This window comes from Lentzea sp. JNUCC 0626, from assembly GCF_043632865.1.
Lineage (GTDB): Bacteria > Actinomycetota > Actinomycetes > Mycobacteriales > Pseudonocardiaceae > Lentzea.
Genome location: NZ_CP171635.1, coordinates 6,644,411 through 7,545,559 on the forward strand (window position 1 = coordinate 6,644,411; position 901,149 = coordinate 7,545,559).

Consider the following 901,149-nt stretch of genomic DNA (forward strand, 5'->3'; position numbering starts at 1 on the left):
CTGGGCGCCCGCGATGCGCAACGCGAGCGGCAGGTGCGCGCACAGCCTGACCAGCTCGGCGCGGTCGTCCGGGGAGCCGCCGATCTTCATCCGGTCGAGCAGCACGTCCGCCTCGCCGTCGGTCAGCACACCGAGGCCGGTCTGGCCCGGCAGCTCGTTCCTGCTGGTCACGATGGCCGCGCAGCCCTCGACGTCGGGCACGAGCGGGCTGAGCCCGGTGGCGTTGTCCAGCAGCACCAGCACTTTCCGGCCGCGCAGCTTCGAGCGGTACAGCTCGACCTGCTCGTCGAGACCGGGAGGGACCTCCGGGGGCGGCACGCCGAGCGCGCGCAGGAACCGGCCGACCGCCTGCGTGGTCGTGACCGTCGGTCCGGTCGCGAAGCCGCGCAGGTCGACGTGCAGCTGACCGTCGGGGAAGCGGTCGCGGATCCGGTGCGCGAGGCGGACGGCGAGCGCGGTCTTGCCGATGCCGGGCGGGCCGGTGATCGCCAGCACCCGTTCGTCCGAAGAGGACAGTGCGGCGAGTTCTTCTCGGCGCCCCACGAAGTCCGGGAGATCGGCGGGCAATTGCGACGGACCCGGCAGGCGCACGACCAGGCGGTAGCCGGAGGCGTCGGTGACGATCTCGTCGTCGACCGACTGCCGGAGCCTGCGCACGAGCGTCCGCAACGCCGGCAACGGACTCGACGGTGGCGTGTCACCCCAGACCGCGCGGACGAGATCTCCGAACAGCACGGGCTGGCCCGCCTTCTCGGTCAACGCGCGGTGCAACGCCTCGAGCCGGGTCTCCTTCGCCATCCGCCCATTCTCGCGGAGATGTCGATCATCCGGCGGCGGCGGCGTGCCTGCGGTCCTTCCTCCAGCGCTTGAGCTGCCGGTAGTACTCGTTCGACGGGATCTGGAAGACCAGCACCACGCCCACGCCGAACAGCACCGAGGCGATCACGGCGTAACTCGCGGCCTGGGAGACGTCCGGGTCGCCGATGAACCTGATGCCGCCGGGCAGCCACTGGACGGTCTGGAACGCCAGCAGCACCACGGTCGTGACGCGGGCCCAGTTGAACCAGATCGTCAGCAGGCTGATCAGGAAGATCACCGACGGCAGCCCGTTGTTGTTCAGGCCGTTGCGGCCGCCGAGGTTCGAGACCGTCATCGCGAAGAAGGCGGCCGCGAGCGGCAGCAGCACGAGGGCGACGACCAGAACCTTGGGACGCTTCGGGCGAGGGGCCGGCTGGGTCATGAAACCGAGTCTGAAGTCTTCCCGAGGGGACCGGTCCCGCTTGCCCGCGCGCACATCCCACGACCGTGAACAGGGCTCTCAAACGGCCCAACACGCGTGAGCCACGCCTCACTTTCCGTAATAGATCTCGGCCGATCTCAGGATGGAAACGAACCGATAACGACACCGCTGACCTGCACTTTTGTAGGCTCCCAACAACGCTCCAAGTTGTTACTGTGACGCGCGTCACAGCTCGAAACATTTGGTGAGGGCCCCGGCGGTTACGTACGGTCGCTCCTCGGCTGGCCCGAACCAGCCGCAAGCACGATCCGGAGGACCGAGCACCGAACCCAGTCCGAGGGTTCTCCGGCACTTACCCCGAGCGAGAGAAACCGCCGGACTGGGACGCAGGAACGCACCGGGCCCCGAACCCGAGTTCCTGTCCGGAGGCGCGGTGGACCGAGAGGCACATGGCTTTCAACCGTGGCAACGAGGGCAAGCAGGGTTCGTTCGCTCGCACCATCGCCAAGGTCGCGGCAGTCGGCATCATCGCCGGCGCCCCTCTGGGTCTGGCCGTTGGCACCGCCAACGCGGCCCCCGGAATGGACTGGGACGCACTCGCGCAGTGCGAGGCAAGTGGCAACTGGGGCGCCAACACCGGCAACGGCTACTACGGCGGCCTCCAGTTCACGCAGGGCACCTGGAACGCCAACGGCGGCTCCGGCAACCCGGCCAACGCCTCCCGCGAGGAGCAGATCCGAGTCGCGGAGAACGTCCTGCGCACGCAGGGCTCGAACGCGTGGCCGTCCTGCAGCAAGCGCATCGGCGCCTACGTGGGCAAGACCGCCCCGGCCCCGAAGCAGCAGCAGCCGACCCAGCGCAAGGCGCAGCCGCAGCCGCAGCAGCGCAAGGCCGCCCCGGTCCAGCAGGCGCCGGTCCAGCAGCTCGCGGGCTCGAAGTCGAACCCGAACGGCAACTACGAGATCAAGGCAGGCGACACCCTGTCGAAGATCGCGGAGGCCAACAAGGTCGAAGGCGGCTACCAGGCCATCGTGGAGAAGAACAAGGAATTCCTCACGAACCCGGACCTGATCTTCACGGGCGACAAGATCCTGATCTGAGCCGAGAGCTCGATCAGCGCACCTTGGCCGGTCGCATGATGGCCAGTCCGCGTGATGCGGGCTGACGCAGAACCAGGGACCTCACCGTTATCCCCCCGACGGTGAGGTCCCTGCCTGCGTATGTGGGCTTGGTGGAGGAGTGCGGGCCAGCGGACTGCGGGACGGATGGTGTCGGTGCCAACCGCAGTCGTCAACGCAGGCCAACCACCTACGCAAACCAGGCGCGCGCTCTCAACCGGCGGCCACCAACGCAAACTCCACCACCTACGAGTCCTGGCGTGGCGAAGCGAGCCCGAAAGGGCTGATTCAAACCGGTGAGCCGGTTGCGCCGTTCTTGGCGATTGGGGCTTGACCTTGAGGGGCTGGATGCCAACCTGTCTCGGTCCGGCCGGGGCGTACTTCACCCCGGCCTTTGAGGCCGCGAATGCATCCAGCTAGAGGCTCAAGCTCAAGCCCCAATCGCAACCCCGCTCTTCGTCACGACCTGATGGACCACCCTCGCAACCGCAGCCCACCCAACAAACGCGACCAACCCCGCTGGAACGCAACCACCAACGGAACGCGACCACCCTCAGGGGCAGTTGACCCACTCGTCGGACCCATCCGAAAACACCTGCCGCTTCCACACCGGCAACCGAGCCTTGACCTCATCCACCAGGTCGGCGCACAACGAAAACGCCTCCCCCCGATGCTCAGCCGCAACAGCACAGGCCAGCGCGACATCCCCGATCTTCAACGGCCCAACCCGGTGCGAAACAGCAATCCCGTGCACCCCGGAGTACTTCGAGGCCAAGGACTCGACAACCTCAGCCACCACATCAGAAGCAGACGGATGCGAGTGGTACTCCAACTCCAGCACCGACCGCCCCCCGTCGTGATCCCGAACCACGCCGGAAAACGTGACCACCGCACCAGCCCGATCAGACTCGACCAGCGAGGCGTGCTCCGAAACCGACAAGGGCGATTCGGTGACAACAGCCCGGAACACCACGCTCACTTGTGATCCCCTCCACGCAACTGGTCCAGCGCATGCTCCAGCACCGAGTCCAACACGGACAACCCGTCCCGAACCCCGCCGGTGGACCCGGGCAGGTTCACGATCAACGTCCGCGCGGCGACCCCGGCCACCCCACGCGACAACACGGACCCAGGCACACGTGGCCACCCGGCAAGACGGATCACGTCAGCCAGCCCGGGCACCTCGAAGTCGAGCACCGCACGGGTCGCCTCAGGAGTCCGGTCAGTGGGGTTGATCCCGGTACCACCGGTGGTCAGCACCAGATCAACACCCGAAGACACCGCATCCGAAAGAGCTGACCGAACAGGGTCCCCGTCCGGCACCACCACGGGCGCCTCAACCGAGAACCCCCGATCGGCCAGCCACGACACGATCAGTGGCCCGCTCCGGTCCTCGTAGACACCAGCCGAGGCACGGTTCGAGGCCACCACGACGACAGCGGAGAAGTCGGTCACGGGCGCTCCCAGAGACCGGACTTGCCGCCCTCCTTGCGCTCCACCCGAACCGCGTCCAGAGAAGCGGCGGGGTCGACCGACTTCACCATGTCGTGCAGGGTCAGCCCGGCCACCGACACGGCGGTCAGGGCTTCCATCTCCACCCCGGTGCGGTCGGTGGTGCGGACGGTGGCGGTGATCAGCACGGCCGAGTCGGCCAGGGCCAGGTCCACGACGACCGACGACAGCGCGATCGGGTGGCACAAAGGCACCAGTTCCCAGGTGCGCTTCGCCGCCATGATGCCTGCGATGCGGGCGGTGGCGAGGGCGTCGCCCTTGGGCAGGCCGTCGGCGCCCAGCAACTCCACCACTTCTGCGGTCGTGTGCAGGACTCCGGTGGCGACGGCGGTCCGGGTGGTCTGCTCCTTGCCGGAGACGTCGACCATCCGGGCCGCGCCGGCGGAGTCCAGGTGGGTGAACTGCTTGGTCATACAGCGATCGTATGCCTGCACGCGACAACCGACCGGTGCGCAAAGCCCCTAAGAAGTAGCGGCCTTGCGCACTGCCTCGGCGACGGCCGGGGCGACGGTGTTGTCGAAGACCGACGGCACGATGAACGAGGCGTTCAGGCGGTCGCCGTCCACCACGTCGGCGATGGCCGCGGCGGCGGCCAGGAGCATCGCGTCGGTGATGGTGCGGGCGTGCGCGTCCAGCAGGCCGCGGAACACGCCGGGGAACGCCAGCACGTTGTTGATCTGGTTCGGGAAGTCCGAACGGCCGGTGGCGACGACGGCGGCGTGCTGCTGGGCCTCCATCGGGTCGATCTCCGGGTCCGGGTTGGCCAGGGCGAACACGATGGCGTCCTTGGCCATCGTGGCGACCTGTGCGGCGCCGAACAGGTTCGGGGCCGACACGCCGATGAACACGTCGGAGCCGACCAGCGCGTCGTGCAGGCGGCCCGCCTGGTTGTCCTTGTTGGTGGACGACGCGATCGACTTCAGGTTCGCGTCGAGGCCCGGGCGGTCGCGGTGCACGATGCCGTCGACGTCCACGGCGATGATGTCGCCCGGAGTCTGCGCCTGCAGCAGACGGATGATCGCGGAACCGGCGGCACCGACACCGCACACGGTGATGCGGCAGTCCTTGATGTCCTTGCCGACCACGCGCAGAGCGTTGCGCAGAGCGGCGACGACGACGATCGCCGTGCCGTGCTGGTCGTCGTGGAAGACCGGGATGTCGAGCTTTTCGCGCAGGCGGGCCTCGATCTCGAAGCAGCGCGGCGCGGAGATGTCCTCGAGGTTGATGCCGCCGTACACGGGAGCGATGAGCTCGACCGCGCGGATGATCTCCTCGGTGTCCTGGGTGTCCAGGCAGACCGGCCAGGCGTCGACGCCGGCGAACTTCTTGAACAGCGCGGCCTTGCCCTCCATGACGGGGAGAGCGGCGGCGGGGCCGAGGTTGCCGAGACCCAGCACGGCCGAGCCGTCGGTCACGACGGCGACGGTGTTGCGCTTGATGGTCAGGCGGCGCGCGTCGTCCGGGTTCTTGGCGATGGCCTCACACACACGAGCCACGCCGGGCGTGTACGCGCGGGAGAGGTCGTCACGGTTGCGCAGCGGCACCTTCGACGCGATCTCGATCTTGCCGCCGAGGTGCACGAGGAACGTGCGGTCCGACACCTTGCGGACGACGATGCCGGGCAACGTCTCCAGCGTGTCGGTGATGTCCTTGGCGTGGTTCGCGGAGAGCGCGTTGCACGTGAGGTCGATGACGACGCGGTCGTTGTGCGACTCCACGACGTCGAACGCCGTGATCACACCGCCGGCGCGGCCGACGGCCGAGGTGAGGTCACCCGCGGCGCTCGCTGACGGCGGCGCCTCCAGACGAACGGTGATCGAGTAACCAGGGCCGGGGACCGGCATCGTCGTCCTCCCACGAAGTACAAGCGGGAAACGAGCCTATCCCCGGGCCCTTTGCGGTACGCACGCGACTCGGCCAGTTTTAAGACCGGCCTGACAATCCACTCAGGACTTGTTGATCTCGGTCACCGGGTGCCGGTACGGGAGGTCCTCCGACGGCAGCGGGAACGTCACCGTGCCGAACGGGGAGAGCGCACCCTGCAGGTCACTGGTCAGTTCGGTGACGGGGTGACCGCCTTCCGGACCTTCCGGCCAGTGCGGGTCGACCCGTCCAGGGCGTCCTTTCGCCACGTTCTCCTCCTCGGTGGTGTCAGATGACGCGACAAGTGTGACAGAGCACGTCGGGAACGGAAGCGGCCCATATACCGTGGTGAGAATGTCCGGCATCACACTCGCCGACTGGCTGCGCGCCCAGGACGACGCTGCTCTCGTCGCACTGCTGCGCGCGCGTCCTGACCTGGCAACGCCCCCACCTGCCGATATGTCCGTCCTCGCGACGCGGATCGGCACCAGGGCGTCGATCGCGCGCGCCTGCGAGGACCTCGACACGTTCACGCTGGCCGTCCTCGAGGCCCTGGTGGTCGAGGGTGCGGACGCCGAGCCCGTGGCGTTGCCCACACAACTGCTCGGGCCGGACGTGAAGCCCAGGCCGCTGAAGCAGGCGGTCGCACGGCTCAAGTCCCTCGCACTGGCGTGGGGCGACGACGACGCGCTGTCGGTCCCGCCCCTCACCAGGGAAGCCTTCGGCGCCTACCCCGCCGGCCTCGGCCGCAGGACCGGGCAGACCTACGACCTCACCGGCATCACCGAGGGCGAGCAGCGGGTCCTGCAGAAGCTCGCCGCCGGACCGCCCATCGGCGACACCAAGGACGCCTCCAGGGTCGTTCCGCTGGAGAAGGCCGAGACCCCGGTGCAACGGCTGCTCGCGCGCGGCCTGCTGCTGCGCCGCGACCCCGGCACCGTCGAACTCCCCCGCGAGATCGGTCTCGAACTGCGCGGCGCACGGCCGATGGGCCCGATCCAGGTCACCGAGCCGAAGCCCAAGACCAGCACGCTGACCCAGGCGAGCATCGACGCGACGGGCGGCGGTGAGGCGCTCGAACTCGTCCGGCACGTCGAGAACCTGATCGCGAGCTGGTCCGCCGAACCCGCGCCGGTGCTGCGGACGGGCGGCCTGGGCGTGCGGGAGCTGCGCAAGGTCGCCAAGGACCTCGACGTCGACGAACGCCGGGCCGCGCTGCTGATCGAACTCGTCGTCGGCGCCGACCTCGCCGCGAACACCGAGGCCACCGAGCCCGAGTGGGTGCCGACGACCAAGGCCGACGTCTGGCTCGCCGCGACCGCCGAGGTCCGCTGGGCCACCGTCGCGAACGCCTGGCTGGAGCTGCCCCGGCTGCCCGCGCTGATCGGCCGCCGCGACGAGAAGGACAAGCTCTTCAACCCGCTGGCGGACGAGATCCGGCGCGCCCAGGCCCCGCGCGACCGGCGCTGGGTCCTCGAGACGCTGGCCGCGTTCCCCCAGGGCACCGCGATCGCGAACCCCGCCGACCTGGCGGCGCTGCTCGGCTGGCGCGCGCCTCGGCGGGGCGGCAGGCAGCGCGACGAGCTCGTGCGCTGGACCGTCGAGGAGGGCACCGCCGTCGGCGTGCTGGCCCTGGGCGCGATCACCGCCGCCGGCCGCGTGCTGCTCGACGAAGGGCCCGGCCACGCTGCGAAAACCCTCGGCGACGCCCTGCCGGAACCGCTCGACCACGTGCTGGTGCAGGCCGACCTCACCGTCGTCGCCCCCGGCCGGCTCGAACCCGACCTCGCGGACGAGCTGGCGCTGGTCGCGAACGTCGAGTCGGCGGGCAGCGCCACGGTCTACCGGATCAGCGAGGCGACCGTCCGCCGTGCCCTCGACGCCGGACGCACCGCCGACGAGCTGCGTGAACTCTTCGCGCAACGCTCGCGCACCCCGGTCCCGCAGTCGCTGAGCTACCTGATCGACGACGCCGCCCGCCGCCACGGCAGGCTGCGCGGAGGCGCCGCGGGGTCGTTCCTGCGCTGCGACGACTCGGTGCTGATCACCGAGGTCCTCGCCCACCCCGAGGCCGCCCGGCTGGAGCTGCGCCGGATCGCCCCGACCGTGATCGTCAGCCCGTTGCCGCTGGCCGACGTGCTGGACGGGCTGCGCTCGGCCGGGTTCGCCCCGGCCGCGGAGGGCCCCGACGGCCAGGTGCTGGATCTGCGGCCGGGTGGCCGCCGGACCACGCCGAGGCAGCGAACGGCCCGGAAACCGGTGTCACCCGCAGTGCAGGCCGACGAGCGGTTGGGTGAACTCGTCCGGCTGGTCCGGGCCGGTGATCGCGCCGCCGCGACACCACGGGGTGAACGCGTGGCGGTTCCCGGCCATCTCGGCGCGGGTCCGTCGGCGACGTTGTCGTTGCTCCAGCAGGCTGCGCGGGCACGCCGCAGGGTGCTCGTGGGGTTCGTCGACTCGCACGGCACGGCGGCACAGCGCGTGATCGAGCCGCACGTCGTCGGGGGTGGAGTGCTCGAGGGATACGACCACAGCTACGGAGAGGTGCTGAGGTTCCCCCTTCATCGCGTCACGTCCGCCGCATTGGTGGACGAGGACTGACGGTCTGTCATCCCCCGGTCGGTTCACCCGACCACCCTTGCGTGGCCGAAGCGCGACCTAGCGTCGATTGACGTGGACGTACCCGAGACACGTCCACAGACCTAGGAGGTCACTCGCACATGGTCAGCTCCCGGTGGGCTTTGAGAGCCGCCGCCACCGTCACGACCCTGGCGTTCGCCCTGCCGTTCGGAATGGGCACCGCGAACGCCGACCCGATCATCCAGATCCTGGGTGACAACAACGTCAACGCGACGGTGGGGGTGAGCGGCAACCTGAACTCGATCCCCGTGGCCGCCGCCGCCCACGTCGCGATCGACACCGGACCAGGCATCAGCGTGATGGACAACGGCGGCATCCAGGTCGCATTGGGTCTCGCGGCCCAGGTGGACGCGGGTGTCGGCGCGGACGTGGAAGTCGACGCCTACGAGTCCGAACTCGAGATCGAGCTCGACTCGGTGGTCGAGGCGGAAGTGGAAGTGGAACCGGCCGTGAACGCCGCGGTGGTAGCTGACGCAGAAGTCGCTGCCGACGTGAGCGAAACGGACGAGGACCGCGCACCCGCTGCCGCCCAGCCCGCGATCGCGCCGGTCGTGCCGACCGTCGAACCGGTGCCCGCCGCACCCGCCGAGGCTCCTCTGGCCACGGCAGCCGCGGTCACCGCGGACGCGGTGGCGGACGTCGGTGTCGATGCCGAGCTGGCGGTCGACGCGGACGTCGACGCGGATGTCGACGCCGGCATCGGAGTCGGCATCGGGTCGTACGGGCACCACGACTGCCACCACCACCACGGCCTGCTGGGTGGTCTGCTGAACATCGGGATCGGCGCCGGGGTCGGCGCGGGAGCCGATGTGGACCTCGGCAGTGGTGACGTGTCGGTCGGTGCGTTCGTCGGGGTCGGCCTGACCATCGGGTAGCAGTCACCCACGGCGAAGGGACCACCGTTTGAGCGATCAGCGAGCGAACTGAATCAGACCGCAACGACGAGGCGAGCGCCGTCCCCGAAGGTGGCGCTCGCCTCGTTCAGTTGTGTGTGCGGTTGTACTCCGGCGGAAGGAGTTCAGCCCGCGCGGACGGACATCCACTGGCGCATCGCGTGCTCCACCAGCGTGATGAGCGTCTGCTTCGTCGACTGCCGGTTGCGCGCGTCGCACGTCACGATCGGCACCGACTCGTCGATCGTCAACGCTTCGCGCACGTCCTCCAGTCTGTGGTGCAGGAGGCCGTCGAAGCAGTTGACGCCGACGACGTACGGCAGCTGCCGGTCGTCGAAGAAGTCGATCGAGGCGAACGCGTCGGCCAGGCGGCGGGTGTCGACCAGGACGATGGCGCCGATGGCACCACGGACCAGGTCGTCCCACATGAACCAGAACCGGTGCTGACCCGGTGTACCGAAGAGGTACAGGATCAGGTCGCTGTCGAGCGACACGCGGCCGAAGTCCATCGCGACGGTCGTGGTGACCTTGTTGGGCGTGGCGGAGAGGTCGTCCACCCCCGCGCTGGCCTCGGTCATCACCGCCTCGGTGGTCAACGGGACGATCTCGGACACCGAGCCGACGAACGTCGTTTTGCCCACACCGAAGCCACCCGCCACCACGATCTTGGCAGACGTCGTCGGCTTCCGTGCGCCCTCGGCGCCCTGGGGACTAGAGCTTGCGAAGCCCACTGAGCACCCTCTCCAGGAATTCCATGGAAGGCCGGTCCCCCACGACCAGACCGCCCTGGTGAATCAAAACCAAACCCATGCTTGCCATGTCGCCGATCAACACCCGCACGACGCCAAGTGGCAAGCGTAGGAGTGCCGCGACCTCGGCCACCGACCGCGTGTCGACACACAGCCCGCAGATCGACCTGTGCTCGGGAAGAACTGCGGCATCCCGTTCGAGGCCCTTTTCGCTGGTGGAGATCAGCGCCTCGATAGCAAGGTCGTAGTCAGGTCGTGTGCGTCCACCGGTGCGTGTGTAAGGCCGCACCAGTGAACCCGAGTCCGCAGAAGCATTCTCCTCCGGACGTACCGAAGGCTGCGCACCGGTGCTGTACGACGGTTGCCCGCCGGTGTTGTAGGCCGGTTGCGCACCGGTGCTGTACACCGGGTGCGAACCGGTGGTGTACGGCAACTGCTCCGGTACGGCGTCCGGCATCTCGTGCTGGCCGAAGAGGTCCGCACCGGGTCCACCGAACAGCCCGGTGCCGTACCCGTCTATGTCGAACCTGTTCGGCACGTCGTCGTACGGATACGACGACGAGTCATCCACCTCACGCTGAGACATATCGCCTAGCCCTTGCCCTGTAACCCGCTCATCGTGGGGGGTGTCCTCGGCTTCCTCTGGTTCTTGGGGTATCGCATCAGGCTCTTCGAACTGGAACCCACCAGAAGCCCACTCCTGGTAGTTGAAGTTCCTACCGAAGCCCCGGCCTCTAGCGCCAGATCTACCAGCCATTTGTTCTCACCCCTGAACTTCAGATGAGGTCTAGCGACGGACCACGCCCTGAAGCTGCGCGCGCAGCTCAGGGGTGAGTTGTTGACCGACTCTTTCCACCAACAGCGTCATCTCGTAGGCCACGAGGCCGATGTCGCAGTTGGGTGCCGCCAGAACGGCAAGACAAGAGCCGTCACTGATCGACATGAGGAACAGGTAACCCCGCTCCATCTCGACGACCGTCTGGTTGACCCCGCCTGCTTCGAAGCAGCGGGCAGCACCCTGGGTGAGGCTGACCAGTCCGGACGCGACCGCGGAAAGCTGTTCTGCGCGGTCCCGGGGCAAGCCCTGGGAACCGGCGAGCAACAGCCCGTCCGCGGACACCACAACGGAATGTGCCACGCCGGGCACCCTCCGCACGAAGTCGGTGATAAGCCAACCAAAGCTGCCTGGCTGCGCTGCGGTCGTCACTCCTGCTCCTCGTTCTGCCGGCTCGACTGGTCACCAGCGTATGCCTCGATCAATGCGTGCCGGCCTCGCTTGACACCACTCTGCAGGCTCGACATCCGTCCGCGCACCGCATCAGCGGTACGGGGCGGCAGCGGCGGGCGCTGCGCTGTCGATGTCAGGGACTGCGGCTTGGGTGCAGCAGATCCTGGCACGAGCTGAGCCTTCGGTGTCCGTTTCGGCAATCCTGCCGTGGTCTTCGTCTCCGGCGTCTTGTTCAACAACGCCTGAGCCGCGTGCCATCCCTCATCGGCTGGCGATTGCCAGGCCGACTCGGAAGTGGATGCCGCCGCTGGAGTCTCCTCCACAACGGGCTCCGGTTCCACAACTCGCTCCTGCTCGGCGGGTGCGGGTACTTCTTCGGCCGCCGGCTGGACCTTCGAGCGCGGCGTGCGCACCGGAAGACCAGCGGCCGACGTGGTGGTGGGTGCCACCGCCGGTACAGGCTTGCGGGATCGGGTCGGGAGCTCCGGTTCCGGCCCGTCCGAGAGCGGCGGGACGGTCGGCGGCTCGTCGATGTACTCGACCGAACCCTTGTCGGTACCGCCGAGCCTCGACTCGACGTGTCCGTTGGTGGTGGCAGGCGTGTCGCCCTCCGCGTTCGCGGGGACCGGCGCGGCGGCCGATGCGGACGTCTCGCTGCCCACTGCCTGGAACCACTGCGACAGGACGGCCTCGTAGATCGGGAGGCGTTCGGTCGGGGCGTCCAGGTCGTGTTCGACCTTCTTGCTCGACGAGCCGTTGCGGTGACCCATCCCGATGTCGAGGCGGCCCTCGTCGGCCGAGGCGTGCGACACGCCGTTGGCCGAGGAGCGGTCGTCGTCGATCGGCGGGATCGGGACGAACTGCGTGGTCTCGTAGCCGGGCTCGAAGGAGATCTCGCCGGCCTCTTCGTTGCGGTCCTCGTAGGCCGTGAAGAGCGTGGGCTCTCCGAACGCACCCTCGGGTTCCACCGCGGAGAGCTGGTCGCGGCGCCACCGCTCGGACGGCGTCACGTCCTCGACGGGCGGCGGGTCCTGGTAGACCGGGATCGCCGTGGCGCCCGCACCGGTGTCGGTGATGCCGCTCGGGACGAAGCTGACCGGGATGCCGGGGTTGCTCGGGCTCGACTCGTCGATGCGCGGTTGCATGCCGGTCGAACCGCCGAACGCGCCGGCGATGCCGCTGGCCCTCGTCGCCGTGGTGCCGATTTCCGTCGTGTGCTCGGCCGGTGCCAACGGCATCGGCACGGGCTGCATCGCGGGCGACGAGGCGTTCGGCGACATGCCGAACGCGGACGCCAGCCCACCGGAACCGGACGGCGGCGTCGAGGTCGGTGCCTGGCCGGGGATCGCGATGAGCGTCTCCGGCACGATCACCAGTGCCGTCGTGCCGCCCTCGATGTCCTCGTTGCCGCGCAGGCGGACCTTGATGTCGTGGCGCTTGGCGAGCCGCGCGACCACGTACAGGCCCATTCGGCGGGAGACGGCGACGTCGACGTCCGGCGGGTCGGCCAGACGCTCGTTGGCGTCGATGATCTCCTGGTCGCCCATGCCCACGCCGCGGTCCTGGATCTCGATCGCCAGCTCGCCCTTGCGGGTCTTGGCCGTGCGAACGGTGACCTTGGTGACCGGGTCGGAGAACGCCGTGGCGTTGTCCAGCAGCTCGGCGATGAGGTGCACGAGGTCGTTGACCGCGCGACCCTGGACGGTGAGGTCCGGGGTCTGGCCGACCTGCACGCGGGCGTACTGCTCGACCTCGGAGACCGCGGCGCCGAGGACTTCGGCGGCCGGGACGGGCCGGGTCAGGCGCCGCGAGAGGTCCGTACCCGAGAGGACCAGGAGGTTCTCCGAGTTGCGGCGCATGCGGGTCGCGAGGTGGTCGAGCTCGAACAGCGACGCCAGCTGGTCCGGGTCCTGCTCGTCCTGCTCCAGCCGGTCGATCAGGTTCAGCTGGCGCTCGACCAGGGCCTGAGAGCGACGGGACAGGTTGACGAACATCGCGTTGACGTTGTCACGCAGGAGGGCCTGCTGGGCGGCCAGTCGCACCGCTTCACCGTGCACCGCGTCGAACGCGCGCGCCACTTGGCCGACCTCTTCACGCGTGTGCACCGGCACCGGCTCGACGGCGGTCTTGGCCGCGTCCTCCGGGTTCGGGTCCGCGAGGATCCGCTCGACCGCGTCGGGGAGACCGTGGTCGGCGACGTCGAGGGCGGTGCGGCGCAGCGTGCGCAGCGGGTTCAGGATCGAGCGGGCGACGAACAGCGCCATCAGCAACGCGAGCGCGAGGATCGCGAGGACCAGGCCGGACTCGACGTACGCCCTGGTGCGGGTGTCCGCGGCCAGTTGGTCGGTCTTGGTCTGGAGCTGCTCGACGAGCAGGTTCTCGACGTCGCGCGTCAGGTTGACCGTCAGCGTGGCGGCGATGTCCCACTTCTCGGGCGTGACCTGCGTGAAGGCCTTCTGGCTGGCCTGCGCGTTGATCGCCGATTCCTGCATGTCGTTCGCGTTGTCGACGATCAGGCCGGTGACGGTGTCGTCGTAGATCTTGGCCTGCTCGGGCGTCGCGGACTTGCGGAAGTCGTTGCGGGCCGCGCCGAGCTCGGCGTCCGCCGCCTGCAGGGAGCGCAGCTGGGACGGCGTGAACGCCTTGCGCTGGAAGACGTCCAGGAGGATCGCCCGCTTGAGCGACTCCTGCTCCTTGATGCGCGCGATGGCGTTCGTGGTCAGGTGCAGTCGCACCAGTTCCGGGTCGCTGATCTCGGCAATCGTCTGCTCACCGAGGTTGATGAGCGTCTCGATGGACTCCGAGTAGGTCCGCTGGACGGCCTCGGCGGGGTACTGCGTGTCCCGCACCGAGTTGCGGAGGCTGTTCAGGCGGTCGAGCTGCTTGGCGGCGACCTCGAAGCGGCCGACGGCCGTCGAGCTCAGGTCCGAGCTGAGCTCGGAGATGCGGTTGCTGAACGCCTCGGTGGTGTCGTTCACGCGGCGCAGCTGGCGTTCGAGGACGACCCTGTCGACCCTCTTGTTCGACGCGACGTAGCTGACCGACAGGTCGCGTTCGCGCTGCAGCTGCTGCACCAGGTCCGCGACGGCGGTCTCGAGGCGGATCTGGTTCGCGAGGTTGTTGAACTCCGTCGCGGCCTGGAGGTCGGTGCGCACGCGCAGACCACCCAGGGCGAGCGCACAGACCGTCGGGATGAGCAGAACGGCGAGCAGCTTCGTGCGCAACCGCCAGTTGCGCAGGCGCCATCCCGCGGATCGGGCAGATCCTGAACCAGGTGCGGCACCGTTGTCGTGCTTCACCGGCTCCGGTGTCACGTCCATCGGTCCGTTACCCAGCGCAGCCAGTCCGTCACCCGATTCGGGCCTTTCGGAGCGTGTGGTGTCACCCACGCCAAACTGGCTGGGACCTCTCTCACGTCGGGCCACTCTGGGCTTCCTCTTCCAGCAGCAGTGTCCCGGTCTCTCCCCAGGACCGAGCATGGACTCGTCAAACGGGCCGAATTGCAGCACAGAGGTCGTTCGCCCGGTGAGGCGCCCTACCCCGTCTGAAGACACGTCGGTCTACTACAACCTGTGCCACCCGAGCCGGAAGGGTAATGGGCACCCCCTGTGTTGGGGAAGTCTCCAGAAGCACTCACCGTATCGAGACGGGGTGTCGTTTCATACGTTCAGGTGGTTAACATCCCCGGTTGTCGGCACACCCCAAGTCCGTCCGAACCCGCAGTTCGGACTGCGGACACCCTGGTCTGTGGCGACACTCACTGATCAATTCGAAGCTACCCAAGCCCTACCGGCGAGAGGTGCCATGGCTACCCGAGCCAAAGCTCTGCGGCTGGTCGCAGTGCTCATCACGTGTGTTCTGACCGCGAGCTGCAGCCTGTTCGGAGGTTCGTCGGACGGCGCGAACGCGGACATCGAGCGCAACGTCCTGCGCATCGGCGTGCTGCCGGTCGTCGACGTGGCCCCGTTGCGGATCGCGCTGACCGAGAAGCTGTTCGAGAAGGCCGGACTCCAGGTCAACCTGGTCACGCAGCCCAGCGAGCAAGAGGCCATCAAGCAGCTGGGCACGACCCTCGACCTCACGTGGGCGACGCACGTCAGCATCTTCCGCGCGGTCGCCGAGGGCACCGAACTCCAGCTGCAGGGCGAGGCCTACCAGGCCGGCCCGAACTCGATGGCGCTGGTGGCGAAGGCCGACTCGGACTACGACGACCCGGGCAAGAAGGAATCTCCGCGCATCGCCGTGAACAGCGAGACCGACATCGGCGCACTCACCACGCGTGCCGTGCTGGACACCGCCGCGGTCGAGAAGCAGAAGATCAAGTTCACCAACATGCCGTTCGCGGACATGGAAGCCGCGCTGGTCGGCGGCAGTGTGGACGCAGCCTTCATGATCGAACCGTTCATCACGAAGGCGCAGCGCAAGATCGGCGCGAAGATCGTCACGGACACCGCGCGCGGCCCGACACTCGACTTCCCGATGTCCGGGTACGCCTCGTCGAAGAAGTTCGCCGAGGAGAACCCGAAGACGATGAAGCTGTTCCGGGACGTGCTGCGCCAGGCGCAACAGCGCGCGCAGAGCAACAAGCTCGCCGTGCAGGACTCGCTGACCAGCTACGCCGACGTGGACGCGCCGACCGCGGCCCTCGTGTCCGTGGGCACGTTCCCGCTGTCGCTGAACCCGATCCGGCTCCAGCGCGTCGCCGACATGATGGACACCGAGGACGTGCTGTCCGGGCGTCTGGACGTGCAGCAGCTGCTACCGCCAGGCACGACGAATTAGTTGCTTTCGGGCATGAGAATTGGCGGGCCGGAAAACCGGCCCGCCATTTCGCGTTCAGTCAGTTTCGCCGAGTAGGCGTTCGATCACTGTCCGCTGAGCGCCGTTACGCAGTAAGTGATGCCTGGTGCGGGTTCCGCGTACGAAATCGGGTTGCCCGTGGCGCACTGGGCGTTGCCCTCACGCACGACCTTCTCGATCTTGAAGATCTTCTGGACGGCGAACTCGTTACCGCCCTTCGAGCAGTCGACGGGCTTCATGCCCTCCATGTTCATCTTCACGAGCTCTTCCTCGTAGCACTTGCCCTCTTCGAGCTTCTCGACGAGGCAGAGCTTGAGCGACGAGCTGCGCCGGCCGGACTCGGTGTACTCGGCGTAGTCCTCGCTCGGGCACGCCTCCGACGTGGAGTTCATGGCCTTGGCGATGAAGTAGTTCGCCTCGGGCGAGGAGCAGTCGACCTTCTTGTACTTCGGGCTGAAGGTCGTGCCGGTGACGCTCGCGCAGTCGCCGGGCTTCGCCGACGGCTCGGTCAGCGCACCCAGACCGCCGCTGATCAGCACCTTCACCAGGATGCCGACGCCGACGAGCACGAGGATGCTGACGATCGAGCCGATGACCTTGCCGGCCTTGCTCTTCTTCGGCGGCATGGGCGCGCCCATGTAGGGCTGGCCGGGCATACCGGGCGGCGGCGGTCCGTACGGGCCGGGCTGGCCCGGCTGTCCCGGGTAGGGCTGCTGGGCGTACGGGTCACCCGGCTGACCGGGCTGTCCCGGCTGCGCGGGGTAGCCCTGCGGCGGCGTTCCGTACGGGTTCGGCTGGCCGTAGGGGCCCGGCTGACCGGGCTGCTGGCCGTACGGCTGCTGCGGCTGTCCACCGGGAGGCGGCCCGTAGGGCCCTGGCTGCTGGGGGTGGTTGGGGTCGGTCACTGGATTCCTCTCGGATGAGTCGCGCGAAAGACAGCGAAACCGGAGCCGTGGGGACACGACTCCGGTTTCGCTGGGTTCAAGCCTTTAGACGGGCGCGCCAACGCAGTACTGGAGCTTCGCGGCGGCGTAGGAACGCGCCTCCTCGCCCTCGGCGCACTGCGGTGCGGCGGAGTCCTTGACGACCTTCGTCACCTTGAAGGCGGCCGTCTCGGTGCACTCGACGACCTTCGCGCCGACACCGCCGACGTTGTCGCCGTAGCACTTGCCCTCGGCGTAGATCGGCGCGAGGCAGAGCTTCGTCTTCGGGCCCCGGCGCTGCGTCTGCGTGTACTCGTCGTACCCGGTTTCGCAGACCTCGCTGGTGCTGCCGGCCTTGCCGATGGTGTAGTTCGCCTCGGCCGAGGCGCAGTCGACCGGCTTGTACTCCGGGCTGGCCGACGTGCCGGAGACGACAGCGCAGTCCCCGACCTTCGCCTGCGCGACGTCGCTGGAGAAGTAGTTGAACGCGTAGAACGCGCCGCCAACGACGATCAAGCCGACGATGTAGGTCAGGATCCGCTTGCCGATGCTCGACTTCTTCGGCGCGGACTCCTTGGCGGGCTCCGGCGCGGACGCGGGCGAAGCGGATTCAGTCGTGCTCATCGTGGTTCCTTCATTTCCCAATACCCCAGACGGCCCATGCCCCCCGACACAGCCGGAGCAGAGAGTGCCATGCAGCGGCAGAAAGCGCTCAGGCTTTACGGAAACGTTACGACCGATTGGATCAGCTGGAGGGCTGATCTCAGTGGACGAGCACGGAGAGTCCGTAGATGACGACCGCCGCTACGAGCAGCGTGAGGACGTAGGGCAGCGCTCGCCTGCGAAGGCTCTTCCTGGGCGTGGGCGGCTCGTCGAGGATCACGCCGCGCAGGGTCCCACGTGGACAGTCCACGGCGGAGTGGAATGCGGCAAGATCACTGCCGCTGGTCGCCGCGCTCCAGGCAGAACGTGACGGCGGGCTCCGGGAAGACGGCCGCACGCTGGTCACCGCAGGCGGCGCCGTCGGCCTTGCCGGAGACGACCCTGGCCACCTTCACCGAGTCCTTGGTGGTGCAGTCGACCTTGGCGATGCCGGTCTCGGGGCTCTGGCCGTAGCAGGCGCCCTCGACGAAGTTCGGCATCAGGCACAGCGTGGCGTCACCGGTGTACGTCGAGTAGTCCATGCCGCCGGACGGGCAGGTCTTCTCGTTCCACTGCAGGACCTTGGCGATCTTGACGTTGGCCTGTTCGGACCCGCAGTCGAGCGCCTCGTAGGTCGGGTTGTCGAGCGCGCCGGAGATCCGCGCGCAGTCGCCCGCGCGCGCCGTCTTCGCCACGTCGCCGAGCTGGCTCACCACGAACCCGCCGAGGAGGACGAGCGCGACGACGACAGCGATACCCAGGCCGACCTTCTTCATGGCCTGGGTATCGGCGTCATACGGGGTCGAACTCAACCGAGTTCACCCGATCAGGAGCCTTCGTGGACACCCATGCAGTAGACCGACGCGGGCTCGCTGAACCGCAGCTCGCTCGACCCCTCGGGGCACACGGTGCCCTCCTCGGGCAGGCCGTCGACCTTCTTCACGATCTTGACCGGGGACTCCGTGGTGCAGGCTTCCTTCTTGAAGGCGCCGTCGTCACCCGAGGTGTAGCAGTTGCCCTCGGCGAGGTTCGGCATCAGGCACATCATCTCGCTGCCCGACTTCACCGGCTCGTAGATGCCCTCGGCCGGGCAGGGGTCCTCGGCGTTGGCGAGCACGGCGGCGACGCGGTGCGTGGCCGAGGTGCTGTCGCAGCCCTCCGAGGAGATGTTCCAGTCACCGTCCGGCTTGTCCACGTCCTTCGGCGACGCGCTCACGCAGTCGCCGACGCCGGTGGTGTTGAGCGAGGTCACACCCCACACACCCGCGCCGATCAGCACGACGGCCAGCACGCCGACGATGACGAACTTCAGCCAGCTGTTCTTGGGCGACTCGTCGTGCTCTGCCTCCGGCTCCGCGGGGGTCACCACGGCGGGCGGCTCGACGGGATCAGTCGACTCGGTGCTCATGGGCGAGAACGTACGACACAGCGTGTTGGCTTCGTGTGTCGCCTCACAGTTGTTGTCGCCAATTGACGCAGGTCGAACGCATTTGGCGTCGTCAGGGAGACTTGTGGGCGTGACCGATGGCCCTTTGATCGTCCAGTCGGACAAGACGCTGCTGCTCGAGGTCGACCACCCGCTCGCCGACGACGCGCGCACGTCCATCGCGCCGTTCGCCGAACTGGAGCGGGCACCCGAGCACGTCCACACGTACCGCGTGACGCCGCTGGCGTTGTGGAACGCGCGCGCGGCCGGGCACGACGCCGAGCAGGTGGTGGACGCGCTGGTGCGGTTCAGCCGCTACCCGGTGCCGCAGCCGCTGCTGGTGGACGTGGTCGACACGATGAGCCGGTTCGGCCGGCTCGTGCTCACCAACCACCCGGCGCACGGCCTGACGCTGCACTCCACCGACCGCGCGGTCCTCGAAGAGGTCCTGCGCAACAAGAAGGTCGCGCCGATGTTCGGCGCCCGCATCGACGACGACACCGTCGTCGTGCACCCGAGCGAGCGCGGGCGGCTCAAGCAGCTGCTGCTCAAGGTCGGCTGGCCGGCCGAGGACCACGCCGGGTACGTCGACGGCGAGGCGCACCCGATCGAGCTCGAGGAGAACGGCTGGAAGCTGCGCGACTACCAGCGCCTCGCCGCCCAGACGTTCTGGGCGGGCGGCTCCGGCGTCGTCGTGCTGCCGTGCGGCGCGGGCAAGACGCTGGTCGGCGCGGCGGCGATGGCCGAGGCCCAGGCGACCACGCTGATCCTCGTCACCAACACCGTGGCGGGACGGCAGTGGAAGCGCGAGCTGATCGCCCGCACGTCGCTCACCGAGGAGGAGATCGGTGAGTACTCGGGTGAGCGCAAGGAGATCCGGCCGGTCACGATCGCGACCTACCAGGTGATCACCCGCAAGTCGAAGGGCGAGTACAAGCACCTGGAGCTGTTCGACTCGCGCGACTGGGGCCTGATCGTCTACGACGAGGTCCACCTGCTGCCCGCGCCGGTGTTCCGGATGACCGCCGACCTGCAGTCACGTCGCCGGTTGGGGCTCACGGCGACCTTGGTGCGCGAGGACGGCCAGGAAGGCGACGTCTTCTCGTTGATCGGGCCGAAGCGGTACGACGTGCCGTGGCGCGACATCGAGGCGCAGGGCTGGATCGCGCCCGCCGAGTGCACCGAGGTCCGCGTGACGCTCACCGACAACGAGCGCCTGCAGTACGCGACGGCCGAACCCGAGGAGCGCTACAAGCTCTGCTCGACCGCCCGGACCAAGATCCCGGTGGTCCGCCGGATCATCGAACGGCATCCCGACGAGCCGACTCTCGTGATCGGTGCTTACCTGGACCAGCTCGACGAGCTGGGCGAGGAACTGGGGGCACCGGTGATCAAGGGGTCTACTCGCAACAAGGAACGCGAGGAGCTGTTCGACCAGTTCCGCCGCGGTGAGATCCGCACGCTGGTGGTCTCGAAGGTCGCGAACTTCTCGATCGACCTGCCCGAGGCGTCCGTCGCGATCCAGGTGTCCGGCACGTTCGGCTCGCGCCAGGAGGAGGCCCAGCGCCTCGGCCGCATCCTGCGACCCAAGGGCGACGGCCGGCAGGCGCACTTCTACTCGGTCGTCGCGCGGGACACCCTCGACACCGACTACGCGGCGCACCGCCAGCGCTTCCTGGCCGAGCAGGGCTACGCGTACAAGATCGTCGACGCGGACGACCTGGTCGGCTGATGACCTGGTGGATGTGGGACCCGGCCGGAACGGTGCCGTCGCGCCGTTTCCGGTCGGAGGAGTCACTGGCTTCGTCCGCGCCTGCGTCCCAGGTCGTCCGGTCCGCGGACTTCACCTGCCCGGTCCAGCGCCGCCGGGCCACGGCCGTCCGCTCGGACTTCCTCCAGGTGTCCGGCGACCCGGTGCAGGTGGCGCTGGTCGAGCAGCGGCTGTGGACGTTGCTCGTGGCGCTGCGCCGCTCCCAACCGGTGCGCGACGCCCTGGCCGTTTCTCCGCCGCGGGCCGGGCGAGCGGCGCTGGTCGCCGAGCCCTCGCGTGAACTGGCCGAGTTCGACCGGCGTTTCGACCAGTTCGCCGACGCCCTGCGCGTGCTCGTCACCTCGCCGTCGCCGTCGCAGCTGCGCCACACCGCCGCCCTGGACTAGCTGCTTCGGACTAGTTGCTTCGGACCAGTTCCGGGATCTCGGCGACGCTGCCGAGCAGGTGGGTGTGTGGTTCCGCTTCGAGTTGCTCGGCGGTCTGGCTGCCGCTCAGCACGCCCACGACGAACTTCGCGCCCGCGTTCATGCCGGCCTCCAGGTCGCGGACCGTGTCGCCGGCCGTCAGCACGCGCCGGACGTTCCTGACCCTGGTCAGCTCCATCGCGCGATGGATCATGTACGGCGCCGGGCGGCCCGCCCTGACGTCGTCGACCGTGACGACGGCGTCGAACTCGTTGTGCCAGTTGAGGACTTTGAGCAGGCCGTCGACGATCGGACGGTCGAAGCCGGTGGTGAGCGCTACCTTGATTCCTTCGGTTTTGAGCTGTGCCAACGCTTCCGGGACTCCCGGGATGGGCGTCGGCGGTGTTTCTTCGTAGTACCTGGTGAGTCGCTCGTGGAAGTCCTCGAACTCGGCTTGCACGTCCTGCTTGTCCAGCATGCTGGAGATCGCCTCGTACTTGTCGGCGCCCATCCAGTTGCCGACGTCCGCGGCGTCGCCACCCGCTGCCTTCACGGTGTCCGCCAACGCTTTGTAGACCAGGCCGTGCTCTTCGACCGTCGTGCCCGCGATGTCCAGCACCACGAGATCCACCTTGCTCACGAAGCCCTCCAGTCCCGCAGCAGGGCCGGGTGCGCCTGCTGGGAGTTCTCGATCGAGAAGCTGACCATGTCCGGCCGGTACCGGTCGTCGGAGTACTCGACGGGCCGTCCGTCCACACCGGACGCTCGGCGGCGTTCCCGCAGAAGTGGGGAGTTGATGGGGATTTCCAGCAGTTCGGCGTCCGTCGCGTCGGCGGCCACGGCGTCGATCTGGTGCCGGGCAACGGTCATGTCGACGCCGTGCTGTGCGAGGTGGGCGTAGAGCGAGCCGCTGTCGCAGTCGAAGTCGAACAGCAACCTGCCGACCGGCTCCACGAAGGTGGTGCGTTCCAGCATGGTCGGCCTGCCGTCGATCAGCCGCTGCCGGAGCAGCTGCACGACCGGCGTGCCCTCGTCGAGTTGGAGGGCGTCGGCGATGTCCTGGTCGGCCGGCCTTCTGGCGATCTCGAGCGTCTTCTGGCCCGGTGTGTGGCCGAGGCCCGCGGCCCAGCTGGAGAACGACAGGAACGTCTCGAACGGCTGCGACAACGTGTGCCGGCGCACGATCGCGGGCTTGCCGCGGCCGCCGCCGATCATGCCCTCGGCCCTGAGCGTGGTGAGCGCCTGCCGGACCGGCGCGCGGGAGGCGTTCCACTGCGCGCACAGCTGCGACTCGGACGGGACCGCTTCTCCGACCGCCAGCTCACCGGAGGAGATTCGTCGGCGCAGGTCGGCGGCGATCCGTTCGTGCAGGGGCGTCTCCATGGTGCTCACGATACATGTCATAACAAGTCTGAACTGCCGGTGAACAGGTTGGTACTTGTCGGCTGGGGCGTTGCTTTTGCCTTGCAGTGCGGTTCATCGTTCTTGTCATGACAAGTGTGGACCTGGTGGTCGTCGGCGCGGGGATCGTGGGGCTCGCGCACGCCTGGCACGCGGTGGAGCGCGGACTTTCCGTCGTTGTGATGGAGCGGGACGAGCACTGCGTCGGGGCTTCCGTGCGCAACTTCGGGCACGGGTGTTTCACCGCTCAGTCCGGGGTGGCCTTCTCCTATGCGATGGCCGCTCGGGAGGCCTGGCTTCGACTTGGTGCGGAGGCCGGGTTCTGGGTTCGGGAGTCGGGGACGCTCGTCCTGGCTCGCCACGAGGACGAGGTGGCGGTGCTCCGGGAGTTCGCGCAGGTCCGCGATGTCGAGTTGTTAAACAATTCCCCGAAGGGATTGTTCAACAATCCGACGATTCGATCGTTCAACAATCCCACAGGCAGCGGTGGCAGCGGCAGCGGCAGCGGCAGCGGCAGCGGCAGCGGCAGCGGCAGCGGATCGTTGAACAATCCAGCGATCCAACGATCCAACACCCTCAACGTCGGATTGTTGAACAATCCTTCGATCCTCGCCGCCGCCCTCCTCCCCCTAGACATCCGCGTCAACCCCCGCGAGGCCGTCCACACGATCGCCGCCCACCTGGCCGAGCGAGGCGTGCGGTTCCAGTGGTCCACCAACGTCCTCACCGTCGAACCAGGCCGGGTCCGCACCTCACGGGGCGAGATCGACTGCCGCGCCACCGTCGTCGCGGTCGGCCACGACGTCGACAGGTTCTTCCCCGACCTGGCCGAGAAGCACGAAGTCCAGCGCTGCCAGCTCCGCATGCTCCGCGTCGCCCACGACGGCGTGATCGACCCGGCCGTCCTGACGGGCTTCTCGATGCTGCGCTACGACGCGTTCGCCGGGTGCCCGAGCACCGAGCACGTCCGCGCACGCCTCACCCGAGACCACCCCGAGCTCGTCGCGGCCGGCCTCAACCTGATGTTCACCCAGCTCCCCGACGGCTCGCTCACGATCGGCGACACCCACCACTACAGCCGCACGGTCGACCCGTACCGGCCGGAGGACCTGGACGACCTGGTCCTCGCCGAGACGGCCCGGCTGCTCGGCGTCGGAAACCTGAAAGTCCTCGAACGCTGGCGCGGGATCTACGCGTCGGCCCCCGAACCCTTCCTGACCGCGACGCCCGTGCCCCTCACCAGGGTCGTCTCGGTCACCTCCGGCATCGGCATGACCACCGCGCTCGGCCTCGCCCCGGCCGTGCTCGACGACCTCCTCCAGGAGATGTGATGAGAGCCCTCAACGTCGTCCTCGCCGCGACGCTGGTGTTGACAGGTGCTTGCGGCACAACCGACACCACCAGTGGATCCGACTGTCCGAACGGGAAGGTGCGGTTCGGCGTCGAGCCGTACGAGGACCCCGAGAAGCTCAAGCCCGCGTACGAGGTGCTCGCCAGGGCGTTGGGCGGCAAGCTCGGGTGCGAGGTGGAGCTGCAGGTCGTGGACGACTACGCGGCCGAGGTGCTGGCGATGCGCAACGCCAAGTTGGAGATCGCGCAGTTCGGGCCTCTCGGGTACGTGTTCGCGTCGCAGAAGGCCAAGGCGGAGCCCATGGTCAGCTTCGCGGACGGGTCCGGGAAGCTCACGAGTTACTCCGCCGGGATCTGGGTCGCCAAGGACTCGCAGATCCAGAAGATCGAGGACCTCAACGGCAAGTCGCTCGCGCTGAGCAGCGTCGGCAGTGCGTCCGGCGACGCGCTGCCCCGCTACGGGCTGAAGAAGCACGACGTCGCCGACGTGAAGCTCGACTACGCGGGTGGGCATCCCGAGGCGATGTTGTCGCTGCTCAACGGCAAGGTGGACGCGGCCGAGATCAACAGTCAGACGCTCGCCACGGCCAAGGCCGCCGGGACGTTCGACGAGGCGAAGTTCCGGCAGGTCTGGAAGTCCGAGCCGATCCCCAACGACCCGATCACCGTGCGCGGGGACCTCGACCCGGCGTTCAAGGACCGGGTGCGCAAGGCGTTGCTGGAGCTCGGGCCGCAGGACGTCGCGAAGGTCGGCGCGTTCCTCGACGTCACGCCGCCCGGACCGCTCGTCGAGGTCACCAACGACACCTACAAGGTGCTCTTCGACCTCGCGACCACGTTGGGGCTCAAGGAAGAGGACGTCTGATGCTCGCCATCCGCGGGCTGCGCAAGTCGTTCGGCGGGCGCACCGTGCTGGACGGCTTCGACCTGACGGTCGAGGGCGGGGAGTTCGTGGCGCTGCTCGGGCCGAACGGGTCGGGCAAGTCCACGGCGCTGCGGTGCGTCGTCGGGCTGGAGACGCGGGACGGCGGCGAGATCGAGGTCGGCGGGAACGCCGCGATGGTGTTCCAGAAGATCCACCTCGTCGGGCGGCGCACCGCGTTGGACAACGTCTGTTCCGGCGCGCTCGGCCGGTTGTCGTTGCGGCGGTCGCTGGTCTTTCCGCACGACGTCAGGGAAGAAGCGATGGCGTGTCTGGAACGGGTCGGGCTCGCGGACCGCGCGCTCGACCGGACGGCGCGGCTGTCCGGTGGGCAGCAACAACGGGTGGCGATCGCGCGGGCGTTGTGCCAGCGCGCCAACGTGATCCTCGCGGACGAGCCGGTGTCGGCGCTCGACCCGCAGGCGGCGGTGCAGGTCATGGAGCTGCTCCAAGCGTTGGCGAACGAGGGAATGGCGGTGGTGGCGGTGCTGCACCAGCCGGAGCTCGCGCACACCTACGCGCACCGGATCGTGGAGATGCGCGCGGGGGTGGCGGCATGACCGTCGAAACGCCTTCGCAGGGCGCGAAGCTCGCGGTGCCGCAGCGGCGGTGGCCCTCCCCCGTCGTGTGGGTGGTGGTGGCGGTGCTGCTCGCCGTCCACGTGCTCGCCTGGCAGGCGACGGAGTTCTCGCCCGCCGCGTTGATCGCGGGCTGGGACGGCATGGCCGACTTCCTCGCCGAGTCGTTGCCGCCGGACTTCTCGGTGCTCGGGAAGTCGTTGGAAGCAGCCGTGATCACGCTCTACATCGGACTGCTGGGCACCACGTTCTCCATCCCGTTCGCTCTCGCGCTGGCACTTCTCGCTTCCAGGGCAACGACTTCCGCCGCGTGGGCGCAGCAGGCGGCGCGCGCGGTGCTGTCGTTCCTGCGGTCGGTGCCGGACGTGGTGTTCGCGTTGATCTTCGTGACGGCGGTGGGGCTCGGGCCGTTCGCGGGCGTGCTGGCGCTGGTGTTCCACAACACCGGCGTCATGGGCAAGCTCTGGGCCGAAGCGATGGACGAGAGCGACCGCGGGCCGCGCGAGGCGTTGAAGGTGACCGGTGCGTCCGGTCCGCAGATCGCGCTGCACGCGGTGCTCCCGACCGTGTTGCCGTCACTGGCGGGGCTGCTGCTCTACCGGCTGGACGTGAACGTGCGGTCGTCACTCGTCCTCGGCCTGGTCGGCGCGGGCGGCATCGGGTTCCTCATCAACCAGTCGATCAAGCTGTTCCGGTTCGACGAGATGGTCACGCACATCCTCGTGGTGCTGCTGCTGGTGATCGTGGTCGATCAGGCGTCCGCACTGGTGCGCAAGCGGCTAGGTGCTTGACCTGCTGGCCGTAGCGGGCGCCTTGGCGCACGGTCACCGAGCCGTCCGCTGCGACCTCGCAGGGGTTGTTGGCCGTGCACTGCTCACCGCTGTCGTTGCCGGTGCTGTGCACTCCGACGACGGTGACACCGTCCTGCAGCACGATCGGTGAGCCCGAACCGCCGTGCGACGGCTGGCACTCGGGGTTGTAGCGATAGGCGTTGTCCTGCGTGTAGCCCTCTTCGCGCAGACGCGGGACGACGGCCTCGATGGTGCACTTGAAACGGTTGCCGTTGCCCGCCGAGACGATGTCGACGCGCTCGCCGGGCCGCGCGGAACGGTTCGCCAGCTTGAAGATCTTCACGCCCTTGGCCCTGAGCTGGGCGTAGGTCTGGTCGAGTTGGAAGAGCGCGGTGTCGGTGCCGGACATGGACGCGCGCACCAGGTGCGTCGTCTTCGCCTTGGCCTGCTGGTAGCCCTGCCGGTCGCCGATGGTCACCGGGACGTCGATCGGGACGTTGCGCAGCGTCTCACCGGGCGCGGGGCGTTCGGGGACGCAGTGGCCGTTGGTGAGCAGCAGCGCGGGGTCGTTCTCCCTGGTCCGCGAGGTCCTGACGACCGCACCCGAGCAGACGCCGGCGAGCGACGCGGCGCCTTCGAGGTTCGGCACCGGGGTGTCCGGCGGGTTCAGGCGGCCGGTGACGACGTCGTCGAACCAGCCCTTGAAGTGGTGGACATCGGTGTACATGACGGGCCGGTCGTCGCCGCCCGCGCCGCTGACCAGGCCTGCCATCACCCAGCGGTCGCCGTCGCGGACCAGCGCGGGACCGCCGGAGTCCATGTTGGTGGCGGCGACGCTGCCGTCCAACGCGCCGATGCACAGCTCTCGGTCGGCGTAGATGCCGTCGCAGGCGGTCGCGGGCTGGACGACGGTGTCGGCCTCGCGCAGCTTCTGCGGGTAGCACTCGGGCGCGCGGCGGTCGCACGTCATGCCCCAGCCGAGGATGCGCGCCTGCGTGCCGTCGGCCGGGCGTTGCGCGGGCAACGCCACGGGCTTGGTCTTCGCGGGCCGCTTCAGTTCGAGCAGGCCGATGTCGCCGTCGTGGACGGGGTTCGGCGCGTAGGTGATGAAACGTTCGACGGCGATCACCTCGCCGCCGCTGCCCGCGTCGAGCGTGCCGAGCCGCACCGACCAGTCCTTGGGCCTGCCGACCTGGGCGAGGCTCGGGTTGTTGCGGGTGCAGTGGCCCGCCGTGACCGCCCACTGCGGCGCGACGAGCGTGACGCCGCACGTGTGGCCGTCCGCGCGGGGCGAGTCGGGGCGTTGCAGGGAGCCGGAGAAGCTGTAGGCCGCCGGGGCTTCGACGCCGCCGCGGATGGCGTGCGCCGGGGTGACGGCGGTGATCATCGCAGCGGTCGCGAAGATCGTCGTCAACAGGGATTTTCGCATGTCGCAGAGGCTGTCGGACGCGTGTCCGCACGGCGTGATGGCCGTGCAACAACTGCGCACGGGAGGTCGTTACGCAACGATGACGTCGCAAGAACGTCCCCATGAGACCCGTCGGGAAAGCTGGAGGGCATGCCGCGCGTACTGCTGATCGAGGACGACGAGGCGGTCCGCGAGGGACTGTCGCTCGCCCTGACCTACCAGGGCCACACCGTGGACGCGGTGCCCACCGGCGAGGAGGGCCTCGACCTGCTGAGCAGCGTCACGCCCGACGTCGTGGTGCTGGACCTGATGCTGCCGGGCGTGGACGGCTTCGAGGTGTGCCGCCGCATCCGCGCCACCGGCGACCTGCCGATCATCATGCTGACGGCCCGCAACGACGACATCGACGTGGTCGCGGGCCTGGAGGCGGGCGCCGACGACTACGTGGTCAAGCCGGCCCAGGCCCGCGTGCTGGAGGCCCGTATCCGCGCGGTGCTGCGCCGCTCGTCCGCCACCCCGGTCGCCGAGGTCGTGGCCGAACGCCACGGCGACCTCACGATCGACCGCGACGGCCTCGTGGTGACGCGCTTCGGCCGGCCGGTCTCGCTCGCGCCCACAGAACTGCGCCTGCTGCTGGAACTCTCGTCGTCGCCGGGCCGCGTGATGTCACGCCAGCAACTGCTGGGTTCGGTGTGGGACCAGGGTTACCTCGGCGACTCGCGGCTGGTGGACGCGTGCGTGCAGCGCCTGCGTTCGAAGATCGAGGACGACCCGGCGGCGCCCGTGTACGTCCAGACCGTGCGGGGCTTCGGCTACCGCTTCGGACCGCTGTGACGCTCCGCCTGCGCCTGCTGCTGGCGATGGGCCTGCTGACCATCGTGACCGCCGCGGCCGTCGCCGGTGCCGGTTACGTGCGGGCCCGCGACGCGATCGTGCAACGCGCCCAGGACAACGCCGTCATCGAGACCACGAACCGCGTCGAACAGCTCTACCCCTTGCCTGCCCGGGCTTTCGACCACGCCGCGCTGGAACGCATCGCGGGCCGCGTGTCGGGCCGCGAGGGTTCCGCGATCGCTTACGGCGACGGCATCTCCGCCGGCGGCATGGACCCGTCGGTGATCACTGGAGAGCTGCGTTCGCTCGTGTCGGCCGGACGCGTCGGCTGGCAGCGCGTGTCGTACGCCGGCGCCGTGTGGCTCGTGGTGGGCATGCAGCTGCGGGTTTCCGCCGACGGCTCGTCGCGTTCGTCCGGGGTCGAGGTGTACGTGCTGAGGCCGTTCACGTCGGAGATCGAGGTGGTCGACGAACTGGCGCGCAACGCGTGGCTGATCGGGTCGGCGGTGCTTCTTCTGGCTCTGGGGCTGGGTTTTCTGGCCGCGCGGGGTGTGTTGCGGCCGGTGCGGGAGTTGCAGCTGGCGGCGTGGAAGCTCGGCCAGGGCGACCTGACGGCGCGGGTGCCGGTGCGCGGGCGGGACGAGCTGGCGTCCGTCGCGTCGACGTTCAACACCACGGCTTCTTCTCTTGAGCACCACGTCGGCGAGCTGACCCGGATGGAGGCGGACGCACGGCGGTTCGTGGCGGACGTGTCGCACGAACTGCGCACCCCGCTGGCCGCCATGACGGCCGTGACCGACGTCCTGGACGCCGAAACCGCGTCGCTGCCGGGCGTCGCGGGCCAGGCCGCCCGTCTGGTGAACCGCGAGACGCTGAACCTGACGCGCCTGGTCAACGACCTGATCGAGGTCACCCGCTTCGACTCGGGCACCGCGGCGCTGGCGCTGGACGACGTCGACGTGGCCGAGGTGGTGCGGACGTGCCTGCGGATGCGCGGATTCTCCGACGTCACCGCGACCCTGCCGGACGGCGTGCGGGCGCGACTGGACCCGCGGCGGTTGGACGTGATCGTGGCGAACCTGGTCGGCAACGCCCTCCGGCACGGCGCGCCGCCGGTGTCGCTGGTGCTGTCGGTGGCGGGGTCGTCGCTGGTGATCCACGTCGCCGACTCCGGGCCGGGGTTGTCGGAGGAGGTGCTGCCGCACGTGTTCGCGCGGTTCTACAAGGCGGACTCGGCTCGGGGGCGCTCGGAGGGGTCCGGGTTGGGGCTGGCGATCGCGTGGGAGAACGCGCGGCTGCACGGGGGGACGCTGACGGCGGCGAACCGGCCTGGGGGCGGGGCGTTGTTCACGCTGCGGCTGCCGCTGGGTGGTGAGGAGTGAAGCCGAAAACTGTCGGTGGTGGCTGGGAGAATGGATTCAAGGGGACCCCCTGGAGGGGACCCCTGCGTGAGCTTGGGCGGGGGCAGGCGGCTCGGGTTGAGCGCGTCGTGTGGCTTGGGCGGACCGTTGGCGTCGTGGCGCTCGTGCTCGCGGTGCTCACGGCGTGCGGCATCCGTCCCACCGACCCGATCCCCGGCCTCGAAGCCCCGAGCGGGCCGGTCGAGAACACCTCGCCCTCGCTCTTCTGGCTCCTCGGCGGCAAGGTCGTGCCGGTGCCGCGGCCCGAGGGCAGCCTGAGCGGGCGGGACGTCGTCGCGTTGCTCGCGCAGGGGCCTAGCCTCGACGAGCAGGCTCGTGGGCTCACCAGTGAGGTGCCGTTCGACGCCGCGCCTGCCACGGTCGATCGGGTCAGCAACGGGCTGGACGTCACCATTTCCGGCGATGTGTCTCAGCTCAGCGGGGCTGCGGTGCAGCAGATCGTGTGCACGTTGTTGGCCCTGCAGCCGGTGGGGACGGTCAACGTGCGCGGGGGTGGGCATTCGCTGGAGTTCCAGCGGTGCGCTTGAATCGGGGCGTGCACGTCTACTCCATTCCGATGCGCGCCCGGTTTCGCGGCATCACCGCGCGGACCGGGCTGTTGTTCGAAGGTCCGGCCGGGTGGGGCGAGTTCTGCCCGTTCGAGGAGTACGGCGACGAGGAGGCGCAGGCCTGGCTGGCCTGTGCGCTGGAAGCCGCGAACGACGGGTGGCCGGAGCCGGTCAGAGACCGCATTCCGGTCAACTGCACGGTGCCCGTGGTCGATCCCGAACGGGCGCACGAGATCGTGGCCCGGTCCGGGTGTTCCACGGCCAAGGTGAAGGTGGCCGAGTCGACGCTCGCGGAGGACTGCGCGAGGCTTGAGGCTGTGCGGGATGCGTTGGGGCCCAACGGGTTCGTCCGGGTCGACGCGAACATGATGTGGGACGTCGACACGGCGATCACCGCGATCAAGGCCATGGACAAGGCGGTCGGCGGGCTTCAGTACGTGGAACAGCCGTGCCATACGTTGGACGAGCTGGCCGCAGTGCGCCGGAAGGTGAACGTCCCGATCGCCGCGGACGAGTCGATCCGGAAAGCGGACGACCCGATGAAGGTCGCCGTGTCGGGGGCCGCGGACATCGCGGTGATCAAGGTGGCGCCGCTCGGCGGGGTGCGGAAGGCCCTCGAAGTTGCTGAGGCGTGCGGGTTGCCCTGTGTGGTGTCGTCGGCGTTGGAGACCTCCGTCGGGATGGCGGCCGGGGTCGCGCTCGCCGCCGCGTTGCCGGAGCTCGACTACGCGTGCGGGCTGGCTACGTTGCAGTTGTTGGACGGGGACGTCACCAGTGATCCGTTGCTCCCCCGACAAGGCTTCCTGCCCGTGCTCGGGAAGGCACCGGTGCCTGACCGGATCGCGGAGTTCGAGACCGGCGACCAGGCCTGGGTGGAACGGTTCCAGCGCGTGCTCAGCCGCTGAGCTGGTCCAGCGCAAGCCGTAGCGGGAACGGATCGCGCGTTTCGAACACCTCGACGGCCGGGGGTGCCTCCTCGTACGAACGGTCCGGGGTGAGGCGCAACGCGGTCAGCGACACCGGCGCGGTCAGGTCGATCAGCCAGTAGAACGGGATGCCCGCCTCGGCGTAGTCGAGGCGTTTGCAACGCAGGTCCGTGTAGCGCGAATGCGGCGATAACACCTCGACCGCGAGGACCACCCGCGAGGCCGGGACCAGGTCCGGACCGGGGTGGCACACCACCAGGTCGGGGCGCCGGACGAAACCGGGCGCGTCGGCGGGCGCGAGTTCCAGGTCGACCTCCAGGGCGTACGCGACCTGGAGAGCGGGCGGGAGCTGGGTGGAGAGCTGCGAGATCAGGTTGCCGCAGGCGTAGTTGTGGTCGGCCGACGCGGTCGGTGACTGGACCAGGCGGCCTTCCACGAGCTCGCGGTACCCGGACTCGACAGTTCCCAGAGCGGCGTATTGAGAGACGGTGAGCACTTCTCGACCGTCGCACATGGAGGAGCTCCAATCAGGAGCTCGAAGGCACACATTCGGGCGGTCTACGGCTTGCCGCGGGTCAGGCCCTGTTCGGCCGCTCCCAGGCTGAACACGATGCCCTCGGTCCGGTTGATCGCCTCGGTCCGGCGCTCGGACGGGGACACGCGGGTCAGGTCCACCAGCCGGATCGGCGGGCCCAGCTCGACCAGGGTCGGCGTGTAGGAGGCGTCGACGACGGACCAGCCGGTCGGGCCCTGTTCGAACTTGAAGCGCGCGACCACGCCCTCCTCGGTCACGCCGCGGGGTTCGGCGTGCCGGGCGACCTCGTTGCCCAGCCCGTACGCGACCCACTTGCCGCCGATCTTCTCGAACGGCTGCACGACGTGCACGTGCGTCCCGATGATCAGGTCCAGCGCGGGGTCGGCCAGCAGCTCACGGGCCAGCGCCTTCTGCTCGGCCGTGGCCTCGTGCTGGTACTCGTTGCCCCACTGCACGGACAGCACGACGACCTCGGCACCGGCGGCACGGGCGGCCCGCGCGTCGGCCAGGATCTTCGCGGCGTTGATCTGGTTCGCCCGCCACGGCTGCGGCAGCGGAATCCCGTTGAAGCCGTAGGTGAACGACAGCTGGGCGACTTTCACCCCGCCCGCGTCCAGGATCAACGGCGCCGCGGACTCCTCCTGCGTGCGGTACGAACCGGTGTGCTTCAGCCCGACGGCGTCCATCGCGTCCAACGTCGTGGTGATCGCCGAGACTCCCCGGTCCAGCGTGTGGTTCGAGGCCGTCGAGCACGAGTCGTAGCCCACGTCGACCAGGCCCTTCGCCACCTCGGGCGGGGCCAGGAACGCCGGGTACCCGAAGAACGGCCCCTCCTTGGCACCCAACGGCACCTCGAGGTGGCACAGCGACAGATCGGCCTTCAGCGTTTCCTTGATCCCCGAGAACAACGGCAGGTAGTCGCGCCCGGCCGCACCCCCGTCGGCGACTGCCTGATCGGTCAGCGCCGGGTGGATCAGGACGTCGCCACCGGCCGTGAGCGTGAACGACCGCGGCGGAGGCGGCCCCTCGGACGTGGTCGAAGCAGGCGCGGGCGCTGAGGTGATGACGGTCGGCGAACCGGTGCACCCGGACAGCAAAAGGCCGGTGACCAGCACGGATGCCAGCCACCGGACCACTCGCTTCAGCGCTGCCGCCGGCGTCGCAGAACCACGAACAGCACGACGGCCAACGCCGCGGCCGCGATGGGCAGCACGCGCTTCAACACCGGAACGCCTGCCGTGTCGATCAGATCGATCGGCTCGTCGGGGACCACTCGGAGATGCTGCTGTTGCGCCACCTCGTCAGGATCCACGGAACTCAGCGTGCCCGCCAGGCATTCCGCGAACTGGTCGACGAGCTTGCCGCTGACCTCGGCGATCAGGCCGCGGCCCAGTTGCGCGGGGCGCCCGGTGATCGCCAGCTCGGTCTCGACGTCGACGGTGTCGCCGACGACGAAGGTCACCAGCGCGGACGCCGTGCCGTTGCCGCGGGTGTCCTTGCCGGACGCCCGCATGACCGCCCGCCGCAGCACCGGATCGACCTCGACGAACTCGCCGCTGCCCCGGTACAGCAGCTGCACCGGGCCGAGCTTCACCTTCACCTCCCCGCTGAACGTCTTGCCGTCCACCGAGGTCAGCGTGGCACCGGGCAGGCACGGCGCCACCCGTTCCGGGTCGAGCAGCGCCTCCCACACCTCCTCGGCCAGCCCCGGCGCGGTGAACGAGTGCGTCAACTTCATCCGACCGCCGCCGTCAACGCACGACCGGTCAGCACGCGGGCCAGGTTGTCCTTGTAACCGTCGCCCGAAGACGCACGCAGAGCTGCCTCCGAGATCGCGGACGTGGGCTGCCCGACGAGGGCCTCCTCGACCTCGACCGCCCGCACCGGCCCGGACCCGACGTTCGTGAGGCCCACCCGAGCAGCGGTGATGGTGTCGCCACGCACCTGGACGGCCGCCGCCACCGCGACGATCGACCACGCCTGCGCGACCCGGTTGAGCTTCTCGTAGTGCGCGCGCCAGCCCGTGTACTTCGGCACGCGCACGTCGATGAGGATCTCGTCCGGAGCCAACGCCGTCGTGAAGTAGTCGACGAAGAACTCCGAGGCGGGCACCTCACGCCGTCCACCGGGACCGGCGATGATCATCACGGCGTCCAGCGCGAGTGCCGGAGCGAGCAGGTCACCGGCCGGGTCCGCGTGGCACAGCGAGCCGCCGAACGTGCCGCGGTGCCGGATCTGCGGATCGGCGATGGTGTCCGTGACCAGCCTCAACAACAACGCGTGGTCCTGCACCAGGTGATCGCGCTGCACTTCGTAGTGCGTGGTCATCGCACCGATGAGCAACGAGTCGCCGTCGTCGCGCACACCAGTCAGCTCGGTCAGGCCGCCGATGTCGATCAACGCCGTGGGGGCGGCGAGCCGCATCCGCAGCACCGGCACCAGCGACTGCCCGCCCGCGATGATCTTGGCGTCCTCGCCCTCCTCGGCGAGCATCCGCACCGCTTCGTCCACAGAGGACGGGAACAGGTACTTGAAGTCCGCGGGGATCATGCCTGGCCTCCCTGCGCGTCGATGGAACCGAGCCCGCCCGCGGCGACCTCGCCGGCACCCGCGTCCTCACGACCCTGCAACGCGGTCCACACGCGTTCCGGCGACATCGGCATCTCGATGTCGCGAACGCCCAGGTGCCGCAGGGCGTCCAGCACCGCGTTCACCACGGCGGGTGTCGACGCGATCGTCCCGGCCTCGCCGACTCCCTTGGCGCCCAACGGGTTCGAGGTCGCGGGCGTCGTGGTGCGGTCCGTCAGGAACGCCGGCAGGTCGGCCGCCGACGGCACGAGGTAGTCGGCGAACGTCGCCGTCGTCAACGTGCCCATCTCGTCGTGCGTGGCCTCTTCGTACAACGCCTGGGCGATGCCCTGCGCGAGTCCGCCGTGCACCTGGCCGTCGACGATCAGCGGGTTCACGACCGTGCCCACGTCGTCCACGGCCACGTACCGGGAGATCTTCACCATGCCCGTCTCGGTGTCGACTTCCGTTGCGCACAAATGGGTTCCGTGCGGGTAGGAGAAGTTCTCCGGGTCGAACGTGGCGTCGGCGTCCATGCCCGGTTCCATGCCCTCGGGCAGGTCGTGCGCGACGTGCGCGGCCAGCACCACGTCACCCAGGGAACGAACGGTCGACGTGCCGCGGACCGAGAACGAGCCGGAAGCGAACTCCACGTCCGCCTCGTCGCACTCCATCATGTGCGCGGCCAGGGTCCGAGCCTTGGCCAGCACCTTGTCGGCCGCGTGCACCAGGGCCGTGCCGCCGACCGCGAGCGACCGCGAGCCGTAGCTGTCCATGCCCTTGTGCGACGTCGCCGTGTCTCCGTGCAGCACCTCGACGTCCTCGAACGGCACGCCGAGCCGGTCCGCGACGATCTGCGACCAGACCGTCTCGTGGCCCTGCCCGTGCGGCGAGGTTCCGGTGATCACCTCGACCTTGCCGGTGGGCAGCATGCGGATCGACGCGGTCTCCCAACCGCCTGCGCCGTAACGCAAAGCGCCCAGCACGCGGGACGGCGCGAGGCCGCACATCTCGGTGTAGGTGGAGATTCCGATGCCGAGTTGCACGACGTCAGCGGAGGCACGCCGGCGTTCCTGCTCCTCGCGCAGTTCGTCGTAGCCGAACAGTTCCATCGCACGGGCCGTCGCGGCCTCGTAGTTGCCGGAGTCGTAGGTGAGCCCGGCGACCGTGGTGAACGGGAACTCCTCGTGCTTGATCCAGTTCTTCTCGCGGAGCTTCATCGGCTCCATGCCGAGTTCGACCGCGAGTTCGTCCATCATGCGTTCGATCGCGAACGTCGCCTCGGGCCGTCCGGCACCGCGATACGCGTCCGTGGGCACCTTGTTCGTGAAGACGTTCGTGCACACGAACCGGTAGCCCGCGAACTTGTAGATCGAGTTGAACATGAACGCACCGAGGATCGGCACGCCCGGCGTGACGAGCCGCAGGTAGGCGCCCATGTCGGCGAGCAGTTCGACCTTCAGGCCGGTGACCGTGCCGTCGCGGCGGGCGGCCATGGTGATCTTCTGGATCTGGTCGCGGCCGTGGTGCGCCGACAGCATGGACTCGGTGCGCGACTCGGTCCACTTGACCGGGCGGCCCATCCGGCGCGCGATCAGCAGGCACAGCAGCTCTTCGGGCGTGACCTGGAGCTTGCCGCCGAAGCCGCCGCCGACGTCCGGGGCGATCACCCGGAGCTTGTGCTCGGAGATGCCCGTGATGGCCGAGAGCATCCACCGCAGGATGTGCGGGATCTGCGTCGCGGACCAGACGGTGTACATGCCGGCGGTGACGTCCACGACGACCGACCGCGGTTCCATGAACGCCGGGATCAGCCGCTGCTGCTTGAACGTCCGCTCGATCACGACCTCGGCGGCGGCGATCTCGTCCTCGACGTTCGTGCCCGACCCCGCCTCGGCGGAGTCGAAGATCCACGTCGCGCACTTGTTCGTGCCGAGATCGGGATGGACGAGGTCGTTGTCCTGCAACGCTTCTTCCATGTCGAGCACGACGGGGAGGTCCTCGTAGTCGACGTCGATCGCTTCCAGCGCGTCCGCGGCGTGATAGGCGCTGTCGGCGATCACCACGGCGACGATCTCACCGGCGAAGTTGACCCTGTCCACGGCGATCGCGGGTGCGGCGGGCGACTTCATGTCCTCGGTGATCGGCCACGCGCAGGGCAGCGAACCCTGCTCGGCGGCGAAGTCCTCGCCGGTCAGCACCACCGCCACGCCGGGCATCGAGGTCGCGCGGCTGACGTCGATGTTCGTGATGCGGCCGTGGGCGACGGGACTGCGCAGCGCGGCCATGTGCAGCATGCCGGTGAGCTGCAGGTTGTCGGTCCACCTGGTCTGCCCGGTGATCAGCCGGGCGTCTTCCTTGCGGAGCCGGGCCTTGCCGACCTCCGGCTCGGCCGTGGCGGTCATTCGCCACCTACCGGCTGCTTCGCGGTGATGTGCTCATCGCTGTGCTGTTCCTGTTCGGGACCGGCACCGGGTTTCATCCGCTGGGCGGCGTCCTGCACCGCACGCACGATGTTCTGGTAGCCCGTGCAGCGGCAGAGGTTGCCCTCCAGGCCCTTGCGCACGGTCTCGTCGTCGGGATCGGACTCGTCGGCGAGCAGGTCGATCGCCTGCATGATCATGCCGGGCGTGCAGAAACCGCACTGCAACGCGTGGTTGGAGTGGAACGCCTCCTGCACCGGATGCAGCTTGCCGTCGCGAGCGAGGCCTTCGATGGTCGTGACGTCGTGTCCGTTGGCCTGCACGGCCAGCATCTGACACGACTTCACGCTGTGGCCATCGAGGTGGACGGTGCAGGCGCCGCAGTTTCCGGTGTCGCAGCCGACCACGGTGCCGGTCTTGCCCAAACGCTCCCTCAGGTAGTGCACGAGCAGGAGGCGTGGTTCGACCTCGTCGGCGTACGTGACTCCGTCGACGTTGACCGAGATGTGCATTCGAACCCTCCCAGGGTGGTGGGCCTTTAGTGACGAGGGTCACCCCAGCTTGCTCCCTGTTTGCGGGTTCAACAACCCGATCACCGATGAATCGGGACTTCCAGCCCGGTGAGTCGCTGACCGGTTCCCTTCCACCGCAAGGAAATGATCTCGGCGGCAATCGCAACTGCGGTCTCTTCAGGCGTTCGGGCGCCGAGATCGAGCCCGATCGGCGACGACAACGCCGCAAGTTCGGATTCGCTCATTCCGGTGTCCCGCAACCGATTCAGTCGATCTTCGTGCGTCCGGCGGGATCCCATCGCGCCGACGTAGCCCACTTTCAGTCGCAATGCGACTTCGAGGAGTGGCACGTCGAACTTCGGATCATGGGTCAGCACCGCGATGACGGTGCGTTCGTCGAGCTTGGACGCTTCGGCCTGGAGGTACTTGTGCGGCCAGGCGACGACGACCTCGTCGGCCTCCGGGAAACGGCTGCGGGTCGCGAACACGGGCCGTGCGTCGCACACCGTCACGCGGTAACCGAGGAACGCGCCGAGCCGTGCCATCGCGGCGGCAAAGTCGATCGCTCCGAACACGAGCATGCGCGGCGGCGGTTCGAAGGAGTTCACGAAGACGCTCATGCCCTCGCCGCGGCGCTGACCGTCCGGTCCGTACTGGAGCACGCCGCTGCGCCCGGACGCGAGCATGCCGCGCGCGTCGTCGGTGACGGCGTCGTCGATGCGCTCGCTGCCGAGGCTGCCGTCCCTGCGGTGCGGCCAGATGACCATGCGGCGGCCGATGCCGTCGGGGTGCTCGATCACCGTGGCCACCGCCACCGGTTCCTCGGCCCTGACCGTCTCCACCACCTCGGCCAGCTGCGGGAACGTCTCCGCGTTGATCTTCTCGACGTAGATGTCGATGATCCCGCCGCAGGTCAGCCCCACCGCAAACGCGTCGTCGTCGCTCACGCCGTACCGCTGCAGGACCGAGGTGTCCGTCTCCTGCGCGAGGTCGTAGACGGCCCCCTCGACGCAGCCGCCGGACACACTGCCGACCGCCTCGCCGTCCTGCGTCACGAGCATCGCGGCGCCGGGTGGCCGCGGTGCGGAGCTGAAGGTCGCGACCACCGTGCCGACGCCGACCGTCTCGCCGTTCGCCACCCGCCCGGCCAGGTCGTAGAGGACATCACGCACGGCGCACCTCCTTCAGCAGTTCTTCGAGCGCGTGCACGCTGTGGCCCGCGATCATGGTGTCGACGTGCGGGAGGGCCGCCACCACCCCGGATTGCACCGGACGGTAGCCCGCTTTGCCCGCATGCGGGTTGGCCCAGATGACCTTGTGGCTCACCCGTTTCAGCCGAGCCATCTCGGTGGCGAGGGTGCTCGGGTCGCCGCGTTCCCAGCCGTCGGTGAACAGCACGACGACCGCGCCGCGTTGCCGCCACTGCTGGTTGAACCTGCGCAGCGAGTCGCCGAGCCGGGTGCCGCCCTCGTAGTCCGGGATGGCCCTGCTCGCCGCCTTCAACGCCCGTTCCGGATCTCGTTCGCGCAACTGACGGGTCACGCGGGTGAGCCGGGTGCCGATCGTGCGGACCTCCACCGGCATGGCGTGCGCGACGACGTGCGCGAACCGCAGCAGGGCGTCGGAGTAGGCGGCCATCGAGCCGGAGACGTCGATCAACAGCACCAGCCTGCGGGCCTTGGTGCCGCGTTTGCGGTGGCGTGGCAGGGCGATCTCGCCGCCGGTCTCGATCATCGCGCGCACGGTCCTGGCCAGGTCGAGCCGTCCACGCCGGGCCTTGCGAAGGCGGCGAGACCTTCTGCGCGGCGGCAACGGGTGCAGGCGGGCGATCAGCGGCGCGGCGTTGAACTCGGAGATGTCCTTGTGCTTCAACACTTCCACGTCGGACGCGGCCACGCCGACGGTCACCGCGTCGAGTTCGATCGTCGTGCGGGGACGGGGTGGGGTGCCGCCGAAGTACGCGCGGTAGGCGGCGTCGTAGCGGGGCAGGTCGTCGGGGTCGGCGCAGAGCGTGAGGCGTCCAGCCCAGTAGAGGTCGACGTGCTCGGTGGCCTTCAGGAACGCCTGGACGCGGTCGGGGCCGCACGGCAGTCCGGCGCCCTTGAGGACGCTCGTGAACCCGACGCAGGCTTCCGTCACCCCACGATTGTGCTCCCGGTCACGCGTTCCGCGTCTTCCCGGTACTTCAGCACCGCGCCGAGCGTGTCGGCGTCCGGCTCAGTGCGGCCCAACGCCCGCAACGCGCGCGCCCAGTCCAACGACTCCGCCACGCCCGGTGGTTTGAGCAGGTCGAGGCCCCGCATCCGGTGGACGGCCTCGGCGACCTTGCGCGCCAGCCGTTCGTCCAGGCCGGGCAGGGTGCGGCGCAGGATCGCGACTTCACGTTCGAGAGCCGGGTGCTCCAGCCAGTGGTAGAGGCAGCGGCGCTTCAACGCGTCGTGCACCTCGCGGGTGCGGTTCGAGGTCAGCACGGTCAGCGGGGGCGTGGTCGCCCGGATCTCGCCGAACTCGGGGATGCTGACGGCGTTCTCGGACAGGACCTCCAGCAGGAACGCCTCGAACTCGTCGTCCGCCCGGTCGATCTCGTCCACGAGCAGCACGCACGGGGCGCTCTCCAACGCCTGGAGCAACGGCCGGGCCAGCAGGAACCGTCGCGTGTAGAGGGACGCCTCGTCGACCTCGCCGCGGGTTTCGAGCACGCGCAGGTGCATGAGCTGGCGCGGGTAGTCCCAGTCGTACAACGCCTGGGTGGCGTCGATGCCCTCGTGGCACTGCAGCCGGATCAACGGGACGTCCATGGCCTTGGCGAGAGCCAGCGCGAGCGAGGTCTTGCCGGTGCCGGGCTCGCCTTCGAGGAACAGCGGGCGTCCCATCGCGACCGCCAGGAACGCCGCCGTGGCGATGCCGCCGTCCGGCAGGTACCCCGCGCGGTCGAGGGCTGCGCTGAGTTCCTCTGGGGACTCCATCGGCTCAGAGTACGACTACGGTGGGCAAATGGCGTCGATCAAGAAAGTCCAGATCACGTTCGACTGCGCGGAACCCGTGCGGGTGGCGGAGTTCTGGAGCCAGGTGCTCGGGTACGACGCGCCGCCGGAGAGCGACGGGTCGTGGTCGGCGTGCGCCGATCCGGCCGGGGTGGGGCCGCGGCTCTACTTCCAGCGCGTTCCCGAGGGCAAGGTCGTGAAGAACCGGGTGCACGTCGACGTGAAGGCCGGGATCGGGCTCGTCGGTGCGGAGCGGCTGGCCGTGCTGCAGGCCGAGCGGGTGCGGCTGGAGGCCATCGGCGCCAGGTGCGTGCTCGTGATGGAGGCCGACGAGGAGAACGAGTCGTGCATCGTCATGCAGGACGTCGAGGGCAACGAGTTCTGCCTGGACTGAGCGCGACCCCGGGGTCGCGAATCAGGGTCGGGTTCGGGGTGGTTCCCGATGTGCGGTGCGCGTGAAAACGCGATTCTTGGTACATGACGAACAACGTTCTCAACGACGCAACGGCCCAGGTCAAGAAGCTCCGCAGGAGTCGCAACGACAAGATGCTCGCCGGCGTCTGCGGCGGTGTCGCCAAGATGGTCGGCGTGGACGCGGCGATCCTGCGGATCATCCTCGTGGCGGCGACGCTGCTCGGGTTCGGCACCGGAGCGGTCCTCTACGTCGCCGCCTGGCTCCTCATGCCCGAGGAAGACGCTGCGATGTGATCACCGTGGAAAACCAGGAACACCAGGTAGTCGCTGCCAGGGGTGGGGACCGGTGAGGGGTCGGTACTCCACCCCCAGGGCGTCGAGCCTGGGCAGGTGGTGTTCGTGCAGCCGTGCGACGAACGCCGGATCCTTCTCCGCCGGGGACCACACGACCTCGGCGAACGCGGCCAGCCTCGGGAACGCCGCGTAGTCCAGCCGCCGGGGCGAGTCGAGGTGCTCGCTCCAGATGTTCGCCTGCGCGCCCAGCAGCCGTCCGGGTTCCTCACCCGTCAGACCTGCGGGCACCGGATCCCACGCGTAGACGTCCTCCAGCGTCGTCACCGTGCCGACCGGGATCGGTTCGTCCGGTGATTCCGACTGGCGGTAGTCCAGGTAGACGTGCTGCTCGGGGCACATGACGACGTCGTGGCCCGCGCCGAGCGCCGTGACTCCGCCCTCGATCCCGCGCCACGACGCGACGACCGTGCCGTGCGGCAGCGGACGCGCGTCCAGGACCTCGTCCCACCCGTACGGCCTGCGCCCCTTGCTCACGATGTGCTCGGCGATCGCGCGGACCAGGGTGCCGTCCTCGTGACCGGGTGCCTCGTCCCCGCCGAGTCCGATGATCTCCGCCGGGAAGACGTCCATCAGCTCGTCGAACACGTTCCGATAGAAGTCCACTGTGGACTCGTCGGTGGTGAGCACGCGCGGGTTGACACCCCAGTCCGTCCAGACACCGCCACCTTGCGAACCCAGTTCGGGGTAAGCCGCGATGGCCGCCTGCGAGTGGCCCGGGATGTCGATCTCCGGAATCACCGTGATGTACCGGGACTGGGCGAACGCGACGATCTCGCGCAGGTCGTCCTGGGTGTAGAAACCGCCGTGCGGACGGCCTTTCAGCCCGCCGGAGCGCCGGTCGCCGAACCGCGAGTCCTCGCGCCACGACCCGACCTCGGTGAGCTTCGGGTAGCGCTTGACCTCGAAGCGCCAGCCCTGGTCGTCGGTGAGGTGCAGGTGCAGGACGTTGAGCTTGTGCGCGGACAGCAGTTCGACGTACCGCAGCACCTCCCGCTTGGGCAGGAAGTGCCGTGCGACGTCGAGCATCACGCCACGCCACTCGAACCGCGGGTAGTCCACGACCTCGCACGCCGGGATGACCGACGGCTTGTCGCCCGCCGCCCGGAACGCCTGCACACCAAGCAGTTGACGCAAGGTCTGCAACGCGTTCATCTCGCCGGCCGAGTCGCTCACCTCGATCAGCACGCCCTCGTCGGACGAGACGAGCCGGTAACCGCCGGGTGGTGTCTCGGCCTGGACGGTCCGCCAGCCCTGGTACTCGCAGAGCTTCCCACCGTCCACATAAGACACCGGGCGGGGCAGCAGGTTCATCCCTTCACCGCCCCCGCGAGGCCGGACACGAGACGGCGCTGCACGAGCACGAAGAAGATGAGCACAGGGATGGTCATCAGGGTGGAGCCCGCCATGATCGCGCCCCAATCGTTCTGGTCGGGTTTGACGAACACCTGAAGAGCCAGCGGCAGGGTCTGGTTCTCCACGGCCGAGATGATGAACGTCTTGGCGAACAGGAAGTCGTTCCAGGCGTGGATGAACGACAGCACGCTCGTGGCCACCAGGCCGGGCGCCACGAGCGGGAACAGCACCTGCCACAGGAACCGGAAGCGCGAGGCGCCGTCCAGGGTGGCGGCCTCCTCCAGTTCCACCGGCACCGCGGCGACGAAGCCCCGCAGCATCCAGATCGCGAACGGCAGGCTGAAAGCCAGGTGCACCAGGACGAGCGAGCCGAGGTGGTTCAGGCCGAACACCGGCACGGAGTCACCCACGGACCGCATCAGGAAGAACAGCGGCACGGTCAACGCCTCGACCGGCACCATCTGCACGACCAGCAGCATGATCAGCAACGTCGTGCGGCTGCGGAACCGGAAGCGGGTCAGCGCGGTCGCGGCGAGGAACGAGATCACGATGCTCAGCGCCACGACGATGAGTGCCACGATGATGCTGTTCATGAAGTAGCGCCCGAAGTTCGCGACGGTCAGCGCCCGCGTGAAGCTGTCGAGCGTCGGCCGCGTCGTCCACGGCACCGGGTCGGCCGAGATGATCTCGTCCTCCGGTTTGAAAGCTGACAGCACCATCCAGAACAGCGGGAACGCCACCACAGCGGCGACGATGAGGACGAAGCCCTCGGTCAGCCAGCGCCTCACAGGACCTCCCCCGACTTCTTGAGCGCACGCAGGTAGAACATCGTGATTCCCAGCAGCAGCACGGTCATCACGACACCGATGGCCGCGCCCAGGCCGTACTCCGACGCCGCGAACGCCTGCTGGTAGGCGTAGACGTTGAGCACGAGGTTGCGCCCGGCGATGCCGCCGCCGTTCGTCATGACGTAGATCTGCGTGAAGACCTTGAAGTCCCAGATGATCGACTGGATCGTCACCACGAGGATGATCGGCTTCAGCAACGGGAGCGTGACGCTCCACGCCGTGCGGAACGCCGACGCTCCGTCCAGTGCGGCGGCCTCCAGCACCTCGCCCGGGATCGCCTTGATGCCCGCGAAGAGCGTCACCATGACGAACGGGAACGAGCACCAGATCACCTGCGCGGCAACGAGTCCGAACGCCGTCCACTTGTCGAACGTCCAGGAGAAGCCCTGGATGCCCAGGACCTCGTTGACGAACCCGAAGTTCGCGTCGAACAGGAAGAGCCAGATCGTCGAGCCGGCGACCGCGGGCGTGGACCACGCACCGAGAGCCGCCAGGAACAACGTCATGCGCACCCAGGTCCTCACCCGAGTCGCCAAGATCGCGAGAAACGCGCCCACAAGCAACGTGCCGACCACGCAGACCGCCGCGAACGCGACGGTCTGCCCGAACACCGTCCAGAACTGCTGGTCCCCCAACAGCTTCTGGTAGTTGCCGAGACCGAGGAACTCCAGTGGCGCGCCGCCGCTGACCTGCTCCTGGCCGTAGTCGTAGAGCGAGATGAGCACCAGCTGATAGATCGGGTAGGCCAGCAGGCCCCCGAGGATCAGCAGCGCTGGAGCCAGGTAGGCGAACGCGGTCCGCCCCTGGCCTTTGGCGGTCATGCTCACGACGTGAAGGCCGCGTTCATCGTCTTGGCGGCGTCCGCGGTGGCCGTGTCGACGTTCTTCGCGCCGGTGACGATCTCCTGGATCATCGTCGGCACCACGGTCTGCGCCTCGATCTTCGCCCACGCCGGCGTGACGGGGACGAACTTCGTGCCGGACTGCAGGGTCTTCGTGAACGGCTCCAGGAACTTGTCCGCGTCCGAGACCTGCTTCTGCACGTCGGCGAACGTCGGCAGGTTGCCCATCGCCGTGTACATCTTCTGCTGGTACTTCTTCGACGCCAGCAGCTGCGTGAACTCGTTGGCGAGCGTCTTGCGCTGCGTGCCCTTCATGACGCCGAGCAGGTTGCCGCCGGCGAACGCGGGCGCGACCGAACCCTTGTCCTTGCCGGGCAGCGGCACGACCGCGTACTTGCCCGCAGCTGACGACGCGTCGACCGACTTGCGGTTGAAGTCGCCGCCGATGGTCATCGCGGCCTTGCCGGCCCGGAACGCCTCGACGCTCGCGTCACCACCGTTGCCCGCGCAGGCGGCCGGCGGGCAGATGTCGTCCTTGATCAGCTCGGTGTACTTGGCGACACCGGCCTTCGCCTCGGGGCTGTCGATCGTGGCGGTGAACTTGCCGCCGTCGGACTTGGCGAGGTCACCGCCCTGCGCCCAGATGTAGGGCAGCGCGGCGAAGAGGTACTTGCCGCCGGCCGAGATGCCGATCATGTCCGGCTTCTTCTGCCTGATCTCGCGGGCCGTCGTCGCGATCTCGTCCAACGTCGTCGGCGGCTTGAGGCCGAGCTCGTTGAACACGTCCGTGCGGTAGTACAACGCGCGCACGCCGACGAACCACGGCACGCCGTACGTCTTGCCGTCGACCTTGGCCGTGTCGAGGATCGTCGGGACCAGGTCCTTGGACTCGTCCCACTTGCCCAGGTCCAGCTCGGAGAAGCCGCCGGCGGAGACGTAGCCCGCGAGGTCGGTGTTGCCGAACTCCGCGACGTCCGGGGCGCTCTTCGGGTCGCTGAACGCGGCCTTGAAGCGTTCCGCCCGGCTGGACACCTGGATGTACTGCACGTCGACGGTCACGCCGCTGTGCTTGCCCTGGAACTCGGAGATCGCCTCCTTGACCACGGACTCCTTGGGTCCGCGGTTGACCTCGTCGAACAGCCACACCCGCAGCTGTCCCGTCTGCTCGTCCACACCCGTGCTGGTCGGTCCCGACTGCACCGGTGCGCAGGCGACCACCGCGCCCACGCCCAGCACCGCCGCAAGTGTCTTCAGCCGCATCGTCGCGCCCTTCACGTTGCGTATGTTGCAACAGCTATTTCACAGGAAGCAACGTGACTGTAGAACGCGATTAGGCAAGGGTCTAGACCAGACGATTGACCCATTCCCCAACTGATGCGGAATCGACGGCGGACTCCCACCCACCAGGCCTGACGGCGCTGCCAACGTGAAAACCGTTCACGCCCGCTGCCAGCAGTTCCGGGAGGTGGTGCTGCTGCAGACCGCCGCCGACGAGCAACGCGGGCGGGCCCTGACTGACGAGTTTCTTCAGGTTCTCGATTCCGTCCTTCACACCGGTCTTGGCGCCCGCGGCGAGCACGGTGTCGCAACCGAGGGTCTGCACGGTCGCCCACGAGCGGAAGACGTCGTTGGAGTTGTCGAGCGCACGGTGGAACGTCCAGGCACACCCTTCCAACTCCGCGAGGAGGTTGAGGGTGACGCCCTCGTCGATCTCGTTTTCGGCGTCGAGGAAGCCGAGGACGAACTCCGTCGCGCCCGCCTCCCGCAGCTCCCAGGCCTGGCGGCGGAGTTGCTTGAGGTTGCCGGGCGCGAAGCCCGGGGCGTCGCGGAGCATCACGCGGATGGGGAGGTCGACCGCTTTGCGCACTTCTTTGAAGGTGGCCGTTGACGGCGTGAGGCCGTCGCTCGCCATGTCGGCGACCAGTTCGAGCCGGTCAGCGCCCCCGACCTGGGCGGCCTCGGCGTCCTTCGCGGTCAGTGCGATCACTTCGAGAATCGGCATGGTCTAGACCATAACGTGTGCTTTCGTGAATCGGGAGCCTCGGCGGTCGTTGTCGCGTCAGAGGTTCTGTATCTGATCGCCTGAGTTCCGCTCTTGTTGGGTAGAGCGCTTTGTTCAGGCGTGGAGCGAGCGCCGGCCGGTTCGAGGGGTGCCGGCCGGCGTGAGCTCCCACCACTGGCGGCCCGTGACTCGGAGGGGGAATCACGGGCCGCTGGCGTACCCGGAGGAAGATGAGGGTCACCTTGGCGGTGATACTGCTCCAATCGAGTGAATTTTGTATCTACCGCCCAGTTAGCCCTTCATGAGTTGGCGGACGGCGCTGACAGGGCGGCCGATCGGAGGTGCCACATGGACGAGCTGCACACGGCGGATGACCGTCCGCCGTGGGACGGGCTTGAAGGCACCGAACGACACGCGATGTGCGTGGCGGCCGCACGCGAGGGCAACCGCAACGCGCTGGACGTGCTCGTGACGGAGCTGACCCCGCTGCTGTGGCACGTGGCGCGCGGCCAGGGCCTGGACCGCGCCGCCGCCGAGGACGTCGTGCAGACGGTCTGGCTCGCGTTCCTCAAGAACATCGAGAACATCAACGAGCCCAAAGCCCTGGTCGGCTACCTGGTCGTCACGACGAGGCGTGAAGCACGCCGAACTTGGACACCTAACAAGCGTGAAACGCACCTCTCAGACGAGTACGCCGAACAGCTGGAGTCCGACACCGGCCTGCCGGAGGACGTCACGCTGCTGGACGACCGCGACCGCCGCCTGTGGCTCGCGTTCGGCCGCCTGACCACGAGGTGCCAGGAACTGCTCCGACTCACCGTGCTCGCGGGCCGCGCGGAGTACCGAGCAGTGGCCGAAGCACTCGCCATGCCCCACGGCAGCATCGGTCCGACCAGGGGACGGTGTTTGACACTGCTGCGCAACTACCTGGAGACGGAAGGAGGATCGCGGTGAACGAGATCGACCCGCGCGACGACCGCAGGGGCCCCGAGGACACCGCAGTCCTCTCCGAACTGAACAGGCTCGTCGACGAACTGGACCCGCCACCCGCCGACCTGGTGGACCGCGTGAAGTTCGCGATCGCCCTGGAGTCGCTGGACGTCGAGGTGGCGCGGTGGGAGCGGGCCGGGTCCTTCGCCGGGGTGCGGGGTGGGCAGACCGGGACCATCACGTTCACCGTGGACAACCTGACCTTGATGGTCAACTTCACTTCGACCGGGTCGCGGCATCGGATTGACGGGTGGTTGGTGCCGGCCGGGGAGCACGAGGTGGAGGTTCGGGTGGCCGATCATCAGTCTTCCTGTACTCGGGCTGATGATGGTGGGCGGTTTGTTCTGCCCGATGTTCCTACTGGGACCACGCAGATTTTGGTGCATTTGGTTAATTCTCGTGGGGAGCCTGGGCGGACTGTTGTCACGCCTACGATCATGCTTTGAGTTTTGTCCTGGGGGTTTCTGGGGTGGTCACCTTTGTGCTGGTGGCTTGGGTTGCGTGGGGAGACTTCGGACGGGACGGGTCATTTCATCGCCGCTTCGCGACGATAGAGATTGGGGCTTGACTTCGGGGCCCTTGCGAGGCGCTGGTCGGACCGGAAAGGCCGGGCTGAAAAGCGCCCGGCCGAGCCACTAGTGGTAGCACCTCGCACCCAAAGTCAAGCCCCAATCTCGTTGGTGCGTGGCTGGGTTTGGATTGATACGTCACCGTCACACGCTGCACGTGTGGCCTTCGAAGGACGGCTCGGCTTCGCCATTGCGTTTGGTGGGCGTTGTCTTTTGGCCGAGAGCTAAGGACGCCTCGCCTTCGGCTTCGTTCTCCTCAAGCCATTGGTCACTTAGTTCTTGGCTGGCCTGGCTCTCGGCTACCTGGAGCCGCGCTACCTCGCGCTCGGCGGCCTAGAGGTCTGCTACCCCACCCCGGACCGCTGCGCTCCGCGCAGCTCGCCGGGCACGTAGCGCCCAGGCACCTCGCAGCCCGCCTTCCGTACCCGCTCCCGCAACCATCCGCCCCACCTTCGGCACGTCTTGCGCTGCCGCCGGTGTGTGCTGCCGTCCTCGGCGGCTGTCGGGCCCAACTCGGCGGCCGCCGCAGGCCCTTGCCGGGCCTGGAACGCCGGAAGGCCCGGCTCGCGGTGCGAGTCGGGCCTTCCGTGGTGGTGCGGTGGTGCTGGTGCTGCGGGTGGACTCAGAAGTCCATGCCGCCGGCGTCCGGCGCGGCCGGGGCCGCGTTCTTCTCCGGCTTGTCCGCGACGACGGCTTCCGTCGTCAGGAACAGCGCGGCGATGGACGCGGCGTTCTGCAGCGCGGAGCGCGTGACCTTGGCCGGGTCGATGATGCCCGCCTTGATCAGGTCCTTGTACTCGCCGGTGGCGGCGTCCAGGCCTTCGCCCGAGGGGAGGGACTTGACCTTCTCCACCACGACGCCGCCTTCGAGGCCGGCGTTGACCGCGATCTGCTTGAGGGGCGCCTCGACGGCGACCTTCACGATGTTCGCGCCAGTGGCCTCGTCGCCGACGAGCTTCAGGCCCGCGAAGGCGGCCTCGGCGGCCTGCAGCAGCGCGACGCCACCACCCGCGACGATGCCCTCTTCGACGGCGGCCTTCGCGTTGCGAACGGCGTCCTCGATGCGGTGCTTGCGCTCCTTGAGCTCGACCTCGGTGGCCGCGCCCGCCTTGATGACGGCGACGCCGCCGGCGAGCTTGGCGAGGCGCTCCTGGAGCTTCTCGCGGTCGTAGTCGGAGTCCGACTTGTCGATCTCGGCGCGGATCTGGTTGACGCGACCCTGGATCTGGTCGGCGTCGCCCGAGCCCTCGACGATGGTCGTCTCGTCCTTGGTGACGACGACCTTGCGGGCCTTGCCCAGCAGCGAGATGTCGGCGTTCTCCAGCTTCAGGCCGACGTCCTCGGTGATGACCTGGCCACCGGTGAGGGTGGCGATGTCCTGGAGGATGGCCTTGCGACGGTCACCGAAGCCCGGGGCCTTGACGGCGACGGACTTGAAGGTGCCGCGGATCTTGTTCACGACCAGGGTCGCGAGAGCCTCGCCCTCGACGTCCTCGGAGATGATCAGGAGGGGCTTGCCGCCCTGCATGACCTTCTCGAGGAGCGGGAGCAGGTCCTTGACCGTGGAGATCTTGGAGCCGAACAGCAGGATGTACGGGTCCTCGAGGACCGCTTCCTGACGCTCGGGGTCGGTCACGAAGTAACCGGAGATGTAGCCCTTGTCGAAGCGCATGCCTTCGGTGAGCTCGAGCTCGAGACCGAGGGTGTTGCTCTCCTCGACGGTGATGACGCCTTCCTTGCCGACCTTGTCCATCGCCTCGGCGATGAGCTCGCCGATCGTGGCGTCAGCAGCGGAGATGGACGCGGTAGCAGCGATCTGCTCCTTCGTCTCGATCTCCTTGGCGTTCTTCAGCAGCTGCTCGGCGATGGCCTCGACGGCCTGCTCGATGCCGCGCTTGAGGCCGAGCGGGTTGGCACCCGCGGCGACGTTGCGCAGACCCTCGCGGACGAGCGCCTGGGCGAGCACGGTGGCGGTGGTGGTGCCGTCACCCGCGACGTCGTCGGTCTTCTTCGCAACTTCCTTGACGAGCTCGGCCCCGATCTTCTCCCACGGGTCCTCGAGCTCGATCTCCTTCGCGATGGAGACGCCGTCGTTCGTGATCGTCGGCGCACCCCACTTCTTCTCAAGAACGACGTTGCGACCCTTCGGGCCGAGCGTCACCTTGACGGCGTCGGCGAGGGTGTTCATACCCCGCTCGAGACCGCGGCGGGCGTCCTCGTCGAACGCGATCATCTTGGCCATTGCGGTGTGTTCCTCCGCCTTTGTGGATTCTGGGCCACTGCGGGCCGGCAGAGCCCACAGCGGAACACGATGCGAGTGGCAAGGTTCGGTGCCCGCGACGGACGACCCCGGAGGGCCTCACCTTCCTAGCCTCACTTCTTTGGCACTCGATGGAGCCGAGTGCTAGTTCGTGTTTAGCACTCGGACACGACGAGTGCAAGCGAACTCAGCGTGAGGTGCGGACCGGCACAGAGGTCGGCAGGGGCTTGTTCGAGGTCGGGTCGTCCCCGATGTTCAGCGACGGAGCGGAGCTCGTCTTGGGCTGCCGGGCGGGCTCGTCACCAGGCGAGAGGATCACCACCACGATGATGATCACCACGATCGCCACCGCGGCCGCGATGACCGGCGCGAACCAGGCCGGGCGCTCCTTCTTGGACGAGGACGTGAACGCGCTCACGCCCACCTGGTTCGGCGGGCGCAGCCGGACCGGGTCCTGCAACGGCTGCTGGTAGCCGCCGCCACCCTGGTACGGCCCCTGCTGCTGCACGGGCATCGGCCCGGACACCGGTGAGCCCTGAGCGGGGAACGAGCCGGACTGCGGCCCGACCTGAGCGGGAGCCGAGCCCTGCGCGACCCCGACGAGAGCGACGCGCGCGGCGGCGATCAGCTCGGCGCAGTTCGCGTACCGCTGCGCCGGGTCCTTCGAGGTGCCCTTGCGGATCACGTCGTCGATGGCCGGCGGCAACGCCACGAGCTGCGACAACGCCGGCACGACGCTGCCGAGGTGACCGGCGATGACCTCCTGCACGCCGCCCTGGAACGGCGGGCGCCCGGTCAGGCAGGCGAAGAGCATGCACGCGAGCGCGTACTGGTCGGTGCGGCCGTCGACGGGCTCGCCGCGCAGGTGTTCCGGCGCCGCATAGGTCGGCGAGCCGAGGAAATCACCCGTTCGGGTGCGGTGGCCGGTGGCGCCGCGGCGGGTCAGGCCGAAGTCGGCGACGTAGACGTGCTCGCGCACGCCCTCCTTCTCGGTCACCAGCACGTTCGCCGGCTTCACGTCGAGGTGCACGAGGCCCTTGCCGTGCAGCATGTCGAGCGCTTCGGCCACCTGGGCGAGCAGCGTCAACGTGCGCGCGGGCGTGAGCGGTCCCGACTTGATGTGCCCGGCCAGGTCCTGGCCGTCCACCAGCCGCATCGCGATGTAGAGCAGGCCGTCGACCTCGTCGAAGTCGTACAGCGGCACGATGTTGGCGTGGTCGATCGCGGAGGTGTTGCGCGCCTCGTCGACGAACCGCTCGCGGAACTCCGCGTCGGGCGCGAGATGCTCACCGATGACCTTGAGCGCGACTTTCCGGCCCAGCCTCACGTCCGTGGCCCGGTACGTCACGCTCATGCCACCGCGGCCGAGCACTCCGTCGATCCGGTAATGCGCGATTCGCCGTCCGCTCAGGTCCTCCGACACGCGAGGCAGCCTAACGTCCGCCGAGATCGGCTTGCTCCGGGTTCGCCGAAGCCGTGATCAGAGCGACGTCCAACCGGCGCCTAACCGGCTCGGCGCACGTCCGACGCCTGGCTGCGCCCGTCCCGCCCGGCCTGCACCTCGAACTCCACCCGGTCGCCTTCAGAGAGCGTCCGGAAGCCTTCCATCTGGATCGCCGAGTAGTGCACGAACACGTCGGGCCCGCCATCGGTTGCGATGAAGCCGTATCCCTTTTCGGAGTTGAACCACTTGACGGTACCGAGAGCCAAGACGTCCTCCTTCAGATCACGCATCTCACGCAAAGCGCAGAACGCAACGCTAAAAGAAGAAAACTCACTCGGATACCTCCTTACGGAGTCATGAACGGGGGCTGACTCCGTTGGCGCGCAACCAGGTGGTGAGTCTGCGGGGACCGCGCGTCTGGGTGAGCACGGCACCGGGACCTGCGAAGTCGAACACCAGGCCCTCGCCCGTCTGAATGGATTGCACGCCATCGGGTACCGACGGCCGCAGCCGGCATTGCAGCGTGTCGGCGAACGCGACGACGTGATCGCTGCTGATGGTCACCGCTTCGCCGGCCTCCAACGTCACGAGGTCGAGCGCGCCGCAACAGGCGAGGACGACGACGCCCTGGCCGTGCGCGTAGTTCATGAACCCCTCGGCACCGCCGAAGATGGCCTGCATGGGCGGCGCGTCCGGGTTCATCGCGACCGTGCTGCTCTGCGCGATCCAGCTGTGCCGGGCGAGGCACCAGCCGTGCGCGCCGTCGAGCTCGACCTGGTGCAGGTCACCGGGCAGCACGGGGGCCGCGTCGAGCCAGCCGCCCTCCGCACCGGCGGTGGCCAGCGCGACGGCGACGGCGCCCGCGCCCTTCACCTCGACCGCGAGCCCGTAGCTCGTGGCCGCGATGGTCAACGGGTCGACCAGCACCGCCTCGCCGGGTGCGAGGACGAGTCTCGCCACGCCGAACGTCGGTGTGTGCCTGGTCCGGACCTGCACGAACAACACCTCCGGTGGGGATTGCGGGCAATGCGGCGCTCGCGAACGGCGCGACGTTGGCAGTATGCAGTCGTGTCCCCCACCTCTGTCGCCGAACACCGTCAGCGCGTCGCCGGCCTCGTCGGCCTGATGCCCGAGTCGCTGCTCCCGCTCGAGGAGTGCCTCGGGCTGGTGCTCGCCGCCGACGTGATCGCGCCGCTCGCCCTGCCGCCGTTCGACAACTCCGCGATGGACGGGTACGCGGTCCGGGCCGCCGATCTGAACCGGGACGAACCGACCCGGCTCGCCGTCACCGACGACATTCCCGCAGGCCGCACCGAGCTGACGCCGCTGATCCCCGGCACCGTGCAGCGGATCATGACCGGCGCACCGGTCCCGCCCGGCGCCGACGCCGTCGTGCAGGTCGAGTGGACCGACGGCGGCACCGAGACCGTCACGATCAACCGCCCCGTCGAGCCCGGCCAGAACATCCGGGTCGGCGGCGACGACGTGCAGAAGGGCGACCCGGTGCTGGTCGCGGGCACCGTGCTGCGCCCGTCCACGCTCGGTCTCGCCTCGGCGCTGGGCCTGCCCGAACTGCCCGTCCGCCGCCGCCCGCGCGTGCTGGTCCTGTCGACGGGCTCCGAGCTGGTCGCGCCGGGACAGCCGCTGCTGCCGGGCCAGATCTACGAGTCGAACGGCATGATGCTCGCCTCCTCGGTGCGCGACGCGGGCTGCGAGGCGATCCAGCTGCGGTTCGTGCCGGACGACGTGGAGGCGTTCCACGCCGCGCTGAAGCCGTACGTCGGCGCGGTGGACGCGATCATCACGTCCGGCGGGGTCAGCGCGGGCGCGTACGAGGTGGTCAAGGACGCCCTCGCAAGCCACGACGTGCAGTTCACCAAGGTCGCCATGCAGCCGGGCGGGCCGCAGGGTTCCGGCCGCTACGAGGGCGTGCCGGTGCTGTCGCTGCCGGGCAACCCGGTGAGCGCGCAGGTGTCGTTCGAGGTGTTCGTGCGTCCGGCGCTGATGGCGTCCATGGGGCACCGGGATCCGGAACGCCGCACGGCGCGTGCGCGCATCACGACCGGGCTGACGTCGCCCGCGGGCAAGACGCAGTTCCGGCGCGGGCTGCACGACCCGTCGTCCGGGGAGGTCGTGACGCCCGTCGGCGGGCCCGGCTCGCACCTGCTGTCGGCGCTCGCGCTGTCGAACTGCCTGATCGAGGTGCCGCAGGACGTCACCGAGCTGGCGGCGGGCGCCGAGGTCACCGTGCGATACCTGCAGTAGTTCCGGACGTTCTGGGGGAAGCAAGTCATGAGAGCGGCACTCGCGCTGGCACTGCTGGCGGGGTTCTTCGTGCTCGCGCTGGGGTTGCTGGCCACCCTGGGCGCGCTGTCGTACACCCAGTTCGAGCAGGGCGAGATCGTCACCGGCGGCGCGCTGGCCCTGATGGCGCTCGCGCTGGGCGGTCCGCCGCTGGTGGCGATGGGGATCGCGATCTTCGTGACCCCGCGGCCCAGCGGCGTCCCGCTGACCCGTGAGGCGCACCCCGAGCTGTGGTGGCACGTCGACGAGCTGGCGCGGATCGCGGGCACCCCCGGTCCGGACGACATCCGGTTGATCAGCGAGCCGAACGCGAGCGTGTGGGAGCACGGCGGAGCGCGGTACATGTCGCTCGGGCTGCCGTTCGTGGCCGGGATGAGCATCGGTGAGCTGCGGTCGGTGCTGGCGCACGAACTCGGCCACTACAGCGGCGGGCACACCAAGCTCTCCGCCCTCACCTACCGCGCGACGCTCACGCTCCGGCTCACGACCGAGCGGTTCGACACGACCGGCGTCCTCTACGCGTGGGCCCGCCTGTACGCGCTGGTGGCCGCGCCGGAGAGCCGCAAGCACGAGCTGTTCGCCGACGAGGTCGCGGTCGCGGCGGCCGGGCGGGAGGCGGCGGCGCGGGCGATGCTGCGGATCGGGCCGGTCACCGAGGCCTGGAGCGACTACCTGACCTGGTACGTCTCGCTCGCGGCGCACGCGGACCGCACCCCACCGCTGGTCGAGGGCTTCCGCTCGTACCTCGACCACCCGCGGCGCGTGCACCAGTTGCGCGAGCTGGAGCCGTTGATGGCGGAGCTGGAGCCGACTTCGGTCTTCGACAGCCACCCGCCGGTCCGCGAACGGGTCGCCGCCATGCGAACGACGGGGGCGTTGTCGCTGGTGGCGGAGGCCGTCGACGAACGGCCCGCGCACACGTTGCTGGCCGGGACACCGGTCGCGGACCTCGTCGGGGTGTCCGGACCGCCGATCACCTGGGCCGAGCTCGCCCCGCTGGCCGGGCCCGCGCTGGTGCGCTGGAAGGCGGACGCCCTGCGGCACGCCGGACGGGTCAGCAAGATCGGCGACACCCTGCCGGACGTGCTGCGGGGGCTGGAGCAGGCCCGGTTGCACGACATCACCGGACGGCCCGTGGACGGCTCGCTGACGTCCGAACAGGCGCACGAGGCGGCCGTCGAGGCCGTGACGGAACTCCTCGGCTGCATGGTGGCTGACCAGCTCGTCACCGCTAACCGCGCGACACTGGAACTCAACTGGGGCGGACTGTTCCTGCTGCGAACGGCCGACGGAGCTGCGGTCTATCCGGACGACCTCGTCGAACCCGCCGTGCGTGACGCTAATCGGGTCGCCGAGCTGCGGGTGAGATTGCGGTCTCTCGGAGTGGACGGACTGTGACGGAACGCTCACCCAACGACATTGTTAACGCCATGTGACGGGGATTACACTGCCCGCAGGTGCCGGTCGGCCCGTGCATTCGTCGGGGGATGCACGGGCCTACCGGCCACTTGTCTTTCCGGACAGTCCCGATGGGCGGTTTGGGCCGTTGCCGTAGCGTGATGACGCCCGACACCCCCCCGAACCTACGGAACCCACAGACACGATGAGCAGCGAGAAGCCCGTCTCCCACTTCCTCGAACTCGCGCGCGGCATGGTGCCGCCGATGCACCCGGCGGGGCGCCCGTTCGTCGCCGCCGCGGCGATCGCGACCCTCCTCGTCCGGCTGCGCTTCAAGCGCCTGGGCGTCGTCCTCGCGCTGGTCACGGCGTGGGTGGCGTGGTTCTTCCGCGAGCCGAAGCGCGTGACGCCGACCCGTCCGAACCTCGCCGTGGCCCCGGCCGACGGCACGGTCTCGCACGTCGTCGACGCCGTCCCGCCCGCCGAGCTCGGCCTCGGCTCGCAGCCGATGACGCGCATCAGCGTGTTCCTCTCCGTCTTCGACGTGCACGTGCAGCGCGTGCCCGCCGACGGCGAGGTCGTCCAGGTCTCGTACCACCCCGGCAAGTTCCTCTCGGCCGACCTCGACAAGGCGTCCGAGGAGAACGAGCGCAACACCGTGTGGCTGCGCACCGTCGACGGCCACGACCTCGTCGTCGTGCAGATCGCCGGCCTGGTCGCGCGCCGCATCGTGTGCGAGGTCGCCGAGGGCGAGAAGGTCACCGCGGGCCAGACCTACGGCCTGATCCGCTTCGGCTCGCGCGTCGACCTCTACGTGCCGCGCGGCAGCCGCGTCCTGGTCGAGGCCGGCCAGCGCACCATCGGCGGCGAGACCGTTCTCGCCGAACTCCCGGAGGCGTAAGTGGCACCCAGCGGGCCCGGCGTTCGCCTGCTGCCGAACGCGATCACGGTCCTGGCCATGTGCTCGGGCCTGTCCGCAGTGCACTTCGCGAACGTCGGCATGTGGGGCGCGGCCATCACCGCGATCGCGGCGGCAGCCGTGTTCGACGGCCTCGACGGCCGCATCGCCCGCCTGCTGGACGCGACGTCGAAGATGGGCGCGGAGCTCGACTCGCTGGCCGACGCGATCTCGTTCGGCGTCGCGCCCGCCCTCGCGATCTACCTCTGGAAGTTCGAGGGCAACCGCGCCGGCTGGGTCATCGCGCTGATCTTCGCGGTCTGCATGGTCGTCCGCCTCGCCCGCTTCAACACGTTGCTGGAGAAGGAACAGCCGCCGTTCGCGAAGGAGTTCTTCGTGGGCGTGCCGGCGCCCGCCGGTGGCTTGTTGCTGCTGCTGCCTCTGATCATCGAGGAGCAGGTCCGTTCCGACGGGTGGTGGAACAACTCCTACGTCGTGGCGGCGTGGACCGTGCTGGTGGCGATGCTGCTGGTGTCGCGGATTCCCACGCTGTCGGTGAAGACGGTGAAGGTGCCGCCGCGCGCGGTCGCGCCGTTGCTGGTCGCCGTGGGTCTGCTGGCCGCTGCCGTGATCACGTACCCGTTGGTGGCGTTGATCGTCGCGATGGTCGTGTACCTGGCGCACCTGCCGTACTCGGTGCGGCGCTACATGTGGCTGTCGAAGCACCCGGAGGCGTGGACCGTCACCGGGGCGGACCGGCGTGCGATCAAGCGGGCGCACGGGGTGGCGGCGCGGAGGCTCGGGCTGCGGCAGCCGTTGAGCGGTCGTGTCGCTGGTGCGGCCATGCGTGCCGTGCGTCGGCCACGGCGTGACGCTTCCACTGCTGCCGCGGCTGAAGGCGCAACGCCTTCGGCGAACGGGCGGCGGCGGTCGTGGCGCCAGCTGGGGTTGCGGCGTCAGCCGAAGCGCTGATCCAGTTCTGAAGCCGAAGGGCCGGACATGTCGACCATGTCCGGCCCTTCGGCGTTTGCGGTCAATCCCGCACAGGTAGCCGAAGTCCTCGTCCACTTCGCGGATGTCCGGGTCGGACGGCAGCGCATCTGCGCACCTCCCCGATCAGGCCGTGCCCGGCGTTGGCGAGCTCCAACAGCTCAGGCACGTCGGCCGTCCTCATCACCAGGAGAGCAGGCCTTCTCCGCATGAACGAATTCGAGCCAGATGCCTTTGTCCCGCGCGTTCATCGCCATCAGATGCGCACGGCCTGCGCCAGGATCTGCTCCTGCGTGAGCACGCCGGTGTAGGCGCGCACGTCGTCGAGCCCGCCCTTCCAGAACGAGCCCGCCGGGGTGGTGGCCGAGCGGCCGAGTTCCAGACCTGCACCCGTCTCCGCCGAGCCGCCGGTGAACGGCGCGCTCGTGACGTAGAGGCCGTTGAAGTACAGCCGGAGCTGGGCGTTGTTCTTGTCGTGGACGGCCGTCAGGTACGTCCACTCCTGGAGTTCCGCGCGGTACTGGGTCGTCACGACGACGCCGTCGACCACGAACTCCCACTGCTTCGAGGCGCCGCCGTACCGGAGTTCGAGGAGCGAGGTGCCGTTGTGCACCAGGCTCGCGACCGTGCGGTCCTTGCCGTCGCGCGCGTCGAGATCCAGCCTCGCCCAGGCGGAGAGCGAGAAGGAGCGGTCAGTGCGGATCCCCGGTGCCGGAGCGGAGACGTACGCCTCGCCGTCCTGGTCAGGTCCGTTGAGCAGCAACGAGGTGTTGTCGCCGTCGGACTCCCACGCCGTGTTGCCGTTCAGCGTCGCGACCGCGCCGGTGGCGTCGTCCTGACTCGCGGCACCGGTGCCTTCGGCGAACCTGTAGTGGGCGCGCAGACCGACCTGCTTGGCCAGCGCCCCGACCTCGGCCGCGTTCGCCGTCCGGGGGTAGACCCTGATCTCGTCGACCGCGCCGGGGGCGCCGCCGACGTCCACGCCGTTCCACCGGTGCCGGCCCACCAGCAGCTGCGACGCCGCCCGGCCCTCGACCCCGGTGAGCTCGCCCTGCACGACGCCGTCGACGTAGAAGGTGAGCGTCCCGGTGGTGACCTCGTAGGTGCCGGCCAGGTGCGTCCAGGTGTCGGCCTGCGCGTCGGCACGGGAGTGAGCCACCCGGAGGCCGGTTCCGTCCGGGGTCGCCATGCCGAACGCCCAGCGCCGGACCGCGGCGTCGTAGTACAGACCGGCGCTGAGACCGGTGCTGTCCGCTGCGGCGAGGACGGCGCGGCTGATGTCGCCGGCACCTGCCTTCGTCCACGCCGACAGCGTGAAGTTGCCCGAGGTGTCCACCGGCGACGGGCCGCTGAGGTGGTCCTGCGCGTCGTTCAGCACGAGACCCCCGCCCGAGTAGCCGGCCGTGACGAGGCCCGGGTTCCCGTTCGGCGTGAGGACGTGGGCCCCGGTGGAGTCCGTCAGCGTGCCGTCCAACGACCAGTGCGCGGCGGGACGCCCGCCGGGGAGCACCTGGAACTCGTACTGCGACACCTGCGAGTAGCCCTCACCGGTCTTCGCGCTGACCGTCAACCGGTGCTGACCGGCGACGCGCGGCGTCCACCGGATCGTCGCCCTGCCCTCGGCGTCGGCGAGGACCTCCTTGTCGAGGAACCCGCTGTCGCTGGAGAAGGAGTAGACGTAGCTCAGCACGTCGTAGTCCGCGTCCAGCTCGAACGAGCCCGCGACCCCGACACCGCCAGTGGGATGCGTCGGCGGGTACTGCTGCGACGTCACCCGAGGCGCGGGTGGCGAGGCTTCGGCGTGCGCGACGGGTGCCGCGAACCCGGCCGTGACGGCCAGCGAGAGAACGAACGCGGCCATGCGAAAGCCGCGCGCCGGTTTGTGGCGCATGAACATCGACCCCCAGGTCTTGTGGCGCCGAGCCCCCAGGCCCGGTCCTGCTCCACAGTAATCGGGGGGTCTGACAAATCCGGAAGCCTTTGTTCAGGCCGGCCGCTGCCGGGCGTGGGCGATCATCGCCATCAGATGCCACCGAAGGACTGCACCCGCGCGGGCCGGTTCACGCCGGCCGGCCGCGGTGCAGGGCCGAGATCGCGCCCTCCTCGAACTCGACGACCCCGGCCTGCGCCGACAGCCACGCACGCAGCTCCCCGTAGTCGGCGGTGGGCGGGACGTTGACGGCGATCAGGTTCGGGAACTGGCTCAGCGTGCCGATGTCGCACCCGGCGTCGCGCAACCTGCTCTCGACAGCCTCCCTGCCGTCGTCACCGCGGACGAATACGATGCGGACGGTCGAGTGGTCGGACTCGGCCACCACGCCGTCGAACAGGAACTCACGGCGCTCGTGGTCCGGCCTGATCCTGATCCGATCGCCGAACGCGATGCCGCGCACGAAGAACGGCGTGTTCAGCAGCCGCAGCTCTGCCTTGCCCGTCTTCTCGCCCCACAGGCGTTCCGACCCGACCGGCGGCCAGCCCTCGTCGTCCTGGTCGAGATCGAAGACGACCTTGGTCATCGGGTTGCCGTCCGGCGAAACAGGAATCTCCCCAGGATCACTCACGTCCGCATCCTAGGGACGCGAACGAACTAGAGTCGGCGGCGTGATCACGCTGACGGCTCGCCTGTCCCCGTCCGCACTGGACACCCGGCGCGGTGTCGTCCGCCTCCACCCCGAGGTGCTCGACGCCTTGGGGTTGCGTGCGTGGGACGCCGTGAAGCTGACCGGCGCCCGCGTGAGTGCCGCGCTGGCCGCTGCCGGTGAGCAGCCGCCGGGGGTGGTGCTGGTGGACGACGTCACGCTCACGAACCTCGGTGTGGTCGAGGGGTCGGAGATCGTGGTGGCGCCGGTGCAGGTGGCGGGTGCGCGGTCGATCACCGTGGCCGGGTCTCGGCTGGCGACCACGGCGTTGACGCCCGAGCACGTGCGGATGGCGTTGACCGGCAAGGTCATCACCGTGGGCGACAACGTGTCGTTGTTGCCGCAGGACCTCGCGCCGCCGCCCGGTGCGAACGTGTCCGAGACGCGGCGGAAGTTGTCCAACGCCATCGGGATGACGTGGACGAACGAGCTGATCACCATCACCTCGACCGATCCGGCGGGGCCGGTGGCGGTGCAGCCGTCGAGCGTCGTGGGGTGGCGGTCGGCTTCGGCTCCCGCCGCCGAGGTGACGCCGGTGGTGGTGCAGGAGAAGCACGAGGCGTTGCCGGTGGCGGACCTGGTGGGGCAGCGCGAGCAGGCGCGGCGGTTGACGGAGTGGCTGGAGCTGATGTTCCGGCAGCCCGAGCTGTTGACGAAGCTGGGTGCGTCGGCTCGCCTCGCGGCCATGGTCAGCGGGCCGGAGGGCGTGGGCAAGGCGACGCTGGTGCGGGCGGTGGCCCGCTCGGTGGACGCCGCGGTGGTGGAGCTGGCCGCGCCGAGCATCGCGGTGCTGGAGCCCGGCGCGATGGCCAAGCAGCTCGCGGACACGATCGCCGGCGTTCCGGAGAAGCCGACGGTTCTGCTGCTCACGGACATCGACGCACTGCTGCCCACGGCGCCTCCGCCGGTGGCGACGGTGGTGCTGGACATCCTGCGCACCGCGATCTCGCGGCCCAACCTGGCTCTGGTGGTCACGTCGGCGCGGGCCGAGTCGGTGGACGCCCGGTTGCGGGCGCCTGACCTGGTGGACCGCGAGTTGGCGCTGCCGTTGCCGGACGCGGCCGGGCGCACCGAGCTGCTGCGCGTGCTGCTCAGGGACGTGCCGCTGGAGTCCGATGTGGACTTCGGCGAGGTGGCGGCGCGCACGCCTGGCTTCGTGGCGGCGGACCTGTGTGCGTTGCGGCGGGAAGCCGCGGTCCGGGCGGCGTTGCGGCAGCGTGACGTGGCCGAACCCCGGGTCGGGCAGGAAGATCTGCTGGCCGCTTTGGGCACGGTGCGGCCGATTTCCATGTCGGCGTCGGACACCGTCCAAACTGGAGGGTTGACGCTCGAGGACGTCGGGGACATGACCGAGGTCAAGCAGGCGTTGACCGAGGCCGCGCTGTGGCCGTTGCGGTACCCGGACTCCTTCGCCCGGCTGGGCGTGGAACCCCCGCGCGGGCTGCTCCTCTACGGGCCGCCGGGGTGCGGCAAGACGTTCCTCGTGCGGGCGCTGGCGGGTTCCGGGCAGCTCAACGTGCTGACCGTCAAGGGTGCCGAGCTGATGGACAAGTTCGTCGGCGAGTCGGAACGGGCCGTGCGCGAGCTCTTCCGGCGGGCCGCGGACGCCGCGCCCGCGCTGGTGTTCCTGGACGAGGTGGACGCGCTGGCACCGCGACGCGGGCAGTCGTCGGACTCCGGGGTGGCCGACCGGGTCGTGGCCGCGCTGCTCACCGAACTCGACGGCGTGGAACCGTTGCGGGACGTCGTGGTGATCGCGGCGACCAACCGGCCCGAGCTGATCGACCCGGCGTTGCTGCGACCTGGACGGCTGGAGCGGATCATCTACGTGCCGCCGCCCGACGCCGAGGCGCGCACGGAGATCCTGAAGGCCTCGTCGCGGAACACGCCGCTGGCCGGGGACGTCGATCTGGCGACGCTCGCCGGCGAGTTGGACATGTACTCGGCGGCGGACTGCGCGGCGCTCATCCGCGAGGCGGCGCTGACGGCCATGCGCGAGTCGCTGGACGCGGCCGAGGTGACGCAGGCGCACCTGGCGAAGGCACGGGACGTGGTGCGGCCGTCGCTGGACCCGGTGCAGCTGGCCGGGCTGGCGGCCTACGCGCAGAACCGCTGAGCGTGGGGGTGGCGCCGCCACCCCCACCCGCTACTTGTTCTTGGCCGGGCCCTGGTAGTCGTTCGTGACGATCAGGATGATCCCGGCCGCCGCCGACTGGATGCCGTCGAACCGGGGCTCGACGCGCGCCCGCAACGCCGCGGCGAGCTCCTTGGCGGAGGCTTCTTCCTCGGTGCCGGGGCGGTAGTAGACCGTGGTGGTCGGGATCGTGCCGGCCGAGTAGTTGCCGGTCTCCGCGACCGTCCAGCCGTTGCCGCGGACCTCGTCGGAGGCCTTGGACGCGAGGCCGGTGATCGTCGAGTTGTTGTAGACCCGGACCGGGGCCTTGGTCGCCCCCGGCTGCGTCACCGGCGGAGGCGGTGTCGTGGTCGCCGGGACGGTCGGCGAGCCCGTCGTGGTTCCGGGCGGGGCGGACGACGGTGTCGAGGCGGGCGGCTGCTCGGAGGCGACGCTGGTCGTCTGCGCGGGCGGCGCGGTGGACGTGCCCTCGGCGGCCGGCGGGGTGTCCTCGGAGCCCCCGCCGAACAGCGAGATGACGCCGATCACCAGCGCGACGGCTGCGACTCCGAGCAGGGCGAAGCCTGCTGCCTTGGCGGGACGGGACGGGCTTGCGGACTCGGGGGAGGTCATCAGTCCTCGGTGCTCCTGGCGCGTGCGCGAACCCTCTGACGGCCTGTCCGGACGCCTCGCAACCGCTTGATCAGCATCGGATCGGCGGCCAGGGCGGCTTCGGATTCCACGAGCGCGTTGAGCAGCTGGTAGTAGCGGGTCGCTGACATGTCGAACAGTTCCCTGATGGCCTGTTCCTTGGATCCCGAGTACTTCCACCACTGGCGCTCGAACGCGAGCATGGTGCGTTCGCGGCTGGTCAGGCCGTCAGCGGAGGTGAGCGTCTCGGTGTGATCCATCTGGCTCCCCACGGTCGCCACACCATCTCAGGTGCGGGCAATTCAATCACGTGATCGTTCCAACCTACCGCGCGACACCGACAGTTTTGGACCGCTTATGGTCTGACCATGGCCGTCCATCGCATCCGCATCGCAGGCGACCCCGTGCTCCACCACCCGACGCGCGAGGTCACCGAGTTCGACACCGAGCTGAAGACCCTCGCCGACGCCATGTTCGAGACGATGGCAGCCGCTCGCGGAGTCGGGCTCGCGGCCAACCAGATCGGCATCGACCTGCGGGTTTTCGTCTACGACTGCCCCGACGACGAGGGCGTCCAGCACCGCGGAGCCATCTGCAACCCCGTGCTGGAGACCGACGGCATCCCGGAGACCATGCCGGATCCGGACGACGACTTCGAGGGCTGCCTGAGCGTGCCCGGCGAGGCGTACCCGACCGGACGCGCCCACTGGGCGAAGGTGACCGGCCAGGACCTCGACGGGCAGCCGTTCGAGGTCGAGGGCACCGGCTTCTTCGCGCGCTGCCTCCAGCACGAGACGGACCACCTCAACGGCTTCCTGTACATCGACCGCCTCGTCGGCCGGTACAAGAAGGAGTCGAAGCGGATGCTGCGCGACAACGAGTGGGGCGGGCCGGGCAACTCCTGGGACCCGGCCGACCCCGCGAACTTCGAGGACGAGGACTAGGGCCTGTGTTGAAGTCCGGGCCGATGAGAGTCGGGCCTGAGGTGGTTCGTGGCGGTCTCAGGCCCGGCTATCGCGGCTCGGACTTCGACACAGGCCCTAAGGGCGGAGCACCGACTCCACCTGCGCCAATTCCTCCTCGCTCAACGCACCGAACGCCAGCGCGCCCGCGTTCTCCTCGACCTGAGCCACCGTCCGGACGCCCGGAATCGGCACCAGGCGGGGAGAACGCGCCCAGAACCACGCCAGCGCGCCCTGCACCAGCGTCCGCCCGCCCGACGTCAGCACGTCGCGCACGGCCTCCCGCGCCTTGAAGTAGTGCGGCGTCGGCCTGCCGTTCTCGAAGAAGAGCAGCCACGCCGGATCTGACGCGCGCACGTCGTCGGCAGGCAGCTCCGCGAACTCGTCCCGCGCCAGCAGCCCCATCGCGAGCGGCCGGCGGCACAGCACCGCGTACTCCCCCGCGTACATCTCGGGGTTGTCGAACAGCACGTTGACGTCCGCCTGCGCGGCGATCCCGTGCTCTCCCTCGCAGAAGAACCGCGCCCGCTCCGGGTCGTCGGTGCTCCACCCGTACGCCCGGATCTTGCCCGCCGCGACCAGCGCCTCGCACTCGTCGCGCAGCACCGCCGCCTCGTCGAACCCGAGGTCGCCGAGGTGCAACTGGTACAGGTCGACGTAGTCGGTGCCCAGCCGCCGCAACGACCCCTCGACGGCGCGGCGCAGGTACTCGACGGTTCCGTTGTACCCGGTCAGCTCACGCTTCGCCGGGTCGAACTCGTCGCCCCACTTGGTCGCGATCACGACCTCGTCGCGCACGCCCGCAAACGCTTGCCCCACCAGCGTCTCCGAGTGCCCGCAGCCGTAGACGTCCGCGGTGTCGATCAACCGGACGCCCAGGTCGTGGGCCCGCCGCAACGCCTTCAGCGACTCCTCGTCGTCCGCAGGCCCCCAGCCGACCGGCTGCCCCTGGAACGTCATCGGGCCGCCCATGGCCCACGTGCCGAACCCCAACTTCCCCAGTTCCACTGTCATGCGCTCACCGAACATCCTGGAGCGCGCTCCAGGTCAAGGCCGACCGCTTTCAACAAAAAATGAATTGCGGCGACCAGCGACCATCAGAGGCATGCCACTCGAAAACATCGTCGCGTTCGTCGCGGCCTCGTTCCTCATCGCACTGTCGCCCGGACCTGGCACGGCCATGGTCCTGCGACAGTCGGTGCACGGGCGGAAGGCCGCGCTGGCGACGGTGTTCGGCATGGAGGTCGGCGTCGCGTGCTGGGCGATCGCGGCCGCTCTCGGGCTCAGCGTCCTGCTCACGGCGTCCGAGATCGCCTACCACGGCCTGCGGATCATCGGCGCGGTCTTCCTGATCTACCTGGGCGTGAAGGCCCTGATCGGCAAGACGATGCCGCTGGCCGAACCGCCGCCCGCGAGCCACGCGTTCCGCAGCGGCCTGATCGTGAACCTCGCCAACCCGAAGCTCGGCGTGTTCGCGATCTCGTTCCTACCGCAGTTCGTGCCTGCCGGGGAGGCCGGCCAGGGGGTTCTGCTCTTCCTCGCCGTCGGCTGGGTCCTGATCGACACCGTCTGGTACCTGATCATCGTGTCGATCCTGCACACCATCCGCGGCTGGCTGAGCAGGCCGCGCGTCCGTCCCGCGCTGGAGAAGCTGTCGGGCGGCGTGCTGCTGGCGCTCGGAATCCGGCTGGTACTCGACCCGCGTTGAGATCGCGTCGCCTCCCCGCCGCCAGAACAGCTCGGGGAGGCCCTCCAGCTCGGCGAACGTGTGGCAGGCGGCCATCGACGCGTAGCCACCTGCGAGCACGTGCGCGCGGATCCGGTCCAACCGGCCGAACTCGATCACCTCACCGGCGATCAGGAACGGCAGCACCAGCTGCCAGGCCTGCACGACGGCCGGACGCCGCCGGTGGGGTGCCCTGAGCGCGGCACGGGCCACGCGCAGCAGGTGTTCGTTGGCGCTCATCGTGTACGGGTGGGCCGAGTGGTCCCAGCTCCAGCGGCGTTCCTCGGTGACGGCGCAGCGCACGCACTCGACGGGCCCGGTGCCGAGTTCGGCACCGCAGCGCGAGCACGCCAGCAACGTCATCGCCCAGTCCACGCACGTCCACGGGTGCTGCCCGACGTCGGCCGAGGTCACCAGCTCGGCGAGTTCCCGGTCGGCGAGCTGCGACGACGTCCGCAGCGCTTCCCAGTCAGCGAGCCAGAACTGGTCGAGCAGCTCCGCGCAGAAGCCGCAGTCGGGGTAACCGCGACCGGCGAGCTCACCGCAGGACGGGCATGCCGAGACCACGGCGGGACGCTGGCCGCGTCGCGCGCCGGGCGGGAACGGCTGGTGATCAGCCACGTGAAGAGATTAGGGGCAAAACGCGGCCTTGGCAGTAGCGGCGCGCGCTGACTATGGTCGGTTCTCGACAACTCAACACAACGCGGGAGCTCGCGCCAGAAGCGGGCTGAGAGGGTGACTGGCCGTAGTGCCGGTGTCACCGACCGCCTGAACCTGACCGGGTAATGCCGGCGTAGGGAGGAATGTCGTGACGGCACTTGAGGACCGTTCGGTCAAGCCCAGTGTGACCACGGGCCCGATCTCGGGCTCGCGCAAGGTGTACCGCGATGGTGTGCCTTTCCGCAGGGTGGAACTGACCAACGGCGACCATGTCGATCTGTACGACACTTCCGGTCCGTATACCGACGAGAACGCGACCATCGACGTCCACAGTGGACTGCCCGACCTGAGGTCGGAGTGGATCGCCGCACGGGAACCGATCAACGGAGCTGTCAGCCAGCTCGCGTACGCGAAGGCCGGGATCATCACCCCGGAGATGCGCTACATCGCGGTGCGCGAGAACCTCGACGCGGAGTTCGTGCGCAACGAGGTGGCCATCGGGCGTGCGGTCATTCCGTTGAACCGCAAGCACCCCGAGGCCGAGCCGATGATCATCGGCAAGAAGTTCCTCGTGAAGATCAACGCCAACATCGGCAACTCCGCGGTGTCGTCGTCGATCGAGGACGAGGTCGACAAGATGGTGTGGGCCTCCCGCTGGGGTGCCGACACGATCATGGATCTCTCCACCGGCAAGCGGATCCACGAGACGCGCGAGTGGATCCTGCGCAACTCGCCCGTGCCGATCGGCACCGTGCCGATCTACCAGGCGCTGGAGAAGGTCAACGGCGATCCGGCCGCGCTGTCGTGGGAGATCTACCGCGACACCGTGATCGAGCAGGCCGAGCAGGGCGTCGACTACATGACCGTGCACGCGGGCGTGCTGCTGCGGTACGTGCCGATGACGGCCAAGCGCGTCACCGGCATCGTCTCGCGCGGCGGGGCGATCATGGCCGGATGGTGCCTCGCGCACCACAAGGAGAGCTTCCTCTACACGCACTTCGAGGAGCTCTGCGACATCCTGCGCACCTACGACATCACGTTCTCGCTCGGTGACGGGCTGCGGCCGGGTTCCATCGCGGACGCCAACGACGAGGCCCAGTTCGCCGAACTGCGGACGCTGGGCGAACTCACGCACATCGCCCGCGCTCGCGACGTCCAGGTCATGATCGAGGGCCCCGGCCACGTGCCGATGCACAAGATCGCCGAGAACGTCCGGCTAGAAGAGGAGTGGTGCGGCGAGGCGCCGTTCTACACCCTCGGCCCACTGGCCACGGACATCGCGCCGGCGTACGACCACATCACGTCCGCGATCGGCGCGGCGCAGATCGGCTGGCTCGGCACCGCGATGCTCTGCTACGTCACGCCGAAGGAACACCTCGGCCTGCCGAACCGGGACGACGTGAAGACCGGCGTGATCACGTACAAGATCGCGGCGCACTCCGCGGACCTCGCCAAGGGCCATCCCGGCGTCCAGGACTGGGACGACGCGTTGTCCAAGGCGCGCTTCGAGTTCCGCTGGGAGGACCAGTTCAACCTGTCGCTCGACCCGGACACCGCGCGCTCGTTCCACGACGAGACGCTCCCCGCGGAACCGGCGAAGACGGCGCACTTCTGCTCGATGTGCGGGCCGAAGTTCTGCTCCATGAAGATCACGCAGGACGTGCGGCGCTACGCCGAGGAACGCGGACTGTCCACTGTGGAGGCCATCGAGGCCGGCATGGCGGAGAAGTCCGGCGAGTTCGCCGACACGGGCAACAAGGTCTACCTCCCGGTCGTGGAGACCTCGTGACCGTCGCACCTCCCAGGGTCCTCACCATCGCCGGAAGCGATTCCGGCGGTGGTGCGGGCATCCAGGCCGACCTCCGCACGCTCTTCGCGTGCGGAGTGCACGGCTGCGTCGCTCTGACGGCCGTGACGGTCCAGAACTCCTTGGGCGTCACGGGAGTCTCCGAAATTCCTGCTGACGTCGTCGCCGCCCAGATCGAGTCCGTGGTGCTGGACATCGGCGTGCAGGCTGCGAAGACCGGCATGCTCGCGTCGGCGGCGATCATCGAGGCGATCGTCCCCGTTCTCGACCGCGTGGGCATCGGTTCCGGTGGTGTGCCGTTCGTCGTCGACCCGGTGTCGGCGTCCATGCACGGCAACCCACTGCTGGCCGACAACGCCCTCGATGCGTTGCGGGGCCTGCTCCTCCCGCGCGCCACGCTGGTGACGCCGAACCTCGACGAGGTGCGGCTGATCACCGGCATCGCGGTGAAGGATCGGGCGGACCAGCGGGTGGCGGCGGAGGCGTTGCACGCCTTGGGGCCTCAGTGGGTGCTGGTGAAGGGCGGCCACATGTGGGACGACCCGGAGTGCCTCGACCTGCTCTACGACGGTCGCTCGTTCATCGAGTTGCCCGGTCCTCGTTACGACACCGAGAACACGCATGGCAGCGGTGACACGCTGGCTTCTTCGATCAGCGCGGCGTTGTCTCGCGGTGCTTCGGTGCCGGAAGCCGTGCGGTTCGGCAAGGAGTTCATCGTGCAGTCGGTGGCCGCGGCTTATCCGCTGGGTGGCGGGGTCGGGCCGGTGTCGCCGTTCTGGCGGTTGGAGAGCTGAAAAATCGGTGGACCAGCTCGTCATGCTTGCCATCGTGCAGATGAACGAGGTCAGGACAGAGCTGGTCATCCCCGCGCCCATCGACGTCGTGTGGCGGGTGCTGACGGACTTCGCCGGGTACGCGCGGTGGAATCCCGTCATGGAGTACACGCAGGTGGATGGCGTGCACACCAAGGTGAAGGCGGCCAAGGGCACGCCGTTCGAACGCGACTTCGACGGCGAGATCACGTCGATGGAGCCGTACGCGCTGGCGTCCCAGGGCGGCGACCCCTCGACGTTCTTCGGGCGGCACCGCTGGGAACTGAGCGAAGTCGACGGCGGGACGCGGCTGGTGAACGTCGAGACGTTCAGCGGCACGATGGTCGAGGGCGTGCTGGCGCAGACCCGCGAGGTGCTGGTCGCGGAGTTCGACGCCTTCAACCAGGCGCTACTACTCCAGGCACAGGCGACCTGACCGTCATCGCGTGCGCTCGTGGACCTCGTGGGCCGCGAACGCCCAGTCCTCGCGGCCTTCGCTCTCGCCGGAGGGGTCGCCTTCGTCGGTGAGGAGCAACGTGTCGGCGACCTCGGCCAGTCCGGCCCAGCGATCGACGCCCTGCTCGCGCACCACCGCCACGAGTTCGGCGAACGCCTTGCCGCCCTGGCCCCGGTCCATCAACTCGTGGAAGCGGACCAGGGCGTCAGTGGGCAGGCCTGCCGCCAGGTCCCGCAACTGGATGCCGGCGCGCTGCCTGCGTTCCGCGCACTCGATCACCCACTCCTCTGGCTCGCCGACGTCGGCCTCCCCGAGCACGGCGAGGACGAAAATGCTGTGCCAGAGCCATTCCTGGAACGCCTCGTCGCTCGCCCTGCGGTCGTCCCACACCGGGCTCTGGTGCACGACCAGCTTGGCCTTGCCGAGCCCCATGCCTGTCGCTTCGGCGATGACCCGCATGGACTGGATCTTGTGAGCCCCCTGTTGCCGGAGCAGGGCGAGCACCTCGTCGTGCCCGGCGCCGTCCGCGTGCCGCGAACGGGCCAGGTCCAGCAACCGGTCGTACTCCATCGGACCAGGAGAGCACGAACGACGTGCACGGGCACCGGATTTACTTCGGTTCCTCGCCCACCAACGTCTCCAGCGCGTCCAGCGCGCCGACCAACGCCGAGATGTGTTCCGGGGTCAGCTGTTCGATGCGGCGCTGCAGCTCGCGCACCCGCGCGGACCGCACGCCGGACACCATCGTCTCGCCCTCGGGGGTCGGGGTGGCGAGCCAGGCGCGGCCGTCCTGCGGGTCGGGCTCGCGCTTCACGTACCCGGCTTCCACCAGGGCGGCGACGATGCGGGACAGCGTCGGGGGCGCCACGCCCTCCTTGTTCGCGAGGTCGCCGAGGCGCATGGGGCCGCAGCGCGCGAGGGTGGCGAGCGCGGAGACCGCGCCGGGGCCGAGTCCCGGGGAACCGGTGCGTCGCAGCAACCGGGCCAGCCGGCCGATCGCCAGGTACAGACGCGCGGTCGCGTCCTCGACCTCGGCGTCAATGGGGGCCGTCACGGCTTGTCGTCCTCCTCGGCGGGATTCAGGTAGTTCTCAATCATCCCACTGTGCTGGATGGCCCCGCCTCCGGCGGTGCGGCGAGTTCGCCTTCGAGCCGGCCGTCCGGCCGAATCGTTTCGTCCGGATTGGGCTTCGCCGAATCTGGACGAAACGGTTGACCGGACGACCGACGCGAACTCGCACGTGTGCACCCACGGTAGCGACCTCAGCGACTCGGCGAAGACGCTTGGGCCCAAAAGCGTTGCGGAATGCGTCCGGCCAGCCTCGCCAGCCGTCCGCCCTCGACCGCACAACGCATGGCGGCGCCCATCCGTTCCGGGTCCTGAGCTCGTGTGACGGCGGTCGCGAGCAGCACGGCCGAGCAGCCGAGCTCCATCGCGAGGGCGGCGTCGGACGCCGTGCCGATGCCCGCGTCCAGAACTACTGGAACAGAAGCACGAGAAGTGATCAGCTCGATGTTGTGCGGGTTGCGGATGCCGAGGCCCGTACCGATGGGAGAACCCAACGGCATGACCGTCGCGCAACCGATGTCCTCCAGCTTCCGGGCCAGCACCGGGTCGTCGTTGGTGTAGGGCAGGACGACGAAGCCGTCGTTCACGAGTCGCTCGGCCGCGTCGAGCAGCTCGAGAGGATCAGGCAGCAGGGTCTCCTCGTCGTGCACGACCTCGAGCTTGACCCAGTTCGTCTCCAACGCCTCGCGCGCGAGTTGGGCGGTCAGCACGGCCTCGGCGGACGTGCGGCAGCCCGCCGTGTTGGGAAGCACCTCGATTCCAAGGCGCCGCAACAACTCCAGCACCCCGGTCTGGCCCGCCGCGTCCACCCGGCGCATCGCCACGGTGGTGAGTTCGGTGCCGGACGCGACCAGCGCGCGTTCCAGCACCGAGAGGTTCGCGGCACCGCCGGTGCCGGTGATGAGCCTGGACCGGAACTCCCGGCCCGCGATGATCAACGGATCGTCCACGTCAGCCTCCCTGGACCGCGGTCAGCACCTCGACCACGCCGCCGTCCGGCACGATCGTCCTGTCCCACAACGCCCTCGGCACCACGGCGCCGTCCAGCGCCACGGCCACGCCCCTGTCCGGCGCGCCCACCAGCGTCACGACCGCGGCCACCGACGTGCCCTCGGCCAAGTCGTGGGAAGTCCCGTTCACCTGTGCCTTCACGAACCTTCTCCCAACAACTCGACGACCTGGCGGGCGGTGTGCGGGGCGAGCAGCAGCCCGTTGCGGTGGTGGCCGGTCGCGGCGATCACGCCGGGTTCGAGCCAGCGCACCACCGGCACGTTGTCCGGGCTGCCCGCGCGGAACCCCACGGCGGCCTCGGTCAGCGCGTACTCGGCGATGCCCGGCAGCACGGTTTCCGCGTCCCGCAGCAGGTCCCGCACTCCCGCGACGGACACGTCGGTGTCGAACCCGGCCTCGTACTGGGTGGCGCCGACGACCAGTCCGTCGTCGCGCGGCACGAGGTAGACCGGCCGGCCGGAGACCAGCGCGCGGATCGTGTGGCGCGGCGGCGGCAACGCTCCGGGCCGGTGCGTGAGTCGCAGGATCTCACCCTTGACCGGCCGGATGACGTCGCGCAACGCGGGATGCAACGACCCGCTCCACGCCCCGGCGGCGATCACCTGGACCCGTCCGTCCACATCAGACCGCACACCCGCGTCCGCACAAGCCTTCCACAGTGCGGAAAGCAGCAGCCTGTTGTCGACGGCGAGGTCGCCCGCCGCGTACACACCGCCGCGCACCGCCGGTCCCAGCGAGGGCTCCAGAGCGCGGATCTCCCGTGACGTCAGCAACTCCCCCGCGTGCCGCAGATCGGCGAGGTCACCGGGTTGCGTGCCGACCGCCAGCGTCCCGGCCTCGAACAACGGCACGCCGATCGACGCGGCGAACGCGGGCCACAGAGAAAGAGCCTCAACCCCCTGCGCCACCACGTCTTCCTCGCCGGGCCACGCCTCCGTCAACGGCGCCAGCATCCCGCCCGCGACCCGCGAACCGGCATGCGGCGACCCGTGATCCGAAAGAGAAACCGAGAAACCGGCCCGTGCCGCGAACAACGCGACGGACAGGCCGATGACGCCGCCACCCCGGACGGCTACTTCCACACTGCTCAAGGCATTCACGCTCCCTGCGCCGGCATGACCCGGATCAGGTTCGACGGTCGGAGCGAACCACGCTCCCTCTCAGCCCGGTGTTCTCCAGGCTCCCGTGCGGACCAATGCCAACATAACGGTTAACGTGCTTGCGTGCCAGGACTCGACGGAAACCTGATCAGGCAACGACTCGCCGACGCGACGCTCTACCTCTGCACGCCGAACCGGCCTGATCTGGCCGAGTTCGCGGACGCGGCCCTCGCGGGCGGCGTCGACATCATCCAACTGCGGGACAAGTCACTCGAGGCCAAGCAGGAGATCGAGGCCATCGAGATCCTCGCGGAAGCCACCGAACGCCACGGCAAGCTGCTCGCCGTCAACGACCGCGCGGACATCGCCCACGCCGTCGGGGCCGACGTGCTGCACCTCGGCCAGGACGACCTGCCGGTACCGCTGGCCCGCAGGATCATCGGCGACGAAGTCGTCATCGGCCGCTCCACGCACGACGTCGACCAGATGACGGCAGCGGCCGAGGAACCCGGCGTCGACTACTTCTGCACGGGCCCCTGCTGGCCGACTCCGACCAAGCCGGGCCGTCCGGCGCCGGGACTCGACCTCGTCCGCGCCACGAAGACCGACCGCGTGTGGTTCGCCATCGGCGGCATCGACCTCACGAACCTGCACGAGGTCAAGGAAGCAGGCGCCACCCGAGTCGTCGTCGTGCGGGCCATCACCGACGCCGAGGACCCGCGCAAGGCCGCCGAGTTGTTCAAAACCGAACTTGATCGTTGAAATTTGAACTATCAGGCGTACTCTCGATGACGTGAGCGCACCTGTGCTGTACCTGAGCCACGGGGCTCCCCCGCTGGCTGACGACGAGACGTGGACCAGAGAGCTGAAGGACTGGTCCGCCACCCTCCCACGCCCGGAGGCCGTGCTCATGGTCTCCGCGCACTGGGAGGAGGCGCCGACCACCATCGGCGCGACCACCACCGTGCCGCTGGTCTACGACTTCTGGGGCTTCCCGCAGCGCTACTACGAGGTCACCTACGAGGCCCCGGGCGCACCGGAACTCGCGAACGACGTGCGCAAACTCGTCGGCGGCCACGTCGAGCAGGACCCAGCCAGAGGCCTCGACCACGGCGCTTACGTGCCGCTCAAGGAGATGTTCCCGGACGCCGACGTCCCGGTGCTCCAGATGTCGATGCCCACGCTCGACCCGCGCGAACTGCACGAGATCGGCCGCAAGCTCGCGCCGTTGCGGGACCAGAACGTGCTGATCGTCGGCAGCGGCTTCATGACGCACAACCTGAGCTGCGTGCACTTCAACCAAGGACCGAACTACGAGCCGCCGTCGTGGTCGAAGGAGTTCGACGACTGGGCGGGCCGGCAACTGGCGGCCGGTGACGTGGACTCGTTGCTGGACTTCCAGACCAAGGCTCCGGCCGCCGGGATCGCCCACCCGCGGACCGAGCACTTCGCACCGCTGTTCGTGGCGTTGGGCGCGGCGAGCGACGAGAAGGCCGCGAGCACCGTCGACGGCTTCTGGTACGGCCTGTCGAAGCGGTCAGTGCAGTTCAGCTGACCCGTCCAGGAACAGGGTGGCCAGCCGGCGCGCGATGGCGGGCGTCCCGTTGCGGACGCCCCCGCTGGCCATCAGCAGCAACACCACGTCGTCGACCGAGAAGTCGGCGCGCAGTCGTCCGGTCGCCTTCGCCCGGCGGATGAGCTCGGCGAGCGACCGGAACGCCTTCTCGCGCATCGCGGCGAAGTCGATCGCGCGCGGGTAGGCCGTCGTGAACGCGGCCGAGAACCCGCGGTCGAGCACGTGCAGCCGGCAGACCTCCTCGACGGTGTGCCGGAACCCCTCCCACGGATCGGGGTGCGCGAGCCCCTCCTCGACCGCGACCGAACAGGCCGCCATCTGCTCCGAGAAGGCCTCCACCACCAGCGCCTCCTTGGTCGGGAAGCGGCGGTAGAGGGTCGCCGGACCGACCTCCGCACGACGCGCGATCTCGCGCATCGGCACGTCCAGGCCCTCCGTCGCGAACGCCTCGCGCGCGACGGCCATGATCCGGTCGCGGTTGTCCTGGGCGTCCGAACGCAGGTGAGTCAGATTTCCGGTCACCGTCTCAGTTTCGGCTAAGTGGACGCCCTGTTCCACTAATTTCGCCGCCATGCGAGCTCTCCAGTTCTCCGAGTACGGCCCTGCTGACCTGCTGCGCGTGGCCGAGGTGCCCGAACCGCACGCCGGTGCCGGGCAGATCCGGATCGCCGTCCGCGCCTCCGGGGTCACGCCGGGCGACACCTACCTGCGCTCCGGGATGTTCGGCGAGCGGTTGCCGTTGCCGCACGTGCCCGGCGTGGACGCGGCCGGGGTCGTCGACGAGGTCGGCGCGGGCGTGACCGGCGTGAACGTGGGCGACGAGGTGTTCGGGATGGTCGACATCGCCCTGCTCGGCGGGGCCAACGCCGAGTTCGCGGTGCTGGCCGCGTGGGCACCGAAGCCGGCGGCGCTGAGCTGGGAGCAGGCGGGCGGGGCGGCGGCCAACGTGGAGACGGCGACGAGGGCGCTGGATCTGCTCGGGGTGGGCGACGGAACGACGGTGCTCATCGCCGGTGCGGCGGGCGGGGTCGGATCTGTCGCGATCCAGTTGGCGGTCGCGCGGGGTGCGGAGGTGATCGGCACGGCAGGACCGGCGACGCAGGACTTCGTCGCGGAACTGGGCGCGACGCCGGTGGTCTACGGAGAAGGCCTCGTCGATCGCGTTGGCTCCGTTGACGCCGTCCTGCACTGCGCGGGCGAGGTGCCCGACCTGATCAAGATCGCGGGCTCGCCGGACCGCGTCGTGACGATCGCGGACCTGTCCGGCGACCACGGCGTCCGGCTGACTCACACCGCAGGCGGACCCGGCGCCGACCCGCAGGCGTTCCACGGTCTTGCCATCGCCGCGGACCTCGCCGAGCGCGGTGCGTTCACCGTGCCGCTGGCCGGGGTCTTCCCGCTCGACCGGGCCGCCGACGCGCACAGGCTGAGCGAGACCGGCCACGCCCACGGCAAGATCGTCCTCGTCTGAAACGCGAAAACGCCGCGACACCCGTGAAGGTGCCGCGGCGTTTCAGCGAGGAGAACTAGCCGCGGGTCAGCGTGAGGCCGTAGCGCGACAGGATCGGGTTGAGCGGCTGGAAGAACGTGGTGCCGCCGGACGAGCAGTTGCCCGAACCGCCGGACGTCACGCCCTGGGCCTGGCCGAAGCCGGAGCCCGCCACCCACGAACCACCCGAGTCGCCACCCTCCGCGCAGGCGTTGGTGCGGGTGAGGCCCCGGACCTGGCCCTGCGGGTAGTTCACGGTCTGGTTCTTGGCCTGGACGGTGCCGCAGCGCCAGCCGGTCGTGGAACCCGAACGGCAGATCTGGGCGCCGACGGCGGCCTCGGTGTTGCCGCGGACGATGACGTTCGCGCCGCCGTAGCGGTTGACCCACGGGCGCGAGGTCCAGTTCGCGTTGGTGCGGACGTGCGCGTAGTCGTTGCCCGGGAAGACCGACGCGGCGAAGGTGCCCTGGGCGACCCGGTTGAAGCCGGAGACCGCGGTGCCGGCGCGGCCGCAGTGGCCCGCGGTGACGTAGCCGCCGGTCACGGAGAAGCCGAGCGAGCAACGGCCGCCGCCCATGTAGATGGCGTCACCGCCGCGCGAGTCGTAGAGCGGCGTGGGGCTCTCGGTGACCTCGTCGACCTTGACCGAACCGCTGATGGACTTCGCGGTCGCGATCCACTGGTCGGCGGCGGCGTCGCGGACGTTCTTGTTGACCTCGACGACGACGCTGTTCGACTTCTCGTCGACGCGCCAGCTCGTGATGGCCGCGGGGGCCGTCATGAGGTCGAGGACCGACTTGGTCCCGTTGAGCTGGGTGAGCGAGTTCGCGACGACCTTGGTGTCCGCGCCGGTCACGGAGAGTCCCGATTCGGTCACCGCGACGGTCAGTCTGCCGCTGGCCTGGTCGATCCAGGCTCCGCCGAACGCGTCCCCGAGAGACGCCTTGGCGGACTCGGCAACTTGGCCTGACTGGGCGTCATTGGCCAATCGGACGCGGGCCTGGTCAGCGTTCAGGCCCAAATCACGCTGGACCGCTTGGAGCAATTCGGCCGGGTAGCTCTCCGTATCGGAACCGGTTGGGGCGACTGGTGCGGCAGGGGCGCCAAACGCCGGTACGCTGAGAGCAGTCACGACTCCGGTGGCGAGCAACACGGCACCGGTTACACGGGCCGCACTCGTGCGGTTCATCAGACGTCTCCCTCACTTTCGGGTGCAGGGGAACCCGAGAGATCGGTTGCAGGGACCTCTCTCGGGGGCTCTAGGGGGACGGGTGGTGGGGCGGCGGCAGGGGTCGCCCCACCCCTCCCATCCCTATTTGCCTCTCGGCTTTCCAGCAGGCGCCGGGCTCAAGCGGACGTGCCACGAGCCTCATTGCGCCTCCTCCCGGTCTCTTTCGGACCGAATCCTTACGCCCGTTCGAGTGAAGTTGCGGGACTGTCGGCTATGACGCCCCGCCTCGAACGTGAACGAAGTGTGTCACAGCTCACGACAGATCAACTGCGGTGCGTAGCAATTGACAGTTAACTGTCGCTCAACGTAGTGACGTGATCACCGAATGGGGTCGCTGCTCGGCGGCGCTGTCGAGCTGTCGGGAATCTGTTGGGATCCTGTCGTCGACGAGGGTGGTCCGGTCGGCGTCGTGCTCTCGGTCGGCGGCTGAACGGACGTGGTCGGACTAGGCGAAACGGTGATCGTCTCGGTCTTCGTGGTCTCGGTGTGCGTCTCGGTATGAGTGCTTGTGGACGGTTTGCCCGGATCTGCCGTGACGGGTTTGCCGGTGACGAGCTGAACGCTCGTGGCTGTGAGCACGGTCACCACAAATACGAGCACCGCGCCGACGGCGATGACCTGCCAGCGCTTCTCGCGTTCCATCGACCGTTGGTAGAACACGGCACCCAACGTGGTCACCAGGCTCGCGAGGATCGCGCCGATGACGGTGCCGACGAGGTTCAGGCGAAGGCTCAGCACAGCCGCCGTGGCGGCGGCGAGCACACTCGCGACGAGCTTGACGGGGGTGATCTTCTCCTTCTCAGACATGACACACGTAGGACGTTGGGCACAGTTCACCGGTTGTGGCCCGGTGACGTGCATCATCAACGCCATGCGCCTGGTGACTCTCGAAGACGTCCACGCGGCCGCCGCCGCGATCGCCCCGCATGTCGTCCACACCCCGTTGCTGTCGTTCGACTCCGGCCTGTGGATCAAGCCCGAATCGCTCCAGCCGATCGGTGCCTTCAAGCAGCGCGGCGCGGTGAACGCGTTGTCCCGCATACCTTCCGAGGATCGCGCGCGCGGTGTCGTGGCGTACTCGAGCGGTAACCACGCGCAAGCGGTGGCCTACGCCGCCAAGACCCTCGGCATGCCGGCCGCGATCGTCGTGCCGGAGAACACGCCGCAGCTCAAGATCGACGCGACGCGCGCGCACGGCGCCGAGGTGTTCGTCGTCGGCATCACCGAACGCGAGTCGCGCGCCTACGAACTCGTCGAGGAGCGCAAGGCCACGCTGATCCCGCCGTTCGACCACCCGGACGTGATCGCGGGCCAGGGCACGGTCGGCCTGGAGATCTGCGCGGATCTGCCCGACGTGGCAACGGTTCTGGTGCCGGTCAGCGGCGGCGGCCTGATCTCCGGCGTCGCGGTGGCCGTGAAGGCGTTGCGCCCCAACGTCCGCGTCATCGGCGTCGAGCCCGAACTGGCCGGGGACACCGCCGCGTCGTTCGCCGCCGGCAAGCAGGTGCACTGGGACGCGCACGATCGCGCCCGGACCGTCGCGGACGGACTGCGCGCCGAACCGTCCGAACTGACCTGGGCGCACATCCAGGAGCACGTGGACGACGTGATCACGGTGTCGGAGGACGAGATCCGCGACGCCGTGAAGCAGATCGCCCGCCGCACGCGGGTCGTGTCCGAGACGAGCGGTGCCGTCGCCGTGGCCGCGTACCTGAACCGCTCGCTGCCCGCCGGTCCTGCCGTCGCCGTCGTTTCCGGCGGCAACATCGAGCCGACGCAGCTCGCGTCGATCCTCGGATGATCACGCTCTCACAGGTTCGTTCGGCAGCGGCGGTGATCGCACCTCACGTGGTGCGCACGCCGTTGCTGTCTTACGGCGAGGGCTGGCTCAAGCCGGAAAATCTTCAGCCGATCGGCGCGTTCAAGCTGCGCGGCGCGCTGAACGCCTTGGCGTGCTTGGAGAACCGCGCGAACGGCGTCGTCGCGTACTCCAGCGGCAACCACGCGCAGGCCGTGGCGTTCGCGGCCAGGCTGCACGGCGTCCCGGCCGCGATCGTGATGCCGGACAACACCCCGGCCGTGAAGATCGAGGCCACAAAAGCCCTGGGTGCCGAGGTCTTCATCGTCGGCATCACCGAACGCGTCGAACGCGCCGAGGCCTTGGTCGCCGAACGCGGCGCGGCGCTGATCCCACCGTTCGACCACCCGGACGTCATCGCGGGCCAGGGCACCATCGGCCTGGAGATCCTGGCCGACCAGCCGGACGTGTCCCAGGTCGTCGTGCCGATGTCGGGCGGCGGGCTGATCTCCGGCGTGGCCACGGTGATCAAGGCGCTGCGCCCGGACGTCCGCGTGCTCGGCGCCGAACCCGAACTGGCCGCGGACATCGCGGAATCGCTCAAAACGGGCGAACTGGTGCGCTGGGACCCGCTGAAACGGGCTCAGACGGCCGCTGACGCGTTGCGGGACGAGCCCTCGGCACTCACCTGGGAACACATCCGCGCACACGTGGACGACGTGATCACGGTGTCGGAGGACGAGATCCTGACGGCGGTGGCCGACCTGGCCCGCCGGGCACGGCTGATCGCCGAGCCGAGCGGTGCCGTCGCGGTGGCCGCGCTCGAGAAGATCGGCGGGGCCGGGGTGGCCGTCGTGTCGGGCGGGAACGTGGACCCGGCCCTACTGGTGAGCCTTCTCCCCGCCTGAGCGGATGTGCGTGGGCGGTCCCTCCACCCCGCAGTGCAGGCACTCCCCCGGATGCGGCGCTTCCTGCTGCTCCGGGGCCGCCGACAGCACGCCGTTGTCCACCCCGATCGCCAGCAGACCGCCGATGATCGCGGCGACCGCGCACAGCACGAGCGCCATCTCCCACCCGGCCGTCATGACCGCGGGGTTCGCGTAGTCCTCGCCCATCAACCCGACGGCCGCGGGCAGCACGGCCATCGCCAGCAGGCTGCCGGTGCGCGCCACCGCGTTGTTCACGCCGGACGCGACCCCCGCGTGGTGATCAGGCGCGGACGCCAGCACCGTGGCCGTCACCGGAGCCACCACGATCGCGAGCCCGATGCCGAACACCAGCACGCCCGGCAGCACGCCGAACACGTACGAGGCGCCCGGCGTGGCGTTGCGGAGCAGCAGCATGCCGACGCCGACCAGGATCGGGCCGACGATCAGCTGCAACCGGGGCCCGTAGCGCTGGGCGATCTTGCCGGACGTCGAGGACGCCAGCAGCATGATGATCGTGATCGGCACGCTGGCGAGCCCGGAGGCCGTCGGCGAATATCCGAGGGAGATCTGGAGCTGCAACACCAGCAGCACCATCACACCGCCCAGAGCCGCGTAGACCAGGAACGTCAGCACGTTCGACACGAGGAACGTCCGGTTGCGGAAGAGCTCGGGTGGCACCAGCGGGTCGGCCGACCGCTTCTGCACGACCCCGAACGCCACCATCGCGGCCACGCCGAGGATCGCGAGCACGTACGACTGCTCGACCAGTCCACCGGTCAGCAGCGCCAGTCCCACGGCCCCGACCAGCGCGGACAGGTAGTTCGGGTGCCCGGCCGACTCGTCCTTCGACTCCGGCACGTACTTCAGCGCCAGGTACACGCACAAAGCCGCGACCGGCAGGTTGACCAGGAAGGCCAACCGCCACGACCAGGCCTGCACGAGCAGCCCGCCGACCAGCGGCCCGACCGCCGTCGCGACGCCCGAAAGCCCCGACCAGGCGCCGATGGCCCGCGAACGATCTTCCCTGTTGAAGGCCGACTGCAGGATCGCCAACGCTCCGGGCGTCAGCAACGCCGCGCCCACGCCCTGCAACACGCGGGCGGCGACCAGCACCGGGACGTTCCAGGCGGCACCGCACAGCAACGAGGCCACGCCGAACCAGATCACGCCGATCACGTACACCCGGCGCCGCCCGAACCGGTCGCCCAGCGAGCCGGCGATCAGGATCAGCGAGGCCAGGGCCAGCAGGTATCCGTTCAGGATCCACTGCAGATCGGTGACCGACGCGGAGAACTCCGCGCCGATCCGGGGCAGCGCCACGTTGACGATCGTCCCGTCGAGCATCGCCATGCCCGAGCCGAGGATCGTCGTGGCCAGCACCCAGCGGGCGCGCGGCGTGCCCCAGGCGATCAAGACGGCCTGTTCAGCGTGGCGACGAACTTGTACCGGTCACCGCGGTACACCGAACGCACCCACTCGATCGGGTTGCCGTCGGTGTCGTACGAGTGCCGCGACAGCAGCAGCATCGGCAGGCCGATGTCGGCGCCGAGCAGCTCTGCCTCTTCGGGCGAGGCCAGCGCGGTCTCGATCGTCTCCTCGGCGTGTCCCATCTCGACACCGAACCGCTCCGAGAGCACCTGGTACAGCGACGCTCCGGGCGCCAGGTACCGGCGCAGCCCGCGGAAGCGGCCGAGTGCCAGGTGGGTCGTCTCGATGGCCATCGGCTCGTTGTCGGCGAGGCGCAGGCGGTGCAGACGCAGCACCTTCGCACCGGGACGCACGCCGAGGAGCCGGGCGAGCTCGGCCTCCGCGGGCATCTCGGAAGCCTCGATCAGCTTCGACGACGGCACGCGGCCCTGGGCGCGCATGTCCTCTGTGTACGAAGACAGCTGCAACCTCTGGGCGACTTTCGGTTCCGCCGCAAAGGTGCCCTTGCCCTGCACTCGGAGCAGGCGCCCTTCGACCGTCAGCTCGGCAAGCGCCTGGCGAACGGTCGTCCTGGAGACGTCGAACTCCGCCGCGAGCGACCGTTCCGTGGGGATCGGTGAACCCGGCGGCAGCGCCCTCAACAGGTCGAGCAGGTGCCGCTTGAGACCCCAGTACTTCGGTTCGCGTTGCGCACGCGTCCTGGCGTCCACGCCTGATGCAGGCGTCGTCTCCAGCATGGCCTCCTCCTCGCACTCCATGTCACGCATCACAAGGATGCCTTGTCCGTGCCGATTCGTGCGTCCGAACCCCCGACATGAGCCGCGAAATTCGTCCGATGACTTCGCAACGTCTTGGTCACGCGCTTGACAGACGCGGTGACGCAGCACACGCTGTTCCGCATTGGTCTACACCACTTGGACCGCCCGGCCGAGAGCCGGGCATGGTGAAAGGGCGCGAACTGTGAAGGGCTGGAGAGGACTCGCTGTCGGTGCCGCCGCGCTGGCAGTGGCCGTGTCAGGTTGTGGCACGAGCACGAACAGCGGTAGCACCACGGAGACCAAAGAGATCACCGTGTGGCTCATGGACGGCTCCGCGCCGACGACCCTGACCGACGCCTTGAACAAGGAGTTCGAGTCGGCGAACGGCATCAAGGTCAAGTACGAGGTCCAGAAGTGGACCGGCATCCAGGAGAAGCTGACCACCGCGCTGGCGAGCAGCACGCCGCCGGACGTCATCGAGCTCGGCAACACCCAGACCGCGAGCTTCGCCGACCAGGGCACCCTCGCCGACCTGACCGCGGACGCGGGCCAGTTCAACGGTGGCGAGTGGCTGGGCGGCCTCAAGGACTCGCTGACGCTGAACGGCAAGCAGTACGGCGTGCCGTTCTACGCCGCGAACCGCACCGTGATCTACCGCACCGACCTGCTCAAGGCCGCCGGCGTGGAGAAGGCTCCGACGTCGCGTGCCGAGTGGCTCGACGCGATCAACAAGCTCAAGGCCGCGAACGCGTCCAACCCGGACTTCCAGGCCCTGTACCTGCCGGGTCAGTCCTGGTACTTCCTGCTGTCCCTGATCTGGGACGAGGGCGGCGACATCGCCAAGCAGGACGGCGGCAAGTGGACCGGCACGCTGGACACCCCGCAGGCGAAGGCCGGTTTCCAGGCGTACAAGGAGCTCTACGACGCGTCGGCCACCAAGAAGGTCCCGGCTGACATCGACGAGGCGAAGCCCCAGCAGATGGAGGTCTTCGGCACGGGCAACGTCGGCATGATGGTCGGCCTCCCGTGGGAGCTCGGCGGCGCCGTGAAGGCGAAGCCGGACCTGGCCGACAAGACCTCGGCGTTCCCGATCCCGTCCAAGAAGGCCGGTTCGGCCGCGCCGGTGTTCCTCGGCGGCTCGAACCTCGCCATCCCGGCGTCCAGCAAGAACGCCGACGCCGCGAAGAAGTACCTCGCGCTGCTGTCGTCCAAGAACTACCAGGACCAGCTCGCCACGGGCGGCGCTGTCCCCGGTACCTCGAAGGACACCTCGAAGCTCGCCAGCAACGCGATCGGCAAGGCCATGGCGGACTCGTCCCCCAACGGCAAGGTCACCCCGGTGACGCCGAAGTGGGCGGCCGTCGAGGCGGGCCAGAACCCGCTGAAGGACGCGCTCACCGCGTACCTGACCGGCGCGAAGACGCTGGACCAGGCGACGAAGGACGCGAGCGACGCCATCACCAAGGCGATGGCCTAGCCACGCTGAGATGACGGCCGTCAACACGACCGAAGCGGCAGCGCCGGCGGGGAACATCCCCCCGGCGCTGCCGCCTGCCACGACCCGGGGGGCGCCCAAGCGGCGCCGCCGGGGCAGTGCCTTCGACCGGGCACTGCCCTACCTGCTGCTCGCACCCGCCCTGATCGCAATCCTCTGGCTGATCGGCTGGCCGGTCGTCTCCGTCTTCGTGACGAGCTTCCGTCAGCTGAACCTCGGCGAGCTGGTGCGCGGCGAGGTCGTGTGGACGGGCCTCGGCAACTACGCCGCCGTCCTGCAGGACGAGCGGTTCTGGACCGCCTCGCTGCGGACCGTCGTGTTCACCGTCGCCGTCGTCGGCGCCTCGGTGGGCATGGGTCTCGGCATCGCGTTGCTGATGCGCGTGCTCACGCCGTGGGTGCGGATCGCGTTGCAGATCGCGATGCTCTGCGCGTGGGCCATGCCGATCCTGGCGTCCACCACGGTCTACCAGTGGATGTTCGACCAGAACTACGGCATCTTGAACAAGACGCTGGTGCAGCTGGGTTTCGACTCCTACGCCGGCTACTCGTGGTTCTCCTCGGGCACGTCGACGCTGTCCGTCGTCGGTCTGCTGATCATCTGGCAGGCGATCCCCTTCCTCGCCTTCTCGCTCTACGCCGGGCTCGTCGGCATTCCGCGCGACCTCTACGAGGCGGCGGGCATCGACGGCGCCTCGCCGTGGCAGACGTTCCGCGCGGTCACGTGGCCGGAGATCCGGTCGCTGCTGATGATGGTGACGTTCCTGTCGACCCTGTGGGACTTCAAGGTCTTCGCCCAGATCTGGGTGTTCCGCGAGGGCGGTCCCAGCGGTGAGTCCACGACGCTGCCGGTGTTGCAGTACCTGGAAGGCATCGCGAAGAGCCACTTCGGCGTCGCGGCCGCGATCTCCGTGCTGATGATGCTGATCCTCGGCCTGATCACGTTCCAGTACCTGCGCAAGCTGCTGCAGACCGAGGAGGGCAAGCTCTGATGCTCAAGAAGTCTGCTGCGAACATCACGGGCATCTTGCTCGCGTTGTTCTTCATCTTCCCGACGTACTGGATGATCACGTCGGCGCTGAAGCCCAAGGGCACGACGATCACGTCGGACTACGACCTGATCCCGTTCTCGGTGACGCTTACGAACTTCGTGACGGCGTGGACCAAGCCGGGCTTCCTGTCGTCGCTCGGCAACAGCCTCCTCGTGACGCTCACCGCCGTGCTCGCCGCGGTGGTCATCGGCATCACGGCGGCGGTCGCCATGTCGCGCTTCGCGTTCCGCGGCCGCAAGAGCTTCGTGCTGCTGATGCTGATCGCGCAGATGGCGCCGTTCGAGGCGTTGCTGATCCCGATGTTCCTGATGATGCGGGACCTCCAGCTCTACGAACACCTCTCGTCGCTGATCCTCGTGTACTTCGCGGTGACGCTGCCGTTCTGCGCGTGGACGTTGCGCGGGTTCGTCAACGGCATCCCGGCCGAACTCGAAGAGGCCGCGATGGTCGACGGCTGCGGGCGGTGGAAGGCGTTCCAGAAGGTGACGCTGCCGCTGCTGGGCCCCGGTCTCGTGGCCACGTCGGTGTTCGCGTTCATCACGGCGTGGAACGAGTTCCTCTTCGCCAAGGTGCTGATCCGCAGCCAGGACAGCGAGACGCTGCCCGTGTGGCTGTCGGGGTTCCAGACCGCGTTCGGCACCGACTGGGGTGGCGCGATGGCCGCGTCCGTCCTGTTCACCGTGCCCGCGCTGGTGTTCTTCCTCATCGTGCAACGCAAGATGGTCGCCGGCGTCACCGCTGGTGCTGTGAAGGGATGACGCGTGGATCAGTTGGCCGCAGCCGTTCTGCTTCCCGGCTTCACCGGAACGACCGCCCCCGACTGGTTGTTGCGGCGCGTCGCTGACGGGTTGGGCGGCGTTGTGCTCTTCGGGCGCAACGTCGTCGACGACGCCCAGGTGACGGCGCTGTGCACCGAACTCCGCGCGGTGCGCCCGGACGTGGTGATCGGCATCGACGAGGAGGGCGGCGACGTCACGCGTCTCGACGCGGGTCGCGGCTCCGAGGTGCCGGGCAACCACGCGCTGGGCGCGGTGGACGACCTGGACCTCACCCGCACGGTGGCCGCGTCGATCGGTGGCCGCCTGGCGAAGTGCGGCATCTCGTTGAACCTCGCGCCGTCCGCCGACCTCGTGCTGACGCTGGACGACCCGATCATCGGCGTCCGCGCGTTCGGTTCGGACCCGGTGCTGGCGGCTCGCCACGTCGCCGCGTGGGTCGAGGGTCTGCAGGCCGTGGGCGTTGCCGCCTGCGCCAAGCACTTCCCCGGCCACGGAGCGTCCACTGAGGACTCCCACGAGCAGCTGCCGGTGCTCCCCCGCACCGAGGAACAGCTGCGCGCCGTGGAGCTCGTGCCGTTCCAGGCGGCCGTGCACGCGGGCGTCCGCTCGATCATGACCGGCCACCTGGTCGTCCCCGAGTGGGGCCCCGCGCCGGTGACGCTGAACAAGCACGCGATCGACCTGCTCCGCACCGAACTGGGCTTCACCGGCGCGGTGATCACCGACGGCCTGGACATGAAGGCGGTCGGCGGCGACCTCGCCCAGGGCGCCGTGCGCGCGTTGGCGGCAGGCGTCGACGCGATGTGCCTCGGCGGCATGTCGCTGGACGACAACGACATCCAGTGGCTGATCGACTCGATCGTCGCGGCCGTGAAGTCCGGCGAACTCGCCGAGGAACGCCTGACCCAGGCAGCCGCCCGCTCGCTGGCCCTCGGCCTTCCGCCGTCCACAGTGGACTCCCACGACGCGCAGATCGGCCTCACCGCCGCCCGCCGCGCCCTGGAGGTCCGCGGCAGGGTCGACGTCGGCTCCGCCCCGGTGGTCGTGGACCTCGTGGTCGACCCGTCCATCGCCGTGGGCGACGTCCCGTGGGGCCTCGGCCCGTACCTGCGCGAGGTCCTCCCCGACACCGAGGTGATCGCGGCCCGCGACATCTCGGCCGACGAAGTGGCGGCTTCGGCGGGTACCCGCACAATCGTGGTCGTGACCAGAGACGCTCACCGCCACACGAGCGCTCGACAACTGGTAACAAACTTAACTAATCTGGGCCTGGACGTGGTGCACGTGGAAACCGGCGTGCCGGGTCCGGACCTGGGCAGCGTCGCCCGCATCGACACCCACGGCGGTTCTCGGGTGAGCCTCCGAGCCGCGGCCGAGCTGATCCTGAAAGGCACCACATGACCACGCCCCAGCCAGGCCGGCACATGGCAGCGGAGATCGCGGCCCAGCCGGAGATCTTCTCGTCGCTCTACGCGGCTCGGTCCGCGATCGCCGAGGTGGCGGCCGTGATCCGCGAACGCGCCCCGCGCTTCGTGCTGTTCGCGGCCCGCGGCTCCAGCGACCACGCCGCCATCTACGCCAAGTACCTGACCGAGATCCTGCTCCAGCTCCCGGCAGGCCTGGTCTCCGCCTCGACGACCACGCTGTACGGCGCCGAGCCGGACCTGCGCGACGTCCTGCTGGTCACCGTCTCCCAGTCGGGCGGCTCCCCGGACCTGCTGGAGGTCACCGCCTCCTACCGTCGCCGGGGCGCCCTCACCGTCGCGGTCACCAACACGGCCTCCTCGCCGTTGAACGCGGCGGCGGAACTCTCGGTGGACGTCTCCGCGGGCGTCGAACACGCCGTGGCCGCCACCAAGACCTACTCGGCCACCCTGCTCGCCCTGTACCTGCTGATCGACGCGATCCGCGGCGGCAACGGCGAGGCGGCCGCCTCGCTCGGCGAGCTGGCCCAGGTCACCCTGGACGCCTCGGCGCCGACCGTCGACGAGGCCGTCCGCCGCTACCGCTTCGTGGACCGCGTGCTGACGACCGGGCGTGGCTACTCCTACGCCACGGCGTTGGAAGCGTCGTTGAAGCTCGCCGAGACCTCGTACCTGGCGGCCCGCGCGTACAGCGGCGCCGACCTGCTGCACGGCCCGGTGGCCGCGGTGGACGGCGAGACGGCGGTCCTGGCCGTCACGTCGCTGGGCAAGGGCGGCGACTCGCTGCGCGACGCCCTCGACGTGGTGCACCAGCGCGGCGCGGACGTCGTGGCCGTCGGCTCGGCCTCGGAGAAGGTGGGCGCGACGCTGTCGATCCCGATCCCCGAGACCGCCGAGGAAGTCGCACCCGTCCTGGAGATCCTCCCGGTGCAGCGCCTGGCTTACGGCCTGGCCCTGGCCCGCGGCGGCGACCCGGACAGCCCGCGTGGCCTGAACAAGGTCACCCGGACCCTCTGAGCCGCACCACCGAGAAGCCCCGCCCAGTCCCCCTGGGCGGGGCTCTTTTACTTTCAGCAGAACGTTTCGTCGACGAGCTTCTTCGTCATCTCCTGGAACGCCGGGGCGAGCGACAGGCCGGCGTCGTCGACGTAGTTCAGCGCGGCGGTCAGCACCTTGCCGCCGTCGGCCGTCGCGTACATCAACGCGGCGTGGCCCATCGCGCCGCCGTTGTGCGAGATCACCTTGCCGCCGGCCGTGTCCTGGACGAACACGCCCAGGCCGTAGCCGACCTTCGGGTGCGGGTCGAACATCTCGGCGAGCAGCGGGGCCGGTAGCAGCTCACCCCGCACCAGCGCGCCGATGAACGTGGCGAGGTCCGCGGTCGTCGAGATCATGTCGCCACCACTCGAGATCCACGACGGGTCGAGGCGGGTGAGGTCGATCGTCTCGTCCTCGTGCCGGTAGTAGGCGTGGGCGTGCGGTTCGGCGATCTCCGGCCCGGTCGGCACCGAGGTGTCGTTCAGACCGAGCGGGGCGAGCACGAGTTGGTGCATCGCCTCGGCGAACGGGATGCCGGCGACCTTCTCGACGAGGAGCCTGGCGATCACGTAGTTGGTGTTGGAGTAGCTCCAATCCGCACCCGGTTCGAACCGCACGGGCTTGGCCAGCGCGAACCGCACCAGGTCCTCCGGGCGGTGTGCCTGGAACCGGTGGTCCAGCCATTCCCTTCCCTGCCAGGGGATTCCGGGCGCGAACGTGCCGTCCTCGTAGTACTCGCCGGTGTGGTTGAAGATCCCGCTGGTGTGCTGGAGCAGCATCCGGACCGTGATCCGGTTGTCGACGCCGAACTCGGGCAGGTGCGCGTCCACCGCGTCGTCCAGCCCGATCCGGCCGTCCGCCACGAGCCGGAGGACCGCCGCCGCGACGAACGTCTTGGTGTTGCTGCCGATCCGGACGTACCCGTTCGGCGGTGGCTGCGCGCTTCCGGCCAGTTCGCTCGACCCGGCACACGTGACCTGGTCGCCGTGTTCGTCACGCACTCGGATCGTCACACCGAGGAGACCGGCGTCGACCATGTCCTGCGCAAGTTCGTTTCTCATGAGCGAAACGCTACGTCGAGTTTCCTGATTGCAACAACGGCCCCGTTGCCTCGAAGTCGAGTATCAGCAGCTTAAAGACTCAAGATCGTTGCACCGAGAGTGCGCTCAACGCAACGATCCCGTTGCAATGAGAATGCACTGAACGCTGCGCACGACAAAGGGCGCTCCCCTCCCCGTGCGACGGGGGACGGAAGCGCCCTCTGAGCGTTACTGCTACTGGCCCGCGGTCGCGTATCCGGCCGCGACCGGTGCGGCCACCACCGGAGACTCGGCGTCGAACACGACCTGACCGTCGACCCAGACCTTCTTGGGCCGCAGGTCGTCGTCCCACCACACCAGGTCCGCGACGGCACCCGGCGCGAGGCGACCGAGACCGGACTCGCCGATGACCTCGGCGGGCACGATCGTGGCCGAAGCCAGCGCGTCGGCGACCGGCACGCCCACGGACACGATGTTCCGCACGGCGCGGTCCAGCGTGAGCGCGGAACCGGCGATCGTGCCCTCCGGCGACCGCGGCACGCCGTCCTCGGTGAGCAGCACGTCCGCCCCACCGAGGTGGTAGCGGCCGGGCGGCATCCCCGCGGCGGCGACGGCGTCCGTGACCAGTGCGACTCGTGCTCCGGCGGCGTTGAACACGAGGCGGCACACGTCCGGGCCCACGTGGGCGAGGTCCGCGATGAGGCCGAGCGTGAAGCGCTCGTCGACCAGGGCGACGCCGGGCACGCCGGGTTCGCGGTGGCCGAGCGGCCGCTGGGCGTTGAACAGGTGCGTCACCATGCGGGCACCCGCATCGGCGGCGGCGCGGGTCTGCTCACCCGTGGCGTCGGAGTGGCCCACCGCGACGAGCACGCCGGCCTCGACGAGACGGCGGACCGCCTCCAGACCACCGGGCTGTTCGGGAGCCATGGTCACCATCCGCAGCGCACGGCGGATGAGTTCGTCGTCCAGCAACGCCGAGATCTGGTCAGGACCAGGCTCGACCATGAACGACGGGTCGTGCACCCCTGCCCGCTTCGGCGACAGGAAGGGGCCTTCGAGATGTACGCCCAACGGCCGGGCTCCCACGCCGTAGGGCAGAGCGGCGGAAGCGGCCAGGACCGCCCGCGCCTGCCTGAGCACCACGTCAACCGGTGCGGTGATCAGCGTGGGCAGGAACCGGGTTACTCCGGTGGACGGCAAAGCCTCGGCCACGGAACGCATTCCGGCGGCGTCCACCTCGGCGAAGTCGACGCCCACGGCGCCGTTCACCTGCACGTCGACCAGGCCCGGTGTCAGCAGGCCGTCGGACAGGACCTCCGCGCCGGGTGGTGCTTCACCGGTGGTCACCTCGACGATGCGGCCGTCCCTGATCCGCACCGAGGCAGGACCGACGATCGTGCGACCGAGCAAAGCGCGCGGTGCTGCGACAACGGCGTCCAAGATCCCTCCTTGAATGGTCCAGACCATTATGGCGACAACAGAGGTCCACGTCACGTGTCGTTAAGAGATAACCATCTTACATGTGACTTTGTTAATCAGTGCCGGAAATGCCGGGATGCGCCGAAGATGACCATCTGTGGCGCATACTGGTCCCCAGACATCCGAGGTCTACGACGAGTTGAGGGTGCCGTGGCAGTCACTGACGATGCGATCCTGCGCGTCAAGGAGATGATCGTTTCGGGCGAGCTGAAGCCCGGCGACCGTCTCCCGCGAGAGGCTGACCTGGCAGAACGCCTCGGCCTGTCCCGCAACTCGCTGCGCGAGGCGGTCAAGGCGCTGTCCCTCGTCCGCGTCCTGGACGTCCGCCAGGGCGACGGCACGTACGTCTCGTCGCTGAGGGCTGACGACCTGCTGGGCGCGCTTTCGTTCGTGCTGGACCTGCACCGAGGCGAAGATTCGGTCCTGGAAGTCCTCCAAGTTCGCCGAATCCTGGAGCCCGCGGCCGCCGCGATGGCTGCCCAAAGGGTCGATCCGGACGAGATCGTGAAGCTGCGGGCCCTCTGCGACGCGGCCGAGCACGCCAAATCTGTCGAGGAACTGGTCGAGCACGACCTCGACTTCCACCGCGCCATCGCCCAGTGCTCCGGCAACGCCTACCTGGCGCAGCTGCTCGACACGCTGGCCGGCCCGACGGTCCGGGTGCGGATCTGGCGCGGCATCACGCAGTCCAACGCCGTCGACCGCACGGTGGCCGAGCACCGGGCCATCGTCGACGCGCTGGCGGCGCACCAGCCGGAACTCGCGCGCAGCTGGTCCACGGTGCACGTGGCCGGCGTCGAACAGTGGCTCTCAGACCTGGCGTAGCTGCTCCAGCACCGCCCGCACGGCAGGCTGCCCGTCGGCACGGTTGCGCACCACCGCCGACACCGTCCGGAACACCTGCTGCTTCAACGGCCGCAACGCCACCCCGGGCCGTCGCGCCACCGACGGCACCAGCGCCACCCCGAGTCCGGCCTCGACCAGCCCGCAGATCACCCCGAAGTCGTCGCAGTAGGCCTGCGCCCGAGGCACGAACCCGGCGGCGCCGCACGCCCGCTGGGTCAGCTCGTGGCACGAGGCGTCCGTCCGAGGCATGATCCACGGCCGGTCGGCCAGCCCGGCCAGGTCCACGGAGTCCTGCTGCACCAACGGGTCCGACAACGGCAGCGCCACGTTCACCGGCTCCACGAACAGCTCGAACGACTCGCAGGACGTGGGCAACGAGCGCGGCATGATGTTGTACGAGTGGATCACCGCGATGTCGATGTCCCCACGCCGCAACGCGGGCAGCGAAGCCTCGGGTTCCATCTCGTGCACGAAGAGGTCCACATCGGACCCGTGCGCCGACCGCAGCACCTGGATCACCCGAGGCAACAACGCAGCCACCGAAACAAAAGCCCCCACCCGCACCACACCGGACACGGACGTCCGCAACGAAGCCAGATCGGCCTCGGCCGCAGCCAACTGGTCCAGCACCAGCTGCGTGTGAGCAGCCAGCACGTGCCCGGCACGCGTCAAAGCCAGCCGTCGGCCATCCCGTTCGACCAGCGCGACACCGGCCTCGCGTTCCAGCGCGGCCAACTGCTGGGAGACGGCCGGAGAGGTCACGTGGAGTGCCTCGGCAGCGGCCGTGACCGTGCCGTGCACCGACAGAGCGTGGAGCAACCGGAGACGCCGCACATCCAACACAAAGCTCAGCTTAACGTTCCGAGCAGAACTTCTAACTGGAACTTCGCGAAGACTAGAGCCACGCTGGAGTCATGTTCGGACGAGTGCTGGTAGCGATGGTCACCCCGTTCACCCCCGACGGTGACCTGGACCTCAAGGGTGCGCAGGAGCTGGCGGCGCACCTCGTCGACAAGGGCGGCGCGGACGGGCTGGTCGTCAACGGCACGACCGGCGAGGCGCCCACGACCACCGACGCCGAGAAGGCGCAGATCATCAGGGCCGTGAAGGAGGCCGTCGGCGACCGCACGCAGATCCTCGCGGGCGTCGGCACCAACTCCACGCGGCACACCATCGAGCTCGCCCACCAGGCGGAGCAGAGCGGCGCCGACGGCCTGCTCGTCGTCACGCCGTACTACAGCAAGCCCACGCAGGAAGGCGTCGAGAACCACTTCCGCAACGTCGCCAACGCGAGTGGCCTGCCCGCGTTGCTCTACGACATCCCCGGCCGCACCGGCACCGCGATCGACACCGAGACGCTGCTGCGGCTCGCGGAGCACCCGCGGATCGTCGGCGTGAAGGACTGCAAGGTCGACCTGCTCGCGACGGCCCGGGTCATCGCCGAGACCGGCCTCGACTACTACTCCGGCAACGACGAGCTGATCCTGCCGCTGTACTCGATCGGTGGCGTCGGCACGGTCAGCACCGTCGGTCACGTCGTCGGCAACGAGATCAAGGCGATGCTCGACGCCTACGACGAGGGCGACAACAAGGAAGCCCTGCGCCGCCACCAGGCGTTGCTGCCGGTCATCACCGCGATCATGACCCGCGAGCCGGGTGCCGTCGCCGTCAAGGCCGCGCTCAACATCCTCGGCCTGCCGTCCGGCCCGGTCCGCGAACCGCTGGTCGGCGCGACGCCGCAGCTCATCAACGAGCTGAAGGCGCTCTTCTAAAGCCCGTAGACCCGGCGAGCAGTGCCCGCGAAGATCGCGTCCTGCTCGCCGGACGACAGCTCGGACACCAACTCCTGAGCCGCACCAAGCCACTCCTCGTAAGAGGCGGCCAGCAGCACAACGGGCCAGTCCGAGCCGAACATCAGCCGCTCCGGCCCGAACGCGTCCAGCACGACCTCGAAGTACGGCCGCAGATCCGAGACGCTCCACGACTTCCAGTCGGCCTCGGTGACCAGCCCGGACAGCTTGCACGTCACGTTCTCGTGCGCCGCCAGCGACCGGATCAGCTCGGCCCACTCCCCCGGATCCGAACCGACAGCGGGCTTCGAGCAGTGGTCCACCACGAACTCGACCTGCGGCAGCGCCGCCACGGTCCGCCGCGCCGCAGGCATCTGATGAGGCAAGGTCAGCAGCTCGTAGATCAGCCCGGCAGAACCCACGGCCGCGAGCCCGTTCCAGACGTCCTTGCGGCACAACCACTCCGGATCGGCCTCGCCCTGCACCTGGTGCCGGATCCCGCGCAGCCAGGAGCCGTCCGGCGAGTCGACCAACGCAGCCAACGAGTCAGCCACACCGGCCGACGTCAGATCAACCCAGCCCACCACCGCGGACACCACGTCCGAAGACGCCGCCACCGCGAGGAACTCCGGCGTCTCCTCCGGCACGCACACCGTCTGCACCAGCACCGAAGCCGAAACATCAGGCGCCGCAGCAACGAAGTCAGGCTCCAGGAACGACCGCCGGATCACGCCCATCGGCGGATCGGTGATCCAGTCCTGGTCGCGCACCGACAGGTCCCACAGGTGGTGGTGAGCGTCGACGATCACGGCGTCGGCACCTCCACACCCAGCAGCCCCAACGACTTCAGCTCGTCCCACAACCCGGCAGGGATCACCGCTTCAAAATACGCAGCGTTGGAGGTCATCTGCGACGCGTTGCGCGCCCCGATCACCACCGACTCCACCGCCGGGTGGCCGAGAGCGAACTGGATCGCCACCTCGGGCAACGTCACCCCGTGTCGCGCGCACACCTCGGCGATCGCCCGGGCCCGCGCCACCAACGCGGCAGGCGCGTCCTCGTAGTTGTACTTCGAATCAGCGGCCACGACGGGCTTCGACAGCAGCCCGGAGTTGAACACCCCGCACGCCACCACAGCCACCCCGCGCTCGACGCAGGCAGGCAGGAACGAAGGCAGCGAAGGCTGTTCCAGCAACGTGTACCGCCCGGCCAGCATCACCACGTCGATGTCGGTCTCGCGGACGAACCGCTCCGGCATCTCCCACTGGTTCATGCCGACGCCGATCGCACCCACAACCCCCTGCGACCGCAACGACTCCAGCGCGGGATAGGCCTCGCCGAAGGCCGAGTCCCAGAAGTCGTCCGGATCGTGGATGTAGACGATCTCCACGTGATCGGTCCCGAGACGCTCCAAAGAGGACTCAAGAGACCGTTTCACCCCGTCCGCCGAGTAGTCCCGAACCCGACGGAACGTCCGCGGCACCGCGAAACCCTCGTCATCGAGACCAACCCCGTCAGACGGCTCCAGCACCCGCCCGACCTTCGTGGAGATCACGAACTCCTCGCGCGGCTTGTCCGCCAGCACCGCCCCGAGACGGCGTTCGGACAGCCCGAGCCCGTAGTGCGGCGCGGTGTCGAAGTACCGGACCCCAGAAGCCCAAGCCGCCTCCACCGCGCCGAAGGCGTCGGCGTCCGAGGTCTCCCGGTACAGGTTGCCGATCGGCGCGGCACCAAAGCCCAGACGAGAAACAGCAACCTTCACGGCAGCTCCCACACGAGTCGCACATCGGGATCAGCGCCAGAGTAGTCATCGGAGACCTCCAGCAACAAAGCCATCCGAGCCTGCCACGGAACGTTGGCCGGGTGCTCCGCCAAACACGCCCGCATCGCCCGGTAGTCCTCCACCTCGACCAGGTGGAACAACTCCCGCCCGGACCGCCAGATCCGCCACGAGCGCACCCCGGCCTCGCGCAACGCCCCGTCCAGCTCCACCGGGATCGTGGCGTGAATCCGGTCGTAGTCGGCTTCGCAGCCTTCCCGGAGCCGGGTGTGCAACGCGACGGTCTCCACAGCCCTACTCCTGCTTCTGCCCGGTGGCGAACCGCGTCACGATCAACGCGAGGATGATCACCGCACCGTACGAGGCCTTGATGTAGAAGCCGGACACGCCCTGCAACCGCAGGATCTGCTCCACCAGCCCCAGCATCAGCACACCCGACAACGCACCGAACAGCGTGCCCTTGCCGCCGTTCAACGAGATGCCGCCGATCACCGCAGCCGCGAAGACCTGGAAGATCATGCCCTCGCCCTGAGTGGCGGCAACGGATCCCAGCCGACCCGTCATCAGGATGCCCGCGATCACGGCGAGCACGGACCCGATGATCAGCACCATCCACACCACGCGGTCGACCCGGATACCGGCCGCGCGGGCCGCCTCCGAGTTGCCGCCGATCGCGTACAACGACCGACCGGCCCTCAGGTACTTCAGGACGAAAATGCCCACGGCGTAACAGACAACGCAGATCCACACCGCCGCCGGCAACCCGAGCCACGTCGTGGAACCCAGGTACAGGAACGACTCCGGCACGTCGATCAGCGACTTGCCCTCGGTGATCGCGAGCTGCAACCCGCGCAGCATCGTCAGCATGCCCAGGGTCACCATGAACCCGGACAGCCCGACCTTCAGGATCAGGAACCCGTTCAGGCCACCGATCGCGACACCGATCAGGATGCACAACGGCAACGCGAGCCAGGCCGCGAGTCCGATGTCGAGCCCACCGGCCGACGACGGGATGATCAACGCGACGGCCAGAGCAGGCGCCAGACCGACGGTCGACTCGAGCGACAGGTCCATCTTGCCGACGATCAGGATCATCGCCTGCCCGAGCACCAGCAACGACAGCTCGCTCTGCTGGGTCAGCACCGCGATGAGGTTGTTGGGCGTCAGGAAGATCGGCGAGAGGATCGCCCCGATGATCAGCAACAGGATGATCACCGGGACCAGTGCGAGGTCCTGGTAGCGCGCCAGCCGGAACTTCTGCTTCTCCGAAGGCGCAGCGGTCGCCGCGACCGGCGGTGTCATGGCCTTGGTCATTCCGAGCTCATTCCCTCAATCGCAGAGATCAGTTCCTGGTCACGCCAGCCGCGGCCGAACTCCTGCACGACCTGGCCGTGGAACAGCACCAGCACCCGGTCGCAGACCCGCAGGTCGTCGAGCTCGTCCGAGACGACGATCGCCGCCTTGCCCCGCCGCGCCTGCGCGTCGACGACCCCGAGCAGCGACTCCTTCGACTTCACGTCGACACCCGCGGTCGGGTTGATCAGCACCAGCACCGACGGGTCACCGGCCAGCGCGCGTGCCATCACGACCTTCTGCTGGTTGCCACCGGACAGGTCCGACACGGGCTGGTCCGGACCGGCGGCCTTCACGTCGTACGAGGCGATCGCGGTGCTGCCGGCGGCCCGTTGCGCCGACGGCCACACGAACCCACCGGCCGTGCTCATCGTCGCGTTCTCCGCGATCGACAGGTCCAGCACCAATCCCTGGTGGTGCCGATCCCGTGGCACACAGCCGATTCCCGCGCGAAGAGCAGCCGGAACGTCACCGCCGCGCACCACGGACCCGTCCACGGCAACAGAACCGGCCGAAGGCTTGCGCAGCCCGTAGATGGTCTCGGCGAACTCGTGCTTGCCGGACGACGCGCTGCCCGCGAGCCCGATGACCTCACCACGGGTCGCCGACAGCGAGATGTCCGAGAAGTGGTCGCCGCTCAGGGACGCCACCTCCAGCACCTTCTCCTCGGACGACGGCCGGTCGTCGCCGGACGGCACGTTCAGCCCGCCGACCTCGCCGGTCATCGCCTCGATCAGGTCGGGCTTCGACATCTCGGCCACCGGCGCGGTGACGATGTGCCGCGCGTCGCGGTAGACCGTCACCGTCTGGCAGACCTCGTAGACCTCCTGCAGGTGGTGCGAGATGAACAGGAACGTCACCCCGCGCTCCTGCAACGACCTCATCCGGTCGAACAGCCGCTCGATCGCCGGGCCGTCGAGCTGCGCCGTCGGTTCGTCCAGGATCACGAACCGCGAGCCGATCGACAACGCCCGCGCGATCTCCACCAACTGCCGCTGCTCGACGGTCAGCGAAGACACCAGAGCGTCCGGGTTCACCGCGACGTCGTAGGTCTCCAGCAACGCCGAGGCCTCGGCCCGCAGTTTCTTCCACCTGATCAGCCCGCCGCCGAGGTCCTGCCGGTTGATGAACAGGTTCTCGGCGACGGACAGGTCAGGTACGACCGTCGACTTCTGGTACACGCACGCGACGTGCCGGCGCCAGGCCGAACTGTCGCTGACGGGCGGCGCGGGTTCGCCGAAGAAGCTGACCTCGCCCGCGTCCGGCGCACGCATGCCGGTCAGGACGGAGACCAACGTCGACTTGCCCGCGCCGTTGCGGCCGACGAGCGCGTGTGACTCACCGGCGCGAATCTCGATGCTCACGTCGTCCAACGCGAGCGTGCGCCCGAACCGTTTCGTCACGCCACGCGCGACAGCCGCAAAATCGTTCATCAGATCTGGTTACCCCAGAACGCCTTGTCGTCGACGTTCTCCTTGGTGATCAGCGGCGCCGGGAGCTGGTCCTCCAGGCGGCCACCGCCGACGTCGACGATCGTGGAGTCGTGGTCCGTCGGGCCGGGCTGGAACGTCTTGCCCTCGACGGCGGCCTTCGCGTAGAAGAGCGCCCACTGCGCGTAGAGGTCGGCCGGCTGCGAGACGGTCGCGTCGATCTCGCCCTTGCGGATGGCTTCGAGCTCCGACGGGATGCCGTCGTTGGAGACGATCCACACGTGCTTGGGGTCGGTCGGCGGGACCAGCAGGTTCTTCTGGCGCAACACCTGCAGCGTCGGCGCGAGGAACACGCCACCGGCCTGCATGTAGATGCCGTTGATGTCCGGGTGCTGGTTCAGGCGCGTCTGCAACGCGGCGGACGCCTTGGCGCCCTCCCAGTCCGTCGGCTCCTCGAACACCGTGATGCCGGGGTAGTTCGACTTCATGCAGGCGGCGAACGCCTCGGAGCGGTCGCGGCCGTTGACCGACGACAGCGCGCCCTGGAACTCGACGACCTTGCCCTTGCCGCCCAGCTTGTCGCCGAGGAACTTGCAGGCCTTCTCGCCGTACGCCTTGTTGTCCGCGCGCACGACCATGTAGGTCTTGCCCTTGTCCGGACGGGTGTCGACGGTGACGACCGGGATGCCGGCCTTGTCGAGCCTGTCCAAAGTGGACGCGATGGCGCCGGTGTCCTGCGGGGCCATCACGATCGCCTTGGCGCCCTGCGACTGCAGCGACTGCGCGTTGGCGACCAGGTTCTCGACCTTGTTCTGCGAGTTCGTCGGGTTCAGCAGGTTGATCCCGAGTTCCTTGGCCTTGTCCGGGAAGTACTTGATGTAGGAGTTCCAGAAGTCGGAGTCGGCCCGCGGGTGGTCGGCGCCGATCGGGCCGACACCACTGGCTCCGGTGCCGGCGGATCCGCCGCCGCCACAGGCGGACAGTGTCAGTGCGCCGGCGAGCGCGAGGCACACCGCGGCGGTGAGGTTGCGACGCTTCATCGTTGTGTTGCCTTTCATGACTGCTTGGGACGCAAGCGCAAGCCATACATGCCACCGTCGACGGCGAGGATCGTGCCGGCGGTGGAACCCGAAAGCGGGCTCGCCAGATAGGCGATGGCTCCCGCGACCTCATCAGCGGAGACGAGCCTGCCGTGCGGCTGGCGCGCCTCCAACGCGGCCCGCTCGGCGGCTGGGTCCGGCGCCGAGTCGAGCAGACGGCCCACCCACGGGGTGTCCGCCGTGCCGGGGGCGACCGCGTTGACGCGAATGCCTTCGCGGACGTGGTCGGCGGCCATCGCGAGCGTCAGCGAGTACACCGCGCCCTTGCTGGCCGAGTAGAGCGCTCGCTGCGGGAGCCCGGCCCAGGCAGCGATGGAGCAGGTGTTGACGATCGCCGCGGCGGGCGACTTCCGCAGGTGCGGCAGGGCGGCACGCGAGACGCGGACCATGCCGAGGACGTTGACGTCCAGCACCTTCGACCACTGGGCGTCGTCGTTGGCCGCGACGTCGCCCTGCGCGCCGATGCCGGCGTTGTTGACCACGACGTCGAGCCGTCCGAACCGTGCGACGACCTCGTCGATCGCGGCCCGGACGCTCTCGTCGTCCGAGACGTCCGCGCGGATGCCGACCAGCGGGTCCTTGACGTCCGGGGTCAGGTCGAGCGCGACGGCCGTGGCACCGCGAGAAGCGAGCAACTCAGCGGTGGCGAGGCCGATGCCGGACGCTCCGCCCGTGACGACGGCGACGAGTCCTTCGAAGTCGGTCATTCCGAACCCTCCAGCTCAGTCCACACAGGACCCTCTGGGTAGACGTAGTCGGCCAGCGTCTCGTCCTTGAGCTGGGCGGAGAAGCCCGGCTGCGACGGTGCGAGGTAGCGGCCGTTCTCGACGACGGCAGGGTCGAGGAAGTGCTCGTGCAGGTGGTCGACCCACTCGATCACGCGCTCGCCGACCTCGCCGGACACGGCGACATAGTCGAAGAACGACAGGTGCCGGACCAGCTCGCACAGGCCCACCCCGCCGGCGTGCGGGCACACCGGGATGTCGAACTTCTTGGCCAGCAACAGGATCGCGACGTTCTCGTTGACACCCGCGACCCGGCACGCGTCGAGCTGCAGGAAGTCGATCGCCCCGGCCTGCAGCAGCTGCTTGAAGATCACCCGGTTCTGCACGTGCTCGCCGGTGGCGACCCGGATCGGGGCCAGCGCGTCGGCGATCGCGCGGTGCGCCAGGACGTCGTCCGGCGAGGTCGGCTCCTCGATCCAGTACGGGTTGTACGGCGCGAGTTCCTTCATCCACCGCACGGCCGTGTCGACGTCCCAGCGCTGGTTCGCGTCCACCGCGACGCGCACCTCGTCACCGACGACCTCGCGGGCGAGCTTCATCCGGCGGACGTCGTCGTCGAGGCTGCCGCCGACCTTGAGCTTGATCATGTCGAAGCCGTCGGCCAACGCCTGCCGCGCGAGCCCGGCGAGCTTCTCGTCGGAGTAGCCGAGCCAGCCCGGTGACGTCGTGTAGGCCGGATATCCTTCGCGGGCAACGGTTTCGATGCGCTCGGTCTTGCCGTGCTCGACCTTGCGCAGGATCTGCAACGCCTCGTCGGGCGTCAGCGCGTCGCTCAAGTACCGGAAGTCGACCAGGCTGACGATCTCCTCGGGCGTCATCTGCGCGAGGAACTTCCAGACCGGCAGTCCGGCGCGGCGGGCGGCGAGGTCCCACGCGGCGTTGACGACGGCGCCGATCGCCATGTGCGCGACGCCCTTCTCGGGCCCGAGCCAGCGGATCTGCGAGTCGCCGATGAGCTCGAAGTACAGCTCCGCCAGCGCCTTCGCGTTCTCCGGCACGTCCTTGCCGACGACGTGCGACGCCAGCGCCTTGATCGCGGCGGCCTGCACGTCGTTGCCGCGGCCGATGGTGAACGCGAGCCCGTGCCCCTCCGGCCCCTCGTCGGTCCGCAGCACCACGTAGGCGGCGGAGTAGTCGGGGTCGGGGTTCATCGCGTCGGAGCCGTCCAGCTCGCGCGACGTCGGGAACCGGATGTCCAGGACGTCCAGTGCGGTGATCTTCGGCATCGTCAGGCCTGCCCGAGGGTCTGGCGTTGCTTGCCGAGGCCTTCGATCTCCAGCTCGACCACGTCTCCGGCGCGCAGGTACGGCTTCGGCTCCGGCTGGCCGAGCGCGACACCAGCGGGTGTACCGGTGTTGATGACGTCACCCGGACGAAGGACAAGGAACTGGCTGAGGTAGCGCACGATCTCCGCGACCGAGAAGATCATGTTCTTGGTGGAGGAGTTCTGCTTGATCTCGCCGTTCACCCAGAGGCGCATCTCGAGGCTCTGCGGGTCGGCGATCTCGTCGGCGGGCACGAGGAAGGGGCCGAGTGGGTTGAACGTCTCGCAGTTCTTGCCCTTGTCCCACGTTCCGCCGCGCTCGATCTGGAACTCGCGCTCGGAGACGTCGTGCGAGAGCACGTACGCGCCGACGCACGCCAGAGCCTCCTCTTCGGACTCCAGGTAACGAGCGGTGCTCCCGATGACGACGCCGAGCTCGACCTCCCAGTCGGTCTTCACGGACCGGCGGGGCACGAGCACCTGGTCGTACGGGCCGACGATGGTGTCGGGCGTCTTGAGGAACATCACCGGCTCACCGGGGATGTCCGCGCCGGTCTCCTCCGCGTGGTCGCGGTAGTTGAGGCCGATGCAGATGACCTTGCCCGGATGCGCGAGCGGCGGCCCGACCCGCAGGTCCTCGTGGTCGAGGACCTTCAGCTCGTTCGCTTCGAGTGCGGCGCGCACGCGGTTCACGCCGTCGTTCGCGAGGAACGCCCCGTCGATGTCCGGGGTGATCGGCAGGAGGTCGTACGTGATCCCGTCGTCGGCCCTGACTGCGGGACGTTCATCGCCGACCGGCCCCAGGCGCAAGAACTGCACGGCCGTTCCTCCTCTGCTCACACCCTACGAAATACATCGGATGTATAGCCCCGCGAGGCCGCCCTCGTCTAGGGCTCGGCATGAAGTCGTCCGATGAATAAGAGGAGTTGATCATGAATCTGGCCGCCGCATCGCTCCTGACAGGGGCACTGCTGGCACCCGCCGCACCGGTCGAGCCTGTAACCGTTTTCGTGGAGCTGACCTCGACCGCAGCGGTCGACGCGGGCACGGTTTCTCAGGCCCGTTCAGCGCGGGACAGGACATCGGACCACGTATCCCGGATCGTGTCCCGGTCCGGTGGCCGGGAAGTCGCCCGAACGACCAACGCCGTGCCCGGCGTGGTGCTCTCGACCGACAGGTCCCGGTTGTCCTCGTTGTCGCGCATGCCCGAGGTCCGCGCGGTGCACCGAATGGTCCCCAAGAAGCTCTCGAACGCGCACGCCGTTCGGCTCACCCGGACGTCCGACGTCTGGAAGTCGCTCGGCCGCTTCGGCGACGGCGTGCGGATCGGGGTGATCGACACCGGCATCGACTACCGGCACGCGGACTTCGGCGGCGGCACGTTCCCGACCGCCAAGGTGGTCGGCGGCTACGACTTCGCCGGTGACGCCTACACGGCGAAGCCGGGGTCGATCCCGGAGCCGGACGCCGACCCGCTCGACTGCGAGGGCCACGGCACGCACGTGGCCGGCACCGCGGCCGGGTACGGGGTGAACACCGACGGCACGACCTATCGGGGTTCGTACGCTTCCGTCGACCTCGACTCGATGAAGATCGGCCCTGGTACCGCCCCCAAGGCCTCGCTCTACGCGTTGAAGGTGTTCGGCTGCGAAGGCGGCACGAACCTCACCGCGCAGGCCCTGGACTGGGCGCTCGACCCCAACGGCGACGGCGACTTCTCCGACAGGCTCGACGTGGTGAACCTGTCGCTGGGCAGCGACTACGGCGCTCCGGACGACCCCGACGCGTTGTTCGTGCGCAAGCTCGTCGAGAACGGGGTCGTCGTGGTCGCGGCGGCCGGCAACGGCGGCGACTTCTACGACGTCTCGGGTTCGCCGGGCAACTCGGCCGAGGCGATCTCGGTGGCGAACAGCCGCGACTCGTTCTCGATGCTGGACGGGCTGGAGGTGGCCGGGAAGCAGTACGCCGGTCAGTACAGCCAGAACTACAAGGAGTCGTTCGACCTTTCGAAACCCGTCGTGAAGCTCTCGTCCAACGTGGACGGTTGCCAGCCGATCTCGGAGTCGTTGGCCGGGAAGATCGTCTGGCTGGAGTGGGACGACAGCGACGCGACCCGCGCCTGCGGTTCGGGTGGCCGCACCGACAACGCCTGGAAGGCCGGAGCGGCGGGCGTCCTGCTGCCGACGACCCTGCCGGTGTTCGCGGCCGGAATCGCCGGAAACGCCCACATCCCGGCGTTCCAGCTGACTGCGGAGGCGGCGAAGGCACTGCGCCCGGCCCTGGACGCCGGAACGCTCACGGTGCGCCTGACCTCGTCGTTGAAGGTCGCGGTGCCGTCCGTGTCGCCCTCGATCCAGGACACGATCACGCCGTCGTCCTCGCGGTCGCGCTCGTCGATCGCGGTGGCCGCGCCGGGGGACACGATCTTCTCCGCCGCGTCCGGCACCGCCTCGGACGGCGTGTCGATGGGCGGCACGTCGATGGCGTCGCCGCACGTCGCGGGCATCGCCGCGCTGCTCCGTCAAGTCCATCCCGAGTGGACGGTCGCGGAGGTCAAGGCCGCGCTGATGAACACGGCCTCCGGGGTCATCAAGGACTCCGAGGGCGTGCGCGAGGCACCGATGCGCGTCGGCGCGGGCCGGGTGGACGGGCTCGCCGCGTTGAAGTCCGACGTCCTGGTGCTCGGCGACGCGTCGTTCGGCACGGTCGAGGCCGCCGGACCGGTGTCGCTCAGCCGGACGTTGAGGCTGGTCAACAAGGGCACGCAGACCGTGTCGCTGAACGCCCGCTACGAGCCGATCACCACCGTGCCCGGGGTGTCGTTCCGCGTGGTGGTGCCTCAGGTGACTTTGCGGCCAGGTGCCTCGGCGTCGGTGCCCGTGCAGGTGCGGATCACCGACCCGGCCGCGTTGCGCAAGGCGGCCGACCCGACGGTGTCTCTGGAAGAGGGCCGTCAGTTCCTCGCCGAGGCGTCCGGCCTGGTGACGTTCACGGGTGATCGTTCCCTGCGCGTGCCGGTCTACGCGGCGCCGAAGCCGGTGTCGCGCCTGACCCTGGCCGGCGGCCGGGTCGCCGGGCGCGGCCTCGACCAGCCCGGCTACCAGTCGCGGATGACCGTGCTGAACCTCGGCGCGCGCTCGGACCGGCTGCCGTCGTGCGGTGAGGGCGTGCAGAACGACTGCGCCGTCAACCGCACGGCCCGCGGCGGCGACCTGCGGTACGTCGGCGCCACGGCGACGAAGGACCTGCTGGCGTTCGGCGTCGCGACCTGGGACACCTGGGCGAACATCGGCAGCGTCACCAAGCCGGAGGTGAAGTTCTCGGTGGGCGGCAAGGACTTCGTGACCACCGCCGAGAAGCAGACCAACCCCGACGGCGACGTGACGGCGGACATCTGGTTCGCCCGCACGGTCGTGGCCGGGACGGAGGACGTCGTCGACGAGCAGCCGCTCAACGGGTTCGACGGTTCGACCGACACGAACCTGTTCGACAGCGACGTGGTCGTGTTGCCCGTTTCGCGCGCTTCGCTGCCTGCCGGACCGGTCACCTACACCGTCGGCGTGCAGAGCCGTTACACCGCGCCCGCCGACACCGACGACCTGGTCGACGTGACCCCCGCGGCGACGTTCGACTACAGCTTGATCGTCCCCGAACTGTCCACTGTGGTCCGTCCGGGTGACCGAGTTCCTTCTGGATCGTTGGTGTTGTTCCACCACAACGCGAGCGGTAACCGCGCGTTCGTGCGGTGACACCCGGTTGGGCGTGCCTCCCGCCCGAGTCTCTCGGCATACTCAGGCTTTATGGATCTGGTCGTGGGACTCGACGCGGGCGGCACGTCAACCAGGGCCCTGGTGCTCGATCTGGACGGCGCCCGCCTGGGCCAGGGCCTCGCCGGTGGTGCCAACCCCAACTCGCACCCGCCGTCGGTCGCCGCCGCGCACATCGGTGAGGCGCTGACGGAGGCGTTGGACGGCCTCGACTCCCGCAAGGTCCGCTCGGGCGTGCTCGGCATGGCGGGCGCCTCGAAACTCGCGGACCAGGCGATCTTCGACCTGTTCCACGACGCCTGGACGCACGCGGGCCTGCACTGCCCGATGCGGGTGATCACCGACATCGAGGCGGCCTTCGCCACCGGCACGTCGTCCCCCGACGGCACCGCCCTCGTGGCGGGCACCGGGTCCATCGCGGGCCGCATCGCCGGACACCGGATGGTCGCCCAGTCCGGCGGCTACGGGTGGCTGATCGGCGACGACGGGTCGGCGTTCTGGCTGGGCCGCGAGGCCGTCCGGGCCACGTTGAAGCTCCTCGACCTGGGCGCTCCGCTGGAAGGCCTCGCCACCGCCGTGCTGACGGCGGCGGGGGCCAAGAACCGCGGGCAGCTCATCAACGCCGTCAACGACCGGCCGCCGATCGCGCTGGCGAAGTTCGCGCCGCTGGTCAGTTCGGCCTACCACCACGGGGATCCCGAGGCGCTGTCGATCGTGGCGAACGCGGCCCGGCTGCTCGCCGACACGGCCACGGCCGTCCGCGAACCCGCCGACACCTCACCGATCGTGCTGGTGGGCAGCCTGATCAAGACGCCGGTCGGCACGCATCTCAAGCAAGAGTTGCTCGCCCGGTGCAACGCTCAGGTGATCATGGCGACGGAGGGGGCGGCGGGGGCGGCGTGGCTCGCGGCGGTGGACGTCCTGGGGCCGGACGCGCCGCGGCCCAACCGTTCATGACGCCAGTCGGCGGCCCGAGTGCGGCATCCGTTCGTGGTACGCCCTGAGCAGTCCGGCGTGCACGTCGTCCACGTGTTCGGCGGCGTCGTCGTTCCACACCAACGTGATCCTGCGGTGCAACGGGTTGCCGATGATCGGCTTGAGCAGCACGCCCGGCACCTCGTCGCCGGTGAAGAACCCCGCCACCGCACCGGTCGAGCGCACCAGATCCGCTGCCACGGCGGGATCGACGCCGAAGTGCGCGCAGCGGGGCGTGAACCCGACGGCCTCGCACGCCAGGTCGAGGTTGAGCCGTCCGCCGTGGTGTTCGTCCGGCACCACCCACTCCTCGCCGGCGAGTTCGGACAGCAACACCTCGCTGCGCCCAGAGAGCCGATGCCCCACTGGAACGCCGATGAGCATGCGTTCGGTGACCACCCCGCGCAGGCCGACCGCCTCGGGATAGCGCAACGGGCTGCGCGGGAACTCCACCACCAGCGCCAGGTCCAGCTCCCCCGTGCGCACCAGTTCCAGCACGGTGTCGCCGCCGCGTTCGATGTGCGTGGTCTGCGGCAGGCCAGGCAACATCTCGCGGACGACCCCGACCAGCAACGCCGTCGGCGACCCCACCACGCCCCCGAGGCGGATGCCGGAGTCGGTGCGACGCGCGAGCTTGTGCGAGGTGACGATCAGGTCGTCGAAGCGCTCGACCAGGTCCTGGGCCCGCAGCACGACGTGGCGGCCCAGTTCGGTCAGCTCGACACCGTCCGTGCGGCGCACGAACAACGGCCCGCCGAGACCCGCCTCGATCCTGCGCACCTGGGCGGTCAGCCCTGCCTGCGCGATCTTCAGCTGGGAGGCGGCCCTGCTGATGCTTCCCGCCCGCGCCACGGCCAGCACCACGTGCAGATGTCTCAGCTCCATTCGCACTGACGAAGCCTAAAGCAGTTGAGGAACCACAAACACGGCCACGCGGGTGTCACCAGATAACGCACAGTGGTCGTCGTAAACGAGACTGCTCTATCAGGGCGATAACTCGTGAGTTATCGGCATCTCACACCTGCCGCCGCACGCGCGGGCTCCCTCAGGCTGTTGGCCACCAAACGACTGCCGGAGGGGTGAGCGCCCATGAGGAAAGCGTTGCGGCTGCGACGGCTTTCCCGTCCGAATGATGACAGGTATCTCTTCGTGCCGTTGGACCACAGCGTTTCCGACGGCCCGGTGGTGCCGCGCGACCGGTGGCACGAACTGGTCCGCTCGGTCGTGCTGGGCGGCGCCGACGCCGTCATCGTCCACAAAGGACGGGTGCGCACCGTCGATCCCGCTGTGCTGGGTGATTGCGCGTTGATCGTGCATCTGAGCGCGGGCACGGCGCACATGGCCGACGCCAACGCCAAGGTGCTCGTCGGCGAGGTCGACGAGGCGTTGCGGCTCGGCGCGGACGCGGTGAGCGTGCACGTCAACATCGGCTCCGACACCGAACCGCGCCAGCTCACCGACCTCGGCAGGGTGGCGGCGGCGTGCGACTCGTGGAACGTCCCGCTGGTCGTGATGGCCTACGCTCGCGGCCCTCGCGTGAGCGATCCTCGCGACCCGGCGTTGCTCGCGCACGTCGTCAACATCGCCGCCGACCTGGGCGCGGACATCGTCAAGACCAACCTCGCGCATTCGGTCGAAGACATGGCCGACGTCGTCGCGAACTCCCCGATTCCCGTTGTCGTGGCTGGTGGTCCCGCTTCCACGACCAGTCTCGCGGGCCATGCCCGTGCCGCGATGGCGGCCGGGTGCGCGGGTCTCGCGGTGGGACGCCGTGTGTTCACCTCGCCGGCACCGATGCCGCTGGTCGCCGAACTCGCGGCGATCGTGCACGCACCGGCCGACGCGGGCCTCATCCACGCACTGACAGCCTTGGAGAACCGGTGAAGTTCGCCTGGATCGACCTCAGAACCGTCGCCACCGAGCACCGGACCGCGGTGATCGACGCGGCCGTGCACAGCCGCGTCGCCGGAGTCGTCGCCGACGATCCCGCACTGCTCGACGACCTCCCGCCCACGATCACCCGCGTGCTGGTCGGCTCGGAGGTCGAGAGCCCGCACGTCGTGGTCGTTCCGGTGGACGACCAGGACGCGCTCGACCGGCTGCCGTCGCGGTCGGCGTTCGTGACGGTCAGCGACGACCGCACGCTCAAACTCGCCTGTGCCGCAGCGGAACGCCTCGACCACACCGTCGTCGCGTTCACCGACCCGACCAAGATCCCGCTGGAGATCGTGATCGCGGCCGCGCACGGCGCTCCGGGCAAGCTGATCACCGTCGTGACCGACCTGGTCGAGGCCGCGATCGTGCTGGAGTGCCTGGAACACGGCTCCGACGGCGTGCTGATGGCCCCCACCGACGCGACCGACGTGTTCCGGCTCGCCCGGCTGCTGGAGGTCAAGTCCGAGCCTTTGACGTTGACCACGCTGACCGTGGAAGCGTTGACCCACAACGGTTTGGGCGACCGCGTCTGCGTCGACACCGCCTCGCACTTCGCCGAGGACGAAGGCATCCTCGTCGGCTCGTTCTCGTCCGGCTTCGTCTTGTGTTGCAGCGAAACGCATCCGTTGCCGTACATGCCGACGCGACCGTTCCGGGTGAACGCGGGCGCGCTGCACTCGTACGTCCTCGGCCCTGCCAACCGCACGAACTACCTCTCGGAACTTCGCTCCGGCAGCAAGGTTCTCGCCGTCAACGCCGACGGCCGCACCCGCGAACTCACCGTCGGCCGCGCCAAACTGGAATCCCGCCCGATGCTCACGATCACCGCCCGCTCCCCGGAAGGCGTCGTGGTCGACCTGATGGTCCAGGACGACTGGCACGTCCGCGTCCTCGGCCCTGGAGGCAAGGTCCGCAACGTCACCGAACTCCGCCCCGGCGACGAACTCCTCGGCCACATCGCCACCGAGCAACGTCACGTGGGCCTGCCGATCGGCGAGTTCTGCAAGGAGTCCTGATTGGACGCGCTTTCGTACTCCTACCGGGAAGATCACCTGAATTATGGAGCTGCTCCATGCGTCCTACCTTCAGGCACATTTGGCCGGAAACAATGGCAGGGATCGACTTTCCGGCCCTAGCTTTCCGACATGCCCAAAAGATCCTCCAGCGTGGTGGGGCGTGAGTTCGGCGGCATGATGCGCGCCATCATCGCCAGAACCGGTTACACCCACCGCGAACTAGCGGAACGACTCGGCTGGCAGGAAGCCAAGATCTCGGACATGACGCTCGGCAAGGGCGGCGTGTCCGAGGCCGACGTCATTCTGCTGCTCGGCTACTGCCACGCCACCGTCGAGGAACGCGAACACCTCCTGGAGCTGTTCAGGGAGTGCGGCAGCGCCTGGCTCCAGATGCCCCCGAACGGCGTGCCCGACCAGGTGCGCACCCTCATCGAGCACGAGCAGATCGCCAACGAGGTCATCACGTGGTCGATGATTCTCGTGCCAGGCCTCCTGCAGACGCTGGACTACGGCTATGTCGTCACCGAGTGCTCGCCGGTGATCGAGGCTGCGGACGTCCCCAAGGTCGCCGCCGCCAGAGCGGCTCGCGCCGACGTGCTGGAACCCGGCCGGAAGTTCGTGTTCCTCATCCACGAACAAGCACTGGAGATCCCGGTCGGCAGCATCGAGGTGTGGCGCGAACAATTGGCGCACCTGCTCAGGATCTCGGTGCGGAAATACGTCAGCATCCGGATCGTCCCGCGGTCCGCAGGCGTGCACGCGGGAACCTGCGGCGACTTCTGCCTGATGAAGTTCCCGAAATACCCGCCCGTTGTCTACGCCGACAGCGTCAACTACTGCCTCTTCTTCGACGACCCCGAGACCATCAAGGTCCACGAGAACATCCTGACGGCGCTCGCGAACGTCGCGCTGAGCGAGGAAGAATCGAGGGCGGTGATCGACAACGTCTTGGAGGGCCTGCAATGACCGCCTGGCGGAAGAGCAGCTACAGCGGTAGCAGCAACAACTGCATTGAGATCGGCCAAGGCGTGGGCATCCGCGACAGCAAGGCCCCGGCGACCCACCTCCCGGTGTCCGCAGAGGCCTGGTCGGCGTTCCTCCGCCTGACGTTGTCCTAAGGGGCAGTCTCCGGCACCCTCGGGTGCCGGAACCCCGGGTGGTCGTCCGGCAGCGCCCGCTTCAGCATCCACCCCGACACCAGGATGCAGACGATCTGCAACGGCCAGGACAGCGCGAGCCTCACCGCCGTGAGCCAGTAGACCTGCGCGTCCAGCCACAACGGCGTGAACACGGCCACCCGCAGCACGTACTGCCCGACCCACGGCCACGACGCCACGGAGTACGCGCGCAGCAGGTCAGGGTCCCGCCGCCACCGCGTCTTCTGCCCCAGCAGCGTGCCCACGACCACGCCGAGCAACGGCCAGCGGATGGCGATCGAGCCCGCCCAAGCCAGCGCGGACGCCACGTTGGACAGCAGTTGGATCAGGAAGAAGTCCTCGGCGCGGCCCGTGTACAGGGCGACCAGCGACGCGGCCACGACGGCCAGGACCGAGAAGACGACGGCGCGGGGTTTGCCGCCGCGCACGAACCGCACCACCGCGATCACGACGCCGCACAGGACGGCCGCGATGGCCCCTGCGCCGATCGAGTGACCCCAGATCAGCCACCCCGCCACGAACGCCAGGGGTGGCAGGGAGGCGTCGAGGGCGCCGCCTCGGCCTCCTAGCAGTGATGCGAGCGACTCCTGGCGCACGTCCGTCATGGTTCCAGGGTGCCTTAGGTGAACCTAAGTCAGGTAACGGACCCGTATCGGGGATTGACCCGAGTGAACGGCGTCACTACCGTTGCCCGAAATCGTCTGGAAAGTTAACAGACAGGAGCGGACCTAATGCGTGCCGGAAGCCCACGACTGCTGCGGGAGATCAACGACCGCGCAGCCATCGAGGCTCTGCTGCGCAACGGGCCGCTGACCAGGTCGGAGTTGGAAGGCCTGATCGGTCTTTCGAAGCCGGCGACCGCACAGCTGCTCACGCGTCTCGAAGACGCCGACACGGTGGTCCGCAACGGACTTCGTGGTGGTGGACGCGGGCCGAGGGCTCAACTGTGGTCGGTCAACGGGGCGCTTGCGCACATCGCCGCTGTCGATCTCACCCCCGAGACGGTCGACATCGCCATCGCGGACATCTCCGGGGCCGTGCTCACCGAGCACAAGGCCCCGATGCCCGCGAAGCACGGCGTGCTGGAGGCGTTCGTGAGCGCGGTCGGCAAGGCTTGCGGTCAAGCGGGCCTGAGCGCCGACCAGCTGCTGCACGTCGTGGTGGGCTGTCCGGGAGCGGTGAACCCCGCGAACGGTGAGCTCGCCTACGCACCACATCTGCCCGGCTGGAGCAATTTCGACATGCCCGGCCAGTTGCGGGAGCAGCTCGCGACCTCGGTGAGCGTCGAGAACGACGTCAACCTGGTCGCGCTGGAAGAAATGGTCGCCGGACGGGCCACCGAGGTGCGCGACTTCGTCGTCATCTGGCCCGCGGACCTCGTCGGTGCCGCCGTCGTCGTCAACGGAACGCTGCTGCGCGGTGCTTCCGGTGGCGCGGGCGAGATCGACGGGCTCATGATCCCGGACCGCGCGGCGGCCGACACCGACACGGACCGCTCCGGCGGCACGTTCGGAGAGCTGCTCAGCAGTACAGCGATCTGCAAGCTCGCACGCGCCCACGGGCTCGCCGCGCGCAACGGCCACGGGGCCGTGCGCAAGGCGTTGGCTGCGGGTCCTGCGGGCCGTGAGTTCATGGCCGATCTCGCCAAGCGCATAGCCACGGGCGTGGCTAGCGTCGTCGCGGTGCTCGACCCGGAACTCATCCTCCTGTCCGGCGACATCGCCCAGGCAGGCGGAATCACGCTGAACGACCTCGTTGCCGCGGAACTGCGGCAACTGGTGGTGCCGCGAACACCTATTCAGCTGGCCTTGGTGACCGGGAAACCGGTGCGCAGCGGCGCACTGCACTCGGCCCTGGCCGTGGCACGCGAACAGGTTTTCGGCCTCCCGGCCGCCACCACGGCTCCATTCCGCGGCCCTGTGGTCGCCGGGTCCCCACGTTGATCGAGAAGGAGTGCACATGCGCAAGCACACCCGTGCTGCCTTGCTCTGTGTCGCCGCAGCGCTGACCCTCACCGCATGTGCGGCGGGCAAGGGTGGTGGCGCCAACTCTGACGCCGCAGCTGCTCCTGGCAAGGACGACAAGCTCACCCTCACGGTCTGGAGCAACTACTCCGACCGCGAGTACGAAGAAGTCACGAAGGCCCTCAAGACGTTCAACCAGAAGTTCCCGAACATCGAGATCAAGCACGAGGGCTCGCAGGACGACGACAAGATCACCGCGGGTATCCGGTCGGGCAACACGCCGGACGTCGCGCTGTCGTTCACCACGGACAACATCGGCCAGTTCTGCTCCTCCGGGGCGTTCCAGCCGCTGAAGTCCTACATCGACCGCGACAAGGTCGACCTGAACCAGCTCACCCCGGCGGTTCAGCAGTACACCGAGTACAAGGGCAACCGCTGTGCGATGCCCATGCTCACCGACGTGTACGCCATGTACTACAACAAGGACAAGCTCGCCGAGGCCGGCATCACGGCCCCGCCGAAGACGCTCGACGAGCTGTACGACGCGGCCGTGAAGGCGACCAAGAAGGCGCCGAACGGTGACATCGAGGTCGCGGGTTACCTGCCCACGATGGGCTTCTACGCGAACCGCCCGACCATCCTCGCGCCGACGTTCGGTGCGGAGTGGGAGAAGGACGGCAAGTCCTCGCTCGCGAGCTCGGCCGGCTTCACCGAGATGATGACCTTCCAGAAGAAGCTCGTCGACTTCTACGGCTACGACGCCCTCGAGCGGTTCCGCGCCGGTCTCGGCCAGGAGTACTCGGCCGACCACGCGTTCCACCAGGGCAAGATCGCGATCATGATCGACGGTGAGTACCGCACCGCGTTCCTCAAGGCCCAGGCGCCGCAGATCAAGTTCGGCACCGCGCCGTTCCCGACCAGCAAGGACGCCGCGTACGGCACCGCGTTCACCACGGGCACGATCATGGGCATCCCCAAGGGCGCCAAGAACCCCGGCGCCGCGTGGGAGCTGATCAAGCACCTGACGTTCGACACCGACACGATCGTCAACCTGTCGAACGCCATCAAGAACGTCCCGAGCACCAAGGCCGCCATGGAGAGCCCCAAGCTCGAGGTGGACGAGCAGTTCAAGACGTTCATCGACCTGGCCAAGAGCGACAAGCTCAAGGGCAACCCGGTCACCCCGATCGGTGACGCGCACATCAAGGCCGTCACGGACTTCTCGATCTCCTACCAGGCAGGCAAGGTTCCCGACCTGAAGGCGGGCCTCGCCGAGGTCGACAAGAACATCGACGACCTGATCGCCAAGAGCGGTAAGTAAGGGATTCGCCAGATGACCGCCACGCTCGGCGCCCGACCCGCCCCCGGCAGGGGGCGGGCTCGTGCCCGCCACCGTCTCGCCGTGCTCGGGTTCATGGCCCCGGCAATCATCGGCTTCGCCATCTTCTTCGTGTACCCGTTGATCGCCACGGTCATCTTCAGCTTCACGAAGTACGACCTGATCAACGCGCCGGAGTTCAACGGCCTGGCGAACTACGAGTTCATGTTCAAGGATCCCCTGCTGATCAAGGCGATCTCGAACACGCTCTGGTTCGTCGTGGTGCTCACGATCGCGCGGACGGTGTTCGCGCTGGGCGTGGCATCGGTCATCGCTCGTCTGAAGTCGGGCGTCGGCTTGATCCGGACGCTCTGCTACCTGCCTTCGCTGGCACCGCCGGTGGCCGCCACCCTCGTGTTCTTCATGGTGATGCGTCCCAACGGCGGCCCGCTCGACAGCGTCCTCGGCTGGTTCGGCATCGACTCGCCGCTGTGGTTCGCGGACCCGGCGTGGTCCCGCCCCGGCATCACGGCGATCATGCTGTGGATCTCCGGCGACCTGATGATCATCATCCTCGCGGCGATCCTCGACGTGCCGCAGGAGCAGTACGAGGCGGCCGAACTCGACGGCGCCGGCCCGATCCGGCGCTGGTGGCACGTCACGCTGCCGACCATCTCCCCGGTGCTGCTCTTCGGCATCGTGAACTCGGTGATCCTCGCCCTGCAGCTGTTCACACAGGCTGTCGTAGCGGGTTCAGCGGCCTCGGGAGCGGCGGACGCGACGGGATCGACCAAATATCTCGGTTTCCCGGACAACTCCACGCTGACGTTCCCGGTTTACCTGTACACGCAAGGCTTCCGCTACTTCGACATGGGCTACGCGGCCGCCATGGCCACGGTCCTGTTCATCATCTCGTTCGCCGTCACCATCGTGCTGGTGCAGCGGATGCGGAAGAACTCCACCGCTGAGGAAGGGGGTCCGGGAGCATGACCGCCACGCTGACCAAACCACCGGTCGACGTCCCCGCGGAGCCCGAGCAGCCGCGCCGCAAGATGAACGTCGGCGCGATGCTGAACTGGGTCGCGACCCACGCACTCGGCCTCGCTCTCGGCCTGATGTTCGCCACCCCCGTGGTGTTCGTCTTCCTCACCGCGGTGATGTCGGACGACCAGGCGTTCACCGCCGACCTGTGGCCGCGCGAGTGGCACTGGGGCAACTTCGTCGAGGTCTTCGACAAGGCGCCGCTCTTCCAGTACCTGATCAACAGCCTCACGTACTCGCTGCTGGCGACCGCGGGCATGCTGATCTCGTCGATCCCGGCGGCCTACGCGCTGGCGAAGCTGAAGTGGCGCGGCCGGAACATCGCGTTCATCCTCGTCATCGGCGCCATGATGCTGCCCCCGCAGGTCGTCGCCGTGCCGCTGTACGACACGTGGTCGTCGCTGGGCCTGACCGGCTCGCTCGTGCCGTTGATCGCGCCGTACTTCCTGTTCGACGCGTTCAGCATCTTCCTGCTGCGCCAGTTCATGCTGACCATCCCGCAGTCCTATGTGGACGCGGCGCGGGTGGACGGCTGCTCGGAGTTCCAGGCGCTGGTGCGGATCATCGTGCCGATGGCCAAGCCGGGCATCGCGGCGACCGCGCTGTTCTGCTTCCTCTTCACCTGGAACGACTACTTCGGGCCGTTGCTCTACACCGGTGAGGTGAAGGAGCAGTGGACGTTGTCGCTGGCGCTGGCGACGTTCAAGGGCATGCACATCGTGCAGTGGAACTCCTCGATGGCCGTCACGTTCCTGACGATGATCCCGGCCGTCATCCTCTTCGTCTTCGCCCAGAAGTCGTTCGTCAAGGGCATCACGTTCACGGGAGTAAAAGGATGAAACTCACCGTCGTCGGTGGCGGGTCCACCTACACACCGGAGCTGATCGACGGCATCGCCGGCCGTCGCACCAGCCTGGCGGTGGACGAGATCGTCCTCGTCGACCCGGACCAGCACCGCCTCGGCATCGTCGGCCCGTTCAGCCAGCGCCTGCTGGAGCACGCGGGTCACCCGGCGAAGGTGCGCACCACCTCGTCGCTCGAAGAAGGCATCGAGGGCGCGTCCGCTGTTCTCCTCCAACTGCGGGTGGGCGGACAGAAGGCGCGTGCCTCGGACGAGACGTTCCCGCTCACCTGCGGGTGCGTCGGCCAGGAGACCACCGGCGCGGGAGGCCTCGCCAAGGCCCTGCGGACCGTGCCGGTGGTCCTGGACATCGCCGACAAGGTGCGGCGGCTGGCCGGGCCCGACACGTGGATCGTGAACTTCACGAACCCGGTCGGCATCGTGACGCGCGCGTTGCTCCAGGAGGGGCACAAGGCGATCGGCCTGTGCAACGTCGCGATCACGTTCCAACGTTGGACTTCCGCGCTGCTCGGCGTGGACCCGTCCTCGGTGGAGCTGGAGCACGTGGGTCTCAACCACCTCACGTGGGAACGCGGCGTGTACGTCGACGGCGTCGACCGGTTGCCCGAGCTGCTCGAGAAGCACGTCGAGGGGCTGGCCGAGCACATCGGCATCGACGGCGAGCTGATGCGGCGCCTGAACATGGTGCCGTCGTACTACCTGAACTACTTCTACAACCACGACGCCGTCGTGAAGAAGCAGCTGGAATCTCCGCCTCGTGCGGAAGTTGTCGCTGCCGTTGAGAAGGAACTGCTCGACATCTACGGCGACCCGTCGGTCGTGACGAAGCCGGAGCAGCTGTCGCAGCGCGGCGGCGCGTACTACTCCGAGGCGGCCGTGCAGCTCGTGCACGCGCTGACCGGTGGCGAGGGCGCGGAGAAGCACGTGGTCAACGTGCAGAACAACGGCTCGCTGCCCTTCCTGCCCGACGACGCCGTGATCGAGGTTTCGTCCACTGTGGACGCGAACGGCGGCAAGGCGCTGCCCGTGCGTCCCGTGGAACCGTCCATCTCCGGCCTGATCTCGCACGTCACCGCGTACGAGTACCTGGCTCTGGAAGCCGCAAAGCACGGCGGCCGGGACCGAGTGGCGAACGCGCTGCTCGCGCACCCGCTGATCGGCCAGCACGCCATCGCGGACCAGCTGGCCGACGAGCTGATCGCGCAGAACCGCGATCTGCTGCCGTGGGTGAAGGGAAACTGACAACGATGACCGACCGGGTGCTCGCCATCGACGGCGGGAACAGCAAGACCGCGGTGCTCCTGGTGGACGCGGACGGCAAGGTGCTCGCGCAGGTGCGCGGGCCCGGTGCCCCGCCCCAGACAGTGGGCATGAAGCGCGGACTCGACGTGTTCGAGGGACTGGCACGCGAGGCCGCAGCTCAGGCGGGACTGTCCCCCGACGAGCCGATCGCCACGCACACGTCCGCCTACCTCGCCGGGGCCGATCTGCCCCGCGAGGAGAAGGACCTGACGCGGGCGATCATCGAGCGTGGTTGGTCCAAGACGACGTTCGTCGGCAACGACACGTTCGCGTTGTTGCGCGCGGGGACCGCCGCCGCTGGGGGTGTGGCGGTCGTCTGCGGTGCAGGCATCAACGCCGTGGGTGTCGCACGCGACGGACGGACGCACCGCTTCCCCGCCCTGGGCGCGATCTCGGGTGACTGGGGTGGCGGTGGCCAGCTCGGCAACGACGCGTTGTGGCACGCCGTGCGCGCCGAGGACGGCCGCGGCAAGCCCACGTTGCTGCTGGACGCGTTGCTCGCGCACTACGGCGAGTCGTCGATCTTCAACGTCGTGGAGAAGATCCACTTCGAGGAGATCGAACTCGACCCGCACGCCTTGTGCCCGTTGGTCTTCGAGGTCGCGGCGCAGGGTGACGAGGTCGCGCTGGCCCAGGTCGACCGCCTCATCGAGGAGATCGTCCTGCTGTCCACCGTCTCGATGCGCAAGCTCGACCTGATGAACGAGCCCGTCGACGTCGTGCTCGGCGGTGGCGTGCTGACGCACACCGGAGACGTCGTCGTGGGCCCGGTTCGTCAGCAGATCCTGGAAGTCGCACCGCTCGCCCAGGTCCGCCTGGTCGACGTCCCGCCCGTGGTGGGTGCGGCACTCCTCGGCCTCGACCACATCGGGGCCTCGCCGAGCGCAGAGCTGAGGCTGCGCTCGGCCTACAACGACCACGAGCCGGCGCCCGCGCCGGCCGTGGCGGTGAGCGGCTAGCGCCGTTCACGGAACCCGTCTCAGGGGGTAGATCGGCGGCGGCGCCCCCTGAGACGGTCCCCACAAGCACTGAGACGGTCCCCAAGAGCACCTTTCCGGGTGGACAAGACCGGCGGCGGCGTCCATCCGGAAAGGCCCGACAACCCCCGCAGCGACCTCACGCGCCGAGGTCGCTGCGGGGGTTTTCCACTTGCGGCGGAACGGGCACGCCCGTCCGGGGTGTCACGACGGGATTGGAATGCGGAGGCGGGGTGATCCCACCTCCCGGCGGGTCGCTCAGGACCGCGGTGGCCAGTGCGGCGGCTGTGAGAAGCGCGACACCGAGGGAAAGGTACGGAAGGGGCAAACCAGAACGCACCCGGCAGAAGGTAGCGACCCAACCCGGCGAACCTCGCGGAACGCCCTCCAGCTTCCCTCAATCGAGTGGTAAAAGAATCGTCACCTACTGCGACGAAACTTACGATGAAATAACCGACGGTGGCGTAACCACGGGTTCGTTGTGCATGCTAACTAGTCGCCTTCGGACGGGAGCCCGGGGGCGGTCGTCAGGCAGGCACGTCGCACGGAGATAGGGGGATGTTGTGCTGCTGCGATGGAACAGTCTCGTGTCCCTGGGGGACAGCTTCACCGAGGGCATGGACGACCCGGGCCCGGGGGACACCTACATGGGCTGGGCCGACCGGTTGGCCGGCATGATCGCCCAGCAGGCGCCGGAGTTCCGGTACGCGAACCTCGCCGTCCGGGGCAAGATGCTGCAGGAGATCATCGACGACCAGGTGTCGCTCGCGATCTCGCTCAAGCCGGACCTGGTGACGTTCTGCGGTGGTGGCAACGACATCATGCTGCCCAACAGCGACCCGGACGCGCTGGCCGAGGTGTACGAGGTGGCCGTGGCCGACCTGCGCGCCACCGGTGCCGACGTCGTGATCTTCACCGGCTTCGACACCCGGTCGACCCCGTTGCTGCGCAGCATCCGCGGCAAGGTCGCCATCTACAACACGCACCTGTGGTCGATCGCCGAGCGCTACCACTGCCGGATGGTCGACCTGTGGGCCATGCACCCGTTGCACGACCGTCGCGCGTGGAGCGCCGACCGGCTGCACCTCTCGCCGGAGGGGCACCAGCGGGTCGCGTTGAAGGCCGCCGAGGTGCTCGGACTCGTCGACGACCACTCGTGGAACGAGCCGTGGCCCGCGCTCGAAGAGGCCGACTGGGTCACCCAGCGCAAGGCCGACCTGAAGTGGGCGCGCGAGCACGTGGTGCCGTGGATCGGCCGCACGTTGCGGGGCGAGTCGATGGGGGACGGCCTGGCGCCCAAGCGTCCCGAACTGCTGCCCGTCGCGCGCCGCGGTGACGAGACCTGCGTCAGCAAGTGACGAGCTGAGAAAGCGGAAAGCCCGACCGGCACTCTCCCCCGAATGCCGGTCGGGCCCTCCAGAAGCAGGTCGCCTTACCCCCTCGGTAATCCCCCACTCGGCAACCTGCTGGTCCAACATCCCATGCTTTGGGACCAGACGACTAAACGCTGACTAAACCTCGGACGAGAGAGTGTCCAAAGCGGCCCGCACCTCGACCGCGCGCGCCGAGTTGACCTGCGCGTACAGGCGCAGCGCCTCCGTCAATTCCGCTTGTGCAGCAACCCGTTCCGCCCGCCGGAGCAGCACCCCGCCGAGCACGTGCCGACCGAAGCCCTCCAGGTACGTCACCTCGGCGACGGCGGCCTGGTCGACGACCTGACGGGCCAGCGTCTCGGCCCGGTCGAGCGCCCCGGCTTCGAGGTGGAGCTCGGCCAGGTTGGCGAGGCCGCGGATCAACGCCACGTTGTCGCCGGAACGCCGGTACACCTCGACCGCGTGGGCCTGGTGCCGCAACGCCACGTCGACGTGCCCGCGAGCCTGCTCGACCTGCGCCACGTTGTTCAGCCCGTGCGCCTCGCCGACGACGTCACCGGACTGCTGCGCGAGCTGCACGGACTCCCAGAAGTGCAGCAACGCCTCGTCGTGCAGTTGCAGGCGGAACAGCACGTCGGCGAGTTGGGCGAGGGTCAGCACGAGGTACTGGCGTTCGCCGAGTTCGACCGCGATCCGGTGCGCACGACGAGCGTCCGGCAGCAGGACGGGCCTGCCGAGCCGGGCGTTCGTCGTGTAGGTCGTGTCCAGCATGAGGACCTGGCCGAGGCGGCTCCCCGTCACCTCGGCCGCGGCCAGACCGAACCCGACCAGCGCCACCCACTCCCCCGTGAGCGCGCGCACCGTCGCGTAGTGGTGCAACAGCCGTACGAGCTGCCACACCTGGTCGTGCAGGCCTCGTTCGGCGGACGCGTGCACGACCGCGACGATGTTGGGCCACTCCTGGTCGAACCAGTCGACCGGGTCCTCGAAGGCGGGCAACGCCGTGGAACCGTTGTCCCCCAACGCGAAGTCCAGCCCGTCCCGCGCCGGTCGGATCGCCCGGCGGACGTGGTCGCACGCGACGAGGTAGTAGTTCACCAGGCGCCGCAACGAATCCAGGTCCGGCCGTCCGGCGCCGCGCACGTACAGGCGCACCAGCTCGTGCATCGTGAAGCCGTCCGGCCACGGTTCGACCAGCAGGTTCACCCCGACGAGCTGCGCGAGCCGCGACCGCGCCGCCTCGACCTGCGTGCGGGTCAGCGCGGCGACGGCGTGCGACGACATCCAGCGACCGGGCGCCATGCCGACGGACTGGAAGACCTCGCCGAGCTCCTCCGGCAGGTCGCGGGTCGACAGGTCGAGCGCCCGCGACACCCCGACGCCTGCTTCGGGCAGGTCGAGGCCGCGCAACCGCTGCCCGTCGTCGGCGAGCTCCCCCACCAGTTCGTCGACGGTCCACTCGGGACTGATCACGAGCTTCGCGGCCGCGACCCGCAGCGCGAGCGGCAGTCCGCCGCACAGTTCGGCGAGCTTCTTGGACGCGACCGGGTCCTCCTCGGACAACGGCCTGCCCAGCACGTCGTCGACCAGCGCGCGGGCCGGTTCGTCCTCCAACGGCCCGAGTTTGCGCACGCGGGCGCTGTTGGTGACGACGAGGCGTTCCATCTGCGAGCGCGACGTCACGACCACCACCGAGCCCGAACCCGGCGGCAGCAGCGGCTGGACCTGCTCGAACGACGTCGCGTCGTCCAGCACGACCAGCACGCGGCGGCGGTTGAGCAGCGAGCGGTACAGCCCGACGCGGTCCTCGACGCCGACCGGCACGCCGTCCGCGGGCACGCCCAGCGCCACCAGGAACCGGGTCAGCACCTCGCCGGGTTCCTGGTCGCCGAGCGACGCGAACAGCACGCCGTGCGGGAACATCTCGGAGTTCTCGTGCCCCCACGTGATCGCGAGGGCGCTCTTGCCGACCCCGGGCGGACCGGTCAGCACCATCACGGTCGTGGCCAGCAGGTTCCGCGCGGTCACGATGGTGTCGAGCCACATCAGGTCGTCGTCGCGACCGAACAGCCTCGACGCGGACGCCGGCAGCAACGCGGGCGCCACGATCCCGGCGCGGGGTGCGACGGGCCGCGACTCGACCGGTCCGATCACGCTCAACGACGGGTCGTCGCGCAGCACCTGCTCGTGCAACGCCCGCAGCTGCGGACCGGGGTCGATGCCCACCTCGTCGACGGCCCGGCGCTGGAACCGCTGGTAGGCCTCCAGCGCGTCGGCCCGCTGCCCGGACCGGTAGAGCGCGCGCATGCTGTGCGCGACCAGGCGTTCGCGGTACGGGTACTCGGTGCAGAGGCCGCGCAACTCGCCCACCAGTTCCAGGTGGCGGCCGAGCTCGAGCTCGGCGTCGATGCGCTCCTCCAGCGCCGACAGCCGCAGCTCTTCGAGGTCGGAGGTCATCGGGTCACCCGGTACGTCGGAGAGCACCGGTCCGCGCCACAGACCCAACGCCTCGCGCAGCAAGCCCGCCCTGATGGCGGCGGGCTTGCCGCGAGAAGACGCCACGAGCTGCCTGGCGCGGTGCAGGTCGAGACGCCACGGATCGACGGTCAGCTGGTACCCGGTCGGCGTGGTGCGGATCGTCGCGGAGCCCGCGGGATCGGACTCCTCCAGCACCTTGCGCAGCCGCGACACGTACCCGTGCACGATCGTCCGCGCCGTGGCCGGAGGCGTGTCCGTCCACAGCGCGTCCACGATCTGGTCGATGGAGACGGGTCGGTTCGCCTCCACCACCAGCATGGCGAGCAGTCCGCGCATGCCGCGACGGCCGAGCTGCACGAGCCGTCCGTCCGCGAGCACCTGGAGTGGACCGAGCACGCCGAACTCGAGTCCGGTTTTGCTCCGCATGCCCCTCCTCAAGTGCGCTGACCTCGTCACTTCAGAAGGTGTGCAAGCCGGTGTCTCAGATACAAGTTCGGCCCGACTTCGCGGGACGCTACTGTTCACACGTGCCGCGAGACAGGAATTCCGTGGTGGACCGCGGCGCCGGGTGCCTTCTCGGCGGCGCTCTCGGTGATGCGCTCGGAGCCCCCGTGCAGTACCTCGGCTGGGCCGACATCCAGCGCGAACACGGACCCGAGGGCGTGCTGGGCCCACCCAAGCCAGCGTTGTTCACCGACGACACCCAGTTGACCTTGTTCACCGCCGACGGCTATCTGCGCGCCTGGGTGCGCGGCAAGCGGACCGGCGAGTGGGAACCGTCCGAGATGGTCTGGCACAGCTACCGCCGCTGGCTCGTCACCCAACAGCAGCCCGCGCCGGAACGCGGTTCCGTCGGTCTGCTGGCCGACGAACGGCTGTACGAGAGCCGCTCTCCCGGGCTGACGTGCCTGCGCGCGCTGGCCGCCGAGACACCGTCCACTCCGGAGAACCCGCACAACGAGTCGTCCGGCTGCAACGGGGTCACGCGCACCGCGCCGGCCGGGTTCGCTCCTTCCGCGGCGATCGCCTACGACCTCGGGTGCCGGTTCGCCGCTCTGACGCACGGTGGCACCGGCGGGTGGGTGTCGGGTGGCGCTCTGGCGTTGCTGGTCCACCTGCTGGCCGTGAAGGCTCGGCCGTTGCGTGAGGCGATCGACCAGGTCATCGGGCGGGTTTTGCGCGATGACACCTATACGGCGACTGTTTTGACGCGTGCTGTGGTGTTGGCCGAGGAGCACGACGGGTCGGCGCCGGTGCGGGTTGATCGGCTCGGGAGCGGGTGGACCGGGCCTGAGGCTCTGGCCATCGCGGTCTACACGGTGCTGACGCATCCGAAGCCCTCGCAGTTCGTGGACGCGATGCGGGCCTCGGCCAACCACTCCGGTGGCAGCGATGCGACGGCGGCGTTGACCGGGAATGTTCTCGGTGCGTTGCACGGGACCGAGGCGTTGCCGCGGGACTGGCTGATGGGGCTGGAGATGGTGGACGTGCTGGACGCGATGGGTCGCGACCTGGGCATGTCCGCGGTGAACCTGGACTTCAACGAAGACCGCTACGCCTAGAAAACAGGAAGAGCCCGCCGGAGAGCGCTCCCGAATTCGCTCAACGGCGGGCTGTTCCGCACGAGTTGTTGGTCAACAGCAGGCCGGGTCTCGCCCCGAGCGCGAGTTCCGATCCAGCTCTTGATCAACGAGAAACGTGCCCCGGAGTCAAAGCTCCGTTGGGCGGGCATGTTAACAGATGTGTACGGGAAGTCCAGGGCTCGAGTACACCTGACGATCTTCGTCGACGATGAAGACCTCGCAGCCTTCCTGCTCGGCCGCCCACTCGATTCCGTCCCTGCCCAGCGCAAACGCTGCTGTGGCAGTGGTATCCGCGATCGCGAGGTCGTCGGAGAAAACAGTGACCGAAAGAATTCCCGTGACCGGCCGACCGGTACGGCCGTCCAGGATGTGCTGGCCGCGTTCGTACAACGCTGACGTGGCAACAGCTCCGTCGCGCACACCGAGCACGACTGATAGCTGATCGGCGAGGTCCGGGTGGCGAACGCCTACGCGCCAAGGCTTTCCGGGTTCCGGCTCGCCCGACACGACGACGTCGCCGCCCGCGTTGACGCAGAACGACGTGGCACCACCGTCACGCAGCATGTCCGCCGCGCGTTGCACGGCCCAGCCCTTCACCACCGCGCACGGGTCGAGGCCGCGGCCCGGGACCCGTGCGGTGAAGGCGCCGCCGGTGGACTGCTCGTACCAGTCGCACAGCGAGAGGACCTCGACCAGGTCCGGGGTGAGCTCATCCCTGGTGAGCTCACCCCGGTCCAGCCGGGACACCTCGCTGTCCGGTTTGAAGGGCGAGAACTGGGCGTCCGCCTGGCGAAGCCACGCGAACGCCCGCTCGGCCAGTGCGGCGTCCCCGTCACGCAGGTCCACCGAGATCGGCAGGCCCATGATGTGCTCGACGCGCCGCACGGACACGGTTACTTCGCCCCGTCGAGGGCCGCCTGCAGCGACTGCTTGTAGCCCTCGGAGGTCGCGGTCGCGCCGGACACCGTGTCGATGTCCGCGCTCTGGGCCTTCAGCGCCGACTGCTTGAGCAGGGGCAGCGCCATCCTGGTCGGGTCGGAGTTGGGGGCCCGCAACGCCTTCACGTCGACGATCTTCTTGCCCTGCAACGTCACCTGCACCTGGACGGTGCCTTCCGAGGTGTTCACGGCGGGGCCGGACACCGTGCGGTTCTGCTGCTGTTGCTGGGTTTGCTGCTGGGTCTGCGGTGCGGAACCGGTCGTCTTCGGCGCGGAGCCGGTGGTCTTGGGCGCGGTGGTGGTGGCCGGTGGAACGGTCTGCTGCTGTTCCTGCGCCGGCGGGGCCGCGACCTCGTTGATCTCACCCTCGTGCGCCGCGCCGGGCGAGTAGAGCCAGACCGGAACGAGACCGGCCACGCTGAGCACCGCTACGGGAATTGCCCACTTCACGTCGTCGAACCCCTTCAGTTGGCCAGCGCGAAGCGCTCGGCGTGGATCTGGTTGGCGGGCACGCCCAGCTCGTCCAGGCTCTTGATCACCGCGCCGGTCATGCCGCCGGGGCCGCAGATGAACACGTCGCGGTCCTGCACGTCCGGGACCAGCGCGATGATGTTCTCCGGGCCGAGCAACGGGCCGTTGGCGGTGATGGTCTTCGACGAGCCGGTGACCAGGCGCAGCACCGCGCCCTTGGCCCTGGCGAGGCCTTCGAGTTCGCGCAGCAGCACGGCCTCGCGCGGGTCGCTGACCCGGTAGAGCACCACGACGTGGCCGCGGATCTCCTCCAGCAGCGCGCGCACCGGCGTGACGCCGACGCCACCCGCGACGAGCAGTGCGTTGGGCTTGGTCTGGTGCATGGTCGTGAAGGCGCCGTACGGGCCCTCGGCGAACACGCGGGTGCCGACCTTGATGTTGCGGATGTCCGCGCTGCCGGTGCCCAGGGCCTTCGCGGTCAGGCGCAGGTACTTGCCGTTCGGCGCCGCGGACAGCGAGAACGGGTTGGCCTGCCACCAGCGGTCCTTGGTCACGAAGCGCCACAGGAAGAACTGGCCCGCGCGGGCGCCGAGCTGGTCCAGGTCCTTGCCCTCGATGTAGACCGAGACGACGTTCGGCGACTCCGGCACGACAGCGGCGACGCGGAACTGGTGCTTCCAGTTGCGGTAGAGCGGCAGGATCACGCGTCCGACGAGGACGGACCCGAGCGCGAACGCCCACAGGCCCCACCAGTAGCCGGTCGCGAGCGCCGACTTGCGGAACGTGCTGCCCACCGCGACCTGGTGCGAGAACGCCAGGAAGATCGCCACGTACGTGTACAGGTGGATGAAGTGCCAGGTCTCGTAGGCGAGCTTGCGACGCGCGAACCGGGCCGAGACGATGCCGACGGTCATGATGATCGCCCACGCGACCAGCGCGCGGAGGATGCCTTCGAGCTCGGTCGCCTGCCGGACGACCTCGGCGATCGGGCCCTCGTCACCGGCGTTGCCGAACGCGATGAAGACCAGGTGGCCGATCAGCAGCCAGAAGATCGAGAAGCCGACCCAGCGGTGCCAGCCGGTGAGCTTGTCCATGCCCAGGCGGCGGTCGAGCCACGGCAGCCGCGCCACCAGGAGCAGCTGGAACGCCATGGCGAGCGCGCCGTAGAGCCCGGCTAGTCTGCCGAAGTTGATCAGCTTGTTGGACCCCACGCCGGCCGCGTTGAACAGGTACGTCACGAAGGCCGCGTTGGCGAGGAGGAACACGTACAGGCCGGCTTTGGCCAGCACCTTGTGCGGCGTCGCGCGGCCGGCCGGAGCCGATCGCACGGGGTGCTGCAGGGTGGTCGTCACGGCGGGCTCCTCGGTCGGGCGGTCTCGGTCGGTCGGTGTCGATCCTCAGCTGTCGAGCTGTGGCTCCCCTTTGCACGCGCTGTCGAGTTCCTGTCGATCGAGCGCGAGGGCCACCAGGTGACGCACCATGAGCACGTGGACAAGGGGAACTCGGTTCGATTGCTCGTCGTAGATGACGAGCCGCACATCGCTGACCTGGTCGCGACGGTCGCCCGGTACGAGGGCTGGCAGGCCGCGACCGCACTCAACGGCGAGGACGCGTTGAGAGAGGCGGCCGAGTTCCAACCCGACATCGTCGTGCTTGACCTCATGCTGCCTGACCTGGACGGATTCACCGTTCTAGATCGAATGCGGGCGGCCGGGGCGATGGTCCCCGTGGTCTTCTTGACGGCCCGTGACGGCACCGCGGACCGGGTGGCGGGACTCACTCGGGGCGGCGACGACTACCTCGTGAAACCTTTTTCGGTCGAAGAACTGATGGCGCGTCTTCGGGCCGTGTTGCGCCGCTCGACCGGTCCGTCGTGGAAGCGGTCGGTGCTGAAGGTGTCCGATCTGGTGATGGACGAGGACACCCGCGAGGTCCGTCGTGGCGGCAAGCTCGTGACGTTGACGCCGACCGAGTACGAGCTGCTGCGGTACCTGATGCGCCGCTCCCCGGCGGTGCTGACCAAGGCGCAGATCCTCGACCACGTGTGGGAGTACGACTTCGGCGGACGGTCGAACGTCGTCGAACTCGTCATCTCGCACCTGCGCCGCAAGCTCGACGACGGCCGCGAGCCGTTGATCCACACCGTGCGCGGTGTGGGGTACGTGCTCCGCCGAGCAGCAGAGTGAGTCCACGATGAAGTTCCGCTTGAAGCCCGTCCGCGACTGGCGGCTGGGCACGCGCCTCGCCCTGGGCCTCGGCGCGCTGGCGCTGACGGTGTTCGTGATCGTCGGCTGGGTCATGGTCACGTCGATGAAGGACTTCCTCGACCGCCGCCTGGACGACCAGATGATCATCAGCCAGCAGGGCTCGGTCAAGGAGCTGGAGTACAACGGCACGATCACCAAGATCCCGCCGGACTGGTTCGCGGTCGTCTACAAGATCGAGAACGGCGACGTCCAGCCGCAGCCGGGCGACCAGCTGCCGCCCGAGCGCGAGGACTTCGACGCCCTCGCCCGCCAGGCCCTGAACGCCGACAAGTTCGAGACCGAGTACCTGCGCGACGAGGGCAAGTTCCGGCTGCGCGCGTGCCAGGTGATCAAGGACGAGTACATCGTGGTCAGCGCGGCCCCGATGCACGACCGCGACGGCACGATCTCGCAGCTCATCACGGTCGGCGTGATCGCGTTCCTGGCCGCCCTGGTCGCGTTGGTCGTCGGCGGGCAGGCGTTGATCCGCAAGGGCATGCAGCCGTTGTCCGACATGGCCGACACCGCGCACGACATCTCGTCGCACGACCTGACCGACTCCGGTGATCTCGCCGTGCGCGTCGACGGCCGGGGCGGCGGCGTGGAGGTCGAGGAGCTGCGCGAGGCGTTCAACAAGATGCTCGCGCACATCGACTCTTCTTTGGCCGCACGCACGGCCGCAGAACAACGTCTGCGCCGTTTCATCGCCGACGCCTCACACGAGCTACGGACGCCGCTCACGTCGTTGCGCGGCTACGCGGACCTCTTCAAGTACGCGGCGGCCAACGAGCCGGGCGAACGCGAGAAGCACCTGGAGAAGCTGCGGTCCGAGGCGTCGCGGATGAGCGTGCTGCTCGACGACCTCCTGCTGCTGGCCCGCCTGGACTCCGCCGAGTCCGAACCGCCGTTGCGCCCGGAGGAGATGGACCTGTCCGTGGTCGCCGAGGCCGCCGCCGACGCGTTCCACGCGGCCCGCTCGACGCACCCGCTGACGGTGGACGCCGACACCGTGCGGATGACGGCCGACCCCACGCGGTTGCGGCAGGTGCTCGACAACCTGCTGACCAACGCGGCCGTGCACACGCCCGCGGGCACGGCGGTCACGGTGAAGGTGACGGCCGAAAACGGCTGGGCGGTGATCAGGGTGAGCGACAGCGGCCCCGGCATCCCGGAGGCCGACCAGGCGCGGATCTTCGACAGGTTCTACCGCGTCGACGACTCGCGGACCCGGCAGCGCGGCGGCAGCGGGCTGGGGCTCGCCGTGGTCCAGTCGCTGGTGGAGGCGCACGGCGGCACGATCGACCTGGCCAGCAGGCCGGGGTCGACGGTCTTCACGATCCGCCTCCCCCGGCACGCGGCCTGACTACTCGGCCTGGGAGCTCGTGGCCCACAGGTCGATGCCGGACTCGACGGCGTACTTGTCGATCTCGGCGAGTTCGTCGTCGGTCAGCGGCGGCGCCTGCAGGGCCGCGAGGTTCTGCTCCAGCTGCCCCACCGACGAGGCGCCGATCAACGCAGACGTGACGCGCGGGTCCCGGATCGTCCAGGACAGCGCGAGCTGGGCCAGCGACTGCCCGCGCGACTTCGCGATCTCGTTGAGCGACCGGATGCGCCCGAGGTTCTGCTCGGTCAGCAGGTCCGTCGACAGCGACTTGCCCTGCGACGCCCGCGACCCCTCCGGCACGCCGTCGAGGTACCGGTCGGTCAGCATGCCCTGGGCGAGCGGCGAGAACGCGATGCAGCCCGCGCCCACCTCTTCGAGGGTGTCGAGCAGCTCCGGCTCGATCCACCGGTTCAACATCGAGTACGACGGCTGGTGGATCAGCAACGGCACGCCCGCGCTCTTGAGCAGCTGCGCCGCCTCGCGAGTCTTGGCCGGCGAGTACGACGAGATGCCGACGTAGAGCGCCTTGCCCTGCTGCACCGCGGAGACGAGCGCGCCCATGGTCTCCTCGAGCGGCGTCTCGGGGTCGAACCGGTGCGAGTAGAAGATGTCGACGTAGTCGAGGCCCATCCGCGTCAGCGACTGGTCGAGGGAGCTGAGCAGGTACTTGCGGCTGCCCCACTCCCCGTACGGCCCGGGCCACATGTCGTAGCCCGCCTTCGTGGAAATCACGAGCTCGTCGCGGTACGGGCTGAGATCATCCTTGAGGATCTGTCCGAACGTGATCTCCGCCGAGCCGTAGGGCGGACCGTAGTTGTTGGCGAGGTCGAAGTGCGTGACACCGAGGTCGAACGCCCGCCGCGCGATCCCGCGACCCCACTCGTACGGCCGGTCGCCGCCGAAGTTGTGCCACAGGCCGAGCGAGATGGCGGGCAGCTTGAGGCCGCTGCGTCCCGTCCGCCGGTAAGTCATCTGGTCGTAGCGCGCGCTATCCGCGAGGTAGGACATGGGTCCCACAATGTCACGTCCTAACGAGACAGAGCAGGACGAGAAACACGTTTTCACGCGGGCAGAGGACGTGCGCGCGTTGGTGCTCGAAGCACGCGACTCACCGGAGGGCGTGACGATCTACCGGACGTGGATCGACGGCACGCTCGACCTCGACTTCCTGACGATGGCGGGACCGCTCACGCTCGTCGGCTGCCACCTCCCCGAAGAGCTGACCCTGCGGCACGCGCAGATCGGCACGATCAACTTCAGCGGCACGAACATCTGGGGCCTGCGGGCAGAAGGCCTGCGCACGCGCGAACTCGACCTGGGCGGCGGGCGCTTCTCCGACATCCTCGAACTCGACCACGCTCAGGTCGACGGCACCTGCTGCCTCGCAGGAGCGAGCGTCGGCACGTTGAGTGCGTACGGCCTGAAAGTCGGCGGTTCCCTGATGGCGACCGACCTGTACGCGTGGCCCGGCTATCGCGGCGGCTGCGCGGTGTTCCTCGACAGGGCCGAGATCGGCGGCGACCTGGTCTTCGACGGCGGCACGATCAGCGGTCTCGACGGTCCCGCGATCACCGCGAACGGCGCCAGGGTCGGCGGGGTGGTCTCCGCCGAGAACGCGGTCGTCCGCGGCAACGCCGACGCGTTCTTCCTCCTCGACGCCGACATCGGCGGCCTCGACCTGCGCGACACCGTGCTGCGGGGGTCGTTGTGCACCGACGGCTCGCGGATCCGGTCCGAGGTGAAGATGGGCGGGATCAACGCGGTCACGCAGGAGGGCGCCGCCACGATCCGCATGGTCGACACGAAGATCGGCGCGGGGCTGCTGCTGACCGGTCTCGTGCGCAACCGCGCCGGCCAGGCCGTGTCGCTGCACATGGCGACGGTCGGGGCGAGCCTGACCGTGCGCGACGCCGAAATCGACGCGGACAGCGCCGAGGCGGCGTTGGAGATCAGCAACTGCGACGTCGGCAGCGAGCTCACGATCCGCCCGGCGAGCCTGCGCAACCGCGGCGACGGCCTGGAGCTCGACCTCTTCACCACCAGGGCGGGCCGGGCGTTCGCGCTCGAACCCGAGCACCTGACCGAGGCGGACGTGTTCACCGTCAGCCTGAACGGACTGTCCTATCCGGACACCCCGAACGACACCGACGCGTGGCTGACGATGCTGCGCGACCACACGTTCTCGTACGAGGCCCAGCCGTACCAGCAACTCGCCGCCGTCCACCGCAGCGCCGGCCACGAGCACACCGCCCGGCGCGTGCTGATCGCGCAGCAACGCGACCTCCGCCGCCGCGGCGACCCCGGCACCAGGCTGTGGCACTGGTTCCTCGGCGTCACTCTCGGCTACGGCTACCGGCCGTCCCGGGCGGTGATTGGCCTACTCGTCACGTTCCTGCTCGCACTCTGTCTCGTGTGGACAACAAACGCCTATAACGGCCTGACACCGGCCAAGGACAGACCGGCGGACTCGTGTTCACCGGTGAACAGAATCAGTCTTGCGGCGGATCTGGCGATCCCATTGGTGAAGCTCGGTGGCACACCGAGATGCGAACTGGCGAACGGACCAGCGGGACAGTGGGCGACCGGAGCAGGCTGGATCGTGCAGATCCTCGGATGGTCGTTCGCCACGCTGAGCGTCGCGGGGTTCACCGGACTCGTCCGCAAAAGCTGAATGCCGTCTGCGAAACGAGACGAGGGCCCGCCCACCTGGGCGGACCCTCGTCCGTTGAAGAGCCGGCGAGGGGAATCGAACCCCTAACCTTTCGCTTACAAGGCGAGTGCTCTGCCAATTGAGCTACGCCGGCCGGCTCGTGTTCGCGAACATCGTAAGCGCCCGTTGCGGGTGCTACCTGCGGCGAACGGTCTGCTCTCAGTGTGATCGGATTGCTCCGACCGGAGTCGGACCAACCAACTGAGTGGATCAATGCGTGGGACCTACCGCCTTGACCAGGTCAGGAGGGTAACCAACGGACAGTGATCATGTCCTCCTTTTCGGGTCGCCCGATCGGAGGTGGCAGACGACACAGCAACAGTCGAAGTGTCCGTCACGATCACACGACGGAGGTGCACGAGATTTCCACGAACAGCCTGCACGGCCCCGCTCTGCCCGATGACACCACGGTTCACCTGGTACTCGATCTCGCCCTGAAGATCGGTGAGGTCCAAATGGCCAGTGGGGCCGGTGCGGCCGATGTGACAGCCACGATTCTCTCGGTCACCGAGAGCTATGGACTTCCGCACACGGAAGTCGACGTGATCTACACCTCTATCAGCGTGTCGTGTCATCGCGGCACAGAGGCGTTGCCCATCACGTCCATTCGCGTCGTTCGCCAACGCGGACTCGACTACACGCGACTCGCGGACGTCGAACAGCTCGTGCGCAATCTGCCGCCGATCGAAGAAGCCCACGCACGACTCGAAGACATCACGAACGCGGCGCATCCATATCCGCGTTGGGTTGCCACGGTGGCATGGGGTGGCATGGCGGCCGCCGTCGCGTTCCTCGTCGGTGGTGGTGTGGTGCTCGCGGTGACCGCCGCCGTCATCAGCGCCGTGGTCGACCGGGTCGGACGACTCCTCAACCGGCGAAACCTGCCGTTCTTCTTTCAGCAGCTCGTCGGCGGTGCGCTCGGCACGGGTGCCGCGCTCGCCATCTACTCGACGGGGTTGCTGCCCGTCCGGCCGAGCCTGCTGGTCGCGGTCGGGATCGTCGTGCTGCTGTCCGGGCTCGCCCTGGTCAGCACGGTGCAGGACGCGATCTCCGGCTACAACGTCACCGCCGCCGGCCGCACCGTGGAGACCGTGCTGCTCAGCGCCGGGCTCATCGTGGGCGTCGCGCTGGCGATCCGCGCGGCCGTCCACTTCGGACTGGAGATCAAGCTCAGCGAGCCGTTGCCCGCCCTGATCTCCGCCGTGCCGATGCAGTTCGCGGCCGGCGCGGCGACGAGTGCGTTCTTCGCGCTCGCCTGTTACGCCCGGCCCCGCGCGCTCGTCGCCGCCGCCATCTCCGGCGCGATCGGCACCGCCGCGTACGGCCTCATGACGAGCCTCGGGCTGGACGCGTTGCTGGCGTCGGCCGTGGCCGCCGCGATCACCGGGTTCGGCGGCGCCACGATGACCCGCCGGTTGCGCATCCCGACGCTCGTCGTCGTGCAGGCGGGCGTCGTCCCGCTACTGCCCGGCTGGACGACGTACCGGGGCCTGTTCCAGCTCACCGCCGAGGGCGACACGGCCGGTTTGAGCACGCTGGTGTTCGCGAGTGGCATTGCTCTCGCCCTGGCCGGAGGTGTCGTGTTCGGCGAGTACCTGGCCCAGCCGGTGCGCACGGGACTGGGTCGATTGGAGCGGAAGTTCGCAGGTCCGCGCCTGTCCGGGCCGCTCAAACCCAGCAAGCGTCGTTTGGAGTGAAACTCGCTGTGACGGGGGTTACACGACACGCCGAGGACACGCACAGCGGCTAGCGTCTTTCGCGTGAGCATGGACATTGGCGAGAACGGGGCAGAGTTCGTAGTCGTGGCCAACCGGCTGCCGGTTGACCTGGAGCGGCTCCCTGACGGGACCGAGCGATGGAAGCACAGCCCGGGAGGGCTGGTGAGCGCGCTCGAGCCGTTCCTCCGCTCACACAGCGGCGCCTGGGTCGGCTGGCCCGGCGTCGCGGACACCGAGGTGCCGCCGTTCGAGGACGACGGCCTGCTGCTGCACCCCGTCGAGCTCTCGGCCAAGGAGGTCGAGGACTACTACGAGGGCTTCTCCAACGGCACGCTCTGGCCGCTCTACCACGACGTCGTGGCGCAGCCGGCGTTCCACCGGCACTGGTGGAACTCGTACGTGAAGGTCAACCAGCGGTTCGCCGACGCGACCGCGAAGGTGGCCGCCCAGGGCGCGACGGTGTGGGTGCAGGACTACCAGCTGCAGCTCGTGCCGGCGATGCTGCGCGAGCAGCGGCCCGACCTCAAGATCGGCTTCTTCCTGCACATCCCGTTCCCGCCGGTCGAGCTGTTCATGCAGCTGCCGTGGCGCACGGAGATCATCCGAGGCCTGCTCGGCGCCGATCTGGTGGGCTTCCACCGTCCCGGCGGCGCGCAGAACTTCCTCTGGCTGGCCCGCCGGCTCGTGGGCCTCGAACCCTCGCGCGGCACCGTTGGTGTCAGGACCCGGCCAGGTGTCGTGCAGGTCGGCGACCGCACGGTGCGGGTCGGCGCGTTCCCCATCTCGATCGACAGCGCGGGCCTCGACGCGGTGGCCCGGCGCAAGGAGACGCAGGCCCGCGCGAAGCAGATTCGAGCGGACCTCGGCAACCCCAAGCGCATCCTGCTCGGCGTGGACCGTCTCGACTACACGAAGGGCATCGACGTCCGGATCCGCGCGCTCTACGAGCTCATCGCGGACGGACGCGTGGACCCGGAGGACGTCGCGATGGTGCAGCTCGCCACGCCCAGCCGGGAGCGCGTCGACCACTACGTGACGATGCGCAAGGACATCGAGCAGTCCGTCGGCCGGATCAACGGCGAGTTCGGCCGGGTCGGCAAACCCGTCGTCCACTACCTGCACCAGTCGGTGAACCGCGAGGAGCTCGTCGCGTTCATGAGCGCGGCGGACGTCATGGTCGTCACGCCCGTTCGGGACGGAATGAACCTCGTGTGCAAGGAGTACGTGGCCTGCCGATATGATCTTGGTGGAGCTCTGGTGCTCAGCGAGTTCGCCGGCGCTGCCGCAGAACTGACCAGCGCGTTCCTGGTGAACCCCCATGATCTGGACGGTGTCAAGAACGCTCTGCAGGCCGCCCTCGACATCGATCCCGCCGAAGGCCGCCGTAGGATGCGCGCGCTGCGCCGTCAGGTCCTCACCCACGACGTTGATCGCTGGGCAAGGTCGTTCCTGGAGGCGTTGGGCACGCAGACCTCGGTCTGAATCCTTTCAGATCCACCTGACCCATCTAGTGCTCCTGGAGGGGCGTTGACCGCCGAGGCCCTCCCCGCCGAACTGCGCAGAGCGATCGTTCAGCTCGCGCGGACCCCACGACTGCTCGTCGCGAGCGACTACGACGGCACGCTGGCGCCGATCGTCGCCGACCCCGAGGCGGCCCGTCCGCTGCCGGAGTCGGTGAACGCGCTGCGCTCGCTGGCTTCGCTGCACGAGACCACATCCGCGGTGATCTCGGGACGCGCGCTGCGCGACCTGGCCACCCTGTCCCGGCTGCCCGGCGAGGTCCACCTCGTCGGGTCGCACGGCTCCGAGTTCGACGTCGGCTTCGTACACGCCCTCAACGCGGACGCCAAGGCGTTGCTGCGCCGCCTCGAATCCGAGCTGGAGCAGATCGCCGAGGGCCAGGAAGGCGTCCAACTCGAGGTCAAGCCCGCCTCGATCGCCGTGCACGTGCGGCGCGCGGCCACCCCGGAGATCGGCGAGACGGTGCTGTCGGCCGTCCGCTCCGGCCCGTGCACCTGGGACGGTGTGCAGGTCACCGAGGGCAAGGCCGTGATCGAGTTGGCCGTCGTCGAGACCAACAAGGGCCACGCCCTCGACATCCTGCGCCACCAGGTCGGTGCCACCGCGGCGATCTTCCTGGGCGACGACGTGACGGACGAGAAGGCGTTCGCGCGCCTGTCCGGCCCGGACGTCGGCATCCGCGTGGGTGCCGGTGAGTCGCTGGCGTCGTACGTGGTCGCGGACCCCGCCGACGTGGCGACCGTGCTCGCGTTCCTGCTGGAGGAACGCCGGGCGTGGCTGCACGGCGACCAGGCCGTGCCGATCGAGCGCCTGACGATGCTCGCCAACGAGCGTTCGGTGGCCCTCGTGACGCCGGACGCCAAGGTCAACTGGCTGTGCCACCCCGAACCGGACTCCGCGGCGATCTTCGCGGACCTGCTGGGCGGGCCGGCGGCCGGTCACTTCTCGATCAAGCCGGAGCACGGTTCGCTGCCCCTGGGCCAGCGCTACCTGCCGGGCACGATGATCGTGGAGACCCGCTGGTCGCGGCTTCTGGTCACCGACTACCTGGAGCACGACCTCGCGTCGCACCGCACCGACCTGGTGCGCCGCATCTCGGGTTCGACCAACGCGGTGATCACGTTCGCGCCGCGCCCGGAGTTCGGCCAGGTGCCCGTGCGGTTGCTGCGCGAGCGCGACGGCCTGCGCGTGGTCGGCACCTCCGACCCGATGGTGCTGCGGTCTCCCGGCGTCGACTGGGAGATCACCTCGGACGGCCTGCAGGAGACGGCCCGCGCCGTCGTCCGGCCGCGCGAGGGCGCACCGGTGCTGCTGGAGCTCCGTTGCGGCACCGACGACCTGTCCGAGCACGTGTCGCCCGAGTCGGTCCGCCGTGACCGCGCGGCCGGCTACTGGTCGGACTGGGCCGCCGGCCTGCACCTGCCGAAGGTGCAGACGGACCTGGTGCTGCGCTCCGCGCTGACGTTGCGCGGCCTGGTGCACAAGGACTCCGGCTCGATCATGGCCGCGGCCACCACGTCGTTGCCCGAGGAGCTCGGCGGCGTCCGCAACTGGGACTACCGCTACTGCTGGCTGCGCGACGGCGCGATGACCGCCGCCGCGCTGGTGTCGGTGGGGTCGTTCGCCGAGGCCGACGGCTTCCTGGCGTGGCTGCACGGCGTGCTGGAGACCATCCCCGGTCCCGAGCGCCTGCACCCGCTGTACACGTTGCACGGCACCCAGCTCGGTGCCGAGGCCGTCATCGAGTCGCTGCCCGGTTACGCGGGTTCCCGGCCGGTGCGCGTGGGCAACCTCGCGAACCAGCAGGTGCAGCTCGACGTCTTCGGCCCGGTCGTGGACCTGGTGGTGCAGCTGGCCACCGCGCGCGGTTCGTTGTCGGACGCCGACTGGACGATGGTCCAGGCGATGGCCGAGGCCGTCTCGCGGCGCTGGCACGAGCCGGACCACGGCATCTGGGAGGAACGGCACGCGCCGCGCCACCACGTGTACTCGAAGGTCATGTGCTGGCTGACCATCGACCGCGCGATCAAGCTCGGCGAGCAGTTCGGCCGCTCGCTTGATCCTTCGTGGGTGCCGTTGCGCGACACGATCGCCACCGACGTGCTGAAGAACGGCTGGAACGACGACGTCCAGTCGTTCACCACGGCCTACGACGGTGACGACCTCGACGCGGCCTCGCTGTTCGTCGGCCTGTCGGGTCTGATCGACCCGACCGACGAGCGGTTCCAGTCCACCGTCACCGCGATCGAGGCGGAGCTGCGGTCCGGTTCGACCGTGTACCGCTACCACCGCGATGACGGCCTGCCTGGCGACGAGGGCGGCTTCCACCTGTGCGCGGCGTGGATGATCGAGTCCTACCTGCTGACCGGTCGGCGCACCGAGGCCGAGGAGCTGTTCGGCCAGATCGTGGCGGCTGCGGGCCCGACCGGCCTGCTGCCCGAGGAGTACGACCCGGTGGCCGAGCGCTCGCTGGGCAACCACCCGCAGGCGTACTCGCACCTGGGCCTGATCCGCTGCGCCCAGCTGCTCTCGCAGTAGAACGCTTTTCGTGATGCCGCCGCGGTCCCGTTCTTGGGGCCGCGGCGGTTTTCGTTTCAGAGCCTGGGCGGGACCTTCTCGATGATCCTGGCGGTGCCCGGCGAGCTGCCGAGCAGCGTGATCATGTCGCCGCGGATGAGGTGCGCCCACGCCGGCGGCACGAACGGCCTCAGCCGGGCTTTGGCTCGTTCGCCCGGCCCCAGGACCGGCTTGGACTCGATCCACAGCGCGGCCACCCGCTGCGTCTTGCCGGTGACGTCCCACAGCGGACGTTCTCCCCTGGCCTGCAACGGTTCCGCGTCCACCGCGAGGGTGAGTTCGATTCTGATGAGGCCTTGGATCGACTCCACGCAACGCCACTGGAACCACGCCTCGTCCTGGTCCATCTGCGTGGCCGCCTCGGCCAGCAGGGCCCAGTAGCGCGGTGTCTGCCAGGTGTGGCCGTCGAAGTCGCCCAGCAGCTGGAGGACCAGGTCCCACTCTTCGAGGTCGAGGTAGTCGGGCAGCTCGTCGCCCCGCACCTCGGGCGGCACCAAGGACACGGCGTACCGCAACAACTCACCGATCTCGCTGTCGTGTCTCCCCAACACCCGCGTATTCGATCACAGTCGCCGTGCCCGCCACCGGCTGTCCCTCGTGCATGGTCGGGTCGCGGCGTAGTTAGGAGCGCGCAGCACGGTGCGGGCCGGCTCGCATGGCGCGGGGCGGGTCGCGGCGCAGCGCAGGTTGGCGCGGAGCAGCGCGGCACAGGTCGGGTCGCGGCATGGTCAGGAGAGCGCAGCACGGGGGCGGCCGCGCGGCACGGCATGGCGCGGTCGGGTCGCAGCATGGCTCGGGTCGCGGCGCAGCACGGGTCAGCGCAGCGCAGGCCGCAGCATCGGTCGGCGCGGAGCGGCGCGGGTCAGAGCGCGGCGCGGCTGGTTGTGGTCGGCAGCGTGGGTGCGTAGGTCAGAGCGCGGCATGGCCGGTTGTGGTCGGCAGCGTGAGTGCGCGGCTCAGTCGTCTTCCCTCTCGTCCTTCTCCTCCTTCTTGCCCGCACGCCTCCGGTTCAGGCCCAGCACGTCCAGCGCCGACACCAGGTCGTTCGCCACCAGGGCGCGCACGCCGTCCGGCAACGGGCCGTGGTCCGGGGGCACCAGGGCCTTCTTGAAGCCGAGCCGCGCGGCCTCCTGCAGGCGCTTGCCCACGCCGTTGACCCGCCGGATCTCGCCCGCCAGGCCCACCTCGCCCAGCACCACCAGGTCGGCGGGGAGGGCGATCTCGCGTTCTGCCGAGGCGACCGCGAGCACGACGGCGAGGTCTGCGGCCGGTTCGGTCAGGCGCATGCCGCCGACTGTCGCGGTGAAGACGTCCTTCTGGAACAGGTTGACCTTGCCGCGCTTCTCCAGCACTGCCAAGGCCATCGAGATGCGCGCCGAGTCGAGACCGCTCACCGCGCGCCGGGGGGCGGGCAGGTTCGTCTTGGCCACCAACGCCTGCACCTCGCCCAGCATCGGACGCTTGCCCTCGACGATCACCGTCACGCAGGTGCCCTCGACGGCCTTCTCGCGGCGCGTCAGGAAGAGCCCGGACGGGTCCGGCACGCCCACGATGCCGTCGTCGCGCAGCTCGAAGCAGCCCACCTCGTCGGCGGCGCCGTAGCGGTTCTTGATGCCGCGCAGCAGCCTCAGGCTGGAGTGCCGGTCGCCCTCGAACTGGAGGACGACGTCGACCAGGTGCTCCAGAACCCTGGGCCCCGCAACGGATCCGTCCTTCGTGACGTGTCCAACCAGGACTACCGGGAGGCCGCGTTCCTTGGCCATCGCGATCAGTCCTGATGCGACGGTCCGCACCTGCGTCACGCCGCCGGGCACGCCCTCCACGCTCACCGTCGACATGGTCTGCACCGAGTCGACGATCAACATCGACGGCTTCACCTGGTCGACCTGACCGAGCAACGCGCTGAGTTCGCTCTCGGCCGCCAGGTACATCTCGGCGTGCAGGTTGCCGGTGCGTTCGGCGCGCAACCGCACCTGCCCCGCCGACTCCTCACCGGTGACGTAGAGACAACGCCCGTGCGACTCCGCCCACCGGTGCGCCGTCTCCAACAACAACGTCGACTTGCCCACGCCCGGCTCGCCGGCGAGCAGCACCACGGCACCGGGCACCAGGCCGCCACCCAGCACGCGGTCGAACTCGCTGACACCGGTCGACAACGCCCGTGCCGACTCGATGTCGACCTCGCCGATCGGGCGCGCGGCCGACGTCGGCGCACCCGCCACCACGCGCGTCACGGACGCGGTGCCCCGCTCCTCGATGCTGCCCCACGCCTGGCATTCGGGGCAGCGGCCGAACCACTTCGCCACCTCGTGCCCGCACTCGGCACAACGGAAGATCGGCCGCGCTGTCTTCGCCACGAAACGAACGTTAGAGCACAACCCTGACAGTTCTGGACGGACTCGCTCCACCGCAGGTCAGCAACGCCGCGAAGAAACTTCCAAGATTTTTCGGGCGTCGTGTCGATCCACCGCCGCCCCCGTTCGACGCATCAGTGGAAGGACACGACACAGCCTGGAGGACACCGTGAGCACCGCCACCGCGACGCAGACGCAGACCCGCAAGTTCGCCCTCGGCCGCTACGCCACCGTCGTCACCCGCGTGCTGACCGGCCTGCTGTTCGCCACCACCGGCCTGAACGGCTTCCTGATGTTCATGCCCGCCCCCGATCCCAGCACGATGGCGCCGGGCGGGGTCGCCTTCAACGTCGCGCTCTACGAGACCGGCTACATGCTTCAGCTCACCTGCGGTGTGCAGCTCGTCGCGGGCCTGCTGCTGGTCGCCGGGCGGTTCGTGCCGCTGGCGCTGGCGCTGCTCGCCCCGGTGATCGTGAACATCTTCCTGTTCCACGTCTTCCTGGAGCCGAGCGGCACGGCCATGGCGCTGGTCGTGGTGGCCGCCGAGATCGGCCTCGCGTGGGCGTACCGCGACAAGTTCCGCCCGATGCTCAAGGCCTGAGAACGAAGAACGCCGCCTCCCCAGCGTGGGGAGGCGGCGTTTTCGTGCATCAAGAGGTCAGTGACCGCCGGACTCGTGGTCGCTCGTGCGCTTGTGCTCGGACGGCGCCACGGGCACCTCCAGCGTCAGCGAACCGGCCTTCTCGAAGAGGAACGTGACCTTGATGGTCTGCGCGGCCACCACGTCGCGGTTCAGCTTCTTGACGGTGCAGCGGATCTCCAGCACCTCGAGGTCCGGGTCGACGGCCGCGGACGAGCTCGGCGCGGCGGACGAGGAGCCCGACGGACGGCCGGAGGACGGCGCACCCGAGGACGGGGCGGACGACTCCGCGCCGGACGACGGCGTCACGTTCGAGGACGAGTTCGAGGACGGGGCGCCGGACGACGGAACGCCGGAAGACGGCGTCACGTTCGACGAGGGCGCGCCCGAGGTGGGCACGACCGACGACGGCGCGGACGTCTTCACCGGCGCCTTGGAGGCGTCGTACTCGGCCCGCAGCGCGTACTGCGCCGGGATCTCCTTCGTACCGACGACCTCGGCCTCGGACTCGGCGGCCTCCGTCTTGACGGAGAGCAGCTTGTCCGCGGCGGACCCCGTGTTCGCGATGACGAAGGTCAGCGGCGCGTCGTCGCCCTCGTGGTACCGGTTGCCGTCCGGCGGGAAGGCGAGCATGACGTTGCGCACCGCGATCGGGCCCGCGTTGCCGCTCGCACCGTCGACGGCGGCGACCTGGGTGTCGGTCTGGGTGACCTGACCGGCGCTGCAGCCGACCGCGACGAGGCCGAGGCCCGCGGCCAGCGCTGCCGTCACGATCATCCGGCGAGACACTCCTGAGTTCACGGCTCCAGCGCCCTTCCTAGGCAACAACCACCAGGCAAGGAGCCTAACCGGGGCCCGAATCGAGGGCGCGACTGGCTGCCAGTCGATCTTCAATGAGACGTACCTTGCACGCGAACAGGTGGTTTGTCAACCCCCCGCACGGCCCTGACCAGCACTTACGGATCATCGAGCAGCGATCGAAGGGTTGCCGGACGTGATAGGATGGAGCCATCGAAAGGGGCAGAGGACACATGGTTTTCAAGGTCGGAGAGACCGTCGTCTACCCGCACCACGGTGCCGCTCTCATCGAAGCAATCGAGACCCGCGTGATCAAGGGCGAGGAGAAGAAGTACCTCGTTCTCAAGGTAGCGCAGGGCGACCTCACCGTTCGGGTTCCCGCTGACAACGCCGAAATCGTAGGCGTGCGTGACGTTGTCGGCCAGGAAGGGCTCGACAAGGTTTTCGAGGTCTTGCGTGCTCCCCACACCGAGGAGCCGACCAACTGGTCTCGGCGGTACAAGGCCAACCTTGAGAAGCTCGCTTCCGGCGATGTGAACAAGGTTGCGGAAGTGGTGCGCGACCTCTGGCGGCGCGAAAAGGATCGCGGGCTTTCCGCCGGCGAGAAGCGGATGCTGGCGAAGGCGCGGCAGATACTGGTCAGCGAGCTGGCGCTGGCCGAGGGCACCGACGAGGACAAGGCCGAGGTTCTCCTCGACGAAGTTCTCGCCACTGCTTCTTAACTAATCACATAGAGCATCGGATTCAGTCGCGAACATGAGTGTTGTCGCGCTCGTGCCCGCGGCAGGGCGGGGTGAGCGTCTGGGCTACGGGATGCCCAAGGCGCTTGTGCCGGTCAACGGAGTTCCGCTGTTGACGCGTGCCGTGCGTGGCCTGTTCGAGTCAGGCCAGGTTCATCACGTCGTCATCGCCGCTCCACCGTCCGATGTGGACCAAGTGCACACCGCAACCGCCTCGCTGGCCCCGGCCGGCGGGGCGGTGCACGTGCTTTCAGGGGGCGCCGAACGCACCGACTCGGTGCGCCTCGCCCTCGACCACGCGCTCAGCGTGATTCCGGACACCTCGATCGTGCTGGTCCACGACGCCGCTCGTGCCTTCACCCCTCCCGAAGTCATCGCCGCCGTCGTAGCCGCTGTGCGAAGCGGGCACGACGCCGTCATCCCGGTGCTGCCGGTCGCCGACACGATCAAGCAGGTGGACGAGGTCGGAGTGGTCGTCTCCACACCTGATCGGGCCGCACTGCGAGTCGTGCAGACCCCGCAGGGTTTCCGCGCCGAGACTCTCAAAGCCGCCTATTGCTCCGGTATTGCCGCAACTGACGACGCTGGTCTCGTAGAGAAGAACGGCGTCGCGGTGCACACGGTTCCCGGACACGCACACGCCATGAAGATCACCACCCCGTTCGACCTAGCGGTCGCGGAAGCACTGTTCAGCGGAGGCCAGGAGTGAGGATCGGCCAGGGCGTCGACGTCCACCCGATCGAGTCAGGTCGTGAGTGCTGGATCGCCGGCCTCCTCTGGGAAGGCGTGGACGGCTGCGCCGGCCACTCGGACGGCGACGTCGCCTCCCACGCCCTGTGCGACGCCCTGCTCTCCGCAGCGGGCCTGGGTGACCTCGGCGCCGTCTTCGGCACCTCGGATCCCCGCTGGTCAGGCGCCCACGGCGTGGTCCTGCTCACAGAGGTCCGCCGCCTGATCGAGGAGGCCGGCTACCGAGTGGGAAATGCCACAGTGCAGGTCATCGGCAACGAGCCCCGCATCGGCAAGCGCCGCGAAGAGGCCCAGAAGACCCTCTCCGAAGCCGTGGGCGGCCCCGTCTCGGTCGCCGGAACCACCACGGACGGCCTGGGTCTCACAGGGCGGAACGAGGGCATCGCCGCGATCGCGACAGCCCTGCTCTTCCCCGTAGCCTGACGAACCATGGCCACGCTTTCAGATGCACAGCGCGAACTCCTGGACAGCCCCAACTACGGCACGGTCGCCACGCTGACCAAGGACGGCAGCCCGCAGACCTCCGTCGTGTGGGTCAAGCGCGACGGCGACGACGTCCTGTTCTCCACCGTCGTGGGCCGCGCCAAGGAGCGCCACCTGCAGAACGACGCACGGGTGAGCATCACCGTCATCAACAAGGACAACCCGTACCAGTACACGGAGTTCCGCGGCGACGCGCAGCTCACCACCGAGGGCGGCCGCGAGCTCATCGACGAGCTGTCGCACAAGTACCTGGGCAAGGACTACCCGGGCGACGAGGGCACTGACAACGTGCGCGTCATCGTCCGGGTGAAGGTCGCGAAGACCACCGGCAACGCCTGACGAACACCGTCTCGGCCAGGCGCGGTACGCACGCAACCGCAGTCGCCAACGCAAGGTGACCACCGTCTTGGCTCGGCGCGCGCACGCAACCGGCAGCCACCAACGCACGCCAACCACCTACGAAACCTGGCGTGGCGAAGCGAAGCGAGCCCGAACGGGCTGCTACCAGGTTGGGTAGCGGTAAACCCCGCTCATGGCGATTGGGGCTTGACCTTGAGGGGCGGGATGCCAACCTGTCTCGGTCCGGCCGGGGCGCTTTCACCCCGGCTTTGAGGCCGCGAACGCATCCCGCCAGAGGCTCAAGGTCAAGCCCCAATCGCAACCCCGCTCTTCGTCACGACCTGATGGACCACCCTCGCAAGGCGACCGAACCCCAGGAACGCGACCAACCCCGCTGGAACAGGAACCGGCCAACGCAAGCCGACCCGCAGCGAACCCGCCTACCCGGCCTGCCGCTGCGAAGGCACCTTCACCACCGCGGTCCCAGCTTCGAGATCCACCGAAGAACGCGGCGGCGCCCCGTCCCCCTCCTCGTCCCGCAACTGCCGCTCCTCCTTGCGGAACTCCAGCTCGTGCCGCTTCCCCTGCTCGAACGTCGCCCCGAGCTCCCCGATCCCGGCGGTCGACAGCGGCATCCCCTTCTTCTTGCCCCGCACGAATCTCTCGAACATGGCCAAGAAGAACAGCGCGGCCACCAACGCGGGCAACGACATCGCGAACAGGAACCCCAGGCTCATACCTGGACAACTCCCCCGCCAACGCTGTGGTTCCCGCCACTACCATTCGCCTGGTGCCCAAGTACGACGTGTGCCTCTCCTTCGCCGGCGAAGACCGCCCCTACGTCGACCAGGTGGCTCGCCACCTCACCGAACTGGGTGTTTCCCGCTTCTACGACACCGACGAGCAAGCCGATCTCTGGGGCAAGAACCTCGTCGAGCACCTCCACCAGATCTACAGCAAGGACTCGCGGTTCTGCGTGATGTTCATTTCGGAGCATTACGCCCGCAAGATGTGGACGAAGCACGAGCGGCAGTCCGCGTTCGACCGCGCGCTGGTCTCGGACACCGAGTACGTGCTGCCCGTGCGGTTCGACGACACGGAGATCCCCGCTCTGCGCGTCGGCACCGGCTACCTGGACATCAGCAACCGCACGCCGCGCGAGCTCGCCGAGATGATCGCGCAGAAGGTCGGCAAGGCCGTCACCACGCCGCCGCCGCCCGCCGGCTGGGAGTACCAGCTGTTCTCCGACACGGTCGCGATGCTCATGCGCAACCTCAAGGACAAGCGCGTCAGCCACGAGATGGGCACGGCGAAGCCGAAGCGCATGATCACCGAGGACGTGGACGCGCTGGACACGTTCCGGGCGCGCAGCCGGTCGTTCGACGGCATCCTCAACACCGTCGAGGACCTGCTGGCGCCTGGCCGGGTGCAGATGGCGTTCGGCCCGCCCGGACGGCCCGGTGACCGCGACAAGATCAAGCACCTGGCGAACAAGTTCGTGGAGCAGTACGAAGGTCTGCTCGACTGGTCGGCCGAGTTGCGCGGCACCACGCCGCCGGACCGCTACGCCGCGCTCTACCAGGCCGCCGCCCGGCTCGCGGACCAGCCGCTCCAGCAGATCGAGCGGTTCGTCGAGGAGTTCGCGGCCGCCACCGACCGCGGCGCGGGCGACCTGCGGCTGCACCTGGAGTACGACGTGCGGCCCGTCGAGGCCGAGCTCCAAAAGGTCCAGACCACCTGACGGAGAGCACGTAGAGTCGGGGGCGTGACGATCCGCGCCGCGCTCTTCGACTTCTCCGGCACGCTGTTCCGGCTCGAACACCCCGAGCTGGAGTCCAACGGCGACCTGATGCGTGCTCTCACCGCCCCGGTCGGCATCGCCGACGGCATGGACCCCGAGCTGGTCGACGCCTGGCACCGCCGCGACCTCGACGCCGACGTGCACCGCTGGGTGCACGTGAAGGTCCTCAAGGACGCGCTGGTGCCTGACGCCGAAGCGTTCTACGACCAGCTGCTGCACCCCGAGTCGTGGGTGCCGTACCCGGACACCAAGGCGACGCTGGAACACCTCAAGGACATCCCGGTCGCGGTAGTCAGCAACATCGGCTGGGACATCCGCACGGTGTTCGAACGGCACGGCCTGACGCACCTCGTCGACGAGTTCGTGCTGTCGTACGAGGAAGGCGTCATCAAGCCGGATCCGAAGATCTTCACCACGGCCTGCGAACGGCTGGGCGTCGATCCCCGCAATGCCGTGATGGTCGGCGACAGCGAGGAGGCGGACGGCGGAGCGGAGGCCATCGGTTGCTCCTTCCGGCTCGTCAACCCGGTTCCGACGAGTGACCGCCCGGACGCTCTTTTGGATGTGGCCCGTACCATTCCCGTGTGAGCCTCCACATCTACGACACGGCGAGCCGGTCCATGCGGGAGTTCCACCCGCAGGTCAACGGAACGGCGTCGATCTACGTGTGTGGGGCGACCGTGCAGGGCGTGCCGCACATCGGGCACGTCCGCAGCGGCCTCAACTTCGACGTCCTCCGTCGCTGGCTCGCGCGCGACGGGGCCGACGTCACGCTGGTCCGCAACGTCACCGACATCGACGACAAGATCCTCACCAAGGCCGCCGACCACGGCAGGCCCTGGTGGGAGTGGGCGTACACGCACGAGCGGGCGTTCGAGGACGCCTACGACGCGCTGGGCTGCCTGCCGCCGTCGTACGCGCCGCGCGCCACCGGCCACATCACGCAGATGGTCGAGCTGATGCAGCGCCTGATCGACAAGGGCCACGCCTACGACGTCGACGGTGACGTCTACTTCGACGTGCGTTCGTTCCCCGAGTACGGCGCGCTCTCCGGCCAGAAGCTCGACGCGGTGGAGCAGGGCGAGACGGCGGTGCGCGGCAAGCGCGACCCGCGTGACTTCACGCTCTGGAAGGCCGCGAAGCCCGGCGAGCCGTCCTGGCCGACCCCGTGGGGCGACGGCAGGCCCGGCTGGCACCTGGAGTGCTCGGCGATGGCCACGGAGTACCTCGGTGGCACGTTCGACATCCACGGCGGCGGCCTCGACCTGATCTTCCCGCACCACGAGAACGAGCAGGCGCAGTCGCGGGCGGCCGGTGACGGCTTCGCGAACTACTGGATGCACAACTACTGGGTGACGCTGTCCGGCGAGAAGATGGCCAAGTCGCTCGGCAACACCGTGTCCATCCCGGCGATGCTCGAGAAGGTCCGCGCGCAGGAGCTGCGGTACTACCTCGTGTCGCCGCACTACCGCTCGCACATCGAGTACTCCGAGGAAGCGCTGAACGAGGCGGTGACGGCGTACGGCCGCATCGAGTCGTTCCTGCGCCGCGCCACGGAGAAGCTCGGCCCGATCGAGCTCCGGGGCGACATGTGCCCGGACTTCGTGACCGCGATGGACAACGACCTGAACACGCCGCAGGCCGTGGCCGCACTCCACAACAAGGTGCGCCAGGGCAACACGGCTCTTGCCGACGGCGACGACGACACGGCCCGTTCCGCGGCCGAGTGCGTCCGCCGGATGGCTGACATCCTCGGCGTCGACCCGTTGTCGCCGAAGTGGATCGACGCGTCGTCTGCCGACACCGGCATGCGGCAGGCGTTGACCGCCCTGGTGGAACGACTCCTCGTCGAACGCCAGGAAGCCCGCAAGAGCAGGGACTTCGCGCGTTCCGACGCGCTGAGGGACCAGCTTTCCGACGCGGGCATCGCCGTCGAGGACACCCCCGGCGGTCCGCAGTGGACTTTGAAGGACGACTGACTTCCGTGGCTGGCAACTCCAAGCGCAAGGGCGCGATGCGCAATCCGGGCTCCAAGAAGGGCGCGGTCGCCGGCTCCGGCGGGCAGAAGTCGAAGGGGCTCGAAGGCAGGGGTCCGACGCCGAAGGCGACGGACCGGCCGAACCACCCGGCATACCGCAACGCCAAGATGGCGGCGAAGTCCAGTGCCGCCAGGACCCAGCGCAGGCAGACGAAGGAGAAGGCCTCCGCGGAGACCGTGGCGGGCCGCAACCCCGTCGTCGAGTGCCTGCGCGCGGGCACGCCGGCGACGGCGCTCTACGTGGCGCTCGGCATCGACGCGGACGACCGCGTGCAGGAAGCCGTGCGCCTGGCGGCCGAGCGGGGAATCTCCGTGCTGGAGGTGTCCCGCAGCGAGCTCGACCGGATCACCGCCGGCGCGATGCACCAGGGCCTCGGCCTGCAGGTGCCGCCGTTCGAGTACTCGACCCCGGACGAGTTGCTGGAAATCGCCCAGCACTCCACCCGGCCGCCGTTGCTGGTGGCGCTGGACGGCGTGACGGACCCCCGCAACCTGGGTGCCGTCATCCGGTCCGCCGCGGCGTTCGGCGCGCAGGGCGTCGTGGTGCCGCAGCGGCGCAGCGCGTCGATGACGGCCGTCGCCTGGCGCACCAGCGCGGGCACCGCGGCCAAGCTGCCGATCGCGATGGCCACCAACCTCACGCGCACGCTGCGTGACTGGGCCGAGGCCGGACTCATGATCGTCGGCCTCGACGCGGACGGCGACGTGGACGTCGACGGCCTCGAACTCGCCACCGGACCGCTCGTCGTGGTGGTCGGTTCCGAGGGCCGCGGGCTCGGTCGTCTGGTCAAGGAGACGTGCGACCAGACCGTGTCGATCCCGATGACGCCGGGCGTCGAATCGCTCAACGCGTCGGTCGCCGCGGGTGTCGTGCTGGCCGAGGTGGCGCGTCGCCGCCGGATCGACGCCAAAGGCTGAGTTGCCTGACGTTATCGGCTGGTTCGTGACGCCAATGGCGTCCTTTGGCCGACGTTAGTGATCGTTTTCCTGCCCGCGAAACCGGTTTAGGTTCGCGGGCGGGAAAGTCGACATTTCACGCTTGCCAGAACCTTCGCTGCCGTTCGCATGACAAACCGCGTGGCCTATTACGCGCCACTCCCGGGCGCGGGTACCGTCGTCTCGATCGCCATTAACGTCTTCTGCCGGTCAGGAGTCGGAGCCGGTTGCACCGGTTGGGCGAGCGCGTGGCACCCGTTTGGCACCGGCTGACACATTGCGTGACCATTTGGGGTCCAATCAGGCGTACCCGAGGTCAACTGTGAAGAAGATCAGCTCTACGTTTCGCTATTGTAACTACTTTAGGTAACTGCCCTGCTCCGTTTAGGTACACACTGTGGTAGGACAGACGTTGAACGGTCAGGCAGCTTCTACCGTGATTGTCGATAGGAATTGATTACCACCGGCGGGGGCGACGTGACTCGGCGTAGAGCGAATCGGGACGTGCCGATTCGCCGCGCGCGGGCAGCGACCCCGCGAGGCACCGCATGACGACCCGCGGGGCCCTCCGCGAGCTCGTGGGTTTGCGCGAGTTCCGCGCGATGTGGATCGGCTCGACCGCGTCCACCGCCGGCGACCAACTCGCGGCGGTCGCATTGTCACTGCTCGTATTCGAGCGAACACAATCCGCTGCCTGGACCGCGCTCACGTGGTCGTTGACGCTCTTCCCGCCGCTGATTTCGGGCCCGTTGCTGGGCTGGGTCGCGGACCGGTTCCCGCGCCGCACGGTAATGGTGACGACGGCCTGGATGCAGGCCGTGCTGATGGGCGCGATGGCCATTCCCGGCATGCCGCTGTGGGCCATGATCGTGCTGCTCGTGGTGGTGCTGGCGATCTCCTCGCCGTACCTCGCGGCGCAGGAGGCGAGCCTGCCGCACGTGCTGCCGCAGAAGCGCTACGACGACGGTGTCGCGTTGTTCGGCACGTCCGTCGACATCGCGCAGATGGCCGGTCTGGCGGCGGCCGGTTTCCTGGTCGCCCACACGAGCCCGGGCCTCGCGCTCGCGATCAACGCGGGCACGTTCGTGTTGCTCGCGATCCTCGTGCAGACGTCGGTGCAGCACCGGCCGGCCGCGGATCCGCTGGGCCGCAAGAAGAAGGACGACGAAGAGTCCCGCGGCGTGCTGACCCTGATGGTGTCGGAACCACGCCTGAGGACGTTGCTGGGCGTCCGCCTGCTCGCGGGCCTCGCGATGGTCCCGGAAGGACTCGCGGTCCCCCTGGCGGCGAGCCTGAACGCGGTCTGGGCGGTCGGCCTGATCCTCGCCATCGAGCCCGCGGCGAACGTGCTGGGCGTGGCGTTGCTCTTCCGTCTGGTCAGGGACCCGGCGAAGCGGGAACGGCTGATCGGCCCGCTGGCGATCCTGTCGCTGGCGCCGTTGATCATGTTCGCATTCAACCCGAACCTGACCTGGACGATCGTTTTGCTGGTGATTGCCGGTATAGGCGGGGCTTATCACACACCCGCTCGTTCGGCGTGGATGCGCCTGCTACCGGATCAGTACCGCGGCAGGGCTTATGGCATTGGGCGCGCGGCGTTGCGCTCGAGCCAGGGCGGCGGAATGGCGCTGGCGGGTGTGGTCGCCCATTCGGTCGGATCGGTCACGGCCACGATCGCCGGAGCGGGCGGTATCGGACTGCTGCTGGCGACGCAGGCAACCTTCGCCTGGCGACGGGCGAGGGGTCGCGCCGACACGAAGGCGGTGGCAATCTGAAACAGAACGGTCACCAATAGCGATATCCGTCGTAGAGGCACCAGGATGATCCGGATGCGGCATTGAAGTCGAGTGGAGGATGGGCAGCGCTAGAAGTCTCGGTTGCACATGGAAGGACACCTCCTCGTTGCGACGAGCAGCAGCGTGGTGGTCTACGACCTGGTCAGCGGCGGCTTAGCTCATGAAGTGCCATGAGCGTAGGGGGTCGTGGTGAAGAACAGTTTGACTGATCGCAGGCGATCGCGGGCACTCGGCTTGACTCCGATTCGCAACTGGGACCTTTGGACCGTTGCGCCTAGTGCGATCGCATACTTTTTCGTGCTCGAAGCGGCCGTAGCCGTTGCCTCCATCTGGCTCCTGACGAAGCTCACGTCCGTTTCGTCCGCAGACTGGCTCCGCTTCGGCGCGCTGATCGCCGCGATCACCATCCACCTGACGATCGTCCGCAGAGCGGAAGAGGCCCGCCGCAACGAGGCCTCCGGCCCCCACATAGACCTGACCTCGGTCTGGACGTTCGCAGCAGCCGTCGCCCTCCCCGGTGGCCTGGCCATCATCGCGACGATCTGGATGCGCATCCTGATCCAGCCGATAGCCCGCCGCCAGCCGTACCGCTTCGTCTTCGGCACCGCCTCGATGCTCGCCTCAACGCTCCTCTCCTGGGCGTTGGTGCACCTTTCGGGCGTTTCGCTAGCTGCGACCGGAAACGTCCCGACTGACCTGAGTTTGGTCCTGATTCTCGCGATTGCCGCAGTCGTCTACTGGTTCGTTCAGGTGATGACAGTCGCCGTGGCATTCAAAATCGTGACCCCGAACTCGAAGGTCCTCGACTTCCTGGGCTCCAAAGTCGACAACATGCTCGAAATGAGCACCCTCGGCGCGGGCGCGATGCTCGGCATGCTCATGACCACCCACTGGGTGGGACCCCTGCTGCTGGCCGTGCCGGTGATCCTCGTCAACGCCCTCCTCTCGAAGGCAGGCGAACGCCGAGCACACCTGGAACGCCTGCTGCGCGAGCAGGAGCAACTCCACCAACGCCTGGCAGCCGACGCCCACACCGACTACCGAACGGGCCTCCTCAACACCAACGGCCTGGCCGAGTACGCGGGCCGCCTGGCAGAACGCTGCCGCCTGGACGGCGAACCGATGACCGTCCTGGTGATCGACCTGGACCACTTCAAGCGCATCAACGACACCTGGGGCCACCCCGCGGGCAACGCGGTATTGGCCGAGGTGGGTCGAATCCTGCGCGAGAAGCTCCGCCCCGGCGACGTGGCGGGCCGCGACGGCGGCGAGGAATTCGTGGTGGCCCTGAAGGACACCCCGGTAGCCCAAGGCGTCACGATCGCCGAACGCATCCGCGAGGCCATCGGCTCCCTGGCCGTCCCGACCACCGACAAGCACCGCAACGTGGTCACCCTGTACGGCCGCGAAACCCAGCCCGACGAGCCAGAAGGCGAGTCGCTGCGCGCGATCTCGGCCTCCATCGGCGTGGCGGTCATCCCGGACAACGGCCCGGACATGGCCACGGCCCAGCACTCGGCGGACGCGGCGCTCTACAAGGCCAAGGAGAACGGCCGCAACCAGGTCCGGGTCGCGGGCTTGGACATCCCGCCGCGTCTCATGCCGGCGCCGCGCCAGGACGACGTCACAAAGCCGATCAGCTCACGCAGCGCCTGACCAAACGCGAAGCCGAAGGCGAGCCGACCCAACGGCGAAGCCGAGGTGCTCTTGGCTCGACTTGTGACGGGACCCCACCGCCAACGCAACCACCAACGCAACACGCAGCCGCCCAACACAAACAGGCGTGCCACCAGCCTGCTCATGGCGCGGTGCCCCCCGATCAGATTGCCGGGGGTCTGGGGGCAGAGCCCCCAGGGGGAAGCACGCAACAGCAACCCGCCAACGCACCAGGGGAACGCTACGAAACCCGCGCACCCCGCCGAGAAGACACCAGCCGACAAACCAGGTAAATCACGAAGCTGATCGCCGTGACCAGCGCGCTCACGGGCAGCGCGGGCACGAGCGACAGCAGGATCCCTCCGACCGCCGCCACCTCGGCGAACACCACCGACAACACGGTCGCCCGCACCGGCGAGGCGGTCAGCCGCATGGCCGCGGCAGCAGGCGTGATCATCAACGCCAGCACCAGCAGAGCCCCGACGACCTGCACGGACAGCGCCGTGGCCACCCCGACCAGCACCGCGAACACGATCGACAGCGTCCGCACCGGAACCCCGCGCGACACCGCCACGTCAGGGTCCACCGAGGCGAAGAACAACGGCCGGTAGATGAAGGCCAGCACCACCAGCACGACGACGGACGACACGACCAGCAACTGGAGGTCGGTCGAGTCCACGCCGACGATCTGCCCGGTCAGCAGCCCGAACTTGTTGGACGTGCGCCCCTTGTAGAGCGCGAGCATGAGGATCCCCATGCCGAGCCCGAATGCCAGGATCGCGCCGATAACCGAATCGCGATCGCTCTCCCGCCGGGACAGCACCCCCAGCAGCACTGCGGCGATGATCGACCCGGCCAGCGCGCCGTACCCGACACCAACCCCGATGAGCAACGCCGCCGCGCCGCCGGTGAACGCGAGCTCGCTGGTGCCGTGCACGGCGAACGCCATCTTGCGCGTGACGACCAGGGGACCGAGGACGCCCGCCACCACGCCGAGGACGGCAGCGGTGATCAGGGCGGTCTGCACGAAGTCGAGTTCGAGCAGCTCGAAGAACAACGTCACGACGCGGCCTCCGCCGACAGGTGGTGCGTCTGCTCCTCGCAGGCGCCGGCGCCGACCACCAGGATCTGGTCGCGCACCCGCACGACCTCGACCGGCGTCCGGTACAGCTCGGACAACGTCCGGGAGTTCATGACCTCTTCGGGCGTGCCGATCCGGAACCGCCCGCCCACCAGGTACAAAACCCGGTCCACCAACGGCAGCACCGGGTTCAACTCATGCGTCACGAACAGAACAGCGGTGTCCGACTCACGCCGCCGCTTGTCGATCAGTTCGGAGACCACCCGCTGGTTGGCGAGGTCCAACGACAACAGCGGCTCGTCGCAGAGCATCACAGTCGGATCCCCGACCAACGCCTGAGCGACGCGCAGCCGTTGCTGCTCGCCACCCGACAAAAGCCCGACAGGCGAGTCGGCGTAGCGGGTACCACCCACCGACTCGATGGCCGCGTCAACGCGGATCCTCCGCTCACGGCGCCCCCGCCAGCCGAAGCCCCAGGAGTGGCCGTCCAACCCCAGCCCGACCAGGTCGCGGCCGCGCAGGGTCATGGACTGGTCGAGCGCTCGCTGCTGCGGGATGTACCCGATCGCGTGACTGCCGCCGGCCACGGAGACCGTGCCGGACGACAGCGGCTGGAGACCCAGCAGCACGCGCATCAGGCTGGTCTTGCCGGAGCCGTTCGGGCCGAGGACGGCCAGGAACTCTCCCGGCTCGACGTCCAGGTCGAGGCCGTCCCACAGGACTCTGTCGCCGTAGGACAGCCTGGCCCCGCGCAGCGAGATCGCGCTCATGCCTTGAGCGCCTGCACGAGCGCGTCCACCTGCTTGGTCATCCAGTCAAGGTAGCCGGTCACGCCTTCGGGCAGCGTCTCGGTCACGGCGACGACCGGGACGCCTGCCGTGCGCGCCTTCTCGACCACGCTCTTCGTCACCTGGTTCTCGGTCTGGGTGTTCTCGACGAGCACGTTGACCTGCTTGCCCTCGACGAGCTGGTTCATCGACGCGAGCGCGGCGGCGGGCACGTCCGACTCCTCCTCGATGGCCTTGCTGAACGCCTCGGGGGTCGCGTCCTCCGCGCCGGATTCCTCGATCAGGTAGTGCGCGATCGGCTCCGTGACGGCGACCTTCTTGCCCTGGCCGGCGCCGGCGACCTTCTTCTCCAGCTCCTCCAGCGAGGCCTTGAAGTCGGCCGCGTTCTTCTCGAACGTCGCCTTCTTGTCCGGCGCGAGGCCGCTGAGCTCGGTCGACGCCGCCTCGGCCACGGCCGCGACGGTGTGCAGGTCGTACCAGACGTGCTCGTTGGTGCTGTGGTCGTGACCGTCGGCGTCGGGCGTGCCGGTGGACGGCTCGGCGTGGTTGTCGGCGAGCGGGAACGCCTCGATCTTCTTGGTGGCGTCGCTGGTGATCAGCTTCGCGAAGAAGTCGTCGTAGCCGCCGCCGTTGAAGATGACGAGCTTGGCGTCCTTGACCAGCGCGGCGTCCGCGGGCTTGCTCTCGTAGGAGTGCGGGTCGGCGGCCGCGTCGGCCAGCAGGGCCTTCACCTCGACGGCGTCGCCACCGACGGCCTGGACGACGCTGCCCCAGACGTTCGTCGAGGCCACGACCTGGATCTTGCCGTTGTCAGCGGACGGCGTGGACGTGCCACACGCGGCCAGGCTCACGACGGCGAGAGTGCCGACCAGAGCGTTGCGGAGAGTCATCACGCCGTCCCTCGATCAGGTAATGGAAACCGTTGTCGAGTTCATATTACGACACGAAAAAGCCCCCGGCGGTCACGCCGGGGGCTCGAACGTGTGACTCAGGACTCCAGGCGCTCGCCCGACTCGGGGTGGAACAGGTGGATCTCGCTGTGGTCGCGGACGGCGACCTTGACGTGCTGGCCCAGGGTCGGCGGCGTGCGGCCGTCGACGCGGACGACGAAGCGCTGCGACGACTCACCGATCTTCACGGCGCCGTGCACGAGCGCGTCGGCACCGAGCTCCTCGACGAGCTCGACGGTCATCTCCATGCCCTCCTCGCCCGACGGCACGATGCCGAGCGCCTCGGGGCGGATGCCGAAGGTGACCTCGTCCAGACCACCGGCGGCGTCGAGCGCGGCACGGGACAGCGGCACGATGATGCCGTCGAGCTTGGCACCCTCCGCGCTGATCGGGACGGTCTTGAGGTTCATGGCCGGCGAGCCGATGAAGCCCGCGACGAACGCGTTGGCCGGGCGGTCGTACAGCGCGCGAGGCGTGTCGCACTGCTGGAGCAGACCGTCCTTGAGCACGGCGACCCGGTGGCCCATCGTCATGGCCTCGACCTGGTCGTGCGTGACGTAGATCGTGGTGGTGCCGAGGCGCTGCTGGAGGGCGGCGATGTTCGCACGCGTCTCGACGCGCAGCTTGGCGTCCAGGTTGGACAGCGGCTCGTCCATGAGGAACACGGAGGGCTCACGCACGATGGCGCGACCCATCGCGACACGCTGACGCTGACCACCGGAGAGCGCCTTCGGCTTGCGCTCCAGGTACTTCTGCAGGTCGAGCATCTTGGCGGCCTCTTCGACCTTCGCCTTGATCTCGGCCTTCGACACACCGCGCAGCTTGAGCGCGAAGCCCATGTTCTCCGCGACGGTCATGTGCGGGTAGAGCGCGTACGACTGGAACACCATGGCGATGTCGCGGCCCTTGGGCGGCACGTTCGTGACGTCCTTGCCACCGATGTGGATGGCACCTTCGTCGATGTCCTCGAGGCCGGCGAGCATGCGCAGCGCCGTCGACTTACCGGAACCGGACGGCCCGACCAGCACCAGGAACTCGCCGTCGGCGACTTCCAGGGAGAGCTCGTCGACCGCGCGGACCGGCGGGTTGCCGGAGAACACGCGTGACGCCTTGACGTAGGACACCTCTGCCATGTGACGCACCTTTCACCCTTGTCTGGACGCGACGTTAGGTGTTGCAAGCGCTTACGTGAACAGACGAAAGCGCTTACGTTTCGGTGCGAAGCAACGTAAGCGCTTACGTTCAGAGGCATGAACGAAACACCGCTCTCCGGCGGCTTCATCAACGAGGTCGTCCGGATCGGCGACACGGTCCGACGGCCGCTCGGCGCTCGCTCGGCGTTCGTCCACCGGCTGCTGCTGGAGTTCGAACGGCACGGGTGGCGGGGCGCGCCGCGGTACCTCGGGGTGGACGGGAAGGAGCGCGAGGTGCTGGCGTTCGTCGACGGCCACGTGCCCGAGCGGTCGACCGACGGCCTGGCGCAGGTGGCCCGGCTCGTGCGGGAGTTCCACGACCTGACCGCCGGGACCGAGTTGGCCGGGGACCAGGAGGTCGTGTGCCACAACGACCTGTCGCCCAAGAACACGGTCTACCGCGACGACGTGCCGTTCGCGTTCATCGACTGGGATCTCGCCGCACCCGGCGAACGCGTCCACGACGTGGCGCACGTGTGCTGGCAGTACCTGGACCTCGAAGATCCAACGGTGGTGGCGGAACAACTCCGCACGATCTGCGACGCGTACGGGTTGGAGGACCGCAGTCGGCTCGTGGCGACGATCCTGTGGTGGCAGGACCGATCCGCGCACGGCATCGAGACCGATCCGGCGCTGGCCGGGCTGCGGGAGTCAGGTGCGGCACGGTCCGTGCGCGCCGCACACGCCTGGTTCACGGAACACAGAACAGAACTGGAGGCGGCCCTCGAGCCGCCTCCAGCCTGACCGAACTCAGCCCTTCACGGCACCGGACGCGAGGCCCGTCACCAGGAACCGCTGCACCAGGTAGAACACGACGATCGCGGGGATCGCGACCAGAATGGACGCGGCGGCGAGGTGCCCCCACTCGGTCCTGTTCTGCTGCACGAACACCTGCAACCCGACGGCCAGCGTCTTCGACTCGTCCGCCGCGGAGAGGAAGGCCGACGCGAACGCCACCTCACCCCAGGCCGTCAGGAACGCGTAGAACGACGTGACCGCGAGACCGGGCTTGGCCAGCGGCATGATCAGCCGCCAGAACACGCCGAACGGCGACAACCCGTCCACGCGCCCGGCCTCGTCGATGTCCGACGGCACGGTGTCGAAGTAGCCCTTGAGCATGTACGTGCAGAACGGCACCGCGGTCGTGCAGTACACGAGCACCAGACCGAACGTGGAACCGTTGAGCCCCAACGCGATCAGGATGTTGTACAGCGGCACGATCAGCACCGCGAACGGGAACATCTGCACCAGCAGGAACGACATCATCAGCGATCGCTTGCCGGGGAACCGGAAGCGCGAGGCCGCGTAGCCGGTGGTGGCCGACAGGAACACCGCGAGGACCGTGGTGAGCAACGCGATCACGACCGAGTTGCCGAACCACGCGAGGAAGTTCCCCTTGTCCCCGGCGAGAATCCGCGTGTAGTTGTCCACAGAGGACTCGTTGAACAACTTCGGCGACGGCTCGACCGCGCGGGCGTCCGGCTTCAGCGAGGTGATGAACACCCAGAAGACCGGGAACACCGAGATGATCGAGGCGATCACCAGGGCGCCGTGCAGACCGATGGACGCCAACGGAGAACGGTCGGTGCGCTTGCGGACCGGACCGGCGGCCTGGACGACCTTCAGGGACGAAGCGTCGAGCGTCATCACCACACCTCGCCCTGATTGCGCAGCGCCCGCCGGTAGATCGCGGCGAACACCAACAACACCGAAAGGATCAGCACGCCGTACGTCGACGCGATGGCGTAGTCGCGGGACGCGCCGGAGAAGAAGCGCTCGAACGCGTAGGTCACCAGGATCCGCGTGTTCGGGTTCGGGCCCGCGATCAGGTAGATGACCGGGAACATGTTGAACGTCCAGATGATGCCGAGCAGCACCACCGTCGACGACACCGAACGCAGACCCGGCAGCGTCACGTGGCGGAAGCGCTGCCACGGCGTGGCGCCGTCCATCTCGGCGGCCTCGTAGAGGTCACCGGGGATCGACTGCAGGCCACCGAGCAGAGCCACCATCATGAACGGCGTGCCCAGCCAGACGTTCACGATGATCACCGAGACCAGCGCCCAGTTCGACTGACCGAGCCACACGGGGTCCGGCAGGCCGACGGAACGCAGCAGCTGGTTGATGATCCCGTACTGCGCGTTGAACATGTACTTCCACGCGAACGCGCTGATGAACGCGGGCACGGCCCACGGCAGGATCAGCAGCACGCGGTACAACGTGCGGCCCTTCACCTGGCGGTTCAGCAGCAACGCCAAGCCGAGACCGATGGTGTAGTGGAAGAACACGCACGCGAACGTCCAGATCAGCGTGCGCACCAACGTGGTCCAGAACGCACCGAACGACTCGCCGCCCGACAGGACGTTGAGGTAGTTCTTGAAGCCCACGACGTCGTAGGTCGCGGGGCGTTCGAGGATCGGGTTGGCGATGTTGCCTTCGTTGATGTTCGTGAAGGTGAAGAACACGCCCTGTGCGAGCGGGTAGAGCACCAACACCGCGATGACCACCACGACCGGCAGCACCATCGCATACGCGTACCAGTACCTGTCCAGGAACCGACGCACCGAGACTCCCCTTCCGGCGAACGGCCGGGGTCCGAAAACCCCGGCCGCTCAACACGATCAGCCGATCGAGTACTCGGTGACGACCTTCTCCTTGTACGCCTTCGCGACGTCGTCAAGGGCGGTCTTGGCGTCCTTCTTGCCGGCCAGGAAGTCCGCGTAGCCGATCTTCAGCGGGTCGAAGAGCTCGCCGCCCTCGGGGATCCACGGACGCTCGTGCGCGACCTTGGTGACCGGCTCGAACGCGGCCACGACGGCGTTCGCCTTGACGTCGGCGTTCTGGTAGGCCGACTTGCGGGTCGGCAGCAGGCCGAGCTCCTTGGCGATGGTCGCCTGCGACTCGACCGACGCCATGCAGGTGATGAACTTGATCGACGACTGCTTCGCCTTGGTGCCCTGGCGGATCACGTAGTCGTGGCCACCGACCGGCGCGCTGCCCTTGCCCGCGGACGGGCCGGGGACGGCGGCGATGCCGAGGTTCGCCGGGTCGCTGAACGCGGCGCCCTTGAGGTAGTCGGCGACGGCCCACGGACCGTTGATGACCATGGCGGCCTCACCGGACGAGAACGCGGCCTGCATGTTCGAGTACGAGTTCGTCGCGTCCAGCGCCGTGGTGGCGGCCTTGCCGTCCAGCAGGCTCTTGGCGGTCTCCAGCGCCTTCACGTTCTGCGCGGAGTTCACGACGATCTTCTTGGCGGAGGCGTCGACCAGGTCGCCGCCCTCGCCGTAGATGAACGGCAGCGCGTAGTACGCGTCGTTGTTGAGGAAGAACGCCTTCTCGCCGCCCAGCTTGGCGGCCGCGGCCTTCAGCTCGTCCCACGTCTTCGGCGCCTCGACACCGGCGTCCGCGAGCTTCTTCTTGTTGTACAGCAACGCGAGCGAGTCGGTCACCTGCGGCACGGCGTAGGTCTTGCCCTCGTACTTCGTGGAGCCGAGCGGGGCCTCCAGGAAGTCCGACGTGTCCTTCGCCAGGTCGGTGTCGGACAGGTCGGCGACGTAGCTGAGCTTCGCGAGCTGCGGCACCCACGCGACCTCGGAGCGGAAGACGTCGGGGCCCTGGCCACCCTGGGCGGCGGTCTTGTAGTTGTTGAGCGCGCCGTCGAAGGCCTGCGTCTCAACCTTGACCTTGTAGCCGTCCTTGGTGGCACAGCCTTCCGCGATCTTCTTGAACACGGGGCTCTCGTTGGGGCCACTGGTGTCCCAGAAGGTCACCTCGCCCGAGTCGGATCCGCTGTTGCTGCTCGATCCGCCGCTTCCACAGGCGGTGAGCACGAGGGCGACACCCGTCGCCATGGCGGTCACGAGGGTTGTCCGTCGCATCGTTGCTGCCGTTCCCTCCAGCTGGGGCCTCGTCTCCGAGTGAGACAAGGGTCTTGCAAGGTTTTGCGAGAATGTTGCGGGCGATTTCACTACCAGAACCATGGTCAGGTCAAGACGTGGACCGTAACCAAGCCGTAACGGCCCTGTCTTGCAAACGCTCATTGCAAAATTTTTCCGAACGCGGCAGGCTTGCCCCGAACCTGATCTGAGCTGGGAGGCAACGTGTCCGGACTGTCCGAGATCGCCAGGGCAGCCGGGGTGTCCATCTCGACCGTGAGCCGTGTTCTCAACAGGCGCGCAGGTGTGAACGAGGAGACCCGGCAGCGCGTGCTGTCGGTCCTCGCGGAGATGCCGTACACCCCGCGCGGACTCGGGGCGCTGCAACGCACCGGCGTGATCGGCCTGCTCGTGCCGGAGCTCTCGAACCCGGTGTTCCCCGCGTTCGCCGAGGCGCTGGAGACGCGGGCCGCCCGCCTGGGCTACTCGTCGCTGCTGTGCAACACCCGCAGCGGCGCGCCGATGGGCGAGGAGGAGTACGTCCGGATGCTGCTGGCCCGCGGCGTCGAGGGCATGGTGTTCGTGTCACCGGAGATCACCAACGTCGAGGTGCCGCTCGGGCAGGCGCCCCGGCCGAGCTACTACGCGAAGCTCGTCGCGGACGGCGTCCACATGGTGTTCCTGAACGGCGCCACGCCCGCGCTGGACGTGCCGGACGTGACGGTGGACGAGCAGCTCGCGGGCTACATGGCGACGAAGCACCTGATCGAACTGGGCCACGAGCGGATCGGCTTCGTGTCGGGCCCGGCGCGCTCGCTGCCGTCCCGGCTCAAGCGCGCGGGCTGGGCGGCGGCGCTGGAGGAGAACCACCTGCCGGCCGGGTCCGAGTACGTCTCGCACGCGCCGTTCAGCGCGGAGGGCGGCGGCCAGGCCGTGGCGCAGCTGCTCGACACGGTGACGCCGACGGCGGTGATCTGCTCGTCCGACCACATGGCGCTCGGCGTGATGCGCGAGGCGCACCAACGCGGGATCTCGGTACCGGAACAACTCTCGGTCGTCGGGTTCGACGACATTCCGTTGGCTGCCTATTCATCGCCCGCTTTGACGACGCTCGCGCAGCCGATCGAGGAGATGGCGGCGGCCGCGATCGACGAGCTCGTGCTCCGCCTGGATCCGGATCGTCGCAGGCAGGGGACCGACAACTACACCCGCGTGTTCCGCCCGAGGCTCGTCGCGAGGGAATCGTCTGCGCCGCCGAAGTGAGATGACCGATTGACCTAATTGGTCTGGACCAACTTCTTGACAAGGCAGATGGGTCAACCAGGGCCGATGCGTCATTTGAGGGACGCGGGTCACCCTGACTTCACGAATTGGTTCTGAACCGTTACGGTCCTTTCATGGCGCGGTCGATGCATGTGCGACGTCCGGCAACGTTGGCCTCTCTGGCCGCTGAGCTGGGCGTTTCCCGGACAACGGTGTCCAACGCGTACAACCGGCCCGACCAGCTCTCTCCGGAGCTGCGTCGGCGGGTGTTGGACACGGCCCGAAGGCTGGGTTATCCCGGCCCGGATCCTGTGGCGCGTTCGTTGCGCACGCGCAAGGCCGGGGCGGTGGGCCTGCTGCTCACCGAGAACCTCTCCTACGCGTTCCGCGACCCGGCCGCGATCGGGTTCCTGGAGGGCCTCGCGCTCGCGTGCGAGGACGCCGGGACCGGTCTGCTGCTGGTGCCCGCGAACCCCGAACGCGAGGACGTCGCGTCCGTGCACCGCGCCGGCGTGGACGGCTTCGTCGTCTACTCCGTGCCGGACGACGACCCGCACCTCGCCGCCGTGCTGGAACGGCCGGTGCCGACCGTCGTCTGCGACCAGCCGGACCTCGGCACCGTGGACCGCGTCGGCATCGACGACCGCGCCGCCATGTACGAACTCGCCAGGCACCTCATCGGTCTGGGCCACCGCCGCATCGGCGTCGTGTGCATGCGTCTCGCGCGTGACCGCAACGACGGCTTCGTGACGCCGGACCGTCAGCACGCCGCGCACTTCCACGTGCAGCGCAACCGCCTGTCCGGCCTCGCCGAGGCGTTCAGCGAGGCGGGCGTCGACTGGTCGCAGGTGCCGGTCGTCGAGCGCTTCGACCACAACATGGCCTCCGGTGCGTCCGGCGCGGCCCAGGTGCTCGACCGCGACCCGCAGGTCACCGCCCTGATCTGCACCTCGGACGTGCTGGCGCTCGGCGCCATGACCGAGGCCGCGCGCCGCGGTCTGCGGGTGCCGCACGACATCACCGTGACGGGCTTCGACGGCATCCGCGCCGGCGAGGAGGCCGGGCTCACGACCGTGCGTCAGCCGGTGCTGGAGAAGGGCCGGGCGGCGGGCAAGCTGCTGCTCGACACCAACGAGCGGTCGCGGCCGCGGTCGGTGAACCTGTCGACCGAGCTGATCATCGGCAAGACGTCGGCGGCGCCGCGCGGTGGTGTCGAGGAGCGTTGGTTCGGGCCGTGAGCTAGTGCTCGAGCCTGAAGACCGTGGGTGAGCTGGCCTTTCCGGCCAGCTTCGCCACCAGCAGGTAGTCCCCCGGCCCGACTCGGGTGTGCGCGCCGCAGCCGGGCTGCGAGGTCGAGCCCGCCCAGTTCGTGCCGTAGTTGAAGACCTCCTTCGGCTGCATCACGCGCGTCTCGCTGCCGGTGGCCGCGAGGCAGTGGTTGCTCGACCACAGCACCGTCGCGCCGTCCGCCGTCAGGATCGTGAGCTCGCGGTGCTGGCGGCCGATGTCCTTGATGCACGGCACCGGCCCGTTGTTGGCGATGTCCATGGACAGTTCGGGCTGGTCACCGATGGTGTAGAAGGGCTTGTTGGCCTTCGCCACGACCCCGATCACGTCGTCCGGGCACGCCTGCGGCGGTCCGGGAGGCGGAGGCGGCGGGGTGGTCTCCGTCGGCGACGGCGGCGGGGTCGTCGAGGAGGACGACGCGGCCGCCGGGCTCTCGGAGCCGCTCGGTGGCGGGTTCGAGGCCGAGGTCGAGGCCGCGTTGGTCGGCTGCGAGGTCTCGGCGTCGGAGCCGAACATCCCGACGATCCAGATCACCAGCAGGAGTGTGACCAGGGCGGCGGCGATCGCGGCGATGCGGCGGCGCCAGTACACCGTGGGCGACAGCGGACCTGTGGGCTCGATCACGGCCCGAACGTAACCGGGTCGTGCGGAATCCAGGCGTAGGCGAGCATCGCTCGATCGGTTGAACGTGACATAGAGCGGAAACCCCTTGTGAACGCGTGCTAACTCCGGTTCCAATCGACGCGGGGTCCGCCGGTAGGCCATGGAGGTGTGTCACATGACCGCGATCGACGAGCTGCTCAAGCGGAACTACGAACTCGGGAACGTGGTTCCCGGAGACCGTTCGTCCGCGAAGCCGTCCCTGCAGGTAGCCATCCTGACCTGCATGGACTCGCGCATCCGGGTGTTCGAGATCTTCGGCTTGAAGCAGGGCGAGGCGCACGTGCTGCGCAACGCGGGCGGTGTCGTCACGGACGACGCGATCCGCTCGCTGGCGCTGAGCCAGCGCAAGCTCGGCACGCGTGAGGTGCTGCTCGTGCACCACACGAACTGCGGCCTGGAGATGGTCACCGAGGACGACTTCAAGGACGAGCTGGAGGCCGACACCGGTCTGCGCCCGACCTGGGCCGTCGAGGCGTTCAAGGTGGTCGAGCAGAGCGTGCGCGGGTCGATGGCGCGGCTGCGGCGCAGCCCGTTCATCCCGCACACCGACAAGATCCGCGGCTTCGTCTACGACGTGCACACCGGTGAGCTGCGCGAGGTCGACGCGGCCGAGACCGCGGCGGCCTGACGAGAACTGCTGGAAGGGCCCCGCTCGCACGTGCGACGGGGCCCTTTCGCTTGCCTGGGCATCGGGCCCGCTTTCCCTTGGGCGACAATGGCGGGCGATGAATCACGAGTTGCTGTTGGGCTGGTGGGACACCGCCGCCCGCGACCTGCCGTGGCGCCGTCCCGACTGCACCGCCTGGGGCGTGCTGGTCAGCGAGATCATGCTCCAGCAGACGCCGGTCTCCCGCGTCGAACCGATCTGGCACGAGTGGCTGGCGCGCTGGCCCGTGCCGTCCGCGATGGCCGCCTCATCGCAGGGCGAGGTGCTGCGGATGTGGGGCAAGCTCGGCTATCCGAGGCGTGCCATGCGGCTGCACGAGGCCGCGACCGCGATCGCCCGCGACCACGGTGACGTGGTGCCGTCGGACATCGAGACGCTGGAGTCGTTGCCGGGCATCGGCAGCTACACGGCGCGTGCGGTGGCCACGTTCGCGTACGGGCAGAAGTGCGCCGTCGTCGACACGAACGTCCGACGCGTCGTCGCGCGCGCTGTGCACGGGGCCGGGGATGCCGGACCGCCGTCGACCAAGCGCGACCTGCGGGACGTCGAGGCGATCCTGCCCGAGGACCAGCACGACGCCGCCGTGTTCTCGGCCGCGTTGATGGAGCTCGGGGCGTTGATCTGCACGGCCAAGAACCAGAAGTGCGCCGACTGCCCGTTGTTCGACGTCTGCGCGTGGCAGCGGGCCGGACGACCTGCGTACGCGGGTCCGGAGAAGAAGGTGCAGAAGTTCGCCGGCACCGATCGGCAGGTGCGCGGCAAGCTGCTGGACGTGCTGCGCGGCGCACCCGGTCCGGTGCCGAAGTTCCAGCTCGACATCGTCTGGAACGACATCACGCAGCGGGAGAAGTGCCTGGTCTCGTTGCTGGACGACGGCCTGGTGGAGCAGACGCAGGACGGCCTGTTCGCACTTCCCGGGGAGCACTGAGATGCACGCGCTGGTGGCGTTCTTCGACGACGAGGCGGAGCGCAAGGTCCGTGCGTTGCAGACGCGCGTGGGCGCGAAGCACAAGTACGCGCCGCACCTGACATACGCCGTCGCGGGCACCATCGGCCCGAAGGTCCGCAAGGAGCTGCGCGAGGACCTCGAACGGCTGTGGATGCCGGACCTCTACCTGCACACGCTCAGCACGTTCTCCACGTCCGAGAACGTGCTGATGCTCGCCGCCGTGGTCGACACCGAACTGCTGGCGGTCCACAGCGCCATCCACGACGTGCTGGCGAGCAAGGTGAAGAACCCGAGCGCCTACTACCTGCCGGGCAACTGGGTGCCGCACTGCACGCTCGTGCACGATGTCGACGACGAGGCGATGAAGGCCGCGTTCGCCGCCGTCTTCCCGGTGGAACCGATCCGCGCGAAGGTGCGCGAGGTGTCGGTCGTCGACACTCAGACCGGCGAGATCGACGTGCTCAAGAAGGCCTCCACAGCCCCTCGGTAGACCCACGGCGCGCTGTCGTGCACGACGTGCCCGGCCTCCTCGACGTAGAGGTACTGGCCGCCGGAACGTCGTGCCGCCTCTGCCATCTGCCCTGGCAGCTGGCCGCCCTTGCCCGCCTCGATGACGAGCGACGGGCACTGCACGGCGTCGATGAAGTCCCAGTACGCGCGAGTGCCCCAGTGCCCGGCGATCTCGTACAGGTCGTCCATCTCGGCGATCAGGTGCCAGCCGTCCTCGCGTTCCTCGAAGTACTCGCAGAACAGCGGCGCGCCGAAGTACTGCCGGATGTGCCCGAGCGACTGGAAGGGCACCGGCCACGCGTCGAAGAGCCACTTCCACTCGTCGACCGTGCGGCCGCGGTTGTCCGGGGCGAAGTCCTCGACCACAATCGCGCGCACCAGGTCCGGACGGGTCGCCGCGAGACACCACGCGTGCAGCCCGCCCATGGAGTGCCCGATCACGACGGCGGGCCCGAGGCCGAGGTCCTCGATCGCCCGCGCGGCGTCGGCGACGAAGTCCTCGGTGCGAAACGGTCCCCGCTGCTGGTTGCGGCCGTGTCCGCGCTGGTCGATCGCGACCACCCGACCGAAGGGCTCGAGCCACTGCGCGACCGGCCACCAGGCGGTGGCCCTGCTCATCAGACCGTGCAGGAGCAGCACGCTTTGACCCGTTCCGCCGAACTCCACCACCGACACAGGGATGATTAACGCATGAAGGCCCGTCCGTACCTGATCGCCCTGGTGTTGATCGTGCTAGTCGCCGGTCTGCTCGTCGTGTTCAGAACGCCGAGCAACGACCCGGCGCAGCAGGCCTCGGAGACCTCGCCGCAGGCCGCGGTGGAGGCCGGGGCGGGCGCGGGCGACGCGTACTACCCGACGGACGGCAACAGCGGCTACGACGTCACCCTCTACGACCTCGCCATCAGCTACGACCCGGAGTCGAAGAAGCTCGACGGCGTCGCGACGATCACCGCGACGGCCTCGCAGGACCTCTCGCGCTTCAACCTCGACCTGGAGGGCCTGGAGGTCAGCGACGTGAAGGTCGGCGGCCAGGCGGCGAAGTTCGCGCACCAGGGCGACCACGAGCTCGTGATCACGCCCTCGTCGCCGCTCGCCAACGGCAAGCCGTTCACGACCGTCGTCACCTACGGCGGCGAGCCCACCACGATCAACGACGCTTCACTGGGCCGCAGCGGCTGGCAGATCTCCTCCACCGGCGGTGCTTTCGCCGCAGGTCAGCCGCACTCCGCGACGACGTGGTTCCCGGCCAACGACACCCCGCGCGACAAGGCGGCGCTGAAGGTCGCGGCCCGCGTGCCGGACGGCTGGACGGCCATCTCCAACGGCCTGGAAGGACCGGTCACGCGCGACGGCGGCTGGACGACGTTCACCTGGTCCGAGGAGACCCCGCTCGCGACCTACCTGGCCACCGTGGCGATCGACAAGTTCGAGATCGTCCGCTCGACCCTGCCGAACGGCACGCCGGTGGTCGACGCCTACGCGCCCGGCACGTCCGCGGCGAAGAAGCCGATCCAGGCGCAGGGCCCGGAGGTCCTCGCCTACCTGGAGACGAAGTTCGGCCCGTACCCGCAGCGCGCCGCCGGCAGCATCTGGGTGGCGGACCAGATCGGGTTCTCGCTGGAGACCCAGACGCGCCCGATCTACGCGGCCTGGGCCGACCTGGAGACCGTCGTGCACGAGAACGCCCACCAGTGGTTCGGCGACTCGGTGTCGATCAAGAACTGGGCGGACATCTGCCTGAACGAGTGCCTGGCGTCCTACGCGCAGTGGCTGTGGCTGGAGCACGAGGGCACCGACCTCGACGAGCGCTACCGCGACCAGATCGAGCAACGGCGCGACCGGTCCGCGTTCTGGGCGCCGAAGCTCTACGACATGGGCAAGGGCAACGAGTTCCGCGGCGTCTACGACAAGGGCCTGCTCGGCATGCACGCGCTGCGCAAGCAGGTCGGGGACGACGTGTTCTTCAAGGCGTTGCAGGCGTGGGCAACGCAACACCGCGACGGCAACGCCTCGTGGCCGGAGTTCGAAGAGCACTTCAAGAAGGCTTCCGGCCAGGACCTGACCGCGTTCTTCAAGGCGTGGTTCCGGGACTCGGGCATTCCCGACGATCAGTACCTGCTGCCTGTCGGGGTGCGCCGCTAGGCTGGTTCGCATGGCAGTCGTGAAGATCAACGCGATCAAGGTTCCCGAGGGCAACGGCCCCGAGCTCGAGAAGCGGTTCGCCGCCCGCCTGGGCGCGGTGGACGAGCAGCCCGGCTTCCTGGGCTTCGAGCTCCTGCGCCCGGTGTCCGGCGATGACCGCTACTTCGTCGTGACGCACTGGGAGACGCACGAGGACTTCGTGGCGTGGCGCGGCAGCCAGGCCAGCGCGGAGGCCCACTCGGGCGAGCGCGCGAGGCCCGTGTCGTCCGGCGCGGACCTGCTGGAGTTCGAGGTCGTGCTGGGCAGCAAGCCCAAGCAGTGATCGAAGAGGCTTACGACAGAGCCGCCGAGCTGATCGCCGGCGCGGACGCCGTTCTCGTCTGCGCCGGTGCCGGCATCGGCGTCGACTCCGGCCTGCCGGACTTCCGCGGCACCGAGGGCTTCTGGCGGGCGTACCCGCCGTACGAGCGGCTGGGGCTGAAGTTCGAGGAGATCGCCGACCCGGTGCACTTCGCCGACGACCCCGCGCTGGCGTGGGGTTTCTACGGCCACCGGCTGCGGCTGTACCGCGACACCGTGCCGCACGAGGGCTTCGCCGTGCTGCGGACCTGGGACGCGCGGGTCTTCACGTCCAACGTGGACGGTCAGTTCCAGAAGGCGGGCTTCACCGACGTCGCCGAGGTCCACGGCTCGATCCACCACGCCCAGTGCGTGGAACCGTGCACGGACGAGATCTGGGAATGCGCCTTCGACGTCGAGGTCGACCCCGAGACGATGCGCGCGGTGGGCCCGTTGCCGTCGTGCCCGTCGTGCGGCGGCCTGGCAAGACCCAACATCCTGATGTTCGGCGACTGGGGCTGGGTCCCGCACCGCAGCCAACGACAACTCGACGAACTCAACGAGTGGCGCCGTGCGCAACGTCAGTTGGCAGTGATCGAGATCGGCGCCGGCACAGCCGTCCCGACCGTCCGCCGCCAGGCCGAACTCGCCAGCGCGGCTTCCGGGGCTCTCATCCGCATCAACACGCGCGAACCGGCCGTCCGCCACGGCAGAGGCGTCAGCCTCCCCACGGGCGCTCTAGAAGCCCTCACAGCCTTGGCACGACGAACTGCGTGACGACGGCCCGGTGATCACTACCGGGCACGTCGAACACGTCGACCGTGTCAACGATGATCTTCGAGTCGACCAGCACGTGGTCGATGGTGACCGGCGGCGGCCAGAACCCGCTGTTGCTCGGCCACGTGTGGATGAGCCCCTTGCCGACCTGGTCGGCCGCGTCCACGTACCCCTTGTTCAACAACCGCGTCAGCCCGACGTGGTCGAGCGTGGCGTTGAAGTCGCCCGCCAGCACCCGCAACGCCCCGGTCGAGTCCGGTGAGGGCAACCCGGCCATCTCGCGCTGCCAGGCCTCCGGCCCGTCCGTCACCACGGGCGGCAACGGGTGCACCGACACCACCTCGATGTCGTTGCCCGGCAGCTCCACCAACGCCCCGGCCTGCTGCAACGAGCCGGGTGGCGTCAAATTCCGCTGCCGCAACGGATACCGCGACGCGAGCCCACTGCCGGACCCACCCGGCTCGTCGAGGAACACCCGATTGGGCAACACCTGGTTCAACCCGGCCCGCTCGAGGTCGCGCACCATCTCCGGCGTCAACTCCTGCATCGCCAGGACGTCGACGTTCCGCCGCTTCACCTCCTGCACGATGAACTCGGCATCGGCGATCCCGGTGAGCAGGTTCGAGGTCATCAACCGAACCTGCTGCCCCACCCCGTTGGGCCGCGCGTCGGAAAAGGCCCGCGGCGCCACGTTCGCGACCAGCACGATCCCGACGAGCGTCATCGTCAACCCGATGACCCACCTGCGCCGCATGAGGGCGAACAAGCCGATCAGCAGACCCACGACGGTGTAGTAGGGCGTCAACGAGGTGGCGGCGATCATGTACCGCGTCCCGTCGATGCCGAGCAGCCTGACCAGCGCCGCCGTGACGAACGCCAGCGCGCACAGGAACAGCAAGAACGTGGCGAACCCGCTCCTCGGCGCCTTCACCTCGGTGGTGACCACGCCGTGCAGTGTCGCCGACCGCTCGTCAGTCTCCGGTGTGGTCCCCATGCACCAAAAGACGGCCGACGGCCCCCGCCCGTTGCCCGCCGAAACTGTCAGACCCCTCCGCCATGCTGAACCCAACCACTGGCAAGGAGACCGATGGACACCAGGCCAGGGAACCAACCGCAGTCGCCAACGCAAGGTGACCACCGCCCAAGCCAGGCGCGCGCACCCAACCGGACACCCACTTCATTCGTCACGACCTGCGCAAGCACCCTCGCAACCGCAGCCCGCCCAACAAAACGCAACCAACCCCGCTGCGAACAGGACCCAGCCAACACAAGCCGACCCGCAGGACTCGCAGCTCGAAGAAGTCCATGATCAAAGCGCCGCAGCGGGATGCCGGGGCCGCGCACCGGGCATCCGGTCGAGCAGCCCGCAGATCGTGTCGACCACGACCATCAGGTCGTCGGGGTAGATGTGGTCGTACCCCACCAGGTAGACGAAGCCGGCCTCGAAGGTCAGCGTCATCTCCTTGGCCCAGGCGGGCAACGACTCCTCCTGGTCGATGAGCCAGTGCAGCGCGTCGAAGTTCAGCTCACGGCCCGCTGCCACCGGATCGCAACCGTACGCAGAGAACTCCTGGTCCATCGGCGGCGCCAACGGCACCGGCACCCACTCGGCACCGGCCTGCTCGGCGGTCTCCGGCTCGGTGCCGACAACCAGCTTCCACTCGGACGCCAACTGGCCGGGCGACAGCGCTTGCCCGTTGTTGACGCTGTACTTGCTGGGCCGCCTGACCTTCAACGGCGCCAACCGCGCGGTCGCGATCTCCACGCGGTGCTCCTGCAGCCAGCGCACGCCGAAGCCGCGGCTGTCGTACCGGATGGACGCCTCGGTGACCCGCACGTGCCACGGCCCGCGCTGAAAGTCGACCGACAGGTCGTACTGCCGCTGCGACCGGAACGCGATCGAGAACTCGTTCACGAACGGCTTGCGGAGCTCGGCCGTCCACATCGCCGCCTCACCGGGACCGAGCACCTTGCCGCCGAGCCGCTGCACGAGTGGCGCGAGGGCGGCGATCTGCTCCTCGCGCCTCTTGGCATGGCCGCGGAACTGCAGCCATCGGCGCACGACGAGAAAGACGATCACAGCGGCCGTCCACGCCAGGAAGTAGGGCGTGAGGACGACGTCGTTCCAGATCTTCAGGAGGATGTCCACGATCAGCTGTCCAGATGCCCTTCGATGTTCTGCTGGGTGTGATCAGTTCCGGCGATTCACACGGCTGCCGGATGCCGCGGCCGCACGTTCGGCATGCGATCGAGCGCACCGACGATCGCGTCGACGACGGGCAGCAACGTCTGCTCGTCGATCGGCCCGCGCATCGTGGTGTAGACGATCCCGTTCTCGAACGTGAGGGACAGGAAGCGCCCGATGACGACGGGCAACGCGTCGACCTGGTCCAGCAGCCACTCCAGCGCCTCGGGGTTGAAGGCCCGAGACGCGACAGCGAGGTCGTTGGCGAACACAGCGAACTCGTGGTCGGTCTCAGGCGGCAGGCGCAGCGGCAACCACTCGGCGTTCGCGCGCGCCACGGTGAGCGGCTGCGCGGCGAGCCACCCGCTCAGGTAGCCCGGTGCGACCGAGCGGCCGAGGAAGTCGACGTGCTGACGTCGCGTGAGCCGCATGGGAGCCACGCGCGCCGTGGCCACCTCGAACCGGTGCTCCTGCAGCCTGATCACCCCGCGCGACCCCTGCTGCCTCATCGAGGCCTGCGCCACCCGCACGTGCCAAGGTCCGCGCCGAAAGTCCAACGCCAGGTCGTACCTGGGCTTGGAGCGCTGAAGGAGTTTGTCGACGAACCCGGTGACGTGACTCGCGAGCGGTCCCCGCAGATCATCCGACCACGCGGCCGCCCGGTCGGCGCCGACCACCTCGCCACCGAGCTCGGCGGCCAGCGGCGCCATCGCGACCGCCTGGTCAGCGTCGGCCTTGCGGTTGCGGCGAAGCTGCCACCAACGCCGCACGGCTACTGCGCTGAGCGAGAACGCCACCACGGCGGCGATCGGCCACACCAGTGACAAGAACTCCATCAAAGGTCCAGGTCCCCTTCGATCCGCTGCTTCTGCCCGTCTGTGCCGGTGTCGTCGTACTCGGTGCTCTTCCGGTAGTTGCCGATGTTCCGCAAGGGCTTGTCGATTCCCGCGTTCGTTCCCGTGCCGACGCCCAGCTGGCCGCGCGCCGCGTCGAACACCGCGGTGCCCATCGCCTTCGGGAATCCGCTCGCGACCCGCTCGCCGATCATGCCCCCGTCGCTGCCCCACAACTTGGCGACCGCCGGCACCGGGACGCCGGGGAAGCCTCGCTCCACGTCCTTCTTGCTGACTTCCTTGACGAGGTCGGCAAGGTCGACGTTCGACCTCTTGTCGGCCATGGACTTCTGGAACGCGGTCCGCACGTTCTTGATCCTGCCCACGAGCCCGCGCAGGAAAGCCATGATCTTGTCGAGGAACTGGCGCAACCTGGCGACGATGCGCGCGACTCGACTGCCGGTCGTCGCGACGCGGACGCCGGTGGCCGCGCCAGCGGCGGCCGTCGACGCGCCGAAACTCGGCACCGCGGCCGCCAACGCGGGAATCCAGATCATGACCAGCCAGGTGATCAACTCGGTGAGGATCGCCTTGATGAAGTCCTCGACGATGGTCATGATCATGCTCGACACCTGCAGCATGCTCGCGAGCTCGCCCGCCTGACCCGCGACGCCGTCGATGCCGTTGGCGAACTCGCCGAGCTTCGTGCCGGCCACCTCGGACGCCTGGCCACCCCAGGTCTGCACGGCGCTCTGCAGATCGGCGTCGAACTTCGCCCTCATGTCGGCGACGCCCTTGGCGATGTTGCTGAAGTTCTCCGCCGCCTGCTGCAACGCGGGACCGTCGCCGCTCACGAAGTGGATCGCGTCCTCCAGCGGCTGCACCACGCTGATCAGGAAATTCAGACCCTGCCCGACCAACCAGCCGATCGGGTCGGTCGCGATGCCGTAAACCGAGGTCCCCAGGGATCCGAGGACCGCCGCTCCCTCGGAAGCGAGTCCGATCACCTCGGAGCCGTCCGCACCGTCGCTGAACTTGCCGGCGGCCTCGGCGGTCTTGAGGTAGTTCCCGTAGAACGGGGCGGCCTCCGCCATCTTCCTGCCGGTGGTCTTCTCCCCGACCGTGATCTCGACGCCGCCGGCGCTGGTCTTCTGTTCCGCCACGACGCCCCTACTTCCGGTCGATCTCGACCTGGATGCCGTTGAAGATCTTCTTCAACGCCTCTTCCTGGTCCGCGTAGCCCTGCGCGGTGCCCCGGAACTTGCCGGCGCCGGACTGAAGCCCTTCCTGCATGTCGGTGAACAGGTCTTTCAGGTCACCGAGCATCCGGGTGTAGTTGTCCTTGGTGACGAGGCCGACGACACCCCACGACTTGTCGCCGACATCCGCCATGTCGACGAGCCCGGCGATCTGCACGGCCCGGCTCTGGTGAGCGTCGAGCTTGCCTGCGAACTGCCTGAGTTCCTCCGGATTGACGTCGAACCCGCTCATCGGCCGCCGTCCTCGTCGTCGTAGAGGTTGAGGAATCGATCGTCCTTCTTGGACGGTTGCGGTGCTTGAGGCGATCCGGTGGCCCAGGAGTCACCACGAAGGACGTTCTGATCGGAGAAGTCCTCTGCCGGTTCGGGTGCCGGACGGCGGGGTGGTGCCGGCGGCCGTGCCTGCCCTGCGGGAGGGGCTTGCGGAGCCGGTGGTGGCGGTGGAGCAGGCGGCGCCTGCTGAGGAGCCGCAGGGACCGCGCCCTCGTCCGCAGTCAACGCGCGCAGGTCGGCCGGGCTCATGCCGAAGAGCTGGGCCTGCGTTTCCAGCACCTGGTCCTTGAGGTGCATGTCGTCGCCCAACGCGCCCTCGACGATTCCCGCCTGGCGGCGTGCTGCTTCCGCGACCGCCTTCTGCAGCGTCGACATCAGTTCCGCGGCCAACGCGTGCGGTGGGCGGCGCATCGCCTGGTCGGTGAGCCTGATGTCCTTGATGGACCCCGAGGGGCCCGCCACCACCGTCACCGCGCGGTCGGCCGACGTGGCCACCGCCTCCAGCTCGGTCAGCTGTTGTTGCATCTCACCGAGGTTGGCGAACTGCTGATCGACCCGGTGCATCTGGGCCTGGAACCGCTCGAACTGGGCAACCAACTGGTCGAACTCCGCCGACACGACCGTCCCCCGAATCCCCTGTCAGCGCGCGACCCCAGTTGATCGTGCGAGCGGGACCATGCTGGCAGTGAAACGGCTGTCCGGCAGCAAAACGGGCGAATCCACTCTGCTGAGTGAGGCGCGTGACAGAACGAGACCGGCCCCCGGGCTCGGTGAGCCTGGGGGCCGGTCTGCGGGTACTGCGTCAGATCACTTGCTGGGTCACTCGGTTTCGGTCGCCGGGGCGTCCTGCGACTCGATGGCCGCCGTGGCGGTCAGGTCGACCGGCGGGGCGTCCGGCACGCGGTTCGGCTTGGCCTCGCCGCGGAACACGAACTTCGCCTTGTCGTGGTCGTCCGAGACGCCGTCCCAGCCCTCGATGTCGGTGATGATGATCTGGCCCGGCTGGATCTCACCGAACAGGATCTTCTCCGACAGCTGGTCCTCGATCTCGCGCTGGATCGTGCGGCGCAGCGGGCGAGCGCCCAGCACCGGGTCGAACCCGCGCTTCGCGAGCAGGGACTTGGCCCTGTCGGTCAGCTCGAGAGCCATGTCCTTGTTCTTCAACTGCGTCTCGACGCGGGCGATCATCAGGTCCACCATCTTGATGATCTCGTCCTGAGTCAGCTGGTGGAAGACGATGATGTCGTCGATGCGGTTGAGGAACTCGGGGCGGAAGTGCTTCTTCAGCTCGTCGTTGACCTTGTTCTTCATGCGCTCGTAGTTGGACGCGGTGTCCTGACCCGAGGTGAAGCCGAGGCCGACGGCCTTGCTGATGTCGGACGTGCCCAGGTTCGACGTGAAGATGATGACGGTGTTCTTGAAGTCCACCGTCCGGCCCTGACCGTCGGTCAGGCGACCGTCTTCCAGCACCTGGAGCAGCGTGTTGTAGACCTCGTTGTGCGCCTTCTCGATCTCGTCGAAGAGCACGACGGAGAACGGCTTGCGGCGCACCTTCTCGGTGAGCTGGCCGCCCTCTTCGTAGCCGACGTAACCGGGAGGGGCACCGAAGAGCCGCGACGCCGTGTAGCGGTCGTGGAACTCGCCCATGTCGATCTGGATGAGCGCGTCGTCCTCGCCGAACAGGAAGTTCGCGAGCGCCTTCGAGAGCTCGGTCTTACCGACACCGGACGGGCCGGCGAAGATGAACGAGCCGGAGGGGCGCTTCGGGTCCTTCAGGCCGGCGCGGGTGCGGCGGATCGCCTGCGACACGGCCTTGACCGCGTCCTGCTGGCCGATGATCCGCTTGTGCAGCTCGTCCTCCATGCGGAGCAGACGCGAGGTCTCCTCCTCGGTGAGCTTGAACACCGGGATGCCGGTCCAGTTGGCGAGGACCTCGGCGATCTGCTCCTCGTCGACCTCCGCGACGACGTCCAGATCACCGTCCTTCCACTGCTTCTCCCGCTCGGCCTTCTGGCCCAGCAGCTGCTTCTCCGCGTCGCGGAGCTTGGCGGCGCGCTCGAAGTCCTGCGCGTCGATCGCGGACTCCTTGTCGCGACGCACGTCCGCGATCTTCTCGTCGAACTCGCGCAGGTCCGGCGGCGCGGTCATCCGGCGGATGCGCATGCGAGCGCCCGCCTCGTCGATGAGGTCGATCGCCTTGTCCGGCAGGAACCGGTCGTTGATGTACCGGTCGGCCAGCGTGGCGGCGGCGACCAGCGCGGAGTCGGTAATCGAGACGCGGTGGTGCGCCTCGTACCGGTCGCGCAGGCCCTTCAGGATCTCGATGGTGTGCTCGAGCGACGGCTCGCCCACCTGGATCGGCTGGAAGCGGCGCTCCAGCGCGGGGTCCTTCTCGACGTGCTTGCGGTACTCGTCGAGCGTGGTGGCACCGATCGTCTGCAGCTCACCGCGAGCCAGCATCGGCTTGAGGATCGACGCGGCGTCGATCGCACCCTCGGCGGCACCCGCGCCGACGAGCGTGTGGATCTCGTCGATGAACAGGATGATGTCGCCGCGCGTGCGGATCTCCTTGAGCACCTTCTTCAGGCGCTCTTCGAAGTCACCGCGGTAGCGCGAGCCCGCGACCAGCGAGCCGAGGTCGAGCGTGTAGAGCTGCTTGTCCTTCAGCGTCTCGGGCACCTCGCCCTTGACGACCATCTGCGCCAGACCCTCGACGACGGCGGTCTTGCCGACGCCGGGCTCGCCGATGAGGACCGGGTTGTTCTTGGTGCGGCGGGACAGCACCTGCATGACCCGCTCGATCTCCTTGGCGCGCCCGATGACCGGGTCGAGCTTGCCCTCACGCGCCGAGGCAGTGAGGTTGCGCCCGAACTGGTCCAGCACCAGGGACGAGGACGGCGTGCCCTCGCCGCGACCGGTCGACTCCGCCGCACCCTTCTCGGTGGAGTAACCGGACAGCAGCTGGAGCACCTGCTGCCGCACCCTGTTGAGGTCGGCGCCGAGCTTCACCAGGACCTGGGCGGCGACGCCCTCGCCCTCGCGGATCAGGCCGAGCAGGATGTGCTCGGTGCCGATGTAGTTGTGGCCGAGCTGAAGCGCCTCACGCAGTGAGAGCTCCAGGACCTTCTTCGCACGTGGGGTGAAGGGGATGTGGCCGCTGGGGGCCTGCTGGCCCTGGCCGATGATCTCCTCGACCTGTTGGCGGACGCCTTCCAGCGCAATCCCCAACGACTCGAGCGCCTTGGCGGCGACACCTTCACCCTCGTGGATCAGACCCAGGAGGATGTGCTCGGTGCCGATGTAGTTGTGGTTGAGCATCCGTGCCTCTTCTTGGGCAAGGACAACCACCCGCCTCGCGCGGTCGGTGAACCTTTCGAACATTCGCACTCCCTGACTGCTGCGTCGGCGGTCCTCGGCTCCACCGATCTACCCTGGTGAGCGCGGCACCGTGGCTCCACTGTAGTGGGCGGTACCGAGGCCTGTGGTTCCCATCAGCGGCAAGCCGCGTCCGGTGAACGTTGACGTCTGCATCAACGCAGGTCGGGAGCAACGGATTCCACGTATCGGGCGATGTCCGCTGAACGCGAACAAGCCACCGTTGAGCGATACTCCTGTGACCGGAGCCACCTCGGGAGGCATAAGACGCGCGATCTTGGGTAAGGTTAGGCAAGCCTCATAGATGAGATTGGACTTGCGCGTTGACCGTACCTGCGAGGGTCTCACAGCAGAACCCGCGCGCGTTCACGCCTCTGGCCGAATCCATCGCCCGCCTGCAGACCGGTGCCGAGATCAGGTTCGGCACGCCCGTGCCCGCGCAGGAGTGGACGATCTGTTCGGACCTGCTGGCCGAACCGTCGCGGTTCGACCTGTGGCGCAAGGACCTCGCCGAGTGGATGGTCGAGCAGTACGGCGAGTCCGACGACCGCGCCACCGCCGGCTACATCATGGGCTGGTACCTGCACCAACCCGCCTACCTCGCGGGACTGCTCTTCCACACCGCCCGCCGGGTGCCGACGCTCAAGCCGTCCGACATGGCGTTCCGGATCAACACCGCGGGCCGCCCGCACCCCAACGGCATCGCGCTGATGTGCGACGAGTTCGCCTGCCTGCCCGACGACCCGGCCTCGAACCACCCGGCCGCCACGGTCGTCGCGAACGAGGCGGCGCTGGCCGCGATCCTGCGCGCCCGCTACGCCGGCCACGCGGCCCAGTTCGTCGCTTCCTTCGGTCAGGTGGTCCGCTTCGGCCGGCGCACGCTCTGGGCGGCCGCGACCGACATGCTGGAGTACGGCCCGTGGGCCGCCGGGCGCCTCTTCGGCGACGAGAACGCGGGCGTCACGGACGCCGCGATGATCCTGCCGGAGAAGCTGGAGCCGTTCGTCTCGGCCTCGACGCTGCACTTCACCGAAGAGGGCTGGAAGCGCAAGCGGAACAGCTGCTGCTTCCACTACGTGCTGCCGAACGCCGAGCCCTGCACGGCCTGCCCGCGCACCTGCGGCTGACCGGGACCCCTCCCGAACGTCCACCCCTAGCGTGCCGTTTCGTGAACGTGCTGCTGTGGGTTCTCCAAGGCGTGATGGCGTTCCTGACCGTTCCCTCGGGCCTGATGACGCTCTTCCGGCCGGACGAGGTCTACCTGCACGGCCGATGGGTCGGCCACGGCGACCGCGCGCTCGCCATCGCACGCGGCCTCGCGTCGGTGGCGTGCGGAACGGCGTTGATCGTCCCCGGCCTGATCGGGACGGCGACGATCCTGACCCCGGTCGCCGCCCTCCTCCTCGTCGCCCCCGCGTGCTACTTCCCGGCGCGGCAGTACGGAGCCGGTGAGATCGGACCGGGCATGGCGGTCCTCGGCACGCTCTGGCTCGCGTTCCCGCCGGTGTTCGTCGCGTGGGCCCGCTTCGGTCCCTACCCGCTCTGAGCCTCGGGTTCCGGCAGCCGGTGCCGCGACCCGACCGGGACGACCAGCGGCGTGCCGGACACCGGGTCCTCGACGACGCGGGCGTCCAGGCCGAAGACCTCCAGCAGCATCTCCTCGGTGAGCACCTCGGCGGGCGTCCCCTGCGACACGATCTTGCCCGCGCGCATCGCGACGATGTTGTCCGCGTAGCGTGCCGCGAGGTTCAGGTCGTGCAGCACCATCACGATCGTGCGGCCCATCGACGCGTGCAGCTCCTGCACCAGGTCCAGCACGTCGATCTGGTGCGCGAGGTCCAGGTACGTCGTCGGCTCGTCGAGCAGCAGCAGGTCGGTGCCCTGGGCCAGCGCCATCGAGATCCAGGCCCGTTGCCGCTGCCCGCCGGACAGCTCGTCGACGGTCCGTTCGGCCAGGTCCAGGATGCCGGTCATCTCCAACGCGGCGTCGACGGCAGCTGCGTCGTCCGAGGACCACTGCTTGTACCAGGACTGGTGCGGGTGACGGCCGCGCGCGACGAGGTCCGCGACCGTCAGGCCCTCGGGCGCGGACGGCGACTGGGGCAGCATCCCCAGCACGCGGGCCACGTCCCTGGTGGACATCGACTCGATCTTCTTGCCGTCCAGCAGCACCGCGCCGGACCGGGCGGGGAGCAGGCGCCCCAACGCCTTCAGCAGAGTCGACTTGCCGCAGCCGTTGGGACCGATCACCGCGGTGACCGTCCCGCCCATGATCGACAAGTCCAACTCGTCGACGATCAGCCGCTCGCCGTAGCCGATCGACAGCGACGAAGCCTCAAGACGCACACTCATACCCGCGCCTCCCGGCGGCTTCGGATCAGCAGGAACATCAGGTAGGGCGCACCGAGCACCGCGGTGATCACCCCGACGGGCAGCTCGGTCGTGTAGATCGTCCGAGCGATCAGGTCCGACAGCATGACCAGCGCGCCGCCGATCACCGCCGAGCCGAACAACGGCGGCTGCGCGGTGCCGCAGAGCCTCAGCGCGATCTGCGGCGAGGCCAGCGCGACGAACGTGATCGGGCCCGCCGCGGCCGTCGCCACCGACGCCAGCACGATCGCCACGATGATCAGGAACGACCGGGCGACGTTGACCCGGATGCCCAGGCCGCGCGACGTCTGGTCGTCGAACTGCAGCGCGCCCAGCACGTGACCGCCGATCAGGGCGACCGGGATCAGCACCACCAGGGCGATGGCCACCGGGACGACGTGCTCCCAGCCGCGGCCGTTGAGCGACCCGGTGATCCACACCATCGCGCGGCCGGCGTCCAGCACGTCGCCGACGGTCAGCAGGTAGTGCGTGAAGTTGCCGGCGACGGCCGTGATCCCGATGCCGACCAGCACCATCCGGAAGCCCTCGATGCCCTGCCGCCACGCCAGCGCGTAGACGAGCAGACCGGCGAACAGGCCGCCGAGCAACCCGGCCAGCGGCACGCCGACCGACGCCGCGCTGCCCGTGACGACGCCGAGCGACCCGGCGAAGGTGATCACCGAGACGGCCCCGGCGCCCGCACCCCAGGTGACGCCGAGGATGTCCGGCGACGCCAGTGGGTTGCGCACGATGGCCTGGAAGATCGCGCCCGACAGGCCCAGCGCGGCACCGACCAGCAGGCCCGTGAGCGCGCGCGGCATCCGCAGTTCCATGACCACGAACTGGTCCCGGCGCGAGCCTCCGCCGAACAGCGTGTTGACGACCTGCGAGACGGACAACGGGAAGTCGCCGATCATGATGTCGGCGACCAGCACGCAGGCCAGCACGACCAGTGCGATCGCCACCACCAGCATCGGGCGGCGGCGCAGCCGGAACGAGGCGGCGCCCAGCCTCAGCGCGGGCTTGGCGGCCGCGGGGGTCCTCTTCACCTCTGTCGTCGTCAAATCTTCACCAGCTTCTTGCGCCGCACGAGGTAGATGAAGAACGGCGCGCCGATCAGCGCCAGCATCACGCCGACCTCCACCTCGGACGGGCGGGCGACCACCCGGCCGACGATGTCGGCGAACAGGATCAGGATCGCCCCGAGCAACGCCGAGTACGGCAGGATCCAGCGGTAGTCGGGGCCGGTGAACGCGCGCGCGACGTGCGGCACCACGAGCCCGAGGAACCCGATCGGCCCACACGCGGCGACGGCCCCGCCCACCAGCAGCGTGATGGCGAAGATGCCCAGCCCGCGGGTCCGCTTGACGTCGACGCCCAGCGACTTCGCCACGTCCTCGCCGAGCGACATGGCGTTCAGGCCGGGCGCGTTGAACGCGGCGATGAACAGGCCGATCGCGAGGAACGGCGCCACCTGCGTCAGCACCGTCAGGTCGCGGCCCGCGATGGCACCGACCTGCCAGAACCGGAACGCGTCGAGCGACTGCTGGTCCAGCAGCACGATGGCCGACACCAGGCCGTTCATCAGCGCGGACACGGCAGCACCCGCGAGCGCGAGTGTCACCGGCGACGGCCCTCCCCGCCCGGCAGAGCCGAGCAGGAACACCAGGACGCTCGCGATCATCGCGCCGGCGAACGCGAACCAGATGTACCCGACCAGCGAGTTCACACCCAGCAGGAAGATCGACAGCACCACCGCGAGCGCCGCGCCGTGCGTGACGCCGAGGATGCCGGGATCGGCGAGCGGATTGCGCGTGTGGCCCTGCATCAGAGCGCCACCCACACCGAGTGCGATGCCGACCGTGATGCCGAGCAACGTGCGCGGGATCCGCAACTCGCGGATCACCACGTCGTCCTCGACGCCGGTCGGCGTGAAGAGACCGTGCCAGACCCCGGACAGCGGGATCTCCTTCGAGCCGATCGCGATGCTCGCCAGACAGACGGCGACCAGCACGACCAACAGGAAGAGCAGGCCCAGCGACCTTCTACCCAAGGCCTACCCTCCTAGCTCCAGTTAGGACAGGTAACCCTAACTGACCTGGGCCGGAGGAGCTGCACTCAGGGACGAAGTTCTAGTCACATCCTCACCTCTGGCCACTCTTGCAGCCGACGAGGTTGGGAAGCGGGCAGAGAAATACCAACCCGTTGTCAGATCAACTAAATGATCAGAAGCAAAACGTTTCACGACCTCGTTTGGATCGCATCGTTCTGCCCGCAGGTAGTTGATCAGTCACTCAAATAACACGAAGGGGTTCCGAGGAATCATCCCCGGAACCCCTTCGTGCTTTACCGAATTTCAGCCCTGCTGGTGGTAGGCGTCGAGCACCTCGGCCGGGATGCGGCCGCGGTCCGACACCTTCATGCCCTGCTTGCGAGCCCACTCGCGAATGGCCTGGTTCTGCTCACGATCCGCCGATGCGGGACGCGCCTTCACACCCGCCGGGCGACCCGGTCCGATGCGCTTGCGGCCACCGGCACGACGTGCGCCTCCGACGAAGTCCGCAAGAGCGTCCCTCAGTTTGCCCGCATTGCCCGAGGAAAGGTCGATCGTGTAGCTGACACCATCCAGCCCGAACTCGACGGTCTCCTCCGCAGTGGAACCGTCCAGATCGTCGACGAGGGTCACCGTGACCTTCTGCGCCATGCGTTCCTCCAGGACCCCGAATGCGCGGTCACCCGCGTCGCCAACTAAAGCCTTCTGCGAGGCAGGTTAGCGCACGGGTGCCGCATTGCACCTATCGACATCCGGAAAGTTACTCATTCAGGGCGAACGAGCGGGAACAAGATGGTCTCGCGGATACCCAGACCCGTGAGGGCCATCAGGAGGCGATCGATACCCATTCCGACGCCACCACTCGGTGGCATTCCGTACTCCAGTGATCGCAGAAAGTCTTCGTCGACCGGCATCGCCTCGTTGTCACCTGCGGCGGCAAGACGTGCCTGTGCTTCCAGGCGTTCCCGCTCGATGACCGGGTCCACCAGTTCGGAGTAACCGGTGCCGAGTTCGAATCCGCGGACGTACAGATCCCACTTTTCGGCGACACCAGGCTTGGTGCGGTGCTGCCTGGTCAGCGGGGACGTGTCGACCGGGTAGTCGCGCACGAACGTCGGTGCGTGGAGCGTGTCGCACACCAGGTGCTCCCACAGCTCCTCGACCAGCTTGCCGTGCCCGAACTTGGGGTTCACCTCGAGTTCGTGGCGGTCACAAAGCTTGCGCAGCGCCTCGGGCGTCGTGTCGGGGGTGATTTCCTCACCAACAGCATCCGACAACGACTCGTAGATGCTGAGCGTCGTCCATTCACCCGAGAGGTCGTACTCGCTGCCGTCCGCCAACGTGACGATCTGAGAACCCGTCACGGCTTCCGCCGCTTCCTGGATGAGCTCGCGCGTCAGTACCGCGTTCGTGTCGTACGTGGCGTACGCCTCGTAGTACTCCAGCATCGAAAACTCGGGCGAATGCGACGAGTCCACACCCTCGTTGCGGAAGTTGCGGTTGATCTCGAAGACCTTCTCGATGCCACCGACGACGCAGCGCTTCAAGTACAGCTCCGGCGCGATGCGCAGGAACAGGTCGATGTCGAGCGCGTTCGAGTGCGTGATGAACGGACGCGCGGACGCACCACCCTGCAACGACTGCAACATCGGCGTCTCGACTTCGAGGAATCCGCGCCGGTGGAACGAGTCGCGCAGAGAACGAACCACGTTCGCTCGGGTCCGAACAGTGTCGCGCGCCATCGGCCTCACGATGAGGTCGACGTATCGCTGACGAATGCGGGTTTCCTCACCGAGTTCCTGGTGCAGGGTCGGCAACGGGCGCAGCGACTTCGACGTCAGCTGCCACTCGTCGGCCATCACGGAAAGCTCACCGCGACGCGAGCTGATGACCTCGCCGTGGATGAAAACGTGGTCGCCGAGGTCGACGTCGGTCTTCCAGTCGGAAAGCGCTTCTTCACCGACACCGGCGAGGCTCAGCATCGCCTGCAGTTCGGTGCCGTCGCCTTCGCGCAACGTCGCGAAGCACAGCTTTCCGGTGTTGCGCAGGAACATCACGCGGCCGGTGACGCCGACGACCTGACCGGTCTGGGTGTCGGGTTCGAGTTCGGGATGCGCTTCGCGAATCTCGCGCAACGTGTGCGTGCGCGCGACTTCGACGGGATACGGCTCCTTACCGGAAGCGAGCAGCCGCGCACGCTTCTCCCGGCGCACGCGCATCTGCTCTGGCAGGTCTTCTTCGCTGGTCACGAGGTTTTGCTTCGGCTGCTCACTCACGTCGAGAAGGGTACGGACACCCGCTGTGGCATAGCGAACCGGATACCGCTAATTCGTTGGAAGATCGGCAGGTCGGTCCGACCAGACCAACATGTGCGCCGGTTCTCTCACTAAGTTGGACGGATGGATCTACACGCGAGACGAGCGGACTCGTTCGGCGCGCAGGCCGAGGCCTACGCCGAACACCGCCCTGACTATCCCGTGGCGGCGATCCGGTGGGCACTGGAGCCACTGGGCACGACCGAGCGCCTCGACGTGCTCGACCTGGCCGCCGGCACCGGCAAGCTGACCTCGGTGCTGTGCGCGGAGGGCCACCGCGTCACGGCCGTGGAGCCCAACGAGCAGATGCTGTCCGAGCTGGTGCGCCGGGTGCACGGCGTGCGCGCGCTGCCGGGCCACGCGGAACACATCCCGGTGCCGGACCACACGGTCGACGCGGTGTTCGTCGGCACGGCGTTCCACTGGTTCGACCAGGAGAAGGCGCTGCCGGAGATCGCACGCGTGCTGAAGCCCGGCGGCGTGCTGGCGGCGATGTGGGTGGAGCCCGACACGGACGTCGAGTGGCTGCGCGAGCTCGAACAGGCGTCGCTGAGCAGCGTCGAGTCTCAGCGGCACGACCCAGTCGACATCATGCGGCACCCGTCGTTCTCACCGGAGGAGCGCGCGAAGTTCCCGCACGTGCACCCCCGGGAGTCGCCGGAGGCGGTCGTGGCGTGGATCAACACGCACTCGCGGATCCTCGTCATCGACGAGGTCGAGCGCGCGGCCATCACCGACAAGATGCTCGCGCTGCTGCGCGGGCGGCAGGGGACGCCGGACGCGTCGTTCGACATCCCCCTGCACGCGGAGGTCTTCCGAATGGTGCGCGTCAGCGACTAGCCGGCATGTTGCGCTCGAAGACCATGCGCAACCCCAGCAGGGTCAGGTCGGGCACGTGGTGCGCGATCGTCGAGGACTCCGCGACCACCAACGGCGCCAGCCCACCCGTGGCGATCACCGTCACGGGGCCGGCGTCGATCTGCCGGAGCTCCTCGGTGATCTTGCGCACCAGCCCGTCCACCTGGCCGACGAACCCGTAGACGATGCCCGACTGGAGGCACTCCACGGTGTTCTTGCCGATCACGTTGCGGGGCTTGACGAGTTCGACCTTGCGCAGCTGGGCCGCACGGGACGCGAGCGCGTCGACCGAGATCTCGATGCCCGGCGCCAGCGCCCCGCCGAGGAACTCGCCGCGCGACGAGATCACGTCGAGGTTCGTGGACGTGCCGAAGTCGACCACGATGCACGAGGTCGCGTAGAGGTGGTGCGCGGCCAGCGTGTTGATCACGCGGTCCGAGCCCACCTCCTTCGGGTTGTCGACGAGCAGCGGGACGCCGGTCTTCACGCCCGGTTCGACGAGGATCTTCGGCACGGCGTCGTAGTAGCGGCCGAGCATGACCCGCAGCTCGCGCAGCACCGCCGGAACGGTGGACAGCGCGGAGATGCCGGTGATCTTGTCGGCGTACTCGCCGAGCAGGCCGCGCATGGTCAGCGCGAGCTCGTCGGCGGTCATCCTGGCGTCGGTGCGCATCCGCCAGTCGCGCACGAGCGGGGCCGAGTCACCGACCCCGTCGTACAGACCGAGCACGATGTTGGTGTTGCCGACGTCGATGGCGAGCAGCACGTGTGATTCCTCAGTTCTCGGCCTGGATCAGCGCGTCCAGCGCGGTCGCTTCCACGGTCTCAGAAGAAGGCGCGCTCGTGGAGCCGTTCACCAGACCGGACCCCTCCGGCGCGTGCGCGGGGTCGGTGCCGAGGTCGACGACCTTGTTGTCGGCGTCCACGAACACGACGCGCGGCTCGTACGACCGCGCCTCGGTGTTGTCCATCTGCCCGTAGGCGATCAGGATCACGATGTCGCCGGGGTGCACGAGGTGCGCCGCGGCGCCGTTGATGCCCAGCACGCCGGAGCCGCGCTCGCCCGCGATGACGTAGGTCTCCAGGCGGGCGCCGTTGGTGACGTCGACGATGGAGACCCGTTCGCCCGCCAGCAGGTCGGCGGCGTCCATCAGGTCCTCGTCCACCGTCACCGAGCCGACGTAGTGCAGGTCCGCCTGCGTCACGGTGGCCCGGTGGATCTTGGACTTCAGCATCGTGCGGAACATGTCATTCCCCCTACTCGTCGCCTGCGCCGAGCAACACCGCGATGTTGTCGATCAGGCGGGTCGAACCGACGCGGGCCGCCACGAGCAGCCGCGCGTCGCCGTTCTCCGGCGCGGGACCGAGGTCCGGCCCGCGCAGTTCCAGGTAGTCCAGTTCGACCTCGGGCGTCTGCGCCAGCACGTCGTGCGCGGCCTTGAGCACCGCGTCGCCGCCCTGCGCGCTCACGTGCGCGCCGGCGGTGAGGGCCGCCGACAGCGTGACGGCGCTGTGCCGCTGCTCCGGGGTCAGGTAGGCGTTGCGGGACGACAGCGCGAGGCCGTCGTGCTCGCGGACCGTCGGCACGCCGACGACGTCGAGCGGGAAGTTGAGGTCGCTCGCCATCTTGTGGATCAGCTGGAGCTGCTGGTAGTCCTTCTGCCCGAACACCGCGTACGTGGGCTGCACGATGTTGAACAGCTTCGACACGACCGTGAGCACGCCCCCGAAGTGGCCGGGGCGGACCGCGCCCTCCAGCTCGTCGCCGAGCGGGCCGGGGTTGATCGTGACCAGGCCACCCGGAGCGTTGGATCCTTCTGGGTACATGTCCTCGACGGACGGCGCGAACACGATGCCGACGCGCTCGTCGCGGCAGATGTCCACATCGGACTCGAACTGGCGCGGGTACTTGTCCAGGTCCTCGTTCGGCCCGAACTGCAGGGGATTCACGAAGATCGACACGACGATCACCGTGTTCTGCATGACCTTGGCCTCGCGGATCAGCTGCCGGTGACCCGCGTGCAGGGCGCCCATCGTGGGCACCAGGGCCACGTTGCGACCGGCCCCGCGCAGGGCCTTGATCACCCTGTTCAGCCGCTCGGGATCGCGGTGCACCGTGACGTCGTCCGGGCGGTAGTCGTCCTTGGTCAGTGGCTTCGTCACGTCAGTCCTCAAGAGTGGTGCGAACGTCTTCTGCCGCGTCGGGCTTGAGCAGCCCTGACCGCTCGGCCCGGTCGGCGGTGCGACGGGCGAGCACGCGGTAGCTGGGCAGGGTCTCGGGTGCCTGCTCGGCGAGCACGCCGAGGTGCTTGCGCAAGGTACCCGTGTCGCCGCGGGCGACCGGACCAGTGAGGGCCCTGTCGCCGTGGCGCAGCGAGTTGTCGAGGGCGGCGGAGAGCAACGGGCCGAGCAGGCGTTCGGCGTTGGCGACGCCCGCGTTCGTCAGCAGGTCGGCGGCGTCGCGCACGAGCGTGATCAGGTGGTTCGCGCCGTGGGCCAGTGCCGCGTGGTAGAGCGGGCGGACGGATTCGGGGACCCGCACGGGTTCCGCGTCCATCTCGACGACCAGGGCCTCGCCGACGCTCCACGCCACCTCGTCGCCGTCCGCGGCCGTGACGCCGACGCACGCCGAGTTCATCCGCTGCAGGTCCTCCGACCTGCCGGTGAACGTCATGACGGGGTGCAGCGCGAGCGTGAGCGCGCCCAGTTCGGCGGCGGGTTCGAGGACCTTCACACCCTGGGCGCCGCTGGTGTGCACGACGATCTGGCCCGCCCGCAGCGACTCGGTGGCGACGAGACCCCTGACGAGGCCTTCGAGTTCGTCGTCCGGCACGGCCAGCAGCACCAGGTCGGCTCTCTGAGCGACTTCGGTGGGGTCGGCGATGGGAACGCCGGGCAGCAGTTCCTCGGCGCGGTTGCGGGAGGCCTGGGAGACGGCGGCAACGCCGGTCACCACGTGGCCCGTCCTGGCCAGCGCGGCGCCCAGCACGGAACCGACGCGACCCGCCGAGATGACACCTACGGCAAGCCTCGCCGGACGTGGGGTCGCGTCCATGCGACTCACTCCTTCTGACGTTCCAGTCCCTGGCGCGGGTACCGGACGACGTCGCCGAGGGTAGCCCCGCTGGTGGTGGCATTTCGCCTGGCGGTGACCGGATTCACCGGCGGGCGGCGGCCCTGGCGGCGTGCAGGGTGTCGAGCAGCACGCCGTGCCGTTGCTCGGCGCTCTGACCGGCCGTTCCCTGCTCGATCCGGTGCCGCAGGAAGGCGAGTTCGGTGACCGCGATCTGGTAGCTCTTCACGGCCTTGACCGACTGCTCGCCGGACTTGCGCTTGACCGCCCGCAGCCAGTTGCGGCGGCCGTTGAGACTCGCCAGCAGGGCCACCTCGCTGTTGGCGATCCACCGGTTCTGCGCCATCGCGGCGAGCTGCCCCGCGACGATGCGCTGCTCCCGTCTGCGTTGCCACACCACGATCGTCACGGCCCCGGCGAACACCGGCACCATGATCAGGAAGTAGAGGTTGATGAACTCGGCGCCGGTGCCGACCGTCGTGCTGAAGTTCCACAGCGAGTGCAGCCCGACCGCGAGCACGTAGCCGCCGATCGGCGCGAAGATGCGCACCTTGGCGTTGCTCGTCATCGCCGCGATGCCGACGCCGATGCCCGTCATGGCCGTGAAGAGCGGGTGCGCGAACGGCGACAGCACCCCGCGCAGGATGAACAGCGCGACCACGCCGCCGCCCATGTTGCCGAGGCCGTCGGTGACGAAGACCCGGCCGAAGTACCAGATGTTCTCGGTGAACGCGAAGCCCGCGGCCGTGATGCCCGCGTAGACCATGCCGTCCACGACGCCGTCGAACTCGTGCCTCCTGCGGAGGAACACGGCGAGCAGGAACATCGCCTTGGTGGCCTCTTCGACGATCGGCGCGCCGACCACCGCCGTGAACGTCGCGCCGTCGTTGGTCAGCAGGTCACCGAGGACCCGGCTGGTCTGGTTGAACGCCAGCGAGCTGATCGTGGCGCCGCACGAGCCCCAGATGAACGCGAAGAGCAGCATCTTCGCCGGTTCCGGCTCCCACCGGTCGATCCACAGGAACGCGGTCACGACGAACGCGACGGGGATCAGCGCGGCGGCGGCACCGACCAGCAGCGGCTCGATGCCGATGCTCGACGTGCCCAGCGCGAACAGCACGAGCCCGGCGGCGGCCAGCGCGATGAGTGCCACGACCGGGAACAGGACGGTCCAGCGGCGCTGCTCGATGCGCTTCTTGGTGGGCGCGGCCGTGGCACCACCCGGCGTGGCCTGCGGGGTCGCCGGCGGCTGCGGCGAGGGAGGCCTGTTCGGCGTCGGCGTGAGGTCGGCGTCGTTCACGAGAAATGACCTTAGATGCACACTTGTCCGATGTTCGACTGGGAAGCCGCTTGGCACGCCGCGTTGTACGGCCCCGGTGGCTTCTTCGCCCGCGGCGAGAAGCCGGTTTCGCACTTCCGCACGTCTCCCCTGGTCGGCCCGGAACTGGCCGAGGCCCTGCTGGAGCTGCTGTCGCGGGTGGACTCCGCACTCGGATTTCCCCCGGTCGTGGACTTCGTCGACGTCGGTGCCGGTGGCGGTGAGCTCGCCTACTCCGTCCGTTCGCTGGCTTCCGGGTCGTTGGCCGCCCGGCTTCGGGTCACCGCCGTCGAGGTCGGTCCCTTCGTTTCGCTGCCAGGGGTTTCGTGGACCTCGACCGTGCCTTCGTGCGTCGGGTTGCTGGTCGCGCACGAGTGGTTGGACGCGATTCCGTGCCCCGTGGTGACCGGGCCGTCCGACGACCCGTGGATCACTCGGTGGTGGCCCTCGCTCGAGGAGGGTGCGCGGGCGGAGGTGGGGACGCCTCGGGACCTGGCCTGGGCGGCGGCCGTCGGTTCGGTGCGCGGGGCGGCGTTGGCGATCGACTACGGACATCTGGTGTCGTCGCGGCACTTCTCGTTGACCGGGTATCGGAACGGGCGGCAGGTTCCGGTGGTGTTCGACGGGTCCTGCGACATCACCGCGCACGTCGCTCTGGACGCTTGTGCCGCGGCTGCCGGTGGGGACTTCGTGTTGGTGTCGCAGCGGGATGCGTTGGGGGCCTTGGGGTTGAGTTCCGCTGTTGCCGGCTCCGGGTGGGAGTGGTTGGAGTCGGCGGCTCGGGCCGGGCGGGTTGCCGAGTTGCGTTCTGCTTCCGGGCTGGGAGCTTTCGGGTGGCTGCTGCACGGGCGCGGGGTGGGTGTGGCGGACCTGTTGCCGGCGCTGCCTGCTTGGCGTCCGAATCCCGCCAGCTTTCAGGTCGGCTGACCGCGATCGTTGGGTGCATGTTGATTCACACCGTGTCGCCCGATGCTTCCTTCGCCGATCCCGGGCGGGAGTACCGCGCGTCCGAGCCCGGGGTGCCGTTGCGGTGTTGTCTGCGGAAGTCCCTTGATGGTGAGCCCGTCTGGCTGTTCCGGTACTCGGCGCCGTTCGGGGCCGGGCCGTACGCCGAGGTCGGGCCGGTGTTCACGCACGTGGAGTGCGCCGGTGGGGCTTCGTTGGATCGTCTCCCTGTTGAGTTGTTGAACAATCCCCGGATCCTGCGGTCGTACAACGCCGCTGGTCAGATCTGTGACGGCACGGTGGTGGAGCCGGGATCGTTCGATCGTGCGATCGAAGGATTGTTCAACGATCCTTCGATCGAGGCGGTGCAGGTGCGGAGCGTGTCGCACGGCTGCTTCTTCTTCGGGGTGACGAGGGACTGAGGCCTGCCCGTGAAACCATGCTCGGGTGAGCGAGCAGATCACCGTCGGCGTGGGCGCGGGCGCCCAGTACCTGGGCGTCGACCGCGTGATCGACCTCGGCCCCCTGCACCCCTCGGCCCACGGCGCCTACCGCCTGCGCCTGACCGTCACCCCCGAGTTGGTGATCACCAAGGCCGAGCCGCTGGTCGGGCACCTGCATCGCGGGGCCGAGAAGTTGTTCGAGGTGCGGGACTACCGGCAGGTGCTGACGCTCGCCAACCGCCACGACTGGCTGTCGGCGTTCTGCAACGAGCTCGCGGTGGCGCTGGCCGTGGAACGCATGACGGGCATGGACGTGCCGGCGAGGGCGCAGTGGTTGCGCGCCTTGCTGTGTGAGCTCAACCGGCTGATGGCGCACATGGTGTTCCTGACTCCGTTGGCGCCCAACGCCGCCGTGCACCGCGAAGGTGTGCAGGCGCTCATGGAGGAGGCGTCCGGCGGGCGCATCCACTTCATGTTCAACCGGATCGGCGGGCTGCGCGAGGACGTTCCGGCGGGCTGGACGGCGAAGGTCGCCGCATTTCTGTCCACTGTGGACACGCAAGAACTGGACATCGACTTCGGCAGGCTCGAAGGCCTTGGCGTGCTTGCCAAGGAGGACGCGGAGGCGTTCGGCGTCACCGGTCCGATCGGCCGGGCCAGCGGGGTCGACTTCGACCTCCGGCGCGACGATCCGTTGCCTGCCTACAAGACGATGGGCTTCACGCCGATCGTCCGCCGCGAAGGGGACGCGGCGGCACGGGTGCGGTGCCTGCTCGACGAGGTGAACCGGTCGGTCGAGCTGGCGAAGCAGTGCCTGGAGAACCTGCCGGCAGGAGCGGTGAACCTGAGGCTGCCCAAGGCCATCAAGGCGCCGGAGGGCTCGGTTTACACGCGGGTCGAGGCGCCGCTCGGCACGTCCGGGGTGCACCTGTCGTCCCGGGGCGAGAAGACGCCGTGGCGGCTCAAGTTGCGGACGCCGTCGTTCAACAACGTGCAGGCGTTGTCGGCGCTCCTGCCCGGCACGAAGGTCGATGATCTGCCGGGCGTGCTGAGCTCGTTCGCCGTCATCGTCGGCGACATCGACAAGTGACTAGTCGTCGCGGCGACGGCGGCGGCGCGGGGCGTCCCCGCCGCCCAGGGACGCCAGGAGTTCGCTGACGGACTTGCCGTCCGCGTGCGCGCCTGACGGGTCCTCCGGGGCCGCGCGACGGCCCGTCGAGACGGCCGGCAGGCGGGTCGAGGAGTCCTCGGCGACTCGGCGGCCGGAGACCGCGGGCTCGTCCGGGGTGGCACGGCGGCTCGGGGTCACGGCCGGGAGCCTCGTCGAGGACTGCTCGGAGGCCGAACGACGGCCCACCGGCGGGAGCGAGACCAGCGAGTCCTCGGAGGCGGTGCGGCGGGGCGACGGTTCGTCGGCGCGGCGGCGGCTCGTGGGCGCGTCCGGCTTCAAGGTCTCCCACGAACCGCTGTCCTGCACCGGAGCCGGGGTCGCAGCCTGAGCCGCAGCGGAACGGTCGTCGGCGCGGCGACGGCCTCCGCCGGTCTGCTGCAACGCCTTCGGGTCGATCATCTCGGTGCGCTCGGCCACCCGCGGCTTGCGGGACTCGGCGGGCTTCGGGGTCGGCTTCGGCGCCGCGGGGGCCTCGACGCGGGCGACGGGCTGCGGGCGCTGGACGCGTTCGGTGCGGTGGACCTGGGCCTGGACGGGCTGCGCCTGCACGGTCGGCGGCGGCGGCTTCACGGCCGGGGACGGCGTGGCCAGGCGGGCGGAGACAGAGGCCGCGGCGGCACCCGGACGCTGTTGCGGGCGCGGGGGTTCCTGCTTCACGGCGGCCTTCACGGGCTCGCGGCGGGTCACGGCCGGCTGCGGGCGCGGCGACGACGGCACCCGCTCCGGGCGCACCGGCTCCGGTCGCGCGGGTTCACGGCGCGGCGGCTGCACCTTCGCGACCTCGTGGGCGACGCGCTCGATCAGTTCGGTGCGTTCGGACGGCTTCTCGGCGGGGACCGGGGACGCGGTGATCGCGGGCTTCGCGTTGATGATGCGCTGCTCGGCACCGGCGGTCAGGCGGGAGGCTTCCGAGGCGAGCGAACGCAGGCGGGTCGACTCGGCGCGCAGCGCCACGCGTTCGACCAGGACGTCACCGCCCAGCAGGCCCTGCAGGTTGTCGCGCAGGGCGTGCAGATCGGCGCGCAGGGCCTCGATGTCGGCCCGCGACTCCTCCTCGATCCGCTTGCGGGTCTCGGACTCGATCTCGAGTTCGTACTCGCGCCGGGCGGCTACTTCACGCTCCAGTTCGAGCTCGTAGACCGACTGGAGATCGGCCACCTCGTCATCACGCTCGGTGACCTGTTTGCGGTACTTGGCGGCGAGGAAAGCACCCACCAGAGCCGCCCACAACGCGGCCACCACGGCCAGACGCAGCATGCGGGCGCTGTCACTCAGCACGAGCACCGCCGCGGCCACGAGAGCGAGCGCCAATGCCGCTACTAAGAGCAAGCGCCCGGAGCCACGACCGTGATCTTCTTGCTCGTCGTCTACCGACGCGCCTCGCCCGGTCATGCGCACTACGGTACCGCGTAGTTATGCGACTGAGACCTACGGCCGGGTATCTAATCCGTCCCGGAACTCTCGTTGGGCGTCTTGCAGCAGTGCTCCAGCCACAGCGCTGCGGCGGTCAGCGCAACCGCCGAGATCATCCCGATCACCGCCGCCACCAGGTCGTTCGAGGCCGCCGGGAACGAGTCGCGGACGGGGATCACGTAGACCAGGACCCCGGTCCAGGCACCGAGCATCAAAGCGCCCAAAACAGACGAAGCCTTTGCCAAAGCGACTGCCCGCGCGGCCGTCAGCGGCTGCACCGGACGCGCCCCCGGCCGCCGCTGGATCCGCGCCCTCAGCGAGAACGCGAGAACGACCTCCACGACGGCGATGACGAACAACGTCGACCCGGCCAGCACCGGCAACGGCGGCAACGTGTCGTACGCGAGTCGCAGCAGCAGATGAGCCAGCAACGCGGCGATGAGCGCGACAGCGGTCAGGTCGCGGGGACGGGTGAACCTCACGAGTCCATCCAACCGGAAAGCACGAGATCGTCACGCCGCCGCACGCCGTCAGCGGAAAACTCCAGCCCCGCAACGGGTCCGCGCCCCGGCAGCACCGCGTCGGGCTCGACGTCGAGCCACGGGATGAGGACTGTTGCGCGCTCAAACGCCCCAGGATGCGGCAGAAGCAGCTCCGGGTGGTCCGAGGTCACCCCGTCCACCGAAACCACGTCCACGTCCAACGTGCGCGGTCCCCAGCGCTGCTCCCGCACGCGCCCGGCGGCGTTCTCCAACGCCTGCCCGCGCCGCAGCCAGCCCCACTCGTCCACGTCGTCCGCCGTCACGATCACGACGGCGTTGAGGAAGTCCGGCTGGTCCTCGACACCCCACGCCGCCGTCTCGTACACCGGCGACACGGCCACGACGAACGGCCGCAGCCCGTCCACCACGGACTGCAGGAAGGCGAAGCGGTCACCGAGGTTCGAGCCGATCGAGAGAACGGCGCGGCTCAAGGCTTTTCCTTCGGCAGCGGGGCGGCGAGACGACGCGAGCGGCGGATCGTCACCGACACGTCGTCGAACGTCAGCGGGATCGGCGCGGACGGCTTGTGCACCGTCACCTCGACCGCGTGCAGCCTCGTGTCCGTCATCGCGGCGTCGGCGATCTTGCCCGCCACCGTCTCGATGAGGTCGTACGGCTCGCCGCCGATGATCTTCGCGGCCATCTCGGCGAGTTCGCCGTAGTGGTAGGTCTCCTTGAGATCGTCCGTGCGGGACGCCGACGAGAGATCCAGCCACAGCGTGACGTCGACGACGAACTCCTGCCCGTCGCGCTTCTCGTGCTCGAAGACCCCGTGGTGGCCGCGCACCCGCAGCCCCGTCAACGCGATCCGGTCAGCCATGTCCCCGCCTCCACGCACCGGCGACGGCGACCGCGTCCAAGGTCCGGTCGACGTCGTGCACCCGCACACCCCATGCCCCGTTGAACGCGGCCAGCGCCGAAATCGCCGCCGTCGCGTCCTCCCTGCCGTCCGGCGGACGGTTGCCGAGCAACGTGCCGAGGAAGCGTTTGCGCGACGCCCCCACCAGCACCGGGAAGCCCAGCTCGACCAGTTCGTCGAGGCGCTGCAACAGTTCCCAGTTGTGGTCGCCGAGCTTCGCGAACCCCAGCCCGGGGTCGAGCACGATCGACGACTCCGCGACACCGGCGGCCAGCGCGGCCTCGACCCGTTCCAGCAGTTCGGAACGAACGTCCGTCACCACGTCGTCGTACGTCGCCAGCTCGTCCATCTCCGTGCTGTGCCCACGCCAGTGCATCAGCACGTACGGCACACCGGCGGCGGCGACGACCTTCGCCATCTCCGGATCGGCGAGGCCGCCGGACACGTCGTTCACGATCGACGCACCGGCCTCCAACGCCGCCGCCGCAACGGAAGCACGCATCGTGTCCACGCTGACCGGGACCTGTTCGGACACCAGCGCGCTGATCACCGGCACGATCCGGGCGATCTCCTCGGCGGGTTCGACCCGGCGGGCGCCGGGCCGCGTCGACTCGCCGCCCACGTCGATCAGATCCGCGCCGCGCTTGAACATCTCGACGCCGTGCGCGACCGCGTCCCGCCGGTCGATGTAGCGCCCGCCGTCGGAGAACGAATCCGGCGTCACGTTCAGCACGCCCATCACGACGCACCGGCCGGGACGGGGCAGAGCGCTCATCGCGTCCGGCCCCTGATCAGTTCGATGGCCTCCGCCCGCGTCGTCGAGGACGTGCGCAGCAGGCCCCGCACCGCGGACGTCGTCGTGCGGGAACCGGGCTTGCGCACGCCGCGCATGCCCATGCACAGGTGCTCGGCCTCCATCACGACGATCACGCCGCGCGGTTCGAGCTTGCGCACCAACGCGTCCGCGACCTGCGACGTCAACCGCTCCTGCACCTGCGGCCGCTTCGAGTAGAGGTCGACCAGGCGGGCGATCTTCGACAGGCCCGTCACGCGGCCCTGTTCGTTCGGGATGTACCCGACGTGTGCGACGCCGTGGAACGGCAGCAGGTGGTGCTCGCAGAAGCTGAACATCGGGATGTCCGTGACGAGCACGAGTTCCTCGTGGCTCTCCCCGAACGTCTTCTCCAGCACGCTGTCCGGCTCGGTGTAGAGCCCCGCGAACAACTCCTTGTAGGCACGCGCCACCCGTGCGGGTGTCTCGTGCAGACCCTCTCGGTCCGGGTCCTCACCGCACGCGATCAGCAGTTCGCGCACCGCAGCCTCTGCCCGCGCCTGGTCGAAGACCCGCCGCGCGGAGACGCCGGCCTCCCCGTGGTGGGTGAGGCCGGCGTCTCCGTCGAGCTGGTGTTGCTCTGTCACTGCCGCTCGTCCTGGTCGGACTGGGGCTTCTTCGGCTCCCACACGTTGTGCGGTTTGCTGCCGGGCACCGTCGCCGGGGTCCAGCCGGGAGGCGCGCCGTAGTTCGGCGGGACCGCCTGGTTCGGCTGGCCGGGCTGGTGCACGCCGTTCGAGCCGTTGGCCGAGGGCAGCTGCTCGGTGACGGGTTCCGCCGCGGCGGCCTCGTCGTCCTTGCGCAGCTCTTCCTCGATCGCGTCCTCGACGACCGGCGGCCACGGCTCGCCGCGTTCCCTGGCGAGCTCGCCGGGGGTCTTGACCGGCGGGACGTCGGACGGCGTGCGGTCACCGAAGTCGTTGAACTGGGTGATCCGCGGGCGCTTCTCGACGCGGGCGAAGATCCGCTCCAGGTCCTTCTGGTGCAGGGTCTCCTTGTCGATCAGCTCGAGCGTGAGGTCGTCGAGGACGTCGCGGTAGGTGTTGAGCACCTCGTACGCCTCGGTGTGCGCGGCCTCGATGAGCTTGCGCACCTCCTCGTCGATCTCGTGCGCGACCTCCAGCGAGTAGTCCGCCTGGCGACCGGCCGAGCGACCGAGGAACGGCTCGCCCTGCTCCTGCCCGTACTTCACCGCACCGAGCTTCGCGCTCATGCCGTACTCGGTGACCATCGCGCGGGCGATCTTGGTCGCCTGCTCGATGTCGTTGGACGCACCCGTCGTGGGCTCGTGGAAGACGAGCTCCTCGGCGGAACGGCCACCCAGTGCGAACACCAGTCGCGCGATCATCTCGGACCTGGTCATCAGGTCCTTGTCCTCTTCCGGCACCGAGAGGGTGTGACCACCCGTGCGGCCGCGGGCGAGGATCGTGACCTTGTAGACCGGGTCGATGTCCGGCATGGCCCACGCGGCCAGGGCGTGCCCGGCCTCGTGGTACGCGGTGATCTTCTTCTCCTTCTCGGAGATGATCCGGCTCTTGCGGGCCGGACCGCCGATCACGCGGTCGACGGACTCCTCCAGCGCGGCACCCGTGATGGTGTGGCCGTTCTGGCGGGCCGTGAGCAGCGCGGCCTCGTTGATGACGTTCGCGAGGTCGGCGCCGGAGAACCCGACGGTGCGCTTCGCGAGGCCGTCGAGGTCGGCGTCCGAGGCGAGCGGCTTGCCCTTCGAGTGCACGCGCAGGATCTGCTTGCGGCCCTTCAGGTCCGGTGCGGACACCGGGATCTGACGGTCGAAGCGGCCGGGGCGCAGCAGGGCCGGGTCGAGGATGTCGGGACGGTTCGTCGCGGCGATCAGGATGATCCCGCCGCGCGAGTCGAAGCCGTCCATCTCGACGAGCAGCTGGTTGAGGGTCTGCTCGCGCTCGTCGTGCCCGCCGCCGAGACCGGCACCGCGGTGGCGGCCCACCGCGTCGATCTCGTCGACGAAGATGATGCACGGCGCGTTCTGCTTGGCCTGCTCGAACAGGTCGCGCACACGCGAGGCACCGACACCGACGAACATCTCGACGAAGTCCGAACCGGAGATCGAGTAGAACGGCACGCCCGCCTCACCGGCGACGGCCCTGGCGAGCAGCGTCTTACCGGTTCCCGGCGGGCCGTACAGCAGCACGCCCTTCGGGATCTTCGCGCCGAGAGCCTGGTAGCGGCCGGGGTTCTGGAGGAAGTCCTTGATCTCCTCGAGTTCCTCGACGGCCTCCTCGGCGCCGGCGACGTCGGCGAACGTCGTCTTGGGCATGTCCTTGGAGAGCTGCTTGGCCTTGGACTTGCCGAAGTTCAGAACGCGGTTTCCACCGCCCTGGGCGTTGTTCATCATCCACATGAGCAGCAGCAACAGCAGGCCGAGCGGCACGAGGTAGATCAAGATCTGCATCAGGATGGACTCCTGGCTGACCTTGGTCTCGACGGTCGGCTTGTTGCCGGCCTGGTCGAGGACGTTGAAGATCTCGTCCGTCGAGCTGGCCGGGAACTGCGTGATCAGGCGGTTGCTGCCCTCGAAGGTGGTGCCGTCGGTGAGGGTGAGACGGAGACGCTGCTCCTTGTCCTCGATCGTGGCTTCCTTGACCTTGCCGTCCCTGACCTGTTGCAGCGCCTGGGACGTCTTCACGGGGTGGTAGCCCCGCGAGTCGTCAAAAAGAACGGTGAAGACGAAGTACAGCAGCAACACCGCAGCGATCCACAGCAGCGGGTTGCGAAGCAGGCGCTTGCGGTCCATGCACTTACGGCCGGCGGGCGGCCTCGACCCTCCCTGACTTGCGCGTCGGGCAGTGGAAGACCCACATACCGCGTCCGACCAGCCTACCGCTCGCTGGCCGGGTACTGGACAACCAACGGGCGGGGGCGGTCCGGGGTTCCCACGGGTGACCCCCACCACGCATGTTCACGCACTTTGGTTCAGCCGGAACAAATACGTCCGCCCAGACGAGTGACGCAGGTCACGCCGTCTCAGTACGTTTGGCGGTCACATGTCATCCTCATTCATCCCCCGAGTGTTCCCCCGCCACTCGAAAGAGTGAACACATGACCGAAGGTAAGTAACTGTATGTCAGCACGTCATACGTCCCCCGGATTGTTCCGGCGGGTGGCCCTCCCCGTGGCCGCCCTGCTGGGAGTGGTCGCGGCGGCGGGCGTCACGGTCGTGGCACTGCGTGTCACCAGCGGCGCCGACTGCTCCGGCGCACTGCCGTTGAAGGTCGCCGTCACCCCCGCAGCCCTGGATGTCGTGAACGCCGCGGCGCAGGACTACCAGCGGTCACAGCCGGTCGTGAACGGCCGCTGCGTCCAGGTCCAGGTCGAGTCGCGCAACGCCGCAGACGTCGCGAACGAACTGCCGACCGCCCAGATCAACCCCCACTCGCTCTGGATCCCCGACTCGTCGATGTGGGCCGCCGAGGCCCAGCGCCTGTCCGCCGAGACGGGCCCGGAAGCCCCGAAACTGGACATCAAGCCGTCCCTGGCCACCAGCCCGCTCGTGATGGCCGGTTCGGAACAGGCGATGTCCAAGATCGGCTTCCCGGTCACCCCGGTCTCGTGGGCAAAGGTCGTCGACCCGCGCGTCCAGATCTCGATGAGCGACCCGACGATGACCTCTGAAGGCCTCGCCTCGCTCTTCGTGATTCGTACTTTGCTGGGCAATGCGGACGGAACTCCCAAACCGGAATTGGTCGGCACTCTCCTCCGCGTGGGCCGCAGCGCCGTTCCTTCCGTCCGAGACGCTTTCGGCAAAGTCACCACCGACGCCGAAAAGGCCCCGCTCTTCGCCGCGACCGAACAGTCCGTCGTGGCGAACAACAGGGCCGTGAAGGACAACGCGGTCCTGGGCGCCCCGCCCAAGGAAGGCACGCTCTCCTTCGACTACCCGCTGGTCCGCGTCTCCCGCCAGAACGAGCCGGAAGGCATCGGCGAGGCCGCGGCGGAGTTCGAGAAGACCCTCCGCTCCGCCGAAACCTCGAAGCGCTTCGGCGAAGCCGGCTTCCGCACCGTCCAGGGCGCCGCCCCGGCGAAGTGGTCGACGGACGTCGAGGGCGTCCAGGCGGGCGACGTCAAACTGATCGAGACCCCGACCGCGGACCAGGTCTCCGAACTCCTCCGCACCTGGGGCGCCATCAGCCTCGACATGCGCATGCTCACGGTCATCGACGTCTCCGGCTCGATGATCGAGAAGAGCGGCAACGGCAAAACCCGAGTGGAAGCGGCCACCGAGGCCTCGATGACCGCTCTCTCGATGCTCCCGGACACCACGGCCATCGGCCTCTGGGCGTTCTCGACCGACAAGAAGCCGCCGAACGACTGGATCGAACTGGTCCCGATCGGCCCGCTCGGCGAACCCCTGGCAGGCGTCACCCGCCGCAAGCGCCTGGAAGCCGGCGCCTCCCAACTCCCGGGCCTCGTCGGCGGCGGCACGGCCCTCAACGACACCACCCTGGCGGCCTACCGCCACGTCAAACAGGGCTACGACGCCTCGAAGGTCAACTCGGTCGTCCTGATGACCGACGGCCGCAACGACGACATCTCTTCGATCGACAACGCGGCCCTGATCGAGACCCTGAAGCGCGAGTCCGACCCCGCGAAGCCCGTCCCGATCATCATGGTGGGCCTGGGCGACGAGGTGGACATGGACGCACTCCGCGCGATCTCCGCAGCCACCGGCGGCAAGGCCTACCAGGCCCCGAACCCGGAGGACATCCGCGCAGTTCTCCTCGACGCCGTCTCGCAGCGCCGCTGCCGCCCGAACTGCTAGTCACCCCAGGCACGACAAAGCCGGGCTTCCCGAAAGGGAGGCCCGGCTTTCTTCATGGCCAAGCAGTCGAGCGTGAGGTAGCTGAGCGCAGGGCAGCGATGCGTTCGGCCACTGTGGCTTGAGGAGATGCGAAGCCGAAGGCGAGCCCGTCAGAGCGCAAGCATCGCGATGGCGCAGCCGAGCTTCTAAGCCCAACCGCAGTCGCGAACGCAAGGTGACCACCGTCTTGGCTTCGGCGCGCGGTGCCAACCGCCACCCACCAACACAAACCCCACCACCTACGAAACCCGGCGTGGCGAAGCGAAGCGAGCCCGAACGGGCTGATTCAAACCAGTGAGCCGGTTCCACCGCTCATGGCGATTGGGGCTTGACCTTGAGGGGCTGGATGCCAACATCTCAGACCGGCCGGGGCGCTTTTCACCCCGGCTTTTGAGGCCGATCAGCATCCAGCTAGAGGCTCAAGGTCAAGCCCCAATCGCAACCCACTTCATCCGTCTCGACCCAACTGGACCCCCCTCGCAAGGTGAGACGAACTGTGGGACGCAACTCCGCAGGGAATTCAGCTCGAATAAACCTTGGGATCCAACGTCCCGATGTAAGGCAGGTCCCGGTACCGCTCCGCATAATCAAGCCCATACCCGACAACGAACTCGTTGGGGATGTCGAACCCGACGTACTTCACCGGCACCTCCACCTTCACCGCATCAGGCTTGCGCAGCAAAGTGCACACCTGCAACGACCGAGGCTTCCGCGACTGCAGATTCTTCAACAGCCACGACAACGTCAACCCAGAATCGATGATGTCCTCGACGATCACCACGTTCCGGTCCGCGATGTCGCGATCCAGGTCCTTCAGAATCCGCACCACGCCCGAGGACGAAGTCGAGGACCCATAAGACGAAACGGCCATGAACTCGAGCTGCACCGGAACGGGCAGCGCGCGGGCAAGGTCGGCCATGAACATCACGGCGCCCTTGAGCACCGTGATCAGCACGAGGTCGGAGTCACCTTCTGGGTGATCAGCCGCGACCTGCTTGGCGAGTTCGGTGACCTTGTCGCTGATCTCCTGCTCGGTGATGAGCACGGATGCGATGTCTCCGTCGTACACGGACAGGTCCCCTCTGCTTAAGAACGTGGTTCCACAACGAGCCTGCCATGCGCGCGCCGCACGACAAAGCCGCCAGGTAGCCAGACACCGCCCTGACCGCGCCATTCACTCACCAGTGCGTCAACACGTCGCAGGTGCGAATCGGACAGTTCAGGCACTCCCTCACCCTGCAGCCACGTTCGGAGCACTCTCCGTCGCAGTGCCACGGGCAACTCGGAGATGTCGTCAACGGCACAGCAGTCGCCGGCGAACGCGGAAGCCAGCGAGTCGAGTGCGTCACAGTCCTCGCGCAACTGGGCGGCGGTCCGCGCCAACGAGGCGGCCACCCCTCCCTGCAGCACCGACTCCAGCAACGGCAGCACCTCGGCACGCAGCCGCACGCGCGTGAACGACGGATCGACGTTGTGCGGGTCCTCCCACACCGAAATCCCCTGCTCCGCACAAGCGGCCCGAGTGACGGCACGCGGCACCCCCAGCAACGGCCGCCCCCACGGCGCGTCGAACACCCTCATCCCGGCGATCGAACGGGGCCCGGACCCGCGCCCCAGGCCCAGCAGCACCGTCTCGGCCTGGTCGTCCAGCGTGTGCCCGAGCAGCACCACCCCGGCAGCGGGCCGCAGAGCCGCGTAGCGGGCAGCACGTGCGGCGCCCTCGGGTCCACCAACGGCACCCACCACCACGGGCTCCACACGCGACACGAGCCCGAAATCGGCGCACTGCTGAGCGGCCCGCAACGCCACGTCGGCAGACCCCGGTTGCAGCTGATGATCAACGACCACGGCCGAGGCACCGGGCACCAGCCGTCCGACGCACGCCGCCAGCGCCAGCGAATCAGCGCCACCCGACACGGCCACGGTCACCGCTGACGGTTGCACCGAATCCAGGAACCGGCGGACCGCCGAGCGGATCTCGGCGACCGGGCCGTTCACGGTGACACGCGGCGCAGCCAGCTCATCGGCTCGGCGATCTCCGCCCGGGTCGGCAGGGTGTCGGCGGACGTCCAGATCGCGTTGAAGCCGTCCATGCCCACTCGCTCGACCACGTACGAGGTGAACTCGGCGCCTTCCTCGTACTGCCGGACCTTGGCCTCGACGCCCATCACCGTTCGCAGGATCCGGTCCATCAGGCCGCCGCCCTTGCGCCGGGCGCTGAACCGGGTGCGGATGGTCGACACGGACGGCACGACCGACGGACCGACGGCGTCCATCACGTGGTCGGCGTGGCCTTCGAGCAAAGTGGACAGTGCGATCAGGCGGTCCAGCACGGCCTTCTGCTGCGGCGACTGGATGAGCTCGATCAGGCCCATCGGGCCGTCGCCCTCGCGCAGCTTGGCCCGGAAGTCGCGAATGATCTCGACCAGCGGCGCGCGCTCTTCGTCCATTGAGGACAGCAACGCCGTGACCTGGTCGGCGAAGTACTGCCGCAGCCACGGCACGCCGGTGAACTGCAACCGGTGCGTGCACTCGTGCAGGCAGACCCACATCCGGAAGTCGTCGTCCGGCACGTCGAGAGCCTGTTGCGCCCCAACGATGTTCGGCGCGACCAGCAGCAACCGGCCCGCGAGCTGGTCGGTCGGGCTGAACGGGTCGTACTGCCCGAGCACCCGCGACGACAGGAACGCCATCACGACACCGGCCTGGACGCCTGCCGTGCCGGCGAGCAGGCCCGCCATCGGACCGGTCTGCCGGGGCATCGCGGGCCCTGTCAACGCCGCGAGCCCCTGGGCGGCGGCAGCCACCCAGGCGGGCCGGTCCACGACCTCGCCCGGCAGCAGCGGCAGTCCCTGGCCGAGCCCTGTCAGCTCGCGGACGTGCACCTCCGCCTGCGGCGCGAGCGCGCGAAGCCTGCCGACGACGTGGTCGGCCTCGTCCTTGCCGATCACCGGTCCTGGCCTGACGAGCCTTGTCGCGGTCGAAACCGCCAGCTCCCAGTCCACCGGGCCGAGCTCTGCCTCCGTCGCGCCGTTCACGCTTCCGACGCTACCTGCGCACGGCCCGCTACGAACAGCCACAACCCCGCAACGCGGCGGCGAGCACGTCGAGCGCCGGGCGCACCTCGGTCTCCGGGTTGCGGTTGCTGGCGGACATGAACGAGAACACGAGCACCCGTCCGTCCACGTCGACCACGACGCCCGCGAGCGCGTTGACGCCGGTGAGCGTGCCGGTCTTGGCCCGCACCCAGCCCCTGCCCGATGCCGCGTCACCGCCGTATCGACCGGCCAGGGTGCCGCTGCCGCCCGCGACGGGCAGCGCCGTCAGCAACGGCCGCAACTTCCCGGTGCGCGCGTCGTCGAGCGTGGGCTTGGCCGCCGCCGTGAGCACGTCGGTGAGCAGCTTGGCCGGGATCTTGTTCGAGGCGGACAGTCCGCTGCCGTCGACGAAGTTCGCGCCGGTGAGGTCGAAGCCCGCCTTGGTCAGCACGTCCCGGACGGCCTTCACGCCGCCCGCGAACGACGCCTCGTTGCCGGTCTTCAGCGCGACCTCGCGGGCGATCGCCTCGGTCAGCACGTTGTCGGAGATCTGCATCATGTTGTCGACGAGCTGCTCGATCGGCGCCGACTTGATCTCGCCGAGCAACGCCGCGCCGGCCGGGGCGGCACCGGCGGTGGCACCGGGAGCGCCGATCCGCTGCGCGAACGCGTCCGCCGCCGCCTGGCCGGGGCTCGCCGTGCGCACGCCGTTGACGTTGGCCTGGTCGACCCGCCCGCCGTCGAGCATGAACGGCACGATCGGCGCGACCGACCCGCCCGCGATGTCGGCGGTCTCCCACTGCGGCCCGAGCGCCTCGCCCGCGTACCGGCTGAGGTCGAACTGGACCTTGGTGACCGGCCCCTTGGCCTTGACCTGGTTGACGAGGTCGTCGAGCGTCGCGGCGCCGGGGTAGACCGACTTGCCGGGCACGCCGGAGATCGTCGGGTCACCTCCGCCGACGATCACGACGGTGCCGGGTTCCGCGCCCGCCACGACCTTGGTCGAGAGCTGGTCGGTCTTCTCCAGGCTGAGCAACGCGGCCGCGGCCGTGAGGATCTTCAGGCTCGACGCAGGGGTCGCCGGCGTGGTGTCGCCCTGCTGCCACAGCGCCGTGCCGCTGGCGGGGTCGATGACGCTGCCCGTCAACGTGCCGAGCGCGCTGTTGCCCGCCGGTCCGGTCAACACGCCCTTCACGCCCGCCGCCGACGGCGCCGGGCCACCCGCGGTGACGGCCTTGACCAGCGTCTGGACGTTCGCCGGGGCGGCCGGGGGCTTGGTCTCGACCGCCTTGGTGCCGCCGAACTCCTGGACGGCGTAGATCGTGGCGCCGGCCAGGGCCGCGACGACGACCAGGCTGAGCACGACGACGAGGCCCTTGCGGCCCTTGCGCGGCTCCTCGGTCGCGAGCCGGTCCTCCGGCTCCTCCTCGTAGCCCGTGACGGGCAGGTCGCGCGATTCCTGCCGCGGCGGCGCGGGTGCGGGAGGCGGGGGCGGCGCCACGGGCCGGGTCTGCTCAGGACGCGACCGCTCGGGACGCTGCTGCTCAGGACGCTGCGACGGCGACGGCGGCGGTGGCGTGGGCGGCGCGGACGGGGCGCTCTGCAGCTGGTCGACCCGCTTCGTGGGCTCGGGCCGCTGCGGCGAGCCGTCCGGTCTCACCGGCTGGTCGAACCACGACTGGTCGAGGTGCGGCAGCTGGTCGACGCGCGCCGTCTTGGCGTTCGGCACCGCCATCTCGGTCGTCCGCTGGTCGGGCTTTGGTTCGATGCGCATCGGGACGGCCCGAGGTTGGCCGACTTCCGGACCAATCGCTCCGTGAGACTTCCCACCGGCGTTTTCCGCGGAGGGCGCCGGAGGACCCCCGAAACCGGGCACTGGCACACCCGAGGGCCTCGAACCGGCACCCGCACCGTTCGGGACGGAACGGATCGGCGAGGACCGCGGCGGCTCCGGTGTGGACGGCGGCGACAGCACGGCGGCGAGCGGGAAACGCATCGTCGGCTGATCCACCGAAGGGCGGTTGACCTGCACCGTTGGCTGTTGCGCGGCGGCGACCGACCCGGCGTCGTCGTCCTCGGTCGGCCACTGGGGCTCGTCCGGCAAGTGGGCCTCCGCTAGCTCGGTACGGGCAATCTCACACCCACCAACCACGGCTCCGATGAGGGTTGACAAGGCGTTGTGGTCCACACTAGTGGGCATCACGAATGGGCTACATGAGCGAGGACCAGTGGAATTCGACGTCCTGATCGAGATCCCCAAGGGCGTGCGCAACAAGTACGAGGTGGACCACAAGAGTGGCCGCATCCGCCTCGACCGGACGTTGTTCACGTCGACGCAGTACCCCGCCGACTACGGGTTCATCGAGAACACCCTGGGTGAGGACGGCGACCCGCTGGACGCCCTCGTGCTCGTCCAGGAACCGACGTTCCCCGGCTGCCTGATCGCCGCTCGTGCGATCGGCATGTTCCGCATGACGGACGAGAAGGGCGGCGACGACAAGGTTCTGTGCGTCCCGGCCAACGACCCGCGCCACGAGCACCTGCGCGACATCCACCACCTGGCGGAGTTCGACCGCCTGGAGATCCAGCACTTCTTCGAGGTCTACAAGGACCTCGAGCCGGGCAAGAGCGTCGAGGGCGCGTCCTGGGTGGGACGCACCGAGGCCGAGGCCGAGATCAAGCGCTCCTACCAGCGCTTGAAGGACGCCGAGGCACGCGGCGAGTCGTTCCACTAGGAACACGCGAAAAGAGGGGGACTGCTCGGAGCAGTCCCCCTCTTTTGTTGCCCTGCGACCCCTAGACCGCGATGGACTCCGCGTCCGCGACCCGCTCCAGACCCGACTTGGTCGACAGCGGCTTCTCGCGCAGGAACCACACGAGGACGAACGCGGCGATCATCACGATGCCGCCGGTCAGGAAGACCGTGTCGATCGCACTGGAGAACCCGTCGAGGAACGGCTTGGCCAGCACCGGGTCGAGCCCGTTGAGGAACTCGGTGTTGTTGATGTCCACCCCGGAACCGCCACCGCCCTGCAGCATCTTCGCGAACTCCGGGTTCTGGCCCAGAGCGGCGCGGAAGGCGTCGGTCTGCGCGGCGGCCTTCAGGCCCTCCGCGATCTTGTCGCCGACCGTGCTGAACAGGATCGACAGGAACACCGCGGTGCCGACGGTGCCACCGATCTGGCGGAAGAACGTCGCCGAAGCGGTCGCCACGCCCATGTCACGCGGCTCGGCGTCGTTCTGGATCGCCAGCAGCAGCGTCTGCATGCACTGGCCGAGGCCCGCGCCCATCAGGAACATGTAGCCCATGACGAGCCAGCTCGGCGTGTCCGTGCCGATGGTGCTGAGCAGGAACAACGCGATCGCCATCAGCCCGGCACCGATGATCGGGAACACCTTGTAGCGGCCGGTCTTCGAGGTCACCTTTCCGGCGATCGCGGTGGCCGACATGATGCCGAACGTCATCGGCAGCAGCATCAGACCCGACGTGGTCGGCGTGACGCCCTTGACGATCTGCAGGTACAGCGGGATGGAGACCATGCCGCCGAACATGCCGATGCCGAGCACGAAGTTGATCGTGTTGCCGAGCGAGAACGTGTGGTTGCGGAACATCCGGATCGGCAGCAACGCCTCGTCGCCCATGCGGTTCTCGACCCACACGAACGCCACCAGGCCGAGCACACCGATCACGTACATGGCGATCGACAGACCCGACGCCCAGCCCCACTCGCGGCCCTGTTCGGCCACGATCAGCAGCGGCACCAGGCCGACGGTCAGCGCGATGGCGCCACCGAAGTCGATGCGGTGGTTCACCCGCTGGTGCGGGATGTTCAGCACGCGGGCCACGACGAACAGGGCGAGCAGCGCGATCGGGACGTTCACCAGGAACACCCAGCGCCACCCCGTCACGCCGAGGAACGAGCTGAGACCGGCGAACACGCCGCCGATGACCGGGCCGAGCACGCTGGCCGAACCGAAGACGGCCATGAAGTACGCGGAGTACTTGCTGCGCTCACGCGGCGAGATGATGTCCGCCATGATCGCGAAGGCGAGCGACATCAGACCGCCGGCGCCGAGGCCCTGCACCGCGCGGAACGCGGCCAGCTCGTACATCGAGGTCGCGATGCCCGAGAGCAGCGAACCGACGAGGAACAGCGAGATCGCCGCGAGGTACATCGGCTTGCGCCCGTAGATGTCGGACAGCTTGCCGTACAACGGGGTCGTGATGGTCGCGGTGATCAGGTAGGCGGTCGTCGCCCACGCCTGCAACGTCTGTCCGTGCAGCTGGTCCGCGATGGTCTTCATGGCGCTGGCGACGATCATCTGGTCCAGCGCCGCGAGGAACATCCCCAGCAGCAGACCGGACAGGATCGTCATGATCTGGCGATGCGACAGGGAAACCCCTGGCGTGGGTGTCGCCTCGGTCGTCGATGACATTTCTAGTCTTCCCCTCCGTCGCGGGGCCCCGTCCCGCGGTTGGTCAAAAGCGGCGGAATGATCCGCTCGTAGTCCTGGACGAAGCGTTCGAACAGGTCCGCGAAGCCTTTGAAGTCGTCGTCGGCCCAGTCCGCGAACACCTGCTCGATGGCTTCGTTGCGCTGACGCCGTCGCGTCAGGATCAGCTCGCGGCCCGCCTCCGTGACCGCGAGAACGCTGGCCCGGCCGTCCGCCGGATCAGCGCGCCTCTCGACGAGCCCGTCCTTCACCAGGCCGGCGACCTGCCGGCTGATCGTGGACGGGTCCGAGAGAACCGCCTCCGCGAGCGCGCTCGAACGGCATTCCCCGAGACCGGAGAGCGTCGCGAGAAGCACGAAGGCGGACTTGTCCATGCCCTGCTTGGCCATCTGATGTGTGACCTGTGCGTGCATCTTGTTGAGCCGAACCATCGCCATGCCGACCCGGTCCGCGAGCGCGTGCTCCGGATCGACGTCGAAGGCGACGCCTGTGCACCTGCCCGGATCGACCATCTGACACCTCGTTGCTTGTATCACCCAACTAGTTGCTCGGTACAAGCATCCATCCCGGTCCACCGTTTCGCAAGTGAGTTTCAGGTCTCACTCCACAGTGGAGTGGTACGTACGCTCCGGGTAGCCGCTACCGACGGGTAGCCCACGGGGTTACTCGCCGGTAGCATCCGTCTCATGAGCCAAGACGTGTCGTTCATCGCCGACGCCATGAAGCAGGCAGTGCCGTACGTGAATACGACCGGCATCGAGTTCGAGGAGGTGTCGGCGAGCCGCATCGTGGCGTCCCTGCCCGACACCCCTGAGCTGCACAACCACATCGGCGGCCCGCACGCCGCGATGATGTTCGGCCTCGGCGAGTCCGCGTCCGGCGCCGTCGTGATGGCCGCGTTCGCCGCCCACCTCGCGAAGGCCACGCCGCTCGCCGTCAGCGCGGAGATCTCCTACAAGAAGATCGCCATGGGCCCGCTGCGCGCGGAGGCCGTGCTCGGGCGTTCCGCGGACGAGGTCCTGGCCGAACTGGAGGCCGGCACGCGGCCCGAGTTCCCCGTCACGATCACGATCAGCAACGCCGAGGGCGTCACCACCGGCGAGATGACCGTCGTCTGGACGCTCAAGCCCGCACGCTGAACTGGGCATCTCCGTATTTCGGTTGGAAATCGCAATGAACCGATCCGCTCGAAATACGTAACCTTGGCGGCTCTCCTCCCCGCGTGCACCATCGAGGTCATGTCGGGGTGGAGAACTGTGGGCGGGGTCGTACTGGTCCTGCTCACCGCGGGATGCGCCGCGCAGGTACAGCAGTCGAGGCCGGTGGCCGTCGAGAAGCCGGCCGAGGACGCGCCGGTGACGGCGTCGTCGCCGACCTCGGCGTCGATTCCGCCCGCCCAACTCGGCATCAGCGTGGCCTCGATCGTCGACGGCCGGGCCGTGATGCTCTCCGACGGCTCGAAAGCCGAGGTCAGTGGCCTCGCTCAGCCCGGCGCGTGCTGGGCGGACGCCGCCACGAGTTTCGCCAAGAGCATGCTGCTGAACCAGCAGGTGCGCTACGACCGCACCACCGGAGTCCTCTCCCTCACCGACGGCACCGACTACGCGTTGCTCGCGCTGGGCAACGGCGCCGGTCGCACCGCGGGCACTCCCACGCCGGGCCAGAAGGAGGCCGAGGTGGCCGCCCAACGCGTGCCGATGGGCCTGTGGGGCACGCCGTGCGGTGGCAAGGACGTCCTGGAGACCTCCACTCCCCCGCCTCCGCCACCTCCTCCGGTGACGACGACCACGACCAAGAAGCCGCCGCCGACGACGCAGCCGCCGAAGCCCACGTTCTTCGCGACCTGCGACGACGCCCGCCGCGCCGGTGCCGCCCCGCTCTACTGGGGCCAGCCGGGTTACCGGGTCGAACTCGACGACAACCGCAACGGCATCGCCTGCGAATCCCGGTACCGCTAATAACCTCAGCGGTATGAAGCTGGACAAGGCCGCCGTCGACTACAGCCCCGCGAGCGCCGGGGACATCGCGAAACGGGCGGAAGACCGTGGCTACGACGGGTTCTGGCTCGCCGAGACCAAGCACGACCCGTTCCTCGCGCTGGCCGGAGCCGCCGCCGCGACCGAACGGATCGAGCTCGGCACGGCGATCGCGGTGGCGTTCGCGCGCAACCCGATGACCGTCGCGACCACGGCGAACGACCTGCAACTGCTGTCGGGAGGCCGGTTCAACCTCGGTCTCGGCTCGCAGATCGAAACCCACATCACCAAGCGCTTCGCCATGCCGTGGAGCAAGCCCGCCGCGCGCATGCGCGAGTTCGTGCTGGCCCTGCGCGCGATCTGGCACGCCTGGGAGACCGGCGAGCGGCTGGCGTTCCGCGGCGAGTTCTACAAGCACACGCTGATGACGCCGTTCTTCGATCCGGGCCCGAACCCGCACGGCCAGGCGCTGATCTACCTCGCGGGCGTCGGCGAGCGGATGACCGAGGTGGCGGGCGAGGTCGCGGACGGCTTCCTGTGCCACAACTTCACGACCGAGCGGTACCTGCGCGAGGTGACGCTGCCGGCGTTGGCGCGCGGTCGCGAGAAGGCGGGAAAGTCGTTGGAGGGCTTCGAGATCAGCGGTCCCGTGTTCACCGCGACGAACGACGAGGAGATCGCCGACGTCAAGCGGCAGATCGCGTTCTACGGGTCGACGCCCGCGTACAAGCCGGTGCTGGACCTGCACGGCTGGGGCGCGCTGCACGAGGAGCTGCACCGCATGTCCCGGCGGCAGCAGTGGGCGGAGATGAGCGAACTGATCACGGACGAGGTGCTGGCCGAGTTCTGCGTCCTCGGCACTCCTGACACCGTCACGGCCTCGCTTCTGGACCGCTACGGCGACGTCGTCACCCGGATCTCACCGTCGCAGAACGTGCTTCAGCGACCGGAGAAGTGACTGAGCCCCTGCCGGGCCAGCTCGGCGTGGAACCCGACGAGCTCGGCGCGCACCCTGGCGACGCCCTTCTTGCGGATCCACCGGCGTCTGCCGACGTTGGCCGCGGTCAGGGCGAAAGGTAGAGCCAGCACGGTCAGGACTAGAGCGATGGTCACGTCGTCTCCTCAGGGGGTTGCGAACAAGCAACGACCAATCGAGACATCGCTTACGGTACCGGCTCGAACGCCACCCAGGTGGAGCAAAGTCACCGACAGACGATGAGTTCTTGACTAATTTTGTTTTCGGTGTGACGCTTGCGCCATGTTCGAAGTGGCGGTGATCGAGGACCCGTCCGCGGCCGAGGTGTCGCTGGACCCCGTGCGGGCGAGACTGCTCGCGGAACTGGTGGAGCCGGGATCGGCGACGATGCTCGCCGCGAAGGTCGGGCTGCCGCGGCAGAAGGTGAACTACCACCTGCGCACGCTGGAGCAGCACGGCCTGGTGGAGCTCGTCGAGGAACGACGCAAGGGCAACGTGAACGAACGCCTGCTCCAGGCGACCGCCGCGTCCTACGTCATCTCCCCGACGGCGCTCGCGGCCGTGCAGCCCGACCCGGCACGCTCCCCCGACCGGTTGTCCGCGCGGTGGCTGCTCGCCGTCTCGGCCCGGCTGGTGCGCGACGTCGGCACGTTGATCACGGGCGCGACCAGGGCGAAGAAGCGGCTGGCGACGTTCGCGCTGGACGGCGAGGTCAGGTTCGCCACCGCGGCGGACCGCGCGGCGTTCGCCGAGGAACTCGCCGGGTTCATGACGCAGCTGGTCGCGAAGTACCACGACGAACAGGCCGAAGGAGGGCGTCCGCACCGCGTCGTCGTCGCCCTGCATCCGAGCGTTGCCCCCAAGGAGGAAGAGTCGTGACGCACGAGTTCGAGATCACGAAGGAAGTCGAGGTCGAGGGGACCCCGGAGCAGGTCTGGGAGGCCATCGCGACCGGACCTGGCATCGACTCGTGGTTCATGGGCCCGCACACCGTCGACGGGCGTCTCGGTGGCCGGATGACGCTCGACATGGGCTTCTTCCAGGAGTCCTCGACGATCACCACCTGGGAGCCGGGCAAGCACCTCGCGTACTCGAGCGCCAAGGGCGAGGACGGCACGTTCCACGCCATGGAGTACCTGATCGAGGCCCGCGAGCAGGGCACGACCGTGCTGCGGTTCGTGCACAGCGGCATCCTCGCCGACGGCTGGGGCGACGAGTTCGTCGACCAGCAGTCGAAGGGCTGGGACATGTACCTGTTCACGATGGCCGAGTACGTCAAGCACTTCAGCGGACGGCCCGGCACGTACGTCTTCGCGCAGTGGCCTGAACAGCCGGAGGGCGCGGACAACTGGCCGGTGCTGTTGGGGGCGCTCGGTGTTTCGGTGGATGCCGAGGTCGGTGACGAGGTGACGTTGCAGCCGTTCGGCATCCCCGGTGTCGTCGACTACGTGGTCCGCCACGACCTGCACAACTTCCTCGGCGTGCGCGGCCCCGACGGCCTCTACCGCTTCCACGGCACGAGCGCGTTCGGCCACCACGTCTTCGGCGACGCCACCGGTGAAGCCGAGCGCTGGCAGGCGTTCCTGACTCAGACCGTCGGCGAGCAGACCTCGTAGACGTAGTCCTCGTGCCCGTACGGCACCACGTTCCGGTCGCGCCGGATGATCGACACCTTTCCGGCGCGATCGGCACAGGACTTGTTGAAGCCCGCCTCGGTGTACTCGATCTGGAAGAAGTCCCTGCCGAACGCGTTGGCGAACGTCCCGCACTCGTTGCGGGCCTGGCAGTCCTCGGTGATCGCGAAGTCGAAGCCGATCTCCTTCTTGCCCGCGTCACCCAGCTCGGCGGCGTTCTTCTGCGCCACCGCGAGCCCCTGCTCGTGCGCGTACCGCACGAACGACTTCATGTACTCCTTGGTGGCGTTGAGGTCGAACGCGCCCTGCGAGCGTTGGTAGGAGTCGAGGTTGTCCGGCTCGACGCCCTTGAAGTACGACGTCTTGCAGTCCTTGATCCACTTCTTCTGGATCTCCAGGATCCGCGCCCGCTTCTCGCCGGTGGAGATGTCGAGGATCCCCTCCTGCCACTCGGGATCGATCGCCGGTTCGCCGTTCTTCTTGACCAGCAGGTCGTCGTGGTTCTTGCGCCACCAGTCGAGCCCGCCCTCGGCCTTGTTCGGCTGCGTCTGCAGGGCGTTGAGGTAGCAGATGTTGTAGCGCCGGCCGTCGATGATCTTGCTGCGGTCCCTGACGACGATCTTCACCGGCACGTCGGGCTGGTAGGCACCCCCGAGCTGGTAGTCGAGCTGACCACCGGCGGGCGGTTTCTCCCGCGGCGGCAGCTCGGGCTCGCTCGCGCAGGACGCGAGCACCAGGAGCAGCGCGGCCACCGCCGCGGCGGTCTTCATGCGCGGCAGTCTGGCACTCATGACATAGCGCAGGCGTAACACCAGGAAGGTCACCTCTTCCGTTCTTGGGTGATGGACGTCCGCGACCCGCGTGGCGTTGCCCCGCGCGAGGGCAGCGAGTTAGGCCGTTGAGCGGCCATCAGTTCTTGGTACGACGGGTATTTCCCGTTCATGCGGTGGTTGCTGCTGATCCTCTTGCTGACCGGCTGTTCGGCGATTCCCCTTTCCTCGGCCCCTGGTCCTCAGGTGGACCGCGTGCCCCAGGGCACCCTGGACGCCGTCGCCGCCCGCACGTCGCTGGCCGCGCTGCCCGTCGCGACGCCAGGCCGGATGGACGGCTACGTCCGGGACTGCGACGACGGCAAGGCGTGCGTCTTCGGCCAGCCCTGGTTCGACACCGACGGCGACGGCTGCGACCAGCGCAGCCAGGTCCTGGCCCGCGACCTCGCCGAGGTGACCCGCAAACCGGGCCGCTGCGGCGTGCAGTCCGGCGTCCTCGACGACCCGTACACCGGCACGCAGGTGACCACCGTGTCGAAGATCCAGATCGACCACGTGGTGCCGCTGGCGGCGATGTGGCGCAGCGGGGCCAGCTCCTGGGCGCCGGAACAGCGGCTGGCGGCGGCGAACGACCTGCGGAACCTGGTGGCGGTGTCGGGGAAGGTCAACCAGTCCAAGGGCGACAAGACGCCGGACGAGTGGATGCCGCCTTCCGCCGGCTATGCGTGCTCGTACGGGCGGATCTACGTGACGGTGAAGGCGGCCTACAGCCTGTCGGTGACGGCGGCGGAGCGTTCGACGCTGGAGCAGGCGCTCACCACGTGCGGGTGAAAGAACCCGGCCACACCCGGCTCACCTGAAAAGCTGCGCCGTGGCCCCTTTCGCGCACGACGAGAACATCCGCCGCTTCCACTGGGCCGGCTACGTCATCCCGGCCGTGCTGGTCGTGTCGTCCATCGCCGCGGCCATGCGCTACCCGAGTTGGCTGTGGGTGGTGCCCGTCGTGTGCTCGCTGGGGGCGGCGTTCGCGACCTTCCGCATTCGCAGCCGGGACACCTACGGGCAGGTGTTGGCGTGGGCGATCGCGGCGGGCGCGTTGATCGTGCTGGCGATCGTGGCCGTGGGCGTCGCGATGAAGTCCACGATGTCCTGACGCAACCCGGAAACAGCGGAAGGGCCAGGTCACGAATGACCTGGCCCTTCCGTCTCACCGAGCCGCCTATCGGAATCGAACCGATGACCTGCTCATTACGAGTGAGCCGCTCTGGCCGACTGAGCTAAGGCGGCGAGACGCGATAACTATAACCGACCCGCAAGCGCGTTACTCACAGGGGTCCCCCTCGTTGTACGGACAGTGACCGAGGTCACCACCTCCCCACCGCCGAGGAGTGCTCCGATGCGCCGTTCGTTGTCCGTGCCGCTGGCCGGGTTGCTGCTCGCGCTCGTCGCGATGCCCGCGCTCGCGCAGCCCCCGACCACTCCGGTGCCGGGGCCGCGCGATCCGAACCAGCCGCCGGCGTCGGCGCCGAACGGACCTCAGCCGCTCGGGCACGCGGTCGGGGACGCGGGGACCGGGCTGAGCGTGCTGCGGCTTGGACCGCAGGGTGTTCCCACGAACACGATTCTTCCTGGGTTCGGGGATCAGTTGCCGAAGCAGTCGGTGACGGAGTTCGGGTTGGGGCTGGCGAGTGCGCAGGTCAACACCGAGGCGTTCCTCGCGACCGAGCGGGTGGTGACGCAGGCCAATCCGTTCGGGTTCGCGGTGGCCGGGCGGGCGCCGCAGACGCCGGGGACGTTGGTGCAGACGGCGATTCCGGACAACCCGCAGCCGACCAGCGGTGGGTTGCCGATTCCGGAGACGCCGCTGGCGAAGCTCAAGGCGTTGAACGGCAGCGTGCAGGCTCGGTGGGACGAGAAGGTCGGGCCGTGTGTGAGCCCGCTGGCCACGGCCAGGACGTCGCTGGCCGGGCTGGAGGTGCTCAGCGCGTTGCCCGCCGAGGTGCCGTTGCCGGTGAAGACGAGCCTGATCAGCATCCCGGACACGTTCGAGGCGAACTCCGTGGTGAAGCTCGTCGATCTGCCCGGCAGCAAGAACAAGGCGGTCGAGTCGACGTCGACGATGCGGGCGGTCAGCGTCGAGCTGGCCGGGGGCATCAAGATCGACGTGGTCACGCCGCCAACGCTCACGGCCACGGCGACCGGGGACGAGAAGACGTCGACGATCACGTACTCCGCGCCGGTGCTCAAGGTCAGTCAGAACGGCAAGGAGCTCGGCACGCTCGACGCCGCGCACCCGATGTTGGACATCCCGTTGTTGTTGGACCTCGTGGTCGTGAAGTTGCAGATCGCCGGGCTCAACGAGAAGAAGGCCGCGTTCTCGGGCAACGGGTTCAGCGGGTTTCAGCTCGGGGCCACGGCGCGGATGCTCGACGTGCAGCTGCTGCCGACGGACAAGCTGAAGCTGCCGAACCTGCCGACGGCGCTCGCGCAGATCTCGCTGGGCGAGCAGATCGTGCGGGCCGCGGCGCCGCAGGGTGGCGTCATCTGCGGGACCTCGCAGCCGCCGCAGACCACCGTTCCGCAGCAGCCCGGTGCTCCGGCCGCACCGCCCAAGGGTGCGCCGCCGCTGGCCTACACCAACGCCGCGTACAACTCGATCCCGTTGTTCTGGACGGGAACGGCGTTGCTGCTGGCGGGTGTCGTGATCTTCGCCGCGCTGCCGTCGCGGCGGCCGTCCAAGGCAGACCGTCCCAGCTGACGGACTGAGGGTTGTTCCGACTGGCGGAACGTAGTTCCATGCGGGTAGCCATTCCGCCGCCAGATCGGAAGGCACGCACGCAATGCAGGTCAGGCACTCGACCCACCCGGCCCAGCTGCCGGGCTTCGACACGGACGGACTGCGGCAGCACTACCTCGTCGACGACCTCTTCGCGCCGGGTGAGATCCGGACCGTCTACACGCACGAGGACCGCATCGTGCTGGGCGGAGCGACCCCGGAACCAGGCGAGCCGCTGAAGTTGGAAAGCGCTTCTCCCTTGCGGTCGCAGTACTTCCTCGAACGACGTGAGCTCGCCGTCGTGGCCGTCCGGGGCAGCGGGACCGTCACCGTGGACGGCACCGCGCACGAACTCGGCACGCGCGACTGCCTCTACATCGGACAGGGCTCGAAGGACGTCGAGTTCAGCGCGTCCATCGAGAACACCCGCTTCTACCTGTTCTCCACGCCCTCGCACGCCCCGCATCCCACGTCCGTCGCCCGGTACGACGAGGTCGAGGTGATGGAAGCGGGCGACCAGAGCACCGCGAACCGGCGCGAGATCCGCAAGTTCGTGCACGCCGACGGCATCCGCTCGTCGCAGCTGGTGCTCGGCGTGACGTCGCTCCAGCCGGGCAACGTCTGGAACACCATGCCGCCGCACACCCACGACCGGCGCACCGAGTGCTACCTCTACTTCGACCTGCCGGAGGAACACCGCGTCGTCCACCTGTGCGGTGAACCGCAGAACACGCGGAACATCGTGGTGCGCAACGAAGAAGCGGTGATCTCCCCGTCCTGGTCCGTCCACAGTGGAGCAGGAACGCACTCGTACACGTTCGTCTGGGCGATGGGTGGCGAGAACCAGGCCTACGACGACATGGACCAAGTCGCCGTGACGGAGCTGCGATGAGCTTCTCGTTGGCAGGCAAGACAGCGCTCGTCACGGGCGCGCGCACGGGCATCGGCCGTGCCATCGCGAAAGGTCTGCACGAGGCGGGCGCGCAACTGGTCCTCGTCGGCCGCGGCGACCTGTCCGACGTGGCCCCGGCCGTCGCCACGGTGTCGATCGACCTCTCCGCACCGCAGGACGTCGAACCGGCCCTCGCCCCGATCCTCGCCGAGCACCGCGTCGACGTGCTGGTCAACAACGCCGGCACGATCCACCGGGGTGCCGCCGTCGACGTCGCGCTGTCCGACTGGCAGCGGATCATGGCGGTCAACCTCGACTCGGCGTTCGAGATCTCGAAGCTCTGCGGCCGGCAGATGATCGCGAACGGCGGCGGCAAGGTCGTCAACATCGCGTCGATGCTGTCGTTCCAGGGCGGCATCCTCGTCTCGGCCTACACCGCGTCGAAGCACGCCCTGGTCGGCATGACGAAGCTGCTCGCCAACGAGTGGGCGGAATCGAACGTGCAGGTCAACGCCATCGCACCGGGCTACATCGCCACCGACAACACGGCACCGCTGCGGGCCGACCCCAACCGCGAACCGGCGATCCGCGGCCGCATCCCGGCAGGCCGCTGGGGCACACCCGAAGATCTGGTGGGCCCGGCGGTGTTCCTTTCCAGCGCCGCATCCGATTATGTGACCGGACACGTTCTGGTCGTGGACGGAGGCTGGCTGGCGAGATGACCGACACCACCGACGGGCATCTCACCGGTCCGCGCGTCCTCGCCCTCGCGGGCAAGGTGCTGCGGCCGATGGACGCGGTGGAGCGGGCACGACCGGCACTGCGCGCGTTGCAGCGGTCAACGCGCTGCACCGTGCACCTGGCCGTGCTGTTCGGCGACGAACTGGTCTACGTGGACAAGATCGAGGCCGACAAGCCGTACCGGATGGCGTCACGGCTGGGCACGTCCCTGCCCGCCCACGGCACCGCCATCGGCAAGGCCGTGCTGGCCTCGTTCTCCCCCACCGAACTGGACGCCTACCTCAGCCGCACCGGCCTGCCCGGCCGCACCCCGCACACGATCACCTCCACACCTCGACTGAAGGCGCAGCTCACGAGGGTGCGCCGGTCCCGCTTCGCGCTGGACGACGAGGAGAACGAGGTGGGCGTGCGCTGCGTCGGCGCCGCCGTCCGCGACCACGCGGGCGCGGTGATCGGCGGGCTGTCGGCGTCCTCGCTGGCGCTGGAGCACTCGCTGCCCGAACTGATCGCGCTCGGGCCGCGGGTGCTGCGGGCGGCGGACGAGGTGTCAGCCGCGCTGGGGTGGCCTTAGGAGGTCCGGTGAGAGGTCGAACAGGCGGGCCATGTCGTGGAACGCCGCCGGGCACGCCTCGAGCACGGCCTCGTGTCCCTCGACGGACCGCGCGTACAGCAGCAGGAACCACGGATCGAGCAGGTCCGGGTCGTAGATGTGCGCCTCGACGGTCACGCCCGCCTCGTCCTCGCAGAGGTAGTGCGGGTCGTGCCAGTGGATCCACCACGTCCGCCCGCCGGCGACAACGGAGTCCGGGATGTCGTCGGACTCGTCGGGGTTCGGCAGCGCCCCGACCAGCAGGTGCGCCAGCGCGCGGAACTCCGCGACCAACCGCTCCAGGTCAGGCCGCAGCCGCGCCGCCGTCTCCGCGGTGACGGTCACGCCGAAGTCAGCCACGGTGCAGGGTGGTGACCATCGCCTCGACGGCGATGCGCGGCTTCACGTTGACCCCGATCGCCTCGCGGCAGGCGAGCACGGCTTCCAACCGCCGCAGGATCGACTCCGGCGTCCACTGGGCCGCGGCCGTGCGAGAGTCGCTGGAACGGTCCGGGTGCATCAGCGCCGCCTCGGACCCGGTCCTCGTGACCAGGGCGTCGCGGTAGAAGCCGGCCAGGTCGACCAGCGCCATGTCGAGCGAGTCGCGCTGGGTTCGGGTGGCGCGGGACTTCTGGCGCTTCTCCAGGTCCTTCAGCGCTCCCTTCGCGCCGCGGGTGGCGGCGGCGGTGCCCTTGCCGGTGCCGCCCGCGCCCATCGCGGTCTCCAGGGCCTCGCGTTCGGCCTCGTTGCGGGACTCGTTGGCGGTCGAGGCGTCGTCCTCCGCCGCCTTGATCAGCTCGTCGGCGCAGGTGAAGACGTCGGCGGGCCTGCGCAGTGCCAGCGGGATGCGCAGGACGGCCTCGCGGCGGGCGCGGGACTGCTCGTCCGAGGCCAACCTGCGCGCACGGCCCACGTGTCCGCCGCAGATCGAGGCCGCCCACTTCGCCATCTCGGGCGAGACGCCGTCGACGGTCTCCAGGGCGGAGGCGATGGCGGCGGGCCGGGGTGAGCCGAGGGACACCAGACGGCAGCGCGAGCGGATGGTCACCGACACGTCGTCCGGGTGGTCGGACGGGGCGCAGAGCAGGAAGACGGTGCGCTCCGGCGGTTCCTCGACGGCCTTGAGCAGGGCGTTCGCGGCGCCTTCCGTCAACCGGTCGGCGTCCTCGATGATCACGACCTGCCAGCGGCCCGAGGTGGGGCGGCGGGCCGAGATCTGCACCAAGGAGCGCATCTCGGCGACGGAGATCGAGAGGCCCTCGGGGGCGACCACGCGCACGTCGGCGTGGGTGCCGTGCAACGTCGTGCGGCAGCCGGTGCACTCGCCGCAGCCCGGACGGTCGTCGGTCACCACGCACTGCAACGCGGCGGCGAACGCGCGGGCGGTGGACGAACGGCCGGAGCCGGGCGGGCCGGTGAAGAGCCACGCGTGCGTCATCACGCCTGGTGCCGGGGTGCCGCCGGCGACGATCGTGGCCGCTGCCTCCGCGGACGCCGACAGGGTCGCCACCGCGTCGGGCTGGCCGACGACCTCGTGCCACACGCTCATGAGTGCAGTCTTCCAGCGGCGGGTCAGACCGCGGCTTCGGGGACCGCACGTCGGCGGCCGGCGAGCAACGGCACCACGGCGGCGCGCACCCGGTCGGCCACCTCGTCGGTGTCGCCCTCCGCCTCGACCACCAGGTACCGGTCGGGATCGGAGGCGGCCATCTCGCTCAGCAGCCGCTGCACCCGCCAGTGGTGCTCCGGCCCGATGCCCTTGCCGTCCACCACCGGACGGTCCAGCAGGATCGTCAGGTCGGGACGCAGGCGGCCGGTGGCCCAGTCGACCAGGCCTTCGAGCTCCTGGTGTTCCAACGAGCTGGTGGCGGTGAAGTGCGCCAACGGCGAGTCGACGTACCGCTCCATCACCACGACGGCACCCGAGTCCAGTGCGGGACGCACCTGCCGTTCGACGACATCGGCGCGCACAGCAGCAGCAACGAGGGCCTGCGCGCGCACGCCCGCGAGTTCGGCCGACGACAGCATCGTGCGCAACCGGCGTTCGTCGTGCTCGGGATCGGCGGCCAGCAGGACCTCGAGCCCTTCGGCGCGCAACGCGGCGGCCAGGCGCCTGGCCTGCACCGACGTGTCCTCACGGGTGTCGCCCTCGACCGCGATCAGCATGCCCTTGGTGTGCCGCCGGCCCCGGATCGCCGCGAACAACGACGACAACACCGGCTCCTCGCGACGGTCGTCCATCTGCCGGTACGCGACGAGGCCCAGCACGATCGCGATCACCGCGCCGCCGAGCATCACCGGACGGCTCGCGTCGACCTCCATCGGGTGGCCGAACACGCTGATCTGCCGCTTCTGCAGCAACGTCAGCAGCAGCGGCGCGCCACCGGACGCACCGAACAGCACGACCTTCAGCAACGTCTGGATCAACGCGACCGTGCGGCCGCGCATGTCGTCCTGGACCTGCGAACCCACGATCGTGAGGCCCGTCAGGAACGCCACGCCCGCGCACGCGCCGACCAGCGCCACCGTCAGCAGCGCGAGCCACAGGTGCGGAGCCAGCGCGACCAGCGCGAGCGAGATGCCGGCGAGCACGATCGTGACGCCGAAGAGGCGGTTGTAGGCGAGGCGCTGGGCCAGCCGCGGTGCCGTCGCCATGCCGACCGCGAGCCCGAGGAACACGGCCACGAACAGCAGGCCGAACGTCGAGGCGCCGCCGAGCAGCGACGACGCGTAGGTCTTCGCCGTGCCGATCACGACACCGGCCGCGGCGAACGCGCCGACCATGCCGATGAGCAGGCCGCGGACCAGCGGCGTCTTGCCGGCGAACCGCAGGCCCTCGCGCAGCATGGCGCCGAAGCCGGCCTTGTCCTCGTCGTCCTTCCTGCGGGCCGACGAGACGCGGCCGGACAGCTCCGGCAGGCGGGTCGCGACCAGGATCGCCGAGGTGAAGTAGAGCAGGCCGTTGATCACCACCGCGATCGTCGCGATGTTGAACTCCAGGTTCCCGCCCTGCAGGTTCAGGTAAGCGGGGATGCCCGAGATCAGCGAGTAAAGGCCGAAACCGCTGATCGTGGAGATGCCGTAGGTCATCACCAGACCGAGCTGGTTCGCCGACTCCACCTGGTCCGGGCGGCGCAGCAGGTTCGGGACCGCCGACTCCTTGGCCGGGATCCACAGCATCGCGCAGCAGCCGACCAGGAAGTTCGCGATGAAGAGCCAGATCGGCGAGCCGACCAGCGCGATCGAGATGAACAACGACCCGCGCAGGATGTCGCAGACGACCATGACCTTGCGGCGGTCGAACTTGTCCGCGAGCACGCCGCCGATGGGCGCGAAGAGGATGCCGGGCAGCAGCTGCGTGAGCACGACGAGCGGCAGCGCGAACGACTGCCACTCGTAGCTCTTCATCATCGTGGAGACCAGACCGGTCAACGCGAGCAGTGACAGCCAGTCACCAACGCTGCACAGGTAGGTGACGAGCCAGAGCCGTCGGAACGGCCGGATGGCGAGTACCGATCGAAGCCGGTGAACCGTGGACACGCTGGACTGGGCCTGCCCTGCCTGGCCTGCCTCGGTCGCCGGTGTGTCCGCGTCCTGAATTTCCGTCACCCCTAAATCGCCACTCCCGTGCGATCAGCGTAACCGGATGTGGTGAGCCAGGAGGACGGACTCGGGACACGGCTAGCTGAAGATCGCTCCGAGGATGCTGACCAGGACCAGCACGAAGAACCCGATGACGACCAGGCAGCCGATGAACGCGGCCACGCCACTCGTCTGCTGCGCGGGCTGTTGTTGTTGCTGCGCAGGGGTTTGCGCGGGTGTCTGGTAGGCGGGAGCGAACTCCTGCGGAGCGTACTGGTGCTGCGGGCGCGGCGCCCGGCCACGCGGACGCCGTTGCTCGCGCTGCATCTGCGCGTAGACCGCCTGCCGCGCCTCTTCGGTCGGCGCGGGAGGTGTCGGCACGGACACACGTGAGCTGAGAGACGTCCATTGAGGAGTGACGTAACTGTCCGCCGTCACCAACCCGGCCAACGGGTCCGGGTACAGCCGAGGAGGCGGCGGGGCCTGAGTCCCGTCGGGTCCGAACTCGTTCGCCGGCACCGCCACCCCCTACGACATCAGCTCTTGGACTTGGCCGGAGCCTTCTTCGGCGCGGCGGGCTTCTTCGCCGCCGGCTTCTTCGCGGGGGCCTTCTTCTTGACCGGCCCCTTGGCGCGCTTCTCGGCCAGCAGTTCGGCCGCGCGCTCGTCGGTGATCGACTCGACGCTGTCGGTCTTGCGCAGCGACGCGTTCGCCTCGCCGTCGGTGACGTACGGGCCGAAGCGGCCCTCCTTGATCACCATCGGCTTGCCGGACACCGGGTCGTTGCCCATCTCGCGCAACGGCGGCGCGGCGGCCGCGCGACCCCGCTTCTTCGGCTCGGAGTAGATCTTCAGGGCCTCGTCGAGCGTGACCGTGAAGATCTGCGCCTCGTCGGTCAGCGACCGCGAGTCCGTGCCCTTCTTCAGGTACGGGCCGTAACGGCCGTTCTGCGCGGTGATCTCGGCACCCGTCTCCGGGTCCTTGCCCACCACGCGCGGCAGCGACAGCAGCTTGAGCGCGTCGTCGATCGTGATCGTGTCGAGCGACATCGACTTGAACAACGACCCGGTGCGCGGCTTCGGGGCCTTCGCCTTGGACTTCGCGGCCGTGCCGTTCTCGGCCGGTTCCGGCAGCACCTCGGTCACGTACGGACCGAAGCGGCCTTCCTTGGCCACGATCTCGTTGCCCGAGACCGGGTCGGTGCCGAGCGATCGGCCCTCCTGCGGCGTCGAGAAGAGCTTCTCGGCGATCTCGCTGGTCAGCTCGTCCGGCGCCAGGTCCTCCGGCAGGTTCGCGCGCTGCGCGGCCTCGTCGACCTCGCGCTCCAGGTACGGCCCGAAGCGGCCGACGCGGACGACGACCGTGCGGCCCTCGTCGTCGCTGAACAGCGGGATCGAGTTGACCTCGCGCGGGTCGATGTCCTCGACGCCCGTGCCGACCAGCTTCTTCAGCCCGCCGGAACGGCCGATCGAACCGTCCGGGCCGACGTCGCCGCCGAAGTAGAACCCGGACAGCCAGTTCGTGCGGCCCTGGCGACCTGCGGCGATGCCGTCCAGCTCGTCTTCCAGGGCGGCGGTGAAGTCGTAGTCGACCAGGCGGCCGAAGTGCTGCTCCAGCAGCCCGACCACGGCGAACGCGACCCAGGACGGGACCAGTGCCGCGCCCTTCTTCCACACGTAGCCGCGGTCCTGCACGGTGCTGATGATCGACGAGTAGGTGGAGGGACGGCCGATGCCGAGCTCCTCCATCGTCTTGATCAGCGACGGCTCGGTGTAGCGCGACGGCGGCGAGGTGGTGTGCCCGTCCGCGGACAGCTCCGCGATCGTCAGGTCCTGGTCCTTGACCAGCAGCGGCAGGCGCGACTCCGCGTCGTCCGACTCGCCGCCGGCCTCGGCGTCGACGGTCTCGACGTAGGCCTTGAGGAAGCCGGGGAACGTGATCGTGCGACCGGACGCGGCGAACGTGACCTCCTGGCCCGTCGCGGCACGGCCCTGGATGCGGATGCTGGTCGTGTTGCCCCGCGCGTCGGCCATCTGGGAGGCGATCGTGCGCTGCCAGATCATCTCGTAGAGCTTGAACTCGTCCGAGTCGAGCTCCGCCGCGACCTGGCCGGGCGTGCGGAAGACCTCTCCCGCCGGCCTGATGGCCTCGTGGGCCTCCTGCGCGTTCTTGACCTTGCGGGTGTACTGGCGCGGCTTGTCCGAGACGTACTGCGCGCCGTACAGGTCCGTGGCCTGCGTGCGGGCCGCGTTGATCGCGGTCTCCGACAGCGTCGTGCTGTCGGTACGCATGTAGGTGATGTAGCCGTTCTCGTACAGCTTCTGGGCCGTGCGCATCGTCCGGTCCGCGGAGAAGCGCAGCTTGCGGCCCGCCTCCTGCTGGAGCGTCGAGGTCATGAACGGCGCGTACGGCTTGCGCGTGTACGGCTTCTCCTCGACCGAGGAGACCTTGACCGGCGCGTTCTCCAGCCCGGCGGCGATGGCGCGGGCCTGCTGCTCGTCCAGCACGACCACCTCGGCCTTGCCGGTGAGCTTGCCGTCCGAACCGAAGTCACGGCCCGTGGCGAGCCTCGTGCCGTCGACGGCCACGAGACGCGCGCCGAACTGACGCGGCGTGGCGTCCGCACCGGCGTCCATCTGCGCGGAGATGTCCCAGTAGCTCGCGGAGACGAACTTCATCCGCTCGCGTTCGCGCTCCACGACCAGACGCGTCGCCACGGACTGCACGCGGCCAGCCGAGAGCTTCGGCATGACCTTCTTCCACAGGACCGGGCTGACCTCGTAGCCGTAGAGGCGGTCGAGGATGCGGCGGGTCTCCTGCGCGTCGACCAGGTCCTGGTCGAGGTCGCGGGGGTTCGCGGCGGCGGCCTGGATCGCGGACTCGGTGATCTCGTGGAACACCATCCGGCGGACCGGGACCTTCGGCTTCAGGGTCTCGAGGAGGTGCCACGCGATGGCCTCACCCTCGCGGTCACCGTCTGTCGCGAGGTAGAGCTCGTCGACGTCCTTCAACGCTTCCTTGAGCTCGGTGACCAGCGACTTCTTGTCGGCGGAGACCACGTAGAGGGGTTCGAAGTCGTGGTCGACGTCCACGCCGAGCCTGGCCCAGGACTGGCCCTTGAACTTCGTCGGAACGTCGGCGGCACCGCGCGGCAGGTCCCGGATGTGTCCCCTGGAGGACTCCACGACGAAGTTGGCGCCGAGGTACGAGGCGATCTTGCGCGCCTTCGTGGGCGACTCGACGATCACCAGTCGTCGGGTGCTGCCCCCGCCTCCGCTGCTCTTTCTCGTCCGTGTCGATCCAGCCACTCGCCGTCCCGCTCTCTTCCAAACCCGGTTCCCAGGCCCGCCAGTGTTGCCCAGCGTCGGCCGAAAAGCACACCTGTCCGTCATGTCTCCGCGACGCCTGTACGACGAGACAGAGTGACACAACCATGCCGGACCGCCCGCTCAGGCCGCCGGCCAGGTGCTCATCGCCACTCCCTGAGGAGGGCTTCCGACCAGCTCAGCGAGCCTTGCCAGCCGTCGCCGGCCGGTCACCCGCAACGCCGGTGCCCCTACCAGGGTGCACGGAAGTCCGGACGCGAGCAGGGCATTTTGCAACGGTAGGTGTGTCTGCGGCGCGTTGGGGTCCAAACCGAGCAGGTACGCGGACTCCATCCAGCTGCCCGCGGCCAGCGCCCAGACGCGCAGCACTGCTCCGTTCAGCTCAAAGTCCGGAGGGACGGTCTTCGCCGAACCAGTCAGCCAGCGGGCGGCCAGAGGGGTGAGATCCGTGCGGAACGGCGTGCGGACGAAGTGCGTGCCCTCCTCGTTGACGCACAGCTCCGTGGTCACGCCGCGCTCGGTGCAGGCCTGCTTGAGGGGCTGGTGACGCCACTGATCACGCAGTTCGACGTAGACGCGGGCGGCCGTACCGCGCGCGAAGCTGACGGCCTGCCCCGGCCCGCAGAGGAAGCCGGCGAGGTCCGCCTTGGCCGGCGTGCGCGCCTCGGCCGAGAAGAAGGACAGCTGCCCAACCACGGCCGACAGCGTAGAACAGACGTTCGACTGTGACCAGTGGTGCGCCTGTGACTACGCCGGTCGAGCTACCCCGCCTTGAGCTCGTCGCAGGCCGACGCCTTGCCGATCGCTCCGGCGTACTTGGGCGACTTCTCGAGCGCGTCGAACGTCGCTCGCAGCTGTTCGGGATTGCTCACCTGCGAGGTGTCGGCCAGCACCTTCTCGGCGGCGTCCCAGAAGGCCGCGTCCGGCGCGAGGGCCGTGACCGGCGCTTTCGCCGCCTCGTAGGACCTGGCCGATTCGCCGACGTAGGCGAGGAGCCGCTCGTGCGTGCTCTTCAGGTCGTCGGACGGCGGCCCGAGTTCCTTCAGCTTCGTCTCGGCGCTCTTGAACGCCGTCGCGTTGTCGTTCACGAGCTTCAGGTAGGCCGCCTTGACCGCCGCCGGATCGGCCGCGTTCTGCGCCTGGAGCGCCTTGCCCGCCTTCAGACCGGGCACGAACGCGCCGCAGAAGGCGTCCACCCAGCCGCCCTGCGCGTCGGTGAGCGGCTTCTCCTCGTCCGACGCGCATCCGCTGGTCAGGACGGTCGTAGCGGCCAGCAGGGCGGCGATCAGGCGTGTCCTCACCCGGCTAGTTTCCCCTGGCCGTCGCCTGCCAGTCCGAGCAGACCTTGTTAGCGCGGAACGCCGAGTTGTACGCCGGCACGTCCAAGATCTGCTTGAAGAAGGCCTTCACGTTCTCGTCCTCGCCCATGAAGCCCGTGGCCATGACCTGCTCGTACCGCTCCGGGAACTTCTCGTCCGCCGCCAGCGCGTCCAGCCGCACGGCCGCGTCGTCGAAGCCCTTGGCCTCCCCACGCAACGACTTGACCAGCCGTTCGTGCGGGTTCTGGACGTCGGAACCCAGCGGGCCGAGCTTCTCCAAGGTGTCTGCCATCAGGCGGTCCGAAGTCGCGGCGAGCTTCACCCAGCTCAGCAGGGCCGTCTTCATCTCCTGCGGGCCCTGCGCGGCCTTGGCCGGGATGTCGCGGCGCGCGATGGCGAGGACGCCCAGCGGGCCGCAGTAGGCGTCGAACCAGGCCGCCGGATCGGCGCCCGGCACGTTCGCCGTGGTGGTGGTCGTGGGTGCCGCCTGCTGCACCGGAGCGGCAGGCGGCGGCGGTGTGCTGCAAGCGGTGAGCGCGGCCGTGCCCAGCACGGCCGCCACCAGCCTGAACGAGATCACTGGCCGATCAGCGAGCCGAGCTTGGTGCGCATCTCGGTGCACTCGGGCGCCTTGGTGATGGCGTCCTTGAGCTTCGGGTCGGCGTCGAGCTTCTTGATCTGGTCGGACAGCTTCGACGGGTCGGCGGAGTCGCCACCGATCTTCTCGACCTGGTCCATGAAGTCCGGCGCGGTCGCGTCGATCTTGCTGATCTGCTCGTGGACCGACTTGTACTCCTTGGCGCCCTCGCCGAACATCTTGACGAGCTCGTCGTGGACCGCCTGGTGCTCGGGGCCGGGCGCGCCGACCGCCTTGAGCTTCGTCTCGGTGTCGGCCATCGCCTTGCCGCCGGTGTCGAGCAGCTTGAGCATGCCCTCCTTGATGGCGGCCGGGTTGTCGGCGTTCTGCGCGACGACGGTGATGAGCTCGACCGCACCCGTGAGGACCGGGGTGGTGCCGGCGCAGAACGCACCCGCCCACTTGATCGGGTCGGCGGCGGGCGCCGTCGTGGTGGTGGTCGTGGGCGCAGAGGACTGCGTGGACGGCGCGGCGCTGTTGCCACAGCCGGTGAGGACCAGAGCCGCGCCTGCGCAGGCAGCAGCGATCGACAAACGTGCGTTCACGGTGATTTCCCCCAGAAACGTCTAACCGGACCGCCGAACAGTACACGTTCGAGCGATCCGGTCAGACGTGATTTCTGCCTGTCAGGTGGTGGGCGGCGAGGTCTGCAACTCCTTGCAGTTGGCCGCTTTCGCAGCGGCACCGCCGAGGCCCGTCTCGTCGAACTTCTTCTGCACGTCGGCGCCCGCCTTCTCCAGTTCGCTCGCCTTGCCCACCATCTCGGTGAAGGCGGCGACGACCTGGTTGACGTCGGTCGAGGAGTCGAGCTTCGACTTGGTGTCGGCGAGCAGCGTCCGGATCTGGCCCATGCCCTCACCCGCGGCGGTGGCCAGCTCCTTCGACTTCGGGTGCGGGCCGTCCTCGAGGCCCTTGAGGTCCGCGATCGACTTGTCGACGGCGGTGACCTTCGTGCCGAGCCACTCGGACATGCCGGCCTTGAGCGTCGACGGGTCGTTCATGTCGATCGGGGGCTCGTCGGACATGGCCTTCACGGTGCCGCCGACGGCCCCGCAGACCTTGTCCATCCACGCCACGACGTCGGCCTCGTTCGGGGTGGCCTGCGTGGACGTGGACGAACCTCCACTGCTGCACGCGGAGACCACGAGCAGACAGCTCGTCACAACTGCGATGACTGTGCGGCGCATGGGGCGGAAGTTACTCCGGACGGCCCCGGTCAGCTCGTCGGCGTGACGTTGAGGCGTTGCATCTCCTGGCACTTCTCCGCGGTCTGCGTGGCCTTCTGCAGCTCGGGAACGCCCTGGAGGTCGCGCAGCGGGTCAGCGAGTTCGGAGAGCTTCCCGATGGCCTCACCGGCGGCCTGGATGCCGCCCGTGGCGTCGTTGCCGTCCGCCTGCTCGATCTTGGTCTTGGCCTCGGTGAACACCGTGCCGAGGGAGGTGAACGTCTCGGCCATCTTGGTCACGGCCTCCTCACCACCCGCGACAGGTGACGGGCCGACGTTCTTGAGGCCCTCCGCCGACTTGGCGAAGGCGTCGGCGAGCTGGCCCATGTAGGCGGCCATCTCGGCCTTGAGCTTCGAGGTGTCCGCGGGATCGACCTTCGGGGCGGTCTTCTCGATCTTGGCGAACTCGGACGCGGCGGAGCACACCTTGTCCATGTACGCGACGGCTGCCGCGTTGTTGACGCCGCTCGAGGGCGTCGGGGAAGTGCCGGAGTTGCCGCCGTTGGTGCACCCGGCCAGCGCAAGGGCGGCAACAGCGGCAGTGGCGACGAGGCTGCGCCTCATGTCGGAACTCCTCGGTCGGGGTACGTCGGGGGAAACCCGAACGTACCCCGACCGGAGGTGGATCTACGCGGCGCCGTTGCTGACGGCCTCCGCGGGCGAGTCCGCGATCGCGGTGCCACGACGCTTGGACACGACCACCGCGGCGACGATGATCAGTGCCGCGACGACGGCGATGGCGATGCGGATCGGGTCGGACGCGCTGTCACCGATGGAGAAGGTGACGATGGCGGGCGCGATCAGCACCGAGACCAGGTTCATGACCTTGATCAGCGGGTTGATGGCCGGGCCTGCCGTGTCCTTGAACGGGTCGCCGACGGTGTCGCCGATGACCGTCGCGGCGTGGGCGTCGGAGCCCTTGCCACCGTGGTTGCCGTCCTCGACCAGCTTCTTGGCGTTGTCCCAGGCACCACCGGAGTTGGCCAGGAAGACCGCCATGAGCGTGCCGGTCGCGATCGCACCGGCGAGGTAGCCCGCCAGCGGGCCGACGCCGAGGCCGAAGCCGACGGCGATCGGGGCGAGCACGGCCATCAGACCGGGGGTCGCCAGCTCGCGCAGCGAGTCCTTGGTGCAGATGTCGACGACGCGGCCGTACTCCGGCTTCACCGAGTAGTCCATGATGCCGGGGTTGTCGCGGAACTGACGGCGCACCTCGAACACGATGGCACCGGCGGCGCGCGTCACGGCGTTGACCGCGAGGCCCGAGAACATGAAGACGACAGCGGCACCGATCGCGACGCCGACGAGCACGTTCGGGCTGAACACCAGGTTGCTGAACGACACCGGCAGGTCACCGGTGAGGTTGCCCACCTTGGCGATGGCCTGGGTGATCGCGTCCTGGTACGAGCCGAACAGCGCCGTCGCGGCGAGCACGGCCGTGGCGATCGCGATGCCCTTGGTGATGGCCTTGGTGGTGTTGCCCACAGCGTCGAGCTCGGTGAGGATCTGCGCGCCCTCGCCGTGCACGTCACCGGACATCTCGGCGATGCCCTGCGCGTTGTCGGAGACCGGGCCGAACGTGTCCATGGCCACGATGACGCCGACGGTCGTGAGCAGACCACAACCGGCGAGCGCGATCGCGAACAGCGCGACGACGACCGAACCGGACAGCAGGAACGCGCCGTAGACGGCGGCACCGATGACCAGGGCGGTGTAGACGGCGGACTCGAAACCGACCGAGATGCCGGACAGGATGACCGTGGCCGCACCGGTCAGCGAGGTCTGGCCGACCTCCTTGACCGGCTTGTGGTCGGTGCCGGTGTAGTAGCCGGTCAGCCAGAGGATGACGCCGGCCAGCACGATGCCGATGATCACCGCGACGGCCGCGATCAGCTGCGGGTTGCCGGTGGTGGCCTTGACCGCGTCGCTGACGCCGCGCAGGTCCGCGAAGGAGCTCGGCAGGTACGAGAAGGCGGCGATCGTGCACAGCACCGCGGAGATGACCGCGGAGATGTAGAAGGAGCGGTTGATCGCGGTGAGGCCGCTCTCGCCCACCTTCGCCTTCGTCGTGTACACGCCGATGATCGCGGTGATCACGCCGATCGCGGGAACGATCAGCGGGAACAGCAGGCCCTGCACACCGAACGCGACGGTGCCGAGGATCAGCGACGCCACCAGGGTGACGGCGTAGGACTCGAAGAGGTCCGCGGCCATGCCGGCGCAGTCACCGACGTTGTCGCCCACGTTGTCCGCGATGGTGGCGGCGTTGCGGGGGTCGTCCTCGGGGATGCCCTGCTCGACCTTGCCGACCAGGTCGGCGCCGACGTCGGCGGCCTTGGTGAAGATGCCGCCACCGACGCGCATGAACATCGCGAGCAGCGCGGCACCGAAACCGAAGCCCTCCAGGACCTTCGGGGCCTGGCCCGTGTAGACGAACACGACCAGCGCGGCACCGAAGAGACCGAGACCGACCGTGGTCATGCCGACCACACCGCCGGTGCGGAACGCGATGCGCGTCGCCTTTTCGCGACCGCCTTCCTCGTTCGCGGCGGCCGCGACACGCACGTTGGCGCGCGTGGACAACCACATGCCCAGGTAGCCGATAGTCGCCGAGAACGCGGCACCGACGATGAAGAACAAAGATCGACCGATTCGCTCGGCCAAATCATCTGCCGGAAGCGCGAACAGCAGTACGAACACGATCACGACAAAAATGCCGAGCGTGCGGAACTGCCGGTTGAGGTAGGCCGCTGCGCCCTCCTGAACCGCCTTGGCGATGTCCTGCATCTTGTCGGTGCCCTGGCCGGCGGCCAGCACCTCCTTGAGCAGCACGTACCCGACGGCGAGAGCAGCCAGGGCGACCACGGCGACCACGGCTACGACGCCGCGATCACCCCCGGAGAGCTCTAGGCCCTCCGCGAGGAATTGCCGGGACATCCGTCCTCCTGGTGAGTTGCCATGTGCAGCGCCAAGGCAGTCCAGCCGCCCAGCGCGACGTGACGCATCCCTCATTGGATGCGATGAGCGGGGAGTCTAGGGGCTGGTTGCAAGGAGGCAACGAAACGTCCCGATCCGTGCACACACCGTTATCTGCGCAGGAAGTCGAGTGCGGCCCGGTCGGGACTGTCGGTGGTGTATGCGAAGCTCGATCCCGTGGTGGATCAGGGACGCCGGCTGCTGGACCGCGTGCTGGCGGGAGTTCCCGCCGGGGAGTCACCCCTCACGCATGCGCGTGATCTGCCGTTGCGGCAGGCAGATCACGTGGACTGGCCTGCGTGGACGGCTCCCGCGGTCGTCGAGGCGTTCGTCGAGACGGGCGTGCGCGAGCCGTGGCGGCACCAGGCGGAGGCGGCTTCGCTGGCGTGGTCCGGGCAGCACGTGGTCCTCGCGACGGGCACGGCGTCGGGCAAGTCACTTGCCTACCAGTTGCCCGTGCTTTCCACTCTTTTGGCGGACACGAAGGCCACCGCGCTGTACCTGTCACCGACCAAAGCCCTTGGGGCGGACCAGCTCCGGTCACTCGAGGAGCTGGGGATCAAGGGGGTGCGCGCGTCGGCCTACGACGGTGACACCCCGATGGCCGAACGCGACTGGGTCAAGGCCCACGCCAACTGGGTCTTCACCAATCCGGACATGCTGCACCGCGGAATCCTTCCGCAGCACCCGAAATGGCTGCGCTTCTTCCGCCGGCTGAAGTACGTGGTGATCGACGAGTGCCATTCCTACCGAGGCGTTTTCGGGTCGCACGTCGCGTTGTTGATGCGGCGTCTCCGCCGGGTTGCCCGGAAATACGGCGCGGATCCGATCTTCGTTTTGGCATCGGCCACAGTGGCTGATCCTTCCGGGTCCGCGCAGCGATTGCTCGGCGTGCCCGTTTCCGCTGTCGTGGACGACTTTTCGCCGCGTGCGTCGCGCACGGTCGCGTTGTGGGAGCCCCCACTGACCTCTCTGGAGGGTGAGAACGGCGCGCCCGTCCGGCGGTCGGCCGGTGCCGAGACGTCGCGCATCCTCGCCGACCTGGTCGTCGAAGGCGCACGTTCGCTCGCCTTCGTGCGCTCCCGTCGTGGCGCCGAGCTCACCGCCCTGGGCACGCAACGCATTCTGTCCGAAGTGGACAGTGAGCTGCCGCCGCGGGTCGCCGCCTACCGGGGAGGCTTCCTGCCGGAGGAGCGCCGGGCGTTGGAGAAGGCGTTGTCCACCGGTGACCTGCTCGGCGTCGCGACCACCAACGCCCTCGAACTCGGCGTCGACATCGCGGGCCTCGACGCCGTGGTGGTGGCCGGTTTCCCCGGCACGCTGGCGTCGTTCTGGCAGCAGGCGGGCCGCGCCGGCCGTTCCGGGGACAGCGCTCTGGTGGTGTTCGTCGCGCGCGACGACCCGTTGGACACCTACCTCGTGCACAACCCGGCCGCCGTCCTGGACCGCCCGGTCGAGGCGACCGTGTTAGACCCCCTCAACCCGTACGTGCTGGGCCCGCAACTGGCCTGCGCGGCCTCGGAGATGCCGCTGACCCCGGCGTGCCTGGACGACTTCGGCGGCCCGCTGGCCGAGGCCGTCCTTGAGGACCTGGTGGCCGAGAAGCTCCTGCGCCGCCGCCCGGCGGGCTGGTACTGGGCCTCACACGACCGCCCGCACGCCGGCGTCGACATCCGCGGCTCCGGCGGCGACCAGGTGGCCGTCGTCGAGGCCGACTCGGGCCGCATGCTCGGCACCGTCGACCCCGGCTCCGCCAGCTGGCAGGTGCACCCCGGCGCCGTCTACCTGCACCAGGGCCGCGCCTACGTGGTCGACGAACTGGACCTGGAGAGCGGCCTCGCGATGGTGCACCGCGAGGACCCGGAGTGGACCACCCAGCCCCGCGACTGCGTCGACATCACGGTGATCAGCGAGGCCGAGAGTTCGTCGTTCGACGGCGTCACGGTGTCGCTGGGCGAGGTCGAGGTGACCACCCAGGTCATCGGCTACCTGCGCCGCCTGCCGTCCGGCGTGGTGCTCGACCAGATCCCCCTCGACCTGCCGGAGCAGACGCTCCAGACCCGTGCCGTCTGGTACACCGTCGACGAATCGCTGCTGCTCGCGGCGGGCCTCGACCCGAAGCGCATCCCGGGCGCCCTGCACGCCGCCGAACACGCCGCGATCGGCCTGCTGCCGCTCTTCGCGACGTGCGACCGCTGGGACATCGGCGGCGTCTCCACGGCCGTGCACCCGGACACCGGCATGCCGACGGTCTTCGTGCACGACGGCCACCCCGGCGGCGCTGGCTTCGCGGACCGGGGCCACAGCGCGTTGCGGGCCTGGCTGACGGCGACCCGTGCGGCGATCAGCGCGTGCGCGTGCCCGATGGGCTGCCCGTCGTGCGTGCAGTCGCCCAAGTGCGGCAACGGCAACGAACCGTTGGACAAGGCGGGCGCCGTGCTGGTGCTGGACGTGGTGCTGGGCAAAATCGCCTGACCAGCGCTGCTCCGCCCGGTTATGTTGGTGGCGTGAACGCATGCAGCTGCAACGCCACCAACCGGACCCGTCGCCTCTAAGCGCGGCTGAGTCCGCTCCGCCGCGCCCGTCCCCTTCCGGCCACGGGTTCATTGGAGTCTGCCTTGTTCACGCCCTTTTCCGACCTGAACGCCCTTCTCGCCGACCTGGTCTCCGCCCAGCGCGAGATCCTCGGCCCCACCTACGTCGGCACCTACCTCCAGGGTTCGTTCGCCCTGGGCGCCGGCGACGTCCACAGCGACTGCGACTTCATCGTCGCCTGCACCGAACTCCCGTCCGGCGACCGCGAAGCGGGCCTGCGCGCGCTGCACGCCGAGATCCCCACCCGTCCCGGCCGCTGGTCGACGGAGATCGAGGGTTCCTACGCCGACGTCGGCTCCCTGCGCTCAGTCGCGGGTCTCGGCGTGCCGTGGCTGTTCAACGACCACGGCACCCGCACCCTGGAGTGGGACCTGCACTGCAACAGCCCGCACGCCCGCTGGATCCTGCGCCACCACGGCATCGTGCTGGCCGGGCCGCCGATCACGTCGCTGGTCGACGAGGTGCCGGCGTCCGTGCTGCGCGAGTCGATGCGAGCGGAGTTGCCGCACGTGCTGTCCGGCATCGAGGAGTGGGCGCCGATGGGCAACGCCTGGGCGCAGCGCTACATCGTCTCGGCCTACTGCCGCACGCTCTACACCATCCACACCGGAGAGGTGGAGTCCAAGCGCGGCGCCCTGTTGTGGGCAAAGAAAATGCTCGATCAGCGGTGGCACCCGCTGATCGAGCAGGTCTTGCAGGACCGGGACCTCGGCTGGGACGCCGACGCGGTTCCGCGGCCCGGAACCATGGAGCAGACCTTCGCCTTCGCCGCTTACGCGGAAGGGCTCGGGTTCTAACTGTTTTCGTGGGCGCGGCGGGGGCTCACGGGTACCCCCGCCGCGCTCTCCACGTGCCGAACACTGTTTTCCCGCCTGCTACCGCTTCGTGACCGGATCCCTTGGAACATCGGTGGAATCAGGTTCGTTCGTCTGGACAGGACACGCGGGAGGCGACGGTGTCCACTGTCTTCTGACGAACTCCGGGGAGGAGCCGGCTTCACCGACCGCGGCGGAGCTGGTGCTCCGCCACTAACGTCCTCGGTCCGGTCACTACTACGGGAGGCTGTCCTTCGGGGTGCGTGTTCGGCTTTTCACCCGATCCTCTGCGGCCCCCGACGTGCGGGGTGCGGAGGCCGATCATCGGATCGGGCTTGGTGGAACGGCCGCGCAGGGCATCGTCTTCGGGGTTGTCGGGGAGAGTCCACGACGACACCCAGCGCGGCCGGGCTTGTTCTTTTAGTTGTGGGTCAGACGGTTTCGAGCTGGAAGCGCGACGGGGCGTGCACGGCCTCGACGAGCGCTTCCTGCACGACGTGCGCGTCCGGCAGGTTCCAGCCGCAGACCTGCGGCTTGACCCGCCAGTGCACAACACCGTGCGCCATCGTGGTGGGCGGCAGCGGGATGTACTCACCCTTGCCGTAAAGGTGGACGTCCGCGTTGTTCGCGAGTGCGGCGTTGAGCTTCGAGCCGGACTTCACGAGGAACATCCACCGGCCGGACGGGGTCGCGGCGATCGGCACGGGAACACCGATCTGCCGCAGTGCGACGGCCGCGCGACGACCCAGGTCGGTACCGACCTCGATCGCGTCCACCACGTGGCCGGTGGCGACGAGAAGGCTGTAGGACGCGCCGGTCCACCACGTGGCGACCTGCTCGGGACGGGTCCCGATCCGGTCGACCCAGTCGCGGTGCACGGGGATGGGACCGTGCTGCTCAAGGCCGCTGCGGCCCGCCCACTGCGTCACACCGTTCTCGGAACCGGCCGGGAAAGTGCCGGGCAGTACGGGCCAACCGCGGTACGCGAGGCTGATGGCCTCGGCACGCAGTTCGATGCGGAAGGCCCCGCGCCAGCTGTCCGACCAATCCATCTTCCGTCGCCTTCTTCCTAGGCTCTGACTCGACATCGACGTGGTGCCGGTTTCCGTAGGGACACCGCGTCGGTGCCGCCACTACAACTAACGACACCGGCACCGGCCTCCGTAACCCCCGCTCGACAACTGGTAGCTACGGCACGGCGAACGTCCTTTGCCAGAACGGGCAGCTGAACTCCGCGCGTTTGGTTCGATCACCGTTCAGCATGTCCCGGCGCGGGTGTGAGTCCGCTCACCGCTGTGAGCCGACCGCTCGTCGTGCTCCAAACGCTTCGATCTTCGGCCGGACCTGCCCTGGCACGGGCGTTCACCGGGCCGAACGGCGTAATCGCCGACGCCTCGACAACCACCTCCCATCCGCTCACCGTGCAGCTCGTCAGCTCGGCCCCGTTCGCCAGAGCCACGCGTTTCGCCTGCTCACAAGCACTTTCGTCGCCGTCGGCCAGCCGAGCGGCAGCGGCGAGCGCCGCCAGATCGGCCGCGCCGGTCACCCGATGCCGCGCGACGACCGCCGACCCGACCTGAGCACCGGCCACCACGACGATGATCAGCAACAACATCGCCGTCACGCCGCTCACCGCGGCCGAACCCCGATCGCAACCCGACCGTTCACCGTTCATCGCGGCTCCGGCACGGCGAACGCCCGCGCGCTGAGCGGTAAGCCCAACGGCCCCCGCTTGCTGACCACGACCTCGACGGCATCACCTTGGACCTCGACCAAGACCTGGGCGCCACCCACGATCCGCCGGGCCGCCTCCTCACCGCGCTGCCGTTCGCCGCGGGCCGTGAGCCGGGCGGCCTCCCGGGCAGCGTCCGCGCACCGCATCTGCTCGGTGACGGCCGCCAGCCCGTTCGCCCCCAGCCACACGGCCACCAGCAACGCGCTGACCGCGACCGCCGCCTCGACCGTGACCATCCCCCGATCGTCAGACGACCGACAGCGCACGCTGTATCAGCCCCTGCAGCAGATTTCGCACGGCGTCACTGGTCACCAACACGTAGAACAGCCCAGCCAACGCGGCTGCGGCCAACGTCCCGATCGCGTACTCGACAGTGCTCATCCCGCTGTCGTCCTTGAGCAGTTCCATCTCTCGTCTCCTATCTGAGGAATTGACCGGCCAGCCCCAGCACCACCGGCGCGACGCCGAGGCACAGGAACGCCGGCAGGAAACACAGTGCGAGCGGCGCGGCCACCGCCACAGCGGCCCGCTGCGCCTGGGCCTCGGCCTCGTCGGCCGCTTCTTGCCTGGTCCGCGCGGCGAGCTCAGCGGTCTGCCGCGCCAACGCCGCCCCGGACCGCGCGGTCCGTCGCGCCGCCCTGGCCAGCACCGCCGTCCCGGGCTCGTCCAGCGCGGACGCCCACGCCGTGACCGGATCGGCTCCCAGCCGCAGCAGCTCCGCCACCCGCGCGAGCTCCTCGAGCTCCACCGCCTGGATCGCCGTGGGCACCGGCAACCCGGCCTTCAGACACGCGGCCAGCAGATCCCACGCCGCGGCCCGTTCGAACGGCCCGTGCGGCTTCTTCTTCTGTGACGGCGGATCGTGGAAGCGCGGCCTGAGTCGTTCGATGGCTTTCGGCATCTGTGGGAGCGCGAGCACGGCCAGCGCCAACAGCAGGAACGTCACGTCCGCACCTCCGTGATCCGCTGCGTCCACCACACCCCGGCCGCCACGAACACCGCCCCTGTCACCAACAGCGCCTGCCCGGCGGACGTCGCCGTCAGCACGTGGAACGTCCCGGCACCACTCACCTCGCCCAGCACCACCCCGATGACCGGCAACACCGCCAGCACCGCCGCACTGGCCCGAGGCCCAGCCATCCGCGCGTGCACCTGCCGCGCGAACGCGGCCCTCTGATCGAGGTCCCGCCTGGTGGCGTCCAGCACGTCCGCCAACGCCACCCCGTGCTTCGCCGACACCCGCCAAGCCCTGGCCAACTGCTCCACCGCAGTACCCAGCAGGGGCTGCTTCAGCTCGCGCAACGTCCGTTCGACGTCACCCCCGAGCCTCTCCGCGACCGCCGCCGCCCTGAGCACCTCCTTGGCCGGCGCCGGCGTGTCCTCAGCGGCACCTTCCGCCGCGTGCGCCGGATGCGCCCCGGCCCGCAACTCGTCGATCACCCCGCCGAGCCCACTGCTCAACGCCTCGGTCGCTTCTCTTCGCTGCTTGTTCCGCTTGCGCTGCTTGAGAATTCTCCGCGCGGTGATGGCGAGTGCAACGGCAGCGACAAGTCCGCCGATGCCTGCTGTCAGGTAGACGGTTGTAGCTGCTGCGGCGAGCCAGATGTACGGCGGCACAACGATTTCTCGCTTGTTCGCCGGCCTCAGCCGCCTGATCGACTTGACATGCGGCCACACGAGCAATGCGGTGGCCACCAGCAGAAGGCTCACCACAGCAACTCCTCGGCCACCCACCCGCGCTCGCGCGTCCAGACAGGACTCACCTTGAGTCCTTCGTGGCTCTCGATGACTCCGATTTCGTTGAGGTGTCTCGCATTCCCGTCGCGACGCATGTGCAACACGACCTTCACCGCCGCCACAACCTGACTGCGCAACGCCCGCGGCTCCAGCCCACCCAACGCTCCGAGCGCCTCCAACCGCGCCGGCACCTCACTCGCCGAGTTGGCGTGCAACGTCCCCGCCCCACCCTCGTGCCCGGTGTTCAACGAGGTCAGCAACTCCATGACCTCGGCCCCGCGCACCTCCCCGACCACGATCCGGTCGGGCCGCATCCGCAACGCCTCCCGCACCAACTGCCGGGTGGTGACCTCGCCGGCCCCCTCGACGTTGGCAGGACGCGCCGTGAGCCTCACGAACTGCGGATGGTCAGGATTCAGCTCGCTGGCGTCCTCAACACACACGATGCGTTCGTGCTTCGGCACGCACCCCAGCAACGCCGACAACAACGACGTCTTGCCCGACCCGGTGCCGCCGATGACGAGGAACGCCATGCGGCGCTTGACGATCGCACGCAAGGTGTCAGCCGTCTCCGCGTCGAACGTGCCCAGCCGCTGGAGGGCGTCGAGGTCGTGGGTCGCCGGCCTGAGCACGCGGAGGGACAGACAGGTCTGGTCGGCGATCGGGGGCAGGACGGCGTGCAGCCGGACGCCGCTGCCGGGGAGCCAGCCGTCGACGCAGGGTGAGGCGTCGTCGAGTCTTCGGCCCGCCGCCACGGCCAGGCGTTGGGCGAGGCGGCGAACGGCGTCCTCGTCGGGGAACGTGACGGGTGTGCGGTGGAGGCCGTTCGTGCCGTCGGCCCAGACCTGGTCGGGGGCGGTGACCAGGACGTCGGTGGTGCCCGGGTCGGCCAGGAGCGGGTCCAGCGGGCCGGTGCCGCTGAACTCCTGGCGGAGCACCTGGAGGGCGTCGAGGACGTCGGAGTCGGCCAGGACGCCGCCTGCTTCGGAGCGGACCGCGTGGGCGACCACGGCGGCGGTCATCTCGATGTCGGTTCCGGTGCCGGCGAGGCGGTGCCGGACTCGGTCGATGAGGGTGGAGGTCATGGCGGACACCTCGCGGAAGTCGTTGCTGTGGTTGGGGATTGGAGGCAGGCGGGGCGGTGCGGATGGAGGGCGCGCAGAAGGCGGTTCAGGCGCGAGGAGGGGGGCGGACCCGGACACCGGTGAGAGCGCGGCAGGTGAAAGCGCGCGGCCTGGTCCGGGTCAGATGGGTGTGGGTGGCGCGGGGGTTGGGCGGCGGGCGTGGCGGCCGTGGGTGGGCTCTTGGCCGCGCAGGCGGAGCCAGGTTTCTTGGCACCAGGCGAGGAAGCGGGTCATTGCGGCTTCTCCTTCTTGAAGACGTACTGGGGTGGGAAGGGGCGGCCGTAGCGCCACAGGTTGCGAGCCATCCCCCACAGGATCTGGAGGACGATCACGGCTGGAGTTCCTTTCGCGCCAACGGGATCTCGGGGAAGACCGGGACGCAGCCGCAGGCTTGCCACGTGAGTGGCTCGGGGGCTGGTGGGGCGGTCAGGATTGCCAGGTAGTCGGTTTCGTCGGCCAGGTCGGGGTGAGTCACGGGCGCAGCTCCTTCAGGACCGCTCTGGCCGCTGTTGCCAAGGGGCCCTTGGGGTTGCGGGGGAAGCGGCCCCGTTCGAGGACCTCGGCCAGGCCCGGTTCTGCTCGCATCGAGGTGAGGAGGGGGACGCCGATCACGTCTGCCATCTCGGACGGGCGGAGGTTGCCCGGGGACGGGCCTCGGACCACCAGGCGGAGGGTTCTGCCGTTGGTCAGGAGGTGGGTGGCCACTCGGCTGGCTGCTGCGGTGGCTCGGACTTCTGCTGGGACCACGAGCACTGTCAGGTCTGTTCGGTCCAGGGCTGCCGAGGCTGCGGAGGTCGGGAACCGCGGGAGGTCGCAGAGCACCGTGCAGCCCGCTCGGCGGCCCGCGTCCAGGACGGCCGCCACCGCTGCCGGGTCCGGGTCCGGGGCCTCGCGGTCGCAGGCGAGGACGGTCAGGTTGCCTGCGGTGGGGAGGGCTGCTCGCAGGGCCGACATCGGGACTCTGCCGCCGGTGGCGTGGACGCCTGGCCAGCGGGCGCCCTTGTCCGACTCGGTGCCCAGGGCCAGGTCTATGCCGCCGCCCAGCGGGTCGCAGTCGACCAGCATGGCTTCGCCGCCGGTCAGGACTGCTTCGCGGCCGCAGGCTATGGCCAGGGTCGAGGCACCTGCTCCGCCTCGGCCGCCGATGAAGGAGACGACCCTGCCTCGGTCCGAGGGTGGGCCCTCGGAGACGTCGGTCAGGGCGGTCACCAGGGCTCGGGCTTCCACCGGGAGTTCCAGGACGCCGTCTGCTCCCAGGGCGACCGCTGGGGACCACGGGGGATCGCCGCCGTGCACCACCAGGACTCCTGGGCGGCGTGGGAGGCCCGCGTCCAGGCAGGCGACCACCGCTGCCGGATCGAGGACCAGCAGCGGGGCCGTGTGCCAGGCGGCGCGGAGGGCGGTGACGTCCGGGGCGCAGGTGAGGTGGCAGTCGGCTGCGGCGGCCACGCGGAGGACCTCGTCGAGGAGGTCCTGGTCGGTGAGCAGGGCGGTGGGGTGGGTCATGGGATCGACGGTGGTCGGTCGTGATGAACGACACAACGGGGTGAAGATCCACATGTGGACAAACCAGCGGCTGTGGACAAGTCGCGATCTTGAAAGCCTTGCCAGGGCGGAAGTGTCGGGGGTGTGTGCGACTCTGGAGGGTTCGGCACACGGCGGGGCGGACGAGGCCCGGCAGAGCGGCAGAGGTCCAGTCCCGGCCAAGAGGAAACGGGGTCTGGATATGGGACGACCCCCGCCAGGGGGGAGGGACGGGGGTCGTCAATGGTTCAGTCCCGGGGGGTCGGACTGAACCCGTCCGTCGAACCGGACTCTCCTACTGTATCCCCATGCGCCAGTGCCGCGCGCAACTTCCGCAACAGCTGAGGGCCAAGTTTCGGTAACCGTGCAGCGCAACGGTTTCGTACACGAACGAAATGCCGCCCGAACGGCCTACTGGCGAGTACACCTAAGCTGAGCCACATGAGCCGGATCGCCGCCTTCTTCGACCTCGACAAGACCGTGATCGCGAAGTCGAGCACGCTGGCGTTCAGCCGCCCCTTCTTCCAGGAGGGACTGATCAACCGCCGTGCGGTGCTGAAGAGCGCATATGCGCAGTTCGTCTTCATGCTCGCGGGCGCGGACGCGGATCAGATGGACCGGATGCGGGCGCACATCACGGCGCTGGCCGCCGGCTGGGACGTCGAGCAGATCCGCAGCATCGTCAACGAGACGCTGCACGACATCGTCGACCCGCTCGTCTACAAAGAAGCGACACAGTTGATCGCCGACCACAAGGCGGAGGGCCACGACGTGGTCATCGTCAGCGCGTCGGGCGAGGAACTGGTCGCCCCCATTGCCCAGATGATCGGCGCGGACTACAGCGTCGGCACGAAGATGGTCATCCAAGACGGCCGCTACACCGGCGACGTCGCGTTCTACTGCGCCGCCGACAACAAGGCCGTCGCGATCAAGCAGCTCGCCGCCGAGCACGGTTACGACCTCGCGAAGAGCTATGCCTATTCGGACAGCGTCACGGACCTCCCGATGCTGGAGGTCGTCGGCCACCCGACGGTCGTGAACCCGGACCGGGGCCTGCGCCGCGTCGCGCTCGAGAAGGACTGGCCGGTCCAGCAGTTCGTCGACCCGGTCAGCCTGCGCGCCCGCATCCCCACCCCGTCGGGCAAGGCGGTCGCGGTCACGGCCATCAGCCTCGGTGCCGTCGCCGCCGCGGGGGCCGCCTGGTACGGCCTGCGCCGCCGCCGCAACAGCTGAAAGTCAAGCCCCCGCAAGCACATGCACCGGGAAGTGGCGGGTACTGACGAGTAGCGGCAACGCGCCGCACACGTGGTGCCCGCGTGAGTGGCCCAAGCCGCCCGCCCAGCGGTACCCGAACACGAACACGGGCTCACAAATCCAGAAACGCCAGTACTTTCCTTACTGAACGTGGCTTGAACGGTGCACCCGTCCGAGCCCTTGCTGTGACCCGGCCCACGCACTTAAATAGGTGGTGCGGAACTCGGGTCGGCCAGGGACCTGGCGAAGAGAAGCCAGAATCCACCCCGGCAGGGCTCCGTGCGCGGACTTCGAGTACCCACGCGCAGCACGCCGCGGGAGGCTTGTCGTCTAGGGCCTGCGTACCGGGACGCCGGACGCCGAGGCCAGGGTTGTACGACTGGAGTTGCACGCTTGGTAACTCGCAAGCCCGCGCTGAAGACGGGGCACCCTTTCGAGGGTGCCCCGTCTGCTTGTTACGGCCAGAAAACCCTCCGAACGGCAGAATGTCCGCCCGTTGACCCACCACGCAGCCGTGAGTAACTTGCGAAATGCGCCAGTTACCTGTGGGAACATCACCGGGAGGCACGGACAAGTGCGGAAGTTTGCCGCGTTGACGCTGGTCACAGCCATGGTCGCCCTCACGCCGGTGGCGAGAGCGGACGCCGCCGTGACCACACTGCGCGGGATGTCGCTGGAACAGAAGGTCGGCCAGCTCTTCGTCACGTACGTCAACGGCCAGGCCGCCGACGTCCCGCACCCCAAGAACCAGACGGACTTCGGAGTGGCGACGCCCGCGGAGATGGTGCGCAAGTACCAGCCCGGCGGCGTCATCTACTTCAACAACTCGAGCCGCGACAACATCGACACCCCCAAGCAGATCGCGCAGCTCTCCAACGGCCTGCAGAAGGCCAGCAAGATCCCTCTCCTCATCTCGACCGACCAGGAGATGGGCCTCGTCACGCGCATCGGCCCGCCGGCCACCCAGCTGCCGGGCAACATGGCCCTCGGCGCGGGCCGCAACCTGCAGGACGCCGAGGAGGCCGCCCGCATCACGGGCCAGGAACTCCGCGCGATGGGCATCAACCAGAACTTCGCGCCGGACGCCGACGTCAACTCCAACCCGGCGAACCCGATCATCGGCGTGCGCAGCTTCTCCAGCGACCCCAAGCTCGCCGCCGACATGGTGAAGGCGCAGGTCCAGGGCTACGAGGGCCGCCGCTGGTTCGACATGGACTCGGTGACCTCGACCGCCAAGCACTTCCCCGGCCACGGCGACACCTCCGAGGACAGCCACACGGCGCTGCCGGTCTCGAACCGCAGCCTGGAGCAGTGGCGCACCATCGACGCACCGCCGTTCCAGGCCGCCATCGCCGCCAAGATCGACTCGATCATGACCGCGCACATCCAGGTGCCGCAGATCGACCCGTCGGGCAACCCGGCCACGCTCAGCCCGAAGATCATCACGGGCCTGCTGCGCGACGAGCTGAAGTACGACGGCGTCGTCGTCACGGACTCGCTGGAGATGGCGGGCGTCCGCAAGCTGCACTCCGACGCCGAGATCCCGGTGCTGGCCATCAAGGCGGGCGTCGACCAGCTGCTGATGCCGCCGAACCTCGGCCTCGCGATCGACAGCGTCGTCAAGGCGGTCAAGGCCGGTGAGATCACCGAGCAGCGCATCGACCAGAGCGTCCTGCGCATCCTCAAGATGAAGCTGCTGCGCGGCGTCATGCTCACCGCCGAGGTCGACGAGAACAAGGTCGACCAGGTCGTCGGCTCCAACACCGAGCAGGCGCAAAAGATCGCCGACCGCACCATCACGGTCGTCCGCAACGACGGCCAGGCGCTCCCCCTCAACGCCACCGCGCCGCTGGTCATCGGCACCAGCGACGCCCAGACGACCGCACTGGCCACGCGCCTCAAGGGCACCAAGGTCGTCACCGCGACCAGCCCCACCCCGGCGCAGATCCAGCAGGCGCTCACGGCGGCGGCCAACGCCGACAAGATCGTCGTGCTGACCAACAACGCGAGCACCAGGCCGGCCCAGGTCGACCTGATCAACCAGCTCGTCGCCACCGGCAAGCCCGTCGTCGCGGCCGCCACCGGCAACCCCTACGACGTCGCCCACAGCAACGCCAAGACGTGGCTCGCCACCTACTCGACCACCACGGTGTCGATGGAGGCGCTGGCACGGATCCTGCTCGGCGAGGCGAAGCCGCAGGGCAAGCTGCCGGTCGACGTCCCCGGTCCGACCCCCTACCCGTTCGGCCACGGGGTGACGTGGTGAGGCGGCGCAGCTTCCTCGCAGCAGGCGCCCTGTCCGTTCCCCTCCTCAACACCACCCCGGCCAACGCGGCCCCGAAACTCGCCACCGCCTCCGAACAACTCGCGCAGCAGGGTTGGCGCAAGTTCAAGGGCCGCAAGGTAGGCGTGCTCACGAACCCGACAGGCATCCTCAACGACCAGACGCACATCGTCGACTCGATGGTCGCGCACGGCGAGAAACCCACGGCCGTCTTCGGCCCGGAACACGGCTTCCGCGGCACCGCGCAGGCAGGCGGTTCCGAGGGCGACTACGCCGACCCGCGCACCGGCATCCCGGTCTACGACACGTATCAGGCCACCCCGGCGAAGATCCAGGCGATGTTCGAGAAGGCGGGCATCGACACGGTCGTCTTCGACATCGCGGACGTCGGCGCGCGCTTCTACACCTACATCTGGTCGCTCTACCAGGCGATGGAAGCCGCGCAGAACCTCGACTTCGTCGTCCTCGACCGCCCGAACCCCATCGGCGGCACCGCGAACGGCCCGCAGCTCGACCCGGCCTACGCGACGTTCGTGGGCCTCAAACCGATCGTGCAGCAACACGGCATGACGGTCGGCGAACTGGCGAGGCTCTTCAAGGGCGAGTTCGACCTCAAGACGAAGCTCGAGGTCGTCAACGTCCGCAACTGGCGCCGGAACCAGCTCGACACGGGCCTGCCGTGGGTCCCGCCGAGCCCGAACATGCCCACCCAGGACACCGCGCTGGTCTACCCCGGCACGTGCCTGTTCGAGGGCACGGTCCTGTCCGAGGGCCGCGGCACCACCAGGCCGTTCGAAACGGTCGGCGCCCCCGGCATCGACTGGCGCTGGGCCGAGGCGCTGAACGCCCTGGGCCTCAAGGGAATCCAGTTCCGCGAGACCTACTTCAGCCCCACGTTCAACAAGTTCCAGGGCAAGACCTGCGGCGGTGTCACCCTGCACGTCACCGACGCGGCGAAGTTCGACGCCATCCAGGCCGCCGTGGCCATGCTGATCACCGCGAAGTCCTTGTACCCCAGCGTGTTCGCGTGGCGGCCCGACAACTGGATCGACAAGCTCAGCGGCTCCGACCGGCTGCGCAAGATGATCGACGCCCAGGCCCCTCTGGCGGAGATCACCGGCGCGTGGCAGCAAGAGCTCCAGCAGTTCCGCCGCACCCGCCTGCCCTACCTGCGCTACCGGTGAGGACGCCATGCTCATCCCTGCCCTGGCCGTCGCACTCGTGACGACCGCGCTCCCCGGCCACTTCGACCAGCCCCAGGACGGTTTCGCCCCCGCGTGGACGACCCTGCGCGAGTCGAACCCGTACTGGGCGAACCTCGACCCAGAGCCGATCAACACCGCCCTGCGTCAGCTCCGCGACTTCCAGAAACCCCAGGCCAACGGCAAGCCGCTGTTCGCCGGCGCCGTCACGATGTACGTGCACGACGGCAAGATCGTCACGCACGACCGCACGGGTTATGCGGTGCTCTACAAGGACCAGCAAACCCAGCTGCCAGAAGAAGAACGCGTCCCCATGAAGAAGGACACGATCTTCGACTTCGCGTCCATCTCCAAGCTCTTCACGTCGATCGCGGTGATCCAGCAGGTCGAGCAGGGCCGGGTGAGCATCGACGAACGCGTCGCCACCTATCTGCCCGAGTTCGGCGTGAACGGCAAGGAGAACATCACCGTCAAGCAGCTGCTCACACACACGAGCGGCCTCGAACCGTTCATCCCGTTGTGGCAGAAGTACCCCGACGTCCCGTCACGCATCAAGGCCGTCATGGACGTGACGCCGAAGTCGACGCCCGGCACCACCTACGTCTACTCGGACCTGAACCTGATCACGCTCGGCGAACTGGTCTTCAAGGTGAGCGGGAAACGCCTCGACCAGGCGGTCAGGGACGGCATCACCAGGCCGTTGAACATGAAGGACACCGGCTACAACCCGAAGGCCAAGGACCGCACGGCCGCCACGGAGTTCCAGGCCGCACCACCACGCGGCATCGTCCGCGGTGAGGTGCACGACGAGAACGCGTGGTCCCTCGGAGGAGTAGCCGGACACGCCGGTGTGTTCGGCACGGCCAAGGACCTCGCCGTCCTCGGTCAGGCGATCCTCAACGGCGGCACCTACAACGGCCGCCGGATCCTCAGCGAGCACTCCGTCGAGCTGATGCTCACGAACTTCAACCAGCAGTTCCCCGACAACGCCCACGGCCTCGGCTTCGAGCTCGACCAACGCTGGTACATGGGTGCGTTGAGCGGCCCCGGAACCGCCGGTCACACCGGGTACACCGGCACGTCGTTCGTGATCGACAAGGCCTCGCGCTCGATCGCGATCCTGCTGACCAACCGCGTCCACCCGAGCCGTGACTGGGGCAGCGTCAACCCGGCGCGCAGGGCGGTCGCGGACGGCCTGGCGAACGCTCTCGCCGTGCAGTCACGCGGAAAGCAGTGGCGGGCAACGACTTCCGGCGCGACCCTGACCGCCGAACGCCCGGTCGAGGTCTTCGTCGACGTCGACAAGGGCGACAAGCTCACGATCCAGCACTGGACCGGCACGGACTGGCAGGACGCCCGCACCATCACCACGACCGGACGTCGTTGGGTGCCAACGGAATCCGTGAAGTCCAGGTTCGTCTACACCAAGGCCGGCCAGTACAACGGCCGCGGCGTCTACGTGCACGCCCGTGGCGACGTCACGGCCGATGGCTGGTCAATGGCACGCCGCTAGCGCCTCCACAAAGCCCTGGAGCGCCCGTGGAAACGCGGGCGCTCCAAAACTCACCACGATCCCGGACCGGTCGTCGTCGCTCTTCTCGTGCCGGAACCACGAGAGCGGATTGACCTCGATGCCACGCTCACGAGCCGTGCGCACGACCTCTTCTTCGTGAGGCGTTTCCAGCACAGCGTGCATCCCGGCCGCGATGCCCGACACCGAGACGTACGGCGACACGGCCTCCACGAGCTGGTCACGCCGCCGTTGGTACTTCAACCTCATCCGACGGACATGGCTGTCGTAGGCCCCGGACTCCAGGAAGTCGGCCAGCGTCAACTGGTCGAGCATGCTGACGTGCTGCTCACGGTCGGTCTTGAGCTCCAGGATCGGGTCGACGAACCGGTCCGGCAGCACCATCCACGCGATCCGCAACGCCGGGGACAACGCCTTGCTCGACGTCCCGAGGTACACGACGTGCTCGGGGTCCAGGCCCTGCACGGCCCCGACGGGCTGCCGGTCGTAGCGGAACTCCCCGTCGTAGTCATCTTCCAGCACAAGACCGCCCACGCGCCGTGCCCACTCCACGGCCGCAGCACGCCTACGAGGGTGCAACGGGCCGCCCAACGGGAACTGGTGTGCGGGCGTCAACACACACGCGCGCAGGTCATCGGGCAGTTGTTCCGTGTGGGCGCCATGGTCGTCCACGGCCAACGGCACGGTCGCCTTCCAGAACGACCGGTGGAAGCCGAGCCCGTACTCCTCGACGACGACCGGTGGCCGCAACAGCCGGTTGAACATCTGCACAGCGCCACCGAACCCCGAGCACACCACGATCCGTTCGGGATCGGCCCGCACGCCCCGCGCCCGCGCCAGGTACTCGGCCAACGCCGTCCGCAGCTCGATGCGCCCCTGCGGGTCGCCCGGCCCGAAGGCCTCCGAAGGCGCCGCCGTCACCGCCCGCCGCGTCGACCGGATCCACTCGGCGCGCGGGAACTCGGTGACGTCCGGGGTGCTCACCTGGAGGTCGAACCTCACCGCCGGTCCGGTCGCCGCGCGCGTCACCGGCTGCGGCGGCGCGACCCGTTGCGCGACAACGGTTCCGGACCCCTGACGAGCGGTAAGCCACCCCTCCGCCACCAGCTCCGCGTACGCGTCGGCGACGGTGTTGCGCGCGATCCCGAGGTCGGCGGCGAGCGACCGCGAGGCGGGCAACCGGGTACCGGCCGGCAACCGCGCCGAACGGACCGCCTCCCGCAGTGCCGCCGTCAACCGCTGCCGCAGCCCACCCGGACCGGACAGGTCCAGGTGGAAGTCAAGATTGGCCCACGATTCCACGTGAAGATTGCACCATGCCCAGGGACAATCCGGGTCCTAAATTTCTACCCATGACGAACCGCATCGACTTCCCCAAGAAGGCCCCGAAGGTCTACCGCGCGATGATCGCGCTGGACGCCGCCGCACGCGAGGGCCTCGACGAGGGCCTCGCGGAACTGGTCAGGATCCGCGCGTCGCAGCTCAACCACTGCGCCCACTGCATCGCCATGCACACCGCCGACGCCCGCAAGCTCGGCGAGTCCGAGGCCCGCATCTACCTCCTCAACGCGTGGGAGGAGGCCGGTGACATCTACACGGAGAAGGAGCAGGCCGCGCTGCGCCTCACCGAGGCCATCACGGTCATGAGCAGCCACGAGTACGTCAACGACGACGTGTACGCGCACGCCGCGAAGCACTTCGAAGAAGAAGAGCTCGCGCAGCTCATCGCACTGATCTTCACCATCAACGCGTGGAACCGGATCGCCGTGTCCACCCGGATGACCCCGATCGTCCACTGACCACCTGCCGAGAGAGTGACTTTCGGACACAGTCCGTTGACCGTTGGTGTGGCGGTTAGTAAGTTTCCCACGTGTCCACTGAGAGCAGTGCCGAGTCCAGCCCTCTGGTGAGGATCCGGTCGTTGTTGCCGGGTCTCGCGCGCGCCGAGCAGCGCGTCGCGAAGGTGGTGCTGGAGAACCCGGGGACGGTCGCGCACCGCAGCATCACCGAGGTCGCCGAGCAGGCGGGCACCAGCGAGACGACGGTGACGCGGTTCTGCAAGGCGATCGGCGTCGGTGGATATCCCGAACTGCGCATCGCCCTGGCCGCCGACACCGCGCGCAGCCAGGCACGTGCCAACCACGACATGGGTGGCGACATCGGCCCCGGCGACGACCTCAAGCAGGTCGTCGGCAAGGTCGCGTTCGCCGACGCCCGCGCCGTCGAGGAGACCGCCGAGCAGCTCGACGTCGAGTCGCTCGACAAGGTCGTCCAGGCCGTCGCGGGCGCCCGTCGCGTGGACGTCTACGGCTTCGGCGCCAGCGCGTTCGTGGCGTTCGACCTCCAGCAGAAGCTGCACCGCATAGGGCTCACCTGCTTCGCGTGGAACGACACGCACATCGCGCTGACCTCGGCCGCCGTGCTGACCGAGGCGGACGTCGCCGTCGGCATCTCGCACACCGGCTCGACCGCGGAGACCGTCGAGGCGCTGCGGGTGGCCCGTGAATCCGGCGCCACCACGGTCGCGCTGACGAACTTCCCGCGCTCGCCGATCACCGAGGTCGCCGACCACGTGCTGACCACGGCGGCGCGCGAGACCACGTTCCGCTCCGGCGCGATGGCGAGCCGGATCGCCCAGCTCACGGTGATCGACTGCCTGTTCATCGGCGTCGCCCAGCACCACGTGGACACGGCGAAGACGGCACTCGAAGCGACCTACGAAGCGGTCTCCGGCCACCGGCTGGGCGCGAGACCAGACGGCCGGCGACGGCCGCGGGAGACGTCTAAATGACCTCCCCCCGGAACGGTGTGGTGGTGCGCGTGGAATCTCCGACCGAGCAACGGAACCCGCGCACCGCGGACATCGACCGGGTCCCCACGATCGACGTGCTCCGCATGATCAACGAAGAGGACCGCACGGTCCCGGCCGCGGTGGCGCAGGCCCTCCCGGACCTGGCCCGCGCGGTGGACCTGGGCGTCGCGGCGATCATGTCCGGCGGCCGAGTGCACTACGTCGGCGCGGGCACCTCAGGCCGCCTCGCCACCCTCGACGCCGCCGAGCTCGTGCCGACGTTCAACGTCCCGGCGGACTGGTTCCTCGCCCACCACGCAGGCGGTCCGGAAGCCCTCGTCCGCGCCGTCGAAGAGGTGGAGGACCACTCCGGCGCCGCCCAGATCCGACGCCACGCCACGGCGAAAGACCTGGTCGTGGGCGTGACGGCATCCGGGCGCACGCCGTTCGTGATCGGCGCGCTGCAAGAGGCGCAAGCGCTTGGCGCCCACACCGTCCTGGTCTCGAACAACACCTCGGTGCCGTTCACGCCGGACGTCCTGGTCGTCCTCGACACCGGCCCGGAAGCCATCGCGGGCTCCACCCGGATGAAGGCGGGCTCGGCCCAGAAACTGGTCCTGACATCGTTTTCCACGGCGGTGATGGTCAAACTCGGCCGCACCTACTCGAACCTGATGGTCAGCATGCGCGCCACCAACGCCAAACTGCGCGGCCGCACCATCCGCATCCTGCACGAGGCCACCGGCCAACCGGAGAACGCCTGCGAACAGGCCCTCGCGGACGCCGCCGGCGACCTCAAGGTGGCCCTGGTCCACCTGCTGGCGGGCGTGACGGCCGAACGCGCCGCCGCCGCGTTGGAGGACACGAAGGGCCACGTCCGCAACGCGCTGGACCGCCTAGCGGGTTAGGTCGGGCCCAAAGACCTCGTAGTGGATGTCCGTGACACCCGCGCCGAGCAACTGAGCCCGCATGGCCTTGAGGAACGGCGTGGGCCCGCACAGGTAGGCCGTGGTGTCCTGCGGCAGGTCGATCCCCGCGAGGTCGACGTACCCGGTCCGTTCGGCGGGCCACTCGCCGACCGGCCGCTCGTAGAACACGTGGGCCAGCCCGTTGTCGAGCTTCCCCACGAGCTGGGCGAGGTCGGCGCGGAACGGGTGCGTGAACTGGTCGCGGTCCCCGTGCACCGCAATCACCTCGCGCGGCGACCCGACGGCGGCGAGTTCAGCCAGCATCGCCACCATCGGCGTGCACCCGATCCCGGCCGACGCCAGCAACACCGGCCCGTCCCCCGGCTCCAGCGTCACGTCCCCGGACGGCTGACTGACGTTGATCACGCTCCCCGCCACGACCTCGTCGTGCAGGTGGTTCGACACCTCACCGTCCCGCTTGACCGAGAACTGCAACGCGTCGTCGGTCCGCCCCGACAGGCTGTACTGCCGAATCTGCCGAGCCCCGTCCTCCAACTCGACCTGCACCGACACGTACTGCCCAGCCTGGCTCGGCGGCACCGGCCCGTTCAGCGGCCGCACCACGAACGTCACCACGTCGTCGGTCTCCTGGAACCGCGCGATCACCCGGTGCTCCTCCCACCCGCGCGGCAGGAACCTCTCCAACCCGATCAACGTGTCGGCCATCAACCAATAAACCTCGCTCCACGCCGCGCCGATCTCCTCCGACACCTGGAGAACCTCGGCGACAGCTCCGAGCAAGTGCTTGTGCACCACCGCGTACTGCCCCGGCGTGACACCGACCGACACGTGCTTGTGCGCGATCCGCCGCAACATCGCGTCCGGCGTCTGCCCGGCGAGCAACCCGGCCGCAAAGGCCGCGACCGACCCGGCCAACGCCTGCGGCTGCGTCCCGTTCGCCTGGTTTCCCCGGTTGAACAGATCCCGCTGCAACACCGGGTGTTCCTCGAACATGCGCGCGTAGAACAACTCGCTGATCTCGCCGATCGCGGCGGCAACCGCGGGCAGGCTGGCCTCGACCAGCTCCGTCGACTTCGGGGACAGCATCGTCTTCCTCACTTCAGCTGCAGGGTGAGCAGCACAGGTCCGGTGGGATCAGCGACGAGGTCCTCGACGCTCAGTGGATCGAGCGAGGCGTAAAAGGCTTCCTGCGCCTGGCGCAACGCCCGCCGCAACCGGCAGGCAGCAGCCAACGGACACGGCACGTCGCCCTCGCAGTCGACGACATCGCCAACACCTTCGAGCTTCCGCACCAACTGCCCGATCGAGGCGGCCCGGCCGGTGCCGGTGAGCGTCAGCCCACCGCCTCGGCCGCGCCGCGCCTCGACCACACCCAGGTGCTGGAGCTGGGCAACGACCTTCGCGGCGTGGGTGTACTGCACGCCCATGACCTCGGCGACTTCGCGGGTGGTCGGGTTCGCCTCTTCGGCGACGGCCAGCCGCATCACGATGCGCAGCGCGATGTCGGTGCTCTTGGTCAGCCTCACAAGATCGAGGCTAGCTTAATTGGCATCTAAGATGCATGTTATCTGGACCACGGATCCCATCGGCGGACTTGAGGCTCCCCCGCGACCCAACGTACCGACGAGGTCTGACACTCCGGCCGAACCGAACCAACCGCACTCGCCAACGCAAGGTGACCACCGCCCAAGCCCGGCGCGAGGCGCCAACCGGATAGCCACAGACGTAAGCCACCCACCTACGAGTCCTGGCGTGGCGATGCGAAGCGAGCCCGAACGGGCTGATCAGCTCTGGGAACCGGTTCCACCGTTCTTGGCGATTGGGGCTTGACCTTGAGGGGCTGGATGCCAACCTGTCCGGTCCGGCCGGGGAGCTTCTATCCCCGGCTTTTGAGGCCGCGAATGCATCCAGCTAGAGGCTCAAGGTCAAGCCCCAATCGCAACCCCGCTCACTTCGTCACTGCCTGATGGACCACCCTCGCAACCGCAGCCCAACCAACAGAACGCAACCAACCCCGCTGGAACGCAACAGAACACGCAAACGTCACCCAGGCAGAACTGGCCGCCACGGAATCGGCGTCGACAGCACCATCGCGCTGGACGTCTCCCCATGAGCCGCCAACCGCACCAACAACCGCTCCAACTCCACAATCGACGTAGTCACAACCTTGACCACGGAACAAATGTCCCCGGTCAACCGAACCACCTCGACAACCTCAGGCAGGTCATCCAGCAACTCCGGATGCACGGTGATGCACCGAGGCCCGTAACACTTCATCCGCACCAAAGCCACCACCGGACGCCCGACCACAGTCGGATCGACCACCGCCCGATACCCGGTGATCGCTCCCATGTTCTCGAGCCGCCGCACCCGCTGAGCCACAGTGGGCGGCGACACGTGGACCCGGCGTGCCAGTTCGTTGTACGACAGCCGCGCGTCCTCTTGGAGCGCCTCCAACAGGGCCTTGTCCACCTCGTCCAACATGAACGCAAAGCTACGCGCCACATCACCTCACGATCGAAAGAAGTTCGGGCCGAACGCCTTAAGACGCCCATTCAGGTGACGGGCCACCCCGGGCGACGATTAGCGCTATGAGCTGCCCCGTGTCCCCCAAGCTGGATTTCGGCGGCACCACGCCGTACGAGGACTACGTGCACGCGTCGGTGTTGCACACCCTTCAACAGCAGTGGTCCAAAGATCCCCGCGAGATGTCGTTCCTGGTCATCACGCAGGTGATGGAGCTGTACTTCGGCCTGCTCTGCTTCGAGTGGCGGCAGGCCCAGTCCGAACTGCGCAAGGACGACATCCGCGCCGCCGTCCAGACCCTGCGGCGGTCCGACCTGCACCTGCAGGCCCTGTCAGCGGCCTGGCGGCCGATCGCCCGGATGACGCCGACCGAGTTCAACTCGTTCCGCGACGCCCTGGGCGAGGGCTCCGGGTTCCAGTCCGGCATGTACCGCGAGATGGAGTTCCTGCTCGGCGAGAAGTCCGCGTCGATGCTCGTGCCGCACCGCGCGGTGCCGGCGATGCACGACCAGCTGGAGAAGTCGCTGAGTCTGCCGTCGCTCTACGACGACGTGCTGGCATCGTTGAAGCGCAAGGGTTTCGACATCCCCCAAAGTGTCCTCGACCGCGACCTGACCAAGGCCTACGAGCCGTCGGCCGAGGTCGAGCAGGTGTGGGCGAGCATCTACCGCGGCAACGACAGGGACCTGCTGGAGCTCGGTGAGGCGTTGACCGACATCGCCGAGGAGTTCGCGCGGTGGCGGTACGACCACCTGCTGGCCACGCGCCGGTCCATGGGGTCGAAGGTGGGCACGGGTGGGTCGGCTGGTGTTGCATGGCTGGAGAAGCGCACCCAGCGTGCGGTGTTCCCCGAGCTGTGGACCGCGAGGAGTTACGTGTGAGGCGCGAGCTGTTCGACATCCCCGAAGGCGTCATCTACCTCGACGGCAATTCTCTTGGCGCGCCACCGAAGCACGTCGCCGAGCGCATGCAGGAAGTCATCAGGCACCAGTGGGGCACGCGGCTCATCCGGTCGTGGAGCGAGGGCTGGTGGGAGACGCCGCAACGGGTCGGCGACCGGATCGGCAGGCTGATCGGCGCGGCCGAGGGACAGGTCGTCGTCGGCGACTCGACGTCGGTCAACATCTTCAAGGCGTTGATGGGCGCGGTAAAGGGCAGCGAACGCACCGAGATCGTCGTCGACGAGGCGACGTTCCCGACCGACGGCTACATCGCGCAGTCGGTGGCCTCCCTGACGCAGAAGCGGATTCGCGCGGCGCATCCGTCCTCTTTGGACCTCACCGAGGACGCGGCCGTGGTGCTCCTCAACCAGGTCGACTACCGGACCGGCGCGCTCAACGACATGCGGGCGCTCACCGAGCAGGCGCACGCCGTCGGGGCGCAGGTGGTCTGGGACCTCTGCCACAGCGCGGGCGTGCTGCCGATCGAACTGGACGCGCTCGGCGTCGACTACGCGGTCGGCTGCACCTACAAGTTCCTCAACGGCGGGCCAGGTTCGCCGGCGTTCATCTACGTCCCGAAGCACAAGCAGGACACCTTCGAGAACCCGCTGTCGGGCTGGAACGGCCACCGCGAGCCATTCGGCATGAAGCCGGGCTACGAACCGGATCCCGGCATCGCCCGGGCCCGTGTCGGCACCCCGGACATCCTGTCGATGCTCGCCCTCGACGCGGCGCTGGACGTCTGGGACGACGTCGACCTCGTCGAACTGCGCGAACGGGGCCTCGCGCTCACCGCGCTGTTCCGCGAGCACGTCGAGAAGCTCACCGGCCTCGAGGTGATCACGCCGGAGCACCGCGGCAACCAGATCTCCGTCCGCTCGCCACGAGCCAAAGCGGTGATGGACGAGCTGATCAACCGGGGAGTCATCGGCGACCACCGGCCGCCGGACATCCTCCGGTTCGGCTTCGCCCCGCTCTACGTCACCGACGACGACGCGATCAGGGCGGCCGAAACGCTCGCGGAGATCGTCAACTAGCGAGAGCGGCGTCCGCGATGCTGCGCGCCTCGCGGGCGCCCGCCTCCATCGACGAGCACACGAACAGGATCCACTGCGCCAGGCCTTCGAGGGACCCGGACGCGAACGCCACCGAGGCCGCCTCGTACTCCGCCGAACGGCGCAGGCACGCCACCTCGGGCACACCGAGGCCCTTGGGGTCGAGGCCGGTCGAGATCGACGTCATCCGCGCGGCCGCCCGCGCGACCACCCCGTTGGCGACGTCGAAAGGGGCAAGCCCGAGCAGCTCCCCGTGCACCACCGCGACCACGACGGGCGCGGGCACGGACGTTCCGCCGGTGACCAGCGAGCCCAGCATGTCCAGCCGGGCCGACACGTCCTCGGACACGCGCGGACGACCGACGTCGGTGGTGAGGTCCGCGGCGGCCAGGACGTGCAACCGCGCCAAAGCCTGCAACGGCGCGCGCTGCCAGGTCGCCACCAGTCCGCCCAGCGCTTCTGCCACCCGCAACGACCCGGCGAGCACCGGGTCGGAGACCTCGCCGGACTCCGGAATCTCGGTAGGACCACCCTCCAGAGCCGCCGACGCACGGGCCGCGCGGACGGACGCTTCCGCCGCCGTCGTGGCCCAGCCGCGCAGGTTCACCCGATGGCGGTGCACCTGGAAGACGGCGTCCTTGGCTGCGTTCGCGGCGTCTGCCACGCCAGGCAAGGAAAGCAGCGGAGCGAGAGGATCGGTCACGGTCGCGCAGAGTACCTGACCAGGTGAAACCGGTGACCCAGCTCACTAGGTGGACCGTTGAGCGCGCAACTTCGCCCGTTCAACGCGCCACACGTGCCTGGACCAGACAAAACGGGTTACAACGTGACAGCCGTGTAACCGACCTCCCCAGATTGGTCTGAACCTTTTTGGGGAGGAACCTGTTGGAAGTGAACTGGCTCGCACTACGGTCAGTACCCGCATCCCCAACCGGTCTGGACTTTCCAGGAGGTCTCGCACCATGACGCAGTCGCCAGGCCAGGGCAACGCTCTGGACAACCTGCTCACGGAGAGCAGGACGTTCCCGCCTTCCGACGAGTTCGCGGCACAGGCGAACGCACAGCCCGCGCTGTACGAGGAGGCGAAGGCCGACCGCGAGGCGTTCTGGGCGAAGCAGGCGGAAAGGCTGCACTGGGACACCAAGTGGGACCAGGTGCTCGACTGGTCCAACGCGCCCTTCGCGAAGTGGTTCGTCGGCGGCAAGCTCAACGTCGCCTACAACTGCGTCGACCGCCACGTCGAGTCCGGCCACGGCGACCAGGTCGCGATCCACTGGGAGGGCGAACCCGGCGACTCCCGCGCGATCACCTACGCCGAGCTGCAGCGCGAGGTCTCCAAGGCCGCGAACGCGTTGACGTCGCTGGGAATCGGCGCCGAGGACCGCGTCGCGATCTACATGCCGATGGTCCCCGAGGCGATCTTCGCGATGCTGGCCTGCGCCCGCGTCGGCGCGATGCACAGCGTCGTCTTCGGCGGTTTCTCCGCCGAGGCGCTGCGCACCCGCATCGAGGACTCCTCGTGCCGCCTCGTGATCACGACCGACGGCCAGTACCGCCGCGGCAACCCGGCGGCGCTCAAGCCCGCCGTGGACGAGGCCGTCGCCGGTGCCCCTTCCGTCGAGAAGGTCATCGTCGTCAAGCGCACGAACACCGAGGTCGCGTGGACCGACAAGGACGTGTGGTGGCACGAGCTGGTGGACGGCCAGTCCGACCAGCACACCCCCGAGGCGTTCGACTCGGAGCACCCGCTCTTCATCCTCTACACCTCGGGCACCACGGGTAAGCCGAAGGGCATCCTGCACACGTCCGGCGGTTACCTGACGCAGGCGTCGTACACGCACAACTACGTGTTCGACCTCAAGCCGGACACCGACGTCTACTGGTGCACCGCGGACATCGGCTGGGTCACCGGCCACAGCTACATCGTCTACGGCCCGCTGTCGAACCGCGTGACGCAGGTCGTCTACGAAGGCACGCCGAACACCCCGCACGAGGGCCGCCACTGGGAGATCGTGCAGAAGTACGGCGTCTCGATCTACTACACGGCGCCGACGCTGATCCGCACCTTCATGAAGTGGGGCGCGGACATCCCGGCCAAGTACGACCTGAGCAGCCTGCGCGTGCTGGGTTCGGTCGGCGAGCCGATCAACCCCGAGGCGTGGATCTGGTACCGCGAGAACGTCGGTGGCGGCAAGGCCCCGATCGTCGACACGTGGTGGCAGACCGAGACCGGCGCGATCATGATCTCGCCGCTGCCCGGCGTCATCTCGACCAAGCCCGGTTCGGCGCAGCAGCCGCTGCCCGGCATCGGCGCGAAGGTCGTCAACGACGAGGGCGTCGAGGTTCCGCACGGTGGCGGTGGCTACCTGGTGCTGGACGAGCCGTGGCCGTCGATGCTGCGCGGCATCTGGGGCGACGAGGAGCGCTACCGCGACACGTACTGGTCGCGGTTCGGCGAGCAGGGCTTCTACTTCGCCGGTGACGGCGCCAAGTACGACGCCGACGGCGACATCTGGCTGCTCGGCCGCGTCGACGACGTGATGAACGTGTCCGGTCACCGCATCTCGACCACCGAGGTCGAGTCGGCGCTCGTGTCGCACCCGACCGTGGCCGAGGCCGCCGTCGTGGGCGCGTCCGACGACACGACGGGCCAGGGCATCGTGGCGTTCGTGATCCTGCGCGGTGGCGCGGGTGCGGACGCCGGTGGCGCGGACGCGATCAAGGCGTTGCGCGACCACGTGGCCAAGGAGATCGGCCCGATCGCGAAGCCGCGGCAGATCATGGTCGTGCCGGAGCTGCCGAAGACGCGCTCGGGCAAGATCATGCGCCGCCTGCTGCGCGACGTCGCCGAGAACCGCACCGTCGGTGACGTGACGACGCTGGCCGACTCGTCGGTCATGGACCTGATCTCGGCGGGTCTGCAGTCGGGCAAGTCCGAAGACTGATTTTGCTTCAAACGTGACGGGCGTCCTCACTGGAGGGCGCCCGTTCGCGTTAAGATCGCATCTAGGTGAGCCGGGAAGTCTGGTCGGCACGAGTATTCGTGTACCTCGACCGCCCCGGGAGCGCTGTGTCCAGCAAGATCGCCGACTTCGCCCGTTACCTCCGCACCGAGACCGTCGGTGGCACCGTTCTGCTCGGCGCCACGGCCGTCGCGTTGCTGTGGGCCAACTCCCCGCTCGCGTCCGCCTACTTCGGACTGCGCGACCTCCACTTGGGACCGTTGAGCGTCGGTGACTGGGCCAAGGACGGTCTGCTGGCCATCTTCTTCTTCGTCGCCGGTCTCGAACTCAAACGTGAACTCGTCGTCGGCGAGCTGTCGAACTTCAAGGCCGCGGTGCTGCCGATCATCGCGGCGATCGGCGGCATGATCGTGCCCGCGCTGATCGCCCTCGGCATCGGCTGGGGGCAGCCCGGGATCGAGAAGGCCTGGGCGATTCCGGTCGCGACGGACATCGCGTTCGCGCTCGGGGTGCTGGCGCTGACGGCGTCCGGCCTGCCGTCGAGCCTGCGGGTGTTCCTGCTCAGCCTCGCCGTCGTGGACGACCTGGGGGCGATCGTCGTGATCGCGATCCTGTTCACGGCGAAGTTCAACCTGCTCGCGGCAGGCGCGGTCGTGCTGCTGCTGGCGCTGTACTGGTTCCTCCAGCACAAGAGGATCACCACTCCGTGGCTCTACGTGCCGATCGCACTCGCCACCTGGTGGTTCATGCACGAGTCGGGCATCCACGCCACGATCGCCGGGGTCGCGCTGGCGTTGCTGACGCGGGTGCGGCGCGACCCGTACGAGGCCGAGGCGCCCGCCGTGCGGCTGGAGCACCGGTTGCAGCCGTTCTCCGCCGGGGTGGCGGTGCCGGTGTTCGCGCTGTTCGCGGCGGGGGTGCCGGTGGGCGCGGAGGCGTTCGGGAAGCTCTTCTCGGACAAGATCGCGCTCGGCGTGATGGCCGGGTTGATCGTCGGCAAGGTGATCGGGATCGTCGGTGCTTCGGCGCTCGCCGTGTGGTTCAAGGCGGCCGTGTGGCCGTCCGGGGCGGGGCCGCGCGACATCGTGGCGGTGGCGACGCTCGGCGGCGTCGGGTTCACCGTCAGCCTGCTGATCGCGGACCTCTCACTCGAAACCCCGGAGACCGCGAAAGCCGCTGTGTTGCTCGCCTCGATGATCGCGTCGCTGCTCGCCGCGGTGTTGCTCATTCGTCGCAGCCGGGCACATGGCACCATGTCCGAGTGACCACCAGGGAGCACATCGCGTCGATTCCGCTGACCGCTGACGACCCCACCGCCGAGGCGTCGATCGGCGGCCTCGTCCGCGACGCGACGGCGCACGTGTCGACCTTGGTCAGAGCGGAGGTCGAGCTCGCCAAAGGTGAGCTCGTCGGCGAGCTCAAGAAGGGCGCCAAGGGCAGCGCGTTCCTCGTCGTCGCCCTCGCGGTCGTCTCGTTCAGCATGTTCTTCCTCTTCATGGCGCTCGGCTTCGGCTTCTCCGAGTGGTGGGGCTGGCCGCGGTGGGCGGGCTTCGGCCTCGTCTTCCTGGTCATGCTGCTGAGCGCGGGCGTCATGGTGTGGCTGGGCATCCGGAAGCTGAAGAAGATCAAGGCGCCGGAGAAGTCGATCGCGGCCGCGAAGGACACCGTCGCGGCCCTCACGCGCAGGGGCGACGACAACTGAGCCGCAAACCCGACCCGTCCGTCGTGCGGGTCGCGGGTCCGTGGACGCACCGCGACGTCTCGGCGAACGGCATCCGCCTGCACGTCGCCGAACTCGGCGAGGGCCCGCTCGTGCTGCTCCTGCACGGGTTCCCCGAGTTCTGGTGGTCCTGGCGGCACCAGCTCACCGCGCTCGCCGAGGCCGGCTACCGCGCGGTGGCGGTCGACCTGCGCGGCTACGGCGACTCGGACAAACCCCCGCGCGGCTACGACGGCTTCACCCTCGCGGGTGATGTCGCGGGCCTGATCAAGGCGCTCGGCGCCCAACGCGCACACCTGGTGGGACACGCGTGGGGCGGCGCCACGGCGTGGACGGTCGGCGCCCTGCACCCGCGGCTGGTCTCGTCGGTCTCGGTGCTGTCCGCACCGCACCCGCTGGTGACGCGCCGGGCGTTCCGCAGGCATCCGCGCCGCAACGCGCACGTGCTGCGGTTCCAGCTGCCGATCCACCCCGAACGCTGGCTTACCGGCGAGAACGGCCTGCAGGTCGCGAAGCTGATCTCGGCCTGGTCGGGGCCGAAGTGGCGGTCGGCGCCGGAGTTCGACGAGGTCATCCGCCGCTGCCGGCAGGCCATGACGGTGCCGGGCGTCGCGCACAGCTCCTTGGAGTACTACCGCTGGGCGGTGCGTTCTCAGCTGCGCAGCGACGGCCGCCGGTTCGCGGAGGCCGTCGACAAGCCGATGCAGGTGCCGGTGTTGCAGCTGCACGGCTCGGTGGACCCGATCGTGCCCGAGTCGGCGGCGCGCGACTCGCTGCCGTGGCTCGGGCCGTCCTCGGAGTTCCGCTACCTGCCCGAGGTGGGGCACTTCCCCAACCAGGAGGCGCCCCACACCACGAGCAGGCTGATCACCGAGTTCCTGCAGAAGCTGAGCTGAACGCGGCCTTCAGCGCACCGGCCGGGTCGTCGGGCAGGTCCGTGGACCGCCAGGCGACGTAGCCGTCGGGCCTGATCAGCGAGGCGCCCTTCGCGGACAGTCCGAACGGGTCGAGTTGCTCGATCCGTTCGTACCGCACGGCCAGGCTCGCCGTCGCCTCCTCCCACTGCGGGTGGTCGGCGACGAGGACCCAGTCGCGCCCGAAGAGGTCCACAGTGGACCTGCCGGGCTCGAGCCACGCGTGCGGGGCGCGCGTGCCGGGCTGGCCGTGCCACTGCTCGGGCAGCGCGGCGGGCGGGAGTTCCGGGCCCGCGCCGAGGACGGCCGCCGAGCGGTAGAGCACGCCGTAGTGCATGGCGTTGTTGTCGTAGAGCGTGGCGTCCTCGGGTTCGCCGTCGCGGTTGTGGCCGTCGTTGCGGGCGAAGATCTGCTGGTGGCAGAGGGTGGCGACGGGGCGTCGTTCCTCGTCGTAGGTGTCCAGGAGGGACGGACCCGACTCGCCGTCGATCACCGCCGCGAGCTTCCAGGCGAGGTTGTGGGCGTCCTCGATGCCGACGTTCGCGCCGAACCCACCGCGACTCGGCGGCAACGTGTGCGCGGCGTCGCCCGCGAGGAAGATCCGGCCCGCGGAGAACCGGTCGGCGACCGAGGCGCTGATCGTCCAGCGGCCCGTCGTGATGATCTCGATCTCCAGGTCGTCGCGGCCGATGGCCTGGGTGATCTTGTCGAGCAACTCGGGTTCGGTGTACTCGCGGTCGTCGAGCATCAGGACCCAGCGGCCGTCGCCGTAGGTGGTCAGGAAGCCGACGCCCTCCACGGCGAACTGGCCGACGCCGTCCTTGAGGTACTCCTCCAGCGGCGCGCGGAACAGCACGCTGCGGGACGTGTGCATGTAGCCGCGGCCGGTGCGGGTGATGCCGAGTTGTTCACGGATCGGGCTGCGGTGGCCGTCCGCCGCGACCAGGTAGTCGGCGCGGATCTCGTACGGTTCGCCGTCGCCCTGCACGAGCGCCGTGACGCCCTCGTCGTCCTGCGTGAACTCCAGCAGCCGGGTGCTCATCCGGATGTCCGCGCCGAGTTCGCGGGCCTTGTCGCGCAGCAGCGGTTCCATCCGGTCCTGCGCCACGCCGACGCCCGCCGTCGGCGAGTACTCGACGTCCGAGAGCTGCGCCGGAGGCGTCCAGAACGTCTCCTCGAAGCGCTCGCCGACCAGGCTCGCGCACCGCACCCGCCGCACGCCGAAGCCCTTCGCCATCCGGCTCGGCGGCAGTGCGCCCTCCAGGCCTACCGCTCGCAGCAACTCGCCCACGCGGCCGTTGAACCCGACCGCCCGCGGGTGCGGTGAGCTGCCCGGATGCTTCTCCACCAAGATCACGTCCACCCCGCGCCACGCCAGGAACAGCGCGGCCGACGTGCCCGCCAGGCCTCCCCCGACCACCAGCACCGAAGTCCTCATCGCATCCTCCCAATACGCTGTATCACTCGATACACTGTATCGCGTCGAGACGCTGTACTGTCCAGCCCGATGCCGAACGAAGCCGTGTGGGACCGCCCAGAGCCGCCCAGCAAGCCGTCGCCGACCCCGTTGAGCAGGGAGTCGATCGTGAGCGCCGCGATCAGGCTCGCCGACGAGGGCGGACTCGACGAGGTGTCGTTCCGCAAGGTCGCCGGGGCCTTGGGCGCCGGTCCGATGCGCCTGTACGGCTACGTCGAGACCAAGGACGAACTGCTCGACCTGATGGTCGACGAGGTCTACGGCGAGATCACGCCGCCACCGGAGTCGGACTGGCGCGAGGGCCTGCGGCACGTCGCGCACGGACTGCGTTCGGCGGCGTTGCGGCACGAGTGGTTCATCGAGCTGCTCAGCGGCCGCCCGCACCAGGGTCCGAACTCACTTGCCCACATGGAGTCGACGCTCGCGGCCGTCGGGTTCGACGACATCGACCAGGTGCTGAGCGCGACCGGGGCCGTGATGGCGTACGTCTTCGGAGCGGTGCGCGGGGAGATCACCGAACGGCGTGCCGAACGGTCCACCGGCATGACCGAGGAGCAGTGGCAACGCGCGTCCGGGCCGTACATGGAACGGATGCTCGCCACCGGCCGCTTCCCGATGCTGGGCAGGGTCATGCACGAGTCCAGCGATCGCGACCACGCCGTGGTGTTCGACGACGGCCTGGACTACGTGCTCGACGGGATCGCTACGAGGCACAACCCTGGGTAGAGGCGCGCTTCGTCAGCGTCGGCGCCTTCTGCACCATCGACTGCACCTGCTGCGCCGTCAGCACGAAGCCCGTCTCCGGATCGTCGACCGCGGCACCGAAGACCACGCCCATGACGCGCCCGTTCGGGTCGACCAGCGGGCCGCCGGAGTTGCCCGAGCGGACCTCCGCGCGCACCGTGTAGACGTCACGGGTGACGGTCTGGGCGTCGTAGATGTCCGGACCGCGCAGCAGCGGGATGCGCTCGCGGACGCGGGCCGGCGAGGCCTTGTACGGGCCGTCGAGCGGGTAGCCGAGCACGATGCCGTCCTCGCCCGGCTGCACCTCGTCGGAACGGAACTGCAGCGGCGTGGCCTCGAGGTCCGGCACCGCGAGCACCGCGATGTCGGTGCGCGGGTCGTAGGAGACGACCGTCGCGTCGAACTGGCCGCGGCCGACCTCGACCGTCACCTCGTTGGTGCCGGCGACGACGTGCGCGTTCGTCATGACCCGTTCGGGCGCGATGACGAAACCGGTGCCTTCGAGAGCACGGGAGCAAGACGGCGCACGGCCGCGGACCTTGAGCACGGAGGCCTTCAGTCGTTGCGCGACCGGGGAGTCCGCGAGCTGGTTGTTCGGGGGCTCGACTTCCTTGAGCGGCGTGCGGTTGAACGGGTCCATCGCCTGCGGGAAGCCGGAGACGTCGAAGAGCTTCTGCAGGTCGCCGGACAGCACGCGGGCGGCCTGCGGCATGGTCTGGTCGACCTTGCCGAGGATCACCGACTGCTTGAGCGACGAGGTGAGGTCCGGCAGGCCGACGACCGAGGTCAGCGGCAGCGCGATCATCCAGGCGACGATGAAGACGACGAAGCCCTGCACGATCGCGCCCAGGGCGTTGTCCGCGCCCCGCAACGGCGACGCGTTGACCCGTGCCTTGATCGTCCGCCCGATGTAGACGCCGATGGTCTCGCCGAGTGCCACGAGCAGCACGACGATGCCGACCGCGAACACGACCTTGGTGACGACGTTCTCGAACTGGGACACCAGCAACGGCGCGATCTGCGTGCCCAGGATCAGGCCGACGAGCACACCGACGAACGCGGGCAGCGCGACGACCATGCCTTGCCTGGCCCCTGACACCGCGGCGATCGCGGCAAGGCCCAGCACCAGCAGGTCAACCCAGTTCAACCCGAAACCTCCGCCTCACTGTGTAGCGCGCAACGCTAGTTCAAGGTCACGCACATCGGTCGCATCCCACGGCTGTTCCCAGCCGCCGAGTGCGATCAGGCCGTTGATCAACCCCGCGGTGAAACCCCACACCAGCATGCCCGGCGCGGAGAAGGCCGCCGCGACGTAGCCCGAGGGGTGACGCACGCGGAACCGGTTGGCGGGGTCCGCGAGATGCGCCACGGGCACACGCGCGACAGCGGCGGTCTCCGCCGGATCGACCGGTGCGACGGGGCTCGGCTGTTCCCAGTAGGCGAGCACGGGCGTGACCACGAACCCCGACACCGGCACGTACAGCTCCGGCAGCAAAGCCAGTGGTCTCACTCCTGACTCAAGTACACCGGTCTCCTCGTAAGCCTCGCGTAATGCCGTGCCCACCGGGCCGTCGTCCGTGTCGTCCTGCGCTCCTCCGGGGAACGCCACCTGACCCGGATGCGAGCCCAACGTGTCCGCCCTGCGCAGCAGCAGCACGTCCGGCCCGTGGGCCTCGGACTCGCCGAACAACATCAGCACGGCCGCCTTGCGGTAGGCCCGCTCCGAGGTGCGCGGGTCCCGCATGAACGTTCGTGCGTCGATCTGCTCGGTCGCTTTGGCCAGGCGCTGCATCCAGTCGGGTGGCTGTGCCGCCTCCGTCATCGAACCGCCTTCTCCACCTGGTCCGGAGCGGTGAAGACCGGTGGATCGGTGATCCGCCGGACTTGACCGTCCGCTGATACGTAATACGTGGCGGGGAGCGACTTCGGCGCCTTGACTTGCTTGCGCAGCTCGTCGGCCTCGTCGTGGACGGACGGCAGCCGCACGCCGATCCGGGCGAGCAGCTCCAGGCCGTCCGCCTCCCTGCTCTCCACAAGAACTGGGACGACCGGCACGGCACCTGGTTGCTTCGCGTACGAATCGAGCACGGGCAGCTCCTCCTGGCACGGCTGGCACCAGGTCGCCCAGAAGTTGATCAGGAGCGGGCCTTTCAGCGCGAGGGCCGTCCGGGTGCCGTCACCGAGGCACGTCACACCAATGCCTTCTTGCGCACCGGGCACGCACGGCCGTAGCTGGGCCTGCACGCGCAACGCGGCGATGTCCTGCGACGGACGGGAGGGCGTGGGCGGCGCCGGTGACTCGTCACGAGGCCACAGCGCGACCACGCCCGCCACGCCGAGGACGAGGACGACGACGAGCCAGCGCGTGCGGTTGTTCACGCTCCCAGCTTCTCACCCGCCCGAACCCGCTCGGCGAGCTCGATCAGGTGTGGTTTCTCGTCGCCCTTGACGAGCTTCGCGGCCTTGTCCGGATCTTCCGGGCCGAGGCCGTACGACGGGCAGTCCTTCATCAGCAGGCAGGCCCCGCAAGCAGGGGTTTTGGCGTGGCAGACGCGGCGGCCGTGGAAGACGATCCAGTGCGAGGCCATGGTCCAGTCGCGCTTCTCGATCAGCTCGCCGACGGCGTGCTCGACCTTGACCGCGTCCTCGAGATCGGTCCAGCCCCAGCGGCGCACGAGTCGGCCGAAGTGGGTGTCGACTGTGAGCCCGGGCACATCGAACGCGTTGCCGAGAACCACGTTGGCCGTCTTGCGTCCTACACCAGGGAGCTTGACCAGCTCCTCCATGTTTCCCGGCACCACCCCGTCGTGCTGCTCCACAAGGGCGGCACCGAGACCCAGCAGAGACGTCGCCTTGTTCCGGAAGAAACCGGTGGGGCGGAGCATCTCTTCGAGTTCAGTCCGGTCGGCACCGGCGTAGTCGGCGGCCGTCGGGTACTTCTGGAAGAGCGCGGGAGTGACCTCGTTGACCTTCTTGTCGGTGCACTGCGCGGACAGAATGACCGCCACGACCAGCTCGAGCGGCGTGGTGAAGTCCAGCTCGCAGTGCGCGTCGGGGTAGCCCTCGGCCAGCACGCGCACCATCCGGCGGGCCCTGCGCGTCAGGCCTAGCTTGGTTTCCGGCTTCTTGGTAGCGGGCACTGATCCAGAGTAGTCAACACGCCGGAACCGACCCCTAGATCCGCACTCGAATCCCTCATGCGCCACACTTCGGAGCATCATGACTGCCTGGCTTGTGATCGTCGTTCCGATCGTGATCATGTTCTTCGCGCTCTTCATGGAGCGCGTCGAAGCGAAGCTCCGGCACGTTGCCGTGCAGGAGAACGAGGTCGAGGAGTTCCTGGAGTCCGCCAGGCCTGAAGAGGTCAAGGCGCTCTACGGACACGGCATCGGTCGCGCGCTCGACATGTTCCGCCTGCGTCGCCGTGGCCGCGGAGGTGCGCGCAAGCGCGTCCGCTAGGCCTCAGCACGGTCGTGGCCGCCGCGGATCCGGACATATGCCCCGGTCGCCGTGGCCCCGTGCTGACCACCACCCGAATGGCGTAGACTGATTCGTTGGGCTCTGGATCGAGTCAGACGCGTTGTTCCTACTAAGACGGCGAGCCGAGCGGCGATCCACAAGAGAGCCCTTAGACTGCAACGCAGTGATCGGCGGCACGGCGCTGACTCCACCAAAGATGGTGGTAGGCGTGCCGTCGCGTCGATTAGGAGGGACGAGGTGGACGAGACCCTGGCGCGAGCGGGCATCTTCCAAGGGGTGGACCCGGCAGCTGCAGAGGCGCTGGCGACGACCCTGGAGACGGTGGAGTTCCCGCGTGGCCATGTCATCTTCGCGGAGGGTGAGCCGGGCGATCGCCTGTACATCATCCAGTCCGGCAAGGTGAAGATCGGCCGCAAGTCGCCGGACGGCCGCGAGAACCTGTTGGGGATCTTCGGGCCCTCCGACATGTTCGGCGAACTGTCCATTTTCGATCCCGGCCCCCGCACGTCGACCGCGACGACGGTGACCGAGGTGCGCGCGGTGTCCATGGACCGCCCCGCGCTCCGTCAGTGGATCACCAACCGGCCGGAGATCGCCGAGCAGCTGCTTCGGGCCCTGGCCCGCAGGCTGCGCCGGACGAACTCGATGCTGGCCGACCTGATCTTCACGGACGTGCCCGGCCGCGTCGCCAAGGCGTTGTTGCAGCTCGCACAGCGTTTCGGCTCGCAGGAGGCCGGCCTGCTCCGCGTCACGCACGACCTGACGCAGGAGGAGATCGCCCAGTTCGTGGGCGCGTCCCGCGAGACCGTGAACAAGGCTCTGGCCGACTTCGCTCACCGCGGCTGGCTGCGGCTCGAGGGCAAGAGCGTGCTGATCCTGGACCCGGAGCGCCTCGCGCGCCGCGCCCGCTAGTCAGCTCACGAAGCACTGAACGCAAGCGAGGCCCCGGCAGTCGCCGGGGCCTCGCTGCTTTGGGAGGTAGGGCTCAAGTCGCGAGTTCGCGCTGGTCATCCGCCCGCCTCTTCGTCTTGATTCGACGAAGTCCAATCGAGGCGAAGCGGCGGGCAGATGACCAGCTCCTCGGCGAACGAGCCGGAGTCTGCGGAGCAGCGACCAACAAAAAGGACCGGGCGCCACCCCCGACGTGGCGCACCGGTCCTTTGTGTTGCACGGCCCATCCCCCGACGAACCGTGCCTTCCATCCCTCTGGCGCGTAGGCCCCGACCCTCAAGCCAGAGGTTGGTCTCGGTGGATGAGTCAACTTTCGCATGTCTCCACCCCGACCGCTCAAGCCCTTTCACCCTCAAGGACCTAGTCCGAGGCTGATTCGTTGCATGTTTCACCCGGTCATCCCATTCCCGTGACCCAATCGCAACCATCGTGACCCTGCGCACCCGATCTGGTACATCCGTACCAGGTTTGGCATACTGGTACACATGTCCCATTCTGCTCGCCTGTCCGACTACCGTGCTGCCCTGACGACTCCCGGCATGCGCGGCCCTGTGGTCGCGTCTCTGCTCGCCCGCCTCCCCATCGCGATGGTCGGGCTTTCGCTGCTGCTCTACGTGGAGCGCGTGACGGGTTCGTTCGCGGTCGCCGGCATGGTCTCGGCAGCGGCACTGGTGGGCGTGGCACTCGGCTCCGTGATCCAGGGCCGCCTGATGGACCGCTTCGGTCCTACCCGCCCCCTCCTGTGGGTGACGGGCCTGTTCGCCTTCTTCGTGACGGTCTCAGTCCTGGCCGTCGAAGCACACGCGTCGGTGTTCGCGCTGGTCCCGCTCGCCCTGGGCGTGGGCGCCACCGAACCGATGGTGGGCTCGGCCTCCCGTGCGCTGTGGGAGCGCATGGTGCCGGCGGGCCCGACGCGCATGGCGGGCTACGCCTACGAGGCGATCAGCATGGAGGTCTTCTTCATCCTCGGCCCCGGTCTCGCCGGCCTGCTGCTCGCCGCCCCGTGGGCAGGCACCGGCGTCGTCGTGGGCGCCGTCCTGATGGTCATCGGCGCTCTCTGGTTCGCCTTCAACCCGGTCGTCCGCGCCTGGGGTCCCGTCGAGCAGGCACCCCGGCCGTTGCTCGGCGCGTTCGCCTACCCCGGCATGCGCACGGTGGCCCTCGCCGCCCTCGGCTTCGGCGTGACGATCGGCTTCGTCGAGGTGGCCGTCCCGGCCTTCGCCAAGGCCGCGGGCCACGCCTCGATGGGCGGCCTGATGCTCTCGCTGTGGTCGATCAGCTCGGTGATCTTCGGCGTCCTTTACGGCATGCGCCCGTGGCCGCGCCCGATGCACCTGCGCCTGCCGGTCCTGCTCGGCGGCTTCGCCCTGCTCGCGTTCCTGCTGGCCATCCCGGCCACGCTCGTGGGCCTCGCCGTCGCGCTGTTCCTGGTCGGCACCCTGATCACGCCTCAGTCGACCGCGCACTCCGCGGCGATCGAGCAGGTCACGCCCAACGGCATGGCCGCGGAGGCGTTCGGCTGGGTGATCACCTCGGTGACCGTCGGCCTCGCCATCGGGCAGGGCCTGTCCGGGCAGTTGATCGAGCACTTCGGGACGCGTCCGGCGTTCATCGCGTCCGGCGTGGCCGGACTGCTGATCGCGCTGGCGGTGTGGCTGCTGCGCGGGACGGTGCGGCGCGGGGTGCCGGCCGAGGTGCCGGCGCGCTCCGAGATGGAACTCGCCTCGCGCTAGGTCCTGTCCTGCGAGTTCGTCAGGTGAGAGACGCGGGCGAGAGTCCCGGAGGCGGTGCCGCCGCGACGTCCCTCATACCGGGCGTATTCGGGCGTTGCGGCGGTATCGCCTCCGGGGCCCTCGGCCGCCGCTCTCGCCCGGCGAGACTTGCAGGACAGGACCTAGACGTTTCTGCTGAAGGGCCGGCCTCGTGCCGGCCCTTCGGTGTTTCAGGCCACGGACCGCATCGGCACGACGAGGTACGTGAGTTCGACGCCGTCCTCGCCGGGCTCCGACGTCAGCACCGTCGAGCGCAGACCGTCCTGGATCTTCAGCTCGATCCGGCGGCCGGCGAACGCCTTCAGCGCGTCCGCGAGGTAGCGGGCCTGGAACGTCTTGGTCAGGTGGTCGCCCTCGACCGTGGCCTTGACGAACTCCTCCGACTCGCCCTGCTGCGGGTCGTTGCCCTTGACCCTGACCTCCGAGTCCTCGACCTGGATGGTCACGGCCTGGTGAGGTCCGCCGTAGGGCGTGGCTCGGCGAACGGCGCGCGCCAGCGCGTCGGCGTCCACGAGCACCGTGCTGTCGATGACTGCCTCCAGGAGTCGGCGCGCGCGGTCGTCCGGGAACGGAGCGGCCAGGAGCGCGGTGGAGATCGAGTTGTGTCCCCAGGCAAGACCGATTCGGTCCTCGTTCGCGTGCAGGGCGACACGGCCTCGGGCCTGCCGGGCTGCTTCGACGATCGCCTTCGCAGGGACCAACAGGTCGAGCGGACCTTCTTGTTCCCACGGCACGGTGCCGTGGGCCATCCGGTAACGATCTGTGGCCAGGAAGTGCAACCTGTCCGCGTCCGACCAGATCCGGATGCCGGTGAAGATCGGCAACGCGTCGTCCCGGCTGGCCGCACCGGCCACCGCCGCGATGATCTTCAGCTTATCGGCGTCGACGTGACCGCGGACCACCGGTAGTTCCGGCACGCCGGGATGGTGATCAAGATCAAGCAGCGGGATGGCGAACCGCGACGTGGGCGTGCGGACGGCCAGGCGCTGGCCCTCCACCTTCAGGCGCACCTGCGGCTCGTCCAGGGCCTGCAGGGTCGCGGCCAGCGGCTTCGCCGGCACGAGGACCTCGCCCTCGGTGTGCACCGTCGCGGCGACGGTCAGGCGCACGCCGTGCTCCTGGTCACTGCCCGCCACCTCCACGTCGGTGCCCGCGCGCAGGCGCAGACCGGCGAGCACCGGGTCGAGCACGCGGGTCGGCAGGAGGCGCGTCACCTCGGCGGCGGCTGCGGCCAGGTCGGCCGTGGTGGCGGTGAGGTCCATGCTTCGGACGTTAGCGGGCACCCCTGACAATTTTGAGCGGTCAGGCTCGGTCAGCGGGCGGAGCGGGTCGGCTTGCGTGCGTTCTGTTGCGTTCCAGCGGGGTTGGTCGCGTTCCTGGGGTTGGGCTGCGGTTGCGAGGGTGCTCGCGCGGGTCGTGACGAATGAAGTGGGTTGCGATTGGGGCTTGACCTTGAGCCTCTGGCTGGATGCATTCGCGGCCTCAAAAGCCGGGGTGAAAGCGCCCCGGCCGGACCGGACAGGTTGGCATCCAGCCCCTCAAGGTCAAGCCCCAATCGCCAAGAACGGCGTAACCGGTACCAGATGAGGCATCAGCCCGTTCGGGCTCGCTTCGCGTCGCCACGCCAGGTTTCGTAAGTGCTTGGCGTGCGTTGGTGGCCGCCGGTTGCGTGCGCGCGCCGGGCCAAGACGGTGGTCGGCTTGCGTTCGCGACTGCGGTTGCGTGCGTTGGCGAGTGCGGTTGCTCAGGCTGCGCTTTCCGCCTTGCGGCGAGCCAGATCGATGATGCGTTGCAGGTGCAGGCCGCGGCGCGCGTCGCATTCGTGCGTGACGGTGCCGCTGTGCACCATCGCCACGAAGTCGTCGAGCAGGTTCGTGAAGCACTCGGCGGCCGGGGTGTCGCGGTTGGTCAGGGTGCGGTGGCCGTTCTCGCCGAACACGGTGAAGTCCGCGAACGGTGGCTGCACCGGCAGGGACAAGCAGAGAGACACGGTGCTGGTGGCGCCGCCAGCGTGCTGCAGGATGACCTGCCACAGGCCCTTGTCGGTGACGTTCGCCGCCAGCACGTCGGTGATCTCGCCGAGGGCCGCGTCGAGCAGGTCGAACGCGTGCGGGCCCACGTCGTCGAGTGCGCCCTTGTCGTGGCGCCACGGGGAGTCGGAGAACGGGCCGGACAGCAGGGCGCCGGAGATCCAGCGGCTGTCGGCTCCGGTCCAGCCGCCCGTGCGGTGCAGTTGGGCGAGCATCTCCTTGGTCTCCGGGGCGTAGCGGCGGGTCAGGACGACCAGGGACGCGACGCCCGCCTCCTCCACTGCCGCCACGAGGGCCTCGGCTTCGGCGACCGAAGAGGCGATGGGCTTCTCCAACACCACGTGCTTGCCGGCGCGGGCGGCTTCCAGTGCCATGGGGCCCTGCACGCCCGGCGGCACGGAGAACGCCACGGCGTCCACAGTGGACAGGAGCTCGGCGTAGTCGGAGAAGGGCTCGGCGCCGAACGACGAGGCCAGCGAGGAAGCGGCCTCAGGGCGGCGGGCCCAGACGCCGGTCAGGGTCGTGCCCGGGTGGTTCGCGATGCCGGGGGCGTGGATCATCTGAGCCCACGGTCCGGCGCCGACAAGTCCTACGCGCAACTGTTCGTCCACTCGCCCATCCTGCCTCAGGAGTAACTGGCCTTGGGGACGAAGATCTCCCCGCCGTTGCCGAACTTCAGGCGCATGCCGTCGGGTGAGGACTCGCGCCGCGGGTCGTGGTCCCACCCGTTGGGCACCGTCACCACGTGGCCGTGGTCCGGCGACGAGCCGAGCCAGATCTCGTAGTAGGTGCCGCCCACGAGCCGTGAGACCTCTTTGACGTACACGCCGGGTGCTTCGGAGGTCGGATCGACGCTGATCACGGTCGTGCGGTCGGGTACGAACATCACCACGCCCGCCACCGCGGTCAGGCCGGTGGCCAGCACCGCTCCCAGCAGGAACAGCAGCACCTGCACCAGACAACCGGAGACCTTCGTCGCCATCACACCATCCTCGGGTTAGCGCGGTCGTACGCTCGGAGGATGCCCGACGACATGACCTTGCCGGGAAACCTGGTACCCACAACGCCCGCCGCCGAACCCGCCACGCCCAGGGACGCGGTCACCGTGGTGCTGCTGCGCGACGGCGACGAGGGCCTGGAGGCCTTCCTGTTGCGCCGCGTGAAGGGCATGGCGTTCGCGGGCGGCATGAGCGTCTTCCCCGGTGGCGGGGTCGATCGGCGCGACGCCGACACGTCCGTCGCGTGGGCGGGCCCGGAACCGAAGTGGTGGGCCGAGGTCTTCAACGTCGACGAGGGCACGGCCAGGGCGTTCGTGTGCGCGGCCGTGCGCGAGACGTTCGAGGAGTCGGGTGTGCTGCTCGCGGGCCCGGACGCCACCTCGGTCGTCGCCGACACGAGCCAGTACTCGGCGGCACGGCAGCAGCTGGTCGACCGCGAACTCTCGCTCGCCCAGTTCCTCGCGAACAACAACCTCGTGCTGCGCGCGGACCTGCTGCGCCCGTGGGCCAACTGGGTCACCCCGGAGGACGAACCGCAGCGCTACGACACGAGGTTCTTCGTCGCCGCGCTGCCGCACGGCCAGAACGCGGACGGCGAGACCACCGAGGCGTCGGACGCGGCCTGGCAGACGCCGGGCAACGCCGTCGAGGACGCCCGGGAAGGCCGCCGGATGCTCATGCCACCGACCTGGCGCACCCTCGACGAGGTCGACGCGCTCGGCAGCGTCGGGAAGGTCATGGCCGAGGAACGCAGCGTCGAGAAGATCATCCCCAAGCTGATCCGCGACGGCGACGTCATCAGGGTGGTGTTCCAGTGAGCGGCTCCCCGCTGATCGGCGCCCGCGCCGCGCACCCGCTGTACGGCGAACTCCGGCAGGTCACGCCGCACGCCGCCGTGCTGCTGGCCGACAACCCGTCGCCGATGACGCTCGACGGCACCAACACGTGGCTGCTCAAGGCCCCGGACGCGACCTCGTTCGTCGTGATCGACCCGGGCCCGCTCGACGAGACGCACCTGAGCCGCATCGCGCAGCACGGCCCGATCTCGGAGATCCTGCTGACCCACGGCCACCCGGACCACTCCGATGGCGCCAAGCGGTTCGGCGAACTCGTCAACGCTCCGGTGCGCGCGCTCGACCCGACGTTCACCTACGGCTCAGAGGGCCTCAATCACGGCGACGTCATCACCAGCTCGGGCCTGGAGCTCAAGGTCCTCGGCACCCCAGGGCACACCAGCGACTCGCTGTGCTTCGTGCTCGACGGCGAGGCGGTGCTGACCGGCGACACGGTGCTGGGCCGCGGCACCACGATCGTCGCGCACCCGGACGGCAAGCTCGGCGACTACTTCGAGTCCCTCAAGCTGCTGGCCGAACTGCCCGAGAACACGGCGGTGCTGCCGGGTCACGGCCCGGAACTGGCGGACGCCGGCGAGGCCGCGCGGATGTACCTCGCCCACCGCACCCAACGGCTGGAGCAGGTCCGCCAGGCCGTCGCACAGCTCGGCGGCGCTCCGACTCCGCGCCAGGTCGTCGAGGTCGTCTACAAGGACGTGGACAGGGTGCTGTGGCCCGCCGCCGAGTGGTCGGTGCGGGCCCAGCTGGAGTACCTGCGGACCTACTGAGGCTGGTGGCCGTTGTTCGTGGCCCCGAACGCCGACTGGCGCGACGAGGACCTGTCGATCTGCCAGCGGCCGCTGTCGGGGCCCTGCGGCCCCGTCTGCTCCCGCTGCGCCAGCTCCTCGTGCAGCTGCTGCAGCAGGGCCCGTTCCCGTTCGCTGAGGTTCGCGTCCACCGAGGACGGTTCGGCGGGCTCGGCGAGCGCTGCCTGCAACGCCGCCAGCTCGTCGGCCTTGAGCTCGGTGGTCACCTCGGCCCGGTTGATCGGGACGGGCTCGGGAAGCGTCTCGATCTCGGGCTCCTTGGAGGCCATCGGGATGCGCTTCACGGGCTTCGGCGGGAAGGGCTGGGACCCCTCCAGCGCCGGTGGTGCGGAACGTGCGCGTCGTGAGCCGGTCTCTTCCCGTTGCTCCGGCGCCGGTGTCGGCTCGGCCACCGGCGCCGGAGCGGGAAGCTCCTCGACCGGCTGGTCGAACCACGCTTGCTGTTGCTGCGACAGGTGGTCGGCCACCGGGGCGGGCGCCCCGGAGATCGGTATCGCACGCGACGACGTGACCGCCGCCGCGTGGTAGTCGCTGAGCTGCACACCGGTCGTCATGACCTCGACGGCCGCGCGCACGCCCGCCTTGCGCAGCACCGCGTCCACCCGGTACGCGGTCGCGGGCGGGAAGCCCTGCGGACCGACGTCGACGAGGACGACGCGCTGCGGCAACGGGCCGGGGGTCGACCCGGTCGGCGACGAACGCCAGACGCACCGCACGGAGCGGATGTCGGGCAGCACCGAGACCGCGCGGATCAGGTGCCCGGCGATGTCCGAGGCCGGGTCGGTCTCGGAGGTGAAGCGGTGCCGCAGGAACGGCAGCATCTCGACCACCGGCAGGCGGTCGGTCAGCGACGCGTCCGAGCGGACCTCGTGGAGGATCCACGTGATCGCCGCGCGCTCGTCGGGCAGCACCGGGATGCTGCCCGCGAGGAGCGTTCCGACGAGCAGCTCGATCGAGCGGTCCAGTTCTCCGACCGCGAGGAACTCGCGGGCCTGCGACAGGGCGTCGTCGTCCACGCGCCCGGCCATCGACAGCAGGAGATCGTGGAGACGGACCGGCAGGCCGACACCGTCGTTCGTCACGTCAGCTCTCCTTAGCTGAGCACCAGGTGCTCGTCGGACTCGGCGCCGGCGCACACCAGCTCCGATGCCGCCAGCGCCGCCCGGTGGTAGGGCGGCAGGTCCAGACCGGACGGCACGACCTCGACGCACGGGTCGTGTTCGCCCAAAGCCCGCAGAACGCGCTGCAACTCGCCGGTCAGCCGGGCGTGGCCGGTCGTGGCCGCCGCCAGCAGGACGCGGTTGATCCCCTCGGGACCGATGCGCCAGCAGGAGCGAACCTCGCCGACCCCGTTCCGGCCACGCAGGGTGGCACCGAGAACGACGGACGCGGAATCCCCCATCGGCACCCGATCGGGTGATTCCGGGGAAAAGGTGTAGTCGGTGGGCGGCAGTTCGTCCAGTCCTTTGACCGAACTGAGGGAACCGGGATCCGCCCCGTAGGGCACCAGCGCGTCCTGCAAAAGGCGTAGTTCGTGATCGGTCAGAGGGATGCGTCCGTGCAGCAGCGTGCGCGGCAAGGACCGCGCGAGCACCGCGTACGCGTCCGAAGCGGCCCAGTCCCGGTACCGCCACAGCAGGTCGTCCGGGATGCGCCCGGCCAGCCTGAAGAGCAGTTCGTGGCACGTGTCCGACATGTCACACCTCGACGATCAGTTCGATCTCCACTGGAGCGCCGATCGGCAGCTCTGCGACCCCCACGGCCGACCGGGCGTGCTTGCCCTGGTCTCCGAAGATCTCGCCGAGCAGCTCGGAGGCACCGTTGACGACGCCCGGCTGCCCTGTGAAGCCCTCGGCGGAGGCCACGAACCCGACAACTTTCACGACTCGCTTGATCGAGTCAATCCCCACGAGCGCGTGCACGGCCGCGAGGGCGTTGAGGATGCACGTCGCGGCGTACTGCTTCGCCTCCTCCGGGGACACCTCGGCGCCGACCTTGCCGGTGGCGGGCAGCTTGCCGTCGACGAACGGGAGCTGGCCGGAGGTGAACACCCACGGGCCGCTCTGGGTGGCGGGCACGTAGGCGGCGAGCGGGGCGGCGACGCCCGGCAGCTCGATGCCGAGTTCCTTCAGGCGGTTGGACCAGTCGCTCATGCCTTCACCCGCTTCAGGTACGCGACGTGCTGCTCACCGGTCGGGTTCGTCAGCACGGTGACCAGTTCCCAGCCGTCCTCGCCCCACTGGTCGAGGATCTGCTTCGTGGCGTGGATCAACAACGGCACGGTCGCGTACTCCCACTTCGTCATGCGCGGAAGCGTAACTTGCCACCCGAGCGGCGCCTGGGCGGTTGTCGTTGTTGGAGCTACCTTGATCACATGGAGACCTGGCGGATCATCGCCACCGGCCTGTTCGCGGTGGGCGGGCTGGTGATGGTGCTCGTCGCGATGGCGCAGGTGCGTGATCGCAAGCACAGTCAACGCACCCAGGTCGTCCAGGCGGGCCTCATCGGGCTCGTGGTCGTGGTGGTGATCACGGCGAGCATCGCGTTGTTCCTGCCGTCGGTGGTGGCGTGGGGGCTGGTGGCCGCAACCGTGATGGCCGTTCTCTTCCTCACCATGGCCGATTGACCGACCAGTCCACCTTCGACCGATTTCACACATAGTCTGGACGTGTGACGTCGTGGACCGAGGAGCTGACCCGAGCCCGCTTGCACGTGGTTTCCGGCAAGGGCGGCACGGGCAAGACCACGGTCGCGGCCGCGCTGGCGCTCGCGCTCGCCACCGGTGGCCGCCGGGTGCTGCTGGTCGAGGTCGAGGGCAGGCAGGGCATCGCCCAGCTCTTCGACCACGCGCCGCTGCCGTACTCGGAGGAGCGGATCGCGTCCGCGCCGGGCGGTGGTGAGGTGCACGCGCTGCACGTCGACGCCGAGGCCGCGCTGCTCGAGTACCTGGCGATGTTCTACAACCTGGGCTTCGCGGGCCGCACGCTGCGCAAGATGGGCGCGATCGAGTTCGCGACCACGCTCGCGCCCGGCCTGCGGGACGTGCTGCTGACGGGCAAGGTCAAGGAGTGCGTGAACCGGGTCGGGCCGGACGGCCGCCACCTCTACGACGCGGTCGTGCTGGACGCGCCGCCGACGGGGCGCGTGGTGAAGTTCCTGGACGTCACGAAGGCCATGGCCGATCTGGCGAAGGTCGGTCCGATCAAGGGACAGAGCGAGGGCGTCGTGCGGTTGCTCCACTCGGGTGACACGGCGGTGCACCTGGTGGCGTTGCTGGAGGAGATGCCGGTGCGCGAGACCCTCGACGCGGTCGCCGAACTGGACGGCGCCGACCTGCGGCCGGGCGCGGTGTTCGTGAACCGGGTGCAGCCGGCGCGGCTGCCCGCGCGATCGCTGCCGGTTGCCGCGCAGGGCAGGCTGGACGAGGCGCGGGTGCGGACGGGCCTCGCGGCCGCCGGGCTCGACCTCGACGAGTTCACGCTCGAAGGCCTGGTCGACGAGACCGTGGAGCACGCGATCCGGGTCCAGTCGCAGCAGGAGGCGAAGGAACTGCTGTCGCACTCGGACCTGCCGACTTTGGACCTGCCGGACCTGACCGACGGGGTGGACGTGGCCGCGCTGTACGAGCTGGCCGAGGTGCTGGTCGCGGCGGGAGTCCGATGAACAAGCTCGACTTCGACCCGTTGCTGGACGACCTGGAGACGCGCGTTCTCGTCTGCTGCGGCTCCGGCGGGGTCGGCAAGACGACGACGGCGGCGGCGCTGGCGTTGCGCGCGGCCGAACGCGGCAGGCGCGTGGTCGTGCTGACGATCGACCCGGCGCGGCGGCTCGCCCAGTCGCTCGGGCTGCGGGAGCTCGACAACCACCCGCGCGAGGTCGTCGTCGACGGCTTCGAACCCAAGGGCGAGCTGTTCGCGATGATGCTCGACATGCGTCGCACGTTCGACGACATGGTGCTCACCCACGCAGGCCGCGACCGGGCCGACCAGATCCTGTCGAACCCCTTCTACCAGACCATTTCCTCGTCGTTCTCCGGCACGCAGGAGTACATGGCGATGGAGAAGCTGGGCCAGCTGGTGGCGCAGGACGAGTGGGATCTGATCATCGTCGACACCCCGCCGTCGCGGTCGGCGCTCGACTTCCTGGACGCGCCGCAGCGGCTCTCGACCGTGCTCGACGGCAAGTTCATCCGGATGCTCTCGGCACCGGCGCGCGCGTCGGGCCGCGGGTTGTTGAAGATCGTTGGAACCGGTTTCAGCCTTTTCACGCGGGCTGTGTCGACGATCGTCGGCGGCCAACTGTTGCAGGACGCTTCAACTTTTGTTCAGGCTTTCGACAGCATGTTCGGAGGATTCCGCGAGCGCGCGCAGCGGACGTACGAACTCCTGCGTTCGCCCGGAACCGGTTTCGTGGTCGTGGCGGCGGCGGAACCGGACGCGTTGCGCGAAGCGAGCTATTTCGTGGAACGGCTCAGCGCCGAGAACATGCCGTTGTGCGGACTAGTCGCGAACCGGACGCATCCGGTGCTCGCGGCGGACCTGCCGGCGGCGAAGGCGCTGGCAGCGGCCGAGGACCTCGACCGCTCCGGTGACGCGCCGCTCGCCGCGGCAGTGCTCCGGCTGCACGCGGACCGGGTGGCAGTCGCCGATCGTGAGAAGCGACTGCTCGCCCGGTTCACGCGTGCTCACCCCGGGGTCGCGCTGGTCGGCGTGCCTGCGTTGCCCGCCGACGTGCACGATCTCGACGGCCTTCGAGAGATAGGTCGTCGACTGGCCGGGGAGTGAGTGCTCTAGCCGACTCGTGAGTCCTCGACGTGTTCCTGACGTGCGTTGTCGAGGAGCTCGTGCCATGAGTCGACGTCCGGACGGCGGCGCAGCAGAGCACGGCGTTCGCGCTCGGTCATGCCTCCCCAGACCCCGAACTCGATCTTGTTGTCGAGCGCTTCGGCCAGGCATTCCATGCGCACCGGGCAACCCAGGCACACGAGCTTCGCCTTGCGCTGCTCCGCGCCACGAACGAAGAGCTGGTCCGGCTCTTCGTCACGACACGAAGCGTTGATACGCCAATCCCCCTGGTTCATATCCCCCACTCCTCAGTGCTGTCCAAATGTGGAAATCCGCCACACCCCTGCCACGGATGCCGTAGCGTTCGAGCTACGGCTGCATTCCTTGGACGTTGACGGACTGTAGTGCCGTTCGGTTCCCTGTCCAAGCCTGGGTCACCCGACTGTTACCTGTCGTGCGTATCTCTACTCATGCTGAGTAACGACACTTACTGATCACCTTCACCCGTTCGTGTACGGCGTACGCTGAGGCGCGTGCGAGTCAGGAATGGCGTGCTCAAGATGCTCGGCCTGTGCCTGCTGGCTGGGGTTCTCCTCGCCGGCATGCTGTTCCCAGTCGTGGGCGCGACAGGCCTCGTCTCGAACCGAGCCAGCGACACCGTGGACAGCATCTCCGCCGACCTCGTGACGACGGACCCTCCGTTGATCACCACGGTCACGGACAAGGAGGGCGCGCCGATCGCCTACCTGTTCGACCAGTACCGGGTGCTCACGCCACCCGAGAAGATCTCGCCGACGATGAAGGCGGCGCTGATCTCGGTCGAGGACAGGCGGTTCTACGAGCACCAGGGCGTCGACTGGAAGGGCACGATCCGGGCGGGCCTGACGAACCAGGTCAGCGGCTCGGTCTCGCAGGGCGCCTCGACGCTCACCCAGCAGTACGTCAAGAACTACCTGGTCCACGTGGTCGCCAGGAACAACAAGCTGGAGCAGGCCAAGGCCCAGGAGCAGACCATCGCGCGCAAGATGCGCGAGGCCCGGATCTCGTTGCAGCTGGAGCGAAAGCTCGGCAAGGAGGAGATCCTCGCCCGGTACCTCAACGTCGTTCCTTTTGGTTCGACCATTTACGGCATCGCGGCGGCCGCCCAGGCTTACTTCGGCACGACTCCGGACAAGTTGACGGTTCCGCAGGCGGCGATGCTCGCGGGAATGGTGAACAGTCCGTCAGCACTCGACCCCGAAGCGTATCCGGACAAAGCTTTGGACCGGCGCAACAAAGTGATCGACAGGATGGTCGAGAACGACAAGCTGTCGCGCGACGCGGGTGAGGCGGCGAAGAAGGAAGGCCTCGGGTTGCAGAACCCGGTGCGCACGCCGCCGAACGGCTGCGTCGGCGCCGGACCGGAGAACGGGTTCTTCTGCTCGTACGTCGTGAACTACCTGCAGCGCGCGGGTTTCAGCGAGGAGCAGCTGCGCACCGGCGGCTACACCATTCAGACCACTTTGGACCGAGGCGTCACCTCGCAGGCCAAGGCGTCGGCCGAGGCGGGCGTCGGCAAGACCGTCGACGGCATCGCGAACACGATGGCGGTCGTCAAGCCCGGCAAGGAACGCCACGAGGTGCTCGCGCTGGTGGCGAACCGCGACTACGGCCTGAAGTCGGATCTCCGCCAGACGACGTACGACCTGCCGAGCGGTGTCGAGAACAAGTTCGGCGCCGGCTCCATCTACAAGGTGTTCACGGCCGCGGCGGCGCTGGAGAAGGGCCTCGGCATCGAGAACGTCATCCCGACGCCGACCTCGCACGTCTCGCGCGTGTTCAAGGGTGGCGCCCAGCGCTGCCCGAGCACCGGTGAGCCCGGCACCCGCTGGTACTGCCTGTCGAACTTCGACTCCAGCTACCCGTCCTCCATGTCGTTGCAGCAGGCGCTCGCGACGTCGCCGAACACCGGCTTCGTGATCCTGGAAGAGCAGACCGGCATGGACGCGGTCGTCGACATGGCGTCGCGACTCGGCATGCGCGAGACGATGGCGACGAACCTGCAGGGCACGCGGCCGGACCCGAAGGCCAAGGACAAGCAGAACCGCATCTCACAGACCGAGTTCTACAAGCAGAACGGCGGCAACGCGTCGTTCACGCTCTCGCCCGCGCCGGTGTCCACGCTGGAACTCGCGAACGTCGCGGCGACCATCGTGAGCGGCGGCAAGTGGTGCCCGCCGACGCCGATCGCGAAGGTGCTGGACCGCAACGGCAAGGCCGTGCAGGTCAACGAGGCGCCGTGCGAGCAGGTCGTCGCCGAGGGCCTCGCGAACGGCCTCGCGGTCGGCATGAGCAAGGACGACGTCGGCAACGGCACCGCGGCCCAGGCGGCCCGCAACGCCAAGTGGACCCGCCCGATGATCGCGAAGACGGGCACCACCGAGGAGTACAAGTCGGCGGCGTTCATCGGCGCGACCCCGGACTTCGCGGGCGCCGTGCAGACGTTCAACGACGGCACCTCGCCGCGGCCGATCTGCCTGGGCGCGCAGCCCCGGTTGTGCGGCAACGGCAACATCTTCGGCGGCACGATCCCGGCCAAGACGTGGTTCGAGACGATGACGAAGGTGCACGGCGGGATCGCCGTCGCGCCGTTGCCGCAGGTGGAGCAGCGGTACCTGAAGGGCGGCCGGGAGATCCAGGTGCCGGACGTGGTGGGCAAGCAGATCAACGACGCCACCCGGATCCTGGAGCAGGCCGGCTACAAGACGAGCCAGCAGTCGGTGAACTCGGAGCAGCCGAAGGGCACCGTCGTGAGCCAGACGCCGCGCGGCAACGCGTTGCGCGGCACGGTGATCACGCTGTCGGTGAGCTCGGGGTACGTGCCGCCGCCGGTGGCCTCGGAGCCGCCGGCCCCGCCGTCGAATCCCGGTAACCCGAACGAACCGCCACCGATCACGCTGCCGACCGAACCAGGTCGTTAGCTTTCTTCGAGCATGGCCTTGAGGCGCTGGACGCTCGTGTCGATGTGAGCACGGACCTCGGCGACCGCCCTGTCGCGGTCGCCGAGGCGGATCGGGTCGAGGATGGCCCGGTGCTCCGCGATGACCTGGTCCGGCGTCTCTTCTTTTGCCAGGACCGTGAGGTAGAAGCGCAGTTCCTGGGTGAGTCCCGCGAAGAACTCGTCGAGCCGTGAGCTGTCGAGCAGCTCGACGATCCGCTGGTGGAACGCCAGGTCGCGGTCGACGATGGCGTTGCGGTCGTTGCTGGTGGCCGCTTCTTCGAGTTGGGCGAACGCCTCGGTCAGCGCTTGCAGCTGTTCCGGGCTCGGGGTGCGGGCGAGCGCGGCGGTCTCCAGGCGTTCGCGGGCGGTGTAGAGGGCGTCGATCTTCTCGTTGGTCGGGGCGATGACGACGGCGCCGCGGTTGACCTCGTAGCGGACCAGGCCGGTGAGCTCCAGGATGCGGACGGCCTCGCGGATGGTGTTGCGGGCGACCCCGAGTTCGGCGGCGATCGCGCTCTCCCTGAGCCTGTCACCAGGGCCGAAGGCGCCGGCCATGATCCGTTCGGAGAGACCGTCGGCGAGCTGCTGGGCCGTGGTGGTGCGCCGGACTTCGAGGCCTTCCAGAGCGGACATGGTGGCGAGTTTAACCGCTTGCCCTACAGTTGAACTGTACTACAGTTTGCCGTCATGGACCTGACGACGTTCAAGGCTTTGAGCTTCGACTGCTACGGCACGCTCATCGACTGGGAGAGCGGGATCGCCGCGGTGCTCTCGCCGTGGGCGCGGTCGGCCGGGCTCGCCGTGTCGGACGAGGAGCTGCTCCTGGAGTACGGCCGCGCCGAGTCCGCGATGCAGGCTTCGACTCCCGGCGCGCTGTACCCGGAGGTGCTGGCGGCCGCGTTCCGGCGCACGGGTGAGGCGTTGGGCGCCGACGTGAGCGACGAGTGGGCGGCGCGGCTCGGTGCGTCCGTGCCGGACTGGCCGGCGTTCCCGGACTCCGCGGAGGCGTTGGCGCGCTTGGCTTCCCGCTATCAGCTGATCATTCTGTCCAACGTGCACCGCGCCGGGTTCGCGGGCAGCAACCGGCAGTTGCACGGGGAGTTCGCGGCGATCGTCACCGCCGAGGACGTCGGCGCCTACAAGCCCGCCGAGAACCACTTCCGGGCGTTGGACACGACTTTGGAGTCGTTGGGGGTAGCTCGGTCGGAACTGCTGCACGTGGCGCAGAGCCTGTTCCACGACCACGTTCCGGCTAAGCGGGAGGGCCTGCGGTCGGTGTGGATCAACCGGCGGCACGACCGGCCGGGCTGGGGTGCGACGCCGGAGCCGTCCGGGGAGTTCTCCTACGACCTGGAGTTCGGCTCGATGGGCGAGTTCGCGGACGCCGTCGACAAGGCGTTCTGACTAGTGGTGCCGCAGCGGTTTCGGTGCCGCTGCGGCACTGCGCGATCAGCTGGTCAGCTTGGCCTTCACCGCGGCGGCCACCCGGCCACCGTCGGCGCGCCCGGCGACCTCGGCGTTGACGGCCTTCATGACCTGGCCCATCTGCTTCTGCCCCGGCGCCTCGCCGAGCTGCGCGGCCACGGCGTCGAACGCCTTGTCCACAATGGACTTGAGCTCCGCCTCGTCGAGCTGCTTCGGCAGGTAGACCTCCAGCACGGCGAGCTCCTGGCGTTCCAGCTCGGCCTTCTCGGCCCGGCCGGCACCGTCGAAGGCCTCAGCGGCCTCCTTGCGCTTCTTCGCCTCGCGCGAGAGGACCTTCACGACCTCCGCGTCACTGAGCTCACGGGCCTCCTTGCCGGAGACCTCCTCGTTCGTGACGGCCGTCAGCGCCATCCGCAGCGCGCCGGCCGTGACCGACTCCCGCGCCTTCATCGCAGCGGTCAGGTCGTTCTTCAGCCGCGTCTTCAACTCCGCCATGAGGCAGAACGGTACCGCCCGCCGGATGCCGCGCCGATCGAGTTAACGCCCTTCCGTACCCTTGACACGTGAACAAGCTGGGCCGCGCCCTCCTCGCCACGACCGCTCTCGGTGCCGCAACCGTCGCCTACGCGGCGGGAATCGAGAGAAGGCACTGGACCCTGCGCACAGCCACCGTGCCGGTCCTGTCCCCCGGAGCCAAGCCGATCCGGGTGCTGCACATCTCAGACCTGCACATGACCCCGAACCAGGTCTCGAAGCAGCGCTGGGTGGCCGCCCTGGCCGACCTGAACCCGGACTTCGTGGTCAACACGGGCGACAACCTGGCCCACAAGGACGCCGTACCGGGCACACTGCGCGCGTTGGGGCCTCTCCTCGACAAGCCGGGCGTCTTCGTCTTCGGCAGCAACGACTACTACGCCCCGAGGCTCAAGAACCCGGCCCGCTACCTCCTGCCGTCCGCCAAGACGAAGCGCATCCACGGCGTGACCCTCCCGTGGCGCGACCTGCGCGCCGGCATGATCGAACGGGGCTGGGAAGACCTCACGCACGTCCGCAAGACCATCACGGTCGCGGGCCAGCCGATCTTCTGCGCCGGCCTCGACGACCCGCACCTGAAGCGCGACCGCTACGCCGACATCGCGGGAGCCCCGGACCCCACGGCCGCTCTTCGCCTCGGCGTCACGCACTCCCCCGAACCGCGCGTGCTCGACCCGTTCGCGGCCGACGGCTACGACTTCGTGATGGCCGGCCACACCCACGGCGGCCAGTTGCGGATCCCGTTCTACGGCGCCGTTGTGACGAACTGCGAACTGGACCGAGGCCGCGCGCGTGGCGTTTCCCGTTGGGGCTCGCACATGTGGATGAACGTGTCGGCCGGCATGGGCACTTCGCCTTACGCCCCGGTGCGCTTCTGCTGCCCTCCGGAGGCGTCGCTGCTGACCCTCGTTCCGAGGCCCGTTACGCCTGGTCAGGGGCGAAATGAGGGGGTCCGATTCGGAGCTGGAGCGGACATGATGTAGAGTTCTACATGTTCCCAGCCGGGGTGTGGCGCAGCTTGGTAGCGCGCTTCGTTCGGGACGAAGAGGTCGCAGGTTCAAATCCTGTCACCCCGACTAAATAAAACAAATCAGCTCCTGTTCGCAGAAATGCGGACAGGAGCTGATTTGTTTTCTGCGTTTCCTGGGAAAGTCCGGCAGTTGTGTTGCGTTCGCCGAAGCCTCACGAACGAGTTGGCTACCGTGCGCCGACGAGTGACAGACGCAGCGTGATGGCCAGCGGCGCGGTGAGTACCCCGACACTCCTCAACTGAGACCTGTCATTCCGGCAGACCTCAGATTCGAGGAGGACAGACATGCGCGCCACCGCCATTCTGCGAGCCGGACTCGTCGGCGCACTACTGGTGGCCGGCGGGACCTTCGTCGGCACCGGGACGGCCCACGCGGTCAACCCGCCCGGCGTGGCGTCGCTGGGCAGCGCCGAGTTCACCAAGGGCAACGCCGAGCCCATCTCCATCCCCTCGATCGCCGACTGCTCGGTCGACGGACCGACCACCAACTCGTCGGAGGTGACCGCGCGAACCGGAATCGCGTTCGGCAGCGGCACGACGACGTGCGAGACCACCACGATCGACGCCGAAAAGGGCATCACCACGACCAAGTCGACGGCCGAGGGGAAGAACTTCGAGCTCTCCGCCCTCGTCAGCGCCAGGGGCCCGCGGATCAGGATCGGCAGTTACACCGTCACCTGCAGCGCGACGCAGACACTGACCGAAGCGTCGTGGAGCTACGAGGACGCGAGTGGCCTCGGAACTCTGCCCTCGCCGATGCCCGAGCGCTACGTCAAGCCCATCACCAAGACCGACGGCACGCTGCTCGCCGAGGCGATCTTCAACTTGCGACACCTGCCCGGCGACGGCAGCGTCGGCCTCACCATGCTGCAGATCAAGTTCGCTCCGCCGTCGGGCATCACGGGCGATGTGTTCGTCGGCCGCGCCGCCTGCTCGCCGACGCCGTAGGCCGGCCTACCCGCGTCAGGTCGCCGGTGAACAACACCTGCGGCCTGTCCACCTGACCGCGAATTTCCCGGTCCGCAAGTTGCATCTGGCAGTTCGATCAGAATTCACGCCTGGACACAGAGTCGAAGGTCCTTTCTGGTCACGGAAAAAGGACATCGGGGTTCCCGATAAGCCACCCGATCGTGTGATGCGGCTCGACACCGGCAGCCGTAGACGCCACCGTACTTCTATGACAGTGCGCCACCGTTCCGGACCAAATAATACGGAACGACCACGTAGCGTTAACCCTTATGAGTGAAGGTTGACGGTTCCACTTACGTTGCGTAACAGCCAACTTGATCCAAACGACGTAGGCAGTGGTTCAAGCCTCGTTGAATAAATCGGGAGATGTTTGTGATGGACTCCGCCTCCGCAGCCAATCCCTCTCACAGGTCGTGGATCGTCATCGCGGCCAAGGCAATTGTGGTGTTGCAGTCCCTGGGGATCGTTTACATGCTGACTTCGGCTTGGGTCACCCTCGCGGTGGCCGGTGGTTTCATGGTGGTCTTCTTCGCGGTCCGGGCGCTGTCGCGGGCCTCGCGGACGGTCGACCGGATCTTCGAGGAAGAGCTCGGCCGGTCGTAGGCTGAGGGTGTGCTGACTCGCGTGTCCGAAGCCCTGGTGAAGCCGGGGCGGGAGCAGGAGTTCGTCGCTCGGGTGCGGGACCTGGTCCTCACGTTTCCCGAGACCTACGACGGGCTGGTGGGGCACGAGGTGCTCGTGGACCTCGACGACCCGCTGGTCGTGCGGTACGTGAGCCGGTGGCGGGACGAACAGGCCCTCGAGAACTACGCAGGGCCTGGGTGGCGCACCGACGCGGTGACCTTTCCCGACGAGGCCGAGTACCTCCAGCAACCGTTGGTGCTGAGGCACTTCCGGCACGTCAGCTGAGGAAGCCCCGCGCGGGCAGGCCCTCCGGGAAGCGTTCCAGGGCGTCGCCGGCGGCACCGGCCAGTGACTCGATCGTCTCGATCTCGGCCTCGGTCGCGGCGTGCGGGACGGCCCAGTAGCAGCCGATGGCGCCGATCGGTTCCGGGCGCAGGATCGGGGCCATCAGCAGGCTCCGCACAAATGTGGGTCGATACGCTTCCTGAGGAATCCTCGAATCGAAGCGAATGTCCCTGATCGCCACGGTCTGGCGATTTATCATCGCCCACCCGCTGATGCAGTTGACGGCGGGGAAGCGCTGCCCCTTCCACAGCGGGCTCATCGAGTCCTCGTCGGCGTAATAACAGAGGTCGCCGTCGAGCAGCACGAGCGTCGCACCGTGCGCTACCAGCGCGGATCTGGCCGTCGTGCGGACGACCCGCTGCACTTCCTCCAACGTGGCCGCCTCGGCGAGGCGTTCCGTCGTCGTTTCGGACATGCTTCAACGTTAACGCGCACGGGTCCGCGCACCTAGATTTCCTGGCTCGATCAACCGATCAGCGGCGCGCGCTCGGGCGGTGGCTCTTCGACAAAGCGGCCGCTGACTCTAGTGTTGGAGCGTGACCACGCATCCTTCTCCCGCCATTCCGGACCAGCTGTTCGAAGATCCCGCCGCCGAGACCCGGTGGCGCGAGCGGTTCACGGCTCCCCGCATGAGCCTGCCCGGCTGGGCCGACGACGCACCGGACCGCACCCTGTACGTCTCCAACGCGAGCGGCGTGTGGGAGATCTACTCCTGGGACCGCGCGACGGACGAGCACCGCAAGGTCACCGACCGCCCGAACGGCACGTCGCACGCCACGCTCAACCCCGACGGCACCGAGATCTGGTGGTTCGACGACCACGACGGTGACGAGTTCGGCGTCTGGGTCCGCGAGCCGTTCCAGGCCGACGGCAGCAAGGCCGAACCCGCGGTCGCCGACGTGACCCCCGGCTACCCGGCGGGTCTGGAGATCGGTCGAACCGTCACGGCCGTGGCCGCCTCCACCGACGACGGCACCACCGTCTGGCTGCACCGCAACGGCCAGAGCGAGGTCATCTACCAGCACGTCAACGACGCCGGCGTCACGGCGCTCGCCAAGGACGAGTCGATCGTCGTGATCGCGCACTCCGAGCACGGCGACAACCGGCACATGGCGTTGCGCGCTTTGAACGCCGAGACGGGCGAGACCGTCGGCGAGAAGTGGGACGGCAAGGGCAAGGGCCTCGACGCCATCTCGTTCAGCCCGGTCCGCGGCGACCAGCGACTGCTCGTCCTGCACGAACGCCGCGGCCGCGAAGAGCTGCTGATCTGGGACGTCGCCGCCGGCACCGAGACCGAGATCGTCGTCGACCTCCCGGGCGAGGTGGCAGCCGACTGGTACCCGGACGCGTCCGCGTTGCTGATCGTGCACACCCACCACGCCCGCAACACCGTGCACCGCTACGACCTCACCACCGGCGAACTGTCCACTCTGGACACCGCACCGGGCGTGATCGGCTCCGCGGGCGTCCGTCCGGACGGCACGATCGAGTACTCCTGGTCGTCCGCCGAGAAGTCGACGGTGATCCGCGCGCTCACCACCGACGGCACCGAGAGCGTCCTGGTCGAGCCCGTCGGCGCCGTCCCGGCGACGTCGTTCCCGTTGGAGGACGTGTTCGTCGGCGACGTGCACGCCCTGGTCTCGAAGCCTTCCAGCGAGGGCCCGTTCCCGACCGTCTTCCTGATCCACGGCGGCCCGCACTCCTCCGACGAGGACCGCTTCTCCGCGTACCGCGCCGTCTGGCTGGACGCGGGCTTCGCGACCGTGCACGTCAACTACCGCGGTTCCAGCGGCTACGGCTCGAAGTGGCGCGACGCCATCGAGGGCAGGCCGGGCATCACGGAGCTGGAGGACATCGCGGCCGTCCAGGACTGGGCGATCGAGTCGGGCCTCACCGACCCCCAGCGCTCGGTGCTGAACGGCGCCTCGTGGGGCGGCTACCTGACCCTGCTCGGCATCGGCACCCAGCCGGAACGCTGGGCCGTCGGCGTCGCCGGTGTCCCCGTTGCCGACTACTTCGCCGCGTACGAGGACGAGATGGAACCGCTGCGCGCCTTCGACCGCGCGCTGTTCGGCGGCTCGCCCGAGGAGCTGCCGGAGCTGTACGAGGAGTGCTCGCCGCTCACGTACGTCGACCAGGTGACCGCGCCGGTGCTGATCCTCGCGGGCGAGAACGACCCGCGCTGCCCGATCCGGCAGATCGACAACTACCTGGACGCGCTCGCCGCCCGCGACCACACGTACGAGATGTACCGCTACGACGCCGGGCACGGGTCGCTGGTGGTCGCGGAGACCATGCGGCAGACGGCGGCCGAAGTGGACTTCGCACGGAGGCACCTGGCGAAGTAACCTGGTGACGGCGCTGCCGAGCGCCTCACCTCCTGATCGGTCACCCACGCTGGCCGGCGTCGCGGAGGCAAAGGGGACCTCTGTCCTCCCGGCGCCGGTCAGTCGTGTGCGGAGAACACACAGCCCGGACGAGCTGAGCAGGGCGTGGGGTACGGCTCGTGCGCGTCCGCGAGAGGCACGTCATGACCGAGCAGAAGTCGTTCAAGCGCCTGGTTCGCGCCCGGATGGAGCGCACCGGCGAGTCGTACAGCACGGCGCGGAGGCACGTTCTCAAGGATGCGCGGCCCGTTGGTCGGATGCACGACTCGTGGTTGTTGCGGGAGGTGCTCGACGGCGAGTGGTCCGAGGCGATGCTCGCGGGGCTCGCCGGCGGGATCGGGTTCATGTACTTCGTGTTCGAGTACAAGGGGCACACGCCCACGATGACGATCGTGGCGCGGCATCACCCCGCGCCGTTCATCCCCACCGCGCTCAAGCACGCCGGGATCGCGCACGAAGTCACGTCCACGACGTCTACGCGCAAGGCCGAGGCCGGGCTGAGGGGCGCCGACGGGCCGGTGATCTGCTTGCTGGGCAAGGAGAAGCACCCGGTTGCCGTGCTCGGGGTCGACGGTGGCGAGGTCACCGTGCTCGACCGGGGGACGCACGTTCGGCCGCTCGCGGACTTCCTCGCGGGTTGGGGTGCCGGTAAGCACGAGATGATCAGCATCGGCGAGCGGACGGGTGAGCCGGACGTTGCCGGAGCGGTCGCGATGACGTGCGAGCACCTCACGGGGGCGGTGCTGGGCAACAACTTCGACGTCAACTTCGGGTTCAGCGGCATGCGGAAGCTCGCCGAGCAGTTGCGGGACAAGGGGAAGAAGGGGTGGGCCCAGCGGTGGGCCGGCGATCCTGACTTCGTGTTCAAGCGGCTGCACGACTGCCTGGAGGTCGAGTACACCGCGGCCAACGCCTCGAGGCCGTTGTACGCCGACTTCCTGGACGAGGCGGGACTGCCCGGCGGGCAGGAGTTTCGCGCGTCAGGGGCCCTGTGGGGCGAGATCGCTCGGGGTGGCGACTACGACGAACTGGCCCGGAAAGTGGACGAGGCCCGTTCCGTCGAGGAACGGGCCATCCGTCTGCTGATGTCCTAGGCCGACTGGGCCTGCCACATCCAGTGCGCCTGCTCGAGGTCCTGCGTGATGCCGATCAGCAGGTCCTGGGTGACGAGGTCGGGCTTGTCGGTCTCGTCGATGCGGGCTCGCATGCGGGAGATCAGTGACGCCAGTGAAGCCGTGATGGCGGCGACGACCTGGTCCTCCTTCAGCCAGCCGGACTCGATCTCGGGCACGCCGGACGACTCGGCGATGGTCTTCGCCTTGCCGTTCGGCGTGACGCCGAGGGCTGCCGCCCGCTCCGCCACCTGGTCGGCGGCGTTGCGGGCGAGCACCACGAGTTCGTCCAGCTGGAGGTGGACGCTGCGGAAGTTCTTGCCGATCACGTTCCAGTGCGCCTGCTTCCCGATCAGGGACAGGTCGACCAGGTCCACGAGAGTCGCCTGCAGCACGGCTCCGACCGCGTCGCGGTCAGCGTCGGGCAGCGGGCTGGTGATCGGGTTCTTGGCCATGGTGAAACGCGCCTCCTCAGACGGTGACGGTGAGCGCCACCTCGATGTTGCCGCGCGTCGCGTTCGAGTAGGGGCAGACCTGGTGGGCCTGCTCGACGAGCTTCTCCGCGACCGCCTGGTCGAGTCCGGGGATCTTCACCGCGAGCTCGACGGCAAGCTGGAAGCCGCCGGCGCCGTTGGAACCGATACCCACCTTGGCGGTTACCTCAGAAGAAGCGACCTGAATCTTCCCGGCGCGCGCGACGGCTGCGATGGCGGAGTTGAAGCACGCCGAGTACCCGGCCGCGAACAGCTGCTCAGGGTTCGTGTGGTCGCCGCCGGGGCCGCCCATCTCCTTCGGGATCGAGAGAACCTCGTCGATCACACCATCGGATGAACGCACCTCGCCGTTGCGGCCTTCGCCGTAAGCAGTCGCCTCAGCCGTGTACAGCGCTTCCATGCCGCTCTCCCTCGCAGTCGGTGATAAAGCCTTTCACTGAGGGAGAACGCATCGTGCACGACTTAAATGCCCGGAAGTGACTCAGTTCACGTCGGAGATGGGGCGGCGGAGGGCGAACTCGGCGACCTGACGGCCGATGAGCCGCAGGTTGCGGTCCACGTCGACGTCCGAGCAGGCGCCGTCGCCGTCGAACTTGACCTGCGCGGAGTTGATCGCGGAACCCAACGGCGTGGGCCAGCCGCGCAGTGCGTGCACGATCGAGCGAACCGCGGAGAGGGTGTTCACGGCGGCCTGCCAGCCGTACGCGGCGGTGATGGTGCCCACGGCGCGGCCGTCGAGGTACGGGCGGTCGTCGTCGCGCAGGTCCTCGATGTAGTCCAGGGCGTTCTTGACCAGGCCGGACACGGTGCCGTGGTAGCCGGGCGACACGACGATCACGCCGTCGCAGCGGCGCAGGTCCTCGACCATCCGCAGGGCGATGTCCGTGCGGTCCGGCACGGACGGGTCGTAGAAGGGAAGAACCAGGTCAGGCCCGCTGTACTGGATCGTCTGGGCACCCAGTTCCCGAGCGCCCTCCAGAGCGACCCGCAACGCCCTCTCGGACTGCGAGTCGTTCCTGATCGAGCCCCCGATGCCCACCACCGTCACCGTCATGACAACGATCCTTCCACCTCCAGATAACTGGAGATCCAGCGCTACTCGCGAGTAACCTGCACCACATGTCGAACTTCCAGGCGGCCGTGCTGGCCGGTGCTCTGCGCTTCGCGTTCGGTCTCCCCGGCCCTGTGCGCCGCCTCATCGCCGGCACCCCGATCCGTCTGGACGGTCAGGACCTGCACCCCGAGGCGCAGCTGCTGCTCAGGCTCCAGCAGCTGTCCGGGACGGGGTGGCGCACCAGGACAGCATCCGAGAGCCGCCTAGACCTGGAGTTGAGTTCGAAGCTCGTCTCCGGACCGCGGATCAACGGGGTGGTGGCGCGCGAACTCACGATCGGCGAGTTCGCCGGACGGCTCTACACGCCGCACGGGCTCGAGAAGGGCTCGCCGTTGCTGATCTTCTACCACGGTGGCGGCTGGGTGACCGGAAGCCTCGACAGCCACGACAACCTGTGCCGCTTCCTCGCGCGGGAGGCGAACGTCCGGGTGCTCGCGGCCGACTACCGGCTCGCCCCGGAGGCCCGCTTCCCCGCCGCGGCCGACGACGCCGCCGAGGTGCTGCGCTACGCCGTCGCGAAGGCCGAGGACCTGGGCATCGACCCGAAACGCATCGCGCTCGGCGGCGACAGCGCGGGCGGCAACCTGGCCGCCGTCACGGCTCACGCGGCCGAGATCGACCTGGCGTTCCTGCTGCTGCTCTACCCCGGCGTGGACGCGTCGGTGCGCCGCCGGTCGCGGGAGATCTTCGGCGACGGCTTCTTCCTCACCGACGAGAAGATGGACTGGTTCCTCGACCAGTACACCGAGGGCGGCAAGGACCGGCACGACCCGCGGTTGTCGATCATGCTGGCCGACGACCTGTCGAAGATGCCGCCGACCTACGTCGCGACCGCGGGCTACGACCCGTTGCGCGACGAGGGCGAGGCCTTCGCGGAACGGCTGGCCGCCGAGGGTGTGCCGGTCGTGCTGCGCCGGCACGAGGGCCTCTTCCACGGCTTCGCGAACGTGCTGGGCGTCGGCGGGATCTTCCGCGAGGCCGTGTCGGAGGCGGTCGGCGCGCTGCGAACCGGGTTCGCGCTGGCCAACTCCGCTCAGGACGTCGAGGAGACCGCCTGACGCTGGCGGGACAGCACCCAGCCGACGGCAGCGATCACGAGTCCGGCCAGGCCTGCCACCAGGAACCCGAGCGGGGGTCCGCTGTGGTCCACGGCGACCCCCGCGAGCGGCTGACCTGCGGCGACGCCGAACGTGAACGCGGAGCCCTGCAACCCGAGAGCCAGTCCGCGAGCTGTCGGGGGCGCGCTCTTGGCGATCAGTTCGGACGACGCGGTGATCGTCGGCGCGCACGCCAGGTTCATCGGGATCAACGCGAGCGCCAGCAGCAGCACGTTGCCGTCGCCGAGCCCGACCGGCATCTCCAGCAACGCCATGCAGGCCAACAGGAACACTCCTGTCGGCACCACCTTGAGGCTGCCGTAGACGAGCCCGCCGAGCGCCGACGCCGCGCACATCACCACGAAGATCACGCCGAGCCAGCCCTGCTGACCTGACCGCTCCAGCGACGCGATCGCCGAGATCTCCATGCCGGACAACACCATCGTGGCGCCGAACGGGATGATCAACGCGGCGATCATCGGCCCGCGCAGCCACGTCCGCAACGGAGGCGGCGGCCCCTCCACGACGTCGTCCTCGTGCAGCAGCACGGGATTCACCAGGAACAGCACGGCGCTCGCCGTCAGGATCGCCAGCCCGATCACGACCAGCGCCGTGCCGGTCGTGAACTTCGTCGCGATCAGCACGCCCGCCGCGGGCCCGACCATGAACGACAGCTCGACCGAGATCGAGTCCAGCGAGAACGCGGGCCTGCGCTGGGGTTCCGGCACGATCGCGGTCAGCGCCTGCCGCCCGATCGACATCACCGGCACGGCCACGAGGCCGTTGGCGAACGCCAGCACCAGCAGCACGTAGTAGTCCATCAGCGGCGCCGTCACCCAGAACGCGCCTTCGAGCAGGCTCAGCATCAACACGAACCGCAGGCCGCGGGTGTCGACGAGCTTGCCCATCAACGGCGACCCGAGCCCGAGGCCGATCATGGTCGCGAACCCGACCGTGCCAGCCGCCGCGTAACCCTTGTCGAGGGTGGTCACGACGTGCAGCGTCACCGTCACGCCCGCCGCCGTCGGAGGGATCCTGGCGAACAGCATCAGCAGCATCAGGGGCCGAACCCCCGGCAGCGCCAGGACCGACTTGAACGGGGCGAGGTTCACGAGGACATCGTCACCCGGCTGGCAACGGGTTTACGAGCCAACAGCCACGCCACGCCCGCGACGACCAGTCCGACCACGCCGACGATCGCGAACCCGGCCGCCGCTCCCCCGTGGTCGATCGCGACGCCGGCGATCGGCTGCCCGATCGCGCTGCCGACGGTGAACGCCGACCCCTGCAACCCGAGTGCCAGCCCACGGGCCGTGGACGGCGCCAGCCTGCTGATGTGTTCACCGGACGCGGCGATCAACGGCGCGCACATGAGGTTCATCGGTACGAGGAGCAGGCACAGCAGCAGCACGTTGCCATCACCCAGTCCGACCGGGATCTCCAACGCCGCCATGAGCACCAACAGCACGAGCACGCTCGGCACCCGCTTCACACCGCCGTAGACCAGGCCGCCCACGATCGACGCCGCGCACATCGCGAAGAACACCGCGCCCAGCCAGCTCTGCTTGCCGATGTGCTCCAGCGACGCGATCGCCGAGACCTCCATGCCACCCAGGCACACAGTCGCGCCCACACACACGACCAGCACACCGACGAGCCGTCCGCGCAGCCACTCGAACAACCGGAGCGGCGGCCCGTCGACGACGTCGTCCTCGTGCACCATCGGCGGGTTCGCCCAGTACAGCAGCGCCCCGGCGACCAGGATCGAGACGCCGATGAACATCAGCGCCGTGTTGGTGGAGAACTTCGTCGCGACGAGCACGCCGAGCGCCGGACCGCCCATGAACGACAGCTCGACTGAGATCGAGTCCACGGACAACGCGACCCGCCGCTGGCTCTCCGGCACCAGCGCCGTGATCACCTGACGCCCGATGGACATCATCGGCACGCCCACCAGCCCGACCAGGAACGACGCCACGAGCAGCGTCCAGTAGCCCATCAGCGGCGCGAACAGCCAGAACGCCGCCGACGCCGTGACGCTCAGCCCCAGCATCGACCGCAGCCCCCGCGCGTCGACGAGCTTGCCCATCAACGGCGCGCCGATGCCCATGCCGATCGTGCCCATCGCCCCGACCAGCCCCGCCGCGCCGTACCCCCGGTCGAGCGTGACCGCGACGTGCAACGTCAGGACCACGCCGATGGCCGCCGGAGGCATCCTCGCGAAGAACATCAACAGCGCGAGCGGCCGGACTCTGGGCAGCATCAAGACGTGTTTGAAGGGGGCGAGGTCCACACCGCCATCCTCATACGGATGGCAAAAGGTTTTCTTTGCTAACGATGTGATTCGCCGTACAGCTCTTCCAGTGCCCGGTAGGCCTTCGCGACGAACGGCCGTGCGTGCGCGTACCTCTCGACGAGCCCCTCGTCCGGTGTGATGGTCTGCGTCGGCTCGACGAGATCAACGGTCAGCGACTCGATCTCGTCCAGCGCCCGCCACGCCAGCAGCGCCGCGCCCACGGCCGACCCGCCGCTGTCCTCGGTGAGGTGCAACGGCATGCCGAGCGTGTTCGCGAGCGTCTGCGCCCAGATCGGCGCGCGGAACGCACCGCCGGTGATCCTGAGCGAGTCCACCTGCGGCACCGCGTCGAGCACGAGCGCCAGCTGCTGACACACACCCTCGACCAACGCCTTGGTGATCTGCGGAGGGGTGTGTTCGCGCCGAAGACCGAGCAACGCGGCGTGCGCGGTCGGGTCCCACCACGGCGCCCGTTCGCCCAGCAGGTACGGCAACGCCACCAGCCCGTCGGAGTCGGCACCCTCCGCCTGCTTGAGCAACTCGCCGACCGGGACGTCGAACGTCTCGGCGGCCCACTGAGCGACCACGCCGCCGTTGCTGATCGCTCCCCCGCGCACCCACAGCCCCTCGCCGATGGCGTAGCTGAACGTGCGCCCCTCCTCGTCGACTCCGGGCCCCAACTGGGCGACGCGCAACGCCCCGGACGTGCCGAGCGACACCGCGCCCGCGCCGGGGGTGGCCGCGCCGACGCCGAGGTTGCCCAGCGGTCCGTCGCCGCCGCCGACGATCACCGGAATCCCTGGCCGCAGACCGGGGATCGAGGCGGTCAACGGCGTCGAGTGCGTGGGTTCGACGAGCGGTGGGAGCTGGTCCGCGGTGACGCCCGCGAACTCCAGCGACGGCTCGTGCCACTGCAGGGTGTGGATGTTCATCAGGCCCGTGCCGGACCCCGACGAGTGCTCGTTGAGCAACGCGCCGGTCAGGTGCAGGTGCACGAAGTCCTTGATCTCGCACCACTTCGCGGCTCGGACGCCGTTCTCGTGGAACCAGGCGAGCTTCATCAGCGGCGTGAACGAGTGGATCGGCGCGCCGGTCTGCTGGTGCAGCGCGCGTCCCTCGGCGGTGCCGCGCAGCCGTTCGGTCTGCTCGACCGCGCGGTTGTCGGCCCAGCTCAGGGCGTCCGTGACGGGTTTCAGGTCCGCGTCCAGGCCCATGATCGAGTGCATCGCGCCGGTCAGCGCGATCGCCCGCACGTCCTCGGAGGCCAGTTCGCGCAGCGCGTCGAACGCGGCGTCGAGCACCTGCTGCGGATCGTGCGTGGCCTCGAGACCGCTGGTGCGCATGGGATACGCGCGTTCGGTCGAGGCCACCACCCGTGCCTGCGCGTCGACCGCGACGACCTTGGTCGCCGTCGTGCCGAGGTCCACCGCGAGAACGATCACGCGGCACCCCGCACGGCCGTGAAGACGCCGAAGCTCGGGGACGTGCGCAGCGGTCCCCAGAACTCCTCGCCGCGGTCGTCGTCCGGTGTCACGGCGGGATGCCGCACGACGTCGAGACCGGCCCTGTTCAGCGCGCCGTCGAACACGCCGCGCTCCCAGTAGAAGGAGTCGAAGTCGAACGGCGGGTCGCCCAGCACGTGCACCCTGACCGGCTGCTTCACGTTCATCGCGCCGGTGCGCACGACCTCGTAGCCGTAGCGGCCGTACTGCGCGAGCAGGTCCCAGTCGGCGTCCGGGTTCGGCACCACCACCACGAGCCGGCCGCCGGGGGCGAGGTTCGCGGTCAGGTTCGCGATCATGGCGTCGAGCGCGGACACGTCGTCCGCGTAGCCGAGCAGCCACACGGCCGTGACGACGTCGAACTCGCCGAGCACCGGCAGTTCCGTCGCGTCGTGCTGCGCGTAGGTGATGCCGCGTGGTTCGCGGTCCTCGACGTGGCGGGCGTAGCCGATCATCTCGCCGGCCGAGTCGACGCCCAGCACCTGCGCGGCGCCGAGGTCGTGGAAGAGCCGCGCGTAGAACCCGGTGCCGCACGCGACGTCCAGCACCGACCTGCCGCGCAGGTCACCGACCGCGGACAGCAGCGTGGCGCGTTCGGCCAGGCCGGTGGGGATGTGCTTGGCGCGTTCGTAGATCGCGCCCAACGCGTCGTACTGATCGTCGCTCTCCGCCATGCACCTCACCCTAGGTCGGTGGATACCGGACGAACCACTCCTGTCCCACGGGCGCGGCTTGCGAAGTCTCCAGGTCCCAGTCCGCGACCATCTGGTCGATGAGGGACCGGAACTGCACGCGCTCGACCCACTCGGGCCGCAGTTCCTCGACCCCGTACAGCGCACCGGCGAGGTTGCCCGCCATCGACGCCGTGGAGTCGTTGTCGCCGCCGTGGTTGACCGAGACGAGCAACGCGTCGTTGGGGTTGTCGGTGGCCAGCACCGAGTACAACGCGATGGCGAGCGCCGTGTCGCCGACGCCTCCCCTGCCGAGCTCCTCGACCTTCGCGACGCTCGGGTCGCCGGACGCGGCGAGTTCCAGGGCGTGCTCGATGCCGGCGACGACCTCCTCGTGGCCCTCGCGGCGGACCAGCGAGTCGATGGCGACGTCCAGGGCGGCGGGCAACGCCTTGCCGCGCAACAACTGGTGGATGAGCACGGCGAACACGCCCGCCGACAGGTAGCCGCTCGGATGGCCGTGGGTCAGGGCCGCGTTGGCCGCCGCGAGCGCGAACACGACGACCGGGTCCTCGTCGGTCAACGCGACCGGGGCGACCCGCATGGCGCCGCCGCAGCCCTTGGAGTCGTTGACGGGCTTGGTGATCGTCGCGTGCTCGCCGGTGCGGGCGTACTCCTTCAACGCGCTCGTGCAGGTGAGGCCAGGCGCGCGCATCCGGAAGAGCTCCTGGTGCGAAACCAGCCAGCCGTCGGGTTCGTCCACAGTGGAGTGGACGCCGCGGGCCTTGTCCCACGAGGTCTTCTGGGTGTGCAGCCAGCGCTGGTAGGCGTTCTGGGTGATGCCGGTGAGGTCGCGTTCGCCGGTGATCCGTTCCCGCACGTGCGCGCGGATGACGGCCTCGAACGTGAACAGCGTCATCTGCGTGTCGTCGGTGATGTCCGGCTTCTCGGGCAGGTCGGTGATGCCGTCGGGGCCGTGCCGTTCGTAGACGACCTCCATCGGCAGGTTCTCGGTGTTCGCGCCGAGCGCGTCGCCGATCGCACCGCCGATGAGGCAGCCGCGCAGCCGTGAGTTGTTGTGCGGCACCAGGAAGAAGCGGCGGCCGTCGCCGTCGAGCCACCGGCTGGCCTCGCGGGTGGCGGCGGGGCGTTCGGCGCACCCGCACATCCGCATGTGCTGCGCGGCGGCGTCGGCCAGTTCCACGAAGTCGAACTCGGCCTCGAACGGCTGGCCCTGGTTGACGTGGATGCGCGGCTTCGACGCGATCAGCCTGCTCAGGATCGTGTGCAACGGCAGGCGGATCCACTGCTCGACGCCCGCGGGCAGCCGCGACTCGTCGGTGTAGACGCGCAGGATGTCCGACTCGCTCAGCAGCACCTCGCCGGGCAGCAGCACCTCGCCGTGCGCCGCGTGGTGGCCGAAGCCGCTCACGTCGCCCTCGTAGTCGAACAGGAGCTGTTCCATCGGCGTCAGCGGGCTCACCACGACCTCCGGTACAGCTCTTCGGCGATCTCCCGGACGTCGTGCTCGGGACCGCCTTCCAACGCACCCGCGACGGCCCGGGCGACCCCTCGTCCTTCACCGCGCACGGCCTGCGCCAACGCGCCTGCGGCCGTGGCCGGGTCGGCGTCCGGCGGGTCGAGTTCCTGAGTCGTGAAGAGGTGCGCGGCCAGCGTGATCACGGCGTCGGCGGCCGGTGAGCCGGGGCCGTGGGTGAGGGCGACGAGCTCGCGGATCTGATCCTCGTCCAGGCGGGCGACGGCGGCGGGCAGCGCCCAGATCAACGCGCCGGGCCCCTGCGAGGTGATCTTGCCGCGGTAGGTGTTCCTGCCGATGTCACGGGCGCCCTGCCGGGACACGAGGTCGGGTTGCACGCCGGGCTCGGTGGCCCACTGCGCCAACGCCGCTGCCGGGTCCTCCGCCGAACACGCGACCAACTGGTCGACGAGTCCTGTTCGGACACCCGCGCCGAAAGCGAAACCCTGATAGGCGGCCACGACCTGCGAGAGGCGGGGCGGCCTGATCCACTCAATGTCCCCCATCGCCGCCAGACCCTACCGGGCGGCAGCCATCACCAGATGACAACGCCTCCGCCGATGCCGAGCGCGTAGGCGGCGAGGAGCTGGATGTTGGTCAGCCGCCAGGAGATCGTGTCGAGGTACCACTGGCGGTCGTGGTGCTCGTCGCCCTGCGGAGCGATGTCGGCCAGGAACGACCGGATGGTCTTCGTCTCCAGGACGAACGACTGCACCTCGTCCGGGTTCACGAACAGGTCTCCGTCGGCCAGCACCGGGAAGAACCGGGTGCGCAGGGCCCGCACGGCCTCGTTGCCCCACACCCCGGTCCGCCAGCTCTCGAACCCCGCGTGCTCCTCGAAGCACTCCGGAGGAGCCACGAAGTGCCTCTTGCCGTTCTCGTCGAGGAGGTAGACCGCCACGCTCAGGCTCATGTCCACGAGTAAAGGCCCCCACCGCGTGCGGCAGGGGCCTTTCCGATCAACTCGAGCTCAGAGGCGCTTCGCGAGCTCTTCCGCGACCTCGTAGGTGTTGAGCGCCGCACCCTTGCGCAGGTTGTCACCGCACACGAAGAAGTCCAGCGTGTTCGGGAAGTCCAGCGCCTGGCGGACCCGGCCGACGTAGGTCGGGTCGCCGCCCACGACGTCCGCGGGCGTCGGGAACTTGCCCGAGGCCGGGTCGTCGATCAGCACGATGGTCGGCTGCTCCTCGAAGATCTTGTGAGCGGCCTCGACGGTGACCTCGCGCGCGAACGTCGCGTGGACCGACAGCGAGTGCGTGGTGACGACCGGGACGCGCACGCACGTCGCGGAGACCTTCAGGTCCGGGATGCCGAGGATCTTGCGGGCCTCGTTGCGGACCTTCAGCTCCTCCGACGACCAGCCGTCGTCCTTCAAAGAACCAGCCCACGGCACCACGTTCAGCGCCAGCGGGGCGGGGAACGGCGAGTCCTCGGAGGTGAGACCGGCGGCGGCGAGCGCCTCGGCCACGTCACCCGCGACGACGCCCGCCTCCTTGCCCGCGAGGGCGGCGATCTCGGCGTACAGGCGGTCGATGCCGGACTGACCGGCGCCGGACGCCGCCTGGTAGGAGGCGACGACCAGTTCCTTGAGCTCGAACTCGCGGTGCAGGGCACCGAGCGACGCCATCATCGACAGCGTCGTGCAGTTCGGGTTCGCGATGATGCCGCGCGGCCGGTTGTCGATCTGGTCGGAGTTGACCTCGGGCACGACCAGCGGCACGTCGGCGTCCATCCGGAACGCGCCGGAGTTGTCGATCGCGATCGCGCCGCGCTCGGCGGCGATCGGGGCCCACTCGGCGCTGATCTCGTCCGGCACGTCGAACATGGCGATGTCCACGCCGTCGAACGCCTCGGGCGAGAGCGCGATGACCGTGAGGTCCTGGCCCCGCACGTTGATCTTCTTGCCCGCCGACCGCGCCGACGCGATCAGCCGCACCTCGCCCCACGGGAAGTCGGAGCGGGTGTTCATGATGTCGATCATCACGGTGCCGACGGCACCGGTCGCGCCCACCAGCGCGAGTACAGGCCCAGTCATCGTCCAGTCCCTGCGTAAACGACGGCCTCTTCGTCGGTGCCCAGGTCGAACGCGTCGTGCAGGGCACGGACGGCGTCGTCGAGCTGGGTGTCGCGGCAGATGACCGAGATGCGGATCTCCGAGGTGGAGATGATGTCGATGTTGACGCCGGCCGTGGCCAGCGCCTCGCAGAACGTCGCCGTGACGCCGGGGTGCGAACGCATGCCCGCGCCGATCAGCGACACCTTGCCGACGTGCTCGTCGTAGAGGACCTGGTCGAACCCGATCTCACCGCGGGCCTTCTCCAGTGCGGCCACCGCGCGCGGGCCGTCGTCCTTGGACAGCGTGAACGTGATGTCCGTGCGGCCGGACGCCGCCTGGGACACGTTCTGCACGACCATGTCGATGTCGAGTTCCGCCTGCGCGACGACGCGGAAGATCTTGGCCGCGATGCCGGGGTGGTCGGGAACTGCCGTCACGGTGATTTTGGCCTCGGACCGGTCGTGCGCGACGCCGGTGATCATCGCCTGTTCCACGGGAAGGTCCTCCACTGAACCGGACACGATGGTTCCGGTCTTGTTGCTGAACGACGAACGGACGTGCACGGGGACGTTGTAGCGCCGGGCGTACTCCACGCAGCGGAGCATCAGCACCTTGGCGCCACAGGCGGCCATCTCGAGCATTTCCTCGTAGGTGATCGTGTCGAGCTTCTTCGCGTTCGGCACGATGCGCGGGTCGGCGGTGTAGACGCCGTCCACGTCGGTGTAGATCTCGCACACGTCGGCCTTCGTCGCCGCCGCGAGCGCCACCGCGGTGGTGTCGCTGCCGCCACGACCGAGCGTGGTGATCTCCTTGGAGTCCTGGGAGACGCCCTGGAAGCCGGCGACGATCACGATGGCCCCCTCGGCCATCGCGTCCTGGATCCGGCTCGGTGTCACGTCGATGATCCGCGCTTTGCCGTGCACCGCCGTCGTGATGACACCGGCCTGCGAACCCGTGTACGAGCGCGCCTCGGCTCCGAGCGAGTTGATCGCCATCGCGAGCAGCGACATCGAGATCCGCTCACCGGAGGTGAGGAGCATGTCGAGTTCACGGGCGGGCGGCACCGGCGAGACCTGGCGGGCGAGATCGAGCAGCTCATCAGTCGTGTCACCCATGGCGGACACGACGACAACGACGTCGTTCCCCGCCTTTTTGGTCGCGACGATGCGCTCGGCCACGCGTTTGATCCGCTCGGCGCTTCCCACCGATGAACCGCCGTACTTCTGGACGACGAGCGCCACCGACCTGACCTCCTTCGCGCGACTAAAACCCCACGTCGAAGGCAGCCTACCCGGACCACCTGGTGAGACTCTGGAGCCGTGATGCGCGTGACTACTCTGTCCGGGTGTCGTCAGGTGTCGATGTCGTGGAGGCCCCAGCAGCCGTGCATGAGAGCAGTGCGCGCTCGCGGATGGCCGAGGCGCTCAGACACCCGGCGGTCCGGTGGACGGCGCCCGCGCTGATCTACCTGTTCGTTCGCCAGGTCGGCCTGTTCGTCCTGCAACTCGTCGTCGAGTACCAGAACAAGCTGACCGGCAAGGTCGACACGTCGGTCGGCAACCTCAAGTCGTGGGACGGCGACTGGTTCCTCGGCATCGCGGCCGGCGGCTACCGCGGGGTGCCCGCGCCGCCGTACGACGCGTTCGGACGCCGCACCGCCGAGACCCCGCTGGCGTTCTTCCCCGGCTATCCCGCCCTGATCCGGTGGGTCGACGGACTGCCGGGCGTGGACGTGGTCGGCGCGGCCTTCGCGGTCAGCCTGATCAGCGGGGTGTTCTGCGCCTACGGCCTGTTCGTGCTCGGCCGGGTCGTGCGCGACGGGTCTTCCCGGTGCGGGTTGATCCTGGTGACGTTGTTTGCGGCGTCGCCGATGGCCGTGGTGCTGTCGATGACCTACTCCGAGGCGACGTTCTGCGCGTTCGCGGTGTGGGCGCTGGTGGGCGTGGTCAAGAAGCGCTGGATCCTCGCCGGAGTGTGTTGTGCGGCAGCCGGTCTGGTCCGGCCGACCGCGGCCGCGTTGATCGTCGCCGTGGGGCTCGCGGCGTTGGTCGCGGTGCTCGCCGACAAGCGCGACTGGCGGGCCTGGGTGGGCGGCGCGGCCGCCCCGCTGGGACTGCTGGGCTACCTCGGCTGGGTCGGCGTGCAGACCGGGGACGTCATGGGCTGGTTCGGCGTGCAGCAGCGCGGGTGGGGGTCGAAGTTCGACGGCGGCGCGGCCACGTGGGAGTTCGCCTGGGACCACCTCGGCAACCCGCGGTCCGTGCTGGAGACCGGAACCGTGTGGCTGCTGGCGTTCGCGATCGTGCTGGTGTTCTACGCGTTCCAGCGGCGGCTCGAGTGGCCGTTGATCGTCTACGGCATCGGTGTGCTCGTGATGGACATCGGCTCGAACGGCCTGATGAACTCGAAGGCGCGTTTGCTGTTGCCGGCCTTCACGTTGTTGTTGCCGTTGGCACTGGTGCTGGCGCGTCGTCGGCCGTCGACCGTGTTGACGGTGCTGGGAATGGCGACGCTGTTCAGCGCCTGGTTCGGGGCTTACTCGCTCGCCGTTTGGCAGTATGCGATCTGATGAACTCACTCATTTCTTCGCGGCGCAGCCCCCGTGCGTTCGACGCCTCTGCTGTTGTGTCCGACGCCGACCTGCGGGTCCTGCTGGAGGCGGCCCGGTGGGCGCCTTCGCACGGCAACACCCAGCCGGCGCGGTTCATCGTCGGGCATCGGGGGTCGCCGACGTTCGACGCGATCTTCGAGACGTTGACGCGCGGCAACAAGACGTGGGCGTTCCGGGCATCGGTGCTGCTGATCGGGTGCGTGATGACCGCGGACGACCGCGGCGACATCCCCAACGTCGAGTTCGGCCTCGGGCTCGCGATGGAGAACATCGCGTTGCAGGCCGTCGACCTCGGGCTGATCGCACACATGATGGGCGGCTTCGACAAAGCCGCCGTCTCCTCGGCCTTCGAGTTGCCGGCGGACGCCCGTCCGCTGGTGGCCATGGCGGTGGGACGTCAGGGCGCGCTGTCCGACCTGCCAGAGGACCTTCAGGCCCGCGAGCAGCGGGAACGCACGCGCCTGCCGTTGTCGGAGACCGTCTTCACCGGTACCTGGGGCCAGTCACAGTTCGGTTGAGAAGTACTTCGTCGCAACCTCGTTGTGCAGCGGGAACGCCAACGGCACGCAGTCGAAGATGATCGTCCGCTCGGACGCCTCGTCGTTGGGCACGAACGGCGGCATGTCCTCGGCGTTGATGGCGGGCGCGGTGGCGAACATCAACACCGTCCCCCCGTCCGGCGTCGACACGAAGTGCAACGGCCGCAGGTCCTCGGGTGGGATCCGCACGCCCGCTTCTTCTTCGAGTTCCCTGACCGCACTCTGCTGCCACGACTCGCCGCGGTCCATGAACCCGCTGACGAACGCCAGCTCACCGACCGGCGGAATGGCCCTGCGGACCGTGAGCAGCCCCGTGCGATGCCCGTCCTTGACCGGCACCAACAGGACTACGACGGGCGATGGGTTCGCCCACACCATGTGCTTGCACTGACCGCACGCGCGCGGGTACGCGGCCGTGTCGGCGTACGGGGCACCACAGCTGTTGCAAAAGTCGTCACGCGCCATGTCTGGGAACCTAGTTGAGGCGCCTAACAAGCTTAAGGACGATCGCTCGAACGCCGAGCCAGAAGAGCGCGGCGAGGCCGAAGTTGACGATCACAGCCAGCTTGGCGTCCTGCGGGCTGAACAGGTTCTTGAAGGCGAGGGCTGCGGGCTCGGCCAGCTCTTTGACCGTGGTGGTGATGGGGTTCGCCGGGTTGGCTCCGCCGACGGTGAGCACGACGTGGACGACGAGCAGCACCGCCAGCGCGAGGCCGACCCAGCTGATGATTCCGGCGGCTGTCCCGACCGCACGAGTCCGCATACCGCCGGAATCTACTACCCGGTAGTTCGCTCGAGAGTTCGACTCGCGAGCTCAGTAGCGCGACACCGCACGTGCGAGGAGACCAGTCACGATCAGCCAGAACACGGCTGCGAGGCCGTAGTTCAGGAAGACGTCTAGGTTGTAGTTGCCGGTGCCGAACAGACCTGGGAAGAACAGGGCCAGGGGCTCGGCGAGGGACTGGACGAACTTGAAGAAGGCGTTTCCCTGGTTCGCACCAAGGATGATCATCAAGATGTAGAGCACCTCGATGAGGGCGAAGAGCGCGCCGATGCCGCTGATCACGCGGGAAGCCGTGCCGCGGCCACTGGTGGTACGTAATCTGGACATGGCTGTTCAATTCCCAGGTTGTGGCGGGCCAAAACTTGCAAGTTGACTTGCTTTCACGTTCTGGCGGGCTTGGGGGTCGGCTTGCGTTGGCCGGGTCCTGTTGGGGCGGGGTTGGTTGCGTACCTGGGGTTCCGTCACCTTGCGAGGGTGGGCGCGCGGGTCGTGACGAAGAGCGGGGTTGCGATTGGGGCTTGACCTTGAGCCTCTAGCTGGATGCATTCGCGGCCTTCAGCCCGGTCGGGCTCGCTTCGCTTCGCCACGCCAGGTCTCGTAGGTGGTTGGCGTGCGTTGGTGGCCGCCGGTTGCGTGCGCGCGCCGGGCTTGCGTGCATGGTGCCGTTGCGTTGGCGAGTGCGGTTGCGTGCGTGGCCGGCTTGGGGCGTGGGTGCCCGTTTGTCCCACGATCCGGTCGTCGAGTTCCATCCGGGCCCGGAGTGTGGCTAGGCTGTTCGGCGTGTGGCGTTCCCTCCTGCTTCGCTGCCGTGACGGGGTCTGATCAGACCGGCCCCCCGTCGCGGGATTCAGCGTTGCCGCCGGTCGTTCCCGAGCAGCGACCCGCAGGAGTACGAGGACCATGACCTCCAACGAGGCATTCACCACTGTCAGTTCTGATTCGCCGGATGCTTACAGCTCTGGCTCGAGTCGGATTCGCAAGCCCTCCCGCAAGGCGCCTGAGGGGCAGCAGTCGTGGAATCGGCAGCTGGGCAGCAGCATGCCGTTTCATCGGTACCGGCCGTTTCACGAGGTAGTCGAGGTTGTCGACCTGCCTGACCGCACTTGGCCCACCAAGCGGGCGGACACCGCGCCGCTGTGGTGTGCGGTGGATCTGCGGGACGGCAACCAGGCGTTGATCGACCCCATGTCGCCCGCTCGCAAGCGGAAGATGTTCGACCTGCTGGTGCGGATGGGCTTCAAGGAGATCGAGGTCGGGTTCCCGGCGGCGAGCCAGACGGACTTCGACTTCGTTCGGGAGATCATCGAGGACGGGGCTGTCCCGGACGACGTGACGATCCAGGTGCTGACGCAGTGTCGTGAAGAGCTGATCGCGCGGACGTTCGAGTCGTTGCGCGGGGCGAACAAGGCGATCGTGCACTTCTACAACTCGACGTCGGTGTTGCAGCGGCGGGTGGTGTTCCGGTCGGACCGGGACGGCATCAAGAAGATCGCCACCGACGCGGCGCGGTTTGCCAAGGCGCAGGAGAAGGACTACCCCGAGACCGAGTTCCGGTACGAGTACTCGCCGGAGTCGTACACGGGGACGGAGTTGAGCTACGCGCTCGAGGTGTGCAACGCGGTGCAGGAGATCATCGCGCCGACGCCCGAGCGGCCGTTGATCATCAACCTGCCTGCGACGGTCGAGATGGCCACGCCGAACGTGTACGCGGACTCCATCGAGTGGATGTCGCGGAACCTGGCCAACCGCGAGGCCATCATTCTGAGCCTGCACCCGCACAACGACCGGGGAACGGGCGTTGCCGCCGCTGAGCTGGGGTACCTCGCCGGGGCCGACCGGATCGAAGGGTGCCTGTTCGGCAACGGGGAGCGGACCGGCAACGTTTGCCTGGTGACGCTGGCGATGAACATGTTCAGCCAGGGGATCGACCCGCAGATCGACTTCAGCGACATCGACGAGGTGCGGCGGACGGTCGAGTACTGCAACCAGCTGCCGGTGCCCGAGCGGCACCCGTACGGCGGTGACCTGGTGTTCACGGCGTTCTCGGGGAGCCACCAGGACGCGATCAAGAAGGGCTTCGAGGCGTTGGAGGCCGACGCCAAGGAGGCCGGGACGCACGTGGACGACTTCCAGTGGGAGGTCCCCTACCTGCCGATCGACCCCAAGGACGTCGGGCGCAACTACGAGGCCGTCATCCGGGTCAACTCGCAGTCCGGCAAGGGCGGTGTGGCCTACCTGATGAAGCAGGAGCACCACCTGGACCTGCCGCGCCGGTTGCAGATCGAGTTCTCGAAGGTGATCCAGGAGGTCACCGACACGCAGGGCGGCGAGATCAACCCGAAGGAGATGTGGGACGCCTTCGCGGAGGAGTACCTGCACGGCCGGGTGCCGCTGTACCTGTTGAAGCACAAGGCGAGTTCGGACGGCAGCGGGCGCGAGGAGATCACCGCGACGCTGCTGATCGACGGCGACCAGCAGGAGATCACGGGGTCGGGCAACGGGCCCATCGCGGCGTTCGTCGACGCGCTCGCGTCGGTCGGGTACGACGTGCGGGTGCTGGACTACGCCGAGCACGCGCTGTCCGCCGGTGACGACGCCCGCGCGGCCGCCTACCTCGAGTGCGCTGTCGGCGACCGCGTGCTGTGGGGCGTGGGCATCGACTCGTCCACGGTCGCGGCGTCGTTCCGCGCGATCGTGAGCGCCGTCAACCGGGCCAACCGCTAGGAGACAACCGACGGGGAGGACGCGTGCGGCACCAACTGCCGCGGCGCGCCCTCCCCGTTCGCTTGCACGGCCCAGATGCCCTCTCCCGGCAGGCCGTAGGCGATGGTGTCGTTGTCGAGCCACACGACCTGGTCGTCGATCCCACGGGTCTCGGCCAGCGGTGTCTCCACCATCGTGGTCAGGTCCAGCACGTGCTGCCGCCACGGCCGCGCGCCGTCGCCCGGCACGCGCTTCTTGAACGCCACCCGCTTGCCGTCCGGTGACAGCGACGGGCATTCGGCGTTCTCCCGCAACGTCTTCGCGGACTCGTCCACCGAGTCGCCCTGCACCAGGTACGTCTTGCCGCCGGTGCTGAGGGTCGCGTAGTAGGTCCGGTCGTCGGGGGCGAACGTGACGCCCCACCAGTTCATGTCGTTGGTCGTCTTCATGCCGGCGACGCGCGTGCCCTCGATGTTGCTGGAGTAGACCTCGGTCTCCTGGTCGAAGATCGCGGTCCGCGTCGAGAACGTGCCGGCCTGGGCGTACGAGTCGCCGGTCACGAACGTCGTCCACGACGCCATCCGGCCGTCCGCCGACAGCTTGGCGCGGTTCGGGACGCCGTCCACCTCCACCCGGCGACGTTCGGCCAGGCCCCGGTCGACCCACACGGCCGAGGCGCCCGGAAGCGGACCGGAGGCGTCCGCGAGGCAGAAGCCCTGTCCGGCCGCGGTGTAGAAGCGCTTGCAGGACAACGAACTCACCCTGCGCGGACCGTCGGGCGAGTTCAACGGCACGGACGCGACCTTGCCGCTCGCCTCGTCCACGAACATCAGCCGACCGGACGACAGCTCGACCGGACCGGCCTCCACCGCGACGGAGACCTGCTCCGGAGCGCGCAGGGCGTAGGCGGTCGCACCCGCGCCCAGCACGATCACGGCGGCGATGACGATCAGGGCCCTCACCACGCGAACCACGTCCACAGTGCGCCGAACAGCACGGAAGAGGCGGCCCGGGCGAGCACCTGCCCGGTCTGCAGCAGGGCCAGACCGGATGTGCGCAGTTCGTCGGGGATCATCGGCCCGGCGACGGCCATCAGCACGCCGTCGGTGCACGCGTAGAACAGCCCGTGCAACACCAGAACCCCGACCAGCAAAGAAATCCCGGACGCCCCGGCGAGCAGCACGTACGCGCCGCCGAGCGCCAGGTGCCCGGCCAGGAAGATCCGCCACCTCCCGACGCGGTCGGCGAGGGACCCGAGCGGCACGGCGGCGAGCAGGTACACGCCGGCCGTGCCGAGGGGCAGCAGTGCGATGTAGGCGAGCTCCACGTCGAGCTTCTTCTGGAGCAGCAGGTAGACGAACCCGTCGCCCAGCGTCAGGAACCCGAGCCCGCACGCGACCAGGCAGACCCGCCGGAACGGCCTGGAGCGCAACAGTCCGAACGCCGATCGCAGCGACACCGCGACGCGTGGCAGCACGTCCCGGTGATCCCGCACGAACAGCACGAGAACCAGAAAACCCAGTGCGGCGAAGCAGAAGCTCACCACGAACACCACGTCGTACCGTGCCGGGAGCGTCCACAGGAGACAGAACGCCAGCAGCGGTCCGAGGAACGCGCCGACGGTGTCCATGGCACGGTGGACACCGAAGGCACGTCCGAGCGCCGAGGGCTCGCTGCTCAACGTGATCAGCGCGTCCCTCGGCGCGGTGCGCAAGCCCTTGCCGGTCCGGTCCCCGGCCAGCACGAGCCCCATCGCGGTGGCCGAGGTCCCGGCGGCGAGCAGACCGAGCTTGCCCAGCGCCGAGATCCCGTACCCGAGTCCGGCGACGAACTTGCGCCGTTGCCAGCGGTCCGCCGCGTGACCACCGGCAACGCGAACGAGTGCTGTCACACCGGTGTAGATGCCGTCGAGCACACCGAACTGCAGCGGGGAGAACCCCAGCCCCAGCACGAGGTAGAGCGGCAGGATGGCGGTCACCATCTCGGACGAGACGTCCGTGAGCAGGGACACCGCGCCCAGCGCGAGAACGTTCCCCGCGATCCTGCCGGTGCCACCGGACGCCGGAGCCTGCCTAGCGGTTGCGATGTACACGACGGCCTCCGATCAACAGCCAGATGCGATCAACGACAGGTGTAAGGACCGGCCTTGTCGCGCACCTTGCCCGCGGTGTCGATGACCTCCCACGAGTAGGAAGTGCCGGACAGGGTGAACTTCACGACGCCGTGCGAGTCCGCGAACCACTTCTCCACGCCCGTGCGCGGCTTGACGTTGGAGTAGAGGTAGTCACCGCCGATGCCGATGATCGCGGCGCGCATGCCGTTGGCCTCGTCCACCGAACCGCTCTTGTTCAACGGCTTGAGCCGCTCGTAGTGGTGGTCGTGACCGCTGAGCACCAGATCGGCCTTGGCGTCCGCGAACGCGTTCCACAGCGGGGCCATGACGGACTTGTCGCCGTACTCGCCCGAGTTGAACCGCGGGTGGTGCCAGTAGCCGACGACGCACTTCTTGGTGTTCGCGGCGAGGTCGGCCTTCAGCCAGTTGAGCTGGGTCGAGTCGCTGCCGGTGTCGTACAGCTTCTGGGAGTCGAACGACACGAAGTGGAAGTCGCCCGCTTCCCAGCTGTAGTACGGCTTGCCCTGCGGGTAGGCCTGGGTGCCGAAGTACGCCTTGTACCCGTTGAGGTTGTCCTCCCACTCGTGGTTGCCGGTCGCGGGGTGGGTGATGTTCTTGTACTTGCCCCACGACTTGTCGTAGTGGGCCTTGAACTCCGCGATCGTGCCGCTGTCGTACTGGTTGTCGCCGACCGTGAGGACGTGGTTCGGCTTGATCTGGTCGATCAGCTTCGCCGTCTCGTAGTGCTCGGTGTTGGTCAGCGACGCGATGTCGCCGGCGGCGACGACGGTGATGGTGTCGCCGGGCGCCGCGGGCTTGGTGGTCGCCTGCACCGAGTTGCTCGCCGGGCCGAGGTTGCCGGCCGCGTCCCGGGCCTTGACGGTGTAGGTGAACTGCGTGCCCGACGCGAGGCCCGTGTCGGTGAACGTGGTGCCGGTCGGGGAGCCGACGACGCTGCCGTTGCGCAGCACGTCGTAGCCCGTCACGCCGACGTTGTCGGTCGCGGCCGTCCACTGGAGACTGACCGAGTTCGACGTGGTCGCGGTCGCGGTGAGCCCGGACGGCGCGGTCGGCGCCGTGGTGTCACCGTTGGGGTTCGAGCCCCAGACCTCCAGGTCGAAGAGCGAGTAGCCGTAGGCCGTGCCGCGCTTGGTGCCGTAGATCCGCACGTACCGGCCCGCCGCCGAGAGCGCCGTCTCGTCGACACCGCCGTTCTGACCGGTGAGGGTCTTCTTGGTGCTCCACGACGACCCGTCGCTCGACGTCTGGATCTTGTACTCGGAGGCGTACGCCGCCTCCCAGTTGATCTTGACCTTGGAGATGGTGGCGTTGCCGCCGAGGTCGACGGCGATCCACTGCGGATCGACGCCCTCGAGGCTCGCCCAGCGGGTGGACGAGTTCCCGTCGACGGCGTTGGCGCCGCCGAAGGTCTCGGCCTCGACGGACGAGACGGTGGTGGGTTTGTTGGCGGACAGCAGCGAGTCAGCCGCGTTGGCCGTGCCGGACCCCACGAGCTGTGGGGCCACCAGCGCGAGGAGAGCCAACGCGACACCCGTCCGGGTGTGTTTTCTGATCACTTCGTTCCTCCTGGGCAAGGGGCGGCGGCTCGAAGGATTGGTTAAGAAGCTTTCCAATTGAGTTCGGAAGGTAGGGGCGACCGAATCGGCAGGTCAACGGCAGTCGCGGCGCGACTGGCGGACCCGCCACCCGACGGCGTGCGCGACCACCGCGACACCCGTGCCCTGGATCACACCCAGTAGAAGGCGCCGGACCCAGTCGTATGCGCTGATCTGGCTGACAGGATCGGACAACGACCAGAGGGCGCCGACGACCGCGACCGCCCCGCCGAGGGCCCAGATCCAGCGCCGCGCCGCCCCGGTCCACCCCGGCCAGTCGTGCCCTTTCGGACAGCGGGCAGCCATCCAGACCAGCAAGATCATCCCGCCGAGCGACGACGTGTATCCGATCACGTTGTAGAGCCGGTGCGGGCCGACTACCGAGAGGTCCAGCCACTCCCACCGCCGCACGAACAAACCGTCCGTCTGCGTGAAGGCGTCCCACAGCAGATGCGTGAGCACGCCGACCACAATGGACAGCGCGCGCATGAACGGCCGCCGGAAGTCTCCCGGCCGAGACACCCGAGTTCGCACGAACGTCGGCGCCGACGCCATCAGCGAAGGCAGCAACAGCCGTCCGACCAGCAACAACACCACCGCAGCCAGGGATGCGCCCAGGACGTTGTGCGTCGGCACGAGCGGCAGGTAGTAGCCGACGTCCGGCGCGACGGCCCCCGCGACCAGTCCCGGAAACCAGAACCAGCGGCGCAACGGCAGCACCGCCGCCGGGTGCGCGAGGGTGAACGGCACGGACGCCAGCCTAGATCGACACCGGATCCTGTAGACGCGCTGAAGAAAGCCCCTGGCCGGGATTGTTCACCTGGGTCACGTACGTTCACCGATCATGAGCACCGCAGCCAGCCTCGTAGTGCTGTTCCTGGTCGCCGTCGTGCCGCTGGCACCGACGGAGGCCGTGCTCATCGGCGCCGGTGTCCTGGCCGCGTCCGGTGAGGTGCCGCTCTACCTCGTCGTGCTCGTCGCCGCGGCGGGTTGCCTGGTCAGCGACTTGATCAACTTTACCGCAGGCCGCCGGATGGGCATGCGGGCCCTCGACAAGGTCAACAAGAACGCCAAGGCGCGCTCCATGGTCGTGTGGACGGCCGACCAGCTCGCGTCCAAGGGCGAGACGATCCTGATCGCCGCGCGGTTCCTGCCGGCGGGCGGCATCGTCGGGGCGCTGCTGACGGGGGCGCTGAAGTGGCCGCTGCGGCGGTTCGTGCCGGTGGCCGCGCTCGGGTCGGCGCTGTGGAGCCTCTACCCCGCGACCGTCGGCTACATCGGTGGTCAGCTGGTGGACGAGGCGTGGCTCGCGATGCTGCTGTCGTTCGGTGTCGCCACGCTCATCTCGATCCCGGTCGGCATGGCGATCCGTGCGCGCAACGCCAACCGCACTCTCTCGTACGCCGAGGCGTCGTCGTAGAGCACCGCGAACCGATCCGCGGCCGACAGCAGGGCGTCCACCTCGAACGCCAGCTGGGCATCGCCGCACAGCCGTTCCAGCAGTGAGATCCAGCGCAGGTTGAAGAGCATCAACGCGTCACGCACGCGGCCTGGTCTGGCCGCGAACTCCGACCGCGTGACGACGAAGAAGCAGCCGCCGGGGAACACGCGGCGCTTCGAGTAGTCGAGCCAGCGGTCGGCCAGGTCGAGCACCGTGCCACCGGGGACCACGACCTCGTTCGCGAAGATCTCCGCCGCCGTGTGCACGGTCGAGATCTGAAGTTCTTCCTTCGCGCCGAAGTGCGAGAACACCCCGCTCTTGCTCATGCCGAGCTCGATGGCGAGCCGTCCGATCGTGACGCCTTCGAGGCCGTCGACGGACGCGATCTCCGCCGCGCGGAGAAGGATCGAGCCACGACTGTCCATCACACGAGGACAGCGGAAAGCCCTGGAGAAACGACCGGGGCCACCTCGAAAGGTGGCCCCGGATCGTTCACGACAGCTCTTACGGGTTCAGCGTCTTACGGGTTCAGCGCCTCGGTGACCGAAGCCGGGCCGACGAGCGGCACGTCGGGCGACAGGCCGTCGCCCTCCTCCACCAGGGTCGGCTTCACCTCGTGCGGCTGGATCTCGCCGGACTGGATCTGCTCGGCGAAGTGGCACGCCACCTTGTGCCCCGGCTTGAGCTCGCGCAGCACGGGCCGTTCGGTGTCGCACTTCGTCGCCTGCCGCCACGGGCACCGGGTGTGGAACCGGCAGCCGGTCGGCGGGTTCGCGGGCGACGGCAGGTCACCCGCGAGCAGGATCCGTTCGCGCCGGTCCTCGACCACGGGGTCGGGCACCGGGATCGCCGACAGCAGCGCCCGCGTGTACGGGTGCAGCGGCTCGGCGTAGAGGTCGTCGGCGGTGGCCTCCTCGACCAGGCCGCCGAGGTACATCACGCCGACCCGGTCGGAGATGTGCTTCACGACGGCGAGGTCGTGCGCGATCACCAGGTAGGTCAGGCCGAACTGCTCCTGGAGTTCCTCCAGCAGGTTCACGACCTGGGCCTGCACCGACACGTCCAGCGCGGACACCGGCTCGTCGGCGACGATCAGGTCCGGGTTGAGCGCCAGCGCCCGCGCGATGCCGATGCGCTGCCGCTGACCGCCGGAGAACTCGTGCGGGTACTTGCGCAGCGCGGACACCGGCAGACCCACGGCCGTGAGGAGCTCGCGCAGCCTCTTGGCGGTGGACTCCTTGCCCTCGTCCAGGCCGTGCGCCCGCAGGCCCTCGACCAGGATCGACTCGACCGACTGACGCGGATCGAGCGACGACAGCGGGTCCTGGAACACCATCTGGATCCGGCGCCGCATCTTGCGCAGCTCCTCGCCCTTCAGGGTCGAGAAGTCCTGCCCGTCGAAGATCATCTTGCCCGCGGTGGGCTCGTTGAGCCGCAGCATCGCCCGCCCGAGGGTGGACTTGCCGCAGCCCGACTCGCCGACGAGCCCGTAGGTCTCGCCGCGCTTGATCTCCAGGTCGACGCCGTCCACCGCGTAGACGTGGCCGACCGTGCGGTCGAAGAACACGCCCCGCTTGATCGGGAAGTGCACCTTCATGTCCTGGACGGAAACCAGGGTCTCGCTCATACCGGCACCTCCTCGGCGGCGGGAGTTCCCGGCACGACCGGGTTGTGGCAGCGGAGCAGACGGCCCAGCTGGTCTTCCTCGGCCGGCGTCTCCGCACGGCAGACGTCCAGCGCGTTCGGGCACCGGGGAGCGAACGCGCACGCGCTCGTCCACGGGATGTTGTCCGCGACGGAACCCTTGATGGGCGTGAGCTTCTCGCCCTTCCCGGCGTCCAGGCGCGGGATCGACGCCAGCAGGCCGTGCGTGTACGGGTGGCGCGGCTCCGCGAAGAGCGGGTGCCGCGGCGCCTTCTCGACGACCTTGCCGCCGTACAGCACGTTGACCTCGTCGCACAGGCCCGCGACGACACCCAGGTCGTGGGTGATCATCACGAGCGCGGTGCCGAGGTCCTGCACCAGTTCCTTCATCAACGTCAGGATCTGGGCCTGGATGGTCACGTCCAGCGCCGTCGTCGGCTCGTCCGCGATCAGCAGCTTCGGCCGGCACGCGAGCGCGATCGCGATGAGCGCGCGCTGCCGCATGCCGCCGGAGAGCTGGTGCGGGTACTCCTTGAGCCGGCGGTTCGGGTCCGGGATGCCGACCTTGTCGAGCAGGTCCTTGGCCTCGATCATCGCTTCCTTGCGGGCCAGGCCGCGGTGCCGTTCGAGCACCTCGGTGACCTGCAGGCCGATCGGGATGACCGGGTTGAGCGACGACAGCGGGTCCTGGAAGACCATGCCGAGATCGCGGCCGCGACGGTCGCGCATCTCCTTGTCCGACAGCTTCAGCAGGTCGGTGCCGTCGTACTTCACGGTGCCGGTGATCTTGGCACCGCGCTTCGGCAGCAGACCCATGATCGCCAACGATGTCACCGACTTGCCGCAGCCCGACTCGCCGACGAGCCCGACCGTCTGGCCGGGCTCCACGTCGAAGCTGACGCCGTCGACCGCGGCGAACGGTTCCTCGCCACGACGCTGGAACACGACGGAGAGGTCACGTACTTCGAGCAGTGCCACGACGACTCACCGCCTGTTCTTCGGGTCGAGGGCTTCGCGCAGGGTCTCGCCCATGAGCGTGAAGCCGAGCGCGACGATGATGATGCAGATGGCGGGGTACGCGGCGAGCTGCGGATGGGTGTCGAACACCTTCTGCACGTCGCCGAGCATCTGACCCCACTCCGGGATCCGGTCGTCCGGGTTGCCGAGGCCGAGGAACGACAGCGCGGCCGCCTCGATGATCGCCGTGGCGAGCACCAGGGTCGACTGGACGATCACCGGGCCGAGCGAGTTCGGCAGCATGTGCCGGAACACGATCGCGCCCTTCTTCACGCCCAGCGCGGTCGCGGCCAGCACGTGGTCGCTGTGCCGTTGCGCCAGCATCGAGCCTCTGAGCAACCGCGCGAACACGGGTATCTGCACGATCGCCACCGCGAGGATCACGGTGAACTGACTGGGCCGCGCGAACATCGCCGCGATCGAGAACGCCAGCAGCAGCGACGGCAGCGAGAGCATGACGTCGACGACACGCATGACGATCGAGTCGACCCAGCCGCCGAGCGCGCCCGCGAGCGTGCCCAGGATCAGGCCGCCGGTGAGGCCGATGATCGTCGCGCCGATGCCGACGATCAACGTCTGCTGCGAGCCGATCAGCAGGCGCGACAGGAAGTCGCGGCCCTGCAGGTCGCCGCCGAGCGGGTGACCCGGCTGGGACGGCGGGATCTCGTTGCGCGCCTTGATGACCTGGTCGATCAGCATCGGGCTGGACGGGTCGTGCGGTGCCAGCCACGGCGAGAGCAGCGAGATCGCGACGAAGATGCCGATGATCGTCGCGCCGGTGAGGAACACCGGGCTGCGCTTCAACCGCTTCCACGCGCTCGCCGCGAGCGAGACGCCCGCGGTCTCGGCGAGGCCGTCGATCTTGTCCTTCTTGCTCTTCACACCAAGTGCCACTGGTCTCACCTCGTCCTGATGCGCGGGTCGATGAGCGCGTACGAGAGGTCGACCAGCAGGTTGACCACGACGTAGACGCTCGTGGCCATGATGATCAACAACAGCAGCACCGGGTAGTCACGCCGTTCGAACCCGATGGCGAGCGCCTCGCCGACACCGGGGAAGCCGAACACCTTCTCGGTCAGCACGGCACCGGACAGCAGGGCACCGGTCTGCAGACCGATCGTGGTGACGACCGGGAGCATCGCGTTGCGCAGCACGTGCCGGCGGCGGATCACCGGAGCGGTGAGGCCCTTCGACTCGGCGGTGCGCACGAAGTCCTCGTCGAGCACGTCGAGCACGGCCGCGCGGGTGATCCGGAAGATCACCGCGAACGGGATCGTGGCGAGCGCGATCGACGGCAGGATCAGGTGTTCCAGCGCGTTGAACGTCGCGTCCCACTCGCCGGTGATGATCCCGTCGAGCGTGAAGAAGCCGGTGACGCGGGTGGCGTCGATGGCGTCCTGACGGCCGCTGGAGGGCAGGCCGAGCGCGGACGAGGCGACGCCCTTGAGCACGAAGGCCAGGAAGAACACCGGCACCGCGACGCCGATGAGCGAGCCGACGACGCTGAGGTTGTCGAAGAGGCCGCCGCGACGCTTCGCGGCGAGGTACCCGAGCGGAACGCCGACGAGGATCGCGAGGAGGATCGCGAAGAAGCTCAGTTCGAGCGTCGCGGGGAACCGCTGGATGAAGATGTCGAGCGCCGAGTCACCGGGTTGGACACCGGTGGAGACGCCGAAGTCGCCGGTCGCCGCGCGACCCAGGAACTTGAAGTACTGCAGGACGATCGGTTCGTCGAGGCCGAGTTGCTTGGTGAGCTCCGCCGCCTTCTCCGGAGTAGAACGATCTCCCAGGAGGGCCGAGACCGGCCCTCCTGGGAGTACGCGCAACCAGGAGAAGAGCAGCAGCGAGAGCACCAGCACCACGCCGACCAGCTGAACCAGCCGTCGAATGGTGTAGCGGAGCACTTGAGCTACCCCGTTGTTCTCTTGTGGTGGGAGCTAGTCGTCCGGTCGGGCTCAGCCCTTGGAGACCGGGCCGAACTTCTCGTCGGTCAGCGGGCTGGGCACGAGACCCTTGATGTCCGACTTCAGCACCAGCGCGGGCGGGGAGTGCGAGATCGGGATCGCCGGAAGGTCCTCTTCCATGATCTTCTTGTTGATCTCTTCGTACAGCTTGGTGCGAGCGGCCTCGTTCGGCTCGGAGTTGGCCTTGGCCAGGTCCGCGGCGAGCGTGGCGCCCCACGGCGACACACCGGTGTTGAAGCGGTTGTCGGTGCGGCCGAAGAACGTGCCGACCCAGTTGTGCGCCGTGCCGTTGTCGCCGGTCCAGCCGAGCAGGAACAGGTCCGGGATACCGCCGTCGACGTCGGTCAGGTAGCCACCGTTCCACGGCTTGGTGACGACGTCGATCTTGATGCCGGCGGCCTGCAGGTCACCGGAGATGGCGCCGAACAGGTCCTTCGGGGACGGCATGTACGGACGCGTGACCTCGGACGGCCAGTAGAACTTCAGCGTCAGGTCGGAGGCACCGGCCTCGGCCAGCAGCGACTTGGCCTTGTTCACGTCGTAGCCGACGGGCTTCAGGTCCTTGTTGTAGCCGTTGACGGTGTCCGGCATGAACTGCGTCGCGACCTTGGCGCCCTCGGGCAGCTGCGACTTGACGAGCTGCTCGCGGTTGATCGCGTACTGCAGCGCCTGACGGACCTTGAGGTCGGCGAGCTTCGGGTTGTTCTTCTGGTTGATGCCCAGGTAGAACACGTTGAACGCCGGGCGGATCGCCACGTTGAAGCCGTCGGTCTTCAGACCGGCCCAGTCCGCCGCGTTCGGCAGGTCGTAGCCGTCGATGTCGCCGGCCTTGAGCGCCTGCTTGCGGGCGGTCTCGTCCGGGATGATCTTGAAGACGATCTTGTCCAGCTTGGCCTTCGTGCCGTGGTAGCCGTCGTTCTTGACGAGCTCGACGGTGTTGTTGGCCTTGTCGTACTTGCTGAACTTGAACGGGCCCGTGCCGGTCGGGTGCTCGTTCGCGTACGCCGGGAAGGTGAACGCGTCACCGGCGGCCTGGACGTTGTCCGCGTCGTACTTCTGCAGCGCCGTGGGGCTGGAGATCGAGAACGACGTGAAGCCGAGGACCGACGGGAACTGCGAGGTGACCTCGTTCAGCTCGACCACGGCGGTCTTGGCGTCCTTGGCCGTGCAGGACTTGAACAGCGAGGGCTTGTCGGGCGTGCCCGCGAACCCGCCGAAGTTGTCCAGCCAGTACTGCGAGACGGCGTCGGACTGGCCGGCGCCCTTCTGGTTGTACCAGCGGTTGAAGTTGAAGCAGACGGCCTCGGCGTTGAAGTCCGTGTCGTCGTGGAACTTCACGCCCTCCTTGAGGGTGAACGTCCACGTCTTGCCGTCCGCGGAGGGCTCGTACTTCGTGGCGAGCGCGGGCTCGACCTCGGCGGTACCCGGCTTGAAGCCGACCAGGCCCTCGTACATCTGGCGGGCGACCCGGAAGGTCTCGCCGTCAGTCGCGTAGAACGGGTCGAAGAGCTTCGGCGCGCCGGCGGCGCCGAAAGTCAGCGTGCCGCCTTCCTTGCCGCCACTGCCTGAGTCGCGCTGGGATTGCGCGCAACCGGACAGGGCGAGCGCGCTGACGCTGAGGAAGCCGATCGCGGCAACCCAACGGCGGCGAGCCGTTACTGAGTGGACCATCAAACACCCCTTGGACAATCCGCACATCTCACGGTGTGGTCGCCGACCATAACCGTTGTTCATACCCCCTCCGGGGTTACTCAGGTCACGATCCGGCCACTAGACCAGGCATTCTGATACGTCCGGCGCACGGCCGCTGACCCAACGTGAGCACGGCAGATGCGTCGGACGCTCTCCTAGGCTGTAGAAACAACAACGACACGCGGAGGAGGTCGCATGAGCAGATCGGTCGAGTTCCGCGTGCTCGGCCCCCTCCAAGTCCTTCTCGACGGCGAACCACTGCTGGTCAGAGCCGGTCGACAACGTGCGTTGCTGGTGTCTCTGCTGCTGCGCGCGGGCACGTCCGTCTCCGTGGACGAGCTCGCCGGCAACGTGTGGGGAGTAGATCCTCCCGCGCGTGCGCGCGCGACCCTCCAAACGTATGTGATGCGTCTCAGACAGCTGCTCGGTCCGTCTGTTCCGATCAAGACCGTCCCGGACGGCTACCTGATCGACGTCGACGAGAAGCACATCGACCTGCTGCGCTTCGAACCGCTGATCGAGCAGGGCGAGCAGGCCCGTGCCGCCGGAAACCTCCAGGCCGCCTCCTCCGCGTTCGCCACCGCGCTCGGCCTGTGGCGCGGTCCGGCGCTGGTCGACGTGCCGTCGGAGGTCCTGCACCGCGACGAGGTGCCGCGGCTCGACGAACGCCGCCTGCACGTGCTGGAACGCCGGGTCGAGGTCGATCTGGAACTCGGCCGCCACGGCGAACTCGTCGCCGAGCTGTCCCGCCTGACCAGCGAACACCCGTTGCGCGAACGGTTCTGGGCGCAGCTGATGGTCGCGCTGTACCGCTCGGGACGGCAGAGCGAGGCGCTGGCCGCCTACCAGCGCGTTTCCCGGCTGCTCGGCGACCAGCTGGGCATCGACCCCGGCGACGAGCTGCGGCGGGTGCACAGCCAGGTCCTGTCCGGGTCGATCGACTCGGTCGCGGCCTCCTCGGGTGCGCCGGTGGTGGCCGCGAAGCCGGAACGGGTCGTCCCGTCGCAGCTCCCGGCCGACATCCCCGACTTCGTGGGCCGCGACGAGGCGGTGTCGCTGATCGTGGCGCTGCTGCGGACCGCCCAGGGCGTTCCGGTGGTCACGCTGGCCGGGCCGCCCGGGGTCGGCAAGACGGCGCTGGCCGTGCACGCGGCGCACCGGATGCGCGCGGACTTCGCGGACGGCCAGCTGTACGTCAACCTGCGCGGATACGCGCCGGGGCCGCCGTTGAGCGCGGTGGACGTGCTGCCGCGGTTCCTGCGCGCGTTGGGGACCGAGCCGGACCAGGTGCCTTTGGACCAGGACGAGCAGGAGGCGATGTTCCGGTCCACTCTGACCGGGCAGCGCGTGCTGTTGTTGCTGGACAACGCGTCGTCGGCCGAGCAGATCAGGCCGTTGCTGCCGGGTTCGCCGGGGTGCGCGGTGCTCGTGACCTCACGCGACACGCTGCGGGGCCTCGCCGTGTCGCACGCGGCGTCGAACGTGCGGCTCGACGTCCTCGACTGGCACGAGACGAAGTCGTTGCTCGCGGGCATCCTCGGCGCCGACGAGGTGGCGTCCCAAGAGGACGCGGCGCTGGAACTGGCGTCGCTGTGCGCCCATCTGCCATTGGCTTTGCGTATCGCAGCCGCGAACCTCGTGTCGCGTCCGGAGCTGTCCATCGCGGACTACGTGGAGGAGCTCCGGGCGGGCAACCGGCTCGCGGCCTTGGCCGTCGAGGGCGACGAACGGGTCGCGGTGCACGCGGCGTTCGACCTGTCCTACACGGCGTTGAAGCCCGAGCTCGCGCAGATGTTCCGGCTCTTGTCCTTGGTGCCCGGTACCGACTTCACGCCCGAGATGGCGGCGGCGCTGTCCGGACTGACCACACAGGACGCTCGCCGCCGGCTCGACCGGCTGGCCACCGCGAACCTGATCTCGAACCACGCGCCGTCCCGCTACCAGTTCCACGACCTGCTGCGGGACTACGCGGCCGAGCGCCTGGCGTTCGAGGAAGGCCGCGCGGATTCGCGACTCGCGCTGCGGCGGCTGGTGGACTGGGCGGTCCGCTCGGTCGACAACGCCACCGCCGCGATGAAGTCGACGCTGTTCCGCTTCCCGCGCCCGGCTCCGTTGGACGGCGTGGTGCCGCGGCCGTTCAGCACCTCCACCGAGGCCCTGACCTGGCTCGACGTCGAGCGCGCGAACCTGGTGGCGCTGGTCGCGCACGCCGTCGAACGCGACCCCGAGAACGCGCCGTGGCAGCTGGCCGACGCCCTGCGCGGCTACTTCTACACGCAGGGTCTGACGGCGGAGTGGCGCGAGACCGCCAAAGCCGGCCTCGTCGGCGCCCGCGCACCGCGCGACGAACTCGGCCAGCTCTCGATGCTGTCCTCCCTGGGCACGCTGTACTGGGTGACCGGGCAGCATCGCAACGCACTCGGCTACTACCAACAAGCCATCGCGTTGCAGGAGAACATCGTCCTGCCCGAGGCCGAGGCCGCCGTGCTGTCGAACGCCGGCAGCGTCCTCATCGACCTGGGCGAACTGGAACACGCGGCCGACCACCTGGAGCGCGCGCTGGTGATCGCCCGCCAGATGGGCGCTTTGCAGGTGCTCGCCAACGCGTTGTTCAACCTCGGCGGCGTCTACATGCAACTCGGCCACCTCGCGCGCGCCGCCGCGACGTTCGAGGAGGCGTTGGAAGTCGGCACGCGCATCGACTCGTGGATCACCCAGGCGAACTCCATGCGCGCGTTGGGCGAGGTCTACGCGTATCGCGGCGAACCCGAACTCGGCGCTTCGTACTTCGTGCGCGCGAGCGACCTCTACGAGCGTGCGGCGGCCCGGAACTTCGGCCACACGCAGCACGAGGGCATGGCCATCACCTTGATCATGCGCGGCCGGTTCGAGGAGGCGGCCGTCGAGGCGGCGGCGGCGATGCGGATCGCGCAGGACCTGGAGAACGTGAAGAGCGTCTGCGACGCGAAGAACCTGCTCGGTCGTGCCCTGGAAGGCGCCGGTCGGTATTCGGAAGCCGCTTCGGAGCACTCGGCCGCGTTGGCGATCGCCGTGGAGACCAGTTACTCGTGGGGAGTTTGCTCGGCTCGGCGCGGGCTGGCTTCGTCCTATCGCGCGGTGGGCCGGTACGACGACGCGATGGAGATGGCCAGTTCGGCGTTGGTGGAGGCCGGGCGGTCGCAGTTCCGGCAGGCCGAGATGGAGGTGCTGCTCGTGCTCGGGCGCACGCACCTCGACACGTCAGATTTTGCTGGCGCCCTGGAGTGCGCTCTGCGTGCTGCTGCCGTCAGTTCCGACTCCGGCAACCGGTGGGTGCTGGGGCGGGCGTTGCAGTTGGCCGGGGACGCTTCGTTCGCGTTGGGCGACTTGGTTTCCGCTCGGACGCAGTGGGCTTCGGCTTTGGACGTCTTCGTCGCTATCGGGACGCCCGAGGCTTCGGTCGTGCGGGCTCAACTGCTCGACGTGACGACGTAGTCGGCTCGTTGCCTGGTCTCGTCGATGGCGAACCAACCTCTTTCGTACTGCTGCCAACGGATGAAGTGCTGTCGTTGGTGTTCGCCGTCTCTTGCTACGGCTCTGTGCAGCCTGGCCTGTTCGTCTTCGTAGTCGACGAAGATGGTCAGGCTCGTCCTGGTGTTCGCTTTCCTGGCACTGGAAAATCCCTCCAGGATGATGGTCCTTTGTGGAGTGAGGCTGACCTCGTCGCCCGCTTCAATGCACGGAAAGCCTTGGGACCAGTCGGTTTTCCGGTAGGTGGCGGGGTTGTTCTGCTCGATCTGGTCGAGTGCTGCTTGCAGCCTCGGCCACCACTTCGTCGTGGGGTCGTCCCAGGTGGCGAAGTGGTCGGTGCTGATGAGCTGGGCGTCTAGTTCTTCGGCGAGGCGCCTTGCGAACGTCGACTTACCGGCACCTGACGGGCCGTCCACCGCGACCAGGCGTGTCTCGCCCAGCCGCGGTGGGGCCTTCGCTACATGCTCCGGCGACCAGATAGCGCACGCCCGAGCGTCAGTTCGTCGGCGAACTCGAGATCGCCGCCCATCGGCAGCCCGCTCGCGAGCCGCGTGACCGTGAGCCCCGGGAAGTCCCTGAGCATCCGGACCAGGTAGGTGGCCGTCGCCTCGCCCTCGGTGTTCGGGTCCGTGGCGATGATGACCTCGGAGATGTCGACGCCGTCCGTCGTCGTCCCGATGCGGTTCAGCAGCTGCCGGATCCTGAGCTGATCAGGGCCGATTCCGCTGAGCGGATCAAGCGCGCCACCCAGCACGTGATAGCGCCCCTTGAACTCCCTGGTGCGCTCGATCGCCTGCACGTCCTTCGGTTCCTCGACCACGCAGACCACACTCAGGTCGCGCTTCGGGTCCCGGCAGATGCGGCAGGTCGTCTCGGCGGACACGTTGCCGCAGACGTCGCAGAACACGACGCCTTCCTTGACCTTCTGCAGTGCGTGCTGGAGCCGCTCGATGTCTGCGGCTTCCGTTGCCAGCAGGTGGAAGGCGATGCGCTGGGCGCTCTTCGGGCCGACGCCGGGCAGCCGGCCCAGCTCGTCGATCAGGTCCTGTACCGGGCCCTCGTACATCTCCTGGCCTTCTTAGCCGAGCAGTCCGCCGAGACCACCCTGGGCGAGCGGGCCGAGCTTCTGCTCGACCAGCTGCTGCGCCTTGGTGTTGGCGTCCCGGATGGCGGCGATCACCAGGTCCTGGAGGGTTTCGACGTCCTCCGGGTCGACGATCTTCGGGTCGATGGTGATGTCGACGAGCTCGCCGCCGCCGGTGACCGTTGCGGTGACCAGGCCGTTGCCGGCGTTGCCGGAGATCTGCGTTTCGGCCAGCTGCTGCTGGGCTTCCGCCATCTGCTGCTGCATGGACTGGGCCTGCTGGAGAAGGGCCTGCATGTCGAACTGACCGGGTTGCACCGCTGGTCCTCTCAGGTGGGGGTTCGTTCTGTCCAGCGTACGGGCTTTGGGGCGCGGGTTTGTGCGGGTGGGCGCGTTTCGGCGGTGGGTTCCTGTTTCGTGCGCGGGGCTCCGCCCCGGACCCCGCCAATCTGATCAAAAGCCGGGGCCAGCGCCGTCTGCGGGTTGATGGCACGCCTGTTTGTGTTGGGCGGCTTGCGGTTTCGTAGTTTGGTTGCGTTGGTGGGGTGGCTTCGTCACGAGTCGAGCCAAGAGCGGGCCACATCAGAGGAGGGGTGTCAAACCGCCGAAAAGCGTGGCGGTTTGACACCCCTCCTCTGATGCAGCAAGAGCTGTGGCACGACTCGTGACGAAGCCACCCCACCCGATCCGTTCCAGGAAAGACGGCTCGCCTTCGGCATCGCGGTGCGGTTGGCGTGCCCAGCGGTCGCGTTACGCCTTCTTCAACGGGCGGGCTCCCAGTTGGTCTTCCAGGAGTTTCAGCATCGCTGTTTCCGGGTCGTTCGCCTGGGGCGCCGGGGCGGCGTCCGGGTCTGCTGGGCGGGCGGCCTCCGCCAGCATCGCTTCCTCGTCGTCCGGCTCCGGCGGGAGGGGGTCGTCGGGCTCTGGCGGCTCCGGCGGGGGTGGGACGTCGTCCGCCGGTGGGCGCGGGGCTTGCGACTGCTGTGGTTCTGGCTGTGGGCGGGTCGGTTGGTTCGCCTGGCTCGGGCGGGTTGGGGCCGGGCGGGACGCCTTGGGTGGCGTTGTTGCCTGTGGGGTGGCGCCTGGGGTGCCGTGGGTGCAGCGGACCTGCCAGGTGCCGCCCAGGACCGAGGACAGGGCGGTGGCGATCGCCTCTGTGTTGCGGCCTTCTGCCAGGCGGCGGGCCAGTGGGGCCGAGGTGTGGGTGATCGTGACCACGTTGCCGTCGACCTCGCTGACCATCGCGTTGGTCAGCATCGCCTCGGTGCTTCGGCTGGTCGCGCGGACTGCTGCGAGCAGTTCCGACCAGATTCGGCGGACCGCTGTCGCGTCCATCTCCGTGGTGGCGGGAGGCGCCTCTACCGGCGGAGCGGCCACTACCTGTGGAGCGGCTGGCGTCGGAGCCGCCGCCTGGGGCTGCGCGGCGGGTGCCGGAGCTGCGGCTTGGGGCTGCACGGCGGGGGTCGGGGTGGCCTGAGCCTGAACGACCGGTGCCGGGGCTGCCGCCTGAGGTGCTGCCGTCGGCCTTGCGGGTGCTGCGGGCGCGGCTGGTGCGGCGGGCTGGGTCTGTTCGGCCGGTTGTTGGGAGCGGCGGGTGAAGACCGGGGCGCCTGCGGGGAGTGCGGCGGCGGGGGCTTCGCCGCCTGCTGCGACGGTGGCCGGGGGGCGGCGTTCCAGCTGTTCGAGGCGCTGGAGTAGCGCTGCTTCCGACTGGCTCACTGACGGGAGCAGCATTCGGGAGACGAGGAGTTCCAGGAGCAGGCGGGGGGCCGTTGCTCCGCGCATGTCCACCAGGCCCTGGTGGACGATTTCGGCGTAGCGGGTCAGGGCTGCTGGGCCGATTCGTTCCGCTTGGGCCGACATGGTGGCCACTTCGTCTTCCGGGGCGCTGACCAGGTTGCGGTCTGCTGCGTCCGGGACCGCGCAGAGCAGGACCAGGTCGCGGAGGCGGTCCAGGAGGTCCGAGGCGAAGCGGCGGGGGTCGTGGCCTGCGTCCACGAGGCGGTCGATGGTGCCGAAGACCGAGGCTCCGTCGCCTGCGGCCAGGCCGTCGACGACGTCGTTGATCAGGGCCGAGTCGGTCACGCCCAGGAGGGTGATGGCTCGTTCGTACTTCACGCCGTCCGGGCCCGCGCCGGAGAGGAGCTGGTCCATGACGGACTGGGTGTCGCGGGCCGAGCCGCCGCCCGCGCGGATCACCAGCGGGAAGACGGACGGTTCCACGGCCACGCCTTCTGCGGCGCAGTTGCGTTCCAGCAGGGTGCGCATGACGCCCGGCGGGATCAGGCGGAACGGGTAGTGGTGCGTGCGGGAGCGGATGGTCGGGAGGACCTTGTCCGGTTCCGTGGTGGCGAAGATGAAGATCAGGTGGTCCGGCGGCTCTTCCACGATCTTCAGCAGGGCGTTGAAGCCCTGCGTCGTGACCATGTGCGCCTCGTCGATGATGAAGACGCGGTACTTGGCCTCGGCCGGGGCGTAGAAGGCCTTGTCGCGGAGTTCGCGTGCGTCTTCGACACCGCCGTGCGAGGCGGCGTCGAGTTCGACGACGTCGACGCTGCCCGTGCCGTTGGGGGCGAGGCCGATGCAGCTGTTGCACTCGCCGCACGGGTCGGGCGTGGGGCCCTTCACGCAGTTCAGCGAGCGGGCGAGGATGCGGGCCGACGACGTCTTGCCGCAGCCGCGCGGGCCGCTGAAGAGGTACGCGTGGTTCACCCGGCCTGCCGACAGGGCGACGCGCAGCGGGTCGGTCACGTGCTCCTGGCCAACGACCTCGGAGAACGTGGCCGGACGGTACTTGCGATACAGAGCGAGCGCCACGCCCGGAACAGTACCGGTGGACCCCGACACAAAAAGGGGACCCCGTGCACCCACCAGAGCCCGCTTATCCTTGCTGCCTTCCGGCCCTGGGGAGGTTCGCGAGATGTGTGCCGCACGAGGTCCGACGCAAGTGTAGCGAACGATCTACTTCGAACGTTTGTTCGAGTTGCCCACAGTGTTGTCCCCACCTGTGGACAACTTGCGGCCCGTGGCGAGAAGCAGCAGCTCAGGAGCCGGAAGAGCGGGAATTCCGGTGTCTCGGAAACGCTTGCGAGCACCCCAGAACGGGCTCTTCAGCACGTGGTCGAGCGCGGCCTGGGCGGGTTCGGGCGGCATCACGCGGACGCGGCCCAGCGGGCGGGCGATGTCCTGGCCGTGGACCAGGAAGTCGACCAGCGGGTCGATCGGGGACGCCATCGGGGCGCGCTTCGGCGAGGCCGCCGTCTCGCGGATCTGCGCGATCAACTCCGACCGGGTGAATCGGGCGGCGAGCGCGCGGGCTTTCAGGTCCTCCATGCGTTCCCAGTCGAAACGCGCCTTCACGATGCCGCTCAGCACGTCACTCCAACCGGTGCGGGTGGACGTGGTCAGGTGTGCGGCCATCGTCTGCATGGTCCAGCCGGTGCAGAGCGTTTCACGCTGCCACTCGTCGTCGGTCAGGTCTTCGAGGAGGTCCGCGACGCCCAGGCGTTCGGTCTCCAGCCACTTCATGATCATGATTGCTCCTCGACGGCCGCCAGCCTGCGGCGCAGGAAGTCCTGTTCGGAGTCGGTGCCCGCGAGTGCGATGGCGTCGCGGTAGGCCTGCGCGGCCTCGGCGTCGCGGCCCAGGCGGTGCAGCAGGTCCGCCCTCGCCGCGCGGTACGGGTGGTAGTCGCGCAGCCGGGGTTCGCCGGACAGCGCGTCGAGCAGTGCGAGCCCGGCCGCGGCCCCGTCGCGCATGGCGATCGCGGCCGCCCTGTTCAGCGCGACGACCGGCGACGGCGCGAGCTTCGCCAGCACGTCGTAGAGGGCCACGATCTGCGGCCAGTCGGTGCCGGCGAAGTCCGGCGCCTCGTCGTGCAACGCGTTGATGGCCGCCTGCACGCCGTACGGGCCGTATCCGCCCGTCAACGCGCGTTCGGCCAATGCGGTGCCCTCGGCGATCATGTCGCGGTCCCAGAGCTGCCGGTCCTGGTCCTCCAGCAGCTCACCGCGGGCGTTTCTGCGGGCGTGGATCAGCAACATCAACGCCAGCAGCCCGGCGACCTCCCGTTCGGGCAGCAGCCCGAGCAGGATCCTGGCCAGCCTGACGGCCTCCTCGGCGAGATCGCCGCGCTGCGCCGCGTACCCCTCGGTGAAGATCGAGTAGACGGCCTGCAGCACGCCGGGCAGGCGTTCCGGGAGCTCGTGCGGATCCGGCACGCGGAACGGGATGCGCGCTTGGCTGATCTTCTTCTTCGCGCGCACGATCCGTTGCTGCATGGTCGGAACCGGCACCAGGTAGGCCCGCGCGACCTCGGGCGTCGTGAACCCGGCCAGACACCGCAACACGAGCGCGCCGCGATCCTCCTCCGCGAGCGCGGGATGCGCGCACGTGAAGAACAACTCCAGCCGCTCGTCCGGCAGCGAGTCACCCACCGGCGGATCCGCCCGATCCACCTCGACCTGGAGGATCGCGAGCCGCGCCGCGTGCACCTGATCCCGCCGCAACCGGTCGACGGCCTTGCGGCGCGCGGTCGTGAGCAACCACGCGCCGGGCCGGTCCGGCACCCCGTCCACCGGCCAGTGCCGCAGCGCCGCCTCGATGGCGTCGGAGGTGACCTCCTCGGCCAGGTCGAGGTCGCCGAAGCGCTTGACCAGGGTGGCGAGCAGCCGGCCGCGCTCCTCCCGGAACACCTGCTCGACGTTCATCGGCTCAGAAGTCGAACTCGGCGATCGGCCTGACCACCACGGCCCCGCCGTCCCGCGACCCAGGGCACTTCGCGGCCCACTCCAGCGCGGCGTCGAGGTCGGGCACGTCGATGATGTCGTAGCCGCCGAGCACCTCCCGGGTCTCCGCGAACGGTCCGTCGGTGACGCTGCGCCTGCCGTCCGGTCCGACCTGGACGGTGGTGGCGGTGACGAGGTCCGCCAGGGAGTGGCCGGAGACCAGGACGCCCGCGTCCTTCATCTCCTTCTCGTAGGCGATCCAGTCCTCGACGGTGCAGCTCGCCTGCTGGTCAGAGGCCGCGTAGATCAACAGCATGTACTTCACGTTTGCCCTCCTCGGTCCGGTCTTACGGGATCACGACGAGCGGGCACCCGCCAGATCGACACGGTCGCCGAACTTTTTTCGGCGACCCCCGTTTTGGGCCCCGGAACACCCGTCCGGTAAGGTTCTCCACGGAGGATTCGCATAGCGGCCTAGTGCGCACGACTGGAAATCGTGTTGGGTTCACCCCCTCACGGGTTCAAATCCCGTATCCTCCGCTCGCTGAAGAAGGGCGCCGGACGTTCAACGTCCGGCGCCCTTCGCGCGTTGTGGGGACATGCTGCCCGAAGACCTGATGCTCCTGTTCCTCGACGAGGTGGCCGGTGGCGTGCGCGCGGACGCCTCGTCGGTCGAGCACGCGCTCGCCGGGGCCGCGCTGCTGCTGCGCAGGCACGTGCGGCGGGACGTGATGGCGCGGCTTGAGGCTCGTGGCGTGCTCACGGTGGAGCGGACCAAAGTTCTCGGGATCTCCTCGGTGCGGTCGCACTCGCTGCACAAGGTCTTCAACGGCGACAAGCGCGAGATGAACGCGCGCGCCAAGGAGATCGCCCGCGACGAGTGGGCCGGTGACGCGGTGAAGAAGGCGATCCGGGCAAGGCGCGCGGCCGCGGCTGCCGCTTCGTCCTGAGGAGGCGGCGATGAGCAACTACCGTGGGTACATGTTGCCTGAAGACCTGATGCTGCTGTTCATCGACGAGACCGACGGACGCGTGCTGATGGACTCGACGTCGATCAACAACGCGCTGGCCGGGGCCGTGCTGCTGGAGCTCGTGAACTCGGGGCGGGTGGCGTTCGAGGCGGACGGCAAGAAGCTCGCGGTGGTCGACCCGACGCCGTTGCGCAGCGAGTTCCTGCAGGAGTCGTTGTCTCGCATCGACAAGCCCATGAAGCCGCAGCGCGCGGTGGAGCGGCTGCGGACCCACGTGCGGGACAACGTGATGGCGCAGCTCGAAGGCCGTGGTGTGCTGACGGTCGAGAAGACCAGGAAGCTCGGGATCTTCCCGTCGAAGAAGTACGTGATCAACGATTCTGGTGCGGTCAGCGAGATCCGCGACCGGGTCGGGAACGTGGCCCTCGGGTACGCGGCGCCGGACGACCGGACGGGCGCGCTGATTTCCTTGCTGTACGCGGTGAAGGCGCTGCACAAGGTCTTCAACGGCGACAAGCGCGAGATGAACGCGCGCGCCAAGGAGATCGCGCGCGGCAACTGGGCGGGCGACGCCGTGAAGAAGGCGTTGGAAGCGGTGCACGCCGCGGTCATCGCGGCCGTGGTGGCCTCGACGGCGGCAACGGCGGCGACGGGCGGGGGTTCGAGCTGATGCTGCACAGAGATCTGATGGTGTTGTTCATCGTCGCGGAGACCGGGCGGCTGCACGTCAGCGGGTCGGCGGCGGAGAACGCGCTCGCGGGTGCCGTGCTGATCGAGCTCGTGGAGGCGGGGCGCGTCGCGTTCGAGCCCAACGGCAAGAAGATGCAGGTCGTCGATCCGTCGCCGCTGAACGACCCGGTGGCCGACCACGCGCTCGGCCTGCTGACCAAGCCGCTGCGGCCGCAGTCGGCGGTCGAGCGGGTGCGGAAGCGCTTGTACGACAACGTGATCCGGCAGTTGCAGGACCACGGCACGATCCGGGTCGAGCCGCGCAAGGTGCTCGGGATCTTCCCCGCGAAGAGCTACCCGATCGTCGACGAGGCCGGCGCGGAGAAGCTGCGCAAGGCCGTCGGCGAGGTCGTGCACGGGTATCGGGGTGCGGATGCACGCATCGGGTCGCTGATCACGTTGCTGTACGCGGTGGACGCCGTGCACAAGGTGTTCCCCGGTGACAAGCGCGAGATCAAGCGACGGGCCAAGGAGATCGCGCGCGGCAACTGGGCGGGCGACGCCGTTCGCCGTGCGGTGGAAGCGATCCAGGCCGGGGTGACCGCCGCCGCCACGGCCGCCGCGTCCGGAGAGTGACGTTGCTGCCCGAGGATCTCCTGCTGCTGTTCGTCGACGAGCACACCGGTCAGGCGCTCGCCGGGCCGGAGACCGTCACGAACGCGCTCTCGGGCGGCGTGCTGGCCGAACTGCTGCAGTCCGGACGGCTCGGGTACGACTCGCACGCGGGGCAGCTGCGGATCATCGATCCGACACCGTTGGCGCACCCGTTCCTGCACGAGTCGCTGACGCGGTTGCAGGCACCGCTGACGCCGCGCCGGGCCGTGCCGCGGATCCGCAGGTTCGTGCGGGACAACGTGTTGGCGGGACTGGAGGCGCGCGGAGTGCTGACCGCGCGCAAGCAGGTGTTCGGCGGCTTCGTGATCCAGAACGCTGCGGCGGTGAGCGAGGTGCGCGCGGCGACCGGCAGCGTGCTGTTCGGGCATCGGGCTCAGGACTTTCGCAGCGGGACGCTGATCTCGTTGCTGCACGCCGTGAACGCCGTGCACAAGGTGTTCGGCGGGGCCAGGCACGAGCTCACGGCCCGGGCGAAGCAGATCGCCGAGGCCCAGTCCCCTGCCGTCACCGCGCTCCACGCCGCCGTATTCGCGGAGATGGTGGTCGCGAAAGTGGCCGCCACCTCGGAGGGAAGACTCCTGAGGTAGCGGCCACCTGGTGCCGTGCCTACTTCTTCAGGCAGTCGAGGATGTCCTCGATCGCGAAGACGATCTTGTCGACGTTCGCGTCACCCGTGGACGGGCGGGCGCGGACGATCTGCGGGTCGTGGTCGCTCGCCTGGTCGGCGAACTCCGCGTTGATGTGGACCACGTCGTAGCTGAAGCGCGTGATGTTCTTGCTCATCACGAGGTGGTCGAGCGTCTGCGAGTTGCCCTCGAAGACGTAGCTGTACCGCTCGTTGACGGGCAGCGTGTCGATCAGCGCCTTGAGGTTGCCGTCGCCGGTCAGCGTCTTCAGCGCGGGCGAGAACTGGTAGTCGTTCAGGTCACCCGCGAGCACCACGTTGGCGCCCTTGTCGATCGCGCGGATCTGCTCCGTGAACGTCTTCAGCGACGCGGCCTGCTTGGCGCGCTGCACCTCGGACGTGCGGTTCGGCGGCTGGAAGCGGCCGTGGATGGCCTCGTCGCCGCCCTTGGAGTTGAAGTGGTTCGCGACGACGAAGACCGTGCGGCCGCGGAACTTGAACTCGCCGGCGAGCGGCTTGCGGCTGCTGGCCCACGCGTCGTTCAGCGGGTCGATGCGGCCCGGCGAAACGGAAAGCGTGGCGCGGCCGTTCTTCTTCACGACCTGGACGGGCGTCTTGAAGTCGCCGCCCGGACGGTCCACGAAGGACACCCGCTGCGGGTTGAAGAAGAAGCCGACGCGGATGTTGCCGCCGGGCTCGCCGCCGTCCTTGAGGTTCTCCGGGTCGATCTGGCGCCACTGGTAGCGCGGGCCGCCCTTGGCGAAGATCGTGTCGGAGAACTTCTGCAGCGTCTGGTCCGCCGCGACGACGCCGTCGTTGGTGGCGCCGTTGTTGTCCTGGATCTCTTCCAGGACAACAACGTCCGGGCTGCGCAGGTTGGTCGTGACGCCGTCCGCGAGCCGGTCGAACTTCTCCTGCGGGTCGGACGGGTCGAGGTTCTCGACGTTGTAGGTCGCGACCGAGAGCTCGGACTCCTTCTGCTGCGCGGTGATCTCGCGCTGCAGGTTGGACGACGCGTGCTGGCCGAGGTTCAGCGCGGCCAGCGTGTAACCGCCGAAGTTCGTGTACTCCATGGCACCGACGGTCGCGCCGGCGAACACGTCACCGACGTTCGCGGCGGGCAGCGTGCCCGCGGTCTTGATCTTCAGGCGACCGCTGTTCTGCTGGTCGTAGCTCGGGTAGGTGGTGCCGCCGCGCAGGTTCTTGTTCTCGGCCGGGTTGACGGTCACCCACACCTCGCCGAACGTGTTCGACGGGCCTACGACGCGCGCGTCGTCGACCTGGACGAGCGTGCCCTCGAGCGACTCGAAGTAGTCGAGGCCGTACTTCGCCGGCTCCAGCGGGAGCTGTTCGATGCTGCCGCCGGGCGCGGGCAGGTAGGCCGCGGGGACGTTCTTCACGACGACCGGCGTCGGCACGGGGTTGCCCTTGGAGACCGTGATCGTGGTGGGCGTGGTGATCTCGGTGAGGGTCTGCAGGGAGCCCGTCTCACCGCCCGGCCGGTACTCGGCGATCGTGCCGCTCACGACGACGCTGTCGCCGACGGCCACGGTCGGCGCGGTGCCGCCGGTGTAGACGAAGACGCCCTCGCTGGTGCGCGGGTCGTTGTCCGGGGCGGTGTCCTGGATCCAGAAGCCGCGGTCACCCGTGGCGCGCGTGCCGGTGACGACGCCGGGGACGTTGGTGACCTTCTGGCCGACCAGCGGCGAGACGCGCGTGACGCCCTGGATGTCGCGGATGCGCTTGTCGCCGGGGGTGGGGTCCTCCGGGTCGGGGTCCGGGTCGCCGCCGCCCGGGGTGGTCTCGCCCTTGGAGTTGACCGGGCTGGGGGCGCCGGTCGTGAAGTCGGCGGAGTTGTCGTCGGTGTCCGGCAGGCCTGCCTTGCGCGACGCCGAGGTCGTGTTGGTCAGGGCAGCCGTCGCGGTGCCCTCGCGGACGGCCGCCGTGCCGAAGCCGACCAGGTCCTTGATCCGCGTGTCGGCCGCGCAGTCCACGGCCGTCTTGCAGGTGAGCGCCGTGGTGCCGCTGACCAGCGCGATGGTGCCGCCGGTGGCGCTCATGGCGATGGTGCCGGTGGCGTCCGGGGTCGGCAGCGCGACCGTGCCGCCGGTGCCCTTGGCCTCGGCGACCAGGTAGGTCTTGCCGGGCGCGATCGAACCGGTCAGCGGGGTGACGCCCCACTGCGTGCTCGCGCCGGGGCTGGCCGAGATGTACTGGACGCTGAAGCCGTCGACGGAGACCGGGGTCGTGCCCTTGTTGGCGAGCTCGACGAAGTCGTTGGTCAGCGTGGCGCCGGAGTTGCCGCCGCCTCCGTAGACCTCGGAGATCAACGCGTCGGTGCTGGGTGCGGCGACGGCGGGGACGGCGGCGAGGACGAGTGCCGCCACCGCTGTTCCGACGACGGGCAGGGTGGGTCTCAAGACTTCCTCCAGGGGATGCGGCGGACCGACGCATCTTTCCTCGATCGAGTGAGCTTTGGTAGCCGTTGTTACTAACGGTTAACCAGTTGGCCCATCAAACATCACTCGAACAAGTGTTCGATCATGGTGTATGCTCGATTTCGGAACGCCGGCCAGTGGACCCCTCCCAGGCACCGGTCGGCGTCCCTACATTTGGGCGTGTGGGGATTCCGAGCTACGAGCGCCGCTGCGCTGAGATCGTCAACCAAACCGAACAGCTGGTCTCTGCTCTGACCGACGCTGACCTGGGCATTCAGGTCCCGTCGACGCCGGAGTGGACTCTCAACCAACTGCTGCGTCACGTCGGCCACGCACACCGCTGGGCCGACTCGATGCTGCGGGACAGACTTCCGGAGATCGACTTCTCCCGCAACGGCGCACAGCTCCTGTCGTCGTATGTGGGTGAGTCGTCGACCGTCCTCATCCCCTGGCTGCGGGAGGGGGCGGCCTCGCTCGCGGAGGTGCTGCGCGAGGTCGACCCGGACGAGATGATCGCGCCGATGGCCGGTCATCCGGGCCCGCGAGTGTGGTCGCGCAGGATGACGCACGAGACCGTGATCCACAGGTGGGACGCGTGCGACGCCCTGGGCGTGCCGTTCGAGCTGGACCAGGAGATCGCGCAGGACACGCTGCGCGAGTGGACCGGTCTCGCACTGCCGTACGCCTTCACCCGGTGGCCGTCGGAGACCGAGGCGCTCGTCGGCAGCGGCACCGTGCACCTGCACGCGACGGACGTCGAGGCGGAGTTCGTGATCGATCTCACCGGCCCCGCGCCGGTGGTCGAGGAGGGGCACGCGAAGGCGTCGGTAGCTCTGCGCGGCCCCGTCGTCGATCTGGTGCTGACCGTGTACCGCCGCCGGCCGGTGGACGGGCTGGAGGTGTTCGGCGACCGCGCGCTGCTGGACCTGATGCTGGAGCGCGTGAGGTTCTGACGGAACAGCGGGCCCTTCGCGAGGGCCCGCTGCCGTGGGCGCCTTACTCGGTGCTGAACGACACGTAACTCGAGACGACGCTGCGCAGCGTGCCGAGCGACGCGTACTGCCCGGTGCAGTCGGGCGAGGAGTAGGCGCGGACGTTCTCCAGGCCGCTCCAGCCGACGAGGAGGTCAGCGCCCTTCGGGAAGAGGTGGCAGCCGGTGTCGGGCTGCGGGAAGTTCGCGACGAACTTCCATTCCTTGTAGACGTAGAACGACAACCCGGTCTCGGGGTCCGCGGGCGTGGCGGCCGCAGGAAGGGCCGCCCCTCCGGCGAGCGCCGCGGCAGCCACGAGGCCGATCGCGGTGCGGGTCAACGCGTTGCGCATCCTTCGCTCCTTCGAGGTAGATCGACGTGCGCCCGTCGACAACCTCTACCGAGCAGAGGTTGAAGTATCAACCTTTTGTGCGGAGTCGACAGTCAGCTCTCAGGCAGTGGTCAAGTACGTGAACCGCGTACGTTCTCGGCCATGGGGATGTTGAGCTACACACAGCGGCTCACGACAGCTGTTTCGGAGACTTCCGCGCTGGTCACGGCCCTCGACGGTGCGGACCTGAGCGCGCCGGTGCCGACGTCTCCCGGCTGGACGCTCAACCAGTTGCTGCGCCACCTCGGGTTCACGCACAGGTGGATCGAGCACCTGGTCAGGGAACGCGTGCCGACCGCGGACCGTTCGCTCAGCCATTCCGTCGAGGGCATCGCGGGCGAGTCGGCTGCGGAGCTGGGCCCGTGGCTGCTGGAGGGCGTCGAACTCTTCGAGAAGGCGATGCACGAAGCGGCGGGCCTCGACGACGTTGCCGTGCTCGTTCCTGGTGAGTCCGGTCCGCGGTACTGGTCGCGCCGGATCGCACACGAGACGTGGATGCACCGCTACGAGGCGTTCAACGCGCTTGGAATGCCGTTCTCGATCAACCTGGACGTGGCGTGGGACGGCCTGTACGAGTGGATGGGTCCGATCCTGAACCAACGCCGTGCCGCGCTCGGGCCGTTGCTGGGGCAGGGACACAAACTGCGGTTCTTCGCGTCCGACTACGACTACTCGCCCCGGTGGACCGTCGACCTGAGCGGGGACGTGCCGGTGGCGCTGCGGGACACGAAGGTGCGGTGCTCGGTGTACGTGCGGGCGCCGATCGCCGATCTCGTGCTGATCCTGGTGGGGCGGCGCATCCCCGCTCGCAGTGAGGTGACCGGGGACAAGAAGCTGCTGCGCACGTTCCTCGAGACGGTGAGGGTCTGATGACGCTGACCTACGCCAGGACCGAGTTCATCAACTTCAAGGACGGCAGTTACGAGTGGGTCTACATCGACCACTACGACCTCCCCGCAGTCGACGACCAGCGCGCGCTCGTGGCGATGATCGAGCACGAGCGGTTCGGGCACGATTACGCGGGCGGCGACCCCGGCGAAGACACGACCAGGCACGGACCGTACTGGCGGGACCGCATCTCGGTCGACAGCTACGAGCTGGTCGAGGCTGCCGCCGCCGAGGCGGAACTGCGAGCGTGGGCGACCGGGGTCCCGCACCCGGACTGGGTGTTCGACGCAATGGAGGGCGTGTACCGGCAGCTGCACGCGGCGGACCGGGTCTACCGGCTTCGGGACCTCGGCGAGCAGGCACAGCACGACTGGGGTGGTGTGCTGTTCGAGTTCAGCGAGTTCGTGTTGATCGGCGCCGGCACGCTGACCGTGGTCGTCGCGGGCCTCGACTGAAGACGCAAGAAGGGCCCCGGATTGCTCCGGGGCCCTTCGTCAGCGGTGGCGGTGGGATTTGAACCCACGGAGGCTTGCACCTCACACGCTTTCGAGGCGTGCTCCTTCGGCCGCTCGGACACGCCACCGATAAGAACAATACACAGCCGTCCAAAGCGGTTTAACGCTGGGTCCGGAAGAAGCGTTCCAGCAGGTCAGCGCACTCCTGCTCGAGCACGCCGCCTTGGACCTCGGGCCGGTGGTTGAGCCGGCGGTCGCGCACGACGTCCCACAGCGAGGCCACGGCGCCGGTTTTGGGCTCCCAGGCGCCGAAGACGAGACGGGAGACACGGGCGAGCACCAGCGCGCCGGCGCACATCGTGCACGGTTCGAGGGTGACGGCGAGGGTGCAGCCGTCGAGGCGCCAGCCGTCGCCGTAGTTCTGGGCTGCCTCGCGCAGGGCGAGGATTTCGGCGTGGGCGGTGGGGTCGCCGAGGGCCTCGCGGGCGTTGCAGGCCTCGGCGAGGACGGTGCCGTCCGGGGCGAAGACGACGGCGCCGATCGGGACGTCGGTGCCGGACGCCGCTGCCGCCTTCAGCGCGGCCCTGATCATGTTCTCGGAGGAGATCACGCTTGGATCGTGTCGAGCAGCTTCGTGAGCTCGTCGATGAAGCCGATGCGCTGGGCGATCATCTGGAGTTGCTCGTCCGGGTAGAGGTCGACCTCGTCGACGATGATCTGGAGTTCGCCCGACGGCATGCTCAGGTCCGCGAGGATGCCCAGGTCGCCTTCTGGCCAGATGTCGTTGTCCTCCTCGTCGGGAGGTTCGACGCGCAGGAGGTCGAGGACGTCCGCCGCGATGTCGTAGTCGAGGGCGGCGGCCGCGTCGGACAGCAGCAGCGCCACGCCTCCCGGTACGGGGCGGAGGATGATGAAGAACTCGTCGTCGACGGCGAGGAGCCCGAACACGGCTCCGGTCGACCTCAGTTGGCGCAGCTGTGTGATCGCCGCGTCCAGCTCCGACAGCGCGGAGCTGTCCATCCTGCTGCACCGCCAGCGGCCGTCCTCCCGGACCACCGCGACCGCGAAGCCGTTGACCGGCTCCTGCTGTGTCATGTGCACACCGTAGGGCCCAGACGACCTTCCCGGTAGCCGAGGTGGTGGCACCATCGGTAGATGAGCACAACTACGCCGGACCCCCGTCTCGCCGGACTGCTCGAAGGGGCTCGCTCGCTGCAGCCCCGCACGGTGGCGCTGCGACGGCAGATCCACAAGCAGCCCGAGCAGGGGCTGCAGAACCCCAAGACGCAGGCGGCGATCCTGCACGCGTTGGACGGGCTGCCGTTGAAGATCACCAAGGGCGAGTCGACGACCTCCGTCGTGGCGGTGCTCGAGGGCGACCAGCCGGGCCCGACGGTGCTGCTGCGCGGCGACATGGACGGCCTGCCGCTGCAGGAGGAGACGGGCCTGCCCTTCGCGTCCGAAGTGGACGGCAACATGCACGCCTGCGGGCATGACACGCACGTGGCGATGCTGGCCTCGTCCGCGCGCCTGCTGGCGGACCGGCGCGACGCGCTGAAAGGCCGCGTGCTCTTCATGTTCCAGCCGGGCGAGGAGGGCCACCACGGCGCCCGGTACATGATCGAAGAGGGCCTGCTCGATGACGGCGTGGAGAAGGCGTTCGCGCTCCACATCACCTCGACCATGAAGTCGGGGGTCGTCACGTGCCGGCCGGGCCCGATGATGGCGTCCGCGGACACGTTCCACGTGCACGTGAAGGGCCGCGGCGGCCACGGCGCGATGCCGCACAACGCCCTCGACCCGGTGCCCGCGGCGGCGGCGATGGTCGGGGCGATCCAGACGATGCTGGGCCGGCGGGTGAGCGTGCACCAGCCCGCGGTGGTGACGGTCGCGCAGATCAACGCCGGCACGACCACGAACATCATCCCCGAGGTGGCGACGCTGGACGGGACGATCCGCACGCTGTCCGAGGAGACGCGCACGCTCGTGCACCGCGAACTCAAGCAGGCCGTCAAGCACACGGCGGCGGCCTACGGGTGTCACGCCGAGGTCAGCATCGTGCCTGGGTACCCGGTGACGGTGAACGACGACGTCGTGGGCTCGCACGTCGTGGATCTGGCGGCTGCGGCGATGGGTGCCTCGTGGAGCGAGCCCATGCTGGACCCGTTGATGGGTGCCGAGGACTTCTCGTACGTGTTGCAGCGGGTGCCGGGGGCGTTGGCGTTCCTCGGGGCTTGTCCGCGCGGGATCGAGTTGGACGACGCGGCACCGAACCACTCGAACCGGGTGCTGTTCGACGAGGCCGCGATGGAGCACGGGGTGGCGATGTACGCGGCGTTCGCGCTGGACGCCCTCCGCTGACGAACCTCTGGCTGATCGAACGTGGCCAGGAGCCGCACACGGCGCTCCTGGTCGCGCTCGCCGCTGTCGCCGGCGTCACAGTCGTCACCAGGCTGAGCTGGCGGGGCGCCGTGACCGTGCTGCAACGCCTGACCGGGCCGTCTTAGGAGCAGGTACGCGTCGCACGGAATGATGGGCGCCGTGCGAGACGTGTGCGTGATCGGACTGGGACTGATCGGCGGCTCCGTGCTGCGGGCCGCCAAGGCTGCCGGGCGCACGGTGTGGGGTGCGACGGCGAGCAAAGAGGACGCGGAGAAGGCACGGGCTGAGGGCTTCGACGTCGTGAGCGTCGACGAGGCTCTCGGCCGCGACCCCGAGGCGCTGGTGGTGCTCGCGGTGCCGTTGCCCGCACTGCCTGACCTGCTGCGGAAGGTGCCCGCCGGCACCCGCCTGACTGACGTCACGAGCGTCAAGGGGCCCGTCCACGACGCCGTGCACCGGTATGCGCCGGACACGCGGTTCGTCGGTGGGCATCCGATGGCCGGGACGAGTCGGAGCGGGTGGGACGCGGGGACTGCGGACCTCTTCCAGAACGCGGCGTGGGTGGTGACGCCTGAGGAGGCGGACGACCACCTCAACGACGTCGTTCAGCTCGCGTTGGATCTTGGGGCGCACGTGGTGCCTACGACTCCTGAGGAGCACGACGAGGCGGTCGCGCGGATCAGTCATCTGCCGCACATCATGGCGGCGATCCTGGCTGCTGTCGGGGCTGATGGCGGGCCGCTCGCGATGGCGTTGGCGGCCGGGAGCTTCGGGGACGGGACGCGTGTTGCGGGCAGTCGGCCCGAGCTCGTTCGGGCGATGTGCGAGGGGAATCGGGACGCCCTCCTCATGGCTGTGGACGACGCGCTCGGACGGCTGGGGGCGGCGCGCGGGTCGTTGGCGTCCACCGGTGGGCTCGCCAAGACGATCGAGGCTGGGCACGCGGGGCGGAACGCGCTGGTCAACCAGCCGAACAGGACACCGGTCATGATCGATCTGACCAAGCCGGGGGCGTTGGCCGCGCTCCGGAATCTCGGGTCGCGTGGTGGACGGGTGGTTGGGCTGAACGGCAGCACCGCCCACGCGGAAACGTCGTAGGGTCGCCGGGTGGATCGACGGACGCTCGCCGGTGGGCTCGGTGGTCTCGCGCTCGTCGTCGGTGCCGTCGTGGCACTTCGGAGCGGGGACGCGCCGGACACGCTGAAGAAGGAAGTCGCTGACGGCGTCGAGGTCGTGGCCTCGCAGGAGCCGACGAAGCCCGCGAACGCCAGGGCCCAGGCGCTGGACGTGGACGCGCTGCAGATCGCGTGGAACGGGTCCGCGTCCGCCTACGAGGTGCGTTGGAACGGCAACGAGCAGCTCGTGCCCACGCCCGAGGTGGAGTTGCCCGGCCTGAACCCCGACGAGCAGACGCAGGTCGAGATCCGGGCGGTCAGCGCGACGGGCAAGCGCAGTGAGCCGCTCAAGATCGCCGCACGACCCAAGGACGTCTACGACGACAAGTGGGACGACCTGCTGGTCGGCCAGACGGACAGGTTCGACGGGCCGGAGTCGCTCGACCCGCGCAAGTGGCGCGTCGAGGCGGAACCGGAGTGCCTCGGGCTGCGGCCGTTCGGTACGACGAAGCGCATCGACGTCGACTGCCCGATGGCGGCGTTCCAGTCCAACACGCCCCTGCGGTTCGGCGTTCCGGCGGCCGACGGGGCAACGGGGCGGGCGATCATCAGCGTCGCGGGCGCCGTCGAGTCGAGCCACGTCAGGCTGACCCTGCTGCCCGACCCCCACCAGTACCTCAAGGAGACGGACGCGCAACCGAAGGGCGCGGTCAGCCTCGACGTCACCACGCAGGGCACGCGGATCATCGCCGACCCCGAACTCCCCCGCACCGGCAAGCAGATCGCGCTCGGCGACGCCCCCATGACCGGGCTCGTCGCGGGCGTGCGGCACCGGTGGGAGATGCGGGTGCTCCCGGACGCCGTGGTGGCGCTGCGAGACGGCGTCGTCGTCGCCTACGAACCCGTCGCGATCAAGGAACGGCTGGTGCACCCGCGCGTGCGCATCGACGGCGGCGGGTTCCTGGACGCGTTCGGTGTCGGTGGCGTGCCCGAACGGGTCGTGCCCGCCGAGGTCCTGCCCCTCACCCAGGGGGTCGAACTGCCGCCGGACGCGGTCGCCGTGAAGCTGGTCCGCGGCAACACGGTCACCGACCTGCCCCTCAAGGTCCGCTCGATCGCCCCGGCCCAGGACGCCCAGCTCGTGGTCATCCGCAAGCCCGAGAGCCGCCCCGGCGCGCTTCCCCGCCTCACCGACCGGCCGGCGGGCCTCAAGACCGGCGGGCCACGCCTGCACGTCATGCACGAGGACGGCACCAAGCCTCCGCAACCGTTGGCACGCAACGGCCGTGTGCTCGTCACGGCCGAAGTCAACGCCATCGGTCACCGCGGCATCGAACTGGAACTCGACGGTCGGCGGATCGTCGCGCTGCCCACGAACGAACAGGGACAGGGCGTCCCCGGCAGGCACGAGTTCTGGATCGACGCGGCCGCGCTGCCCGCCGGGTCGAACGCTCGGCTCAAGCTCAGCGTCCTTCCGGCGGACGGTGGCGAACCCGTTATCGCGGAAACCGTGTTCGAGCTGGGGTGAACGCCTTAGCGTGACCGCTATGAAGCGGGTCGCCTTCGCCGTCGTGGGCCTCGCGCTGGTGGCGGGCGTGATCGTGCTCCGCGACACCGGCGGGAGCGACGGTTTGCCGTCCGCACCTCCCCCGCCGACGAAGCTCAAGCCGTACGCGTCCGACCAGCTGCTCGTGCCCGGACCGCAGACCAGGCCGAAGGTCCCGGCGAGCGTCAAAGCCGATCCCGGCAACCACCGGCTGCGGCTCTCCTGGACCGGCGACGCGCCCGCGTACGAGGTGCGCTGGGCAGGCGGCGTCAAGCTCGTGACCAGGCCAGGAACCCAGCTGAACGGACTGGACAACGACCGGCCCGTCGACGTCGAGATCCGCGCGGTGGACGAGTTCGGCCAGCGCTCCCAGCCCGCGAAGGCCACCGCGAGCCCGCAGGCGGACCGCACCGAGTACACCTACGCCGACCGCTTCGACGCGACCGACGAACCCGACCTCCAGCGTTGGAGGCTCTCCAAGCGCACCGACTGCGCCCGTGCGACCTCGGGCGACGGCGAGGACACCAAGCGGCTGATCATCAGCAGCAGTTGCGGGACCCGTGCCGTGACGCTCCGGTCGCGCACACCGTTCGTTCGCGCCGACGGTGAGAGCAGGCTGGCCGTCGAGACCGACGCCCCGAGCACCGGCGGCAAGCTGCTGCTCGACCTCGTGCCGGGCCCGGTCAGCGTGCAGGGCGAGCCGGTGCCGCCGAACACAGTGCGCGCCACGGTCTCGACCGACAACTCCGGCAACTCGATCGTCGAACTCACCCCGGACGGCACCGCGGTCAAGGCCATCCCGCCCGCCGTGCCGGGGGTGAGCGTGCTGTGGGAGATCGCGCTGACCGCCGAGGGCACCAGGGTCCTGCGCAACGGCGAGGTCGTCGCCACCTCGCCGTTCGTGCCGCAGTGGCGTGAGGCGACGGCGTTGATCGGCGTCGCGGCGCTGGCGGGAGACCGGATCCGCGCCGGCATCGACCTCGTCGGTTACCGCACCGCCAAGGCCGACGTGCCGAGCACGGGCCCGACGCCGCAGGTGCGCGTGGACGGTCCCGCCGCCACCAGCGCCCACCCGATCCCGGACGTCACCGCAGGTCAGCTGCGCATCGCGATGATCCCGTCCCGCGAGAGCCCGCCCCTCACGTCGATCAAGGTCAACGGCGTCGCGGTGCCGCTGCGCCCGGCCGTCGAGGGCACGCCGTGGAAGCCGGGCGCGGAGTACCCCGCCGTCGCCGACCTGCCCAGGGAGGCGTTCACCGACAACGTGAACGTCCAGCTGGACACGCCGGAACGCATCCAGATCACGCACACCGACGTCGAACTCACCGGCTCGAAGGCCACCCCGCAACGCCAGCCCGGCACCCCGTTGGTCGACGCCAAGCCGACGCTCGCGGACCCCGTCCCGGAGATGCTGGACGCGAGCGGCCAGCCCGTCGAGAACGGCGCCGCCTTCAACCGCGGCCGGGTGGTGCTGGAGGTGCGGATCGCGGCGCTCGACGCGTCCGTCGCGGGGCTCGCCGGGTTCGAGGTCAGGCTCGACGGCAACCACATCGCGACAGTGCCGACGACCGCCGACGGACCGTCCGCGGCGGGCCGGTGGCGGATTTCACTCAACGCCACAGGGATGAGCGCTGGGGCGCACGCCATCGAGGTGAAGGCCTTCAGCACCGACTCAGAGGTGCACCCCGAGACGGGTTACGTCCCCTTTTTGCTGAAACCGTGATTGCCCCCAAGATGGGGGTATGGCCCGCGCACTCATCATCGACGCCGCCCGCACGCCGTTCGGCAGGTACCGGGGAGGTCTGTCCGGCATCCGGGTGGACGACCTCGCGGCGCTGCCGATCGTCGACCTGCTGCGCCGCTACCCGTCACTCGACCTGGCGCGCATCGACGACGTGCTGCTGGGCGACGCGAACGGGGCCGGCGAGGACAACCGCAACGTCGCCCGCATGGCCGCGTTGCTGGCGGGGCTGCCGGTCTCCGTGCCGGGCGTGACGCTGAACCGGCTGTGCGCGTCGGGTGGGGAGTCGATCATCCAGGGCGCGCGGGCGTTGATCACCGGGGACGCCGACCTGATCGTCGCGGGCGGGGTCGAGGGGATGTCGCGGGCGCCATTCGTGACGGCACGGCCGGACAAGGCGTTCCCGGACCGCCTGGAGACCGTGTCGACGGCGCTGGGCTGGCGGCTGGTGAACCCGCGCATGCCCAAGCACTACACCGTGCCGTTGGGGCTGGCGGCCGAGAACGTGGCTGTGGAGCTCGGGATCACGCGCGAGCAGATGGACAACTTCGCGTTGCGCTCGCACCGTCGTGCGGCGGCGGCTTGGGATGCCGGTGTGCACGAGGGGTTCGCGTTTCCCGTGCAGTTGCCGGACGGAACGGCGATCCGGCGCGACGAGAACGTCCGCGCGGACACCAGCATCGAGAAGCTCGCGAAGCTCAAGCCCGCGTTCTCCGAGAACGGGTCGGTGACGGCCGGCAACGCGTCGCCTCTGAACGACGGTGCTCTCGCCGCTTTGCTCGGCACGGAGGCGATTGCGTCCGAGTTGGGGGTGGAACCGCTCGGTGAGGTGCTCGGGTCGGCGACCACCGGCGAGGAGCCGCACCGGTTCACCGTCGCGCCCGTGTCGGCGATCCGGAAACTGTTGAAGCGCCTGCACATCGAGGCTTCGGACGTCGCGTTGTGGGAGATCAACGAGGCGTTCGCGGCGATGGCGTTGTCGGTGGTGCACCACCTTCCCGAGATCGACAAGGAGAAGGTCAACGTCCACGGCGGCGCGATCGCGTACGGCCACCCGCTCGGTGCGTCGATGCCTCGCGTGATCGTCGACGTGTGCCGCCACCTGCGGGCACGAGGTGGCGGCATCGGCATCGCGGCGGCCTGCGTCGGGGTCGGGCAGGGCGTGGCCGTGGCGGTGCGGGTCTAGCTCTTGGGGTGCAGGATGTCGCGGGCCTGTTCGGCGGCCCGCACGATGCTCTCGCTCACGAAGTCCAGGAACCGCGCGATGTTCTCCAGCCTGGTCGCTGCCTGCGTGCCTGGCCCGAGGCTGCTCACGCCGGTGCGGGCGGCCTCGGCGAGCGTCGTCGTGCCGGCGGCGCTCGCGATCATCGACTGGTACCAGATGTCACCCTCGTCGACGACGTACCGGTCGCGGCGGCGGTCGTCGCGCACGCGGCCGATCAGGCCCTGACTTTCCAGGTACGCCACGGCTTTGGAGACCGATGCCGGGCTGACCTGCAGATGTGCCACCAGTTCTGACGCGGTGAGGCTGCCCTCGTCGGTGGCGTAGAGGCTGGCCAGCGCTTTCGCCGGCATCTTCGGCAGGCCCTGGCCGATGAAGATGCCCGCGAACACCTCCTCGAACGCCCGCACGGCTTCGGGGTCGCGGCCGTCGGCCCGTTGGGGCGCTTGGCTTCTGCGCGGCGTCGCCTGCTTGCGGCGCTGGGCCCGGCGTTCGGTGGTGAGCTGGGCGATGTCGGCCTTGTACCCGGCCGGGCCGCCGTTGCGCATGACCTCGCGCGTGATCGTCGACGTCGGCCGGTCGAGGCCGCGCGCGATCTCCGCGTAGGCGAGACCGTCCGCGAGCCCGATGGCGATCTGGCGGCGTTCCTGCTGGGTGAGTCGACCTCCTGGCATGCCTTCCAGCATAGCGTTCACCCGCACTTCATTGCAACGCGCGTTGCGTTAGATCTAGAGCCGGTTGCAACGATCTTGCGGCTTTGAGCTGCAGTTTCTCACTCTCGTCGCAACGAACTCGTTGCCGAGATCTGGAAACGCAACGTAGCTTTTTGCACATCGGAAACAACGAGACACAGGAGATCGAGATGCAGACCTTCGCCACCCCCGCCCCCATCGCCGCCGTCCTCGACATCCCGGCCGGCCGGGTCCAGTTCATCGCGGCGGACCGCACCGACACCGCCGTCGAGGTCCTGCCGCTGGACGCCTCGCACGGCCGTGACGTTCGCGCCGCCTCGAAGGTCGAGGTCTCGTTCGCCGACGGCGTGCTGCGGATCAACTCCTCGGCGGGCAAGCTCCTCGGCTCGTCCGGAGCCGTCGAGATCACCGTGCAGCTGCCCGCCGGTTCTCAGGTCGAGGCCAAGGCCGCGAGTGCCGAGTTCCGCGGCGTGGGTCGCCTGGGCGACATCGCGTTCGAGGCCGCGCAGAGCGACATCAAGATCGACGAGGCCGCCGCCGTGCGGGTGACCACGCAGGCCGGTGACGTGACGATCGGCCGCCTCACCGGATCCGCCGAGATCAGCACCCTGAAGGGCGACATCACCGTCGCTTCCCCGGCTTCGGCGTCACTGGACGCCGGCACCTCGTACGGCCGCATCACCAACTCGCTGCGCAACGACGGCACGGACGTCATCACCATCCGCGCCACCACGTCGTACGGCGACATCACCGCCCGCAGCCTCTGACCTTTCTACTCTGGGGAGACTTCCGTGATCACCGACGCCAACTACCAAGCCGCAGAACAACTTCTCCGCCGTCCCGCCGCACCCGGCGAGCTCGTCGTCGGTGACCGCGTCCGTCCACAATGGATGGACGACGGACGGTTCTGGTACCAGGTCCGCGATGGCGCCACCCGCGAGTTCGTGGTCGTCACCCCGGCCGCTCGCACCCGCACCCCGGGCTTCGACCCGATGCCGTTCATCGCGGCCCCCGGCAACCCGCTGGAGGTCAGCTCACCGAACGGCGAGGTCGCGGTCTCGCGTTCCGGCCACGACCTGTCGGCTCGCTCCGGCGACCGCACGTGGGCGCTGACCACCGACGGCGAACCGGGATTCGGCTACGGCTACGGCCCGGACGCCATGAGCTACGGGACGTTGATGCGGAAGTTCGGCATGCCGCACATGCCCCCGGCCGTCGCGTGGTCCCCCGACTCGTCGAAGGTCCTCGCCCACCGCACCGACCAGCGTTCCGTCCGCCAGACCCACCTGCTGGAGTCGCGTCCGGCTGCCGGTGGTCCGCCGGTGACGCACGTCCAGCACTACGCCTACCCCGGCGATGCCGCGATGCCGCTGGCGTCGTTGGTGGTGTTCGACGTCCAGGCCGGGACTTCCGTCTTCGCCCAGTGCGACCCGCTGCTGATGCCGGAGTTCTCGCCGATCATGGCGGGCTGGGCGTGGTGGTCGTCGGACAGCACCGCCGTCTACTTCCTGTCGCGGCCCCGTGACCAGCGCACGTTGACGTTGAACCGCATGGACGCCTCGACCGGCGAGGTGCGGGTCGTGGTCAGCGAGACTTCTTCCGATCGCGTCAGCCCCAGCCAGTTCATGTACGGCCTGCCGCTCGTGCGGGTGCTCGCCGACGAGGTGCTGTGGTTCTCGCAGCGCGACGGCTGGGGTCACCTCTACCGCTACTCGCTGACCACCGGCGAACTGCTGGGCCAGGTCACGTCCGGTTCCTGGCTGGTGCGCGAGATCCTGCACGTGGACGAGGACCGCCGCGTCCTCTCGTTCGTGGCCTCGGGTCTGGTCGCGGAGGACCCGTACCGGCGCACGGTGTGCCAGGTCGGGCTGGACGGGACCGGGTTCCGGATCGTCACCGACGACGCGCTCGACCACGTCGTGACGGTGTCGCCCTGTGGCTCGTGGTTCGTCGACTCGGCGTCCACTGTGGACACGCCTCCGGTGATTTCCCTGCGCTCCTGGGACGGCTCGATGCTGGTTCCGTTGGAGACCGCGGATGTGAGCCGTTTGGCGGCAACGGGGTGGACCGCGCCGGAACGGTTCTGCGTCAAGGCGGCTGACGGCGTGACGGACGTCTACGGCGTGCTCTACAAGCCTGCCGGCTTTGATCCTTCTGCCAGTTATGCCGTGGTGGACAGCGTTTATCCCGGTCCGCAGGTCACGCGGGTCGAGCCGTGCTTCGACCCCGGCGGCATGGGACTGGACGCGGAACCGTTGGCAGCGCTCGGTTTCGTGGTCGTTGCTCTGGACGGGCGCGGGACGCCCGGACGTTCCGCGGCGTTCCTCCAGAGCAGCCTCGCCGCGGCGGGCGGTCTGGACGATCACGTGGCGGCGTTGGAACAGCTGGCCGCGTCACGGCCGTGGATGGACTTGGAACGCGTGGGCGTCATGGGCCACTCGGGTGGTGGGTTCGCTGCGGGGCGCGCGATGCTGGAGTTCCCGCAGACGTACCAGGCCGGTGTCGCATTGTCCGGGTCGCACGACGCGCGGTACATCGGGCTGGGCTGGGCCGAGAACGTCGACGGCGCCGACAACCCGGATGCGTGGCTGCGGGCGTCCAACGTCGAGATCGCGGATCGGTTGGAGGGCGAACTGCTGCTCGTGCACGGCGAACTCGACGACACCGTGCACCCGGACCACTCGTTGCGGCTCGCGGACGCGTTGATCGCGGCGGGCAAGGAGTTCGAGCTGGTGATCGTGCCGGGAGCCGAGCACCTGTTCATCGACCGGATGGCGTACGTCCGCACGAAGGCGTGGGACTTCCTGGTGCGCGCGCTGATGGGCGTGGAACCGCCGAGGTACCGACCGGCACCGATCGTGATCGACCCCGAGGTGCTGGGAGAGATGCTCTAGCGAACGCGTCATCGACGCCGGCCACGCCTCGTGCGCGTGGTCGGCGTTTCGCGTCGCGACCGCCCTAGATCCGCTTCGAGATGAGCGGGTACTCCAGCACCAGGCCGTTGGGGTCGACCTTGATGTTCTGCTCGAACCCGCCGCTCTTGAACCGCACCACCGAGACGTCGTCCCCCACGGACACCGTCTTGTACGTCTGGGTGACGGCCTTGACCGACAGGTCGGGCAGCGACACGCGGACGACGGGCAGCGCGTGCTCGCCCGGTTCGCGGTGCAGGCCCAGGCGGCGGATCGGGATGGCGTTGAACAGGACGGCGAACTGGACGTCGACGTCGAGGGCGTCGTTGAACGTCTCGCGTTTGCTGCCCTGGCCGTGGTCGACCAGCCAGGCGCCGTCCTCGGTGCGGGACAGCGAGCACTGGCGTTCTTCGAGAACGGTGGCGGTGCGCAGCAGCAGGCGGTTGACCTGGCCGCTCTCGCCGACCGACACCTCGAAGGAGGCGTTGAACTGCTCGTCGGGGCCTGCGGCCACCAGGCGACCGGACGCGCGCAGGCGCTGGTCGCTGGACAGGAGCAGGCGGACCTGCTCGAGCCTCGGCTCGTGGATGCCCTGCCAGGTGATCATGTCCGGCCTGCGGGCAGAAGGAGAGCGGGTCTCTCCGGAAGAGGTGACCCGCCCTGCGTCAGTGGCGTTGAAGGAGTTCACTCATCCACCTGGAAGGATGTCCTTGATCTTCTCGGCAACCGAGTCGACCTGCTCTTCGTGACCGAACTTGCCTGCGACGAAGTCCGCCGCGGCATCGATGCCCTGGTCGACCTTCTCGTGGTTCTGCTCTGCGAGGTCGAGGGCCTTGTTCTTGATCTCGTCGAAGTTCATGTCCTGCTCCTTCACTCCTGACGCAGGGTACCCGAGTAGGCCCCGCGTGTTGATAGCCAGCGATCACGCTAACTGTGCCTGGACAAGTTGGCTGGGTGACAACAAAGATGTCGATACCGCCGCCTGGGTCGGCCGCCGTCGCGGTCAGAACCAGGAGGATGTTCGATGGCACGACTCCTGCGTGGAGTTATGTCCGCAGTACTGCTGTTGCCGCTCGTCGCGGTCTCCTCGGCCAACGCCACGGCCGACGTTCAGGGGAACGCGAAGTTCACGGTGACTACCACGGCCACGTCCGTCGCGGCCCGCAGTGACCGGCGTCCGGTCGCAGGCGGTGTCTACGACAAGAAGGTGAACAAGACGTTCATCTCGTGGGCGGGCAGGTACGAAGACAGCTACGTCCAGACGTACGACCACCGCAAGTCCACGTGGTCCACGCCGAACCGCATCGCGGACGGCGCCAACGACACGCACAACTACCCGACCATGGTCCAGGCCAAGGACGGTCACCTGCTGATCTTCCGCGGCATGCACAACGTCGAGTTGCGCATGTCCCGTTCGCCGCAGCCCAACTCGGCGGACGGTGTGTGGGAAGAGACGCTCCTCTCGAAGAACGCGGCCACGTACCCGATGCCGTTCGTCACGCGTGACGGCACGATCTACGTGTTCTACCGCGAGACGACGCGTGACCTCGACGGCACGACGCCGACCGACACGCGCCCGATGCTCTACGTGGTGTCCAAGGACAACGGCAAGACGTGGAAGACCTCCACGGAACTGACCGGTGACCGCTTCGCGATCGGCTCGACCGCCCGCGCGGACAACATGAACGAGATCTACATCGGCCAGCTCCGTCTCCAGGACGACGGCCGCGTGCTGATCGCCTACACGCTCGCCGGCGGTGGTCCCGAGGGCAACAAGCACGACCGCTACCACCGCAACATGTACTACACGTGGTTCAACCCGCAGAACCGGCACTTCTACTCGGCGTCCGGCAAGGATCTGGGCACCCAGATCGACGACGCCGACCAGGAGAAGCACCTGAAGATCGCGGAGACCCCGCTGACGCTGCCGAACAACGTGAAGTCGCCCGACTACATCCAGCAGGTCGGCTCGACCCTCGGGCAGCCGTTCGTGCTGTGGTTCATGGGCGACGAGGCCGGTGGCCCGCTGCACAACTTCCTGTCCGTCTGGAACGGTCGCAAGTGGGAGACCAAGGAGGTCGCCCGCGGCCTGCGCACCCGTGAGGTCGAGCAGGTGGACCTGTTCACGTGGCGCGTCTACGCCACCGAGGACGGCAAGCCGAACGTGAACACGTACCTGGTGCGGCTGGGTCGTTTCTGGACGCCGGAGACCGTCATCCCGACGGCCAAGCCGGTGCAGCGCGTCGAGGTCGTGGAGAACTTCCGCGACCCGGCCCGCGCGATCTTCTCCGGTGCGTCGTCCGACCGGGACGCCGCGATCGCCGACGGCGACATCTCCGTGGCGGGCGTGAAGAGCCGCTGGTGAGTCGTTGCAAGTCGTTCTGAGGAAAGGCAAACGCCCCCTGCTCCGGCGCGGAACCAGGGGGCGTTCGTCTTGGGGGCTAGCTGCCTAGATCAGGCGCCGGCCTTCTTGCGACGGACCACGAACAGCGCACCGACACCGGCGCCGACGAGGACCAGACCGCCGAGCAGCGGCCACAGGATGGACGCACCGGTCGAGGCCAGGTCGTCCTCGCCGCCACCCGGAGCCGGGTTGGCCGGGGTGGTGGAGGTGGTCGCCGGCGGGGTGGTGTCCGTCGTCGTGGTGGTCGTGGTGGCGGTGGTCGTCGTGGTCGTGGTCGGCGGGACGCCCGCAGCCTTCCAGGACGCCTTGGCCTCCTTCTCGACCTTGGCCTTCTGCGGCTGCGCGACGACGAGCGACTGCGCGGACTTCGTGTTGTCGCCGTTGCTGGCGACGAACAGGCGACCCACCGCGATGTCGGCCTGGGCCGAGAGCTTGAAGGAGGCCTCACCGTCGGCCGTGCCCTCAGGAACGTTCACGTAGAACTCGGTGATGTTCTCGAGGCCCTTGATCGAGAGACCGTCGGCCTTCTGCTTGACCTCGAGCGGGGTGCCGTTCTTGTCGACGATGGTCACGCCTGCGGGCAGGTTGCCGGTCAGCTTGACCTCGGTCGCGGTGGTCTTGACCGTGAACGGGCCGAGCTTCTGGCCGGGCTTGCCGTCGAGGGACGTGGGGTCGATCGACAGGGTCGGCTTGACCTCCTCCTCGGAGGTGGCCTCAGCGACGAACTTCTTGTAGAGCTCGATGACCTGGGGGTCGTTCTGCTTGTTGTCGACGTCCAGGCCGAAGTTGTCCGAGAAGTGCCAGAGCGCGGCCTGCGTGGCGGCGATGACGTCCTGCTTGTCGAGGTCCTTGATCTTGAAGGCGTCGCGGACCTCCTTCACCGGCTTGTTCGGGTAGGAGCGGTTCAGGATCCAGAGGATCTTGCCCGCGTTCTCCTTGAACTTGGTGCCGCTGCCGGGGTGGTCCTTCCACGGCACTTCCTTGAGGACGTCGCCGTCCTTGAGGGGGGTCGGCAGCTCGACGCAGTACGCGAGGACGTTGGAGCGGTCCTTGTCGTCCTCGATGCGGAGCTTGATGACCCAGGTCGTCTCTTTCTTGAACTTCGGCTCGGGGTCCGACGACTTGAGGTGCACGTCGTGGCCCTGCTCCTGACCACCGCGGTCCGGGGTGATCTTGACTTCGGCCTGGGCCGGAAGGGCCGAGAGGGTGAGGGCGACGGTCGCGCCGAGCAGCGCTGCGCCGATCCTGAACCGGGAAGCCATGGGTCTCCTCTTGCTCACTGAAGTTAGCCCGAACGCGGCGGGAAGTCAGTCATCCGTCGGGACGGTCGGCTCGTCGACAGCGACACAGAACCGACAGGAAGCGACCGGGACGTTAGCCGATGGGGTGACACACGTATGAGTGAGGTGAGGTGAGCATCACCCACTATGCGTGAGCAGCCAAAACATACTCAGGGTGTCCACAGTGGATAGGGCTGCGATGCATTCATTCCGTCAGGTGACGTTAAATTCGTTGCCGAACAGTTACCAATGCAGGCAACCCGCTACGGATGATCACCGTTAGGGGTTCAACCGGTTAGGCAACCAATTCGGCAACTTCGGTGGGACGAATGTCACCCGGACGCAGCGAGGTGCCGCGCAGGCACATCTCGCGGGGTTCCGGGCGGTCGCCGGTGAGAATCCACCGGGTCAGTCCGGCCAACTGGTAGGCGATGAGTGGCGGAACGGCGTCGCCCACGTGCCGGTAGGCGTTCCCGAGAATCGAGACGTCGAAGCGGAACTGGCGCGGAAACCCTTGCAGGAGTGCCATCTCGCGGACCGTGCACAGGCGGTGCTGGACGGGGTGGGCATATCGCCCGTTGCCGACGTGGCCGCATTCTCGCTTGATCGTTCGGGCCGGCTCGTCCCACCACATCCGGCCGTAGACGTCGGGGTGGGAACCCCAGTTCTGCTGTTCGACGATCTTGCGTTGTGCCGGATTCAACAACTCGGCGGTCTCCGGTGAGCGGAGCAGATCAGCCCACGATCCGCCGTTCGCCGGAATCGCCCGCATTCTTTCGAGACTGCGGTCCTGGGAAAAGGTCGGCGAGACGTGAATGGGGTCTTCCAGGTCGGCCACGCCCGCCTCGACGGCGGGGAGCTTGCCGATCGCGCGGCGGACCGTGGTCGCGGACGGGCGGATCACCCGGCCCTCCCACAGGTCGTCCAAGGTCAGCAGCGGCAGGCCGCCGTCGACCGCGACCATCAGCGTCCGCTCGCGCAGTTGCGGAAGGCCGAACTTCGAGAGCATGTGCGTGCCGCCCCAGACGGAGTACCCGATTCGGGTGAGTTCCTCGGCGAGGCTGTTGAAGTGGTGGCGCTGCTTGCCCTTCACGAGCTCGCGGGCGTTCTCCATCAGCACGACCTTGGGGCGCAGCTCCTGCGCGTACACCGCGATCCGGCCGACCAGCGAGTTGCGCGGGTCGTCGCGCAGGTGGTTCAGGGAGCTGATCCGGCTGAAGCCCGAGCACGGCGGGCACGCCAGCAGCACGTCCAGTTCGCCGCGGCGCAGGCCCCACACCTCGCGCAACGCGGCCGGCGAGACCTTGCCGAGGTCGACCTCCAGCGGGTCGACGCCGATGTTCACGCGGTAGGTGTCGTTGCAGCGCAACGAACCCAGCTTGGAACTCGGCTTGCCGATCTGCGCGTCGGCGGCACCGACGACCCGGAAGTCGCGGTGGGCGTGGAAGCCGAAGCTCATGCCGCCCGCACCCGAGAAGATGTCGGCCACCGAGAAGGACACGGCGAGATCGTACGGGCGAGGCGCCGAGGAGGTTTCCGTGCCATCCCGTACCTTTCCCGCCTATGGAGCTGCCGCGCGCCTGGCAACGGCCCGACCCGTTGCGCGGCCTCGACAGGATTTCCTGGACCGAGGTCTACGACGGCCGGGGTGGCGCCGGTCGCGTGCCCCGTCTCCTGCGCTCCCTGATGGACGCGAACGCGGACGTGCGCCTGGATGCGCTCTCATCGCTCGCAGAACGGCTTCTCACCGACGACACGGTGTCGGAGGCCTCGTTCTGCGCCGTGCCGTTCCTGGTGGAACTGGGGGCGTCCTACAAGGTCACCGGCGACGTGCGAGACCGGGTGATCTTCCTGCTGGCCGCCATGGCGTTGGCGGGCAAGGGGTTCACCGAGGACGGACGGCGCACGCACCGCCGCTGGAACGCGCTCGGCCGCGAGTTGCCGCGCACCGCGCCGGACTGGCTGACGCAGACCCGCCACGCCGTCGCCCAGGGCGCGCCGAAGATCTTCGAGGCGCTGGCGTCCGAACGGGTCGCGTGTCTCGTCGCGCTCGCCTGCGCGGTGCCGGAGAAGCTGCCGTCGTTCGTCGTCGGGCTGATGAACGAGATGGTCGAGCTGCCGAACGAGGAGATGCTCGCGGACGCCGCGGAGATAGCCGTGGCGCTGCTGAAGGACGCTCCCGAGTTACTCGACGTCGACCTGCCCAAGGTGCTCGGCGAAGGGCTGGTGCGGCCCGCGCACCAGCCCCGTGAGGTCACCGCCGCCCTGCTGGGCTACCGGTCCGCCCTCGTCTCCGCGTACGGCGACGAGGGCGCCTGGTAAGCCTGCTTAAGCGGTCACAGCCTCTTCGAACGTCTCCTCGACCGGCATGGTGTCCTCGACCGCGATCGCGGGTTCCAGGGCACCGAGGCCCGTCCCCCACTCCTGGTCCGCCAGCGCGAACGCGGCGACCGTCAGCGCGGCCACCGGAGCACCCACCGGCATGTTCTCGCGGTGCAGGTCGAGGTCGAGGCGGCCACCGATCGGCGACGGCGACAACCGCAGCGTCGCGTGCGCGGGCTCGTCGGCGTGCGCGAGACGGCACGCCCAGCCCGTGAAGATCACGCGGCGCTCGTCGACCTCGGTCGGCTGCACGGCGCGGACGTTGGCGCCCACGGCACCGGCGCGGTGGTTGTCCGCGGCCTGGAGCACGAGCTCCTCGAACTCCATCGAGGAGATGTCCAGGTCCCAGCCGGCAACCAGGGCGACCTGGACGAGCGCGAGCGGCAGGGTCGGGACGGCGTCCTCGAAGCACACCATCGCGCCGCCGTAGCGGGTGTTGATCTCGGTCGGCAGGAAGCCGTCCTCGGTCGCGATGCCGTCGAGCGTGAACGTGCCGCGGTAGCCGACGGTCTCGCGCAGGTGCTCGCCGACGCGGCGGGCCAGGTTGCGCATCTCGTCGCGGATCCACACGGGCGGGTCGTAGAACGACGCGCAGCCCGCGTAGAGGAACTTGGCCTGGCCCTGGCGGCGCGGCACGACCATCTCGATCGGGCGCAGCACCGCGGTGCCGTCCGGGAAGACGATGCCGTGCACGCTCACCGGAATGCCTTCCAGGAACGGCATCACGCGCACCTGGTCGCACTTGGGCGCGAGCACGTCGAAGGCTTCCTTGGCCTCCTCGTACGACCGCACGCGGCGCACGAAGTTGGCACCGCCGTTGATCGCGGGGCCGTCACCGGACCAGACGACGCCGGCGCCGCGGTCCAGCATCTCCGAGGCGCCCCAGAGACGTTCGAAGTCGAGGTCGAACACCATCGCGGACGCGCGGCGGGCCGACAGCTCGTCCCACAGCGCGTCGATGGTGGTCTTGTTCTCCAGGGTGACCCAGTCGTGCTCGCGCGCGTTGATCACCGGACGGCCCTGGAACTCGCTGATCTCGTTGTAGGGCGTGCTGATCACGACGGCCTCGCGCTGCGCGTCGAACTCGCCCAGGATCGCCTTCACCTCGGCGCCCGGCTTGGTCAGCAGCTTGCCGAGACGGCGCTGCTCGACCGCGACGAGGCTGCCCTTGATGCCCAGCGAGACCCAGCGGGCGATCTGCGAATCATGCAGCGGCGCGTGATCGTCGGTATCGAGCACGAGCGTATGGCGAGCGCCGAGCGCATGGAGTTCCTGCGCGCGCTTCGCCAGACGGGTACCACCGGCCAGCACTACCAGCCGGTCACCGAACAACTTGCCGAGACGCGCGTTGAGCGCGGAGAGGACATGATTCATCGCCGAAAACTCGCTTAAGAGAAGCGGAGGACGTGACCGGCGAATGCCGGGTAGCGCGTAGCGTAGAGCCACCCGGTATGCGTGTCGAAGCACGGTCCGGCAACGGCCGGATGAATCTTGCTGCGGGCCTGTCGGCTCAAGCCCGCTCTCAAGATGATCTGCTGATGATCTCGCTGCTCAGAGCGAGCGTGCCGCGTCCCGGAGGACCTGGTCAACGCGGTTGAGGAAGCTGCGCTTCGGGTTGATCGACGGCAGCGGCGCCGTGAGTTCTGCGGGCTGGGGTGCGGGTGCGGCTCCCACGATCTCAGCCACGTTGCGCAGGAACTCCTGCCGCTTGAACTCGTGCACGGCGTGATCGTGCAGGAGTCCGGCGATGCTCGTGTGCACAGCGCGATGGGGGTAACTCACTTGGGTGTTATCGGCGCGGTCGGCGTCGACCTTTAGGGTCAACTCGTGCGAGTTCTGGTGACCGGCGCCACCGGGTATGTAGGCCGCGAGGTAGTGCGTGAGCTGCGGGTTCACGGACATGAACCTGTTGCGTGGAGTCGGCGCCTGGCGGAACCAGTCGAAGTCGAGGGCGTCGACGCCGTCATCCACCTGGCTGCGGCGGCCAGGGTTCGGGAGTCGTTCCATGACCCCATTTCGTACTACGAGACGAACGTCGGCGGCACGCTCAACACGCTGAAGGCGTTGAAGGGGCAGCGATTCCTGTTCGCGTCGACTGGTGGGGTGTACCGCCCCTCAGCAGCCGTGCTGACCGAGGACTCACCCCTGGAACCCTCCTCCCCGTACGCCGCGACGAAGGCCGCCGCCGAGGAGCTCGTGGCGTGGACCGCGAGGTCCGGACGGATCGGAGCGACCACTCTCCGTTTGTTCAACGTCGCTGGAGGTGGTGACACGGACACCAGTCGGGTGATCACCCGGGCTGTCGCGTGCGCCGCCGGAACCGTGCCTGGCATGGAGGTCTACGGCGACGGCGGGGCGGTGCGCGAGTTCGTGCACGTGCGCGACGTCGCCGCCGCGTTCGTCGTGGCGCTGGAGGCGTGCGAGGTGGGCACGTCGTCGGTCTACAACGTCGGCGGGACGGCGGCGTCGGTGCGGGACGTCCTGGACACCGTCGAGACGGTGACCGGGCGGGCCGTGGAAGTGACCTGGAAGCCCGCGCACCCCGGCGAGGTCCGCTCGCTGCGGGCGGACACGTCGCGGCTGCGGGCGTTGGGCTGGGAGCCCCGGTTCCCGTCGCTGGAGGAGATCGTCAGGGACCAGTGGCGCGTTTCGGCACCGGAATCCGGTCCAGGTCCTTCGCGATGACGATCTCGCCGTCGAACTCGGCGGCGGCCTCGGCGTGGAACTCGGCGGGGTCCTCGTAGCGCTGGCTGAAGTGGGTCAGCACGAGCTTGCGGACCCGGCAGTCCCGTGCGACGCGGGCGGCCTGCTGGGCGGTGAGGTGCCCGTGGTCGCCCGCGAGCTTGGTGTCGCGGGCCAGGTAGGTCGACTCGATCACGAGCATGTCGGCGTTGTCGGCGAGCTCGAAGACGTTGTCGCACAGCCTGGTGTCCATGATGAACGCGAACCGCTGGCCCTTGCGGGGTTCGCTGACGTCCTCGAGCCGGATGCCGTTGAACTCGCCCTGCTGCTGCAGCGTGCGGACCTGCGGGCCCGCGATGCCGTGTTCCTTGAGCTTCTCGGGCAGCATCCGGTGGCCGTCCGGCTCGATCAGGCGGTAGCCGAAGCTGTCGATGCCGTGGTCGAGTTCGTAGGCCTCCAGCCTGCCGAACCTGCCGTTGGCGATCTCGCCGTCGTCGGTGACCGGCACCTCCTTGATGTCCGCCGCGTCGTAGAACGCGCTGGCGTAGCGGAGGCGTTCGAAGAAGTGGGCGCCTGAGGCCGGGTAGTGGGCGTGGACGGTGTGCGGCACGCGGTCGAGGGACAGCCGCTGCACGATGCCGGGAACGCCCAGGCAGTGGTCGCCGTGGAAGTGGGTGATGCAGATCCGGGTGATGTCGCTCGCGGCCGCGCCCGACCTGAGGAGTTGCCGTTGGCTGCCGTCTCCCGGGTCGAACAGGAAGCCCTCGCCGTCCCACCTGAGCAGATAGCCGTTGTGGTTGCGCTGGCGGGTCGGGACCTGGCTGGCCGTTCCCAGGACGATCAGTTCCCGGACTGTCACCCCCCTGACGCTAGCGTCTGTCCCATGCGGAGCGTGGAAGTTGCGGCGACTTGGCCTGTCGAGAACGTCGCGGTGGCCGTGGTGACGGCCGGCGAGGGCGTGGTGGGCTCGCTGGGTGACCAGCAGCGCGTGTTCCCGCTGGCGTCGGTGACGAAGCTGCTGACCTCGTACGCGGTGCTGGTGGCCGTGGAGGAGGGCGCGGTCGAGTGGGACCAGCCGGCGGGGCCTGAGGGTGCGACCGTGCGGCATTTGATCTCGCACACGGCCGGGTACGCGTTCGACAAGGCCGAGGTGCAGGCCGCTCCGGGCACTCGGCGCATTTATTCGAATGCGGGCTTCGACGTTTTGGCTTCGTTCGTGGGCGAGGCGTGCGAGATGCCGTTCGCGACTTATCTGCACGAGGCCGTTTTCGAGCCGTTGGGGATGAAGTCCTCGGCTTTGGTCGGTTCGGCGGGCGCCGGTGCCGAGTCCTGCGCCGCTGACCTGGCGTTGTTCGCCGCCGAACTGCTGTCGCCGCAGCTGGTCTCGGTCGAGTTGGTCTCCGCGGCGACTTCGGTCGTCTTCCCCGAATTGAACGGCGTGCTGCCCGGTTACGGAATGCAGAAGCCGAACGACTGGGGGCTCGGTTTCGAAATCCGCGACTCGAAGTCACCGCACTGGACGGGGAATTCCTTCTCGGCTTCGACCTTCGGTCACTTCGGGCAGTCCGGGACGTTCCTGTGGGTCGACCCGACGATCTCGGCGGCCTGCGTGGCGTTGACCGACCTGCGGTTCGGGCCGTGGGCGGTCGAGGCGTGGACGCCGTTCTCCGACGGCGTCCGCGCCGAGCTGGTCAGTCGGCGAGCCTGAGGGCGAGCTGGCGCAGGATCTCCTGCACGTCGGCCTCCTCGTAGTCGTTCTCGTAGGCCTGCGCGACGCCGTGGAAGGCGTAGAGCAGGCCCGCGGTGAACCAGCCGAACTGCGACAGCACCTGGTCCATCGCCTGCTTGAGGGCCTGCGCGCCTGCCTCGTTCAGCTCGCCGTCGACCTTGACCTCGTAGCTGAACACGCCCTCCTGCAACGACTTCAGCGCCATCCGCAGGTAGTCGTTCGAACCGGCGCCGTCGTAGGTGAGCGTGAGGACGCCGAGCGCCCGCTGCATGATCTCCCGCTGCTCCACGCCGCCACTCTGCCTGTTGATCAGGCGTCCGTCACCTTCTGACACCCCATCGGACCCAGGCCGGATCTTCCTGCTCGAGCTGCTCCTCGAAGGCCTCGGCGATGTCGTCGACGTCCCAGGCCTCCCGTTCGAGGACCGGTTCCAGCGGCGAGGTCTGCCCCATGACGTGCAACTTGCCGTGCGCGAACCGGACGAGCTGCCCGGTGACCTTGGCCGCGCGGTCGCTCAGCAGGTACGTGACCAGCGGCGCGATCGTCTCGGGCGGTCCGCAGGGGGTGGCCTTCGTGTCGCTCGCGGCCATGTTCGTCCAGGCGACCGGGCACACGGCGTTGACCCGGATGCCCTTGTCGTGCAGCTCCGCCGCCGCCCCGGCCGTGATGCTCGCCACGGCGCCTTTGGACGCCGAGTACGTGAGCGCGGTCGGCTGGCCGACCATGGCGACCGAGCCGAGGTTGACGATCGAGCCGCCGCGCATGCTCCGGACCGCCGCGTTGGTGCAGAAGAGCGTGCCGAGGACGTTGACCTCGATCAGTTCGCGCATCCTGGCGGGATCGTCGTGGCCGAGTTCGGCCTGGTAGCGGATGCCGGCGTTGTTGACGAGCCCGTCGATCCGGCCGAACGCCGCCGTGCACGTGTCGACCATGGCCTCGGCCTGATCGGGGTCCGTGACGCTGCCCGCGCTGACGACGGCCTTGCCGCCCATGAGCGAGATGAGGTCGGCGACCTGCTTGGCGAGCGGCTCGTAGACGTCGTTGACCACCACCGCGGCACCCGCAGCCGCCGCGTGCGCCGCGAACGCCCGCCCCAAACCCTGCCCGGCGCCGGTGATGACCACGGCCTTGCCCGCCAGAATCGCCATCCGTCGATGATGGCGATTCCGGCGGCGCGAACGGTCCGTCACGTAGACGAGTGGCGACTGTCGGCGCCGAACGGCGTACGTGACACGACGACCGGTCGTTGCCCGTTTCCGCAGATCAACCATTGTGGAATCGATTGCAGCCGGGACCCGTTCGCAGTAGAAGCTCTAGCGGTGTGACGCGCGACTAACCGGGCTTGCGCGCCACCCACCGCGCCACCGAGAACACCCCGGCGGCCCGCGCCGCATCGAGCACGCGCTTGCCGTCGTGGATCACGGTGTTCTGCTCGCCCTCGTACTCGCCCCAGCCCTGCCCGTCCTCCGGAGGCGTGGACCCCCAGCACTCGACGTCGGGGAAGAGGTCCTCCGCGGCCTCGATGATGAAGCCGGACGCCGACATCATCTCGCGGTACTCGTCCAGCGTCCCGAGCCCGGGAATGGAGATGACCTCCTCGACGGGCCCGATGAACGGCGCGATCTGCTCCTCGCTCTGGTACTCCCCGAACGGCCGGCGAATCCAGTCGACCCCGATGAGTGCCGCACCGGGCTTGAGCACCCGGAACGCCGCCTGGAAGAAGGCCGCCTTGTCGGGCAGGTGACACACCGACTCGTAGAAGCTGACCATGTCGAGCGACCCGGTGGGCCAGGGCGTGAGCGTCTTGTAGTCCTCGTCGCCGACCGTGAGGAACACGGCCCGGTCACTGAGGTCGTGCTCGGCGGCGTACGCGCGCGCTTGGGCCGAGAGCCACTCGTTGTTGGAGATGCCGATGACGTTCGCACCGGAGATCTCCGCCGTGTAGACGGCCGTGCCGCCGACCCCGCTGCCGAAGTCGAGCCCGGTGTCGCCGGGCCGCAGACCGGCCGCGTCGACCTGCTTGCGTGCCAACGCCTTCGCGGCGTCCTCGGGCGACAGTCCCGCCCGGTCTGCCGCCAGGTCCCCGTGGTGCCAGAACTGCCCCATGAGCGCGTGGTAGGCGGGCCCTGCGTGGTTGTAGTACTCGCGGACCTGTTGCTCGACAGTGGTGTTCACCAAAACCCGGCCTTTCGTTGGGCTCCGACACGGGCGATTCGTCGGCGCGAGGTGGCTCAGGCCGACGATTCCCAACGCTAGTGTCCTGTTCAACCAGTTGTCCACGATCCCGGTCGGGACCCGGCCCGGTCAGGCCGACTGCCCTCCACCGCAATCCAGTCGCCCGCCGCGCACATGAACAACACGCGACTTCCCGAAAATTCCAACCGGCAAAAGAAATGACCTCGCCACTCACTCACAAGATTCCCAATCAACCAGAATTGGCCACCAAAAGTGACACGCCAGGCGAGCGTTCCCAGAATGACTATAATTCCGGACTGCGACATTCGAGCTAACCTCGGTCAGCGCACCCTGTTCTGACATCGAACTGCGCCACGATCGCACTCACGCCAATGGTGAGAGTCCGACACGAGGGGCCGCAGGTGATCAACATGTCGCAGTGCGATGGTGCCGACTTCTGCGAGGAAATCGGCGGAGCCACCGACACGTCGTTCAGCCGATTCTACGAAGGCGATCCGCCACATCGGCGAGCGTGGTCAACCGAGAACTTCGAAGTGCTGGCCGACATGTCGCCGTTGACAACAGGGCACCTCCTGCTGCTCCCCCGCAAGCACTACATCTCGTTCGCCCAGGTGCTCGGCGCTCATCCCGACGAAACGGAAGAGCTGCTCGAGAACATCACGAGCATCTACCGCGAGACGTTCGGCGAGCCTTTGGTCCTGGAACACGGTTCCGGCGCGGACGAAGAGAGCCACGCCTGCATCACACACGCCCACCTGCACCTGCTCCCCGCCGACGCGGACGCGGTGGACGAGCTGCTGATCCGCGACGAGCTGAGCTACGTCGACCTCGAGTCGATCACCGATCTGAGCGAGCCGCCGTGGCCCGACTCCGCGTATTTCCTGCGCCATCACCGCGGGCGCAGCCGCGTTTACATGCCCAATGGCAACCAGAAGCGCCAGTACCTCCGCTCGATCGTGGGCGCCACCCTCGACATCCCCGATCCGGAATGGGACTACGCACTGATAGTCCGCAAGGAGTGTCTGCGGCGAACGATGGAACTGGTCGAAAGCTGGTCGCTGTGAAATCCGACGAGCCCACCCGACTGGCCAATGTGATCATGAATCTCTTCCGCGACCAGAGCACTACCACAAAACAGTTCGTGGTGGACGAGAGAAGCACGGTCGACCTGATCGCGGGTGCGGACGCCCAGGACGACTGCGCCGTCTTCCGCATGAGCGGAGCACAGGAGCTGGTGGTCGGCTCCGACTACGTCCGCGGCCCGAAGTTCCGCCTTTACGAAATGGGCCATCTCACCGAGTACAACCTGGGGCACTACCTCGTCGCCGCCAACGTGAGCGACATCGCCGCCATGGGCGCGATTCCTCTCGGACTGCTCTCCGTCGTGCGCTATCCGTCGGACATGAGCGACGAGTTGTTCGAGAGCGTCATGCAGGGCATCAAGGACGCCTGCGACAGGTTCCGCTGCCCCAACATCGGCGGTGACATCGGCAGCGCCGAGCGGCTCATCCTCTCCGCGTCCGCACTCGGCACCTGCCGGCTCGGAGGCACGCTGTTCCGCAAGGGCGCCAAGCCCGGTGACCTCGTCTGCATCACGGCTCCGACCGGGCTGGCCGGCGCGGCGATGGAGTACGCACGCGCGAAGCGACCCAGCCAGACGATCGACGACCTCCACCTGGAGACGTTGCTCGACAGCTGGCGCAGTCCGACAGCGCGGGTGGACGAGGGAATCGTGCTGGGCGAGAGCGGGCGGGTCTCCTCTTGCCAGGACACGTCCGACGGGCTGAAAGCGACCATCGAGTGCATCGCTTCCGCGAGCGGGGTCGGTATCACGATCTTCGAGGACGCGGTGCCCGTGCCGGACTCGGTGGCCGAGGTCGCCCGTCACCTGGACCTCGATCCGCTCGGGCTCGTCTTCGGCGACTCCGTCGACTTCGAACTCACCTTCACCGCCCCACCGGCCGCCGTCGACCAGTTGAGCGGGCACCTGGACCTGCACGTCATCGGCGAGGTCACGGACACCTGCGAGGTCCTGCTGCGCAGGCCAGGAGGTGGCCACGCCTCGCTGCCCGGCAAAGCGTGGAGACACATCCCCGAAGAAGCCGGCAGGTAACGGGTGAAGCTGGGGACAGCCAGGCTGCTGGACAAGTCCGGGTTGCTGATCGCGACGCTGGGGCTCGCCGGAAAGGCGTACGACGTCCCGTCCAAGCAGTTCTGGGACGCGCTGTTGCAAGGCCGCGGCTACCTACCGCTGGTGCTGCTCGGCCTGGCAGGCGTGTTCGGCGCGTTGACGCCGTTCGAGGGCTACCAGAAGCGCTCGACTCTCGATCGCACGGTCACGATGCGCCGCAGGATTCTGGCCGGGTTCGGCCGGATGCTGGAGATCAGCAGCAAGATCGAACCCCGACTGGACACCGGCGACCTCGCGATGCACATCTGGCGGAAGAAGCGCACGTTCCGCCATCCGATCGGCGGAGTGCTCACCAGGATGAGCACCTACCGCATGTCGACCCATCCGGTGAACCGGAAGTTCTCCCCCAAGCGAGGCATCGGTGTCGTCGGGCTGTGCTGGGAGTTCAACAAGGAGATGTACTTCAACGTCGACCCGCTCATCAAGAGCCTGACGACTGAACAAGCGTTCAACGACTACGTGCAGGAGCACGGTGCGGAGTCGGTGATGAACCTGTCGTGGAAGAACTTCAACGATTTCAGGCACCGCACGGCGTTGCTCGCCACACCGATCCGCAACGGCCGCAACAAGTTCATCGGATGCATCAGCGTCGACGCCAGCCGGGGTTTCGAGGTTCTCCACTGTCGGGACCTCATCGAGGAGATGACCGAGCTGGGTCTCGCGGTAGGGCAGGAGAACTTCGAGTGCACCTAGAAGAACCGGACCTGCGCGCGATCATCGCCACGACCAGACGACAGTACGACGAGAACGCCCTCGCGTACGCGGCGAAGACTGACGACCTCGCCTACTTCCCCGGTCTGCAGGCGGAACTGGAGAGGTTTCACGCGGCACTGCCACGTGGCCCTGTCCTCGATCTCGGCTGTGGTGCGGGTCGCGACACTTGGCACCTCGTCTCGCTGGGCACCGAGGTGGTCAGCGGTGATCTGAGCGTCAAGCTGCTCAAGATCACCGGGAGAGGGCAACAGCGGAACCTGGTCCAGCTCGATCTGATGGACCTGCCGTTTCGCGACGGCGCGTTCGCCGGCGTGTGGGTGTCGGGCGGGCTGCTCCACCTGCCCAGTTCCTCGCACCCCAGAGCGTTCCGCGAGATCCACCGCGTCCTGGCGGTGGGCGGTGTCACCTCGATCAGTCTCCGCGAAGGCGAGTTCGAGGGGTGGCGCAAGGGTGAGCGCATGGAGGAGGACCGGTGGTTCACCCTCCGCCACCCCGATCACGTCACCGCGGAGATGGAGTGCGCGGGCTTCGACTCCGTCACCTGGACGCACTGCGGACGACGCAACTGGTTCATCGTCGAAGCGATCAGGAGCGGGGAGCCCACTCCTCGGGATGAGGCCCAGGCAGGATCTGCCTGATGCCGCCACGAGGATCCTCGACGTCGCCCTCGTACCGCGGGATGAGGTGGATGTGCAGGTGATCGACTGTCCGGCCCGCGGCGGTGCCGTCGTTGACACCGATCGTGTAAGCGGCAGGGGTGAACTCGTCGTCGATCTTCTTCCGCGCGTCCTGCATGAGTTCGTAGGCCTCGGCCACCTCCGCCGCCGTCAGGTCGAAGAACGACTCGACGTGCCGCCGAGGCACGAGCTCGACATGCCCTTTCGAACTCGGGTAGTTGTCGAACCGGACGACGAAGTTGGGACTCTGCACCAGGATCTCGTGCAGAGAGCCGTCGTGCAGCTTGCAGAACAAGCAATCAGCTTGAACGTTCGGCATGGCTCCGGCACCTTTCGTCTCGGCCGACGACCACATAATGCCTCTTTTCTGCCGTTCCGTGGAGATCATCCACCTCATTTCGACGTGGATGGACCGTAACGCGAGGTCTGCGAGAATTCTGGACACGATCTGGCGTCCACCGTTCGAGTGCGCCAAGTTGTGATCTTGTCCAGAAAACTGCTAGCACGTCAGCGTCGCTGGTGATCATGGAATCGTTACAGCGTCACACACAGAGGTCATTCGACCGAGTACTTCGTCGAGAGTGAGATCGGTGGTGTCGATGTTAATCGCGTCATCTGCCGGAACCAGAGGCGAAACAGTCCTCGACATGTCCGCCTCGTCACGTCGAATAACGTCCTTGAGCACGTCTTCATAGGAGCCTCGACGCTCCTGTTCCACCCGCCGGTGTGCCCGCACCTCCGCACTGGCGGTCAGGTAGAACTTGATCAGCGCGTCCGGGAACACCACCGTGCCGATGTCGCGCCCCTCGACGATGCATCGCCCCTGGCGGGCGGCCCAGAGCCGCACCAGCTGCGTGACCCGCCTGCGGAGCTCCCCGATCCGGGCCACGTCCGACACCGCGACGTTGACCGCGGGAGACCTGAGATCCACGCCGCGATATCGCTCGGACGTCAGCAGGTCCTGGTCCTGGCTCTCGTGGACGAGCTCGTCACACAGCCCGACCACGCTTTCCTGATCGCCCGTGGACAGACCACGACTCAACGCCTCGAACGCGATTAGGCGATAGGTTCGCCCGCTTTCGAGATAGCCGAGACCGAACCGTTCAGCCAAAGCCAGGCAGGTGGTCGTCTTCCCCGCGGCCGCCGGTCCGTCCACGGCCACTACAACGGGGATCACCCGGTCGAGGGAATGCGTTGCATTATGCTCCAACGTGCCGCCTGGAGCTAACAAGTCCATGCGCCACGATATCACGCAGGATGCTTACCAACGAATCTTGATCTGGCTCCACGAATGTGAATATCCGCGCGCATCTTTGTTTCGAACACAGTTGAACGATGACATAATCCCAGGTCACGAAGCTAAACCCCGAGGACACCCCGCAGCACGGCGATCAATCAACAATGCAAGGAATTCTTGACGAAATGGAATAGTGTCCCGATTCGCACCGGGACCGCCCCGGCCGCCGACCGCCCTCGCCGGCCATCCAGCAACCGGCCCCAGACCGCCACCTGCCCGACGGATCGCGCGGCGGCACGACGAGTGACGAGCGCGACAGACACCGGGAGATGTGGCCTGACTCACCACGCCCGCGAATACCCGAGGAACGACTTCCCTCGAAAGCGAGAACCCCGCCCACAGTGACTGTGGGCGGGGTTCTCCGACTGCGCGCTCGACAGGATTCGAACCTGTAACCTTCTGATCCGTAGTTCTTTCAGCTGCGTGATTCCGCGTCCGACCCAGTCCGCTGAATCCGTATCTATCCAGGTCAGAGGACGATTGCGTCCACTCTGTCCGTAGACGTCCGTGCAGTTCTCGAACGTCCGGGCACCCGCGGGGCACCCCTTGTGGCAGCCCCAGACAGACCTCCGCGGTCCATACCGCACCGATGAAGCCACTGCCAATCCGGCCCCGGCTGCCCTTCGCACGAGCACCAGGGCTGGCATCGGACCTCGGAGGTCTCCGACATGCACGGCAACAGTTCCGATCACGGCCGCACATCGACCCCTGTCGCAAATTGTCACGGTGACGACTTGAGCATCGAAGCGATTCGACGCGGGCTCGACTCTCCCCCACAGTCGCTCGAACACATGTTCGAGCGCTGGTCTGCAGCGCGGGACCGATCCTTTCTTGCGATGGCGGTCCGGCAGTGCCCACCTGAGATCGACGATCTGCTCAGCGAACTCACGTACGGCACCAGCATTGCCCGAGAAGTGACCTCCGGCCGCTGGTGCGTTGTAGCTCAACTGCTTCGTACTTGCACCGACAGCACGAACTTCTGGTCAGTCATCGGCGACGCACTGGCCATGACAGAGCTGCAAGCCAAGGAAGGCTTCCACGCCTGGCTTGAGAGCCAGAACAACTTGCGACACACGACCGGCAGGTTCGGTTTCACCGACGCCGAGGCCGACATGCTGCACCGTCTCGCCGAGGCGGCGTCCTGGTGAGCATCGAAGCAATCAGCTGGGCGCTCAACGACGCACCCATACCGCGCGACCGACGCGATGCCTCAAGTCTCGCCGCCGTTCTCATCGGGCTGGCCAACCACGCCGGCCCGGATGGACGCAATGCGTTTCCCTCCCTCGACACCCTCGTCCACTACACCCGTCTGTCGGAACGAACGGTCCGCTATGCCCTGCGAACGCTCGAAGAACTCGTCCTCATCCGGCCGTCGGATCCGGACATCGTCGCCGCCTACATCAAACGCGCAGACCGTCGGCCCAAGGGCTACGACCTAGCATTGCGCCCCTTCCACAGGGCTGTGGATAACTTCGCTGACGAGGGGCAAGCAGTGCCTCCCGTTGACCCGCACGAGGGGCAAACACCGCAGGAACGGGGGGCAAACAGGCCGGCCACGAGGGGCAACAGCTGCCCCCGAACCGTCCCTAACCGTCCAGAGAACCGTCCTGCGAGCGAGTTGCGGCGCCCCTGCGGCCAGTGCGACGCCCGTCCTGGAGACCCCATCTCAGCGAGGTTGGTGTGGCTGGACGAGCAGAAGTCGCGCTCGGTCCTCTGTCCTCGTTGCCATCCCCGCGGCACTCACACGACGGGGGCCCACCCGTGACCGCTGCAAACGGTGACCTGATCCTCCAGATCCGCCAGGCCCTGGACGAAGCTCTTGCCGCAGGTCGGCCAGCACCAGGTCGCCCCACCTTGGTCCGCATGACCGGCGCCACCGACCACGCCGTTCGCAAGGCCCTGGCGGAGCTGGCACCAGAGGGCTCCAGCCCTGGCGAAAGTACGGCCACCACACCTGATCTTGCCAGCAACGCCGACGGTCTTCTGGTGGCTTGGGCGGGGTTCGTCTTCGGTTCGATCATGTCCATCGCCGCCAACGTGCTGAGTACCTGGCTACCAGCGGCGCACCAGCCCGCAGGCTGGTCACCAGGCCTGGCGCCACAGATCGGAGCCGCGGTCTGGCCAATCGGGCTGTTGGTTTCGATCGAGGTGCTGTCTCGCGTGCGATGGCCGCGTGGCTGGTTCTGGGTCCTCGCTCGATTCGGCGGTATCGGCGTGGTCGCCCTCGGGTCCGCGATCATCTCCTATGGCCATCTGCGCGACGTGTTGATCGCCTGGCACTACAGGCCGCTGGCGGCGGCTGTCGGTCCGCTGGTGCTTGACGGCCTCATGGTGCTGTGCGGTTTCGCGCTGTTGGCGATCAGCCGATCCAGGCGAAGTGCGCCACGTGTCCAGACGACTCTGGATGCGAGCTGAGGCCTAGTCCAAGTTGCACATAGTGATCGGTTAAGCACATCGCCCGACGCCCCGCATCTGACGCCACCAGGTCGTGCTTTGAGAGCGGTGTCCTTCGACATCTTGGTCGCACAGCTCCAACTTTCTCGTCGGACCATTTGCCCGGCAACGCCGATGCTGTTTGGGCGTTAGGCTGCGCAACTGAGCTATTCAAGAAGTGTTTTCCCGCGTACGCGGGGTTGGCCCCTCAACCCAGCTGATCTACACGCCAGGCGTAAAGTTTTCCCCGCGTACGCGGGGGTGGTCCCTCGTAGCGGATGTCGCACGGGGCGCACCAGCCGTTTCCCCCGCGCGGGGTGATCCCTCGACGGGGAACCGGGCGCCGTTCGCGCGGTTGTTTCCCGCGCACGCGGGGGTGGCCCCCTGCCACTGGCGAGCGTGGCATCGGAAACGACGTATTCCCGCGCACGCGGGCGTCCCATCAAGGGCGCCCTTGACCAAGGCGTTCGCCGGGTTTCCCCAGCGTACGCCAGGGGCCCCCGAATATCGCCGTCTGAACAGCCTGCGGTGATGTTCTCCCCCGCCTACACTGGGATGTTCCTTGCAGCGGGATCGACCCTGGAGTCACCAGTTGGCCCTCTCCGCACACGCGGGGGTGTTCTCATGGCTCAGATAGCCCGCCAAGGCCGAGGCGGGTTTCTCCCCACACATGTGGGGATGATCCCTTCCAGACCTTTCTGTTGATGATTGCCTCGTAGTTCTCCCCTGCGCACTCAGGATGATCCAGTTGGACACGAGCGGGCTTCCGGCCAGGCCCGTTCTGGTCGCGCACGCGGGGTGATCCCGAGCCTGCGTTCACGACGCGAATCACTCCCGAGTTCTTTCTGCGTCCGCAGGAAGAACTCGACGACTTAGCGCTGATTCGTCGAGTTCCCCGCACACGGGGGTGTTCCCTTGCAGGAGACCTGGTCTTCCACGAACTGGGCGTTCACCCTCCACACGCGGGGAGGCTCCCAGCTGAGCACCGGCCAACGCGGTGGAACGACGTTCTCCGGCACAGGCAGGGATCCCACCGGCTCATGACCGCCAACCGGTCCGGCCAGTTGTCTCCGCGCGAGGATGGCCCCATCGTCGGGTATTCGGCGGAGGTGTCCGGCAGATGCTCCGCGCGCACGCGGGGGTGGTCCTAACGCTCAGGTCGACGACCCCTGCCAAACTCAGTTCCCCATCCACACGGGGGTGGTCCCTGGAGCTTGGTGTGCGGCTTGAGGCCAAAGTTGTTTCCCCACGCACGCGGGGGTGGTCCCTCGCCGACCGGGCCGGACAGCGGCGCCTGGAAGTTTGCCCTCGTTGGGCGGGGATAGTCTTTGCCTTGCGAACCAGACGTGCTGGTCTCCCGCGCACGCGGGGTGGTCCGTCGTCGGTGACACCGTCACCGATCGCGCCATGGTTTCCCCGCGCACGCCGGGGGGGTGGTGGTTCTGGCGGCCGGTAGTCACCTGGGGTGCGCCTCGAGGTTTTCATGGGCACCCAGGGGTGATCCACGCCCGCGCGAATCGACGGTTCGTCACCAGATGCCTTCCCCACGCAAGCGGGGTGGTCCCTTGTCGATGTCCAAGCCGCCCGCCGGGCCGTGGTTCTCCCCGCGCACTCGTAGGTGGTCCCTTGATGATCATGCCGAGGATGAGGGTTCGGCCAGCTCTCCCTGCGCACGCGGGGTGGTCCCTCGCCGCGGAACCTCGCGGCTACTAGGCCGACGTTCTCCCCGCGCACGCGGGGGTGGTCCCCGCGCCATCACCACCAGGTCCGCCTCGGTCTGACTCTCCCCGCACACGCGGGGGTGGTCCCTCAGGGCTGAACAGCTCGAAGTCGTCGTAGCCGTTCTCCCTGCGCACGCGGGGTGGTCCCGTCATCACCTACCGACCCAAGTCCGCAGTGCGGTTCTACCCGCGCACGCGTGGGTGGTCCCGTAACTCGGACCTGCTTGCGCGTTCCGTAGTTGTTTCCCCGCGCACGCGGGGGCGGTCCCAGTTCGGCCTTCTCCTCGTCGTTCTTGGCCTCGTTTCCCCGCGCACGCGGGGGTGGTCCCTCGGCCGGGTCGCGCCCGTCCGGCAGAATGGTGTTTTCCCGCGCACGCGAGGGGTCCGTGGTCTCGCAGCCTGGGGCGCCACAGCCGGTTTTCCCTGCGCACGTGGGGGTGATCCTCCGAGGGTGATCCGGTCCTTCTTCTGTAACGGGTTTCCCCACGCACGCTGGGTGGTCCCACCAACAACGTCGTCGTCGGTGGAGCTCCGGCGTTTCCCTGCCGCACACGGGGGTGATCCCTTGCCGTCCAGGCTGGCCTGCTGGATCTCGCGGTTTCTCGCGCGTGCGAGGTGGTCCCCTGTTGCTCAGCGTCAGCGTCCGGCCGCGGTATTTTCCCCGAACGCGGGGGTGGGTCCCCAGAACAAGTCCTTCATCGCCCCGAGTAGGCGGATTTTGCCGCGCACGCGGAGGTGGTCCCAGGCGAGACGCGCTCACGTCCATCGCCTCCTTATTTATTTCCCGCGCACGCGGGGGTGGTCCCACGCCGCTGCGGGAGGTCTTGATGTCCAGCGGGTTTCCGCGGAAGCGGGGGTGGTCCCCGTGCGTGCAGCTTCTCCGTGACGTTCGTCTTGTTTCCCCGCGTACGCGGGGTGGTCCACAGGAGCTGGGCCAGGCGTTCGCCGCGTGGTTCGTTTTCCCCGCGCACGCGGGGGTGGTCCCACGATGGTCGTGTCCGACCTGCGAGTCCGGCTGTTTTCCCGCGTACGCGGGGGTAGTCCCTTCGCCGGCTCGTCCATCCGCGACAGTGCGCCGTTTCCCCGCGCACGCGGGGGTGTTCCCGCCGCCAGATGCGGCAGAGCTGGCACGCGTTTGTCTTCCCCGCGCACGCGGGGGTACTCCCACGGTGCCGATCTGGGGTATCGACGGCAGTCAGTCTTCCCAAGTGCGCGCGGGGGTGTTTCCAAGCCCGATGGCGTCCGGCTCACGGTCGCCGTGTCTTCCCCGCGCACGAGGGGTGTTCCCAGTATGTATTCGCCGGTCTTCTCGCAGCGTTTGTCGTCCACGGCCACGCGAGGGTCTCTCGCAGCGCTTCTCGCCCTGAAGGTCGCCAGTACTGTCAACGGCGCACGCAGGGGGTGGCCCCTCCAGATCCACGCCGCCGACCAGATCCGTGATGTTTCCGCGCGCACGCGGGGGTGGTCCCAACGGGCACAGGCTGGTGCGCGGCATGATCAAGCTCCCCCGCACGCGGGGACGGTACCTCCAGCCGGACCTGCCGGCGGATCTCCGCTGTGTTTCCCCGCGTACGCGGAGATGGTCCTGGCACGCTCGGCAGCGACGGATCTGCGGCCATGTTCCCCGCACACGCAGGGGTGGTCCCCAGGTCTCGGCGCGCATCAGCTCGCGGCACCAGTTTCCCCGCGCACGCGGGGGTGGTCCCTCGACTGGCGTGATCGGCGTCGGCTTACCTTCATCTTCCCTGCGCACGCGGGGGTGGTCTCTTCACGATCCCGGTCGCGGCCGCACCGGTGTAGTTTCCCCGCGCACGCGGGGGTGGTCCCGGCAGCGTTTGCCCGACGATCTCCGGGCCCGAGTTTTCCCCGCGCACGCAGGGGTGGTCCTTGGGAGGGGATAGTGACGACCGCCAGAGCACTGTTTTCCCCGCGCACGCGGGGGGGTGGTCCGCCCCGTGTACCTGGACCCCACCCCAGGCGCACGTTTCCCCGCGCACGCTGGGTGGTCCCGAACGTCCATCGCGTCGACCACGGCGCCGTTGTGTGCCGATCGGAAAGGGTTTACTTACCTGTCAGTTGCCGGCGGTGCGAGGCTGATCAGGCCGCAACCGTACGCCTTGGCTCGTCCCACGCCATTGATCACCGCGTTGCTGAATGCGTTGGCATCGGTGACGATCAGGTGTCCATCGAACCGAACCGGTACCACAGTGATCTTGCCCTGGTCCTTCTTCTGGCCGAGCAATGTGGGAACGGGCGATGGTGCGACGTCGGGCTCACCGCGGCGCACGGTGGGGATGACGAAGCCGTCGCGCTCGCCGCGGCTGATGAGCCACTCGATCTGTGCTTCAGGTGTCGTATGCGCACGGCGTTTGCGTACGTCCTGGCCGTTCTCGACTCGGGCACTGCGGGTTGGGTTCGCGAGCAGGCGGAAGGAGAACTTCCGTCCGGGAGCGATTGCCTCGAGCACCGGCGCGAGCGGTCGTACCTCGGCTTGTGTCATGAGGTGTCCGGTCGGCAGTCGGCTCCAGTCCGGTTCTGTGTGGCTCTGGACGTACTGGGTGTACCCGCTTTGGGTTACGTCCAGCCGCCAGAGGACCTTGTGCTCGAGCCGGGCCGGCGTCCCCTCGCTGAGGTCGGGATAGGCGCTCATGATGGTGCGATGCATGTCGTGAACGTTGGCGTAGTCACGGCGGAACTCACGGGATCGCACGTTGATGGTGAGTTTGCTCAAGAACACGAGGAGTCTCCGGTGGTGATCATGCTGTCGGTCAGGCTGACTTGCTCGACAAGCACGGTCCGGGTTGCGTATCGGCGCCTGCCTTCGGCGAGGCTGACGGGGTGGTCGTGGCGGACTTCCGCACGCCTGTCTGTCGCGGGGCAGTCGACGACCGTGCGCAGGTCGGCGCGTTCGGTTTTTGAGAGTTCGATGTCCCGCACGGTCTTCGACATCTCCAGCCAAGGCTCGCGCATGAGCAAACCTTCTGCGGTGGACCCGACTGGCCCGCCGTTTAGCGGAAGCAGTGGCCGTGCCGGCACGAAGGCTCGTCGGCCGAAAAAGATCGGCCAGTGCGGCCGGTCGACTGCGGAAGCTATGCGGGACAGCAGATGCTCGTCTCCTTCAAGCACGACGAGGAACAGCGCATCGGCCAGGTAGTAACGCTCGCTGACTACCGTGCGGTGACCAGTCCCCTTCGTAGTGGGGACGTTCTGAGTGGTGTGGTAGTCGCGTTCGAGGATGCCTTCGCGGTCAACCCGGACGGCGAGCTTCAGCCGCGCGAGCTCTGCGATGGCATGATCGTCTTCCCTCGAAATACCGAGGGCGGCAGCAATCAGTCCGACGACGCCGGACTTTGTGGGTTCGAGCATGGTGTCCCGGATGATGCCTCGTGATCGGGTTCCCCAGGACTGCATGGGTGCGTCGAAGCACAGGGCCAGTGACGTCGCCGTGGTCAAGCCGTTGCCCCGGCGAGGATTCGTTCGCTGAAGGCGTCGATGCTGGCGACGATGTCCGCGTTGTCGAGGTGCGGCAGTTCCCCCGTGACCGAGGCTGCAGCAACTGCCCGGAGGTCGCTGCTTCCGTAAAAGCCGCGTAGCCGGTGGAAGTGCTGGGTGAGTCGCTCAGTGGAGGCGGCCATGATGTCTGCGTCGGCGACGGGGTTCTGGAACGCATTGGCGAGGTTCCACGCGCCCCGATCACGGACGACTCCGAGGAGCGTGTCGGGCATCGTGCGTGCCGCCATGGAGTTCTGTGCCCCGGTGGGCATGGCGTGGATGAACGAGTACAGCCAGGCACGTGCGGTGCGGCTGACCAAGTCCTGGTCACCGGAGAGGTTTTCGGTCAGCTGGTTGAGGTCGAGGTTGGCGTAGCGGTAGTAGCAGGCGGAGTTGAAGTCGATGGTGCCGATCATGTCGGCACCGGACTCTCCCTGAGGTTTGAGGTCGTCGACCGCTGTGTAGAAGTCGAACTCGTTGACCACGGCATGCGTGCTGATGGCGTGGGCCACCTGGGAGGCGGCTTCGACGTTGAAGTCCTTGTTGTCGGCGATCATGCGCCCGAAGAGCGCGACGTCGGCGACGCGGCTGGCGTCGAGGATGCGGCGCGCCTGCTCTACCGCTGCCTTGTCCGGTTTGGTTACCTTGCCTCCCTTCTTCGACTCGCCGTTCTCCGTCTTCTTGCTGTCTTTGGCCTTGTCCGCGCCGGCCTTGTTCTTGGCTGCGATCGCGTGCAGGGTGTCCCAGTTGTCGTCGCAGTAGCTCGTCAGGTGGTCGATGGCGTGCCGGCCGACGAACAGCAGGTACTCCGTGAGCCTCGTGTTCTCGTCCACTCCGAAGCCGAGTTGCTGCAGGCCCGTCGTGACGACCTGAATCGCCAGTTCCGCGTCGCGTCCGTTGTCGGCCAGAGCGGTGGCGGCATGGTCGAGCAGCCGCTTGGTGCGGACGGCGGTTTCGGACTTCTCGAGACCGTAGTTGTTGAACAGCTGACGGGTAGCGCGCTTGAAACACTGGCTGGAGACCCGTCCACGGGTGTGGCCGCCGAACGTCGCGGTCTTGGGCTGACCGACGTCGTCACGGTTGAGGTTGCTGACGGGAAAGGACTGGAGCAGGTGCAGTTCAATGATCACTGGAAGGTCTCCGTGGTTGTCAGTTCAGTTCGTGTCGGCGGGCGTTGAAGAGTCCTCAGTGGACTCGCGCGCACCTGGGCGGTAGTGGAACTCGCGCGCCCATCGGAGCCGGATTCGCTGGGCCTCGTCACCTCGGTAGCGATCACCGAGAAGTACGACGAGGTCGCCGAGGAGCTGGTCGTAGTCGACCGGCACCTTCTCGGAGTTGAGCAGGCGAATCACCTGGCGCAGTTGGTGAGCCAAAGCGGTGCGATCGCGGGCAATCAGTTGAGTGAACCGGCGAGTCACCGATTCACCTCGTACTGAGACGAGCCCTCCCATGGAGGCGCCGAGCGAGCGCGTGTTTCTCCGGGGTTGGGGGTGTAGAGCGAACAGCCCCGCTGTCAGCAACCAGATTTCCTGTTCAGCCTCGGGTGGGTTGTGGGCGAAGATGAAGTCGTAGGCTTCGGCTTGCTGCCGGGGACCAGCGAAGCTGCGTCGCAACCTCGCCAGAACTTGCCGGGCCTCCGACACGCGGTGAGGCACCGGGGACGCCAACGCGCTGTTCAGACGGTAAAGGTCAGCGGTGAACGCCTGGCGCCGCTCGACGATCGATGTGGTCACGCGGCTTCTTTCGTGATGATGTACGCGGCGGCCTCGGCGTGGAACGTGCGAGTCAGCTCGCTGAGGCGGCCGAGGAACTGGCCCTGATGCTTCCCTCTAAGGAGGAGGTCGCGTCCTTCCGCGGGTGAACCTTCGGCCCAGCGATCTGCGGCGTGTCGCGCGATGGCGGCGACCTGCTTCTGCCACACGTTGGTCGGTTCTTGTGAGGACTCGCCTTCCTCACTCGCTCGGGCGACGTCCACAAGATAGGTCGCAAACGGCCGTGTCAGCTTCGGCCAGTATTCGACGTCGAGGCTCCAGGTGGGCGTCACCCGCTTGTTCTCCCGGTTGCCCTGCTTCTCGACGCGGTAGTTGCGCTGCATGTGACGCAGAGCGGCTCCGACGTTGTCCGCATACGCGATCGCACACCCCAGCAGCCCTCCGAGTGTCTTGTCTCTGGAACGCAACACGGCGACCGGTGCGGGAACGACCTCCTCAAGCCAGGTCTCCACCACCGTTCCTTTCGAATCAAGCTTCTGGTCGAACACTCGCAGCGTGTAGACCGCGTCAGCGGGAAGGTGCCCGCGCTCGGCGAGTTCAGAGATCTGTTCCAGCGTGCGTGGACGTTGCCGAGTGCGGCCCTCCTCCCAGAGGTTGGTCATCAGCAGCTCCACGCTGTGCCGCCACACTCCTCGTACCGGATGCAGTCGTACCGGCAACATCGGCGCGTCCCGCTTTGGTTGCCCTTTGGGGCCGGAGGGTTTGCGGAATGCGGCCATCATCTCCACGTGGACGAGCTCGGTGTTGAGCCGCACTCCGGGCGTGATGGTGACTCCGTTGACGACCAGTGCCCCGTCGGTCTGCTGTGCTGACAACAGGATGCGGCGAGCTGGCCACGTCAGCAGATCCGTCCATCCTCGCGGCGCTCGCTTGTCCGGTAGCGGCGAAGGCGAGGTCTTCTGCTCCCAGATCGGGCCGTCGTCAGCCGTGCTGGGCGCCGGCTGTTCGTGTTCAGGCCGATACGTCAGCATGTTCAGCAGCAGTGTTTCTTTGAGCGTCTCGCCCTCCACGAGAACCACTCCGAGCAACGCGCACGGCGCACGCTGAGAGGACTTGTCCTTCTCGAACGGCGTCTTCATGCCTCCGGGATCAAACGACTGCACGGTGACCAGCCAGCGAGCTGCCTCCGCAGGCGTGAGCAGAACCTGATCGCTGTCGATCGTCTTGTCGAACAGCGTCACGTTGTTGCCCACAGACCGGTAAGGAACGAGCTTGGCCGCAGTGGCGGGCACCAGTCTGGCCAGCCCTGTGCATTGCAGGAAGGGGTGCTGGGCGTCGAAGAGATCGAAGCGGCTTTCCTGGCCACGCAGGTATCCGACCAACGGAGTGGACGGCAAGCTCGGCAGCTTCCACAGCTGTGCCCATTCCTCCTCGGAGGCGGGACCATAGGCGCGGTGGAGCAGTGCTAGCACGAGCCGGTGCAGCGCTGCGGTCATTGAAGACGTTTCGCCGACGATGCGGCGGATGCGGTGCGCGCTGAGAACCAGCCGTGCCAGGCTGACGAGCTCCTGGCGGCCGTTGAGATCGACCACGGGCAGCCACGCCTGTGTGAGCAGGTCGTAGGAGGCAGGTTGGCTTGAGGTCACAGGGCTTCCTCGGCGTACACGCCGATCCTCTCGTCGTAGGCAAGGACGTGATCACCGACTGAGCACCGGCCGCCGACGAAGACCAAAGCTCGACGCTTCCTCAGCCACGGCGAATTCTCAAACGCTCGCGGCACTTCCGTTTCCCGCATCGCTCGGACGACTTCGGCGGGTACACCGACGTGCGCTGTCAACGTCGCACACGAGTCGAGCAGTTCGCGAAGAGTGCTGGGGAGAAGTGGGTCTGGTGAGGTCAGCAGGACAGGACTGTGTCCGCACACCGCAACAGTGACATCGTCTCCGCTGGTGTGCAGTAGCACGACGTCGACCACCAGGTCATGTGCCTCGCCGTCGGTACTCATCGGTGGCGGCTCTTTCTGGTCTTGCCCGGGTTCTGCGGTCGTGTGGTCAGATCTGCGAGTCGGTGTGCGGCCACCGGCAGCGGCAGGTACATCAATTGAGCGTCGTGTTTGTCCTTCTCGAGTGAGCGTTCCAGCCGCTCGTTCGCGCGAGTCCAGACTTGTTCCCACCCCGGCGGGCATTCGATCGCCTCGGGCGGCCCGTAGACCGCATCGATGAGTCTCTGCACCTCCAGTGGGGAACACAGCTCCTCTTTGTGCTGCAACGACGCCCACGTCCGCAGCAACACCATGGGCGCGTATACATTGGTGGTGTAGGTCGGAAATACCGGCCCGGCGGCCGTTTGCACAACGCCGGTGATGGCCAGGGTGAGCACGCCCCGTTTCTTTCGGCTGTGGCGATGTACGCGTCCAACCCGTTGGATCAGCGCGTCGATCGGGGCCAGGTCGGTGAGCATCACGTCGAAGTCCAGGTCGAGACTCTGTTCCAGGACCTGCGTTCCCACCACGATCGCCGGCGATCGGGTGCCCCCAGGGCCGAACTCGGCCTTGAGATCCGCTTCCACAGCTCTGCGGTGCCCTGCGGCCAACTGCCCAGTGATCGTGATCAGCCGCGGTCGCTCACGTTCGGGAAGCTCAGAGATCCTCTTGGCCAACGCGTCAGTGGTCGCCTTGGCCCTGCTGACGAGGTTGTGCACGACCGCAACGCACTGGCCCGCTACCGCTCGGGCCAGTGCCCATCCCGCGACGTTGTGTTCCTCGACCCGTTCGATGCGCGCCCTCCGGTCCTGATTCAACTCGGAGACGTCGGCGCTCTCCACCGTGCTCGTATCGCTGCCGACCAGAGTGACCCGCGGATACGCGGTCGATCCCGGCAACGGCGGCACGTCGCGAGGCACGCAGCTTCGCGCCCCTGCTCGCCACGCCGCGGTCAGTTCCTCTCGCCGGCGGGAGGGCAGCGTCGCCGACAACAGCAGAACCGAGATCCCCATGTACCCCAGCCACATGAGCAACCGATCGAGCAGAGTGGACATGTAGGTGTCGTAGGCATGCACCTCGTCGATCACCACGACCTTGTTCGACAGCGCCGCCAGCCGGACGAACACGTGACCGGACCGGATCGCGCCCTTCAGCACCTGGTCGACCGTGCCCACGCCCAAGGGCGAGAGCAGACTCTTCTTACGGGTGAACCACTCTTGCGCGGCAACATCGGAGTCGTCGGAGTCGTCCAGTCCGACTTCAGTGGGCGTTGTGACCCTGCCGTCCAGGAACTCCTTGGCGTTGGAATGAATCAATCGCACTGCCGAGGTGTCGCCGATGTGGGCGAGCATCAACTCGAACTCACCGAGCATCTGGTTGCTCGTCGCCTGCGTGGGCATCCCCACGTAGGCACCGGCAAGCCCAAGGCTGCGCACTAGGGTCGCGGCCGCCTGCAGAGCCGCTTTCGATTTGCCCTCACCGGTCGGTGCTTCCACCACCAACATCGTCGGTTCATCGCGCCCTCGCAGCAGTCTCTCGACCACGGCCTGGACAGGGCGGGGCGTCTCGGCGGAGAAGAGCGCGGTGAAGCTCGTATCCTCCGGTGGCGTCCACGGTTGCAGATCCAACCGTGCGACGGCCTCGTCCGCGAAGGTCTCCGCCGCACGCAGGTAGTCGCCGAGGTCCATTTCGGACTCAGGTGACCGGTAGTTGCGTGGGTCCGACGCGATCCAATCGCTCATCGTGGTCAATCCGGCGAGCCCGACGGCGGCGGTCGCGCTCAAGCGCACCTGGTTCCAAGGAAGGGTGCGCGGATCGGGCAATCCGAGTGCCCTGATCACTGCCTCGACCAGGTCGTCACGCCAGAACTTCCACTGCTCGCCGCCGTGGTTGTTGATCTGGACCCTGGCCTGCCCAAACGCCTGGCCAGCGGGGAAATGCCCGTGGTGGCCACCGAGCACCACCGCAATTCGTTCGGCGATGTGAGCCTCAGCGCCCCAGGAGTTGAGCAGATCCTTCATGTGCAGGGCAGTCAGCAGTCCGTGCGGAGTGTCCAGCCTGGGAAGACCTGGCTGTCGCCGCACCCGCCGCACATCGACTGCGGCAGTCCCTCCAAAGCGTTGCTCCGCGAGGCCGGCGTTCAGCCCCTGGAACGTGGGGGAATACTTCCCAAGATCATGTAGCCCGCAGAGCAGGGCGACCCACTCTTTCGTGCCGCCCAGCACCGAGAACGCGCTCTCCAGCTCATCGCGGCAGCGCGGACCGAGCATCAAGGCGAACAGCCGCGACGCCACCGTCGCAGTGTCGAGGACGTGGCACACCAGCGGGTGAGGGATGACTCTGGCTGCGGATTTCCCCCAGGCCGCCCACAGCAACGGCGTGGTCCCAGCACTGCTCACCGCACTCCAACACAGCTCGAACTGGCCACCTGCGAGAAGCCATGAAAACAGACTTCAGAGGAGATTCAGAGCTAGATCTGGATGCTCTACTCCATTCGGGCAGAGAACCACTCGATCGCAGTAGCCTGTACTGAACCGCAGATAATCTTGGCTTACCCCAAGTTCATCTTCCACTTGATCGAAGCTTCCGAAGCGCCCAAATACGCAAGCCGACTCAGCTTCAAACTAAGATGCAGGACATGCACCCGCCAGCATCTGGCGGCAGACCTTTGACAATTGGATGACAAACCAAGGCCAGCCTTCTGTTCTGACCTGCTCGCTGGCCTTCCTCACGCGCGAAGGTACTCCCTGCGTAGTTCATAGCACCACCTGTGACGTACTGCGAAGCCGCACAGGCGGAGCAGACACAACTGTCGCTTGACCGCTCAACTCTGTCCCCCGCATGCAGGGGAATCTGGCTCCGAAATCTGCCAGGAGGACTTACGTTGATGCTGCGCTCTACGTCCGGCTCGGAGGACACTGGCGAACTTTCTGAGCCGCGCCGACAAGGCTGGAGCAACGCCAGCAAACGGCGGTGCTGACCTGTCCAATTGAAGCAAATCACACCAAGCTCAACCATGAATGCTGGTCGGGAAGTGTCTTCCCTCGCACGCGGGGGGTCCCGCCTTGGCCCTGACCAACCTCGGCACCCGCATAGTCTTCCCCGCGCACGCGGGGTTGGTCCCTCCATCAGCTCACCCGACGCGTACTTCGCGGCGTCTTCCCGCGCGCACGCGGGGTGGTCTCACCATGCTCTCCGGCTGGAAGGGTTCGCTTCCGTCTTCCCCACGCACGCGGGGTGGTCCGCCGACCGCGCCGGGTGCCAAGCCCACCGCGCCGTCTTCCTCGCGCACGCGGGGATGGTCCGTGGCCGTCCTTGGTCCGCGCGCGGTCGCTGGTGTCTCCTCCGCGCACGTGGAGATGGTCCGATCCAAATGAAGGACGAGGCCGAAGTCGCCTGGTCTTCCCGCGCACGCGGGGCTCGTCCAGCGTCGAGGGATTCCCAGTGCCTGCCGAAGTCGTCCTCCCACGCACGCGGGAGTGGTCCCGTACGTGCGCGTCTGCTGAAGGCTCGCAGCACGTCTTCCCCGCACACGCAGGGGTGATCCGTTGGCCGGCGCGCTCACCGGCACCGGCAAGGCCGCCTTCCCCAGGCACACGGGGGTCCCAGGTAGCCCAGCTCGTTGCGGCGCACGCACATGTCTTCCCTGTGCACGCAGGGGTGGTCCCCAAGAGTTGGCTATTTTCCACCATCGCCTTCAGGTCTTCCAGCGCACGTGGGGGTGGTCCAGAAAGGACAGGAGGTGAGATCACCGTGCCCGAGTCTTTCCCGCGCACGCGGGGGTGGCCCCCAGAAAACCACGCAGGACAAGCAGAAGACCGGGTCTTCCCCGCGCATGCGGGGGTGGTCCCATGAAGGCCGATGACGGGCACTACCTCCTGAAGGTCTTCCTCGCGTACGCGAGAGTGACCCCTGGTCCGCGCCGGTGCCGATCACGTCCACCACCTCTTCCCCGTGCACGCGGGGTGGTCCCGGTTCGGTAAGGCTGGCCGGGCCGAACACCATGTCTTCCGCGCGCACGCGAGGGTGGTCCCAAGCCAGACAGTCGATTCCAGGACCACGACGTCTTCCCTGCGCACGCGGGGGGTCCCGCGTGCAGATCCTTCTGCTTCAACGGAACCGGGTCTTCCCGCGCACGCGGGGGGGTGGTCCCACGACCGTCCGCGCACCAGGACGGGTGTCGATGTCTTCCCCGCACACGCGGGAGTGGTCCGGAGAACGACCAGACCGGCCGTCCTTTCGGGTCGTCTTCCCCGCACACGCGGGGGTAGTCCCGCGTCCACGTCCCACACGGTCAGCACCCCACAGTCTTCCCCGCGCACGCGGGGGTGGTCCGGTGTCCGGGTAGCGGACGGATGGGGTGAACGCGCCTTCCCAGCCCACGCGGGGATGGTCCTTCCACCCGCGAGGCCGACACCACGACGTCGCGGTCTTCCCCACGCACGCGGGGGTAGTCCCAGCGGCCAGGGTCCGGCGTCGCCCCTTGGCGAGTCTTCCCCGCGCACGTGGGGGTGGTCCCGGCGAAGGGGAGTGGATCATGCTGGGCACGATGTCTTCCCGCGCACGCGGGGTGGTCCGCGGTAGAGCGACCACTTGGGTTCGGCGAGTTAGCCTTCCCCTCGCACGCGGGGTGATCCCAGGTCGGTGGATTTGGCAGCGATTGCGGCAAGGTCTTCCCCACGCACGCCGGGGGTGGTCCCGACAGCGCGTGGCTCATCGGGAATCCGTAGATGTCTTCCCCGCGCACGCGGGGTTGGTCCTGCGACGGCCACGAACCCGTTCGTGTCGACCTGGTCCTCCCGCGCACGCGGGGGTGGTCCCGTGCCGTCTGGGAACTGGTTCCCTGCGCCGTAGTCTTCCCCGCGCACACGGGGGTGGTCCCTGCACGTAGCTCGCGCCTCGGCCGAGTTCGCCGCCTTCCCCGCACGCGGGGGTGGTCCGTTTATTACCCACTCAAGTGCCTCGCCGGACTTGTCTTCCCCGCGCAGGCGGGGTGGTCCCGTCCTCAACTTCAACCAGTGGGGCCGCCGCGAGTCTTCCCCGCGCACACGGGGGTGGTCCCTCCATGCCGGTCTCGACGTGGTTGGGCTTGCAGTCTTCCCCGCGCACGCGGGGGTGATCCCGTGTCCCCGGTTGTCCCGGTGCTGGGCACGTGGTCTTCCCCGCGCGCACGCGGGGGTGATCCGGAGAGCTGACATGCCCGCGACCGTCACCACGGGTCCTCCCCGCGCACGCGGGGGTGATCCCGACCGCGTGTACAAGGTGGACACCACCGGTACGTCTTCCCCGCGCACGCGGGGTGATCCGGTCCGCGGCCGTTCCTGCGCGTCGGGCCCGGTGTCTTCCCCGCGCACGCGGGGTGATCCCACGAACGCGACATCCGGTGGCAGCGCGATCGAGTCTTCCCTGCGCACGCAGGGGTGATCCCCACCCATACGCCGAGCACTGGATCGCCGATTTGTCTTACTCGCGCACGCGGGGGTGATCCCTGGCTGAAGAACAACGTCTTCGGACTCGGCCAATCTTCCCCGCGCGGGGGTAATCCCGACACCATGCTCGCTGGCATGGCGGTCGCGATGTCTTCCCCGCGCACGCGGGGCCGACCACACGGAACAACGTGACCAGATTCGGCGTGTGGACCACGGTCAACTCCGAGGAAGCAGGGCTGCTGCCGCCGCGCGGGCGAGGACGCCCTGGCTGGAGGCTGACAGGCCGAACCGGTTCCAGTGGAAGATCACCACGTGGGTGAGGATGGCCCGCAGACCACGGTTCAGCAGGCATTGTCCAGCGTCGTGGCCGAGTTGCTGACCGGCTGCATGCAGTGCCGCAAGCCAAGGAGCGGCGTGCGCCACCGGCCCACCAGGTGTGAACAGCTCACTATCGGCCACGTCGGGAATCGACAGGAGGGCCCGCACGTTCCCGATCAGGTTGTCCATGCGGGCCGTGTCGGTTTCCTCAGGTGCGGGACGCAATCGAGCCACGCGGTCGAACACGTCGCCACGTTCGAACGTGTCGAGGCCGGCTGCCCGCATGATCTCGCCGTCTCAGGCTAGCTGCCGCGCGACGATGGGCGCACCGCTCAAGTCGTGTGATGTACCTGGCAGACGCCCCGCTGCTATGGAGCCACGTGCACCATCTCGCCACGCCAGGTGAATAGCTCTCCACGCTCGTGCCACCGCACCGCGGTACGCAGAGCGCTGACATCCGACAGGTACACCCCGGGACTCACTTGAAGTGGAACTGGTGCCGACAACAACCCTTCGACGCCGCCCGACTCATGACCGATGCCCTGCGTCGACAGGATTTGCATGGATTGCGTCATGACGACCAGATGAGCCGCGGTCTGCGTGGCGAAGTGCATCAGATCGCCGTCCGACGGCACTTCGTCGTCACGGTCTAGGTGCACGAACGGCACGTCATAGACCTCGGCAAGAGCCTGCACGGCTTGATGTTGAGATACGACTGCAACGACGTCGCCGTCTAGCCGACCTTGTTGATGCAGTGCCAGGACCCCATGTAGACGGCGGTCGTCGCCACCTGCCGACACGAGGATTCGCGGGCGTTGCTGAACTTGCAGGCGCCAGGCTTCCAGCGGCCAGAACTCCGCGATGCGTTGAAGATCTTCTTTGAGCTCGCTCAGGCCGTTGCTGAGCCCGAACTCGATGCGAGCGAAGGTTATCTGTCGCACGGGATCGGCAACCACCCGAACGTTCGGCGCAGGAACGGCGCCCCGCTCGCGCAACCAACGCTGCACCAAGGCAAGTAGGTCAGCTTCTTCTGGTGCGGCCGCAAGCAGAACATACCGACGCGTCATCAGTCCGCCGTCCCGTCGGCCACTTGCTGTGACATGAGCAAGATCGTCGGCGACGCCGTGGTGCACAGGCACCGAGTGAGCAACAGCCGCGCTCCCGCCCAGCCACGGGTTGTGCCGACTACACCCCTCGCGCGGTGTTCGAGCAGCATCGTGACCGTCCTCCCCCACCCATCAAAACCGCAACCGCGTCGTCCCCTGGCACGTGGCTCATTTCAAGGTCGATGTGGAGACGTAGCGTCGCCGAGCCCCAGGCCAGCGGACATCGGTGAAAGCGCGGAGCCCGTACACCTAAGCCAGCACATGACAAGGGCAGACCCCCTGCCCACGTCGCAGCGACCGGCCTTACAGGTGGCTCGGAAACACGCCGATCCCTGCTGTCAGTCCGCGTTCTCGCGGATTCGCGCCATGTGGATGGCCACCGTATTGAGGTGCAAGCCCATGCGCTGTGCGATGTCGGCATTGGTCATCGGCCTGCCGACCTCTCCGACGTAGTTGCGGATGCGTTGTTCAAGCTCGATGGAGTCCTGGTGCCTCCCGCCTGTCGTACCTCGAGGCCGACCGCGGGTAGGCGGGTTGTCCCGGATAGCCTCGACGGTGCGGCGGTACCAGTGCGGGACACCGAAGAACTCGAAGTCGCTCGCGATGCGTCCGTGCTGATAGGCAGACTCCCAAGCGCCGTTCGTCATGCCCGCCAACTCCGCCGCCTCGAACCGGTCGAGCAGATCCGACGGGGAGTCGTGCGTCGGAAGGTCCGGCACGCGCTTGCCCTCCGCGAACTTCGTGGCCTGCAGCTTGTCCCACATCGCCGGGCGTCCGTTGGCCGGCCGGTACGCGGTGACAGGTTCCGGGTGACCGGGCACAGCCCACGGCTTGCGTTTGGCGGCCACGGAGGAACTCATGCCGACGAGCGCGGCGATCCCGGCGCGGTCGATGACGTCACGCCCGGCACGAATCATCTGGCATCTACTCCCAAGTCGTTGCGGATGCGAGCCAGTATGCCCAGGCTCTCGTCGGCGTCGACCTTGCCGTCGACCGTGACCGCCGGTGCGAGGAACGCGACTGGCAGGTCGCCGACGACGATGGCGAACGGTTCAACGTGACCGGTCCGGATCAGGCACTCAGCCTCCTTGAACGCCTGCAGGCGGGCAGCGGTCTCGTTGTCAGCGCTACCGCGGGATACGGCGGCATCCGGCATCTCGATAGGACCCAGATACCACTCGTGGCTGGACATTGCGGTTCCTCCTGGGGTGCAGCGTCGCGATCGGTTGGATCCGGTGTGTGGACTTCCTGACCTGAACTGTGGTGGGCAGTTGAGCAAAACGAGACTTGGATCGTGTGCCCTGTGGATGAATAGGGGCCTGTGGACAACCGGGTGAGGGCCTCCGCAGAGGCCCTCACGCACTTCGATCACTCTTCGGGACGTATCAACTCCCGTGCTCGCTGCCAGGCGTCCAAGGTGGACTCGTAGGCGTCTAGGTCCTTGATCTCCAGGTGCAGCGCGCCCACTTGGATAGCGAGGTGTGGCTTGTCCAGCGCGGTCTGACCTGAGGTCAGGTGGGCCGCCACAGCCGGGTAGGCCGTCAGGTTGAGCACGCAGGTGGCCAGGCTTCCAGTCTTCGGCAGAGGGACCGAACCGAGTGCCCTTGGCAGGCGAGCCCGGTAGATAGCTGCCGTCTTCCACACCTGGTAGATGCGATCGACAACCAGCGCTGGTTTGCGGATGCGGTACAGCACCGGCCCCAGCAGTAGGGACACCATCGCGTCTGCCTCGCCGAACCTGCTGACCCCGAGATCCTCGCAGGTCTGCCTCCCTGCCAGGACTAGCGTCGCCGAGACAATAGAAGACGTCTCCCTCATCAGGTACTCCACTCTGTAGTTGTTCGTGATCACCAGGTCCGGGGTGCGAATCCCTCGCCTGACACATGAAAATATAGCAGAGATAGCAGTACAGTGGGAGAGGTCTTGACCAGCGCCTATACTCAAACCGACGCGATTCGGGTCTCATCCTGGGTTGTTGTCGTGATCAGGGGTCGGCGCCGTGCGAAACACCTTCGGGTGCGTGCGCCGGCCCCGCTACACCTCTCATCGCCACTTGGCCTGCTAATCGACGGCCCGACGTCGCTCAACGTCACCCGCCGTCTCGGGGCGCAACGGGCACGGCGAGCAACCCCCCATGACAGAACAAGCTGCGCAAGGCGAACTCCTGCCTTGTCGCCGCGCCCCGGATCACAATCGGCAGAGTTAGCGGTGCGCCACAAGGGGGAACGCGCAACGATCGATGGCAACCGCTGCGCGTTCCTCATCTACTCGCTCAGGCGCCTCGCACGACGTTGTCGTGATAGCGGTTGTAAGCGGTGATCTTGAGATTGTTCAGCGCGTACTCAGCGAGGTGCGGCGAGCAAAGCAGACCAGGAACCGCAAGGTCATCAGCCCACATGCTGACGGCGGCCTCCTCCAGCGCACCCATCAGGCCTGCGATCGCCTGCCCGAACTCGTTGTCCGGATCCTGCTCGCCCTCGACCTGGATCCGCCATGCGTCCGCGAGGTGCCGCAGGTCGGTGAACAGATCCCTAAGGCTCGTCGCGAGGCTCTCATTTCGGCTGCCTGCGGCGTCCCGATAGGCCGCCATCACGGTCTTGAGCGCCTCGTTGCGACTCGATGCTGGGCACGTACCGAACACTCGCACCGCGACCACCGCACGCGCGGCGTTGAGGTTGTTGGGATTGGCACTACCCGCCGCCGCCCGGAACCACGTGGACGGGGCAAGTTCAGCGATGAGGGTCGCGTCCAGCTGCGCATTCTCGGCCGCTTGACGGTCGTCGTGCAGTTCGACGTTCTTCTCCGCCTTGCCGTAGAACTCGGTGATCTTGCGCGCGTAGCCCGTTGAGGTCTCCCTCGTCGCCATCCAAGCCATCGCCCGCCACGCGGCCATCGATACGGGGCCGGTGATCGCCGCCGGGTCAACGATCTGCCAGCGCACGGTGTCATGCCGCTTGCCGTCGACCAAGACGGTCAGGCGGAATTCATGGGTCTGCTCATCGCGATGACCGGCGATCTCGATCGTCGGTGCCGTCGAAGTCTGCATCTGCTTGTGTCCTTTTCGAACTGGGGTTGTCGTGATAACGGCCTGGCGCAGAGGTGCGAATCCCTGACGCCAGGCGGAGTTGAGCGCGGGGAGGGCCTTCAGGCGGCAGTCGCCCTCCCCGCAACACCTCTACGGCTCGCGGGTGATTTCCTCGAAGTACCGGCGATAGGCCATCTCCGTGATGGCGTGGTAGACGTCCTCAGGCCGCGTCTCGTCAATCCCGCACGCACGGGGCCCCACTTCGTCCAGGCTCCCCGCACGGGCGTCAAGGCCCAGGTCGCCTGCCCACCACTCCGATACGGCGTTCTCTCGTACTGCGACCAGCAGTTCCGCGAGCGCGCAGGCGATCGTGTCGCGCTTGTGCGGGCGACCCTCCAATCGGATCTCCCGCGCGTCGGCGAACTGCCGCAAGTCGGACAGAAGGCCGATCAGCGCATCCGTCAGGTTCCGCTGGCGGTAGTGCGTCGCCGCGCGATAGGCGCACAGCGCCTCCTCGGCCTTCTCGCGTGCCGCCTCACCCTCGCTGTTGCGGAACGCGCACAGCGCCACGACGCCGTGTGCGGCCGACATCGCCGTAACCGCCGGAGTCCTGTTGGCCGCCGCGTACCAGGCGCGAGGGTCCAGCTCGTCCACGTCGGTCGCGCCCAACTGTGCGTCCGCCGCCGGGTACAAGTCCGAGGCCGTGCGCTTCTCATCGATCGTCGAGTACGCGTCGACCATGTACGAAAACGTGGGGCTGCCCATGCTGGCGATGTGATGCGCCTCCGCGCGCCACAGGCTCTGCGGGATCCTCCCCTGGCCGTCGAACTGCTCCTCGGGCCACGTGGTGATGTCGAAGATGTGCCACAGCACGGACTCCTGCGGCTTGCCGTCGACGTAGACAACCAGGTCGATCTCGCCGGTGTCCGCGTCGCGGTGCCCCGCGACCTCGACCGTCGGGGTGATGGCCTCGCGCATGTCGTGTCCTTCTGTCGGTGATTGTCGTGATCGCCAGGTCCGGGGTGCGAATCCCTCGCCTGACACATGAAAATATAGCAGAGATAGTAGTACGACGGAAGTGGGCTTGCCCGGAAACGGGAAAATCCGCGTGCGTCAACAGGGCCGGAAGCCTGCAATCACATAACCGACCCCGCCGGCCTGGGTTTGCAGAATCAGCCGTCCTATCTGCGGACCAGGTGCTTTAGTGCCCGTCATCGCGCTGGCCCAGGTCAGCGAGCACGCGTCAACGGTTGCGTGGCCAGGTGATCCCGCGATTGCGATCGCGCCGCGTGGGTTGCCATAGTTGCTCGCGTCGGAGACCCGGCTCGACAGCGAGGTGATGGCCTCTGCGCAGCTTGCCGCGCCGAATGCCGACGCGAACTGCGCACGGCTGGTATCGGTGAAGAAGGTCTCGCAGGCGCCGGTGCTCCCGCGCCCGATGGCCTGTGCGAGCACCACCGCGTAGCCCGCTGGATAACTGGGCAGCCAACGTGCGGTAGCGCTGCCAGAAGTTGTCGATGGCGGCAGGTGCCGGGTAGTGCTTGACGGCCTGTTGGTCGGTGACGAGGTCGAGGGCGGACAGGGCTGCCAGCCGACGATCAAGTAGCCCTGACCGTGCTGACGGGCCAGCTGCCAGCGACCTAGCTTCGGACCTGCCTCGAACCCTCCACCGAGAACCGTGCTCCATGACACCGCGCACGCGTCGACAGTCGCAAGGTCGCCCTGCACGGTGATGGCAGTAGCCGTGTCGTAGATCGGCATCTCGTAGCGGGCCTTGTCGGTGACCTTGGCGGCGAGCTGGTCCATCGCGCTGACGCAGTCGCTCGCGCCATGAGCGGCCGCGAACAGCTGCCGCACCGGCTCGGCCAGGAGGAAGCACGCCCGCTTGGACTCGCGGCGCGCGAGCAACGAATAGAAGACCTGCAACTCCGCCTGAGGGGAGCGCGGCAGCAACTGCGCGACCTGGTAGTCGTGCGCCTGCGCGGCTTCCTGCCGTTGCGCCGTGAGCACTTGCATGTGTTCGGCTGCCACCCCGAGCGTTCCGGCCAGCGTCAACGCCAGCCCCGGCACTACCAACTTCAGCTGCACGAACACCACTCCCCAGCGCGCCCGTGCGCCCTCCGCCCGGTCAGTGCCTCAGCGTCGAGGCGCGATCGGGACGTCCGCATCGGTGATCTGACCGAGGAGCACTACCGAACCTCAGCAGCGCTGGCCCCGGTTTCCACCTATTTCGGCCGGTTGAGGACATCCGCCGGTCCCCGTGCAGGTACAGAGAACGCCGAAAGGTGATCAGCATCTGGAGGGTGAGGGGACATGTGCAGGGCACGGCACGAAGTACCGCCGCACGGTCGGCGATGCCCATGCCACGACGATCCGCAGCGGCGCACGCTGGCCAACATCCGGCAGCGGTTGGGCCGCAACGACAGGGCCTGCAGAGCCGCCAACGAGGCAGGCGACTGGGACGCACTCGACCACTACGTCGCGCTGCTGGACCGCGACATCGCCGGTCTGCGACGGCTCACCGAGCAGGCCGGAAGCGACCCGCACGAGGCGCCAGCAGCAGCCGCCAGTCCCCCACTCAGAAGGGCGGAGCAGTACACGCCTGAGCTCACGTGGAAGCTCACCGACGACGAACTGATGGCCGAGTTCATCCACCTGCATGGCGATCCGGCAGCACAGGAACAGATCGTCGCGACCCTGGAATGGCGCGAGGACCTGGCCCGCACCCGCGACGCCGAAATCGCCTCGTGGCAGGCCCAGAAAGTAGCCGAACAACGCGCCCGAGCGGCCGCCGAACAGGCCGAGATCGACGCCAGTCCCCTCACCAATCCGGCCCGACGCCCCGGCCGCAACCTCACAGCCGAACAGGCCTGCCGGGAGGAGTACAACTGCTACGTCTACACCTCCTACCTGCAGGCCGAGCAAGACTGCAGGGGCCATCTACTCAACCATGAGGGCACCGTCGCTGGAGTCGATCCGGAATCGCTGTTCTCCGGCGCGAGCGCCCGCGCCCGCAAGTACGCCTCGGAGGAACTACGGACGTGGTGGGGCCGCCACGGTCGCATCACCTTCGCCGAGTGGAAGTTCAGCGCGATGGGCAGGGAATCCGACAGACAAGCTGCCCGCACAGCCAAAGCACAGTCCCTGGGAGAGATGACCGCATGAACCCGAACCCGAACGCAGCGGACGTACTCGGACCCAAAGACATTCTCGCCGCCCAGGAGAAGGGCCGCGCGTCCGCGCTGGCCGGAGAATGCGCCGATAACTGCCCGTGGAAGGCGCCAGAAACCAATCGGGAACACGCACTACAAGACATGTGGATTCGCGGCTACTCGCAAGGGCGAACCGAGCTGCGGCACGCTACCGGCGCACCATGACCGCCGCGCCGGTCCCCTGATCGAACAGGCCCAGCCAGCGCAAACCCGGCAACCGACCGTCCGGACGGTGAACCGGGTCCGCTTTCCGGCTCCCATCGGAAACGGCACGAACAAAGGTGGCACACGCGAGCTACGCCGGTCCACCACGCCACCGACGCAAGCCAGGGGAGACGCTCCCCACTCCCCGAACCGGGCTCCCCGGGACACCCCTCAGATCGGCTAACCAGGAACCCGCCACAGGCACCTCCTGCGGTGACGCATCCGCTTGCCGCTCCCCCAGCGGGGGAGGGGAGCACCGTGAGCCACTCCCCTCTCCCGCTGCGAACGGCGGCGAAACAGGGCTTCGAAATTCTTCTCGCCCACCGCCTCGCACGACTCAGCGGGTATACTGGGGGCATAGCCCCCAGAAATCTTCCGACGATGTCGCGTGCAAGCCGTAACCCACTGTTCCGAACCGCCGCGACAAATGCGAAACTGCCTCATGCCTGAATCAGGCACGACGCGTTGCCTTCGCCTGGCCGGATGTGAGGCGGGTGGTATGTCGCTGCCGAGCCGGTCACGGGATGATCGTCAGGTGAGCAGACGACGTGGCGGAGCAAGCTGGTGGCGACCGATCCTGATGATCGCCCTGCCAGTGCTGATCAGTACCGCAGCAGCAGTGACAGTGCTGCTCACCGTGCTCAACCCCGGCACCGCCGCAGAACGGCTCGACACTGTGCGCACCGGACTCGCCGTCGGCGCCGGCATTGGCGCATTGATCACGCTGGCACTGGCACTACGCCGCCAGCAGGCCACCGAGCATGATGCCACCGAACGTCGGCTGACCGAGCTCTACGTCAAGGCCGTTGACCAGTTGGGCTCGGACAAGGCCGCAGTGCGCCAGGGCGGACTCTACGCCCTCGAACGTGTCGCTCAGGACAATGCCGACCATCGACAGACCATTGTCGACGTCATCTGCGCGTACTTGCGATCCCCCTATACCCCACCTCGCGCACCCGGCAGCAGAAAACTCCAAGGGCTTCGCGCTCCATTGCGGCCCACAAAAACTCGACCCTGCTCAGGAATCGCTTCGGAAGCAACATCAAGGAGCGCAGATCAGGAAACTCATCAAGAACGCGAAGTCAGGCTCACCGCCCAACGCATACTGCGCGACCACCTAAGGCCCCAAACGCCCGCTCGCTCCTGGACGCGCTGGTTGTCACGACCCGCCCTCACCTTCTGGCCCGATATCAATCTCGACCTCACGGGCGCGACGCTGATTGACTTCGACCTCTCCAATGCGCGCACACATGGCATGCAGTTCAAAAATTCAACCTTCAAGGGAAGCTGTAATTTCGAAAACATAAAAACCCGCAACACCACTCGATTCGACGAGGCCGAGTTCGAGGGTTTCGCCAATTTCGACGGCGGCCACTTCGGCGGCTTTTCGTCGTTCAATAGTTCCCTATTCAAAGAGACTGCGGCGTTCGCTAACGCTCAATTCAAGAAGGGATCTAGCTTTAGTTCCGCAAAATTCAATGCCAACGCCTACTTCTATCACGCAAGGTTTGACCGACGTGTCACTTTCAATAAGGCGCGCGTAACAGGGTACGCAGAATTTGGTCGAGCATACCTCGTCGCGTCAGATTTTCGCGAGGCAAACTTCGGCGGGCTCGCTCGATTCGTTGAGGCGGAGTTCGACTACTCCGCCAATTTCATCTCTGCGCGTTTTAATCGTGACGCCAACTTCAGGGAAGCACATTTCCACGCCTTCAAATCAGTTGACGAGCTGCACCTCTGGCAAGACCTCGGAAGCGAAGCCGAATTCGTCCAGCCGATCGACTCAGAGAAAAATTCTTCATTTCTGTTTAACAGGGCAATTTTCTGCGGTGATGCAAAATTCAACAGAACCCGCTTCGACGGCTCAGCCTCCTTCGAAGAGGCACAGTTTCTTCAGAATTCCGAGTTCACCGAAGCCTACTTTCTGGGCGACGTAGAACTAAGCCAGACGCGCTTCAACAGAGTCCCTGAAGAGCTCGCTATGTATCTGGGGTCGGATTAGTGAAACATTCCCTAACGCCGGGCAAGGCAGGTCAGACCGTACGTCGTCGGTTCAGACTGCCATCCACCTCGCCGTGAACGGTCACCGCAGTGCCGCGGAGCGGTGGACTGGAAAGTTGTTCGGGCTGCACCACCGGGTTCTCTGATGGTGGCGTCAGCTCCTGATACTCGGCCTCCGAACCGCTCCTAGCGCCGCTCTGGTCCTCGGCCGACGTGGTGCGGGGCGCCCATCGGATGACGTTGCTCGGCAGGTCTTCCGCCGCCGGTTGGCCTCCCCCGCCACCACCGCCGGGGGATCCGTGTGTGATTCGCGGCGGATACAGCCGTTCCATCTCCGGATGTTCGCGCGGGAGGTCGATGCGCAGGCCTTGGATGCGGACCAGCTTACCGATGAGCGCCAGGCCGCGGCCGGGGATGGGTTCGGCGCCGTACTCGTCCACGGCGCGCCGCCAGTCCTCGCCGAGCACCATCCTGGCGCCGATCGGGGACACGTACCCCAGCACGATCCGGTACTCGAGCATGTCGCGCACCGCGCCGGGGATCGCGTCCTCGGCGTCGGGGCGCTGCGTCACGACCACGAGCCGGCCGCCGCTGGCCCGTAGCTGCCGGGACAGCTGCTGCAGGATCGGGTCGAGCACCTTCGGCCCCAACACCGACCGGATCTCCTGGACCTCTTCCAGGACCACCAGGTACAGCGGGTGGTGCGGCTTGGGCCGGTTTCCGCGCTGGTACTCGGCGTCCTCCTCGTAGCGGGCCCGCATCATCGCCGAGACGCGCTGCAGGTTCTCCAGCCACTCCTCGGGTTCGCGGGCGACGCAGTGCACGCCCTCGCGGCCTTCGAACGGGATGTAGTCCGAGGAGCTCTTGCCATCGAAGAGGAACGCGCCGCCGGGGAACCATCCGCCGCGCAGGCTGCGGGCGACCAGGCCGCGGGTGAAGTGCGACTTGCCCGCGCCGGTCCCGCCGACCACCAGCAGGTGCTTCTCCGACTCGCCGGGGTCGTACATCAGCAACGGATGCCGCACCAGCACGTCGCCGGTCGTCTTGTCGCGTTCCTCGTAGATGCCGGTCGCCGAGTCCTCGTCGGTCACACCGAGCGGGATGCCGGGCAGGTTCGACGGCCACAGCAGGTCGGTGACGCTCGTGGGCAGCACCGGGTCGGCGTGCAGCTCGAACACGGCGCGGCCGGCGGGCCAGGAGACGGCGTAGTCGCCGGCGTGGCGCATCGACCACCGCACCGCTGTGGCGATGCGGTCGCGGACCGCCTGCTCCTCCACTCGCACGGAGTCCCCGACGTGCACTTCGGCGTAGACAAGGCGCTTGCCGTCCCATTGCCGACGCCGGGCCGCGAACTCGCCGGGGTCGACCCGCGCCGAGCGGGCCACCGAGACGAGCACCCATGCGCACAACCGGTTGCGGGCCCGTGGGGTGTCGGTGACACCGGCGACGATCAGCCACAAGCCCAGCGCTAGCAACCAGACCCACACGCCGGCGTCCAACGCCAGCCAGACCAGCGCGAACAGGCTGATCACCGGCCGACACCAGCGCCGGACCTTGCGGCGAATCCACCAGTGCAGCCACCGGGTCAGCCACATCATCACCAGCCACGCCGCCACCGCGGCGCCAACCGGGATCAGCGTGAAGTCCGTCGCCACCCACGAGATCGCGACGAACCCGAGCAGCACCCAGCCCGGCGCCCGGCGCGCGTCGTAAACCGCGACCCGCAGGTCGTGTCCGCCCACCGAGTACCACCACGATTCCAGCACCGACCGCACCGTCGGCCAGTCCTGCAACCACGCCCATCGCTGCCCGCGCCGGGGCGGGCGTATCGGCGCGGCGGCCTGGCCTTCGTGCTCACGAGGCCCGTCGCCAGCGTCCTCGTCCGTGATCGTCGGGCCCGTCATCGCGGCATCCGCATCGCCTCGCCCGCGACGTCGAACGCGGCCCGCTCGTGGTCACGCTCGCGGCGTGGCGTCTCGTTCGGTCCCCACGACGGCGGTCGCGTCCCGCGCAGTTCCTTCGGATACTCCGCCGCCGGCCTGCCACCATGCCCATCCGGACGCACGACCTTGGCCTCCGGGAACTGGCCGATCACCGCTGCCGCCACCTGACGGGGCACCACCCAGTCCCGCAACGGCATCCGCTGGTACTTGCCCCCGGACCCCGGCTGGAAGCCGCTCGGCACGTGCGGCACCTCGACCCCGACCCGGACCTGCCCGTACTCCTTGATCGCGAAGTCCACGAGCTCCACCAGGCCGTCGACCAGCCGGGCGACGTAGCGGCCGAACGCCTCCCACTCGTCAGGGTCGTTGAGCGCCGCGCGCATCACCACGCCCTGCCGGTCGACCGGTCCCATCGTCCAGCCGTGCACGCCGGCGTCGCCGACCCGCAGCACGGCCGCCGTCCACGTCTGCCCCGGATCCACACCGATCGTGGCCAGCGGCCCCGCCTGGGCAATGGCCAGGCTTGTGGCCGGCATCGTCAATGCCTCGGAGCTCACCGCCGCCACCCGCCGTCCACGACGTTCGCGTACCCGGTGGCCGCCGTGCCCGACGGCGCACCGGCCCACTCCCCACACCGTCCAGCGGCACCTCGACAGCTGCTCATGCGACCCCCTCATGCGTTCTGGGCCAGTCCCTTCCAGCCTGTGAACAGCATCAATACGACGCCGAGGTGCCACATCGGTGGTCCTGCCGATCCTTGGTACCTAGTCCATTCCCCCAGGCCCTAAACGACGGTCGCGCAAAGCGTGCAGAACTCCGACCGCACGGCGGACCACCTCAAGTAGTCGTGGATGGTTCGCCGCGGACATATGAGTTGTGTCGCCGCACATTCACTGGCGATTCTGTGTGGCGGTACGACGACTTGGCCTCGAGGAGAGCTCCATGCCCAGCGATGACCAGCAGCCACTCGTGTTGCGAACGCCGGACGGCCAAGCGCACCCCTCGGCCGACGGCCTCGACGCCGACCCGGCAGCCGAGACGAAGACTCCCCGCTACACCCTGGGCCAGCCGCATACCCCACGGACGCGCACGGTTGACGAGGCACTGTCCGACATGGACCCCGAGCAGCTCCAGCAGGCGTGGCTGACCATGCACACCATGCTCGGCCACGTCACGCAGGCGATCCACACCGTGCTGGACCAGGCCGCAGGCATCCGGTCGGGCGTGATGACCATCATGGCCGTCGCCTTGCAGGCCTCGCGGCTCAGCGACGCCTGGTGGGACCAAGTCGCGTCCGTCCTGGGCACCTTTGCCTCGATTCTCAAGGACCTGCCCACGACGATCATGCGGACAGAAGGGCCGCCGAACTGGAACGGTCTGACCGACGAGGAGCTCAAGGCCGTGATCGCCACCGCGACGTCCGGCATCCCCGTCGCCTGGGTCCCCCGGACCGCGATCCTGCGCGAACTGCTGGCAGCTCCCACAACCGACCAGCATTCCGTCCTCGACGCTCATGCGAACGACATCGTCGCTGACTGCGCGACCGCGGTCAGCGAGACCCGATCCGGAACGTTCAGCACCCTCGCCAACTGCCTCGAGGAAGCCGTTCTCACGTACCGCAACGGCCACCTGATCGCCTCTCAGGCTCTGGCGGCCAGCGTGTTCGACACCCTCCTACGTGCTGCCGTTCACGCACCGGTCAAGACCGGCTACTACAGCAAGGTGAAGAAGAAGATCGCTGAGGACCCGGACTGGTTCCCCCAGGCAGTCGCACATCTACCTGCGCTGGCTGCACTCCAGAAGTTCGACCACCTCGTCATCCCGACCACGTTCAACCGTCACGCCGCCGCGCACGCGGTGAGCACCGAGCAGTACAGCCCCAGCAACGCTCTCATCAGCCTCATGCTCGCCTCATCGATCCTCCGCCAGGCCCACCACACCGCACACGAAGTGGCCCACGACGACCTTGTATGAGGCTCGCCGTAACGCTTCGTCGTCGCGATCCCTCTGACCGGCCTCAGCCGCAGCTCTCAGCCCTGACCTAGCCCCTGTTTACACTCCCGCCAGCCGTAGCAGGATGCCTTGTGCATCGAGCGCTCGCTCAAGATTGCGAACCAGGTCCGCGGCCGGTGGTTTCTGGGCATTTTCGATCTTGCTGAGGTATCCCTTGCTGTAGTGGGTCCTTCTGGCGAGCTCGGCGAGAGAATGACCTTGACCGACACGCAACGCGCGAAGAGCCTGCGCAAAGGTCGGGTTGGCGCCGACGCTCTGCAGCAGGAGGTGGCCGATCTCCAGCTTCCTGGCGTCTGCCGCTATGTCGACGCCATTGAGCAACACTCGCTCCGCACACCTGGTCCCCGAGGCGAACCGCACCAGGTTGACCGGCTCAAGAGCGACTGGATCGTTCAGAAAGAGGTTGTAAACGGCTCTACTACGCGCCGTTAGTGAAGTCGTGGCGTCCAGGCCTTTCACAGTTGTCGCTATAGGTGGAGCGGTCACTGGGCGCCGGTTCTTGCGTTCGTGGAGCTCGCTCCACAGCCGCATCACTCGTTGTACCTGGTCGTAAGGCAGCCCGCAGGCATCGGCGAACCTTCGAACCTGGTCCGGCCTCGTGGGCAGAGTCGCCCGGGAGATGAGCGAATACGCTTGGCTGCGGGGGATCCTGGCGTCCTTGCCGACCTGAGCAGGATTCCGTCCGGACCGCTGCTGGATCGTGCGGAGCAGCGCGGTGAACTCGCTCTCCGAGCTGGCTTGAAGTTCGCTGTCGAGCATCGGTCGCACAACGTGCCGATCCATCATCACCGCAGGTGGCGGCACTGGCGCGAGCCGCCGGGGCCCCTCCAGCGGGAACCAGGGCTGCTGCGATGACGTACCGACCACGTGTCCGGCCTTGGTCCACAAGGCCTTGATCCGGCGACGGTCCAAAAGAGTCGTGTCGATCTCGAAGAGCAACTCCGTGTACGCCGCCCACGGCAGAAGCCGTTGCTCCTCCAACGCGCTGAGGAAGTCCGTGGTCGGCTCCATTCCGCCCACGGTGAGCAACCGGCCCACTGCCTGGTGCAGCTCGTCGACAGGATGCTTGCCGGGCTGGCCGGTCAACAGCGCTCGTGCCGGCGTCATGCCGCAGCGCCCAGCGCCCGCGCCTCGATCCCCAGCAGGCGCACCAAGCCAGTTCGCCACGCACCTGCTTGCGTTCGTGCGATGGCAATCACCAAGACGATGACGATCACGACCATCGACACGGCCTCAACAGGCGCGTAGCCCCACTTGAGCAGGCCTGTGACGCAGGCGAGCGTGATGACGACGAGCACGACTTCGGCGATGGTGGTGGACGGACGTGCAGTGCAGCACCCGCCCTGAGGCACATCCTGCGCGAGGACACACGACTTCTTCTTAGGCATCTTCTGACTTCCTGGGACCGGGTGCGGCAGGGTGCCTCGAGCGCTGCCGAGGCACCCTGCCGCACGAACGTGGACGAGCCAAGACTCAAGACGGAGCGGTGGCGCAGCCCCCAGCGCTCGGAACGCAGCTCCGAGATCTTCACCTCGCCGCAGTTAGCGCTACAGCGAGGAGGGGCACATCGAGACGATCTTGCTTCTCGATGCCGAAAATCGTGTCATCGCCCCGACGCCTACACAAACCAAACACAGCGAACTCGTGCCCGAAGCCGTCCCACGACGTTCAACCCTGTCCAACAGCGTCCAAACTTCCTGGTGTTTCCTCGACGGCGTCGATGCCGGTTCGTACGCGCTCAAGCGGCTGTGAACCAGGTCAACCACGATCCAAGGATGTCCAACCAGTCAGCACCTGGACTGCTGCCGGGCTACGGTCTGCATGTCTCCTTCCCTGCAACGTGGGAAGTGAGAAACCCCCCTGGGCAACGCTATGGACGAGCCGAGCACCAGGACAGACGGCCTCCTGTTAGCGCGGGAGGCCGTCACCGTTCTTTCGAGGGAAACGGGAAACAGGCTCTCCGCAGGTCTCCGTCCTCGTGAACCAGCCTCGCCAGCCTTCAAGAGAACGAGGCTTTGGTCGCGGCTGCGGATGACCCGGTCCGCTTGGAAGGTAGGTCCGTAGTACTGCCAGGCTGGGTACGAGCCGTTGTGAACGGCCCCCATGAACGGTGCCGCGACGTGAGGCGATTTGCTGTCTCCGTCTGGTTTCAACAACCCGAGCTGGAGCCGCCGTGATGGACCGCGCTGTCGAGTTCCCTCCCCTGGCCAACGCGCTCGACTACCTCCGCGACGGTGCGGGCCGCCTCGGTGAGACGCCCAGTCCTTCCGATCTCAAGTACGCGGTGCTCCACCTGCACGCCGGCGTCGAAGTGCTGGTGAAGTACCGGCTGGTCTGCGATGACTGGCGACTCATCCTCGCCCCTGAATCCGTTGAGGCGAGTGAGCAGCAGTTCAAAGCCGGAGACTTCCGCAGCATCGGCTTGGGGAAGGCGCTGAAGAAGCTCAAGGACGACGCCGGGATCTCGCTCACCAACGGCCAACGCAACGCCGCCAACGCCTTGGAGCGGTTCCGTAACCAGCTACAGCACTACGGGCTGGTCAGCACTGCGGAAGCCGTGGAATCGCAGACCACGAAAGTGCTCGGGTTCGTCCTGGACTTCATCGACCAGCATCTGCCGATCGATGTTCTTCGCGACGACCGCGACGCCGAGGTGTTGACCACCATGCTGGACGACCTACGCCAGAAGCTAAGTCGGATCGAACACCTGGTCCAGCAGCGTATGCAACACCTGCAGCCCGCTTTGAAGGGATCACCGTCGTGGTGTCCGGACTGCGGTCTACCCGCCGTGCTGATGAGCAGCGCCGAACACCCACACCCGGTGAACGTTCCTGCCCACTCTGAGCCACGATGTGCCTTCTGCACGCGTCGCTGGGACTCCCTCAAGTACTACGTCGACGACTTCACCGGTATCCGGCTGGGATTGAGCGTCCACACGGCGGTAACCGAGGGCGGGGACTACCCGATCGATTGGTGCCCAGAATGTGATGAAGAGCTGCTCGTATGGTTCGACGCCGCCACGGGCGAACGCCGACCGAATCCCACCTGGCGATGCTTCGCCTGTGAAAACACATTCAACGACAACTGTCCGCGCTGCGGTCGCGCCGTCGACAACCCCGAGATCGCGACGGAGACGAAGCTCTGTCGCGAATGCATCGAGGAGTTCGGCAACAGGGATTGAGCCGTGCCGGACAGGCGAGGCCAATGGCACGCGTGCCACGCGACGAACGCGCCGGTCGTCGTGATCGCGTGCGATCCGCAGCCGCGGCACCCCTGATCCATTGCGGTATCCGGAAGTCTGCGGCGTCGCTGGGGATCTCATCGACGATGCGCTAACTGCGGTCGTGGGCCCCATGGACTCGGCGTTCGAAGTGTCCAATGCCGAGGATCACGGTGTCCAGCGGGCCGCGGCGGCTTCAGCGATCAGTTCCAATGACTCGCCGTCATCGAGTGCCAGTTCCCACAGCGTGGAGAACCGCGCTGCCGTGGCCTCGATCTGCCGACGGTCTTCGACGTAGTCCGAGCGCAGGAACGTCTCGGTGTACACGATGTCGTCGTGCTGACGGTGCGGGAAGCTCAGGTAGATGAAGGGGCACCCCATCGCCGGGTAGGCGCCCACTGAGTGCGGGATGACCCGAACGCTCACCTCCGATTGCTCGCTCACCTCCATGAGGTGGAGCAACTGTGCTTTCATCACGCGCTGCCCGCCTACGGGCTGTCTGAGTACGGCCTCTGGAAATACTCCCTGGATTCGGAGCGGCTCTCCTTCGGCCGCCCGCGACGCCCACGCTTCCCGCATCCGAGCGACCGGCGCCGCACTCACAGGGTTGTCCCGGTGTGCGACCGCGGTGGTGTAGTCGGCGAGCTGGAGGATGCTCGGGATCTTGTCCGTGGTGAACGTCTGCAGCGAGGTCGCTTCGGCAAGGAGAAGCGGAAGGTCTTCGGCCGGATCAAAGATGCTGTTCTCGGCTGAGCTGGTGCGTCTGAGCATTGCGGCGTGTTCTGCCTGGTTGACCACGTGCTGCCAGGCGGGCGTCGGCACCCTGTAGATGTAGCCCAGCGCCATGATGTCGAGCAGCGCCGAGGGCTGCATCGCGTTCTCCATCTGCGACAACTTGGCGCTGCTGAAGCCTACGCGGGCTCCGGCTTCGGCGAGACTTAGCTCGCGCTCGTTCCGCCACTCTTCAAGCCTCCGGCCGACGGCACGTTCGAGCGCCGTGGCCCGGAAATCCTTTGGCATGGCTGGACGTCTGGCTCACTCGGAGGAGGGAACTTGCGCGCCCTCGACAGCGCTGGCGACGCTTTCGTCTGCGGCAGTGGTGTACAGCCCAGCCTTCAACGAGGTCTCGCGCGACTGCAAGAGTCGTACCTGGTCGAGGAGGAAGATGCCGAAGACCGCCAGAACGGCGATGGCGGTGCTCGCCACCCAGTCCCGATCCGCAGTCCAGAGGAAGCCGCTATAGCCGCTGACCACGAGCACTGCGAGGCACACGACCCTGCCCAGCAGGGAAATCTGTCTCGGCCCGACCTCGATTCGCTTGTCGATCTCGATCTGAACCGCTCGTCGGATCCCCCGCCCCTGTTGCGTTCCCTTGCTTATCGCTTCGTTCAGCTGCTTCGCCACGACGTCGACGGCTGCAGCTTGCAGCGGCGATGTCCCGGTTTTGATCTTCACTCGGTCTGCCTTCGCTGATCGGGTTTCGGAAGAACGGTTGGCCGCGCTGAGTGCGGCAAAGCCTTGCTATGACAGGGGAAAGTGGTGGTCAAGCCCGTTTGACGGCACCGGACGACACCGTCTTCGTTCAGCAGGCGAGTGATCAGCTCCCCAGACTCGTGTGGGTTCAAGCTGACCGCGTCGAGTGCTCGGACCACAGCCTCAAAGCCTTTGACGGAAGACGCTTCCTCAGTGAAGAGGCTGGAGTTCTCAGTCTCCGTCCACACCATCGGTGCGTAAGTGGCCGCTTTGAACCTGAGCAGTGTGAACGGCCCAGCCAGGCCGGGATGCGCACGAGCGGCTCTGGGGACGACCTTGATCGTGATCTTCTGCCTGCTCGCCAGGTGGTTGAGGCGGTGCAACTGGGAGAGATGCTCCTCCAGCGGGCCGACCTGAAACTGAAGAGCCAGTTCGTGGAGGTAGAAGGTGCAGTCGAGACCGTTGTTCAACGACTGCTGCAACTCGTTCAGCGCGCACAGCCGATCGTCCAGTTCCTTCGCAGGTACGGTGGCCGACGCGAGCAAGAGCGCGCGCATGTACTCAGGTGTCCGAAGAAGCAGCGGTATTGCGTGCGTGTGCCAGCCCACCAGCGACTCGGCCGCCTCGACCTGGGTGTGGGCGGTGCGCGAGCGGGTCGGCGAGTACTCGCCGTGCAGCTGCCACCAACCCTGGAGGTCAGTCTGCGGGAACAGTTCGAGGAGATGATCGCGCTCGTCACCGGGCACACGGCAGGCGCTCAGCACCATCGCGACTTCCGTCAGGGTGACCCCACCCTTGCCGGTCACCATGTCCGAGATCTTGGCTTCCTGCCAACTCATGACGTTGGCGATCTCCAGACCGGTCATCCCAGTACGCGCGATGGCCCGTCGGATGCCCGCACCGAACTCACGGCCGCGCACAGTCGAGTATCTCTTGGGCATGGGTTTTTCCTTGCTGGATAGGAAGATGGACAAGGTGATATCGGCGCTCACGCCGCGGCGGGATGGTTCAATCTGTGTCGCCGAGGCGTCCAGTCGATGCGATCTCGCGTCGTCGCTGTCGCCGATCCAACAGCGAGGTGGACGGTGAGCAGCATTCGGCAGGGAGCTGGCACTCTGCGCCAGAACGGACCGCCGCGACACTTCCGACAGTTGCCGCTCTCGTCGGGCAGGTGTTCGTGAGTGAGCTCGCGGAGCGCGGCCACCAAGCACGGAACCTCTCGGCGCATGATCGACAGAGCAGATTCGGCATCGCCTTCTGCGGCTACACGCTCCACGAGATCAAGGTGGTCTTCGAAGCGCTGCCGCAGCCCGGCGAACAAGACCTGGTTGCCCATCGCTGATTCCCCTTCCAGACGGCTCTCGCGACGCGACCGCTTCTCTGCGGCCGCATACCTCCAGGGTCAACATCCGGCCTGCTCAGCGGCAGAGCAGAACTAAGAGCACTTCTGAGCATTTCGCTTGCAGACGAAGTGTCTTGACTACACTTGTCGGTCCAGGTGAGGCAGTAAGCGTGAGCGCATGGCCGAGAAGTACGACCGGCCTGCGATCGTCCTCGCCACGCGAGAGGTGGGGACGAAATGGCCGACGCTGGAGACGTCTCGTCCTGGGTAGCCGCAGGCATCGCCGCGCTTGCCGCAGTTGTCGCCTCGTGGCAAACAGTCCAAGCCCGAGGTGCCCGACGTGCCGCCGAGGTGCAGGCCGATCAAGCACGTGGGTCACGGCTCGCAGCGGAGAAACAAGCCGCGGCCGCCGAGGCGCAGGTCGCGATCATGCGCGCAGAACGAGATGGGCGGGATGCTCCCACTTTCGCCGTGTCAGCCGTCGACGTTCACCCTGAAGAGGCGAGCTACTTCGCGATCAGGGTCTCACTGACGTTGGAACGAGGGAGGGCACTCGACTCCGTGGCTGTGACGGCGTCAGGCGAGCGGGTCAACGAGAACGCGCTGCACCGCTCAACCGATCCGGACATCCAAGGTGGCTGGGGCTCAGAGCTCGTCTTCGAAGACGTCAGGCAAGGCAAGCATCTCGTCTTCTACATGAGTGCAGACAGGGGCTACGTGGGTAGCACGGTCAACATCGACTTGAACTGCCGCGAGCGTGACGGCGACCGGAGTTGGTCGTGTCATTACACCTGCACGATCGACGAGCCGCCTCGGTCACGAAGTTCCAAGGCATCGTTTATCTGATAGACGCCCCAACCGGTGTCGCTGCGCCCAGCCCAACTGAAGTCGCCGCACTCCACGCCTGAGAACCAGGCGAAAATCCCAAATCGGACGTCCTGGAGATTGCGCTGGTGTCACGCTTTGCGGATCACAGGGGTAGGCACACCAGCACTAATGCCCGAAATCCCACACCTGAGCAGCATCGATTACGTAGACTAATCGAGTGACTACCGACAGTGGCAACTCAACCGGGACGAGGCCCGGCAACTTGCCTGCGGACGACGAGACGAGCTTCGTGGGGCGTCAAACGCCGGTCGCTGAGGCCGTGCGGATGCTCAGCGAGTCACGCTTGGTCACGCTGAACGGAACTGGCGGAGTCGGAAAGACGCGGCTTGCACACCGAGTTGCGGCCACGTACATGGAGCAGTTCGGCGAGGACTTCCCTGACGGCATCTGGGAAGTCCTCTTGACGCCGCTGACTCAGCCGGAACAGATCGCCGCGAGCATGGCCGACGTGCTGGGGTTCCCGTTCAACAGCTCGCAACCGGTCAGCGTGAAGATCCTTCTGGAGAGGCTCTCCAAACTGCACCTGGTGCTGTTGCTGGACAACTGCGAACACCTCAACGATCACGTCGCGGGACTGGTCCGCCGCGTGCTGCAGGCCGCCCCCGGCGTGCGGATCCTGGCCACCAGCCGGCAGACCCTGCAGGTACCGGGCGAACGAGTGGTGAGCGTCTGGCCGCTTGATGCCGGGAACGATTCCCCTACGAGCAACGCGGAGGACGTCCACTACGAGGCAGTTCAGCTGCTCTTCGACAGGGCGGCCTCAGTGGGGATAGCGCTGTGCGACAGCGATCGCGCCGACGCCAAGCACCTGTGCCAACTGCTCGACGGCATTCCGCTGGCGATCGAGCTGGCGGCAACGAGGCTGCGGACGATGGGGATCAAGGACCTGGTCGGCAAGCTCGCCGTCGACCGCCGGTTCACGTTGCTCGACATCGGGACTCACTACTCCCAGCCCCATCACAGCACCCTGTCCGCGATGATCTCCTGGTCCTACGACCGATGCAGCCCAGAGCAACAGATGCTGTGGAAGCGGTTGTCGGTGTTCCCAGACACCTTCCGGCTCGACGTAGCTGAGCAGGTGTGTTCGGACGACGCCATTCCGGTCGACACCGTGGCGGATCTGCTGATGGCGCTCGTTGACCAGTCGATGCTGGTCGCGGACATCCGCGACGGAGTCGCGCGGTACCGGATGCTCACCACTATGCGGTCGTTCGCCGAACAGAAACTGCGGGAACACGGCGAGCGCGAGGAAGCACGGATTCGGCAAGCACACGCCGAGCACTACCGCGACTGGGCGGTCGAACTGTCCGGCTCGGTGCAGAGCCCCCAAGAGATCGCGTGGTTGCGGCTGATCTGGGCGGAAATGCCCTCCTTCCGCGCTGCGCTCGACACCTTCCTGAACAGCGGTCAGGCGCATGAGGCGTTGCGACTCGAGGTAGCGCTGGGGCAGTCGCGCTGGGGATACGCCTTGGGCCAACTCGGTGAAGCGCGCACTCGGCTCGAACGAGCGCTTGACGCACAGACCGAGCTCCACCGACTGCAAGTCATGGGGATCTCGCTGCTGATCACGATCGGGGTCTCTCAGGGCGACCACGAGATGGTTCGTGCGCGCCTCGCCGAAGCTAGCGAGATCTGCGACCGGCTGGACAACCCTCCGGACCTGAAGAGCTGGATCTTGTTCAGCAAGGCTTTGATCATGACCTACGCCGACGCGGACCCTCGCGCGGTCGATGTCGTAGCAGAAGCACAACGCCTGTGGCTGGAGACCGCTCCCCCTGGGAGCGTCTATCCGGCGCGGTCGTTCGTTCCGATGTGTGCCGCTCTGGTCGGCCCTCCCGAACTCGCCTTCAAAGCCGCGGACGACGACATCGAACGAGTTCGAGCGACCGGCTCGCCGATCGGCCTCAACTGGGCCAGGTGGTGCCGCGGCATCGCGGAACTGAAGCACGGCTCGGCTTACTGCGCGATCGACACGTTCATCGAAGCCCTGGCCAGCCAGATGGAGATCGGGGACTTGTGGGGCCCGACGTGGAGCCTTGATGCGCTGGCCTGGGCTCTCGTCGAGATCGGACGGCACGAACCCGCGGCGGTTCTGATGGGCACCGTCCGGCAGTGGCAACAGGACACCGTGGGAATCATGGAAGTCGGCATCGTCCAGAAGATGCACTACCACTGGGAGACCATCGCCCTCGCACGTCTCGGCGAGGCAGAGTTCGCTGCTGCTTCAGACCGCGGGGCGGCCATGAGCCGAAGTCAGGTCCTCGCGTACGCGCAGGAGCAGGCTGCCATTCGGGAAGGCCGGCCCAGCACTCCTGGCGGGCTGAGCGAGCGCGAGTACGAGGTCGCCCGCCTGGTGGCCGCTGCGATGACCAACCGGCAGATCGCCGAGAAGCTCTTCGTCTCGCCCCGCACGATCGACGCTCATCTGTCGTCCATCCGCAACAAGCTCGGCCTGGCCGGTGTTGGAAGTCGGGTGGACATCAGCGTGTGGTGGGGGCAGAACCAGCAGTGACCCAGCTCCCGCGTGAAACACCGCACGGGAGCTGGGTCGGGAAACCGGCCTACCTGGTCAGGCCGGATCGAGGATCACGGGCAGCGTCTGGAATCCGGACGAGACCATGTAGGACTTGCGGTGACGCAGGTGCTCCGCAGGGACAGCTCTCGCGTATCCAGGAAATCGCGCCAGCAGTTGACGCAGAGCGATCTCACCCTCGATGCGCGCCAACGGTGCGCCGATGCAGTGGTGGATTCCGTGGCCGAACGCGAGATGGCCAACGCCGCGGCCCAGCTCGAACTCGTCGGGACGGTCGAACCGGGCGGGATCGCGGTTCGCTCCGCTGAGAGACACGAGCAAGATCTCTCCTGCCGGCACGGTGACGTCGCCGAACGTGATGGGCTGGTCGGTGAATCGCACGGTCGCGATCGTCAACGGGCTGGTAAGGCGGAGGAGCTCCTCCACAGCCTGCGGCATCAACGTCGGGTCGTCCACGAGACGCCGACGCGTCGCATGGTCACGCAACAGCAGTTCCGCGCTTGACCCGATGAGATTGACGGTCGTCTCGTGGCCGGCCACGACGATCAGGATCGCGGTGCTCAGAACTTCGGCTTCGTTCAGCCGATCGTCGTCGTCGCTCGCGCGGACCAGCGCGGACAACAGGTCGTCACCCGGCTCGGAACGCTTGCGCTGAACCAACTCGGTGAACAACGCCGTCATCTTCTTGCCTGCCGCCACGCCTTCGGCCTGCGATGCTTCACCCATCATCGCTTGCGACCAGTCCCTCATCGGGCCCCGGTATTCCTCAGGCACACCGAGCAGTTCGCAGATCACCATCATCGGAAGCTGAAAGGCGTACTGCTCGATGAGGTCGACTGACTCGTTCGTCGGCATCCGATCAAGCAACTCGGCGGCGATCTGCTCGACTCGCGGACGTAATTCCTCCATTCGCCCGCGAGTGAAGTCGCGCGCCAACAACTTTCGCAGCCGAGTGTGGTCGGGAGGATCCATGACCAACATGTTGTTCGCGAAAAACGCGGACAGTTCCCCATGCCCGCCGCCCTCTTCGAGCTTGCGCAGCATGACCTCGCGGAGCGGTTCGGCCGCCTTGCGCACGCGGGAATCCGTGAGCGCAATCTTCGCGTCGTCGTGGTCCGTCACAACCCACACCGCCACCTTGTTGGGCAGCACGGCCGGATGAACGGGCCCTAGCGGCCGCAGTGAACTCAACGTCGCCAGCTGGTTCTGGAAGTAGTCCCTGCTGAACAACGTGCCTGGTGCTGCTGACACCCACGCCTCCATCACCGTCCCGGCCCCGCGATCGCGCGACCGGCACCCCTCAGTCCCCAAGTAGGTCACTGTCCAGCGTGATCGTTCGCGCCCAGCCCCGCATCAGCGAACACACCTAGTCCCCCTACCTAGCCACTTCGAGGCGCAACTGCGCATCGCACCTACTCGCCCACCGACTACTAGGCCATACGGGCTACATGGGATACCGGCGCTTTCCCCGATGAATTCCAGGCCACCTTTACTGAATGCTGAAAAGGCCATATTTCCGCCGGGTGCGGGACTTCGGGTGGCCTTGGACATCTTCCCGAAGCACAGGCGGCAGCCCTCAAGGGCAACACGAGGAAGGGGCGGAGAGAGAAGGAGGCCACGGGTTGCCCGCCGTTGGACAACACAGAACCCCTGCCATGGCAGCGGTCTCCTCCTCTTTCTCCGCCACACGATTTCGGAGGTTACAAATGACTGCACCATCACGGGCCTATCTGATACGTCCGGTTTCGCGACCGAACGCCACACACCGGCTGGTGTGCGTGCCGTGGTCTGGCGCCGGGCCCGGCGTCTTCAACCGTTGGGCACGGGAAATGCCGGATCAGGTCGAGCTGCTCGCCGTCGTCCTGCCCCGCAGCACCGCGTGGCGCGGCGAGGACGCCGAGTTCACCGTCGAAATGCTGTCCGCACAACTTTGCCACGACTTGCTGAACAGGCATGGCGAGGTCGAGTGGTTGGCCGTGTTCGGCCACAGCCTCGGGGCTCTGGTCGCGTTCGATCTGGTCACCCGGCTGCAGGCCCACCACATGAGGCTGGACGGCGTGATCGTCTCCGGTTCTCGGGCCGCGCACCTCGACCCTCCAGTGCAGCTGCACCAGCTGGACGACGATGGATTGACGGACGCGCTGATCGAGCTCGGCGGTCTGTCGATAGATCTCCGATACGACACCTCCTACCTGAACCGCGTACTACCTCGCGTCCGGACCGATCTGACCGCATGTGAGCGCTACCGGCCTTCCTCCGCTCGGGCACGCCTCACCGAGGGATGCCGAATGCACGCATGGGCCGCTACCGGTGACTGGTACGCGCCGGCGACCGCGGTGCAGCCCTGGCATGAACTGGCCCACCCAGGTCACGCATCGATCCGCACGTGGGACGGCGACCACTTCTTCGTTCGCGACCTTTCCGCAAGCACAGTGCTGGACACGCTCGGCTGGCCACACGGCACCGCCCGACCGGACCTCACCGAGCTGGAGCGTGTCGCATGACGAACGCACCCTCGTCTCAGCTTTCGCCCATCTACCTCCGAGGTGCCACCCCAGCAGCCGGTGCGGCTCTGCGCGCGATGTTGAGCCGTTGCACTGCCGAGACGCTTCGGGCCCGTTTCCTAGCCGCCACCGCGCCCACCGAAGCAGACGAACTCGTGGAGCTAGTCGGCGACATGAGCTCAACCACCGGACTTGAGCTGTACTTGAACGCCGCCGTGCGTAACCGCGAGAACGCCACGGTGCTGGCCTGGCACGAAGGCCAGGTACTCGCGGCCGGTTCGATCTTCCCTGTCTGCCACGGCATCGGTGAGATCGCACTGATCGTCGAAGACCGCTGGCAGGGCAAGGGCATCGGCTCCCTCATGACGAACGCACTCGCCGAGGTCGCGACCCTCGCGAAATTGGACTGCCTGTGCGCCTACCTGGACGTGAACAACGTCCGCGCCCGAAAGTTGATCACCCGCTTCTGTCCGAGAGCAAAGTTCCTTCACCCCGAAGCAGGCGTGGTCGACGTCGTGATTCCCATTGCCGCCCTCAGCTTCGAGGTTCCTGACCCGCCCCGGGTCGACTCCGCAAGGAAGCGGTCCTGATGAGCTTCCTCGAACCAGTCCTGGGACCGCGGAAGCCGAACGTGGACAGCGCGGATCTACGGCGCGCGGCACAACGGGAACACCAACTGGAAGTCCAGAAAGCAGGCCTGTCCGAGAGGTTCGACTGGGCGGTCGTCTACGTCGCCACCGAACCAGACAGCAATCGCATCGTCCTCCACGTCGAAGACGGCCAGCAGTGGTGCCACGCCTACAGCGAGTTCTCTCTGCTACCTGATGCGCGCTACGGCAACGACGAGGTGTGGCACAAGCACCTGCCCGGTGACGCGCTGCGCCGCCAACTGCCGAACCACGTCGGAATCGAACTTGATCACGGGCATCCGCACGCACGTGTGATTGCCCGGCCGAAGGCACGACCGATCACCACCGACGGAGCGGAGTAGACGATGTCCATCACGCACAACGAGACCGACCTAGCCGTCATCCGCGAAGTGCGAGCCTTCTACCGAGGCGACGGCGATCCCAACAGGTTGTTGGAAGCCTTCCGAGGAACCCAGGTGCACGTCTGCCGCCAGATCGACCCACCGGCCGTCACCACAATCGAGGTGCCTGGGATGGGCCGCTGGTTGCAGGTCTTCACCAGCGTTCAGCGTCTAACCAGCGTGGTGGGTGCAGATCACGCCTACATGACCCTGCTGGGCTCTGAAGTACTCGATCTGCTGCTACCGGTGATGCCCGAGGGGCTCGGCGTGATTCTCGACCCCCACAGCCCGCACATGATGACCTTCCCTCCCGTTCAGCACGCACAGGTCATCGCCTTCCCCGGCGGTACGCCATGACAACACGTCCGCCGCTGGATCCACGTCTGGCCATGCTCGCCGGCCGCCTAGCGCGTCTGGACGCCCTCACCATTGAGGCCGCTCAGGTGACCGCAGGCCTGGTCTCCATCGCCGCCGAGCTCCACTTGATTCCGCGCGGACTGTCCGAGGACAGTCCGCTGCTGCCTGTCAGCACCGCTTACTGGGCCACCGACCAGAGCGTGCACGCGCTGATCAGCGCTGGTGCCCGGCTGCTGGATGACATCCAGCAGGAACGCCTCCGGCAAGCCTCGCGCCGGTCGCACGCTTCGGACCGCGCACCTGTTGAGCTCGAACAGCCCGCAGTGGGAGAGGCAGGCACGTGAGCGACGGCTACGGCGTTGACCTTGAAGCACTCCGGGCCGCGGAGAGGGGCATCGTCAACACGATCAGGGAACTGCGTGAAGCGGGCTACCACGGACAAGAACGCAGCGGCCAAACCGTCATCATGTGGAAGCTGGACGTGAGCGAGTCCGGGCACCAGGTGATCACGGACGACCTGGACACGTTCCTCGATCGCCTTCGTTGGTGGATCCGCGGACTGATCGCCGGTACCGAGGAGATCGTCCAAGGCTTGGCGGACACCCGTTCGACTTACGAGAAGGTCGAAGAGGACATCACGAAGACCGTGAAGTCCTTGATGGACATGACCTTCGGCAACCCGCTGGGAAACCAGGCCCCACCAGCGGAGGCCCCTCGATGAGCAGTTATCACGGTATCTCCGGCGACGTCGCTGAACTTGCTGACGCGGGCGATGCCAAGGACCTGATCTCCGGCGCACCCGAGGACATCACCAAGTCGGCTACCGCGATGGCCGAGTTGGGCGAGGCGATGACGCTCGCCGGCAGGGGACTCAGCGCGGTCGACGCCTCCAGTTGGATCGGCAAGGCCGCCAACAACTTCCGCTCGCGGATGGAGGACAAGCCAAAGCAGTGGCTAGACGCCGGCACCGCGCTGAGCGAGATCGCCAAGGCGCTGACCGACTACCGCGTCGTACTCGACGCTTCCCAAGACGCAGCAAGTCACGCCCTGCACATGTGGAAGGGCGCGCAGGAGGCGACCAAGCGGGCGATCAACGAACACAACGAGCGCGTCGAGGCCTACAACAAGATCATCGATGCAGGCCAGAACCCCGGACCTCAGCCGGTTTACAAGGACCCAGGGCAGGCCGGCCGTGACCAGGCCGAGCAGATGCTGGAGGACGCGCGCCGCCGCGTTACCGATGCCGGGTACGCGTGTGGGCAAGTCGTCTCTGAATGGATCTCCAGATCCCCCACCGAACCCGACTGGTGGGACCGCCTCGGCGCGAACATCTACGACTCTGCGGCCTTTGTCCTTACTGGCGCCCAGGACGTTGCGGAAGGCATCTGGGAGGGCGTCAAGGGAATCAGCTCGGTGTCGCGCCTCCTCAACCCGCTGGATCCGTACAACATGACGCATCCCGGCGCCCTGATGGAGAACGCGAACAAGCTGGCACAAGGCCTGTGGCGCGGTGTGCAGAACCCAACGGAGTTCGGCAAGAACCTCCTGGACATCGAGACCTGGAAGGACTCACCAGGTAAGGCGTTGGGCAAGTTGCTGCCTGACATCGCCCTCGGCGCCGCCACCGGTGGTGCCGGCCTGGCCGGCCGTACCGCCGCCAGAGCCACGCTCACAGCCACCGTTGACACCGCCACCGGCGGCTTGTTCGGACTCGGCCAGGCCGGTCTGGGTGGCGCACGCAAGGTGGGCACGATGCTCGGCCACGATGCTGACAAGCTCGGTCGCACCGCAGAGGACGCGGCCCGGGCCAGCCGTAACACGCCAAGCTCCGTGCCTGATCACCCAGGCACGAGGCCCCTGCAGGAGGCAGAGAGCCAAGCTGTCAGCGGATTCGAGCAGGTTGGCAAGACGTTGGAAGGCATAGGGGGCGACCTCCGCAGCCGCATCGACAACCTTGCCGACTGGGCCGCATCGAGGAGGACCGACTCCACCGCTGTCTCCAGCGTTACTCCGGCGCCGCAGCCCTCAGCACACCCTCCTCCTCAGCTCGGCCAGTCGACGCCCATTCCAGGGCAGTACCAACCCGCCGAACCTCCTGCCCTACGCCCGGTGCAGGCGCCACCCGAACTACCTCGCACGCCCCCGTCGTTCGACACTCCCGAGCGGCGTAGCTACGACACCGGCCAGCGCATCCAACGTTCCATCGAGGACAGTCGGCGCTTCAAAGACGACATGCGCGCCGGATTTCCCCACGGCAACGGCATCCCTTCCCCTGAGCGGCATCCCCAGGCAGACCAACATCCTGGCCATGCCCATCAATCCGAGCACGACCACGATCCTCAACCAGAGCCGCCGAGCCGAAGTCCGTTGGCCTACGACGACAACGTGCGCGCCGACATAGATCACACCGCCGCGGTCAAGACCCTCGACCTCAGCACCATCGACAAGGGCGCGGTGTGGCGCACCACCACCGAAGAACTCCACCGTGTCGACAGCCGCTCCCTCGACGAGCTGTTCCGAGACGGTCTCCGACCTCGCAACGACAACCTGGCCAACATCCACGACATGATCGGCAACAACGCGCACAGCGGATGGGTCAGCACCTCACGCAACTCGAACCTCTGGGAAAATCACGGCATCGTCGGCATCGGAGACCAGAAGACCTTCTCCGTACTCACAGTCGACGCGCGAGGAGGCGTGGATGTCGAAGCTTCCTGGGCTTACACGCACTATCTGAAGGAAGCAGAGATCGCATTTCCCGGTGGAGTCGAACCTTCACGGGTCCGAGGCGGCTACCTCGTGCGAATCAACCCGGACGGTAGTCGCGAGATCGTCCCTGACTCGTGGCGAGAGAACCCCAACTACCATCCATGACTCAAGCACGAAGGGCGACAGCCATGCAGCCACAACAGCTCGCCGGGGTCGACGTGACCGCGTTCAATCCTGCCGATCAGACCCACACTCTCACCGTTCGAGCAGAGCTCTTGCAGCACGGCCCTGATGTCCGTCCGGCCACCGCTCCTCTTGACACTCATTGGGAAGCGCGCATCATGCTCCCGAACGACACCGTCAGCGGCACCGGCGACAGCACATGGGCTGCGCTCCTCAACGCCCGCGAGCAACTCGAAGGACGTCACGGTCTCCTTCTCGCCATTGCGGCCGCACGACCTGAGTACACCGTGGAGAACATCGAACGGCGCCGCGGTGTCACCACTGTCACCAGCCTTCAAGGCGGTCCCACCGCAGGGATGCTGACCAGCGTCGAGCCTGACCTCGTCAGCGGAACTGTCCACCAGCTCCAGGTCCACGCGCAGCTGATGAACCACGACAGCGTCAGTGCGCCCCAGCAGTGAACCCGCTCGACGTCTAGTCGGTGGCTGTGATCGCAGCTGGGTCGTTGTCGTGGCCGCTCATGCCTTCCCCAGACTGTTCACCATGGAGATGAGCATTACCTCCGGGAAGGTGAAGGTGACCTCGACGTCACGCTCGACAGCTCTCGCCATCCCAGCATCACACCAGGCCCTTCCCAGGACGTCCGGCACGTCGACAACGCCCCTGCCCAACAGCGGGTGACCGCCCGTACCCTCGATTCTCACAGTCACCGCCCGATGGATCGTTGATGTGGACGAGATCCGCCATCGGGATCAGAAGATCGAGGCCTTCCAGCACCAGCGCCGCCTTCGGACAACAAGATCTCAATCGATCGCATGCCTCCAGCGTCGACATCCGACCTGATCAGCGGCAGAGCAGAACTCAGAGCACTTCTGACCATTCGACTTGCAGCCGCAGTGCCTTGACTACACTTAGTGGTCGAGGCAAGGCGGTGAGTGCATGGCCGAGAAGAACAATCTCCTGCGCGCGAAGCGGGAGAGCTTCCCGTCATCAGCGATCCCAGGCGAGCCAATGTCACCGCACGAACTGGCGGAAGCAGTCAACCGCTGGCTCTGGGAGAAGACTCGCGAGCGATACGACCTCGACGGTGCCGCGGTATCACGGTGGGAGCGCGGGGCTGTGCGCTGGCCGCGAGAGCACTACCGCACTGCCCTCCGCCACGTCCTCCAGTCAGCGACTGACGCGGACCTCGGGTTCCGACCTGCCCAAAAGCGCTCCGTCGTGCTCGACGCCGTCGACTACGGATCCGAGATCGACTTGGGGGTGAGCCCTGAGGAGTACGTCGGCCGCATGACCGACACATCGACCCCGACGAGGGTTGGCATGTCAGACGTCATTCGAGTACGCAAAGCCACAGCAGCAATCGCCGCGTCGGAAAACATGTACGGCGGGGGCCTTTCGTTCGCGTCAGCCAAAGGACAGCTCGAATGGGCGACACGACTACTTAAAGCGCAAGCAAAGAATGAGACTCGCCGCGCACTGTACGAAGCAGTCGGCAACCTGTCCGCCGTCGTCGCATTTTCAGCATTTGACATGGGAAACCAAGATCTCGCCACTGATAGCTTCGTATATTCACTGTGGTGTGCACAAAAAGGCGGCTCTTGGCAACTCCGAGCAGCCACCCTCGCCGACATGGCCCGCCAGGCAGTCTATCTAGACGATCTTGACACCGCATTGGAGCGCATTGAGTTTGCGCAGGTACGAGCAGACAGGGTCACCCCAACAGGCCGTGCAATGCTCGCGACCGTCCATGCTCGGCTGCTATCCCAACTTGGAGATCACAAGGCTGCAGTCGCCGCAGTTGACCGAGCAGATGAGCACTTCTCAGACCGCAACAGCGTCGACGACCCGCCGTGGCTGACCTACTACGATGAAGCCGAGCACCAAGGCTCCACGGCCCGCGCACTAACCCCTTTGGCAATCCTTGAACGATCGCCTGAGCAAGCCGTAGAACGCTTGGATGCCGCGATTAAACTGCACAGCGACCGCTATCCACGATCACGCACGTTCTCAATGATCCGGCTGGCTACCTTGTTGCTTGATGCCGATGAGCCGAGCACCGCAATCCCCATCGGTCATCAGGCTGTCGCCGACGCTGCCGAATTCCACTCGCAGAGGATGTCCAAGGAGCTCGAAGGCCTGCACAAAGCAGCAGAGCGATGCTGCTCAACGCCCGACGTCAGAGACTTCGCAGATCACCTGGGCCGCGTTCTCCGTCGCGATGACACGATGAAGTCGTGACCGTCGAGGAACGGCTCCCGGCACGTGATGTGCTTGAGCAGGCCGGATATACAGCTGGCGTGGCCACCGAGGGAGCCACTCTCGTAAGGGACGGCTCCAACATCATCTATCGCTTGCGCGACGGTGTCGTAGCGCGGATCGGCCGGCCAGGCACAGAAGCGACGGCGCGACTGGAGATCCAGGTCTCCAACTGGCTGCAGCAGCGCTCGTTTCCAGCGGTTCGGGCGGCGCCTGCGCTGCCGCAGCCAACAGTGATCGGTGATAGGCCGATCACGTGGTGGAACCTGCTGCCCGAGCATCGATCTGCAACCACCGCCGAGCTGGGTTCCACGCTGCGGAGACTGCACAACTTGCCCGTTCCTGACAATTTTATGCTTCCCGAAGTCGACCCTTTCAAAGGGCTTGAGTCCAGAATTTCGAGCGCCACCATTCTCTCGGAAGTCGACAGGAAATGGCTCACCTCGATGCTAGAAGGCCTGAGAGTTGAGCACTCACACCTTCCTGAAGGCCTTCCACCGACAGCGATACACGGCGACGCCTGGCAGGGAAACCTTGCCGTCCCTCAGCTTCCTTCAGGTGAATCGCCAGACCCAATCTTGCTTGATTTCGAAAATTTCGGCATCGGCCGCCCGGAGTGGGATCTCATCTCCGTCGCCGTCGATCGGACCGACTTCGAACGTATCTCCGCCGACGAGTACGAAGCGTTCGTCAGGTCGTACGGAGGTTACGACGCCACAGCCTGGCAGGGCTATCGAACGCTAGCTTCAATTCGGGAGCTGAGGTGGACATGCTTTATTCTCGACAAGGCCAACTCAAGCCAGCATGCGAAAACCGAGGCACAGCACAGGATCTCCTGCTTGCGCGGCGAGATCCCACGCCCGTGGCAGTGGAAGGCTTTCTAACTCTCTTCCAGCAATTAGCCGCCTCAGGATCAGCTGACTAGACCACCCATGCATTCCGGTTCGACATCACGGCAACTAGCATGAAAAACGCAACCGCCACCAAGACGAGCCAGCCTCGAGGACATGCACAAGGTCGCAGTAACCACACTCAACCCAAACCTGGGGCTACACGGACACTACAGCCACCAGTTCAAAGGGGTCCCGTCATCAGCAAAGACATTCGAAAAGTACCACTCAACTTCAGAATCAGCCTCCACCATCTGATTGAAAATTCCCTCCAACGCCACAACTCCCGGGCCGTAGGGAACCGTGAAGGTACTCAATCCGTCCGCCCTGCCATCGAGTCGCCCCCCAGCAGCCTCGATTTCCTCAATATATCTGTCCACCACTGCATGCTCAGCAAAGACGTGCGCACCCACATTGCCCCCACGAGTCAAAGTGGTAAATGTGCCGTCGGCGGGATTCAGTTCGATCACGTCTCCGGCCGCGATATTGAGGACCATTCCAGGAGTCGCCAGCACCCGGACCCCGGCAGAGCCGTCGACTGGCTCCACCGGAACTTCCTCGAAGATCGGCTTACCCACCTTGTTCTCGCCGACCAGCAGGTTCACCGTCGCGACATCAGGATCGATCATGCTCGCCAACACTCCAACTAGTCGTATCTGGGGTGCCGCCACACGGAAAAGCACCGACGGTCTCACCTCACCCGAAAGTTCCTCCCACACATTTTCACTGCCCGGTCTTGATTGTTTCGGTGATCACGGCCAGATTCCGACTGACGACGCCTCGGCCGTACGATTAATCACGTGGATGATCCGTGCATCCGCAACACAGATCCAGCCTCCATCCACAGGGACGACTCACTCCACTAACTCAACGCATCCTTTTTATTCCACGTAATCCTTAGATCCACCACAAAGGCACTGAGCCTGACCGGATCGCGTTGGTCGTCAATCACGACTGCGCGGAACGACTGCCCAACAACAGCAGCAGGAACCTCTGCCGATTCCCAATCGGGATCCTTGATGTTGTCAATAAACCCTCTTCCGCCACCATCGAGCTCAACCTCGAGGACCCACGGCCGAACTGCGGCGACCACTACAGTCACCTCGTCGCCGTCCGCGGCAGTTGCGATTTCACTGAGCGCGGACGCCGAACGCTCGGTGCGATCGTTGCTCGGGGTTGCCTGCCAACTCACAGCGTCCGATCACAAACATCTAGTATGCATGACCGTGAGAAATACTAGAAGGGCACGCTCTAGCCTCGAGGCCGGAGAAGGACGCCACGATCCTCCTCCGCCGAAAGCCATTCTTCGGACTCATGCAATTCAATGAGCGCACGAACGGAATTCCGGACCTCTGGATCCGTAGCCTGCATCGCAACATCGAAGGCCGTCACAGCGGCCGAGCCGGACCGGACCAGAATCAGCAACACATTGCCGCTGTTGTCCCCAGGCAGCGCGACCAGTTCCTTGGCTGCCATGGCCACGCCTGCCCCAAGCTCAGCCTGCGGAAATCTCGCCAACGCACCATAGACGGCCTGATGGGCGCCGTAATCCTCCTCCGCAGTGAGCGAGGCAACGAGAGCTGCCACTCCAGCGACGCCTTCACCTCCGGTAACCCCGTCTGCCAGTTCGACATAGCGGTTCCATCGCCGCTCTGCCTCCTCCTGAGGAACGTTGTCGTCACCGTCTTGCACGAGTTCGCCGCACTCGACGATTTCCAGCTTCCAATCAGGCAACACGTCGGCTTCCGTTCATCTCACTCGATCAAGGTCTACCGTCGGCAAGCTTCTCTGCCCAGGCTCGGACGGCCTGGTTCGAGCTCATGCTCGCCCACATCTCGGCGATCGCTACATCGTATTTGCTGCCGAACCTGCTCCGGATGTCCTGAATGTCCATCATCATCGCCCCGTGCAGGTCACCAGCATCGATCTTCTCCTTCTGCCACATGCGCCATGCCTGCGACTCAAGGTAGCTCCCTGTGCTGTAGAGCTGACGGTGATCGGCGACTTCCATTCGGATGGCGGGTCCACTGTACTTCGAGAACGGACTGATCGCCTTCGCAGGAATGTGGTTGACCTCCATACCAGCGCCGGCGGGCATCAGCTTTCCGTACCATCCCCCGTTTTCTCCCGACGGGCAATTGTGCACGAGAGCGGGCGTCTCTCCGAATCCAGCATAGTACGTGTGGATACCGTCAACCGTCAGGTTGAAAACCTTCCGGTATCCCTCCCGCGTCGATGTGCCGACCACGTGGATGGCCGTACCGTCATCGGTTCGCAGCTTGTCGCCGACTGCCAGGTCCTTGGCGATAGTCCACCGGCTCTTGTGACCGTCGACGATCCAGAACTCATGCCCACCAGTCGCCGTCAGGACATCGGTCTTGTCACCCGCTGCCCCGTCGGTGTCGACCGTAATGGTCACCAGTTCTCGGTCACCTTCGCCCGTGATCAGGCCTGTGACCTCTCGCGCTCCAGTTTCACCCGTCGTGGGATCAGTGGCCAGGACTTTGTCGCCGACTCGCACGTTTTGAATTGGTTTGCTGGAGCCGTCCTCCATCAGCACCGGCGTGTCGGCCACAAAGCTATTACGGCGAACGCAGCTCACCGCAGCGTCTACAGCCTCGTCGCCGTACTTCTGCAAACCCTTACCAACGAGCTTCGTGGCCGTGACAGCCGCGCCGGCGAACGGTATGAGAGCTGCAGCCGCCAAGGCGGCGTTGGCGTAGTCGCCCTCCGCGAGGTACCAGAGCGCGTTGATGCCGTCCGCGACCTCGCCGATCACCGGGATCATGCCGACTACGTCGAGGAGTGCGTGACCGGCTTCGGCCCAGTCGATGTTGGTGACCTCGTTCTGGACCCATTCCCAGAAGCCCATGTCCTTCGGTTCGCCGACTGATTTGATCACGGGCTCGCCGCCTGTGACCTTGTCGACGTCCCTCTTGATGGACACCTGCTGATCCACAACCTGGTTGTCCGACACCTGCCGAGCAGGTACTTCAGGCGACGATGACACAGGCGGAGCCATCGAATTGCCTGCCGGGCCGGTGAAAAGCGGGGCCGTCGCCGCCGGAACCTGGGGCATCGGGTTGTTGCGTGCGGCGGACACCGACGCCGTCCGCGCTACGTCGGTCGGAGACGGCCCGGGCCGGTACACGCCGACGCCGCCGGTGTTGTTCTTGCCGGGTGTTGTGCCACGGCCGGGTACGACGCTGCCGCCGTAGGAATCATTGGAGCCACCGCTGCCATCGAATCCCAGACCGCCGCAGCCGTTGGACTGCGACCCGCACCAGTCGGCGGGTGGCCCGTCCGGGTCTTTCCGATCGGGGAATACCAAGGAGGCAATGGGGCACCCCAGAAAGCCGAACAAGATTTGGCAGGCACTGGGGAAATGCCCATCGGGATCGCTGTAGTTGGTCGGCGCGCCGAGTCCGTAGGCGTAGCGGTTCGCGAGGCCTGACGGGGATGACGGCAGGGCGATGCTGTCGCGGGCGGTGAATCCGCCTGTGCTCGGTGAGTACCAGCGGGCTCCCATGTCGACCTCGCCGCTGGCGGGATCGGTGTAGTCGCCCTGGAATCCGAGCGAGCGCTTCGAGCCGGCGGACGCGATCGCCTGGCCGAACGGGTCGAACGCGGCGCTGTCGGTCAACGTTTGCAGAGAACCAGCCGGGTCGAACCCACCAACGAGATCGCCGTGTCCGTCGCTTACGGTCAGGCGCTTCTGGTCGCCTTGGCCCAGTGCCAACAGCGAGCCGTCGGTCCCACGGCTGAATTTCGCGTCGCCATCAGACACGAGATCGAGCGAGTTGCCCGCGTAGGTGAAGTTCTTGCCGTTGCGTGTACTGAGCCGATCGAGAGCGTCATAGGCGAATCGCGTGTCGCCGTTGCGCACGGCGCGGTCGAAGGAGTCGAAGCCGTACTTCTCCTCGAGGCCGGAGGAGACGCGAGCGGCCAGGGTGCCGCGGGCGGACCACTTGTAGGTGTAGTCGCCGTCGCCTTGCAGGCGGTTGCGTTGGTCGTAGGTCGCGGTCTTCGCCCCTGCGCGTACGCGGTTTCCTGCGTCGTCCCAGCCGTAGTCGGTACGAGCTCCGTTGAATGTCCAGGCCGTCAGGCGGTTGGAGTAGTCGTACTCGTAGGTGTTCGTGCCGGAGCCAGCCAGTCCTGCGGTCGTCTTCGACGTCAGGCGGTCCGCCAGGTCGTAGCCGTAGCCGATCGACGCCGCGACAGTGCCTCCCGCGCCGGTGACCGTATCGGTCTTGAGCCGGCCGTACTCGTCGTAGTTGAACGATCGGGTGCGGTCCGCGCCGTAGCTGACGGTCTTGACCTGTCCGGCCTCGTTGTAGCCGAACGTCTGCACGGCGCCGGTCACCGAGTCCTGCGTGGTCGCGGCGCGGCCTTGCAGGTAGGTGTAGCGGGAGGTGCCGGACTCGTCGGTGCGGGTGGCCATGCGGCCGCTGGTGTCGTAGGTGAAGGAGGACTTGCCGGACGGGCCGTCGGTCGTGAGCAGCGCGCCGCGGTCGTTGTAGGTCAGGACGTTGCTGCCGCCGGGTGCGCTCGACTCGACCATCAGGCCTGCCAGGTCGTAGCGCAGGGTGCGTGCGTCGGTCGACTCCTCTGCACCTGTGCCGGTCTCGCCGGTCAGGCGGTTGAGCAGGTCGTAGGTTCGGGTGCGGGTGATGCCGCCGGGTGCGGTGACGCGGTCGGGGTTTCCGGCCTGGTCATAGCCGACGGTCCAGGTGCGGTCCGCGGCCTGCGGGTGTGCGGTGGTCGAGGGTTCGATGGTCGACTCGCCGAGCCCGAGGCTGTTGACGGTGTAGAGCGTCGCGTTGCCGCGGCCGTCGGTGAAGCGGGTGCGGTTGCCCGCGGCGTCGTAGCCGAACGACGTGGTAATCGTCTTGTTGTCGGCCACCGGTTCGACCTGACTGGTGACGCGCCGCATCGCGTCGTAGGTGAACGTGGTCGCCCGCTGGAACGGATCGGTGGTCTGCACGAGGTTGCCGGCGCGGTCGTAGGAGTTGCGCGACATGCGCAGCAACGACTCGTTCGCGTCGAGCGAGTACTGAGTGGACGGTCGTCCGGCGGTGTCGTAGGTCTGGAAGGTGGTGCGGTTCAGACCGTCGGACACGCGTGACTGGCGGCCGATGCTGTCGTAGCCGAGCTTGGTCACCACGCCTGCCGGGTCCACGGACGAGGTCAGCTGCCCCAGGGGGTCATACGAGAGAGTGGTGACCTCATCCGACGGCGACGTGACCGTCTTGGGGCTGCCCGCGTCGTCGTAGGTCGTCTTCGTCGTGAACGCCGACGGGGTCGGGAATCGCTCCAGTTGGGTCGAGGTGACCGGGCGGCCGAGGTCGTCGTAGGTCGACTCGACACGAGCACCGGTCGGATCGGTGATCGACAGGCGTTCACCGGAGCGGGTGTAGCTGTAGAGCCACGACCCCGTGGTGCGACCGGCCGTGGTGGCGTCCGCCTGGTAGTGCGCGACGAGACGACGTTGCTGGTCGTAGCTGAACTCGCTGACGGCTCCGCGCGGATTGGTGATCTTGCGAACGTCGCCGAGCGGCGTGTACTCGGTCAAGGTGACTGCGCGAGTCGCCGTGGCAGTGCCCGGCTTGGTGTACTCGGGCGCCTCCGCCCGCACCACGCGGCCGAGCTTGTCGAACGTCTGCTTGCTGACGTTGCCGTTGGCGTCCTTGAGCTCAGAAGCTCCACCGAACGTGTCGAGTCCGGTGTGGATGGTCGGGCGAGCCGACGTCGCGACACCACCGTTCTCCACCTGCACCGTCGGCGACACCACGGAGACCATGCGGCCGGCCTCGTCGTAGACGTAGTCGGTGGTGAACGCGGCCGCGTCCGCGCCGGCAGCGGTGCCTCGCGGGTCGGTGACGGAGCGCAGCAAGCCACGCTGGTCCACGACGCTGGTCGTGGTCAGGCGTTCGGTGCCGTTGAACGAGGTTTCGCTGGTGCGGCGTCCTGCGGCGTCGTAGCCGTACTCGACGGCGAAGGTCCGCTGGACGTCCTGGTGCACGCTGTTGGACGGCTTGCCAGTGATGGCGACCTTGGTGACGTTGCCGCCCGCGTCGTAGTCGTACGAGGTGGTGCGAGCGAGACCGGCCGGGTCGGCCTTCTCGGTCTTGACGCGGTTCGCGGCGTCGTAGGTCTTCTCGACGACCAGACCGCCGGCGTTCACGACACGAGCGACGTTGCCGGCCTTGTCGTAGGTGAACTCCTGCAGCACCAAGTCACGGGTCGCGCCCGAAGGGTCGAATGGGTCCCTGATCTTCGATGCGATGACGCGGCGGACGGTGTCGTCCCGGTAGTACTCGTACCGCTTGCTGCGGCCCATCGCGTCGGTTTCACGGCTCAGCCTGCCCGCGACGTCGTAGGCGTACGACTTGAGCACCAGTGTGTCGAGCACGGTCTGGTCGCCCTCGCCGTCACCACCTGGACCGCCGGGTCCGACCGGGTCACCGTGCCACGCCCGCAGGCGCACCTCGGCGATCTTGTTGCGACTGGTGTAGGCGAACTCGTACTTGGTGCCGACGGCGTCCACGGTCCAGGCGAGGTTGCCGAAGTTGTCGTAACCACTCGTGGTCACGTTTCCTTCAGCGTCAGTGACTCGCGCGGCCCGCCCGTGACCGTCGTGCTCGGTGATCACCTGCCGGGTCTGGTCACCGCCGGTCAGGTCGCTGACCTTGAGCGCCGTGACGTTGCCGTCTGAGTCGTAGTCGTAGGTGGTCTGCTGCGTGTGCTTGACCCCGGTGACCTTGTTGGTGGTCGCAGGGCGCGTGATCGTCTTCTGCCTCGACAGTTCGTCGTAGGTGAAGGTCGTGGTCAAGCCCTGTGGATATGCCTGGGAGACCTCGGTCTGGGTGATCTTGCGGCCGAGCTTGTCGTAGGTGAACCGCATGACCAGGCCGGCCGCGTTCGTCACCGTCTCCAGGTCACCGGACCGGTAGTAGGTGTACGTGGTCTTCGCGCCGCGGCCGTCGGTCGTCGTCTCCACCAGACCGGCGGGTCCGAAGGACGACGACGTGGTGTAGGTGTGCCGGACCGTGGATCCGTCCGGCAGACGCTGGGAATCGAACAGGCCGCGCACGCCGACACCTGTGTAGGTGTTGGCCGTGCGGTAGGTCGCGTCGTCGGGTCCAGAAGAACGGCCGTCCGCAGAGGTGAGCAGCTTGCCGTTGCGCGGGTCGGTCAGGTCGCTGGGGTTGCTGTAGTAGCTGAAGTACGACGTCTGGCAGTCGGTCTTCGTTGTACGGCAGGTTTTGCGCGAGATCGGGTTGCCCCGTGCATCGTTGGCCAGTTCGACCTGGTTGCCGTTCTCGTCGGTGATCTTGTTGACGAATCCGCGACTGTCGTAGTCGAACGTCCGCACGCCGGCGCCGCGGTTGGGGCCGCCTCCCCACGGATCACCGCCTGGCGGCACGGGGCCGCCGATGGGGATGTCCTCGGGCCGTACTCCCTGTCCGAGGGGTGTGAGTGATCGCAGGATGCGGCCGCGGGACGGGTCGTAGTCGGCGTAGTGGAACCGGTTGCCCGGGTCGGTGACCATCGTGGTGCGCACCAAGTTCTGCTCGGTGCCGGTCACTGCGGGGGCCGCGATCTTCCACAGACCGCCATTGCTGTCGGTGTACTCGCGCAGCCGGTCGTTCACGACGTCGTAGGCCATCGTCGCGGCGACCCTGCCACTGGGCAACGTGATCTTGGTCAGCTGGTCGGATGGCTTGGCCATCTCGAAATTCTGCTTCGCCGTGGTGCTGCCGACGGCGTGTTCGTAGAACGCCACCTCGTCGATCGCGCCGGAGAAGTACCGCATGCCACCGGGCAGGCCCGGCCATCCGTCGGTGTTCGCCGCACCGAGCTGGTTGTTCGTCATGGTGAGGTGGTCGATCTCGCCCAGCGCGGTGCCGACGAGTTCGCCGTCGAGGAACAACGACTGCGTGCCAATGGATCCGGACAGCACGACGTGGTGCCAGCGGTCGTTGTTGACCGTTCCGGTCGTGGTGACCGGCTCGGCCTTGCCGTTCCAGAAGTTGCCGCGCAGCTTGCCGTCGGTGCCGACCCACAACACAGGCATCTGCGGTGTCGACGGGGTGGCGCCCTGTTTGAACTCGTAGTGCTGCATCCCGAGCAGCGGGCCTCCGGAGGTGGTCTTGAACCACATCTCCACGGCGAGGTCACGGTTCTTCTTGATCAGGCCCGCTGGCAGCTTCACGAACGACGAAGAGCCGTTGAACTGACGTGCTCCGTCCGGGGATCCCTCGATCGCGCCCGGCACCCAGGTCGTGTCGGTCGAGACGCCGTCGTCCTTACCCAGGTTGACGCGGATCTGGCTCTCGATCTTGGTGTCGGCGGGGTCGCCGAGTCGACGGTGAGCACCACTCCCAGCGCGATCATGACCAAGGACGGCAGACCGAACGTCTACGTGCTCGGCACCGACACCGACACCCTCGAGGCAACGCGCGGCGCCAACGGAATCTCCTGGCCCACGACCTCGTCGTTCGGCGGCTGGACAGTCGGCCCGGCCAAGGCCGCGAAATACCGCGACAGCCGCACACAGTTCTTCGCGATCGACGAAGCGGGCAGGCTGCTGGCACGCAGCCAGCAAGCAGTGGACGGCCCCGTGTGGCCCTGGGCGCCGATCGGCTTCACCGGCCTGACCGGCGAGGTCACCGCACTCCCCGCAGCAGGTAACGATGACCTCGAAGTGCTGGTGACAACAGCCTCCGGCTTCGTCGTCACCTCCAGGTACGTGAACCGAGTACTCACCAACGTGCGAACGGTCAGCGCGGGCGCAATCACCGGCAAACCCGCCGCAGTGGTGAAGCCAGACGGCAAGGTACAGATTTTCGCGCGCAGGGCCGACGGCAAGATCCACACGGTGCGGGACACCGCTTCCGGCCTCGACACGGCATGGGCCTCGATCGACGGGATCACCGCGAACGGTTCTCCCTCTGCAGTGATCAGCAACGGACGGATCACCCTCGCCGTCCGCTCCAACGACGGCTACGTCTACACCAACAAGCAGACAACCCAGGACGGCCCGTTCGCTGGCTGGATCAAACTGACCGACTCACGCAGCGGCAACGCCTGGCCGACGGACACCGAACCGTCATTGGTCGCTCTGAGCACGGGCAAGGTCGTCGTGATGTACCGCAGCGCCGACGAGGTGACCTACGCGTTCGAATCAACACCAGCCGTTTCAGGTACGACCGCACGATCCGCCTCTACGGACGATCGGTACATCGGCGGGCCGTCACCGAAGCCACACCGCTGAGCCTTCACAGGCGGGGGCCTGTCCAGCGTCAGACCGTTTCTGCAGAGAGCGCTCGAACGATCGACTCGGTGATCACTTTGTAGCGGTTGCCGATCTGGATCACCTTGGCCGGAAACACGCCGCGCGCGACCAGCTCGTAGGCGTGGCTGCGAGAGATGCCGAACGCGGTCGCGGCCATCGGGATGTCAACGCTTGCCGGCCAACTGCGGATGTCGTGGAGAGTAGGCGACTCAAGTGGCTCGCTCGGCACCGTTTCCGCCATCTCGCTCCCCCGTCGACTGTCTGTCACTCGAACAGTTGAACCAGTGTTCGTGACAGTTGAACTGCTTGTCAAGCAAGCAGTTCAACTGTCACGATGCCTCCGTGACTGAAGCGGAGAGCGTTGGCGCCGTCGTGGGCGAGAACCTGGAACGCCTGCGCACGCGCGCCAAAATGACCCAACACGAACTGGCGCATCTTCTCGCACGTCGTGGCGCACCAATGCATCGCAGCAAGCTCGCAGCAATCGGAGCCGGTGACCGCCCGCACCTCACGATCGCCGATGCGATCCTGCTGGCGCACGCCTTCAACGTCGAGATGGCCGAGTTCTTCGCCGGCACCGGTCCGGTCGAAATCTCCGAGAACGTCGTCCTGTCGCGGCACGCGATCAGAGATCTGCTCAGAGGAACGACGGCGCAAGGCGGTTCAGCCAGTTGGAACCCTCAGACTCAGCACGCCGAACTTCTTCGGATCGCCGACATTCGCGCGAAGGGTGACGCGATAGCCGCCGCCGAACACCGCCTGGTAGACGCCGATCACGCACTCGCCCAACGACTCAAGGTGTCTCCACAAGTCGTTGTCAGTCTCGCCCTGCAGTTGTGGGGCAACACGCTCACGGAGCAGCGCGACGCAAGAGTCTCGCAGTTAGGCGACATGGATCGCGGCGTGCGACATGCCCGCCGCGGACACATCACCAGAGAACTGTCATCGCAGATCGAAGCCGAGCTTGCCAAGCAAGGCCAGATCACGCAGCCAGGAAAGGAGGCCGAGGAGCAAACATGAGCGGAAGTGTGACCAGGAGGTGCCGGTGCCGCGATGAGAACGGCCGGGATTTGGGTTCAAAGTGCCCGAAGCTGTCTCAACGCTCGCATGGGAACTGGCGGCTACGTCAGGAACTTGAGCCAACGCAGGACGGTGAACGCAGGACGTTCCGAAGGCAGGGCTACGCGACCCAGACCACGGCGCAGACCGATCTGGACAAGGTCCGCGGCCTGTTGAGGCTGGGCGAGGGATCAGAGGAGGACGCGGAAGCCGTCTCCGCGATGCTGGACGCGCTCGGCAAGGACGAGCAGATTCCCGACTATGAGGAGACGGCCCGCAAGTTGCGATCCGGCCAGAACCTGGTCGAGAACCTGACAATCGGTCATTGGCTGGACTTGTGGCAGGACCAGGAGTCCCATCGCAAGGCCACCGAGTTGTCCTACGAGTCGCACGTCCGGCTCTACCTCAAGCCGAAGATCGGCGACGTACGAGTGGACCGGCTGACGGTCAGCCACATCTCCGAGATGTTCGCGAAGATCAACGACGACAACGACCGGATCGTCGCCAACAACGACGACCGCCGGGCGTTGCTGGCGCGGATCAAGAACACCCGGAGTCGCGCGGACAAGCGGATCCTGCGGGTCAAGCTGGACGAACTGCCGCCGTTCCGGCGACCGGTAGGTCCGAGCAGCCAGGCACGCATCCACGCGACCCTGAGGGCCGCGATGAACGATGCGATCGCAGAGCAGAAGACGACGTTCAACGCGGCCATGCACTACTCGGTGTCGGCGAAGCCGCCGAAGCCGTTGATCTGGACGCCTGAACGGGTCGAGGAGTGGCAGCGCACCGGGAAGCGTCCCGGGCCGGTGATGGTGTGGACTCCGGAGCAGGCCGGGGCCTTCCTCGACCACGTCGCGGTCCACGATCCGGAGTTCGAGGCGCTGTGGCACCTGGCGGTCAAGCGCGGTCCACGGCGGGGCGAGCTCGCCGGTCTGCCGTGGACGGAGTACTCCGCGCTCGACGCCACCGTGACGATCTCCACCCAGCTGACGGAGGTCGACTGGGAGATCGTCGAGGGCGATCCGAAGTCGGAGGCGGGCGAGCGGGTCATCCCGCTGGACGACGAGACCGACCTGCACCTCAGGACGCACAAGGTCCGCCAGGCCAGGCGTCGGCTGGAACTGGGTTCGGCCTGGGGCGACTCGGGTCGCGTCTTCACGATGGAGGACGGGTCCGCGCTGCGGCCCAGTTCGATCAGCGACCGGTTCGAGCGGCTGTACAAGGCGGCCGGGCTGCCGCCGATCCGCTTGCACGACCTCCGGCACACCGCGGCGACGCTGATGCTGGCGGCCGACATCGACATGAAAGTGATCCAGGAAACATTGGGTCACTCGCAGATTCAGACCACCAGCAACATCTACGCGAGCGTGCTGCCCAAGGTGGCGCGAGACGCGGCGGAGAAAACTGTGGCGTTGATCCCACGGGCACCCGCCAGGGCACCCACCGGAACGCTCGGGCACCCATCGGGCACCCGCAAGATCCACATAGCGAATGCGGAGGTGAGAGAAATGACCAGAACATAAGAAAACCCCAGCTAGACCGAGGTCTGTCTGGGGCTTGCTTGGCGCGCTCGACAGGATTCGAACCTGTAACCTTCTGATCCGTAGTCAGATGCTCTATCCGTTGAGCTACGAGCGCAGGCTATTCAATTGTAACCGATCCCCTAGAGGCTCGGCCTTGCGGAGGCTCCGGGATTTGAACCCGGGATGGGGGGTTACCCCAAACCGCATTAGCAGTGCGGCGCCATAGACCAGACTAGGCGAAGCCTCCCGGGACCATCCTTGGCCACGGGACATAGGTTACACAGGTCTTCAACCGAGTTGCAAAACGCCCCCCTCCAACACCTGAACCTGCTGGTCAGAGCACGTTCAGGAGGTCGGAGAGGGGCGTTAAACGCCTGGTCACCGCGCGCGGAGTGACCTAGATCATTCCGAGGCGATTTCCAGGAAGGGTTGGAGGGCCTCCGGATTGCGGAGCGCGCCCCTGCTGACGGCCTTGTCCGGGTCCACACCGGCGAGGATCTTCTTGACCGGGACCTCGCACTTCTTGCCGTTCAGGGTGCGCGGGATCTCGGCCACGGCGACGAAGCGGTTCGGGACGTGGCGTGGTGACAACGAAGAGCGGAGTTCCTTGCGGAGCAACGGTTCCACGTCGGCCAACGCCACACCGTCCAGGACGACGAAGCAGAGGAGTTCGCCTTCGGTCACGCCCGAGGTGTCGATCACCAGGGAGTCGACCACGCCGTCGATCGACTCGACCACGCGGTAGAACTCCGAGGTGCCCATGCGGACGCCGCCTCGGTTCAGGGTCGAGTCGGAGCGGCCGTAGATCACGGCCGAGCCGCGCGGGGTGATGCGGATCCAGTCGCCGTGGCGCCAGATTCCCGGGTACGTGTCGAAGTAGGCGTCGCGCAGGCGGGAGCCGTCGGTGTCGTTCCAGAAGAAGACCGGCATGGACGGCATGGGCTTGGTGATCACGAGTTCGCCCACGGCGTCGTCCAGGGCGACGCCTGCTTCGTCGTAGGCGTGGACGGCGGCGCCCAGGGCTCGGCAGGAGAGTTCGCCGAGCCAGACCGGGCGGTCCGGGGAGGCGGCCACGAACGCCGTGCAGAGGTCGGTGCCGCCGGAGACCGAGGCGATCTGGACGTCCTTGCCGATGGCGGAGGCGATCCAGCGGAAGCCTTCCGGCGTCAGGGGTGCGCCGGTGGAGCCGACCACGCGCAGGCCCGTCAGGTCGTGGCGGGAGGACGGGTCGAGGCCCTCCTTGAGGCACGACTGGACGTACGGGGCCGACGTGCCGAAGTAGGTGACGCGGTGTTGTTCGGCCAAGTGCCACAACGTGTTGAGCGACGGGTAGGCCGGGCTGCCGTCGTACAGCACGATGGTCGTGCCGACCATCAGGGCGCCGACGAGGTAGTTCCACATCATCCAGCCCGTGGTGGTGAACCAGAAGAAGCGGTCGCCGGGGCCGAGGTCGCTGTGCAGGCCCAGCATCTTCAGGTGTTCCAGCACGATGCCGCCGTGGCCCTGGACGATGCCCTTGGGCAGGCCCGTGGTGCCGGACGAGTAGAGCACCCACAGCGGGTGGTCGAACGGGACCGGCGTGAACTCCAGCGCCGCGCCGTCGTGCTCGGAGAGCAACTCGCTGAACGACAAGGTGTCCGGCAGCGTGGAGCCGTTGTCCAGGTAGTCGATCAGGACGGTGGCGCGCAGGCCCGGCAGCTGCGCGCGGATCTCCTCGACGACCGGGCGGCAGTCGAACGACCGTCCGTTGTAGACGTAACCGGAGACGGCGACGAACACCGCCGGCTCGATCTGGGTGAAGCGGTCGGCCACGGCCCGTGCGCCGAAGTCCGGTGAGCAGGACGACCACGTGGCGCCCAGGGAAGCGGCCGCCAGGAAGGCGATGAGGGCTTCGGGGGCGTTCGGGACGAGTGCGACCACCCGGTCGCCCTGAGAGACGCCCAGAGACGCCAATGCGGCCCGGAAAGCGGCCACGCGAGAACGCAGCGTGCCGAACGTCAAAGAAGATGCGACGTCGTCTTCGCGATGGAAGATCACGGCGAGGTCGTCGTCGGCTCCGCGACGCAACGCGTGCTCGGCGTAGTTCAGGGTCGCGCCGGGGAACCAAGACGCGCCGGGCATCTCGGCGGACCCCAGCACGCGCTCGTACGGCGTGTGGAACCGGACGTCGAAGTACGAAGCTATGGCGCCCCAGAACCCCTCGAGGTCGGCGACGGACCACTCCCACAGCGACTCGTAGTCACCAAAGGAGTGCCCGCGCTCGGCGAGCCACGAGCGGAAAGCGGTCATCCCGTTGTCCCTTGTGGGGTCCGGGCGCCACAGCAGTTCGACGTCGGTGTCGGTCATGCCCCATGTCTAACCGAGGCACAACCGCACGTCCATGTGTGATTGGCGGACTTGCGGTAGCCCGCCGGTGTGGAACTATCCGGCCGCGATCAGCTCGTCGACGGCGCTGGTCAGCCGCGAGGCGTCGGCCGGCGCGAGCACCAGCCAGCCGTCCTGCTTGCGCAGGAGGTAGCGGCCCTCGCGGGTGTCGAGCCACGAGACCGAACGGCCGGTCGGGCGCGGCACGCCGTCGCGGTTGCGGGCGGTCAGGCCCAGTTCGCCGCCGCCGATGCGGGACGTGATGATCCGCATCAGGTTCTGCGCCTCGGGTTCGCGGATGCCGACGTCGCGCAGGACCTCGAGGAACGCCTGCTTGCCCTCCTGCTCACCGGCCTGACCTGCGCGGACGTAGTCGTCCCAGCGCACGTTCACGGAACGGCCGGTGCCGGGCGCGAGGCCTGGCAACGATGACACCGTGGCCGAGGCCAGGGCGGTCGGGTGGAACGGGTAGAGGTGCACCTGGTCGTTCACCCGTGCCGCGAAGGCACCGCCCCAGCCCGCGCAGGCGATGCCGCGGGCCAGTTCGGTTCCCTTGAAGTACGCGATCTCCAGCGCCCGGTCGAACTCGCCCAGGCCTGCGACGAGGGCGCGCAGGTCGGGGTCCGGACGCTGGATCGTGCCGAGCCGCCGCGCCGTGAGCGTCTGCGAGCTCTGTTCGACGAGACGTTGCCGCGCCGCCCTGGTCGCGCCCACGTGGGGCGTGCCGAGCGGCACGACGCGGTCCTCGCCGTGCACGGCTTGCCACAGCAGGAAGAACTCCTGCGAGCTCACCGTGTACTGGCGTTGGTTCACTGACCGATCACCGGCGGGGCCGCCTTGCGGTCCAGACCGAAGACGTTGTCGTCCTCTTCCAGGTAGCTCGCCGTCTTGTGCTCGCGGGAGTCGTTCTGGCCACCGGCCGCCGCGGGGGCACCGGCCATCGGCGCGCCACCCATCGCGAGCGGGTTCTGGAACGCCTTGGTCGTGTTGCCGGGCGCCGCCGAAGCCGCGGCCGCAGCACCACCGGCACCGCCGCCACCGCGCGAGCCCTCGCTCACACCGGCCGTGCCACCGCCCACACCACCACCGGCGCCACTGCCGCCACCGCTGGCGGCCGCGCCCTGATTGCCCGAGCCGAACGGACGGGCCATGCCGCCGAAGCCGCCGAACCCTCCGGCGCCGCCACGGCCACCGCCTCCCCCGCCGCCGAAGCGCGAGGACGTGTTGGTGGTGCCGCGGTTCTGGGCGTTCTGCGGCGTCGTCGTGACCGGAGCACCGGCGCCACCACCGGCACCGCCGTCGGGCGTGCCCGGCGTGCGCGTGGTGAGGTCGGGGCCGGTCGGCGTCGGCGCGAGCGGGTTGACCGGCGGCGTGAACTGCGACGGCACGGTCTGGTCGACCGCCGCCGAGTTGCGCTGGAACGCCGCCATCACGTCCGCCGCACGGCGGTGCGAGGCGTCGTTGGCCGCGAGCGTGTCGACGGGGCTGCTGCCGACGGTCTCGAAGCCCGCGAACTCACCGGGGTTCTGCGCGATCAACCGGTCGCGCAGCGCGGGGCTGTTGAAGCTGTCGATCTGGTCCACGGTCTGGAACCTGTTGATGAGCGCCGGGTTCGGCGCCACGGGCACCGAGGCGTCCGTGGGCACCGGCGGTTCGGGCGCCGCGGGAGGCGGCGGCATCGCGGTGCGCGCGGCCTCGACGTTGCTCGTCTCGGTGGTGATCGCGTCCGCGACCTTGGTGGCGTAGTTCGCGGTGTCGTCGACCCAGTTGGTGACCTCGGTGATGCCACCGCGGGCGAGCCGTGCGGACTCGCTGTCCCAGCCGACGGAGGAGTCCTCGACGGCCTTGAGCAGGTTCGTCCGGACGCCGGCGATGTCCTCGCCGATCTTCTTCCAGTTCGTGGCCGCGGCCTGGGCGCCGTCGAGGTTCACGCCCGTGTGCACCATGTTGTAGAGCTGCTCGTGCGTGTACGTCATCCAGTCGACCGGCTCGTGCAGGTCGTTGCGGTCGTACTTGTCGTCGTCGTGGTGCGACGACTTGTTGTCCTTGTCGTCGTTGTTGCCCTTGTTGCCGTGCGAACCGTGGCTCACCAGGACCCCCCGGCGTTCTTCATCGACTTCTCGGCTTCTTCGTCGGCGTCGCGGATGCTGTCGCGGTTTCGGCGCAGGGCGTTGCCGATGTCGTCGAGGACCTTGAACAGGTCCAGCAACGCCTTGGCGGCCCCGGAGTCCTCGCCCACGGCCAGGTCGGAGAACCGCGCGCTGATCGCCTTGGCGACCGGGTTCTCCCCCAGCTGCAGCGGGGTGGCCAGTTGGTCGGTGGCGCGCTGCCACAGGTCCATCACCTGGTCGCGCGCGGCGTCGACCGCCTTGATCAACGCGTCGGCGGCCTCGACGTCGAGCGTGAGCTTGCCCGAGTCGGCGGCCTCGTCGAGCTTGGCCGCCGCGTGGCTCGCGTCCGCCTTGTCCGCCAGCATCTGCTGCTGGAGGACGGGTTTCACCGCCGCGAGCTGCTCAGCCGTGATCGGCGCGGTGACCGACGTCGAGACGTCAGGAGTCACCGGCGGTGGTGCCTCCGCGCCGGTTGTCGTCGTTGTCGTGCCGGTCGTCGTACCAGTGGTGGTGCCTGTCCCAGTGCCTTCAGCCATCCCTCATAACCCCCTGCACTGCATAACTCGTCACCGCAGCACTGGGCGTTACGCAGAGCTACACCCAGTCAGCCGTCCGAAGCACTCCTTAGATGTACCCGGACGACGGTTCGGTTCCAATCCGCCGGAAAGACTCTTACCTCATGTGAGCGTCAAACCAGTTCAACGCACGAACCCATGCTTCGTCACTCGAAACGTTGAAACGGACCAGATCTGACGCGGTTTCGGAACTGATCACAGCATCGCGAAGCTTGCTCACTTCTTCCGAGTCCTCGTCGCGGTAGATGCCGAGCCACGGGCAGGTGAGGTCGCCGGCCACGTCCACCAGGGCGGGAAGGCCCTCGGACAGCGGTTCGAGGATGCCGGGGGCCTGCACGGTGACGGCCGCGCCGATCGTCCGGCTCGCGGCCACGACCATGGCGATCGTGCCGCCGATGTCGAACCCGACGACGCCCATCCGGTCAGCGCTCACGCCCTGCTGGCCGAGCCAGACGAACGCGACGTCGGTGTCCGCGAGCAGCCGGTCGCCGTTGAGCTTGCTGACCTGGTCCCTGATGTCGTCGCCGTGCACGCGGTCGGCGTCGTAGAGATGAGGTGCGATCACGAGCCATCCCTCGTCCGCGAGGCTGCTGACGAGCGTGCGCACACCGGCGGTGATACCGCGGGCCTCGTGCAGCACCACGAGTCCGCCCCGGACGGCGGAGTCGGGTTCGGCGATCGTCACCCTCAGCTCACGGCCGTCGGTGAGGGAAAGCGTCTCGACGCGGGTACTGGTCATGTTTCCCACCCTTCCACGACGGGGTGAACTCCAGTCAACGTGACCAATCGGACGGAGCAATGCGAGGATCGGGGGCATGACCGTGCGAACCCGTGCTGACCTGGCGTCCCTGCCTTCCTACGTGCCCGGCAGGTCCATCCCCGGCGCCATCAAGCTCGCGAGCAACGAGGTGTCCGCCGGACCGCTGCCGAGCGTCGTCAAGGCGATCGCCGACGCGGCCACCGGCATCAACAGGTACCCCGATTCGGGCTGTGTCGAACTCACCGACCGCCTTTCGGACCGGCTCGGCGTCCCGGCCGACCACCTCGCCCTCGGCTGCGGCTCGGTGACCCTGTGCCAGCAGCTCGTCCAGGCGACCTGCGCCGAGAACGACGAGGTGCTGTTCGCGTGGAGGTCCTTCGAGGCCTACCCGATCGTCACGCACGTGGCGGGCGCGAAGCAGATCCGCGTGCCGTTGAGCTCGGAGCACACGCACGACCTGGACGCGATGCTGGCGGCGATCACGCCGAACACGCGGATGGTCTTCGTCTGCAACCCGAACAACCCGACGGGCACCGCGCTGCGCACCGAGGAGATCGAGGCGTTCATCGCCCAGGTCCCGCGCGACGTGCTGGTCGTGCTCGACGAGGCCTACAAGGAGTTCGTCGACGACGCGCACGTGCCGGACGGCGTCGAGCTCGCGAAGCAGCAGTGGGCCGCGGGCCACGACAACGTCGCCGTGCTGCGGACGTTCTCCAAGGCGTACGGCCTCGCGGGCCTGCGGATCGGCTACGCGGTCGCCCCGCCGGCCGTCGCGGACGTGCTGCGCAAGGTCTACGTGCCGTTCTCGGTGAACGCGCTGGCCCAGGTGGCCGCGATGGCGTCGCTCGACGCCGAGGACGAGCTGATGGTCCGCTGCCGTGCGATCGTCGCGGAACGCACGCGCGTGCGTGGCGAACTGCTGGCCATGGGCTACGACGTGCCGGAAACGCAGGCGAACTTCGTGTGGCTGCCGCTGCGCGAACGCACCGCCGAGTTCAACGCGCACTGCCTGGAGCACAAGGTCATCGTGCGCGCGTTCGTCGAGGAAGGCGCACGCGTGACGATCGGCGAGCCGGACGAGAACGACGCCTTCCTGGCCGCCGCCCGCGCGTTCCTCAAGTAGGAACTACTTGGTGAGCAGCTGAACGATCGCCGCGACTCCCACCACCACGATGACGCCGCGCAACACGGCGGGTGGGAGTTTGCGGCCGATCTTCGCGCCGATCTGGCCGCCGACCACGGACCCGACGGCCAGCAGCAGCACGACCAGCCACGCCACGTCGGCGATGAAGATGAACATGACGCCGGCGACGAGGTTCACGAACGCCGTCAGCACGTTCTTCAGCGCGTTCATCCGCTGCAGGTGCTCGCTGACCAGCACGCCCATGATGCCCATGACCAGCACGCCCTGGGCCGCGCCGAAGTAGCCGCCGTAGATGCCGGCGGCGAAGACGCCGAACCACAGCAGCACGCCGCCATCGTTGTCGTTGCGGCGGTGGGAGAGCTTGCGGTTGAGCCACGGCTGGATGACCACGAGCACCAGCGCGATCACGATCAACACGGGGACGATCGCGGTGAACGCCTTGTCCGGCAGCGTGACCAGCAGAATCGCGCCGATGACGCCACCGAGGATCGAGGCGGGCAGCAGCCGTTTGATCCGGTCGCCCTGGCCCTTGAGCTCCTCGCGGTACCCCCACGCGCCGGACAGCGAGCCCGGCACCAGGCCGAGGCTGTTCGACACGTTCGCGACGACGGGCGGGTAACCGACGGCGAGCAGCACGGGGAACGTCACGAGCGTGCCGCTGCCGACCACGGTGTTGATGCCGCCTGCGAACACACCCGCGATGACCACCGCGATTGCTTCCCAGACCGTCATGACACCCCCAGATACCCGATGGTTCGCGACGCTAACACTTGACTCGCGACCACGAACTGTGGCGCTCATGACAACAGGCCCGGCACTCAGAGTGAGCACCGGGCCTGTGTTTCTCGGGTCAGGTTCGGCGGCGGCCCGCCACTCGGGCGCCGACGCCGAACGCGACGAGCAGCACGGCGACGAGGCCGAGGCCGAGCACGCTCGCACCCGTCCTGGCGAGCGCCTCGCGCACGGGTTGGTCGTCGTCGCCGGGTGGCTGGTTCGGCTGGGTCGGCGGCGGACCGGGCACGACCCAGAGCGAGGCGGGCATCTCCTGTCCGGACGCGACCCACACGTGCGCGAACTCGTCCTTCGCGATCTTCCACGGGCCGTCGACCCACAGCCAGTACTCGCCGGGCAGCACCCCTTCGAACCGCACGGTGCCGGACTGGTCGGAGACGGTCTCGGCGACGACGCCGCCGTACTCGCGGTCGGTCATCAGCCGCACGCGGGTGTTCGGGATCGCCTCACCGGGCTCGAGCCAGAAGTTGTCGTTGAGGTCGTGCGCGAGCACTCCCTTGAGGCTTCCGGTCCCGCCGGCGATGGACGCCCAGTCGTAGCCCGTCACGCCGTCGTCGTTCGACTCGGGCCACTGCGAGAACTCGCAGTTCAGGGTGACGCGGCTAAGCACGCGCGCGCCTTCGGGCACCTTCTCGGTGACGGTGAGCGTCTTCGTCTCGCGCGGGGCGAGGTCCACGCCCGTGTCGCGTAGGTCGCCCCAGCTGTCGATCATCGGCCTGCTGCCGAACTCGTCGTCCTTGCCCGCCGGGTTGCAGTAGGCCTGGACGCCGCGCACCGGGTGGTCGACCTTGTTGGTGAGGGTGATCGTGATCTTGGCTTCCTCGCCGATGGCGTAGGAGGCCTTGTCCAGAACCGCCGTCACCGCGAGCTTCTCGTTGAACGGACGCTCGGCGCGGGCGACGAGTTCGAGCGGCGGACCCGGCCGGACCCGGTGCATCGGGCTGTCGGTCTGGTAGCGCACGAGCCAGCCGCCGGCCAGCGTGTAGCCGATCAGGTAGAGGCCGGAGGGGACGTCGCGGAACTCGTAGCGGCCGTCGGCGTCGGTCGTGGTCCGGAAGTAGCCGTACGGAGAGCCGCCGTTGGCCTCGACCACCGCGTTCGCGGCGGCCTCACCGGGATCCAGCTGCCCGTTGGAGTTGCGGTCGGTGTAGACGACGCCGGTGATGGCGCCCGCGGTCTGCACGACCTCGGCCCCGGCGGTGACCTCCACCTGCGCCGGCATGCCGACGTACTCGGCCCACGCCAGCAGGTCGATCCTGCTGTCGGCGATCTCGCCCGTGAAGGTCAGCGAGAGGGACTTCCCCGCCGGGATCCGGGTGCCGGGACCGAACGTGCCCAGGTCGTACCACTGCCGCGTGTCGTCGAAGAGGCCCGCGAAGTTGCGGAACACCTTGACCCGCTCGGCGGTCTGGCCACCGGTGTTCGTGATGGTCAGGTCCACGCGCACGGTCTCGTGCGACTCGTAGCGCGGCTTGTCGAGCTTCATCGTCGCGGTCAGCGCGGCGGGCGCCCCGGGTTTGAGGAACCTGGTGCCGCCACTACCCGGGACGACCACCCGTTGCTGGCTGTCGTCGGTGAACCCCCACGAACCGAGCGGCACGGCCTGGTACTCACCATCCTTCAGGCCACCGAACTCGATCTTGCCCTCGGCGTCGCTGGTGCGTTCGGTGATCCGGGAACCGTCCTTCGGGTTGAGCAGCACCACTTTCACGCCGCTCACCGCCTCGGAGGAGTCGATGATCTGGTCGGCGTCGCGGTCCTCGCCGAGGAGCATGCGGTAGCCGAGCCCGCCGGTCACCTTCGCCTCGACGACAGTCGTCGCACGGTCCTTGTTCTCCGCGATGTGCGGCGCGTAGCCGACCTCGAGGCGGAGGAAACCGTCCGGAAGGGCGTTCTCCGGAATCGGCTCGTCGACTGTGAACGTGACCTGCGCGCCGGGATCGAGCGCCAGGCCGGTGGGCCTGGCAGGGCCTCGCCAGTCACCGCTGCCGCAGAAGGTGCTCACGTGGCTCACGCGGTCGCAGGTCGACTCGATGCCTTCGATCCTGCGCTTGCTGACGTTGGCCAGGGTCACCGTGACCTTCATCGACGCCGGGAACTCGTAGCCGGCGCGGTCGAGCTTCGTGGTGAGCTTCAACTGCTCCGAGTACGGACGTTCCGCGCGTGCGATCACCTGCGCGGTCTTGCCCGGCTCGACCGCGATGGTGTCCTCGTACGCCGTGCGGTTGTGCACGACCCAGCCGTCGGCCAGTTCGTACGAGGTCCAGTACGAACCGGCGGGCAGGTCCGCGAAGGCGAACCTGCCATCGCCGTCAGTCGTCGTCGAGAAGTTCGTGGGGCCGTTCTCGCCGCTGAGGGACACCTTGGCGCCCTTGATCTCCTCGCCCGCGTCCTGCCTGCCGTTCTCGTCGCGATCGGCGTAGAGGACCCCGGCGATGCTGTCCACCTTCGGCGGGTCGTCCTGCGCCAGGGCGGGCGTCGTGCCGAACGCGAGCAGGGCGACGGTCGCGAGCACACCGATCTTGAGCACGCGGCGGAACCTACCGCAAGCCGCTGACCTGGCGAAAGCTCTTTGGAAATGCTCAAAATCCCGGCAGAAACCGGTTCCTGGGCGAGGCAACCGAACGGGCCGCTCGAGCGTGAGCAACGCGGGGACCCGTCTGCCTTCGGGGTGGCATGCTGGTGTTCGTGACGCCCGACGACCTCGCGCACCTGCGCCGGGCACGTGACCTGATGGACCGCGAGTTCGCGCGGCCGTTGGACGTGCCGGCGATGGCGCGGGCCGCGTTGATGTCGCCGTCGCACTTCGCCCGGCAGTTCCGCGCCGCCTACGGCGAGACGCCGTACGGGTATCTGATGACGCGGCGGATCGAGCGGGCGAAGGCGTTGCTGCGGTTGGGGAAGATGTCGGTGACCGAGGTGTGCGTCGAGGTCGGCTGCACGTCGCTCGGGTCGTTCTCGGCGCGGTTCACCGAGTTGGTCGGGGAGACGCCGTCGGCCTACCGGGCGCGGTCGCACGAGGCGCTGGCCGGGGTGCCCGGATGCCAGTTGAAGGGGCTGACGCGACCGAGCAGGTTTCGAGAAGCGACGGGCTCAGCGCGTACCTAGGGTTTCGGCCATGAAGCTCTCGCACACGTTCCTCTTCGTCCACGACCAGGAAATCGCGTTGAAGTTCTACCGCGACGTCCTCGGGCTCGAGGTGCGCACGGACGCCACCATCGAGAACGGCTACCGGTGGCTCACCGTCGGTCCCCCCGAGCAGCCGGAGGTTGAGATCGGGCTGGCGCTGATCGGTCCGCCCGTGCCGCCGACCGACCACGAGGCGCTGCACGCGTTGCTGGCCAAGGGATCGCTGCAGGGGATCATCTTCACCCACGACGACGTGGACGCGAAGTTCGAGCAGGTCCGCGCGGCCGGGGCCGAGGTGATGCAGGAGCCGGTCGACCAGTACTACGGCGTCCGCGACTGCGCGTTCCGCGACCCGTCCGGCAACATGGTCCGCTTCTCGTCGACGCACCGAAATCCGTTTCCCGGATAGGACGCCGCTGTGCTTCAGTAGTGCTTCAAGGCGGTTACACAGACAAGGTCGATGCCATGGCAGCCCCGGGACACACCGGGTGCTTCAGCCGTACCCGGTGACTCTCGCGCACTGATTCTCGCGATCACCAGGAGCATCACCTTGAGTTGGTACACCTCGTTCTTCACCGATCTCGCCAACAGGTTCTGGCGTGGCGCCGTCCAGCCGGAGCAGACCTCGGCCGAGATCGACTTCATCACCTCGTTCAGCGCCGGTCCGCGGGTGCTGGACGTGCCGTGCGGCAGCGGCAGGCACAGCATCGAGCTGTCTCGCCGTGGCTACACGACTGTCGGTGTCGACATCTCCTCCGAAGCCATCGCGCACGCCCGTGCGTCGGCTCCGGAGCTCGACTGGCGGCAGGGCGACCTCGCGTCGCTCGGCTCGTTCGGCGTGACCGCCGACCTGGCCCTGTGCCTGGGCAACAGCTTCGGGTACCTCGATCACGAGGGCTCGCAGCGGTTCCTCGGCGACCTGGCCGTCGCCGCGCCCGTGCTGGTGATCGACTACGGCTGCACGGCCGAGTCGTTGCTGCCGAACCTGCCAGGTGAGTTGCGGATGTCGTTCGGCGGCGTCGACTGCGTCGCCGTGAACACCTACGACATCGCGACCGGGCGGCTGCTGATCGACTTCACGTTCACCGACGGGGAGCGCGTGCAGGAGTCGACCTGCGTGCAGCACGTCTACTCGGTCGCCGAGCTGACCCGGATGCTGAACGCGGCCGGGTTCTCGTCGGTCGAGCTGTTCGGCGACGTCGACGGCAGCGCGTTCCGGCTGGGCAGCCACCGGTTGCTCGCCGTGGCACGTCGTTGAGATCGAGCGGCCCGCCTCTCCCCTTCTCGGGAGGCGGGCCGCTCGTCCTTCGTCAGCCCAGGTTGTTCGTGTCGAACGTGTTGCAGCGGGCCGGGTCGCCGCTCTGCAGGCCGAGCGTGAACCACTTCTGCCGCTGCTCCGAGCTGCCGTGGCTGAACTTGGTCGTGTCGACCCTGCCGCCGCCGAGTTCGCGCTGGATGAAGTCGTCACCGATGCGGGCGGCCGCGTCGAGGGCCGCGTTCACGTCGTCCTGGGTGATGTTCGAGATCAGCGGCTGGCCGTTGGCGGACGGCACGGTCGTCGCCGCCTTGCCCCAGGCACCCGCGTAGCAGTCGGCCTGGAGTTCCAGGCGCACGCCGTCGGAGGTCGGGCCGGTGCCGGGACGGACGCGGTCCGAGGTGCCGAGCAGGTTCTGCACGTGGTGGCCGTACTCGTGGGCGAGCACGTAGGCCTCGACGAACGGGCCGCCGGTCGCGCCGAACTTGGTGCGCAGCTCGTTGAAGAAGTCCAGGTCGATGTACACCTGGGAGTCCGCAGGGCAGTAGAACGGGCCGACCGCCGAGGTCGCGTTGCCGCAGCGGGTGTTCACGCTGTTGCGGAAGAAGTTGGTCTTGGTGACCTGGTAGGTGTTGCCCGAGCGGGCGAACTGGTCGGTCCAGAAGGACTGGATCGAGTTGATCGTGGCGACGACCCGGCAGTCGCTGTCGCGGTTCGCGTCCGCGCCCGTCTTGCACTTCTCCACCAGCTGGCTCGACTCGACCTGGGTGTTGTTGCCCAGGCCCTCCAGCCCGCCCGCGGGCAGCTGGATTCCGGTGAACTGCTGGAACAGGAAGTAGATGATGAGGCCGACCACGCCGAGACCGCCGCCGACACCGGCGACCCGGCCACCGACGCCGCGTTGGTCCGAAACCTGCGAAAGGTCGAGTTCCGCGCCTTCGTTGAACTGCACCGCGTGCCTCCATGCCAAGGACCCGTAGGCGGCACACGATAAAGCACAAAAGACGCCCAGGTGCGGGACCCGACGTCGGGGCACCGCACCTGGGCTTTCCCATTTGGTTGTGACGACTACGGCCCACGAAGGTTGGCGTGGCGCTCAGCCGGTGACGCCTCGAGACGACACCCATGCCGAGCTCAACAGCGTCGAAGTGCGCCGAGCGACGCCAGATGGCGCCTGGGCACCCGAAACCTCGTGTCCGCCGCTACACAGTCGCGACCGGACCGGTCACGTCCGATCCACTCGCGGGGATGCGACAGACCGCGTTTCGCCACAGCGAGGAGATACCTGCACAGCACCACCTACCCCTTCTGGGCGTGGCCACCGGGCGGCTAGTTCATTCACCTGCCGGTTGCCAGCTCGTTATCGACTATGCGCTTGATCGCCACATTTCACAACACCTCACAGCAAACCTGAATTGGTGAAGTCGGACGGGTGACCTGCGGAGATCGACAGTGCAGACAGCAATCGCCCGGCGAGAAAATATCTCGCCGGGCGATTGTGAGGAAATATCGGAAATTGTTGATCAGGCGTTGGTGCTGCGACGTGCGCCGCGACGTGCCATGACGCCCGCGGTCATCAGGCCGAGGCCGAGCAGCAGGAACTCCAGCGGGTCCGCGCCCGTCTTCGACAGGGTCGGGACGACGGCGGCGGCGTGCTCGGAGGCCTTGTTGCCGGTCTGCGGGAGGCCGGCGCCCGAGTCGTCGCCGGTGGTGCCGCTGCCGGAGTTGTCGTTGTTGTTGCCGCCGCCGGGGTTGCCGGTGCCCGGGTTCTGGCCGGGGGTCTCCCCGCCGGGGTTCTGGCCCGGGTTCTCGCCGGGGTTCTGACCGGGGTTCTCTCCCGGGTTCTCGCCGGGGTTCTCGCCGGGCTGCTCCGGGTTCTCGCCCGGCTGCTCGGGGGTCTCGGTCTTGCCGCAGTCGCCGGTCGCGGTGCCGAGCACGCCCGCGGCCGTGCCGCAGACCGTGAGCGGGGCCTCGACGGTGCCGTTGGCCTGCTCCGGCTTGGTGTCGCCACAGCTGCCCGCGCCGCCGCCGGCGACGCCGACCGAGTTGCCGCAGACCGTGACGGGCGCGGAGACCAGCGCCTTGTCGGCCTGGAGGCGTTCGGCGGGCTTGGTGTCGCAGGTCGCGTCGCTGTGGCCGAGGACGTTGATCGCGTTGCCGCAGACCTTGACCGGGACGCTCACGAGGTTGCCGACGCGGACCTCGTCGTCGATGTTGAGCGGCACCGGAACGGCCTGGGCCCAGCCTGCGGTCGCGACCATCAGGCCACCGGTGAGCAGGGCTGCGGACATGGTGCGGTTGAGGTTCTTGCGCATGACTTCTGGTTCTCCCTGAGTTGACTGATCCCTTCCGGCTCTGGCGGCTCGGCGGGGTCAGTCAGGGGAGAACGTCGGCTTGTTCGGGCGGACGGCGTGCGGCACGTCGTCGTGCTCGGTGTTCGTGAGCTGTGCTGTGGTGGTGGGCGGCCTTGTTGCGGTCGGCAGCGTTCCCACCGGGGTCTGGTTGCTCGTGCTGCTGCCCGCGCCGCTCTGCGGGAGCGTGCCGGAGACCGGCTGCTCTGCCTGCTGGGGCTGCGGGACGGGTGTGGGTTCGTGCTGTGCCTGTGTCTGTGTCGTCGTGGGTGACGTCGGCGCTTCGTGCTGCTGTTGGGGCGCTTCGGCGTGCACGACGGGTGCTGCGGGCTGCTGCGGTGCGGGCTGGGGTGTCGGCTCGGGAGCCGGATCGACGCGCGGGTCCGGCCTGGTGACGGGCGGGACCGGGGTCTCCGGCTGCGCGATCTCGACCTTCAGCGCGATCTCGACGACGGGGAGTTTCACCTCGACCTCGAGCTGGTCGATCTCGACGCGCACGTCGGCGTTGGCCTGGCCGGCGTCGCCCAGCAGCCAGGCGCCGGTCACCAGACCGGCGAGCAGCAGGAGCCGACGCAACCACGACATCGGCCCTCACCCTAGATCAAATGGAGCAGTCCCGACATCCGAAAAAGGCCATCCCGGCGACTTCGCGTCGCCGGGATGGCCTTTCAGCTGCGGTCTGCGGTTACGGCAGCTGCGTGATGCGGTCGAGCGCGGGAGCCGCCTGGCCGGGGTGGGCCGTCAGGTACGCGGAGAACGCGTCCAGGTCGATGCCACCGCCGGTGATGTTGGTGCCCTTGGTGAACTCGCTGAAGCCGTCACCACCGCCCTGCAGGAAGCTGTTGATCGTGACGCGGTAGCTGGCGTTCGGGTCGAGCGGCACGCCGTTGAGCGTGACGTTGGAGACCTTGGAGCCGAACGGCGCCGACTGCGACCAGCTGTACTTCAGGCCGGCGGACGGCTGGAGCACGAAGGTCCTGGCCGCCGAGAACTGCTGCTCCAGCACGGTCTTGATGTTCGCGCCGGTCAGCGTGACCGTCTGCAGGATGTTGCCGAACGGCTGGACAGTGAACGCCTCGCCGTACGTCGCGACGCCGTTGCCCTCGTTCTCCGGGGAGGTGGCGAACGTGAGGTCGGCGCGCACGCCACCGGGGTTCATGAGCGCGAGCACCGCGCCGTTGCCCGTGGTCCCGGCGAGCTGCGAGTCGGCGATCAGGTTGCCCAGCGCCGACTCACCGGCGGGGTTCTGCGCGCGGAGGATGTCGGAGCTGATCGTGCCGACCGGCCGGTTCGCGATGGGGCGGACCTTGGTCTTGGCCGTGTCGACCAGTGCCTGGATCTGCGGGTCCGGCGTGACCGTGCGGGTGACGATCTTGTTGTCGGCCTTGGTCTCGCTGCGCACGACGTCGCGCGTCCGGCGGTCGATCTTGAGGTCGACGACGCTCAGCTCACGACCGAAGGCCAGGCCCTCGATGAACGGCCGCGGGTTGCCCGCCGGGTCCTTGACCACGCAGTTGTAGTGCTGGTGGCTGTGGCCGGAGAAGACCGCGTCGATCTTGGGGCTGACCTGCGTGGCGATGACGCTGCCGGGGTTGTTGGGGGCGACGTTGCACGCGTTGGGGCCGCCACCGGGCGACGTGACCTGGTCACCCTGGTGCACGAGCAGCACGATCGACTTCACGCCGATGGCGTCGAGGAGGTTGGCGTACTTGTTGGCCGCCTTGACCTCGTCACCGAACTTGAGCTCCTTGATGCCGTTCGGGTCGACCAGGATCGGCACGTCCTTGAGCGGCATGCCGATGAAGCCGATCGGGATCCCGTCCCGCATCTCGATCCAGAACGGCGGCAGAGCCGGCAGCCCGTACTTGGCGTCCGTGACGTTCGCACCGAGGATCGGGAAGTTCGCGCCCTTGTACTTGTCGCTGAACTGGCACCCGTCCACCGGGTGGCAGCCGCCGCGCTGCATGCGCAGCAGCTCCTTGTAGCCCTCGTCGAACTCGTGGTTGCCCGCCGCGGTCGTGTCCATGCCGACCTTGTTGAGCACCTCGATCGTCGGCTCGTCGTGGAACAGCGCCGACACGATCGGGCTCGCGCCGATCAGGTCGCCCTGGCCGACGATGACCGAGTTCTTGACCTCCTTCTGGAGGTTCTTGATGTGCGTTGCGTTGAAGGCGGCACCGCCGGCGTCGACGGTCGTGCCGTCGGCCAGCACGACGCGCCCGGACGACCCGGTGGGCGGCTCGATGTTGCCGTGGAGGTCGTTGATGCCGATCAGGCGCACGTCAACCGTGCCCCGACCGCGCAGTGACTGGACATCGGCCTGGGCAGGCCCGGTAGCGCTGATGACAGTGGCCGCGGCGGCGGTGATCGCCAGAACGGAAAGCCGTCTGAACGAACTCATGGGTAGAGCCTCTCGAAGGCGTGGTTAACGCGCGTGTACGGCGTCGGAGTCTGCCTTTTTGCCGCCGCGTTTTCCAGAGGATCGACAGGATCGTCATCTCGCCGTCTAGCCTTGTTGCCGTGACACCAAGTGAGCAGGAGCCGCACTGGCTCGACGAGGGCGAGATGCGCGCGTGGCGCACCTACGTGAACGGTTCCTCGATGCTCATGGACCGCCTGCACCGCGAACTGCAGGACGCCCACGGAGTGTCACTGGCCGACTACGAGATCCTGGTTCGGCTGTCCGAGCAGCCCAACAACTGCATGCGCATGACGCAGCTGGCCGAGGACGTCGCCTCGTCCAAGTCGCGCGTCTCGCACCAGGTCGCCCGGATGGAGAAGGCCGGGCTGGTGTCGCGCCGCGAGTGCACCGAGGACGGGCGCGGGGTGCTGGCCGAGCTGACCGCGGCCGGGTTGGCGCAGCTGGTCGCCGCTGCTCCTACGCATCTTCGCGGGGTGCGGGCGCACATCGTGGACCTGATCTCGCCTGAGGAGGGTGAGGTGCTGGCCAAGGTGTTCGACCGGGTCATGACACACCTTCGGGATGCCAACGGCTAGGCTTTGAGCTTGGCGCTTCTGGGCGCCGTTGGAAGCGTGGCAGAGCGGCCGAATGCACCCGCCTTGAAAGCGGGAGACGGGCAACCGTCCGGGGGTTCAAATCCCTCCGCTTCCGCAGTTCAGAGGGGTGGTGAAGGCCGTCGGGAGGCCTTCACCACCCCTCTGGTGTAGCAACGGGTGTAGCAACGCCCTCAGCCCAATTCGTCCGTGAGCCGTTTCAGGGCCTCCCGCTTGTCCTCAAGGGAGACAGCCGCGTAAATCGTCATCGTCACTTCAATGTTCGAGTGGCCGACGATGTCCCGAACGATGTGCGGCGGAACGCCGAGCCGGAGCAGCAGCGTCACGCAGGAATGCCGGATGTCGTGGAAGCGCACCTCATCGAGGCCGGCACGCTTCCGGATCGGGTACCAGCTCGACCGGAGGTAGGTCGGATCGATCGGCCCGCCGAGGATCGTCGCGAAGATCAGCCCTGACTCTTCCCACTTGTCCCCCGCAGCCTCCGCTTCGTCGTCCTGGAGGTCCCAGTGATCGACGAGTGCCCAGGCAACGAGCAGCGGCAACGGCATGACCCGCTCTGACCGATCCGTCTTCGGCGGGACGAACACGAGCTTGGTCCCGACCCGCTGAAGCGTCTGACGGATCTGCAACGTCGGGGCGTACTGCTCCGCGCAGTCTTCGCAGAAGTCGTCCGTGTGCTCAGCGCAGGGCTCGTCCCACCCGTCCCAATCGATGTCCCTCCACCTCAGGCCGAGCAATTCGCCGCGCCGCATTCCGAGGTAGAGCGCCAGCACGTACAGCGCCTTCAATCGGTCGTTCTCCGCCGCCTTGAGTAGCGTCTTTGCCTGATCAGCGGTCAGACCTCGGTTGACGTCATACCGAGGCGACTTGACCTGAACGAGCCGGGCGACATTCCTCGGAATGACCTCCTCCCTCACCGCGTGGGCCAACGCATTCCGCAGAACCGCGTGAATCTGCTGAATGGTCCGGTCGGAAAGAACCGTCTTGCAGCACTTCCCCTTGGCGCAGCAACGCCGGGCATCCTTCGGCCGGTTGGCATCGATCTTCTCAGCGCAGCACCGGCAGTCGTTTCGAAGCCGCGTGATGAACGTCCGGACGTCCTGCGCCGACAATCGGTGGAGCTTCTTCGTCCCGAGGTTGGGCACCAGGTGTCGCCGCACGACCACGCCGTACCCCTCGACCGTCCGAGGCCTCTTCGTCGCGGCCACAGTGGACAGCCAGTACTTGAGGTAGCTCTCCAGCGTCCACGTCTCCGCAGCTACCGGGATGCCAGCATCGGAGTCCGCGATCTTCTTCCGGAGCTTCTTCCAGGCCTCCGACTCCGTGGTTGCCGAAACAGTGACGCGCTTCCGGTGCCCGGTCGTGGTGAGCACGTAGGCCGCACCGACCCACAGCCCGTCCTTGCGCTGGTAGACCGAGCCCTCTCCGTTGGACCGCTTGCCGCCCGCCATCACGCAGCCTCCGCGATCAGCCGGGACAGGTAGTCGTGCACGGACCGCGCAGGAACCCGACGGCTCCCACCGATCTTGATCGAGGTCAACTCCCCTGCCCTGATCAAGTCGAACACCTTGGTCCGACCCACCCGAAGGGCACGAGCGACTTCCTCCACTCGGTACGCCATGTCGTCCATCTCTTCCCCCTTGGTTGATCAGGCTGCTGTTGCCGAAAGATCTGGCGGTTGCGCCGCGAGCAGCGCGCGGTCGTACTCGGCCTTCCAGGTCACGCGTTGGGCAATGGCGTGCATGAGCAGGTGCGCCCGTGGCGGCACGTTCGGATCACCGGGCCGGACCTTGTGCCAGACGAGCCGAGTCGGGTCCTTCTCCGGCTTCTCGATCCCCACGGCCTTGAGCGCCTGGAGGACGAAGTGCTTCCGGTCCGCCTTGTGGTCCGCGAGCGTCTTCCCCGACCACTTGCGAGACACCAGAACCCGCCGCCCCGGCAGCCCGAGCGTGGCCCTGCGGTGGGCCCGCCCCTTGCACCGACCAGGACTCATGCGCGAGTTCGCTCCGCGAGGCTGTACGCCGTACAGGAGCCAGTTCGCGCAGCGGTCCGAGCAGGGCGTGACGGCCAACTCGTCGGCCAGGCGGTCCGCGTGCCGGCGTTGGCGTTCGCTGTCCTGCTCAACCACCTCGCCGATGGACTTCGTGAGGTACTTCGTCAGGTAGCCGATGTGCCGCCCAGCTTCCTCAGAGCCGCCGAGGATGCCCTTGGAATGCACCTGACGCCCGAACTTCGCGACGTGCGCAGGTTCCTCGACCTCCGCGTCTTCCCAGGTGGTCAAGGCCTTTCGGGTATCCGGGTCGATGAACGCCTTGGCGTCGAAGTCCCAGACCGGCAGCCTGTCCACGTAGACACGTTCGTCGTGGTTGGGCCACCACACCTGGTGATAGGTAGCGGCCGTGACCAGGCGAATCAGCTTGTGAGGGATCGAACCGCGGAGCGCTGCGTGCAAGTGCGGAGCAGCGCGTTTCTGGGGCTCGACCGTGGCGAAGTACTGGACGTCCCAACCAGCCACGCGCCGCAGGTTCTGCCACCACCGGTCAACGAGGCTTGCGAAGTGGACCGCATCCCTCGCCGCACGGCGGTAGTCGTACGTGTCCGGGTCAACGGGCGTGCCGTCGTCGCGCACCTTGCCGTAGGTGTCGAGGGTGAGCGTGACGAACATCGAAGGACGGAAGGCTCCCGCGAACTCCCGTCCAACCGTCCGCTTCTCAACCCTCCGCCGAGGCAGGTCCGGCGCATCCTGCCGACGCTTCGTCGAGCGCTTCACAGGCCGCTTGCCGGGATCGTCCGGCGAGGGCAGGCGACCACGGACGCCGAGTTGCCGAAGTTCTTCGTCGACGCTGTGGATCTCCTCCCGCAGCTCGTCAGCCTCAGCCGAGTCGCCTTCCTCTTTGAAGGCCTTGAAGAGATCAGCGCGGTACTCCAGCAGCTCCGTCTGGTCCTTTGTGGCCGGTTCTGGGGTGAAGTCGGGCTCCACCTCCATGTGCCAGCCCTCGCGACACTGAGCCATCCGCAGTGCCTTGGCCTTCCTCGCACAGGGCGCGCAAACGCTCTGGACCGTCGAGCCACACGGGACCGCGACGTAGCGAACTTCGTAGGACTCGTGGTCTTCAACTTCCATCGTGAACGGCCGGACGCACACCCCGTGCTGCTCAGCGGCAGCCTTGGTGACGTCGAGCGCGGCGGGCTGCCTCATCCGTTCCGCGCGGGTCTGACCTGCGACATCGCCGGGAAACGTGGTGACGTTCGTGCTCATGCTGCCCTCCGCTCGCTGCTTGCCGGGAAGTCGTGAACGGTGGCCGGGGCGAAGTAGACGCCCAGCTCGACCAGGTCCGCGTCCGTGACGTGGAAGGCCCGCGCCCTCTCCGGTTCGCGCTGCCCGTCCTCCTTGAGCCACGCGACACCAGGCGTGCTCTCGCTGATCTCATGAGCAGCCGCGCCACGTTGCCGAACGCCATCGCCCAGCACCATGTCCACCTGAATCGGCTCGTCCAGGCGCAGCGCCACCCGAGTGGTGAACAGGTGCCGGAAGCTCACGACCTCCTTGCGCGGGTCCTGCACCAGCGCCACTGTGGCCACACCAGGAGCACGTCCCTGCGAGCTGATCGTCTGGACAGCACGGCCAGCGCGTTCCCGGAGCTGCTTGTCCTGCTGGTAAGCCACCAGGTCCGCCAGCTCGTCGACCACCAGGACCGTGAACGGCTCACCAGCGTTGCGAGTCCACAGCCGCCGAACGCCCCGGTACCTCGAAGCGCGAGCCTTGACCTCCGACGCGATCTCTTCCAGCAGTTCCACGGCTTCCGGCCCGTTGTCGTAGACGACCTTGTCGAAGGCGTCCGGACACTGGCCGAGTTCCATCCCGCCCTTGGGATCGATACCGACGAGACGCACCAGGCCGGCGCGAATCGCAGGGGCGAGCTGCCAGACGATCGACCAGAGCACCGAGCCCTTGCCCGCGCCAGGCACACCGACGACGAGGATCTGAGAGCCGAGCAGCTTCAACCGCCACGGCTTACCGGTCTCCGTTCGCCCAACGACCAGCTTCTTCAGATCGACGTCCGCAGAATCCCCGAGCGGCGGAACTGCCACGGGCCGAGCCAGAGGATCAGCGTGGATGAAGTCGAGCTCAAGCAGCCGAGGCTTCAAGACCCGCACCCGGCAGGACCGAGCGTTGAAGGAGTGCGCCAGGTTGTCCCGACGTGCTTCCCATTGCTCTGGAGACTGCGCCGGGATCATCCGCACCCGGACCTTGTCCCGCCAGCCCTCAGCCCGGACGCGCCGCAGCTCAGGCCGGTACTCCTTGCCGCGATGTTCCTTGGCCAGGTCCGCCAGCCTCACGACCGTCCGCCATTTCGGCACGTAGACCGTTGCCCGCCGCCACTCAGTGAGGACGCGGTACCAGCAGTGCCGCAGAAACGACCGCTGGTGAAGCCCAAACCAGACCAGCAGCCCTGCAACGAGCGTGAGCAGTGCCAACACGAGCGGTGAGAACCCGAACTTCCGATAGGCAACCAGCACGACGACAGCCAGGCCGGCCGAGACCGGGTAGCGCAGCGCGACGAGCACCAGGCGGACGCCGAGCCACACCGCGAAGCCCACCAGGACGAACGGCAGCGCGATGACCTTCGCCCACCGTGGAAGCCATATCCACCAGGGAAAGCGCGGCCGAGCACCCTCGAACGGGGCCGGGTCAATCCACTTCGTCCCGCTCATGCCGCCACGTCCAAGCACGAGACGCAGCGGAACACCATGCCCATGCTCGGGATGAACCCAACGGGCCGGAACGCGCTCAACCCGTTGCCGCACAGCCGCTTGCACGTCAGGCACTCGAACCCTTCGGCCTGAGCCTGAGTGAGTTCGAGGCTGACCAACTCACCACCGTCGACCATCACCGTGTAGGTGTCCACGGCCTGCAACCGCTCCACCGTCGCGGCGAACCGATCCTGTCGACTTGACGCACCCCAGGTGCGCACCGATACCCTATGCATGACTCGAATCCCCTTGTGTCGCAACGATTTCACGGTCGTTCGAGTCGGTGTACGTCGCCGGGAACAGTCGAGGCCCGCCAAGACTTGGACTGTTTCCGCGCGACACACACCAACGCGGTTCTTCAGTTGTGGATCAGCTCTGAGCGAGCTTCTTCGCGAGCGCCCTGCACCACGAGCAGAGCGGCCGTCTCTCCGTCTTGCGGAACCACCCGCCACCCATGCAGCGCGAGCAGTTCCGGTACTCCATCCGAACCCGACCCGTCACCGGGTGCTTCGCGATCAGGTTCAGGCGATACATCAACCGAGCCAGCAGGCGAGGCCTCACCGGCACCACCGCCTCACGCGGCTAGATGTACGGAAGCCCGCAGCAGCACCGGCCACAGTCACACCGGCAGGCGTCGAGGAGCGGACCGAACCCCAATGCCTTGCGCACCGACAGCCCGAGCGGCACCGCCAGGCCGTGCAGCACCTCGAAGTTCGCCCGGATCAGCCACCGCGACGACCGCAGCCCGTCCGGCGAGACCCAGTACGGCCACGGCCCGTCATCGTCAGACCAGAACGGCACCCGCTGAACCATCCCGCAGTGCCTCAACCGCGACATCCGCCTGTAGATAGCCCAAGGCGATTGCCGAAAGAACTCGGCCAGCTTCTGCACGGTCCACAAGCGCCACGGATTGTCGAGCAGCGCAACCAGCATCAGCTGAACCGGCACGTCGTCTGCGAACTCGTCGAGCACCAGTTCAGGCGCCTGGGGGTCGTCCATCATGTCGGGCCTCGCTCCGCCATCAGGTCCGGCATGTTGCCGATCCAGCCAGCACCCTTGCCGGGTTCGAGCACCGCAGCCAACAAGCCGGCGTGCTGCGACAGCGACCGCAGAAACGCCGCCAACTGCTTCCGACCGTCAGGCCCGTCCGGCACGTGTATAGCGATCAACGACGGATCGAGGTTCAGCCGCAGGCAATGACCCGCCGTGTCCGTGTCGGGCCACGCCACGATGTCCGCAGACGCGTCAGGACCAGGCGCGATCATGAGCTTCAACATCACGACTCCTCCCCAGAACGGGACTGTTCAAGCCGCGCGCGACGCTCGAACTCCTCAGCGGCGATGGAGCAGGCGTGACGAGCCCAAAGCGGCACCGCCAGATCAGCGGCCAAGATCCGCCACGCCTCCGCCACCGCGGAGTAGCCCAGAGCCAGACGAAGAAGTGCCTGCTTGTCCCCCGTACGGGACGCCGCAAACAATGCCGCCGTCTGCTCCGCATACGCGGTGTTCCACCGGGCGACCGCCTCACGGGACGGCCGCGCCACTGTTAGGCCGCCGACTTCTGGTCGGTCTGCCCCTGCTGACCCGCAGGCTTGTTCTCACGCTTGGCCGGAGTCCCGACCTGAGGCGAGGCGATACCGGTCGCCCGAATCGTGAAGCCCTGGTACTTGAACCGGTCCCCCATGACGCGCGGCTCGACCGTCAGCCCCTCGAACGCGACCGGCCGCACCTCAACGCCGGGCATGATCTGCACGGCCTGAGGCGGGACGGGCTGGACGTCCGCGAGCACGGTGATCGTGACCGAGGCGTCCCGCTCCTTCTCCGCCGACGGGTCGGTGACGACGACCTTCCACTGCCGCTTGCCGGACCGCTCGTCCACCTTCTGCTTGGCCTGCTTGCCGCGTGCCTTGTCCTCGTTGCTCATGTACTCCATGTCCGGAGCGACCACGCCGACCATCAGCGCGCCCTGCGGAAAGACCTGGTCAAACGACGCCTCGAAGCGAGTGCCGTACGGAACCGCCATGACTGCAACCTCCCTAGCCCTGCTAGGCCGCCTGTACGACCTAGACAAGTCACAAGCTAGCTAGGTTGTCTAGCCAGGTCAAGCAGGTCGTCGTTTTTGCAGGTGAGCTAGCTTCCTAGGCGGGCTAGACAAGTCGTCCTATGCTGATCTGGAGTGTGCTAGTACACCGACAGGTGTTCGCGCACTAGAACGCCAGTCACAGAGACCTCCCTGTGGCTCGAAGATCGAGAGGACGCCATGGCACTGGACCCGGACGACCCGCGCCCGCCATACGTGCAGGTAGCGAATGCTCTGCGGGCCGCCATCCTGACCAAGGTCTTCAAGGCCGGCGACAAGCTACCTTCGCGCGCCGAACTGGCGAAGAAGTACGAGGTTGCGCCGATGACGGTGCAGAACGCACTGCGCGAGCTGCGCGACGAAGGACTGATCGTCTCTCGACAAGGCAGCGGTGTCTTCGTTCGCGAGCGCACCGAGCGTCCAGTGGGGCTTCGCCCGCATATTGAGCGAGCGTTCGAGGCTGAGCGCGTCTCTATAGACTTCGCCGGCTTCTCCGGCGAGACCCTGCAAGGCGTCATGCAGGAGCCGCTGGACAAGATCCGAATCGGCCGACTGACGCCCGCCTCGATCAACATCCGCATGCTCGTCCCAGACACGTCTCAGCCGTGGGCGATCCCGTGCCAGGTCGAGGACTTGCAGGACAGCCCAGGCTTCCGCAAGCGCATGGACGAGATCATGCGTCGCCACACACTCGCCATCGTCGACAACGTCCAGGAACTCGGAGACCTTGGCCTGGTCAAGGACGTCTCCGTCGAGATCAAGGTCCACCGGGCCGCACCGCTGTTCAAGCTCTACCTGCTCAACAACGAGGAAGCGTTCTTCGGCTTCTACCCAGTCCGCGAGCACGTGATCCGTTTCGATGGAGAGCCGAAGCCGATCTACGACCTGGTGGGTAAGGAAGCCATCCTCTTCCATCACAGCGTTACCGATGACGACACCAGCACCGGCAGTCAGTACGTTGAACAAGCCCGTATGTGGTTCGACTCTATGTGGAACACCGTTTCGGGGGAGTACAAACGGTGAGCCAAGACGCCGTCAGCATTGACAATCGTCACGCCTTGCGTCGAGTCCTTGATCACGCAGAAGCTCTTCTACTGGACTTCGACGGTCCTGTTTGCTCGGTTTTCGCTGGCTACCCGGCGCCTGATGTGGCAGATCAGTTGCGCGAGGTGCTAGCAGAAGTCGGTCATGAGGAGCTGCCGGAGGAGCTGCGAAAGACTGCCGATCCTTTCGACATCTTTGCGTATGCCGCGCTTCTTGGGGCCGATGAGGCTCGATACGTCGAATCCGCGTTGCGGGCGCACGAGGTCGAAGCGATTGAAACCTCCGAACCCACCAGCGGTGCCCACGAACTCATCCGCCATTGGAGCCTTTCAGGGCGCAGACTGGCGATCGTGAGCAACAATTCAATGGCAGCAATAGAGAGCTATCTTCATTTGCATGGGTTGCGCCCATCAGTGGCAACCCTATCTGCCCGCGCCTCATCGGATCCGACTGATCTGAAACCTTCGCCACACCTCATCGATAGGGCCCTTAGCAGCCTGGACATAGATCCGTCCCAGGGTGTCTTTGTGGGCGACTCGCCCAGTGACATGATCGCTGGACGCGCGGCGAATGTTGTCTCAGTCGGCTATGCCAACAAGCCAGGCAAGGCAAAGTTGCTATCAGCCGCAGGTGCCCACGCTATTGCCACCAGCATGTCATTCTTCTTATAGAACCTTAACGTTCTTCTTCGACTTACCGGCGAGGTAACGCGCCCATCCACGGAGATACCGGCCTGAAGTATTAACGCCGGTATCGGTCCACTCGCCCCCCATCATTTCGTTGACCAAGGTTCCCACAGCAACAGCATCGATCTTCGGATCTTCTTTGATCGCGGAAAGGCCAGCATTAAACCCTGCATGGGTACAGAGTTGGCTCTCAAGTTTGCCTCGGTCTACCTCACCGTCTTCTCCTAGCACTGCCTTGCTAATAATGACCAATCCATCTTGATCTACCGTGACAGCTCCCACAAGTCGCAGCTCAGAGAAGGCGCGCTTCTGCTTCTTCGTGAGATCTGCGAAGCCTGTAGGCTTGCTAGTGGCAGATTCAATAAGTTCAACAACTGGGCCAGCCGGAATCGCAGGGAACACGATGTTCTCAGACTTCTTATAATACCGGCGCGCACGAACTCGTCTTTCGATAGCTACTCCATCTTCGGGTAGCTGGAGGCTCTGGCTGTCGAAGCTGGCCAAGCCTGCGTAGTCAAACCAGGAGCAAAATACACGCGTGTAGACGTCCCATGTCTTCTCCGTGACGTCAACGGCTGGGAATGCGCTCGGAAGTTGTCGCGCGAGAGCCGTGACCGTCACCCTGCCACTGTTTCGCTCAGCGAGCTTCTGGAACAGTGAGTAAGCTTTGTGGCGACGCAACGCGTTTCCTACGCGCGCGTAAATCGCGGCTTCCCGGTCGGGTGCATCCATTATCTCGCTGGCCAATTTGACTCTGTTAGGCGCATAGCTAAGACATCCCATGAGACGCAGCTCGCGAGAGAGGTTATAAACCGTGTTCTCACTGGTATTCAACAGTGCCGCTATCTCAAGGACTGCTAGATCGCCGCTGTCTACGAGGAGAGGATCGAGCAGGCGCCAGACCGAGGCCGGGGTTTGTCGCATAATATACGAATCCTCAATCGGCACGGAGCCAGTGTTGAGGAAGTCGCGAAAAATATCCCAGTAGGTGTCCAGCTGTTCGCCGACCTGAATGATAAGCCGACGATCAATTAGCGAGTTTACAACAGCTGCTGGCACTCGTTCCATTACCTCTGAAGCTGGCACGGGCGCGTATCTAGCGATGCTCTTTAGGGCTTCCGTCTGACTGGGGTCAAGTTGCGCTAGATCGGCATCGAACAGATTGCGGATATTCAGTGCTTCGCCGACAAGGGTGGCCTGGTCAATACCGCCCTTGATTTCGCTGATTATGTGACCCGCGAACTTCTTTAGCAGCCACGGCAAGCCTTGAGAGTACTCACGCAGTCTCGATCGAAGGTCAGGGTGAAGCTTCTCCCCGACCGCCTTTTCAAGGCGCCTCAGAAGAGTGTCTACCTCTTTTGCTCCAAGAGGCTGCAAGTTGATCACGTGGGCAGCGGAGCGAATCTCATCACGAAGCTGGTATGGGTGGTCCTCAGTCCATCCGACGAGATCCGTCTTCCAAGCAAAGCCGATGATTATCGGTGCTTCCGTCTCACCCAACGCAAGGGCGAGATTGCGGAAGCTTCGGGTCGTTTCAGCATCACGGAACACGTTCTCAAACTGGTCAAAGAAGATCAGAAGGGAAGCGCCATCTCTCGCCCAAGTGGACTGACTAAGGGTGACAAGAGAGCTTCCAATGCTTGCATATGAAGCGTCCTCGGGAAGCTTGCATAGGCCGACTGACTGCGCCTTCAACGCAGCTTTCCTAAGGGCGGCCGTGACGAAGCTTGGCGCGCTGGCAGTTCGAGAGTCAATGACTACCGCGGCACCCCCTGCTCCCTCCACTTCCTGCTTAAGTCGCAAAGCAACAGAACTCTTACCCCAGCCAGACTGTGCATTGAGAACGAGTACGCCGCGCCTTTGTCCAAGAACTTCCGAAAAGGACCTCACCAATCCGCTTCGTCCAATGAAATACTTAGGCGAAGCGGGTAGTTGGTACTCAAAGTCGCTGCCCGACCCGCGTACTTCTACGACAAGATCGTCCTCAACGCTGACGACCCGCAGAGTGGTACGTGCGGCTGCACGTGCATCAGTTACCGGCAGCTCGTCTGCATACGAAGACGACGCAAGGAGCGCAACGACCGTATCCGGTACGTTTCCATCACTCGCCCAGACTTCAACCGCATCAGCCTTGCGTGTCTGTTTGTCCAGGTGTTTGTGACAAGCGTATACACCGTCGGACGTTATTACTATTGCTGTGTCTGAGCTGAGAGTTTCCCCGTTGGGGTAGTCGCAGACTATCCCAAGTTCCTTGGCGATGTCGTGAACGGCAGTCGCATCGAGGTAAGTAAACGAATCATCCTGACTCGATATTTCTTCTGATTTTTCAACGCCGTCGGCCGTGAAGCGAGGGAGCGCAAAGAAGAAGCCGTGCGCCTTGGGTAGCTTGAATCGCTCGACCACGAGTTTGCCATAAAACGAGGTCAACGCCTGAGCGTTGACTGCGCTCGAGTACGCTTTGCATTCTGCTATCGCAGTACTCTTGGTCAGTTTATGCATTGCAACGACATCCAACTCAACGCCGTCGGAATTGACGTTGAGGTTTCGCGTGGTGGGGTCTTCGTAGCCGTACCTAGCGAGGACCTTGGCTACAAAGGCCTCGAACAAGTGACCCTTAGCGTTGTTCACTGCCTGAACGGTGTCACCAGCAGCGAGCACCAAAACCTGCGGATCGCTGACCACCACGCGCTTCATGGCGAAGAACAGTAGCCCGCGTAGCCTGGTACGTGCCGAAATTAGCTCTATCGGATCAAGGCGCGCCGCCGTCGGCGGCGCGCACGGGGCCTGTCACGTCGGCACCGGCTCCCCATCCATCCCGGCACGCCGGGCTCCCGCTTCGCTCCGCCCGTCGGCCGTGCGGCGCGGCCGGCATCCCAGCCACGGCAGCGCGCCACCGACGGCGACGCGCAGGAGCTCCCAGCACCCAGGCGTCAGGACGATCGCGCGATCCAAGACCTGACCGAGCCGGGCACGGCGATCGACGCCCGCCAACGCTCCGCGTCATCGGCCACTGGACATGCCAAAGCCGCCCCACCGAGGACCAGCGGGACGGGACAGCCACCAGGTACGACACCAGGACGAGGTGTAGCTACGGGTGTAGCAACGGTCCGGGACGGGTTGGGACGGGACAGCACCCCTGACCAGGCAACACCGACAACTGCGGACTAACCCGAACAAGCCTGGACAGCCAGATGCAGCCTTGAAAGCGGGAGACGGGCAACCGTCCGGGGGTTCAAATCCCTCCGCTTCCGCAACAAAGAGGTTGTGCGGGCCGTCCGGCGGCCCGTGGAACCGTTCACTCCGCCCATTCACGGCGCCTATCGCAGAGACGCCGAACCACCGTTCACGAGCTTCGCCACGTCGCCTGAAACAGAACGGCGGCGGTGCCCGAGTGGGCACCGCCGCCGGTGTTCAGAGGGAAATTACGACGTGGCTGCGTGCGAGTGGTCGTCCGCCGAAGCCGACTTCATCAGCGTGGCCGACTTGCGAACCTCCGCGCGCTTCTGACGCGGCGGCACGCCGTTGACGTCCTCCGTCGAGACGCCGTAGGCCGCGGTCACGAACGCCATGGCGCCCGCGTTGCGGCCCAGGGCCACTCGGTCGATGTTGCCGAGGTTGTCGCACTTGGCGTGGTAGCAGGGGTCGTAGGCGACGCCTGCGGTGCCGCCCCACTTGGCTGCCTGGGCCGGGGTCTTGATGCCTTCGGCGCCGGTGAAGAGGCCGCCTGCCGGGATGCCCTGCGCGATGAACTCGCCGTAGTCGGAGCGGCCCGAGAAGTCCGTGCCTTCGGTCGGGACGCCCTTGGCGGCGAAGTAGTCGGCGAACGCCTTTTCGATCTGGGCCGAGCCGTAGGGGCCCGCGCCGGCGCCGACGGCGTCAGAGTCGTCGCCGTCGTAGATGAAGTAGGCGGCGTTCGGGGAGCCGACCATGTCGAAGTTCAGGTAGAGGGCGATGTCGAGCTGCTGCTCGAAGGTCAGGGAGCGGACCCATTCCTCGGAGCCGATGAGGCCGCGCTCTTCGGCACCCCACCAGGCGAAGCGGACGGCGTTGTCGACCTTCGGCTTGGAGCCGAGCTGCAGGGCCGTTTCCAGCAGGGCCGCGGAGCCTGAGCCGTTGTCGTTGATGCCCGCGCCCAGCTCGACGCTGTCGAGGTGGCTGCCGGCCATGACGACGTTGTTCTTGCGGCCCGTGCGGGTTTCGGCGATGACGTTGCGCTGGCTGACGGTCTCGGTGTGGAAGCGCATGTCCACGGTGACCGAGGCGCCCGCCTTGCCGGCGAGGGTGGTGCCGTCGGCCTGGGAGATGCCGCCGGTCGGGATCTTGCCGGGGTTGGTGAGCGTGACGTCCTTCAGCGGGCCCGCGGTGTTGTTCGAGACGAGGACGCCGATGGCGCCCGCGTTGAAGGCGTTGAGGTGCTTCTGCTCGAACGTGCAGCCGCCGCGGCGGATCAGGGCGATGGAGCCGGTGAAGTTCTGGCCGGCGAAGTCGGTTTCCTCGCAGCCCGTGGTGGCGTCCTCCGGGACGACGCGCAGCGTGCCGGTGATGCCGCCGACCGGGGTCTGCGGCGACTCGATCATCACGATCGCCTGGTAGTTCACGCCGTCGACGCGGGCGGTCTCGGCGTCGTTGACCGGGACGTCGAAGTTGAACTTCGGTGTGGTGACGATGAAGCCCGCGTCGCGCAGCTTGCCCGCGACGTAGTCGACGCTCGCGTCGTAGCCCGGCGTGAGGGCCGCGCGGTTGCCACCGTTGCGGTCGGCGAGGCGCTGGAACGCGATGAGGTGCCGGTTGACGTTTTCTACGGTCACCTTCTTCGCGAGCTTCTTCGCGAGAGCGGGACCTGCCGGCTCAGCGGCGGCGGACGCCGTGGCGGTAGGGGCAGCGACTAGTGCCGAGATGGCAAGCACAGCCGCCAGCTTGGATCTGCCGGACATGAACGTTCCCCTTCGTTCGAGATTGCTGAACCCTCACAAAAGGGAGACCCAGGACACAATCCGTCGGTCGGCGGGAGTTCAGCTGGTGATCAGCTGAACACACTCCGCTAGCCCCTCGACAGTCACGTTCCACTCCGGGCGCACGAAATCGGCGGCGTCCAGACGGAGTCGCACGTGCTCAAGGCGTTCTCCGCGCGGTGCGATGCGCAACGTGCCGTCGTGCACGTAGCCGAGTTTGGCGCTCACACGGTTTGACGCGTGGTTACCGAGCCATGCCGCCGAACGAGCGACGTCCGCACCCAGGTGGTCGAACGCGAACTGCAGCACAGCGACACGCATCTCCGTACCGAAACCATTGCCCTGGAACCTCTTGCCGAGCCACGAGCCGGTGCCCACCTCACGCAGCACGGAGAAATCGCGCGCGCCGATGTCCTGCACACCGATCGCCTTGCCCTCGTACCGCACGACGAACGGGATCACCCAGTCCGCCGAGGAGAACTTCGCCCGCTGCCCCCAGAAGTGCTGCAGAAGCCCGCGACCGTCGCCGAGGTCGTCGGTCCACGGCACGTTGAACGGCATCTCGGACGGATCGTGCACGCCGTCGCGCGCCACCTCGACCAACTCGAGCAGAGCGGCGTCGTCGTCCGGGCGCAGCTCCAGCCGCGGTGTGCGGAGGACCAGATGTCGCAACGGCCAGGCGTCCATGATCCGATGGTGCCGGACGTGTCGAACGGTATTACGGTCGACTGTATGCATGCGATCACCGTGAACGAACCCGGCGGCCCCGAGGTGCTGACCTGGACCGAGGTCGCGGACCCCGAACCGGGGCCGGGCGAGGTGCTGATCGACGTCGCCGCCAGCGCGGTCAACCGCGCCGACCTGCTCCAGCGCCAGGGTCTCTACCCGCCGCCCAAGGGCGCGTCGGACGTCATCGGCCTGGAGTGCTCAGGCACGATCAGCAAGCTCGGCGAGGGCGTCACCGGCTGGCAGGTCGGCGACGAGGTGTGCGCGCTGCTCGCGGGCGGCGGCTACGCGGAGAAGGTCGTCGTGCCCGCCCCGCAGGTCCTGCCGATCCCCACGAACGTCGACGTCGTCACGGCGGCCGCGCTGCCCGAGGTCGCCTGCACGGTGTGGTCGAACGTCGTGATGGACGGCAGGCTCAAGCTCGGTGAGCGGATCCTCGTGCACGGCGGCGCGGGCGGCATCGGCACGCACGCCATCCAGGTCGCGAAGGCGCTCGGTGCAACGGTCGCGGTCACCGCGGGCTCCGACGAACGCCTCGCGAAGTGCCGGGAACTCGGCGCCGACATCACGGTCAACTACAAGACCCAGGACTTCGTCGAAGAGGTCAAGAACGCGGACGTCGTCCTCGACAACATGGGCGCCTCCTACCTGGGCCGCAACATCGACGTCCTCGCACCGGACGGCCGCCTGATGATCATCGGCATGCAGGGCGGCGTGAAGGGCGAACTGCCGATCGGCAAGCTGCTCGCCAAGCGCGCGTCGGTGATGGCGACCGGCCTGCGCGGCCGCAGCGTCGAGAGCAAGGGCGCGATCGTCGCCCAGGTCCGCGAGCACCTGTGGCCGCTGATCGAGAGCGGCGCCGTGCACCCGATCGTCGGCGAGGTCGTGCCGATGTCGGACGCCGCGCAGGCGCACCGGCTGCTCGACAACGGCGACGTCTTCGGCAAGGTCCTGCTCAGGCGAGAGCGGTAGCCGCGGCCAGCGAGGTCCGGGGAGCCGTGCGGAACTCCAGCCCGAACTCCTCGGACCACCGCGTCAGCACCGCCGCCTCGTCCGGCCGGTCCACGTCGTCGGCCAGCACCGTCGCTCCCGGCGCCAGCACGGCCCGTAGCACGGGCAACGCCGGATAGCGCGAGTCGCCGAGCCCCGGCCCGTCCACGAGCAGCAGGTCCACCAGACCGAACCGCTCGACGTACCCGAGCACCTCGTCGTGCACCTGCTGCGGCGCGTACCACTGGCCGTGCCGCGACAACGCCGCCGGATGCCGCGACAACGGCGCGTGCACGACTCGGGCGACCGAACCCAAACCCTCACGACGAAGTTGCGACGCAACGAAAGCAGCGAGCCGTTCGTCGTGCTCGATCGACAACAGGTGCCCGAAACCGCGCTGCTGCAACAAACGCGCCAACAACACCGAGGAAGACCCGCACCCGAGTGCCACCAGGACGGTCCGCGCGCCGAGCACGATCTCGTCCATCACCGCGACCAGCGCCGCCGGCCGCAGATCGCCGACCGTCACCGGCAGGTACTCGGTGTTCAACGAGCCGATGCGTTGCAGGGCCGAGAGATCAGCCAGCTCGCGAGCCAGCGAGTCGTCCAAAGAGGATCTCTCCAAACCCTGTGTCAGCCCAGCTCGGCCACCGCCCGCACCAGGTCGTCCATCTCAACGGCGTTCGTGTAGTGCGCGAGCCCGATCCGGATGGCACCGCCGATCTCACCGACGCCCAGCACCGAGAACACCCCGTGCTGGCCGGGATCGGCGAACGCGCAGACGCCACGCGACGCGAGGTGTTCGACGCCGTCCTCCGCCTTGACCCCGGCGATCGAGAACGCCAGCGCGGGCACCCGCCGCATGGCGTCGCCGATCACCATCACATGCCGCAGCGACCGCAGTTCGTTGATGAGATTAGCGAGCAGTCCTGCCTGGTAGGCCTTCACGGACCCGAGCGACGTGAGCAACCGCTCCCGGCGCGTACCGGAGGCCGCGTCGTCCAGCTCCGCGAGGTACTCGATCGACGCAACGAGCCCGGCGAGCATCGGATACGCGTGCGGGCCGAGCTCCAGCCGCTCGGGGCCGCGCGCCATCGGGTCGACCGACACCGACGGCAGCCGTTCCAGCACCGACGGGTCGCGGAACACCAGCGCGCCGACCGGCGGCCCACCCCACTGACCGGCGGAAAGAGCCACGACGTCGGCACCCATGCCAACGATGTCCAACGGCACGAACGGCGCCGCGGCGGAGGCGTCGACGACCATCAACGACCCGTGCGCGCGAGCGACGGCGGAGATCTTGGCCAGATCCGGCCGGGTGCCGACGACACCGGACGCCGCCGTGATGGCGATCAGCTTGGTGCGGTCCGTGACGAGCTCGTCGAACTGCCAGCTCGGCAGTTCGCACGTCTCGATGTCGATCTCCGCCCACTTGACCGCGCTGCCGGTCCGTTGTGTCGCGCGCAACCAGGGTGCGATGTTCGCCGGGTGGTCCAGGCGGGAAACCAGGACCTCGTCACCCATGAACCAGTCGTCCGTCATCGCGTCCGCGAGCCGTTGCAGCAACACCGCCGACGACGGCCCGAGCACGACACCGGCGGGATCGCCTCCGACCAGGTCGGCGATCGACCGGCGGGCGGCGTCCACGATGCCCTGGGCGCGCTGGGACGCGGGGAAGATGCCGCCGGGCCCGGAGACCGGGGCGCGCAACGCGGTGGAAACGGCGGTCGCGACCTGCTCGGGCACCTGCATGCCGGCCGGTGCGTCGAGGTGGACCCAGCCGTCGCCGAGCGCGGGGAAGAGCCCTCGTACCCGTGCGACGTCGAACGCCATGACACACACCGTACGTATATGGGCAAACACAGCAACTACCAGCCCCACCCCGATTAGTTTCGAAAACGTGAATGGCGCGAGGATGGAGACCATGAACCAGGAGCAGCCCGTCGTAATCGTCGGCGGCCAGGACGGCGACATCGCCGACCTCGTCGAACAGCCGGCCAAGGTCATGCGGATCGGCACGATGATCAAGCAGCTGCTGGAGGAGGTGCGCGCGGCTCCCCTGGACGAGGCCAGCCGCAACCGCCTCAAGGAGATCCACAAGCGGTCCATCGAGGAGCTCGAGGACGGCCTCGCGCCCGAGCTGCGCGAGGAGCTGGAGCGGCTGTCGCTGCCGTTCACCGAGGAGGGCACCCCCTCCGACGCCGAACTGCGGATCGCGCAGGCTCAGCTCGTCGGCTGGCTGGAGGGCCTCTTCCACGGCATTCAGACCGCGTTGTTCGCCCAGCAGATGGCGGCACGGGCCCAGCTGGAGCAGATGCGCGGCCGTGCGTTGCCCGCGGGCAGCGGCGCTGAAGGCACCGAAGGTGGCATCACGGGCAAAGGCACCGGCCAATACCTCTAGCCGAGACACCAGGGGTTGGTTCTACGATGCCCGCTGAACTTTCCCCGAGAGGAGCCACCGTGCTCGAGCAGGTGCGCCGCGGTCTGTCCGCCCAGCAGTTGCGCCACAAGCTGCGTGTCAAGGCCATCGAGCTCGTGGCCGACGCCGTCGCCCCCATTCGCGCTCAGATCGCTGACCTGCAACGACAGGTCGACGAGCTGCGTGACGAGGTCAGACACCAGGGCGACAGGTCGGTGGATCAGACACGGCAGCTGGAGATCCGCACGCGTCGCGACCTCGTGTTCGCGGGCGAGCAGGAAGCCGCGTTGCAGAGCGCGCAGTTCGTGCGCGACCACATGCCGCACACGCCGCAGTTCGGTCACCCGCACCAGACGCTCGAACACGCGCTGTCCCTCACCCCCGAGGGCGGGATGGCGCTCGAGTTCGGCGTCTACCAGGGCACCACGCTGAAGATCATCTCCACCGCGCGCGGCGGCGAGGACGTCTACGGCTTCGACTCGTTCGAGGGCCTGCCGGAGAACTGGCGCAACGGCTTCCCCGCCGGCGCGTTCAACGTCGACGGCCTGCCGGAGGTGCCGGGCGCGGAACTCGTCGTCGGCTGGTTCGACGAGGTGCTGCCGGGCTTCCTGGCCGAGCACGAGGGCCCGGTCACGTTCCTGCACGTCGACTGCGACCTCTACTCGTCCACCAAGACCGTGCTGGAACTGGTCGGGCCGCGCCTGGTCGAGGGCAGCGTCATCCACTTCGACGAGTACTTCAACTTCCCCGGCTGGCGCGACCACGAGCACAAGGCCTGGACGGAGTACGTCGAGCAGACCGGGATCGAGTTCAGCTACGAAGCGTTCACCTACGACAACGAGCAGGTGACCATGAAGGTGATCAAGATCCCTGGGCGTTGACCACTCCGTGACGTACCGGCGTCCAGGTCGTTTCTGAGACGCCGGTACGCTCAGTCCTCGTGCAAGCCACCAGTACCCTCGACCATCCCGAGGCGCCGCCTGCCGTCAAGTCGCGCAGCTTCAAGCGCGCGTTCGCCGACGTGCGCGAGGCGTGGGACCACCGCGAACTGTGGGGCCACCTCGGCTGGCAGGACATCAAGCAGCGCTATCGCCGATCGGTGATCGGTCCCCTGTGGATCACCATTTCGATGGGCACCACGGCTCTCGCGCTCGGCTTGCTGTACTCGGTGCTCTTCAAGACCGACGTCGCGACGTTCCTGCCGTACGTGACGGTCGGCTTCATCGTCTGGAACTTCATCGTCGGCTGCGTCACCGAGGGCACCGACGTCTTCATCGCCAACGAGGGGCTCATCAAGCACCTCCCGGCGCCGATCACGGTCCACGTGATGCGCATGGTGTGGCGGCAGGTGCTGTTCCTGCTGCACAACCTGGTCGTCTACGCGGTCGTGCTCGCCATCTTCTTCGGCTCGCTGAGCGGCGAGTACCGCATCGGTGAGAACAGCCCGCTGCAGCCGGGGCTGAGCTGGACGATCGTGCTCGCGATCCCCGGTTTCGTCCTGCTCGCGGTCAACGCCGTGTGGGTGTCGCTGCTGTTCGGCGTCATCAGCACCCGCTTCCGCGACATCCCGCCGGTCGTGAACAGCTTCATCAACCTGGTCTTCTTCATGACGCCGATCGTCTGGGACGCCGGTGTGCTGAACCGGGTCACCGGCGGTGGCGACGGCGACTGGCGGATGCTGATCGCCGAGCTCAACCCCGTGTACCACTTCGTCGAGATCGTCCGGGCGCCGCTGCTGGGCCACGTGGTGGACTGGCACCACTGGGCGATCGTCGGCGGGTTCACCCTGGTCGGCTGGTTCGCGGCCCTGTTCATCCTGCGCAACTACCGCGCCCGCGTTTCCTACTGGGTCTAGAAGGAGGTCGGCACAACCATGGTCAGCATCGACGTCTGGAACGCATCGGTCGACTTCCCGATCTTCGACGCGAAGTCGAGGTCGCTGAAGAAGCTCGCGCTCGGCAAGGTCGGCGGCAAGATCGGCTCTGAGGGCCGGGTCCCGATCATCGAGGCGCTGCACGACATCACCCTGTCGCTCAAGGACGGCGACCGGGTCGGCCTCGTCGGCCACAACGGCGCCGGCAAGTCCACGCTGCTGCGCCTGCTGGCGGGCATCTACGAGCCGACCCGCGGGCAGTCCCGCATCATCGGCAAGGTGGCGCCGGTCTTCGACCTCGGCGTCGGCATGGACCCGGAGATCTCCGGGTACGAGAACATCATGATCCGGGGCCTGTTCCTCGGCATGACCCGCAAGCAGATGGAGAAGCGGGTCGACGACATCGCGGAGTTCACCGAGCTCGGTGACTACCTGCAGATGCCGTTGCGCACGTACTCGACCGGCATGCGCGTCCGGCTCGCGCTGGGCGTCGTCACGTCGATCAACCCCGAGATCCTCCTCCTCGACGAGGGCATCGGCGCGGTCGACGCGGCCTTCATGGCGAAGGCGCGTGACCGCCTCAAGGACCTGGTGGCCCGCTCCGGTCTGCTGGTGTTCGCGAACCACTCCGACGAGTTCCTCGCCGAGTTCTGCGACACCGCGATCTGGATGGACGAGGGCCACGTCAAGATGCACGGCGGTCTGCGCGAAGTGCTGACCTCGTACAAGGGCTTCGACCCGTTCGAGCGCATGCACGAGCACAACCCCACGCCCGTGCTCAGCGGAAATGGTGGCGACTAAGTGATTCCCGAGGCACTGCCCAAGGGCTCCGTGGTGGCGGTGGTGGTCACCCGCCACCGCCGTGAGCTGCTCTCCGAGTCGCTCAAGGCCCTCTCGACGCAGACGCGCGTCCCCGACCACCTGGTGGTCGTCGACAACGGCCCCGACCAGCCGGTCAACGACCTGGTCGAGCAGTGCCCCCTGCCCACGACGTACCTCGCGTCGCACCGCAACCTCGGTGGCGCCGGCGGGTTCGCGCTGGGCATCCTGCACGCGCTGTCGCTGGGTGCGGAGTGGGTGTGGCTCGCGGACGACGACGGTCGTCCCGCCGACGAGAACGTGCTGGAAGTCCTGCTCGAGGAGGCCGAGCGCCGGGGCCTCGCCGAGATCTCGCCGGTCGTCACGAACATCGACTCGCCGGACAAGCTCGCGTTCCCGCTGCGCAGGGGCCTGACCTGGAAGCGTTCGGCGGCCGACCTCGGCACCGACTTCCTGCCGGGCATCGCCTCGCTGTTCAACGGCGCCCTGTTCCGCGCCACGACGCTCGACGTCGTCGGCGTGCCGGACTACCGCCTGTTCTTCCGCGGCGACGAGGTCGAGGTGCACCGCCGCCTGGTGCGCAGCGGTCTGCCGTTCGGCACCTCGCTCAAGGTCGCGTACGTCCACCCGGACGGCTCGGACGAGTTCAAGCCGATGCTGGGCGGCCGCTTCCACGCGCAGGACCCGGAAAATCCGGTCAAGCGCTACTACACCTACCGCAATCGCGGATATCTGCTGGCCCAGCCCGGCATGCGCAAGCTGGGCGTGTTGGAGGTATTCCGGTTCGGCCTGTACTTTCTCGGGGTCCGCAAGGACCCGAAGGCCTTCATCGAGTGGTTGCGCCTGGTCCGACTGGGGCGGCGTGAGCAATTCTTCCGCAAGTGAGCTCTTCGACCTGATTGCTTGAGATGACTGCAACTCTGAGCCCGGCGGTGGAGTCGGGCAGACCCGGATTCCGGGAACGTGTGACACCGCCGCTCACCATGGTGGTCCTGGTATTGCTCGGTGCGGTCATCCCGATGTACCGCAATCACATCTTCTACTTCTGGGACGACACGGCCGCGGCCGCCGTTCCGGTGTGGCAGCGGGTGGGTGAGGCCTTCAGCGAGGGCCGCATGCCGTTGCTCGAGCTCGACATGTGGCGCGGTGGCAACTTCGCCGCCGAGGTCGCCACCGGCATGTGGAACCCGGTCGAGGTCCTCCTCGCCGTGGGCACCGGCTGGATCGACAACGTCGCGCTCGGCATCACGATCGTGAAGCTCGCGTTCCTCGTGGCCTTCTCGATCGGCGTGTTCCTGCTGGCCCGCGAGTACGGCGCCAAGCCGTGGATCGCGGCGACCATCGGCACGGCGCTGCCGCTGTCGGGCTACATCCTCTTCATGGACGCCACGTCCTGGATCAACGCCCTGATCACCTACGGCTTCCTGCCGTTCGTGTGGTGGACGGCCAGGCGCACGGCGCGGCTCGGCAAGTCGACGGTCTGGGTGGTCGTCACCGGCTTCCTCGCCGCGACGACCGGCAACCCGTACGTGCTGGTGTCGATCTTCCTGATCGTGCTCGCGGTCTCGCTCGAGGCGTGGCTCGCGTTCGACAAGCACAAGATCTTCAACCTGTTCGCGGCCGGTTTCGCCGTGCTGCTGCTCAACGTGATCGTCTACCTGCCCTTCTCGCTGACCTCGTCGGTCAGCTACCGCAAGGACAGCAGGACGTTCAACGACGGGTTCCTCTCCCCGCAGCTGCAGGACTTCTTCGGGATGAGCAACCCGGCCGCGCAGCCGATGATGAACATCTGGAGCGGTCTCAACCCGACGTTCCCGGCGCTCTACCTGGCGTGGTTCTTCCTGCCGCTGCTCCCCTGGTTCCGCTGGCGGGTGCTGTGGGAGAAGCGCAACGAGCTGCTCGGCCTGTACCTCTACACGCTGGCCTACCTGTTCCTGGTGCTCGGCCCGTCGAACCTGAACGTGTTCCGCTGGCCGGCCCGCCTGATCCCGTTCTTCTTCATCCCGCTGGTCATCATCTGGGCGATCCTCGCCAGTGAGGGCCTGCAGAAGACGCAGAAGCGGGTCCGCACGCTCAGCTCGCTCGGCATCGTGCTGGTCGGGGCCTACTTCGGCTGGGCCGCGCTGCCGCAGACCAACGTGCGCCAGGCGTACACGATGGTCCTGGTCGCGATCGCCGTGCTGATCCTGCTGCGCGTCGGCATCAAGGGCTTCAAGGGCTACGCGGTGATGGCGGTCGGCACGATCGGCTTCCTCGCGATGCAGACCGTCTGGTTCCCCGGCAACTACAGCGTCGCGGACTACAAGTTCCCGACCAGCGAGAAGCTGATGGAACAGCGGTTCGAGCACCGCTACGAGGGCGTCACGGTGTCGCTGAGCGACATCGGCAGGGTCTCGCCGGGCGACCTCTACCCCGGCGGCGCCTACGAGGACTTCATCTTCGGCACGAACTTCAGCGTGGCGAACGTCGAGGCCCTCACCGCGTACAGCGGCGTCGGCTTCAACGCGATGGACGCGGCGCTGTGCACGGCCTACAACGGCTCGGTCTTCTGCCCCGAGGCGTGGAAGGCGCTGTGGACGCCCCCCAAGGGCTCCGACAAGAGGCTGGCCGACCTGCTCCGCGCAGAAACCGTGGTCGTCCAGAACAACCTCATCGACACCCGGAACGTCCCTGCACCGGAGGGCTGGCGCAAGGCCGAGTCCACCGACCGCGTCGTCGTGTGGAAGCGCGACGACAAGCCGGCGTACCCGGACGGCAGGCTCTCGTCCGTGCCCAGCGGCACGACGATCGACTCCGACCGGATGACCGGCAAGGTCAGCGAAGAGGTGAAGTTCAGCAACGCCGACGGCGGCAAGCTGGTCTTCGCCCGCCTCGCGTGGCCGGGGTACGTGGCCACGGTCAACGGCCAGGAAGTGCCCACCAACATCGGCCCCGCCGGTCTGCTCGAGGTCGAGCTGCCGAAGGGCGTCCGGGAAGGCACACTGCAGATCGACTGGGTCATGCCGGGCATGACCATCGGCCTCATCAGCGGCGCCGCGGGCATCCTGCTGACCCTGGGGCTGATCCTGATCGACCGCTCGCAGCGCCGCAGGCGCCGTGACGAGCCACAACGCAACCCAGACTCAGAGCCACTGGACGACGTGATCCGCGAGACCGTCGGAACAGGAGACCGAAAGTGACCGACCAGACGCGCCGACCTCTGGTGTCGATCGTGGTGCCGGCCTACGACGAAGCCCCGAACGTGAAGGGCACGGTCGCCCTCTTCCGCCAGATCAAGGAGTCGCAGCCGGACGTCGACTTCGAGCTCGTCCTCATCGACGACGGCTCGTCGGACGGCACGGCGGACCTGTTCGTCGCGGAGCTCGGTGAGCAGGACGTCGCTCGCGTCGCCTCGTTCTCCCGCAACTTCGGCTCGCACGCCGGCGTCAGCGCCGGTTTCGCGCTCTGCCGCGGCGACTGCGCCATCACGCTCAGCGCCGACCTGCAGGAGCCGGTCGAGGTCATCGAGCGGCTGCTCAGCGAGTGGCGCAGTGGCAACGACATCGTGTGGGCGATCCGCGCGGTGCGGTCGGTCCCCAAGGGACTGTCGAACAAGCTGGCGCTGAAGTTCAACGACTTCTTCGCCAAGCACTCCGACCTGCCGAAGTCGTTCCCCAAGGACGGTCCTTCGCAGATGCTGGTGAGCCGTCCCGTGCTGGACGTCATCAACCAGATGCCGGAGCTCAACCGCAACGTCCTGGCCCTGGTCGCGTGGACCGGTTTCCGCCAGACGACGGTCGCGTTCGAGCAGAAGCCGCGCAACGCGAACGACAGCAAGTGGACGATGAGCAAGAAGATCAAGCTGGTCTTCGACTCGTTCGTCGAGTTCTCGGTCATGCCGATCATGCTCATGCTGATGGCGGGTGCCGCGTTCGTGGGTCTCGGCCTGCTGACGGTCTTCGGCTTCCTGCTGGGCGCCCTGATCACGCTGTCCGCCCCGAACGCGATCGGCATCATCGTCGGTGTCGTGCTCTTCGCCGCGGGTGCGAACCTGGGCTGCACCGGCATGCTCGGCCAGTACCTGTACCGCGCCGGTGACGACGCTCGCCGCCGTCCGCTGTACGTGATCCGCCAGCTCCGCGACGTGAACAGCCTCGCGGGCCAGCCGCTGCAGCCGGGTGTCACCAACGTGAACCCGCTCGACGTGCCGGGCCTGTCCGGCGTGAACGGCCTCGGCCGCTCCTGATCGCTGCTTCGGGAACAGCCCCTTCCGGTTCGCCGGGAGGGGCTGTTGTCGTTCACGGGAAGTAGTCGAATTCTCGCGCGTTGTGACTTCCTTACTGCGAGTAAGGGAGTAGACGTGGAGAGTGATCTCCCGACGCAGACTTCTGACGACCGCCGGCGCCCTGACGCTGCTCTCCGCCTGCGGCTCGAACACCGGACGTGACTCCCAGGGCCTCCGCCAGTGGTACCACGCCTACGGGGAACCGGGCGTGCAGCAGGCGGTCGAGCGGTACGCGCAGGCGTACGGCAAGGTGCCCGTCGACGTGCAGTGGAACCCCGGCGACTACGACTCGAAGCTCGCCACGGCGTTGCTGTCCGGCACCGGGCCCGACGTCTTCGAGGCCACCACGCAGGTGAGCGCGGTGCGGGCCGGGCAGCTGGTGCCGCTCGACGACGTGATCGCGTCCGCCCGTGACGACTTCACCACCTCGATCCTCGCGGGGCATACCGTGGACGGTCAGCTGTACGGCATCCCGCAGGCCGTGGACATGCAGATGTTGTTCTACCGCAAGAGCATGCTCGCGGCGGCCGGACTGCAACCTCCCTCCACTGTGGACGAACTGGTCGACGCGGCGCGGCGGTTGACCACCGGTGGCGTCAAAGGACTCTTCGCGGGCAACGACGCCGGGGTGAAGGTGCTCGCCGGGCCCGCGCTGTGGTCGGCCGGGCTCGACTACGTGACGCCCGAGCACCAGGTCGGGTTCGACGATCCCGTTGCGGCCCAGGCGATCGGCAAGCTGCGAGAGCTCCAGTCGAGCGGATCGCTGCTGCTCGGCGCGGTGAAGGACTGGTCGGAGCCGGACGCGTTCACGCAGGGGCTCGTGGCGATGCAGTGGACCGGACTGTGGACGGTTCCGGCCGTGCAGAAGGCCCTGGGTGACGACTTTGGCGTGCTGCCGTGGCCGCGGCTGAACGACGCCGGAAAGCCGTCCGTGCCGGTCGGGGCGTACGGCGCGATGGTGAACGCCAAGTCGCCGAAGGTGGCCGAGGCCAAGGAGTTCGTGCGCTGGCTGTGGGTCGAGAAGACCGAGTACCAGCAGGACTTCAACCAGTCGTACGGCTTCCACATCCCGCCCCGGCGTTCGCTCGCGACGTCGGCGGAGAAGTTGAAGACCGGTGCCGCCGCCGATGCCGTGCAGCTGGTGCAGGACAGCGCGAAGTCGTCCAACCCGCCGGACTGGACGTCGGCGATGCGGACGGCGTTCGAGGACGCCGTGGCGAAGGTCGTGCGCGACGGTGCGGACGCTTCGGCCGAGCTGCGCGGTGCGGTGGGCAAGGTGCGGGACGAGCTGAAGCGCCTCTACGGATGACGCGCACGTTCTGGCTGTTCGTGGGGCCGTTCTTCCTCGGGCTGTTGGTGTTCGTGTACGTGCCGATCGGCTGGAGCGTGCTGCTGTCGTTCTTCGACGCGCGCAACACGGTCACGCCGACGACGTTCGTGGGGTTCGACAACTACGCCGACATGCTCACCGACGGGCCGTTCCTCCAGTCGCTGGGCACGTTCAGCGTGTTCGCGGCGTTCGTGGTGCCGCTGACGTTCGTGCTCGCGCTGGCGCTGGCGTTGCTGGTCAACGGGATCCGCTTCATGCAGGCGTTCTTCCGCTCGGTGTTCTTCCTGCCGTTCGCCTGCTCGTACGTCGTCGCGTCGCTGGTGTGGAAGCTGTCGCTGTTCAACGGCGTGCGGTACGGCCTGGCGAACACGGTGCTGGGCTGGTTCGGCGCGGAGCCGATCGCCTGGACCGTCACGCCGCCCTGGTACTGGCTGGTGCTGGTGACGTTGCGGCTGTGGCTCCAGCTGGGGTTCTACATGATCCTGTTCATCGCGGGCCTGCAACGGATCCCGCACCACCTCTACGAAGCGGCGTGGATCGACGGCGCACGGCCGTGGCAGGCGCTGCGGCACATCACGTTGCCGCAGCTGCGCACGACATCGGTCGCGGTGCTGCTGCTTCTGCTGATCGCGGCCTATCAGGCGTTCGACGAGTTCTACAACGTGCTGGGCTCCGGCCCGTTCGGTAGGCCACCGCTCGTGTACCTCTACTACACGTCGCTGGGCAGTGGCGGGCAGGACTTCGGGCACGGCAGCGCGGGTGCGGTGATCCTGTCGTTGCTGATCGCGGGCGTGACGCTGGCTCAGGGGCGGGTGTTCACGCGATGAAAGCCTTGCGGTACACGGCTTTGACGGTCGTCGCGTTCTTCTTCCTGCTGCCGTTCTACCTGGTGCTGCGCAACGGGCTCGCGCTCGAGTCCGAGATCTCGGCGACGTCGTGGACGTGGTGGCCTGCCGAGATCCACTGGGAGAACTTCGCCGAGCTGTTCAACGATCCCGCCGTGCCGTTGCTGCGGAGCATGCTCAACTCTCTCGTCGTCGCGGTGCTGCAAACGGTGGGACAGCTGCTGTTGTGCTCGTTGGCGGGCTACGGCCTGGCGCGCATCCCGTACCGGTTCTCGAACGTCGTGCTGTACCTGGTGGTCGCGACGCTGATGATCCCGGCGGCGGTGACGTTCGTGCCGTCGTTCGTGGTGGTGTCGACCCTCGGCTGGGTCTCCGACCTGCGCGGACTGGTGATCCCGGGCCTGTTCAGCGGGTTCACCGCGTTCCTGTTCCGGCAGTACTTCCTGACGTTCCCGCGTGAACTGGAGGAGGCGGCCCGGATCGACGGGCTCGGCCACTGGGGGACGTTCTGGCGGATCGTGGTGCCGAACTCGCGCGGGTTCTTCGCCGCGCTGGGCGTGATCTCGTTCGTGACGTCGTGGAACCAGTTCCTGTGGCCGTTGGTGATCGCGCAGGACCAGGACTCGTGGACGGTGCAGGTGGCGCTGTCGACGTTCCTCACGGCGCAGGCGCTCAACCTGCACGAGCTGTTCCTCGCGGCCGCGGTGTCCATCACGCCGTTGCTGATCGTGTTCGTGGCGCTGCAACGGTTCCTGGTGCGCGGCGTGACCGAGACGGGCATCAAGGGATGAAGAAAGGGCCCCCGGAATTCCGGAGGCCCTTTTCCCACAACCAGATCAGTTGTTCTCGAACACCTTGCGCCACGACTCGACCGAGGTCAGCTCGGGCAGCGCGTCGCGGTAGACCTTCTGCATCCGCGGCCACTCGGCAGACAGGCGACGGTAGTTGCGGACCGCGCGCTTCATCAGGGCGCGGAACTCCTTCGGGTCGCGCTTGCGGAACGCGACACCGCTGCCGTCGGCGTTGGAGACCGTGGCGCTGTCGAGGTTGCCCAGCAGGAACCAGCGCGCGTTGGTCGCCGGCACGTTGATCTGCGGGCGCTCGGCCGTGGCGGCCTGGGGCTCGCGCAGGTTGTGCATGAGCGCCTTGGCGGCCTCGGACGCGATGGTGACCGGGTTCGTGGGCGGCGTCAGCATCTGCTCGGCACGAACCATGTCGAACGTCGGCGCCGGGAACTCCCGGGCCGACGGCAGGACCTGGGCGTCCGAGTAGTCCTTGCGGAGCTCGCGGATCGCCGGGAGGGCCGTGCGCAGCGAGTCGAACAGCTTCGACGGGCCGGCCAGGAAGTCCTCGATCGCCTTCTGCTGCACGGCGACGGTCGAGTACTCCATCGACAGCAGGTGCCGCAGCGACAGCTTCAGGCCCTGCTTGAGCAGGGTGCTGCGGACGTCGTACGGGCTGTGCAGCGCCGCGAGGACGAGGCGGTTGCGGGTGTGGAAGTACGCCTGCCAGTCGGTGGCGTCGTTCTTGTCCGTCCACGGCATGTGCCACACGGCCGAGCCGGGCAGCGAGACCGTCGGGTAGCCGCGCTCCAGGGCGCGCAGCGAGTACTCCGCGTCGTCCCACTTGATGAACAGCGGCAGCGGGTAACCGGTGCGCTGGACGACCTCACGCGGGAACAGGCACATCCACCAGCCGTTGTAGGTGGAGTCGATGCGGGCGTGCAGTTCCTCGGTCTCGCGCAGCGTCTCGGCGCCGAAGTCGTGGTCGGTGAGCGCGCCCGGCGCCGCGCGCCAGTAGCAGGTGCCCAGGTCGACGACCTCGCCCATGCTGTGCAGGCGAGCGCGGGCCTGGAGGTTCAGCATGTGCGAACCGACGATGACCGGCTGGGCCGCGGCGCGCGCGAACGCGTTCGAGCGCAGGACGGCGTCCGGCTCCAGGCGGATGTCGTCGTCCATCAGCATGATCTGGTCGGCGTCGGTGTGCTCGATCGCCTCGTACAGACCGCGGGTGAAGCCGCCGGAGCCACCGAGGTTGTCCTGCTCGATGATCTCCAGCTTGTCGCCGAGCGCCTTGACGGCCTCGGCGTAGCCCTCGGTGTCGCGGACCTTGACCGAACCCTGGTCGGCGACGAAGACCTTCTTCAGCACGGCCAGCACGGCCGGGTCCTCGCCGAGGGTGCGCAGCGCGATGACCGCGTCGACCGGGCGCATCGTCGTCATGCCGATCGCGACGGTCTGGGTCGGGAGCTCCTGCTCCGTGGTCCAGGCCGCCTCTTCGATCTCGATCGTGGTGTCGTCGGTGAAGACGTCGAACCAGATCCAGCCGCCGTCCTCGAACGGCTTGAGCGACACCTTGATGGCGATGTCGGAGTAGGCCTTGGGGGTGCGCACGACGTGGCCGTCGAGGTGCACGATGTCGCCGTTGGCCTTGGAGCGGTAGACGTCGATGCGACCGGCACCGCGCACGCGCAGACGCAGCACGACGTCCTCGATCACGGTCCAGCGCTTCCAGTAGCTCGCGGGGAAGGCGTTGAAGTACGACGCGAACGACACCTTCGCCGAGGTCGGAACCGTCACCGCGCGGCGGCCCGAGACGTGGCTGTGCACGTTGGCCGGCTCGTCGAGGTAGAGCGGACGCACGTCCAGCGGGTCCTCGTCGCGCGGCATGATCACCCGCTGCAGGACCTGGGTCGGGTTGATCTTGGTGGCGCTTGCGGTTTTGGCCTGCTCGGTCACGTGCTTCCTCCGGCGAACCGCACGCGGTCGGTTCGGGTCAGCTTCATGGATGGCTACCGCCACAGAAAGTAGTCGTGGCGCGGCGCGTCAAGCGCCCATAGTACTCATTGTCCAAAGACGATCGCCCGACCGCACAGGTTGTACGGCCGGGCGAAATGCGATCTAAATCGTCACCATCAGTCCAGGTCGCCGTTGATCGGCGTGCCCTCGGTGAGGTGCGGAGCGATCTTGTTGTCGAACGCGCTGAGCGCGGATCCGATCGCCATGTGCATGTCGAGGTACTTGTAGGTGCCCAGACGGCCGCCGAAGAGGACGTTCTTCTCGGCCGCCTCCTTCTTGGCGAGCACCCGGTACCGCTCCAGCTTCTCGCGGTCCTCGGCGGTGTTGATCGGGTAGTACGGCTCGTCGTCCTTCTCCGCGGCGCGGGAGAACTCGCGGACGATGACCGTCTTGTCCTTCGGGTAGTCCCGCTCCGGGTGGAAGTGGCGGAACTCGTGGATGCGGGTGTAGGGGAACTCCGCGTCGTTGTAGTTCATGACCGGCGTGCCCTGGAAGTCGCCCGTCGGGAGGACCTCCTGCTCGAAGTCGAGCGTGCGCCAGCCGAGCCAGCCCTCGGAGTAGTCGAAGTAGCGGTCGACCGGACCGGTGTAGACGACCGGCGTGCCCGCCGGGATCTCGTCCTTGACGTCGAAGAAGTCGGTGTCGAGGCGGACCTCGATGTTCTCGTGCTCCGCCATCTTCTCGAGCCACGCGGTGTAGCCGTCGACCGGCAGACCCTCGTAGGTGTCGTTGAAGTAGCGGTTGTCGAAGTTGTAGCGGACCGGGAGGCGGCTGATGACCGCGGCCGGCAGCTCCTTCGGGTCGGTCTGCCACTGCTTCGCGGTGTAGTCGCGGATGAACGCCTCGTAGAGGGGGCGGCCGACCAGCGAGATCGCCTTCTCCTCGAGGTTGGTCACGTCCTTGCTGTCGATCTCGGACGCCTGCTCGGCGACCCACGCGCGGGCCTCGTCCGGCGACAGGTACTTGCCGACGAACTGGGTGATCAGGCCCAGGCCCATCGGGAACTGGTACGCCGTGCCCTTGTGCATCGCGAAGACGCGGTGCTGGTAGCCGGTGAACTCGGTGAACTGGTTGCAGTACTCCCAGACCCTCTTGTTCGAGGTGTGGAAGAGGTGCGCACCGTAGCGGTGCACCTCGATTCCTGTCTCGGGCTCAGCCTCCGAGTACGCGTTGCCACCGATGTGGGAACGACGTTCCAGAACGAGCACCCGCTTGTTCAACTGGGAGGCGGCGCGCTCGGCAACGGTCAGTCCGTAGAAACCGGATCCGACGACGATGAGGTCAAAACCAGCGAAGCTCACGGCGCGCGAGCCTACCCGAGAGTCAGCAACGGCCGTTCAGCGCCCCTGACTTGCCCCACCCCCGTTGATCAGCGGAAATGCTGATCAACGCCCGGTGGGCATGCCCTCCAGCACCGCCGTGTCCAGCTGGTACACCCGTACCGTGCCGCTGCGGAACCGCTCGGTCAGACCCGGTAGTCCGTCGAGGTCGGCGAGACCCGGTGCGAACGAGAAAAGCCCGGTCCCGGCCCAGTTGTCCGGTGATCCGGCAGCCCCGATGAGCGGTGCGTCGGTGTCCACTACCACCCACGTCACGCCGAGCTTCAGAATCTCCTCGCGGATCTTCGCATCGGTCTCGTAACGGTTGAAACGCTGCAGGAGTTCGTAGGTGTACGGCGCCTGCGTGAAGCCCATCGCGATGGTGTTCACGACCGGGATGCCCTTCTCGACGTACAGGTACGTCGAGCCGTCGTTGGCGGAGTTCATGACCCGCTCACCAGGGCCGACCTTGCCGGCGAGGAAGTCGAACGCCGCCTCGTCGTCCGGTCCGACGCGGTGCAGCGTGGGGTTGCCGTAGCGCGAGGCGAGGTAGTGCGCGTTGATGTTCATGTAGCCGCGTGCGGGCACCAGCGCGTACGCGGCGGCGAACAGCACGGCGAGCGCGGCGGCGAGAGCGATGGCGGGCACGGCGACCCGGCGCACCCGTCTGCGCACGAACGCGGCCACCAGCACGGCGAGCAGCACAGCACCGACGGCGACGACCACCGGCACGAACAGGTAGAAGTGCGACCGGACGCGCAGCATCGAGTTGTAGAAGAAGCCGGTGACGATCGCCTCGAAGCCGGTGCCGGGGCTGACCCACATGGCCGTGGTGATCGCGACCCAGGCCCCTGCGGCCAGCAGCAGGCCGAGCGCGCGCCGGGTCACCAGCAGCACCAGGCCACCGAGCACGACCAGCACGAACGCCGCGAGCTGCACGGCGTCGCCGTACTCGAACAGGTAGCCGGTGAAGCCGAGGCCCGCGGACCGGCCGAGCGCCGTCACGAACGGCACCGCCGCCACGTCCGGCGGGAACGCCGTGGTCCTGCCCGCCTGCGCGAGCAGCGTGACCAGCAGCGGCGCGGCGACGACGGCGGCGACCACCCCGGTCAGCAGCAACGGCGGGAGCTGGGACTTCAGCCGCGCCCAGCCACCCCTGTTCAGCAGGTCGCCGAGCCACCACACGACCACCGAGACGCCCACCGTGACCCCGCCGCTGGGGTGCAGCGCGAGCAGCCCGACCGCCCCGACCGCGAGCACCGGCGCCGCCGACCACTGCCTCGGCCGCACGCTCAGGACCGCGGCGATGAACCCGGGAGCGAGCACCATCGCGGCCGCGTTCGGCAGCACCCCGCCCTGCGCGGCCATGGTGATCGTCGGCGCGTTCATCCCCACCGCGACCAGCGCGGCGATCCCGCCGGCCAGGAACGCGAGCGGACCGCGGACGCGGGCCCGCCGGGCGGCGACGTAGGCGAGCGCCGAAGTGGAGAGCGCGAGGCCGACCACCAGCAACGCGACGGTGATGCCGTTGAACCCGCGGATCGGGCCGCCCGCGAGTTCGCCCGCGGCGGCCGAGAGCAGGTGCATGCCTGACGGGTACGGGCTGACCGGCGAGCCGGACAGGAAGTCGATCGGCAGCAGCTGCCAGGCGGCGCCGTGACCGGTGCGCATGATGTACGAGACGAGCTCGGTGTGGACGATCGGATCGTGCTCCTGCGGCAGCGTCGCGAACGACCCGGCGAGCCCGGAGAGCCACGTCCGCAGGCCGATCCCGACGGCCGTGAGCAGCACGAGCACCCCGGCCACCCGCGTGAGCACGTCCCAGCGAGGCCTGCGCGGCCCGGCCTCACGCGCGCGCCACCAGCGGAAACCACCGATGAGCAGCAGCAGGGCCGTGAGGGCGGCGAGCGGCACGACGCCGTAGGAGATGCCCAGCACGCCGCACGCCATGCCGACGAGAGCGGCGATGCCGACGGAGGTGACAGCGGAGAACCCGGCGAGCCAGAGCGGACGGCGCACACCGAACGCGGTCAGCAGACCGAGGCCCGGCAACCAGGCCACCGCCAGTGCTGCCACCAGCGTTCCTGCTTCACCCATCATGAACGCTCTCGATCACGGAGTCGGACGTCGCGGGCAAAGATCCTCCCAGACGTGCGGCAACGCTCGGTCGCGAGGTCCGGGCGATGGCCGAATCGCACCGCCGACCCGTCACGCGGACGCGAGGTCCGGCAGCACCTCTGCCGCCACCTGCTCGAGGACCACCTCGCGGCCCCCGTAGACGCCGTGGCTGCGCGGCCAGTGCGAGATCACGTCGGTGAAACCGAGCTCGCGGGCGCGGCAGGCGGCGTCGCGGAACCGTTCTGCGCTCGTCAGCGAGTAGACCGGGCTCGAGTCGAGGTTCAGGTAGTGGTCGATGCTGCGGGGAGAACGCCCGCGCCGGTCCAGCACCTCGTGGAAGACGTCGACGGTCTTGGCCACGCCGGCCCACCACGTCTCGTCGTCCTCGGTCGCCGGGCCGGTCGTGACCCAGCCGGAACCCCAGCGGGCGGCCACGTCCATCGCCTTCGGGCCGTTGGCCGCGACCAGGAACGGCATCCGCGGCCGTTGCACGCAGCCGGGAGCCGACCGGGCCTCCTGCGCGGAGAACCACTCGCCCTCGAACGTCGTGCGCTCCTGGATCAGCAGCCGGTCGAGCAGTTCGACGAACTCGCCGAACCGCGCCGTGCGCGCCGAGGGCGTCAACGGCTGGGCACCCAGCACCGTCGTGTCGTAGCCCGCCCCGCCCGCACCGACGCCGAGCATGAACCGGCCGTCCGAGACGTCGTCCAACGTCAGCAGCTCGCGGGCGAACGGCACGGGGTGCCGGAAGTTCGGGTTCGCGACGAACGTGCCGAGCCTGATCCGGCTCGTGACCATGGCGGCGGCCGTCAGCGTCGGCACCGCGGAGAACCACGGTCCGTCGACGAGATCCCGCCAGCCGAGGTGGTCGTATGTCCAGGCGTGCGCGAACCCGTACTCCTCCGCGGCCCGCCATTTCGGTTCGGCGGCCCACCAGCGGTCTTCGGGGAGGATGACGATGCCAACGCGCACACCGCAGAGTAACCATCCGCACAGCCCAAGTTCACGCCGGACCGAACTTGCACCAGGCAGTATTGGCTGGTGGAGACACCTCAGCTGGTCGCATCGGACGTGGACGGAACCCTGCTCGGCGTGAACGAGAGGGTGAGTGAGCGGACCACGGCCACCGTGGCGCGGGTGCTGGCGACAGGAACGCCGTTCGTGCTGGTCACCGGCAGGCCGCCGCGCTGGGTTCCGAACGTGGCGAGCGACGCGGGCGTCGACGGGTACGCCGTCTGCGCGAACGGCGCGGTGCTCTACGACATCGGCCGTGACCAGGTGCTCGCCCAGTACGGACTCGAGCCGGAAATGCTGTCCGACGTCGGGCGCGCCCTGAGCGCCGCCGTGCCCGGTGTGGCCTTCGCCACCGAACGGGTCGGCGTCAGCGCGAACGACCCCGACGTGCGGCCGTTCGTCGCCGAGGAGGAGTTCACCAACGTCTGGCCGGAGGCGGCGGGACGGGTGACGCGGGCCGAGATGTTCGGCCACTCCGCGATCAAGATGCTGGTCCGGCACAGCGGCATGACGAGCGCCGCGCTGGCGGCCGCCGCGAACGAGGTGCTGCGCGGCGACGTGATCGTCACCTACTCGTCGAACTCGGGCCTGATCGAGATCTCGGCGTCGGGCGTCACCAAGGCGACCGGGCTGAACGAGGTGGCGCAGCGGTTCGGCGTGCAGGCGCCGGGCATCGTCGCGTTCGGGGACATGCCGAACGACGTGCCGATGCTCCAGTGGGCGGGCCACGGCGTCGCGATGGCCAACGCGCACCAGGACGCGCTGGACGTCGCCGACGAGGTCACGGCCTCGCACACCGACGACGGCGTCGCGCAGATCCTGGAGCGCTGGTTCTGACCGAAGGGGTCAGACCTCGTTGACGGCCTCGCGCTTGTTGCCGAAGTGCACGCCCGCAGCCGCCGCCCCCGCCGTGACCAGGTCGGCCACGATGAACATCACGCGGGACGCGGCGGCGAACGCACCGGCCTGGATCGGGTCGAGGCCACCGGCGACCAGCACGGCCACCATCACGAGCTCACGGGCGCCCGCGCCCGCCGGCAGGATGAAGACGAACAGGCCGATGGTCATCGCGAGCGCCATGGCACCGATGCACTGGCCGAGACCCGCCCAGCCGGGCGAGCCGACGGAGTTCGAGAGCAGCCAGAGGTGCAGGCCCTGGAAGCCGAACGCGAGCAGCGAGTAGCCGAGCGACTTGCCGACCGTCGACCACTTGATCCGCTCGCTCAGGCCGGGCCTGCGCAGCGTCTTGAGCACCAGCGACGTGCCCCAGGTGAGGATCGCCGGGTGCAGCGCGATCAGGCCGATCGGCAGCAGCGCGTAGAGCCACACCGCGGACGGCACGTCGTCCAGCACGACCGGCAGGGCGAGGCCGCCGAGCAGCAGTGACGCCACGACCGTGATGCCGACCTGCACGAGCGCGGACGTGAAGATCCGCGCACGGGCGAGGCCGGCCTTGCGGCCGAGTTCCATCTGCAGCACGTACGCCCAGACCGAGCCGGGGATGTACTTGCCGAGCATGCCGACGAGGTTGATCTGGGCGCCCCGGACCAGGCCGATGGGCTTGCCCAGGCTGTCGACCAGCGTCTGCCACGCCATCAGGCCGAAGAACATCGACACGAGGACGGAGACCATGCTCAGCACGGCCGACTGCCAGGCGATGCCGGACAGCGTCTTCCAGACCTCGGTCCAGTTCGTGACGAGCTGGTAGCCGGCGAAGCCGATCACCGCGACCACGAGCAGGCGGCGTGCCCACGCGATGAGCTGCGACTTCAGGCTCTTGCGCTGCGGTTCCGACGCCGGTGCGGACTCGGAGTTCGCGTCGGCTTCGACAGTCGTCATGTCTTCTCCGCTGGGAGCGCTGGACGAGTTTCGGGGCATCGGTCAGACCGTGACGGTCGTCAGCCTGCTGAACTCGGCCAGCAGGTCGTAGCCGTCCCACACCGCGGCGAAGCTCAACGCGGAGCCGAACGGTACGACGCGGTCGATGCCGCGACCGGCGAGGGCGTGGACGAACTCGATCACCTCGGGGCGGTCGAATCCGAAGACGCTCAGCGTCTGGTCCTTCCTCTGTACGACGTCCGCGAGAGCCGCGAGGTTGCCCACGGTCGTCTGGGGGAAGGTACCGACACCCAGCCACTCGCGTGGCACCGAGGTCGGCTCGGCGAGTTCGAGGGTCGCGACCGCGTTGCCGGAGAACCGGATCTCGGTCACGTGGCCCTCCGCCGCGACGCCGTACGCGGAGACCCGCTTCTGCACGGCCATCGCGGGCTCGACCACGAACTGCTTGCTCTCGACGACCTCGGACAGCAGCGCGAGGAACTCGGAACGGCCGCGCCGGGCACCGGCCTCGTCACCGACCCAGAACAGGGTGCGCGGCGAGGAGCAGGCGGCCTGGTCGAACCAGTACGAGTCGTTGTAGAAGCCGGTCGCGGCGTCACGGCGCTGCTCGGGCGTCGCGGCCTCCCAGCCGGCCACCGAGATCGCGGCGAACGACGCGCGGTCGGGGAACGTGAGGTCGCGGGCCTGCGGGCCGATCGCGCTCTTGCGCACCTCGGTGACCGAGCGGTCGCCACCCCAGATCACGCGGAGCTGGCAGGCGGCGGACAGCGCGCCCGTCACCGCGTCGTCACGGCCGTAGGTGACCATGCGCTGCGTCTGCGCGATGACCGGGTGCGCTTCCTTGAGCGCCTCGTTCAGCGCTTCGAGGACGGCCTCGGCGGCACCGGCCGAGCGCGACGAGATGCGCACGACGTTCGGGTTGCCGGCCAGGGCCGACAGCGCCCACGAGTACACGAAGATCGTGTCGACGTTGGCCGGCGGGATGTGGAAGACGAGCCCGCGCGGGAAGCGCAGCGCGTCGCCGCTGGTCTCGATCGACCTGAGCGCCTTGGCGATCTCGCCCTTGCGCAGGAAGAAGCCCAGCGAGGCGAGTTCGGGGTAGCGGCGGGCCATCGCCGGGGCGAGCAGCTTGCGCGCGAACTTGACCAGGAACTCGACGACGCGTTCGTCGCCGACCTTCAGGCGGCCGCCTTCGGGCTCGACGTCGAGCTCCGCGAGCAGCGCGTCGACCTCGACGTCGGGGCCGGCGGGGAAACGTTGCTGGATGCTCACGCAGGGCTCCCGCTGAAGGTGTCGGAACAACCACGGGCCTCGGCGCGCGGCAGCCTGCCGAGCACGGAGAACCGCTTGCCTGGCCAGTCGCCGTCGTCGATGCCGTGCACGACGCCGAGGTCCTCGGTCAGCAGGACGTGACCGGGGTACGACCTCGGCACGGTGCTGACGACCTCGATGACGCCGGGCTTGCCGACCGGCTGCTCCGCCCACGTCTCCGGGTCGCGGATGACGATGTCGGCGAAGTCCGGGCAGTACAGCGAGTTGCCCGACGGACCCTCCACGAACACGGTGCCGAGCTGCTCGACCATGCCGTAGTAGTTGTGGATCCGGGTGAGGCCGGTGTCCTTCTCGAACCGGCGGCGGAACTCCGCGTTGTCGACGGCGCGGTCGATCAGCTTCTTCCAGCCACCGGAGTGGATGAGGATGCCGTTCGACAGGTCCAACCTGTGCTCGCGCGCGACCTCGTAGAGGTACTGCCACACCATGAAGGTGAAGCCGAAGATGAGGAACGGCTCGTTGCCGTACGTGGCGAGGAAGGTCTTGATGGCCTCGACGTCCGGCTTGTCGTTCTCGTCGAGCGCGTAGACGTGCTTGCGGCCGAAGTTGGCCATGCCGAGCACACCCGCGCCACGGGCCGAGAACGAGCGGCGGTTCTTGATGATGCCGATGGTGTCGACCATCAGCATCGGCAGGCGCTGGTCACCGAGCACGGTGCGCAGCGTCCGGCCGAGGTAGCGCGGCTGGTCGGCCGCGGCTTCCTTGTCCAGGTAGATGCGGGACACCTCGGCGCCGGTCGTGCCGGACGACGTGAGGACCTTGAAGACCTCGTCGTCGGGCACGCTCTTCAGCACGTGGTGCTTGAACATCCGCACCGGCAGCCACGGCAGCTGCTCGACCGAGTCGAACGAGGCCCCGCGGGCGATCCCGAGCGAGCTCAGGATGCGGTCGTACGGCTCGCCGCCTGCACGGTGGTGCTCGGTGAGTTCGGTGAGCACGGGCAGCAGGGCCGCCTCGCGCTCGGACTGGCTCAGGCCGAACACGCTCTCGGCTGTGGTGGTCACGCGCGTCCCTCCAGGGAGCGGTAGTCGATCTTCCCGCTGGCGAGCAGGGGAAGTGCGTCGATGTCCCGCACGTCGAATCCGGACACGTGCATGTGCAGCTTCTCGGACAGTGCCTTCGCAGCCGCCTTGCGCGTGTCAGCGGCGCAGTTCTCCGCCCAGATGACGACCTTGTCACCCGCCGGCACGGCCGCCGCCGCACCGATGTCCAACCCGGAACCGCGCAGCATTTGTTCCAGGTCGTCCAGATTGACCCGGTTGCCGAAGACCTTGCCGATCCGCTTCAGCCTGCCCGTGATGAACAGGTAGCCGTCGGCGTCGAGGCGACCGAGGTCGCCCGTCTCCAGCAGTCCACTGCGGCCGTCCGCTTCGGACAGCTCCTCTTCGGACTCCGCGTACCCCATCATCACGTTGGGGCCGCGGTAGAGCACCTCACCGACGACGTCCGCGTCGGACGTCTCGGTGCCGTCTTCGAGGCGGATCGAGAACGCGCCTCCCGGCAGTGCGGGACCGGCGCTGCCGATCTTCTCCGCGAGCTTGGCCGCGGGCACGGTCGCCATCCGCGGCGCCGCCTCGGTCTGGCCGTACATGACGAACATGCGGCCGCCGACGGCGAGCATCTTCTCGTTGAACTCGGCGACCAGGTCCTCGCGGAGCTTGCCGCCGGCCTGCGTGATCGTGCGCAGGGTCGGGTACTTGGCCGGGTCGAACCGCAGCCGCTTGAGCATCTCGTAGTGGTACGGGACTCCCGCGAGCGAGGTGATCTTGTGCTCGTCCACGGCCTGCCAGAACGGCCTGCCCATCACGCCGGACGGCTCGACCACGACGGTCGCGCCCATCACCAGGTGGCTGTTCAGGACCGACATGCCGTAGCTGTAGTGCAGCGGCAGGCTGGTGGGCGCGACCTCGTTCGCGTCGATGCCCAGCACCTCGGCGATGGCGTGCGCGTTCGCCAGCACGGCGGCCTTGGCCAGCCGCACGAACTTCGGGTTGCCGGTCGAGCCGCTGGTGGGCAGCAGCACGGCAAGGTCGGGGTGCGGCGCGACGCCCTCGGCGGCCTCGCGGATCCACGCGGGACCGCCCGCGTCACCGGCGCGGTAGCCCTCCGGCGCCTCGCCCGCCTCGCCGAGCACGGCGGCCGGGCGGAAGCGGGACACGAGCTCCAGCAGCACGTCGCGGTCCTGGCCCGCGTCGAGCAACGCGACCGCGCGACCCGACTCGAACGCGGCGAGGTAGCGCAGCACGCTCGGCACGTCGACGGCCGTGCGCGCGAACAGCACGCCGACCGGGAGTTCCGCGTAGGACTGGCCGATGGTCTCGACCGCGGACCGCAGCTGGTCGCCGGTGAGGCTCTCCCCACCCGTGGCGTCGACGAGGCGAGCGCCGGGGTGCAGCAGGCTCGACGGGCTCACAGCACCAGACCGCCGTCGACGCCGATGATCTGCCCGGTCACGAACGACGACTCGTCGCTCGCGAGGAACCGGATCACCTTCGCGACCTCCTCGGCCTTGCCGAGCCTGCCGAGCGGGGTGTCGTCGATGCGGTCCGCGATGATCTTCTCGTCGAGGTGCGACGTCATCGCCGTCTCGATCACGCCGGGCGCGACGCCGTTGACGCGGATGCCGTACCGGCCGAGTTCCTTGGACGCCGACAGCGCGACGTTGCCGACGGCCGCCTTGGACGCGGCGTAGGCGGTCTGCCCCGCGCTGCCCTGCGTGCCGACGATGGACGCCAGGACGACGATCGACCCGGACTTCTTGCGCATCATGGCGCGGGCCGCGGCCTGGACCGTGTGGATCGTGCCCGCGACGTTGGTGGTGAGCATGCTGTCGATGAGCTCGTCGCGGATCATGCCGATCAACGCGTCCTCGAGCACACCCGCGTTCGCCACGACGACGTCGAGCTGACCGCGTTCCTTGGCCACACCCCTGATCACCGTGGAGACGGCCTTGGAGTCCGTGACGTCCAGCGCGACGCCGCTCACGTCCGCGCCGAGTTCGGCGGCCACCTCGGCCGCCCGCTCCTTCGCCGACGCCTCGTCGCGGCCGGTCAGCACCACGGCCGCACCCGCCTCGGCGAGAGCCCGGACGGTCGCGAGACCGATGCCCCGCGTGCCGCCGGTCACGATCGCAACCTTGCCAGTCAGGTCAGTCACTACGCCATCAGTCCCGTATGTCTCGATTGCCCAGGGCCGCGTGATCCGGACGGAACTTCCTGGTCACGCACCGGACACCGAAGTGAGCGTACCCGCACGTCAGGAGTGATCATTTCCGCCCGCAGCACCGCGGTGACACCCCGGTTGCGCAGGTCACAACCGGGTTCACAGCCGTGAAACGCGAGTGGGCCGCGTCCGGTTGCAGACGCGGCCCACCAGTGGCGTTGCCCACTGCTCACGCAGTGGTCAGGCCTCTCGAACAGTGGTCAGGCCTCGACGCCGAGGCCCTTCAGCATGTCGACGGCGACCTTGAAGCTGCTCATGTCGATGACCTGGTCGGTCTCGAACTGCACGTCGAACTCGTCCTCGATGGCGGCGATCAGCGCCATGTGGCCGACGGAGTCCCACTCCTCGATGTCGCGGTACTTGAGGTTCTCGACGTCGACGTCGTCGGACAGGGCAAGTGCCTCGACGAAGACGTCGCGCAGGCGGTCGTTCAGCGCCATGGTGTTTCTCGTTCTCCGTAGCTCGGGGATCAGTGGTTCAACGGGGCGCGGTCGGCCCACGACTTCAGCAGGACGGACAGCTCTTCGGGAAGGCCGTCCGCGGGCAGGTCGCCCTTGCCCTTGAGGAAGGGCTCCAGCGCCGAGATGGTCTCCTCGGCACAGCCTCGGCGGCTCAGGCCGACGACGTTGATGCCGGTCACCCGCGCGGGGTTGCCGACCGAGATGGTGAACGGCTCGACCTCGCGGCGCACCGCGGAGCCCATGCCGACCATGGCACCGGGGCCGATGCGGCCACCCTGGTGCACGGTGGTGCTCATGCCGATGTTGGCGTGCGACCAGATCTCGGTGTGGCCACCGATCTGCACGGAACAGGCGAGCACGACGTTGTCGCGGACCGCGACGTCGTGGCCGACGTGGCTGCGGACCAGCAGGTAGCAGTCGTCGCCGATGGCGGTCGCGCGGTGCGTGCCCTGGTGGACGGTGACGTACTCGCGGATCTTGTTGTTGTCGCCGATGACGACACCGTGTCCGTCGAGCTCGCCCTCCCAGCCCACGGGGTGAGGGCCGCCGCGGTCCTCGGCGGGAGTGCCGATGGTCACGTGCGGGCCGATCCAGTTTCCGCTGCCGATGCGGGCAGGGCCGACGATCACCGAGTAGGGGCCGATGATGTTGTCGTCGCCCAGCTCCACACCGTCGCCGATGATCGCGGTGGGGTGAATGCGGTTCGCCACGGGTCCGTTCCTGGTAGGTCGCGCCGTACGAGCGGTACGAGTTGTGTGCGTTACACCGCCCAGGCCGGAGCGCATCTCGTGTTCACAGGCAGGTAACGTGGCGCCCGCGTCAGGGCGGGACGACCTGTGACTGTACCGGACGCCGTCCACCGTCTCCGGAGCGAAAGACTGCTGCATGATCCCCATCACTGTCGTCGATGTGGCCGACGCGGAGCCTTTGGTCCTCGAGGTTCTCCGCTCCGGCTCGATCGCACAGGGCCCGATGGTCAAGCGTCTCGAAGACGCCTTCGCCGCCGTCGCCGGTGTTCCCCACGCGATTGCCGTCAACAACGGCACCACCGCGCTGGTCGCATCGCTGCAGGCACTCGACCTCCAGCCGGGCGACGAGGTCATCACCTCGCCGTTCACGTTCGTCGCGACCCTGAACGCCATCCTCGAGGCAGGCGCCACCGCGCGCTTCGCGGACATCCGGGTGGACGACTTCTGCATCGACCCCGACGCGGTCGCCGCGCAGATCACCCCGCGCACCAAGGTCCTCATGCCGGTGCACCTCTACGGCCAGACCGCGGACATGGGCAAGCTCGCCCCGCTCGCGGCCGAGCACGGCCTGAAGCTGGTCGAGGACTCCGCGCAGGCCGTCGGCGCCACGTTCGAGGGCCAGCCGGCCGGCAGCTTCGGCATCGGCTGCTTCTCGCTCTACGCCACGAAGAACGTCACGACGGCGGAGGGCGGCATGATCACGACCTCCGACGACGCGCTCGCCGACAAGCTCCGCGTCCTGCGCAACCAGGGCATGCGCGCCCGCTACCAGTACGAGATGGCGGGTCACAACTACCGCCTGACCGACCTGCACGCGGCCGTCGGCATCCCGCAGCTCGAGAAGCTGGAGCAGCTCACGGAGGCCCGCCGCCACAACGCGTCGGTGCTCGCCGAGGGCCTCGCCGGCGTGCCGGGTCTCACCGTGCCGTCGGTCCTGCCGGGCCGCACCCACGTGTGGCACCAGTTCACCGTCCTCGTCGGCGACGACGCCGCGGTGACCCGTGACGAGCTGGCCGCCAAGCTCACCGAGCGCGGCATCGGCAACGGCATCTACTACCCGAAGGTCGTCTTCGACTACGACTGCTACCGGGAGAACCCCGGTGTCATCGCGTCGGACGTGCCGGTCGCCTCCCAGGTCGCCCGCCAGGCGCTTTCGCTGCCGGTGCACCCGAAGCTGACCGAGGCCGAGCTCGCCACGATCGTCACCAACGTCCGCGAGGTGTTCGGCGCATGACCGCCAAGAAGCGCGTAGCCCTGATCGGCACGGGTTCGATGGGCTCGCTGCACGCCCGCGTGCTGTCGCAGTCCGAGCGCGCGGACCTGGTCCGCGTCATCGACCCGCGCGAAGAGGCGGGCCGCACCGTGGCCGACCGCTTCGACGCGGCCTGGTCCCCGGAGATCGGCTCGCTGGCGGACGTCGACGCAGTCGTCCTCGCCGCCGCGACCGAGGCGCACCACAAGCTCGCCCTCGAGGTCCTCGACCAGGGCAAGCCCCTCCTCGTCGAGAAGCCGGTCTGCGACGACCTCGCCTCCAGCGAGGAGGTCGTTGCTCTCTCCGAGAGCAAGGACATCCCGATGATGTGCGGCCTGCTGGAGCGCTACAACCCGGCAGTCATGACCGCACTGCAGCTGGTCAACGAGCCGGTCCACGTGATGGCCCGCCGCCACGGCCCGTACGCCCCGCGCATCAAGACCGGCGTCTCCTGGGACCTCCTGGTCCACGACGTGGACATCGCGATCCGCTTCTTCGGCGGCATCGAACCGTCCCGCGTCGCCTCGGGCGTCGGCTACTTCCACCCGGACTCGGTCCAGGGCGCGGAGGACAACGTGGAGACGGTCCTGACCTTCCCGACCGGCATGGCAACGGTGTCAGCCAGCCGAATCGGCCAGCGCAAGGTCCGCTCGCTCATCGTGTCGGAAATCGACAGGCTGATCGAGATCGACCTGCTCCGCCGCGACGTGACGATCTACCGCCACGTCTCGCACGACGCAGTGACGGCCGACGGCCTCGGCTACCGCCAGCAGACGGTGATCGAGATCCCCGAACTCCTCACGGCCCGCGAGCCGCTCGCAACGCAGCTCGACCGCTTCGTCGACCTGCTCGAGGGCAAGGTGGACGCGGCCGAGGAGCGCGCGTCGATCCTCCCGGCCCACCGCGTGGTGGCCGAGGTGCTGCAGAAGGCCAGCGCCTGAGCCAACTCAGGTAGGCAGAAACGCCGAAGGGCGGCGGAGGCGACATGCTTCCGCCGCCCTTCGGCATTTCTGCTGGAGGGCGGCGGCAGGAGGGCGGCAGGAGCGGGGCAGCGATGCGCCAGGTAGCTGAGCACCAAGTAGCTGAGCGCAGGGCAGCGATGCGTTCGGCCACAGTGGCTTGAGGAGATGCGAAGCCGAAGGCGAGCCCGTCAGAGCGCAAGCATCGCGACGGCGCAGCCGAGCTCCAAGCCCAACCGCAGTCGCGAACGCAAGGCGACCACCGTCTTGGCTTCGGCGCGCGGTGCCAACCGCCAGCCACCAACGCAAAAGCCAACCACCTACGAAACCTGGCGTGGCGAAGCGAAGCGAGCCCGAACGGGCTGCTACCAGGTTGGCCAGCCGATTCCACCGCTCATGGCGATTGGGGCTTGACCTTGAGGGGCTGGATGCCAACCTGTCCGGTCCGGCCGGGGCGTACTTCACCCCGGCCTTTGAGGCCGCGAATGCATCCAGCTAGAGGCTCAAGGTCAAGCCCCAATCGCAACCCCGCTCACTTCGTCACTGCCTGACGGACCACCCTCGCAACCGCAGCCCAACCAACAAAACGCAACCCCAACGCAACAGTCCTAAATGGACCTCAGTCCGACTTCTTGTCGAACGACCCAGCCGGCGCCCCCCAAGAAGGCGCGTCCCCACGCTCCTCAGCCAACTTCCGCCGCCGCTCGTTCTCCTCCTGCACCCGAGCCACCTCGCCCTGGATGTACTCCTCGTCGTACCGCTGAAAAACCCGAGCCGGATTCCCAGCCACCAACGAACGCTCAGGAACATCCTTGGCAACCACAGAATTGGGCTGCACAGTCGCAAAATCACCGATCGTCACGCCAGGCATGATCACCACGAGCCCACCGATGAAACACCCCTTGCCGATCTTCACCGGCTTCCGCTCGATCAAATCACTCCCGGAGTGGTTCGACAGAGTCATGTTCGCCAACCAGCTGGAGTGCGTGAAGATCAGCGTGTTGAGCCCGATGCTGGTGTGCTCACCGATCTCCAGCCCACCACTCGCGTCCAGCACGGCACCCTCGCCGATCCAGACGTGGTCGCCCAACGTCAGGTGCTCGGGGCTGACCACCTTGGCGCGCTGGCGGATGCGCGTCGTCGGCGGCAGGCCGTAGAGCTGCGCGCGCTCCGCGTCGTTCATGTACTCGCCGACCAGTTCGGTCAGGATCTGCGGACGGAGCCTCTGGCTGCGCTCGTCGTCGAAGAACATCTTTCAGCCTTTCCTGAGCAGGTTCTCTGCGACCTGCTTCTCGAACATTCGCAGGTGTTCGTCCACGACGACGTCGAGATCGAAGTTGTCCCGCACCATCGAACTCTGCCTCTTGCCGATCTGCGCGCGCTTCGCCGGGTCGTCCAGCAGGGCGATCACGGTGCGCGCCACCTCCGCGGAGTCACCTGGGCGCACGAATAACGCGTTGTCCCAGTTGCGGAGTTCGATGCCGGGGTAGTTGTCCAGCTCCGCCGACGCGATGGTGGCCGTGCCGGACAGCATCGCCTCGAGCGACGCGGTGCCGCAGCCGCCGTTGAGGTCGTGGGCAACGATGTCAGCGGCCTGGAAGTACGACGGCACGTCGTCCTTCGGCACGGCGCCGGTGATGATGAACCTGTCGGTGATGCCGAGTTCCGCGGCGCGCTTCATGAACTCGTCGTGGTAGACGCGGCCCACGACGATCACCCTGGTGTCCGGGTGCTTCTCCAGGATCGCGGGCATGGCGTTGACCAGCGGCATGCGGTTGCGCAGCGGGATGACATGGCCCAGCGAGACGATCAACGGCGCGGTGCCGACGCCTCGTTCCGCGCGGACGTCCCTGGTCGGGATCTGGTCGAAGTGCTCGGTGTCGACGGCGATCGGGATGCAGACCGAGTTCTCGTCGGTGGTGCCGTAGCGCTTGACGCAGTAGTCGACGCCCAGCTTGTCGAGGATCACGTAGCGCGGCTTGACCATGCGCATCATCGGGCGCACCAGCACGGCGTCGAGCATGCGGAAGACGTTGCTGTAGAACTTCCGCGCGCTGATCAGCAGCGTGTGCACCGTGACGACGACGGGGACCTTGCGGCGGCGCGCCCACAGGCCGGCCATCCATGTCAGGTCGAAGAACTGGCCGTGCATGTGGATGAGGTCCGGCTGGAACTCGTCGAGCAGCCTGAACAACTCGCGCCAGTTGCCGGGGCGGGCCGAGGCGAAGGTGATGTCGAAGTCGATCGACAGACCCAGCTGCGGCATCTTCCCCGCGGGCAGCCGCGCGATCCGGTACCCGTCGCGCTCCTCCCTCGCGGGAGAGTTGCGGTACTCGGCGGTGATGGTCAGGACCTCGTTGCCGCGAGCGGCGTACCGCTCGGCCATCGAGGCCGCCATGTGCGCACTGCCGCCGACTCTCGGGGGGAAGAAGTTGTTGACCACGACGATTCGCAAAGTCGAAACCCCTCTCCCCAGAGAGTCAGCGGCAGACGTGCGTGCGCTCAGCTCTGCGGAGCGGAGGCGCGCACCAGCTCGGACATGCCCTGCTCGACCGTGATGGTCGGCTCCCAGCCGAGGATCTCCTTGGCACGGGTGATGTCCGCGGCGCGACGGGACACGAGCACGTCGCGCGGGTTGAACTGCGGCTCCACGTCGACGCCGACGGCCTGGATCAGGATCTTGGCCAGCTGCGCGATCGAGGTGTCGACGCCGGTGCCGATGTTGATCGGCAGGTTGCCCTGCTCGCTCTCCAGCGCCATGACGACGGACATCGCGAGGTCGTGGACGTGGATGAAGTCCATCGACTGCTCACCCTTGCCGTCGATGACCGGCGGCTGGCCGGCACGGAGGCGCTGGATGAAGTGGTTGATGACCGAGGTGTAGTACGCCTCGATCTTCTGGCCGGGGCCGTACACGTTGAAGAAGCGCAGGGCGTTCCAGGAGAGGCCCTTCTGGCGCTGGTAGAAGCCCAGCAGGTCCTCACCGGCGCGCTTGGTGATGCAGTACGGCGTGAGCGGGCGGAGCTCGTCGTCCTCGTGCATCGGCAGGCGCTTCGGGTCGCCGTAGACCGAGGCGGTCGAGGCGAAGACCAGGCGCTTGACGCCCTCGTCCGCGGCGGCGGCGAAGACGTTGTGGTTGCCGGTCATGTTGATGTCGACCGACTCGTGCGGGTCCGCGATGCTCTTGTTGATCGAGACCGTGGCGAAGTGGATCGCGTGCGTGCAGCCGCGCATGGCCTCGCGCACCGCGCCGCCGTAGCGCACGTCCTTCTCGATGAGCTCGACGTTGCCGGTCGCGACCAGCTCGTTGACCTTGGCGCGGTCACCGCGGGACATGTTGTCGAACAGGCGCACCTTGTAGCCGCGCTCCAGCAGGAGCGGGATGACGTGCATACCGATGAACCCGGCGCCACCGGTGAAGAACACGGTGCGGTCGGACATGACGGTCAACTCCTCGTACTTGGGGGGTCGTGCTCGGGGTGCGACCTGGTGGTCAGGAAAGCTCGGCCACGACCTCGCGCACCGCTTCCGCGGCGCGCTCGACCTCTTCGTCGGTGAGGTTGGCGTGCATCGGGATCGCCAGGTGGCGGCGGAAGAGGTCCGCGGACACCGGGCAGGGCTCGGTGGCCCCGTAGATCGGCTGGACGTGCGAGGCGTACGTGCCGAAGTTGCACTGCACGCCGCGCTCGCGGAGCTTCAGCGCGACCTGGTCACGGCTGATCGACGGGTCGATCGTGATGATGTAGGCCTGCCACGGGTGCGTGCGGTCCGGCGCCGTGACGGGGAGCTCGATGCCCTCGACGTCCTTGAGCAGCTCGCCGTAGCGCTCCGCGACGTGCGTGCGGGCGGCCAGCAGGCTCGGCAGGCGGTCCAGCTGCACGTTCATGATCGCGGCCTGGACGTCCGAGAGGCGGTAGTTCCAGCCCAGCTCGTGGAACGTCGGCACGGGCAGGGTGTTGCTGCCCTCACGGCCGAACGCCGGCTCGATGCCGTACGTGTGCAGCTTGCGCGCGCGGGCGTCCCACTCGGGGTTGTTCGTGGTCAGGGCGCCGCCCTCACCCGAGGTGATGCCCTTGCGGCCGTGGAAGCTGAACGCGGCGATGTCGCCGAGGCTGCCGGCCGCGCGGCCCTTGTAGGTCGCACCGGCGGCGCAGGCGGCGTCCTCGATGAGGAACAGGCCGTGCTTGTCGGCGATCGCGCGGAGCTCGTCGTAGTCGGCGGGCTGGCCCGCGAGGTCGACGGCCACGATGCCGGTGGTGCGCGGCGTGATGGCGGCCTCGACGGCGGCGGGGTCGACCGTCCAGATGTCCGGGCGAATGTCCGCGAACACGGGCTTCGCGCCGGTGTACATCACGGCGTGGCCCGTGGCGGGGAACGTGTAGTCGGCGACGACGACCTCGTCACCGGCCTTGGCGCCGAGGACGTGCAGCGCGAGGTGCAGCGCGGCACCGCAGTTGCTCGTCGTCAGGGCGTGCGCGGAGCCGGTGGTGACGGCGAAGCGCTCCTCGAACTTGCGGCAGGTCGGTCCGGCACCGGCGAGCCAACCGGACTTGAACACCTCGGCGATCGCGGCAAGCTCTTCGTCACCGACCGTGGGCTGGCCGAGAATGATCTGCTCAGACATACCTCTCCCCTGCGTGGATGGGGCCGAGTGTATAGGTGCCAGAGACGATCAACGGTGGGTGGGCCGTACTGTCCTCTTAACACGAACGGACCCGGAAGACGAGGATTTGACGTGCGACACATCGCGGTTGTCGGTGGCGGGATCGTCGGTTTGGCGGTCGCCAACGAACTGGCCGGACGCGGCCACCAGGTGACCGTCTTGGAGAAGGAATCGCACTGGGCGGCGCACCAGACGGGGCACAACAGCAACGTCGTGCACGCCGGTCTGTACTACAAGCCGGGCTCGTTCAAGGCGCGGATGTCGGTGGCGGGCAACGCTTCCATCATCGACTTCGCCAAGGAGCACGGTGTTCCGTACGAGGTCTGCGGCAAGCTCGTCGTGGCCACCTCCGAGGACGAGATCCCGCGCCTCAACACCCTCGCCGAGCGGGCCGAGGCGAACGGCGTCCCGGCGCGGATGATCTCCGCCGCCGAGGCTCGCGAGTACGAGCCGGAGGTCGCCACGGTCGCCGCGCTGCGGGTCGAGTCGACCGGCATCATCGACTTCCCCTCCGTGTGCCGGGCGCTGGTGAAGTTGCTCAACGCCCACGGCGCTGACCTGCGGCTGAACAGCCCTGTCCTGGGGATTCGCCGCTCGCCGGTGGGTGCCGGTGTGGAATTGGCCACTCCGCAGGGAATCGTCCGCGCGGACGCCCTCGTGAACTGTGCCGGATTGCACAGCGACCGGATCGCGCGGATGGCCGGTCTGTCCCCTTCGGCGACGATCGTCCCGTTCCGCGGCGAGTACTTCGAGCTGACGCCCGAGCGCCGGAACCTGGTGCGGGGCCTCATCTACCCGGTGCCGGACCCGACGCTGCCGTTCCTCGGCGTGCACCTGACCCGCATGCTCGACGGCAGTGTCCACGCCGGACCGAACGCGGTGCTGGCGCTGCGCCGCGAGGGCTACAAGTGGTCGCAGTTCTCCCCCGCCGACCTGTTCGAGGTCGCGAAGTTCCCCGGCACCTGGCGGCTCGCCCGCAAGTTCGCGAAGACCGGCCTCGAAGAGGTGCTGAGGTCGTTCTCCCGCAAGCGCTTCGCCGCCTCGCTCGCCCGGCTCGTGCCGGCCGTGCAGGAGGCCGACCTGGTCCGCGCCGAGGCGGGCGTGCGCGCGCAGGCGATGCTGCCGGACGGTTCGCTGGTCGACGACTTCCTGTTCGAGACGGCCGAACGCCAGGTGCACGTGCTGAACACGCCGTCGCCCGCGGCCACGTCGTCGCTGGAGATCGCGAAGCACGTGTCCGACCAGGTCGAGCGTCAGCTCGACTGAGCCGCCTTCTCCAGATCCCGGTCGAGCTTCCGCAGTTCGACCGGGATCTTCGGTTCGACCAGGTACTTCACCCGCAGCCGCAGGAACGGCGACTCGATGCCGTGGAACGTCACCCACGCCACCGCGATCGAGACCGGGAGGAACAACGCGGCGACGGTGACGAGCGCGCTCGCCATCGGCCCGATCGCGGGGATGTCGATCCACCAGCGGTTCTGCACGAGCACGCCCGCGATGACGAGGTGCAGCAGGTAGAGCGAGAAGCTCAGCTCCCCGACCTTCGTGACCGCGCGGGCCACGACGTTCGTCGCCCTGACCGTCGCCACGTACGTCAGCACGACCAGGGCCCACATGCCGCCCTCGACGTCGATCCAGAGCAGGCGCCACCAGCCGTGGTTGAAGAAACCGTGGACCTGGTTGAACGACCACAGCGCCGCCACGACGACCAGCGCGCTGACGGCGATCTTCCACCAGCCGCGGAAGTGGTCCGCGTAGCGCAGGTAGAGCCACGCGGCGATCATGCCGATCAGGAACTGGTCGATCCGGCCGACGAGGTTGTAGTAGAGGATCGAGTCGGGGTTCGGCACCGCCGTCACGAACCAGACCAGCGCGCGGATCACCGCGATCGCCGCGAACAGGCGCAGGAACGTCGGCATCCCGAACCGCGTCAGCAGCTTGTTGAGCAGCGGGAACAGCAGGTAGAACTGCATCTCCACGGCGACGGCCCACAGCGCGCCGGAGGAGATGTCGCCGAGCACCAGCGCGCCGGGCAGGTTGCCGAGGCCGAGCACGGTCTGCAGGAACGGCAGGAAGCCGAACGCGCCGGGGTTGGCCGCGAGGGCGATCAGCACGATCACCATGAACAGCGGGTAGATCCGCAGCAGCCGGTTGGCCATGAAGCGCGGGTACGAGACGTCCTTGCCGATCGTGCCGACGGCGAAGATGAACCCGCTCAGCACCATGAACAGCGTGACGCCGGTGTGCCCCTCGAAGATGACGGTGGCGGCCGGGTTCGTCGAGTACAGCCAGTCCTTGCCGAACTCGAAGGCGCGGCCGTGCGCGATCCACGTGCCGAAGATCTGCGTGCCGTGGAAGAAGATCACGAGCAGCACCGCGTACGCACGGAGCTGATCCACGGAAGCCATGTACGGCCGATTACTGCTACGCATGTCTCCATCCCCCAGGTCAGGCAACCACGCACAGTACTCGGGCGTGGAACGTACACTCACCCGACCGATGAGCCGGGTCACCGATCGGGTGACCCTCCTGGGGGAAGGTTCTCAGTGCGTTCTCTTAGCCATGCCCAATTCCTGGCGATGCGAAGATTCCCGGCCCTCGACGGCCTGAGAGCCGTCGCGGCCATTCTCGTGATCGTGTTCCACTACGGGGGCGGACCCTGGGGCTGGACCTCCGGGTGGATCGGCGTCCACATCTTCTTCGTCCTGTCAGGCTTTCTGATCACCACCCTCGCACTGCGCGAGGAGGACCGCAGCCCCACCGGGCGCATCTCGGTCAAGAACTTCTACCTGCGGCGCGCGTTCCGCATCCTGCCCGTGTACTTCGTGGTGCTGGGCCTCAACATCGCACTGCACGTGATGCGCGGTGACTTCCGCAGCTCCGGCCTTCGCGACAACCTGACGTACTACTTCACCTTCACGAACGAGTTCGTGGACAGCCCGATCGCGCCGTTCGCGCAGTCGTGGACGCTCGGCATCGAGCAGAAGTTCTACCTGGTGTGGCCGCTGCTGGCGTTCGTGCTGTGCGCCCGCTTCTTCGCCCGCCGCCTCGCGCTGTCGCTGACGACGATCGCGGTGCTGGTCCTCACGCTGTTGCCGGCCGAGACCAACCACGAGAGCACCGGCGTCCACTACATCCCGCTGATCCTCGGCTCGCTGCTCGCGATCGTGATGCACAACCCGAAGGGCTACGCGCTGGTCAGCGGCCTGACCAAGCCCGTCGTCGTGGTGATCGCCGCCGTCGCGTTCCTCGCGGCGCACTGGAGCCTCGGGCCGCTTTTCTACTGGCTGAGCGACGGCGTCCTGACGCTCAACGACACGTACCTGGTGATCATCCCGGCGTACTCGGTGGTCGTGACGCTGCTGATCCCGACGCTGCTCGCGCCCGGCCCGCTCGGGTGGCTGCTCAGCACGAACGTCATGAAGTTCATCGGCGACCGGTCGTACTCGATCTACCTGGTGCAGGGCGCGGCCGGTGTCGCCGTGGGCGCGCTGGTGCCGAAGCTGCACACGTGGCCGACGCTTAACTGGATCGGCGTCGGCCTGGTCTCGCTCGCCATCGCGGACCTGCTGTTCCGCTACGTCGAGCAACCGTTGATCGAGGTCGGCCGCGCCGTGGTGAACCGCTCCGAGAAGCGGGCACCTGCCGTCGCGGCCGAACCCGAACGCGTTCCGCAGCCCGCTTAGCGGGGCTTGAGGACGTCCGTGCCCATGAACGGGCGCAGCGCCTCGGGAACCACCACGGAGCCGTCGGCCTGCTGGTGGTTCTCGAGGATCGCGACGATCCAGCGGGTCGTCGCGAGCGTGCCGTTCAACGTGGCCGCGATCTGCGACTTGCCGTTCTCGTCGCGGTAGCGGACGTTGAGGCGGCGTGCCTGGAACGTCGTGCAGTTCGACGTCGAGGTGAGCTCGCGGTACTTCTGCTGGGTCGGGACCCACGCCTCGCAGTCGAACTTGCGGTGCGCGGACGTGCCGAGGTCGCCCGTGGCCGTGTCGATGACCCGGTACGGGACGTCGATCTTGGCGAGCATCTCCTCTTCCCAGCCGAGCAGGCGGGCGTGCTCCGCCTCGGCGTCCTCGGGCTTCACGTACGAGAACATCTCCACCTTGTTGAACTGGTGGACGCGGATGATGCCGCGGGTGTCCTTGCCGTACGAGCCCGCCTCGCGCCGGTAGCACGACGACCAGCCCGCGTACCGGCGTTCGCCGTCGAGGATCTCGTCCGCGTGGTAACCCGCCAGCGGCACCTCGGACGTGCCGACGAGGTACAGGTCGTCGTTCTCCAGGTGGTAGATCTCGCTCGAGTGCGCACCGAGGAAGCCGGTGCCCGCCATGATCTCCGGCCGCACCAGGGTCGGCGTGATCATGAGCTCGAAGCCGTTGGCCGTGGCCTGCGCCGCCGCCATGTTGAGCAGGGCGATCTCGAGCTGCGCGCCCACGCCCTTGAGGAAGTAGAAGCGGCTGCCGCCGACCTTCGCGCCACGCTCCATGTCGATGGCGCCGAGCTTCGTGCCCAGGTCGAGGTGGTCCTGCGGCTCGAAGTCGAACTCGCGCGGCGTGCCCACGGTCTTGACGACGACGAAGTCGTCCTCGCCACCGACGGGCGCGTCCGGGTGGACCAGGTTCGGGATCTTGGCCAGCAGCTCGTTGACCTCTTCGGCGGTGGCGTGCTGCTCGGCCTCGGCGGCCTTGACCTCGGCGGCCAGGTCCTTCGCCTTGCCGAGCAGGGCGGTGCGGTCGTCGCCCTTCGCCTTGCCGACCTCCTTGCCGAGCACCCGCTGCTCGGCGCGCAGGGTGTCGGCGCGGGAGATGGCGGAACGCCGGCGCTCGTCCGCGGACAGCAGACTGTCGACGACGCCCTCGTCCTCGCCACGGGCACGCTGCGACGCGCGCACGATCTCCGGGTTCTCGCGCAACACCTTGAGGTCAATCACCCGGAGAAGGGTAGTCGCCACCCGTTCCCCGTTTCATCCGGATATGCGGAACGCGGACCGGTCAACGCAAAAAGGACCCGGTGCCACGTGAGCACCGGGTCCTTCGAAGAGCTGGTGACTAGTAGATGGCGAAGGCCACCACGAGACCGAGGGCGACGTGGGCCGCGGCCACGACGACGGAGGCCGGTGCGAACTCGTCCGACTCGATGATCGAGCCGATGTCCAGCTTGGTCACCCACTCCAGCAGCCGGACGGCCGCCACCTGCACGATGATGCCGACGATGCCGTAGATCAACGCGGTGAGCAGGCCCTCGTCGAGCTTGCCGACGGCGTTGAGCATCGCGACGACCACGATGAACGCCATCGAGACGAGGCCGGAGGCGGTGACGATCACGGCGTTCGGGGCACCGTTGCGGACCAGGAGCGACAGCTTGCCCGGCGTCGTCCAGTCGATCGCGTAGAAGCCGAACACCATGAGGACCAGACCGACGACGGCGTACAGCGCGATCGCGCCGATGCCCCGGCCGATGGCCGAGCCGAAGCCGGGGTCCAACGCGAGCGTGTAGTCCATTTCCCGTTCCCTTTCGGAGTCTTACTCAACAATTCGATGCGGCACGAACGCCGCGCCGTCGTCGGTCACCAGACCGACCGTTTCCCGGATGCCGAGGCCTGCCGACGTGTCGCCGACGACCCAGGCACCCAACGCGGGGCGGTAGCCGTCGAACTCCGGGAGCGGATCGAACAGCTGGTACACGAAGCCTTCTTTGCCGTACACGCCACCGGTCTGCGTCTCGTAACCCGGGGCGACGATCTGGATGTTCGCCCCCTCGCGGCCGAGCAGCGGCTTGCGCACGTACTCGGTGAGCATGCCGGGGTCGTTGAGGTACGCGGGGAGCAGGTTGGGGTGGCCCGGGTACATCTCCCACAGGATCGCGAGCAGCGCCTTGTTGGAGAGCAGCATCTTCCACAGCGGTTCGATGAACAGCGTGCCGGGCAACGACTCCACGGCGTGGCGGCCGAACTGCTCCTCGACCACCCACTCCCACGGGTAGAGCTTGAAGAGCGTGCCCATCGGGGCCTCTTCGAGGTCGACGAACCGGTTGAGCAGCGAGTCCCAGCCGATGTCCTCGATCGCGATGCCCACGGTGTTCAGGCCGGCCTCGGCCGCCGTCTCCTGGAGGCACGCGGTCGTCAGGTGGTCCTCACCGGACGGGTCGGCGCCGGACCAGCTGAAGTGCAGCTCGCCCGACGGCAGCTTGGCCCCGATCTCGGTCCAGCGTTCGACCAGGCGCTCGTGCAGCGAGTTCCACTGGTCGTCGTCCGGGAAGACCTCTTCCTTCCAGTACCACTGGATGTACGCGGCCTCCAGCAACGACGTGGGGGTGTCCGCGTTGTACTCCAGCAGCTTGGCCGGGCCCGAGCCGTCGTAGCGCAGGTCGAAGCGGCCGTAGAGGTGCGGGTCGCGGCGGCGCCACGACTCGGCGATGTGCGGCCACACCCACTCGGGGATGCCGAAGTCGCGGTACCGCTCGGTGAGCACGACGTTGTCCACCGCGTCGAGGCACATGGAGTGGAGCAGCTCGACGTCGGCTTCGAGCGAGAGGATCTCGCTCATCTCGAACACGTAGTGCACCGACTCGTCCCAGTAGGGACGGTCGGCGCCGTTCGCGTACTTCGCGGGCAGGCCGAAGACCAGGCCCTGGTCGGAGACCGTCCGCTGCCAGTTCGGCCGCGGGTGTGAAGCTTCCCGGCGCAAGTGTGCTCAGCCTCCGCTGCTCGACGATCCGCTGCTGATGCCGAAGCCGCCGCGCTGGACCGACGTGCCCGACTTCGTGCTGACGTTCGCACCCTTGGGGACCGTGTAGCTGCCGCCGACCGCCTTCTGGCCGACCGAGCCCGAACCGCCGTAGTTGTAGCGGTACGACGAGCCGCCGATGTAGATGAAGCCGCCGCTCGTGTACCCGCCGTGGCTGCGGTAGTACGACTCGTCGCAGTAGTCGTCGTCGACGATCACGTTGTTCGAGTCGGTGCACTGCGCGGTGACGTTCTTCGGGCTGGCGGCCGCGTACCAGATCGCGACCAGCGCGACCACGCCGACGGTGACGCCACCGCCGATGAGCAGGCGCTTGCGCTTCTTGCGCTTCTTCTCGAACGCGGCGGACTCGGCGGCGAACCGCTCCTGCTGCGCCTTGAGGGCGGCAGCGCGGGCGCGTTGCTCGGCGACCGAGGCCTGGCGGGGCTTGGTGACGCCGGCCTGCTGCTGGCGCATCTTGCCCTTGGTGGGCGGCCCCTGGTTGGGCCTGGGACCGGGCTGACCCGGCGCAGGCTGGTTCGGCGCAGGTGCCGGTTGGTACGGCGGCGGCTGCTGCGGCTGTTGCGGCTGGCCGGGCTGTCCCGACGGCGGCCCCTGCTCGGGCGTCGGCTGGCCAGGTCCTGGCTGGTTGTTGTCAGTCATCACCACTCCCGCGGGCAAGGTACCTAGCGAGACAGCTCCAACACGGCCAATTGGGGGACGAGTGTCCTAATAGCAACACTCGGCACCCAACCCCCCGGCGCACAGCGGTCTCACACGGCACGGGCATCATGGATGAGATGTCTTCGAGCGCCGGTTGGTTGAGTCGATCTGGTCACATCCGCGACACGCGGCTTGTGATGGTCGGCGCTTTCGTGGGCGCGTTCGGCTTGTTGATGTTGTCCGCGTTCACGTCTGTGCTGGCAGGAGGCCCGCTCAGCACCAAACGCGAGCTCGTCAACGCCGCCTACCAAGCCGTGACGGGCGAATGCCTCAACTGGGAGAAACCGGACCTCTCGGACGCCCAGAAGGTCGACTGCGCCGCCGCGCACAAGTTCGAGGTCACCGGAACGGCCGACATCACGGCCGCGTACCCGAAGGAAGCGCCGTTCCCGAACGGCGAGGCGTGGGAGAAGATCGCGCAGGAGAACTGCGCCCAGGCGTCCACGACGTACATGGCGGGCAAGCTCGACCCCGAGGGCAAGTACGGCGTCAGCACCCTCAACCCGGACGAGACCCGCTGGAAGAGCGGATACCGGCAGCTCAGATGCGGTCTGCAGGTCGCCGCCCCGTCCGGCGCGGCCCTGCCGTCGTTCGGCAGCGCGAAGACCCAGGACCAGTCGAACGTCTACGACCCCGGCGTCTGCGTGGCGCTCGGCGAGAACAACACGGTCGGTGACCCGATCGAGTGCGCGAAGCCGCACGCGTTCGAGATCGTCGGCGTCTTCCAGCACCCCGAGGGCCCGTTCGTCGCCCCCGAAGCCCAGGACGCCGCCATGTCCGAGAAGTGCGCGGCCATCGCCACCGAGTACACCGGCGGCGCCGACCTGAAGGCCAAGGGACTGCTCGTCACCTGGGACACCCGCGTCGAGGCGAGCTGGGCCGTCGGCTCCCGCAAGGCCAACTGCAAGATCGGCGCAGTCCCCCAGGGCAACAACCTCGTCGCCTGGGAAGGCAGCGTCCGCAACCCCAACGGCGCGCCGCTGACCACCGCGAACCCGCCGCAGACCACGTCGGTCAAGGCCCAGGACGAACCGACCGGCGCACCGCTGCACTCCGAGACCAACGGCTCCCAGTCCTCCGAGCCCGGCAAGCCGTCCGACTCCGACAAGCCCGACAAGCCCTCGTCCAACGCACCCCCTTCGAGCACAGAGAACCGATGACCGTCGAGATGACCCGGGCCCGCTTCGAGGAGCTGGTCGAGGAAGCGCTGGACCTGCTGCCGGCGGACTTCATGCACGCCATGAACAACGTCGTGGTGCTGGTCGAGGACCGCAACGATCAGGAGCCGTCACTGCTCGGGCTGTACCAGGGCATCGCGCTGACCGAGCGCAACTCCGACTACGGCGGGACGCTGCCGGACCACATCTTCATCTACCGCGACGCGATCCTCGACATCTGCCAGACGGAGGACGACGTGGTGGAGGAGGTCGTGGTGACCGTGCTGCACGAGGTCGCGCACCACTTCGGGGTGGACGACGCGAAGCTGCACGAGCTGGGCTGGGGCTAGCAGGCCATTCAGAAAAGGCATTCCGAGCGTCTTCGAATTGCTTGCGGGCGCCGCCAATCGAGCCCTGAACTGCACGTTCAACGCAGCGCTCGCGTCCAAAGTGGACCCAGAGCAGAAGTGACTCAGGTCACAATACTACTTCCCGCATAGATGCACGGCGTTTCCATGCACCATCCGTAGTTTCAGTGGGCTGAATTTGTCCAATTCACGACCAGAATCCATAGATTTGCCCACTTTTTTGCTCAAGCTATCCTTTATAATCGGCGGCGGAAAACTCATCTCTTAAGAGTGGTGCACCCTGTCCGGGTGAACACCGCTCTCGTGCTCGCGACGTGCCTCCTCCTGGCGATTGCGTTCGGAGGCTTCGCCCTCTTGCTGGTTCTTGCCTGCCGCGGCGCTGATCCAGAACTCCGGCCCGAGATCCTGCGCGCCCTCGGCGCCTACGTCGCCCAGGGCTTCGCGGCTCTGGCAGAGGTGCCGGCGCGGTTGATCCACGCGATTGACGTGCTGAGCCGCCGGAAGCAGGCGGCGATGCCGTCCAACGAGCCGGAGAACCCTGAAACCAGCGACGAGTCTGCCGTGCAGTAGCGACGCGATTCGGCGGGCTCGGGAACTGGGACGGCAACGCCCGACCTCCCCCGCGCGGGTGAGGCGGTTGGACCGTCTGGCAGGTTGTACGGGTGCCAACGAACCGCCGCCTGGGTCTGCGCGCACCCGTCCGCCGCCGCAAGGCGCCGAACTGGCAGACCGTCACCTCCGTCGTCACGGCCGTCACTGCCGCCGGCGCGCTCGTCTTCACCGGGCTGTCGCTCCAGGCCACCCGCGATCAGGTCACCGTGGCGTTTGAAGCAGCACGAGCTGACCGAGCAGGGTCAGGTCACCGACAGGTACACCAAGGCCGTGGAGCAGTTGGGCAAGGCCGGGCCCGAGAACCTGCACAGCCGGCTGGGTGCCGTGTACGCGCTGGAACGCCTCGGCCGCGACTCACCGCGCGACCAGACCACGGTGTTGGAGGTGCTCTCGGCGTTCATCCGCACAACGGCTCAAGGCGTACCTGACGACTCTCCGGCACGCCGGGAGAAGTGCGGTGTCACCACGGTGGACGTCCGAGCCGCACTGACCGTGCTGGGACGTCGTGATCCGCGACAGGACCGCGGCTTCACCATCGATCTCCGCAGGCTCTGCCTGGCCGGCGTGAACCTCAGCCGCGTGTTGCTCGCCGAGGCCGATCTGTTCAGGGTGCGCGCGGATGAAGCGCGCTTCGTCGACGCCTCGATGAGCAACGCCGTCCTCAGGCTGGCGCTGCTGGAGCGGACCGACTTCACGGACGCCGACCTGTTCGCTGCGGACCTCACTGAGGCCTACCTGGGCAAAGCGACCCTGTCGTCCGCGTCGTTCTACGACACCGACCTGCGCGGAGCACGGCTGCACGACACCAAGCACGACGACACCATCGTCCACGGTGCCGTGACCAACGAACGGACCGAGGGCGTGTGGTGGTGAGGGCTAGACGGGTACGCCCGCCCACGAGCGGCACACCCAGGTGTCGCCCTCGGTCTCCAGCACCACGACCCCGGTGTTCGGCAGCAGGTTCTCCGCCAGCTCCACCGGCACGTTCGACGCCAGCGCCAGCGCCCCCATCCGCCCCGCACCACCGTGCGTCACGACCATGACGGTGCCCTCGACACGAATCGACGCGATCGCGCCGAGGAACCGGTCCAGCACCTGCTGCCCCGTCTCCCCGCCGCCGGGGAACGCGACGTCCAACGAGCCCTCGGCCCACTGGATCACGGTCTCGAGGTAGGTCTTGTACGCCTCGGGGTCGTTGCGACCTTCGAGCGCACCGACCTGGATCTCCTCGACGCCTTCCAGGATCTGGACGGGCAGGCCGAAGCGTTCGGCGGTCGGTGAGGCGGTTTGCTGGGCGCGGAGACCGATGCTCGCGTAGACGGCCACCAGGGATTCAGAACCGAGCGTGTCGGCCAGTTCGCGGGCCTGCTTCTGGCCCAGTTCGGTGAGGGGCGGGCCTGGCATGGCCGTGTCCAGCCTGCGTTCGATGTTCGACGCCGTCTCACCGTGCCTGACCAGCAGCAACCTCACCCGGTCTCGCCCTTTCTGACAGCATCGACCCAGGAGGCGGCTGCGGCGAACTCGGCGTTGTGAGCCTCTGCGGGCTCGTGGTCGGCCTTCGGGAAGGACCCGAGGAACCGGATCTCGCGCGAGTGTCGGTGCAGCGCGGCCAGCGCGTCACCGATCCTCGGCTCTGCGATGTGCCCCTCGACGTCGATGTAGAAGCGGTACGTCCCCAGTTTGCCCTTCTGCGGGCGCGATTCGAGGCCGGTGAGATTGATGCCACGCAGCGCCAGCTCGGTGAGCAGCTCGGACAGCACGCCCACGCGGTTCGGGGTGGTGACGACGACGCTCGTGCGGTCTGCGCCGGTCGGCTCAGGCAGTGCGCCCGGTTGCCGCAGCAGGAGGAAGCGGGTGCGGGCGTCGGGCACGTCCAGGACGTCGGTGGCGTACTCGTCGAGCTTGTAGTGGTTGATGGCCACGGGGGCGGAGACGGCCGCGTCGAACTCGCCGCGCTCGACGGCGGCTGCTGCCGCTGCGGTCGACGAGGTGGCGATCGAGGTGGCGCCCGGCAGTTCCGCGGCGATCCAGTCGCGCACCTGGGCCAGGGCGTGCGGGTGCGAGGCGACGGTGGCGATCGAGGTGGTGCCCGGACGGACCAGGACGCTGAAGCGGACGTCGAGGACGGTCTCGGCCACGGCGACGACGGCCGAGTCGCGCACGAGGGCGTCCAGGGTGGCGGGAACGGCTCCCTCGACGGAGTTCTCGATCGGCACGCACGCGAAGTCGGTCTCGCCGGAGCGCAGTGCGGCGAACGCGAGCGGGATGGTCTCGACGGGGACGAGCTCACCCTCGAACCGCATGGCGGCCTGCTCGGTGAAGGTCCCCTGTGGTCCGAAGTACGCAATGCGAGGCACCGAGTCAGCGTAGTGCGGGCGACGAGTCGCGAATCACGCCTGTGTCAGGCGCCAAACCTGGGTTCCGTCAGGACCGTTCGAACTGGAATGCTTGGGGCGTGCCCGCTCTAGCGCCAGAACTCGTGTTGTGCGCGGTCGACGAACCGATGGCGAACGCCTGGCTCGCCGTCGCGGACGGACGCGCCGGGGTGAGGGTGCACCGGGGGTCCGTGCTGGACATCCACGCCCAGGCCATCGTGAGCCCCGCCAACTCGCAGGGCTGGATGCGCGGTGGCATCGACGCCGTCTACGCCACGGCGTTCCCCATGGTGGAGAACAACGTCCGCAGCGCCGTCCTGGCGTTGCACGGCGGTGAGCTCCCGGTCGGCGAGGCGCAGATCGTGGCGACGGGCGAGACCGAACCCGCGTGGCTCATCAGCGCCCCGACCATGCGCCTGCCCGGCGAACGGCTGCCGGTCGACACCGTCCACCCGTACCTGGCGGCGCGTGCCGTGCTGATGCTCTGGCTCACCGGGCGCCTGGAAGACGGCACGCCGGTGCGCGACGCCGTGCAGACCATCGCGATGCCGGGCCTCGGCACCGGTGTCGGTGGCGTCGCGCCGTCGACGTGCGCGCACCAGGTCGCCGCCGCGTGGGACGAGGCGTTCAACCCTCTGCACGTCTGACAATCCACAAGACCTGTGCACAACCCTGTGGACAGGGCTGTGGACACCTGTGGACTACTGGCGTGGCGCGACCCATCGTTCGAGGTCCAGCTCGTCCGTGATGGGGATGCCGAACTCACCCACAGCCGGGATCTCCGGTTTGAGCTTGCGGGCCTCGCGGACGGCGTCCGGTCTCAGCGCCGTGATCTTGAACCCGCGCCGTTGGTAGAAGCGGATCGCGTCCAGGTTGTCGTTGGTGGTCGTCAGCCGCACGCGGTTGCATCCGAGCGTGCGTGCTTGACGGACCGCGGCGTCGACCAGCGCGGTGCCGACGCCACGGCCCCGCCGGAGCGCGTCGATCGTGACGATCTCCAGCTGGTGGTTCGCCACCGCGTAGGTCAGCAGACCCAGCACGTGGCCCTGCTTCTCTACGAGGAAGCCCGGCAGACTCGCCGGGAAGAACACCTCGCCGTGCGCGACGGCGGTGTGCGCGCCCCATAGCTCGAGAACCAGTCGGGCGACAACTATGCGATCTGCTTCCTCGACCGGTCGTACCGAGCCTTCTGCCATGACAAGAACTGTGCCAATTCGAGTCACTGTCAGGAACAGCCATTCGACGTACGGTGGATTCGTGCCAGTGCGCGTTTTGTTGGTTGACGATCACGAAGTAGTGCGCAGAGGACTGCGCGAGATGTTGGACGACGAGGCGGACATCTCGGTCATTGCCGAGGCCGGATCCGTCGACGAGGCGGTGACACGGGCTCAAATGACCCCGCCTGACGTGGCGGTGGTCGACGTTCAGCTGCCGGACGGCAGTGGTGTCGACCTCTGCCGCTCGCTGCGGGACCTCGGCATCCGCTGCCTCGTCCTGACGGCGTTCGACGACGAGGAGGCGCTCGTCGGCGCGATCATGGCTGGTGCTTCTGGGTATCTGCTCAAACAGGTGCGCGGTCAGGACGTCGTCACGGCCGTGCGCGAGGTCGCGGCTGGACGGTCCCTTCTGGACCCCGCGACCACAAGCCGAGTACTCGAACGGATGCGCAATCCGGCCCCGATCGGACTCACCGACCAGGAACAGCGCGTGTTGGAACTCATCGGTGAGGGCCTCACGAACCGCCAAATCGGTGAACGGTTGTTCCTCGCGGAGAAGACCGTGAAGAACTACGTGACGTCCGTGCTCTCGAAACTGGGCATGGAACGGCGCACGCAAGCCGCCGCCTGGGTGGCTAAACGGGGACGGACCAGGTGAGCGTCGTCCCGTTCGGCGAACTCACGACGCGGAAATCGCCACTCGCGGACTTCGCCCGTTCGGCGAGGTGCCGCAATCCGCGCTGAGTCACGCCGGACGGGATGCCGCATCCGTTGTCGGCGACACGCAGCAGCAGATGCTTCTCGTCGCGCCGTACGTCGATCTGGAGGTTCGTGGCGCCCGAGTGCCGCACGACGTTCGACAACGCCTCACGCAACGCAGCGCGCGCGTCGTCGGCATGTCGTTGCGGCACGTTCGCCAGGTCGCCCGCCACGTGCAGGCGCGGCGCGAACCCGAGCAGCTCACCGGCGGTGCGGACCTCGGCCTTGATCGAGTCGAGCAGGTCGGCGCCCTCGGCCGGGTCGGTGTTGCGCAGCTTGCGGACGGTGCCGCGGACCTCGGCGATCGTCTCGTCCACCAGGTCGACGGCCTCGTTGATGCGGGCGCGGTCGGTCTGGTCGAGCTTCTTGCCCAGGCGCCGTTCCAGCAGGCTGAGCTGCACGCCGGCGCCGTAGAGCCGTTGGATGATCACGTCGTGCAGGTCGCGGGCGATCCGTTCGCGCTCCTCGTAGACCGCGACGCGCTGCCGTGCCGTGAAGCCCTCGGCCAGCACGACCGCGAGGCCTGCCTGGGCGGCGAACGCCGACAGCACGTCCACGGTCTCCTGCGTGAACGGCGCCTTGTCCCTGCGCCGGTACACGGCCAGAGCGCCGATTTTTCGGTCCGAGGTACCGAACGGCGCCACGGCGAACGGTCCGTACGTCCGCAGCGCGTGCGGCACGTACGGCGCCGTGCGCGGGTCGTTCGTCACGTCGTCCGCCATCACCGGAACGCCCGTGCGTGCGGCCTTCGCAGCAGCACTGCGCGGGCTCAACGTGGCCACGACCGGTTCGCCGGAGGACGCCTCGACGGTCAGCGTGCCGTCGTCCTCGGCCGTGGCGAGCATGGCGAGGCCGAGGTCGGCGTCCGCGATCTCCGCGGCCGCCTCCACGACGAGCCTCAGCACGTTCTCCGGGTCTTCCAGCGCCGCCGACGTGATCTCGGTGGACGCGACGAGCACGCGCCGCGCCAGAGAGGGGTCCATGGCTCTCAACGGTATGCGGCGGCGCCGAGGTCCAGCACCAGGTCCGCCCTCGCCGCCTCGTCCGGGCGGTGCGTGATGTGCAGGACCGTCCTGCCGTCGTGCCGCAGCCGCTCCAGCAGCCGGCGCGCGGTGGGTTCGTCCAGGTGCGCGGTGGGCTCGTCGAGCAGCACCACGTCGGCGTCGTGCAGCAACGCCCGCGCGAGTGCCAGCCGTTGCGCCTCGCCGCCCGACACCTGGTCGGGCCTGATCACCGTGTCGAGCCGGTCGGTCCAGTCGTCGAGGCACGCGTCGCGCAGGGCCTGCCGCAACGCCTCGTCGTCGTGCCGGCCCGACATCCGCAGGTTCTCCCGCACGGTCGTGCTGACCAGCATCGGTTCCTGCGGGCACCAGGTGGCGCGCGGCAGTTCGACGATCCCGCGTTCCGGCGGGAGGAAGCCCAGGAGCAGCGCGAACAGCGTCGACTTGCCGCTGCCCGACGGGCCGACGATCGCCACGTGCGTGCCGGGCTCGACGGTGAGGTGCAGGTCGTGCAGCGTCGGCTCGGTCGCACCGGGCCAGCGGACGTCGACGTTCTCCAGCCGGATGCGCTTGCCCCGCGCGGGCTCCGGCCGTTCCGGGGCGTCGAACTGGAGCCGCGCTGAAGCCTCCCGCAACGCCCTGCGCTGCTGCGCGGCCAGCGGCAACGCGGCCAGCGGTTCGGCCAGCGCGAGCGGGACGAGACCGAGCACCGGGTTGCCGCTCAGCGCGCAGACCAGCGCCGCCGCCCCCGTCGCGAGCAGGACGATCGCCGTGGCAGCGCCCGTGCCAAACGCTTGCCTGCGGGTCTGCGCGGCGAGGTCGACGTCGTCCGCGTGCAGGCGGGCCAGCAGGCGGTGGTGGGCGTCGTGCGCGATCAGGTCCGGGGCGGCGGTCAACGCGTTGATCGTGTCCGTCGCGATCTGACGGCGACCCCTGGCGAGCTTCGTGCTGGCCCGGCGTTCGGTCCAGACGGCGACGGCCGGAGCAGCGAGTCCCGCCGCGAGCAGCAGCGCGCCGAGCACCAGCGCGGCCTTGGGATCGATGAACGCGAACAGGATCGTGGTCGCGATACCCGCGCCGATGGCGACGATCGGGGGCACGAGGACGCGCGGGATCAGGTCGCGAACGGTGTCCGTGTCGTCCACGAGCCGTTGCAGGCCATCACGCCGCTGGGTGCGCACGAGCCGCAACCACAGCTCGGCACGCAGATTGTTCGCGAGCCGGAACGTCTCGTCGTGCGTCACCAACCGCTCGATGTACCGCAGCACGCCCTTGCTCAGCGCGAACGTCCGCACGCCCACGACCAGCACCGAAAGCGTCAGGATCGGTGGCATCTCGGCGGCGCGGGCGATCAGGTGCGCCGCCAGTGCGGTCAGCGCGATGCCCGCCATCGCCGCGAGCACACCAACGCCGGCGCCCTTCCACGGCACGGGCAGGCGCTTCGGGCGTTCGGGCGCGGTCTCGTCCGTGACGATCTTGCCGAACGTCTCGTCCTCGGCCGCCTCCTTCTCGCGGTGCGAGGCGAGGACGACGGCGGCCGTGGCGCTGGCTCGCTTGATCGCTTTGTCGACTTTGCGACTTGTCACCGGGTCGAGGTGCGCGGTCGGCTCGTCGAGCAGCAGCACCGTCGCGCCGTGACGCACCCTCAGCAGAGCGCGCGCTACCGCGACGCGTTGGCGTTCGCCGGTCGAGAGGTCGGTGATCTGACGGTCGAGCAGATGGACTGCCGCGACCTCGTCGGCGATCTGCTCGACGTCGTCGGCGTCCGGCACCGTGAGTTCCAGCTCGGCGCGGGGTGTGGCGGCGGCGAACGCGGGCTTCTGCGGCACGTACGCGATGTCGCCGGCGACGAACGCCGTGCCGTCGGTCGGTTCCAGGAACCCCAGCAGCACCTGGAACGTCGTCGACTTGCCTTTGCCGCTCGCACCTTCGAGCCGGTGGATCTCCCCTGGTCGGACGTCGAAGCTGACGCCGTCCGGGGCGAACCCGCCGCGCCGCAGCACGCGCAGGTTGTCGACGTGCACCGAGCCACCGGGCAGCCGAGGCCGTCCCGAACCCTCGTGGTCCACGACCTCGGCCACGCGCCGAACCGCTTCGAGGCCGTCCTCGCTGGCGTGGTGGGCCGCACCGGCCGCACGCAACGGCAGGTAGCACTCGGGCGCCAGGATCAGCACGACCAACGCCGTCATCAACGTCATGTCGCCGTGCACCAGCCGGATGCCGATGCCGACCGCGATCAGCGCAACGCTCAACGAAGCCGCGATCTCCAGCACGAGAGCGGACAGGAACGCGATCCGGAGCGTGCCCATCGTGGCCTTGCGGTGCTGCTCACCGATCTGCCGGACCGCACCGGCCTGCTGCTTGGCCCGCCCGAAGACGGTCAGCACCGGCAACGCGCGGAGCAGTTCGAGGAGCTGGGCGCTCAAAAGCTCGGTGACGTCGGCGGCCTTCTTGACCTTCTTCTCGGTGTACCAGCCGATCAACGCGGCGAAGATCGGGATCAGCGGCACGGTGACCGCGATCAGCACGGCCGACGGCCAGTCGGTGAAGAGGATCCACGCCCCGGCCAGCGGCGGCACGACCACGGCCGTGACCAGCGCCGGGAGGTAACGGGTGAAGTAGGCGTCGAGCGCGTCGAGGCCCTTGGTCGCGAGCACCGACAGCTCGGCCGTGCCGCGGTCGGCGATCCAGCCGGGCCCGCGTTCGAACGACTTGGCGAGCAGCTGGGTCCGCAGCTCCTCCTTGGCACCGGCAGCGGCACGTGCGGCAGCGCTTTCCGTTGCCCATGACAGGCCTGCGCGCGCAAGGATCGCCACGGCCAGAAGGGGAAGGCCTTCGCGTGTGGTGATCACCGACGCCAGTGCGACGGCCTGGGCGACGAGTGCCAGGGCGTTGAGGAACGCCAGCGCGCCCACCCCGACGAGGGCGCGCCTGGCGTTCCGGGAGAGCTGGGGCAGAGCTCCCAGCGGGCCTCGCTTCATCTCAATGTCCTGCCGGGATGTGCTGGACGCCGATCCTCTTGCGGAACACCCAGTAGGTCCAGCCTTGGTAGACCAGCACGGCGGGCGTGCCGAAGCCGGCGACCCACGTGATCACCTGCAGCGTGTACGGGCTCGACGCGGTGTTCGCGACCGTGAGCGACCACGCGTCGTTGAGCGTCGACGGCAGGACGTTCGGGTAGAGCGAACCGAACAGCAGCACGACGGTGGCCGCGATCGCGAGGCCCATCAACGCGAACGACTGCCCGTCGCGGTCCGCCGCGAGCCGCCACATGGCCAGTCCGAGGATCGCCACGACGATCGCCGTCCACAGCCCCGCGACGATCGCGAGCAACGCGACCAGCGGCAGCAGCACGACCGGCGCCATCATCAACGCGACGCGGCGGGCCCGTTCGCGGATCTCGCCCTCGGTCTTGAGCGCCGTGAACACCGCGCCGTGCACCAGTGCGTAGCCCGCAAAGGCAAGCGCCCCAACGACTGTCTCCAGACGGATGGCCGCGAACGGCGAGCCGACGCGGTCACCGTTGGCGTCGATCGGCAGGCCCAGCACCGTCGTCGAGATCAGCAGGCCGACGCAGAGCGTGGCGATCCACGAACCGATGACGATCGTGTAGTCCCAGGCCTTGCGCCAGCGCGGGTTGTCGACCTTGCCGCGGTAGTCGAACGCGACCCCGCGGCCGATCAACGCGATGAGGAACAGCGTTAGTGGCAGGTACGCGGCGCTGAGCAGCGCCGCATACCAGCCGGGGAAGGCCGCGAACGTGGCACCGATCGCGACGATGAGCCACACCTCGTTGCCGTCCCAGACCGGCCCGATGGTGTTGATCATGACCCGGCGTTCTTCGTTGCTGCGCCCGAGAACCGGCAGCAGCATGCCCACGCCGAAGTCGAAACCTTCGAGGAACAGGTAGCCGAGCCACAGCACGGCGATGATGACGAACCAGAGCGTTTCCACGTCGCCTCTCCCCTAGTACGCGAACGCCAGGGCGCCGTCGTCGGTCTTCTGCGGCAGCACGCCGGGTATCCCGCCCCGGACGTACTTGCGGATCAGGTAGAACTCCACGACCGCCAGCACGGTGTAGACCGTGGTCAGCGCGATGAGCGAGGTCAGGATCTCGGCGGGCGAGACCTGACTGACCGCCTGCGCGGTGAACATCCACACCCCGTCGACGCCCGTCGGGTTCGGGACGACCACGAACGGCTGGCGTCCCATCTCCGTGAAGATCCAGCCGAAGCTGTTGGCCAGGAAGGGAGTCGCGATGCCGGCGAGACCGAGTGCCGGGAACCACCAGCCGGTGGGCGTCCGGTTCTTTCGGGTCAACCAGAGCATGAACACCCCGAGGCCGGCCGAGATGCCGCCGAACCCGATCATCAGGCGGAAGCCCCAGTACGTCACGGGAAGCGCGGGCACGTAGTCGATCGGCTTGCCGCTGAGCTCACCCAGCCGTTCGTCGACGGGGTAGAACTCGCCGTACTTCTCCTGGTACATCGGGACGAGGTCCTGGATGCCCTTGACCTCGCTGCTGAAGTCGTTGTGCGCCAAGAAGCTCAGCAGTGCGGGGACCGTGATGCTCTTGACGTTCTCGCAGTCGGGCCGCGTCACGTCACCGATCGCGAAGATGCTGAAGCTCGCCGGTTGTTCGGTGTGGCACAAGGCTTCCGCAGCCGCCATCTTCATCGGCTGCTGCTCGAACATCAGCTTGCCCTGGAGGTCACCGCTGATGCTGAGCGCCGCGAACGCGACCACGCCGACCCACGTGCCGAGCTTGAGCGAGCTGCGCCAGACCCGTTCTTCCTCCGACCTGCGCCAGAGGTGCCAGGCGGCGATGCCCACGAGGAACGCGCCGACCACCGCGAACGCGCCCGCGATGGTGTGCGGGAAGGCGGCGAGCACGGTGTTGTTGGTCAGCACGGCCCAGATCGAGGTGAGCCGCGGCCGTCCGTCGTGCATCTCGATGCCCACCGGGTGCTGCATCCACGAGTTGGCGGCGAGGATGAAGTACGCGCTGGCCACCGTGGCGAGGCTGAACGCCCAGGCACACGCGAGGTGGATCTTCTTCGGCAGCTTGTCCCAGCCGAAGATCCACAGGCCGAGGAAGGTCGACTCGACGAAGAAGGCGACGATCCCCTCCATCGCGAGCGGCGCGCCGAACACGTCACCGACGAACCTGCTGTAGGCGCTCCAGGCCATGCCGAACTGGAACTCCTGCACGATGCCCGTCACGACACCCATGGCGAAGTTGATCAGGAGGAGCTTCCCCCAGAACTTCGTCATCTTGTAGTAGCGCTCGTTGCCCGTGCGCACCCAAGCCGTCTGCATACCGGCGACCAGGATCGAAAGACCGATCGTCAGCGGCACCATGAGGAAGTGGTAGACGGTGGTGATGCCGAACTGCCACCGTGCGAGTTCGAGTACGTCCACGTTTCTGAGCGTAAGTGTGGATCATGGGCCTCATCAGGTACGACGGTCCCGTTCCCTCTCGGGACCAAGGTCCCGTGCGCGAAGTCACGCCGTGTGGGTGACATGCGTCGGCTACGATGTGTGCGCCAGAGGGGAGTAGTTCCCACCGGAGTTTTCAGCCGGTGGCGTGGTGATCGACATACTGATCCGCCTTCGAGTGGATCCGGTCCCACACCCGATCTTGATCGGGCGAACGAGACCTCCGGCCGGGTTGCAGCATGCCCGGTCGGGGTCTGTTGCGCCTCCGTCCGGGTTCGTATTCGGACGTGGAGGACCTCGTGGCCACATCATTGCTCGCGTTCATCACCGCCTTCGCGGTGGTGTTCCTCGTCGAGCTGCCCGACAAGACCATGGTCGCCACCCTGGTCCTGACGACGCGCTATCGCGGCTGGCCGGTGTTCGTCGGCGTGATCGCCGCGTTCGCCGTGCAGACCGTCGTGGGCGCGGCCTTCGGCACCGCGATCACCCTGCTGCCCGACCAGGTCGTGGCCGGTGTCGTGGCCCTGCTGTTCCTCGCGGGCGCGTTCCTGCTGTTGAAGGAGGGGTTCTCGAAGGAGGAGGACTCCGCGGACGAGGCGGGGGTGCGCACCGCCGTGCCGTTCTGGCGGGCGGCGCTGACCTCGTTCGGCGTGCTGTTCGCGGCCGAGTGGGGCGACGCCTCACAGCTCGCCACCGCCGGGATCACCGCCCGGTACGGCGAGCCCATCGCCGTCGGGCTCGGTGCCTGGCTGGCGTTGGTCGCGGTGGCCGGGCTGGCCGTGCTGGTCGGACGGAAGCTCGCGGGGCGGTTGCCGACGCACTGGATCCAGCGGGTCGCGGGCGTGGTCTTCGCGGTGTTCGGTGTGATCGCTCTGACGCAGGTGTTCTGAGAGCTCACCAGACTGGGCGCAGGCCCGGCTGGTCCTCGCCGTGGACGTGCTGGAGGTACGCGGCGAGGCCCTGTTTGACGGTGTCGAGCGTGTCCTCGCCGATCGCTTCGGCCATTTCGGACTCCAGGTCCGACCACAGGTTGTCGGCGAACTTCAGGTAGTCGCGGCCCTTCGTGGTCAGGGTGACGTACTGGGCGCGCTTGTCGGTGGGGTGCGGTTCCTTGAGGACGTAGCCCCATTCGTCCAGCTCGGTGACGATCTTCGCGGCGGCCTGCTTGGTGACGCCGAGGTGGTGTCCGATGTCGACGGTCGTGGCTCGTTTCTCCTTGAGGAACCGGAAGACGTAGCCGTGGGCCGGCCTGAGCGGTTCGAGCCCGATCTGGGCCAGGCGGTCGTGGAACTGGTCGCCCAGGGCGCGGTAGGTCATCGCCAGCAGCATCGGCACCGGTTCCATCTGCTCCCCCTGGGTAGACAACCTGGTTGACCTTATTCTAAGGTTGGACAACTTGGTTGACTACTTTGGAGGTTGTTGTCGTGCTGATCACGGGGGATTCCGCTGCTCTGCACTCGTTCGGCGGGTTCGAGTTCCGGTCTTTGGCGGTGCCGTCGCGCGGGAGTGCGGAGATCGCGTTGTGGACCGTTGACGTGCCGGAAGGCGGCGACGGAACGCCGCATCGCGCGTCGAAGGAGGAGGTGTTCTACGTGCTGTCCGGTTCGGTGACGATCCAGGGGCAGACCGCTTCGGCGGGCGACGCGATCGTGGTGCCGCCGAACACCGAACTGGCGCTGACCGGCGGGCCGGCGCGGGTGCTGGTGGCCACGTCGGTGGGGATCCTGGGCACGCTGGCGGACGGGCAGACCATCACGCCGCCCTGGTCGCTCTAGTTCGCCGGGGAGCCTTCTTCGGTCGGCGGTTCCGGCCTGGTGTCCGGGACCTCTTCGCGCAGGTCGTGGGCGATCTTCTTGGCCTCGTCGATGAGGTGCTGCGACTCTTCGAGGCGCTCTTCGTCGGGCGCGGTGAGGTTGCCTTCTCCGGGTGCGGTCACGCCTCTGGGGTCGCCGGATCGGACGGGCGCGAAACTCCCGCCATCAGGTCGCGGACGTGGGTGGCGAGGCGTTCGGCGATGGCGAGGTCCCACTCGTCGTCGGACGTCGGTTGCGGGGTCTCCCCCGCCACCACTCGCTCGCCCAGCAGGCGGCGTTCGGCCGGGGTGAAGTCGGTGATGGCGCGGCGGAGCAGGGGCAGGGCGTCGTCGAACGCCTCGCCGCGCAGGCCGCTGAGCCACTCGTCGATCAGGCCGAAGAGGCGCGGGTCGGCGGCGAGCAGGGTCGCCGAACCTCGCAGGAAGCCCGCCACGAAGGCCGTTGCCACGTTGCGGTGCAGGCGGGCTGCCACGTCGTCGCTGGTGAGTTCGCCCGCTTCCCAGAGGAGGCGGGTGGCTCTGCCCGTCGGGAGGCCGTGGGCCTCTGCTTTGACGAGGGCGTGCAGCGCTCGCCACCAGGTCTTCTGGTGGTCCTCGTCGGCGGCCAGGCGGGTGGCCTCGTGGGCGCCGTCGACCACCTGGAGGGCGTGTTCTGCCGTTTCGTCGTCCACGTTGCGGCAGGCCAGCGGGAGGCCCACGGCGCCGCGGGTCAGCAGGCCGTGCAGGGCCACGCGCAGGAGTTCCGGGTCGGTGCCCCGGACCGAGCCGTAGCGGACAGTCCTGGCCAGGTCCGGGAGGGCGGCCAGGAGTTCGAGGGCGTCGGTGGCGAGGGCGGCGCAGCGGTCCAGGGCCTTGCGGGATTCGGCTACGGCGGCGGGGAGTTCGCAGCCGACCGACTTGGTGAGGGTGGCGGCCGCGTCGGCCACGCGTTGGGCGTCCTTCGCCGACTGGGTCAGGACGTTTTCCGCTGCGGTGTGGACTGTCGTGCCGTGGCGGGCCGCTACTGCCACGGAGACCGCGAAGATCGGGTCCCAGCGGAGTTGCCAGACCTCGGCGAAGGTGCCGAGGGAGTTGGAACGGTCCGGTTTGCCCCACGGGACGCCGAGGACGTCCAGGCGCTGCAGGAGTTTCGAGCGTTCCCGGTCGGTGTCCTTGCGGAGGTCCAGCTTCAGCTGCTTGGGCTGGACATCTGCGGGGAGGCGGAGTTTTCGTTGCAGGCGCTGGAGGTCTGCGGCCAGCGGGGAGCGCGGGACGGCATCGCCCACCTCGCCCAGGCGTTCGCCGACCACCAGTTTGCGATGGACCAGTCGGAGGTGGATCTCCTCGCCGCCGCACAGGACGGCGAGGGCCGCTTCGTTGACCTCGCTCAGACCAGCCGAGGGGCGTTCCCTCAGCGCGGCAAGGGTTTCGGCCAGGCGGACCGCCTCGACGGCGCTCGCGGTGGAGGCCGGGAGGTCCTCCTCGCGCAGGACGGCGGCGGCCTTGGCGAACCAGCGCGGGACCACGTCCTGCTGGTGGTGCCAGAGGTGGGCGTACCAGCCAGGGGAGTCGATGCCGGCGCCGTAGCCGGACGCGGCGGCCAGCTGGCCGTGGCTCCACGGGACCCAGGTGCCGGAGATCTTGCGGCGGCGCAGGCCCTTCAGCAGGGCGGTGTCGGAAGCGACCGTGGGTTTGGTCAGCAACGCCGGAACGTGCCAGGCGCCGCAGACCACGGCGATCGGGCCGTCGGTTTCCTTGCGGGACTTGCGGATCGTCTGGCGCATGAACGCCTCGCGGCGCAGGGTGCGTTCGCCGACCTCGTGTTCGAACTCCGCGCGCACGGCGACCATGGCCTCGGCGATGGCGTCGGCCAGGTCGAGCGGATCGGACGCGCTGTGCTCGACGACGTCCTCCCACCAGCGCTCCGGGTCGTCGAAGCCCGCGGCCTCGGCCAGCAGGCCGATCGGGTCGACGGCGCCGCTCGGGCCGTCGTCACCGATCGAGGCCGCGGCCGGCAGGTCGAAGAACCGGGCCTGCACGCCGTTCTCCGCCGCGTAGCGCAGGGCCTGCCACTCCGGGGAGAACTCGGCGAACGGCCAGAACGCCGCGTTCTCCGGTTCGGTCTCGTCGTGCAGCAGGATCGCGACGGGCGGCGTGAGCGCGTGGACGTGCTCGAGCAGCGCGTCCGCTTCCGGCGGGCCCTCGATCAGGATCAGCGACGGCCGGGTCTGCTCCAGCGCCCGCACGACCATCCGGGCCGAGCCGGGGCCGTGGTGCCGGATGCCGAGCAGGATCGGCCCGGGGTCCGGCTCAGTCACCGCTGGCGTCCAGGCAGGCGCGGTACAGGTCGCGCCACTCGGAGCGCTCCTTCAGCACCGTCTCCACGTACTCCTGCCAGACCGTCGCGTCCGACACGCGGTCCTTGATCACCGAACCGATCAGGCCGCTGGCGAGCTCGTCGGCACCCAGCGTGCCGTCGCCGAAATGACCGGCGAGCGCCATGCCGTTCGCGATGACCGAGATCGCCTCCGCCGTGGACAGGCTGCCGCTCGGCTTCTTCAGCTGGGTGCGACCGTCCACGGTGGAACCGTTGCGCAGCTCGCGGAAGATCCGCACGACGCGGCGCACCTCGTCGAGCGCGGGCGGTTCGGCTGGCAGCTGGAGCGCCTTGCCGAGCTGCTGGGCGCGGGTGATGACGATCTCGACCTCGGCGTCCTCGGTCGCGGGCGGCGGCAGCACGACGGTGTTGAAGCGCCGCGCGAGCGCCGACGACATCTGGTTGACGCCCCGGTCGCGGTCGTTCGCCGTGGCGATCACGGTGAACCCCGGCACGGCCTGGACCTGCGTGTTCAGCTCCGGCACCGGCAGCGACTTCTCGCTCAGCACCGTGATGAACGAGTCCTGCACCTCGGACGGCATGCGGGTCAGCTCTTCGACGCGGACGATCGCGCCGGTCTGCATGCCGCGCAGCACCGGGCTCGGCACCAGCGCGTTCTCGCTCGGGCCCTCGGCGATCAGCCGGGCGTAGTTCCAGCCGTAGCGGACCTGGTCCTCGCTCGTGCCGGCCGTGCCCTGGACGACCAGCGTCGAGTCGCCGCTGATCGCCGCCGCCAGGTGTTCGGACAGCCACGACTTGGCCGTGCCCGGCACGCCGACGAGCAGCAGCGCCCGGTCCGTGACGAGGGTGCCCACCGCGACCTCGACCAGCCGGCGCGAGCCCACGTACTTCGGCGTGATCACCGTGCCGTCGGGCAGCGTGCCGCCCAGCACGTAGGTGACGACGGCCTGCGGCGACAACCGCCAGTTCGGCGGCCGCTGCCGGTCGTCCTGGGCAGCGACGGCCTCCAGCTCGGCGGCGTACTGCTGTTCGGCCGTCGGCCTGAGCACGGCGGTCACTGGGCCTCCTGGGACTGTGCAGCTGACGGTGGAGCGAACGATTCACGCAGGCGGATGCGGAGCCGGAGCACCTCGAGCTCCAGCGAGTTCTCCGGCCAGCGACGGGTCAGAGCCTCCCAGTTCGCGCCGAGCAGGTCGGCGTCACCCCGCGCCAGCAGCACCGCGGGCGGCCGCCCCGAGCGCCATCGGGGATCGGGCAGGGCGGCGTAGCGGGCCATCAACGCGCGAGTCGTCTCCGGCGACCACGGCGCCGGCAGCTGCGCGCACGCGTGGTCGAGCAGGTCGTAGTGCCAGTTCTTCGACACGGCCACCACGGCCTGCTCGGCGACCTGGGCGGGCAGCGCGGCCAGCATCTCCAGCTGCTCCATGCCCGTCAGCGTCTCGGCGGCGGCCGCGGCCCACGGCCTGGGGTCCTTCGCGGCGGCGAGCTGGTCGGCGACGCCGCGCAGCAGCGGACCGGCCCACGGACCCTTGCGCAGGATGCCGGCGGCCTTCTCGTCGTCGGCCTTCAGCGTCGACGTCCAGTACGACGGCGGCACGCTCGCGGCGGCCGCCCGGATGCGACCCGCCACGCCCTTCTCCGAGCCGTCGCGCATGAGGTCGCGCAGTTCGGGATCTTCGGCCTGGGCCGTCCAGAGTTCGTCGGGCCGGATGTCGAGGCCGTCGGGCGTGAGGCGAAGGCCGTGCCGCAGGCGGTGGGCCGCGCGGGCCTGCAGCCGGGTGGGCTTGAGCCTGCGCAGGAGTCGCAACGCCTCGTCGTGGACGGCGGCCGACTTGTCGTCGAGCGCCGCCTCCAGCAGGCGTTCGTCCGGCGGGCCGAGGCCCGTTTCGAGGGCGCTGATCAACACCTGCCGGTCGGCCGAGCGACGCGACTCGACGAACTCGCGCGCGATGAACGCACCCACCTGCACCGGATCGGCCTTGCGCTTGCGGCGCAGCGCTCGGACCCGTTGGGCGCTCGGCAGGTCGAGGATCTCCTCCAGCGGGACCTCGTCCACCAGCGGCGCGGCGCCGCTCGCCCACGACCAGCCCGGACGAGTGCCCGCCAGCCAACGGCCGCGGGTGCCGAGGACCTCGACCACGGCGGCACGGAGTCCCGGGCGGGCCGTGCCGATGGCGAGCAGGGACGGGAGCATGCGGTGCTCGGCCACGACGTCGTTGGCCTTGGCGAGGGCGCACCACTCCGTCAGGAGCACCTCGTCGTCCAGGCTCATGATCGCCTCCAGAACGGCCCTGGCGGCCGGGCGGGGGCGGGTGGCGGGTTCGGGTGGGGCGAGCGGCACCGGCTCGGCTGCGGCCTCCTGAGGCAGCGTGGCACCGAACGCCGCCACGCCCAGGGCGGCGCAGTCGGCCAGCAGAGCCGTCGGGTCGCCTCCGCCGCGGGTCGTGCCGATGAGGAGGTCCTGGACGGTCTGGGACCACTCGTCCTTCACGCCACCACCTCCAGCACGCCGTCGATGGCAATAGCGCCGAGCCTCAACGCGTGGCCGTCCCACAACCCCCAGGCGTCGAACGGCACCCCACCCGTTAACGCCAACGCCATGTCGAGCCCCGTGTCGTCGCGGACCGGCACACCGTGCCCCGAGGCGTCGACCAGCGACGAGCCGTGCAGCCGCACCTCCGCGCACCCCAACGGGAACAACCGCTGCCAGGGATCGGCGACCAGCATCGGTTCCAACGACGCCAGCGACGTGCGCCACGAGACAGGCGCCGGCACGTGCGCGGGGGCGACGGACTCGGTCAGCTCCCCCACCGCCACCCGGTCCGACGCCGGATAGGGATGGACCAGGGCCGTCGACTCCAGACCGTGTGGCAGCAACGGAACGGGAGCACCAACGGCGGAGTGCCGGATCGCCACGACCCAGCGCGAAGAGCTACGACCCCAGCACCACTGGCGGACCGTGCGCACGCGGCCGTCGTCGGTCTCCATGCGCAGCAACGCCACCCAACTGTCGGTCACGCCGGGGGTGGCGCGGACCGTCTCCTCCGGGATCGTCACGCCCAGGCGGGCGCGCGGCTGCACGAAGCACAGCAGGTGCAGGCCGCCCAACCGATCCGCCACGTCAGCGGTCCAGCGCGGGCCCGACCGGGAAACGATCTCCTGGATCTCCGTCACGGCCGCCGCGATGCCGGGCACCTGGGCGTCGATCATGCGGGCGGTGAAGGCCTGCCACCACGTGGCCGGGCGGCTGGGCAGGGAGGCGATGCCGGCCGAGGCCACGTCGAGCAGCCAGTCGCGCAGGCCGTCGGTGCCGGAGGACATCGCCAACGCCCGGTTGGCCGCCGTCTTCTCGCGGGCGCGCAGGCGACGGGCGACGGCTTCGGGCGACGAGTCCAGCTCACGAGTGGCGCGACGAGACGTCCACTCCGCCACCCACTCCGGCGGCTCGGCGTCCGGGAGATCGAGTTCCTGCAGGCTGATGGCGTGCTTGCAGGGGAACCTGCGGGACGGGCACGTGCACTTGGCGGAGCCCGCCGCCAGGTCGACGCAGACGCGGTACGGAGTCGAGCCGGAGCCCGCGTAGAGGCCCCACAGCACCGGCAGGGCCTTGCCCAGGCCCTGCCAGCGCATCGGAACGGCTCGTGTCCTCACCAGACCAAAGTAGCGAGGACGTCCGACAGAAAATCAGGCCGGACCGCGACGGGCCCAGGTCCACGCGTAACCGGGGTCCTCGCAGGCTTCCGCGGCCTCGCCCAACTCCAGCGGGCGGAAGGTGTCGACCATGACCGCCGTCTCGTCGAAGTAGTCCACGCCCAGCGACGCCTCGACCGCTCCCGGCTGCGGTCCGTGCGTGCAGCCGGACGGGTGCAACGACAGCGAACCGACGCCGATGCCGGAGCCCTTGCGCGCCTCGTAGTTGCCGCCCACGTAGAACATCAGCTCGTCCGAGTCGACGTTCGCGTGGTTGTACGGCACCGGCACGGACAACGGGTGGTAGTCCACCTTGCGCGGCACGAACGAGCACACGACGAAGTTCGGACCCTCGAACGTCTGGTGCACGGGCGGCGGCTGGTGCACGCGGCCGGTGATCGGTTCGAAGTCGCGGATGTTGAACGCCCACGGGTACAGGTGCCCGTCCCACCCGACTACGTCGAACGGGTGGTTGGCGTAGGTGAACCGCGTGAGGCCCGCCCGGTGCCGCACGAGGACGTCGACGTCCTCGCCGTCCATCACCAACGGCTCGACCGGCCCGCGGATGTCGCGCTCGCAGTAAGGCGAGTGCTCGAGGAACTGTCCGGCCTTCGACAGGTACCGCTTGGGCGGCCCGATGTGTCCGGTCGCCTCCATCGTCAAGATCGACATCGGCGACGACGGCACCACCCGGTACGTGCAGGAAGTCGGGATCACGACGTAGTCGCCGTCCCCCACCTCCAACGCCCCGTAGATCGTCTCGATGACCCCCGAACCGGCCTGCACGTACAGCAGCTCGTCACCGAAAGCGTTGCGGTACAACGGAGACGGCACCGTGGCGACGACGAAACCGATGGTCACGTCCGGGTTCCCGAACAGCCGGCGGCGTCCCGTGACGGCGTCGACCTCATCGGAAGCCCAGGTCAGGTCCTGCGACTTGAACGCCCGCGGCTTCAACGGCAGGTTCGGCGCGATGGACCCGCGCTCGTCCTTCACGGTCTCCGCGTTGACGATCGCCGTCGGCAGGTGCCGGTGGTAGAGCAGGGCCGAATCGGCCGAGAACCCCTCGACCCCCATGAGCTCTTCCGCATAGAGCCCACCGTCCGGTTTGCGGAACTGGGTGTGGCGCTTTCGGGGGATCTCACCGACCTGGCGGTAGTAAGCCATGACCTCTCCGAGGGCGTTCGATTATCGGACATCTTTGTTCACTTACCGATACCCAGCTAGCGTGTCAGCCGTGTCAAGCGCTGTCGAACTCCGTGCGCCCGGTCCGCGCGGTACTCCGCCCCTGCTCGCGAGGCTTGTGGACGATGCCGCGCTGTTCCCTCCGGGGAACGCGTCGATGCCCGACGCGGTGCGCGGTCACCTCGACGGACGCGTCGGCGAGTGGTCCGGCGTCATGGGTCTCTTCCTCTGTCCCGCCTCCCGTCTGGCCGAGCTGATCACCGAGCTGATCAAGGTGAAGCCGGCCAAACCGATCGCACTGAGCCTCGTGATCGACACCGGCCTCGGCGGCGTGCCGAAGGCCGTCTCGATCGTCGAGAGCCGAAGCGAGCTCCTGGCCCTGCGCATGGTCGAGATGCCCGCACCGTCCGATGTGGACGAGGTGTGGCTCGAGCGCGTGTCCGAGTTCGTGCCCGAGGACGTCATCCGCGTCGTCGAACCCCGCCGCGGCGGTGCCGAGTGGCTCGACGGCGTCCGCCGGGTCATCGAGCACGGCAGCTGGCCCAAGCTGCGCTGCGGTGGTCTCTCCCAGGAGAACTTCCCGAGCGTCGAGGAGGTCGGTGACTTCCTGAGCGTCGTCAGTGGCGGCGGCGTCGCGTTCAAGGCGACGGCGGGCCTGCACAAGGCCGTCCGCTACACCGACGAGCAGGGCTTCACGCACCACGGTTTCCTGAACCTCCTCGTGGCCACCGCCCGCAGCCTGAGTGGCCGCGACGTCCGCGAGGCGCTCGCGAGCACCGATGCCGAGGCTCTCACCGCCGAGGCGAAGGCGCTGAGCGACCAGGCCGCGCACGCCGTTCGCGGCGTGTTCGCTAGCTACGGCTCGTGCTCGCTCGCCGAACCTGTCGCCGACCTCGAGGGGCTTGGACTGCTGTGAGCTGGATCAGCGACCCGAACTTCACCGAGGACCAGCCGTTCGGACCGCAGACCCTGCCCTACGGCGTCGTCGACGGCGGTGTGGCGGTCCGCGTCGGCGACAAGGCTCTGCTCCTCAAGAGCCTCGCGCTGGGCAAGTGCAGCGAGTACGTCCAGGGCGACTCCCTGGACCCGCTGCTGGCCGCCGGACGGCCGGTCTGGAGCGTGCTGCGGGCCAAACTGCGCGAGATCGTCACGGCGAGCTCCGCTCCCAAGGGCGCCGAACTCGTCGGCATCGAGACGGCGAAGCTGCCGTTCACGGTCGGCGACTACGTGGACTTCTACTCGAGCAGGCACCACGCGGAGAACGTCGGGAAGATGTTCCGCCCCGACGGCGACGCGCTCACGCCGAACTGGACGCACCTGCCGATCGGCTACCACGGTCGCGCCGGCACGGTGTATGTCTCCGGCACCGAGATCGTCCGCCCGAACGGCCAGAAGCGCGGCAGCGAGGGCCCGAAGTTCGGCCCGTCCGAACGCCTCGACATCGAGGCCGAGGTCGGGTTCGTCTGCGGTGGCCCGAAGGCGGCCAACGTGTCCACGAGCCGCGCCGCCGAGCACGTCTTCGGCGTCGCGCTGGTGAACGACTGGTCCGCGCGCGACATCCAGGCGTGGGAGTACCAGCCGCTCGGCCCGTTCCTCGCCAAGTCGTTCGCGACGTCCATCGGCGCGTGGATCACGCCGCTCGAAGCGTTCTCAGTTGCACGCGTGCCCACCCCGCCGCTGCCGAACAAGCTGCACGACTACCTGACGTGCGACCAGCCCTGGGGCCTGGACATCACGATCACCGTGGAGCTCAACGACACGATCGTCGCGCGACCTCCGTTCCGGGAAATGTCGTGGTCGTTTGTGCAACAGCTGGCGCACATGACGGTGAACGGCGCTACGGTGCGCCCAGGTGATCTGTTCGCCTCCGGCACGGTCTCGGGACCGGAGAAGGACGAGCGCGGCTCGTTCCTCGAACTCAGCTGGGGTGGCAAGGAACCGTTCAAGCTCGACGACGGCTCCACGAGGTCCTTCCTGGAGGACGGCGACACGGTCAAGCTGACCGCGACCGCCCCCGGTGAAGGCGGCTCCGTGGTCGGTCTCGCCGAGGTGGTGGGAACAGTTCGGAGTGCGTGATGGTCGGAGCGACGAAGGAGAGCTCGCTGACCCTGGAAAGGGGTCTGGCGCTGCTCCAGGCGGTCGCTGAGGCGGAGTCCGAGGCACCGTCGATCTCGGAGCTCGCCACGGCCATCGGTGCGTCCAGGGCCGCGGTCTACCGGTTGCTCGTGCCCTTGCAGTCGCGCGGTCTCGTGCGGCGCGAGGGCTCGAAGGTGCGACTCGGCCTGGGCGTGCTGCGGCTCGCCTCCAACGTCCTCCCCCAGCTGCGGATGGCGGCGAACCCGGCGCTGCGCGAGCTCGCCGAGAAGGTCGGCGCCACCGCACACCTGACGGTCGCGGACGGCAGCGAGGCTCAGGCCGTCGCCGTCGTCGAACCGTCGTGGACGGCTTTCCACGTGGCGTACCGGGTCGGCTCGCGCCACCCGGTGCACCGCGGGGCCGCCGGCAAGGCCATCTCGCAGCCGTCCGAGCTGTGGGTCGTGTCCGCCGGTGAGCTGCAACCGAACGCGTACGGCGTCGCGGCACCGGTGCGTGGCGTGCCTGGTCTCAGGGCGTCCGTTGGTGTCGTGGCGCTGGAGAAGCTCGACGCGGACGTCGTCGGCCCTCACGTCGTGCGTGCGGCCGAAGAAGTGGCGGCAGCACTCAAATGACCGACGAACGGCTGCGGCGCTGGCGTCTGCTGCTGGGGCCGAGCGCCGAGGACGTGTCCGAACTCGGCGAGGACGACCAACGGCGTGATGGCGCGCTCACGGGCCTGTACGGCGGCGGTGGCGACCGGGGTGCCGGGCTGGGCGCGAGTTCGCCGCAGTTGCACAGGTGGCTGGGTGACGTCCGGAAGTACTTCCCCACGTCCGTCGTGCAGGTCATGCAACGCGACGCCGTCGAGAAGCTCGGCCTGAAGCAGTTGCTGCTCGAACCCGAACTGCTCCAGTCGGTCGAGCCGGACGTGAACCTCGTCAGCACCCTGCTGCAGTTGAGCCGCGCGATCCCCGCCCGCACCCGCGACACCGCGAAAGCCGTGGTGCAGAAGGTGGTCGAGGACATCGAGCGACGGCTGAAGGACCGGCTGGTCGAGGCCGTCCGCGGGGCCGTCGACCGCTCGAAGCGCACGCACCGGCCGCAACTGCAGGACGTCGACTGGGCCACGACGATCCGCGCGAACCTCAAGAACTACCAGCCGCGGCACAAGACGGTGATCGTCGAGGACCTGATCGGCCACCGCAGGCGCAGCCGGACGGCGGCGATGCGGGACGTGATCCTGCTGGTCGACCAGTCGGGTTCGATGGCGGAATCCCTGGTGCACGCGGCGGTTCTGGGCTCCGCGCTCGCCGGCATCCGGTCGATCTCGACGCGGCTCGTCGTGTTCGACACCGAGGTCGCGGACCTGACCGACCAGCTGAGCGACCCGGTGGACCTGCTGTTCAGCGCCCAGCTCGGCGGCGGCACGGACATCAACCGCGCGGTCGCCTACGCGCAGACCCAGGTCCGCAGGCCCACCGACACGGTCGTCGTGATCATCAGCGACCTCTACGAGGGCGGGTCGGAGACCGAGCTCCAGCGGCGAGTGCGCGAGTTGGTCGCGAGCGGCGTCACGGTCGTGAACCTGTTGGCGCTCAGCGACTCCGGCACGCCGTCGTACGACCACGAGCTGGCCGCGAAGCTGCACGCCCTGGGCGCGCCCGCGTTCGCCTGCACGCCGGACAAGTTCCCCGAACTGCTGGCGGCCGCGCTGCGCAAGGACGACCTCACTCAGTGGGCCGAGGCCGAGGGCATCGCCACGGGCCGTTAGCGCTCCACGACCCGGCCACGGGTGAGGAACGCCAAGCCACGCGTCATCACGGCCACGCGGCCGCGTTCGTCAGGACCGGCGATCCACACGCGTCCGGTGTGCCGCACCAGAACCCGCGCCCGTTCGGGGAGTTCCGGCAGTCGCAGGTTCTTCTCCGACCCGTCCACCCGCAGGTACGCCGACCGCCCGATGCGCCGGCCGGGCACGAACCTCGCCGAGACGGGCCGCCACGGGAACTGGTCGATCAACGCGATCGTGCCCCGCCGCGTGACGAAGTGCCGGATGCCGGGTGCGGCCAACTCGATCACCACCGGCACGGACAGCACGATCAGCCAGAGCCAGCCGACGAACAGCACGGCGCTGAGGACGGCGAGCGCGAAGACGATGTACCCGGCGGCGCGACGGTCGGCCCGCGCGAGACACGTGTCGCTCCAGGTCTCCAGGATCATCTGCGCACACGCGCCGGAATCAGCTGCGGCACCCCGCGGAACGTGACGACGGTGTTCCCCTGTCGATCAGGCGGCACGAACCACACGCGCCGATGACGCGCGATCCGTCCACGCAGCAACGGCCCCACGCGCAGGGTCAGCAAAAGCGGTGGTGAGCTCAACACGACCAGACGCCCTCCTTCCCACTGCACATGGGCGAAATGCCACGGTTCACCTTCCGGTAAACGCACCGGACGGCGACGTGTCACCACCCACAGCACGGCCGCGGCGAAGAAGAGCAGCACCAGTGCCACCGGCGAAGACCACGACCACACCAGTACCAGCAGGAACTGGAGCGCGAAGGCCGCACCCGCGACCACCGTCCACACCAGGGCGCGACGGCTCGCCCGGGCGACGCAGTGCCGGGTCCACCGATCGTCGAGCGCCGTCACCTCGGTGGACGGCTTGTTGGGCACGACCACCTGACCAAGGTACAGGTGATGCTTCCCTTGATGAGCGAAGCTAAGTTAGGCTTGCCTAACCTTCGAGGAGGTGGAGCGGTGACCGACACCCAGACCAAGCGCCCGCCGGCGCCGCACGCGGCCGAACGCGCCCGCACGATCGCGGAGCGCCACGGGGCGGCCGCGCTGCTTCCTCAGTCCGGGACGCGCACCAGCCCGCTGTTCCACCACGTGCACCCGTGCGGCACCACGATCCTGCTGCTGGCGGACGAACACCCGCTGGTCGGGCAGTTGTGGCAGACGCCGCGGGCAGAGGTGACGGCGATGCTGGAGATCGCCGACCAGGCTCCGGTGCCGTTGCGCGAGCCGGTGCGCGGGCTGTTGTGGCTCACGGGATGGGTGACCGCGCTGGACGGCAAGGAGGCGCGCGACGAGATCCTCGCGGTGGCCGACGTGCGGCCCGACCACCGGCTGCTGGACGCCGGGCACGGGGCCTCCGTGCTGAGGCTCACACCCGCGTCGATGGTGATCGCGGACGCCGAGGGCACCTCGTCGATCCGGCCCGAGCAGTTCGCGAGTGCGCAGCCGGATCCGTTCTGCCGCAACGAGGACCACTGGTTGCGCCATTTGGAGGTGGCGCACTCGGACGTCGTCGGGCAGCTCGCACGGCACCTGCCGGAGGAGTTGCAGGCGGGGCACGTGCGGCCGCTCGGGCTCGACCGGTTCGGGCTGCGGTTGCGGGTCGAGGCCGAGTGCGACGACCACGACGTGCGGATCGCGTTCTCGAAGCCGGTCAGCACGCCGCAGGAACTCGCCGCGGAGCTGCGGCGGTTGATGGGGTGTCCGTTCCTGTCCCAGCGGTAGCCTCGCGCAGGTGATCGAACCTGCGGTGATCCCCGACGCCGAGAAGCGCGGGTACAAGATCGAGCTGCTGATCGTCTTCAGCATGACGCTCGGGTTGTCCGGACTGCGCAGTCTCGTGCGGTTGATCGACAGCCTGCTGCAGCCGACGCCGCTCAACCAGCAGTCCGTCGCGATCAACGTCCCGCAGGCGCGCGCGGACCTGCTGGACCTGGTGGCGCAGCTGCTGGGCGTGCTGCAGCTGGCGGCGTGGGGCGGCATCGGCCTGTACCTGTTGTGGCGCACGGGGATCAAGCTCAAGGTCATCGGCCTGGACGGGACGCGCAAGCTCGCCGACTCGGTCGGTGCACTGGGGCTCGCGGCGATCATCGGCATCCCCGGCCTGGGGTTGTACTTCGCCGCGTGGGCGCTCGGGCTGAACCTCGCCGTCCAGCCGTCCACTTTGGACAACCAGTGGTGGATGAGCGTCGCGTTGATCCTCGCCGCCGCCGGCAACGCGTGGGCGGAGGAGGTGCTCGTCGTCGGGTACCTGATCACGCGGCTGGAACAGCTCGGGTGGCGGCAGTACACGGCACTCTTGGCCGCCGCCGTGCTGCGCGGGTCGTACCACCTCTACCAGGGCTTCGGCGGGTTCGTCGGCAACGTCGTGATGGGCCTGGTCTTCGGGTACTACTGGCAGCGGACCAGGCGTTTGTGGCCGTTGGTGATCGCTCACACGATCCTCGACGTCGTCGCGTTCGTCGGTTACACAATACTTCGAGGCAAAGTCAGCTGGTTGCCCTAACGATTCGCGGGTCTGGCTCGGTATTCCATGCGATTCGTTGCCAATCAGAGCCGCTGAGCGGCGATTTGTGCTGTTCAGGGTTACGCTCGACCGGTGACTGCGCACACGATCGCTGAGACGGAAGCACTCCCGGACGCCGCGCCCCGCGTGGACAGCGAGGTCGGCCCGTTGCGCACGGTGCTGCTGCACCGGCCGGGCAACGAGCTCAAGAGGCTCACCCCGCGCAACAACGACCAGCTGCTGTTCGACGGCGTGCCGTGGGTCGGCCGCGCCCAGGAGGAGCACGACGCGTTCGCCGCGACGCTGACCTCCAAGGGCGTCGAGGTCCTGCTGCTGGCGGACGTGCTGGTGCAGGCGCTGGAGGACAACCGCGCGCGCATCGCCGGCGTCCACAGCGCCGTCAACGAGCGCCGCCTCGGCATCGACCTGGCCGACGCGCTGCGCAGCCACCTCACCTCGCTGCCCGCGCCGCAGCTCGCGCAGGTGCTGATGACCGGCATGACGTTCGAGGAGCTGCCCGCCGCCGAGGGCGCGTCGCTGGTGCGCAAGATGCACCTGCCGATCGACTTCGCCGTCGACCCGCTGCCGAACCTGCTCTTCACCCGCGACTCGTCGGTGTGGGTCGGCGACCGCGTGGCCATCACGTCGTTGGCGCTGCCCGCTCGTGACCGCGAGACGACGCTGACGGACCTGATCTACGCCTACCACCCGCGGTTCCGCCGCACGGGTCGCGCGTACGGCGCGCACTCGGCGCCGCTGGAGGGCGGCGACGTGCTGCTGCTCGCCCCCGGCGTGATCGCGATCGGCGTCGGCGAGCGCACCACCCCGGCGGGCGCCGAGTCGTTCGCGCGCTCGGCCCTGGCGGACGGCCTCGCGCACACGGTGCTGGCGGTGCCGATCGCCCAGGAACGCGCCACCATGCACCTCGACACCGTCTGCACGATGGTCGACCGCGACGCCGTGGTGATGTACCCGGCGATCAGCGACTCCCTCACGGCGTACCCGCTGCGGTCCGACGGCAACGGGGGCGTGCGCGTGGACGGCCCCGTGCCGTTCCTGGAGGCAGCCGCCGAGGCGATGGGCATCGAACGGCTGCGTGTGATCGACACGGGCCTGGACGTCGTCACGGCCGAACGCGAGCAGTGGGACGACGGCAACAACACCCTCGCCGTCGCACCCGGTCTCGTCGTGGCCTACGAACGCAACGTCGAGACGAACGCGCGCCTGGAGGACCAGGGCGTCGAGGTGCTGCGGATCGCCGGTTCGGAACTGGGCTCCGGCCGCGGCGGCCCCCGCTGCATGTCGTGCCCGATCGACCGCGCCCCATTGGTGTGATTCTTAGGAACGCCTAACCTTTGTTTGGATCACCTTTCCAAACAAAGGTTAGCTTTTCCTGGAATGCGCAGGTCATCGTTTTGAGTTAACGTACTCCTCATGGCCTCGAACGTGAAGAAGATCCTGTCCGGAAAGTCGAAGTTCCGCGAGCTCCTGCAGGCTCAGGTCGGCAACGAGTTCTCCGCTTCGCAGCAGTACATCGCGCTCGCGGTGTGGTTCGACAACGAGGACCTTCCGCGACTCGCGTCGCACTTCTACAAGCAGGCTCTCGAAGAGCGCAACCACGCGATGATGATCGTCCAGTTCCTGATGGACAACGACATCCCGGTGACGATCCCCGGCCTGGAGACGCCGCTCAACGAGTTCAAGTCGCCGCGCGACCTCGTCTCGCTGGCGCTGGCCCAGGAGCAGCAGGTCACCGACCAGATCATCGCGCTCGCCAAGGCCGCCCGCGAGGAGGGCGACTACATCGGCGAGCAGTTCCTGCAGTGGTTCCTGAAGGAGCAGGTCGAGGAGGTCTCCTCGATGAAGACGCTGCTCACGATCATGGACCGCGCGGACGGCAACATGTTCTACGTGGAGACGTTCCTGACCCGCGAGCACGTGGGTGACGAAGGTGCCGACTCGGGTGCCCCGAGCGCCGCCGGTGGAGCGCTCTGAAGTTTTCCTTCGCACGCTTGAGTGCCTGATCACAAAGGCCCGCCTAACCCATTCGGGTGGCGGGCCTTTTCAGTTGTTCAGCCGAGCGGCCTGGCGGGTGAGGTAATCCCGCTCGGCGACGTTCGAAGCTTTCCCGGCGGCCTCGGCGTAAAGGCGCGCGGCCGTTCGGAGGTCGCCGTCGCGCTCGTGGAGGTAAGCGGCCACGGCCGAGTGGCGGGGCAATGATTCGTCCAGTTCCGCCAACGCTTTCAGCCCGGCGCGCGGCCCGTCCGCCTCGCCCACGGCCACCGCGCGGTTCAGCCGCACGACGGGACTTTCGTTGAGGGCCAGCAGTTCGTCGTACCACTCGACGATCTGCACCCAGTCGGTCTCCTCGGCCACGGGCGCGTCCGCGTGCAGTGCCGCGATCGCCGCCTGCGCCTGGAACTCGCCCAGCCGGTCCTTCGCGAGCGCCGCCTGGAGGATCTCGACGCCCTCCGCGATGAGCCGCGTGTCCCACTGGCCGCGGTCCTGCTCGGCGAGCGGCACCAGGTTGCCGTCCCTCGTCCGCGACGCACGGCGGGCGTGGTGCAGCAGCATCAGCGCGAGCAGCCCGGAGACCTCCTGGTGGTCGATCTCGGTCGCGAGCCTGCGGGTGAGCCGGATGGCCTCCGCCGCCAGGTCGACGTCACCGGAGTAGCCCTCGTTGAAGACGAGGTAGAGCACGCGCAGCACGGTCGCGACGTCGCCGGGCTGGTCGAACCGCACGTCGCCGACGGTCTTCTTGGCCCGGCTGATGCGCTGGGCCATCGTCGCCTCCGGCACCAGGTAGGCCTGGGCGATCTGCTTCGTGGTCAGCCCGCCGACGGCCCGCAGCGTCAGCGCGACGGCCGACGACGGCGTGAGCGACGGGTGCGCGCACAGGAAGTAGAGCTGGAGCGTGTCGTCGGTGTCGGGGGACGGGCCCTGCTCAGGTTCGGCGGTGACGACGTCCTCACGGCGGCGGCGCGCGGTGTCCGACCTCGTCGCGTCGAGGAACTTCCGCCACGCCGCCGTGACGAGCCAGCCCTTCGGGTCGCGCGGCGGATCGTCCGGCCACGCCTTCACCGCCTCCACCAGCGCGTCCTGCAGGGCGTCCTCGGCCGCCGCGAAGTCTGCTCCGCGGCGGACGAGGATGCCGAGCACGGCCGGCGTGAGGCTCCTGAGCAGTGCCTCGTCCACCCGTCACTCCGTGATCGTCGGGGCGTTGCCGTAGAGCGGCCGGATCTCCAGCCACTCGTGGATCGGCTTGCCGTCCTTGCCCGGCGCCGCCGACAGTTCCCCGGCCAGTTCGAGCGCCCGCTCGTAGGTGTCGGTGTCGAGGATCATCCACCCGGCGATCAGGTCCTTCGTCTCCGCGAACGGACCGTCGGTGACCGGCGGGCGGCCCTCGCCGTCGTAGCGGACCCACGTGCCGGTCTGCTCGAGCGCCTGACCGTCGACGAACTCGCCGGTCTCCTTGAGCTTGTCCGCGAAGTCGTTCATGTACTTGATGTGCGCGGTGATCTCGTCCTGCGACCACTGGTCCATCGAGACGTTGTTGATCGGCTCAGGAGCGCCGCGGTAGTGCTTGAGCAGCAGGTACTTGGCCATCTCTGGTGTCTCCCTCGGTGCTGGTGCGACCCATCCTGGTCACTTCCACCCCGGGGACGGAGCCGAAACGCGGTTCTCGACATCGGCTGCCAAGATTTTTCCGGCAGCCCTGTCAGACCGAGGTGCAGTCGTTGGCGTCGAGGCGCATGAACACCTGCGTCACCGTGTCACCGCTGGTCTCGAAGACGTACGTCCACGGCGGCGTCGCGGCCATCTTCGCGGTCGTCCTGGTCGCGGTCTGCACGGCGTTGGCGTAGGCGACCTTCACGTCCGCCACCTTCGAGCCCTTGCCGACGTTCTTGGGCGTCTTGACCGCGTCGGGCAGCGTGATCCGGACGATGCCACGGACGGGCGAGACGACGATCGCGTTGTCGGCGGGGTTCGACCTGGTCGCGTAGTTCTTGCAGCGGTTCTCGGCGTCCGCCGGGCTGCCCGGCTCGATCAGCGCGCCGGTCGCCAGCGCGTCGGCCTCGGACATCCCGAGCGCGAGCGACCCGAGCTGGCCCACCTGCGCCTCGGCCTTGGGCGGCACGGACGAGTTGGGCAGGGGCTTCGTGGTGGTCGTGCCCCCCTGCTTGGTGTTCGGGTTGGGGGCACCGCTGCCGTTCGACGGCACCCCGGCCGTCGCGGTCGACGACGCGGCCGACGTGGCGGAGCCGGCGGACACCGGCGGAGGTGTCGTGGTGGCGGCCGTGGAGGACGTCGTCAGCAACGCGCCGATCGTCTCGTCCTGGCGTGCGGCGTGCAGGCCGATCAGGCCGGTGGCGGCACCCACCACGGCCACCACGGCGAACGCGCCCGTGACGGCGGCGCGGCGGCGCCTGCGGCGGGTGGCCCCGGCCACCACCGCTTCGGTCGTGATCGGCGCGGAGTGGACGTCCAGCCGATCGTCGCTGAAGAGCTTCCTCAGCTCGTCGTCGAGGTCGTCCACGGGTCAGTCCTTTCCCAGGCGTGTTCGAAGACTCGCCATCGCCTTGCTGCTCTGGCTCTTGACCGTGCCGCACGAGATGCCGAGCGCGTGTGCGATCTCGGCTTCGGAGAGGTTCTCGTAATAACGCAGCACGATCACGGCACGCTGGCGCGGCGGGAGTTCCCGCAGGGCCTGCCAGAGGGGTTCGTTGTCTAGCCGGCTCAGCTCGGGAGCCACGGCCCCGACGTCGGGGAAGTCGGGCACGAGGCTCTCCCGGCGACGCCTGCGCCAGACGCTGATGTGCGTGTTGGCCATCGCCCGGCGGACGTAGGCGAGCGGGTCGTCGCCCTTGCGCTGCACCACGGCCCAGCGGGAGCCGACCTTCTCGAGCACCGCCTGCACCAGGTCGGCCGAGTCGTGCGGGTTGCCGGTCAGCGCGTGGCCGTAGCGCAGGAGACCTGGCATGGACACGCGCACGAACTCCGCGAAATCCCCCACGGTTTCCGCTCTTCCCCCGCCGCGGTCGGCGGCCAAGTCCACACCCAGCACTGCCGTCACGGCACCCCCTCCCCAAAGACAGCGAACTGCCTACGGGGAGTCCACGCCCGAGGGTGCGGGACGGTTGCCCCACTCAATCACAGAACGGCAACGGCGTCCGGAAGTACGAAGGAACCGTCCGGTTCGGCGGGGAACTCGTGCACCTCGGTGACGGCCGCGACCGGGATCGGGCCGTAGACGTGCGGGAACCACAGCGGCGAGTCGGCCACCGGCTCCCACCGGACCGGAGCCTCGATCACCTTCGGGTCGATGACCAGCAGCAACAGGCCGCTCTGCCCGCAGAAGAACTTCCCGGCCGACACGTGCACGACGCCCCGGTCGGAGCAGTGCACGAACTCGTCACCCTCGTTGGGGACAACGGCCCCGGCCGACTGGGCAGCGTCCCAGCCGGCCGTCGTGATGATGTGCAGCAGCACTTATCCACAGCTCCCTGTGCACAACCTTGTGGACAACCTGTGGACTAGCGGAGGGTGATCTGACGTCCCCGCAGGCCCTCGCGGGCGCGACGCTCGGCGTCGGACAGCTGCTCGTCGGAGGCCAGCGCCTCCAGCAAGCGCTTGCCCAGCGCCTCGGCCGGGTCCGCCCACTCGCGGGCGTGCATCTCGCGGTCGAGGTCCCACACCGGCACGAGCAGGCCGTGCGCGCGGAACGACCCGGCGTAGCGCGAGCCCTCACCGAGGTCGAGTTCACCGCGCGCGGCCAGGCGGGCCATCGCGTCCAGCAACTTCTCCTCGGCCTCGGGACGAACCCAGCGCAGGTGCGCCTTGTCCCCCGCGTCGACCCAGTAGGCGGCCTTCACGCCGGGCGCGTCGAGGCGTTCGGTCGGCAGGATCGCGGCGTTCGCCCGCTCCAGCGACAACGCGACGTCACCCGTCGGTTCCGTGCCCTCCGGCATCCACCAGATGAAGTCGGTGTGCAGCACGGGCGTGATGTCGGCGTCGACGTCGAGCAGGTCCTGCAACCGGCCGGGGTTCTCCCCGTTGTCGGGCCCGACCACCGGCAGCACGTCCCCGGTCTTCGCGTCCTGCGCCCACCGCACGGCCCGCGCGAGGTCGCGGCTGATGTCGCCGGACCGCGTCTGCACCTGAAGACCCACGAACGGCACGTCGTCGCCGCGGATCAACCCGGCGGCGGCCATCGGCAGCACGGTCGCGAGCGTGACCTCACGCCCGTCCTTGAGCGGCAGCTTCACGACGGCCGACGGCACGAACTCGCGCAGCGCGATCAACTCGCACTCGGCGGCAAGCCCCTCGAACGGCCGCGACACGATCACGTCCGCAGCACCACCAGGCGCGCCGTGGCAGGCCTTGTAGCGCTTGCCGGACCCGCACGGGCAGGGCTGCTTCGGGTTGATCCCGTCCTTCGGTGCGTCCTTGACCGCGGTCCGCTTGGCCACCTTGGCCCTCCTCGTGCTCAGGCTTTGCTAGGTGGCCAAGTTAGCCGTCAGCAGGCGGCGGGTGTTCGCCGGGGCGTTCGTCGCGAGGTAGCGGACCCCCAGGTCACGGCACAGGGCGACGTCCTCGGCGCTGTCCACCGTCCACACGTACGTCTCGTGGCCCGCACGCCGGGCCCGATCGACGTACCCCGGGTCGTTGCGCAACAGGTGCACGCCGGGCCCGGTGTAGTCGGCGAACTGGGGCAGGGCGCCGGACCTGTACCGGCCGAGGCGGTCGAGCAGCAGCACCGTGCGGATGTCCGGCGCGTGCCCGCGGAAGGCTTCGACGGCCGTCGGCGAGAAGGACATCATGACGATCTGGGTGCCGAGGTTGTGCCTTTTCAGCGCTTCCGCGAGCTTGCGCTCGACCTCGTTGCGGTAGCGGACCGGGTGCTTGGTCTCGACGAAAAGGGTGACGTTGGTGCCCTTGACGAGGTCCAGCAGCTGGTCGAGCAGCAGCAGCTCAGCCGGTTGGCCGTGTCGGTGCCAGCTGCCGTAGTCGTGTCTTTGGAGCTCTTCCAGCGTGAGTGCGCTCACGGTGCCACGGCCGTTGGAGGTGCGCGTGAGCGTGCGGTCGTGCACACACACGATCTCGCCGTCCTTGGACAGGCGAATGTCGCATTCAAGCCCGTCTGCACCTTCTTTGAGCGCGAGCTCGTACGCGCCGATGGTGTGCTCGGGACGGTCTGTGGACGCGCCACGGTGCGCGACGACGGCAGGCTGCTGCACAACCCGAACGATACGGTCTCCGCAACAATTTGAGTCATCAATCAAATGGACGTGGACGAAACGCCGATCGCGACTTACCGTCCCGCCTTGTGACGTTCGACCAGCGCGATCCCGCGTTCATCGCCGACCCGTACCCGGCCTTCGCCGCCCTGCGCGAAGCCGGTGAGGTGCATCACCACGAGCAGATGGGCGTAGCCGTAGCCGTCTCGCACGCCGCCTGCTCCGCCGTCCTGCGACACCGCTCGCTGGGCCGCATCTGGTCGGACGTGAAGCCGGTCGAGCAGTTCATGTCGTTCAACCTCCTGCACCGCAACTCACTGCTGGAGAACGAACCACCGACCCACACCCGCCTGCGCCGCCTGGTCGCCGCCGCGTTCGGCCGAGGCCACGTCGAACGCCTCCGCCCGTGGGTGGCCGACCTGGCAGACCGGTTGGTCGACGAACTGGCCGAGAAGATCAAGGACCAGGGCCAGGCCGACCTGCTCGCCCACGTGGCCGCGCCCCTGCCGGTCGAGGTGATCGCGGAGTTGTTGGGCGTCCCCGGCCTGGACCGCCACCTGCTCCAGCCCTGGTCGAACGCCATCGTGAAGATGTACGAGTACGGCTTGCCTGCGGATCAGCAGGCAGCCGCCGAGCGTGCCGCGACCGAGTTCGTCGCTTACCTGCGCGAGCTGATCGCCCTGCGCCGCGTCTCCCCCGGTGCCGACCTCGTGTCCGACCTGGTCGCTGTCACCGATACCGATGGTGCTCGTCTCACCGAGGACGAACTCGTTGCCACCGCTGTGTTGTTGTTGATGGCTGGGCACGAGGCGACGGTCAACGTCATCGGCAACGGGGTGTACGCGCTGATGCAGCACAGGTCGCAGTGGGAGCGGCTTTCGCCGGCCTTGATGCCCACGGCCGTTGAAGAGCTCATTCGTTTTGACTCGCCGTTGCAGCTCTTTGAGCGCACGGCTACCGAGCGGGTTGAGATCGCCGGCCACGTGATCGAGCCTGGGGAGAAGATCGCGGCTCTTCTTGGCGCTGCTGCTCGGGATCCGTTGGTGTTCGAGCGACCGGATGCTTTGGACATCGGGCGGGAGAAGAACCAGCACCTCGGATTTGGGATGGGCATCCACTACTGCCTCGGGGCGCCGTTGGCTCGGATCGAGGTGGAGGCGGCTTTGTCCTCGTTGCACCGGAAGTTGCCCGGGGTGGTGCTGGCCGAGGAGCCGAACCGGCGGGCCGAGTTCGTGATCCGCGGCCTGCACTCGTTGCCGCTCAGCGCGGGGTAGCTTCGGCCTTCTTGAGCTGGGTGGCGATGAGGATGCTGAGCTGATCCAGAACGGCAGCGTTGCAAGTCCAGCAGAAGAGGAACATTTCACGGGGAAGCGGCTTCGGAGTGGACTCAGGCGACTCGATCGCCCTGATCACCCCCTGAAGATATCTGATCACATCGTCCGACCAGCCCACATCACGCCTGTACATTTCAAAGAATGTCATGTACGCAGCTTGCGCCGTGTGCAACGCAAGAAGATGCCCACTAATTTCTTGCAGCGAAATATTCCCCTGATCCAACCTGCGCCGAAAAAGCATCATGACACGAAGGTCAGAGCGAACCTCACGCAAACCAGCAACAAACTCGGGAATCAAACCCCTCGCCATCAGAGCAATAACAATCACGAGCACGACAAAGATCAAAGCCATGATCTCATCTTGCTGGACGAGCCACTTCAGATATGGTATCGCATAAATAACCGAGACGAAGAGCACTGTCATCACAGCACCGGAAAGAATGATCGCTCGAAGGACTGCACCCCGCTTCAACTGCGCACACAATCTCGCCCACATCGCCAGCGCACCCCTCGGACCAAACCTTGCAAAATACAACGAAAGCACAGGACTAACCAGCGCCAACGCAAACACGAGCTGCGCGACAGCACCCAGAACCGGATTCACTAGAAATAGTTTTACGATCAAAAAATGACCGAAACAGACCCGATTGCCAGCATTGCAAGAAGCGAAGCCAGGTAGATCCCGCCTCGAAGCAGCGACTCAGGGGACCAAGTCCGCAGTGTCAATATCGACCATCTGCAGACCAGTAGACGAGCTACCGGATAAAGCGCAATCAGGAACACGGAAGGTATCGGGAGCAACAGCCACTTCCCCTCCAAAGTCCATGCGATCTGCATCAACGCGAGTACGACGATCACGACGACGACGGCGTGCACGTACGGGCCGATCAGCAACAACCGCAACGTCCGCTCGAACATCTTCGGATCGGGCATTCTCCGCACCTGAGCGAACACAGCACGGCGTTGACGCCTGAGCGTGCCCGCGAAGCTCAGATCCACGAGCATCTTTCGAACCTCGTTCCGCAGCCCGTCCGCCAGCAGCGGAACCCTGCGCATCTGCCGGAACGCTTCCTGCCGCAGCCAGTCGCTCTCACTCGCGAAGGCATTGGCCAGCAGTTCCCTGCAGGTGTCCGCATCCGCGACGGAACACACTTCCAGCGCCCACTTGCGATCGACCAGGGTGCCCTCGGCCGAGGCCTTCTTCAACAGTGCGCTGGCCGCAGGCAACGACACCCCGCCCTCGGCCAGAATCCCCAGCAGGTGCAACAACCCAGGTGGCCACTCGAACCCGAGCTCCGTGACGGCGGGCAGCTCCGAAGGCAGCATCCGGACCGCTTCCTCCATCAGACGCGACGAACGGCCGGCAACCTGCGTCTGCAGGATCGTCACCGACGTCTCCCGCCACCGCCCGCTGGTGAGCAGGTCGTGCACCGGCACGCGATCGGGCTCGCGGATCACGACGCAGGTCGCGAAGTACTCCTGCAACCGCCGGTGGGAGAACGTCACGCTGGTGTCGTCGGCGCCGGTGCGCGCGATTTTGGTGTACACCAACGCTTCCAGCGCGCGAGCCAGGTGGTCCGACGGGCGGCGAAGGCTCTCCACGAGCAGCTCTACGGCCTGGCCTTTGGGGACGTCGAGGCCCAGGGAGTGACGGGAGGCGATCAGGAAGGCCAGTTCTTCCGCCACCAGGCGGACGTCCTCGCTGCTCACACCGAAGTTGCCGCGGACGAGTTCGGTGTCGCGGTCGAAGCGGTGCTTGATGTAGGTCTCCAGCACCACGTGCACGTTGGTCGGGAAGTCGTTGCCCTGCCTCATGTGTTCGCACAACAGGCCCAGGAACAGCGGGTTGCCGGACATCTGCTGGACGGCCACTTCGGCGTGCGGGAGGTCGGTCAGCAGGCGAGTTTCGACGTCGTGCGGGAGGTCGGCGTTCCTGACCAGCAGCCGACGGCGTTCGTTCGAGAGCGGAACCACGGTGAACGTCGGCCACGAGGCTCGGCCTGGGCCGCGGAATTCGCGGCTCGCCACCACGCCGCGGCAGTTGTTCATGCCGTGCAGGAAGTCGTGGACGGCGTCGGCGTAAGCCTCGATGGCCTTGTTCGCGGAGGTGGCGCTGAGGATTTCCGGGATCTCGTCGAAGGAGTCGAACAGGAAGAGCCAGCCTCCCTCGCGCATGCCCAGGTCGAACTCCTCCTCCAGGAACTGCGCGATGTCCCGGTCGCGCGCCGCGTTGATCGACGCGATCACGAACGCGCGGACGTCCTCCGCGGTCGGCTTCGCAGCAGGCTGGAAGGTCTTGAGATTCACGTAGATCGGGATGACGGTGGACTCGCTCGGGCGGCGCATCGCCCTGCGCGCCATGCGTTGGGTGAGGTGACGCATGGCGACGCTCTTGCCGGAGCCCGGTTCTCCTTCGAGCAGCACGATGCGGTCTTTGCACTCCTCCAACGCATCGGACAGCGAGGACACGCGTTTGAGCGAGTTCCGCGGTGTCCGGCGGAACAGGCGTGCCCCGCGGCGGCCGGTGACCTCCAGCTCCGCCTCCAGTTCGGCGTAGCGGTGGTCGCGCCACTCCTCCTTCTCACCGAGGCGGCGCATCTGGCTCTCGACGTGGTCGGCGAACCGCGCGCGGCGCAGGGCTCGCCGCCTGTCGGTCTTGGTCCGCAGCAGGCGCCAGCCGCGGCCGATGGACTGGGCGACACCGAAGTACTTGAAGAGAAACAACAACAGGCCGATGGCGATGACCGGGGTCACCAGCCAGGCCGGCAGGTAGGCCCCGAAGAACTCCTTGATCGCCTTCAGGAGGTCGTTCGCGTGTCCCATGTCCTGCGCCATGCCCAAGACTTCGGACCGAAACGAACGGGAGTTACAGCAATCAGCCGAACCGGTGATGCTTGCGCGGGAGCTTGAAGCCGCGCTCCTTCATCACGTCGCGCAGGCGGTCCGGGTAGTCGGTGATGATGCCGTCCACGCCGTCGTCGATCAGCTTGTTCATCGTCGCCGGGTCGTTGGTGGTCCACGGGATCACCTTGAGGCCCTGGCGATGCGCGTCCTGCACCAAGGCGCGCGTCGTGAACGGCACGTAGTCCGGGTCGCCCACCTTGCCGTTCTGCGGGTTGCCGTGCACCGGGGACAGGGCGGACGCGCCGAAGGACTTCACGGCCCGAGCCACGCTGCCGCCGAAGTCGGCCAGTTCGAGGCCGCCCGTCCACGGCGAGCCGGGGCGCAGGAACTCGGGCTGGGTCAGGGCGACCAGCGGGAGGCGCGGTTCGGTGCGGCGCATCAGCATCAGGGTGCCCCAGTCGAACGACTGGATGGTCACGTTCGGCAGGAAGCCGGAGCGGCGGATCTCCTGGACGGCGCGTCGCACGAACTGCTCGCGCGGGGCCGTTTCGTGTGGCGCGGCGGCTTCCACCTTGGTCTCGATGTTGAAGCGGACGCCCCACGCGCGGTGTTTGCGGGCCAGGTCGAAGAGTTCGGCGAGGGTGGGCATGCGGGCGCCGGGCGCGAGTTCCTGGTCCGGGTACTGCGACCAGCGCGTGCTGCCGCAGTCCAGGGTCCTGACCTGGGCGAACGTCAGGTCCTTCACGTACTTGCCGGCGTACGGGAACTCCGGGTCGCCGGGGAACGCGGGCTTGGTGTCGAGGCACTTCGCCGGGTTCGTCTTGCGGTCGTGGGTGATGACCTCACGGCCGTCGCGGGTGATCTGGATGTCCAGTTCCAGGGTGGTCACGCCGAGTTCGAGTGCCTTGCCGAACGCCTTGAGCGTGCTCTCGACCGTCAGGCCGATTCCGCCGCGGTGTGCCTGGAGGTCGAAGTCCCGGTGGTGTGCCTGGGCGACGCCTGGGATGGCCATTGCGATCACCAGAGCCCCGATGAGTGTCCGCATGAACCCAACCTGGCACTCGCGCAACGGCGCCGGAAGGTCCGCGAGGACGAACGTCGGCTGAACTCAGCGGGGCGAACCGGAGGCGCGGACGGCCCGCAGCGGCGGCTCGGGAGCGTCCTTGACCTCGACCACGCGCATCAGCCGGACGGACGCCGCGTCCACCGGCAGCATCAACGTCGTGATTCGGCGGACCACCAGCAGAGACGTCACGGCCAGACCGGCGAGCACCAGGTCGGCGAGCGCGTGCACCAGGATGCCGTCCGCGCGGGCCTGCGTGCTGTCCCGGAAGATCCAGAGCACCTCGATCCAGAAGAGCAGACCGGCGGCGACCCAGAAACCCCACCACCAGCGCAGCACCTTCGACGGCTGCGGGCGTTGGTCGGCCGGACGGCGGGCCACCGCGTGTTCGAGTTCCGCGAGCACCGAACCGGGCACCACGAGGTTCACCCCTGGCACGAGGAGCAGGAGCAGAGCGACGACGCCCGAGCGCGACGGTCCGTAACCCGCGAGGCTCGCGGCCACGTTCCGGGCCCGCCACAACCACATCACGACGGGGACCGCCACCACGAGCACGGCGGCGAAGTAGAGCAGACCGGACGCGACCACCATCGCGTCGGACGTGTTCACGACCGTCGGGGACAACGCGCCGTAGCGGCTCTGCGCGACCAGCACGTAGCGCCAGATCTCGGAGCCGGCCGCCCACGCGGCGAGGACGGCCATCACGAACAGCGTGTTCTGCGTGATCCTGGCCCAGCGGCGGACGTTGTCGACGGAGTTCGCCGTCTCCTTGGCACCCGGCACCGCGGTCGGCCAGCGCCACGCGAGCAGCGGGAAGCCCCACCGCGGCGGGACCGGGTAGTTCGGCGGACCGCCGTAGGACTGCCGCTGCGACCGGCGCGACGGCTGCGGGTACGCACCGGGTGGCGGAGTCGCCACCCAGTCCACGCGCATCGGCTGCAGCGGCTGCACGGTCAGATGACCTGGGGTTCCGCGCCGTCGGTGCCGCCTTCGAGCGGACGGCCGGCGGCGTCCCAGTGCTGCATGCCGCCCTCGACGTTGACGGCCTCCCAGCCGTTCTCGTTGAGGTACTGGGTCACGCGGGCGGAGCGGCCACCGGCGCGGCACACGACGTAGAGCTGCACGTCGTTCGGCACCTCTTCGCGGCGGGCGGTGATCTCACTCATGGGGATGTGCACGGCGCCGGGCGCGTGGCCCGCGTCCCACTCGTCCTGCTCGCGCACGTCCAGCAGGACGGCGCCCTCGGGCATCTGGGCAGGAACGTCGGCGATACCCACGCTTGGAACAGTCACGTCGTAGATGTTCCCATGCCGGAGGTTGCACGGACGTGAACCTCCGGCACGGGTCCACCCTCAGAGCACCTCCGCGACGGCTGCCCCGAGCTTCACGAAGTCCCCCTCGCCCAGCGGGAGCGAGCCGGCCTCCGCCGTGACGCTGGTCTGCTCGATCCGCACCGAGCGGCCGTCGGCGCGGAAGACGTACAGGGCCTGACCCGTCGGAGCGGCGTCGTAGAGCTGGAACACGGTGCCGTCGGCGTTGGTGGTCCGGCGGGGTGGGGCGCATCCGCCGGTCGCCCACAGTGCCTGGTCGGCCGCGGCGGACGGGGTGAGTCCGTCGAACCGCACCCGGACGAACCGCACGGTCGCCGTCGTGCCGACGTCGACGGTGAACGCGCGGGCGAGGCCTTCCTCGACGAACCGCTGCTCGACCCTCCGGTTCGGCAGCGCCGCATGGACCAGGTCCAGCCACACGTCCGTCTGCGCGCGCGCCAGGATCTCGCCTGCCGGGCTGGACGTGGGCGGCGGGTTCGAGTTCTCGCTGCAGGCCCGGCTGTCCCGGGGAGGGTCGGCGACCTGCTCCTGCGGCTGGGGGGCTCGTGCCCAGTTCAGCGGGTCGGTGCCGCCTCGCGACCCGAACGGCCAGACCACGGCCCCGAGCGCGATCACCGCGACGACGGCCAGCACACTTCCCGTGATTCCCGCCCGGCGCACCGCGACCTCGCGTCTGCCGAGCTTGAGCACGTCTTCCAGTTGGGTGACGGGTGGCGGCGCGGGCACGTCGAGAGCTCCGCGCAGCTCGTCTTCGATCCTCATGAGGCACTCTCCGATTCGACCGGGCGGCCGTACGCCTCGCGGAGCGCCGACAACCCCCTTGCTGACTGACTCTTCACGTTGCCCTCGGAACAGCCCAGTTCAGCGGCTGTCTGCTCGATGGACAGGTCGTGCACGTACCGCAGCACGAGCACCGCTCGTTGCTTGGGCGGCACCTGTTGCAACGCCCGGTGCAGCTGGGAGTCGGGCTCGCCGAACCCACCGGCGACGCCGCGTTCCGGCACGTCGGCGACCGGGTGCTCACGTCCACGCACCCTCCGCTTCGTGTCCAGGAACAGGCGGGTGAGGATCATCCGCACGTAGGCGTCGGCACTGTCGCGCCGCACGCTCGGCCATTTCGCATACGCCTTCACGAAAGCGTTCTGTGCGAGCTCTTCCGCTTCCGACCAGTCGCCGCACAACGCGTACGCCGTGCGCCTTCCCCAGTCGAACCTGCTCTGGAAGAACTCCGAGAACTCTTCGTCTCGTCGCACTCCGGTCCCCCAAGCTCTTGCCGCAGTCGCGTGCAATACGCGCACGGCGGGCCCAGGGTTGCACAAACGAAAAACGGGCCGCCCCCGTGAAGGACGGCCCGTTTCCGGTGGTGCAAGGGGTTAGTGCGCGATGGCCTTCTCGGCGCCCGCACCCGTGAGGGAGCGGACCTCCATCTCGGCCTGCTTGGCGGGGTCGGCCTTGTCCTTCGAAAGGATCGTGCCGACGTAGCCGAGCAGGAACGCGACCGGGATCGAGACGATGCCGGGGTTCGACAGCGGGAACAGGTGGAAGTCGACGTTCTTGAACATCGAGGTCGGCGTGCCGGAGACGGCGGGCGACAGGATGATCAAGGTGATCGTCACGATCAGACCGCCGTAGATGCTCCACAGCGCGCCCGAGGTGTTGAACCTCTTCCAGAACAGCGAGTAGAGGATCGTCGGCAGGTTCGCCGAGGCCGCGACCGCGAACGCCAGCGCCACGAGGAACGCGACGTTCTGGCCGTTGGCGACGATGCCACCACCGATGGACACGAGACCGATGACGATCGCGGTGATGCGAGCGACCTTGACCTCGTCGGTCTTGTCCTCGTCGTCGTTCCCGTTGCCCTTCTTGATGATGTTGGCGTAGATGTCGTGTGCGAACGACGCCGACGCCGTGATCGTCAGGCCTGCGACGACCGCGAGGATCGTCGCGAACGCGACCGCCGCGATCAGGCCGAGCAGGATCGGACCACCCAGTTCGAGCGCGAGCAGAGGCGCGGCCGAGTTGGCCTTGCCGGGAGCCGCGTTGATCGCGTCGGGACCGACGAGCGCGCCGGCGCCGTAACCCAGGACCAGGGTGAACAGGTAGAAGATGCCGATCAGCCAGATCGCCCACACGACCGAACGACGGGCTTCCTTGGCCGTGGGCACGGTGTAGAAGCGCATCAGGATGTGCGGCAGACCCGCGGTGCCGAGGACCAGGGCGAGGGCCAGCGACAGGAAGTCGAGCTGCGAGGTGCCGGTCTTGCCGTACTGCAGGCCGGGGCCGAGCAGCTTCTCGCCGGCCTTGGGCGCGGCGTCGACAGCGGCGCCGAGCAGCGACGACAGGTTGAAGCCGTACTTGCCGAGCACCCAGACGGTCATGATGCCCGCACCGGCGATCAGCAGGACGGCCTTGATGATCTGCACCCAGGTGGTGCCCTTCATGCCGCCGATGAGGACGTAGGCGATCATCAGGGCGCCGACCACGGCGATGACCAGGGCCTGGCCACCGGTGCCCGTGATGCCGAGCAGCAGGGCGACGAGACCACCGGCACCGGCCATCTGGGCCAGCAGGTAGAAGAACGAGACCGCCATCGTCGACGTGGCCGCTGCGGCGCGGACCGGACGCTGGCGCATCCGGAAGCTCAGCACGTCGCCCATCGTGTACTTGCCGGTGTTCCGCAGCAGCTCCGCGACCAGCAGCAACGCGACGAGCCACGCCACCAGGAAGCCGATGGAGTAGAGGAAGCCGTCGTAGCCGTTCAGCGCGATGGCACCCGCGATGCCGAGGAACGACGCCGCGGACAGGTAGTCACCCGCGATCGCGATGCCGTTCTGCGGGCCGGTGAACGCGCGACCGGCGGCGAGGTAGTCGGCAGCGGTCTTGGTGTTGCGGCTCGCCCGGATGACCACGAACAGCGTGATCAGGACGAAGACACCGAAGATGCTGATGTTGAGGATCGGGCTGGACTCGTTCACTTGCCGTCTCCCTCGATCTCGTTGCGGAGCTTCTCCGCGAGCGGGTCGAGGTTCTTGTTGGCGTGCCGCACGTACAGCGTCGTGATGACGAACGTCGACACGAACTGCAGCAGGCCGAAGATGAGCCCGACGTTGATGTTGCCCAGCACCTTGGTGGACATGAAGTCGTGCGCGTAGTCCGCCAGCAGGACGTACAACACGTACCAAGCGAGGAACAGTCCGGAGACGGGGAACACGAACTTGCGCAGTCGTTGCTTCAGCTCGGTGAAGTCAGCGCTCGCTTGGACGTCGGCCCACTTCTGTGCGTCTGGGGCCGACTCAGACGGGGTGTGTTCGACGCTGCTCACAGGCCCCTCCTCGCGGTACTCGTCGTAGGTGTCAGCAACGTGACGTGCACGTAATGCCTCCAGGTGCGGTCCGTTCTTGGTCAGGAACCGTATGGAGACTTGAGTCACTCAGGTAAGGCCCCGTTCGTGCCGTTGCGCCCAGCAGTCGGGTGATGCGACGAACGGTCAGTATGCGTAGACGAAGGGCACTCTGCGTGACCGGAATCACCGTTCACCGATTCGAGTGACCAATTTTCACCCATTTGAAACGGTGGTCACTCAGAGTGTTCGACCAGCTCCCCTGCGCTTGTCGTCGGCCATTCTGGCCTTCTCCTCGGCGGTCCCGAAGCGGGCGACGTCGCGGTCCCGGATGAAGCCCAGCGGGTCCGGCGCGTGCAGTCTCAGCAGGATCTGGCTCACGTCCGGCGGCACCCGTCTGCGGGTCGCCTTGCTGACCACGATCATGGTCATGAACGCGATCGGAACGGTGATCAGCGCAGGTTGGGTGATGAACGCGGGCGCCCAGCGGCCGGTGTACGAGCTGACGACGCTGACGACCTGAGCCGTGATGACCATGCCACCGCCGACCACGAGCCCGCACACCGCGCCCACCCAGGTGAGTCCCCTCCACCAGATGCCGAGCACGAGAAGCGGGCAGAAGGTCGAGGCCGCCAATGCGAATGACATCGCCACGGTCAGTGACGCGTCAGAACGCGGCAAAAGCAATGCGAGGCCAATTGCGACCAGTCCCGTGAACACAGTTGCCCACCGGAAGTCACGAACCTTGCCCGGCATGATGTCCGTCGAAACGACGCCGGCGACCGACACCACGAGTCCCGAACTGGTCGAAAGAAACGCCGCGAACGCACCCGCCGCGACGATCGCGCCGACGATCTGACCACCGAGGTTCGGCAGCATCGTCTCCGGCAGCATCAGCACCGCCGCGTCCGTCCGCCCGGTCACCAGGAGCTGCGGGAGGTAGAGCCGCGCCAGCACGCCCAGCACCGTCGGGAAGATGTAGAACAGGCCCAGCAGGTAGAGCACGTGCAACGCCGTGCGCCGCGCCGCCTTGCCGTCCGGGTTGGTGTAGAAGCGGACCAGCACGTGCGGCAGGCCCATGGTGCCGAGGAACGTCGCGAAGATCAGCGAGTACGTCCTGATCAGCTCGGAGATGCCGCCGGTCTGCGGGCGCGTCCAGTCGTAGTTCGACGTCGGCGAGCCCTCGACCACCGGCACCGGGCTGCCCGCGGTGAACTCCATGGTCGTGCCGGGGCTCAGCTCGTAGACGCCACGACCCCAGAACACCGCGCCGTCCGCGTCCCTGCCGTCGATCTGACCGCGCACCTTCAACGTGAGCGGCACCTCGACACGGACCTTCACGACCTGCTCGGCCACCGTGACCGACTCGGACTTCGGGAACCGCACCACGCCGTCGTCGCTGATCGGCTGCGTGCCGCGGTCGGGCGAGGCGAGGAACACCACGAACAGCACGAACGTCGGCGCGGCGATCGCGAAGAGCTTGCCCCAGTACTGGAACGCCTGCACGAGCGTGATCGCGCGCATGCCACCGCCGAGCACGTTGACCACCACGATGGCCGTCACGATCAGGCCGCCGAACCACGCGGGCAGGCCGGTGATCGTGGTCAGCGTCAGGCCTGCGGACTGGAGCTGCGGCACCAGGTACAGCACGCCGATGCAGACCACGAAGAACGTGCTGAAGTGCCGGACGTTCGCCGACCCCAGCCGGGCCTCGGCGAAGTCGGGCAGCGTGTAGGCGCCGGAGCGGCGCAGCGGTGCCGCGACGAACAGCAGCAGCGCGAGGTAGCCCGCGGTGAAGCCGATCGGGTACCAGAGGGCGTCGACGCCGTCCTTGAGCACGAGCCCCGCGACGCCGAGGAACGACGCCGCGGACAGGTACTCGCCGGAGATCGCGGCGGCGTTGCGGGTGGCCGGGATCGCGCGGCGGGCCACCAGGAAGTCCGGGGTGGTGTTCGCCTTGCGCGACCCGACGTAGCCGAGCAGGAACGTCACGGCCGCAACGGCGACGATGGCGCTGAGGCTCCAGTAGGTGGCGTTCACGTCAGCGGTCGACCATGTTCACGAAGTCCCGCTCGTGCCGTTCGGCCTGCCTGCGGAACACCCACCCGACGCCGTAGAGGATCGGGAAGGGCGCAAGACCGAGCACGAGCCACGGGATGGGGATGCCGAGGATCTCGAGGTCCCCGATGGACGGGATCAGGTAGAACGTGATCGGCAACAGGCACATGCCGATCAGGACCGCGAACGCGAGCCCGAACGCCGACTTGAGCTGCTGGCGGATGAGGTCGCGCACCAGCTTCTCACCGACGCTGGTCTGCTCCTCCAGCTCGATGATCGTGCGTAACGCCTTGCCGCTCTTCTTCGTGGAGTCCGCGAGCACGACCCGGCGCCGTCGTGGCCTGCTGCCCTGCTCACCGAGCCAGGCCTCCCGGGCGGGCTGCTCCGGCTTTCCCGCGTCGTGCCTGCTCACCAGCCGCTCTTGGGCGGTCGCACGATCCGTTCCTTGAGCTCCTTGGTGTGCCTGCGGCTGACCGGGAGCTCCTTGGCGCCGTCCCCGGTGCCGATCACGACCGCGTAGCCGTTCGCCGTCATCCGCAGCTCGCTCACCAGCGGCAACGCCACCAGGTACGACCGGTGGATGCGCACGAACCCGGCGTTCGCCCAGCGCTCTTCCAGCTGCGCCAGCGGAATCCGGACGAGGTGGCTGCCGTCCTGCGTGTGCAGGCGGGCGTAGTCGCCCTGCGCCTCGACGTACCGCACGGACGCGCGCGGCACGAGCTTGATGGTGCCGCCGAGTTCGACGGGGATGACCTCGTCGTCGGTCGGTTCGGCGGGGTTCTGCGCCGCCTGGGCCGACGGCGTGCTGGGGGCCGCCGTGCGTCCCACCCGGTCCGCGACCCGCGAGATGGCCTTGAGGACGCGTTCCTCGTTGATCGGCTTGTTGATGAAGTCGAGCGCACCGACGTCGAACGCCGTCACGAGCGCGTCCCGTTCCTCGACGCCCGTCACGAACACGAGCGCGGGCGGGTACCGGAACGCGCTGAGCACCCGCGCGAGATCCATGCCCGACAGGCCGGGCATGTTGATGTCGGCGAAGACGGCATCGACCGGCGGCAGGCCGGCCTTGGTCCGAGCCATGACCTCCTGCTCGTAGTCACCCCTCAGGATGCGCAGTGCCTCGGCGGCGTCGAACGCCGTGAGGACGCGCCGGATGTGAGGGCTGCTCTCGAGCAGGAACTTGATCTCGCTCAGGCCAGGGGCCTCGTCATCGACTGCGAGGACGAGGAGACCGGCGTTGTCTTGGGTACTCACTGTGTCGGGCATCTTGCCCACCAATGTGCAGCCGTGTCTACGCCGGGGTAGGTCTCGACACGCCCGGTGAAACCGAACTGATGCTCACAGCCCGAATCGGGACCAGCGAGCACGTTCCTCGACACTCGCCAGCACCTGCGTCACGAGATCGCCCGATCGGGTGGACGCGCCGGTCAGCCCGAGCTTGGCCAGCAACGGCTTGCGCGGCTCCGCGATGGTCAACTCGGCGTCCGGGAACCGCTTCGCGATGACGGTCCGGATCGTGCCGAGGCCGTCGATCAGGCCGAGCTCCTGCGCCTTGCTGCCGGTCCACACCTCACCGCTGAACAGGTCGGCGTCCTTGCTGAGCTTCGCGCCGCGGCGTTCCGTCACCCACGCCTTGAACTGGTCGTGCAGGTCGGAGTGGAGGCCCTTGAGCCACTCGACGTCCTCGGGCTTCTCCTCCTGGAACGGGTCGAGCCGCACCTTGTTCTCGCCCGCGGTGTAGACGCGGCGCTCGACGCCCGCCTTGTCCAGCAGGCCGTTGAGGCCGAAGCCCGAGCTCACGACCCCGATCGAGCCGACGAGGCTGGTGCCGTGCGCGTAGATCTCGTCCCCCGCGCAGGCCAGCCAGTACCCGCCGGACGCCGCCACGTCCTCGCAGAACGCGAGCACCGGCACGTGCTTCTTGGTGGCGAGCTCGCGGATGCGTTCGGCGATGAGGGCGCTTTGGGTGGGCGCGCCGCCCGGAGAGTTGATGAGCAGAGCCACGGCGATGAGCCGCTCGTTGTCGAAGGCGCGGTTGATCGCCGACTCGACGTTCTGGAGGCTGATCGTGTTGCGGGCGACCGGCGAGGACTGCGGGGTGATGACCCCGTGCAACCGCACCGCAGCGACGACCGGAGGCCGTTCACCCCGGTCCATGACCCTCGGGAGACGGGCCGCGATCTTGTCCGTGACGCTCATGTACTCGACAGTACGTGCGTTTCGCGGTGACGCGGGAGCCTCGATGGTGGTCGGGTTGCTCCCGCGTGACCTGGAACACCTTTTGGGCTGCTAGGTTCGGTCGGTGACGTTCAACCCGATCCGGTGGCTCGAACGGTACGTCGAGTGGTGGGACGACCGGGGGCGGCAGAACGCGGCCGGGCCGACGCCGATGCACATCTACTGGATGTGGGTGAGCTGGAGCGTGTGCGCCGTCGTGCTGATCACGACGCTGGCGGTTGCCGCACGCTGACCTGGGTTTTTGCGCGGTGCTGGATCAGCACTTGCAGCTGTTGAAGCCCTTTGCGGTGCACTTGATGCAGACGCGGACGCGTTCGGGTGCCTTGGGTTCGTGCACTGGATGTGGCCTTTACTCGCGGCCGGCCTCTGGTTGCTCAAACGACCGGCGGATCATTGGTCTCCACCACAATCGGCACGATTCACGCCTGGGTTGAGCATGCTTGACCTTGCAACTTTCGTCGCAGCTCAGCAGAGCGTCAGGCGCGGATCGCCGGTTGCTCGTTCGTCATCGGCTCGTCCGTCATCTGCGACCCGATGTTCAGGTTCGGCAGCACGTTGCGGGCGAACTTCGGCACGTTGAGGATCACCTTGGTGCCGGCGTTCGGCGCCGTCTCGACGACCAGGGCGTACTCGACGCCGAAGACCGTGCGCATCCGGTCGTTGATGTTGCCGATGCCGACGTGGGCGCCGGTCTGGTGGGCGTCCTTGATGTCGTCCAGGCGTTCCGGGTCCATGCCGACGCCGTCGTCCTCGACGCTGATCAGGGCCTCGTTGCCGTTGTCCTCGGCGGTGATGGTGAGCATGCCGCCGCCGGGCTTCTTGGCCAGGCCGTGCCGGACCGCGTTCTCGACCAGCGGCTGCAGCACCAGGAACGGCAGGACGACCTGCAACACCTCGGGGGCGATCCGGAGACGCACGTTCAGGCGGGAGCCGTAGCGCGCCTGCTCGATGGTCAGGTAGCGGTGGATGTTGGTCAGTTCGTCGGCGAGGGTCGTGAACAGGCCGTCGGTGCGGAACGAGTAGCGCGTGAACTCCGCGAACTCCTGCAGCAGCTCACGGGCGTGCGCGGGGTCGGTGCGGATCAGCGACGAGATGGTGTTCAGGGCGTTGTAGACGAAGTGCGGCGAGATCTGGGCTCGGAGGGCCTTCACCTCGGCCTGGGCCAGCGCCTGGCGTTGCTTCTGGACGACCTCGAGTTCCAGCTGGGTCGAGACGAAGCGGGCCGTTTCCTCGGCCATGCGGATCTGGCGCTTGGAGGCCACGCCGGAGACCACGATCAGCGTGCCGGCCACGTCGCCCTCGACGACCAGCGGAACGACGACGACGCTGTGCAGGGAGCACGGGCCTTGCAACTCGCAGCCGAGCTTGCGGTGGTCTACGTGTTCCTTGTGGCAGTTGTTGATGGCACGAGCCACTGTGTCGCGGAGGTACTCGTAGTGGTCGTTCGCGCCGCCGTCCCACGAGAGGACGGTGCCTTCTTCGTCGGTGATGGCGACGGCTACGCACCGGAGCATCTCGCGCAGGTGAGGGGTGGCCTTGTTGGCCGCCTCCTCGGTCAAGCCCGCGCGGAGGTCGCTCGACGCCCTGGACATGCGGTCGAGCATGTCCATCACAGCATCCTCGACGGAGGTGCTGACTCGTCGAGCGCGGCACAGCATCACGAAGAGGCCCAGAACGGCCAGGGTCGCGATGACACCGAGCACGGCGCGCTCGGTCAACAGGTCGCCCACGGTGCACATGCTGTGCTGTGGGGTGCCCCTATAGCAAGAGGCGCGCCCGGCGTACCCCCGGACGGTCCACCGGTACGGGTAGACATCGGATGAATTCGGGGAGAGGGTGTGCGGGTGAAAGTGGCGCTGTTCGCGACCTGCCTGACCGACACGTTCTTCCCGGAGACGGCCCGTGCCGTGGTGCGTTTGCTGGAGAGGCTCGACTGCGAGGTCGAGTTCCCCCTCGACCAGACGTGCTGCGGCCAGATGCACTTCAACACCGGCTACCGGGAGCATTCGAAGCCTCTGGCGCGCAAGTACACCGACGTCTTCGGGAGCTATGACTACGTCGTTGCGCCATCCGGGTCATGCGCGGGCATGGTTCGGGAGGTTCATCCCACCCTCGGTGAGTCTCCGCCGCGCACTTTCGAGCTCGCGGAGTTCCTCGTCGACGTGCTCGGCGTGACGGACGTCGGCGCCTGGTTCCCCCACCGGGTCACCTACCACCCCACTTGTCACTCGCTGCGCGTGCTGGGGGTCGGCGACAAGCCGTTGGCGCTGCTCAGGGCCGTGAAAGCACTCGATCTGGTGGCGCTGCCCGACTCGACGCAGTGCTGCGGGTTCGGCGGCACGTTCGCGGTGAAGAACGCCGAGACGTCCACGGCGATGCTCGCGGACAAGATGCGGTGCGTGCTCGACACCGGCGCCGAGGTGCTGTGCGCGGGCGACAACTCGTGCCTCATGCACATCGGCGGCGGGCTCTCGCGGTTGCGCGCGGGCGTCCGGCCGGTGCACCTGGCGGAGATCCTGGCTTCGACGGAGGAGGAACCGTGGCTCGCAACCCGGTGACGTGGCTGGGCAGCCCGACGTTCCCGAAGGCCGCCAAGGAAGCGCTGCAGGACACCCAGCTGCGGCAGAACCTGCGCAGGGCCACCGGCACGATCCGCGGTCGCCGGGAGGCCGCGGTCGCCGAGATGACCGACTGGGAGATGCTGCGGGTCGCCGGCGAGCAGATCAAGAACGACGTCCTGGCGCGCCTCGAACCGCTCCTGCTCCAACTGGAGGAGCAGGTCACGGCCAGGGGTGGCACGGTCCACTGGGCGCGCGACGCCGAGGAGGCCAACCGGATCGTCCTCGACCTGTGCAGGCAGGAGAACGCGAACGAGGTCGTCAAGGTCAAGTCCATGGCCACGGCCGAGATCGGGCTGAACGAGGCGCTCGAAGAAGGCGGCGTGCACGCCGTCGAGACCGACCTCGCCGAGCTGATCGTGCAGCTCGGCGACGACCGGCCGTCGCACATCCTGGTGCCCGCGATCCACCGGAACCGCTCGGAGATCCGCGAGATCTTCCAGCGCCGCATGGGCGTCGAGGTGTCCGACGAACCGGCCGACCTCGCCGAGGCCGCCCGCGTCCACCTGCGGCAGAAGTTCCTCACCACCAAGGTCGCGATCTCCGGCGCGAACTTCGCCGTCGCCGACACCGGGTCGATCGTGGTGCTGGAGTCCGAGGGCAACGGCCGCATGTGCCTGACGCTGCCGGACACCCTGATCACCGTGATGGGCATCGAGAAGCTCGTGCCGACGTGGCAGGACCTGGAGGTCTTCCTCCAGCTGCTGCCCCGCTCGTCCACGGCCGAACGCATGAACCCGTACACGAGCGTGTGGACCGGCGTCACCCCGAACGACGGCCCGCAGAACTTCCACCTCGTGCTGATCGACAACGGCCGCACCGCGACGCTCGAGGATTCCGTTGGGCGCCAGGCACTTCGCTGCATCCGGTGCAGTGCGTGCCTGAACGTCTGCCCGGTCTACGAACGCACCGGCGGCAAGTCGTACGGCTCGGTCTACCCCGGCCCGATCGGCGCGATCCTGACGCCGCAACTGGTCGGCGACATGCACGACCCGCAGGCCGCGTCGCTGCCCTACGCGTCGTCGTTGTGCGGTGCGTGCTTCGAGGTCTGTCCGGTGCGGATCGACATCCCGTCGGTCCTCACGCACCTGCGCGCCGAGGCCGTGGAAGCGAAGGGCCGCACGGCGGAGTCGGTCGCGATGGCCGCCGCCGCGTGGATGTTCGCCTCGGCCTCGCGCTATGAGAAGGCGCAGAAAGCCGGTTCCCTGGCCCGTTTCCTGGCCCGCGACGGCAAGATCACGTCGCTGCCGTGGCCCGGTTCGAAGTGGACGTCCTCGCGCGACGTGCCCGCACCGCCGGCCGAGTCGTTCCGCACGTGGTGGAGGAAGAACCGTGGCTAGCGCGAAGGAAGAGATCCTCAACCGCATCCGCAACGCCCAGGTGCCGCCGGCCGCACCGGTCGTCCGCGGTTACAACGTCGAAGGCCCCGGCGGCGTCGAGTTGTTCGCCGAACGGGTCGCGGACTACCGCGCGATCGTCCACACGGTCACCGACGTGCCGGAGGCTCTGCAACGCCTCCAGGGCAAGCGAATCGTTGCGCCCCAAGATGTTCCGGCCGAGTGGCTGATCGACGGCGTCACGTGGCTGCGCGAACCGCTGACCATCGAGGAGCTGGACCAGGCCGACGGCGTGCTCACCGGGTGCGCCGTCGCGATCGCCGACACCGGCACGATCGTGCTGGACGGCGGCGAGGCCCAGGGCCGCCGGGCGCTCACCCTGCTGCCCGACTACCACCTGTGCGTGGTGCGCACCGACCAGATCGCCGCGTCGGTTCCAGAAGCCCTGCAACGACTGGAACCGACGCGCCCGCTGACGTTCATCAGCGGCCCCTCGGCGACGAGCGACATCGAACTCAACCGGGTCGAGGGCGTGCACGGCCCGCGCACGCTGGAGGTGCTGATCGTCTAACCGCAGTGCACTCCGACGGCGTCCTTGATGGCCATCTCGTCGTAGTAGTAGGTGATCGCGCGGATCGTCACGCACTTGCCCTTGGCATACACCTTGACCGGGCCGGCGTAGTACTGGAACTTGCCGGAGTCGAAGTCGTTGTTGTAGCCGGGACGGTTGTTGTCGTCCTCGCGGAAGTCCTGGTTGTACATGGAGATGCTGGCCTGGTGCTTGAACTGCGAGTAGTAGGCCGTCTTCACGTTGGCCGCGCAGTTGTAGCCCGTGCTGGAGTTGTAGTACAGCCGGATCGTGCTCAGGTGGTTCGGCACCTTCGACATGACCTTGTAGGTGTCGATCAACGTGCCGGTGCAGCCGTACTCCGCGGCGTTGGCGTTCATCGGCGCGAGGATGAGTCCCGCAGCGGCGGCCACCACGACGGCGACGGCTTTCCTCAGACGTGTCATGCGTCTGAGGAAAACCGGGTGCGGTTAAGCGGCGGTTATTTGAGCAACCGGGACAGCCGGCGGTCGGCGAGCGGTTTGCCCCCGGTCTGGCACGTCGGGCAGTACTGGAACGCCTTGTCCGCGAACGACACCTCACGCACCGTGTCACCGCACACGGGACACGGCAGCCCGGTGCGCGCGTGCACCCGCAACCCCGAGCGCTTCTCGCCCTTCAAACGAGCCGCGTCCTGACCGACGGACCGTGCGACGGCATCGGTCAGTGTCGTGAGCATCGCCTCGTGCAGGTGGTCGAGCTGCTCGTCGTTCAACTTGCCCGCCGTCGCGTACGGCGAGAGCTTCGCCATGTGCATGATCTCGTCGGAGTACGCGTTGCCGATGCCCGCGATCAGGGTCTGGTCGGTCAGCGACGTCTTGAGCCGCTCGGTGCGCCCCGCGAACAGGTCCTCGAGCTGCGTGCGGGTGATCCCCAACGCGTCGGGCCCCAGCCGCGCGACGCTCGGAATGGTCTTCGGGTCGCGCACGATCCACGCCGCGAGCCCCTTCTTGGTGCCCGCCTCCGTCAGGTCGAACCCCGGCCCCTGACCGGGCGGCCCGAGGTGCACGCGCAACGCGAGCGGCCCGCGGCCCTGCTTGGGCGGCGGCGCGGACATGGTGTCGGCCCAGCGCAGCCAGCCGGCGCGGGCGAGGTGGACGACCAGGTGCAGGCCGTCGGCGACCTCCAGGTCGAGGTGTTTGCCGTGCCGGTGCGCCGCCACGACCTCCTGGCCGTGCAGCGCCGTCCACGGCGGGTCGAACGTCTTCAGCACCTGGAGTGACGCGACGTCGACGCGATGCACCGTGCGGCCCACCGCGTTCTCACGCAGGTGGTGGACCAGCGCTTCTACCTCGGGTAGCTCGGGCACCGGTCCAGTGTCGCATCAGTCGACGGGTTGCAACGGGCCTTCGACGTCCGGCAGCGAGTGCATCTCGATGGTGCGGGCGACCCGGGAGGCCTCCTGACGCACCGCGAGCGGGCCTCGCACGGACCCGATCCACCGCTCGGGTGGCAGTTCGTCGGCCGTGGCCTTGCTCTCCGCGACCAGCGTGTGCGGGCGGCGCAGCGCCCAGCGGACCGGGAAGAAGGCGAACAGGAAGATCAGCGCGAGGATCAGCCACGCCGGCACCACGACCTGCTCCGGCGTCCAGGCGATCAGCACGACCACCATCACGACGAGGAAGCCCGCCATCATGATGCCGGGCAGGACGCCACCGCTGACGTCGTGCTCGAAGTCGTCGGACTCCACCGGGTTGCGCCACTCGATGCGGCTGTGGACCGTCCACATCCGCCCGTCAGCACCGCGCACCAGCCGCGTCATGTACCCGTCTCCCACGCTCGGTCGGTCTTGGTCAAACCGTACCTGGCGCGGGCCGAGCCTTGTGGGTGAACTCGGCCGGGCTTGATCGTCACCGTCAGTTTTCGAGCGCCGGTCGCGGGTAGAGCGTGATGGTGGTGGTCGTGGTCTGCGGCGTCGAGCACGGGTCGGTGGTCGTCGTCGGCGTCTCAGTGGGTGACGACGGCGTGTTGAGGGAGTTGATCCCCCGCGACGACGACGTGGTCTGCACCGTCATGTCGCCGACCTGGTCCGACGTCTGCACGGGCGTCTCCGCCCGTTCGGTCGGCTCGTCCTGCTGCTCCTGGCTGGGAGGCGGCGGCACGGACGACGACGTCCTGCGCACGGTCTCCTGCTGCTGCCGCGGCGCGCCGGGGTTGGCCACGTTCGCCTGCGGTTTCACCTGCTGCTGGGCCGGTGGCGGCGGGGCCACCACGAGCTCCTGGCTGTGCTCCGAACTCGCCGACCCCGACGTGTTCATCGCGATCACCGGGTTCTGGTCCGGTTGCAGCACGGCCACGCCGGGACCGCCGTTGAACACGGCCGCCATCGTCCCGAACAGGCCGACGGTCGCCACACTGGCCGCCGCGAACGCCAGCTTGGCCTTCGTCAGCAGCACCTTGCCGGCGAACGCGAGCCCGAGCGTCGACGGCACGATCAGGAACGCCGCGTTGGCACGCAGCGTCGCGCAGACCTCGTTCAACTCGGTGTAGAGCTGCGTGCACGCCGCACAGGTGTCGAGGTGGGCGGCGATCCGGCGTTCCTCGACGCCCTGGACCCCGCCCGCGGTGTAGGTGCCGAGCTTCGAACGGATCGCCGCGCACGACGAACGCCCGTCGTCGGCGGCGAGGTGGGCCTGGAGGTACGCCGCACGCAGTCCCTCACGCGCGCGGCGGGCCAACGCCGACATGGCGTTCGGCGAGAGCCCGAAGTGCGGTGCCACGGAGGCGGGGCGCTCACCCTCGACCTCGACGCGCCACAGCACGACCCGCCAGCGTTCCGGCAGGCTGGAGAAAGCCCTGGTGATGAGGTTGTGCTCGGCCCGCTTGTTGGCGTTGTCGCTCACCGGCTCGACCCGCCGGCCCAGCTCCTCGTCCTCCACCGGCACGTCCCGGCGCCGCCCGCTCCACTCCCACGCCACCCGGCGCGCGACGGTCAGCAGGTAGGTGCGGACGTGGTCGGTGGGCCCGCTGCCGCGGCGGATCGCCTGCAGCATGCGGAAGAACGCTTCAGCGGTGAGGTCGTCGGCCTCGGCCGCCTCCCGGACGTGCCTGAGAGAAAAACGGCGGATCGCGTCCGCATGCCGGGAGAACAGTTCGCCGTAGGCCGAGTCGTCTCCCTCGCGCACTCTGGCGAGCAGGTCCCGGTCGACCTCGTTCTCGTCGACCATCACAGGCTTCAACATGCCACAAGGGGCCAGAACTGCTCCTCGCCGAGAACAGGTCGATACACAAGACCATCCGTTAGTAGTGAGCTGATCAGCGCAACGCGATCGGTGACAGGACGGTCACAGGTGGGCGTCGGAGGATCGGCCGGACAAGATCGAGCGACTATCGTCACGCCCGTGGTGGACTGGCGAGAACGCGCTTCGGCCCTCGTGCCGGAACTTCGTGCTGTCGCCGAGACCGAGGAGTGGTCCTGCCACGTCTTCTTCTCGGAGCTGTCGCAGCTGGCCCAGGAGGCGCACCGCGAACAGGCCGACGACGTGCTGCGCCGGGCGTACGGGTTCGCGCACTGGTGCTTCCACCAGCCGGAGCAGTTCCTGGAGAACGCGGCGCTGGTGAGCTTCTACGAGCACGTGTTCGACGACTGGGACCTCCGCGAGGAGGTGGCGGCCTGGCTGCCGGTCGACGTGCTGCCGAAGGTGCGGGCGCTGTGGGAGTGGCGGTGGCCGAAGGAGCAGTTGGACGAGGTAGATCAACTGCTGGCCGGTTTGGCACCCCCCTCGCAAGACGCCGTCTGAAGGCCCTGTATAGTTCTCCCCTGTAAGGCAGTGCGGATGTAGCGCAGTTGGTAGCGCATCACCTTGCCAAGGTGAGGGTCGCGAGTTCGAGTCTCGTCATCCGCTCCACTCTGGAAGGCCCATGCTCATGGAGAGCATGGGCCTTCTTCGTTTCGCCATAATGTTGGGGGGACGACCCCCCAAACCCCCCGCAGTCCACCCCCGGCAGCCTTCTGTTCTCAGCTGACTGCCGGGCCGACGGTGAGCGTGCCCGCAGCGGCGTCCAGCTCGGCGAGCGGCCCGAGCGCCAGGAACAGCGGTTCGTCGCCGTGGCCGACGTCGAGAACGGTCCAGTCGCGATCGGTGTAGTCCTCGAAACCCGGGAACCGGCCGAGCGCGACGCCGCGCAGCCCATGCAGCGAGCCCGACCTGATGAGTTGCGTCAGCTGCCGGTCGACGTGGCCCAGCCCGACCGCGCGGGGTGCCTCCAGGAACAGGATCGCGGCGTCAAGGTCGAGCAGCCCGGTGCCCACGGACCACGCGATGGTGCCGAGGTGGCCACCGACGACGTTGCCCGTGGCCACCCCGTCCACACGCACCCCGCCGTGAGCGCGGCGGGATCGCGGTGCAGCACGGCGGGTTCGGTCTCCATCAGCAACGACCGGGTCGAGGCCGCCGAACGGGAGAAGGCGTGCGCAATGCGGTAGGCGCCCGCTCCGCCGCGGGTGGCGAAGACCGCCCGCACTCCGGGATCGCGATAGGCGGCGTCGAGATCGGCCAGCCGGTCCTCGTCGCGGCCCGCCAGGTAACCGCGGCGGTCCAGCGCGTGCGCACCGACCTCGACGACGAGGCCCCAGCTCTCCAGCACCTCCACGGACTCCGCGAGCTCCTCCTCGCTGGGGAAGCTCGCGGGTGACACGAGACGTACGCGATCTCCCGGAACGACACGCGGTGGCAGCACGACGTTCACCCGGCGGACTCTCGCAGATCTCGTCCAGTGGTTCTCGAGGTGATCTCCCGGCCCGCCCGTGAAAGGGTGGTGCCAGACAGCTCGCTCACCCCGATCGAGCCCGTTCGACAAAGGACCTGGAGACCATGGCCATCAAGCAGACGGCAAACGCGCACTGGGAAGGCTCCCTCGTCGAGGGCAAGGGAAACGTCAGCCTCGCCACCTCCAACAGCGGCAGCTTCGACATCGACTGGAAGGCGCGCGCTGAGGAGGCGGGCGGCAAGACCAGCCCCGAGGAGCTCATCGCCGCGGCGCACTCGTCCTGCTACTCGATGGCGCTGTCGCACGGCCTGACCGGTGCGGGCACGCCTCCCACCTCGATCGACACCAAGGCCGAGGTCAGCTTCCAGGCGGGCGTCGGGATCACCGGCATCCACCTGACCGTGCGCGCCAACGTGCCCGGCCTGTCGCAGGAGGACTTCGTCGCGGCCGCCGAGGGCGCCAAGGCGAACTGCCCCGTGTCGAAGGCGCTCGCGGGCGTCGAGAACATCACCCTCGACGCTTCCCTGGTCTGAACCGCAGCTCCGCAGGCCCGTGACTGATCAGGTGCCTGCGGTAGCGGACGTCGCCTGGCTGCTCGGCCACCTCGGCCGAGCGGTCGAGCAGTTCCTCGGCGACGACGCGGCCCTGCAGCCGGGCGAGCCCGGCTCCCAGGCAGTAGTGCGGTCCGTGCCCGAAGCCCAGGTGAGCGGGCACGGACGGCCTGCCGGGGTCGAAGTCCTCGGTGAACACCTTCGGGTCGCGGTTTCCGGCCGCGTAGTCGAGGAACAGGTGTTCGCCCTCGCTGATCTCCACCCCGCCCATCGTCACGGGGCAGGTCGCGGTGCGGAAGAAACCGATGAACGGCGCGTCGAGTCGCACCACTTCCTCGACCACGCCGCCTAATCGGCGTTCTTTGGCATTGAGTCGCAACACCGTGCTGGCGAGCATGTTCGTCGTCGAGTCGGTGCCGGCCACGACGATCGCCAGGCACAGCGAGAGGCGTTCCTGTTCGGAGAGCTGGCCGCCGCGGAACGCGTCGGAACGGCCGAAGTAGGCGCAGAACTCGTTCATCCCGGCGAAGTACGACCCGAGCACGCGTTCGCTGACCTCCTCTCCGCTCGTCAGTTCGAGCACCGGGGTGACGAACTCGCGGAACAGCGGGAAGTCCGCTGCGGGTACTCCGAGCACGTCACCGACGGTTCCCAGGGCGAACGGAGCGGCGAACTCGCTGACGAAGTCGGCTTCTTCCGGCAGTTCGTCCAAAAGTGTCCTCGCGCGTTCCCCTAATGAGTCAGCCATTCGGCGCACGGCCGATGGGGTGAATTTCTGATTCGCCGCCGCACGAATTCGGGCGTGCCTGGTTCCGTCCGCCGCGTTGAGCGAGGACATCAATTCGAGCAATCGCCGCTGCTCCGGTGGCATCATCGCCGCCACGGCCGCGACCTGCGGACCTGTCATGTTCCGGGAGGAGAACGTCACCGGATCAGCCAGCACGGCACGCAGGTCGGCGTATGCGGTCACCCGCTGGGCGTTGATTCTCGGGTCGAATTCCATTGCGATATCTTTGCGCGGTTCCGGCCTTTGTCGGGGGCTGACGACAGGACCAATAACGTGATCATCCGGCTGCTCGGACCGCTCGAACTCACCGGTCCGAACGGAGCAGTTCAACTCAGCAGTGCCGGTCAGCGGACGCTGGTCGCACGGCTGGCGCTGAACCCGGGAGAAACGGTGCCGAGGAGCGCGCTCGTGGACGCGCTCTGGTCGGACGAGGCACCGGCGACCGCCACGAAGACCTTGCACAGCCTGCTGGCGCGCCTGCGGGGGCAGATCCGCGACGCCGGGCTGGGCGAACTGATCATGACCCGCGAGCCGGGTTACGTGTTCAACGCGTCCGCGGACACCGTGGACGTCGCACGGTTCGAAGCGCTCGTCTCAGCAGCACGGCAGAGCACCGAGCCGTTGGAGAGCGCCAAGATGCTGCGCGAGGCACTGGCACTGTGGAACGGAGATCCGCTCGCGGACTGCCGTCCCGGCGAGTGGACGCGGCAGGAGTCGGCGCGCCTCACCGACCTGCGGATGGACGCGACCGAGGACCTGATGGACGCCTCGCTGGCGTTGGGCGAACACGCCGCGGTGGCACCGCTGGTCAACTCGCTGGTCGAGCAGCACCCGTTCCGCGAACGGCTGTGGGAGCAGCTGATGCTCGCGCTCTACCGGTGCGGACGCCAGGCCGAGTCGCTGGCCGCGTTCCAACGCGCGCGCGGCGTGCTCATCGACGAACTCGGCATCGAACCGGGCACGAGGCTGCGCGATCTCGAACAGGCGGTGCTGACCGCCGATCCCCGCCTCGACCTGGCCGAACACGTCCCGGTGCCGGTGCGCGGCAACCTCCCGGCCGACAGGTCGAGCTTCGTCGACCGCCCGGAGACCGACCACGTCGCCGACCTGATCCGCGAACACCGGCTGGTGACGCTGATCGGCGTCGGCGGGGTGGGCAAGACGCGGCTCGCGATGCACGTGGCGCGGGGCGAGCAACCGCCCGACGGCGTGTGGCTCGTGGAGCTCGCGGCGTTGCGCGACAGGGCTCTGGTGCCCCACACCGTCGCCGAGGCGCTCGGGGTGGTGGATCAGACCGGGCGCGGCCAGTTGAGCGTCCTCACGGAGTTCCTGGCGGGCAAAGACGCCTTGCTGGTGCTCGACAACTGCGAACACGTCGTGGACCACTGTGCGGTCTTGGTGGACACGCTGCTGCGCGTTGCACCGAAGCTCCGTGTCATCGCCACGTCCCGGCGCGCACTACGCGTCTATGGCGAGCAAGTCATGTCCGTAGCGCCGTTGTCCGTGCCGTATCCGGCGGCGACGTTGTTCGCCCAACGCGCTGATGCGGCCATCCCCGGTTCGTTCGTCATCACGGCCGAGAACGAACGCGCCGTCACGGACCTGTGCAAGCGGCTGGACGGCATCCCGCTCGCGATCGAGATGGCCGCGTTGCGCGTTCGTGCGCTGACACCTGCACAACTCCTGGAACGCCTCGACGACAGGTTCCGGGTGCTGACCGACGGCGGGCGCACGGCGTTGCCGCAGCACCAAACCCTGCTGGCGACCATGGAGTGGAGCTTCGACCTCTGCTCTCCACGAGAACAACTGCTGTGGGCGCGGGCCTCGGTCTTCGCCGGCAGCTTCGACCTCGCGGCGGCCGAGGCCGTGTGCTCGGACGACGCGCTGACTGCGGACTTCATGTTCGACGCGGTCGACGGCCTGGTCGACAAATCGGTGCTGCAACGCGAAGAACACGCGGGTGTGGCGCGTTATCGGTTGCTGGAGACCATGCGCCAGTACGGACAGACGCGACTGCGTGCCAGCGATGAGGAGTCACGGCTGAAGGCGCGCCATCGCGACTTCTACGCGGGCATTGCGCTGCAAGGGGAACGGGCCTGGTTCACGCCGCGCCAGGCCGCGACGGTCGGGGCGATGACGGCGGAACGCGGCAACCTGCGCGCGGCGATCGAGTACTCGCTGACGACACCGGGCGAGGCCGACTCGGGACTGCGGCTGGCGTCGACTTTGTGGTTCTACTGGGTGGGCTGCGGGCGGTTCGCCGAGGGACGGCACTGGCTGAACTGGGCGCTGTCGCTGGAGACCGAACCGTCGAACGCGCGCTGCAAGGCGTTGTGGGTCAACGGATACCTCGCGACCCTGCAGGGCAACACCGCCGCGGTGCCCGCGCTGCTGGAGACGTGCCGGACCGAGGCGGCGGCGCTGGGCGACGAGGACGCCGACGTCTACGCGACGTACGTGCAGGGCGCGGCGGCGGTGTTCGACGACGACCTGTCGTTGGGCGCGACGCTGCTGGCCGAGGCCGATCGACGGCACGCCGAACTGGGGCACATGGACAGCAACGTCGTCATGGCACGGGTGGCGTTGGCGATCACCGTGGCGTTCGGCGGCGAACTCGACCGTGCGACAGAGATCTGTTCGAAGGCGCGCGCTGTGTGCGAGGACAACGGCGAACTGTGGGCGCGCGCGTTCGCGTTGTACGTCCTGGCGTTCGTGGCGATGGGACGCGGTGACGTCGCCGAGGCCCGTGAGCTGGCCACGACCTCGTTGCGCATCAAGGAGAGCTTCCACGACCTGCTCGGCATCGCGGTGTCCGTGGAGCTGCTGGCGCTGATCTCGGTGGTCACCGGTTCGGCCGCGCACGCCGCGGTGCTGCTGGGCGGCGCGGACCGGGTGTGGCAGTCCGTCGGGCTGCCCCTGTTCGGGTCGGCCAACTTCGCCGCGTCGCACGACCAGTGCGTCGCGTTGTGCCGTCAGGCGTTGGGGCCCGAGGGGTACGAGGAGCACTTCGCGCGCGGTGCCGCCATGACCGTGGCCTCGGTGGTCGCGGCCGCGCAGTCGTGATGCAGGTTCCGTGCAACCGGTGCGCGCGATGCTGGCGGGATGAGGACCAGCGTGCGGACACCAGACGCGGGAGTCGTCGAAGAAGTCCTGAAGCTCGCGGCGCGGGCACCGTCGTTCGACATCGTTCCGCCGTGGCGATGGCGCAACGGCACCGAGTGCCTTGAGCTGGTGACCACGCGCACGGACCAGACGGCGTTGCTCGCGTGTGGTGCGGTCCTGCACCACGTGCGGGTGGCGTTGTCCGCGATGGGCTGGGACTGCCACGTGCTGCGGGTCGCCCAGTCGGACGGCCAGGTGGCGTCGGTGCACCCGCGCTGGGAGCTCGACCCGTTCTCCTGCGAGGTGGCCTCGGCGGCGGCGATCTCCTTGCGCAGGGCCGATCCCCGCCCCTACCTGCCCGACGAGGTGCCGGACTCGGCGCTCACGTGGCTGCTGCACGCGGCCCGCGCCGAGAACTGCGAGATGGAACTCGTGGCGCGGCGCAACGGCGTGCTGCTGCGAATGCTCGGCGAGGACTGGCTGAGCGTCGGTGAGGCCATGAGTGCCGTGGTGCTCGCATCGACCGTGTGGGGACTCGCGTCGCAACCGCTGCTGCACGAGGGCGAGGTGCTCGTCCGGGTGGGCTGGCAGTCGCCCAATGCCGAACCGTTGCCTCAGTCGGCCCGCTAGCGCGCCTGTTTGCGGGGACCATGGGTGCGTGGACCGGGACAGCACGCTGGCGCACCTCAGCGAAGACGACTGGCGCAGACCCGACGCGTCGTCGACCCAGCTGTACCGGGACCTGTGCGCGTTGCGCGATCTGCCGGTCGGGCAGCTGACCCCGACGTCGCTGCACCTGCTGGTCACGCACCAGGTGGGGCTCGACGTGACGGCGCTGCTGGCGTTGGAGGAGGTCGAACGCGACCCGTTGCGGTCGGTCTCGCTCTACCCCGGTGACCTGCTCGCCGCTCTACTGAGAGTAGATCATTCGTTCTGGGCCGATCACCCAGCGTTGCTGGCCAGGATGTCCGCTCTGCTGGACCGGCTGCGGACGTTGCCCGACGGCGACTGGCACCTGCTGGTGTCCGCGGCCGACCAATTTCCTGGTTAGGCGCGCTTTAGGCGTCCCTTTGCCGCAGCGTGAGTTGCTTGCAACATGACAAAGACTCTCGCGGCCGCCGGCCTCACGCTGGCCGCCCTCGCCACCTCCGCCGTGCTGTTCTCGCCGGTGGCTTCTGCCGAGACCTGCAAGGCTTCCTACTACTCGGGCGGCGGCACGACGGCGAGCGGCGAGCGCTTCGACCCCAACAAGCTCACCGCCGCGCACAAGACCCTGCCGTTCGGCACTCGCGTGAAGGTGAAGAACCGCACCAACGGCAAGACGGTGACCGTGCGGATCAACGACCGCGGCCCGTTCATCGCCGGCCGGTGCGTCGACCTGACGCCCAAGGCGTTCAAGACGATCGCGACGCTGTCACAGGGAGTGGTCGGCGTGACGGTCACCAAGGTGTGAACGAGTAGAAAAAGACCGGTTTCCTTGACCCAATCGAGTGAACGAGATACTCAATCTGGGTGTTCGGGGCGAAAAGTGGGCCTACTCGGCTGCTGACCGGAGCTGTGGTCGGCGTGGTCGTTGCGGCGTTTGGCGTGCTCGGGACCTATGCCGGGGGCTTGATCGAAGCCGATTCGGAGGGTCCCGACAGCGACAGACCGGCGCGTGTCTCGCTCATCAACACGCCTTCGTTGCTACCGACGGAATCCGAGCTTCCGTCACAGACAGTGGCGTCGAGTTCGTCGTCCGCGCCGTCGTCGTCCTCGGCGTCCAGCTCGGCAGCCACTTCGACGACGAAGACCACCAACGCGCCGTCGAGCGTGGTCGTCACGACGACTCAAGCTCCGCCCGTGACGACAACGACCCCGCGATCGCGGCCGCCGGTGACGACGACCACGACCACGAGGCCGTGTGGACTGATCTTCTGTTGAGCTAGGCGGTCCGGCGGCGCGCGAGGAAGATCGACGCACCGCCGAGCAGCAGGGTCAGGGCACCCGCGAGTGCCAGACCTTCAACGCTCGCACCGGTCTGCGCGAGCGGGCTCGCCTTCGCGGTCGGGCGGAACGTATCGACCTTCACGACCTCCGGCTTGGCCGGCGTCTCAGGCTGCGGCTGGCCACCACCCGGCGTGCCACCGGGCCCTTCGCCGGCGACGACCTCGACGGTCCAGCCGTTGTGGCACCACTGGGTGCAGTCCTCGACGCTGATCAGCCACTCCGGGTTCTTCACGTGCCACGGCCCGTTGACCTTGACGGCGTAGAGGCCGAGCGGGATGTTGGCGAACGTGGCCTTGCCGTACTCGCCGGTGCCGAACGCCGTCCCGGCGACCACGCCGGTCTTCGGGTCGACCAGGCTGAACGAGACGTCGGTCAGGTGCTCGTCACCGTTCATCCAGCCGTTGCCGTCGCGGTCCTCGTAGATCGAACCCTCGGCGGTGGCGCGCTTGTCGCCGGCGAGCTTGACCCAGTCGAAGACCGACGGGTAGCCGTCGATGATGCCCTCGTTCGGACCGAAGTCACACGCGACGTGGGCGCGGCCGTAGCGGTCCGAGCTGCTCGAGATGCCCGCGAGGAGCGTGAAGACGCGGGTCTCACCAGCCCGGATCGTCGCACCGTTGGGCCAGGCGAGGTCGCCCATTCCGTTCGGGAACCCCATGTGCGGGCCCTCACCGGAGCGGTTGCAGCTGGCGATGATCCCGGAGAGGTCTGCGCCACCCGAGTTGGTCAGCGTGAACTCGACGGTCGCGAAGCCACCGGCGACGTGGTTCGTGGACGTGAACCGCATCGACGCGGACAGGTGGTCGAGCAGCGGGCGGACCGCCTTGTAGCGCAGTTCGGACGAGGAGTCGGTGCCGTCGACGGGGATCTGCTCGTTGCTGTACTCCAGCACCCAGCCGCCGGGGAGCTCCAGGAAACCGACGCCCCACATCCGCAGCTCGAGGCCGGTGAAGGTGAAGCGACCGTTGGCGTCCGTGCGGACCTTGGGGTTGCCGTCCGGGTTGCTGCCGCCGTACAGGTACGCCTGGGCGCCGGCCAGGCCCTCGCCCGCGTCCTGCACGCCGTTGCCGTTCGCGTCACCCCACAGGACACCGCTGATCGTGCCCGTCTTGACGGGTTCCTGGAACAGGACGTCGATGACCGGCTGACCGTCGAAGATGTCCCTGTCGTTCTGCGCGGCGACCCGGAACCTCTCCTTGGAGTTGCCGGCGTAGGTGAAGGCCGAACCCTTGAGGGTGAAGGTCCGCGACTCGCCGGCCGGGATCTTCGTCGTGGGCGACTGCCACGGCGGCGCGAGGCCGTCCCAGCCGTCGTAGTCGATGCCGAGGTACGTCCCGGAGACGTGCTCCAGGTAGGCGGAGACACCGATGGCCTCGTCGGGGCCCTTGTTGGTGATCGTGAGCTTGACCGTCACCTTCTGGCCGATGAGGAACGGCCCACCGACGACCTCGGCCGTCGCCGTCACGTCCGAACGCGTCACGACGGGATCGGCCTGAGCCTGCTCATCGGTCGCCGGCTTCTCGTCGGCCTTCTCCTCCGGCTTGTCAGCCGGGGTGTCGGCGGGCTTGTCAGCCGGCGTTTCGGCGGGCTTGTCGGCCGGCGTCTCGGAGACCGGAGTCTCGCTGACCGGAGGCTGGGTGACGGGCGTCTCCGTCACGGGCGTCTCGTCCGGAGTGGACGGCGGCTGTTCCGCCGGAGTGCTGGGCGCGGTGACCTCGGTGCTCGGTGCGACCGGGTCTTCCTGCGCGGATGCGGTGAAGGTGGTGGTGGCGGTCAGCGCCAGAACGGCCGCGAACACGGCCGATCTGCGCGCGACACCACGCGCACGTGATGCGGACAAAGTAGATCTCCCCAGAGATAGGCCACCGCGACGACGCGACACGACCCCCGACGTACCGCGCATTCCCCCGCCGTGCGGTGTGCATGGCTTCAAGCGTGGACGCTAAGTCCACCCACCTGGGATAACAAGTCTCTTTTAGCTCACAATCGCCGAAATCCGGCGCTCGTAGATCAAGTCGAATCGGCGGGTGTCGGTGAGCCTGTGCCGCAGCGTTTCGCCACGTCGATCAGGGTTCTCGTCGTCGCGCCGCAGCGGTTCGCCGACGTGGTCGAGGCAGGCGTTGACGACGTCATCGTTGGCGGGCAAGGGAAGTCCGGGGTGGAGCTCCTCCAGCCGAGCTACGAACTCAGCCCAGAGGAAAGCGATTTCCTTGTCCGTGTGCATGCGTTGGCCGGTGCACATGGGCTCCCCCGCGCGATTCCTCCTGACGCAACGCGCGAACCCCGGTTTTGGTTCCCGCTCTGTCCACAGGCTATCCGAGATCGAGTATCACCAGGTCAGCGCGACGCAAACCTGTGGACAACTCGCGATCAAGGACGGCGTCGCGATCAAGACGGCGTCGCGGCAACCGCTTTCAGCTGCTGCCACCCGAACTCGGGGTCGCCGTCGAACGTGATCGCGAGATCGCGCCCGGACGCCGTGAAGACCTTCGGCATGCCGTCTGGTGGTACTCGTCGTTGACGCCCACGAACAAACGTGCGGCTCCGGCACCCAGTGCTCCTGGTGCACGTGCCGAGGCCCGCCGAGAGCGACGAGGTTGACGTTCCGCTGGGCCAACTCCACGGCCAGGTCACCGAATCAAGCCCTCAAGCCCGCCGTGGTGCGCGGCGACGGCGCCGTCCATCCACTTAGGACTGTGCTTGAGCCGATGCGTCTGCACGGCGGGGTGCTCGCCCCGGTCCAGCCCTGGTCGCGAAGCCGGTGCCGGCCCACCTCGATCAGGCCGTGGAAACGCTATAAGCCGCGGCCGTCGCGGTTCGCGCCCATGATCGTGGCGGCGACGTCCGGGCCGAGGTTGGCGTCGAGGGCGGTGCCGGTCTGCACGACGTCCGCGAAGAACGTGGTCTTCCTGCTCACTGCTGGGCGTCGACGTTCAGGTCCACCGGGCAGCTCACGCCCGTGCCGCCCAGCCCGCAGTAGCCGTAGGGGTTCTTCGCGTCCGACAGGTACTGCTGGTGGTAGTCCTCGGCGTAGTAGAACTCGCCGAGCTCCTCCACGGAGGTCGTGATCTGCCGAGCACCGGCGGCGTCGAGCGCCTGCTGGTAAACGTTCAGCGAAGCTTCAGCCGTGACGCGCTGCCCCTCGTCCGACACGAGGACCACAGAGCGGTACTGGGTGCCGATGTCGGCTCCCTGCCGCATTCCCTGGGTAGGGTCGTGGCCCTCCCAGAACACCCGCAGCAGTTCCGCGTACGGCAGCGCGGCGGGGTCGAAGACGACCAGGACGACCTCTGCGTGGCCGGTCAGGCCCGAGCAGACTTCCTCGTAGGTCGGGTTCGGGGTGGTGCCGCCCGCGTAGCCGACGGCCGTGGTCCAGACGCCTGGCGTTTGCCAGAAGAGGCGTTCGGCGCCCCAGAAGCAGCCGAGGCCGAGCACGGCGGTCCGATGACCGGACGGGAAGGGCGGTTGGAGTGGCCGGTCGGTGAACACCGCGTGGGACGGTGCCACCTGCAGCGGTTCAGTTCTGCCCGGTAGAGCGTCCGGCGGGGCCACCACCTGCGGTTTGTTGCGTCCGAACCAGGCCATGCGGCCAATATATCGGTGTGAAGCGCCACAACCAGGTCACGACTTGAGAGGCCCGCACGAAGGCCTTACAGGACACGGGCACAATGTCCGAGTCTCATGTTCGCGCGGAAGGGGGTGCCAGGGGTGACCTGGCAAGACGAGCTGCAGAAGCTCGACAACGAACTCGCCTCTGGTCGGATCTCGGCTGACGACTACCGACGTCGCCGGGACGAGATTCTCTCCGGTTCTGCGGGTGGTGCACCTGCTCAGGCGGCACCTCAGGCTCCGTTCGCTCCCCCGTTCAAGTGGGAGGCGAAGCCGCCCAGCGCCTCGAACTCGGACGCCACCCAGGTGGTCCCGAACCAGATGCCGCCCCAGCAGCAGCCGCAGCAGCAGAACCCCAACCCGGACGCCACGCAGGTGGTGAACACGCAGAACCGGTCGAGCGACGCGGAGCGGACGCAGTACGTCACGCCCGTGCAGCCCGGTCCTGGTGGGTGGGGCCAGCCTCAGCAACAGCAGTCGGCGCCGCCGCCGTGGATCGGTGGCGACTTCGACGCGATCAACCAGCCCTCGCCGGGCTGGAGCCACGGGCCCGAGGTCTTCGACGAGGGGTCCAAGGGCGGCAAGGGCAAGGTCATCGGCATCGTGCTGGCCGTGGTCCTGCTGGCCGGTCTCGGTTTCGGCGCCTACTGGCTGTGGGGCCGCGGTGGCGGCACCGACAACAACGCCGGTGGCAACACGACCACGACGTCGACCAGCACCACCCCGAGCGCGCCGCCGGACCCGTTGCCCGCGGGCAAGCTGCCCGGCAAGGTCGCCGAGAACAAGCAGGTCAAGGACTTCACGCCGGTCCCGACGCTCAAGTACCTGCTCGACAGCGAGGTGCTGTCCTACAACGTCGCCGGCTCGACCAAGACCAAGCTCGTCCAGTTCACGACGGACGACGGTTCCAAGGGCATCCTGCTGATCGTCCAGGCCAAGGACGCCGCGGCCGCCAAGACCGCCGCCAAGGAACTGGCCGACATCCAGATCAACAACGGCATGATCGAGGCGACGGACGCACCCAAGGGCGTGCTGGTCGGCAACCTCGAGGCCAAGGCGCCGGACAACGCCCGCGTCCGCGGTCACTACACGAGCAAGGACCTCATCATCCGGCTCGACATGTCCGCCAAGACGACCGAAGCCGCGCAGAAGAACTTCAAGGACGCCCTCGACGCGCAGCTGAAGGCCCTGTCTGCCGATGAGTGACGAGCGCCGGGTCACCGCCTGCACGGTGGTGGCCGGCAACTACCTGCCCGCTGCCCGCGTCCTCGCCACCTCGTACCTGAAGCACCACCCCGGTCACCACTTCGTCATCGCTGTCATCGACGCGGAGTGGGACAGGACCGAGGAGCAGAGCGGCTGGACGATCGTCGGTCCCGGCACCGCCGGGATCGACGAGGACGACTACTTCCGCATGGCCACCGGCTACTCGGTCACCGAGCTCGCCACGGCCGTGAAGCCCTATCTGCTGCGTGAGCTGCGCAAGTCCAGCGATGTCGTCATGTACATCGACCCGGACATCGAGGTCTTCGCCCCGATGCCCGAACTCGCGGACCTGGCGATGAAGCACAGCATCGTGCTCACGCCGCACTTCCTGCAGCCGTTGCCCCGCGACGGCAAGGAGCCCAGCGAGGCCGCGATCATGGGGTCCGGCATCTTCAACCTGGGCTTCGTCGCGACGGGTCCGGGTTCGGAGGCGTTCCTCGACTTCTGGGCCGAACGCCTGCGCCACGACGCGATCGTCGCGCCGCACAAGCAGCTCTTCACCGACCAGCGCTGGGTCGACCAGGTCCCGGCGCTGTTCCCGAACACCGTGCTGCGCGACCCCGGTTTCAACGTCGCCTACTGGAACGTCCACGAACGTCCGGTGCGCGAAGAGGACGGCGTGTTCACCGCGGGCGGGGAACCCTTGCGGTTCTTCCACTACAGCGGTTACCGGCCGGAACGCCCGTGGATCCTGACGAGCCACGCGCCGTTCAAGCCGCGTGTGCTGCTGTCGGAGCATCCGGTCGTGCGTCAGCTGTGCGACTCGTACGGCGCCAAGCTCAAGGCGAACGGCTACGCGCAGACGCTGGAGTCGATCCCCTACGGCTTCGCGAAGGCCGCGGACGGCACCAAGATCACCCCGGCGATGCGGACGCTGTTCCGCGACGCGTGGGTGAAGGCGGAGCGCAAGAAGAAGGACCCGCCACCGCACGCGTTCGACGCAGAGCACCACGCGGCGCTCAAGCAGTGGCTGACCGAACTGCCCGAGAACGCGCCGAAGGACAGCGGCCTCAACCGGCTCGCGCTCGCCGTGTGGGAGTCACGCGCCGATCTGCAGATGGCGTTCCCCGCACCGCACGGCGCCGACGCGGAGGGCTTCCGGAGTTGGTGCCGCACCAGCGGTATCCGCGAGGAGGCGCTGCCGGCGTGGGCTCTGCCCGGTGAACCTGCTGTGCTCAAGGAGCCCGTGGACGCGTTCGGCGTTAACGTCGTCGGCTACCTGACGGCGGAACTCGGCGTCGGCGAGATGGCCAGGATCGTGCACGACGCGATCGACCAGGCGGGCGTGCCCGTGGCGTCGGTCGTCGAGGACGAGCTGGTCACCAACCGCAAGGGCATCGACCGGCCGGGCACGGTCGGCGAGCCGCGCTTCCCGGTCAGCCTGCTGTGCGTGAACGCCGACCAGACGCAGGCCGTGCTGCGGCACCGTCCGCAGGTCGGTCACCACCGCTACCGGATCGGCCTCTGGGCGTGGGAGCTCGAGGACTTCCCCGAGCACATGCACGCCGCGTTCCGCGAGGTCGACGAGGTGTGGACGGTCAGCGACTTCGTCCGCGACGCGCTCACCAAGCACGCGACGGTGCCGGTCAAGACGATCCCGGTGCCCGTGCGCGATCCGGGTGAGCCGGATCGCCGCCCCGACCCGGAGCAGGCGCGGTTCCTGTTCGCGTTCGACTTCGCGAGCATCGGCGAGCGCAAGAACCCGTGGGGCGTCGTGACGGCGTTCCAGCGGGCGTTCGAGGGACGCGACGACGTACGACTCGTGTTGAAGGCGATCAACGGCGCGAAGCACCCGCACGTCGCGGAGAAGCTGCGCGTGCTGATCGCGGACGACGACCGGATCGAACTCGTCGAGCGCTACCTGAGCGTCGCCGAACTCGACGAGCTGTACGCGACGAGCACCGCCTACGTTTCGTTGCACCGCAGCGAGGGCTTCGGCCTGACCGTCGCCGAGGCGATGGCCCGCGCGCTGCCGGTGATCTCCACGGACTACTCCAGCACGACGGAGTTCCTGGACGACCGCACCGGCTGGCCCGTCCCGTACCAGCTCACGGTGGTGGGCAAGGGCAACTACCCGTACCCCGAGGACTCGCACTGGGCGGATCCCGACCTCGACGCCGCGGCCGCCGCGATGCGTGAGGTCGCGGACAACCCGGAAGAGGCCGCACGGCGCGGTAGGGCCGCACGCACGCACGTCCTGCGCACGAGGTCGATGCGCGACGCGGCGACGTGGATGCGCGAACAGCTCGAAGCGGCCTACAAGGTCTGGAAGTCCCCGCAGGCATCCCAGACCGGGCAGCAGATCGACGACCCGCTGCGGCCGTTGCGCGACTCCCGGCAGGCGTTGCTGTGGCGCGCGGAGGTGGGCACCGCGTCCCGCGTCCCGCTCGCCCCGGTGCTGCGCAAGGCCGTTCTCCGCTCGATCGACCACTACGACGTGCACCAGCGCAAGGTGCTCGGCGCGGTCGTCGACGGCGTGGAGCACACCCTCGGCTCGATGATGGCGCGGCTGGAGGCGGTCGAACGCGACACCGAACGGCTCACGCTGATCGAGCACGAGATCTCGGATCTCGCCGACCAGGGCCGTGAGCTGGGCGAGGACTTCGCGCGGCTGGACAAGTCCGTCACGGACCTCACCGACGACCGGGGCGACCAGCTCGCCGCCGCCATCGACGAACGCCTGGGCAAGGTCTGGGAACGACTCGAGGCGAGCGACCGCAAGACGTTCGAGATGTTCGCCGAGCGGGACCGCAGGCTGGACGACGACGAGGCGCGGTTCGCGCACGTGGTCGAGGACGTCGAGGCGGTCTACCAGGTGCAACGGCTCCGGCACGCCCCCGTGCCGCCGGACGCCGACGTGGTCGTGTGCGACGCGGGCACGTTGATCATGCCGAAGGACGCCGTGGTGTTCCCGTGGCTCCAGCACCACCGCTCGTGGGAGGTCGGCGAGGCCGATCTCATGGCGGAACTGGTGGGCGACGGCACGTTCCTCGACATCGGCGCGCACGTCGGCTACCACACGTTGCGGCTGCTCCAGCGCACGTCGGGCATGGCGGGCGCGGTCGCGGTGGAGGCCAACCCGGCCAACGCCGCGTTCCTCACCCGCAACGTGCAGGTCAACATCGGCGACCGGGCTCCGGTCACGGTGCTGCCGATCGCCGCGTGGGACTCGGAGACCGAGATCCGCCTGGTGCAGGCCGAGGAGAACAACAGCGGCGACTACCGGGCGCACGAGGGGTCCGAAGGCGCCGGTGTGGTCATCCCCGCGGTCCGGCTCGACGGCCGCGCCGAGGTGACGTCGACCCGGATCTCGCTGATCAAGATCGACCTCCAGGGCCGTGACCACCGGGCGCTGAACGGGCTGACCGGCGTGGTCGAACGGGACAGGCCGCACGTCGTGTGCGAGTTCGATCCCGGCGCGATCGAGGAGCTCGGCGACGACCCGGCCGCGGTGCTGGCGGGGTACCGGGCGCTGGGTTACGAGCCGTCCCCGGTGCGGGAGAACGGGTCGGCCGGCGGCGACTACACCGACGCCGAACTGATCGAGGAGGCGCTCGGGTCGAAGTCCGGGTTCACCACGTTGTGGCTGCGACCCAGCTCACCTGCGCAAAGCTAGGAAATTTGGCGTAACCTCCTGCGACAATCGACGGGTGGCGACCACGGTCGCCGCCCGTTGTCGTCTTCTGGGGGAAGGATTGACCGCGTGGAGGACGGTCGTCGCAACGTCCGGCCTGCCCGGCTGCTGAGTGCGCTCGCGGTCGTCGTCGCGTTGGCGGGTGTCGCGTTCGGGGGTTGGCTGATCTGGGGTGGACAGCCACTCCCTGCCAGCGCGCGCAATCTGGAGCCGACCGGCGAGGAAGGCCGCAGGGCGGCGGATCCGCTGGCCGTGGCCGACTTCGAGTCGGGCCTGGAGAGCTACGCGTTCGTGCGCAGCTGGCCGGAGATCGAGAACATGCAGTTCCTCAGCCCGGTGGAGATCGAGACCTACGAGGCGGGCGGTGCCGGAGCGGCCCGCGTGGCCGTCTCGTCGCGCCGTCCCGAGGGCAAGGTCATCGCCGCGGTTGTGCAACTGCGTGACCGAAATGCCGCGATCGCGGCCGCCAATGCGCTCGACGCCTACCAGTTCGAGGCGGGCTTCGAACGGCGTTATCCGGTGCCGACGTCCGTGCAGCGGCAGGCCGAGGTGTTCCCGGTGAACGGGACCTCCGATCCGGAACGCAAGCCGGTCGTCCGCGTGCACTACGTCCACGGCAACCTGGTGGTGCGCCTCGAACTGCACGCCAACACCGCCGAGGACGTGCGCGACCGCTTCGGTGCCCTGCTCGAGCGGCAGCTGAAGGTGTTGCCCGCCGATGGTTGATCAGATGGTGCGGACGAGGAGCGTGCCCGGCCTGACCGTGCTCGCGGCGGCGGGGGTCTTCCTCGTCGGCTACAGCTACCTCTTCGGGCTCTGGCCGAGCCGATACGCCGAGTCGCCCGACCTGCTGGTGGTCATCCGGGCCTGGGTGAACCAGCCGACCGGCATCGGTGAGGACTTCGGGTTCCTCGGCGTCGCGGTGCTGCTGCTCGTGGCCGGGTACGTGGTCTCGGAGGCGGCGGCGCGGTTGTCGTCGCGGCAGCTGCTGATGTTGCTGGTGCGGACGGTGCTGCCGGTCGTGGTCGGCGCGGTGCTGGTGAGCACGCTGCTGGTGCTGGTGGGCGCCACGCCGTTGACGGAACCCGCCGAGCCCTCGCTGTCGTTCTGGGCGGTGCTCGCGAACCTCCTGCTGGTGCCCCGGTTGTTCGGGCAGCCGTCGCTGCTCGGGCTGGACGCGCCGGTCACGGCCGCGTTGTTGTTCGTGCTGCTGCTGTTCGCCATACGGCCGTTGCTGCGGTATCCGGTGATCGCGGCCGTCGTGCAGTTGGAGGTCGTCGGCGGGGTGATCCTGCTGGGCGGCTGGGCGAACGAGGCCGACGCGTCGTCGTTCCTGCACGCGCTCGGGCTGATCGCGGGCTACCTGCCGTTGCTGCTGATCGGTCAGCTGGCCTGGATGTTCCAGACCAGTGCGCTGAACGCGCGGTTCGGCGTCGGGTTCGGGTTCGCGGGCCTGGTGCTGCTCGTGGTGCACGACCGGCTGTTCCCCGAACTGGACGGCTGGTGGCACCCGCTGAGCGGTGCCTACGCGGTGTTGTTGCTGCTCATCGCACTGCCCCGCGGCGCTTCCGTCGCCGGCGTGGCCCCGGTGCGGTGGCTCGCGAGCCGCGCGCTGCCGTTGTTCTTCTCGATCCTGGTGGTCGGCTACGCCGTGCTCGGACTCCAGCGCGGCTGGATGCCGCTGGTGCTGGCGATCCCGATCGCGTTCGCCGTGGCCGGTCTCTGCGCTGAAGGCGTGCATCGCGCCGTGGGGCGGTTGTCGTGACCGATACTTTGACCAGGCCCGTCGTGCCGGCGGCCCGGCCCGCGACCGGGTACATGCACGGCCTCGACCTGCTGCGCGTCATCGCGTCGGTCTGCGTGGTGCTGACCCACCTGACCGCCTGGTTCACCTTGCGGGACAAGGACTTCTGGCTGGCGCACTGGGTCGAGCGCGACGTCGTCGGCACGTTGCACCTGAACCCGCGGCTGTCGTTCATGGGTGTCGCGCTGTTCCTGGTGGTCAGCGGTGTCGTCGTGACGCACGTGGCCGACCGCGAGAAGCCGCTGCAGTTCCTGCGGCGCCGCGTCGTCCGGCTGATGCCGCTGCTGTGGGTCGTCACGCCGCTGGTCTGGCTCCTGATCAACCTGGGCTACCAGGTGTCGTCGGCCAAGGAAGGCGATCTGACGTTCGGCGACATGATCAGCGGCATGTTCCTGGTGAACTACTTCCAGGACCCGCCGGTCGCGCTGGTCGCGGTGACGTGGACGTTGACCATCCAGATCGTCTTCTACGCGTACGTGGCGGCGACGATCCCGTTGCTGCGCCGGATGCCGTGGATCCCGCCGCTGGCCGCCGCGCCGTTGTGCTTCATCACGCTGCTGATCACCGACGGGTTCGGGACGAACACCGCGCACCAGATCGGGCAGTTCGGCGCGTACCTGCCGGTGCTGGTGATCGGTCAGCTGATCTCGCTCGTGCACTCGAAGAAGGTGCACCCGCTCGCGGGCACGGCCATCGGGGCCGTCCACTTCGTGCTGTTCACCTGGGCGGACAAGGTCGGCGGCTACACCTCGCAGGGCGACTCGGTGCCGCGGACGTTGTTCATCGCGGTGCTGCTGACGATCGTGCTGGTGTCCGCGTCCGGCCCGGTGACGCGGTCGGCGTTCGTGCGCGGCTGGTCCAAGCGCACGTACGCCATCTACCTCGTGCACCTCAGTTGCATGTACCCGCTGTTCGACACTCTGATGGGTGTTCTCGACCCGAACCTCGTCGCCGTGATGGGGCTCGCGCTGACCGCTCTGGTGGCCGAGATCCTGCACAGACTGGTCGAAATGCCTGCGCACAACGCCGTTCGGCGCTGGGAGAAGCGGACCAAACGCTGATCTGAACCGTATCCGCCAGGTGCGCCACTCGTTACGCCTGGTGTGCAACACCCCGCCGCAGATGTTGGGCAGAAGACCAGAGTCGCGTTCGTGGACATCGGCCGGGCTGTAGCCGCGTTGCTGGTCGTCTACAGCCACCTCTCCGAGCAGTGGGTCGCCAAGGTCGAGGGCGACGACGCGCCGGTCTTCTCCTTCGTGGACGCGCTCACGTCCGACCCGATGCACATGGGCCTGCAGGGCATCGGGCAGATCGCCGTGCCGTTCTTCTTCCTGGTCAGCGGGTTCGTCGTGACGCCGATCGCGATGAAGCAGGGCCAGTGGCGGTTCGCCGTGAACCGGTTCGTGCGCGTCTACATCCCGATGACGTTCGTCGTGCTGCTGACGGCGCTGGTGATGACGCTGGGGGCCGACGCGCACTCCGTCGTCGTCGGCAAGAACCACGACATCTCGCTGTGGACCATCATCACCAACTCGCTGGTGATCAACTACCTGATCGTGCCGCAGGTCGTGCTGGTCGGCGTGGCCTGGACGCTGGTCGTCGAGGTCATCTTCTACGTCCTGCTGGTGTTGCTGCTGCCGTTGCTGCGTCAGCACGTGTGGCTGGTCATCTCGGTCATGCTGGTGTTCGTGTTCGTCGTGCTGATGTCGCGCCGCGAGTTCGGACCGTCGTGGGCGTTGTTCGCGGTGAACGTCTCGTACCTGCCGATACCGATCCTCGGGCAGATCATCTGGGCGACGACGACCAAACGCATCCCGTTGTGGGCGGGTGGGGCGTTCTTCGGTGTCGCGTGGTCGTTGTACGTGCTGGGCGAGCACCTCAAGCTCGGCCGGCTCGACAGCTCGTACCCGCTGGCGTTGATGGTCGCGGTGCTGTTCTTCTTCGTGGGGCTGTTCGCCGAGCCCCGGCTGCGCGAGCGCAAGGTCTGGATCGCGCTGTCCGAGCGCAGCTACTCGATCTACCTGCTGCACGGCCTGGTGGCGTTCGGGCTGCTGAGCCTGATGCGCCCGACGCTGCCGCTGTGGCTCGCGATGGTGCTGGCGATGGTCGGCCTGGCCCTCGTCGTCGAGGTGAGCTACCGGCTGGTCGAGAAGCCGAGCCACGTGCTCGCCCGCAAGCTGTCGCGGCGCAAGCGGCCCGCCGACACCCCGTCGTCGCCTCAGGTCGTCACGGCCGAGGTGACCGTGGAGATCCCGCGCCTGCGCAAGGCCGCCGAGCCTGTGGAGTCCGCGGAGGAGCAGACGACGCTCCTGCCGCGCGTGCCGGAGTTCCCGACCGACGACCCGGACGAACGCCGCAGGCGACGCCTGGAGGACAGCGCCACGAAGGCGATCTCGGTGGCGTCGTTGCTCGCGAAGCAGGAGCAGGAAGGGCAGCGGCGCGACCGCCGGCCGACAAATCGCCCCGTGCAGTGAGTCGGTCCCACCTGCAACCCCGAGCGAGTGCTACACGTCTACTACGGGTGTAGGAGCCACTCGGAGGCGACACATGTTGATCACCGTGACATTAGTCACATTGGGCGGTTTGGCGTTCTTGGTGCGAACCGTAGCGGTCCTCCTGGCCGTTTCCTCTTCCAAGAAGGCCAACGATTACCCTGCGCCACAAACGTCCACCAATTGAGATACTCGTTCGGAGTACGTCTTACGGCGGAACGTTGACTTACCGTACGATCCTTTCGGGTCGTATGACTGATCAGTCACCCGAAGGGGACCTCACAGGGGTAGGTGCGCCATGGACCACGCACTGAACAAGGTCATCGAGCTGCGCGAGAGCGGTTTTCAGTTCCTGCACTTGAGGGACGACGCCGGGCAGCTCGACCGAATCATGGCGTTCAAGCAGCGCAGAGGCTTCATCGACTCGATCCTGTTCTGGTCGGAGACCGAGGCGCGCGCGGGACGACTTCCCGCAGTTCGCGACTCCGCTCGTCCGGCCCAGGCCGTGTGGATCTACGAGGGCCCGTTGGTCGAGGCCGTGGACAGGCTGCTGGACCTGCCTGAGCCCGGCTCGCGCAACGCCCCCACGTTGATGAAGGCGACGGCATCGGATCTCGCCGTCGTGACGACGCTGCCGTTCAAGCTGAAGTTGCCGCCCGGCGCCATCGCCTAGTCCGGCTCGTCAGTCCTTTTCGAAGTCGCCGCGCTTTGTGGCGCCGATTCACTCTGCGCTTTTCGGGCGCGGCGACCTCGAAGCCACGTTTCGTTCGGCCCCGCGCCCGTGTCCAATACGACCAGAATCGTGACGGTCGGTAGCTCGACTCCCGAGTCCGCGGTGGACCGCGTTACAGCCTGGGCGTCATGCCAAAGGATGAAGAACTTCCCTCTCCTGAGTTACGCAGCTTGATGTAGAGGGCCCGGACACGAAACGTTCGCGCCCATGAACCTCAGGAAGACCGTCGCGGGGGCCGCTGTCGCCCTCGGCAGCACCGCGCTCATGCTCGGCCTGGGTGGGACCGCGCACGCCGCCGACCACGCGGACGTCACCGCCAACACGCAGCCCGACCTCGGTGGTCAGCTGGGCGACGTCGCCCAGGTCGGCAACCTCGCGTCCGTCGACACCGCCGACGCCGCCGGCAAGATCCAGGCCATCAACGCCGAAGAGGCGAACCTCGACGCGCTCGTCGAGAACGTCGACGCCGGTGCCACCGGTCTGCCGGCCGCGACGCTGCTCGGCCTCAACGAGCCGCAGGGCAACCCGCACGGCTTCGCGCACCTCGACATCTGATCCGACCAGTTCTTCCCTGGCCGGGGCGGCGCCCGATTCCCTCCCCCTCGAATCGGGCGCCGTTCCACTTTCTTCAGGAGCGCAACGCCGTGGGCATCAAGAAGATCGTCGCTTCCGCCGGTATCGCCGCAGGCGCGTTCGCCGCGCTGGCCGGTACCGCGCACGCCGCGCCGCAGCTGCCGGACGTCGACCCGATCGGCAAGGTCAGCGAGCTCGGTGACAGCGCCGGGGTGTCCACGCTGCACAACTTCGGTGGCGCGAACGTGGAGATGGTCCACGACGGTGCCAAGGTCGTCGACAGCCAGCCCTGACGGCAGGCCGCTAGCGACCGGCTGCGTACCCCTGCGCGCCGCGTGGATTCGCACCGGCGCGCAGGAGTCCGTCTGCGGCATCCCTTGCCACGGCGGACATCCGGCCGAGCGTCCACTCCCCCGCGTCCACGACCTCGTGGCCCCGTGAGCGCAGCTCGGCCAGCACGTCGGCACCGACGCGGGACTCGATGACCAGCTCCCCCGGGGTCCAGGCCCTCGGGTAGAACGAGCTCGGGAACGCGTTCGAGTGCCACATCGGCGAATCGATCGCCTCCTGCAGGTTCAGCCCCGCCCGGTGCGCGAGCCAGAAGCCGAGCTGCCACTGGTCCTGCTGGTCACCGCCGGGCGTGCCGAACGCCAGCGCGGGACGGCCGTCGCGCAGGGCCATCGACGGCGACAGCGTGATCCGCGGCCGCTTGCCGGGAGCGAGCGAGTTCGGCAGATCCTCGTCCAGCCAGAACATCTGGGCGCGGCTGCCCAGGCAGAAGCCGAGCGACGGGATCGTCGGCGAGGACTGCAACCAGCCGCCGGACGGGGTCGCCGAGACCATGTTGCCCCAGCGGTCCACGACGTCCACGTGCACCGTGTCGCCGCGCGTCACGCCGGAGCGTTCCACCGTGGGCTCCCCGATCGCACCGGTCGGGTCGGAGACCTGGTGGGACGGTCCGCTGGTGATGTGCCTGGGCAGCAACGGGTTGCGGCCGTCGGGCGAGCCGGGGCGGAGTTCGAACGAGGCGGCGTCGCCGATCAGCGCACGACGCTCGGTGGCGTACTCGCGCGACAGCAGCGTCTCCAGCGGAACGTCTGACGTGTCGCCGTACCAGGCCTCGCGGTCGGCGAACGCGAGCTTGGCCGCCTCGACGGCGAGGTGCAGCGTCTCCGCGGTCGGCTTTCCGTCCACGTAGGACAGGTCGTAGCCCTCCAGCAGCCGGAGCTGTTGTGCCAGCACGGGTCCCTGCGTCCAGGCGCCGGCCTTCACGAGCGACCACTCGCCGAAGTCCGCCACGACGGCGTCCTCGTAGGACGCCTCCCAGGACGCCATGTCGGCACCGGTCAGCACGCCCGCGTGGTCGCGGCCGGAGTCGTCGCGGAACTCGGAACGGCAGAACTCGTCGATCTGCGCGGCCACGAACCCCTGCGACCACGCCCGGCGCGCGGCCTCGATCTGCGCCTCGCGGTCGGAACCGGCGGCCTCGGCGGCGGCGAGCAGCCACTCCCAGGTGTCGGCGAGCTTGGGGTTGCGGAACTTCCCGCCGGGCGCGGGCAGGACGCCGTCCGGCATCCACTGCGCGGCCGAGGTGGGCCAGTGGTCGCGGAAGAGGTCGGAGACCATCGAGATCGTGTGCACCGCGCGTTCGACGAGAGGAAAGCCCTCGCGGGCGTAGCCGATTGCCCGATCGAGCACGTCGCGCAGCGACTTGGTGCCGTGGTCACGCAGAAGGGTGAGCCAGCCGTCCCACGCGCCGGGCACCGTCGCGGCCAGCAGACCGCTGCCGGGCACGAGGTCGAGCCCGAGGTCGGTGTAGTGCTCGATGGACGCTCCGGCCGGCGCGACGCCCTGGCCGCACAGCACCTGCGGGGCCGCTCCGGCCGCCGAGAAGAGGATCGGCACCTCGCCGCCGGGGCCGTTGAGGTGCGGTTCCACCACCTGCAACACGAATCCGGCGGTGACAGCGGCGTCGAAGGCGTTGCCGCCGTCCTCCAGGATCGCCATGGCCGACGCGGAGGCCAGCCAATGGGTCGAAGCGACCATGCCGAAGGTGCCGACGAGTTCGGGGCGCGTGGTGAACACCCCATAAAGGTATGCGACGCTAACTATCTTGCGTGACTCCGAGTGACGCACACCCCACCCCCGAATGGAGCAGTCGCCCGTCCGGCGGATCAAGGATCCCGAATGGCCGCAGACCCTGACCTCGTACAACTTTGGTCGTAGCCGACCGTCGCAGATCTCCTACCAGAGGTCTACCGGCGCGGCCGATGTTTCAACCAAGATCAAACTGCACACTTCTAGACATGGGAATCCTGACTGTCGCGACGATCTTCATCGGCCTCGCGTTCGTGGCAGCGGTGCCGTTGGTGGCGCTGCTCCACTGGTCCGACCGTTGATGTCGAGGTAACGACCGTTAACCTCCTCGCGAGCACTTCGCTTCGAGGAGGATGAAGGCATGGAGATCTCGGGTACCGCGGCCATCGTCACCGGTGGCGCGTCCGGTCTCGGCGGCGCCACCGCCCGTGCGCTGGCAGCGCGGGGAGCGCAGGTGTTCGCCCTCGACCTGCCGAACGCCATCGAGCAGGCCGACGCGATCGAGAACGTCACCTACCTGGCCGCCGACGTGACCTCGGGCGAAGAGGTCCAGGCCGCCGTCGACACCGCCGCGGGTTCCGGTGCGCCGCTGCGCATCACGGTCAACTGCGCGGGCATCGGCCCGTCGTCGCGCACCGTCGGCAAGACCGGCCCGCACGACCTCGACCTCTACCGCAAGATCATCGAGGTCAACCTCATCGGCACGTTCAACGTGCTGCGCCTGGCCGCCGCGGCCATGGGCAAGACCGAGGAGCTCGAGCACGGCGCGCGCGGCGTCATCATCAACACCGCGTCCATCGCCGCGTTCGACGGCCAGATCGGCCAGGTCGCCTACGCCTCCTCGAAGGGCGGCGTCGTCGGCATGACCCTCCCGGCCGCCCGCGACCTGTCGAACGTGGGCATCCGCGTCCTGACGATCGCGCCCGGCATCGTCGACACCCCGATGCTCGCCACGGTCTCCGACGAGTTCCGCGCGGGCCTCGCCGCCGGCATCCCGTTCCCGAAGCGCCTCGCGCAGCCGTCGGAGTACGCGCAGCTCGCGCTCTCGATCATCGAGCACGACTACCTGAACGCGGAGGTCATCCGCATGGACGGCGCCCTCCGCATGGCTCCCCGCTAGCAGCTCCCAGCTAGAGATCTCCCGCAAAAGGCAGGCGTTGCATGGCGTCCGAGGTCATCCACTCGCGCAGGCGGTGGGTGGCCAGGACGTCGTCCTCGTTGTACTCCAGCAACCGCTGCCGCTGAGCCACGTCGAGCTCGTCGCCCTCGTTCAGCCCCACCGCGGCCCGGTACCAGCGCATCGAGTTCTCGCCACCGGCCTCGGGGTCGCGCCACGAGAACCCGGCGACCGGCGCGATGACCTTCAGGCCCTTGCCGTGCGCGCACAGGAACTGCTCGCGAACGATGCCGAACAGGTCGACCCAGGCGTCCGACTCGATGAACTCCTTGATCTGCGCGACCTTCGGGATGCCGGGCTTGCCCGCGAACCGTTCCGCCGACGCCAGCAGCCAGCGGTTCTCCGCCAGCTCGTTGTAGCAGTAGGCGCGGAACGAGAGCCCGCGCGCCTTGGCGCGCAGGCGAATCCCGGTCAGCCAGGTCCAGAACTCGGCGAACGAACGGGCCTCGTCGTCGCACGGCAGCGCGTCCCACGTGACGAACGCGCGGTAGCCCTGCGGTTCGTCGATGTCCTTTCCGGACAGCAGACAGCCCCACATGTACGCGCCGAGGTCGCCGAAGCTCTCCATGTCGACGTCGACCTCGACGTCCGCGCGCGGCACGTTCATCTCGGGCACTCGGCGCACCAGCGTGAGGTCGCGCAGCCACGCCCGCGCGAGCACCACGGCGTCGCCGAACGGCATGCCGACGAGCTGGATCGGGCCCTCGGCCGCGGGGTCGAGCTCGGCCAGCTTGTCCACAGTGGACAGACCGATCTTCCGCAACGCCACCGCGTCCTCGCCGCGCACGACGAGGCTGACGTCGCGGCCCTGCTTGAGATCGCTGTCGCAGGTGGGCCACCACGGGCAGGTCTTGCAGTCGACGATCCGCGACGGCCGCGCCAGCGGTTCCTTCTGGTTCGCCGCCGCCAGCGCCACCGAGAGCCGGTCGCTGAACCGCGCGTCGTACTCGGCCAGCGCGTTGCGGCCGCCCGGCCAGGTCGGCGCCTCCAGGTCGTGCCACAGCACCACGTCGGCGTCCATGCCGATCACGCCGCCGGTGGCCCTGCCGTTGCGCGCGTACCCGGCGGCCTGGAGCTGCCGTTGCGCGTGGGCCAGCCGGAGCTGGTCGCGGGGCTGGGGGCGGACCTTGCGGTGCGGGTCCGTGCGGCTGCCGTCGGGCAACGGGATGCTCAACGGCGAGGTCTTCGCGCCCTGACCGGGGTCGGTGATCTTGTGCCGGACGACCAGCACCGGCACGTACCCCGTGGAGTCCTTGACCAGCAGGTCGATTCCGCCCCGCCGGCCACCGCGCGGATCACGGGGCAGCGCGGCACCCCAGATGTACGGCGTGCCCATCTCCATCGCCGCGAGCGTCACCCGTTCGCGGTCGGCCGTGCGCACGTCCGGTCCGCTCGGCACCTCGAAGAGATTCGAGCCGACAATTCTGCCGAGCGCGTCCGCCACCGCACGACGGTGGTTCGTCGCGTCCGCTTTCCGTTGCTCCGAAGCCGGATCCGGCGCCGCCTTGGGAGCGTCGCGCATCTCCGGATCGTTTTCGAGGTGCACCCGCCGCCGACAACGAGTGACCACGCCGGCGTCTAGCTGCACCTGGGAAGTCACAGGATGCAGGGTATGTCGCGCGCCTACCTGATGTGTCAGCAACCTGGGCAGTAAGTTTCACGTGACGGAGGAGGAGTACCCGAATGGCGCGCAAAGCGAAGTCCGGCTTCACGCCCGGCCGAGCGAAGAACCTGGTCGGCATCGCGAAGGTGGTCGGCCCCGCCCTCATTCCGGTGCTGGCCCCGGTGATCGTGCGCGGAGCTGGGGTTTTGAGCGAGCAGTACGACCGCTATCGCGCCCGCCGGCTCGGCATCGACGTCGCCGACATCGGCAGGTACTCGGGCTACGGCGCTCGCCTGCACGCGCGAATTGTCGGCTTTTCGGAGTCGTTGGAGACATTGCGGACCGCAGATTCCGATTGGGTTTCGAAGACCGAGGCGCGGCTGTCCCAGTTGCTCGCGGCGGTTCGTGCTTCCGAACGCATGCCGACGGCCCGGCGCAAAGCAGCCCACCGGGCCGTCGGGACTGATCTGGACGTGTTGGAGCAGGAACTGCTCAGGCGTTTGAACGTTCGCTGACGTTCGGCACCTTGCCGGTCACCTCGGCCACGGCTTTGACCGCCGCCTCCTCGACCACCTGACCGGGGTCGAGGTGCGCGGTGACCTCCTCCATCACCTCGGCCACGCGTTCCTCGCGCCGGATCATCGGGTCCGACCGCAGGTCCTTGGCCAAGGAAACGCAGAGACCGACCATCACGACCATGAACGGCAGCGCCGCGATGATCGTCAGGTTCTGCAACCCTGTCAGCGCATCAGAGCCGCCTACCAACAACATGACCGCGGCGACGGCACCGGTCGTCACGCCCCAGAAGATCACCACGGGCCTGGTCGGCTTGATGGTGCCCTCCTGCGAGAGCGTTCCCATCACGATCGACGCCGCGTCCGCGCCGGACACGAAGAAGATCGCGACCAGGATCATCACGACGACGCCGGCGACGGCGGCGAGCGGGAACTGGTCCAGCAGCGAGAAGAGCTGCGACTCCGGCGTCGACTGACCGGCGAGATCAACGCCGTTGCGCTGCTCGAAGATCGCCGTGCCGCCGAGGATCGCGAACCACACCAGCGAGACGGCGGACGGCACCAGGATCACGCCGGCGACGAACTGCTTGATCGTGCGGCCGCGTGAGATGCGGGCGATGAACATGCCGACGAACGGCGTCCACGAGATCCACCAGGCCCAGTAGAAGATCGTCCAGCCGGACAGCCACGTCTCGGTCGCGTCGCCACCGGACGCGGCGGTGCGGCCGGCCATCGTGGCGAGCTCGCGGAAGTAGTCGCCCAGAGCGGTGGGCAGCAGGTTCAGGATGAAGATCGTCGGGCCGACCACGAACAGGAACAGCGCGAGCGTCACGGCCAGCACCATGTTGATGTTCGACAGCCACTGGATGCCCTTGGAGACACCCGAGACGGCGGACGCGACGAACGCGACGGTCAGGATCGCGATGATCGCGACCAGCACGCCCTTGCCGACCTGCCCGGCCCACCCGGCCGCCTCCAGCCCGCTCCCGATCTGCAGGGCGCCGAGACCGAGGGAGGCGGCCGAGCCGAAGAGGGTCGCGAAGATCGCCATGACGTCGATGGCGCGACCCCAGCCTGAGGCGGCGCGCTTGCCGAGCAGCGGCGCGAACGCCGAGCTGATCAGCGACGAACGGCCGCGGCGGAAGCTCGAGTAGGCGATCGCGATGCCGACGATGGCGTAGATGGCCCACGGGTGGAGCGTCCAGTGGAAGAGCGTGGTGGCCATCGCCGTTTCCAGCGGGTCACCGTCGGTGCCGGGCGGCGGCTTCACGAAGTGCGTCAGCGGCTCGTTGACGCCGTAGAACATCAGGCCGATGCCCATGCCGGCGCTGAACATCATCGCGACCCAGGACACGGTCTTGAACTCGGGTTTCTCGTCGTCCTGCCCGAGCGGGATCTTCCCGTAACGGCTGAAGGCGAGCCACAGCGCGAACACCACGAAACCAGTGGCGGAGAGCACAAAAGCCCAACCCAGATGCTGGATGATCCAGCCGAGCGCGGCCTTCGAAGCCGACGCCAACGAGTCTGTACCGACGATCCCCCAGGTCACGAACGCAAGCGTGAGACCTGCGGCAACGCCGAAAACAACCCGGTCGGTACGTCCCGGCTTGTCGCATTGAACGGTCATGCGGGCGTGAATACCCGCTCGTAGACCCGGTCAAACTCCTCCGATTACCCTCAAGTCCTGTGAGCACCCGGTCGAGTGAGTTGCGCACCCTGCGCGGTGCCGCACTTGCGCTGACCTCTGCCGCGCTCACGATCACCGCTCACGGCGTGGGCGGCGGCGAGCTGTCGGAGTTCATCCACGCGCTGCCGCTGGTGGTGCTGATCGCGTTCGCCGCGGCGTCACTCGCCGACAAGCGCACCGGGAAGCTCTCGGTCATCGCCGGGCTCGGCACGGCCCAGCTCGCCCAGCACCTGCTGCTGACCTGGGTCAACCACGAGCACACGAACACGCTGACGTGGCAGATGGTCGTGGCGCACCTCGTCGCCGCGACGCTCACCGGCATTCTGCTGTTCCACGCGGAGAACGCCCTGTTCAGGCTGTTCGCCGCGGTCCGCCGCCTGATCCCCCGCAGGCTCGCGCCGCTGCCGGTCACCGTGCCGGCGCGGACGTTCACCGGCACGCCGTACGTCCGGACCGCGCACCACCTGGACCTCGTGCGGGCAAATCGGCGGCGCGGCCCACCCATCGGCTCCTGATCATCCGTATCCCCTTGCAAGCCCCCTTTGGCATCAGGAGCCACAACTTCATGTCGACAAATCGCTTTGGCGTGCGCACGCTCGCCGTTCTCGCCGTTGCCGGACTCGCCGTGCTCGGCATCCCGACCATCGCCTCGGCGCACGTCAGCGCCCAGCCCGCCGAGTTCACCCAGGGCGGCCGGGCCACGTTCGCGTTCCGCGTCCCGAACGAGCGGGACAACGCCGGCACCACCAAGATCGAGGTGACGCTGCCGCAGGACACGCCGCTCACCTCGGTGCGCACCAAGCCGCTCGCCGGGTGGAAGGCCGAGGTCGTCAAGGGCAAGCTCGACAAGCCCGTGACGGTCGCCGGCAAGGAGATCACCGAGGCGTTCAAGACCATCACCTGGACCGCAGAGCCCGGCGTGAAGATCAACGTCAACGAGTACCAGGAGTTCTTCGTCGCCATCGGCACGCTGCCGGAGGGCAAGGACAAGCTGGAGCTCCCGACGAAGCAGACCTACGAGAACGGCGAGGTCGTCGACTGGGCGCAGGCCACCGGCGCGGACGGCAAGGAGCCGGAGCACCCGGCGCCCGCGCTGAAGCTCGCCCCCAAGGCCGCAGGCGCCGACGACCACGGCCACGGCGCGTCCAACGCCTCGTCCACCGGTACCGACACGCACGAGGCGTCCGCGGCGGGCACCGACAACACCGCCCGCTACCTCGGCGGTGCCGGTCTCGCCATCGGCGCGCTCGGCCTGGGCTTCGGCGTCGGCGCCATCCTGCGTTCGCGGCGCAAGGCATGAAGCGCGCTCTGATCGCGTTCCTGTTCGCTGGTGCGGCCGTGCTCGCCACGGCCGCCCCCGCGGCGGCGCACAACGCGCTCATCGGCAGCGACCCGAAGGACAAGACCTCGCTGGAGGTCGGTCCGGAGATGGTCACGCTGACGTTCGACCAGGACGTGCAGGGCGGCCAGGGGATCAACGAGATCACCGTGGTCGACTCCACCGGCGGCCACTACGAGGTCGACGGTGACCCGACGATCAAGGACACCGCCGTCTCCGCCAGGGTCAACGCCCTCGGCAAGGCCGGCGAGTACAAGATCGGCTACCGCATCCTGTCGGCGGACGGCCACCCCGTGTCGGGTGAGCTGACGTTCACGCTGACCAAGGACGGCACCGGCACGCCCACCGCGCCGGTGAGCGCCGAGGCACCCAGCGACTCCGGCGGCGGCCTGCCCATCTGGGTGTGGATCGTCGGCGCGGTCGTGCTGCTGGGCGGCGGTGTGTTCTTCGCCCTGCGCGGCGGCGGGGACGCGAAGGCATGAGCGACGTCCGGACCGCCGCCCCCACCCACTACCGAGTGCTCGCCGGACTGCTGTTCGGCGCGTTCGGTGGCATCGCGCTCGGCCTCGTGCTGGCACCACCTGTCGTGGTCGCCGGGGTCGTGGACGCTGGGGCGGCGGTCCGGTACGGGCTCCCCGTCACGCGAGTCCTGCTCGACGTCTCGGCGACGATCGTCGTCGGGCTCTCGATCCTGCCGAAGCTGCTCGGCTTCGACCGGCCGACGCACACCGAACCGGTCATGCGGCTGGCCCGCCCCGCCGCGGTCATCGCCGCCGCCGTCTGGGTGGCTGCGGCGCTCACCGCGATCGTGCTCCAGGCCGCCGAACTGCGGCCCGGCAGCAACGTCAGCATCGGCAACGCGATCGACTACATCGCGAACGTCGGCGCGGGCAAGGGCCTGCTGTTCAGCGCGGCCTGCGCGTTCGTCTACCTGATCGTCGGCGTGATGGCCGTGCGCAGCGGTGAGTCCGTACCCGCTGAGCTGCGGATTCTCGTCTCGATGTTCGGACTGCTGCCGATCCCGGTGACCGGGCACGCCTCCAACTGGAAGTACCACGACTACTCGATGGTCTCCATGGAGCTGCACGTGCTGGGCGCGGCCGCGTGGACCGGCGGGCTCGGTGCGTTGATGGCGTTGGTCGCCTACCGCAAGGGACTGCTGGCGATCGCGCTGCCGCGGTTCTCGAAGATCGCCACGGTCAGCCTGGTCGTCGTCGCGGTGACCGGCCTGTTCAACGGGTTGCTGGAGCTGATCCTCAACCCCGTCGTGCCGTTCCCGCAGTCGCTCTTCACCACCGGCTACGGCCTGTTGTTCCTCGGCAAGTTCGTGTGCGCGGGCCTGATCGCACTGCTCGGCGCGCACGTCCGGTGGCGGCTGCTGCCGAAGATCGCCCAGCACAAGGTCACCGCGATCGTGCAGTGGGCGATCCTCGAGGTGACGATCATGGGTGTCGCGTTCGGACTCGCCGTGGTGCTCAGCCGGGCGCCGGTGAGCTGACGCCCGTCGCCACCCTGACCAGGTCCGCGACGGCCCGTGACCTGCTGTGCGGCGGCCACGCGATCACCGTCGTGACCTTGGGTGCGTCCACGACCGGCACCGCGACCAGGCCTTCGGGCAACCCCGCGCGCACGACTTCGGGCATGACCGCGGCGGCACGTCCGAGCGCGATCATCTGGAACAGCTGCGTCAGGTTGTGCACCTCCACGCCGGGACCGTCCTCGTAGCTGCCGTCGGGTTCCGGCCAGCGGGCGAGGTCCGGCAGGTCGGCCATCCGCACCCGCACCTCCACGGCCAGCGGGTGCGAGGCCGGCAGGATCGCGTACTGGCTCTCGCTGTGCAGGGCCTCGACGTCGAGGCCGGCCGTCGAGTCGAACGGCTCGTGCAGGATCGCGACGTCGGCCCGTCCGTCGAGCAGCGGTTGCCAGGTGTGCGCCTCGCACAGCAGCAGGTCGACGGCGACCGCACCGGGTTCGGCCGCGTAGGCGTCGAGCAGCTTGGCCAGCAGTTCGCCGGAACCACCTGCCTTGGCGGCCAGCACCAGCGACGGCCGTTCGACGGTGCGGGTGCGCCTCTCCGCCGCGGTGACAGCGCCGAGGATCGCCCTCCCCTCAGCCAGCAGCACGGCGCCCGCGTCGGTGAGCGAGACCTTGCGACTGGTGCGGGTCAGCAACGCGACGCCGAGCCGGTGTTCGAGCTGGGCGATCGTCCGCGACAACGGCGGCTGGGCGATGCCGAGGCGGTCGGCGGCACGGCCGAAGTGCAGTTCCTCGGCGACCGCGACGAAGTACCGAAGCTCCCGGGTCTCCACCCCGCCACGGTATCCATACCGCGCGGGTATCGCTGCCGCACCGAAGTGATGTTGGTCCCGCAGGCGTTCGCGACCACGATCAAATGCATGAGCGAACAGACGATCGCGCTGGTCACGGGCGCGAACAAGGGCATCGGGTACGAGATCGCGGCAGGGCTCGGCATGACCGTCGGAGTCGGTGCGAGGGACCCTCGGCGCGGCGAGGAAGCCACCGCGAAGCTTCAGGCGGCGGGCGTGGACGCGTTCTTCGTGCCGCTGGACGTGACCGACGACGAGAGCGTCGTCGCCGCGGCGAGGCTGGTCGAGGAGCGGTTCGGCCGTCTCGACGTGCTGGTGAACAACGCGGCGATCGCCGGAGGGTGGCCGGACGCGCCGTCGACCGCCACGCCGGAAGGCATCAGGGCGGTGGTGGAGACCAACGTGATCGGCGTCGTCCGGGTCACCAACGCGATGCTGCCGCTGCTGAACCGGTCGCCGAGGCCGCGCATCGTGAACCTGTCGAGCCACGTGGCGTCACTGACGTTGCAGAGCACGCAGGACCTGGGCGGGGTCAGCGGGACCTACTCGCCGTCGAAGACGTTCCTGAACGCCATCACCGTCCAGTACGCCAAGGAACTGGAGAACATCAAGGTCAACGGCGCGTGCCCCGGTTACGTGGCGACCGACCTCAACGGTTTCCAGGGGAGGGACACACCCGCGGAAGGCGCCAGGATCGCGATCAGGCTGGCGAAGTTGCCTGACGACGGCCCGACCGGCGGTCTGTTCGACCACGCCGGGCCTGTGCCCTGGTGAGGGCTGTCGGGATGTTCAACGTGAAACATCCACAGAATCGGCCGGACTCGGTGAGTGGTCCGATCGGCGCGACGAGCTGCGCACGAACGGACTAATCAGTGATCAGTCGAGCCGAAGATTCTTCGCGCATGCGGGCCAGTCGGTTCATCGTCCGCTGACCGCGACGGTCCAGCTCACGACTGTCGATCCAGCCGTTGGCGTAGTAGCGGTAGTCCTGAGCCAACGCCACGAGCTCGGCGAGGTAGTCGGCGGATCGTCGCCGGCGCTCCTCGTCAAAACCCGCCAACAGCGGTAGCTGGGTGTCCACCACCTCGTCGAGCAACTGCGCGGATCGCAGCGCTCTCCTGGAACGCCACCTCCGAGTAAGGCTCACGCGCCGCACCTCGTCCTTCGCCCCGACCTGCCGCACCTTAGGCGTGGATTTCTCGCCCGTCGATGCTGCATTCGTGGGAGAAGGCGCTGGCGTTACCGGTTCGTGTCCCACACCATCCAATCGTGGTGCTATGGGGCCCAAACGAGTTCGCAGGTCAGGCGGCCGATTCGGTGCCCGTGAAGCGTGCGACGCGGTCCGCGAGCTCGCGGGCCTCGGGGTTGTTGCGGCGCTTGTCGGCTTCCTGGCGAAGCGGTTCCATGCGCTGCTTGGTGCGCACCGACTTCAGGCTTTCCGACAGGTCAACGGCCTGGCGGCCGATCTTGGCGCCGTGGTCGACGTCGCCCTCGAGCAGGTGGTTGATCGCCATCGACGTCAGGTTGAACGACCGGCTGCGAGCCATGTCGTCACCGAAGCTGTTGATGGCCTTGGACAGCGCGGGGATCGCGGTCCTCGTGTACTTGACGTCCACCGTCTGCGCGAGCTCCGTGTGCACCGTGCCGATCATCGACGAGAGGTCGATCTCGTTGAAGAACTTGGCCCAGGCGGGGGCCTCGACGACGTTCGCGCGGGAGAACTCGTCGCGTGCGCGGCCGAGCAGCTTCAGCGCCTGCTCGTCGGAGCCCATCTTCGCGTAGGCCCAGGCCTCGTTCGCGCAGAGAATGCCCACCGCGAGCTCGGAACCGGAGTTCTGCGCGGCCAACTGGCCGAGCTGGAACACCTTGAGCGCGTCGTCAGGGGCGTTCTGGTGCAAGTACACCCGGCCCATGCGGTACAGGATGTTCGCCATCAGCGCCTCGTTCTCGCCCTGCTTGGCGAGGTCGAGCGCCTGACCGAAGTGGTTGCGGGCGGAATCCATCAGGCCCGTGTCGAACGACGTCCAGCCGGCGAGGTTGTGCAGGTCCGCCAGTGCGACGAAGAGTCGCTGGCGGACGATGTCGGTCGAACTCGCACCGAGCATCTGCTGTCCCCAGGACAGCTGCGCGACCACCGCGTCACGACAGGAACCGCCGCCGTACTGGTAGTCCAGGGCACGCAACGCGCGAGTGGCCGCTTCGACCTGGCGCACATCGGTCATGCCGATGCGTCCCGGAGCCGGAGTCTGTGTGGGGTGTGAAACCCACGACCCGGAGTCCGCTCCGAACACGGCCGCGCCCACTGTCACGGCGGCGGCGTGCGCGAGGAACTTCCGACGCTTCACCGACTCGTCCTCCTCAGGATGGGGTGAGTCCGCGGTTGCGGCCACCCGTACTGCCGTTGTCTCGTCATAGGCGAGACCCATGTATCCACGTGGGACACCCAAGCCCACGGCGATCCTGGTCAGGACGTCATATGCCATCACCTGGCGTCCCTTGAGGATCTCCGAGACCTCGGACTGCGACTGCCCAGTGAGCGCCGCGATCTGGCGCTGGGACACACCGTGCCTTCGGAGCAGCCGGTAGACCGAGCTGATCTCTCGTCGGGCAAGTGCGTCCCGCATCTCCTGGTTGTCCCACACCTCGGTGGGGATAGGAGAGCCCTGGGAACTCATGGTGTTCATCGCGCACCCTCACAGTCCGTTGGGCGTCATCGGCAGACTAGGGGCAGGTCCCCGAGCCCGAGAAGTCCTCTTCGGCGGAGCTGATCGGCTCTACCGAACACCGCTTACCGCTCACCGTAAGACTTCCACCGGTGGGCGCTGTGACGTCCCGTTCCGGCATGAATCATCGCAATCTAGATTCCGGTAAGCGAGTGAGCACGGAGAGGAATGACCAATCAGATGGACAGCTCCTCCTCGTACTCCACCTCCATTGTGGAGACGGGTGACACCGACTCCACATGGCGCGGCACGACCGGGCAGCGTCGGACGTGGCAGATCAGCTGCGGCGACGTGGTCGACCGGGACCGCCAGCTCACCGTGAAGGTCGTCCAGGGCCAAGTGGTTCTGGTGGGACCTCCCGGGGAGACGGCAGTCTTGTCCCACGACCAGCTCGTACAGCTCAGGGCTGCGCTACGCGAAGCCGCCGACCAGGCGGAAAGGTGACGGTGACGTTTCGATGGACGCGATCCTCGGACAGGTTCTTCGCAACGCTGTGTGGGAACGCCTCGACCTGCTCACAGAGCTGGCGAGCCGCGCTGACGCCCCGTCCCTCCTGTCGGTGGCTCGATCCGAGCTCCCTCGGCTGACCGAGGGATGGCGTGCTCTGCTGGCAGCGCACGAGCCGGACGAGAAGGGCAACTGCCCTGAGTGCTCCGGCCGTTGGCGCCAGCAGAAGTCACCTTGCTCGGTGTGGCGCGCCGCGTACGAACACCTGGTTGCGGGCGGACTCGCCCCGCGCCCGGCTCGCCACCTGCGCGAGGCCCCGGTGACTCCTCCTGTCACCCGGTCCCGCCGCGCGGTGGCTCGAGCCCACTAACGGGCGTTTGCGACTGACCTGGCGTCCCCCCGACACGACCAGGTCTGCAAACCGCCTACTGACCGGTGGTCCGCGATGTGCGAACCCCCGACCGCGACATCGCGGGCCCCGGTCAGCTTTACAACTCCACAGATTCCCGCGGGCCGGTGACGTGCACACACCCTTCCCCGACCGTTGTCGGCCCGCGGTCACCAACCACGGCCCTTGTCTGCACCTCCCGCGCAGGCAAGGGCCGTTTTCATGCGGTTCTAGCGGTGCGTGCCCGTCTTCCAAGCCAGGTACGAGGTCAGTCCGGGGAACAGCCGGCCGGAGATCTCGAACGCCTTGAGCTGCCACGGGAACAGGTGCTCGGCACGTTCCTTCTCCACGGCCGCCACGATCTCCTTGGCCACCCGGTCCGGCGTCACCGACGGGATCGCGAGACGTGCGATCGCCGGGATCCGTTCCTCGGCACCGGGGTTGTTGTTGAAGTACTCGCTGCTCACCTTGCCGGGGATGACCTCGCTGACCCCCACACCGGTCCCCCGCAGGTCGAGGCGCAACGACGCCGTCAACCCGCGCAACGCCCACCGCGACGACTGGTAGCCCACGCAGCCCGGAATCGGCAGCCGTGACACCGGCGAGTTCACGTTGACGATCCAGCCGGACCCCCGCGCCCGCATGGCACCCAGGTATTCCCTGGTCAGGAGCAGGGCGGCCAGGTACGGAACGGCGGTCATGGTCTGCAGCTCGTCGGGTTCGGTGTCGTCGAGGAACAGCCAGCGGCCCACGCCCGCGTTGTTGACCAGCACATCAGGCGTGGGAACGGCCTCGGCGAGCGCGCGGATCTGCGCGCTGTCCGCGAGATCGGCCTGATGAGCGGTCGCCGAGCCGCCGAACTCGATGATCCGCTTGACCTGTTGATCGAGCAGTTCGGCGCTCCGGGCCACAAGGTGGACGTGCGCGCCGCGGCCGGCGAACCGGAACGCCGCCTCCGCGCCGATTCCCTGGGACGCGCCCGTGACCAGAACCGTCTTGCCCGAGACCTGCATCAGACCACCGATCGCACTCGACTCATCAACACCGCGGCCAGCGACGTCGCCGCCGCCGACACCGCGAACAGACCTCGGTAGCCACCCAGGTTCGCCAGGATCATCGCAGTCAGCAACGGGGCGATGACCTGCGGCAACGCGTTGGCGACGTTCAGCACGCCCAGGTCCTTGGCCCGGTCGGACGCCGCCGGCAGCACCTGGGTGAGCAGCGCGATCGCGACGGCCCAGTACGTGCCGAAGCCGACGCCGAGCAGCGGCGCGGCGACCAGCGCGGCCTCCCACGTGGGAAAAGCGACCAGCAGCAGTGCCGCGATGGCCATGACGACGGCCGCGAGGTAGACGTACGGCTTCCGGTGGCCGGAACGATCACTCCGTGCGCCGAACAGCACCGCTCCTGCGGCGAGCGCCACCCCGTAGAGCGCCATCAGCACCAGCAGACCGTCTTCCGGGGACGGGTGGTGGACGACGTCGCCGAGGAAGTAGAGGAGGTAGAGGGTGCCGAACGCGTTGCCGAGGTTGATCATCAGGTGGCCGAGCCACGCCCAGGCGAAGTCGGGGTGCTCGCGCGGGGAGATCCAGAACGTCGGCTTCACCGGCTTGGCGATGAGCTGCGTGTCCGGTGTGCGCCACACGAAGAGGATGGCGCCCACCACCACGATGAACGCGCACGCCAGGTAGCCGTTCGTCAGTCCGCTGACCAGCAACGTCACCACGACCGCGCCCAGCACCGTGCCGAGCATCTGGCTGATGCCGATGAGCCCGCCGACCTGCGCCCGTTGCACGACGGGCACGCGGTCCGGCACCGCCGAGGTCAGCGCGGCGAGCATGCCGCCGATCCCCGCCTGCACCAGACACCAGCCCACGGTCATGACGAACACCGACGGCGCGTTGGCCAGCACGGCCAGACCGACGGCACCGAGAGCAGCACCGGCCAACGTCCACGGATGACGACGACCGAACCGTGAGGTCGTGCGGTCGCTCAAGAACCCGATGAGCGGCACGACCAGCAACGACACCAGCGCGCCGACACCGGTGACGATGCCGAAGACGAACTCCTTGTTCGCCTTGTCGAGCAGCTCGGCCTGCTGCGGCAACAGCACCTGGATCGGTGCGTAGATCGCGAGCCACAGTCCGAGGTTCGCCGCGAAGAGCCAGGCCATCCAGCCTCTGCGAACCGGGACCACCGGTTCGGCGAGCGCCTCACTCACCTCTGATCACCCCGCGGTACCAGTGGAACGAGTCGCGCGGCGTGCGGACCTGCGTCTCGAAGTCGACCTCGACCAGGCCGAACCGCTGCGAGTACCCGGCCTCCCACTCGAAGTTGTCGATCAGCGACCACACGAAGTACCCGGACACGTCCGCCGCCTGGGCCGCCTTGAGGTGCCCGTCGAGGTAGGCGACCCGGTCGGCGTCCTGAAGCCCGGCCGGGAAGCTGCACCCGCTCTCGGTCACGTGCACCGGCGGCAGGTTCGGGTGGCGCTCGCGTAGCGTCGTGATCATCTCGGTCAGCCCGGACGGCACGATCGGCCAGCCGAAACCGGTCCGGTCGTACTCGTCGATCTCCGCCAGTTCGAACGGCAGCGGGTTGCCCTCGGACGGCGACTTCAGCCGCGTCGGGTTGTAGTAGTTCACGCCGTAGAAGTCGAGCGGCTGGTTGATCGTGCGCAGGTCACCGTCCTGAACGGGCAGCATTTCGGCGACTGCGTCGGGATATCGGCCCGACAGCATCGGATCTGCGTACAACCAGTTGTGGATTTCGCTGTAAGCCTCGGCAGCTGCTACGTCGTCGGGCCCCACGGGCCACGCCGGCGTGTGGTTGTTCGCCGTGCCAACCGCTTGCGCACCCGCCGAACGGAGCACTTCGACCGCACGGCCGTGCGCGAGGTTGAGGTGGTGGGCGGTCGGCAACGCGTCGAAGAGCAGCGTCTTGCCAGGAGCGTGCTCACCGATCGCATAGCCCTGCAACGTCACCATCGCGGGTTCGTTGACCGGGATCCACAGCTTCACGCGGTCGGCCAGCCGGTCCGCGACCAGTGCCGTGTAGTCGGCGAACCGGTCGGCGATGTCCCGATTGAGCCAACCGCCCTCGTCTTCCAGAGCCGTGGGGGTGTCCCAGTGGTACAACGTCACCACTGGGGCGATACCGACGTCGACGAGCGCGTCGACCAGACGGTCGTAGAAGTCGAGTCCCTCGGCGTTGACAGGTCCTTTGCCGGTGGGCTGGATGCGCGGCCACGCGATCGAGAACCGATACGCGTTCACGCCGAGCTGCGTCATGAGCGCAACGTCCTCGCGCCACCGGTGGTAGTGGTCGCACGCAACGGAAGCGTTCTGGTTCTCGTGTACCGGAGAGAAGTCGTCCCACACGGAGGGACCCCGACCGCCGGCATCGAACGCGCCCTCGATCTGGAACGCGGACGTCGACACTCCCCACAGGAAGTCGCTCATCGATCCTCCAAATGTGAAACTTGTTCGGATCGTAGGCGTGTTGACAGGTTCAGGGAAGTGAAAGCGCCGTACAACGGGCAAGATGGAAGTACCCGAACTACTGGGAGTCGCCGTGACGAGCACCACCCCGCTTCGCCGCCAGCCCGTCCAGCAGCGCAGCGCCAAAAGAGTCGAGCGGATGCTCGAAGCCTGCGCCACCCTGATCGACGAGGTGGGCTACGACGGCGTCACCACGACGCTGATCGCGGAGAGAGCGGGCGTAGCAGTCGGTTCGCTCTACCAGTTCTTCCCCGACAAGCGCGCCGTCGTGCAGGCACTGACCCTGCGCAACGTCGACAAGTTCTCCCAGGGCATCACCGAACGACTCGAGCAGGCGACCCTCGAGCACTGGTGGGACGCCGTGGACACGGTGTTCGACGTCTACGTGACGATGCACCGCGAGATCCCCGCGTTCGGGAAGCTGCACTTCGGCGACGTCGTGGACATGCGACTGCTGGACGACCGCCGCGACAACAACGCCGTCATCTCCGACAAGATCTCGGAGCTGATCGCCGGCAAGTTCAGCATCCCGTTCGGCGAGGTCGGCCTGCCGATCGCGATCGCCGTCGAGGCCGCGGACGCCGTGCTGAAGATGGCCTTCCGCAACAACCCGACGGGCGACCAGGCGATCCTCATCGAGGCGAAGGCGCTGGTCAGGGGCTACCTGTCGTCGCGCCTGCCCGCCTAGACCTAGCCGAAGTTCCTGCGCTCCCCGCGGTACGTGGGCACGGTGCGTTCGATGCCGTCGCCGCGCACCAGGTGCACCTCGTCGAACCGCTCGAACAGCTCGCCCGCCTTGGCGTGCCGCATCCAGACCCGGTCCCCGATCTTCAACAGCTCAGCGGCCTTCCCGGTGACCGGCGTCTGCACCTCGCCGGCACCTTCGAGGCCGAGCGTCTTCAACCCTTCCGGCAGGTAGGGCGACGGCTGCCGGTCGGGCGTGGCCGTACCGGACGCGATGTACCCGCCGGCGAACAACGTCGCGACCCGCTTGGTCGGCTTGCGCACCACCGACAACGCGAAGAGCGCCGACGGCTCCGGCTTGAAGGCCTGATACCCGTCGAACAAGGTAGGCCCGAACAACCCGGACCCGGCCGCGAGCTCCGTGACGGACGGATCGGTCCCGGTCAACTCCAGACTCCCGGTACCGCCACCGTTGACGAACTCCAGCTCGGCAACCTGCCGAACCGCGTTGACCACAGCCGTCCGCCGAGCGATCAACTCGGGCCCGGACTTCGACTGGATGAACCGAATCCCGAGCGCCCGCAACGGCTGCCCGGGCGGGTTGTCCCCGAGCCCGGCGATCTGCCCTTCGTAAGCCATGATCCCGACGAGCTTGAACCCGCTGCGCCGCACGATCTTCGCGGCCACCGCCCCGGCCTGCGCCGGAGTGAACACCGGCGACCGCCGAACTCCGATGTGGACCCCAGGCAGAGGCCGCCACGACACGTCCAACTCAAGACACACCCGAATGTCCGCGTGCGGCCCGATGGCCGAATCCACGAAATCGAGCGACTCCACCGAGTCCACCATGATCGTGACCCGCTGCCGAGCAGTCTCGTTGGCCGCCAGCTTCTGCAACGAAGCCCGATCCGCAGTCGGATAGGCGACCAGCAGGTCGTCACTGACGTTCTGCTCCGACAACCACAACGCCTCGGCCAGCGAGTAGCACATGACCCCGGCGAACCCAGGCCGCTCAAGCACCCGACTCACCAAATCACGCACGCGAATCGACTTGCTCGCCACCCGGATCGGATGACCGCCAGCGCGACGCGCGAGGTCCGCCGCGTTGTGGTCGAAGGCGTCCAGGTCGACGATCGCGAACGGAGGATCCAAATCCTTCGTCGCGGCATCGAGGCGAGTTCTGCGCATGCTCTGACGGTACGTCCTCAACCCTTGAAACGTGAAGAGCTTTCACTTACGTTACTCGCAGGTCACACTCTCTCGTGGAGGTTCGCGTGTGGACGAACTGGGCTAAAACGGCGTCGTGCTCAGCGCGCATCGTCCACCCGTCCAGCACAGACGAGATCGCCAACGCGATCCTCTCGGGCTCCAAAGTCCGAGCCCGAGGCAGCGGCCACTCGTTCAACGACATCGCCGTGGCCTCAGAAATCGCCCTGGACCTGGACCGCTGGACCGGCATCACCAGAGCAGACACCGAAACGGGCCTGGTGACAGTCCGCTCCGGCACCCCGCTCCGCCAGTTCAACGCAGACCTGCACCGCCTGGGCCTCGCCATGCCCAACCTGGGCGACATCGACGCCCAAACCGTCGCAGGCGCAGTCTCCACCTCAACCCACGGCACAGGCGCAAAACTGGGCGTGCTCGCCACAGCGATCCACTCGCTGGAACTGATCCTGGCCGACGGCTCCGTCGTCCAGTGCTCCCGAACCGAACGCCCAGACCTCTTCAACGCGGCCCGCGTAGGCCTAGGCGCCCTGGGCATCATCAGCACCCTGACCCTGCAGTGCGTACCGGCGTTCGTCCTCCAGGCCCAAGAATCCCCAGGCCACCTCGACGCCGTGCTGGAACAGTTCGACGACCTCTGCGCAGTAGAGGACCACGTCGAGTTCCACTGGTTCACCCACTCGGACCGCGTGATCCTCAAGCGCAACAACAGGATCACCACCGAGGCCCGCCCACTCTCCAAACTCCGCCAGACCTGGGAGTACGAGGTGATGGAAAACGCCGCCTTCGGCGCCGTCACCAAGATCGCAAAGACCTTCCCCCGCCACACCCAACGCCTGAACGAACTCTGTGGCGCCCTCATCTCCGAACGGTCCTATTCGGACTACTCGCACAACGTCTTCGTAACCCCACGCCGAGTCCGCTTCGTGGAGACCGAGTTCTCGATCCCCCGAGAAACCCTGACCGACGTCCTACGAGAACTCCGTGCAGTGGCCCAAAAACTGGACGCGGCCGACCACCTGATCGTCCCCTGCGAGGTGCGCGTGGCCCAGGCAGACGACATCTGGCTGTCCACAGCAAACGGCCGGGACACCGCCTACATCTCAATGCACCAAGCACTGGGCATGCAGTACAAGGCGTTCTTCGACGCGTACGCAAGCATCGCGGCATCGGTAGGCGGCCGCCCGCACTGGGGCAAGATGCACAACCTCACAGCAGACGACCTACGCCCGCTGTACCCACACTTCGACGACTTCGTACGGGTACGAGACGAAGTCGATCCAGGCAGGACGTTCACCAACGCCTACCTGGACCGAGTGCTAGGCGCCTGACCAAACGCGAAGCCGAAGGCGAGCCCTCCTGAGCGCGAGCTCCCGGTGATGGGACCCCACCGCCAACGCAACCACCAACGCAACAGACAGCCGCCCAACACAAACAGGCGTGCCATCAACCCGCTCGCAGCGCTTACCCCCTGATCAGATTGCCGGGGTCTGGGGCAGAGCCCCAGGGGAAGCACGCAACAGCCAGCCGCCAACGCAACAGAACCCACCTACAGAACGGCGCGAACCGCCTCAGCGATCGGCGTCTCGCCGTTCACCAACTCCAGCGTCTTGCCCACCGTGCCAGGAGCTTCGATCAACTCCGCCAGCACAGCAGCAACATCAGCCCGAGTGACCGGAGACCGAGGCAACCGAGGCGCCCCAAGCGTGACCAGCCCAGTACCCGGATCGTTCACCAACGGCCCAGGCCGAAGGATCGTCCAATCCAGATCCCGCGGCTTCAGATCCTCCTCAGCCAACTTCTTGGCCTTCAGATACACCGCAAACGAAGGATCAACGTCAGGCGAGTCAGCAGCCTCAATCCCAACCGTCGACACCTGAACGAACCGCCGCACCCCAGCCTCCACACAAGCAGAAGCGAAGAGCGCAGCGGCCCCGTAATCCACGGTGTCCTTCCGGGCGGCACCAGATCCAGCGCCAGCACCAGCGGCGAACACAGCCGCATCAGCACCGTTCAAATACGAGGCAACCGAGTCCAACTCAGCGGACTCCAGGTCGCACAACACCGGAACGGCTCCGGCTTCCTGCACATCACCAAAATGATCGGGGTTCCGGACCAACGCGGTGGCGGCGTGACCACGGGCGGCCAGCTGCTGCTCGAGAAGCAGCGCGATCTGCCCATGTCCGCCGGCTATGACTACTCGCATAGGTCCGACCGTAGATCAGGACGCGGTAGCGAGCACCTGCTCGTAAACAAGCTCGTTGACCCAACGCGTGATGGCGGTGTCCTCGGCAGGAACCAGCTCCTGACGCCCGGACACGTCAACCGACAGGTCCTTCTCGTCATCGGCCAGCAGCACCGAGACGCCGTACCGACGAACCCGAGGCAAGCAGTTCGCCAGGTAGTCGTGCGAGAACGCAACCGACTCGGGCAGCACGACCGCAGCGTTGCCGTACCGGGCGAAGGGCACAGCGGACGCGAGCGCGGTACGCCAGTGCCGAGCAACGGCCAGCACACCGACGATGCGCACGGCGGCCGGCGGGACGCGGCCTTCCATCTCCGGCCACACCCACGTGGAGACGGTGGTCTTGTCGGCCTCGGGGGCCGCGCCGACGCAGACGCGTTCGGCGTGGGCGTCGGCCAGGAGCTCGGCCACCACGACGACCTTGCGGCCCATCAGAACCATTTCCGGGAGAACGACTCCGTGCCAGCCGAGGCGGATCGCCGCAGCGGCTGCCAACTCCTCGACGGACGCGGGCAGTTCCGGAACCGGGACCGGGGTGGTCGACAGACCGTTCGAGCTGTCGAGCGCCGCGATCCTTGCTGGGGTGCTGCTCACGCCAGTGCCTCCTCGTCACCCGCGGCGGGAGATCCGCCGCGTTTCGACTCGTGCTCTGCATAAGAATTAGCAGCAAGCCCACGGCCCGCCCCCAGGTCAGCGCACCCCCTGCGATCGACGGCGCCGACCGGTCGGTGACCGGTCGAAGAGTGGTGCGGGGAGTTCGGTCCTACGGTGCTGCCGTCTGGGTGACGTTAATCCGTATGGACGCACAAAAAGACCTGCTCAGGGTGTGTGCGTCAGGCGTAGCGGGAAAAATCCGCCCAGCGGTACCGGTCACCGTCCGCCGACCGTTCACCGCTCCAGAACGACCACCTACATGATGATCACTGTCTTGCCGCGGCTGTGACCTGCGAAAACATCGGCGGCCTCGCGCAACGGCACGCGCCGGGAGATCGGTACTTCGAGGTCGCCCGCCTGGACCATGGACGCCAGGCGCACCAACGTCTCCCGCGAGCCCTTCATGCTGAAGTTCTGCGCCTTGTCAGCGGAAACGAAGTTGGTGTTGAACGCCAACGGCGCGTAGCGCGCGTTCGCCTCGAACGACGAACGGTCGGCGCTGACGAGGTCGATCAGAGCGTCGGCCTCCACGAGAGAGTCGCCACGACCGATCGGGATCACCTTCTTGCCGGCCGCCCGCGCGATCTGGACCGCGAACGACCCGGCACCGCCGGAAGCACCGACGATCAACACGGATTCCGCGGCCCCGAGCGACTCGACCAACTGCAATGCCGTCATGCCCGCCGTCGGCAATGCGGCGGCGACCGCGGGATCGAGGTCTTCCGGCAACGGCGCCAACACGTTCCCGACCGGAACTGTGACGTACTCGGCGTATGTTCCCTCGCCGACCGGGCGCCGGAAGAAGGTGCCGAAAATCCTCTCTCCAGAACCGACTACCTCACCCGCACCATCAGTTCCGGGAACGAGCGGGAAGCGATGAGGAGCCGAGTCGCGGAGCATCCCGTTCACGACTTTCCGGTCGAACGGGTTGACGCTCGCCGCGAACAACCGCACCTTGAGTTCGTTCGGGCCCGCTTCAGGCTCGGGAACCTCGACGAGGTCCAGTTCCGCGCCGAACTCGGCTGCCGCTATCGCCCACATGCTGGCCCCCGAACGAGTGACAGACATCACCTGTTGGATCAAGGAATCCGATACTGCCGATCAACGAAAGAACCCCCCTCGCGATTCCGCGAGGGGGGTTCGATCTATCTTTCGATGGGCAAGGGGGGAGTTGAACCCCCACGTCCTTTCGGACACACGGACCTGAACCGTGCGCGTCTGCCATTCCGCCACTTGCCCCTGGAGACGTTGGAAACACTAGCACGCACCCAAACCAGCTTCCTAATCGCCCCCCTGTAAGCGCGGTCGTACCCGGATACGATCGGGGTGGGAGCCCGTCCGCGTGGAAGGAGTCGACATGGGCCTGCAACGCTTCGAGCGCAAGCTCGAAGGTCTCGTCGGCAACACCTTCGCGCGGGTGTTCGGCGGCAGCGTGGTGCCCCAAGAGGTGGCACAGGCACTGCAACGGGAGGGTGACGGCAACATCCGCGAGCTCGCGGGTGGCAGACTGCTAGCCCCCAACCACTACAAGGTGCTCCTCGGACCTCAGGACCACGAACGTCTTGCGGGCGACGAGCAGGATGAACTACGCATCACACAGCTTCTCGCAGAGGGCCTGCGAGAGCACCTGGCCGAGTCCGGATGGGATACCTATGGTGACGTCGTAGTCTCCCTGGAGCGCTCCGAGGCGCTGCACACCGGACAGTTCCGAACCAGCTCGTCCGTCGACCCCGACGTGAAAGCGGCCAGCCGACGGTCAGCACAACCTCGCACCGCAGGAGACCGACCCATGAGCCAGCCACCCGGCTACGGACAAGGACAGGGCCAGCCCGGCCAGGACCCTTATGGTCAGGGCGGCTACGGCCAGCAGGGCTACGACCAGCAGGGCTACGGCCAGCAGCAGCAACAGGGCTACGGCCAGGACCAGGGCTACGGCCAGCAGCAAGGCGGCGGCTACGGCCAGGACCAGGGCTATGGCCAGCAGCAGGGCTACGGCCAGCAGGGCTACGACCAGGGATATGGCGGCGGCCAGCAGGGCGGCGGCTACGACCAGGGTTACGGCCAGCAGCAGCAGGGCTACGACCAGGGTTACGGCGGTGGCCAGCAGCAGGGCTACGGCCAGGACCAGGGTTACGGCCAGCAGCAGGGCTACGGCCAGCAGGGCTACGACCAGGGTTACGGCGGCGGCCAGCAGGGCGGCGGCTACGACCAGGGTTACGGCCAGCAGCAGGGCGGCGGTTACGACCAGGGTTACGGCCAGCAAGGTGGCTACGACCAGGGCTACAACCAGGGCGGATACGCCCCGCCGGCCACCCAGGGCGGCAACCGTCAGCTCAACGCGACGCTGCACCTCGACGACGGATCCAACCGGACGTACAACCTGAAGCAGGGTGGAAACGTCGTAGGACGTGGGCAGGAAGCCGACTTCCGCCTCCCGGACACGGGTGTCTCCAGGCGCCACCTGGAAATCTCCTGGGACGGGCAGAATGCGATGCTCGCTGATCTCGGTTCGACGAACGGCACCACGGTGAACGGGACGCCAGTGCAGACTTGGCAGCTCGCGGAAGGCGACGTCGTCCGCATCGGCCACTCTTCTCTGGTCTTCCGCACCGCGGGCTAGTGGTCGATACGGGCATCGGTAAGCAACTCAAGGCAGGAGCGGTTACAACCGGTGCAAGAGCTGGTGATGCAGCTGACCAGAGCGGGCTTTCTCGTGCTCCTCTGGCTCTTTGTGCTGGCCGCCCTACGTGTGGTCCGCTCTGATCTATACGCAGCCTCAGGGCTCCGGGCGTCAGGTCTGCCCGGATTCCGGAGGTCCGAGAAGTCGGCGAGGGGAAGCAAGGCACCTCGGCAACTCGTGGTCACCCACGGGGCGCTGACGGGCACGCGCATCTCGCTCGACGGCAGGCCGATCCTGATCGGCCGCGCTGATGACTCCACTCTCGTCCTGGACGACGACTTCGCGTCGACCAGGCACGCGCGGCTGTCCATGCGCGGTACCGACTGGTACGTGGAGGACCTCGGCTCCACGAACGGCACCTACCTGGACCGAGCCAAGGTCACCGCACCCCTGCGCGTACCTCTCGGCACCCCGATCCGCATTGGCAAAACGGTGATCGAGCTGCGCTCATGACCTTGGTTCTTCGATACGCGGCCCGCAGCGACAGGGGCCTGGTTCGTTCCAACAACCAGGACTCCGTGTACGCGGGCCCCCGCCTGCTCGCAGTCGCCGACGGCATGGGTGGCCACGCCGCCGGTGAGGTCGCGAGCAAGGTGGTCATCGCCTCGCTGGCCCACGTCGACGACGACGAGCCCGGCGACGACCTCCTCGGCAAGCTGCGCGACGCGGTCGCGAGTGGCAACGGCGCCATCTCCGAGCTCGTGACGAGCGACCCGGACCTGGAGGGCATGGGCACCACGCTCACGGCCATCCTGTTCGCGGGCAACCGTCTCGGGCTCGTGCACATCGGCGACTCGCGCGCGTACCTCCTGAGGGAGGGTTCCTTCGCGCAGATCACGCACGACGACACGTTCGTCCAGTCGTTGATCGACGAGGGCCGGATCACGCCGGACGAAGCCGCCACGCACCCGCAACGCTCGTTGCTGCTGCGCGCCCTCACGGGACACGACTTCGAGCCGAGCCTCACGGTGCGCGAGGCGCGCGCCGGCGACCGGTTCCTGCTCTGCTCGGACGGTCTGTCCGGGGTCGTGAGCCTGGAGACGCTCGACGAGGCGATCCGCATCCCCGACCCGCAGGCCTGCGCGGACCGGATGATCGAACTGGCGCTCAAGGGCGGCGGTCCCGACAACGTCACGGTGATCGTGGCGGACGTCGAGGACGTCGACTTCGGCGACAACTACCCGATCGTCGGTGGCGCGGCCGGTGACGGCAGCGACGACCACAACACTCCCCCGGACTCGGCGGCCTCGCGGGCGGCGACGCTCACGCAGCAGCGTCCGCCCATGCCGCAGCGCATGGACGCACCGCCGCCTCCTCCGCCGGACCCCAAGCGCAAGAAGCGCAACGCCATCAAGGCGTTCGCGATCGTCTTCGTGCTGGTGCTGCTCGCGGCGGTCGTCGCGGTCGGCGGCAAGCTGTGGATCAACACCCAGTACTACGTCGGCGCCACCGAGGACGGCCAGGTCGCGATCTTCCGCGGTCTCAACGGCTCGGTGCTCGGCTTCAAGCTGTCGTCCAAGATCGAGGACTCGTGCCCGCCCGGTTCCACGGGCTGCACCCCGATCACGCTGAAGGACCTGCAGGAAGCCGGCCGCAAGACGATCACCGCGGGCATCCGCAGCGACAACGGCCTCGACGGCGCGCGCGCCGCGGTCCGGTTGCTGCGCACCGAGCACATGCTGCCGCTGTGCAAGGACACGTCATCGACGTCGACGACCACTCCGTCGACGCCTTCGACGACGCCGTCCACCCCCAGCAGCACGCCGTCCGGCACCGGCACCCCGTCCGCCAACGGTTCGGGTGCGCCGCAGACCGGTACCAGCGAGCCTTCACTCACCCCGTCCCAGCAGCAGGTCGGTGTGGAATGCCGGGAGGGTCCGTAGTTGATGGGCTCGCCCGCCCCCACCGGGGAAGGCTCACCAGGCGCGTCGGTGGCGACGAGCACGTCGCCAGGGCTGAAGGCGCCGACGCGACGCGGCACCGAACTGGTGATGCTGTCGTTCGCCGCCGGTCTCGTGACGCTGGCACTGATCCTGGTCGAACTGAACCAGGAGCGCTCGCTGAGTCTGCGGATCCTCTACCTGGGTCTCGCCTACCTCGGCCTCTTCGCCTGTGCCCACCTCGCCGTGCGCAGGTGGGCGCCGTACGCCGACCCGGCGATCCTGCCGTGCGTCGCGCTGCTCAACGGGCTCGGTCTGGTGACCATTCACCGGATCGACCTCGCCATGGAGGGCACCGTCTTCCTGGACGGCTCGACGTGGGACCCGGTGGCGTTCAAGCAGGTCCTGTGGACCGCCATCGGGTTGTTGCTGTTCGCCGCGACGCTGAAGTTCCTGCCGGACCACCGCATGCTCGCGCGGTTCGGCTACACGTTCGGCCTCGTCGGTCTCGTCGCGCTGATGCTCCCCGGTGTGCTGCCGGGCTTCATCGCGCCCGAGATCAACGGCGCGAAGATCTGGCTGCGCCTCGGCCCGTTGTCGATCCAGCCCGGTGAGTTCGCCAAGATCCTGCTGATGGTCTTCTTCGCCGCCTTCCTGGTGTCGAAGCGGGACCTGTTCACCGTGGCGGGCCGCCGGTTCCTCGGCATGGACCTGCCCCGCGCCCGCGACCTCGGCCCGCTGTTCGCGGCCTGGGGCGTCACGGTCGCGGTCATGGTGCTGCAGAAGGACCTCGGTTCCTCGCTGCTGTTCTTCGGCATCGTGCTGGTGCTGCTCTACATCGCCACCGAACGTGCGGCGTGGGTCGTGCTCGGTCTCGGCATGTTCGCCGGCGGCGCGGTCGTCGCGTGGAAGCTCTTCAACCACGTGCAGCAGCGCGTGGCGAACTGGCAGGACCCGATCGCCCGCTACGAGGTCATCGGCGGCGGCTACCAGATCTCCCAGTCGCTGTTCGGTCTCGCGACCGGCGGCATCGGCGGTGCCGGGCTCGGCGCGGGCCGGCCGGAGATGATCCCCGAGGCCAACACCGACTTCATCACCGCCGTCATCGGCGAGGAGCTCGGGTTCGTCGGCTTCGCGGCCCTCCTGCTGATCTACATGGTCTTCGCGTTGCGCGGCCTGCGCGGTGCGATCTCCGTGCGCGACAGCTTCGGCAAGCTCCTGGGCGGCGGTCTCGCGTTCGCGGTCTGCTTCCAGGTCTTCATCGTCGTCGGCGGTGTCACGAAGCTGATCCCGATGACGGGTATCACCGCGCCGTTCCTGTCCTACGGCGGTTCGTCGCTGCTCGCGAACTACATCCTGGTCGCGTTGCTACTGCGAATTTCTGCGGCGGCGAGGGCCCCGCAGCGGGTCGCGAAGCCGAAACCGCAACAACCGGCTATCGCCGACCAGCACACTGTGATGGTGGAGCGTCCCAAATGAACACACCGCTCCGCCGCGTCGGCATGGCCATGATGGTCATGATCGTGCTCCTGCTGGGCAACGCCACGTGGGTGCAGGTCATCAACGCCGACGAGTGGCGCAAGAACGCGTACAACCGCCGGGTGCTGCTCGACGAGTACGCCCGCAAGCGCGGGCTGATCATCGCCGCGGACGGCACCACGATCGCGGACGTGAAGGAGACGACCGACCGTCTCCGGTTCCTGCGCACCTACAGCAACGGCCCGGTCTACGCGCCGGTGACGGGGTACCTGTCGGTCACCTACGGCACGTCCGGCATGGAACGCGCCGAGAACGACCTGCTCAACGGCTCGGACGACCGGCTGTTCACGCGCCGCGTCTCGGCGTTGATCACCGGTCGCGACCCGGTCGGCGGCAACGTCCAGCTCACCCTGAACGCCAAGGTGCAGCAGACCGCGTACGACCAGCTGACCGCCAAGGGCTTCACGGGTTCCGTCGTCGCGATCAAGCCGGACACCGGCGAGATCCTCGCGATGGTGAGCACCCCGTCGTACAACCCGAACCTGCTCGCGAGTCACGACTCGAACGAGCAGGTGTCGGCGTGGAAGCAGCTCAACGCCGAGGACTCGGGCGACCCGCTGCTCAACCGCGCGACGCAGGCGCTGTACCCGGCCGGTTCGACGCTGAAGGTCGTCGTCGCGGCGGCCGCGCTCGCCGACGGCAAGAACAAGGACACGCAGTACACCGCCAAGGGCTCGATCACGCTGCCGGGCAGCCAGACGCCGCTGCCGAACTTCAACGGCACCCCGTGCGGCCCCGGCGAGACGGTGTCGATGGAGACCGCGCTCGCGAAGTCGTGCAACACGGCGTTCGGTGAGATGGCGGGCCAGGTCGGCGCGAACAAGCTGCGCCGCCAGGCCGAGAAGTTCGGGTTCAACGACTCCGACCTCCAGGTGCCGCTGCCCGTCGAGACCTCGACGCTCGGCCCGATCTCGGACGAGGCTTCGCTGTACCAGACCGGTATCGGCCAGCGCGACGTGCAGATCACGCCGCTGGAGAACGCGGTGATCGCGGCGACGATCGCGAACAACGGCAAGCGCATGCAGCCGTACCTGGTCTCGAAGATCCTCGGCCCGGACCTGAAGTCGATCGACGACACCTCGCCCGACGAGGTCGAGACCGCGATGAGCACGGCGAACGCCAACGCACTGCGGGACATGATGATCCAGTCGGAGATCAACACCGGTGGCGAGGGCCGTCTGCAGAACGTGCAGGTGGCGTCCAAGACCGGTACCGCCGAGCACGGCGCCGACGTGACGAAGAACAACCCGCACGCCTGGTACATCGCCTTCGCGCCGGCGCAGAAGCCGGAGATCGCGATCGCGGTCATCGTGGAGGACGGCGGCGACCGCGGTCTGGGCGCCACCGGCGGCAAGGTCGCCGCACCGATCGGTCGCGCCGTGATGAACGCGTATCTGGCAGGCCGCTGATGCTGACCAAGGGCCAGCTCCTCGCCGACCGCTATCGCCTGACCAGGCGCATAGCGGTCGGTGGCATGGGCGAGGTCTGGGAAGCGGCGGACGATCGGCTCGACCGCCGCGTCGCCGTGAAGGTGCTCAAGGCGGAACTCTCGGGTGATCCCGAGTTCCTGCACCGCTTCCGCGTCGAGGCGCGGATGACCGCGTCGCTGAACCACCCCGGCATCGCGTCGGTGCACGACTACGGCGAGACCGCGTCCATCGCGGACGGGCCGGAGGACACGGCGTACCTGGTGATGGAACTCGTCGAGGGCGAACCGCTCGCGACGATCATCTCCCGCGGCCGGCTGACCGCCGAGGTGACGCTGGATCTGCTGGAGCAGACCGGAAACGCGTTGCAGGCGGCCCACGAACGCGGGCTCGTGCACCGGGACGTGAAGCCCGGCAACATCATGGTGACCCCTTCGGGCAAGGTGAAGATCACCGACTTCGGCATCGCGAAGGCCGTGGACGCGGCACCCGTGACGCGATCCGGCATGGTGATGGGCACCGCGCACTACATCGCACCGGAACAAGCTCTTGGCGGCGAAGCCGAACCGGCGAGTGACGTCTACTCGTTGGCTGTGTGTGGCTACGAGTGCATGGCCGGTCACCGGCCGTTCCTGTCCGACAACGCGGTGACCGTTGCGATGATGCACATCCGCGACGTCGCGCCGCCGTTGCCGCGCGACGTTCCGCCGGGTGCGCGAGCGTTGATCGAGGCGACGCTGGTCAAGGACCCGAGGCAGCGCTACCGGACCGGCGGAGAGTTCGCCGCGGCCGTCAGCGCGGTGCGGGTGGGCCAGCCGTTGCCGACACCGTCGGGGTTCACGATGCCCCCGCCGATCCCCCAACAGATTCAGCAGCAGCAGATTCCGCAGCAGGTCACGCAGCCTCCGCCACCGCCTCAGGTGTCGCAGCCGCTGCCGATCCCGCCGCAGATGCAGCACCACCAGAGCGGGCCGGTGCGTGCCGGTACCCATCCGGCGATGCAGCCGGCGCACCAGACCGGCATGCAACCGGTGCACCAGACCGGAACGTTCACCCCCATGCCGACGCCACCGGGGAGAAACCGGACCGTCGTCTGGGTTATGGTCGCTTTTCTGGTGGCAGTGCTGCTCGTGCTCGGCGTGGTCGTTTTGTGGAAGTTCACCATCCAGAACGACAACACCGGGCAAGGCAGCCGGGCGACGTCTTCGAGCACGGCGAACCCGAACGCTCCGGCGAACGGTCAGGCGAAGCCCGACTCCGCGGACCGGATACCGGGCAGTGCGCCGCAGCGCATCAACGAGGACGACTACATCGGTCGTTCCGGCGACGAGGTCAGCATCGATCTGATCGGCCACGGCCTGGAACCCGAGGTGCGCAGCGCACAGGGCACGGCACCGGGCGACTTGAAGAAGTGCCGGGTCACCGCCATCGCGCCCACGGGCGAGGTGCCGGTCGGCTCGAAGGTGAAGGTGACGTGCGCGCCATGAGCAAGACCAGAACCGAGTTCGGAACACCGTCGACTAGGAGCGGGACGAAGCACCGATGAGCACTCCGCGACTGCTCTCAAACCGCTACGAACTGGGCGAGACTCTCGGGTACGGCGGCATGTCCGAGGTCCACAAGGGGCGGGACGTCCGCCTCGGCAGAGACGTGGCGATCAAGGTGCTTCGAGCCGACCTCGCCCGTGACACCCAGTTCCAGGAACGTTTCCGGCGTGAGGCGCAGAACTCCGCCGCCCTGAACCACCCGGCGATCGTCGCCGTCTACGACACCGGTGAGACGCAGACCGAGTACGGCCCGTTGCCGTACATCGTGATGGAGTTCGTCGACGGACGGACGCTGCGCGACATCGTGAAGACGCAGGGCCCGTTGTCGGGCAAGCGCGCCATGGAGGTCATGGCGGACGTCTCGGCGGCGCTCGACTTCAGCCACCGGCACGGCATCATCCACCGGGACGTGAAGCCGGCCAACGTGATGATCACGAAGTCCGGCGCCGTCAAGGTGATGGACTTCGGCATCGCCCGTGCCCTGCACGACGGCCAGGCCGCGGTCACGCAGACGGCGGCGGTCATCGGCACGGCCCAGTACCTGTCGCCGGAGCAGGCGCGCGGTGAGTCCGTCGACGGCCGTTCCGACGTCTACGCCGCCGGTTGCGTGCTGTTCGAACTGCTGACGGGCGAGCCGCCGTTCACCGGTGACTCGCCGGTGGCCGTGGCGTACCAGCACGTCCGGGAGGACCCGAAGGCGCCGTCGCAGCTCAACCCGAAGGTGTCGCCGCAGCTCGACGCGATCGTGCTGAAGGCGATGTCGAAGGGTCCGGCGAACCGCTACCAGTCGGCCGCGGAGATGCGGGGCGACCTGGTCCGCGTGCTGTCCGGCCAGCGCCCGTCCGCCCCGGCCGTGATGACGGCCGAGGACCGCACCGCCGTGATGAACGAGCAGTCGCGCGCACCGCGCACGCAGATCGTCTCCGGCGGCGGCGGTGGCAGGCACCGTCCGGCGGCGTTGAAGTCGGAACCGGACGACTACGACCCGATCGCGGACGAAGAGGAAGAGCGTCGCGCCCGCCGCAAGAAGGCGATCATGGTGACGCTGGTGGTGATCCTGTGTCTGGCCGTGCTCGGCCTCGCTGCGTGGATCACCAACAACCTGATGAACCAGAGCAACGAGGCGGCCGCGAAGGTCCCCATCCCGTCGGTCGTCGGGCTGAGCCCGGTCGAGGCCAGGGAGAAGCTCACCAAGGCCGGTCTCCAGTCGTCCCAGCAGGAAGTGGCCTGCGAGCCCGGTGCGGCCGGCGCCCCCGCGACGTGCAACGCCGACCAGATCAACAAGGTGATCGGCTCGGACCCGCCGGAGGGCACCCAGGTCGCCCAGGGCAGCACGGTCAAGATCTCCGTCGGCGCGCCTCCCGGCGAGGGCACCGTGCCGGACCTCGCGGGCAAGACCCCGGCCGAGGCCCAGCAGCTGCTCGACAAGGACCCCAACGGCTTCAAGCTCCAGCAGAGCGACCAGGCCGTCGAGGTCGAGGACGCCACCAAGGCCGGCAAGGTCGTGCAGCAGAACCCCGCCGTCGGCGTGAAGCTGAAGAAGGGCGGCACGGTCACCATCCAGCTCGGCAAGGCGCCGGAGAAGTCGAACGTGCCGAACGTCGTGAACGACGACGTCGACGACGCCAAGCAGACGCTCGAGGGTTCCGGCTTCAAGGTCGCCGTCGAGGAGCAGGACAGCGCGAAGCCGGCCGGCACCGTGATCTCGCAGACGCCGGGCCCGAACACCAAGGCGGACAAGAACTCGCTCGTCACGCTGCGGGTCTCGAAGGGCAACCAGTTCGAGATGCCCGACCTCGTCGGCATGGACAAGCGGGAGGCGGAGCAGAAGCTGCGCCAGCTGGGCTGGAACGCGTCCTTCAACGTGCAGAACGAGCAGACGCTCGACCCGTCGAAGCGCGACAAGGTGCTCTCGCAGCAGCCCGCGAAGGGCCAGCTGATCACCAAGGGCACCGCGGTCACCGTGACCGTGGGAACTTTGGGCGCCGGCGGTAGTTAGGCTTGAAGTGCAAAGGGGCGGCTTCCTGGTTGAGGAAGCCGCCCCTTTTTGGCTTTAGAGGCGCGCGGCCGCGGCAAGCGTGCGCATGCCGTTCTCCAGCTGCGCGACCGTGGCCTCCGGCACCTCGAAGCCGCAGACCTTCATCCAGTTCGCCAGCATCCGGTGGCCGCCGTCGGTGAGCACCGACTCGGGGTGGAACTGCACACCCTCGACCGGCAACTCCCGGTGCCGCATGCCCATGACGATGCCGGACTCCGTCTTGCCGGTGACCTCGAACTCGGCGGGGATCGTCTCCGGCAGCACCGTCAACGAGTGGTACCGCGTGGCGATGAACGGCTGCGGCACCCCTTCGAGCACACCCTGACCCTCGTGGAAGACGATGCTCGTCTTGCCGTGCAACAACTCGGGCGCCCGATCAACCGTGGCACCCCACACGACACCGATTGCCTGATGGCCGAGACACACACCGAACACCGGCTTGCCGATGTCCGCACACTTCTTGATGACGTCGATGCTCGCGCCAGCACGCTCCGGCGTACCGGGCCCTGGGCTGACGAGCACACCGTCGACGTCGTCGATCTCGTCGAGGTCCACCTCGTCGTTGCGCCGCACGACGCACTCGGCCCCGAGCTGAGCGAGGTACTGGACGAGGTTGTAGACGAAGCTGTCGTAGTTGTCGACCACGAGCACGCGCATGAAGAGAGCTTAGTTGGTCGGCGCGAGTGAGTTAGCTCTCGTCCGCGTTGAGGTTAGGCTACCCTAAAATAGGTGTCATGAGTCGCCCCTTGCGCGTCGCGATCGTCGGCGCCGGACCGGCCGGCGTCTACGCCGCCGACATCCTGACCAAGTCCGACGTCGACGCGCAGATCGACCTCTTCGAGAAGCTGCCGGCCCCCTACGGCCTGGTCCGCTACGGCGTCGCCCCCGACCACCCCCGCATCAAGGGCATCGTGGGCGCCCTGCAAAAGGTGCTCGACCGACCGTCCGTCCGGTTCTTCGGCAACGTCGAGTACGGCGTCGACATCAAGCTCGACGACCTGCGCCAGTTCTACGACGCGGTCGTGTTCTCGACCGGCGCCTCCGCGGACCGTGCGATGGACGTCCCGGGCATCGATCTGCCGGGGAGTTTCGGAGCTGCGGACTTCGTGTCCTGGTACGACGGGCATCCCGACGTGCCGCGGACCTGGCCGTTGACCGCCACTTCCGTTGCGGTGCTCGGGGTGGGCAACGTCGCGCTGGACGTGGCTCGGGTGTTGGCCAAGACGGCGGACGAGCTGTTGGTGACCGAGATTCCTGCGAACGTCTACGAGGGGTTGGCTGCCTCTCCTGTCACCGACGTGCACATCTTTGGGCGGCGCGGGCCCGCGCAGGCCAAGTTCACGCCGTTGGAGTTGCGGGAGTTGGACCACTCCCCCAACGTCGAGGTGATCGTGCATGCCGAGGGGATCGAGTTCGACGAGGCGTCGATGCTCGCGATCCGGACCAACAAGCAAGTTGAGATGATCGTGAAGACGTTGCAGGAGTGGGCGATTCGCGATGTCGGGTCTCGGCCTCGGCGGTTGCACCTGCACTTCCTTGAGGCTCCTGTTGAGGTTTTGGGTTCCGATTGTGTTACCGGGCTGCGGACTGAGACCCAAGAATTGACCGGGGACGGGAATGTTCGCGGTACCGGGGTGTTCACCGACTGGGATGTTCAGGCTGTTTATCGGGCCGTTGGGTATTTGTCCACGCACCTGGCCGACATTCCCTTTGACCATGTTTCCGGGACGATTCCGCATGAGGCCGGTCGGGTGTTGGACCTGGATGAGGTGCCTATGCCTGGGGTTTACACGACTGGGTGGATCAAGCGTGGGCCCATCGGGTTGATCGGGCACACCAAGGGTGATGCCTTGGAGACGATCACCAGCTTGCTGGCTGATGCCGATGGGCTGCCGCAGGCTGTGTCGCCGTCACCTGGCGCGGTGGTGGAGTTCCTTTCCGCACGTGGAGTGCCGTTTGTCACCAACGACGGGTGGGGGCGGCTGGATGCTCACGAGATCGCGCTTGGGGCTGCTCATGGGCGGGAGCGGATCAAGGTTGTTTCTCGTGAGGAGATGACTTCTGTCTCGAACGGCTGACGCCGTTCCTCGATGGAGCCGCCATCGCGCCTTTTGCGCGGTGGCGGTTTCACATTTCTGATTCCTGTTCCAGCGGGGTTGGTCGCGTTCCTGGGGGTCGGTCGCCTTGCGAGGGTGGGCGCGCGGGTCGTGACGAAGAGCGGGGTTGCGATTGGGGCTTGACCTTGAGCCTCTAGCTGGATGCATTCGCGGCCTTCAAAAGCCGGGGTGAAAGCGCCCCGGCCGGACCGGACAGGTTGGCATCCAGCCCCTCAAGGTCAAGCCCCAATCGCCAAGAACGGTGGAACCGCTACCCAGAGCTGATCAGCCCGTTCGGGCTCGCTTCGCCTCGCCACACCAGGTCTCGTAGGTGGTTGGCTTGCGTTGGTGGCCGCCGGTTGCATGCGCGCGCCGGGCCAAGACGGTGGTCACCTTGCGTTCGCGACTGCGGTCCCTGCGTCCTACTGGGTCGTCACGTTGTTGAACGGGAGCTTCGGCTCCGCCCACGGGAACACGACGAACATCAGCAGCGCCACGACGGCCAGCGCCAGGACTACGGCCTCGAGCACCCGCACGGCTGTCGGGCCCGGCAGGTGGCGCCAGATCCAGCTGTACATCGGACTAGGCCCCCGTCATCTCTGGTGGCACGAAGCCGTCGGCCACCGGGTAGCTCTTGGTTTCGATGGCGTGCACGATCAGGCGCTGCTTGTCGGAAAAACGAGGGTGGCACGTGGTGAGGGTGAGCAGGCGGGCCTGCTTGTCCGCCGGGACGGTGGCGCCCACCTGGTGCGGGATCGGTGCGATCACTTCGCCCTGGCTCGGGACCACGATCTCCTGGCCCACGGTTTTCGCGTAGACGTCGCCGAGGGTGGTGGAGAGCGGGGCCACGCCTGCGCAGGCTGCCTCTTTGGACTTCGGGTTGGTGGCCCAGCCCTGGACTTCGCTGCTCATCGGGAGCACTCGGTAGACGAACCACTGGGTTTGGGTTTGCACGACGATCGAGTTGCACGATTCGAGCAGGTCGAGGTCGTTGAACGGCGCACCCTTGCCCACTCGGTGGCCCGCGATGGAGAAGTTGCCCGCTTCGCCTGGCTGGGCGGTGTCCTTGTAGTGGCCCGGGCCGATTTCCAGGTGCTTGTCGGTCGTGCCTTCGACTACGGAGAACTTCCAGTCGTTGCCGAAGACCGGGATGTACATCTTCGCGAAGGCCTTGCCTTCGATCAGGTTCAGCTGCGACTTGCGGTTCGGGTCCGCCGGCGGCGGGGTGACGACGTTCGAGCTCCATTCGGAGTCGAGGGCCGCGGTGGCGTCCTCCTGCTTCGCTGCGGAGAGCAGGTCGGTCACGTAGACCTCGTAGACGACGAAGAGCAGAACTACGAGGCCCATGGTGATGAGGGCTTCGCCGAAGCCCCTGACCGTTTTGCGGGCCAGGCTGTCGGGCGGCAGGTCGTCCTTCTTGGCCGCCGGCTTCTCGTCGTCGTAGTAATCGTCGTCTTCGTAGTACTCGTCGTCGTAGTCGTCCTCGACGCGCGGGATCACCTCGGTGGGCGGGTCCACCGGGCGTGGGCGCGGAGGCATTGGGCGCGGGGGCATTCCGCGCGGCGGCGTTCCGGGCGGCGGACCGGGACGACCCGGTTGCGGCATGCCTCTGGCCGGGGTGCCGGGCGGCGGGAAGTTCGGCCGCTGCTGCTGCGGGTTCGGGGGCAGGCTTCCGGAGAAAGCGCTGGTGAACTGCGTTGCGTCCGCCGGCGGCATGGGCCGCGGAGCTGGTGTTGCCCGCACGTGCTGAAGGTCATCACGACGGGGTGCAGGGCGCCTGGGAGGCGGCTGCTGCGGTCCCGAGTTCACCTGAGAACCTCCGCGCGGACTGTGAACTGAAAACAACTGCGTCTGCAAGGTGGTTCGCTCACCACCGTCGCTACGTTAACGTGTCTCCTGAGTAGTGCACGTAAACTCGCGTCACTCACGGATATCCACGTCAGGCGAGGACAGCATGCCCAAGTCGAAGGTCCGGAAGAAGGCGGTCTACACCGCACCCACTGACCGCCGCACGCCGGTCAAGGTCAAGGCAGCGGGGCCGTCTCACCCGGTCTACGTCGTTGTCATGCTCGGCTTCATGCTGCTCGGCCTCGCGTGGCTGGTCGTCAACTACATCGCGGCCGAGAAGATCCCGTTCATGCTGGAGCTCGGGGCGTGGAACTTCGCCATCGGGTTCGCGCTCATGATCATCGGCCTGCTGATGACGATGCGCTGGCGCTAGGCGCACAGCCGCTCACCGTTCGTACTGGTCGGCCCGGACGTCACACGTCCGGGCCGACCTTTGTTCGCCCCAGGTTCACTTGGTTCATCCGAGCGTCACCGAAGCACACGGCTGTAAGTCATCCCCATTGGGGACAAGTCCTGTGGACAACTTTGCACCAAAATGCACAAGCGACGGTTTTCCCTCATGCGGACCCGTTCGGTTGTCCACATTTCATGCGGCACACTCGACAGTGTGACTCGCACCTGGTCCACGCCCGCCCCGGTCGTCCTCCTCGCGTGGCTGGCGGCCGCCGCGCTCGCCGTCGCGACGCTCGTCGCCGACGACAACGCCGGTCGTCTCCTCATCGGACTGGCCACGCTGCTGGTCGCCTACCTCGCCGCGTTCGCCTCGCTGGCGCGCCCTCGGCTCTCCGCCGACGCGAACGGCCTGGTCGTGCGCGGGTTCGCGAGCAGGACGCAGCTGCCGTGGCACGAGGTGAAGGTCAAGCTGCAGACCACGCGCCGACTCGGGCGGGAGCAGCAGACGTTGGAACTCGACGCCGATGACCGCCTCGTGGTGCTCACGAGGCTGGACCTCGGCGCCGATCCCGAAGAAGTGGCCGGAGTGCTGCACGCACTGCGGCCCTAACGGCAGGTGTTGTACTCCAGGAGGAACTCCGCCGCCGTGTCGAGCTGCGCGGCGCGCAACGCGAACATGCCGAGGAGCAGCACCGCGGCGGCCACCACGGCACCGATCTGGTAGGCGTTGCGATTCTGCCGCGGCGCCTTGACCATCGCGAGCGTCAACAGGCCGCCGATCACGAGGCCGCCGAGGTGCCCGAGCAGTGACGCGTTGGTGAAGAGGTTCGACACCAGGTTGAGCACGACGATCACGACGATCGTCGAGATGTCCCGCTGCTGCCGCTTGAACACGATCAGCAGCGCGCCCATCAGGCCGAACACCGCACCGGACGCACCGGCGTACGTCGGGCAGACGCTGCCGAAGAGGAACGCCGACGCACTGCCGCCGAGCAGCGACAGGAAGTAGACGGCGCTGTACCTCAGCTTGCCGAGCTCCTGCTCGATCACCGGGCCGACCACGAACAACGCGGCCATGTTGAGCGCCAGGTGGATCAGGCCGAAGTGCATGAAGCCCGAGGTGACGACCCGCCACCACTCACCTGCGGCGGTGAGGCCGGGAATCATCGCGGTCTCGACGAAGATGCTCGACCGCTGGTTGTTCATCGGGCTGCCGGACTGGACGACCGTGGCGATGTACGCCAGGACGTTCACCGCGATCATCAGCTGGGTGATGATCGGCCGGCCGTTCGAGGCCGGCGCACCCGCGGACGTGCGAGCCTGACGGACCGTGCGCGCGCCTTCGTTCACGCAGTCGACGCACTGCATGCCGACTGATGCGTCACGCAGGCACTCAGGACACGCCGGGCGGTCGCACCTGGTGCAGCGCAGCCGGGTAGGCCGATCGGAATGACGTGCGCAGACCGGGGTTTCCGGCTGCGCTCCGATCGGCCCTTCCGGTGGCACGGATGCGTTGCTCACGCGCGTTCGATCGTGATCCGCTCGATCTTGATGTCGTTGACCGGACGGTCGCCCGCGCCGGTCGTGGTGTTGCCGATCGCGTCGACGACGTCGCGCGACTCCTGGTCAGCGACCTCACCGAAGATCGTGTGCTTGAAGTTCAGCCACGTCGTCGGCGCCACGGTGACGAAGAACTGGGAGCCGTTGGTGTTGGGCCCGGCGTTCGCCATCGCGAGGATGTACGGCTTGTTGAACTGGAGTTCCGAGTGGAACTCGTCGGCGAAGCGGTAGCCGGGGCCACCGCGACCGGTGCCCGTCGGGTCACCGGTCTGGAGCATGAAGCCGGCGATGACGCGGTGGAACAGGGTGCCGTCGTAGAACGGACCCGACTTCGTGCCACCGGCGTTCGCCTCGGAGTAGTCCTTGGTGCCCTCGGCGAGCCCGACGAAGTTGGCCACCGTCTTGGGGGCGTGGTCGGGGAGCAGGTTGATCCGGATGTCGCCCTGCGTGGTGTGCAGGGTCGCCGTCACCTTGGTCCCGACGAGGGATTCGTTGCTGTCAGCCACCACCCCATCGTGCCATCACAGGCGGAGATGTTCAGAAACGGGCACGATGGGTATCTCTATGACATCACCGGACGACAACGTGTGGAGCACAGGATGGACGAGGTGGACGTCATGACCCGCGCCGGCGAGAACGTTGGCAAGGCTGTCGGCACCGGTCTGAAGGCCGCGCGTCAGGGTGTCGTTCGCGCTGGTCACGCCGCTGAGGCCAAGCTGGCCGACCGCGGCATCACCACAGACCAGGTCCGCGGCGCACTCGTGGAACGCGCTGATGCGCTCATGGGCAAGGCCGAGGACTGGGAGAAGCAGACGCGCCGCTCGCGCAAGCGGCTCGCGAAGAAGAGCGCCCAGACGCGCGCCGACCTCATCGGCAAGGCGGAGGTCGTGCGCAAGGAAGTGAAGAAGGCGGCGAAGCACGCGCGCAAGGACGCGAAGGTGCGCGCCAAGGAGATCCGCAAGGCCGCGGCCCAGCTCGGTGCGGACGCGCCGAAGCGTCGCCGCTGGCCGTGGGTGCTGGGTCTGCTGGTCGCGGCCGCAGCGGCGGGGTACGTCGCGTTGACGCGCCGGCCGCAGGAGGTCCACCTGCAGGACGAGGAGGCGCTTCCGCACGCGGAGCCCGTCCTCAACGGCCAGGTGCCGACCCAGAAGGAACCCGTGAAGTAGTTCCCGCACGTCGAACGCCCCCGTCGTCTCCCTGCAGGTGGAGACGACGGGGGCGTTCGTGTATCGCTAGAGCTGGAGCCCCTTGATCGACTCTTCCGCGATGCGGCGAGCCTTGATCGACTGCTTCTGGTTGGTCGTGACCACCACGGCCGCGTCGCCCTTGCCCACGGCGTAGACGACACCGGTGTCGCTGCTGACGTACCCTCCGGTCCACCCGGTGGGCGCGGTGGCGGGCTGCGAACCGTCCGGCGCCGCCTCGTTCACGATGAGCTTCGCGACGCGCTCATCCCCCACGTAGACGCGCACGGTCAACTGGATCTCAGTGGCATTGGCGTAGAAAAAGCACGCAGGGTGAGGCTGATCCGTTGACAGTTTCACTTTGGGTACACGCTGCCCGTTGGCCTCCGCGACGAAACCGGTCGCCAGGTAGGGGCACGTGCCGTCACTCGCGGGCTGGGGCGCGGGCGGCACGGTCGGAGCAGCGCTGGTCGTCGTGGTGACCTGCTGGGTCTGAGTGGTCGGCACCGGCACGTCTTGGGCGACCTGAGAGCCGCACGCGGCGAGGACGCCGAGCAGGGGCAGCAACAGTGCTCGTTTCATAGGGGCAACAGTCAACCAGATACCAAAAGCGCCTCAACCGGCACACTCTAAATTGGTCCATACCTTTTGTGCCCTGCCCCTGCCCCGCCTCTGGAAGGACCCAGCACATGGAGTTCCTCGAGCAACGACGCGAGCACGCCCTGGCGCTCTTCCGCATCATCATTGGTCTGTTCTTCGTGTTCCACGGGGTGCAGAAGCTGTCCAAGGGAGTCGACCTCCTCGCCTGGCCGTCCGGCCCGGTCACCCTGATCGAACTGATCGGCGGCGGCCTCATCCTCATCGGCCTGTGGACACGCTGGGCGGCCCTGATCAGCTCCGGCGCCATGGCGTACGCCTACTTCGTGGTGCACCAGCCCAAGGCCCTGCTGCCCATCGAGAACGGCGGCGAACTGGCAGCCGTCTACTCGTGGGCCTTCCTGCTGCTCGTGTTCACGGGCGCCGGCGCCTGGAGCATCGACACGATCCGCAAGTCGCCGAAGAAGTCACTGGCTGCGGCGTGACGCCATGACCGACATGCGCTGAAGCCCCGTTCGCAACGGCGCGAACGGGGCTTCTGCACGCTGGAGGCAAGAGTGCCGCGCGACGGGATGTGGCCTGCCGACGCCGAAGGCGAGGCGGCCGGGGGTCCGGGGGCGTGCCCCCGGCGTGGGGTCTGGGGGCTCGGCCCCCAGAAAACACTTCGGCCCGAGGAGGTCTGCGCTTTCCGCAGACACTCCCCGGGCCGAGGTAAGAATGGAGACGAGGGGAATCGAACCCCTAACCCCCGCCTTGCAAAGGCGGTGCTCTGCCAATTGAGCTACGTCCCCATGTCTGAGGACGGGCACGCCGTCCGTCAGAGCAAGACTGTGATCAGTCGGTGGGAGCGGTGGCCTCGCGCCACAGGTCCGCGTCGGCCTTGGCCGAACGGCTGCGCTTCACGAAGAACAGGACCGCACCGGCGACCACGACGAGTGCGATGATCTTCTTAGCCACTGGAAACCCCTCCAAGACTGTTAATGCCCCGACCTACCGCACCAGCCTACAGGCTTCGCGAGAGTTGGGCCGGGGCTCTGGGACTCAACAGTCCCAGACAAGAATGATGATTCGAATGGAAAACCCGAGTGGGCCTAGGAGGACTTGAACCTCCGACCTCTTCATTATCAGTGAAGCGCTCTAACCGCCTGAGCTATAGGCCCTCGATCATCACCCCTTGGGGCAACGAGGAGAACCTTACAGGATCGTCCTCGTTGCTCCCAAATCAGGGGGTCATTCCCGCTCGGAGAGCGTCAACTCCAAGCCACCGGCCAGGTCCGCGGACACGTTGTAGACGAACGCGCCGACGGTCGCCAGGGCCGTGAACAGGACGATGTTGACCGCGCCGATGATCGCCGAGACGCCGAAGACGCGGCCCGCGCTGATCAGCGGTTCGCCCGGCTCGTTGGCCTGGAGCAGGTCGTTCGCGGTGCTGTTGATCTTGTCCCAGACGCCCATGCCGTGCAGGACGCCGTAGAGGACGCCGACCGCCACGAGCCAGACGAAGAACAGGGCCACGCCCAGCACCAGGGCGAGCTTGAGGACCGACCACGGGTCGACGCGCTTCACCTGGAGCGAGGCACGGCGGGGGCCGCGGCCGGGGCGGCGGGCCGACGGGGCAGAGGCCGCGGGGCGTGAGCCGCCCGCGCCCATGTTCACGGACGTGCGGCTGCTGCCCAGACCGACCGGCACGGCCGAGCCCGTGACCACGGGCTTCTGCACCTTCACGGTGTCCGGGTCGGTGATCGGGAAGGCCGGAGCGGGCTCAGCGGCGGACGGGACCGGGGGTGCGGCCGGGGCCGTGTACGTCTCGGTCGCGTCGTGCTGGGCGGCGTCCGTGTCGTTCGTCACCCGCTGCCAGGGCGGCGGGGCCGAGACGACGACCGGCTCGTCGGCGACGGGCGCCGACGTGACCGGAGGAGCGGGAGCGGGCGCCGGCGTCGGGGCCGGGGTGGCCGCCGGAGCCGGCGTGGACGGCGGGGTGCTGAGCGAGACGGTCTTCTCCTCGACTGCGGGAGCGACCTTCTCGACCTTCTCCGCCGGCTTTGCCGCGGGAGCCGCAGGTGCAGCGGGCGCGGCGGCGGTGGCCTCCTTGGCCTTCTCCGCCGACACCGGCTTGGTCTTGTCCTGCGCGGTTCCACCCGAGGAACCGGAGGCCGGTGCCGCGGCCGAGTCCGCCTTCTTCTCCGCCGGCTTCTGGGCGGAGTTCTGCGGAGTCGGCTTGGTGATGACCGCGGTCTTGTCCGCGTCCCGACCTTCGCGGTTCTCGGGTGGAGTCACGAGCTTGTCCTTGACCTCTCGCTAACGATTCCGACTACTCAGCCGAGTCGGTGGGGGTGGCTGCCTGGTCAGCGGCAGAGTCCTCCGCGGCAGACGTCTCACTGATAGTGACGTCGCTGGGCTCGTCCGCGTTGCGTGCGACGGCGATCAAAGTGGTGCTTTCGCCGAGGTTCATCAGCCGCACGCCCTTCGTCTGCCGTCCAGCCTTGCGCACCTGCTCGGCCTTGGTCCTGATGACCCCGCCGGTCGAGGTGATGGCGTAGAGCTCGTCGTCGACGTCGACGATGAGCGCGCCCACCAGCCTGCCACGTCGGCGGTCGTGCTGAATCGTCAGCACACCCTTGCCTCCGCGACCCTGGACCGGGTAGTCCTCGATCGGCGTTCGCTTCGAGTACCCACCGTCCGTCGCGACCAAAACGAACAGGCCCTCCTGGACGACGCCGACGGACAGCAGCTCGTCATCGGCGTTGAAGCGCATGCCCTGCACGCCTGACGTGGCACGACCCATCGGGCGCAGCACGTCGTCGGTCGCGTGGAAGCGGATCGACTGGCCGTCGGCCGACACCATCAGCAGGTCGTCGTCGGCCGAGCAGAGCACCGCACCGACCAGTTCGTCGTCCTCGCGCAGGTTGATGCCGATAAGACCACCCGATCGGTTGGAATCGAAGTCGGACAGCTTCGACTTCTTGACCAGGCCCTTGCGGGTGGCGAGCACGAGGTACGGAGACACCTCGTAGTTCTTGATCTGGATGACCTGCGCGATCTCCTCGTCCGGCTGGAACGCGAGGAGGTTCGCGACGTGCTGGCCGCGGGCGTTGCGGTTCGCCTCGGGCAGCTCGTACGCCTTCGTGCGGTACACGCGGCCCTTGTTCGTGAAGAACAGGATCCAGTCGTGCGTCGAGCACACGAAGAAGTGCGCGACGATGTCGTCCTGCTTGAGCTGTGCGCCCTGCACGCCCTTGCCGCCGCGCTTCTGCGCGCGGTAGAGGTCGGTCTTGGTGCGCTTCGCGTAGCCGGTGCGCGTGATCGTGACGACCACGTCCTCGACCGCGATCAGGTCCTCCATGGACACGTCGCCGTCGAACGGGATGATCTTCGTGCGGCGGTCGTCGCCGAACTTGTCGACGATCGCGATGAGCTCCTCGCGCACGATGGCGCGCTGCCGCTCCGGCTTCTCGAGGATGTCCTTGAGGTCCGCGATCTCGACCTCGATCTCGGCCAACTGGTCGATGATCTTCTGGCGCTCGAGGGCCGCCAGGCGGCGGAGCTGCATCTCGAGGATCGCGTTGGCCTGGACCTCGTCGACGTCGAGGAGCTCCATCAGGCCCGTGCGCGCGATGTCCGGCGTCTCGGACCGGCGGATCAACGCGATCACCGCGTCGAGCTGGTCGAGCGCCTTCACCAGACCGCGCAAGATGTGCGCGCGCTCTTCGGCCTTGCGCAGGCGGAACCGCGTGCGCCGGACGATGACCTCGATCTGGTGCTTCACGTAGTGGCGGATCATCTGGTCGATCCGCAACGTCCGCGGCACGCCGTCCACGAGCGACAGCATGTTGACGCCGAACGAGTACTGCAGCTGGGTGTGCTTGTAGAGGTTGTTCAGCACGACCTTCGCCACCGCGTCGCGCTTGAGCGTGATCACGATGCGCATGCCGATGCGGCGGTTCGACTCGTCGGCGATGTTCGCGATGCCGGTGAGCTTGGCGTCGCGCACGAGCGAGGCGATGTTCTCGACCAGGTTGTCGGGGTTGACCTGGTACGGGAGTTCGGTGACGACCAGGATCGTGCGGCCCTTGGCGTCCTCGTCCATCTCGACGACGGCGCGCATGCGGACCGAACCGCGGCCCGTGCGGTACGCGTCCTCGATGCCCGAGGTGCCGAGGATCTGGCCGTACGTCGGGAAGTCCGGGCCCTTGATCCGGGCGATCATCGCTTCGAGGGTCTCCTCGTCGGAGGCCTCGAAGTTGTCCAGCGCCCACACGACGCCGTCCGCGACCTCGCGGAGGTTGTGCGGCGGGATGTTGGTCGCCATGCCGACCGCGATGCCCGAACTGCCGTTGATCAGCAGGTTGGGGATGCGCGACGGCAGGACCGTCGGCTCCTGGATCCGGCCGTCGTAGTTGTCGCGGAAGTCGACGGTGTCTTCCTCGATGTCGGCCAGCATCTGCATGGCCAACGGGGAAAGACGGCACTCCGTGTACCGCATGGCGGCGGCGGGGTCGTTGCCGACCGAGCCGAAGTTGCCCTGCCCCTGGATCAACGGGTAGCGCAGCGCCCACGGCTGGGCGAGACGCACCAACGCGTCGTAGATCGCCGAGTCACCGTGGGGGTGGTAGTTGCCCATCACGTCGCCGACGACGCGCGCGCACTTGTTGAAGCCGCGGTCGGGGCGGAAGCCGGAGTCGAACATCGAGTACAGAACGCGGACGTGCACGGGCTTCAACCCGTCGCGCACGTCCGGCAACGCACGACCCACGATGACGGACATCGCGTAGTTGATGTACGAGTTCTGCATCTCCTGCTGGATCTCGACCGGCTCGATGCGGTCGTGGTCCGGGGGCAGAGTCGTCTCGCTCACTGTTCTCTTTCCTTCTCGCCAGAAACGCCAGGATGCCTAGGGACCAAGCTCGAACTCAGATGTCGAGGAACTTGATGCTCTTGGCGTTGCGGGTGATGAACGAACGGCGTGCTTCGACGTCCTCGCCCATGAGCACGCTGAACAGCTCGTCGGCGGTGGCCGCGTCGTCCATGGTGACCTGGCGCAGGATCCGGTTCGCCGGGTCCATCGTGGTCTCCCACAGCTCCTCGGCGTTCATCTCGCCGAGACCCTTGTACCGCTGGATGTTGTCGTCCTTGCCGAGCCTCTTGCCGCCCTCGATGCCCGCCTTGATCACGGCGTCGCGCTCGCGGTCGGAGTAGACGTACTCCGGCTCGGTGCGCTGCCACTTGATCTTGTAGAGCGGCGGCTGCGCGAGGTACACGTGGTTGTGCTCGATGAGCGGCTGCATGAAGCGGAACAGCAGCGTCAGCAACAACGTGCGGATGTGCTGGCCGTCGACGTCGGCGTCGGCCATCAGCACGATCTTGTGGTAGCGCAGCTTCGTCAGGTCGAACTCGTCGTGGATGCCGGTGCCGAGCGCCGTGATCAGCGACTGGACCTCGGTGTTCTTGAGGACGCGGTCGATGCGCGCCTTCTCCACGTTGATGATCTTGCCGCGGATCGGGAGGATGGCCTGGTACATGGAGTCCCGCCCCTCCTTGGCTGATCCACCTGCGGAGTCACCCTCGACGATGTAGAGCTCGCAACGCTCCGGCTCGGTCGAGCGGCAGTCCTTCAGCTTGCCGGGCAGGCCGCCGATGTCGAGCGCACCCTTGCGGCGCACCAGTTCGCGGGCCTTGCGCGCGGCGATGCGGGCCTGCGCCGACGACACCGACTTGGTGACGATCGTCTTGGCCTCGTTGGGGTGCCGCTCGAACCAGTCGGCCAGGTGCTCGTTCGTCGACTTCTGCACGAACGACTTGGCCTCGCTGTTGCCCAGCTTGGTCTTCGTCTGGCCCTCGAACTGGGGCTCCTTCAACTTCACCGAGATGATCGCGGCGAGACCCTCGCGGATGTCGTCACCGGTGAGGTTGGTGTCCTTCTCCTTGAGCAGCTTCTTCTCGCGCGCGTACTCGTTGACGACTCGCGTCAACGCGGCGCGGAAGCCCTCCTCGTGGGTGCCGCCCTCGTGCGTGTTGATCGTGTTCGCGAACGTGTAGACCGACGCGGTGTAGCCGGTGTTCCACTGCATCGCGACCTCGACCTGGAGGTCCTCCCCCTGCGCCTCGAAGCCGATCACCTTCTGGTGCACGGCCTCGCGCGTGTGGTTGATGTGGCGGACGAAGTCCTCCAGACCACCCGGATAGTGGAAGGTGCGCTCCTTCACCGCGGCCTTGTGGCCCTCGGCGTCGGCTTCCTCGTCCTCCGGCGAGACCCGCTCGTCGCGCAGGATGATCGTGATCCCCTTGTTGAGGAACGCCATCTCCTGCAGGCGGCGCGCGATCGTCTCGACGTTGTACGTCGTGGTCTCGAAGATCTCCGGGTCGGCCCAGAACGTGACGGTGGTGCCCGTCTCCGTCGTCGGCTCGCCCTTGCGCAGTTCGTGCGCCGGCTTGGACGCCTCGTAGCGCTGGTTCCAGACGTGGCCGGCGTTCTTGATCTCCAGGTCGACGGCCGTGGACAGCGCGTTGACCACGGAGATGCCGACGCCGTGCAGACCGCCGGACACCGCGTAGGAGTCGCTGTCGAACTTGCCGCCCGCGTGCAGCTTGGTCATGACGACCTCGACCGTCGGGACGCCCTCGACCGGGTGGATGCCCGTCGGGATGCCGCGGCCGTCGTCGATCACCCGGACACCGCCGTTGGCCAGCAGGGTGACGTCGACCGTCGTCGCGTAACCCGCCATCGCCTCGTCGACCGAGTTGTCCACAACCTCCTGGACCAGGTGGTGCAGACCGCGTTCACCGGTCGAGCCGATGTACATGCCGGGCCTCTTGCGCACTGCCTCAAGGCCTTCGAGGACGGTGATCGAGGACGCGTCGTACTGGTTCTTCTGAGCTGACACGGGCCTGGAGTCTCCTCGCTGATGCGGGCAGGACCCGCACGATGTTCCCCGACTACTGGGATTGGGGTTGAAGCTCTCCCGTTGATTCTACCGGGGCACCCCGACAGAACGGGGTCAAGGACACCTTTGATTCGGTCACAGAGCGCCTCAAGCGGCGCCGGACGGGTCGGGACGGCTGAAACGGGGGTTTAAATCCGCAGGTGAACGCTCATTGAGCCACAGAACGGCCGCTGAGCCCCTCGCGGGACCTCACCCGTAGGTGTCACGCGGACCGCGCCCAGGCGCGTGCCTGGGGCCGTGTCGCCAGCTCGGCGCGTCCGGTCCCTTGATCTTGAGCCTTTTGACGACGCCGTTGCCGACGCCCGCGGCGATCCGCTTGAGCAGGTCGCGCTGCAGAAGGCGCAGCTGAGTGGCCCACGCCGTCGACGACGCCTGGACCGTCAGTTCCCCGTCACTGAGCGCGATCGGTTTCGCGTGCTCGGCGACGTCCTCACCGACTAATTTTGCCCAACGACCGAAGACCTGACCACCCTGGAGTTGCTCGACCCAGCCCCGGTCGGCGGCGATCCTGGACGCGATCCGGCCGAGCGGCTGCGGGTCGCGGTCATCGGGTCCCGGACCCGACCAACGGCGGCGGCGACGCTGGACCGGACGGCCCTTCGCCTTGCTCCCCGGCACCCGGCCGCGGGCCTTCGCACTCGCTTTCGCGGCCTCCAGAGCGGCCCGCGCGAGGTCCGATCCCTTGAGCGGCTCACCCTCAGGTGTGAATGAACCTGTGGACAAGTCCGGATTTGTGACGGAGTTATCCACACCATCCACAGACTTGTCCCCAGATGTGTGGGCGGACACACCCGATCGAGCTACATGTGGGGGCTTTGAACCCCCAGAGTCAGCCTGCGAGTCAGACACGCCGCACCTCCCCGCCGTGGACCTCGAACCGGGCACCGCTCAGCTCGTCCGGAACGTCCTCCGCCACCGCCGCGGTGATCAGCACCTGCTCGGCGGCGGCCGCCACCTTGGCCAGTTGCTGCCGCCGGCCCCGGTCGAGTTCCGCGAACACATCGTCCAGCACGAGCACCGGTTCGATGCCGTCGACACGCATCAGCTCGTACCCTCCGAGCCTCAGCGCGAGCGCGAACGACCATGACTCTCCGTGACTGGCATAGCCCTTCGCGGGGAGTTCGCCGAGCGTCAGGTCGAGGTCGTCCCGGTGGGGACCGACGAGACACACGCCGCGTTCGATCTCCTGCTTGCGCACCCGGTCGAGTTCGGCCAGCAGCAGGTCCTCGATGCTCTCCCGGTCTTCCGGCAGGTCGCCGACGCTCGACCGGTACGAGATGAGCGCCGGCCGCGACTCCGGAGCGACCTCCGCGTACGCCGAGGTCACGTGGTCCGCCATGTCGCGGACCAGTTTCAACCGCGCGGCCAGCAGCTCCGCGCCGTGCTTCGCGAGGTGCCCGTCCCAGACGTCGAGCGTCGAGAGGTCCGCCGACCGCGAGTGCTTCACCGTCTTCAACAACGCGCTGCGCTGCTTGAGGACGCGGTCGTAGTCACTGCGAACACCCGCATAACGCGGTGCGCGCAGCACGAGCATCTCGTCGAGGAACCTGCGCCGGTCGCTCGGATCGCCCCTCACGAGAGAGAGGTCCTCCGGTGCGAACAGCACAGTGCGAAGAATCCCGAGCACGTCTCGTGGACGTGGCACCGGACCCCGGTTGATCCGCGCCCGGTTCGACTTGCCGGCCGTGATCTCCAGTTCCACGAGCAGCTCGCGGTCGTCGTTGACCACGGCCGCCCGCACCACGGCGCGCTGGGCGCCGTGCCTGATCAGCGGTGCGTCGCTGGACACGCGGTGCGAACCCAGTGTCGCCACGTACCCGATCGCCTCGACCAGGTTCGTCTTGCCCTGGCCGTTGCGGCCGACGAGCACCGACGCGCCGGGGTCGAGTTCCAGGTCAGCGAGCTCCCACGACCGGAAGTCGCTGACCTGGAGGTGTCTGACGTGCACTTATGCCTTCTGGACCGCGTGGCCGCCGAACTGGTTGCGCAGTGCGGCGACGGCACGCATCGCGGGCGAGTCGTCCTGGCGCGACTGGAACCGCGCGAACAGCGCGGCGGAGATCACCGGGAGCGGCACCGCGTTGTTGATGCCCTCCTCGACGGTCCACCGGCCCTCGCCCGAGTCCTCGACGTACCCGCGCAGGTCGTCGAGTTCCGGGTCCGACTCCAGCGCGCGCACCAGCAGGTCGAGCAGCCACGACCGGACGACGGTTCCCCGCTGCCACGCCGAGATGACCGCGGGCACGTTGTCCACGACGTCGGTCTTGTCGAGGAGTTCGAAGCCCTCGGCGTACGCCTGCATCAGGCCGTACTCGATGCCGTTGTGGACCATCTTCGAGTAGTGGCCGGCGCCGACCTTGCCCGCGTGCGCGAAGCCTTCCTCGCGCGGACCCTCCGGACGGAGCGCGTCGAAGATCGGCATCGCCTGCTCGACGTGCGCGGCGTCACCACCGACCATCAGCGCGTAGCCGTTGTCGAGACCCCACACGCCACCGGACACACCGGCGTCGACGTAGCCGATCTCCTTCTCCGCCAACAGATCCGCGTGGATGCGGTCGTCGGTGAACTTGGAGTTGCCGCCGTCGACGACGAGGTCGCCGGGCGAAAGCAGCTCGGACAGCTCCTTCACCGTGTTACGGGTGATGTCGCCGGCGGGCACCATGACCCACACCACGCGCGGCGCTTCGAGCTTGGACACCATGTCCGCCAACGACTCCGAGTCGCTGACCTCGGGGTTGCGGTCGTAGCCGATCACCTCGTGACCGGCCCGGCGCACCCGCTCGCGCATGTTGAAACCCATCTTGCCGAGGCCGACGAGTCCGAGCTGCACGGTGTACTCCCCTACGTTCTTCTGGTACCCGGTAAGGGTTTTCTCAGCCGGGAAGGCGAACGGGCATCAACAGGTACAGGTAGCCCGGCGCCACGTTCCCATCCTCGTCCACCGGCTTCAGCAATGCCGGGCGGCTGGGTGTGGTGAAGGACAAGTGGACTTTCTGCGTGCGGACGGCTCCGAGGCCGTCGAGCAGGTAGCCCGGGTTGAACGCGATGGTGACCGCTTCGCCGGTGTACTCGACCGGAAGTTCTTCCTCGGCAGAGCCTTCGTCGTCGCCACCGGCCGAGAGGCGCAGGCCGCCGTCGACGAACTCGAGGCGCACCTGCGTGCCGCGCTCGGCGACGAGGGACACGCGCTTGATCGCCTGCTGCAACGCGTCGATGTCGATGATCGCCGCGGCGCTGTGCTCGGAGGGCAACAACTGGCGGTACTTCGGGAAGTCCGCGTCGAGCAGCCGGGTCGTCGTGCGCTTGCCGGAACCGGAGAGGCCGAGCAGTCCGTCGTTGGCCGCGAGCGACATCTCGACCTTGCTGCCGGACGAGCCGAGCGTCTTGGCCGCGTCGCCGAGAGTGCGGGCCGGGACGAGGACGGCGACGTCGCCGAGCGTGGCGTCGGGCTCCCACGGGAACTCGCGCATCGCGAGCCGGAAGCGGTCGGTGGCGACGAGCGTCAGCTTGCCCTCGCCGATCTCGACGCGGACGCCGGTCAGCATCGGCAGCGTGTCGTCCTTGCCGGCCGCGACGGCGACCTGGCTGACGGCCTCGCCGAAGATCTCGCCGGGAAGCTCACCGATCAACTGCGGCATGGACGGGAGCGCCGGGTAGTCCTCGACCGGCATCGTCGGGAGGCTGAACCTGGCGCTGCCACAGCTGATCATCATGCGAGCGCCGTCGACCGCGATCTCGACGGGGTGGTTCGGGAGCGCCTTGGTGATGTCGGCGAGAAGACGCCCGGAGACCAGAGCGCGGCCACCGTCGGCGATCGTCGCGGGGACACCGACCTGAGCGGAGACCTCGTAGTCGAACCCGGAGACCGTCAGCGAGTCCTCCGACTCCGCGTCGAGCAGCACGCCGCCCAGCACCGGAACCGGTGGACGGGACGGAAGGCTGCGAGCGACCCAGGCGACAGCGTCGGCCAGGCCGTCGCGTTCGACGCGGATCTTCATGAGGCGTCCTTTCCTCGACAGTCGACAAGCCACCACGACAACGAGCCAGTGGGGGTTAGGGAGCCTCGACCCTCGGCTTCCCGAGGTGCGGAGCAACCACGTTAGAGCGTCCTGGCCCTTCCCGTCACTTCGGGGTTCGGCCACCGATCCCCGGGAACCATCCACGCTGTTTTGCTTTTGAAGATCTTCCTTGAAGAGATCCAACAGCAGTAACAGTAAGGGTTGTGGATTGTGGGGACAGGTCTTAAACGCGCAGGTCAAGGTGTCACCCACCATGTGGACTAAGGGGGGATGGCACCCGGGGACAGATCGGCACACCCGGGGACAGCCAGTTGTGCACAGGTCTCGATCCACAGATCGTCCACAGTTGTCCCCGGGTGCGTCCCCGGGTGCGGGCCAGTTGTACCCGGGTGTTCAACAGGCTTCTGTGGCCAGATCGTGGCCGGGGCCACAGACTTTTCCAGTTGTCCCCACCCCTTCGAGTGCAGGGGGTGAACAGAAAGCGTCGCCGCGTGGCCGATCCGGCGTCGTTCACCCGGGTCCGTGCGGCGTTCGTGGTGGTGGTTGGGCACGCACGTACTGATGTATCCCCACGTCCTCGCGGAGCTCGTCCCCGGGTGCTCGACGCCGACCCGGTCCGGCGCCCCCGGGTGTTCGCTGATCGACCGCCGGGCCGTCCCCGGGTGCTCGCGGTCGAGCCGGGTCGGCCGCGCCCGATGCGTTCGCGGCGTTCGAGCGGTCGCGGCCGGCGTCCCCGGGTGCGGACGAAAAAGGGGCCCTCCGCGGTGGAGGACCCCTTCGTGGCTACCCGGGTGGATCAGGGAGCGTGGCGAGCGCGCTGCTTGATCCGCGACGTCAGTTCCTGGACCTGGTCGTAGATCCGGCGGCGCTCCGCCATCTCCTTGCGGATCTTCTTGTCCGCGTGCATGACGGTCGTGTGGTCGCGGCCGCCGAACGTCTGGCCGATCTTCGGCAGCGACAGGTCGGTCAGCTCGCGGCACAGGTACATGGAGATCTGCCGCGCCTGGGCGAGCGCCTTCGTCTTGCCGGGGCCGCACAGGTCGTCGATCGAGACGCCGAAGAACTCGGCGGTGACCGCCATGATCGTCGGGGCGGTGATCTCCGGCGCGTGCGAGTCCGGGATCAGGTCGCGCAGCACGATCTCGGCGAGCTGGATGTCGACCGGCTGGCGGTTCAGCGACGCGAACGCCGTGACGCGGATGAGCGCGCCTTCGAGCTCGCGGATGTTCCTCTCTATGCGAGAGGCGATGAACTCCAGCACGTCGGCCGGAGCCGCGAGCCGGTCCTGGGCCGCCTTCTTGCGCAGGATCGCGATCCGCGTCTCCAGCTCGGGCGGCTGGATGTCCGTGATCAGACCCCACTCGAACCGCGTGCGCAGGCGGTCTTCCAACGTCTCCAGCCGCTTGGGCGGCCGGTCGCTCGACACCACGATCTGCTTGTTCGTGTTGTGGAGCGTGTTGAAGGTGTGGAAGAACTCCTCCTGCGTGCCTTCCTTGCCCTCCAGGAACTGGATGTCGTCGACGAGCAGCACGTCGATGTCCCGGTAGCGGCGCTGGAAGGCGACCTTGCGGTCGTCACGCAGTGAGTTGATGAAGTCGTTGGTGAACTCCTCGGTCGACACGTACCGCACGCGCATGCCGGGGAACAGGCGCTGGGCGTAGTGCCCGACGGCGTGCAGCAGGTGCGTCTTGCCGAGGCCGCTCTCACCCCAGATGAAGAGCGGGTTGTACGCGCGGGCCGGTGCCTCGGCCACCGCGACGGCCGCGGCGTGCGCGAACCGGTTCGAGGCGCCGATGACGAACGTGTCGAAGTTGTACTTCTCGTTCAGCCGCGTCTGCGACGGCGAGGGGTTCGCGGGCCGCGTGTACGGCAGGTTCGCGTTCGGCGTCACGGCGGCCGCGGTGCTGGCGGCGTTGTACGTGGGCCAGATCTCGGAGACGGCGGCGAGCGCGTCGCCGGCTTCGTCGACCTCTTCTTCCGCACCGTCCGCGGCACTCGCCTGCGGGTCGTCCGTGATCACGGGGCCGGGCGTGTCGCCGTTCGGGAGCACTGGCATGACCGGTGCGACGGGCGGGATGACCTGCGGCGCCACGACCTGCTGCTGGATCGCCTGCATGGAGATCGGCGTGGTGGGCGGGCTGACGGGCGCCGCCGGCGGTTCCGGGGAGTCGACCTTCACCGCGAGCGAGACGGACCGGCCGAGCCGGCGGGACAGCGCGGCGGTGATCGGGTCGCGCAACGCCCGTTCGATCGCTTCCTTCGCGAAGTCGCTCGGAGCAGCGAGCAGTGCCGTTCCATCCAGCAAACCGATAGGACGGGTGACCCTCATCCACGCGCGTTGCTGAGGGGACAGGTGGCTGGTCGCCAACTCCTGCACCACCTCGGCCCACACGAGACCAAGATCGACCTGCTGGTTCGACACCTCCGCGCCCCTCCCCTCCGCCGGAGCCCAAGACTCCACATGTGGACACGGAGAATAGAGGTATCCACAGAGTTATCCACAACTGTGCACTAAAAGGTGCGTTGTGTTGCCGGTGTGATGGCGGCTCCCACGCCTGCCCGGCACGCGCGAAGGGAGAACGGTAACAAGGCCCGGCACGCCTCACAAGACGTGGTCTGGGGCACCCCGATTTGGTCGTGGCACCCGGGCGTGCGTACCCTCAGAGGAGTCTCCCGCTTGCGACGGGCGCCTTTCGCGCGCCTACGTCCACTGCCGTCGGGGACGACCACACAGGCTTTGTCAGCAGTGAAGCACCGGGAGACCGACCGTGAGCAAGGGTAAGCGCACCTTCCAGCCCAACAACCGCCGCCGCGCGAAGACGCACGGCTTCCGGCTGCGCATGCGGACCCGCGCCGGCCGCGCCATTCTGGCCGCGCGCCGCAGCAAGGGCCGTGCCACGCTGTCCGCCTGACAGCGGCTGGTAAGCGCAGCGTCGTCGTGCTCCCACCGGCCGCCCGGCTCACCCGCAGCCAGGACTTCGGCCTGGTGGTCCGCCGAGGCCGCCGCGCCGGACGACCCCGGTTGGTCGTCCACGTCTTGAAGCCCGACGTGCCCACCTTGGATTCGTCCAAGGTGGGCTTCGTCGTGAGCAAGGCAGTTGGCAACTCGGTGGTCCGCCACCGCGTGTACCGCCGCCTGCGCCACGTCGTGCGTCCCTCACTGGCAGACATGCCGCCGGGAACTCTCGTCGTGGTGCGCGCGTTGGCACCAGCAGCCGAAGCGACGAGCTCGGAGCTCGCCGCTGACTTCTCTTCCGCTCTGCGCAAGGTGCTGCGATGACCACGTTGCCTGCGAAGGTCGCGCTGCTGCCGGTGCACTTCTACCGGAAGTTCATCTCGCCGCTGCTGCCGCCGACCTGTCGCTTCTACCCGAGCTGCAGCGCGTACGCGGTGGAAGCGTTGACCGTCCACGGTGCGCTGCGAGGAACCTGGCTGACCATCCGCCGGTTGCTGCGCTGCGGACCCTGGCACCCTGGAGGCCTGGACCCCGTTCCGCCGAGGCGGCAGGTCCCCGACGTATCCACCGAGGAGTAGCTCCCGTGCTCAACTTCATCTACTACCCGGTGTCCTTCATCTTGTGGTGTTGGCACTGGGTGTTCGGCAAGGTCTTCGGTGAAGCGAGCGGGTTCGCCTGGGCGCTGGCCGTGATCTTCCTGGTCTTCACCCTCCGCGCCATCCTCTTCAAGCCGTTCGTCGGCCAGGTGCGCTCCATGCGGCGAATGCAGGAGTTCGCCCCGGAGATGCAGAAGATCAAGAAGAAGTACCCGAACGACCGCCAGCGCCAGGCTCAGGAGATGCAGAAGCTCCAGTCCGAGCACGGCGTCAACCCGCTCGGCGGCTGCCTGCCGATGCTGGTGCAGATCCCGGTGTTCATCGGTCTGTTCCACGTGCTGCGCTCGTTCAAGCCCGGCTGGGGCGAGGTCTACTTCTTCGACAAGCAGGGCGTCGACTCGTTCGTCAACGCCAAGCTCTTCGGCACGAACCTCTCGACGTTCATCACGATGCCGTCCGACCAGCTGGCCCAGTTCGGCACCGAACGACTGAACGTCATCCTGCTGTCGGTGCCGCTGATGATCGTGGCGTCCATCGCCACCCACTTCACGGCCCGCCACTCGGTCGCCCGCCAGAACCAGGCGGCGCTGGACAACCCCCAGACCGCCATCATGAACAAGCTGACGCTCTGGATCTTCCCCCTGGGCGTCCTCGCCGGCGGCTTCTTCTTCCCCGTCGCCATCCTTCTCTACTGGCTGTCCAACAACGCGTGGACGCTCGGCCAGCAGCACTTCGTCTACAAGCGCATCGACGCCGAGGAAGAAGAGAAGAAGGCCACGGTCGTAGAAACCCGCCAGGCCCTCGCCCCGAAGCCGGGCGCCAAGCCGACCAACCCGAAGAAGCCCGCCCCCGGCGCCAAGCCGGCCAACGGCGCCAAGCGCATGCCGACCGCGGGCCCGAGCGGCCCGTCGAAGTCCGCGTCCGCCGCCTCTTCTTCGGACTCCCCCGCCGCCACCAACGGCAACACCGAGATTCCCGGCCTGACCCCAGGCCGATCCACCAGCAAGAAGCCGGGCAGCAAGAAGCGCCGCTGATTTCGGGCGCAGCCCCGGAGAGGAGACATCGTGTCGGAGACCTTGCAGGCGACCGACGACGTGGAGGCGTCGTCCGAGGCCTCAGCCGAGGCCACGGCAGAACCGCAGTCGCAGAGCAAGACCGAAGACCTGCTCGTCCAGGAAGGCGACATCGCAGGCGACTACCTCGAGCGCCTGCTGGACCTGCTCGACTACGACGGCGACATCGACCTCGACGTCGAGAGCGGCCGAGCCATCGTCAGCATCGACGGCGGCGAAGACCTCGCCAAGCTGGTGGGCCCCCGAGGCAACGTCCTCGAATCACTCCAGGAACTCACCCGCCTGGCAGTCCAGCAGGAAACGGGAGTCCGCTCCCGCCTCATGCTCGACATCGCCCAGTGGCGAGCGGGTCGCCGTGCCGAACTGGCCGACATGGGCCGCACCACCGCAGAAAAGGTAGCCGCCTCAGGCGAGCGAGCCCGCCTGCACCCGATGACCCCCTTCGAACGCAAGGTGGTCCACGACGCCGTAGCCACGGTGGCAGGCGTGCACAGCGAGAGCGAAGGCGAAGAGCCGCAGCGCCGGGTAATCATCTTCCCGAAGCCCTAACGACTCCAGCCGCACAACGGCCCCCGGTTCCATCAGGAACCGGGGGCCGTTTGCTGTCTGGAGGGCAGAGGCGAGCGCGCCAAGAAGAGGAGGGACGGGGAGAGAGCTACCGGAGGGGGCGGTGGAGAGAGGGCGGCGGGCGGTGGGCGGCGGGAGGAAGAGTGAATAGAGGAAGGACGAGAGGCGGCGAGGGTGGAGTGGCGAGGGTGGGGCGGAGGGAGGGAAGGGCCAAGGAGCGAGACGGGCGGGAGGACGGGAGGCGGGAAGGCAGGAAGAGGGAGACGGGAGATGAAGAGGCAGGAGATCGGGAGGCGTGGGCGAGACACGGGAGGTTGAGACACGGAAAGCGAGAGATGGAGAGCTAGAGGTCGGGAGACGGCGGGAAGGGAGGCCGGGATCGCGCGGAGGACACGGGGTGCGGAGGACGCGAGGCGGGCCAGACACGGGACGGGGAGGACGGGACGTACGCGGGGCGGGACGTACGCAGGGCGGGCTGGACGCGGGGCGGGCCGGACATGGGGCGGGCCGGACATGGGAGCAGGCGGGCTGGCGGAACGCGCGGCGTGAAGGGTGGTCGCGGGGACGCGAAGCGACGTGCGGGCAGAGCGGCTTAGGCGGAGGGGCGGGCGGAAGCTAGGACGCCCGAGACGGCGCCGTGTCTGGTGTCAGCCGCAGTCGTCAACGCGGGCCGACCACGCACGCAGACCTGACGCGCGCACCGAACCGGCAGTCGACATCGCAACCCGAGTGCGCGGTGCCAGCCGGACAGCCACCAACGCAACCCCACCACCTACGAGTCCTGGCGTGGCGACGCGAAGCGAGCCCGAACGGGCTGATGCCCGCCACTGAGCCGGTTCCGCCGTTCATGGCGATTGGGGCTTGACCTTGAGGGGCTGGATGCCAACCTGTCTCGGTCCGGCCGGGGCGTACTTCACCCCGGCTTTGAGGCCGCGAATGCATCCAGCTAGAGGCTCAAGGTCAAGCCTCAATCGCAACCCCGCTCACTTCGTCACTGCCTGACGGACCACTCTCGCAACCGCAGGCCGAACCAAGCGAACGCGACCAACCCCGCTGGAACAGGAACTGGCCAACACAAGGCGACCCGAACCCTACCGACCTGTTTCACGTGAAACCCACCAGGCATCCAGCCACTCAGCCTGCTCGGGCGTATCCGGCACACCCCTCCCCCGAGCCGCCCCAATCAACCCCCAAGCCTCCCCAGGCGAAACCCCATCCATCCCCAACAACATCCCAGCCATCAACGACGACCGCCCCACCCCGGCCCAACAGTGGAACACCACATGCGCCCCACCCAGATAAGCCTCATAAACCGGCCGGACCACACCAACAGCCGCCGCAACCGAAGGCACTCCCCGATCAGGAATCGGCAAGCACAAGTACCGAATCCCAGCGGCACCAACCACCCGCTCCTCATCCACCAGATCGCACTCAACCCGCTCCGAGTCCGTCTGCAACGAAACCAACACCCCCACCCCGGCACCCAGAAGCCCCCGCACCTTCCCCTCCAGCAACCGCCCACCGGCCGGATGCGCCATCGTAGAAACCAGACCAGGACCAGTCCGAGCAACGGTGTAGAGCCGAGGCAGCAACTTTCCCCCAAGTTTCACGTGAAACAGCGCTCAGGATTTGGCGCCGCACACGGTCGATCCGTCATGATGGTGCCCTGGCATTCGCCAGCTTTTCCACCGGCCGCTGGGACACCGCCGCCGCGTGGTTTCACGTGAAACGTGGACGGAGAACATGGCCGGGGAGTTGCCCGACAGCGCGAAGCTCGTCTTCGGTGAGCACGTTGAGCGTGCCGCCGAGTTTGTGAGGCTCCTGGAGGAGCACGGCGTCGAGCGCGGACTTATCGGTCCTCGCGAGGTCGAGAAGATTTGGGATCGGCACGTGCTCAACTCGGCGGTGATCGAGGAGCTCTTCAAGCCGAACGAGCGCGTGGTCGACGTGGGGTCGGGTGCTGGGTTGCCCGGCGTGCCGTTGGCGATTGTGCGGCCGGACCTTCGCATCACCTTGCTGGAGCCGATGGCGCGTCGCATCGCCTGGCTCGAAGAGGTGAAGGAACGGCTCGAACTCGACAACGTGACGGTGCTCCGCGGGCGGGCTGAGGAGGGGCCGATTCGCAAGCAGCTCCTCAACTGCGATGCGGTCACGGCGAGAGCTGTGGCGCCGTTGGAGAAGTTGGCGAGGTGGTGTCTGCCGCTCCTGAAGGGTGGCGGGCGGATGGTGGCGCTCAAGGGCGAGCGTGCTGAGGAAGAGTTGGAACGCGACGGCGCTGCGGTGGCCAAGGCTGGGGGCAGCAATGCCGAGGTTGTCGTCGTCGGAGCTGACGTACTTGAGGTGCCTACGACGGTGCTCATCATCGAGCGCCAGACGAGGAGGGATCGGTGAGCGTGTACCCGGAGTTTCAGGCGGCTGATGCAGCCGGGAAAGCCGATGTTCCACGTGAAACTGCGCCTTCCAAACCCAAAGCCAAGCCGACCAACAACGGAGATGACAGCGCCGTGGTGTGGACCCCGATTGCAGAAGAGGCGGCTCGTGCGGCAAGTGTGCTGCACCCCGACGAGTCGCTGCTCCCCCGCCCGACCCATCGCCGGGTGATCACCGTCGCCAACCAGAAGGGTGGCGTCGGCAAGACGACGAGCACGGTGAACCTCGCCGCGGCGCTCGCCATTCACGGGCTCAAGGTGCTCGTGATCGACCTCGACCCGCAGGGCAACGCCAGCACGGCGCTCGCGGTTGAGCACCGGTCCGGCACGCCGTCCGTCTACGAGGTGCTGCTCGGCGAGATCTCGATCGCCGAGGCGGCTCAGGTCAGCCCGACGTCCCCCAACCTCTACTGCGTGCCCGCGACGATCGACCTCGCCGGCGCCGAGATCGAGCTCGTCTCGATGGTGGCGCGTGAGGCGAGGCTCAAGGAGGCGCTGAGTCCGGAGGCGCTCGACCAGCTGCAGCCCGACTACGTCTTCATCGACTGCCCGCCGAGCCTCGGCCTGCTGACGGTCAACGCGATGGTGGCGGCGCAGGAGGTGCTGATCCCGATCCAGTGCGAGTACTACGCGCTGGAGGGGCTGAGCCAGCTGATCCGCAACATCGAGCTCGTGCAGCAGCACCTCAACCCCGAGCTCAACATCTCCACGATCCTCCTCACGATGTACGACGGCCGCACGAAGCTCGCGGACCAGGTGACCAGTGAGGTCCGCGGTCACTTCGGCGACGTCGCCCTCAAGACCGTGATTCCGCGCAGCGTGAAGGTCTCCGAGGCACCAGGATTCGGGCAGACGGTGTTGACGTACGACCCCGGTTCGCGCGGGTCGATGAGTTACCTCGACGCCGCGAAGGAGATCGCGATCCGCGGGGCCAAGAGGGAGGGCGCATGACGGAGCAGCGCAAGGGCGGACTCGGACGCGGCCTGGCCGCACTCATCCCCCAGGGGCCGCCGGCGGGCGCGCCCAGCACGATTCGGCCCGCCATGGGTGGCAACGGGTCCACCAAGACCGCGGCGCCCGCCGGTGAGGTCGCGGGGGCGGTGTACCGCGAGATCGCGGTGACGGCGATCCGCACGAACACCAAGCAGCCGCGGCAGGTGTTCGACCAGGACGCGATTGACGAGCTCTCGTTCTCCATCAAGGAGTTCGGGCTCATGCAGCCGATCGTGGTCCGCGAGCTCACCGCGGACACCTTCGAGCTCGTCATGGGTGAACGCCGGTGGCGCGCCACGCAGCAGGCCGGGCTCAAGACGATCCCGGCCATCGTCCGGCAGACCGCCGACGACGTCATGCTGCGCGACGCGTTGCTGGAGAACATCCACCGCGTTCAGCTCAACCCGCTCGAAGAGGCGGCGGCGTACCAGCAGCTGCTCGAGGAGTTCGGCGTCACGCACGAGGAACTCGCCGACCGCATCGGCCGCAGCCGCCCCGTCGTCACGAACACCATCCGGCTGCTGAAGCTCCCCCTCCCCGTCCAACGGCGGGTCGCGGCGGGCGTGCTGAGCGCCGGTCACGCGCGGGCACTCCTCGGTCTGGACGACCCGGGCACGCAGGAAGACCTCGCGGCACGGATCGTCGCCGAGGGCATGTCAGTCCGCGCGACCGAAGAAGCGGTGACGATCGCCAAGAACGAGAAGCCCAAGAAGGAGAAGGCAGCCCCGCGCAAGCAGATGCACGCGCCGGGTCTGCAGGAGCTCGCCGAGCGCCTCTCCGACAACTTCGACACCCGCGTGAAGGTCGAACTCGGGCAGCGGAAGGGCCGGATCGTCGTCGAATTCGGGTCAGTTGACGATCTTGAACGCATCGTCGGCATGATCAGCCCGAACACGACAATTCGGACATCGGAGTAGGCCCATAGGATCACCCACGGGCCTTATGTCACGGTGACGATGACGCCCCGCATCCGGAAGGATACGGGGCGTCACCTATGAGAAAAGATCAACGAGCGACAGCGCGCTCGATCAAACCGGCGTAGATCTCGCCCAGGGACTGCCCCGCCGCCTCGACGGCCATCGGCAGAAGCGACGTCTCGGTCAGCCCCGGCGACACGTTCACTTCGAGGAAGTAGACGGTGCCGTCGTCAGCCACCACCGCGTCGGTCCGCGACACGTCCCGCAACCCGAGCAACCGGTGCGCCGCGACCGCGAGCTCCCCGACCGACTTCTCCACCGACGCGTCCAGCCGAGCCGGCGCGTGGAAGTCCGTCAGCCCCGCCGTGTACCGAGCGGTGTAGTCGTACACCCCGGTCTCCGGAACGATCTCCACGGCCGGCAGCGCGTACGGACCGTCCGGCCCGTCGACGACCGACACCGCCACCTCCACGCCGGAGATGAACTGCTCGGCCAGCACGGTGTCCCCGTACGCCAGGCACCCGACCATCGCGGACGGCAGATCCGCGGCATCCCGCACGACCTGAGCGCCGAGAGCAGACCCGCCCTGGTCCGGCTTCAACATCAACGGCAGCCCGAGAGTCGAGACCATCGCGTCCAGCACCGGACGAGCACCGAGCTCCCGGAACGTGGCGTGCGGCAGCACGACCCACTCCGGCGTCGCGAGCCCGGCACGAGCCAGCTCCGCCTTCGCGGTCGGCTTGTCCCACGCCCGGCGGCACGCCCGTGAGTCCGTCCCGACGTACGGCACCCCGAACATCTCGAGGATCGTCTGCACCGACCCGTTCTCGCCCTCCCCGCCGTGCAGAGCGACGACAACGGCATCCGGGCGCGAAGCCTGCAGACGCGACACCAACGACGCGTCCGCGTCCCACTCCTCCACCGTCACGCCCACCGACCGCAGGGCAGCCGACAGACGGCGACCGGAACGGATCGAGACCTCGCGTTCGTGGGAGAGCCCACCGGACAGCACAGCGACCATGCGGTCAGCCACAGCACAACTCCAAAGAAAGATCAGGCGGTGTCAGGCGACGGGGTCTGCGGACCGGACAGCTGACGGCCCGGCGTCGCCCCGAACGTCGCGGCCAGCTGCATCTCGTCCTCGATGACGTTCGCCAGGCGGCGTACGCCCTCGCGGATGCGTTCCGGCGTCGGGTAGCAGTACGAGATCCGCAACTGCCGAGACCCGAAGCCGTCCGCGTAGAAGCCGGTACCGGACGCGTACGCCACCCGAGCCGTCACGGCCCTGGGCAGCATCGCCTTCGTGTCGATGCCCTCCGGCACCGTCACCCAGACGTAGAAGCCGCCATCCGGAATGTTCCACGTGGAACCTTGCGGCATGTGCTGCTCCAAAGCGGAGATCGCAGCGTCACGCCGTTCCCGGTACGCCTCGCGGTACGTCTTGATCTGGCCCTTCCAGTCCTGCGTCGACAGGTACCGGGACACGATCATCTGGTTCAGCGTCGGCGGGCACAGCGTGGCCGACTCGGCGGCCAGCACCAGCTTCTCGCGCACCGCGTGCGGCGCCAGCACCCAGCCGACCCGCAGCCCGGCCGCGAACGTCTTGGAGAACGACCCGAGGTACACCACGTTGTCCGGGTCCATGGACCGCAGAGCGGGGTACGTCTGCCCGTCGAAGCCCAACAGGCCGTAGGGGTTGTCCTCCACCACCAGCACGCCATAGGTGCGGCAGATCTCCAGGATCTCGGCCCGCCGCGACACCGCCAGCGTCACGCCGGCCGGGTTGTGGAAGTTCGGGATCGTGTAGAGGAACTTCACCCGCTGTCCAGCGCGCTTGCAGGCCTCGAGGGCCTCTCGCAGCAACGACGGCACGAGCCCGTCAGCGTCCATCGCGACGTGCACGACCTGCGCCTGGTAAGCCGTGAACGACCCGAGAGCACCCACATAAGAAGGGCCCTCCGCGATGACGACGTCACCGGGGTCGCAGAAGATCCGGGTGACCATGTCGAGGCCCATCTGCGAGCCGACGGTCACCACCACGTCGTCCGGGTGGCCGTTGATGCCTTCCAACGCCATGACGTCGCAGATCTGCTCGCGCAGCAACGGAACACCGTGCGCCGAGCCGTACTGCAGGGCCACGAGCCCCTCGGACGCCACCAGCTGGCCGATCTCCGCGGACAGCGACTCCAACGGCAGCGCGGCCAGGTGTGGCATGCCACCGGCCAGCGATACGACCTCCGGCCTGGACGCGACTGCGAAAAGTGCCCGGATCTCCGATGCCGTCATCCCTGCCGTGCGCGCTGCGTAGCGACGGAGGTGGGGGTCAAGGCTTCTGGGGCCCTGCTTGGCGGGCTGACCGGGCATTGTCATGGGGACTCCTGTATGGGAAATGTCCCGAGCGAGTGTAACCGTCGTCCCGTTCAGGGCACGCGCCTTCCGGGTTCCGTCACATTCGCCTACCCTCGTATGGGTTCACTGTGTGTGCCAAGGGGTGGAGGTCGGGGTGTCGCGACGCGTCGTGGGCGTCACGTTGGACAACCTGGAACATCTGTCCAAGCACAGCAGGACGTGCGTCTTCTGGGAACTTGCTCCTCACCTGCGAGAACAGGCTGAGGAATACGGCGACACCGAGTTCGAGAAGGAAGCCTGGGTCTCCAGCGTCCTGCTCGAATGGGGTTCGTGTGGTCGCCTCATCTACTGCGACGGCATCCCCGCCGGTTCGGTGTTCTACGCACCACCGGCCGCTGTTCCGCGCAGCGCCGCCTTCCCCACCTCTCCGGTGAGCCCGGACGCGGTCCTCATGACGTCGCTGGACGTCCTCCCGGAGTTCCGAGGGGGCGGACTCGCGCGCGTGCTCGTGCAGGCCGTGGCGAAGGATCTGACCCGTCGTGGCGTGAAGGCCATCGAGGCGTTCGGCGACATGCGCCCGGACGACTCCGAGCCCAGTTGCGTCACGCCGGCCGACTTCCTGACGAGCGTCGGCTTCAAGACCGTGCGGCCGCACCCCCGCTGGCCCCGGTTGCGCATGGAGCTCCGCAGCTCCATCACCTGGAAGGAAGACGTCGAGGCCGCCCTCGAACGCCTCCTCAACAGCGTCACAGTCTCCACCGCGGAACCCAGCTTCCGCCCGGTCTGAGACACCGAAAAGGCCCCCTCCGCCAACGCGGAGGGGGCCTTTTCGTCAGTCAGTACCAGTTCAGCTCTTCGACATCTCGTACCGCAGCAGGTCGTTGAACGTGAACGTGCCCGTCGGCTGGTCGTCCTTGCCGAGCAGGTAGAGCCGCTTCACGGCCACGAGGATGCCCTCGGCCACGATGTCGCGGAACCCGGGAGTCGCCAGTCGTGCGCGGTCCTCGGTGTTCGTCAGGTAGCCCACCTCGACGCGGACGGCCGTGCAGCGGGTGAGCCGCAGCAGTTCCCACGACTTGGGGTGCGACCCGCAGTTCGACATGGTCGTGCGGGCGGTGACCTCGCGCTGGATGAACCCCGCGAGCGCCTCACCGACCGTCGACGACGTGCCGTTGCCGGTCCCGTAGTGGAACGTCGCCACGCCCTGCGCGTTCGGCGACGAGTTGCCGTCGCTGTGCAACGACAGGATCAGGTCGGCGCCCGCCTCGTTGGCGAACCGCGCGCGCTCGGCCTCGTCGGGGCAGTTGTCGGGACCGCGCGTGAGCAGGGCCTCCATGCCGGTCGCGGCCATCTTGCCCTCGAGGCGGCGGGCCAGGTCCAGCATCAGGTCGGCCTCGGACAGCCCGTCCACGACCACACCGCGGTCCTGGCCGCCGTGGCCGGGGTCGATGACGATCCGCTTGCCGGACAGACGAGAACCGGCGCCACGCAGTCGTTCCTGCTCGCGCAGCAACTGCGGACGGCCGCCGCGAACCTTAGGCTGGAGCTGGCGCAGCGCGCGGACGGTGTCCGGACCGCACATGCCGTCCACGATCAGTCCGTAGTCGCGCTGGAAGTTCCGCAGCGCTCCCTCGGTCTGCTGGCCGAACACACCGTTGGAGCGGCCGACGTCGTACCCGAGCTCCAGCAGCCGTTCCTGCAGCATCAGCACGTCGTCACCGGTCGTCGGCTGCGACATCAGGAACGCGAGCGGCCGGTCCCCCAACCGGAACGTCGCGTCACGCAGCGAGCGATAGGTCGCCGGGCCGACGAGTCCATCGATGATCAGCCCCCGCTGCTGCTGGAACGCGCGCACGGCGTGCTCGACCTGCTGGTCGAACACCGGCGGCGCCTGTGGGTCGGCCGGCGGAAGCAGTCCGAGCCTGGTCAGGATCGACCGGATCTCGGCAACATCACTTCCGACGTCCCCGCGGCGGAGCAGCTGCATGCACCCTCGCTCGACTAGGGCGCCGAACCTGGTCGGCGCGTCAGTTGGGAAGTCCTCATTGTGCCCTGCTGCGCTCAGTGATCGATGCAGGGCTACTCACAGTCGTACCGAGATCACCGCCCCGGCACCAAAACGAACGTGACCCGCTCGTCTTATCGATAGACGGGCGGGTCACGTTGCTCGTTGCAAAGGACTTCGTAGCCAATGCAACTTTTTTCTCGTCAGGCCAGGACGTCCTGCAGGTCGTTCAGCAGTGCGGCCTTGGGCTTCGCGCCGACGATCTGCTTCACCGGGCGGCCGCCCTGGAACAGGATCAGCGTCGGCACGGACATGATCTGGTAGTCGCGGGCGATCGCCTGGTTGGCGTCGATGTCGACCTTGGCGATGGTGATCTTGTCGCCGTGCTCGGCTGCGATCTCCTCCAGCACGGGCGCGACCATCTTGCACGGGCCGCACCAGGTCGCCCAGAAGTCGACCAGCACGGGCTTCTCGCTGGTCAGCACGTCGTCCGCGAACGACTTGTCGGTCACCGTGATGGTGGCGCCTGCCATGTTGCTCTCCCTAAAAGATCTCGCAGAAGGAACTTCAGTTGCTCTTGCCGTAGCCGCCACCGACGGCCTCGGCGGCGATCTCGGCCTGCTCGGTGCCGTGCTCGGCCAGCCACCGTTCCGCGTCGATCGCGGCGCTGCAACCGGAGCCGGCGGCGGTGATCGCCTGGCGGTACTCGTGGTCGACGAGGTCACCGGCGGCGAAGACGCCGTCCAGGTTCGTGTAGGAGGACTTGTCCTTCGTCAGGACGTAGCCCTCGGCGTCCAGGTCGACCTGGCCCTTGACCAGCGCCGACCGCGGGTCGTGGCCGATCGCCAGGAAGAAGCCGGTGACGGGCATCTCGGACTCGGCGCCGGTCTTGGTGTCCTTGATCTTGATGGACGACACGGTGCCGTCACCCAGCACGTCGGTTACCTGCGTGTTCAGCTGCCACTTGATCTTCTCGTTGGCCCGCGCGCGCTCCAGCATGACCTTCGAGGCGCGGAACTCCTCGCGGCGGTGGATGACCGTCACGGACTTGGCGAAGCGGGTGAGGAACGTCGCTTCCTCCATCGCCGTGTCACCGCCGCCGACGACCGCGATGTCGTGGTCGCGGAAGAAGAACCCGTCACAGGTCGCACACGCGGACACGCCGCGGCCGAGCAGCTCCTGCTCGCCCGGGATGTCGAGGTACCGAGCCGCGGCGCCCATCGCGAGGATGACGGCCTTGGCCTCGTAGGTGACGCCGTTCGCGACGACCTTCTTGATCTCCCCGGTCAGCTCGACCGACTCGACGTCCTCGGCGCGCAGTTCGGCGCCGAAGCGGGTGGCCTGCTCACGCATCTGCTCCATGAGCTCGGGGCCCATGATGCCGTCGCGGAAGCCGGGGTAGTTCTCGACCTCGGTCGTCGTCATGAGGGCGCCGCCGTACTGCGAACCCTCGAAGACCAGGGGCTCCAGCTGCGCACGTGCCGCGTAGACCGCCGCGGTGTAACCCGCAGGTCCCGATCCAATGATGATCACGTTGCGCACGCTCACGGCTGATGCAACTCCTCGATCTCGTCGTCTGACTGGCTCAACGGATCGTAGGTGCAGCTAATTCCGTGACTTGAGCGACTACCTCGGTGCGATCAACTCGTTCGCGAGAACGCCCCCGGGCTTGTCCGGACCGCAGGCCTTGGGGTCGAGCACGACCAGCCTGATCTGGCCGGGTGCGCCACCGGGCAGGATCGCCATCACGGCGTCCTTGCCCTCGAGGTTGATCGGGCTGATGCCGAGCGGCTTGGACGCGGCGCTGATGCCGCCGCCCTCCAGGCAGCCGGCTAGCCGGTCGGGTGACTCCAGCGGGCCGTAGTTCTGGGCCTTGAGCACCTCGCCGACCGCGGACCCCAGCTCCTCGCGCTTCAGCGACAGCGGCGGTTGCGCGGATCCGGGCGAGGCCTGCGTCGTGGGAGCGGGCGCGGCGTCACCGGGCGTGTTCGCCTGCTGCCCGTTGGGGGCGACGGCGAGCACGATGCCGAACGCGGCCGCGGCGGCCACCAGCACGCCACCGCCGAGGCCTAGCCTGCGGTTGCGGCGCTTGCGGGCGTCGTTCAACGACACGACCGGAGCGATGCCCGGACGTGCCTCAGCGGCCAACGCGGCGTCGATCCGCGCGGCCACGTGGTCGGGCATCGGAATGGGGGGAAGCGACTGCAGGTCCTCCAGCGTGGCGTCGAGCGCCCGCAGGATTTCCCTGGCCTCGGCATCCGCCTCGACCCTCGGGCGCAGCTGTGCGGCGACCTCAGGGGGCAGCACGCCCGCGTGCAGGTCCGCGATGAGGTCAACCGACCACGGCGGACCCATCGGCACGCGCTCCATGCCGGTCATCGGCCCTCCCACTGACGTTGCTCTTGCACATTCACACCGTCAGCTGGGACGTTCGCATCTGCGATTCGGTTCCTGAGGTGCCCGAGAACTTTGGCGAGCTTGGCGCGACCTCGCGCACATCGGCTCTTCACCGTGCCCTCCGCGATGCCGAGGAGCTTCGCCGTTTCGGCGACCGAATACCCCTCGACGTCCACGAGCACGATGGGCGCCCGCTGCTCTTCCGGCAACTCCATCAACGCCTGTTGCACGATCAGGCTGGTCTCGCGGTCGCTCATCGCGTCTCGGGGCGCGACGGGCTCGCCAGGACCGGCCTCGGGCAACGGCACTGTCGGTCTTGTTTGTCGGCGTCTCATCCGATCGAGGCACGCGTTGACCACGATCCGGTGAAGCCAGGTCGTCACCTGTGACTCTGCGCGGAACGACGAGGCGGCGCGGAAGGCCGAGATGAACGCCTCCTGCAACGCGTCCGCGGCCTCTTCCGGGTCCCGCAGCGTGCGCAGCGCCACCGCCCACATCCGGTCCCGGTGCCGTTTGACCAGCTCCGAGAACGCGTAGGGGTCACCTGCGGCGTGGGCCGAGATGAGGTCGGCGTCCGAGCTGGCTGCGGCGGTCACGAGTGGAACCATAGCGAGCGTGATCACAGATCACCCGGACAGGTCTACCCAGCGTGGCTGAGTACTTTTACCCGGCTTGCCGGATTGGCCGCCGTTGTCACTGCGCGCGGGTGTAGAGGATCTCGCGGATCTCGCTCTGGTTCTTGCCGCCACCGGTGCTCGTCAGCTGCGTGATCCAGATCAGCACGTGCCCGGTCGGTTCGTGGTCGTTCAGCTGGATCTGGGTCTGCCCGTCGGACAGGTCCGCGACGCCGATGACCTTGGTCTCCTCCAGCGGCGAGTCGAGCGCCGACGCCACCCGGATCTCGACCTTCGTGCCCTTGCTCGGCGAGGTGATCGTGACCGAGGCCAGCTTCACCGGTTCCGCGAACGACCCCATCAGTCCGATGCCGGGCTTGAGCGCCGGGAACTGCTGGAAGTAGTTGTCGGTCCGCCAGAACGTGCTCGCGTTGTTGTCCGCGGCCCTGCTCGCCTGGTTCGCGTTGTCGGGCTGGTTCGTCACGTCGTAGACGCCCAGCGCTGCGGGCTGCACCGGACCGGCGGGCGCGGGCGGAGGCGCGGTCTGGCCGTTCGACCCGGGCTGGTTGATGACCACGGTCGGGCCGCCGCCCTTGGACGGTTCGTCGCTGAAGAAGCCGACGATCTGCACGCTCAGCCAGACGATCACGGTCAGCGTGGCCACGGCCAGGACCGCGACGCTGATCCACAGCTTCTTCTTCTGCTGCTTGTCCTGCCGTGGCTTCTGCGTCGTCCACACGACCTGGTCGTCGTCATCATCGTCGCGCGCCGACACGGCCGGGATCAGCGACGTCTGCGCCTCTTCGGCCGCGATCTGGTCGAGGACCTGCAGGATCGCCGCCGACGTCCGGATGCCGCCCACGGAGGTGTCCTCCAGCGAACGGACCGCGACGGACGACAGGTCGTGCGGCAGGTACGGGTGCAACGCGTTCGGGGCGACCACGGACCCGTCCGGCCCGGTCGGGGCCACCGGCACGCCACTGGGGCCGTTCGGCAGCGCCCACCGGCCGGTGAGCAGCAGGTACAGGATCGCGCCGAGGCCCTTGACGTCGTCGCGCGCGATCGCGTCCGGTCGCGGACCGGGGAACGCGAGGCGCAGGCGGCCGTCCGAGGTGACCCGGATGCGTTGCGGGTGGTCGGCGCCCAGCACGAGGCCGGCGTGGTGCGCGCCCTCGATGGCGGCGCCCAGCGGCTCGAGCAGGCGGGTTGCGGCGCCGGCGGGCAGCGGGCCCTCCGCGATGAGGTCCATCAGGTCCGTGCCCTGGGTCCACTCGGCGATGACCATGCCGAGGATGCCCTCGTCGGGACGGATGCCGGTGCCGGGCGTCAGCACGTCGATCACCCGCGAGACGCCGGGGTGCGTGAACGACGACGCGTGCATCGCGCGTTCGACCGTGCGGCGGGCACGGGCCGACGCCTCGCTGTCCGCGAGGTTGCCGAGCAGGACCGTCAGCGCCACGTCCCGGTTGAGCTGACCGTCACGCGCTCGCCACAGTTCGGCGTTCGACCGGGCGTCTGCTCCGGATTTCGCGAGCAGCCGGTAGCGGCCGTTGCCGATGACGCCGCCGGGGACCAGGGCGGCGTGGACTCCGCTACTCACAGGAACGAGGGTACGGGACGTCGCTCACGGACCGGGGTCACCGTCGCCGCACCAAACGGTTGATCTTCGCAATCGCCGGCGCCATCTCGGGTACCCGGAACGCCGCCAAAAGGCCGAACGCGAGCGGCAGCCCGATCAGCGTCACCAGCACCAGTTCGACCCAGCTCGACACGATGACGCTGGAGAAGTCGAAGAAGCCCTGGACCAGCCAGTTCAAGGCCTTGGCGACACCGAACGCCAGCGACGAGGCCACCACGGTGAGGCAGACGGTCCAGATCGTGAACCCGGTGCGCAGACGACCGAGGCGGATCCGCAGCCACACCTGGCCGACGATCGCGCCGAAGACGAAGCTCAACGACATCGCGAGCGACACGCCGACGGCGAGCTGCGAGGCGTCGCCCGGCGTGGAGATGGCGAGGAACAGGTAGAGCAACCCGATGCGCACCGCCACGATCAACGCCTGGATCAGCGTCGGCGTGCGGGCGTCCTTCATCGCGTAGAAGACCCGCAGCTGGAGCAGCGTGATCGCGTACGGCACGAGGCCGAACGCCGAGAGCGCCAGCGAGAGGCCGATCCTCGTGCCGCCGTCGACGCCGGAGGCGCCCAGGGCGAAGACGCCGAGACCCACCGCGAGGCCGGACACCGTCAGCAACGCGCTGAACGGCATCAGCAGGATCGCCGACATGCGGTTGCCGAACAGCAGGTCGCGCACGATCGACTCGTTGTCGTTGTTCGCGGCGGCCCGGCTCATCTTCGGCATGAGCGCCGTGAGCAGCGAGACGCCGAGAACGCCGTAGGGCACCTGGGCGATCAGCCACTGGTAGTTGAACGCGGTCAGCGCGCCCTTCGCGCTCGTCGCCACGTTCGTCAGCACGGTCATGCTGGCGAGACCGAGGCCGACGTAGAGCAGCACCCAGAACGCCAGGCTGCCGAACTCTGAGAGCCGCGAGTCCCAGCCGAACCGCCACTTGAACTTGAAGCCGGTCTTCTTCAGCGCCGGGAACAGCACGGACGCCTGCACCAGCACGCCGAGCGCGGTGCCGAGGCCGAGGACCAGCAGGTGCGTGTCGGTCATGCGGACCGGGTTGAGCGTGAGCTCGCCCGGCAGCAACGCGTAGACGCCGAGAACACCGATCACGACGACGTTGTTCAGCACCGGCGCCCAGGTGGGGATGCCGAAGACGTGCCGTGCGTTCAGCACGGCGCTGAGGAGCGCCGTCAGGCCGTAGAACACGATGCCCGGCAGTACCAGGTACGCGAACGCGGTGACGAGCTCCGGGTTCGCTTCCGGTGAGTCGGAGACGTAGATGTCGGTGAGCAACGGCGCGCAGGCCATCGCGAGCACCGTGCCGATCCCGAGGATCAGCGTGCCCATCGAGATCAGCCACTGGGCGTACGACTCGCCGCCGTCGCCGTCCTCCTTCTCGGCGCGGACCAGCAGCGGGATCGCCACGCTGGTCAGCACGCCGCCGAGGAGCAGCTCGTTGATCATGGTCGGCAGCGTGGAGGCCGCCTGGTACGAGTCACCGAGGGTCTCGGCGCCGATCACCGCGATCAGCAGGACCTTCGACAGCAGGCCGGTGGCGCGGCTGACGATCGTCGCGATCGCCATCGATCCGCTGGCTCGCGCGACCGATGGTTCCTGCTTCTGCTGCTCTGGCTGGGTGGTCGTGGCTGTCTCGCTCACGCGCTCGACTTCTCCGGTGTGACGTTCTCGATGGACGGGGCTTCGCCGTTCTCGCCGTTGCGAGCACGGACCCGCTTGTAGATCCGGCGTCCGGACAGCAGCACGAGCGCGACACCGGCGATCATCGTGATGATCACCGTGATCGTGCCGTACGCGGACGACGACACCTCCAGCTTGACAGTGTCGCCCAGTGGAACGCCCTCGGGCGTCGTCAGCCGGACGTTCACCGGGAACCGGCCGGACCGCAGCACCTCGACGGGCACCCGCACGACGCGTTCGCCGCGGGCGGGAAGCACCTGGTCGGCGAGGTCGAGCTTGCGGATGCCGGGGGTGTCGGCGAGGTTGATCCGGACCGTCACGCGGACGTCGAGCTTGTTCGTGATCGTGACGGGGATCGGGCTGTCGCCGGAGCCGAGCAGGATCGGGCTGTTCGGCTGGGTCACGCCGACCATGCCGGTCAACGCGTTCAGCTCGCCCTGGCTGACCTGGGCCGCGACCTGGGCGCCCTGCTCGTTGCCGCGCCACGCACCCGACATCGCCCGCAGCAGACCGAGCCACAGCGGGTCGGCGAGGTCGGACGGCGCCGCGTGCGCGCTGTCCTCCTGCTGCATGGCCGCGACCAGGCCGTTGAGCTCGATGCTCTGGTCGGTCACGGAGTCGGTGATGGCCGGCGAGACCTCACGCGCCCCGGCCTCGGCCGGGTAGGTGATCTTGGCGTTCGTGACCGCCGGGGTGGCGTTGGTGAGCTCGGAGAGCCCGGTCTGGGTCGCGTACCCGCCGGCCAGCAGCTTCTGCGCGGTCGTCAGGAACTCGGTCATCTCCGACAGCGGCGCCTGCCACCGGCGCGGCGGCGCGATCAGCACGTTGCGGCCGTCGCCCTGCCACCCGGCGCGGAACACCAGCACGGCCAGCGCGTTCTGCACCGACACCGGCTGGCTCTCGACCGGGGACGTCGCCCCGGACAGCGTGCGCGGGCGTGAGTCGCTGCCCACCAGGGCGTCCGAGACCATCGAGTCGATCCGGACGGCGGTGACCGGGTTCTTGCCGGCGATGCCCGCGGGCGCGGTGCCGGGAGCGTCGGAGACACCGGTCGGGTCGAGCAGCAGCGCCTTCGCACCGGCGTACTTCTTGTCCGGCTGCGGGGTGACCAGCTCGTCGAACGTCGACTGGTCGAGCACGCCGTCCTCGGGCCACACGAAGTCGGGCAGCGGCTGCACGGACAGGACGTCCTGGATGAGCTTGGGGCCGTCGGTCACCGCGAGCGTGCGCATCGTGCCGAGCTTCGCCCTGTTCAACGCCACGAGGTCGGCGTCGGCGTAAGGCAGCGCCACGACACAACGGCCCGTGACGGCCATCTTGAGCCGGTCGAGCCACAGCTTGGCCTCGGTCTTGCCCTTGCCCTCCGCACCGCCGCGCACCTTGTAGCCGGTGCTCATGGCCTGCACGGTGCGCAGCAGGTCGGGGTCGATGGCGAGGCACATGGCCGTGCTCATCGCCGAGATCGACGCCTCATAGGCCTGCAACAGCCCGTACAGCCGGCCGTTGACCGAGAGCGACGTCGCGAGCTCGTCGTCGATCAGCTCGGACTGGCCCTCGCCGCCGAGCCGGACGAGCCGCGGGCGGTCCGCGATGGGCCACAGCATCGTGAGCTTGGCACCGGCACCGGGCTTGGCCTTGGTGTCGCCGCCGGGCACGCCCAGCACGGGCAGCAACGTCGAGAGCGCCGCGAGCCGGGCCTGGCCACCGAAGTCCGGCCTGCCGTTGACGTTCGCGAGGATCGGGTAGATGCCGGGCTGGTCGACCTCGAGCGACGTCGGCTCGGTACCGCGCAGCGGCACCTCCAACGTGAAGTCCTTCTGCGCGCCGGGCTCGAGCTCGCCCGCGATCGGGGTGAACTTCGGCTGCACGGCCTCGGCCGCCGCCGGCTCGCGCAACGCCTTGCGCAGGTCGTCCTCGGAGCCGAGCGGCTCACCGCGTTCCAGCCGCAGCACGATGTCGAACACCTTGCGGTCGCCGACGTTGACGATCTTGCCGGTGATCCGGACGGTGCCCGGCGAGTCGCTCGTGACGAACCGCGGGGTGAGCTGGTCGATGTCGAGCCGCACGAACTGCGGCTGCGCCTGGCCCGGCTGGGCCGAGAGAGATCTGGTCGCCCACACCTGGGTGGCGGGCGCGGGCATGAACGGCAGCGCGTCGATCTCGTCCGGTTGTGACTGCTGGGCGCCCGCTGGGGGCGCCGCGATCACCACGAACGCGACGGCGGCGGCTGTGCAGACGAGCTTCCTCAGGCTCACGCCGGCCCCGCCCCGTTGCGGCAGCGGTCGGCGAGCAGTTCGGCGGCTCGGCGGACCAGACGGCGCTCGTCGGCGTGTGCCAACCGCTCGTCCAGCTCGCCGAGGGGCACCCACGCCACCTCGGTGACCTCCACGTCTTCGTCGGAAAGCTCTCCCCCCGTCGCTTCGAGGAGGAAGTGGTGAACCGTCTTGTGCACCCGGCGGTCGTCTGCGACGAACCAGTAGTCGATCGACCCCAACGGGCGCAGCACCCTGCTATGAATACCGGTCTCCTCGGCGACCTCGCGCACCGCGGTCTGTTCCGCGGTCTCGCCGGCCTCGATGTGACCCTTGGGCAAAGACCACAGCAACCGGCCCCGCCGGTCAAGTCTGCCGATCACCGCGGCCCGTTGCTCTCCGTCGAGCACCAGGCCACCCGCCGACGTCTCGTCGACGGTCTTGAGCCTCCGGCCCCGGCGCCTCTTGCGGCGCCCCGGCTTGGAACCTCCGGAACGTGCGGCTGACGGGGGCATGGGCCCGATCGTACTTACGAACCTTGAGCACGCCGGTTTCTCGTGTCTCGATCGCTCCAGCAGAATGCGGTGGTGGAAAAGCCCGCCATCACACCTGTCGTCGCCGAACTCGCCGCTCGGTTCGCAACCGAGGGCAAGCGCCTCTACCTCGTGGGTGGCAGTGTGCGCGACGCCGTGCTGGCGCGCCCGACGAACGACTTCGACTTCACCACGGACGCGCGACCAGCCGAGATCCAGCAGCTGCTGAAGGGCTGGGCCGACGCGCAGTGGGACACCGGCATCGCGTTCGGGACGGTCGGGGCGTCCAAGAAGGGCGAGATCATCGAGATCACGACCTTCCGCGCGGACGTCTACGACGGCGTCACCCGCAACCCCGAGGTGACGTTCGGCGACTCGATCGACGGTGACCTGGTCCGGCGCGACTTCACCGTCAACGCGATGGCGTTCGACATCGCGGCCTCGGAGTTCGTCGACCCGACCGGCGGCCTGCAGGCGGCGCGCGAGGGCGTGCTGGACACCCCCGCGACCCCGCAGGAGTCGTTCGGCGACGACCCGCTGCGGATGTTGCGGGCCGCGCGGTTCGTCTCCCAGCTCGGCTTCACCGCGGCGCCGCGAGTGATCGAGGCGATGCGGTCGATGGCAGCCGAACTCACCCGCATCACGCCGGAGCGCGTGCAGGTGGAGCTGTCGAAGCTCCTGTGCGGGGCGCACCCCCGCCGCGGCATCGAGCTCATGGTCGAGACAGGCCTGGCGGACATCGTCCTGCCGGAGCTGACGGCCATGAAGCTGGAAATCGACGAACATCATCAGCACAAGGACGTCTTCGACCACTCCCTGGTTGTGCTGGAACAGGCAATTGATCTTGAAGAAGTTGATCAATCACCCGATCTGGTGCTGAGGATCGCCGCGTTGCTGCACGACATCGGCAAGCCGGCGACCCGGAAGTTCGAGTCCGGCGGCGGAGTGTCGTTCCACCACCACGAGGTCGTGGGCGCGAAGATGGTCCGCAAGCGCTTGCGGGCGTTGCGGTTCTCGAAGGAGATCACCGAGGACGTCGCCAAGCTCGTCTACCTGCACCTGCGGTTCCACGGGTACGGCAGCGGCGAGTGGACCGACTCGGCCGTGCGCCGGTACGTGACCGACGCCGGTGACCTGCTGACGCGGTTGCACAAGCTCGTCCGTGCGGACTGCACGACCCGTAACAAGCGCAAGGCGAACCTGCTGCGCCGGACGTACGACTCTCTCGAGGAACGCATCGCGCGCATCGCGGCCGAGGAAGACCTCGCGCGCGTGCGCCCGGACCTCGACGGCAACGAGATCATGAAGCTGCTCGGCCTGCCGCCGGGTCGCGAGGTCGGCGCCGCGTGGAAGTTCCTCAAGGAGCTCCGGCTGGACCGCGGACCGCTGGACCGCGACGAGGCGGAGGCGGCGTTGCTCGACTGGGCGCGCGAACAGGGGATCACTCCCCCGGCCTAGTGCAGGCGTCGATTACGCATAGTGAGTGAATGCAATCCCCGCGTTAGCGAAGTGTCAGCGGGGACCGGCACCATGTGAAGTGCGCCAGGGGGGCGCATGGGGGTGGTGCAGATGAGTTCTCAGGGACTTTTCGCAGGTCCGGCGGTGTACGACCTGGACGTGCTGACCGACGACCAACGCGCGGTGCTGCGGTGCATCGCGCGCGGTCACGCCGACCACGAGATCGCGCGCGTGCTCGGTCTCGGGCAGCAGCGGGTGCTCGACGAGGTGGCCGAGATCCTGCGTCGCCTGGATCTACCCGATCGAGTGGCTGCTGTCGTTTTCGCGCACGAGGCCGGCATGCTCCATCTGCCGTTTCCGCGCTGACATCGTGAGGAAGCCGGCCAGGCCGACGAAGTAGAGCGCGGCGGCGGCGACCATGAGTCCGGGCGCGCGGCCGTCGAGGGGGACGACCATCGCCGTGATGGTCACCGCGGTGACCTGGGCGACGTTGAACAGCGTGTCGTAGAGGGCGAACACGCGGCCGCGCACCTCGTCGGGGATGTCGTGCTGCACGGCGGTGTCCACGCACAGCTTGATGATCTGACCGGCGAAGATGATGAAGAAGCTGGCCGCGAGGATCGTCGGCAACGTCATCGGCAGCCCGAGGCCGAGCTGGGTCGCGGCGCTCAGCAGCAACGCGCCGCAGACCGTGCGCGTCACGCCGAACCGGTCGACGATCCGGTCGGTGAGGATGCCCGCGAGCAGCACACCGGCCCCGCCCGCGACGGCGACCTCGCCCAGCCCGCCGATGCCGGCCTTGAGGATGCCGACGTCCTCGAGGCTGTAGCGCATCAGCAGCAGCGTGAGCATCAGGCTGATGCCGAACGCGGCCCGGTGGGCGAGCACGGCGGCGAGCGCGGCCGTGACGCTGGGGGTTCGCCAGGTGGCCTTGGCGCCGTCGAGCAGACCGCGCGCGACGGCCATGAACGCGTTGTTCGGCTCGTCGACCTCGTCCGGCCCGAGCACGCCGGCCTTGAACCGGCTGGCGATGAACGCGCTGGTCAGCAACCCGACGACGGCGATGCTGGTGGTCCAGCCGGACCCGCCGTCCCCGGCGCCGAGGATCGTGCGGAACCCGATCGCGCACGAGGCACCGACCACGGCCATGATCGCGCCGGCCGTCGTGGCCAGCGCGTTCGCCTCGACCAGGTGGTCTTCGGGCACGACGTGCGGTAGCGACGCGCTCAGCCCGGCGCCGACGAACCGCCCGATGCCCATGACGATGAGCGCGGAGACGTACAACGGCAGGTCGCTCAGCCCCGCCCCGACCGCACCGGCCGTGAGCAGGACGAACACCGCCCGCGTGACGTTCGCGACGAGGATGACCTTCTTGCGGTCCCACCGGTCGAGCAACGCGCCGGCGAACGGTCCGATGAGCGAGTAGGGCAGCAACAACACGGCGAACCCGGTCGCGATGGCCAGCGGATCGGCCTGGCGTTCGGGGTTGAAGAGCACGGCCCCGGCGAGTCCCGCCTGGAAGAGCCCGTCACCCCACTGCGAGGCGAGCCTGGTGGCGAGGAGTCTGCGGTAGGCGGGGATGCCGAGGAACCGGCGTGATCCCCAGTGGTGCTTCTCCACCGCAAGCGTTGTCACCGTTGCACTCTATGCGCGAGGTGGTGAAAACCACGAAAGCCGGACCTCGCGGTCCGGCTCCCCTGGTGCCGGATGCCAGGTCGCCTCACGGCGCGTTGCACCAAGCGGTTCCAGCCGAACGGTATTCCGCAAGGGCGGTTGTCTGTTGAGCCCGGGGGACACAAAGACATCCGACACCTCAGTCTAACGGGGCGCGGCCCTGAGTTGTTCCGGCGATCACGGGTGATTTCATGGTGACGTGCGTCCCGATGACGAAGTCGAAGTCGAGCCAGGCACCCTCTTGGTGGCCGCTCCGAGCCTGAACGACCCGAACTTCACACGCACCGTCGTCTACATCATCGACCAACGCCCCGAGGGAACCCTCGGCGTCGTGCTGAACCGACCGTCCGACGTGGCCGTCCACGACGTACTACCGCCGTGGGGCCCGCACGTCACCAAGCCACAAGCCATCCACATCGGCGGCCCGGTGGAGCAGAAGACCGCGCTGTGCCTGGCCGCGCTGAAGCCCGGCACCGATCCGTCCGCTGTGGAAGGTCTGGTCAGCGTGCAGGGCCCCGTGGCGCTGGTGGACCTCGACGCCGACCCGGACGACCTGATGCCGTTGGTGCGCGGCCTGCGGGTGTTCGCCGGCTACAGCGGCTGGGGCGAGGGTCAGCTGCAGGGCGAGATCGACCGCGGCGATTGGATGGTCGTCACGGGCCTCGCCGACGACGTGCTGGTGGGCGCGAACGTCGACCTCTGGGGCAGGGTGCTGCGCCGCCAGGGCATGCCGCTGGCGTTGCTCGCGACCTACCCGAAGGACGTCCGCGACAACTGATTCACTTGGCTTCCCCCGAGGCTCGGGTTTCCTGTTTCGCCGCCGATCGCGGAGGGGCGGACCCCTGCCGTCTGACATCGGCTCCGCAGGAACACGTCTTGCTGGACGGGTACCAGCGGTCGACCACGACCAGCGTGCGGCCCGCTCGGGCGCATTTGTACTCAAGCTGCCGACGGAACTCGCCCCAACTCGCGTCGGAGATCGAACGAGCCAGGCGACGGTTCCGAACCATGCCCCGGATGTTCAGGTCCTCGATCGCGATGATGTCCGCAGAGCGCACCAGGCCAATTTGCGTTGGTGGCGGGCCAGGTTTCGGGCCTTGACCGCGAGGTGACGCGGATTGGCGATTCGATTGCGGTCGCTGGTGACGAGGAAGCCCGCCAAGCCCAGGTCGACACCGATGGCGTGCCGCGTAGGCGCAGCTGGAACCAACGCTGAGCGTGTGTAGTGCGCGCTCTGACGACCGGTGCGCGATTTGAACCTCGGGTAGCGGGCACGTCGAGCGAAGAAGTTCTGGAACGCTGTGTGCTGGTGGCGCAGTGCCTGTTGCAGGGGCACCGACGAGACCTCGGACAGGAACGCCAACTCTTCGGTCCGCTTCCACGCCGTCAGTGCGGCGTCGGTCTCGCGGTACGACGTACGGGCTCCGTCGACTCGGAAGCGCTGTGCGCGCTCTCCCAGCGCCTTGTTCCATACCAGGCGTACGCACCCGAACGTGCGGTTCAGCACCGCTGTCTGTTCAGGAGTCGGGGCTCGAGCGCTCGCGAGTTGATTCACGTGAAACGTACGAAAAAGGCCGGATCATCGAGTGATCCGGCCTGTCCTTGAGGGTTGGTCAGAGGCCCGCGAGCGGCGAGCAACCGCCACCACCGCAGGCACACCCGCCGCAGCCCTTCGGCTGGACCGGCTCGGGCACCAGCGCCGCGGCCTTGCTGCCCATCACACCACCGGCGAACGCGATCACCAGCGCGCCGACCAGCCCGATGACCCCGGCCGTCACGGCCAGGTCCTCCATCACGAACGCCATGGCGCCGGACACGACCGCGACCACACCGGCCGCGACGTTCGGCACGCCGGCGACGCGGTTGGCCAGAGCGAACGTCTCCTCGTCACGCACGGCGGCGGCGGTGCGCACACCGACGTAGCGGTTGCGGCGCAGCTTGCCCTGCAGACCCAGCAGACCGACCGCGCCGAGAGCGACGCCGAGCACACCCAGGACGACCGACAGCACGATGTTCACCCCATGAGGGTAAGACGAATCCTCAGTTCACCCTCCAGTCACCCCGGTCAGGTGTGCTGAGCGCCATGTTCAGACGACTCCTGCTGGTCCCCGTGATGGTCGGTCTGCTGGCGGCTCCCGCGCAGGCGCACGGCCCCGAAGTTCGGTTCCTCACCGAGCTCCAGGTGCCGAAAGGCCTGGTCGTGGACGGCACGACGGTCGGCGGCATCTCCGGCCTCGACTACGACCCACGCACCCGCAGGTGGATCCTGATCAGCGACGACCGGGTGGCGCCCCGGTTCTACGAGGGCAGGCTCGACAGGTCGAAGGTCGAGTTCACCGCCGCGCACTCCCTGACCGGCCCGAACGGTCCGTACGCGCCCGGCACCGTCGACCCCGAGGACGTCCGCGTCGACTCCTGGACCGGCGACCTGCTGTGGAGCCAGGAGGGCGACCGCACGCCGACCACCCTCATCGACCCGTCCGTGCAGTTCAGCCGCAAGGACGGCAGCTTCGGCAAGGCGCTCCCCACCCCGGAGTCGCTGAAGATGAAGCCCGAGTCCGGTCCGCGCCAGAACCAGGCGTTCGAAGGCCTCACGTTCGCGCTCGGCGGCACCCTGGTTGTCACCGCGCTCGAAGGCCCGCTCGTCACGGAACCCGCGGCGACGGTCGACAAGGGCGCTGTCAGCCGCGTTTTCGTGCAGACCCGCACCGGGCAGCCCGTGGCCACCTACCGCTACCAGCAGGAGCCGCTGTTCGCACCGGACGCGAGCACGGGCGTGACGGCGATCCTGGAGCGCTTCCCCGGCGTCTACCTCGTCCTCGAGCGGTCGTTCAGCCCGACGCTCGGCAACAAGGTTCGCCTGTTCGAGTACCGGCCGGTGCAGAACAAGAAGCGGTTCCTGGCCGACATCGGCACGTTCACCAAGCCGGACAACCTCGAAGGCATGGCCTGGGGCCCGGACGGCACGTTGTGGCTGGTCTCGGACGACAACTTCAGCGCGTCCCAGGTCACCCAGTTCATCGCGCTTGCCCTGCGCTGATACCGTTGACGACATGAGCACGGCCCGCCTGCTCCTTATCTAGCCGCGACGACCCCTTCGAGAGACGGTCGGCGCGGCCACCCTCCATGCCCTTCTGGGCTGGGGGGTTTCGTCATGTCAGGGGCAGGAACAGACGTGAGAGGGACGCTGAAATGAGTACGGACGCGGCGGAGATTCCCGCCTACCGCTACACCGCCGAGCTGGCGAACCAGATCGAGGAGCGGTGGCAGCAGTACTGGGAGAACCACGGCACCTACCACGCTCCCAACCCCGTCGGCGCGCTCAAGGGTGACGTGCCCGCGGACAAGCTGTTCGTGCAGGACATGTTCCCGTACCCCAGCGGCGCGGGCCTGCACGTCGGGCACCCGCTGGGCTTCATCGGCACGGACGTCTTCGCGCGGTACCACCGCATGAACGGCCGCAACGTGCTGCACACCATGGGTTTCGACGCGTTCGGCCTGCCCGCGGAGCAGTACGCGGTGCAGACGGGTCAGCACCCGCGCAAGACCACCGAGGACAACATCAACACCTACCTGCGCCAGATCCGCAGGCTGGGGCTGGGTCACGACGAGCGCCGTCGCATCTCGACGATCGACCCCGAGTACTACAAGTGGACTCAGTGGATCTTCCTGCAGATCTTCAACTCCTGGTACGACGCCGACGCGCGGACGGCCCGTCCCATCGCCGAGTTGATCTCGCAGTTCGAGTCTGGAGAGCGGGACGTTCCGGGCGGCCACACGTGGTCTGAGCTGTCTTTTGCCGACCAGCAAAGGATCTTGGGCGATTTCCGCCTGGCCTACATGTCGGAGGCGCCCGTCAACTGGTGTCCCGGACTGGGTACTGTCTTGGCGAACGAAGAGGTCACCGCGGACGGTCGCAGTGAGCGTGGCAACTTCCCGGTGTTCAGGAAATCCCTGCGCCAGTGGATGATGCGCATCACCGCGTACTCGGACCGGCTGATCGACGACCTGGACCGGCTGGACTGGCCGGACAAGGTCAAAGCCATGCAGCGCAACTGGATTGGGCGCTCGCACGGTGCCCGAGTCCGATTTGCGGTGGGAAGCGAGAACATTGAGGTCTTCACGACCCGTCCGGACACGCTGTTCGGCGCGACCTACATGGTCCTGGCACCGGAACACGAGCTGGTGGACCAGATTGCGACGCCCGATCGCGTGGCAGACATCGCCGCGTACCGGCGCGCAGCGTCCCTGAAGTCCGAACTGGACCGTCAGGAGAACAAGGACAAAACCGGCGTCTTCATCGGGGCGTACGCCACGAACCCGGTGAACGGCAAGGAAATCCCGGTCTACATCGCCGACTACGTCCTGATGGGCTACGGCACCGGCGCGATCATGGCCGTGCCCGCCCAGGACCAGCGCGACTGGGACTTCGCGAAGAAGTTCGACCTGCCGATCGTCCGCACCGTCCAGCCCTCGGAAGGCTTCGAGGGCGAGGCCTTCACCGGCGACGGCGCGGCGATCAACAGCGGCTTCCTGGACGGCATGGCGATCGACGACGCCAAGAAGACGATCATCGGCTGGCTGGAGGAGAACGGCCACGGCCGCGGCACCGTCCAGTTCAAGCTGCGCGACTGGCTGTTCAGCCGCCAGCGCTACTGGGGCGAGCCGTTCCCGGTCGTCTACGACGAGCACGGCACCGCCATCGCGCTGCCCGAGTCGATGCTGCCGATCGAACTGCCCGAGGTCGACGACTACTCGCCGCGCACCTTCGACCCGGAAGACGCGAACACCGAGCCGTCCCCGCCGCTGTCCCGTGCCACCGAGTGGACGACCATCGAGCTGGACCTGGGCGACGGCCTGAAGACCTACCGCCGCGACACCAACACCATGCCCAACTGGGCGGGTTCGTGCTGGTACCAGCTGCGCTACGTCGACCCGGTGGAGACCGAGCGCTTCGTCAACCCGGAGAACGAGAAGTACTGGCTGGGCCCGCGCACCGAGGAGCACGGCCCGACCGACCCTGGCGGCGTGGACCTGTACATCGGCGGCGTCGAACACGCCGTCCTGCACCTGCTGTACTCCCGCTTCTGGCAGAAGGTCCTGTTCGACCTGGGCCACCTGTCCGGCGACGAGCCGTACCGCCGCCTGTTCAACCAGGGCTACATCCAGGCCTACGCCTACGTGGACCCGCGCGGCGTCTACGTCCCGGCCGACGAGGTCGTCGAGCAGGACGGCAAGTTCACCTACAACGGCGAGGAAGTCCGCCGCGAATACGGCAAAATGGGCAAGAGCCTGAAGAACGTCGTCACCCCGGACGAAATGTGCGCCCGCTACGGCGCAGACACCTTCAGGTTCTACGAAATGTCCATGGGCCCCATGGACGTCTCCCGCCCGTGGGCGACCAAGGACGTCGTCGGCGCCCAGCGCTTCATGCAACGCCTGTGGCGCAACCTGGTCGACGAGACCGACGGCTCCCTGCGCGTCACCGACGAGGAGGCCTCGACCGAGGCCCTGCGCCTGCTGCACAAGACCATCGCAGGCGTTCACGACGACTACGCCAACCTGCGCTACAACACCGCAGGCGCCAAGTTGATCGAGCTGAACAACTACGTCACCAAGCACTACGCCGCAGGCACCCCCCGCCCCCTGGCGGAGGCCCTGGTCCTGATGCTGGCCCCGCAGGCCCCACACGTGGCCGAGGAACTGTGGTCGAAGCTGGGCAACGAGGGTTCCCTGGCCCACGGCCCGTTCCCGGCGGCGGACGAGCAGTACCTGGTCGAGGACACCGTCGAGTACCCGATCCAGGTCAACGGCAAGGTCCGCTCACGCGTCGTCGTGTCGGCCTCCGCGGGCCTGGACGAGATCAAGGCCGCGGCCCTGGCCGAGGAGAAGATCGCGGAACTGGTGGCAGGCGGCGAGCCCCGCAAGGTGATCGTCGTCCCGGGTCGCCTGGTCAACATCGTTCTGTAGCAACGACAAGAGCCGGCGTGACTACGGTCGCGCCGGCCCGACCTCTTCGGGCCACGCTTCAGGCGCAGGACCGAACGCACGTCGCGCAGCTTTGACAGCAATTACGGCCATAGCGGCGTTGGCGCCACCGCCGATCAACGCGCCAATGCCGAACGGGACCACACGTCCAAGCACGACGACTCCTTGCCGGGTGCCGTATTTGGTGATGAAGTTCGGCGCCAGGACTTTGTTGATCCGCTTCAAGGCTTCTGCGGGCACTGCGTTGACGAGATGGCGCGCCCAGTGCTGACCGGTGCGCTCGGCCACCTTGTTGATGGTCTTGGAACCGGACTCACCGAGCAGGATCCCCAGCAGCAGCGTGCGGCGACGTTCGATCTCGTCGAGCGGGACTCCGTGGATCTCGGCGACCGAGAGCACGAACAGGGCGCTCATTTCGAGTGACGAGAGCATCTCGCCCGCCGACAGCGCCAGTGCAACCCCGGTTCCGACACCGGGTGCGGCCGCCGCTCCTCCGACTGCGGCTCCCGTGCTGGTCAGGGCGCTGACGTACATCTTCTCCAGCGTGCTGACGACCTCGGCGGGCGTTGACTCCGGGTTGCGCTGACGAGCGCGGGCGATGTTCTTGCGGACCAGCGGTGCCTGCAATCCGATCGCCTTGTCCAACAGGTTGAGCACGGCCTGGCCCGGCCCGCTCGGCGACTCCGGTTCTTCGACGGTGTCAGGTAGATCGGTAGCTGCCACGGGTCGTATGTCGCCGAGCCTCCGCCCTGCGCTACATCACTGATGGGTCTCCACGAACCCGATCTCTTCCAGCATCTGGTCCAGCATCGAATCGAACATCGGCTCCGGGTTGCTCACCGCGAACGGGAACCGCCCGAACACCTCCAAAGCCACGTGCCCGTACAACCGCACCCACGACTGCACGACGTGGTAGATCTTGCCCAGGTTCAGCACCTCGTCCGCCAGCGTGACCCCGTGCTCCGCCACCGCGTCCCGCAGCACCTGCTGGAACCGCATCAGGTCCTCGTGCAGCACCGCGGGCGCTTCCTCGTGCACGTGGTTGGCGTCCTCGTTGGACGCGATCAGCGGTCCGGCCAACTGCAGGAACACCGACCCGAACTGGTCAGCCCCCAAGGGATCCCGCGGCGAAGCGAACACCAGAGCGAACTCCTGCGGATGCGCCAACGCCCACCGCCGGAACGCATGGCACACCGCCCGGACCTTGCACCCCACCTGCCCCGACGTGTCCGCAGCAAGATCCGCGTACAACGCCGCGGCCATGTCCGCGCAGATGTCGTCGCACAGCTGCCGCAGCAGCGCGTCGTGCGAGTCGTAGTAGCGGTACAGGGCCGGCGCCGTGATGCCTAGTTTGCGCGCGATGGCACGCAGGGTAACCGCGTCGCGGCCGCTTTCCACCAAAAGGGCGCGGGCCGCCTGCCGAATCTCACGCTCGGTCTCTGCGCGGAGTCGTTCTCGGCGAGTGGCCTCGGTCATATGTCACTCCATCGGGTTGTAGACCCCGTCCACGGCCCCGTACGGTTTCAGTGAACGGTGTTTACAAGAGTTCATGGGATTTACAGCACGGTAACCCAGGAGGCCGTCGTCGATGTTCGCGAAGTGGGGCTCGATCGCATATCGCCGCCGGTGGGTGGTCTTGGTCGCGACGGTGCTGCTCGCCGTGGTGGGCGGTGTCTGGGGCCTGGGGGTGTTCGACAAGCTCAGCCAGGGCGGCTACGAGGCTCCTTCCAGTGAGGCAGCGCGGGCCGACAAGGTAGCCGAGGAGGCGTTCGGGCGGCAGAACGGTGACGTGATCGTCATTTATCGCGGCGATTTCGCGAACCCGCTCGAACTCAAGAAGGTCGCCGACCACATCAGCGGCTTCCCCAAGGACGACGTGCTCAAGGCCGTCGGGCCGGTGCCGTCGGACAACCAGCAGCAGGCGCTCGTCGCCATCACGTTGAGCAGCGGCGACTCGAACGAGCAGATCAAGCAGTTCCAGGACATCGAGTCCCAGCTGAAGATCGACGGCTTCGAGAACCAGGTCGGCGGGCTCGTGCCGACCCAGAAGGCCATCAACGACATGTCCCAGGAGGACCTGACGCGCGCGGAGATGTTCTCGCTGCCGCTGGTCCTGCTGCTCCTCGTGATCATCTTCGGTGGCCTGGTCGCGGCCAGCCTGCCCGTCGTCGTGGGCGGTCTCGCGATCATGGGCTCGCTCGGCGTGCTGCACGGCGTCGCCCTCTTCACCGAGGTCAACTCGTTCGCGGTCAACGTCGCGTCGCTGCTCGGCCTCGGCATGGCGATCGACTACGGCCTCTTCATGGTCGGCAGGTTCCGGGAAGAACTCGCCCAGGGCCGTACGACCGAACAAGCAGTGGCCAGGACGGTCGCATCCGCAGGCCGCACGGTTGTCTTCAGCGCAACGCTGCTGGTCATCGCACTGGCCGGGCTCCTCCTCTTCCCGCACGGCTTCCTGAAGTCCCTCGCGTACGGCGGCGTGAGTTCTGTTGCGATCGCGGCACTGGTCTCGGTGACGCTGCTGCCCGCGCTGCTCGGCGTGCTCGGCAAGCGGGTCGACAAGCTCGCCATGCCGTGGCGCAAGAAGGAGCCGAGCGAACGCGGCTGGCGCAAGCTCAGCACGGCGGTCATGAAGCGGCCCGTGCTCATCGCGCTGCCGATCATCGGTGTGCTGGTCGCGCTCGGGTCGCCGTTCCTCGGAGTGCAGTTCGGCCAGGTCACCGAGAAGGTGCTGCCGGAGGGCAACGCCATTCGCACCGCCACCGAGAACATCAACCAGAACTTCTCGGCGCTCTCCAACACCGGCTTCAAGATCGTCGTCCAAGGCGGCCAGGAAGCCGACGTCCAGAAGTACCTCAACGAAGTCGCGAACATCCCGGGCGTCGGCGAGGTCCAGCCGACCGGCCAGGGCAACGGCGTCACGGCCGCGGCGGCCGGACTCGACAACGACGCGCTGAGCGAAGAGTCGAAGCAGGCACTCAAGGACGTCCGCGCCCTCGCGCCGCCGACGAACGCCGAGGTGCTGGTCGGCGGCAACACCGCGATGGTGAGCGACTCGCTCGACGCCATCGCCGACGGCCTGCCGCTGATGGTCACGCTGCTGGTCGGCGCGACGCTGATCCTGATGTTCCTGGCGTTCGGCTCGGTCGTGCTGCCGATCAAGGCCGTGCTGATGAGCGCGCTGTCGCTGTCCGCCACGTTCGGTGTGCTGGTCTGGATCTTCCAGGACGGCCACGGGGCTGACTGGCTCGGCGTCACGCCGGGGCCGCTCGAGTCCGGCATCGTCGTGCTGATGGCGGCCATCGTGTTCGGTCTGTCGACGGACTACGAGGTGTTCCTGCTCAGCAGGATGGTCGAGGCCCGCGGTCAGGGCGCGAGGACGGAAGAAGCCGTGACGACCGGCCTCGCGAAGACCGGCCGGGTGATCACGTCGGCCGCGCTGCTGCTGATCGTGGTGACCGGTGCGTTCGCGTTCTCACAGGTCGCGATGATGCGGTTCGTCGGGGTCGGCATGATCCTCGCGCTGGCGCTCGACGCCACCGTGGTCCGGATGCTGCTCGTGCCGGCCGTGCTCAAGCTCCTCGGCAACGCCGCGTGGTGGTCACCCGGTCCGCTCAAGCGCATCCAGGAACGCCTCGCGCTTCACGACGAGCCGGTGGACGACCTGGACGACTTCGACGACGAGGTCCGCAGGCCCGTTCCGGTGGGCTGAGGCGGGAAGCCGATCAGGGCCGCGTCGAACTCGCGCGGCCTCGCCTCCAGCTCACCCGTCGTCATCCGGTACGTCGTGAGCACCGCGTTCGTGCTGTCCAGCACCGTCGTCGTCGCGCCGGTCGCGAGGAACACCCTCGTGTCCCCCGGCGCGATGGCGACGGTCGGTGCGTTGATGGGCAAACGTTCGCGCACGGTCAGAGAGGCCGCGTCCACCACCACGACGGACCGTTCCTTCGGCAACGTCAGGTAGACCGTCGAGCCGTCGGGAGTGACGGCGATGCTGCCCGCTCCCCTGCCGACCGGCAGCGCGCCGACCACCTGGTTCGTGGTCGTGTCGATCACCGTCAACGTGCCGGGCGTGTCCCGGCCGAGCTGCAGGCTGCTCACGTACAAACGCTTGCCGTCCGGCGAGAGCGCGAGGTGCTGCGGCAGCCCGCCGACCTGCACCGTCGCCGTCTGGAACGCCGTCGCGGTGTCGACCAGGCCGACCGTGCCGTCCTGCGAGTTCGCGACGTAGAGGACCCGGTTGTCCGGGTGCACGGCGAGCCCCTGGGGCTGCCCGCCCGCCTTGATCACGGCCACGAGCTGGAAGTTCTCCGGGTTCACCACGGCCACGCCACCGCTGGCCGAGACGTAGAGCCGCTGACCGTCGGGGCGCATCGCCGCGTGCGAGAGCTGGACCTGGGTGAAGATCCGGTCGACGATCTCGCCGGTGCGGGGGTCTATCGCGGTGATCGTGCCGGTCCACCCGTTGATCACGTAGAGCCGCCGCCCGTCGGGGGACACCGCGACGCCGGTCGCCCTGCCTCCCGTGTCGGCCTCCACGAGCACGGCACCGGTGCTGGTGTCGACGATCTGCACGAGACCGCTCTTGCCCACCACGTAGGCCAGCGGTGCGATCGATGCCGAGGAAGTCGTCGTGTACTCGTGTCCTTGGTGGACACCCATCGCCGCGAAGGCCGCTGAGAGCGCTAGAACCGCGGCCACGAGGCGTGGCTTTGCCATACGGCCGATGGGAACACTTCCGGGTGCTTTCGATCCACTTCAGTCACCCGACCGAGGGAAATCTTTGCCTGGACGTAGTACGACCGTGGCCCGCGACGGCGGTGCGGGCCACGGCCCCACGTCTAGTGGGAGTGCGGAGCAGCTGGTTTGGATACGTATGACTCGGGATTCTGCGCCGATGTCACCAGTTTGGCGTAACGGGTGCCCGCGGTGAGCAGGACCAGGCCGGCGCCGAGGAACGCCAGCACGCGCGCGATCCCGTCCAGCGCCGAGAGGTCGAACAGCACCAGCTTCACGACCGCGGCGGCCACCAGGATCAGACCGGAGATCCGCAGCGCCTTGTTGTTGATCCCCTTGACCAGCAGGAACAACGCGGCGATCGTCCACGACACGGTGACCACCGAGTGGCCGAAGAGGAACCCGGTCTCGTCCGGCGACACGAGCAGCGCCGCGCACAGCACCGCGGCCGCCGCGCCGTAGAGCAGCATCAGCCCGGCGGCGATCCACGGCACCGGGTGCTTGGCCGGCTCGCGCAGCACCTGCATCTTCAGCGCGGCCCACGGCAGCACGGCCGCGAACACGCCGAGCACCAGAGCCGTCACCAGACCGGCCGCGTAGTCACCGGCGTCGACGACGGTGAAGAACCGCGGCTCGTCCAGCAGCCACGTGATCGGCACGGCCATCCCGATCGTCATGAGGAACCCGAGGAAGCCGAACGCGATGGAGCCCACCAGCGCGGCCTTCTTGTTCAACCGGGTCGCGAGGAACGCCAGCAGCACGGCCTCGGCCAGCACGATCGCCGTGCGGATGTTGCCGTCGAGCGCGATCACCGTGGTCTGGAACAACGCGAGCATGCCCATCGCGCCGGCCGAGAGCGAGAAGCCGCGCGGCAGGTCCGGGATCATCCAGATCGCCAGCAGCACGGCCGCGACGACACCGGCGAGGATCGAGTTGGCCGGGGCGTTCAGCAACGTCGTGGCGAACAGCGACGGCAGCGCCGCACCCGCGATCAACGCGACCGCGACGGCGTCGTCAGGACGCTTGCGGATCGTGAGGAACGCCACGGCGATGCCGACGACGGTCGTCGCACCGGCCACGCCGACGACGGTCCACTCGTACGAGCGCGGGATGGCGTTCGCGGTGGTGAGCAGCGAAGCGAGGATCGGCGGGAACCCACCGGCGACGGCGAGGCCCGGCCAGTTGCGCTTGATGTGGACCGGCGTGCTGGCCATCTTGAGCACCAGCAGGAAGCCGACGAGCAGGACCGTGAAGCCTTCGGTGATGATCGGCGAGCACAGCGCACAAGCTGCGACGACGGTGACCGCGAGCGCTTGCGACTCCCACTTCACCGCGAGCACGACACCGGCCGCGGCCACGGCGAGCCCGATCAGCAGGCCGAAGCTCTCCGGCAGGAACCCGTACAGGCTCGTGGCGGCGATGACGTCCAGGTAGAGGCCCGCGAACCCGGTGAACGCGAGGGCCATCGCCCCGGTCCGCCCGGCAGGCGTGCGGTGCAGCCACATGCCGATGCCGACCAGCGCACCGCTGAACACGGCACCGCCGATCACCCTCGGCACGGGGCCGAGCCAGCCGCGCTGCACGGCCAGGACCAGCAACAACACGAACCCGAGCACGGTGATCGCGCCACCGACCCAGGCGAGCAACTTCGAGCCGGCACCGTCCTTGCCGAGCTTCTCGAACAACGTCTCGCGCGGCGGCGGGGGCGGACCCCACGGCTGCTGCTGCGGAGGCGGCGGCCACTGCTGGCCGGGAGGAGGCGGGAGCTGCGGCCCGGGCGGCGGGGGCTGCGGTGGCGCGAAAGGCGGCGCCTGCTGCGGAACCTGCGGCGCGGCAGCCGGCGGGGCCTGCTGCGACCAGGGATTCGGCGGCGTGGGGACGGTGGTCGCCGGTGGCTGCGGCACCTCGACGGGCCGTGCCACCTCAGGTGCCTCGACCACTGCGGTCGCCACCGAACCGGAGTGCTCGCGCATCTCCGTGCTGATCGTCGAGAGCCGCTGCCCGATGGCCGCGAGCTCCAGTGCGAGGCGCTGCTCGTACCCGAGGCGATCCTGTCCGTCCATGTGATCAGAGTGAGGCAGAGCACGCCGAGTGACATCCGTACACCTACTCATCCGCAGGTCTCGGCTTGACTACATCCATGTGTAATCGATTAACTACGGCCTCGTGACGACCATGAAGGATGTCGCCCAGCACGCCGGAGTCTCCACGGCCACCGTGTCGCGAGTGCTCAACGGCCACGCCGCGCCGACCCCCGAGACCCGCGAGCGGGTGCTCGCCGCGATCGAGGAACTCGGCTACCGGCCCAACGCCCTGGCGCGATCCCTCAGGACCACCAGCACCCAGACCCTCGGTCTGGTCATCAGCGATCTGCTGAACCCGTTCTTCGCCGAGATCGCCCGAGCGGTCGAGGACGAAGCCCGGTCACACGGCTACTGCGTCGTGATCGGGAACGCCGACGAGAACCCCGAGCAGGAGGCGACCTACGTCCGCACCCTGCTCGACCGCCGGGTGGACGGCCTCCTGCTGTGCCCCGCGACCGACGACCCGAGTCTGGTTCGCGAAGTGAGCGCAGGCGGCGTGCCCGTCGTTCTGCTGGACCGGACGGTCAGGGGCGCGACATGCCCCGTCGTCCGGGCCGACGGCAGCGAGGCGTTGACCGCGCTCGCCCGGCGGCTCGTCGGCGCCGGCCACACCCGCATCGGAGTGATCGCGGGTCCGCCGAACACCTCCACTGGAAGAGAACGAACCGACGTGCTCACGGGCTCGCTCGGCGGCCTCGCGCAGGTCGTGCACGGTGACTTCCGGCAGGAGAGCGGCAGTCAGGCCGCCGCGAAGCTCGTCGACGACGGCGTCACGGCGCTGGTCGCGATGGACAACCTGATGGGGCTCGGCGCGCTCGGCGAGATCCGGGCCCGCGGCCTGCAGATCCCGCACGACATCGCGTTCGCCGTGTTCGACGACCAGCCGTGGTTCCCGCTGCTGGACCCGCCGATCACCGTCGTCGCGCAGCCGACCGTCGAGATGGGCAGGGCCGCCGCGCGCAGCCTGCTCGCCCTGATCCACGGCCAGCAGCCCGACGACGTGCGGCTCACCGCGAAGCTCGTGCTGCGCGGGTCGCTCGGGGAGGCCGAGCTGTGATCACAGCCCGCGGCATCACCAAGCACTTCGGCAGCACCAAGGCCCTGGACGGCGTCGATCTGGATGTCAACGCCGGTGAGGTGCACGTCCTGCTCGGCGAGAACGGTGCGGGCAAGTCCACCCTGGTCAAGATCCTCGCGGGAATCCACCGTCAGGACGCGGGCACCATCGAGGGCAACACCAGCCTCGCCGTGATCCACCAGGAACTGGCGCTGGTCCCCGAACTGTCCGTCGCCGAGAACCTGTTCCTGAACCGCCTCCCGCGCAGGTACGGCTTCGTCGACCGCGCCGAGATGCGCCGCAGGGCACCGGAACTGCTCAACAGCGTGGGCCTGACCGTCGACCCGAACGCCAAGGTCAAGGATCTCGGCATCGCCCAGCAGCAGATGATCGAGATCGCGCGGGCGCTCGACAAGAACGCCGGTGTGCTGATCCTCGACGAGCCCACGGCCGTGCTGACCGAGACCGAGACCGACCGCCTGCTCGAGATCATGGCGCAGCTGCGCGACAACGGCGTCGGCCTCGTCTTCATCACCCACCACCTGGACGAGATCCAGCGCATCGCCGACCGCATCACCGTTCTGCGGGACGGCAAGTCCGTCGGCGTCCTCGGCCCGAACGCCACCACCCAGCAGATGATCGAGCTGATGGTCGGCCGCCCGATCGACGAGCAGTACCCGCGCGCACAACAACGCCCGGGCCAGCCGCTCCTCAACATCCAGGGCCTGACCAGGCGCGGAGCGTTCGAGAACATCACCATCGAGGTCCACGCGGGCGAGGTCGTCGGCATCGCGGGCCTGGTCGGCGCCGGACGCACGGAGGTCGCACGGGCGGCGTTCGGCGTGGACGCCTACGACCACGGCACGGTCGAGGTCGACGGCAAACCGTTGCCCCGCCACAACGTTCAGGCCGCGATCACCGCGGGCCTCGGCCTGGTGCCCGAGGACCGCAAGGGCCAGGGCCTGGTCCTCACCGCGACCGTCGGCCAGAACCTCGAACTCGTCACGCTCGACAACCGCGACCAGAAGCGCCTGCACGACATCGCGGGCAAGCTCCGGATCAAGGGCCGCGTCGAGCAGCCGGTGAAGGAACTCTCCGGCGGCAACCAGCAGAAGGTCGTTATCGGCAAGTGGCTGCTGGCCGACCCGAAGGTGCTGATCCTCGACGAACCGACCCGAGGCGTCGACGTCGGCGCCAAGGTCGAGATCTACGAGCTGATCAACCGCATGACCGCGCAGGGCAGGGCCGTGTTGCTCGTGTCCAGCGACCTGCCCGAGGTGATCGGGATGAGCGACCGCGTCGTCGTCATGGCCCACGGCCGGGTGGCCGGTGAGCTGCCCAGGGGCGCGACCCAAGACCAGGTGATGGCACTCGCCGTGCAGGAGATCCCAGCGTGAGCACGATCAGCATTCGCAAGTACGCCAGCGAGAACGGCGCCCTGGCAGGACTTCTCATCCTGGCCCTGGCCATCGCGATCATGCAGCCGGCGTTCCTCAACGCGCAGAACCTGCTGAACGTCGGCGTGCAGGCCGCGGTCATCGCGATCATGGCGTTCGGCATGACGTTCGTCGTGGTGGCGGGCGGGATCGACCTGTCCGTCGGCAGCATCGCCGCCCTGGCCGCGATGGTCGGCGCACTGACCGCAGGTCCGCTCGGCCTCGTCGTGGGTGCGTTGTGCGGACTCGTGAACGGCGCGCTGATCAGCTACGGCAAGCTGCCGCCGTTCATCGCGACGCTGGCCATGCTGAGCGTCGCGCGCGGCCTCACCCTCGTGTTCTCCGAGGGCCAGCCGCACGAGACCGACGCCCTGGTGACGTTCCTCGGCTCGAACCTCGCGCCGATGCTTCCGTTGCCACTGCTGCTGATGCTCGCGTTCTTCGGCATCACCGGCCTGGTCCTCACGCGCACCAACCTCGGCCGTCGCATGTACGCGATCGGCGGCAACGAGGAGGCCGCGAAGCTCAGCGGCATCGACGTGCGCCGCAACAAGCTCTGGATCTACGCGCTCTCCGGCCTGTTCGCCGCCGCCGCGGGCCTCGTGCTCGCGGGACGGCTCGGGTCCGCCGGTCCGCAGGCCGCGGTCGGCTACGAGCTCGACGCCATCGCCGCTGTCGTCATCGGTGGTGCGTCGCTGTCCGGTGGCGTTGGCCGCGCCACCGGGACGTTGGTCGGCGCACTTGTGCTCGCCGTCCTGCGCAACGGCCTCAACCTGCTGCAGGTCCCGCCGTTCTGGCAGCAGGTCGTCATCGGTGCGGTGATCGCTCTCGCCGCGCTGCTCGACTCACTTCGCCGTCGCTGAGAAAACCCGCAACAGGTAAGGAAGACACCAATGAAGGTGACCCGACGGATCGCGTTGACCCTCGGAGCTGCGGCACTGGTCGCAACCGGGTGCAGCGGAACTGGGGCGTCCGGAGGCGACATCACCATCGGCCTCGCCGTGTCCACTCTGAACAACCCGTTCTTCGTGGAACTCCAGCAGGGCGCGCAGGAGATGGCGGACAAGCTCGGCGCCAAGCTCACCGTGGTGGACGCGCAGAACGACGCCACGAACCAGATCAACCAGGTGCAGACGCTCGTCACGCAGGGCGTGAAGGCGATCATCCTGAACCCGGTCGACACCAAGCAGTCCGCGCCCGCCGCCAAGGCCGCCGAGAACGCGAGCATCCCGGTGATCTCGGTCGACCGCGCCGTCGAGGGCAAGGTCGCCGCCGAGGTCGCGTCCAACAACGTCTCGGGCGGCAGCCTCGCGGCCATCGAACTGGGCCGCGCCACCTCCGGCGACGTCGCGCACCTCAAGGGCATCCCCGGCGCGTCCGCGTCGCGTGACCGCGGTCAGGGCTTCGAGCAGGGCCTGAACAGCGGCAACATCAAGGTCACCGCCTCGGCCGTCGCCGACTTCGACCGCGCCAAGGGCCTCAACGAGACCACGAACCTGCTGCAGGGCAACCCCGGTCTCAAGGGCATCTTCGCCGAGAACGACGAGATGGCGCTCGGCGCGATCAAGGCCCTCGGCGACCGCGCCGGCAAGGACGTCATGGTCGTCGGCTTCGACGGCACCCCGGACGGCCTGAAGGCGATCAAGGACGGCACCCTCGCCGCGACCATCGCGCAGCAGCCGAAGCTCCTCGGCTCGAAGGCCGTCGAGCAGGCGATGCACGCCGCCAAGAACGAGCCCGTTCAGCAGGTCGTGGACGTCGAGGTCAAGGTCATCAACCAGAAGAACGTGGCAGAGTTCGTCAAGTGACACAGACTCTGCTCGTTCTCGGGTCCGCCAACGCCGACCTCGTGGTCGAGGTCGGCAGGCGGCCCGCCGGCGGTGAGACCGTGCTCGGCGGTGACACCGTCGTGCTGCCCGGCGGCAAGGGCGCGAACACCGCCGTGGCCGCTGCCCGGGTCGGCGCCGCCGTCTCGTTGGTCGGCGCGGTCGGTGGCGACGGGTACGGCTCGTTGCTGCGCGAGTCGCTGGAGTCGTCCGGCGTCGGCACGGCCCTGGTCAAGACTTCCGAGCGCCCCACCGGGATCGCCTACATCACCGTGACGCCCGACGGCGAGAACTCGATCGTCGTCTCCCCCGGCGCCAACTCGGACGTGCTGAAGTCCGATGTGGACGGTCTGGAGCTCGACGGCGTCGCGGTGCTGACGTGCTCGCTGGAAGTGCCGCTGGAGACGGTGATCCACGCGATCGGCGTGGCTTCCGGCCGAGGTGTCCGGACCGTGCTCAACCTGTCGCCGGTCGCCGAGTTGCCCGCGGAGACGTTGCGGCAGCTCACCGTCCTGATCGTGAACGAGCACGAGGCCGCGCAGCTCGCCCCGGACTGGAACGGTTTGCTCGACCTCGGTCCCCAGTCCGCCATCGTCACGCTCGGCGCGCGCGGTGCGGCCGTGGTGGAGAAGTCCGGCGTCACCGAGGTGCCGTCGCTCGAGATCACCGAGGTGGTCGACACGACCGGCGCCGGGGACGCGTTCGCCGGAGCGTTGTCCGCGCGCCTGGCCGAGGGCGACGACCTGGTGCAGGCCGCGCGTTATGCCGCGAAGGTCGCCGCGTTGTCCGTCACGAAGGCGGGCGCGCAGCCGTCCTACCCGACCGCCGCCGAGGTCAGCTCAGCGGCGGGATGACCCGCACCGGTTCGCCGGAGCCGGTGAAGTCGAAGGCGGCGAGCTCCTCCTGGTTGCCCAGCTTGGCTTCCAGCCGCCGGAGCTTGCCGTCGGCGTCGAGCCAGTAGCGCAGCCGGGCGTCCTGCGCGTCCTTCTTCGGCCCTTCGAAGACGTCCACCGCCGTCTCGCCGATCTTGTCCGACCGCAGCCAGCGCGCGGAACTCTGCACCAGCAGCTGCGGGTTCTCCGGCCGGTCCGAGCCGAGGTTCACCAGCAGCCGCAACGCGCCGTCCAGCTCGGACCCGCGTTCCTGCAACGCCCTGACCTGCCAGTCGACCTGCGGCACGGGGTCGACGGCCTTGGTCGACGGCGACATCGCGAACGCGATCCGCCCGAGGTTCCACTGCAGGAGCCCCTGCGAGACGGCGTCCGTCCGGCCGTCGGTGCGCATGCCCGCGTAGCCGAGGTGGTTCACGAAGTCGACCCGGCCGTCCAGCACGAGCTTGCCGCCCGCCGACGGCACGGACCCGGTGAACCCGCTGATCCCGGTGGTGTAGTTGGAGAACCTGACCAGCGCCAGCCGTTCCGCCTCCGGCATCGACAACGGCCGCGGGTCGGTGCCGCACGCCGACAGCACCAGCAGCAGGACCACGACGCGCTTCACGACCGCACCGCCGCGCGGTCGTCGAACAGGTCCTCGCTCGGCAGCACGTACTTGTCGACGTTCGGCGCCATGTCCGGCAACGGCCCGTCGGGCATCTCCGGCTGCAACGGCGGCGCGGCGACCTGGTTGAACGGGATCCCGCGCGGTGCCGACGACTTCGGCAGCGGATCACCGACGCCGTCGTAGCAGCGTTCGCGGTCGAAGCAGTTGTTGCGGCCGGGTGCCCGGCGCGAGGCCGCGTACAGCACGTCCTCGCCGTTGCCGGTGATCACGTTGTCGGAGAAGCGGTTGTCCAGCGGGGCCATGTCCTCGGCGGACCCGAGCGCCACGCCGACGCCGGGGTTGCGGGTGATCAGGTTGCGCGCCACCAGGTTCTTCGTGCCGCCCGCGATGCCGAGGCCGAGCCCGAACGCGCCGTCGGCCTGCGCCGGGGACAGCGCCTCGGCGTTGTCCGAGACGAGGTTGCCGACGACCGTTGCGTCCTCCTGCGGCACGAACGCCTCCTGGTAGTCGGAGTTCGAGGTCATGCCGACGCGGTTGCCGCTGAACCTGTTGCCCAGCACGAACATCCGCCCGGACGCGTTCGTGCCCTCGTACCCGACGGCGTTGCGCTCGGCGACGTTGCCGCGCACGACGATGTCGCACGGCTTGCACTGGCCGACGTAGAAACCGGAGTCCGCGCTGCCGCTCGCGTAGCTCTGCTCGATCACGCCGTGCTGGGCGTCGAACGCGTAGATGCCGTACAACGCGTTGTTGCTGGCCGTCACGTACGAGACGCGGAAGCCTTGCAGCGGCGGGAACTTCTCCGTGTCGAGTTTCGTGTAGCCGTTGCTGCCGCGGCCCATCCCGCCGTTCTCGGCGAGACCGGTGACCAGCACGCCGTTCAGCGTGTGGTTGCGGACCGTCAGGTTCTGCACCGTCACCTCGGGTGCGGTGACGACGATCCCGTTGGCGCGCTTGACCTCGCCGTCGATGATCACGCTGCCGCGCTGGAGGCCCCTGATGGTCAGCCCCTTGGTCCTGACCTGCACCGACTCCTTGTAGACGCCGGGCGACACGAGGATGGTCGCGCCTTCCCGTGCCGCGTCCACGGCGGCCTGGATGGTGCCGAACTGCGCGGGCACGGTGATCTCCGGACCGGGGTCCGGGCTTGCCGCCGACGAGCAACCGGCGACCAGGAGCACTGCTGCGAAGGCGTACGGAGCGCGCACGGCTGGTCACCGTACTGCTCCGTTCGGCCTAGTGCGACACTGCCCCTGTGGTCCGCATCTCACGCCGCCATCTGCTCTGCGGCGCCGCTGCCCTCGGGCTGCTCGGCGGCTGTGGTTCGCCCCGGCACCAGCCCGGCATCGCCACCCCGCAGCAGCTGCACGCCGACATCTCCGTCTGGGACGCCGACGCGCTGCCGTCCGTGCAGGTCAGCTCGTCGGTGACGGTCACGTACGGGCACGGGATCGACGGCCTGCCGGAGTTCCCCGGCGACGAGGTGAGGCCGCAGGACCTGGGCGGAAAGCTCTTCCTCCAGCTCTGCGGCGACGACCCGGCAGCCGTGCGCGACGCGGCCTCGCGGATCCGGCCCGACGGTCGGCTCCGGTGGCGTGAGCAGGGATTTTGCAACGCCGAGCGCACCAACGGCCTCGGTTTCAGAGACGGCATCGTCGTGCCGAAGACCCCGCAGGAGTTCGACGACGAGGTGTGGCTGCCGGACGGGTCGACCATCGCGGTCGTGCGGCGGATGAAGCTGGACGTGGGGGCATTCGGCGCTTTGTCGACTAATGCCCAGGAGCGGGTCTTCGGTCGCCGCAAGCACGACGCGTCGCCGTTGAGCGGGGGCGTGGAGGTCGATCTGTCGGCGAAGACGGCCGACGGCGAGTACCTGATCCCGGTCGACGCGCACGTCCGGCGCGCCCATCCGCTGACCGCGGGCGCCGGACTGATGCTGCGTCGCTCCTACAACTACGCCGAGGGCCTGCTCTTCATCTCCTACCAGCGCGAACTGAAGTCCTTTGTGAACACGATGTATCGGATGACCGAGGGAGACGCACTTCTGCGTTACGCCACGACGACGAGCTCGGCGGCGTTCCGCATTCCCGCTCTCGATTAGTCACACTGAACTGTCCTGGGTTCCCGGTTGGAGGGTATGGTCTAGACCATGTCGAGCGCGCGGCTGAGCGGTGTCGGTGTGAGCAGCGGCCGGGCAACCGGTCCCGTCGTCAGGGTTGCCGAGGCCCTGCCGGAACCTCCTGCGGGCAAGCGTTCAGCGGACACCAAGATGGAAGCGTCGTTGATCCGTCCCGCGACGGAGGTCGTGGCGCAGCGCCTGATGGAGCGCGCGAAGACGGTCGAGGGCGACGCCCGCGCCGTGCTGGAGACGACGGCGGCGATGGCGGGTGACCCGTCCCTGATCAAGGCAGCCGAGAAGCTCGTCGTCGACCAGTCGCTGACCGCAGCCCGTGCCGTGCACGAGGCCGCGCAGAAGTTCATCTCCGCACTTCAGGCCGCCGGTGGCTACATGGCCGAACGCGCCCGCGACGTCCAGGACGTGCGCGACCGCGTGGTGGCCGAACTCCTCGGCCTGCCCGCCCCCGGCGTGCCCGACCTGACCTCCCCGTCCGTGCTGGTGGCCCGCGACCTCGCGCCCGCCGACACCGCGGGCCTCGACCCGGCGAAGGTCCTCGCGCTGGTCACCGAGGAGGGCGGCCCCACCTCGCACACCGCGATCCTCGCCCGTTCGCTCGGCATCCCGGCCGTCGTCGCGTGCCGCGGCATCCTCGCGTTCGAGGCCACCTCTCTCGACGTCGACGGCGACACGGGCCAGGTCCGCGAGTCGGACGGCAAGGTCCGCACCGCCGGCACCGGCAAGAAGGCCGAGTGGAACGGCGTCGGCGTCCTCAAGGACGGCCACCGCGTGAAGGTCCTCGGCAACGTCGGCTCGCCCGCCGACGCGGCCGCCGCAGCCGCCGCGGGTGCGGAGGGCGTGGGCCTGTTCCGCACCGAGTTCTGCTTCCTGGACGCAGCTGAGGAACCGACCGTTGCTGAGCAGACTGCTGCTTATGAGGCTGTGCTGGCGCCGTTCAAGGGCAAACCGGTTGTGGTGCGCACCCTCGACGCGGGCGCGGACAAGCCGCTGGCGTTTCTGAACCCGGACCCCGAGCCCAACCCGGCCCTGGGCGTCCGAGGCCTGCGCGTCGCCTTCGACCGCCCCGAAATCCTGGACCGCCAGCTCGAAGCCATCGCCGCGGCCGCAGCCTCGTCGGGCGCCGACGTCAGCGTCATGGCCCCGATGGTCGCCACCGCCGCCGAGGCCGCGTGGTTCGTGGAACGAGCCCGCAAGGCCGGCATCCAGCGCGCCGGCGTCATGGTCGAGGTCCCGTCCGCCGCGCTGTCGGCCCGCGAAATCCTGCAGGTCGTCGACTTCGTCTCCATCGGCACCAACGACCTGGCCCAGTACGTCTTCGCGGCCGACCGCCAACTCGGCGGCGTCGCCGCCCTGAACGACCCGTGGCAGCCGGCGCTGCTGCGCCTGATCGCGCAGGTGGGCGAGGCGGCCACCGCCACCGGCAAGCCCGTCGGCGTCTGCGGCGAGGCAGCGGCCGACCCGCTGCTGGCGTGCGTGCTCATCGGCCTCGGCATCACGTCGCTGTCGATGAACCACACGGCGCTGACCGGCGTCGGCGCGAAGCTCGCGACCACCAGCGTCGACATCTGCCAGCTGGCGGCTCGCGGCGCACTGGCCGCCGGCGACCCGGCCACGGCGAAGCTCGCGGCGAAGGCTCCGCACTAGCCACCCGATCGTGTGATCAACGCGGGGGTTCGTCCCCCGCGTTCTGATCGCATGACCGACTTCATCACCAAAAACGGCAAGGTCATCCCGCTGAACAACGGACGCGGCGGGAGGAAGGGCGCCGGCGTGGTGGTGGCGGGAGCGTTGGCGCTGGCCGTGGGCACCGGCGTCACGTCGACCGGCGGTCTCGGCCTGACCGAATCGCCCTCGCCGTCGGGCCTGGGCCCGCGCAAGGCCCAAGGCCAGCAGGCCGAATGCGTGGCGGTGTCGTTCGGCGAGGTCCGCGAGTTCTTCGTGCGGAACCGCTGCACCTCGCTCGACCGCGTCCTGTTCGCGGTCACCGACGGCGCCGGCAACACGGCGGTGATCTCGGTGGTCTGGGTCGGCCTGGCCTCGGACGGCGACGCCCGCAGGTTCCAGTCGGTCATGAACAGGCACGGCAGCGGTGACGTCCACCCGCTCGGCAGCCACCTCCTCGACCTGGCCGAGATCGAGTTCACCGGCCTGCGCTACGGCAGCGAGCGCGACGGCCGGACGGTGACCGTCGCGGAGGCCGAGACCGCGACCGGCCAGGTCACCCACGACACCCTGGACGCCCTCGCCGAGGTCGCCGCTCACCTGCCGCGCGTCTAGTCGATCGCCGTCACGCGGATCTCGATGCGCATCTTCGGGTGACCGAGGGCGGTGACCCCGCTCTCGGTCCAGATCGGCGCGCGCTCGCCCAGCCGTGCGCGGAACTGCTCGACCATCACGCGGTTGTGGTCGTCGAACGAGTCGTCGCCGAGCACGTGGTACGAGTTCACGTGCACGACGTCGGCCCACGACGAGCCCGCCGTCACGAGCGTGCGCTCGACGTTTTCGAACGCGCGCACGATCTCGTCTTCAAGCGACTCGGGGAACTCGAACTCGTCGTCCCAGCCGCCCTGACCCGAGATCTCGACCCGGTCGCCGATGCGCACGGCCTGGCTGTAGCGCATGTTCTTCAGCTGCGTCTCGCCGTAGCCGGGGGTGGCGAAGAACTGCGGCTTGCTCATGATCGGTCCTCTCGTTGACTTCACGCTTGAAGTCAACGGTACATGACTTCAAGCGTGAAGTAAGCTGCCCGGCATGGACTGGCTGAACGCCGACGAGAAGGAGGCCTGGACCGGCCTCGTCTCGATGCTGCTGTTGCTGCCCGGCCGGCTCGAGGCGCCGCTGCAACAGGAGTCGGGGCTGAGCCTGTTCGACTACCTGGTGCTCAGCCACGTCTCGGAGGCGCCGGACCGCCGCATCCGCATGAGCGAACTGGCCCACCTCGCGAACGGGTCGCTGTCGCGCCTGTCCAACGTGGTCAAACGCTTCGAGCACCGTGGCTGGGTGCAGCGCTTCCCCGACCCCGACGACGGCCGCTACACGGTCGCGTCCCTCACCGACGAGGGGTTCGAGGTGGTCAGGGCCGCGGCACCAACGCACGTGCGTGCTGTCCGGCAGGTCGTGCTCGACCCGCTCACCACTGCCGACCGCCAGGCGTTGACGCGCATCGCGGCCAAACTGAACGTGACGATCCCTAACGCTGGAGCTGCTCGAGAACAGCCCTGATCAACGGGTGGTCCTCGGAGCCGCGCCGCACCGCCGCCACCACCCGCCGCAACGGCGCCACCCCCGCGACCGCCCGCCTGATCGCCACCCCGCCGACGGCGTTGCGCGGGGCCAGCGCGACCCCGGCACCCGCCGCCACCAGTGCCTCGATCGCGCGGAAGTCGTCGGAGTTGTGCCTGATCCGGGGCGTGAACCCGGCCTGAGCGCACGCCATCTCGACGACGTCGCGCAACGGGTTGCCGGGCAGCGTCACCACCCAGTCCTCGTCGGCCAGCGTCGCCAGGTCGACCGGACCGCTCACCGCGTGCCCCGGCGGCAGCAGCACGTCGAAAGGTTCGGTGTAGAGCGGGAAGCGCGTGACCCGTTCCGTGGCGCGGTGCTCCTCGGTGATCGCCACGTCGATCTCGCCGTCCAGCAGCAGCCGCACGCTCTCGTGCCCCTCGGCGTCGCGCACCGACAGTTCGATCGAGCGTTCCTTCAAGGCCGCCAACGCCGGTGCGACCACCTGCGTGATGGCCGACGCGAACGCCGCCACCGCCACCCGCCCCGCCGAGCCGGACGCGAGACCGTCCAAAGTGGCCTGCGCGCGTTCCAGCTCCGCCGCCACCACGTGCGCGTGCTCCACCAGCAACGACCCGGCCGGTGTCAGCGACACCCGCCGCCCCTTGCGCACCAGCAACGGGTGTCCTGCCTCGGACTCCAGCGCCGCCAGCTGCTGCGACACCGCTGACGGCGTGAGGTGCAGTGCGGCTGCCGCGGCCGTCACGGTGCCGTGGTCAGCCAACGCGCGCAGGACGCGCAACCGTCGTGGGTCGATCACCGCTCAATGATGGGGGATTCCACTTCGCCGTTCACGGCGACGCCCAACGGCAGGATGGGCTCGATGGTCGTGCGCTCCAGCAGGAGGTACTCCTCCTCGAAGATCTGCATGTTCGCGGGCAGGCCGTGCTGGGGCCTGGTGATGACGTTGCGCCGCACGATCGGCTTGCCGGTGTCGGGGTTGATCACGAACTGGGTCTCGACGTCGCCGAACTGGAACTGCGGCGGCGCGGGAATCGCCACCCCGACGCCCTCACGCGCGTTGCGCAGCTGCACGCGGTCGAGGTACCGCACCCCGTCGAGCGACCTGAGCAGCTCGAACGCCGCCCGCCGCTGGTCGTCGCGCACGTCCGCGATCAGCACCGCCATGACGAGTTCCGCGATCTGGTAGGTGCTCTTGCCCTCGGGCTTCAGCATTGCCAGCATGCCTGCCGGATCCGCGGGCAGGTCGTCGAACGACTCCAGCCGGTCCCAGTACATCGAGGTCAGCGAGAGCCCGCTGACGTAGGACTCCCGCACCCCCGGCGCCATCGAACCGATGCGCACCGACCGGCTGCCCCCGACCTGAGGCACGACCTCGGGACGACCCGCGGCTTCCCACGCGGCGTCGTCGTTCGGCGACAGCGGTGAGACCTCGCCGTCCTTCTGCACCACCGCGATCTCGCGGGTCCCGGCCTGCCACTGATCGGTCTTGGAGTCGAACCGCACGAGGTACGGCTTCGACGGGTCCCCGACCACCATCACCGACCACTGCTCGCGCAGCACCCGCCACCACTGACCTGGCGCAGCGGGTTGCACGGGCTGAGAAGGTTCAGGCAGCACCACGACCGCAAGCGCGATCACGGCAGCGACGACGGCCAACGGCGCAAACCGCCGCACGAGCGCCTTCCGCGTCGGCTTCTCCTGCGGCAGCGCGACGATCCGCGCGAGGTCGCGTTCCATCCGGTCCCGGCTGACCTCGGGCGTGGGCGGCCTGGCCTCGGCCAGGCTCTTCATGAGGTCTTCCATGACTCCCTCGCACGGTCGAACTTCGGGGTCCAGAGGGCAGCCTGCAAGCGCCGCCGAGCCCGGTGCAGCCGCACGAAGAACGTCGCCGTCGTGCACCCGAGCACCTGCGCCGCCTCCGCCGCCGCGAGCCCGTGCCACGCGATCAGCGTGAGAACTTCCTGGTCGGCCTCCGACAACGTCGACAACGCCGCCCGCAGCTCGATCACCGCGAAGTCGTCGTCGGCCGGGAAGTCGGTCAGCTCGTAGTGCGTGGTCTGCCTGACCGCCGCACGCACGAGGTTGCGCGCGATGCCGAGCAGCCACGGCAGCGCGTTCGCCGGCATCTGCGCGGACTTGCGCCAGGCGATCGTGAAGGTCTCGCTGGTGATGTCCTCCGCGAGCTGCCTGCCCGCGTGACTCGCCGCGTAGGCGAGCACCCGCGGGTAGCACTCCCGGTAGACCGCGCAGAAGTCCTCCACGACCGCCTCCTCCCTCTTCACAAGGAAGTGCGCAGAACGCCCGGATTCTTACAGGTGTGATTCGAAACTCATCCGTACAGGCAGATCATCGTGGAGTAGTTCGTGCCGGGCACTGTGCTCTCGTAACGCCACCTGACCGATCTGTCCAGGTTCAGCGTCTGGCACGAGGAGGGCCTGATGGCGATCTGTCCGGAGGCATCGGAATTACCCGTGCCCACGGTGATGGGGTGGGGATTGCAGTTCTTGAACCACTGCAACAGCGGACCGCCGTTGGGCGCGTCCGGGTAGAAGGACGTCCAGCACTGACCAGCGAAGTCCGGCCTCTCCAGCGGGGGCGTGTGGGTCGTGTCGCAGATGACCGTCCGGTAGTTCACGTTCTGCGTGCTCGGGTAGTACCAGCTGATGGTCTGACCGGGCGCCACGTCCTGGCAGCTCGAGACCCACACGCTGATCTGCCCGGACCCGTCGACGAACCCCCTGCCGACGCGGACCGTGTGACCGTTGCAGTTCTGGTAGTACTGCGTCATCGATCCGCCCTGAGGCGCCGGCGGCACGAACGTCGTGAAGCATCCGACGTTCGCTGCGGACACAGTGGCCGGCTCGGCCTGAGCCGGCGCCGCGGACATCGCCGCCAGCACCAGGCCGCCGAACAGAACCGCGAGAGTTCTTCTCAGCATTTGCATTTCTTCCCCCAGCTTCGAATCAGCCGTCGAGACAGATCACTGTGTGGTAGTTCGACCCCGCTGCCGTGATCGGGTACTCCCACTCGACGCCTCCACCAGCGGGGACGGTCTGGCAGGACGAGCTGCGGAAGGTGATCTGCCCGGAAGCGTCGGAACGCGCGGTGGCGACCTTGATCTCGTGGCCGTTGCAGTTCTTGTAGTACTGCGACATCGGTCCGCCGTTGGGGTTCCCGGGAAAGAACGTCGTCCAGCACTGCAGACTGCTCGACGGCGTGGTCGTCGAGGTGATGGGTGACGTGTTGCAGATGACCGTCTGGTAGTTCACGCCTGGAATGGTGGTCTGCCACAGCCACGTGATGCCGTGGCCGACTTCGAGGTACGTGCAGCTGGACTCGATCACGGTGATCTGACCGGACCCGTTGACGTACCCCCTGCCCACGGTGATGGGTGATCTGTTGCAGTTCTTGTAGTTGTGTTCCAACCATTCGCCCTGCGGGGCGTCCGGGAAGAACGTCGTCCAGCACGGGGGTATCGCCGGTGCCGGAACCTGCTCCGCGGCCTGGGACGGCGCCGCGAACGTCATGACCAGGGCGAGGCCACCCAGAAATGCTGCTGTCACACGCTTTCGCACATCGCTCCTTTCTCAGTAAACGCAGAGAATCGTGTGGTAGTTCGAGCCTTGCGCAGTGCTCCCGTAGCGCCACAGGACGCCGGCCTGTGGCGCCGCACCGGCACAGGAATTGGTGAAGACGCTGATCTGCCCGGAACCGTCGGTGCGGCCCGTCGCGACGGTGACGGTGGTGGGATTGCAGTTCTTGTAGACATGCACCATCGATCCGCCGTTGGGATTGAGCGGGTAGAAGGTGGTCCAGCACTGCGCGCCGCTCACCGCCTCGATTTCTGGTGAAGCGAAAGACGATGTGCAGATGACGGTGTGGTAATTCGCGTTCGGGTCGGTGGAGGCGTAGCCCCAGCTGATGGTTTCGCCGACCCCTACCTGCTGGCAGCTCTGCACGTACACGCTGATCTGCCCGGACGCGTTGACGAACCCCTTGCCGACCCGGATGGGCGCGCCGTTGCAGTTCTTGTAGTACTGCGTCATCGGTCCGCCTTCGGGCGCGGACGGCACGAAAGTCGTGAAGCAGTTGGCGGCCGCCGACACCTCGTTCGCTTTCGGCTTCGCCTGTGCCGGCGTCACCACCGCCAGCACCAGGGCGAGGCCGGTCAGCAAAGCCGCAATCACCTTCTTGCGCATTGTCGAGAAACCCTTTCCTAGGCTGAGAACCTGCAAAGGACCGTGTGGTAGTTCCAGCCGGCCGCAGTGGATCCGTGGTTCCACCGGACGCCCCCGCTCGGCGACGCCGCGGCGCACGAGTTGTCGGAGACGACGATCTGCCCGGAGGCGTTGGAGCGGCCCGTCGTGACGTTCACGCTCTGGTTGTTGCAGTTCTTGTACGCCTGGAGCATCGGGGCACCGTTGGGATTGGACGGGAAGAAGCTCGTCCAGCACTGGTCCGTGCTGACCGAGATCGGTTGCGCGATGCGGGGAGACTGGTCGCAGATGACCGTCTCGTAGTTCACGCCCGGAACCGTCGTGGGGTGGTACCAGGTGCGGGTCTGACCGGGAAGCACCTTCGCGCAGGACGTCACCAACGCGCTGATCTGGCCGGACGCGTCGACGTACGCGGTGCCGACGGTGATGGCGGCGGTGTTGCAGTTCGTGTAGGCCTGCCACATCTCGCCGCCCTGAGGGGCGACCGGGTCGAAGGTCGTCCAGCACTCCGCGGCCGCCGCCGACACCTCACCCGTGATCGGAGGCGCCGCTTGCACCGGTGCGGTGCTCATCGTCAGCAAAGCCAGGCCGCCCAGGACGGCTGCGAAGAATCTTTTGCGCATGGAAACTCATCTCCTGTTTCAGGCTGAGCAGATGACCGTGTGGTAATTGATGGAGTGCGGGTTGCGGTTCTCAACGGAGTGCGAGGTCGAAGACGTTGCGCAGAATCCGGCGAATTGCCGCGTCGTGCGGCAAAGCGCCGTTGAACGACATCGAAGAAGCGCTGAACACCCAGCCCCCGTTGGGTTTCGGCCAGAACACCATGTCCGCGCCACCACCGGGATTCGTGCCGCGCGCGATGTGCTGCACCCCGGACATGGCCGGGTTCAGCGCGTCGACCTCCCACCCGCTCGCCGCGCCGTTGTCCGCATACGCACCGAACTGACTGCCCGGCCGCAGCCCGGTCCCGGCGAGCAACGGGTGGTCGGAGACCACCTCGTACGGGTAGAAGTCCATGTACGCACCGGTCAACGCCACGCCGAGGATCTGCGACTCCGACTTGCCGAGCTGGTGGAACTCGTCGCGGCCGCCGGAAGCCGCCCGGTGCAGGGCCGTGGTTCCGTTGGCGTAGCTCATCCGCTCGTACAGGCCGTTGCCGCCGGTGTAGATCAGCCGCCCGCCGCCCGCGAGGTACTCCGCGACGCGCTGGCGCATCACGTCCGTCCAGTACTCGGGGTGGCTGCCGAGCACCAGTGCCTTGTACTGCCGCAGCCACGTGCCGTCGGCGTCGAGGTCGCCGTCGATGTACGCGTCGTAGCCGAGACCGTTGTCCTCCATCCACTTCAGCAGGAAGAGGTCGCTGTACAACAGGTGGTCGATGCGGCCCGGTGCGTCGACGAACAACGCCGAACTGGGCCGCATGAACGTCAACTGCCGCTGCCGCCCTGCCTCGCCCTCCGAGTACTGGTTGTGGCCGCCCCAGATGTTGTAGGCGTTGTAGGTGTTGGTGGGCAGCAGGAACGCGATCTTCGAGGCAGGCGCGGAAGGCCTGACCACGAACGGGATGTGCCGCCGCAGCCCGCCCGGCGTGCGCATCTCCAGTGCGTACACGCCCGACGACCACGTGACCGAGGCGGAGAACCGCTCCGACCAGCCACAGCCGGAGGTCCGGTAGGACGCGGGCAGCGTCTGAAGTCCACTTGCGACAGACGCGGAAGCGGAAACCGAAGCACGACTGGGCAACCGGATCACCGAAGCCGTGACACCGGCCAGACTCGTCGAGATCGGGAACGAGATCCGCTCACCGGGACGAACGGTCAACGAGCTCGCATACCCCTGCAACGCACCGGAAGCCTCGACCGAGAAACCGCTGCCCACGGCCGTGGCGTTGCCGTTCACCCAACGAGGCCCGCCGTCGGAAGCGACGGTTCGCGCGTTCAGCAGCCGGTACCAGTGCAACGTGTCGTCGTTCACCGGCACCGCGCCGCGGTCGACGCTCACCGCGTAGACGCACCCGGCGTTGTCGGAGAGCACCTGCTTGTGGAAGCCCTCGCCCCACCCGCTGCCGATCCCGTACGGGTTGCCGCCGTTGGCCCACGTCGCGCCGTCCGGATTGAAGCGGAACCAGTGCAGGTCACCGCCCTGCCGCACGCCGTAGATCACGCCGTCCGGACCGGCGGTCAGGGTCTGGTACTGCTTGAAGCCGCTGCCGATCCGCACGCCGGCGCCGCCGTTGATCCAGCCGGCAGACGTCCACCGGTACCACCACAGGCCACCGTCGGGGTCGACGCAGTAGAGGACGCCGTCCCACCCGCCGAAGATCCGCGGATACTGCTGGAAGCCGTTGCCGATCTGCGTGCCACCGCCGTCGGTCCACTGCCCCTCGCCGGTGGCGGGATTCGACACCGAGTAGTGGTAGCGGCGCAGAGCACCGGAACCGGTGCGGCAGTAGAACGTTCCGTCCGCGTCCGCCAGCACGTCAGCGAACTGGTGGAAACCGTCGCCGATCGGAAAACCCGCACCGGGCGACCACGACGCGGCGCCGTCCGCCCAACCGGTGTGGCGGTAGTAGAACAACGTGCCGTCGGCCTGAAGTGCGTACAGCACACCGTTTCCGGCCGGGATGAGTTTGAGGAACCGCTGTCGTGGGTCGAACGCCGCCGCGGCGGCGGAAGCCGTGAGGCTCCCGCCACCGAGGAGGCCGGCGCCCGCGATCAGGGCTGCGCCTTGCAGCACCTTCCTGCGTCCGTAGGCCTGAGGATTCACGTCACACGACCCTGCTGAACATGCCGAAGCCTTCACCGATGTAATCGCTTGAGGTGTAAGGCTTTCCGTTGGCGTTGCTGTTGATGTTGTTCGGGAAGTGGTGCAGCGTGCCGTCGGGCTTCACGCCGAACAGGTCGGCGTAGCCGTCACCGGTCAGATCACCGGCGACCACCTCGCTGAAGACGTTGAAGCCCTCACCGATGCCGATGCTGTAGTCGAACGGCTTGCAGCACGGCCGCGAGTTGATGTTGTTCGGGAAGTAGTGCAACGTCCCGTCGGGCTTCACGCCGATCAGGTCCGCGTACCCGTCCCCGCTCACGTCCCCGGCGCGCAGCTTGCTGAACACCGTGAAGCCCTGACCGATGTCGTCGATCCGGTCGAGGTACGGCTTGCGTCCGGGGTTGCTGTTCATGTTGTTGGGGAAGTAGACGAGCGTCCCGTTGGCCTGCATGCCGATCAGGTCCGCGTAGCCGTCACCGCTGAAGTCGCCCAGGACGATGTCGCTGAACTCCTGGAACCCCGTGCCGATGTCGATGCCGGCGCCGTACGGGCCGTTCCCCGAGTTGATGTTGTTCGGGAAGTACACGAGCGTGCCGTCGGGCCGCACGCCGATCAGATCGGCGTACCCGTCGCCGCTGACGTCACCGGACCGCAGCAGCTTGAACGCGCCGAAGCCCTGCCCGACGAGCGTTCCGTTGCCGAACGGCCACCGCTTCGGGCTGCTGTTGATGTTGTTGGCGTAGTAGTGCAGGGTGCCGTCCGGCTTGAGTCCGAGCAGGTCGGCGTACCTGTCGCCGCTCACGTCACCGATGCGGTCGCTGCGACCGGACGTCCTCTCGACCTCGCGCAGCAGCTCCTGCGCGGTCGCTTCGGCCGCGTCGTACTTCCACCGCAGGTCCTCGCGCGGAAGTTGGGTGTCCGCCGCGACGATTCCGGCAGTGGTGTTGGGGTTCCGCTGCTCGACCACCTTGGCCTTCTCGAAGAACCGGGTCGCCGCGTAGTCGACGTTCATGATCTGCTCGGGCGTGCCCCAGCCCTGCGTGTGCTGCTGCTGGAACACACCGAGCGAATCGGCGTGGCCGCACGGCAGGTTGTTCATCTTCGACTCGACCCAGCCGGCCTCGAAGCCCGCCAGCATCACCTTCGGCGACACCGCGAGCCGCTTGCCGACCTCGTAGACCTTCTTGGTGACGTTGAGGTCGCGGGTCCTCGGCCTCTGCTCAGGACACTCCGCGAACGCGGGCCCCGCCGTCACCGTTGTCAGGCCGGCGACCAGCGCGGCCGTGGCCACGCCGAACACCAGTCTCTTGGCTGAAAAACGCATTGATTCCCCCAGGCAGAAGCAAGATCACGCGAGCGTGGTGAAGATCTGGAAGCCGGAGCCGATGTCCTCGCCGAAGCCGTACGGCGTGCCGTTGTTGGCGTTGATGTTGTTGGCGTAGCGGTAGAGCTGACCGTTCGACTTGGTCGCCAGCAGGTCGGCGTAGCCGTCGCCCGTCACGTCACCGAGGACGATCCGGTTGTAGATCTGGAAGCCGCTGCCGACGTTGTAGGCGTTGCCGAACGGGCGGTCGCTGTTGCTGTTGTAGTTGTTCGGCAGGTAGTGCAGGGAGCCGTCGCCCTGGACACCGATCAGGTCGGCGTAGCCGTCACCGCTCACGTCACCCGCGCGCAGCTGCACGAACGGCGCGAAGCCGGAGCCGATCTCGGTCCGGCCGAGGAACGGCTTCCGCTCGGGGTTGCTGTTGATGTTGTTCGGGAAGTAGTGCAACGTCCCGTCGGACCTGGTGGCGAGCAGGTCGGCGTAGCCGTCCCCGCTCACGTCGCCGAGGATGACGTTGGTGAACTCCTGGAACCCGGAGCCGATGTTGATCGCCTCGCCGTACGGCCCGTTGCCCGAGTTGATGTTGTTGGGGAAGTACATGAGCGTGCCGTCGTTCTTGACCCCGACGACGTCGGCGTAGCCGTCGCCGCTCACGTCGGCAGACCGCACGAGGGTGTACGAACCGAAGCCCTCACCGACCTTGGTGTAGTTGCCGAACGGCCGGTTCTCCGGGCTGCTGTTCACGTTGTTCGCGAAGTACTGCAGCGTGCCGTCCGACCGGACCGCGGTCAGGTCGGCGTAGCCGTCACCGCTCACATCACCGATGTGGTCGGTGCGTGGCCGTCCGGAGGAGCCGTCCTCGACGATCTTCTTGTAGCGCATCGGGGTGAACCCGTTCGCCCAGGACGCGGGCCACACGCGCTGTTCGGCGACCTGGTTGTCGTCCCATTCCTCGCGGACGATCGGCCTGGTCCTGGCGTTGTCGTCCCAGCCGACGAACAACGCGACGTGCTTGGTGGTGTTGTTGTGCTGGAAGAGCACGTCCCCCGGCTTCAGTTGGTCGCGGGGGATCGTGTCCATGATCTCGGGGAGGTCGTAGGTGCTGCGCGACCTGCCCAGACCCCACGCCATCGAGACGTAGCCGGAGCAGTCTTGGCGGTAGCGGCCGTACTGGTTCGTGTACTCGGCCCCCTGGTTGTACGGAACACGCGCGTCGATCCACGACTGCGACCGCTTCAGCACCTCCGCCCTGGTGATCGGTGCGTCCACCGCAGCATGAGCGGGTGTCGTGAACAGCCCCGCGACCAACGCGCTGACCGCGACGAGCAGAGCGGTTCTCAGTGTTCGTTTCATGCCGCCGAGGTTCGCGAGAACGCCTATACGAACCGGCACACGTCACTACACGCACCTGTGTAGAACAGACCCCATGGACTTCCGGGTGCTGGGCCCGCTAGAGATCAGGAACGACGACGGTCCGGTCGTACCCAGCCGCCGCAAGCAGCGGCTGCTGCTCGGCATGCTCTGCCTGCACGCCAACGAGCTGGTCTCCAAGGACACCGTCGTCGACTGGCTCTGGGGCGAGACACCGCCGGCGTCGGCCACCGCGAACCTCCAGTCGTACGTCTCGGAGCTGCGCAAGCTGATCGGCAAGGACAGGCTGCGCACCACCAGCGACGGCTACCTGCTCAAGATCGCGGACGACGAGTTGGACGCGGCGCGCTTCGAATCCCTCACCAGAGACGGCAAGACCGCCGTGCGCACGGGCCGCCCGGTCGTGGCCGTGCAGCAGTTCGGCCGTGCCCTCGCGCTCTGGCGTGACGACGTGCTGAGCGGGCTCGCCCTCCCGGACTCGGGCCGGTCCGAGGCCGCCCGGCTCGACGAACTGCGCCTGGCCGCCGAGGAGGACCACGTCGAGGCCAGGCTCGCCCTCGGCCTGCACCACGAGGTGGTCGGTGAGCTGCGCAGACTCGTCGACAAGCACCCGTTGCGCGAAGGCCTCTGGGCCCAGTACGCGCTCGCGCTCTACCGCTGCGGCAGGCAGGCCGAGGCCCTCGACGCCCACCGCGAGGTTCACGACCTGCTCGACCGCGAACTCGGCGTGCGCCCCGGCACCGGGCTGCGCGACCTGCACCAGCGCATCCTCCGTGCCGACCCGGACCTCGACCTGAGACCCGTCGTCGCGGCCGCGGTCGTGCCGAAGCAGCTGCCGCCCGGCGTGCGCGGGTTCGTCGGCAGGCAGTCCGAACTGGCCGAACTCGACGCGCTGCCGACCACGACCGGCGTCGGCCTGCTGACGGGCGCGCCGGGTGTCGGCAAGACGGCCCTCGCCCTGCACTGGGCCCATCGCGTCCAGCAACGCTTCCCCGACGGCCACCTCTACGCGAGCGGCGCGGCCCCGGTCGACGTGCTCGGCCGCTTCCTGCGCGCGCTCGGCGTCGCGCCGGAACGGGTGCCCACCGACGTCGACGAGGCGTCCTCGGTGTTCCGGACGCTGCTGGCCGACCGCCGCGTGCTCATCGTGCTGGACAACGTCGACACGGCAGAGGAGGTGCGTCCCCTCCTGCCCGCCAGCAACGGCTGCTTCGCGCTCGTGACCAGCAGGGACAGGCTCGACGGCCTGGTCGTCGCGGACGGCGCGCGCCGCCTGACGCTGCCGGTGCTCGCCGCGGCCGAGTCGACGGAACTGCTCGTCGAGGTCCTCGGCGAACACCGGGCCGCCACCGAACCGGACGCCCTCGCCGCCCTCGCCGACCTGTGCGGACACCTGCCGCTGGCGTTGCGGATCGCCGCCGCCAACCTCGCGAACGTCCCGTTCCGCACCCTCTCGGACGGCGTCCTGGACCTCGCCGCCGGCGGGTTGTCGTCGCTGGAGGTGCCGGGAGCCGGTGACCTCGCCGTCCGCCGGGCGTTCGACATGTCCTACCGTGCGCTCACGCAGGCGGCGCAACGCCTCTTCCGCAGGCTCGGCCTGCTGCCCGGCCCGTCGTTCACGGTCGGGACGGCGGAGGCGCTCGCGGGAACTGGGGACCTGCGCGCGTTGCTCGACGAGCTGGCTGGGGCGCATCTCGTCGTCCAGTCCGATTGGGAGCGGTTTGTGATGCACGACCTGTTGCGGATGTACGCCGCCGAACTCGCCGACACGTTCGACGACCCGGCGGACCGGGCAGCGGCGACCCGCGCACTGGTCGGTGCCTACGTGACCGCCGTCGAACGGGCCGCAGCCGACATCGCATCCGCTGACCAGGCCGAACGCGACCAGGCGATGCGCTGGACCGAGGCCGAACTCCCCAGCCTCGTCGCCGTCGCCGAGACCGCCCAGTCCGTCGGACGCCCCGACGCCGCGTGGCGCATCGCCGAGCAACTGGGCGGCTACTTCTGGCTCAGCAGGCCGGTCTCCCACTGGCTGCGCCTGGCGGCGGCCGCGGAGGAAGCCGCCCGCACCGCCGGTGACCAGCGGGCGCTGGCGTCGGCAAAACGCCTGCTCGGCGAGGCGCGGCACTGCCTCGGCGAGAACGAGGAAGCGATCGTGCACCTCACGGCCGCGCTGGACCTGGCCCGCGAGTCGGGCGACCGCGCGGCCGAGGCGGCGAACCTGATGTTCCTCGGACTGGTCGAGCAGGACAGGGGCAACCTCCGCGAGGCCGAACGGCACTTCCACGACTGCGTCGGCAGCGGCGACCGGCTCATGGACGCGGGCGCGAAGGGCAACCTCGGCTACGTCCGGCAGCTCATGGGCCGCCACGACGAGGCCGAGGAGCTCTACCGGTGGGCCCTGACCTGCTACGACGAGATCGACCCCGCACTCGTGGGCTCGGCGTACAACATGCTCGCCCTGCTGGCTCAGGAACGCGGCCATTACGACGACGCGATGCGCCACGTCGAGATGGCGTTGGTCCGCAGCCAGGGCTACGACCGCGGCGTGGAGGCACACGCGTTGGACACACTTGCACGTGTCCAACGCGACACAGGTGATCTTGAAGCCGCGTTGGTCACAGCCACCCGGTCGACCGAACTGGCCGCGCTTCTCGGCGACTTCCGCGCCGAGACCGACGCCCTCAACACCCTCGGCTCGGTGGAGCTGCTCGCCGGGCGGTTCGTGGCGGCGGCCGAGCGGCACACCCACGCCGTGGCGCTCGCCCGCAGGTCAGGCGTGGTGGTGCAGCAGCTGGAGTCGTTGCTCGGAGCGGCCAGGGCGACCCTCGCGATGGGTGAGCCCCGCGCCGCCGACGAGCTGCTGAGCGACGTCGAACAGCGCGCGACCGACGGCGGGTTCTCCGTACTGGCAGCGAGCGCGCGAACACTGCGCGCGACCGTTAACTGACGTTGACGCCTTCGTTCGGCCGTGCCAATCTGAGCGAGCGACGACCTGGGGGGCCATTCGCATGCCTGACGACGACGGGACAAGTCTGTCCAGCAAGATCAGCTTCTTGTTCGGCACAGTGCTCGCACCGAGCGGGGAACTCTTCACCCCGCGCACCCTCGCCGCCCACATCCAGGAGCGGTTCGACGTCAAGATCTCGCACACCTACCTGTGGCAGCTGCGCACCGGCGAGCGCGACAACCCGACCAAGCAGCACATCGAGGTCCTGAGCAGCGCGTTCGGCGTCACGCCCGCGTTCTTCTTCGCCGACGACGAGGAGTACCTGGCCCGCGTCCGCAACCAGGTCCAGGCGTTGCAGGCCATGAAGACCACCAAGGTCGACGCCCTGCAGGCGCGCGTCCTGGAGCTCAACGACGCCGAGCCCGAGGTCCGCGACCGGATCGCCCAGCTCATCAACCTCGCGCTCAACCTGCACCGGGACGGGGGCCGCGATGAGGAGGACTGACCGTCGCGCCGTCCGCGACCGGATCGCCGGCGCCATCGACGGCGTGGACATCCCCCGGCCGTTCGACATCGCGAAGTTCGTGCGAAGACTCGGCAAGCTCCGGGGCCGTCCGATCCACCTGTTCGCCGTCGAGCTGCCCACCGCCAACGACGTGCGCGGACTCTGGCTCGCCACCGGCACCGAGGACTTCATCTTCCACGAGCTCGGCACGTCCAAGCTGCACCAGGAGAACACGATCCTGCACGAGGTCGCGCACATGCTGCTCGACCACCGCGGCAACGGCCACCTCGACGAGGAACAGGCCCGCCTGTTCTTCCCCGACCTCGACCCGGCCGCCGTGCGCGACGTCTTCGGCCGCTCCGCCTACGGCAAGGTCCTGGAGCAGGAAGCCGAGTTCGGCGCCGCCGTGCTCTGGGAACTCATCGGCAGGCGCCTGGTCCCCGACCGCGACCTCGACCCGGCGTCCGCCGCCGTCGTGGACAGGTTCGACGAGGTCCTCGGTGATGTCCGGTGATCGTCAACCAGACGCTGCACATCACCGTGTCGGCCTTGTTCTTAGCGCTGGTCATCTACCGGTTCGTGGTCCTGATGCGCCAGCCGCGCAACCCCGCCCGCTGGGGCCTCTGGGGCACGCTCGCCGGGTTCGTCTTCGGCCTCATCGTCGGCGTCGACATCGTCTTCAAGGCCCTCGAACGCCTCGTGCCCGGCAGCCCGTGGTGGCTCCAGCACGTGTTGTTGTGCGCCGGCGGCCTCGCCGTCCAGATCTTCTTCATCTACTCCATCGACGACCGCGCCAACGCCTACCGCCGCGCCCGGTGGTGGACCGGCGTCTACGTCGTCTTCCAGGTCGCCATCACGGCGTTGTACGTCCCGGCCTACCTCACCGGTGACCTCGCCGCGTTGCTGCGCCACGACTTCATGAACGCCCCGCTCATGGTCTTCGCGAACCTGGTGTTCGTGGGCTACGTCGGCCTGGTCGAGGTGACGGTCACCCGCCTGTCCTGGACGTGGTCCAAGGTCGCCGACCGCGTGTGGCTGCGCCGAGGCCTGCGCCTGATCGCCATCGGCTCCGCGATCTCCGTGCTGTACGCCGTCCACAAGGTCGCCTACGTGGCAGCCGTCTACCTCGGCCACCAACCGCCGTGGTCCGAGTTCCAGGCCAGCTTCGTCCCCGCACTGGCGGGCGTCGTGCTGATCACCATCGGCTCGCTCGTCCCGAGGTGGGGCGCCCGCTACGAGACCATGCGCCAGTGGCGGCGGCACTACCGCTCCTACCAGCGCCTGGCCCCGCTCTGGACCGCGCTGGTCAACGCCTTCCCCGAGGTGCAGCTGGAGGAGCCGTACCAACCGCGCCGCGACGGCTACCGCCTCGACGACCTCCGCTACTTCGTCTACCGCAGGGTCATCGAGATCTGGGACGCCCGCCGAGCCCTGCGCCCGTACACGAGCCGAGCCCACCGCGACTCCGCCATCGCCACGGCCAGGGCAGCAGGCCTGACCGACACCCAGATCACCGCCGCAGCCGAGGCAGCGAGCGTCGCCGAAGGCTTGCGCGTGCGTTCGTCGGGCCAGGACCGCCGCGACGACGACCACGCCCCGAAGATGCCCGGCGGCTCCGACCTCGCCGCCGAGGTGGCGTGGCTCGAGCAGGTCGCGGACGCGTTCGCCCGAGCGGAGGCGAGATGACCGCCAGGTCAGGCCCCTCGCCGTTCAGACCGCCCGCGCGGACCGGCGACCCGAACGAACCGAACCAAGAAACGCCGTCCACGCCTCACCCGACACCGGCAGGTGCGTTGCGGGCGCCTTGCTGTCCCGGACGCCGACCCCGCGCCCGACCTCCACGCAGTCGCTTGAGTTTGCGCTGTACGAACTCTTGCGCCAGACCGACATGTGGAGCGCCTCCTCAGAACAGGATGCTGTTGATCAGCCCCTTCGATTCTTCCGGATCAAGGGCTTGACCGTCGAGCAACTTCAGCACCCTGGCGTACTTCGCGAGCGGCTTCGGCTCTTCGATGAACAGCCCGGAGCCCTCGCCTTCGAGAAAGACGACCGTCTCGAACTTCTCATAGCCCAACTGGATAAATGAACCAGTGGTGCCGGCGTACGCGCCGATGCCGATCGGCACGACTCGCAGCGTGATGTACAAGCGTTCTGCCATTCCCAGCAGATGGATGTACTGATCCTTCATCACATCCGGCCCGCCGACCGGCAGTCGCAGTGCTTGTTCGTGAATGTAGAACACGAACGTGCGGCTCCAGTGGAAGAGCTTGCGGCGTTCGACCTTCGCCTCGATGACCTTCTCATAGTCGACTGACTCGTCGCGCGCTGCCGGGATGAGCGCGCGCATGTAGTCGGTCGTTTGCAGATGTCCGGGTATGAGGCTCAGCGACCAGACGGTGACCTCGTTGGCGAGCCGTTCCTGGTTGAGCAGGACGGGCAGCTGGTCCAGCGGCTCGTCAGAGAACTTCAGGTAGGCGGTCTCCCGGGTCTCGCGGAAGAGCGCGAGGAGGTACTGGATCTCCAGCGGCGTGGCCTGGCAGAAACCCAGGAGCAGCATGAGGTCCGCCTCGGTCACGCCGCCTTTGCCGCGCACCATGTCGGAGAGCTTGGCTTCGTCCCAGCCCATCTTTTCGGCGAGTTGGCGGTGGGTCATCCCAGATCGCTCGATGACGTTGCGAACGCCCTCGCCGAACTCGCGGCCGACCACGCTGGACTTTCGTCTTGGCATGGAGACGAAAGTAGAACCGAACCTGTACCGGCTCCATTGTTTCCTTCCGAATATCCCCGAAGGAAGTAGTTTTTGGAGCCGGTACAAGTCCGATGTTTACATCTTTGCGCGTGCGGCGATAAACGCGTCGACAGCGCGGTTAACGTCCTCGGTGGTGTGTGAAGCCGACATCTGCGTGCGAATACGGGCCTTGCCGTGCGGCACCACCGGGTACGAGAACCCGATGACGTACACGCCCTCCTCCAGCAGCAAGTCGGCCAACCGGGCCGCCTCGGCCGCGTCGCCGATCATCACGGGAATGATCGGGTGCTCGCCGGGCAGCAGGTCGAATCCGGCCTCGGTCATCCGCCGCCGGAACAGCTCGGTGTTCGACCGCAACTGCGTGAGCAGCTCCGAAGAGCTCGACAGCATGTCGAGCGTCGCGATGGCGGCGGCCGTGATCGACGGCGCGAGCGAGTTCGAGAAGAGGTACGGCCGGGACCGCTGCCTCAACACCTCGATGATCTCGGCGCGGCCCGAGGTGTAGCCGCCGGACGCACCGCCCAACGCCTTGCCCAGGGTGCCGGTGACGACGTCGACGCGGTCCTGGACGCCGAACAGCTCCGGGGTGCCGCGGCCGGTCGGGCCGGTGAAGCCGACGGCGTGCGAGTCGTCGACCATGACCAGGGCGTTGTAGCGCTCGGCCAGGTCGCAGATCTCGTCCAGCGGCGCCAGGTAGCCGTCCATCGAGAAGACGCCGTCCGTGGCGATCAGGCGGTAGCGGGCGTCGGAGGCGTCCTTGAGCTGGCGCTCCAGGTCGTCCATGTCGCGGTTCTTGTAGCGGAACCGACGAGCCTTCGAGAGGCGCACGCCGTCGATGATCGAGGCGTGGTTCAGCTCGTCGGAGATGATCGCGTCCTCGGCGCCGAGCAGCGTCTCGAAGAGGCCGCCGTTGGCGTCGAAGCAGGAGCTGTAGAGGATCGTGTCCTCGGTGCCCAGGAAGCTGGACAGCTTGCGTTCGAGTTCCTTGTGCGGTTCCTGCGTGCCGCAGATGAAGCGCACCGAGGCCATGCCGAAGCCCCAGTCGTCGAGGGCCTTCTTGGCGGCCTCGATCAACGTCGGGTGGTCGGCGAGGCCGAGGTAGTTGTTGGCGCAGAAGTTGAGCACGTCGTTGCCGGAGCCGACCCTGACGCTGGCGTTCTGCGGGGTGGCGATGACGCGTTCGGACTTGTAGAGCCCGGCCTCCCTGATCTCCTCGATGGTCTTGAGGAGGTCGGTCTTCAGCTCGCCGTACATCAGGCTCCCGTCCAGTCGAGAATGACCTTGCCGCACTTGCCTTCGCGCGCGGTGGCGAACGCCTCCGCGTGCTGCGTGTGGTCGTACCGGTGCGTGATGACCGGCGCGAGGTCGAGGCCGCGCTGCAACAACACGGTCATCGAGTACCAGGTCTCGAACATCTCGCGGCCGTAGATCCCCTTGATGTGCAGCATCTTCAGCACGACGCTGCTCCAGTCGACGGCGAACTCGTCCGAGGGGAGTCCGAGCATCGCGATGCGGCCGCCGTGGGCCATGTTCGCGATCATGTCGCGCATCGCCACGGGCTTGCCGGACATCTCCATGCCGATGTCGAAGCCCTCGGCCATGCCGAGTTCGCGCTGGGCGTCGGCGATCGTCTTCTCGGAGACGTTCACAGCCAGATCCACGCCGACCTTGCGGGCCAGTTCCAGGCGGTGCTCGGAGATGTCGGTGATGACGACGTTGCGCGCGCCCGCGTGCTTGGCGACGGCGGCGGCCATGATGCCGATCGGGCCGGCGCCGGTGATGATCACGTCCTCGCCGATGACGGGGAAGCTCAGCGCGGTGTGCACGGCGTTGCCGAACGGGTCGAAGATCGCGGCGACGTCCAGGTCGACCTTCGTGCGGTGCACCCAGGCGTTCTGCTCGGGCAGCACGACGTACTGCGCGAACGCGCCGTTGGAGTGCACGCCGAGGCCGCGCGTGTTCGCGCAGAGGTGGCGTCGCCCGGCCTTGCAGTTGCGGCAGGTCCCGCAGACGAGGTGGCCCTCGCCGCTGACCAGGTCGCCGACTTTGACGCCGGTGACCGAGGCGCCGACCTCGACCACCTCGCCGACGAACTCGTGGCCGAGGACCAGGGGCGCCTTGATGTTCTGGGCAGCCCAGTCGTCCCACGAGTCGATGTGCAGATCGGTGCCGCAGATGCCGGTGCGCAACACCTTGACCAGCACGTCCGTGGGACCCGGGGTGGGGTCGGGGACGTCGGTCAGTTCGAGTCCAGGCCCAGCGGCGACCTTGACGAGAGCCTTCATGCGGGAAGTCTCACCCTTTGCGGCTTGTGCAGTCCATCAGGACTTTCTTCATTTCTTGTGAAGCTCGGCTTCATTGGCGATGTTGCGCACCATGCCGCCGAACACGATGCCGTGGAAGGGGTAGACCGCCGCCCAGTAGAGGTGTCCGGCGAGCCCTTTGGGTACGAACACGGCACGTTGGCGGTAAGTGGACCCGTGTCCCTCGTTGCCCGCCACTCGAAGCTCCAGCCACGCCTTCCCAGGCACCTTCATCTCGGCGCGCAGCCGCAGGAGTTCGCCGCGTTCGATCTCCTCGACCCGCCACCAGTCGAGCGCCTCACCGACGTAGAGCTTGTCCGCGTCCCGGCGGCCCCTCCTGAGCCCGACCCCGCCGACGGCCCGGTCCATCCAGCCCCGCACCGCCCAGGCCAGCGGGAACGAGTACCAACCGCGCTCGCCGCCGATGCCCTCGACCACGGCCCACAGCCGTTCGGGGGAGGCGTTCGTGCGGTGCTCGCGCTCGTCGACGTACACCGACCCGCCGGACCAGTCGGGATCGCTCGGCAACGGCTCACTCGGCGCCCCCGGCGTGGACGCCCCGGACCAGCGCGTCTCGACGTCGGCGTCCCGGATCTTGTCCAACGCCAGCTCAACGGCCTTGTCGTAGCCGATGTTCTCGCCGGGCAACAACGCCTCGACGTCGTTCTCGCGGCACACCACCTCGTGCACCAACGACTCGATCAACGGCCGTGCGATCGACCGCGGCACCGGCGTGACGACGTTGACCCAGTGCGATGACAACCCAGGCGTCAGCAACGGCACCGGCAGCACCCGCCTGCGCGGCAGCCCTGCGACCCGTGCGTACCGCATCATCATCTCGAGGTACGTCAGGACGTCCGGCCCGCCGATGTCGAACGTGCGGTTCTGGCCTTCGAGCGTCGTGGCGTCGACCAGGTACCGCAGCACATCCCGCACGGCGATCGGCTGGATGCGGTTGTGCACCCACCGCGGCGTGACCATGACCGGCAGCCGTTCGGTCAGGTACCGCAGCATCTCGAAGCTGGCCGACCCGGACCCGATGATCACCGCCGCCTGCAGCACCACGGCTTGGACGCTCGATCGCAGGAAGACCTCGCCGACCTCCTTGCGAGACGCGAGGTGAGGTGAGAGTTCGACGCCTTCGGGGTGCAGTCCGCCCAGGTAGACGATCCGGCGCACCCCGGCCCGTTCGGCGGCGTAGGCCAGGTTCTGCGCGGCCTTGCGATCGGCGTCCGCGAAATCCTTCGAGTGCAACGAGTGCACGAGGTAATGGACGACCTCGATGCCCTTGAGGGCCTCGTCGAGGTCACCGAGCACGTCCCCGCGCACGATCTCGACGTCGGCCGCCCACGGCACGTCGCGCAGCTTCTCCGGCGATCTGACGAGGCAGCGGACCTCGTGCCCTTCGGCCAGCAGCCTGGGCACGAGTCGTCCGCCGAGGTACCCGGTCGCGCCGGTCACGAGACACCGCATGCCTCGATCCTGCGGGTTGCCGGGTCGGTGTGCAGATCAGCTCACTGTTCGGGGGCGACGATCTTGGCTTGCAGCTCCGCGTGTTCGGCGAGCAGGTAGAGCAGGTTGGCGCCGTCGATCAGCTCGAGCGGCTTGCCCGACGCGAACTCGTAGCTGGCCTTTCCGTATCCCGACGTGGTGACCAGGATGCCCTTGGAAGCACCCTCGTTCTGAAGGGTCCCGTACAGGTCGCGGACGGCGGACACGTCGACGGTGTTGCGGTACCTCTTGGCCTGGATGACGACTTTGCCGCCGAAGATCGGTCGAGGGTCGAACGCGACGCAGTCCACTCCGCCGTCACGCGACGGCCTGGTCTGCTTGGTGTCGAGGCCCATCTTGGCGAAGAGGTTCTGGATGAGGCTCTCGAACTCGGTCGGCGACAGCTCGAGCAGGTTCGGGCGCGAGTCGAGGCTGGACAGCACGTCGGTTTCCTCGACGAAGCGCTTGTCGACCATGTCGAACTCGAGCACCGGACGGACCGGAGCCAGCTCGTCGGGCTTCTTCGACACGGCCGCGTTGAGGCGGTTGAGGCACTCGAGGGGCTCCACCATGTGCAGGTTGAAACCGTCGAAGACGTCGTTCGTCGTGCGAAGCGTGATGAGGCATGGGCTGATCTCGTTGCCGGTGCCCTTGTCGATCGTCGAGACCACGGCGTTGAACACCAGGCTGTCGACCATCTTGAGCCGGTCGGCTTCGAACACCTCATGCACCGTCCGGAGCGTCACCTGTGCAACGACGCTCGCGTACAGGGATTTGAGATCCTTGGCGGGACGAGCGGTCGAGGTGATCTCGTCCTTCGACTTGACGTAGCGGAACTCGCGTTCGGTGGGAACGCACTCGATCGTCGGCAGCTCGTACTCGATGACCAGTTGCTTCGACTCCGGCACGTAGGCGATCCGGTAGCTCTGGGGGAACGAGTCCGGGTAGTCGGAGTTGGCGAGCACCAGCGTGAAGTAGTCGACGATCGCCTGCGGTTCGCCCGCTCTGAAAGCCTCTGCGAACTTGTCGACCTCAGTGTTGTGCTCCTCCGCCTCGCGAATCCTCGCCTGGCACTCCTGTTGGTAGGCCTGTTCCGCTGCGCCGAGCCTGCTCAGTCGCTCCTGCTCAGCGAGCTGATGCTGGCGATCAGCTTCGGCGTGCCGTTGTTGTGCGGCCGCCATGTGCTGCTGCCACTGCTGATCGGCGAAGGCGAACTGCTGCTGAGCGCTCGCGAGGTTGCGCTCGTGCGCCTTGCCGCTGAACAGCTTGCTCAACCCGGTTGGCGCCGGCGGTGCGAACTGCTCGAACACCGGTCGTGCGGGAAGGCGTTCCATCACCGGCCGGGCAGCAGCCTGGGCGAGCTTGCCCGGCTGAAACGGAGGGTGCACGGCTTTCCGCTTCAACGACTCGAAGTCGACGAAGTCGTCGACTTCGAGCGTCGAGGCGAGTAGGCCCTCCAACTCGGCGACCGAGGCTGTCAGGTCCGCGTTGTACTGGTCCGTGAGAGCCTGCTGCGACTCGACGTGTGCCAGCTTCCGCTGCTTTTCCATGTTGGCACGGGCGCGCGCGTCTGCCTTGGCCAGCTGCTCCGCATAGCGGCGTTCGGCCGCAGCAGTGCGCAGCGCCTCGCGATGTGCCTGTTGCTGATGCCTCACGTGGGCAGCCGCAGCACGTTGTTGCTCGCGTTGCTGGCGAGCGAAGTCGCGCTGCATCTGGACGAAGATGCCGGTACGACGTGCCATTTCCACCCCAGTGAGACGACGACAGCTACGAGGAAATCGCCGATTCCTCCCGATTCGCTACACGTCGTCACCGGAATGGATGAACGCAGATCAGCGCTTGGAGCGCTTGATCACCACCGTGCCGCCCCTGACCACGCCCTTGAGCTGGAAGTGCGGGTTGCCGACGGTGTTGCGGACCTTGTCCTTCAGCTCGCCCGCGGTGATCTCGACTGCGTCGAAGTTCACCGACGACCCGGCCGGCACCAGCATCTTCACCGTGCCGAGCGACACGTCGAGGTCGACGTTGACGACCGGCGGCACCTCGGCGGCGGTGAAGTCGAGGTTGGTGGTGCCGAGGGTGTTGCGGATGACGAGCTCCTGCGGCACGACCCAGTGGCCCTTGCGGGTCGTGGTGCTCATCGTGTTCTTGAGTTCGGTGCGGGCGTGGGCCAGTTCGTTGTTGACCATGCCCGGCAGGTCCAGCAGCACGCCGTTGAGGTCTGCCCTGGTCTTCGCGGCGAGAGCGGTGTCCGTGCGGACGGTGAACTCGTCCAGCGTGATCATGCCGCGGCCCACCGCCTTGTTCAGCAGGCTGACGACGTGCTCGCGTTCCGCGTCGGACACGCGTAAGTCTCTGGGGTCTGTCATTTCTCTGCCTCCGGTTCGGCGTCGAGACCGTGCTCGATGGCATAACGCGCGAGCTCCACCCGGTTGTGCAGTTGAAGTTTGCGCAAAGTCGACTGGACGTGGTTTTCGACGGTGCGGTGGGAGATGACCAGGCGGTTCGCGATCTGGCGTGCGGTGAGGCCCTTGGCGACGAGCCGCAGCACCTCGGTCTCCCGGTCGGTGAGTTGGGGCTTCTCCTCCGAGTCGTCCGGCGCGGCGGCCATCCGCCGGTACTCGCCCAGGACCAGGCCCGCGAGCCCGGCCGTGAACACGGCGTCGCCCGCGGCCGTGCGGGACACGGCCTCGACCAGTTCCTCCGACGACGCGGACTTCACGAGGTAACCCGACGCGCCCGCCTTCACGGCCTGGAGGACGTCGTCGTGCTCGCCGGACGCGGACAGCACCAGCACGCGCGTTTCCGGCAGTTCGCTGGTGATCATCGCGGTGGCGTCGACGCCGGAGAGTTCGCCGAGGTTGAGGTCCATCAGGACCACGTTGGGACGCACGGCCTTCGCGATGCGCACGGCCGAGGGCGCGTCGCCCGCGGTCGCCACTATCTCGAAGCCGCGTTCCTGCAGATCGCGCGCCACGCCCTCGCGCCACATCGGGTGGTCGTCCACGACCATCACCGAGACCGTCATGCTGTCGCCCCCTTCCTGTACACCCGAACCTCCCACTCCGTGCCCTCCCCCGGCCCGGTCTGGAGCTCGAGCGTGCCGCCGAGCGACTCCACCCGGCCCTTGATCGACTTCGCGATCCCCATCCTGCCCTCCGCGGCGGCCAGCGCGATCCGGCCTTCCGGGATGCCGGGACCATCGTCCCTGACGCTGAGCACTATCTCCTGGCCGAGGTCTTCCAACAGCACCCACGCGCGTGCGTCCTCGCCGGCGTGCTTGTCCACGTTGGACAGCGCCTCCCGGACCAGCGACGTCAGCTCGTTCGCCGCCGCGGCCGCGAACATCACCTGCGTCGCGGGCGTGGAGATCTGAATGCGTGGTGTGGCCAGTAACTGCAACCCGGGCCGCAGATCGATCTCACCGTCCACAGTGGTGTCCACGGGCGCGGCGGCGACCAGGTTCCTGAGCGCGACCTCCTGCTCCCCGGCCATCCTGGCCAGTTCGGCGGCCTCGCCCCCGACCTCGAGACCGCGCTTGCGCACGCGGGCGAGCACCTGGAGCACGCTGTCGTGGATCGACCTGGCCAGCCGCTCGCGTTCCGCCGTGGCTGCTTCTGCTCGGAGGGCCTGCGCGAGGAGGACGGCCGACCTGCGTGCCGTGGCCGACGCCATGCCGACGACCATGCCCGCACCCGCGAGCAGCACGACGTCGCGCAACAGGTCGAGGCTGGGCACGCCCTTGCTCAGGTACGTGGAGAGGCCGACGGCCAGCCCGCCCGCGAAGCCCGCGTAAGGCCCTCCCAACGCCCCCAGCGCGACCGCCGGGACGCACGCCCAGATCGTGGTGATCAGCGGGACGTTCAGCGTCAGCAACTGTTGTTCGGACATGATCAACGGCGACAGCGACATGAGACCGCAGGTCAGGGCCAGGTCGATCAGCACCAACGGCCACCGCCTGCCCCACGTCGTGCTGTACGCGCGGCTGGTGAAGACGGACCACAGCGCCATCACCCCGAGCGTGGTCCACGCCAGCCACGGCCGGACGTACCCGGACTGGTTCGCGAGGACGTTCGCCGCCGCGAAGAGGAATGTGACTATGCGTAGCGCAATCGTCCCGCGCCACAGGGGCGTGGCCGGGTCCTCGATCACCTTCGTCACACGTTCGGCAGGCTCTTTGGGCACGCTGTGCTCCTTTCAGCCACCATCCTGCCGGGTGAACGTGTGCCAGCTAACCCCCAGGTGGCCGTCTTCTGCCGAACGGAGGAATGTGCGACGCTCTCCGGGTTCGGGGGAGGGGCGATGCGGGTGCGCGATTGGCCGGTGTGGACTTTGCGACGGCCCGCGCTCTGCTACTGGCTGTTCATCGACGTGTGTGCGTTGGCGACCGTCACCTACGCCATCGTTTCGTCCGAAACGCCGTCACCCTCCGAAATCGCCAGGTTCGCCGCCATCGCCGGCACCGCGGGCCTGGTGATCATCGGCAGCGCCATGTACAGCCACCGCCTCGGCGAAACCGAGCGCAACCCGTGGGCCGCACACCTCTCTTACCTGACCGCAGGCATCATCGCCCTCCCCCCGAACCTGATGGTGCTGCTCCTCTTCGGCCCGGCGCTGCACTGCCTGCTGGCCCAACGCCCGGAAACCCACCGCTGGCTCTTCACCCTGAGCGCCACCACCCTGGCCGTCTTCACCACCCGCTACCTCCTCGGCTGGGCAGACGTCGACGGCAACCTCCTCTTCATGACCTTGGGCGCCACCGTCTTGTTGGTGTTGAGAGCAGCCCTGATCGCCTTCGGTCTCAAGCTCCGCCGCCCCACCGCCACCTTCGAGGAGAACGTCGGCGAACCCATCGACGCCGTCCTGGGCATCGTGGCTGTGTCTATTGGCGGCCTGATGGGCTGCGTGGCCACCTCGAACGCCGTCCACGCCCTGATCGCCGGCCCGCCGCTGGCACTGCTGGAACGAGCGGCCCAACTCCCCCAATGGCGCCGCTCGGCCCAACGCGACGCCAAGACCGGCCTGGCCAACGCCGTCCACTGGGACAGCCGGGCCCGCTACGAACTGACCAAGGGCTCGGGCCGTACCCGCCCGATGGCCGTGATGCTCTTAGACCTGGACCACTTCAAGAAGGTCAACGACGAGGTGGGCCACCTGGCCGGGGATGCTGCTCTGGCCGCGATCTCGTTGCTGCTGCGCGGCACCGTCCGGCGCGGCGATCTGGTCGGGCGGTTCGGTGGCGAGGAGTTCGTCGTACTGCTGCCCGAAGCCACTCCCGACGAGGCCGAGCACGTGGCTGAGCGGGTGCGGAAGGCGGTGGCGGCGCTGCGGGTGCCCACGATGGCGTTCGACGGGAATCCGCACGAGCTTCAGGGGCTGACCGTGTCGATCGGGGTGTCGACGACGACGCGGTTCGGGTACGAGCTGCCGGACCTGCTGGTGGCGGCGGACGCGGCGTTGCTGGCGGCGAAGGCGTACGGCCGCAACCTGGTGTCGATGGCTTAGGCGTTCAGGTACTTCGTGATCTCCGCGCGCATGTGCTCGTGCGCGAACCGAGCCTTCCCGAACCCGTACGAGAACAGCAGACCAGGCGACTCGAACGTGATGCCCACGTCGATCCGCACCCGCCCCTCCCCGGCCTCAACCACCCGGACGTGACTGCGCAACGTAGTCCGAGGCTGCTGGTGCGCCACGGTGACCACCTCGTCCTCACCGCGCAGCACCAGGTCCGCGCGGTAGGTGATGTGCATCCCGACCGGCCCGAAGAACTTCAGCCGCGACGTCACGGCCGTGCTCCGCAGCACCCCGGGACCCGGCGCAACGGCCGCGGTCGAGACCGCCAGCGGGTGCATGGTCACCAGCCGCGGCACGTCGGCCATCAGGTCCACCGCCGACGCGACCGTGCCGAGACCTTCGATCGTGTAGTCGAACGACCCCGTCCGCACCCTCAGAGCTCCTTGACCCGTTCGCTCTTGTCGTCCTTCGGCGCCGTGTCCTGCGGATTCAGCACGTCCACCTGCTCAGGCTCCTGATCCGCGTCCGCATCGGACACCAGCGACCGGATCCCGGAGTTCAGCACCGCCAGCAACGGCACCGCCAGCAACGCCCCGGCGATCCCACCGGTAACCAACCCACCGGCGATCGCCAGCACCACGGCCAACGGGTGCAGCTTGACCGCACGCCCCAACAACAAGGGCTGCAGAACGTGCGACTCCAACTGCATGACACCGATCAACACGGCCAGCACCACCAGCGCAGCAATAGGCCCGTTGGTCACCAACGCGATCAACACAGCCACAGCACCCGTGAACACCGCACCGATGATGGGAATGAACGCCCCGAGGAACACCAACGCGGAAAGCGGCACCACGAGTGGCACCCCGATGATCGCCAACCCGATACCGACACCAACGGCGTCCACGATGGCGACCACAGCCGTGGCCCGCACATAGGACACGAGCGACCCGAACCCGCGACGCCCGGCAACGTCCACACGCTGACGCACGTCCCGAGGCACTGCACGCGTGACGAACCGCCAGATCCCGTCCCCGTCGTGCAAGAAGAAGATCAGCGTGAACAGAGCCAGCAACAACCCGGTCAGCAACTCACCCAGAGTCGCCGCAGTGGTCAACGCACCAGACGTGATCTCAGCCTGGTTCTCCTTGATCGTCCGAACGATCTCGTTGACGTACCCCTGCAGCTGCTGGTCCGACAGGTGCGCGGGCCCGTCCTTCAGCCACTTCTGAATGGTGTCCAAAGAAGCAGCCACCTGCGTCTGCAACTCCGGCAGACCGCGCGAGAACTCGCTGATCACGAACGTCAGCACGCCACCCAGCACGCCGATGCCCAGGATCATCATCACGGTCGTCGCGACCCCGCGCGGCACCCGCCACTCGACCAGCTTCGTGACCCCCGGCGACAGCAGAGCCGCGAGCAGCAGGGCGATTGCGACGGGGATCACGATCGACGCGAGGAAGCCGAACACGTACGCGACGACGTACAACGCGGCGATCACCACGACGAACCGCCAGCTCAGCGCGGCGCTCACCCGCAGCAGCTTCGGAACGCGGTTGCTGATCTCCGACTCCGGCGTGCTCATGGACCTCAACTTAACTGTTCGGACCCTCGCCAAGCCGGAACTCCACCAGGGATGATCCGACTCGTCAGGGGGAGGACGTAGTGATCAAGCCGGAAGACTTGACCGAAGTCGAGCGCCAGGTCGCGAGCGCCTACGCCGGCGGCATCGAGATCGACCTCACCGGACAGAGCGCCCGCGGCGAGGTGCTCACCGGTCTGCTGACCGGTTTGTACCGCGTGCCGCGCAAGGGACTACCCGCTTTGAGGCTCCGCAACGCGCGGATCACCGGGAAGTTCGAACTCGAGGGCACGCGCGTCACCCGCGTCATCGACCTCACCCACTGCACCTTCGAAGAACCGCTCGACCTCCGCATGGCGCGGCTGATCGGCCTGAGGCTCCGCGGCACCCGCGTCCCGGGGTTGCAAGGCCGCAACCTCAGGGTCTTCAGCGACCTGGTCCTCGAAGCCGGCTTCACGTGCACCGGCACTGTCGACCTCACCGACGCGGCGGTGGACGGCACCCTCAGGCTCGCCGGCGCCGTGCTGCGCTCCAACACCCACCACGCACTCCTGGGTGCACGCCTCAGAGTCAGCGGATCCCTCCAGGCCATCGCCATGCGCGCGCAGGGCGAGGTCAGGCTCAGAGGCGCGAACGTCGGCGGCAGCGTGCACCTCGGCGGCGCGCGGCTGATCAACACCGGCAAGGACGCCCTCGACGCGTCCGGGCTCGTCGTCGTCGGCAACGTCTTCTGCAACGCCGAGGGCGGCCGGTTCACGGCGGACGGCCGGGTGCTCTTCGACGGCGCGCGGGTTGGCGGCAACGTCGAGTTCACCGGCGCCCGCCTGCACTCCACCCACCGCATCGACAACCAGGTGCTGGTGCTGCCGCACGGGTCGGCGGACGAGGCCGCGACGCTGGTGGCCGACCGCATCCGGGTCGAGGGCAACGTCGAGCTCGACGACGGGTTCACCAGCACCGGCACGGTCCGGCTGCCCAACGCGAGCGTCGGCGGGTACCTGCGGCTGTCCGGCGCGGTGATCGGGCCGCGCGACGTCGCCGAGGAACTCGCCGGTGACGTCACCAACCGCATCCCCGTCGCGCTGCACGCGGACGGCATGCAGGTGCGCGGTGACGTCGAGGCGCGCAGTGCGGTCAACGGCGCGGGCACCCGTTGCCCGGCCCTCCAGACCTACGGCCAGGTGCGGTTGTCCAACGCGACCATCATGGGCAGCGCCAGCATGTCCGGCGTCTCGTTGCACGGGCCGGGCATCGACGTCCTGTTCGCCGACCGCCTCCAGATAGGAGGCACGCTCTTCCTGCGCGAGCTGAAGGCCAAGGGTTCGATCCGCCTGCAGAACGCGAACATCGGTTCCACGCTCGACCTGTCCGGGGCCGAACTGACCCTCCCGCGCCTGCGGCCGAACGGCACGCAGAAGCCGTCGCTGGACGCTCGCGCCATCACGATCGGCAAGGACCTGCTGTGCAGTCGCGGGTTCACGGCCGTCGGCGGTGTGCGGATCAGGCTGGGCGAGGTCGGCAAGATGGCCACGTTCAGCGACTCGCACCTCGGCTCGACCGCCGCCGACATCGCGCTCAACGCCTACGGCCTGACGGTCCACCAGTTCCGGCTGCACATCCCCGAGGGCCAGGAGCCCAAGGGCAAGGTCGTGCTGAGCCGCCTCAAGGCGGTGTCGGTGACCGACGGGCCGGGGTTGTGGGACGCCAGAGGTGGCGTCGCCGTGGACGACTTCGAGTTCGCCGGCATCACCGCAGACCCGGACGTGCCGGTGCAGACGCGGTTGAAGTGGTTGCTGAAGGTGCAGCCGGACTTCGCGCCCGGACCGTACGAGCAGCTCGCCGCCGTCTACCAGCAGGGCGGCGAAGAGGAACTCGCGCAGAAGGTCCAGCTGGAGAAGCAGCGCCGTCGTTACTCGGAACTCGGCAGGGCCGGGCGGGTCTGGGGCATGGTGCAGCGCTTCACCGTCGGGTACGGCTACCGGCCGTGGCTCGCGATCTGCTGGCTCGCCGTCTTCTGGCTCGTCGGCGCGCTCTGGTTCAACTGGCATCCCATGGTCCGGCTCAACAAGGACGAGGACCCGGTCTGGAACGCCGCGCTGCTCGCGCTCGACCTGCTGATCCCGATCATCGACTTCGGTCAGGACGGGAAATGGCAGTTCACCGGCGCGTCCCAATGGATCGCGGCGTTGCTCGTGGCCGTGGGTTGGGTGCTCGCTTCTACTGCTGCTGCGGGAGCTGCACGCGTTCTTAAACGCGTGTAATTCCGCACGATTCCAGGCGAGGCGTTCACACGATGTAGTTAACCGGGCGCTCAGAGCGTGCATTCGGGGTGGATGGACTGGCAGAGTCGCCGACGTCGACTTGATCAGCTTGATCTTGATCGTCGGCGATTCCCTTCAGTGCCACCCGAGTAGCGAGGTTTCCTGCGTTGTTCTCCGCTGATCTGCGAGCGAAGACGGGAGCGTCCGGCATGCGCCGGTTCGCCACCCGTGCGCTGCTCGCCGTCGGTGGAGCGATCGCGGGAACGGCCGTTGCGTGGGCACTCGGCACGTCCTCGGCCCACGCGGCCGAAGGCGCTGACACGCAGCAGTTCGACATCGTCAGCAAGGTCGTCGCGTCCAGCGACGAGAAGCTGCCGGTCGTCGTCGTTCCGGCTGCCAAGGCAGTGCACAAGATCGACGAGACCTTGCGCGCCGAGCAGGAGAAGGCTCGCGCCGCCCTGCCGAACGTGCAGGTCCAGCAGGCGGTCGAACAGATCGCCGAGCGCATCCTGCCGCAGGTCACCAGGATCGGTCAGACGCAGGCACCCGCCGAAGCGCGGATGCTCGACGTGACGTTCCCGGAGATCCCGGCTCCCGCCACCGAAGCCGCTCAGTCGGCGGACCCGGTGGTTCCGCAGTACACCGCACCTTCCGGTGCATCGTGGACTGACCTGTTGGAGCACAACAACTTCGTCGTGCCCTCCGAACAGAGTCCGTCCCTGCCCAGCAACCCGTTGCCGAAGTTGCCCGTCCCGGCCCCCGCGCCGGTGCAGTGCTCCTCGTGCCACGACGGTTCTGGCTCTTCCAAGGGCAGCCTGATCGCTGCTCTCGCTGCTCCCGGCAACGCTCACGGCACCTCGTCGACGGCTGCTCTCGCGCCGTCCACCGACGAGGTCACCGTGACGCCGGGCAAGCAGCCCGGTATCAACCCCGACTGATCACAGCGCGCGGTCCGCGACAGCCCTCCTCCCCACGGCTGTCCGGAATTCGACCGACGCGCTTTTTTCTTGCGCTCCTTACGGTCGATCACCGCGTGCGATTCCCCCGGTGAAAGACGCGCCTTCCCCTGCGCGTTCTCGGCCCCACCTCCCATGAACCCCCGTTTTTCTGAACGGGAATTTGGAAAAAGGAGATCTAATGCAGACCTGGGCAAAGCGCGGACTTCAGACCGCGTTTGTCACTGGTGGTTTGCTGATGCTCGGTACGGGCATCGCTTCTGCCCAGGAGAACGTCGACCCGGACGCAGCCCCGCCGGCCGTCGACGTCGCCGCTTCGGTCCCGCTCAAGGCGGACCAGAACAAGCTGGCCACTCCGGTTCGGGAGATCACTCTCCCCAAGGTCGACCGCACGATCAGCACGGACCGCGTCACCAGCGCGGTGCCCACCCGCACGGCGTCGCCCGTCGCGAACCCGCTGGTCCGTCAGGCCGGCGAGCGCCTGCAGGGCACGCCCCTGCAGAACCTCGTCCGCGGCAACACGATCCAGGCGCACGTCGATGTGCCGATCAACATCTGCGGCAACGCGATCGCGGTCCTCGCGAACACCGACGCGACCGCTGACTGCTCGCAGCACACGCACCGCGACGGCACCATCGTCACGGACGGCGCGGGCCAGGCGCTTGCCGGCAACGTCGTCGCCGTCAACCACGTGCTCCCGGTCCAGCTGACCGGCAACGCCATCGCGGCCGGTGGCAACGCCACCACCAACACCGCCGCCGAGCAGGTCTCGACGACCGGCGGCGACATCACCACCAACGGTGACCGCGGCGCCCTCTCCGGCAACGTCGTCGCCGAGCAGGGTGCGACCCCCGTCCAGATCACCGGCAACGGTGTGGGCGCGGCCGGCATCGCGCAGGCCAACTCGACCGCCGACACGTTCGCGTCCTCCGAGGGCGACGTGTGGACGAGCGGCAAGAGCAGCTCGCTGTCCGGCAACGCCGTGCCGATCCCGCTGGCTCCGCTGGCCGAGGTCAACGGCAACTCCGCCGCGGGTGCGGGCAACTCCGGCACCGACTCGGTGCAGACCGGCACCGCGATCGCCGGTGGCAAGACCGACACCAACGGTGACCCGGCCACGCTGGCCGGCAACGTCGTGGCCCCCGCCCTCGCGGGCCCCGTCACGGTGGACGACAACGCCGCCGCCGTCGGTGGCAACGCCGCCGCCGTCAGCGACACCTCGAACTGGTCCGACGCCGGTGGCCACATCCACACCGACGGCCGCGGCTCCACCGCTGCCGGCAACGTGGCCGGTGTGCCCGTCTCGCTGCCCACCTCGGTCGGCGGCAACGGCGCGTCCCTGGTCGGCAACGCGCTGACCGACCACTCGAACGAGGTCACCTCGAACGCGGGTGGCGACGTCTACACCCTCGGCGACAAGTCGGTCCTCTCCGGCAACATCGCCGACGTCCCCCCGGCCACGGCCGTGGACGTGTGCGGCAACGGTGCGACGCTGGCCGGCCAGGCAGCGGGCACCTGCATCAACGACGTCGACTCGGAGACGGGCGGCTACCAGGGCACCACCGGCAACGACTCGGTGATCTCGGGCAACATCGCCCAGACCCCCGTTGCCACCCCGGCCGAGGTCTACGGCATCGCCGGCACCCTCGGTGGCCAGGCGTCGGGCTCCGCGGACGAGACCAAGTCGGTCCGTTCCAGCGGCAAGCCGAACACCGAAGACGACAACGGCACGGTCGCCAGCAACATCGTGACCGCCCCGACGGCCGCCGCGCCGCAGGTCTTCGCGGTCACCGCCGGCCTCGTCGGCAACACGACGTCGGACACCGCGAACGACACCCGCGTCATCGCGGGCGACAACCCCCAGGCCACCGGCAAGAAGGGCTCGGTCGCCGGCAACATCGTCCAGGTCCCGACCTCGACGCCGGCCCAGGTCTTCGCCGACGGTGCCACCCTGGTCGGCAACAACAAGACGACCGGTGACAACGCCACCGACATGAAGGCCGGCGGCGACGCCATCACCACCGGCGAGACGGGCTCCATCGCGGGCAACGTCGTGTCGGCTCCGGTCGCCACCGGCACCCAGGTGCTCGGCTGGTCGGTCGGCGGCGGCAGCAACGTCGACGCCTTCTCCACCAACTCGCTGTCGTCCGTCGCCGGTGGCGACGTCAACAGCAACGGTGACAAGGGTGCCGTCTCGGGCAACCTGATCGGCGCGCAGCCGGCCGTTCTCCCCGCGGTGCCGGGCAACACGGTCGCCGCGGCCGGCATCACCAACTCCGACGTGGTGTCCGACACCAACGTCATCTCGGGTGCCGACAGCTACTCGACGGCCGACGACGCCTCGGTGTCCGGCAACCTGATCCACGTCCCCGCCAACGCCTTCGCCGGCGTCTACGCGGACGCGGTCGCGGCTGCGGGCAACGCGACGACGGTCACCGACAAGTCGTCGTACACGCAGGCCGGCGGCGAAATGCTGACCGAGGGCTCCGGCCCGCTGACCGCCCGCGAGATGACCGTTCCGGTCGAGGCGGCGGCCAAGGTCGCGCGCATCCCCGTCGAGGTCGTCGGCCAGGCGACCACGCTGGGCACGAGCGACGACACGCAGCTCACCGGCGAGGACACCGACGGCACCCTGCGCGCCGCGCAGCTCAAGGGCCTCGAGCTCCCCAAGGGCGTCGACAGCCTGCTGAAGGCCAACCAGGTTCCGACCTTCCACGGCCTCGACAGCAAGCTGCCGGTCAACCAGTTCCCGAACCCGGCTGACCTGACCGCGATGGCCGGCACGCTGCCCGTCCCCGCGCTGCCCGGTGTGGCGCAGGAGCGCACCGCTCTGCCGGTGAACGGTGGCCTCGCGAGCCTGTCCCCGAACGTCCAGGGCCTGCCGCTCGGCCAGCTGCTCGACGGTGCCAAGGACCTGGTCCCGGCCACCGCCACCGAGCGTTCGCTGCCGTCCCTGCCCGTGACCGCCCCGGCCCTGCCGGTGCCGGTCCAGCTGCCCGCCCTGCCGACCGAGCGCTCGCTGCCGACGCTCCCGGTCGACGGCCCGGCCTCCCTCTCGGGTCTCAACCTGAACCCGACCCAGGGCCTGGCCCCGCAGGCCGACGAGCGCGCGCTGCCGCAGCTGCCGTTCGGTGCCCCGGCGCTGTCCGCGCTGGACACGGCCACCGTCTTCAAGACGGTGTCCGGCCTGCTGTAAGTAACACCCGCTAGACGCAACACCCTCCTCCGGTAAGAAACTGAGCCCCAGCGACACGACGGTGTCGCTGGGGCTCAGTGCCGTTCCGGGGGATTTCGCGCTGTCTCGATCACTTCGTGCGGCAGCGCGTCCCCGTCGCTGGTCACCCAGTGCACGTGCGGACTGTCCCCCACCAACTGCCTGATGAGCTCGGCGATGGGTTCCCCGTCCCCGAAGTCGTGCTCCGCCAGCACCGCGAGCACCGCGTCGCTGTACCGAGCCACCGTGAAGTCGGCCCGCAGCCCGTTCCGCAACTGCCGGGCCGCCAAGATCACGTCCTCGGGCCCGTCGACGAACACCACCGTGATGAGCGTGCCCCGCGTGCGCGCCCGAATGAGCGCCTGCTCCAGGCGGTCGAGCAGCAACGCGTGTCCGGGTAGCCCCGTGAGCGGGTCGTGCAGCACCCTCCGGTTCTAGCCGAGCCCCGTGCCACTTGACCAGCACCACCACCACGACGGGTGAGTGCCGCTACGCGTTGGGGTCGGGCACGGCCTTCTCCGCCGCCCGACTCGTCTCCTCCCACGCGGCCCACGTCTCCATCCGCTGCTGGGACAGGGAGAACGCAACATCAAAAACCATGCTCCCCAGGAGAAGGCGCAGCGGCGGCTCGTCGGCGTCGACCAGCTTCATCACCGCCTCCGCAGCCAACCGAGGCTCACTGTCCACGGACCCCTCGGCCCACTGCTTCTCCAACTCAGCCCGCAGCTCCCGATAAACCGGATTGGGCTCGGTCGCCTTGCTGCTCGCATAGAGATCAGTCCAGTACCCACCGGGCTGCACGATGGTGACCTTGACCCCGAACGGCGCGGCCTCGGCAGCCAACGCCTCACTCATCCCTTCCAAGGCGAACTTGCTGGCGCTGTACAACCCGGTACTGGGAAAACCCCCAAGCGCCCCAATGCTGGAGATCTGCAAGAGGTGCCCACCCCGCTGCGCCCGCAGCTGCGGCATCACCGCCTGACTGACCCACAACGCCCCGAAGAAGTTGAGCTCCATCTGAGCCCGAGCCTCGGCCTCGCTGAACTCCTCGACCATCCCGGCGTGCAACACCCCAGCGTTGTTCACCACGACATCAAGCCGCCCGAACCGCCCCACCGCCTGGTCAACGGCATCGAACACCCGCTCCCGATCCGTGACGTCAACGGCGAGCGCCATCAGCCTGTCCGGGTGCTTCGCGACGAGGTCGTCCAACCTGGACACGTCCCGAGCCACCCCGACCACCACATCACCGACACCGAGCGCAGCCTCCGCGAACGCCCGCCCCAGCCCACGGCTGGCACCGGTGACAAACCAAACCCGAGCCCCAGCGACGTTCATCTGCTTCTCCCTCAGCTCCAACGAGACGAGACGTCTCGTCTCGTTGGACGGAAGCATGCCTCTTGCCCTCGACTTTGTCAACGAGACAAGACGTCTCGTCTCGCCCCCTGCTAAGTTCGCCGAGTGCCCACCAAGGTCGCCCCAGACCCAGCCCGCCGCAGCGACGCGTCCCGACGAGCCATCCTCACCGCGGCCCTGACGCTGGTCAGCGAGATCGGCTACCCCAACGTCACGATGGTCGCCATAGCCAAAGCGGCAGGCGTGGGCAAACAAACCATCTACCGCTGGTGGCCGACAAAGGGCGCACTCCTCTTCGACGCCTTCCTGTCCCTGGCAGGAGACGGCGAAGCAGCATCACTCCCGAACACAGGCGACCTGGCCACAGACCTGAAGTCGGTCCTCGACGCCACCGTCGACGAACTGAACGACCCGGCCCTGGACCAGGCAATGCGAGCCATGCACACCGAGGTGGTCCACGACCAAACCCTGGCCGCCGACTACGCCACCAGACTCGACGCGCCGATGCGCGCCCTCAAAAGGGCACGCCTGGAAGCAGCCCAAGCAGCAGGCCACATCGCAGACGACGTGGACCTGGACGTGGCGGTGGACCTGATCTGGGCCCCGATCCTCACCCGCTGGCTGCACCGCACAGAACCGCTGACCAGCGCCTACGCCCACAAGGTGGTGGACACGGCCCTACGAGGCCTAACCCCACGCACCTGAGCGCACCCACCCAACGCAATGCCGAAGGCGAGCCGTCCCTCTCAGGCCACACGTGCAGCGCGTGAGGTGACGTACCAGCACAAACCCAGCCACGCACCAACGAGATTGGGGCTTGACTTTGGGTGCGAGGTGCTACCACTCGTGGCTCGGCCGGGCGCTTTTCAGCCCGGCCTTTCCGGTCCGACCAGCGCCTCGCAAGGGCCCCGAAGTCAAGCCCCAATCTCTATCGTCGCGAAGCGGCGATGAAATGACCCGTCCGTCGAAAGTCTTTGCACCCCAACGCAACCACCGCCAAAGGCGACGGGATCAGGTCTGGGCCAGGTCAGTAAACCGCGAGTAGTGCAACTGATGCGCCACAACGATGGTCGCAGTAGGCCCAGCACGGTGCTTGGCGATGATCAAGTCAGCCTCACCGGCCCGCGGGTCATCCCGCTCCCAAGCATCCGGCCGGTTAACCAAAATGACCATGTCAGCGTCCTGCTCCAGCGACCCGGACTCACGAAGGTCGGACAGCATCGGCCGCTTGTCCGTCCTCTGCTCAGGACCACGGTTCAGCTGCGAGATCGCGATCACCGGCACGTGAAGCTCCTTGGCGATCAGCTTCAGATTTCGGGAGAACTCCGAAACCTCCTGCTGGCGCGACTCGGTCTTCTTGCCGGACGACATCAGCTGGAGGTAGTCGACCACGACGAGCTTCAGGTCGTGGCGCTGCTTCAACCGACGGGCCTTGGCCCGGATCTCCATCATCGTCAGGTTCGGACTGTCGTCGACAAAGAGTGGCGCTTCGCTGATCTCGCTCATCCGGCGGGCCAGGCGGGTCCAGTCGTCGTCGCTCATCGTGCCGCCGCGCATGTCGCTGAGGCGGATGCGCGCCTCGGCGGAGAGCATGCGCATGACGATTTCGGTGCGGCTCATTTCCAGGCTGAAGATGGCGCTGGTCATGCCGTGCTTCACCGAGCACGACCTGGCGAAGTCGAGGCCCAGCGTCGAGTTGTGGGTCGGGATCATGGTCTCGCCGGCGAGGTACAGGTGGTCGTGGTTGTCGACCTCCACGCAGCGGACCGGGACCGAGGCGACCGGGCGGACGGCGAGGATCTCCACCTGGTCGTGGCGGCCGAGGCTCGCGGTCAGTTCGTCGACGTCGCGGCGCAGGCGGGCGAAGCGGCCGTCGATCTGCAGGGCGGCGAGGAGTTCTGCTCGCTGCTTGTGCGACGCGCGCAGGTACGCGGCCGGGATGTGCGGGTCGTCGGCGACGTCGAGGTCCTTGGCGACGCGGAGTTCCTCGTCGGTCAGTTCGAGGTCACCGAGGCCCGACAAGAACAAACCGAGCGCGCGCGGCGACAGCGGTAGCGCGGCAGCGGGCAGTTCCCAGGCCGAGGACATGCGCACGTACTGGCGGCAGAGGCCGACGCGCTCGAAGAGTTGGGCCGTGGTGCGGATGGCCCAGAAGCCGCCGGTCTCGGAGCACGACTCGGTCAGCCACTGGTGGTCGGCGTCGGCGACGATCACGGTGCCGTCGGAGAACTCCACCTCGAAGCACGGGCGGCCCGTCATCACCTCGGTCGCGGCGACGACACGGGTCGGGCGGCCGTCGGCGCCGATCAGGTACGAGCCCGCGGAGACCTCACCCATCGTCGTCCAGCCGGACGGGGTGGGCAGCGGGGTGTTCAGGGCCAGCGCCTTGCCGACACCGGGGCGGGCGGCGACGATGATCATCTGACCACCGTGCAGGCCGTTGGTGAGGGCGTCGAGGTCCGCGAAGCCCGTCGGGATGCCCTGGGAGATGCCGCCTCGGGACGCGATGGCGTCGATCTCGTCCATCGTCGGCTGGAGCAGGTCCTCGAGGGCCACGTAGTCCTCGGTGGTGCGGCGGTCGGTGACCTCGTAGATCGCCGCCTGGGCCCGGTCGACCACCTCGTCGACGTCCGCGCCCTCGGCTCCGTTGTAGCCGAGCTGCACGATGCGGGTGCCGGCCTCGACGAGACGGCGCAGGACTGCCTTTTCGGCCACGATCTCGGCGTAGTAGCCCGCGTTCGCCGCCGTGGGGACCGTCGCGATCAGCGTGTGCAGGTACGGGGCGCCGCCGACGCGCAGCAGCTCGCCGCGGCGTTCGAGTTCGGCGGAGATGGTGATCGGGTCTGCCGGTTCGCCCCGGCCGTAGAGGTCGAGGATGCAGTCGTAGATCGCCTGGTGGGCCGGGCGGTAGAAGTCGTTCGGGGCGAGCGCCTCGATGACGTCCGCGATGGCGTCCTTCGAGAGCAGCATGCCGCCCAGCACGGACTGCTCCGCGGCCAGGTCCTGAGGCGGCTGGCGCTCGAAAGCGGGTTCCGCCATGCCCCGGTCGTCCACGAGCGCCACTGCTGAATCACCCCTGCGAAGAGTCGAGAAGCCGGTGCCTGAGTCCCCTAGTTGTACCGCGCGGCACCGACAATTTCGGGCGGCCACGCTGTGCGACGGCGGCGCCCTGGTGGCGACGCTAGAGGGACCCGTCCGGAGCAAGCAAACCAGCGTGTGGATCGTCCTGTGGACAACTGGGGGACAACCTGTGGATGGTTGCTCACAGGGGTGGGGGCGCTGGGGACAACCTGTTGACAACCGGTGGAGTGACAGAAATAACCCCAGCTCAAGGGCTGTGTACAAGTTGTGGAAAAAGTTGTGCGGCACACCCTCGGCGTGTCGCGAAAAACACTCTCGTCGGCGTGTCGCGGCGTCGGTAAACCTGCGGTTTATCCACAGGACGTGGACAGGTACGCACTGGTCCGAACGAGCGAAAGCGCCACCCACCCGGAGCATTCCGGGTAGGCAGCGCTTCAGCAAACGCAACCGTGGGCAATCCCCACCAAAGGGTGGTGATCAAGGCCCAAAGAGCACTTACTCGCCGGTCGTGACAACCAGCGGCAGGGCGACGGTGACCTCGGGGTGGAGGCGAACCGTCACCGAGTGCTTGCCGGTGGTCTTGATGTGACCCGGCAGCTCGATGGCGCGCTTGTCCAGCACCGGACCACCGGCGGACTTGACGGCAGCCGCCACGTCCGCGTTGGTGACCGAGCCGAACAGCTTCTTGGAGCCCGAGGCGGCCTTCGCGGTCAGGGTGACGCCACCCAGACCCTCGAGCGCGGCCTTGATCTCCTTGGCGTGGTCCAGGTCGCGCACGCGGCGGGTGTCCTGCGCGCGGGTGATGACCTGGATCTGCTTCTGCGCGCCACGGGTCGCGACGATCGCGAGACCACGCGGGAGCAGGTAGTTGCGGCCGTAGCCGTCCTTGACCTCGACGATGTCGCCGGGAGCACCAAGGCCGGAAACGTCAGCGGTGAGGATGAGCTTCATCGCGAATGTCCCCTTTCTTAGCGAGCGGTCGAGGTGTAGGGCAGCAGGGCCATCTCACGGGCGTTCTTCACGGCAACAGCGACGTCGCGCTGGTGCTGCGAGCAGTTGCCCGTGACGCGGCGGGCACGAATCTTGCCGCGGTCCGAGATGAACTTGCGGAGCAGCGTCGTGTCCTTGTAGTCGATCAGGGACGCGCTCTTGTCCTTGCAGAAGGCGCAGACCTTCTTCTTGGGCTTGCGCACAGGCGGCTTGGCCATGTGTCTCTAACTCCTGGATACGCGATGTGTGAAGTACTGGATGACCGGTGCGGTTCGGTCTAGAAGGGGGGCTCGTCGGCAAAGCCACCGGAGCCGGCCGGCGGGGCGGAACCCCACGGGTCGTCTGCCGGCGCGCCGCCGCCACCGCCGCGAGACTGCTGACCGCCGCCGCCGCCGAAGCCGCCGCCACCGCCGCCGTCTCCACGGCTGACCTTGTTGACCTTCGCGGTCGCGTAGCGCAGCGAGGGGCCGATCTCGTCGACCTCAAGCTCCACGACGGTGCGCTTCTCGCCTTCCTTCGTCTCGAAGGAACGCTGGCGCAGCCGTCCGGAGACGAGCACTCGCGAACCGCGGGTGAGCGACTCGGCCACGTTCTCGGCGACCTGACGCCACACGTTGCACCGCAGGAACAGCGCTTCGCCGTCCTTCCACTCGCCGGACTGGCGGTCGAAGGTGCGGGGCGTGGAGGCCACCGTGAAGGAGGCCACCGCGGCACCGCTCTGGGTGAAGCGGAGTTCGGGGTCGGCAGTCAGGTTCCCGACCACCGTGATCGTCGTCTCACCAGCCATGTCTTGGGAGCTCCCCTAATTCAGGTTCGTCAGGCCTTGGCGGCCGACTTGGCGGGCTCGCGGCGCAGGACCTTCGTCCGGAGCACCGTCTCCTGCAGACCGAGCTGGCGGTCCAGTTCCTTCACCGCGTCAGGCGTCGAGGTCAGGTCGAGCACGGCGTAGATGCCTTCGCTGCTCTTGTTGATCTCGAAGCTCAACCGGCGCTTGCCCCATACCTCGACCTTCTCAACGTTTCCGCCCGTGGTGCGGATGACGTTGAGGAACGTGTCGAGAGACGGCGCGATCGTGCGCTCGTCGAGACTGGGGTCGAGGATGACCATCACTTCGTAATGACGCATGAGGACCACTCACCTCCTGTGGACTCGCGGCCACGGGCTTTCCGTGGCAGGAGGGTCGTCGCGTCAGCAACTGACAAAGGTTAACAGAGCGCGTCCGGCGACTACGCAGGGGTGCGGCGGAGCACCCAGGTCCGCACCAGCGCGCCCGTGACCAGCGCCAGCATCAGCACCGCGACCAGCACCGGAGCACCGACGCCGCCGGGTCCCGAGAGCCGGGGCAACGCCGTGGCGCGACCGGCGGCCTGCACCGAGTCGCCCTCGATGCCGGTGCCGTTGGACGCGCGCGGCACCGGCGAGCCGTACCGGACGCCGGGGGACGGCGAGTACAGGCCGGGCATCGCGAACGGCAGCGAGCCGTAGCTGAACAGCGGCACGCGCCCGAAGTTCGAACCGATCGGGTACAGCGAGAAGTCGCGGTTGCTGGGCGCACCGGCTCCGACGCCGGGCACACCGGGCTGCGTGCCCGGCTGCGTTCCGGGCTGGGTCCCCGGCTGACCACCGGGAGGCTGCTGACCAGGCGGTTTCGGAGCGCCCGGGATGAGCCCGCCCACGGCGTTCTGAGAGGCGTCGCCGACGGCCTTGGCCCCGTCCTGGATCGGCGCCGCGACCGCGTTCACGCCGACGACGGTCACCTGGCAGCCCTGCGTCAGCGTCTGCCGCACGGTCTTGTCGAGCGTGCCGAGGATCGGCCCGAGCAGCGGGATCTTGTTGACCTCGACCATCACCGCGTTGGCGATCGTCGCGCCGGAAATGGTCTGCGTCCCGAGCTGCACCGCGCCGATCGGCATGGGCTTGGCCTGCGCGAACGCCTTCTGGAACGGTTCAGCGAGCGGCGGCCCGAGCAGCGGAACGGCGCGGACGAGGTCGGTGATCGGCTGCGTCACGGCACTCGGACTCAGAGAGATGGGAGTGCCGGGCGCGCCCTGCACGGACGTGGCACAGCTCCCGACCACGATGGGATCAGCCGCGTGCGCGACCCCGCCCACCGAAGCGGACGCCAGGGCCAGCAGCGCCGTGGCGGCGACGCTCAACAGCCTCATGCGAACCCCTTTCCTACTCTCTAGTAACGACCGTAGGTCCTGGTGGTGACGCGGACCACCCCCAGTTTTCGCAATTACTCCTATCGGCGGCGGCTGCGATGACGTTAGGGACGACGACTACCCTCCTGCGTTATGCGCATCGGGGCCCATGTACGCGACGACGACCCGGTCGGCGCCGCTGCCGAACGCGGGGCCGAAGTCGTCCAGTTCTTCCTGTCCGATCCCCAAGGCTGGAAGAAGCCCCAGCCCCACCCGCAGACGGAGGCCCTGCTCGCCTCCGACCTCGAGGTGTTCATCCACGCGCCGTATCTGATCAACATCGCGTCGCTGAACAACAAGATCCGGATTCCGTCCAGGAAGAACGTGATCCAGCACGCGGAGGGGGCTGCCGCGGTCGGTGCCAAGGGCCTGATCGTGCACGGCGGCCACGTCACCAAGGGCGAGGACCCGGCAGAGGGCTTCGCGAACTGGCGCAAGTTCTTCGAACGGCAGGTCGCCGACGGCGGCTTCGCGGTCCCGGTGCTGATCGAGAACACCGCGGGCGGCGACAACGCGATGGCGCGCTCGTTCGACAACATCAAGCGCCTCTGGGACGCGGTCGGCGAGTTCGGCTCCGGCTTCTGCCTCGACACCTGCCACGCGTTCGCGGCGGGCGAGGACCTGGTCGGCATCGTCGAACGGGTGAAAGCCATCACCGGCCGCATCGACCTCGTGCACCTCAACAGCTCGAAGGACGAGTTCGGTTCGGCGCGCGATCGGCACGACAACATCAAGACTGGCACCATCGACGCCGACCAGCTGGCGGCCGTGGTCGCCACCGCCGGGTGCCCCGTCGTGGTGGAGACACCGGACGAGGGCCAGGCGGAAGACATCGCCTTCCTGCGCGACCGCGCCGGCCGGTGAACACCGTGCACGAGGTGGTGAGCGTGACGCCCGAGCGAGGCGACGCCCGGCGTTTCGCGAACCGCTTCGGCAGCGCCGCCGCCGTCGTGCTCGTGCTCCTGTGCGGGCTCACGCTGCTGCTCGGCTTCATCAACAAGGACCGCTGCACCGGTCCGTCGTTCGACCAGTGGGGCCGCACGCAGCCCGACTACGACGAACGCAACAAGGAAGACGTCTGCTACTCCGACATCCAGCACCTCTGGATCGGGCGCGACATCGACCGCCACGTCTTCCCCTACGTCGACGGCAGCATCAACGACAAGGGCACCCTCATCGGGGGCACGGTCGAGTACCCGGTGCTCTCCGGCCTGCTGATCTGGGCGGGCGCGATCTTCGCGCACAACGACGCGGAGTACCTGCTCTACTCGTCGCTGCTGATGGCGCCGATGGGCCTGCTCACGGGCTGGTTGCTGGGCAAGCTCGCCCGCTGGCGCGCCCTGCTGTGGGCGATCGGTCCACCGCTGATCCTCTACGCGTTCCACAACTGGGACCTGCCGGTCGTGCTGTGCTCGGTCGCCGCGGTCTTCGTGGTGCACCGCTGGAACCGGCCGCTGGTCGAGAGAGCGGTGGTCGCGTCCGTTCTGCTGGGCCTCGGGTTCGCGTTCAAGGTCTACCCGGCGGCGTTCGTGCTGCCGCTGATGCTCTTCGTCGCCACCGGTGGCTGGCGCGGCCAGGAGATGCCGAACGGCAAGAAGGTCGACGTCGCCGGCGCGATCAAGGTCGGCCTCGCCTCGATCATCACGGTCGTGCTGGTCAACCTGCCGTTCGCGATCGCCGGGTACGACGGCTGGGCGGCGTCGTTCGAGTTCCAGTCGCTGCGCCGGGTCGACATCACCACGAACTCGATCTGGTACTGGGGCCTGCGGCCGTTCATCGGCGACGACCCGATGCAGTCGTTGGTCGGCGTGATCTCGCCGATCGCGATCCTGATCTCGTTCGCGATCGCCGCGGGCTACGGCTGGCACCGCTTCCGGCGTGAGGGCAGCTACCCGTGGATCGCGGTGTCCGGCGCGATGCTGTGCGGCTTCATGTTGCTGCACAAGGTCCACTCGCCGCAGTACACGCTGTGGCTGGTGCCGTTCCTCGTGCTGTTGCGCGTGCGGCTCATGTGGGCGTTCGCGTACTTCGTCGTCGACCTCGCGATGGGCATCGGCATCTTCCGCTGGTTCTGGGCGATCGAGTTCGGCCAGCCCGCCGGGATCTACGACAGCTTCTCCGCGCAGGCCGTGATGATCGGCGTGTGGGGCCGGGCCGCGTTGCTCGTGGCGTTGTTCGTGGTGTTCCTGAAGTCGAAGGACGTCACCGAGGACGACCACGAAGATCTGAAGTTCGTCCGCAAACCGGTAGCCGCGGGGGCCTGACCCGACGCAGACTGCAGGCGTGAGGCTGATCATCGCGCTGGCGTTGCTGCTGGTCTGCGGTGCCTCCGGCGTGCCGGTGCGGTCGGAGGTGATCCGCTGGCTGCCCGTGTGGCAGGCCGTGCCGACCCAGGCGAGCGCGGTGCCGGACCAGAGCGTCCGCACCACCGTCGACCTCGCGGCGGGCGGCACGTCGGTGCGCCTCAGGCTGTCGAACCTCCTGGGCACCAAGCCCGTCCGCGTCCAGGAGGTCGTCGTCACGGCGGACGGAGAGACGCGCCGGCTCACGTTCGACAGGTCCACAGCCGTGACCATCCGTGCGCGCGGTGAGGTCTACAGCGACGCCGTGCAGCTCAACGTCCGTGACACGCTGGACATCCGCACGTACACACCGGCCGGAACGCCGTGCCAGGCCCGTGCGCACCGCACGATCACCTCGACCCGTGAGCAGATCTGCCTCATCTCCGCGGTCGAGGTCGCGGGCTTCACCGCACCGGGCGCCGTGGTGATGTTCGGCGACTCGATCACCGAAGGCTGGTACGAGAACACCTGGCCGTCACTGGTCGAGACCGACTACGCGGTGCTCAACGCCGGCATCAACGGCAACGGCGTGGTGCTGGGCAACGCGCCGATGGTCACCCGTGTCTACCGGGACGTGCTGTACAGCAAGGAAGTCCGCAAGGTCGTGCTGCTCGGCGGCATCAACGACATCCAGAACAGCGTCAGCGCCGAGAACGTCATCGCGGGCATCCGGACCGTTCAGGCGCGGTGCCGCAACGAGGGCGTGGAGTTCCGCGTCGGCACCATCACGCCGTGGCGCGGCTGGTTCTCCTGGACCGAGGAACGCGAGCAGCAGCGCCAGAAGGTGAACGCGTGGATCCGCGCCACCTTCCCCGACGCCATCGACTTCGACGCCGCCGTGCGGGACGGCGCCGATCCGCTCAGACTGCGTCCGGAGTTCGACTCCGGTGATCACCTGCATCCGAACGGGACCGCATTCGGTGCAATGGCTCGCCTCGTGCGGGTTTGACCAGAGGCCGGTCCGGCGCGTCGGCCAGCACACCCGCCAACGGGTCGTCGCCCGCCATCCGCACCAGGTCGCGTTCCGGGTGGTAGATCTCCTTGATGATCAGCACGCACAACGCGATGACGGCCGCGTCCCGCAGCAGCACGGCGCCGAGGAACCAGTCGATCGGCAGTCCCTTGTGGTCCGTGCCGAGGTAGAAGTACATGCGCGGCACCCACACCAGCGCGTCGACGGTCATCCACGCCAGCAACAACTTCCAGCGCGGCAACGCGAGCACGGCCAGCGGCACCAGCCAGAGCGAGTACTGCGGGCTCCACACCTTGTTCGTCAGCAGGAACGCCGCCACCACGAGGAACCCGAGCTGGGCCAGCCGCGGCCGGGTCGGCGCCGACAGGGCCACGTACGCGATCCCGGCGCAGCAGACCAGGAACAGCACCATGCTGACCGTGTTGAGGACCGTCGGCGGTTGTCCCTGCGTCAGGCCGGGGTCGAAGCCCTGCCAGCCCGTCCACTGCACGAGGACGTTGTAGAGCGTGTCCGGGTCCGCGTTGCGTTCGGTGTTGAGCCTGAAGAACTCTCTCCAGCCCGTGTGCGACGCCGGGTTCAACGCCAGCGGTGCGTTCACCAACGCCCACGCGCCTATGGCCGCCGCAGTGGTGGTGAGACCGACCTTGAGTCTTTCGGACCGCCAGCACAACAACAGCAACGGTCCGAGCAGGAACAACGGATAGAGCTTCGCCGCACCACCGAGCCCCAGCAGGACACCGGCGAGCACGGGTTTCTTCCGCGCCCACGCCAGCATGCCCGCCGTGGCGAACGCCGTCGCGATCGTGTCGAAGTTCGTGAACGCGTGCACGATGACCAACGGCGAGACAGCGACTATCGCCGCGTCCCACGTCCGGCGCCGCGCGATGCGGGCCACCGAGAACACCGTCACCAGCCACGCCACCGCGAGCCAGAACGCCGTGACGTTGAAGAACACGATGACGGTCATCGGCAGACCGGGCACCAACGCCACGAGGCCCTGCGCAACGCGCGCGTTGAGCCACATGAACAAGCCCGTGACGACCGGGTACTCCATGTACCGGACGTGCTCGGTCGGCTTGCCCTCGTCGTCCTTCCACGACGTGATGTACGGGAAGGAGCCCTGCTGGTCGAGCCGTTCCGCCGTGTAGAGCGGCACGGTGTCGGAGTAGCAGAGCGCGACGAACTGCCGGCTCCCCCGCCAGTCGAGCTGCACGACGCCCTTGTCGTCCACGTACTGCTGGACGCACGGCGACTTCTGCACCCACCCCAGCAGCAACGTGACGACGGCGAGCATCAGGATCACCCGCACGGCCGTCCAGAAGTAGTTCCTGCCGACCAGCGCGTGCTCGCCGAGCGGACCGCCGAACGGTCTGCTCAGGCCGCGCGCCAGTGACTCGGTCCACGTCGGTGCGACGCGCTCCTCGGGCGTGAGCGAGTCGGTGTCCTCGGCGAGGTCCTTCTCGGAGGACTCGGCGGGAAGCTCGGCAGGGCTGCTGGGCACGGGGCGGATGTTACGGCCAAGACCGTTTCGCCGTGGTCAACATCCCAGGTAACGGCAGAAAGCGAAGGGGCCCGGTGCGTTGCGCACCGGGCCCCTTCACTGGTCAGCCTCCTGGATTACCGCCCCTCGGCCTCGTCTGCGACGGGTCCGGCGGCTCACCGGACGGGTCGCAGGTGATGCCGGGGATGCAGCCGGGGCCGGACGGCTTCGTCTGCGACGGCTTGCCGGGCTCCGAGGTCTGCGACGGCTTGTCGGGGTTGCTCGACGGCTGGTTGTTGCTCTGCGGCACCGACGGCGGGTCGGACTTCTTCGGCGGGTTGAAGTTGCCGAGCGGGACCGGCGTCGGGAACGCTTCCTTCTGCGCGTTCGCGAGTGCCGCGTCCATGAACTTCTTCCACATCAGGCCGGGGAGACCGGAACCGAAGACGGCCTTGCCGGTCTTGTCCTTGATGGCCACGTTGCCCTGGTCCTTGCCGACCCACACGGCGGCGGACAGCTGCGGCGTGTAGCCGACCATCCAGGCCTTCGAGTTCTGGTCGAGGCTGCCGGGGAGCTCGTGCGTACCGGTCTTGCCGGCGCACGGGCGGCCGCCGGCACACGCGATGGCGCCGGACGGGATCGCCTTCAGCGTCTCCGTGACGTTGTCGGCGATGTCGCGGCTCTTCGTCTCCACCGGGTCGAACGCCGGCACCGCCTGGTCGACGTGCTGGAAGAGGACGTCACCGGTCGGACCGACGACCTTCGAGACGAAGAACGGCTGGCGGTACATGCCGCGGGCCGCGAACGTCGCGTACGCCGAGGCCATGTCGAACGGCCGCACCTGCGCGCTGTCCGCGCCGATGGCGATACCGGCGGTGGGCGGGTTGCCGCCCTCACCGACCAGGGTCTGCTTCTCCGCGCCACCGACCCGCACGACCTTCGGGATGCCCGCCGCGTGCGCCGCGTCGGCCACGGCCTTGGTGCCCGTGCCCTCCGGACCCGCCACCATGTCGTAGAACACGGTGTTGAGAGACTCCTTCATGGCCTGCTTGATCGGGCACTGCTTGCCGCACGTGGTGTTGCCCGCGTTGCGGACCTCGACGCCGGCGATCTTGCGCGGGGTGGCGTCGTAGGTGTCGCCGATGCCCTTGCCCGCCTTGAGCGCGGCCACCAGGTCGAACGGCTTGAACGACGAGCCGGCCTCCTGGATCGTGCCCTTGGCGTAGTCGATGCCCTTCAGGCCGTCCTTGCCGGGGTAGTACGCCCTGACGGCGCCCGACTGAGGCTCGATCGCGCTGAGCGACGTCCGCAGCTCCGGATCCTGGCCCTCCATCACGGAGTTCACGGCGTCGAGGGCGGCCTGCTGCATGCCCTTGTCGATCGTCGTGGTGATCGTGACGCCGACCTTCTGCGCACGCTCCATGCTGAGGTTGCCGATGCCGCTGTCGATCTCGTTCTGGACCTGCTGGCTCACGCGGGCGAGCGGACCGTCGAGACCGGCGGGCTGCGTCTGCTCGAACGGCAGCGGGTCCGGGTACTTGCGGGCGTCGTAGTCGGCCTGGCTGATCCACTTCTTCTGAAGCATCTGGAGCATCACGAACTCCCAGCGCTTCTTCGAGTACTCGACGTCCTCCGACCAGGAAGGCGTCTGGATCATGCCGGCGATGAGCGCGGCCTCCGACGGGCTGAGCTCCGCCATCGGCTTGTTGTAGTAGACCTGCGACGCGGCCTTGAAGCCGTTCGCGCCACGGCCGAAGTACACCGTGTTGAGGTACGCGGTGAGGATCGTGTTGTGGTCCGACTCGTTGCTCATCTTGTAGGCCTTGACGAGCTCGGTGAACTTACGAGTCAGCGTCGCTTCCTCGTTGCCCGTGGCCTTCTTGATGTACTGCTGCGTCAGACCGGAACCACCCGAGCTGCCACCCGTCGCCTGGATCCAGACGGCGCGCACGATGGCCTTGGCGTCGAAGCCGGGGTTGTCGTAGAAGTTCGCGTCCTCCGCGGCCATGACCGCGTTCTTCACGTTGTCCGGGATCTCCTCGTAGGTGAGGAGCGTGCGGTTCTGGCCCGGCGAGGTGATCTTGCCCATCTCGGAGCCGTCCGAGTAGAGCAGCGTGATCGTCTTGTCCTGGGCGTCGGCGATCTCGTTCGGGCGCGGCCAGTCGACCAGCGGGTACGCGACCGCGATGGCGATCACCGGACCCAGGATCATCATGCCGATGGCGACGAACGCACCGATGCGGACGCGCTTCCAGATCTTCTTCTTGCGCAGCCGACGCTCCTCCTCTTCGGTGAGCTCCGGCTCGTCGTCGTAGTACTCGTCGTCATCGTCGTCCACGCCGGCCATGAGGAACTCGTCGTCAGGCTCGCGGTGGGTGATGAGCTCGGGCTCGCGCTGCGTCGCCGGTCGGCTGACCGGCGGCATCTGCGTGGTGCGCTCCTCGCCGGGGTTGCGCGGGGGCATGCCGGGACGGCCGGGGCCACCCTGCGGGCCGGGACCGCCGGGGCCACCAGGACCACCGGGGCGACGGGCGCCGGGAGGCGGGGCGATGGGCATCCCACCGGGAGGCGTCGGCGGACGGTTGCCGCCAGGCCCACCGGGGCCACCCGGCGGCATGCCGGGACCACCGGGACCGCCCTGGGGACCACCGGGTCCACCCTGCGGGCCCGGTCCGCCCGGACCGTTCATCGGCCGGCCGGGACCGCCCTGCGGCCCACCCTGCGGACCGCCTGGTCCGTTCGGGCGGCGCGGAGGCTGTTGCTGTGGGAAACCACCGGGCGGCGTGCCACCCTGAGGAGGGCGCGCGAAACCGCCGGGTGGGGTACCCGGTCGCGGCTGATTCGGGACATCGCGCCTCGTGCCGCCGCCGTCCGGGTCGTCCCCGGTCGGCCACTGCGGCTCGCCTCCGCGCTGCCGGTCATCATGCTGGTCGTTCACGTGAAAAGGCCTCCCAGACCGGCGTGCATCAGCACACGGTTCGGTGGTCGTACTTCGTTCGGAGCAGTGTCACCTGAGCGTCATTCCGCCGCAGTCCTCCTGCGTGGCTTTTCCAGCCCACGCTTCCCCAGGACGTATGACTGCACCAGGTGGTTCCAACTGCATGTGCGGCAAACCTCTACGAGGTACACGGAGAACTCGTCGAAGAGGTTCGCCATCTTCACCAGTTCTTCAGGTGTGCGGGCCGAGCCGGACGCGTGCTTGAGTTCGTCACCGTAGACCCACGACACCTGGGTGAGCGGTTCCTTGCGGCACACCGGGCAGGGCACATCTGTGGCCGTACCGTGGAACTTCGCAGCTCGCAGCAGGTACGGGTTCGCGTCGCAGACCTCCATGGTGCCCGTGCGACCGGCATAGACCTCCGCCAGCAGCGCACGGCGCTGCAGCGAGTAGTCCACCACCTGTCGTTGGGTCAACACGTGACAAGAGTACGTGCCGGGCGCTTTTCGACGATGGGCCGTTCAGGGCAGCAGTAGTCGGCGCGGTATCACGGTGTGCCACATCCCACAGTTCTGAGGAGCACACGATGTATCGCACCGATATAATCACCTCACCTATCGGTGCAGGTGCGGGGAGGTGACTCGTGTTCGAGTTCGCGCTGCTCGGCCTGCTGCACGAGGCGCCCATGCACGGCTACGAGCTGCGCAAGCGCTTGCATGACCTGCTCGGAGCGTTTCGCGCGTTCTCCTACGGATCGCTGTACCCAACACTGCGGCGACTCCAGAGGGCGGGCCTGATCGTGGAGGAGGGGCCGGAGGACTCGGCCCTTTCTTGGGGACGTCGGGCTCGCAAGGTCTACAAGCTGACCCCGGAAGGCAAGGAGCGGTTCGCCGATCTCCTGGCCGACGCCGGTCCGCAGACCTGGGACGACGACTCGTTCGGGGTCCACCTGGCGTTCTTCTCGCGCACGCCGGCCGATGTGAGGATGCGCATCCTCGAAGGCCGCCGGCGGTGTGTCGAAGAACGCAGGGAGGGCCTGCGCGAGCGACTGACGCGAACCGGTGAGCAGATCGACCGCTACACCCGTGAGCTGCACAGCCAAGGCCTGGAAAGCACGGAGCGCGAGGTGCGGTGGCTCAACGAGCTCATCGCGCACGAGAAGTCCGAGCAGGACGAGCAGTAACTCACATGTTGATCAAGGAGGACTCGGCAATGGGCGAAAACCGCCGCACCGTTCGAGTGGCCATCGTCGGGGTTGGCAACTGCGCGGCGTCGCTGGTGCAGGGCGTCCACTACTACCGTGACGCCGACCCGAGCACCCGCGTGCCCGGTCTGATGCACGTGCAGTTCGGTGACTACCACGTGCGCGACGTCGAGTTCGTCGCAGCGTTCGACGTGGACGCGAAGAAGGTGGGTGTCGACCTCTCCGAGGCCATCGGGGCCAGCGAGAACAACACCATCAAGATCGCGGACGTGCCGCCGCTCGGCGTCGTCGTGCAGCGCGGGCACACCTACGACGGTCTCGGTCGCTTCTACCGGGAGACGATCGAGGAGTCCGACGCGGCGCCGGTCGACGTGGTGCAGGCGCTGCGCGACGCCGAGGTCGACGTGCTGGTCTCGTACCTGCCCGTGGGTTCCGAGGACGCGGACCGCTTCTACGCCCAGTGCGCCATCGACGCCGGTGTCGGCTTCGTCAACGCCCTGCCGGTCTTCATCGCGTCGGACCCGGAGTGGGCGGAGAAGTTCCGCGCCGCCGGCGTCCCGATCGTCGGTGACGACATCAAGTCCCAGGTCGGCGCCACCATCACGCACCGCGTGCTGGCGAAGCTGTTCGAGGACCGCGGCGTCCAGCTCGACCGCACCATGCAGCTGAACGTGGGCGGCAACATGGACTTCCTGAACATGAAGGAACTGGAGCGCCTGGAGTCCAAGAAGGTCTCCAAGACCCAGGCCGTCACGTCCCAGGTGGACCGCGAGATGGGCAAGCGCAACGTCCACATCGGCCCGTCCGACTACGTCGCGTGGCTCGACGACCGCAAGTGGGCCTACGTGCGTCTCGAGGGCCGCGCGTTCGGCGACGTCCCGCTGAACCTCGAGTACAAGCTGGAGGTCTGGGACTCCCCGAACTCCGCGGGCATCATCATCGACGCGGTCCGCGCGGCGAAGATCGCCCTGGACCGCGGCATCGGCGGCCCGATCCTCTCGGCCTCCTCGTACTTCATGAAGTCCCCGCCCGTGCAGTACTCGGACTCCGAGGCGCACGAGGCCGTGGAGAAGTTCATCCGCGGCGAGGTCTGATCGTCGCTGGGGCCGCCTCCTTCTCGGGGGCGGCCCCTTTTCTTTGGGTTAGCGCTTGGACAGCCGGAGCTTCTGCCAGCTGCCGTCCGCCGTCCACCCGCCGTCCACGGGCAACGCGACCCCGTTGACGTACTTGGCGTTGTCGCCCGCCAGGAACCGCACGGCCTGCGCGATGTCGTCCGGCGCCGCGAACCGCCCCATCGGCACGTGCTCCGTGATGTCGTCGTCCACGTAGTACCCGCCGGCCTGCGACTCGACGTCCATCTCGGTCTTGACCCACCCGGGACACACTGCGTTGACCCGCACGCCCCTGCCACCCCACTCGACGGCCAGGGTGCGGGTCAGCCCGATCAGCCCGTGCTTGGTCGTGTTGTACGCGGCCCGGTCCGCCACACCCTGCAACCCGGCCACGGACGCGATGTTGACGACGCTGCCCGACTGCTGTGCCAGCATGATCTTGCCCAGCGCCTGCGTGAGCAGGAACGGCCCGGTCAGGTTGACCGCCATGATCCGTTCCCACTGCTCCAGACTCGTGTCCTCGAACGGCACGATGCCCGCGATCCCGGCGTTGTTGACCAACACGTCGACCCGGCCGTGGGTGGTCATGACGTGCTCGGTCAGGCGTTGGACGTCCGCGGCGCTGGCGACGTTGCCGACGACCCCGTCCTGGCTCTCCTGCAGGTCGAAGCCGACGACGGCGAACCCGTCCTCGCGCAGCACTTCGGCGATCCGCAGCCCCATGCCCTGCGCGGTGCCGGTGACCACAGCAACTCGTTGCGTCATACCGCCACGCTAAGGACAGTTCGGGCTCGGCGGGAGCCACCGGCACGCGATCTGGTGCTCAGCATCAGCCTTGCTGGCAGAGAACGCAGGCGCCCCAGTCGAACTCGCCGGTCGGCGCCGCATCGAGCCGTCGTCCGATGACCAGGCCCACAACTCGCGTGGCTCCCGCCCGCTTGAGCGCGATCGCGGACGACTGAAGGCTCGCACCTGATGTCCACTGATCGTCTACCAGCAGCACTCGTTTGCCGGCGACGTCCGCCTCGACCGTGTACTCGTTCGGTCGCAGCTGCCGGGTGTTCGTGCTCGACGTGCCGAGAGTTTCGGTGAAGCGCTGTCGGGTGATGTTGAGGCGCCGGCTGAGGATGTCGATCAAGGGGTGCGCGGCCTTGCGTTGCCGGGTGCCCGGTACGACCGTCACGAGGTCGAACTCACCGAGGCAGCGGAGGTGCTCGGTGGCGCGAAAGCACGTGACGCACACGTTCGGGCCCCGGCCAGGTGGTGCGATGAGGATGTTCTGATACCGCTCGAGGACGCGGCTGAGCGGACTCACGTCAGAGGTCGATCAGGTCCGGAACTCCGGCCCGCAGCTCGTCCAGCACGTGCAGCAGGTGGTCGGGGCCTTCCAGGACCGTCGTGTTGGGCCGCTCCGACATCTCACGACCCCAGGTCGTGCCGGACACGACCTCGGGCAGCAGGAAGACGTGCCGGCCGTGTTCCAGAGCGAGGCGTGCCTGGATCCGGGTGCCGCTCTTCTCTCCCGCCTCCACGACGACGGTGGCGACGCTGCACCCGCTCATGACGGCGTTGCGCATCGGGAAGTGGTGTTTCGCGGGACCGGTGTCAGGCCAGAACTGAGACAGCACCGCGCCGGTCCTGGAGATCTCCTCCTGCAGGGCGGCGTTCTCCGCCGGGTAAGCGCGGCGCAGGCCTGTTCCGACGACGGAGACCGTTCGTCCGCCGGCGTCCACTGCGGCTCGGTGCGCCGCCGTGTCAACGCCCGCCGCCAGTCCGCTGAAGACCGTGATGTCGTGCTTGACGAGCATCGTGCGATCTCGCGTGTGATGTGGAGGCCGCGTGCGCTCGCGTGCCTGCTGCCGACGACGGCGACGCCGAACTGGTCGGCGGGGTCGAGAAAACCCTTGCAGGTCAGGAAAGGCGGCCGTTGATGGACCATCAGCAGCTGGACCGGGTACTGCTCGTCGAGCACGGTGACGAGGTGGATGCCCTCGTCCTCCCAGGACTCGATCTCCTTCTCGACCAGGTCCAGGCGGCCCGCCACGTCGGGCGCGGCGTGGTCGAGCGTCGGCTGGTCGGGCGTGAGCAGTGCCTCCAGCACGGCGAGAGCGGACCCCGCGTCCTCGACGGCGTTGGTGACGTCAGGCCAGCTGCGCCCGCTGTCGCGAAGTGCGAGCAGGAGCGCCGCCTGTTCACGCCGGTTCACCACTGACACATCCTATCGAACACAGGTTCGACGCGCTCGGCCGAATCGCCTGAAAGTGGGCGAGTCTAGCTGGAAAAGCAATGATCACCGCTACCTTCGCCCGGTGCGCACGCTGCTCGTCGCCCTCCCCGGCCTGGTCCTCGCCGGCATCGGCCTGACCCACCCCCACCACCTGGACGCGTCGACCGCCCAGTGGTGGCAGAACATGCACGTCATCCTGGCGGTGATCTTCCCGCTCCTCGGTGCCGCGCAATGGGTCCTGCTCGACGACAGCCCGCGCTACGTCCGCTACCCGGCCCGCCTGGCGGCCTTCGGCTACGTCGTCTTCTACGGCGCCCTCGACGCACTCGCGGGCATCGGCGGCGGCGCCCTGGTCCTGCAGAACGGCGGCCGCGCACCCGGCGACGCGGCCATCTTCCGCATCGGCAACCAACTCGGAACCGTTGGCGCGTGGTGCTTCTTCGCCGCCAGCCTCGCGATCGCGGTGTGCGCGCTCCTCAAGCACCGCCTCAAGGCGATCCCCGGCGCGCTCTTCCTGATGGCGGGCAGCTACCTGTTCCTCAGCAGCCACATCTACTGGCCGAAGGGCGTGATCGCCTGCACCTGCATCGCGATCGGCATGGCCGCGCTCAGCTACGCCAGCGCACCAGGCAAATCGGCGATGGAACCCAGCACCCGCACCTGAGCCAGCACGTCGGCGGCAGGCGGGAAGTGCGGGTTCGGCACGGCCAACACGGTCATCCCGGCAGTCAGCGCCGCCTTCAGTCCGTTGGTCGAATCCTCGACGGCGTAACAGGATTCAGGCGCGACGCCCAACTGCGACGCAGCCGCCAGGTACACGTCCGGCGAAGGCTTCCCGGCCGCACAAGACTCCGACGACACCGCAACGGGCACCGGCAGCCCGGTCACGTCCAGGAACACCCGAATCAGCACCAACGGCGCGGAAGAAGCGATCGCCACCGGAAACCGCGAAGCCACCGCCTGAACCGCCTCAGCGGCCCCGGGCAACACCGGCAGGTGCTCGGCGTAAGCCTTCTGCATCTCGGCGATGACCCCGGCGGAGACCTCCTCCGCGGACAGCCGCACCCCCAGCGACACCAGGTACGCGGCCCACTCCGGCGTCGACATCCCCTGCATCGCCCGAGTCGCCTCGGGAGTCCACACCCCGCCGTGAGCAGCGGCGAACGACTGCCGCACCTCGTCCCACACCTGCTCGGAGTCGATCAGCACGCCGTCGAGGTCGAAGATCACCGCATCCACGCCCCGAACCGTACCCTGTGGCGCATGATACTTCGCTATGCTAAGCAAAATCGGTTAGGCTAGCTAAGTGAATTTCAAAGCTCAGCCCAAACAGGTCTGGATCACGGCGTTCGCCGCCGTGATCGCCTTCATGGGGATCGGGCTCGTGGACCCGATCCTGTTGTCCATCGCAGAGGGTCTGCACGCGACACCGGCGCAGGTCACCCTGCTCTTCTCGTCCTACCTCGGCGTTCAGGTCGTGGCGATGCTCTTCACGGGCGCGGCCACGGCGCGGTTCGGGGCCAAGCGCACGCTCGTCGGCGGGCTCGCGCTGATCGTCATCGCCACGCTGGCGTGCTCGGCGGCAGGGAGCATCGGCCAGCTGGTCGGCCTCAGGGCCGTCTGGGGCCTCGGCAACGCCTTCTTCATCGCCACCGCGCTCAGCGTCATCGTCGGCGCGGCGAGCGGCGGGCAGAAGGCGGCGATCCTGCTCTACGAGGCCGCGCTCGGCCTCGGGCTGAGCGTCGGGCCGCTGCTCGGCGCCCTTCTGGGCAGCATCTCGTGGCGCGGGCCGTTCCTGGGCACCGCGGTCCTGATGGCGGCGGCGTTGATCCTTTGTGCAACGTTCCTGGCCAAGGACTCGCACCACGAACGTCCGAAGATCGGCCTTGCCGACCCGCTGAAAGCTCTGAAACACCCGACGCTGCTCCGCACGAGCGTCGGAGCGGCGCTCTACACGGCGGCCTTTTTCACCGTGCTGGCGTGGTCGCCGTTCGTCCTCCAGTTCGGGGCGGTCGAGATCGGACTGATCTTCTTCGGCTGGGGCGTGTGCGTCGCGGTCTCCAGCGTCTTCCTCGCGCCGCGCCTCGCGGACCGGGTCGGCGAGAAGCGCGCGATCATCGCCTCGGTCTTGGCGTTCGCCGTGCTGATGGTGCTGATGGCGGTGCCCAGCAAGCCGTTGCTGGTCGTCGCGATCATCGTGAGCGGCCTGGTCAGCGGCCTGCTCAACACCCTGTTCACCGGCACCGCGATGAGCGTCAGCGACGCGCCGCGGCCGGTGGCGAGCGCCGGGTACAACTTCCTGCGCTGGCTCGGCGGCGCGCTGGCGGCGACGTTCGTGAGCCACCTCGCCCAGCCGTTCGTCGTCGCGGCCGTCCTCTGCGCGGTCGCAGCGGTCCTGCTCGCGTTCAACCGAACTGATACGCGCGAGGTACCTACGGAAGTCGTGATCGCGAGCGAGCAGCTAGTGGGTTAACAAAGGGTGAACTACGGTCGGTGGCGGTTCCCGCACCGACCGTAGGAGGCCACCACCATGATCCCCCTGCCGCTCGTCAACCACCGCGTCGGCAGAGCAGCGGTGACATGTGAATACCGTTGCGGCGACGCGTGTTTCCACGAAGTTCCGAACACTTCGGACAATCCGTACTTCGGCGATCTGGTCAGCCGTCGGACGGCGCTCAAGGCGGGCGCGGTCGTCGCGGCCGCCGCCACCATCGCCGCACCCGCGACGGCAGCGGCAGCCGCACCCGAAGAGAAGTCCCAGGGCCGCCCACCCCGGGGTCTCGACTTCAAGCCCGTCCAGGTCAACACCAAGGACGAGGTCGTCGTCCCGGAGGGCTACGAGCAGGGGATCGTGATCCGCTGGGGCGACCCGCTCTTCCCCGGCGTTCCCGAGTTCGACTTCGACAACCAGACGGCCGCGAAGCAGGAGAAGCAGTTCGGCTTCAACTGCGACTTCGCCGCCATCCTGCCGCTGGACCCGTTGGAGCTCAGCGGGATCATGGTCACGAACCACGAGTACACCAGCGAGCCGTTCATGTTCCGCGGCTACGACGCGAACAACCCCACCGAGGAACAGGCCAAGATCGCCTGGGCCGCGCACGGCCTGTCGGTGTTCATGATCAAGCGGTCGCTGTTCACCGGCCACTACAAGCCGCGCTTCAGCAAGTACAACCGCCGCATCACCCTCAACACGGCGTTCGAGGTGCGCGGCCCGGCCGCGGGCAGCGCCCTGCTCAAGACGTCGGTCGACCCGACGGGCAAGAAGGTCTTCGGCACGATCAACAACTGTTCCGGCGGCGTCACGCCGTGGGGCACGATCCTGTCCGGCGAGGAGAACTTCAACCAGTACTTCGCCAACGCCGCCGGCCGCAACGACCCGCGCCTCACCCGCTACGGCGTCACCGGCACCGCGACCACCCGCAAGTGGGAGCGCTTCGACAAGCGCTGGGACCTGGCCAAGGAACCCAACGAGGTCAACAGGTTCGGCTGGGTCATCGAACTCGACCCGCACGACCCGGACTCCACGCCGATCAAGCACACGCACCTCGGCCGCTTCAAGCACGAGACCGCGAACATCCGCGTCGCCGACGACGGCCGCGTCGTCGCGTACTCCGGTGACGACGAGCGGTTCGAGTACATCTACAAGTTCATCTCCACCGGGAAGATGAAGCGCGGCAACAGCAAGGCCGCGCGCCGCCACAACATGACGCTGCTCGACGACGGCACGCTCTACGTCGCGCGGTTCAAGGGCGACAGCCCGGCGTCCGAGATCGACGGCACCGGAAAGCTGCCCAGCGACGGCAAGTTCGACGGCACCGGCGAGTGGATCCCGCTGGCGGCGGGCAAGAAGTCGTTCGTGCCGGGCATGACCGCCGAGGAGGTCTACGTGTTCACGCGCGAGGCCGCGGACAAGGTCGGCGCCACGAAGATGGACCGCCCCGAGGACATCGAGTGCCACCCGCGCACCGGCACGGTCTACTGCGCGCTCAGCAACAACGTCGAACGCGGTGTCACGGCGGGCAAGGAGGGCGCGACCGAGCCGAACCCGCGCATCAACAACCGCCACGGCCAGGTCCTGGAGTTGCAGGAACGCCGCAGCGACGCGCTCGCGCTGACGTTCAACTGGGGTCTCTTCCTGGTCTGCGGCTTCCCGGACGACCCGAACACCTACTTCGGCGGCTACGACAAGTCCCAGGTCAGCCCGATCTCCAGTCCGGACAACGTGGCGTTCGACCGCTACGGCAACCTGTGGATCTCCACCGACGCCGACGGCAAGCTCGACGGCCTGAACGACGGCCTCTACGGCGTGCCGCTGGAAGGCCCGGAACGCGGTCACCTCAAGCTGTTCCTCACGGTCCCGCGCGGCGGCGAGACGTGCGGCCCGGTGATCGGCGAGCGGGTGATCACGGTCTGCGTGCAGCACCCCGGCGAGGTGGACGGCGCGAACGCCGACAAGCCCGTCTCCAACTGGCCCGACCGGGGCACCGCACGGCCGCGTCCGTCGGTCGTCGCGGTGTGGCGCAAGGACCGGGGGCGACTGGGCGAGATCGGCTGATCACTACGCGTGTTGTGATCGTTCGGGTGTAGTACGAGTTCGCTCGCCGTTCATCTGCTGGACAGCGGGCGAACTCGTTCGGCTCTTAGGTTCGGCCAGTTCCCACACTGACACCGATCTCGGAGGCCTGCGTGTCCTCACCCACCGATCGGGGCCGTCGTCTGCTGCCCCTCCTCACGACCGGCCACCCGCTCGGGCGGCAGGCTGTCACCTGCGAGTTCCGCTGCGGCAACGCCTGCGCGCACGAGGCGCCCAACTCGTCCGCGAACGCGTACTTCGGCGACGTCGTCCAGGAAGTCGTGAGCCGTCGCGGCATGCTGAAGGCGGGCGCCGTCGTCGCGGTCGCCGGTGCCGGCGCGCTCGCGTTCTCCGGTTCCGCCGCCGCCGCTCCCGCGCACGCCGAGGCCGCCGGTCGTGGCGGTGCCAAGGACCCGGGCGGTCTGAACTTCGAGCCGGTGCAGCCCAACACCCTCGACCAGATCTCCGTGCCCAAGGGGTTCCAGCAGGACGTCGTCATCCGCTGGGGTGACGGGATCTTCGACGACTCGCCGAAGTTCGACTTCGACAACCAGACGCCGGAGGCGCAGGCCAAGCAGTTCGGCTTCAACAACGACTTCTGCGGTCTGGTCCCGGTTCCGGGCTACCACGACAGCTGGCTCATGGTGAGCAACCACGAGTACACGACCGAGTCCTTCATGTTCAAGGACTGGTCGCCCACCACGATCACCGAGAAGCACGCCAAGATCGCGTGGGCCGCGCACGGCCTGTCGGTCGTGATGGTCGACCGCGACCCGCGCACCGGCAAGCTCTTCGTCTGCCCGGACGACAAGCGCAAGTACAACCGCCGCATCACCCTCACCACGCCGTTCGAGGTGAAGGGCCCGGCCGCCGGTTCCAAGTACCTCAAGACCTCGGCCGACCCGACGGGCCGTCGCGTGCTCGGCACGCAGAACAACTGCGCCGGTGGCGTCACGCCGTGGGGCACGATCCTGTCGGGCGAGGAGAACTTCAACCAGTACTTCGCCAACGCCGGCAACGTCACGGACCCCGACACCAAGGCCAAGTTCGCCCGCTACGGCATCAGCGGCGGCGCGTCCCTGCGTCAGTGGGAGCGCTTCGACAAGCGCTTCGACCTGGCCCAGGAACCCAACGAGGCCAACAGGTTCGGCTGGATCGTCGAGATCGACCCGCTCGACAAGCACTCGACGCCGGTCAAGCACACCGCGCTCGGCCGGTTCAAGCACGAGGGCGCGAACATCATCGTGGCCAAGGACGGCCGCGTGGTCGCGTACATGGGCGACGACGAGCGCTTCGACTACATGTACAAGTTCGTCTCCGACGAGAAGATGCAGAAGGGCGACTCGAAGCGCGCCCGCGAGCACAACAAGCAGCTGCTGGACAAGGGCACGCTGTACGTCGCGCGCTTCACGGGTGACAGCCCGGCCGCCGAGATCGACGGCACCGGCAAGCTCCCGGCCGACGGCGAGTTCGACGGCTCCGGCGAGTGGATCGCGTTGGCGCACAACGACAAGTCGTTCGTGCCGGGCTTCTCCGCCGAAGAGGTCTACGTCTTCACCCGCCTCGCCGCGGACACCGTGGGCGCCACCAAGATGGACCGCCCCGAGGACGTCGAGCCCTCGACGCACAACCGCCGGATCTACGCCGCGCTGACGAACAACACCGACCGCGGCAAGGCGGGCAAGGAAGGCCCGACCGAGATCAACCCGCGCAACGGCAACAAGCACGGCCACGTCCTGGAGATCGAGGAGCGCCGCAGCGACAACACGGCGCTGTCGTTCTCGTGGAAGCTGCTGCTCGTCTGCGGCGACCCGAAGGACCCCGGCACGTACTTCGGCGGGTTCGACAAGTCGCAGGTCAGCCCGATCTCGTGCCCGGACAACGTCGCGTTCGACACGCACGGCAACCTGTGGATCTCCACCGACGGCAACGCCCTGGCGTCCAACGACGGCCTGTTCGCGGTGCCCGTCGAGGGCCCGAAGCGCGGCCAGGTCAAGCAGTTCCTCACCGTGCCGAAGGGTGCCGAGACCTGCGGTCCCGTCATCACCGAGGACTTCGTGCTGGTGTCCGTGCAGCACCCCGGTGAGATCGACGGCGCGTCGGCCAACAACCCGCTGTCGCACTGGCCGGACGGTGGCACCTCGCAGCCGCGTCCGTCCGTCGCGGTGGTGTGGCGCAAGGACCGCAGGAAGATCTGCGACTGATCGTTCTTGATCGTGTGTCCTGGCTCACTCTGATCATGTGAACCGGTGCAGCCGCCCACCCGTGTTGTGGGTGGCTGCACCGCGGACAGCCAAACCCAGAAAGTCCACTTTGGCTGTCCACTTTGGAGTGAATCGTGAATGTTCGTCTTCTCGTTGGTGCTGCTGCTCTTCTGGGTCTTGCTGCGTGTGGCACCCCCACGGCCGGCACCGCCACCCCCACCCCCGTCGCTCAGGCCAAGGACGTTCCCGTCGCGGCAGCGGTCCAGGTCCCGGCAGGCCAGAAGCTGGTCGGCAAATACCAGGCCACGGGCGTTCAGACTTACTCGTGCCAGGGCAACGCGTGGAAGGGTCTAGAGCCCACCGCGACGTTGGTGGACAAGAACGACAAGCCGATCATCATCCACTCCCGCGGTCCCGTCTGGATCTCCGCCGTGGACGGCAGCGCGGTCGAGGCGACCCCGGTCGACGGCGCCAAGAACGACGTCAAGGACGCGGTGCCCGAGCTCCTGCTCAAGACCAAGGTCGCCCGTGGTGACGGCCTGTTCGGCAAGGTCTCCTACGTCCAGCGCCTCGCGACCGAGGGCGGCGTCGCGCCGACCGGTGGTTGCAAGGCAGGCACCCAGACCTCCGTCGCCTACAAGGCCCTCTACACCTTCTACGCACCGGCCAACTGAGACGGCACTGAACCGGTCCGGATTCCGGTCCGTACGACCTGAGGTGATGAAACGTGCTGGCTTAGTCCTGGTCTCATCAACTCTTCTGGGCATCCTCGCGGGTGGTGTCGGCTCCACCGCCGCACCCACCCCGGACGCCATGAGCGACATCGCCGCGAGGGTCGCACCCGCGGTGCAGGTGCCGCCCGGCAACAAGCTCGTCGAGAAGTTCTACGCCAAGGGCGTGCAGACCTACACCTGCGCGTCCGGCGCCTGGAAGAGCCTGGAGCCCGCCGCCACCCTGGCGGACCGGCTCGGGCGCGCGGTCGGACTGCACTCGCGCGGTCCGATCTGGGTCTCCACCGTCGACGGCAGCGCGGTCGAAGCCGCCCCGGTCGACGGAGCCCGCAACGAGGTGCCCGGCGCCGTTCCGGAACTCCTGCTGAAAGCCAAGTCCACCAGGGGTTCCGGTGTGTTCGCCGGCGTGAGCTACGTGCAGCGCCTCAACACCAAGGGTGGCCTGGCGCCGACTGGTTCCTGTACCGAAGGCGCCCAGACCTCCGTCCGTTACGAAGCCCTCTACACCTTCTCCGTCCCGGCCCTCTGAACGAGCGCGACGACCGCCGCCGCGACCATCGTGCCGCCGACGACCCACAACCCGGTCTTCTGCGTCCCGGTCAGGTCGCTCAACCACCCGGTCACGTACGGCGCCGCAAAGCCGCTGACGTTGCCGAGTGAGTTGATCAGTGCGATGCCACCCGCCGCCGCAGTGCCGCCCAGAAAACTCGTGGGAAGCGCCCAGAACGTGGGCAGGGCAGCACAAACCCCGATGGCGCACACCGACACCGCGACCATCGCGGCCACGGGGTGCTCGAGGTAGAGCGCGACCGGAATCGCCGCTCCACCGAGCAACATCGGCGCGGCGACGTGCCACTTCCGTTCCCCGGTGCGGTCGCCGTGCCTGGCCCACAGGACCATGGCGACCGCACCCAAGACGTACGGAATGGCGTTGATGAGCCCGCGCTCCACGATGCCGGCTCCCGGCGCCAGCCCCTTGATGATCGTCGGCAGGAAGAACCCGAGCGTGTACAGCCCGTAGACGATCCCGAAGTACACGAAGCTCAACGCCAGGATCCGCGGGTGCGTAAGAGCTTTCTTCAACGGCCAGTGCTCTTGTCGTGGCTCTTCTTCGACCGCCTGCTCCGGCTTGTCCGGCAACCAGAACCACGTCACGAACGCCAACGCGATCGCCGGCAGCCCCTCGACGAGGAACATCGTCCGCCAGTCGAACCACTGGATCAGCAACCCGCTGAACGTGGCCCCGAGCGCAGACGAGATCGGCACCGCCACCATGAACAGCGCGACGATCCGCGCCCGCTCCTTCTGCGGATACCAGTACGTCAGGTACAGGATGATCCCCGGGAAGAACCCGGCCTCCGCCACACCGAGCAGGAACCGCAACACGATCAGCACGGTCCCGTTGGGCACGAACGCCATGGCCGTGGCGACGATCCCCCAACTGACCATGATCCGCGCGATCCACCTCCGCGCCCCGAACCGGTGCAACGCCAGGTTGCTCGGCACCTCGAGGAGGAGATATCCGATGAAGAACACCCCGGACGCGAACCCGAACACGGTCGCGCTGAGCTGAAGCTCCTCCGACATCCCGTTGGGACCGGCGAACCCGATGTTGACCCGGTCCAGGTAGTTGATGAAGTACAGCAGGCACAGGTACGGCAGGATCAACTTCTTCGGCACTACAGTTCCCCCATGACTGATCGTCCGGTCGCCCTCGTCACCGGGGCATCCAGCGGAATCGGCTCGGCCATCGCCCGCAGTCTGGCCCCGACCCACGACGTCCTGCTAGCCGGCCGCGACGAGGACTCCCTCGCCGTCCTGGCCGCAGAACTCCCCGGCTCCCAACCCTGGCCGTTCGACCTGACCAACGTCGCCTCGGCCGACCTAGGACCGCTGTCCCGCCTGGACGTCCTGGTCCACAGCGCGGGTATCGCCCTCCTCGGCCCGCTCGGCGAGGCCACGTCCGACGACTGGCGCAAGACCTTCGACGTGAACGTCTTCGCCGTGGCCGAACTGACCAACCTGGTCCTGCCGCAACTCCGCGCCGCCGGCGGCCACGTGGTCCTGATCAACTCGGGCGCGGGCCTCGCCGCCAACCCGGGTTGGGGCGTCTACGCGGCCTCGAAGTTCGCCCTCCGCGCCTACGCCGACGCCCTCCGCGGCGACGAGCCGACGTTGCGCGTGACCACGGTCTACCCGGGCCGCACCGCCACGCCGATGCAGCAGGACGTGCGCCGCCAGGAGGGCGGCGACTACGACCCGTCCAAGTACATCGACCCGGCCTCGGTGGGACGCGCCGTGGCGTCAGCCGTGCTGGCGACACCCGACGCGCACATCACCGAGATCAACGTGAGGTCGCGCCCGCACTAGGGCCCGTGGCGGAGTTGTCCACAGGCTTGTCAACAGCCTGTGGCTAGAGGTTGACGCTCCGGAGTCGCTGCGCCGCCGCGGTGACTCCGGCCTGCGCCTCGTGCCGGTCCACCCGAGTCGACTCCCCACCGGACACGACCTGCTCCCCGGCCACCCACACATCGGTGACCCGCCGCGACCCGGCCGCCCACACCAGGTTCGCCAGCAACTGGGCGTCCGGCGCGTCCAGCCCGGTCGCGAACGCCGGGTCATCAGCGGAAACATGCACGACGTCGGCCCACCGCCCGGCCTCCAGCGAACCGATGTCGTCCCGCCCGAGAGCGTCAGCCCCACCCCGAGTGGCCATCAGCAACGCCTGACCAGCGCCAAGCACAGTCGCGTCCATGGTCGACACCCGAGCGAACATGCCGGCCAACCGCGCCGCGCCCAACAGGTCGAGGTCGTCGCTGGAAGCGGGCCCGTCCGTCCCGAGCCCAACGGAAACCCCAGCGGCCAGCATGTCCGGCACCCGAGCGATCCCCGAAGCCAGCTTCGCGTTGGAAGCCGGGCAGTGCGCCACCCCGACGCCAAACGACGCGTAAACCGCGATGTCGTCGTCCGACAGGTGCACGGAGTGAGCCGACAACACCCGCCCACCCAGCACGTCCGACGCCTTCATCAACGCCGGCACCGACCCGAACTCGGCCCGAGCCGCCTCGTCCTCGAAGGGCGACTCCGCCACGTGCACCATGAACAACGCGCCGCGAGCCCGTGCCTCGACAGCGATCGCGGTGAGCTGCGGCGCCGACAACGTGTAGGCGGAGTGCGGCCCGTACGCCACCTCGACGCGCTCACCAGGCCCGAACCGCAGCCCCTCGTCGTCGATCCACGACGAGATCTCGTCGGTCTGCGCCTTCCAGTCCATGCCGGGCACGTCGAGGATCGCCCCGCCGAACACCACCCGCGACCCCGCTTCCAGCACGGCCGAGGTGACCTCGCGGCCGTGAAAGTACATCTCGGTCGAGGTCGTGACGCCGTTGCGCAGCATCTCGACGGCGCCGAGCAGCATGCCGGTGCGCATGTCGGCGGGCGTCATCAACGCCTCGTTCGGCCACATCGCCTCCTGCAACCACCGCAGCAGCGGCAGGTCGGAGCCGAGGCCGCGCAGCACGGTCATCGGGGTGTGCGCGTGGGTGTTGACCAGGCCCGGCATCAGGATTCCCGACAACTGCCGGACCTCGCCGGAGAACTCCGGGGCCTCGGAGGCAGGACCGACGAACGTGATCCGGCCGTCGACGACGTCCACGACCGCGTCGCGCACGACGGCGCAGGACGGGTCGCAGGGCAGGACCACCGGGGCGTGCAGACGCAGTGACATGCGGAGAATCCTGCCATTGTGATGCCGGTCACATGCGTGCATAGTTCGCGAACGGTTGGGAATCCTCGTTCTGTCGGGCGCGGGCCGACCCCCAGGGTCCGCCCCGGCCTAAAACTTTTCCCCATCCAAGGGGCCCGTCGAAGCATGAGCCGACGGGCCCTTTGTGCATCCATGAGCAACCACCGGCCGGACAGGGGCGTCTCAAGATCATGTCGAAGAAGTCGTGCACGTCCGCCGGGCAGTTCCGTCGCGCGCAGAAGCCCGCCACCCCCAAGCCGCCGACCCGGCGTTGAGTTGGCATGATCACACTCCACGGTACGGGCGTGATCATGTGGAGGCATCAATGGCCGACCTCGACCCTCAGAACGACGACCAGTTCAGCGATGCCGAGATGACGCAGGAGTTCGAAGTCATCCGCGACGACATGTGAACCAAGAAATCGGCAGATCGGCTGAACTAGGAAATCGGCAGATCGGCGCGGACCGTCCACCCGGTCGGTTCGCGCCTGCCTGCGGAGAACGTGCCGCCCAGCAGTTCCGCGCGCTCGCGCATGCCGACCAGGCCGTAGCCTCCCGATCCGCCCACGGGAACGCCCGACGCGATGCCGTCGTCGGACACGGCCAGGTGCAGCACACCGTCCCCAGAGGACAGTGCGACGTCCACCGAGGACACAGCGGCGGCGTGCTTCGCGGTGTTGGTCAACGATTCCTGCACCAGCCGCAGCACCGACCGCGCCAGCTCCTGCGGCACGGCGTCCCGCAGGTCGAACGACAACCGCACCGGCAGCCCCGACTCGTCCGCCAACGCGCGCACGTCGTCGACAAGAGATGAAGACGCGGCAGGGGAAGCAGCTCCGGAAGCTTCACCGTCCCGCAACGTGCCCACGAGCCGTCGCATCGCGGTCAGGGCCTCGTTGCCGGACGCCGCGATCGACGGCAGCACGTCCACGGAACGGTTGAGCTGCCCGGCCTGCGCGTGCACGACGATCGCCGTGACGTAGTGCGCCACCACGTCGTGCAGTTCGCGCGCCAACGCCATCCGCTCCGCGTTTTGGGCCGCCGCAACGGAAGCAGCGAGTTGTGAGGTGCGTTCGGCGTCCCGGGCCCGGAAGTACAGGCCGGTGCCGAGCGAGAGCACGAGCAGCACACCGGCAGGGATCGCGTAGTTCCACGCGTCCGGCGTCCAGTCCCGGTAGTAGCGGGCGGCGACGATCGGCCAGCCCAGGACTTCCGCCAGCGCCAGCGCGGCCAGCACGGCCAGCACACCGACGACCGAACGGAACCGCGAGGCGACGCGCACGAGCGTGGCGATGGTGGCCATCGCGGCACCGGTCATCGAGATGCTGGCACCGCTCCAGAGCAGGTGCGGTTCGATCGCCACGCCGAGCAGCCGCATGTAGACGGCCACGCACGCCACGGCGAACGCCAGCGCGAGGGCCGCGTCGAACGGTCTGCGCGGGGCGAGCACCGCGAGCACGCAGATCACCGCGACACCGGGCACCTGCCACCAGCCGGCGCCCGTCGAGATCGCACCGACCTCGGCTGTCGCGATCACGGCGAGAGAGATCGCCAGCGGCCACTGGCGTTTGGCGAGCAGCCACCAGTTCAAGTCCGTGCTCTCCACCCGAGCAACCCTATGGCCGGAAGGGTGATCCCGCGTCCGACCGAGGGCCGACTCCGGCATCAGCCAGAAGGCTGAGGGGACGACCTGCGGAAACACCCTCACGGCGGATGCCGGATCACGCCCCGGTCACGGACTCTGGAGGTGCGGAAGTCGGGGAAACGGAGGACGCCATGTTGTCAGTTGTGTTCACTTGGGCCGCCGCGGTGGTCGGCCTGTTGGTCCTGGCGCTGATGGCGCTGTCCGGCGTGATGATCGACTCGAAGTAGTTCGCTGAACCAGCGTGTGATGGGGAAGTCAGACGCTGGTCAGGGAGTGTTGCTGGCGGAGAAGCTCCGCCAGCCTGCTCGTCGGTTGAGGACGGGTTTCGTCCAACGCGGCCGTGAAGCGCGCCGGAGAACCGTTCCGTGCGCGCGCCGCGGCTGCGCTGTCGAGCCGGAAAGCGGGACGTGCGACGGACGGCCGTTGCCGCGAACGCAGCCAGGCGAGGCGGTGCAACGCCTCCGCGTGGTGGTCCGTGATGGTGACGGCCGCCTTGTCGAACGAGTGCAGCACTGCCGCGTTCAGGTGAACGGTCGCGAAGTCCCGCCACAGAGTGCGTTCGGACGAAGTGTCCAAACCCAACGCCTCGGCCACTTCACGGGCCACGCCGTAAGCACCTTCCTCGGCCAGTGAGCGCGTGCCGATCTCGGCGCCGACGAACCACGAGTTGAACGGCGCGGCGGGGTAGTTCACGCCCCCGATCGACAGCTTCATGTTCGCGATCACCGGGACCGCGTGCCAGCGCAGGCCCATCTCGCCGAACCACGGCAGCGTCGGGTGTTCCAACGGCACCTCGTGCACGATCTCGGACGGCAACGTGAACAGCCGCGGCCCTTCGTGCTGCGTCTCCACCACCAACGGCAGCAGGTCGAAGCGTGAACGACGCACGGGCGGACGCCATCCCATGCCCTGCATGGTCTCGGTGAACCCCGCGTACCGGCGGTCGCCCATCCCGTCGGCGTACCCGGCGTACCGGATCAGCTGTTCGTTCCAGATCACCGGGCCGGGCGAACCGGGCGCGTCCGGCGCGAAAACCGTTACCAGCGGCCGAATCTCACCGCCGTTGGTCGCGAGCCTCAAGTGCTCCACGCACTCTCCGGCCACGGCGGCGGCGTTGCGGTAGCCGCGCAGATCGCGGACCTTGAGCCGTCGCCAGGGCAATCCTGAGGTGCACCAACCGGAATCTCGCAGCGCGATCCGCGCGCCGTACGCGAGTTCGTTGGTGGTGTGGCGGTAGGTTCCGGTCTCGGTGATCTCGGCGCGCACCTGGGCGATGCGGGCGGTCAGCGAGCCTGCGTCGGAGTGCGCCGCGTGGAACATGCGGACGAACTCCTCCGCGACGGGGAGGACGTCGGGGGTCACGGAGCGAGACGCTAAGCCCGGAGTGGCCTCACGCGTCACTGCCACTCGGGGCATTTCGGGTGATCAACACCGGCCACTCCAACGAGTGAACGGTAGACCCAAGGTGTTCACTCGAACGGCTTGAGACCTCGATCAGGTGAGGTCGTTCCGCCGGAACATCAGGTCGTGTGAGACCCGGTCCTCGTTCACGGCCCGCTGCTCGAACTTGGTGACCGGCCGCCAGTCCGGCCGCGGCGCCCAGCCGTCGTGGACGTTGGTCAGCAGTCGCTCGCCGGAACAGACCTCCAGCATCTGCTCGGCGTAGTGCTCCCAGTCCGTCGCGAGGTGCAGCACGCCACCGGGCTCGAGCCGCGAGGCGATCAGGGACACGAACTCGGGCTGCACGAGCCGGCGCTTGTGGTGCTTCTTCTTCGGCCACGGGTCCGGGAAGAAGATCCGCACACCGTGCAACGACGCGGGCGCGATGTGGTCGGTCAGCAGCACGACGGCGTCACCGCGGAGCACGCGCAGGTTGTCGAGGCCGCCGAGGTGCTCGGCACGCAGCAGCAGCTGGGCGAGGCCCGGCTTGTAGACCTCGGCGGCGACGTAGTTGAGCTCGGGCGCGGCGGCCACGAGCTGCGAGGTGGTCTCGCCCATGCCGGATCCGATCTCCAGCAGCACGGGCGCGGAACGGCCGAACCACGAGTCGAAGTCCAACGGCCCCTCGGGCAACGACTTGACGTCGTTGCCCATCTTCTCCCAGTACGTGTCCCAGGCGCGTTCCTGTCCCACGGTCATGCGCTCGCCGCGCTGGACGAAGCTGACGATGGAGCGGGGGAACTCAGGGCTGGTCACGACCGGACATTCTAAGCAATCAGTTCGATGTCCTCGATCTGAGTACGCAGGTCAGCCACGGTGAAGTCGATCGGGGACGGACGGCCGGGCCCGCGGTGGGCCGGAACCAGGTGCACGAACCCGCGGTGCGAGTCCGTGAACTGCACGGTTGTGGGGGTGGCAGGCCCGTACACACCGCTCTCGGACGGCACGTACTCCCAGTACCCGATCTCGCCGAGGTCGACCCACGGCACGAACACCCAGCCGGGTCGCGCCGACAGCAACTCGCTCACGGCGTCCTCGACGGCGTGCCCCTCGGCACGGGAACGGAGTCTGCCTCTGTCCAGCGCGCGCAGCCACCACGGCGCGGGCGCGTCCTCGACGGACCGCACGGCGCGGTACATCGTCAGGACCTCGTTCTCAGCTGCCCGGTTCACCCACGAACGGCGTGCGTCGGCTGGGGTGAGGGCGATCTCTGCGGGATTCGGAGCTTCTAGGGCACTGGACCACTCAAGGCCGAGCATTGCTTCAACACGGACCACTGGCCACCTCCGCGGCGGGGATAACCCCATTGAACGTGAAGCCAAACGTCGATGATGTCCAAAATGCCGTTTTTCACGGCTTGTTAACAGTGCTCTTACGCAAGCTGTGACGCCAGGCACGTTGCGCCCTGACCTGGAAACACGATGTAGCTGACGTGCCCCTGCTCCACGCCCTCGTCGTCGCGCTGCCGTTGCTGCTCGCCGGACAGTCGATCGAGGAACAGGAGTGGCACCTCGACGCACTCGACGTCTACGGGGCCCAGGAACAGACGCGCGGAGAGGGCGTGGTCGTCGCGGTGATCGACTCCGGGGTCGACGCGAAACACCCTGATCTCGCGGGTCAGGTCCTGCCCGGGATGGGCTTCGGACGGTCGAAGGGCACCGATGGCACTACCGACACTGATGGCCACGGTACAGGCATGGCGGGCATCATCGCTGCTAACGGACGTGGCGGTGGTGCGCTCGGCATCGCTCCCGGCGCCAAGATCCTGCCGATCGCGAGCGCCGACGAGAAGGAGCAGTTCGGCCTCGACATCATCGGCGAGAGCATCAGGTGGGCCGCCGACCACGGTGCCAAGGTCATCAACCTGTCGCTCGGCTTCTCCAGTTCGATGACTCCGTCGCTGGTCAAGGCCGTGAACTACGCGATCGAGAAGGACGTCGTGCTGGTCGCCGCCACCGGCAACGAGGGCGGCGAGGTGTCCGCGCCCGCCAACATCAGCGGCGTCATCGCGGTCTCCGGCACGACCAAGGACGGCAAGCCGTGGGCGTCGTCGAACGTGGGCGAGGACACCGTGCTCGCGGCACCGGCCGTCGGCATCGTGACGGTCGCGCCGGAGAGCGTCTACGCCAGCGGGTACGCCGAGATGGACGGCACGAGCGCGGCGTCGGCCATCGTGTCCGGAGCCGCGGCGCTGGTGCGCGCGAAGCACCCGCAGATGGCCGCGAAGGACGTCGTCAACGCCCTGATCAGGACCGCGACCGACATGGCGGAACCCGGCCGTGACGCCACGACCGGGTTCGGTCTGGTCAACCCGACGGCCGCACTGGCCGCGCAACTCCCGCCGGTGGAACGCAATCCGCTGCTGCCGCCGCCGAAACCCGAGACGACGCAACCGGTGCCGACGCTCGCGGCCGAGAAGCCGCGCGAGCCGGTCGACATCACCGCCCGGCTTCCGTTCGTCGCGGCGGTCTCCGGCGGCACCGCGCTCCTGACGGCGTTGCTGATCATCCTGCCCGCCGTCAGGTCGCGGCGTCCCAAGGTGATCAGTGCGCCTGATACTCCACCGACTCCCTGGTGAGCTGCATGAACGCCTCCTCCAGCGACCCGCGCTGAGGGCTGAGCTCGTGCAGCACGATCTGGTTCTCCGCCGCGAGTTCACCGATCTGCTGCGCGGAGATGCCCTGCACGACGAGCGATCCGCTCACCGAGTCGTCCGTCACGGTCGCGTGCGCCGCGAGGATCTCGCGCAGCTTCGCGGCGTGCGGCGACCGGACCCGGACGGTGTCCTGGGTGGCGTCGGCGATGAACTGCTCGGTGGACGTCTGCGCGATCAGCTGTCCCTTGCCGATCACGATCAGGTCCTGCGCGGTCTGCGCCATCTCCGACAGCAGGTGGCTCGACACGAACACCGTGCGGCCCTCGTCCGCGAGGCGGTGCATGAACTGCCTGATCCAGAGGATGCCCTCGGGGTCGAGGCCGTTCACCGGCTCGTCGAACAGCAGCACCTCGGGGTCGCCGAGCAACGCGCCCGCGATGCCGAGCCGCTGCGACATGCCGAGCGAGAACCCGCCGGCGTTCTTGTGCGCGACCTCGGTCAGGCCGACGATCTCCAGCACCTCGCCGACCCGGCTGACCGGGATGCTGTTGGACGCCGCGAGCCACTTCAGGTGTGAGCGCGCGGACCGGTTGGGGTGCACCCACTTCGCGTCGAGCAGCGCGCCGACCTTGGTCAGCGGACGCTTGAACTGGGCGTAGTGCTGCCCGTCGATCCGGACGTCGCCACCGGTGGGGGTGTCGAGGCCGAGGATCATCCGCATGGTCGTGGACTTGCCGGCGCCGTTCGGGCCGAGGAAGCCCGTGACGCGGCCGGGCCGGACGGTGAACGACAACTCGTCGACTGCCTTGGTCCGGCCGTAGTGCTTGCTCAACCGCACTGCTTCGATCATGGCCTCTCCCGGTTCGCTCGAAGAACTGACAGGGACCTGGGTCACCCCCCGACGGATGACCCAGGTCCCTCTCCCCCTTTATTCGGAACGGGTCACGCGTCCCGCCGCTTCGCGACGATCAGTGCGACCACCAGGAGCGCGACCGCGACTCCGGCGAAGTAACCGAGCGAACCCCATTCGCTCAGCTTGAAGTCGATGCCCGCACCGCCCGCCTCAGGGCTGTCCGCGCCCATCGAGAGGAAGTGGTTGGCGTTCTGGAACGGCAGCCACGCCTGGATCTTCACGCCGGCCTTCGGGATGATCCCGATGAGGCTCTCGGCGAGCATCTGCCAGACGAGCAGGATGGCGACGGCGCCCGCGGTCTGGCGGACCAGGATGCCGATGGCCACCGCGATGATCGCGCCGACCGCGTAGATCAGGCCGACACCGGCGACGTGCCGCCACTCGGCGGACGTGTTGATCGCGAGGTCCGAGCTGGGTGAGATGACCTTCGCGATGCCCCACGAACCGAACGCGATGATCTCGCCGAGCACACCGGCGATGAACGCGACCACGGCGGTCTTCGCGACCAGCGCGGACGTGCGGTTCGGCACCGCGAGGAACGTCGAGCGGATGGTGTTGAAGCGGTACTCGGTGGTGACCGCGATCGCCGCCATCACCAGCACGACCGCGATGGCGAGCTGGCTGCTGCCGATCTGGGTGAGGCCGAGCGGCACGGGGCCGTCGGTCGCCGCCGCGAAGATCGCGGTGAGCCCGACGCCCAGGACGATGGCGAGCGCGCTGCACCAGTACGGCGAACGGGTCGAGAAGAGCTTGATTCTCTCAACTGCCAACAGGGTCATCAGACTCACTTCCCGATCTCTGCGTGGTACTCGACAGCATCGCCGGTCAGCTGCATGAACGCCTCTTCGAGCGAACCGCGCTGGGGGCTCAGCTCGTGCAGGACGACACCGTTCGCAGCGGCGATGTCCCCGATCTGGTCACTCGTGGCACCCGATACGGAGAACGAGCCGTCCGCACCGTCACGAACCGTGAAGCCCTTGTCGACGAGCAACGGGCCGAGCTTGAAGAGCTGAGGGCTGCGCACGAGAACGGAGTTACCCGTTGAGCGGTCGATGAACTCCTGCGTCGTGCTCTGCGTGATCAGCTTTCCCTTGCCGATCACCACGAGCTCGCTGGCCGTGAGCGCCATCTCCGAGAGCAGGTGGCTCGACACCAGGACCGTGCGGCCCTCGGCGGCGAGGTTCTGCATGAACGTGCGGATCCAGAGGATGCCCTCGGGGTCCAGGCCGTTCACCGGCTCGTCGAACAGCAGCACCTTCGGGTCACCCAGCAGTGCCGCGGCGATCCCCAGCCGCTGCGACATGCCGAGCGAGAACCCGCCGGCGTTCTTGCCCGCGACCCCGGTGAGGCCGACGGACTCGAGCACGGCGTCGACGCGGTTGTTCGGCAGCCCGTTGGACTTCGCGAGCCAGCGCAGGTGAGCGCGGGCGGAGCGGTTCGGGTGCACCCACTTGGCGTCGAGCAGTGCGCCGACCGTCCTCAGTGGACGGCTCAGTTCGGTGTAGGGCTTGCCGTCGATCAGCACGCGGCCTGCCGTCGGACGGTCGAGCCCCAGGATCATGCGCATGGTGGTGGACTTGCCGGCGCCGTTCGGACCGAGGAATCCGGTCACCCGTCCAGGTTGGACGGTGAACGACAGGTCGTCGACCGCGACCGTCCTGCCGTATCTCTTGGTGAGGCCGATTGCCTCGATCATTGGCGTTTCCCCTCTCGGTGATGGGAATACCTTCCCGTCCCGAGGGGTCATGGCACATCGCCCTGCGGTCTGCGGTGTGCGTCAACTTCCGTCGTCCGGTGCCGCTACCTCCGTCGTAGTTGAATGAGCCACATGGGATACACGGAAGCTCCGGAAGGCTGGTGGCGCGAGTTCGTCCTGGCCAAGCCGGCCCGCACCGGCAAGCTCGCGGTCACCCGCAAGGACGGATCACCGCACGTCGCGCCGGTGTGGGTGGACCTCGACGGCCCCGACGTCGTCTTCCTGACCGCACGCGACACGATCAAGGGCAAGTCGATCCTGCGCGACGGCCGGGTGGCCATCTGCTTCGACGACGAGACACCGCCGTTCAACTTCGTGACGATCACCGGCCAGGCCGTCGTCGACGAGGACCCCGACCAGCTGAAGTACTGGGCGGGCCGCACCGCCGCGCGCTACATGGGCGACGACCGCGCCGACGAGTACGCCGACCGCAACGGCGTGCCGGGCGAGCTGGTCGTGCGCGTGAAGGTCGACAAGGTCGTCGCCGTGCAGCGAGTCTCGGACTAGTGCCGCGTCAGCCAACCTTCGCCGCGTGTTCGGCGCTCAGCGGGCGGCCTCGCGGCCGTCTGAACACCGAACACGGGGCAAAGGCCGACTGACGCGGCACTAGAAGAACCGGTTGATCACCTGGGCGGCGCCGTCCTCCACCACGGTGAGCGCCACCTCGTCCGCCACACCCTTCACGTGCTCAGGCGCCTGCCCCATCGCCACCCCGAGCCCGGCCCACCGCAACATCTCGACGTCGTTGGCCCCGTCGCCGATCGCCAACGCGTCCTCGGGCCGCACCCCCAGCTGTGCCGCGAGTTCGTCCAGCTCAGCGCCCTTGGAGATGTCCGCGGGCACCGCCGTCAGCCAGGCCTCCGTGTGATCGACGGACCACTCGACCCCCGGCAGTTCCAGCTCCCGCAAGGCGAACGACAACTCGGCCGGCGTGTGGTCCAACCAGCGCATGACCAGCCGCGGCGTCGGCGTCGCCACCATCTCCTCGAAGGTGGCCTCCGTGGTCACTCCCCACAGGTCGTCCGGCAGGAACGTCCCCATGTGCAGGCTGCCGACGCCGGTCTGCTCGACCGCGAACACCACGTCGGACAACACCGCCTGCAACGCCTTGATCGTCGGCCCGGGATCGAACGTCGTGCTCTTCGTGACATCGCCCGCCACCGCGTCCCACCACACCGCGCCGTTCGAACAGAGGGCGTGCTCCACCGGCAGCTGGGCGGCGATCGCGGTGACGCCGACGACGCTGCGCCCGGTGCACAGCACGACGTGGGTGCCGTGGTCCGCAGCGCGCGTGATGGCCGCCTTCACGGCGGGAGCTATGTCGTTCGAGCCGACCGGGGTCAGGGTTCCGTCGATGTCCAGGGCGATCAAACGCGGTCTCCAGGTCACGTGGTGCCACACTAGGCGAAGGTTAGTGAACTGTGGTTCACTAACTGCGTGGCACGACCTCGCACCATCACCGACGAACGGATCCTGAACGCCGTCGCCGCCGTCATCGACCGCCGCGGCCCGGAGTTCACCGTCGCGGACGTCGCAACGGAGGCCGGGGTCTCGGTGGGCGCGGTGGCGAAGCGGTTCGGCTCCAAGAGCGGCCTCCTGCAGGCGCTCACCAAGGCGGGCACCGAGGAGGTCGCCCACCGGATGCGCGCGGCCGGCAACGTCCGCGACGCGCTGCTGACCTGGTTCGACCGCCTCAACGACCCGGTCGTCGCCACGAACAACCTGGCGCAGCTCGGGGTCGACCTGATCGACCCGGACCTGCGCGCACTGCTGGTCAGGCACTACGCGGTGCTGGAGGAGGAACTCGAGGTCCTGTGCGCGGCGGAGGAGCTGCCGCCGACGGCGGCCCGCGTGCTCGCCGCGCTGGTGTACGGGATCTCGATGGACTGGTCGGTGCGGCCGCGCGGCGACCTGCTGGACCGCATGGCCGAGGACGTCGATCTTGTGTTGAAAGGGATGCGTTGATGGCTACCTGGGCGGAGTTCACGGCTGAGCAGCCCGAGATGGCCGCGTTCGTCGAGAGCCGGTTCGCGGCGGATCGGCACGCGATGATCGCGACGTTGCGCAAGGACGGGTCGCCGCGGATCAGCGGTGTCGAACCGGACTTCGCGCACGGTCACGTGTGGGCGGGCATGATGCCCGGTTCCTTGAAGTCCAAGGATCTGCAACGCGATCCGAGGTTCGCGTTGCACTGCATGAGCACGACCGCGTCCATGACGGAGGCCGGTGACGCGAAGATCAGCGGCACGGCCGAGTTCTGGACGGACAAAGAGGTCTACCTGAAGGACCTGTTCGAGCGCACGAGCTGGGAGCCGAAGCCGGAGGAGATCGACCTCTTCCGGTTCGACGTCACCGAGGTCGTGCAGCTCGTCGTCGAGGGTGACGGGATGATCGTCCTGTCCTGGCACGAGGGAAGGGGAACTCGCCGTGTCGTCAAGAAGTGATCCCGATCTGAGCGGGAAGGTCGCGGTCGTCACCGGTGCCACGCGGGGTGCGGGGCGCGCGATCGCGATCGAACTGGGGGCGGCGGGCGCGACGGTGTTCGTCGCCGGCCGGACCACGCGGGAGCAGCAGTCGGAGGTCGGCCGGGCGGAGACGATCGAGGAGACCGCCGAACTCGTGGACGCCGCTGGTGGCAAGGGGATCGCGGTTCGGTGCGACCTCACCGTTCCGTCCGATGTGGACGCTCTGGCGCAGCGCATCGGAAAGCTCGACGTCTTCGTCGACAACGCGTGGGGCGGCGAGAACCTCGTCGAGTGGGGCAAGTTCTGGGAGCACGACCTCGAGAAGCAGCTGCACATGTGGCGCAACGGTGTCGAGACGCACCTGATCGCGATCCACAAGCTGATGCCGTTGCTGCTGAAGTCGGACGACGGCCTGGTGGTCGAGGTGACCGACGGCGAGGACGGCGAGGCCTACTTCGTGAACCTCCCGTACGACGCGGTGAAGAACTCGGTTCGCCGCTTCGGCGAGGTGCTCGCGAAGGACCTCAAGGACCACCCGAACGTGACGGCGATGGCGGTCACCCCGGGATTCCTGCGCTCAGAGCAGATGCTGGAGGGCTTCGGCGTCACCGAGGAGACCTGGCGGGACGCGATCGAGAAGGTGCCGGACTACGCGATCTCCGAGACGCCGCACTACCTGGGCCGCGGCATCGCGCACCTCGCCGCGGACAAGGACCGCAAACGGTTCTCCGGTCAGTGCCTGTCGTCGTGGAAGCTCAAGCGCGAGTACGGCTTCACCGACCTCGACGGCTCGCAGCCCGACTGGGGCCACTGGTGGGACGACGTGGTGAAGCCGCGCATCGAAGGCAAGATCGTCGAGGCGGATCCAGAGAAATACCGCTAAGCGTCACCAGGGCGGACGAGACCGGTTTCGTAGGCCAGCACCACGGCCTGCACCCGGTCTCGCAGCTCCAGTTTCGCGAGGATCCGGCCGACGTGCGTCTTCACGGTCGCCTCGGACAGGAACAGCTTGCGGGCGATCTCGGTGTTCGACAGGCCCTTCGCGATCAGCACGAGCACCTCGCGCTCGCGTTCGGTCAGCACGTCGAGCATCGAGGCGTCGCGCAGCTCACCGCCGCCGTCGCCGAGGAACCGGCCGAGTAGCCGCTTGGTCACCGACGGCGAGACCACCGCGTCACCGGAGGCCACCGCGCGCAGGGCCGACACCAGGTCGGACGGCGGGGTGTCCTTCAGCAGGAAGCCGCTGGCGCCGTTGCGCAACGCCGACAGCGCGTACTCGTCCATGTCGAACGTGGTCATGACCAGGACCTTCGCCGTGTCGGCCTCGGCGATGCGCTTCGTCGCCTCCACGCCGTCCATCACGGGCATGCGCACGTCCATCAACACCACGTCGGGCCGCAGCTTGTCGGCCATCTGCACGGCGTCGAGCCCGTCGGCCGCCTCGCCGATCACGTCGATGTCTTCCTGCGCGCCCAGCACCATGCGGAAACCCATCCGCATGAGTTCCTGGTCGTCTACGAGCAGCACCCGGATCACGTGATCACCCTATGCGGCGAGCGGGAAAGTCGCGCGGACGCGCCAGCCCCCACCGGGGTTGGGGCCCGCCTCGAACTCGCCGCCCAGCACCGCAGCCCTTTCCCTCATGCCGATCAGCCCGTTGCCGCCGGACACCTTGACCACGTCGTGGGGTGTGCCGAAGCCGTTGTCGGTCACTTCCAGCCGCAGCTCTTCCGGGGTCCTCGCCAGCCGCACCAGGGCGGTGGTGTCGGAACCCGCGTGCTTGATCACGTTCGTCAGCGCTTCCTGCACGATCCGGTAGACGCTCAGGCCGACGCCGACGGGCAGGTCGTCCACGTCACCGGTGATCTCCAGCTGCACCGGGACGCCGGCCGCGCGGGTGTTCTCGGCGAGTTCGACCACGCCGCGCGCGTCCGGCTGCGGCGCCCACTGCGTTTCGGCGTCCTCGCTGCGCAGCACGCCCAGCAGGCGGCGCATCTCGGTGAGCGCCAGCCGGCCGGTGTCGGCGATCGTGCGGACCGCGTTCTCGGCCATCTCCGGTTGTGACCGGATCGCGTAGGCGGCGCCATCGGCGTGCACGATCATCACGCTCACCGCGTGCGCCACGACGTCGTGCAGCTCACGGGCTATGCGCGAACGCTCCTCGCCGACGGCGATCTTGGCCTGCTGGTCCCGTTCGGTCTCCAGGAGCGCCAATCGTTGCTCCATCTCGTGTTGGTAGGCGCGGCGGGCGCCGATGAACTCGCCCATCGCCCAGCTGAACCCGAAGATCACCAGGATCAGGAAGACGAAGAAGACGGCCTCGATCTCGCCGACCCGGAAGATCGCCCACAGCAGCGTGCCCGCGAGCAGCCAGCCGATGTAGATCAACGCCGTCTTGCGGGTCGTGTACGCGACGAGCGTGTACAGCGCGATGGCCAGCGCGAAGTCCGACATGCGGATCGGCAGGCCCTCGGCGCCGACGCCGTGCGTGAACAGCTGGAGGAACCCGCCCGCGAGGATCAGGTAGCTCGTGCCCAGCGGGTGGTAGCGGCGGAACGGCAGCGGTCCGAGCATCAGCAGCGTCACGGCGAGGAACGCCGAGAACGAGAGGCTCCTGCCGACTGTGGCGACCCCGAAGCCCAGGTCGAAGATCAGCAAGATTCCGGCGATCAGGGAGTCCCCGAACGCCGGATGAGCCTTCATCCACAGGCTGAACCTCCGCACCGGACAAGGTTAGGTGCGGGTCGAACTTCTGCGCGTCGCGCCACGGGTTGACGCTGCGTACGACTTCAGTGTGAGTTATTGTGTCGAGGGGTTGATACAAAGTTTCGGGGGTTCGCCATGTACGACGTCCTGGTGTCGGCCGGCGTGGGCTTGCTGCTGCTGATGTTCCTGTGGCCGACGCAGTCGACCGGCAAGCGTTTGCTGAAGAGCTGGAAGGTCACCGACCCGACGCCGGCTCAGATCGACGACGCGATCCGCTACCTCAAGCGACGGCGGCTGCTCTACCCGGTGCTCTTCGTCGGCATGTCGTTCCTGCCGTTCGCTAGCGGCCGCGGTCTCGGGTCGCTGGCTGCGGTCGTGCTCGGGGGCACGTTGCTCGCCGAGCTGATCGCGGTGGCGTTGCCCCGCGAGGGACGGGAGCGAGTGGCCTCGCTCACGCCGCGCGGCCTGTTCGACATCGGCTCGCAGTACGTGCTGGGCGCCTACGCGGCGATCGTCGTGATCACGCTGGTGTGGCTGCTCGTGCACCTGGACATCGCTCAGCTGCCGGTGTTCGTGGTGTCCGTCGCCGCGGTCGCTGCGGTCTGGTGGGCGGCGGTCGCACGTCCGGCGGACGGCGACGAGGTCGTCGATCGGGCGCTGCGCACCCGAAGCGTGCACGTGTCGGCGGGCATCGGCGCGGCGATGGTCTGCGCGCTCGTCGGTGGCAAGTTCCTGTTCGTGGGCATCGTCGCGTGGGTCCTGATGGCGAACACGAACGTCGTGTCGTCGAAGATCGTGCGGTGACCGGTCCCCGAATCGTCGTCGACGTCGAGAACGGTGTCCCGCCCTGGCGTCAGGTGCGCGACCAGTTGGTGAGGTTGATCAGCGCAGGTGTGCTGCCGATCGGCTCCCGGTTGCCGACGATTCGCCAGCTCGCCGCGGACCTCGGCCTCGCCGCCGGCACGGTCGCGCGGGCGTACCGGGAGCTGGAGACCTCCGGGGTGATCACGACAGGACGAAGGCAGGGCACCGTGGTGGCTGCCCTGCCTTCGCATAATCCGGACCCGCTCTCCGCCGCTGCGGCGGAGTTCGTCGCCGTCGCTCGGTCACTCGGCGCCAGTGAGGGGGAGGCACTGAACGCCGTGCGAGCCCACTACGTGGGTGAGTAAGGCGACTCGATCTTGGGCGCGGGCCGCGGTTCGCCGACGTGCGCCTGACGTTCTTCCTGGCGCTCTTCGTAGATCCGGTGTTCCTCTGCCATCTGATCGGCGAGCTGCTGCTGGAGCTGGCGATCCCGGATCTTGGCCAGGATCGCCATGGTCGCGCCGTGAGCCAGTGCCAGCAGCAAGAGCACCACGCCCAACTTCAAGACCAGGTCTTTCGTCGCGTTGCCCGTGTTGACCTCGACGGTCGACACGATCGCGAGCAGGCCGAGCACGACGAGGTGGAACAGCACGGCCGTCAGCTTCATCATGCCGCTGGCCTGCTCGTCGTCGTACGCGGCGCGCCTCAGGTATCCCTTGCCGCCGTGGTAGATCAGCTGGCCGTCGACGACGACCAGGACGATCCCCAGCACTAGGAACGTCACGTAGCTGTCACCCATGCACGGTGGCTACCCGTGCACGCACGCCCACAAACCGTGGCACGATCAGTGCTCGTGACGGCGTTGCAGGGACAACAGCTGGCCGGTCCGCTGTGCGCGGCAGTGGCCAACCTGTGCGCTGCGCTGCAACCGCAGGTCTCGCCGCAGACCGCCGCCGGGTTCCAGGAAGTGCTGCGCCGGCTGCACGCTCCGTTGCAGGTCGCGGTCGCCGGCCGGATCAAGTCGGGCAAGTCGACCTTGGTGAACGCGCTGATCGGCCGTCGCGTCGCGCCCACGGACGTCGGTGAGTGCACCCGGCTCGTCACGCGCTACCAGTACGGCACGGTCGACCGCATCGAAGTCGTGCTGCGGGACGGCCGACGCCAGGTGCTGCCGTTCGACGCGCACGGCATGATCCCCGCTTCTCTTGGCGTGCAAGGTGTTTCGCACATCGAGGCGTACCTGACGAACGCCGTGCTGCGCGACATCACCGTCATCGACACCCCGGGCCTCGGCTCGTTGGACGCCGATTCGGTCGCACGGACCGAAGAACTGCTGGATCCCGTGTCGCGCAACGCCGTCGCGGGCGCCGAGGCCGTTCTCTACGTCGTGACACAGGGCGTGCGCGCGGACGACCACTCGACGCTGGCCGCCTTCACCGCCGCCACCGCGTCGCGCGAGGCGGGCCCGGTGAATGCCATCGCCGCGTTGAACAAGGTCGACAACGTGGCGCCGGAAACCGTTGAGGGCTCGGAAGGTGACATGTGGCGGGCCGCGCAGATCCTCGCCGCGAAGCAGGCCGCGCTGCTCAAGCCGCGGGTCGCGGACGTGCTGCCGGTGATCAGCCTGCTCGCCGAGTCCGCGGAGACCGGTGAGTTCACGTCCGCCGACGCGGAGGCGTTGCGCGCGCTGGCCGCCCTGGACGCCGACACCCGCACGATGATGCTGATGTCCGGCGACCTCTTCACGTCGTGGGACTGCGACGTCGCGGCCGGGGTGCGGTCGAGGTTGCTGGAGAAGCTCGACCTCTACGGCATCGGGCGCGCGGTGGAGGCGTTGGACGCGGATCCGTCCATGACCGCCGGTGCGCTGCGGCGGGTGCTGTTCGACGCGTCCGGGTTCGCCGCCGTGAGAGGCCGCCTCGACGCCGTCTTCCGGGCCCGTGCCGACGGCATCAAGGCCGCCGCCGCGCTGGCGTCGATCACGTCGCTGGCCGCTGCGGACGCCGGTGAACGGCAGCGCGTGCACGACGCGATCGAGGTCCTGCTGGCCCGTCCGGAAGCGCACCAGCTGCGGCTGCTGGAGGCGTTGACGCTGGTCTCGTCCGGCACCGTCGAACTGGCCGCCGACCTCACCGAGGAGGTGCTGCGCATCGGCAGCACCAGGGACTTCGCGGCCCAGCTGGGTCTGAGCGGCCGACCGGTCGCGGAGCTGGTCGCGTACGCGCTGGAACGGGCCGGCTGGTGGCGTTCGTTCGCCTCCTTCGGCGCGACGCCGGCGCAGGCTCGGGTGGCGCACGTCGTCCACCGGGCGTATTTCCTCATGTGGCAGCAACTACGTGCTGGGGGGCACCGATGAGCGCAAACGGAACCGAATCGGCGGAGCTGGCGTCGGACGACGGTGTGGAGACCATTGCCGACGAGCTGCTCGACCAGGCGCTGGCCGAACGCCGCGCGCTGGTCCAGCTGTGCCTGTACGCGCTGGACCGCGCCAGTGCGGGCGTGGTCGAACGCATCGAAGAAGGACTGTCGTCCATAGGAGTCGTCGCGGTGCGCGCCGACGGCCAGCGCTTCGATCCGTCGCAGCACGAGGCAGGCGGCGCCGTCCCCACCGACGACCTGGCGTTGCAGGGCCTGGTCGCGGAGACCGAGGTCCCCGGCTTCTGCGACCGCGGCCGAGTCCTGCGCGCCCCGATCGTCACGGTCTACACGGCCCGATGAGCAACCTCTCCCAGACGGTCCGTCAAACGCGCGAGCGACTGACCGCCGTGGTCCGCGACCTGGACCCGGCGATGGCCGACTGGGTGACCCGCCGCGCGGTCCCCGAGGTCTCCTCGGTGGTGATCGTCGGGGAGACCAACAGGGGCAAGTCCTCCCTGGTCAACGCCTTGCTGTCGTCCCCTGGCCTCTCGCCGGTGGACGCGGACGTGGCCACCTCGACGTACCTCGTCTTCCAGCACGGCCCGACCTGGGCGGCCCGAGCCTGCTATCCCGGCTTGCTGGCCCCGGTCACCTTCCCGCTGCCCGCGTTGATCAACTGGGTCTCCGCGGCCCACGACCTCCCCGAGGGCGAACTCCCGCCGCGCTACGTGGAGGTGGACGCCCCGATCCCGCTGCTGGAACGCATGTCGGTCGTCGACACCCCTGGCGTCGGCGGCCTCGAATCCGTGCACGGCGAACTGGCCCTCGAAGCCGTCACCTCGGCCACCGCCCTGGTCTTCGTGGTCGACGCCTCCTCCCCGTTCACCCGAGGAGAACTCGACTTCCTCAAGCGCGTGGGCGACCGCGTCGAAACCGTCGTCTTCGCCCTCACCAAGACCGACCAGTACCGGGGCTGGCGCCAGGTCCTCGACGCGAACCAGGCTCTGCTGGCCCAGCACGCGCCCCGCTTCGCCGACGCCACCTGGTACCCGGTCTCGTCCCGCATGTTCGGCATGGCCGCCCAGGCCCCGAACCCGGACGCCGCCGCCATGCTCCGCGAACGCTCCGGCATCTCCACCCTCCAGACGGCGTTGCAGGAACTGGTCACGGGCCGAGCCGGAATGCTCGCCGAAGCCAACGCCCTGCGCGCCCTCACCACGGTCCTGGCCGAGCTGGAAATCCGCCTGGACCACGAAAAACGAGCCCTCTCCGTGGGCGAGGACGAAGCAGCCCTCCTCCGCGCCCGCCGAGAGGAACTCCAGACCGAACGCCGCTCCTCGACCCGAGGCTGGCAGGTACGCCTGCGCGGCGAGGTCCAACGGGCGCGCATAGAGAACTCGCACGAGATCTCCCGCCAGATGCGCGACCTCCAGACCTGGTACCGCCAGGCCATCGACCAGGCCGACCGCACCGCCCTCGCCACCCTGCCCCAGCAGGTCGACACGGCGCTGCAGGTCGTCTCCGGCCGCATCTCCACGGCCCTGTCCGTCCGCCTCTCCCAGGTGACCGACGCCGTGCTGGCCACCCTGTTCAGCGCCGAGGAACTGACCCTGATCCGAGGCCAGTTCGCGCGCGGCGAGCAACCCCCGGTCATCTTGCGCCCCAAGGAAAAGCGCCCACCCACGGCCGAGGACAAACTCCTCGTCTTCATGGGCGTCTCCGGCGGCCTGGGCGCGGGCAAACTGGCCGTGATGCCCCTGGCGGGCCTCGGCATCGCCGCCCTGAACCCGATCGTCCTCCCCGTGACGATCGCCCTGGGCCTCGGCGCGGGCTGGTGGATGGCCAGAACCCGAACCCACACCGCCGAAAAGCAACACGTCAAACAGTGGCTCTCCGACGCCATCGCCGACGCGAGGTCCACAGTGGACCAACTGGCCGCCGAGCAACTCATCGAGGCCGAACAGGCGTTGTCGCTGGCCCTGGACGAGGCCCTGGCCAAGCGCATCGAGGCCATCGAGGCCGAACTGCGCGAGGTCGACCGCGCCCTCCGCATGGAGGCAGGCGAACGGGGCCGCGAACTCCAGGCCGCCACCCGCCAACTCGCCGAGGTCGAACAGGGCCGCTCGAAGGCAGAAGAACTGCTGGGCCGAATCCGCTCGGTCCGCGACCGCGCCTAGGCCAGCAGGTAGCCGATCGCACCGAGCGCCAGCGCGCCCACCACTTCCAGCGCCAGGAAGAGGTACGCGGTGCGCCGAGACATGCGCGGAACTCCGGAGGCGTACGCGGTCAGCACCTGCTGCACCTCCTCGCGGGTGCTGTCGTCGTTCAACACCAGCCGAACGCCGTCGGCGTCGACCAGTTCGACCCAGTGCTGTTCCCCGCTGGTGGTCGGCAGGCGCAGCCGCCGGACCTTCGCCAGCCTGGCCATGTCCACCGTGCGCGGGCCGGTGAACGTCCTGCCGGTCAGATAACGCTCGTCCCGCAGCTCCACGAACCGCCCAGCCGCCAGGTAGACCAGCCACTGCCCGACCAGGGCGCCGAGGAAGACGACCATCAGCCCCACCGCGACGTCCCTGCCCAGCAGCCAGCCGCCGAACACCGCCAGCCCGGCGCTCAGCAGTACCAACCCCGCCACCGCGACCCGCGCCCGCACCCGTGAGTCCGCCGCGGTCCTCACCTCGTCAGTCATGAGCACCCCCAAGGAACTCTTACCCCGCCGCGACCGAAACGATGCCCCTACTAGTGCACGATCAGGAAAACGAGCAAGGCCAACCCCAACGGCGCCAACAAGAGCAGCGTGAAGAGGAACGCCTTCCAGCGGGACATGTGCGGCAGCCCGGCCGTGTGCTCTGCCAACGCCTGCTTGACCTCCCGCGGCGCCGACTCGTCGTTGACGAACATCCGCACCCCATCAGCGTCGACCAGTTCCACCCAGTGGAAGTCGACACTGCCGGCCGGCACGCGCACCCGCCGCACGGACGTCAGCCGCCCGAGGTCGACCGTCCGCCGCCCGCTCAACGTCCGCCCGCTCAGGTGCCGCTCGTCCACGACCTCCAACCCCATCCCCTTGGGCAGGAGCACCAGCAGGAACACCAACCCGGCGGACAGCCCGATCCCGACGATCCCCGCCCCACCGCGGCTCAGCGACCACCCGCCGAACACCGCCAAAGCGGCACTGACCAGCACCACGGCCGCCGCCACCACGCGCGCTCTCCCCATGACCGCCCCCAATCGCTCGCACCGTCAACGCCCGAAACGATGCAGCTGTTGAGCTTGGCGAGGGAACCGAACCGGCATAACGTGGGTCATACCGGTACATGAGCAAGTAGGAGGTGTGTTCCGGTGTACATCGACGAGAACGGTGCGGCCGACGCCGAACTGAAGGTGACCGTCGAGGACGAGGAGTACACCGCCGACGTCACCTTCGACCTCGACCAGGACGGCGTGAACGACTCCGCCGTGGTCGCGACGGATGACGGCGGACATCTCGCGTTCACCGACACGAACGGCGACGGCGACGCCGATCTGATGAGCACGTTCGACAAGGACGGCAATCTCCTCAGTCAGGCGCGCTTCGAGGAGAATTCCGGCGAGTGGGTTGCCGTCGACCCGAACGACACGAACGCCGAAAAAACGAATTCGTCTTCCAAGCAGGCGATTGTCGTGGTGACCGACGACGGTGAACGAAACGTCGGGCAGGCCACCGAGGACACCGACGGCGACGGCAAGGCCGACACCGCGGTGGTCAAGGACGACGACGGCGACACCTGGCTCTTCACCGACTCGAACGGCGACGGCAAGGCCGACGTGGCGACCGAGATCACACGATCCGGCGAGGTCACGATGTCGGAACACCGAGGTGACGACTGGGTGGAGGTCGAGCACGGCCACATCGAGTCGGACGGCCGGTACGTCACGGACTCGAAGAGCGGCATTCTGGACGACTCGGACGACTGGCTCGAGGAAGAACGGTTCGACGGCGTCGTCCGAATCGATTCCACAACGGGTCAGTGGATCAGCCCGAACTGACGTCCGACTGAAACGCAGGTCACAGGCCCCGGTGTGGTGAGAACCGCACCGGGGCCTCTTGTGTTTTTCCAACCTCAACCGCGCCTTAACGCCGTCCGAGTGCTGAATCGATTCCAGAATCGGTTTTGTGAGGGAAGCGACAGGCTGGGGGTGCTTTACCTGCCATTCACCGGGCTAACCTCGGTCCATCCCCTTCCCAGCACGCCCGGCCCCACCGGGCGTCTGGAGCTATTCCCGAGGACGACGAAGTCCTGCACCGGACCCACCACGTGCTCGGGTTGCCGAGGCGTTCAGTCAGGAGACGAGACGAGATGACGGCAGTGACCATTCCCGGTCTCGAACAGGCACCTACCAACCACGCGCAGTTGCTCGCCTGGGTTCAGGAAGTCGCGGAGCTGACCTGCCCTGATGAGGTTGTTTGGGCTGACGGGTCTCAGGGTGAATGGGACCGTCTGACGAAGAAGCTCGTCGACGCCGGCACGTTCGTGCCGCTGAAGAAGAAGCCCAACTCGTTCTGGGCCGCCTCGGACCCCAGCGACGTCGCCCGCGTGGAGGAGCGCACGTACATCTGTTCGGTGCGCGAGGAGGACTCGGGCGCGACGAACAACTGGATGGACCCTTCCGAGATGAAGGCCATCATGACCGAGCTCTACCGGGGCTGCATGCGTGGTCGCACGATGTACGTCATTCCGTTCTGCATGGGCCCGCTGGACGCGGAGAAGCCGATGCTCGGTGTCGAGATCACCGACTCGGAATACGTCGTCGTCTCCATGCACATCATGACCCGCATGGGCACGAAGGCGCTCAACCTGTTCGGTGAGGACGCCCCGTACGTCCCCGCGCTGCACTCCCTCGGCGCTCCGCTGGAGCCGGGCCAGGAAGACGTGCAGTGGCCGTGCAACACCACCAAGTACATCTCGCACTTCCCGGAGACCCGCGAGATCTGGAGCTTCGGCTCCGGCTACGGCGGCAACGCGCTGCTGGGCAAGAAGTGCTTCTCGCTGCGCATCGCGTCCGCGATGGCGCGCGACGAGGGCTGGCTCGCCGAGCACATGCTGATCCTCAAGCTCACCTCGCCGGAGAACAAGGCGTACTACATCGCCGCCGCGTTCCCGTCGGCCTGCGGCAAGACGAACCTCGCCATGCTCGAGCCGACCATCCCCGGCTGGAAGGTCGAGACGCTCGGCGACGACATCGCGTGGATGCGCTTCGGTGAGGACGGCCGCCTCTACGCGGTGAACCCGGAGAACGGCTTCTTCGGCGTTGCGCCCGGCACGGACTACCACACCAACCCGAACGCGATGCGCACCATCGCGAAGGGCAACTCGCTGTTCACGAACGTCGCGCTGACCGACGACGGCGACATCTGGTGGGAGGGCATGGGCGAGCCCCCGGCCCACCTCACCTCGTGGAAGCACCAGGACTGGACGCCGGACAGCGAGGAGCTCAGCTCGCACCCGAACTCCCGTTACTGCACGCCGATCGAGCAGTGCGACATCAAGGCCGCCGAGTGGGACGACCCGAAGGGCGTGCCGATCAGCGCGATCTTCTTCGGTGGCCGTCGCGCCACGACGATCCCGCTGGTCACCGAGTCGCGCGACTGGCAGCACGGCACCTACATGGGCGCCACGCTGTCGTCGGAGACCACGGCCGCCGCGGTCGGCAAGACCGGCGTCGTGCGTCGCGACCCGATGGCGATGCTGCCGTTCATCGGCTACAACGCCGGTGACTACTTCCAGCACTGGGTCGACCTCGGCAAGCGCGCCGACGCCGACAAGCTGCCGAAGATCTTCTACGTCAACTGGTTCCGCCGTGGTGAGGACAAGCGCTTCCTGTGGCCCGGATTCGGCGAGAACTCGCGCGTCCTGAAGTGGGCGATCGAGCGCCTCGAGGGCAAGGCCGCCGCCCAGGAGACCCCGATCGGCTACGTGCCCACTGCGGCCGACCTGGACCTGGAGGGCCTGGACGCGTCGCGTGAGGACATCGAGGCGTCGCTCGCGTTCGACGCCGACGAGTGGCGTGCCGAGATCCCGCTCGTCGAGGAGTGGTTCGCGAAGATCGGCGAGAAGGTCCCGACCACGCTCCGCGACGAGCTGGCGGCCCTGAAGCAGCGCCTGGGCTAGTTCTCTCAGGTGTTTTAGTGATGACCCAGCGGTCAATGGCGACCGCTGGGTCATCTTTTTGAGGTACTACTGATCGTGTGACGAACGATCTCCCCGGCGGCCTGAACTACGACGGCTCGACGCGCGATGTGGAGGTCGGCCCGACCACGGGCATCGTGCGCTACTACCCGGTCCCGCCCGCCCCGCCGGTCCGCACGCCGTGGTGGCGGTTCGCGCTCGTGTTCGGCGCGGGTTTAGCCGTTGGCGTGGTTGCCGGCGTGGTCCTGTGCAGCAATTTCCTGTGAGTCAGCGCAGCTCATCGTCCACTTGAGACGAAGTTGTCCACAGGTGTGGACGGCTTTGTGCACATGTTGTGGATAGCTGTGGACAAGCCTGGGGGCAACCGATGACCGTCCGGCCGCTCGTGTTCCTGGACGTCGACGGCACGCTCCTGCCGTACGCCGGGGCCGAGGTGCCGACGACCGTCCAGGGCTGGGTGGAGTGGCAGCTGCCGTCCAACCCGCACCTGGCGACGATCGATCGCGATCACGTTCCGCGACTGCTCGCGCTGCCGTGCGACCTCGTCTGGGCAACGGGCTGGATGCACGACGCCAACACCGTGCTCGCGCCGTTGCTCGACCTGCCGTCACTGCCCGTGGCGGCGCTGCCGGACGCGCCCTACGAGAACAACTTCGACGTGCTGCACTGGAAGACGCAGGTCCTGGTGGAAACCGCCGCCGGACGGCCGTTCGCGTGGATCGACGACGAACTCGGCGATCTCGACCGCGAGTGGGTGAAGGCGAACCACGACGGTCAGGCGTTGCTGCTGCGCGTCGACTCGCAGACCGGTCTCACCACAGACGACCTCACCACGGTCGAGAACTGGGTCAGGCAGGCAGCGGGTTGTCCCTGATGCCCTGCAGGGTGCCGCTGAACGCCCGGTTGGCCTCGGCGTAGCAGACGGCGTTCGTCCAGCCCTCCGACCAGGCCTGCGAACCGGGGTTGCGCCACGCGGGGAACACGTCGGTGCGCTTGTCCGAGCCGAGGTAGTCGTGCACGGCCTTGGTGCACTTGTCCTTGGCGACCGAGTTCATCTGCTCCTTGGACGGAGCGGGGTCGGTCGACTTGCCGAGCGACACGACACCGGCGGGCACGGCCTCGGAGAGATGCGGCGTGTTGCAGGCGACGACCTTGACCTCCTGGTCCTTGGACGGCGATCCCTGCGTGCACGTCTGGAAGGTGCCGAACCCGTTGTCCTTCAGGGTGTTCTTCACGGAACCCTTGCGCGCCAACGGCTTCTCGTCCGGGCTGATCTCCACGACGGTGCACAGCCGCCAGCGCTGCCCGTCCTTCCAGCCCTGCTCGTTCGGCCAGAACGCCCAGACCCGCAGGCGCGTCGAGTCCGAGTCGCCGCCGCCCAGGTAGTCGCCGAGCGCCTGACGGCACGGCGGCAGCGCGGCCTTGCGCAGCACCTGCGTGTCCGGGTAGGTCGCCGGCAGGCCGGACATCTCGCCGACGCTCATGACCTCGGCCTCGTGCGATTCGGTGCACTGCAGCGTCTTCAGCTCGTACGCGTTCATGCACTGCCCGGCCTTCGGCAGCGTGGGTGCGGAGGCGGAGGCCGTCGAGGGCAGCGGTCCGGGGACCGCCTGCCCTCCCACCTGAATCGCGCACGCGGACAGCGTCAACGCGCTCAGGACAATTGCCACCGCCAGCCGCACACGAGTCACACCACAGAGACTAGGGCCTTGACCTGATCGGCGATGTCCCGACGCTGCTTTTCGAACGCCGGATCGGTCAACGCGGCCGGGTCGGCGGGCTGTCCGAGCACCGGCGTGTGCAGGTGACCGCCAAGCACGTTCGTTGCGCCGTAACCGATTCGCAGCCGGTTGGCCCGGTACATGCTCTCGTTGGAGAGGTAGTCACCGCCGCCACCGGACGCCGCGATCCGCCCAGGAGTCGGGTTGTCGGTGCGGCACGACTGCTGCGAGCCGACGACGACCCACTCGCAGAACGCCAGGTTGTAGTTCACCGCGAACGGGCCGGTGCCGGCGTCGATCATCTTCTGGAACGGCAGCGAAGTCTCGATGAACTCGGTCGTCGGCTGCGGCCAGCCCGCCGCGTCCGGGACGCTGCCGTACGAGTTCACGTTGTTGTTGTCCGCGAACCCGCCACGCCAGCGCGCCGCCCACCGTTCGATGTCGAACCTGCCGGGCCTGCCCTGGCTGATCGTCACGAACGCGTCGGGCTTCTGCTGCACCGCCTGGCCGTAGAAGTTCTCGACAACACCCTCGTCGAAACCGCCCCACAGCACGGGAAGCACGGCGGCCTGGAGCACGACCTTGCCGGTCGGCGTGGAGATCTCACGTCCGTCGAGCTGCAACGCCGCCGCACCGGCCGGGTTCGCGCGGCGCACGTTCACGCCGGTGAGCTGGAACGGGTCGAAGCCGGTGACCGCGATCTTGCGCACGCCGGGCTTGGTGGGGAACTTCGCATCGCTCAGGCCTCGCGACGCCCAGTCGAACTGCTGGATCAGCTTCGCGCGGTCGTTCGGCGCCAGCGTGAACTTCGGCTTCCACTGGCGCAGTGCGGAGCTGAGCTGGAGCCGCGCCCAGTAGAGCGGGCGGTCGTCGTAGGCGTCGTGCGCTGTCGGTGCTGTGCTCTGCGCGCGGGCCACGGCGGCCTTCCACAGGGCGTTGCCCTCGCGTTCCACGAACTGCTGCGCCTGCTTGGAGACGACCTGGCGGCACAGCTTCGCGGTGAAGTCGGTGACCCGGCCGTCGAATCCGGCGAGCTTCACCAGGGACGGACCGACGGCGGGGCCGCCGGCGACGAGGGTGTCGTCGAGTCGTTGCTCCTCGACGGTCAGCGGGACGGTGGTGTCGTAGCAGTTCGCGTCCTGCGCGTGGGCGACGGCAGGGCTCATGGTCAGGGCGAGTGCGGTCAGTCCGACCAGTCCGGCGATGGTTTTCACGACTTCGATCCTCAACGCAAAGGGCCACCCGCCGTAACCGACGGGTGGCCCATAGTGTTGCCGACTGCGTCTCAGTGGGCCGCGATGGGCTTCACCCGAGGGTTGTCCTCGTCGACGTGGTAGTCCGACGGGTCCGTCTGGTCGGTTCCGTTGAACCACTTGGCCTTCTTGGCGATCAGCGTGACGACCACCGCGACCAGCAGGTTGACGAACAGCGCGACGATGCCGACGTAGATCTGCGTCGTCGAACCGCCGAACGGGTGCCACCCGAGGATCGAGATGTTGCCCAGCGGCAGCGCCGAGCCGGCGAAGTGCGCCTTGCCGATGGCCGGGTTGCCGATCGTGTAGAGCAGCCACATGCCGTAGCCCATGCCCGCGATCCAGCCGGCGACCAGGGCGTAGACGTGGAACCAGCGGGTGTACAGCGCGATCGCGACCGCAGGCAGCGTCTGCAGGATCATCACGCCGCCCATGAGCTGCAGGTCGATCGAGAACTGCGGGTCGACGAACACGATGAACGCGACGGCGCCGAACTTCACCACCAGGGAGGCGAGCTTGGCCTGCTTGGCCTCCTCCGCCGGGGTGGCGTTCTTCTTCATGTACTCCTTGTAGACGTTGCGCGTCCACAGGTTCGCCGCGGCGATGGACATGATCGCCGCCGGCACCAGCGCGCCGATGCCGATGGCCGCGAACGCGATGCCCGCGAACCACGACGGGAAGTTCGCGCCGAAGAGCTCGGGGACGATCGTGTTCGTGTCCGGACGGCCGGTCGCCTGGTTGACGATCGGCTTGGTGCCCGCGCTGATCGCGACGAAACCGAGCAGTGCCAGCAGACCCAGCAGCAGCGAGTACGCGGGCAGCGCCACCATGTTGCGCTTGATGACGTTGCGGCCGCGGCTCGCGAGGATGCCGGTCAGCGAGTGCGGGTAGAGGAACAACGCCAGCGCCGACCCGAGTGCCAGCGTCGCGTACTGCAGCTGGTTCGTGCCGGTCAGCAGGATGCCGTCGGTCTTGCTGGGCGTCGCGTCGAACTTGGCCTGCGCGTCGTTGAAGATCTCGCCCCAGCCGCCGAACTTCGACGGCAGGTAGATGATCGCCACCAGGATCACCAGGTAGATCAGGATGTCCTTGACGAACGCGATCAGCGCCGGCGCCCGCAGCCCCGACTGGTAGGTGTAGAGCGCGAGGATCAGGAACGCGACGAACAGCGGCAGGTGGCCGAGGATGCCGGAACCGTTGAGGCCCATGGACCGCAGCACCGCTTCGAGGCCGACGAGCTGCAACGCGATGTACGGCATGGTCGCGACGATGCCGGTGACCGCGATGATCAGCGCCAGCCAGTGCGAGCCGTAGCGGCCCTTCACGAAGTCCGCGGGCGTGACGTAGCCGTGCACGCGGCTGACCGACCACATCCGCACCAGCGGCAGGAAGACCAGCGGGTACAGGATGATCGTGTACGGCAGCGCGTAGAAGCCGAGCGCACCCGCGCCGAACATGAGCGCCGGCACCGCGACGAAGGTGTAGGCGGTGTAGAGGTCACCGCCGACGAGGAACCACGTGATCCAGCTGCCGAACTTCCTGCCGCCGAGCCCCCACTCGTCGAGGTGCTCGAGCGTGTCGCCCTTCTGCCACCGCGCAGCCAGGAAGCCCATCACGGTGACGAGCAGGAAGAGAGCGCTGAAAACGATCAGCTCGGTCCACTGCATCAGTTCGCTCCCTCGTCCAGGTCGTCAACGCCGAGCTTGTCGGGCTTGCCGGTGACCACGGGCTCGTCCTTGGTCTTGACGTAGACGATCCCGACGCACAGGACGCCGAGCGGGACGAACAGGAACTGGTACCAGTAGAAGAACGGCAGCCCGAAGACCCTGGGCTCGTCCATGTTGAACCACGGCGTGATGAGCATGAACAGCGGAAGTATCAGCAGCAGGTTCCAGTTGCTCCAGCGCAAGCCGGTCTTGTGATCCGACGGCATGGTGGCCCTCCGTGTACGCGGTGTTGCGCGGATGTTAGGCCTGGTTGACGTAGTCGTCAGCCCCGTGATCGCAATCGTTGCCGTCGCCTTAACGTTCCCTTTGGATTAATCCGCCGTCAGACGGCTGGCGAGGTCCTGTTCGGCCGCGTCGAAGTACTCGTCGAGTTGCCCGACCGCCTCGTCGACCGTGCCCTTGTTCAACAGTTCGACGATCTTGCGGTTCCACGGCAGGTACGTCCGGTGGAAGGCGTCGACCTCGCGTGCGACCCGGAACGCGAGCATGAGCTCGGCGAAGAGCCGGTCCGACTCGTCACTCAGCCGGACGCTGCCCGCGAGGCCGACGATGCCGCGGTGGAACTGGATGTTCGCTGATCCGGTCTTGCTGAAGTCGTTCTTCTCGGCGCGGGCCACGGCCTGGCGCACCGGCGCCCGGACGGCCTCCCGCTGCGCCTCGGTGACGTCGTTCCACAGGCGGAGCGAGCCGCCCTCGATGACCCGGCGCGCCGCGTACAGGTCGCGCACGTCCTCGCTGGTGGGCCGTCGCACGAACACGCCCCGGCTGTGCTCGTGCACCAGGATCCGGTCGCGCGTGAGCAGCCGGAACGCCTCCCGCAGCGTGTTGCGGCTGACCCCGAGCGCGCCGCCGATGGCCTCTTCGCTCAGCCGCAGACCGGGCTCCAGCTCACCGTCGAGCACCCGCTCCCGGAGCATGTCGGCGACCTTCTGCGCGGTGCTGGCGCGCTCCAGGTCGGACTTGCTCTGGGCCAGCGTCGACACCCACGTCTCGGTCACCAAGGCAGTCTATTCCCAGGATCGTTCAATTGCCCTATCGTAGAATCGTTCAACAATCCCACAAAACGCACGGGCACCACCGAAGGGGGAGATCAACATGGACCTGAACGCAGACCTGGGCGAGGGCTTCGGCCACTGGACCCTGGGCGACGACAGCGCGTTGCTCTCGGTGGTGACCAGCGCGAACATCGCCTGCGGCTACCACGCGGGCGACGCCGACACGATGCGAGCCACCTGCACCTCCGCCGCCGAAGCGGGCGTGGCCGTGGGCGCCCACGTCGGCTACCACGACCTGGCGGGCTTCGGCCGCCGCTTCGTCGACGTCGCTCCGGACACCCTGACCAACGAGGTCCTGGCCCAGTTGGGCGCGCTCTCGACGTTCGCCAGGATCGCCGGTACTCGCATCTCCTACGTCAAACCCCACGGCGCCCTCTACAACACCCTGGTCCGCCACGAGGCCCAGGCCGACGCCGTGGTCGACGCCGTCCGCATGTTCGACCCGACGCTCGCCGTGCTGGGCCCGCCGGGAGCCGTCTGGCTGAAACGAGCCTCGGTGGCGGGCCTGCGCGTGTGGCACGAGGCGTTCGCCGACCGCGCCTACACCTCGTCCGGAACCCTGGTCCCGCGCACCGAACCAGGCGCCGTCCTGCGCGACCCGGCCGAGATCGCCGCGAGGTGCGTCCAGCTGGCGACCGAGGGCTGGGTCCGCAGCGTCACGGGCAGGCCGGTTCGCATCCAGGCCGACTCGATCTGCGTGCACGGCGACACCCCGAACGCCGTGCAGATCGCCCGCACGGTCCGCGCGGCCCTGGAGGCGGCAGGGGTGGCCGTGGCCAGGGTCGAGTCGCCGCTGAGGCACAGCCGCCAGCCTGCCTGATTCCTCAGCCGCCAGCCCGCCTGATTCCTCGGCCGCTGGCTCTCCCCGCGCGATTCCTCATGACGCAACGCGCGACCGCCGGTTTTGGTTCCCGCTCTGTCCACAGGCCACGCCAGCTGTCCACAGGCTACGCCTGGCTCAGCCGCCCTGACGCACCAACGCCGCTGCCCCGACCAGTCCGGCCTCTCCACCCAACTCCGCGGCCCGCACCTCGAGCCCGTCCAGATAGGACAACCCGGCGTGCGTCTTCAACGTCCGCCGGATCGGCTCGAACAGCAGCTCCCCGGCCTGCGCGACCCCACCGCCGACAACGGCCAGCTCCAGGTCGCACACCGCCGCAGCCCCGGCGATCGCCATCCCGACGGCCCGCCCGGCCCGTTCGAAGGCCTCCAGCGGAATTTCCTCGCCGGCCAACGCCGCCGCAGCCAGCAGAGCCGCGTCGGCGTCATCCGGCGCCTGCCATCCGACCCGCCGCGCCCACTCCACCATCCGCGGCCCACCGGCCACGGTCTCCGCGCACCCGCGCCCACCGCAGCTGCACGGCAACCCGTCCGGCTCCACCACGATGTGCCCGATGTGTCCCGCGTTGCCGGTCCGCCCGCCGAACGGCCGCCCGTCCAGCACCAGCCCGCCCCCGACACCGGTCGACACGACGAGCCCCACCATGAACCGGCTGCCTTGCCCGGCTCCGCGCCAGTGCTCGCCCAGCGCCATGCACACGCCGTCGCCCGCCAGTTCCACCGGCACGCCGGGGAACAGCGAGGCCACCGACGAGCGCAGCGGGAAGGCCTGCCAGGACGGCACGTTGATCGGCGAGACGGTGCCGGTGACGGTGTCCACCGGTCCTGCCGACGCGATCCCGACGCCGGCCACCGCCGAGTCCTGCACCACGGAAGACACCACCGACACGACGGCGTCCCACGGGTCGGAGGCCGGAGTCGGCACGCGCGACGAACGCACGACCGCGCCGAAGGGGTCCACCAGAGCAGCGGCGATCTTGGTGCCGCCGAAGTCCAGTGCCAGCACCAGATCAGTCACGGTGACCGAGCTTAACCAGCCACGACGAGCCGGATGGGCGCAGTGGTCCGAACCAGGTCCCCGGCGGTCACCCGCACCACCGCCGTCCACTCCCCGGCCGTCGCCCACGCGGGCGCCGACAGCGTGAAGTCCAGCGGCACCCGGCCCTGCGCCGGCAGCATCCCGCCCACGCAGAACGGCCCGGCCAGCTCCCACGACGACCTCGGCGACAACAGCCGGGCCTGCACCGGCAGATCGCCCAAAGCACCGGACGCCAGCACCACCCGCACCAACGCGGACTCCCCGGCCCGCACCGAAACCGCAGAGGGACAAGACGCCACCCACACCACCTCGACGGGATCGGCACCATCCCACTCCGGCACGGTCAGCAACGCCACGTCGTAGACCTCGAACGGCAGCCCCTCCAGCACCGCCCGCACCGGATGACACCCCGGCGTGCGCGGCCCGGCCAGCCGAACCTCGGCCGACACGTACCCACCCGCGGGCAACGACACCGGCAGCGTCATCCACGAGGCGGACCACCCGTCGGGCAGCACCAGCCGCACCACGCCGGAAAACGCGTCCCCGTCCGACACCACCACGACCCGCAACCGAGCCGGCCCCACCACCTCGACCTGCACGTTCGCCCCGAGCCCACCCAACGGCGCGGGCTCGTGCAGCCAGTACCGCCCGAACACCGGCGTCACGGCGGGCGAACCAGGCCCCAACGGCTCCCCGGCCACCGCCAGCCGCGACGGAACGGAATCCAGCACCCCGCAAGAAGGCGACCGGGAGCCCAACACCGCGAACAGCCGAGACGGCCCGAGGTGATCGACGGAGTTCCACAGCACGAAGGTCGAAGAACCGACCATCTTCTCGCCGACCTCGCTGTGCCACACGCTCACCGGTCCGACCAGCCGAGGCGCCTCCAACGCAGGCCCGTCCACGGCCACAAGAGACGCGATCGGGTCGTAAGACAGGACGTAGTGAGTGGACGCGATCTCCGTGCCGAAGCCGCGCTTCCACCCGTGGTCAACGGAATCTTCGACCAACGAGAACGTCCGCCACCCGCGCGCGGGCACGTCACGCGCCAAGAACGTCACGGTCACGCCATCCACCAACGTGGGCAGCACGACCCCATCAAGCTCCACGTGCACGTTGCGCGCGTACGGCAGATGCACGGACACGACGTCAGTGCACGCCACGGACAACGGGTTCCACACCACCACCGACGAGTCCACAGTGGACGTCAACGCCGCCAAGGACCGCGCCACCACCTCCGACCGCAGGTCAAAGGCCTCCCGAGGGTGCGCCGCCGAAGCGCGGCTCAACGCCGAGGAAGGAAACGCCGCCCCGCTCAACCGTGCCGCGTGCGACGCGAACACAGCAGCAGGCGAGTCATCCTCAGCAGCGCGCGGCACCGGCACAGCGCCGCGCAGGTAGTAGTCACGCGGCAACGAGCAGACGACCCGTGGCCACGTGTAGCGCGCGCTCCAGTCGTGATGGACAGCGGTGACCCACGGGCTAGGAGCCTCGTGATCAGCACCGACGGGCATCATCACGTGCGGCGCCGACGCAGCAGACCGCATCTCCAGAAACGCCGCGTAGACCGACCGCGAAGCCTCACCCAACGATGAGACGGCCAGCGAGGGCCCGTCAGGCAGCGACGACAGCACCGGCGCCACACCGACCACATTGGACTCGGACCCGACGACCTCGACCCGCCCCTCCGAGATCAGCCGCAGCAACAACGACCGGTGCTGCGGAAACGTGTCCCAGTAGGGCTGCAACAACTCGACCGACGTCACCGCGAACCGGTACGCCGGATCGGTCAGCGCCAGATCCAGATGAGCCCGCAACGCACCAAAAGGCGCATCCCCGGCCACGTGCCCGACGAGGTGCACGGTCCACCCCGGCGAGCCCACGACCAGCGAGAACGCGCACGACTCCTCACCGGCGTCCGACCGCACGACCGCCACCGCCGGCACCACCGCACCGGGCTGGTGCTCGGACACGTCGACCGCGAGCTCGTACCCGAACGGCCCCGGCCGCAACGACCCGCCGTGCCGCGGCGAGCGCAGACCGGGCCCCGACAGGTGCGCGCGCACCGGCCCCGCCAACCCAGGCGAGGTCAGCCGCACCACCTGCAGCAGCGCGGTCCGAGGTCCGACGAACAGTTCGGTCGACTCGGCGACGATCACCGGAGCATCGCACCACTGATCACCACCGGGCGGAATTCCCCGATGGTGGCGAAAAACCTAGCGCTTGAGCATCCGAGTCAGACCGGCCGCGACCGTCGTCGCCAGGATCCACCCGGTCACGATCAGCCCGGACGCGATGTACTGCGACGCCCCCGGCGTCTGCCACCGGTTCTTGTTGCCGAAGTCCACGATGGGCACGACCAGGTCGATCGTGTAGATCCACGCGTTCCACGGCAGGTGGTCGTCGTCGTTGATCTCGATCAGCGGTCCCTTGAACTGGAACCACAGGCTGCCCACGACCCACGCCGCGATCAGCCACCCCAACGCGCGCGCCGGACGGTAGCCGTAGCCGACCATCGACCGTTGCAGGAAGCTCCACAACAGCACCAACGGCCCGAAGAACCGCATGCCCTCGGCGACCGCCTTGTACCGCAGGCGTTGCTTCTCGATCAGCACGGTCGAGGCGTGTTCCTCGTTGCCCGCCGCCGTCAGCATCTCGGCGAACTGGTCGTACGGCCGCGGGTGGTAGCTGCGCCGCATCGCCTGCCGCAGCCAGCGCAGCCGTTGCTGCACCTGGTCGTCGTCGCGCAGGTCGATCGGGTACGCGAGCGAGTCGTAGCGGAAGTCGTCGAGGTCGATGAACCCCGTGGCGTTCCAGAAGTTCTCGTTGTCGTCCAACGAGGTGCAGCGCGCCTGCCGCAACGTCACGAGCCCCTTCGGCGGCGACACGACGTTGAGCATCAGCTCCTGCACCTGCATGCCCATGGCGTTCAACGCGTGGCTGTCGAGCTTGTAGCCGAGCACCGCGCCGTTGAAGTTCGCCATGCGGCCGATCACGGCACGACGGCAGCGCACGCCGCCATGCGCGACGAACTCCTTGTCGCCGCGTGCGCAGATGAGGTCGCGTCCGATCGTGGCGCCACCGATGTCGAGCGACGGCTTCTCGCGCGGCTGGTGCCGGTACTTGCCCGGCTTGATCAACCGGCTGCCGCGCAGGTCGAGGTTCGCGCCCACGGTGATGCCGCGCAGCTCCAGCCCACCGGACACCTCGGACTCGCGCACCACGAAGTTGCTGCCGATCTGCGACCGGTTGGCCAGCACGGCGTCGGCGGCCGGGTTGTCGACGGAGGCCCGTTCGATCGTGATGCTGCCGCGCACGTGCGTGTCGACCATGCGCAGCTGGCCCTTGATCTTCACCCCGCGCCCGACGACGTCGCCGCCGATCTCCGCGCCGTCCACGTGCAACGCGCGTCCCGCACCGGTCGGGTCGGTGCCCACCGAGTTGGGCGAGACGGCGTCCAAAACGGCCTCTGCCAGCGACAACGTGCCGCCGATCTTCGCGTTGACCGCGCGGATCGTGCCCTGGCTCGTGAAGCCGCGGTCGAGTTCGAGGTCGCCGGTGACGTCCACGCGGTCGAGGACCAGCGTCGCGGACGGGTCGGCGTGCGGGTCGTTGGTGTGCTCGAAGTCGGAGCCGCGCGTGAGCGTCGCGCCGCTCAACGACAACGTCGAGCTGATCCGGGCGTTGGACAGGAACACCACGCCGTGCGAGGTGAACGTGCCGAGCAGGTTGCCGCCGACCTGCATCCCGTTGCCGTTCAACGAGAAGCCGTCGCCGTTCTCCAGCACCGCGCTGCCGAGGTTGACGTTGCCGCCGATCCGCGCCCCCGCGAGCCGCACCTCGCCCTCGGTGACGATGCCGAACCCGAGCAACGCGCCCGCGACGGTCAGCCGGTCACCGTGCAGGCACAGTCCGCCGGGCACGCTGAACCTGGTGTCGCGCAACAACACCGAGCCCGCGATCTCCGCGTCGGTGAGGTCGGTCAGACCGTTCACCCGGCAGTCGAGCAACGAGACGTCGTTGCTGCTGCTCAGGTTCCGCGCCTGGAACCCCGGCAGGTCGCAGTCGGTGAACGAGATCCCGGCCAGGTTCGCCTGCCGCACGTCCGGCGCCGCCTCGAAGACGCACCGCTCGAACTCCAGCACGTACGGCACCTCGACCGCGCGCAGGTCGAGGACGTCGGTGACCACCCGGTCCACCACGCGGATGACGGGTGGGGTGCTCGGCTTGCGCCGAGGCAACCGCCACCCGCCACCACCTGAGTTGTCGTTCTCCCCCAACAGCCCCCGCAGCACGTCCGCCGCGGAGACTTTCCCCCTCGCCACGCGACCAGGCTAGGCCGGGTCGGCCGGGCCGTGGTGCGTCGGGTCGAGCACGCGGGCCAGGAACTCCTGGGTGCGTGGTTCCTGCGGGTTGCCGATCACCTCGGCCGCAGGGCCCTCCTCGACGATGTAGCCGCCGTCCATGAAGATCACCTTGTCGGCGACCTCGCGGGCGAACTGCATCTCGTGCGTGACGACCAGCATCGTCATGCCCTCGTCGGCGAGCTGGCGCATCACGCCGAGCACGTCACCGACGAGTTCGGGGTCGAGCGCCGACGTCGGCTCGTCGAACAGCATGACCTCGGGGTCCATCGACAGCGCACGCGCGATGGCCACGCGCTGCTGCTGCCCGCCGGAGAGCTGCGCGGGCATCGAGTGCGCCTTCTCGCTCAGCCCCACGCGTTCGAGGTTGTGCAGCGCGACCCGCTTCGCCTCCTCCTCGGAGCGCTTGAGGACCTTGCGCTGCGCCACCGTGAGGTTCGCGAGGACGTTGAGGTGCGAGAACAGGTTGAAGCCCTGGAACACCATGCCGATCTTGGTCCGGGCGGAGTCGATGTCGACGTCCGGATCGGTCAGCTCGGTGCCGTTGACGACGATCTTGCCGCCGTTCGGCTCCTCCAGGATGTTGACGCAGCGCAGCAACGTCGACTTGCCGGAACCCGACGGGCCGATGATGCAGACCACGTCGCCGCGCTGGACGGTGAGGTCGATGTTCTTGAGGACTTCCAGCGGGCCGAACGACTTCTTCAGCCCGGTGATCTCGACGGCGACATCGCTCATGCCGACACCTTCTTCTTACCGCTGGTGCCACGACGCTCCAGGTACCGAGACAGGTACCCCAGCGGCAGCGTGATGATCAGGTAGCACAGACCCGCGATGAGGATCGGCGTGAGGGACGGGCTGCGGCTCAGCGTCTCCCGGCCGAACTTGGTGAGCTCGTACTGCTCGCGGAACAGGCCGAGGATGTAGATGAGCGAGGAGTCCTTGGTGAGCAGGATCAGCTCGTTCGTCAGCGGCGGCAGGATGATCCGGAACGCCTGGGGGATCACGATCGTGATCATCGCGCGGCTCTGCGACATGCCGAGCGAACGGGCGGCCTCGACCTGACCCTTCGGCACGGCCTGGATGCCGGCGCGGATCGTTTCCGCCATGTACGCGGCACCGACGCCACCGAGCGCCAGCATGACCGTGGTCAGCGGCGGGAACTGCATCTGGAACGCGATCGGCACGCCGTAGTAGATGCCGATGAAGACCAGCAGCGCGGGGACGCCGCGGAAGAACTCGATGTAGACGGTCGCGATCCAGCGGTAGGGAGCGACCGAGGAGAGCTTCATGAGCGCGAGCACGAGGCCCAGCGCGAGGCCGAAGGCGAAGCCGAGCGCGGTGTAGATGATGGTGTTCTTCAGCGCCACGGTGATGACGCTCGGGAACATCGAGGCGGCGATCTCGGTGTTGAAGAACGCGCCCTTGATCTGCCCCCAGTCGGCCAGGAAGGCGACCAGGGCGGCGATGACTACCAGAAGTCCGTACTGCGCGTAGCGGATGTATTCCGCGCGCTTGCGCTTGGACATGGCCATTGCGGCTCCTACCGGAGGTGGTTCGGACAAGCGGCGGGGCCGGCGCGTTCGAGCTCGCACCGGCCCCCACAACCGCGACTACTTCGACGTCGGCTTCTTGCCGAACCACTTCTCGTAGATGGTGTCGTAGCGGCCGTCTTCCTTGGCCTTCTTCAACACCTCGTTGACCTTGGTGGCCAGGGCGGTGTTGCCCTTCTTGATGCCGATGCCGTACTGCTCACCGGTGTCGAACTCGGTGGTGACCTCGGTGTCCGGGAACTCCTTGGCGTAGTCGTAGAGCACGCCGTTGTCGTTGATCACGGCGTCGACGGCGCCGGTGCGCACGGCCGTCTCCGACAGCGGGAGGTCCTCGAACTGCACGACGGTGTAGCCGTTGGCGGCCGCGTTGTCGTTGCCGTACTTCTCACCCGTGGTGTCCTGCTGGACGCCGAGCTTCTTGCCCTTGAGGTCGGCCAGGGTCTTGAGGTTCGACCCCTTCTTGACCAGCAGCGCCTGCGAGGCGTCGAAGTACGGGTCCGAGAAGTCGATCGCCTGCTTGCGCTCGTCGGTGATCGTCATGCCCGCGGCGGCCAGGTCGCACTGGTTCGCGTTGAACGACGTGCCCGACGTGATCGTCTCGAACGGCGTGTCGAAGATCTGCTGGGTGACGCCGAGTTCCTTGGCCACCAGGTCGACGAGGTCGACGTCGAAGCCGACGGTCTTGTCGCCCTCGCTGAACTGGAACGGCTTGTAGGAGAGGTGGGTGCAGGTGACGAGCTTGCCTGCCTGCACCAGCGTGACGCCCGAGTCGCCAGCGGGCTGGTTCACGGGAGTCGCGCAGCCTGAAGCTGCCATCACGGCCAGTCCCAAGGCCGGGATCATGGCCATCAACTGCCTGGTTCGACGAGCCACTGCGTCACTCCTCGTAACTGTCGCGGACGAGTGAACGGGATCCTGCCACTCGGGTGACGCCCTGGACAGCACGTGCGTGTTACAGGCCACTCGCCTGCAACGTTTTTGCGTCAAATGACGCGATTGAGCACAGAATCTTGCGTGATTTGGCTCAGATCACACAGCATCTGCACATATTGCGCACGAATGATTACTACCAGCTAGTACTTTCTTGATCAGGATTTGATCACGACAGTGCTGGTCAGCGTGTTCTGTCGACCATCAGACCTGCCACCAGAGCGGTCCAGCCGGTCTGGTGCGTCGCCCCGAGACCCTCGCCGGTGTCACCGTCGAAGTACTCGCTGAAGGTGACGTGCCTGCGCCAAAGGGGTGACTCGGATGCCTCCACGCGCTTGCCGTCCGCCGGCCTGCGCCCGTCGTGGTCGGGCAGGAAGAGCCCGACGAGGCGATCCGAGAGCTCGTCCGCGACCTGGCCCGCGGTCACCCAACGTCCGGAGTGCGTCGGCATCTCGACCTGGAACATGCCGTCGTGGAACGCGCAGACCGTGCGCAACGCCTCGACCAGCAGCGCGTTGGTCGGCAGCCAGATCGGCCCGCGCCAGTTGGAGTTGCCGCCGAACATCGGCGTGTGCGACTCGCCCGGCTCGTACCCCATGCGGTGGTCCTGGCCGGCGACCTTGACCTCGAGCCCCTCGCGGTGCGCGGCGCTCAGGCTGCGGATCCCGTGCGGCGACAGGAACTCCTGCTCGTCCAGCATCCGGTGCAGCACGCGCTTGAGCTTGCCCTCGTCGAGCAACGACACGAACGCGCCGCGCTCGTAGTGGAACGTGATGAACTGCCGCAGCTCAGGCCGTCGCTTCAACAGGTGTTCGAGCCTGCTCGTGAACCCCTGCAACTCCTCCAGCACCCACGGCTCCAGCACCGCCGACGCCAGCAGGGGGATCAGCCCGACCATCGACCGCACGCGCACCGGTTCGGACTCGACCGACCCGTCGTGGCTCCGGCGCGACACCCTGTCGTAGCAGAACCCGTCCTCGTCGTGCCAGATCCCGCCGCCGTGCGACCCGAAGTGCGTGAACGCCTCCGCGATCGACAGGAAGTGCTCGACGAACTTCGTCGCGACGTCCTCATAGGACTCGTCGTCGCGCGCCAGCTCCAACGCGATCTGCATCAGGTGCAGGCTGTACGCGGCCATCCACGACGTGGCGTCCGACTGCTCCAGCCGCCACTCGCCGAGCATCGGCTCGGACCGGTTGACGGGCCCGATGTTGTCCATGCCGAGGAACCCGCCCTCGAACAGGTAGCTGCCGTCGGCGTCCTTGCGGTTGACCCACCACGAGAAGTTGAGCAGCAGCTTGTGGAAGACCTTGGCGAGGAACCCGCGATCCCGGCTCCCGTCCGCCCGGTACACCTGCAACGCCGCCCAGGCGTGCACCGGCGGGTTGACGTCCCCGAACTCCCACTCGTAGGCCGGAATCTGCCCGTTGGGATGCATCATCCACTCACGGCAGAACAGCAACAGCTGCTCCTTCGCGAACGCGGGATCCACGAGCGTGAACGGAATCGTGTGGAACGCCAGGTCCCAGGCCGCGAACCAGGGGTACTCCCACTCGTCCGGCATGGAGATCACGTCGGCGACGTCGAGGTGCCGCCAATGCACGTTGCGCGCCTCAGGGGTGCGTCGTGAGCTGGGCGCCTCGGGCTTCGTCGGGTCGCCGTCCAGCCAGTCCCGCGTCCGGAACCGGTAGTGCTGCTTGGTCCACATCAACCCCGCGAGCGCCCGCCGCAGCACGTGCTTCTCTTCGTGGCCGGTCTGCGGCGCGATCGCGTCGTGGAACTCGTCCGCTTCGAGTTTCCGTTGCCGCATGGTCTCTTCGAAGCTCGGCCCGAACGGGTCCAGGTGCCCGTCCCCGCCGATGAGCCGCAGCCGGATCGTCACCGTCTCGCCCGGCTCCACCGGGTCGAACGAGTACCAGGCCGCGAACTTCGTGCCCGCCACACCAGCGTCATCAGGCCCCACGACCTGACACGACGACGTGCTGCCGCGCACCACGTAGTCGCAGATGCCGTCCTTCGCCCACGGCGACGGATTCCGCTCGGCGCCGAACAACGCCATCTCGTTGCTCTCGTTGTCCGTCATCAACATCGACGGCGAGTCGTCGAGGTGAAGCGTGTACCGGCCCAGATTGCCGTGGTCAGCCGTGACCTTCCGTCCGGCCGTGGTGCTCGCAACGAGCTGACACGGCCGTTGGTCCCGCCCCCAGGCCCACGTGTTGCGGAACCACAACTGCGGCAACAGGTGCAGCGGCGCGCCCACGGGCCCGTGGTTGGTGGCGCTGATCTCGACGCAGATGTCGTCCGTCTCGGCCTTCGCGTACGTGACCTGCACGTCGAAGAACCGGTTCTCCTCCAACACACCCGTGTCGCTCAGTTCGGGCTCGCGGTTCTCCCGCCCGGCGTTGCGCGCCATCTCCCGCAGCTGTCCGTACGGGAACTCCCTTTGGGGATACCGGTAAACCATCTGCATCCACGAGTGCGTGGGCGTCCCGTCGGTGATCCACCAGTGCTCTTTGACGTCCTCGCCGTGGTTGCCCTCTTCGTTGGCGAGGCCGAAGTACCGCTCCTTGAGGATCGGATCCTTCCCGTTCCACAAGGCCAGCGCGAAGTTCATGAACCCGTGCACGTCGCAGATGCCGGCGATGCCGTCCTCGCCCCAGCGGTAGGCACGGGACCGGGCGTGGTCGAACGGGAACGAGGCCCAGGCGTCCCCCGCGGGCGAGTAGTCCTCCCGGACCGTCCCCCACTGGCGACCGGAGAGGTACGGCCCCCACAGCCGCCACGGCGAAGTCGGTGCATCCGACTCCGCGAGACGCGCCCGTTCCGCTTGTTCGCCCATCGCCCCAGTGTGGGACACCAGCGAAGACGTCCGGTCGGGCCCACGTCTTGTCTGAGTTTTTCCTCACTAAAAGACGGGTGGAATGGCGGCCGGGTGTGACCTGATCGGCCCATTTCTGTCGGACCCGTACGAGCGCACGATGCACGGGTGACCGAAGACGAGGTCTTCGAGGAGGCCGTCGAGGCGGCGTTGGAAGCGCCTCATGGCGAGCGCGAGGCGTTGCGGGCCGTGCTGCGCGATGCCAAGCCGTGGATCGTCGCTTCCGCGCGTGCGCACCACGACCGCTACGCGAAGCTCAGGGGCGGGAACGTGCGTGCTCGGTCTCTCGCTCGCATCGCGGCGAAACGCCCGTTCCTGTGGCGCTGCGTGCTGCTCGTCGTGGTTCCGGTGACGGATTACGTGCTCTGGTCTCTGCTGTTCAAGTACGGGGTCAACGGCAACCCGGCGCTGCCCGTCGGCCGCAACGCCGCGATCGCCGCCGGGATCGCGGTGCTGGTGCTCGGGGTGTCGTACGTGACCGCGATCGGCCGGACGGTCGCGTGGTTCTGGGGAGTCTTCGGGCTGAGCTGGATCGCCCTCACCGCCCTCCTGGTGAACATCGCCGCGGTGTTCGTGTGGCCCTGGCCCTGGCTGCTCGCCACCGCGCCGCTCGGGCTGGGGGTCATGTGGGGAGCGGGCTTGCTGATCGAGGTCACCGCCGCGCTCCTGCCACCGGCGATGATCGCCGGCAGGACCGCCGCGACGGACCAGGCGCTCAGGGAATGGCGGTCGGCGATGCTGTACGACGGCGTCCTGCCCGCACTGCGCGCCGAGCTGGGCGGTACCCGGATCGTGCCCGGCACCGAGCTGACGTTCGACGACGCCCGGAACCTGCACCGAGGTGGCTCGCTGATCAGCCACCAGCCGGTGCCCGCCGGCAGGGAGCTGGCTGACCTGGTCGACTCCCTCGACGGTGGCAGCTTCGCGCTCGCCGGCCCGCGCGGCTCCGGCAAGACCAATCTGCTGAGGGCCTTCTGCCGGGGCGCCTACCGTCGCCGGGGCCAGGCCGCCGACCTGAGCGTGCTGGTCGCGGCGCCGGTCGACTACGTCCCGCGCGAGTTCGTGCTGCACCTGTACGCGCAGGCCTGCCACGCGGTGCTCGCCCACCTCCGCGAGTCCGCTCCCAAGGTCGTCTGGCGCCGCCGGCACGACGGGCGGGTTCAGCTGGCCAGGGCGGCCCAGCGCGGCCTCCGCGACATCGCGTACGTCCAGACCCTGACCGGCGAGACGAGCGGCAAGTTCGGGTTCCGGGGCGCGGAGCTGGCCTACAAGCGAGCCACCAGCCTGGCGGGCCGTCCGCGGACGTATCCCGAGGTGGTGGACGACTTCCGCACGTTCGTCCGCGACGTGGCCCGCACGCTGGACCCGGTGCGCGTGGTGATCGCGATCGACGAGATCGACCGCATCGGCGCGGGTGAGCCCGCCCGCAGGTTCCTCAACGAGATCAAGGCCGTGTTCGACGTGCCCGGCTGCTACTACCTGATGTCCGTGTCCACCGAGGCCCAGCACGACTTCGAGCTGGCGGGAATGGGGTTGCGCAGCGTCTTCGACAGCTCGTTCGACGAGGTCGTCCGGGTCGACTACCTGGACTTCCAGCTGGCGCGCGGCCTGATCAGCAGGTCCGTGGAGGGGCTGCCGGAGATGTTCGTGGCGCTCGCCTACGTGTTCTCCGGGGGCCTGGCCCGGCAGCTCACCCGCTCGGCCCGCGCGATCGTCCGGCAGCCGCGCGGCACGTCGTTGGCGGCCGTGACCGAGAAGCTCGTCGCCGACGAGCTGGACCGGGTGTGCAAGACGACGAGCGACGCGCTGACGGCGTTGGACGACCGCGACGCTGTGACGAAACTGCTGCGCGTGCTCGCGGATCCCGACCCGGACCTGCACGTCCTGCGCGACCGCGTGCAGGCCGCGTACGCCAAGGAGCACACCGCGATCGGCGACCTCGGGGACCGGGCGGCGGCGCGGATCGCGTTCCTCGCCGTCGTCCGCGACCACTTCACCGACGACCTCGCCGAGGTCGTCCCCGCGCAGGTCGACGCACTCGCGAGAGCGCGTCGCTACGCGGGGAGCAACCCGGCTACCGGCCTGGCCCTGCTCGAAGAATTCAGCTCTGCTTCGACTGCGCGTCCAGCACCAGCGCGACCGCCTCGGTGACCCGAGCCGCGTGCGCCAGGTGCAGCCACTCGTCCGGCACGTGGCAGTTCGAGTCCGGCCCGATCACGCCCGTCACCACGAACTGGGCCTCCGGGTAGGCCTCGTGCAGCAGGCCCATGAACGGGATCGAGCCGCCGAGCGACACGGTCCGCCAGGGCGCGCCGAAGATCTCCTTGCCCGCGTCGTCCAGCACCGCGGACAACCAGGGCGCCAGCTCCGGCGCGTTCCAGCCGTCGGCCGACTCGACCCGGGAGAGCTCCACGGTCGCGTTGTAGGGCACGTCGGTCGTGAGCTTCGCCCGCACCGCCTCCAACGCCGCGGAAGCGGACGCCGTGGGAGGCAACCGGAACGACAGCACCAGCGAGGTGAAGGGCCGCAGCACGTTGCCCGCGTCGTCCGGCAGCGGCAGTCCCTCGGCACCGGTGACGGAGAGGGTCGGCCGCCACCCGGAGTTCAGCGCCAGCTCGACCTCGTCGTCGGACATCGGCTTGAGGTCGCCGACCCGCGGGACCGGGTCCCACAGCGCACCTGGAGCCGCCGCGACGGCGTCCCGGACCTCGGCCAGCCGTCCGGCCGGGATCTCGACGTGCATCTCCGGCACCAGGATCTCGCCGGTCTCCGAGTCCTCGATCCGGTCCAGCAACTGGCGGGCGATCCGGAACGACGAGGGCACGATGCCCGAGGCCATGCCGGAGTGCAGGCCGCCCTCCAGCACCCGCACGGTGGCCGTGACCTGCACCAACCCGCGCAGCGACGTCGTCAGCCACATGCGGTCGTAGTCGGAACCGCCGGAGTCCAGGCAGACGACGAGCGCCACCCGGCCCAGGCGGTCCGAGAGGTGTTCCAGGTAGGCGGGCAGATCGGGCGAACCCGACTCCTCGCCGGTCTCCAGCAGCACGACGCACCGCGAGTGCGACCCGCCGGCCGCGCGCACGGCCTCGATTGCGGCAATTGCGGCATAACCGGAGTAACCGTCGTCGGCCGCGCCACGTCCGTAGAGACGTCCGTCACGCAGCACCGGGGTCCACGGACCGAGCCCTTCACCCCAGCCACCCACCGGGGGCTGCTTGTCCAGGTGTCCGTAGAGCAACACGGTGTCGTCGGAGGAGTTACCGGACGCGGGCACGTCCACGACGAGGAGCGGCGTGCGTCCCGCCAGTTGGACGACGTCGAGCTGCACGCCGGGGATCGACCGTGACTCGATCCAGAGGCGCACGTGCTCGATCGCGGCCGCCAACTCTCCGTGTTCTTCCCAGGCGGGATCGAACGCGGGAGAGATCGCCGGCACGGCGACGAGCTGAGACAGGCTCGGGACGATGTCGTCGTCCCAGAGCGTCCTGACGGTGCTGGTCACAACTGAGCGGTCCACCTCTCGATCCTGTCACGACTCCGCCTCCGCCCGCGTCCGTAGCCTCTTCCCTGAGACCTCGAACGAAGTTAACGATCGGTAACCGGGACAACGATGTCCGTTAGTCGGACGGCCTAGTCGGAGGACAAAAGGTCGAACTTCCGACTGTTGTCGCTGATCAGAACGTTGACTCGTGTGTTACGAAGTGGGACGGGTCTCACCAACTCGGGTGAGGCCGTGTCAGGATGTGGTCGTAAGCCACCGTCACCGTCGACGGCTGCCTCCGGCCCCACAGGGTTGGCGGCGACCGCCGACGTCGCCGCACGAGGTCGTCACGAGCGATCAGGCGGTCGGAGTAGACAGAGGAGAAGGCGCATGTCGTCCCCTGAGCAATGGACGCACCCTGAGCCGGATGCAGCGCCGGCCGCCACTGCCGCGAAACCGACGGCGGAACAGGTGATCGCAGGCTTGCGAGCGACAGACGAGGGCGGCGCCGACCTGGTGCAGCTCCTCACCCCCGAGGGCGAGCGGGTCCAGCACCCGGACTTCGACATCGACATCACGGCGGAGGAGCTGCGCGGTCTGTACCGCGACATGGTCCTGATCCGCCGCGTCGACCGCGAGGCGAACGCGTTGCAGCGCAAGGGCCAGCTCGGCATCTGGGTGCCGCTGCTCGGTCAGGAGGCCGCCCAGATCGGGGCCGGTCGCGCGATGCGTCAGACGGACATGGCGTTCCCGAGCTACCGCGAGCACGGCATCGCGTGGACCCGCGGGATCGACCCGACGGAGCTGCTCGGCATCTTCCGCGGCACGGACCAGGGCACCTGGGACCCGGTCGAGAAGCGCTTCCACCCCTACACGATCGTCATCGGCAACCAGGTCCTCAACGCGGCCGGGTACGCGATGGGCCAGAAGTTCGACGGCAAGGTCGGCGACGACGAGGGAGAAGCCACCATGTGCTTCTTCGGCGACGGCGCGACCAGCCAGGGTGACGTGCACGAGGGCTTCGTGTGGGCCGCGGTCTACGACGCGCCGCTCGTCTTCTTCTGCCAGAACAACCAGTGGGCCATCTCCGAGCCCACCGAACGCCAGTCGCGCCTGCCGCTCTACCAGCGCGCGCGTGGCTACGGCTTCCCCGGCATCCGCGTCGACGGCAACGACGTCCTCGCGACGCTCGCCGTGACGAAGTGGGCGCTGGACGAGTGCCGCCACGGCAACGGCCCGATCCTCATCGAGGCGTTCACCTACCGGATGGACGCGCACACCACCTCCGACGACCCGACGCGCTACCGGCTGTCGGACGAGCTCGAGATGTGGAAGCTCAAGGACCCGATCGAGCGCGTGAAGGTCTACCTGGTCCGCCAGCAGTGGGCCGACCACGAGTTCTTCGAGAGCGTCGAAGCTGACGCCGACAAGCTGGGCGAGGAACTGCGGGAGTTCTGCACGAACATGCCCGACCCGCCCGCTGAACGGATCTTCAGCAACGTCTACGCCGAGGGCAGCCCCGTCCTCGACGCGCAGCGCGACGAATTCCTCGACTACGTCTCGGGTTTTGCTGGAGGTGAGCACTGATGGCTGCTCCGACCATGGACCGTTCCACAGCGGCCGCCGCGGCTTCGCCCGTGCAGACGCTCACGATCTCCAAGGCCCTGAACATGGGCCTGCGGGCGTCGATGGAAGCCAACCCCAAGGTCATCATGATGGGCGAGGACATCGGCAAGCTCGGTGGCGTCTTCCGCATCACCGACGGCCTGCAGAAGGACTTCGGTGAGCAGCGCGTGCTCGACACGCCGCTCGCGGAGTCCGGCATCATCGGCACCGCCGTCGGCCTCGCGATCCGCGGCTACCGCCCGGTGTGCGAGATCCAGTTCGACGGCTTCATCTTCCCCGGCTTCGACCAGATCGTGTCGCAGGTCGCGAAGCTGCACTACCGCACCCAGGGCAAGAACAAGCTGCCCATGGTGATCCGCGTGCCGTTCGGCGGCGGCATCGGTGCGGTCGAGCACCACTCGGAGTCCCCGGAGTCGTACTTCGCGCACACCGCCGGCCTCAAGGTCGTCTCGTGCTCGAACCCGGCCGACGCGTACTGGATGATCCAGCAGGCGATCGACTGCGACGACCCGGTGCTGTTCTTCGAGCCGAAGCGCCGTTACTACGAGAAGGGCGAGGTCGACACCACCGCCACGCCCGGCAAGCTCTTCGAGTCGCGCGTGCTGCGTTCCGGCACCGACGCGACGTTGGTGGCGTACGGCCCGATGGTCCGCACGTCGCTGGACGCCGCCGCGGCCGCAGCGGAGGACGGCACGTCGCTGGAGGTCATCGACCTCCGCACGCTGTCGCCGCTCGACCTCGCGCCGGTCTACGACTCGGTGCGCCGCACCGGCCGTCTGATCGTCGTGTCCGAGGCGCCGTCCGAGGCCTCGATCAGCAGCGAGATTGCAGCGAAGGTCCAGCAGGAGTGCTTCTACTCCTTGCAGGCACCGGTGCTGCGGGTGACCGGTTTCGACACCCCGTACCCGCCGTCGAAGCTCGAGGAGGAGTTTCTCCCCGACCTCGACCGGGTGCTGCACGCCGTCGACCGCTCTCTCGCCTGGTAAGGGGACAACCGGAAATGCCGCAGTACAAGCAATTCCCCTTGCCCGACACGGCAGAGGGGCTGACCGAGGCCGACATCCTCACCTGGCACGTCAAGCCGGGCGACACCGTCACGGTCAACCAGATCATCGTCGAGATCGAGACGGCCAAGGCCGCCGTCGAACTGCCGTGCCCGTGGGCAGGCGTCGTGACGGAACTGCTGGCCGAGCCGGGCCAGACCGTCGAGGTGGGTGTCCCGATCATCACGATCGACACCGACCCCGGCGGCGCGGCCGCACCCGTTGCTGCTGCTCCCGTTGCGGCAGAGGCGAACGGCACCTCGTCCGGCAAGATCGGCGAGGAGATGCCGGGCGGACGCATCGCGACGCTCGTCGGCTACGGCCCGAAGTCCGGTGCCGCGAAGCGCCGTGCCCGCAAGGACTCCGCGCCCGCCGCTGCTCCGGCCGCGGCCGTCGTGGCACCGCCCGCTCCGGTCGCTGCCCCCGCTCCCGTGGTGGTCGCTGCTCCGGTGCAGGCGCCTGGTGGCTACGTCCCGCTGGCCAAGCCGCCGGTCCGCAAGCTGGCCAAGGACCTCGGCGTCGACCTGCACGCCCTGACGGGTTCCGGCCCCGGCGGCGTGATCACCCGCGAGGACGTGGAAACGGCCGTCTCGGCCCCGACCGCTCCCGCTGTTGTGTCCTCTGTGGACAACGGCACGCGCGAACGCCGGGTGCCCATCAAGGGCGTCCGCAAGGCCACCGCACAGGCGATGGTGGACAGCGCGTTCACCGCACCGCACGTCACCGAGTTCCTCACGGTAGACGTCACCCCGATGATGGAACTGCGCGCGCGCCTCAAGAACGCGCCGGAGTTCCGCGGCGTGAAGCTGACCCCGCTGGCGTTCTGCGCCAAGGCGGTCATCCTCGCGGCCCGCCGCACCCCGGACGTCAACGCCACCTGGGACGCCGCCGCCAACGAGATCGTCTACAAGGACTACGTCCACCTGGGCATCGCGGCAGCCACGCCGCGCGGCCTGGTGGTCCCGAAGGTCCGCGACGCAGACCGCATGTCCCTGAAGGAACTCGCGGTCGCACTGGACGAACTCGCCACGGTCGCCCGCGACGGCAAGACGTCACCGGCCGACATGATGAACGGCACCATCACGATCACCAACGTCGGCGTCTTCGGCGTCGACACCGGCACGCCGATCCTCAACCCGGGCGAGTCCGCGATCCTCGCGCTGGGCGCGATCCGCGACATGCCGTGGGTGGTCGACGGCGAGATCAAGGTCCGCAAGATCTGCCAGCTCGCGCTGTCGTTCGACCACCGCGTGGTGGACGGCCAGCAGGGTTCGCAGTTCCTGGCCGACGTCGGCGCGTTGCTGGCCGAGCCGGGCATCGCGATGACCTACTGAGTTCGGTCGCGAACAGGCCCCCGTCGCTTCGGCACGGGGGCCTTTCGCGTTTTTGCAGTTCAAACAGGTGGGTGTGATGGTTTCCGCAGATGTGAAATCGTTGTTGACGTGATGGAAACGACTTCAGATCCTCCTGTGGCAGAACTGCGCGACCTCGCGAATGACGGTGGGAAATACGCCACCCGAAGCCGAGAGGGCCCTAACCTTCATGAACACCGGTATTCACTGGGCACGCCAGATTGTTCTGGACGACCCGACTGACAAGAGCCTGCTGCAGTACCTCGCTGAAAACGCCGTCGACGGAGTCATGACGGTATCCATCGCACAGCTCGCGAGTGCCCTTGGACGGCACAAGCGCACGGTAACGCGCGCGGCTGCAAACCTCGAAGAGGCGAATCTTCTGCGGCGTGAGCGGAACTGGCGGCAGGACGGTCGTCAGGCGCCCAACACGTATGTGTTGACTCTCAACGTCAGCAGGATTGATCTAGCCAGCTGAAGCGACTGTCGGAAGGTCCCCCGCAGCCCAGGTGCGGCGACCTTCCGCTGTTCAACCACACGTTCGACCACCGCGTGGTGGACGGCCAGCAGGGTTCGCAGTTCCTGGCCGACGTCGGCGCGTTGCTGGCCGAGCCGGGCATCGCGATGACCTACTGAGCTACGTGCTCTGCGGGGGTCCCTCGTTCGCGTGAAGCGGGCGGGGGACCCCTCGTCGTTTCCCACACCTCGTCTGACGTCGTGAAACGCTGCCGGACATGATCGAGACGAGTGGTGAGTACTTCGCCGGCTGGGGCACCCTGACGTTGATCAACGCCGGACTGGCGCAGGCCAAGGGCCGCAGCGGCCTCGCCTGGTTCCTGCTGTCCCTGCTCCTCGGCCCGATCGCCACGTTCCTGATCGTCGTGATGAACCCGCCGCAGCCGAGGGTTTGACTCTCCCCCTACTGGAGACTGCACAGTTCTCTCGTGACGCGCTACCAGATCGGTGAGCTGGCCAGGATGACCGGACTCACCGTCCGCACCATCAGGTTCTACTCCGACTCGGGCCTCATTCCGCCCGCGGACAGGACCACCGGTGGCTACCGCACCTACGACGTGGACGCCGTGGCGCGGCTGAAGCTGGTCCGCACGCTCAGAGACCTGGGCGTGGACCTGCCGACGGCCGGTCGCGTGCTGGCGCGTGAGGTGTCGGTGACGGACGTGGCGCGGGCACACGCGGACGCGATCGACGCGCAGATGAGGACGTTGCGGCTCAGGCGAGCCGTGCTGCGTGCCGTCGCCAAGGGAGGGGAGATGGAACTGATGAACGAACTGGCTCGGATGTCGGACGAGGAGCGCCAGCGCATCCTCGACGACTTCTTCGAGGAGGTGTTCGGGCCGTACGAGCTGGATCCGCAGTTCGAGCAGCACATGCGGTCCGTGCGCGTCGAGCTGCCGGACGACCCGTCGACCGAGCAGTTGGAGGCGTGGGTCGAGCTCGCGAAGCTCGTGCAGGACCCGGACTTCCGCGCGGCCGTCAAGCGGATGTCGCAGCAGCACGAGGAACAGCGCCGCGACGGCAAGGACATGAGCCCGCCCGGGGACAACCAGATGGAGGCGTTCAACTTCGCCATCGCCCAGGCCCGGGAGGCGCTCGACGCCGGTATCGCGCCGGAGTCCGCCGAAGCACAGGCCGTCGTGGCCCGCGTCAACGCCAACTGGGCGGAAGCGCTGGGCCTGCCGAACGACGAGACCCTCGTTGCCAAGCTGCGCGAACTCTCCGACTTCGCCGACCCGCGCGCCGAGCGCTACTGGGTGCTGATCGCGAAGGTCAACGGCTGGCCCGCCATGCCCGACCACTCGCGGGAACGCGCCTGGCTGCGCGAAGCCGGCCAACCGTTCGGCTAAACCTTCACGGCACTGCGGGAACCAGCTGGGCGCCCAGCTCGTTTCCGTGGCAACGAAGGGGGTTCGTCATGTCCGCACTGTTCGAGATCTTCGGTGCCGTCCTCGGCGAGACGTTCGGCCAGACCGAGGAGGACCGTTCGCGCGGCGACGGCGACGTCCTGATCGACGGCGAGTGGCAAGAGGGCGAACTGTTCTTCGGCCCCACCAAAATCATCTGGGACGAACGCATCGTCTTCAGCGACGCCGAAGGCCGCGTGGAACAGATCGTCGACCAGGACCCACCACACCCGAACTTCGTGGTGCTCCGCTTCCGCCGCCCGCACGACGTGGTCCACCTGGCCGTGCACCACCGCGAACTCAAGCGAGTGGGCGCAATCCTGACCCTGCCGCTCTGAGAGTCACCGCAGCCCTTTCACGACGTTCCGCAGCTCAGCTTCCTTGCGGTACAACGTGGGCACCGCCTTGGTGACCTTGGCCAACAACACCGTCTGCTCCACAGGAGCCACCGCGTCCCAGGTCAACCCGCCGGGCTTCGCCAACTGCTCCACCAACCCGATGGCGCTTTTCGCCGTGTCCGCGGCCACCGTCAACTCGGTCTTGCCGGCCCGCAACGACTGAGCCTCGACCACAGCCGCGGCATCAGTGATCGCCTTGACCCGCCCAGGCAACGTGCAGGGCACATCAGGCGAGTGCAACCCCTTCTGCTGCTCCACAGCAGAGTTGTTGGCCCGCTTCACCGCATCCAAGAACCGAGTGCCCTCAGCCGTGGGCACAGCCAGCCCTTCGCCGACCAACGCGGCGTTGACCAGACCGTCCTGTGTGGACAGCGCGGCGACCGCCCCGTCCCACTTCACCGTCACCGCGGCGCCTTCGGGCAACAACTCGCCGAGCACCCGCCTCGACTCCGCGTACAGACACTCGTCCGCAGCAGGCGCGGCAACGTTCGCAAGCCGCACGCTCACAACGCGATCGCCCTCGCGCACCTCAACAGTCCCGGCGTCGACCACCCGAACCACCCGGCTGACCACTGGTTCAGGCTCAGGCTGGTCCACGAGCACCACGACACAGGCGCTGCCCGCGGCCCCGACCAGGACCGCGGCGGCCATCAACACATCCGGGAGCACCATCACGATCCCCCTAACGCCGATCTACTGGGCTGATCGGCGCAACGGAGCAGGGTGTTACTCCGCGCGTCCGGAGCATCACCAAACGCGACTCGAACGCATTGGGCCAAAAGACTGACCGCGCGAACTTCACTGATACGGATCAGCCGCCCCCGGCGATAGGCACGACGTTTGGGTCGTTCCGACCCAGGAGGCCGGGGAGTCGGATGGATCTCTACACAGCGATGAGTCTCGGCGCGGCAGGCGGCGCTCTCGTGGAGGTCATCGCCGTGTTCGCCCGTCTCAACGCCTGGCAGGACGAGCGCCAGCAGAAACGGCAGCGCGGCAACACGAAACTCCCGCCGCTGAGCCGGTTCGTCGACCTGCCGGTACTGGCCGCGGTGGCGACCACGCGCATCCTGCTCGGCGCCGCCGCTGCGGGCGTCTTCCACGACCAGTTGGTCGGCGTGGCCGCGACGATCGCCGTCGGTGCCTCCGGACCGGCGGTCCTCCAACAACTCGGCACCTTCAAGAACGCACGCCAGGCGATCCAGGCCGACGAGGCGGCGGCGAAGTGAAAACCGCCTACCGCACCCGCTGCTGGGCCGACCTCACCGCACGACGCCCAGACCGTTCCCCGGTCGAGGGGTCGTTCGGCCGCCGCTACCTGGCCGCCCTGCTCGGCACCCCGACCCTGGCGCCACCCGTCGAGCAGACCCAACCCGCGAGGCAGCGGTCCTTCTTCGGCCCCCTGCTCGCGGCAGCGTCGATCGTCGCCGTGGTGACGTTGGCGGTGTGGGTCGTCACCCCAGGCCCACCGAGCCTGAACACGGTCGCGGTGGAGTCCGTCGAGGTGCACACCAGCAGGATCGTCATCGCCCTGGACGAGTCGGCGAGCATGACACCGGAAGACCTGGCGCACGAACGCCAAGCGGCCGAGTTCGTGGTGCGGTCCCAGCTCTCCCCGCGATCATCGGTGGCGGTGCTGGGATTCTCCGACGACGCGCAGGTCCTGTGCCCGATGAGGACACTCGCCGGCAAGGCGGAGCGCGACGCGATGTCCGACTGCATCAAGAACCTGGAGAACCGTCGCCCCAACGGCGGCACCAACCACGTCGCCGCGATGAGGGAGGCGCTCAGCCAGTTCGTCGGCACGGAACCAGGCGACCGGCGAATGATCTTCCTGCTCACCGACGGCAGGCTCGACGTCGACACCGACCCGGAGGCAGACCGGGCGTTGAAGGAGGAAACCTCCAAAGCGCGCAACGGGAACGTGCAGATCTGGCCGATCGGCTTCGGCCCCGAGGTGGACAGGGAGGCCCTTTCGGAGCTTGCCGCCGGTGGCTACCCCGGCTCGTGCGACGACGTCCTCCGGCGGCCGGGGGCGCTCACCGTGTGGACCTCGGCTGGTCTCATCGCAGGGTTGGCGCAGTCAACCGCCGATGCCCAATGCGCCGGTGTCGCATCGGTCCAGAACTTGCAGGACAGGGACGTCCAGTTCACGGTGAGGGTGCCAGAGGGGGCGAAGGCAGCCGCGATCGTCTTGTTGAAGGACGCTGCCGACGTGAACGTGCGGCTGTTCGACTCGGAAAACCGGCCGGTACCGAAGTCGGGCCGGTTCGGTGAGATCACCGTGGAAACCGATGGTGAGCGGGACCTGGTCGAGGTGATCCGGCTGACCGGAGAGAATCCGGGAGGGTGGCGGGTCATCGTGGACTCGCCAGGGCGAGCGGTCACGGTCTTCGCCACCTGGGCGTCGTGACCGCCTGCCTCACCGAGTCAGCTCACTTGATCTGCATCCCGGAGATCATCCGCGACACCACGAGCCGCTGAATCTCCGAAGTCCCCTCGAAGATCGTAAAAATCTTGGCGTCCCGATGCATCCGCTCCACGGGGTGATCCCGCGTGTACCCAGCCCCACCCAAGATGTGGATGGCCCGCTCGGTAGCCCAAACCGACACCTCAGAAGCCTTGAGCTTCGACATCGACCCCTCACCAGCGGTGAACGGCACGTTGTTGCGCCCCATCCAAGCCGCTCGCCACACCAACAACCGCGAAGCGTCGATCTCCATCCGCATGTTGGCCAGGTCGAAGGCGATCGACTGGTTCTCGATGATCTTGCGCCCGAACGCCTCACGATCCTTCGCGTACTCCAACGCGTAGTCGTAAGCAGCCCGCGCCACACCAACGGCCATCGCCCCGACGGTAGGACGAGTCGTCTCAAACGTGGCCATGGCAGCCTGCCCGCCGGCCTTCAGCCCTTCACGGGCACGAGCGAGCCGAGCCTCCAGCCGCTCCCGCCCACCCAGCACACACCGGCCAGGCACCCGAACGTCGTCGAGGAACACATCGGCCGTGTGCGACGCACGCATTCCGTGCTTCTTGATCTTTCCAGGCGACGACAACCCAGGAGTACCAGGCGGAACGATGAACCCGGCCTGCCCGCGAGACCCCAGAGCAGGATCAACGACGGCGGTCACCACGTGCACGTTCGCGATACCGCCGTTGGTCGCCCAGGCCTTCTGCCCGTTCAACACCCACTCATCAGTCGCGGAGTCGTACCGAGCCCGCGTCCGGTACCCGGCGACATCGGAACCCGCCTGCGGTTCGGAAGCACAAAAAGCCGCCAGCTTCGGGTCCGACTCGTCGCCGAAGCACTCCGGCACCCACTCGGCGAGCTGCTCCGGCTCACCTCCGGCGAAGATGCCCGCGACGGCCAGACCGGTGCCCATCAGAGAAAGAGCAATCCCCGCGTCACCCCAGAAGAGCTCCTCGGTGGCGATGGGCAGGGACAACCCGATCGGGTCGGCGAACCAGGTCGCGAGGGCCTCGAAGCCGTAGAGGCCGATCTTCGCCGCCTCCTGGATGACCGGCCACGGCGTTTCCTCGCGCTCGTCCCACTCGGAGGCCGCCGGCCTGATCACGTCACGAGCGAAGCCGTGCACCCAGTCGCGCAGGTCGGTCTGGTCTTCGTTCAGTTCGAGCGAGAAGCCACCCACAGCGCAGAACCCTTCTCCGTCAGGCCTTCGGGATGTTGAACAGGCTCATGAAACCGGCCGCGAAGCCCAGGTCGCCCTTCACCTTCAGCTTGCCCGTCATGAACAGCACGGGGGCGGAGGCGTTGCCGGTCGCGAGCTTCAGGAAGTCTGCGGGCGTGAGCGTCACGATGGCACGTGCCTCGCGCGTCACGCCCTTGTTGATCACACACGTGGCGTCTTCGATGATGGCCTCGTAGACGTCTTCCAGCACGTGGAAGTGCACGACGGCGCGAGTGGCGCCTGCTCGGTCCGTGCGGAAGTGGACCTCCATGCGGCGGAACACCTCGTCCAGCACCCGCACGCGCAGAGAAGCGTCCGCCACCACGGCCTCGATCTGGTCCTTCGAGGCGCGCGAGATGATGCGGGCGAAGTTGGACGGGTCCATCTTCGACAGGTCGAGGTCGGCGCCGCCGTCGGCCAGCGCGCCCAGGGCGTTCAGCAACGCGGCGAAGTCGTCGCGGCCCAGCTTCTTCGGGTCGATGCCGCGGGCGATGACGTCGATGTTCACGTCCTTCAGCGCCGGGTCGTCCGGTGAGATCTGCTGCAACGTGCTGATCAGCTCGGCCGGGCTGAGCTTCGCGATCGCCTCGGTGGTGAGGTCGACGGTCATGCGGAACACCTCCTGGTACCTACTCGCGAGTAAGACTACTGGCCAGTAGATTGACCGGCAAGCCGATCGGATAATCTTGCTGCTCCGAACCGAGGGGTAGTGATGCGCACAGAAGGTCGAGCCAAGCGCTTGCCACGCGCCGTGCGTGAGCGGCAGATCATGGACGCCGCCGTCGACGTGTTCTCGCGGCTCGGCTTCCACTCGGCCTCGATGGACGAGATCTCCGACGTCGCGGGCATCTCCAAGCCGATGCTCTACGCCTACCTGGGCTCGAAGGAAGAGCTGTTCGCGACGTGCATCCGGCGGGAGGCCACCCGCATGATGGAGGCCATCGCGACGGGCGTCGAGCCCGACCAGGAACCCGACGTGCAGCTGTGGAGCGGCCTGCGCGCGTTCTTCGGGTTCGTCGGGGAGAACCGGGCGAGCTGGCAGGTGCTGCACCGGCAGGCGTCGGCCCAGGGCGGTCCGTTCGCGGTCGAGCTCACGGACATGCGCGGCCGGGCCGTGTCGCTGGTCGCGGCGCTGCTCACGCAGTCCACGAAGGCGCCCGCGACCAAGCTGGAGGCCGAGTCGCTGGCCGCCGCGCTGGTCGGGGCCGGCGAGTCGCTCGCGGACTGGTGGCTCGACCACCCCGAGGAACCCGCCGGCGTCGTCGCGGCCCGCCTCATGAACCTCGTCTGGATGGGCTTCGGCAACCTCGTCGACGGGAACGTCTGGCACCCGCCGTCACGACGTTGAGCCGACCAGGTGGGGCCCCTTGCCCCACACGGCGAACTCCCAGCCCTCAGCGCCCTCGAAAGCCGAGAACTCGACGCGACCGGGGATGAACAGCGGTTTCTTGAACCGGACGTCGACCGTCACGGCCTCGGGCAGCCGTCCCTCCAGCGCGGCGAGACAGCGGGCCTTCGTCCACATGCCGTGCGCGATGGCCCGCTGGAAGCCGAAGACCTTGGCGCCCAACGGGTGCAGGTGGATCGGGTTGCGGTCGCCGGACGCCGCGCCGTAGCGCCGCCCGATGTCCGCGGGCACCTTCCACACCGCGGACGCGGCTGGCCGTTCGAGCTCCTCGCCCGAGCCGCCGGCGCCGCCCGAACGCCGCAGATAGGTCGAAACCCCTTCCCACACACCGGAAACCGACGTCACGACGTCGACCTGCGTGCCCTGCGGATGGGGTCGCAGGTCGCGCGCGGACACCGTGATCTCCAGCTGCTCGTCCAACGTCAACGGCCGCGACTGCGTGATCCGGTTCGCCACGTGCACCAGGCCGGGCAACGGAAACGGGAACCCGGCCCCGGACATCAGCTTCATCTGCAACGGGAAGCCCAGCACGTGCGGGTACGTCAACGGCAACGCGTCGCGCAACCCGAACCCGCACACCGCGTTGTAGGCCGTCAGGTGCTTCAACGAAACGTCGAGAACAGCCGAAACCGGCTGGGCAGCAAGCGTTTCCCCACGCCGGAACGACGTGAGGGCGGCACGCAGCAACATCACGCCCCCAACAGCATCTGGCCGCAGACGCGCACGACGTTGCCGTTCACGCCACCGGAACCAGGCGACGCGAACCACGCCACCGTCTCCGCCACGTCGGACGGCAACCCGCCTTGCGACAGGCTGTTCATCCGTCGCCCGACCTCGCGCGTCGCGAACGGCACCGCCGCGGTCATCTTCGTCTCGATGAAACCGGGCGCCACGGCGTTGATCGTGGCCCCGCGCGCCGCGAGAACGGGCGCGAGCGTCTGCACCATCCCGATCACGCCCGCCTTCGACGTGGCGTAGTTGGTCTGGCCGACGTTGCCCGCGATGCCCGCGATCGACGACACCCCGACGATCCGGCCGCCCTCGCGCAGCACGCCCCCGTGGATCACCGCGTCGTTGACCCGTTCCTGGCAGGCGAGGTTGACCTCCAGCACCGCGTCCCACTTCGCGGAGTCCATGCGCGCCAACGTCTTGTCGCGCGTGATGCCCGCGTTGTGCACGACGACGTCGACGCCGCCGTGTCGTTCCAGCAGGTACGAGGTCAGCCGGGCGGGGTCGCCGGTGATGTCGAGCTGCAACGCCGAACCGCCGACGGCGTTCGCGACCTTCGACAGCTCGTCACCGGCGGCGGGGACGTCGAGGCACACCACGTGCGCGCCGTCGCGGGCCAGCGTTGCCGCGATCGCCTCACCGATGCCCCGCGACGCGCCCGTGACCAGCGCGACCTTGCCCGTCAGCGTGGCCGAAGAGGCGTTGCCGGTGACGTGGACGACCTGTCCCGACACGTACGCGGACCGTCCGGACAGGAAGAACCGCAGCGTCGACTCGACCCCGTCCTCGGCGCCGTCCGCCACGTACACGAGGTTCGCCGTGCCGCCGCGGCGCAGCTCCTTGCCGACCGACCGCACGAACCCTTCGAGCGCTCGCTGCGCCACCGAGTCCGGCGACCGCCCGATGACGATCACCCGCCCGCACGGCCCGAGCTGCGTGATGGTGGGGTGGAAGAACTCGTGCAGCTGCTTCAGCTCGCCCACCGTCCTGATCTCCGACGCGTCGAACACGAGCGCGCCGTAGGGGGCTGTGCCGGTTTCGAGCTGCTTCAGGAAGGGCAGCCTGGTAGCACCTCCGACCAGCACCGATGTGGCCAAAGCGGCGTCGCGGCGCAGCGGGTGGGGGTTCGGCAGGCCGAGCCTGCGAACGAGCTGGCGGCCCAGCCCCGACGTTGCGAACTTCTGGTACCTGTCCACGTCGGACAACCTACTCGCTAGTAAGTCTACCCGCTAGTAGGTACTATGGCGGCATGCGCGTAGCGATCATCGGCGGCAACCGCATCCCGTTCGCCCGCTCGAACGGCCCGTACGCCACCGCCTCGAACCAGGACATGTTCACGGCGGTGCTGGACGGCCTGGTCAGCCGCTTCGGCCTGCAGGGCGAACGGCTCGGCGAGGTGGTCGCGGGCGCCGTGCTGAAGCACTCGCGCGACTTCAACCTCGTCCGCGAGTCGGTCCTCGGCAGCAAGCTCAGCCCGGAAACCCCCGGCTACGACCTCCAGCAGGCGTGCGGCACCGGTCTGCAGGCGATCATCGCCGTGGCCAACAAGATCGCGCTCGGCCAGATCGAGGCGGGCATCGCGGGCGGCGTCGACACCACCAGTGACGCCCCGATCGGCGTGAACGAGAACTTCCGCAAGCTCCTGCTGGAGTTCAACCGCACCCGCAAGGTCAGCGTGCTCGCGAAGCTGCGTCCCAGCCACGTCGTCCCGCACCTGCCGCGCAACGGCGAACCGCGCACCGGCATGTCCATGGGCGAACACGCGGCCATCACCGCCGCCCAGTACGAGATCACCCGCGAGGCGCAGGACGAACTCACCGCGCGCAGCCACCAGAACCTCGCGCGCGCCTACGACGAGGGCTTCTTCGACGACCTCGTCACCCCGTACCTCGGCCTGACCAGGGACCAGAACCTCCGCCCGGACAGCAGCGTCGAGAAGCTCGCGAAGCTCAAGCCCGTCTTCGGCGACACGATGACCGCCGGCAACTCGACGCCGCTCTCCGACGGCGCCTCCGCCGTCCTGCTGGCCACCGAGGAGTGGGCCGCCGCGCGCAACCTCCCGGTCCTCGCCTACCTGACGTTCGCCGAGACCGCCGCCGTCGACTACGTGCACGGCGACGAGGGCCTGCTCATGGCCCCGGTGCACGCCGCGCCGCGCATGCTCGACAAGGCGGGCCTCACGTTGCAGGACTTCGACTTCTACGAGGTGCACGAGGCGTTCGCATCGCAGGTGCTCGCCACGCTGAAGGCCTGGGAGAAGGAACTCGGCGAGGTCGACAGGTCCAAGCTGAACGTCAACGGTTCCTCGCTGGCCGCGGGCCACCCGTTCGCCGCCACCGGCGCCCGAATCGTGGCGACGACGGCGAAGCTGTTGCACCAGAAGGGCAGCGGTCGCGGTTTCGTGTCCATCTGCGCCGCAGGCGGTCAGGGCATCACGGCGATCCTGGAGCGATGAGTTCCGGCGGCCTGCGAGGTCTGCACCTCCGAACCCGTTTCGGAGAAGGATGGCGACCATGACCTTGCAGGCAGTGCTGGACTCCCACCGCGACACCGTCCCGAACTCGGCGGCTCTGGTCCTGAAAGGCGATGACGTCGAGTTCGCGGCGGTCGGCGAACCCCGAGACGCGGTCTTCCCGATCGCGTCGATCAGCAAGCCGATCGTCGCCACCGCCGCCGCACTCCTGGTCAGCGAAGGTGAACTCGCACTCGACGACCCGATCGCCCGCTGGCTGCCCGACCTCTCGGCCCCTGTGGTCGTCCGCACGCCGTCGAGCGAGATCGACGACCTGGTGCCGCTCGCCCGCCCGATCACCGTCCGGCACCTGCTGACGTCCCGCTCGGGCTGGGGCTTCACCGCGGACTTCTCGTTGCCCGCCACCGCGAAGCTCTTCGAGGAAGCCCACCTGCACGGCCGCCCCGACCTGCCGTCCCCCGACGAGTGGCTGAAGAGCCTGGCCACCGTCCCGCTGCTGCACCAACCGGGCGACGGCTGGGTCTACAACACGTCCTACGACGTCCTCGGCATCCTGATCGACCGCGCCACCGGCTCGCTCCCGTCGTTCCTCGCCGACCGCTTCTACACCCCGCTCGGCATGACGAGCACGAGCTTCGTCAGCGACGTCCTCCCGTCCGGCGCGGGCGGCCTCCAGTCCACAGTGGACGACCTGCTGGCGTTCTACCGCCACCTGCTCACCAGCGACCTGCTGCCACAGTTGGCCACCGACACGACATCAGCGCAGGAACGCGAAGCAGCCGAGATCTTCCTCGAAGGCCAAGGCTGGGGCTGGGGCGGCAGCGTCGACGTCGTGAACCGCGACCCGTGGAACGTCCCCGGCCGCTACGGCTGGGTAGGAGGTTCCGGTACGGCGGCGCACATCGTCCCGGCCACCGGCACGGTCACCATCCTGCTCACCCGAACGGCGATGACGAGTCCCACCCCGACCGCGATCATGCGCGATTTCTGGCAGTACGCGTCCCACTAAGGCTTGCCGAAGTCGACGGTCCTTCATGCACACTCAGAGTGTCGTTTCATCGCGACACTGGGGGTGGGATGCAAGACCTGCAAGTGGATTCCGTGAGAGACCCGATACTCGCGCGCGCCCTGATGGGCACCCTGCGAGACGAGTGGCGCCCGGCCGCCGACGCGATGAGGTCAGCCAGGGAGTGGGAGCGCCGCGCCTACATCCTGCTGACCCTCGCCGCAGCCGCCCGCCGCCGCACCGAGTGGCTCACCAACTGGCTGAAAGCACGGCCCGACGACCACGACGCCATAGCTCTGCACCACACCGTGAAGTCGCTCAACGGCCACTAGGGCTGCATGGCGGCGTAGAACCTCTTCGCCAGGTCACGCACAGTCGCACGGCACTGCTCGCCCTCTGCGCCGCCGGTGAGCGCCACGGTCAGCACGGCGTTCTCGTCGAGAGCCTCCAACGCACAGGCCGAAGCTCGCGTTTCTCGCCAGCGAGCTTCCGAACCGACGTTCGTGCTGCTATCCCTGTCCCACCCCTCGGTGCGGTCGGTGAAGTACTTCTTCGCGCGGTCGTTCCCGGACTTGGCGCCGGTGACGTCGTCTGTGTTCTCCCACGACCGGACGGCGAACAGCACCGCCTGATCGGCGGCTTTGAAAACGCAGTCCTTCGCCGACGTGTAGGGACCTGGCGGCGAGCCGAGGTCTGGTTGCGGCGTGGGGAGCTCCGGGCCCACTTCCTGCTGGATGTTCAGGCAGGTCTTCCGGTTCTCGGCCGTGTACTTCACCGAAGGGGGCGGCGCAACCGCTGACCAGTGCCAGCCCCGCCACCACACCGACGAGCGTTCTCATTCCTACCCACTGCCACCAGATGCGCACGATGACGAATTGTCGTACGTACCGTTCGGCTTCGCCCGGTACTGAACGCGCCCCTCCTTGCGCAGCCGCTTCATCCGCCGCCCCAGCAAGAACATGCACCCGAAGAAGATGATCAGGCCAAGCAGGGGCACCCCGACGGCGACCAGAACCAGTGTGTCCACGGCCGTCAGTCCAGCAACGACCAGGCGGCCGTGCAGGAAGCCGAAACCGTGATCTGCTGCGCCTTCAGGTTCAGCTGATCGACCATCCCGGCAGGCCCGGCCATCTCGAACGACGCCGCCCCGCTCATCATCCGCGGCGAGTAGCCCGACCTGCCCTCGACGTCCCCGATGCGCAGCAACGGCCCGAGCCGCCGCCCCAGCGCCGATGCGTAGCCCTCAGCCCGTCGCAGCGCATCGGCCACGGCCTCGCGTTGCGCCTCACGGATCGCCTCGGTGTCGTCGACCAGGGTCCACGACGGACCGTTGATCCACGACGGCTCGGCCTGCACCAGTTCGGCCAGCAGGGCGTCGAGGCGGTCCAGGTCCTTCACCCAGATCACGTACTGCTGCGACGCGCGGCTGCCGACGCGCTGGTTGTTGTCCCAGTTGTCGTGCGCGGACAGCTGCCGCGACCGCACCTCGAACTCCTCGAGCAGCGGCTCGACGGCGGAGATGCGCTGGTTGAGCGTCTGCACCGCCTCGGCGCGGTCGGCACCGAGCGCCTCGAACGTCACGTCCACCTGGGCGCGGTCGGCGGTCCGTTCGACCTCGCCGGTCCCCTTCGTCACGACTTCAGCCATGTGATCCAGCGAACCGGTACGGCACTCCATCCGCAACTATTACAGAGTATTGCTCAATCACTAGATAAACGTAGAGAGCGGCATCCGGCCGCAATCCGAGCGATGTCTGCGCGTCTCTACGAAGGTCGCTAGAAACGCGGATACGGTGCGAGCCATGGACCCGGTGCGCAACCCGTTCGCTCCCGGTGCAGGCCAGCGGCCTCCTGAGCTCGCCGGCCGGGACAAAGAGGTCGGTGCGTTCGAGGTTGTGCTCGAACGCGTGGCCCGCGGCCGTCCCGAACGCAGCCTCGTGCTGACGGGGCTGCGGGGCGTCGGCAAGACCGTGCTGCTCGGCGAACTGCGGTCGATGGCGATGAAACGCGGCTGGGGCGCGGGCAAGGTGGAGGCCCGGCCCGACGCCGACCTCCGCAGGCCGCTGTCCGCCGCGCTGCACCGCGCGATCCGCGATCTCGCCGTCCGCCACCGCGCGCCGGACCGGGTCGAGGCCATCCTCGGGATCCTGAAGGCGTTCGCGCTCAGGGCCGCCCCGGACGGTGCCAAGCTGCGGGACCGCTGGCAGCCCGGCATCGACGTGCCCGCGGCGAGTGGCCGGGCCGACTCCGGCGACATCGAGATCGACCTCGTCGAGCTGTTCACCGACGTCGCCGAACTCGCGCAGGACGTCGGCACGGGCGTGGCGCTGCTCATCGACGAGATGCAGGACCTCAAACCGGACGACATCAGCGCGTTGTGCGCGGCCTGCCACGAGTTGTCGCAGCTCGGCGCGCCGCTGGTGGTCGTCGGCGCGGGGCTGCCGCACCTGCCCGCGGTGCTGTCCGCCAGCAAGTCGTACTCGGAACGCCTCTTCCGCTACGTCCGCATCGACCGGCTCAGCCGCGAGGACGCCGACCGCGCCGTGCTCGCCCCGGTCGAACGGGAGGACGCGGGCATCACCGACGAGGCGTTGGACGCGCTGTTCGACGCGTCCGGCGGCTATCCGTACTTCATCCAGGCCTACGGCAAGGCCGCCTGGGACGCCGCGCCGGCCGATCCGATCACCGCGCTGGACGTCTCCGTGGCCGCTCCCGAGGCCGACGCCGAGCTGGCCGTGGGCTTCTTTGGCTCCCGATACGAGCGTGCAACACCCGCTGAACGCGAGTATCTCCGGTCGATGGCCGAGTTGACCGACGGAAAGGATGCGGGCGTCAACACCGCCCAGGTGGCCGAGCACCTCAAGCGCAAGCCGTCGTCGCTGTCGCCCGCGCGGGACTCGCTCATCAAGAAAGGCCTGGTCTACAGCGCGGAACGGGGTCAGATCGCCTTCACCGTGCCGCACTTCGGACGGTTCCTGCTCGGCCGTGAGGAGTGACGGCGGCCACCCGTAGTTGTCCGGCCGTCCACGTTGTCAACCGATGATTCATCGGCATGTGCCCCACCTCACCGGATAATCACGTGCTTTCACGCGCGCGAAGGTGCATACTTGGGTTACCAACCAAACAGACCTCACAGAGGGAAGTGCAGACCGAGATGAACTTCGCAGCGAAGCTCCGCGCCCGTCGTGCCGAGGCGCGCAACCGGAAGGCCGTGGCTCGCGCGATCGACATGGCGACCACCCCGTCCATGCGTCACGAGCTGATGGCCATCGCCCAGGCTCAGGTCACCACCCTGCGCTGACTCTGAAGAAGACCCGGCACTCGCGCGGCGCCCCGTTAGCGAGTGCCTCCCCAACGGGAACCCCCTGGAGCACCTCCCGCGCTCCAGGGGGTTTCATTCTGTTAAACGTGATCCGCGCCACAGTATGATGGCGTTGTAACAGCGCACGTCGGTCCGCCGATGTCACTGTTGACCTCGCGGTGCTGTCGGACCCCCGACCTGGCAGCACCGCGAGGTTTCTTGTTTGCTGGGGGACATGAAGATCGCCGTGCTCGGCACCGGCCTCATGGGTGCCCCCATCGCAGCCAACCTCGCCGCAGCCGGACACGACGTCCGGGTCTGGAACCGCACGCGCGCCAAGGCCGAACCCCTCGCCGCGAAGGGCGCCACCGTCCTCGACACACCCGCTGAGGCCGTCGAAGGCGTCGAGGTCGTGCTGACGGTCCTCAACGACGGCCCCACGGTCACCACCACCATGCAGGCCGCCGCGCCGTCACTGCCGCACGACGCGGTGTGGGTGCAGGCGTCCACGGTCGGTGTCGACGCGACCGAGGACCACATCGCGCTCGCCCGTTCGCTCGGGCTGGAGTTCGTGGACGCGCCGGTGCTCGGCAGCACCAAGCCCGCGGCCGAGGGCAAGCTCGTCGTGCTCGCGTCCGGCGCCGAGGAACTCCGTCCGCGCGTGCAGCCCGTTTTCGACGTGATCGGCGCACGCACGATGTGGGTGGGCGAGGCGGGCCAGTCGTCACGGCTGAAGCTCGTCGCGAACAGCTGGGTGCTCGCGCTGACCGCCGCGGTCGGGGAGGCCGTGTCGCTCGCGGAGGCGTCCGGGCTCGACCCGCAGCTGTTCCTGGACGCCATGTCCGGCGGCGCGATCGACACCCCGTACCTGCAGATGAAGGGCGGCGCGATCATCGCCCGCTCGTTCGACCCGGCGTTCACCGCGGAGAACGCGCTGAAGGACGCCCGGCTCGTCGGCGAGGCCGCGGCACGGGCGAACGTGCGGCTGGACGTCGCACAGGCGTCCGCCGAACGCCTGAAGCGCGCGGTCGACGGCGGTCACGGTGACAAGGACATGGCCGCGTCCTATTACGCCAGCTACGAATAAGCCCGACGATCGGCGGGTCCGACGGGACGTGCGGGCTCAATAGTTTGGCCTGTGTGAACAGACTCGCACGCTCCCTGCTGGCGTTCGGCCTGGCATCGGCGCAGGTCGTGGCCACCGCCGCAGTCGTGTCCGCCGCTCCCGACATCAAGGACCGCATCGCCGCCATCCCCGGCGTGCGGATCATCAGCGAGGGGACGGCCGGCACCGCGCGGACGTTCGTCCTCGGCATCCAGCAGCCCGCAGACCACCGCAGGTCGCGCGGGCAGCAGTTCGAGCAGCGCTTCTCGTTGCTGCACAAGGCCGAATCGAAGCCGATGGTGCTGCACACCACCGGCTACAACCTGTCCGGCTCGGTCAGCCCGTCCGAGCCCGCCCGGCTCGTCGACGGCAACCAGATCAGCGTCGAGCAGCGGTTCTTCTCGCCGTCACGGCCCGCGCCCGCCGACTGGGACGACCTGAACATCTGGCAGGCCGCCAACGACCACCACCGGATCGTGCAGGCGTTCAAGAAGATCTACGGCGCGAAGTGGCTGTCGACGGGGGCCAGCAAGGGTGGCATGACGTCGATCTACCACCGCCGGTTCTTCCCGCGCGACGTCGACGCGACCATCGCGTACGTGGCGCCGAACGACGTGGTGAACGACCGCGACGTCTACGGGAAGTTCATCAGGGAGGTCGGCGACGACCCGTCGTGCAACCGCCGCCTGGAAGGTGTCCAGCGGCAGATCCTGGAGCACCGCGACGAGTTCGTGGCACGCCTGGAAGCCAAGGGCTACACCTACAAGCAGTTCGGCAACGCCCACCGCGCGCTCGAGGTGCTGGTGCTCGACACGCCGTTCACGTTCTGGCAGTACGGCACGCAGTCCCAGTGCGCGCTGGTGCCGGGCGCCGGTGCGTCCGTGGACGACCTCTGGAAGTTCATCGACGCGACCGTGGGCTTCGACTTCTACACCGACGCGGGCGTGGCGCCCTACGACACCTACTACTACCAGGCGGGAACGCAGCTCGGCTGGCCCGAGGCCGACGAGTCCGCGGTGCGCGACCTGTTGCGCTACCCCGGTTCCAGCGTGCCGCGCACGATGGTCCCGGCCTCGGTCAAGTTCCCGCGCTTCGACAAGCACGCCATGGCCGACGTCGACCGCTGGGTGCGCTACCAGGGTTCGCGGCTGCTGTTCGTGAACGGCGAGAACGACCCGTGGAGCGCCGAACCGTTCACGCTCGGCCGCGGCACGCGCGACTCGCTGTCGTTCACCGTCCCGGCGGGCAACCACGGCGCGAACATCGCCCGCCTGCCCGAAGCGGACCGGGCCGCGGCGACGGCGGCGGTCCTGCGCTGGGCCGGTGTTTCCGCACCGGCTTCGGCGTCGACCGCGGCGCTGTCGGTCGACGAGGGCCCCGACTCGCTCGAAGCGCTGCGGGCTCGCCGGGGCTGAGGCAGGCTGAAGGCGTGCAGCCGTTGCTCGTGGTCGACGCAGCCAACGTCGTGGGGTCGGTCCCCGACGGGTGGTGGCGCGACCGGGCGGGCGCGGCCGAACGCCTCCGCGACGCCCTGCAGGGCCGGGACGAGGAAGTGGTTCTGGTCGTGGAAGGCAAGGCGCGCACCGTCTCCTCGATTCCCGACGTTCGTGTCGTCGCTGCTCCGGGTGAGGGCGACGACACGATCGTCGAGGTGGTGCGCACCGAGGGCGAGGGTCGTACCGTGACGGTCGTGACCGCCGATCGGGAGTTGCGCGCGAGGGTGGTCGCGCTGGGCGCCGAGGTGGCCGGACCCACCTCGATCCCGCGCCGTTAGAGCCGGTCGAGGCCGAAGAGTCGTTCCAGCACCTGCGCCACGCCGTCCTCGGTGTTGGGCGGCGCGTGGTTGAGGCAGGCGCTTTTGACGACGGGGTGTGCGTTGCCCATCGCGTAGGCTGTGCCGGCCCACCCCAGCACCGACAGGTCGTTGGGCATGTCCCCGAACGCGATGACCTCGCTCTGCGCGATGCCCCTGGTGGCGCACAACGACTCGAGCGTCGCCGCCTTGGACACCCCGGGCGGACTGATCTCCAGCAACCCGAGCCCGCCGGAGTGCGTGACCGACACGTGCTGCCCGACGGCCTCCTTGGCGATCTCCATCATCTGGTCGCTCTCACCGTCCGGTGCCCAGGCGAGCATCTGCACGACCTGGTGCGCCTCCTCGATGACGTGGTCGAGCAACTCCAGTGTCCGATGTGGATTGTTGGGTCCGAAACCCTGGAAACCGGGCTCCGCCAACACCTCCAGCCCGGTCTCCACCGCGATGCCGACGTTCGGGATCACCTCGGCCAGCGCCTCGGACACCTTCCGCACCACGTCGAACGGCACCGTCTGCGCGTGCGTGATCTCGCGGTTCGTCAGGTCGTAGATCATGGCCCCGTTGGAGCAGATCGCCGTCCCGGTGAGGTTCAGGTCCTGCACGAACCGCGGCGGCCGCGCGGTCACCACCACGACGTCGGCGCTGACGGCGTCGAGCGTGGCGCGCGTGCGGTCGCTCAACACGCCGCCGGGGTGCAGCAACGTCCCGTCGAGGTCGGTCGCGATCAGCCTGATCATCGCCCGATTATCGGGGCTGGCGCTCGCGGGCGAGAAGACCTGAAACGGTCACCTCCGTGGTGCTGCGCACGACATCGGCGAAGTCGATGCACATGACGGCCAGGGCCGGATCGGTGGCGTAGGCGTCGAGCACCGCCTGCGGGGGACGGCTGCCCGGCCACGCGGCGATCGCGATCAGCATGACCGTCTTCATCAGCGCGGCCGCGTTCTCGTCGCCGAGTTCGGGGAGATGCCGTGCGGTGAACCGGACGAGCGCCTCCAGATCGCTGTGGACGGCTCGCTTGTGCCGCAACGCGGTCTCGGCGGAGATGTTGTGCTCGAGCACCGTGGACTGGGCGCTGATCAGGTCGCACAGCACCGGACGGCGGGCCAGCGAGGTGGCCAGGAGGTCGGCCACCAGGTCCGCACGCTGCTCGGGAGGGCCTCCGGCGGGGATGTCCGCCGACTCCAGTTCGGTGATCCAGTCCGAGACCTCCGCCTCCAGCAGTTCGAGCAGCACCGCCTCCCGCGACTCGAAGTAGCGCAGGACGTTGGCCTTGGCGAGGCACACCCGGCGGCTGAGCGCGGTGAGGGTCAGGTCGGCGACCGGCACCTCGGTGAGCATCGCGGCCGCGGTGGCGAGGATGTGCCGCCGCCGTTCGCTGCGCTGCTCGTCGGTCCGCGCCCGCTGGAAGCTCATGTCACGCATGTTACAGACCACCGGTACTTTACTAAGAGACCGACGGTCCGTTATGTTGGAGACATAAGAGACCAGCGGTACTTAACGAGGGGTTGCCATGTACCAGGTTCCTGACCAGCACGGGAAGCGCATCGTCATCACCGGCGCGAACAGCGGCACCGGCAAGGAGGCGGCCAAGCGACTCGCCGGAGCAGGGGCCGAGGTCGTGCTCGCGGTGCGCACCGAGGCCAAGGGCGAGCAGGCGAAGGCGGAGATCCTCGCCGCCCATCCCGGCGCCGTGCTGGAGGTCCGCCGGCTCGACCTGGCCGACCAGTCGTCGGTGCGCGCGTTCGCCGAGGGGTTGACCGGGCCGGTGGACGTGCTGGTCAACAACGCGGGCGTGATGAACGTGCCCGCGCGGACCGAGACCACCGACGGGTTCGAACTCCAGATGGCCAGCAACTTCCTCGGCCCGTTCGCCCTGACCGCGCTCCTGCTGCCGACTTTGCTGGCCTCACCCGCGCCGAGGGTCGTGACGATGGCCAGCGGCGCCGCGTACCGAGGCCGGATCGACCTCGACGACCTGCAGTCCCGTCGCCGCTACAGCCCCACCCTGACCTACTCGCACACGAAGCTGGCAGACCTGCTGCTGATGGTGCGCCTTGCCGATCTCGCGGCCGAGCACGACTGGCCGTTGCTCTCGGTCGGCGCGCACCCCGGCTACACCCGCACGAACCTGATGACGTCGGGCCCGAACCTGAACGGCGGCAAGCCCGGCCTCGTCGAGTCGATCGGGTACCGGGTCGTGCCCTCGCAGGGCGTCGAGCAGGGCACCGAACCGCTCCTGTTCGCGACGGCCGACCCCGGTGCGGTCGCCGGTGGTTACTACGGGCCGCGCTGGGCTCTCGTCGGTCCGACCAGGCCTGCCTCGATGCCGCGACCCGCGCGGGACAAGGCGCTCGCCGCCCGCCTGTGGGCCGAGGCGGAGCGACTCACCGGCACGTCGGTGGAGGCCGTGACCCGGCGGTGAACGCTTCGGGCAGGATCGGATCATGACCCATCGCGTTGACGACATGCCGTTGCCGATCTGGCTGCCGGAATCCGGCTCCGGCCCCGGCATCGTCCTGATCCAGGAGATCTTCGGCCTGGACGCCTACCTCACCGGCATCGCCGAGAAGCTCGCCGCCCTCGGTTACGTCGTCGCCGTCCCCGAACTCTTCCACCGCTTCCAGCCCGGCTGGGTCGGCACCCACGACGAGGCGGGCATCGCGCAGTCGATGGAGGTCGTCGGCAACCTCGACTTCCCGCTCGCCGTGCAGGACGTCGTGAAGTCCGTCCAGCACCTGCGCGGCCTGCCCGAGGTCACCGGCGGCGTGGGCGTGCTCGGCTTCTGCCTCGGCGGCACCCTCGCCTACGCGGCGGCCGTCGCCGCCGACCCGGACACCGCCGTCGCGTTCTACGGCTCGGGCGTGCCGGACCAGATCGGCGCGCTGGACCAGGTGTCGTGCCCGATCCAGTTCGTCTTCGGCACCGAGGACTCCTTCATCCCCGAGTACGCGAAGGTCGTCGACGCGGTCGAGAACCACGACCACGCCGAGATCCACCTGGAGCCCGCCGGGCACGCGTTCCTCAACCACCTCGGCCCGTGGTTCGACGCCGCTGCCGCCGACCGCGCGTGGGACATCTCAGTCCAGTTCCTCGCGCGCACGTTGCCTGTCTAGGCGATGCACGGCACCGCGAGCTGCTGCGAGAAGAACCTCTCCAGCGGCTTGCGGTGCAGTCGTCGTTCGACGGCGATCAGCTCGTCCCGCCGGTAGTGCCTCACCTGGGTGCGCGTGACGACGAACCCGTTCCTGCTCGTCGTGGGCATCTCGTCGTAGAGCAACGCGTGTTGTCCTTGCGTCACAACGACGTCCGCCAGGCCGTCCGGGATCTCCCCGGCCCGCGTGGCGATGGTCGCGGCCAACGCGTCGGGCCGGTTGCGCAACCGCCGATGCGGCCACGGAACGCCGTGGTGCTCGGCCTCCAACGTCCGGTGCAACGCCCGCGCGGCGTGCCGGATGGCCTTGATCGAGTCGCCGCCGAGCACGTGCACCCCGGGACCGTCCAACCTCCTGTCGCGCCGGAACCCGGTGCACGCGATCACGTGGTCGTACCGCAGCTCGCCGGTGCCGTCGATGGTGGCGACGAACCCGTTGTCGTCCTTGACGATCCGCTGCACGGTCCGCCCGACGGTGTGCGTGAGCCGTGCCGTCGAGGCGATGTTGTCCGCCGTCTCGAACGCACTGGGCCCACGTCCGATGATCAGCACCCGCTTGCCCGCGTAGGCGGTGGGGTCGGTCGAGGCGCTCGCGTAAGTCTCGGCATGCTCGATGCCGGGAATCCTTGGCAGGTAAGGCTTCTTGCCGGTGGCCAGGATGACGTGCCGCGCCCCGAACGCCTTCGGGTCGCTGACCCTCGTGCGGTAGCGGACGTTCAACGGCAGCGCGAAGTCCTCCAGGTACCGCACCAGGTCGTCCGCGTTCGGAAAGGACCGCTTGCTGTACCGCGCGAACGGCACCCCGTCGAACAGCGAGTTGTCGTCCGTCGAGAGCACGCGGTGCCGCGGAAAGGTCCGGAAGAAGCTCGCCGGCTCCGGCCCCGCCTCGACGACCAGGTAGTCACGCCCCGCCTCGTGCAGGAACCGCCCCATCTGCAAGCCCGCTGGACCTGCACCGATCACCAGGTACTCCACCATCACGCACCTCCCGGCGTCCTCTACGCCGAGCATGGCGAAAAGGTTCAGGCGGGCGGCCAGAGTTCCATGATGCGGTCTGGCAGCGGGTTCCGCCGAAAACCGTCTCGCTGAGCGAGACCGGGGGCTAGCGTCGCCCTCGTGAACGAGGGCCTGCTCTGGTCGATCAAACGACACATCGGTCTGGTCGTGCTGATCGGTCTGGCGGTGTTCGGGTCATCCGCCGCGCTGCTCTGGGCCGCACTGGGTTTTCCGGCCGCCCCGGCGCAGAGACTCGACGTCATCAAGGTCGCGCTCACCGTCGTGGCCGGTGTCGGCGGCGTCGTCGCGCTGGTCGTCGCCTACCGCAAGCAGCGCATCAGCGAGTCCGCCGAGACCCGCGAACAGACCAAGCTGCTCACCGAACGCTTCGGCGCCGCCTGCAACCAGATCGGCAACGAGTCGCCGACCGTCCGCCTCGCCGGCATCTACGCGCTGGCCTCGCTGGCGGACGAATGGCCGGCGCAGCGCCAGATGTGCATCGACGTGCTCTGCTCCTACCTGCGCATCCCGTACGAACCGTTGGTGGAGTCCGAGTGGTACCTCGACGCGGAGTCCGAGGTGCGCTTCGCGATCACCTCGGTGATTTCGAGGCACCTGCGCGACGGCGCCCCGGTCAGCTGGCAGGGCCACGACTTCGACCTGGTCCGCGCCGTCCTGCGCTCGGCCGACTTCTCCGGCATCACGATGTCGTCCGGCACGTTGTTCCTCAGCCTGGCGAGGTTCCCGGCCGGCTGGATCTCGTTCGACGGCATGAAGGTGACGGGCGGCGAGGTGTGGTTCGGCGGCGCGTGCTTCGAGGGCGCGCGCATGACGTTCGACGGGGCCGAGTTCGCGGCGGGCAAGGTGAAGTTCGAGGGCGCGGAGTTCACCGGCGGCGAGGTGTCGTTCCGCAACGCCAGGTTCGCGGGCGCACTCGTCGACCTCTCGGCAGCGGTGATCACCGTCCCGCCGCTGTTCGACGACGGCGAGAAGCCAGGCCTGAAGCGCTGACCATTTTTTGTCGGTGCCGGATGTCATGATCGCCGCCATGGGCACCTGGGACATCGGACACTTCGACAACGACGCCGCCGCGGACTTCTCCGGCGCACTCGACGACGCACCGCAGACCGAACGCGAGGCCATCATCCGCAAGGCCTTGGTCACCACCATCGAGACCGAGGACTTCCTGGACAGCTACGACGCCTGCAAGGTCATGGCCTCGGCCGCCCTGATCGCCGCGCAGCTCCCCGGCGGCACCCCGATCACCACGGCCTACGCGCCGGACGAACCGATGCCGGTGTTCTCGGCTGACCTGCGGCCGCTGGCCGTGCAGGCGCTCGACCGGGTCGTCGCCAAGGACTCGGAGCTGGCGGAACTGTGGGACGAGACGGAGTACAGCGAGAAGTGGCGGCAGAGCGTCGCCGAGCTGCGGGCGGTCCTTCTCACCTGATGGACGTCGGAACAGCGTGACCGTCCACAGTGTTGGATACCGCCGTGACGACTGCCAAGCGCCGTGCCCGTGTCCGCGCCCCCGAACTGGCCGGACGCGGCTGGCTCAACACCGGAGGCGAGAAGGTCAGCCTCAAGGACCTGCGCGGCAAGATCGTGCTGCTCGACTTCTGGACCTTCTGCTGCATCAACTGCCTGCACGTCCTCGACGAGCTCCGCCCGCTGGAGCAGGAGTTCGAGGACGTCCTGGTCACCATCGGCGTGCACTCGCCGAAGTTCGTGCACGAGGCCGACCCGGAGGCGCTCAAGGCCGCCGTCGAGCGCTACGAGGTGCACCACCCGGTCCTGGACGACCCCGAGCTCGGCATGTGGGAGCAGTACGCGGTCAAGGCGTGGCCGACGCTCACCCTCATCGACCCCGAGGGCTACGTGGTGCACGTCGCCGCAGGTGAAGGCCACGTCGAGGCCTTGAGGACCATCATCGGCGAGCTCATCACGGAGCACGACGCGAAGGGCACGCTCCACCGCGGCAGCGGTCCGTACCAGGCGCCGGAACCGCAGAACACCACACTGAGGTTCCCCGCCAAGGCGATCGTCACGCCGAGCAACACCATCCTGGTCAGCGACTCGGCCCACCACAGCATCGTGGAGCTGGAGGCGGACGGCGAGACGGTCATCCGCCGCATCGGCACCGGCGAACGTGGCAAGAATGACGGCCTGAACCCGTCCTTCTCCGAGCCGGCGGGTCTCACCAGCGTCCCGAACACGCACGGCTACGACGTGGTCATCGCGGACACGGTCAACCACCTGCTGCGAGGCCTCAACCTCGAAACCGGCGAGGTCACGACCCTCGCGGGCACCGGCGAGCAGTGGCGCGACGGCGAGACGGACGGACCGGCCGACAAGATCGAGCTGACCAGCCCGTGGGACGTCGCGTGGTGGCACGGCGGCGTCGCCATCGCCATGGCCGGCAACCACACGCTGAGCTTCTTCGACCCCGCGACCAACACGGTCGGAAGGCTCGCCGGCACCACCGTCGAGGGCATCAACGACGGACCGGCAGACCAGGCCTTCTTCGCTCAGACCTCCGGACTCGCGGCGGACGGCGACCGGCTCTGGATGGTCGACTCCGAGACCAGCGCGCTGCGGTACCTGGAGAACGGCGAGGTCACCACGGTCGTCGGCAAGGGGCTGTTCGCGTTCGGGCACAAGGACGGCGACGCGGACGAGGCGCTGCTCCAGCACCCGCTGGGCGTCACGGTCCTCAAGGACCATTCGGTCGCCATCAGCGACACCTACAACAACGCCATCCGACGATTCGACCCCGAGAGCAACACCCTCACGACGATCGCCACCGACATCGCCGAGCCGTCCGACGCGCTGGTCGTCGACGGCGAACTCGTCGTGGTCGCGAGCGCGGCACACCGGCTTGAACGGTTCGCCGAAACCGCCGTCAAGGTCAACGGCGAGGCCCACGAGGTCAAGCGGCCGTCGACCGACATCGCGGCCGGCAGCTTCGAGCTCGCGGTCATCTTCACCCCGCCCAAAGGCACCAAACTGGACGAAAGGTATGGCCCTTCAACGCGTTTGGAGATCACCAGCTCTCCGCCCGAGCTGATCGTCGAGGGCGCGGGCGTCGGCACCGAACTGGTACGCGCGTTGCGGATCAACGATCAGGTCACGAACGGCGTGCTGCACGTCGTCGCGCAGGCCGCCAGTTGTAGTGACGATCCGGCCGACGAACACCCCGTCTGTCGTCTGACCAGGCAGGACTGGGGCGTGCCCGTTCGAGTTGTTGCGGATGCACCTACCCGGCTGCCGCTGCTCATGGGCGGCATGGACGAGGTAGGTCCGCAAGCCACGTAGACTCCCGGGGTGCCTGATGTCAAGCTAGAGATCCAGATGCTGTACGACCGCGTCATGGTCCGCATCTCGCCGGAGGACGGCGAGCGGCGTTCCAGCGGTGGCATCGTGATCCCCGCTACGGCCCAGATGGCCAAGCGGTTGGCGTGGGGTGATGTGTTCGGAGTCGGTACCAGCGTGCGCCACGTGAAGGTCGGCGACCGGGTGATGTTCAACCCGGAAGATCAGCTTGAGGTCGAGGTGCACGGCACCACGTATCTCGTGATGAGGGAACGCGATCTGCACGCGGTTGCGACTGAGCTCACCGAGCACGGTACTGGTCTGTACCTATGAGCCGCCGGTTCGTGATCTGCGCCTGATAGCTACACACATATGCCACCTCAGGAGAGACAGGGCAACGGGGAGAGCTGTGCCGTACGACGCTGACAAGACGAGAGCGATGCCTCCGGTGGGTCCCGGCGGCACGTCCTCAGAGCAGACGACCAAGATGAGCCCGGTCCAGGTGGACGCCTCGACCGAGGCGTGGCCGTCTGAGGAGCCGGACACGGCCGAGCCGACCATCACCGCGGCCGTGCCCGGTGTCGGTTTCCCGGCCGGCGAGGACGCCACGGAGTACATGCGGCCGGTGGCGCCGCCCGAACCGCCGACGCAGCAGGTGCCGCCGCAGATGCCGGAGGACTCCGGCGTCTACGGGCCCGTGATGATCGAACCGGGCGAGGACGAGGCGAAGCCGGGCTTCAACCGGAAGCGGGCGCTGATCGTGGCCGCGGCCGTGGTCGGCGCCTTCGGCCTGCTCTACGGCCTCGACATCCTCGTGTCGAGCGGCAACGTGCCGCGCGGCGTGACGGTGGCGGGCGTCGACGTGGGCGGCATGAGCCACTCCGAGGCCGAGAAGAAGCTCCGCGACGAGATCGGCCCGCGCCTCGACAAGCCCGTGGCCCTCAAGGCCGGTGACGTCACCACCGAGCTCGACCCCAAGGCAGCGGGTCTGGAGCTCGACTGGAACGCGACGATCGATCGTGCCGGCAGCCAGCCGCTCAGCCCGTTCACGCGCGTCACCTCGTTCTTCACCAGCCGTGAGGTCGGTGTCGCCACGAAGGCGGACGACGCGAAGGTCTCCGGCGCGCTCGAGGCCCTGCGCCCCAAGCTCGACCACGAGCCGATCGAGGGCACCATCAAGTTCGAGGGCGCCACCCCCGTCGCCGTCGAGCCGCACGCGGGTCAGAAGCTCAAGACCGAGGACGCCACCGGCGCCGTCGTCGCCAACTGGGCGTCCGGCAGCCCCGTCGACGTCCCGATGGACTTCACGCCGGTCAAGACGACCAAGGAGGGCGTCGAGAAGGCGCTCAACGACATCGTCAAGACCGCCGTCTCCGGCCCCGTCGTGATCAAGGGCGAGGGCAAGGACGCGACGCTGACGCCGGAGCAGATCGGCACCACGCTGGCGTTCGCGCCCGCCGACGACGGTTCGCTCGCGGTCACGCCGAACAAGGACAAGCTCGCCGAGGCGATCGCGCCGCAGCTCAAGGACACGATCAAGGAAGGCAAGGACGCCGAGATCGTGTTCGAGGGCGGCAAGCCCACCGTCAAGCCCTCGGTGGACGGCCTCGACCTCGACTGGGACAAGAACCTCCAGCCGTACTTCGACACGTTGAAGAAGACCGACGGCCGCGAGATCAAGTTCGAGTACAAGCACACGCCCGCGAAGGTCACCACCGAGCAGGCGAACAAGATGGGCATCAAGGAGGTCATCGGCGAGTTCTCGACCGGTGGCTTCGCCCCCGCCTCGGGCGTCAACATCCGGGTCGTGGCCGAGAAGGTCAACGGCGCGATCGTGAAGCCCAAGGAGACGTTCAGCCTCAACAAGTACACGGGTCCGCGCGGCACCGCGCAGGGCTACGTCGAGGCGGGCATCATCGAGAACGGCATCCCCGGCATGGCGGTCGGTGGCGGCATCTCGCAGTTCGCGACCACCCTCTACAACGCGTACTACTACGCGGGCATGAAGGACGCGGGCCACAAGGAGCACAGCTACTGGATCACCCGGTACCCGAAGGGCCGCGAGGCCACGGTGTTCATGGACGGCAACGGCAACAGCCTGATCGACATCGCCTTCACGAACCCGGACGACACGGGCATCGCCATCCAGACGATCTGGACGGGCTCCTCGATCACCATCAAGCTCTGGGGCACCAAGAACTACGACGTCACCGGCTCCACCAGCGGCGACTTCAACCCCACGCAGCCGCAGGAGAAGAAGGTCAACAAGGCCGGTTGCGCGCCGAGCAACGGCGCTCCCGGCTTCTCCGTGACCGACACCCGCACGATCACGGACCGCCGCAACGGCCAGGCGCGCAGCGAGTCGCGCACGGTCCGCTACGACCCGCAGTTCAAGATCATCTGTGAGCCTCCGCCCGGCGGCTGACACAAGAGCTGGTTCAACAGTGGCCACGCGCGGGTATTCACCCGTTCGTGGCCACTGTTGCGCATGAGGCGAGAAGACACCCCGTCGTCCAGACGCTGGGGCGCGCGGGGATGGTGTTGTACGGGGTCGTGCACGTCCTGGTGGCGTGGCTCGCGATCCAGGTCGCGTTCGGTGACTCCGAACAGGCCGACTCGAAGGGCGCGCTCGGCGACATCGCCGCGGCCGGCCCGTGGTTGCTGTGGACGCTCGGCTTCGGTCTCGCGTTCTTCGCGCTGTGGCAGGTCCTCCAGGCCTGCGTCGGCTTCAACTACATGCCGAAGAAGCGCAAGAAGATCGCGAAACGCATCGGTGCCGGTGCGCGCGCCATCAGTGCGGGCGGTATCGCGTTCGGTGCGTTCAAGTTCGCGACCGGCTCCGGTGCCCCCGGCGACCAGAACCAGCAGCAGAAGGAACTCACGGCGCAGTTGCTCGCTCTGCCTTTCGGTCAGTTCATCGTCGGAGCGGTCGCCGTCGGAGTGATCGTCATCGCCGTCATCATCGCGCGCAAGGGCGTGAAGCTGTCGTTCGAGGAGGACCTCGACAAGTCCCGCTCGCCCAAGTGGATCCAGCCCGTGGGGCGGGTCGGCTGGTTGGGCAAGGGAATCGCGTACGGCGTGATCGGCGTGCTCATCGGGCTGGCCGCCATCAACGCGGACCCCGAGCAGTCCGGCGGCATGGACAAGGCCCTGAAAACGTTGGCAGCGCAGCCTTACGGCATGTTCCTGCTGACCGCCGTGGCGATCGGCATCGCCGCGTTCGGCGTCTACTGCTTCGCGGCGGCCCGCGCGCTCAAGGAGTGATGCCGGTCCGCGGCGGCCTGCGCGTCCACGGTCATGGACGACAGGACCTGCCCCGGAGCGATGTAGAAGACGTTGGGACTGCTGACGTCCGGGCCCCAGCCGGGCCCGCCGCGCAGCAGCAGGAGGTCGCCGGGACTCGGGTTCGCCCCCTCGAACCACGAGTCCTGCGCGACCCCGGTCCGTTCCCACACGATCTCGGCCTTGGTGCCGCTCTTCGCTCGCTGGTACACCTGCGCGACCCGCGCGAGTTCCGCCGTCGGCGACGCCTCGCGCAGCTCGTCCATGTGCTGCCGGTACTTGAACCACAGCTCGTCCTGTCGCCGCTGCCGGTTCTTCACGCGGCGCAGGACGACGGTCGCGAGCGCCAGAACGCCGACGATCGCGCACGAGATCAGCAGGTCGAGGAACACCGGCCAATCTTTGATTCCGAACGAGGGACTGTCAACTGACAACGAAATCAGGATGCGTGATGTGAGTCGCTCACGCTAACGTCCGCCCCATGTCGAGTCCTGAGGCAAGCAGGTCCGGGTCTGCGGTCTAGCCGTCAGCCCCGAAAACCCCCTCAGCACTCGGAGCACTTCTGTGCCTTTTTCGCTGTACCTGCTTGCCCTTGCCGTGTTCGCAATGGGCACTTCCGAATTCATGCTCGCCGGACTGCTGCCGTCGATCGCGGCCGACTTCGGCGTCTCCGTCGGCACCGCCGGCCTGCTCACCTCGGCGTTCGCCGCGGGCATGGTCGTCGGCGCACCGCTCATGGCCGTGCTCGCCCGTCGTTGGTCTCCGCGCTGGAGTCTGTTCGGGTTCGTCGTCGTGTTCCTGGTGGCGCACGTGATCGGTGCCGTGACGACGAACTTCGCGCTGCTGCTGGCATCCCGGGTGCTCGCCGCTCTCGCGAACGCCGGGTTCCTCGCGGTCGCGTTGACCGCGGCCGCCGCGCTCGTGCCCGTGGAACGGCGTGGGCGTGCGCTCGCCGTGCTGCTGTCCGGCACGACGGTGGCGACGATCGCCGGCGTGCCGGGCGGGTCGTTGCTCGGCGCCGCTTTCGGTTGGCGCGCAACGTTCCTCGCGGTCGCCGTGCTGTGCGTGCCCGCCGCGTTCGGTGTCCTCGAGGGGATTCCGGCACGACTGGACCGGGGCGCGCTGCCCGCGTTGCGTCCGGAACTCGCCGTGCTCGCCCGGCCGCGACTGGTGCTCGTCGTCGTGCTCTCGGTGGTGGTGAACGCGGTGACGTTCGGGCACTTCACGTACCTCGCCCCGGTGGTCACGGACGGCGCCGGGCTGGGCGAGTGGTGGGTGCCCGTCGCGCTGGTGCTGTTCGGCGTCGGGTCGTTCGTCGGTGTCACGATCGGCGGTCGGCTGGCTGACTCGTCACCACGCCCCGTCGTGGTGGTCGGCGGACCGCTCGTGCTCGCCGGGTGGTTCGGCCTCGACCTGCTCGCCACCGGGCCGATCTCGTTGCTGTGCCTGGTGTTCGTGCTCGGCGCGCTGTCCTTCGCGGTCGGCAGCACGCTGATCGCCCGCGTCCTGCACCACGCGACCGGCGCACCCACGATGGCGGGCTCCTACGCCACGGCGGCGTTCAACATCGGCGCCGCTCTCGGCCCGGTGTTGCTGGCGTAGCAATGAAAAACGGGTCCTGTCACCTCGGGCAGGAGGTGGCAGGACCCGTAGTCCGTTGTGGTGCCTAGAAAACGTTCTCGTCGATGTCCATCAGCGCGTTGTCCGTGGACTCGGTGATCTTGCGACGCGAGGTGAGCTCCGGCAGCACGTTCTTCGCGAAGAACGACGCGACGGCGATCTTGCCCTCGTAGAACGCCTTGTCCTTGGCGGACGGGGCGCCGTCGAGCTTCTGCAGCGCGACCTCGGCCTGGCGCAGCAGCAGCCAGCCGACGAGGACGTCACCCGCGGTCATCAGCAGGCGGACCGAGTTCTGGCCGACCTTGTAGAGGTTGCGGACGTCGTCCTGCGCCGAGGTCAGGAAGCCGACCAGGGCGCCGAGCATGCCCTGCAGGTCTTCCAGGCCCTGCTTGAGGAGCGCGCGCTCCTCCTTCAGGCGACCGTTGCCGCCCTCGTTGTCGAGGAACGACTGGATCTCGCCGTTGATGAACGCGAGCGCCTGGCCCTTGTCGCGGATGATCTTCCGGAAGAAGAAGTCCAGCGACTGGATGGCCGTGGTGCCCTCGTACAGCGAGTCGATCTTCGAGTCCCGGATGTACTGCTCGATCGGGTACTCCTGCAGGAAGCCCGAACCGCCGAGCGTCTGCAGCGACTGCGCGAGCTGCTCGTACGCGCGCTCGGAGCCGACGCCCTTGACGATCGGCAGCAGCAGGTCGTTGACCTGGGCCGCGAGCTTGGCGTCGTCGCCGCCGAGCATCACCTTGTCCTGGAACGTCGCGGTGTAGAGGTACACTGCGCGCAGGCCCTCGGCGTACGCCTTCTGCAGCATCAGGCTGCGGCGGACGTCCGGGTGGTTGGTGATCGTGACGCGCGGGGCGGTCTTGTCCGTCATGCGCGTGAGGTCGGCGGACTGGACGCGCTCCTTGGCGTAGGACAGCGCGTTCAGGTAGCCGGTCGACAGCGTCGCGATGGCCTTCGTGCCGACCATCATGCGGGCGTACTCGATGACGTCGAACATCTGCGCGATGCCGTCGTGCACCTCGCCGAGCAGCCAGCCCTTGGCGGGAACGCCGTGCTGGCCGAACGTCAGCTCGCACGTGGTGGACGCCTTGATGCCCATCTTGTGCTCGACGTTGGTGACGAAGGCGCCGTTGCGCTCGCCCAGCTCACCGGTCTCGGCGTCGAAGTGGAACTTCGGCACGAGGAAGAGCGACAGGCCCTTGGTGCCGGCCTTCGCCTCGATGCCGTCGCCCTCCGGACGCGCGAGCACCATGTGCATGATGTTCTCGGTCAGGTCCTGGTCGGCGGACGTGATGAAGCGCTTCACGCCCTCGATGTGCCAGGTGCCGTCGTCCTGCTTGATGGCCTTGGTGCGACCGGCACCGACGTCGGAGCCGGCGTCCGGCTCGGTCAGCACCATGGTGGCGCCCCAGCCACGGTCGATCATGAGCTGCGCCCAGTGCTGGTCGCGCTCGGTGCCGTTGTTGTAGACGACCGTCGCGAAGCTCGGGCCCGCGAGGTACATGTAGATCGGCGGGTTGGCGCCCAGGATCATCTCGGACGCGGCCCACGCGACCGAGGGAGGCGTGCCGAAGCCGCCCAGCGCCTCGGGCAGGAACATGCGGTACCACTCGCCGTCCCACACGGCCTTGTACGACTTCTTCAGCGACTCCGGCAGGGTCGCCGAGAAGGTCGTCGGATCGTACTTCGGCGGGTTGCGGTCGGCATCGGCGAAGGAGTCCGCGAGCGGACCCTCCGACAGCGTCTTCATCTCGGCCAGAACGCCGCGCGCGGTGTCCTCGTCGGACTGCTCGAACGGCCCCTTGCCGAGGTGGTCCTGCACGTTGAAGACCTCGAACAGGTTGAACTCGAGATCCCGGACGTTGCTCTTGTAGTGGCCCATCTCGTCGCTCACTCCTCAGGGTCGCGGCGCCTTCGCCTTACTGACCGGTAACAACAGAGTATTACCCGGCAGTAACCCCGGCAAGGCCGACCACCCACTGGTGGCGAAGTAGACACTCCACCCAGCGACCTGAATCGGGCATGAGCGCCGGTCAGACGCGTATCGGGCGCTCGGGAACCATCTCGAGGAGCGCTGGGTTCGTCCGTTCGGCGAAACTCACGCTCCGGGGCACCATGACAGATTCGTAGGCCCGCACCCCGTCTCGGACACCGTGCTCGGCGATCGCGAGCGCCAGGTCCGCCGCGTCCTGCATCGCGAGGTTCGCGCCGACGCCCAGCGGCGGCTGGAGGTGGGCGGCGTCGCCGAGCAACGTCACGCCGGGCGTGGTCTCCCAGGTGTGGGGCACCGGCAGCGAGTACAGCGGCCGGTGGATCAGGTCGCCGTGCAGGAACGCCGTGAGCGACGGGTGCCAGCCCGCGTAGAGGTCCAGCAGATCGGCGGTGGAGGGCTTCCAGTCCTCGTCCGCGCGCAGGCACGCGTACGCGCGGATCTGATTGCCGCTGTTGCGCTGCGACCAGATCATCAGGCCCTCGCCGTCGGCGACCATCGTGCCCTGGCCGGTGAGTTCCAGCAGTCGTTCGTCGTCGTCGTGCCGGATCTCGACGAACAGCACGCCGGTGTACTCCGGCTGGGCCGCGGACACGGCCCCGCGCACCCGCGACCAGGCCCCGTCCGCGCCGATGACCAGGTCGAACGAGGCTGTGGAGCCGTCGGCGAAGGTGACCTCGCCACCGGGAGCGGCCGAGGCGATGCCGAGTCCCCAGGTGACGGTTCCCGGCGTCAGTGAGTCGAGCAGGAGCTTGCGGAGCTGGCCGCGGTCGATCTCCGGCCGGAAGTCGCCCTCCGCCGGTTCGTGCTCGACGAGCGCGGCCGTCACGTGGTCGACCTTGCGCTGTTCCTGACCCTCGAACCGGGCGAGCGCGCGCCACTGCTCGAAGAGGCCGGCGGTGCGGACGGCGACCTGCCCGCTGTCGGCGTGCAGGTCGATCGTGCCGCCCTGCTGACGGGCGTCCGGCGAGGTCTCCCGCTCGAAGACGGTGACGTTGTCGAAGCCCTTGAGCTGGAGGACGCGGGCGCAGGTGAGGCCGCCGATGCCGGCCCCTGCGATGGCGATGCGTGGTGAGGTCATGACTCCATGAAAGCGGATCGACTGCAAAAGTCCAACCGCTACACTTTTGAAGTCGCTCAACTCGGGTGGTATGGTCGGTTCGTGACCGAGCTCGGCCGCCGCGAGCGGAAGAAGCTGCAGACCCGTCAGTCCATCGCCGAGGCGGCGTTGGAGCTGTTCCTGGCGCGCGGCTTCGACGACGTGGGGGTGAAGGAGATCGCCGACACGGCCGACGTGTCGGTCACGACGCTGTTCAAGCACTTCCCGAGCAAGGAGGCGCTGCTCTTCGACGAGGACGAGCAGATGGAGGCGGCGCTGGTCGCGGTCGTGCGCGAGCGCGAGGGCCGGTCGATCCCGATGGCGCTGCGCGACCACTTCGTGCAGGCGGCGCGGACGCACGCCGACCACCCGAAGTTCGAGACCTTCCAGCGGCTGGTGCTGGAGACGCCGGCGCTGCGCGAGCACGGGCGCCGGATGTGGACGAGGCATCAGGGCGCGCTGGCGCGTGCCATCGCGGAGGAGACGGGCGCCCCGGCGGACGACGTCAGATGTGCGGCACTGGCCCGGTTCGCACTGGATGCCCGGGACGTGATCTTCGGCAGGCCCGATCGCGAACGGGCGGCCGACGAGGTGTTCGGCTTACTCGAACACGGCTGGGCGGCCGATCAGCAGGCCTGACCGGTAGGCGAGCGACACCGCGTGCGTGCGGTCGCGTGCGCCGAGCTTACGCAGGATGCCCTTCACGTGGGTGCGCACGGTCTCGACGGACACCACGAGTTCGGTGGCGACCTGCTGGTTCTCCAGGCCCTCCGCGATCAGCGTGAGCACCTCGTACTCGCGCTTGGACAGCGTCGGCCGGTCCTTCGGCCGCAGGTCGGGGTGCACGTACCCGCGCGAACGGCAGGTCTCCGCGATCACCCGCACGATCTGCTCCGGCTGGGCGCTGCGCGGCACGACGCCGCGGACACCCGCCTCTAACGCGGTCGTCACGTAGTTCGCGTGCGAGTGCGCGTCGCGGACCAGGCCGACGACGAGCAGCGTCGGGTCGCGGTCGACCAGCAGCCGGGTGACGTGGCCCACGGGGTCGAGCACGGAGTCGATGAGGAGCACGTCCGGGCGCAGTTTCTGCTGGAGGCGCACGGCCGCGTGCGGATCGCCGGTCGACCCGAGCCAGCGCAGTCCGGGAGTGCGCCTGACCAGTGCGGACAGGCCTTCGCGGTACAGCGGGACCGGGTCGATCAGTGCGACGCCGGGGGCAGGCCTGGCGGGCGGGAGCATCAGCACCTCCGTTCGTGCATCCAGAGGAGTGACGTCGTTCCTCCTTCCGCGTGACGCGGAATCGAGCCGGGAATAAGGCCGGGAATAGGAGCCGGGCTGACAATCGGACAAGACGGTTCATGTGCATGAACAAGGGTCACGAATGTGATTCAAGACCGCCGAAACCCTTCCGTTACCCGGCAACGGTCTCGTAAGACCTACGTCACATATCCCGTGCGGATGTGCCAGGTTCCGCCGCCATGAGGCCTGGTGCTCTCGCGGGCACACGTGTGTGCACGCAAGGAGGTCACATGGGCACCCTCGATTGGGTCGTGGTTGTCGGCTATTTCTTCGTGATGGTCGGGATCGGACTCTGGTCGCGCGGGCGAGTCCACAACATCGCCGACTTCTTCACGGCAGGCGGCAAGATGCCGTGGTGGTTGTCGGGCATCTCCCACCACATGTCGGGCTACAGCGCCGTCATGTTCGTGGCGTTCGCCTCCGAGGCGTACCGGCTCGGACTCACGGTCTACGTGTGGTGGTCGCTGACGATCGGCATCGGTGTCGGCATCGGCGCGTTCCTGTTCGCGCCCAGGTGGAACCGGCTGCGCTCGAAGCACGACGTCAAGTCGCCGCTCGAGTACCTGGCCAAGCGCTACAACCTGCCCACCCAGCAGGTCATGGCCTACGCGGGCGCGCTGCTCAAGGTCGTCGACATCGCCGCCAAGTGGGCGGCCGTCTCGATCCTGCTGCGCGGCTTCGCGGGCGTTCCGATCACCTGGGGCATCATCATCATCGGTCTGGTCACGATGGTGTACTCCGTGCTCGGCGGCCTCTGGGCCGACGCGCTCACCGACTTCGGTCAGTTCATCATCCAGGCGGCCGCGGGCTTCGCGATGCTCTTCGCCGTCGCCGGCACCCTCGGCTGGGACTTCCCGTTCACGATCTGGGACAAGCTCCCGGAGAGCCACAGCGACCCGCTCGCCGGCCCGTACACGTCGACGTTCCTCATGGCGCTCTTCCTGATCAAGACGCTGGAGTACAACGGCGGCATGTGGAACCTGGCGCAGCGCTACATGGCCGCGCCATCCGGCTTCGCGGCCAAGCGGTCCGCGCTGCTCTCGTCCGTGCTGTGGCTCGTGTGGCCGCTCGTGCTGTTCTTCCCGATGTGGGCCGCGCCGCTGATCGTGCCGGGCCTCGAAGGCGCGCAGGCGGAGAACGCCTACATCGAGATGGGCAAGCAGATGCTGCCCGCGGGCATGATCGGTCTGGTCCTGGCGGGCTTCTTCTCGCACACCATGGCCATGGTGTCGTCGGACGCGAACGTCATCGCCGCCGTGATCAACCGCGACATGCTGCCGCACATCTGGAAGAAGGTGAAGACGTTCTCGGCCGACAACCAGTTGCTGCTGGCCAGGATCACGACGTTCATCTTCATCGGCGCCAGCATGATCATCGCCATCGCCTCGGGAGGCCAGGGCTTCGTGCTGAAGGTGGTGGTCGACCTGGTCGCCGCCACGATGGGCCCGATCGCGATCCCGTTGATGCTCGGCCTGCTGCCGTGGTTCCGCAAGATCGGCTCGACGGCGGCGATGGCCTCCGTCATCGGTGGCCTCGGCATGTGGGCGTTCCTCTACATCTCGCAGATGAACAAGGCCGAGTGGGTCACCAAGGGCGTGCTCGTGTCGTGGCCGCTGCTGCTCTCGCTGGTGCTCTACCTGGCGATCGGCTTCCTGAAGAAGGAGCCGTCCACCGAGCGCGAGGAACTGCTCGACTCGCTCAACTCCGATGAGCCGGAGACGGTGAAGGCGTAAGCCTTTCGTTGCGGATGATCCTCGCGGCGGCGCACCCGAACAGGGTCGCCGCCGCGAGCCACACGTAAGGCATCGGCGTGCCGGTGTAAGACCCGGCACCCGCGACCAGCACCACGCTCGCGCCGCTCACGACACCGATCGTCTGGGAGACGGGGAACTCGCTCCGCAGCACGGTCCACACGGCGATGGGCACGAGCAGGAAGCCGTAGGCGAACACCCGCGTCAGCAGGTTCGCGTGGTCGGTGATCTCGTACTGGAGCGCCGGCAACGCGAGCAGGGTCAGCGCCAGGCCGACGGCGAGACCCTTCAGAACGCTCTTCACGCTTTGTCCTTGCCAGGAACGCGTCATGCGGTACAGGACGCATGTGTGGCGCATCGGTTCCGTGGCGTGCGTCATCGTCACGAGACTCTCGACGACTCCCCATGCACAGTGGATGCATGGGTAAGTGGTCTCCCGCAGACGACGCGGAACTCGCCACCGGCTGGCGACTCTGGCTGGAGCTCAGCGACCGCGTGTGGCCGGACCCGTCGTGGGACGGCACACCGGCCGACGCCATCCGCCAGGTTCGCGCACTGCTGGCGGAGTGCGAGGAGATCCGCCTCTCCTACCTGGACGAGACCACCCGCCCGTCCCTCGCCCTGCTGCAACTACTGCAGTCGATGTCGTTCGTGGCGTCGTTCGCCGTAGACCTCTGGCACGACGACACACACCCCCTGGACGTGGAACGCGCCGAACTCCTGCACGGCGACCTCGCGTCGTTCGCGGAGCACGTGGCCGGAGTGCGCGCGGCCCTCGCTCGCGGCGGCGGCTGGGTGGAACTGGACCGCCGCCCGTGGGGCCTGCCGGTCGACTGACCTCGGGTCACACCTGCAGCTCGGACTCGATCCTCTTGAGCTGGTGGCGGGCCATCGCGAGGTTCGCGTTGTCGCGTTCCAGCACGAGGTAGAGGAAGAGCGAGCCGCGGGTTTTCACGCCGCTCATCAGGCGGATCAGGTGGTACTGGCGGTGCAGCGTGATGAGAATGTCCTCGATGGTGTCGTTGAGGCCCAGTGACGCCATCACCCGGAGTTTCGAGCGAATGACCTCGGTGTTGCCGGCCGCCGCCACTTCGAGGTTCAGCCAGTCGCCGCCGCCGCTCGTGCCGAGCGACATGCCGCTGTCGTAGTCGACGAGCGCGACACCGACAGCGCCGGAGATGGACATTGCTTCCTTCATTGCGATATCGATGTTCACGGAGCTCCAATTCTTTGAAACAACTGGTGGCGGAGACGACGCGGCCGCTTTCCGGTGTCGTGATGGCATGCGGACGCGTCTCCAGGTCGAAGAAATCAGTGTCGAGAGCGATTGGCCGAACATGCCGCGTTCCGGGGGCGGCGCGCTAGGCGGCCAGAATCGCGCCGACTCGTTCGATCACGGGGCGGGACTCGTGCAGCAGTCGTCCGAGGTTGAGTCCTTTGTCGCCCAGCACGACGAGCAGTGACAAACGGCCGATCGCGTACACGGCCATGTAGCCCTCGCTGCCGAAGACGACGGTTTGGCTCAGCGTGCCCATTCCGATCACTTCCGCCGACTGCCTCGCGATTCCGAGGCTGCTGGCGGCCAGTGCGGAGATGTGCGCGGGGTCGACGTTCTTGGCGACGTCGGCGACGATGGGAATGCCGTCGGACGCGGCGATCATCGTGTCGGTCACTCCGGCGACGGCTTCGCGGAGCTTCCGCATTTCGGCGTTGAGGGCGTCGTAGTCCAGTTCGCTCCAGTCCTGAATGGGGAAGGGCGAACCGCTCAAGACCAACATTCCACCTCCGACGGGTTCAGGCGATTCCCGAGTTCGACAGGGCCTGGCCGGGTTGGCGCAGGGGCAGCGGACTCGGCTGGGCAATGCCAACGTCCTGAACAGCAGCTTTGCGGGGACGCAAGCGGGAGAGTCCCCACCGTGAAACACCGGACGATCCCGCAGGTGCGACGATCTCCAGCAGCCCGGCGCCGAGCATCCGGGACACCTCGACCGTGACGGGGTGCAGGCCGCGGCCGAGCGAGAAGGCCAGGTCCCGGGCGGTTCGCCGCCCGGTGGCGAGCGCCATGATCTCCCATTGCTCCTCCGTGGCGGCCTTCTTGTCCGTGGCCACCAGCCGGTCCCGATAAGGCGACACGGCAACCGGCAGTGCGGCCACGCCTTTCAGCAGACCTGCTGTTTCCGACAACAACAGGCCCACGGCAATGCCGTTGCGCGCGGGCAAAAGAGGCGAATCGGCGGTTTCGTCCAGAAAACACCGTTCGATCTCACCGGCCACGACGGCGAACGTCCCGTCACGAATGGCGCCGGCCGCGCAACGCTGGATTTCGGCAGAACCGATCACCCCGCGCCCGACGAGCGCCGCGTGCAAAGACCGCATCTTGACACTGCTCACCAGTGCCGCGATCCAGTCGTTCTCCTTGATCCGCCCGGACCGCCGCAACAGAGTTTCGATCCCGGGCGAACCGGGACTGTCCACACCCACCACGGCACCCTTGTGCAAATGGAACAGTCCACCCGCGTTGCCGGCAACGCGCAAAGCGCCGGTGACTCGATCCGCCTGGCACTGCGTCAGGGCGTACGCGAGGACGTCGAATGAGGTTCGATTGTCGCGTCTCAGAGGTCACTCCGGGTTAAATCGGACTTACCGAGCGGGTATGTGACGAGCTGATCATTCGATCGAGGTACACGGCCTATATCGAAAGAGCGACCGGCCGGGTTACTTCTTACCCGCAGAAACCAGCCGTGTCGCTTAAGCGTCACACGATCGAGTGAAGCATTCCACCGCGCGCAGCAATCTTCATTTCATTCTCTATCCATTGGATTCGCGCAGGTGGGCAATCCGCTGCCGAACCGCGCCGACGAAGTCCTCGCCCAGCGGCGTGCCGGTCAGCGACCCGCCGCGGTAGGCCGCGCACGGCACGCTGGAGCCGTCGGTCAGCACGAGGTTGACGCGCTGCATGCCCAGGACGTTCTCCCGCTCGATCTCGGCGATCCGGTCCCAGGTGATGTGGTGGTCGCGCCACGGGTTGCGCACGATCACCTTCTCGGGCGTGAGCACCACGCACACGCGCCACAGCTGCCAGATGCCGACCAACGCGGCCAGAACGTAGAGAGTTCCGCCCATGGCCACCAACGTCGAATCACCGAAGTTGACGGTGAGGCGCCAGGGCACCACCACCATGCCCAGCACCAGGACGGCTGCGACGAACCGGCGCGGACCTCTCCTGACGAATGTCACGTTCTCCCCCATGCGTCCTCCCTCTCTCGCGGGAGTCACGCGGGGCCGGGCAGAAAGGTTGCCCGGTGCAGGCCTCCGGCGTGGCCCGGAAACACCGAAGAGGGCCCGGATCAGGTGATCCGGGCCCTCTTCGTGGAGCGGGTGACGGGAATCGAACCCGCCTCTACAGCTTGGGAAGCTGTCGTTCTACCAATGAACTACACCCGCACGAGCAAGCTCGTTGCCGATCATACACAGAGCGGCAACGCGAGCGGACCGCCCGCCTTCGGTTAGCCTGTCCGGGTGCTGCTGAGTGACCAGGATCTGCGCAAAGAGGTCGAGTCCGGCCGTCTGCTCCTCGACCCGTTCGACCTGGAGATGCTCCAGCCGTCGAGCATCGACGTGCGGCTGGACCGGTTCTTCCGGGTCTTCAACAACACCAAGTACACGCACATCGATCCCGCGCAGCAGCAGGACGAGTTGACGAGCCTCGTCGAGACGCCGGCGGGTGAGCAGTTCGTGCTGCACCCCGGCGAGTTCGTGCTCGGCAGCACGTACGAGATGGTCACGCTGCCGGACGACCTGGCGGGCCGGCTCGAAGGCAAGTCGAGTCTCGGCAGGCTCGGGCTGCTCACGCACTCCACGGCGGGCTTCATCGATCCGGGCTTCTCGGGGCACATCACGCTCGAACTGTCGAACGTCGCCAACCTGCCGATCACGCTGCACCCCGGTATGAAGATCGGGCAGCTCTGCCTGTTCAAGCTCAGCAGCCCGGCGGAGCACCCGTACGGCTCGAAGCAGGCCGGCAGCCGGTACCAGGGGCAGCGCGGACCGACGCCGAGCCGCGCCTACCTCAACTTCCACCAGACCGACACGCGTCGCTAGTCGGCGGACAGGTCCCCGTAGCGCTCCAGCACGCGGCGGCGCAGTTCGGGATCGGTGCGCGGCACGGGTTCCAGGAAGATCTCGTCGAGGTCGGTGAACTCGGCCCGCAGCTCCGAAGACACCCGCACGCACGCGTCTTCCAGCTGGTGTGCGGTGAGTGAGTCGTCGAAGTCCAGGCGCGCGCACAGCAGCACGCGGTCGGTGCCGATGAGCATCGTCAGGACGTCCACCACGGCGTCCACCTCGGGCACTTCGCCCAGCCGCCGCCAGATCGCCTTCACCATCACCGGGTCAGCCTGGCGGCCGATCAGCAGGCCCTGGTTGGTGCGCGCCAAGGTGTACGCGACGAGCGCCAGCAGGACGCCGATCGCCAGCGACGCGACGCCGTCCCACACCGACGACCCGGTCAGCTGGTGCAGGCCGAGGCCGGCGAACGCCAGCACCAGGCCGGTCAGCGCGGCGGAGTCCTCCAGGAAGACGGTCTTCACGGTCGGGTCGTCGGACACGCGCAGGAAGTCCCAGAACCCGCGACCGTGCGCGGCCGACTCCGAACGGACCTGCCGGAACGCCTGCGTCCACGAGATCGACTCCAGCACGAACGCCAGGCCGAGCACGATGTAGCCGACCAACGGCTTGGTCTGCTCCTCCGGTTCGCCGAAGACCGTGCGGAAGCCCTCGTAGAACGCGAACATCGCGCCCGAGGCGAAGATCGAGACCGCGGCCAGCAGCGACCAGAAGTACCGCTCCTTGCCGTAGCCGAACGGGTGCCTGCGGTCGGCCGGACGGTCCGAACGGCGCAGGGCGGTCAGCAGCAACGCCTCGGTGAACGTGTCGGCCACCGAGTGAGCGGCTTCGGAGAGGATCGCGGCCGATCCGGTCACTATGCCCGCTATGGCCTTCATGACCGCAATAGCCAGGTTGACCAGCAGTGCGAGGACGACGGTCAGCGTGCTTTCGCCCGAGCCCTGCGGCTTCTCGCTCATGTCGATCAGCCTAGGTCGTGTCCTGCGAGTTCGTTTGGTGACAGGCGCGGGCTGTCTCCGGGGCCCTCGGCCGCTACTGTCGCCCGACGAACTTGCAGGACGCGGCCTGGGTCGCCCAGAACGAAGCACCCGCTCACTACTGCATTCGAGTGACATTCGAACCCCAGAGCAACATCCCGCACGGCCCAGGTGTCTTACATGCGGGATCTGCTCCGGGGGGACGCTGATCACCAGGGGGTAAGACGGAACGGCCCGCGTCCGGGAGAGACGCGGGCCGTTCTGCATGTCGGCGCAACTACCATCGTGGGATGGGAAAGCGTGGTGCGGACGACACCGACGCCGAGGTCGAGGCGTGGAGGGCCATGGTTCCGGCGATCGATCCGGTGGTCGAGGGCGTGGTCGACCGGGTGCACCAGATCAGCAAGTACCTCGACTTCCTCGCCACGGAGATCGCCGCGCCGCACGGCCTCAACCGCGCCGACTACGAGATCCTCGCCCGCCTCTTCTGGATCGGGCCGCCGCACCGCCTCACGCCCAAGCAGCTCGCGAACGGCACGTTGAGCCCGGCCACCACGATCACGAGCCGCCTCGACCGGTTGGAGAAGGCGGGCCTGGTCGTCCGCGAACTCGACCCGGCGGACCGCCGGTCGCTGCCCGCCACGCTGACGGACGCGGGTCGCGAGATCTTCCTGCGGATCGTCGCGGGCCAGGCCGAGCGGGAGCGCGACCTCTTCACCGCGCTGCCCGGCGGTGACCTCGAGAACCTGCGCGACCTGCTGCGCCAGGTGATGGAGGTGCTGTCCGGCGAACTGGGCCCCGCGCACCGTCGCACCCGGCTCGCGCTCGACGGCAAGGAGTAATTGCTACGAACTCGTACTATCCGATATCGTGCTAAACGAGAGGGAGGGGTGCGAGATGGGTGGCTATCCGCTGTCGGAGTGACCGAAGTGACCTAGATCATGCAACGCTGACCCCCTGGTGTTCCGATGTCCTACATGGAGCAATTCGAACACTGGGGGAACAGTGAAGAAGTTCTGCGCCGTCGCGATGACGGCTGCCCTCGCGCTGCCCGTGTTGGCCACGGCCGCCGGCGCGCAGGAGGAGACGATCACCGTAGAGGGGCTGTTCTTCCTCGACCGCAACGGCGACAACGTCTTCACCGAGGGCGAGAACGTCCGGGCGAACGGTCCCGCGGTCCGCGTCACCGTCCAGGGCACCAACGAACGCGTCGGGGAGTTCCCCGTCGGACCGGACGGCCGCTACAAGGCCGTGCTGCCCAAGGGGCCGACGTACCTGATCAACAACATGGAGACGGACTACACCGCCACCAGGCTCACCCACGGCACCTCGGAGTCGTTGTCCGGCGCGGACTTCGCGTTGCGCGGCATCTTCCTCAGCGGTGTCGGCTACGTCGACGCCAACGGTGACGGCGTGAAGCAGCCGGACGAGAAGGTGCCCGCCGGCAAGATCAAGGTGTCCGGCAAGGCCGGCTCCGGCGACGTCGAACTCGAGACCGAGCCCGCCGCGGACGGCTCCTACCTCGTCGACCTCCCGCTCGGCGATTTCGTCGTCACGGCACCGGACCTGAGCAAGGACGGCCTGGTCCTGGCCGAGCCGAAGTCCGCCAGGGACGTCGACTGGGTGACGCGCACCCGTGCCGTCAAGTACGAGAACGACGCGGACCGCAAGGCCTTCGTCGACACGCGCTACCAGGAGGCCAGGGCGGACGTCGCCGTCGCCTCCACCATCGCGCCGCTCAAGGACACCTACGTCAAGGGCGAGCAGATCGACGTCAAGCTGACGCTGACCAACAAGGGCAACACCCCGGTCACGCCGGAGGTCGTCCTCGGCAGCTTCCAGGCGAAGCTGGTGTCGCACAGCGACAACGTCACGTTCCAGCCGGGCACGGACGACGTCTTCAGCACCAAGGAGAAGCTCCTCCCCGGCAAACAGGCCGAGGTCGCACTGAAGGTCGAGCTCGACAACCTCGAGTACGAAGCGGTGCACGCGGTGGTGCGCTTCAACTTCGGCTCCCTGCCGGACGTCGACCGCAAGAACAACGTGGTCAGCACGAAGATCAAGGTCGTCGAGAAGGCCGTGGAGACCACCACGCCGCCGACCACCACCGTGCCGACCACGACCACGACCACCGCGCCCGCGGTTGCCCAGGCGGGCAACAAGTCCGGCCTCGCGTCGACCGGTGCCTCGCCGCTGGGCTTCCTCGGCCTCGGGTCGTTGCTGGTCGCGGCAGGTGTCGCAGCGTTCTTCGTGGCGCGCCGCCGCAGGTCCTGACCACTTAGGACGTCGCCACGGTTAGTCTGCGGCATGGGCATCTTGGTGCAAGTGCTGCTGACTGCCGTGGCGGTCTGGGTGTCGACCGCCCTTCCCGGCATCGACCTGGGTGAGGGCTCCACCGGTTCGAGGATCCTCACGCTGATCGGCGTCGCGGTGATCTTCGGCTTGGTCAACGCGATCGTGAAGCCGGTCGTGAAGTTCTTCGGCTGCCTGTTCTACCTGCTGACGCTGGGCCTGATCGGGCTCGTGGTGAACGCGCTGCTGTTCATGCTCACCGGGTGGCTGGCCGAGCAGTTCGACCTGCCGTTCCGCGTCGACGGCTTCTGGCCCGCGTTCTGGGGCGCGATCATCGTCGCCCTGACCGGCTGGGTGCTGAACGTGGTCTACGACAAGATCACCGACAACGACTAGGCACACCAACGAGAAAGGCCCTCGGTCCACACCGGACCGAGGGCCTTTCTCATGCCATGTCAGGCGTTCGCGTCCTCTTCGACGGCCGCGGCAGGCTGACCCCGCTTCACCGACTCCAGCAGCATCTGCGCCACGTCCACGACCTCGACGTGCGCACCGGCCTGGCCGTCGGACTGCCGCGCGGTCACGCCGTCGGTCAGCATCACGCGGCAGAACGGGCAGCCCGTCGCGATCTTCGACGGCGCGGTGCCGAGCGCCTCGTCCACGCGGTCGAGGTTGATGCGCTTGCCGATCCGCTCCTCCATCCACATGCGCGCGCCACCGGCACCGCAGCACATGGACCGCTCCTCGTGGCGCGGCATCTCGCGCAGCTTCGCGCCCGACGCCCCGATGAGCTCACGCGGTGCTTCGTAGACCTTGTTGTGGCGGCCCAGGTAGCACGGGTCGTGGTAGGTGACGTCCTCGGTGACCGGCGCGACCGGCACCAGACGACGTTCGCGCACCAGCTTGTTCAGCAACTGCGTGTGGTGCACGACCTCGTACGTGCCGCCGACCGACGGGTACTCGTTGGCCAGCGTGTTGAAGCAGTGCGCACATGTCACGACGATCTTGCGCTGACCGGCGGGCCGGTCCTCGAACACCGAGTTGAGCACCTCGACGTTCTGCTGCGCGAGCATCTGGAACAGGAACTCGTTGCCGGCGCGGCGGGCCGGGTCACCGGTGCAGGTCTCCTCCGGGCCGAGCACCGTGTACTTCACGCCCGCGGTGTGCAGCAGTTCCGCGACGGCCCGCGTGGTCTTCTTCGCGCGGTCCTCGAACGCACCGGCGCAACCCACCCAGAACAGGTACTCGGCGTCGCCCAGTTCGCCCTCGAAGACCGGCACCTCGAACTCGAGGCCCTCGGTCCACGCCAGGCGGTCCTTGGCGTTCTGGCCCCACGGGTTGCCCTTGTTCTCCAGGTTCTTGAACATCCCGCCGAGCTCGGTCGGGAAGTTCGACTCGATCAGCACCTGGTAGCGGCGCATGTCGACGATGTGGTCGACGTGCTCGATGTCCACCGGGCACTGCTCGACGCACGCGCCGCAGGTCGTGCAGGACCACAGCACCTCGGGGTCGATGACGCCCAGCTCGTCGGGGCCGCCGATCAGCGGGCGCTCGGCCTCGGCCATCGCCAGCACGTCGATGGACTCGAGGCGCTTCTTGTAGTCCTCGTACTTGTCCTCGGTCAGGCCGACCTCGTCACCGGCCATGTCCTTCGAACCACCGGCCAGCAGGTACGGCGCCTTGGCGTACATGTGGTCGCGCAGCTGCGTGATGACCAGCTTGGGGGACAACGGCTTGCCGGTGTTCCAGGCCGGGCACTGCGACTGGCAGCGGCCGCACTCGGTGCAGGTGGAGAAGTCGAGGACGCCCTTCCAGGTGAAGTCCTCGACCTTGCCGACGCCGAAGACGTCCTTGTCCGGGTCGGCCTCCTCGAGGTCCAGGACCTTGCCGCCGGACATCATCGGCTTCAGCGCGCCCAGCGCGACGCCACCGTCGTCCTCGCGCTTGAAGTAGATGTTGAAGAACGCCGAGAACCGGTGCCACGCAACGCCCATCGTGAGGTTGCGGCCCACCACGATCAGCCAGATCATGCCGCTCAGCAGCTTGATCAACGCCATCACGGAGACCCAGATCGCGGCGGTCGGCAGCACGTGCGAGAGCGGCTGCGTCACGAACGACGTCCACAGCGGCGCTTCCTCCAGGCCGGCCGACTGCTTGAACGCCTTCACGAGCAGGATGCCGATGCCCTCGATGATGACGACGGCCTCGACGAAGTACGCGGACTTGAAGTCCGACCCCTGGAACCGCGAGACCCGGTCGGCGCGGCGGGGGTGGTTGCGCTGGCGGATCACCGCGAGGGCCACACCACCGACGACCGTGCCGAGCCCGAGCAGTTCGATCAGCAGCAGCCACACCGACCACGTGCCGATGATCGGCCAGTGGAAGTGCGGGTCGAACACCTCGCCGTACGCCTCGAACAGCACCGCGGAGCCGATGAGGAAGCCCCACATCACCATCCAGTGCCAGGGGGCGACCGAACGGAACTTCGCCATCCGGGTGTGCGCGACGAACTCGACGATCATCGTCTTCAGGCGCGGCACGAACGGCCCGAAGCGGGTGCCGTCCGGCTGGCCGAGCCGAATGATCTTGATCTGCTTCAGCACGGCGGCGACGAACACGCCCCAGGCGACGACGCTCACCGCCACGGCGACGAGTCCGAGAACCAGCTGGAGGGTCATGGCGGGAGTCTAGGCCAGGTTACTGCTCAGTAACCACTTGGACGTGGCCGGTGTCTCCTCACGTACCGGTCAAGTATCCATAAGTTGATCAAAAACTTATGGAACACTTGTTCAGGTAGTTGTCCTGAGCAGCCCTGGAGGTCGCCGTGCTGTACCTGCTCCTCATCGGGGCGATCGCGGCGGAGATCGCTGCGACCGTCTCGTTGAAGCTCTCCGAGGGCTTCAGCAGACTGTGGCCGTCCGTGATCGTCGTCGTCGGTTACGCCATCGCCTTCACCGCACTTTCGCGCGCGTTGAAGTTGGGTATGCCCGTGGGCGTCGCCTACGCCGTATGGTCCGCAGTCGGCGTTGCCGCCGTTGCGATCATCGGCTGGAAGTTCCTCGGCGAAACCCTCAACCCCACGATGGTCGTCGGACTGACGTTGATCATCGGAGGCGTGGTGACGCTCGAACTCGGGAGGACGCACTGACCGCGGTAGTGGAGTCGCAGAAGGTGGACGGACGCAAGGCGCGCGGCGAGAAGAAGCGGCGTGCCATCGTCGAGGCCACCCTGCGCGTGATCGAACGAGAGGGCGTCGCGGGCGTGACGCATCGCAGCGTCGCCCGCGAGGCCGGTGTGCCGACGACGGCACCCACCTATTACTTCGCGACGCTCGACGACCTGCTGATCGCCACGCTGCTGTGGTCGGCGGACGAGATCTGCGACGACATGCTCAAGATCGTCGCGTCCGGCGGCACCGCCAGGGAGATCGCGCAGAGCCTCGCGCAGGCCGTGAACGAGAACCGCGGCCGCACGCTCGCCGAGTACGAGCTGTACCTGCTCGCCGGTCGCCGTCCCGAGCTCAAGCCCGCCGCCCGCCGGTGGCTCGACCTGGCCGTGGAACTCGCGCGTCCGGCCGACCCGGTCGCGTTCCGGGCGTTCCTCGCGGCGATCGACGGCCTGCTGATCCAGGGCCTGATCGCCGACGTCGCCCCGGACGAGGACGAGCTGGAGCCAATCGTGTCCTTCTTGATCCGCGGCCGCGACGATTCCACCGCCGTTCCGCGGGAAGAATAGGGACCATGACGTTCGCGCGAGAGGTGTCCGGCATCAGCCACGGGGTGAGCCTCGGGCTGCTCGCCGCGCTGTACGTGCGCGACTCGCTGGCGTTGTCGGTCGACGTCGAGCCGCACGTGCCGGGCCTGGAACCGTCGTTGCCCGTGCAGGTGCCGCTCGGGACCGACCGCGCGGCCGTGACCGCCGAGTGGCCGGGCTGGTGGACCGACGCCCTCGACGCGTGCATCCGCGGCGCCGAGTCCCCGACGCCGGAGGACGCGCCGGCCCTGCTGACCCGCCCGGCCAGCCGCGCCGCCGTGCTGGCGCTCAAGCCGGGCATCGAGCAGCTGCACCGCGTGCAGAGCCCCGCCGCGTTGCCCGTGGGAGACGTGCTGCGCGGCGTCGAGTCGCGCATCGGCCGCTGGGCGCAGAGCGTCGAACTGCACATCGTCGAAGTGCCGGTCGAGGGCTTCCTCTGGGAACGCATCGCGCCCGCGCACGTGCTGGCGTCCAGCCGCTTCCTCAACGACCCGGCCCGCACCGCACCCGCGTTGCGCGCCGTCCTCGAAGACCTGGCCTGAGCCGACCCACGCCACCGGTAGGGGTAGCCCCACCCCACCTTCGGGGGCTTGCAACCGTGTTCCTGAGCCCTGCCGCCTCTAGTTTTGTGGTCATGATGAGGACGGCGCTGGTGGCGTTGGTTGTGGGGGCGGTGCTCGCGGTCGCGACCGGCTGTGGGGGCATCCGCATCATGAAGTACGAGTTCGCCGACGACCACGTCGTGGCGGAGACGTTCAAGACGGTCAAGGTCCGCAGCGACCAGGACTCCGGGGACGTGACGATCCGGTACCAGCAGGGGCTGACCGAGACGAAGATCCACCGCAGGATCGAGCACCACCGGGACAACAAGCCGACCGACATCAAGCACCGCGTCGAGGGGGACGCGCTGGTGCTGGACGGCTGCGGCCGGAACTGCGAGATCAACTACGAGGTCCTGGTGCCGAGCGGCGACATCACGGTGCAGGGCGACAACGGCTCGGGGGACGCCGTCTTCGAAGGCGTGGCCGCGGTCGACTACAAGACCGGATCCGGCGACGTGAAGGTCAGGGACATCAAGGGGGACGTCCGTGCCACCTCGGGGTCGGGGGACTTCGAGTTCAGCCGCATCGACGGCGCACTCACCGTCGAGGTCAGCTCCGGGAACGTGACCCTCGACCGGATCAAGGGCAAGTCGATGATCGTGACCCACTCCGGTGACATCACCGGTACCGGGATCGACAACGACTTCACCGGCGACGCGTCCTCGGGCAACGTCTCGCTGACGTTCCTCTCCTCGCGCTCGGTGCGGGCGACCTCGGGCTCCGGCGACATCAACCTGCGGATCCCAGGCGGCCCGTTCAGGCTCGCGGGCAACTCGGGCAGCGGCGACCGGATGGTCAGCGTGCCGACCGATCCGGCCGCGCAGCACGAACTCCAGCTGTCCACCGGGTCCGGGGACGTCCGTGTGATCGGCATCTGAAATCGGGGGCTGTGTCGAGGGCCACTCCACAAGGGGTGGCCCTCGTCGCGTTGTGAGGGAACAACCAGACTTTCCCAGCCGTTGTGCCAGTCAGAAAGCTTGAGTCGGGTAGGCTCAGGTTTGAGCGGGTGGCAAACTTGAGCCACCAACGCTCAACAAGTACTAGCGGAAGGAACTCCAATGGCGCGTGCAGTCGGCATCGACTTGGGGACGACCAACTCTGTCGTCGCTGTTCTCGAGGGCGGTGAGCCGACGGTCATCGCCAACTCGGAGGGCTCGAGGACGACCCCGTCCATCGTCGCGTTCGCCAAGAACGGCGAGGTCCTCGTGGGTCAGCCCGCGAAGAACCAGGCCGTCACCAACGTCGACCGCACCATCCGGTCGGTCAAGCGCCACGTCGGCACCACGTGGCAGACCGACGAGGTCGACGGCAAGAAGTACACCTCGCAGGAGATCTCCGCGCGCGTGCTGATGAAGCTCAAGCGCGACGCCGAGGCGTACCTCGGTGAGGAGATCACCGACGCGGTCATCACCGTCCCCGCGTACTTCGAGGACGCGCAGCGCCAGGCCACCAAGGAGGCCGGCCAGATCGCGGGCCTCAACGTGCTCCGCATCGTCAACGAGCCGACCTCCGCCGCTCTGGCGTACGGCCTCGACAAGGGCGAGAAGGAGCAGACCATCCTGGTCTTCGACCTCGGTGGCGGCACGTTCGACGTCTCGCTGCTCGAGCTCGGTGACGGCGTGGTCGAGGTCCGGGCGACCTCCGGCGACAACCACCTCGGTGGCGACGACTGGGACCAGCGCGTCGTCGACTGGCTGGTCGAGCGCTTCAAGCAGGCCAACGGCATCGACCTGACCAAGGACAAGATGGCCCTCCAGCGCATCCGCGAGGCTGCCGAGAAGGCCAAGATCGAGCTGTCCAGCTCGTCGCAGGCGTCGATCAACCTGCCGTACATCACGGTCGACGGTGACAAGAACCCGCTGTTCCTCGACGAGACGCTGTCGCGCGCCGAGTTCCAGCGCATCACCAACGACCTGCTCGAGCGCACCCGCGCGCCGTTCAACAACGTGATCAAGGACGCCGGTGTCTCCGTCGGCGACATCGACCACGTCGTGCTCGTCGGTGGCTCGACCCGCATGCCCGCCGTCGCGGAGCTCGTCAAGGAGCTGACCGGCGGCCGCGAGCCCAACAAGGGCGTGAACCCGGACGAGGTCGTCGCCGTCGGCGCCGCCCTGCAGGCCGGTGTCCTCAAGGGCGAGGTCAAGGACGTCCTGCTGCTCGACGTCACCCCGCTGTCCCTCGGCATCGAGACCAAGGGCGGCATCATGACCAAGCTGATCGAGCGCAACACCACGATCCCGACGAAGCGTTCCGAGACCTTCACGACGGCGGACGACAACCAGCCGTCCGTGCAGATCCAGGTCTTCCAGGGCGAGCGCGAGATCGCGGCCCACAACAAGAAGCTCGGCATGTTCGAGCTGACCGGCCTGCCGCCCGCCCCCCGTGGCGTGCCGCAGATCGAGGTCACCTTCGACATCGACGCGAACGGCATCGTCCACGTGTCGGCGAAGGACCTGGGCACGGGCAAGGAGCAGTCGATGACGATCACCGGTGGCTCCGCGCTGCCGAAGGACGACATCGACCGCATGGTGAAGGACGCCGAGGCCCACGCGGAGGAGGACAAGCGCCGCCGCGAGGAGGCCGAGGTCCGCAACCAGGCCGAGACGCTCGTCTACCAGACGGAGAAGGTCGTCAAGGAGAACGACGACAAGCTCCCGGCCGAGATCAAGGACAAGGTCAACGCCGCGATCGCCGAGGCGAACGAGGCGCTCAAGGGCACCGACATCGCGGCCATCAAGTCCGCGGTGGAGAAGCTCGCCACCGAGTCGCAGGCCATCGGCCAGGCGATCTACGCCAACGCCCCTGGTGCCCAGGGTGCCGAGGCTCCTGGTGCGGACGCGCCGGGTGCCGCGGGTGCCGGCGCCGGTGCGAAGAAGGACGACGACGTCGTCGACGCCGAGATCGTGGACGAGGACGAGAAGAAGTGACCGAACCGAGGCACGCCGCCCCCGACGAGGAGCAGCCTCAGGTCGTCGTGAACGACCGGCGCCGGATCGACCCGGAAACGGGCGAGGTCCGGCCGCCGGCCCACGCGGCCACCGAGGAAGGCGCTGCTCCGGCAGAACCCCTGGTCGCCGAGGTCGTGGACGAGGTGGCCGCCGAGCTGAAGACCCAGCTCGACGAGCGCACCGCCGACCTGCAGCGGCTCACCGCCGAGTACGCGAACTACCGCAAGCGGGTGGAACGCGACAGGGAAGCGGTGATCAACAACGCGAAGGCGTCCGTCGCCTCCGAGCTGCTGTCGGTGCTGGACGACATCGAACGGGCCGCCGCGCACGGCGACCTGACCGGTGCGTTCAAGGCCGTGGCGGACAAGCTCGTGTCCACGTTGCAGAAGAGCGGCCTCGAGCCGTTCGCGCACGAGGGCGAGGCGTTCGACCCGTCGGTGCACGAGGCCGTGCAGCACAGCACGTCCCCGGACGTCGAGGGGCCGACGGTCACCGCCGTGCTCCGTCGCGGCTACACCTTCGGCGAGAAGCTGGTCCGGCCCGCGCTGGTCGCGGTGACTGATCACGAGCCCGGTGCCGCGCCGGCTCCGGCTGAAGAAGCCTAGGGAGGAGGAGACGTCCAGTGAGTCAGAGGGACTGGATCGAGAAGGACTTCTACCGCGAGCTGGGCGTCTCGTCCGAGGCGACTGCGGACGAGATCAAGAAGTCGTACCGCAAGCTCGCCCGTGAGCTGCACCCGGACGCGAATCCCGGCGACGCCAAGGCCGAGGCCCGCTTCAAGGCGGTCTCCGAGGCCTACGGCGTGCTGTCGGATCCGGCCAAGCGCAAGCAGTACGACGAAGCCCGCCGCCTGTTCGCGGGCGGCGGCTTCCCGGGCTCCGGCGGCTTCGGCTCCGGCGGGTTCGACGTCAACGACCTGTTCGGTCGTGCCGCACAGGGCACCGGTGGCAGTGGCGGTGGCCTGGGCGACCTGCTCGGCGGCCTGTTCAACCGGCGCGGTGGTGCGACGGCGGGGTCGCCGACGCGTCCTCGCCGCGGCGAGGACGTCGAGACCGACGTCCGCATCGACTTCACCGAGGCGGTGAAGGGGGCGACGGTGCCGCTGCGCCTGTCGTCCCCCGCCGCCTGCACGACGTGCAACGGTTCCGGCGCCAAGCCGGGCACCCAGCCGCACACCTGCGCGACCTGTTCGGGGTCCGGTCTCGTCACGCGGTCGCAGGGCGCGTTCGCGTTCAGCGAGCCGTGCCGCGACTGCCGCGGCACCGGCAAGATCATCGACGACCCGTGCCCCGAGTGCGGTGGCGACGGCGTCAGCACCCGCACGCGCACGCTGACCGTGCGCATCCCGTCGGGCGTTGACGACGGACAGCGCATTCGCCTTGCAGGACAAGGCGAACCGGGCCGCAACGGTGGTCCGTCGGGTGATCTGTTCGTGCGCGTGCACGTCAACCCGCACAGCGTGTTCGGCCGTCAGGGCAACGACCTGACGCTGAAGGCACCGATGACGTTCTCCGAGCTCGCGCTCGGCACCACGTTGACCGTGCCGACGCTGGACGGCAAGGTCTCCTTGAAGGTGCCCGCCGGCACCGCCTCCGGGCGGATCATGCGGGCGAAGGGCAAGGGGATCACCAAGCGGGACGGGACCGCGGGCGATCTCCTGATCACCCTGGAGGTCGCGGTGCCGAACAACCTGTCGTCCGAGGCCCGCAAGGCCCTGGAGGCGTACGCCGATGTGACGCGGGATCACGACCCCCGCGGTGAACTGAACGCACTTCTTGAAGGGCGGTGAGTTCGGTGGGTTTTCCGTTCCCTCCCGGGACCGATGAGGACACGCCGTTCTTCGTGATCTCGGTGGCAGCCCAGCTGTCCGGCCTGCACGCCCAGACCCTCCGGTCCTACGACCGGATGGGTCTGGTCTCGCCGGGCCGCACGTCCGGCGGTGGCCGCCGCTACTCGATGCGCGACATCGTGCTGCTGCGCGAGGTCCAGCGCCTCTCGCAGGACGAGGGCGTGAACCTCGCCGGCATCAAGCGCATCATCGACCTGGAAAATCAGGTCGACGCGCTGCGGTCGCGGGTTGTAGAACTCCAGCAGGAACTCGCACAGGCGTTGGCAGCGGCCGATTCCACTGCCGCCGCGGTGCACGCTTCCTACCGTCGTGATCTCGTGCCGATCCGGCAGGAGACCGCCCTCGTCGTCTGGAAACCGAAGCCCCGCAAATGATCGACCGTCTGCACGAAGTCCTCGCGATGCCGCGTCCGCGCGTGGTCGAGTTCTGCGACCACTGCGTGGACGCGGCATCAATCGCGCCGTTCACCACGCTTCCGTTGCGGGAGCTGACTTCTGAGCAGATCGAGAAGTTCTGGCTCAAGTCGGGGACGATCGGCGACGAGAACTTCGTGCGCTACCTGCTTCCGCGCGTGCTGGAGCTGATCGCGCTCGGCGAGCTCGACGCGGACTTCTACTGGTTGCGCCTCACGTCCGAGGTCTACGCGAAGGCCGACCCGCGTGAGCAGGCGGCCCTCCGCGACTACTTCCTAGCCACGCCGATCGCGCTGGCCGGACTCGTGCACGAGGGGCCCGACGCCGGTCCGCTGACCGAGTGGCTGCGTTCGCCGGAAACCCTTGCCGCGCTGGAGGAAGCCGCGCTGGCCGGACCCGACCCCGCCGGTGCCGTGTCCGAGGCGCACCTCAAGCTCGAAGCTCAGCTCTCCTCGAAGTAGAACCCGCTCTCCAGGTCCTCCAGCAGACCGGGCTCCTTCGGTTCCCAGCCCAGCAACGCCTTCGTGCGCTCGGCGGACGTCGGTGCGTCCCGCGACACCATGAACGCCAACGGACCGAAGTGCTCCTGCGCGCGTTCGGCCGGGATGCTCTCGACCGGCACGCCCAGCTTCCGCCCGATCACCTCGGCGATCTCCCGCATCGTGATCGCCTCCTCGGCGACCGCGTGCAGCACCGAACCCGCCGGCGCCTTCTCCGCCGCCAGCCGGTAGAGCCGGGCCGCGTCCCGCGTGTGGCCTGCGGACCAGCGGTTGGTGCCGTCGCCCGGATAGCCGGAAATGCCGGTGGCGCGGGCGGTTCGCACCAGGATCGGGATGAAGCCCGCCACGTCGAGTTCACTGTGGACGGTCGGCGGCAGCACGACGACCGAGCCGCGCAGGCCCGTGGCGTCGACGATCGCGTTGCGGGCGGCGCCGCGCGGACCCTCGCTCGGCGGCCGCTCCTCCTCGGTGGCCGTGCGGCCGAGGCCCGAGTACGCCAGCGTGCCGCCGGTGCCGACGAGCGCCTTGCCGGTGCCGGACAGTTCGTCGAGGAACGCGTGCACCACGGCGAGGTCGGCGTCCGACGCGCCCTGGTAGTCGCCCGCGTACATCTCCTCGTGCTTGAACGCCAGGTGGATCACGGCGTCCGCCTCGGCCGCGCCCTTGCGCAGGCCGTCGAGGTCGTCTAGGTCGCCGCGCTGCACGGCGGCTCCCTGCGCTTCGAGCTTGGCCGCCGAGGCGTCCGAACGGGCCAGGCCGACGACCTGGTGTCCGGCGCCCAGCAGTTCGGGGACCAGGGCCGAGCCGACGTGGCCGCTGGCGCCCGTGACGAAGACCTTCATGTGCGTGTCCTTCAGTGACGAGTGATGGGACTTGGTCTCATCAACCGTAGCAGAGTGATGGGACTAAGTCGCATCACTTAGGATGGAGGCATGGGTCGATGGGAGCCGGACGCGCGGGAGCGGTTGGTGCGCGCCGCACTCGACCTGTTCAGCGAGCAGGGGTACGAGAACACCGCGGTCGCGCAGATCGCCGAACGCGCCGGGCTCACCAAGAGCACGTTCTTCCGGCACTTCCGCGACAAGCGCGAGGTGTTGTTCGGCGGCCAGGACGTGCTGGCGGACCTGATGACCGGCGCGATCGCCGGTGCGCCCGAGGGCACGGGACCGTTGGAGGCCGTCGAGGCGGCGCTGGTGGCGACCGCGGAGACGTTCACCGAGGAACGCCGGGCGCACGGGCCGCAGCGGCTGGCGGTGATCGCGGGCAACGACGAGCTGCGCGAGCGGTCCGCGTTGAAGATGGTCGGGTTCGCCGTCGCCATGACGGACGCGCTCAAGCGGCGCGGGGTGCCGGAGCTGGAGGCCGCGGTGGCCGCTGAGCTGGGCGTGCTCGCCTTCAACCACGGCTACGAGCGGTGGCTGCCGACCGGCGGGGACTTCGCGGAAGTCGCCCGCCGGACGTTCGGCGAGGTGCGCGAGGCCGTTGGCAGGCTAGAGCGCGGCGAGTAGCTCGCCGACCTCGGCGGCGATGCGGTCGAGCGCCTGCTCGTCGTCGTGCTCGGCGATCGCGCGGTCGATCCAGCCGGCGATCAACGGCATCTGCTCCGGCGTGAGGCCGCGGGTCGTGACGCCCGCCGTGCCGAGCCGGATGCCGGACGGGTCGAACGGCTTGCGGGTGTCGAACGGGACCGCGTTGTAGTTCAGCTCGATGCCCGCCCGGTCGAGCGCCCGCGCGGCAGGCTTGCCACCGATCAGCTTCGAGGTCAGGTCCACGAGGATCAGGTGGTTGTCGGTGCCGCCGGACACCAGGTCGAAGCCGCGTTCCAGCAAGGCGCCCGCGAGCGTCTGCGCGTTGCGGACGATCATGTGCGCGTACTCGCGGAACTCCGGCTGCGACGCCTCGTGCAGCGCCACGGCGATCGCGGCCGTCGTGTGGTCGTGCGGGCCGCCCTGCAGGCCGGGGAAGACCGCGCGGTCGATCGCCTTCGCGTGCTCGGCGTCGGTGAGGATCATGGCGCCACGCGGTCCGCGCAACGTCTTGTGCGTCGTCGTGGTGATCACCGGCGCGTGCCCGACCGGCGACGGGTGCGCGCCACCCGCGACGAGCCCGGCGATGTGCGCGATGTCGGCGACCAGCAGCGCGCCGATCTCGTTCGCGATCTCGGCGAACGCAGGGAAGTCGATGGTGCGCGGGATCGCCGTGCCGCCGCAGAAGATCACCTTCGGGCGTTCGGCGAGTGCCAGCGCGCGGACCTCGTCCAGGTCGACGACACCGGTGTCCTTGCGGACCTCGTACTGGACCGCGTTGAACCACTTGCCGGTCGCGGACACGCTCCAGCCGTGCGTGAGGTGGCCGCCCATCGGCAGCGCCATGCCCATCACGGTGTCGCCCGGCTGCAGGAACGCCAGGTAGACGGCCAGGTTCGCGGGCGCGCCGGACAGCGGCTGGACGTTCGCGTGCTCGACGCCGAAGAGGGCCTTCGCCCGGTCGATCGCGAGCTGTTCGACCTGGTCGACGACCTGCTGGCCCTCGTAGTACCGCTTGCCGGGGTAGCCCTCGGAGTACTTGTTCGTCAGCACCGAGCCTGTTGCCTCGAGCACGGCCTGCGACACGTCGTTCTCCGACGCGATCATGCGCAGCTTGCTGGCCTGACGACGTTCCTCGGCCTGGATCAGGGCGGCGATCTCGGGATCGGCTTCGCGCAGCACGGCATCACTCCGTGCCGGGCACCCAGGCGTTCGGTGCGCTCGGCCGTCGCTTCCCGGTGGTCAGTTCCACCCTCGGCACGCCAGTCGCTTACGACGTGCCGAGCTTAGTCCAGCGTGAACGGGTCGTACTTGATCCGGTCGAGCGGAGTTCCCGCGACCAGCATGCGGGACACCGTGGACCTGATCATGGCGGGGCTGCCGCAGACCAGGACGTCGCGCTCTTCCCACGCGCCGTAGCGGGTGACCACGTCGGCAAGGCTGCCCTGCTCGACTCCGCGGACACCGGGGTCCGACTCCAGCACCGGCACGACCGTGAGCCACGGGTTCGTGGTCGCGATGCGCTGCAGGTTGTCGAGGTCGTACAGGTCCTCGCGGGTGCGGCCGCCGTAGAACAGGTGCACGCGTGGGTTCTCGCCGTACTGCGCCATCTCGTCGATGATCGCGTGCATCGGCGCGATACCCGTGCCACCGGCCACCATCAGGATGTCCGTGCCGGCCGTGCGGTCGACCGACAGACGTCCCATGGGCGGTCCGATGCGCCACGTGTCACCGGCCTGCGTGTGGCCGACCACCGAGCGAGACACCCAGCCGCCGTCGACGGACCGGATGTGGAACTCGATGACGCCGTCCTCGCGCGGTGCGTTCGCCGGCGAGAAGTACCGCCACAAGCGCTTGCGCTGCGGCGTCTCCACGCTGACGTACTGACCGGCCTTGTAGCTCACCGGGTGGTCCGGCTGCAGCCGCACGACCGCGAGGTCCCACGAGACGCGCTGGTGCTCCAGCACCGTCGCGTGCCAGTAGGCGGGCCCGTTGTCGGCGTCCGCGGCCTCCTGCATGGCCCTGGCCATGAGGGTGTAGGCCTCGGCCCACGCCATCTCGACCTTGGGCGTCCAGGCGGCGCCGGAGAACTTCTTCACCGCGGACAGCAGTGCCGTCCCGACCGCCTCGTAGTGGACGTTGATGACACCGAACTTGCGGTGGTCACGCCCCAGCTGACGCAGGAAGGGAATGAGGTCGTCCGGGCGGTCGACCATCTGCACCACGTGCACGAGGGCGCGCAGCAGACGGCTGCGTTGCACCTCCATGTTCGCGGGGAACATCTCGCGTGTGGCAGGCGAGAGCGAGAAGAGCATGCCGTAGAAGAACTTCGCCACTTCTTCGGAATGCGGCTCCACCACCGCGAAGCTCTCCCGGATCATGCGCACCATCGCGGTGACGCCAGGCGGGGGTTCCCGGTGGGGCGGGGTAGGGATGGGGCTCAGCACAGCGTTCGCAGTCATGGTCCGCGCGCAGTCTCCACGTTCTCATTGGGTGTTTCTGAGTAGCGCCGGCTGGGGCGCTGTCGTTACTCGTCAAGCATCCGTCCCCCGACAGAGTGGACACTAACCCCTGATCGAGCCTCCTGACTCCTTGATGCCACCTTCGAGCGAAGCACGGTAACTCTACGTGACTAGTTGTTACCGCAACAGTGTGAATGTGAGGGTCCGTCTGTACCGGGTTGCGTGCTTGCGTGCTTGGGTTGGGCGCGTGTCCCTGCCAGAGTTGACTTCGACCACCTCACCCGACCGTGTTGAGAGCGACGCCTTGCCCGGCTCACGTGGTGAGCACTTCCTCCAATGTGCCCTGGAGACGACCGATCGCGCTACGCGCTTCTACTCGGACCAGGTGCTGGACCACCTCAACCCGCTGATGCAGTCGTTCGTCGCCAAGATGGAGATGGCGTTCATCTCCACTGCTGACGCTGATGGGGAGTGCGACTCCTCGTTGCGGGCCGGGCCTGCCGGGTTCTTGCACGTGGTGGACTCGCGGACCCTCGTTTATCCCGAGTACCGGGGGAACGGGGTGATGGCCTCTCTCGGCAACATCATGGAGAACCCGCACGTCGGGATGCTGATGCTGGACTTCACCGAGGACCTGATCGGGCTGCACGTGAACGGGGCCGCTCGGATCGCCCCTCTCGAGGAGTTCGCCGAGCTGGCCGGGGAGGACCGGAAGGTCGAGCGGTGGGTGGTGGTGTCCGTCGAGGAGGCCTACATCCACTGTCGCAAGCACATCCCCCGGATGGTGCCCGTGGATCGGATCCGGGACTGGGGCACGGATGACGTCCGGCGCAAGGGCGGCGACTTCTTCGAGACGAAGGCTGCGAAGGCCGCCGAGTCCTGATGCCCTGAGCGTCTGCCGACCTCCCCTTGAGCGGCTCCGGCGAGTCTGGGTGTGACCCATCAGCCACCCCAGTTCGTTGTCGTGGCTAAGTATCTCCAGATATAGTTGTATGACATCAACTAACTACTGGAGGTGTGCCGGTTTTGAGTCGGCCCTCGTCGCATCGGGAGATCCTCGAAGCGCTGTCCGGTATCTGGGTGGCGTTGCTCGTCGCAATCCTCAGCTCCACCATCGTCTCGAACGCTCTCCCGACGATCCTGGCCGAGCTCAAAGGCACGCAGACCCAGTACACGTGGGTCATCACCTCGATGCTTCTCGCGTCCACCGCCAGCACGCCCCTGTGGGGGAAGCTCGCGGACCTCTTCGACAAGAAGCGGCTGTTGCAGTCCGCGATCGTGCTGTTCGTGATCGGCTCGGTGTTGTCGGGGCTCAGTCAGAACATGGAGCAGCTGATCGGGTTCCGGGTCGTCCAGGGGCTCGGGATGGGTGGTGTGCAGGCGCTGGGGCAGGTGGTCGTCGGCGCGTTGCTCAGCCCTCGTGAGCGTGGGCGGTACAGCGGGTACACCGGGATGGTGATCTCGGCCGGGACGGTCGGTGGGCCGTTGGTCGGTGGGTTCCTCGTCGACTGGCCCGGGTGGCGGTGGTGCTTCTTCGTCTGCGTGCCGCTGGCGCTGGTGGCGTTGGCCGTGTTGCACAAGACGCTGCACCTGCCGGTGAAGAAGCAGCACGTGAAGATCGACTACCTCGGTGCCACGTTGATCACCGGTGGCGTGAGCCTGGTGCTCATGTGGGTGTCGTTCGCGGGTAAGGACTTCGCCTGGATCAGTCGGGAGAGTGCGCTGTTCGTGGGCGGCTCGTTGATCGCGATCGTGGGGGCCTACTTCGTGGAGCGGCGGGCCAGCGCGCCGGTCATTCCGTTGCACCTGTTCAAGAACCGGACCGTGGTGCTGGCGATGCTCGGGGGCGTTGCGGTGGGGACCGCGATGTTCGGGGCCTCGGTGTTCATGGGGCAGTACTTCCAGATCGCGCGTGGGTTCTCGCCCACGAAGGCCGGGTTGTTGACCGTGCCGTTGGTGCTCGGGTTGAGCATCTCGTCGACGGTCAGCGGGCAGTTGATCGCCAAGAGCGGGCGGTGGAAGAGCTACCTGGTGTGGGGGTCGTTCTCGCTGGTCGCGGGGTTGGCGTTGCTCGGGACGATCGATCACCGGACGAACCTGGTGTTGATGGGTGCCTACCTGGCCCTCGTCGGGGTCGGGGTCGGGCTGACCATGCAGAACCTGGTGCTGGCCGTGCAGAACGGCGTCGGGATGTCCGATCTCGGTGCGGCCAGTTCCACGGCCACGTTCCTGCGGTCGTTGGGCGGGACGGCCGGCGTCTCGGTGCTCGGGGCCGTGTTGGCTGCCCAGGTGAGCACCAAGACGCTCGACCGCGGGTCCCTGTCGCCGGTGGTGCGGGACTCCTACGGGGACGCCATGGGCGAGTTGTTCCTCATCGCCGCCGGGCTGGCCGTGTTCACGGTCATCGCGGTGTTGCTGATCAAGGAGCAGCCGCTGCGTGACTCGGTCGAGGATGTCACCCCATCGGGTTCTGGTGTACAGACGGTCGCCACTGAACTTGATTCACCTGTGGATACTGAACAGCGGATTGTGGATAACTCCACCCCTGCTGTGGACAAGCTGTTGGTGCTTTCGAGTGACGCTGGTCAGGACGTTGCGGCTCGTTCGGCTGCGCTGCGTTCCACGCAGAACTCGTTGCCCTCGGGGTCGCGCATCGTGACCCAACCCGTGCCGTCCGGCCTGCGCTGATCGTCGAAGATCGTCGCGCCGATGCCGACGAGGCGGTCCACCTCCTCGTCGCGGGTGCCGCTCACCGGCTGCAGATCGATGTGCAGCCGGTTTTTGCGGTCTTTGGACTCCGGGACGTTGATGAACAGGTAGCGGATGCCGCTCGGCAGGTGGATCAGGCACTCCGGGTCGCCGGGGTTGTCCTCCGGGTCCAGCGGCAGGCCGAGCACCTGGCCCCACCACGAGGCGATCTCGTAGGAGTCCCGGGCGTCGACGGTGATGTTGTGGATGATGGACGTCATGGGCTGATCTTCGCCTAACCGGCGGTGTGATCCAGGGCGTTTTCAGGGTTGAGCGGAACAGACTCAACTTTTCTGACGTTGTGCGGGATGATGGTCCATGCTGGAGGCTGACCACGAGGTGGAGGAATGGACGCTTTCAACCCGACGACCAAGACGCAGCAGGCCGTGTCCTCGGCGGTGCAGGCCGCCACGCTGAACGGGAACCCCGACGTGGGTTCCGTGCACCTGCTCAGCGCACTGCTGGCGCAGACGGACGGGTTGACCGCGCCGTTGCTGTCGGCCGTGGGTGCCGACCCCGAGCAGGTGCGCAAGGAGCTGGAGCAGCTCTCCCGCGGACTGCCGAGCGCGTCCGGTTCCACCGTGTCCGCTCCGCAGTTCTCGCGCGACGCCGTGCGGGTGATCAACCGGGCGCAGGAGCTCGCCACCGAGATGGGTGACGAGTACGTGTCCACCGAGCACCTGCTCGTCGGGCTCGCGCAGTACGGCGGGCTGGTGGCCGACCTGTTGCGGCGGCACGGTGCCACGCCCGACGCGCTGACCGAGGCGTTCACGAAGGTGCGCGGTTCGGCGCGGGTGACGTCGGCCGACCCCGAGGGCACCTACAAGGCGCTGGAGAAGTTCGGCGTCGACCTGACCGAACGTGCGCGCAAGGGCGAGCTCGACCCGGTGATCGGCCGCGACGCCGAGATCCGCCGCGTCGTGCAGGTCCTGTCGCGGCGCACCAAGAACAACCCCGTGCTGATCGGCGAACCCGGTGTCGGCAAGACGGCGATCGTCGAGGGTCTGGCGCAGCGCGTCGTGGCCGGGGACGTGCCGGAGTCGTTGCGCGGCAAGAAGGTCGTGTCGCTGGACCTCGGCTCGATGGTCGCGGGCGCCAAGTACCGCGGTGAGTTCGAGGAGCGGCTCAAGGCCGTGCTGAAGGAGATCACCGACTCGGCCGGGCAGGTCATCACGTTCATCGACGAGCTGCACACGATCGTCGGTGCCGGCGCGACCGGTGAGTCGGCGATGGACGCCGGCAACATGATCAAGCCGATGCTGGCCCGCGGCGAACTCCGGATGGTCGGTGCCACGACCCTCGACGAGTACCGCGAGCACATCGAGAAGGACGCCGCCCTGGAACGCCGCTTCCAGCAGGTGCTGGTCGGCGAGCCCTCGGTGGAGGACACGGTCGGCATCCTGCGCGGCCTCAAGGAACGCTACGAGGTGCACCACGGCGTGCGCATCACGGACGCCGCACTCGTCGCCGCCTCAACGCTGTCCGACCGCTACATCACCGCGCGCTTCCTGCCGGACAAGGCCATCGACCTCGTCGACGAGGCCGCGTCCCGGCTGCGCATGGAGATCGACTCGCGGCCCGTCGAGATCGACACCGTCGAACGTGCCGTGCGGCGCCTCGAGATCGAGGAAATGGCGCTGTCGAAGGAATCCGACGTGGCCTCGGTCGAACGCCTGCACGCGTTGCGCGCCGAACTGGCCGAGAAGCGCGAGGAACTCTCCGTGCTGACCGCCCGCTGGCAGAACGAGAAGGGCTCCATCGACCGCGTGCGCGCGTTGAAGGAGCAGCTCGAGTCGTTGCGCGGCGAGTCGGAACGGGCCGAGCGCGACGGCGACCTCGGCCGTGCCGCGGAACTCCGCTACGGCCGGATCCCCCAGCTGGAGAAGGAGCTCGCGGTCGCGGCAGAGTCCACACAGGACGCCGCGATGCTGAAGGAGGAGGTCGGCCCGGACGACGTCGCGGACGTGGTGGCGGCGTGGACCGGCATCCCGGCGGGCAGGCTCCTGGAAGGCGAAACCGCCAAGCTGCTGCGGATGGAGGACGAACTCGGCCGCCGAGTCGTCGGCCAGGCCGAGGCCGTGCGCGTCGTGTCGGACGCGGTGCGCAGGACGCGCGCCGGCGTCGCCGACCCGGACCGCCCGACGGGGTCGTTCCTGTTCCTCGGCCCCACCGGCGTGGGCAAGACGGAACTCGCGAAGGCACTGGCGGCGTTCCTCTTCGACGAGGAGCGGGCGATGATCCGCATCGACATGAGCGAGTACTCCGAGAAGCACTCGGTGGCCCGCCTGGTCGGCGCGCCTCCCGGCTACGTCGGCTACGACCAGGGCGGCCAGCTCACCGAGTCGGTCCGCCGCCGCCCGTACTCGGTCGTGCTGCTGGACGAGGTCGAGAAGGCGCACCCGGACGTGTTCGACGTGCTGCTCCAGGTGCTCGACGACGGCCGCCTCACCGACGGCCAGGGCCGCACGGTCGACTTCCGCAACACGATCCTGGTGCTCACCTCGAACCTGGGTTCGCAGACCATCGTGAACCCGACGCTCACCGAGGTGGAGCGCAAGGACGCCGTGCTCTCCGTGGTGCAACGCCACTTCAAGCCGGAGTTCCTGAACCGCCTCGACGACGTCGTGGTGTTCCACGCGCTCGCCACCGAGGAACTGACGTCCATCGTGGACATCCAGATCGCCCGCCTGGCCGACCGCCTGGCCGCGCGGAGGCTGACGCTCGACGTCACGACCGCCGCGCGCGACTGGCTGGCGCTCAACGGCTTCGACGCGATGTACGGGGCGCGGCCGCTGCGGCGGCTGGTGCAGTCGGCGATCGGTGACCAGCTGGCCAAGGAACTGCTGGCCGGCGAGGTGCGGGACGGCGACACGGTGCGGGTCGACGTGGTGGACGACCAGAGCGGCCTGATCGTGGGCCGCACCGCGTGAGTCAAGAGCAACTGATGGAGGGGGATCCGTTTCGGGTCCCCCTCCATCGCGTTCAGCGGCTTTCAATCGCCAACTCACCGGACAACACCGTCCGGATGTGGTCACCGGACAGCACGTCGTGCGGATACCCGAGGTCGATCGCGCTCGCCTCCTCCAGCCGCGCCACCTGCTCCGGCGTCAGCGACACCTCCAACGCGCCCAGGTTCCCGACGAGTTGCTCCGGCGTGCGCGCCCCGACGACGGGCGCGGTCACCCCGGGCCGCCGCACGTTCCACGCCAGCGCGACCTGCGCGGGCGTGCGGTCGATCTCCAGAGCCACCTCCCGCACCACGTCGGCGATCCCGAGCGTGCGCGGGTTCACCATCCCCAACGCGGCGTTGAACTCCCGGCGCGACGTCCCGGCCTCGGCAGCACCCGAGTACTTGCCGGACAACACCCCACCGCCCAACGGCGAGAACGGCGTCACGCCGAGTCCCAGCGCAGCCGCCATCGGCAGGAGATCGCGCTCGGCGGCCCGGTTGATCAGGCTGTACTCGATCTGCAACGCCACCAGCGGTGACCAGCCGCGCAGGTCCGCGACGGCCTGCATGCGCGAGATCTCCCACGCCGGGGCGTTCGACATCCCCACGTAGAGGACCTTGCCCGCGCGCACCAGGTCGTCGAGGCCCCGCAGCACCTCCTCGAACGGCGTCCGCGCGTCCCAGACGTGCACGTACAGCAGGTCGATGAAATCCGTCCGCAGCCGGCGCAGGCTGTTCTCGACGGACGCGAACAGGTTCTTGCGGTGCGAGCCGCCGGAGTTGGGGTCGGAAGGAACGCGCAGGGTCGAGTACTTCGTCGCCAGCACGAGGCTGTCGCGCCGTCCCGGCACCAGCGAGCCCAGCATCTCTTCCGAACCGCCGTAGGCCGCGGCCGTGTCGATGAAGTTGCCGCCGCGCTCCACGTACGTCGAGAACAACGACCGCGCGTCCTCAGCCGACGAACCCCAGCCCCACTCGTTGCCGAAGGTCGCGGTGCCCAGGGCCAGCGGCGAGACCCGCAGGCCGGAGCGGCCGAGCAGCCGGTAGGTGTCGAGCGACATGGTGTTTCTCCCAAGGAAATCGGTGAGACACCAGGCTCCGCAAACGCAGAGCGGCGGGTAAGGGAAGGAACTTCCTGGGAACACGAGTCCTACCCGGACTGTTGAAGAAGCCATGCTCACCGACGTGACGCAGGAGCTCGCGATCTTCCTGAGGACCCGGCGCGAGCGGCTGGACCCGCGCGACTTCGCTCTGCCGCGACGACGACAGCGCCGGACACCGGGGCTGCGGCGCGAGGAGGTCGCCGAGCTGGCGGGCATCAGCGTCGACTACGTCGTCCGGCTGGAGCAGGCACGCGGGCTGCGGCCGTCGGCGGACGTGGCGGAGGCACTGGCCGGGGCGTTGCGGCTGAACGACGACGAACGCGCGTACCTCCTCGGCCTCACCCAACGGCACACCGAGGACAAGGCGGCGACCGAGGCGTCCGAGTCGTTGAAACTGCTGGTCGAGGACCTCTCGCCGAGGCCCGCCATGGTGATGAACCACCGGTTCGACGTCCTCGCGTGGAACGACGAGATGGCGAAGGTGCTCCTGGACTTCCGGGAACTGCCTGAAGGCAAGCGCAACGCCGTCTGGCTCTGCCTGCTGCACCCGGAGATCCGCGAGCGGTACGTCGACCGCGACCGCGTGGTGAGGGAAGGCGTCGCCCACCTGCGGGCCGCGTGGGCCGCGCACCCCGGCGACCAGGTGCTGGCCGATCTCATCGCCGAGTGCGCCGCCGACGACGAGGAGTTCGCCCGGCTGTGGGCCGCGCGCGACGTCAGGTTCAACGCCCGCGGCGCCAAGGTGCTGAAACACCCCAGCGCCGGGGAAATCGCCCTCAGCTTCGAGACGCTCAGGCCGTTGCAGAACCCCGACCAGTTGCTGGTGATCTACCGCGGTGCGGACCCGCGAAGTCAGGCCGCCATCGCGCAACTGAACTGAGGAAAGGCACGCCGAGGTCACGACGCGCGGAAGTGATCTTCGTTCCTCGCCTCCGACCCACTAGGCTTGGCCGCGTGGGCATACCGGCGTGGGTCTGGTTCACCGTCGCCGCGGTGGCGGGTGTGGCGGGGTTCGCCCTGCTCGCGACCGACCGGGCGCAACGAACCGCGCGTAATCGTGAACGGCGCCGTTGGGCTGCCCTGCGCGGCTGGCAGTTCGAGGAGACAGACCACGTGCTGCCGACCCGGTGGGAAGCCGGGGCCATCGCGTACTACGGCACGGGCCTCGCCCGTGACGTCGTGGCGGGCTCCACCTTCACCGCCGACGGGCGACGGCAGGTCTACGTGCTCGACCACGAGACCGGCGGCAAGGTCAACTCCGTGCTGGTCGGCGTGCGTTGCCGGCGGGCGCTGTCGGTGGTGATCGAGCTCTGGCTGTCGACCGTGCCGTTCCAGCGCGAGGACGACAAGAAGCCGATGCCCGACATGCTCGGGCCGGTCGGATCGCGGTACGCGTTCGTCACGGACGTGCCCGCCGCCCGCAAGATCATCACTCCGGACCTGATCGACGCCGCCGAGGAGATCGGGGGCGACGTCACCGTCGTCTGGATGGAGAACGACTGGGTGCTGGCCGCCGCGCCGCCCAACTCGTCGCCCGCGCGCCTCGAACGGCTGCTGCGCGACGTCGGTGAGCTCGCGGACGTCATCGACCCGTTCGACCCGGACCCGTCCGAGCGCGAGGAACCGGTGGCCGAGGACGACGAGGGCGGCGAGGTCTACCGGCCGTCCTTCGGGCGCAAGCAGAACTAACGTTGGGTGATCGGCAGGCGTATGTAGCGCCTGCCGTACCGCCCCGGCCAGCGGTATTCCAGACCGTGACTAAAGTGCTGTGACTCACATCACATAGCTCTCTGTGTAAAACATCGGGGTCTGATTCAGATACTCCGTTCAGTTGAACCGTCGTGTCCTCGAACCCCCCGGAGGGAAGCACGATGTACGGAGGAAAGATTGTTCCGGCCGTGGCCGTGACCGGTACGGCGTCCGTCGTGACGCTGGCCAACACGGGTGCGTCGGTCGGGTGGATGCTGTTCGGCGGGGTCGCGCTGGTCGTTTCCGGCCTCGCGCTGCGCCTGTTCGTGCTGCGCCGCCCGGCGAAGCACGAAGCGTGATCATCGGCGGCCTTCGACCCCGGCGCTGAACCGACTACCGTGCGGACGTATGCCAACCGCACTGGTGACCGGATCGACCGTCGGGATCGGGGCCGCCTTCGCCCGCAGGCTCGCGGCGGAGGGGTACGACCTCGTGCTGGTCGCGCGCACCGCGCCCGCACTCGAGGAACTCGCGAAGCAGCTGCACGACAAGCACGGCGTGCACGTGGACGTCCTGCCGGCTGACCTCAGCGACCACGACGACCGGCTCAAGGTCGAGCAACGGCTCGCCGAGCAGGCCGTCGACCTGCTGGTCAACAACGCGGGCTTCGCGAACAACGGCGAGCTCTTCGCCACCGACGTCGAGAAGCTGCAGAGCCAGCTCGACGTCAACGTCACCACCGTGCTGCGCCTGTGCCGGGCCGCGATCCCGGCCATGATCGCGCGCGGCAAGGGCGACGTCATCAACGTGTCGAGCGTCGCGAGCTTCCTGCCCGGCCGCGGCACCAGCTACAGCGCCGACAAGGCGTGGGTGACGGCGTTCTCCGAGGGCACCGCGCTCGCCGCCGAGGGCACCGGCGTGCGGATCATGGCGCTCGCCCCCGGTTTCGTGCGGACCGAGTTCCACAAGCGCGCGCAGATCGACATGACCAAGACCCCGAACTGGCTGTACGTGCCGGTCGAGAAGCTGGTGCACGAGGCCCTGCGCGACCTGCGCCGCGGCAAGCCGTTGTCGGTCCCCGGCCTCCAGTACAAGGCGATCGTCACCATCGCCACGCGGCTGCCGCGCAAGCTGGTGCGCAGGATGGCGTCGCGGTTCGCCGGTGGACGCGGCCGCACCTGACCGGAACCGTTCGGCCGAATGGCGCGTCGGAGGGCATGTGAGCGAACAGTTCCATGTCGAACCGAACGAGTTGCGGGGCTACAGCGAACTGCTGGACCGCAACGCCGGGCACTTCCTGACCATCAAGGACCACGCGATCTCCAAGGGCGGTGACACCAGCGGGTTCACCGGCCTGCTGACGTTGCTGCACCCCGTCGTGACCGGTGTCGCGAGCCTGTACGGGGAGACGTTGGACTTCGCGAACAAGATGATGACCAAGGACGCCGACGCGCTGAGGAAGGCGGCCGACTCCTACGAGAAGGTCGACCTCCACGGCGTGCAGCTGATGAAGCAGGCAGGTGGGGGCCGATGACCACGGCGTACGCGGACGTCCAGGACCCGTCGGTCGCGCTCAACGCGGCCGCAGAGGACCGCCCTGGCCGGCAGACCACCAAGGAGCTCATCGAAGCCGCCGGGTGGAAGCTGCAGGGCGTCAACTGGATCTACGAGAAGGTCACCGGCGAGAACCTGATCGAGTCGCTGATCAGCCCGCTGGTCGGTGACTTCGAGAAGATCGACGCCAACGCCAACGCGTGGGACCAGGTCGCCAAGGCGCTGGACTCCGTGCGGCACAACGTCGGCGACGGCGTCGGCCAGCTCAACCCGCACTGGAACGGCTCCGCGGCACAGGGTTTCGAACGCCGCATGGACACCATGTGGGTCATCGCGATCGAGGCGGACTCCCAGGTCGCCCGGATCATCGGCAACAAGTTCCAGTCGATGGCCTCGGCCTGCCGGTCGGCCACGAAGGTCGCGCTGTTCCTGCTCGACAAGCTCTGCACCATGCTGCTCGAAGCCGCGATGACCGCGGTGATCCCGGTCGTCGGCTGGGGCCGCGCGGTGTGGATGGTCTACGACGCGATCCAGATCGTCGACGCCATCCGCAAGATCATCCAGTCGATCATGACGCTGATCGAGGGCGTCAAGGGCATGGTCGACGGCATCGTCGCGATGGGCACGGCGCTGATGAAGCTCAAGGACGTCCGGGACGTCAACGACGCGCTCGACGTCGTCGACGGCGTGCAGGACGGCAAGCAGAAGTTCGACAACGGCGTCTCGGCGGCGAAGTCCGGCGCGATCGGGGTCGGCCTCGGCGCGTACGGCCTCGGCAAGGCTGGCTCGGCCGCGTCCGGCCGGTACAGCACGCCGAGCACGGGCAGTGGCGGCGGAGCCGGTGGCGGCGCTCCCGCACCCGCGCCGGCACCCACCGGCGGTGGTCAGCAGTGACGTTCCCCTACGACCAGGCACGCCTGCAGGCGCTCTTCGCCGAGGTCGACTCCAGGGTCGACGACCTCGGCAAGGTCGCGACGGAGGCCTCCCAGGTGCAACGCCGTTCGCGCGGACTGTCCGAACAGGACCTCGCCGAGATCGAGCGGTTCGCGAAGTCGCCGAAGGCACCGCAGGAGCTCAAGGACCTGCAACGGCGGGTCGACGCCGGCGAGCTGTCGTGGGCCGACGTCGCCGCCGGGCGGGCCATCCACGATCCCGGCGTGCAGCAGGCACTCGCCGTCGGCGTTCCCGACCTCCAGCGCGCCTACCAGGCGCTCGAAGAAGGTCAGGACCCCGAGGACGTCATCGCCTCCGGCACGCCCGCACCGCCGCCTCCCCGCGACGACGACGAGGACGACGGCCCGAGCGTGTTCCGCAAGGACGCCTGGTAGGTCAGGTCAGACGGGCCAGTTCACGTCGCCACTGCTGGTGTGGCTGGTCCCGGTACCGCGCACGACGTCGAAGGCGACCGCACACGCGGTCGCCAACGAGCGCACCGGCTCGGTCACCGCGGGGTTGATCTGCACGACGTCCCGGCGCACCCGCGAGCCGTTCCGCTTGGCCCGCGCCCCGGTCTGGATCCGCGCCACGTCACCGAAGAAGCAGAGTTGCTGCCCGGTCGCGTCGTGCAGTGACTGCTGCCACGCGCCGTGCGTCTTGATGGTTCCGATGAGCTGGCCCTGCGGCGTCGTCACGCGCACGTGCGGACGGCGTCCGAAGCCCTTCTCGATGCGCATGAGCGGTTGGCCGTTCGGCGCGACCACGTCGAGGTCGAACGTCGTCCAGCCGGAGAACCCGGTGTGCCGCAACGGTCGCTGGACGCCGGGACCGCTGCGCTCGCGCACCACCATGACCGGCACGTCCCGTTCGTCGAACACCTCCACGCGGTAGTGCGGCCGGGCCAACAGGCTCAAGAACGTCCACGGCTGTTCCACGTACAGGGTGCTCACGGTGATGCAGCGTACGAGGCATCGCCCGCTCATATGTGCGAAGCTCACGACCCGTGCGAACTGAAGTGGTCTTGGACTCGAACGCTAAGTCAGAACTCGCTCGTCTCGTGAGCGAATTGGCCGTGGTGCACGGCAAGGTGACTCTCTCCAGCGGCAAGGAAGCCGACTACTACGTCGACCTGCGGCGGGCGACGCTGCACCACGCGGCGGCTCCCCTGATCGGCAAGCTGCTGCGGCAGCTCACGTCGGACTGGGACTTCGTCGCGGTCGGCGGTTTGACCCTCGGCGCGGATCCCGTCGCCTACGCGATGATGCACTCCGCCTCGGCGGACGGTGACGTGCTCGACGCGTTCGTCGTGCGCAAGGCGAACAAGGCCCACGGCATGCAGCGGCAGATCGAGGGCATCGACGTGCGCGGCCAGCGGGTGCTCGCGGTCGAGGACACCTCCACCACGGGCGGATCGGTGCTCACGGCCGTCTCGGCGTTGCGCGAGCACGGGGCCGACGTCATCGGCGTGGCCACGGTCGTCGACCGCGGCACGGGCGCCAAGGAGGCCATCGAGGCCGAGGGCCTGCAGTACCGCTACCTGCTCGACCTGAACGACCTCGGCCTCGCCTGAGGTTTTATCGAGAGCGCTTCGAGCCACCCCGTCCTAGTCTGGAACAGGGACGGGGTGGTGCGAATGGCCAGAGTTCTCGCTGAAGCGGTCATGCTCCTGCACTTCACGGTGCTGGCGTTCCTGCTCGTGGGCGGATACCTCGCCTGGCGGTGGCGCTGGGTGATCTACCCGCACCTGGCCTTGGGCGCGTGGGCCGTGCTGAGCCTGCTGACACCGACGATCTGCCCCCTCACGACCTGGGAGAACGACCTCAGGGCGATGGCGGGCATGCCGATGCTGGAAACCGGGTTCATCGATCACTACATCGACGGCGTCTGGTACCCGGAGAGCTCGTCGACGCTGGTCCAGCTGGTGCTGGGGTCGATCGTGATCGTCTCCTGGATCGGCTTCTATGCTGGCCACCGTGCTGCTCGAAGGCTTTCACGCTGTTAAGCACGCGCTGCGCTTCGGCGGGCACGTGGACCCGTTGATCACGACGGACCTCGCCGCCGCGATCAGCCTCGCCGAGACGCACGCCCCCGACCTGCGCGAGCGGTTCGCCGCCGCCACCGAGGTCGACCAGAACCACTTCAAGCTGCGAGTGGGCCGCACGCACCCGACGGGCGTGGCCGGGTTCGCCGAACGACCCGAGCTCGCGTTCGACCGCGACGCCCCGGTCGTGCTGCTGGACAACCCCCGCAACCTCGGCAACTTCGGCGCGGCCATCCGGGTGGCCGCCGGGCTCGACGCGGGTGGCGTGATCTCCACCGGTGACGTCGATCCGTGGCACCCCAACGTCCTGCGCGGCTCGGCCGGACTGCACTTCGCACTGCCGGTCGCGAAGGTCACGAGCCTCGACTTCGCGGGCGAGCTGATCGCCTTCGACGCGGACGGCGACCTGCTGAAAGGCCGGATCCCGGACGACGCCGTGCTGGCGTTCGGCTCGGAACGCCACGGCATCTCCGACGAGGTGCGCGCGAAGGCGTCCCGGATCGTGCGGCTACCCATGCGCGAGAAGGTCAGCAGTTACAACCTGACAACTTCTGTCGCCATGGGCCTGTACCACTGGGCGATTCACCGAGCTTCTTGATCGTTCAAGCACGCACCATGACCAGGTGGTGATCGCGAAACTGCTGGCGGCGCGCGCGGGTGTCGCGGAGCGCGCGGTGTACTCCAGGCACCTGCGCAGGGTCTGGGGTGTGCCGGGCACGCTCCTCGGGGCGCGGGCGTGGCCCCCGCTCTTCCGGGACAAGATCCACACCAGCTTCAACTACTGGTGGCAGGCGCACCTGCTGGACTGCATGATCGACGGCTACCTGCGCTCGCCCAACGAGCTGCGCAAGGCCGCGATCACCAAGGTCGTGCGCGGCATCCGGGTCCGCAACGTCTTGGGGTGGACCAACGACTTCTACGACGACGTCGCGTGGCTGGGCCTGGCCCTGCAGCGGGCCGAGCGCGAGGTCGGCATCGCGAAGCCCAAGGCGTTGACCGCGATCGCCGACCAGCTGCGCGACGGCTGGACCGACCACGCCGGCGGCGGCATCTGGTGGAAGCGCAACGACGACTTCAAGAACGTCCCCGCGAACGGCCCGGCGGCGATCTTCCTGGCCCGCCAGAACGAACGCACCGACCTCGCCCGCGCCCGGTCCACTGTGGACTGGATCGAGGAGCACCTGGTCGACCCCGGCAACGGCCTCGCGTGGGACGGCCTGCACGTCCACCCCGACGGTGAGATCCGCGAGTACGAGAAGAACATCTACACGTACTGCCAAGGAGTTCTCATCGGCGCGTGCGTCGAGCTGGCCCAGCACGGCCAAGCCGAGAAGTGGCTCGACAAGGCCGCACGCACGATCACGGCCGTGCACGACGACCTAGCCACCAACGGCGTGATCCGAGGCCAGGGCGGCGGTGACGGAGGCCTGTTCGCGGGCATCCTCACGCGCTACCTCGCCCAGGCCGCGCTGGTCATCCCCGACCTCGACCCCGAGCGGCACGAGACCGCCGACCTGGCCCGCGAACTCGTGGTGCAGTCGGCGGAATCGGCGTGGACCAACCGCGTGATGGCCGTCAGCGGCCCGCTGTTCGGTCCGGAGTGGACGGTCCCGGCCGACGAGAAGGAGGGCCGCGACCTGTCCGTCCAGCTCGGTGGCTGGATGTGCCTGGAAGCGGCCGCCCTGCTCGAACGGCACGGGTTGGACGTCGCTACGGCTTGATCCAGCTCAGCAACGCCTTGGCGTCCTCGCGGAACTGCTCGGGTGAGTCGTCGAGCACGAACTCCAGCAGCGCGTTGCGTTCGACGCCGTCCTTCGCGAGCTCCGACAGCACCGGCTTCCACAGGTCGCGGCGCTCGGCGAGCGGGAGCCGTTCGGTGAAGCCACCGGGACCCCACGAGAAGACGTGCGCTGTCACGGGTTCGAGCGTCCGCACCTGGTGCACGGCCGAGAACACGTCCTGACCGCCGCTCGGCTGCCAGTACGACACCACGCCGTCGACCTCGTCCAGCAGCTGCACCGTCGAGTCGAGCGTGTCCGTCAGCGTGTTCCGGTGGTACTCCAGCGCGATCTTGGTGCCCATCGCCTCGGCGTGTTCGACGGCGTGGTGCAACGCCTCGATCACCGGTCCGCGGTCGGGCGTCTCCTCGGAGCCGGCCGTGCCCGCCCAGACCCGCACGAACGGCGCGTCCAGTTCGGCCGCGGTCTCCAGGATCGGCGCCAGGTCGGCGCGATCGGAGACCCCGGCGCGGTAGTACGACCCGTACGCCGCCACCTTCAGGCCGGTGTCCAACGCCCTGCGCGCCGCCGCGAAGTCGCCGGGCGGCACGTGCACGTCGCCGCCCCACTCCACGGCCTGCAGACCGCACTCCGTCGCGAGCTCGCCGATCTCCTCGACCGTGAGCTGCCGGAACGTCACCGAGACGAGGCCGGGGATCAACATCCGCACGACTGCCGGTGCATGAGGGAGGGCGAGAGCCGGATGGTCTCCGGTGGCCTCTCGGGGTCAGCGATGCGGGAGAGCAGCAGTTTCACCGCGGTCCGTCCGATCTCCTCGACTGGCTGGGCCAGTGTGGTGAGCGGCGGTTCGATCAAGGTAGCCCACTCGACCTCGTCGTAGGCTACGACGGCCAGGTCCGTGCCGAGCTTGAGCCCGCGGGCGCGCATCTCGTGCAGCATGCCGACCGTGACGAGGTGGTCGGCGGCGACGACGGCGGTGGCCGGGTCGTCCTGGTCGAGCAGCGGCGCGAGCCAGCCGCTCTGCGACACCAGTGCCTCGTCCCACTTGAGGCCCGCGCGGCCGAGGCCGAGGCGGTAGCCGAGGATGCGTTCCTCGGTCGTCGCCACGCCCGCCTTGCCGCAGACGATGCCGATCCGCCGGTGCCCGAGTTCCGCGAGGTGGCGGACCAGGCCCGAGGTGGCCTGGACGTTCTCCGGCCCGACCTGGTCGATGTCCTTCGCGACGGTCAGCCGGTCGACCAGCACCGTCGGGATGGCGAGTCTCTTGAGCTCCGGCAGCACGAGACTCCCGCCGCCGGCCGAGGGGGTGAGCAGCAGCCCGTCGACTCTTCGCGAGCGCAGCATTCTGACCGCGGCCTGCTCGGACTCGGGGGTGTCCCGCGTGTCGATCAGCACGAGCGAGTAGCCGTTGCGAGTCGCCTCCGACTCGATGGCGGCGATCAGCTCGGCGAAGTACGGGTGGGAGACCAGCGACACGGCGAGGCCCAGCGACTTCGTGCCGCCCATGACCAGCGAACGCGCGATGGCGTCCCCCGTGTACCCGGTCTCGTCGATCGCCTTCTGGACGCGCTCGCGCGTGTCCCCGGCGACCGGCCGCGTCTCGTTGATCACGTGTGACACCGTGGTGATGGAGACCCCCGCGAGAGCCGCGACATCCCGCATGGTGACCATGGCCTGGGACCATACCCGTTTGGAGGAAGCCCAGATGGCAGCCGTGCTGTGTGTCGGGCTCACAACTCTCGACGTGACCCAACGGGTGGACGAGTTCCCGGATCCTGGACAGAAGATCCGCTCGCTCGGCGCCGAGTTGTCGCCGGGAGGCCCTGCGGCGAACGCGGCCAGGGCGGTCGCGGCCCTGGGCGGGCGGGCGTCGTTGCTCACCGCGTTGGGCGCCGACGCACTGGGTGAATTCGTCCAAGCCGCCTTGGAGCCCGTCCAAGTCACCGCCGTCGCGGGGACGACACCGGTGAGCATGGTCGTCGTCCGGGACTCCGACGGCGAACGCACGGTCGTTTCCCGGAACGCATCGGTGCAGGTTGTCGCGCCGGACCTGACCGAACTGCTGGCGGCCGCCGACGTCGTGCTGGTGGACGGGCACCACGACGGACTGGTGATCCCCGTCGCTCGCCAGGCGAAAGCGCTCGGATTGCCTGTGGTGCTCGACGCCGGGAGCTGGAAACCTGTCCTCGATCACCTGTTGCCGCTGGTGGACGTGGCCGCCTGCTCTGCCGGGTTCGAGCGGTCCGAGGCCGAGGTGCACTCCTTCGGGGTGCCGCTGGTCATTCGCACGCAGGGTGCGAAGCCGGTCACCTGGTCGCGGATCGGCGCGCGCGGAGAGCTGCCCGTGCCCGCGGTGGAGGTGAAGGACACGAACGGTGCCGGAGACGTCTGGCACGGCGCGTACGCCTTTGCGCTCGCGTCGGGGGCGGACCCGGTGGAGGCCATCGGCTTCGCGTCGGAGGCGGCCGCCGTTCGCGTCGGTGCGGTCGGGGACTGGGTTGAGAGGCTGGCGCGGTGGCAGGACAGCAGGTCAGGTTCGACGAGCTGCTAGAACGGGCTCGGGCGCTCGCGGACATGGGTGAGCGCAAGCTTCTCGGCATCGGCGGCGCACCCGGTTCCGGCAAGTCGACACTCGCGCGGCGGCTCGTCGAGGCCCTCGACGGCCAGGCCGTGCTGGTCGAGATGGACGGCTTCCACCTCGCGCAGAGCGTGCTCGAACGGCTGCGGCTGGTCGAACGCAAGGGAGCGCCCGACACGTTCGACATCCCCGGCTACGTGGACCTGCTCGGCCGGATCAAGGCCTGCGGGCCGGACCTGATCTACGCGCCGGAGTTCCGCCGCGAGATCGAGGAACCGATCGCCTGCGCCGTGCCGGTGCACCCGGACGTCCCGCTCGTCGTCACCGAGGGCAACTACCTGCTGCTCAACTACGACAAGTGGAAGCGCGTCCGGATCATCCTGGACGAGGCGTGGTTCCTGTTCATCGACGAGGACGTGCGCGTGCAGCGCCTGATCGACCGCCACCTGCGGTACGGGCGGACCCTGTCGGAGGCGGAGGAGCGGGTGCTGCACGGCACCGACCACGTCAACGCGTTGATGGTGAACTCGTCGAAGGGATCAGCGGACCTGCTGATCACCGAGGTGCTCTAGGGGCACGTCACCCCGAAGCAGCCGAGCGGGTCGTTCGTCGAGGTGTTGCGGCCGCCATCGGTCGCGATGCCGGGCTGCGCCCAGATCCCGTACTGGGCGTTGCCCTCGGCGCGGTTGGCCTTGATCAGGACGTCCGAGCCCGTGCCGACGTGCACGTGCAGGCCGTCCTTGACCAGGTTGCCGCTCCTGTCGGTCAGGTCCGAGGTGTGGCCGTTGCCGGCGAACGAGTTGCCCTCGAACGTCAGTCGCGCCGGGGTGGTCACGTTCACGATCAGCCCAACTGCCTGGCCGTTCTTGAAGGTGTTCATCCGGAACGAGCCGTTGGTGATCTTGCCGATCAGCAGGCCCTTCCCGCCGACCTGGTTGCGCAGGAAGGTCGCGCTGGTGGTCTCCAGGACGAACCCGGAGGTCACCGAGTCGGTCAGGGAGATCGAGGCGGTCCGGACGAACGACGAGCTGACCTCGGCGCCCGTGAACGACCACCGGCCACCCCAGATCCAGGTGGCGGCGACCCTGCCGCCGACGACGGTGATGGGCGCGTCCGCACCGCTCGCGAAGTTGTCGGCGATCGACGTCCTGGTCTGCGTGAGCCGGCAGTCGCTCCTGGTCGCGCAGCTGAACCGGTGGGCCTCGACCAGCGAGTCCTGGAAGCGGACCGTCGTGTCCTGGGCGAACGTCATCTCGCTGCTGCGGTTGGTCTGCTGGACGCGCTGGAACGCCGTGTCCCTGGCGTCCTTCGCGTCGATGCCCGTGTAGAGCGCCACGTTGTCGAACGTGGTGGTCCTGGTGCCGGTGAGGGTCAGGCCGCTGATCCGGTCGCCGCTGATGCCGCCGTTGCGGACGACCGCGCGTGCCACGTTCTCGGCCTTGAGCGCGATCTTGCCGCTCAGAGTGTGGCCGCCGAGGTTCAGCACGACCCGGTCGGCCGCGATGACCAGGCCGACGTCCGCGCAGGTCAGGTCGGCGGTCAGGGTGACGCTGGTGGTGATCTTGTCGCCGCACTGCGGATCGGCCTGCGCCTGGGCAGTGGTGGCCCCCGCGAAAAACAGAATGGGCACAACGAAGAAAGCTATGGATCTCATTTATTCCCCCTGAGGCGCGCTGCAGGTGATGGTGAAGCAGCCGAGTGCGTCGTTGTGCGAGACATTGCCCCCGCCGTCGACGACCGACCCCTCGGTCGCCCACATTCCGTACTGCCTGCTGTGTTCGCTCCTGTTCTTGCGCACCGTGATGTCGAGTGGAATCGGGATGTCGACGCGCAGGCCGTCCTTGGCGTTCTCGGTGAACGTGTTGCGCTCGATCAGCAATGGGCCGTTGAGCGTGTCCTTCGGCTGCACGAACAGGCCGTGGGACTTCATCATCCGGAACGTGTTGCCGCGGATGACGCCGCTGACCGGCCGGTGCACGCCGACCCAGTTGCCGCCGGTGAAGGTGTTGTTCAGCAGTTCGATCCGGCCGGTCGCGATCACCTCGAACCCCGGCATCTCGCTGCCCCGGATGGTCAGCCGCTCGCTGCCGCCGACGGTGAGCGGGCGCACCTTGGAGTTGATCAGGTCGAGGTTGACGGCCCCGATGAAGTTGATGCTGCCGGGCTGGCCGCCCTGGAGGATCAGGTTCTGCGCGCCGATCTGGTTCATGCTGGCCGAGGTGTGCAGCAGGTGGCAGTGCTCGCCGCAGTAGAGCCGCCACATGGTGAGCCTGCTGCGCAGGAACGTCACCGTCGAGCCCGGCCAGTCGTACACGGCAGACGAGTCCGACCAGCCGATGGTCATGTCGACGAACCTCACGTTCGTCGCGTTGACCGCGGTGATGGTGCTGGTGATGGCGCCGTCGCGCACCACCGTGCCGTCGAAGTTGCTCATGTCGATCGCGGGGGTGCCACTCAGGGTGTGCCCTTTGAGGTCGATTTTCACCCCATTAGCACCAACGATGAGCGCGGGTCCGTTACCGCAACCCCAATCGCCCATCAGCGTGAAAGTCGTGGTGACCACTTGACCGCATTGCGGTATCGCCACTGCCTGTGCCGGTGTTACTGAGCCGAACAGCGCAATTAACACGGCGAACGCACTTATTAATCGCATCACAGGACTCCCCGCCCTTTTGTGTGGAAAGGACAGGTAAGCACCGATGGAGCGATTTGTCGCTAGTTCGTTCCGACTTCGACCGTTTCGTCGATCGGCTTGGCCATCTCCTGGCGGTAACGCCAGATCCCCCAGCCGGTGCCGCCCAGGAAGAACGCGATGCTGACGATGATGGCCGCCGTCTCGAGCCACGGCACCGACCCGATGATGCCCGCGCCGTAGTAGCCGGCCAGCACCAGCGTCGGCACCCAGGCGATGGCGCCGATGGTCGTGGCCACGGTGAACTTGCGGAGGTCCATCCGCGCGGCGCCCGCGATGATGGGCGCGAGCGTGCGGATCCACGGGATCCAGCGGGCGAGCACGACGGCCCAGAACCCGCGGCGGTCGAGGAAGTCGCCCGCGCGCTTCAGGTTGTGCCGGTTCAGCACCTTGCCGCCCTTGCGGGCGAGCACGCGGGTGCCGGTTCCCCTGCCGATGTAGTACCCGACGAGGTTGCCGACGACGGCGATGATCAGGGCGGCGAGGGACAGCAGCCACGCCGACAGCTCGCTGTTGTGCGTCGCCAGCACCACACCGGCGGCGAACAGCAGCGAGTCACCGGGCAGGAACAGCCCGAAGATGAATGCGCACTCGACGAAGATGAAGCTGAGCACGATGACCCAGACGGCCACCGGACCAGCCGACTCCAGCGAGGCGAATGCGTGCGCCACGGTGAACCAGCCTACGTCGTGACGTGCGGACGGCACGGCGACATCGGTCTGACGGGTTCTCGAAATCTGGGTTGAGCACACCGGGTCACCACGTGAACTAGCGTGGCGCGTATGGAGAGCTTGGTCGCAGAACTCCGCGCCGCCGTGGGTGAATCCGGCGTGCTGACCGACACCGACGTCACCGCGAGCTACCGGCGCGACATGATGCCGTTGGCCCCGCACGGCGATCCGCTGGCAGTGGTGTTCCCGCAGAACACAGCGCAGGTGCAGGCCGTCGTGCGCGCCTGCGCCGCCCACGAGGTCCCGATCGTGCCCCGCGGCGCCGGCAGCGGTCTCTCGGGTGCCGCGAACGCGATCGAGGGCTGCGTCGTCCTGGTCATGACCAAGATGAACGCGATCGTCGAGGTCGACGCCGACAACCGCCTCGCCGTCGTCGAGCCGGGCGTGGTCAACCTCGACCTGCGCGGCCGCGTCGAGAAGGACGGCCTGTTCTACCCGCCGGACCCGAGCAGCTACGACTGGTGCACGATCGGCGGCAACCTCTCCACCAACGCCGGTGGCCTGTGCTGCGTGAAGTACGGCGTGACCACCGACTCGGTGCTCGGCCTCGAGGTCGTCCTGGCCGACGGCGAGGTGCTGCGGACCGGCCGCCGCACGGTCAAGGGCGTCGCGGGCTACGACCTCACCAAGCTCTTCATCGGCTCGGAGGGCACGCTCGGCGTGATCACCCAGGCCACCCTGGCGCTGCGGCCGTTGCCCCAGGCCCCGGCCACGCTCGTCGCGGCGTTCAGCACCACGGCCGCCGCGGGCAGGGCGGTCAGCAAGATCGTCCGCGAGGGCCTGGTGCCGTCGTTGATGGAGATCATGGACCGCACGTCCATCGAGGCCGCCGAGACGTACCTGAAGACCGAACTCGGCGCCGGGCCGGGCTGCGCGGCGTTGCTGATCTGCCAGTCCGACGCGGGCGGTGAACAGGCGAGGCACGAGCTGGCCAAGATCGAGGAGATCTGCCTCGAGGCCGACCTCGTCTACGCGACCGAGGACGTCAACGAGGGCCGCGACCTGCTGACCGCCCGCCGCGCCGTGCTGACCGCGCTGGAGATCTACGGCTCGTGGCTGACCGACGACGTGTGCGTGCCGCGCACCCGCATCGCCGAGCTCATCCAGGGCTGCGAGGACATCTCGGCCGAGGTGGGCCTCAAGATCGCCGTCGTCGGCCACGCGGGCGACGGCAACATGCACCCGACGATCGTCTACGACCCCGCCGATCCCGATCAGTTCGCGCGGGCGCAGAAGGCGTTCGACGACATCCTGGCCGTGGGCTTGTCCTTGGGCGGCACGGTCACCGGGGAGCACGGCATCGGCAAGATCAAGCGCGAGTGGCTGGCGAAGGAGATCGGACCGGTCGGGTTGCGGGTCCACCGCGAGATCAAGCGCGCGCTGGACCCCGGCAACCTGTTCAACCCGGGATCGATGTTCTAGCAACACATCCGTGCCTGCGGCGGGAACGGTTCCTGAGCCGCTTTCTCGACGTCGGCGAGCATCTGCCGCCGTTGCTGGGGCCCGAGGACCTTGCCTCGGGCCACGACGGTGTGGATCCGTTTCGTGTTGCGGATGTCCCTGAGCGGGTTGGCGTCGAGCACGACGAGGTTGGCCTCGGCGCCGGGCTTGATCGTGGTGTTCTGCGTGCCGGCGTTCAGGGCCGCTTTCGGCGACAGGCCTGCTTCGGTGAGGAGTTCCAGCTCGTCGTGCACCGAGAAGCCGGGGAACGTGTACGGGCTGCCGGCGTCCGTGCCGAGCAGGATTTCCACGCCGTGGTCGTGCATCTCGCCGGTTTGCTCCATGCGGCGCTGCAGGAAGTCGGCCTGCTGCCGGATCTCCTGTTCGGTGGTGGGGGCCCAGTTCTTGAGGCTGTCGCGCCAGAAGTCCCGGTAGAAGGTGGGCATGTACTTGATGCGCGGGTCGTTGGCGAACCTGTCCGCCGGGCTGCTGAACACGCGCATCGTGACCATGGTGGGGCAGAGTGCGGAGTTGTTGCGCCGCAACCGGTTGGCGAGCCGCTCTGCCTTGCTGCGGCTGTGCGACAGCGTCGCCTGACGTTCGATGTCGAGCACCTGCTTGAACCACGCGAACGGGTTGGCCGGGTCCAGCGGCAGTTGCGCGATCGCTTGGCGCAGCTGGGTTTCCTTGACGCTGGTGGCCAGCGGGAGGCCGTACATGTGCTCGAAGGTGCGCTGGCCCAGGTCGCTCGCGTCCTGCATCGAGACGTGGTTCGAGCAGTGTCCGGCGAACGTGATGTTCCGTTTTTCGCACTCGTCTGCGATGGCTTCGAGCGTCTGGCGGTCGAGGTAGGAGTAGACCTTGATGAAGTCCGCCTGTGTCGCGTCCCGGACGGCCTGGCGGCCTTCTTCCGGGGTGGCGGCGATCGTCGCGCCGGGCAACGTCGAGTGCGGTCCGTCGATGATCGCGCTGCCGACCACGAGTTTCGGTCCCGCGGTCTCGCCGCGTTCGATGCGGTCGCGCAGGTCGTAGATCTGGGGGAAGCCCCACATCTCCCGGAAGCCCGTGACACCGTTGACCAGGCACAACGGCAACGTGATCCGCTCCAGGTGCGCGCCGTGCACGTGCATGTCCCACAGGCCGGGGATGACGAACTTGCCGTGCAGGTTCAGCGTTGTGGCTTCTGGTGGCAGGGTTTTGGGGTTCGTCGCGACGATCCTGTTGTCCGCCACCACGATGGTCGTGTTCGGGCGGACGCCGGACGAGTCGATCAACGTCACCCCGCGCACGGCGGTGACGTTCGTCGCGGCCTCGGCCCGGCCCGGCAGCGCCACTGCCGCGCCGAGCCCGGCCAGCCATCCCAGCACTTCACGTCGTGTGGTCATGCCGTTCAACCAACACCCTGACGTAACGGGAGACTCAAATCCTTTCGAGCACTTCCCTGGCGTCGGACGCCCAGAGCGGGCTGGCGCTGAGCTCGACCAGGTCAGGCACCAGCGCCGCGCGGTGCTCGGGTTCCAGCCTGTCCCCGACGTACTTCAGAGCCGCCGCCACCTGCCACGCGTCCGGGCTCCGCAAGGCCTGGCGCAGCAACGCGATCCGGTCCTCCTGCCGCCGCACTAGCGGGACATGGCTTTCAACAACGAGTGCTGCGCGTCGTCATGCCCCAACTCCCACATGAACGTGCCGAGCAACCCCCGTGCGCGCGCGTAGTCCGCCCTGATCCTGATGGACCGCGGGTTCTCGAACGACACGAACTTCTTCTCCGCCGCGTTGTACAGCCACGGCGACTGCGCCACGGGGTGCCAGTACTCCTTCCACCCCGGTGCGTTCTTGAGGTTCTGGACCTCGTCGTACCCGTCCACCCAGAACGCGCTGTCGTACGGCTGGTAAAGGCCGTGCTGCTTGCCCTCTGCCTTGACGTTGAAGCCGCGGCCGTAGAACGGGACGCCCAGGACCATCTTGTTGGCGGGGACGCCGTGGCGTTCGTAGTAGTTGATGGCGCCTACGACGTTGTTCCACCTGCGGTCCTCGCGTGGCATCGGGTCGGTGGCGACCTCTCTGAAGCCGGCGTTGAACGTGGCCACCGGGGAGAAGCCGGTGCCCAGGTCGTAGGTCATGACGTTGATGAAGTCCATGACCTTGGCGAGTTCCTTGAGCTCGAAGCTCTTCGCCGGGTCGTACGGGCCGTCGGTTTGCAGTCGTCCGGCGGGGAGGGCTGCGGTGACGAGTTTGTTCTTGCCGAGCGACTTGCGGAAGTCCTTGGTCAGGAGGGTCATGTTGCGCTTGTCTTCTGGGCGGTCGGTGATTTCCGTTGGGCCGCCGTAGACCGGGAACTCCCAGTCGATGTCGATGCCGTCGAAGGTGCTGTCGTTGAAGAACAGCTCCTTGCAGGAGTTGATCAGGGTGTTGCGGGTGGACGCCGTGAGGGAGGCGTCCGAGAAGCCGCCTGCGCCCCAGCCGCCCAGGGAGATCAGGGCTTTCAGGGACGGCTTGCGTTGCTTCAGCGCTCTGATGTCGGCGAAGTCTTTTTGGGCGGTGGGGGCCGACATCGTGCACTTGCCGTTCTCGATGGTGGAGAAGGCGTAGAAGAGGTGGGTGATGGGGGTGTTGGTCGGGATTTGGGAGATGGGCTTGGAGCCGCTGAACCAGTTGCCGTAGTAGGCGCCGACGATTTTGGTGTGGGTGGCGTTGGCCGGTGCTGTTGTGGTGGTTGAGACGGCTAGGGCGGTCAGGGTTACCGCCAATGCCTTGTGGAACAGCGACATCTTCGTGGTCCTCCCCGGTGGTCCAGACCACTTCGAACCTAGGGGCGGTGTCCGGTTTGCCGCAAGGTTGCGGGGTGAAACCGGTCCTATTGGCCCCTCCTGGTTTGGCTGGGTCCCACAGTTCGTCTCACCTTGCGAGGGTGGTCCCGTTGGGTCGAGACGAATGAAGTGGGTTGCGATTGGGGCTTGACCTTGAGCCTCTAGCTGGATGCATTCGCGGCCTCAAAGGCCGGGGTGAAGTACGCCCCGGCCGGACCGAGACAGGTTGGCATCCAGCCCCTCAAGGTCAAGCCCCAATCGCCATGAGCGGTGGAATCGCTTCCCAGAGCTGATCAGCCCGTTCGGGCTCGCTTCGCTTCGCCACGCCAGGACTCGTAGGTGGTTGGCTCACGTCTTCGGCTGTCCGGTTGGCACCTCGCGCAGGGCTTGGGCGGTGGTCACCTTGCGTTCGCGACTGCGGTTGGCACCACCGGTGTGCATCCTCTTCGCCCAGCCCTCACGGTCCCGGCCCCGCCCTTCCCGTCCCTGGCCTTCCCTCCCTCTTTCCTTTCCCCGGCAATGCAAAAGGCCCACCTGCTCTCGGAGCGGGTGGGCCTTCTTGGCTGCTGTGTGCGGTCAGCGCTCCACGCGCGGGATGACCTGCGTCGCGTCGTCGTGCACCTGGGCCTGCATCACCTGGGTGATGTCGTCGGCCTCGGCCTGCACCAGGGTCTTCTTCTCCCTGCGGGCCTTGATGACCTCGATGATGATCGGCACGATCGACAGGAAGACGATCGCCAGCAGGGTGATTTCGAGGTTGTTCTTGATGAACGAGACCTGGCCGAGGAAGTAGCCGAGGATCGTCAGACCTGCCGCCCAGGCGACGCCGCCGATGGCCGAGTACGTGAAGTACTTCTTCGGGTCCATCTTGCCGACGCCTGCCATCGCGGTGATGAAGGTGCGGACGATGGGGACGAAGCGGGCCAGGACGATGGCGCGGGCGCCGTACTTGTCGAAGAACTCCTGCGTCTTGTCGACGTACTCCTTCTTGAAGATCTTCGACTCCGGCTTGCTGAAGAGCGCCGGGCCTGCCTTCTGGCCGATGTAGTAGCCGACGACGTTGCCGACGAACGCGCAGATCGTCAGCAGTACGCAGACCAGCCACAGCGGGGTGTCGATGGTGCCGGCGGCTACGAAGAGGCCTGCCGTGAACAGCAGGGAGTCGCCCGGCAGGAAGAAGCCGACGAGGAGCCCGCACTCCGCGAAGATGATGAGGCACAACCCGATGAGCATGTACGGGCCGAGCCCGTTCAGCAGCACGGTGGGGTCCAGCCAGTCAGGGCCCAATGCAATCGTCACGCGCCCAACGGTACAGGTCAGCCGAGCGTGATCACCGCCGCCACCGTGCCTGCGGCCAGGCCCAGCAGGAGGGCGAGGCCCAGCACCCACCACGCTGACATGGGTGCCGGGGGCTCTTCGTCAAAACGGACAGGTACGGCAAATCCGGCATTTGTGCTGGTCGCCTGTGCTCTCAGAGCGTCGGTGACAAGTCGTTCCGGATCGTCTGCCATGCACCTAGTCCTTCACCCACTCGCCCTTGACCATCACGTCCCGGGGCTTCAATTCTGCATCCAGGACTACCAGGTCCGCGGCCAGGCCGGCGGCGAGCCTGCCGGTGTCGAGGCCGAGGAGTTCGGCGCCGCGGGTTGAGGTGGCGTGTGCGGCCTCTACGAGAGACAGGCCGCACGAGTTGACGGCGTTGCGGAACGCCATGTCCATCGTGAGGGTGCTGCCGGCTAGGGCGGCGCCTCCTGCCAACGTTGGAACGCCGTCGACGACTCGGACTTCGAGGCCGCCCACGTCGTACACGCCGTCGCCTACGCCCGCTGCCGCGATGGCGTCGGTGATGAGGATCGTGCGGTTCAGGCCCGCGTGACGGGCGGCCAGGCGGACGGCCGTCGGGTGCAGGTGGACCAGGTCGCAGATCAGTTCCACGGTCACGCGTTCGTCGTCGAGCAACGCGCCGATCGGGCCCGGCTCGCGGTGGTGCAGCGGGCGCATGCCGTTGAAGAGGTGGGTGGCCACCGAGGCGCCGGCGTCCACGGCCGGTCGGACCTGCGCCTCCGTCGCGTCGGTGTGGCCGATGGCGGCGATGACGTTCGAGTCCACGAGTTGGCGGACGGCCTGGACGGCGCCCTCCAGTTCGGGCGCGATCGTGATCATGCGGACGGTGCCCTTGCCCGCGTCCAGGAGCTTGGTGACGGCGGTCTGCTCCGGCGGGCAGAGGATCGCCGGGTCGTGCGCGCCGCAACGGGCCGCCGAGAGGAACGGGCCCTCCAGGTGCACGCCCGCGACGACGCCTTCCTGGACCAGTTCGGCCAGTGCCGAGACCTGGTCCGCCAGTTCGGGGACCGGGCGCGAGACCAGCGACGCCAGCAGCGTCGTGGTGCCGTGTCTGCGGTGGGCCGTGGCCGCCTTGCGGATCTTCACCGGGTCGCTGCTGGTGAACGCGTCGCCGCCACCGCCGTGGCAGTGGATGTCCACGAAGCCCGGCACGATCGTGCCGCCCGCGACGTCCATCGTCGGGCCGTCCGGTGCGGTGCCCTCACCAACGGCGGCGATGCGGCCGCCCGAGACGCTCACCCACCCGTTCTCGAGCACTCCCTCCGGCGTGACGACCCGACCACCGGTCAGGGTCACGTCGACTGGTCCACCCCACGTGCTCATCACGCCTCCAGCGTGTCGATGGCCAGCAGCGCCGCGCCGAGGAAGCCCGCCTCGTCGCCGAGCGCCGCGAGCCGAAGCTCCGGTCGGCGCTGGAAGGCGATCAGCCCGTCCAGCCTTTCCCTCAGGGGCTCCACCAGCAGGTCTCCTGCGAGTGCGAGCCCTCCACCGAGCACGACGGCCTCAGGACCGAGCAGCGTCGCCAGCACCAGGATTCCCCTGGCGAGCGCGTCCACGGCCTCGTGCCACACGGCGACGGCGTCCTGCTCCCCGGCCCGGACCCTGCGCGCGACTTCAGCGGCGCCGTTCACGGGGGTGCCGGTACGTGCGGTGTACCGGCGGGCGATCGCCGCGGAGGACGCCACTGTCTCCACGCAGCCGATCTGGCCACAGGCGCAGGGCACGCCGTGGCCGACGTTCACATGGCCGATCTCGCCCGCGTAGCCCTCGCCGGCGAAGATCTTCCCGTCCAGCAGCAACGCCCCGGCGATGCCCGTGCCGATGGGCATGATCACCGCGTTGCGCAGGTCCTTGGCGGCACCCATGCGGCATTCGGCCAGGCCCGCGGCCCGCACGTCGTGACCGAACGCGGTGGGCACGCCCAGCCGTTCGGACAGGACGGTGGCGAACGGGAACTGGCTCCACGGGAGGTTGGCCGTGTACACGCCGACGCCCCGAGCCTCGTCCACGATGCCCGGCGCCACGACTCCCACGGCGTCGATCTCGTGCTCGGAGGCGTTGCTGAGCTCCTCGACGAGCTCCGCGATGACGTCGAGCAGGGGCTCCAGCTCACCGGGAGTCGCCCGGCGCGCGTGCTTCACCGCCGCCACCGCGTCCGAGGTGCCGGTGACGAGCGCCGCCTTGGTTTCGGTGCCACCGATGTCAACGGCGACCACGTGTCTGCGTGCCACGGGAACTGATCCTGCGGCATGGGGGGCCTATTGGTCTATACCAAGTACCGATTTGGGCGCGTGGTCTTACGAGCTGAAACCGCCCGCAACGGGCAAAACGGCTTCAACTGGGGAAACGGTCAAGTTGCCTTACTGTTGACTCAGCCCGCCATGATCTTCTGCAGGGCGTCCAGCGCACGGGACGCCGTGGACTTCACGGTGCCCTTCGAGATGCCCGTGGCCTCGGCGATCTCCGCCTCGGACAGGTCGCCGTAGTACCGCAGCACGAGCACCTCGCGCTGCCGCGGCGGGAGCTGCTGCAACGCCTTGACCACGGCCTGGTGCTCCGCCGTCAGCATCGCGAGCGACTCGGCCGAACGCGCGTTCGCGACGTGCGGGGGCGTGTAGTCGCGGGCCGTCTTGCGCCGGCGCAACACGCTGCGGGAACCGTTGACCACGGCCGTGCGGAGGTAACCGACGGCGGCCTGCGAGTCGCGCAGGCCCTTCCAGTTGCGGTGCAGGCCGGTGAACGCCTCCTGGACCACGTCCTCGGCGGTCGACGGCTCGTCCACGAGCAGCAGCGCGAGCCTCACGAGGCGCATGCGGTGCTGCTTGTACAGGTCTTCGAGCGTGAGGGGCCCTGTGGGAGGTCCTGCGACGCCGTCCTTGATTCGCAGGTTGGTCAGGGTGTCCTGCACGGTGCGCGGGGTTTCTTCGCCAACCACAAGGTAGGACGGTACCGGTCAGCTTCACTACGGTGGTGGCATGGCCCGCTTTGCTGTCGAATTGGTGTTCGGTCCCGACCGTGAGAAGCGTCTCTCGGTACGCCCGGAGCACCGCGAGTACATCGCCTCTCTCGTGGAGAAAGGCGTGATCCTCGCCTCCGGTCCGTACGCGGACGACACCGGCGCGTTGATCATCTACGAGGCGGCGGACGAGGCCTCGCTGAAGGAGATCATCGCCGCCGATCCGTACACGCCCGCGAACGTCGCCGAGTGGCGCATCAACGAGTGGAACGCGTTGATGGGCCCCTGGGTCGCGTGACATGGCCGCGCCTCCGGCGCGGCGGCGAGTTCGTCTTGAAGTCGGTCGTCCGGCCGAATCGCTCACGCCGAAATGGGCTTCGCCGATTTCGGCGTGAGCGGTTGACCGGACGACCGACACGAACTCGCGATCAACGACCAGCTGCTTGCCCACCTGGCCCGACCAGGCCTGATGTGTCGCTCGCGGCCATCTGCCGGTCGGCGTCCGCGATCTCCGCGACCGCCTGGCGGTCCACGACCACCGGCGTGAACGCGCGGAAGTACTTCAGAGCGCCGACCCAGCCGGGGACGTGGACCGCCTTCGACCGCTTCTCGATGCCCCTGACCACGGCCCTGCCGACGTTGCGGACCGGGTACTTCTTGCTCGCGAGCCCCGGCATGCCCTGGCGGAGCTTCCCGAACACCGGGTGCTCGTCGGCGCTGTTCACCATGTCCGTGGAGATCCACGAGAAGTACGCGGTGCCGACGCCGACGCCCAGGTGCCTGACCTCGGCGCGCAGGCTGTCCGCAAACGCTTCGCAGCCCGCCTTGGCCGCCGAGTAGGCCGCGTTGCCGGGGATGTGGACGATCGCGGCGAGCGACGACACGACCAGGCAGTAGCCGCGGCTCTTGATCAGGTGCGGCAGCGCCGTGCGGACCGTGCGCCACACGCCGAGCAGGTTGACCTCGATGACCCGTTCGAACGCCTTGGGGTCCATCGAGCGCACGAACCCGGTGGCCGCGATGCCCGCGTTCGCCACCACGACGTCGATGCCGCCGAAGTGGGCCGCGACCTCGTTCATCACGCGGTCGAGCACGTCCCAGTCCGTGACATCGGCTTCCCACGCCTTGCCGCCGGTCTGCCGCGCCACCTCTTCGAGCTGGGCTTTCTCCAGCCCGACGAGCGCGAGACGAGCCCCGCGCGCGGCCAGTTGCCTCGCCACCTCGGCGCCGATGCCCCTGGCCGCGCCGGTGATCAGTACCACCTTGCCCGTGACGTCCATGCTCGTCACGGTAACGCAACCTACTCCCAGTAAGCTACTGGCAAGTTAAATTGCGCTGAGACGGTCCACCTCGGCCTGGGTGAGCTCCAGCGTGAGCAGCGGCGTGAGGTCGCTGAGCTGCTCCAACGTGCGCGCGGACGCGATCGGCGCGGCGATCGTCGGCTGCTGGGCGAGCCACGCCAGGGCGACCGCGGCGACGGTCGTGGAGTGCGTCTCGGCCAGCTCGTCGAGCACCTCCAGCACCTGCAGGCCGTGCTCGTCGAGGTACTGCGACGCGGCACCGGCCCGTGCGCTCTGCACCTCGACGCCCGGCCGGTACTTGCCGGTCAGGAAGCCGCGGGCGAGGCCCCAGTACGGCAGGGTCGCGAGCCCGTGCTCGGCCACGACCTGCTGCAGGTCGCCCTCGAACTTGGAACGGCTGACCAGGTTGTACTCGGGCTGCAACGCCACGAACTTCGCGTAGCCCTCGCGCTCCTGGATCGCCAGTGCCTGCGCGAGCCGTTCGGCGGAGAAGTTGGACGCGGCCACGTGGCGGACCTTGCCGTCGCGGACGAGCTGGTCGTAGGCCGCGAGCGTCTCCTCCAGCGGCGTGTTCAGGTCGTCGCGGTGGTTGTAGTAGAGGTCGATGTGGTCGACGCCGAGCCGCTTCAACGACCGTTCGGCGCCGGTCAGCACCGTCTCGCGCTTCTGGTTGTCGAACCCGGCGAGCATGCCGACCTTCGTCGCGACCACGACGTCGTCGCGGTTGCCGCGCGCGGCCAGCCACTTTCCGATGATCGTCTCCGACTCGCCGCCGGAGTTGCCGTCGCCCCAGGCCGAGTACACGTCGGCGGTGTCGACGAAGTTCCCGCCCGCCGCGAGGTAGGCGTCGAGCACGGCGAACGACTGGTCCTCGTCGGCGGTCCAGCCGAACACGTTGCCGCCCAGGCAAAGGCGTGAGACGGACAGGTCAGTGCTGCTCAAGATCGGCATACTGCGAACGGTAGTCCTTCACGAGAACGGGAGTTCGGATGTTGGGAACGTTCGGGGTCTGGGGCGCGCACCAGGCGTGGGCAGGGCGGATCGGCGAGATCGAGGAGCTCGGCTTCGGCACGTTCTGGCTCGGCTCCTCGCCCGGCGTCGCGGAGATCGAGCACGCGCTGGCCACCACGAGTTCGATCACGATCGCGACGGGCATCGTCAACGTGTGGCAGTCCGACCCGCAGGAGGTCTCCGCCGCGTTCGCCCGTCTCGGCGGCGACCGGCTCCTGCTCGGCGTGGGCGTCGGCCACCGCCAGCTCGACCAGGCCTACGAGAAGCCGTACGACAAGCTCGTGTCGTACCTGGACGCGCTCGACGTGCCGGCCGACAGGCTGTTGCTCGCCGCGCTCGGCCCGAAGGTGCTGAGGCTCGCCGCCGACCGGACCGCGGGCGCCCACCCGTACCTGGTGCCGGTGGAGCACACCGCCGCCGCGCGCGAGGTGCTGGGCGACAAGCTGCTCGCACCCGAGGTGACCGCGGTCGTCGAAGCGGACCCGGTGGCCGCGCGGGCTATCGCCCGTGAGCAGCTGTCGTACTACTTCACGCTCACCAACTACACGAACAACTGGAAGCGCTACGGCTTCAGCGACGAGGACGTCCGGGGCTCGGACCGGCTCATCGACGCGTTGGTCGCGCACGGCACGCCGGACCAGGTGGCGGAGAAGCTCCAGGCGCACCTCGACGCGGGTGCCGACCACGTGGCCGTCCAGTCGCTGAACGGCCACTACGCGGAGCTCGCCTCGGCGCTCGGCCTCAAGCGCTGATCTCGACGCCCTTCCAGAACGCCACGTGGCCCTTGATCTGCTTCGCCGCGTCCTTCGGCTCGGCGTAGTACCAGGCCGCGTTGGAGTTCTCGGCGCCGTCCACCAGCAGCGAGTAGTAGTTGGCGTCGCCCTTCCACGGGCAGTGCGAGGTGTGGTCCGTCGGCTTGAGCACGGCCGGGTCGACGGACTCCAGCGGGAAGTAGTGGTTGCCTTCGACCACGACGGTGTCGTCGCTCGAAGCGATGATCTTGCCGTTCCACTGCGCGGTTGCCATGCCCTCCACTATGCCCCTACTCACGGGTAGAGCAGACCGGCTGGTCAGCTGGTACTTGATCGATCACTCTGTGAGGGCGGCCACTGTTACGGCCCCGTGACACCGGCTCGTAGGATGCGGGCTGACACCCGTTCAGGGCGCCTGAGGAGGACCACCGATGCCCATCGCAACTCCCGAGGTCTACGCGGAGATGCTGGACCGGGCCAAGGCGAACGAGTTCGCCTACCCCGCCATCAACGTCACGTCGTCGGAGACGCTCAACGCGGCTCTCCGCGGCTTCGCCGAGGCTGAGAGCGACGGCATCATCCAGGTCTCGACCGGCGGTGCCGAGTTCGCCTCGGGCACCAAGGTCAAGGACATGGTGACCGGTGCCGTCGCGCTCGCCGAGTACGCGCACGTCGTTGCCGCGAAGTACCCGGTCAACATCGCGCTGCACACCGACCACTGCCCGAAGGACAAGCTCGACGGGTACGTGCGTCCGCTGATCGCCATCAGCCAGGAGCGTGTCGACAAGGGCGGCAACCCGCTCTTCCAGTCGCACATGTGGGACGGCTCCGCCGTGGCGCTGGAGGAGAACCTCCAGATCGCGTCCGAGCTGCTCGACCTCTCTGCCAAGGCCAAGCTCGTCCTCGAGATCGAGGTCGGCGTGGTCGGTGGCGAGGAGGACGGCGTCGACAACGAGATCAACGACAAGCTCTACACGACGCCCGAGGACTACCTGAAGACCGTCGAGGCCCTCGGCGCCGGCGAGAAGGGTCGCTACCTGCTGGCCGCGACCTTCGGCAACGTGCACGGCGTCTACAAGCCGGGCAACGTGAAGCTGCGTCCCGAGATCCTCAAGCAGGGTCAGGACGTCGTGGCGGAGAAGCTCGGTCTCGCGGCCGGCTCGAAGCCGTTCGACCTGGTCTTCCACGGCGGCTCCGGCTCGCTGCTCGAGGAGATCCACGAGGCCGTGTCGTACGGCGTCATCAAGATGAACATCGACACGGACACGCAGTACGCGTTCACCCGTCCGATCGCCGCGCACATGTTCGCGAACTACGACGGTGTGCTGAAGGTCGACGGCGAGGTCGGCAACAAGAAGGCCTACGACCCGCGCAGCTACCTCAAGGCTGCCGAGACGGCCATGGGCGCCCGCATCGCGCAGGCGTGCGAGCACCTCAAGTCGTCGGGCCGCATGATCGCGGGCTGATCTTCGGCTTTGGCTCTGTGAAAGGCCCCCGGCTTACTCGCCGGGGGCCTTTTCGTTGTCAGCGGAAGGCTTCCACGTGGCGGGCGGTCCAGTCGGCGAACGTGCGCGGGGCCTTGCCGAGCACCTTCTCGACGTCCGGGCTCACCGCCAGCTCGTCCGCCGTCGGCGAACCGATGATGTCCAGGGTGTCGTCCGCGAGTTCGCCCGGCATCATCTTCTCCATGCCCGCCTTGGCTTCCGCGCGGGTGAGCTCGTGGAACCGCACGGGTTCGCCCAGCGCGTCCGCGATCACCTGCGCCTGCTGCCTCGGTGTGATCAGCTCCGCCCCGGTGAGTTCCAGGACGCCGTTGCGGTCGCTGAGCAGGGCGGTGGCCGCGACCTCGGCGATGTCCGCAGGGTCGATGATCGGCAGTCCGGTGTCCCCGAACGGCGCCGCGACGGTCCGTTGCGCGCGAACGGATTCGGCCCACCACAACGCGTTGGACGCGAATCCGCCCGGCCGCAGCACCGCCCAGTCGAGGCCGGACTCGCGCAGCACGTCCTCGAGCCCGCGCAGTTCGATCCGCGTCGTGCCGAACGGCCTGGTCCGCACGCCGAGCGACGACAGCAGCACCACCCTGCGCACGCCGTGCGCGGCGGCCCGTTCGATCAGCGTGGCAGGGCTCGCGCCGACGGAGTGCAGATCGCCGGACAGCAGCAGGAACAACGCCTTCGCGCCCTTCAGGTCGAGGCTCTCCGGCACGGAGAGGTCCGCCACCTGGTGCCGCACGCCGTCCGGCACGTCCACCGCGTGCCGCGACACGGCCACCACCTGCCCGCCCGCCTCGGCCAGCGCCTTCGTGAGGGGTCGTCCGATGTTCCCGGTCGCCCCGGTCACCACGATCATGTCCAGCTCCTTCGTCGTCTGTGGAGGCGACGCTAGGAACCGGGCTTACTTTTCGTAAGGACGTACCTGGAGGTAAGCTCCGGACGTGGAGGTCGGAAAGCAGTTCACGCTGACCGGTCCGACGGGCCGGTATGAGGTGTTTCACACCACCTGCCCCGCGCGCGAGATGGTCGATCACGTCACCAGTCGCTGGGGCATCTGGGTGCTGATCTCGTTGCAGACCAACGACCTGAGGTTCTTCGAGCTGCGCGAGAGCATCGTCGGCATCAGCGAGAAGATGCTGTCCCAGACGTTGCGCGGCCTCGTCGCCGACGGCCTGATCTGGCGCAGGGTCGAGCCGACGACCCCGCCCCAGGTCACCTACGGGCTGACCGAGTTCGGACGGGATGTCGGCGAGCCGCTGGCCGACCTGTTCGGCCGGATCACGACGAGGCTGTCAGCCCAGCTCGACGCGTGAAGGCCGCCGGCCTGCGGATCAGCAGATCGCCGGCCGTCCACAGCACCGCCAGCAGCACGGCCGTGACCGCAGCCGACGAGAACGAGATCGGCGGCCCCCACAGGTACTCCTGCTGGAACCAGATCCCGACGTACCCGACCGTCGTGACGGCAGCGGACCCGAGCACCGCCTTGGCGGGCGTCGGCATCTCGACCGCGTGCGCCGCGTCGATCGCGAGCCCGACGAGGACGAGGAACAGCGGCACCGCGGACTTCGGGAAGTCGATCCCGGCGAGCATCGGCCAGATCAGGCACCGGTAAGCGACGTACCCGGCGGCGACCGCAGTGGCTGCCCATTTGCGGTTGATCGTCCGGCGCGCGACCACCAGCACGAGCGCAGCGGCCACGAGCCCCCACACCGGGTAGACCCAGTCCGCGATGGGCAACGCGAAGTGCACCACCGCCTCGCGGCCCACGGGGATGCCGAGTTGGTCGGCGGCGAACTGGAGCAGGATCGGCTCGGCTTCTGCCTTGCCGCTGTCGTACGCCTGCAACGCGCGCACGCCGTACTCCTGGTGCTGGTTGGGGAACCAGACGTTCTCCAGGAAGAAGAACCACAACGCGGCCAGCCCGAGCGTGTACGCGCGGCCCTGCGGGTAGTTCTGCATCCACCCGCGGATCGCCCCGGCGAGCATCACCGCGGTGCCGAGGTACAGCAGCGCGTGCGACCCGCTCCAGCTCGTGATGTCGAGCCCGTTGATCCGGTGGTTGATGACGTCGATCGGCAGCGCGATGAGGAAGATCCCCGACCCCACCTGCATCAACCGGATCGTCAGCTTGTCCCCGCCGTACCCGGTGAACGTGTGGAACAGCGTGAGCCCCACCACGATGACCGTGCCGACCGTGTTGATCAGGTGCGGCGGCGCGAGGTCGTCGCGCAACCACTTGAAGTGCCAGCTGACGTCCCACGACGACCCGATCAGCTTGAGCAGCAGACCGACCAGCCACCACTTGTACAGCAGGCGCGTGAGCTCCTGCGGCGTCTCCCTGCCGGGGGCGCCACGTGCCCAGTACTTTGCCCTGAAGTCCCTTGCCCCCTGGATCATCCGCACATCATGAGCGCACGTGTGGGGTTCAGACAGCGCGAATGCCCCTGGTTTTACCCTGATGTTTCCGATTCGTGTGCACGATGGAGTGAACGAGGTTGAAGTTCTGTGGTCCGGCTCGGCAAGGTGCACGGCCATGAGCTCATCTGACATCGACGACCGTTACAAGGCGACCACGAAGCAGCGGATCATCGCCGGCGTGCTCGTGACCGCGCTGATGCTGGCCGTCATCGCCGCCGTGGTGCGGATGTTCGTCTAGCCCGTTTCGTCGCATGCGGCACGATGGACGGCATGGTTGAGAACCTCCTCGGGCCCGAGCCGACTCGTCTTCCTGACCGTCCAGAGGCTCAGGCCGCTGCTGACGGTGGGACTGACCCCGCCAAGATCGTTCGCGCTTACCCTGATTTCTCCGAGGCCTGGGCGCTGCTGGCTGAGCGTGCCCTGCACGCCGGTGACCCTGTAGCCGCTTACGCGTATGCGCGGACTGGGTATCACCGCGGGCTGGATCAGTTGCGTCGGTCCGGGTGGAAGGGGTTTGGGCCTGTGCCTTGGGATCACCGGCCTAACCAGGGGTTTTTGCGGGCGCTTGGTGCGTTGGCGTTGGCGGCTCGGGAGATCGGGGAGGACGAGGAGTGGGACCGCTGCTCCAAGTTCCTGGCTGATTCCGACCCGAAGGCGCCTGCTGCGTTGGGGCTTTCCTGACGCTCTGTCCGTAGGTGGTCGCTTTGCGGGCGGCGACCTCGGCTTGCGTGCGTTCCCTGGGGCTCTGCCCCAGACCCCGGCAATCTGATCAGGGGGCCAGCGCCGCTCGCGGGTTGATGGCACGCCTGTTTGTGTTGGGCGGCTGCCTGTTTCGTAGTGTGGTTGCGTTGGCGGTGGGGTCCCATCACAAGCCGCACCAAGAGCGGGCCACACCTGGACAGGGGTGTCAAACGGACGAAAAGCGTGTCCGTTTGACACCCCTGTCCAGGTGCAGCAAGAGCTGTGGCGCGACTCGTGATGGGACCCCACCGCCGAAGCCTCTTGGCTAAGGGCAAAGACAAAAGCCAAGAGCACCTCGGCTTCGCCGTCGGGTCGGCTCGCCTTCGGCATCGCGTCGGTCAGGCCAACCCCGCACACCCCTGCGCCTTCGCCCTCACCCCTCCTCCACCTCACCGCCGCACCCCTTGCGAGCGGCCCGGCCCCTCTGCGGGCGAAATGCCGCCATCGTCCCCGACGTCGGGTTCCCGAAGCTCGCCGCTGTTGTGATGTTGCTTCCTCCCCTGACCCTGGCGGCTCCGCAGGTTGTGACCCGGTCCCGTTGGCCCAAGACTGGCGGCGGCAGAGTCGAGCGGAACCAGAGGTGAAGGCGTGGGCGCGGTCAGGGATGCGGTCGGGCGGGGGCTCGGTCGGTGGCGCGCGGCTGCCTTGCCGATCGTCCAGTGCGGACTGTCCGCTGGCATCGCCTGGCTGGTGGCGACGATGGTCATCGGGCACGCGCACCCCTTCTTCGCCCCGATCGCAGCGGTCGTGTGCCTCGGTGTGTCGCTGGGCCAACGGCTCCGCCGCGTGGGCGAACTGGTCGTCGGCGTCTCGGTCGGGGTGGGGGTCGGGGACGCGCTGATCGGGTGGATCGGCAGTGGGCCCTGGCAGATCGCGTTGGTGGTGGCGCTCGCCATGTCGGCGGCGGTGCTGCTGGACGGTGGGTCGGTCATCGCCCTGCAGGCCGGGAGCAGTGCGGTGCTGGTGGCGACGCTGCTGCCGCCCAGTGCCGGGGGCGGGTTCGACCGGATGATCGACGCGTTGACCGGCGGGCTCGTGGGGTTGGCTGTGGCGGCCCTCATCCCCGCCAACCCCGTGACGGTGGCGCAGCGGCAGCTCAAGATGCTGACGGCGACGCTTAGCGGGGCGCTCACGAACATCGCTCGGGCGCTTGAGGAGAAGGACGCGGTCAAGGCGGCTGGGGTGTTGGCCGAGCTCAGGACCAGTCAGGGTGCCATCGACGACTACAAGGCCGCGTTGCAGACCGGTAGTGAGATCGCGAAGATCGCGCCCATTCGGTGGCGGTCGAAAGACGAGCTCAGTCGGTATCAGACGGCGGCTGGGCCGGTGGACTACGCGATTCGCAACACGCGGGTGTTGGCTCGGCGGACCATGGCCGCGTTGAAGGCCGACGAGCGGATTCCGGACGGGGTGCCTGAGGTGCTCGTCGAGTACGCGAAGGCCGTGGAGTGCCTCAAGGGTGAGTTGGAGAAGGGCAAGGAGCCCAAGCAGACGCGGGAGGCCGTGCGGGACGCCGCGCGGAATCTCACCGCGCGGCGCCTCGGCGGGGACGGGTTCTCGTCCAAGGTCGTGCTGGCCCAGATCCGCAGTGTTGCGGTCGATCTGTTGCAGGCGACCGGGTTGAGCCGGAGCGAGGCGATGGAGGCGTTGCCGCCGCTCAGCCCTCCGGCCGGTGCAGGAGGCCGTGCAGAAGAGAGTGCACCTGCTCGTGATCACGAGGGTCGGCCAGAACGCACGAACCGCCCGTGATCGCGTACCACTCCTCCGCGCCCTCGTAGCGGACCAGTGCGCGGAGCTTTCCGTCCTCGGAGAGTTCCGTGCACAGTTCGAGGTCTCCGGTGACGACGCCGACCTCGTCGGTCATCACGCCACCGGGGCCTGCCACGAAGAGCGTGGAGTGGGACGCCATCAGCACCTTCCGAGCATGCCCGTCAGTTCGGTCTTCTCCGCCGAGTTCACGCTGAGGCTCCAGCGGTACTTGGTGTGTACCCACATCTTGGCGTAGGTGCACCAGTAGGACGTCAGCGGAGGCTTCCAGGTCGCGGGCGTCTGGTCGCCCTTCGCCTGGTTGACGTTGTCGGTGACGGCGATGAGCTGCGGGCCCGACATGTCGTTCGCGAACGACTGGCGCTGCGCGGTGCTCCACGACGACGCGCCCGAACGCCAGGCCGCGGCGAGCGGGACGATGTGGTCGATGTCCACGTCGGAGGCCGCTGACCAGGTCGCGCCGTCGTACGGCGAGAACCAGCGGCCCGAGGTGGCGGCGCACGAGGAGTCCGTCACGACATTGGTGCCGTCGCGCTTCAACACGGCCTCGCGCGTGTTGCAAGAACCCGACTGGGTGATCCAGTGCGGGAACTTGTCGCGCGAATAGCCGGTCATCGAACCATCAGCGCGGACGGTGAGTCCGGCTAATTCCGACTTGGCCGTGGCGGTGCTGGGGATGTTCGGTGGTGTCGCCAGTGCAGGGGTAACAAAACCAAAGGTCAGTGCCAGTGCGGCAACTGAAACACCAATGATTCGGTTAACTTTTGACATCGTCCCGACCTTCCTTGTTGGAAAGTGATCGGGACCTACCCTCAGTCACATTATGAAATTGCGCAATGCCTTCGAGTGACCCTCAAGTGAATGAAAGGCGGACTACTAGAGCCCTCGGACGAGCCTCAAGTCCTCGGTGTGGCGGTACCAGGTCCACTTGTCCATCGGGCGCGGGTGCTTCACGCCGTCCAGGACCACCGTCGTGGGCAGGCAGCCGAGCTGGAACGCTCGCGGCCGGCTCGTCCGGACCTTCGACCCGATCAGCCGCTTGTTGACGATCCGGATCTCCAACCCGAGGCCGCCCTCGGGGTCGGGGGTGCACTCGACTCGGGACGCCTGCCCGCGCAGCACGTTGTCCGCGTCGCTGTAACCAACGCCACGCACGGGCGACAACACGCCGAGCCCGACCAACACGCCGCCGACGTCGTCGCGGACGAGCGGAACGGGATCAACGTCACCGTTCAGGGCGACGTCCAACGCGCGCGAAGGGTCGGTCGAAAGCCCCCAAAGCGCGGCAACGGACGAATCGGCGACGGGCACGTACCCGAGTGCCACCGAACCGAGCTTCTCCTTGCGCAGCAACCGCAACGCGACCGCGGCGAGGTCCGCGTCGGTGCCTGCGACGACCAGTCGATCAGCGTCCAGATGTTGATCTACGTGGTCCTTGCCGGGGCGTGCTGGGACGGCCACCACGTCGTCACGTTGAGCGATCATTGGCAACTGCGTGTTTCCGCAGGCCAACACGATTCCGCGCACGGTCATCTCCTGGTCTACCCTCACTTACCGGCATTCGCTCGAACCAGTCCAAGTGCTTGGAGTTTCACATGCCGGCCGTCGTGCTGATCGGTGCCCAGTGGGGCGATGAGGGCAAGGGCAAGGCCACCGACATCCTCGGTGAGCGTGTCCAGTGGATCGTTCGCTACCAGGGCGGCAACAACGCGGGTCACACCGTCGTCCTCCCGGACGGTCAGAAGTTCGCCCTGCACCTGATCCCGTCCGGCATCCTCACGCCCGGCGTGAAGAACGTGATCGGCAACGGTGTCGTGGTCGACCCCGGCGTGCTGCTCACGGAGCTCGCGGGCCTGGAGGAGAAGGGCGTCGACACCAGCGGTCTGCTGATCTCGTCGGACGCGCACTTGATCATGCCGTACCACGTGGCCATCGACAAGGTGACCGAGCGCTACCTGGGCAAGGCGAAGATCGGCACGACCGGTCGCGGCATCGGCCCCGCCTACCAGGACAAGCTCGCCCGCGTCGGCGTCCGCGTGCAGGACCTGCTGGACGAGAAGATCCTGCGGCAGAAGGTCGAGGCCGCCCTGGACTTCAAGAACCAGGTGCTGGTCAAGGTCTACAACCGCAAGGCGCTCGACCCCGAGCAGGTCGTCGACCAGGTGCTCGAGCACGGTCAGCACTTCGTGCACCGCATCGCCGACACCCGCCTGCTGCTGAACCAGGCGCTCGACCGCGACGAGATCGTCGTGCTCGAAGGCTCGCAGGGCACGCTGCTCGACGTCGACCACGGCACCTACCCGTTCGTCACGTCGTCGAATCCCACGAGTGGTGGCGCGACCGTCGGCTCGGGCGTCGGCCCGACCCGCATCAGCACCGTGATCGGCATCCTGAAGGCGTACACGACCCGCGTCGGCTCCGGTCCGTTCCCGACCGAGCTCAACGACGACCAGGGCGAGTACCTGCGCAAGCAGGGCGGCGAGTTCGGTGTCACCACCGGCCGCAGCCGCCGCACCGGCTGGTTCGACGCCGTGATCGCCCGGTACGCGAGCCGCGTCAACGGCATCACCGACTACTTCCTCACCAAGCTCGACGTGCTGTCGGGCCTCGAGAAGGTGCCGGTCTGCGTCGCGTACGAAGTGGACGGTCGCCGCGTCGACGAGATGCCGATGACGCAGACCGACGTGCACCACGCCGTCCCGGTCTACGAGGAGCTGCCGGGCTGGTTCGAGGACATCTCGCACTGCCGCACGTTCGACGAGCTGCCCGCGAACGCCAAGGCGTACGTCGAGCACCTCGAGAGCATCATCGGCGCGCGCGTCTCGGCGATCGGCGTCGGCCCCGGCCGCGACCAGACGATCGTCCGCCACGACGTGCTCAGCTGAGAGCCCGTTTCTGGGCCTCGACCAGCGCGGTCTGCGTGGCCTCCAGCTGGTCGAGGCCCTTGATGAACTCACTCGCCATCGTGCCGTCGTCGGCGCCCTTGTCGCGGAACACGACGAGGCACGAGCGGGTGCCGTTCTCCATGGCCCGCAAGCCCTCCGTCCACGACGTGGCGATCTTCGGGTCCGGCGGCAGCGGGAACGGTTCGCGCAGCACGGGCCCGAGCGCCTCGCACCCGGTGGCGATCGCCGCCGGGTCCGCGGCCCGCACGCCCGCGAACACCTGGTCCTGCGCCTTCACCACGGCCATCATCCGGTCCCAGCCGCCGCCGTAGATCCAGGTGTTGACCGCTTCGTCGGTGTTCACCCGCGTCTCGGTGGGCAACGGCGGCTGCAACGACACGGCGTCCTCCTCGGCCCTCGGCCACCACAGCGACACCGCCACGCCCAGGACCGCGATCGCGACCGCCCAGAACGGCCGTGAGCGCTCGTAACCGCGCTGGAGGCCCCAGCCACCCGCGGCGAGGGCCGCGAGCACTCCCAGGACCGGCAGGACCTGGTGCGGGCGCGTCGCCAGGACGCTGTCCACTTCGGACCCGTCGAGGTGCGTCAGCCAGATCGCCGCCGTGCCGGTCAACCCGATCAGCCACGCCGCGAGCAGCGCGCCCACCCGGTCCAGCCGCGCCACCGGCACCACGACGGCCACCACGGCCACGATCGCGACGACCTGCCAGGCCGTGGACTCCAGCGGCGAGCCCACCGAGCCGAGCAACGCCACCGCCCCGGCCGCGAGCAACCCGCCGATCCCGCCGGCCAGCGCGGCGACCCTCGGGAACTCGCGTCGCAGCAGCAGCGGCACGAGCCACAGCAACGCCACCACGACCACCGTCGGCACGCGGTTGAGGTTCACCACGAACGGGGCCACCACGGCCTTGACCACCGGCTCGTCGACCAGATCCAGGATCGGCACGATGCTGTTGCGCCACAACACCTCGGCGATGCGGATCTCGTTGTTCCAGGACAACAGCGAATACGCGGCGAGGGCCACCGACAACGCGAGGACCCAGCCGTGCCATCGGGTGCGCACGAGCGTCGCGCAGTACCCGGCCCAGACCGTCAGGAGCACGGCGGTCCCCACCAGTGCGAGCGAGGCGATGACGGTGTGGAAGGTGATCGGGACGAAGTTGTACGCCTCCAGCCGGTCGCCGAGCACGATCCCGAGACCGACGGCGAGTCCGGGCAGCGCGAACGTGCCCCGGCGCGGCCCGAACGCCGCTCCCCGCCACGCCACCAGCCCGATGAGCAGGCCGATCGGCACCGCCCAGGCGATGCGCATGATCAGGTGCGACCCGTTGCCCTCGTGGTACCAGGTCAGCTCCTGCAGCCCCGCGAGCACGTGCCGCCACGCGACCTGGATCGCCGCGGCGCTGCCGAGCGTCTCCCAGAAACCCGGTCGCAGCAACGACTTCGGGTCCCGCATGACGGCCAGCCGGCGAGCGGGCGACGGGTGGTGGCCGAGCCAGCGGCGCAGCCGTCCGGGGTGCGGCAGCAGCCGGTACGGGTCGGGATCACCGGTCCAGCGCACGACCAGCGCGTCGGCGTGCTTCTCCCGCGCTCGCAGCACGGCGACGCGGGCGGCGAACACCAGGCCCACCAGCGTGATCAGGTGCCACAGCACGGCCCAGGTGTAGGAGCTGTCCGGCAGCCGGGGCATCCGGAACGGGGTGACCCTCCACAGCGGCTGCAGCAGCGTGAGCAGGTACGGCGCCAGCACCGCGACGACGTAGGCGCGCCAGATCGCGAGCGTCGCGTACGTGATCGTGACGTCATTGCGGACGTGCGCGAGTTCGTGCAGCACGATCGTGCGGAACTGCTCGGGTTCGATGCGGCGCAACGCCATCATGCCGACGTTGAGCGCGACGTACTTGCGCCCGTGAGTGCCGAACGCGACGCCACCCGCGCGCATGTTCGTCCGGTCCAGCAGGAACGTCGGCGCCCTGGTGAGCCCGGCCTCCGCGACCAGTGCGGCGAGCGGCTCGACCAGTTCCTCCGGCACGGGAACGAGGTTCCGCCGGTACCGCAGCCACGCCGGGCGCAGCGCGTAGATCAGCAGGGCCACCCCGGCCAGCAGCACCAGCCCGCCGGCGAGCCACCCCGCGCGGCTGCCGAGGAACGTCGCCATGCACGACCGATAACCGTCCCATTTGGACTCGTCGGGATCGACCTCGAGCGTCGACGTGAGGTACAGCCCGGACTGCACCTGGCACCGGGCGTTGTCGAGCGAGGTGGGCGCCGACCACACGGACGCGTACACCCCGAAGATCAGCAGCGTCGTCGCGACCGCCAGCAGCACCAGCGACGCGAACCGCAAAGTGGTGCCAGAAGGCACCCTCGGTCTGTCCCCCTCCGAAACCATGCCTGCATGTTGATCGTCAAGGACCGCACTTGTCACTCGGCCGTTGGCGGGAAAATGTCCGTGCGGGGATCATCTCGTGTTGCGATGTATTTTCACGATTTGGGCGTCGTTGACTCGTCTCGTGGGCTCGCCTGTACTTCCGCCCATGACCTTGTCCATTGCAGGAGTGGCCGCGCGGCCGAAATCCGCGCCGCCTGTTCAGGCGCGGAAGTTCAAGCTGCCACTGCGGTGGATCAGCCCGGTGGCGCTGGTTCTGCTGTGGCAACTGGCCAGCTCAACGGGTGTGCTGTCACCCGACAAACTCGCGTCTCCGCTCACGGTCGCCGAATCCGCCGGTGAGCTCATCGCCGACGGCCAATTGGGCGAAGCGTTCGCGGTGTCCATCACGCGCGTTCTATTCGGGTTTCTCATCGGCGGTTTGATCGGTGTCGTTCTCGGGCTCGCGTCCGGCCTTTCCCGCTGGGGCGAGACATTGCTCGACCCGCCGGTGCAGATGCTGCGGACGTTGCCGCACCTCGGCCTGATCCCGTTGTTCATCCTGTGGTTCGGCATCGGCGAGGAACCCAAGCTCGCGCTGGTCGCGGCCGGTGTCGCGTTCCCCCTCTACCTCAACCTGCACGCGGGCATCCGGCAGACCGATCCCGGCCTGCTCGAGGCCGCCCGCGTGCTCGGGTACAGCCGGATCGAACGGGTCGTGCACGTCGTGCTGCCGTCCGCCGTGCCACAAACCCTGGTGGGACTGCGGATCGCGCTCGGCACGGCCTGGTTGTCGCTGATCGTCGGCGAGCAGATCAACGCCGACGCGGGTCTCGGCTTCCTGATCAACAACGCCCGTGAGTTCCTCCGCACCGACGTCGTGGTCGTCGGCCTCGTGGTCTACGCGCTGCTCGGCCTGACGACCGACGCCCTGGTGCGGCTGCTGGAGAGGAGGGTTCTGCGATGGCAAAAGCGGTGAGCGTGCGCGGCCTGCACAAGGCGTTCGGCGCGCGGACGGTGCTGGACGGCATCGACCTGGAGGTCGAGCCCGGCGAGTTCGTGGCGTTGCTGGGACGCAGCGGGTGCGGCAAGTCGACGTTGCTGCGGATCCTCGCGGGCCTCGACCGGGACGTCGAAGGCACGGCCCAGGTCCCCGGCACGGTGTCGATCGCGTTCCAGCAGCCGAGGTTGCTGCCGTGGCGCAAGGTCTGGCGCAACATCTCGCTCGGTCTGCACAGGCCGGACGGCCGGGCGGTCGCTCTCAAGGCGCTGGAGGAGGTGCGGCTCACCGATCACGCCGACGCGTGGCCGCTCACGTTGTCCGGCGGTGAGGCGCAACGGGTCTCGCTCGCCCGCGCGCTGGTCCGCGAACCGGACGTGCTGCTGCTGGACGAACCGTTCGGCGCGCTCGACGCGTTGACCCGCCTGGCCATGCACCACCTGGTGGAAGACCTGTGGCGCAGGCATCAGCCCGCCGTCCTGCTCGTCACGCACGACGTCGACGAGGCGTTGCTGCTGGCCGACCGGATCCTCGTGCTCGACGAGGGCCGGATCGTCGCCACGCACCACGTCGACCACCCCCGCCCGCGTCGCCGGGCCTCCGTTGTGGAGCAACGCACTCGCGTGCTCGCCGACCTGGGAGTCGAAGTTGAAGAAGCCGCCTAACCGAAGCTGGCTCACCCTGCTCGCCGCGATCCTCTTCACCACCGGCTGCTCGACGGCGACCCAGTCCCAGGACACGCCCGCCGCCGACGTCGTGCTGAAGGTCGGCGACCAGAAGGGCGGCGCCAAGTCCGTGCTGACGGCCGCCGGTCTGCTGAACGACTTCCCGTACAAGATCGAGTGGTCGACGTTCACCTCCGGCCCGCCGCTGCTCGAGGCCGCCTCCGCCGGCGCGATCGACATCGGCGCGGTCGGCAACACCCCGCCGATCTTCGCCGCCGCCGCGAACGCCAAGATCGCCGCCGTCGGCGTCTCGAAGGGCCAGGTCGAGGCCGACGCGATCCTCGTGCCGGAGAACTCGCCGTTGCGGTCGGTCAACGACCTCAGGGGCAAGAACATCGCCGTGGCGAAGGGAAGTTCCGCCCACGGCCAGATCCTGCTGACGTTGCGCGCGGCCGGTCTCACCACCAAGGACGTCACGCTGAACTTCCTCCAGCCCGCCGACGCCTACGGCGCGTTCACCCAGGGCAAGGTCGACGCCTGGGCCGTCTGGGACCCCTACACCGCGCAGGCGCAGCAGGAGGCCAAGGCGCGCGTGCTGACCACCGGCGAGGGCAAGTCGAACGGCTACGGCTTCCAGGTCGCCGGCAAGAAGGCGTTGGACGACAAGGGGAAGAACCCGGCGATCAAGGAGTACCTGATCCGGTACTACAAGGCGCAGAAGTGGGCCGACACGCACCGCGAGGAGTGGGCGAAGGCGTGGTCCACCGAGACCGGGCTCAAGTACGACGTCGCGCTGGCCGCCGTGAACCGCAACGGCGACACCGTGGTGAAGCTGGACGACACGGTGATCAGGTCCGAGCAGGAACTCGCGGACGCGTTCACCGAGGACAAGACGTTGCCGGGCAAGGTCGACTTCGCGAAGTTCGTCGACACGCGGTTCCAGGGAGATCTCGCATGAGCATCACACTGCACTGGTTCCTGCCGACGTCCGGTGACGGCCGCACGGTCGTGGAGCACTTCCACGCCAACCGCGCGCCCGCCGCCGGGGCACGTCGTGAGCCGGACATCGACTACCTGGCGCAGATCGCGCGGACGGCCGAGCAGGTCGGGTTCACCGGCGTGCTCACGCCGACCGGCACGTGGTGCGAGGACGCCTGGCTGACCACGGCCGCGTTGATCGCGCAGACGAAGACCCTGAAGTTCCTCGTCGCGTTCCGGCCGGGCGTGCTCTCGCCGACGCTGGCCGCCCAGATGGCCTCGACCTACCAGCGGATCTCGCGCGGGCGGTTGCTGCTCAACGTCGTGACCGGCGGCGATTCCGTTGAGCAGCAACGGTTCGGCGACTGGCTCGACAAGGACCAGCGGTACGCGCGCACCGACGAGTTCCTCCAGGTCGTGCGCGGCATCTGGACGGGCAAGCCGTTCACGTTCCACGGCGACCACTACCAGGTGCAGGACGCGACCGCGCTGGCCGTGCCGGACCCGGTGCCGCCGATCTACTTCGGTGGCTCGTCGGACGCCGCTCTGCCGGTCGCGGCCGCGCGCGCCGACGTCTACCTGACCTGGGGCGAACCGCCGGCGGATGTGGCGGAGAAGATCGCGCGGGTGCGGGCGTTGACGGACCGGCCGATCCGGTTCGGCATCCGGCTGCACACCATCAGCCGGGACACCTCGGCGGAGGCGTGGGCGGCGGCCGCGAAGCTGCTGGACGCGCTCGACCCGGCGGCGGTCGCGCAGGCGCAGGCGCAGCTCGGTGCGTCGGAATCCGTTGGCCAGCAACGGATGCTGGCGTTGCACGGCGGTGACCTCAGCCGGGGCGTGCGCGGTCTGGAGATCTACCCGAACCTGTGGGCGGGCGTCGGACTGGTGCGCGGTGGCGCGGGAACGGCGTTGGTGGGATCGCACGCCGAGGTCGCGGACCTGATCGAGGAGTACCACTCCGTCGGCATCGAGGAGTTCGTGCTCTCCGGCTACCCGCACCTCGAAGAGGCGTACTGGTTCGGTGAGGGCGTGCGGCCCCTGCTGAAGCAACGCGGGTTGCTGGACAAGGACCGCACGCTTCAACTCGCTAGCGCTTGACCTTGGCCTCGACGGCCGTGTCGGGGTTGTCCGCGAACACGCCGTCGATGCCCTGCTCGAAGAACATCTCGTACTCCTCGAAGGCCCGGCCGTACGCGGCCGGGTCGGTCGAGGACCGGAAGTCCGCGGGCAGGAACGAGTTCTCGTTGCGGAACGTCCAGGAGTGCACGGTCAGACCGACCTTGTGGGCGTCCTTCACGATGGTGGTCGGCGCCTTCAGGAACCCGTTGGCGTCCCTGGGGATGATGATGTCCTTGGTGAGGCCGACGCCGTCCGCGTACGACCGCACCTCGCGCAGCCCGGCAGGGGTGACCAGGTCGGCGTAGGTGCGCTTGTCGCCGGCGACCACGAAGTCGTAGGGCTGGCCGGAGCCGTTGACGAGCTGGACGATCGGCACCCGCAGCGAGCGGTTGAGCTCCTTGAGGTTCGCGACCTCGAACGACTGCACGTACACCTTGGCGCTGCTGCGGTTCAGGCCGTTGCGGTTGAGCAGGTCGACGAGCTTCGGCTCCAGCGCGAGACCGATCGACTTGAAGTACGTCGGGTGCTTGGTCTCGGGGTAGATGCCGATCTCGCGGTGCAGTTCGCGGGACAGCCGCCGGGAGAGGTCGATGACCTCCTGCAGCGTCGGGATCTCGAACCGGCCGTCGTAGAGGGTGTTGCGCGGGCGGATCGCCGGGATGCGTTCCTTGGCGCGCAACGTCTTCAGCTCGGCCAGCGTGAAGTCCTCGGTGAACCAGCCGGTGACCGCGACGCCGTCGATCGTCTTGGTCTTCTGCCGGTCCTTGAACTGCGGCTTCTCGGCGACGTTGGTGGTGCCGCCGATCTCGTTCTCGTGCCGGGCGACCAGCTTGCCGTCCTTGGTCGGCACCAGGTCGGGCTCGATGAAGTCGGCGCCCATGCGGGCGGCGAGTTCGTACGCGGCGAGCGTGTGCTCCGGCCGGTACGCCGATGCACCGCGGTGCCCGATGACGATCGGGCCCTTGTCGTCGTGTGCCGAGGCGGAGGGCAGGGACGCCACCACCGCACCGGCGAACACGAGCACTACGGCGGCTAGACCTCTCCGATACATCGATCGACCTCCCATTTCGTGTTGAGAGCGCACCCAAGCATCGCAACACGAAATGCAGGTGAACGGCTATTCACGGGAAAGTGCGGCTTCCTCCAAGTCCAGTTCCCGCATCACCCGGAACAGCACCTCGTCGTCGATCTCACCGGCGTCGCGGGCCTTGACGAACTCGTCACGTTCGGCGCCCAGCATCACCCGCCGCAGCCTGCGGTAAGCGGCCGCCGGGTTCTCGTCCTCCTGGCGCCCCAGGCGCTCCCACGCGGCGTTGCCCCGGTGCTCGGCGAGCGCGCGCAGCTGGTCGCGCACGTGGTCGGGAACGTCCTCGACCTCCTCGTCCAGGCGCGTCACGGCCGCTTGCGCCGCCCGGTGCTGCACCTGCGCCTCCGCCAACGCGTCCTGGCGCGCGTCGTCGCCCGCGAAGCCGATCTTGTTGATCAGCCACGGCAACGTCATGCCCTGCAACAGCAGCGTCGCGACCGTGACCACGAAGGCACAGAACAGGATGATGCTCCTGCCCGGCATGTCCGGAGGGATCGCGGCGGCCGCGGCGAGCGTCACCACCCCGCGCATGCCGGTCCAGGCGATCACCGTCACCTGCCCGAGGTGCGGTTCGCGTTCCTTGCCGCGCAGGCGTTTCGACAGGTACCACGGCACGTACGTCGCCGGGTACATCCAGACGAAGCGCGCCAGGATCGCGGCGAGCAGCACCGCGCCGGCCCCGAGCAGCAGGGCGGTGTCCAGCTCCACGTCCTGGATGATCGTCGACACCTGGAGCCCGATGAGCGCGAAGACGAACGCCTCCAGCAGCACGTCGAGTGCCTTCCAGAGGGCCGCGTCCTGCAGCCGGGTCGAGTACCGGCCGCGCGGCGAGTGGTGGCCGACGTACAGGCCCGCCACGACGACCGCGAGCACGCCGGAGACGTGCGCGACCTCTTCGGCGAGCAGGTAGGCACCGAACGGCACGAGCAGGCCGAGAGCGCTCTCCAGCACGCCCTCGCAGAGCCGCTTGCGCAGGAACCTGACCACCACGCCCACGACCAGACCGACCCCGATGCCACCAGCGGTGACCAGCAGGAACAGCCCGACACCCTGCCAGGGGGCCATGGCGGTGCCCACCGCGGCCGCCACCGCGACCTTGAACGCCGTGAGCGCCGTGGCGTCGTTGATCAGGCTCTCGCCGACCAGCAACGTCATGGCCCGCCGTTGCAGGCCGAGCTTGCGGCCGATCGCGACCGCGGCGACGGCGTCGGGTGGCGCCACGACGGCGCCCAGCACGAGCGCGGCGGCGAACGGCAGGTCCGGGAACACCAGCTTGGCCACGACGCCGACGACCAGCGTCGTGAACAGCACGAGCCCGACCGCGAGCAGGCCGATGGGCCGCAGGTTCGCTCTGATGTTGAGGTAGGAGCTGTCCAGCGCGGCGCTGTAGAGCAGCGGCGGCAGCACCACCAGCAGGATCAGGTGCGGGTCGAGTTCGAACTCGGGCACGCCCGGTATGAACGAGACCACGAGACCGACGGCGACCAGCACCAGCGGTGACGACCAGTTGAGCCGGCGCGCGATCGCCGTGACGATCAACGCCCCGAGGAGCAGCAGCAGAAGTTCAGGCCCGTGCATGCTGCTCATTCTGCGTGTTCTGGCTGGCCTCGCAGTCTTTGCAGTCCCTTTGGATTGATCCTCTGGGGCTGTGATCGGCCCCACAGTACGGTCGATCCGTGGCCAACCCGGACCTCGCCCGCATCGTCGCGGAGCACGACGAGGAGATGCCGTCGCGTTCGCTCTCCCCCCGATGGGAACGAGCGCTGTGGATCTGCGGCCTGCTGATCGCACTGCTGGTGCTCAAGCAGGTGTTCTTCCCGTTCGCCAAGGGAAGCCAGTACTACCTGATCATCTTCCTGGCGGTGACGCTGCCGCTGGTGTTCCTCGCCTACGGCCGCGGACACACGCCGCCGTGGTGGGACTGGGTGCTGGCGGGGCTGTCGTTCATGGCGGGCGCGTACCCGCTGTTCGGCGGCTACGACGAGTTCCTGAACCGGCAGGGCCAGCTCACGACGCTGGACGTGATCGTCGGCTCGGTGCTGCTGGTCCTGATCCTGGAGGCCTGCCGGCGCACGACCGGCTGGGTGCTCCCGGTGGTGTGCCTGGCGTTCATCGCCTACGCCTACTACGGCGGGTTCCTGCCGCCGTCGTGGTCGATATCGCACTCCGGCGTCGACTTCCCGCAGATCATCAACGGTTTCTTCAACGACTCCAGCGGCTTCTACGGCACACCGCTGGACGTGGCGGCGACCTACATCGTGCTGTTCACGATCTACGGCTCGGTGCTGAACGCCTCCGGTGCCGGGAAGTTCTTCGTGGACATCAGCTTCGCGGCGTTCCGCAAGTCGCGGACGGCCCCCGGTCGCACCGCGGCCACGGCCGGCTTCCTGCTGGGCACGGTGTCGGGTTCGGGCACGGCGACGACCGTGTCGCTGGGCGCCGTGACGTGGCCGATGCTGCAGAAAGCCGGGTATCCCAAGGAGAACGCGGGCGGGCTGCTCGCGGCGTCCGGCATCGGCGCGATCCTGTCGCCGCCCACGCTGGGCGCGGCGGCGTTCATCATCGCCGAGTACCTCGAGGTCTCGTACCTGTCGGTGCTGGTCTGGGCGATCATCCCGACGCTGC

At 68.2% G+C, this 901,149-nt stretch carries 888 protein-coding genes, 13 tRNA genes, 1 other RNA gene, 8 pseudogenes and 3 riboswitches (2 of these 913 only partly in view); of the genes and pseudogenes, 407 read left to right on the top strand and 503 right to left on the bottom strand.

Annotated elements, in window-relative coordinates:
* Together JNUCC0626_RS30250 and JNUCC0626_RS30255 are read right to left on the bottom strand one after the other, a co-directional pair.
* Positions 1-798, bottom strand: partial view of an ATP-binding protein gene (locus JNUCC0626_RS30250; RefSeq protein ID WP_394614139.1) — the 5' end (the start) only. It extends 1,620 nt beyond the left edge of the window; 798 of the gene's 2,418 nt are visible here — the first part of the coding sequence; the start codon lies at positions 796-798; its stop codon lies off the left edge, out of view.
* Positions 799-823: 25 nt separating this feature from the next.
* Positions 824-1,240, bottom strand: a complete 417-nt coding sequence (locus tag JNUCC0626_RS30255) for a hypothetical protein (RefSeq protein WP_394614140.1) — start codon at positions 1,238-1,240, stop codon at positions 824-826.
* Between the two features lie 449 nt (positions 1,241-1,689).
* Between JNUCC0626_RS30255 and JNUCC0626_RS30260 the strand changes: the two genes are divergently transcribed.
* The gene (locus tag JNUCC0626_RS30260) at positions 1,690-2,340 is read left to right on the top strand and encodes a transglycosylase family protein (protein ID WP_394614141.1); all 651 of its coding nucleotides are present in this window, start codon (positions 1,690-1,692) and stop codon (positions 2,338-2,340) included.
* A gap of 571 nt (positions 2,341-2,911) precedes the next feature.
* Here JNUCC0626_RS30260 and JNUCC0626_RS30265 read toward each other — a convergent pair.
* The 4 genes and pseudogenes from JNUCC0626_RS30265 to JNUCC0626_RS30280 form a co-directional block, all read right to left on the bottom strand.
* A pseudogene (locus JNUCC0626_RS30265) lies at positions 2,912-3,813 on the bottom strand (molybdenum cofactor biosynthesis protein MoaE).
* A complete protein-coding gene (gene moaC / locus JNUCC0626_RS30270; RefSeq protein ID WP_285642746.1) occupies positions 3,810-4,283 on the bottom strand; it encodes a cyclic pyranopterin monophosphate synthase MoaC in 474 nt (157 codons plus the stop codon). The pseudogene JNUCC0626_RS30265 and the gene moaC overlap by 4 nt, the downstream one beginning before the upstream one ends.
* A 48-nt stretch (positions 4,284-4,331) precedes the next feature.
* The gene (locus JNUCC0626_RS30275) at positions 4,332-5,714 is read right to left on the bottom strand and encodes an NAD-dependent malic enzyme (protein ID WP_394614142.1); all 1,383 of its coding nucleotides are present in this window, start codon (positions 5,712-5,714) and stop codon (positions 4,332-4,334) included.
* Between the two features lie 102 nt (positions 5,715-5,816).
* On the bottom strand, positions 5,817-6,002 hold the full coding sequence (locus JNUCC0626_RS30280; RefSeq protein WP_285642749.1) for a hypothetical protein: 186 nt from the start codon (positions 6,000-6,002) through the stop codon (positions 5,817-5,819).
* A gap of 85 nt (positions 6,003-6,087) precedes the next feature.
* On the opposite strand from JNUCC0626_RS30280, the gene JNUCC0626_RS30285 reads away from it, so the two are divergent.
* Positions 6,088-8,334, top strand: a complete 2,247-nt coding sequence (locus JNUCC0626_RS30285; RefSeq protein ID WP_394614143.1) for a helicase-associated domain-containing protein — start codon at positions 6,088-6,090, stop codon at positions 8,332-8,334.
* A gap of 119 nt (positions 8,335-8,453) precedes the next feature.
* Positions 8,454-9,248, top strand: a complete 795-nt coding sequence (locus JNUCC0626_RS30290; protein ID WP_394614144.1) for a hypothetical protein — start codon at positions 8,454-8,456, stop codon at positions 9,246-9,248.
* A gap of 143 nt (positions 9,249-9,391) precedes the next feature.
* Here JNUCC0626_RS30290 and JNUCC0626_RS30295 read toward each other — a convergent pair whose 3' ends face one another.
* The 4 genes from JNUCC0626_RS30295 to JNUCC0626_RS30310 all read right to left on the bottom strand — a co-directional run bounded on the left by JNUCC0626_RS30295 (position 9,392) and on the right by JNUCC0626_RS30310 (position 14,563).
* Complete coding sequence (locus JNUCC0626_RS30295) at positions 9,392-9,997, bottom strand: GTP-binding protein (RefSeq protein ID WP_093605474.1); 606 nt, start codon at positions 9,995-9,997, stop codon at positions 9,392-9,394.
* Entirely contained in the window at positions 9,978-10,601 is a 624-nt protein-coding gene (locus JNUCC0626_RS30300) for a DUF742 domain-containing protein (protein WP_382442769.1), read from the bottom strand. The genes JNUCC0626_RS30295 and JNUCC0626_RS30300 overlap by 20 nt, the downstream gene beginning before the upstream one ends.
* A gap of 201 nt (positions 10,602-10,802) precedes the next feature.
* Positions 10,803-11,222, bottom strand: a complete 420-nt coding sequence (locus tag JNUCC0626_RS30305; protein WP_030470879.1) for a roadblock/LC7 domain-containing protein — start codon at positions 11,220-11,222, stop codon at positions 10,803-10,805.
* Positions 11,219-14,563 (bottom strand): sensor histidine kinase, encoded by a 3,345-nt coding sequence (locus JNUCC0626_RS30310; RefSeq protein WP_394614145.1) that lies wholly within the window; start codon positions 14,561-14,563, stop codon positions 11,219-11,221. Before JNUCC0626_RS30310 ends, JNUCC0626_RS30305 begins: the two co-directional genes overlap by 4 nt.
* A gap of 484 nt (positions 14,564-15,047) precedes the next feature.
* On the opposite strand from JNUCC0626_RS30310, the gene JNUCC0626_RS30315 reads away from it, so the two are divergent.
* Entirely contained in the window at positions 15,048-16,025 is a 978-nt protein-coding gene (locus JNUCC0626_RS30315; RefSeq protein ID WP_394614146.1) for an ABC transporter substrate-binding protein, read from the top strand.
* 83 nt (positions 16,026-16,108) lie between these two features.
* Here the strand turns inward: JNUCC0626_RS30315 and JNUCC0626_RS30320 are convergent, their stop codons facing one another.
* The 4 genes from JNUCC0626_RS30320 to JNUCC0626_RS30335 form a co-directional block, all read right to left on the bottom strand.
* Positions 16,109-16,948: an LppU/SCO3897 family protein gene (locus tag JNUCC0626_RS30320; RefSeq protein ID WP_394614147.1), complete on the bottom strand. Its 840-nt coding sequence runs from the start codon at positions 16,946-16,948 to the stop codon at positions 16,109-16,111.
* An 84-nt stretch (positions 16,949-17,032) separates the two neighbouring features.
* On the bottom strand, positions 17,033-17,590 hold the full coding sequence (locus JNUCC0626_RS30325) for an LppU/SCO3897 family protein (RefSeq protein WP_394614148.1): 558 nt from the start codon (positions 17,588-17,590) through the stop codon (positions 17,033-17,035).
* 311 nt (positions 17,591-17,901) lie between these two features.
* Positions 17,902-18,384: an LppU/SCO3897 family protein gene (locus JNUCC0626_RS30330; protein ID WP_394614149.1), complete on the bottom strand. Its 483-nt coding sequence runs from the start codon at positions 18,382-18,384 to the stop codon at positions 17,902-17,904.
* A 50-nt stretch (positions 18,385-18,434) separates the two neighbouring features.
* Positions 18,435-19,016, bottom strand: a complete 582-nt coding sequence (locus JNUCC0626_RS30335) for a hypothetical protein (protein WP_394614150.1) — start codon at positions 19,014-19,016, stop codon at positions 18,435-18,437.
* A 109-nt stretch (positions 19,017-19,125) separates the two neighbouring features.
* Between JNUCC0626_RS30335 and JNUCC0626_RS30340 the strand changes: the two genes are divergently transcribed.
* Positions 19,126-20,766: a DNA repair helicase XPB gene (locus JNUCC0626_RS30340; protein ID WP_394614151.1), complete on the top strand. Its 1,641-nt coding sequence runs from the start codon at positions 19,126-19,128 to the stop codon at positions 20,764-20,766.
* Complete coding sequence (locus JNUCC0626_RS30345) at positions 20,766-21,191, top strand: hypothetical protein (protein ID WP_394614152.1); 426 nt, start codon at positions 20,766-20,768, stop codon at positions 21,189-21,191. The genes JNUCC0626_RS30340 and JNUCC0626_RS30345 overlap by 1 nt, the downstream gene beginning before the upstream one ends.
* Before the next feature lie 10 nt (positions 21,192-21,201).
* On the opposite strand, the gene JNUCC0626_RS30350 is transcribed toward JNUCC0626_RS30345, so the two are convergent.
* Positions 21,202-21,849 (bottom strand): phosphonatase-like hydrolase, encoded by a 648-nt coding sequence (locus JNUCC0626_RS30350; RefSeq protein ID WP_394614154.1) that lies wholly within the window; start codon positions 21,847-21,849, stop codon positions 21,202-21,204.
* Positions 21,846-22,592, bottom strand: a complete 747-nt coding sequence (locus JNUCC0626_RS30355; protein WP_394614155.1) for a GntR family transcriptional regulator — start codon at positions 22,590-22,592, stop codon at positions 21,846-21,848. The genes JNUCC0626_RS30350 and JNUCC0626_RS30355 overlap by 4 nt, the downstream gene beginning before the upstream one ends.
* A 107-nt stretch (positions 22,593-22,699) precedes the next feature.
* Between JNUCC0626_RS30355 and JNUCC0626_RS30360 the strand changes: the two genes are divergently transcribed.
* The 4 genes from JNUCC0626_RS30360 to phnE are packed head-to-tail and all read left to right on the top strand — an operon-like array spanning position 22,700 to position 26,251.
* On the top strand, positions 22,700-23,941 hold the full coding sequence (locus tag JNUCC0626_RS30360; RefSeq protein ID WP_394614156.1) for a TIGR03364 family FAD-dependent oxidoreductase: 1,242 nt from the start codon (positions 22,700-22,702) through the stop codon (positions 23,939-23,941).
* A complete protein-coding gene (locus JNUCC0626_RS30365; protein ID WP_394614157.1) occupies positions 23,941-24,825 on the top strand; it encodes a phosphate/phosphite/phosphonate ABC transporter substrate-binding protein in 885 nt (294 codons plus the stop codon). The genes JNUCC0626_RS30360 and JNUCC0626_RS30365 overlap by 1 nt, the downstream gene beginning before the upstream one ends.
* Positions 24,825-25,442, top strand: a complete 618-nt coding sequence (locus JNUCC0626_RS30370; RefSeq protein WP_394614158.1) for a phosphonate ABC transporter ATP-binding protein — start codon at positions 24,825-24,827, stop codon at positions 25,440-25,442. The genes JNUCC0626_RS30365 and JNUCC0626_RS30370 overlap by 1 nt, the downstream gene beginning before the upstream one ends.
* Positions 25,439-26,251: a phosphonate ABC transporter, permease protein PhnE gene (gene phnE / locus JNUCC0626_RS30375; protein ID WP_394614159.1), complete on the top strand. Its 813-nt coding sequence runs from the start codon at positions 25,439-25,441 to the stop codon at positions 26,249-26,251. The genes JNUCC0626_RS30370 and phnE overlap by 4 nt, the downstream gene beginning before the upstream one ends.
* On the opposite strand, the gene JNUCC0626_RS30380 is transcribed toward phnE, so the two are convergent.
* Positions 26,169-27,680 (bottom strand): trypsin-like serine protease, encoded by a 1,512-nt coding sequence (locus JNUCC0626_RS30380; protein ID WP_394614160.1) that lies wholly within the window; start codon positions 27,678-27,680, stop codon positions 26,169-26,171. The two genes, phnE and JNUCC0626_RS30380, sit on opposite strands and share 83 nt — an antisense overlap.
* Positions 27,681-27,809: 129 nt before the next feature.
* Between JNUCC0626_RS30380 and JNUCC0626_RS30385 the strand changes: the two genes are divergently transcribed.
* From JNUCC0626_RS30385 to JNUCC0626_RS30400, 4 genes are all read left to right on the top strand, one after another.
* Complete coding sequence (locus JNUCC0626_RS30385) at positions 27,810-28,493, top strand: response regulator (RefSeq protein WP_394614161.1); 684 nt, start codon at positions 27,810-27,812, stop codon at positions 28,491-28,493.
* Between the two features lie 26 nt (positions 28,494-28,519).
* Entirely contained in the window at positions 28,520-29,875 is a 1,356-nt protein-coding gene (locus tag JNUCC0626_RS30390) for an ATP-binding protein (RefSeq protein WP_430623504.1), read from the top strand.
* 134 nt (positions 29,876-30,009) lie between these two features.
* Positions 30,010-30,441, top strand: a complete 432-nt coding sequence (locus tag JNUCC0626_RS30395; protein WP_394614163.1) for a GerMN domain-containing protein — start codon at positions 30,010-30,012, stop codon at positions 30,439-30,441.
* An 8-nt stretch (positions 30,442-30,449) separates the two neighbouring features.
* On the top strand, positions 30,450-31,367 hold the full coding sequence (locus tag JNUCC0626_RS30400; RefSeq protein WP_394622133.1) for an o-succinylbenzoate synthase: 918 nt from the start codon (positions 30,450-30,452) through the stop codon (positions 31,365-31,367).
* On the opposite strand, the gene JNUCC0626_RS30405 is transcribed toward JNUCC0626_RS30400, so the two are convergent.
* The 9 genes from JNUCC0626_RS30405 to JNUCC0626_RS30445 form a co-directional block, all read right to left on the bottom strand.
* Positions 31,357-31,884, bottom strand: a complete 528-nt coding sequence (locus tag JNUCC0626_RS30405; protein WP_394614164.1) for a Uma2 family endonuclease — start codon at positions 31,882-31,884, stop codon at positions 31,357-31,359. The two genes, JNUCC0626_RS30400 and JNUCC0626_RS30405, sit on opposite strands and share 11 nt — an antisense overlap.
* A 62-nt stretch (positions 31,885-31,946) precedes the next feature.
* Entirely contained in the window at positions 31,947-33,059 is a 1,113-nt protein-coding gene (locus tag JNUCC0626_RS30410; protein ID WP_394614165.1) for a CapA family protein, read from the bottom strand.
* A gap of 5 nt (positions 33,060-33,064) precedes the next feature.
* The gene (locus JNUCC0626_RS30415) at positions 33,065-33,661 is read right to left on the bottom strand and encodes an SRPBCC family protein (RefSeq protein WP_394614166.1); all 597 of its coding nucleotides are present in this window, start codon (positions 33,659-33,661) and stop codon (positions 33,065-33,067) included.
* Positions 33,658-34,473, bottom strand: a complete 816-nt coding sequence (locus JNUCC0626_RS30420) for an FAD binding domain-containing protein (RefSeq protein ID WP_394614167.1) — start codon at positions 34,471-34,473, stop codon at positions 33,658-33,660. Before JNUCC0626_RS30420 ends, JNUCC0626_RS30415 begins: the two co-directional genes overlap by 4 nt.
* Complete coding sequence (locus JNUCC0626_RS30425) at positions 34,470-36,896, bottom strand: xanthine dehydrogenase family protein molybdopterin-binding subunit (RefSeq protein ID WP_394614168.1); 2,427 nt, start codon at positions 36,894-36,896, stop codon at positions 34,470-34,472. The genes JNUCC0626_RS30420 and JNUCC0626_RS30425 overlap by 4 nt, the downstream gene beginning before the upstream one ends.
* On the bottom strand, positions 36,893-37,426 hold the full coding sequence (locus JNUCC0626_RS30430) for a (2Fe-2S)-binding protein (RefSeq protein ID WP_394614169.1): 534 nt from the start codon (positions 37,424-37,426) through the stop codon (positions 36,893-36,895). Before JNUCC0626_RS30430 ends, JNUCC0626_RS30425 begins: the two co-directional genes overlap by 4 nt.
* Positions 37,427-37,506: 80 nt before the next feature.
* Complete coding sequence (locus JNUCC0626_RS30435; protein ID WP_394614170.1) at positions 37,507-38,598, bottom strand: XdhC family protein; 1,092 nt, start codon at positions 38,596-38,598, stop codon at positions 37,507-37,509.
* Entirely contained in the window at positions 38,591-39,565 is a 975-nt protein-coding gene (locus JNUCC0626_RS30440) for a vWA domain-containing protein (protein WP_394614171.1), read from the bottom strand. Before JNUCC0626_RS30440 ends, JNUCC0626_RS30435 begins: the two co-directional genes overlap by 8 nt.
* On the bottom strand, positions 39,562-40,392 hold the full coding sequence (locus JNUCC0626_RS30445) for an AAA family ATPase (RefSeq protein ID WP_394614172.1): 831 nt from the start codon (positions 40,390-40,392) through the stop codon (positions 39,562-39,564). Before JNUCC0626_RS30445 ends, JNUCC0626_RS30440 begins: the two co-directional genes overlap by 4 nt.
* A gap of 28 nt (positions 40,393-40,420) precedes the next feature.
* On the opposite strand from JNUCC0626_RS30445, the gene JNUCC0626_RS30450 reads away from it, so the two are divergent.
* Complete coding sequence (locus JNUCC0626_RS30450) at positions 40,421-40,804, top strand: VOC family protein (RefSeq protein WP_394614173.1); 384 nt, start codon at positions 40,421-40,423, stop codon at positions 40,802-40,804.
* 83 nt (positions 40,805-40,887) lie between these two features.
* On the top strand, positions 40,888-41,118 hold the full coding sequence (locus JNUCC0626_RS30455; protein WP_394614174.1) for a PspC domain-containing protein: 231 nt from the start codon (positions 40,888-40,890) through the stop codon (positions 41,116-41,118).
* On the opposite strand, the gene JNUCC0626_RS30460 is transcribed toward JNUCC0626_RS30455, so the two are convergent.
* The 5 genes from JNUCC0626_RS30460 to JNUCC0626_RS30480 form a co-directional block, all read right to left on the bottom strand.
* A complete protein-coding gene (locus JNUCC0626_RS30460) occupies positions 41,119-42,489 on the bottom strand; it encodes a beta-N-acetylhexosaminidase (RefSeq protein WP_394614175.1) in 1,371 nt (456 codons plus the stop codon). It abuts the gene before it with no gap.
* Complete coding sequence (locus JNUCC0626_RS30465; RefSeq protein ID WP_394614176.1) at positions 42,486-43,319, bottom strand: carbohydrate ABC transporter permease; 834 nt, start codon at positions 43,317-43,319, stop codon at positions 42,486-42,488. The genes JNUCC0626_RS30460 and JNUCC0626_RS30465 overlap by 4 nt, the downstream gene beginning before the upstream one ends.
* Positions 43,316-44,200: a carbohydrate ABC transporter permease gene (locus tag JNUCC0626_RS30470; RefSeq protein ID WP_394614177.1), complete on the bottom strand. Its 885-nt coding sequence runs from the start codon at positions 44,198-44,200 to the stop codon at positions 43,316-43,318. The genes JNUCC0626_RS30465 and JNUCC0626_RS30470 overlap by 4 nt, the downstream gene beginning before the upstream one ends.
* A 2-nt stretch (positions 44,201-44,202) precedes the next feature.
* Positions 44,203-45,480 carry an extracellular solute-binding protein gene (locus tag JNUCC0626_RS30475; RefSeq protein WP_394622134.1) on the bottom strand — a complete coding sequence of 426 codons (1,278 nt, stop codon included), beginning with the start codon at positions 45,478-45,480 and terminating at the stop codon, positions 44,203-44,205.
* Between the two features lie 82 nt (positions 45,481-45,562).
* Positions 45,563-46,222, bottom strand: a complete 660-nt coding sequence (locus JNUCC0626_RS30480; protein ID WP_394614178.1) for a copper homeostasis protein CutC — start codon at positions 46,220-46,222, stop codon at positions 45,563-45,565.
* Between the two features lie 348 nt (positions 46,223-46,570).
* Here JNUCC0626_RS30480 and JNUCC0626_RS30485 point away from each other — a divergent pair, with 348 nt between their 5' ends.
* Both JNUCC0626_RS30485 and JNUCC0626_RS30490 read left to right on the top strand, forming a co-directional pair.
* Positions 46,571-47,176, top strand: coding sequence for an RNA polymerase sigma factor (locus JNUCC0626_RS30485; protein ID WP_093593868.1), 606 nt, complete (start codon positions 46,571-46,573; stop codon positions 47,174-47,176).
* A 5-nt stretch (positions 47,177-47,181) separates the two neighbouring features.
* Complete coding sequence (locus JNUCC0626_RS30490; RefSeq protein ID WP_382442885.1) at positions 47,182-47,658, top strand: carboxypeptidase regulatory-like domain-containing protein; 477 nt, start codon at positions 47,182-47,184, stop codon at positions 47,656-47,658.
* Positions 47,659-48,403: 745 nt separating this feature from the next.
* Here JNUCC0626_RS30490 and groL read toward each other — a convergent pair.
* From groL to JNUCC0626_RS30510, 4 genes are all read right to left on the bottom strand, one after another.
* Positions 48,404-50,023 (bottom strand): chaperonin GroEL, encoded by a 1,620-nt coding sequence (gene groL, locus JNUCC0626_RS30495; RefSeq protein ID WP_394614179.1) that lies wholly within the window; start codon positions 50,021-50,023, stop codon positions 48,404-48,406.
* A 205-nt stretch (positions 50,024-50,228) separates the two neighbouring features.
* Positions 50,229-51,464 (bottom strand): serine/threonine-protein kinase, encoded by a 1,236-nt coding sequence (locus JNUCC0626_RS30500; protein ID WP_394614180.1) that lies wholly within the window; start codon positions 51,462-51,464, stop codon positions 50,229-50,231.
* Between the two features lie 80 nt (positions 51,465-51,544).
* Positions 51,545-51,751, bottom strand: coding sequence for a cold-shock protein (locus JNUCC0626_RS30505; protein WP_030470913.1), 207 nt, complete (start codon positions 51,749-51,751; stop codon positions 51,545-51,547).
* A gap of 88 nt (positions 51,752-51,839) precedes the next feature.
* The gene (locus JNUCC0626_RS30510; RefSeq protein WP_394614181.1) at positions 51,840-52,481 is read right to left on the bottom strand and encodes an AIM24 family protein; all 642 of its coding nucleotides are present in this window, start codon (positions 52,479-52,481) and stop codon (positions 51,840-51,842) included.
* 72 nt (positions 52,482-52,553) lie between these two features.
* Between JNUCC0626_RS30510 and moeA the strand changes: the two genes are divergently transcribed.
* From moeA to pssA, 4 genes are all read left to right on the top strand, one after another.
* The gene (gene moeA / locus JNUCC0626_RS30515; RefSeq protein WP_394614182.1) at positions 52,554-53,750 is read left to right on the top strand and encodes a molybdopterin molybdotransferase MoeA; all 1,197 of its coding nucleotides are present in this window, start codon (positions 52,554-52,556) and stop codon (positions 53,748-53,750) included.
* 27 nt (positions 53,751-53,777) lie between these two features.
* Complete coding sequence (locus tag JNUCC0626_RS30520) at positions 53,778-55,187, top strand: M48 family metalloprotease (protein ID WP_394614183.1); 1,410 nt, start codon at positions 53,778-53,780, stop codon at positions 55,185-55,187.
* A 205-nt stretch (positions 55,188-55,392) separates the two neighbouring features.
* Positions 55,393-56,088, top strand: a complete 696-nt coding sequence (locus JNUCC0626_RS30525) for a phosphatidylserine decarboxylase (protein WP_394614184.1) — start codon at positions 55,393-55,395, stop codon at positions 56,086-56,088.
* On the top strand, positions 56,089-57,057 hold the full coding sequence (gene pssA / locus JNUCC0626_RS30530) for a CDP-diacylglycerol--serine O-phosphatidyltransferase (RefSeq protein ID WP_394614185.1): 969 nt from the start codon (positions 56,089-56,091) through the stop codon (positions 57,055-57,057).
* 274 nt (positions 57,058-57,331) lie between these two features.
* Here the strand turns inward: pssA and JNUCC0626_RS30535 are convergent, their stop codons facing one another.
* Positions 57,332-58,966, bottom strand: a complete 1,635-nt coding sequence (locus tag JNUCC0626_RS30535; protein ID WP_394614186.1) for a LamG domain-containing protein — start codon at positions 58,964-58,966, stop codon at positions 57,332-57,334.
* Between the two features lie 169 nt (positions 58,967-59,135).
* On the bottom strand, positions 59,136-59,636 hold the full coding sequence (locus tag JNUCC0626_RS30540) for a DUF4265 domain-containing protein (RefSeq protein ID WP_394614187.1): 501 nt from the start codon (positions 59,634-59,636) through the stop codon (positions 59,136-59,138).
* Positions 59,637-59,676: 40 nt separating this feature from the next.
* Between JNUCC0626_RS30540 and JNUCC0626_RS30545 the strand changes: the two genes are divergently transcribed.
* On the top strand, positions 59,677-61,830 hold the full coding sequence (locus JNUCC0626_RS30545) for an AAA family ATPase (protein WP_394614188.1): 2,154 nt from the start codon (positions 59,677-59,679) through the stop codon (positions 61,828-61,830).
* A 30-nt stretch (positions 61,831-61,860) separates the two neighbouring features.
* On the opposite strand, the gene JNUCC0626_RS30550 is transcribed toward JNUCC0626_RS30545, so the two are convergent.
* Positions 61,861-62,460, bottom strand: coding sequence for a LytR C-terminal domain-containing protein (locus JNUCC0626_RS30550; RefSeq protein WP_394614189.1), 600 nt, complete (start codon positions 62,458-62,460; stop codon positions 61,861-61,863).
* Entirely contained in the window at positions 62,460-62,738 is a 279-nt protein-coding gene (locus tag JNUCC0626_RS30555; RefSeq protein WP_382442815.1) for a DUF3263 domain-containing protein, read from the bottom strand. The genes JNUCC0626_RS30550 and JNUCC0626_RS30555 overlap by 1 nt, the downstream gene beginning before the upstream one ends.
* A gap of 108 nt (positions 62,739-62,846) precedes the next feature.
* Here JNUCC0626_RS30555 and JNUCC0626_RS30560 point away from each other — a divergent pair, with 108 nt between their 5' ends.
* On the top strand, positions 62,847-63,422 hold the full coding sequence (locus tag JNUCC0626_RS30560) for a peptide deformylase (protein WP_394614190.1): 576 nt from the start codon (positions 62,847-62,849) through the stop codon (positions 63,420-63,422).
* A 96-nt stretch (positions 63,423-63,518) separates the two neighbouring features.
* On the opposite strand, the gene JNUCC0626_RS30565 is transcribed toward JNUCC0626_RS30560, so the two are convergent.
* Positions 63,519-64,454 (bottom strand): aldo/keto reductase, encoded by a 936-nt coding sequence (locus tag JNUCC0626_RS30565; protein WP_394614191.1) that lies wholly within the window; start codon positions 64,452-64,454, stop codon positions 63,519-63,521.
* Between the two features lie 91 nt (positions 64,455-64,545).
* On the opposite strand from JNUCC0626_RS30565, the gene JNUCC0626_RS30570 reads away from it, so the two are divergent.
* From JNUCC0626_RS30570 to JNUCC0626_RS30585, 4 genes are all read left to right on the top strand, one after another.
* Complete coding sequence (locus JNUCC0626_RS30570; protein ID WP_394614192.1) at positions 64,546-65,148, top strand: LysE family translocator; 603 nt, start codon at positions 64,546-64,548, stop codon at positions 65,146-65,148.
* A 711-nt stretch (positions 65,149-65,859) separates the two neighbouring features.
* Positions 65,860-65,985: riboswitch (TPP riboswitch) on the top strand.
* Positions 65,975-67,615: a phosphomethylpyrimidine synthase ThiC gene (gene thiC, locus JNUCC0626_RS30575; RefSeq protein ID WP_394614193.1), complete on the top strand. Its 1,641-nt coding sequence runs from the start codon at positions 65,975-65,977 to the stop codon at positions 67,613-67,615. (Overlaps the previous riboswitch by 11 nt.)
* Positions 67,612-68,427, top strand: a complete 816-nt coding sequence (thiD, locus tag JNUCC0626_RS30580) for a bifunctional hydroxymethylpyrimidine kinase/phosphomethylpyrimidine kinase (protein ID WP_394614194.1) — start codon at positions 67,612-67,614, stop codon at positions 68,425-68,427. Before thiC ends, thiD begins: the two co-directional genes overlap by 4 nt.
* 7 nt (positions 68,428-68,434) lie before the next feature.
* The gene (locus JNUCC0626_RS30585) at positions 68,435-68,881 is read left to right on the top strand and encodes an SRPBCC domain-containing protein (RefSeq protein ID WP_394614195.1); all 447 of its coding nucleotides are present in this window, start codon (positions 68,435-68,437) and stop codon (positions 68,879-68,881) included.
* 3 nt (positions 68,882-68,884) lie between these two features.
* Here the strand turns inward: JNUCC0626_RS30585 and JNUCC0626_RS30590 are convergent, their stop codons facing one another.
* From JNUCC0626_RS30590 to JNUCC0626_RS30610, 5 genes are all read right to left on the bottom strand, one after another.
* Positions 68,885-69,472 carry a hypothetical protein gene (locus tag JNUCC0626_RS30590; protein WP_394614196.1) on the bottom strand — a complete coding sequence of 196 codons (588 nt, stop codon included), beginning with the start codon at positions 69,470-69,472 and terminating at the stop codon, positions 68,885-68,887.
* A gap of 40 nt (positions 69,473-69,512) precedes the next feature.
* The gene (locus JNUCC0626_RS30595) at positions 69,513-69,956 is read right to left on the bottom strand and encodes a MarR family winged helix-turn-helix transcriptional regulator (RefSeq protein WP_229693556.1); all 444 of its coding nucleotides are present in this window, start codon (positions 69,954-69,956) and stop codon (positions 69,513-69,515) included.
* Between the two features lie 208 nt (positions 69,957-70,164).
* Positions 70,165-70,920 (bottom strand): thiazole synthase, encoded by a 756-nt coding sequence (locus tag JNUCC0626_RS30600; protein ID WP_394614197.1) that lies wholly within the window; start codon positions 70,918-70,920, stop codon positions 70,165-70,167.
* A 1-nt stretch (position 70,921) separates the two neighbouring features.
* Positions 70,922-71,122: a sulfur carrier protein ThiS gene (gene thiS / locus JNUCC0626_RS30605; protein ID WP_394614198.1), complete on the bottom strand. Its 201-nt coding sequence runs from the start codon at positions 71,120-71,122 to the stop codon at positions 70,922-70,924.
* Positions 71,119-72,072, bottom strand: coding sequence for an FAD-dependent oxidoreductase (locus JNUCC0626_RS30610; protein WP_394614200.1), 954 nt, complete (start codon positions 72,070-72,072; stop codon positions 71,119-71,121). The genes thiS and JNUCC0626_RS30610 overlap by 4 nt, the downstream gene beginning before the upstream one ends.
* Positions 72,067-72,178: riboswitch (TPP riboswitch) on the bottom strand. Its footprint overlaps the gene before it by 6 nt.
* A gap of 26 nt (positions 72,179-72,204) precedes the next feature.
* Between JNUCC0626_RS30610 and thiE the strand changes: the two genes are divergently transcribed.
* Together thiE and JNUCC0626_RS30620 are read left to right on the top strand one after the other, a co-directional pair.
* Positions 72,205-72,843 carry a thiamine phosphate synthase gene (thiE, locus tag JNUCC0626_RS30615; protein WP_394614201.1) on the top strand — a complete coding sequence of 213 codons (639 nt, stop codon included), beginning with the start codon at positions 72,205-72,207 and terminating at the stop codon, positions 72,841-72,843.
* A 31-nt stretch (positions 72,844-72,874) separates the two neighbouring features.
* Positions 72,875-73,636 (top strand): dioxygenase family protein, encoded by a 762-nt coding sequence (locus JNUCC0626_RS30620; protein WP_394614202.1) that lies wholly within the window; start codon positions 72,875-72,877, stop codon positions 73,634-73,636.
* Here the strand turns inward: JNUCC0626_RS30620 and JNUCC0626_RS30625 are convergent.
* Complete coding sequence (locus JNUCC0626_RS30625; protein WP_394614203.1) at positions 73,619-74,179, bottom strand: TetR/AcrR family transcriptional regulator; 561 nt, start codon at positions 74,177-74,179, stop codon at positions 73,619-73,621. The genes JNUCC0626_RS30620 and JNUCC0626_RS30625 overlap by 18 nt on opposite strands.
* A gap of 49 nt (positions 74,180-74,228) precedes the next feature.
* Between JNUCC0626_RS30625 and JNUCC0626_RS30630 the strand changes: the two genes are divergently transcribed.
* Positions 74,229-75,128, top strand: coding sequence for an NADP-dependent oxidoreductase (locus JNUCC0626_RS30630; protein ID WP_394614204.1), 900 nt, complete (start codon positions 74,229-74,231; stop codon positions 75,126-75,128).
* Positions 75,129-75,183: 55 nt separating this feature from the next.
* Here JNUCC0626_RS30630 and JNUCC0626_RS30635 read toward each other — a convergent pair whose 3' ends face one another.
* Both JNUCC0626_RS30635 and JNUCC0626_RS30640 read right to left on the bottom strand, forming a co-directional pair.
* Entirely contained in the window at positions 75,184-76,191 is a 1,008-nt protein-coding gene (locus JNUCC0626_RS30635) for a S1 family peptidase (RefSeq protein WP_394614205.1), read from the bottom strand.
* 504 nt (positions 76,192-76,695) lie between these two features.
* Positions 76,696-77,184, bottom strand: coding sequence for a hypothetical protein (locus JNUCC0626_RS30640; protein ID WP_394614206.1), 489 nt, complete (start codon positions 77,182-77,184; stop codon positions 76,696-76,698).
* 64 nt (positions 77,185-77,248) lie between these two features.
* On the opposite strand from JNUCC0626_RS30640, the gene JNUCC0626_RS30645 reads away from it, so the two are divergent.
* Both JNUCC0626_RS30645 and JNUCC0626_RS30650 read left to right on the top strand, forming a co-directional pair.
* Positions 77,249-78,178 carry a threonine ammonia-lyase gene (locus JNUCC0626_RS30645; RefSeq protein WP_394614207.1) on the top strand — a complete coding sequence of 310 codons (930 nt, stop codon included), beginning with the start codon at positions 77,249-77,251 and terminating at the stop codon, positions 78,176-78,178.
* On the top strand, positions 78,175-79,083 hold the full coding sequence (locus JNUCC0626_RS30650) for a threonine ammonia-lyase (protein ID WP_394614208.1): 909 nt from the start codon (positions 78,175-78,177) through the stop codon (positions 79,081-79,083). The genes JNUCC0626_RS30645 and JNUCC0626_RS30650 overlap by 4 nt, the downstream gene beginning before the upstream one ends.
* On the opposite strand, the gene JNUCC0626_RS30655 is transcribed toward JNUCC0626_RS30650, so the two are convergent.
* A complete protein-coding gene (locus JNUCC0626_RS30655; protein ID WP_394614209.1) occupies positions 79,057-80,517 on the bottom strand; it encodes an MFS transporter in 1,461 nt (486 codons plus the stop codon). The two genes, JNUCC0626_RS30650 and JNUCC0626_RS30655, sit on opposite strands and share 27 nt — an antisense overlap.
* Entirely contained in the window at positions 80,514-81,269 is a 756-nt protein-coding gene (locus JNUCC0626_RS30660; protein WP_089910302.1) for a GntR family transcriptional regulator, read from the bottom strand. The genes JNUCC0626_RS30655 and JNUCC0626_RS30660 overlap by 4 nt, the downstream gene beginning before the upstream one ends.
* A gap of 223 nt (positions 81,270-81,492) precedes the next feature.
* On the opposite strand from JNUCC0626_RS30660, the gene JNUCC0626_RS30665 reads away from it, so the two are divergent.
* From JNUCC0626_RS30665 to JNUCC0626_RS30685, 5 genes are read left to right on the top strand one after another with little or no spacing between them, the layout of a single operon-like run.
* A complete protein-coding gene (locus tag JNUCC0626_RS30665) occupies positions 81,493-82,767 on the top strand; it encodes a sugar ABC transporter substrate-binding protein (protein WP_394614210.1) in 1,275 nt (424 codons plus the stop codon).
* A gap of 10 nt (positions 82,768-82,777) precedes the next feature.
* A complete protein-coding gene (locus JNUCC0626_RS30670; RefSeq protein WP_394614211.1) occupies positions 82,778-83,776 on the top strand; it encodes a carbohydrate ABC transporter permease in 999 nt (332 codons plus the stop codon).
* Positions 83,776-84,594, top strand: coding sequence for a carbohydrate ABC transporter permease (locus tag JNUCC0626_RS30675; protein ID WP_394614212.1), 819 nt, complete (start codon positions 83,776-83,778; stop codon positions 84,592-84,594). The genes JNUCC0626_RS30670 and JNUCC0626_RS30675 overlap by 1 nt, the downstream gene beginning before the upstream one ends.
* Positions 84,595-84,597: 3 nt before the next feature.
* Positions 84,598-86,016, top strand: coding sequence for a glycoside hydrolase family 3 protein (locus JNUCC0626_RS30680; RefSeq protein WP_394614213.1), 1,419 nt, complete (start codon positions 84,598-84,600; stop codon positions 86,014-86,016).
* Positions 86,013-87,056 carry an SIS domain-containing protein gene (locus JNUCC0626_RS30685; protein WP_394614214.1) on the top strand — a complete coding sequence of 348 codons (1,044 nt, stop codon included), beginning with the start codon at positions 86,013-86,015 and terminating at the stop codon, positions 87,054-87,056. The genes JNUCC0626_RS30680 and JNUCC0626_RS30685 overlap by 4 nt, the downstream gene beginning before the upstream one ends.
* 53 nt (positions 87,057-87,109) lie before the next feature.
* Here the strand turns inward: JNUCC0626_RS30685 and JNUCC0626_RS30690 are convergent, their stop codons facing one another.
* Positions 87,110-88,138 (bottom strand): serine hydrolase domain-containing protein, encoded by a 1,029-nt coding sequence (locus JNUCC0626_RS30690; RefSeq protein WP_394614215.1) that lies wholly within the window; start codon positions 88,136-88,138, stop codon positions 87,110-87,112.
* A 213-nt stretch (positions 88,139-88,351) separates the two neighbouring features.
* A complete protein-coding gene (nagA, locus tag JNUCC0626_RS30695; RefSeq protein ID WP_394614216.1) occupies positions 88,352-89,557 on the bottom strand; it encodes an N-acetylglucosamine-6-phosphate deacetylase in 1,206 nt (401 codons plus the stop codon).
* Positions 89,558-89,746: 189 nt separating this feature from the next.
* Between nagA (JNUCC0626_RS30695) and JNUCC0626_RS30700 the strand changes: the two genes are divergently transcribed.
* Positions 89,747-90,421 (top strand): FadR/GntR family transcriptional regulator, encoded by a 675-nt coding sequence (locus tag JNUCC0626_RS30700; protein WP_285642861.1) that lies wholly within the window; start codon positions 89,747-89,749, stop codon positions 90,419-90,421.
* On the opposite strand, the gene JNUCC0626_RS30705 is transcribed toward JNUCC0626_RS30700, so the two are convergent.
* The gene (locus JNUCC0626_RS30705) at positions 90,407-91,285 is read right to left on the bottom strand and encodes a LysR family transcriptional regulator (RefSeq protein WP_394614217.1); all 879 of its coding nucleotides are present in this window, start codon (positions 91,283-91,285) and stop codon (positions 90,407-90,409) included. The two genes, JNUCC0626_RS30700 and JNUCC0626_RS30705, sit on opposite strands and share 15 nt — an antisense overlap.
* A 71-nt stretch (positions 91,286-91,356) precedes the next feature.
* On the opposite strand from JNUCC0626_RS30705, the gene dapA reads away from it, so the two are divergent.
* Positions 91,357-92,214 (top strand): 4-hydroxy-tetrahydrodipicolinate synthase, encoded by an 858-nt coding sequence (gene dapA, locus JNUCC0626_RS30710; RefSeq protein ID WP_394614218.1) that lies wholly within the window; start codon positions 91,357-91,359, stop codon positions 92,212-92,214.
* Here the strand turns inward: dapA and JNUCC0626_RS30715 are convergent.
* The 9 genes from JNUCC0626_RS30715 to JNUCC0626_RS30755 are packed head-to-tail and all read right to left on the bottom strand — an operon-like array spanning position 92,211 to position 100,763.
* Positions 92,211-93,041 (bottom strand): amidohydrolase family protein, encoded by an 831-nt coding sequence (locus JNUCC0626_RS30715; protein ID WP_394614219.1) that lies wholly within the window; start codon positions 93,039-93,041, stop codon positions 92,211-92,213. The two genes, dapA and JNUCC0626_RS30715, sit on opposite strands and share 4 nt — an antisense overlap.
* Positions 93,038-93,994, bottom strand: a complete 957-nt coding sequence (locus JNUCC0626_RS30720) for an aldo/keto reductase (RefSeq protein WP_394614220.1) — start codon at positions 93,992-93,994, stop codon at positions 93,038-93,040. Before JNUCC0626_RS30720 ends, JNUCC0626_RS30715 begins: the two co-directional genes overlap by 4 nt.
* A complete protein-coding gene (locus JNUCC0626_RS30725) occupies positions 93,991-94,302 on the bottom strand; it encodes an L-rhamnose mutarotase (RefSeq protein ID WP_394614221.1) in 312 nt (103 codons plus the stop codon). The genes JNUCC0626_RS30720 and JNUCC0626_RS30725 overlap by 4 nt, the downstream gene beginning before the upstream one ends.
* A 4-nt stretch (positions 94,303-94,306) precedes the next feature.
* On the bottom strand, positions 94,307-95,326 hold the full coding sequence (locus tag JNUCC0626_RS30730) for an ABC transporter permease (RefSeq protein ID WP_394614222.1): 1,020 nt from the start codon (positions 95,324-95,326) through the stop codon (positions 94,307-94,309).
* The gene (locus tag JNUCC0626_RS30735) at positions 95,323-96,798 is read right to left on the bottom strand and encodes a sugar ABC transporter ATP-binding protein (protein ID WP_394614223.1); all 1,476 of its coding nucleotides are present in this window, start codon (positions 96,796-96,798) and stop codon (positions 95,323-95,325) included. The genes JNUCC0626_RS30730 and JNUCC0626_RS30735 overlap by 4 nt, the downstream gene beginning before the upstream one ends.
* Positions 96,798-97,835 (bottom strand): sugar ABC transporter substrate-binding protein, encoded by a 1,038-nt coding sequence (locus JNUCC0626_RS30740; RefSeq protein WP_394614224.1) that lies wholly within the window; start codon positions 97,833-97,835, stop codon positions 96,798-96,800. The genes JNUCC0626_RS30735 and JNUCC0626_RS30740 overlap by 1 nt, the downstream gene beginning before the upstream one ends.
* Before the next feature lie 14 nt (positions 97,836-97,849).
* On the bottom strand, positions 97,850-98,602 hold the full coding sequence (locus JNUCC0626_RS30745) for an SDR family NAD(P)-dependent oxidoreductase (RefSeq protein WP_394614225.1): 753 nt from the start codon (positions 98,600-98,602) through the stop codon (positions 97,850-97,852).
* Positions 98,599-99,906 carry an enolase C-terminal domain-like protein gene (locus tag JNUCC0626_RS30750; RefSeq protein WP_394614226.1) on the bottom strand — a complete coding sequence of 436 codons (1,308 nt, stop codon included), beginning with the start codon at positions 99,904-99,906 and terminating at the stop codon, positions 98,599-98,601. The genes JNUCC0626_RS30745 and JNUCC0626_RS30750 overlap by 4 nt, the downstream gene beginning before the upstream one ends.
* 2 nt (positions 99,907-99,908) lie before the next feature.
* Positions 99,909-100,763, bottom strand: a complete 855-nt coding sequence (locus tag JNUCC0626_RS30755; protein WP_394614227.1) for a fumarylacetoacetate hydrolase family protein — start codon at positions 100,761-100,763, stop codon at positions 99,909-99,911.
* Positions 100,764-100,876: 113 nt separating this feature from the next.
* Between JNUCC0626_RS30755 and JNUCC0626_RS30760 the strand changes: the two genes are divergently transcribed.
* The gene (locus JNUCC0626_RS30760; protein WP_394614228.1) at positions 100,877-103,693 is read left to right on the top strand and encodes a S8 family peptidase; all 2,817 of its coding nucleotides are present in this window, start codon (positions 100,877-100,879) and stop codon (positions 103,691-103,693) included.
* A gap of 51 nt (positions 103,694-103,744) precedes the next feature.
* Positions 103,745-104,668: an N-acetylglucosamine kinase gene (locus tag JNUCC0626_RS30765; protein WP_394614229.1), complete on the top strand. Its 924-nt coding sequence runs from the start codon at positions 103,745-103,747 to the stop codon at positions 104,666-104,668.
* On the opposite strand, the gene JNUCC0626_RS30770 is transcribed toward JNUCC0626_RS30765, so the two are convergent.
* Positions 104,663-105,571, bottom strand: a complete 909-nt coding sequence (locus JNUCC0626_RS30770) for a LysR family transcriptional regulator (protein WP_394614230.1) — start codon at positions 105,569-105,571, stop codon at positions 104,663-104,665. The genes JNUCC0626_RS30765 and JNUCC0626_RS30770 overlap by 6 nt on opposite strands.
* Before the next feature lie 204 nt (positions 105,572-105,775).
* On the opposite strand from JNUCC0626_RS30770, the gene JNUCC0626_RS30775 reads away from it, so the two are divergent.
* The 4 genes from JNUCC0626_RS30775 (at position 105,776) to JNUCC0626_RS30790 (ending at position 108,755) form a co-directional block, all read left to right on the top strand.
* A complete protein-coding gene (locus JNUCC0626_RS30775; protein WP_394614231.1) occupies positions 105,776-106,570 on the top strand; it encodes a 2-amino-3,7-dideoxy-D-threo-hept-6-ulosonate synthase in 795 nt (264 codons plus the stop codon).
* Positions 106,567-107,637, top strand: coding sequence for a 3-dehydroquinate synthase II family protein (locus JNUCC0626_RS30780; protein ID WP_394614232.1), 1,071 nt, complete (start codon positions 106,567-106,569; stop codon positions 107,635-107,637). The genes JNUCC0626_RS30775 and JNUCC0626_RS30780 overlap by 4 nt, the downstream gene beginning before the upstream one ends.
* 129 nt (positions 107,638-107,766) lie before the next feature.
* Positions 107,767-108,603 (top strand): helix-turn-helix domain-containing protein, encoded by an 837-nt coding sequence (locus tag JNUCC0626_RS30785; protein WP_394614233.1) that lies wholly within the window; start codon positions 107,767-107,769, stop codon positions 108,601-108,603.
* Positions 108,600-108,755 (top strand): DUF397 domain-containing protein, encoded by a 156-nt coding sequence (locus JNUCC0626_RS30790; RefSeq protein WP_394614234.1) that lies wholly within the window; start codon positions 108,600-108,602, stop codon positions 108,753-108,755. The genes JNUCC0626_RS30785 and JNUCC0626_RS30790 overlap by 4 nt, the downstream gene beginning before the upstream one ends.
* Here the strand turns inward: JNUCC0626_RS30790 and JNUCC0626_RS30795 are convergent.
* A complete protein-coding gene (locus tag JNUCC0626_RS30795) occupies positions 108,752-109,399 on the bottom strand; it encodes a DUF3159 domain-containing protein (protein WP_394614235.1) in 648 nt (215 codons plus the stop codon). The two genes, JNUCC0626_RS30790 and JNUCC0626_RS30795, sit on opposite strands and share 4 nt — an antisense overlap.
* 126 nt (positions 109,400-109,525) lie before the next feature.
* Here JNUCC0626_RS30795 and JNUCC0626_RS30800 point away from each other — a divergent pair, with 126 nt between their 5' ends.
* The 7 genes from JNUCC0626_RS30800 (at position 109,526) to JNUCC0626_RS30830 (ending at position 117,616) form a co-directional block, all read left to right on the top strand.
* Positions 109,526-110,737, top strand: coding sequence for an ROK family transcriptional regulator (locus JNUCC0626_RS30800; protein WP_394614236.1), 1,212 nt, complete (start codon positions 109,526-109,528; stop codon positions 110,735-110,737).
* Positions 110,738-110,753: 16 nt separating this feature from the next.
* On the top strand, positions 110,754-112,079 hold the full coding sequence (locus JNUCC0626_RS30805; protein ID WP_394614237.1) for an extracellular solute-binding protein: 1,326 nt from the start codon (positions 110,754-110,756) through the stop codon (positions 112,077-112,079).
* A 12-nt stretch (positions 112,080-112,091) separates the two neighbouring features.
* Positions 112,092-113,066 carry a carbohydrate ABC transporter permease gene (locus JNUCC0626_RS30810; RefSeq protein WP_394614238.1) on the top strand — a complete coding sequence of 325 codons (975 nt, stop codon included), beginning with the start codon at positions 112,092-112,094 and terminating at the stop codon, positions 113,064-113,066.
* Positions 113,063-113,956: a carbohydrate ABC transporter permease gene (locus JNUCC0626_RS30815; protein ID WP_394614239.1), complete on the top strand. Its 894-nt coding sequence runs from the start codon at positions 113,063-113,065 to the stop codon at positions 113,954-113,956. The genes JNUCC0626_RS30810 and JNUCC0626_RS30815 overlap by 4 nt, the downstream gene beginning before the upstream one ends.
* Positions 113,953-115,221, top strand: a complete 1,269-nt coding sequence (locus JNUCC0626_RS30820) for a 6-phospho-beta-glucosidase (protein WP_394614240.1) — start codon at positions 113,953-113,955, stop codon at positions 115,219-115,221. Before JNUCC0626_RS30815 ends, JNUCC0626_RS30820 begins: the two co-directional genes overlap by 4 nt.
* Before the next feature lie 5 nt (positions 115,222-115,226).
* Complete coding sequence (locus JNUCC0626_RS30825; protein WP_394614241.1) at positions 115,227-116,240, top strand: N-acetylglucosamine kinase; 1,014 nt, start codon at positions 115,227-115,229, stop codon at positions 116,238-116,240.
* A 605-nt stretch (positions 116,241-116,845) separates the two neighbouring features.
* On the top strand, positions 116,846-117,616 hold the full coding sequence (locus JNUCC0626_RS30830) for an SGNH/GDSL hydrolase family protein (RefSeq protein WP_394614242.1): 771 nt from the start codon (positions 116,846-116,848) through the stop codon (positions 117,614-117,616).
* Positions 117,617-117,769: 153 nt separating this feature from the next.
* Here the strand turns inward: JNUCC0626_RS30830 and JNUCC0626_RS30835 are convergent, their stop codons facing one another.
* Positions 117,770-120,535, bottom strand: coding sequence for an AfsR/SARP family transcriptional regulator (locus JNUCC0626_RS30835; protein ID WP_394614243.1), 2,766 nt, complete (start codon positions 120,533-120,535; stop codon positions 117,770-117,772).
* Positions 120,536-120,636: 101 nt separating this feature from the next.
* Between JNUCC0626_RS30835 and JNUCC0626_RS30840 the strand changes: the two genes are divergently transcribed.
* Positions 120,637-121,671 (top strand): ADP-ribosylglycohydrolase family protein, encoded by a 1,035-nt coding sequence (locus tag JNUCC0626_RS30840; RefSeq protein ID WP_394614244.1) that lies wholly within the window; start codon positions 120,637-120,639, stop codon positions 121,669-121,671.
* Between the two features lie 171 nt (positions 121,672-121,842).
* Here JNUCC0626_RS30840 and JNUCC0626_RS30845 read toward each other — a convergent pair whose 3' ends face one another.
* Genes JNUCC0626_RS30845 through JNUCC0626_RS30855 form a run of 3 tightly spaced genes read right to left on the bottom strand, consistent with a single transcriptional unit; the run spans position 121,843 to position 124,453 of the window.
* Positions 121,843-122,583, bottom strand: coding sequence for an FAD:protein FMN transferase (locus JNUCC0626_RS30845; RefSeq protein ID WP_394614245.1), 741 nt, complete (start codon positions 122,581-122,583; stop codon positions 121,843-121,845).
* A 2-nt stretch (positions 122,584-122,585) separates the two neighbouring features.
* Positions 122,586-123,080, bottom strand: a complete 495-nt coding sequence (locus tag JNUCC0626_RS30850; protein WP_394614246.1) for an FMN-binding protein — start codon at positions 123,078-123,080, stop codon at positions 122,586-122,588.
* Positions 123,081-123,094: 14 nt separating this feature from the next.
* Positions 123,095-124,453 carry a ferredoxin reductase family protein gene (locus JNUCC0626_RS30855; RefSeq protein WP_394614247.1) on the bottom strand — a complete coding sequence of 453 codons (1,359 nt, stop codon included), beginning with the start codon at positions 124,451-124,453 and terminating at the stop codon, positions 123,095-123,097.
* A 135-nt stretch (positions 124,454-124,588) separates the two neighbouring features.
* On the opposite strand from JNUCC0626_RS30855, the gene JNUCC0626_RS30860 reads away from it, so the two are divergent.
* Both JNUCC0626_RS30860 and JNUCC0626_RS30865 read left to right on the top strand, forming a co-directional pair.
* A complete protein-coding gene (locus JNUCC0626_RS30860; protein WP_198680521.1) occupies positions 124,589-125,287 on the top strand; it encodes a response regulator transcription factor in 699 nt (232 codons plus the stop codon).
* Positions 125,288-125,294: 7 nt separating this feature from the next.
* The gene (locus tag JNUCC0626_RS30865; RefSeq protein WP_394614248.1) at positions 125,295-126,710 is read left to right on the top strand and encodes a sensor histidine kinase; all 1,416 of its coding nucleotides are present in this window, start codon (positions 125,295-125,297) and stop codon (positions 126,708-126,710) included.
* On the opposite strand, the gene mgrA is transcribed toward JNUCC0626_RS30865, so the two are convergent.
* Positions 126,711-127,739: an L-glyceraldehyde 3-phosphate reductase gene (gene mgrA, locus JNUCC0626_RS30870; RefSeq protein WP_394614249.1), complete on the bottom strand. Its 1,029-nt coding sequence runs from the start codon at positions 127,737-127,739 to the stop codon at positions 126,711-126,713.
* 70 nt (positions 127,740-127,809) lie between these two features.
* Between mgrA and JNUCC0626_RS30875 the strand changes: the two genes are divergently transcribed.
* Positions 127,810-129,402 carry a hypothetical protein gene (locus JNUCC0626_RS30875; protein WP_394614250.1) on the top strand — a complete coding sequence of 531 codons (1,593 nt, stop codon included), beginning with the start codon at positions 127,810-127,812 and terminating at the stop codon, positions 129,400-129,402.
* Positions 129,403-129,462: 60 nt separating this feature from the next.
* Here the strand turns inward: JNUCC0626_RS30875 and JNUCC0626_RS30880 are convergent.
* Positions 129,463-129,535: transfer RNA gene (locus JNUCC0626_RS30880), tRNA-Thr, on the bottom strand.
* A gap of 259 nt (positions 129,536-129,794) precedes the next feature.
* On the opposite strand from JNUCC0626_RS30880, the gene JNUCC0626_RS30885 reads away from it, so the two are divergent.
* The 3 genes from JNUCC0626_RS30885 to otsB all read left to right on the top strand — a co-directional run bounded on the left by JNUCC0626_RS30885 (position 129,795) and on the right by otsB (position 135,218).
* Entirely contained in the window at positions 129,795-131,138 is a 1,344-nt protein-coding gene (locus tag JNUCC0626_RS30885) for a threonine/serine ThrE exporter family protein (protein ID WP_394614251.1), read from the top strand.
* 69 nt (positions 131,139-131,207) lie between these two features.
* Entirely contained in the window at positions 131,208-132,641 is a 1,434-nt protein-coding gene (locus JNUCC0626_RS30890) for an alpha,alpha-trehalose-phosphate synthase (UDP-forming) (RefSeq protein ID WP_394622135.1), read from the top strand.
* Positions 132,642-132,686: 45 nt separating this feature from the next.
* On the top strand, positions 132,687-135,218 hold the full coding sequence (gene otsB / locus JNUCC0626_RS30895; RefSeq protein ID WP_394614252.1) for a trehalose-phosphatase: 2,532 nt from the start codon (positions 132,687-132,689) through the stop codon (positions 135,216-135,218).
* Positions 135,219-135,274: 56 nt separating this feature from the next.
* Here otsB and JNUCC0626_RS30900 read toward each other — a convergent pair whose 3' ends face one another.
* Together JNUCC0626_RS30900 and radA are read right to left on the bottom strand one after the other, a co-directional pair.
* Positions 135,275-135,808, bottom strand: a complete 534-nt coding sequence (locus JNUCC0626_RS30900; protein ID WP_394614254.1) for a hypothetical protein — start codon at positions 135,806-135,808, stop codon at positions 135,275-135,277.
* 405 nt (positions 135,809-136,213) lie between these two features.
* Positions 136,214-137,614 carry a DNA repair protein RadA gene (gene radA / locus JNUCC0626_RS30905; protein ID WP_394614255.1) on the bottom strand — a complete coding sequence of 467 codons (1,401 nt, stop codon included), beginning with the start codon at positions 137,612-137,614 and terminating at the stop codon, positions 136,214-136,216.
* A gap of 166 nt (positions 137,615-137,780) precedes the next feature.
* On the opposite strand from radA, the gene JNUCC0626_RS30910 reads away from it, so the two are divergent.
* Complete coding sequence (locus JNUCC0626_RS30910; RefSeq protein WP_394614256.1) at positions 137,781-138,212, top strand: hypothetical protein; 432 nt, start codon at positions 137,781-137,783, stop codon at positions 138,210-138,212.
* 57 nt (positions 138,213-138,269) lie between these two features.
* Here the strand turns inward: JNUCC0626_RS30910 and JNUCC0626_RS30915 are convergent, their stop codons facing one another.
* On the bottom strand, positions 138,270-139,028 hold the full coding sequence (locus JNUCC0626_RS30915; RefSeq protein WP_394614257.1) for a hypothetical protein: 759 nt from the start codon (positions 139,026-139,028) through the stop codon (positions 138,270-138,272).
* Positions 139,029-139,282: 254 nt separating this feature from the next.
* Here JNUCC0626_RS30915 and JNUCC0626_RS30920 point away from each other — a divergent pair, with 254 nt between their 5' ends.
* The 4 genes from JNUCC0626_RS30920 to JNUCC0626_RS30935 are packed head-to-tail and all read left to right on the top strand — an operon-like array spanning position 139,283 to position 141,361.
* The gene (locus JNUCC0626_RS30920) at positions 139,283-139,771 is read left to right on the top strand and encodes a CarD family transcriptional regulator (RefSeq protein ID WP_012782996.1); all 489 of its coding nucleotides are present in this window, start codon (positions 139,283-139,285) and stop codon (positions 139,769-139,771) included.
* A 34-nt stretch (positions 139,772-139,805) separates the two neighbouring features.
* Positions 139,806-140,498: a 2-C-methyl-D-erythritol 4-phosphate cytidylyltransferase gene (gene ispD, locus JNUCC0626_RS30925; protein WP_394614258.1), complete on the top strand. Its 693-nt coding sequence runs from the start codon at positions 139,806-139,808 to the stop codon at positions 140,496-140,498.
* Complete coding sequence (gene ispF / locus JNUCC0626_RS30930) at positions 140,495-140,962, top strand: 2-C-methyl-D-erythritol 2,4-cyclodiphosphate synthase (RefSeq protein WP_394614259.1); 468 nt, start codon at positions 140,495-140,497, stop codon at positions 140,960-140,962. Before ispD ends, ispF begins: the two co-directional genes overlap by 4 nt.
* Before the next feature lie 6 nt (positions 140,963-140,968).
* The gene (locus tag JNUCC0626_RS30935) at positions 140,969-141,361 is read left to right on the top strand and encodes a PPOX class F420-dependent oxidoreductase (protein ID WP_394614260.1); all 393 of its coding nucleotides are present in this window, start codon (positions 140,969-140,971) and stop codon (positions 141,359-141,361) included.
* A 440-nt stretch (positions 141,362-141,801) separates the two neighbouring features.
* On the opposite strand, the gene JNUCC0626_RS30940 is transcribed toward JNUCC0626_RS30935, so the two are convergent.
* Positions 141,802-142,098 carry a DUF6191 domain-containing protein gene (locus tag JNUCC0626_RS30940; protein ID WP_394614261.1) on the bottom strand — a complete coding sequence of 99 codons (297 nt, stop codon included), beginning with the start codon at positions 142,096-142,098 and terminating at the stop codon, positions 141,802-141,804.
* 53 nt (positions 142,099-142,151) lie between these two features.
* Between JNUCC0626_RS30940 and JNUCC0626_RS30945 the strand changes: the two genes are divergently transcribed.
* The 6 genes from JNUCC0626_RS30945 (at position 142,152) to JNUCC0626_RS30970 (ending at position 149,588) form a co-directional block, all read left to right on the top strand.
* Positions 142,152-143,102 carry a toll/interleukin-1 receptor domain-containing protein gene (locus JNUCC0626_RS30945; protein ID WP_394614262.1) on the top strand — a complete coding sequence of 317 codons (951 nt, stop codon included), beginning with the start codon at positions 142,152-142,154 and terminating at the stop codon, positions 143,100-143,102.
* A gap of 24 nt (positions 143,103-143,126) precedes the next feature.
* Positions 143,127-143,750, top strand: coding sequence for an HAD family hydrolase (locus JNUCC0626_RS30950; protein ID WP_394614263.1), 624 nt, complete (start codon positions 143,127-143,129; stop codon positions 143,748-143,750).
* Entirely contained in the window at positions 143,747-145,141 is a 1,395-nt protein-coding gene (gene cysS, locus JNUCC0626_RS30955) for a cysteine--tRNA ligase (protein ID WP_394614264.1), read from the top strand. The genes JNUCC0626_RS30950 and cysS overlap by 4 nt, the downstream gene beginning before the upstream one ends.
* Before the next feature lie 5 nt (positions 145,142-145,146).
* Positions 145,147-146,118, top strand: coding sequence for a 23S rRNA (guanosine(2251)-2'-O)-methyltransferase RlmB (rlmB, locus tag JNUCC0626_RS30960; protein WP_394614265.1), 972 nt, complete (start codon positions 145,147-145,149; stop codon positions 146,116-146,118).
* 566 nt (positions 146,119-146,684) lie between these two features.
* Entirely contained in the window at positions 146,685-147,911 is a 1,227-nt protein-coding gene (locus JNUCC0626_RS30965; protein ID WP_394614266.1) for an MFS transporter, read from the top strand.
* Between the two features lie 318 nt (positions 147,912-148,229).
* Positions 148,230-149,588 (top strand): GGDEF domain-containing protein, encoded by a 1,359-nt coding sequence (locus JNUCC0626_RS30970; RefSeq protein ID WP_394614267.1) that lies wholly within the window; start codon positions 148,230-148,232, stop codon positions 149,586-149,588.
* A gap of 241 nt (positions 149,589-149,829) precedes the next feature.
* Here the strand turns inward: JNUCC0626_RS30970 and JNUCC0626_RS30975 are convergent, their stop codons facing one another.
* The 4 genes from JNUCC0626_RS30975 to JNUCC0626_RS30990 all read right to left on the bottom strand — a co-directional run bounded on the left by JNUCC0626_RS30975 (position 149,830) and on the right by JNUCC0626_RS30990 (position 153,540).
* Complete coding sequence (locus tag JNUCC0626_RS30975; RefSeq protein WP_394614268.1) at positions 149,830-150,651, bottom strand: metal ABC transporter permease; 822 nt, start codon at positions 150,649-150,651, stop codon at positions 149,830-149,832.
* Positions 150,648-151,439, bottom strand: a complete 792-nt coding sequence (locus JNUCC0626_RS30980) for a metal ABC transporter ATP-binding protein (RefSeq protein ID WP_394614270.1) — start codon at positions 151,437-151,439, stop codon at positions 150,648-150,650. Before JNUCC0626_RS30980 ends, JNUCC0626_RS30975 begins: the two co-directional genes overlap by 4 nt.
* Entirely contained in the window at positions 151,436-152,347 is a 912-nt protein-coding gene (locus JNUCC0626_RS30985; RefSeq protein ID WP_394614271.1) for a metal ABC transporter solute-binding protein, Zn/Mn family, read from the bottom strand. Before JNUCC0626_RS30985 ends, JNUCC0626_RS30980 begins: the two co-directional genes overlap by 4 nt.
* 98 nt (positions 152,348-152,445) lie before the next feature.
* Positions 152,446-153,540, bottom strand: a complete 1,095-nt coding sequence (locus JNUCC0626_RS30990; protein ID WP_394614272.1) for an ABC transporter ATP-binding protein — start codon at positions 153,538-153,540, stop codon at positions 152,446-152,448.
* 117 nt (positions 153,541-153,657) lie between these two features.
* On the opposite strand from JNUCC0626_RS30990, the gene JNUCC0626_RS30995 reads away from it, so the two are divergent.
* Positions 153,658-154,344, top strand: a complete 687-nt coding sequence (locus JNUCC0626_RS30995) for a phosphotransferase family protein (protein ID WP_394614273.1) — start codon at positions 153,658-153,660, stop codon at positions 154,342-154,344.
* Positions 154,345-154,350: 6 nt separating this feature from the next.
* Here the strand turns inward: JNUCC0626_RS30995 and JNUCC0626_RS31000 are convergent, their stop codons facing one another.
* Genes JNUCC0626_RS31000 through JNUCC0626_RS31010 form a run of 3 tightly spaced genes read right to left on the bottom strand, consistent with a single transcriptional unit; the run spans position 154,351 to position 157,481 of the window.
* Positions 154,351-155,247, bottom strand: a complete 897-nt coding sequence (locus JNUCC0626_RS31000; protein ID WP_394614274.1) for a sugar ABC transporter permease — start codon at positions 155,245-155,247, stop codon at positions 154,351-154,353.
* The gene (locus tag JNUCC0626_RS31005) at positions 155,247-156,164 is read right to left on the bottom strand and encodes a carbohydrate ABC transporter permease (RefSeq protein WP_394614275.1); all 918 of its coding nucleotides are present in this window, start codon (positions 156,162-156,164) and stop codon (positions 155,247-155,249) included. The genes JNUCC0626_RS31000 and JNUCC0626_RS31005 overlap by 1 nt, the downstream gene beginning before the upstream one ends.
* Positions 156,165-156,221: 57 nt before the next feature.
* Entirely contained in the window at positions 156,222-157,481 is a 1,260-nt protein-coding gene (locus tag JNUCC0626_RS31010; protein ID WP_394614276.1) for an extracellular solute-binding protein, read from the bottom strand.
* 222 nt (positions 157,482-157,703) lie between these two features.
* Between JNUCC0626_RS31010 and JNUCC0626_RS31015 the strand changes: the two genes are divergently transcribed.
* Together JNUCC0626_RS31015 and JNUCC0626_RS31020 are read left to right on the top strand one after the other, a co-directional pair.
* On the top strand, positions 157,704-158,741 hold the full coding sequence (locus JNUCC0626_RS31015) for a LacI family DNA-binding transcriptional regulator (protein ID WP_394614277.1): 1,038 nt from the start codon (positions 157,704-157,706) through the stop codon (positions 158,739-158,741).
* Between the two features lie 134 nt (positions 158,742-158,875).
* On the top strand, positions 158,876-159,979 hold the full coding sequence (locus tag JNUCC0626_RS31020; protein ID WP_394614278.1) for a LacI family DNA-binding transcriptional regulator: 1,104 nt from the start codon (positions 158,876-158,878) through the stop codon (positions 159,977-159,979).
* A 1-nt stretch (position 159,980) separates the two neighbouring features.
* Here the strand turns inward: JNUCC0626_RS31020 and JNUCC0626_RS31025 are convergent, their stop codons facing one another.
* Complete coding sequence (locus JNUCC0626_RS31025) at positions 159,981-160,652, bottom strand: hypothetical protein (protein ID WP_394614279.1); 672 nt, start codon at positions 160,650-160,652, stop codon at positions 159,981-159,983.
* Between the two features lie 154 nt (positions 160,653-160,806).
* On the opposite strand from JNUCC0626_RS31025, the gene JNUCC0626_RS31030 reads away from it, so the two are divergent.
* From JNUCC0626_RS31030 to JNUCC0626_RS31040, 3 genes are all read left to right on the top strand, one after another.
* Entirely contained in the window at positions 160,807-161,319 is a 513-nt protein-coding gene (locus JNUCC0626_RS31030; RefSeq protein WP_363845665.1) for a beta-class carbonic anhydrase, read from the top strand.
* Positions 161,320-161,416: 97 nt separating this feature from the next.
* Positions 161,417-162,286 (top strand): A/G-specific adenine glycosylase, encoded by an 870-nt coding sequence (locus tag JNUCC0626_RS31035; protein WP_394614280.1) that lies wholly within the window; start codon positions 161,417-161,419, stop codon positions 162,284-162,286.
* Position 162,287: 1 nt separating this feature from the next.
* Positions 162,288-162,797 (top strand): 2'-5' RNA ligase family protein, encoded by a 510-nt coding sequence (locus JNUCC0626_RS31040; RefSeq protein WP_394614281.1) that lies wholly within the window; start codon positions 162,288-162,290, stop codon positions 162,795-162,797.
* Here JNUCC0626_RS31040 and JNUCC0626_RS31045 read toward each other — a convergent pair.
* Positions 162,746-163,456: an alpha/beta fold hydrolase gene (locus JNUCC0626_RS31045; protein WP_394614282.1), complete on the bottom strand. Its 711-nt coding sequence runs from the start codon at positions 163,454-163,456 to the stop codon at positions 162,746-162,748. The two genes, JNUCC0626_RS31040 and JNUCC0626_RS31045, sit on opposite strands and share 52 nt — an antisense overlap.
* Before the next feature lie 51 nt (positions 163,457-163,507).
* Between JNUCC0626_RS31045 and JNUCC0626_RS31050 the strand changes: the two genes are divergently transcribed.
* From JNUCC0626_RS31050 to JNUCC0626_RS31060, 3 genes are read left to right on the top strand one after another with little or no spacing between them, the layout of a single operon-like run.
* Positions 163,508-164,959, top strand: coding sequence for a M1 family metallopeptidase (locus tag JNUCC0626_RS31050; RefSeq protein ID WP_394614284.1), 1,452 nt, complete (start codon positions 163,508-163,510; stop codon positions 164,957-164,959).
* Between the two features lie 10 nt (positions 164,960-164,969).
* Positions 164,970-165,281, top strand: coding sequence for an antibiotic biosynthesis monooxygenase family protein (locus JNUCC0626_RS31055; protein WP_394614285.1), 312 nt, complete (start codon positions 164,970-164,972; stop codon positions 165,279-165,281).
* The gene (locus JNUCC0626_RS31060) at positions 165,281-166,075 is read left to right on the top strand and encodes an SIR2 family NAD-dependent protein deacylase (RefSeq protein ID WP_394622136.1); all 795 of its coding nucleotides are present in this window, start codon (positions 165,281-165,283) and stop codon (positions 166,073-166,075) included. Before JNUCC0626_RS31055 ends, JNUCC0626_RS31060 begins: the two co-directional genes overlap by 1 nt.
* Here JNUCC0626_RS31060 and JNUCC0626_RS31065 read toward each other — a convergent pair.
* From JNUCC0626_RS31065 to JNUCC0626_RS31095, 7 genes are all read right to left on the bottom strand, one after another.
* On the bottom strand, positions 166,047-167,069 hold the full coding sequence (locus JNUCC0626_RS31065) for an endonuclease/exonuclease/phosphatase family protein (RefSeq protein ID WP_394614287.1): 1,023 nt from the start codon (positions 167,067-167,069) through the stop codon (positions 166,047-166,049). The two genes, JNUCC0626_RS31060 and JNUCC0626_RS31065, sit on opposite strands and share 29 nt — an antisense overlap.
* A 315-nt stretch (positions 167,070-167,384) precedes the next feature.
* Entirely contained in the window at positions 167,385-168,224 is an 840-nt protein-coding gene (locus JNUCC0626_RS31070) for a hypothetical protein (RefSeq protein ID WP_394614288.1), read from the bottom strand.
* A gap of 56 nt (positions 168,225-168,280) precedes the next feature.
* Complete coding sequence (locus JNUCC0626_RS31075; protein WP_394614289.1) at positions 168,281-169,096, bottom strand: hypothetical protein; 816 nt, start codon at positions 169,094-169,096, stop codon at positions 168,281-168,283.
* The gene (locus JNUCC0626_RS31080; RefSeq protein WP_394614290.1) at positions 169,096-170,256 is read right to left on the bottom strand and encodes a WXG100 family type VII secretion target; all 1,161 of its coding nucleotides are present in this window, start codon (positions 170,254-170,256) and stop codon (positions 169,096-169,098) included. Before JNUCC0626_RS31080 ends, JNUCC0626_RS31075 begins: the two co-directional genes overlap by 1 nt.
* 7 nt (positions 170,257-170,263) lie before the next feature.
* Positions 170,264-170,584, bottom strand: coding sequence for a WXG100 family type VII secretion target (locus tag JNUCC0626_RS31085; RefSeq protein WP_394614291.1), 321 nt, complete (start codon positions 170,582-170,584; stop codon positions 170,264-170,266).
* On the bottom strand, positions 170,581-171,243 hold the full coding sequence (locus tag JNUCC0626_RS31090; protein WP_394614292.1) for a YbaB/EbfC family nucleoid-associated protein: 663 nt from the start codon (positions 171,241-171,243) through the stop codon (positions 170,581-170,583). The genes JNUCC0626_RS31085 and JNUCC0626_RS31090 overlap by 4 nt, the downstream gene beginning before the upstream one ends.
* Positions 171,244-171,444: 201 nt before the next feature.
* Positions 171,445-174,006, bottom strand: coding sequence for an ATP-dependent Clp protease ATP-binding subunit (locus JNUCC0626_RS31095; RefSeq protein ID WP_394614293.1), 2,562 nt, complete (start codon positions 174,004-174,006; stop codon positions 171,445-171,447).
* Between the two features lie 317 nt (positions 174,007-174,323).
* Between JNUCC0626_RS31095 and JNUCC0626_RS31100 the strand changes: the two genes are divergently transcribed.
* Positions 174,324-175,127, top strand: a complete 804-nt coding sequence (locus tag JNUCC0626_RS31100; protein WP_394614295.1) for a (2Fe-2S)-binding protein — start codon at positions 174,324-174,326, stop codon at positions 175,125-175,127.
* Positions 175,128-175,168: 41 nt separating this feature from the next.
* The gene (locus JNUCC0626_RS31105; protein WP_394614296.1) at positions 175,169-175,546 is read left to right on the top strand and encodes a DoxX family protein; all 378 of its coding nucleotides are present in this window, start codon (positions 175,169-175,171) and stop codon (positions 175,544-175,546) included.
* On the opposite strand, the gene JNUCC0626_RS31110 is transcribed toward JNUCC0626_RS31105, so the two are convergent.
* From JNUCC0626_RS31110 to lysS, 5 genes are all read right to left on the bottom strand, one after another.
* On the bottom strand, positions 175,534-176,352 hold the full coding sequence (locus JNUCC0626_RS31110) for an ABC transporter ATP-binding protein (RefSeq protein WP_394614297.1): 819 nt from the start codon (positions 176,350-176,352) through the stop codon (positions 175,534-175,536). The genes JNUCC0626_RS31105 and JNUCC0626_RS31110 overlap by 13 nt on opposite strands.
* Entirely contained in the window at positions 176,349-177,419 is a 1,071-nt protein-coding gene (locus JNUCC0626_RS31115; protein ID WP_394614298.1) for a FecCD family ABC transporter permease, read from the bottom strand. The genes JNUCC0626_RS31110 and JNUCC0626_RS31115 overlap by 4 nt, the downstream gene beginning before the upstream one ends.
* An 11-nt stretch (positions 177,420-177,430) precedes the next feature.
* Positions 177,431-178,423 (bottom strand): FecCD family ABC transporter permease, encoded by a 993-nt coding sequence (locus JNUCC0626_RS31120; RefSeq protein ID WP_394614300.1) that lies wholly within the window; start codon positions 178,421-178,423, stop codon positions 177,431-177,433.
* Between the two features lie 303 nt (positions 178,424-178,726).
* On the bottom strand, positions 178,727-179,074 hold the full coding sequence (locus JNUCC0626_RS31125) for a histone-like nucleoid-structuring protein Lsr2 (protein ID WP_394614301.1): 348 nt from the start codon (positions 179,072-179,074) through the stop codon (positions 178,727-178,729).
* A gap of 113 nt (positions 179,075-179,187) precedes the next feature.
* Entirely contained in the window at positions 179,188-180,642 is a 1,455-nt protein-coding gene (lysS, locus tag JNUCC0626_RS31130; protein WP_394622137.1) for a lysine--tRNA ligase, read from the bottom strand.
* A gap of 180 nt (positions 180,643-180,822) precedes the next feature.
* Here lysS and JNUCC0626_RS31135 point away from each other — a divergent pair, with 180 nt between their 5' ends.
* Positions 180,823-181,578: a class I SAM-dependent methyltransferase gene (locus JNUCC0626_RS31135; RefSeq protein ID WP_394614302.1), complete on the top strand. Its 756-nt coding sequence runs from the start codon at positions 180,823-180,825 to the stop codon at positions 181,576-181,578.
* On the opposite strand, the gene JNUCC0626_RS31140 is transcribed toward JNUCC0626_RS31135, so the two are convergent.
* The 5 genes from JNUCC0626_RS31140 to JNUCC0626_RS31160 all read right to left on the bottom strand — a co-directional run bounded on the left by JNUCC0626_RS31140 (position 181,568) and on the right by JNUCC0626_RS31160 (position 185,858).
* Positions 181,568-182,362, bottom strand: a complete 795-nt coding sequence (locus JNUCC0626_RS31140) for a type III pantothenate kinase (RefSeq protein ID WP_394614303.1) — start codon at positions 182,360-182,362, stop codon at positions 181,568-181,570. The genes JNUCC0626_RS31135 and JNUCC0626_RS31140 overlap by 11 nt on opposite strands.
* Before the next feature lie 10 nt (positions 182,363-182,372).
* Entirely contained in the window at positions 182,373-182,843 is a 471-nt protein-coding gene (panD, locus tag JNUCC0626_RS31145) for an aspartate 1-decarboxylase (protein ID WP_394614304.1), read from the bottom strand.
* Between the two features lie 10 nt (positions 182,844-182,853).
* Positions 182,854-183,759, bottom strand: coding sequence for a pantoate--beta-alanine ligase (gene panC / locus JNUCC0626_RS31150; protein ID WP_394614305.1), 906 nt, complete (start codon positions 183,757-183,759; stop codon positions 182,854-182,856).
* A gap of 1 nt (position 183,760) precedes the next feature.
* A complete protein-coding gene (locus tag JNUCC0626_RS31155) occupies positions 183,761-184,651 on the bottom strand; it encodes a Rossmann-like and DUF2520 domain-containing protein (protein ID WP_394614307.1) in 891 nt (296 codons plus the stop codon).
* A gap of 103 nt (positions 184,652-184,754) precedes the next feature.
* Complete coding sequence (locus tag JNUCC0626_RS31160; RefSeq protein ID WP_394622138.1) at positions 184,755-185,858, bottom strand: PrsW family intramembrane metalloprotease; 1,104 nt, start codon at positions 185,856-185,858, stop codon at positions 184,755-184,757.
* Between the two features lie 141 nt (positions 185,859-185,999).
* Here JNUCC0626_RS31160 and JNUCC0626_RS31165 point away from each other — a divergent pair, with 141 nt between their 5' ends.
* Genes JNUCC0626_RS31165 through JNUCC0626_RS31175 form a run of 3 tightly spaced genes read left to right on the top strand, consistent with a single transcriptional unit; the run spans position 186,000 to position 188,465 of the window.
* On the top strand, positions 186,000-186,914 hold the full coding sequence (locus tag JNUCC0626_RS31165; protein WP_394614309.1) for an SAM-dependent methyltransferase: 915 nt from the start codon (positions 186,000-186,002) through the stop codon (positions 186,912-186,914).
* Positions 186,915-186,931: 17 nt separating this feature from the next.
* Positions 186,932-187,354: a DUF1203 domain-containing protein gene (locus JNUCC0626_RS31170; RefSeq protein WP_394614311.1), complete on the top strand. Its 423-nt coding sequence runs from the start codon at positions 186,932-186,934 to the stop codon at positions 187,352-187,354.
* 25 nt (positions 187,355-187,379) lie between these two features.
* Positions 187,380-188,465 carry an NADH-quinone oxidoreductase subunit D gene (locus tag JNUCC0626_RS31175; protein ID WP_394614313.1) on the top strand — a complete coding sequence of 362 codons (1,086 nt, stop codon included), beginning with the start codon at positions 187,380-187,382 and terminating at the stop codon, positions 188,463-188,465.
* On the opposite strand, the gene JNUCC0626_RS31180 is transcribed toward JNUCC0626_RS31175, so the two are convergent.
* From JNUCC0626_RS31180 to ftsH, 7 genes are read right to left on the bottom strand one after another with little or no spacing between them, the layout of a single operon-like run.
* Positions 188,466-189,938 (bottom strand): DUF6779 domain-containing protein, encoded by a 1,473-nt coding sequence (locus JNUCC0626_RS31180; protein ID WP_394614315.1) that lies wholly within the window; start codon positions 189,936-189,938, stop codon positions 188,466-188,468.
* Positions 189,939-189,988: 50 nt separating this feature from the next.
* Positions 189,989-190,441: a DUF3180 domain-containing protein gene (locus JNUCC0626_RS31185; RefSeq protein ID WP_394614316.1), complete on the bottom strand. Its 453-nt coding sequence runs from the start codon at positions 190,439-190,441 to the stop codon at positions 189,989-189,991.
* A complete protein-coding gene (gene folK / locus JNUCC0626_RS31190; protein WP_394614318.1) occupies positions 190,438-190,932 on the bottom strand; it encodes a 2-amino-4-hydroxy-6-hydroxymethyldihydropteridine diphosphokinase in 495 nt (164 codons plus the stop codon). Before folK ends, JNUCC0626_RS31185 begins: the two co-directional genes overlap by 4 nt.
* Positions 190,929-191,321: a dihydroneopterin aldolase gene (folB, locus tag JNUCC0626_RS31195; RefSeq protein WP_394614320.1), complete on the bottom strand. Its 393-nt coding sequence runs from the start codon at positions 191,319-191,321 to the stop codon at positions 190,929-190,931. Before folB ends, folK begins: the two co-directional genes overlap by 4 nt.
* Positions 191,314-192,135, bottom strand: coding sequence for a dihydropteroate synthase (folP, locus tag JNUCC0626_RS31200; RefSeq protein ID WP_394614322.1), 822 nt, complete (start codon positions 192,133-192,135; stop codon positions 191,314-191,316). Before folP ends, folB begins: the two co-directional genes overlap by 8 nt.
* The gene (gene folE / locus JNUCC0626_RS31205) at positions 192,132-192,779 is read right to left on the bottom strand and encodes a GTP cyclohydrolase I FolE (RefSeq protein ID WP_394614323.1); all 648 of its coding nucleotides are present in this window, start codon (positions 192,777-192,779) and stop codon (positions 192,132-192,134) included. Before folE ends, folP begins: the two co-directional genes overlap by 4 nt.
* Positions 192,776-194,965, bottom strand: coding sequence for an ATP-dependent zinc metalloprotease FtsH (ftsH, locus tag JNUCC0626_RS31210; RefSeq protein ID WP_394614324.1), 2,190 nt, complete (start codon positions 194,963-194,965; stop codon positions 192,776-192,778). The genes folE and ftsH overlap by 4 nt, the downstream gene beginning before the upstream one ends.
* A 366-nt stretch (positions 194,966-195,331) precedes the next feature.
* Between ftsH and JNUCC0626_RS31215 the strand changes: the two genes are divergently transcribed.
* Entirely contained in the window at positions 195,332-196,990 is a 1,659-nt protein-coding gene (locus tag JNUCC0626_RS31215; protein WP_394614326.1) for a substrate-binding domain-containing protein, read from the top strand.
* A 559-nt stretch (positions 196,991-197,549) separates the two neighbouring features.
* Here the strand turns inward: JNUCC0626_RS31215 and hpt are convergent.
* Genes hpt through dacB form a run of 4 tightly spaced genes read right to left on the bottom strand, consistent with a single transcriptional unit; the run spans position 197,550 to position 201,841 of the window.
* Positions 197,550-198,098: a hypoxanthine phosphoribosyltransferase gene (gene hpt / locus JNUCC0626_RS31220; RefSeq protein WP_030477529.1), complete on the bottom strand. Its 549-nt coding sequence runs from the start codon at positions 198,096-198,098 to the stop codon at positions 197,550-197,552.
* Positions 198,099-198,115: 17 nt separating this feature from the next.
* Complete coding sequence (gene tilS / locus JNUCC0626_RS31225) at positions 198,116-199,027, bottom strand: tRNA lysidine(34) synthetase TilS (RefSeq protein WP_394614328.1); 912 nt, start codon at positions 199,025-199,027, stop codon at positions 198,116-198,118.
* Positions 199,024-200,067, bottom strand: coding sequence for a zinc-dependent metalloprotease (locus JNUCC0626_RS31230; RefSeq protein WP_394614330.1), 1,044 nt, complete (start codon positions 200,065-200,067; stop codon positions 199,024-199,026). Before JNUCC0626_RS31230 ends, tilS begins: the two co-directional genes overlap by 4 nt.
* Positions 200,068-200,095: 28 nt before the next feature.
* Complete coding sequence (gene dacB, locus JNUCC0626_RS31235) at positions 200,096-201,841, bottom strand: D-alanyl-D-alanine carboxypeptidase/D-alanyl-D-alanine endopeptidase (protein WP_394614332.1); 1,746 nt, start codon at positions 201,839-201,841, stop codon at positions 200,096-200,098.
* Between the two features lie 454 nt (positions 201,842-202,295).
* On the opposite strand from dacB, the gene JNUCC0626_RS31240 reads away from it, so the two are divergent.
* Positions 202,296-202,802: an inorganic diphosphatase gene (locus tag JNUCC0626_RS31240; RefSeq protein WP_285647754.1), complete on the top strand. Its 507-nt coding sequence runs from the start codon at positions 202,296-202,298 to the stop codon at positions 202,800-202,802.
* 61 nt (positions 202,803-202,863) lie between these two features.
* On the opposite strand, the gene JNUCC0626_RS31245 is transcribed toward JNUCC0626_RS31240, so the two are convergent.
* Together JNUCC0626_RS31245 and JNUCC0626_RS31250 are read right to left on the bottom strand one after the other, a co-directional pair.
* On the bottom strand, positions 202,864-204,504 hold the full coding sequence (locus JNUCC0626_RS31245; protein WP_394614334.1) for an MDR family MFS transporter: 1,641 nt from the start codon (positions 204,502-204,504) through the stop codon (positions 202,864-202,866).
* 2 nt (positions 204,505-204,506) lie between these two features.
* Positions 204,507-205,034 (bottom strand): MarR family winged helix-turn-helix transcriptional regulator, encoded by a 528-nt coding sequence (locus JNUCC0626_RS31250; protein ID WP_394614336.1) that lies wholly within the window; start codon positions 205,032-205,034, stop codon positions 204,507-204,509.
* Positions 205,035-205,208: 174 nt separating this feature from the next.
* Here JNUCC0626_RS31250 and JNUCC0626_RS31255 point away from each other — a divergent pair, with 174 nt between their 5' ends.
* The 3 genes from JNUCC0626_RS31255 to JNUCC0626_RS31265 all read left to right on the top strand — a co-directional run bounded on the left by JNUCC0626_RS31255 (position 205,209) and on the right by JNUCC0626_RS31265 (position 207,456).
* Positions 205,209-205,661 carry a DUF4442 domain-containing protein gene (locus tag JNUCC0626_RS31255; protein WP_394614338.1) on the top strand — a complete coding sequence of 151 codons (453 nt, stop codon included), beginning with the start codon at positions 205,209-205,211 and terminating at the stop codon, positions 205,659-205,661.
* A gap of 99 nt (positions 205,662-205,760) precedes the next feature.
* On the top strand, positions 205,761-206,480 hold the full coding sequence (locus JNUCC0626_RS31260) for an excalibur calcium-binding domain-containing protein (RefSeq protein ID WP_394614340.1): 720 nt from the start codon (positions 205,761-205,763) through the stop codon (positions 206,478-206,480).
* 13 nt (positions 206,481-206,493) lie between these two features.
* Positions 206,494-207,456, top strand: coding sequence for a TIGR03617 family F420-dependent LLM class oxidoreductase (locus JNUCC0626_RS31265; protein WP_394614342.1), 963 nt, complete (start codon positions 206,494-206,496; stop codon positions 207,454-207,456).
* Here the strand turns inward: JNUCC0626_RS31265 and JNUCC0626_RS31270 are convergent.
* Positions 207,438-207,611: a hypothetical protein gene (locus JNUCC0626_RS31270; RefSeq protein WP_394614344.1), complete on the bottom strand. Its 174-nt coding sequence runs from the start codon at positions 207,609-207,611 to the stop codon at positions 207,438-207,440. The genes JNUCC0626_RS31265 and JNUCC0626_RS31270 overlap by 19 nt on opposite strands.
* Positions 207,612-207,756: 145 nt before the next feature.
* Here JNUCC0626_RS31270 and JNUCC0626_RS31275 point away from each other — a divergent pair, with 145 nt between their 5' ends.
* Both JNUCC0626_RS31275 and JNUCC0626_RS31280 read left to right on the top strand, forming a co-directional pair.
* Positions 207,757-208,353 (top strand): ArsR/SmtB family transcription factor, encoded by a 597-nt coding sequence (locus JNUCC0626_RS31275; RefSeq protein ID WP_394614346.1) that lies wholly within the window; start codon positions 207,757-207,759, stop codon positions 208,351-208,353.
* A complete protein-coding gene (locus JNUCC0626_RS31280; RefSeq protein ID WP_394614348.1) occupies positions 208,350-209,090 on the top strand; it encodes an SRPBCC family protein in 741 nt (246 codons plus the stop codon). Before JNUCC0626_RS31275 ends, JNUCC0626_RS31280 begins: the two co-directional genes overlap by 4 nt.
* Here JNUCC0626_RS31280 and JNUCC0626_RS31285 read toward each other — a convergent pair.
* On the bottom strand, positions 209,063-209,878 hold the full coding sequence (locus JNUCC0626_RS31285) for an endo alpha-1,4 polygalactosaminidase (RefSeq protein ID WP_394614350.1): 816 nt from the start codon (positions 209,876-209,878) through the stop codon (positions 209,063-209,065). The genes JNUCC0626_RS31280 and JNUCC0626_RS31285 overlap by 28 nt on opposite strands.
* A gap of 255 nt (positions 209,879-210,133) precedes the next feature.
* Here JNUCC0626_RS31285 and JNUCC0626_RS31290 point away from each other — a divergent pair, with 255 nt between their 5' ends.
* Both JNUCC0626_RS31290 and JNUCC0626_RS31295 read left to right on the top strand, forming a co-directional pair.
* Positions 210,134-210,709: an HNH endonuclease family protein gene (locus JNUCC0626_RS31290; RefSeq protein WP_394614352.1), complete on the top strand. Its 576-nt coding sequence runs from the start codon at positions 210,134-210,136 to the stop codon at positions 210,707-210,709.
* Between the two features lie 40 nt (positions 210,710-210,749).
* The gene (locus JNUCC0626_RS31295; RefSeq protein WP_394614354.1) at positions 210,750-211,031 is read left to right on the top strand and encodes a hypothetical protein; all 282 of its coding nucleotides are present in this window, start codon (positions 210,750-210,752) and stop codon (positions 211,029-211,031) included.
* A 60-nt stretch (positions 211,032-211,091) separates the two neighbouring features.
* Here the strand turns inward: JNUCC0626_RS31295 and JNUCC0626_RS31300 are convergent.
* Positions 211,092-211,165: transfer RNA gene (locus JNUCC0626_RS31300), tRNA-Thr, on the bottom strand.
* A gap of 109 nt (positions 211,166-211,274) precedes the next feature.
* On the opposite strand from JNUCC0626_RS31300, the gene JNUCC0626_RS31305 reads away from it, so the two are divergent.
* The 4 genes from JNUCC0626_RS31305 to JNUCC0626_RS31320 all read left to right on the top strand — a co-directional run bounded on the left by JNUCC0626_RS31305 (position 211,275) and on the right by JNUCC0626_RS31320 (position 214,858).
* Entirely contained in the window at positions 211,275-212,636 is a 1,362-nt protein-coding gene (locus JNUCC0626_RS31305; RefSeq protein WP_394614356.1) for a hypothetical protein, read from the top strand.
* Positions 212,637-212,718: 82 nt separating this feature from the next.
* A complete protein-coding gene (gene kduI / locus JNUCC0626_RS31310; RefSeq protein WP_394614358.1) occupies positions 212,719-213,546 on the top strand; it encodes a 5-dehydro-4-deoxy-D-glucuronate isomerase in 828 nt (275 codons plus the stop codon).
* Entirely contained in the window at positions 213,543-214,268 is a 726-nt protein-coding gene (locus JNUCC0626_RS31315; RefSeq protein WP_394614360.1) for an SDR family oxidoreductase, read from the top strand. Before kduI ends, JNUCC0626_RS31315 begins: the two co-directional genes overlap by 4 nt.
* Positions 214,265-214,858 carry an IclR family transcriptional regulator gene (locus JNUCC0626_RS31320; protein WP_394614362.1) on the top strand — a complete coding sequence of 198 codons (594 nt, stop codon included), beginning with the start codon at positions 214,265-214,267 and terminating at the stop codon, positions 214,856-214,858. Before JNUCC0626_RS31315 ends, JNUCC0626_RS31320 begins: the two co-directional genes overlap by 4 nt.
* Here JNUCC0626_RS31320 and JNUCC0626_RS31325 read toward each other — a convergent pair.
* The 12 genes from JNUCC0626_RS31325 to JNUCC0626_RS31380 all read right to left on the bottom strand — a co-directional run bounded on the left by JNUCC0626_RS31325 (position 214,835) and on the right by JNUCC0626_RS31380 (position 227,902).
* On the bottom strand, positions 214,835-215,236 hold the full coding sequence (locus tag JNUCC0626_RS31325) for a hypothetical protein (protein ID WP_394614364.1): 402 nt from the start codon (positions 215,234-215,236) through the stop codon (positions 214,835-214,837). The genes JNUCC0626_RS31320 and JNUCC0626_RS31325 overlap by 24 nt on opposite strands.
* Positions 215,229-216,425: a DNA polymerase III subunit delta' gene (locus JNUCC0626_RS31330; protein WP_394614366.1), complete on the bottom strand. Its 1,197-nt coding sequence runs from the start codon at positions 216,423-216,425 to the stop codon at positions 215,229-215,231. The genes JNUCC0626_RS31325 and JNUCC0626_RS31330 overlap by 8 nt, the downstream gene beginning before the upstream one ends.
* Positions 216,426-216,448: 23 nt before the next feature.
* On the bottom strand, positions 216,449-218,485 hold the full coding sequence (locus tag JNUCC0626_RS31335; RefSeq protein WP_394614368.1) for a bifunctional MFS transporter/dTMP kinase: 2,037 nt from the start codon (positions 218,483-218,485) through the stop codon (positions 216,449-216,451).
* Positions 218,486-218,557: 72 nt separating this feature from the next.
* Positions 218,558-218,839: a hypothetical protein gene (locus JNUCC0626_RS31340; RefSeq protein WP_394614370.1), complete on the bottom strand. Its 282-nt coding sequence runs from the start codon at positions 218,837-218,839 to the stop codon at positions 218,558-218,560.
* 155 nt (positions 218,840-218,994) lie between these two features.
* The gene (gene topA / locus JNUCC0626_RS31345; RefSeq protein ID WP_394614372.1) at positions 218,995-221,766 is read right to left on the bottom strand and encodes a type I DNA topoisomerase; all 2,772 of its coding nucleotides are present in this window, start codon (positions 221,764-221,766) and stop codon (positions 218,995-218,997) included.
* 141 nt (positions 221,767-221,907) lie between these two features.
* Positions 221,908-222,480, bottom strand: coding sequence for a hypothetical protein (locus JNUCC0626_RS31350; protein ID WP_394614373.1), 573 nt, complete (start codon positions 222,478-222,480; stop codon positions 221,908-221,910).
* A 65-nt stretch (positions 222,481-222,545) separates the two neighbouring features.
* Entirely contained in the window at positions 222,546-223,085 is a 540-nt protein-coding gene (locus JNUCC0626_RS31355) for a hypothetical protein (RefSeq protein WP_394614374.1), read from the bottom strand.
* Between the two features lie 4 nt (positions 223,086-223,089).
* Complete coding sequence (locus JNUCC0626_RS31360) at positions 223,090-223,683, bottom strand: hypothetical protein (RefSeq protein ID WP_394614375.1); 594 nt, start codon at positions 223,681-223,683, stop codon at positions 223,090-223,092.
* Positions 223,680-224,285 carry a hypothetical protein gene (locus JNUCC0626_RS31365; protein ID WP_394614376.1) on the bottom strand — a complete coding sequence of 202 codons (606 nt, stop codon included), beginning with the start codon at positions 224,283-224,285 and terminating at the stop codon, positions 223,680-223,682. Before JNUCC0626_RS31365 ends, JNUCC0626_RS31360 begins: the two co-directional genes overlap by 4 nt.
* An 81-nt stretch (positions 224,286-224,366) precedes the next feature.
* Positions 224,367-224,927 carry a hypothetical protein gene (locus JNUCC0626_RS31370; RefSeq protein ID WP_394614377.1) on the bottom strand — a complete coding sequence of 187 codons (561 nt, stop codon included), beginning with the start codon at positions 224,925-224,927 and terminating at the stop codon, positions 224,367-224,369.
* 29 nt (positions 224,928-224,956) lie between these two features.
* Complete coding sequence (locus tag JNUCC0626_RS31375) at positions 224,957-225,529, bottom strand: hypothetical protein (RefSeq protein WP_394614378.1); 573 nt, start codon at positions 225,527-225,529, stop codon at positions 224,957-224,959.
* Between the two features lie 63 nt (positions 225,530-225,592).
* Positions 225,593-227,902 carry a sodium-translocating pyrophosphatase gene (locus JNUCC0626_RS31380; RefSeq protein ID WP_394614379.1) on the bottom strand — a complete coding sequence of 770 codons (2,310 nt, stop codon included), beginning with the start codon at positions 227,900-227,902 and terminating at the stop codon, positions 225,593-225,595.
* 216 nt (positions 227,903-228,118) lie between these two features.
* Between JNUCC0626_RS31380 and JNUCC0626_RS31385 the strand changes: the two genes are divergently transcribed.
* Together JNUCC0626_RS31385 and JNUCC0626_RS31390 are read left to right on the top strand one after the other, a co-directional pair.
* The gene (locus JNUCC0626_RS31385) at positions 228,119-230,416 is read left to right on the top strand and encodes a DEAD/DEAH box helicase (RefSeq protein ID WP_394614380.1); all 2,298 of its coding nucleotides are present in this window, start codon (positions 228,119-228,121) and stop codon (positions 230,414-230,416) included.
* 143 nt (positions 230,417-230,559) lie between these two features.
* Entirely contained in the window at positions 230,560-231,333 is a 774-nt protein-coding gene (locus tag JNUCC0626_RS31390; RefSeq protein WP_394614381.1) for an aminoglycoside adenylyltransferase domain-containing protein, read from the top strand.
* Between the two features lie 449 nt (positions 231,334-231,782).
* Here JNUCC0626_RS31390 and JNUCC0626_RS31395 read toward each other — a convergent pair whose 3' ends face one another.
* The 9 genes from JNUCC0626_RS31395 to ssd all read right to left on the bottom strand — a co-directional run bounded on the left by JNUCC0626_RS31395 (position 231,783) and on the right by ssd (position 237,453).
* On the bottom strand, positions 231,783-232,403 hold the full coding sequence (locus tag JNUCC0626_RS31395) for a bifunctional DNA primase/polymerase (RefSeq protein ID WP_394614382.1): 621 nt from the start codon (positions 232,401-232,403) through the stop codon (positions 231,783-231,785).
* 197 nt (positions 232,404-232,600) lie between these two features.
* The gene (locus JNUCC0626_RS31400; protein ID WP_394614383.1) at positions 232,601-233,026 is read right to left on the bottom strand and encodes an Rv3654c family TadE-like protein; all 426 of its coding nucleotides are present in this window, start codon (positions 233,024-233,026) and stop codon (positions 232,601-232,603) included.
* Positions 233,023-233,322, bottom strand: coding sequence for a TadE family type IV pilus minor pilin (locus JNUCC0626_RS31405; protein ID WP_394614384.1), 300 nt, complete (start codon positions 233,320-233,322; stop codon positions 233,023-233,025). The genes JNUCC0626_RS31400 and JNUCC0626_RS31405 overlap by 4 nt, the downstream gene beginning before the upstream one ends.
* Before the next feature lie 10 nt (positions 233,323-233,332).
* Positions 233,333-233,494 carry a DUF4244 domain-containing protein gene (locus tag JNUCC0626_RS31410; RefSeq protein WP_394614385.1) on the bottom strand — a complete coding sequence of 54 codons (162 nt, stop codon included), beginning with the start codon at positions 233,492-233,494 and terminating at the stop codon, positions 233,333-233,335.
* Between the two features lie 10 nt (positions 233,495-233,504).
* Complete coding sequence (locus JNUCC0626_RS31415) at positions 233,505-234,032, bottom strand: type II secretion system F family protein (protein ID WP_394614386.1); 528 nt, start codon at positions 234,030-234,032, stop codon at positions 233,505-233,507.
* Entirely contained in the window at positions 234,029-234,796 is a 768-nt protein-coding gene (locus JNUCC0626_RS31420; RefSeq protein ID WP_394614387.1) for a type II secretion system F family protein, read from the bottom strand. Before JNUCC0626_RS31420 ends, JNUCC0626_RS31415 begins: the two co-directional genes overlap by 4 nt.
* A complete protein-coding gene (locus tag JNUCC0626_RS31425; RefSeq protein ID WP_394614388.1) occupies positions 234,793-235,908 on the bottom strand; it encodes a TadA family conjugal transfer-associated ATPase in 1,116 nt (371 codons plus the stop codon). Before JNUCC0626_RS31425 ends, JNUCC0626_RS31420 begins: the two co-directional genes overlap by 4 nt.
* A gap of 367 nt (positions 235,909-236,275) precedes the next feature.
* Positions 236,276-236,422: a hypothetical protein gene (locus tag JNUCC0626_RS31430; RefSeq protein WP_394614389.1), complete on the bottom strand. Its 147-nt coding sequence runs from the start codon at positions 236,420-236,422 to the stop codon at positions 236,276-236,278.
* Positions 236,419-237,453 carry a septum site-determining protein Ssd gene (ssd, locus tag JNUCC0626_RS31435; protein ID WP_394614390.1) on the bottom strand — a complete coding sequence of 345 codons (1,035 nt, stop codon included), beginning with the start codon at positions 237,451-237,453 and terminating at the stop codon, positions 236,419-236,421. The genes JNUCC0626_RS31430 and ssd overlap by 4 nt, the downstream gene beginning before the upstream one ends.
* 459 nt (positions 237,454-237,912) lie before the next feature.
* On the opposite strand from ssd, the gene JNUCC0626_RS31440 reads away from it, so the two are divergent.
* From JNUCC0626_RS31440 to JNUCC0626_RS31455, 4 genes are all read left to right on the top strand, one after another.
* Entirely contained in the window at positions 237,913-238,704 is a 792-nt protein-coding gene (locus tag JNUCC0626_RS31440; protein WP_394614391.1) for an HAD-IB family hydrolase, read from the top strand.
* A gap of 631 nt (positions 238,705-239,335) precedes the next feature.
* Complete coding sequence (locus tag JNUCC0626_RS31445) at positions 239,336-240,991, top strand: glycoside hydrolase family 3 protein (protein WP_394622139.1); 1,656 nt, start codon at positions 239,336-239,338, stop codon at positions 240,989-240,991.
* Positions 240,988-242,193 carry an exo-beta-N-acetylmuramidase NamZ family protein gene (locus tag JNUCC0626_RS31450; RefSeq protein WP_394614392.1) on the top strand — a complete coding sequence of 402 codons (1,206 nt, stop codon included), beginning with the start codon at positions 240,988-240,990 and terminating at the stop codon, positions 242,191-242,193. Before JNUCC0626_RS31445 ends, JNUCC0626_RS31450 begins: the two co-directional genes overlap by 4 nt.
* Before the next feature lie 7 nt (positions 242,194-242,200).
* A complete protein-coding gene (locus JNUCC0626_RS31455) occupies positions 242,201-243,724 on the top strand; it encodes a serine hydrolase domain-containing protein (protein ID WP_394614393.1) in 1,524 nt (507 codons plus the stop codon).
* On the opposite strand, the gene JNUCC0626_RS31460 is transcribed toward JNUCC0626_RS31455, so the two are convergent.
* Positions 243,707-245,044: a PLP-dependent aminotransferase family protein gene (locus tag JNUCC0626_RS31460; RefSeq protein ID WP_394614394.1), complete on the bottom strand. Its 1,338-nt coding sequence runs from the start codon at positions 245,042-245,044 to the stop codon at positions 243,707-243,709. The genes JNUCC0626_RS31455 and JNUCC0626_RS31460 overlap by 18 nt on opposite strands.
* A 50-nt stretch (positions 245,045-245,094) precedes the next feature.
* On the opposite strand from JNUCC0626_RS31460, the gene JNUCC0626_RS31465 reads away from it, so the two are divergent.
* The 3 genes from JNUCC0626_RS31465 (at position 245,095) to JNUCC0626_RS31475 (ending at position 247,441) form a co-directional block, all read left to right on the top strand.
* A complete protein-coding gene (locus tag JNUCC0626_RS31465; RefSeq protein ID WP_394614395.1) occupies positions 245,095-245,541 on the top strand; it encodes a carboxymuconolactone decarboxylase family protein in 447 nt (148 codons plus the stop codon).
* 71 nt (positions 245,542-245,612) lie between these two features.
* Positions 245,613-246,533, top strand: a complete 921-nt coding sequence (locus JNUCC0626_RS31470) for a MurR/RpiR family transcriptional regulator (RefSeq protein ID WP_382443169.1) — start codon at positions 245,613-245,615, stop codon at positions 246,531-246,533.
* Complete coding sequence (locus JNUCC0626_RS31475) at positions 246,530-247,441, top strand: N-acetylmuramic acid 6-phosphate etherase (RefSeq protein ID WP_394614396.1); 912 nt, start codon at positions 246,530-246,532, stop codon at positions 247,439-247,441. Before JNUCC0626_RS31470 ends, JNUCC0626_RS31475 begins: the two co-directional genes overlap by 4 nt.
* On the opposite strand, the gene JNUCC0626_RS31480 is transcribed toward JNUCC0626_RS31475, so the two are convergent.
* From JNUCC0626_RS31480 to JNUCC0626_RS31490, 3 genes are all read right to left on the bottom strand, one after another.
* Positions 247,430-248,560: a globin domain-containing protein gene (locus JNUCC0626_RS31480; protein WP_394614397.1), complete on the bottom strand. Its 1,131-nt coding sequence runs from the start codon at positions 248,558-248,560 to the stop codon at positions 247,430-247,432. The two genes, JNUCC0626_RS31475 and JNUCC0626_RS31480, sit on opposite strands and share 12 nt — an antisense overlap.
* Positions 248,557-248,988: an RrF2 family transcriptional regulator gene (locus JNUCC0626_RS31485; protein ID WP_394614398.1), complete on the bottom strand. Its 432-nt coding sequence runs from the start codon at positions 248,986-248,988 to the stop codon at positions 248,557-248,559. Before JNUCC0626_RS31485 ends, JNUCC0626_RS31480 begins: the two co-directional genes overlap by 4 nt.
* Before the next feature lie 517 nt (positions 248,989-249,505).
* Positions 249,506-249,946, bottom strand: a complete 441-nt coding sequence (locus tag JNUCC0626_RS31490) for an Lrp/AsnC family transcriptional regulator (protein ID WP_211257779.1) — start codon at positions 249,944-249,946, stop codon at positions 249,506-249,508.
* A gap of 107 nt (positions 249,947-250,053) precedes the next feature.
* Here JNUCC0626_RS31490 and JNUCC0626_RS31495 point away from each other — a divergent pair, with 107 nt between their 5' ends.
* The gene (locus JNUCC0626_RS31495) at positions 250,054-250,869 is read left to right on the top strand and encodes a tryptophan 2,3-dioxygenase (protein WP_394614399.1); all 816 of its coding nucleotides are present in this window, start codon (positions 250,054-250,056) and stop codon (positions 250,867-250,869) included.
* Positions 250,866-251,966: a kynureninase gene (gene kynU / locus JNUCC0626_RS31500; protein ID WP_394614400.1), complete on the top strand. Its 1,101-nt coding sequence runs from the start codon at positions 250,866-250,868 to the stop codon at positions 251,964-251,966. The genes JNUCC0626_RS31495 and kynU overlap by 4 nt, the downstream gene beginning before the upstream one ends.
* Here the strand turns inward: kynU and JNUCC0626_RS31505 are convergent.
* Positions 251,959-252,687 (bottom strand): oxidoreductase, encoded by a 729-nt coding sequence (locus JNUCC0626_RS31505; RefSeq protein ID WP_394614401.1) that lies wholly within the window; start codon positions 252,685-252,687, stop codon positions 251,959-251,961. The genes kynU and JNUCC0626_RS31505 overlap by 8 nt on opposite strands.
* A gap of 259 nt (positions 252,688-252,946) precedes the next feature.
* On the opposite strand from JNUCC0626_RS31505, the gene acs reads away from it, so the two are divergent.
* The 4 genes from acs to JNUCC0626_RS31525 all read left to right on the top strand — a co-directional run bounded on the left by acs (position 252,947) and on the right by JNUCC0626_RS31525 (position 257,563).
* Positions 252,947-254,929 carry an acetate--CoA ligase gene (gene acs / locus JNUCC0626_RS31510; protein ID WP_394614402.1) on the top strand — a complete coding sequence of 661 codons (1,983 nt, stop codon included), beginning with the start codon at positions 252,947-252,949 and terminating at the stop codon, positions 254,927-254,929.
* A gap of 125 nt (positions 254,930-255,054) precedes the next feature.
* Entirely contained in the window at positions 255,055-256,212 is a 1,158-nt protein-coding gene (nhaA, locus tag JNUCC0626_RS31515) for a Na+/H+ antiporter NhaA (protein WP_394614403.1), read from the top strand.
* Positions 256,209-256,649 (top strand): phage holin family protein, encoded by a 441-nt coding sequence (locus JNUCC0626_RS31520; RefSeq protein WP_394614404.1) that lies wholly within the window; start codon positions 256,209-256,211, stop codon positions 256,647-256,649. Before nhaA ends, JNUCC0626_RS31520 begins: the two co-directional genes overlap by 4 nt.
* Positions 256,646-257,563, top strand: a complete 918-nt coding sequence (locus JNUCC0626_RS31525; protein WP_394622140.1) for an alpha/beta fold hydrolase — start codon at positions 256,646-256,648, stop codon at positions 257,561-257,563. Before JNUCC0626_RS31520 ends, JNUCC0626_RS31525 begins: the two co-directional genes overlap by 4 nt.
* Here the strand turns inward: JNUCC0626_RS31525 and JNUCC0626_RS31530 are convergent.
* Complete coding sequence (locus JNUCC0626_RS31530; protein WP_394614405.1) at positions 257,535-259,019, bottom strand: FAD-dependent oxidoreductase; 1,485 nt, start codon at positions 259,017-259,019, stop codon at positions 257,535-257,537. The two genes, JNUCC0626_RS31525 and JNUCC0626_RS31530, sit on opposite strands and share 29 nt — an antisense overlap.
* A 69-nt stretch (positions 259,020-259,088) precedes the next feature.
* Here JNUCC0626_RS31530 and JNUCC0626_RS31535 point away from each other — a divergent pair, with 69 nt between their 5' ends.
* On the top strand, positions 259,089-259,784 hold the full coding sequence (locus tag JNUCC0626_RS31535; RefSeq protein ID WP_394614406.1) for a TetR/AcrR family transcriptional regulator: 696 nt from the start codon (positions 259,089-259,091) through the stop codon (positions 259,782-259,784).
* Here JNUCC0626_RS31535 and JNUCC0626_RS31540 read toward each other — a convergent pair.
* Genes JNUCC0626_RS31540 through nth form a run of 4 tightly spaced genes read right to left on the bottom strand, consistent with a single transcriptional unit; the run spans position 259,762 to position 262,885 of the window.
* Positions 259,762-260,949, bottom strand: coding sequence for a MarP family serine protease (locus JNUCC0626_RS31540; protein WP_394614407.1), 1,188 nt, complete (start codon positions 260,947-260,949; stop codon positions 259,762-259,764). The genes JNUCC0626_RS31535 and JNUCC0626_RS31540 overlap by 23 nt on opposite strands.
* A gap of 15 nt (positions 260,950-260,964) precedes the next feature.
* Positions 260,965-261,624, bottom strand: a complete 660-nt coding sequence (locus tag JNUCC0626_RS31545; protein WP_394614408.1) for an NUDIX hydrolase — start codon at positions 261,622-261,624, stop codon at positions 260,965-260,967.
* A complete protein-coding gene (locus JNUCC0626_RS31550) occupies positions 261,621-262,181 on the bottom strand; it encodes a TlpA family protein disulfide reductase (RefSeq protein ID WP_394614409.1) in 561 nt (186 codons plus the stop codon). The genes JNUCC0626_RS31545 and JNUCC0626_RS31550 overlap by 4 nt, the downstream gene beginning before the upstream one ends.
* Positions 262,178-262,885 (bottom strand): endonuclease III, encoded by a 708-nt coding sequence (gene nth, locus JNUCC0626_RS31555; protein WP_394622141.1) that lies wholly within the window; start codon positions 262,883-262,885, stop codon positions 262,178-262,180. Before nth ends, JNUCC0626_RS31550 begins: the two co-directional genes overlap by 4 nt.
* Before the next feature lie 136 nt (positions 262,886-263,021).
* Between nth and JNUCC0626_RS31560 the strand changes: the two genes are divergently transcribed.
* The 3 genes from JNUCC0626_RS31560 to JNUCC0626_RS31570 all read left to right on the top strand — a co-directional run bounded on the left by JNUCC0626_RS31560 (position 263,022) and on the right by JNUCC0626_RS31570 (position 265,966).
* Positions 263,022-263,261 carry a hypothetical protein gene (locus JNUCC0626_RS31560; RefSeq protein ID WP_030477588.1) on the top strand — a complete coding sequence of 80 codons (240 nt, stop codon included), beginning with the start codon at positions 263,022-263,024 and terminating at the stop codon, positions 263,259-263,261.
* A 258-nt stretch (positions 263,262-263,519) separates the two neighbouring features.
* Positions 263,520-264,194: a Crp/Fnr family transcriptional regulator gene (locus tag JNUCC0626_RS31565; RefSeq protein WP_030477589.1), complete on the top strand. Its 675-nt coding sequence runs from the start codon at positions 263,520-263,522 to the stop codon at positions 264,192-264,194.
* Positions 264,195-264,718: 524 nt separating this feature from the next.
* Positions 264,719-265,966, top strand: a complete 1,248-nt coding sequence (locus JNUCC0626_RS31570) for an MFS transporter (protein ID WP_394614410.1) — start codon at positions 264,719-264,721, stop codon at positions 265,964-265,966.
* Positions 265,967-266,175: 209 nt separating this feature from the next.
* Here the strand turns inward: JNUCC0626_RS31570 and dnaN (JNUCC0626_RS31575) are convergent, their stop codons facing one another.
* The 3 genes from dnaN (JNUCC0626_RS31575) to JNUCC0626_RS31585 form a co-directional block, all read right to left on the bottom strand.
* Positions 266,176-267,267 (bottom strand): DNA polymerase III subunit beta, encoded by a 1,092-nt coding sequence (gene dnaN, locus JNUCC0626_RS31575; protein ID WP_394614411.1) that lies wholly within the window; start codon positions 267,265-267,267, stop codon positions 266,176-266,178.
* Positions 267,268-267,749: 482 nt separating this feature from the next.
* Complete coding sequence (locus tag JNUCC0626_RS31580) at positions 267,750-268,646, bottom strand: Gfo/Idh/MocA family protein (protein ID WP_394614412.1); 897 nt, start codon at positions 268,644-268,646, stop codon at positions 267,750-267,752.
* 14 nt (positions 268,647-268,660) lie between these two features.
* Positions 268,661-269,017 (bottom strand): hypothetical protein, encoded by a 357-nt coding sequence (locus JNUCC0626_RS31585; protein ID WP_394614413.1) that lies wholly within the window; start codon positions 269,015-269,017, stop codon positions 268,661-268,663.
* Positions 269,018-269,056: 39 nt separating this feature from the next.
* Between JNUCC0626_RS31585 and JNUCC0626_RS31590 the strand changes: the two genes are divergently transcribed.
* Entirely contained in the window at positions 269,057-269,851 is a 795-nt protein-coding gene (locus tag JNUCC0626_RS31590) for an NUDIX hydrolase (RefSeq protein ID WP_394614414.1), read from the top strand.
* Complete coding sequence (locus tag JNUCC0626_RS31595; protein ID WP_394614415.1) at positions 269,848-270,654, top strand: MBL fold metallo-hydrolase; 807 nt, start codon at positions 269,848-269,850, stop codon at positions 270,652-270,654. The genes JNUCC0626_RS31590 and JNUCC0626_RS31595 overlap by 4 nt, the downstream gene beginning before the upstream one ends.
* Here JNUCC0626_RS31595 and JNUCC0626_RS31600 read toward each other — a convergent pair.
* Genes JNUCC0626_RS31600 through JNUCC0626_RS31615 form a run of 4 tightly spaced genes read right to left on the bottom strand, consistent with a single transcriptional unit; the run spans position 270,648 to position 272,998 of the window.
* Entirely contained in the window at positions 270,648-271,775 is a 1,128-nt protein-coding gene (locus JNUCC0626_RS31600) for a hypothetical protein (protein WP_394614416.1), read from the bottom strand. The genes JNUCC0626_RS31595 and JNUCC0626_RS31600 overlap by 7 nt on opposite strands.
* A gap of 11 nt (positions 271,776-271,786) precedes the next feature.
* The gene (locus JNUCC0626_RS31605) at positions 271,787-272,389 is read right to left on the bottom strand and encodes a hypothetical protein (RefSeq protein ID WP_394614417.1); all 603 of its coding nucleotides are present in this window, start codon (positions 272,387-272,389) and stop codon (positions 271,787-271,789) included.
* 1 nt (position 272,390) lies between these two features.
* On the bottom strand, positions 272,391-272,846 hold the full coding sequence (locus JNUCC0626_RS31610) for a RidA family protein (RefSeq protein WP_394614418.1): 456 nt from the start codon (positions 272,844-272,846) through the stop codon (positions 272,391-272,393).
* Entirely contained in the window at positions 272,843-272,998 is a 156-nt protein-coding gene (locus JNUCC0626_RS31615; protein WP_086668176.1) for a DUF4177 domain-containing protein, read from the bottom strand. The genes JNUCC0626_RS31610 and JNUCC0626_RS31615 overlap by 4 nt, the downstream gene beginning before the upstream one ends.
* 69 nt (positions 272,999-273,067) lie before the next feature.
* Between JNUCC0626_RS31615 and JNUCC0626_RS31620 the strand changes: the two genes are divergently transcribed.
* The 3 genes from JNUCC0626_RS31620 to JNUCC0626_RS31630 are packed head-to-tail and all read left to right on the top strand — an operon-like array spanning position 273,068 to position 275,477.
* Positions 273,068-273,319 (top strand): hypothetical protein, encoded by a 252-nt coding sequence (locus JNUCC0626_RS31620; protein ID WP_394614419.1) that lies wholly within the window; start codon positions 273,068-273,070, stop codon positions 273,317-273,319.
* Between the two features lie 44 nt (positions 273,320-273,363).
* Positions 273,364-274,356 carry an ArsA-related P-loop ATPase gene (locus tag JNUCC0626_RS31625; protein ID WP_394614420.1) on the top strand — a complete coding sequence of 331 codons (993 nt, stop codon included), beginning with the start codon at positions 273,364-273,366 and terminating at the stop codon, positions 274,354-274,356.
* Positions 274,353-275,477, top strand: a complete 1,125-nt coding sequence (locus JNUCC0626_RS31630) for an ArsA family ATPase (RefSeq protein WP_394614421.1) — start codon at positions 274,353-274,355, stop codon at positions 275,475-275,477. The genes JNUCC0626_RS31625 and JNUCC0626_RS31630 overlap by 4 nt, the downstream gene beginning before the upstream one ends.
* A 5-nt stretch (positions 275,478-275,482) precedes the next feature.
* Here the strand turns inward: JNUCC0626_RS31630 and JNUCC0626_RS31635 are convergent, their stop codons facing one another.
* On the bottom strand, positions 275,483-275,773 hold the full coding sequence (locus JNUCC0626_RS31635) for a WhiB family transcriptional regulator (protein ID WP_285635590.1): 291 nt from the start codon (positions 275,771-275,773) through the stop codon (positions 275,483-275,485).
* A gap of 237 nt (positions 275,774-276,010) precedes the next feature.
* Between JNUCC0626_RS31635 and JNUCC0626_RS31640 the strand changes: the two genes are divergently transcribed.
* Positions 276,011-278,437 carry a transglycosylase domain-containing protein gene (locus JNUCC0626_RS31640; protein ID WP_394614422.1) on the top strand — a complete coding sequence of 809 codons (2,427 nt, stop codon included), beginning with the start codon at positions 276,011-276,013 and terminating at the stop codon, positions 278,435-278,437.
* Here JNUCC0626_RS31640 and JNUCC0626_RS31645 read toward each other — a convergent pair.
* Positions 278,434-279,090, bottom strand: a complete 657-nt coding sequence (locus JNUCC0626_RS31645) for a GntR family transcriptional regulator (protein WP_394614423.1) — start codon at positions 279,088-279,090, stop codon at positions 278,434-278,436. The genes JNUCC0626_RS31640 and JNUCC0626_RS31645 overlap by 4 nt on opposite strands.
* A 54-nt stretch (positions 279,091-279,144) precedes the next feature.
* On the opposite strand from JNUCC0626_RS31645, the gene JNUCC0626_RS31650 reads away from it, so the two are divergent.
* Positions 279,145-279,861, top strand: a complete 717-nt coding sequence (locus JNUCC0626_RS31650) for a haloacid dehalogenase type II (protein ID WP_394614424.1) — start codon at positions 279,145-279,147, stop codon at positions 279,859-279,861.
* A 45-nt stretch (positions 279,862-279,906) separates the two neighbouring features.
* Here the strand turns inward: JNUCC0626_RS31650 and JNUCC0626_RS31655 are convergent, their stop codons facing one another.
* Complete coding sequence (locus tag JNUCC0626_RS31655; RefSeq protein WP_394614425.1) at positions 279,907-280,377, bottom strand: GatB/YqeY domain-containing protein; 471 nt, start codon at positions 280,375-280,377, stop codon at positions 279,907-279,909.
* Between the two features lie 68 nt (positions 280,378-280,445).
* Here JNUCC0626_RS31655 and JNUCC0626_RS31660 point away from each other — a divergent pair, with 68 nt between their 5' ends.
* The 5 genes from JNUCC0626_RS31660 to JNUCC0626_RS31680 all read left to right on the top strand — a co-directional run bounded on the left by JNUCC0626_RS31660 (position 280,446) and on the right by JNUCC0626_RS31680 (position 283,324).
* Complete coding sequence (locus tag JNUCC0626_RS31660) at positions 280,446-281,399, top strand: metallophosphoesterase (RefSeq protein WP_394614426.1); 954 nt, start codon at positions 280,446-280,448, stop codon at positions 281,397-281,399.
* A gap of 19 nt (positions 281,400-281,418) precedes the next feature.
* A tRNA-Pro gene (locus JNUCC0626_RS31665) sits at positions 281,419-281,492 on the top strand.
* Positions 281,493-281,731: 239 nt separating this feature from the next.
* Positions 281,732-282,394: a hypothetical protein gene (locus JNUCC0626_RS31670; RefSeq protein ID WP_394614427.1), complete on the top strand. Its 663-nt coding sequence runs from the start codon at positions 281,732-281,734 to the stop codon at positions 282,392-282,394.
* Between the two features lie 396 nt (positions 282,395-282,790).
* A complete protein-coding gene (locus JNUCC0626_RS31675) occupies positions 282,791-283,018 on the top strand; it encodes a hypothetical protein (protein WP_394614428.1) in 228 nt (75 codons plus the stop codon).
* 9 nt (positions 283,019-283,027) lie between these two features.
* Positions 283,028-283,324: an antibiotic biosynthesis monooxygenase family protein gene (locus tag JNUCC0626_RS31680; protein WP_394614429.1), complete on the top strand. Its 297-nt coding sequence runs from the start codon at positions 283,028-283,030 to the stop codon at positions 283,322-283,324.
* Here the strand turns inward: JNUCC0626_RS31680 and JNUCC0626_RS31685 are convergent.
* Positions 283,317-283,799, bottom strand: a complete 483-nt coding sequence (locus JNUCC0626_RS31685; RefSeq protein ID WP_394614430.1) for a GAF domain-containing protein — start codon at positions 283,797-283,799, stop codon at positions 283,317-283,319. The two genes, JNUCC0626_RS31680 and JNUCC0626_RS31685, sit on opposite strands and share 8 nt — an antisense overlap.
* Before the next feature lie 121 nt (positions 283,800-283,920).
* On the opposite strand from JNUCC0626_RS31685, the gene JNUCC0626_RS31690 reads away from it, so the two are divergent.
* A complete protein-coding gene (locus tag JNUCC0626_RS31690; protein WP_394614431.1) occupies positions 283,921-285,732 on the top strand; it encodes a prolyl oligopeptidase family serine peptidase in 1,812 nt (603 codons plus the stop codon).
* Positions 285,733-285,890: 158 nt separating this feature from the next.
* Entirely contained in the window at positions 285,891-286,865 is a 975-nt protein-coding gene (locus JNUCC0626_RS31695; RefSeq protein WP_394614432.1) for a hypothetical protein, read from the top strand.
* On the opposite strand, the gene JNUCC0626_RS31700 is transcribed toward JNUCC0626_RS31695, so the two are convergent.
* The 3 genes from JNUCC0626_RS31700 to JNUCC0626_RS31710 form a co-directional block, all read right to left on the bottom strand.
* Entirely contained in the window at positions 286,862-287,338 is a 477-nt protein-coding gene (locus JNUCC0626_RS31700) for a Dps family protein (RefSeq protein ID WP_394614433.1), read from the bottom strand. The two genes, JNUCC0626_RS31695 and JNUCC0626_RS31700, sit on opposite strands and share 4 nt — an antisense overlap.
* A gap of 16 nt (positions 287,339-287,354) precedes the next feature.
* Positions 287,355-287,777 carry an organic hydroperoxide resistance protein gene (locus JNUCC0626_RS31705; RefSeq protein WP_394614434.1) on the bottom strand — a complete coding sequence of 141 codons (423 nt, stop codon included), beginning with the start codon at positions 287,775-287,777 and terminating at the stop codon, positions 287,355-287,357.
* A gap of 81 nt (positions 287,778-287,858) precedes the next feature.
* A complete protein-coding gene (locus JNUCC0626_RS31710; protein WP_394614435.1) occupies positions 287,859-288,431 on the bottom strand; it encodes an NADPH-dependent FMN reductase in 573 nt (190 codons plus the stop codon).
* A 65-nt stretch (positions 288,432-288,496) separates the two neighbouring features.
* Here JNUCC0626_RS31710 and JNUCC0626_RS31715 point away from each other — a divergent pair, with 65 nt between their 5' ends.
* Entirely contained in the window at positions 288,497-289,549 is a 1,053-nt protein-coding gene (locus JNUCC0626_RS31715; protein WP_394614436.1) for an alpha/beta hydrolase, read from the top strand.
* On the opposite strand, the gene JNUCC0626_RS31720 is transcribed toward JNUCC0626_RS31715, so the two are convergent.
* The 9 genes from JNUCC0626_RS31720 to JNUCC0626_RS31760 all read right to left on the bottom strand — a co-directional run bounded on the left by JNUCC0626_RS31720 (position 289,525) and on the right by JNUCC0626_RS31760 (position 298,891).
* Positions 289,525-290,700, bottom strand: coding sequence for an MFS transporter (locus JNUCC0626_RS31720; protein WP_394614437.1), 1,176 nt, complete (start codon positions 290,698-290,700; stop codon positions 289,525-289,527). The genes JNUCC0626_RS31715 and JNUCC0626_RS31720 overlap by 25 nt on opposite strands.
* Positions 290,697-291,851, bottom strand: a complete 1,155-nt coding sequence (locus JNUCC0626_RS31725; protein WP_394614438.1) for an MFS transporter — start codon at positions 291,849-291,851, stop codon at positions 290,697-290,699. The genes JNUCC0626_RS31720 and JNUCC0626_RS31725 overlap by 4 nt, the downstream gene beginning before the upstream one ends.
* Positions 291,852-291,919: 68 nt before the next feature.
* Positions 291,920-293,326, bottom strand: a complete 1,407-nt coding sequence (locus JNUCC0626_RS31730) for a gluconokinase (protein WP_394614439.1) — start codon at positions 293,324-293,326, stop codon at positions 291,920-291,922.
* Positions 293,323-294,060 (bottom strand): class I SAM-dependent methyltransferase, encoded by a 738-nt coding sequence (locus JNUCC0626_RS31735; RefSeq protein WP_394614440.1) that lies wholly within the window; start codon positions 294,058-294,060, stop codon positions 293,323-293,325. Before JNUCC0626_RS31735 ends, JNUCC0626_RS31730 begins: the two co-directional genes overlap by 4 nt.
* 10 nt (positions 294,061-294,070) lie before the next feature.
* A complete protein-coding gene (locus tag JNUCC0626_RS31740; RefSeq protein ID WP_394614441.1) occupies positions 294,071-295,540 on the bottom strand; it encodes an ADP-ribosylglycohydrolase family protein in 1,470 nt (489 codons plus the stop codon).
* Positions 295,537-296,100, bottom strand: coding sequence for a hypothetical protein (locus JNUCC0626_RS31745; RefSeq protein WP_394614442.1), 564 nt, complete (start codon positions 296,098-296,100; stop codon positions 295,537-295,539). The genes JNUCC0626_RS31740 and JNUCC0626_RS31745 overlap by 4 nt, the downstream gene beginning before the upstream one ends.
* A 29-nt stretch (positions 296,101-296,129) precedes the next feature.
* On the bottom strand, positions 296,130-296,507 hold the full coding sequence (locus JNUCC0626_RS31750; protein ID WP_394614443.1) for a hypothetical protein: 378 nt from the start codon (positions 296,505-296,507) through the stop codon (positions 296,130-296,132).
* Positions 296,508-296,564: 57 nt separating this feature from the next.
* Positions 296,565-297,629 carry an aspartate-semialdehyde dehydrogenase gene (locus JNUCC0626_RS31755; protein WP_394614444.1) on the bottom strand — a complete coding sequence of 355 codons (1,065 nt, stop codon included), beginning with the start codon at positions 297,627-297,629 and terminating at the stop codon, positions 296,565-296,567.
* Positions 297,626-298,891: an aspartate kinase gene (locus JNUCC0626_RS31760; RefSeq protein WP_394614445.1), complete on the bottom strand. Its 1,266-nt coding sequence runs from the start codon at positions 298,889-298,891 to the stop codon at positions 297,626-297,628. Before JNUCC0626_RS31760 ends, JNUCC0626_RS31755 begins: the two co-directional genes overlap by 4 nt.
* 104 nt (positions 298,892-298,995) lie before the next feature.
* Here JNUCC0626_RS31760 and JNUCC0626_RS31765 point away from each other — a divergent pair, with 104 nt between their 5' ends.
* Together JNUCC0626_RS31765 and JNUCC0626_RS31770 are read left to right on the top strand one after the other, a co-directional pair.
* A complete protein-coding gene (locus JNUCC0626_RS31765; protein WP_394614446.1) occupies positions 298,996-300,219 on the top strand; it encodes a hypothetical protein in 1,224 nt (407 codons plus the stop codon).
* Positions 300,219-300,779, top strand: coding sequence for a nitroreductase family protein (locus JNUCC0626_RS31770; RefSeq protein ID WP_394614447.1), 561 nt, complete (start codon positions 300,219-300,221; stop codon positions 300,777-300,779). The genes JNUCC0626_RS31765 and JNUCC0626_RS31770 overlap by 1 nt, the downstream gene beginning before the upstream one ends.
* Here JNUCC0626_RS31770 and JNUCC0626_RS31775 read toward each other — a convergent pair.
* Genes JNUCC0626_RS31775 through JNUCC0626_RS31785 form a run of 3 tightly spaced genes read right to left on the bottom strand, consistent with a single transcriptional unit; the run spans position 300,765 to position 301,911 of the window.
* Entirely contained in the window at positions 300,765-301,265 is a 501-nt protein-coding gene (locus JNUCC0626_RS31775; protein WP_394614448.1) for an NUDIX domain-containing protein, read from the bottom strand. The genes JNUCC0626_RS31770 and JNUCC0626_RS31775 overlap by 15 nt on opposite strands.
* Before the next feature lie 10 nt (positions 301,266-301,275).
* Complete coding sequence (locus JNUCC0626_RS31780) at positions 301,276-301,563, bottom strand: hypothetical protein (RefSeq protein WP_394614449.1); 288 nt, start codon at positions 301,561-301,563, stop codon at positions 301,276-301,278.
* A gap of 51 nt (positions 301,564-301,614) precedes the next feature.
* Positions 301,615-301,911: a hypothetical protein gene (locus tag JNUCC0626_RS31785; RefSeq protein ID WP_394614450.1), complete on the bottom strand. Its 297-nt coding sequence runs from the start codon at positions 301,909-301,911 to the stop codon at positions 301,615-301,617.
* Positions 301,912-302,484: 573 nt separating this feature from the next.
* On the opposite strand from JNUCC0626_RS31785, the gene leuA reads away from it, so the two are divergent.
* Positions 302,485-304,308 carry a 2-isopropylmalate synthase gene (leuA, locus tag JNUCC0626_RS31790; RefSeq protein ID WP_394614451.1) on the top strand — a complete coding sequence of 608 codons (1,824 nt, stop codon included), beginning with the start codon at positions 302,485-302,487 and terminating at the stop codon, positions 304,306-304,308.
* 866 nt (positions 304,309-305,174) lie between these two features.
* On the opposite strand, the pseudogene JNUCC0626_RS31795 reads toward leuA, so the two are convergent.
* From JNUCC0626_RS31795 to JNUCC0626_RS31805, 3 genes and pseudogenes are all read right to left on the bottom strand, one after another.
* Positions 305,175-306,379, bottom strand: a pseudogene (locus JNUCC0626_RS31795) (MFS transporter); the annotation flags it as partial.
* A gap of 29 nt (positions 306,380-306,408) precedes the next feature.
* Positions 306,409-307,977, bottom strand: coding sequence for a discoidin domain-containing protein (locus JNUCC0626_RS31800; protein WP_394614452.1), 1,569 nt, complete (start codon positions 307,975-307,977; stop codon positions 306,409-306,411).
* A 93-nt stretch (positions 307,978-308,070) separates the two neighbouring features.
* Positions 308,071-308,766 (bottom strand): DUF4184 family protein, encoded by a 696-nt coding sequence (locus tag JNUCC0626_RS31805; RefSeq protein ID WP_394614453.1) that lies wholly within the window; start codon positions 308,764-308,766, stop codon positions 308,071-308,073.
* Between the two features lie 94 nt (positions 308,767-308,860).
* Here JNUCC0626_RS31805 and JNUCC0626_RS31810 point away from each other — a divergent pair.
* Positions 308,861-309,280, top strand: a pseudogene (locus tag JNUCC0626_RS31810) (DedA family protein); the annotation flags it as partial.
* Between the two features lie 20 nt (positions 309,281-309,300).
* Here JNUCC0626_RS31810 and JNUCC0626_RS31815 read toward each other — a convergent pair.
* From JNUCC0626_RS31815 to JNUCC0626_RS31840, 6 genes are all read right to left on the bottom strand, one after another.
* Positions 309,301-309,882 carry a TetR/AcrR family transcriptional regulator gene (locus JNUCC0626_RS31815; protein WP_394614454.1) on the bottom strand — a complete coding sequence of 194 codons (582 nt, stop codon included), beginning with the start codon at positions 309,880-309,882 and terminating at the stop codon, positions 309,301-309,303.
* 95 nt (positions 309,883-309,977) lie between these two features.
* Positions 309,978-311,084 carry an ABC transporter ATP-binding protein gene (locus tag JNUCC0626_RS31820; RefSeq protein WP_394614455.1) on the bottom strand — a complete coding sequence of 369 codons (1,107 nt, stop codon included), beginning with the start codon at positions 311,082-311,084 and terminating at the stop codon, positions 309,978-309,980.
* A complete protein-coding gene (locus JNUCC0626_RS31825; RefSeq protein WP_394614456.1) occupies positions 311,081-312,079 on the bottom strand; it encodes an ABC transporter ATP-binding protein in 999 nt (332 codons plus the stop codon). Before JNUCC0626_RS31825 ends, JNUCC0626_RS31820 begins: the two co-directional genes overlap by 4 nt.
* Positions 312,080-312,085: 6 nt before the next feature.
* Positions 312,086-313,012, bottom strand: a complete 927-nt coding sequence (locus JNUCC0626_RS31830; protein WP_394614457.1) for an ABC transporter permease — start codon at positions 313,010-313,012, stop codon at positions 312,086-312,088.
* Positions 313,013-313,017: 5 nt separating this feature from the next.
* Entirely contained in the window at positions 313,018-314,022 is a 1,005-nt protein-coding gene (locus JNUCC0626_RS31835) for an ABC transporter permease (RefSeq protein WP_394614458.1), read from the bottom strand.
* Positions 314,023-314,073: 51 nt separating this feature from the next.
* Entirely contained in the window at positions 314,074-315,753 is a 1,680-nt protein-coding gene (locus JNUCC0626_RS31840; RefSeq protein ID WP_394614459.1) for an ABC transporter substrate-binding protein, read from the bottom strand.
* A gap of 216 nt (positions 315,754-315,969) precedes the next feature.
* Between JNUCC0626_RS31840 and JNUCC0626_RS31845 the strand changes: the two genes are divergently transcribed.
* Positions 315,970-319,248 (top strand): AfsR/SARP family transcriptional regulator, encoded by a 3,279-nt coding sequence (locus JNUCC0626_RS31845; RefSeq protein WP_394614460.1) that lies wholly within the window; start codon positions 315,970-315,972, stop codon positions 319,246-319,248.
* On the opposite strand, the gene JNUCC0626_RS31850 is transcribed toward JNUCC0626_RS31845, so the two are convergent.
* From JNUCC0626_RS31850 to JNUCC0626_RS31885, 8 genes are all read right to left on the bottom strand, one after another.
* Positions 319,224-319,700 (bottom strand): uridine kinase family protein, encoded by a 477-nt coding sequence (locus JNUCC0626_RS31850; protein WP_394614461.1) that lies wholly within the window; start codon positions 319,698-319,700, stop codon positions 319,224-319,226. The two genes, JNUCC0626_RS31845 and JNUCC0626_RS31850, sit on opposite strands and share 25 nt — an antisense overlap.
* Positions 319,701-319,741: 41 nt before the next feature.
* Entirely contained in the window at positions 319,742-320,350 is a 609-nt protein-coding gene (gene recR / locus JNUCC0626_RS31855) for a recombination mediator RecR (RefSeq protein WP_394614462.1), read from the bottom strand.
* 12 nt (positions 320,351-320,362) lie between these two features.
* The gene (locus JNUCC0626_RS31860) at positions 320,363-320,665 is read right to left on the bottom strand and encodes a YbaB/EbfC family nucleoid-associated protein (RefSeq protein ID WP_285637543.1); all 303 of its coding nucleotides are present in this window, start codon (positions 320,663-320,665) and stop codon (positions 320,363-320,365) included.
* Between the two features lie 453 nt (positions 320,666-321,118).
* A complete protein-coding gene (locus JNUCC0626_RS31865) occupies positions 321,119-323,185 on the bottom strand; it encodes a DNA polymerase III subunit gamma and tau (protein ID WP_394614463.1) in 2,067 nt (688 codons plus the stop codon).
* Positions 323,186-323,215: 30 nt separating this feature from the next.
* Positions 323,216-323,312, bottom strand: an RNA gene (gene ffs / locus JNUCC0626_RS31870) — signal recognition particle sRNA small type.
* A gap of 17 nt (positions 323,313-323,329) precedes the next feature.
* Positions 323,330-323,902, bottom strand: coding sequence for a maleylpyruvate isomerase family mycothiol-dependent enzyme (locus JNUCC0626_RS31875; protein ID WP_394614464.1), 573 nt, complete (start codon positions 323,900-323,902; stop codon positions 323,330-323,332).
* On the bottom strand, positions 323,899-325,077 hold the full coding sequence (locus JNUCC0626_RS31880) for an RNA polymerase sigma factor (RefSeq protein WP_394614465.1): 1,179 nt from the start codon (positions 325,075-325,077) through the stop codon (positions 323,899-323,901). Before JNUCC0626_RS31880 ends, JNUCC0626_RS31875 begins: the two co-directional genes overlap by 4 nt.
* A gap of 4 nt (positions 325,078-325,081) precedes the next feature.
* Positions 325,082-325,420, bottom strand: coding sequence for a YciI family protein (locus JNUCC0626_RS31885; protein ID WP_394614466.1), 339 nt, complete (start codon positions 325,418-325,420; stop codon positions 325,082-325,084).
* 130 nt (positions 325,421-325,550) lie between these two features.
* Between JNUCC0626_RS31885 and JNUCC0626_RS31890 the strand changes: the two genes are divergently transcribed.
* The 5 genes from JNUCC0626_RS31890 (at position 325,551) to JNUCC0626_RS31910 (ending at position 327,997) form a co-directional block, all read left to right on the top strand.
* Positions 325,551-325,635, top strand: a tRNA-Ser gene (locus tag JNUCC0626_RS31890).
* A 59-nt stretch (positions 325,636-325,694) separates the two neighbouring features.
* Positions 325,695-326,045 (top strand): hypothetical protein, encoded by a 351-nt coding sequence (locus tag JNUCC0626_RS31895; protein WP_394614467.1) that lies wholly within the window; start codon positions 325,695-325,697, stop codon positions 326,043-326,045.
* A gap of 10 nt (positions 326,046-326,055) precedes the next feature.
* A complete protein-coding gene (locus JNUCC0626_RS31900) occupies positions 326,056-326,736 on the top strand; it encodes a GOLPH3/VPS74 family protein (protein ID WP_394614468.1) in 681 nt (226 codons plus the stop codon).
* A complete protein-coding gene (locus JNUCC0626_RS31905) occupies positions 326,736-327,371 on the top strand; it encodes a GOLPH3/VPS74 family protein (protein ID WP_394614469.1) in 636 nt (211 codons plus the stop codon). Before JNUCC0626_RS31900 ends, JNUCC0626_RS31905 begins: the two co-directional genes overlap by 1 nt.
* Positions 327,368-327,997 carry a GOLPH3/VPS74 family protein gene (locus JNUCC0626_RS31910; protein ID WP_394614470.1) on the top strand — a complete coding sequence of 210 codons (630 nt, stop codon included), beginning with the start codon at positions 327,368-327,370 and terminating at the stop codon, positions 327,995-327,997. Before JNUCC0626_RS31905 ends, JNUCC0626_RS31910 begins: the two co-directional genes overlap by 4 nt.
* 19 nt (positions 327,998-328,016) lie before the next feature.
* On the opposite strand, the gene JNUCC0626_RS31915 is transcribed toward JNUCC0626_RS31910, so the two are convergent.
* Positions 328,017-330,455: an endonuclease/exonuclease/phosphatase family protein gene (locus JNUCC0626_RS31915; RefSeq protein ID WP_394614471.1), complete on the bottom strand. Its 2,439-nt coding sequence runs from the start codon at positions 330,453-330,455 to the stop codon at positions 328,017-328,019.
* A 200-nt stretch (positions 330,456-330,655) separates the two neighbouring features.
* Here JNUCC0626_RS31915 and JNUCC0626_RS31920 point away from each other — a divergent pair, with 200 nt between their 5' ends.
* Positions 330,656-331,426: a maleylpyruvate isomerase family mycothiol-dependent enzyme gene (locus tag JNUCC0626_RS31920; RefSeq protein ID WP_394614472.1), complete on the top strand. Its 771-nt coding sequence runs from the start codon at positions 330,656-330,658 to the stop codon at positions 331,424-331,426.
* A gap of 43 nt (positions 331,427-331,469) precedes the next feature.
* On the opposite strand, the gene JNUCC0626_RS31925 is transcribed toward JNUCC0626_RS31920, so the two are convergent.
* Positions 331,470-331,796 (bottom strand): hypothetical protein, encoded by a 327-nt coding sequence (locus JNUCC0626_RS31925; protein ID WP_394614473.1) that lies wholly within the window; start codon positions 331,794-331,796, stop codon positions 331,470-331,472.
* 141 nt (positions 331,797-331,937) lie between these two features.
* Between JNUCC0626_RS31925 and JNUCC0626_RS31930 the strand changes: the two genes are divergently transcribed.
* Both JNUCC0626_RS31930 and JNUCC0626_RS31935 read left to right on the top strand, forming a co-directional pair.
* The gene (locus JNUCC0626_RS31930; protein WP_394614474.1) at positions 331,938-332,705 is read left to right on the top strand and encodes a maleylpyruvate isomerase family mycothiol-dependent enzyme; all 768 of its coding nucleotides are present in this window, start codon (positions 331,938-331,940) and stop codon (positions 332,703-332,705) included.
* Positions 332,705-333,178, top strand: coding sequence for a hypothetical protein (locus JNUCC0626_RS31935; RefSeq protein WP_394614475.1), 474 nt, complete (start codon positions 332,705-332,707; stop codon positions 333,176-333,178). Before JNUCC0626_RS31930 ends, JNUCC0626_RS31935 begins: the two co-directional genes overlap by 1 nt.
* Positions 333,179-333,221: 43 nt before the next feature.
* Here the strand turns inward: JNUCC0626_RS31935 and JNUCC0626_RS31940 are convergent.
* From JNUCC0626_RS31940 to JNUCC0626_RS31950, 3 genes are all read right to left on the bottom strand, one after another.
* A tRNA-Ser gene (locus JNUCC0626_RS31940) sits at positions 333,222-333,306 on the bottom strand.
* A gap of 32 nt (positions 333,307-333,338) precedes the next feature.
* Positions 333,339-333,770 carry a nucleoside deaminase gene (locus JNUCC0626_RS31945; protein WP_394622142.1) on the bottom strand — a complete coding sequence of 144 codons (432 nt, stop codon included), beginning with the start codon at positions 333,768-333,770 and terminating at the stop codon, positions 333,339-333,341.
* A gap of 14 nt (positions 333,771-333,784) precedes the next feature.
* The gene (locus JNUCC0626_RS31950) at positions 333,785-334,273 is read right to left on the bottom strand and encodes a tRNA adenosine deaminase-associated protein (protein ID WP_394614476.1); all 489 of its coding nucleotides are present in this window, start codon (positions 334,271-334,273) and stop codon (positions 333,785-333,787) included.
* 60 nt (positions 334,274-334,333) lie between these two features.
* Between JNUCC0626_RS31950 and JNUCC0626_RS31955 the strand changes: the two genes are divergently transcribed.
* The 5 genes from JNUCC0626_RS31955 to JNUCC0626_RS31975 all read left to right on the top strand — a co-directional run bounded on the left by JNUCC0626_RS31955 (position 334,334) and on the right by JNUCC0626_RS31975 (position 341,148).
* Positions 334,334-335,539, top strand: a complete 1,206-nt coding sequence (locus tag JNUCC0626_RS31955) for a M20 metallopeptidase family protein (protein WP_394614477.1) — start codon at positions 334,334-334,336, stop codon at positions 335,537-335,539.
* A gap of 171 nt (positions 335,540-335,710) precedes the next feature.
* Positions 335,711-336,658, top strand: coding sequence for a prephenate dehydrogenase (locus JNUCC0626_RS31960; protein ID WP_430623483.1), 948 nt, complete (start codon positions 335,711-335,713; stop codon positions 336,656-336,658).
* 9 nt (positions 336,659-336,667) lie between these two features.
* A complete protein-coding gene (locus JNUCC0626_RS31965) occupies positions 336,668-338,203 on the top strand; it encodes a hypothetical protein (RefSeq protein ID WP_394614479.1) in 1,536 nt (511 codons plus the stop codon).
* 19 nt (positions 338,204-338,222) lie between these two features.
* Positions 338,223-339,944: a hypothetical protein gene (locus tag JNUCC0626_RS31970; RefSeq protein WP_394614480.1), complete on the top strand. Its 1,722-nt coding sequence runs from the start codon at positions 338,223-338,225 to the stop codon at positions 339,942-339,944.
* A 19-nt stretch (positions 339,945-339,963) separates the two neighbouring features.
* On the top strand, positions 339,964-341,148 hold the full coding sequence (locus JNUCC0626_RS31975) for a thiolase family protein (RefSeq protein ID WP_394614481.1): 1,185 nt from the start codon (positions 339,964-339,966) through the stop codon (positions 341,146-341,148).
* Here the strand turns inward: JNUCC0626_RS31975 and JNUCC0626_RS31980 are convergent.
* The gene (locus tag JNUCC0626_RS31980; RefSeq protein WP_394614482.1) at positions 341,145-341,858 is read right to left on the bottom strand and encodes a helix-turn-helix domain-containing protein; all 714 of its coding nucleotides are present in this window, start codon (positions 341,856-341,858) and stop codon (positions 341,145-341,147) included. The genes JNUCC0626_RS31975 and JNUCC0626_RS31980 overlap by 4 nt on opposite strands.
* Positions 341,859-342,046: 188 nt before the next feature.
* On the opposite strand from JNUCC0626_RS31980, the gene JNUCC0626_RS31985 reads away from it, so the two are divergent.
* Complete coding sequence (locus JNUCC0626_RS31985; protein ID WP_394614483.1) at positions 342,047-342,643, top strand: DUF4097 family beta strand repeat-containing protein; 597 nt, start codon at positions 342,047-342,049, stop codon at positions 342,641-342,643.
* A 24-nt stretch (positions 342,644-342,667) separates the two neighbouring features.
* Positions 342,668-344,770: a S9 family peptidase gene (locus tag JNUCC0626_RS31990; RefSeq protein ID WP_394614484.1), complete on the top strand. Its 2,103-nt coding sequence runs from the start codon at positions 342,668-342,670 to the stop codon at positions 344,768-344,770.
* 64 nt (positions 344,771-344,834) lie between these two features.
* On the opposite strand, the gene JNUCC0626_RS31995 is transcribed toward JNUCC0626_RS31990, so the two are convergent.
* Both JNUCC0626_RS31995 and JNUCC0626_RS32000 read right to left on the bottom strand, forming a co-directional pair.
* A complete protein-coding gene (locus JNUCC0626_RS31995; RefSeq protein ID WP_394614485.1) occupies positions 344,835-345,476 on the bottom strand; it encodes a putative glycolipid-binding domain-containing protein in 642 nt (213 codons plus the stop codon).
* Positions 345,477-345,647 carry an antitoxin gene (locus JNUCC0626_RS32000; protein ID WP_089907918.1) on the bottom strand — a complete coding sequence of 57 codons (171 nt, stop codon included), beginning with the start codon at positions 345,645-345,647 and terminating at the stop codon, positions 345,477-345,479.
* Positions 345,648-345,836: 189 nt separating this feature from the next.
* Between JNUCC0626_RS32000 and JNUCC0626_RS32005 the strand changes: the two genes are divergently transcribed.
* Positions 345,837-347,153: a BNR-4 repeat-containing protein gene (locus tag JNUCC0626_RS32005; RefSeq protein ID WP_394614486.1), complete on the top strand. Its 1,317-nt coding sequence runs from the start codon at positions 345,837-345,839 to the stop codon at positions 347,151-347,153.
* Between the two features lie 89 nt (positions 347,154-347,242).
* On the opposite strand, the gene JNUCC0626_RS32010 is transcribed toward JNUCC0626_RS32005, so the two are convergent.
* Together JNUCC0626_RS32010 and JNUCC0626_RS32015 are read right to left on the bottom strand one after the other, a co-directional pair.
* Entirely contained in the window at positions 347,243-348,454 is a 1,212-nt protein-coding gene (locus tag JNUCC0626_RS32010) for a thioester domain-containing protein (RefSeq protein ID WP_394614487.1), read from the bottom strand.
* Between the two features lie 313 nt (positions 348,455-348,767).
* Entirely contained in the window at positions 348,768-349,973 is a 1,206-nt protein-coding gene (locus JNUCC0626_RS32015; RefSeq protein WP_394614488.1) for a DNA cytosine methyltransferase, read from the bottom strand.
* 62 nt (positions 349,974-350,035) lie between these two features.
* On the opposite strand from JNUCC0626_RS32015, the gene JNUCC0626_RS32020 reads away from it, so the two are divergent.
* Positions 350,036-350,794: a hypothetical protein gene (locus tag JNUCC0626_RS32020; protein WP_394614489.1), complete on the top strand. Its 759-nt coding sequence runs from the start codon at positions 350,036-350,038 to the stop codon at positions 350,792-350,794.
* Positions 350,795-350,800: 6 nt separating this feature from the next.
* Here JNUCC0626_RS32020 and JNUCC0626_RS32025 read toward each other — a convergent pair whose 3' ends face one another.
* The gene (locus tag JNUCC0626_RS32025) at positions 350,801-352,093 is read right to left on the bottom strand and encodes a hypothetical protein (RefSeq protein WP_394614490.1); all 1,293 of its coding nucleotides are present in this window, start codon (positions 352,091-352,093) and stop codon (positions 350,801-350,803) included.
* Between JNUCC0626_RS32025 and JNUCC0626_RS32030 the strand changes: the two genes are divergently transcribed.
* Positions 352,073-352,246 carry a hypothetical protein gene (locus JNUCC0626_RS32030; protein ID WP_382442341.1) on the top strand — a complete coding sequence of 58 codons (174 nt, stop codon included), beginning with the start codon at positions 352,073-352,075 and terminating at the stop codon, positions 352,244-352,246. The genes JNUCC0626_RS32025 and JNUCC0626_RS32030 overlap by 21 nt on opposite strands.
* Before the next feature lie 159 nt (positions 352,247-352,405).
* Here the strand turns inward: JNUCC0626_RS32030 and JNUCC0626_RS32035 are convergent, their stop codons facing one another.
* On the bottom strand, positions 352,406-352,615 hold the full coding sequence (locus JNUCC0626_RS32035) for a hypothetical protein (protein WP_382442340.1): 210 nt from the start codon (positions 352,613-352,615) through the stop codon (positions 352,406-352,408).
* Positions 352,616-352,729: 114 nt separating this feature from the next.
* Here JNUCC0626_RS32035 and JNUCC0626_RS32040 point away from each other — a divergent pair, with 114 nt between their 5' ends.
* Positions 352,730-353,539, top strand: coding sequence for an NAD-dependent epimerase/dehydratase family protein (locus JNUCC0626_RS32040; RefSeq protein WP_394622143.1), 810 nt, complete (start codon positions 352,730-352,732; stop codon positions 353,537-353,539).
* On the opposite strand, the gene JNUCC0626_RS32045 is transcribed toward JNUCC0626_RS32040, so the two are convergent.
* A complete protein-coding gene (locus JNUCC0626_RS32045; RefSeq protein ID WP_394614491.1) occupies positions 353,484-354,395 on the bottom strand; it encodes a ribonuclease Z in 912 nt (303 codons plus the stop codon). The two genes, JNUCC0626_RS32040 and JNUCC0626_RS32045, sit on opposite strands and share 56 nt — an antisense overlap.
* A gap of 24 nt (positions 354,396-354,419) precedes the next feature.
* Here JNUCC0626_RS32045 and JNUCC0626_RS32050 point away from each other — a divergent pair, with 24 nt between their 5' ends.
* A complete protein-coding gene (locus JNUCC0626_RS32050; RefSeq protein WP_394614492.1) occupies positions 354,420-355,244 on the top strand; it encodes a serine hydrolase domain-containing protein in 825 nt (274 codons plus the stop codon).
* Here JNUCC0626_RS32050 and JNUCC0626_RS32055 read toward each other — a convergent pair.
* From JNUCC0626_RS32055 to JNUCC0626_RS32065, 3 genes are all read right to left on the bottom strand, one after another.
* Entirely contained in the window at positions 355,228-355,554 is a 327-nt protein-coding gene (locus JNUCC0626_RS32055; protein ID WP_285635835.1) for a hypothetical protein, read from the bottom strand. The genes JNUCC0626_RS32050 and JNUCC0626_RS32055 overlap by 17 nt on opposite strands.
* Before the next feature lie 31 nt (positions 355,555-355,585).
* Positions 355,586-356,413 (bottom strand): SDR family NAD(P)-dependent oxidoreductase, encoded by an 828-nt coding sequence (locus tag JNUCC0626_RS32060; RefSeq protein WP_394614493.1) that lies wholly within the window; start codon positions 356,411-356,413, stop codon positions 355,586-355,588.
* Positions 356,414-356,597: 184 nt separating this feature from the next.
* A complete protein-coding gene (locus JNUCC0626_RS32065; protein ID WP_394614494.1) occupies positions 356,598-357,440 on the bottom strand; it encodes an SAM-dependent methyltransferase in 843 nt (280 codons plus the stop codon).
* A 392-nt stretch (positions 357,441-357,832) separates the two neighbouring features.
* On the opposite strand from JNUCC0626_RS32065, the gene JNUCC0626_RS32070 reads away from it, so the two are divergent.
* The 4 genes from JNUCC0626_RS32070 to JNUCC0626_RS32085 all read left to right on the top strand — a co-directional run bounded on the left by JNUCC0626_RS32070 (position 357,833) and on the right by JNUCC0626_RS32085 (position 361,004).
* The gene (locus JNUCC0626_RS32070) at positions 357,833-358,525 is read left to right on the top strand and encodes an HIT family protein (RefSeq protein WP_394614495.1); all 693 of its coding nucleotides are present in this window, start codon (positions 357,833-357,835) and stop codon (positions 358,523-358,525) included.
* 77 nt (positions 358,526-358,602) lie between these two features.
* Positions 358,603-359,574 (top strand): thiamine-phosphate kinase, encoded by a 972-nt coding sequence (gene thiL / locus JNUCC0626_RS32075; protein ID WP_394614496.1) that lies wholly within the window; start codon positions 358,603-358,605, stop codon positions 359,572-359,574.
* Between the two features lie 3 nt (positions 359,575-359,577).
* The gene (locus tag JNUCC0626_RS32080; protein WP_394614497.1) at positions 359,578-360,345 is read left to right on the top strand and encodes a hypothetical protein; all 768 of its coding nucleotides are present in this window, start codon (positions 359,578-359,580) and stop codon (positions 360,343-360,345) included.
* Positions 360,336-361,004 (top strand): class I SAM-dependent methyltransferase, encoded by a 669-nt coding sequence (locus JNUCC0626_RS32085; RefSeq protein WP_394614498.1) that lies wholly within the window; start codon positions 360,336-360,338, stop codon positions 361,002-361,004. Before JNUCC0626_RS32080 ends, JNUCC0626_RS32085 begins: the two co-directional genes overlap by 10 nt.
* On the opposite strand, the gene JNUCC0626_RS32090 is transcribed toward JNUCC0626_RS32085, so the two are convergent.
* Positions 360,952-361,362: an HIT family protein gene (locus JNUCC0626_RS32090; protein ID WP_394614499.1), complete on the bottom strand. Its 411-nt coding sequence runs from the start codon at positions 361,360-361,362 to the stop codon at positions 360,952-360,954. The genes JNUCC0626_RS32085 and JNUCC0626_RS32090 overlap by 53 nt on opposite strands.
* 204 nt (positions 361,363-361,566) lie before the next feature.
* On the bottom strand, positions 361,567-362,280 hold the full coding sequence (gene cmk, locus JNUCC0626_RS32095) for a (d)CMP kinase (RefSeq protein WP_394614500.1): 714 nt from the start codon (positions 362,278-362,280) through the stop codon (positions 361,567-361,569).
* A 794-nt stretch (positions 362,281-363,074) separates the two neighbouring features.
* Between cmk and JNUCC0626_RS32100 the strand changes: the two genes are divergently transcribed.
* The 3 genes from JNUCC0626_RS32100 (at position 363,075) to JNUCC0626_RS32110 (ending at position 364,755) form a co-directional block, all read left to right on the top strand.
* Positions 363,075-363,488, top strand: coding sequence for a hypothetical protein (locus JNUCC0626_RS32100; RefSeq protein WP_394614501.1), 414 nt, complete (start codon positions 363,075-363,077; stop codon positions 363,486-363,488).
* Positions 363,485-364,105 (top strand): helix-turn-helix domain-containing protein, encoded by a 621-nt coding sequence (locus JNUCC0626_RS32105; protein WP_394614502.1) that lies wholly within the window; start codon positions 363,485-363,487, stop codon positions 364,103-364,105. The genes JNUCC0626_RS32100 and JNUCC0626_RS32105 overlap by 4 nt, the downstream gene beginning before the upstream one ends.
* A 98-nt stretch (positions 364,106-364,203) precedes the next feature.
* Positions 364,204-364,755 carry a DUF2637 domain-containing protein gene (locus JNUCC0626_RS32110; protein WP_394614503.1) on the top strand — a complete coding sequence of 184 codons (552 nt, stop codon included), beginning with the start codon at positions 364,204-364,206 and terminating at the stop codon, positions 364,753-364,755.
* A gap of 3,804 nt (positions 364,756-368,559) precedes the next feature.
* Here the strand turns inward: JNUCC0626_RS32110 and cas6e are convergent.
* From cas6e to JNUCC0626_RS32185, 15 genes are all read right to left on the bottom strand, one after another.
* Positions 368,560-369,231 (bottom strand): type I-E CRISPR-associated protein Cas6/Cse3/CasE, encoded by a 672-nt coding sequence (gene cas6e, locus JNUCC0626_RS32115; RefSeq protein ID WP_394614504.1) that lies wholly within the window; start codon positions 369,229-369,231, stop codon positions 368,560-368,562.
* Complete coding sequence (gene cas5e / locus JNUCC0626_RS32120; protein WP_394614505.1) at positions 369,222-369,947, bottom strand: type I-E CRISPR-associated protein Cas5/CasD; 726 nt, start codon at positions 369,945-369,947, stop codon at positions 369,222-369,224. Before cas5e ends, cas6e begins: the two co-directional genes overlap by 10 nt.
* Positions 369,944-371,116 (bottom strand): type I-E CRISPR-associated protein Cas7/Cse4/CasC, encoded by a 1,173-nt coding sequence (gene cas7e, locus JNUCC0626_RS32125; protein ID WP_394614506.1) that lies wholly within the window; start codon positions 371,114-371,116, stop codon positions 369,944-369,946. Before cas7e ends, cas5e begins: the two co-directional genes overlap by 4 nt.
* 24 nt (positions 371,117-371,140) lie before the next feature.
* Positions 371,141-371,719 carry a type I-E CRISPR-associated protein Cse2/CasB gene (casB, locus tag JNUCC0626_RS32130; protein ID WP_394614507.1) on the bottom strand — a complete coding sequence of 193 codons (579 nt, stop codon included), beginning with the start codon at positions 371,717-371,719 and terminating at the stop codon, positions 371,141-371,143.
* The gene (gene casA, locus JNUCC0626_RS32135; protein WP_394614508.1) at positions 371,716-373,344 is read right to left on the bottom strand and encodes a type I-E CRISPR-associated protein Cse1/CasA; all 1,629 of its coding nucleotides are present in this window, start codon (positions 373,342-373,344) and stop codon (positions 371,716-371,718) included. The genes casB and casA overlap by 4 nt, the downstream gene beginning before the upstream one ends.
* Positions 373,341-373,703, bottom strand: a complete 363-nt coding sequence (locus JNUCC0626_RS32140) for a hypothetical protein (RefSeq protein ID WP_394614509.1) — start codon at positions 373,701-373,703, stop codon at positions 373,341-373,343. Before JNUCC0626_RS32140 ends, casA begins: the two co-directional genes overlap by 4 nt.
* Complete coding sequence (gene cas3 / locus JNUCC0626_RS32145) at positions 373,700-376,078, bottom strand: CRISPR-associated helicase Cas3' (RefSeq protein ID WP_394614510.1); 2,379 nt, start codon at positions 376,076-376,078, stop codon at positions 373,700-373,702. The genes JNUCC0626_RS32140 and cas3 overlap by 4 nt, the downstream gene beginning before the upstream one ends.
* Positions 376,079-379,324: 3,246 nt before the next feature.
* A complete protein-coding gene (locus JNUCC0626_RS32150) occupies positions 379,325-379,711 on the bottom strand; it encodes a thiopeptide-type bacteriocin biosynthesis protein (protein WP_394614511.1) in 387 nt (128 codons plus the stop codon).
* A gap of 83 nt (positions 379,712-379,794) precedes the next feature.
* A complete protein-coding gene (locus tag JNUCC0626_RS32155; RefSeq protein ID WP_394614512.1) occupies positions 379,795-380,559 on the bottom strand; it encodes a hypothetical protein in 765 nt (254 codons plus the stop codon).
* 311 nt (positions 380,560-380,870) lie between these two features.
* A complete protein-coding gene (locus tag JNUCC0626_RS32160) occupies positions 380,871-381,449 on the bottom strand; it encodes a hypothetical protein (protein ID WP_394614513.1) in 579 nt (192 codons plus the stop codon).
* The gene (locus JNUCC0626_RS32165) at positions 381,446-381,724 is read right to left on the bottom strand and encodes a hypothetical protein (RefSeq protein ID WP_394614514.1); all 279 of its coding nucleotides are present in this window, start codon (positions 381,722-381,724) and stop codon (positions 381,446-381,448) included. The genes JNUCC0626_RS32160 and JNUCC0626_RS32165 overlap by 4 nt, the downstream gene beginning before the upstream one ends.
* A gap of 176 nt (positions 381,725-381,900) precedes the next feature.
* Positions 381,901-382,383 (bottom strand): hypothetical protein, encoded by a 483-nt coding sequence (locus tag JNUCC0626_RS32170; RefSeq protein ID WP_394614515.1) that lies wholly within the window; start codon positions 382,381-382,383, stop codon positions 381,901-381,903.
* Between the two features lie 421 nt (positions 382,384-382,804).
* Positions 382,805-383,578, bottom strand: a complete 774-nt coding sequence (locus JNUCC0626_RS32175) for a hypothetical protein (protein WP_394614516.1) — start codon at positions 383,576-383,578, stop codon at positions 382,805-382,807.
* Between the two features lie 129 nt (positions 383,579-383,707).
* Positions 383,708-384,535 carry a hypothetical protein gene (locus tag JNUCC0626_RS32180; RefSeq protein WP_394614517.1) on the bottom strand — a complete coding sequence of 276 codons (828 nt, stop codon included), beginning with the start codon at positions 384,533-384,535 and terminating at the stop codon, positions 383,708-383,710.
* 135 nt (positions 384,536-384,670) lie between these two features.
* On the bottom strand, positions 384,671-385,651 hold the full coding sequence (locus tag JNUCC0626_RS32185; RefSeq protein ID WP_394614518.1) for a hypothetical protein: 981 nt from the start codon (positions 385,649-385,651) through the stop codon (positions 384,671-384,673).
* Positions 385,652-385,870: 219 nt separating this feature from the next.
* On the opposite strand from JNUCC0626_RS32185, the gene JNUCC0626_RS32190 reads away from it, so the two are divergent.
* The 3 genes from JNUCC0626_RS32190 (at position 385,871) to JNUCC0626_RS32200 (ending at position 388,975) form a co-directional block, all read left to right on the top strand.
* Positions 385,871-386,722 carry a hypothetical protein gene (locus tag JNUCC0626_RS32190; protein WP_394614519.1) on the top strand — a complete coding sequence of 284 codons (852 nt, stop codon included), beginning with the start codon at positions 385,871-385,873 and terminating at the stop codon, positions 386,720-386,722.
* Positions 386,719-386,934, top strand: a complete 216-nt coding sequence (locus tag JNUCC0626_RS32195; RefSeq protein ID WP_394614520.1) for an Rmf/CrpP family protein — start codon at positions 386,719-386,721, stop codon at positions 386,932-386,934. Before JNUCC0626_RS32190 ends, JNUCC0626_RS32195 begins: the two co-directional genes overlap by 4 nt.
* A 574-nt stretch (positions 386,935-387,508) precedes the next feature.
* Positions 387,509-388,975: a pentapeptide repeat-containing protein gene (locus JNUCC0626_RS32200; protein ID WP_394614521.1), complete on the top strand. Its 1,467-nt coding sequence runs from the start codon at positions 387,509-387,511 to the stop codon at positions 388,973-388,975.
* Between the two features lie 31 nt (positions 388,976-389,006).
* Here the strand turns inward: JNUCC0626_RS32200 and JNUCC0626_RS32205 are convergent, their stop codons facing one another.
* Positions 389,007-390,878 (bottom strand): hypothetical protein, encoded by a 1,872-nt coding sequence (locus JNUCC0626_RS32205; protein WP_394614522.1) that lies wholly within the window; start codon positions 390,876-390,878, stop codon positions 389,007-389,009.
* On the bottom strand, positions 390,875-391,474 hold the full coding sequence (locus JNUCC0626_RS32210; RefSeq protein ID WP_394614523.1) for a hypothetical protein: 600 nt from the start codon (positions 391,472-391,474) through the stop codon (positions 390,875-390,877). Before JNUCC0626_RS32210 ends, JNUCC0626_RS32205 begins: the two co-directional genes overlap by 4 nt.
* Before the next feature lie 385 nt (positions 391,475-391,859).
* Between JNUCC0626_RS32210 and JNUCC0626_RS32215 the strand changes: the two genes are divergently transcribed.
* Positions 391,860-392,891: a hypothetical protein gene (locus JNUCC0626_RS32215; RefSeq protein WP_394614524.1), complete on the top strand. Its 1,032-nt coding sequence runs from the start codon at positions 391,860-391,862 to the stop codon at positions 392,889-392,891.
* Between the two features lie 78 nt (positions 392,892-392,969).
* Here the strand turns inward: JNUCC0626_RS32215 and JNUCC0626_RS32220 are convergent, their stop codons facing one another.
* Together JNUCC0626_RS32220 and JNUCC0626_RS32225 are read right to left on the bottom strand one after the other, a co-directional pair.
* Complete coding sequence (locus tag JNUCC0626_RS32220) at positions 392,970-394,016, bottom strand: helix-turn-helix domain-containing protein (RefSeq protein WP_394614525.1); 1,047 nt, start codon at positions 394,014-394,016, stop codon at positions 392,970-392,972.
* Positions 394,017-394,033: 17 nt separating this feature from the next.
* Positions 394,034-394,318, bottom strand: a complete 285-nt coding sequence (locus JNUCC0626_RS32225; protein ID WP_394614526.1) for a hypothetical protein — start codon at positions 394,316-394,318, stop codon at positions 394,034-394,036.
* A gap of 788 nt (positions 394,319-395,106) precedes the next feature.
* On the opposite strand from JNUCC0626_RS32225, the gene JNUCC0626_RS32230 reads away from it, so the two are divergent.
* Positions 395,107-396,111 (top strand): hypothetical protein, encoded by a 1,005-nt coding sequence (locus JNUCC0626_RS32230; protein ID WP_394614527.1) that lies wholly within the window; start codon positions 395,107-395,109, stop codon positions 396,109-396,111.
* A gap of 207 nt (positions 396,112-396,318) precedes the next feature.
* Here the strand turns inward: JNUCC0626_RS32230 and JNUCC0626_RS32235 are convergent, their stop codons facing one another.
* From JNUCC0626_RS32235 to JNUCC0626_RS32245, 3 genes are read right to left on the bottom strand one after another with little or no spacing between them, the layout of a single operon-like run.
* Positions 396,319-397,170, bottom strand: coding sequence for a helix-turn-helix domain-containing protein (locus JNUCC0626_RS32235; protein WP_394614528.1), 852 nt, complete (start codon positions 397,168-397,170; stop codon positions 396,319-396,321).
* A gap of 15 nt (positions 397,171-397,185) precedes the next feature.
* A complete protein-coding gene (locus JNUCC0626_RS32240; protein ID WP_394614529.1) occupies positions 397,186-397,605 on the bottom strand; it encodes a hypothetical protein in 420 nt (139 codons plus the stop codon).
* A complete protein-coding gene (locus JNUCC0626_RS32245; RefSeq protein ID WP_394614530.1) occupies positions 397,602-398,615 on the bottom strand; it encodes a helix-turn-helix domain-containing protein in 1,014 nt (337 codons plus the stop codon). Before JNUCC0626_RS32245 ends, JNUCC0626_RS32240 begins: the two co-directional genes overlap by 4 nt.
* A 185-nt stretch (positions 398,616-398,800) precedes the next feature.
* Between JNUCC0626_RS32245 and JNUCC0626_RS32250 the strand changes: the two genes are divergently transcribed.
* From JNUCC0626_RS32250 to JNUCC0626_RS32260, 3 genes are all read left to right on the top strand, one after another.
* Positions 398,801-398,965 (top strand): hypothetical protein, encoded by a 165-nt coding sequence (locus JNUCC0626_RS32250; protein ID WP_394614531.1) that lies wholly within the window; start codon positions 398,801-398,803, stop codon positions 398,963-398,965.
* 237 nt (positions 398,966-399,202) lie between these two features.
* The gene (locus JNUCC0626_RS32255) at positions 399,203-399,811 is read left to right on the top strand and encodes a hypothetical protein (RefSeq protein ID WP_394614532.1); all 609 of its coding nucleotides are present in this window, start codon (positions 399,203-399,205) and stop codon (positions 399,809-399,811) included.
* 394 nt (positions 399,812-400,205) lie between these two features.
* A complete protein-coding gene (locus tag JNUCC0626_RS32260) occupies positions 400,206-402,365 on the top strand; it encodes a LuxR C-terminal-related transcriptional regulator (RefSeq protein ID WP_394614533.1) in 2,160 nt (719 codons plus the stop codon).
* Positions 402,366-402,422: 57 nt separating this feature from the next.
* On the opposite strand, the gene JNUCC0626_RS32265 is transcribed toward JNUCC0626_RS32260, so the two are convergent.
* On the bottom strand, positions 402,423-403,637 hold the full coding sequence (locus JNUCC0626_RS32265) for a cytochrome P450 family protein (RefSeq protein ID WP_394614534.1): 1,215 nt from the start codon (positions 403,635-403,637) through the stop codon (positions 402,423-402,425).
* 521 nt (positions 403,638-404,158) lie between these two features.
* Between JNUCC0626_RS32265 and JNUCC0626_RS32270 the strand changes: the two genes are divergently transcribed.
* From JNUCC0626_RS32270 to JNUCC0626_RS32305, 8 genes are read left to right on the top strand one after another with little or no spacing between them, the layout of a single operon-like run.
* On the top strand, positions 404,159-404,890 hold the full coding sequence (locus tag JNUCC0626_RS32270) for a thioesterase II family protein (RefSeq protein ID WP_394614535.1): 732 nt from the start codon (positions 404,159-404,161) through the stop codon (positions 404,888-404,890).
* Positions 404,887-405,480, top strand: coding sequence for a GNAT family N-acetyltransferase (locus JNUCC0626_RS32275; protein ID WP_394614536.1), 594 nt, complete (start codon positions 404,887-404,889; stop codon positions 405,478-405,480). The genes JNUCC0626_RS32270 and JNUCC0626_RS32275 overlap by 4 nt, the downstream gene beginning before the upstream one ends.
* Positions 405,480-405,881 carry a hypothetical protein gene (locus JNUCC0626_RS32280; protein ID WP_394614537.1) on the top strand — a complete coding sequence of 134 codons (402 nt, stop codon included), beginning with the start codon at positions 405,480-405,482 and terminating at the stop codon, positions 405,879-405,881. The genes JNUCC0626_RS32275 and JNUCC0626_RS32280 overlap by 1 nt, the downstream gene beginning before the upstream one ends.
* A 3-nt stretch (positions 405,882-405,884) precedes the next feature.
* Positions 405,885-406,277, top strand: a complete 393-nt coding sequence (locus JNUCC0626_RS32285) for an SseB family protein (RefSeq protein WP_394614538.1) — start codon at positions 405,885-405,887, stop codon at positions 406,275-406,277.
* Positions 406,274-406,621, top strand: coding sequence for a hypothetical protein (locus JNUCC0626_RS32290; RefSeq protein WP_394614539.1), 348 nt, complete (start codon positions 406,274-406,276; stop codon positions 406,619-406,621). Before JNUCC0626_RS32285 ends, JNUCC0626_RS32290 begins: the two co-directional genes overlap by 4 nt.
* Entirely contained in the window at positions 406,618-406,998 is a 381-nt protein-coding gene (locus JNUCC0626_RS32295) for a hypothetical protein (RefSeq protein ID WP_394614540.1), read from the top strand. The genes JNUCC0626_RS32290 and JNUCC0626_RS32295 overlap by 4 nt, the downstream gene beginning before the upstream one ends.
* Positions 406,995-409,151: a putative T7SS-secreted protein gene (locus JNUCC0626_RS32300; protein WP_394614541.1), complete on the top strand. Its 2,157-nt coding sequence runs from the start codon at positions 406,995-406,997 to the stop codon at positions 409,149-409,151. Before JNUCC0626_RS32295 ends, JNUCC0626_RS32300 begins: the two co-directional genes overlap by 4 nt.
* A 23-nt stretch (positions 409,152-409,174) precedes the next feature.
* Positions 409,175-409,630, top strand: a complete 456-nt coding sequence (locus JNUCC0626_RS32305) for a hypothetical protein (protein ID WP_394614542.1) — start codon at positions 409,175-409,177, stop codon at positions 409,628-409,630.
* 57 nt (positions 409,631-409,687) lie between these two features.
* Here JNUCC0626_RS32305 and JNUCC0626_RS32310 read toward each other — a convergent pair whose 3' ends face one another.
* Positions 409,688-409,879: a hypothetical protein gene (locus JNUCC0626_RS32310; protein ID WP_394614543.1), complete on the bottom strand. Its 192-nt coding sequence runs from the start codon at positions 409,877-409,879 to the stop codon at positions 409,688-409,690.
* Between the two features lie 229 nt (positions 409,880-410,108).
* Between JNUCC0626_RS32310 and JNUCC0626_RS32315 the strand changes: the two genes are divergently transcribed.
* Entirely contained in the window at positions 410,109-411,410 is a 1,302-nt protein-coding gene (locus JNUCC0626_RS32315) for an XRE family transcriptional regulator (protein WP_394614544.1), read from the top strand.
* Positions 411,407-412,312: a phosphotransferase family protein gene (locus JNUCC0626_RS32320; protein ID WP_394614545.1), complete on the top strand. Its 906-nt coding sequence runs from the start codon at positions 411,407-411,409 to the stop codon at positions 412,310-412,312. The genes JNUCC0626_RS32315 and JNUCC0626_RS32320 overlap by 4 nt, the downstream gene beginning before the upstream one ends.
* A 176-nt stretch (positions 412,313-412,488) precedes the next feature.
* On the opposite strand, the gene JNUCC0626_RS32325 is transcribed toward JNUCC0626_RS32320, so the two are convergent.
* The 4 genes from JNUCC0626_RS32325 to JNUCC0626_RS32340 all read right to left on the bottom strand — a co-directional run bounded on the left by JNUCC0626_RS32325 (position 412,489) and on the right by JNUCC0626_RS32340 (position 420,596).
* Positions 412,489-412,947 (bottom strand): DUF4265 domain-containing protein, encoded by a 459-nt coding sequence (locus tag JNUCC0626_RS32325; RefSeq protein WP_394614546.1) that lies wholly within the window; start codon positions 412,945-412,947, stop codon positions 412,489-412,491.
* 233 nt (positions 412,948-413,180) lie between these two features.
* On the bottom strand, positions 413,181-413,510 hold the full coding sequence (locus JNUCC0626_RS32330; RefSeq protein WP_394614547.1) for a hypothetical protein: 330 nt from the start codon (positions 413,508-413,510) through the stop codon (positions 413,181-413,183).
* A 59-nt stretch (positions 413,511-413,569) separates the two neighbouring features.
* A complete protein-coding gene (locus JNUCC0626_RS32335) occupies positions 413,570-414,055 on the bottom strand; it encodes a hypothetical protein (protein ID WP_394614548.1) in 486 nt (161 codons plus the stop codon).
* Between the two features lie 25 nt (positions 414,056-414,080).
* Positions 414,081-420,596 (bottom strand): LamG-like jellyroll fold domain-containing protein, encoded by a 6,516-nt coding sequence (locus JNUCC0626_RS32340; RefSeq protein WP_394614549.1) that lies wholly within the window; start codon positions 420,594-420,596, stop codon positions 414,081-414,083.
* 147 nt (positions 420,597-420,743) lie between these two features.
* Between JNUCC0626_RS32340 and JNUCC0626_RS32345 the strand changes: the two genes are divergently transcribed.
* On the top strand, positions 420,744-421,595 hold the full coding sequence (locus JNUCC0626_RS32345) for a hypothetical protein (RefSeq protein WP_394614550.1): 852 nt from the start codon (positions 420,744-420,746) through the stop codon (positions 421,593-421,595).
* Positions 421,596-421,623: 28 nt separating this feature from the next.
* Here the strand turns inward: JNUCC0626_RS32345 and JNUCC0626_RS32350 are convergent, their stop codons facing one another.
* Entirely contained in the window at positions 421,624-421,857 is a 234-nt protein-coding gene (locus tag JNUCC0626_RS32350; protein WP_394614551.1) for a helix-turn-helix transcriptional regulator, read from the bottom strand.
* A gap of 101 nt (positions 421,858-421,958) precedes the next feature.
* Between JNUCC0626_RS32350 and JNUCC0626_RS32355 the strand changes: the two genes are divergently transcribed.
* Both JNUCC0626_RS32355 and JNUCC0626_RS32360 read left to right on the top strand, forming a co-directional pair.
* A complete protein-coding gene (locus JNUCC0626_RS32355; RefSeq protein WP_394614552.1) occupies positions 421,959-422,636 on the top strand; it encodes a hypothetical protein in 678 nt (225 codons plus the stop codon).
* Positions 422,637-422,848: 212 nt separating this feature from the next.
* A complete protein-coding gene (locus tag JNUCC0626_RS32360; RefSeq protein WP_394614553.1) occupies positions 422,849-424,198 on the top strand; it encodes a tyrosine-type recombinase/integrase in 1,350 nt (449 codons plus the stop codon).
* Positions 424,199-424,237: 39 nt separating this feature from the next.
* Here the strand turns inward: JNUCC0626_RS32360 and JNUCC0626_RS32365 are convergent.
* From JNUCC0626_RS32365 to JNUCC0626_RS32395, 7 genes are all read right to left on the bottom strand, one after another.
* A tRNA-Arg gene (locus JNUCC0626_RS32365) sits at positions 424,238-424,313 on the bottom strand.
* A 42-nt stretch (positions 424,314-424,355) separates the two neighbouring features.
* A tRNA-Ser gene (locus JNUCC0626_RS32370) sits at positions 424,356-424,445 on the bottom strand.
* Between the two features lie 155 nt (positions 424,446-424,600).
* Positions 424,601-426,544, bottom strand: coding sequence for an acetoacetate--CoA ligase (locus JNUCC0626_RS32375; RefSeq protein ID WP_394614554.1), 1,944 nt, complete (start codon positions 426,542-426,544; stop codon positions 424,601-424,603).
* A 75-nt stretch (positions 426,545-426,619) separates the two neighbouring features.
* The gene (locus tag JNUCC0626_RS32380; protein WP_394614555.1) at positions 426,620-427,375 is read right to left on the bottom strand and encodes an ESX secretion-associated protein EspG; all 756 of its coding nucleotides are present in this window, start codon (positions 427,373-427,375) and stop codon (positions 426,620-426,622) included.
* Complete coding sequence (locus tag JNUCC0626_RS32385) at positions 427,372-428,652, bottom strand: PPE domain-containing protein (RefSeq protein WP_394614556.1); 1,281 nt, start codon at positions 428,650-428,652, stop codon at positions 427,372-427,374. The genes JNUCC0626_RS32380 and JNUCC0626_RS32385 overlap by 4 nt, the downstream gene beginning before the upstream one ends.
* Positions 428,649-429,209, bottom strand: a complete 561-nt coding sequence (locus JNUCC0626_RS32390) for a hypothetical protein (RefSeq protein ID WP_394614557.1) — start codon at positions 429,207-429,209, stop codon at positions 428,649-428,651. The genes JNUCC0626_RS32385 and JNUCC0626_RS32390 overlap by 4 nt, the downstream gene beginning before the upstream one ends.
* 136 nt (positions 429,210-429,345) lie before the next feature.
* Positions 429,346-429,987 (bottom strand): dienelactone hydrolase family protein, encoded by a 642-nt coding sequence (locus JNUCC0626_RS32395; protein WP_394614558.1) that lies wholly within the window; start codon positions 429,985-429,987, stop codon positions 429,346-429,348.
* Between the two features lie 76 nt (positions 429,988-430,063).
* Here JNUCC0626_RS32395 and hisC point away from each other — a divergent pair, with 76 nt between their 5' ends.
* The gene (gene hisC / locus JNUCC0626_RS32400) at positions 430,064-431,131 is read left to right on the top strand and encodes a histidinol-phosphate transaminase (protein WP_394614559.1); all 1,068 of its coding nucleotides are present in this window, start codon (positions 430,064-430,066) and stop codon (positions 431,129-431,131) included.
* 3 nt (positions 431,132-431,134) lie between these two features.
* Here hisC and JNUCC0626_RS32405 read toward each other — a convergent pair whose 3' ends face one another.
* Together JNUCC0626_RS32405 and JNUCC0626_RS32410 are read right to left on the bottom strand one after the other, a co-directional pair.
* Positions 431,135-431,884, bottom strand: coding sequence for a sulfite exporter TauE/SafE family protein (locus tag JNUCC0626_RS32405; RefSeq protein ID WP_394614560.1), 750 nt, complete (start codon positions 431,882-431,884; stop codon positions 431,135-431,137).
* A 118-nt stretch (positions 431,885-432,002) separates the two neighbouring features.
* Positions 432,003-434,474: an SdrD B-like domain-containing protein gene (locus JNUCC0626_RS32410; RefSeq protein ID WP_394614561.1), complete on the bottom strand. Its 2,472-nt coding sequence runs from the start codon at positions 434,472-434,474 to the stop codon at positions 432,003-432,005.
* A gap of 146 nt (positions 434,475-434,620) precedes the next feature.
* On the opposite strand from JNUCC0626_RS32410, the gene JNUCC0626_RS32415 reads away from it, so the two are divergent.
* From JNUCC0626_RS32415 to JNUCC0626_RS32425, 3 genes are all read left to right on the top strand, one after another.
* Positions 434,621-435,052 carry a helix-turn-helix transcriptional regulator gene (locus JNUCC0626_RS32415; RefSeq protein WP_394614562.1) on the top strand — a complete coding sequence of 144 codons (432 nt, stop codon included), beginning with the start codon at positions 434,621-434,623 and terminating at the stop codon, positions 435,050-435,052.
* Positions 435,053-435,062: 10 nt separating this feature from the next.
* Positions 435,063-435,482, top strand: coding sequence for a VOC family protein (locus JNUCC0626_RS32420; RefSeq protein ID WP_394614563.1), 420 nt, complete (start codon positions 435,063-435,065; stop codon positions 435,480-435,482).
* Positions 435,483-435,623: 141 nt separating this feature from the next.
* The gene (locus tag JNUCC0626_RS32425; protein WP_394614564.1) at positions 435,624-436,331 is read left to right on the top strand and encodes a class I SAM-dependent methyltransferase; all 708 of its coding nucleotides are present in this window, start codon (positions 435,624-435,626) and stop codon (positions 436,329-436,331) included.
* A 52-nt stretch (positions 436,332-436,383) separates the two neighbouring features.
* On the opposite strand, the gene ypfJ is transcribed toward JNUCC0626_RS32425, so the two are convergent.
* From ypfJ to JNUCC0626_RS32445, 4 genes are all read right to left on the bottom strand, one after another.
* A complete protein-coding gene (ypfJ, locus tag JNUCC0626_RS32430; RefSeq protein ID WP_394614565.1) occupies positions 436,384-437,280 on the bottom strand; it encodes a KPN_02809 family neutral zinc metallopeptidase in 897 nt (298 codons plus the stop codon).
* Between the two features lie 571 nt (positions 437,281-437,851).
* Entirely contained in the window at positions 437,852-438,643 is a 792-nt protein-coding gene (locus JNUCC0626_RS32435) for a hypothetical protein (protein ID WP_394614566.1), read from the bottom strand.
* A gap of 57 nt (positions 438,644-438,700) precedes the next feature.
* Entirely contained in the window at positions 438,701-439,264 is a 564-nt protein-coding gene (locus JNUCC0626_RS32440) for a hypothetical protein (RefSeq protein ID WP_394614567.1), read from the bottom strand.
* 100 nt (positions 439,265-439,364) lie between these two features.
* Positions 439,365-441,080 carry a bifunctional metallophosphatase/5'-nucleotidase gene (locus tag JNUCC0626_RS32445; protein WP_394614568.1) on the bottom strand — a complete coding sequence of 572 codons (1,716 nt, stop codon included), beginning with the start codon at positions 441,078-441,080 and terminating at the stop codon, positions 439,365-439,367.
* A gap of 164 nt (positions 441,081-441,244) precedes the next feature.
* Here JNUCC0626_RS32445 and JNUCC0626_RS32450 point away from each other — a divergent pair, with 164 nt between their 5' ends.
* Positions 441,245-441,676, top strand: a complete 432-nt coding sequence (locus JNUCC0626_RS32450; RefSeq protein ID WP_394622144.1) for a MarR family winged helix-turn-helix transcriptional regulator — start codon at positions 441,245-441,247, stop codon at positions 441,674-441,676.
* A 30-nt stretch (positions 441,677-441,706) separates the two neighbouring features.
* Positions 441,707-441,791 (top strand) — tRNA-Ser (locus JNUCC0626_RS32455).
* 76 nt (positions 441,792-441,867) lie between these two features.
* Here the strand turns inward: JNUCC0626_RS32455 and JNUCC0626_RS32460 are convergent.
* The 8 genes from JNUCC0626_RS32460 to JNUCC0626_RS32495 form a co-directional block, all read right to left on the bottom strand.
* The gene (locus JNUCC0626_RS32460) at positions 441,868-443,145 is read right to left on the bottom strand and encodes a tyrosine-type recombinase/integrase (RefSeq protein WP_394614569.1); all 1,278 of its coding nucleotides are present in this window, start codon (positions 443,143-443,145) and stop codon (positions 441,868-441,870) included.
* On the bottom strand, positions 443,145-443,324 hold the full coding sequence (locus JNUCC0626_RS32465) for a helix-turn-helix domain-containing protein (RefSeq protein WP_394614570.1): 180 nt from the start codon (positions 443,322-443,324) through the stop codon (positions 443,145-443,147). The genes JNUCC0626_RS32460 and JNUCC0626_RS32465 overlap by 1 nt, the downstream gene beginning before the upstream one ends.
* Before the next feature lie 18 nt (positions 443,325-443,342).
* On the bottom strand, positions 443,343-444,953 hold the full coding sequence (locus JNUCC0626_RS32470; protein ID WP_394614571.1) for a replication initiator: 1,611 nt from the start codon (positions 444,951-444,953) through the stop codon (positions 443,343-443,345).
* Positions 444,950-446,410 carry an FtsK/SpoIIIE domain-containing protein gene (locus JNUCC0626_RS32475; protein ID WP_394614572.1) on the bottom strand — a complete coding sequence of 487 codons (1,461 nt, stop codon included), beginning with the start codon at positions 446,408-446,410 and terminating at the stop codon, positions 444,950-444,952. Before JNUCC0626_RS32475 ends, JNUCC0626_RS32470 begins: the two co-directional genes overlap by 4 nt.
* A complete protein-coding gene (locus JNUCC0626_RS32480; RefSeq protein WP_394614573.1) occupies positions 446,407-446,685 on the bottom strand; it encodes a hypothetical protein in 279 nt (92 codons plus the stop codon). The genes JNUCC0626_RS32475 and JNUCC0626_RS32480 overlap by 4 nt, the downstream gene beginning before the upstream one ends.
* Before the next feature lie 346 nt (positions 446,686-447,031).
* Positions 447,032-447,451, bottom strand: a complete 420-nt coding sequence (locus JNUCC0626_RS32485) for a hypothetical protein (RefSeq protein ID WP_394614574.1) — start codon at positions 447,449-447,451, stop codon at positions 447,032-447,034.
* Positions 447,448-447,726: a hypothetical protein gene (locus JNUCC0626_RS32490; protein WP_394614575.1), complete on the bottom strand. Its 279-nt coding sequence runs from the start codon at positions 447,724-447,726 to the stop codon at positions 447,448-447,450. The genes JNUCC0626_RS32485 and JNUCC0626_RS32490 overlap by 4 nt, the downstream gene beginning before the upstream one ends.
* 268 nt (positions 447,727-447,994) lie before the next feature.
* Positions 447,995-448,471, bottom strand: a complete 477-nt coding sequence (locus JNUCC0626_RS32495) for a hypothetical protein (RefSeq protein ID WP_394614576.1) — start codon at positions 448,469-448,471, stop codon at positions 447,995-447,997.
* Positions 448,472-448,708: 237 nt separating this feature from the next.
* Between JNUCC0626_RS32495 and JNUCC0626_RS32500 the strand changes: the two genes are divergently transcribed.
* Positions 448,709-449,551: a GntR family transcriptional regulator gene (locus JNUCC0626_RS32500; RefSeq protein ID WP_394614577.1), complete on the top strand. Its 843-nt coding sequence runs from the start codon at positions 448,709-448,711 to the stop codon at positions 449,549-449,551.
* On the top strand, positions 449,548-450,243 hold the full coding sequence (locus tag JNUCC0626_RS32505) for an HAD family hydrolase (RefSeq protein ID WP_394614578.1): 696 nt from the start codon (positions 449,548-449,550) through the stop codon (positions 450,241-450,243). Before JNUCC0626_RS32500 ends, JNUCC0626_RS32505 begins: the two co-directional genes overlap by 4 nt.
* On the opposite strand, the gene JNUCC0626_RS32510 is transcribed toward JNUCC0626_RS32505, so the two are convergent.
* The 3 genes from JNUCC0626_RS32510 to JNUCC0626_RS32520 all read right to left on the bottom strand — a co-directional run bounded on the left by JNUCC0626_RS32510 (position 450,238) and on the right by JNUCC0626_RS32520 (position 455,948).
* Complete coding sequence (locus tag JNUCC0626_RS32510) at positions 450,238-452,952, bottom strand: restriction endonuclease (RefSeq protein ID WP_394614579.1); 2,715 nt, start codon at positions 452,950-452,952, stop codon at positions 450,238-450,240. The genes JNUCC0626_RS32505 and JNUCC0626_RS32510 overlap by 6 nt on opposite strands.
* Before the next feature lie 728 nt (positions 452,953-453,680).
* Entirely contained in the window at positions 453,681-455,192 is a 1,512-nt protein-coding gene (locus tag JNUCC0626_RS32515; RefSeq protein ID WP_394614580.1) for a M28 family metallopeptidase, read from the bottom strand.
* A 78-nt stretch (positions 455,193-455,270) separates the two neighbouring features.
* Positions 455,271-455,948 carry a GNAT family N-acetyltransferase gene (locus JNUCC0626_RS32520; RefSeq protein WP_394614581.1) on the bottom strand — a complete coding sequence of 226 codons (678 nt, stop codon included), beginning with the start codon at positions 455,946-455,948 and terminating at the stop codon, positions 455,271-455,273.
* Between JNUCC0626_RS32520 and JNUCC0626_RS32525 the strand changes: the two genes are divergently transcribed.
* On the top strand, positions 455,943-456,908 hold the full coding sequence (locus JNUCC0626_RS32525) for an NAD(P)H-quinone oxidoreductase (RefSeq protein WP_394614582.1): 966 nt from the start codon (positions 455,943-455,945) through the stop codon (positions 456,906-456,908). The two genes, JNUCC0626_RS32520 and JNUCC0626_RS32525, sit on opposite strands and share 6 nt — an antisense overlap.
* Here the strand turns inward: JNUCC0626_RS32525 and JNUCC0626_RS32530 are convergent.
* Together JNUCC0626_RS32530 and JNUCC0626_RS32535 are read right to left on the bottom strand one after the other, a co-directional pair.
* Positions 456,892-457,536 (bottom strand): class I SAM-dependent methyltransferase, encoded by a 645-nt coding sequence (locus JNUCC0626_RS32530; RefSeq protein WP_394614583.1) that lies wholly within the window; start codon positions 457,534-457,536, stop codon positions 456,892-456,894. The two genes, JNUCC0626_RS32525 and JNUCC0626_RS32530, sit on opposite strands and share 17 nt — an antisense overlap.
* A 23-nt stretch (positions 457,537-457,559) precedes the next feature.
* A complete protein-coding gene (locus JNUCC0626_RS32535; RefSeq protein ID WP_394614584.1) occupies positions 457,560-458,759 on the bottom strand; it encodes a cysteine desulfurase-like protein in 1,200 nt (399 codons plus the stop codon).
* Between the two features lie 82 nt (positions 458,760-458,841).
* Between JNUCC0626_RS32535 and JNUCC0626_RS32540 the strand changes: the two genes are divergently transcribed.
* The 10 genes from JNUCC0626_RS32540 (at position 458,842) to JNUCC0626_RS32585 (ending at position 469,267) form a co-directional block, all read left to right on the top strand.
* A complete protein-coding gene (locus JNUCC0626_RS32540) occupies positions 458,842-459,327 on the top strand; it encodes a bacterial proteasome activator family protein (RefSeq protein WP_394622145.1) in 486 nt (161 codons plus the stop codon).
* 59 nt (positions 459,328-459,386) lie between these two features.
* Complete coding sequence (locus JNUCC0626_RS32545; protein WP_394614585.1) at positions 459,387-460,226, top strand: class I SAM-dependent methyltransferase; 840 nt, start codon at positions 459,387-459,389, stop codon at positions 460,224-460,226.
* A 59-nt stretch (positions 460,227-460,285) separates the two neighbouring features.
* Positions 460,286-461,200 (top strand): galactan export ABC transporter permease subunit Wzm/RfbD, encoded by a 915-nt coding sequence (gene wzm, locus JNUCC0626_RS32550; protein ID WP_394614586.1) that lies wholly within the window; start codon positions 460,286-460,288, stop codon positions 461,198-461,200.
* 18 nt (positions 461,201-461,218) lie between these two features.
* Positions 461,219-462,019: a galactan export ABC transporter ATP-binding subunit Wzt/RfbE gene (gene wzt / locus JNUCC0626_RS32555; protein ID WP_394614587.1), complete on the top strand. Its 801-nt coding sequence runs from the start codon at positions 461,219-461,221 to the stop codon at positions 462,017-462,019.
* Positions 462,020-462,922 (top strand): galactofuranosyltransferase GlfT1, encoded by a 903-nt coding sequence (glfT1, locus tag JNUCC0626_RS32560; RefSeq protein WP_394614588.1) that lies wholly within the window; start codon positions 462,020-462,022, stop codon positions 462,920-462,922.
* A gap of 98 nt (positions 462,923-463,020) precedes the next feature.
* The gene (locus JNUCC0626_RS32565) at positions 463,021-465,216 is read left to right on the top strand and encodes a hypothetical protein (RefSeq protein WP_394614589.1); all 2,196 of its coding nucleotides are present in this window, start codon (positions 463,021-463,023) and stop codon (positions 465,214-465,216) included.
* Complete coding sequence (locus JNUCC0626_RS32570; protein ID WP_394614590.1) at positions 465,213-466,262, top strand: glycosyltransferase family 2 protein; 1,050 nt, start codon at positions 465,213-465,215, stop codon at positions 466,260-466,262. Before JNUCC0626_RS32565 ends, JNUCC0626_RS32570 begins: the two co-directional genes overlap by 4 nt.
* Before the next feature lie 121 nt (positions 466,263-466,383).
* Positions 466,384-467,610: an ABC transporter substrate-binding protein gene (locus tag JNUCC0626_RS32575; RefSeq protein WP_394614591.1), complete on the top strand. Its 1,227-nt coding sequence runs from the start codon at positions 466,384-466,386 to the stop codon at positions 467,608-467,610.
* Positions 467,607-468,458 (top strand): carbohydrate ABC transporter permease, encoded by an 852-nt coding sequence (locus JNUCC0626_RS32580; protein ID WP_394614592.1) that lies wholly within the window; start codon positions 467,607-467,609, stop codon positions 468,456-468,458. The genes JNUCC0626_RS32575 and JNUCC0626_RS32580 overlap by 4 nt, the downstream gene beginning before the upstream one ends.
* Positions 468,455-469,267 carry a carbohydrate ABC transporter permease gene (locus JNUCC0626_RS32585; RefSeq protein ID WP_394614593.1) on the top strand — a complete coding sequence of 271 codons (813 nt, stop codon included), beginning with the start codon at positions 468,455-468,457 and terminating at the stop codon, positions 469,265-469,267. Before JNUCC0626_RS32580 ends, JNUCC0626_RS32585 begins: the two co-directional genes overlap by 4 nt.
* 45 nt (positions 469,268-469,312) lie before the next feature.
* Here JNUCC0626_RS32585 and JNUCC0626_RS32590 read toward each other — a convergent pair whose 3' ends face one another.
* From JNUCC0626_RS32590 to JNUCC0626_RS32605, 4 genes are all read right to left on the bottom strand, one after another.
* Entirely contained in the window at positions 469,313-471,214 is a 1,902-nt protein-coding gene (locus JNUCC0626_RS32590; protein WP_394614594.1) for a glycosyltransferase, read from the bottom strand.
* A 176-nt stretch (positions 471,215-471,390) separates the two neighbouring features.
* Complete coding sequence (glf, locus tag JNUCC0626_RS32595; protein ID WP_394614595.1) at positions 471,391-472,575, bottom strand: UDP-galactopyranose mutase; 1,185 nt, start codon at positions 472,573-472,575, stop codon at positions 471,391-471,393.
* 84 nt (positions 472,576-472,659) lie between these two features.
* Entirely contained in the window at positions 472,660-474,669 is a 2,010-nt protein-coding gene (locus JNUCC0626_RS32600; protein WP_394614596.1) for a DUF6541 family protein, read from the bottom strand.
* A gap of 132 nt (positions 474,670-474,801) precedes the next feature.
* Positions 474,802-475,683, bottom strand: a complete 882-nt coding sequence (locus JNUCC0626_RS32605; protein ID WP_394614597.1) for an LLM class flavin-dependent oxidoreductase — start codon at positions 475,681-475,683, stop codon at positions 474,802-474,804.
* Between the two features lie 69 nt (positions 475,684-475,752).
* Between JNUCC0626_RS32605 and JNUCC0626_RS32610 the strand changes: the two genes are divergently transcribed.
* Complete coding sequence (locus tag JNUCC0626_RS32610; protein WP_394614598.1) at positions 475,753-476,562, top strand: HAD family hydrolase; 810 nt, start codon at positions 475,753-475,755, stop codon at positions 476,560-476,562.
* A gap of 9 nt (positions 476,563-476,571) precedes the next feature.
* Here JNUCC0626_RS32610 and JNUCC0626_RS32615 read toward each other — a convergent pair whose 3' ends face one another.
* The 7 genes from JNUCC0626_RS32615 to JNUCC0626_RS32645 form a co-directional block, all read right to left on the bottom strand.
* A complete protein-coding gene (locus tag JNUCC0626_RS32615; protein WP_394614599.1) occupies positions 476,572-477,564 on the bottom strand; it encodes a lysylphosphatidylglycerol synthase transmembrane domain-containing protein in 993 nt (330 codons plus the stop codon).
* A 42-nt stretch (positions 477,565-477,606) separates the two neighbouring features.
* Positions 477,607-478,836, bottom strand: coding sequence for an acyl-CoA reductase (locus tag JNUCC0626_RS32620; RefSeq protein WP_394614600.1), 1,230 nt, complete (start codon positions 478,834-478,836; stop codon positions 477,607-477,609).
* Positions 478,833-479,900, bottom strand: coding sequence for an acyl-protein synthetase (locus JNUCC0626_RS32625; protein ID WP_394614601.1), 1,068 nt, complete (start codon positions 479,898-479,900; stop codon positions 478,833-478,835). Before JNUCC0626_RS32625 ends, JNUCC0626_RS32620 begins: the two co-directional genes overlap by 4 nt.
* Positions 479,897-481,309 (bottom strand): AMP-binding protein, encoded by a 1,413-nt coding sequence (locus JNUCC0626_RS32630; protein WP_394614602.1) that lies wholly within the window; start codon positions 481,307-481,309, stop codon positions 479,897-479,899. The genes JNUCC0626_RS32625 and JNUCC0626_RS32630 overlap by 4 nt, the downstream gene beginning before the upstream one ends.
* Entirely contained in the window at positions 481,306-482,052 is a 747-nt protein-coding gene (locus tag JNUCC0626_RS32635) for an SDR family NAD(P)-dependent oxidoreductase (protein WP_394614603.1), read from the bottom strand. The genes JNUCC0626_RS32630 and JNUCC0626_RS32635 overlap by 4 nt, the downstream gene beginning before the upstream one ends.
* A gap of 266 nt (positions 482,053-482,318) precedes the next feature.
* A complete protein-coding gene (locus JNUCC0626_RS32640) occupies positions 482,319-482,558 on the bottom strand; it encodes an acyl carrier protein (RefSeq protein ID WP_394614604.1) in 240 nt (79 codons plus the stop codon).
* Between the two features lie 29 nt (positions 482,559-482,587).
* Positions 482,588-483,289, bottom strand: coding sequence for a UDP-N-acetylglucosamine acyltransferase (locus tag JNUCC0626_RS32645; RefSeq protein ID WP_394614605.1), 702 nt, complete (start codon positions 483,287-483,289; stop codon positions 482,588-482,590).
* A 175-nt stretch (positions 483,290-483,464) separates the two neighbouring features.
* Between JNUCC0626_RS32645 and JNUCC0626_RS32650 the strand changes: the two genes are divergently transcribed.
* Together JNUCC0626_RS32650 and JNUCC0626_RS32655 are read left to right on the top strand one after the other, a co-directional pair.
* The gene (locus JNUCC0626_RS32650) at positions 483,465-484,562 is read left to right on the top strand and encodes a DegT/DnrJ/EryC1/StrS family aminotransferase (RefSeq protein WP_394614606.1); all 1,098 of its coding nucleotides are present in this window, start codon (positions 483,465-483,467) and stop codon (positions 484,560-484,562) included.
* Entirely contained in the window at positions 484,559-485,521 is a 963-nt protein-coding gene (locus JNUCC0626_RS32655; RefSeq protein WP_394614607.1) for a Gfo/Idh/MocA family protein, read from the top strand. Before JNUCC0626_RS32650 ends, JNUCC0626_RS32655 begins: the two co-directional genes overlap by 4 nt.
* Before the next feature lie 637 nt (positions 485,522-486,158).
* Here the strand turns inward: JNUCC0626_RS32655 and JNUCC0626_RS32660 are convergent.
* The 4 genes from JNUCC0626_RS32660 to JNUCC0626_RS32675 are packed head-to-tail and all read right to left on the bottom strand — an operon-like array spanning position 486,159 to position 490,163.
* Positions 486,159-486,791, bottom strand: coding sequence for an acyltransferase (locus JNUCC0626_RS32660; protein WP_394614608.1), 633 nt, complete (start codon positions 486,789-486,791; stop codon positions 486,159-486,161).
* A gap of 3 nt (positions 486,792-486,794) precedes the next feature.
* Entirely contained in the window at positions 486,795-487,994 is a 1,200-nt protein-coding gene (locus JNUCC0626_RS32665) for a glycosyltransferase family 4 protein (protein ID WP_394614609.1), read from the bottom strand.
* A 47-nt stretch (positions 487,995-488,041) separates the two neighbouring features.
* A complete protein-coding gene (locus tag JNUCC0626_RS32670; RefSeq protein WP_394614610.1) occupies positions 488,042-488,980 on the bottom strand; it encodes an NAD-dependent epimerase/dehydratase family protein in 939 nt (312 codons plus the stop codon).
* 52 nt (positions 488,981-489,032) lie between these two features.
* Positions 489,033-490,163: a DegT/DnrJ/EryC1/StrS family aminotransferase gene (locus JNUCC0626_RS32675; RefSeq protein ID WP_394614611.1), complete on the bottom strand. Its 1,131-nt coding sequence runs from the start codon at positions 490,161-490,163 to the stop codon at positions 489,033-489,035.
* A gap of 111 nt (positions 490,164-490,274) precedes the next feature.
* Here JNUCC0626_RS32675 and lhgO point away from each other — a divergent pair, with 111 nt between their 5' ends.
* The gene (gene lhgO, locus JNUCC0626_RS32680) at positions 490,275-491,468 is read left to right on the top strand and encodes an L-2-hydroxyglutarate oxidase (RefSeq protein WP_394614612.1); all 1,194 of its coding nucleotides are present in this window, start codon (positions 490,275-490,277) and stop codon (positions 491,466-491,468) included.
* Here lhgO and JNUCC0626_RS32685 read toward each other — a convergent pair.
* Complete coding sequence (locus JNUCC0626_RS32685) at positions 491,456-492,601, bottom strand: acyltransferase family protein (protein WP_394614613.1); 1,146 nt, start codon at positions 492,599-492,601, stop codon at positions 491,456-491,458. The genes lhgO and JNUCC0626_RS32685 overlap by 13 nt on opposite strands.
* A 180-nt stretch (positions 492,602-492,781) precedes the next feature.
* On the opposite strand from JNUCC0626_RS32685, the gene JNUCC0626_RS32690 reads away from it, so the two are divergent.
* A complete protein-coding gene (locus tag JNUCC0626_RS32690; RefSeq protein WP_394614614.1) occupies positions 492,782-493,888 on the top strand; it encodes an acyltransferase family protein in 1,107 nt (368 codons plus the stop codon).
* Here JNUCC0626_RS32690 and serS read toward each other — a convergent pair.
* The 4 genes from serS to JNUCC0626_RS32710 all read right to left on the bottom strand — a co-directional run bounded on the left by serS (position 493,885) and on the right by JNUCC0626_RS32710 (position 497,590).
* A complete protein-coding gene (serS, locus tag JNUCC0626_RS32695) occupies positions 493,885-495,135 on the bottom strand; it encodes a serine--tRNA ligase (RefSeq protein ID WP_394614615.1) in 1,251 nt (416 codons plus the stop codon). The genes JNUCC0626_RS32690 and serS overlap by 4 nt on opposite strands.
* A gap of 118 nt (positions 495,136-495,253) precedes the next feature.
* The gene (locus JNUCC0626_RS32700; protein WP_394614616.1) at positions 495,254-495,706 is read right to left on the bottom strand and encodes a DUF350 domain-containing protein; all 453 of its coding nucleotides are present in this window, start codon (positions 495,704-495,706) and stop codon (positions 495,254-495,256) included.
* 21 nt (positions 495,707-495,727) lie between these two features.
* Positions 495,728-496,891: a glutathionylspermidine synthase family protein gene (locus JNUCC0626_RS32705; protein ID WP_394614617.1), complete on the bottom strand. Its 1,164-nt coding sequence runs from the start codon at positions 496,889-496,891 to the stop codon at positions 495,728-495,730.
* 6 nt (positions 496,892-496,897) lie between these two features.
* Entirely contained in the window at positions 496,898-497,590 is a 693-nt protein-coding gene (locus tag JNUCC0626_RS32710; protein ID WP_394614618.1) for a hypothetical protein, read from the bottom strand.
* A gap of 197 nt (positions 497,591-497,787) precedes the next feature.
* Here JNUCC0626_RS32710 and JNUCC0626_RS32715 point away from each other — a divergent pair, with 197 nt between their 5' ends.
* From JNUCC0626_RS32715 to JNUCC0626_RS32730, 4 genes are all read left to right on the top strand, one after another.
* Positions 497,788-498,810 (top strand): septum formation family protein, encoded by a 1,023-nt coding sequence (locus tag JNUCC0626_RS32715; protein WP_394614619.1) that lies wholly within the window; start codon positions 497,788-497,790, stop codon positions 498,808-498,810.
* On the top strand, positions 498,807-499,157 hold the full coding sequence (locus JNUCC0626_RS32720) for a metallopeptidase family protein (protein ID WP_394614620.1): 351 nt from the start codon (positions 498,807-498,809) through the stop codon (positions 499,155-499,157). Before JNUCC0626_RS32715 ends, JNUCC0626_RS32720 begins: the two co-directional genes overlap by 4 nt.
* A gap of 306 nt (positions 499,158-499,463) precedes the next feature.
* On the top strand, positions 499,464-499,745 hold the full coding sequence (locus JNUCC0626_RS32725; RefSeq protein WP_394614621.1) for a hypothetical protein: 282 nt from the start codon (positions 499,464-499,466) through the stop codon (positions 499,743-499,745).
* A gap of 255 nt (positions 499,746-500,000) precedes the next feature.
* On the top strand, positions 500,001-500,660 hold the full coding sequence (locus JNUCC0626_RS32730; RefSeq protein WP_394614622.1) for a pentapeptide repeat-containing protein: 660 nt from the start codon (positions 500,001-500,003) through the stop codon (positions 500,658-500,660).
* Positions 500,661-500,663: 3 nt separating this feature from the next.
* On the opposite strand, the gene JNUCC0626_RS32735 is transcribed toward JNUCC0626_RS32730, so the two are convergent.
* Both JNUCC0626_RS32735 and pheA read right to left on the bottom strand, forming a co-directional pair.
* Entirely contained in the window at positions 500,664-501,257 is a 594-nt protein-coding gene (locus tag JNUCC0626_RS32735) for a histidine phosphatase family protein (RefSeq protein WP_394614623.1), read from the bottom strand.
* Positions 501,254-502,144 (bottom strand): prephenate dehydratase, encoded by an 891-nt coding sequence (pheA, locus tag JNUCC0626_RS32740; protein ID WP_394614624.1) that lies wholly within the window; start codon positions 502,142-502,144, stop codon positions 501,254-501,256. The genes JNUCC0626_RS32735 and pheA overlap by 4 nt, the downstream gene beginning before the upstream one ends.
* 146 nt (positions 502,145-502,290) lie before the next feature.
* Between pheA and JNUCC0626_RS32745 the strand changes: the two genes are divergently transcribed.
* Complete coding sequence (locus JNUCC0626_RS32745; RefSeq protein ID WP_394622146.1) at positions 502,291-502,809, top strand: macro domain-containing protein; 519 nt, start codon at positions 502,291-502,293, stop codon at positions 502,807-502,809.
* 54 nt (positions 502,810-502,863) lie between these two features.
* Here JNUCC0626_RS32745 and JNUCC0626_RS32750 read toward each other — a convergent pair whose 3' ends face one another.
* Positions 502,864-503,358 (bottom strand): GNAT family N-acetyltransferase, encoded by a 495-nt coding sequence (locus JNUCC0626_RS32750; RefSeq protein WP_394614625.1) that lies wholly within the window; start codon positions 503,356-503,358, stop codon positions 502,864-502,866.
* A gap of 61 nt (positions 503,359-503,419) precedes the next feature.
* Here JNUCC0626_RS32750 and JNUCC0626_RS32755 point away from each other — a divergent pair, with 61 nt between their 5' ends.
* Complete coding sequence (locus JNUCC0626_RS32755) at positions 503,420-504,037, top strand: response regulator (protein ID WP_394614626.1); 618 nt, start codon at positions 503,420-503,422, stop codon at positions 504,035-504,037.
* Here JNUCC0626_RS32755 and JNUCC0626_RS32760 read toward each other — a convergent pair.
* The 4 genes from JNUCC0626_RS32760 to JNUCC0626_RS32775 are packed head-to-tail and all read right to left on the bottom strand — an operon-like array spanning position 504,015 to position 510,560.
* A complete protein-coding gene (locus JNUCC0626_RS32760; RefSeq protein WP_394614627.1) occupies positions 504,015-505,121 on the bottom strand; it encodes a GAF domain-containing sensor histidine kinase in 1,107 nt (368 codons plus the stop codon). The two genes, JNUCC0626_RS32755 and JNUCC0626_RS32760, sit on opposite strands and share 23 nt — an antisense overlap.
* Before the next feature lie 5 nt (positions 505,122-505,126).
* Positions 505,127-508,120, bottom strand: coding sequence for a thiol reductant ABC exporter subunit CydD (gene cydD, locus JNUCC0626_RS32765; protein ID WP_394614628.1), 2,994 nt, complete (start codon positions 508,118-508,120; stop codon positions 505,127-505,129).
* Position 508,121: 1 nt separating this feature from the next.
* Complete coding sequence (gene cydB, locus JNUCC0626_RS32770) at positions 508,122-509,093, bottom strand: cytochrome d ubiquinol oxidase subunit II (protein ID WP_394614629.1); 972 nt, start codon at positions 509,091-509,093, stop codon at positions 508,122-508,124.
* A 12-nt stretch (positions 509,094-509,105) separates the two neighbouring features.
* Positions 509,106-510,560: a cytochrome ubiquinol oxidase subunit I gene (locus JNUCC0626_RS32775; RefSeq protein WP_394614630.1), complete on the bottom strand. Its 1,455-nt coding sequence runs from the start codon at positions 510,558-510,560 to the stop codon at positions 509,106-509,108.
* Between the two features lie 329 nt (positions 510,561-510,889).
* Between JNUCC0626_RS32775 and JNUCC0626_RS32780 the strand changes: the two genes are divergently transcribed.
* Positions 510,890-511,468 (top strand): TMEM165/GDT1 family protein, encoded by a 579-nt coding sequence (locus JNUCC0626_RS32780; protein ID WP_394622147.1) that lies wholly within the window; start codon positions 510,890-510,892, stop codon positions 511,466-511,468.
* Between the two features lie 4 nt (positions 511,469-511,472).
* Here the strand turns inward: JNUCC0626_RS32780 and JNUCC0626_RS32785 are convergent, their stop codons facing one another.
* A complete protein-coding gene (locus JNUCC0626_RS32785) occupies positions 511,473-511,943 on the bottom strand; it encodes a MarR family winged helix-turn-helix transcriptional regulator (protein WP_394614631.1) in 471 nt (156 codons plus the stop codon).
* 35 nt (positions 511,944-511,978) lie between these two features.
* Between JNUCC0626_RS32785 and JNUCC0626_RS32790 the strand changes: the two genes are divergently transcribed.
* Positions 511,979-512,353 carry a cupin domain-containing protein gene (locus JNUCC0626_RS32790; RefSeq protein WP_394614632.1) on the top strand — a complete coding sequence of 125 codons (375 nt, stop codon included), beginning with the start codon at positions 511,979-511,981 and terminating at the stop codon, positions 512,351-512,353.
* On the opposite strand, the gene JNUCC0626_RS32795 is transcribed toward JNUCC0626_RS32790, so the two are convergent.
* The 6 genes from JNUCC0626_RS32795 to JNUCC0626_RS32820 are packed head-to-tail and all read right to left on the bottom strand — an operon-like array spanning position 512,350 to position 519,565.
* On the bottom strand, positions 512,350-512,514 hold the full coding sequence (locus JNUCC0626_RS32795) for a hypothetical protein (RefSeq protein WP_394614633.1): 165 nt from the start codon (positions 512,512-512,514) through the stop codon (positions 512,350-512,352). The two genes, JNUCC0626_RS32790 and JNUCC0626_RS32795, sit on opposite strands and share 4 nt — an antisense overlap.
* On the bottom strand, positions 512,511-514,688 hold the full coding sequence (locus JNUCC0626_RS32800; protein WP_394614634.1) for a DUF5682 family protein: 2,178 nt from the start codon (positions 514,686-514,688) through the stop codon (positions 512,511-512,513). The genes JNUCC0626_RS32795 and JNUCC0626_RS32800 overlap by 4 nt, the downstream gene beginning before the upstream one ends.
* Positions 514,681-515,766, bottom strand: a complete 1,086-nt coding sequence (locus JNUCC0626_RS32805) for an ATP-binding protein (protein ID WP_394614635.1) — start codon at positions 515,764-515,766, stop codon at positions 514,681-514,683. Before JNUCC0626_RS32805 ends, JNUCC0626_RS32800 begins: the two co-directional genes overlap by 8 nt.
* Entirely contained in the window at positions 515,763-517,199 is a 1,437-nt protein-coding gene (locus JNUCC0626_RS32810) for a DUF5691 domain-containing protein (protein WP_394614636.1), read from the bottom strand. Before JNUCC0626_RS32810 ends, JNUCC0626_RS32805 begins: the two co-directional genes overlap by 4 nt.
* Complete coding sequence (locus JNUCC0626_RS32815; protein ID WP_394614637.1) at positions 517,196-518,338, bottom strand: SWIM zinc finger family protein; 1,143 nt, start codon at positions 518,336-518,338, stop codon at positions 517,196-517,198. The genes JNUCC0626_RS32810 and JNUCC0626_RS32815 overlap by 4 nt, the downstream gene beginning before the upstream one ends.
* Positions 518,339-518,392: 54 nt before the next feature.
* Positions 518,393-519,565 carry a homogentisate 1,2-dioxygenase gene (locus tag JNUCC0626_RS32820; protein ID WP_394614638.1) on the bottom strand — a complete coding sequence of 391 codons (1,173 nt, stop codon included), beginning with the start codon at positions 519,563-519,565 and terminating at the stop codon, positions 518,393-518,395.
* Between the two features lie 70 nt (positions 519,566-519,635).
* Between JNUCC0626_RS32820 and JNUCC0626_RS32825 the strand changes: the two genes are divergently transcribed.
* The 4 genes from JNUCC0626_RS32825 to JNUCC0626_RS32840 are packed head-to-tail and all read left to right on the top strand — an operon-like array spanning position 519,636 to position 523,430.
* Positions 519,636-520,499: a hypothetical protein gene (locus tag JNUCC0626_RS32825; protein WP_382442264.1), complete on the top strand. Its 864-nt coding sequence runs from the start codon at positions 519,636-519,638 to the stop codon at positions 520,497-520,499.
* Positions 520,496-521,659, top strand: coding sequence for a fumarylacetoacetate hydrolase family protein (locus tag JNUCC0626_RS32830; protein ID WP_394614639.1), 1,164 nt, complete (start codon positions 520,496-520,498; stop codon positions 521,657-521,659). Before JNUCC0626_RS32825 ends, JNUCC0626_RS32830 begins: the two co-directional genes overlap by 4 nt.
* A complete protein-coding gene (locus JNUCC0626_RS32835) occupies positions 521,659-522,291 on the top strand; it encodes an IclR family transcriptional regulator (RefSeq protein ID WP_394614640.1) in 633 nt (210 codons plus the stop codon). Before JNUCC0626_RS32830 ends, JNUCC0626_RS32835 begins: the two co-directional genes overlap by 1 nt.
* Positions 522,288-523,430 (top strand): VWA domain-containing protein, encoded by a 1,143-nt coding sequence (locus tag JNUCC0626_RS32840; protein ID WP_394614641.1) that lies wholly within the window; start codon positions 522,288-522,290, stop codon positions 523,428-523,430. The genes JNUCC0626_RS32835 and JNUCC0626_RS32840 overlap by 4 nt, the downstream gene beginning before the upstream one ends.
* Here the strand turns inward: JNUCC0626_RS32840 and JNUCC0626_RS32845 are convergent.
* On the bottom strand, positions 523,427-523,879 hold the full coding sequence (locus tag JNUCC0626_RS32845) for a hypothetical protein (RefSeq protein ID WP_394614642.1): 453 nt from the start codon (positions 523,877-523,879) through the stop codon (positions 523,427-523,429). The two genes, JNUCC0626_RS32840 and JNUCC0626_RS32845, sit on opposite strands and share 4 nt — an antisense overlap.
* Complete coding sequence (locus JNUCC0626_RS32850; RefSeq protein ID WP_394614643.1) at positions 523,876-524,340, bottom strand: hypothetical protein; 465 nt, start codon at positions 524,338-524,340, stop codon at positions 523,876-523,878. The genes JNUCC0626_RS32845 and JNUCC0626_RS32850 overlap by 4 nt, the downstream gene beginning before the upstream one ends.
* Before the next feature lie 78 nt (positions 524,341-524,418).
* Between JNUCC0626_RS32850 and JNUCC0626_RS32855 the strand changes: the two genes are divergently transcribed.
* From JNUCC0626_RS32855 to JNUCC0626_RS32870, 4 genes are all read left to right on the top strand, one after another.
* Positions 524,419-525,183, top strand: a complete 765-nt coding sequence (locus JNUCC0626_RS32855) for a DUF2470 domain-containing protein (RefSeq protein ID WP_394614644.1) — start codon at positions 524,419-524,421, stop codon at positions 525,181-525,183.
* An 82-nt stretch (positions 525,184-525,265) separates the two neighbouring features.
* Positions 525,266-525,964, top strand: coding sequence for a CPBP family intramembrane glutamic endopeptidase (locus JNUCC0626_RS32860; RefSeq protein ID WP_430623505.1), 699 nt, complete (start codon positions 525,266-525,268; stop codon positions 525,962-525,964).
* A 147-nt stretch (positions 525,965-526,111) separates the two neighbouring features.
* Entirely contained in the window at positions 526,112-527,299 is a 1,188-nt protein-coding gene (locus tag JNUCC0626_RS32865) for an arginine deiminase (protein ID WP_394622148.1), read from the top strand.
* Between the two features lie 99 nt (positions 527,300-527,398).
* Positions 527,399-527,959 carry a ferritin gene (locus JNUCC0626_RS32870; protein ID WP_394614646.1) on the top strand — a complete coding sequence of 187 codons (561 nt, stop codon included), beginning with the start codon at positions 527,399-527,401 and terminating at the stop codon, positions 527,957-527,959.
* A gap of 69 nt (positions 527,960-528,028) precedes the next feature.
* On the opposite strand, the gene JNUCC0626_RS32875 is transcribed toward JNUCC0626_RS32870, so the two are convergent.
* From JNUCC0626_RS32875 to JNUCC0626_RS32905, 7 genes are all read right to left on the bottom strand, one after another.
* Positions 528,029-529,159 (bottom strand): RNA polymerase sigma factor, encoded by a 1,131-nt coding sequence (locus JNUCC0626_RS32875; protein WP_394614647.1) that lies wholly within the window; start codon positions 529,157-529,159, stop codon positions 528,029-528,031.
* 3 nt (positions 529,160-529,162) lie between these two features.
* The gene (locus JNUCC0626_RS32880; protein ID WP_394614648.1) at positions 529,163-529,570 is read right to left on the bottom strand and encodes a YciI family protein; all 408 of its coding nucleotides are present in this window, start codon (positions 529,568-529,570) and stop codon (positions 529,163-529,165) included.
* 112 nt (positions 529,571-529,682) lie between these two features.
* Positions 529,683-530,501, bottom strand: coding sequence for a hypothetical protein (locus JNUCC0626_RS32885; RefSeq protein WP_394614649.1), 819 nt, complete (start codon positions 530,499-530,501; stop codon positions 529,683-529,685).
* Between the two features lie 3 nt (positions 530,502-530,504).
* Positions 530,505-531,038, bottom strand: a complete 534-nt coding sequence (locus JNUCC0626_RS32890; protein WP_394614650.1) for a SigE family RNA polymerase sigma factor — start codon at positions 531,036-531,038, stop codon at positions 530,505-530,507.
* A gap of 77 nt (positions 531,039-531,115) precedes the next feature.
* Entirely contained in the window at positions 531,116-531,454 is a 339-nt protein-coding gene (locus JNUCC0626_RS32895; RefSeq protein WP_394614651.1) for a DUF952 domain-containing protein, read from the bottom strand.
* Positions 531,455-531,498: 44 nt separating this feature from the next.
* A complete protein-coding gene (locus JNUCC0626_RS32900; protein ID WP_394614652.1) occupies positions 531,499-532,434 on the bottom strand; it encodes a DUF5926 family protein in 936 nt (311 codons plus the stop codon).
* 27 nt (positions 532,435-532,461) lie between these two features.
* Positions 532,462-533,202: a glycerophosphodiester phosphodiesterase gene (locus tag JNUCC0626_RS32905; RefSeq protein ID WP_394614653.1), complete on the bottom strand. Its 741-nt coding sequence runs from the start codon at positions 533,200-533,202 to the stop codon at positions 532,462-532,464.
* A gap of 89 nt (positions 533,203-533,291) precedes the next feature.
* Between JNUCC0626_RS32905 and JNUCC0626_RS32910 the strand changes: the two genes are divergently transcribed.
* Positions 533,292-534,476 (top strand): cytochrome P450, encoded by a 1,185-nt coding sequence (locus JNUCC0626_RS32910; RefSeq protein ID WP_394614654.1) that lies wholly within the window; start codon positions 533,292-533,294, stop codon positions 534,474-534,476.
* On the opposite strand, the gene JNUCC0626_RS32915 is transcribed toward JNUCC0626_RS32910, so the two are convergent.
* From JNUCC0626_RS32915 to JNUCC0626_RS32975, 13 genes are all read right to left on the bottom strand, one after another.
* Positions 534,463-535,140, bottom strand: a complete 678-nt coding sequence (locus JNUCC0626_RS32915) for a hypothetical protein (RefSeq protein WP_394614655.1) — start codon at positions 535,138-535,140, stop codon at positions 534,463-534,465. The two genes, JNUCC0626_RS32910 and JNUCC0626_RS32915, sit on opposite strands and share 14 nt — an antisense overlap.
* A gap of 17 nt (positions 535,141-535,157) precedes the next feature.
* Positions 535,158-537,371 carry an NACHT domain-containing protein gene (locus JNUCC0626_RS32920; protein WP_394614656.1) on the bottom strand — a complete coding sequence of 738 codons (2,214 nt, stop codon included), beginning with the start codon at positions 537,369-537,371 and terminating at the stop codon, positions 535,158-535,160.
* Positions 537,372-537,411: 40 nt separating this feature from the next.
* On the bottom strand, positions 537,412-538,425 hold the full coding sequence (locus tag JNUCC0626_RS32925; protein ID WP_394614657.1) for a glycerophosphodiester phosphodiesterase: 1,014 nt from the start codon (positions 538,423-538,425) through the stop codon (positions 537,412-537,414).
* 63 nt (positions 538,426-538,488) lie between these two features.
* A complete protein-coding gene (locus tag JNUCC0626_RS32930) occupies positions 538,489-539,394 on the bottom strand; it encodes a DUF4328 domain-containing protein (protein WP_394614658.1) in 906 nt (301 codons plus the stop codon).
* A gap of 2 nt (positions 539,395-539,396) precedes the next feature.
* On the bottom strand, positions 539,397-539,693 hold the full coding sequence (locus JNUCC0626_RS32935; RefSeq protein ID WP_394622149.1) for a rhodanese-like domain-containing protein: 297 nt from the start codon (positions 539,691-539,693) through the stop codon (positions 539,397-539,399).
* Between the two features lie 102 nt (positions 539,694-539,795).
* On the bottom strand, positions 539,796-540,536 hold the full coding sequence (locus tag JNUCC0626_RS32940; protein WP_394614659.1) for a hypothetical protein: 741 nt from the start codon (positions 540,534-540,536) through the stop codon (positions 539,796-539,798).
* Positions 540,533-541,027, bottom strand: a complete 495-nt coding sequence (locus JNUCC0626_RS32945) for a SigE family RNA polymerase sigma factor (RefSeq protein WP_394614660.1) — start codon at positions 541,025-541,027, stop codon at positions 540,533-540,535. Before JNUCC0626_RS32945 ends, JNUCC0626_RS32940 begins: the two co-directional genes overlap by 4 nt.
* A gap of 120 nt (positions 541,028-541,147) precedes the next feature.
* Complete coding sequence (locus JNUCC0626_RS32950; RefSeq protein ID WP_394614661.1) at positions 541,148-542,749, bottom strand: solute symporter family protein; 1,602 nt, start codon at positions 542,747-542,749, stop codon at positions 541,148-541,150.
* Positions 542,746-543,096 carry a DUF485 domain-containing protein gene (locus tag JNUCC0626_RS32955; RefSeq protein ID WP_394614662.1) on the bottom strand — a complete coding sequence of 117 codons (351 nt, stop codon included), beginning with the start codon at positions 543,094-543,096 and terminating at the stop codon, positions 542,746-542,748. The genes JNUCC0626_RS32950 and JNUCC0626_RS32955 overlap by 4 nt, the downstream gene beginning before the upstream one ends.
* Positions 543,097-543,354: 258 nt before the next feature.
* Positions 543,355-545,154, bottom strand: a complete 1,800-nt coding sequence (locus JNUCC0626_RS32960) for a cation acetate symporter (protein ID WP_394614663.1) — start codon at positions 545,152-545,154, stop codon at positions 543,355-543,357.
* Position 545,155: 1 nt separating this feature from the next.
* The gene (locus JNUCC0626_RS32965; RefSeq protein ID WP_394614664.1) at positions 545,156-545,584 is read right to left on the bottom strand and encodes a hypothetical protein; all 429 of its coding nucleotides are present in this window, start codon (positions 545,582-545,584) and stop codon (positions 545,156-545,158) included.
* Positions 545,581-546,438, bottom strand: coding sequence for a LytR/AlgR family response regulator transcription factor (locus tag JNUCC0626_RS32970; protein WP_394614665.1), 858 nt, complete (start codon positions 546,436-546,438; stop codon positions 545,581-545,583). The genes JNUCC0626_RS32965 and JNUCC0626_RS32970 overlap by 4 nt, the downstream gene beginning before the upstream one ends.
* Before the next feature lie 72 nt (positions 546,439-546,510).
* Positions 546,511-547,371 (bottom strand): S49 family peptidase, encoded by an 861-nt coding sequence (locus JNUCC0626_RS32975; RefSeq protein WP_394614666.1) that lies wholly within the window; start codon positions 547,369-547,371, stop codon positions 546,511-546,513.
* A 103-nt stretch (positions 547,372-547,474) separates the two neighbouring features.
* On the opposite strand from JNUCC0626_RS32975, the gene JNUCC0626_RS32980 reads away from it, so the two are divergent.
* Entirely contained in the window at positions 547,475-547,642 is a 168-nt protein-coding gene (locus JNUCC0626_RS32980) for a hypothetical protein (protein ID WP_166048541.1), read from the top strand.
* Between the two features lie 244 nt (positions 547,643-547,886).
* On the opposite strand, the gene JNUCC0626_RS32985 is transcribed toward JNUCC0626_RS32980, so the two are convergent.
* Positions 547,887-549,149: a sensor histidine kinase gene (locus JNUCC0626_RS32985; protein WP_285636256.1), complete on the bottom strand. Its 1,263-nt coding sequence runs from the start codon at positions 549,147-549,149 to the stop codon at positions 547,887-547,889.
* A 111-nt stretch (positions 549,150-549,260) separates the two neighbouring features.
* Between JNUCC0626_RS32985 and JNUCC0626_RS32990 the strand changes: the two genes are divergently transcribed.
* From JNUCC0626_RS32990 to JNUCC0626_RS33000, 3 genes are read left to right on the top strand one after another with little or no spacing between them, the layout of a single operon-like run.
* Entirely contained in the window at positions 549,261-549,968 is a 708-nt protein-coding gene (locus JNUCC0626_RS32990) for a (Fe-S)-binding protein (protein WP_394622150.1), read from the top strand.
* Positions 549,950-551,368, top strand: coding sequence for a LutB/LldF family L-lactate oxidation iron-sulfur protein (locus JNUCC0626_RS32995; RefSeq protein WP_394614667.1), 1,419 nt, complete (start codon positions 549,950-549,952; stop codon positions 551,366-551,368). The genes JNUCC0626_RS32990 and JNUCC0626_RS32995 overlap by 19 nt, the downstream gene beginning before the upstream one ends.
* Complete coding sequence (locus JNUCC0626_RS33000) at positions 551,361-551,936, top strand: LutC/YkgG family protein (protein ID WP_394614668.1); 576 nt, start codon at positions 551,361-551,363, stop codon at positions 551,934-551,936. Before JNUCC0626_RS32995 ends, JNUCC0626_RS33000 begins: the two co-directional genes overlap by 8 nt.
* Here the strand turns inward: JNUCC0626_RS33000 and JNUCC0626_RS33005 are convergent.
* The 4 genes from JNUCC0626_RS33005 to JNUCC0626_RS33020 form a co-directional block, all read right to left on the bottom strand.
* Entirely contained in the window at positions 551,933-552,379 is a 447-nt protein-coding gene (locus tag JNUCC0626_RS33005; RefSeq protein ID WP_394614669.1) for a hypothetical protein, read from the bottom strand. The genes JNUCC0626_RS33000 and JNUCC0626_RS33005 overlap by 4 nt on opposite strands.
* Before the next feature lie 35 nt (positions 552,380-552,414).
* Positions 552,415-553,281, bottom strand: a complete 867-nt coding sequence (locus tag JNUCC0626_RS33010) for an Fpg/Nei family DNA glycosylase (RefSeq protein WP_394614670.1) — start codon at positions 553,279-553,281, stop codon at positions 552,415-552,417.
* Positions 553,282-553,296: 15 nt separating this feature from the next.
* The gene (locus tag JNUCC0626_RS33015) at positions 553,297-553,734 is read right to left on the bottom strand and encodes a DUF983 domain-containing protein (protein WP_285636271.1); all 438 of its coding nucleotides are present in this window, start codon (positions 553,732-553,734) and stop codon (positions 553,297-553,299) included.
* A gap of 94 nt (positions 553,735-553,828) precedes the next feature.
* Positions 553,829-555,154 carry a sigma-70 family RNA polymerase sigma factor gene (locus JNUCC0626_RS33020; RefSeq protein ID WP_394614671.1) on the bottom strand — a complete coding sequence of 442 codons (1,326 nt, stop codon included), beginning with the start codon at positions 555,152-555,154 and terminating at the stop codon, positions 553,829-553,831.
* A 159-nt stretch (positions 555,155-555,313) separates the two neighbouring features.
* Between JNUCC0626_RS33020 and JNUCC0626_RS33025 the strand changes: the two genes are divergently transcribed.
* The gene (locus JNUCC0626_RS33025; protein WP_382442230.1) at positions 555,314-555,712 is read left to right on the top strand and encodes a DUF7674 family protein; all 399 of its coding nucleotides are present in this window, start codon (positions 555,314-555,316) and stop codon (positions 555,710-555,712) included.
* Between the two features lie 32 nt (positions 555,713-555,744).
* Positions 555,745-555,820, top strand: a tRNA-Gly gene (locus tag JNUCC0626_RS33030).
* Between the two features lie 110 nt (positions 555,821-555,930).
* Here JNUCC0626_RS33030 and JNUCC0626_RS33035 read toward each other — a convergent pair.
* Positions 555,931-556,284, bottom strand: coding sequence for a hypothetical protein (locus tag JNUCC0626_RS33035; RefSeq protein ID WP_394614672.1), 354 nt, complete (start codon positions 556,282-556,284; stop codon positions 555,931-555,933).
* A gap of 152 nt (positions 556,285-556,436) precedes the next feature.
* A pseudogene (locus tag JNUCC0626_RS33040) lies at positions 556,437-556,661 on the bottom strand (LD-carboxypeptidase); the annotation flags it as partial.
* A 125-nt stretch (positions 556,662-556,786) separates the two neighbouring features.
* Here JNUCC0626_RS33040 and JNUCC0626_RS33045 point away from each other — a divergent pair.
* On the top strand, positions 556,787-557,215 hold the full coding sequence (locus tag JNUCC0626_RS33045) for an OsmC family protein (RefSeq protein ID WP_394614673.1): 429 nt from the start codon (positions 556,787-556,789) through the stop codon (positions 557,213-557,215).
* On the opposite strand, the gene JNUCC0626_RS33050 is transcribed toward JNUCC0626_RS33045, so the two are convergent.
* Entirely contained in the window at positions 557,190-558,236 is a 1,047-nt protein-coding gene (locus JNUCC0626_RS33050) for a cytochrome P450 (protein WP_394614674.1), read from the bottom strand. The genes JNUCC0626_RS33045 and JNUCC0626_RS33050 overlap by 26 nt on opposite strands.
* Positions 558,237-558,293: 57 nt before the next feature.
* On the opposite strand from JNUCC0626_RS33050, the gene JNUCC0626_RS33055 reads away from it, so the two are divergent.
* Genes JNUCC0626_RS33055 through JNUCC0626_RS33070 form a run of 4 tightly spaced genes read left to right on the top strand, consistent with a single transcriptional unit; the run spans position 558,294 to position 562,575 of the window.
* Entirely contained in the window at positions 558,294-561,083 is a 2,790-nt protein-coding gene (locus JNUCC0626_RS33055; protein ID WP_394614675.1) for a BTAD domain-containing putative transcriptional regulator, read from the top strand.
* A gap of 39 nt (positions 561,084-561,122) precedes the next feature.
* Entirely contained in the window at positions 561,123-561,752 is a 630-nt protein-coding gene (locus JNUCC0626_RS33060; RefSeq protein WP_394614676.1) for a hypothetical protein, read from the top strand.
* A gap of 28 nt (positions 561,753-561,780) precedes the next feature.
* A complete protein-coding gene (locus tag JNUCC0626_RS33065) occupies positions 561,781-562,173 on the top strand; it encodes a contact-dependent growth inhibition system immunity protein (RefSeq protein WP_394614677.1) in 393 nt (130 codons plus the stop codon).
* Positions 562,174-562,218: 45 nt separating this feature from the next.
* On the top strand, positions 562,219-562,575 hold the full coding sequence (locus JNUCC0626_RS33070; protein WP_394614678.1) for a septal ring lytic transglycosylase RlpA family protein: 357 nt from the start codon (positions 562,219-562,221) through the stop codon (positions 562,573-562,575).
* A gap of 145 nt (positions 562,576-562,720) precedes the next feature.
* Here JNUCC0626_RS33070 and JNUCC0626_RS33075 read toward each other — a convergent pair whose 3' ends face one another.
* From JNUCC0626_RS33075 to msrA, 5 genes are all read right to left on the bottom strand, one after another.
* A complete protein-coding gene (locus JNUCC0626_RS33075) occupies positions 562,721-562,945 on the bottom strand; it encodes a hypothetical protein (RefSeq protein WP_394614679.1) in 225 nt (74 codons plus the stop codon).
* A 101-nt stretch (positions 562,946-563,046) separates the two neighbouring features.
* On the bottom strand, positions 563,047-564,951 hold the full coding sequence (locus JNUCC0626_RS33080) for an SdrD B-like domain-containing protein (RefSeq protein WP_394614680.1): 1,905 nt from the start codon (positions 564,949-564,951) through the stop codon (positions 563,047-563,049).
* Between the two features lie 135 nt (positions 564,952-565,086).
* Positions 565,087-565,335, bottom strand: a complete 249-nt coding sequence (locus JNUCC0626_RS33085; protein ID WP_394614681.1) for a hypothetical protein — start codon at positions 565,333-565,335, stop codon at positions 565,087-565,089.
* A gap of 570 nt (positions 565,336-565,905) precedes the next feature.
* Positions 565,906-566,028 (bottom strand): hypothetical protein, encoded by a 123-nt coding sequence (locus tag JNUCC0626_RS33090; protein ID WP_394614682.1) that lies wholly within the window; start codon positions 566,026-566,028, stop codon positions 565,906-565,908.
* Positions 566,025-566,696 carry a peptide-methionine (S)-S-oxide reductase MsrA gene (msrA, locus tag JNUCC0626_RS33095; protein WP_394614683.1) on the bottom strand — a complete coding sequence of 224 codons (672 nt, stop codon included), beginning with the start codon at positions 566,694-566,696 and terminating at the stop codon, positions 566,025-566,027. Before msrA ends, JNUCC0626_RS33090 begins: the two co-directional genes overlap by 4 nt.
* 123 nt (positions 566,697-566,819) lie before the next feature.
* On the opposite strand from msrA, the gene JNUCC0626_RS33100 reads away from it, so the two are divergent.
* From JNUCC0626_RS33100 to JNUCC0626_RS33140, 9 genes are all read left to right on the top strand, one after another.
* Entirely contained in the window at positions 566,820-567,926 is a 1,107-nt protein-coding gene (locus tag JNUCC0626_RS33100) for a hypothetical protein (RefSeq protein ID WP_394614684.1), read from the top strand.
* On the top strand, positions 567,919-571,602 hold the full coding sequence (locus tag JNUCC0626_RS33105) for an FkbM family methyltransferase (RefSeq protein WP_394614685.1): 3,684 nt from the start codon (positions 567,919-567,921) through the stop codon (positions 571,600-571,602). The genes JNUCC0626_RS33100 and JNUCC0626_RS33105 overlap by 8 nt, the downstream gene beginning before the upstream one ends.
* Before the next feature lie 87 nt (positions 571,603-571,689).
* Positions 571,690-572,346, top strand: a complete 657-nt coding sequence (locus JNUCC0626_RS33110; RefSeq protein ID WP_394614686.1) for a hypothetical protein — start codon at positions 571,690-571,692, stop codon at positions 572,344-572,346.
* The gene (locus JNUCC0626_RS33115; protein WP_394614687.1) at positions 572,339-573,385 is read left to right on the top strand and encodes a hypothetical protein; all 1,047 of its coding nucleotides are present in this window, start codon (positions 572,339-572,341) and stop codon (positions 573,383-573,385) included. Before JNUCC0626_RS33110 ends, JNUCC0626_RS33115 begins: the two co-directional genes overlap by 8 nt.
* Positions 573,382-574,485, top strand: a complete 1,104-nt coding sequence (locus JNUCC0626_RS33120) for an acyltransferase family protein (RefSeq protein WP_394614688.1) — start codon at positions 573,382-573,384, stop codon at positions 574,483-574,485. Before JNUCC0626_RS33115 ends, JNUCC0626_RS33120 begins: the two co-directional genes overlap by 4 nt.
* Positions 574,486-574,575: 90 nt before the next feature.
* Positions 574,576-575,898, top strand: a complete 1,323-nt coding sequence (locus JNUCC0626_RS33125; RefSeq protein WP_394614689.1) for an acyltransferase family protein — start codon at positions 574,576-574,578, stop codon at positions 575,896-575,898.
* 316 nt (positions 575,899-576,214) lie between these two features.
* The gene (locus JNUCC0626_RS33130) at positions 576,215-576,589 is read left to right on the top strand and encodes a hypothetical protein (RefSeq protein WP_189156589.1); all 375 of its coding nucleotides are present in this window, start codon (positions 576,215-576,217) and stop codon (positions 576,587-576,589) included.
* Between the two features lie 267 nt (positions 576,590-576,856).
* Positions 576,857-577,204: a hypothetical protein gene (locus JNUCC0626_RS33135; RefSeq protein ID WP_394614690.1), complete on the top strand. Its 348-nt coding sequence runs from the start codon at positions 576,857-576,859 to the stop codon at positions 577,202-577,204.
* A gap of 89 nt (positions 577,205-577,293) precedes the next feature.
* The gene (locus JNUCC0626_RS33140; protein ID WP_394614691.1) at positions 577,294-577,515 is read left to right on the top strand and encodes a hypothetical protein; all 222 of its coding nucleotides are present in this window, start codon (positions 577,294-577,296) and stop codon (positions 577,513-577,515) included.
* A gap of 10 nt (positions 577,516-577,525) precedes the next feature.
* On the opposite strand, the gene JNUCC0626_RS33145 is transcribed toward JNUCC0626_RS33140, so the two are convergent.
* Positions 577,526-579,307, bottom strand: a complete 1,782-nt coding sequence (locus JNUCC0626_RS33145) for a gamma-glutamyltransferase family protein (protein ID WP_394614692.1) — start codon at positions 579,305-579,307, stop codon at positions 577,526-577,528.
* A gap of 373 nt (positions 579,308-579,680) precedes the next feature.
* Between JNUCC0626_RS33145 and JNUCC0626_RS33150 the strand changes: the two genes are divergently transcribed.
* Positions 579,681-580,439: an SDR family NAD(P)-dependent oxidoreductase gene (locus JNUCC0626_RS33150; protein ID WP_394614693.1), complete on the top strand. Its 759-nt coding sequence runs from the start codon at positions 579,681-579,683 to the stop codon at positions 580,437-580,439.
* Positions 580,440-580,449: 10 nt separating this feature from the next.
* On the opposite strand, the gene JNUCC0626_RS33155 is transcribed toward JNUCC0626_RS33150, so the two are convergent.
* Positions 580,450-582,096, bottom strand: coding sequence for a TM0106 family RecB-like putative nuclease (locus tag JNUCC0626_RS33155; RefSeq protein ID WP_394614694.1), 1,647 nt, complete (start codon positions 582,094-582,096; stop codon positions 580,450-580,452).
* 83 nt (positions 582,097-582,179) lie between these two features.
* Here JNUCC0626_RS33155 and JNUCC0626_RS33160 point away from each other — a divergent pair, with 83 nt between their 5' ends.
* Positions 582,180-582,614 (top strand): DUF6474 family protein, encoded by a 435-nt coding sequence (locus JNUCC0626_RS33160; protein WP_394614695.1) that lies wholly within the window; start codon positions 582,180-582,182, stop codon positions 582,612-582,614.
* Here JNUCC0626_RS33160 and JNUCC0626_RS33165 read toward each other — a convergent pair.
* Positions 582,592-584,241 carry a BCCT family transporter gene (locus JNUCC0626_RS33165; protein WP_394614696.1) on the bottom strand — a complete coding sequence of 550 codons (1,650 nt, stop codon included), beginning with the start codon at positions 584,239-584,241 and terminating at the stop codon, positions 582,592-582,594. The genes JNUCC0626_RS33160 and JNUCC0626_RS33165 overlap by 23 nt on opposite strands.
* A 59-nt stretch (positions 584,242-584,300) precedes the next feature.
* On the opposite strand from JNUCC0626_RS33165, the gene JNUCC0626_RS33170 reads away from it, so the two are divergent.
* The 4 genes from JNUCC0626_RS33170 to JNUCC0626_RS33185 are packed head-to-tail and all read left to right on the top strand — an operon-like array spanning position 584,301 to position 587,138.
* On the top strand, positions 584,301-584,816 hold the full coding sequence (locus tag JNUCC0626_RS33170; protein ID WP_394614697.1) for a hypothetical protein: 516 nt from the start codon (positions 584,301-584,303) through the stop codon (positions 584,814-584,816).
* Positions 584,817-584,866: 50 nt separating this feature from the next.
* On the top strand, positions 584,867-585,601 hold the full coding sequence (locus JNUCC0626_RS33175) for a YcnI family copper-binding membrane protein (RefSeq protein WP_394614698.1): 735 nt from the start codon (positions 584,867-584,869) through the stop codon (positions 585,599-585,601).
* Positions 585,598-586,122: a copper resistance CopC family protein gene (locus JNUCC0626_RS33180; RefSeq protein ID WP_394614699.1), complete on the top strand. Its 525-nt coding sequence runs from the start codon at positions 585,598-585,600 to the stop codon at positions 586,120-586,122. The genes JNUCC0626_RS33175 and JNUCC0626_RS33180 overlap by 4 nt, the downstream gene beginning before the upstream one ends.
* Positions 586,119-587,138 (top strand): copper resistance D family protein, encoded by a 1,020-nt coding sequence (locus JNUCC0626_RS33185; protein WP_394614700.1) that lies wholly within the window; start codon positions 586,119-586,121, stop codon positions 587,136-587,138. The genes JNUCC0626_RS33180 and JNUCC0626_RS33185 overlap by 4 nt, the downstream gene beginning before the upstream one ends.
* Here JNUCC0626_RS33185 and JNUCC0626_RS33190 read toward each other — a convergent pair.
* Complete coding sequence (locus JNUCC0626_RS33190; RefSeq protein ID WP_394614701.1) at positions 587,116-587,949, bottom strand: LysR family transcriptional regulator; 834 nt, start codon at positions 587,947-587,949, stop codon at positions 587,116-587,118. The two genes, JNUCC0626_RS33185 and JNUCC0626_RS33190, sit on opposite strands and share 23 nt — an antisense overlap.
* A gap of 87 nt (positions 587,950-588,036) precedes the next feature.
* Between JNUCC0626_RS33190 and JNUCC0626_RS33195 the strand changes: the two genes are divergently transcribed.
* Positions 588,037-588,741, top strand: coding sequence for an SDR family oxidoreductase (locus tag JNUCC0626_RS33195; RefSeq protein WP_394614702.1), 705 nt, complete (start codon positions 588,037-588,039; stop codon positions 588,739-588,741).
* 91 nt (positions 588,742-588,832) lie between these two features.
* Here JNUCC0626_RS33195 and JNUCC0626_RS33200 read toward each other — a convergent pair whose 3' ends face one another.
* The gene (locus JNUCC0626_RS33200) at positions 588,833-589,114 is read right to left on the bottom strand and encodes a hypothetical protein (protein ID WP_093596166.1); all 282 of its coding nucleotides are present in this window, start codon (positions 589,112-589,114) and stop codon (positions 588,833-588,835) included.
* Positions 589,115-589,268: 154 nt separating this feature from the next.
* The gene (locus tag JNUCC0626_RS33205) at positions 589,269-590,651 is read right to left on the bottom strand and encodes a helix-turn-helix transcriptional regulator (RefSeq protein WP_355298057.1); all 1,383 of its coding nucleotides are present in this window, start codon (positions 590,649-590,651) and stop codon (positions 589,269-589,271) included.
* A 207-nt stretch (positions 590,652-590,858) separates the two neighbouring features.
* On the opposite strand from JNUCC0626_RS33205, the gene JNUCC0626_RS33210 reads away from it, so the two are divergent.
* Together JNUCC0626_RS33210 and JNUCC0626_RS33215 are read left to right on the top strand one after the other, a co-directional pair.
* Positions 590,859-591,134 (top strand): hypothetical protein, encoded by a 276-nt coding sequence (locus tag JNUCC0626_RS33210; RefSeq protein WP_229905106.1) that lies wholly within the window; start codon positions 590,859-590,861, stop codon positions 591,132-591,134.
* A 13-nt stretch (positions 591,135-591,147) separates the two neighbouring features.
* Positions 591,148-591,507, top strand: coding sequence for a hypothetical protein (locus JNUCC0626_RS33215; protein ID WP_030480258.1), 360 nt, complete (start codon positions 591,148-591,150; stop codon positions 591,505-591,507).
* A gap of 248 nt (positions 591,508-591,755) precedes the next feature.
* On the opposite strand, the gene JNUCC0626_RS33220 is transcribed toward JNUCC0626_RS33215, so the two are convergent.
* From JNUCC0626_RS33220 to JNUCC0626_RS33230, 3 genes are read right to left on the bottom strand one after another with little or no spacing between them, the layout of a single operon-like run.
* Positions 591,756-592,538: an SDR family NAD(P)-dependent oxidoreductase gene (locus JNUCC0626_RS33220; protein WP_394614703.1), complete on the bottom strand. Its 783-nt coding sequence runs from the start codon at positions 592,536-592,538 to the stop codon at positions 591,756-591,758.
* Positions 592,538-593,698 (bottom strand): MFS transporter, encoded by a 1,161-nt coding sequence (locus JNUCC0626_RS33225; protein ID WP_394622151.1) that lies wholly within the window; start codon positions 593,696-593,698, stop codon positions 592,538-592,540. Before JNUCC0626_RS33225 ends, JNUCC0626_RS33220 begins: the two co-directional genes overlap by 1 nt.
* 40 nt (positions 593,699-593,738) lie before the next feature.
* A complete protein-coding gene (locus tag JNUCC0626_RS33230; RefSeq protein WP_394614704.1) occupies positions 593,739-594,986 on the bottom strand; it encodes a GH1 family beta-glucosidase in 1,248 nt (415 codons plus the stop codon).
* A gap of 82 nt (positions 594,987-595,068) precedes the next feature.
* Between JNUCC0626_RS33230 and JNUCC0626_RS33235 the strand changes: the two genes are divergently transcribed.
* Positions 595,069-595,713: a TetR family transcriptional regulator gene (locus tag JNUCC0626_RS33235; protein WP_394614705.1), complete on the top strand. Its 645-nt coding sequence runs from the start codon at positions 595,069-595,071 to the stop codon at positions 595,711-595,713.
* A 2-nt stretch (positions 595,714-595,715) separates the two neighbouring features.
* On the opposite strand, the gene JNUCC0626_RS33240 is transcribed toward JNUCC0626_RS33235, so the two are convergent.
* Positions 595,716-596,897 (bottom strand): amino acid deaminase/aldolase, encoded by a 1,182-nt coding sequence (locus JNUCC0626_RS33240; protein ID WP_394614706.1) that lies wholly within the window; start codon positions 596,895-596,897, stop codon positions 595,716-595,718.
* An 86-nt stretch (positions 596,898-596,983) separates the two neighbouring features.
* Here JNUCC0626_RS33240 and JNUCC0626_RS33245 point away from each other — a divergent pair, with 86 nt between their 5' ends.
* Positions 596,984-598,264 (top strand): D-arabinono-1,4-lactone oxidase, encoded by a 1,281-nt coding sequence (locus JNUCC0626_RS33245; RefSeq protein ID WP_394614707.1) that lies wholly within the window; start codon positions 596,984-596,986, stop codon positions 598,262-598,264.
* A 218-nt stretch (positions 598,265-598,482) separates the two neighbouring features.
* Here the strand turns inward: JNUCC0626_RS33245 and JNUCC0626_RS33250 are convergent, their stop codons facing one another.
* From JNUCC0626_RS33250 to JNUCC0626_RS33265, 4 genes are all read right to left on the bottom strand, one after another.
* Positions 598,483-599,139: an NAD(P)H-binding protein gene (locus JNUCC0626_RS33250; protein WP_394614708.1), complete on the bottom strand. Its 657-nt coding sequence runs from the start codon at positions 599,137-599,139 to the stop codon at positions 598,483-598,485.
* Between the two features lie 15 nt (positions 599,140-599,154).
* Positions 599,155-599,772, bottom strand: coding sequence for a hypothetical protein (locus tag JNUCC0626_RS33255; RefSeq protein ID WP_285636433.1), 618 nt, complete (start codon positions 599,770-599,772; stop codon positions 599,155-599,157).
* A 315-nt stretch (positions 599,773-600,087) separates the two neighbouring features.
* The gene (locus tag JNUCC0626_RS33260; protein ID WP_394614709.1) at positions 600,088-600,900 is read right to left on the bottom strand and encodes an NADP-dependent oxidoreductase; all 813 of its coding nucleotides are present in this window, start codon (positions 600,898-600,900) and stop codon (positions 600,088-600,090) included.
* Between the two features lie 88 nt (positions 600,901-600,988).
* A tRNA-Leu gene (locus tag JNUCC0626_RS33265) sits at positions 600,989-601,071 on the bottom strand.
* 118 nt (positions 601,072-601,189) lie between these two features.
* On the opposite strand from JNUCC0626_RS33265, the gene JNUCC0626_RS33270 reads away from it, so the two are divergent.
* Genes JNUCC0626_RS33270 through pknB form a run of 7 tightly spaced genes read left to right on the top strand, consistent with a single transcriptional unit; the run spans position 601,190 to position 610,904 of the window.
* Complete coding sequence (locus JNUCC0626_RS33270) at positions 601,190-602,452, top strand: DUF3662 and FHA domain-containing protein (protein WP_394614710.1); 1,263 nt, start codon at positions 601,190-601,192, stop codon at positions 602,450-602,452.
* Positions 602,453-602,503: 51 nt separating this feature from the next.
* Positions 602,504-602,965, top strand: a complete 462-nt coding sequence (locus JNUCC0626_RS33275) for an FHA domain-containing protein FhaB/FipA (RefSeq protein ID WP_030480247.1) — start codon at positions 602,504-602,506, stop codon at positions 602,963-602,965.
* Positions 602,962-604,395 (top strand): PP2C family protein-serine/threonine phosphatase, encoded by a 1,434-nt coding sequence (locus JNUCC0626_RS33280; RefSeq protein ID WP_394614711.1) that lies wholly within the window; start codon positions 602,962-602,964, stop codon positions 604,393-604,395. Before JNUCC0626_RS33275 ends, JNUCC0626_RS33280 begins: the two co-directional genes overlap by 4 nt.
* Before the next feature lie 3 nt (positions 604,396-604,398).
* Positions 604,399-605,871, top strand: a complete 1,473-nt coding sequence (locus tag JNUCC0626_RS33285) for an FtsW/RodA/SpoVE family cell cycle protein (protein ID WP_394614712.1) — start codon at positions 604,399-604,401, stop codon at positions 605,869-605,871.
* Positions 605,868-607,340 (top strand): peptidoglycan D,D-transpeptidase FtsI family protein, encoded by a 1,473-nt coding sequence (locus tag JNUCC0626_RS33290; RefSeq protein WP_394614713.1) that lies wholly within the window; start codon positions 605,868-605,870, stop codon positions 607,338-607,340. The genes JNUCC0626_RS33285 and JNUCC0626_RS33290 overlap by 4 nt, the downstream gene beginning before the upstream one ends.
* Positions 607,340-608,845, top strand: a complete 1,506-nt coding sequence (locus JNUCC0626_RS33295) for a serine/threonine-protein kinase (RefSeq protein ID WP_394614714.1) — start codon at positions 607,340-607,342, stop codon at positions 608,843-608,845. Before JNUCC0626_RS33290 ends, JNUCC0626_RS33295 begins: the two co-directional genes overlap by 1 nt.
* A 55-nt stretch (positions 608,846-608,900) precedes the next feature.
* Positions 608,901-610,904, top strand: coding sequence for a Stk1 family PASTA domain-containing Ser/Thr kinase (pknB, locus tag JNUCC0626_RS33300; RefSeq protein WP_394614715.1), 2,004 nt, complete (start codon positions 608,901-608,903; stop codon positions 610,902-610,904).
* A gap of 54 nt (positions 610,905-610,958) precedes the next feature.
* Here pknB and JNUCC0626_RS33305 read toward each other — a convergent pair whose 3' ends face one another.
* Positions 610,959-611,600: an aminodeoxychorismate/anthranilate synthase component II gene (locus JNUCC0626_RS33305; protein WP_394614716.1), complete on the bottom strand. Its 642-nt coding sequence runs from the start codon at positions 611,598-611,600 to the stop codon at positions 610,959-610,961.
* Positions 611,601-611,677: 77 nt separating this feature from the next.
* Between JNUCC0626_RS33305 and JNUCC0626_RS33310 the strand changes: the two genes are divergently transcribed.
* Entirely contained in the window at positions 611,678-613,021 is a 1,344-nt protein-coding gene (locus JNUCC0626_RS33310) for an FAD-dependent oxidoreductase (RefSeq protein WP_394622152.1), read from the top strand.
* 440 nt (positions 613,022-613,461) lie between these two features.
* On the opposite strand, the gene JNUCC0626_RS33315 is transcribed toward JNUCC0626_RS33310, so the two are convergent.
* Complete coding sequence (locus tag JNUCC0626_RS33315; RefSeq protein WP_394614717.1) at positions 613,462-613,617, bottom strand: hypothetical protein; 156 nt, start codon at positions 613,615-613,617, stop codon at positions 613,462-613,464.
* A 4-nt stretch (positions 613,618-613,621) separates the two neighbouring features.
* Positions 613,622-614,557 (bottom strand): class E sortase, encoded by a 936-nt coding sequence (locus tag JNUCC0626_RS33320; RefSeq protein ID WP_394614718.1) that lies wholly within the window; start codon positions 614,555-614,557, stop codon positions 613,622-613,624.
* A 436-nt stretch (positions 614,558-614,993) separates the two neighbouring features.
* Here JNUCC0626_RS33320 and crgA point away from each other — a divergent pair, with 436 nt between their 5' ends.
* Positions 614,994-615,260: a cell division protein CrgA gene (crgA, locus tag JNUCC0626_RS33325; protein WP_030465604.1), complete on the top strand. Its 267-nt coding sequence runs from the start codon at positions 614,994-614,996 to the stop codon at positions 615,258-615,260.
* Between the two features lie 234 nt (positions 615,261-615,494).
* Positions 615,495-615,890: a PH domain-containing protein gene (locus tag JNUCC0626_RS33330; protein WP_394614719.1), complete on the top strand. Its 396-nt coding sequence runs from the start codon at positions 615,495-615,497 to the stop codon at positions 615,888-615,890.
* Here JNUCC0626_RS33330 and JNUCC0626_RS33335 read toward each other — a convergent pair.
* Complete coding sequence (locus JNUCC0626_RS33335) at positions 615,887-616,630, bottom strand: rhomboid family intramembrane serine protease (RefSeq protein ID WP_394614720.1); 744 nt, start codon at positions 616,628-616,630, stop codon at positions 615,887-615,889. The two genes, JNUCC0626_RS33330 and JNUCC0626_RS33335, sit on opposite strands and share 4 nt — an antisense overlap.
* A 167-nt stretch (positions 616,631-616,797) precedes the next feature.
* Positions 616,798-617,346 carry a peptidylprolyl isomerase gene (locus tag JNUCC0626_RS33340; RefSeq protein WP_394614721.1) on the bottom strand — a complete coding sequence of 183 codons (549 nt, stop codon included), beginning with the start codon at positions 617,344-617,346 and terminating at the stop codon, positions 616,798-616,800.
* A 93-nt stretch (positions 617,347-617,439) separates the two neighbouring features.
* Between JNUCC0626_RS33340 and JNUCC0626_RS33345 the strand changes: the two genes are divergently transcribed.
* Positions 617,440-618,006, top strand: coding sequence for a hypothetical protein (locus JNUCC0626_RS33345; protein WP_394614722.1), 567 nt, complete (start codon positions 617,440-617,442; stop codon positions 618,004-618,006).
* 66 nt (positions 618,007-618,072) lie between these two features.
* Here the strand turns inward: JNUCC0626_RS33345 and JNUCC0626_RS33350 are convergent, their stop codons facing one another.
* Positions 618,073-618,606, bottom strand: a complete 534-nt coding sequence (locus JNUCC0626_RS33350; protein ID WP_394614723.1) for a DUF2020 domain-containing protein — start codon at positions 618,604-618,606, stop codon at positions 618,073-618,075.
* A gap of 107 nt (positions 618,607-618,713) precedes the next feature.
* Here JNUCC0626_RS33350 and JNUCC0626_RS33355 point away from each other — a divergent pair, with 107 nt between their 5' ends.
* Positions 618,714-619,106, top strand: a complete 393-nt coding sequence (locus JNUCC0626_RS33355) for a DoxX family protein (protein WP_394614724.1) — start codon at positions 618,714-618,716, stop codon at positions 619,104-619,106.
* A gap of 233 nt (positions 619,107-619,339) precedes the next feature.
* Here JNUCC0626_RS33355 and JNUCC0626_RS33360 read toward each other — a convergent pair.
* The 11 genes and pseudogenes from JNUCC0626_RS33360 to dnaA form a co-directional block, all read right to left on the bottom strand.
* Positions 619,340-619,412, bottom strand: a tRNA-Ala gene (locus JNUCC0626_RS33360).
* Positions 619,413-619,458: 46 nt separating this feature from the next.
* Positions 619,459-619,578, bottom strand: a pseudogene (locus JNUCC0626_RS33365) (DLW-39 family protein); the annotation flags it as partial.
* A 129-nt stretch (positions 619,579-619,707) separates the two neighbouring features.
* A tRNA-Ile gene (locus JNUCC0626_RS33370) sits at positions 619,708-619,781 on the bottom strand.
* Positions 619,782-619,851: 70 nt separating this feature from the next.
* A complete protein-coding gene (locus tag JNUCC0626_RS33375) occupies positions 619,852-620,898 on the bottom strand; it encodes a DUF3566 domain-containing protein (protein WP_394614725.1) in 1,047 nt (348 codons plus the stop codon).
* 34 nt (positions 620,899-620,932) lie between these two features.
* Complete coding sequence (gyrA, locus tag JNUCC0626_RS33380; protein ID WP_394614726.1) at positions 620,933-623,476, bottom strand: DNA gyrase subunit A; 2,544 nt, start codon at positions 623,474-623,476, stop codon at positions 620,933-620,935.
* 55 nt (positions 623,477-623,531) lie between these two features.
* Positions 623,532-625,502: a DNA topoisomerase (ATP-hydrolyzing) subunit B gene (gyrB, locus tag JNUCC0626_RS33385; RefSeq protein ID WP_394614727.1), complete on the bottom strand. Its 1,971-nt coding sequence runs from the start codon at positions 625,500-625,502 to the stop codon at positions 623,532-623,534.
* Positions 625,503-625,751: 249 nt separating this feature from the next.
* A complete protein-coding gene (locus JNUCC0626_RS33390) occupies positions 625,752-626,312 on the bottom strand; it encodes a DciA family protein (RefSeq protein WP_394622153.1) in 561 nt (186 codons plus the stop codon).
* A 91-nt stretch (positions 626,313-626,403) separates the two neighbouring features.
* A complete protein-coding gene (gene recF / locus JNUCC0626_RS33395) occupies positions 626,404-627,510 on the bottom strand; it encodes a DNA replication/repair protein RecF (protein WP_394614728.1) in 1,107 nt (368 codons plus the stop codon).
* Entirely contained in the window at positions 627,511-628,392 is an 882-nt protein-coding gene (gene gnd / locus JNUCC0626_RS33400) for a phosphogluconate dehydrogenase (NAD(+)-dependent, decarboxylating) (RefSeq protein WP_394614729.1), read from the bottom strand.
* Positions 628,393-628,435: 43 nt separating this feature from the next.
* Positions 628,436-629,560 carry a DNA polymerase III subunit beta gene (gene dnaN / locus JNUCC0626_RS33405; RefSeq protein ID WP_394614730.1) on the bottom strand — a complete coding sequence of 375 codons (1,125 nt, stop codon included), beginning with the start codon at positions 629,558-629,560 and terminating at the stop codon, positions 628,436-628,438.
* An 817-nt stretch (positions 629,561-630,377) separates the two neighbouring features.
* Positions 630,378-632,003: a chromosomal replication initiator protein DnaA gene (gene dnaA, locus JNUCC0626_RS33410; protein WP_394614731.1), complete on the bottom strand. Its 1,626-nt coding sequence runs from the start codon at positions 632,001-632,003 to the stop codon at positions 630,378-630,380.
* Between the two features lie 346 nt (positions 632,004-632,349).
* On the opposite strand from dnaA, the gene rpmH reads away from it, so the two are divergent.
* The 5 genes from rpmH to JNUCC0626_RS33435 all read left to right on the top strand — a co-directional run bounded on the left by rpmH (position 632,350) and on the right by JNUCC0626_RS33435 (position 634,755).
* Positions 632,350-632,493 carry a 50S ribosomal protein L34 gene (gene rpmH / locus JNUCC0626_RS33415; protein ID WP_030465619.1) on the top strand — a complete coding sequence of 48 codons (144 nt, stop codon included), beginning with the start codon at positions 632,350-632,352 and terminating at the stop codon, positions 632,491-632,493.
* 74 nt (positions 632,494-632,567) lie between these two features.
* The gene (gene rnpA, locus JNUCC0626_RS33420) at positions 632,568-632,861 is read left to right on the top strand and encodes a ribonuclease P protein component (protein WP_394622154.1); all 294 of its coding nucleotides are present in this window, start codon (positions 632,568-632,570) and stop codon (positions 632,859-632,861) included.
* Positions 632,858-633,115: a membrane protein insertion efficiency factor YidD gene (yidD, locus tag JNUCC0626_RS33425; RefSeq protein WP_030480223.1), complete on the top strand. Its 258-nt coding sequence runs from the start codon at positions 632,858-632,860 to the stop codon at positions 633,113-633,115. Before rnpA ends, yidD begins: the two co-directional genes overlap by 4 nt.
* 5 nt (positions 633,116-633,120) lie before the next feature.
* Positions 633,121-634,167 (top strand): membrane protein insertase YidC, encoded by a 1,047-nt coding sequence (gene yidC / locus JNUCC0626_RS33430; RefSeq protein WP_394614732.1) that lies wholly within the window; start codon positions 633,121-633,123, stop codon positions 634,165-634,167.
* 30 nt (positions 634,168-634,197) lie between these two features.
* Positions 634,198-634,755 (top strand): protein jag, encoded by a 558-nt coding sequence (locus tag JNUCC0626_RS33435; RefSeq protein ID WP_394614733.1) that lies wholly within the window; start codon positions 634,198-634,200, stop codon positions 634,753-634,755.
* Positions 634,756-635,864: 1,109 nt separating this feature from the next.
* Here the strand turns inward: JNUCC0626_RS33435 and JNUCC0626_RS33440 are convergent.
* Positions 635,865-636,311 (bottom strand): protein-tyrosine phosphatase family protein, encoded by a 447-nt coding sequence (locus tag JNUCC0626_RS33440; protein WP_394614734.1) that lies wholly within the window; start codon positions 636,309-636,311, stop codon positions 635,865-635,867.
* Positions 636,312-636,516: 205 nt separating this feature from the next.
* Here JNUCC0626_RS33440 and rsmG point away from each other — a divergent pair, with 205 nt between their 5' ends.
* The 3 genes from rsmG (at position 636,517) to JNUCC0626_RS33455 (ending at position 639,112) form a co-directional block, all read left to right on the top strand.
* Entirely contained in the window at positions 636,517-637,164 is a 648-nt protein-coding gene (rsmG, locus tag JNUCC0626_RS33445; protein WP_394614735.1) for a 16S rRNA (guanine(527)-N(7))-methyltransferase RsmG, read from the top strand.
* A gap of 113 nt (positions 637,165-637,277) precedes the next feature.
* Complete coding sequence (locus JNUCC0626_RS33450) at positions 637,278-638,153, top strand: ParA family protein (protein WP_394614736.1); 876 nt, start codon at positions 637,278-637,280, stop codon at positions 638,151-638,153.
* Complete coding sequence (locus JNUCC0626_RS33455) at positions 638,150-639,112, top strand: ParB/RepB/Spo0J family partition protein (RefSeq protein WP_394614737.1); 963 nt, start codon at positions 638,150-638,152, stop codon at positions 639,110-639,112. The genes JNUCC0626_RS33450 and JNUCC0626_RS33455 overlap by 4 nt, the downstream gene beginning before the upstream one ends.
* 88 nt (positions 639,113-639,200) lie before the next feature.
* Here JNUCC0626_RS33455 and JNUCC0626_RS33460 read toward each other — a convergent pair whose 3' ends face one another.
* The gene (locus tag JNUCC0626_RS33460) at positions 639,201-640,145 is read right to left on the bottom strand and encodes a D-alanine--D-alanine ligase family protein (protein WP_394614738.1); all 945 of its coding nucleotides are present in this window, start codon (positions 640,143-640,145) and stop codon (positions 639,201-639,203) included.
* A gap of 20 nt (positions 640,146-640,165) precedes the next feature.
* The gene (locus tag JNUCC0626_RS33465; protein WP_394614739.1) at positions 640,166-641,482 is read right to left on the bottom strand and encodes a PLP-dependent aminotransferase family protein; all 1,317 of its coding nucleotides are present in this window, start codon (positions 641,480-641,482) and stop codon (positions 640,166-640,168) included.
* A gap of 133 nt (positions 641,483-641,615) precedes the next feature.
* Between JNUCC0626_RS33465 and JNUCC0626_RS33470 the strand changes: the two genes are divergently transcribed.
* Positions 641,616-642,248 (top strand): GNAT family N-acetyltransferase, encoded by a 633-nt coding sequence (locus JNUCC0626_RS33470; protein ID WP_285636554.1) that lies wholly within the window; start codon positions 641,616-641,618, stop codon positions 642,246-642,248.
* Between the two features lie 60 nt (positions 642,249-642,308).
* On the opposite strand, the gene JNUCC0626_RS33475 is transcribed toward JNUCC0626_RS33470, so the two are convergent.
* The 9 genes from JNUCC0626_RS33475 to JNUCC0626_RS33515 form a co-directional block, all read right to left on the bottom strand.
* Entirely contained in the window at positions 642,309-643,448 is a 1,140-nt protein-coding gene (locus tag JNUCC0626_RS33475) for an N-acetylmuramoyl-L-alanine amidase (protein WP_394614740.1), read from the bottom strand.
* A 221-nt stretch (positions 643,449-643,669) separates the two neighbouring features.
* The gene (trxA, locus tag JNUCC0626_RS33480; RefSeq protein WP_382441331.1) at positions 643,670-643,999 is read right to left on the bottom strand and encodes a thioredoxin; all 330 of its coding nucleotides are present in this window, start codon (positions 643,997-643,999) and stop codon (positions 643,670-643,672) included.
* 34 nt (positions 644,000-644,033) lie between these two features.
* Entirely contained in the window at positions 644,034-645,014 is a 981-nt protein-coding gene (gene trxB, locus JNUCC0626_RS33485) for a thioredoxin-disulfide reductase (protein WP_285636563.1), read from the bottom strand.
* Positions 645,015-645,092: 78 nt separating this feature from the next.
* On the bottom strand, positions 645,093-645,845 hold the full coding sequence (locus JNUCC0626_RS33490) for a hypothetical protein (RefSeq protein WP_394614741.1): 753 nt from the start codon (positions 645,843-645,845) through the stop codon (positions 645,093-645,095).
* Positions 645,842-646,459 (bottom strand): RNA polymerase sigma factor SigM, encoded by a 618-nt coding sequence (gene sigM, locus JNUCC0626_RS33495; protein ID WP_065915504.1) that lies wholly within the window; start codon positions 646,457-646,459, stop codon positions 645,842-645,844. The genes JNUCC0626_RS33490 and sigM overlap by 4 nt, the downstream gene beginning before the upstream one ends.
* A 97-nt stretch (positions 646,460-646,556) precedes the next feature.
* The gene (locus tag JNUCC0626_RS33500) at positions 646,557-648,077 is read right to left on the bottom strand and encodes a protein kinase family protein (RefSeq protein ID WP_394614742.1); all 1,521 of its coding nucleotides are present in this window, start codon (positions 648,075-648,077) and stop codon (positions 646,557-646,559) included.
* Positions 648,078-648,114: 37 nt separating this feature from the next.
* The gene (gene murJ, locus JNUCC0626_RS33505) at positions 648,115-649,764 is read right to left on the bottom strand and encodes a murein biosynthesis integral membrane protein MurJ (RefSeq protein WP_394614743.1); all 1,650 of its coding nucleotides are present in this window, start codon (positions 649,762-649,764) and stop codon (positions 648,115-648,117) included.
* Positions 649,761-652,058, bottom strand: a complete 2,298-nt coding sequence (locus JNUCC0626_RS33510) for a DUF6049 family protein (RefSeq protein WP_394614744.1) — start codon at positions 652,056-652,058, stop codon at positions 649,761-649,763. The genes murJ and JNUCC0626_RS33510 overlap by 4 nt, the downstream gene beginning before the upstream one ends.
* Positions 652,055-652,570, bottom strand: a complete 516-nt coding sequence (locus JNUCC0626_RS33515) for an NUDIX hydrolase (RefSeq protein WP_382441325.1) — start codon at positions 652,568-652,570, stop codon at positions 652,055-652,057. The genes JNUCC0626_RS33510 and JNUCC0626_RS33515 overlap by 4 nt, the downstream gene beginning before the upstream one ends.
* 42 nt (positions 652,571-652,612) lie before the next feature.
* On the opposite strand from JNUCC0626_RS33515, the gene JNUCC0626_RS33520 reads away from it, so the two are divergent.
* Positions 652,613-654,046, top strand: a complete 1,434-nt coding sequence (locus JNUCC0626_RS33520; RefSeq protein WP_394614745.1) for a CCA tRNA nucleotidyltransferase — start codon at positions 652,613-652,615, stop codon at positions 654,044-654,046.
* A 111-nt stretch (positions 654,047-654,157) separates the two neighbouring features.
* Positions 654,158-654,412 carry a LuxR C-terminal-related transcriptional regulator gene (locus tag JNUCC0626_RS33525; protein WP_394614746.1) on the top strand — a complete coding sequence of 85 codons (255 nt, stop codon included), beginning with the start codon at positions 654,158-654,160 and terminating at the stop codon, positions 654,410-654,412.
* On the opposite strand, the gene JNUCC0626_RS33530 is transcribed toward JNUCC0626_RS33525, so the two are convergent.
* A complete protein-coding gene (locus tag JNUCC0626_RS33530; RefSeq protein WP_394614747.1) occupies positions 654,341-655,681 on the bottom strand; it encodes an MFS transporter in 1,341 nt (446 codons plus the stop codon). The genes JNUCC0626_RS33525 and JNUCC0626_RS33530 overlap by 72 nt on opposite strands.
* A gap of 238 nt (positions 655,682-655,919) precedes the next feature.
* On the opposite strand from JNUCC0626_RS33530, the gene JNUCC0626_RS33535 reads away from it, so the two are divergent.
* Positions 655,920-656,498: a YqgE/AlgH family protein gene (locus JNUCC0626_RS33535; protein ID WP_394614748.1), complete on the top strand. Its 579-nt coding sequence runs from the start codon at positions 655,920-655,922 to the stop codon at positions 656,496-656,498.
* A gap of 1 nt (position 656,499) precedes the next feature.
* On the opposite strand, the gene JNUCC0626_RS33540 is transcribed toward JNUCC0626_RS33535, so the two are convergent.
* The 3 genes from JNUCC0626_RS33540 to JNUCC0626_RS33550 all read right to left on the bottom strand — a co-directional run bounded on the left by JNUCC0626_RS33540 (position 656,500) and on the right by JNUCC0626_RS33550 (position 657,738).
* Complete coding sequence (locus JNUCC0626_RS33540) at positions 656,500-656,730, bottom strand: zinc ribbon domain-containing protein (RefSeq protein ID WP_394622155.1); 231 nt, start codon at positions 656,728-656,730, stop codon at positions 656,500-656,502.
* 11 nt (positions 656,731-656,741) lie between these two features.
* Positions 656,742-657,227, bottom strand: a complete 486-nt coding sequence (locus JNUCC0626_RS33545) for an RNA-guided endonuclease InsQ/TnpB family protein (protein ID WP_394614749.1) — start codon at positions 657,225-657,227, stop codon at positions 656,742-656,744.
* Positions 657,228-657,333: 106 nt separating this feature from the next.
* The gene (locus JNUCC0626_RS33550; RefSeq protein ID WP_394614750.1) at positions 657,334-657,738 is read right to left on the bottom strand and encodes an SdpI family protein; all 405 of its coding nucleotides are present in this window, start codon (positions 657,736-657,738) and stop codon (positions 657,334-657,336) included.
* A 65-nt stretch (positions 657,739-657,803) separates the two neighbouring features.
* Here JNUCC0626_RS33550 and JNUCC0626_RS33555 point away from each other — a divergent pair, with 65 nt between their 5' ends.
* Positions 657,804-658,760: an esterase-like activity of phytase family protein gene (locus JNUCC0626_RS33555; protein WP_394614751.1), complete on the top strand. Its 957-nt coding sequence runs from the start codon at positions 657,804-657,806 to the stop codon at positions 658,758-658,760.
* A 152-nt stretch (positions 658,761-658,912) separates the two neighbouring features.
* Positions 658,913-661,690, top strand: coding sequence for a leucine--tRNA ligase (leuS, locus tag JNUCC0626_RS33560; RefSeq protein ID WP_394614752.1), 2,778 nt, complete (start codon positions 658,913-658,915; stop codon positions 661,688-661,690).
* A 21-nt stretch (positions 661,691-661,711) separates the two neighbouring features.
* Here the strand turns inward: leuS and JNUCC0626_RS33565 are convergent, their stop codons facing one another.
* Together JNUCC0626_RS33565 and JNUCC0626_RS33570 are read right to left on the bottom strand one after the other, a co-directional pair.
* On the bottom strand, positions 661,712-662,353 hold the full coding sequence (locus JNUCC0626_RS33565) for a hypothetical protein (protein ID WP_394614753.1): 642 nt from the start codon (positions 662,351-662,353) through the stop codon (positions 661,712-661,714).
* A gap of 114 nt (positions 662,354-662,467) precedes the next feature.
* Positions 662,468-663,184: a TetR/AcrR family transcriptional regulator gene (locus tag JNUCC0626_RS33570; RefSeq protein ID WP_394614754.1), complete on the bottom strand. Its 717-nt coding sequence runs from the start codon at positions 663,182-663,184 to the stop codon at positions 662,468-662,470.
* A gap of 112 nt (positions 663,185-663,296) precedes the next feature.
* Between JNUCC0626_RS33570 and JNUCC0626_RS33575 the strand changes: the two genes are divergently transcribed.
* The gene (locus JNUCC0626_RS33575) at positions 663,297-665,420 is read left to right on the top strand and encodes an MMPL family transporter (RefSeq protein ID WP_394614755.1); all 2,124 of its coding nucleotides are present in this window, start codon (positions 663,297-663,299) and stop codon (positions 665,418-665,420) included.
* Here the strand turns inward: JNUCC0626_RS33575 and JNUCC0626_RS33580 are convergent.
* Both JNUCC0626_RS33580 and JNUCC0626_RS33585 read right to left on the bottom strand, forming a co-directional pair.
* Positions 665,351-666,427, bottom strand: a complete 1,077-nt coding sequence (locus JNUCC0626_RS33580; RefSeq protein ID WP_394614756.1) for a hypothetical protein — start codon at positions 666,425-666,427, stop codon at positions 665,351-665,353. The two genes, JNUCC0626_RS33575 and JNUCC0626_RS33580, sit on opposite strands and share 70 nt — an antisense overlap.
* A gap of 122 nt (positions 666,428-666,549) precedes the next feature.
* Positions 666,550-668,508, bottom strand: a complete 1,959-nt coding sequence (locus tag JNUCC0626_RS33585) for a DUF2339 domain-containing protein (protein WP_394614757.1) — start codon at positions 668,506-668,508, stop codon at positions 666,550-666,552.
* A gap of 112 nt (positions 668,509-668,620) precedes the next feature.
* On the opposite strand from JNUCC0626_RS33585, the gene JNUCC0626_RS33590 reads away from it, so the two are divergent.
* Genes JNUCC0626_RS33590 through JNUCC0626_RS33610 form a run of 5 tightly spaced genes read left to right on the top strand, consistent with a single transcriptional unit; the run spans position 668,621 to position 673,702 of the window.
* On the top strand, positions 668,621-669,586 hold the full coding sequence (locus tag JNUCC0626_RS33590) for a LacI family DNA-binding transcriptional regulator (protein ID WP_394622156.1): 966 nt from the start codon (positions 668,621-668,623) through the stop codon (positions 669,584-669,586).
* Positions 669,583-670,983 carry a sugar ABC transporter ATP-binding protein gene (locus JNUCC0626_RS33595; RefSeq protein ID WP_394614758.1) on the top strand — a complete coding sequence of 467 codons (1,401 nt, stop codon included), beginning with the start codon at positions 669,583-669,585 and terminating at the stop codon, positions 670,981-670,983. The genes JNUCC0626_RS33590 and JNUCC0626_RS33595 overlap by 4 nt, the downstream gene beginning before the upstream one ends.
* Positions 670,980-671,885, top strand: coding sequence for an ABC transporter permease (locus tag JNUCC0626_RS33600; protein ID WP_394614759.1), 906 nt, complete (start codon positions 670,980-670,982; stop codon positions 671,883-671,885). The genes JNUCC0626_RS33595 and JNUCC0626_RS33600 overlap by 4 nt, the downstream gene beginning before the upstream one ends.
* 30 nt (positions 671,886-671,915) lie before the next feature.
* Positions 671,916-672,830, top strand: a complete 915-nt coding sequence (locus tag JNUCC0626_RS33605) for a substrate-binding domain-containing protein (protein WP_394614760.1) — start codon at positions 671,916-671,918, stop codon at positions 672,828-672,830.
* Positions 672,827-673,702: a ribokinase gene (locus tag JNUCC0626_RS33610; protein ID WP_394614761.1), complete on the top strand. Its 876-nt coding sequence runs from the start codon at positions 672,827-672,829 to the stop codon at positions 673,700-673,702. The genes JNUCC0626_RS33605 and JNUCC0626_RS33610 overlap by 4 nt, the downstream gene beginning before the upstream one ends.
* On the opposite strand, the gene JNUCC0626_RS33615 is transcribed toward JNUCC0626_RS33610, so the two are convergent.
* Positions 673,683-674,345, bottom strand: a complete 663-nt coding sequence (locus JNUCC0626_RS33615) for a hypothetical protein (protein WP_394614762.1) — start codon at positions 674,343-674,345, stop codon at positions 673,683-673,685. The genes JNUCC0626_RS33610 and JNUCC0626_RS33615 overlap by 20 nt on opposite strands.
* Positions 674,342-675,556 carry a right-handed parallel beta-helix repeat-containing protein gene (locus JNUCC0626_RS33620; RefSeq protein ID WP_394614763.1) on the bottom strand — a complete coding sequence of 405 codons (1,215 nt, stop codon included), beginning with the start codon at positions 675,554-675,556 and terminating at the stop codon, positions 674,342-674,344. Before JNUCC0626_RS33620 ends, JNUCC0626_RS33615 begins: the two co-directional genes overlap by 4 nt.
* 47 nt (positions 675,557-675,603) lie before the next feature.
* Between JNUCC0626_RS33620 and JNUCC0626_RS33625 the strand changes: the two genes are divergently transcribed.
* Genes JNUCC0626_RS33625 through JNUCC0626_RS33635 form a run of 3 tightly spaced genes read left to right on the top strand, consistent with a single transcriptional unit; the run spans position 675,604 to position 678,762 of the window.
* A complete protein-coding gene (locus JNUCC0626_RS33625) occupies positions 675,604-676,449 on the top strand; it encodes a Dyp-type peroxidase (RefSeq protein WP_394614764.1) in 846 nt (281 codons plus the stop codon).
* Between the two features lie 48 nt (positions 676,450-676,497).
* Positions 676,498-678,129 (top strand): phosphoenolpyruvate--protein phosphotransferase, encoded by a 1,632-nt coding sequence (ptsP, locus tag JNUCC0626_RS33630; RefSeq protein ID WP_394614765.1) that lies wholly within the window; start codon positions 676,498-676,500, stop codon positions 678,127-678,129.
* Between the two features lie 51 nt (positions 678,130-678,180).
* Positions 678,181-678,762 (top strand): hypothetical protein, encoded by a 582-nt coding sequence (locus JNUCC0626_RS33635; protein ID WP_394614766.1) that lies wholly within the window; start codon positions 678,181-678,183, stop codon positions 678,760-678,762.
* Here JNUCC0626_RS33635 and JNUCC0626_RS33640 read toward each other — a convergent pair.
* Positions 678,759-679,163 carry a Rid family hydrolase gene (locus tag JNUCC0626_RS33640; protein ID WP_394614767.1) on the bottom strand — a complete coding sequence of 135 codons (405 nt, stop codon included), beginning with the start codon at positions 679,161-679,163 and terminating at the stop codon, positions 678,759-678,761. The two genes, JNUCC0626_RS33635 and JNUCC0626_RS33640, sit on opposite strands and share 4 nt — an antisense overlap.
* A gap of 73 nt (positions 679,164-679,236) precedes the next feature.
* Between JNUCC0626_RS33640 and JNUCC0626_RS33645 the strand changes: the two genes are divergently transcribed.
* Positions 679,237-679,707 (top strand): MarR family winged helix-turn-helix transcriptional regulator, encoded by a 471-nt coding sequence (locus JNUCC0626_RS33645; protein WP_394614768.1) that lies wholly within the window; start codon positions 679,237-679,239, stop codon positions 679,705-679,707.
* Here JNUCC0626_RS33645 and JNUCC0626_RS33650 read toward each other — a convergent pair.
* The 10 genes from JNUCC0626_RS33650 to JNUCC0626_RS33695 form a co-directional block, all read right to left on the bottom strand.
* Positions 679,676-680,527, bottom strand: a complete 852-nt coding sequence (locus tag JNUCC0626_RS33650) for a LysR family transcriptional regulator (RefSeq protein ID WP_394614769.1) — start codon at positions 680,525-680,527, stop codon at positions 679,676-679,678. The two genes, JNUCC0626_RS33645 and JNUCC0626_RS33650, sit on opposite strands and share 32 nt — an antisense overlap.
* The gene (locus JNUCC0626_RS33655; protein ID WP_394614770.1) at positions 680,524-681,534 is read right to left on the bottom strand and encodes a hypothetical protein; all 1,011 of its coding nucleotides are present in this window, start codon (positions 681,532-681,534) and stop codon (positions 680,524-680,526) included. Before JNUCC0626_RS33655 ends, JNUCC0626_RS33650 begins: the two co-directional genes overlap by 4 nt.
* The gene (locus tag JNUCC0626_RS33660; RefSeq protein ID WP_394614771.1) at positions 681,519-681,992 is read right to left on the bottom strand and encodes an RNA polymerase sigma factor; all 474 of its coding nucleotides are present in this window, start codon (positions 681,990-681,992) and stop codon (positions 681,519-681,521) included. Before JNUCC0626_RS33660 ends, JNUCC0626_RS33655 begins: the two co-directional genes overlap by 16 nt.
* 68 nt (positions 681,993-682,060) lie before the next feature.
* Positions 682,061-682,669: a hypothetical protein gene (locus JNUCC0626_RS33665; RefSeq protein WP_394614772.1), complete on the bottom strand. Its 609-nt coding sequence runs from the start codon at positions 682,667-682,669 to the stop codon at positions 682,061-682,063.
* 25 nt (positions 682,670-682,694) lie between these two features.
* Positions 682,695-683,306 carry a hypothetical protein gene (locus JNUCC0626_RS33670; protein WP_394614773.1) on the bottom strand — a complete coding sequence of 204 codons (612 nt, stop codon included), beginning with the start codon at positions 683,304-683,306 and terminating at the stop codon, positions 682,695-682,697.
* A gap of 12 nt (positions 683,307-683,318) precedes the next feature.
* Positions 683,319-683,930, bottom strand: a complete 612-nt coding sequence (locus JNUCC0626_RS33675; protein WP_394614774.1) for a hypothetical protein — start codon at positions 683,928-683,930, stop codon at positions 683,319-683,321.
* Positions 683,931-683,947: 17 nt separating this feature from the next.
* The gene (locus JNUCC0626_RS33680) at positions 683,948-684,571 is read right to left on the bottom strand and encodes a hypothetical protein (protein ID WP_394614775.1); all 624 of its coding nucleotides are present in this window, start codon (positions 684,569-684,571) and stop codon (positions 683,948-683,950) included.
* A gap of 70 nt (positions 684,572-684,641) precedes the next feature.
* Entirely contained in the window at positions 684,642-686,714 is a 2,073-nt protein-coding gene (locus tag JNUCC0626_RS33685) for a N,N-dimethylformamidase beta subunit family domain-containing protein (protein WP_394614776.1), read from the bottom strand.
* Position 686,715: 1 nt separating this feature from the next.
* Positions 686,716-688,038: an FG-GAP repeat domain-containing protein gene (locus JNUCC0626_RS33690; protein ID WP_394614777.1), complete on the bottom strand. Its 1,323-nt coding sequence runs from the start codon at positions 688,036-688,038 to the stop codon at positions 686,716-686,718.
* Positions 688,039-688,062: 24 nt separating this feature from the next.
* Complete coding sequence (locus JNUCC0626_RS33695; protein WP_394614778.1) at positions 688,063-689,391, bottom strand: FG-GAP-like repeat-containing protein; 1,329 nt, start codon at positions 689,389-689,391, stop codon at positions 688,063-688,065.
* A 73-nt stretch (positions 689,392-689,464) separates the two neighbouring features.
* On the opposite strand from JNUCC0626_RS33695, the gene JNUCC0626_RS33700 reads away from it, so the two are divergent.
* The 4 genes from JNUCC0626_RS33700 to JNUCC0626_RS33715 all read left to right on the top strand — a co-directional run bounded on the left by JNUCC0626_RS33700 (position 689,465) and on the right by JNUCC0626_RS33715 (position 694,550).
* Complete coding sequence (locus tag JNUCC0626_RS33700) at positions 689,465-692,359, top strand: AfsR/SARP family transcriptional regulator (protein ID WP_394614779.1); 2,895 nt, start codon at positions 689,465-689,467, stop codon at positions 692,357-692,359.
* 61 nt (positions 692,360-692,420) lie between these two features.
* Entirely contained in the window at positions 692,421-692,864 is a 444-nt protein-coding gene (locus JNUCC0626_RS33705) for an XRE family transcriptional regulator (RefSeq protein WP_394614780.1), read from the top strand.
* Positions 692,851-693,378 carry a hypothetical protein gene (locus JNUCC0626_RS33710; protein ID WP_394614781.1) on the top strand — a complete coding sequence of 176 codons (528 nt, stop codon included), beginning with the start codon at positions 692,851-692,853 and terminating at the stop codon, positions 693,376-693,378. Before JNUCC0626_RS33705 ends, JNUCC0626_RS33710 begins: the two co-directional genes overlap by 14 nt.
* Entirely contained in the window at positions 693,375-694,550 is a 1,176-nt protein-coding gene (locus tag JNUCC0626_RS33715) for an MAB_1171c family putative transporter (RefSeq protein ID WP_394614782.1), read from the top strand. Before JNUCC0626_RS33710 ends, JNUCC0626_RS33715 begins: the two co-directional genes overlap by 4 nt.
* 24 nt (positions 694,551-694,574) lie before the next feature.
* On the opposite strand, the gene JNUCC0626_RS33720 is transcribed toward JNUCC0626_RS33715, so the two are convergent.
* The 9 genes from JNUCC0626_RS33720 to macS form a co-directional block, all read right to left on the bottom strand.
* A complete protein-coding gene (locus JNUCC0626_RS33720) occupies positions 694,575-694,754 on the bottom strand; it encodes a DUF397 domain-containing protein (RefSeq protein ID WP_394614783.1) in 180 nt (59 codons plus the stop codon).
* Between the two features lie 13 nt (positions 694,755-694,767).
* Positions 694,768-695,592: a Scr1 family TA system antitoxin-like transcriptional regulator gene (locus JNUCC0626_RS33725; RefSeq protein WP_394614784.1), complete on the bottom strand. Its 825-nt coding sequence runs from the start codon at positions 695,590-695,592 to the stop codon at positions 694,768-694,770.
* 96 nt (positions 695,593-695,688) lie between these two features.
* Complete coding sequence (locus tag JNUCC0626_RS33730) at positions 695,689-696,867, bottom strand: glycine C-acetyltransferase (RefSeq protein WP_394614785.1); 1,179 nt, start codon at positions 696,865-696,867, stop codon at positions 695,689-695,691.
* Entirely contained in the window at positions 696,867-697,898 is a 1,032-nt protein-coding gene (tdh, locus tag JNUCC0626_RS33735; protein ID WP_394614786.1) for an L-threonine 3-dehydrogenase, read from the bottom strand. The genes JNUCC0626_RS33730 and tdh overlap by 1 nt, the downstream gene beginning before the upstream one ends.
* A gap of 48 nt (positions 697,899-697,946) precedes the next feature.
* On the bottom strand, positions 697,947-699,389 hold the full coding sequence (locus tag JNUCC0626_RS33740) for an SDR family oxidoreductase (protein WP_394614787.1): 1,443 nt from the start codon (positions 699,387-699,389) through the stop codon (positions 697,947-697,949).
* A gap of 41 nt (positions 699,390-699,430) precedes the next feature.
* Entirely contained in the window at positions 699,431-701,149 is a 1,719-nt protein-coding gene (locus tag JNUCC0626_RS33745; protein ID WP_394614788.1) for a restriction endonuclease, read from the bottom strand.
* Between the two features lie 90 nt (positions 701,150-701,239).
* On the bottom strand, positions 701,240-701,776 hold the full coding sequence (locus JNUCC0626_RS33750; protein WP_430623484.1) for a DUF1707 SHOCT-like domain-containing protein: 537 nt from the start codon (positions 701,774-701,776) through the stop codon (positions 701,240-701,242).
* Positions 701,773-702,435, bottom strand: coding sequence for a response regulator (locus JNUCC0626_RS33755; protein ID WP_382432622.1), 663 nt, complete (start codon positions 702,433-702,435; stop codon positions 701,773-701,775). The genes JNUCC0626_RS33750 and JNUCC0626_RS33755 overlap by 4 nt, the downstream gene beginning before the upstream one ends.
* The gene (gene macS, locus JNUCC0626_RS33760) at positions 702,432-703,592 is read right to left on the bottom strand and encodes a MacS family sensor histidine kinase (protein ID WP_394614790.1); all 1,161 of its coding nucleotides are present in this window, start codon (positions 703,590-703,592) and stop codon (positions 702,432-702,434) included. The genes JNUCC0626_RS33755 and macS overlap by 4 nt, the downstream gene beginning before the upstream one ends.
* Before the next feature lie 117 nt (positions 703,593-703,709).
* Between macS and JNUCC0626_RS33765 the strand changes: the two genes are divergently transcribed.
* Positions 703,710-704,912, top strand: coding sequence for a GGDEF domain-containing protein (locus tag JNUCC0626_RS33765; protein ID WP_394614791.1), 1,203 nt, complete (start codon positions 703,710-703,712; stop codon positions 704,910-704,912).
* Here the strand turns inward: JNUCC0626_RS33765 and JNUCC0626_RS33770 are convergent.
* Both JNUCC0626_RS33770 and JNUCC0626_RS33775 read right to left on the bottom strand, forming a co-directional pair.
* Positions 704,909-705,352, bottom strand: coding sequence for an SRPBCC family protein (locus JNUCC0626_RS33770; RefSeq protein WP_394614792.1), 444 nt, complete (start codon positions 705,350-705,352; stop codon positions 704,909-704,911). The genes JNUCC0626_RS33765 and JNUCC0626_RS33770 overlap by 4 nt on opposite strands.
* A 2-nt stretch (positions 705,353-705,354) precedes the next feature.
* The gene (locus JNUCC0626_RS33775; RefSeq protein WP_394614793.1) at positions 705,355-706,506 is read right to left on the bottom strand and encodes an AI-2E family transporter; all 1,152 of its coding nucleotides are present in this window, start codon (positions 706,504-706,506) and stop codon (positions 705,355-705,357) included.
* 80 nt (positions 706,507-706,586) lie between these two features.
* On the opposite strand from JNUCC0626_RS33775, the gene JNUCC0626_RS33780 reads away from it, so the two are divergent.
* The 3 genes from JNUCC0626_RS33780 (at position 706,587) to JNUCC0626_RS33790 (ending at position 712,916) form a co-directional block, all read left to right on the top strand.
* Positions 706,587-708,764, top strand: coding sequence for a hypothetical protein (locus JNUCC0626_RS33780; protein WP_394614794.1), 2,178 nt, complete (start codon positions 706,587-706,589; stop codon positions 708,762-708,764).
* Positions 708,765-708,931: 167 nt separating this feature from the next.
* The gene (locus tag JNUCC0626_RS33785; protein WP_394614795.1) at positions 708,932-709,702 is read left to right on the top strand and encodes a hypothetical protein; all 771 of its coding nucleotides are present in this window, start codon (positions 708,932-708,934) and stop codon (positions 709,700-709,702) included.
* A gap of 199 nt (positions 709,703-709,901) precedes the next feature.
* Positions 709,902-712,916, top strand: a complete 3,015-nt coding sequence (locus tag JNUCC0626_RS33790) for a beta strand repeat-containing protein (protein WP_394614796.1) — start codon at positions 709,902-709,904, stop codon at positions 712,914-712,916.
* A gap of 74 nt (positions 712,917-712,990) precedes the next feature.
* On the opposite strand, the gene JNUCC0626_RS33795 is transcribed toward JNUCC0626_RS33790, so the two are convergent.
* Entirely contained in the window at positions 712,991-713,359 is a 369-nt protein-coding gene (locus JNUCC0626_RS33795) for a hypothetical protein (RefSeq protein WP_394614797.1), read from the bottom strand.
* 64 nt (positions 713,360-713,423) lie between these two features.
* Positions 713,424-714,272, bottom strand: a complete 849-nt coding sequence (locus JNUCC0626_RS33800; protein WP_394614798.1) for an SDR family NAD(P)-dependent oxidoreductase — start codon at positions 714,270-714,272, stop codon at positions 713,424-713,426.
* A gap of 123 nt (positions 714,273-714,395) precedes the next feature.
* Here JNUCC0626_RS33800 and JNUCC0626_RS33805 point away from each other — a divergent pair, with 123 nt between their 5' ends.
* Positions 714,396-714,995 (top strand): TetR/AcrR family transcriptional regulator, encoded by a 600-nt coding sequence (locus JNUCC0626_RS33805; protein ID WP_394614799.1) that lies wholly within the window; start codon positions 714,396-714,398, stop codon positions 714,993-714,995.
* Positions 714,996-715,301: 306 nt separating this feature from the next.
* Here JNUCC0626_RS33805 and dnaB read toward each other — a convergent pair whose 3' ends face one another.
* The 6 genes from dnaB to JNUCC0626_RS33835 all read right to left on the bottom strand — a co-directional run bounded on the left by dnaB (position 715,302) and on the right by JNUCC0626_RS33835 (position 720,526).
* Complete coding sequence (gene dnaB, locus JNUCC0626_RS33810; RefSeq protein WP_394622157.1) at positions 715,302-717,788, bottom strand: replicative DNA helicase; 2,487 nt, start codon at positions 717,786-717,788, stop codon at positions 715,302-715,304.
* A gap of 78 nt (positions 717,789-717,866) precedes the next feature.
* Entirely contained in the window at positions 717,867-718,322 is a 456-nt protein-coding gene (gene rplI, locus JNUCC0626_RS33815) for a 50S ribosomal protein L9 (RefSeq protein WP_394614800.1), read from the bottom strand.
* Positions 718,323-718,339: 17 nt separating this feature from the next.
* Entirely contained in the window at positions 718,340-718,579 is a 240-nt protein-coding gene (rpsR, locus tag JNUCC0626_RS33820; protein ID WP_030480165.1) for a 30S ribosomal protein S18, read from the bottom strand.
* 59 nt (positions 718,580-718,638) lie between these two features.
* Positions 718,639-719,148, bottom strand: a complete 510-nt coding sequence (locus tag JNUCC0626_RS33825; RefSeq protein WP_089918350.1) for a single-stranded DNA-binding protein — start codon at positions 719,146-719,148, stop codon at positions 718,639-718,641.
* Positions 719,149-719,177: 29 nt separating this feature from the next.
* Positions 719,178-719,486 carry a 30S ribosomal protein S6 gene (rpsF, locus tag JNUCC0626_RS33830; protein WP_089919040.1) on the bottom strand — a complete coding sequence of 103 codons (309 nt, stop codon included), beginning with the start codon at positions 719,484-719,486 and terminating at the stop codon, positions 719,178-719,180.
* Positions 719,487-719,587: 101 nt separating this feature from the next.
* A complete protein-coding gene (locus JNUCC0626_RS33835) occupies positions 719,588-720,526 on the bottom strand; it encodes a hypothetical protein (protein ID WP_394614801.1) in 939 nt (312 codons plus the stop codon).
* 132 nt (positions 720,527-720,658) lie between these two features.
* On the opposite strand from JNUCC0626_RS33835, the gene JNUCC0626_RS33840 reads away from it, so the two are divergent.
* Genes JNUCC0626_RS33840 through JNUCC0626_RS33850 form a run of 3 tightly spaced genes read left to right on the top strand, consistent with a single transcriptional unit; the run spans position 720,659 to position 723,856 of the window.
* The gene (locus JNUCC0626_RS33840; RefSeq protein WP_394614802.1) at positions 720,659-721,429 is read left to right on the top strand and encodes a deoxyribonuclease IV; all 771 of its coding nucleotides are present in this window, start codon (positions 720,659-720,661) and stop codon (positions 721,427-721,429) included.
* 23 nt (positions 721,430-721,452) lie between these two features.
* The gene (locus JNUCC0626_RS33845) at positions 721,453-722,829 is read left to right on the top strand and encodes a glycosyltransferase family 87 protein (RefSeq protein WP_394614803.1); all 1,377 of its coding nucleotides are present in this window, start codon (positions 721,453-721,455) and stop codon (positions 722,827-722,829) included.
* A 19-nt stretch (positions 722,830-722,848) separates the two neighbouring features.
* Positions 722,849-723,856, top strand: a complete 1,008-nt coding sequence (locus JNUCC0626_RS33850) for a GDSL-type esterase/lipase family protein (RefSeq protein WP_394614804.1) — start codon at positions 722,849-722,851, stop codon at positions 723,854-723,856.
* Here JNUCC0626_RS33850 and JNUCC0626_RS33855 read toward each other — a convergent pair.
* From JNUCC0626_RS33855 to JNUCC0626_RS33865, 3 genes are all read right to left on the bottom strand, one after another.
* The gene (locus JNUCC0626_RS33855; RefSeq protein ID WP_394614805.1) at positions 723,768-725,381 is read right to left on the bottom strand and encodes a glycosyltransferase family 87 protein; all 1,614 of its coding nucleotides are present in this window, start codon (positions 725,379-725,381) and stop codon (positions 723,768-723,770) included. The genes JNUCC0626_RS33850 and JNUCC0626_RS33855 overlap by 89 nt on opposite strands.
* 103 nt (positions 725,382-725,484) lie before the next feature.
* Positions 725,485-727,917 (bottom strand): transglycosylase domain-containing protein, encoded by a 2,433-nt coding sequence (locus JNUCC0626_RS33860; protein ID WP_394614806.1) that lies wholly within the window; start codon positions 727,915-727,917, stop codon positions 725,485-725,487.
* 461 nt (positions 727,918-728,378) lie between these two features.
* Positions 728,379-728,777 (bottom strand): DUF5318 domain-containing protein, encoded by a 399-nt coding sequence (locus JNUCC0626_RS33865; RefSeq protein ID WP_394614807.1) that lies wholly within the window; start codon positions 728,775-728,777, stop codon positions 728,379-728,381.
* A gap of 164 nt (positions 728,778-728,941) precedes the next feature.
* Here JNUCC0626_RS33865 and JNUCC0626_RS33870 point away from each other — a divergent pair, with 164 nt between their 5' ends.
* Both JNUCC0626_RS33870 and JNUCC0626_RS33875 read left to right on the top strand, forming a co-directional pair.
* Entirely contained in the window at positions 728,942-729,481 is a 540-nt protein-coding gene (locus tag JNUCC0626_RS33870; protein WP_394614808.1) for a PadR family transcriptional regulator, read from the top strand.
* Between the two features lie 29 nt (positions 729,482-729,510).
* Positions 729,511-730,596, top strand: a complete 1,086-nt coding sequence (locus JNUCC0626_RS33875; protein WP_394622158.1) for an inositol-3-phosphate synthase — start codon at positions 729,511-729,513, stop codon at positions 730,594-730,596.
* 48 nt (positions 730,597-730,644) lie between these two features.
* On the opposite strand, the gene JNUCC0626_RS33880 is transcribed toward JNUCC0626_RS33875, so the two are convergent.
* The 3 genes and pseudogenes from JNUCC0626_RS33880 to JNUCC0626_RS33890 form a co-directional block, all read right to left on the bottom strand.
* On the bottom strand, positions 730,645-731,379 hold the full coding sequence (locus tag JNUCC0626_RS33880) for an SDR family NAD(P)-dependent oxidoreductase (protein ID WP_394614809.1): 735 nt from the start codon (positions 731,377-731,379) through the stop codon (positions 730,645-730,647).
* 64 nt (positions 731,380-731,443) lie between these two features.
* Positions 731,444-731,929 carry a ComF family protein gene (locus tag JNUCC0626_RS33885; RefSeq protein ID WP_394614810.1) on the bottom strand — a complete coding sequence of 162 codons (486 nt, stop codon included), beginning with the start codon at positions 731,927-731,929 and terminating at the stop codon, positions 731,444-731,446.
* Between the two features lies 1 nt (position 731,930).
* Positions 731,931-732,559 (bottom strand): annotated as a pseudogene (locus JNUCC0626_RS33890) (DNA-processing protein DprA).
* Here JNUCC0626_RS33890 and JNUCC0626_RS33895 point away from each other — a divergent pair.
* The gene (locus JNUCC0626_RS33895; protein ID WP_394622276.1) at positions 732,464-732,826 is read left to right on the top strand and encodes a hypothetical protein; all 363 of its coding nucleotides are present in this window, start codon (positions 732,464-732,466) and stop codon (positions 732,824-732,826) included. The pseudogene JNUCC0626_RS33890 and the gene JNUCC0626_RS33895 overlap by 96 nt on opposite strands.
* A gap of 97 nt (positions 732,827-732,923) precedes the next feature.
* Complete coding sequence (locus JNUCC0626_RS33900) at positions 732,924-733,505, top strand: hypothetical protein (protein WP_394614811.1); 582 nt, start codon at positions 732,924-732,926, stop codon at positions 733,503-733,505.
* Here the strand turns inward: JNUCC0626_RS33900 and JNUCC0626_RS33905 are convergent.
* Positions 733,454-734,080 carry an HAD family hydrolase gene (locus JNUCC0626_RS33905; protein ID WP_394614812.1) on the bottom strand — a complete coding sequence of 209 codons (627 nt, stop codon included), beginning with the start codon at positions 734,078-734,080 and terminating at the stop codon, positions 733,454-733,456. The genes JNUCC0626_RS33900 and JNUCC0626_RS33905 overlap by 52 nt on opposite strands.
* Positions 734,081-734,147: 67 nt before the next feature.
* Here JNUCC0626_RS33905 and JNUCC0626_RS33910 point away from each other — a divergent pair, with 67 nt between their 5' ends.
* The 5 genes from JNUCC0626_RS33910 to JNUCC0626_RS33930 all read left to right on the top strand — a co-directional run bounded on the left by JNUCC0626_RS33910 (position 734,148) and on the right by JNUCC0626_RS33930 (position 740,878).
* Positions 734,148-735,314 (top strand): MFS transporter, encoded by a 1,167-nt coding sequence (locus JNUCC0626_RS33910; RefSeq protein WP_394614813.1) that lies wholly within the window; start codon positions 734,148-734,150, stop codon positions 735,312-735,314.
* 57 nt (positions 735,315-735,371) lie between these two features.
* Positions 735,372-737,396: a PhoX family protein gene (locus JNUCC0626_RS33915; RefSeq protein ID WP_394614814.1), complete on the top strand. Its 2,025-nt coding sequence runs from the start codon at positions 735,372-735,374 to the stop codon at positions 737,394-737,396.
* Between the two features lie 131 nt (positions 737,397-737,527).
* Complete coding sequence (locus JNUCC0626_RS33920; protein WP_394614815.1) at positions 737,528-739,618, top strand: PhoX family protein; 2,091 nt, start codon at positions 737,528-737,530, stop codon at positions 739,616-739,618.
* A gap of 134 nt (positions 739,619-739,752) precedes the next feature.
* Positions 739,753-740,292, top strand: a complete 540-nt coding sequence (locus JNUCC0626_RS33925) for a DUF3455 domain-containing protein (RefSeq protein WP_394614816.1) — start codon at positions 739,753-739,755, stop codon at positions 740,290-740,292.
* A gap of 46 nt (positions 740,293-740,338) precedes the next feature.
* Positions 740,339-740,878: a DUF3455 domain-containing protein gene (locus tag JNUCC0626_RS33930; protein ID WP_394614817.1), complete on the top strand. Its 540-nt coding sequence runs from the start codon at positions 740,339-740,341 to the stop codon at positions 740,876-740,878.
* Here JNUCC0626_RS33930 and JNUCC0626_RS33935 read toward each other — a convergent pair.
* Positions 740,851-742,029 (bottom strand): MFS transporter, encoded by a 1,179-nt coding sequence (locus JNUCC0626_RS33935; RefSeq protein WP_394614818.1) that lies wholly within the window; start codon positions 742,027-742,029, stop codon positions 740,851-740,853. The genes JNUCC0626_RS33930 and JNUCC0626_RS33935 overlap by 28 nt on opposite strands.
* Positions 742,030-742,041: 12 nt before the next feature.
* On the opposite strand from JNUCC0626_RS33935, the gene JNUCC0626_RS33940 reads away from it, so the two are divergent.
* Positions 742,042-742,719, top strand: coding sequence for an SDR family oxidoreductase (locus tag JNUCC0626_RS33940; RefSeq protein ID WP_394614819.1), 678 nt, complete (start codon positions 742,042-742,044; stop codon positions 742,717-742,719).
* Positions 742,720-742,762: 43 nt separating this feature from the next.
* Here JNUCC0626_RS33940 and JNUCC0626_RS33945 read toward each other — a convergent pair whose 3' ends face one another.
* The 5 genes from JNUCC0626_RS33945 to JNUCC0626_RS33965 form a co-directional block, all read right to left on the bottom strand.
* Positions 742,763-744,076, bottom strand: a complete 1,314-nt coding sequence (locus JNUCC0626_RS33945) for an amidohydrolase family protein (protein ID WP_394614820.1) — start codon at positions 744,074-744,076, stop codon at positions 742,763-742,765.
* Positions 744,077-744,532: 456 nt separating this feature from the next.
* Positions 744,533-745,699, bottom strand: coding sequence for a sensor histidine kinase (locus JNUCC0626_RS33950; RefSeq protein ID WP_394614821.1), 1,167 nt, complete (start codon positions 745,697-745,699; stop codon positions 744,533-744,535).
* Positions 745,700-745,993: 294 nt separating this feature from the next.
* On the bottom strand, positions 745,994-747,100 hold the full coding sequence (locus tag JNUCC0626_RS33955; protein WP_394614822.1) for a nitric oxide synthase oxygenase: 1,107 nt from the start codon (positions 747,098-747,100) through the stop codon (positions 745,994-745,996).
* A 132-nt stretch (positions 747,101-747,232) separates the two neighbouring features.
* Positions 747,233-747,877, bottom strand: coding sequence for a tRNA (guanosine(46)-N7)-methyltransferase TrmB (gene trmB / locus JNUCC0626_RS33960; RefSeq protein WP_394622159.1), 645 nt, complete (start codon positions 747,875-747,877; stop codon positions 747,233-747,235).
* Between the two features lie 68 nt (positions 747,878-747,945).
* Positions 747,946-748,350 (bottom strand): hypothetical protein, encoded by a 405-nt coding sequence (locus JNUCC0626_RS33965; RefSeq protein ID WP_394614823.1) that lies wholly within the window; start codon positions 748,348-748,350, stop codon positions 747,946-747,948.
* Between the two features lie 260 nt (positions 748,351-748,610).
* On the opposite strand from JNUCC0626_RS33965, the gene mycP reads away from it, so the two are divergent.
* The gene (gene mycP / locus JNUCC0626_RS33970) at positions 748,611-749,756 is read left to right on the top strand and encodes a type VII secretion-associated serine protease mycosin (protein WP_394614824.1); all 1,146 of its coding nucleotides are present in this window, start codon (positions 748,611-748,613) and stop codon (positions 749,754-749,756) included.
* On the opposite strand, the gene JNUCC0626_RS33975 is transcribed toward mycP, so the two are convergent.
* From JNUCC0626_RS33975 to JNUCC0626_RS33985, 3 genes are all read right to left on the bottom strand, one after another.
* Complete coding sequence (locus JNUCC0626_RS33975; RefSeq protein ID WP_394614825.1) at positions 749,722-750,624, bottom strand: ATP-binding cassette domain-containing protein; 903 nt, start codon at positions 750,622-750,624, stop codon at positions 749,722-749,724. The genes mycP and JNUCC0626_RS33975 overlap by 35 nt on opposite strands.
* Before the next feature lie 92 nt (positions 750,625-750,716).
* Entirely contained in the window at positions 750,717-751,466 is a 750-nt protein-coding gene (locus tag JNUCC0626_RS33980) for a hypothetical protein (RefSeq protein ID WP_394614826.1), read from the bottom strand.
* Between the two features lie 5 nt (positions 751,467-751,471).
* Positions 751,472-752,383, bottom strand: a complete 912-nt coding sequence (locus JNUCC0626_RS33985; RefSeq protein WP_394614827.1) for an ABC transporter ATP-binding protein — start codon at positions 752,381-752,383, stop codon at positions 751,472-751,474.
* A 132-nt stretch (positions 752,384-752,515) separates the two neighbouring features.
* On the opposite strand from JNUCC0626_RS33985, the gene JNUCC0626_RS33990 reads away from it, so the two are divergent.
* Positions 752,516-752,950, top strand: coding sequence for a PPOX class F420-dependent oxidoreductase (locus JNUCC0626_RS33990; protein WP_394614828.1), 435 nt, complete (start codon positions 752,516-752,518; stop codon positions 752,948-752,950).
* Positions 752,951-753,049: 99 nt separating this feature from the next.
* Here the strand turns inward: JNUCC0626_RS33990 and JNUCC0626_RS33995 are convergent, their stop codons facing one another.
* Entirely contained in the window at positions 753,050-753,832 is a 783-nt protein-coding gene (locus tag JNUCC0626_RS33995) for an HAD family hydrolase (RefSeq protein WP_394614829.1), read from the bottom strand.
* Between the two features lie 48 nt (positions 753,833-753,880).
* Between JNUCC0626_RS33995 and JNUCC0626_RS34000 the strand changes: the two genes are divergently transcribed.
* Genes JNUCC0626_RS34000 through JNUCC0626_RS34010 form a run of 3 tightly spaced genes read left to right on the top strand, consistent with a single transcriptional unit; the run spans position 753,881 to position 755,791 of the window.
* Positions 753,881-754,408: a TetR/AcrR family transcriptional regulator gene (locus JNUCC0626_RS34000; RefSeq protein WP_394614830.1), complete on the top strand. Its 528-nt coding sequence runs from the start codon at positions 753,881-753,883 to the stop codon at positions 754,406-754,408.
* Positions 754,408-754,887, top strand: a complete 480-nt coding sequence (locus JNUCC0626_RS34005; protein ID WP_394614831.1) for a pyridoxamine 5'-phosphate oxidase family protein — start codon at positions 754,408-754,410, stop codon at positions 754,885-754,887. The genes JNUCC0626_RS34000 and JNUCC0626_RS34005 overlap by 1 nt, the downstream gene beginning before the upstream one ends.
* Positions 754,871-755,791, top strand: coding sequence for an SDR family oxidoreductase (locus JNUCC0626_RS34010; RefSeq protein WP_394614832.1), 921 nt, complete (start codon positions 754,871-754,873; stop codon positions 755,789-755,791). The genes JNUCC0626_RS34005 and JNUCC0626_RS34010 overlap by 17 nt, the downstream gene beginning before the upstream one ends.
* Here the strand turns inward: JNUCC0626_RS34010 and JNUCC0626_RS34015 are convergent.
* Positions 755,788-756,444, bottom strand: coding sequence for a response regulator (locus JNUCC0626_RS34015; RefSeq protein WP_089918409.1), 657 nt, complete (start codon positions 756,442-756,444; stop codon positions 755,788-755,790). The two genes, JNUCC0626_RS34010 and JNUCC0626_RS34015, sit on opposite strands and share 4 nt — an antisense overlap.
* 9 nt (positions 756,445-756,453) lie before the next feature.
* The gene (locus JNUCC0626_RS34020) at positions 756,454-757,632 is read right to left on the bottom strand and encodes a sensor histidine kinase (RefSeq protein WP_394614833.1); all 1,179 of its coding nucleotides are present in this window, start codon (positions 757,630-757,632) and stop codon (positions 756,454-756,456) included.
* A 117-nt stretch (positions 757,633-757,749) separates the two neighbouring features.
* On the opposite strand from JNUCC0626_RS34020, the gene JNUCC0626_RS34025 reads away from it, so the two are divergent.
* Entirely contained in the window at positions 757,750-758,418 is a 669-nt protein-coding gene (locus JNUCC0626_RS34025) for a hypothetical protein (protein WP_394614834.1), read from the top strand.
* Positions 758,415-758,783: a GntR family transcriptional regulator gene (locus JNUCC0626_RS34030; RefSeq protein WP_394614835.1), complete on the top strand. Its 369-nt coding sequence runs from the start codon at positions 758,415-758,417 to the stop codon at positions 758,781-758,783. Before JNUCC0626_RS34025 ends, JNUCC0626_RS34030 begins: the two co-directional genes overlap by 4 nt.
* Here JNUCC0626_RS34030 and JNUCC0626_RS34035 read toward each other — a convergent pair.
* Positions 758,768-759,217 (bottom strand): hypothetical protein, encoded by a 450-nt coding sequence (locus tag JNUCC0626_RS34035; protein WP_394614836.1) that lies wholly within the window; start codon positions 759,215-759,217, stop codon positions 758,768-758,770. The two genes, JNUCC0626_RS34030 and JNUCC0626_RS34035, sit on opposite strands and share 16 nt — an antisense overlap.
* A gap of 36 nt (positions 759,218-759,253) precedes the next feature.
* On the opposite strand from JNUCC0626_RS34035, the gene JNUCC0626_RS34040 reads away from it, so the two are divergent.
* The 3 genes from JNUCC0626_RS34040 to JNUCC0626_RS34050 are packed head-to-tail and all read left to right on the top strand — an operon-like array spanning position 759,254 to position 762,953.
* Positions 759,254-760,774: a dynamin family protein gene (locus JNUCC0626_RS34040; protein WP_394614837.1), complete on the top strand. Its 1,521-nt coding sequence runs from the start codon at positions 759,254-759,256 to the stop codon at positions 760,772-760,774.
* A complete protein-coding gene (gene grpE, locus JNUCC0626_RS34045) occupies positions 760,771-761,136 on the top strand; it encodes a nucleotide exchange factor GrpE (protein WP_394614838.1) in 366 nt (121 codons plus the stop codon). Before JNUCC0626_RS34040 ends, grpE (JNUCC0626_RS34045) begins: the two co-directional genes overlap by 4 nt.
* A complete protein-coding gene (locus tag JNUCC0626_RS34050; protein WP_394614839.1) occupies positions 761,133-762,953 on the top strand; it encodes a dynamin family protein in 1,821 nt (606 codons plus the stop codon). The genes grpE (JNUCC0626_RS34045) and JNUCC0626_RS34050 overlap by 4 nt, the downstream gene beginning before the upstream one ends.
* On the opposite strand, the gene JNUCC0626_RS34055 is transcribed toward JNUCC0626_RS34050, so the two are convergent.
* Complete coding sequence (locus JNUCC0626_RS34055; protein WP_394614840.1) at positions 762,950-763,465, bottom strand: hypothetical protein; 516 nt, start codon at positions 763,463-763,465, stop codon at positions 762,950-762,952. The genes JNUCC0626_RS34050 and JNUCC0626_RS34055 overlap by 4 nt on opposite strands.
* Before the next feature lie 50 nt (positions 763,466-763,515).
* Positions 763,516-763,995 (bottom strand): hypothetical protein, encoded by a 480-nt coding sequence (locus tag JNUCC0626_RS34060; RefSeq protein WP_394614841.1) that lies wholly within the window; start codon positions 763,993-763,995, stop codon positions 763,516-763,518.
* 123 nt (positions 763,996-764,118) lie between these two features.
* Between JNUCC0626_RS34060 and JNUCC0626_RS34065 the strand changes: the two genes are divergently transcribed.
* The 4 genes from JNUCC0626_RS34065 to JNUCC0626_RS34080 all read left to right on the top strand — a co-directional run bounded on the left by JNUCC0626_RS34065 (position 764,119) and on the right by JNUCC0626_RS34080 (position 767,820).
* The gene (locus tag JNUCC0626_RS34065; RefSeq protein ID WP_394614842.1) at positions 764,119-764,805 is read left to right on the top strand and encodes a hypothetical protein; all 687 of its coding nucleotides are present in this window, start codon (positions 764,119-764,121) and stop codon (positions 764,803-764,805) included.
* A 311-nt stretch (positions 764,806-765,116) separates the two neighbouring features.
* Complete coding sequence (locus JNUCC0626_RS34070) at positions 765,117-766,928, top strand: phosphoenolpyruvate carboxykinase (GTP) (RefSeq protein ID WP_394614843.1); 1,812 nt, start codon at positions 765,117-765,119, stop codon at positions 766,926-766,928.
* Between the two features lie 77 nt (positions 766,929-767,005).
* Positions 767,006-767,212, top strand: coding sequence for a hypothetical protein (locus JNUCC0626_RS34075; protein ID WP_285636855.1), 207 nt, complete (start codon positions 767,006-767,008; stop codon positions 767,210-767,212).
* A gap of 101 nt (positions 767,213-767,313) precedes the next feature.
* A complete protein-coding gene (locus tag JNUCC0626_RS34080) occupies positions 767,314-767,820 on the top strand; it encodes an HAD domain-containing protein (RefSeq protein WP_394614844.1) in 507 nt (168 codons plus the stop codon).
* On the opposite strand, the gene JNUCC0626_RS34085 is transcribed toward JNUCC0626_RS34080, so the two are convergent.
* The 5 genes from JNUCC0626_RS34085 to JNUCC0626_RS34105 all read right to left on the bottom strand — a co-directional run bounded on the left by JNUCC0626_RS34085 (position 767,795) and on the right by JNUCC0626_RS34105 (position 772,645).
* Positions 767,795-768,637: a septum formation family protein gene (locus JNUCC0626_RS34085; protein WP_394614845.1), complete on the bottom strand. Its 843-nt coding sequence runs from the start codon at positions 768,635-768,637 to the stop codon at positions 767,795-767,797. The two genes, JNUCC0626_RS34080 and JNUCC0626_RS34085, sit on opposite strands and share 26 nt — an antisense overlap.
* Positions 768,634-769,881 carry a hypothetical protein gene (locus JNUCC0626_RS34090; RefSeq protein WP_394614846.1) on the bottom strand — a complete coding sequence of 416 codons (1,248 nt, stop codon included), beginning with the start codon at positions 769,879-769,881 and terminating at the stop codon, positions 768,634-768,636. Before JNUCC0626_RS34090 ends, JNUCC0626_RS34085 begins: the two co-directional genes overlap by 4 nt.
* Positions 769,882-769,952: 71 nt before the next feature.
* Positions 769,953-771,587, bottom strand: a complete 1,635-nt coding sequence (gene mctP / locus JNUCC0626_RS34095) for a monocarboxylate uptake permease MctP (protein WP_382441239.1) — start codon at positions 771,585-771,587, stop codon at positions 769,953-769,955.
* On the bottom strand, positions 771,587-771,853 hold the full coding sequence (locus tag JNUCC0626_RS34100; protein ID WP_394614847.1) for a DUF3311 domain-containing protein: 267 nt from the start codon (positions 771,851-771,853) through the stop codon (positions 771,587-771,589). Before JNUCC0626_RS34100 ends, mctP begins: the two co-directional genes overlap by 1 nt.
* Before the next feature lie 105 nt (positions 771,854-771,958).
* Positions 771,959-772,645 carry a GntR family transcriptional regulator gene (locus JNUCC0626_RS34105; protein ID WP_394614848.1) on the bottom strand — a complete coding sequence of 229 codons (687 nt, stop codon included), beginning with the start codon at positions 772,643-772,645 and terminating at the stop codon, positions 771,959-771,961.
* A 97-nt stretch (positions 772,646-772,742) separates the two neighbouring features.
* Here JNUCC0626_RS34105 and JNUCC0626_RS34110 point away from each other — a divergent pair, with 97 nt between their 5' ends.
* Positions 772,743-773,522: a LamB/YcsF family protein gene (locus JNUCC0626_RS34110; RefSeq protein ID WP_394614849.1), complete on the top strand. Its 780-nt coding sequence runs from the start codon at positions 772,743-772,745 to the stop codon at positions 773,520-773,522.
* A gap of 138 nt (positions 773,523-773,660) precedes the next feature.
* On the opposite strand, the gene JNUCC0626_RS34115 is transcribed toward JNUCC0626_RS34110, so the two are convergent.
* The 7 genes from JNUCC0626_RS34115 to JNUCC0626_RS34145 form a co-directional block, all read right to left on the bottom strand.
* A complete protein-coding gene (locus JNUCC0626_RS34115; protein WP_394614850.1) occupies positions 773,661-774,560 on the bottom strand; it encodes an ROK family protein in 900 nt (299 codons plus the stop codon).
* An 11-nt stretch (positions 774,561-774,571) separates the two neighbouring features.
* A complete protein-coding gene (locus JNUCC0626_RS34120) occupies positions 774,572-776,740 on the bottom strand; it encodes a hypothetical protein (RefSeq protein WP_394614851.1) in 2,169 nt (722 codons plus the stop codon).
* A 57-nt stretch (positions 776,741-776,797) separates the two neighbouring features.
* Entirely contained in the window at positions 776,798-778,906 is a 2,109-nt protein-coding gene (locus tag JNUCC0626_RS34125; protein WP_394614852.1) for a hypothetical protein, read from the bottom strand.
* A gap of 9 nt (positions 778,907-778,915) precedes the next feature.
* Entirely contained in the window at positions 778,916-779,683 is a 768-nt protein-coding gene (locus JNUCC0626_RS34130; protein ID WP_394614853.1) for an amino acid ABC transporter ATP-binding protein, read from the bottom strand.
* On the bottom strand, positions 779,680-780,480 hold the full coding sequence (locus tag JNUCC0626_RS34135) for an amino acid ABC transporter permease (protein ID WP_394614854.1): 801 nt from the start codon (positions 780,478-780,480) through the stop codon (positions 779,680-779,682). The genes JNUCC0626_RS34130 and JNUCC0626_RS34135 overlap by 4 nt, the downstream gene beginning before the upstream one ends.
* A gap of 78 nt (positions 780,481-780,558) precedes the next feature.
* Entirely contained in the window at positions 780,559-781,371 is an 813-nt protein-coding gene (locus tag JNUCC0626_RS34140) for a basic amino acid ABC transporter substrate-binding protein (RefSeq protein ID WP_394614855.1), read from the bottom strand.
* A gap of 241 nt (positions 781,372-781,612) precedes the next feature.
* Positions 781,613-784,267 carry an MGH1-like glycoside hydrolase domain-containing protein gene (locus JNUCC0626_RS34145; RefSeq protein WP_394614856.1) on the bottom strand — a complete coding sequence of 885 codons (2,655 nt, stop codon included), beginning with the start codon at positions 784,265-784,267 and terminating at the stop codon, positions 781,613-781,615.
* A gap of 147 nt (positions 784,268-784,414) precedes the next feature.
* Between JNUCC0626_RS34145 and JNUCC0626_RS34150 the strand changes: the two genes are divergently transcribed.
* Entirely contained in the window at positions 784,415-786,457 is a 2,043-nt protein-coding gene (locus JNUCC0626_RS34150; protein WP_394614857.1) for a hypothetical protein, read from the top strand.
* Here the strand turns inward: JNUCC0626_RS34150 and JNUCC0626_RS34155 are convergent.
* Positions 786,408-787,826, bottom strand: coding sequence for a M20/M25/M40 family metallo-hydrolase (locus JNUCC0626_RS34155; RefSeq protein ID WP_394614858.1), 1,419 nt, complete (start codon positions 787,824-787,826; stop codon positions 786,408-786,410). The two genes, JNUCC0626_RS34150 and JNUCC0626_RS34155, sit on opposite strands and share 50 nt — an antisense overlap.
* A gap of 354 nt (positions 787,827-788,180) precedes the next feature.
* Between JNUCC0626_RS34155 and pdhA the strand changes: the two genes are divergently transcribed.
* From pdhA to JNUCC0626_RS34195, 8 genes and pseudogenes are all read left to right on the top strand, one after another.
* Complete coding sequence (pdhA, locus tag JNUCC0626_RS34160) at positions 788,181-789,377, top strand: pyruvate dehydrogenase (acetyl-transferring) E1 component subunit alpha (RefSeq protein WP_394614859.1); 1,197 nt, start codon at positions 788,181-788,183, stop codon at positions 789,375-789,377.
* A complete protein-coding gene (locus JNUCC0626_RS34165; RefSeq protein ID WP_394614860.1) occupies positions 789,377-790,402 on the top strand; it encodes an alpha-ketoacid dehydrogenase subunit beta in 1,026 nt (341 codons plus the stop codon). Before pdhA ends, JNUCC0626_RS34165 begins: the two co-directional genes overlap by 1 nt.
* A gap of 14 nt (positions 790,403-790,416) precedes the next feature.
* Positions 790,417-791,793, top strand: coding sequence for a dihydrolipoamide acetyltransferase family protein (locus JNUCC0626_RS34170; protein ID WP_394614861.1), 1,377 nt, complete (start codon positions 790,417-790,419; stop codon positions 791,791-791,793).
* 208 nt (positions 791,794-792,001) lie between these two features.
* On the top strand, positions 792,002-792,289 hold the full coding sequence (locus JNUCC0626_RS34175) for a helix-turn-helix transcriptional regulator (protein ID WP_394614862.1): 288 nt from the start codon (positions 792,002-792,004) through the stop codon (positions 792,287-792,289).
* A gap of 59 nt (positions 792,290-792,348) precedes the next feature.
* Positions 792,349-792,447 (top strand): annotated as a pseudogene (locus JNUCC0626_RS34180) (2-oxo acid dehydrogenase subunit E2); the annotation flags it as partial.
* A 98-nt stretch (positions 792,448-792,545) separates the two neighbouring features.
* Positions 792,546-792,722 (top strand): hypothetical protein, encoded by a 177-nt coding sequence (locus JNUCC0626_RS34185; protein WP_394614863.1) that lies wholly within the window; start codon positions 792,546-792,548, stop codon positions 792,720-792,722.
* 33 nt (positions 792,723-792,755) lie between these two features.
* Positions 792,756-793,676: a MerR family transcriptional regulator gene (locus tag JNUCC0626_RS34190; protein WP_394614864.1), complete on the top strand. Its 921-nt coding sequence runs from the start codon at positions 792,756-792,758 to the stop codon at positions 793,674-793,676.
* Positions 793,677-793,744: 68 nt separating this feature from the next.
* A complete protein-coding gene (locus JNUCC0626_RS34195) occupies positions 793,745-794,071 on the top strand; it encodes a hypothetical protein (RefSeq protein WP_394614865.1) in 327 nt (108 codons plus the stop codon).
* A 3-nt stretch (positions 794,072-794,074) separates the two neighbouring features.
* Here JNUCC0626_RS34195 and JNUCC0626_RS34200 read toward each other — a convergent pair whose 3' ends face one another.
* Complete coding sequence (locus JNUCC0626_RS34200) at positions 794,075-794,803, bottom strand: thermonuclease family protein (protein ID WP_394614866.1); 729 nt, start codon at positions 794,801-794,803, stop codon at positions 794,075-794,077.
* A gap of 203 nt (positions 794,804-795,006) precedes the next feature.
* On the opposite strand from JNUCC0626_RS34200, the gene JNUCC0626_RS34205 reads away from it, so the two are divergent.
* Complete coding sequence (locus JNUCC0626_RS34205) at positions 795,007-795,357, top strand: hypothetical protein (protein WP_394614867.1); 351 nt, start codon at positions 795,007-795,009, stop codon at positions 795,355-795,357.
* Positions 795,354-796,541 (top strand): vWA domain-containing protein, encoded by a 1,188-nt coding sequence (locus JNUCC0626_RS34210; protein WP_394614868.1) that lies wholly within the window; start codon positions 795,354-795,356, stop codon positions 796,539-796,541. The genes JNUCC0626_RS34205 and JNUCC0626_RS34210 overlap by 4 nt, the downstream gene beginning before the upstream one ends.
* 22 nt (positions 796,542-796,563) lie before the next feature.
* On the opposite strand, the gene JNUCC0626_RS34215 is transcribed toward JNUCC0626_RS34210, so the two are convergent.
* Positions 796,564-797,778, bottom strand: coding sequence for an acyl-CoA dehydrogenase family protein (locus JNUCC0626_RS34215; protein ID WP_394614869.1), 1,215 nt, complete (start codon positions 797,776-797,778; stop codon positions 796,564-796,566).
* A gap of 19 nt (positions 797,779-797,797) precedes the next feature.
* The gene (locus JNUCC0626_RS34220) at positions 797,798-798,427 is read right to left on the bottom strand and encodes an SCP2 sterol-binding domain-containing protein (protein ID WP_394614870.1); all 630 of its coding nucleotides are present in this window, start codon (positions 798,425-798,427) and stop codon (positions 797,798-797,800) included.
* Positions 798,428-798,529: 102 nt separating this feature from the next.
* Between JNUCC0626_RS34220 and JNUCC0626_RS34225 the strand changes: the two genes are divergently transcribed.
* A complete protein-coding gene (locus tag JNUCC0626_RS34225) occupies positions 798,530-799,165 on the top strand; it encodes a TetR/AcrR family transcriptional regulator (RefSeq protein WP_394614871.1) in 636 nt (211 codons plus the stop codon).
* Here the strand turns inward: JNUCC0626_RS34225 and JNUCC0626_RS34230 are convergent.
* Both JNUCC0626_RS34230 and JNUCC0626_RS34235 read right to left on the bottom strand, forming a co-directional pair.
* Positions 799,154-799,915: a MaoC family dehydratase gene (locus tag JNUCC0626_RS34230; RefSeq protein WP_394622160.1), complete on the bottom strand. Its 762-nt coding sequence runs from the start codon at positions 799,913-799,915 to the stop codon at positions 799,154-799,156. The genes JNUCC0626_RS34225 and JNUCC0626_RS34230 overlap by 12 nt on opposite strands.
* Positions 799,915-801,150, bottom strand: a complete 1,236-nt coding sequence (locus tag JNUCC0626_RS34235; RefSeq protein WP_394614872.1) for a 3-oxoacyl-ACP reductase — start codon at positions 801,148-801,150, stop codon at positions 799,915-799,917. Before JNUCC0626_RS34235 ends, JNUCC0626_RS34230 begins: the two co-directional genes overlap by 1 nt.
* 53 nt (positions 801,151-801,203) lie before the next feature.
* Between JNUCC0626_RS34235 and JNUCC0626_RS34240 the strand changes: the two genes are divergently transcribed.
* The 3 genes from JNUCC0626_RS34240 to JNUCC0626_RS34250 all read left to right on the top strand — a co-directional run bounded on the left by JNUCC0626_RS34240 (position 801,204) and on the right by JNUCC0626_RS34250 (position 803,765).
* Entirely contained in the window at positions 801,204-802,409 is a 1,206-nt protein-coding gene (locus JNUCC0626_RS34240; protein ID WP_394614873.1) for an acetyl-CoA C-acetyltransferase, read from the top strand.
* A 58-nt stretch (positions 802,410-802,467) separates the two neighbouring features.
* A complete protein-coding gene (locus JNUCC0626_RS34245) occupies positions 802,468-803,436 on the top strand; it encodes a serine hydrolase domain-containing protein (RefSeq protein ID WP_394614874.1) in 969 nt (322 codons plus the stop codon).
* A 92-nt stretch (positions 803,437-803,528) separates the two neighbouring features.
* A complete protein-coding gene (locus JNUCC0626_RS34250) occupies positions 803,529-803,765 on the top strand; it encodes a hypothetical protein (RefSeq protein ID WP_394614875.1) in 237 nt (78 codons plus the stop codon).
* On the opposite strand, the gene JNUCC0626_RS34255 is transcribed toward JNUCC0626_RS34250, so the two are convergent.
* The 3 genes from JNUCC0626_RS34255 to JNUCC0626_RS34265 form a co-directional block, all read right to left on the bottom strand.
* Positions 803,762-804,208: a hypothetical protein gene (locus JNUCC0626_RS34255; RefSeq protein WP_394614876.1), complete on the bottom strand. Its 447-nt coding sequence runs from the start codon at positions 804,206-804,208 to the stop codon at positions 803,762-803,764. The two genes, JNUCC0626_RS34250 and JNUCC0626_RS34255, sit on opposite strands and share 4 nt — an antisense overlap.
* Positions 804,209-804,274: 66 nt before the next feature.
* The gene (locus tag JNUCC0626_RS34260; RefSeq protein WP_394614877.1) at positions 804,275-804,460 is read right to left on the bottom strand and encodes a hypothetical protein; all 186 of its coding nucleotides are present in this window, start codon (positions 804,458-804,460) and stop codon (positions 804,275-804,277) included.
* Positions 804,461-804,465: 5 nt separating this feature from the next.
* Positions 804,466-805,080 carry an SIMPL domain-containing protein gene (locus tag JNUCC0626_RS34265; protein WP_394614878.1) on the bottom strand — a complete coding sequence of 205 codons (615 nt, stop codon included), beginning with the start codon at positions 805,078-805,080 and terminating at the stop codon, positions 804,466-804,468.
* Between the two features lie 154 nt (positions 805,081-805,234).
* Between JNUCC0626_RS34265 and JNUCC0626_RS34270 the strand changes: the two genes are divergently transcribed.
* The 5 genes from JNUCC0626_RS34270 to JNUCC0626_RS34290 all read left to right on the top strand — a co-directional run bounded on the left by JNUCC0626_RS34270 (position 805,235) and on the right by JNUCC0626_RS34290 (position 809,612).
* Positions 805,235-806,428, top strand: coding sequence for an AAA family ATPase (locus tag JNUCC0626_RS34270; RefSeq protein WP_394614879.1), 1,194 nt, complete (start codon positions 805,235-805,237; stop codon positions 806,426-806,428).
* Between the two features lie 158 nt (positions 806,429-806,586).
* Entirely contained in the window at positions 806,587-806,733 is a 147-nt protein-coding gene (locus JNUCC0626_RS34275) for a hypothetical protein (RefSeq protein ID WP_169746017.1), read from the top strand.
* A gap of 235 nt (positions 806,734-806,968) precedes the next feature.
* Complete coding sequence (locus JNUCC0626_RS34280) at positions 806,969-807,820, top strand: NAD(P)-dependent oxidoreductase (RefSeq protein ID WP_394614880.1); 852 nt, start codon at positions 806,969-806,971, stop codon at positions 807,818-807,820.
* 53 nt (positions 807,821-807,873) lie between these two features.
* On the top strand, positions 807,874-809,253 hold the full coding sequence (locus tag JNUCC0626_RS34285) for a S28 family serine protease (RefSeq protein ID WP_394614881.1): 1,380 nt from the start codon (positions 807,874-807,876) through the stop codon (positions 809,251-809,253).
* Positions 809,254-809,267: 14 nt separating this feature from the next.
* Positions 809,268-809,612, top strand: a complete 345-nt coding sequence (locus tag JNUCC0626_RS34290; protein ID WP_394614882.1) for an NTP pyrophosphohydrolase — start codon at positions 809,268-809,270, stop codon at positions 809,610-809,612.
* On the opposite strand, the gene JNUCC0626_RS34295 is transcribed toward JNUCC0626_RS34290, so the two are convergent.
* Both JNUCC0626_RS34295 and JNUCC0626_RS34300 read right to left on the bottom strand, forming a co-directional pair.
* Positions 809,609-810,391, bottom strand: a complete 783-nt coding sequence (locus tag JNUCC0626_RS34295) for an HAD family hydrolase (RefSeq protein WP_394614883.1) — start codon at positions 810,389-810,391, stop codon at positions 809,609-809,611. The two genes, JNUCC0626_RS34290 and JNUCC0626_RS34295, sit on opposite strands and share 4 nt — an antisense overlap.
* A gap of 7 nt (positions 810,392-810,398) precedes the next feature.
* Complete coding sequence (locus tag JNUCC0626_RS34300) at positions 810,399-811,070, bottom strand: TetR/AcrR family transcriptional regulator (protein ID WP_394614884.1); 672 nt, start codon at positions 811,068-811,070, stop codon at positions 810,399-810,401.
* 97 nt (positions 811,071-811,167) lie between these two features.
* Between JNUCC0626_RS34300 and JNUCC0626_RS34305 the strand changes: the two genes are divergently transcribed.
* Positions 811,168-812,079 carry an SDR family NAD(P)-dependent oxidoreductase gene (locus JNUCC0626_RS34305; RefSeq protein WP_394614885.1) on the top strand — a complete coding sequence of 304 codons (912 nt, stop codon included), beginning with the start codon at positions 811,168-811,170 and terminating at the stop codon, positions 812,077-812,079.
* A 22-nt stretch (positions 812,080-812,101) separates the two neighbouring features.
* Entirely contained in the window at positions 812,102-812,770 is a 669-nt protein-coding gene (locus JNUCC0626_RS34310) for a dienelactone hydrolase family protein (protein WP_394614886.1), read from the top strand.
* On the opposite strand, the gene JNUCC0626_RS34315 is transcribed toward JNUCC0626_RS34310, so the two are convergent.
* Positions 812,767-813,819 (bottom strand): NAD(P)-binding domain-containing protein, encoded by a 1,053-nt coding sequence (locus tag JNUCC0626_RS34315; RefSeq protein WP_394614887.1) that lies wholly within the window; start codon positions 813,817-813,819, stop codon positions 812,767-812,769. The two genes, JNUCC0626_RS34310 and JNUCC0626_RS34315, sit on opposite strands and share 4 nt — an antisense overlap.
* A gap of 105 nt (positions 813,820-813,924) precedes the next feature.
* Between JNUCC0626_RS34315 and JNUCC0626_RS34320 the strand changes: the two genes are divergently transcribed.
* From JNUCC0626_RS34320 to JNUCC0626_RS34345, 6 genes are all read left to right on the top strand, one after another.
* A complete protein-coding gene (locus JNUCC0626_RS34320; protein ID WP_394614888.1) occupies positions 813,925-814,815 on the top strand; it encodes a hypothetical protein in 891 nt (296 codons plus the stop codon).
* Positions 814,816-814,828: 13 nt separating this feature from the next.
* Positions 814,829-815,254 carry a DUF4259 domain-containing protein gene (locus tag JNUCC0626_RS34325; RefSeq protein ID WP_394614889.1) on the top strand — a complete coding sequence of 142 codons (426 nt, stop codon included), beginning with the start codon at positions 814,829-814,831 and terminating at the stop codon, positions 815,252-815,254.
* Positions 815,255-815,298: 44 nt separating this feature from the next.
* A complete protein-coding gene (locus tag JNUCC0626_RS34330; protein WP_394614890.1) occupies positions 815,299-817,119 on the top strand; it encodes an NHL domain-containing thioredoxin family protein in 1,821 nt (606 codons plus the stop codon).
* Positions 817,120-817,155: 36 nt separating this feature from the next.
* Complete coding sequence (locus JNUCC0626_RS34335; protein ID WP_084401587.1) at positions 817,156-817,449, top strand: GroES family chaperonin; 294 nt, start codon at positions 817,156-817,158, stop codon at positions 817,447-817,449.
* A gap of 334 nt (positions 817,450-817,783) precedes the next feature.
* Positions 817,784-819,541 (top strand): VanW family protein, encoded by a 1,758-nt coding sequence (locus JNUCC0626_RS34340; RefSeq protein ID WP_430623506.1) that lies wholly within the window; start codon positions 817,784-817,786, stop codon positions 819,539-819,541.
* A gap of 47 nt (positions 819,542-819,588) precedes the next feature.
* Positions 819,589-820,380 (top strand): DUF1206 domain-containing protein, encoded by a 792-nt coding sequence (locus JNUCC0626_RS34345; protein ID WP_394614892.1) that lies wholly within the window; start codon positions 819,589-819,591, stop codon positions 820,378-820,380.
* Here the strand turns inward: JNUCC0626_RS34345 and JNUCC0626_RS34350 are convergent.
* The gene (locus JNUCC0626_RS34350; protein ID WP_394614893.1) at positions 820,344-820,790 is read right to left on the bottom strand and encodes a hypothetical protein; all 447 of its coding nucleotides are present in this window, start codon (positions 820,788-820,790) and stop codon (positions 820,344-820,346) included. The genes JNUCC0626_RS34345 and JNUCC0626_RS34350 overlap by 37 nt on opposite strands.
* A gap of 172 nt (positions 820,791-820,962) precedes the next feature.
* Here JNUCC0626_RS34350 and JNUCC0626_RS34355 point away from each other — a divergent pair.
* Positions 820,963-821,997 (top strand): annotated as a pseudogene (locus JNUCC0626_RS34355) (Cmx/CmrA family chloramphenicol efflux MFS transporter); the annotation flags it as partial.
* A 67-nt stretch (positions 821,998-822,064) separates the two neighbouring features.
* On the opposite strand, the gene JNUCC0626_RS34360 reads toward JNUCC0626_RS34355, so the two are convergent.
* Positions 822,065-823,900, bottom strand: a complete 1,836-nt coding sequence (locus tag JNUCC0626_RS34360) for an acyl-CoA dehydrogenase (protein ID WP_394614894.1) — start codon at positions 823,898-823,900, stop codon at positions 822,065-822,067.
* Positions 823,901-824,051: 151 nt separating this feature from the next.
* Positions 824,052-825,089: an FAD-dependent oxidoreductase gene (locus tag JNUCC0626_RS34365; RefSeq protein WP_394614895.1), complete on the bottom strand. Its 1,038-nt coding sequence runs from the start codon at positions 825,087-825,089 to the stop codon at positions 824,052-824,054.
* An 81-nt stretch (positions 825,090-825,170) separates the two neighbouring features.
* Between JNUCC0626_RS34365 and JNUCC0626_RS34370 the strand changes: the two genes are divergently transcribed.
* Entirely contained in the window at positions 825,171-825,746 is a 576-nt protein-coding gene (locus JNUCC0626_RS34370) for a TetR/AcrR family transcriptional regulator (protein WP_394614896.1), read from the top strand.
* Here JNUCC0626_RS34370 and JNUCC0626_RS34375 read toward each other — a convergent pair.
* Positions 825,708-826,346: a response regulator transcription factor gene (locus JNUCC0626_RS34375; protein WP_394614897.1), complete on the bottom strand. Its 639-nt coding sequence runs from the start codon at positions 826,344-826,346 to the stop codon at positions 825,708-825,710. The genes JNUCC0626_RS34370 and JNUCC0626_RS34375 overlap by 39 nt on opposite strands.
* Before the next feature lie 290 nt (positions 826,347-826,636).
* Between JNUCC0626_RS34375 and JNUCC0626_RS34380 the strand changes: the two genes are divergently transcribed.
* Positions 826,637-828,139: a sodium:solute symporter family protein gene (locus JNUCC0626_RS34380; protein WP_394614898.1), complete on the top strand. Its 1,503-nt coding sequence runs from the start codon at positions 826,637-826,639 to the stop codon at positions 828,137-828,139.
* Here the strand turns inward: JNUCC0626_RS34380 and JNUCC0626_RS34385 are convergent.
* Entirely contained in the window at positions 828,105-828,461 is a 357-nt protein-coding gene (locus JNUCC0626_RS34385) for a hypothetical protein (RefSeq protein ID WP_394614899.1), read from the bottom strand. The genes JNUCC0626_RS34380 and JNUCC0626_RS34385 overlap by 35 nt on opposite strands.
* A 116-nt stretch (positions 828,462-828,577) precedes the next feature.
* Here JNUCC0626_RS34385 and JNUCC0626_RS34390 point away from each other — a divergent pair, with 116 nt between their 5' ends.
* The gene (locus tag JNUCC0626_RS34390; protein ID WP_394614900.1) at positions 828,578-828,994 is read left to right on the top strand and encodes a hypothetical protein; all 417 of its coding nucleotides are present in this window, start codon (positions 828,578-828,580) and stop codon (positions 828,992-828,994) included.
* Positions 828,995-829,001: 7 nt separating this feature from the next.
* Here the strand turns inward: JNUCC0626_RS34390 and JNUCC0626_RS34395 are convergent, their stop codons facing one another.
* The 5 genes from JNUCC0626_RS34395 to JNUCC0626_RS34415 form a co-directional block, all read right to left on the bottom strand.
* On the bottom strand, positions 829,002-829,373 hold the full coding sequence (locus JNUCC0626_RS34395) for a hypothetical protein (RefSeq protein ID WP_394614901.1): 372 nt from the start codon (positions 829,371-829,373) through the stop codon (positions 829,002-829,004).
* 145 nt (positions 829,374-829,518) lie between these two features.
* A complete protein-coding gene (locus JNUCC0626_RS34400; protein ID WP_382441181.1) occupies positions 829,519-829,926 on the bottom strand; it encodes a roadblock/LC7 domain-containing protein in 408 nt (135 codons plus the stop codon).
* Positions 829,927-829,951: 25 nt separating this feature from the next.
* Entirely contained in the window at positions 829,952-830,641 is a 690-nt protein-coding gene (locus JNUCC0626_RS34405) for a hypothetical protein (RefSeq protein ID WP_394614902.1), read from the bottom strand.
* 324 nt (positions 830,642-830,965) lie between these two features.
* Entirely contained in the window at positions 830,966-831,406 is a 441-nt protein-coding gene (locus tag JNUCC0626_RS34410) for a PH domain-containing protein (RefSeq protein WP_394614903.1), read from the bottom strand.
* Between the two features lie 121 nt (positions 831,407-831,527).
* Positions 831,528-831,601 (bottom strand) — tRNA-Gly (locus JNUCC0626_RS34415).
* A gap of 75 nt (positions 831,602-831,676) precedes the next feature.
* On the opposite strand from JNUCC0626_RS34415, the gene dcd reads away from it, so the two are divergent.
* Positions 831,677-832,258, top strand: a complete 582-nt coding sequence (gene dcd, locus JNUCC0626_RS34420) for a dCTP deaminase (protein ID WP_394614904.1) — start codon at positions 831,677-831,679, stop codon at positions 832,256-832,258.
* Here dcd and JNUCC0626_RS34425 read toward each other — a convergent pair.
* On the bottom strand, positions 832,255-833,241 hold the full coding sequence (locus JNUCC0626_RS34425; protein WP_394614905.1) for a cation diffusion facilitator family transporter: 987 nt from the start codon (positions 833,239-833,241) through the stop codon (positions 832,255-832,257). The genes dcd and JNUCC0626_RS34425 overlap by 4 nt on opposite strands.
* Positions 833,242-833,549: 308 nt before the next feature.
* Here JNUCC0626_RS34425 and JNUCC0626_RS34430 point away from each other — a divergent pair, with 308 nt between their 5' ends.
* The 3 genes from JNUCC0626_RS34430 to JNUCC0626_RS34440 all read left to right on the top strand — a co-directional run bounded on the left by JNUCC0626_RS34430 (position 833,550) and on the right by JNUCC0626_RS34440 (position 835,947).
* Positions 833,550-834,101, top strand: coding sequence for a MarR family winged helix-turn-helix transcriptional regulator (locus tag JNUCC0626_RS34430; RefSeq protein WP_394614906.1), 552 nt, complete (start codon positions 833,550-833,552; stop codon positions 834,099-834,101).
* A gap of 163 nt (positions 834,102-834,264) precedes the next feature.
* Complete coding sequence (locus tag JNUCC0626_RS34435) at positions 834,265-835,533, top strand: hypothetical protein (protein WP_394614907.1); 1,269 nt, start codon at positions 834,265-834,267, stop codon at positions 835,531-835,533.
* A gap of 33 nt (positions 835,534-835,566) precedes the next feature.
* Positions 835,567-835,947: a phage holin family protein gene (locus JNUCC0626_RS34440; RefSeq protein WP_285637047.1), complete on the top strand. Its 381-nt coding sequence runs from the start codon at positions 835,567-835,569 to the stop codon at positions 835,945-835,947.
* Positions 835,948-836,006: 59 nt separating this feature from the next.
* Here the strand turns inward: JNUCC0626_RS34440 and JNUCC0626_RS34445 are convergent, their stop codons facing one another.
* Positions 836,007-838,229 carry a (Fe-S)-binding protein gene (locus JNUCC0626_RS34445; protein WP_394614908.1) on the bottom strand — a complete coding sequence of 741 codons (2,223 nt, stop codon included), beginning with the start codon at positions 838,227-838,229 and terminating at the stop codon, positions 836,007-836,009.
* Between the two features lie 146 nt (positions 838,230-838,375).
* Between JNUCC0626_RS34445 and JNUCC0626_RS34450 the strand changes: the two genes are divergently transcribed.
* From JNUCC0626_RS34450 to JNUCC0626_RS34490, 9 genes are all read left to right on the top strand, one after another.
* A complete protein-coding gene (locus tag JNUCC0626_RS34450) occupies positions 838,376-838,699 on the top strand; it encodes a DMT family transporter (protein WP_394614909.1) in 324 nt (107 codons plus the stop codon).
* Between the two features lie 8 nt (positions 838,700-838,707).
* Positions 838,708-839,286, top strand: a complete 579-nt coding sequence (locus tag JNUCC0626_RS34455; protein ID WP_394614910.1) for a TetR/AcrR family transcriptional regulator — start codon at positions 838,708-838,710, stop codon at positions 839,284-839,286.
* 5 nt (positions 839,287-839,291) lie between these two features.
* The gene (locus JNUCC0626_RS34460; protein WP_394614911.1) at positions 839,292-839,846 is read left to right on the top strand and encodes a hypothetical protein; all 555 of its coding nucleotides are present in this window, start codon (positions 839,292-839,294) and stop codon (positions 839,844-839,846) included.
* A 92-nt stretch (positions 839,847-839,938) separates the two neighbouring features.
* Positions 839,939-840,784 carry a DUF4097 family beta strand repeat-containing protein gene (locus JNUCC0626_RS34465; RefSeq protein ID WP_394614912.1) on the top strand — a complete coding sequence of 282 codons (846 nt, stop codon included), beginning with the start codon at positions 839,939-839,941 and terminating at the stop codon, positions 840,782-840,784.
* A gap of 180 nt (positions 840,785-840,964) precedes the next feature.
* Entirely contained in the window at positions 840,965-842,833 is a 1,869-nt protein-coding gene (gene dnaK, locus JNUCC0626_RS34470; protein WP_394614913.1) for a molecular chaperone DnaK, read from the top strand.
* Entirely contained in the window at positions 842,830-843,459 is a 630-nt protein-coding gene (grpE, locus tag JNUCC0626_RS34475) for a nucleotide exchange factor GrpE (RefSeq protein WP_394614914.1), read from the top strand. Before dnaK ends, grpE (JNUCC0626_RS34475) begins: the two co-directional genes overlap by 4 nt.
* Positions 843,460-843,476: 17 nt before the next feature.
* Positions 843,477-844,643: a molecular chaperone DnaJ gene (gene dnaJ, locus JNUCC0626_RS34480; RefSeq protein WP_394614915.1), complete on the top strand. Its 1,167-nt coding sequence runs from the start codon at positions 843,477-843,479 to the stop codon at positions 844,641-844,643.
* Between the two features lie 5 nt (positions 844,644-844,648).
* Positions 844,649-845,077, top strand: coding sequence for a heat shock protein transcriptional repressor HspR (locus JNUCC0626_RS34485; RefSeq protein WP_285637061.1), 429 nt, complete (start codon positions 844,649-844,651; stop codon positions 845,075-845,077).
* Between the two features lie 65 nt (positions 845,078-845,142).
* On the top strand, positions 845,143-845,577 hold the full coding sequence (locus tag JNUCC0626_RS34490; RefSeq protein ID WP_394614916.1) for a hypothetical protein: 435 nt from the start codon (positions 845,143-845,145) through the stop codon (positions 845,575-845,577).
* On the opposite strand, the gene JNUCC0626_RS34495 is transcribed toward JNUCC0626_RS34490, so the two are convergent.
* Positions 845,559-846,458 (bottom strand): SDR family oxidoreductase, encoded by a 900-nt coding sequence (locus JNUCC0626_RS34495; protein ID WP_394614917.1) that lies wholly within the window; start codon positions 846,456-846,458, stop codon positions 845,559-845,561. The genes JNUCC0626_RS34490 and JNUCC0626_RS34495 overlap by 19 nt on opposite strands.
* A 90-nt stretch (positions 846,459-846,548) precedes the next feature.
* Here JNUCC0626_RS34495 and JNUCC0626_RS34500 point away from each other — a divergent pair, with 90 nt between their 5' ends.
* On the top strand, positions 846,549-847,124 hold the full coding sequence (locus JNUCC0626_RS34500; protein ID WP_394614918.1) for a TetR/AcrR family transcriptional regulator: 576 nt from the start codon (positions 846,549-846,551) through the stop codon (positions 847,122-847,124).
* Here JNUCC0626_RS34500 and glyA read toward each other — a convergent pair.
* Positions 847,107-848,324: a serine hydroxymethyltransferase gene (glyA, locus tag JNUCC0626_RS34505; RefSeq protein WP_394614919.1), complete on the bottom strand. Its 1,218-nt coding sequence runs from the start codon at positions 848,322-848,324 to the stop codon at positions 847,107-847,109. The two genes, JNUCC0626_RS34500 and glyA, sit on opposite strands and share 18 nt — an antisense overlap.
* Positions 848,325-848,337: 13 nt before the next feature.
* Positions 848,338-848,422, bottom strand: a riboswitch (ZMP/ZTP riboswitch).
* A 6-nt stretch (positions 848,423-848,428) separates the two neighbouring features.
* Positions 848,429-849,532: an FAD-binding oxidoreductase gene (locus JNUCC0626_RS34510; RefSeq protein ID WP_394614920.1), complete on the bottom strand. Its 1,104-nt coding sequence runs from the start codon at positions 849,530-849,532 to the stop codon at positions 848,429-848,431.
* 319 nt (positions 849,533-849,851) lie between these two features.
* On the opposite strand from JNUCC0626_RS34510, the gene JNUCC0626_RS34515 reads away from it, so the two are divergent.
* Together JNUCC0626_RS34515 and JNUCC0626_RS34520 are read left to right on the top strand one after the other, a co-directional pair.
* Complete coding sequence (locus tag JNUCC0626_RS34515) at positions 849,852-850,487, top strand: pyridoxamine 5'-phosphate oxidase family protein (RefSeq protein WP_394614921.1); 636 nt, start codon at positions 849,852-849,854, stop codon at positions 850,485-850,487.
* 197 nt (positions 850,488-850,684) lie between these two features.
* Positions 850,685-852,292 carry an MDR family MFS transporter gene (locus JNUCC0626_RS34520; protein ID WP_394614922.1) on the top strand — a complete coding sequence of 536 codons (1,608 nt, stop codon included), beginning with the start codon at positions 850,685-850,687 and terminating at the stop codon, positions 852,290-852,292.
* On the opposite strand, the gene JNUCC0626_RS34525 is transcribed toward JNUCC0626_RS34520, so the two are convergent.
* A complete protein-coding gene (locus JNUCC0626_RS34525) occupies positions 852,190-852,573 on the bottom strand; it encodes a VOC family protein (RefSeq protein ID WP_394614923.1) in 384 nt (127 codons plus the stop codon). The two genes, JNUCC0626_RS34520 and JNUCC0626_RS34525, sit on opposite strands and share 103 nt — an antisense overlap.
* Before the next feature lie 126 nt (positions 852,574-852,699).
* On the opposite strand from JNUCC0626_RS34525, the gene clpB reads away from it, so the two are divergent.
* Positions 852,700-855,282 carry an ATP-dependent chaperone ClpB gene (gene clpB, locus JNUCC0626_RS34530; protein ID WP_394614924.1) on the top strand — a complete coding sequence of 861 codons (2,583 nt, stop codon included), beginning with the start codon at positions 852,700-852,702 and terminating at the stop codon, positions 855,280-855,282.
* 52 nt (positions 855,283-855,334) lie between these two features.
* Here the strand turns inward: clpB and JNUCC0626_RS34535 are convergent, their stop codons facing one another.
* Positions 855,335-856,363, bottom strand: coding sequence for an aldo/keto reductase (locus JNUCC0626_RS34535; protein WP_394614925.1), 1,029 nt, complete (start codon positions 856,361-856,363; stop codon positions 855,335-855,337).
* 112 nt (positions 856,364-856,475) lie between these two features.
* Here JNUCC0626_RS34535 and JNUCC0626_RS34540 point away from each other — a divergent pair, with 112 nt between their 5' ends.
* The 7 genes from JNUCC0626_RS34540 to JNUCC0626_RS34570 all read left to right on the top strand — a co-directional run bounded on the left by JNUCC0626_RS34540 (position 856,476) and on the right by JNUCC0626_RS34570 (position 860,976).
* Positions 856,476-857,285, top strand: a complete 810-nt coding sequence (locus JNUCC0626_RS34540; protein WP_394614926.1) for a helix-turn-helix transcriptional regulator — start codon at positions 856,476-856,478, stop codon at positions 857,283-857,285.
* A gap of 74 nt (positions 857,286-857,359) precedes the next feature.
* Positions 857,360-858,094 carry a hypothetical protein gene (locus tag JNUCC0626_RS34545; RefSeq protein WP_394614927.1) on the top strand — a complete coding sequence of 245 codons (735 nt, stop codon included), beginning with the start codon at positions 857,360-857,362 and terminating at the stop codon, positions 858,092-858,094.
* A 182-nt stretch (positions 858,095-858,276) separates the two neighbouring features.
* A complete protein-coding gene (locus JNUCC0626_RS34550; protein WP_394614928.1) occupies positions 858,277-858,453 on the top strand; it encodes an LPXTG cell wall anchor domain-containing protein in 177 nt (58 codons plus the stop codon).
* A gap of 49 nt (positions 858,454-858,502) precedes the next feature.
* Positions 858,503-859,276 carry an SDR family NAD(P)-dependent oxidoreductase gene (locus tag JNUCC0626_RS34555; protein ID WP_394614929.1) on the top strand — a complete coding sequence of 258 codons (774 nt, stop codon included), beginning with the start codon at positions 858,503-858,505 and terminating at the stop codon, positions 859,274-859,276.
* Between the two features lie 37 nt (positions 859,277-859,313).
* Positions 859,314-859,628, top strand: coding sequence for a hypothetical protein (locus JNUCC0626_RS34560; RefSeq protein WP_394614930.1), 315 nt, complete (start codon positions 859,314-859,316; stop codon positions 859,626-859,628).
* The gene (locus tag JNUCC0626_RS34565; RefSeq protein WP_394614931.1) at positions 859,625-860,542 is read left to right on the top strand and encodes a WXG100 family type VII secretion target; all 918 of its coding nucleotides are present in this window, start codon (positions 859,625-859,627) and stop codon (positions 860,540-860,542) included. The genes JNUCC0626_RS34560 and JNUCC0626_RS34565 overlap by 4 nt, the downstream gene beginning before the upstream one ends.
* The gene (locus tag JNUCC0626_RS34570) at positions 860,539-860,976 is read left to right on the top strand and encodes a hypothetical protein (protein WP_394614932.1); all 438 of its coding nucleotides are present in this window, start codon (positions 860,539-860,541) and stop codon (positions 860,974-860,976) included. Before JNUCC0626_RS34565 ends, JNUCC0626_RS34570 begins: the two co-directional genes overlap by 4 nt.
* 6 nt (positions 860,977-860,982) lie before the next feature.
* On the opposite strand, the gene JNUCC0626_RS34575 is transcribed toward JNUCC0626_RS34570, so the two are convergent.
* Positions 860,983-861,534, bottom strand: a complete 552-nt coding sequence (locus tag JNUCC0626_RS34575; protein WP_394614933.1) for a hypothetical protein — start codon at positions 861,532-861,534, stop codon at positions 860,983-860,985.
* 65 nt (positions 861,535-861,599) lie between these two features.
* Here JNUCC0626_RS34575 and pyrE point away from each other — a divergent pair, with 65 nt between their 5' ends.
* The 4 genes from pyrE to JNUCC0626_RS34595 all read left to right on the top strand — a co-directional run bounded on the left by pyrE (position 861,600) and on the right by JNUCC0626_RS34595 (position 864,346).
* Positions 861,600-862,154, top strand: coding sequence for an orotate phosphoribosyltransferase (gene pyrE, locus JNUCC0626_RS34580; RefSeq protein WP_394622161.1), 555 nt, complete (start codon positions 861,600-861,602; stop codon positions 862,152-862,154).
* Between the two features lie 63 nt (positions 862,155-862,217).
* Positions 862,218-862,586 carry a DUF2784 domain-containing protein gene (locus JNUCC0626_RS34585; RefSeq protein ID WP_394614934.1) on the top strand — a complete coding sequence of 123 codons (369 nt, stop codon included), beginning with the start codon at positions 862,218-862,220 and terminating at the stop codon, positions 862,584-862,586.
* Between the two features lie 25 nt (positions 862,587-862,611).
* Positions 862,612-863,223 (top strand): TrmH family RNA methyltransferase, encoded by a 612-nt coding sequence (locus tag JNUCC0626_RS34590; protein WP_394614935.1) that lies wholly within the window; start codon positions 862,612-862,614, stop codon positions 863,221-863,223.
* Between the two features lie 25 nt (positions 863,224-863,248).
* A complete protein-coding gene (locus tag JNUCC0626_RS34595) occupies positions 863,249-864,346 on the top strand; it encodes a glycoside hydrolase family 76 protein (protein WP_394614936.1) in 1,098 nt (365 codons plus the stop codon).
* Here the strand turns inward: JNUCC0626_RS34595 and JNUCC0626_RS34600 are convergent.
* Together JNUCC0626_RS34600 and JNUCC0626_RS34605 are read right to left on the bottom strand one after the other, a co-directional pair.
* Positions 864,336-865,067, bottom strand: a complete 732-nt coding sequence (locus tag JNUCC0626_RS34600; RefSeq protein WP_394622162.1) for a sugar phosphate isomerase/epimerase family protein — start codon at positions 865,065-865,067, stop codon at positions 864,336-864,338. The genes JNUCC0626_RS34595 and JNUCC0626_RS34600 overlap by 11 nt on opposite strands.
* Positions 865,061-866,035, bottom strand: coding sequence for a LacI family DNA-binding transcriptional regulator (locus JNUCC0626_RS34605; RefSeq protein WP_394614937.1), 975 nt, complete (start codon positions 866,033-866,035; stop codon positions 865,061-865,063). The genes JNUCC0626_RS34600 and JNUCC0626_RS34605 overlap by 7 nt, the downstream gene beginning before the upstream one ends.
* A gap of 34 nt (positions 866,036-866,069) precedes the next feature.
* Here JNUCC0626_RS34605 and JNUCC0626_RS34610 point away from each other — a divergent pair, with 34 nt between their 5' ends.
* Both JNUCC0626_RS34610 and JNUCC0626_RS34615 read left to right on the top strand, forming a co-directional pair.
* Positions 866,070-866,915 (top strand): PfkB family carbohydrate kinase, encoded by an 846-nt coding sequence (locus JNUCC0626_RS34610; RefSeq protein ID WP_394614938.1) that lies wholly within the window; start codon positions 866,070-866,072, stop codon positions 866,913-866,915.
* Between the two features lie 23 nt (positions 866,916-866,938).
* Positions 866,939-867,514 carry a nucleoside/nucleotide kinase family protein gene (locus JNUCC0626_RS34615; RefSeq protein ID WP_394622163.1) on the top strand — a complete coding sequence of 192 codons (576 nt, stop codon included), beginning with the start codon at positions 866,939-866,941 and terminating at the stop codon, positions 867,512-867,514.
* Here JNUCC0626_RS34615 and JNUCC0626_RS34620 read toward each other — a convergent pair.
* From JNUCC0626_RS34620 to JNUCC0626_RS34630, 3 genes are all read right to left on the bottom strand, one after another.
* Positions 867,511-868,572: a right-handed parallel beta-helix repeat-containing protein gene (locus tag JNUCC0626_RS34620; protein ID WP_394614939.1), complete on the bottom strand. Its 1,062-nt coding sequence runs from the start codon at positions 868,570-868,572 to the stop codon at positions 867,511-867,513. The two genes, JNUCC0626_RS34615 and JNUCC0626_RS34620, sit on opposite strands and share 4 nt — an antisense overlap.
* A 24-nt stretch (positions 868,573-868,596) precedes the next feature.
* Positions 868,597-869,595 (bottom strand): right-handed parallel beta-helix repeat-containing protein, encoded by a 999-nt coding sequence (locus JNUCC0626_RS34625; protein WP_394622164.1) that lies wholly within the window; start codon positions 869,593-869,595, stop codon positions 868,597-868,599.
* 62 nt (positions 869,596-869,657) lie between these two features.
* A complete protein-coding gene (locus JNUCC0626_RS34630; protein ID WP_394614940.1) occupies positions 869,658-870,305 on the bottom strand; it encodes a DedA family protein in 648 nt (215 codons plus the stop codon).
* Between the two features lie 111 nt (positions 870,306-870,416).
* Between JNUCC0626_RS34630 and JNUCC0626_RS34635 the strand changes: the two genes are divergently transcribed.
* Positions 870,417-871,787 carry an FAD-binding oxidoreductase gene (locus tag JNUCC0626_RS34635; protein WP_394614941.1) on the top strand — a complete coding sequence of 457 codons (1,371 nt, stop codon included), beginning with the start codon at positions 870,417-870,419 and terminating at the stop codon, positions 871,785-871,787.
* Here the strand turns inward: JNUCC0626_RS34635 and JNUCC0626_RS34640 are convergent.
* The 8 genes from JNUCC0626_RS34640 to JNUCC0626_RS34675 form a co-directional block, all read right to left on the bottom strand.
* Positions 871,784-873,190 carry an amidohydrolase family protein gene (locus tag JNUCC0626_RS34640; protein WP_394614942.1) on the bottom strand — a complete coding sequence of 469 codons (1,407 nt, stop codon included), beginning with the start codon at positions 873,188-873,190 and terminating at the stop codon, positions 871,784-871,786. The genes JNUCC0626_RS34635 and JNUCC0626_RS34640 overlap by 4 nt on opposite strands.
* 34 nt (positions 873,191-873,224) lie before the next feature.
* Entirely contained in the window at positions 873,225-873,425 is a 201-nt protein-coding gene (locus JNUCC0626_RS34645; protein ID WP_394614943.1) for a hypothetical protein, read from the bottom strand.
* On the bottom strand, positions 873,425-874,573 hold the full coding sequence (locus tag JNUCC0626_RS34650) for a glycoside hydrolase family 18 protein (protein WP_394614944.1): 1,149 nt from the start codon (positions 874,571-874,573) through the stop codon (positions 873,425-873,427). The genes JNUCC0626_RS34645 and JNUCC0626_RS34650 overlap by 1 nt, the downstream gene beginning before the upstream one ends.
* Positions 874,574-875,188: 615 nt before the next feature.
* On the bottom strand, positions 875,189-875,905 hold the full coding sequence (locus JNUCC0626_RS34655; RefSeq protein ID WP_394622165.1) for a DedA family protein: 717 nt from the start codon (positions 875,903-875,905) through the stop codon (positions 875,189-875,191).
* Between the two features lie 23 nt (positions 875,906-875,928).
* The gene (locus JNUCC0626_RS34660; RefSeq protein WP_394614945.1) at positions 875,929-876,123 is read right to left on the bottom strand and encodes a hypothetical protein; all 195 of its coding nucleotides are present in this window, start codon (positions 876,121-876,123) and stop codon (positions 875,929-875,931) included.
* 4 nt (positions 876,124-876,127) lie between these two features.
* On the bottom strand, positions 876,128-877,279 hold the full coding sequence (gene nagA, locus JNUCC0626_RS34665; protein ID WP_394614946.1) for an N-acetylglucosamine-6-phosphate deacetylase: 1,152 nt from the start codon (positions 877,277-877,279) through the stop codon (positions 876,128-876,130).
* The gene (locus tag JNUCC0626_RS34670) at positions 877,279-878,187 is read right to left on the bottom strand and encodes an ROK family protein (protein ID WP_394614947.1); all 909 of its coding nucleotides are present in this window, start codon (positions 878,185-878,187) and stop codon (positions 877,279-877,281) included. The genes nagA (JNUCC0626_RS34665) and JNUCC0626_RS34670 overlap by 1 nt, the downstream gene beginning before the upstream one ends.
* Positions 878,188-878,327: 140 nt before the next feature.
* Positions 878,328-878,891 carry a SigE family RNA polymerase sigma factor gene (locus JNUCC0626_RS34675; RefSeq protein WP_030477748.1) on the bottom strand — a complete coding sequence of 188 codons (564 nt, stop codon included), beginning with the start codon at positions 878,889-878,891 and terminating at the stop codon, positions 878,328-878,330.
* A gap of 40 nt (positions 878,892-878,931) precedes the next feature.
* On the opposite strand from JNUCC0626_RS34675, the gene JNUCC0626_RS34680 reads away from it, so the two are divergent.
* Positions 878,932-879,210 carry a YciI family protein gene (locus JNUCC0626_RS34680; protein WP_394614948.1) on the top strand — a complete coding sequence of 93 codons (279 nt, stop codon included), beginning with the start codon at positions 878,932-878,934 and terminating at the stop codon, positions 879,208-879,210.
* Positions 879,211-879,340: 130 nt separating this feature from the next.
* On the opposite strand, the gene JNUCC0626_RS34685 is transcribed toward JNUCC0626_RS34680, so the two are convergent.
* Complete coding sequence (locus tag JNUCC0626_RS34685; protein WP_394614949.1) at positions 879,341-880,192, bottom strand: SDR family oxidoreductase; 852 nt, start codon at positions 880,190-880,192, stop codon at positions 879,341-879,343.
* Positions 880,193-880,237: 45 nt separating this feature from the next.
* Positions 880,238-881,164 (bottom strand): aldo/keto reductase, encoded by a 927-nt coding sequence (locus tag JNUCC0626_RS34690; protein ID WP_394614950.1) that lies wholly within the window; start codon positions 881,162-881,164, stop codon positions 880,238-880,240.
* A 38-nt stretch (positions 881,165-881,202) separates the two neighbouring features.
* Here JNUCC0626_RS34690 and JNUCC0626_RS34695 point away from each other — a divergent pair, with 38 nt between their 5' ends.
* On the top strand, positions 881,203-881,976 hold the full coding sequence (locus JNUCC0626_RS34695; RefSeq protein WP_394614951.1) for a TIGR03620 family F420-dependent LLM class oxidoreductase: 774 nt from the start codon (positions 881,203-881,205) through the stop codon (positions 881,974-881,976).
* Here the strand turns inward: JNUCC0626_RS34695 and JNUCC0626_RS34700 are convergent.
* Positions 881,966-882,250 (bottom strand): DUF427 domain-containing protein, encoded by a 285-nt coding sequence (locus JNUCC0626_RS34700; protein WP_394614952.1) that lies wholly within the window; start codon positions 882,248-882,250, stop codon positions 881,966-881,968. The genes JNUCC0626_RS34695 and JNUCC0626_RS34700 overlap by 11 nt on opposite strands.
* A gap of 157 nt (positions 882,251-882,407) precedes the next feature.
* Between JNUCC0626_RS34700 and fbaA the strand changes: the two genes are divergently transcribed.
* Positions 882,408-883,442, top strand: a complete 1,035-nt coding sequence (gene fbaA, locus JNUCC0626_RS34705; RefSeq protein WP_394614953.1) for a class II fructose-bisphosphate aldolase — start codon at positions 882,408-882,410, stop codon at positions 883,440-883,442.
* Positions 883,443-883,500: 58 nt separating this feature from the next.
* Here the strand turns inward: fbaA and JNUCC0626_RS34710 are convergent, their stop codons facing one another.
* Positions 883,501-884,328 carry an NAD(P)H-binding protein gene (locus tag JNUCC0626_RS34710; protein WP_394614954.1) on the bottom strand — a complete coding sequence of 276 codons (828 nt, stop codon included), beginning with the start codon at positions 884,326-884,328 and terminating at the stop codon, positions 883,501-883,503.
* Positions 884,329-884,413: 85 nt separating this feature from the next.
* On the opposite strand from JNUCC0626_RS34710, the gene JNUCC0626_RS34715 reads away from it, so the two are divergent.
* On the top strand, positions 884,414-884,785 hold the full coding sequence (locus JNUCC0626_RS34715; protein ID WP_394614955.1) for a winged helix-turn-helix transcriptional regulator: 372 nt from the start codon (positions 884,414-884,416) through the stop codon (positions 884,783-884,785).
* Here JNUCC0626_RS34715 and JNUCC0626_RS34720 read toward each other — a convergent pair.
* Positions 884,751-885,869 (bottom strand): hypothetical protein, encoded by a 1,119-nt coding sequence (locus JNUCC0626_RS34720; protein WP_394614956.1) that lies wholly within the window; start codon positions 885,867-885,869, stop codon positions 884,751-884,753. The two genes, JNUCC0626_RS34715 and JNUCC0626_RS34720, sit on opposite strands and share 35 nt — an antisense overlap.
* A 136-nt stretch (positions 885,870-886,005) precedes the next feature.
* Here JNUCC0626_RS34720 and JNUCC0626_RS34725 point away from each other — a divergent pair, with 136 nt between their 5' ends.
* The 3 genes from JNUCC0626_RS34725 (at position 886,006) to JNUCC0626_RS34735 (ending at position 888,380) form a co-directional block, all read left to right on the top strand.
* The gene (locus tag JNUCC0626_RS34725) at positions 886,006-886,128 is read left to right on the top strand and encodes a hypothetical protein (RefSeq protein WP_394614957.1); all 123 of its coding nucleotides are present in this window, start codon (positions 886,006-886,008) and stop codon (positions 886,126-886,128) included.
* A 32-nt stretch (positions 886,129-886,160) separates the two neighbouring features.
* Positions 886,161-886,571, top strand: coding sequence for a DUF3151 domain-containing protein (locus tag JNUCC0626_RS34730; protein ID WP_394614958.1), 411 nt, complete (start codon positions 886,161-886,163; stop codon positions 886,569-886,571).
* Positions 886,572-887,219: 648 nt separating this feature from the next.
* Positions 887,220-888,380: an FUSC family protein gene (locus tag JNUCC0626_RS34735; RefSeq protein WP_394614959.1), complete on the top strand. Its 1,161-nt coding sequence runs from the start codon at positions 887,220-887,222 to the stop codon at positions 888,378-888,380.
* Here JNUCC0626_RS34735 and JNUCC0626_RS34740 read toward each other — a convergent pair.
* From JNUCC0626_RS34740 to JNUCC0626_RS34750, 3 genes are all read right to left on the bottom strand, one after another.
* Positions 888,289-888,540 (bottom strand): hypothetical protein, encoded by a 252-nt coding sequence (locus tag JNUCC0626_RS34740; protein WP_394614960.1) that lies wholly within the window; start codon positions 888,538-888,540, stop codon positions 888,289-888,291. The two genes, JNUCC0626_RS34735 and JNUCC0626_RS34740, sit on opposite strands and share 92 nt — an antisense overlap.
* On the bottom strand, positions 888,540-889,169 hold the full coding sequence (locus JNUCC0626_RS34745; protein ID WP_394614961.1) for an HNH endonuclease family protein: 630 nt from the start codon (positions 889,167-889,169) through the stop codon (positions 888,540-888,542). The genes JNUCC0626_RS34740 and JNUCC0626_RS34745 overlap by 1 nt, the downstream gene beginning before the upstream one ends.
* Before the next feature lie 105 nt (positions 889,170-889,274).
* Positions 889,275-889,883: a hypothetical protein gene (locus tag JNUCC0626_RS34750; RefSeq protein ID WP_394614962.1), complete on the bottom strand. Its 609-nt coding sequence runs from the start codon at positions 889,881-889,883 to the stop codon at positions 889,275-889,277.
* Between the two features lie 110 nt (positions 889,884-889,993).
* Here JNUCC0626_RS34750 and JNUCC0626_RS34755 point away from each other — a divergent pair, with 110 nt between their 5' ends.
* On the top strand, positions 889,994-891,283 hold the full coding sequence (locus JNUCC0626_RS34755; RefSeq protein ID WP_394614963.1) for an adenylosuccinate synthase: 1,290 nt from the start codon (positions 889,994-889,996) through the stop codon (positions 891,281-891,283).
* Here the strand turns inward: JNUCC0626_RS34755 and JNUCC0626_RS34760 are convergent.
* On the bottom strand, positions 891,276-893,669 hold the full coding sequence (locus JNUCC0626_RS34760; RefSeq protein WP_394614964.1) for a M48 family metalloprotease: 2,394 nt from the start codon (positions 893,667-893,669) through the stop codon (positions 891,276-891,278). The two genes, JNUCC0626_RS34755 and JNUCC0626_RS34760, sit on opposite strands and share 8 nt — an antisense overlap.
* A 172-nt stretch (positions 893,670-893,841) precedes the next feature.
* On the opposite strand from JNUCC0626_RS34760, the gene JNUCC0626_RS34765 reads away from it, so the two are divergent.
* The 4 genes from JNUCC0626_RS34765 to JNUCC0626_RS34780 are packed head-to-tail and all read left to right on the top strand — an operon-like array spanning position 893,842 to position 897,416.
* Positions 893,842-894,651 carry an ABC transporter permease gene (locus JNUCC0626_RS34765; protein ID WP_394614965.1) on the top strand — a complete coding sequence of 270 codons (810 nt, stop codon included), beginning with the start codon at positions 893,842-893,844 and terminating at the stop codon, positions 894,649-894,651.
* On the top strand, positions 894,636-895,337 hold the full coding sequence (locus JNUCC0626_RS34770) for an ABC transporter ATP-binding protein (RefSeq protein ID WP_394614966.1): 702 nt from the start codon (positions 894,636-894,638) through the stop codon (positions 895,335-895,337). The genes JNUCC0626_RS34765 and JNUCC0626_RS34770 overlap by 16 nt, the downstream gene beginning before the upstream one ends.
* A complete protein-coding gene (locus JNUCC0626_RS34775) occupies positions 895,321-896,295 on the top strand; it encodes an ABC transporter substrate-binding protein (RefSeq protein WP_394614967.1) in 975 nt (324 codons plus the stop codon). The genes JNUCC0626_RS34770 and JNUCC0626_RS34775 overlap by 17 nt, the downstream gene beginning before the upstream one ends.
* On the top strand, positions 896,292-897,416 hold the full coding sequence (locus JNUCC0626_RS34780) for an LLM class flavin-dependent oxidoreductase (protein WP_394614968.1): 1,125 nt from the start codon (positions 896,292-896,294) through the stop codon (positions 897,414-897,416). Before JNUCC0626_RS34775 ends, JNUCC0626_RS34780 begins: the two co-directional genes overlap by 4 nt.
* On the opposite strand, the gene JNUCC0626_RS34785 is transcribed toward JNUCC0626_RS34780, so the two are convergent.
* Both JNUCC0626_RS34785 and JNUCC0626_RS34790 read right to left on the bottom strand, forming a co-directional pair.
* Positions 897,406-898,488 carry a glycerophosphodiester phosphodiesterase gene (locus JNUCC0626_RS34785; RefSeq protein ID WP_394614969.1) on the bottom strand — a complete coding sequence of 361 codons (1,083 nt, stop codon included), beginning with the start codon at positions 898,486-898,488 and terminating at the stop codon, positions 897,406-897,408. The two genes, JNUCC0626_RS34780 and JNUCC0626_RS34785, sit on opposite strands and share 11 nt — an antisense overlap.
* A 66-nt stretch (positions 898,489-898,554) precedes the next feature.
* Entirely contained in the window at positions 898,555-900,102 is a 1,548-nt protein-coding gene (locus JNUCC0626_RS34790; RefSeq protein WP_394614970.1) for a Na+/H+ antiporter, read from the bottom strand.
* Between the two features lie 146 nt (positions 900,103-900,248).
* On the opposite strand from JNUCC0626_RS34790, the gene JNUCC0626_RS34795 reads away from it, so the two are divergent.
* Positions 900,249-901,149: the start of a TRAP transporter permease gene (locus tag JNUCC0626_RS34795; protein WP_394622166.1), read on the top strand. 989 nt of this gene lie beyond the right edge of the window; 901 of the gene's 1,890 nt are visible here — the first part of the coding sequence; the start codon lies at positions 900,249-900,251; its stop codon lies beyond the right edge, outside the window.

Excerpts from the sequence above, each read along its gene's own strand:
- JNUCC0626_RS34605 (WP_394614937.1), bottom strand. The coding sequence starts at position 866,035 with ATGGTCACCATGCGGGATGTCGCGGCTCTCGCGGGGGTCTCCATCACC.
- JNUCC0626_RS32070 (WP_394614495.1), top strand. The coding sequence starts at position 357,833 with ATGGTGAGAGTCCGACACGAGGGGCCGCAGGTGATCAACATGTCGCAG.
- JNUCC0626_RS31020 (WP_394614278.1), top strand. The coding sequence starts at position 158,876 with ATGGCGCGGTCGATGCATGTGCGACGTCCGGCAACGTTGGCCTCTCTG.
- JNUCC0626_RS32815 (WP_394614637.1), bottom strand. The coding sequence starts at position 518,338 with ATGCGCTGGCAGGGCCTGGGCAAGGCCCTGCCGGTGCTGTGGGGCCTC.
- JNUCC0626_RS31165 (WP_394614309.1), top strand. The coding sequence starts at position 186,000 with ATGTTCGACTGGGAAGCCGCTTGGCACGCCGCGTTGTACGGCCCCGGT.
- JNUCC0626_RS31455 (WP_394614393.1), top strand. The coding sequence starts at position 242,201 with ATGCTCATCCCTGCCCTGGCCGTCGCACTCGTGACGACCGCGCTCCCC.
- JNUCC0626_RS34080 (WP_394614844.1), top strand. The coding sequence starts at position 767,314 with ATGACCGTCCGGCCGCTCGTGTTCCTGGACGTCGACGGCACGCTCCTG.
- JNUCC0626_RS32820 (WP_394614638.1), bottom strand. The coding sequence starts at position 519,565 with ATGGCTTACTACCGCCAGGTCGGTGAGATCCCCCGAAAGCGCCACACC.
- JNUCC0626_RS34410 (WP_394614903.1), bottom strand. The coding sequence starts at position 831,406 with ATGGGGGAGAACGTGACATTCGTCAGGAGAGGTCCGCGCCGGTTCGTC.
- JNUCC0626_RS33985 (WP_394614827.1), bottom strand. The coding sequence starts at position 752,383 with ATGATCGAGGCAATCGGCCTCACCAAGAGATACGGCAGGACGGTCGCG.
- JNUCC0626_RS31645 (WP_394614423.1), bottom strand. The coding sequence starts at position 279,090 with ATGTCCGCTCTGGAAGGCCTCGAAGTCCGGCGCACCACCACGGCCCAG.
- JNUCC0626_RS33220 (WP_394614703.1), bottom strand. The coding sequence starts at position 592,538 with ATGCAGGTCTCGGGCAAGACGGTTCTGGTCACGGGCGCGTCCCAGGGA.
- JNUCC0626_RS33515 (WP_382441325.1), bottom strand. The coding sequence starts at position 652,570 with ATGCCCCCGTCAGCCGCACGTTCCGGAGGTTCCAAGCCGGGGCGCCGC.
- JNUCC0626_RS32970 (WP_394614665.1), bottom strand. The coding sequence starts at position 546,438 with ATGCCCGACACAGTGAGTACCCAAGACAACGCCGGTCTCCTCGTCCTC.
- JNUCC0626_RS32710 (WP_394614618.1), bottom strand. The coding sequence starts at position 497,590 with ATGACTGACAACAACCAGCCAGGACCTGGCCAGCCGACGCCCGAGCAG.
- JNUCC0626_RS30670 (WP_394614211.1), top strand. The coding sequence starts at position 82,778 with ATGACGGCCGTCAACACGACCGAAGCGGCAGCGCCGGCGGGGAACATC.
- JNUCC0626_RS32475 (WP_394614572.1), bottom strand. The coding sequence starts at position 446,410 with ATGAGCGGGACGAAGTGGATTGACCCGGCCCCGTTCGAGGGTGCTCGG.
- JNUCC0626_RS31000 (WP_394614274.1), bottom strand. The coding sequence starts at position 155,247 with ATGACGCTCGACGCTTCGTCCCTGAAGGTCGTCCAGGCCGCCGGTCCG.
- JNUCC0626_RS32215 (WP_394614524.1), top strand. The coding sequence starts at position 391,860 with ATGCCCAGCGATGACCAGCAGCCACTCGTGTTGCGAACGCCGGACGGC.
- JNUCC0626_RS30935 (WP_394614260.1), top strand. The coding sequence starts at position 140,969 with ATGGCCACGCTTTCAGATGCACAGCGCGAACTCCTGGACAGCCCCAAC.
- JNUCC0626_RS33150 (WP_394614693.1), top strand. The coding sequence starts at position 579,681 with ATGGAGATCTCGGGTACCGCGGCCATCGTCACCGGTGGCGCGTCCGGT.
- JNUCC0626_RS32440 (WP_394614567.1), bottom strand. The coding sequence starts at position 439,264 with ATGTCGTGGTTGCGTCGGCTCCTGCTGCTCGCCGGTCTGGTGACCGGC.
- wzt (WP_394614587.1), top strand. The coding sequence starts at position 461,219 with ATGGTCAGCATCGACGTCTGGAACGCATCGGTCGACTTCCCGATCTTC.
- dnaN (WP_394614730.1), bottom strand. The coding sequence starts at position 629,560 with ATGAAGATCCGCGTCGAACGCGACGGCCTGGCCGACGCTGTCGCCTGG.
- JNUCC0626_RS34755 (WP_394614963.1), top strand. The coding sequence starts at position 889,994 with ATGCCGGCCGTCGTGCTGATCGGTGCCCAGTGGGGCGATGAGGGCAAG.
- JNUCC0626_RS33765 (WP_394614791.1), top strand. The coding sequence starts at position 703,710 with ATGCGGGTGCGCGATTGGCCGGTGTGGACTTTGCGACGGCCCGCGCTC.
- JNUCC0626_RS32480 (WP_394614573.1), bottom strand. The coding sequence starts at position 446,685 with ATGCATAGGGTATCGGTGCGCACCTGGGGTGCGTCAAGTCGACAGGAT.
- JNUCC0626_RS34280 (WP_394614880.1), top strand. The coding sequence starts at position 806,969 with ATGAAGATCGCCGTGCTCGGCACCGGCCTCATGGGTGCCCCCATCGCA.
- JNUCC0626_RS32845 (WP_394614642.1), bottom strand. The coding sequence starts at position 523,879 with ATGATCCTGGAGACCTGGAGCGACACGTGTCTCGCGCGGGCCGACCGT.
- JNUCC0626_RS33800 (WP_394614798.1), bottom strand. The coding sequence starts at position 714,272 with ATGAACGTCGCTGGGGCTCGGGTTTGGTTTGTCACCGGTGCCAGCCGT.
- JNUCC0626_RS30750 (WP_394614226.1), bottom strand. The coding sequence starts at position 99,906 with ATGCCGAAGATCACCGCACTGGACGTCCTGGACATCCGGTTCCCGACG.
- JNUCC0626_RS34240 (WP_394614873.1), top strand. The coding sequence starts at position 801,204 with ATGCGCGTAGCGATCATCGGCGGCAACCGCATCCCGTTCGCCCGCTCG.
- JNUCC0626_RS34300 (WP_394614884.1), bottom strand. The coding sequence starts at position 811,070 with ATGAGCTTCCAGCGGGCGCGGACCGACGAGCAGCGCAGCGAACGGCGG.
- JNUCC0626_RS31490 (WP_211257779.1), bottom strand. The coding sequence starts at position 249,946 with ATGTTGGACGAGGTGGACAAGGCCCTGTTGGAGGCGCTCCAAGAGGAC.
- JNUCC0626_RS34070 (WP_394614843.1), top strand. The coding sequence starts at position 765,117 with ATGACGGCAGTGACCATTCCCGGTCTCGAACAGGCACCTACCAACCAC.
- JNUCC0626_RS33205 (WP_355298057.1), bottom strand. The coding sequence starts at position 590,651 with ATGAACACCATGAGTTCCCAGGGCTCTCCTATCCCCACCGAGGTGTGG.
- JNUCC0626_RS32745 (WP_394622146.1), top strand. The coding sequence starts at position 502,291 with ATGGCGAACGCCTGGCTCGCCGTCGCGGACGGACGCGCCGGGGTGAGG.
- JNUCC0626_RS30940 (WP_394614261.1), bottom strand. The coding sequence starts at position 142,098 with ATGAGCCTGGGGTTCCTGTTCGCGATGTCGTTGCCCGCGTTGGTGGCC.
- JNUCC0626_RS31320 (WP_394614362.1), top strand. The coding sequence starts at position 214,265 with ATGACCGACACCACCGACGGGCATCTCACCGGTCCGCGCGTCCTCGCC.
- JNUCC0626_RS32010 (WP_394614487.1), bottom strand. The coding sequence starts at position 348,454 with ATGGCTTCCCGGTTCAGGATCGGCGCAGCGCTGCTCGGCGCGACCGTC.
- JNUCC0626_RS31630 (WP_394614421.1), top strand. The coding sequence starts at position 274,353 with ATGAACAAGCTCGACTTCGACCCGTTGCTGGACGACCTGGAGACGCGC.
- JNUCC0626_RS33745 (WP_394614788.1), bottom strand. The coding sequence starts at position 701,149 with ATGGCACGTCGTACCGGCATCTTCGTCCAGATGCAGCGCGACTTCGCT.
- JNUCC0626_RS33355 (WP_394614724.1), top strand. The coding sequence starts at position 618,714 with ATGGAGTTCCTCGAGCAACGACGCGAGCACGCCCTGGCGCTCTTCCGC.
- JNUCC0626_RS34540 (WP_394614926.1), top strand. The coding sequence starts at position 856,476 with ATGCTCACCGACGTGACGCAGGAGCTCGCGATCTTCCTGAGGACCCGG.
- JNUCC0626_RS33540 (WP_394622155.1), bottom strand. The coding sequence starts at position 656,730 with ATGGTTCGGAACCGTCGCCTGGCTCGTTCGATCTCCGACGCGAGTTGG.
- JNUCC0626_RS31755 (WP_394614444.1), bottom strand. The coding sequence starts at position 297,629 with ATGACTGGGCCTGTACTCGCGCTGGTGGGCGCGACCGGTGCCGTCGGC.
- JNUCC0626_RS32415 (WP_394614562.1), top strand. The coding sequence starts at position 434,621 with ATGCTGGTGTTCGTGACGCCCGACGACCTCGCGCACCTGCGCCGGGCA.
- JNUCC0626_RS34610 (WP_394614938.1), top strand. The coding sequence starts at position 866,070 with ATGGCAGCCGTGCTGTGTGTCGGGCTCACAACTCTCGACGTGACCCAA.
- JNUCC0626_RS32050 (WP_394614492.1), top strand. The coding sequence starts at position 354,420 with ATGCGGAGCGTGGAAGTTGCGGCGACTTGGCCTGTCGAGAACGTCGCG.
- JNUCC0626_RS32000 (WP_089907918.1), bottom strand. The coding sequence starts at position 345,647 with ATGAACTTCGACGAGATCAAGAACAAGGCCCTCGACCTCGCAGAGCAG.
- JNUCC0626_RS31265 (WP_394614342.1), top strand. The coding sequence starts at position 206,494 with ATGAAGCTGGACAAGGCCGCCGTCGACTACAGCCCCGCGAGCGCCGGG.
- JNUCC0626_RS30985 (WP_394614271.1), bottom strand. The coding sequence starts at position 152,347 with ATGACTCTCCGCAACGCTCTGGTCGGCACTCTCGCCGTCGTGAGCCTG.
- JNUCC0626_RS31970 (WP_394614480.1), top strand. The coding sequence starts at position 338,223 with ATGAAGCGGGTCGCCTTCGCCGTCGTGGGCCTCGCGCTGGTGGCGGGC.
- JNUCC0626_RS34440 (WP_285637047.1), top strand. The coding sequence starts at position 835,567 with ATGGGCATCTTGGTGCAAGTGCTGCTGACTGCCGTGGCGGTCTGGGTG.
- rplI (WP_394614800.1), bottom strand. The coding sequence starts at position 718,322 with ATGAAGCTCATCCTCACCGCTGACGTTTCCGGCCTTGGTGCTCCCGGC.
- JNUCC0626_RS30645 (WP_394614207.1), top strand. The coding sequence starts at position 77,249 with ATGCGCCTGGTGACTCTCGAAGACGTCCACGCGGCCGCCGCCGCGATC.
- JNUCC0626_RS32535 (WP_394614584.1), bottom strand. The coding sequence starts at position 458,759 with ATGGCGTTCGACGTCGCACGGGTACGAGGGCTCTTCCCCGCGCTCGGC.
- JNUCC0626_RS32525 (WP_394614582.1), top strand. The coding sequence starts at position 455,943 with ATGCATGCGATCACCGTGAACGAACCCGGCGGCCCCGAGGTGCTGACC.
- JNUCC0626_RS32975 (WP_394614666.1), bottom strand. The coding sequence starts at position 547,371 with ATGAGCGTCACGGACAAGATCGCGGCCCGTCTCCCGAGGGTCATGGAC.
- JNUCC0626_RS31710 (WP_394614435.1), bottom strand. The coding sequence starts at position 288,431 with ATGACGGTGACGGTGGTGGGCATCGGGGGCTCGATCAGGAACGACTCG.
- JNUCC0626_RS32925 (WP_394614657.1), bottom strand. The coding sequence starts at position 538,425 with ATGCGGACACTCATCGGGGCTCTGGTGATCGCAATGGCCATCCCAGGC.
- JNUCC0626_RS32190 (WP_394614519.1), top strand. The coding sequence starts at position 385,871 with ATGTGCAGGGCACGGCACGAAGTACCGCCGCACGGTCGGCGATGCCCA.
- dacB (WP_394614332.1), bottom strand. The coding sequence starts at position 201,841 with ATGCGCATCGAACCAAAGCCCGACCAGCGGACGACCGAGATGGCGGTG.
- JNUCC0626_RS32405 (WP_394614560.1), bottom strand. The coding sequence starts at position 431,884 with ATGACGGTCTGGGAAGCAATCGCGGTGGTCATCGCGGGTGTGTTCGCA.
- JNUCC0626_RS31030 (WP_363845665.1), top strand. The coding sequence starts at position 160,807 with ATGACCGCGATCGACGAGCTGCTCAAGCGGAACTACGAACTCGGGAAC.
- JNUCC0626_RS34130 (WP_394614853.1), bottom strand. The coding sequence starts at position 779,683 with ATGAGCGATGTCGCCGTCGAGATCACCGGGCTGAAGAAGTCGTTCGGC.
- JNUCC0626_RS30480 (WP_394614178.1), bottom strand. The coding sequence starts at position 46,222 with ATGCCGATTCTCGAAGTGATCGCACTGACCGCGAAGGACGCCGAGGCC.
- JNUCC0626_RS32920 (WP_394614656.1), bottom strand. The coding sequence starts at position 537,371 with ATGGCGCAGGACATGGGACACGCGAACGACCTCCTGAAGGCGATCAAG.
- JNUCC0626_RS32675 (WP_394614611.1), bottom strand. The coding sequence starts at position 490,163 with ATGTCTGAGCAGATCATTCTCGGCCAGCCCACGGTCGGTGACGAAGAG.
- JNUCC0626_RS32005 (WP_394614486.1), top strand. The coding sequence starts at position 345,837 with ATGTCCGCAGTACTGCTGTTGCCGCTCGTCGCGGTCTCCTCGGCCAAC.
- JNUCC0626_RS33050 (WP_394614674.1), bottom strand. The coding sequence starts at position 558,236 with ATGGAATTCGACCCGAGAATCAACGCCCAGCGGGTGACCGCATACGCC.
- JNUCC0626_RS33940 (WP_394614819.1), top strand. The coding sequence starts at position 742,042 with ATGACTGATCGTCCGGTCGCCCTCGTCACCGGGGCATCCAGCGGAATC.
- phnE (WP_394614159.1), top strand. The coding sequence starts at position 25,439 with ATGACCGTCGAAACGCCTTCGCAGGGCGCGAAGCTCGCGGTGCCGCAG.
- JNUCC0626_RS30775 (WP_394614231.1), top strand. The coding sequence starts at position 105,776 with ATGAGGAAAGCGTTGCGGCTGCGACGGCTTTCCCGTCCGAATGATGAC.
- JNUCC0626_RS32255 (WP_394614532.1), top strand. The coding sequence starts at position 399,203 with ATGGCCGACGCTGGAGACGTCTCGTCCTGGGTAGCCGCAGGCATCGCC.
- JNUCC0626_RS32690 (WP_394614614.1), top strand. The coding sequence starts at position 492,782 with ATGCGAAGATTCCCGGCCCTCGACGGCCTGAGAGCCGTCGCGGCCATT.
- JNUCC0626_RS31950 (WP_394614476.1), bottom strand. The coding sequence starts at position 334,273 with ATGACACAGCAGGAGCCGGTCAACGGCTTCGCGGTCGCGGTGGTCCGG.
- JNUCC0626_RS30800 (WP_394614236.1), top strand. The coding sequence starts at position 109,526 with ATGCGTGCCGGAAGCCCACGACTGCTGCGGGAGATCAACGACCGCGCA.
- JNUCC0626_RS33790 (WP_394614796.1), top strand. The coding sequence starts at position 709,902 with ATGCAGACCTGGGCAAAGCGCGGACTTCAGACCGCGTTTGTCACTGGT.
- JNUCC0626_RS31615 (WP_086668176.1), bottom strand. The coding sequence starts at position 272,998 with ATGACGAAGTGGGAGTACGCGACCGTGCCGTTGTTGATCCACGCCACG.
- JNUCC0626_RS32235 (WP_394614528.1), bottom strand. The coding sequence starts at position 397,170 with ATGCCAAAGGATTTCCGGGCCACGGCGCTCGAACGTGCCGTCGGCCGG.
- JNUCC0626_RS30740 (WP_394614224.1), bottom strand. The coding sequence starts at position 97,835 with ATGAAGCGTCGCAACCTCACCGCCGCGGTGTGCCTCGCGCTCGCCGGC.
- JNUCC0626_RS34695 (WP_394614951.1), top strand. The coding sequence starts at position 881,203 with ATGTTGGGAACGTTCGGGGTCTGGGGCGCGCACCAGGCGTGGGCAGGG.
- JNUCC0626_RS30835 (WP_394614243.1), bottom strand. The coding sequence starts at position 120,535 with ATGCGGAGCAAAACCGGACTCGAGTTCGGCGTGCTCGGTCCACTCCAG.
- nagA (WP_394614946.1), bottom strand. The coding sequence starts at position 877,279 with ATGAGCACGTGGGGTGGACCAGTCGACGTGACCCTGACCGGTGGTCGG.
- JNUCC0626_RS30555 (WP_382442815.1), bottom strand. The coding sequence starts at position 62,738 with ATGGATCACACCGAGACGCTCACCTCCGCTGACGGCCTGACCAGCCGC.
- JNUCC0626_RS32580 (WP_394614592.1), top strand. The coding sequence starts at position 467,607 with ATGACGCGCACGTTCTGGCTGTTCGTGGGGCCGTTCTTCCTCGGGCTG.
- JNUCC0626_RS31535 (WP_394614406.1), top strand. The coding sequence starts at position 259,089 with ATGCCGAACGAAGCCGTGTGGGACCGCCCAGAGCCGCCCAGCAAGCCG.
- moaC (WP_285642746.1), bottom strand. The coding sequence starts at position 4,283 with ATGACCAAGCAGTTCACCCACCTGGACTCCGCCGGCGCGGCCCGGATG.
- JNUCC0626_RS31440 (WP_394614391.1), top strand. The coding sequence starts at position 237,913 with ATGAGCCGGATCGCCGCCTTCTTCGACCTCGACAAGACCGTGATCGCG.
- yidD (WP_030480223.1), top strand. The coding sequence starts at position 632,858 with ATGACCACGTTGCCTGCGAAGGTCGCGCTGCTGCCGGTGCACTTCTAC.
- JNUCC0626_RS34525 (WP_394614923.1), bottom strand. The coding sequence starts at position 852,573 with ATGACGTCCATCATCCACAACATCACCGTCGACGCCCGGGACTCCTAC.
- JNUCC0626_RS30770 (WP_394614230.1), bottom strand. The coding sequence starts at position 105,571 with ATGGAGCTGAGACATCTGCACGTGGTGCTGGCCGTGGCGCGGGCGGGA.
- JNUCC0626_RS31590 (WP_394614414.1), top strand. The coding sequence starts at position 269,057 with ATGCCCGACGACATGACCTTGCCGGGAAACCTGGTACCCACAACGCCC.
- JNUCC0626_RS32280 (WP_394614537.1), top strand. The coding sequence starts at position 405,480 with ATGAGCTTCCTCGAACCAGTCCTGGGACCGCGGAAGCCGAACGTGGAC.
- JNUCC0626_RS31065 (WP_394614287.1), bottom strand. The coding sequence starts at position 167,069 with ATGGGGACCACACCGGAGACTGACGAGCGGTCGGCGACACTGCACGGC.
- JNUCC0626_RS30285 (WP_394614143.1), top strand. The coding sequence starts at position 6,088 with ATGTCCGGCATCACACTCGCCGACTGGCTGCGCGCCCAGGACGACGCT.
- JNUCC0626_RS31585 (WP_394614413.1), bottom strand. The coding sequence starts at position 269,017 with ATGGCGACGAAGGTCTCCGGTTGTCTGGTGCAGGTGCTGCTGTTCCTG.
- JNUCC0626_RS30355 (WP_394614155.1), bottom strand. The coding sequence starts at position 22,592 with ATGGAGACGCCCCTGCACGAACGGATCGCCGCCGACCTGCGCCGACGA.
- JNUCC0626_RS32390 (WP_394614557.1), bottom strand. The coding sequence starts at position 429,209 with ATGGCTGAAGGCACTGGGACAGGCACCACCACTGGTACGACGACCGGC.
- JNUCC0626_RS32655 (WP_394614607.1), top strand. The coding sequence starts at position 484,559 with ATGACCGCCAAGAAGCGCGTAGCCCTGATCGGCACGGGTTCGATGGGC.
- nth (WP_394622141.1), bottom strand. The coding sequence starts at position 262,885 with ATGGTGCGCGTGCTGGCCGAGGGCTACCCCGACGCGCACTGCGAGCTG.
- JNUCC0626_RS32140 (WP_394614509.1), bottom strand. The coding sequence starts at position 373,703 with ATGAGTACCGACGGCGAGGCACATGACCTGGTGGTCGACGTCGTGCTA.
- JNUCC0626_RS31605 (WP_394614417.1), bottom strand. The coding sequence starts at position 272,389 with ATGTCGGACACGTGCCACGAACTGCTCTTCAGGCTGGCCGGGCGCATC.
- dnaN (WP_394614411.1), bottom strand. The coding sequence starts at position 267,267 with ATGGACCTCACCGCCACCACGGCCGACCTGGCCGCAGCCGCCGCCGAG.
- JNUCC0626_RS31380 (WP_394614379.1), bottom strand. The coding sequence starts at position 227,902 with ATGTCCCGGCAATTCCTCGCGGAGGGCCTAGAGCTCTCCGGGGGTGAT.
- JNUCC0626_RS30965 (WP_394614266.1), top strand. The coding sequence starts at position 146,685 with ATGACGACCCGCGGGGCCCTCCGCGAGCTCGTGGGTTTGCGCGAGTTC.
- JNUCC0626_RS32940 (WP_394614659.1), bottom strand. The coding sequence starts at position 540,536 with ATGAGGATCGAAGACGAGCTGCGCGGAGCTCTCGACGTGCCCGCGCCG.
- JNUCC0626_RS33860 (WP_394614806.1), bottom strand. The coding sequence starts at position 727,917 with ATGCCCATCGCCCCGCCTCCCGGCGCCCGTCGCCCCGGTGGTCCTGGT.
- JNUCC0626_RS32640 (WP_394614604.1), bottom strand. The coding sequence starts at position 482,558 with ATGGCGCTGAACGACCGCCTGCGCGACGTCTTCGTCGAGGCACTTGCC.
- JNUCC0626_RS32160 (WP_394614513.1), bottom strand. The coding sequence starts at position 381,449 with ATGATTCGTGCCGGGCGTGACGTCATCGACCGCGCCGGGATCGCCGCG.
- msrA (WP_394614683.1), bottom strand. The coding sequence starts at position 566,696 with ATGGCCTGGTTCGGACGCAACAAACCGCAGGTGGTGGCCCCGCCGGAC.
- JNUCC0626_RS34700 (WP_394614952.1), bottom strand. The coding sequence starts at position 882,250 with ATGGCAACCGCGCAGTGGAACGGCAAGATCATCGCTTCGAGCGACGAC.
- JNUCC0626_RS30380 (WP_394614160.1), bottom strand. The coding sequence starts at position 27,680 with ATGCGAAAATCCCTGTTGACGACGATCTTCGCGACCGCTGCGATGATC.
- JNUCC0626_RS32225 (WP_394614526.1), bottom strand. The coding sequence starts at position 394,318 with ATGCCTAAGAAGAAGTCGTGTGTCCTCGCGCAGGATGTGCCTCAGGGC.
- dapA (WP_394614218.1), top strand. The coding sequence starts at position 91,357 with ATGTTCGGACGAGTGCTGGTAGCGATGGTCACCCCGTTCACCCCCGAC.
- JNUCC0626_RS30865 (WP_394614248.1), top strand. The coding sequence starts at position 125,295 with ATGAAGTTCCGCTTGAAGCCCGTCCGCGACTGGCGGCTGGGCACGCGC.
- JNUCC0626_RS33195 (WP_394614702.1), top strand. The coding sequence starts at position 588,037 with ATGAGCGAACAGACGATCGCGCTGGTCACGGGCGCGAACAAGGGCATC.
- JNUCC0626_RS33690 (WP_394614777.1), bottom strand. The coding sequence starts at position 688,038 with ATGCGTTTTTCAGCCAAGAGACTGGTGTTCGGCGTGGCCACGGCCGCG.
- groL (WP_394614179.1), bottom strand. The coding sequence starts at position 50,023 with ATGGCCAAGATGATCGCGTTCGACGAGGACGCCCGCCGCGGTCTCGAG.
- JNUCC0626_RS34430 (WP_394614906.1), top strand. The coding sequence starts at position 833,550 with ATGGGAAAGCGTGGTGCGGACGACACCGACGCCGAGGTCGAGGCGTGG.
- JNUCC0626_RS32290 (WP_394614539.1), top strand. The coding sequence starts at position 406,274 with ATGACAACACGTCCGCCGCTGGATCCACGTCTGGCCATGCTCGCCGGC.
- JNUCC0626_RS30315 (WP_394614146.1), top strand. The coding sequence starts at position 15,048 with ATGGCTACCCGAGCCAAAGCTCTGCGGCTGGTCGCAGTGCTCATCACG.
- JNUCC0626_RS32285 (WP_394614538.1), top strand. The coding sequence starts at position 405,885 with ATGTCCATCACGCACAACGAGACCGACCTAGCCGTCATCCGCGAAGTG.
- JNUCC0626_RS30690 (WP_394614215.1), bottom strand. The coding sequence starts at position 88,138 with ATGAGAAACGAACTTGCGCAGGACATGGTCGACGCCGGTCTCCTCGGT.
- JNUCC0626_RS32750 (WP_394614625.1), bottom strand. The coding sequence starts at position 503,358 with ATGGCAGAAGGCTCGGTACGACCGGTCGAGGAAGCAGATCGCATAGTT.
- JNUCC0626_RS30430 (WP_394614169.1), bottom strand. The coding sequence starts at position 37,426 with ATGCACATCTCGGTCAACGTCGACGGAGTCACGTACGCCGACGAGGTC.
- JNUCC0626_RS33350 (WP_394614723.1), bottom strand. The coding sequence starts at position 618,606 with ATGAAACGAGCACTGTTGCTGCCCCTGCTCGGCGTCCTCGCCGCGTGC.
- JNUCC0626_RS31180 (WP_394614315.1), bottom strand. The coding sequence starts at position 189,938 with ATGACCGGGCGAGGCGCGTCGGTAGACGACGAGCAAGAAGATCACGGT.
- JNUCC0626_RS31255 (WP_394614338.1), top strand. The coding sequence starts at position 205,209 with ATGAGCCAAGACGTGTCGTTCATCGCCGACGCCATGAAGCAGGCAGTG.
- JNUCC0626_RS31125 (WP_394614301.1), bottom strand. The coding sequence starts at position 179,074 with ATGGCGCAGAAGGTCACGGTGACCCTCGTCGACGATCTGGACGGTTCC.
- JNUCC0626_RS30640 (WP_394614206.1), bottom strand. The coding sequence starts at position 77,184 with ATGTCTGAGAAGGAGAAGATCACCCCCGTCAAGCTCGTCGCGAGTGTG.
- JNUCC0626_RS32660 (WP_394614608.1), bottom strand. The coding sequence starts at position 486,791 with ATGTTCTTCGACGACGAGCGCAGCCAGAGGCTCCGTCCGCAGATCCTG.
- JNUCC0626_RS33285 (WP_394614712.1), top strand. The coding sequence starts at position 604,399 with ATGGGCTCGCCCGCCCCCACCGGGGAAGGCTCACCAGGCGCGTCGGTG.
- JNUCC0626_RS34315 (WP_394614887.1), bottom strand. The coding sequence starts at position 813,819 with ATGCTCGGCGTAGAGGACGCCGGGAGGTGCGTGATGGTGGAGTACCTG.
- tdh (WP_394614786.1), bottom strand. The coding sequence starts at position 697,898 with ATGAAGGCTCTCGTCAAGGTCGCCGCTGGGCCTGGACTCGAACTGACC.
- JNUCC0626_RS34390 (WP_394614900.1), top strand. The coding sequence starts at position 828,578 with ATGGGTAAGTGGTCTCCCGCAGACGACGCGGAACTCGCCACCGGCTGG.
- JNUCC0626_RS31815 (WP_394614454.1), bottom strand. The coding sequence starts at position 309,882 with ATGGACAGTCGTGGCTCGATCCTTCTCCGCGCGGCGGAGATCGCGTCC.
- JNUCC0626_RS34460 (WP_394614911.1), top strand. The coding sequence starts at position 839,292 with ATGACGTTCGCGCGAGAGGTGTCCGGCATCAGCCACGGGGTGAGCCTC.
- JNUCC0626_RS34780 (WP_394614968.1), top strand. The coding sequence starts at position 896,292 with ATGAGCATCACACTGCACTGGTTCCTGCCGACGTCCGGTGACGGCCGC.
- JNUCC0626_RS31725 (WP_394614438.1), bottom strand. The coding sequence starts at position 291,851 with ATGCTGCCCAGAGTCCGGCCGCTCGCGCTGTTGATGTTCTTCGCGAGG.
- JNUCC0626_RS30560 (WP_394614190.1), top strand. The coding sequence starts at position 62,847 with ATGGCCGTCCATCGCATCCGCATCGCAGGCGACCCCGTGCTCCACCAC.
- JNUCC0626_RS31260 (WP_394614340.1), top strand. The coding sequence starts at position 205,761 with ATGTCGGGGTGGAGAACTGTGGGCGGGGTCGTACTGGTCCTGCTCACC.
- ftsH (WP_394614324.1), bottom strand. The coding sequence starts at position 194,965 with ATGGACCGCAAGCGCCTGCTTCGCAACCCGCTGCTGTGGATCGCTGCG.
- JNUCC0626_RS31895 (WP_394614467.1), top strand. The coding sequence starts at position 325,695 with ATGCTGCCCGAAGACCTGATGCTCCTGTTCCTCGACGAGGTGGCCGGT.
- JNUCC0626_RS34380 (WP_394614898.1), top strand. The coding sequence starts at position 826,637 with ATGGGCACCCTCGATTGGGTCGTGGTTGTCGGCTATTTCTTCGTGATG.
- JNUCC0626_RS33580 (WP_394614756.1), bottom strand. The coding sequence starts at position 666,427 with ATGGCAAAGCCACGCCTCGTGGCCGCGGTTCTAGCGCTCTCAGCGGCC.
- JNUCC0626_RS34765 (WP_394614965.1), top strand. The coding sequence starts at position 893,842 with ATGACCTTGTCCATTGCAGGAGTGGCCGCGCGGCCGAAATCCGCGCCG.
- JNUCC0626_RS33730 (WP_394614785.1), bottom strand. The coding sequence starts at position 696,867 with ATGTACGGCGAGCTGAAGACCGACCTCCTCAAGACCATCGAGGAGATC.
- JNUCC0626_RS32835 (WP_394614640.1), top strand. The coding sequence starts at position 521,659 with ATGGTCGGAGCGACGAAGGAGAGCTCGCTGACCCTGGAAAGGGGTCTG.
- folP (WP_394614322.1), bottom strand. The coding sequence starts at position 192,135 with ATGAGCGCTCTGCCCCGTCCCGGCCGGTGCGTCGTGATGGGCGTGCTG.
- JNUCC0626_RS31685 (WP_394614430.1), bottom strand. The coding sequence starts at position 283,799 with ATGTCCGAAACGACGACGGAACGCCTCGCCGAGGCGGCCACGTTGGAG.
- JNUCC0626_RS34615 (WP_394622163.1), top strand. The coding sequence starts at position 866,939 with ATGGGTGAGCGCAAGCTTCTCGGCATCGGCGGCGCACCCGGTTCCGGC.
- JNUCC0626_RS31840 (WP_394614459.1), bottom strand. The coding sequence starts at position 315,753 with ATGGTCCACTCAGTAACGGCTCGCCGCCGTTGGGTTGCCGCGATCGGC.
- JNUCC0626_RS31905 (WP_394614469.1), top strand. The coding sequence starts at position 326,736 with ATGCTGCACAGAGATCTGATGGTGTTGTTCATCGTCGCGGAGACCGGG.
- JNUCC0626_RS34740 (WP_394614960.1), bottom strand. The coding sequence starts at position 888,540 with ATGGCGTCCCACTCCACGCTCTTCGTGGCAGGCCCCGGTGGCGTGATG.
- leuA (WP_394614451.1), top strand. The coding sequence starts at position 302,485 with ATGACCTCCAACGAGGCATTCACCACTGTCAGTTCTGATTCGCCGGAT.
- JNUCC0626_RS33305 (WP_394614716.1), bottom strand. The coding sequence starts at position 611,600 with ATGCGCGTGCTCGTGGTCGACAACTACGACAGCTTCGTCTACAACCTC.
- JNUCC0626_RS33755 (WP_382432622.1), bottom strand. The coding sequence starts at position 702,435 with ATGACGGTCTCGGTGATGGTCGTGGACGACCACCCGATGTGGCGCGAG.
- JNUCC0626_RS33880 (WP_394614809.1), bottom strand. The coding sequence starts at position 731,379 with ATGACGCAACGAGTTGCTGTGGTCACCGGCACCGCGCAGGGCATGGGG.
- JNUCC0626_RS31975 (WP_394614481.1), top strand. The coding sequence starts at position 339,964 with ATGGCCCGCGCACTCATCATCGACGCCGCCCGCACGCCGTTCGGCAGG.
- JNUCC0626_RS31085 (WP_394614291.1), bottom strand. The coding sequence starts at position 170,584 with ATGAGCGGGTTCGACGTCAATCCGGAGGAACTCAGGCAGTTCGCAGGC.
- JNUCC0626_RS32205 (WP_394614522.1), bottom strand. The coding sequence starts at position 390,878 with ATGACGGGCCCGACGATCACGGACGAGGACGCTGGCGACGGGCCTCGT.
- JNUCC0626_RS30980 (WP_394614270.1), bottom strand. The coding sequence starts at position 151,439 with ATGAGCGCGATCTCGCTGCGCGGGGCCAGGCTGTCCTACGGCGACAGA.
- JNUCC0626_RS32230 (WP_394614527.1), top strand. The coding sequence starts at position 395,107 with ATGGACCGCGCTGTCGAGTTCCCTCCCCTGGCCAACGCGCTCGACTAC.
- JNUCC0626_RS31930 (WP_394614474.1), top strand. The coding sequence starts at position 331,938 with ATGGGGATGTTGAGCTACACACAGCGGCTCACGACAGCTGTTTCGGAG.
- JNUCC0626_RS34295 (WP_394614883.1), bottom strand. The coding sequence starts at position 810,391 with ATGATCAGGCTGATCGCGACCGACCTCGACGGGACGTTGCTGCACCCC.
- JNUCC0626_RS33440 (WP_394614734.1), bottom strand. The coding sequence starts at position 636,311 with ATGGCGCATCCGGCCGGTGGGCGGTTGCTGGAGGGGAAGGTGCGGGGG.
- trxA (WP_382441331.1), bottom strand. The coding sequence starts at position 643,999 with ATGGCAGGCGCCACCATCACGGTGACCGACAAGTCGTTCGCGGACGAC.
- JNUCC0626_RS33135 (WP_394614690.1), top strand. The coding sequence starts at position 576,857 with ATGAACCTCAGGAAGACCGTCGCGGGGGCCGCTGTCGCCCTCGGCAGC.
- JNUCC0626_RS33675 (WP_394614774.1), bottom strand. The coding sequence starts at position 683,930 with ATGCGCAAGAAGGTGATTGCGGCTTTGCTGACCGGCCTCGCCCTGGTG.
- JNUCC0626_RS31425 (WP_394614388.1), bottom strand. The coding sequence starts at position 235,908 with ATGACCTCCACCCTCATCGACCGAGTCCGGCACCGCCTCGCCGGCACC.
- JNUCC0626_RS30590 (WP_394614196.1), bottom strand. The coding sequence starts at position 69,472 with ATGGAGTACGACCGGTTGCTGGACCTGGCCCGTTCGCGGCACGCGGAC.
- JNUCC0626_RS30370 (WP_394614158.1), top strand. The coding sequence starts at position 24,825 with ATGCTCGCCATCCGCGGGCTGCGCAAGTCGTTCGGCGGGCGCACCGTG.
- JNUCC0626_RS33290 (WP_394614713.1), top strand. The coding sequence starts at position 605,868 with ATGAACACACCGCTCCGCCGCGTCGGCATGGCCATGATGGTCATGATC.
- JNUCC0626_RS30275 (WP_394614142.1), bottom strand. The coding sequence starts at position 5,714 with ATGCCGGTCCCCGGCCCTGGTTACTCGATCACCGTTCGTCTGGAGGCG.
- JNUCC0626_RS32375 (WP_394614554.1), bottom strand. The coding sequence starts at position 426,544 with ATGACCGACACCGACGTCGAACTGCTGTGGCGCCCGGACCCCACAAGG.
- JNUCC0626_RS34230 (WP_394622160.1), bottom strand. The coding sequence starts at position 799,915 with ATGTTGCTGCGTGCCGCCCTCACGTCGTTCCGGCGTGGGGAAACGCTT.
- ssd (WP_394614390.1), bottom strand. The coding sequence starts at position 237,453 with ATGACCCACCCCACCGCCCTGCTCACCGACCAGGACCTCCTCGACGAG.
- JNUCC0626_RS30535 (WP_394614186.1), bottom strand. The coding sequence starts at position 58,966 with ATGCGCCACAAACCGGCGCGCGGCTTTCGCATGGCCGCGTTCGTTCTC.
- cmk (WP_394614500.1), bottom strand. The coding sequence starts at position 362,280 with ATGGACTTGTTAGCTCCAGGCGGCACGTTGGAGCATAATGCAACGCAT.
- JNUCC0626_RS32670 (WP_394614610.1), bottom strand. The coding sequence starts at position 488,980 with ATGTCCGACCGCACCGTGTTCTTCACCGGTGGCGCCGGGTTCATCGGT.
- JNUCC0626_RS33640 (WP_394614767.1), bottom strand. The coding sequence starts at position 679,163 with ATGAGCAAGCCGCAGTTCTTCGCCACCCCCGGCTACGGCGAGACGCAG.
- ispD (WP_394614258.1), top strand. The coding sequence starts at position 139,806 with ATGAGTGTTGTCGCGCTCGTGCCCGCGGCAGGGCGGGGTGAGCGTCTG.
- JNUCC0626_RS32165 (WP_394614514.1), bottom strand. The coding sequence starts at position 381,724 with ATGTCCAGCCACGAGTGGTATCTGGGTCCTATCGAGATGCCGGATGCC.
- panD (WP_394614304.1), bottom strand. The coding sequence starts at position 182,843 with ATGTTCCGCACGATGCTGAAGTCCAAGATCCACCGGGCCACCGTGACG.
- JNUCC0626_RS30325 (WP_394614148.1), bottom strand. The coding sequence starts at position 17,590 with ATGAGCACGACTGAATCCGCTTCGCCCGCGTCCGCGCCGGAGCCCGCC.
- JNUCC0626_RS33015 (WP_285636271.1), bottom strand. The coding sequence starts at position 553,734 with ATGACGCGGCTGGTGCGCGGTGCTGACGGGCGGATGTGGACGGTCCAC.
- JNUCC0626_RS30785 (WP_394614233.1), top strand. The coding sequence starts at position 107,767 with ATGCCCAAAAGATCCTCCAGCGTGGTGGGGCGTGAGTTCGGCGGCATG.
- JNUCC0626_RS33725 (WP_394614784.1), bottom strand. The coding sequence starts at position 695,592 with ATGCCAAGACGAAAGTCCAGCGTGGTCGGCCGCGAGTTCGGCGAGGGC.
- JNUCC0626_RS33310 (WP_394622152.1), top strand. The coding sequence starts at position 611,678 with ATGAGTCGCCCCTTGCGCGTCGCGATCGTCGGCGCCGGACCGGCCGGC.
- JNUCC0626_RS33575 (WP_394614755.1), top strand. The coding sequence starts at position 663,297 with ATGTTCGCGAAGTGGGGCTCGATCGCATATCGCCGCCGGTGGGTGGTC.
- JNUCC0626_RS31135 (WP_394614302.1), top strand. The coding sequence starts at position 180,823 with ATGGATCTACACGCGAGACGAGCGGACTCGTTCGGCGCGCAGGCCGAG.
- lysS (WP_394622137.1), bottom strand. The coding sequence starts at position 180,642 with ATGCGCGTGCGCCGGGAGAAGCGTGCGCGGCTGCTCGCTTCCGGTAAG.
- JNUCC0626_RS34135 (WP_394614854.1), bottom strand. The coding sequence starts at position 780,480 with ATGGCCATGTCCAAGCGCAAGCGCGCGGAATACATCCGCTACGCGCAG.
- hisC (WP_394614559.1), top strand. The coding sequence starts at position 430,064 with ATGACCGTGCGAACCCGTGCTGACCTGGCGTCCCTGCCTTCCTACGTG.
- JNUCC0626_RS31400 (WP_394614383.1), bottom strand. The coding sequence starts at position 233,026 with ATGAACGGTGAACGGTCGGGTTGCGATCGGGGTTCGGCCGCGGTGAGC.
- JNUCC0626_RS30255 (WP_394614140.1), bottom strand. The coding sequence starts at position 1,240 with ATGACCCAGCCGGCCCCTCGCCCGAAGCGTCCCAAGGTTCTGGTCGTC.
- JNUCC0626_RS31075 (WP_394614289.1), bottom strand. The coding sequence starts at position 169,096 with ATGGAGTTCTTGTCACTGGTGTGGCCGATCGCCGCCGTGGTGGCGTTC.
- JNUCC0626_RS33710 (WP_394614781.1), top strand. The coding sequence starts at position 692,851 with ATGAGGAGGACTGACCGTCGCGCCGTCCGCGACCGGATCGCCGGCGCC.
- JNUCC0626_RS33465 (WP_394614739.1), bottom strand. The coding sequence starts at position 641,482 with ATGACAATGCCCGGTCAGCCCGCCAAGCAGGGCCCCAGAAGCCTTGAC.
- JNUCC0626_RS33455 (WP_394614737.1), top strand. The coding sequence starts at position 638,150 with ATGACGGAGCAGCGCAAGGGCGGACTCGGACGCGGCCTGGCCGCACTC.
- JNUCC0626_RS33165 (WP_394614696.1), bottom strand. The coding sequence starts at position 584,241 with ATGACCGTTCAATGCGACAAGCCGGGACGTACCGACCGGGTTGTTTTC.
- JNUCC0626_RS31245 (WP_394614334.1), bottom strand. The coding sequence starts at position 204,504 with ATGTCATCGACGACCGAGGCGACACCCACGCCAGGGGTTTCCCTGTCG.
- JNUCC0626_RS31780 (WP_394614449.1), bottom strand. The coding sequence starts at position 301,563 with ATGCGGACTCGTGCGGTCGGGACAGCCGCCGGAATCATCAGCTGGGTC.
- leuS (WP_394614752.1), top strand. The coding sequence starts at position 658,913 with ATGAGTACGGACGCGGCGGAGATTCCCGCCTACCGCTACACCGCCGAG.
- JNUCC0626_RS32180 (WP_394614517.1), bottom strand. The coding sequence starts at position 384,535 with ATGCGCGAGGCCATCACCCCGACGGTCGAGGTCGCGGGGCACCGCGAC.
- JNUCC0626_RS34660 (WP_394614945.1), bottom strand. The coding sequence starts at position 876,123 with ATGGCAGACGATCCGGAACGACTTGTCACCGACGCTCTGAGAGCACAG.
- JNUCC0626_RS34550 (WP_394614928.1), top strand. The coding sequence starts at position 858,277 with ATGTACGGAGGAAAGATTGTTCCGGCCGTGGCCGTGACCGGTACGGCG.
- JNUCC0626_RS34365 (WP_394614895.1), bottom strand. The coding sequence starts at position 825,089 with ATGACCTCACCACGCATCGCCATCGCAGGGGCCGGCATCGGCGGCCTC.
- JNUCC0626_RS34110 (WP_394614849.1), top strand. The coding sequence starts at position 772,743 with ATGGACCTGAACGCAGACCTGGGCGAGGGCTTCGGCCACTGGACCCTG.
- JNUCC0626_RS34185 (WP_394614863.1), top strand. The coding sequence starts at position 792,546 with ATGATCGAGACGAGTGGTGAGTACTTCGCCGGCTGGGGCACCCTGACG.
- JNUCC0626_RS33980 (WP_394614826.1), bottom strand. The coding sequence starts at position 751,466 with ATGACCCTGTTGGCAGTTGAGAGAATCAAGCTCTTCTCGACCCGTTCG.
- JNUCC0626_RS31945 (WP_394622142.1), bottom strand. The coding sequence starts at position 333,770 with ATGATCAGGGCCGCGCTGAAGGCGGCAGCGGCGTCCGGCACCGACGTC.
- JNUCC0626_RS33680 (WP_394614775.1), bottom strand. The coding sequence starts at position 684,571 with ATGCGCAAAAGATTCTTCGCAGCCGTCCTGGGCGGCCTGGCTTTGCTG.
- JNUCC0626_RS31570 (WP_394614410.1), top strand. The coding sequence starts at position 264,719 with ATGTCCCATTCTGCTCGCCTGTCCGACTACCGTGCTGCCCTGACGACT.
- JNUCC0626_RS34600 (WP_394622162.1), bottom strand. The coding sequence starts at position 865,067 with ATGTTGATCCCCGGCCTCGTCTCGGTGACGTTCCGGCAGCTCACGGTC.
- JNUCC0626_RS30525 (WP_394614184.1), top strand. The coding sequence starts at position 55,393 with ATGAGCAGCGAGAAGCCCGTCTCCCACTTCCTCGAACTCGCGCGCGGC.
- JNUCC0626_RS34720 (WP_394614956.1), bottom strand. The coding sequence starts at position 885,869 with ATGATCCAGGGGGCAAGGGACTTCAGGGCAAAGTACTGGGCACGTGGC.
- JNUCC0626_RS30685 (WP_394614214.1), top strand. The coding sequence starts at position 86,013 with ATGACCACGCCCCAGCCAGGCCGGCACATGGCAGCGGAGATCGCGGCC.
- rpsF (WP_089919040.1), bottom strand. The coding sequence starts at position 719,486 with ATGCGTCATTACGAAGTGATGGTCATCCTCGACCCCAGTCTCGACGAG.
- JNUCC0626_RS32760 (WP_394614627.1), bottom strand. The coding sequence starts at position 505,121 with ATGGACCCCTCTCTGGCGCGGCGCGTGCTCGTCGCGTCCACCGAGATC.
- JNUCC0626_RS34050 (WP_394614839.1), top strand. The coding sequence starts at position 761,133 with ATGAGCAACCTCTCCCAGACGGTCCGTCAAACGCGCGAGCGACTGACC.
- JNUCC0626_RS31880 (WP_394614465.1), bottom strand. The coding sequence starts at position 325,077 with ATGAACGTCGAGCAGGTGTTCCGGGAGGAGCGCGGCCGGCTGCTCGCC.
- JNUCC0626_RS34465 (WP_394614912.1), top strand. The coding sequence starts at position 839,939 with ATGATGAGGACGGCGCTGGTGGCGTTGGTTGTGGGGGCGGTGCTCGCG.
- JNUCC0626_RS34725 (WP_394614957.1), top strand. The coding sequence starts at position 886,006 with ATGAGCTCATCTGACATCGACGACCGTTACAAGGCGACCACGAAGCAG.
- JNUCC0626_RS30815 (WP_394614239.1), top strand. The coding sequence starts at position 113,063 with ATGACCGCCACGCTGACCAAACCACCGGTCGACGTCCCCGCGGAGCCC.
- JNUCC0626_RS31960 (WP_430623483.1), top strand. The coding sequence starts at position 335,711 with ATGGGCGCCGTGCGAGACGTGTGCGTGATCGGACTGGGACTGATCGGC.
- JNUCC0626_RS33210 (WP_229905106.1), top strand. The coding sequence starts at position 590,859 with ATGACCAATCAGATGGACAGCTCCTCCTCGTACTCCACCTCCATTGTG.
- JNUCC0626_RS30330 (WP_394614149.1), bottom strand. The coding sequence starts at position 18,384 with ATGAAGAAGGTCGGCCTGGGTATCGCTGTCGTCGTCGCGCTCGTCCTC.
- JNUCC0626_RS33585 (WP_394614757.1), bottom strand. The coding sequence starts at position 668,508 with ATGGACGGACAGGATCGCCTCGGGTACGAGCAGCGCCTCGCACTGGAG.
- JNUCC0626_RS30365 (WP_394614157.1), top strand. The coding sequence starts at position 23,941 with ATGAGAGCCCTCAACGTCGTCCTCGCCGCGACGCTGGTGTTGACAGGT.
- JNUCC0626_RS30675 (WP_394614212.1), top strand. The coding sequence starts at position 83,776 with ATGCTCAAGAAGTCTGCTGCGAACATCACGGGCATCTTGCTCGCGTTG.
- JNUCC0626_RS32485 (WP_394614574.1), bottom strand. The coding sequence starts at position 447,451 with ATGATGGACGACCCCCAGGCGCCTGAACTGGTGCTCGACGAGTTCGCA.
- JNUCC0626_RS30390 (WP_430623504.1), top strand. The coding sequence starts at position 28,520 with ATGGGCCTGCTGACCATCGTGACCGCCGCGGCCGTCGCCGGTGCCGGT.
- JNUCC0626_RS34535 (WP_394614925.1), bottom strand. The coding sequence starts at position 856,363 with ATGTCGCTCGACACCTACCGGCTGCTCGGCCGCTCCGGCCTGCGGGTC.
- JNUCC0626_RS31405 (WP_394614384.1), bottom strand. The coding sequence starts at position 233,322 with ATGGTCACGGTCGAGGCGGCGGTCGCGGTCAGCGCGTTGCTGGTGGCC.
- JNUCC0626_RS34035 (WP_394614836.1), bottom strand. The coding sequence starts at position 759,217 with ATGGGTGACAGCTACGTGACGTTCCTAGTGCTGGGGATCGTCCTGGTC.
- rsmG (WP_394614735.1), top strand. The coding sequence starts at position 636,517 with ATGGCCGGGGAGTTGCCCGACAGCGCGAAGCTCGTCTTCGGTGAGCAC.
- JNUCC0626_RS32495 (WP_394614576.1), bottom strand. The coding sequence starts at position 448,471 with ATGGCGGTTCCGTACGGCACTCGCTTCGAGGCGTCGTTTGACCAGGTC.
- JNUCC0626_RS31445 (WP_394622139.1), top strand. The coding sequence starts at position 239,336 with ATGGTCGCCCTCACGCCGGTGGCGAGAGCGGACGCCGCCGTGACCACA.
- JNUCC0626_RS33635 (WP_394614766.1), top strand. The coding sequence starts at position 678,181 with ATGACCGACTTCATCACCAAAAACGGCAAGGTCATCCCGCTGAACAAC.
- JNUCC0626_RS33315 (WP_394614717.1), bottom strand. The coding sequence starts at position 613,617 with ATGTACAGCTGGATCTGGCGCCACCTGCCGGGCCCGACAGCCGTGCGG.
- JNUCC0626_RS34650 (WP_394614944.1), bottom strand. The coding sequence starts at position 874,573 with ATGTCGCTGTTCCACAAGGCATTGGCGGTAACCCTGACCGCCCTAGCC.
- JNUCC0626_RS32260 (WP_394614533.1), top strand. The coding sequence starts at position 400,206 with ATGGAGCAGTTCGGCGAGGACTTCCCTGACGGCATCTGGGAAGTCCTC.
- JNUCC0626_RS31375 (WP_394614378.1), bottom strand. The coding sequence starts at position 225,529 with ATGAGGCGCAGCCTCGTCGCCACTGCCGCTGTTGCCGCCCTTGCGCTG.
- JNUCC0626_RS34750 (WP_394614962.1), bottom strand. The coding sequence starts at position 889,883 with ATGATCGCTCAACGTGACGACGTGGTGGCCGTCCCAGCACGCCCCGGC.
- JNUCC0626_RS34790 (WP_394614970.1), bottom strand. The coding sequence starts at position 900,102 with ATGCACGGGCCTGAACTTCTGCTGCTGCTCCTCGGGGCGTTGATCGTC.
- JNUCC0626_RS31750 (WP_394614443.1), bottom strand. The coding sequence starts at position 296,507 with ATGAGCCTGAGCGTGGCGGTCTACCTCCTCGACGAGAACGGCAAGAGG.
- JNUCC0626_RS30565 (WP_394614191.1), bottom strand. The coding sequence starts at position 64,454 with ATGACAGTGGAACTGGGGAAGTTGGGGTTCGGCACGTGGGCCATGGGC.
- JNUCC0626_RS30660 (WP_089910302.1), bottom strand. The coding sequence starts at position 81,269 with ATGCTGGAGACGACGCCTGCATCAGGCGTGGACGCCAGGACGCGTGCG.
- JNUCC0626_RS33020 (WP_394614671.1), bottom strand. The coding sequence starts at position 555,154 with ATGTTGAAGCCTGTGATGGTCGACGAGAACGAGGTCGACCGGGACCTG.
- JNUCC0626_RS31285 (WP_394614350.1), bottom strand. The coding sequence starts at position 209,878 with ATGAAGACCGCCGCGGCGGTGGCCGCGCTGCTCCTGGTGCTCGCGTCC.
- JNUCC0626_RS33655 (WP_394614770.1), bottom strand. The coding sequence starts at position 681,534 with ATGGAAGACCTCATGAAGAGCCTGGCCGAGGCCAGGCCGCCCACGCCC.
- JNUCC0626_RS33175 (WP_394614698.1), top strand. The coding sequence starts at position 584,867 with ATGTCGACAAATCGCTTTGGCGTGCGCACGCTCGCCGTTCTCGCCGTT.
- JNUCC0626_RS32870 (WP_394614646.1), top strand. The coding sequence starts at position 527,399 with ATGGCCTCGAACGTGAAGAAGATCCTGTCCGGAAAGTCGAAGTTCCGC.
- JNUCC0626_RS34495 (WP_394614917.1), bottom strand. The coding sequence starts at position 846,458 with ATGAAGGTCTTCGTCACGGGCGCCAGCGGCCACGTCGGCTCGGCCCTG.
- JNUCC0626_RS30760 (WP_394614228.1), top strand. The coding sequence starts at position 100,877 with ATGAATCTGGCCGCCGCATCGCTCCTGACAGGGGCACTGCTGGCACCC.
- JNUCC0626_RS31495 (WP_394614399.1), top strand. The coding sequence starts at position 250,054 with ATGAGCTGCCCCGTGTCCCCCAAGCTGGATTTCGGCGGCACCACGCCG.
- JNUCC0626_RS31275 (WP_394614346.1), top strand. The coding sequence starts at position 207,757 with ATGTTCGAAGTGGCGGTGATCGAGGACCCGTCCGCGGCCGAGGTGTCG.
- JNUCC0626_RS32720 (WP_394614620.1), top strand. The coding sequence starts at position 498,807 with ATGACCGTCGAGATGACCCGGGCCCGCTTCGAGGAGCTGGTCGAGGAA.
- JNUCC0626_RS34635 (WP_394614941.1), top strand. The coding sequence starts at position 870,417 with ATGGAGAGCTTGGTCGCAGAACTCCGCGCCGCCGTGGGTGAATCCGGC.
- JNUCC0626_RS33295 (WP_394614714.1), top strand. The coding sequence starts at position 607,340 with ATGCTGACCAAGGGCCAGCTCCTCGCCGACCGCTATCGCCTGACCAGG.
- JNUCC0626_RS31655 (WP_394614425.1), bottom strand. The coding sequence starts at position 280,377 with ATGGCGGAGTTGAAGACGCGGCTGAAGAACGACCTGACCGCTGCGATG.
- JNUCC0626_RS31925 (WP_394614473.1), bottom strand. The coding sequence starts at position 331,796 with ATGCGCAACGCGTTGACCCGCACCGCGATCGGCCTCGTGGCTGCCGCG.
- JNUCC0626_RS34710 (WP_394614954.1), bottom strand. The coding sequence starts at position 884,328 with ATGATCGTGGTGACCGGGGCGACCGGGAACATCGGACGACCCCTCACG.
- dnaB (WP_394622157.1), bottom strand. The coding sequence starts at position 717,788 with ATGCTCCGGGTGGGTGGCGCTTTCGCTCGTTCGGACCAGTGCGTACCT.
- JNUCC0626_RS33005 (WP_394614669.1), bottom strand. The coding sequence starts at position 552,379 with ATGACACGTCTGAGGAAAGCCGTCGCCGTCGTGGTGGCCGCCGCTGCG.
- JNUCC0626_RS30475 (WP_394622134.1), bottom strand. The coding sequence starts at position 45,480 with ATGCGGCTGAAGACACTTGCGGCGGTGCTGGGCGTGGGCGCGGTGGTC.
- JNUCC0626_RS30385 (WP_394614161.1), top strand. The coding sequence starts at position 27,810 with ATGCCGCGCGTACTGCTGATCGAGGACGACGAGGCGGTCCGCGAGGGA.
- JNUCC0626_RS32510 (WP_394614579.1), bottom strand. The coding sequence starts at position 452,952 with ATGAAGCGCGTGGTGGTCAGCGATCCGCAGGTTTTGGTGCTCGCTGCT.
- JNUCC0626_RS33280 (WP_394614711.1), top strand. The coding sequence starts at position 602,962 with ATGACCTTGGTTCTTCGATACGCGGCCCGCAGCGACAGGGGCCTGGTT.
- JNUCC0626_RS34640 (WP_394614942.1), bottom strand. The coding sequence starts at position 873,190 with ATGACCACACGACGTGAAGTGCTGGGATGGCTGGCCGGGCTCGGCGCG.
- JNUCC0626_RS33250 (WP_394614708.1), bottom strand. The coding sequence starts at position 599,139 with ATGCGAGTAGTCATAGCCGGCGGACATGGGCAGATCGCGCTGCTTCTC.
- JNUCC0626_RS33070 (WP_394614678.1), top strand. The coding sequence starts at position 562,219 with ATGACAAAGACTCTCGCGGCCGCCGGCCTCACGCTGGCCGCCCTCGCC.
- JNUCC0626_RS33130 (WP_189156589.1), top strand. The coding sequence starts at position 576,215 with ATGGACCACGCACTGAACAAGGTCATCGAGCTGCGCGAGAGCGGTTTT.
- JNUCC0626_RS32715 (WP_394614619.1), top strand. The coding sequence starts at position 497,788 with ATGGTCGGCGCTTTCGTGGGCGCGTTCGGCTTGTTGATGTTGTCCGCG.
- mctP (WP_382441239.1), bottom strand. The coding sequence starts at position 771,587 with ATGCAGTGGACCGAGCTGATCGTTTTCAGCGCTCTCTTCCTGCTCGTC.
- JNUCC0626_RS33525 (WP_394614746.1), top strand. The coding sequence starts at position 654,158 with ATGAGTTCTCAGGGACTTTTCGCAGGTCCGGCGGTGTACGACCTGGAC.
- JNUCC0626_RS32350 (WP_394614551.1), bottom strand. The coding sequence starts at position 421,857 with ATGGCGGAAACGGTGCCGAGCGAGCCACTTGAGTCGCCTACTCTCCAC.
- JNUCC0626_RS31475 (WP_394614396.1), top strand. The coding sequence starts at position 246,530 with ATGACCTCCCCCCGGAACGGTGTGGTGGTGCGCGTGGAATCTCCGACC.
- JNUCC0626_RS30310 (WP_394614145.1), bottom strand. The coding sequence starts at position 14,563 with ATGGACGTGACACCGGAGCCGGTGAAGCACGACAACGGTGCCGCACCT.
- JNUCC0626_RS30425 (WP_394614168.1), bottom strand. The coding sequence starts at position 36,896 with ATGACCGCCACGGCCGAGCCGGAGGTCGGCAAGGCCCGGCTCCGCAAG.
- crgA (WP_030465604.1), top strand. The coding sequence starts at position 614,994 with ATGCCCAAGTCGAAGGTCCGGAAGAAGGCGGTCTACACCGCACCCACT.
- JNUCC0626_RS30765 (WP_394614229.1), top strand. The coding sequence starts at position 103,745 with ATGGATCTGGTCGTGGGACTCGACGCGGGCGGCACGTCAACCAGGGCC.
- JNUCC0626_RS30890 (WP_394622135.1), top strand. The coding sequence starts at position 131,208 with ATGGACATTGGCGAGAACGGGGCAGAGTTCGTAGTCGTGGCCAACCGG.
- JNUCC0626_RS31705 (WP_394614434.1), bottom strand. The coding sequence starts at position 287,777 with ATGGAAGCGCTGTACACGGCTGAGGCGACTGCTTACGGCGAAGGCCGC.
- JNUCC0626_RS31985 (WP_394614483.1), top strand. The coding sequence starts at position 342,047 with ATGCAGACCTTCGCCACCCCCGCCCCCATCGCCGCCGTCCTCGACATC.
- JNUCC0626_RS31635 (WP_285635590.1), bottom strand. The coding sequence starts at position 275,773 with ATGAACCAGGGGGATTGGCGTATCAACGCTTCGTGTCGTGACGAAGAG.
- JNUCC0626_RS33840 (WP_394614802.1), top strand. The coding sequence starts at position 720,659 with ATGCGCATCGGGGCCCATGTACGCGACGACGACCCGGTCGGCGCCGCT.
- JNUCC0626_RS34175 (WP_394614862.1), top strand. The coding sequence starts at position 792,002 with ATGAACACCGGTATTCACTGGGCACGCCAGATTGTTCTGGACGACCCG.
- JNUCC0626_RS33105 (WP_394614685.1), top strand. The coding sequence starts at position 567,919 with ATGAGTGACGAGCGCCGGGTCACCGCCTGCACGGTGGTGGCCGGCAAC.
- dnaK (WP_394614913.1), top strand. The coding sequence starts at position 840,965 with ATGGCGCGTGCAGTCGGCATCGACTTGGGGACGACCAACTCTGTCGTC.
- JNUCC0626_RS33750 (WP_430623484.1), bottom strand. The coding sequence starts at position 701,776 with ATGACAGACCCCAGAGACTTACGCGTGTCCGACGCGGAACGCGAGCAC.
- JNUCC0626_RS34055 (WP_394614840.1), bottom strand. The coding sequence starts at position 763,465 with ATGACTGACGAGGTGAGGACCGCGGCGGACTCACGGGTGCGGGCGCGG.
- JNUCC0626_RS32520 (WP_394614581.1), bottom strand. The coding sequence starts at position 455,948 with ATGCATACAGTCGACCGTAATACCGTTCGACACGTCCGGCACCATCGG.
- kduI (WP_394614358.1), top strand. The coding sequence starts at position 212,719 with ATGCAGGTCAGGCACTCGACCCACCCGGCCCAGCTGCCGGGCTTCGAC.
- JNUCC0626_RS32465 (WP_394614570.1), bottom strand. The coding sequence starts at position 443,324 with ATGGACGACATGGCGTACCGAGTGGAGGAAGTCGCTCGTGCCCTTCGG.
- JNUCC0626_RS30415 (WP_394614166.1), bottom strand. The coding sequence starts at position 33,661 with ATGAAGTTGACGCACTCGTTCACCGCGCCGGGGCTGGCCGAGGAGGTG.
- JNUCC0626_RS34360 (WP_394614894.1), bottom strand. The coding sequence starts at position 823,900 with ATGGGCCACTACAAGAGCAACGTCCGGGATCTCGAGTTCAACCTGTTC.
- JNUCC0626_RS33605 (WP_394614760.1), top strand. The coding sequence starts at position 671,916 with ATGAAGGTGACCCGACGGATCGCGTTGACCCTCGGAGCTGCGGCACTG.
- JNUCC0626_RS32700 (WP_394614616.1), bottom strand. The coding sequence starts at position 495,706 with ATGGACTACACGCTCGCGTTGGACCCCGGCTTCGGCTCGGCCATCGGC.
- JNUCC0626_RS31845 (WP_394614460.1), top strand. The coding sequence starts at position 315,970 with ATGAGCAGATCGGTCGAGTTCCGCGTGCTCGGCCCCCTCCAAGTCCTT.
- JNUCC0626_RS34730 (WP_394614958.1), top strand. The coding sequence starts at position 886,161 with ATGGTTGAGAACCTCCTCGGGCCCGAGCCGACTCGTCTTCCTGACCGT.
- JNUCC0626_RS30920 (WP_012782996.1), top strand. The coding sequence starts at position 139,283 with ATGGTTTTCAAGGTCGGAGAGACCGTCGTCTACCCGCACCACGGTGCC.
- JNUCC0626_RS31980 (WP_394614482.1), bottom strand. The coding sequence starts at position 341,858 with ATGCCAGGAGGTCGACTCACCCAGCAGGAACGCCGCCAGATCGCCATC.
- JNUCC0626_RS30300 (WP_382442769.1), bottom strand. The coding sequence starts at position 10,601 with ATGTCTCAGCGTGAGGTGGATGACTCGTCGTCGTATCCGTACGACGAC.
- JNUCC0626_RS34275 (WP_169746017.1), top strand. The coding sequence starts at position 806,587 with ATGAACTTCGCAGCGAAGCTCCGCGCCCGTCGTGCCGAGGCGCGCAAC.
- JNUCC0626_RS31955 (WP_394614477.1), top strand. The coding sequence starts at position 334,334 with ATGAGCACAACTACGCCGGACCCCCGTCTCGCCGGACTGCTCGAAGGG.
- recR (WP_394614462.1), bottom strand. The coding sequence starts at position 320,350 with ATGTACGAGGGCCCGGTACAGGACCTGATCGACGAGCTGGGCCGGCTG.
- JNUCC0626_RS34025 (WP_394614834.1), top strand. The coding sequence starts at position 757,750 with ATGTACGACGTCCTGGTGTCGGCCGGCGTGGGCTTGCTGCTGCTGATG.
- JNUCC0626_RS32060 (WP_394614493.1), bottom strand. The coding sequence starts at position 356,413 with ATGGCGATTCTGGCGGGCAAGGCCGTGGTCATCACCGGCGCCGGGCAG.
- JNUCC0626_RS33230 (WP_394614704.1), bottom strand. The coding sequence starts at position 594,986 with ATGAGCGACTTCCTGTGGGGAGTGTCGACGTCCGCGTTCCAGATCGAG.
- JNUCC0626_RS33700 (WP_394614779.1), top strand. The coding sequence starts at position 689,465 with ATGGACTTCCGGGTGCTGGGCCCGCTAGAGATCAGGAACGACGACGGT.
- JNUCC0626_RS30630 (WP_394614204.1), top strand. The coding sequence starts at position 74,229 with ATGCGAGCTCTCCAGTTCTCCGAGTACGGCCCTGCTGACCTGCTGCGC.
- grpE (WP_394614838.1), top strand. The coding sequence starts at position 760,771 with ATGAGCGCAAACGGAACCGAATCGGCGGAGCTGGCGTCGGACGACGGT.
- JNUCC0626_RS32935 (WP_394622149.1), bottom strand. The coding sequence starts at position 539,693 with ATGCCCGAGGGCGCCGTCCTGCTGGACGTGCGCGAGCAGGACGAGTGG.
- JNUCC0626_RS32840 (WP_394614641.1), top strand. The coding sequence starts at position 522,288 with ATGACCGACGAACGGCTGCGGCGCTGGCGTCTGCTGCTGGGGCCGAGC.
- JNUCC0626_RS34270 (WP_394614879.1), top strand. The coding sequence starts at position 805,235 with ATGGACCCGGTGCGCAACCCGTTCGCTCCCGGTGCAGGCCAGCGGCCT.
- JNUCC0626_RS32305 (WP_394614542.1), top strand. The coding sequence starts at position 409,175 with ATGCAGCCACAACAGCTCGCCGGGGTCGACGTGACCGCGTTCAATCCT.
- JNUCC0626_RS33475 (WP_394614740.1), bottom strand. The coding sequence starts at position 643,448 with ATGCAGCTGCTCCGCCGCGGGGACGTCGGAAGTGATGTTGCCGAGATC.
- JNUCC0626_RS31050 (WP_394614284.1), top strand. The coding sequence starts at position 163,508 with ATGAAGGCCCGTCCGTACCTGATCGCCCTGGTGTTGATCGTGCTAGTC.
- JNUCC0626_RS32540 (WP_394622145.1), top strand. The coding sequence starts at position 458,842 with ATGGAGACCATGAACCAGGAGCAGCCCGTCGTAATCGTCGGCGGCCAG.
- JNUCC0626_RS34305 (WP_394614885.1), top strand. The coding sequence starts at position 811,168 with ATGTACCAGGTTCCTGACCAGCACGGGAAGCGCATCGTCATCACCGGC.
- JNUCC0626_RS30485 (WP_093593868.1), top strand. The coding sequence starts at position 46,571 with ATGGACGAGCTGCACACGGCGGATGACCGTCCGCCGTGGGACGGGCTT.
- JNUCC0626_RS31875 (WP_394614464.1), bottom strand. The coding sequence starts at position 323,902 with ATGATCATGAAGTGGCTGGAGACCGAACGCCTGGGCGTCGCGGACCTC.
- JNUCC0626_RS34585 (WP_394614934.1), top strand. The coding sequence starts at position 862,218 with ATGGCCAGAGTTCTCGCTGAAGCGGTCATGCTCCTGCACTTCACGGTG.
- JNUCC0626_RS34680 (WP_394614948.1), top strand. The coding sequence starts at position 878,932 with ATGGCCCGCTTTGCTGTCGAATTGGTGTTCGGTCCCGACCGTGAGAAG.
- JNUCC0626_RS31530 (WP_394614405.1), bottom strand. The coding sequence starts at position 259,019 with ATGAGGACTTCGGTGCTGGTGGTCGGGGGAGGCCTGGCGGGCACGTCG.
- JNUCC0626_RS33555 (WP_394614751.1), top strand. The coding sequence starts at position 657,804 with ATGTTCAGACGACTCCTGCTGGTCCCCGTGATGGTCGGTCTGCTGGCG.
- pknB (WP_394614715.1), top strand. The coding sequence starts at position 608,901 with ATGAGCACTCCGCGACTGCTCTCAAACCGCTACGAACTGGGCGAGACT.
- rpsR (WP_030480165.1), bottom strand. The coding sequence starts at position 718,579 with ATGGCCAAGCCGCCTGTGCGCAAGCCCAAGAAGAAGGTCTGCGCCTTC.
- JNUCC0626_RS34165 (WP_394614860.1), top strand. The coding sequence starts at position 789,377 with ATGGCTGCTCCGACCATGGACCGTTCCACAGCGGCCGCCGCGGCTTCG.
- JNUCC0626_RS34375 (WP_394614897.1), bottom strand. The coding sequence starts at position 826,346 with ATGCTCCCGCCCGCCAGGCCTGCCCCCGGCGTCGCACTGATCGACCCG.
- JNUCC0626_RS34060 (WP_394614841.1), bottom strand. The coding sequence starts at position 763,995 with ATGGGGAGAGCGCGCGTGGTGGCGGCGGCCGTGGTGCTGGTCAGTGCC.
- JNUCC0626_RS32090 (WP_394614499.1), bottom strand. The coding sequence starts at position 361,362 with ATGCCGAACGTTCAAGCTGATTGCTTGTTCTGCAAGCTGCACGACGGC.
- JNUCC0626_RS31770 (WP_394614447.1), top strand. The coding sequence starts at position 300,219 with ATGAACTCACTCATTTCTTCGCGGCGCAGCCCCCGTGCGTTCGACGCC.
- JNUCC0626_RS31820 (WP_394614455.1), bottom strand. The coding sequence starts at position 311,084 with ATGAGCGAGACCCTGGTTTCCGTCCAGGACATGAAGGTGCACTTCCCG.
- JNUCC0626_RS31675 (WP_394614428.1), top strand. The coding sequence starts at position 282,791 with ATGGACTCCGCCTCCGCAGCCAATCCCTCTCACAGGTCGTGGATCGTC.
- JNUCC0626_RS30260 (WP_394614141.1), top strand. The coding sequence starts at position 1,690 with ATGGCTTTCAACCGTGGCAACGAGGGCAAGCAGGGTTCGTTCGCTCGC.
- JNUCC0626_RS32300 (WP_394614541.1), top strand. The coding sequence starts at position 406,995 with ATGAGCAGTTATCACGGTATCTCCGGCGACGTCGCTGAACTTGCTGAC.
- JNUCC0626_RS34265 (WP_394614878.1), bottom strand. The coding sequence starts at position 805,080 with ATGGCTGAAGTCGTGACGAAGGGGACCGGCGAGGTCGAACGGACCGCC.
- JNUCC0626_RS33235 (WP_394614705.1), top strand. The coding sequence starts at position 595,069 with ATGGAAGTACCCGAACTACTGGGAGTCGCCGTGACGAGCACCACCCCG.
- JNUCC0626_RS33180 (WP_394614699.1), top strand. The coding sequence starts at position 585,598 with ATGAAGCGCGCTCTGATCGCGTTCCTGTTCGCTGGTGCGGCCGTGCTC.
- JNUCC0626_RS34225 (WP_394614871.1), top strand. The coding sequence starts at position 798,530 with ATGCGCACAGAAGGTCGAGCCAAGCGCTTGCCACGCGCCGTGCGTGAG.
- JNUCC0626_RS34245 (WP_394614874.1), top strand. The coding sequence starts at position 802,468 with ATGACCTTGCAGGCAGTGCTGGACTCCCACCGCGACACCGTCCCGAAC.
- JNUCC0626_RS31700 (WP_394614433.1), bottom strand. The coding sequence starts at position 287,338 with ATGGCCAAGAACCCGATCACCAGCCCGCTGCCCGACGCTGACCGCGAC.
- JNUCC0626_RS31010 (WP_394614276.1), bottom strand. The coding sequence starts at position 157,481 with ATGCGACGGACAACCCTCGTGACCGCCATGGCGACGGGTGTCGCCCTC.
- JNUCC0626_RS32445 (WP_394614568.1), bottom strand. The coding sequence starts at position 441,080 with ATGAGTTCGTTCAGACGGCTTTCCGTTCTGGCGATCACCGCCGCCGCG.
- JNUCC0626_RS30470 (WP_394614177.1), bottom strand. The coding sequence starts at position 44,200 with ATGACCGCCAAAGGCCAGGGGCGGACCGCGTTCGCCTACCTGGCTCCA.
- JNUCC0626_RS33665 (WP_394614772.1), bottom strand. The coding sequence starts at position 682,669 with ATGCTGAGAAGAACTCTCGCGGTTCTGTTCGGCGGCCTGGTGCTGGCG.
- JNUCC0626_RS33345 (WP_394614722.1), top strand. The coding sequence starts at position 617,440 with ATGGACGAGGTGGACGTCATGACCCGCGCCGGCGAGAACGTTGGCAAG.
- JNUCC0626_RS31785 (WP_394614450.1), bottom strand. The coding sequence starts at position 301,911 with ATGTCCAGATTACGTACCACCAGTGGCCGCGGCACGGCTTCCCGCGTG.
- JNUCC0626_RS33740 (WP_394614787.1), bottom strand. The coding sequence starts at position 699,389 with ATGCGGTGTCTCGTGACCGGCGCGACCGGGTACCTCGGCGGACGACTC.
- JNUCC0626_RS32860 (WP_430623505.1), top strand. The coding sequence starts at position 525,266 with ATGACGCTCGGGTTGTCCGGACTGCGCAGTCTCGTGCGGTTGATCGAC.
- JNUCC0626_RS34625 (WP_394622164.1), bottom strand. The coding sequence starts at position 869,595 with ATGCGATTAATAAGTGCGTTCGCCGTGTTAATTGCGCTGTTCGGCTCA.
- JNUCC0626_RS32460 (WP_394614569.1), bottom strand. The coding sequence starts at position 443,145 with ATGGCGGGCGGCAAGCGGTCCAACGGAGAGGGCTCGGTCTACCAGCGC.
- JNUCC0626_RS31900 (WP_394614468.1), top strand. The coding sequence starts at position 326,056 with ATGAGCAACTACCGTGGGTACATGTTGCCTGAAGACCTGATGCTGCTG.
- JNUCC0626_RS33825 (WP_089918350.1), bottom strand. The coding sequence starts at position 719,148 with ATGGCTGGTGAGACGACGATCACGGTGGTCGGGAACCTGACTGCCGAC.
- JNUCC0626_RS30730 (WP_394614222.1), bottom strand. The coding sequence starts at position 95,326 with ATGACCAAGGCCATGACACCGCCGGTCGCGGCGACCGCTGCGCCTTCG.
- JNUCC0626_RS32650 (WP_394614606.1), top strand. The coding sequence starts at position 483,465 with ATGATCCCCATCACTGTCGTCGATGTGGCCGACGCGGAGCCTTTGGTC.
- JNUCC0626_RS33720 (WP_394614783.1), bottom strand. The coding sequence starts at position 694,754 with ATGTCGGTCTGGCGCAAGAGTTCGTACAGCGCAAACTCAAGCGACTGC.
- JNUCC0626_RS30450 (WP_394614173.1), top strand. The coding sequence starts at position 40,421 with ATGGCGTCGATCAAGAAAGTCCAGATCACGTTCGACTGCGCGGAACCC.
- JNUCC0626_RS33270 (WP_394614710.1), top strand. The coding sequence starts at position 601,190 with ATGGGCCTGCAACGCTTCGAGCGCAAGCTCGAAGGTCTCGTCGGCAAC.
- JNUCC0626_RS30455 (WP_394614174.1), top strand. The coding sequence starts at position 40,888 with ATGACGAACAACGTTCTCAACGACGCAACGGCCCAGGTCAAGAAGCTC.
- JNUCC0626_RS32315 (WP_394614544.1), top strand. The coding sequence starts at position 410,109 with ATGGCCGAGAAGAACAATCTCCTGCGCGCGAAGCGGGAGAGCTTCCCG.
- trmB (WP_394622159.1), bottom strand. The coding sequence starts at position 747,877 with ATGACCGTGGGACAGGAACGCGCCTGGGACACGTACTGGGAGAAGATG.
- JNUCC0626_RS32195 (WP_394614520.1), top strand. The coding sequence starts at position 386,719 with ATGAACCCGAACCCGAACGCAGCGGACGTACTCGGACCCAAAGACATT.
- JNUCC0626_RS33945 (WP_394614820.1), bottom strand. The coding sequence starts at position 744,076 with ATGTCACTGCGTCTGCACGCCCCGGTGGTCCTGCCCTGCGACCCGTCC.
- JNUCC0626_RS33835 (WP_394614801.1), bottom strand. The coding sequence starts at position 720,526 with ATGAGGCTGTTGAGCGTCGCCGCCACGGCGCTGCTGGCCCTGGCGTCC.
- JNUCC0626_RS34500 (WP_394614918.1), top strand. The coding sequence starts at position 846,549 with ATGGGTCGATGGGAGCCGGACGCGCGGGAGCGGTTGGTGCGCGCCGCA.
- JNUCC0626_RS32880 (WP_394614648.1), bottom strand. The coding sequence starts at position 529,570 with ATGGCCAAGTACCTGCTGCTCAAGCACTACCGCGGCGCTCCTGAGCCG.
- JNUCC0626_RS34690 (WP_394614950.1), bottom strand. The coding sequence starts at position 881,164 with ATGCCGATCTTGAGCAGCACTGACCTGTCCGTCTCACGCCTTTGCCTG.
- JNUCC0626_RS33570 (WP_394614754.1), bottom strand. The coding sequence starts at position 663,184 with ATGACCGAGGCCACTCGCCGAGAACGACTCCGCGCAGAGACCGAGCGT.
- JNUCC0626_RS30810 (WP_394614238.1), top strand. The coding sequence starts at position 112,092 with ATGACCGCCACGCTCGGCGCCCGACCCGCCCCCGGCAGGGGGCGGGCT.
- JNUCC0626_RS33085 (WP_394614681.1), bottom strand. The coding sequence starts at position 565,335 with ATGCACACGGACAAGGAAATCGCTTTCCTCTGGGCTGAGTTCGTAGCT.
- JNUCC0626_RS32435 (WP_394614566.1), bottom strand. The coding sequence starts at position 438,643 with ATGCGCAAGAACCTCAACCGCACCATGTCCGCAGCCCTGCTCACCGGT.
- JNUCC0626_RS32175 (WP_394614516.1), bottom strand. The coding sequence starts at position 383,578 with ATGCAGACTTCGACGGCACCGACGATCGAGATCGCCGGTCATCGCGAT.
- JNUCC0626_RS31735 (WP_394614440.1), bottom strand. The coding sequence starts at position 294,060 with ATGGCGGAGAGCGACGATCAGTACGACGCGTTGGGCGCGATCTACGAA.
- JNUCC0626_RS31935 (WP_394614475.1), top strand. The coding sequence starts at position 332,705 with ATGACGCTGACCTACGCCAGGACCGAGTTCATCAACTTCAAGGACGGC.
- JNUCC0626_RS34555 (WP_394614929.1), top strand. The coding sequence starts at position 858,503 with ATGCCAACCGCACTGGTGACCGGATCGACCGTCGGGATCGGGGCCGCC.
- JNUCC0626_RS33875 (WP_394622158.1), top strand. The coding sequence starts at position 729,511 with ATGGGCGAAAACCGCCGCACCGTTCGAGTGGCCATCGTCGGGGTTGGC.
- JNUCC0626_RS31370 (WP_394614377.1), bottom strand. The coding sequence starts at position 224,927 with ATGCGCCGCACAGTCATCGCAGTTGTGACGAGCTGTCTGCTCGTGGTC.
- JNUCC0626_RS34220 (WP_394614870.1), bottom strand. The coding sequence starts at position 798,427 with ATGACCGTCGACCTCACCACCGAGGCGATCGCGAAGCTCAGCCCGGCC.
- JNUCC0626_RS32450 (WP_394622144.1), top strand. The coding sequence starts at position 441,245 with ATGCGCGCGTGGCGCACCTACGTGAACGGTTCCTCGATGCTCATGGAC.
- JNUCC0626_RS30420 (WP_394614167.1), bottom strand. The coding sequence starts at position 34,473 with ATGATCCCCGCGGACTTCAAGTACCTGTTCCCGTCCTCTGTGGACGAA.
- JNUCC0626_RS31315 (WP_394614360.1), top strand. The coding sequence starts at position 213,543 with ATGAGCTTCTCGTTGGCAGGCAAGACAGCGCTCGTCACGGGCGCGCGC.
- JNUCC0626_RS33695 (WP_394614778.1), bottom strand. The coding sequence starts at position 689,391 with ATGAAACGAACACTGAGAACCGCTCTGCTCGTCGCGGTCAGCGCGTTG.
- JNUCC0626_RS31305 (WP_394614356.1), top strand. The coding sequence starts at position 211,275 with ATGCGCCGTTCGTTGTCCGTGCCGCTGGCCGGGTTGCTGCTCGCGCTC.
- JNUCC0626_RS32150 (WP_394614511.1), bottom strand. The coding sequence starts at position 379,711 with ATGCGGGCAGCCGGCCTCGACACGTTCGAACGTGGCGACGTGTTCGAC.
- JNUCC0626_RS32565 (WP_394614589.1), top strand. The coding sequence starts at position 463,021 with ATGGTGGTCCTGGTATTGCTCGGTGCGGTCATCCCGATGTACCGCAAT.
- JNUCC0626_RS31155 (WP_394614307.1), bottom strand. The coding sequence starts at position 184,651 with ATGGACGCGACCCCACGTCCGGCGAGGCTTGCCGTAGGTGTCATCTCG.
- JNUCC0626_RS30335 (WP_394614150.1), bottom strand. The coding sequence starts at position 19,016 with ATGAGCACCGAGTCGACTGATCCCGTCGAGCCGCCCGCCGTGGTGACC.
- JNUCC0626_RS33160 (WP_394614695.1), top strand. The coding sequence starts at position 582,180 with ATGGCGCGCAAAGCGAAGTCCGGCTTCACGCCCGGCCGAGCGAAGAAC.
- JNUCC0626_RS30360 (WP_394614156.1), top strand. The coding sequence starts at position 22,700 with ATGACAAGTGTGGACCTGGTGGTCGTCGGCGCGGGGATCGTGGGGCTC.
- JNUCC0626_RS30650 (WP_394614208.1), top strand. The coding sequence starts at position 78,175 with ATGATCACGCTCTCACAGGTTCGTTCGGCAGCGGCGGTGATCGCACCT.
- JNUCC0626_RS33975 (WP_394614825.1), bottom strand. The coding sequence starts at position 750,624 with ATGATCGAAGCAGTGCGGTTGAGCAAGCACTACGGCCGGACCAAGGCA.
- JNUCC0626_RS30990 (WP_394614272.1), bottom strand. The coding sequence starts at position 153,540 with ATGGCAGAGGTGTCCTACGTCAAGGCGTCACGCGTGTTCTCCGGCAAC.
- JNUCC0626_RS32515 (WP_394614580.1), bottom strand. The coding sequence starts at position 455,192 with ATGTCCGGCAGATCCAAGCTGGCGGCTGTGCTTGCCATCTCGGCACTA.
- JNUCC0626_RS33990 (WP_394614828.1), top strand. The coding sequence starts at position 752,516 with ATGGGATACACGGAAGCTCCGGAAGGCTGGTGGCGCGAGTTCGTCCTG.
- JNUCC0626_RS32420 (WP_394614563.1), top strand. The coding sequence starts at position 435,063 with ATGAAGCTCTCGCACACGTTCCTCTTCGTCCACGACCAGGAAATCGCG.
- JNUCC0626_RS30570 (WP_394614192.1), top strand. The coding sequence starts at position 64,546 with ATGCCACTCGAAAACATCGTCGCGTTCGTCGCGGCCTCGTTCCTCATC.
- JNUCC0626_RS34200 (WP_394614866.1), bottom strand. The coding sequence starts at position 794,803 with ATGGTGCTCCCGGATGTGTTGATGGCCGCCGCGGTCCTGGTCGGGGCC.
- JNUCC0626_RS34005 (WP_394614831.1), top strand. The coding sequence starts at position 754,408 with ATGGCTACCTGGGCGGAGTTCACGGCTGAGCAGCCCGAGATGGCCGCG.
- JNUCC0626_RS30820 (WP_394614240.1), top strand. The coding sequence starts at position 113,953 with ATGAAACTCACCGTCGTCGGTGGCGGGTCCACCTACACACCGGAGCTG.
- JNUCC0626_RS33645 (WP_394614768.1), top strand. The coding sequence starts at position 679,237 with ATGGACTGGCTGAACGCCGACGAGAAGGAGGCCTGGACCGGCCTCGTC.
- JNUCC0626_RS33225 (WP_394622151.1), bottom strand. The coding sequence starts at position 593,698 with ATGGCCTGGCTCTTCGCGGCGAACCTCGGACTGTGGCTCGCGATCTAC.
- JNUCC0626_RS32325 (WP_394614546.1), bottom strand. The coding sequence starts at position 412,947 with ATGATCGATCCTGATGTCGCGACGGTGAACCTGCTGGTCGGCGAGAAC.
- JNUCC0626_RS32985 (WP_285636256.1), bottom strand. The coding sequence starts at position 549,149 with ATGTGCACCGTGGGCGACCTGTTGACCGAGCGCGCCGTGCTCGGTGTC.
- JNUCC0626_RS33185 (WP_394614700.1), top strand. The coding sequence starts at position 586,119 with ATGAGCGACGTCCGGACCGCCGCCCCCACCCACTACCGAGTGCTCGCC.
- JNUCC0626_RS32110 (WP_394614503.1), top strand. The coding sequence starts at position 364,204 with ATGACCGGCGCCACCGACCACGCCGTTCGCAAGGCCCTGGCGGAGCTG.
- JNUCC0626_RS34145 (WP_394614856.1), bottom strand. The coding sequence starts at position 784,267 with ATGGGCGAACAAGCGGAACGGGCGCGTCTCGCGGAGTCGGATGCACCG.
- JNUCC0626_RS31670 (WP_394614427.1), top strand. The coding sequence starts at position 281,732 with ATGCGCGCCACCGCCATTCTGCGAGCCGGACTCGTCGGCGCACTACTG.
- JNUCC0626_RS30460 (WP_394614175.1), bottom strand. The coding sequence starts at position 42,489 with ATGAACCTGCTGCCCCGCCCGGTGTCTTATGTGGACGGTGGGAAGCTC.
- JNUCC0626_RS34565 (WP_394614931.1), top strand. The coding sequence starts at position 859,625 with ATGACCACGGCGTACGCGGACGTCCAGGACCCGTCGGTCGCGCTCAAC.
- JNUCC0626_RS30290 (WP_394614144.1), top strand. The coding sequence starts at position 8,454 with ATGGTCAGCTCCCGGTGGGCTTTGAGAGCCGCCGCCACCGTCACGACC.
- acs (WP_394614402.1), top strand. The coding sequence starts at position 252,947 with ATGACGCAGTCGCCAGGCCAGGGCAACGCTCTGGACAACCTGCTCACG.
- JNUCC0626_RS30795 (WP_394614235.1), bottom strand. The coding sequence starts at position 109,399 with ATGACGGACGTGCGCCAGGAGTCGCTCGCATCACTGCTAGGAGGCCGA.
- JNUCC0626_RS33215 (WP_030480258.1), top strand. The coding sequence starts at position 591,148 with ATGGACGCGATCCTCGGACAGGTTCTTCGCAACGCTGTGTGGGAACGC.
- JNUCC0626_RS31620 (WP_394614419.1), top strand. The coding sequence starts at position 273,068 with ATGGAGACCTGGCGGATCATCGCCACCGGCCTGTTCGCGGTGGGCGGG.
- JNUCC0626_RS33260 (WP_394614709.1), bottom strand. The coding sequence starts at position 600,900 with ATGTCTGTCACTCGTTCGGGGGCCAGCATGTGGGCGATAGCGGCAGCC.
- JNUCC0626_RS34510 (WP_394614920.1), bottom strand. The coding sequence starts at position 849,532 with ATGGTGCGCATGATCCGGGAGAGCTTCGCGGTGGTGGAGCCGCATTCC.
- JNUCC0626_RS34340 (WP_430623506.1), top strand. The coding sequence starts at position 817,784 with ATGCCGGAGGACTCCGGCGTCTACGGGCCCGTGATGATCGAACCGGGC.
- folB (WP_394614320.1), bottom strand. The coding sequence starts at position 191,321 with ATGGCTGACCGGATCGCGTTGACGGGGCTGCGGGTGCGCGGCCACCAC.
- JNUCC0626_RS34770 (WP_394614966.1), top strand. The coding sequence starts at position 894,636 with ATGGCAAAAGCGGTGAGCGTGCGCGGCCTGCACAAGGCGTTCGGCGCG.
- JNUCC0626_RS34745 (WP_394614961.1), bottom strand. The coding sequence starts at position 889,169 with ATGTCAAAAGTTAACCGAATCATTGGTGTTTCAGTTGCCGCACTGGCA.
- JNUCC0626_RS33490 (WP_394614741.1), bottom strand. The coding sequence starts at position 645,845 with ATGACCGGCATGGAGCGCGTGCCGATGGGTCCGCCGTGGTCGGTTGAC.
- cydD (WP_394614628.1), bottom strand. The coding sequence starts at position 508,120 with ATGAAGCGAGGCCCGCTGGGAGCTCTGCCCCAGCTCTCCCGGAACGCC.
- JNUCC0626_RS32490 (WP_394614575.1), bottom strand. The coding sequence starts at position 447,726 with ATGTTGAAGCTCATGATCGCGCCTGGTCCTGACGCGTCTGCGGACATC.
- JNUCC0626_RS31860 (WP_285637543.1), bottom strand. The coding sequence starts at position 320,665 with ATGCAGGCCCTTCTCCAGCAGGCCCAGTCCATGCAGCAGCAGATGGCG.
- JNUCC0626_RS31250 (WP_394614336.1), bottom strand. The coding sequence starts at position 205,034 with ATGGTCGATCCGGGCAGGTGCACAGGCGTCGCCTTCGACGTCGATCCG.
- JNUCC0626_RS33060 (WP_394614676.1), top strand. The coding sequence starts at position 561,123 with ATGAGGACCAGCGTGCGGACACCAGACGCGGGAGTCGTCGAAGAAGTC.
- JNUCC0626_RS30805 (WP_394614237.1), top strand. The coding sequence starts at position 110,754 with ATGCGCAAGCACACCCGTGCTGCCTTGCTCTGTGTCGCCGCAGCGCTG.
- JNUCC0626_RS31330 (WP_394614366.1), bottom strand. The coding sequence starts at position 216,425 with ATGAGCGTGTGGCACGAGGTCGTCGGCCAGCCCGACGCGGTGGCGACC.
- JNUCC0626_RS31170 (WP_394614311.1), top strand. The coding sequence starts at position 186,932 with ATGTTGATTCACACCGTGTCGCCCGATGCTTCCTTCGCCGATCCCGGG.
- JNUCC0626_RS33930 (WP_394614817.1), top strand. The coding sequence starts at position 740,339 with ATGAAACGTGCTGGCTTAGTCCTGGTCTCATCAACTCTTCTGGGCATC.
- pdhA (WP_394614859.1), top strand. The coding sequence starts at position 788,181 with ATGTCGTCCCCTGAGCAATGGACGCACCCTGAGCCGGATGCAGCGCCG.
- JNUCC0626_RS30825 (WP_394614241.1), top strand. The coding sequence starts at position 115,227 with ATGACCGACCGGGTGCTCGCCATCGACGGCGGGAACAGCAAGACCGCG.
- JNUCC0626_RS31745 (WP_394614442.1), bottom strand. The coding sequence starts at position 296,100 with ATGGGGGACATTGAGTGGATCAGGCCGCCCCGCCTCTCGCAGGTCGTG.
- JNUCC0626_RS30735 (WP_394614223.1), bottom strand. The coding sequence starts at position 96,798 with ATGAACGATTTTGCGGCTGTCGCGCGTGGCGTGACGAAACGGTTCGGG.
- JNUCC0626_RS34425 (WP_394614905.1), bottom strand. The coding sequence starts at position 833,241 with ATGAGCGAGAAGCCGCAGGGCTCGGGCGAAAGCACGCTGACCGTCGTC.
- JNUCC0626_RS32395 (WP_394614558.1), bottom strand. The coding sequence starts at position 429,987 with ATGACCAGTACCCGCGTCGAGACGCTTTCCCTCACCGACGGCCGTGAG.
- JNUCC0626_RS34310 (WP_394614886.1), top strand. The coding sequence starts at position 812,102 with ATGACCCATCGCGTTGACGACATGCCGTTGCCGATCTGGCTGCCGGAA.
- JNUCC0626_RS31040 (WP_394614281.1), top strand. The coding sequence starts at position 162,288 with ATGCACGCGCTGGTGGCGTTCTTCGACGACGAGGCGGAGCGCAAGGTC.
- JNUCC0626_RS30345 (WP_394614152.1), top strand. The coding sequence starts at position 20,766 with ATGACCTGGTGGATGTGGGACCCGGCCGGAACGGTGCCGTCGCGCCGT.
- JNUCC0626_RS31395 (WP_394614382.1), bottom strand. The coding sequence starts at position 232,403 with ATGGATTGGTCGGACAGCTGGCGCGGGGCCTTCCGCATCGAACTGCGT.
- JNUCC0626_RS33045 (WP_394614673.1), top strand. The coding sequence starts at position 556,787 with ATGGCCATCAAGCAGACGGCAAACGCGCACTGGGAAGGCTCCCTCGTC.
- JNUCC0626_RS33240 (WP_394614706.1), bottom strand. The coding sequence starts at position 596,897 with ATGCGCAGAACTCGCCTCGATGCCGCGACGAAGGATTTGGATCCTCCG.
- JNUCC0626_RS30745 (WP_394614225.1), bottom strand. The coding sequence starts at position 98,602 with ATGACCGACTTCGAAGGACTCGTCGCCGTCGTCACGGGCGGAGCGTCC.
- JNUCC0626_RS30790 (WP_394614234.1), top strand. The coding sequence starts at position 108,600 with ATGACCGCCTGGCGGAAGAGCAGCTACAGCGGTAGCAGCAACAACTGC.
- JNUCC0626_RS32615 (WP_394614599.1), bottom strand. The coding sequence starts at position 477,564 with ATGACGACTGTCGAAGCCGACGCGAACTCCGAGTCCGCACCGGCGTCG.
- mgrA (WP_394614249.1), bottom strand. The coding sequence starts at position 127,739 with ATGTCCTACCTCGCGGATAGCGCGCGCTACGACCAGATGACTTACCGG.
- JNUCC0626_RS31545 (WP_394614408.1), bottom strand. The coding sequence starts at position 261,624 with ATGACGGAGGCGGCACAGCCACCCGACTGGATGCAGCGCCTGGCCAAA.
- JNUCC0626_RS30550 (WP_394614189.1), bottom strand. The coding sequence starts at position 62,460 with ATGACCTCCCCCGAGTCCGCAAGCCCGTCCCGTCCCGCCAAGGCAGCA.
- JNUCC0626_RS31650 (WP_394614424.1), top strand. The coding sequence starts at position 279,145 with ATGGACCTGACGACGTTCAAGGCTTTGAGCTTCGACTGCTACGGCACG.
- JNUCC0626_RS32470 (WP_394614571.1), bottom strand. The coding sequence starts at position 444,953 with ATGAGCACGAACGTCACCACGTTTCCCGGCGATGTCGCAGGTCAGACC.
- JNUCC0626_RS33705 (WP_394614780.1), top strand. The coding sequence starts at position 692,421 with ATGCCTGACGACGACGGGACAAGTCTGTCCAGCAAGATCAGCTTCTTG.
- JNUCC0626_RS32585 (WP_394614593.1), top strand. The coding sequence starts at position 468,455 with ATGAAAGCCTTGCGGTACACGGCTTTGACGGTCGTCGCGTTCTTCTTC.
- JNUCC0626_RS31465 (WP_394614395.1), top strand. The coding sequence starts at position 245,095 with ATGACGAACCGCATCGACTTCCCCAAGAAGGCCCCGAAGGTCTACCGC.
- JNUCC0626_RS34445 (WP_394614908.1), bottom strand. The coding sequence starts at position 838,229 with ATGACCCTCCAGCTGGTTCTCGGACTCGTCGCCGTGGCGGTGAGCGTC.
- JNUCC0626_RS33775 (WP_394614793.1), bottom strand. The coding sequence starts at position 706,506 with ATGAGCACGCCGGAGTCGGAGATCAGCAACCGCGTTCCGAAGCTGCTG.
- ptsP (WP_394614765.1), top strand. The coding sequence starts at position 676,498 with ATGTCGAGCGCGCGGCTGAGCGGTGTCGGTGTGAGCAGCGGCCGGGCA.
- JNUCC0626_RS30445 (WP_394614172.1), bottom strand. The coding sequence starts at position 40,392 with ATGGAGTCCCCAGAGGAACTCAGCGCAGCCCTCGACCGCGCGGGGTAC.
- JNUCC0626_RS32275 (WP_394614536.1), top strand. The coding sequence starts at position 404,887 with ATGACGAACGCACCCTCGTCTCAGCTTTCGCCCATCTACCTCCGAGGT.
- JNUCC0626_RS31035 (WP_394614280.1), top strand. The coding sequence starts at position 161,417 with ATGAATCACGAGTTGCTGTTGGGCTGGTGGGACACCGCCGCCCGCGAC.
- JNUCC0626_RS31775 (WP_394614448.1), bottom strand. The coding sequence starts at position 301,265 with ATGGCGCGTGACGACTTTTGCAACAGCTGTGGTGCCCCGTACGCCGAC.
- JNUCC0626_RS33115 (WP_394614687.1), top strand. The coding sequence starts at position 572,339 with ATGGTTGATCAGATGGTGCGGACGAGGAGCGTGCCCGGCCTGACCGTG.
- JNUCC0626_RS30915 (WP_394614257.1), bottom strand. The coding sequence starts at position 139,028 with ATGATCGTGACGGCAGCGCTGGCCGCGGGCCTCGGCCTCGTCGCGGTC.
- JNUCC0626_RS34685 (WP_394614949.1), bottom strand. The coding sequence starts at position 880,192 with ATGGACGTCACGGGCAAGGTGGTACTGATCACCGGCGCGGCCAGGGGC.
- JNUCC0626_RS31715 (WP_394614436.1), top strand. The coding sequence starts at position 288,497 with ATGTCGAACTTCCAGGCGGCCGTGCTGGCCGGTGCTCTGCGCTTCGCG.
- JNUCC0626_RS31610 (WP_394614418.1), bottom strand. The coding sequence starts at position 272,846 with ATGAGCGACTGGTCCAACCGCCTGAAGGAACTCGGCATCGAGCTGCCG.
- JNUCC0626_RS34100 (WP_394614847.1), bottom strand. The coding sequence starts at position 771,853 with ATGCCGTCGGATCACAAGACCGGCTTGCGCTGGAGCAACTGGAACCTG.
- JNUCC0626_RS31410 (WP_394614385.1), bottom strand. The coding sequence starts at position 233,494 with ATGGAACTGCTCAAGGACGACAGCGGGATGAGCACTGTCGAGTACGCG.
- JNUCC0626_RS31055 (WP_394614285.1), top strand. The coding sequence starts at position 164,970 with ATGGCAGTCGTGAAGATCAACGCGATCAAGGTTCCCGAGGGCAACGGC.
- JNUCC0626_RS33590 (WP_394622156.1), top strand. The coding sequence starts at position 668,621 with ATGAAGGATGTCGCCCAGCACGCCGGAGTCTCCACGGCCACCGTGTCG.
- JNUCC0626_RS31095 (WP_394614293.1), bottom strand. The coding sequence starts at position 174,006 with ATGTTCGAAAGGTTCACCGACCGCGCGAGGCGGGTGGTTGTCCTTGCC.
- JNUCC0626_RS34335 (WP_084401587.1), top strand. The coding sequence starts at position 817,156 with ATGCTGTACGACCGCGTCATGGTCCGCATCTCGCCGGAGGACGGCGAG.
- fbaA (WP_394614953.1), top strand. The coding sequence starts at position 882,408 with ATGCCCATCGCAACTCCCGAGGTCTACGCGGAGATGCTGGACCGGGCC.
- JNUCC0626_RS31560 (WP_030477588.1), top strand. The coding sequence starts at position 263,022 with ATGACTGCCTGGCTTGTGATCGTCGTTCCGATCGTGATCATGTTCTTC.
- JNUCC0626_RS31110 (WP_394614297.1), bottom strand. The coding sequence starts at position 176,352 with ATGAGTGTGCGTCTTGAGGCTTCGTCGCTGTCGATCGGCTACGGCGAG.
- JNUCC0626_RS33915 (WP_394614814.1), top strand. The coding sequence starts at position 735,372 with ATGATCCCCCTGCCGCTCGTCAACCACCGCGTCGGCAGAGCAGCGGTG.
- JNUCC0626_RS34170 (WP_394614861.1), top strand. The coding sequence starts at position 790,417 with ATGCCGCAGTACAAGCAATTCCCCTTGCCCGACACGGCAGAGGGGCTG.
- JNUCC0626_RS34195 (WP_394614865.1), top strand. The coding sequence starts at position 793,745 with ATGTCCGCACTGTTCGAGATCTTCGGTGCCGTCCTCGGCGAGACGTTC.
- JNUCC0626_RS34205 (WP_394614867.1), top strand. The coding sequence starts at position 795,007 with ATGGATCTCTACACAGCGATGAGTCTCGGCGCGGCAGGCGGCGCTCTC.
- JNUCC0626_RS34785 (WP_394614969.1), bottom strand. The coding sequence starts at position 898,488 with ATGTATCGGAGAGGTCTAGCCGCCGTAGTGCTCGTGTTCGCCGGTGCG.
- clpB (WP_394614924.1), top strand. The coding sequence starts at position 852,700 with ATGGACGCTTTCAACCCGACGACCAAGACGCAGCAGGCCGTGTCCTCG.
- JNUCC0626_RS32020 (WP_394614489.1), top strand. The coding sequence starts at position 350,036 with ATGGAGCTGCCGCGCGCCTGGCAACGGCCCGACCCGTTGCGCGGCCTC.
- JNUCC0626_RS30520 (WP_394614183.1), top strand. The coding sequence starts at position 53,778 with ATGAGAGCGGCACTCGCGCTGGCACTGCTGGCGGGGTTCTTCGTGCTC.
- JNUCC0626_RS30995 (WP_394614273.1), top strand. The coding sequence starts at position 153,658 with ATGAACGAAACACCGCTCTCCGGCGGCTTCATCAACGAGGTCGTCCGG.
- JNUCC0626_RS32500 (WP_394614577.1), top strand. The coding sequence starts at position 448,709 with ATGGCACTGGACCCGGACGACCCGCGCCCGCCATACGTGCAGGTAGCG.